The following is a 922746-nucleotide window of genomic DNA, read 5'->3' as shown; positions in this document are numbered from 1 at the left end:
ATCATACCGCTGTTTAGGGAGAATATAATTTCGGAGTCCGAGATCTGAAATATAGTATGATGTCAACAAAAATCCCGAAATCGGGATTTATTCATTTATTTTATGATTTATTCCCGATTTCGGGATTTTATACGCCTGCCGACATAATTTGGAATTACAATTTATCATTTATATAATATTTATCCATTCCGTGATACAGACTTCTGTCATCTAATCTACCACACAATATTGTCCGGATATTCAAGGCGCGGATCCTGCAGTTCATGTATGCTGCATCCATATTCTCTCGAGGCACTCTTCAAATTCCTTAATAATCTTATGTAGGCATCTGGTTTCTTAAGCAGTCTCTTTGCGATAATTCTGATCTTATCTTTTCTCTTCGCCGGAGCGGTCTTCAGGTATTCAATATTACACTTATCGACATACTGTGTGGCATAATACGCATACTCGTCTCCCCAGGATTTTTCTCTCAATCGCATTACCTTCTCAAAATCTTCGTCACCGATCACTTCTGCAAACGCAGACAAAATCACACTTGAAAGCATACCAAGCATCGCCTGATCTCTGATATAATCCGCATATTTATACACAAATCTTCTCGGATGTTCGGCTTTCTTCTGCAGCTTTCTCGCTCTTTCACCATAGTCTGCCGATGCCGGTAAATACAACTCCTGCACGGAGAATGCCACAAACAATGCCTCAGGGAAAAGCACTTCCACAGAATAATGCAGGTTCTGCTGCGGCATAGCCATGGAATGCCATTTCATCAACTCATCATTCGCGCCATTATCTACCAGTTTAACATTTCGATCGCCTTGAAAGGCATGCCTGATGTCATAGCAGATTCCCAGCAGACGATTCTTCACGCCCCAATAGCAGTCATCGTAATCCTCTTCAAGACCAGTCATCCGATATATGCTCTCAACCATCTCATAAAGATCTTCATATTCACCCTCTATAGTCACCCCGGTCAGGTGCTCTGTCGGCTTTGCTGAAATCATATCGCGTTCCTCCGTTTACTCTTTCCAACCATACATATCCTATTATATTTTTTTATATTTTTTCTTTTCCCAAAAAAAGGTCTATTGCGTTTATATGATGTACTCCTTCGTACTGATCTCTGTATTTATCAAGGGAAATTATGAATCGTGGGTAACCGTCTCTTATACTGCGGAATGGACGATATTCTCTTTCATGGATCTTTTGATCGGCTTCAGCACTCCCCCCATGCATCGAATATGTAACTTGAATATACGCATAGTTCTGCGTTTTATCACGGCAGATAAAATCACACTCCAGCTTTCCAATTCTGCCTACGCTTACCTGATATTCATTACTGATGAGATAAAGATATACCAGATTTTCCAAGGTTGGTCCGTAATTCAGCTGATTATCTGTATTCATTGAAAAGTATAAAGACATATCAGCGAGGTAATATTTCTGATCCCTGCGAACGGCCTTTTTACTCTTAAGATCGAAACGATTACATTCATATATGATCTTTGCTTTCTTCAGATCCTCTATATATCCCCGAACTGTAGCAGCTTTTGTACGAATTCCTTCTTTTCCGAGAACCTTCAGGAGATTCCCAAGAGAAAAAGGTGACGCATAATTGCCAATCAGAAAAGACTGCACTCTCTCATATGCTGCCAGATTAGATATTCTTCTCCTGGTTTTTACATCCTTTTCAAAAATCTCTGATACGATTCCCCGCGTGTATGTTTGTCTAGCCGTGACATCCGCGAATTCAAGAGATTTAGGAAATCCGCCATTCAAAACATACTCATTGAATTCCTGATCCATATCCGTATTTCTGTCAATATGGAAAAATTCTTTCATCTCCAGATACTCATGAAAATCCAAAGGGAAAGTTTCAAACGTCAGATATCTGCCAGTAAGTTTGGTGGTAATTTCATCACTTAACAGATATGAATTTGATCCAGTGAGAAATACAGAGAAACCATCTTCTTCATAAGCCTGAACCACACTTTCAAAGCCCTTGACATTCTGCACCTCATCGATAAAAAGGTAATAGAACCCATCATCAGAAAGCATAGATTCGATACGATCCTCTAACTGTTCGGGCGTCCTGATCTGCTTGTATCCACGCCGATCCAAAGGAAGATAAATGATGTGCGACTGATCAACGCCAGCAGATTGCAGTTCATTCATGACCGCCTTTAATATACAGGATTTTCCACATCGGCGAATTCCAGTAATCACTTTAATAATATCTGAGTTATAAAACGGACGAAGCCTTGACAGATATTTTTCTCTTGGGTATATGTTCTTATACAATTCTTCACCTCCCTTTTCCTGAGATAATCATACCATAAACCCCGGATTCACGGTACTCTTTTTTTAATATTTATATATTTAGTCCCCTAAATACGCAAATAACTCAAGGATTTTATTATAATAAGGTTCTCAACATTTCTGTAATCCCTTTCGGTTTCAGGCCGAATAATAATATTTTTCTTTGACATGATTTTTCTCCTCTTCACCGAATAATTCGTGCAAGCTCTACGACTACGATCTTCAGCACTACCCCGCCGGACATCATAAAGAAGCAGACCTCCCGCATCTGCTGCCTTCTGGCAATCAGGGCAGTGATGGCGGCAAGAATAATCACTGCCGCACCGATGCAGCCAATAATATTTGGTATGCTGACGAGCGGGAACAGTCCCGGCGCGCAGCTGCCGTCAATGGCATGCTGAATCGTCTTATCCAGACCGTCCCGTGCCGCCGCAAAGCAGCAGACGACCAGACCAGAACCCATCAGCAGAATGATTCTGCGTCCCCAATGCTGAATATCGGCATGGTGAAACGCAGACCATCCGACAAAGCTGAACGCCCCGTCTTTACTGCTGAACAGATAGCCCTTTCTCATTTCTCTTCCACATTCTGGACATCTCATACTTTCCCTCCTGAAAAAAAGACGCAGCACATGACCGCTTCTGCGATCAGCACTGCGTCTCAGCGTCTGGCTTCTTTCTTTTTAATAACAAAATTCTTTACATCGATAATGCTTTCCCTCTTGCATTTGGGACAGAACAAGGGAAAGTCTTTCAGTTCCGTCTCCCTGAGTATCTGCAATCGTGTTTTCGCTCCGCATCTGGGACATAAGACCCAGCGCTTCTCTTCCGCGTCTGTCATAAGCTCTGCCTGTCCTTCCTGTAAGTGGATTCCACCCTGGCGATAAACCGGTTGATATGCGCTTCCAGCACAGGAGCAACAGCATCCTTATCCTCTGCCTCATCATAAACACTGTACAGCAGATACATCGGTCCATAAAACTCCAGTGCCAGCTGCATGGCCGCTTCATCAGAATCCGTCAGTTTCCGGAAGATCGCCGCCATATAGGACAAAGGTCCCCCGGCAAGATAATCATGGTGAAGCTGTGCCATTTCCGGGCTGCGGTACTGTTCCAGGGTAAGCATCTTGCGGAAATTGGCGGAGAAGTTTTCCTTTGTCCAATGATCCTATTCACTATAAAGCCTGGCAGCATTCTCAATAAATTTTCTTACTGTTGACCTCTTATCGCGGTAAATCTCCGCATCTGCATATATTCCCAGCGGTGCGTGCGGGGACTCCTTCCACTCCAGAAATATAAGTTCCTTATCCGGAATCAGCATATATTCCGGCAGAAGGCAGTATCCGGCCCCGGCAAGGACGAGGGCACAGGCTTCGGAACTGTTCGCAGCCATGCTGTTGAGAAGCGTGTCGTTCACAGGGAGAAGTTTATGTCCCCTTGAAAAGGCGTTTTTTAATAGATATGGCGGGATGTTGATGACCTGACGGTAGGGAAAAAGATCCTCAGAGGATACGATTTTCCGGCGCTTCCTCTTGAATTTCTGAGCAAGAGGATGATCTTTTCTCAGGACGCAGAAAAAATGCTCGTCATGAACAGGAATAAAGGAGATCTTATCATTCTTGAATTTTGCGTCTTTTATGCCGAATACCAGGTCGAGATCGCCGGAAACGAGCCTCTGCAGACTGACATCTGTCTGATCGAGAGAAAGTTCCGGGGAGAGATTCTGCTTTTCAGCCAGAAGAGGTGCCAGTATTTTCCGGATGGGAACGAGAGCGTGCGGGTCGTTGTATCCGATTTTTAATGCATAATGCGCACCCTCGTGAAATGAGCTGATCCATTCCATTACGTGATAGTAGGTATTCAGCATCTGCCGGGCTTCTGGAAGAAATTCAGCACCAATCTGTGTAAGAGAAACGGAACGTGTTGTCCGGTGAAAGAGTCTGGTGCCGAGTTCCTGCTCCAGAGACTGAATCTGCCGGGAGACGCCAGGCTGAGTCATATTCAGTTCTTCCGCCGTGCGTAGATAGTTCAGCGTACCGGCCAGTGTGGTAAAGCATTCAAGCTGGGTCATATTCATAAGGAAATCCCCTTTCTTTATTCTCTTTCCTCTGGGTATAATCGGATTCTATTTATACGATTTACTCATTAATTATAACATATAATCATTTCACTTTCCGCATATCGGATGCTAATATGCACTTGTAAACAAAAGTAAGAGTGAGCAAGAGAAAAAGCTCAGCAGTTTACAGCAGGAATAATACCTGCAGAAAGGAAAATGAACCATGTTAGCAAACTTATTCGGATGGAACAAAAAAGCAGAAACCAAGCAGAATTCTTCAGCATGTGGTACAGCATGCGGAGCAGGAAAGAAGGAAGAACCGTCCAGTGCATGCGGTGCAGCCAAGCCGGAGGAGCCGTCCAGTGCATGCGGTGCAGCCAAGCCGGAGGAGCCGTCCAGTGCATGTGGTGCAGCCAAGCCGGAAGAGCCATCCAGTGCATGTGGTGCAGCCAAGCCGGAAGAGCCATCCAGTGCATGTGGTGCAGCCAAACCGGAAGAGCCATCCAGTGCATGTGGTGCAGCCAAACCGGAAGAGCCATCCAGTGCATGTGGTGCAGCCAAGTAATCCGTTATAACCCCTGAAATAACCATACAAACAGAAAGCCGGAAGTGGAGGAATAGGATTATGGCACAGTATTTTGCTTTCCAGTGGCACATCACAGAAGAATGCGACCAGAGATGCAAGCATTGCTACATTTTCGCAGAGAATGCCTGCAAAGATCTAAAAAGCATGAAATGGGAAGACATGCAGAAAGTGGTGGAAAATGCGGAGGATTTCTGCCGGACATTCGGCCGGCTTCCATATTTCTACATCACCGGTGGTGATCCGATCCTCCATCCGGATTTCTGGAAACTGATGGAACTCCTGAAGAGAAAACAGATTCCATTCACAATCCTTGGAAATCCCTTCCATTTGACAAAAGAAAATCTGGCAAGGCTGAAAGCGTGTGGTTGTGATAAGTACCAGCTGTCCATCGACGGAATGGAAAAGACACACGACTGGTTCAGGAAGCCTGGTTCCTTCCGGGAGACACTCGAGAAGATTCCAATGATCAATGAAGCAGGCATCACCTCTGTTGTGATGACAACCGTTTCTTCCGTCAACATAAAGGAAGTGCCGGACATTATCGACGAAGTCGTCAAATACAAGGCGGATGTATATGCATTTGCGAGATACGTTCCGACGGCTCCGGATCCTTCTTCAGTTCCTGCTCTCTATGCAGAAGCAGAGCGGGCGGAACACGGGAAGAAGATGACAGGAATCACGCCGGAAGAATATCGTGAATTCTTGAAAACAGTCGATCAGAAATACAAGCACTATGAGCATGATCCATCATGTGTAACGTATTTTAACCGTAAAGACCACCTCTGGACGCTTTACCAGTATGAAACAGGCGAATTCAAGATTCCGGACTGGGCAGAAAGCGGGATGATCTATGGCGGATGCAATTGTGGAAACTGCCATCTGACGATTCTTCCGACTGGCGAAGTATATGCCTGCCGCCGTGTGGCAGATAGTGGAATCGGAAATGCTCTCACAGACAGACTCGTAGATCTCTGGCTTAATCAGGCTGAGGACTATAGAGACTATCAGAAGTTCAGCAAATGCTCCAGCTGCAGACTCGCTGCATGGTGCCGCGGCTGCCCTGCAGTGGCGAAAGGAACCTACGGCAGCTTTTATGCAGAAGATCCACAGTGCTGGGCTTCGGAAGAAAATGGCCTGTTAGTTACGAATAAAACTGCATCAACGGAAAAGCTCCTGCATAATCATAAGGAGTCTGCAAAAGCGGCTGTGTCAGAAGTTTAAGAGGTGAGTGGTGAAAAAGAGTATTCTGAGAGACCTTGATATGAATGACGGAATGGCCGTCACACTGGCAATGCTGAAAGAACATCCTATGCAGTATATCGGTGTGATCGGACTAGACGGAAAACCTAAAGTCAAGGCATTTGAATTTAAATATGAGGAAAAAGGGAAACTCTGGTTTGATACGATCAGAGGAAAAGAGACCTGGAAAGAAATTTCTCGTCATCCTGACGTAGAAATTACCGTTGCGGATGATGAAACCATGGATTGGATCCGCATCAGCGGTAAGGTCCGGATGCAGGAGGATGAAGAGCATCGCAGAAAGGTGCTTGAGGCAAGTCCGATTCTACGTAAATATCATTCCGGACCAGAGGAAAAGGAAATTGTCCCTTTTACATTGGATGATGTCCATGTAGAGGTATCAAGCCTTGAACCGGAAATAGGAACACACAGATATAAGCTGTAGGTACAGCCGGCCTGGAATAACAGGAAGAGGATGATACAGACAGAACGATAATGACGGGAGGAAGCATCGATGGAACTTATGGAAGCAATGAAAGGCAGACGTTCAGTACGGAAATTTCAGGACAGACTTGTTCCGAAGGAGACGATTCAGAGCATTCTGGATGTGATGGAATACAGCCCGAATGCCGGAAACAGAAACTCCATCCGGACCGTTGTTCTGACAGATCGTGAAGAGATCGATTATATCGGAAAGGCACATACGACGGTGATCGAAAGTTTCAATAAAGGCGTGGTATCCCTGCCTTCAGAGGAGGAAATTGAAGCAGCACCAAGTGCTTTTCATAACGCACCGACTGTCCTTGCTCTGTTCGGGCCGAAGAACTTCTATTTCTCTCCTGCAGATGCCTATATTCTGGCGCAGAATATCGCACTTGCCGCATATGAAAAGGGCGTATCCACCTGCATTGTCGGCGAAGTCCTGAATTCCATGGGAACAGAAAAAGGTCAGGCACTGCAGAAAGCATTCGGTATTCCGGAAAATTTCGCCCCGCAGGTCTATATCACAATGGGGTATTGTGAAGGAGCCTACCCAAAGCGCCTGCCACGCCATTACGCAGAAGTGGTCTATCGTTAAGCATAAGCAAAGTGCATTGCAACGAAAAAATCGCTGAAAACACTGGATTTTCAATATTTGTTTCCAATCTAAATTGCGGAAAACACCCGCAATGGGAACGGTGGCGGCGATGATAACTACATAATCGAACAAGTGGCACAAATTGATTTCCTATTGGCACCTGGTGATGTTCCTTCACTGGGTGTTTTTTTGTATTCTATGCATGTCAGATGAAACAAGACAAAAACAAAACACGGATGATGATAGGAACCAGATCAGAAGGAGAAAAATCATGGCATACAGATCAACAAATCCCTATACTGGAGAAGTAGTCGCAGAATTCAATAACACGACCAATGAGGAGGTCGAGGCAAAGCTTCAGAAAGCACAGAAGGCATATGAGTCCTGGTCGAAGACGAGCTTTGAGGAGCGTGCCGCTGTTATGAAGAGGGCGGCCCAGCTGGCAAGAGAGAGAAGAGATGAGCTCGCAGCTATCAATACAATTGAGACAGGTAAGCTGGTCACGATTGCGGCCTGGGAGATGAACCTGTGCGCGGACATCATGGACTACTACGCAGACAATGCGAAGGAGCTGCTGAAGCCGCATTACATCAAGACCTCGGACCAGATGGCAGGCGATGCTGTCGGCATTTACCAGCCGCTTGGTATCATCTATATGGTAGAGCCCTGGAACGTACCTTTCTTCCAGATGACAAGACCGTCTGCGGCCCAGCTCATGGCAGGCAATGTGGTCGTCTTAAAGCATGCGTCCAACTGCCCGCAGTGTGCGCTGGCCATGGAGAAGCTCTACAAGGATGCCGGACTTCCGGATGGCTGCTTTACCAATCTCTTTATTGATTATGACCAGTCCAATGCCCTGATAGCCGACAAGCGCATCTGTGGCATCACACTGACCGGGTCCACACCGGTAGGCCGCAGCATTGCGGCAGAGTCCGGAAGAAACCTCAAGAAGTGCGTCATGGAGCTTGGCGGATCGGATGCCATGGTTGTCATGCCGGATGCTGATTTTCAGAAAGCCGTGCAGGGTGCTCTGATGGGAAGAATGACCATTTCCGGCCAGGTCTGCGCAGGCGATAAGAGAATGTTCATTCATGAGTCCATTTATGACCAGTTCAAGGCAGCTGTTGCGGGCGCCATCGATCAGCTGAAGATCGGAGATCCGCTGAACCCGGAGACAACGCTTGCTCCGGTCTGCTCGAAGAAAGCGGCGGACAAGATCAGAAGCCAGATCGCAAAGGCTGTGGAAAACGGTGCGACAGCTACGGAGATAGGCCCGAAGGTTCCTGCAGATTCCGCATGGGTACAGCCTACAATCCTGACAGGCGTTACACCGGAGAATCCGATCTTCAATGAAGAGATTTTCGGACCGGTTCTGATGCTCTTTTCCTGGAAGACAGAAGACGAAGTAATTGCCCTCGCCAACGGAACAGACTTCGGACTTGGAAGCTCCGTATATTCGGAGGATCCTGTAAATGCAGCCCGCATGGCGGCTGCGATGGAGTCCGGTGCTGTATCCATCAATCAGCCGACAATGGCGGCCGCAGCAATCCCGTTCGGCGGCGTCAAGACTTCAGGCTTTGGCAGAGAACTGGGTGCCGATGGAATCCGCGAATTTACCAACCAGAAGTATATCAACAGCGCCGGCATTGACATGAAAAAGGTATTTGAGCAGTATTAATCATACGGATGATAAAATACAGATAACTGGATTTTTGATGATTGGCACTCGTGAAGAACCGGGTGCCAACCATTAACATTAATTAGGAGGACACTATGAATACAGCGGTAAGATATTATTCACGGTCTGGCAACACAAAGCTGGTGGCGGAGGCGATTGCGGAGGCTCTGGGCGTTCCGGCGGTTTCTGTCGATATGCCGGAGGCGGCTCTGACGGAAAGAGCGGATGTTCTTTTTATCGGAGGAGCGCTCTACGCCTATGGAATTGATAAGAACCTGAAGAATTATCTGGGCTCACTTTCTGTCGGACAGGTCGGACGGGCTGTTGTTTTCTCCACATCCTGGGTCTCGAAACACAGCATTGATTTGATCCGTAACGCGCTTCAGGAAAAGGGAATTCCTGTGGAAGCCGAAACCTTCTATGTAAGAAACAAGGCAAGTCAGGCACAACTGGAAGAGGCGAAATCTTTTGCCAGAAGTATGGTTAAGAAATAGTTTCAAAGCGATCAAAGCATTTCGGCATACAGACAGGATTTGTTGAAAGAAAACTGAAGCCTGAATAATAACCATAGGTTGCTATTAGAGACGGAAGGAGAGAACCAGAGATGAAATCCCTTGTGGTTTACTATTCGTATAGTGGCAATACCCGTTTGATTGCGGAAGCAATAGCTAAGGCGGTACATGCCGATATAGAGGAATTAAAGCCGGAAAAACCGATACATGCAAGCGGTGCGAAATACGTTATGTGGGGAATCAGACAACTTGTGAGTCAGAGTAAGGTCAAATTACTGCCGTTGGACCATCGGGTTGAAGATTACGATTTAATCATTATCGGAACACCTGTGTGGTCATATACGCTGACTCCGCCAATCAGAACTTTTTTAGAAGAGCAGTGGATAAACAATAAGAAGATTGCCTTGTTCTGCTGTGCCGGCAGTGATCATGGAAAGACCATAGAAAACATGAAAAATGCATTGAACGGAAATGAAATTATTGGAACAACGGTTTTTTATGACCCATTAAAGAAAGATCCGGATGCCGATCGAAAAAAAGCTGTAGAATGGATAAGAAGTATAACAAGGTAAACAAGTAATACCACTTTTTTCTACACTCCCTTAGAATTTATCAGTACTGTTGTAATCTGGCTCATCCGAAATATATCATTGCCTGTCTGGGATATCCAGGCAGGTTTTTTCGGGTCTGTAACTTTCGTTGGGGTTGATCGTTTTGTTGGGGCGTAACTTTAACAGGGGTACCGACCAAATTACAGAACGGAATCCAGAATCAATTCTCTGTTTCTGGGATCCGTTTTCAAAAAGAAAAACTAAAAGGAGGACAAAATGAATAACAAATCCAGCATTACCGCCCTGATGAGCTCCTTTTCCCGGGTATTTCACACAGAAAACGAAGAGCGTCCAGTTTTTACGGATCATCTTGCCAGGGAACTGATGACAGCAGAAGAATATGCTGCCATTCAAGGCTATATTCTTGACGGAGCGCAGTTCTTTGAGCCAGAGAGCAATCCTGCAGAGCAGGACTCGAAAGAACTGCTGCGAAAGCTCATTACTACGCATATTGCGCCGTCGCCGCTCTGCCGTGCGGCCTACACCGAACAGGCATTAAAAACGGCAGCCCTGACCGGCACGAGGCAATACATTATCCTCGGCGCAGGACTGGACACCTTCGCTTTTCGGGAGACAGAGTTCTTATCAAAATACCAGGTATTCGAGGTCGATCATCCTCTGACCCAGGCGGATAAAAAGGAAAGAATTGCGCGCGCAGGCTGGACGATTCCTTGCAATCTCACCTTTGTCCCTGCAGATTTTACAAAAGACAATCTGCAGGAAAGCCTGACTGCAGGTGGTTTTGACAGGACAAGCAAATCATTTTTCTCCTGGCTCGGTGTAATCTACTACCTTTCAGCAGAAGCCATCGACTCAATGTTATCTGCACTTTCCAGTCTATGCGCAGACGGCAGCACACTTGTATTCGATTATCCGGATGAGAATTTCTTTCATGCTTCTGAAAAACGTGTGCAGAACACCCTTATGATGGCAAAAGCCGCCGGTGAACCGATGCAGTCAGCATTTTCCTATCGTGAGCTTGAAAAACTCCTGGAGAAACACGGTTTCCTGATCTACGAGCTTCTGACACCGAAAGATATTCAACAATCTGTGATCGATAAGGCCGGAGCAGATATGAAAGCCTTTGAGCATGTTAATTACTGCCTGGCGGTTAAGAAAGATTAATGTGAACCATTCCGCGCTCATAGAAAGCGAGGAGGAGTATAGATGAACCAACTGATTGGATGCTGCGGACCGGAGAGCATGATTCGAGATCTGCTGGCAAATGCCGCAGTTTATGGTGCGCGGATCAAGGGTGCTGCCCGCTTTTCGGCTCTGTAATCACGATTATATATCGGTTTTATTCTGCACGTTTTTTCGCAAGCATAATGCTCAATATTGCGGAATATGATTCACTTGCATGTCCAGGAACTGCCCGATACAATATCCATAGAATGCTGCTGAAGAGGGAATATTAAGAGGAGAAATGTCTATGAAATATGCATTCATAAATGGAATCATTTTAAATGGGACAAAGGACATGGCACCAGAAAATAACCTGACTATTTTTACAGATAACGGAAAAATCACTGACATTTTACCATCTGAAGAATCGACTGAAGGATATCAGGTGATCGACCTTAAAGGCAGCTATATAATGCCGGGCCTTATCAATATGCATGTCCACCTGGCTGGAAACGGGAAACCGCAGAAGAAACAGAGAGATAATACGAAGCTTGTAAACCAGATTTTCTCGAATCCAGTCTCGGCAAAAGCTGCTGAAAGTCTGGTGGGAAAATATGCTAAAATCGAGCTTCTTTCAGGAGTCACTACGGTAAGAACTGTCGGAGGTTTAAGAGACCTGGATACAAAAATCCGGGATGAAATAAACCGCGGAAAAAGGCGCGGGCCCAGAATCCTTGCTGCAAATGAAGGAATCTCAGTGCCTGGCGGACATATGGCAGGCTCTGTTGCAATAGCTGCGTCCACAATAAATGAGGCTCTTGCTCAGGTTCATCACTGCAAGGATGCAGGAACAGATCTGATCAAGCTTATGATCACAGGAGGCGTTCTCGATGCCAGGGAAAAGGGAGTGCCTGGTGAACTGAAAATGAAACCTGAAATGATAAAAGCCGTATGCGATGAAGCTCATAAACTCGGCTTTATCGTGGCAGCACATGTCGAATCCCCATCAGGATTAAAGGCAGCTCTTCAAAACGGAGTAGATTCCATCGAGCATGGGGCGAAAGCTGATGACGAGATTATCCAGCTCTTTAAAGAGACCGGAGCCTTTCTTACCACGACCTTGTCACCTGCACTTCCCTATGCTCTTTTTGACAGATCGGTCTCAAATGCTTCTGAAGTAAAACAGTATAATGGAAATATTGTATTCGAGGGAATAAGAGACTGCTCTGTTAAAGCGATTGAAAATGGCATTCCAGTAGCACTCGGAAATGATGTGGGATGCCCCTGGATCTCCCAATACGACTTCTGGAGAGAACTTTATTATTTCCATAAATATGTCGGCGTATCGAACGCTTTCGCCCTTCATACAGCTACTCTTAATAATGCAAGGCTTGCCGGAATCGGAGACATCACAGGTTCCATTGAAAAGGGAAAGTGTGCGGACATGATCGTCACCGAAGAAAATCCTCTTGCAGACCTCCATGCATTAAGGAACGTCAGCATGGTTGTCGCAAGGGGTGAGGTCATCACTCATCCGAAAACAAAGAGGAAAAAAATTTTGGATGAGAATCTTGATCCCTTCTGCTGATTTAGATTTTGGGTGAAAGTTCATGGTAACAAAACTCACGGTTATTAAGACAACAAATATATCGATCAATGCGATAATTTATAAGAAAGGTAGATTGTAAAATGAACTTGAACAGCTGAATAGAGTAAAATCCATAGTGGATTTCTGGTAGAATAAAGTCGCGAAACAAAAATTCACCGAAAGGAGTCCACTATGGATCAACTTAATTCTACCATGATTACACCCGATCGCGAAAGGGGTCAGCACCTGAGATTTGAAGAAAGATGCAGTATCAGGATCTTCAAAAAGCTTGGTTACTCTCTCCGCAAGATTGCTCAGCAGATCGACTGCTCTCCATCCACTGTGATGTACGAACTTCGGCGTGGTACAGGCGAACGCAGGGGCAGCAGAGGAAGATTTCCACAATACTCCGCCAGACGTGGCCAGCAGAACTATGAGATCAATCGATCCCGTTGTCACAAGGCACACAAGATTGCGGGTGCCCAGCCCTTCCTGGAATGGATGTATGGAAAGATCAAACATCACAAGTGGTCTCTTGATGCCTGTGTGGGTTATGCCAAACGGGAGCAGCTGTTTCCAGCAGAACAGATTCCATGCACAAAAACTTTGTACAATGAGCTCTGGGCAGGAAATCTCGAGATTCACCCTGCAGATGTTCCGGAAGCACTGTCCAGAAAGTCCCACAAAAATCACAGAGTCCGCCAGAACAAGCATATCCTGGGCAAAAGCATCGAAGAACGCCCTGAGGAAGTGATGGAACGGATTCACTGTGGTCACTGGGAGATTGATACGGTAGTAGGCCATAAAAGCGGCAAAGAATCGGTTGTCCTTACTCTGCTTGAGAAGAAGACTGATTACTATATGGCCATCAAAATCCCGGGAAAGGACGCTGACTCTGTCATGACGGCTCTGGAAGTGTTGCGTGAAGAATACCAGGAGCACTTCACGGAGATCTTCCAATCCATTACAGCCGACAATGGCAATGAGTTTGCCAGACTTTGTGAGATGGAAAAATATGGTATATATGTATATTTTGCCCATCCATATTCGTCCTGGGAAAGGCCACAGAATGAACGGCACAATCGCATTCTTCGCAGATTTATTCCCAAGGGTGCCTCGATAGAGCGATACAGTGCGGAACAAATCTGCAGCTTTGCAGATGAGATCAACGCATTGCCCCGAAAGGCGCTAGGCTACTGCACTCCAGAGGAGCTATTCGAGAAGTTTCTCGATCAGGTATATTCAGTTGACAAGGTTCAATCAGCTTCGTAACTGCTACTGTTCAATTTGAACTTGCAATTTACGAATTTATAAGAAAATATTTTTCTATCAAATATTCTTTCTGAAGAACAAAAGAATGAACTCAAACGCCTCCTGAATGCGCGTACGGTACTACCGAAGAGTATGAAAACGGATCCCGGAACTAAAGACCTAGTTCTGGAATCCGTTCTGTAATTTGGTCGGCATCCCCGTCAAAGTTACGCCCCAATGAAACGATCAATCCCGGGAATTCTTTCAAATCCGTCTCTCTGAAAACTATTTGACAACACAGATTACACTGCTTCTACATTGGAATACGGATAGCTTTCCTTGTAAACAGTCTCAGGCGCAATATCAATCTGACCATTATCCCAGGTAATCACACCATGGAAGATTACAGGATGGTTAAAGATATTGTCATCCTCTAAAGGCTTGAAAGCAGGTCCTCCGAGATTTGATGCATCAAAAAGCCTCTGCTCCCCTGTAGAAAAGGTAACCAGCATCATATGTCTCCGTAAAGGCTTCGCGTCTGTCACCTTGATATTATCCACCAGTTCTCCTGCATAGCAGATATCGTCCTTAATATACATATGTAACTCATACTTTACTCAGTTCATCCCAGAGAGCCCGTCTCCTGGGATATTCTTGTCTGTATTTCTCAGCCAGATTTTCCGCCGCTTCTGCTCCGTTTGGATACTTCTTGATTTTCTTCAGAATCCTGGCTACATGCCGGTAGCCCTTCCGTTCGGTCGCCCCATCCATTTCACTGTCGGCATTCTTAACGAGAATATTCATGCACCGATCCGGATACAATTTTTTCAGAGCTTTTTCATATGAAGACAGATCTTCCAGCTTTTCCGCCGTCTCCATCAGAAGATCATACCGCTTCTCTTTCTCAAAAAGCGACATGGCATTGTAAGTTCCTGCCACTACAGGGAATAGATGCTCGTCGATCTCCTGCTTCCATTCCTCGTCTGTGAAGAGCTTACGGTATTCGTCATAGAGCTCGTCGTTTCCCGGGTTCTCATAAAACATCTTCTTCAGCAGTTTCTTATATTCTTGCGTCTTTCCTGTGCGTTTATAAATATTCTTCAGGCGGTTTTCATACCTCGTAAACTCATATCCCCGGATCGGCCTTCTGCCATGCTTATCAATCAATTTGCGGAGCAGCGAAATCTCCCGATCATCTTCGCCCCTGAATTCATAAATATCCAGAAGCCGGTCATCTGTCTTGTAAGTATGATACTTCGCGGCATACTGCTCCACTTCATCGATTGGGACACCTTCATCGGCAAGAATCTGCAGAAGATAATCACGGTAGACGGAGGTATAGAAATCTTTCAGAGTATCGCTCTTGTCTCCGGACTCCACCTCCTGGATTTTTCCTTCCAGAAACTGCCGCTTGATCGCAAGAAGTTCAGGCGTCTTGAAATGAGAGTCCATAAAACCATAGAGGTAGTCCTCCATGTAGTCGATCACAGAGCCATCGCAGTATTTCATGAATGTCTCCAGAACTTTCTTCTGCTCCTTCTCATCTGCAATGCGGCTGACCACATCGTCCCAGGCTGCCGTCACATCGCCCATGATGTAGGCTGTGTCTCCGTCATCATCCATCTGTGTCTTGCCCCATTTGAGAAAGACAGCATTTGCCACGGCAAGAAGATCCCACCGGTCTTCCGGTGCGGCCAGCTCCTTCCTGGCATCATCCATCAGGCTTGCAATGCCATTTCCGAGATCACCCATGTGCCTCCAGTCTACAAAGCCGGAGCGGTCTTTCGCCCGGCGGAAGATGATTTGCATCTGAGATTTATATTCTTTTACCTTTGAACTTTCCAAGGATCGGTTTCTCCTAACTTTAATAGCGTTTATCATCCGTTAATTCAAGATATCGGATGCCCGGCGGCCTTACCTTAAGGCAAATAAACTGCTTTCTTCAAAATCACTGCCTGTCTTCTCGTCAAAAGCATTGACCACCTTCTGTATGGTTGCCAATGTTGTCCCGGTTCCGATTTAAAAATTCCAAATCGTTCTGAAAAGTCTTTCAGAGATAAGATCGAATCTGCAATTCTATTGTACTGCCTCATTGCATTTTCCGGAGCCTGAAGATCATAAGCTATGTAATTATATAGTTCTTCCATGTCCGCCAGAGCTGCATCAGTAATATTTACAGTATATTTATTCATTCTCTGTGATCCCTTGTGAACTCTGCAAAGGCAGATTCTGCATCATGCACTTTGCCTGCCTGATAATCACTGTAACCTTTGAAAATTTTAGAATGAATCTGTTCACTCGTCATTTTTGCCGTATCAATATTTTCAGGTACATCCGGCAGTGTTACCGCAAAAGGAAGTCCGCCTGTAAGAACAATCTGATTTAAAAATAAATCGACAGCAGTTGACATCGGAAGACCCAGTCTGCTGAGAATTGCTTCTGCATTCTGTTTTAATTCCGGATCTACTCTCAAATTAAGTGTCGCTGATTTTCCCATATAAAGCCACCTCATCCCACAATTGTAACGTATATTACGTTACAATTCAATAGTTCAAGGATAAAAGATAGTCTGCATCGTTTCGTTGTCACACAAAAACAGCGCAGCCCATGTAATTTATGAGTTGCGCTGCTGTACTTGTCTACTGACATTATCTCACATTTTTCATAACGCCGCAGCCTGCTGCGCTTCGTCCCATGCCTTCATAATGATAAGCATGGTCTCGGCGGCAGGTCTGGCGGAGGACCTTCCGCAGTTCAGTCTTCGCTCAATTCTTAGTGGCTATTCGCTCGACTTCACTGGGACAGGTCTCCCCGCGGGTTCCCGCATCGCCCGGCGCCTTCGGCTTGGGCTCTGCGACCGCTGTAGCAGAGAGCCTCACTAGCTGATCGAGCTTCGCCTGCGGCTCGCTCTCTCAGGTTCGGCTACTCAAACTCAATTGTCCCTGGCGGTTTGCTTGTGCAGTCGTAGAATACGCGGTTGACGTGTTCTACTTCGTTTACGATTCTGCTGGTGACTTTCTGCAGAACTTCCCATGGGATGTTGGTGGCTTCTGCGGTCATGAAGTCGGATGTTTCGACGGCACGCAGGGCAATGGCGTAGTCATAGGTTCTGAAGTCGCCCATGACGCCGACGGAACGCATGTTGGTCAGGGCCGCAAAGTACTGGTTGATCTTGCGGTCGAGGCCGGCTTTTGCGATCTCTTCTCTGTATATGGCGTCTGCTTCCTGAACGATTTTTACCTTTTCCGGTGTGACTTCGCCGATGATGCGGATGCCCAGTCCCGGTCCCGGGAACGGCTGGCGGTAAACCAGATTCTCCGGAATGCCGAGCTCCAGACCGGCGCGGCGGACTTCATCCTTGAAGAGCATTCTCAGCGGCTCGATGATTTCCTTGAAATCAACGTAATCCGGCAGTCCGCCGACATTGTGGTGGGACTTGATCGTTGCGGATTTTCCAAGGCCGCTCTCGATGACGTCCGGGTAAATCGTGCCCTGTACCAGGTAATCTACAGCGCCGATTTTCTTTGCTTCCTCTTCAAACACGCGGATGAATTCCTCGCCGATGATCTTGCGCTTCTTCTCCGGCTCGGTGACGCCCTTCAGCTTCTCATAGAATCTCTCGTGAGCATCTACGTGGACAAAGTTCAAATCGTAAGGTCCATCCGGTCCAAATACGCGGTCGACGCTCTCTGCCTCGTCCTTTCTCAGGAGACCGTGGTCAACAAACACGCAGGTCAGCTGCTTGCCGATTGCTTTTGACATCAGAACAGCTGCTACGGAAGAATCCACGCCGCCCGAGAGGGCACACAGCGCCTTTCCGGAACCCACTTTCTCCCTCAGCTCAAGGATCGTTTTGTCCACAAAATTGTCCATCTTCCAGCTTCCGCTGCAGCCGCAAGGGCCCAGAACAAACGCAGAGAGGATCTTCTGTCCCTCAACGGTATGGGTTACCTCAGGATGGAACTGCACAGCATACAGCTTCTTCTCATCGTTTTCCATGGCTGCAACCGGGCAGACCTCTGTGTGAGAGGTTACGCGGAAGCCTTCCGGCGGCTCTGCGATGTAGTCGGTGTGGCTCATCCATGTAACGGTCTTCTCGGAAACGTTGCCAAACAGGCGGCCGCTTCTGTCGATCATTGTCTCTGTCTTTCCGTACTCGCTGACCGGTGCAGTTTCAACCTTTCCGCCCAGGGACCATGCCATCAGCTGCGCACCGTAGCAGATGCCTAAGATAGGAATGCCGAGGCTGAAGAGTGCAGGATCATAGTGCGGCGATTTCTCATCGTAAACACTGTTCGGTCCACCGGTCAGAATGATTCCCTTTGGATTCATTTCCTTGATCTTCTCGATTGGCATCGTGTACGGATGAACCTCGCAGTAAACGTTGCATTCACGAACGCGCCGCGCGATCAGCTGATTGTACTGCCCGCCAAAATCGAGCACAATAACCAGTTCTTTTTCCATAATTTTCTCCAATATGTCTCTGTTTCATAAAAACGATAACGTCTGCCGGACCAGAAATCCAGCAGACGTATTTAACTATTGTGTTGTCTGACAATATTTGATTATCGAATTGTATTCTGACTGGAGTCACGCAGGATGACATCGTGCGCGCCGCCCTCGACGATGGATGTCGCGGATACCAGTGTCAGCTTGGCATCCTGCTGCAAGTCGTGGATGTTGGTAACTCCGCAGTTGCACATGGTTGCCTTAACCTTGTTCAGGGACAGGTTGACGTTCTCATGCAGTCCGCCGGCGTAAGGGACGTAGGAATCTACGCCTTCCTCGAACTTCATCTTTCCGCCGTCTCCGCCGAGGTCGTATCTCTGCCAGTTGCGGGCTCTGTTTGATCCCTCGCCCCAGTACTCTTTGACGTAATTTCCATTGATGTTCAGGCGGTTGGACGGGGACTCATCGAATCTCGCGAAGTATCTTCCGAGCATGATGAAGTCAGCTCCCATAGCCAGTGCCAGTGTCATGTGATAGTCGTATACGATTCCGCCATCGGAGCAGATTGGAACGTAAACGCCGGTCTCCTTGAAGTACTCGTCTCTGGCTCTTGCTACATCGATGACTGCTGTAGCCTGGCCTCTGCCCATGCCCTTCTGCTCACGGGTGATGCAGATGGAGCCTCCGCCGATTCCGATCTTTACGAAGTCTGCGCCGGCCTCTGCCAGGAAGCGGAATCCTTCAGCGTCAACGACGTTTCCAGCACCCAGCTTTACCTTATCGCCGTAGTGCTCTCTGGTCCACTTCAGCGCATCTGCCTGCCATACGGAGTATCCCTCGGAGGAGTCCAGACAAAGAACATCAGCTCCGGCTTCTACAAGGGCAGGAATGCGCTTCTCATAGTCTCTGGTGTTGACTGCAGCACCGACAATATATCTCTTATTCTCATCCAGAAGTTCGTTCGGATTGGATTTATGGCTGTCGTAGTCCTTACGGAAAACGAAGTATGCAAGTCTCTGCTGATCATCGATAACCGGCAGGGCGTTCAGCTTGTTATCCCAGAGGATGTCATTGGCTTCGCTCAGTGTGCATCCATCCTTTGCGGTGATCAGCTTTTCAAACGGCGTCATAAATTCGGAGATCTTCGTGTCCGGATCCATTCTGCTGACACGGTAGTCTCTGCTGGTAACCATTCCGACGATCTTTCCGTCCGGAGTTCCATCCTCTGTGATAGCGATTGTGGAATGACCGCTTCTCTTCTTCAGATCCAGAACATCTTTCAGAGTCTGGTCCGGACGCAGGTTGCTGTCGCTTCTTACGAATCCTGCCTTGTATTCCTTTGCACGCTTGACCATGGCAGCTTCGTTTTCGATCGACTGAGAGCAGTAAATAAACGAAATTCCGCCTTCCTTCGCAAGCGCAACAGCCATTTTATCATCAGAAACGGCCTGCATTGCTGCAGATACCAGCGGAATATTTGCGGACAGTTCCGGTTCCTCACCCTTCTTAAACTTTACAATCGGCGTCTTCAATGAGACATTAGCCGGAATGCACTCTCTGGATGTGTAACCCGGAATAAGCAGATACTCACTAAACGTTCTGCTTGGTTCATCAAAATACTGTGCCATATGCTCTCCTCCTGCCTTCCAATCAAAATGCAACACAATGTTCTCTCAATTCTGAAGCGCCCAATTCAGTCATCCGCAGTCTGATACTCATTAATACATCATGTCCGCGGGCCGCCCGTCTGCTCATACCTTATAGGGGCGGAATTGTACGCATAAACGCCGGAATGCGGTCTGCATCCGGGATTCAGATTAGAAGTATTTTATACCATTTCAACCGATAAAGCAAGAAAAACACACGCACGGAATAAAAGACGAAACGATGCATTTCTTTCCGGTATTAATAATGTTATCAAAGGCGGTGATTTCTGCATTACCTGGACCTCTGTATTTAATAAATGAAGCAAAGGAAAATTATTACCCTGTTCGATCCCGTGATTTTTCATGCTGCCTGATAATTTAAGGCGGAAATCCTTGAAATGTGATGGGATTGTGATGAAATCCCACTCGGTTCGTTTATTTTCAAATTTTGAGAGAAAGCGCAGAACTGAATATATATTAATACGCGGGAAAATCAGAATTGTTACGGACAAACTACGAAAAACGGGAAATTCTCAACTCGATAAAATCAGGGAATCGTCCCAGAGAGTGAAAAGCAGTGATTATTTGCCAGAAAGGAGTGAATGAAAGCGAAAGGCGGAGCCGTCACGCGCAAAAATCGTCAGCAGTTTTCAGAACATTTATCATTAATAAAACCCTGAGTCTGCACAATATATAATAATCACGATTTAAACGAACCAGAAAAATACAAACTTAAATGAACACAAAATACATACATATACATGAGTATATATGCACCTTCCGCTGCTCAGCGCGGGCACATAAAAAGAAGCAGGCACTTCTGTACCCGCTTCTTCAGTATTCGATATATACGACGTTCCGCTTGCTGATCGAGCGGCGTGCTTGCGCACTTGCGGACAGAAAAAAGAAGCGGGCACTCTTGTACTCGCTTCTTTGATATTCAGTATATACAACACGCGGCTGGCTGATCGATCTTCGTCTTCGACTCGATCTCTCAGGCCGCGTCAGCATAAGGCCTTCTCATCATTCGCGGTTCGCTTACGCTCCCGCTCATGAGAGCAAGCGCCATTACATCATCCCGTTCATTCCGCCCATTCCGCCGGCGCCGCCTGCTGGCATTGCTGGTGTGTCTTCTTTGATGTCGGTAATGCCTGCTTCTGTGGTCAGGAGCATTGCGGATGCAGATGCTGCGTTCTGCAGTGCGGATCTTGTAACCTTGGCTGGGTCTACGATTCCGTTTGCGATCATGTCGACGTATTCGTCTGTGGCTGCGTTGAAGCCGATGCCTTCGTCTGCGTCTTTAACTTTTGCGACGACTACGCTGCCTTCATAGCCTGCGTTCTCTGCGATCTGGCGAACCGGCTCTTCCAGTGCTCTGACGATGATCTGGGCACCTGTCTTCTCGTCGCCTTCCAGGCTGTCTGCGTATGCTTTAACTGCAGGGATTGTGGAGCACAGTGCTGTGCCGCCTCCTGCAACGATTCCTTCTTCTACTGCTGCCTTGGTTGCGTTCAGGGCATCTTCGATTCTGAGCTTTCTCTCTTTCAGCTCTGTCTCTGTAGCAGCTCCGACTCTGATAACGGCTACGCCGCCTGCCAGCTTGGCAAGTCTCTCCTGCAGCTTTTCCTTATCGTAATCGGAATCTGTCTCGGACTCCTGCTTCTTGATGGACTCAACTCTGGATGCGATGGCTGCCTTGTCGCCTTTTCCGTTGACGATTGTGGTGTCGTCCTTTGTAACCTTGACGCTGCCGGCTCTGCCGCACATGTCAATTGTAGCGTCCTTCAGCTCCATGCCGAGTTCGCTGCTGACAACCTGGCCGCCTGTCAGGATTGCGATATCTTCCATCATAGCCTTTCTTCTGTCGCCATATCCAGGTGCCTTTACAGCAACGACGTCCAGTGTTCCTCTCAGCTTGTTGACAACCAGTGTAGCCAGTGCTTCGCCCTCAACATCGTCTGCGATGATCAGCAGCTTGCTTCCGGACTTTGCGATCTGCTCCAGCAGCGGCAGGATCTCCTGAATGTTGGAGATCTTCTTATCTGTCATCAGGATGAACGGATCTTCCATGTTGGCTTCCATCTTGTCTGTGTCATTTGCCATGTATGGGGACAGATATCCTCTGTCGAACTGCATTCCTTCTACAACCTCGAGTGTTGTTCCCATTGTCTTGGAATCTTCTACAGTGATGACGCCGTCGTTTCCGACTTTCTCCATAGCGTCTGCGATCAGCTTTCCGATCTCCTCGTCAGCAGCGGAAATGGAAGCAACCTGTGCGATGTTTTCCTTTCCTTCTACCTTGTGGGAAATTCTCTTGATCTCGCTGACTGCTTTGTCTACAGCGCCCTGAATTCCCTTCTTGATGACCATCGGGTTAGCACCTGCTGCTACGTTCTTGAATCCCTCTCTGATGATGGACTGTGCCAGCAGTGTAGCGGTTGTTGTACCATCTCCGGCTACATCGTTGGTCTTGGTTGCGACTTCTTCAACCAGCTTTGCGCCCATGTTCTCAACGCCGTCTTCCAGCTCGATTTCCTTTGCGATTGTAACACCATCGTTGGTAATCAGCGGAGCACCGTAGCTCTTGTTAATCAGTACGTTTCTTCCCTTAGGTCCCAGTGTGATCTTTACTGTGTCTGCCAGCTTGTCAACACCAGCCTGCAGTTTTCTTCTTGCGTCTTCACCATATACTAAATCTTTAGCCATTGTTCTTACCTCCTCTGACCGGCCTCTGTATCGCCGGATCTATCGAAATTCCCTCCTGGGTGTATCTTATTTCTCAATTACTGCGAGGCAGTCAGACTGCTTCATAATGGAATACTCTTCTCCCTCGAACTTGATGTCTGTTCCTGCATACTTGGAGAATACTACTGTATCGCCTACTTTGACTTCCATCGGTTCATCCTTAGTTCCAGGACCTACCGCAACGACCTCAGCATACTGCGGCTTCTCCTGTGCGGAGCTTGTCAGGATGATTCCTCCCTCTGACTTTTCTTCTGCTTCAGCCTTCTTGATGACTACTCTGTTTCCCAATGGTTTGATGCCAAAACTCATCTTCCTTACCTCCTGATCTATATGATAATCTGCTTTCGCATTGATATCCGGATTCATTTACCGCTGTATTTCACGGTATTCCCTTTCCGGATTGTTAGCACTCATTTATCCGAGTGCTAATCACTGTCTCTATTGTAGAGCTCTGCCCTTTTTTTGTCAACCTTTATTTCATTTTCATCGACAAAAAATTACTGTCCAGGGCCGCTCCTCATATAGTAAAACAGATACTGCTGCGCCAGCCCGGCCAGGTCGTAAAAATGAGCGTCTGCGTAACTTGCCATTTCTTTTTTGTCCCTCGGATCAAGGCCGTAAAGCTCGTGCATGAGCCGCATCACCCAGACGTCGATCGGAAATGCGGACAGATCGTGCAGGCCGAACAGCTGAATGCAGCTCGCCACCTTGGGGCCGATGCCGCTGAATTTCAGGAGGTCGTCGTAAGTCTGCGGAAGGCCGTATTCCAGTGCCTGCACCGCCGACCGGACCAGGTATTTCGCGCGGTAGCCCAGGCGGACCGGTGCCAGGTCGTCTGCGGTCATTTCTGCCAGTGTCTCCGGGCCGGGAATCTGCTTTTCCAGCGCCCCGCCGGACAAAAAGTTATGCGCAAGAGGTTTCCCGCACAGCCTGCACAGCCGCTCGATGCAGCCCTGAATTCTGGGAATGTTGTTATTCTGTGAAATGATGAACATCACCATGGTTTCCCAGAGATCCTGCTGCAGAATCCGGATGCCTCCGCCAAAGCTGACTGCTTTCTGCATGACGGGGTCGCCGCTGGTCAGACGCTTCTGAAGGGAACGGTAATCCCTGCCCAGGTCAAAATATGGAGCCCAGAAATTCTGGAATTCCTGCAGGCTGCTGCCCTGAAAGGTGACGCTGCTGCCTTCCTGACGGGCACGGATCAGATGGGAAGAAGCCGCAATGTCCCAGCTTCCGTCCTCATTATGCATCCAGCGGAAGCACTGGCCGCAGGTCAGGATGTCTTCCAGCTGAAAACAGTCCGCCTGCTTCAGCTCGACGGACTGTTCTTTTTCATTCCATTTTATGATCATGCGGTTTTCTCCCTGATGGAAAGAATTTCAACATCGACTTTTTCAACAATGAAGGCGGTCATTTCTTCGACGGCTTCGGCGAGTTTACTCTGGAATTCTGCAACCTGACTCAGGATATTTCCGCCGGCCTGGTAATCTACGCTGACGGAGATGCAGAGCGCGTCTGTGGCTGCATTTTCATAGACCTTCCGGACTTTTGCGATGCATCCGCAGTCTTCTGCCACACAATGCGCAATATCTGTGATGACGTTATCGGAAATAAAGAATTCACCAAGATAGCTGAAGGTCGGCCGGACGACGGTTTTTTCCGATGTGTTCCCGCTGCCGGTGAAGAACCTGGATTCTCTCAGGATTTTCATCGGATTGAAAAAGTAGCCGGCAAAATCACGTTTCAGCTGCGGCGCCGCGGCCGGAATAACGTGTTTCCCCTGAATGTCTCTCTGTTTTCTCGCGGTTTCCCGTTCCGCTTCCGTTGTAATGTCCTCAATGTGTATTCTGCGGGAAACTTCAGGAAGTTCCAGCATTTCACAGATCTTGTCCGCCATTTCTTCCGATGTTCCAAGAACCAGAATGCTCTTCGGGTTGATCTCATGAATGCGGTCCCTGACTTCTTTCCTGTGTTCCGGGCGCACAAAAACAGCCGCCTTGATCGCGCCGACCTTGGTCTTTTCGCGTTTGGCAGAATGTCCTGCCTCCACTCTGTTTTTATAGATGAACAGTCCATCGTCTATGATGGCATCAATCCGCAAAGCCTTGCAAATACTGATTGCCTGGTAACTTTTTCCGGTACCGCTGCGGCCTGTTAAAGAATATACTTTCACTTTACTAATCCGGTCCTTTCTGTTATAATCCATAGTATACACAGATAACAGGTTTTTACAAGGAGGTAATACCAATGGCTTATAAGATTAATGACGGAGTTTGCATCAGCTGCGGAGCTTGTGAGGCTGAGTGCCCTGTAGAGGCTATTTCCCAGGGAGATGCTGCATACGTAATCGACGAGGATAAGTGCATCAGCTGCGGTTCCTGCGCTGGCGTATGTCCTGTAGGCGCTCCGGCTGAGGCTTAATTGACCCCGGTCATTTAAAAGGGACGATTGACAGCCTGCTGTTTCATTTCGGAACAGCAGGCTGTTTTTTTATGTCCGCATCCTGGCAGCCTCAGCCTCCGCGCCCTGCCGGAACGGCAAAGAAAAAGGACCGCATGCCGCGGTCCAGAATGCCTATGTTCGATTTTATTCAAGAGATATAATCCATTTCCGATGTCTGCCATCAGAAATAAAAGAGATGAGACTAATTTCCCCGAATTCTTCATAATCCAATCGTTTTCCGATCGTGCTCCCCATTTCATGTATCTGATTCTGTCTGCCAGTAAACTAATCCTCGTCCAGGCTGACACCCTTCACACCCGTCTGGCGGATATCATTCATATGATATGCCAGTGAATGCAGCGTATCCGAGAGATGCACGGATTCAAGCGCAACGGTATCCGGGACTTCCAGATCAACCAGAGCAAAATTCCAGATGCCCTTGGCGCCGGCAGCAGACAGACGGTCTGCAACTTCCTGCGCATTTCCCCTGTTTACACAGATGATACCGATATCGATGTGATTCTCCTCAACATACGTTTCGATATCTTTATAGTCGTAAATCGGAATACCTTCTACGGTTTTCCCGATCAGGTTCGGGTCGATTTCAAATGCAGCGCTCAGCTTAAAGCCTTCTTCAATCAGGCTGACTGCATATTTGGAAATGGCCTGGCCCAGATTTCCGGCACCGATCAGGACCATTGTGTAGTCTCTGTCCAGACCCAGGATCTTGCTGATTTCCTTATACAGTTCAGCAACACTGTATCCGTATCCCTGCTGACCGAAATCACCGAAATTATTCAGGTCCTGGCGGATCTGAGATGCGGTATAGCCGATCATAGCACTGAAGTCTTTGGAAGAAATTTTCTCTACTCCCTTTTTCTTCAGTTCAATCAGATAACGCCGATAGCGGGGAAGCCTTCTGATTACGGCGTTGGAGATTTTAGAATTCTTTCGTCTCACATTACCCTCCCTCTGGCAGCGGAGAATCCTGAACTCTTTTCCGGACCCAGTTATTCTTCAATCTGCCCGAATTATTATATTAGTTTGTTATTTCAATCATACGATAAAAAACAACAAAACTTTAACAAATTAACAGATAAAAAAGCCGCCTTCATGAGAGGCGGTCAATCGCTTATTCCGCAGTATGCGCTTCTACGTATTTAACTAAGTCGCCTACAACCTGGAATTTTTCAGCCTCTTCATCCGGGATCTCGATGTCAAATTCTTCCTCGATTGCCATGATGATTTCAACAGCGTCCAGGGAATCCGCCTCCAGATCCTTGGTCATATTGGTATCCATTGTTACCACAGACTTATCAACGCTGAGCTGATCCACGATTATGTCTCTGATCTTCTCAAAAACCATAGTCTCGCCCTCCTCTAGTATCTTCCAATACTTCAAACATTATACATTATCTTTATTTCAGAATCAACCATCGCGGTTAAAACATTCTGCTTAAAAGCCAGTTTTCAGACTATTCTTCCAGCTGTCCCCATTCTTCATATGCCTGATCCAGCTCCGTCTGCGCATCCTTCTGTTTATTGTCCAACTCCGTCAGTTTCTTAGAGTTCGACAGAATTTTCGGGTCACACATTTTCTGCTGAATTTCCTCGATTTCATCTTCGAGTTCAGCAATTCTGGATTCAAGCTGCTCGATTTTTCTCTGTTTTCTGCGTTCCTCAGCCTGGCGCTTTTTCTTCAGCGCGCGCTCCTCTTCCGAGGACAAAGGCTGATCTGGCAAGGAATCTTCCCCGCTCTGCCCATCCTTACCATTCTGCTCGCCGAAGGCCTGCCGCCGCTCAGACTCTGCCTCACCGACCAGGTCTCTCATCTGATTCAGATACTGTTTTCCAGAGGACGTCTCTTCCTTCTTTTCCTCATAATAGTCGTATCCGCCCTCATACTTGGTGATTCCGGAAGGACCCAGCTCGTAAATCTTGGTCGCGATCTGATTCAGGAAGTAACGGTCATGGGAAACCGCGACAATCGTTCCCGGGAATTCCCGCAGCGCTTCCTCAAAAATTTCCTTTGATTCAATGTCCAGATGGTTGGTCGGCTCATCCAGCATCAGCACATTGGAACCACTCATCATCAGTTTCAGAAGAGCAAGTCTCGCCTTTTCTCCTCCGGACAGCGATCCGACTTTGGTAAAGACCTGATCCCCTCTGAACAGAAAACGACCCAGGAAATTACGGATTTCGCTTTCCTTATACAGGCGGTAGGAATCATGAACCTCGTCCAGAACCGTCTTGTCTCCGTGGAGCTGTTCCTGCCGCTGATCGTAGTAGCCGAATTTCACGTTTCTTCCGATCCGGATTTTTCCTTCTGTCGGACGGATTTCTCCGATCATCAGGCGCAGCAGTGTCGTCTTTCCGATCCCATTTGGGCCTACAATGCAGATCCGTTCGCCCTTCTTGATGTCAAAATCCGCATGCTGAAACAGGCGTCTTACGCCCTCTTCCGTGCGGAATGCCTCACCGACATCTTCTCCCAGAAGTACATCGTTTCCGGTTTCATAATCCTGGCGGAAATGCACATTCAGCGAAGCGCCTTCCGACTCCGGACGTTCCAGCACTTCCATATGCGTCAGCTTCTTCTCTCTGGATGCCGCACGCTTGGCCAGATGCTCCGTTCCTCGCTCTTTGAACTTGCGGATGATATCCTCCTGGCGGCGGATCTCTTCCTGCTGCTTTTTATAGGCGCGCATGTCCGACTCTCTCTGCTGCTTCTTTTTCTGCGCGTACTCGGTGTAGTTTCCGTCGTAACAGGTCAGATGATGGTGCGCAACCTCAAAAATTCTGGTGCAGAGCTGATCCAGGAAGTAGCGGTCATGGGACACCATGATGACCGTTCCTTTATAGTTTCTCAGGAACTGCTCCAGCCAGTTCAGCATGCCGATATCCAGATGGTTGGTCGGCTCGTCCAGCATCAGCACATCCGGCTTTCTCATCAGAAGGCAGGCCAGAGCCAGACGGGTGCGCTCGCCTCCGGACAGCGATGAAATCGGCTTGTCATAGTATTCCTCTCCGAAAGCCATGCTGTTTAAAATGCCCCGCATCTCGCTTTTATAGCTGAAACCGCCGTCCCGTTCAAACTGGTCCTGCAGGTTTCCATAGCGCTGCATAATGCGCTTATATTCATCGGTATCCGTCTTCCCGTCTGCCGCCATCTGCGCGATGTCCTGCGTCAGCGTATTGATTTCCTTTTCTGCCCTTTCAAAGCGCTCGTAGATCTTATGCACTTCCTCGCGCAGGGTGCAGTCGTCTTCAAAGTCGTCGTTCTGATGCAGGTAGCCCACAGTAACATCTGAGGACAGGAAAAACTGACCCTCATCCGGCTCACTGACTCCTCCCAGAATGTCCAGCAGGGTGGACTTTCCGGCGCCGTTGGCGCCGACGATGCCGACACGGTCGCCCTCGTTGACATGAAAAGAGATGTGATCCAGGATCACATCTGTACCATATGCTCTTGTGATGTCTGTTGCAGACAAAACAATCATATTTGATCTCCTTTATTTCTCTACAGCGGCAGATTGGCGTAGGCATCCAGGTCCAGCCCGTCTGCGCCGTGCTTTTTATATTTATAATATGCGGCGGACGCGATCATGGCGCCGTTATCCGTGCAGAGCACCGGTTTCGGGCAGTACAGGCGGATTCCATGCGCATCGCATGCCTTCTGCATTTCACTTCTCAGACAGGAATTGGCCGCAACTCCACCGGCCATGACCAGTTTCTCTTCCTTCCGTTCTTCTGCAGCGGCTATAGCCTTGTCCACGATGACATCGACCACGGCCTGCTGGAAGCTTGCGGAAATATCCGGAACGGAAAGTTCGTGGCCGCGCATCTTTTCTGTATGAACGTAATTGATCACCTGGGTCTTCAGGCCGCTGAAACTGAAGTCATAGCTGCCTTTTTCCAGGTAGACGCGCTTGAACTCCACCGCGTGCGGATCTCCCTCTTTTGCGGCCCTGTCAACTTTCGGACCTCCCGGATAACCCAGTCCGATCACGCGCGCAACCTTGTCATAGGCCTCTCCGGCGGCGTCGTCTCTGGTGGAGCCCAGTACTCTGCATTCGTTGTAATCGGTTACATCAACGATATTGGTATGTCCTCCGGAAACGATCAGAGCCAGGAAAGGCGGCTTCAGATCTTCATACTGAAGGTAATTGGCACTGACGTGGCCGTGCATGTGATTGACACCAACCAGCGGAATTCCCGTGGCAAGGGACAGGGCCTTTGCCGTAGCGACACCGATAACGACGGCTCCGATCAGTCCCGGACCGTGTGTCACACCGATCAGGTCCACATCGGAAAGTGTAATGCCCGCCTCGTCCAGCGACTGCTGAAGAACAGCATTGATATTCTGCAGATGATGGCGGGAAGCAATTTCCGGCACCACGCCGCCGAATTTGGTATGAATCGCGATCTGTGAAGAAATGACATTGGACAGGATGTGACGCCCGTCTGCGACAACAGCGATGGATGTCTCATCGCAGCTTGATTCAATTCCCAATGTGATAAATTGCTGATTCCACATAATCTTTTGTCCTTCTTACTGTTCTTCCTGTATGATTCTGCTTTCCTGTCTGCTGATTATGCTCAGCACCGGCAGAAAAAAGCGGCATTCCACAGCATATGCCGGCCCGGCAGGCCTCTTGCTGTTTGTTTTTTGTCCCCTAAGAAACTTTCTCCGGGTCAAACTGCTCGGGATCGCCGATTCTGAGCATGAGAAGCGCATCGTCGTCGCCGTAATAATTCTTGCGGAGCCCGTTCTGCTTGAAACCGAAATGCTCATAAAGCCGGATGGCCGGTTTATTTCCTGCGCGGACCTCCAGTGTGTGGCTCTGAATTCCCAGTGAATCGGTCAGATGCAGCATGGAATTCATCATGATGGATGCTACGTAGCGGCGGCGGTACTCCGGGAGAACCGCGACACGCTGGATTTCACACTCGTCGAGGACGATCATGATCTCGATGTATCCGACGATTTCCTGATCGACAACAGCCGTCAGGATGGTCAGATTATCGCCGTACTGAATGTCATGCTCAAACATGGACGCGGAATAGGGCTGGCTGAAGCAGATCCGGTCGATCTCTGCCAAGCGCTTTACATCATGGCGTTCAGCGTTTCTGAGCAGTATCTCTGCCGTATCGATGTCGGGATCGTCTTTCAGTTCCCCGATCAGTTCTTTCAAATCTTCTATATTCATTCTGTCTCCTGAATTCTAACGGCTGCGAAACTTCGCCAGCTTGGCTGCACGCGCCTTCGCGAGCGTGCCGTCCTGCAGTTTCTGCTCCGCCTCCGTTTTTCTCATGTAATCTGGAAGAAGTTCGCTGACCTTGCATGTCTCTCCCGCCCGGTACTGTTTCAGCGCTTCCAGAGCGGTCATTTCCGCGGTCTGATAGCGTTCCTCCTCTGGCGAACACTCTGCGCCCTCCAGATATTTTCCATATTTCTCACTGCCCTGATAGGCATCGATGCCGTCACCATACCATACCGGATTCAGCTGATTCTCTTTCACGCAGTCGTATACGTCTTCCAGCATGCAGGGGCAGGGCCTCATGACGGTTTCCCCGCCTGCGCGGTATACAGCTCCGTAGACCTGACCTCTGCGGGCATTGAAAATTACCGCAGTGTCCCTTGAAACCGCTTTCTGAGCGAACATGTCCAGACTGCCAACGCGGATGCAGGGAATGTCCAGAGCCTGCGCAAAGGCGCGTGCTGAGGATACGCCGATGCGGATTCCGGTGTAAGATCCCGGTCCAACAGATGCCGCCACCGCAGCGATGTCCTTCGGCTGGATTCCTTCTTCCTTCAGAAGCCTGTCCACCAGAGGCATCAGATTTTTCAGATGTCCCTTCTCCTCGCGGCTGACCTCCATCAGGACCTTTTCATTATCTAAATTCAGCAGAGCCGCTGATCCCAGCGGTCCGGTCGTGTCGATCGCTAAAATGTACATTGATACAGCCGCTCTCCTTCCTTATTTCCATACTCAATAAAAATTACCTTCGTGTCATCCGGAAGAATTTCCGCCACCCGGTCCGCCCATTCAATAATGCAGACGCCGCCGGCATCAAAATACTCCTCCGCGCCGATATTGATCATATCCGCGCCGGAATCCAGCCTGTACACATCGAAATGATAGAGCGGCAGTCTCCCGGAATGATACTCATTCACTATATTAAAGGTCGGGCTCGTAATATCCTCTTTCACACCGAGACCCCTGGCGATGGACTTGGTCAGGGTCGTCTTCCCCGTCCCGAGATCTCCGATCAGCGCGAGAATATCCCCCGGCTGTGCCTCTTCTCCAAGTTTCCTGCCGAAGGCCTCCGTTTCCTTTATTCCATTGATTACGACTTCTCTCACCCGTATATACTCACTTTCTGACAAAAGCCACCGAACCCTGCCCGGCATACTTTACAGCTGAAACTCCGCATCCGCCATCGTCATAATGGCATGCGCGTAAATCTCAATACTCTGATGGAAGCGCGCCAGCGGAATCTTCTCATTGGCCTGGTGCATCAGATCCGGATCATTTAAGAACTGTGCGCCGAAGGCCAGCATATTCTTAAACGGCTTGGCGTAGGTGCCGCCGCCCAGAACGACGGCTTTTCCATCCTGATCGCCGGTGCACTGTCTGTAGGCATCCAGCATCGCCATGGCCAGCGGACTGTCCTCCGGCTCATACATCGGCTCTTCTCCGCCGCGGTTGACCAGTCCGACATGATAGGGATCCAGATGTTCCGCCGCTGCGGAAAGTACCTCTTCTGCAGTGCCGTCAACCGGATAGCGGACGTCTGCAAGCACGGAGACGGCTTCCCTGTCGAATTTTACCAAACCGATGTTAAAAGTCAAGTCATCGCCGTATTTCCCGGCTTTTGCGAAGCCCAGGCCTTTTCCTGTCGTGTCGAATCCGATGTGCTCGTTATAGAAGCGGATGAATTCATTGATGTCATCGCTGACAAAATCCAGCCGTCCAAGGAATTTCATCAGGATGGAAATGGCATTCAGGCCGTCCCCCGGAGAGGAGGCATGAGCGGCTTTTCCGTGAGCGCTGATTTCCAGCGATTTCCCGGTCTTCTTTGCCTGCAGCTGGAAGTGCGTTTCTTCCGAAAAAGCTTCCGCGTCGGCTTTAATCTTGTCCCAGTCTTCTTTTGTCAGGCCGGAAAGAAGCGCTCTCGCGTGGTCCGGCACAATGTTTCTGGCCGTGCCGCCCTCCAGTTTGGAAAGCTGCAGTCCGTCTGGAAGGGTCTTATGAATCTTATGCGCAAAATCGAAATTCAGGATGCCTTTCTCGCCGTTGACCAGCGGGAAGCAGCCGTCCGGCGAAAATCCGAAATCCGGGTCTTTAAATTTCTTTCTATAATAGGTCAGGCCGTCCCAGTCGGTTTCCTCATCCAGGCCTGCGATCAGGCGGATCTTTCTGTCCGGCTGGAATCCCGCGTCAAGCAGGGCCTTTACCGCATACAGTGCCGCCACCATCGGACCTTTGTCATCGGTAGTTCCTCTGCCCAGCATGTATCCGTCTTCGATTTCTGCGCAGAAAGGATCAAAATTCCACTTTCCGCTGGCCGGCACTACGTCCAGATGGCCAATCATGCCGAAGACCTCTCTTCCTTCTCCGATCTCTGCATGTCCGCCATAATGGTCCGCGTCTTCTGTGGTAAATCCCAGGCTGCGGGCTGTTTCCATGAACATCTGATAGGCGTCTTCCACGCTCTGTCCGAACGGATATACTGTACCGTCAGCTGCCGTGACCGGAGCCTGTTTCTCACTGTCAATCCGGACCAGTTTCTGCAATGTCTCTTCTGCCGCGGGAATAACCTGACGGACCGCCGCTTTCAGTTTTTCTTCTGATGGTTTATTCGCCATACGCTCCCTCCGTTTTCCTGTACTTGTTTTCCGGATTTCTGCGTTTCCTGTTTTCCGGCAGACGTCTGGTCTCTTGCGCATTGCGCTTTGTCTGGCGGTCGCAGAAATTTCCACTGATTTCCAGAAATACCGCTGACTTCCATTTTATCATATTCACGGCAGAAAAGGGAGCCGACATTCAGCTCCCTTAAAAATAACCGTTATTTATTTCGGTTTATGATTCGATTATTCCCGACGGACATCCCTTCCGTTTTTCCGGATGAATTAGTCAACTGCCTCAACGCCGGTAACTTCCGGAACAGCCTGCTGCAGAATCTGCTGAACAACCATTCTCAGGGTCATCTGAGCGCCCGGGCATCCGATGCAGTGTCCCTGCAGTCTTACCTTGACAACGTTTTCCGGTGTTACATCAACCAGCTCCAGGTTTCCGCCGTCTCTCTTCAGTACTTCTCTGACTTCATCCAGTGCTGCGTCTACACGATCTCTGAGTTCCATATTTTTATCCTCCATAAAAGCGTTTATTCTTTAATTTCTATATTTTACTCCATCCTTATACCCATCTGTCGATAAATAGAAACAAAAATCTTTATCGTAAATTCACAGAAAAACGGTAATGTATGATACAATATAGGAGCTGGCTGAGAAAATGCTAAAGGCTTTAAAGATATTATATTTTCTCGCGGCAAGACATACACTTGGCGGCGATCCTGCCGCTTCTCAGATTTCAGAAAGAGGTGTTTACTATGAAATGGGTATGTTCAATTTGCGGATACGTTTATGAGGGACCAGAAGCTCCGGAGAAATGTCCACAGTGCGGAGCTCCTGCTTCTAAGTTTAATAAGATGGATGAGGATGCCGGATTTGCAGATCAGCATGTTGTCGGCATCGCAAAGGGCGTAGATCCTGAGATCATCAAGGACCTGCAGGCTAACTTCACAGGTGAGTGCTCTGAGGTAGGTATGTACCTGGCTATGTCCAGAGTTGCTTTCCGTGAGGGTTATCCGGAAGTTGGTCTTTACTATGAGAAGGCTGCTCATGAAGAGGCAGAGCATGCTTCCAAGTTTGCTGAGCTCCTGGGCGAAGTCGTTACAGACTCCACAAAGAAGAACCTCGAGATGCGTGTTGAGGCTGAGAGAGGTGCATGCGCAGGCAAGAAGGATCTCGCTACACGTGCTAAGCAGCAGAATCTCGATGCTATTCATGACACTGTTCATGAGATGGCAAAGGATGAGGCTAGACACGGAGCTGCATTCCAGGGCCTGCTGAACAGATATTTTAAATAATCTGCAGCCCGAAAGGAAACTTACCGGAGACTGGTGCGTAGAGGCGCCGGTCTCCTTTTTTATTGTTCTATGGCCCCATCTGCTTATCCCTGCAGTCCTGCAATATTCAGTCTGCATGTTTCGGTCTTCTCTGCTTTTTGATCATACGGCCGCTTACATACAAAAAGATACCGGCAGGCGCATCATCTGCGAAGCTCTGCCGGCATCTTCCAACTATACCAATATTCTAATCCCAGTAATCCAGATCTTCAGACTTCATTCCGATAGCCGCTGCATGGAAAATCGGATTCTTCCCTTCTCTGCTCTGGCGGTCGAAGTCTTCTGCTGCACGGATGGCGCTTCCGCCCAGTTTAAAGCAGCACGGAATATTGATCAGCGCCATAAATCCCATGGTGATGTCCGCCAGGTCCCATGCCAGGTTCATCGGGATAATGGCTCCGACGAAGACGATCACGGCGCAGACCAGGTGGAAGAAAAACATAAACTTTCTACCAGGCTTCTTTTTGCCATTCAGATAAGCAACACCGTTATCGCAGTAATACAGGTTTCCGATCAGTGTAGTGAAGGCAAACATGATCATTGCTAAAGTGATGAAGGCCGGGCCGAAGTCTCCGAGAGCTGCGTGCAGACATTTTTGTACGTACGGCGCACCGGCATCTGCGGTATTTCTTCCGACGCCGGTAAACAGACACATCAGAGCCGTAGCTGTACAGATCAGCATGGTATCAATGAACACGGACAGGACCTGCACAAATCCCTGCTTGACCGGATGGGAAACTTCTGCGGAAGCTGCCGCATTCGGCGCAGAACCTACACCGGCTTCGTTAGAATACAGTCCCCGCTTGATGCCGTAAACCATGCAGGATCCGCCGATGCCGCCTGCGAAGGAACGCGGACTGAATGCGTCGGAGAAAATCAGCGCAAAAACCTTCGGAAACGCGGTGATATTCATGATGATCACGATGAGGGAGACGACGATGTACATCAGGCCCATGAAGGGAACCATGACTTCCGTAATATGCACGATGCGCTTTCCGCCGCCCATGATGCAGATGCCGACCAGAACCGCCAGAATCGCTCCGATAATAACCGGTGTCGTCTCTGCGTCATAGAAATGGTAGACCGCGAAGGTCGACTGCAGGTTGTAGGAACAGAGCAGATTGAATCCGAATCCGTAAGTCAGCAGCAGGAAAATCGTAAACAGCGCGGCGAGTTTCTTACTGTGCAGGGCGGATTCAATGTAATAGGCCGGACCTCCGTAACAGCCGCCCGTGTGCGGATCCCTTCTTTTATAGATCTGGGCGAGTGTACTTTCGATGAATGCTGTCGCAGAACCCAGAATGGCCAGAAGCCACATCCAGAACACTGCGCCCGGGCCGCCTAATACGATCGCTGTCGAAACGCCGATGATGTTTCCTGTGCCGACTCGCGATGCCGTGGAAACCATCAGCGCCTGGAAAGATGAAATACTTTTCTTGTCCTCCGGCTTTTCCATCACCGCGCGGCATGCCGCCGGGAATCTGCGGATCTGAATGCCCCTGGTACGGATCGTAAAATATACTCCCGCACAGGCCAGAACGATGACCAGGATCGGGAAGTACATGATGCTGTCAACCTGATCGAAAAACTTTAATACCATAATCCCTCTCATTCTCCCCGGACAAAAAGAAAACCCCATATCCCTTCTGCCGCAGGGAAATAAACTGTAATTTTTTACTACTTTAATGCAATAAAGTAACAAAGGCATAAATTCAGCGGGTGCCGGGCATGCTGAACATTTCCGGACTGACTCCCGCTTCCTCTTTATCTTGTATCATTTTACATGCTTTACTGTTCTATTTCCAGCCTTTTCCCAGTTATTTCTCACCAATCTGCTGAATTGCAGAAATAAGTTCCTGTGGATCGGTAATCTGATTGATTTTTCCGCGCAGGGCCGCGCTCCCCGGAACGCCCTTCAGATACCACCCGCTGATGCTGCGCATCTCCCGGACCGCGCGGTACTCGCCCTTCAGATCGTACAGATCTCTGAACTGCCGGAGCATCATATTCTTTTTCTCCTCCAGCTCCGGCTTCGGATCGGCCGGACGGCCTTCCCAGGCATTCAGAAGGTCTCTGAAAATCCAGGGATTTCCGCGGACGGCCCGCCCGACCATGACATAATCGCAGCCGGTTTCTTCCATCATGGCTTCTGCGCTCTCTGCATCGTGAACATCTCCGTTTGCAATGACCGGGATGGTCAGCGCCTCCCGGACCGCGGCGATCACCTTCCGGTCGGCGTTTCCTGTGTAATACTGCTCCCTGGTTCTGCCGTGCACGGCAACGGCGGCGGCACCGCCCTCTTGAGCGGCAAGCGCGCATTCCACTGCATTGATGTGCTCCTCATTGATTCCGATACGGATTTTCACCGTCACCGGTTTGCTGGTATGTGAGGACGCCGCGTGAACAACGGCTTCAATCTCTTCCGGCTTCTTCATCATGGCGCTTCCGTCGCCGTTTTTAAAGACTTTTGGCACCGGGCAGCCCATGTTGATGTCCAGAATCTTATTCGGCCGGGAATCCAGCTTTTCCGCCGCAAAGGCCATGATATCCGGCTCATGTCCGAAAATCTGAAGCGCGGCATTCTTTTCTTCCGGATAGCAGAACAGAAGTCCATCCGTCTTCTTGTCCTTATAATAGAGGCCCTTGGCGCTGACCATCTCGGAGTAGGTCATTCCTGCGCCCATCTCCGTGCAGATTCTGCGGAAAACCGCATCGGTAATCCCTGCCATCGGGGCGAGGAAGAAGGGGTTTTCCGGCTGTACATTTCCAATTGGCGGGAGCTTTTTATCTTTCCACATATCTTTCTTTCCTTGCTGATTGATTTTTGTCGTAAAGCGTTAAAAGAGAGGCTGAAAGCAGCCTCTCTCCTTCTGCGTGCATTGCTGCATGCCTAAATTCTCAGTTTCGCAATCCTTTGTTGGGACTAGAGTTTCTGTTGCGCCTCATCGTAGGATTTGCTGATATCCTTATGACGAATATGGTGGCGGTTCTTATGGTAGATCATCTGCAGACCTTCCAGGGTCAGGCGGCGGTCAATCGTGTCGATGCAGTCCACGCCGCTTGCAACCAGTGTTGAAAGGCCGCCGGTGGCGATGACCTTAACCGGCTTGCCCGGACAGACTTCTTCAAGCTCCTTCTTCATCTTCTTGACGATGAACTCGACACTGCCCATCTGGCCGTACACCAGTCCGGACTGCATGCCCTGAATGGTGTTGCGGCAGATTGTGTGGCCCGGATCTTCCAGCTCAACCTTCGGGAGCTGTGAAGTGCGCTCGAACAGTACCTCCGAAGAAATCTTCAGGCCCGGCGCGATGGTGCCGCCCAGATATTCGGCCTTGTCGGATACGGCGCAGAAGGTGGTGGCCGTTCCGAGGTCGATGATGATCAGCGGCCCACCGTATTTATTATAGGCAGCGACCGCATTGACAATACGGTCCGCACCGACCGACTTCGGATTATCGTACTTGATGAGAAGGCCCGTCTTGATTCCGGACTCTACGACAATCGCCTGTTTATGGAAATATTTCTCCGCCATGTGACGGATGGTAAACAGGACGGAAGGAACAACCGTGGCGATGATCACATCGTCCACCGCCTTCGGGTTCAGTCCTTCATGCCTGAACAGCTCCACGACCAGCATGCCGTATTCATCGGCACTCTTGTGTGAATCTGTCTCAATTCTCCAGTTTGTGATCAACTTACCGTCTTCATTGAAAACTCCGAGTACGGTATTTGTATTTCCGATATCGAATGCTAATAACATGATTTCTCTCACTTTCAGACGCTCGGCATCCGCGTTTTCCGGTTCACCTGCGCCATATCTCCATGTTCATTCCTGCAGACCCTTCTGCAGTCATCAGCTATTTTACTACTCGTTCCAGACGCTTCAGTGCCAGCGCGATCGTCAGGCCCGGAATGACACGGTTTCCTGTAATTTCTGCACCCAGGACTTCATTGATGCGCTTCAGTCTGTACTGAACGGTGTTGGTGTGAATGCCCATGAACACACTGGTCTTGCTGCTGTTCATGCCGGCGTCCAGGACAAAGGTTTCAAGCGTATCAAGGAGCTGACGGGCTTTGTTCTCACCGACTTCTCTCTTGAACGGCTCCAGCAGATCGGAATAGATCTTTCTGGCGTGGCCTCCCTGTACCTGCAGATGAATGCAGGTGGAAACGAGGGCCAGATCATACTTGGTGAAGACCCTCTTATACGGGAATACACTCTCTACGAATGTCCAGGTTTCGCTGATCAGGCGGAATGCGTCGCCCGCTCCCTCGATGCCGTTGATGCCGGTCGCGTGAAAGATACGGACGGATTTGCTTCCTTCTTTCAGCTTGTCAAACAGGGTCAGGCAGGCCATCTTGCGGGAAACCTTTTCCTTTTCATCGCTGTCGTCATTATTCAGAATGACGGCATAGGTCTCTTCCGTGTCTGCAATCTGCATGACTTCGACGTTTTCTTCCTTCTCGAAATCTGCGATAATGCCATTGCCCTGCGGATTTTCAATTCCCTTGGCATAGAATACGCAGAGAATGCGGTCCGGATCCAGTCCGATTTCATCCTTCAGAGAGTATGCCAGAGACTTATTATCACGGATCAGAGCCTTGATGAACTCTGCCTTGACATCGCGCTCCGGAGTGTACTTCCACATTCCCATGGCCAGCTCGATGATCTCTGCCAGCTTGGAAATCTCTGCAGCAGAGTAGTTATCATCATTATCGACGATGAACAGGAAATACTCCTCACCATTGACGGAAATCGGTCCCCAGTAAGTCAATACGCCGTTTACATCGATGAAGGTGTAAATTCCGGACTTCTCGACATCACGCTCTTTTCCGGTGCGGATGGCATCGGAAATAGCAACTTTCTGACGGGTCTCCACCGTCAGAATCGGGTTGAAGTCCTTGGAAAGAAGAACAACCTGGAAGTCATTGCTCAGCGCTGCTTCTTTCAGGGCTGAGTAGAAATTGGTGTGCTTTTCAAAGTTCAGCAGATGATAAACGGTGTTGTTGATCAGTCCGTTTCTGAAATTATCTCCGTAACGGATTTTATCCATGACCTGCTCGATGATGTCACTGTACTGGGACGGATTGTCCTCAGGAATGACAATCAGAGGAACTCCCGTGCTTTCTGCAGCCTGAATTACGGTATCGCCCACAGAAGTCAGTCCGTTCTTCTGATGGAAAACCACGATGCCCGCGACGCCGGCATCTCCCAGCGCCGTAACAATGTCGCATCGTGTGCTTTCCTTGTCTTTTCCCTCGACTCCGCTGAAGGAAGTCAGAACCAGCTGTTCCTTTACGCCGTTCTCCTTCAGTGCGGTATCCGCATCCTGTGCATCCATTACGGATACCGAGCGCACACGATTCTCCACATTACGTCTGCCGGCAGCCAGAATGCTCGGTGTCATGCATTCCAGACTGAGGCAGTCATTTACTGCTACTTTCATCTTACTCCTCGTCTATCCCGCCGTTATCGTCCTGGCTGTCAGTTTTCTCATCTTCTGACGCCGCGGCGTTCGATTCCTTAGAAATAGTATCCTGTTCTGAAACAGATTTCTCTTCTCCTGTCTCAGTATTGCTCTTGCTCTCCTGTGTTTTGTCCTGCGCATACGGATCGATGATGTGTCCGTTCTGATCTGCGACAAGGTGGCGGACCTGATCATCACTCAGCTTGTCTCCGTTCAGCACAGCCTCACGCATTTCTTCAGCGCGGGCATCCTCTGCCTTTCTGATGCGTCTGGACTCTTCCGCCTCCGCCTTGTTGACCCTGCGGATTTCTTCCTCATGCTCGCGGACTTTACGCTCGGTGCTCTCCGGATCTTCTTTTCCGGTATACAGATCTTCAAACTGCTCGGCATCGAGGGTCTCGACACGGATCAGCGCTTCTGCGACGCGTTCCATCTCTGCGGAGTGCTCCTTCAGAATTGCTTCTGTCTTCGCATAGCAGTCTCCTACCAGACGGCGGACTTCCTCGTCGATCTCGTTGGCAACCTCTTCCGAATAGGCCTTGGTCTTGCTGAAATCTCTTCCGAGGAACGGCTCATCCGAATCTGCATAATTGATCGGGCCGAGCCTGTCACTGAATCCGTACTTGGTGACCATAGAACGTGCAATCTGTGTCGCGCGCTCGATATCGTTGCTGGCACCGGTTGAGATGTCGTCCAGATAGATCGACTCTGCCACACGGCCGCCCAGCAGGTGCATGATCTCATGCATCATGTCATTCTTCGTCATGAAGTACTTATCTTCTGTCGGCAGAGACATGGTAAATCCGCCGGCCTGGCCTCTCGGAATGATGGTAATCTGGTGTACCGGATCCGATCCCGGAATGCTTCTCATGACAATCGCATGTCCGGCCTCATGATAAGCCGTCAGACGCTTTTCCTTCTCACTGATGACACGGCTCTTCTTTGCCGGTCCTGCCATAACCTTGGTGGTTGCCTCTTCGATTTCCGCCATGCGGATCCAACGTCCGTTTCTTCTTGCGGTGATCAGGGCTGCCTCGTTCAGCAGGTTCTCCAGATCTGCCGGAGTGAATCCCGGTGTTCTTCTGGCGATGATCTCCGGAGAAACTTCATCAGAAAGCGGCTTGTTCTTCGCATGGATGCGGATGATCTCCTCACGGCCCTTGACGTCAGGAACGCCGATGGTAATCTGGCGGTCAAAACGTCCCGGACGAAGCAGGGCAGGGTCCAAAATGTCCGGACGGTTGGTCGCTGCCAGGATGATGATTCCGGAGTTTCCAGAAAATCCGTCCATTTCAACAAGCAGCTGGTTCAGGGTCTGCTCACGCTCATCGTTGCCGCCGCCGAGGCCTGCGCCTCTCTTACGTCCTACCGCATCGATCTCATCGATGAAGATAATGCACGGTGCATTCTTCTTCGCCTGATCGAACAGGTCACGGACACGGGAAGCTCCGACTCCGACGAACATCTCTACAAAGTCAGAACCGGAAATGGTGAAGAACGGAACGCCCGCTTCTCCCGCAGTCGCTCTGGACACATAGGTTTTTCCTGTTCCCGGAGGGCCGACAAGCAGAATACCCTTCGGTATACGTGCGCCCACCTCATTGTATTTTCTCGGATCTTTCAGGAAATCCACGACCTCCTGCAGTTCTTCTTTTTCCTCTTTCAGTCCCGCAACATCGGCAAAGGTAATCTTCTTCCCTTCTCCTTTATACATATGCGCGCGGTTCTTTCCGAACTGGAACGCCTTTCCGTTTCCGCCCTGATTCATCATGATATAGAATAGGAATCCGAGGGCGACGACCATAATGATCGTCGGCAGCGCGTTCATCAGAGCGGACGCGTGGTCCGGTCCACTTGCCCGGAGAACGATGTCTCCGGAATCCACCTTATTATAGATGTATTTCTGTTCCAGCCAGTCCAGCTCCAGAGCGCTGTTCGCGTAAGCATAAACCTGCTTGTTCTTTCCGATCTGGGCGGTAACTTTGCTGTCCTTGATGGTGACCTCAGTAACCTTGCCGTTTTTCAGGTATTTTGCCATTGTCGAAAGTGCAACTTCCTGCTGGGAAGTGCCGCCATTGCGGACAAAATATGCCACACCCATGACAATACCAAAAATAACCAGGTAGATTACTAAATTTCTGGCGAATTTCTTCAACTCACTATCCTCCTGATTGTATGTATCCCTTCTTTTATAACGCTCTTAAGGCGTTTTTTCCGTTCATATGCTAAAAAACAACTTCTTCATTGTTCTATCAGCATAAAATTGCGTTGTCATTCTATCATATACGACAATTTTTTTCAACCAGAACAACTTTTTTTGTGTTTTCTTCCACAAGGTATGAATGGGAATATCTGGCCCTTCCAGAGCCTTTTTTCCATGCCGGCAGAAAGAGGACTTCACTCCCCAGCGCAGCAAAATACAGCTGGTCTCTTCTGTTTTTCGGCACCTTGTCATCAATCAGCACGTCATGCAGTTTCTTCCGACCTCCCGGTATCGCGATGAAGTCTCCCGGCTTTCTTCTTCTCCAGCAGATCTTTCCGGCTGCGTTTTCCCCATATTTACGGACCAGTTTTTCTTCATCGAAGCAGGCGTATGTACCCCGGACAAGTCCCTGCGGCAGGTCTTCCGCCGCAAAAACACAGACCCTTCCGGCTGGCCCGCTCTCTTTCCCATCGCCTTTTGCCGATGAACGATCTTCCTGAAAATTACCGATCTCCAGGCGGTCATAGACGCAGCGTCCGGTCAGGCCATGAGGCAGATCCGTCTCTGCGGAAGGATCCCCGCTGCACAGAATATGATCCAGCGCCTCCAGATGCTTCGCCGTAAAGTCTTCTGTCAGCCCCGCGTCCGCAAGCGCCAGTCTGAGCAGCCGGATCCGCATCGTATGAGGAAGTTCAGCGGCTTTTCCCCGATGAAGGGCTGTCCCGGGAGCATCGGTCTCAATCCGGCAGTTCCGGTACATTTCCTCTGCCTGTTTCTGAAGATAAGCCCGGTCTTCTCCGGCGCTCTTCCCGAGACGGATCAGCGCGTCTTCAATCTTCGGATTGTAGGACTTCAGATAGGGCAGAAGTTCCAGCCGGATGCGGTTCCGTCCGTAAGAAGGATCCTGATTGGTCTGATCTACCCTTGGCACAAGGCCCTGCACGCTGCAGTAATCCCGCAGCTCGCTCTTCCGGCAGTCCAGAAGCGGCCGGATCAGCATAAAGCCCGCCTCGTCCTTCCGCCTGTATTCCATGCCGGCCAGACCGTCCGCGCCGCTGCCCCTGAGCAGGTGCAGCAGGATCGTTTCCGCCTGGTCATCTGCGTGATGCGCCGTCGCGATCTTAATCTGCGTCCGGTCAATGCCCTGTCCAATCAGAGCTTCCGCACTTTCATCGAACATCTCATAGCGCTTCTTCCGTCCGGCCTCTTCCTCTGTCATATTTCCGCGCCGGGCCTCACCGATGCAGTCGAAACGGATGCTCCGGCATCTGAGCCCCCGGCTTCTGCAGAGTTCCTCCACCGCCTGCTGATCGCTGTCCGCCGCCTTTCCCCGGATCATGTGATTAACATGGACCGGATGCAGCGTCACCGGCAGAATCCCCGGACAAAAATCAGCCAGCAGGGAGAAAAGCGCTGTGGAATCGGCTCCGCCGGAAATCCCCAGAATCACATGGTCTCCGGGCTTCAGCAGATCGTGCTCTCTGACCGTCTTCAGGAATTTTTCTTCGGCAGGATGCTTCATGGCTGAATCTCCAGGTCGTGAATGTCATAAAAGCGGAGCGCGTTCCGGCAGGTGATTTCCGCGGCCTCTTCATAGGAAAGACCCTTCAGCTCTGCCACTTTCTGGCAGGTGTATTTCACGTACGGCGCCTTGTTTTTCCTTCCCCGCTTCGGTTCCGGCGCCATATACGGCGCGTCCGTCTCAACGGTGAGAAATTCAATCGGAATGGCTTTCACCACTTCTCTCGTTTTCCGGTTGTTCTTAAAGGTCACCGGACCGCAGATGGAAAGCGTTGCCCCGAGTTTGATGTACTGCTTTGCCATTTCCACACTCTGGGAGAAACAGTGCATCAGCACCCTGCTGTCCGGAAGCAGTTCTCCGTCCGGACCCGGACGCTTCGGGAAGCAGCTCTGCCTTTCTTTTGAGAAGGCGCCTTCTTCCTTCAGAATGTCCATAGTCTCCTGGTCGGCGTCTCTGGTGTGAATCATAATCGGCAGTTTCAGTTCGTTCGCAAGCTGAATCTGCTTTCTGAACCAGTATCGCATCGTATCGTGATCGACATCTTCATCGTAATGATAGTCCAGACCGATTTCTCCGATGCAGACCACCTTCCGGCTGTGTACAGCCAGCGCTCTGATCTTCTGAAAGTTTTCTTCATTCAGACCGTCCGTTTCACTGGGATGATAACCGACCGCAGCGTAGCACCACGGAAACCGTGCGGCGTCGCGGACTGCCTGCTCCGAACTGGCGAGATCACTTCCCGGATCCAGCAGCCCCAGAACATCGGACTCATTTTCGATCTCCTCCGCAAGTTTTCTCCTGCTCTCGTCGGTCATTCCTTCATCATTTAAATGTGTATGTGCATCAAATAATATTCTGCTCATCAATATTTGCCTTATCTATTTCTATTTACTGTCTGACAGAATGAAAAAAGGGGCTGCTCTCCGCAGCCCCCGCTCCCTATCTTACCTTGCTGCCGTCGTCCGCACTGCTGGTAACCAGCTCGAATTTCTTTCCGGTATCTGCAAAAATAAGCATTCCCTGTGATTCTTCGCCGCGGATTTTTCTCGGTTTTAAGTTGGCAACGACGATCACTTTCTTGCCAACCAGTTCTTCCGGCTTGAAGTATTCGGCAACTCCGGACAGGATCTGACGTTCTTCATTTCCGATACGTACACGGAATTTCAGAAGCTTGTCTGCTCCCTCAACCTTCTCGGCCTTCATGATTGTTCCGACTCTCAAGTCGATCTTATCGAAGTCTTCGAATTCAATTTCCGGTTTCAGTTTGACGTCGGCTGCTTCCTTGTCCGCCTTCTTCTTTGCCTCGGCCATCTGCTTCTTCTGAATCTCGTTCAGCTCTTTCAGTTCCTTATCGATGTCCAGACGCGGAAAGAGCGGATCGCCCTTGGTGACCTTCTCGCCGTCCATCTTCTCAAAGGAAAAAGCATCGTCCCATCTGATCTTCTCACCGGTCAGTCCCAGCTGCTCCTGCATGCGCTCGGATGTGGTGTGCATGAACGGAATCAGCAGGATAGAGATAATGCGCAGTGCCTCTGCCAGGTTGTGAAGACAGGTGTCCAGTTCTTCCTTCTTCTCCGGATCCTTGGCCATTGCCCACGGCATCTTCTCATCGATGTACTTATTCGCGCGGCGTACCAGAACCCAGATGTCTTCCAGCGCCAGATTGAACTGGAAATCATTCATGTGGTCTTCCAGTGCAGGCGCAACGCTAAGGGCCGTCTTCTTCAGATCCTCGTCGATGTCATCAAACGTTCCTGCAGGAGGAACGATTCCGCCGCAGTACTTTTCGATCATCGCAACGGTTCTGGACAGCAGGTTTCCAAGGTCATTCGCCAGATCGTAATTCATGCGCTTCAACATAACTTCATTGGTATATACGCCGTCCTGCCCGAAGGTATACTCTCTCAGCAGGAAGTATTTCAGCGCATCCACGCCGTAGCGGTGAATCAGGAATACCGGGTCGACGACATTTCCCTTGGACTTGCTCATTTTGCCGCCGTCGATCAGGAGCCAGCCGTGGCCCATGACATGCTTCGGCATCGGCAGATCCAGGGACATCAGCATTGCCGGCCAGATTACGGAGTGGAAACGGACGATTTCCTTTCCGACCAGATGTACGTCTGCAGGCCAGTACTTATTGAATTCTTCCGGATCATCCGGATAACCCAGTGTTGTGATATAGTTTGTCAGCGCGTCCAGCCATACGTAGATGACGCTGTTCGGATCGATCGGCACCTGAATACCCCAGTCAAAGGAGGAACGGGAAATGCACAGATCGTCCAGTCCCTGCTTGACGAACTCGATCATCTCATTGCGGCGCTCCTTCGGCTTCAGGAAATCCGGATCTTCCAGGAGCTTCAGCACGCGGTCCTGATACTTGGAAAGACGGAAGAAATACGCATCCTCAGATGCCCATTCAACCGGGCGTCCGCAGTCCGGGCAGCAGCCGTTGACCAGCTGACTCTCCGTCCAGTAGGACTCACAAGGTGTACAGTACCAGCCTTCATACTTGCCCTTGTAGATATCTCCCTTTTCATTCATCTTGTTGAAGATCGCCTGAACTCTCTTCACATGGCGCGGCTGCGTCGTGCGGACGAAGTCATCGTAGGAGATTTCCATTGTATTCCAGAGGTCCTTGATGCCGGCAACGACCTCATCAACATATTCCTGAGGTGTAACGCCCTTTTCTCTGGCTTTCTGCATGATTTTCAGGCCGTGCTCATCTGTTCCTGTCTGGAAACGGACGTCGTAGCCGCTCAGTCTCTTGAATCTCGCCATCGCGTCAGCCATGACCGTGCAGTACGTGTGTCCGATATGCAGCTTGGAACTCGGATAATAAATCGGAGTAGTAATGTAGTACGTTCCTTTAGATGCCTTCTGTTCTGTCATTATAACTGTTTCCTTTCTTCCTCTGATGAATGAGGGGTGATAACGTTTTCTACAGCCGGATGCGCAGCTCTGAAACTAGTCCAGATCTTCGCCTGCCCAGTCGTCGCTGGACCACTCTTCATCCGGCCAGTCGTCATTGACGAAAATCTCTTTCATGATTTTATTCATACCCATAACCAGGGTGAATCCGGCAACCAGGCCGATTCCGACGATGGCTCCTGCAGCTTTCAGCGCATCCTGCACAGTCGGCTGATTTTCTTCACTCTTGCAGCATTTCTTTTCTTCTTTTTCCTTGCTCATGATAATCCTCCTCTCTGGAAGACGCTGCCCGCCTCATTCTTTCCATCCTGCGGCGCAGATCTTCCCGAATCCTTCCCTCACAACAATATAAACAATTAATGCTTGTTATTGCGGTTCTGTACATAGTCCACGATCAGCTCTGCCGCTGTCTCATCGCTGACATGACTCGTATTGATGGACAGGTCATAGTTGACGTAATCTCCCCATTTCTGGGAAGTATGATAGTTATAGTAATTCTTTCTGGCCTTGTCATAGTTACGAATGATGTGCTTGACCTTCTCCGGATCGTCGCCGTACTGACTGACCGCGCGCTCAATCCGGTCTTCCAGTCTCGCGTGGACGAACACATTGGTCACGCCCGGAAGATCCCTGAGCACATAGTCTGCGCAGCGTCCGATGATCACGCCTTCCCCGGTCTGTCCGATCTGCGTGATGATATCAAACTGTGTCAGAAAGAGCTTCTCATTCACCGAGATCATCTCTCCCGTCACGCCCTCACTGAAATTCACCGCAGAAGCGAGCGAATAAGAAAAATTATTCTTTGCTCTGAGCTCCGCGCTCTCAATGATTTCCCTGGACAGGCCGCTTTTCTCGACGGCCATATCGATAATTTCGCGGTCGTAGAGCGGAACGCCTAATTTTTTCGCAGCCAGGCCTCCGATCACTCTGCCGCCGCTTCCATATTCACGGCTGATTGTAAGCAGTTTTTTCATATTCTTCCGGACCCGTGTTTCAGCTTTCCCTGAGGAAACAGTCTGAACACGACGCCCTCCCTCCTTTCCTATTTCCCCTTCCGTGCATATGTACACAGTGAAAATAAGACTTTATTGTTTATTATATACTATTTTTCCAATAATGAAAACGTAGCGCTTGTGCATTGGACAAGGCATTTTTATGTTCGCAGAGTGAAGGGCCGGAAATTGCCGGATTTTTCTCTGGACAAAAAACAAAAAGCAAGAGAAGGCCGGCTTTGTCTTTCCGGCATTCTCCTGCATATTCCCCGGCGGTTTCTCTCCGCCGGTTTTTATATATTTTCAGATTACTTGCGGATTCTACTCTTCTTCCTCTGCAAACTGAGAGTTGTACAGATCCGCGTAAGCGCCGTTCTTCGCCAGCAGCTCATCATGCGTGCCCTGTTCCACGATATCGCCGTGATCCATAACCAGAATCATGTCGGCATCTTTAATCGTAGATAAGCGATGGGCGATGACAAAGCTCGTGCGGCCCTGCATCAGGCGGTTCATCGCGCTCTGAATCTGTTTTTCTGTACGGGTGTCAACGGAAGAAGTCGCCTCATCCAGAATCAGAACCCTACGGTCTGCCAGCATGGCTCTCGCGATGGTCAGCAGCTGTTTCTGCCCCTGAGAAATATTGGATGCCTCTTCATTCAGCACCATATCGTAACCTCCCGGCAGGGTGCGGATGAAATGATCCGCATGCGCGGCCTTTGCCGCTGCCTCGACTTCTTCATCCGTGGCATCCAGGCGGCCGTAACGGATATTCTCCCGGATCGTTCCGGAAAACAGCCAGGTGTCCTGAAGGACCATGGAGAAATATTTTCTCAGATCCAGGCGGCTGAATGTACGGATATCCTGCCCGTCCAGAAGGATCTGCCCTTTATTTACGTCATAGAAACGCATCAGCAGCTTGACCATGGTGGTTTTCCCGGCACCCGTAGGGCCTACGATGGCTACCGTCTGGCCAGGTTCAACCTTTGCCGAGAAATCATGGATGATCACCTGCTCCGGATCATAGCCGAACTGTACGTGGTCGAACTCTACAGCGCCTTTTACATCCTCCAGCGGAAGCGGGGCGTCTTCCTGCAGATCGGTCTCTTCCTCATTCAGCAGCTGGAAAACACGCTCGGAAGCCGCCGTCATGGACTGCACCTGGTTCATGACCTGGGAGATCTGCGCCATCGGCTGGGTCAGATTGCGGACATACTGAATGAAGGCCTGAATGTCTCCGATTCCGATGATGCTGCGGATCGCCAGCATGCCTCCGGCAATGGCCACGCCTGCATAGGCGAGATAGCCGACGAAGTTCATCAGCGGCATCATGGCTCCGGAAAAGAACTGGGATTTCCAGGCAGAAACGTAGAGTTCATCGTTGATCCTGGAGAACTCGGCAATGGTCTGCTTCTCACGGTTAAAGGCCTTGATGACCTGCTGGCCGGAGAAGTCCTCCTCCACCTGACCGTTGATGACGCCCAGGGAAGCCTGCTGCTGCTTGAAGTATTTCTGCGACATCTTGATGACGGCTGCCATCAGGAGTGCGGATACCGGAATCATGACCAGGGCGATCAGGGTCATCAGCGGGGAAATCGTCAGCATCATGACGATAACACCGACAATGGTTGCCACCGCGGAAATGATCATGGTAATGCTCTGGTTGAGACCGGTACCCAGGGTGTCCACATCGTTGGTGATTCTGGACAGCACTTCTCCGATCGGACGGCTTTCAAAATATTTCATCGGCATGCGGTTGATCTTTTCAGAGATCTCTTTCCGCATGCGGTAAACGACCTTCTGGGTGATGCCGGTCATGATCCAGCCCTGAATGAAGTTCAGCGCGGAACTGATCAGGTACAGAGCCAGGGTGAACAGCAGAATCTGTCCGACCTTTCCAAAGTCGATTCCGCCGGTTCCCGCAACCTTTCTCATCAGGCCGTTCGCCAGTTCCGTAGTCGCGTGGCCCATGACTTTAGGGCCGACGACATTGAATACGGTGGATCCCGCCGCCAGAATCATGACGGCAATCACACCAAATTTATAGTGGCCGATGTAGGCCAGAAGTTCCTTAAAGGATTTCTTGAAATTCTTCGGTTTTTCAACCGCGCCCATGGCGCCCGGACCGTGCGGTCCCCGCATTCCTCCGGAGTTCTTACGCGGCATCTGATTCTTATTTTCTTCCATTATGCCATCTCCTCCAGTTCTTTCTCAGACAGCTGGGATTCCGCAATCTGTCTGTATACTTCACAGGACTTCATCAGCTCCTGATGGGTTCCCTTTCCGACGATTTTTCCTTCATCCATGACCAGAATCTGATCGGCATGCAGAATCGTGCTGATTCTCTGGGCAACGATGATTCTGGTGGTGTCGTGTTCTTCCTTCTCCAGGATTTCTCTGAGCTTGGCATCGGTCTTCATGTCCAGTGCGGAGAAACTGTCATCGAAGATCAGGATCTTCGGCTTCTTCGCAATGGCGCGGGCGATGGAAAGTCTCTGCTTCTGTCCTCCGGACACGTTGTTTCCACCCTGAGAAACGTAACTGTCGTACTTCTCATCCTTATCCATGATGAAGTCATCCGCCTGGGCGATCTCCGCCGCACGCTTTACCTCTTCATCGCTGGCATCTGCGTTTCCAAAGCGGATATTTCCGGCAATTGTTCCGGAGAAGAGGATGCCTTTCTGCTGGACGAATCCGATTTCATCGCGCAGGGACTTCATGGTGACGTCGCGGACGTCTTTTCCGTCTACCAGGATTTTTCCGCCTGTGACATCGTAGAATCTCGGGATCAGGTTGATCAGTGTACTCTTTCCGGATCCGGTTCCGCCGATAATTGCGGTGACCTTTCCCGGTTCTGCGGTAAAGTCGATGTCGGACAGAACGTTGGCTTCTGCGCCCGGATACTTAAAGTCCACGTGGGAGAAGGTCACTTCTCCCCTGCCGTTTTCCAGGACTTCCGGATCCTTTTTGTCCTGAATGGAAGAGACCGTAGTCGCAACTTCATCGATTCTCTGTGCGGCAACACCGGCTCTCGGCAGAATGATGGACATGGCGGTGATGATCATGAACGCAGAAACGATGATCATGGCATAGGTGATGAAGGCGGTCATCGCGCCCACCTGCAGGGTTCCGGAATCGACTCGGGAAGACGCAACCCATGTGATCAGAATGGACAGGGCGTTCATAATCAGCATCATGGACGGCATCATGAAGGTCATGACACGGTTCGTGAACAACTGTGTGCGCTTCAGGTCGACATTGGCCTGGTCGAACCGCTCCTCTTCTTTCTTCTGGCGTCCGAAGGCGCGGATGACCATGAGTCCGGTCAGAATCTCACGGGACACGCCGTTCAGCTTGTCCACCAGTTTCTGCATGATCTTGAACTTCGGCATCGCAATCGCCATCAGGGTCAGGACAAAGCCGATAATGACGGCAACTCCAAGGAGAATTACCCAGCTCATGTTTGCATGGGTCTGGTAAACCTTGACAATTCCCCAGATGCCCAGCACCGGAGCGTACAGCACCATACGCAGCATCATGGTGGTGACCTGCTGCACCTGCTGCACGTCATTGGTCGCGCGGGTGATCAGCGAGGAAGTCTGGAATTTATCCAGCTCCGCGTTGGAATATCCGATGACGTTCCGGAAGACCTTATCACGCAGGTCCCGTCCCACGCCTGCACCGATTCTGGATGCAATGTAGGAAACGGCTACCGCCGCGGCGAGCATGAGCAGCGCCATCAGGAACATCTTCTTTCCGGCGCTCCACAGATAGGAAATCTGAACCGCGTTGACGTGGACACCGGCATCCTTTTCTGCATCGTATGCGTAACGGTATCCCATGGACTTCAGTGTCTTCGGGCCGACGGTGTTGATGGTCTTTTTAATCTGCTTCTGCATCTGATGAATCTGCTTGCTGCTCATCTGGCCGCTGTCAATCATCTTCTGCATGGTTTTACGAATGTCAACGTAGGTTTTCTTGTTTCCGTTCTGGTCTTTTGCATGGAAGACACGGACTCTCATGCCGGCGGCATCCGCGATTTCCTGAACGGACATGGAATCCAGCTTCTTCAGAAGCGCAGACGGATCGGTCTGCTGGGAAGAAGTGCTCTGTGCCTGGGCTCCGGCCTGGGCGGATTTCTGCATTGCAGCAATCTGCGCGGCGCTCATGCCGGAAGATGCAGCCTTCTTCATGGCCTTTTTCTGCGCGGCCTGGGCTGCGGTAAGCTGCCGTCTGACCATCTTTTTAAACTGGGCCGGTGTAATATGACCAAGCTGATAAGTCAGGACGACCGGTTCCAGAAGCTGGTCGTCCAGCTTTTCCAGTCTGCTTTCCGAAGCGTGAAGGACATATTTGTTTCCGTCTTTCTGATAAGCGGATTTCCAGGCTTTTTTCTCGGCTGTGGTCATGAACATCTGCGCTTCATTGTACTCTTGCTGTTTTACCTTTGTCGGAAGGATGTGCTCCACACCCCGGTTCTGGATTCCTGTATCGATGATGTTCTGCGTGTACTGCGGCATGGACATCTCGCTGAATCCCTGCACGGCCAGAAGGATCACCAGAAGGATGACCACCGGCCAGTACGGTTTCAAATTCTTGATTAAATATCTCAACTCTGACTGCCTCCTGAATGTTTATCGCATTCAATACCTTTCTTTAACCCCAATTGCAGCTTTTCTATAAGGCCGGCTATTTCTGCTCTGCTCCGGCTTCTTGCTGTTTCCGCTTCATTTCTGCAAGCTGTTCATGATAAATTTCATCCGCCGTCTGGTATATTTCATCATTCAGGCGGATAATCTCGCGAATCTGGTCTTCTCCGATTCTTCGGATCAGCTCGGAACAGAAACGATGGAGAATTTCATGGTCACCATACCATTTATTTTTTCCTTTCTCTGTAAAGCTGACCAGCGTCACGCGGCGGTCATTCGGATCCTGCGTGCGCTCCATCAGGCCCTTCTTTTCCAGACCTCTGAGAACGCGTGAAAGGCCTGGAGCCGTCATGCGGGAACCCGCAAGCAGATCGGACATGCGAACTTTATGCTCCGGATTCCGGCACTGAAGACGGGCGGTACCTCCCATAACCATCAATTCTCCCCGGTTTAAGTCCGGAACCAGTTCATACATTCTCACTTTATGAAACTGCATGCAGGAACGGATAAATTCACGTTCCAGTTCTTCCATTCTTACTCCTTTCCCGCTGATCCTCCGCGTCCATCTCTGATTTACCGGACATGGCGGCATCGGCATTTGCGATACTGTATTTCATTGTCCGCCGGCTGACGGCAGCAGGGTTTCCAGAGGCCCGCCGGCTGCTTCAGCAGCGTGAACGATCCGGCTTCTTCTTTAACCCTGTTCAATGTTTACACACGTTAATATTTAACATAGTTAATTATTAGCATCGACAAGTATATCCTTGCTCGTGGATTTTGTCAAGTGAAGAAGAAAAAGAAATACAACAGGAAAACTGCCGGACATCCGGGCAGAAGAAAAGCCGGAAGCTCTCACAACAGGCGGTTTCAGCAGCCTGCCGTAAAACTTCCGGCAGAATAGATAATGGGTATGGTTCAAAATTAATGCAGTTTGGACATGGTGTCCTTCAGAACATCATCGCGGTCGGAGTTGAACGCATTGTAGATGGCGCGGATGGCCTTCTCGAAGTCCTCGTTCAGTACGCCGATGATGATATTGATCTCGGAAGATCCCTGATCGATCATGCGGACGTTGACGCCGGCCTCTGCAAGGGCGGTGAACAGTCTCGCGGATGTTCCCAGGCGGCGGCTCATGCCGATACCTACGGCAGCGATCAGCGCGATGTCATCGTGAACCGTGATGCTGTCCGGATTAATCTGATGCTGCAGCGCATCCAGAACGTCATCCAGCTTGCCCTCCGGCAGCTGATCATTGGAAATGACGACGGAAACGGTGTCGATTCCGGTCGGGATATGCTCAAAGCTGACATCCAGGTCTTCCAGAATGGTCAGGATGCGGCGGATGAAGCCGACTTCCTTATTCAGCATGTTTTTATAGATCGCGATAACGGTAAAGTCCTTATTTCCTGCTACACCGCTCAGAATACGTTCTGTGTTCTCCGGACGGCTGGTGGTGATCATCGTGCCCGGGTCCTCCGGCTTGTTGGTATTTCTGATGTTGATCGGAATGTTTGCGCCTCTTACCGGGAAGACGGCGTCCTCGTGCAGAACGCTGGCGCCCATGTAGGACAGCTCACGCAGCTCCACGTAAGTGATCTGGTCGATCGGCTTCGGATTTTCCACGATGCGCGGATCGGCCATCAGAAGGCCGGATACATCGGTCCAGTTCTCGTAAACATCTGCTTCTACAGCGCGGGCAACCAGAGATCCGGTTACGTCAGAACCGCCTCTGGAGAAGACGCGGACCTTGTCCGTGTCCTTCTGCGTGCCGTAGAATCCAGGCAGGACTGCGCGCTCATGTTTGGCAAGTTCAGCCTTCAGTGCCTCATTGGTCTCTTCCGGAAGAAGTCTTCCGCGGGAGTCAAACTGAATGAGTCCTGCTGTATCGACAAAGTCATAACCCAGATAGGCGGCAACCAGAACCGCTGACAGGAATTCACCGCGGCTTGCAAGATAGTCGACAGAGCATCCGGCCTCGATATTTCTGCGGATTTCCTCATACCTGCTCTTCAGGTCCACATCAATGCCGAGGTTCAGCTTTACTGCGCTGTAACGGTCGATAATAACCTGGAATACCTGGTCATATGGAATGTGGTTGTCAATTTCCGTTTTACACAGATATAAAAGGTCCGTGACCTTGTTATCGCCGCTAAATCGTTTACCCGGCGCAGAAACCACAACATATCTTCGATCCGGATCAGCTTCGACGATCTCCTTCAGCTTCTTTAGCTGGATTCCGTCAGCCACTGAAGAACCTCCAAACTTCAGTACTTTTACTCCCATCAGTTTTCCTCCCAAAACATAAGCATTCTCAATGCAAAAAGCGTCCGGCACTGCAGACGCTCTGCGCCTTTGTTATCAAGCTACAAATTGGCATCCAATTTATCATTAATAATAACAGAGTTGTGTTCAGGATACAAGTTTTTTATTTTTATTTCGTGAATTTTGCTTGACAAAAAGAAAACGGGCTGGTTTTATAACAGTTCGCCGCACGGACAACTTAACAGCGAAAACTGACTGGCGACGGAAACGCGCTTACACGTGTATACAATATACCCGTGTACCCGATTTGCCTCTGATCTGAGATCCATTCTCCCCTGGCCTGTCAATGATTTCCGTGCTGCTAAGGCTTCTGCATTCTGCGGCTGAAATATAGGAAATTTATTGCCGTTCTGAACGTCCTGGATTTTCAGGATGTATAACGGATAACAGCCGAAGGGGCAGATATGTGATGAAACGGTGATGGAATTTTTCGTGGTTCGTTTTTTTTCAAAATTTGAGAGAAAGCGCAGAACCGAATATTTATAAATGTGCAGACGAAACGGCTCATCCACTGAAAAATTATTATAAACGGGAGGCTTATGGAGGATTAAAGCAAAAGAACCTTTAATAATAGAAAAGATACGGATATTTTTCCGCAAAAGAACAGAAGAAATATAAAATCAGAGCAGCTGTACGGAAATATACGGCAAACGTTTTCAGAACATTTGCCTCGGGGAAAAAGCTGGTTCTGCAAAAAATATAATAACCATGATTTAAACGAACCAGAAAAATACAAGCTTAGACGAATACAAAGTACATGCATATACACGAATATCCATACACCAATTATGCTATTTCCGACTGTTTCCTAAATCCTGGCTCGTCAGCCAGACCCCCGCCAGGGTCAGCGCCAGCCCCGCGATCGTGTACAGGCCCCAGGAATCACCGGCCAGAACAATCCCCGCGCCGACGCCGACGATGGTGGTGGTGCTGCCGGACAGGTTGTTGACTGCGGAAGGTTCCAGATAAGCCAGCAGCCCGTTATAGGCAAGGTAGCAGACGGCGGAGCAGCAGATCCCGAGAAAGAGAACGGCAAGGGCGTTTTTCGGCGTGCTGAAGGCGATCGTCCAGGCCTGCAGGCCATCGCCTTTCAGAAAACCGATCAAATGAAACCAAACCATGCCTTCAAAGGCCATCATCGCTGTAATCGCCGCCGGTTCATAGTCCCGGCTTGCCGCGCTGCTGGCGTGGGAATAAAGTCCACCGGTAAACACTGCGCCGATCATGAGAAGATATCCGGAAATCCTTCCGCCGGCCTGAAAATCCGGCGCCAGAACCGTTGCCGCGGCAACGCCCAGGAAGGCCAGCGCAATGGCGATGATCTTTTTCAGCTCCGCTTTTCCATGGAAGAACAAAACACCCTGAATCAGTGACATACAGGGAATCGTGGCGATAAAAATCGAGCTGACAGACGGCGAAGTCAGTGAAAGGCCATACGTCTCAAAAATAGAATACAGACACGGCTCAAGAAAAGCAGCAAGCAGAAAATATTTTACGCTTTTCTTATGAAAGCTGATCCGCAGTTTTCCGGCGGCAATCATCCCGGCAAAAATAACAGACGCAATCGTCCAACGAACTTCCAGAATCATAATCGGATCCATTGTCTTCAGCAGCAGATTGGAGGCCGTAAACGACAGTCCCCAGAAGGCGGACGTCAGCGCGACCAGAAACATTGCGGTTTTTTTTGACATAGATAAACTCCTCTATTCCTTAATATTTGTGATATTCGCGGCCCATTTATCATCAGACTGCGCGGATGCTCAGCTGCAGATAAGAGACAATGCGATATTTTGTAAATGTACGACCATCTGAAATTGTACCATGTTTTTTCATAGATGCTGATCTCTTTGAGGGAAAAGCAGTCTCCGCTGAGTAAATCAACAATATTCCGCTCCGAGCACCATTTTCTTCAATTGTCTGCCCACCGTCCAGAGGAATGAACTTTAGTATACTGTATCCCAAAGTCCTTGTATTGTCTGCAAGTGTGCATTCATTTCACGTTATTCATCATTTATACAGACACTAGCAGCGGAATATCTTAGCAAAAAATATATTTTACCAGGAATTATTGGTACGCTTCCATTTAAATCGCAAATTTTACCAAGTACACTGTATACTTTGGTAAAATCTACCGAAAGTATACTTCTTTACATAATACCTATTATCACAGGCGTTATCTGGTCTGATATATCAGAGCAAATTCTGCCATTATTACCAGCGTATTTATCGATCTATTCCGACATAATAAACTCAGAGTTGCTTTTTTGCCTGATCGGCAGTAGCTTCCGTTATGCTCGTTCATTTTTACTTGATTGTTTATACATTGCTACGCATCATTATAACTAACAGGTAATTCGTCTCTTAATTTGTATTATTTAAGGTACAATTTTTGGTACACATCACGCTTACCATTCTATCTTACCAAAAAAATTTTGGTTTGGTATAAGAACCGTTTTTTCGTGACTTTTACCAAGGCTTTTATAATGAAATTCACCTTTCCAGGCTGAGCACCCCACTTTCAGGTATTCTGTACGATATTAATAGGAGAAAAATCGGTCATCTTCTGTCTCTGCTGAGATAATAGTCTACTCTCTGTCCGATCGGGTTGAACAAAGGATAAAACTGATGCGATAGTTTCTGCTGCAGCTGCGATGTGAATGAAAGCACTCGCGGTCTCCTGCAAAAAAGAAGCTGCACTACATAAAAATCTGATCGAAAAAGAGAACTGCTGCAGCTGGCAGGTATCCGCCCCCGTTAAACAGAAAAAAACGACATCCCGCAGAATGCCGTTTATTTTCGTATATGTCTTCAGCCCTGTTTATGCAGAATGCAGCAGTTTCAACTGCCTTTCCTCCGCTATGCGAAGCTCTGCCCCTGTTCGCACAGAACTCGGAGCACGGGCATGCCGAAGGCACTTTCTTACAGTTCTGCCTTGAGCTCGTCGACTTTGTCCAGGTGCTCCCATGGAACGTCGATGTCGGTTCTTCCGAAATGACCGTAAGCTGCTGTCTGACGGTAGATCGGTCTCTTCAGGTCCAGGTCTCTGATGATTGCGCCCGGTCTCAGATCGAAATGTCTCTTTACGATCTCAGCCAGCTCTTCGTCGTCTTTCTTTCCTGTTCCGAAGGAGTTTACGGAAATGGAAACCGGCTCAGCGACGCCGATTGCGTAGGCAACCTGCAGTTCACAGCGGTCAGCCAGTCCTGCGGCAACCAGGTTCTTGGCAACCCATCTTGCAGCATAGCATGCAGAACGGTCTACCTTTGTAGGATCCTTTCCGGAGAATGCGCCGCCGCCGTGGCGCGCGTATCCGCCGTAAGTATCAACGATGATCTTGCGGCCGGTCAGTCCGGAGTCGCCCTGCGGTCCGCCGATTACGAAACGGCCTGTCGGGTTGACGATGAAACGGGTCTTGTCATCCAGATACTCTGCCGGAATGATCGGCTTAATGACGTGCTCGATGATGTCCTTCTTAATCTGTGCCTGTGTGACGTCAGGGCTGTGCTGTGTGGAAACCAGAACAGTGTCTACGCGCTTAACCTTGTCGTCATCATATTCTACGGTAACCTGCGTCTTTCCGTCCGGTCTCAGATAGTCCAGAGTGCCGTTCTTTCTGACTTCGGTCAGGCGGCGTGCCAGCTTGTGCGCCATCTCGATCGGCATCGGCATGTACTCCGGTGTCTCGTTGCAGGCATAGCCGAACATCATTCCCTGGTCTCCTGCTCCGATCTTATCCAGATCATCCTTATCGGAAGACTCCTTGTATTCCTCAGCCTCATCAACGCCCATAGCGATATCGGAGGACTGCTCGTCGATAGCGGACAGTACTGCGCATGTCTCACAGTCGAATCCGTACTTTGCGCGGTCGTATCCGATGTCCTTCAGAACTCCTCTTACTGTGGATGGAATGTCTACATATCCCTTGGTGCTGATTTCTCCCATAACCATAACATAGCCTGTAGTTGTGGTTGTCTCGCATGCTACACGGCTGTCCGGATCCTGCGCAATCAGCGCGTCCAGAATCGCGTCAGAAACCTGATCGCAGATTTTATCAGGATGTCCTTCTGTTACAGACTCAGAGGTAAATAATCTCTTCATTTCTGCTAACTCCCTTCAGTTTGCATAAGTATCTTGTAAAAAAAAATCCTTTTCCATACGAGAAAAGGATTGATCTTCAAACCTTTCCTCATCTTTCAGGAGGGTCCTGCTCCTGTAGGATTTGGCACCTTGTACGATTCCCCGTAACAGGTTGCCGGGCTTCATCGGGCCTATTCCCTCAGCCGCTCTCGATAAGGATTTATTGCTTCTATTATATTAAATCTATAGTCCGGCGCAATATACAACCACAGCTATTTGTCTAACTCGGCGAATTCCGCCGCGCTCCTGAGGAATTTTTCCATCGTCTCACAGTTGTCGAAGCGGACTCTGGCGCTCTGCGGCTTTCCGCCGCCCTTTCCGCCAAGCGGCCGCGCGAGTTCGTTTACCATCGCCGCACAGTCATTTTTTGTCCCCTTTCCGTCGGACAAAAGGAAGACCGCCTGCTCCGCAGGCTTCACAAGGAAAATCACGCCGCTGACGGCTTTTCTCAGTTTCTTCTGGACCCTCAGGATTTCATCGTTCGACAGGTCGTTCAGCTCTTTCATGAGGCCCGGATGAAGATTCTGTCGGATCTCTTCCGCCGCCGCATTCACCCTGGCCTGGCGGAGCTGATAAACTTCATTATGCAGCTCATCCTCCTTCTGCATGAGGCGGTCCAGTTTTTCCAGAAGGTCCTGTTCGCCGGCGGAGAGCCGCTCGCCTGCCTGGGTCAGTACATCATACTGGCGCTGGTAATTTTCCAGCGCCCGCTTTCCGGCATCAAAGTAAATCCGGGTCCGGCCGCGGTTCTGCTCGACCTTGTAGACCTTGATCAGGCCCACCTGGCCGGAAGAGTCCGGGTGGGTTCCGCAGCAGGGGCAGCAGTCCAGCGGATGCGCAGGATCCCCTACGGTAACCACAGAAATGTCCTCGTCAAAATTCAGCATTTTCCGAAGCGGCATGGCTTCTGCCTCTTCACGGTTCTTGAAATAGCTGACCTGAATCGGTGCATCCAGCCAGACCACACGGTTGGCCTCGCGCTCCGCCTCCAGCGCCATCTCCCAGCTTACTTTAGAATAGTCCGGAAAAGAATCCAGTTCCGCCATCCGCGTCACTTCTCCCTCCGGGCGGAAGGCCGCGTCGATGGTCATGCAGTCCTCACCCATGTGAAATCCCTGATTGAAGGCTCCGAACAGGCGGTGCAGGGCTCCGGACAGAATGTGCTCGCCGGCGTGCCTCTGCATGTGATCAAAGCGCAGGTCCCAGTCCAGCTGAAGCGCAAGAGAATCTCCCTCCTTCAGTTCTGCGCCGCTTTCAGCTTTAAAATAGTGGAGCAGACGGCCGTCTTCCTCCTGCACATCGGTTATTTCCAGTGTTTTTCCATTCTTCGTTACGGCCCTTCCCCGGTCGCTTCCCTGGCCGCCTCCTTCCGGACAAAATACAGTCTGGTCAAGGATCAGGGCGCTGCCCTGCCTGCCTTCTGCGATTTCCAGCAGCTGCGCGGTACAGGTCTTCTGATATACATTTTTCTGATACAGACGTTCCGTCATCATGCACTCCTTGCTTATTCTTTTTGTTCTGAAACTGCCGCAGCTACTCTCTGATCAGGTCCAGAAAATCCTCAAAATCTGCCATTCCGCTCATCAGGAAGTTATTCATGACGGGCTCGCTGAACAGCAGGTTCTGTTTCATTTTCAGATATCTGGCGACCGGGGAGGTCAGGAGGTCAAATTCCAGTGTCTTCGCGTCCATCGGGGTGTTGCTGGAAATGACGAGCTGGCCGATGTTTCCCATATAGTAGATGCCGATCAGATCATCATAGAGATGGAAGTCGCTCTTCAGCGCATGGTCGTTGTTCGGACGGTAGAGCATATAGGTTGTGCCTTCGTCTTCCTGGACAATCATGGCGCGCTTTAAAAGCCGGCTGGACTGGCGTCCGAAGCTTTCCAGCGGTCCGGTGTAGTCGAATACCATGACGTACTCTTTATGGAGCAGATTCAGATATGCCTCCTGGTCGGTAATTTCCATCTTTTCCCGGACGATAAAATCCGTGATTTTCTTGCTTCTGCCCTTAAAGCTGAACCTGCTCATCAGCAGGTAGAATTCACTGGAGTCGTCAGATTCTGAGACAATGGTCCGGCAGTCCAGGCTGTTTTCATCTTCCGGATCATCTTCTGTATGGTTGCTGAAGACGCCCATGTGGCCGTATTCAGCGAGCAGATCATGGCTGATCTCTCCGTCGGTCAGGACGGACACGGCGTCCCAGTCCCGGTCGGTGTAACGCATGAGAAAGTAGTTGACCGCCTCCACGCGGCTTCTCGGCCGGATACAGGATTTTTCCAGGAGCAGGCGGCTTTCCATCCTTGTCAGATTATCTTTTGACAGAAGGAGGAACTGGTACATCGGCTGACCGTCCGGAAGATCGAGCTGCTTTCTGCGGTTAAATTCCGCGTACTGGTGGACCAGATGCACGGCCTCTCGTTCGGTGACGGCGAGCTTGGAACCGCCGAGGCCGCCGATATAGGATGCTTCCAGGTCTTCCTTCTCCTCATCGCCCGGGTCCATCAGATAATCGAAACGGTCAAACCCGTATTCCACGGCATCGAAGTAGAAATACTGCAGAAATTCATCATGCGTGCCGCCGATGATTCTCCAGCAGATTCCCAGGCAGACCACGCCCATCAGACGGGTGTCGGTAATCCAGGCATGCTGAAAGCTCAGTGCACTGCGGTCCATGTATAGGGTGCCGGACGGCCGGGAAGATTTCTCCGGCTTGTCTTCCGGATGGGAAAGTCCGCCTTCCAGAACGGTAAACTTCTTATTCTTCATGCCATCCTCCTTTCTGCGTTATTTCTGTGATTCAATGATGGTTCGTAAATACTGGTTCTGAAGGTTTTTACGCCTTCTGCATCAGATAGGCAACTTCTGACGGGCTGAGCCTGCGAAATCTGCCCGGTTTCAGGTGGCCCAGCACGATATTTCCGTAAGCGATGCGCTCCAGTTCCAGCACGTGGCTTCCGACGGCTTCCAGCATGCGGCGGATCTGGCGGTTCTTTCCTTCATGAATCGTCATTTCCAACACGGTGGAATGCTTATTGCACTTCAGAACACGGACATGGGCCGGGGAAGTCTTAAAGCCGCCGATGTTCACCCCGTTTCTCAGAAGCTGGAGCTGACGATGGCTCAGGCTGCCCTCTGCGCGGAGTACATAGGTCTTTCCGACCTCATGTTTCGGATGGGTCAGATGATAGGCAAAATCGCCGTCGTTGGTCAGGAAGAGCAGTCCGGAGGTCTGGAAATCCAGACGTCCCACCGGATAGATGCGCTCTTCCACTTCCTGCATGAGATCCATGACCGTCGGTCTTCCTTTATCGTCGTGCACGGATGTGATGCATCCTGCCGGCTTGTTCAGCATATAGTAGACCTTATTCTGCTCGGCGTGGCGGACCGGCTGTCCGCAGACGATGACTTCATCGCCGTCCTGCACGTCGTATCCCGGCTGTGTGAGGACAGCTCCGTTGATTTTTACCTTGCCCTGGCGGATCAGTTCATCCGCTTTTCTTCTGCTTGCGATTCCCGCTTCTGCGATGTATTTATTGATTCTCATGGAAATCTCTCCTTCGTGTAGAAGAGGCGGCGGCAAACGCCGCCGCCCTTTGCAGGATATATTCATCTGATTTATTCTGCGTCCGGCTCCAGATCACCAAGTGCTTTTGCCACCTGGATCATGACCGCGCATTCCATACGCTTTCTGAAGATCTTGCAGCTGTAATCGTAGACGCCCTTAATGCTTCCGGTTCCGTGGTAGGCGTTGGCCGCACATCCGCCGGAGCAGTACAGACGCGCCCAGCAGCTTCTGCACTCTTCTCTTGCGTAGACGTTGCACATCTTGAAGTCTTCCTTGATGTCCTCACGCGTGATGCCGTGCCAGATGTCTCCCATCTTGAACTGCTCGTCGCCGACGAACTGATGGCACGGGAACAGGTCTCCCCACGGGGTAACCGCGTAGTACTCTGTACCGGATCCGCATCCGGAAATCCTTTTATAGATGCATGGTCCGCCCTGAAGATCCAGCATGTAGTGATAGAAAACGACCGGCTTTCCGGCTTTTTCCCTCTCCATCAGCCATTTTGCGAGGATCTCGTACTGATGGAAAATCTCCGGGAGGTCTTCCTCGGTCAGCGCATACGGCTCATCCGGGGAACAGACGACCGGCTCGATGGACAGGCGGTCAAATCCCAAGTCTGCCATATGGAACAGGTCCTCGGTGAAGTCCACGTTGTTGTGCGTGAAGGTTCCGCGGATATAATACTCCTTGTCCCCTCTGGCTTTGACCAGTTTCTGGAATTTCGGAACGATGACGTCGTAGCTTCCGCGTCCGTCGATGAACTTTCTCAGGTGGTCATGCACTTCTTTTCTGCCGTCCAGACTCAGGACGACATTATTCATTTCTTTATTCGTAAAGTCGATGACATCATCGTTGATTCCGACACCGTTGGTGGTCAGTGTAAAGCGGAAATGCTTGTGGTTTTCTTTTTCCAGAGAACGCGCGTAAGCGACGGTCTGCTTGACCACATCCCAGTTCAGCAGCGGCTCGCCGCCGAAGAAGTCAACTTCCAGGTTGTAGTGGTCGCCGGAATTGGCTACCAGCCAGTCAATCGCCTGTTTTGCGGTATCCAGGCTCATGATCGCGCGTTCACCATGGAATCTTCCCTGACTGGCAAAGCAGTAGGAGCAGTTCAGATTGCAGGTATGCGCAACATGGAGGCACAGCGCCTTGACTTCTGTATGACGCTCTTTCAGAATGCCCGCGCTCGGCTCCCAGATATCCTTCGCAAACAGCTTCTTCTGCTGCTCCAGTTCGTCGATGTCCGACATCGTCTGATCAATGTCCTCAGGCGTAACATCGTCTCTGTCATTGTATTTTGCCAGAATCTTTTCCCTGACAGAGGCACGGTCCGGCTCTTTTCCCTGATCTTTTGCTTCACAAAAAAGCTGGATGATGTCGTAAGCGACATCATCCACGCAATGTACAGAACCGCTGTTTACGTCCAGAACAATGTTGTATCCGTTCAGCTTGTACTGATGAATCATTACAGGCTCTTCTCGCACTTCTGGTTCGCAACGCCGCAGGAAGTCTTGCATGCACTCTGGCATGAAGTCTGGCACTCTCCGCAGCCGCCGTCTGCAATGCTCTTGTTCAGATCTCTTGTCTGGATCGTTTTAATTCTCTTCATGATAATCACGCCTTTCTGTTGATAGGATATATTTATTCATATTTTACCGGTACTGTGCGCTGTTGTCAAATTTTACCGGCGTGTTGATGGTGTCAAGAGGTAGTGGGAGTTTTTGTTGACAGATCTCCAAGCTTTTTCTGCGAGCTGTACGCAGCCTATGCCTGGAACGCCTCCCGGCTCCCTTCGCGCATGCTCACGCTTCCGACTCCGCCGGCCCTCTCCGGGCCGTCGATCGTCTGGCAGCGAGGCGCTCAGAAGTCCATGCATAGGCTGCGTTACAGGCTCACGCTCAATCAGCTTAGCAGGTCTCTTGCCACTCCACAGCTCTTGATCAGCATCTGGGTTCCGGAAGCTCCATCCATGACAAAAGGCTCTCCTTCAAAAATACTCCAGTCATGCAATTCCTCTTTCGCCTGTTGAATGACATGATCCGCATATTCAGCGTATTTCTCCCGAAGAACGTTCTCAGCTTTCTCCTTATGCAAATCCTCTGCTTTCAGTTCGCCGCCATTGATCAGGTACACTCTGATATCGCTCAGCCTCCCAAGCCCTTCATCGCTCCATCCCTGCGGCTCACGGCTAAACCGTTTCGACAGAATATGACTGACCAGTCCTTCTGTGCAGCTTCCCGGCATATCTTTCTTGAACCGGTTCACGATTGGCTTCCAGTTTCCGTTCAGATAGACGCCGAATCGGTTGACTTTTTCTGTCAGCCTCTTGTCTTCCTTCGCGTCATCCAGCAGTTCCTGTATGCATCGATCGGCTCTGCTTCGATCATTTTTTTGCACGGCGTCCATGATCACCGTTTTCACTCTTCTCTTTGGAAAACTGCCTGCCAGTGACCGCAGGGCCTTCTGGAAATGAAACCCATCCATAACGTGAACAACATTGCCAAAATCGTCCAGTCCGTTCCTGATCCAGTTTCCGCCGTCTCCGTGAAGCACGATCTTCTCCAGCACATCCATGTCATATTTCTTTTCGATGAACCCTTCTACGGTCTTCCACAAACGTCTGGTATTGAAATTCTCATCGACAAAGCTCACAGGCTCTACAGTCGCATTCCGATGGGTACCGATCGGTCGTATTCCTTCTGTTACGGTCACCAGCGGAACAATCCTGCTCCGCTTTCCCGGCTTCTTGCCTGCTTTCTGCATATGCACGTGGTCCTCATCAGCAAAAACATGGAGCACACTGACCTTTCGTTTCGCCTTCGGCACTGCGGCCTCTGGAACATTCACTTTCATGATGCAGTTCCTCACTGTCTGTCTGCTCAGTTCGCCTCCCGTCACGATATCAGAACTCTTCGCATAGGATACGTAGGCTGCATGCTCGGCCAGCCACTTCCCTATAACCCGGTCGACGCGTTCATACTTTGGTAGGCCGAGGATCTCATCCAGAAGGAATCGATGCTTCCCGCTGTTCTTGTCATAGTAATAGCTCCGATCGATTCCGATCGCGCCGAATTCTGTGTAGATCGTCCGCTTCCTGTCTCTGGCTTTGATCGTGAATCCGAGCTGTTTTCTGCCGGCTTTGTCATTTCTCAGTTCCTGATCGAGCCCCTCCGCAGCTGCACGGATGAACCTGGCGGTCGTTTCCTTGCAGTATCTCATGAGCTTCGCGCTGGTCTCTTCCCATTTCATTCCTTCGTGAGGTTTTAATGTTTCCAGAATATTTTCCAGGAATTCCGTTGCGATTTCATGTATAATAGATGCCATAGGGATCTCCTTTCGAGTGCATAGATGTAATTGTTTCACTATTATCTTAGCACTTGGAGATCCCTTTTTCAGTTTCTAAAACCCCACTAATACTTTACACCCTCCGGCGTGTTAGATGGTGTCAAGAGCTAGTGGGAGTTTTTGTTGACAGATCTCCAAGTTGTTTTGTGAGCTGTACGCAGCCTGTGCCTGGAACGCCTCCCGGCTCCCTTCGCGCATGCTCACGCTTCCGACTCCGCCGGCCTTCTCCGGGCTGCGTACCTTCGGACCCGTCCTCGGTACGCCCTGTGTGTCCTGTCACCGTTTCCGTGCATTTCATGCCCGGAACGGTTCCATTCCACACAGCTGTTTCCTTCCCCGGATTCAGGCCGTCGATCGTCTGGCAGCGAGGCGCTCAGAAGTCCAGGCATCAGGCTGCATTACAGTCTCACGTTCAATCAGCTTAGCAGTTCTCTTACTGCTCCACAGCTCTTGATCAGCATCTGAGTTCCGGAAGCTCCGTCCATGACAATAGGCTCTCCGTCAAAAATACTCCAGTCATGCAGTTCTTTTTCCGCATGCTGGATGACACGGTCCGCATATTCAGCGTACTTCTCCCGGAGAATATTCTCAGGCTCTTTTTTCTGCAGATCACTCGCCTTCAGTTCACCGCCATTGATCAGATACACTCTGATGTCACTCAGTCTTCCGAGCCCTTCATCGCTCCATCCCTGCGGCTCACGACTGAACCGTTTCGACAGAATATGACTAACCAGTCCTTCTGTACAGCTTCCCGGCATATCCTTCTTGAAACGATTCACGATTGGCTTCCAGTTCCCATTCAGATAGACACCGAATCCGTTGACTTTTTCTGTCAGCTCCTTGTCTTCCTTCGCGTCATCCAGCAGTTCCTGTATGCACCGGTCAGCTCTGCTTTGATCATTTCCCTTCACAGCATCCATGATCACTTTCTTCACTCTTCTCTTTGGAAACCTGACTGCCAGTGACCGAAGGGCCTTCTGGAAATGAAAACCATCCATAACGTGAACTACATGACAAAAATCGTCCAGACCATTCCGGATCCAGTTCCCGCCGTCTCCATGCAGCACGATTTTCTCCAGCACATCCATGTCATATTTCTTCTCGATAAATCCCTCTACCGTCTTCCACAGACGTCTGGTATTGAACTCTTCATCGACGAAGCTTACCGGCTCTACCGTCGCATTCCGATGGGTGCCGATCATCCGGATTCCTTCTGTCACTGTCACCAGTGGCACGATTCTGCTCCGTTTTCCGGGCTTCTTTCCTGCTTTCTGCATGTGCACGTGATCCTCGTCAGCAAAAACATGGAGCACACTGACCTTTCGCTTCACCTCTGGTACTGCGGTCTCTGGAACATTCACCTTCATGATACAGTTCCTTACCGTTTGTCTGCTCAGTTCACCTCCCGTCACGATCTCAGAACTCTTCGCATAGGATACACAGGCTGCATTTTCAGCCAGCTTCTTTCCTACGACCCGGTCAACACGTTCATACTTTGGCAGTCCAAGAATCTCATCCAGAAGAAACCGGTGCTTCCCGCTGTTCTTGTCATAGTAATAGCTCCGTTCGATCCCGATCGTCCCAAATTCTGTATAAATTGTCCGTTTCCTGCCTCTGGCTTTGATCGTGAGTCCGAGTTGTTTCCGGCCAGCTTTGTCATTCCTCAATTCCTGATCAAATCCCTCTGCTGCCGCACGAATGAACCTGGCGGTTGTTTCCCTGCAGTACTTCATGAGTTTTGCGCTGGTTTCCTCCCAATTCATTCCTTCGTGAGGTTTTAGTGTTTCCAGAATATTTTCCAGGAATTCAGCTGCAATTTCATGTATAATAGATGGCATAGGGATCTCCTTTCGAGTGCATAGATGTAATTTCTTCACTTTTATCTTAGCACTTGGAGATCCCTTTTCCAGTTTCTAACCTCCCACTAATACTTTACACCCTCCGGCGTGTTATACTCTACAGCTTTTTACAGATTTCCGCAACTACATCCGCGATTTCTCTTCCGTCACCGTCAACGGTGATGTCTGCATGTTTCTCATAGTAGGGTGTCCGCAGATTGTACAGGTCCGCAAGGGTCTGCCCTTTTTCCATGGTCACGCCCCGGCTGTCCAGATTATCCAGACGCTTTTCTACGGTCGATTCCTGAATCCGGATATACACGACTTTTCCTGTCTTCCGCAGACGCTCAATGGCATCTTCAGCGAAAATTGCGCTTCCGCCCGTCGCGATGACGGTATTTCTCGCATCGATCGAAAGCAGCGCGCGTCGCTCCGCATCTGAAAAGTAGTCGTTTCCGTCCGCATCGATAATTTCCTGAAGGGTCCTGCCCTCCTGACTTTCGATGACATCATCGACGTCCAGGAACTTTTTCCCGGATGCTTCCGCCAGGGCGGCACCCACCGTACTTTTCCCGCATGATGGCATGCCGACCATGATTACATTCCCTTGCTCCTTCATTTTTGTCTCCAATTCCTCATTCTGAATACTTTCTTCTTCCCTCTCCTGTCTCAGAATGCCCTCTTCAGATATCTCCGGCAGATCGTCCAGGCTCTCCAGCCCCAGCTGCTCCAGAAACTTGTCTGTCGTACCGTACAGAATCGGCCGTCCCACCCCCGAGGAACGCCCGCGGCTCTCGACCAGTCCTTTATCGATCAGGCCCTCCACGACCCGGTCGCACTTGACGCCGCGGATCTGGTCGATCCGTCCGCGGGTCACCGGCTGCAGATAGGCGATCACGGCCAGTACCTCCAGGGAAGCCTGGGAAAGCCGCTTCTCCTTAACCGGTGTGCAGAGTCTGCGGACAAACTCCGCGTTCTCCGGCGCTGTGATGAACTGAAAGGAGTTCCGGATTCTGCGGATGCGGATGCCGCTGTCCCGGCCCTCATACTCTTTCTGAAGCTCCAGAAAGAGCTGAACCGCCTCATCCTCCGTCAGGCCGAAGACCTTTGCCGCATCCCTCGCCGGGAGCGGACGCCCCCAGACGTACAGCATCGATTCCAGCGCGGATTTTATTATTTCTCTGCTTCCGGTCATGAATCTCCCTTCTCTTCTGTATGCTCATCTTTTCCGGATGTATTCTCTCCTGCTCCATCCTCATCGGCTCTTTCTGCCTCTTCTTCAGGCGAGAACTGCTCCAGCGGCCGGCTTCCGGAAGAAAGCTCAATCTCGCCGTACAGCCCCCACTGGCGGATGTTCAGATAGTGTCCCCGCACCATCTGAAGCACAGCCAGGAAACTGACGATGGCGTCCATGCGTGTCCTGGACGGCACCAGCTGGCGGAAATCCAGCACATCCTTCCTGCCGGTTTTCAGAAAAACGTCCCGGATCATGGCCATGCGGTTTTCCATGGTCTCCTTTTCCCGGCGCATTGTGGTATATCGCTTTCTTGTGTCCTCCAGCCGCTTCTTTCTGTGAAGAAATGAAGAAAAGGCACGGATAAACTCTTCTGTTCCCAGACGCAGATACTCATCCGGATGTTCCGTGTAATCCGACAGATCCTCCTGCGGCTTGACATACACATCTTCCATCTCGCGGGCACGCTCCTGCAGGGCCTTCCCCGCCGCCTTGCACCGCTTATATTCCAGCAGCTGCTGAACCAGGTCTTCACGCGGGTCTTCACGCACTACGCCCTGATCCTTCTTTTCCTTTTCCGCCCCCGGAAGCAGCATCTTCGACTTGATTCTCAGAAGTTCCGATGCCAGCACCATAAACTCCGAGGAAAGCTCTATATTCCAATCCTGCATCTGATGCAGATAAGTCATGTACTGCTCCGTGATCTCCGAAATCCGGATGTCATAAATGCTCATCTCCGAACTCTCGATCAGATAAACCAGAAGATCAAACGGCCCTTCAAACTCCGGCAGAGTAACCTTATAGCTCATGAACCAGTCTCCGCAGGCTCTCCGTGTACGGCGGCCGCGCGATTCCCTTCTCCGTAATTACGGCGGTGATGTACTTATGGTCCGTGACATCAAAGGCAGGGTTGAAGGTCTTTACCCCTTCCGGCGCCATCGGCTTCTCGTACCACATCCGGTAAAGCTCTTCGTCGTCTCTCTCTTCGATGACGATATCGCCGCCGCTTTCAGTGTCGAGATCAATCGTCGAAGTCGGCACGAACATGTAGAATGGAATGCCGTACTCCTTAGCCATAATCGCGACCTGCGACGTTCCTATCTTATTGGCGCCGTCTCCGTTGGCCGCCATCCGGTCACATCCGACCACAACTGCCTGAATCCAGCCCTTTCTCATGGCAGAAGCCGCCATATTATCGCAGATCAGCGTAACATCCACACCGGCCTTTTTCAGTTCCCAGGAAGTCAGCCTGGCCCCCTGAAGCAGCGGCCGTGTCTCATCTGCGTAAACATGGAATCCATAGCCCTGCTCTTCCCCCAGATAAACCGGTGACAGACAGGTTCCGTAGCGGGCCGTGGCCAGCGCTCCCGCATTGCAGTGGGTCAGAATGCCCATGCCCGGCTTAAGCAGCGTCAGCCCGTACTCGCCCATCTTTCTGCAGGACTCCACGTCCTCCTTGAAAATCTCGTCCGCCTCATCCAGCAGCAGCTGTTTTGCGTCTTCCACACTTCCTGTAAAGGAATCCAGCCGCTTCAGCAGGCGGTTCAGCGCCCAGCTCAGATTGACCGCCGTCGGGCGGGAAGAATTCAGGTACTCCGCTGTTTCGCCGACCTCCTTCTTAAACGCCTCCAGGCTTTCCGCACGGCTGTCCCGGACACTGACATACAGCCCGTATCCCGCCGCATCTCCGATCGCCGGCGCCCCGCGCACCATCAGCTTCTTAATGGCGTCATAAACGTCTTCCTTCGTCTTCAGTTCAATATATTTTTCTTCATTCGGCAGACGGGTCTGGTCCAGAATAACCAGTTTTCCGTCCCTGAATGCGATCGTTTCAAACTTCACTTCTGTCACTTCCTCACTGTCTGTCGGACAAAATCCACCCGGCAAGAGAAAACCGCCTCTTCTGCCGCTCCCCGCCGTTCCGCTGTTTCAAACATACGTGGATATATTCTAACATCATCACACCCTGTTCGCAAACTCTTCATTCTGCTCGATGGTGTCAAGAGCCAGTGGGAGCAGATCTCCAGGCATTTTCATGATCTGTATGCAGCCTGATGTTCAATCAGCCTCGCAGATCTCTCCCTGCTCCACAGCCGCCGTCTGTACGCTGCCACTCACCCGATTTTCGGCATGAAAAAAGAGACTGCCATAAACAGCCTCTCTACCAGGACACCGCCGCATAAAATCATTTCACCGAAAGGAAGGGAAAAATCATACAAAAGGAAACGTTCTGCGGCATGTGCCAGAGTATTCAATTGAACATGAAGATCCGCTCTGCGGATTAATTATCGTATCCGTGGCTTTCCATGTAGTTGTCGATGTTGTTCTTTACAGCCAGACGAACCTTGGCCGGACGTGTGGATGCACCGCGTGCCGCAGCACCTGTTCCTGCGCAGTAGCCTGTGATCGCCTTGGTGTAGTTTCCGTTGAAGTAACGGAGATTGTAGGCCAGGTAAGCAGATCCTGTCTTGATGCTGTACTTTGCCTTAAACAGCTTGCTCGCAGATACTCCGCCGAAAGTTCTTCCGAGCTGCGCGGTGGTCTGCATGATTCCGTAGTAGCCTGCCGGATTATATGCACGCTCTGTAAATCTGCTCTCGCACTGGGACATCGCCATCAGCACTCTCGCGCTGACATTGTACTGCTGTGCGTAATTTACATATGTGTTAGCCAGCTGTCTGGACTTGGAAACACTCAGTGAAGAATTCTGGGTTCTCATGTAGGCAGCCAGTCCATTAATCGTAGTCGACGATGCGGCGTGTGCCTGCATACCAAATCCTGCTGCAAACACAATCGCGATTGCCATAAGCAAACCTGCGGTCATTTTTTTCATACAAAATGTCATTTGTGAAACACTCCTTATCGCTTCTAAAAATAGTTAACAGATCAGCCTGATTACTGATCCGGAATCCTGTACATTCTGTCCTTCTTGCTTTGGACTGCTCGGATTCCGTTTCGCTGTTCAACATGGTCCTATTATAACGGAATTTCTTAAGAACCCTTTAAGGATTATAGAGTCTTCACGGTTTCTTCACAAAATAATAGCGTAATTCAGTTGTGCACACAACGAATTACGCTATTTATATGTGTTCGTGACACAAATGTATTCGATTTTCCTTAACTTCTCTTAAGTTTCCTTTAAGAGTCTCTTTTGTTTTGATCTGCCTCTGATGAAAAACCTTCACTGTACTTCTGCTGCTCTTTCGAGTCCCATTTTTCCATTCTCTGCTGCTGCTTTTCCTCCCTGTTGGTATCAACCGCCTTGATATGCGGAAGCTTGTGGTTCGGGTCAGTCAGGAACACATACAGATATATACCTGCGATTGCCATCAGGACGATCGCATCTTTAATCAGTTCGCGGCTGACCAGAACTGCAGCCATTCCCATAATACCGCTGATTCCATACAGCATCAGCACAGCACGGCGCTGACCGAATCCGGAAGCCATCAGGTGATGATGCAGATGGCCTTTATCCGCCTCCATAATCGGTCTGTGATTGATCCAGCGGCGGAAAATCGCAAAGAAGGTATCAAAAATCGGAACGCCGAGAACGATGACCGGGATGACAACCGCAATCACCGTAGACCTCTTCAGCGGCCCGACAACCGACATCGACGCGATCATAAATCCCAGAAACAGCGAGCCGCTGTCTCCCATGAAAATGCTTGCCGGATAGAAGTTATAAGGGAGGAATCCCGCGCAGCTTCCCGCCAGCGAAATCATCGCGCAGCAGACCGGAATCATTCCATAGGTATCTCCGTGAATATAGGCAACATAGGCGATCGTCAGCGCCGCAATCATCGCCACACCGGCAGCCAGACCATCCAGTCCGTCCACCAGATTGATCGTGTTGGTAATTCCGACAATCCACAGCACGGTGACAATGAAGCATACAGCCGTTCCGAAGTGCAGATCACCGCTGCCGAAATAATTGGAGATCAGCTTGATCCGAAGTCCCATGGCGTACATCAGAGCGGCAATTAACAGCTCCACACCGAATTTCAGTTTCGCCGATAGATTCTTCAGATCATCCAGCACACCCAGGGCATAGACCATGCATCCGCCCACCGCTGCCGCCATCATGCCGGAGTGGTTGTGCAGAAAAAAAAGGATCGGTATAATCGTTCCCAGGAACATCGCCATTCCGCCGAAGCGCGGAATCGGATGAGTGTGCATTCTCCGTGAATCCTTAGGAATGTCCATGGCGCCGATTCTCGGCGCGATCCACCTGGCCACAGGAGTAACCGCCAGAGAAATGACAAAGGACAGGCCGAACAGGAGAAATACGGTAAATTTAGTGATCTGCATCCTGTTTCACCTCTTCTGTCTTTCCGGAATTTTCTTCCGGTCCGTCCGGATGCGGCAGGTATTCAATGTCCATTTCCGCCTCGTCCAGAATTTCCTTTGCCAGCTCATCCGGATACCCGTCCCGGACGACGATCCGCTTCAGTCCGGCATTGATAATCATCTTGGCGCAGATTCCGCATGGGCTGTTGGTAATGTAAATGGTTCCGCCTTCAATGCTCTGTCCCAGGGTCGCTGCCTGGATAATCGCGTTCTGCTCAGCATGAAGCGCGCGGCAGAGTTCATGACGCTGACCGGACGGAACATGCAGCTTTTCTCTCAGGCATCCGCCCATCTGCGCACAGTGTTTCAGTCCCTTCGGCGCGCCATTGTAGCCGGTGGCGATGACGTGCTTATCCTTCACGATTACCGCGCCCACATGCCGCCTGAGACAGGTCGACCGCTGCGAAGTCAGTTCCGCCATCTCCATAAAATATTCATCCCATGACATTCTGTTATCGATATATCCCCGATCTGCCATATTCTCCTCGTTTTCTGCCGAATTACATCAGGCTGCTTTCTCTTCACTATACAGCCAGCTCTTTTTCACGATCTGCAGGCTGATTACAGACATCCTGCACAGCGTTTCATGCGCTCTGCATCATAGTAGATTTCCTTCAGGTAGAGTCCCTGAGGAGGCGCCGTCGGTCCCGCCTTCTGCCGGTCTCCGGACGCGATGATTTCCGCCGCCGCTCCCGGCTCCATCCGGTGAAGTCCGATTTCAATCAGTGTTCCGGCGATAATCCTCACCATATTATACAGGAATCCGTCGCCGGTCACTTCAATTTCCACCGACGGCCCGTCAGAAGAGCCTGAGGCGCTTCCCGCGCCCTCTCCCCGCCTGACCTGAAGGCCGTAAATCGTCCTTACCGTTGTCAGCCGCGGATTGGATCCTGCTGCCTGAAAACACTGAAAATCATGCTTTCCGATAATCGATGCTGCCGCTTCATTCATGGCCTGAAGGTCCAGCGGCCGCTCCGTATGGCAGTAGTAATTCCTGCAGAACACCGGCATTTCCTCAAGATTCCAGATCTTGTAGACGTAAGTCTTTCCGACACACTGGTATCTGGCGTGAAACTCCGGCGGGACTTCTTCCGCCCGAAGAATCCTCAGGTCGCTGTTTTCTCCCGGTTCCGGCGTTCTGCCGTTCAGAATCCGGTTGACGACCAGCGGAATTTTTTCGACCGGCAGCCCGTATTCTCCCTGAAAGCTTGCCCTTTGTCCGAGGGCATGAACCCCGGCGTCCGTTCTGCTGGTTCCGTCCACAGAGACCGGAAATCCCAGCACCCGCGTCAGCGTCTCTTCCAGGAGCCCCTGCACCGTCCGCACATTCGGCTGGCGCTGCCATCCGCAGAAGCGCGTTCCATCATATTCAATTGTCAGAAGAACATTTCTGACCGTCATTTCCGACCCCGTTTCTCCTTACGCGCGCGGCAGAATAATTTTTCTTTTCTCTTTCTTCTCTGCACGGCGGTAAAGGACGAAGCGGCGTCCGATCGCCTGCACGAACTCCGCGTCCAGCTCTTTCGCCAGTTTCTGGCAGGTTTCCTTCGGGTTCAGCGTGCATCCCTCCTGAATCTTCACCTTCACCAGCTCCGACGCCTTCAGTTTATCATCGATCGATTTAACGACCATCTCGGAAAGTCCTGCTTTTCCGATATATACAGTCGGATCCAGCTTCTGCGCGAGACCCTTTAAATAACTTCTCTGTTTACCTGTAATCATTCTGATTTCCTTTTCATTCTCCGTCCTTCCCGTCATCTGGGAAGAGACACTTATCCGATTTATCTTACCATAATTCCGGCGCTCCCGCTATTCCTGCGCCATAATTCCACACAGACTACACTTTTCTGGACAAAATTTACCCTTTCTGACAGATTTCCGCAAGGAAAAACCGGGTAACCGCGCTCCGCGCATCCCGGTTCATCCAGAAAATTCCATTTTACACTTCCCCGGCCATCCATTCTGAAACCCGGCCCTCACATCTAAATCCAGGAACTGACCCAGATTCCGATATGATCATGCAGAAAGAGGAAATAGATGACCGCCGACAAAAATACATAGGGCGCCATCGGAACAGCATCTCCCTTCTTCACCGTCTTTCTGGCAATCCTTATTACCAGATGCCCCGCCGACAAAAGCGCCGTCAGGATGAAGATGGAAAGCATCCCGTACACCCCTCCGGCCAGTCCGACCGCCGCAAAAAGCTTGATGTCACCGCCTCCGACCGCCGGCTTTTTATATGCCATCCTTCCAATCAGGGCACCGGCTCCCATAATGAAAAATCCAGTGCAGGCACCCAGAAGCATATCCTTCCAGCCGTTTACGTAGGGAATCATGCCGATGCTGCTGACCGCCAGGAGAATTACCAGCTCGTCCGAAATGATCCGGTACTTCTTATCCCCGATGGCGATTTCCAGAAGAAGCCAGAAGATACAGAGCTCCGCAATCCCGTATCTCCAGTCCCTGCAGAATCCATACACAGCCGCCGCCGCAAAAAACATGGAAAACACGTACTTCCACGGGTAACTCTTCACCCTCTGCCCGTCCGTATTCAAAAGTTCCTCACAGGGCTTCTCCCCGTAGTCCGTGAACCACTTCGCCGGCATATGATTAAACAGATATACGGCGCCGTTTCCCATCAGAATGCCCGCCAGTACACCGGCGAGGGCTTTTATGATGATGGCGAGGGCTGTCATTCCAGTATCCATGGTGTTTCCTTTCTGTTTTCGCAGCTTCGCGGCTGCCGGTTGTCAATTTCATATCATCAATTCGCAGATCCGGTGATGTCGCCGCTTCCGATGCTGTCGCTGGCGGTATTCTGAATCCTGCTGAATAAATTCTGGACAAGACCCATGTTCTCCAGCATATCTCATCGCTTATAGACAAAAAACTCTGCAAAAAAATCACAGAGCTTGAAATATCATTAAATATCAGATTTACGTCTGACCGTTTTTGAAGCAGCCAGCGCAGCCCGGTCAGACTCCGGCAGCGCCTGCAGCAAATTTCCCTTTAACCCGATCGCAGATCCTGAAACAGACACTGGAATCCGATATAAAATCAGTCGTTTTCAGTATCTGAATAGCAGGATCAAGGCAGCATCCGGTGATGACGCTTTGCGAAGCATCGCTGACGAGACAGAAGACGTGCAGCTAAAATGACGAGCGGTCGGAGCACCGTTACCGTCACCCGTTTGCGACGACCGCCGACATTTCCTGCACGTCTTCCTTTACCTGTCTCCGTCTCGTCCGATGCGGAGCTCGCCGCCGGAAGCAGCTGATTCCCGCAGCTGCTGAAAAGCCACTGAAAAGACTACTTCTTATTCGGCTTCCAGGAGCTCTTCAGACTCGCGATCCGGTTAAAGACCTTTTCCGAATCCGTCGTCAGCTTACTGTCCGCAATGTAATAACCATGGCGGAAGAACTGGAAACGCTCTCCCGGCTGTGCATCTGCGATGGACGGCTCTGCGTAACCCCAGGTATCGCCCATGGAGGCTTCGTTGAAGATAAAGTCTCCGTTCTCGTCGACGTTCATCAGCTGCTCCAGGTTGCGGATGCGGATTTTTACGGCTGTGGATGCTTCCACGAAGTGGATAGTTCCTTTTACCTTGCGGCCGTCGCTGCTGTTTCCGCCCTTTGTCGCCGGATCATATGTGCAGTGCAGTTCCTTGATGGATCCGTCCTCGTTATGGATGACCTCATTACACTTGACGAAGTATGCGCCCTTGAAGCGGACTTCGTTGCCCGGGAAAAGGCGGAAGTATTTCTTTACCGGGACTTCCATGAAGTCGTCGCCGTCGATCCACAGTTCTCTGGAGAACGGGATCTCGCGCTGTCCCAGATCCGGGTTGTTTCTGTTATTTTCAACCGGCAGCATCTCCTTCTGTCCTTCCGGATAGTTGGTGATGATGACCTTGATCGGATTTTCTACGACATTTCTGCTGACGACCTGGTTCTGGAGATCGTTTCTGACGAAGTGCTCCAGCATGCCGACGTCAACGGTGCTGTTGGACTTGGATACGCCGATTTCCTCGCAGAAAGCGCGGATGGCTGCCGGTGTGAATCCTCTTCTTCTGATTCCGGCGATGGTCGGCATTCTCGGATCGTCCCATCCGTCGACCAGTCCCTCGTCCACCAGTTTTTTCAGCTTGCGCTTGCTGGTCATGGTATTGGTCAGATTCAGGCGGGCGAACTCGATCTGCTTCGGCGGATGAGGCCAGAAGCCGACTTTCTCCAGCACCCAGTTATAAAGAGGACGGTGGTCCTCAAACTCCAGTGTGCAGACGGAATGGGTGATTCCCTCAATCGCATCCTCGATCGGATGCGCAAAGTCATACATCGGATAGATGCACCACTTGTCTCCTGTGTTGTGATGGGTGACGTGAGAGATTCTGTAGATGATCGGATCTCTCATGTTCAGGTTCGGGGAACTCATATCGATCTTAGCGCGCAGAACCTTTTCTCCATCTCCGTAAGCGCCGTCTTTCATCTCGTGGAAGAGTTTCATGTTCTCGTCAACGCTGCGGTTTCTGTACGGGCTTTCTTTGCCCGGCTCGGTCAGGGTTCCGCGGTCTTCTTTAATCTGCTCTGGTGTGGAATCGTCCACATAGGCCAGGCCCTTCCTGATCAGCTCTTCTGCGGCTTCGTACATCTTATCGAAGTAGTCGGATGCCCAGCAGAGCTTGTTCCAGTCAAAGCCGAGCCACTTGACGTCTTCCTTGATCTGGCGGACATAGACTTCGTTTTCCTTTGTCGGATTGGTATCGTCAAAACGCAGGTTGCACTTTCCGCCGTATTCTTCTGCAAGACCGAAGTTCAGGCATACCGACTTCGCATGGCCGATATGCAGGAATCCGTTCGGCTCAGGCGGAAATCTCGTATAGACTTCCCCTCCGTAAGTTCCTTTCTCATTATCTTCATCAATAATATTTTCAATAAAATTCTTTGGTCTGGTTGTTTCCGCCATAATCCTTACCATCCTTTATGCAGTTTTTTATCGTATATAAAAGTTTTTGCGATCTTTATCCTTAGTCTTTAATTCTATCATAAATTCTCTCTGCAGAAAAGGACGTGCGCCTCATCCTTCAGTATATCCTTCTGATTTTCCAGTTTTCCTTCGATAACCATGACCAGAAGCTTCTGCAGAAGGGCGCCGATTTGTCTTCCCTGAGGAATCCCTGCATCGATGAAATCCCGGCCGGTGACCGCCAGTTGTTTCAGATTCCAGGCCTGCCCGGATTTCAGGATGTTCTGAAGTTCCTGTCCGGCTTCTTCCGCATCCTGCGCTGATTTTCCTTTTTCCGGATAAACTTTCCGGATATCCAGCATATCGGAAACAGCCTGTCTACCCCAGCGCATCATCTGAAGGCGAAGTTCTGTATTATCGCAGCTGACCGTCTCCCGAAGTGCTTCCTGGATCTGTTCGCAGCTTCCGATCGTCTGATGGTCCAGACGCAGGTCCCGCAGGGCTTTCCGCAGCTTTTCCGGAAACACCACGCTGAGTCTTTCCGTAAGTTTTTCCGGAAGTTCACGGATTCTCTGAAGAACCGGATCGTCTGCCATCGGAAAAATCCCGCATTTCTGAAGCTCTGTCCGATAGTCTGGAAGAACCTCGGAAACACCGGTACCCATAACAAGCTTCGTAAATTCAATGCCGACCCGCTCTCTCGCGACTTTCCGGACCATCTCCGCCATCTCGCGGACCGCTCCTGCTGTCTCCTCTTCAATTTCAAAGCCCAGTTTGGAAGAAAAACGGAGTGCCCGGAGAATTCTCAGCGCGTCTTCGGAAAACCTCTTTTCCGGCTCTCCGACGCAGCGGATCAGATGCTGTTTCAGGTCTTCTCTTCCTGAAAAAGGATCGATCAGCCCCTTCTCCGGATCATAGGCCATCGCATTGATAGTAAAATCTCTTCTGGCCAGGTCCTCTTTCAGACTGCGCGTAAAGGTCACGTCATCCGGATGTCTTCCGTCGCTGTAGGTCCCGTCAATCCGGTAGGTCGTAACCTCCACCGGCTTCCCCTGTGAAATCGCGGTTACTGTCCCGTGCTGAATTCCCGTATCAACAGAACGGAGCCCGATGAAACAATCCTTCATTTCATCCGGCTCCGCCTCTGTACAGACATCCCAGTCGTCCGGCGCAAGGCCGAGGATGCTGTCGCGGACACAGCCGCCGACTACATACGCCTCGAACCCTCCGTCATGAAGCCTCTTCAGCACTTCGGTGACATATTCTGGTATGTTGATATTCACGTGTATACTCCTGATGCGCTCTTGCGCGTTTATATTTTGTCTACGCAGTATGTACCAGACTGCAGGTCCATTCTGCCGCGCAATGGCTGCAGACTCCTGACGCGTCCGGAACGAGCTGGCCGCACTCATGGTCCTGGAACTGTTTCTCCTCGCGGTGCTCCTGGAATTCCGCGTCCTTACGGATCTTATCCTCTGCGGTGCGCAGCGGATCCTCGCTCATGGACGCTGAGGGATTCTCCTCTCCGGAAGCCTCCTTCTGCAGACGCTCCTCCAGCTGGTTTCCGATCAGTCCCATGTTCAGCAGTTCTTCCTTATCCTCCGGGAACCAGGCATTATACATCTCTGACATATGATGCGGCTTCAGCGCCTCCTTGGCGTGGCGCAGACCCGGAAGTCCCATGTCTTCCTCACGGTTGACAAAACGGATCTCTTCCGGCAGCTGCTTGCAGAACTCGCTGCAGACAACCTGATAGAGACCGCGGAACTGCAGATTGGCCTTCTCAAAATGCTCGGCCGCTGTGTCCTGGCTCATACGCTCTCCGATGGCGTATGCCTGCAGACGTCCGTCAATGAAAACGCCTACGGAATAAACATCGTCACGGTCGATGAAATTCATGATTTCATGGATCGCGTGACGCTCCTCGGACAGGCTGCGCATCTCATCATCCGAGCGCTCCTTTCCGTCGCGGATCATCTCCGTCAGGGCGATAATCTCCGACTTCATGTCCTTCGTCAGCGGTTTTGCCTCGTATTCAAAATTCTTCTTGAAATAGTTCATGTGATTCTTCTTTTTATGAAGGGCGCGGCCGCTCAGGGTAGTGAGCTTGCCGCGGTCGTAGACATACTCGTCATCGTCGCGGTCATGCTCGAACTCCAGCTCCGGCACAGCCTCCTGAAGAATTTCTTTCAGTCCGCCCGGAATCAGACGCACAGAGAACGGAATTCCCTTCTCCGTAAATCTCTTCCGGCCTTCCAGAATCGCCTTTCTCAGGCTTTCCTTCTCATAGCTTCCGGTTTTCGTCAGCGGCATGACGAAGACACCGGCATCTCTTCCGTCTTCCATCTGGAAGACATTCTCGAACATCAGGTAGGAATCCATTTCCTCCCAGTTCAGATCATAATCCTGCCGCCAGATATAGTTGGCAAGGAATGTAAACCCGGCCCCCTGATAGTCATATCCATTACAGTAACTTCTGAGCGTTTCCACATCCTGCTCCGTCATACGGCTCAGTGAATGTGTCCATTTCTCATTGCTCATAAATATACTAACCCCTTTTCTGCACGCTTTTCTGCGCGCCTCTGCCTCTTTCGGTTCTTATCGTGTACTCATCTGTTCGTTACCAACCCATTATACCCATGACCACAATAGAATTAAACAGGTCAAACAGATTTCACGATCTTTATTCTCTTTATCTATACAGGCTGATATAGGCTGAATTTAATATTGAAAACGGTCAGCATGCAGAGAAGCCAGCCATTTCATATTGGTCCGGTCGAACGACACCGGCGTGACAGACGCGTACCCCTGCGCGAACGCCGCCAGATCATAAGCCGTATCCGCCTGACTGAAGTCCTGTGGATTTCCCATGAGTCTGTAGCCGCCATCCTCCTGCAGCCGGAAGCCGTCCTTGAAATTCCGGTGTCCCAGCCGCGTGATCAGAACCCCCTTCAGCTCTTCCTTCGGAAGATCCGGGACATTAATATTGATCAGAGAATCTGCCGGGATCTCGTCTTTCATCGACAAAACGCACCGCGCAAGGGCTCTGGCGGCCTCGAAGTGTTCCGGCGTATGGCCGCCTACAGAAACAGCTGCCGCCGGATATCCGCTGACCGCAGCTTCCATGGCTGATCCGACCGTTCCGGAATACAGGGTGTCAACTCCGAGATTGCTTCCCAGATTGATTCCGGAGTAGACAATGTCCATGTTTACACCCTGGTCCTTAAAGAACTGCAGGCCGATCTTGGTGCAGTCTGCCGGTGTTCCCGTGGTCTGAAGCGCCTCACGGGCACCGGGGAAGGAAACATCCTGCACATATACATGCTCGCCGATTGTGATGGAATGGCTCTTTCCGCTGCGCTGCCGGTCAGGAGCACAGATGTAGATGTCACCGGCGGAAGAAAGCTCCTCTGCCAGTTCCCGGATTCCCCGTGCCTGAATGCCGTCGTCATTCACCAGTAGGATATTCATAAATTCAAGTTTCTCCTTGCTTCTTTCTGTTTTGTTAGTCCATCTTCATGACTTTGCCGATGGAATCGTGGATCACCAGATCTGCCCGATCATCATAGGAAGTCTCCGACTTGTTTATCAGGACCAGATGGCTGCCGCGGAAATAGTTGATGAAGCCTGCCGCCGGATAGACGACCAGGGATGTTCCGCCGATGATCAGGACATCTGCATTGCTGATGGCGTTCACTGCGCCGGTGATCTGTGCCTCATCCAGAGACTCTTCATAAAGAACGACATCCGGCTTGACTCTGCCGCCGCAGCTGCAGTAAGGAATGCCATCTCTGCAGTTGTTTTCATCCATAACGTAGTCCAGATCATAGAACTTATGGCATTTCTCGCAGTAATTCCGGTTGACGCTGCCGTGGACTTCATAAACAGTCTTGCTGCCGGCTTTCTGGTGGAGGCCGTCGATGTTCTGGGTGACGATGGCTTTCAGTTTTCCCATCTGCTCCAGTTTCGCCAGCGCCTTATGCGCGTCGTTCGGCTCTGCTTCCGGATGGATCAGATTTTCTTTATAGTATTTCCAGAATTCCTTCGTGTGCTGCATATAGAAGGTGTGTGACAGCATGACTTCTGGCGCATAGCCGTACTTCTGTTTTGCGTGGTAGAGACCGGATTCTGAACGGAAATCCGGTACTCCGCTTTCCGTGGAGACTCCTGCTCCTCCGAAAAATACGATATTATCTGACGCGTCTACGATTTTCTTTAATCTCGGATCCATAATATGCCTCCCGTTATCCGCATCGTTCTTTTTCCTTGCGCATTACTTTTTGTCCGTTACTATCTATATTTTATCACATTCCGGGAGTTTATACAGCCTGACTGACTTCCTCATCCGAAAGATGGAAGAGGATCAGCCCTCCTTTCTCCGCATAACCGGTGTTCCAGAGTGCCGGGAAATCCACCCATTCCGCCTCGCTGTAGGTGACGGTTTTCACCTGCCGGGTGTCTGCGTCGTAACCGGCCAGGATGAACCAGTGCCAGACGTAATCCTCAAAACGGCGGTCCTGATGTTTTAACATCAGCATCGGAACGGGAATTTCCGCGTCAATTTGCCCTGCAATTCGCTGAAAGGCGATTTCCTGTGGCATGTCTCCGGAGAACTCTTCCATCTGGATGCCGGTCTCTCCGTGCTGGCGCAGGTAGGCGCCGAATCCATCTGTATAAATGCTGAGGCGGTCGATGCCGCGGAATCTCGGTCTCAGGTAAGGTTTCATCTGGGCACCAAAGGCTTTATAGTCTTTCTTTCTGAGATTGTGGACATCGAACGGATAGAGCTGTCTGCCGAAATGCAGTGAAAACCAGATGGAACTGTCGCAGGCGGTTTCCGCGGCGCATCCGCCGAGACGCATCATCGGATCACAGAACCATTCCTGGTTTCCGCCGATGGATGAACCGATGGTAAAATAATTCAGTTCGTGTCTCCCCTGTGCTGTACTCATTCTCTTGTCCCCTATCCTGCCGCCATGGTGCTTTCCTTTCCGGCCCGTCTTCTTTTCCGGGCCGCGGCTCTCCTGCGGCACTTGTATCGTTGAAAAAAGGGCTCTGCAGCCGGCCCTCTGCGTATAAGAAAAGAGGCCTGATTAAACCGGCCTCTCTTCTTCTGCCTTATTTAATTTCTTATCCTTAAGGACATGGGTTTAAACACTAATTTGCGCTTTTTACACACATGCTTGTGCTGGTGAAATACTGGCGTAAAGGTGTGTGCTGCAGTGCTGTGGCAACGACGATGGAGATGACGATGCCGACACTGAACTGGCCGATATTTTCCGGTACGCTGGCGAGGGCAATGGCCCAAGTTCCGTACATTACCTTTGCAGCCAGAGCATATCCGGCAACCATGACGAATCCTCCGACGATCATGCCGAAGATCTCAAATGCGGACAGAATATGACGGTGCTTTTCTCTTCCGGCATATTTCTTTGCGGCGTGGTCCAGGAACAGACCTGCGACCAGGGCCATCAGGAACTTGGTTCCCAGGGTCCACGGTGCGTAGTAAGCGTATCCGCCGATCAGGTCAGACAGGCAGGAACCAATACCTGCCGCAATGGCGCCGTTTTTCTTTCCGAGCAGCATGACAGCGAGGAAAATTGCCGCATCGCCCAGATGTACATATCCCTTGGTTGCAATCGTCGGGATCTTAAAGAAATATGTGGAAACCAGAATCAGGCACATCATCATTGCGGTGAGTACCAGTGTGTTCAGTTTACTTTCTCTTCTTCCGTTCTGCATGATTAAAACTCCCTTCCCTTTATCTTGTTTGTGTAGACTATGATAGCACCGAAGTGTTATTATAGAAATAGGCAAATTTATTTATTTTTACACATACAGTTAAAGAGAGGAAGGAAAATGAACCTATTATCTTTGGTTCTTGACCACAATTCCAAGGACCCAATGTATACACAGTTGTTTCACTGGTTCCAGGCGGCGATTGAAGACGGGCGGATACAGCCGGGAGAAAAACTGCCTTCGCTGCGCGTTCTCTCCCTGCAGCTTTCCGTCAGCATCACCACGGTGCAGGCCGCCTATAACCAGCTGGTTGTAGAAGGATACGCGGCCAGCCGCCCCCAGTCCGGATACTACGCGGAAGATCTGCGCAGCGCGGCACCGCAGATCCGCCCGTCCGCAGAGGCTCACCGGGAATCCTTTCAGAAATCCATCACCCGGGAGCCGAAATACCGCTATGACTTATCCAGTTTCAATTATGCAAAGTGGAAAAAATGTATGTCAAAGGTTCTGAATGAATACCCGTCTCTGCTTCTCTCTGAAGCTGATCCCCAGGGAGAGCCGGCGCTCCGGGAAGAAATTTCCCGCTATGTCTACAATGCTCGCGGGGTAAACTGTACTCCTCAGCAGATTGTCATCAGCGCGGGCACACAGCAGCTGACCAGCCACCTGGTACGGATTCTGAATGAAATGAATGTCCATCTGATCGCCACGGAAGATCCGGGATATCAGCCGGTGCAGAAAATTTTCCGGGATAACGGATACTCCGTTATGCCAATTCCCGTCAGAAAGGATGGAATCATCATCGAGCAGCTGCCGGAGAACGTCTCTTCCGCCGTCTATGTCAATCCTTCCAATCAGTTTCCGACCGGAAGCGTCATGCCGGTCGGACGGCGCTATCAGCTTCTGGACTGGGCGGAGCGGAATCACAGCCTGATCATGGAAGACGACTACGACAGCGAACTGCGTTACTTCGGAAAACCGATTCCTTCCCTGCAGGGGCTGCGGACCGGCTCTCCCGTCGTCTACCTGGGCTCCTTCTCCTCCACCCTGTTTGCCGCAATCCGTATGAGCTACATGGTCCTGCCGGAGCCCCTTGCAGAAATTTTCCAGAGCATAAAATCCCAGTACGACCAGACCAGTTCCAAGACGGAACAGCTGACCCTGGCCCTCTACATGGAACGCGGCTACTACGGCATCCATCTGAAAAAGCTCCGCACCCTCTACGCGCAGAAACTGAAAACCGCTCTGCGCGCACTGGAGCACAGCGCTCCTGATTTCCTGACCACCCTGAACCGGAGTTCCGGCATCCACATTCCGCTGGTCGTCCGTCTTCCGGAAACCGTTCCAGACCAGGCAGCGCCGGAAATTTCCCGCTGGCTCTGCGGTGCTGCCGAAGCCCTCCGCCTGAAAATCCTGCCGCTTCCGTCAGAATCCGCTCCGGGAAAATGCGGCCTTCTCTTCTATTATAACCAGATTCCGCTGGAAGAGATTTCCGATGCAGTAAAGGATATGACAGGAAGCTGGCGGCAGATTCTAAAGGAATTTCCCGTCACAGAAAATAACTGAGGACAAGAAAAAACGCAGGGCCCGGTCAGAGGCTCTGCGTCCTGTATTCTGTTTCATGCATTTTCAGAAGGATACTGCCCGGCAGCTTAAGATTCCTTCTTAAACTTAAATCCGCTCGTCTTGTAAATTTTCCCGCTGCGGGTGATGATCAGGCATTCATAGCCTTTCTTCTTCTCGATAAAATTCAAAGCCTTCTTCCGGCCCATCAGCAGGCAGGTGGTTGCCATGGCATCGCAGTCGACGGAATGTCCGTCCTCGGCCATAATGGTCACGCCGCTGATGTCGGTATTCGCAGGGCGTCCCGTTGTCGGCTCCAGAATGTGATGATAGAGCTTTCCGTTCTTGCGGAAATAGCGTTCATAAATTCCTGACGTTACAATCGTCTTATTGCTTGCCGTCGTGCTTCCGACGATTTCACTCATCTCGGAAAACGGCTTTTCAATGCCGATCTGGAAAGGCTTTCCGGCCTTGTTTCCCACGCAGACGATATTTCCGCCCAGGCTGATAATCGCGCTCTTTACGCCCAGCTCCTGCAGATAATCACCGATATGGTCAGCAATCCAGCCCTTCGCGATTCCTCCCAGGTCAATTTCTCCCTCAGTCGTGCCCATGGTTACGGTGTTCCCGCTGACATGAATCTGCTTATATCCAACGTATTTTACCGCATGTTTCAGCTGCGCGTCCGTAGGAAGCTTATGCTTTTCCGCATGCCAGTTATAGAGATCCTCTGCCTTTCCGATGGTGATGTCGAACAGTCCGTTCGTCTCATCCCCGTACTTGATTCCTTCATTGATAATCTGCGCCGTGATTGGATGCACCTGAACCGGCTGCCCACCCGCGTGGTTGATCTTCCAGATATCCGAGCCTTTCTTGGTCTTGCTCAGGATATTCTCATACTGACTGCAGCGTTTGAAGGCCTTCGCGATAATGTCGTCTGCCTTGTTTTTTGACATGCTGTAGATGGTAATCTTGCAGATCGTATCAAAATAGTAGCTTTCCTTTGTGTGAGACGGGACAGAATCCGACTTTGATTTCTGCGGCGCACAGGCGGTTTGTGGTATAATGATGCATGCAGTCATGACAATCGTCAGAATGACTGTGATCAGTTTTTTCATAGAATATATCCCTTTCTGGAGTTTTGATATGTTCAAAGTCATAAAAAAAGCAGATATTCTGCTTCTGATTGCCCTTCTGGCGGTCGGATTTCTGTTCTCCTGGCTCTCCGTCCGGGGCAATGTCACCGGAAAATATGTCGAAGCCAAGGTGAACGGAAAACTGTACGGAAAATACAGTCTGACTGTAAACCGCACCGTTACCATACGTCAGAACGGACATACGAATAAGTTTATCATAAAGAATGGTACCGCGCAAATGCTGGAAGCCAGCTGCAAGAACCAGATCTGCGTACACCATAAGCCGATTTCCCGCGCCAACGAAAGCATCGTCTGCCTTCCGAACCGCGTGAGTCTGGAAATTGTCGGAAAAGGCAGCAGCAAGGAAGGAGGAGGATACGATGCCGTCGCGCACTAATCAGCACACAAGGCGCACCCAGCGGCTGACCGCATCCGCGATGTTCTCCGCCCTCGCACTCATTTTTTCCTACATCGAGGCGATCCTGCCGATCAATGTCGGCGTTCCGGGCGTAAAACTCGGCCTGGCCAATCTGATCATCATCATCGCCCTCTACGAGCTGGATGCCCGCTATGCCTTCTTCATCAACCTGATCCGCATCTTCCTGGCAGGCCTGCTCTTCACCGGCGTCATGGCCATGCTCTACTCGCTGGCCGGCGGAATGATCAGCCTCCTGATCATGGTTCTGCTGAAGAAAACCGGGAAATTTTCCATGATCGGCGTCAGCATGGCAGGCGGTGTGTCCCACAATTTTGGACAGCTGCTCGTCGCCAGTTTCGTGGTTTCGAACATCAAGATGTTCCTCTACTTCCCGATTCTGGTCTTCACCGGAATCGCCTCCGGAATCGGCATCGGCATCGTCGCATACATCATCGACCGCCGTATTCCGCGCAGCCTCCTGCACTGATTTTCAGCAGGACAAAGGCTGAAAAGGCAAGGAAATTCCCTGCCTGCGGCCGCATATAAAAACAAAAAACTATACATATATGGAGATCACAATAATGAAAGATGAAATTACTGCACTTCAACAAGAAATGAAGGAAAAGAACATTGATTTTTACTTTATTCCGCCGACGGATCCGCACAACTCGGAATTTCCCCATGCGCATTTCAAAGCCATTGAATTCCTCAGCGGATTCACCGGAGAATCTGCCTGGCTGCTTGTGTCCAGAGAAAATGCATGGCTCTGGACCGATGGACGATTCTTCCTGCAGGCTGAAAAACAGCTGGAGGGAAGCGGAATTACCCTGATGAAGATTGGCGTGAAAGGCGTCCCGACCGTGCTGGGTCTTCTGATGCAGCTGGTAAAGAAACGCCGCCGCATGGTCCTGGCCTTTGACGGACGCGTGGTCAGCGCCAAAATTGCCAATGTCTGGGAGCAGCAGCTCTCTCCGATGGGCGTCACCCTGAAAGAGCATGTCGACCTGATCAGCAGCATCTGGACGAACCGTCCGCCCCTTAACCCCTCTGCGCTTTATGTTTTGCCGCCTTCCTCCTCAGGAATTCCTGCATCCCGGAAAAAGAACCGGCTGATGCGTGAAATGGTTGAATCCGGTGCAGACTGGATGCTTCTGTCCGATCTGACGGAAACGGCCTGGACGACGAACCTGCGCGGAACGGACATCGCCTGCACGCCGGTTTTCTATTCCTATCTGCTCATCAGCTCCAATCCGGATCAGCTGGCGCAGCTTTTCCTTCTGCCGGGCGCAGAAATCAACGATGCAGCAGAGGACTCCGATGAGCCGCAGGAGAATCTGGGGTTTCTGACCATCCGTGACTACAACGAAATCGAGAATGTCCTCCGCACACTGCCGCCGGATCATACAATCTGGATGGATTCTGACACGGTCAGCGCGGCCGTTTACCAGGCTGCGGCGGAACGCCATGTCATTATCGATGAGCCGACGCCTGCACAGATGATGAAAGCGATAAAGAATGATGTGGAAATCGCATCCACCCGCGAAACCATGGTGTATGACGGCTGTGCTATGGTGGAGTTCATCCACTGGCTGAAAACCACCGTTTCAAAGCACACGATTACGGAGATGGATGCTGCAGAATATCTGAAACGCCGACGCCTGGAGCAGCCGGGGTGCTTTGATCTGAGCTTCCCGACGGTTTCCGCCTACGGCCCGGATGCCGCACTGATCCACTACTTCCCGACTGCAGAATCGGATGCTGAACTTAAGCCGGAAGGCTTCCTTCTGGTCGACAGCGGCGGCCAGTACACCACCGGTACGACGGACATCACCCGCACCATCGCGCTGGGTCCTCTGACGGATGAAATGAAGGAAGTGTACACCCGGGTTCTGAAATCCCATATCGCTCTGGCCACAGCACACCTGGGTCCGGATGCTTCCAGCTGCGCGCTGGACAAACTCGCGAGAAAGCCGCTGACTGACACCGGCCTGAATTTCAATCACGGCATCAGCCACGGAATCGGCCATGTCCTTTCCGTTCATGAAGGTCCGAACATCATCGACCCGAAAGTGGAATGCCCTCTGGTCAGCGGCATGATTCAGTCTGATGAACCGGGCGTCTATCTGGAAGGAAAGTTCGGCGTCCGCATTGAAAACGAACTGCTCTGCTGCGCAGAAAATGCGGGAGACCGGTACTTTGAGACGCTCACTCTCTGCCCGTACGAGCGCGATGCCATTGACAGCAGCCTTCTCACAGAAGATGAGATCAACTGGATCAACGCCTACCACCGGCGTGTAGAGGAGGCTCTGCTCCCGCACCTTCATAAAGAAGACCGGAAGTTCCTGCAGGTTATGACGACACCGCTGTAGGGAGCACCGCATGGGCATGCGGACAGATCCGCACGATGCCGGCCGGATGGATTCCTCTGACCGGCATCAGATTGGATTCTGCAGAATTTTGATCGCATAGAAAAACAGGACCGCTTCTCCGGATGATGTTTCATCGCGGACAGAAACGGTCCTGTTCTTTTTTTGACATTTATTTATGCATACGGACGCGGGATGACAGGATTTCCCTTGCGCGTCTCCTATTTATCCAGTACGCCCAGGATGTTCGGGATCAGCTGTTTCTTTCTGCTGACTACGCCCGGCAGAAGGATTCCCGGCTCGCTGTCGTCAGATGCCTTGGCATCGAATCCTGCTTCCAGGGTCTTCTCAGCATCAGCTCCGGCATAGAGCATACGGCTGCTCTGGTCCTTTACGCTGGTCAGCATGAAGAATACCATGGACGTGCCGTCCTTCTCCAGTGTCTTCGGGAGGTACTCCAGCAGCATGTCCTCTGCCTTCTTCATGTTTGCCTCGCTCATGAAGCTTGCCTGGCCGACGCCAAAACGCACGCTGCCGTGCTCGAACAGTTTGAAGTCCTGATAGCAGATGTCTTCTGCCGTCTTTCCTTCCAGATTCTCACCGGCCTCAAACATATGCTCAGCCAGTTCCTCAGGATCAACACCGGCGATCTCTGCCAGTTTCTTTCCGGTCTCTACATCGCGGTCTGTGCATGTCGGGGAACGGAAGAGCAGGGTATCGGACAGCAGTGCACTGAGCAGCAGTCCTGCTGTGGTCGGATCGATCTCGACGCCCTTCTCTTCATAGAGAGACGTTACGATTGTTGCCGAGCATCCGACTGGCTCGCAGCGGAAGTAAATCGGGTCATTCGTCTGGATGTCGCCGATCTTATGGTGGTCAACAACCTCCATGATCTTCGCATCCTCAATGCCGTCGACACACTGTGTCGTTTCCTGATGGTCAACCAGAATCAGCTTATCGCAGTTTTTGACCTCAAGATTTCTGCGGCTGATCAGGCCGATGTACTTTCCGTTCTCATCGAGAACCGGGAAGTGAATGTGGCGGGTCGCATCCATGGTCTCCTTTACTTCCGTTACCGGTGTGTCAGGAGTGAATGAGCGGACTTTATCAGCCGGTGTCATCAGATTCTTAACCGGTACAGCCTGGATGATCAGGCGTGCAGCAGCGTAAGTGTCGAACTTCGTCTTGATGATGACACAGTTCTTCGCCTCGCCCAGTTCAGCAACAGACTTGGAAACCTCTGCACCCAGGCAGACGATCAGAACCTTTACGCCCATATTCAGAGCCGCAACCTGCGCGTCAACGCGGTTTGCTACCATGACAATGTCGCCTTCAAGCAGGTTATTCTCAAACGCTTCCGGAGTGCCGGCGCCGACCAGGACCTTGCCCCTGGTCAGGATCTCGTCAGCGTTTCCTGTGACAATCTCACCTTCCAGAACAGCAGCGATATTCTTTACCGGAGTCTTTTCTCTGGACAAAACATACGCGTCAAGGGCATCCATGTTTCCCTTGGACAGGTCGTTCAGTGTGACGACTCCTACCAGTTTTCCCTCATCGTCTGTAACCGGCTGTGTACTGAGTCCGGAGTCACGCATTGCATTCCAGGCCTCACGCAGGCTTGCCATCGGCGGGATTCCAGGAGCCTCGGCAACATCCAGATCTTCCACCTTGCTGCTGACGTTATAGCATGGCGCAGGCGCCTCAACCTTGAAACGGTCCAGAACATACTGGGTCTCTGCGCTGACTTCTCCTGCCCTGCATGCTTCATACTCTCCGCCGCCAAGCTTGTTTTTCAGATTGGTGTACGCAAGTACGGAGCAGATGGAATCCGTATCCGGATTCTTGTGGCCGATTACTTTGATTTTGTTATCTACTTTGATATCCACTTTTTCCTCACCTGTATTCATCTAAAAGGCAGTAACGAAAAAAAGGAACAGAAGAAGCTGATGTTTCTCCTGTTCCCTGAATGAACTAAGCGTTTGGCTGTGTGCCTTCAGCTTCTGCTTTCTTTGGAACCGGCGCAGCCGCAGCAGCTTTCTTCTTTGCCGCGTTCTTGACCAGTCTCATATTAATGATGTTTCCGGTCGGGCATACCTTCTCACACATTCCGCAGTTCTTGCACTTGTCAGGATCAATGTAAGACAGGTTGTTGTTTACGTGAACCGCGTCAAATTTGCAGACGCTCTCGCACTTCTTGCAGCCAATGCAGGCGTTCTTGCATGCCTGCATCGCATCCTTTGCCTTCTGTGTGTTATGGCAGCGGACAAACACGACGTTCTTCTCCGGTGCAAGTCTGATCAGACCGTTCGGGCATGCCTTGACGCAGGCGCCGCAGCTCGTGCATGTGTCACGGTTAACCCATGCAACGCCGTCTCTTACATGGATGGAATCGAACTGACATGCGGACTCGCAGTCGCCGAATCCCAGGCATCCGAACGGGCACTGGTTAATGCCGCCGAAAATAGACTTTGCTGCCTTGCAGGTCTTGATGCCCTTATATTCCATAACTTTCTTAGATGCTTCTGATGTTCCGTTGCACATTACGACAGCAACCTGACGGTCACCCTCTCCTGCGCTGACGCCCAGAATCTGCGCCAGTTTGTCCGCTACTGCAGCTCCGCCGACTGCACACTTATTACAAGGGACGGAATGGTCAGCTGCCAGAGCGTTTGCATAGTCGTCGCATCCTGCGTATCCGCATCCGCCGCAGTTTGCGCCCGGAAGTTCTTCACGGATTTTTACCGCTGTCTCATCGACTTCGACTGCAAATACACGGGACGCATAGGTCAGGCAGATCGAAGCTACGAATCCGATTGCAACGACCAGAATAATAGGAATTGCTATACTCATCTAGTCTGCCTCCTTATGAGAACATGCCGCTGAAGCCCATGAAGGCCAGGGACATGATTGATGCTGTAACCAGTACGATTGGTACTCCGCGGAAGGATTCCGGGAAATTCTCCTCATCGACCAGCTTTGTTCTTACTCCTGCCATCAGTACCATTGCGAACAGATATCCAACGCCGCCGCCCAGTGCGTCAACGATGGACTCGATGAAGTTGTATCCATCTGTGATGTTGGAAATACAAACACCGAGTACCGCACAGTTTGTGGTGATCAGCGGCAGGTAAACACCCAGAGCCGTGTACAGTGCCGGCATGCTCTTCTTCATGAACATTTCGATCAGCTGTACCAGGAAGGCGATTACCAGGATGAATACGACGGTCTGCAGATAGCCGAGGCCGAAAGCGTTCAGCAGCTGCTGCAGAGGCCATGTAGCAAGTGTTGCTACAACCATGACGAAGATTACCGCGTAACCCATTCCCTTGGCGGAGTCCAGATCCTTGGATACTCCGAGGAAGGAACAGATTCCCAGGAACTGAGCCAGAGGGTAGTTGTTAATCAGTATCATACTGATAAAGATGACAATTAATGACTTTATCATGACACTATGCCTCCTTCTTCTTCAGATCCTGTGCTTCCTGGAACAGGTCAACATCGCCGACGTCCTTGCGGATCTTGCTCTTATCCTTTGAGAAATAGTTTACTGCTGCCATTACGATAGCATATACAAAGAATCCGCCGGATGCCAGTGTGAAAATGGACATTCCCGGGAGGCTCTTCGGCATTACACGGAATCCGAGCAGTGTGCCGGAACCAAAGAGTTCACGGATCGCACCCATGATGACCAGTGTAAATGTAAATCCGATACCCATTCCGATACCATCGAGCATGGAATCGAATACGTTATGCTTATTTGCGAACATTTCCGCACGTCCCAGGATGATGCAGTTTACTACGATCAGCGGGATGTACAGACCCAGTGATGAATACAGTGCCGGTGTATATGCCTGCATCAGCAGCTGTACTACAGTTACGAATCCGGAAATGACTACAATGTAGCACGGGATTCTTACTTTATCCGGTACGATGTTTCTGATCGCGGAAATTACCATGTTGGAAAGAATCAGTACGGCCGTTGTGGATACGCCCATTCCGATACCATTCATGACAGACGATGTTGTCGCCAGTGTCGGGCAGGTACCCAGAATCAGCACCAGTACCGGGTTCTCCTTAATGATTCCGTCGGTCAGATAATGTAATCTGCCTTTCTTTTCCATTACTTAGCACCTCCCATGCTCTTTGCCTGCTGGAGTGCACAGTAAACACCCTTATGCAGTGCTTCACCGGTTACAGATGCTCCGGAGATGTACTTGATCTGTCCGTCTTTTACGTTGGTGGAATTCAGCTTCTTGACACCCTTATACGGGTTTACAACCATATTGGTCTTAGAATTCCAGTTCTTGGTACCGACACCCGGTGTATCAGAATGATCGGTGACCTTGACGTTCGTAATTGCTCCGGTATTATCAATACCAACCATCATGGTCAGAGGACCGCCGAATGAGTTGGTTACAACGGTGATAACCTCACCGGAGTTGTTTGTAGCTGTATATGCTTCTGTAACGTATACCTTTTTCGCTTCCAGAGTTGTCAGCTTGCCGTTATACTTCTTGAATCCATTTGCCTTAGGAAGAAGCTCTTCTCTGGACTGGTTCGCAGATGCCGCAGCGTTCTTTACGATAACCGGATGTGCCTTTCCGTATGTTACAGCCAGGGCTGCAGATACGATCAGACAGATGACTACCAGTACCACGACAGGTGCGACGTTTTCTTTATAGAAATTACTCTTCATTACTTCTTCGCACCTCCATAAAGACTAGCATAGTATCTCTTCATCGTTGTTCTGTCGATCAGTGGAACGAACAGGTTCATGAACAGGATGGAGAAGGATACACCTTCCGGATAGTTGCAGAACAGACGAATCAGCATCGTGAACAGTCCGCATCCAATACCGAAGATCAGCTTTCCGTTATTCATGATCGGGGATGTTACATAGTCAGTTGCGCAGAAGATCGCACCGAGCATAACTCCGCCGGCCAGGATATTATAGAGTGCCATGTGCAGAGCACCGGCATCGCTTCCCTTGACTCCATAGTAGATCAGGGCAAATACAAATACTGTACCGATGAAGGAGCAAGGAATGATCGGATCGATAATCTTCTTTACGATCAGGAATACTCCTCCGATGATCAGTGCCAGGGCACTTACCTCACCGAGACATCCGCCGGTTGTTCCCAGGAACAGTGCCTTCAGACTTGCCAGCTGTCCGCCGTTTTCCATCAGGTTCAGCGGTGTAGCGCCTGTTGTTCCGTCGACTCCGCGCGGAACCGGCCATGTTGTCATCTGTGTTGTGAAGGAGAGCATCAGAACGATACGTCCGACGATTGCCGGGTTCGCAAAGTTCTTTCCGATTCCTCCAAACAGCTGCTTGACGATGACGATGGATACAAAGCAGCCGATAACAGCCATCCAGAACGGGAATCCGGAAGGCAGGTTGAATGCCAGGATGACACCTGTTACGCATGCAGAAAAGTCTGCGATGGTAACCGGTTTTTTCATGAGTTTTTCATACGCCCACTCAAAGAACACACTTGCAATGACGCAGACTGCTGTCAGAGCGATTACACGTGCTCCGAATACATAGATGCTGACGCAGAATGCCGGCAGCAGTGCCAGCAGGACGTATTTCATCGTTTTTGCCGTGTCCAGCTTCGTCACAATATGTGGAGAAGAGTTCATCGACAAAGTTCCGAGCTGTACTTTATTTTCCATTATTTCTTCCCTGCCTCCTTTACAAGACCCTTGGCCAGGTTATTCATGAAAGCGAGCGGACGATGTGCAGGACATACAAATGAGCAGCTGCCGCAGTTCATGCACTGCATAATCTGCAGCTCCTGCAGAGCTTCTACGTCCTTATGCTTGTATGCATCCGCAAACTTCATCGGGGCCAGGTTGAACGGGCATGCCGCGTGGCATCTTCCACAGTTGATACATGCTGTCTCTTCTGGAATATAAGCCTGCTCTGCGTCGAAGCAGAGAATTGCGTTGTTATTCTTAATGATGGAAACTTCATCGGAAATCGTGGAACGGCCCATCATCGGTCCGCCCATGATGATCTTCTTAGGCGGTTTCTTATATCCGCCGCAGAAATTCACCAGATCTCTGATGGATGTTCCAAACAGAGTCATGACATTCTTCGGCTGGGCAACCGCGTTTCCGTCAACCGTTACTCTTCTCTTGATCAGAGGCATTCCATCACGGAAATACTGTCCCAGGAACGCTACGGAAGAAACGTTGGATACGACTACGCCTGCGTCTGCAGGAAGCATGCCGGCATCCACTCTTCTGCCTGTAACTTCATAGATCAGTACTCGCTCAGCTCCCTTAGGGTACTTAGCCTGCAGCGGGAATGTCTTCAGGTTGGCAACATTCTGCTCGCTCAGCATCTTATTCAGCTTTGCGATGGCATCCTGCTTGTTATCCTCGATGCCGATGAAGCCCTGCTTCATTCCCATGTACTTCATGATGGTCAGTGCACCGTCGATAACATCCTGCGGTGCCTCCAGCATGGTTCTGTGGTCTGAAGTAATAAACGGCTCGCACTCTGCACCATTGACAATCAGCGTGTCAACCTCATCCAGGTTCTTAGGATTGAACTTGACATGTGCCGGGAAGGAAGCTCCTCCCATTCCGGCAAGGCCGCTGTCTCTGACTGCCTTGATAAAGCTCTTGAAGTCCGTAATTTCCGGCTTTTTGATACCTTCCCAAGGGGTCTGCTTTTTGTCTGTTTCAATAACGACACGTGTGTCGTAGCCTCCATTGGCCGAACGGTACTTATCGATTCCCGTTACGGTTCCGGAGACGCTGGAGTGAATTGGCGCACTTACAAATGCATCTGTATCACCGATCAGCTGTCCGACCTTGACTTCATCGCCCTTCTTTACCAGGGGATCGCAAGGTTTTCCGATGTGCTGGGACAGTGGGATCTTTACCACGTCCGGCACAGGCATGACTTCGGTTTCACATGCTGCCGTGTTCTTATAATGGCCAGCATTAATGCTATGCAAATGCTTTGCATATGAACTCATCTCTCTGAAACCTTCCTTTCTTGAATATATAGAATTATTCCTTTATAACCATACGCCTACAGTATACACCCGAAACTTTCAAATGTCATTCTAAAGAAATACAAAAACATGTGCTTCAGCATCCAGTCCCTGGATTTCTTCTCCGCGTTTTTTTATTTTTTCGATCGCATCTATGACACTTTCCGTATAGACTTCTCCCGTGCAGATCATTGGAATTCCAGGCGGATACGGGATCAGAGGCGCCGCACAGACTTTTCCTTCCGCTTCATGTATTGGCACTTTTATCCGCCGGCTTCCATGCTTCCGTTTAGATAAACGGAACAAATTGGCGTGTTGTTCTTTTTTGCATACATTATGTGTATTTACGTCTTTTTTATTCAATACACAGCTCTCTGTACCCTCGGCCGCTGTGATTTTCCGCTGGTCAGAGATATCTTCCAGTGCGTCCAGAAGCGCTGCCTCATCTTCCCATACAGATCCCAGGCCGGTCAGACACATGACAAGATCGCCGGAAGCAAGTTCCGGCCAGATCTTTCTTCTGATCAGCTCATCCTGCAGCTGCATCCCGTTCAGCCCCAGCTGCCGCATGCTGACGTTTAATTTTGTCTGATCCTGCATCGGCTCCTGCATGACTTCCAGACCTCTGATTCTGCCGGCTTCTTTATAGAATCTGCGGATCTGCTCATTCCAGTCACGAATGCATTCTGCTCCGTGTTTTTCCAGAATATCTGCATTGATATCCATGGAAGCCATCAGCAGATAAGACGGACTGCTGGTCTGTGTTTTCTGCAGCGCCTGCAGAAGATCATCCGGGCAGACCCGGTCACTGCACAGATTGAGAAGTGCAGTCTGACCGAATGACGCCATGGTCTTATGCAGACTGGAAATCACCAGATCGGCTCCCTGCTCTTCCGCGCTTTCACATCGGAAATCCACGTCCACTCCATCGTCTTTCAGTGCCTGAAAGAAGGGCAGATGCGCACCGTGTGCCTGGTCGACGATCAGGACCTTATCGTGTTCATGCACGATCTCTGCAATCTCGCGGATATTGCTCTGAATCCCGTAATAATTCGGGCTCGTAACGACGACAGCCGCCGCCTCCGGATGCTGCTTCAGTCCTTTCCTTACCTCGTCGGGGCTGACTTCTCCGGCTATACCGAAGCTTTCCTCAATTTCCGGATACAGGTATGCCGGCTCTGCTCCGGCCAGCTCTGCTCCGTTAAACACGGACTTATGGCAGTTCCGGGCGATCAGGATTCCTGCCCCCCGCGGCACAGCAGCCAGGATGGCCGCGATCAGCCCGCAGCTGCTGCCGTTGACCAGAGGATATGATTTTCTGCAGCCGTACAGCTTCTGATAACGCTCCGACAGATCCTTCAGCACACCAGTCTGCTGAAAGAGGTCATCTGCGCCTGGAATTTCTGTGATGTCCTCATCAATGAAATCCTGAAGAAAATCCCGGTATCCAAAGCGGTCGTACAGCCGCCTGCCTTTGTGGCCGGGCATATGAAAACGCACCGGCCGGCTCTCTGCATGCCGGCGCAGATAGTCCTGCAGATGTTCGTTTTTCGGAATATCCATTTCTTTCTCCTTGCGTTTCCGTTTCCCGGGTTGTTTTTGTCCCTGCTAGAACAGCGGGGTGAAAATGCGCATGAAGAAGCCGATCATGGCGCCGATGCGGTGTTTCTTCAGATCTTTCTCTGTAACCAGTGCACTTCTGCGGAAGGTGTCAATGCAGTCGCGGTAGAGGGTGTCGAGGGACTGGGTATGATACAGGACCGTGCTGTTCTCAAAATGAAGGAAAAAGCTGCGGTAATCCATGTTAATCGTGCCTACAGCACCCAGTTTACCATCACAGAGGAAGCTCTTTGCGTGGATGAATCCCGGCGTGTATTTATAGACTTTTACGCCGGCCTTGATCAGCGGCCCGACATAGGACAGTGACATGGCATAGACCAGCGGCTTGTCCGGGATTCCCGGGATGACCAGACGGACGTCGATACCGCGCTTGGCGGCGAGTTTCAGGGCGGTTTCCATCTCATTATCCAGAATCAGATAGGGTGTAAAGATGTAAACATATTCCTGCGCCTGATTCAGCATTTCAAAGTACACGTTCTCGCCGACGTTTTCATCGTCCAGCGGACTGTCGGAAAACGGCTGCACTTCACCATCGTTCGGGAATTCTCCCGGATGCCAGATGTGCGGGCCGTATGCGCGGTAGTCCTCGTCCGTTCCACGGAAAGCGTGCCACATGTTCAGGAACATGACGGTATAATTCCACACCGCCTCACCTTCAATCCTTGTGCCGGTGTCTTTCCAGTGTCCGAAACGCACGATGCGGTTGGCGTATTCATCGGAGATGTTGACGCCGCCGCTGTATCCGATATACCCGTCGATTACCATGATTTTCCGGTGGTCCCTGTTGTTGTATACCAGAGAAACGATTGGCTTCATGGTGTTAAAGTCCATGACCTGAATGCCTGCATCCTGAAGCTGACGGGAGAAGTGACGCGGGAGCTTGTGCATGGATCCGACGTCATCGTAAATGATGCGGATATCCACACCCTGCGATGCCTTTTCCTTCAGAATCTGAAATATCTCATCCCAGAGCGTTCCTTTGGAGATAATGAAATATTCGATGAAAATGAAGTGCTCTGCCTTCTTCAGATCTTCCACCATATCATCGAACAGCTTCTCCCCGACCGGATAATATTTACTCATCGTGTGGTCCCACAGCGGGTAAGCGCCGTGCTCCGCCACATAGCGGGCCGTACTGCGCTCCCGGTTTTCTCCGAGCATATCCAGCGGCTCGACCTGCAGGAAGTCATTCTTATGCAGGGCTTCCTGACGGGCCAGACGCCGCCTTATTCCCCGGCTCGGCATTCTTGCGCCAAAAACGATGAACAAGACCGCACCGACTTCCGGGAACAGCGCCATAAACACAATCCAGCCGATTTTATAGGCCGGATTTCTGTCCTGCCAGATGATATAGGCAATCATCAGGACGGTAAGTGTACGGAATGAGATGTTGACCCAGTGCGCATATGCAGAAAGCCGCAGGATAAGCATGATAAAGTAGGTAAGCTGAACGGCTATCGCCGCCAGTACGATGGTCAGCCGGTTAAAAATCAGACTGAATACTTTACTGAATATCCTGCGGAATGTCTTCAAAATATTACCTCTCTGTATCAATCAGAGACCTTTACTATTTCTTTGGAACGATTCTGTCCTTTCCTCCGAGGTAAGGTCTCAGAACATCCGGAATGACAACAGAGCCGTCAGCCTGCTGATAGTTCTCCAGAACTGCCGCTGTTGTTCTTCCTGCTGCGAGTCCGGATCCGTTCAGTGTATGAACGAACTCAGGCTTGCCGCCTTCTTCTCTTCTGAAACGCATGTTCATTCTTCTTGCCTGGAAATCCGTCATGTTGGAGCAGGAAGAAATCTCTACGTAACGGTTGTAGCTCGGCATCCATACTTCCAGGTCGTAGGTCATGGCAGAGCCGAATCCCAGGTCTCCAGAGCACAGTCTTACAACATGGTAAGGCAGCTTCAGAGCCTGCAGAATCTCTTCTGCGTTGGCGGTCAGCTTTTCCAGCTCGTCCCAGGATGTCTCAGGCTTTACTACCTTGACCATCTCGACTTTATTGAACTGATGCTGACGGATGATTCCGCGGGTGTCTCTGCCGGCAGAACCAGCCTCGGCACGGAAGCACGGTGTGTATGCTGTGTAGTAAAGCGGAAGCTCTGCCTCCGGAATGATCTCTCCGCTTCTCAGGTTGGTCAGAGGAACCTCTGCAGTCGGAATCAGGAAGGAATCTCTCTGCGGAACAGAGAACATATCATCCTCAAACTTCGGCAGCTGGCTGGTTCCGATCATTGCCTGACGTCCTACCAGGAAAGGCGGAATAATTTCACGGTAGCCCTGCTTTTCGTGTGTGTCAAGCATGAAGTTGATCAGCGCACGCTCCAGCTTGGCTCCCATATCCTTATATACCGTAAATCTGGCTCCGGAAAGTTTGGATCCGCGGTCAAAATCGAGGATATCCAGGTCTGTTCCCAGATCCCAGTGTGCCTTCGGCTCAAAGTCGAACTTGGTCGGCTCCATGAACTTGCGCATTTCTACGTTTTCTGTATCGTCAGCGCCTGCCGGAACACGCTCGTCCGGAAGGTTCGGAATGGACAGCAGTGCGTTTTTCAGTTCTTCTTCAACAGCAGAAACTTCCTTGTCCAGTTCCTTGATGTCTCCGGACAGCTTCTTCATCTCTGCCAGTACTTCTGTCGTGTCTTCACCCTTCTTCTTCATATCCGGAATCTGACGGGATACCGTGTTCTGGTGGTTCTTCATTGCTTCAACCTTTGCCAGGACTTCACGGCGCTTCTCATCCAGCTCACGGACATGATCCAGGCCGAAATCACCTTTTCCTCTGAACTCGACACGTTCTTTGACGCCGTCAAAGTTCTCTCTGATTTTCTTAATATCTAACATAGTTCTCTCCATTCCGCCGCTTTAACTGCAGCTTTATATAACAATCCGCACTCCGCGCGTGACGCAGACTACAGAAGGTTTTTCTTATAGTTCTCATACAGCTGGGTAAGTTTTTCCTTCTTTGCCTTGACCTCCAGCTGCAGGTCAGATGCGACATCATACAGACCGTCATCCAGTGCCTGCTTGGTTCTGGACAGCAGCGCCTTATCGGTGATCGTGTCCTTCGCCAGTTCATGACGGAGCGCATCAATCTCATTCCAGTTCTTCACGTCATAGTCCGTGAAATCGTCATAATTATGCAGACGCTTGCATCCGCGGACATATTCCATGACGGACGGAATCAGCCTGTCGTGAAGCTCGGTCTTCCACTGTGCCAGAATGGCTGCGCGGTAGGACTCGATGATCAGATCCGGGAAGATGTCATTATTCTTGTAAATCTTCATTTTGTCCGGGTACAGATCGAAGGCCTTCAGATTCTGCCATACCGTTGCCGGTGCCTTGCCGAACAGGCGGTTGCGTTCTTCCTCGGTGAAGTTCTCGAATACATCCTCTTCACTTCTGTATTCACGGTTCTTCTCCAGATAGAAGTCCTCTTCTCCGTAGGATTTCGACAAAGATTTCTCCAGTTCATCCGGTGTCTTTTCAAGATCGAGAGCCGCATGAATTCCGTCAATGCATGCCAGATAAGAGGCTGCCAGAACCAGGTAGGTATTACTCTTCGGGTTCGGTGCGCGGAGCTCAAAACGTGTAGCCAGCGGTTTCTTCGCATCGCGGATCAGTCCAACCAGAACAGTTCTGTTTCTGGACGGCTCTTCCACACTCTTTCCCAGGGATGTGACGATGCAGACCGGAGCCTCGTATCCAGGCTTCAGACGATTCAGTGCATCGTTGGAAGCACTGATGAACGGGTTGAGGACCTCGTAGTTCTTCAGGATTCCCATAAGCGCGCCGAATCCGATCGGGCTCATGAAGTCTTTCTTCATGTCCGCAGGAGCAAACAGGCTGACGGTCTTTCCGTTCTTCAGGGTGGCGGCAAGTCCGATATGGGTGTGCTCTCCGCTTCCGGCAACGCCTTCAAACGGTTTGGCCATAAAGGTTACATCCAGTCCGTGCTGGGTGAAAATGTCACGTACAACGTATTTAATCTGATTCTCATTGTCGGCTGCCTGAAGCGCATCGGTGAAGCGCCAGTCGATTTCCAGCTGCTCCATGACATGATCGTAATGTCCTGTATTTCCCATCTGCGCCTTAACACCGCCGACTTCCTTATGGCCCATCTCAATCTTGAATCCGTAATGATCCAGGATGCGGAGCGTTTCCTCCAGAGCGGTACGGACATCTCCGTAGGTTCTCTTCCAGTACTGTTCTTTCAGTACCTGAGCGGTAAACAGCTGCTCACGGTCACCCTTGTCGTCCGGGGTCTTTACCCAGAACTCCAGCTCGGTAGCGCTGGTAATGGTCAGGTGATCGATGTCATCCGGACTGTTTACCCCGTCAATATAGTTCAGCACATAAGGATGCGCCTTGATTTCCTCCATAACCTGCTGCTTGAAATAGCTGACTGCTTTCTTCAGGATGGAGCGGGATCCGCAGTAGAAATCATCATTGTGGATCAGGAAGCACGGAATCCGCAGCGTTCCCACCGGAAGATCTCCGACACTGTGGCAGATGTTACGGTAGTTGTAGTCAACATACCAATTTACGGATTTATCCGGAATGATGCAGACCTTCGCGTTGCCGAGGTTGGCAATCTTAGGCAGGACAACACTGGATCCGTCTGTCTGCACTCCGTTCTCCAGCATGTCATCCATATCCTTCAGGAACAGACTCACCGGGATTTTCTCATCGGTATCATGGCCGCCGATATCGATGCCGACCATGGACACGTATTCAACTTCCGGATGTGCCTGCAGAATTTCTGTGACCTTTTCTGTCGTATGCTGATCCGGGGTAATCGTGAACAGCATTTTTTCTGTATCAAACGCAAACATCTGTATTCCTCCAATGTTCTCAAAACAGCAGTATGTTACATTTTTTCCATGCTGATTTATATCATCCCGCGGGGGAATATCCCCGCGGGTGAACAGCCAAATTCATCGTTATGACTTTAAGTGATCCAATGCTTCTTTCAGCGCATCCATCTGCTTGCCGTATCCGGCCCAGTCGCCTTCCTTCAGAGCGCTCTGGCCAGCGTCATAGGCTTTTTGCGCCTCGCGGATGTAGTCCATCTGCGACTTGCTCTTCTTTCCTTTGCCGCTCTTCACGGTCTTGGATGTATCTGCGCCTCCGTTGTCGCCAAACAGTTCCTGAAGCGCATCGCCAAGGGTGCTCTCATAGGCGATCTTGTCGCCGTAAACGACGATGACCCGCTTGACTTCCGGGATGGCTGAATTCGATGCCTCCAGGTATACCGGCTCTACATAGAGCAGAGAATCCTTGATCGGAATGACGAAGAGATTTCCTCTGCTGTACTGCGACCCCGCCGAACTCCACAGGGAGAAGTCCTGAGAAATCTCGGTGTTCTGGTCTATCTGCGCTTCTACCTGCATCGGTCCGTAGACAGTCTTGCTCTTCGGGAACTCATAGAGAAGAATCTTTCCGTAATTCTTTCCATCGTTCCTGGCAATCATCAGCGCCGTCATGTTCTGCTTGGATTTCGGCGTAAACGGAATTGAATTTATAAATTCCGCATCCTTTTCTCCCGGCAGATTGACAATATAGTAATTCGGCGTCATCTGCTGCTGTTTGGTTCCGTAAATCTCATCTGCAACGGACCAGCGGTCCTCATCCTGGTAGAATACCCGGACATTGCTCATATGGTAGCGGCTGTAGATTTTCGCCTGAATCTCGAACAGGTCATTCGGGTAACGGATGTGCTGCTTCAGCTCTGCCGGCATCTCCGAATAGTTCCGGAAGAGTTTCGGATAAATCTTCTGGTAGGTTTTTGCAATCGGCTCGTTCTGATCCATGACGTAGAATCTGACCGTTCCATTGTAGGCATCCACAACGACCTTGACGGAGTTGCGGATGTAGTTGCTCGCTCCGGTTGTTCCGCTGTAAGGCTCAGAATACGGATAATTGGTGCTGGTCGTATAAGCATCGATAATCCAGTACAGACGTCCGTTTGCCGTTACCGCGTAAGGATCATTCTCATATTTCAGATACGGCATGATCTTCTTTACACGATTTTCTACGTTTCTGTAGATGATGATTCTGGACTTGCTGGTCAGATTGGTGGAAACCAGCAGCTTCAGACTCTTTTCTCTGATAGCGAACATCAGTCTGGCGAACGGATTCAGACGGATTCCCGCCGTCCCCTTATATTTCGTGTAGCGGTTCCGTGTTCCATCCGGATAATCGAACTCGTCTTCTTTGGTATTTACCAGAGAATAGTCATTCGTCATCTCGCCGAAGTATACTCGCGGCTGTTTGATTGAAATTCCGGAAACCTTGGATTCCGGCGGAATATTCTTTACGACCACGTCCGGCTGTCCGCTTGAAGTAACTGCATTGACCTGCGACATCGTGTAGCCGTATCCATGTGTGTATTTCAGATGACGGTTCAGCCAGGTGTCACTGATCTTGCTTTCATCAATCTCACGGACAGACAGATAAGTCTGCGTCAGTTTATTATTCAGTTTATACCGGTCAACATCCACATCATTGAAGGTGTAGTACTGCCGGATACTCTGTGTCTGGTTGTAGAAGGTCTTTACAGGATCATAGTCGTTGATTCTGATATTGGAGATGGTCTGACTGTTATTCTTGATATCATCGGAAGTCAGATTCTCATCCGCGGCAAACTTCTTCACCTGCACATTCTTTAAATCGTAAGCATTCTGTGTGTATTTGATATTTCTCTGCAGATATGGTGTCTCCTTATTCAGTTCATCCGGGGAAACCACCAGATTCTGCACGATTGCTGCGACTCCCGTTCCCGCAAGGGCGACAATCAGCATGATCACTGGAACCCGCAGGACTTTCCGCATCTGATGCCGGTGAATAAAATGCACGGCCGCAGCCGCTCCGATAAGCGACAGCACCATCAGAATCCGGAGCACCCAGAGACGGATGTGGATATCTGTAAATCCGGCTCCGTAGACGACTCCGGTATGGGAATGCAGCAGATCAAACTGACGCAGGAAAAAGGCAATTCCCAGCATCAGGAAAAAGATGACGCAGAGAACGGTGAGCTGCCCGGATGCAACGGAAACCAGGCCGGACAGGTTTTTCCGGTCCATTCTTTTCGGCTGCTGCCCGAGGCCTCCATTCATGAAGCCATTGGCAAATGTATAGAATACATTTCCACTGTTCTGCTGCTGTCCTGCCGTATAATCACGCTCAAAAACTTCCGGACTGTGGACGGAAAGCAGAATGACGTAATAGATGATGCTCATCAGGATAATCAGCAGAATCACCACAATCAGAATGTCATTCAGCTGTTTCAGAAAGTCCAGCTTGAACAGGTAAAAAGAAATATCCAGATGGAAAACCGGATCTTTCAGTTTGACCTTTGTCGCATAGGTATACTGCAGTGAGCCGAACCACAGATGCGTCGCCGTGTAGGCGGCGATGATGAGTGAGAAAATCGCCACGACGATTCTGGTATACACACTCAGCCGCTTCTCATCGGTCACTTCATTCGATACAATTTTATTAAAATAGTTCTTTTTCAGTCTGTGCAGATACAGATCGATCAGAATTACCAGCACAGCAAACAGCGGAACTCCGATGATCAATTCTGTTGTAATTTTTTTCAGGAATACACTGACATATCCCATTTCCGAGAACCACATCCAGTCTGTAATGAAGTTCACCAGAAGGGACAGTACCGCAATCACTGCGATCACGATCAGCAGGATAAGCGCAGTTTTGTTTCCCCCGCCGCTCGTTCTTTTTGCCTTCTCGACTTTCACAACTCTCTTCCTCTCAGTCATACACCGGCCTGTCCGGCCGCTTTATTTCAGTATTTATCCAAAGTGGTGGTAAACCATGTCTGCGATGTTCATAAAGATCTTCTCAAGCTGAACGCAGACTGCGCTGTCCGGCGCGGCTTTTCTCAGAATCAGGAATGCTGCTTCCACGATAATCAGCAGAATAACAATGGTAACGAAGATTTTCAAACCGATATGGCGTTTCTTCTTTTTCTGCTTTTTCTTTGCCGCTTCTTCTTCCGGATTAAATACGTAATTCATCGACGCTTCGGAAGAAGCCGGTTCTGCAGCGCCGCCGGCACGTTCCGGCTCGGAAGATGCCTCCTGCGCACGATTTTTCTCTTTCTTATCTGCGCCTTCCACAGCCTTCTGGTCTTTTGCGCCCGGCTGACCCTTCTGGTCATTCTCCTGACGGTCCAGGAGATCCTGGACTTTTGCCGCCTTCTGCCGGAGTTCTTCCTCCGGACACTGGCCTTCTCCGCTCTCTTTATTTTCTCCCTGTTCCGGTGAATCTTCACCGTACATCTCACTGGCCGCTTCTGCAGCACGTGAAGAAGCTTCGGTCACACTCTGCGCCTTCTTGGCCAGTTCCTCCAGTTTATGCAGGGTTTCCTCCGGAGATGCTTCCGGCTCTTCCTTCTCCCGCTTTTCTGCGGCACGGTCTTCCGGTGCTGCAGAAGCAGGAATGGAAGGAGACTCTTTTCTGATCCGGTCGTATTCCTTATTCAGCACCTGCTGGAACTCTTCATTCTTCTGGCTGTATGTGTAAAATGTATCGATTGCGTCAAGATCACGCTCCGCACGCTCAGATACAGCATCTTCTTCCCGGAAGGAAGGCATCTGTGTTTCCTCCGTTCCCACAGCCGCCGGATCCTGCACTTCGCTGGCATGGTCCGGATGATCAGGTTTTTCTGCCGGCACATTCCGGTCAGCTGCCACCGTCTTCTCTGCACGGCTGCCCGGAGCGGATGGAGACGTATGCCAGTTGAAATTGACTTCTTCTGTCTTGTGGGGATGTCCGGACGGATAATCACTATTGCCCCAGTCAAAATCGTCAATATGGAAGGCTTCTCTATTTTTGCGGATTTCTTCTTCTCCGAAAACTTCTCCTGCATTTCTGCGGCTGTCCGTTCCATGCGCACGGGTCTCTGGTGCAGTCTTCCCTGCAGCAGCCGCGGCTTCCTGTTCTCTCTGCTTCTCCTGTGGACGAAGTGCCGGTTTTTCTCCGGCTGCAGGAGCGGCCTCCTGCTTGTCTTCCCGCTCCACACGGGTTCCACACTTCGGACAGAAGTTATCCGTGTCACGAAGCGGCTGTCCACAATTTCTGCAATATAGTTCTGCCATACTATCCTCCGATTATCCTGACTTCTGATTTTCTTTTCTGTTCCCTGCATAGATTTCCCTGCGGAACAGATGATCGTAAATAGGCGATCTTCCTTGCAATTATCGTATCTGATCCCTGAGCTGGTCCACAGAGTAGGCCTTTCCATTCTTATCTACCCCGCAGTCCCGGCTCCGGTAGCGGATGTTTCTGGACGGATGTTCTTCAGAACCGGTATCCTCCGCCTGCCGGTTATCCGGGCTCGTATCCGGCGTTTCCGCCGCCCCGGTCTTTTTTGTCCCTGCCGGCTCTGCCGCAGCTGCATATTCCGGCTGCTGCGCGGATGTACTTTCCTTCTGCTCCGGCGCTTCGGAAATTTCCGGCTCACCTTCGCGGCCCGCTTCTGCCTCTACCCGTCCGTCAATCCGGACAACGGCAGGTTTTCTGACCGCAGGCCTCTCTGATGATGATCCGATACGATTATCAATACGAACCACGGTAAGCGTCCGTTTCTCTTCCTGTTTTTCCTCCGGATCAGGAGAAGTCTCCTGCTGTTTTTCCTGATTTCCCGCTACGACAGCATCCCTTATCTCTGTGATCGTTCCGTCAATATGCGACAGGATCAGCTTCTGCTGCTGCCGGCTCCCTGAAAAATGCGCAGCAATGAGCACTGCAAGCACAATGATCAGTACCAGCAGTCCAAACAGTATCAGCAGGTCAGCGAACTGCATGACCGTGATATTCCCAAAAACAGCTCCCATGCGGCATCTCCTTTCCACAAAAAACAATTCATTTTATTATACAATAAAAGGGGCGCAACGGCAAACGCTGCAGCCCCTTCGGCTTGTTCTTTCCCTGATGTAAACCGCCCCCTGCGGGCAGACTTCTCCCCGGGAAATTGCTAATTGTCTTTATGCGCCGGAATCAGCGGCTTTACCAGCTTATACAGCTGGGCCGCCAGCTTGTTCTCCGGGCTCGGGAATTCCTTCATCAGGGCATTGTTGACATCCTGCCTGCTTTCATTATCCCAGAGAATGTCTGCTACCCTTTTGGCATCATGATGATCTGGAACAACTTCCTTCACCAGTGAAAGAAGCGTATCCTTCTTCTTCTGTTTCTGTGACTTCGGAGAATGTTTCTTTGCCTTCTGTTTCTGCTTTGGCTTCTGTTTCTGCTTCTGCTTCGACTCATACTTTTCGCTTTCCTGCGGCTCGATGAATTCCTCTTCGAACGGCTCGGCGAATGGCTCAGAAAATGTTTCCTCTCCTGTATGCTGCTTCTTTCCCGGCTTTGCTGCAGCCTTCTTCTTCGGGCAGCCCTCGCCCAGACTTTCAATGCGCTTTACGCAGACCTTCTGCTCCTGCCAGTAGCGGCACACGCTCTGATATCCCTTATCATAGCTGACGATATAGTATTCATCTCCCATGCCGCTCCCGACCAGCGCGCCGAGTTCCGTCGCCAGCTGGAAGTCCAGGTCATTCTTATGTCCGACCTGCACTTCCTTGAAGACGAACTCCGCGCGGCTGTTGTTAATCTGCAGATGCATCGGAATCGTCATCGTCTGGGCATACTCGCTGTAGAAGACGATCACCTTGTCCTCTTCAGAAAGCCGCTCGATTCCCTTCAGCGCATCCTGCTTGATGTTCTCATAATCAATGAAAAAATATTTCATTCCTTCCACTCCTGTTCTTCTCTGCCAGGATCTTCCGGCTGAACGCGCGGGAGGAGGGTGTCCCGCCGTTTTATTTTTCTGTTACCGGTCCTGCCAGGTTCTGATGTATTTACACAGCTTCTTGACATCCTTGAAGCGGTTGCTGCTGTGCATAACGACGGTCACATACTTTACGCCCTTATACTCATAAATACCGGAATAGCACTGTCCGGCAAGGGTTGTCGTTCCGGTCTTTCCACCCAGGCATCCCGGGTAGTTTTCCAGCAGCAGGTCATTGGTTGTGGTCAATACGTTATAACGTTTCTTATGGTTCAGTGCACGGAATTTCACCGACTTTTCCATGGTGATCTTTCGGAACTCCTTGAGTTTGTACGCTCTTGCGTTGATGGTGGCAAGATCTCTTGCAGAAGAGTAATGGCCGGTCGTATCCATGCCGTGCGGATTTTCAAAGTGGGTGTTCTTCAGTCCCAGCTTCTTCACTTCCGCATTCATCATTGCGACGAACTTCTCCTCGCTTCCTGCAGTCGTCTCTGCAACGGCCTCTGCGCTGTCGTTGGAGGACGCAATCAGCATCGCGCGCCAGAGATCGTACAGACGGAACTGATCTCCGAGCTTCTTATACAGATTTCCATCCGGCGTGTTTTTTACCGATTTTGTTACCACTGCCGTGGCATTCGGATTCGCGTGGGTCATGGTGATGATTGCCGTCATCATCTTGGTGGTGCTGGCATTCGGCAGGCGCTTGTTCATGTTGTAACCATACAGTACAGCGCCAGTTTTAAGATTGACAATGACCGCAGATTTGCAGTGAATCCCGGCTGTTCCGCGGTTCATCTGGGTAACCGTAATATTCTTCATGTACTTCCGGCCGCCATGCCCTGCAGGAATATAGACTCTCCACCTGGTATATGTCTTTTCCTGCCAGGAAGACGGGAAGGTTACCGTCACTTTCCCGGAATCCCCGGAAGCCGTACGGTACTTCTCCGCAGTCACCCACTTTTTATCCGCTGAATCATACGTCTGCAGCAGAACCCTGCGGTTTTTTGCAGGAGAGACTCTGAATGTGGTCTGCAGTGTGGACCCGGCCGGCGGATTCAGCTGTCCTTTCAGGCCGCTGACCTGTGTCTTCACCGATCCGATCCCGTGCCCGGACTGCGCAAGCGCTATTCCCAGCACGACAGCCAGTACAACCAGCGCCGCGATACACAGCCCCATTCGTTTTCTGTTCACTACTCTGTATTTTCTGCTTCTCATAGTAAAAATCTTTCCTTACACCGCGCATCGGTATCCGCGGAGTTTCCCTTTCTAGCCAAATGCTGCAACCGTCTGTCAGATGCTGCTCCATCTGCCGGCAGACATGGTATGTTCTGCGGCAGAATCCACGCGCAGGCACAAAAAACAGATGTGTGCTCTGCATCTCGCGGGACACTCTGCTCCCCGCATACCGGCAGGCACTCCACATCTGTCTTGCCCACTTTTCTTTCATCCCGCGCTATTTAGACGGAATACTGAACGTTTTTCCAGTCGTCAGTTTCTGCACCTGATCCGGATCCATATACTTGGCCAGCAGACGGAAGCCGATTTCTCCCGTGCAGTGTCCGGTCCAGACCCTCTGGATTCCGTGATCTTTCAGGAAGAAGGCGAGTCTCTGGATCTTCTGCTCCGGAACCGTGCAGATCTCTGCGTCCCCGTGCATGCCCATCATATGCAGGCCGCCGATGAAAGCGCAGATCGGCGCGTGATGGAAATTCTCGTCCACCTCATTGATAATGTGATCCGCTCCGGCGTGAGAGCAGCTGCTGATAATGACCAGCCCCGGATCCGCGTCGAAAACGATGCTCATTTCATGCGAAAAATCATCCGGAACGTACTCTTCGCCCTGCTTCTTATACATATCCGCCTTCTCGCCGATCTTCTCCAGGCCCGGTGTTGTGTGCGGCACCAGATAAACGCCGTCCGCGATGCTGCAGACACGGTTGACCATGCGGATTCTGCGCGACTGCTCACTGGCCAGTCCCTCAGGAATGCCGATGTATTTCTGCGTTCCGTCCTTCTGCTGCAGATAATGTCCCTCCGGCGCGGTGTCCATCATATACACCGGAGCCGAATCATTCTTCTGCAGAAATGCCGGCAGTCCTCCTGCGTGATCGTAATGTCCGTGCGAAAGAATGCAGATATCCGTTTTCGCGATATCCACACCCAGAGCCTGCGCATTATTCAAGAATGCATCGCCGGACCCTGTGTCGATCAGATAATTCTTCTCTCCATATTCTATAAAGAGACTCAGTCCGAACTCATTGACGAGTTCCGAACCCTGAGGCCTGCTGTTTTCTGTCAGAACTGTAATTTTCATACTCAACCCCTCCTCGCAGTTGAAACGGAACAGCGCAAGGCCAAAAAAACATTCCCTGCACAAAACCACATTCTACTATACCACATTGTCATGAAGTTTTTGTGGTTTCTATTCCTTAAACTTGTTTAAATTTCCATTTTCATCGTTTTGACGTATACTATAGGCACATTACTGACCAGATAAAAAGCAGAAAAAGGGAGAAAATCATGTCCAGAACCGTAGAAGCCGAACTTACCACACTCTGTTACATCGAACAGGATGACCAGTACCTGATGATGCACCGCGTTAAGAAGGCCCATGACATCAATGAAGGAAAATGGATCGGCGTCGGCGGTCACTTCCTGCAGAACGAGAGCCCGGAAGACTGTCTTCTCCGCGAAACCCGCGAGGAAACCGGCCTGACTCTGACATCCTGGAAGCTCCGGGGAATCATTACCTTTCTTTATGCAGACGATGCCGCTGAGTACATGTTCCTCTATACCGCAGACGGCTTCACCGGAACCCTCACCGGCTGCAATGAAGGAATTCTGAAATGGATCCCGAAAGACCAGATCGGGAAGCTGGAGCTCTGGGACGGCGACCGCATTTTCCTGCGCCTTCTCATGGATGACGCGCCGGCCTTCTCCCTGAAACTGCAGTACGACGCAGACGACAATCTTCAGCAGGCCGCTTTAAACGGCTCCGCTCTTGCGCTTTAGTTTTTGTCGACAAAATCTTCCCGGCAAGGGGACTCTCTGTCTGTGCCGCGGCCCGCATGATTCCAGTCCAGATGGTTATAGCTGCGGCGGAAGACCGCCCAGGCGAAGAATGCCGTGACTACTTCCGCGGCCCAGAATGCGCTCCAGACACCGGCAGCGCCAAAAAAGCGGCACAGGACAGCCGCGCACGGCAGAATGACAGCAAAATAGCGCAGGAAGGAGACGGAGAAAGACTCTGCGCCTTTCCCCAGGGCCTCCAGGCAGCCCGATGCAACGACCGAAACCGACGACGGCAGAAATCCGATGCAGATAATCCGCAGGGCCTCTGTGCCGATCCTCTTCGCTTCTGTGCCCGCGGAGAACAGCCCCATCAGCCGGCCCGGGAACAGCAGACAGACCGCAGTTCCAAAGGCCATGATCAGAATGGTCAATTTCAGCGCGCAGCGGTAGATTTCCCAGACCCTTTTCTTCTCTCCGGCTCCGTAGTTATAGGCCATGACCGGGCGCATTCCCTGGATCAGTCCGCTGGATGCCATATACAGGAAATTCTGAAGCTTATAATAAATTCCAAGTACGAAAATATAGACGGATGCGAACGATGCCAGAATCGCATTCAGCCCGGTAAGCATGAAGGATGGAAGCAGCATATTCAGCGATGCCGCTGTACCGACGGAATACATGGACTTTGCCCTCTCCGAGGAAAAGCGGATCGGGAACATGTGCACGCGAACCGGGAATTTCTTTCTCTTATAGACCAGCAGATAGTAGATCATGGAAAAGGTCTGGCTGAGGCCGGTTGCCAGAGCTGCGCCGGAAATTCCCATTCTCGGGAAAGGTCCAATGCCGAAAATCATCAGCGGGTCCAGAATAATATTCAAAATCGCGCCGTAAAGCATCGCCGCCATGGAGGTCACCATCCAGCCCGCAGACTGAAAAATTTTCTGCCAGGCCACCTGCACGGTCTCGGCAGTGGAAAATAAAAAAACGATCCATGCATAGGTCATCCCATAACGGACGATCGCTTTTCCCGGGTGATACATCATCAGAAAGGGCCGGGACGCCAGAAGGCCGACAGCCGTAATCAGAATACCGTGCAGAATGCTGAACCACAGTCCTTCCGAGCAGGCACGGCCCGCCTGATCTCTTCTGCCCTCACCAAGAAGCCGGGCGCAGACCGCGTTGATGCCGACGCCGAATCCCACTGCAATGGAAAACATCACATTCTGCAGCGGAAAAATCAGAGACAGCGCCGTCATGGCATCCTGACTGATCATCGAAACGAACATACTGTCCACAATGTTGTAAAGAGAGTTCGCGATCATGGAAATCGTCATCGGAATGCCCATAGATATAAGCAGCCCCATGACCGGCCTTTTTCTCATTTCCTGCTGTTCCATGATCCTCACCTCCTGTCCCTCTATTATACCGAATATTTCGGATTATTACAGAAAAAAAAACGATGTTCTATCCGCCATCCGTGTATAAATATTCAAATACAAAAATAAACAATTCGAAAAGTTAAGATTGTATTTTTTTGGTTCGGCACAATCGCGATTATTTAAAGAAACGCCGAACCGCGAATTTCAAAACATCCGCAGAGAGCATGTTATTCTTATCGCTGCACGAAAAAAGGCCGCCGCCTCAAGTGAATTCACATCACTTGAAGGCAGCGGCCTCGAATATCCGAAATACCTGTGGGATTAAGAAAGTGCAGCTGTGATCAGTGCCATTCTGTAAACCTCATCTGCGTCGCATCCACGGCTCAGGTCATTGATCGGAGCATTCAGGCCCTGCAGAATCGGGCCGTATGCAGCGAATCCGCCGAGACGCTGTGCAATCTTGTAGCCGATGTTTCCAGCTTCGATGTTCGGGAAGATGAAGGTGTTTGCATGGCCTGCAACCTTGGATCCCTTAGCCTTTGTCTCAGCAACAACCGGGGAAACTGCAGCGTCGAACTGGAGCTCGCCGTCGATAGCCAGTTCCGGAGCCATCTTCTGTGCCTCGATTGTAGCGTCGTGGGACAGCTTTACTGTGCCGCCCTTGCCGGATCCCTTTGTGGAGAAGCTCAGTACGGCAACCTTAGGATCGATGCCGAATACCTTGGCTGTCTTTGCTGTTCCTACAGCAACCTCAGCCAGCTTCTGAGCAGCTGTTCTGGTTACATTGCCCTGCTTGTCAACGGAATCCTGGTAATCAATGTTGATTGCGCAGTCACCCATTGCCAGCTTCTCGCCTGTCTCTTCCTTGACAAGAATAAAGCAGGAGCTTACCAGATGTGCTTCCGGAGTTGTCTTAATCAGCTGCAGAGCCGGTCTTACTGTATCTGCTGTGGAGTATGTAGCGCCTCCGAGCAGGCAGTCAGCCTTGCCCATCTTAACGAGCATAGTTCCGAAGTAGTTGCCGTGGGACAGAGCCTCGCGAACCTGCTCTTCCGTCATCTTGCCCTTTCTGAGCTTAACCATCTCAGCAACCATCTCGTCCATGCCGTCATACTTTGCAGGATCGATGATCTGGCACTTGCTCAGGTCATAGCCGCCCTTCTTGGCGCCCTCATCAAACTCTTCCTGTGTTCCTACCAGGATAACCTTCAGTGTATCGTCAGCAGTCAGCTTCTGTGCTGCGTCCATGATACGCGGATCCGGTCCGTCCGGCAGCACGATTGTACGATTATCCTTCTGTAATTTTTCTTTCAGATCTGTAAAAATTGACACCTTTAATCCCTCCAGTTAGAATAGATACTAAATATCATACGTAGCTATATTACCATAATTTGTCTGTGTATTCAATTACAGCAGACTTGTTAAATAATAGATTAGTGCGTATCCGCCGGCAGCGGGATTTCCCGGAGGGACAGCCTCTTTCATGACAGGCAGACCCCTTGCCCGTTTGGGTTTTGTCCGCAGAGACCGGCCGGACGCTCCATCAGACAAAGGAAAACCGCCATGGGAGAAAACCGCCACAAGAGACCTGCCACAAAAAACTATCAGTATTTCTCGCACCGGGAATGTGAATTCTTTCCCTGCCACCCGGGCGCGGATCCGGAGAATTTCAACTGCCTCTTCTGCTGGTGTCCGCTCTACACGCTGGGGCCGCGCTGCGGCGGGAATTTCCGCTATAACGAGCGCGGCATCAAGGACTGCACGAACTGCCTCTTTCCGCATCTCCGCGAGAATTACGCCGAGATCACCTCACGCTGGCAGGACATCGCCGATTCCATGAAAAAACAGCGGTGAGATTAAAACACCGCTGTAAACAGAATTATGATCAATGGCAGCAGGATCAGCAGTCCCGCAAGATGGAAAAAGATCCTGGCCGCTGTTACGACGACGCATCCGATCAGCCAGATGATGCCGATCACGATCAGAATCGCCAGGAATCCGGTCAATAAGGTCATTCCTAAAATCATTATCTTCATCCTCTTTCTGTTTCCGGATCTGCCCGGGAAAAGTTTCTTCCCTGCCCGCGCCCGGAAACGTCTTTCGATTTTCTTTATCCCTATCTTACCACAATTCCCACCCGATAATCTTACACTGCTGTAAGCTTACGAAAAGCTTCACCTCCTCTTCACTCAGCGCAGACCCAGCTTTCCGCAGTACTCCCGGACGCTTCCGATATAGTAGAGGGAGCCGAAGGAACAGATCCGCTCATCCGGATAATCGGATACGCACAGGTCCACAGCCTCCTCCGGCGTTCCGCAGTCGATCGTCTCCACGCCGCTCTTTTTCAGGAACTCTGCCAGATCGGAGGAGGCCAGCGCCCGGTCACAGTCCGGCGTGACCGTCAGAAAACGCTTCGCAATCGGCGTGATGATTTCATACATCTGTGAATAATCCTTATCTGCCAGCACGCCGGTGATGAAGGTGAATTTCCTGCCCGGGAACAGATTTTCCAGGCTCTCTCTGAGGGACTGCACACCGTCCGGATTATGCGCGCCATCAATAATGATCGCAGGATGATGGCTGACCAGCTCGAACCGCCCTTTCCAGCGGGTTTTCCGGAAGCCTTCCTGCAGAGCCTCTTCAGAAATCTTCCAGCCCTGCTTCTGCAGCGCACGCACCGCCGCCAGCGCCGTCAGAGAATTGCTCATCTGATATACGCCCAGCAGGCCGATCGTCAGTTCCTCGCCGTCCGGCAGGACATAGGTCTGGCCATCCAGATCCGCATGCTTCATCACCGGGGACAAAGGCTGACCGAGCAAGGATTTTATCTCGTCGGTTTCTGCCTGAACTTCTGCCTGACCCTTTCTCTCTGCCTTCAGTGCGGCGGATGAACCTTCCCTCAGCAGACATTCCGGGTTCTGGTCGATAAACTGTATCTCCGTATGATGCTCTTCTGCGGCCTGCTCCAGGACTTTTCGGGCTTCTTCTGCCTGCGGCGCAGAAACTGCCGGCACCCCGTCCAGAATAATTCCGGCTTTTTCATGGGCAATCTCCGCCAGCGTGTTTCCCAGGAACTTCATATGATCGTAGCCGAGTTTGGTGATGACAGATACCGCCTTATCCTCCGGATGAATAATATTGGTGGCGTCCAGGCGGCCGCCCATGCCGACTTCCAGGACCACAGCCTCGCAGTTCTGCTCCCGGAAATACAGAAAGGCTGCTGCCGTGACCATCTCAAAAACGGTCGGCTCTGTCCATCCGTCTGCCGCCATTTCTTCTGACTTTTCTCTTACCTTTTCGGTCAGGCGGGCGACATCCTGTTCTGCGATCTCCTCGCCGCAGACACGGATTCTTTCCGTAAAATGTTCCAGATAGGGAGAGGTGTACAGACCGGTCCGGTAACCGGCGCTGCGCAGCACCTGCTCGATGAAGGCTGCCGTTGAGCCTTTTCCGTTGGTTCCTGCGATGTGGACGTATTTCAGGCCGTCCTGCGGGTTTCCCAGACGGCGCATCAGTTCCGTCACCGGCTTCAGGCCCGGACGGGTCTGCGAATACTTCGGCGCATTCAGCCAGGTCAGCGCCTCTTCATAGGTCATTGTTCTTTTCTGATTTTCGTCCTTCTTCTTTTCCTCAGACATTCCCTGTTGTTTCCTTCCTGTTCTCTGATTCTCCACGACACGGATTCTCAGTCTTTCTCTCTAAACACAGAAAATCCCGGCCGGTTTTTTCTGCCCCGACCGGAATTATTTCCGTTATTCACTTTACTGACTATCTTCCTGCGAACCGTCCTTCCAATCTGGTCAGGATTCCGACGCGGTCAACGACTTTCAGCAGCGCAAACAGCAACGCAGTCTGGATCGGCCACATAATCGCTTCTTTGACGATTCTGACCGGAAGCAGGACCTTGAATGCCTGTCCGTACAGAATCGCCAGCCAGAGCGTATTTAACAGTACATTGACCAAAACAGCATTAATCAGCAGGGTTATCGCCGTTCTCTTCACGGACAGCGGACGCTTGTAAAGTCCCAGTCCAACGATCAGGCCGGTTGCTGCGGCAGAAATCGTGAATCCCGGGAAGAATGGACCCGTCGGCTTGATCATGTAATTCAGAATATCCATGACCGCTCCCATGATCGGCGCCGCCACCGGTCCGAACAGGAATGCCGCCGCATCCTGCGGAACAAAGGCGAAAGTGACTTTCAGGAAATTCCCGATCTGGAAAGAGAAATAGCCGAGAATAACAGAGAGCGCGCCCAGCATGGCAATTGCGGTAAGCGCCTGGGTGTTTTTCAGCATTTTCGCTGATGATTTGAAACGTGTGCCTGTGTCTTTCATTTCTACCTCCGAAAAATTCTTTTAAAAGAACGCACATCCGGAAGCTGCGTCGCACGGACAGAAAAAGGGACCCTGTTTACGCAGGATCCCTGATCTTTCACAATGTTGCAGCGGGATGCGGCATGCATATCGCAAGCTCTGCTTTTCGCCCGGATGACAACTCCCCGTCCATCCGATACTTAACGCATACATGCCTACTCGTAAACGTATACGCACATGCTACTACGTTTCTTCTGTTTTGTATACCATGTATTGCAAATATTTTTGTTTATTTCGCCACACATACAAAACATTTATTGTAAATCTTCCACAATATTATTTCTCGTAATAGATGTATTTCTCAGCAGAACCACTTAGAACAGGCCGCTGATCTTTCCTGTGCTGTCCACATCGATCTTCTCGGCAGCCGGATGTTTCGGAAGTCCAGGCATGGTCATGATGTTTCCGGAAAGAGCTACCAGGAAGCCCGCACCTGCGCTGACCTTGATGTCGCGGATGGTGATGCGGAATCCTTCCGGGGCGCCCAGCAGCTTGGCATTATCCGAGAATGAGTACTGGGTCTTCGCCACACAGATCGGCAGCTTGTCAAATCCCAGTGCGGTCAGCCTCTTGATTTCTTTCTTTGCCTTCGGCGCAAAATCTACGCCGTCTGCATGATAAATTCTGCGGGCAATCTGCTCCATTTTCTCCTCAATCGTTCCGTCCAGAGAATAAGCGAAGTCAAAATCATTCGGCTGGTCACAGAGACGGACGACTTCTTTCGCGAGTTCTTCTCCGCCTTCTCCGCCCTTGGCCCAGACTTCAGACAGCGCAACGTTGACGCCCATTTCTTTACATTTATCCTCAACCAGTTTCAGCTCCGCCTCGGTATCAGTCGGGAAGGCATTGATGGCAACGACGGTCGGCAGTCCGTAAACATTCTTCATGTTATCCAGGTGACGCAAAAGGTTCGGCAGACCCTTTTCCAGAGCCTCCAGATTTTCCTCATTCAGCTGATCCTTCGGAACGCCGCCATGGAACTTCAGCGCACGGACAGTTGCAACCAGAACAACAGCACTCGGCTTCAGGCCGGCCATTCTGCACTTGATGTCAAAGAATTTCACTGCGCCCAGATCGGCAGCGAATCCTGCTTCTGTAATCGCGTAGTCGCCAAATTTCAGGGCCATTCTGGTAGCCATTACGGAATTGCATCCATGTGCGATGTTCGCGAACGGACCGCCGTGGATGAACACCGGATTATGCTCCAGCGTCTGGACCAGATTCGGTTTCAGCGCATCCTTCAGCAGAGCCGCCATGGCGCCCTGCGCCTTCAGATCCGCGGCCGTTACCGGCTTGTCGTCATAGGTATATCCGATGACGATGCGCGCCAGGCGGGCTTTCAGATCGTCCAGATCCGTCGCCAGGCAGAGGACAGCCATGATTTCACTGGCTACCGTAATGTCAAAACCGTCTTCACGCGGAACGCCCTGCATTCTGCCGCCGAGTCCGTCGACGATATTACGCAGCTGGCGATCGTTCATGTCCACGCAGCGCTTCCAGGTGATCTTCTTCACATCAATGCCAAGTTCATTTCCCTGCTGGATATGGTTGTCGATCATCGCCGCAAGCAGATTGTTTGCTGCACCGATGGCGTGCATATCTCCAGTGAAATGAAGGTTGATATCCTCCATAGGAACAACCTGTGCATATCCGCCGCCTGCAGCTCCGCCCTTGATTCCGAATACCGGTCCCATGGACGGCTCTCTCAGCGCGGCGACCGCTTTCTTTCCAATCCGGTTCATCGCGTCAGCGAGGCCGACCGACGTGGTCGTCTTTCCCTCTCCTGCCGGCGTCGGCGTAATCGCGGTAACCAGGACCAGCTTTCCGTCCGGGTCTCCTGCCCTCTTCTTCAGCAGATTGTAGTCAATCTTTGCTTTATACTTACCGTAATTTTCAATGTAGTCTTCCTCAATTCCAAGACGCTTTGCAACATCCTGAATCGGCTCCATCTCACACGCCTGCGCGATTTCGATATCTGATTTAACACTCATTCCTTAACTCCTGTTCTGACCACGGGATCTGTGCTCACCTCATTCCGGCATTTCACCGGACAAAAACAAATCAGCAAGGCCGTTCATTTTCTGCAGCTGACTGCCGGCAGTCCTTCTGGTCAATACATTTTCTTCAGTTCCAATAACCCCTGTCCGGCTAACGTTTCGAATCCATGAAGCCGATGATCTGATCTTCCACACCGCTGCGGATATCCTTGTAATTGTGGATTTCGTGACGGTATCCCTCATACAGCTTCATCTGCACGTCCTGATGTCCAGTCTCCTTCAGCGCGTCGTAAATCTGCTTTACGCCCTTTCCGTACAGGCCTACCGGATCCTGGTCTCCGCTGATAATGTTAATTGGAAGATCAGCCGGTACTTTTTCTGCCCAGGATCTGCCCTTCAGATTCTGAAGCATCTCAACAAAATCATACATGGCTCTGTTGTTTGTCGGACGGGTAAATGCGTCAAACGGGTCGTTTGCGTGATCGTACTGGACGTACGGATCGGCGCAGATCCACTCGTTTCCGATCTTCACTTCTCCGCAGCGCTCATTCATCCAGCCCATGAGATTTCCTGCAGCTTCCGGATCACTTTCTCCGCCCTTTCCACTGTCGATCAGCGCCTTCAGCGTTTTTTCAGCCTCATCCGCGCCCGGGAAATCGCCGGCCGTTCCGCAGAGCGTTACACCTTTCAACTCGTCTGCATACCTGGTAATGTAGTCTTTGACAATGAAAGATCCCATGCTGTGGCCGAACAGGAAATACGGGAGATCCGGGTATTTCTCTTTTACGATTCCGGTCAGCGTATGTTCATCTTCCATCATGGTGTGCCAGCCCTGATCGCCCCAGTCGCCCCAGCTGTTATTTTCCAGAGCCGTCTTTCCGTGACCGACATGATCATCGCAGGCAACGATATACCCGGCATCAACGAAGGCGGATATCATGTGAAGATATCTCCTCGCGTGCTCACCGAATCCGTGGATCAGCTGTACGACACCCTTATACTCTGCCGCCGGAACATAGATCCAGCCATAAACAGTATCTCTCTTGTTATAGGACTTAAAATTTACCTCATGCAGCATTGCTGTATTCCTCCTCTCCTAAACCATAAGCGAACTCATCTGAACATTCACAGTATATCATGAATATGTGTCGATACACTGGAATTCAGGAAGGTTTTCCATATCGTTTCCTGTCCTGGCGCCGGGATAACCCATTTCCGCGCCGGCACGTTCCCCATTTCTGTCTGCAGTAATAAATTCACAGTAACAAAATAGCGCAGCGGCGGGGAAAACCCACAGCTGCGCCAGCGCAGTATGAAAAGATTGTATCCTCAGATACTTTCCCTTCTGAATCTGCCTCTCTCACGGGAGGTAGTATCATGGCCTCATATCAGATCGTTACAGTGACTGAAGCTTTTCAGCCGCCTCAATCAGTGCTGCCGCTGCCTGCTTATCATCTCCGTCTCCGCATCCGATATGTCTGGACAGATCTGCCAGTTTCGCAAGTGCGTCACCGGTAAGATTTTTTTCACTTTCCGCAGGGAATAATCCTGCTTCAGGATCCAGTGTGTCAGCTGCGTTCGACAGAGCCATGCCGGCAAGTGTCGCTGCATTAGCCATATTTTCTCTAGCTTTCATACACGGCGGATCAGCAAGTGCAGCCGGAAGATTTTCAAATACATCCTTCACTGCATCTCTGGCAAACCCGACGATATAATCGGTCGCATGCGGATCGATGTGCGCACGCACTGCCTGTGCAAGCACAGTCAGACCAGCTTCCTTCACCAGTTCGCGAGGGGCATCCTGAGAGAAATCACTGTCGATGACAGCCATTTCAGGAAGCATATTAAAGCTTGCGATCACGCGTTTCTTTCCGCTGTTGTCATTGATCAGAGCAAACGGTGAACACTCTGCGCCTGTTCCGGCAGTTGTCGAAATCAGGAAGAGCTTTGCCTTTTCGCCCATTTCAGGGAAACCGGCATCCGTTGTCTTACTGAAACGGTCTGCAAGATCTGAAAGATCAGCATCCGGATGCTCATACAGCACCCACATTGCCTTCGCCAGATTCATGACAGAACCGCCGCCGATACCAAGAATGGCATCCGGTTCAAATTCCAGCATCTTCGGAAGTCCGCTGCCGGCTGTGGCCATGTCAGGCTCTCCATCGCCGTAGAAAAACTCGGCAATCTGAAGTCCGCCTTTCTTCAGCCATTCCTCAACAGGACGGATCATTCCGCTCTTAAACAGGTTTGCGTCCGTGATAATGAAAGCTCTCTTTAACCCATATACTTCACTGAGTTCACGCACAGCGACCGGCATGCATCCTCGTTTGAAATATACTTTCTTCGGTAATTTGAGCCAGTTCATAATCCATCTCCTTACAACGTGTCAGATTCAAGCAATCGATGAACCCGGGCGCCGCGCCCTGCGGCGCGGCATCCGCCCTGGTCCACCTTTCCGGATTCCATAGGACAGAACCTTCAGGTTTATTTGAATCCTCCAACCTTGTCCAGGCCGATTTCTGCAGCAAGTCCGTTCGGGTAAGCTGCGTGAGTATCTGCCGGGTTGTCGACTGGAACGGACAGAACGTCTCCGTAACGCTCAATGAATCCTTCATCGCCGTAGAATGCTCTCAGATAGCACTGCTTCAGTTCTTCGATGGTCGGATATACCGGGTTGCAGCCTGTGCATGCATCGTGGAATGCCCACTCGGACATGCTGTCAACTACATCCAGGAATTCCTGCTCGATCTGGTCAGCAGTCTTGTCCGGATGATTCTGAACGAGGTATTCCCAGATGGTCTCAGGAATATCGATCTCTTTCTTCAGATCTGCGCAAGCCTTGACCCAGTTGTTGAATGTCTCTTCGTCATCCTTGCCCTTAACGCCGATCAGTTCACCGAGTTCAACGTATCTCTCGAATGCATGAGGATACTTGTACTGGGAGAATGTACCCATGTGATATGGATGCTTCTGAGCGTTGAACTTGCAGACATATGGGAAGAGCAGTGCGTTTGCAGTTCCGTGTGGAATGTGGAACCATCCGCCGATCTTATGAGACAGGGAGTGGTTGATTCCCAGGAATGCGTTTGCAAATGCGATTCCTGCAAGTGCGGATGCATCGATCATCTTCTCGCGGGCTTCCGGATCCGGATCTGCGCCCTTGAAGGAGGATCTGTAGGATCTTCCCAGATACTTGAAGACGTTTTCTACTGCTGTCTTTGCGAATCCGTCTGTATAATCTGTTGCATAGATGGATACATAAGCCTCAACTGCATGAGTCAGTACATCGTATCCGGATGCCTGTGTAGCTCTCGGCGGCAGCTTCATTGTGTTGTCGCAGTCTACGATAGCCATCAGCGGCATCATTTCATAGCCGATCAGAGGCCACTTCATTCCGGTGTTCGCATCGGAAATGATCGTGAACGGTGTCATTTCGGATCCTGTTCCTGCTGTTGTCGGGATGCAGACTAACTGAGCCTTGGATCCCATCTGCGGGAAGAAACGAACTCTCTTACGGATATCGATGAAGTTCGTAGCCATCTTCAGGAATTCCTCATCTGGATGCTCGTACATGATCCACATGATCTTCGCTGTATCCAGAGCGGATCCTCCGCCGATAGCGATGATTACATCAGGCTCGAACTCGTGCATCTTCGGCAGACCCTTCATAGCGTCCTGAATCTGCGGGTCAACACGAATGTCGAAGAACTCGGCAACATCAAGGCCTTCCTCCTTCAGCTGATCGATGATGGCATCGCATGCGCCGATCTTGAACAGGTTCGCATCGGTTACGATGAATGCTCTCTTATAGTGGTAAACTTCACTCAGTTCTCTCAGAGCAACTGGTGTGCAGCCTCTCTTGAAGTAAACCTTCTTAGGCAGCTGCAGCCACAGCATGTTTTCTTTTCTTGTAGTAACGGTCTTGATATTCAGCAGCTGCTCGAACTGTGTATTTCCTGCATATGCGGAATTTCCCCATGATCCAGGTCCCAGTGTGAGTGATGGCGGAATATCGAAGTTGTACAGATCTCCGATGCCTCCGAAGGATGTCGGCTGGTTGATAATGATTCTTGCAGCCTTCATTCTCTCAGCAAACTTATCGATCTTATCCTGCTGCTCCTGATTTACATACATTGCAGCGGAATGTCCTGCTCCGCCTTCCAGAACCAGCTTATAGCAGATGTCAAATGCCTCATCAAGAGTGTCTGCCTTGAACATACCGAGCAGAGTTGTCAGTTTCTCGCATGCCCACGGGTTGTCATGAGATGTATCATCTGTCTCACGAACCAGAACCTTCGTGTCTGCAGGAACTTCGAATCCAGCCATCTCAGCCAGATGAACTGCGGTCTGTCCTACTGCCGGCGGATTAACCCCGTGTGTCTTGAAGTTGAAGAATACCTTTGCAACTGCGTCTGCTTCTTCATCATTCAGGAAATAGCAGCGAGCTCTCTTCAGCAGGTCCTTAACCTCATCATATACGCTGGACAGAACGGTGATGTGCTGCTCAGCCGCACAAATCATACCATTATCAAATGTCTTGGAATGGATGATGGACTCAACAGCCATTCTCAGATCAGCGGAATCATCGATAACTACGTTGCAGTTTCCAGGTCCTACACCAAGTGCTGGTGTTCCGGAGGAGTAAGCTGCATGAACCATTCCTGCACCGCCGGTAGCGATAACCAGGTCTGCTTCCTTCATCAGCATATCGGAGATATCCAGGGACGGTGTCTTAATCCAGCTGATTGCATTAGGCGGCATGCCGGCTTCGATCGCTGCGTCACGCATAATCTCTGCAGCACGGATTGTGCACTGCTTAGCCCTTGGATGCGGTGAGATGATGATCGCATTTCTTGTCTTCAGACACATCATGATCTTGTAGATACAAGTTGATGTCGGGTTGGTTGTCGGAACGATCGCTGCTACAATTCCCTTAGGAGATGCGATTCTCTTTGTTCCGAATGCCTTATTCTCTTCAATGATGTCGCAGGACTTCTTCAGTCTCATGTAGTTCCACATATGCTCAGATGCATACTGGTTCTTGATAACCTTATCAACTACAACACCATATCCGGTTTCCTCGTGAGCCATCTTGGCCAGAGGAATTGCCATGTTGCTTGCTGCCATAGCTGCAGCTTCGCAGATCTTGTCGACCTGCTCCTGTGTGAATGTAGCAAACTCATTCTCCGCCTCGCGGATCAATGGTAAGCTCTGCTCAAAGCTTTCAACAGAATCAATCAATAACGCTTTTGCCATAATTTTCCTCCTGTGCATGTCAATGCAGAAGATAACCAATATTCACTTAAAAGACGTTCCGCGCGGTCTAACGTCTTTTTAAAATCTATCTGCATTTTACCCCTTTTTTATAATTTTCGCAATATACTTTCATGTGTATACATCATAAACCAAACTGTTATTTTATAGTCAAAGTTAACAATCGATGTATAAATTCTTACACTTGACACGATACTTTTTTAACAAAAATCCAACATCCCTGTATACTCGTATATTGTTGTAAATATCACAACATCTCTATGCGCAGAGCATGTATATAAGCAGCATCCACCACCTTCCGCAGACGTTGAAATTAATGGAAATCCGCACGGCGCAGTCAATATTAATTAATGATCTATACATACTGTCAATAAATTATCAATCAGATCGTCAACTTCTTGCCAATCTCTTCCGCCACATCTGCGTACTGGTATACCGGCATAATTTTTACTCTTTGTTCATATTCTTTGCATTATGTATACAATATTCTTTATCAATATTTATATTCCAAAACTATAAATCAATCCCATAATCTTTTGGCCAAAACAATTGATGTGTACTTCTAACAAATACAATGTACATTTTTTGTTATGTCTTAACAAGTAAAAATCTTATCTTGTTCTAGTTTGTATACAACGCATTCTTTTGTTGATTTTTCTACAGATACGTATATTATAAAGGAAGAAATCGTGATACAGGATACTGCATGCAGGATTCAATATAATAAATCCAGAACTTTGGATCTGCAGACAGGCACGCATCACTGCCCTTCATTCTGCAGCATCAGCAGAATAGACAGAAAGACGGTGCAGCACGGGTGCGGGAATTCACTCACACATTCCACAGCCTTCTGCCGAAAGAGTCTGTATTTATGAATTCACATTCAATATCGTGCATGATCACATAATAAAAGTTCATATGTAATCTTACAGAAAGTACTGAATCAACCATCTAATTATCAGAGGAGGATTTAAGATGAAATCATTTAAGTACACTTGCAAAGCAACTCTGGGACTCCACGCACGTCCATCCGCAATTCTCGCTACAGAGTGCACAGGCCTGAAGAGCACAGTAACAATAGAAGCAAACGGCATGTCTGCTTCCGGTACAGATGTACTGGCAATCATCGCACTGCGTGCAAAGAAGGGCGACGTCCTGAACATCAAGGTTGAGGGCACACCTGAGGATGAGGAAAAGGATTACAACAGACTGCAGGAAGTCTTCGCTGACATCATTCCTACAGACAACAACCTGGACACACTGAAGGTTGCTTTCTACGGAACTAAGGACTACGACAGAACTTTCTTCGAAGAGCTGGGCAAAGATAAGGGCGAAGGCGCTTACAACTGCGACATCACATACTTCGACAGCCGTCTGACTGCAGAGACTGTTCACCTGTGCCAGGGATTCGATGCTGTCTGCATGTTCGTAAACGACGAGGCTCCGCGTGAGGTTGTAGAGCAGATGAAGAAGAATGGTATTCGTCTGATCCTTCTGCGCTGCGCTGGATTCAACAACGTTGATCTGGACGCTGCCAAGGAGTGCGGAATCACAGTTCTGCGTGTACCTGCTTATTCCCCATACGCTGTTGCAGAGCATGCTATGGCTATTCTGCAGGCTGCTAACCGCCGCATCGCAAAGGCTTACAACAAGGTTAAGGATAACAACTTCGCTCTGAACGGACTGCTGGGAACAGACCTCCACAACAAGGTCGCAGGAATCGTTACAACAGGACGTATCGGTCAGTGCATGGCAAGAATCTGCAAGGGCTACGGCATGACAGTAATCGCATGGGATGCTTATCCAAACAAGGCTCTGGAAGAGGAAGGTCTTCTGACATACGTATCCAAGGAAGAGCTGTTCCAGAAGTCTGACCTGATTTCTGTTCATGGTCCATTGATCATGGGAGAGGGCGGAACATACCACCTGATCAACGACAAGGCAATCTCCATGATGAAGGACGGCGTAATGCTGGTTAACACTGCTCGTGGCGGATTCATCGATACAAACGCTCTGCTGTCCGGACTGAGAGCTGGAAAGTTCCATGCAGTTGCACTGGACGTTTACGAAGGACAGGATGAGGTTGTTTACACAGACCACTCCGACGATATCCTGAGCAACGATGTTGTCGCTCGTCTGACTTCCTTCCCACAGGTTGTCGTTACATCCCACCAGGCATTCTTCACACGTGAGGCTCTGCAGGCAATCGCAGCAGATACTCTGGAGAACGCTCGTAACTTCCTGCAGGGACTGCCTTACGGAAAGGCCGAGGTTGTTCGCTAATTAACGGAAGCGATTATTCCTTTTAGACAAACTATATCCGGGCAAGAATCAAGCTTTGAAACCTTCCTGCCCGGAAGACGTGAAAACGCTGTATCTGGCAGATGCCGGACGCAGCGTTTTTCTGTTGTCCTGCAGGAGCCTTTTCCGAATTCACCCGGCGCTTCTGCGGCGTGAACGAACGGAACTGCTCCTGTCCAGGATAATTCAATTGTCTTCTTTATATATGATGTTTTCTGTTCTTACGTGTTTCTTTTTACTCGTATCTTTTTCCACTTATCCGGTTTTCTGTCTGCCGGAGGCAGCGCTGTTATTTTGAAGCGTACGCTTTTCTTCTCTTGCCGTTTGATTTTTGTCCGCGGAGCTTCTGCTTCTCCGGCTTCATATAGGAGATTGCTGCCGGTGCATCGACATTGCTGCCGCCCTGCTCCTGCTTCTCCATGCTCTTCAGATCTTCTTCTGCATATTCGATTTCCACATCGATATGACGGCCGAACTCTTCTCCGTATTTACGCTTGTTTCTGAAGTAGAAAACGACACCCAGAAGGGTCCATGCTCCTGCAATTGCCCACTCCTGCGGAGCCAGTGTGCTTCCGGAACCCGGGATCAGATACATGGCGACCATTGCACCGGACATGACAACCGCGCATGTACCGACCAGTTTATAGTGGCGGATCTTATACGGACGCGGCATATCCGGGCGTTTCTTTCTGAGGATCATGAAGGAAATCGATACCATGCAGTATGCCAGGCAGCAAGCCAGGTTTCCGGCATCACAGATCCATACCAGCATTCTTCTGCCGGCCAGTGGTGCAGCCATGGAAATGATTCCGATCAGAATCAGTGCGTTCACCGGCGTCTTATACTTCGGATGCAGTTTTCCGAAGAATTCCGGGATCATTTTAGAGTCTGCCATAGAATACATCGCGCGGCTTCCGCCCATCAGGAAGGAGTTCCAGCTGGTGACGATTCCGCAGAGTCCGCCGATAATGACGACGTTCGCCATTGCCTTGATGCCGAATCCCTTTACCATAGCATCTGCGGTGACGAGGCCGTTTCCGGTCATGGCGCGGGCGATTTCCGCGTGGTTCATCAGATAGCCGACCGCGATGATGATCAGGGAATAGAAAGCAACCGCCAGGACGATGGACAGAATCAGGATTCTGCCGATTTTCTTTAGTGATCCCTGAATTTCTTCTGCTGCCTGCGGGATGACGTCAAATCCGATGAAGAAGAACGGTGTCATGACCGCAACATGCATCATGTGGCTGAAGCTGCTGGATCCGCCTGTTCCTGCAAACATCTGCGGGAGCAGATTGGAGGTGTCTCCTCTTACTGCGGAAACAACGATCAGAATCATGCCGACGCTGAAAATAATCGCGGTCAGCAGGGTCTGGAGGTTGGCGGCTGTCTTGGCACCGTGGATGTTAACCAGTGTCATGAGCAGAGCAATGCCTGCCGCGAGCAGAAGCCAGCTTGCGTAGATCTTGAATCCGCCTACTGTGTAGAGATAGCCTTTCAGGAACGACGGAAAGATGTAGGCGACAATCGTCGGAAATGCACAAGCCTCATAACATACAACGGCGATATAGCCGAAGATGATTCCCCAGGTACAGACGAATGATCCTGTCGGGCCCATCGCTTTATAGCTGAAGACGTGCTCCCCTCCGCACTGCGGCATCGCAGAGGTCAGCTCTGCGTATGTCAGGCCGACGAAAAAGATCATGACTCCGCCGAGACAGAAGCCCAGCGCCGCGCCGATGACGCCGCCGCGGGTGATCCAGTCTCCGGTGGAAATGACCCAGCCCCATCCGATCATTGCGCCAAATGCAATGACGAGAATATCCCAGGAATTCAGAACTTTATCAAATTCCGATTGTTTCGTTTTTTTCTGTGACATGTGTATCAGCCCCTTCATTAATTGATATATATTGTCACTTTAGCGTTATCTGTTAATAAGACCTTTGTATATACCCACTTAAGCATATATTTCACCTTTATTGACAATACTATTCTAAATTAATATTGTCACTTGCGCAAGGGAATTTCTGGATTTTTCATCTTCACATCACAAATTCTTCACGAATCTTTTGTTTACTCGTCGACTGCTATGCAGACAAGTAATACACTTATACAATGTTTTAATACTGTATAAATATCATGCTTTCCAAAAAGTATACAAGTCAGCGGGACCGGTGTTTCCCGGAGGATACAGGGCATATTTACGATGTCGGCGCTCCAGAATTCATATTCCTCGCTCTATTTGTTGTTTATTTCACAAATTCACGCACTCAGGAGCTGTATTTTTCGATCTTTCTCACGCCGGTCTCCTGCACAATGCTTCAGAAAAATTATTATTATTTTTATATTTATCGTAATTAAATTCTGTTATTCGTGTCACTTTTATTCGATTGTACTCAACTTTTATTATACAATAGCAATATTTTTATATGAAATCACTTCAAAAAGATATTGCTATCACTTCCATCGGAATTTATAATAGAGGTAGTATTATTAGATACAGAACGTTTTCATTTCTGTATCTTCTTATATATTATTGTTTAAGGAGACTTCGCAATGAAACTAAAGAAATTAACGAACAAAGAACTAGATGTCCTGCGTGTGCTGTGGGACTCGGAGGATCCTCTTCTTGCATCTGAGATTTACAAAATCGATCCTTCCCTGAACAGCAACACTGTTCAGGCAGCGCTCCGCAACCTGACAAAAAAAGGTTATATCAAGGTCGCTGACATCGTTTACAGCGGAACCGTTCTTTCACGGCGCTACACACCGATCGTAACACAGCCGGAATACGTAAGAATGTTCTTCCCGGCAACAACAGAAGAAAAACTTATCTTCCTGGAAGGTTTTATTCAGGACATTGAAACGCAGGAAGAACTGGATCAGGTTCAGAAACTGCTTGATGATAAAAAAGCGGAGCTGAATAAATAAAGAACACAAATTACAGGACCTGACACGCAATTATTTACATCCTGTTATCGAACATAAAAAGAGCTGCTGCATCCGGGCTCAGGCAGGCACCGTGCAGCAGCTCTTTTTATTCCTTCGTTCTCTTCACAGACAATAAAAAATGCGCTATCAGGGGATCGAACCCTGGACACCCTGATTAAGAGTCAGGTGCTCTCCCAGCTGAGCTAATAGCGCATAAACATATTTCTTTCCTGCCGCCTTGTCTCACGCGACTCAATTATAATACTCCTTTATTCTCTATTTGTCAATCCGATTTATAAAATTTATTTAAAAATATCCCAGAGCACAAGCTCCCCCCAGTATAGGGAGCGAGCTTGTGTTCTGGACACATCCAGGCCGATCTGCAGAAAATTAAAACCGGACGTTTCGGAATCTGCAACTGTCACAGAAATGTTTCCGCACATTTACGCTTTTGGCATATGCACAGCTGCTGTAAATAAATCTCCATCGATTGAAATCTGAAAACTTCCATTCATGACACGGGAAAGATCCTGCGCGATCGCAAGGCCCAGTCCGCTGCCTTCCGTGCTTCTAGAATCATCTCCTCTGGTAAATCTCTGCATAAGCTCTTCCGCGCTGATATTCAGCTGATTCTCTGAGATGTTTTTCACTTTCAGGCAATAACTCTTCTGTTCTTCCTCAATATCTGCGTATACGCGTGTATGCGGCATCGCGTACTTTTTAATATTGGTCAGGATATTCTCAATCACACGCCACAGAAGCTGTCCGTCTGCAGTTATTCTGACTGACGCGCCGGCATGGTTCTGCAGAATAAACGTTAGATCCCTGGCGTCCAGTTCATCCTTCATTTCCCCATATGCCTGACTGACAAGCGAATAGAAATCCAGTTCCGCAAGATGTACCGGTATGTCTCCGGAAGATGCCTTTGCCGCATCGAACAGATTCAGCGTCAGCCGCTGCAGACGTCTGGTTTTCTGGTCCAGCACATCAAGGTATTCCTGTGCGTTCGGGCTGTCCAGTCCTTCCGTTTTCAGCAGGTCCACATAGGTCACGATTGACGTCAGCGGTGTTTTCAGGTCATGCGACACGTTACTGATCAGCGCTGTTTTCATCCGTTCATTCTTCATCAGATTCTGCACCGCCGCATCCTGCGCGTCTGCGATGGAATTAATGTCCTCAGCCATCTCCCCCCATGCGCCGCTTCCGAGATTCGGAATTTTGTACGCCATGTTTCCATTACGGACTTCATGCACGCCCTTTTTAAGCTCTTCCAGCCTCTTCAACTCCCGTGGAAGAAAGATACAAGTCAGCACACCGAAAATCATCATCCCCATCACCGACTGAGTCGCAACGTCTACCATTCCGATAAGGGCAATGACCAGAAGCACCGTCACCATTCCCGTCCGCGTTATTTTTTTCCGGCTGCTGAAAAACACTCCTGCACCATGATAAATTTCCCTGCAGACCGTGCCGATCAGAGTATATCTCCAGAAGCACCGGTTTTTCAGTTTCCGGGCGACAGAAAGTATAACCGCTTCTTCAAACAGAAACGCCCCTGCGGCGAGCATAATAACGAGCACCAGCGCAAACGGCCCGGAGAGAGTAAACCCAGACCCCAAGGTACTGTGATACTCGCTCTGCGACATCCATTTGTGAATCATCGCCATATCCTGACTGCTCAGATGCAGTTTGATTCTGTTCACATATGTAATGAACGTCCACAGCTCATCTCGCACTCCGGAATCAGAAAGGATTCCGGCAATCGGTATTATCACCAGCCCCGCCACAACCCCTCCCAGGATCTGCACATCTCCCCACACCCGGTCGAATGCGCGCAGATAGACACCCCCTCCCGGTTTGCGCTTTCCGCAGGTAATGATCCCGCTGATTGCACAGATCAGCGCACATACGAACAACACTACCATAAATGTGAACATCTTATTTTCCACATCCGTTACAGGGCTCTGCAGAATATGCTTTGCCGCCGAAATTTCTGCGGCAGTCGGCTTATTTCCGCTGTAATGATAGTTCATGCCCAGCTCCCCGACTTCGTCCAGAACCATCGTCAGCGTTGCCATGATGCCCCCTGCCATACACAGCAGGAACCCCAGAACGCAGCTGACCGTCAGCACGATACTCCGTGCGCGCGGACGCTTCTGTCCGTCATAGAACAGATCTTTATGAGGTTCCGGCTCCGTCTGTTCCGCGCGGTCTGCTTCCCCGCTTTTCCCTGCCTCTTCAGCATTTGTCCCCGGTTCCGGCAAATCTTTATTTTCTTCCAGAACATCTTCCGGCTCCGGAACCGTCTTCAAAATTTCCGTATCCCGCATCTTTCGCTTCCTGTCTATCCAGTCCTTTAATGCCATCATCAACACCTCTTTATTCTGATTCCTATCCATCTACTCAATTTTCTCTACTTTATAGCCCAGACCCCAGACCACCTTCAAGTAGCGCGGCGATCTCGGATTAATCTCGATCTTTTCCCGAATATGACGGATGTGCACGGCAACTGTATTCTCTACACTGCAGGCATGTTCCTTCCAGACCGCCTCATAGATCTGCTCCATCGAGAACACCTGTCCCGCGTGTGCCGTAAGCAGCCTCAGAATGCCGTATTCTTTCGGCGTGAGCTCCACTGCTTTCCCGTCCACAAAAACCTGCTTGGCTTGATCGTCGATGACCAGTCCTCCTGTACGCAGAAGCGACGCGGAGTTCTTTTTATTCATACTTCCCAGATCTCTGTACCGGCGGATCTGCGAATTCACACGCGCCACCAGTTCCATCGGATTGAACGGCTTGGTAATATAATCATCTGCGCCGATATTCAGTCCGTTAATCTTGTCGTAGTCCTCCGATTTGGCCGACAGCATGATAATCGGGATGTTTTTCCGCTCTCTGATCTTCATCGTCGCCTGAATGCCGTCCATTTTCGGCATCATGATGTCCATGATGATCAGATGAATATCGTGCTCTCTCACGGCTTCCAGCGCCTGAATTCCGTCATATGCCTTGTAAATCGTATAGCCTTCATGCGACAGATAGATTTCAATCGCTCTTGCGATCTCCTTATCATCGTCGCAGACCAGAATATTTCCTGTCATCTCTCTCCCTCCTGCATGATCAAGTATATCGCTCCTGTACGGAGATATTTTTGAATATATTCTTATCTTTTTCTTAAGTTTCCGGGTTTTATCATACCATATTCCCCTTGTGGCTGTCTTTTGCCGGCAAAAGGTCCACGCGCAAGGGGACATGGGCTGTCGGAAATGATATCGTTATATCAAAAATTTTACATAAGCTTGATAGATGAACGATAAAATCTTTACTAAAATGGACTAACGAAAAGGAGAATATTATCTATATGTACGGAATAATTGATATCGGATCCAACACCATTCGTCTGGTACTCTATCATGTGGAAAATACGGAGCATGGCTGCCAGATTTCCAGAATCATGAACAAGAAATACACGGCTTCTCTCGCTGGTTATGTGACAAAGAAAGGAAAGATGAGCGGCGAGGGTATTCAGTGTGCCTGCGACACGCTCTGTGAACTGCGGGAAATCATTGAAAGCATCCATCTGGAGAAGGTTTACGTATTTGCAACAGCATCCTTCCGAAACATCACCAACACAGAAGAAGTTCTGCGCAGAACAGAAACGGCATCTGGATTTAAGATCCGGGTGCTGAGCGGCGAGGAAGAAGCAAACTGCGGATTCTACGGACTGCTGAGCGAAATCGAACAGGCTCATAAAGGAAAAGAAGTCAGCAGCGGCATGCAGATCAACCTGGGCGGCGGCAGTACCGAGTTCGTATTCTTTAAGAATCATAAAATCAAAACATCCCTGTCCATTCCGATCGGTTCACTGAATCTGTATGAACGCTTTGTCGACAGCATCCTGCCGACGGCTGCGGAAATGAAGCAGATCCGCAAATACGTGAACAAGCAGCTGAAAAACACGAAGTTCCCAGAGAAATGGGACGCTGACCTGCTCTGCTGCGAAGGAGGCACCGCCAGAGCGCTGCAGAAACTGATCTGCGCCGCCTTCCCGGAGAACAGCGGCCACGATTTCTACAATACAAAATATCTTCAGGAATGGGAGCAGTATTATCTGCAGAATCCGGAAAAATGCCAGCACGACATTTTAAAGATCAATCCAGAGCGGATTCACACACTGATTCCGGGTGCCATCGCTATCCGCTGCATCAGTGATTATTTTGGCTGTCAGCGCGCGCTGACCGTCAGAAACGGTGTCCGCGAGGGCTACCTTCTTTCTCAGCTGTATGAAAGCGGGAAAGACTCAACATTTGCGGGATTTATGGATTAAGTCATCATATTACGGAGGGAGAACTTAAATATGAAAAAGAGTAAAAACGTGTATATGCAGAACCGTGAACTTTCCTGGCTGAAATTCGATGAGAGGGTCATGGATGAGGCTGTGGATCCAACTGTTCCTCTGCTGGAGCGGCTGCGTTTCCTGACCATTTTTACCACGAATCTGGATGAATTTTTCATGGTCAGGGTTGGAAGCCTGATCGATATGCTCCCTCTGGGCGCGGACGGCAGTGACAATAAGACGGGAATGACTCCGCAGGAACAGCTGGACGCCATCTACACGGAGGCGCGGCGCCTGTATAAGAAGCGGGACGAACTCTTCAACCGCCTGGTCGGCGAATTAAGGACGCAGGACATCTATTATCTGAAATATGATGAACTTACTCCTTCCGAACAGGAATATGCGGAGAACTATTTCAGCCATGAAATCATGCCGCTTCTGTCTCCTCAGATCATCGATAAACTTCATCCCTTCCCGCAGCTGCAGAATAAGACGATCGCTATCGGTGTTCTTCTGAAAAACGGCACCAAAAAGCCGATTCCGGCCATTCTCTCTCTGCCATCCGTTATTCCGGATGTTCTCTATCTTCCGGGAAACGGCATCCGCTTCATCTCCACCAGTGATATTCTGTTCGAATTTGCGGACGTCGCCTTCTCGACTTACGAAGTTCTGGAGAAGACAAAATTCTGCATTACCAGAAACGCGGACATTCACGCAGAGGATGAAGACCTGGAGCTGTCCAGCGACTTCCGTAATCTGATGAAGAAGATGCTGCGTGACCGCCGTCATCTGTCTCCTCTACGCATAGAACTGTCCAATGAGATTTCTCTGGATGCGAGAAAGTTCCTGATCGAAAAGATCGGGCTGAACGAAGACCAGGTCTTCTATTCCTCGGCCCCCTTGAAGCTTGATTTTGCCTACCCGCTCGGAGATAAGCTGAATGAGGAGCAGACCGCAAAACTGCTCTATCCGCCTTATCAGCAGCGCATTCCGAATATGATCCAGCCGGGTGTTTCCATGTTCCGCCAGATTCAGGAGCACGATCTGCTGCTCTCTTATCCATACGAAAGCATGGATCCTTTCCTGGACCTCCTCGACGAGGCGTCCATGGACGATGATGTCGTATCGATTTCCATCACCATCTACCGCCTCGCACGCAAGAGCCGTCTGGTTCACGCTCTCTGCCGCGCTGCAGAAAACGGAAAGAAAGTCACGGTCCTGATCGAACTCCGCGCCAGATTCGATGAGCAGAATAACATCGACTGGTCGGAAGAGTTTGAGAAGGCAGGATGCAACATCATCTACGGAACACCGAACTACAAAGTTCACTCCAAGCTGTGCCTGATCACCAGAAAAGAAGGAAAGAATATCCGGACCTACACACAGGTTGGAAGCGGAAACTATAACGAGAAAACATCAAAACTGTACACGGACCTCTGCCTGATGACCTGCAGCCAGTACATCGGTAAAGATGCCCTGCAGTTCTTCCAGAACATGGGAATCGGAAACCTGAAAGGAAACTACAGGTCCCTGATTGTCTCCCCGGTAAGTCTGAAGAGCACGGTGCTGTCCCTGATGGACCGTGAGATTGAAAAAGGAAAAGACGGATTCATGTTCTTCAAGATGAATTCGTTTACGGATAAAGACATCATCAAGAAACTCCGCGATGCCTCCCGGGCAGGCGTAACGGTAAAAATGGTCATCCGCGGAATCACCTGCCTCGTTCCGGGCCTGAAAGACGAAACAGAGAATGTGGAAATCCGCAGCATCGTCGGCCGCTATCTGGAGCATTCCAGAATCTATATCTTCGGCAGGGATGAAGATGAGAAGATGTACATCGCGTCCGCAGATTTCATGACCAGAAACACCGAACGCCGTGTCGAGGTCGGATGTCCGATCTATTCTGCAGAAGTACAGGCCAAGATCCATCATCTGACTGCTCTGATGTGGGCAGACAATATGAAAGCCCGCCGCCTGCAGACGAATGGCAGATACCAGTGGATCCGCAATACAGAAGCCTCAAACAGAAAAGAGGAGGCCGACTCTGTGGCAGCTGCCGACACAGCAGCAAAAGCGGAAGGACAGAATGTAGAAACTTCCGCAGAGACAGAAGCAGGCAGTGTTCCGGACTGGCTGACATCCATGATGAGCAGCCGCTCAGAAAACCGCGGCCTCAACGCGCAGGATGCGCAGATGGAGCTGGCCGTCAAGACCGGATATCTCCCTGGAGGAAAGCCAAAACAGCCTTCTGCGCCGCGCAAAGAGCATGTTTCGGATAATGCCGCCGCGAAAGCTGAACCGGCCTTAAAAGAGGAATCCGGCGCTTCTGAGAAGAAGCCACAGCCAGCCGCTCCGGAAAAGAAGAGTTTCCTGGAGAAGCTGATGTTCTGGAAGTAATAATATCGAAATCCTCCCTTCCCTTTACTCCCGCCGCGGGAAACGCCATGCTGCATCAGACAGCAGCCGGTTTCCGCGGCGGATTTTTATACGCCTTCCCGGACATCAGAGAACCTCGCAGCCCTTCAGCAGAAAGCGCTCCGGCGCCTTTACAAGCGGTCCTGCCGCAGCTGCGAGCCCTTCCCGGCTGCGCAGCATTCTTCACTTTTCATCTCCACATAAAAAAACATACACGAAAAAACCGCCCGATTAAATCGGACGGTTCTCAGGTCAGTGCGCTATCAGGGGATCGAACCCTGGACACCCTGATTAAGAGTCAGGTGCTCTCCCAGCTGAGCTAATAGCGCATAAACATATTTCTTTCCTGCCGCCTTGTCTCACGCGACTCAATTATAATACTCCTTTATTCTCTATTTGTCAATCCGATTTATAAAATTTATTTAAAAATATCCCAGAACACGGTAGTTTGACAGTTTCAAACTTCAAAAATCGCTATAAGCCTTGCAATGGCTTTCTTTTTTTGTCAAACTTTATTTAATTTTATGTAGTATTTTGTAGTATTTTATGGTATAATAAGGACAGGTATAACTTGATCAATCGTTGGAATTTAAATATCTGGAGGACTATCATGCGACTCAATATCGTGAAATCTAAAAATGCAGAGCAGCTGTATATTATCAAGTCTTTTCGCAAACCCGATGGAAAGTCTACAACCAGGATCGTTGTGAAACTTGGCACAATGCAGGAGCGTCTTCCGGAACACGATTATTCCAGGGACAAAGTTATTGCCTGGGCCAAGGAAGAAGCCAGAAAATACACGGAACAGGAAAAAGAGGGCACCCTTGAAGTTCCTATCCTCTTTTCAGAGAAAAAGCAGCTGCAGTCTGGCCAGAGAACTACGTTTGACGGTGGATATCTGTTCCTTCAGAAAGTGTTCTATGACCTTGGAATCGACAAGACCTGCCAGCGAATCCAAAAGAAATATCGTTTCCAGTCTGACCTTGGAGAGATCCTTCGCAACTTGGTCTATGCAAGGATCCTGGACCCCGGCTCCAAACGTTCCTCTCTGGAATATGCCCGAGGGCTTCTGGAAACCCCAACGTATGAACTTCATGATATCTATCGCGCGTTGGATATCCTTCAGAAAGAGTCGTCCTTCATCCAGGCATCCCTGTACAACGGTAATCAGAAGATGCATGACACGTCCGTTCTTTACTATGACTGCACGAACTTTTTCTTCGAAATGGAGGAAGCAAACGGAATCTGCCAATATGGTAAAAGTAAGGAAAACCGACCAAATCCAATCGTACAGATGGGACTGTTCATGGACGGAAACGGTCTGCCGTTAGCACTCAGTGTGTTCCCGGGAAATCATAACGAACAGCCTTCCCTGGTTCCTCTTGAAAAACAGATACTGACCGATTTCAACCTTTCCAAGTTCATCGTCTGTACGGATGCCGGACTTGCTTCTCAGGCAAACCGCCGTTTCAACAATCGCAACCAACGTTCCTATGTTGTGACACAGTCATTGAAGCGTATGAAGACTTACCTGAAGGAATGGGCATTGGATCCATCTGGCTGGAGAAAGCTGAACGACGATAAAGAATACTCTCTGGATACGTTGGATGAGGAAAAGCATCTCAATGACGTGTTCTTTAAAGAACGATGGATTAACGAGAATGAAATAGAGCAGAGACTGATCGTCTCCTATTCGCCGAAATACAAACAATATCAGCGCTCAATCCGTTCAAAACAGATTGACAGAGCGCTTAAGATTATTGATAAAGGTTCTAAGGGAGAAACCCGGAATCCGCATGACCCAAAGCGTTTCATAGAAGAACAGCAAATGACCATGGACGGAGTCCTGGCCGAAAAGAAGGTGAAAACACTAAACAGCGAAAAGATTGCAGAAGAAGAATGCTACGATGGATTCTATGCGGTCTGCACAACACTGGAAGATGATATTGAGACGATTCTCCGGATCAACAAGCGCCGCTGGGAAATTGAGGAATCCTTCCGCATCATGAAATCTGAATTCCATTCGCGTCCTGTTTATCTGAGACGGGAAGAACGCATCAAAGCACACTTTCTGACCTGCTTTATCGCACTGCTGGTATATCGAGTACTTGAGACAAAGCTGGGAGAAGATATCAGCGTCCGCAAGCTGATCAGCACGATGAAAGAGATGAAGTACCGCAGAGTTGAAGGACTGGGATATATTCCCCGCTACACCAGAAACCATGTAACCGATGCGCTCCATGCAGCATGCGGTTTTCGTACGGATGCCGAATTCATATCAAACAAAAGAATGAAAAATATTTTAAAAGCCACAAAAAGGTAGCTAAAATACTACAAATCAGCCAGAACAAAGAAGTGCCATAACCATTGAATTTTCAGTGGTTACGGCACTTTTTACATTTTTAAAACTGTCAAACTCAGGAGTTTACTACTTTCATACATAATTGTCAACAGAAATTTTCATTTTACTTAATGTCGACTTTTCCGGCCACAATCTTCAGGATCTCTGCCGCATCTCCCGCTTCCGGCTTCTTCAGCTTCTCGATGTCGCCGTTCCGGTAAGAATCCATAATGCCGCCGAAAATTTTCGCGCTTGACGGCGGTGTCCAGCTGATGCTGTTGGCGCCAGCCTCAATCGTCTCCCAGATCGATTCGTCCGTAGATCCGCCTGTTGCGATAATCGGTACTTTCGGGAATTTTTCCCTGATTTTACGAACGGTCGCAGCCGTATTCTTTCCCGCAGAAACATTGAGAATGCTGGCGCCGGCATCTAGACGCGCCTGGATGTCCGATTCTGCACTGATGACCGTTGCAATGATCGGGATATCGATGACCTTGGAAATCAGCGTCACGTTGGTGTTGCTCATCGGCACATTAACCACGACGCCATACGCGCCCTGCGCCTCCGCATCCATGGAAATCATCGCGGAGCGGTATCCGTTGGTCACACCGCCGCCGACGCCGCAGAACACCGGGATGGAAGCCGCATTGATAATGGCCTCGCTGATCACCTGCTGCGGGGTAAACGGATATACTGCCAGAACCGCATCTGCATTGCAGTTTCTGATGATCGCCACATCCGTCGTAAACACAACCGACTTGATTCTGCGTCCCAGAACAACCATTCCCGGAGCTTTATAAATCACTTCCGGGATCTTTAAAGACTTTGCCCTCAGCGTCCCCGTGATTCTGGGAATCTCCTTCTTCTCTGGAATTACTTTCTTGTCCATTCTCTTTTATCTCCTCTTGCTCCTCTTTTTCCTGCGCCTCCTGCACAGCCTCCACACGCTCTACAAGCTCTTTCTGCTCTGCTTCCTTGGCTGCGGCGGCCTGCTGCGACGGCGGAATAACCGGGAATAAGATTTCGGTGGTATAGATCTTCTCTTCTTCCATGACATGGAAGGAACCGTGCAGATCCTGCACCAGACGCTGACAGGTCTTGACACCGATCTTGGTGCTCTCCACCTTCTTCGCCTCTTCACGGATATGATTCTGGAACACCAGCTTGACCTTATGCTGGATCAGACTGCCCTTGACTTCAATCGGGAACTTCTCACTGGCGTACTTCATCATATTCGAGAACAGGTTATCAAAAATACGGTGAACACAGGACACATCCGTCTCCGTCATAACGTGTTCCGGAATATTGTACTGCAGGTTCACGTTATATCCGTAGCTCTGCAGTTCTGAGACATGCTCGCCCAGCATCTGCTGGAAGAGAATACCTGCATCCAGGACTTCCATTTCCAGATCGTCCTGATCATCACGGAAAACCAGGAAATACTGGAACAGCTTGTCCGACAGATCTTTCAGCTGGAAAGCCTTGTCCCTGCAGGAATCAATATACTGACGAACCTCCTCCAGAGAATTATACTTCTTTCCCTCAATAATATCCAGATAGCCGATCAGTGAGGTCAGCGGCGTCCGGATATCGTGCGACATGGACGTAATCAGTTCCATATTCGCCTTCTGCGCCGCCTGCTCATTCTCCATCTTTTCCAGAATGGACGCACGCATGCGGTCCACATTGACCGAAAGCATGCCCAGCTCATCGTTCTGTTCCATGCCGACCTTATGATGAAGATCACCCTCCGCAATCCGGCTGACATCATCCGACAGGTTGATCACCCTGCGCATCACATACTTATTATATTTCAGCACGACGACAAAAAATACCAGACCGGCGAGGATAATCTCCAGAATGCTCATGATCCTGTGCCACGCGCGTTCCGGGTACACATTGATATAAACATAATACGTGCCATCTTCAAAGCGCACTCTCCGGTTGTACAGATCCTCTTTAAAATCACTCGTGTTGATCTTCAGATTGTGATCTTTCACCTGCGGCTGATTGCTGCTTTCCTGCTGGCCGATCTGACCGGAAGAAGAATTTTTAGACCCCGACGCAGTACCGGCATCAAGGATCGTACCTTTAGAATCTACTGCCCATCCGCTGGAATACACATTTCCTTTGCTGTTATAGACCAGAATCGCGGTATTCCATTCATTTACCGCCCATTTTTTCAGCGAGCCGGCATCCTTTGCGCGGACATTATTGTTCTTTATATACCGGTGCAGATCCCGATAGCGGTCATTGACAAAATGCGTCTTGACCGTTTTACTGAGGAAGAACTGATCTCCTATCGTAGTCTCAAAAACATTAAGCAGCAGCAGGGTCCCCATGGTCAGCAGCGCCGCAATCAAAATCGTCGTCATCAGTTTGACATTCAGCGAAATAAACACCCGGTGCTCTGAGCAGCGCGCTCTTATCAGTGAACGAAGTGATTGTTTTTCCTTATTCAATGCGATAACCCTTCCCCCATACAGTCTTTATAATCTTCGGCTTGCGGACATCATCCTCCAGCTTCTTTCTGAGATTCAGAATATGCACCATAATGGTGTTTCCCGCCGAAGACATGTAGGGTTCACCCCACACATTCTCATACAAGTCCTTATTCTTGACGACCTCGCCCTTATGCTCCATGAAGTAGCGGAGAATATCGAACTCCTTATCCGTCAGATTGATCCGGCTGTCGTTCTTTCTTACCGAACGCGTCCTTACATCGACAAAAACATTCTCGGCAAGGGCTTCCTGGCCGTTGTTTTCCGCGGACTTCGGCTGATCATACTCGCTCCTGCGGCGGATCAGGGACTTTACTTTCATCAGAAGCTCCGTCTGTGAGAACGGCTTGACGAGGAAATCGTCTCCGCCCATCGTGTAAGCCTCTACCTTGTCTCTGTCTTGCGACTTGGCCGTCAGGAAAAGAACAGGGACATTGGATTTTTCTCGGATCCGGTGGCAGACTTCAATGCCGTCCATATCCGGCATCATGATGTCCAGAATGACGATATCGTAAGTTCCCTTGTGAAAGACGCAGTCCAGCGCCATTTCTCCATTCTCGGCTTCTGTAACCTCATAGCCTTCACTTCGCAGCAGAACGTGAAGGACCTCGCGGATGTTTGGATCGTCGTCAACGATCAGAATTTTATTATGCATGCTCATTACAGTTCCTTTCTTTTCCTGAAAATCACCTTAGCGGATCTTAAGATCACGGAGATCGCGGAGATAAAGATCCGCCTTCTCACGGATTTCTTTCTGATCCGCTTCACTGATTCGGTCATACAGTCCAGCCGTGCGGTAGCCCAGATTTCCGGCTGCTTCAATCGCATACAGCCCGTCTTCAAATACCCAGGTCTTTTCTGCAGGCGCCTGAAGAACATCAGATGCCATATCCCAGATCTGCCGCTCTTTCTTGGTGGTGTGAAGATCCTGCGCACTGAAGACACAGCGGAAATACTGGTGCAGATCCAGACGGTTAAAAGCCTCTTCAATGCAGCTGCCTTCCGTAGAAGTTACGACAACCGACGGAATACCAGCCTCTTTCAGTGTTTTCAAAAGAGAGACCGCCCCCGGCTTCTGCTGGACTTCATCACGGTAGAAGGCATCCATCTGCGCGATGATCCCCTCAGCCACTTCATCCTTTGTCATCTGAAGATGGTAACGCCGGATCATATAGTCCGCGCCGCTCGATGTGGTCTCGGCGAACAGAATATCACCAAGATTGGGTTCGGCCTCGATCCCCAGTGTCTTCAGGAAACGTGCGCCCGCATCATGCCAGGCAGGCATGGAATCCAGCAGGGTGCCGTCCACATCAAAAATCGCGCCCTGTATATCGGCAGTATGGATGGTTATTGTATCTCTCACTGCTTTCTCCTCTTCTAGTTGCTCTTAAATGCGTAGTACAGATGGAAACCCTTGCCGTCGCGCTGCCCGCTGTCTCTGAGCAGGTATCCGTTGTCATCGATGCCCATGGTGTAAGAGCCGACAACCAGTTTCTTATCGCTGTTGATGCTCCAGTTTCCGCTGGTCTCTGTCGTCTTTCCGTTGGAATCGGTCAGGGACATGGTGTAGGTTCCATCGCTCTTGACAGTCAGTGTGCCGGAGCTTCCGTCTGAATCGTCGATGCTTCCGTCGCTCATCAGAAGGCCTTTCTCCTCCCAGCTTCCGATATACTTCTGCTTCATCTGCTGAACGGTGTTATTCTGCGCGGTTTCTTTGGTCGGGTCATTGTTTCCCGCATCTCCCGGATCATTTTCTCCGCTCTGCTCAGAGCTGGACGCAGATGCGCTGTTGTCTGAACTGCTGCTTCCCGTTCCGTTCTTTGCAGAAGAAGACGAAGAATTATTATCTGACTTCTTCTGTGTCGATTCGGTCTGCTTGGAAGACCTTCCGCTCTTCGATGAACTCTTGCTGTTTCCGCCGGAGCTTCCGCATCCGTACATAAAAATAAGTCCTGCGATCAGTACAACCGCTAATATTTTCTTCTTCATCTCTATTCCTCCTTAATCGCTTCTGCTAATTTTCTATTTTATGCTCCTCTGCCCGCGCTTTTTCTTCTGCCGGAATCACCCGCTGATCAGGCTCTTACCGGCGGCAGCGGCGCCTCTCCTCTGCAGATCACTGCTCCCGCAGCCTCCATATCTTCCATATTTGCGCGCTGCACCGCTTCACTTCTTGACGAGCAGCTTTTCTCCAGAATTACTGTGCGGTAATTATAAGACATGGCATCGTAGCAGCTGCTGCGGATGCAGTTCGGCGTCGTCGTTCCGGCGAGCAGCACGGTATCGATCCCCGCTTTCTGCAGCTGTTCATGGAGCCCCGTCTGGAAAAAGGCGCTGTATCTCGGTTTGATCAGGACCTGCTCCTGCGGATCCCGCACCAGCCCTTCCGGCTCTTCGATGCTGTTCAGACCTGTTGAATCCGGTGCCAGAACATGGCGGAAGCCGGCCTTTTCCAGAACTTCTCTCCTCGGAGGCTCCATGTCGCTCCCGTCGGCTGCGTAAATGCGCTTGACCCAGATTACCGGGATGCCGCAGGCCCGCGCCCACTCCACTGAACGCATGCAGGAAGGCACAGAAGCCTTGGCACCCGCTATGCACAGCGCCGCGCCCGGTTCCACAAATGCCTTTTCCATATCGATCATCAGCAGAACACTGTGCGCAGAATCAAATCTGCATCCGTCCCAGATCGTTTCCATGTCCGCCTCCAGTTCATTGCATAATACAGCTACTCTACATATTTTACCCGATTCTGTCTATAAGTCAATTTTCAGCAGACCCGGGATGATGTCAGCAAACAAAAAAGCTCCCGGACATCGTGCCGGAAGCTTCTCTGGTTGTTGTCGAAAATTCTTTATACCATTGCTGTATATGCGTGCAATTAACGCTTGGAGAACTGGGAAGCCTTTCTCGCTTTCTTGAGTCCGTACTTCTTTCTCTCTTTCATTCTCGGATCTCTTGTCAGGAATCCTGCAGCCTTCAGCTGAGCCTTGTAAGCATCAGCGTCTGCCTGAACCAGTGCTCTGGAGATACCCAGTCTTACTGCTCCTGCCTGGCCTGTGAATCCGCCGCCGTTTACCAGCGCGATAACATCATACTTCCCCTCGCATCCTGCAACAGCAAACGGTCTTACCGCTTCCTGCTTCAGCAGCTCTGTCGGGAAGTAGTCGCCCAGATCCTTCTTATTTACGATTACTTTTCCAGTTCCAGGGAGCAGTCTGACTCTGGCAACTGAAGATTTTCTGCGGCCTGTGCCGTAATACTGAACGTTAGCCATTCTCTATGTCCTCCCTTTCCCTAAAACTTCAGCTCTTCCGGCTTCTGAGCCTCATGCTTGTGCTCAGCTCCGGCATATACGTGCAGCTTCTTGAACATCTGTCTTCCGAGGCGGCCGTTCGGGAGCATTCCCTTAACAGCGTGCTTGATAACCTCTTCCGGTTTCTTGTCCAGCATTTCCTGAAGAGTAGCCTCTTTCTTTCCGCCTGGGAATCCGGAATATGTGACATAGATCTTATCATGCAGCTTCTTACCTGTAACAGCGATCTTCTCCGCGTTGATCACGATTACATTGTCTCCGCAGTCAACGTGCGGTGTGTAAGTCGGCTTGTTCTTTCCTCTGAGAACAGCAGCAACCTGGGAAGCAAGTCTTCCGAGTGTCTGTCCCTCAGCATCGACAACGTACCACTTACGTTCAACCGTTTCCGGCTTCGCAATGAATGATTTCATTTGTCTGATCCTTTCTACCTACTGGATTGAGTGAATCTCAACGTTTTCGGTTCTGCCTACTGAGATGTCCTCCTGGATGGCTTTATGCGCACACGTCCATAAGACGATAAGGCATCCTGGTCGGCATCACTAATATGAATTAGCCCGCTAAGCTCCGGACGTTTTCCATCCTGCCCGCGGAATTGTGCTTGCGCACCGATACATTATACTTGATGACAAAAGAAAAAGCAATCCGTTTCCCCGGATTATCCGGAAATATTTTCCGCAGCCGCCCATCAGCAGGCCTGCGGAAAACGGATTGCTTTCTCCAAGAGGCCGACGCCCTGAAACGCGCATCTCCTTCAGGTCACGCACAGGGCCTCCGGCTTTTCTGTTTCTTATAAATGCATTTCAGATCGGCACAGATATGCGCAGAACGCCTAAACGAGCTTTCCCTCGTCTGCCAGTTTCTGTTCTTCCGGTGTCATCTTTGTTACCGCGATTCCCAGAGCCGCCAGCAGGATCGTCGTAAACGGCATGGTGAGATTGAAGATCGCATATTTAAAGTAGACGCCCGTCGTCACGCCCAGTGTCGTGGCGATAAACATTCCGCAGGTATTCCACGGAACCAGCGGGGAGCTTACTGTTCCCGCAGACTCCAGCGCATTGGACAGGCACTTCGGATGCAGACCCATTTTACGATATGCCGGCGCAAACATTCTTCCCGGAACCAGAATGGAAATATACTGTTCCGGCATGACGATATTGGAAATTACGCAGGTTACTTCTGTAGCCGCAATCAGGCCAACCGCACTCTTTACAAAACGGGTGATCTGATTGATGACAACCTCCAGCTGGCCGCTGCTCTCCATGATTCCTCCGAACATCATCGCAATGATCGTCATCAGAATCGAAGAGGACATATTCATCAGACCGCCGGTGGACAGCAGGTCGTTCAGCGCTGGCACTTTGGTCTTGCAGACGAATCCATCCTTTGCGGCGTTCATGATGTCGCCGAAAGTGACGCCCACATGCTGGAAGACCAGGTCGGAATTATAGATCGGCAGATGGCCCTGGAAGAACGGCGCCATGACTGCTGCGGTCAGCATGCCCAGAGTAATTCCCGGAAGCGCCGGAACATGCAGTGCAATAGACAGAATAACCACCAGCGGCGGAATCAGCAGGAGCGGCGATACATTGAAGGTTGCCGTGATGCCGTTCATCAGCTGGTCGACCTTGGACATATCCACAGAACCGCCCGTTGCATGCGTATATCCGTAAATTCCAAAGAATACAATCGATACCGCATAGGCGAGCACCGTCGACTTGATCATATATTTTACGTGGGTGAAGACATCGGTGCCCGCCATGGCCGGCGCCAGGTTGGTCGTATCCGAAAGCGGGGACATTTTATCGCCGAAATAGGCTCCGGAAATAATCGCGCCTGCTGTCGGTCCCACCGGCATGCCGAGGCCTTTTCCGATTCCGATCAGTGCCAGTCCCATGGTGCCCATGGTTCCCCATGAAGTTCCGGTGGCCAGCGATGTGATCGAGCAGACCAGCAGGGCGGCAACCAGGAAGATCTTCGGCGACAGCAGCTTCAGTCCGTAATAAATCATCGTAGGGATCGTTCCGGAAAGGAGCCAGACACCGATCATCATGCCGACAATGGCCAGAATCAGGATCGACTGCATGGCTTTATCGATTCCCGCAATCATCATCTGCTCGATGGCGGTCCAGCGATAGCCCAGACGCATGGTCATCAGCGCGGCGATAATCACACCCAGAAACATCGGAACGTGCGGATCGACGTGGAACTTCGCAATGCCGATGGACATCACGATAACCAGGCCGAGGAAAGACACTGCCGCTTCACGGAAACGCGGCTTGCGCGGTGCCTTCTTGGATGGCCGGGCGGCCGTCTTCTTCTGCTTGTTCTCTTCACTCATTCTCAAACTCTCCGTTCTTTTGTACAGAAAAAAATATATCCGCCGTCAGAGACAACGGATACTTCATTATAGAATCAGATGTTCGGTTTTGCAACCAAATATTCATAAGAAATATTGAATTTTTATTAATTCTTTTCTTCAGTCCGGATCTCCTGGCCCATTATTTAAAGAAATCCTTCCAGCTGCCGCCATTGGCTCTGTGCTGTTCTTTTAAGCGTTTGCAGCTGTCGACTTTCCGTGACAGATACTGTTTTGCTCTTGCGCGTCCCTTTTTTGTCAGAAGGAGCCCCAGAAGAGTGGTCAGCTTGTAGAAATAGCGGAACATGCACTCGGTCGCCAGCAGGAATACGACCATCAATGCCGCGCATTTCAGGTTCATCGGGCTGATGCCGAACAGTTCGTGATGCAGCAGAATCATGGAGAAAAATCCGATTACCATGATGCCGATCATTCCGGCGTGCAGGGTGTTCATCGGGCGCGCGACGCGGGCCAGAATCAGGAATTCTCCCAGGGCTACCAGTCCTGCCGAAGCGGTGGAAATGCTTGCCTGACTGATTTCCATAACCTGACCGAAAACCAGCAGCCCGCTGACACTGATGAATATGGTTATTCCGGCCGGGGTTGCCATCTTGAAGGTATTTCCCAGGAAACTGCCCCGTATTTCCTTATTATTCGGCTCCAGGGACAGAACGAATGACGGAATACCGATGGTGAACATGCTGATCAGGGTAATCTGCGACGGCTGAAGTGGATACTGAAATACACTGACCACAGAGAACATCGCCAGGAAAAACGAGAATATATTTTTGGTCAGGTACAGGCTCGCTGTCTTGATGATATTATTGACAACGCGACGCCCCTCTGCCACGACTTCCGGCATCCTCGAAAAATCGGAATCCATCAGAACAAGCTGCGCCGCATGGGAGGCCGCTTCGCTTCCGGATGCCATCGCAATCGATGTATCTGCGTCGCGGAGCGCAAGGATATCATTGACACCGTCTCCGGTCATTGCGACTTTATGCCCTTTTTTCTGAAGCTGCTGCACGATCTGGCGCTTCTGGTCCGGTGTCACACGGCCGAATACGACGGTATCCTCCACAATATCCGCAACGTCACGTTCGTCTCTCAGCTCCCGGGCATCGACATAATTCTCTGCACCGGCAATTTTCGCTTCCTTCGCGACCTCTGACACGGTCACCGGGTTATCACCGGAGATGACCTTCACCGATACACCGTGCTCTTCAAAGCAGCGGAAGGTTTCCGGCGCACCCTGGCGGATCGGATTCTGCAGCATGACGAGCGCGATCGGGTGAACATGGTGCAGCGTCTGTCCTTTTGGAGTTTCCGGAGTCACACCGAACACGAGCACACGGGCGCCCGTTTTTCCGCCCTCGTCCACACGGTTCTTCACCGGCGCGTACTGCTCTTCTGTCAGGACAAACTCCGGCGCGCCCAGAACCAGGCTTCCCTCTTTATAGGTCACTCCGCTGTACTTGTACTTTGAAGAAAAACCGCAAATATGATCCGGTTTTCTTCCGGAATTGATGGTGAATTTTTCCTTAATTGCAGACATCGTAATGTTGTCCGGATTCATTCCGACAGCAAGATCGCCCATCAGCGCCTCGGCTTCCTCCTCGGTCACATCGTCTCTGAGAAGCTGAAAATCACTGACTTTCATTTGATTTTCCGTGATCGTGCCGGTCTTATCCACGCAGAGAACGTCGACCCTTGCCAATGTCTCTATGCAGCGCATGTTCTGTACCAGAACGTCCTTCTGCGCCAACCTGAGAGCGCTGACAACCAGTGCCACGCTCGCCATCATATACAGCCCCTCCGGAACCATGCCCAGAACCGCTGCCACCATGGAAATCACACTGGCGCTGAATGCCTGATGCTGTACGATATACTGCTGATAGAAAAGAATACCCCCGACCGGGATGATCAGAATTCCGATGATCAGAACCAGCCGGTCCAGAGACTTCACCATGTCAGAACGGGAATCGTTCTTCTCCTGCCGTGTCGCTTCCATCGTCAGTTTTGACAGATAGGAGTCTTCCCCGACCGCAACCAGCTGCACCAGAGCTTCTCCGGAAACCACGAAACTTCCCGACATCAGGGAATCGCCGTGTTTCTTCTCGATCTCATCGGATTCTCCAGTGAGCAGGGATTCATTGACAGAAAGCGTGCCTTCCAGCACCCTGGCGTCCGCGGGAATCTGCATACCGGAACTCAGCATAATCACATCGTCCAGCACCAGTTCTTCCGCGCGCAGCTCTATATTTTTCCCGTCCCGGACTGCCGTCACCTTCGGCATCTTGTCAAAACGCAGATTGTCAAGGATATTCTTGGACCGGATCTCCTGCAGAATGCCGATCACCGTGTTTGCAATGACAATCAGCATAAAAGACAGGTCCTTAAATGACCCGACCATAATCAGCATGACCGCGAGGACCACAAAAATAAAATTGAAATACGTCAGCACGTTTTCTAGAACGATTTTCTTCACGGAATGTGTGGACGTTTCCACCGGTGTATTTACTTTTCCGTGTCTGATCCTTTCCCGGACCTGCTCAGACGTTAATCCCGGCATCGTTTTTGCATCTCCCTTTCCCTAACCTCGGTTACTCCTTCTCCGGGCGGCCGCAGAGCGGACGACCGGTAGATATTAAGTATACCACACTTCTGCGGTGCAGACGCACCGGACACGCACTGGTACGGCGGCTGCCGTTAACTGCTGTAAAGCAGATAAGCAGACCATAATAAGAACCCCACCCTTCCACGACGCTGAAGCGTCGGGTGGGTGCCCGGGAACCTTGTTGTCGTTTAACGGGCAGACAATAAATACAGCGCGCACCGCTCTGTATTCCAGAGTGCCGGCACACGCTGCACATGATAATTCCGGTTCTTTCAGTGAGCATCACTGTCCGTCCGAATTAAAACACCTTTGAGGCCAGAATTGCGAACCGGCGCTTCATGTGGTTTGCATCAAAATCGTAATCTCTGAGGAAATAGGACATCAGAAGGCCCAGGAAATCTCCGATCAGCATGGTGCAGAGATTGTGTTTCTCTTCAGTGCTGAGTTCCGGATCCATATTATCTTCCAGCATCTTCAGAAGGCCTTTATACATTTCCTTTTCATTTTCGGTTACCAGGATGGTGGTGATCAGTTTGGTGGTCAGAACCGGATATTTGCATGCATCATCAATCATCCGGTTCATCAGACTCATAATCAGCTCACGTCCTTCCAGTCTGGACGTTTCATAGTAGTCTTCCAGATTCTGATATTCTTCATCCGCCAGCGCCAGCAGCAGATCATTAATTGTCGGAAAATGATTGAAAATTGTCGTACGTGACATTCCGGCTTCTTCTGCAATATCATTGAACGTTGCTCTCTGCAGGCCTTCTTTCTCAAACAGCGACTTCGCCGCATCCATAATCGCCTGCCTGTTCCGTGCTTTTTTCCCCCATACTCTGCTGCTCATGCTTATTTTCCCTTTCCGGTCCCGCATTTCCAGACTGCAGATCCAGACCTACAGATATACTGTATCCGCACATACGGAAATACCATACCCTTATCTCCACAGTAATCTCGTCTGTGACAAACGTTTTCTTTTGATAGATAAATCATTTATTAAATTCTCTCACAATTGAACTCCATTTACAATACTGAGCCACGAAAATCATGTAAATTTCAAGAAAGCGACACATTTTTTCGTACTCATCCCACAACATTTCTGAGACTCCTGCAGCAGTGTAAATTTCGCACAAATTTCGCGGCATATATCTTCATTATTTTCTCATTTTCAGCATAAATATTTTCAGCGGACACAATATTCCTTAATACCTTCCCTATATTCTGTACTCTTGCTGTTATTGTTTCTGCTAAAAGCGCTTGAAAATCTTCTAAATTAACCGTAATTCTTTCCGAAATAAGAAATTATCTTCCCTTTTCAGCTCTGTAGCGGATTCAATGATAAGGACCTCGCCCTTCCGCGACGCTGAAAGAGCGTCGGATGTGTACCCGGAAACCTCGTTACCGTCTGATGAACAGGCAATGAAAAAGGGACTGTAAAATCACAGTCCCCTGACCTTAAATTGTCATACATTATATTATTCAAAGCTGCTATTTCAGCACAACCTTAACAACTTTCTTCTTTCCCTTGCGCAGGATCAGTGTGCCGTCTTCCTTGAAGCTGTCTTCTCTGATCATGGTCTTCGGGTCAGTAACCTTCTCTCCGTTTACAGAAACGCCGCCCTGCTCAACACTTCTTCTTGCCTCGCTGTTGCTCGGAGCCAGGCCGATCTCTTTCAGGAGGGTCAGAATTCCCTTTCCTTCGCCCTCAAACTCGGAGCGTTTCATCTCCGCCTTCGGAAGGTTGTCGGACATTGCGTCTCCGCCGAATGCGGAACGTGCTGCTTCCTGAGCTTCTTCAGCAGCCTGTTCACCGTGAACCATCTTGGTAACCTCATAAGCCAGGATTTCCTTGGCACGATTGATCTCGGAACCCTTCAGGGAAGAAAGTCTCTCGATTTCATCCATCGGCAGGAAGGTCAGCATGCGCAGGCACTTATTGACATCCAGATCGCCGACGTTTCTCCAGTACTGGTAGAACTCGTACGGGGATGTACGGTCCGGAGACAGCCAGAGCGCTCCTTTTCCGGTCTTGCCCATCTTCTTTCCCTCGCTGTTGGTCAGCAGAGCAAATGTCATTCCGTATACGTCCTTGTTGATTTCTTTCTTTGTCAGATTGATGCCCGCGATAATGTTGGACCACTGGTCGTTTCCGCCGAACTCCATCTTCAGGTCAAAGTCTCTGGCCATAACGAAGAAGTCATAGGCCTGCATCAGCATGTAGCCGAATTCGAAGAAAGACAGACCGTTTTCTCTTTCCATTCTCAGCTTGAATGCCTCAGAGCGGAGCATGGTATTGACGTTGAAGTCTTTTCCGATGGTACGCATGAACTCTACGAAATTCAGGTTGCGCAGCCACTTGGCGTTGTTCAGGCTGATTGCCTTGCCTTTCTCCGGCTCCTTGGTCAGATGTCCCGGAACGAAAACGCCTTCGTTTCCGACATACTGTACCTCGTCATCGAACGGGAGGAACTTATCGAACAGCTTCTTGAACTGCTCGCAGTTATGATCGATCGTGTCGGTGTCCATGAGCTTTCTCATGTCTGTTCTTCCGGACGGATCGCCGATCATTCCTGTGCCGCCGCCAAGAAGTGCAACTGGTGTATGGCCGTACTTCAGCATATAGGACAGGATGATGATCTGCATGAAGTGTCCGACATGCAGACAGTCCGCTGTCGGGTCAAATCCGATATAGAACTTGATCTTTTCTTTTCCCAGGAGGTCTCTTACTGCCTCTTCATTGGTGACCTGCTCGATAAAGCCACGCTCTTTCAGTACGTCAAAAACATTGTCGTACTGACTGATATTGTCAGGAATCTGAATCATTGGTAAATTTCCTTTCCACCGCCGCGTCCCCGTTTTTCTTTTTCTCCATTCTTCATGGGCGCGAGGTTGACATTTTGTTCTGTTTGCAGATATACGCCCTGCCCGGCGTCTGAACCGCGCCTCTGTTATACGCGCATTCAGATTATCAGGCCGCCCCGGCAGGAAGGCCGCGGCGGCATAATATACATTGTAACAGTTCCGGCCGTCTGCTGCTCTACTTGGTGCCGTACAGACGGTCTCCGGCATCGCCCAGTCCCGGAACGATGTAGGCATCCTCGTTCAGATGGTCGTCTTTGGCTGCGATGTAGATATCCACGTCCGGGTGAGCCTTCTGCAGAGCCTCGATTCCTTCCGGCGCTGCGATCAGGCACATGAAAGTGATATCCTTTCCGCCGCGCTTCTTGATGAAATCAATCGCCGCAGATGCGCTGCCGCCAGTTGCCAGCATCGGATCAACGACAAAAATCTTGCGGTGTTCGATGTCGGTCGGGAGTTTGCAGTAATACTCAACCGGCTGATGGGTTTCCGGATCGCGGTAAAGGCCGACATGGCCGACTTTCGCATTCGGAATCAGAGAAAGCATGCCGTCAACAAAGCCCAGTCCGGCGCGCAGGATCGGAACGATGGCTACATCCTCGCCCTTCAGCATCTTCGTCTTGGTTTTGCAGATCGGTGTTTCGATTTCCACTTCCTCCAGCGGAAGATCTCTGGTGGCCTCAAATCCCATCAGCATGGCAACTTCTGTCGCCAGCTCACGGAATTCCTTTACCGTTGTGGTCTTCATACGCATAAGAGAAACCTTGTGCTGAATCAGCGGATGATCAAATACATATACCTTGCCCATTGCTTTTTTCCTTTCTGTACTTCTGTTACATCTCGTTCAGCTCATTGACTCTTCTTGCGTGGCGCTCTCCGCCTTCGCTGTCGCCGGCGAATTTCGTGTCCAGCCACTCATCGGTCATCTTGATGGCCAGGTCAGGATCGGTGAGTCTTCCGCCCATTGCCAGGATGTTGGCGTTATTATGCTCCTTGGCCATGTGTGCCGTTTCTACGGAGTGTACCAGTGCGCAGCGTACGCCCTTTACCTTGTTTGCTGCCATGGAAATGCCGATTCCGCTGCCGCAGAATACCATGCCGAGATCTCCTTCTCCCGCCATCAGCGCTTCTCCGCATTTATGGCCGTAGACCGGATAGTCACAGGACTCCTCTGTATAAGTTCCAAGATCCTTTACTTCAATGCCTCTTTCTTTCAGATGTTCTGCTACTTTCTGCTTCAGTTCAAAGCCCGCATGGTCACTTGCGATAACAATCTTCATACTGCTTCCTCCTGCCTTTTTCATCAAAATGCAATTATACTTCTTTAATATTAAATCCCGCCGACTTCAGCATCCGGTTCATGACCGAAAAACCTTCTCCCTGCTCCGGCAGGGCTGTCGCCAGAATGATATCGACATCTTCTTTATCAGCCTCTCTGAGCCTTGCGTAAATCTCATGCGCGGCAAGCTCGGACTGATTTTCCGAGAAAGCGATGACACAGACTTTCTCACCTGCCTGCTCATGCTTCTTCTTTTCTTCTTCAATGGCGGCCATGACTTTTTCATGTTCGCCCTGGAACAGAATCATCGGCGCGTTCGGCGCGTAATGCTTGTATTTCTGTCCCGGCGCCTTCGGCTTGAAATCGCCCTGTGCCGGATCTGGTTTCACATTCAGGGTCTTATCCAGCAGAACACGCTTTCCGAGAACTTCCTCGAACTGGGCTCTGGTGATCATGCCCGGCCTTAAAATCATCGGTTCGTCACTGGACATGTCGATGATGGTCGACTCGATGCCGACTCTGCACGGGCCGCCGTCCAGAACGGCGTCGATTCTGCCGTCCATGTCGTCCATAACATGCTGCGCGGTTGTCGGGCTCGGTTTTCCGGAAAGGTTGGCGCTCGGTCCCGCCAGCGGCCTGGAGCGGCGGATCAGCTCTCTGGTCAGATCGCTGTCCGGCATGCGCATGCCTGCCGTCGGCAGATTGGCGGTCGTTACCGGCGGAATAATGTCCGCAGCCGGCACGATCATCGTCATCGGACCCGGCCAGAAGGCATCCATCAGCTTTTTCATGTCTTCTGTCACATGCGGGCAGAGTTCGTAAATGTCCTGCTGTTCCGCGATGGTGACGATGGTCGGATTGTCGTTCGGACGTCCCTTGGCGATGTAGATTTTTTCCACGGCTTCCGCGTTCAGCGCATCAGCGCCGAGGCCGTAAACGGTCTCCGTCGGGAAGGCCACAAGACCTCCCTCCTTGATAATCGAAGCTGCAATGTCAATGTCCCCGCTTGTTCCCTTGAGGAGTCTGGTTTTCATTTTCCTCTGCCTTCTTTCTCCGATTAAAACTCGTTCATCTTGCGTGCCTGGTAGTCCGCGTTCAGCGCGTCGATGATCTCATCCAGATCACCGTCCATGATCTGATCCAGCTTATAGAGGGTCAGGCCGATTCTGTGGTCGGACACACGGCCCTGCGGATAGTTATAGGTGCGGATACGCTCGCTGCGGTCTCCGGTTCCTACCTGGTCTCTTCTTTCTGATGCGATCTTGGCGTTCTGCTCCTGCTGCATCTTATCGTAGACTCTGGCCTTCAGGACTTTCATAGCCTTTTCACGGTTCTTGATCTGGGATTTCTCATCCTGGCAGGTAACAACGATTCCTGTCGGAAGATGCGTCATTCTGACTGCGGAGTCCGTTGTATTTACGCACTGGCCGCCGTTTCCGGATGCACGGTAGACATCGACCTTTACATCGTTTGGATCGATATGAACCTCAACGTCCTCAACTTCCGGAAGTACGGCAACCGTAGCCGTTGACGTATGGATTCTTCCGGATGTCTCTGTCTCCGGGACACGCTGAACTCTGTGCACACCGCTCTCGAACTTCAGGCGGGAATATGCGCCCTTGCCCTTGATCATCATATCGGCTTCCTTGACACCGCCGATTCCGATCTCGTTCATGCTCAGGATCTCTGTCTTGAATCCGTGACGCTCCGCGTAACGGGTGTACATTCTCAGAAGATCCGCAGCAAACAGCGCCGCCTCATCTCCGCCGGCACCGCCTCTGATCTCCATGATTACGTTCTTGTCATCATTAGGGTCCTTCGGGATCAGGAGGATCTTCAGTTCTTTCGTCAGCTCCTCCAGGTTATCTTCCTGCTCGCTGATCTCCTCCTTCGCCATTTCGCGCATTTCCTCGTCGGACTCTTCTTCCAGCATCTGCTTGGCGAAGTCGAGCTCATCCTTTGCCTTGGTATACTCCTTATACTTCTCGACAATCGGCTCCATCTCGCCCATTTCTTTCATATATTTCTGCCATACGCTCTGATTGGCAATAATATCCGGATCTGCAACCTTCTTGGTTAAATCATCGTACTTGTCTACGACTGAACCGAGTTTTTCAAACATGTTCTTCACTCCTGCCCGCCGCTTCAGCGGCATTCTCTAACTTCATATTTTATCATACTGATTTTCGATTGTCATCCTCATGCCAGTGCGGGGCTGCCGCAGCGCCCTTTCAGCCTGCCCGGGGGAGGCATCCGAAAAACTTCCCTGTTCCGCATAAATGAAAAGTGCGCTTCCGTCCCCGTCTCTGCGGAGAAAAAACGCACTTCAAAAAGCCATCATAAACCTTATTTTTTCAGGCAGGACAAAATCTCAGACCGCTGAAATTCTCTCCCGCCTGCGCGCAGACCTGTTCTCTGCACCGTGTTCATGATGGCATATTCAATTCGCTAGTACTGGAAGCTCGGAACAATCTTCTTCAGTGTAGGAATAATTCCGATTCCGTTCGGTGTCTGACCCGGCAGCTGCCAGAAGTCATGCGCACAGTAGTTGTTTCCCTCGATGATCGCCGGACCGGTCGGGGTGATCGCAACGTCCCAGCCGATATAACGCATCTGCGGAACAACCATAGCTGCCTCCAGAACCATCTGCTTGGCTTCCTTGAAATATGGAGTCTGGAAGCCGACCAGCTTATGTCCGGTGAACGGATGATATTCATACAGCTTGTCGGAAGTCGTCTCTCCCGGATGAGCCGGATACAGGAAGGTTCCGTCCTCCAGGTCAACAGGGCCGTGAACACCGTAGTTATCAACGACTCTCTTATTATTTCCGAACTTCTGAACCGCATAGATCAGATGCGGCTTTCCGTCATCGCCGATCAGTGTAATCATACGCATGCAGTTGACGGAATACGGATATACCTCCGCCAGCTTCGGATGGTTGACAATGCAGTCCTCCAGAGTACCGAAGCCCTTCGCCTTTACGTACTCATAGAAAGCCTCTTCATCGTCAAAATTATCCGGGTCAAGGAGTTCTGCTCCTCTTCCGCATGTCAGGTCACGCATTTTTGCGAAGATCTTCTGCTTCTGATCCTTCTTGCGTTTATAGAAATCGATAACCTCATCACGAGAAGCCTCAAGCATGTCGATAGACTCTCTTCCGATATAGTCCTTGAACACCTTGTTAAACTCATCTTTGTTATCGAAAATATGTGCGTAGCTCTCATCGTTATACTGAGAGATCAGCTTCTTGCTTCTGAAACGAGTCAGATAAGTATCTCTCTGCGCATCTGTCAGATTATAGAACTGGAAAATGATGTAATCATAATATCCAGCGTCAAACTTGCGCATGCAGTGAAGAATCTCTCTCACGCAGCGTGCTTTGCTGAAGCCGGAGCGCTCATGAGCGGTGTTCACTACATCATTGAATTTAGCGAAGCTCGCGTTCTTGAAAACTCTGAGCTTGTATCCCAACTTATTCTCTGCCATCTTTTCTCCTCTGCCTTTGCATTCCCGTTCTCCAGTGCCATTCCCGGCGCGGAGGGGATTTCCTGTTTATCTTTTCCAATGCCGCAATATTATACCATAAAACAGGCGGCGTCAACATATATTCGCAAGCAGATTTTCTGCCGCCGCGCAGCAGCGGATCCGCCTTATCTTCTTTTAAACTATGAAAAAAGCCGGAAGAAACTTCCGGCTGATCTTACGTTTGCAGGTCGATTACTTAAGGCCGTATTTCTGCTTAAACTTCTCGACACGTCCGCCACGGTTAGCGAACTTCTGCTGTCCTGTAAAGAACGGATGACACGCTGAGCACACATCAAGTCTCATTTCCGGTTTGGTCGACTTGGTCATAAATGTATTTCCGCATGCGCAAGTTACTTTACAGTCCACATACTTAGGATGGATTCCTTCCTTCATGCTTATTCCCCTCTTTCTCTGTGAGGCTGTGCCCCAGCAGTAATTTTGCTTTACTATAAACAGCTTATCAATGATATCACGATTTCTCCCTCTTCGTCAAGATGTATCTTTGACAAAAATTGACAGGCAAGAGAATTACCGGATATTCAGCAGCCGGCAGCGGTTCAGACAGGCGTAGATTTCCTGCATTCTCGGCATCGCCAGATCGCCCGGGACTTCCTGACAGAAGGCAGAAAACCCTTCCTTTTCCAGTCGTTTTCCAAAGGCATGCAGGACTTCCTGCAGCGTATGGCGCCCGTCAAAACCTTTTTCAAGCAGCTGCGCCGTCATGTGGCCGAGCGCGGTGACCTGCCCGGAATCCGCAAGCTGCTCCAGATAACGCAGATCCACCGTGTCATGGTTCAGACTGAATCCATCCAGTCCGTTTGTCCGGATCTTTATCCGTCCTCTGTGGCGGAGATCGTTTCTTCTTTCCGGAATCCGTGAAAAAGACGGCGGATCCAGCGGCTCCTCCGCGATGCGCGGCTTCTTCTCTTCCGCCGCTGCAGCTTTTGCCTTCTCTGTGATATCGTACGGCACATAACGGTCCATCTGAATAACCGTATCCGCTGCGTGGAAAAAGGCGCCGGAACTTCCGGCAACGATCACGGTAGAAATTTCCAGGCTGTCATAGAGCTGGCGGATCCGCTCGATATATGGCGTGATCGGTTCCTGGTCCCGGTGAATCACTCTCTGCATCAGTTCATCCCGGACCATGAAATTGGTGGCGCTGGTATCTTCATCAATCAGGAAAGTATGCGCGCCGGCTTCGATGGCCTCGGCTGCGGAAGCCGCCTGCGACGTGCTTCCGCTGGCGTCTGCCGTTGAAAAGCTTCTGGTGTCTCTTCCGTCCGGAAGACTGCCGATGAACATGGAAATATCCGTACAGCAGATGCTCCGTCCGTCTTCTGCCCGGAGCTTGACCGCCGTATCCTCCGTCACGACGAGTTCTCTTCCGTCGCCTTCAATATGCGGGTAGATCCCCTGTTCCAGAGCCTTCAGGAAGGTTGACTTTCCATGATATCCGCCTCCGCAGATCAGGGTGATGCCCCTGCGGATTCCCATGCCGCGGATTTTTCCGCGGTGCGGAAGTGTCAGCTCAACTGCAAGAGAATCCGGAGCCTGCATCGGAACCGCGCCTTTCATCGGTTTCTGAGAGATTCCGGAGGCTCTCGCCAGAATGCTGCCGTCTGCGATAAAGGCGGTCAGGCCCAGAGGCCCGAGCTGGTCGTGAATGTACTGCCGGTCATCAGCCAGGTCCATGACCCTTGTCATTTTCTTTTCGTCAAAGGATGCACAGCGCAGCGTCTGATCGACGGCGCCGGGCAGTTCCTGAAAGAGGAGGCGGATCAGCGGGCCGGACTGGATGGTCCTTCCTCTGGCCGGAAAGCCGGCCGTAAAACGGACGGTTACGCTGCCGTCATTTCCGACGGTGCAGGCGCTCCGCTCCAGAATTTCCTGTCCACAGCGCATACAGGACACCATGCCGCTCTTTCCGGATCCGGAATGGCCGGACATGGACCCTGCCGCGCGGGAGAAGCGCCTCAGCAGTGCGTCTTCCAGCGCGGTGCGGCGGTATTTCCGCTCGTATGTCTCACACGGAAAATCTGCAGTTTCCGGCTTTACCACGATTTCCAGATAGGACGGAGCGGCAAAAGGATCGCCCTGCACATGGACGATCCTCAGAATGTACGCGCCGAAGTCATATGCTCCCCGCGTCTCTTTATATGCCGGATAGCCGCGTCTGTCGATCCGGTGAAGAATCTCTTTCAGCTTATCCTGATTATTCATGAATTACCTATCTCCCTTCAAACTGGCAAATACGACACGATCTCTTCCTGCCAGGTCTTTCAGGCCGCGGATGTTTTCATAGCGCCCGGTCTCTTCCAGCAGGGATGTGACGTCATCCAGCTGGTCAAAGCCGATCTCCATCATCAGGATTCCCTGTTTTTTCAGATACTCCGGTGCTTCTGCGGCAATCCGCCGGTAGAAGGACATGCCGTCCTCGCCGCCGTCCAGGGCCAGCATCGGCTCGTGCTCTGTGATTTCTCTCTGGAGCGTGGGAATAATCGCGGAACGGATATAGGGCGGGTTGGAAAAGATCAGATCAAAGCGTCTGCGGTGGAAGCGTTTTCTGAAGGGCGCAAACAGATCGCCCTGCTGGAATTCCGCCTGCACGTGATTTCTGCGCGCGTTTTCTCTCGCGACAGCAAGTGCGTCCTCACTGATATCCGTGCAGACCAGCTTCAGATTCGCCTGACCGGCCAGTTTCGCAACAGAAATTCCGATCGCGCCGCTGCCCGTGCACAGATCCAGGATCTCCCAGCTGCGCTTTTTCTTCAGCGGAAGCTCCTCCCCGTTCAGTTTATTCTCTTTAATCACAGAAATCCCGTTTTCCGCCAGAATCTCGGTGTCCTGACGCGGGATCAGAACGCTCGGATTGACAGCAAACGGCAGCCCCATGAACTCCTGCATTCCGGTGATGTACTGCAGCGGCTCGCCCGCGCAGCGCCGGTCCAGCAGATGAAAATACGCATCGCACTGTTCATCATGCAGAATATGCTGATATTCCAGAATCAGCCGGGAAGTCGGCACATGCATTAAATAGCAGTAAAGCAATTTATTATCAATTGCCGCATCTTCTACTTCACATTCCCTCAGCTGCTTTTCTCCGATTTCCAGCAGTTCTTTTACTCTCATACTCATTAACAAAACCCTTCTTTACGATTCTATATGCTCTCCTGCCGGCGTTTCTCCCTCAATGCTGTCTTTCTCTGCATCCCGGTCGATATGCATGGCCTCCAGCAGTTCTGCGTCCGCATTGCAGATTCCCTCAATTTCCGGATCACTTTCCGGCTTCAGCACTGCCTTCATGACCGTCATGGCAATTTCCACCTGACTGTCGTCCGGTTCCCTGGTCGTCAGTTTCTGCAGCAGCAGACCCGGTATGCTGAGCGCCTCCACCAGCGGATTAGAAGATTTTCCCGCCCATTTCAGCAGCTCATAGGAAAACCCGGCCACCACCGGCATCAGCAGGATCCGGGACAAAATACGCCAGGCAAGGGAAGGCCAGCCGAGCAGGGAAAACAGCACCAGACTGACCACCATGACAAACATCAGAAAGCTTGTTCCGCAGCGCGGATGCAGGGTGTAAAACTGCCGTGCGTTTTCCGGCTTCAGCTCCAGATTATTTTCAAAGCAGTGAATCGTCTTATGCTCGGCGCCGTGATACTCAAACACGCGCCGGATATCCTTCATCCTGCTGATCACTGCGATATACAGGACAAACATGGCGATACGCAGAAGGCCTTCAATCAGATTCAGCCCGACTGCACTGTGCACAAAGGGTTTCAGCAGGCTGACCGCCGCAGTCGGAAGAACGGCAAACACCAGAAGTGCAAACGCAAATGCCAGAATCAGTGATACCGCCATCATCAGATTCCACACGCCCTGCTCTCCCAGATGTTCCAACAGCCAGGAATACACCGGCCCGCCTTCTTCTTCAGCGCCGGATTCCTGAGAACTCTCCGGCATTTCTTCATCCTCAGCAAAATATTCCGCGACATCTGCAGAAAAGGTCATGATTTTCATTCCGAAAACCAGCGAGCCGAAGAAACTGATGATTCCCCGGATAAAGGGAATCCTGCGCCAGGCTTTCTTCTGGTTCAGATTCCAGGTTTTCATGTAGATACGCTGATCCGGAAGGCGGACGGCCGCAGCCGTGCGGTAAGGCCCCTGCATCATCACGCCTTCCATAATGGCCTGGCCTCCGATGGAGGTCGGGCAGGCCTGCTTTAAAAATATCTTTTTCAGATTCATCTCTGCTCCTGATAAAATACCTTGCGGATAATTTCAATGAAGTCCTTATTATTTCTCGTATGCGCGAGATTATCGATGACTTCTTCTGTGACATCCTGTGTCGAACGGCTGGACATGGCTCTGCGCATCAGCCATACGGCTTCAAGCTCTTCCTGGCTCATGAGCAGTTCCTCACGCCGTGTTCCAGATTTATAGATATCAATAGCCGGGAAGATTCTCTTCTCTGACAGTTTCCGGTCGAGGTGAAGTTCCATGTTTCCTGTACCCTTGAATTCCTCATAGATGACATCATCCATGCGGCTTCCCGTGTCAACCAGCGCCGTTGCCAGGATTGTGATGCTTCCGCCGTTTTCAATATTTCTCGCGGCACCGAAGAAACGCTTCGGTCCGTAGAAAGCACCCGGATCAATACCTCCGGAAAGTGTTCTTCCGGAAGCCGGAACAACCAGGTTGTAGGCTCTGGTCAGGCGCGTCAGACTGTCCAGCAGGATCATGACGTCTTTTCCGTGCTCCGCCAGGCGCTTGGCTCTGGCCAGCATCATTTCCGCGGCTTTCACGTGATGCTGCGGCATCTCATCAAAGGTGGAATAAATGACCTGTCCATGTTTCAGTGTACGCTTCATGTCCGTGACTTCTTCCGGACGTTCGTCGACAAGCAGGACGAAGAGGTTGATATCCGGATAATTTTCCTCAATGCTCCGGGCAATGCTCTTCATCAGGGTCGTCTTTCCTGCCTTCGGCGGCGCGACGATCATGCCCCTCTGCCCTTTGCCGATCGGTGCAACCAGGTCGATCAGACGGACGGACAGATCGTTTGTCACGCCCTCCAGCCGGAGTCTTTCATCTGGGAAAATCGGCGTCAGAGACTCAAACTGCGGACGGTGAATCGCCGTTCCCGGGTCATCTCCGTTTACCGTCTTTACATACAGCAGCGCACCGAACTTTTCATTTTGTCCCGGTCTTCTGCTGATTCCGTAAATCTCGTCTCCGGTTTTCAGATTAAATCTTCTGATCTGTGTCGGTGAAACGTAAATATCCTGATCACTGGACATGAAATTGTCAAAACGCAGGAATCCAAATCCGCCGTCCACGATATCCAGGATTCCGGTTACTTCCGGACGTTCTTCCGGGGAATATTCGCGGTGTTCTCTCCGTCCGTGCTGGTGCTCGTGCTCTCCGGAATTTTCCTGCCCTCTGTGTTCGCGGTGCTCATGTTCATGGTTTTCTGATCCTTCTTCACGCGCAGCGTATCCATGATGTGAACCGGTATGTTCTGTCTCTGACGGTTCTGCATGCGGATCTTTCTCATTCAGCGGGAAGGAAGAATAGACCAGGCCCTCACCGCTGTTTTCCGCATGACTGCCTGTGTCCGAGGAATAACTCTCCTCTGCTTTCTGACCATCTCCAGCTCTGCGGACGTGGCGCGCGGCAGCGCGGACACTGCGTTTCCTGCGTTCTGCACGCCTGTCCATGCTGTTTTGTTCTTCTTTATCCGGATCAATGCTCATGGTATTGTCCGTTTTTTCCGGCCTTTCATCAGAAGCGGCCAGCGTGATTCCGGAAGCGACGACAGTATGGCTGCCGATCCTCATGCTTTCCTGCACGCTTTCATGACTGCTGTCTTCCGTCCCGGCTTCTGCATCTGCATCCTCTGCTGCTTTCTTTGTCGTGCGGCGCCGTGTCTTCGGCTTTTCTTCCGCTTCTGCCTCCGCGTCCTCTGCCGCTTTCTTCGTCGTGCGGCGCCGTGTCTTCGGCTTTTCTTCCGCTTCTGCCTCCGCGTCCTCTGCCGCTTTCTTCGTCGTGCGGCGCCGTGTCCTCGGCTTTTCTTCCGCTTCTGTCTCCGCGTCCTCTGCCGCTTTCTTCGTCGTGCGGCGCCGCGTCTTCGGCTTTTCTTCCGCTTCTGCCTCCGTGTCCTCTGCCGCTTTCTTCGTCGTGCGGCGCCGCGTCTTCGGCTTTTCTTCCGCTTCTGCCTCCGCGTCCTCTGATGCCTTCTTCGTCGTACGGCGCCGCGCCTTCGGTTTTTCTTCCGCTTCTGCCTCCGCGTCCTCTGACGCCTTCTTCGTCGTGCGGCGCCGTGTCCTCGGCTTTTCTTCCGCTTCTGTCTCCGCGTCCTCTGACGCCTTCTTCGTCGTGCGGCGCCGTGTCTTCGGTTTTTCTTCCGCTTCTGCCTCCGCGTCCTCGGCCGCCTTCTTCGTCGTGCGGCGCCGTGTCTTCGGTTTTTCTTCCGCTTCTGCCTCTGCGTCCTCTGCCGCCTTCTCCGTCGTGCGGCGCCGCGTCTTCGGCTTTTCTTCTGTTTCTGGCTCAGGAGTTTCTGCTGCTGCCGTTTCAGCGGCCTCCTGTACCATTTCTTCGTTTACACTCTCTTTTTTTACATTTTCTTCCATACTACCTGCGGCGCGGATGTCCCGCCTCCTCATATACCATACATACATCCTGAAAACATACATCATTCCGTGCATCTGCACACGGTTTTATACATTGCTCAATATCCTCTGATGTTTAAATCATCTTTTCTCTGAATCAAAGATAGAATCGGATCTGAAAACAACAGATGCAGACACTGCGGCCTGCACTTGAGATAAAAATTCGTGAATCTGACCGTTTCTGCGGTCTTTCATGTACAACTTCGCTTATCGATATTTTATATCAGCATTCTGGATTCTTCAATACCATTCACCAAAATTCAGTTCCACGGGGAATCTTCTGAAAATTGTATATTTCCCCTGTGCGATGATTTTCCCGCTGTTCGCCGCATAAAAAAACGCATCTCGTCAGTATGTACGAAATGCGTGATAAAAATCGTTTAAACCGGGGGGCAGAGCCCTGTTCACATCACTGTTCCGGATGTGCGGTGTCTTCATTCTGCCAGTCTCCCAGCGTGGTTCTGCACTGTTCTTCCAGCAGTTCATCCACCTGAATTGAACTTTTCGCGGAACACAAAACAGAAAGCTGGTCTCCCGCATGGAGGACAGTGCTTCCGCCCGGCACAATTTCATTTCCCTGATGAAGGATGGCTACCACCAGACTGCCCTTAGGCAGATGCATTCTGCTGATCGGCTGTCCGTCCATCAGACTTCCCATATGCACGTCACTGTCCAGGATGACTTTCGGCGCGCGGTGTCTGCTTCCGGAATCCAGGTTTTCATTTCTGGTGCGGAGCATCCGGTGCAGGAGCTGATCGTAGATCGGTTCTCCATGCATAGCCTGCGCGGCAATATACGCAGTCAGAGCCACGATGGTCAGGGACAGGAAATTCATAAAGTTTCCGGTCATCTCTGTAACCAGCAGAACTCCGGTAATCGGCGCACGGATCACCGCCGCGAAATATCCGACCATTCCGTACAAAACAAAATTCGTCAGGTAGACATCTTCTTCTCCGGTCAGGCCGCAGTACAGCCTCAGGAATAGTCCTCCCGTCAGTGCTCCGACAACCAGGAGTGGGAGGAAAATCCCTCCCGGCGTGCCGCATGTCGTGCAGCACATGGAATAGAAGAATTTCAGGAGGATCAGGACCGCCATTCCTGCAGCCATGTATTTCCCGGCCGCAGATGCCTCGATCAGATCATACCCGGTCCCCAGAGCATCCGGCCTGAGGAAGGCAATCGGAATAACCAGAAGAAACGGAACAACGATCCTTACTGTCTTATTAGAAATATGCTGATACACGTTCTGCATGACATCAGTAAATTTATTGAAGAACACACCGAATGCGCCCAGAATCACACCAAGAACCAGAAGCAGCCAGTAATACTTCAGCGGCAGCGCCCGTGAACCCGGAATGATCACCACCGGATGCAGGCCGAAAATCTGATAGGACACAAAATCCGATGTCACCACGGCGGCCATCGTGGTCAGGATAACCTCTTTATTCAGGTTGTTGTGAATATCCTCCAGGACGAACATCACCGCCGCGAGCGGAGCGTTAAACGCACAGGAAAGTCCCGCGCCGACACCGGCACTCATCAGGATCCACTCTTCCGTGACCGGACGTCCCAGCAGCCGCGCAGTGCCTTTTCCCGCCATCGCGCCGATCTGCACGCTCGGTCCTTCATTTCCCATGGACAGTCCGGCTCCGATTCCGGCGACCGTTCCCGCTAGCTTGCTGAAGATCACAGAAAGCCACGGCTCATCAATCTGCCCCTGCATCTCACCTTTTACCTGCGGAATTCCGGAGCCCGAAGCCAGCGGCACCAGTCTGACGGAAATACAGGCTGCGGCACAGCACAGGGCCAGGAGAACCAGTGCCAGGACAAGCTCTTGCGGGCTGGTTTTTGCCGCCTGAATCAACGTATCCCGGTAATGCTCCGCCTGATGCATCAGCAGACGGAGAACCGAAACCACCGCGCCTCCTGCAGCTCCTGCCACCGCACCTTCCGCAACGACCTGATACTGCCAGGAGAAAGCCCTCCGGATCTGTTCCGCAGATTCTGCCCCTCTTCCGGCCTTGTTTTCTCTTGTTTTCTTATCGCCTATACCCATGTCTGAATGGCCCAGATTACTGTAGTTCCAACCATGCTGAGGCAGATTGCGATCACGATGATCTTCGCTGCCAGTCTATGCTTCTCGTTCATTCTGCACCTCCTGAATATCAATATGAAGAGCGTTCTTTCCTTCCGCGATGCCTTCCAGGCTGACCAGGTAGATAACCTCAATACTGCCTGTTCCCTCATCGGTCAGGTCTGCGTCTACACGGTCCGTCAGAACCTCCAGCTTCATCGTGCCGTAAGGGGTCTCATACGGACTGTCCATGCGTTCGCCCTGCTTAAAGTGCATCTCGGTTTTTACTTTCCCCTCTTCATCTCTGCGCTGCATGTGAATGGAATCCTCCCGGATCTGCAGCGTCGTTATGCTTCCCGGGAAACCGGACAGCTCACTCTCCGGATACGTGAGGGTGACTCCCTCATCGTCCGCGCGGAGACTGCCTTCGGTCACAAACTCGACGACATCCTCTGCCTCGGTTCCGGCGAACTGCTTTCCCGTAATTTTCACTTCTACATTTCTGTCTTTCACGTTTACGCATCCTTTCTTCTCTGAATGCATCTTCAGCCCTTTCACGCACACCTCCTGCCGCGGCCAGTGTCCCCGCCGCTGTCCTGCATGCTGAAACGGCTGAAATTCAGCGGATAAACAACCTGCTAATGTAATATATTAACATAGCTCTTCCAATTTTTGAACACAGAAAAAACATATACATTGATTATACTGACTGTATGCAGAAAAATTCTCCTTCGGGATTCGGAATCGCCCAAGGCCATCCCGCCGCCGGCAGTTCAGCCTTCCGAACGCAAGAATAAATTCATCATAAAGGAGTTATTGAAACATGGATAATGATTTTAACGATTTCAGAAACCAGAATCCGGGCAGTTCATCCGACAATTCCGGCGGCCGCACGGCCTCGGGCGATATCAGCTGGCGTCACGTTGATCCCGCTTCAGAGGGACAAAATCCAACCGGCCAGGAGGCAGCCGCATGGCGCTCCTCCGGAGCATCTGGCAGTTCCGATTCCGGAAAACGGGAAAACAGCCGGCCGGACCCCTGGCAGGCATCGGGAAATGATGATGCTTACGGACAGTCTTACCGCAGCGGAAACGATTCCACAGAAAGCAGCGGCCTCGGAAATTCTTCCATGAACGCCGGAAGCTCCGGGAATAACGCCGCAAACACCGGCTATTCTTCCGATTACGGATATCGTTCTTCTTATACTGCAGGAGGATCTCAGGATTCCCCGCAGAACGAAAGCCGGGGCTATACCGGAATGCAGTTTGATGACGGATTCGGTCAGTATCAGCAGGATGACCGCCCCTCAGGCATGACCGGAAACGGAACAGGCTATACGGACTACAGCAGCAGTTATACCAGCGGGCAGGACTATTCCGGCGGATATTCTTCCGGAAATTACTACGGCGGCGGAAACGGCGGAAACGGATTCGGTCATGGCGGCGGAAAACGTTCCGCTGCAGCAGGCAGACCGCTTTACATCACCAGACGTACACTGATTCTGCTTCTGATCCTGTGCATGGTACTGACCTCCGCACTGACCTTCGGCGGCATCATGCTCTATAACAAGACCATTTACGGCGGCGATAACAGCGCCACCCACTATAAACTGGCAAAGTCCACGGAAACGCTTTCCTATAAGAGTATTATCGAGAAAACGCAGGACAGCGTGGTTTCCATTACGACTTCCTCCGTTTCCACAGACGGATGGGCGCAGAACTACGTTACTGAAGGTGCCGGAAGCGGAGTCATCATCCAGTCAAACGGATATATCATGACCTGCAACCACGTCATTGAAGGAGCAAGCAAGATCAAAGTCACGCTGCGGAATAAAAAATCCTATACGGCGAAGGTTGTCGGCGCAGATTCCGACAATGATATCGCTGTCCTGAAGATCAACGCAGTCGGCCTGACTCCTGCGACCTATGGAGACAGTTCCAAACTGTCCGTCGGCGACAGTGTCGTCGCCATCGGAAATCCGCTGGGAGAGCTGAGCAACACCGCAACAACAGGAATCATCAGCGCGCTGAACAGAAACCTGAACATCGACGGAAAGAAGATGAACCTGCTGCAGACCGATGCCTCCATCAACCCGGGCAACTCCGGCGGAGCACTGTTCAATTCTTCCGGCAACCTGATCGGCATTGTTGTCGCAAAATCCACCGGTTCTGATGTCGAAGGCCTCGGATTTGCCATTCCGATCAACCGCGCGGCAAAAGTCGCAAAAACTCTGATCAAGACCCACAAGGGCGCAAACGGAACAAGCACCAGCAGCACGCCGACCATCGGAATTTCCGTTGTCCAGCTAAGTGCGTCCGAAGCAAAACAGAACGGACTGGACGGCGCCGGCGTTTACGTCGCCTCCGTTACCAGCAGCAATGCGAAGAGAGCCGGATTCAAAGTCAGCGACCGCATCATCTCCGCAGACGGAACAGTCATCCGCAGCTACGACAAACTTAAGTCCGTACTGAAAAAAAATAAATCCGGCGACAAGATCAAGGTCATCGTCGCCAGAGACGGAAAATCCGTCACACTGACCACGACACTGGGGTAGACATGCTTGTAATAAACGGCCGGAACGAAGCAGTCGAAATCCGATGGCTGGTTCAGATCGTTGAAGCAGATGAAGGCCGAATTCGATATGCACGGAGGCCGGTGACTGAAGTTAAGCAGGGAACTTCAGTCACCGGCCTTTCCATTTCCGCGCAGCCGTCCCGGTATTCCATCTCGCATAACCCGCACAGATACTGGAGCGCATAAGAAAGCGGACCTCAGAAACGCCGCACGGCGCTCTGAAATCCGCTTTCTTCATTCTTCAGTTATAATCCGCTTCTGCGCGCTGCCTTCCCGCCGGCTCGTCCGGAATCCCGGTAATCCGCACAATGCTGCGTGTCTGACGGGCTGCGCGGCGGTTATCTCCCGCCTTCGTCCGCTAAACTGCCGGTCAGGAACCACATCTGATGAGATGAACAGCAAAAATTTACTTCAGCTGAGACTTGTGGCTCTTGAAGGCGGTCTTTCCTTCGCGGATGACGAATTCCTTCAGGTCGCTGGCATGTCTTCTTGCTGCCTGGCGTGCCTTTTCGGCATCTCCGCTCTCCAGTGCTTCTACGATATGGTAGTGTGCTCTCGGCATATCCTGATATCTGGAGAAATCATCATAATAGAAATAGCGGAATCTCAGCGCGAGCTTCTGAATGGAACCGTAGATCTGGATCAGAGACTTGTTATCGCTGTGCTCTGTGATCACTCTATGGAACTCCTCATCATGCTCGATGATGTTCTGAGTATCACCCATACGGACCGCCTTTTCATAGGCATCTGCAGTTCCGCGGAGCTGATCGGCGATTTCCTGTGTCATGTTCTGCGCAGTCAGCGCTGCTGCCAGTCCTTCCAGTTCTTCACGTACAACCAGTGTATCTACGATGTCTTTTACGGAAATCTCGGAAGCATATGCGCCTCTTCTCGGCTCGATTACGACCAGTCCGTCTTTCTCGAGCTTACGAATTGCCTCTCTTACCGGAGTACGGCTGACGCCCATCTCATCAGCAAGATTTACTTCCATCATTCTTGTTCCCGGTTCGATTTTGCCCTCAAGAATCTGCATTTTCAATTGTTCATAGACAATCTCACGAAGCGGCTTGTGGCTCTGTAAATCCAAATCTAACATATTAACCCCCATGTACTTAATGTTCTCCGTATATTGTATTATAAAAACTTGCGAAAGTATACCCCCAAACCGAGAGCATACGTGAAATATTCGCAAAAATCGCTTATGCGACTTGTGATCTGGTATTGAAAAACAAATGAACGGCCGCACGGCGCTTATGGCCTTTTCTCCGGCTCCGTCACCGTCTCTGTCCAGTACGCCTCAATCTTCTCTCCGCGCAGCCGGTCACAGACAGCTTTTGCCTGATCCAGCGTATCATACAGTCCGAACACAGTCGGACCGCTGCCGCTCATCAGAACGACTCTGGCGCCGGTTTCTGCCAGGCGTTCTTTCAGCCCGGCAACATCTGGATAGGCGTTCAGCGTGTAGCGTTCCAGGACATTGATGAATTCCGCAAACATTTCCGGATCTCCGCTCTGCATTCTTCTGATCAGGCGGTCATTATCCGGCCTTTCCGTAATGGTGCAGGAGTCAATCCCCCGGTACACTTCTGCAGTGGAAACTCCGTGGCGCGGCTTTACGATAACCGCCGGCATCCGGATTCCCTGAAGCGGCTGCAGCCTGGTTCCGGTTCCCCGGGCCCTCGCGCACGCTGCAGCGAACCGATCTTCCCGCACGATACGCGGAAGACAGCGGTTCAGACGGGCCTGCCCCATTGCGCAGAAAGGCACATCGGAACCCAGCTGCGCGCACAGTTCCATGATCTCCGGCAGCTTCATTCTCCGCCGCCACAGCACATTCAGCGCGTGAATGACCGCAGCCGCGTTCCCGCTCCCGCCGGCCAGCCCTGCCGCAATCGGAATCATCTTACGCAGCCGGATCTCGATTACTCCTCCGGGAACACTGCTGCCAGCCTCAGCGGACATCAGCTCCGCCGCCCGATAAGCAAGGTTCCGGCTGTCCACCGGAAGATAGGGACGGTTGCATGCGATATGGATTTCATGTTTCCCCCGCGGCTTTCTGTAATCCGGATGGAAACTTACCACGACGTTATCATGGAATCCAATCTGCTGCATCACCATGTCCACCGGATGAAATCCGGCATCCCCGGGTGCACCGACATCGATCGAAAAATTAATTTTGGCAAAAGAACGGAGAAGGATCCGACCTTCTCCGATTTCTCCGCTTTTCCCGCGGTTATCTGCCTTTCTTTTTGTTGTTTTTACTGTTTTTCCCATAGCCGTTGGCCTTCCGTGCAGCTTTTTCCTCCGCACGCTTTTTCTTCAGCGCCGCCGCACGTGCCGCTCTTCCGGTTCTGTACTTTGCACCGGCAGCACGGATCGGCATCGGTTTATTAACATGGAAGTAGTCGTCGCGAAGTTCCTTCTTGACTTTCTCTTCTTCCAGTCTGAACTTCTCGTCGTCCGTCAGCTTCTTCTTTTTATTCTTATGCTTGCGGGCTTCCTTCTTTTCTTCTTTTGCGTGCTCGGCGATGACTGTCTGTACATCCTTGCCCGTCTTCTTTGCCTCTTTATACGGATTAAACGGTGCCTCAGACTCGTCCTTCTTCTTTTCTGCGTCTGTTCCGTTGTTCTGATTGCGCATCTGTCTTACGCTGAAGAACATCATTCCGCCGAACATCAGGACCATCATCACCATATAACCTGCGGTATAACGTCTCTGGTTCAGTGTCTTGAAACGGATGGTTTTGTCAGCGCTCAGCGTAGAGCCGTCGTTTGCGCGGAATCCGCTGGAAATGGTGCAAGTGTAGTACTGGTTGTCCTGAATCGCCTTATCACCCTTCTGCGGAACCTTGGCGGTGTCCACCAGAATCAGCGCGTATTTGGTGTTGCTCTTACTGTAGTAGATCTTTACCGGCAGCTTGTGGCCGTTTTTATCGGCAATCTTGAATTTATTCGCATTTGCCTTCTTGGATGCGGCATTTCCGACCGGACGGTCAAAATACACTTTGACACACATGTTCTCCTTGGTCGTGCTCGTTGCATTATTTGCAGGGTAAGTCTTATTGATTTTCAGGGATGAGTCGGCAAAAGAAAACATTGCCATGAACATCGCAAGGATTACCGCCAGACTCAAAACCGCGCCTGCCCTTTTAAACGTATTTTTCATTCTTTAATTTCCTCCGATTCTGCCGCTGGATGGTTTCTGCCGCGCTTTCTGCGCAGCCTGAGCCCCTTGAAGAACTGCTTCAGCTGGTCCGCACATTCTTCCTGCATGATCCCGCGTTCCACATGAATGCAGTGGTTCAGACGCGGATTTTCCGCAACATTGAAAACAGACCCGCAGGCTCCTGCCTTGGGATCCATCGTTCCGATAAATAAATTCTCCATGCGGGACCAGACCAGCGCGCCCGCACACATCGCACAGGGTTCACAGGTCACATACATCGAACAGCCGGTCAGACGCCAGCCGCCCAGATATGCCGCAGCCTGCCGAATCGCGTTCATCTCCGCATGCACCGTCGGATCCTTCTGTGTCTCCGTCAGATTATGCCCGCGCGCGATGATTTCCCCGTCACGCACGATGACCGCGCCAATCGGGATTTCCCCGAGAGCAGCTGCTTTCTGTGCTTCCTTCAGCGCTTCTTCCATAAATATATTTCTGCTCATATACCTAGAAAGTATACATCACTTCTTTTCAGTATTCAAGATAATCGTACTGATATTTATGCAGAAGAATCCCGGCATTTCATTGAACATTCCCCTTTTTTCACGCTATACTGTTAGCAGGCGCCGCAGTCCCCGCCGCGGGCATTCTCCGGATGCTCTCCCGGGAAAGACTGCAGACGGCTGTTTCCGGCTTTTTTCAGGACAAAACACCACCGGGCAGGGAGGCTCCCGGATTTATGATACTCGACATCATCGCCATTATTATCATCGTCATCGCCGCCATCCGGCATGCATTTAAAGGATTCGTCGTCTCGGTCGTCCATCTGATCCAGTGGATTGCCCTTGCGATTTTTTCCCTTTTATATTCCGACAATCTGAAACAGTATCTGATTGATCATACATCTATAGACAGCGGTCTTGAGTCCTTTTTCAAGAACCTGCTGTTAAAGCGCTTTCAGGAATCAGGAGGGACACTGTCTCTTCCGGATTTTCTGCAGAACGCGGCGGACAACGCCGCCAATACCACAGCGGAATACGCCGCTTCTGTGATCACCGGCATCGTCATATCCATTCTGGCCCTGCTCCTGATTTATATCGGCGTAAAAATCATCGGGACGATCATCATCGCGCTCTTTTCCCGCAGCCATCACGGCGGCGTCATCGGAGCGCTGGACGGAGTCCTGGGCGGAGCCGCAGGGCTTCTCCTTGGGATTTTATATGTCTGTATCCTTTTGTCCCTGCTGAAGCTGACCCTGCCGCTTCTGGCCGCGGACACCCAGACCTGGCTGCAGACGCAGCTGAACAGCTCGTTTCTGGCCTCGGCGCTGTATCACCACAACCTCGTCGTCGCTTTCTTCCAGAGCATCGGGGCCGGGACGCAGCAGGCTTGACAACAACCGGCATCTGTGATACCTTATTGAAAGTTTAGGCAAAAATCGAGGAGCAAGGGTTTCGATCCCTCTGAATCAGGAAGGAGATAGAAATGAAAACACTGCTGAAGAATGGAACCGTTTATCTGGATCACGCATTTAAAAAGGCGGATCTGTTAGTCAGTGAAGACGGAATCAGCGTATATTCTTCCGACAACGCGGCAGCTTCTGAAAGTGCTGCGGATTGTTCCTTTGACGCTGATGATTACGCAATTGTACCCGGATTTGCAGATGTGCACGTTCACTTCCGCGAACCCGGGTTTTCTTATAAAGAGACGATCCGCACGGGAAGCCTGGCGGGCGCTTACGGCGGATATACTTGTGTCTGCCCGATGCCGAATCTGAAGCCGAAGCCTTCTACTATAGAAGGGCTGAAGGCGCAGACGGACATCATTAAGCGGGACAGTGTCATCCACGCCATTCCTTACGGCGCGATCACGATGAAGCAGGACGGAAGAAGCGCCCTCTCGGACATGGAGGCTCTGGCACCGCATGTCTGCGCATTTACCGACGACGGAAAAGGCGTACAGACAGAGGAGCGCATGCGTGAGGCCATGGAAAAGGCGCAGGCTCTGGGAAAGATAATCACGGCGCACTGTGAAGATGAGTCTCTTCTCGGTGGTTCTGCCATCCACGCCGGCCGCTACGCAGAGTCCATCGGCTGGAAGGGAATCAGCTCGGAAAGCGAATGGAAGCAGATCGAGCGGGACTGCCGGCTGGCGGAGGAAACCGGCTGCGCCTATCACGTCTGCCATGTTTCCACAAAAGAATCCATCCAGGTCATCCGCGACGCGAAGAAATCCGGCGTAAATGTGACCTGCGAAACCGGCCCGCATTACCTGGTCCTCTCTGAAGAAGACCTCTTCAAGATCAACCCGGACGACCCGTCCAGCGGCCGCTTCAAGATGAATCCGCCGCTCCGCTCCGAAGCGGACCGGAAAGCCATGCTGGACGCCGTTATCGACGGAACCGTCGACATGATCGCCACGGACCACGCTCCGCATTCCGCCGAAGAGAAAGCCAAAGGCCTTCTGAAGAGCGCCAACGGCATCGTGGGACTGGAGAGCGCCTTCCCGGTGCTTTACTCCCGCCTCGTCCTTCCGGGCATCCTCAGCATGGACCGTCTGCTGGAGCTGATGTGCTTCGCACCGAGACGCCGCTTCAGCCTTCCGGGAACAACTCTGGAAACCGCACAGGCAGAACAGAAAGCCGACGGCGGCCTGCTCCTGCCGGGATCCGCGGACATCACCGTCCTGGATCTGCACACGCCATACACCCTCCGCGCAGATGCCTTCAAGAGCATGGGCCATTCCTGCCCATTTGACGGATGGGACGTTCAGGGAAAGGCCGTCATGACCTTCTGCTGCGGACAGATTTCCGCAGACCGGGGCGGGCTGAAACGCCTGGATTAACCGCCTTTCCCCTTACCCATCATAAATCGCCGATAGACAATGCATCAGAAAGGACTGCTATGGACAGACAGATTCTGACAATTGAAGAAAACACACAGGTAACCCGCGACACCTGGTTCATGAAGCTTTCCGGAAACTGCAGCGGGATTTCCGCGCCGGGGCAGTTCATCAACATCCGTCTCGACGGATTTTTCCTGCGCCGGCCAATATCTATTTACGACCACGGAGAGACTTGGGTTTCCATTCTGTATAAGCTTCTGGGCCGCGGGACAAAATCGATGAGCCAGATGACTCCGGGCCAGACGCTTGACGTGCTCCTGCCGCTCGGCAACGGCTTTGACGTCAGCCTCTGCACAGAAAACACCCTGCTGGCTGCAGGCGGCATCGGCATGCCTCCGATGTACGGCATCGCGAAAGAACTGAAGGAAAAAGGCATCACCCCGCAGCTTGCTCTCGGATTCAATACAAAGGAAGACATTCTTCCTCTTCAGCCTTTTGAAGATCTCGGCATTCACCCAGTCATCGCGACCGCAGACGGGTCCTTCGGCATAAAAGGCTTTGTCACCGATGCCATGAAGACCATGAACTACGATTACGTCTGCACCTGCGGACCAGAGCCGATGCTGAAGGCCGTCTATGAACAGATGCCGGACGGACAGCTCAGTTTTGAAGAGCGCATGGGATGCGGATTCGGTGCCTGCATGGGATGCAGCTGCAAGACAAAATACGGAAGCAAGCGCATCTGCACCGACGGACCGATTCTCATGAAAGACGAAGTCATCTGGTAGGAAAATACAAGCAGCATTCTTCCGTCCCTTTTCTTAAGAAAAGGCGGGCGGTTCAGATACAGAGGAAAGGACAGATCGATTATGTCTCATGACTGTAAAACAGGCGGAAATCCGCTTTCTACAGAGCTCTGCGGCATCACGCTGGACAATCCGGTCATTCCGGCCAGCGGAACCTTCGGATACGGCCAGGAATTCGCAAAGCTCTATGATATCAATATTCTGGGCTCGATTTCGTTTAAGGGAACGACCCTCCACGAGCGTTACGGCAACCCGCTTCCGCGCATTGCGGAATGCAGCTCCGGCATGCTGAATTCAGTCGGCCTGCAGAATCCGGGTGTCGACCACGTCATCGCCCATGAACTCCCGGAATTCAGAAAGATCTACAGCAAGCCGCTCATCGCGAACATCAGCGGATTTTCCCTTGATGAGTATAAGGAAACCTCAGAAAAACTCGACGCGCAGGACCAGGTCGGCATCCTGGAAATCAACATCAGCTGCCCGAACGTTCACAATGGCGGCATGAGTTTCGGGACCAGCCCGAAGGCAGCTGCAGAAGTGACTGCTGCCGTAAAGAGTGTCACCCACAAGCCGGTATTCATGAAGCTGACGCCGAACGTCACCGACATCACGGAAATCGCAAAAGCCTGTGAGGGCGCCGGCGCAGACGGAATCAGCATGATCAACACCCTGATGGGAATGCGCATTGACCTGAAGAAGAAAAAACCGGTTCTGGCCAACCAGACCGGCGGTCTCAGCGGCCCGGCCGTTCTTCCGGTTGCCCTGCGCATGGTCTGGCAGACGGCTCATGCAGTGAATATTCCAATCATTGGAATGGGCGGAATCAGCACGGCGGAAGACGTCATTGAAATGATGATGGCCGGAGCCTCTGCCGTAGAAATCGGCGCTGCAAACCTGGTCAATCCTTATGCCTGCAAGGAAATCATCGAGGATCTTCCATCTGTCATGGAGGGGCTTCATATCGATTCCCTGACTGACATCATCGGCGCGGCGCTTTAACATAATAAAGCAAGTTTGCTCAAATACACGGTTTGAAAATTCCCTTTCAGGAATCCATCTTTCCGCCGGTTTGAGATATAATAAATAGCAGAAAACACCTGAAAATGAGATACGAAAGGAGACTGGTCATGAGTAAAGACGTTATTATCGCCTGCGACTTTCCGTCCGCAGAAGACACCTTCCATTTTCTGGATCAATTCACCGGACAGAAGCCGTTCGTAAAAATCGGCATGGAGCTCTTCTACGCTGAGGGCCCTTCGATTGTACGGGAAATCAAGAAGCGCGGGCATAAGATTTTCCTGGATCTGAAGCTGCACGACATCCCGAATACCGTAAAACGCGCCATGGCCTGTCTCGCGGACCTGCAGGTAGACATGACCAATGTCCACGCCGCGGGCGGAATCAAAATGATGGCAGCCGGAAAAGAAGGCCTGGAATCAAAAGGCGGATCCCCGCTTCTGATTGCGGTCACCCAGCTGACCTCCACCAGTCAGGAAACCATGGAAAAGGAACTTCTGATTGATCACCCTCTTCCGGAAGTGGTCACCCAGTACGCGAAGAACGCGAAAGCCGCAGGACTCGGCGGGGTCGTCTGTTCGCCTCTGGAAGCGGGAACGATTCACCGGGCCTGCGGAAGAGACTTTATGACCATCACCCCGGGAATCCGTTTTGAAAACTCCGCTGCTGACGACCAGACCAGGATCACCACACCGGCAAAAGCCCGGCTTCTCGGTTCGGACTACATCGTGGTGGGCCGTCCGATCACGCAGGCCGATAACCCGGTGGAGGCCTATCAGCGCTGCGTCAGAGACTTCCTGGGCACAGCGAGATAAACACGATCGCCACGGAAAACCACACTGCACGAAACATCGCAGACTTCCGGACAGCCCGGTGAGGAATCCCCTTGCCGGTCTGGATTTTGTCCGAAAACATATAAACATACACATACAAAAAGGAGAATCACTATGACTGCAGAAAAAGACATTGCACGCGGACTGCTCTCAATCGAGGCTGTATTCCTGCGTCCTAACGATCCGTTCACCTGGGCCAGCGGCATCAAGAGCCCGATCTACTGTGACAACCGCCTGACCCTGTCCACGCCCTATGTCCGCACGCTGATCGAGCAGGGCCTGAGGGATACGATTCAGACCTGGTATCCGGAGTGTGAACTGCTGATGGGCACCAGCACCGCCGGCATCCCGCACGCAGCGATCACCGCGCAGATGATGGGCCTTCCGATGGGCTATGTCAGAGGTTCTCATAAGAGCCACGGCAGAAACAACCAGATCGAGGGGCGCCTCATCCCGGGCCAGAAAACCGTTGTCATCGAGGATCTGATCTCTACAGGCGGATCTTCCTGTGAAACGGTGGATGTTCTGAGAGAAGCCGGAGCCGATGTCGTCGGTATCGCCAGCATCTTCACTTACGGTCTTTCCGCAAGCGAGGCCAAGCTGAAGGAGCACAATGTGGTCAACCACAGTCTCTGCACCCTGGACACTCTGGTGGACGCCGCTGTTGAGATGGGTCACATCACTCCGGAAGAGAAGGAAAAAATCCTGAAATTCCGCGCCAATCCGTCCGATGAAAGCTGGATGAAATAGAGCGTCCGGACAGCTGGCAGACAACGTAAAACATAGAATCAGAGGAGGAGAATAACAGAATGGATAAGCTTGAGGTAAAACACAATCCGAGAAGCATCATCAATATCACTGATTTAACCGTTGAGGAGATTGATCATCTGATCAAGACCGCCAATGACATCATCGAGAATCCGGAAAAGTATCAGGACATCTGCGCGCATAAGAAACTCGCGACCCTGTTCTTTGAGCCTTCCACCAGAACGCGCCTGAGCTTCACGGCCGCCATGATGGAACTGGGCGGAAACGTCATCGGATTCTCCGAAGCCTCCTCTTCCTCCGCAGCCAAGGGCGAAAGCGTAGCGGACACGATTCACATCGTCAGCCTTTACGCGGACATCATCGCCATGCGCCATCCTAAGGAAGGTGCGCCGCTGGTTGCCTCCGAGCACTCTGAAGTTCCGGTCATCAACGCGGGAGACGGCGGACATTTCCACCCGACCCAGACCCTGACCGACCTTCTGACCATCAGCCGCAAGAAGGGCGGCCTGAACAACTTCACCATCGGATTCTGCGGAGACCTGAAGTTCGGCCGCACCGTACACTCCCTGATCGAGGCCCTCATGCGCTATAAGGGAGTCAAGTTCATCCTGATCGCTCCGCCGGAACTGCGCCTGCCGAAGTACATGAAAGAAAAGATGAATGCCGCCGGCGCCGAGTGGAAAGAGTACGAGAAGCTGGAAGATGCAATGCCGGATCTCGACGTCCTGTACATGACCCGTGTCCAGAAAGAACGTTTCTTCAACGAGGAAGACTACGTCCGTCTGCGTGACAGCTACATCCTCACCCTGGATAAGCTGAAGCCGGCCAAGAAAGACATGATCATCATGCATCCGCTGCCGCGTGTCAACGAGATCTCCGTCGAGGTCGACAGCGATCCGAGAGCCTGCTACTTCTATCAGGCACACTGCGGAAAGTACATCCGCGAGGCACTGATTCTCTACCTGCTTGGACTGAAATAGCACGACACATCTACAGGACAAAAAGAAACTGCGCAAGGTAATAACGGGAGGCAAATCATGAACATTGACGGACTGACAAACGGAATCGTACTGGACCATATCACAGCCGGAAAAGGCATGCGCATCTATGAGATGCTGAAACTGGACAAGCTTGACTGCACAGTTGCTATCATTCAGAACGCAACAAGCAATAAAAAAGGACGCAAGGACATCATCAAGATTGATTCCCTGATCGACCTGAATTACGACATGATCGCCTACGTAGACAGTAACGTCACCGTTGACATCATCAAAAACGGAAAAGTCTGCGAGAAGCGTTCGGTCAATCTTCCGGAGACACTGACCAACATCATCTCCTGCCACAATCCGCGCTGCATCACTTCTACCGAGCAGGGCATCGATCAGATCTTCCATCTGGTCGATCCGGAGCGCCGCATTTACCGCTGCGCATACTGCGACACAGAGTACAGTGAAAAATAGTACGGGAGGAATATCATATGCTGTTATCTGAACTATTCTCCGGACAGCCGGACGTGGAAATTACAGGGCTGACCCTGGATTCCCGCACCGTAAAGCCGGGATATATGTTCTTCTGCATCAAAGGATACGAGCAGGACGGACATCGCTACGCCGGTTCCGCCGCTGAGAAGGGCGCCGCTGCCATCGTCATCACAGAAGACGTGGAGCAGAAGCCGGGCGTCGTATATATTAAGGCTGCTGACATGAACGCGGAACTGAACCGCGTCTGCGACCTCTTCTTCGGTCAGCCGAGCCGTCATATGACGGTATTCGGCGCCACCGGAACCAACGGAAAATCTACGCTGACCAGCGTGATTTCCGACATCTATTCCCATTACCGCCCCTGCGGCTATATGGGAACGATCGCCATTCGCTACGGAGACTATTCCCGCGTGGCAAATCTGACCACGCCGGATCAGGTGGAAACACACGCAAACCTGAAGGAAATGCTGGATCACGGCATGCAGGCCGCGGCCATGGAAGTCAGCTCCCAGGGGCTGGACAGAGGCCGGGTCGACAGTGTGGATTTTGACTGCGCGGTGTTCACCAACCTGACCCATGACCACCTGGACTACCATAAGACCATGGAAAACTATTTTGAGGCAAAGAAGCGGCTTTTCCGCAATCTGAAGCCTTCTGCCGTCGCTGTACTGAATGCCGACGATGAAATCTCCATCCAGGGGCTGAAAGACTGCTGCCCTTGCCGCTATGTCACATACGGAACGGACCAGGGCGAATCGGAAACAGATGAGAACGGCTACCCGATTGAAGGAAGCCACTCGGAGCCGGGCACACCGGAAACCGTCGACTATTTCGCAAAGGACATCGTCCAGCGTGCTGACGGCTGCAGTTTTACGCTCTGCTATGACGGAAAAGAATACCCGGTCAGCACCAATATGGCTGCGCTGTATAACGTCTACAATCTGCTGGGTGCCGTCGCCGCCATGCATGAATGCGGCATGCCGCTTGAGCAGATCATTCCTCTGCTGCGCGATATTCCGCAGGTGGACGGACGTATGGACAGAGTCGATGAAGGACAGCCGTTCACGGTTGTCGTCGATTACGCACACACACCGGACGGATACGAGAAGATTTTCAATTACGCGAAGGAAATCACGGATAAAACCGGCGGAAAGATTTACGCCGCCTTCGGATGCCCGGGAAAGCGTGATGTGGTCAAGCGCCCGGTCATGGGACGGATTGCCGGAGAATTCTGCACGGAAGTCGTTCTGACTTCACAGGATCCGCGGGATTCTGAGCCGGAAGACATCGCGAAACAGATCGCGGAAGGAGTAAAGAAAACCTCCTGCCGCTGGTCCTTTGTCCACGACAGAGATAAAGGCATCGCCAAGGCCATTTCCCTGGCTTCTGCAGGCGATGTGGTCCTCACACTGGGAAAAGGCGGAGAAACTTACATGTACTATGAAGAAGGCCGCCGCCCGTGGATGACCGACAAAGCAGCCGCCCGCAAGGCGCTGAATGAACTGGGATACAAAAAATAACCGACCATCATTTATGCCTGAATCTTAGACTTTTTAGGCGTAAATCTGATTATCGGGCGCAAAAAAGCTGCTGCACGATCTCATGTGAGCTTCGTGCGGCAGCTTTCTGTTCATGCTTAACGTTCTGAACCTGAATCAGCCCTGACATAACAGGTTCCCCTGTCAGAACCTTTACATACGATTATTCTTATTCTGGTCTCCAGATGTTCTTTTCTGCTTCGATCTGCAGGCCCTTTTTCATGGCTTCCATATAGACAGAGCCATATTGTTTCAGCCAGGCTCTGCGCCTGCGATAATCGGGAAGAACCTTCTCCACTTCTGCCCAGAAGGCCGGGGAGTGATTCATTTCTTTCAGGTGGCAGAGTTCATGCACCACCACATAGTCCTGGACTTCTTCCGGCATTTTCATTAACAGACAGTTGAAATTCAGATTTCTCTGAGAAGAACAGCTTCCCCATCGGGTTTTCTGATTCCGGATCGTAATGCGGCCGTACCATACGCCCATCTGACGGGCATAGGTCTCCGCTTTCTTTGGAAGCACTTCCAGTGCCTGATCTGCCAGTTCACGAAGCTCCTTCACGGATATCGGCTCGATTTCCGGCATCTGTGCGATTCTGTTCTGCACCTGCCGGACGTGCTTCTCGATCCATCCGCGGCTTTCCTCCACCACATGCAGGACTTTCCGATCTGAAGTATTCAGCGGCACCCGTACGATTACCTGCTGCTTTTCTCCATTGACCGAGACTGCGCAGGTTTTACGCTTGCTGTATACAGCAAGACAGGGGTAGCCGCTGAAGCTGTACGGCAGTTTCTTCATGAGCTTCTGCCGCATTAAAACATCTCCTCGTGATAGAAGCCCTGTACATCGGCTTCCTTCTCATCGATGGCATTTCTGATCGTGTCCTCCTGGTCGACAGGGACCATCCAGCAGAGTCCGCAGCTTGCGGAAATGCTGCGCGGAACCGGCACAAGCCGGCCCGGCAGACCCTTTTCCTTTGCCATGGATTCCATCGCCATAGCCGCCGTCGTAGAACGGAAGGTCACGATAAATTTCATTTCTTTTTTGCGCATCAGTTACGGCCTCACGACATGACCTGCATCGTTCATGGTAGAAACGATGTCGTACATGTTTCCGATAATGCCGACTTTGACCTTATCTTTGATTCCATAGAAATCAGCGCATGTTCCGCATGTGATGATCTGAACGCCTTCTGCCTCCATCTTCTGCAGGTCTTCCAGAACATCAGATCCCTCTGTTGTCAGGAATGCTCCTCCGTTATAGAACAGCATTGCCTTCGGCAGTTTATCCAGCTGTGTAATTGCGTAGATACAGCTCTTCATCAGCTTTTCGCCGAGCTTGTCATCTCCGGTTCCCATGTATTTAGATGTGAAGGCGTATACGACGTTTCTGCCCGCAACGACATCACATGCTTCTACAGCATCCTGGCCCTTGCCTGCGCCTGCAGCATCGATGGCATCCTGACCGACATGCAGAGTAATATGGAACTCGCTGTCGGAAATCTTTTCTGTCTCAACCTGTGCACCCAGTGTGTTTCCAAGACGGGTAACGTTCTGAACGGCTGTATCGTTATCTACATGAACCTCTACGTCTGCCGGTCCGTCCAGCTTCTCTACCTGTTTCTTGGTCATAACAACCGGAATCGGGCACTGCTTGCCCATTGCATCTACAATAATCTTTGCCATTGTGGCACCTCCTGTGTTTCAAAATAATATATATTCAGCCGGAAAATCCCGGCGAACAATCGCTTTTCTTTATTCTGCGTAGACCGAACGGATGGCATTAAGCGCGTAATCCACCTCTTCCTCCGTCGTCCAGTATCCGAACGCGAAACGGACGGTTCCCTCCGGGAAGGTTCCCAGTGTCTTGTGCGCCAGCGGTGCGCAGTGCAGTGCGCATCTCGTCATGATGCCGAACTCGCTGTCCAGAATTGAGGACATCTCTGCATTATCGATCTCATCGAAGTCCACAGAAACAACTGCTGTGCGCCCTTCTCTTCCCTGCGGTCCGATGACATGCGCCTGCGGAATCTCTTTCAGTCCATCGATAAAACGCATCGCCCGGTCGAGCTCCTGTGCGCCGATCTTCTCCGGCGTCTTCTCCAGGATGAACTCCAGCGCCTTATGCATGCCGACGATTCCCGGCAGATTCATGGTTCCTGCCTCGAACTTATCCGGCAGGAAATCCGGCATCGTCTGCAGGTGGGACACACTGCCTGTGCCGCCCAGAATCACCGGCTGAAGTTCCTGCGCGAACGCGTCCGTCATCATCAGTGCGCCGATTCCCTGCGGCCCCAGAAGGCCTTTATGTCCGGTCACGCACAGCGCGTCCAGATGCATTTTCTGAAAATCAATCGGAACCGTTCCCGCACTCTGCGCCGTATCCAGAGCAAAATATACACCGTGGTGCATGCAGATTCTGCCGATGGCCTCGGCATCCTGCAGCGTTCCCGCAACATTAGATGCGTGATTGATGACCGCAAGGCGTGTGTTCTTCTTAATCGCCTTCTCAAACGCGTCCAGATCCAGATATCCTTCCTTATCGCAGGGACACACGGTTACTTCCACACCGTGCTCCTTCAGCTTATATGCCGGACGGGAAACCGCATTATGCTCCATCGCGGAAATAATCAGATGATCTCCCGGCCGGAGCAGACCCTGAATGACATAATTCAGACTGTAAGTGATTCCCGGGGTAAATACCACCTTACCCGGCTGAGGAAAGTTGAACAATTTTGCAAACCGCTCCCGAGTCTCATAGACAACCTCACCCATGGCATACGCAGACTGATACCCGCCACGGCTGACATTGCAGCCCACATTGGTCATAAAATCACTCATCGCCTCACCCGTGCCCGGCGCCTTCGGAAATGATGTGCTTCCGTTATCCAAGTAAACCTTACGCATTGTATTCTCCGTTTCTTGTTTCTTCCTTCGGAAAAATCCTCTGCAGCAGGCCTTTTAAAGCTATTGATAAAAACAATACGCCAGCCGCATATCTGCAGGGAAATAAATCCTCTCAATAAAAATTATAAGATTCCGTCATACTTCTGTACAATTGATAATCTCTATTCACACATCCCAGTATAATACAGAATCCTGCAAATTACATCCGATCATAAAACATGTCCCGTTCGTATATACCACAAAAGGGAGCTGTTTATCACAGCTCCCTTCCGCCACTTATTTTCTATTTATCGAGATATTTGCAGTACTCATCTCTGATGTCTGTCATTTCCTCAATGATATCATCAACGTCGAGTACCATCTCCATCATGCTGATCTGCTCGTCATAAACGTCAGGATCGAACTCTTCTTTCACTTCAGGTTCAACAACATGGTATACTGTAAGTCCCAACTGGACATTCGTCAACGGACCTGCGAAAGTCGGATCTCCTGCTGTAACGGTTTCAGCAGCCAGGCCGGCAGCCTCTCCCTCAGCAGCACCAAGCAGTACAACTACGTTCTCCGGGCCGTACTTCTCAGCAAACTCCTTAACTCTTCTCTGGTTCTCCAGATCCATTGCGCCTGCGCTCGTTCAGACAAAGCACTCCGTGGACGAGAATACGACTTCGCCGCCGGCAGTTTTTACACATTCTGCGATGGCGTCGCCCGGAATTCCGTCACGGTCGCCGATAATCACTACTTTTTTGTCTTTTAAAATAGCCATTATCTCTCTCCTTTCTTTTTTATTCTGATTTAAATAATCATGTTTACTTAACTTTGTTACATTGATAATATCACTATTCGCTTCAAAAAGCTATAGGAAAAAGCAATATTTCACAAAATTTTTTAATCGCGTATGTTAAACTTTCATTCACTGGAATTTCAACATCCGCGGATTTCCATTAGTCCTCGAAAATTGTCTGCTCTGTTACCTCTGTAGACAGTGCCTTCAGAGCCTTCTCGACGATATGACGGCGGAGTGCCTTCTCTTCGTCATGATCCAGCTCCGGATTGCCCAGAGGATGAGGAATAGCAATAGCAGGAACGATTCTGTTCGCACCTACTGTCATAGAAATAGGAGTAACTGTGCAGATATGAACTACCGGCAGGCCAGCTCTCTCGATTTCCTTAACCATCGTTGCACCGCAACGCGTACAGGTTCCTCAGGTGGAAGTGAGGATAACTGCGTCTACACCGTCATTCTTCAGTTTCTTTCCGATTTCTGCAGCGAACTTCTTCGCGGATGCTACAGCAGTTCCGTTTCCTACAGTTGCATAGTACTTATTATGCAGCTTGCCGATAACGCCTTCCTTTTCCATGTCACGCAGTACATCGACCGGCAGAACACGGTCTGCGTCTTCGTTTGCGTAAACCGGGTCATATCCGCCATGAGCAGTCTCATAGGTATCTGCTGTCAGGTCTGTTACTCCGGTAATGTCATACTCACCATAGTGAGATGCGGAAGAGCTTTCGATGTGATCCGGATTTCCCTTCGGAACGATTCCTCCAGACGTAACCAGAGCGATTGTTGCCTTGGACATATCTTTAACAGCCGGATTCGGAGCAACACGATCGAAACTCGGCATCGGATACTCTGTTGTAAACGGCTTTCCGGCCAGTTTCTTCAGCAGCATCTCAACGGCACGCTCAGAACCTCTCTTCTTCTCGAAGAAGTTGACTCTGACACCGTTCGGCATATATCCCTCTTCACAGGAAGCGCCGATCTTCTCACCCTTTGCGAGCTTCAGAGTCAGCGGAGCCATCTTCTTCATAGCTGCTCTCATTCCTGCTGCACTGTTCTTGGTCGCAACGATCAGAACCTTGTTCTTATACATGTCTGCGCCCGGGTTCTCCTCAAACATTCCTGTCAGAGAAGGAACACCAAGTTTTTCCTGAACAGCAGCAGCCATAGTTCCGCAGGCAACTCCGTAACGGCCTGCGTTGAATGCAGGTCCTGCTACGAATACATCTGGCTTCAGTTCCTTAACCATTTCCAGAATATCTGCGGTAGCCTTGTCAATATTTTCGTTGAAGTAGGAATCTCCGCAGACAATCGTTCCGACGATTTCTGCTTCGTCCTTCAGTCCAGCCTGCAGGGCCAGTCCAGGTCCTACGACTTCACCCGGTCTGCATTCAGCCGGATAATCAGCCTTCTCCTCTCCGCCGATCTGAGCGAAGAACTGGTTGATGTAGTGAACGACTCTCAGTTTAGCCATTTCTCTTCCTCCCCTCTTATCTTGCGCTCAGTTTGTTGAAGCCTGTCTCATTGGTTGCGCCTGTGATAACCTGCAGCTCAACTTCCAGAGATCCGTCTTCACGCAGTGTTTCTTCACTGGCTCCGGCGATCTTATTGATGAATGCCAGAGTTCCGATTACCTTGTCCATCTTCGGCAGGATAATCACTTCATTGGCATTTCCGCCGGTAACGACTGCGTCTGCAGCTGCGTCAGCATCTGCCAGGGACTGGGATTTTCCGTCTCTTCCAGCATACTCATCCGTGATGATGACGGTCTTTACGCCTTCCGCCTCAATCTTCTTGCAGTTCATGATCAGGTCTGTATCCGGGTTTCCGAATCCTTCCTGAGATACGATTACGCCATCCAGATCCAGCATCTTGCAGAGCTTTGCTGTGAAATTGGAAGAACGCTCCTTGTCTGCGAGGTATACATTTTCGTTGGTGATAATCTGGCAGACGAAGTTGAGCTTCTTTCCATGCTGCTTGAACAGATCGTGGACAACCGGGTTGTTCTGATGAACGTAAGTAGGGTTCTTATCGCATGCGGATACGCAGTTTCCGGAGATGATCGCGCCGTCCATAACCTCTGTCGGGCTGAGCAGTGTCGGCAGGATCTTCTTTGCGTCTACGCCGTAAACGTATGTATCATGCAGAAGTCCCTGGCTCTGCAGCATCTGGACATAAGCAACTCTCGGCAGATCCGGGTACTTTTCCAGTCCTTCCTTGATGGTGCATGTCTCAAATACCTCTGTTTCATCCGGTGTGAGGTCTCTTGCGAGCTCGCCGACATAGGATGCAACGCGGAATCCGGCCATTCTTACAGCTCTCTCGTAGTCGTGCTGTTTGATTCCGTCAACCGGCTCCAGAACCATAACCAGGTTCAGTGTCTTGGAGAACGGTGTGTAGTCAGCTCCCGGGCCGGTCATGTCGATGACGCCTTCCTGGAATCCGACGATCGGGCCGGCGGTTACGACAGCCATACCCTTCAGTGCATAGGTCTTTCCGGATCCTACGGTATCAACTTTGGAAACTACTCCAGGAAATTCTCCGCCGTTTCCTTCAACCTTTACACGCGGCTCGATAACATCCTTAACCGGTGTAATGCGGACAGACTCTCCTGGTTTAGCGATATCGAACTCCGCAGTCTTGAGATGTTCATCTTCAAGTGCCAGCTTGGTCAGTTCCTCTTTGCTGACGTAGAGGATGCCGTCCTGCACCTTGGACTCATCTGCAAACTGGATATCCGTAATGTGGATATATCCCATTTCCAGCTTCATATCTGGTTCCCTCCTTTTCAGAAGAATTGTTAATGATTAAGTGTAGTGTTAGAATTAATGTCCTAGCGTTAATATATCTAATATTCAGCAGCTTCAGCCCACATGATTCTGCGGATTACAGCCACTCATCAGCAGATGACATGCCGCTTTCGATCAGTGTCATGTCTACCAGCTGGAAATCCTTATAAACCCCCGGTTTATACGTAAATGTGCGTTTTTCGAATTTATCGCAGGTCTCCACCGCGCGTTCGATCAGCTCTATGGAACGTGCATCCGGCTTGCCTGTCTGCTTCCTGACGAGCAGAGATTTATACGGGGTTTCGTTCGGTTTCACGCTGCCGGAAAGCGGATGCGTCAGAAGTTCATGGCCCTGCATGATCCAGTTCATCGCTTCCTCCAGAATTTCCCGATACGAAACCTCTTTATAGACAACGTCATGAGTATTGCTGAACTTCTCATCGACCATCGGATTGTTAGTAATGATGATATATCCGGTACCCATGACCTTCTCCTCTCCGCGTCATAAACAACGCATCTTTCTGACAGATCCCTCTGTCTCCCGCACATCCGATGAATAAAAAAGGGGGGCGTCCCTGCAGAATGCTCTGATTTCTGCGGTCGTCCCTTCTGTCTGCAATGTGAAAGAGGATGTGTCCTCCTGCATAGATCCAGAATCCAGTCCGTTTTCCAGTCCTTTTACCTGAAAGTTTCACAGCATGTGCTGCTTGCCCCTTCGGCTGCCGCCCGCAGCGGCGATCTCCCGGAAAACATCAGCCCGTATTGCATAGTTACAATCTATACCTCATCGGATTTCACATTCATATTATCAATTCGTTAATCTTTAGTCAATGGATTTTTCCCAGATTCATTTTTGCAATCGCGATTATTAAAAGGCAGGGTTTATTTTTGTTATGTCAGACATAAATCCTGCAAATAGTACATAATCGCCGCACAATACCTGCTTATTCTGTCAATTCATATTCCCACGGTAGGTTTCTGATTAGTCTTCATGCATCAGGCCGGCAGCACGGTGTTATGCAGCAAAGCAGGCGTTCCCTTGCCCGGTGAATTTTGTCAGATGAACATGCGGCCTGTCCGCCCTCTTAAATCAGGATCTGAGGATCTTCAGGGCGGAGAATCTGCTTCACCTGATTGTCCCGAATTTCCCAGATATTTCCGCAGACATGGAACGGCGACCAGTCGTCTATATCGAAGATGCGCTCCCAGCTCTCGCGGATTCTGCGTTCTTCCTCAGGAAACATGCCCGCGTACTTCCCCTGCATGATCTGAAAGCGGCTTTCGACGCCCAGATCCCGCAGATGCTGATGATAGGCCTGATCATCTGCCTCGTCTTTCGGCAGATAAATGCGGTTCAGAACATAATCCCACTTTCCGTCGTCGAACAGACAGATTTTCTCGCGCGGCACGTCGATCACATAGACGACCGTTCCCTCAATTGGTTTCAGACAGTTTTCCCGGCATACTGAGCACCAGATCGGCGCGTGCACGTCGTCCGGCTTCGGCACAATTTTTGCGACCCGCTCCGTCAGCCAGTCGTAGCTTTCCAGAAACAGCGGTGCGATGTCTCCGAGATGAAGCTGTACATATAATCTCTGATTGATGATCCTGCCGTCCCTTCTCAGCTGTTCCAGGGTTTTATCATTCTGCCTCGTATAGAGACGCACCACCGGACGGTCCACGAGCTGCTTCAGTCTTTCGCTTGTAATCATAATTTTCACACACCTTCCTTGTAAAAAAGAGCCTTCTGCACTCTGTGCTGGGGAGTGCGGAAGGCTCTGTTCCATTCTTCTCATTTCGCTGCGGAGTGCAGAAGTCCCGGAACCGGCCCGCAGAACCTTCTCTGCTTCGTTCCTGCGGCAAAAGTATCCTGTGCTGAGGGAATACCTGTAAATTCCTGAAATCCTGTTTCTCTGCAGCCTGGTCAGCTGAGACGCTGAAGATCCGGACTAGATGTATTTCTGAATCATTGCCTCAATGGACTCAGGTGTGCACTCATCCTTTACGAGCTCTTCAACCTTCTCGCCGTCCTTGTAGATTGCCATGACCGGCAGTCCCAGAACCTGCTGCTTGATGGCAGCGCGGCGTGCATGTGTAGTGTTCAGAGAAGCGAACTTAATCTTGTCGCCGTACTTATCAGCAAACTCGTGAACCTTTGGCATCAGAGCCATGCATGGCTGGCATCCGTCACCAAAGAAATCTACGAATACATATCCGTCTTTATAGTTCAGAACTTCTTCATCAAAATTTTTCTTATCGCACTCTACCATTGTAATGCCTCCTGTATTCATTTTCATCAGTTCCCGGTCTGTGGGCGGCCGGACCTGCCGATCATATTCTGATTTCTGATATCCGCCGGTCCTCCGCTCCCGCGGCGCCGGCAGTTCTGCATCAATCCCTGCGGTCAGTTTAATAGTTGGACATACTCTTTTCTACCTGAACAGCAGCGATCGCTCCGTCTGCGGCAGCGGTAACAACCTGACGCAGGCTCTTCACACGTACATCTCCGGCTGCATATACGCCCGGTAGATTGGTGTGCATATCCTGATCTGTAGGAATGTATCCGCGCTCGTCCATTTCCAGTCCGGTACCCTCGAAAATCTTGGTATTCGGAACCGTTCCGACGAATCCGAACAGACCGAACATACCGTCGTCCGGATCTGCTTCGATCGTTGTAATCTCGCCGGTCTTGACATTCTTTACATCCATGGAGGAAAGCAGTCCCTCTCCGTGGAGAGCAACAACTACTGTATCCCACATGAAGTGGAGCTTCGGGTTCTTGAATGCCTTTTCCTGAACATGCTTGTCTGCACGCAGTTCGTCTCTTCTGTGAATGACGGTTACCTTGCGGGCAAACTTGGTCAGGTACATGGCCTCTTCAACTGCGGAATTTCCGCCGCCTACTACATAAACTTCAAAATCTTCAAAGAAGTTCGCGTCACATGTTGCGCAGTAAGATACGCCCTTTCCTGTGAACACGCCCTCATTCTCGCATCCGATCGGGCGCGCATGCGCTCCGGAAGCGATGATTACGTTGTGCGTCTTATAATCCTGCTTTACACCATGCAGGACTTTGACATCACCCTTCAGTTCTACTGACTGAATGCTGTCAGACGCTCTTTTTGCGCCAAAGCCTTCTGCCTGTTTTGCCATACGGGCAACCAGCTCCGGTCCAGACTCACCCTGAACAGCCTGTCCCGGGTAATTCTCAATGCTGTCCGTGATCGCAATCTGTCCGCCGTCCTGGCCTCTCTCCAGAATCAGCGCGTTCATCTGGCTGCGTCCGGCATACAGACCTGCAGACAGGCCGGCCGGTCCGGCTCCGATGATGACCACATCATAGATTTCTTCCATATTGCACCTCCATAACATCGCATAACCGCGGTGTCATTCTTTTCCCGATGGTCGATATCTCGACATACCTCAGTGTCAGAGCAAACACCTTATTCAGCATCCCGGAAATATCTGTCTACCCCTATTATATCGATTTTTTCGATATTGACAACCATTTCTGAACACGATCCTGATATTTTTTAATCATGATTACATACTACAATTTCACGATTGTATTTTTGTTAACAATCAACAATTTCTATGCAAGCAGAATTTCATTTGTCACATGTATAACCTATTACCTTGCTATGTTTGTTTTGTCTCTATTCTAAAAATCTCCTGTATTGCTGTGAATAGGAAATATCAATTAGACATTTCTGAATTATTTGCTAGTCTTGAAATGGACATATACACAAACATACACATCAACCGACGTTACAGAGATACAAGGAGAAAGATAAATGGCTGACTACAGAGAAATGTGGAAAGAGCTCGGCATGGACGTCGAGAATCATGACAACCTGTGCGCGGTCCTGCCGCAGGCAATCGGAGACGTATTCCTGTCTCAGAAAAACAGGCCGGAGAAAATGGATTACTTCGATTTCGTCATTGCCGAGGTTCACGGCGTACGCCCGGCTGAGCTGAAAAAATTCAGAGAGGAAGGCGGAAAGGTCTTCGGCACATTCTGCACCTACGTACCAGATGAGGTAATCTTCGCTGCTGGCGGAATCGCAACCGGCCTGTGCGCAGGTTCTCAGTTCTGGGTACCGGGCGGCGAACAGGTTCTTCCTGCCAATGTCTGTCCTCTGATCAAGGCCAGCGTCGGCGCCCGCCTGACCAGAACCTGCCCGTTCTTCCGTCTGGCCGATATGTACATCGGCGAGACAACCTGCGACGGAAAGAAGAAAGCTTATGAAATTCTGTCTCAGGACGTTCCGATGCACATCATGGACCTTCCGCAGATGAAGCGCCCAGAAGACATCGAGAAATGGGCCGGCGAAATCAAGACGCTGATTGCCAGGGTTGAGGAAGTCACCGGAAACAAGATCACCGCCGCTGCACTGAAGAAGAACATCCACCTGATCAATGAAAAGAGAAAGGCCCTGATGCGCCTGTACAAGCTGCGCCAGAACCCGGTTGTTCCAATCAGCGGAACGGATGTCCTCCTGATTTCCCAGATCGCCTTCTACGACGACCCGGCACGGTTCACCCAGAAGGTCAACGAGCTCTGTGATGAGCTGGACGAGCGCGTAGCCAAGGGCATCTCCGCCGTTCCTGAGGGCAGCAAGAGAATCATGATTACCGGCACCCCGATGGCCGTTCCAAACTGGAAGATGCACAACATCATCGAGACTTCCGGCGCGGCAATCGTCTGTGAAGAGACCTGCACCGGCACCCGCTACTTCGAGAATCTTGTCGACGAGTCCGGCGAGACCCTGGACGACATGATCCACGCACTGGCTGAGCGCTACATGAAGATCAACTGCGCATGCTTCACACCGAACACCGGAAGAATCGACGACATCAAGCGCCTCGCCAGAGACTATCACGCAGACGGCGTCATCGATATCCACCTGAAGTTCTGCACAACTTACGATGTAGAAGACTACTTCGTCGAGAAAGAGATGAAGAAGGACGGAACCCCGTTCCTGGAGATCGAGACCGACTACACCGACAGCGATTCCCAGCAGCTGAAGACCAGAGTCGAGGCCTTCATCGAGATGCTGAGCTAGTGAATCAGACAAAAACAACAAGCAAGAAAAAACAGCCGGCGCTCAGTCCGGCTGTTTGCATCTGCCTGAAAAAGAAAGGAGCCGGATATGGATACAGAACAGCAGCTGCATTACTATATCCTGTTTAAAAATCACACAGACGGGACCGCCATGTATCACGCTCTGAAATCTTCCGGCCTGAAGGCGCAGATCGCCCCGACGCCGCGCCAGCTCAGCGTCTGCTGCGGCGTTTCTCTGATCATCCAGCCGGAAGAAATTCCGGAAATCCGGAAAATTGCAGAAGAACAGCAGCTGGATTATGTTAAAATAGAGAGCGTGAACAATCCATTTAAGAGGGGGTAAACATGTATTACATTGGCATAGATATCGGCTCTACCGCATCCAAAGTATGCGTACTTCCGCCGAAGGAAGGCGCAGCGGAAGACATCATGCGCTGTGAAGTTCTTCCGACCGGATGGAGCAGCAAAGTTACATCCGCATCCATCAAAAAGCAGCTGGAGCCTTACCTGAACAGCGAAGAGGGCTGCCGGACCGTCGCAACCGGATACGGCCGCATTTCCGTCGACTACGCGGATAAGGTCATCACAGAGATTTCCTGCCACGCAAGAGGCGGATTTGAGCTCGCCGGAAAAGACTGTTCCGTTATCGACATCGGCGGACAGGACACCAAGTTCATCAGCGTCCACAATGGAAAAGCCATTGATTTCCTGATGAACGACAAATGCGCTGCCGGAACGGGAAAATTCATTGAGGTCATGGCCAACCGCCTCGGCGTCACGATCGAGGACATGTTCGAGCTGGCCGAGGAAGGCCATGCGAACGGGCATCCGGTTTCCATCAGTTCCCTGTGTACCGTATTCGCTGAATCCGAAGTCATCAACTACATGGGAGAAGGCAAGGATAAGGAAGACCTTGCCGCCGGCATCATCCAGTCCGTCGCGCTGAAGGTCGCAACCCTGGTCCAGCGCCGCGAACTGCAGGACTACGTCATCCTGACCGGAGGCCTGAGCCAGAGCCATTTCCTTGCTTCCCTGCTCTCCAGTGAACTGCACACAGAAGTTCATCCGATGGAAAACGGCCGCTTTGCGGGAGCTCTGGGCGCTGCCCTTCTGGCAAAAGAAAAACTCCAGTAAGAACAGCAAGTGACAAAAGGTGCAAAGTTTACCACTGTTTTATCAGACGAAAAGGGGCGGGATTTTGCAGAATCCCGCCCCTTTTTCCTATTCATTTTATTTTTCAGGCCCGGAAACGAAAGACACCGGCCTATTTGAACTTGCTCATGACGAACTCACGGAAGCTGACAGCCGCCGGCGCCATGGCAATGGTCTTATTCCAGATCATGTAGAATTCACGTTTCAGGTTCAGTTCATCATCCGCGAAACGGAACATAATGAAATCATCGTTTTTCTGGTTTTCTGCAACGGAACGCGGGATAACCGATACACCCACGCCTGCCGTTACACAGTGGCAGACTGCATCCAGGCTGTTTACGGAAGCGGCAGAGTTCAGATGCAGACCGTGCTGTTCATACACCCGCTCTTCAAACGTGCTGCGTGTCGCAGATCCGCCTTCCCGCAGAACGAAAGGCTCGTGGATAAAATCTTTATAGGAGATGGACGCAGATTTTTCGCGGAGAGCCCGGTATTTCTCCTGATTCGGCGTGATGACCACAGATTCGTCTCTGCAGAGCAGCGCACGGCCGATATCTGCATTTCTGCGCTTGCTGCCGACGAATCCGATTTCTCCCCGGCCACCGGCGATGCTCCCCCAGACCTCTTCACTGTCCGACTCATTTAAGAAGAAACGGACATTCGGATGCTCAGAGCGGAATTCCGCCATCATGGACGGCGCAATGAATTCCGCCGGAACACTGGATGCTTCAATTGTCACGATTCCTGAAACGTCCTTGACGAAGGCATTCATTTCCTGCATCGCTTTTTCTCTGGTGTTCAGCATATCCGTCGCGTATTTATAGAAATCCGCGCCCTCTGTCGTCGGAACAGATTCTCTTCCGCGGCGCTCGATCAGTTTCACGCCCAGCTCTCTTTCCAGCGCCTGAATGTGCGTGCTGATGGTCGGCTGTGTCAGAAATGCAGCGTCTGCCGCCTTGGAAAAACTGCGATATTTAACGACATTTACAAATGCTTCGATCTGCTTAAAATCCATCTTTTACCCTCTTACTCTCGCATCGCCGATTTTTACGGTGATATGCTGACGATCCCAATACTCTAATATAATCATGGCATACTTTCTGGACGCATGAATCAGATCGCGGAATTCCGCCAGGGTGATCTGTCCCTGCCGGTCTACAGTCTCCGTCATGGCATCCAGCGCTTTCTGATAAAACTCCGGATCCATCAGGTTCTGGCCGTCCAGTCTGACCAGGTCTCCGGAGCCTGCCATGGCGTCCAGAACGTGACGGGCAAGCTTCGGGTCACGCTCCTCTTTCAGCACCTGATCCTGAGACGGCATTTCATAGCCGGCCTCTTTATAGACCTTCTTCATGCGCGTTCTGATCTTCTCCATCTCCGGAGTGAACTGCACCTTGAAGTCCGCCAGCGCCACTGCATTGGCCTCTTCTCTGATTTTTCCGGCATCCAGCATGCACTGGCCGATCCCCTGCCCGGCCTGCTTGTCCTGAATGCGCAGATCCTTCATCAGACGGGAATAGAATTCTTCTTTCAGCATTCCCGGCGTCAGCGGATTCTTCTCATGGAATGCGGAAAGGATCTTCTCCCCGGCTTCATAGGCACCATCCAGATAAACCACATGCATGAGATATTTCCCGACGATCTGAACCTTCTTTTCTTCGATCAGCTTTTCCACGATGTCATGACACTGATCTCTCCCGATTCTCAGCCGGGCCGCCAGTACCGGCTCTGTAAGCAGCTGGGCGCTGCCTTCCAGAATGTACTGCTCGGCGATGTCCTTCATCTCACCGTGATCCTTGATTTCCAGAGCATGAAGAACGCTGTCGCGGTTTCTCTTATGCTTGGCCGGATGTGCGTCCAGAATACGGCCTCCTCCGATGGTCACGACCGGAGAATAGAAACGGACGATAAAGCGGTCTTCTCTCTTGAACGCCACTTCCTTCTCAAAACGGATCTGCGCATAGCAGGTATCTCCCGGCTCCGCCGCGTCACGGTCCAGCAGGACGAGTTTTCCGATTACCTCTGTCGAGCCGCAGTAGAAGTGCACTCTGCTGTTGTTCAGAACCTCATACTCGATATCATCAAACAGTTCCAGATAAATATCCGCCATCATGGATGGTTCCAGAGAGTCCGGATAAGCCAGCACGTCTCCCCTGTTCAGCTCTTCTTTGCCGATTCCCGCCAGGTTAAGCGCCGTTCTCTGCCCCGCAAAAGCCGCATCCACGGATTCATTGTGCACCTGGACATTGCGGACCTTCACCTTGCGGTCTTCCGGAAAAATCTCGACTTCGTCGCCCTTGCGGATGGTTCCCTCGATCAGTGTTCCAGTGATAACGGTTCCGTAGCCCTGAATCGTAAATACACGGTCGATCGGCAGACGGAACAGCTCTTCTGCGTTGTTTTTCAGAAGCGCATCGTCAATCTGCGATACAATCAGCTGCTTCAGCTCTTCAATGTGATAGCCCTCAAAAGCAGCAACTTCAATGCTCGGCGCGTCTTCCAGGAAAGTCCCCTTAACCAGCTCCCGGGTATCGTCCTCCACCAGCTGAATCCAGTCCTCATCGTCCACCATGTCGCGCTTGGTAAACACGATGATTCCGCGGCGGATACCCAGCATGTCCAGGATGTGAAGATGCTCGACCGTCTGCGGCATGACGCCCTCATCCAGCGCCACGACCAGAAGAACCATGTCGATTCCGCCGATTCCCGCCAGCATGTTGCGGATGAACTTCTCATGTCCCGGCACGTCGATGATACTGATGTTATAGTCTCCGCAGATCATGTCCGCGAATCCGTTTTCAATTGTAATTCCGCGCTTCTGCTCTTCCTTCAGACGGTCCGTGTCCGTCCCGGTCAGCGCGCGGATCAGACACGTCTTTCCGTGATCGACATGCCCCGCTGTTCCGACAATAATATTTTTCATGTATGTCTGCCCCTTATTCCTGTTACGACTCTGTATTCTCTGTATTTTCCGGCCTCTTCATCTGCAGTATTAACGCCCTGCGATTCTGCCCAGCTTTTCGGCGGCCTCTTCCCGCTCTTTTCCGGTCATCGTGCGGACGTCGAACAGAATGTGGTCATGCACAGTCCGTGTTACGATCGGAAGAAGGCCCTCACGCAGTTTCTCATCCAGTTCCTTCTCACTGAAAGACGGATGCTTCAGCGCAACGCCGAATCCCGGAAGTTCGGTTCCCGGCGCGGATCCGCCCCCGACCAGTCCCGTGGACTCGACAACCTCAGCCTCATAGCCCGCGTCAAGCGCCTGAATTCTCTGCAGCAGGTCTCTCGCCTCCTGACGCAGAAGCTCCGGATCTCTCGTCAGCATGTTCAGAACCGGAATTTCTTCTTTTGCCTTTTCCTCATCGAAATACGTATTAAAGGTCGCTTCCATTGCGGAAAGGGTCATCTTGTCAACACGCAGAACTCTTGCCAGCGGATGTTTTTTCATCTTATCGATGATGCTCTTCTTTCCGACGATGATTCCGCCCTGCGGACCGCCCAGCAGCTTGTCTCCGCTGAACAGCACGATGTCCGCGCCATCCGCCAGTCCGGACTTGATCGTCGGCTCCATGATGCCGTACTCCTCCAGATTCACCATCAGACCGCTTCCCAGGTCATACAGCAGCGGAAGATCATACTTATCCGCCAGCCCGCGCAGTTCCTTCACGGACACATCATCGGTAAAGCCGACAACCTTGTAGTTGCTGGTGTGCACCTTCATCAGTGCACCGGTGTTTTCATTAATCGCCCGCTCATAATCATAAAGATGCGTCTTATTGGTGGTCCCGATCTCTTTCAGAAAGGCGCCGCTGGTCTCCATGATCTCCGGAACACGGAATGATCCGCCGATCTCGACCATTTCTCCTCTTGACAGGATGATCTCTTTGCCTTCTCCCAGCACGGCCAGCGCCAGCATCGTAGCCGCAGCATTGTTATTCACAACCATGGCCGCTTCCGCGCCGGTGATCCTCTGAATCAGCTTCTCGCAGTGCACGTGGCGGGAGCCTCTCTTTCCTGCAGCAGGATCATATTCCAGCGTCGAATAGCTGTCCGCCGTATCCATCACGGCTTCCTTCGCCTTCTCACTCAGACGCGCCCTTCCCAGATTGGTATGGAGCACCACGCCTGTCGCGTTAATGACACGCCGCAGGGACGGCATTCCCGCCCGCTCGATCCGCTTGAGAACCATTTCCACCGCCGCGTCATGCGAGACATCGCTTTCCTCAAGCTTGTCCCCCCGCAGAATCGACTGACGCATCGCATTGACTGATTCCCTCACCGCGTCCGCCGCCTGCTCATGCGCAAGTCCCGCAGCCGCCTGCTGCACTCTCTCATCGCTTAAGATCTCATCCACCTTAGGCAGTTTCCGAAGAAGTTCCTGATTCATGATTCCGTTCTCCCGTCATGTTTTTATGCGCGGAATTTCCTAGTAGATTTCTTTGTTAAAACTCTGCGCATCTATTTATTTCCAGTATACTATAGATGATCGTAAATAAAACTATTTCTCATCAATAGTACCACCATATATTCGATAATTCAATAACAATCTCCGCTTTAAATTTACTCTTTCAATTCTTTTTGACAAAACAAAAGCGCCAGAGTGTGCGCCGTTCTGGACATTCCGGAACTTTATGCCGGTTCTGACTCCGGTATTTCCCTGTATACAATTTTTCTATTCCATGTATTCCTCTATATGGGTATACCCCATTATTATTACCGTATTTATCCCGAAACAAAAATCCGTACTGCATTACAGAATCCATTCTATAACGCAGTACGGACACCCTTTCATCGGGCAGATTACCGATATAGTATAATCACGATTATTATATTTTATGCAATATCAAAACTGAAATTCCTGTATTTTTCTGCTTACGCCAGGGAAATTTCGCTGCATTCCCATCGGGATTTTCCTATTTCAGCGACTCTGCTTTCTTTACATAGCTTTCACGGACTTCATCCGGAACCAGGCTTCCGCCAGTTGCCCAGACCAGCTGAACCGCATTTTTCATTTTATCGGCAAGGCCGTTCTTCTGGATATACTCCGCCGTTTCTTCTGCCGCGAGCAGATTCCGCGGTCCGGTGAACATCGCGCAGGCCGACGGCTCCAGAAATACCCCTTCCGTATCCAGAAGGTCTTTCATATATCTGTACAGATCATCATCCTGCAGCGTAAATTCACCGCTGAGATGCGGCTCCATAACCGATCCTACGAATCCCGACGGACGTCCGACCGCGAGGCCGTCTGCCTCGGTCAGTCCGCTCAAGCCGATATCTGTAACCGCAATCTTATTCTGCAGTCCGGTCATCATGCCCAAAAGCATGGCCGGAGCCTGTACCGGCTCGACAAAGAAGCAGTGCACGTTATCTCCGTACTTCTGTTTCAGGCCAAAGGCGATTCCGCCCGGCGCACCGCCTACACCGCACGGAATATAGACAAACAGCGGATGTTCCCCATCCACCGTGATCTCCTGTTTCGCGAACTGCTTTTCCAGTCTCGATGCTGCGACTGCATATCCCAGGAACAGATTCTGGGAATTCTCATCGTCCACAAAATAACTCTTCGGATCCGCATCAGACAGGGCGCGGCCTTCTTTTACCGCTTCCCCGTAGTCCGCCTGATATTCCTTTACGGTTACACCGTGCTTCCGCAGAAGATCTTTCTTCCACTGCCGCGCATCCGCCGACATATGCACAATCGCCTTATATCCGATGGCTGCGCTCATGATGCCGATACTCATGCCTAGATTTCCCGTAGATCCGACCTGAACCGTGTAAGCCGAGAAAAACTCCCGGCACTCCGGTCTGGCCAGCTTGTCATAAGGATCTCCCTCTTTCAGGAGACCATGTTCCAGAGCCAGATCTTCCGTGTGCTTCAGAACCTCGTAAATTCCGCCCCTTGCCTTTACCGATCCGGCAATTGCCAGGGCATTGTCCTGCTTCAGGAACAGTCTTCCCGGAATCTGCACCTGATACTTTTCTTCCATGTGTTTCTGCATGTCCGGAATCGCCGTCAGCGGAGACTCGATGATTCCATTCGTCTTCTCCGTTTCCGGGAAGCATTTCATAATCAGAGGCGCAAACCTCTTCAGCCGCTCCTCTGCATCCCGAATGTCCTCCGAAGTCAGTTCCTGCTTTTTCACCGCTTCTGCAAAGGGCAGCTTATGCGGATTGACCCAGACCACATCCTTCGCGGCTTCCAGGTCCTTCAGTTTCGGGTTCTCCTCTTCCAGCTTCTTCAATTCCATGCTGTTCATCGTCATTCTTCTTCAGCTCCTTTCAGATGGAATTCTCTTACTATTTCTGCTGTTCTCATTCTACCACAAAGGGAATGCGCAAGTCTCTTCTTTCCCTTTCACGGGGCGGTCTGTCTGCGGAGGACTGCACGGGAAAACACCGCTGCGCGTTGTATCCAGAGCAGAGAAAAAGCCGCAGCCGGAAATTCTCCGGATACGGCTTCATCAGATCTGGCGGGAGTATGTGGGAATTGAACCCACCCGAGAGGCTCCTAACCCCTCACATTGGTTTTGAAGACCAAGAGGCACACCAGCACCTATCTACCCCCATGTATTTGTTTTTCGCACTCAATCATTATATTTTCTGCATTCCCGCTTGTCAATCTGAAATTTTGAAAAAAACCTGTTTCCTTGCAGATTTTCCTTTTGTCCTATAAGCAGAAATCTGCACTTTTAAGAATAGTAAATAATGGAATAAGCAAAAAAGAAACAATAAGAGAAAATCGCGGCTTTCAATTGACAAGACTGCGTTCTGTTAATACAATTGAACGACTGGATTGAGCAAAATCGTTTACCGCGCAAGCGGTCCGGGTATCTATTTTCAGTAAGCAGAAGCCCGCACGGGCACCGCGCGGATGCTTCTGATCGTATACGAAAATGCAACTGCAGGACAGATTCTGCAGCAGAAATAAGGAGGAACACATGTCAGAGACAAAATTAACCGAACTTACAACCCACCGCGGCTGAGCGGCTAAAGTGGCGCCTGACGCCCTGTCGCAGGTTCTGCGGCAATTACCAAAATTTAATGATCCTGATCTGCTGGTTGGATTTGATACTGCGGATGATGCTGCTGTATATAAAATCAATGATACGACGGCGCTGATCGAGACTGTGGATATCTTCCCGCCTGTTGTGGACGACCCGTTCGATTACGGAAGAATCGCCGCAGCCAACTCTCTGAGCGATGTCTACGCCATGGGCGGACAGCCGAAGCTCTGCATGAATGTGCTGGGCGTGCCGGAATCCATGCCGGTTGACGTCACCGGAGAAATCCTGAAGGGCGGATATGAGAAGGTCAAGGAAGCCGGCGCAATCATCTGCGGCGGACACACCGTCCACCTCTCTGAGCCGGTTTACGGACTCTGCGTCAGCGGATTCGTACACCCGGACCACATCCTGCCGAACAGTGAAGCCCAGAACGGCGACGTCCTGATCGTCACCAAGCCGATCGGCACCGGAATCCTGAACAACGCCATCAAGGCCGACCTCCTGACGGACAGCACGATCAAGGAACTGACCGAATCCATGGCCATGCTGAACAAGTACGCGGCAGAGCAGCTCGACGATTTCCACGTCCACGCCTGCACCGATATCACCGGATTCGGCATCCTCGGCCACGTCTACGAGATGGCGGCCGGCTGCCACAGACGCATCCGTCTGGACAGCACAAAAATCCCATACCTGCCGCAGACACTGGAAATGGCAGAGATGGGAGTCGTTCCTGCCGGCGCCTACAACAACCGCAAATGGATCGGCGGAGCTGTGCAGTTCTCCGAGAATGTTCCGCTCAGCGTCCAGGATGCCCTCTTCGACCCGCAGACCTCCGGCGGCCTGATCATCGCCGTTCCGGAAGACGAGGGCGAGAAGCTCCTCCGACGCATGAAGGATACCGTTCCATACGCCGAACTGATCGGAACCGTATTTGACGGCATCTGCCATCAGCCGGTCGAAGTTGTGTAAGAGCCTCCCGGCCTCCCTGCATGCTCCGGACAAAAACCAACGCGCAAGAGAACACGCTTTTGCCAGTTTTGCGGCCTTCCGCGCTTCTGACAAAATCCGCACGCGCAGGAAGACACGGATCATAAAATCTTAAAACGAGAAACAGGCTCCTTCTGCACATCGAGATGCAGGATGGAGCCTGAACCTTTATCCTGCAAATATAGTCAAACAATTTAACGTACAATCTTGTAATATACAGTTTATTATCTAACTAAAGCTGCCTATCTCAAACCCTCCTTTCAGTAATATTTTTCTCAGCCGCATTTTACAGTTTTTATGTATACAACAGCTTTTCCCCTTGAAAGTTTGTATTTTGTCCTGTAAAAATCCTGCTATATCAAGAAAATATGAAAGAACCCTCAGGGAAATGTATATCTGAATTGCGGTTATTAAAAAAGTGCGTTAAAATATAAGGTAGAGATTTTTCAGAATTTATAAATTCAGACGGACAGCCCCGTCCGCCCGGATCGATTATTCAAGGAGGATAATAAATGGAAAGCTACGGATTAGAAAAGCTGGGAATCACTACCCCAAATGTTTACAGAAACCTGAGCCCGGCTGTTCTCGTAGAAAAGGCACTGGAAAGAAAAGAAGGCGTGCTGACAGACACTGGTGCGCTGGCAGTTAACACCGGAAAGTACACCGGACGTTCCCCGCATGACAAGTTCATCGTTGATACGGAAGGTGTTCACGACCTCATCGACTGGGGAAAGGTCAACGTTCCGACAACGCGCGAGACATTCAACGCAATCAAGGAAGAACTGATTAAATACCTGTCTGCACAGGAAGAAGTCTTCATTTTCGATGGTTTTGCGGGAGCAGATCCAAAGTACACACGCAAGTTCCGCATTGTCAACGAGCAGGCATCACAGAACCTGTTCATTCACAACCTGCTGATCCGCCCGACGGAAGAGGAACTGAAGAACTTCGGCGACGCTGATTTCACCATGCTGGTTGCGCCGGGATATAAGTGCGATCCGGAGAAATTCGGCATCAACTCTGAGGCAGCGATCATGATCGACTATGAAGCGCACTTCATTATTATCGCAGGCTCCGCGTACTCCGGAGAGATCAAGAAGTCCGTATTCAGTACAATGAACTTTGTGCTGCCGGTCGAGGATAATGTCCTGCCGATGCACTGCTCTGCGAATATGGATCCTGAGACAGGTGACACGGCTGTATTCTTCGGTCTGTCCGGAACAGGAAAGACCACACTGTCTGCCGACCCTGCAAGGAAGCTCATCGGCGACGACGAGCACGGCTGGTCCGACAACGGCATTTTCAACTTTGAGGGCGGCTGCTACGCAAAGTGCATCGACCTGAAGGAAGAAAGCGAGCCGGAGATTTACCACGCCATCAAGTTCGGCGCGGTTACCGAAAACGTTATTCTGGATCCGGATACCAGAAAGCCGGATTACGCCGACCGCAGCCTGACAGAAAACACCCGTGTAGGATATCCGGTTGAGTTCATCTCCAACTCCCAGATTCCGGGATACGGCGGAATTCCAAAGGTTGTCATCTTCCTGACTGCAGATTCCTTCGGTGTTCTCCCGCCGATCTCCAGGCTGGACAGAAATGCGGCGATGTATCAGTTCGTAACCGGATTTACGGCAAAGGTTGCCGGAACAGAGCGCGGCATCACCGAGCCGGTTCCGACCTTCTCCACTCTGTTCGGACAGCCGTTCATGCCTCTTGGTGCTGAGAAATACGCACAGATGCTGGGCGAGCGCCTGGATAAGTACGGCACACAGGTTTACCTGGTCAACACCGGATGGTCCGGAGGCCCTTACGGAACAGGCAGCCGCATGAAGTTGAAGTACACCAGAGCAATGGTTACCGCCGCTCTGAACGGAACACTGAATGACGCCGAGTTCGTCCATGACGACCGCTTCAACGTCGATGTTCCGCAGTCCTGCCCGAACGTTCCTTCCGAGGTTCTGAACCCGAGAGACACATGGGCAGACAAAGATGCCTATGACAAGCAGGCAGACCGCCTTGCCGAGATGTTCGTCAAGAATTTCGCCGAAAAATATCCAAACATGCCAAAGGAAATCGCTGAGGCAGGCCCGAAGGCAAAATAAGTATCATTTTGAAATATTAAGCAGATTATTCTTTTAGAAGCTTACCGGAGTATGGGAATCCCGTGCCCCGGTTTTTCTTTCTGTTTTTCCGCACATCAATTGTTTATGAATCCTTGTATTTGCATACAGGAAAATGACTGTGTATAATTAGACTATATTCTATCATCAAAAATATTAATCGTTCACCGGAATAAATGTCATCGTATTCTATATCCGCCAAAGCGGGAGATTCACCCAGACGGAGACCGTAAAGGGAAAGGAGCCGCCAATGTTAGACCTGAAAAAACTGAAATACCTGACCGCAATTTATAAATACGGCAGTTTTACACAGGCCAGTAAGGAACTGTATGTTTCACAGCCGGCTATTTCCGCTGCGATAACGAGTCTGGAAAAGCAGCTCGGTGTGGAACTCCTGACCAGAAATTCCAAGAATGTGAATTTCACGGCAGCTGGTGAGAGGTTTATCATCTATGCCCAGCATATTCTGCAGGAGTGTGAAAAAGCCGAACAGGACATGAAATACATGTCACAGACCTATGCGCAGACACTGCGTCTGGGGCTCTCGCCATCCCTGTCGCACTATCTGCTGCCATACCTGTACGAGACATTCTTTTCAAGCCGGAAACAGGCGCAGATCCAGATTTTTGAAGGGACGATGAGCAACCACATCTCCATGATCAGAGACGGGAGCCTGGACCTGACCTATAATGCCCTGCCAAACAGTCCGATAAAGGACATCGAGACCATAAAAATAACCAGCGCCCAAGTTTACGCCATTCTTCCAAAAAAACACAAACTGGCCGCATACCCGAAAATCGATATCGAAATGCTAAATGGAGAGTCCGTCTCCCTTCCCGATAAAAACTCAAAAATCTATCCGCTGATGATGCTGGAATTTCAAAAAAAAGGCGTTGTACCCCGCACAATTTCCAATCACGAGCAGATTATCTGCATGTTCGACATGGTAAAATACGGAAACTATATCTGCTTTGCAAACCGGGACGCCTACCAGCCGCTGCTCGATGAAAATTCCGATATCGTGGCAAGACCGATGTCCGAGCCGATTCAGTTTGACATCGGATTTATCATGAACAAGTCCACACCGATGCCAAAAATCGGCCAGGAACTGATCGAATACACCAGAAATACCACCGATAAGTGGCTGAATCATGAGGATTAAAAAAGAGCTGTCAACAGACGAATCTGCTGACAGCTCTCTGCTTCATGAGAAATGATAAACATGAAACGAATAAATACTTTAGAACCGAACCGGCGGTGTCCTACTTTCCCAGGCGGTCTCCCACCAAGTATCCTCGGCGCTGGGGAGCTTAACTTCTGTGTTCAGGATGGGTACAGGTGTGTCCTCCCCGCCATCACGGCCGGATTTCTTCTTTGAAGACTTGCGTGCCTTCAAATCCAAACAAAATGCTCCTCTCACTCTGCTCTGCCTTTTCCTTTTCGCGGCCTTCCGGCCAAGCTTTCGGTTGATTAGTATCGGTCAGCTCAGGATGTCACCATCTTTACACCTCCGACCTATCGACGTGGTAGTCTCCCACGAACCTTACCTTACGGGGGAGATCTATTCTTGTGGCGGGCTTCGCACTTAGATGCTTTCAGCGCTTATCCCTTCCCCGCGTAGCTACCCGGCTATGCTCCTGGCGGAACAACCGGTACACCAGAGGCGAGTCCGTCCCGGTCCTCTCGTACTAAGGACAGCCCCACGCAGATCTCCAACGCCCACAGCGGATAGGGACCGAACTGTCTCACGACGTTCTGAACCCAGCTCGCGTACCTCTTTAATGGGCGAACAGCCCAACCCTTGGGACCTACTCCAGCCCCAGGATGAGACGAGCCGACATCGAGGTGCCAAACACCCCCGTCGATGTGAACTCTTGGGGGGTATCAGCCTGTTATCCCCAGGGTAGCTTTTATCCGTTGAGCGATGGCCCTTCCACTCGGTACCACCGGATCACTAAGCCCGACTTTCGTCCCTGCTCGACCTGTATGTCTTGCAGTCAAGCTCCCTTCTGCCTTTGCACTCTTCGCGCGATTTCCGTCCGCGCTGAGGGAACCTTTGGGCGCCTCCGTTACTCTTTTGGAGGCGACCGCCCCAGTCAAACTGCCCACCTGCCACTGTCCCGGTACCGGTTTACGATACGCGGTTAGAACCCCAACACTGCAGGGGTGGTATCCCAACGATGGCTCTGAGTATACTGGCGTACGCTCTTCTCAGCCTCCCACCTATCCTGTACATGCAGCGCCGAGGCTCAATATCAGGCTGCAGTGAAGCTCCATGGGGTCTTTCCGTCCTGCTGCGGGTAGCCGGCATCTTTACCGGCACTACAATTTCACCGAGTCCATTGTCGAGACAGTGCCCAGATCATTACGCCTTTCGTGCGGGTCGGAACTTACCCGACAAGGAATTTCGCTACCTTAGGACCGTTATAGTTACGGCCGCCGTTTACTGGGGCTTCAGTTCCGTGCTTCGATTGCTCTGACACTTCCCCTTAACCTTCCAGCACCGGGCAGGCGTCAGCCCCTATACTTCAGCTTTCGCTTTCGCAGAGACCTGTGTTTTTGGTAAACAGTTGCCTGGGCCTTTTCACTGCGGCTTGCTTTCGCAAGCACCCCTTCTCCCGAAGTTACGGGGTCATTTTGCCGAGTTCCTTGACAATGGTTCTCTCGCTCGCCTTAGGATTCTCTCCTCATCCACCTGTGTCGGTTTGCGGTACGGGCACCTCAGTCCTCGCTAGCGGCTTTTCTCGACGGCGTGAATGTCACTGCTTCCGGATCATTCTCCTCCCCATCACGACTTGGTTCCACACCTGCGGACTTCCCTGCAGCTGCTCCCTCATCGCTTGGACGTACTCAACCAACGGTACGCTCAGCTCATCCTTCCGTGTCCCCGCTTCACTCAAGCAGACCTCGGTGGTACAGGAATCTCTACCTGTTATCCATCGCCTACGACGCTCGTCCTCGGCTTAGGCCCCGACTTACCCTGAGTGGACGAACCTTCCTCAGGAAACCTTGGATTTTCGGCGGGCAGGATTCTCACCTGCCTCTCGCTACTCATGCCAACATTCTCTCTCCTGCACGGTCCACGATCGCTTCCGCTCTCGCTTCTGCCTGTGCACGATGCTCCCCTACCATAATTTCTTATCCGCAGCTTCGGTATCAGACTTTAGCCCCGTTTATCTTCGGCGCAGAGTCACTCGACTAGTGAGCTATTACGCACTCTTTGAATGAATGGCTGCTTCTGAGCCAACATCCTAGCTGTCTGTGCAACCCCACATCCTTTTCCACTTAGCCTGTATTTTGGGACCTTAGCTGACGGTCTGGGCTGTTTCCCTTTCGACCATGAAACTTATCTCACATAGTCTGACTCCTGCAGTTGATACTCCGGCATTCGGAGTTTGATAGTTTTTGGTAACCGGTGAAGGCCCCTCGAACATTCAGTGCTCTACCTCCGGGTATCATCGCTGCAAGGCTAGCCCTAAAGCTATTTCGGGGAGAACCAGCTATCTCCGGGTTCGATTGGAATTTCACCGCTATCCACACGTCATCCCAACCTTTTTCAACAGATATGAGTTCGGCCCTCCATGCCCCTTTACGGGCACTTCAGCCTGCACATGGATAGGTCACCCGGTTTCGGGTCTACAGCATACGACTTTCGCCCTGTTCAGACTCGGTTTCCCTTCGGCTCCGCTGCTCCAGCAGCTTAACCTCGCCGCACACCATAACTCGTTGGCCCGTTCTACAAAAAGTACGAGGTCACTTTCGCTCCCTCCGATTGTAGGCATAAGGTTTCAGGTTCTATTTCACTCCCCTCCCGGGGTCCTTTTCACCTTTCCCTCACGGTACTGTTCTCTATCGGTCACTGGGTAGTATTTAGGCTTGGAGGGTGGGCCCTCCTGCTTCAGACCGGGTTACACGTGTCCGGCCCTACTCTGGATCCTCATCTGTGAAGACTGCATTTCAAGTACGAGACTCTTACTCTCTCTGGTGAGCATTTCCATACTTCTTCCTCTATACATTCTCCATCCTTTATGAGTCCGCAACCCCAGAGACAAGTCTCTGGTTTGGCCTCTTTCCCGTTCGCTCGCCGCTACTTGGAAAATCGATGTTTCTTTCTCTTCCTCCGGGTACTTAGATGTTTCAGTTCCCCGGGTTCCCTCGTAATGAGCTGTCTTTCTCACTCATCCGTATCCTGTCATTACACAGGATGGGTTTCCCCATTCAGAAATCTGTGGATCAGCGGATATGTGCTCCTCCCCACAGCTTTTCGCAGCTTGTCACGTCTTTCTTCGGCTCCCAGTGCCAAGGCATCCACCTTATGCCCTTTTTCGCTTGGCCTCTTTGGCCCGCGTTTGGTTCGCTTTCGATCTTTGTCAATTTACTCTTGATCTTTTGCTTTCTGGCTCTCGGTTGAAATCGTAGATTACCCTTTTCACCATATCTCTATGCTGATATTGATATTCTCGATCTCTTTTCTATGATGCATTGTTTGATTCGCATTTTGTTCGGTTTTCAAGGTACATATCACATCCTTCGATGTGATGGTGGGCTTGGGTAGGCTCGAACTACCGACCTCACGCTTATCAGGCGTGCGCTCTAACCGGCTGAGCTACAAGCCCATAAAAACTCATAGACAGAAAATCAGTCTCCCTAGAAAGGAGGTGATCCAGCCGCACGTTCTCATACGGCTACCTTGTTACGACTTCACCCCAGTCACCGGTTTTGCCTTAGGCAGACATTGTCCGACTTCGGGCACCCCCGGCTTCCATGGTGTGACGGGCGGTGTGTACAAGACCCGGGAACGCATTCACCGCGGCATTCTGATCCGCGATTACTAGCAACTCCGACTTCGTGCAGGCGGGTTTCAGCCTGCAGTCCGAACTGGGACCGGCTTTAGGGGTTTGCTTGAGATCGCTCTTTCGCTTCCCTCTGTGCCGGCCATTGTAGCACGTGTGTCGCCCAGAACATAAGGGGCATGATGATTTGACGTCATCCCCGCCTTCCTCCGGGTTATCCCCGGCAGTCCCGTCAGAGTGCCCAACTTAATGATGGCAACTGACAGCAAGGGTTGCGCTCGTTGCGGGACTTGACCCAACATCTCACGACACGAGCTGACGACAACCATGCACCACCTGTCACTCCTGCTCCGAAGAGAAGGGGAACATTACTTCCCCGGTCAGGAGGATGTCAAGCTCTGGTAAGGTTCTTCGCGTTGCTTCGAATTAAACCACATGCTCCGCTGCTTGTGCGGGTCCCCGTCAATTCCTTTGAGTTTTACACTTGCGTGCGTACTCCCCAGGCGGAGCACTTAATGCGTTTGCTCCGGCACCGAACTCTCTCGAGCCCGACACCTAGTGCTCATCGTTTACGGCGTGGACTACCAGGGTATCTAATCCTGTTTGCTACCCACGCTTTCGTGCCTCAGTGTCAGTTTCAGTCCAGAAGGCCGCCTTCGCCACCGGTGTTCCTCCTAATATCTACGCATTTCACCGCTACACTAGGAATTCCGCCTTCCTCTCCTGTACTCAAGCTGAACAGTTCGCAGGGCGGTTCACGGTTGGGCCGTGAAATTAAACCCCGCGCTTGCTCAGCCACCTACGCACTCTTTACGCCCAGTAATTCCGGATAACGCTCGCCCCCTACGTGTTACCGCGGCTGCTGGCACGTAGTTAGCCGGGGCTTCCTCCTCAGGTACCGTCATTTTTTTCTTCCCTGAGGACAGAAGTTTACGACCCGAAGGCCTTCCTCCTTCACGCGGCGTTGCTGCATCAGAGTTTCCTCCATTGTGCAATATCCCCCACTGCTGCCTCCCGTAGGAGTCTGGACCGTGTCTCAGTTCCAATGTGGCCGTCCGCCCTCTCAGGCCGGCTACCGATCGTCGCTTTGGTAGGCCGCTACCCTGCCAACTGGCTAATCGGACGCGGGCCCATCCCTCACCGATAAATCTTTGGCCTTTCGATCATGTGATCAAAAGGCATCATGGGATATTACTCGAAGTTTCCCTCGGCTATCTCCCTGTGAGGGGCAGGTTGCCCACGCGTTACTCACCCGTCCGCCGCTCTCCATGACTCTCGTCAACCGAAGTTTCTGATTGCCATTTCCCGCTCGACTTGCATGTGTTAGGCACGCCGCCAGCGTTCATCCTGAGCCAGGATCAAACTCTTCGTTAATATTGTATGTTAAAGCATCTCTGCTTTATCATCCTTAGAATTCATCCTTTTCCTCAGAACGAAGCTTAGCTTTGTTCTGCTGAAATTACTGTTTTCTTTCGGAAATTGTCGTGAACCTCTTAAGGTTCTTCGCATTCGCTTTCGCGTTTGCATTCTTTGTCTTGACTTGCATTTCCTGTCTATGCAGTTTTCTATGTTCATGCCCGCTCTCTCGAGCGAACTTCTATATCTTACCGCCTGCAGTCAACTTTGTCAACACTATTTTTTACTTTTTTGATTTTATTTTTTATGCGTCCATTCTGCAGTCCCGGAAGGCCTCTTGCGGCTGTCCCTTTTGTCGACAGAGTCTTATACGATCAGGAACTTGCGGATGATCAGAATGCCGATTACGGCAACCGCCGACAACATAAGAATGATAACGGTACGCAGCACGCGCGCGCCTGTGGTCAGGTTTCCGTCCGGCCACGCGGTCTTAAACAGTTTCCAGAACAGCAGCGCCGGCAGTCCAACAGCCAGCAGGTAGAACAGTATGATTACGATGATTCTTGCTTTCACGATTTTCCTCCATTATACACGAAGGGCGGCGCGTGGTTTCCCGCCGTGCCGCCAAGGTCTGCATTCCTCTATCTCCTCTCCATCATACACCATTTCACGCGGAGGGGGTACAATTTTCTGATGGCGCTGCCGATTCACAGAACGTTTCCGGCATAAATCACCGGACCGGAGAGCGAACCTTCTCAGGGAGAGAACGTTCTGAAGCACTCGCAGATACAGATCGCCCCGGAGCATAGCTCCCTCCCCGATGCGGCAAAAGTTACCCTTGTCAAGGTGAATGCCGGGACCGATGCCCCAGTCTGATATGTACTCACATTTCAAAATACAATTGTACAATTTTCAAAAAAATATATACATTTATCCCCCCCAGTGCTAAAATTGAGTTGCGATATTTTTATGGTGTCTGTACATGAACTAACATCTTGACACCGCCGGCCATTATTTCTGAAAGGAACGGAAGCGGGGTCCCCCGCTGTTATGTATGATGAAGATGAGCGTTTTACATTTACAATCTAGTCATCCTGACATCTACACCGGCAGAAACGGGACGTGTAACCGTTTCATGTCGCTTCTTTATGATCTTTACGCGCGATTTCTGCGCGTTCATCAGGTTCTGCGTGATTATATCCGATATATAAGAAGAAAACGCCTGCTGGCGGAGCATGGGCCTCCCGCGCTTCTGGCCGGGCGTTCTGTTTGATGCTGTTCAGAATCCTCGGCGCAGGCAAAACAGCACCTCTATCACCTATATTATGATTTGATTTACATTATTAAGGAGAGAATTATGGTAAAGAAGAAACTCGCCGTCCTCGGACTGGCGGCCGTAATGACCGTTGCGTTCATGCCGGCCATGGCGTTTGCCGACGTAACTGCACCTGCTGCCTCAACTACGCCTAACACGAATCAATCTGAGAACAAGGTTGCCTCACTTACAGTTGATGGACAGACAACAACCTATTCGTCTCTTGTCAGTGCCTTCAATGCTGTTCAATCGGGATAAACTGCAACCATTACGCTGCTCTCAAACACGAATGGCTCTGGATTATTTTTGAAAGCTGATCAGAATAAAAACATTACTATTGATTTCAACAATCATACATATAACATGGACGGCACCGCAGTTGGTTCAACTGGAACAGAGTCACAGTGTTTCCATCTTGAAAAGGGAAACAGCGTCACACTCAAAAACGGAACCTTATTAGCTACTTCTCCAAACGCCGCAATGATAATTCAGAACTATTGTGATCTTACATTGGACAATTTTACAGTTGATGGCTCCAGCAGTTCGACAGTATCGTATGGACTTAGCAACAACAACGGTAAGGTCTCTATTACAAATTCCACAATCAAGGTTACTCCAGGTAAAATCGCTTTTGACGTTTGTGCAACTACTAATTATCCAGATGGAGCACAAGTAAGTGTTTCTAATTCAAATATCATCGGAAATATAGAATACGATATTTGGGGCGGAACACCGGAAACAAACAAGGTAAGCTTAACAATGACAGACGACACAGTGGACGGCAACTGGCAGATCCAGCAAGGATATGACCAAGTTGCAGCAGAAAAATTCACCGTTGTCAGCGGATCATACTCTGCAGATCCATCGCCATATGTTAAAAATACGTCAACAGCGCAGGCTACCGTCACCAACGGCAACTCCACCACTTACGCTGTCGGAGAGGAAGATATCCAGAAAGCTGCTGAGGATTCCAGCAACGCAGTAACCATCACAAAGGGCAGCGTTTCTCTGACCGGCGCCAACGCCAAGATCGTAAACGATGCCAGTAACAAAGGTACGGTTACCGTAGACGGAACAACCGTCAAGGCAGGTGACAGCGTTCAGCCGAATGCCGCGCAGACCATCGCAAACCTGAAGAGCGAGATTGCGTCTCTGAAATCTCAGCTCGCACAGGCGCAGGCATCTGCTTCAAGCGCACAGAGCACATCCAATGATTCTGCCCGCCAGATCACACAGCTGAAGAAAGACCTCGCTGACGCTCAGGCGCAGCTGAAAACTGCACAGGAACAGGCCGCTTCCCAGGGAAGCACGCTGACTGCTCCGGCAAAAATCACCAAACTCAAGGTAAAAGCCGGCAAGAGATCTGCCAAGCTGACTTGGACTGCGCTGAAGGACAACGCAACCGGTTACCGCATCTACCGCAAGACCAAGGGCGGAAAATATGCTAAGGTAAAGACGATCACAAAGGCCTCCACCGCTTCCTGGACCAACAAGGGCCTGAAGAAGGGCAAAACTTACTATTACAAGGTAAGAGCCTATAAGTCCATCACCAGCGGTGAACTCTGGGGTACATCCTCCAATACCGCAAAGGCAAAGGTAAAATAAGATATCTTCCACTATCTGTGGCAAGTAAGCATGAAATGGGGCGGCTGCCCTGGCTCAGATGAGCACGGGCAGCACCCCTTTTTCTGTGCCTGCTGATCGTTCCATTGCGGGGGCTTTGCGAATTGTATCGTATCATCACGCCCTGCGAATCATTGTGGAAGCTCAGATTCATCCGCCGCAGTTTTCATATTCCACACAGAGGAAAAATCCCCACTCAAGACGATCAATAAAACGATGAATAAAATTCGGCGTTGCCATTCGCGGATTTTGCTGTATTTCTGAAACGCCCGGGAGAAGTTCTGAAAATTTTATTCTGGAATTATAGAATAATCATGGTTGCTCAACGGATTGAAGCGCGCACATTTTAATTGCGTACATGCAGAGTGGCCCCTTGCATTACAGCCCCGCCCCGCGCTGCAGGGACATGCTCTGCTGCGCGGGGCGGCTTCTGTTCTTTATTCACTCTTCAGGGGAATGTCGTTTTGCTTGCAGATCCTAGGCGATTACCTTCCGGCGTCTCAGCACGATGTAGGCGGCCAGTACGATGACGGCGGTAACGGTCCAGCTTCCCGGATAGGTGGCCATCAGCATGCTGAAGGTGTGGGTGTGGGCGAAGAGGGTGTAAACCCACAAGATTCGGACACCGCAGATGCCGAACAGGGTCGACAGGGCCGGAACGAGGGAGTAGCCGTAGCCTCGCATGATGTCGGACAGGACTTCGATGAAGGCGTTGATGACTTCTCCGCCGAGGATAAATTTCAGGCGGATGATGCCGGTGGAAACTACTGCAGGATCTGTGTTAAACAGGGCCAGCAGCGGTCTGCCGAAGGTCAGCAGCAGGATGGATGTTGCGCCTGCGGCGATGAGATCCTGGAAAAGACAGATCCAGGATACTTTTTTACAGCGGTCCGGAAGGCCGGCGCCGTAGTTCTGGCTGATGAAGGTGGTGCCGGTCTGGCCGAAGGAGGTTACGATATAGTATTCGAAAATCTCAATGTTGAAGGCCGCCGCGGATGCTGCCATGACGGTGGAGCCCAGACTGTTGATCGCGGACTGGATGCAGATGTTGGACAGGGAGAAGACCATGCCCTGCATGCCGGCAGGAACACCGATGCGGAGAATTTCTTTCAGAATTTTTCCGTCGATGCATAGATCGCGGAAGCGGACATGCAGCGGACCTGTATGACGGCGCAGAATATGCAGCATCAGTCCGGAGCTGATGCAGTTGGAAACAACGGTTGCTGTCGCTGCGCCGTTAACATTCATATGAAGAACGATGACGAAAAACAGATTCAGGCCGAGGTTGATGCAGCCTGCCATAAGCAGACAGAACAGCGGAGTCCTGATATTTCCCTGGCTTCTGAAAATCGCGGATTCAAAGTTATAGAGCAGGATGACCGGCATGCCGATCAGATAAATCCTCAGATACAGGAGTGCCATGCCATAAATGTCATTCGGAACACCCAGGAGCCGTACAACGGGCCCGGCGAGAAGTTCTCCGATCAGAATCATGCCGAGGCCGCAGATGACGGACACCAGGATCGATGTATGCACCGCGCGGTGTACAGCATCTGGATCTTTCTGTCCGGTAAACCTGGCAATGACGACGTTTGCACCCATGGAGATTCCAATAAACAGATTCAGCAGCAGGCCGATCAATGCGCTGTTGCTGCCGACTGCAGCCATGGCGTTTTTCCCGACGAAGCGTCCGAGTACGGCGACGCTGGTAGCGTTAAACAGCTGCTGCAGGATTCCCGTCATGGCCAGAGGGATCGCAACCTTCAGCATCTTATTCCCCAGCGTGCCATGAATCATATCTACGGATTTCTTTTTGCTCTTTTCTTCCATAAAACTCCTTCTTACATCAGCTGCAGAATCGCTGTCGTCTCGGACATGACGTCTTCTGCGTTGATAGATTTATCATGGATGCTGTCTTTTTCAAACAGACCCTTCAGTGCTTCTGGAACTTCTGTTCCCATCATCTCTGCCAGTGCATCGACCGCCTGAGCCGGATCGGTCTCCGGTTTTCCCAGCGCGTTCAGCACAATCTCTGCGGATTTCAGCGGACTGACGGTTCCGAGGATCACTGCCGCGTGATCGTCGCTGCTGTCGTCCTGATAAACCCGAAGAGCGGCGGATGCTGCCGCGGCATGGGGATCGAGGATGACCTGCTCCTCTTCACAGGCACGTTTCATTTCCTCTTCCACCTCCTCGTCGCTGACGCAGCTGCAGAAGAATTTCGCATCCAGTTTTTCCTTCATCTCATCCGTGATGTCGTATCCGCCCATCCACTGAATGGAATTCATGTAATTGGCTGTGGCGGATGTGTCGCCTCCCGTCAGTTCATAGAGCAGGCGCTCCAGATTGGTCGGATCGGCGATGTTCATGGATGGAGTCTCCGTCTCTGTGAATTCAACATCTGCGTCGTAGCTTCCCTCTTCCATAAAAGTCGGGAGGATGCTGTTTTCATTGCAGGCGAGGACGATCTTTCCCAGCGGCAGTCCGAGTTTTTCCGCGTAAACGGCGGCGATGGCTTCTGCCAGGCTTCCCGTCGGGATGCTGAGCGTAACCGGCTCACCGGCCTGCACCCTTGCTCCGTGTACCATTTGTCCGTAAATATAGAACAGATTGGCGGTGTACGCGGCGATGACGCCGATGTTTCCTGTGCCTGCCGTGCTGAATCGGAAGCCGTTGTTGGTGAGTCTCTCCTGGTATTCGACATTGTTCAGCAGCTCACGGACGTTCAGCTGGGTGTCCGGCTCGCCGCTGCGCACACCTGCGCCGTGGAGGTTAAAGCCTTTCTGTACGGCGGTCAGTTTCTCCTGGACCGGGGTTACGCCCTCTTTCGGGGAATAGACGATGACTTCCATGCCCGGCATGCCGGAAAATGCGTGGAACACCGCCGCGCCCTGGTCGCCCTCTGACGCACTGAGGACCGCGAGCTTTTCTTTCAGGCCGTTTTTCCGTCCGCCGAGGATGATCAGCTTCGGAAGGAGCATCTCGCCGTAATCGCGCTGGGACAGCGTCGGTCCGTGATACAGTTCTGCCAGAGCGGCATTTCCCATACACTTCAGTTCTACAGGGTGCTCTGAATCGAACGCGTCGTCCGGGGTCTCTGCAATTACGCTCTGCAGCTCTTCTTCTGTATAATCATCCAGCATGGCGTGAAGCACACGCGCCTGCAGCTCTTCATAGCTCATCTCCGCAAGTCTGCTGAAATCGATGTCCAGCGGCGTCAGATCCGTCGGGACGTAAAGTCCTCCGTAGGTGCCGATTCCGTCAAGCACGGCCTTCGATGCCGGTACTTTCTCTCCGCCTCTGGTACTGATGTATTCTGCCATAATTCCTCTCCTTATCGTTTGTTATTTCTACAGCGAATCCATCTCTGTTCCCTTCCCCTGATTTAGCTGTTTTCTGCAGCTCTGTTGATGATTTACTTATTCTGCGTGCTTTCTGCCGCGGTCACGACATGATCCATCAGGACGGTGGACGTTACGGTTCCCACACCGCCCGGCACTGGTGTAACAGCGTCCGCGATCTCCAGCGCGGCATCGTAATCCGCGTCACCGCACATTTTTCCGTCAGCGCCGACATTTACGGCCACATCCACAAGCGTCTGGCCGCTGCGCAGGCAGTCTCTGGTCACGGTTCCCGGGTGACCCGCCGCTGCCACGATGATATCCGCATTCTGGCAGATTTCCGGCAGATTTCTGGTCCTGCTGTGACAAATCGTAACCGTCGCATTCTGCGACAGAAGCAAGAGGGAAACCGGTTTGCCGATCACCTGGCTTCTGCCGATCACTACCGCGCGTTTTCCTTCCATCGGAATTTCAAAATGCTTCAGCAGGCGGATGCAGGCTTCTGCCGTGCAGGGCGCGAATCCTTTTCCGGATCCGGTGTACACCCCTGCCTGGGATGCATCGGTGATGCCGTCTACGTCTTTATCCGGTGCGAGTGCCGCGCGTACCGCATTGTCGTCGATCGTTTTCGGAAGCGGACGGAAAATCAGAATCCCGTGAACAGAAGGGTCCTGATTCAGCGCATCAAGTTCCTTCAGAAGTTCTTCCTGGGTCAGATCCTCCGGATAGACGCAGGATTTCACCAGCACGCCGGTTTTGCCCGCCCGCTTGGTCAGTCCCCGTTCATAAGCGAGATCATCCGGACGCTCTCCCAGGCGGACAACGGCCAGTTCAGGCTGAATGCCCTGTGCCTGCAGTTTTTCCGAACGCTGTTTTACTTCATCGTTTAACTGCGCGATGACTTCCTTTCCCTTTAATACTTTTGCCATTGCTGTTCTCCTCATTTACCTCATATGCTTCTTTATGCTATAGTAAACCTCTTTCTGATCAGTGTTTCAGCGCCTCAATGACATCCTGCACGATGCTGTAGGCCTGTCCGCCGTAATCTCTTCTCATACGGTCACAGCGCCCTTCCAGTTCCTCCGCTTTCTCGCGGTTTTTCATGGATTTTGTATTGATGTAAACGTTCATGCTGGCAGCTTCCAGGGCGCCCCGGAGAATGGCTGCGGAAGCGCCGGCATCGCTGACGGCCATGCGAGAGCCGTTCTCCGCGAAGAACTGCGCCAGATTGATGGCCTGGCAGCAGCAGGACATGATCTCCAGCGGAACCATGCAGGCATCCAGCAGGCATTTTTCCATCACTTCATTCTTATGCGCAATCTCTTCCTCGCTTTCCTTCGGAAGCTTGTAGGCCGCCGCCAGCGGAGCAAATACTTCTGCATCCCGCTGAATCAGATCAAGCAGCTGATTCTGCAGATCTTCTGCTTCATCCATTGCGGTGCGGATTTCCGGCTCGACATCCTTGTACTTCTTTTTGCCCAGAGTCAGGGAACCGACCATGCGGGACAGGGCGGTCCCTACGGCAGCTGCCAGAGCAGATGCCCCGCCGCCGCCCGGCACCGGATCACTTCCGGAAAGAACATCGGTAAACTCACGGCAGCTCCTGTCCTTAAAGTTCTTTTCCATCTTACTGTTCACTCCTTTCATCCTCTTCTCTATTTTCATAAGGAATGGCTGCTTCGCCGCTGCGGGTTTCTGCAGTTTCTGCCTTATTTTCTTCTTTCTTCTCACGAATCATTCTGATGCCGCGCTCAAACCAGAGTTTCAGAAGCGCGGTAACCGGAACGGCCACCAGCATGCCAAGGAAGCCGCCCGCCTTGTTTCCGGCAATCACGCCGATCAGCACCAGCATCGGGTGAATCTGGACATTCTTACTGAGCAGGCGCGGATTGACGACGGCCCCGTCTATCCCCTGAATGATCAGCAAAATGATAAATCCGACGATGACGACTTTAATATTTCCAGAAGACAGTCCGGCAACCAGAGTCAGGCCGTAGCCGACGATCGGCCCCAGGTATGGCACCAGATTTCCGATACCGGTCAGCACGCCGATGACAATGCCGTACGGGATCCTTGCAATCGTGAAGGTTACACTGACGGCGATCATCATGAAGATCGCATCCGCCATCTGTCCGCGGATATAGCCGGAAAATACGGTGCTGATATCCTTCCAGACATAATGCAGACGCGGCGCCGTGCGTTCTCCGAACAGGGTCTCTGCCACGCGTTTCCAATATTTTCTCAGCCCTGGCCAGTCCAGCATAAAATAGACCGTAAACAGGATCGAAAACAGGACGGTCGTCCCGATGGATTTAATATTATTCAGTGTGCCTCCGAGATTTCCAACGGATGTGCCGAATTTTTTCGTCAGAGCGCCGCGGATCGCCTGCACGATCTGTTCCGCCTGCGCGGATTTTACGTTCATGTCTTTCAGCCAGTTCAGAACGCCCTGATACATCTGGTTCACTCCATTGGTAAATCCGCTGATAATCTGCGATATTCCGCCGTTGTGAATGGAACTGAACTGCTGGGTGATGGTAATGACCAGAAGACCGGCCAGAAGGATCAGGCCCAGAATAATTCCGCCCACGGTGAATGCGACACTGGCGTAATGCGCTCCCCTCGGCTTCTCCCTGAAGAATTCTCTCGTTTTCAGCCGCTTCTCGACACCCTCACAGAGTGGATACAGCAGATAGGCAAAAATGAATCCGATCACCACCGGCTTCAGGATGCTCCCGATCCATGTCAGCGAGTTCCCCACTGCCTCTATAAAGTTCCCGGCATGGGACAGCATGCCGTATAGGATGTAAAGAATTACGCAGGTGACGATGACATACAGGGAAATTTCTGCGTATTTCCTGTTCCATTTCAATCCGAATTTTGGTTTTTCTGGTTTTTTCATAAGTAATATCTGCGCCCTTTCTGGCGTAAAACAGTTTCTGCCGCCGGAGACATCCGCCTCCCGGCCTTCTTCCATATGTATGCTCTTTCAATCTTTAGATTTATCTCATATTTTACCATCTTGTCCGCCGTATTCCAATCGGCATTATCGAAACTGCCGTTTCTTCTCCGGATGCATGAGCTTTTACCGCGCCTGTCTGCCGCTTCTGCACAACAGATAAACAGGGCGTCCGCATTTATTTGATCATGTTATGAATTCCTTGTTAATAATGAGGGGATTGAATTGACATCTGTCAAAAACCGTTTAACATTAATAAGGATTGATTAAAAGACAAGAGAGGATATATATATGTTTAATTTCAACTGGATCAGCAGACACCGGGATGAGCTGTTCGGCATTGCAATGCTTTCCATTATGTTCTATCACTTTTGTGCAACCTACCAGCGGGCAGTCGCATCCGGCACAGTTGCCGCAGCAAAAATCGGTGCCAAAGGTGCTTTTTTCCTCGGCTATAACACCTATATCGGCAGTATCGGCGTAGAAATCTTCCTGTTTTTATCCGGAATGGGCCTGTACTATTCCTATCATAAAAATTCAGATCTGAAACGCTTCTATAAACGCAGAATGCACCGTATTCTGGTGCCATATTTTCTGATCGCCATTCCTTTCTGGTGTATCAAGGATCTGGCCCTGCAGTCTATGGGCGCATCAGACGTACTGAAAGATCTGTCTTTCTATACATTTTTCTCACAGGGCGTAATCTCCATCTGGTTTATCGGTCTTCTGATCGCACTCTACCTGACCTTCCCGATCATGTACGCGCTGGTTGGAAAAGACCGCCGCGCAAGCGGAATCAACCTGCTGATCATCATCGCTCTGGTCAACATTATCATGTTCGCGCTGGAGAAACATGCACCAGAATTCGCTTCGAATATTAACATTGCCATGACGCGTGTTTCCATCTTCGCACTCGGAACATTCATGGGAAAATACATTCAGCGCGGTCTGCGCGTAAAATGGCCGTCCATGGCCATTTTCACCGCCGCTGCGATCCTGTTCGGCATCTATTCCCACCGGCATATCAGCGATGCAGCGGCACTCCGCTTCTGCATGATGATTTATTCCCTGGGCCTGATGAACCTGCTCGTCTGGATTCTCCACGGAATTAAAAATCTGAAGAAACTGAACGCCTTTTTCCGTCTGGTCGGTTCCTATTCACTGGAGCTCTATCTGACCCATGTCACGCTGCGGAACCTCCTGCAGACTATGGACTTTCCGATGTACCGGATGTCCAGATACGCAGGAATGCTCCTTGGCGCGGTTGTTTTGTCCATCATTCTGAAGAAACTGACGGACCTCTTCACGAAAATCGGCGCAGTCCAGGCCGGGAAGGGATTTCTGAACCTGGTTTACTGCTTTCACAAGCTCGCGCCGGTGAAGAATCAGATCACACTGATCAGCCGCCAGTCGGACGAGCCGTCCCTGGACCTTCAGATGGTCACAGACGAACTGAAGAAAGAAAACCCAGATGTCACCGTCCGCGTCCTCTGCCGCAGAATTCCAGACGGCGCCGCGGGAAAAATCGGCTATATCTTCTATATTATGGGACCAATGATGCACGCAATTGCCCAGTCCCGCCTCATCGCCCTCGATGGCTACTGCATCCCGGCCAGCATCCTGCATCACAGGAAGAGCCTGACCATCGTCCAGATGTGGCACGCCATGGGCGCCTTCAAGAAGTTCGGTTACGCCGTTCTGGGCGAGAAAGAGGGCTACAGTCCGGAGCTCGCCAGGGTGATGAACATGCATAAGGGCTATGACTACATCTTTGTCAGCAGCGAGGCATGCAAGGAGCCGCTTCAGGAGGCTTACCGCTGCCGCACACGCCAGATGGTCGTCATGCCGCTCCCGCGTGTGGATTTCCTGCGCCAAGAGAAGTATGTAAAGGCAACGAGAGAGCGCATTCTCAAGCGCTATCCTTTCCTGGCTTCCAGAGACAAAAAGAACATCCTGTACGCCCCGACTTTCCGCAAGAACGCACCGGAGCGGAACACCGCCTATATCCAAAGACTCATTGAAAAAACAGACTTTACAAGCTATAATCTTATTATTAAACCGCATCCGCTGATGAAAGAGAGAATCCATTCGGAAGACGCACTGACCGACACGGAATTTACCAGTATGGAAATGCTGTCCGTTGCTGATTATGTGATCACGGATTATTCCGCATTTGTACTGGAAGCGGCTGTCGCTGACAAGCCTGTTTTCCGCTACGTTCCGGACCGGAAGTCTTACCAGAATCGACGCGGATTTTTTGTTGACCTCGATCAGGCCTCACCGGGATTTGCATCGGAAGATGCCGGAGAGGTTATGGAGGCCATCCGGGAGAACCGCTTCCACCTCTCAGAAGTGCGGAAGTTCGCGCAGAAGTTCGTTGAACCGAGAGAAAACTGCACTGAAGCCATCGCGCAGTTCCTGCTCTCCCACATGGACAAAACTTCCCGCGCAAGATAAGAGCGGACAGAACCCGGAAACACTGCAGACTGAAAGAAGAACCCAGCCCTTTCCCGATGCTGAAGCATGGGGACGGGTGCCCGGGAAAATTGAATTGATAATAGAAACGCGCTGCCGCGCAAAAGCATAAGGAGAACGATGTAAATGAAAATATTAAACTTACACAGCGTCGGAAAGCTGGTTTATGAAGACCGGGAAATTCCGGAGCCGGGACAGAATGAAGTCCTGCTGAAGGTCATGGCCTGCGGCATCTGCTCCAGTGATGAAGCCCGCGTTATGGAAACCGGAACCTACCACTTCCCGACGGTTCCGGGACATGAATTCGCAGGACAGGTCGTAAAGCTCGGAGAAGGCTGCGATCCTGCGCTGCTGAACCGGAAAGCAAGTGTTTTCCCTCTTCTTCCCTGCTTCCAGTGCGAAGCCTGCAGAAAGAAGAGTTACGCGACATGCGCCGATTATAAATACTTTGGTTCCAGAAATGACGGCGCCTTTGCGGAGTACCTGGTCGTTCCGGCATGGAATCTGAATCTGCTGGACGACTGTGTTCCCTATACCACAGGAGCGCTGTCTGAGCCTGCCGCCGTCGCCCACCACGCCGTAGAGATGGGAAAGGTAAAAAAGGGTGACCGTGCGCTGGTGATCGGCACCGGAACCATCGGCCTCTTGATTGCTGCTTTTTGTCAGCAGAAAGGCGCGGAAGCCTATGTGGCCGGCAGAAGAAAAGAAAGCCTGGAATTCGCGGAATCCTTCGGCTTCAAGACGATTAACACCGCGGACATCCGCGAAGAGGTGGACAGACTGACAGGCGGCAGCCGCATGGACGTTACCTTCGAAGCAGTTGGCTCCAACCAGTCTCTGGAAGATGCCATTATGAGCGCCAGATCCGGCGGTACCGTTGTCGCCATGGGAAACCCGAAAGGCGATGAGGCGCTTCCGAAGGATGTGTACTGGAAGATTCTGCGCTGGCAGCTGACGGTTCAGGGAACATGGAATTCCGCCTTCCGCGCGGAAGGCGACGACTGGAAGGCTGCAGCCGCATCGATGAAGGAAGGAAAATTCCCGTTCGAACGGCTGATCACAAAGAAATACCTGCTCAGCGAAGGCGACGAAGCCTTCCGCTTCCTGCAGGACAAGAGCCTTCATAAATCCCGCCTGATGTTCGTCATGCACGAGGAAGCCGACCGCCTGCTGAAAGAACGGGAAGAGAGCCGGAAATGAAGAGAAAAGGACAGATTGCCGCGTCCATGATGTGCGCCGGCATTGATAAAATCTTTTATTATTTAACGGAGTTCAAGGAAGCGAAGCTGGAATTTCTCCATGTCGACATCATGGACGGCCAGTTCGTCCCGAATTTTGCGCTGGGCACAGACTATGTGAAGAGTCTGCGCCGGGTGTCGGACATTCCTCTGGACTACCACTTCCTGGTGATGAACCCGCTGGAAAAAATGAGCTGGTTCGACATCCGTGAGGGCGACCACGTGGCCTTCCATTATGAGCACAATGAGAAAATTCCGGAATGCCTGCAGTTTCTGAAGCGCATCGGAGCGTCCTCATTCGTGGCCATCAACCCGGAAACAGACTATCACGTTCTGGATCCGTATCTGGACGATATGGACGGCGTTCTGGTCATGACCGTTCATCCGGGATTCGCCGGAAAAAAACTGGTGCGCTCCACCATCGAGAAGGTCAAGGAAATGAAGGACTACTTCGTTTCCACCGGAAGAGACGACCTTCTGATTGAAGTTGACGGAAATATTTCCATCAAGAACGCGGAAATCTTCTATAACTGCGGCGCGGATATTTTTGTGGCCGGTTCCTCCAGTCTCTTTAAGAAATGTGAACTGTCTACGGAAGAAATTATCCGCGAAGAGCGGAAAGTGATTGGCTGGGATATCGAATGAGCATACTGTCAAAAATTGCATATTACGGCGCATCGGCCGTGCTGAACCGGGTGTTTTCCCTCTTTCCGATGAAGAAAAACCGGATTCTGTTCATCTCCGACGTGCGCAGCGACATCAGCGGCAATTTTAAATGCGTCTATGATTCGCTGGATTCACACTGGGAGAAGGTCACATCCCTGAAGGGAGACCGCCGGCTGAAGCGCAGCTTCGGCCAGTGGCTGGCGCAGTGCTGGTACATCGCGACCAGTAAATACGTGCTGCTGGACGACTACACCACCAGCACCGCCTACATCCGCGTACGAAAAAACCAGGAGCTGGTGCAGCTCTGGCACAGTTCCGGCGCCTATAAGAAATTCGCCCACAGCAGAACCGGAGAAGGCGGAGACATCCGCCACATCCACCAGGGCTACAAGCGCTACACCAAGACCATCTGCAGCAGTGATTTCTGCAGACCCTGCTTCAGCGAAGCCTTTTCCATCCCGATGGACCGGGTTCTCGCCACAGGAATTCCCCGCACAGACATTTTCTTCGACAAAGATTACATTGCAGGGAAACAACAGGAATTCTACGAGAAATATCCGGAACTGAGAGATAAGAAAATCATCCTGTTTGCCCCGACCTACCGGGGAACAAAGGTGGAAGAAGCGACCTACGATTTTTCGCGTTTTGATCTGGACCGGGCTTATCAGACGCTCGGCGATGACTACGCGATCATTTTCAAATGGCATCCGGCCCTGTATAACAACATCCGCTTTGGCATTGAAAAGGCCTATGATCTTGAGAAATATCCGGGATTCGCATATGATTTGTCCCCGATGAGAGAAATCAACGATCTCCTGTTTATCACCGATATTCTGATTACGGACTACTCGTCCCTGATCTTCGACTACGCGCTGGTGAATAAACCAATTATCTTCTTCGCCTACGACCTGGAAGATTACGAGGACGGACGCGGGATGTACTTTCCATTCAGCGAGTACATCTACGGAAGAGTCTGCCGCGATACCGATCAGCTGCTTGACGCGATTCAGGCAGAAGATATGGGCAGTGACAGGCGCAGCGAATTTATACACAAGTTTATTGATAAGAATGACGGTCATGCCACACAGCGTGTGATGGAGGCCGTTTTTGGAGGAGCTAATGACAACTTACGCAGCAATACTGGCGGGGGGAGTCGGAAACCGGATGCAGTCCGCCACGATTCCTAAGCAGTTTCTGCAGCTCGGCGACCGTCCGATCATCATCTGGACGATTCAGAAACTGGTCCGGTCCCACGCATTCGACTACATCTACATAGCGATTCATCCGAACTGGAAAAACTATCTGCAGGAGCTAATAGAAAACTGGAAGGTGGACGCATCTTCACTGACCATTATCGACGGCGGAAAGGAACGTCTGGATTCCATCGAGAATGTCATTGACGCGATTTACGCAGAACATCCGGTTGAAACGGAAGATAAAATTCTGATTCACGATGCCGTCCGTCCCTTTATCACCCGCAGCATCATCAACGACAGCCTGGAAGCACTGAACCAGCATCCTGCCGTCGTTGCCGCCATTCCGGCGACCGATACCATGCTGTGGATTGAAAACGGGGACCAGGTTGATTCCATGCCGGACAGAAGCAAGCTGTACAACGGACAGGCCCCGGACAGCTTCCGCCTTCCTGTGCTGAAGAAATCGCTGAAAGAACTGACACCGGAGCAGCGGCGCGTGATCACCGGCACGGCGCAGATCTGCCTGCTGAACGGCATTCCAATTCACACCGTTCCCGGCGATCCGGTGAACATCAAACTGACCAGTGACAGCGACATGCTGATCGCAGAAGGCCTGATAAAAAGAGAAATGAGTGAAAGATAATGAGTACACAAGAACATAAGTTAATCAGTCACCCGGACATTAAGATGAACAACCGCGTTGACGAGCATCTGATCCATGTCACCATTCAGGACATCAGCTGGGAGCGGATCATCATGCATTTCACCTGCCATATTGATGGTCTGGAGAACATCGACGCATCGAAACACCTTCATTTTTATGCCATCACCAGCTTCTACATGGCAAATGCAAGATACAAGCTGAAGAAAATCGACGACAGCACCTACGATTTTTCTCTGAACGTCACCAATCCGGGCTACTGCAGATGTCTTCCGATTGAGATCTATCACTTTGCCGTCTGCCAGGGAAATGACATTCTGGCCATTCCGGAACTCGCGCCGGAACTCGCGCCGGAACTTGCAGACAAATCCAGAGAATTCCTGTACAGCGGCAAGAACCGTTCTTACGTTGTCGATTTCTCGGTTGCAGAAGATGATACTGCCCTCTTCCTGGAAATGCGCGTTCTGAACACGAAGAAGGCCGGCATCGCTGATTACAATCTTCCGGACGAAGAAGAAAACGAAATTTCCGGCAAGCCGAAGAAACAGCATCTTTTCCTGACAAAAGGAAAGATCCGAAACATGATCAAAAGCTACTACGCTTACGAATCAAAAAAATTCGATAAATCCTTTGACGGTACAATCCGCACCGTCATGTTCATGAGTGAACAGAGTGAAAGCCTCGGTTCCAACCTGACCAGCGTCTATCACCGCATGCAGGAGCGCGGCCTCGATAAAAACTATGAGATCCTGTTCTCTGCACGTTCTGCGGTAGAAAAACACTACAGTGAAAAGAGCTGGTACGAGCTGATCAAGAAGGTTGCGCGCGCCGACATGATTTTCATCGACGACCACTGCCCGTTCTTGGACTGGCTGACCTTAAGTCCGCGCACAAAGCTGATCCAGCTCTGGCACGCAGGCGCCGGATTCAAATCTTCCGGCTACAGCCGCTGGGGACATACCGGCTGCCCGGGACCGGTCAGCTGCCACCGTCAGTACGACTACGGCATTTCCAGCAGCGACCGGATCGCCCACTTCCATTCAGAAGTATTCGGCATCAATCCGGAGCAGCTCCTGCCGACCGGAATGCCGCGTATGGACGAGTACCTGGATCCGGAATACCGGAAGAAAGCAGAGGAAAAACTGCGTAAGAAATTCCCGCAGACCCTTGGAAAGAAAGTCATCCTGTTTGCCCCGACCTACCGTGGAAAAAACAGAAGCGACGCACACTATCCGTATGAGATGATCGATTTTGACAGATTTTATAAGTTCTGCGGAGATGAATACGTCGTTCTGTTTAAGATGCATCCGTGGGTATCACAGGCTGTTCCGATTCCGGAGACATATAAGGACAAGATGATCGATGTGAATAAATATCCGAACATTAATGATCTGTTCTATATCACCGACCTGATGATCACCGACTATTCTTCCGGAATTTTTGAGTATTCTCTGATGAGAAAACCGATGCTCTTCTTTGCTTTCGATGAGATTCAGTACGCATTTTCCAGAGGATTCCACCGTCCGTATGAAGAATCCGCTCCGGGAAAAGTCTGCCATACGTTCGATGAACTCATGGAAGCAATGGAAACCAAAAACTACGATTACAAGAAAGTGGAAGAATACGTGCAGCTTCACTTTGACAATATTGACTCCAAGGCTTCAGACCGTGTAATTGACTGGATCCTTCTCGGAAATGTTCCGGAAAAGAATCTGAAGCGTATTAATGCAATCAAACACAGCAACCATATGCTGCGGAGAATGGATTTCTCCAGCCTGAAGGAGCTTGAATCCGCAGAATAACAGAGTCGTGCAGATGGAGGTATGGTAAATGAATATAGCAATGATTTTTGCAGGCGGAAGCGGTGTCCGTATGGGCGCCGGAATTCCGAAACAGTTTCTGGAGATCAACGGCAAGCCGATTCTGGTGCATACCGTAGAACTCTTCCAGTGGCATGAACGGATCGACAAGATTTATATTTCCACACTGGAAGATTACATTCCTTATGTAGAAGAACTGGTTGACCAGTACCGCCTGACCAAGGTTGCAGCAGTTATTCCGGGCGGCGCCACCGCGCAGGATTCGATTTACAACTGCCTGCAGAAGGGAATCAGCGAAAATGATCCGGACAGTATCGTCCTGCTTCACGACGGCGTCCGCCCTTGCGTAGACCACGATGTCATCACGAAGAACATCGAAACAGCTGAAGAAAAAGGAAATGCGATTACGACAACCGCATGCTATGAAACCATTCTTCTCAGCAAGAACGGCGAACATGTCGATTCCGTGCCTTACCGCCGCGAAACATTCGCCGCACAGGCGCCGCAGACCTTCCACCTGAAGGACATCATCGAAGCGCATGACCTCATCCGCAAGAGACCGGAAGGCTATAAGGACATGGTCGATGCCTGCACAATCTGCACCACACTGGGCATTCCGGTTCATATGGTTGAAGGCAACCGCGGAAACATCAAGGTTACTACACCGGAAGATGTGTACATCTTCCGTGCCCTGCTGCAGTACAATGAAAACGAGCAGGCATTCGGACTGGGTCTCACCAAGCGCTCCAGTTCGATTCTCAGCCGTTTCAAGAAAAGACCGGAGGGAAAATAGCAATGACAGAAAAATGGAAAACAGAAGATCCTGTTCTTGCTGAAGATCTTGAGAATCTGGCTGCCTTCTGCCACGCGCAGAAGCTGAGCGGCAGAACATTCTTTATCACCGGAGCAACCGGACTGATCGGATCGCAGATCTGCAGAGGACTGCTGCTGAGCAATAAACTCTACGGCGACAGCATTAAGGTTGCTGCTTTCGTCCGCAATCAGAAGAAGGCCGAAGCGCTCTTTTCCGATTTCCAGGACGGACTGACCATTGTCACAGGAGACATCGCCGAGCATCCAGACTTTGACGGAGACGTCGACTATATTATCCACACGGCCAGCCCTACCGGATCTAAATACTTTGTCTCTCATCCTGTAGAGACCATCCACGCGGCCATCGACGGAACCGACAACATGCTCCGTTTTGCCCGCGAAAAAGAAGTTTCCGGCTTCATCTATCTGTCTTCGCTGGAAGTCTACGGTACGCCTGACCCGGGTCAGGAAAGCATGCCTGAAACTGGACACGGATATATCGATTCCACCAGCGTACGCAGCAGTTATTCCGAAGGAAAGCGCATCGTGGAGTGCCTCTGCGCCTCCTACGCTTCTGAATACGGTGTGCCGGCTAAAATCGTGCGCCTGGCCCAGACCTTCGGTCCGGGAGTCCGCTATGACGATGGCCGCGTCTTCGCCGAATTCGCCCGCTGCGTCATTGAAAAGAGAGACATTTCCCTTCATACGGAAGGAAGAACGGTACGCAACTACTGCTATACCAGAGATGCCGTAAAGGGCATCCTGACGGTTCTCCTGCATGGAAATACCGGAGAAGCCTACAACGTGGCCAATCCGGACACCGCCTGTTCCATCCGGGAAATGGCCGATCTCACGGCTTCCCTGAATCCTGACGGAAGCACCCATGTCTGCATCGACATTCCGGATGATATTTCCAAATTCGGCTATAACCCAGAGATGGTGATCCGACTGGATCCATCCAGACTGGAAGCCCTCGGCTGGACGGCAGAGGTCGATCTGAAAGAGATGTTCAAACGCCTGATCGCAAGCATGAAGACAGGCAGAAAATAAAAATTACTAACAACCACTGGAAGGAGAGTATTCCATGTTCGACAAGTTAATGAAAAAAAACAGCTACGGATGCCTTCGTTACTCATCTACCAATATCGGAGATGAAATTCAGTCCGTTGCTGCCATGCGCTTTCTTCCTCAGATCGACTACTATATCCCGAGAGAACGTGTCGATGAATTTCATTCCGATCACGGGGAGAAGGTAAAGTTGTTTATGAACGCCTGGTGGATGTGGGAAAAGAAACATTTCCCTCCATCAGAGGACATTGATCCGATCTTCTTATCCTTTCATCTCCGTGAAGCATTCAGAAATGACACCTTTATGCGGGATGAAGTCGTCGAATACCTGAAAAAGCACGGACCGATCGGATGCCGTGACACGGGCACTGCTGCATTCCTGCAGAAATACGGAATTGATGCGTATTTTACCGGCTGCCTGACCATGACCCTGCTTCCGAATCAGAAGATCAAAGAGAAAAAGGCCGGAGATTACATCGTCTGCGTAGATGTCCCGGAATACATGGAGCAGAAGATCCGCAAACGCGCAGACAAGCCGGTGTACAACATCAGCCGCATGATCTTCCCGATTTTCAAGAGTGTCGACCGCATGACCGTCGCAAAAATCCTGCTTTATGTTTATCATAATGCCGCATGCATCGTCACCCCGCGTCTTCATGTCGGACTTCCGGGAATCGCCTTCGGAACCCCGGTCTGCATGCTGACCACAGATAAACTGTCCGACGGTATTCTCAAGCGCCGCGGCCGTTTTGCCGGTTTGGAGGGTGTCTTCAACGAGATCAAGGTTGAGAATTACATGATCAATCCTTCTCTCTATGACATCAACAACCCGCCGGAAAACCCGAACACGCACTATGAGCTCCGCGACCAGCTCGTTGAAAAGGCTGCAGCAGCCACCGGATTTGATTCCAAAGCGCCGGTATTTGATGACGATTTCAACCCGTTCCTGGAACTGGTCGGCCTGCTTGCCTACGATAAGAAGAACTTTGAAAGACTTCTGCGCTTTGCAAAACCGGAGCAGCTGATCGATGCCCTGCATTACCGTGTTAATGAGAAGAAGTCCCGCCACGATTTAACCTATTAAACCCACAGCAGACTTCCGTCCGGCAGAGAAAGCAGAGGAACAGCGGAACAAAAAGCAAAAACTAAAAGAGACGACTGCACGGCCTCTTCTTATAGGGCCAGACAGTCGTCTCTTTTTTCATTTCTTTCATCTGCCGCTTCCGCGTTCTGCTCTGGTCAGCCTGCGGCCGCGTCCTTTCCGCTCTATCCCAGCGAAACGCCGGAAACTCCGGATTCTTCCAGTCTTCTGATAATCGTCCTCTTATAATTCAAAAACGCATCTGTCAGCGGGAAGTCGTTTCCGCGTGGTTTCTTCTCTTTCACGGTGATTTCATCGAGGATTTCTCCCGGTTTTCCGGTCAGAATATAGATCCGGTCAGAAAGCAGGATGGCCTCATCGATGTCATGCGTGATAAACAGCGTCGACAGATGAATTTTTTCCATGACCTGCAGGTACCAGTGGTGGATCTGTGTCTTGGTCAGAGTGTCCAGCGCGGAGAATGGCTCATCCAGGAGTGCGACGTCCTGAGAGAACATGTAGGTCCTGAGCAGTGCGGCACGCTGGCGCATGCCTCCGGACAGCTGGGACGGATATTTCCGCTCCGTTCCCGCGAGCCCGAATTCATCGAACATCGCGGCGGCCTTCCGGCGCGCCTCTTTCTTCCGCATGCCCTGCAGCAGCAGCGGAAGCGCGACATTATCCTGAATGGTCCGATACGGAAGCAGCAGGTCCTTCTGCAGCATATAACTGATCTGCCCCGGTTTCCCAGTGATATCTCCGCCATTCAGCAGAACTCTGCCCTGCTGCGGCTTCAGCAGACCGGAAATGACATTAAACAGCGTCGTTTTTCCGCTTCCGCTGACGCCCAGCAGACTGACCAGTTCTCCCTCTTCAAGATGAATCGAGATATCTTTCAGAATCTGGTTTCCGCTGAAGGACACATTGACATTTTCGACTTGTAATTTATTCATAATCCCCTTGCTCCGGTACTATTTTGCCGGCAGATAATCGTTGGTGAAGCCCTCGTTCGTGGTCAGCTTTTCTTTCACCAGGTTGTTCTGATCCAGCCAGCTGTAGAAACGGTTCCAGCGTGTCGGATCAACGCAGCCCCACTGTTTGGCATCTGCGATGTACTGTTTGGACAGGTACTTCTGGCTTGCGTAGATCAGCTTCTTATTGCTGCGCAGCTCCTTATTCTCCTTCATCAGGATGTCTGCGGACTCCTTCGGATGCTTTGCCGCGTAGTTATAGCCCTGAGACAGAGCCTTCATGAAGGCCTTTGCCTGCTTCGGGTTCTTCTTCAGATAATTGTTGTTGGCGATGTAAACCGGTGTGTAGTAATCGAAGGTCTTGTTCAGGTCCTTGAAATACCAGAAGTTGACCTTCAGGCCGGCCTGCTTGCAGGCGATGGTTGCCCAGCCGTTGAATACCCAGATGCAGTCTACGGACTTCTTCTTCAGGGCAGAAGCCTCATCGGTTACGGTGGAAGGAATCAGCTTGACCTTGGAGAAATCTCCACCATCGTTGTTGACAACTTCTTTCAGCATAGCCTTTTCAATCGGCTGATCCCAGGTTGCATACTTATGGTTCATCATGCCCTTCGGGCTGGTGATGCCGTCTGCTTTTCTGGAAATGATTCCGGATGTGTTATACTGCAGGATGGCGGCAACGCAGGTGATTGGCACTTTGCTCTTTCCGACCAGAGCGTTGGCCATGGTGTCCTGAGCGCTGACGCCGAACTGGGCCTTGCCGCTGCCGACGATCTGCTCTGCGCCGTCATCGGATGGCTGAACGACCTTGACCTTCAGGCCCTGTTTCTTGAAATATCCCTTTTCAATTGCTGTATATAATCCGGTGTGGTTGGTGTTCGGTGTCCAGTCCAGGCAGACCGTGATCTGCTTCAGATTGGAATCAGAAGAAGATGACTTCTTCTTCGAGGAACCGCTTCCGCAGGCCGCGAGGCTGAAAACCATGGCTCCCGCGAGGGCGCCCACCAGGATTTTCTTTATGATTGATTTCTTTTTCATGAATGATTACTCCCCTTGCTACAGTTAAATTTTGTCCTCTGCGCCGCTAAGACTGCTTCTCCGCATCGTCGAGATGACGGTAAGGCAGGCAGACACGCTCCAGAATGCTGACCACAGCCATCAGGAGCAGTGAAACCACAGAGATAATGATAATAACCGCAAACATTTTATCGAAGGCGTATGCCTTCTTTACGCGCGTCATGTACACGCCCAGGCCGCTGAATCCGCCGAGCCATTCACTGATGACCGCCGTAACGACAGAATATGCTGTTGCAATTCTCAGTCCTGAGAAAAAGCTCGGAAGCGCCGACGGTGCCTTCAGATAGCGGAAAATCTTCAGCTTGCCCGCGCCCATGGAGCGCAGCAGGTTGACGGAATCCGGGTCCGCGGACTTGAATCCGTCCAGCAGGCCGACTGCGATCGGGAAGAAGGACGCGATCACGACCAGGATGATCTTCGGCTTCATTTCATAGCCGAACCACAGCACCAGAAGCGGCGCAATGGCGACGGTCGGAATGGTCTGAGACAGCACCATGACCGGGTACAGTGCCCGGTACAACGTGTCGAACATGTCCATCAGAACCGCGAACACGAAGCCAATCCCAATGCCGATCAGAAGACCGTAAATCGCCTCCTGAAGGGTGACTTCCGCGTTCTCCCAGAGCAGACTCCAGTCACTGATCAGCGACATCAGCACATCTCCGGGCGTCGGCAGCATATAGCGCGGGACCCATCCGGTTACACAGATGAGCTCCCAGAGTCCGATAATTACGAGAATAGCGATAACCGCCGGGCCTTTATTCTTGATGATACTTGGAAACTTTCTTATCAATCGTCAATATCTCCCCTTCTGGCTTGTACTCAATCTTGACATAGGCGGAAACCTTTGGCGCGCCTGCCTTGATTGCCACATGCTGGCATTCCTTTACGATATCCATGAGCTGATCGTAGTCATCCCCCTCGATGACCGTCTCATACGGACCGACATAATAATGAAGTCCGGTACTCTTGATGTATGCAATAACTTCATCGACAATCCGTACAATTTCCTCGTCAGGATGAACATCCGGAAGTACCTGAATCGCTACACTTGCCTGCATTTTAACTCCTCCATTCACATTCAATGATCTGATTTAATTACTGAAAGCATAAGAAAACCCTGCGCGGACCAGGCCGGCAGGGCATTGCTTACGTGTAAAATTCAAGCATTTCGACAATGACTCACTACGCTGGCATGATCCAGATCAGTTCAAGGGTCGCGGCACGCCGCCTCTCAGCCTTTCGGCTCCCCTGGTCTTCACACACTTATGTATATTGTATTTTGACAAAAGGCAGATGTCAAGAGTTTGAAAATGGATTGATGGTGTCAAGAGGTAGTGGGAGTTTTTGTTGACAGATCTCCAAGCTTTTTCTGCGAGCTGTACGCAGCCTATGCCTGGAACGCCTCCCGGCTCCCTTCGCGCATGCTCACGCTTCCGACTCCGCCGGCCCTCTCCGGGCCGTCGATCGTCTGGCAGCGAGGCGCTCAGAAGTCCATGCATAGGCTGCGTTACAGGCTCACGCTCAATCAGCTTAGCAGGTCTCTTGCCACTCCACAGCTCTTGATCAGCATCTGGGTTCCGGAAGCTCCATCCATGACAAAAGGCTCTCCTTCAAAAATACTCCAGTCATGCAATTCCTCTTTCGCCTGTTGAATGACATGATCCGCATATTCAGCGTATTTCTCCCGAAGAACGTTCTCAGCTTTCTCCTTATGCAAATCCTCTGCTTTCAGTTCGCCGCCATTGATCAGGTACACTCTGATATCGCTCAGCCTCCCAAGCCCTTCATCGCTCCATCCCTGCGGCTCACGGCTAAACCGTTTCGACAGAATATGACTGACCAGTCCTTCTGTGCAGCTTCCCGGCATATCTTTCTTGAACCGGTTCACGATTGGCTTCCAGTTTCCGTTCAGATAGACGCCGAATCGGTTGACTTTTTCTGTCAGCCTCTTGTCTTCCTTCGCGTCATCCAGCAGTTCCTGTATGCATCGATCGGCTCTGCTTCGATCATTTTTTTGCACGGCGTCCATGATCACCGTTTTCACTCTTCTCTTTGGAAAACTGCCTGCCAGTGACCGCAGGGCCTTCTGGAAATGAAACCCATCCATAACGTGAACAACATTGCCAAAATCGTCCAGTCCGTTCCTGATCCAGTTTCCGCCGTCTCCGTGAAGCACGATCTTCTCCAGCACATCCATGTCATATTTCTTTTCGATGAACCCTTCTACGGTCTTCCACAAACGTCTGGTATTGAAATTCTCATCGACAAAGCTCACAGGCTCTACAGTCGCATTCCGATGGGTACCGATCGGTCGTATTCCTTCTGTTACGGTCACCAGCGGAACAATCCTGCTCCGCTTTCCCGGCTTCTTGCCTGCTTTCTGCATATGCACGTGGTCCTCATCAGCAAAAACATGGAGCACACTGACCTTTCGTTTCGCCTTCGGCACTGCGGCCTCTGGAACATTCACTTTCATGATGCAGTTCCTCACTGTCTGTCTGCTCAGTTCGCCTCCCGTCACGATATCAGAACTCTTCGCATAGGATACGTAGGCTGCATGCTCGGCCAGCCACTTCCCTATAACCCGGTCGACGCGTTCATACTTTGGTAGGCCGAGGATCTCATCCAGAAGGAATCGATGCTTCCCGCTGTTCTTGTCATAGTAATAGCTCCGATCGATTCCGATCGCGCCGAATTCTGTGTAGATCGTCCGCTTCCTGTCTCTGGCTTTGATCGTGAATCCGAGCTGTTTTCTGCCGGCTTTGTCATTTCTCAGTTCCTGATCGAGCCCCTCCGCAGCTGCACGGATGAACCTGGCGGTCGTTTCCTTGCAGTATCTCATGAGCTTCGCGCTGGTCTCTTCCCATTTCATTCCTTCGTGAGGTTTTAATGTTTCCAGAATATTTTCCAGGAATTCCGTTGCGATTTCATGTATAATAGATGCCATAGGGATCTCCTTTCGAGTGCATAGATGTAATTGTTTCACTATTATCTTAGCACTTGGAGATCCCTTTTTCAGTTTCTAAAACCCCACTAATACTTTACACCCTCAAAATGGATTGGATGCGGCCGGCATGCGGGCTGCAGCCCCCCATCTCCGTGCTTTTCCTTTTTTCAGGAATCGGAAATCCTGATTCTCCTGACTAATACTCCGCCTCGATCTCTTTTACTCTCCGGTTCAGATAGTCGTTCACCGGTGTGGCGACGCCCAGTTCTCTTCCGTAGCGCATAATCGTTCCGGAGAACATGTCTACCTCGGACTTTCTCTTCTGTCTGCGGTCCTGTCCCATGGACGGAACGGCGTTCGGATCCAGTCCGCGGAGAATGTCGGTATACTCGTGGAGCTCTTTCTCTCCGACCGGAATGCCCTTCTTCTGGGCGATCAGGCAGACTTCACGCATGGCGCTGATCATGATGGCATACTCCAGACTGCCGTCCTTCAGGCAGTCTCCATACGGCTTGTCAAAGACCATGGTGGTCTGGTTGCAGCCGGTGTTGACCATGTACTTGCACCACTGGCGGTAGAGGATATTCTCTTCCCTCTTGTAAGGGAATTTCACTTTGTCAAAGTAGGCGCAGACGCGGTCGAGTTTCTCCGTCAGGATCTTCTGCGTCTCCTCGTCAGCAGTGTGCGGAACGCCGATGAAGAGGCGGCCGGCCTGGGAATAGACCATCTTGCTGCCGTATCTCTGGGCATCCATTTCCTGTGATACGGAATAGAGGACCTTATCCTTTCCGAAGCGCTCTGCGATGATCTCCTCACTGTCTACGCCGTTCATCAGGGAAATAATGATAGTATCATCGTTTACGCATGGCGCCGCGGTCTCCAGTCCGGCTTTCAGGCCCGGATATTTCAGGCCCACCAGCAGAATATCTGCAGGCTGTGCTTCTTCCGGCGTAACCATATGCAGATGGACCTCCTCGCCATTGATCGTATATACTTCCTTCTCATGACGCGCCTTCCGCTCTGCGTCCATGATATACTGCGGCTGGCCTTCTCCTCCGTTTTCTCTGACCGGCGTGCCGAACAGCAGGCCCAGTGCGCCCATTCCGATGATGTCTACCCGTTTAATCTCTTTCATTCATTTTGTCCCTTCTGTACTGTTAGAATCTATAAAACATAAACGCGCTGCCCGGCTGAAGCCTGAGCAGACGCGAATCCATCACTGTTTCTGATTTTACACCATTTTTCCATGCGCTGCGCCCTGGATTGTTGATTTTGTTTCTTTCATCTACTCAAAATCCCAGGGATGGGTATGGAAATGGGCATCGACCAGGTTGACTCCGCGGAGCAGTTCCTTATCCTCCAGCATTTCCTTCACCGGCCGGTCTGCGCAGATCGTATGGGCCTCGTCAAAAAGCACGGCCCGGTCTGCGATATGCGGAACCAGATCCAGCGCGTGGGTCGCAAAAATCAGGGTCTTCCCTTCCCCCGAAAGGCGCCGCAGAACCTTCAGAAGCCAGGTCTGGGAGCGCGGATCCAGATTATTGGTCGGTTCATCCAGAATCAGGACTTCCGGCTGCAGAATCAGCGCGCTCGCAATCGCGACCTTCTTCTTCTCCCCGCCGCTTAAATGAAAGGGCGCCTTATCCAGCAGTTTCGCAATGCCGAGCTCCTCAGAAAGCTCCTGCACCTGCTCCATTACCTGTTTCGCCGGTTCCCCCTTCTGCAGCGGTCCGAAAGCCAGTTCTTCCCGGACACTTCCGCAGAAGAGCTGCACATCAGAATCCTGGAATACATACCCGACCTTCTGATGATACTCTTCCGCCTCTTTCCGCTTCATCCGGTCCAGATGCACCGGCTTTCCGAAGGCCTCCATCCTGCCCTGCCCCGGCGCAATCAGTCCGGCCAGCATCTTCAGCAGCGTCGACTTTCCACATCCGTTCACCCCGAGAACCGCGATCCGCTCTCCCGCAGAGACCGACAGACACAGATCCCGAAATACTGGCTCCGCCGCCGGATAGGCAAACGCCACATGTTTCAAATGAAAAATTTCACTCAAAAATATATCCTCCTGTAAACAGTATGCCAAGGATAACTGCATTCACGACCATAAACATCCAGTCCAGCATCCTCAACTTCCGCCGGGACAGCGACGGGAAGGACCCCTGATAGCCGCGCAGAACCATGGCCTGATAGACCTCTTCACTGATGCGCCGGACCTTCACGAAGAGCTGCCCGAAGGCTCCGCCCACGTAGCGGCGGTTCTCCCGAGCAGAGATTTTTCCGACTGTACGCAGATATCTGGCCTGCATCATCTCCGTTCCGGCCGATGCCATCAGAAAAATATAGCGGTAGGCCATGTTCAGAATCGCGATAAATCCGTCCGGAAGATGCATCCGCGACAGGCCGTCCATCAGATCCGTCCAGCGGGTCGCCGCCAGCAGCAGAAAGGCTAAGGACAGCGAATCCCCCGTCCTCAGCGCCGCCCTTGCGGCAGTTTCCAGGCCTTCCGCCGTGAAATACACCGGCCCGAACGCAACGACCGGCCTTCCCTTAATCATCCAGTTTGACACCCCCGGAAGCGTCAGCAGAAACACCAGAAGGGGCAGATAGAGCCACACCCGGCGCAGATAATCCCGCATATTCAGCCGGGAGGCCCCCGCATATACCGCCGCCGCAAGTCCTATGCCAATTAATACCACAAAATTCCTGCTTCCATTCGCGATGATAATAAACAGAAGCGACGCGAGAATTTTCATCCGCGCGTCGATCATCTGCCAGAGGCCGTCCATGGCGGCATAGCGGTTGTTATACAATTCATTTTCAAACAGCTCCGAGAACCTCATCAGCGTTCGCGCCAGAAATCCCCGTCCGACAATCCTGCTGTTTCCTTCCACTGTGTTACGCTTCATTCCTGTCCTTCTCATTCCTTCCGTGTTTTGCCGCCTGCGACAAAAGGAATACGAGCAAGAAAATCAGCCCGATTCCGACGACCGCCGCAGCAATATAGCCGCCCCGGCTTCCGAGAACCGGAATGGAGTAGTCCGGCATCAGGGATTTCCAGAACTCCGCCATTTTCTGCATTCCGGAAGGCACGTAGCCGACGGCCTTTTTAATTTCATCCGTTCCCCATTCTCCCCAGGCCGTTCCCCTGGTCAGGAGACCCAGCGGGGTCAGGGCGATCAGCACGATCAGCGGAATCAGAAGCGCCTTATACCTTGCCCAGAACTTTTTTGTCTGGCCTGACTGATCAGACTCACCGAAAGATGCTGCTTCCGCCTGCAGGCTCAGCTCAGCGGACATCGCCTTCTGATTCTGCAGGAACATGTCCGGCGCCGCCTTGGCGACATAGGCCGATGCCGCGCCGGTAATGACGGCTTCCAGCGGGCCTGCCGCCAGAAGGTGTGCCGCCATCATGGCCGGGACCGACACGGACAGTGGGTAAGGGCAGTAGAGCGCCGCCCCGGATGCCGTATGGAACAAGGCCGGCTGAATACCGAACTCCACTGCCGCCAGCAGCGCCGCGGCGTTGATCCCGATGTATCCCCCGGCTGCCGCGCTGAGAATGCTGCGCCGCGAACCCGGCCGGCTCCCTTTGGAAAAGGCCCGGTATACCGCGTAACCGATGAAAGGCATCACCACCGCCATATTCAGACAATTCAATCCGTAAGCAAGAATCCCGCCATCTCCAAAAAACAGTGCCTGGATCAGAAGCGCCGCCGACACGGCAGCCACCGCCGCCCAGGGGCCCAGCAGCACCGCGATCAGGACCGCGCCCACCGCATGGGCCGAACTTCCGCCCGCAACCGGGACGTTCATCATCATAATCGTAAAAGAAAACGCCGCACCCAGCGCCAGAGTCGGAAGATTTTTCTCCCCGACCTTTTTCTTCACTTTTGTCAGTGATGTCTTCCACACCGGAAGCATCGCTGCCAGCGCCGGAATCGTGACCTGCGGCGCAATATATCCATCTGGAATATGCATACCATTATCCTCCATGAACCTTCTGCATACATTATACGACATTATTCCTGTCCTGTGAGTATATCATAGCTGATTTCGCGCCGCAATTGTGTGTCCTCTGTGCATAAATACACACAGCAATGACCCTGTTCACCGGCCTTCTGATTAAAACAGAATCACAGAGACCCCTTCACCATAGCCTTCTTCTTATGGTAGAATTACTGTATACAAAAAAGGGATTAAGGAGAAGAGATATGAACTTAACTGAATTTTTCAAGCAGCATCCGAAGATTGCCCTGGGATTTTCCGGAGGCGTCGATTCGTCTTACCTGTTTTACGCGGCCGTAAAGGCAGGCGCAGACATCCGCGCCTACTACGTACACGGCCCCTTCCAGGCGGATTTTGAGTATGAAGACGCAAAACGCGTCGCAAGGGACATCGGCGCAGAGGACCGTCTGACCGTCATCGAGGCGGACGTCCTTTCCCATAAGGAAGTCACCGACAATCCGTGGAACCGCTGCTATTACTGCAAGAATCTGGTGTTCGGAACCATCACGCAGATGGCCGCGGACGATGGCTATACAACAATCATCGACGGAACCAACGCATCCGACGATCCATCCGACCGCCCGGGCGTAAAGGCCCTGCAGGAGATGCACGTCCTCTCCCCGCTCCAGCTCTGCGGCATGACAAAAGCAGACATCCGCAAGGCATCACGGGCTGCCGGCCTCTTTACCTGGAACAAGCCGTCCAACGCCTGCCTGGCCACCAGAATCCCGACAGGAGAAGAAATCACCCAGGAAAAACTGAGCGCCGTGGAACACGCAGAGGATGCGCTCCGCAAGCTGGGCTTTTCTGACCTCCGCGTCCGCAAAAGAGGAGAAACCGGCCTGATTCAGCTGCCGAAAGAACAGTTCGCGAAGGCCGTTGAGAAGAAAGCAGAAATCGAAACGGCCCTGCATCCGTATTTCCCGGAGCTGGCGCTGGATTTCCGGGGAAGAAAGAGTAAGTAATATGAACGAAAATGAAGTAAAAACACTGCTGCGCCAGGTTGCGGACGGCTCTGCGTCGGTGGATGACGCGCTGCTGAAGCTGAAACAAAAACCCTTCCACGACATCGGCATCGCCCGGCTGGACAGCCACAGAGGACTGCGGCAGGGCATCAGTGAAGTGGTCTACGGCGCGGGCAAAACGCCAGAGCAGATCGACATCATCGCCCACCAGCTCTGGGATGACGGGCAGAAAACCGTTCTCATCACGCGCATGAGCAGTGAGGCCGCGGAAAAATTCACCAAGGATATTCCGTTTAAATATTACGAGGACGCCCGCGCGGCAATCGTGGGAAGAATCCCGAAGCCGACAGGAAACGGAACCATCCTGATTGCAACGGGCGGAACGAGTGACATTCCGGTTGCGGAAGAAGCGGCGGTTACGGCTGAGGCTCTGGGGAATTCGGTCTGCCGGCTGTACGATGTCGGGGTTTCCGGAATCCACCGGCTGCTGAGCTGCACCGATGAAATCATGAGCGCCAGCGTCATCATCGCAATTGCGGGAATGGAAGGCGCCCTGGCCAGTGTAATCGGCGGACTGGCGGACTGCCCGGTCATCGCGGTTCCGACCAGTGTCGGCTACGGTACGGCATTCGGCGGCGTCACGGCGCTTCTGTCCATGCTGAATTCCTGCGCAAGCGGGGTCTCTGTCGTCAACATCGACAACGGATTCGGCGCGGCGTACACGGCCAGCATGATCAATCACGCCGGCCCGAAACATCATTCGGAAAACCGCTGAGTAACGCATGTCTGCTGCGTTAATGCAGGCTGTGTTCTGCCTTTCACCTGCACAGGACAAAGGAAATCCAAACGGAAATTTCTGTTGATCTATCCTGCCTGACGCGCCTTCTGGCTTCAGATCCGGGCGGCAGGCGGGTTCACCTTAAGGAGGCATCAAATCGATGAAAACCTTATATATTGAATGCGGCATGGGCGCTGCCGGCGACATGCTGATGGGCGCACTTTCAGAAATCGCGCCGGACCTCACACTGGATGCGCTGCAGAATCTGCAGATCCCGGGCGTTGAATTTCAGCCGGAAAAAGCGGAAAGCTGCGGCATCACCGGAACGCACATGCGTGTGCTGGTCCACGGGCATGAGGAAGACGCCGGCGGTTCTGCGGACGCCGTGCACACGCACTCTGCTGCGGAAAGCGCCGGCCTGCAGCATGATCACGAGCAAATGCACGACCACGGACACGAGCACCTGCACGACCATGACCAGCTGCATGGCCACGACCACGAACACGGCGGCCACACCCATGAGCACACGCACACACATGCACACAGCCATACCGGGCATGAATACGAACACGGCGGCCACGCCCATCATCACGCCCACCACAGTATGGCGGACATCGCCGCGATCATCAAGGGGCTGGATATTCCAGAAGCGGTAAAACAGGAGGCCCTTCAGGTTTATCAGCGCATCGCCGCCGCAGAGTCAAAAGTCCACGGAACGACAGTTACGGAAGTGCATTTCCACGAGGTCGGTGCACTGGACGCTGTGGCAGACGTAGTCGGAAACTGTCTGCTGATTTCCGCGATTCACCCGGACCGCATCGTGGTTTCTCCAATTAACACCGGATCTGGCCACGTGCACTGCGCACATGGTATTCTGCCGGTTCCGGCACCGGCCACGGCAGAGATCCTGAAGGCCGGCGTCAGCTACAGCGACGGTACCAACGGCGAGCTCTGCACCCCGACCGGCGCTGCCCTGCTGACGCAGTTCGCCGACGCCTTCGGGCCGCAGCCGCCGATGCAGGTCCGCCAGACCGGGATCGGCATCGGCAGCAAGGAATTCCCGGGAAAAGCCAATGGCATCCGGGTCTTCCTGGGCGACGAAATCGACCGCAGCCTGATCGGCCTGGCGCATTCCGCAGGCGGCAGCGGTGCGGAAACATCCGGCGAAGGCATCAGCAGCGGAAAATCTTCCGGCAGCCAGTCTGCGGGTCCTGCATCTTCAGACGCAGATTCCGCTTCTTCAAAAGCCGGCAATGATACCGGCCGCTCCATTGTCTGCCGTCACGCAGACCTTGCCCCTTACGGCATCATGACCGACCTTTCCGGTCAGATCACCGATCTCGCAGAGCTTGAAAACTACCAGCGGGATGTCGTCGCAGAACTGTCCGCAAATATCGACGACATGACCGGCGAAGAACTCGGTTTCGCAATGGACCGGCTGCTGGAAGAAGGCGCGCTGGACGTTTACCACACGCCGATCGTCATGAAAAAGAGCCGGCCGGCCGTGAAATTTTCCTGTATCTGCCGGCCGGAAGACGCAGGCAGAATGACGGATCTGATCCTGCGTCTTACGACCACCATCGGTGTGCGCATGCATTACTTCCAGCGCGCCGTCCTGAGCCGGACAGAAGAAACAAAAGAAAACGGCGTGACCGTGAAAACCAGCACGGACAGCCGCCGCGGTATCCGGCGCAGGAAAATCGGATATGATGACGCCGCAGCCTATGCAAGAGAACACGGAATTTCCCTGCGGGAAGCACGGCATAAGCTGGGAAAATAAGAACCCCACCCTTCCACGACGCTGAATGAACTGCTCCCCGTCAAGAGGACAGTGAAAAAACATAATATTTTTGACCAGTGGCCATCCGGTTACTGGTCATTCTTTCCATTTTTTGTAAAATTCCATTATGCGGCTCGCAGGTACGCCCGATGTTTTTCCATCGGAGTTACAACACCGAGCCGTCTCTGAAGTCTTCGGTTATTGTAGTAGCTGATGTAGTCTTCAATCATTGTCACCAGCTCTTCCCGGCTTTTGAACCGTCTGCCATAATATCGTTCGCGCTTGAGAATTCCCCAGAAGCCTTCCATCGGACCATTGTCGATACACCTTGCAACTCTGGACATACTCTGCGTCATGCCGGCATCTTCAAGTTTTTTATGGAATGCTCTGTTCGTGTACTGGAATCCACGGTCACTGTGGCATAATGGGTGTGCACCTGGATTCTCAGAAATGGCCTTATCAAAAGTGTCGAATACCAGCGAATTATTGTTGTTATCTCTGATTACATAGGACACAATCCGTCTGTCAAAAAGATCCAGAATGGCACTCAGATACACTTTGTGCACAACGATGCCTTCATACCATTTAAACTCCGTTACATCCGTCAGCCACTTCTGATTCGGAGCATCAGCAGTGAACATGCGGTTAAGGATATTATCTGCAATATACTGTGGGTGACTGGCTTGTCGTGTACACCCATGATTACAGTACTTGATCGTAGATTTAATGTCCTTTGCCCTGCAGATACGCAGTGCTCGCTTGTCATTAATGTGAATGCCATGATATCGGTCAAGATCATCGCTGATTCGGCGGTAGCCCTTGGACGGATCATCGTTATGGATATCTTCCATGATTCCTGCAATCCGTTCATTTTCTCTGATCCGTTTGCCCGTGTCACCTCTGAGCCATTTGTAGTAAGCAGATCTTGCTACATGAAGGATGGAGCAGCATGATTCAACCGGATATCCGTATTTTTTTGTGCAGTATTTTATGGAGCTGTAGAGATGGGACTGCCTTACTTGTGAAAGCGTTCTTTTCTCTCCAGCTCCCTTACTTTTTTTAACAGATCACGCTCCATCTTCGTCATGTACAGTTCCTGCTCCGTCTGCGCCAGCTTGATCTTCAACGTTTCAATCTCACTGCGCGGCTGCTGATCGGCTTTGCGTCTGCCGCGTCGATCCTCAAGACCTGCTTCTCCAAGTTCCGTATATCGTTTGACCCAGGCATACACCTGTTGGTAACTGACGCCATATTTCATGGCTGTTTCGCCATAATTCTTCCCATTTGCCAGACATTCTTTGGCAATATTAACGCGCTCATTTTTACTTGTCTTTCGTGATGTAGTCATACGGCTTCCTCCTGACATCTTTCGTGTGAAGTCTATGCCGTTATTATACATCTTTATCCATTTATGTAGTTGAGTGCGTGCTCTCAAACCGTATCGTGCCGAAATTTCCCGTTGTGAGCCTTCACCGTTCAGATAGCTGGTCACTGCTTTGAGTTTGAGTTCCGGCGGATAAACTCTGTTATGGCCGGTATCAAGGAAATCCATTTCTCCTTGTTCCTGATAGCGGAGAACCCATTCGCTGACAGAGCGACTATCAATACCAAGTTCTCTGGCTGCTCCTTTACGAGTCATTTTTCCTTCAGAAATTTGCCTGGCATATTTTAGTTTGATTTCCTCGGAAATTTTTTTACCTTTTCTACTCATAGAATACTCCCTTCATGAGTACAACCGTGTTTTGTTTTTTCACTGTCTCTCATAAGGGGAGCATATCACGACCCTAAAGCGTCGGGTGGGTGCCCGGGAACCTTGTTGTCGTCTAACGGGCAAACAACAGAAAAAGGGGCAGGATTCCGCAAAATCCTGCCCCTTTTCTGTTGATAGAACATTGAATATTATATAAATAACTGCATTATGGTCAATTCACCATCGCATTATATTTATATCGATACATTACTCCGCAATTTCCTTCACGAACTGCTTTCCGTACTCGCGGCACTCTTCAATCGCCTGCTGGTCCGGAACCCACAGCTTCTTCAGGCCGTCATCAACAACTTCGAATCCTGCGCCCTTCAGCGCTTCGCTGATCTGCTTTACCGCATCTCCGCTCCATCCGTAGCTTCCGAATGCCGCAGCCTTCTTATTCTTAAACTTGAGGCCCTTCATCATCTCCAGAATTCCGCCGATCGCGTAGGAAAAGGCGTAATTGATTGTCGGGGAGCCGACCAGAACAGCCTTGGACTGGAAGACCTCTGTCAGGATATCATTCTTATCGTCCTTTGCCGCGTTCATCAGCTTTACACGGACAGAAGGGTCCGCCTCGCGGATGCCGTCCGCAATCGCCTCAGCCATTGTTCTTGTGGAATTCCACATAGTATCGTAAACCAGCGTGATCTGGTTCTCCTGATATTTGTCTGCCCAGGCAAGGTACTGCTTGATAATGCCCTCTGGATCATTCTTCCAGATGACGCCGTGGCTCGGGCAGATCATGGAAAGCGGCAGATTCATCGCCAGAATCTCTTTAATCTTCTTTGTGACCATCGGGCTGTAGAGATTCAGGATGTTTGCGTAGTATTTCTCAGCCTGATACATGAGCGCAGAGCGGTCAACCGTGTCATCGTACAGAGATTCCGTCGCATAGTGCTGTCCGAATCCGTCATTGCTGAACAGAATATTGTCCCCGGACATATACGTAAACATGGTGTCCGGCCAGTGCAGCATCGGCGCCTCCACGAAGGTCAGCGTCGTTCCGCCCAGATCCAGTGAGTCTCTGGTCTTCACATTGACGAAGTTCCAGTCCGTATGATAGTGTCCGCGGATGATCGCCTCACCCTTCTTGGTGCAGTAAATCGGCGTCCCCTCCGGCATCTCGCGCATCAGTTCCGGCAGAGAACCGCTGTGGTCAATCTCATTATGGTTCATGACGATGTAATCGATGTCCTTCAGGTCGATCTCTTCCTTCAGGCGCGCAACGAACTCCGTGTCATACGGCTGCCAGACCGTATCGATCAGCGCCGTCTTCTCATCGCCTCTGACCAGATACGCATTATAGCTGGACCCCTTGTCCGTTGAAAACTCATCGCCGTGGAAGTGCTTCAGCTCCCAGTCAACCTTGCCGACCCATGTTACTCTCTCCGTAATTTTCTTTCCCATCGTTCTGCTCCCTTCAATATTCCTATCAATTCCTTGTTATTACCAATTCCTTAACTGTGTTTTTATTATAGGGTGAGGCGGGAGCAGTTTCCGTTGTCTGTACCACATTTTATAGCTTCTTGCGCATTTCTTTTTTGTCGACAAAACTCTCCCGGCCAGGGGCCGATGCCCTGAAACGCAGAAATCCCGCCGGGAAATGGCTGAATACCACTCCCGACGGGCATTGAAAACTACAGAATATACGCGTTGACGATCTCGCCGTAATACGCGATATGCGCATCCTTGTTGGCGCCGCAGGCCTCGCTGCCGACGTCCTGCGGGTAGAAATCCGCGAATTTCTTATCGATCAGCTCCAGCTCCTGCTTCTGGCGGAAGACGACGCGGCACTCCAGCGTCAGCGGACCTTCCTCCCCTTTCGGACAAAAGCCACCCCGCAAGAAAACAAATCGTACGCACAGGATGAAAATCTCACTCTTATGCGTACGTTAACTTTCATTGTTCAGTTATTTACTACCCGTCTGCAGGATCTTTAATCAAAAGCTTCCCGCAGAACGCGATTCCTTATGCCAGAGCCTTGAAGTAAATCAGGACGATCACTCCCAGGATGATTCTGTACCAGCCGAAAACCTTGAAATCGTGCTTTTTAATGTAGTTCATCAGGAAACGGATGATCAGCATGGACACAATGAATGCGACGACCATGCCCACGATCAGGACCGCCAGCTCATTGCCCTGGAAGGCAAATCCGTATTTTGCCAGCTTCAGCAGGCTGGCGCCGAACATGACCGGAACAGCCAGGTAGAAGGTGAATTCTGCCGCGGTTTTACGGTCGACACCGATAAGGAGTGCGCCGAGAATAGTGGCTCCGGAGCGGGAAGTTCCCGGGAATACCGCCGCAACCAGCTGGAACATGCCGATGACAAAAGCCGCGCGGTAGGTCAGGCGGTCAATGCTGCGGACGATCGGACGTGTGTGCGCATTGTGGTTCTCTGCGAGGATGAACATGACACCGATGATGATCAGCATGATGGCGACGCAGAGGTAATTATAGAAATGGGCCTCAATCGCATCGTCCCACTTCAGCCCGACAATAACGGCCGGAATGCAGGCCACGATGACCTTGAACCACATCGACCAGACATCTTTCCTCAGGTAATGCTCCTCTTTATTCGTCGAAAACGGCCAGATCTGATGCCAGAAGGTCACGACAACGGCGAGAATCGCGCCCAGCTGGATCACGACCAGGTACATATCGTAGAATGACGATCTGACCTGCATCGGCCAGATGGAATTCAGCAGAATCATATGTCCTGTGCTCGAAATCGGAAGCCACTCGGTGATTCCCTCAACGATGCCGAAGACAATGGACTGGATTATTGCAATCATATTTTTCTCCTTCCATTTATCAGGATTAAATGTCTATGATACTCGCTTCTGCACAGGAATTCATAAACAGAAGTTCAACAATCCGTAAATCTGCAGTTTATTCCGCGCCATCCAGAACATCTTTATCTCACTGAATGACATTTCCTGCGCCGGATCTGCCTCCGATTCTCTTCCTGCGTGACAATATCCGCTACATTATACCAAAGTCTGCGCAGCAGTTCACGTAAATACGCCCGAGTTAAGAAAAATTCACGCATTCAACATGAATGAAGTGTGTTAAACCCAGCGAAATGGGTTATAATATTAGTAATCGTTGTACAGAATGTTGTACAACACAGCGGATCATAGACACAGATGTCCTTTCTAAACCCTTATGGGCAGGATAAGAGACTGAAAGTTTAGAAAGAAGTATGCAAATTCGTTACAGAAAGTTCATTCTGGAGGTTTGATATGAAATTTTACGAGGCAAAAGTTAAAGAAATCAAGAAAGAAACGAGTGATACATACAGCTTCATCATGGACATTCCGGAGGGCTTCAGCTGGAAAGCCGGTCAGCATGTTCTCTGGAAGCTGAAAGACTATAAAGTTCCGGAAGGCGAAAAAGATTCCCGAGTATTCACCATCGCATCCGCTCCGGAAGACGGATTCCTGATGTTCACCACGAGAATCACGGAGCTCCATTCCGGATTCAAAGACATTCTTCTGAATAAAATCCAGCCGGGAGACATCATTATGGTTGCAACCCCGCTCGGAAACTTCACCCTGGATGCAGAAGACTACGCGAAAACGCTGATCATCGCCGGCGGCATCGGCATTACCCCGATCCGGTCGCTTCTCAGAAGCTATATGGAGCATCCGATCAAGGGTCATCAGATCACCCTTCTGTATTCCGATGACCGCGGAGAATACGCTTATGAAGACTTCTGGAAAGAACTGAAGGAAAAGCTTCCGGACATCGAGCTGAACTTCCTGACCACCCGTGAAGAATTCACCTGCATGACTGACGGCTTTGCCGGTGATGCAGGTGACGATGCCGAATACCTGGTTGCCGGTTCCCCGGGAATGAACACCGCATTTACAGAGAGACTGACTTCCCTCGGCATTGATTCCGGAAACGTAAAGACAGACATCTTTATGGGATACTGATTCTTCTTCCTTCTTAACCTTTTGAAAGGCACTGCCGCCCCAATCTCGGATGTACACCGGGCGGCAGTGCCTTTTTCTCTGCCGCAGATGAAAACGCTTCCCAGAATACGTCCAGAATTCGAGTATACAGTATACTTACATACTCATCCCCGCCCTCTTTCGATCAGCAGTTGTATAACACAATAACATAAAAACACAAAAAGACGCCTGATCGTATGAATCCATCAATATTCATACGGTCAGGCGTCTACCAATCAACTACCATAATCATCAATTACCGTGCGGGCAATTACATAGCTCCGAGGCGTACCCACTCTTCCGGCTCCTGATAATCATAACCTTCATACAAACTATCCATCTTCTTAGTCTCCATAATCAATCCATCCTTTCCTGCGGATTCTTAATTTCTCATCCGCAATTCATCAATCCATAAAACAATCTGTGCATTAATCCTTATGCACTTGTTTTCTATGCCAACAATATACCAAAAAGATTGTGTATAGTCAAGCTTTTTTATATTATAAAGTAAAATTATTTCGTTTTATTTTGTGTACATACACAAATACGCCTATATTGTATTCAAATATGTGTCTATAACACATATTTTGGGTTTTTCTTCCAGTTTCCGCCGGCAGGAAGCGGATGCAGAGATTACCGGACGGGCGGCCGCGGATGCCGGTGTCCCCTTGCGCGGCAGAATTTTGTCCTCTGGGAACAGAAAAAGAGCCCCGCCCAAAAGGACGAGGCTCTCAGATGTGCAATTTTCAAGCGGATCGATGAAGTTCACCGGTCCATACGGATTGTTTCCCCACTATTTGGAAGCGGTGTAGGCTGTGACTGTCTTGGTCGCGGAGTCGTAGTGAACGGTGTTTCCATTCTTGTCGATGTACGGCAGTCCTGCGTTACTCCAAACCTGCCATCCGTCGCTGTACAGGGAGGAGTTGGTGTAACCCATTAACAAATAAAATCCCATTAATGCAAATGAAAACGTCATTTTGTCTTCATCAGATCATCTTATCTATTATAGCCATTTTGGTATTTCCTATCCCATTGATTTTTTATATAGCGGCCGGGTGATCCGGAAGGCAGCGATTACAGCCTCATTCCCCCTGACATCACGGCCATGCCTGCCGCCCCGCATTCTGCAATTTCTCTCTTCTGCACCGGATCCGGACGGCACGCCGGGAACGCGCCTTCTATCCGCATTCCGCCGATTGCATACACCGGAATGGAAACGGATTCGCAGACATCCCGGAGAAATCCGAGGCCCCTTGGCGGGAGGCCTTTCTTGCAGTCGGTCGCATAAACATGGCCGGCAAAAAGATATGCTGCACCGAGCTGCTCTGCTTCGACGGCATCTTCCGGGGAATGCACGGAACAGCCGGTCAAAAAGTTATCCGGTATCTGCCGGCCCTTTTCCGCAAGTTCCCGCAGACGGAAAAGCGGCAGGTGGATGCCGGCCGGAGTTATTTGACTGCTGGATATATTCTGTATGCATCCATTCTCTTTATTGACGCTTTTGCTGCCGTCGTTTACTTTCCCGGCATCGATATTTCCAGTATCTGCGCCGGCGCCCAGGGCTTCCAGCGCCGGCAGAAAGCTGTGCAAAATGCAGGGCACCTGGCGCTGTGCGCATCTTGCCAGGACACTTTTTGCCAGATTAATGTATTCCTCTTCAGGAAGGTCCTTCTCCCGCAGGACGATGGCCCAGGGCTGAAGCTGGCAGATCCGGTCAATCTGTGAAAGAAAGGGACGAACCGGCAGATGCCGGTTCGTCACGAAAATGGTATGGTTGAAAGGTGTGTTTTGCGTATTCATAAAGGCCTCGGCTCTCTGCTTTTATACGTAGATGTAGTCGGCCATGACTGGCTGCAGGCCCTGATTTCCGATGGCGTCGTAGACTTCCTGGAAGCTGCGGCGGTCGTCGGTCTCGAACTGATCGTCGCCCTTCTCCTTGACCTTGTCGGAATGCTCGCCGACGCCGGTCTTGGTGCAGCAGATCTTGATCAGGTTGTCTCTGACTTCCGGGCGCTCTCTTGTGGAAATTGTGATGCTGGCAAACGGCATGAACAGGCGGTAAGCGCAGACGACCTGAAGCAGCTGTGCCTCGTGAACGTCCATCGGGTTGATCTTATCGTTGTTGATGATCGGGCGCAGGCGCGGACAGGAGAAGGAAATCTCGGCGCGCGGATACTTGCGCTGGATGTAGTAGGCGTGCATGGCGGTTGCATAGGCATCCTTGCGGAAGTCGTCCAGGCCCAGAAGTGCCGCGAATCCGACACCTCTCATGCCGCCCATCAGCGCTCTTTCCTGAGCACAGACGCGGTATGGGAAAATTCTCTTGTTGCCGGCCAGATGCAGCTGCTTGTACTTATCCGGGTTATAGGTTTCCTGGAACACGGTGACATAGTCCGCGCCGCACTGGTGCAGATAGGCGTACTCATCGGAATTCATCGGATAAACCTCCACGCCGACAACGCGGAAATACTCACGCGCAATCTCGCAGGCGCGGCCGATGTACTTCACATCCGACATTCTGCGGCTTTCGCCGGTCAGAATCAGAATTTCCTGAAGGCCGGACTTTGCGATGGCGGCCATTTCCTGATGGATGCCCTCATCATCCAGCTTGGCTCTCTTGATCTTATTATGACAGTTAAATCCGCAGTAGATGCAGAAGTTCTCGCAGTAATTGGCGATATAAATCGGCGTAAACATGCAGATGGAATTACCAAAATGCTTTCTCGTCTCTTTCTGGGCTTTTTCTGCCATTTCTTCCAGGAACGGCTGTGCTGCCGGTGAAAGCAGCGCTGCCAGATCTTCCGGCGAGCAGGAGTTATGGTCCAGCGCGCGGCGGACATCTCTTGCGGTGTATTTACTGTAATCATAGTTCTTCCGCGCTTCCAGCACATCGTCCAGAATCGTGGACTTGTCCAGGACTTCCATGCCCGGAAGGTATTTCATCGGGTCTACATTGTTATGCTTCTGCAGCCTGATGATCTCGTCATTTAATATACTTTCATTAACATGATCGGCTTCACTCATGATCTTTCCTCCAATCTCGTATTTCCCGTTACTCTGCTGCTTCCTGCGGCTTTACCTCATGCAGGAATCCCGTCAGCGGGTCAGATGCTGCGGCACCCTTGCTTCTGACTCTTCCGAGGCCGGCCAGGTATCCTTCGCGTCCTGCCTCAATGGCCTTCTTATAGGCGCCTGCCATCATTGCGACATCACCTGCCGTTGCCAGCCCGGTGTTAGCCATAATTGCGGCTGCTCCCATTTCCATAGCTTCGCATGCCTGGGACGGACGGCCGATTCCCGCATCTACGATGATCGGAAGGTCGATTTCATCAATCAGAATCTGGATGAACTCCTTAGAAGCAAGTCCCTTGTTGGAGCCGATCGGGGATCCCAGCGGCATAATGCAGGCTGCTCCCGCGTCTCTCATGTCTCTGGCCGCGTTCAGGTCCGGGAACATATACGGCATGACGACAAAACCTTCCTTAGCAAGGATTTCCGTTGCCCTGATGGTTTCCTCGTTATCCGGAAGCAGATACTTGGAGTCTCTCATGATCTCGATCTTTACAAAATCTGTCTTGCAGAGTTCTCTGGAAAGACGCGCGATGCGTACGGCCTCTTCAGCGGTTCTGGCTCCGGATGTGTTCGGGAGCAGGGTAACATTGTCCGGAATGTAGTCCAGAATGTTGGCCAGTCCGCCCTCGTTGGCTCTTCTCAGGGCCAGGGTGACAATCTGCGCGCCGGCATTTTCTACCGCTGCCTTGATTAAATCCAGGGAATACTTTCCAGATCCCAGAATAAAGCGGGATGTAAATTCATGTCCGTTCAGAGACCATGTATCTTTTTCCATTTCAATCCTCCTGTGCTTATCCGATGTTGATTAATTTTTGTTCTTCCTGAAGCGCGCCGGGCTGCCGGATTCTGCACCGGCGATGGATGAACGATTTCATCGCCGGCAGCCTTTCACCGTTTTTTACCGATTCATATTGTTCTCTTGTTCATAAATTTTTGTCCGGCGCTGTGCCGGGGTGAATCAGCCTCCTCCGACAAAGCTGACTACTTCAAGCACGTCGCCGTCGTGAAGCTCGGTCTTCCCGTATGTTTCCCGATCGACGATCTTCAGATTCAGTTCGCAGACGATAACTGCAGGATTGTACTTCTTCTGCTGAAGATACTCCTGCAGGGTCGTTCCGTCCGCAAGCTGAACCGAATCGCCATTCGCTGTGATCGTCATGTCTTCTCCTTTCTCCGTTTTCTGTATAGAAAAAAGGGCACACGAAAGAATGTACCCACGGTGGTGCACCCCTTCATGAACGCCCTGTTCACTCTCTATAGACGGAGGAATCCTCCGCCCGTTGAAACTATGAGATTGTCTCTTTTCCCTGCCCGTCTGTTTCCGGGCACGAAAAAACGGAAGCGATGTGGTCAATCACTTCCGTAAAATTCTTCATTCTCCTATTCCTACGTTGGCATTATCCACATCAGGTATTATGGGTCGAAGCACTTCTTCAGCTTCCTCTCAGCCGGTCTTTCCAGCTCCCCTGTTCAGTTTTTTACAGTATAACGCGGTTAATTGGGATTGTCAATGTCTTGACGAACGCAGATGGTGTCAGTAATTCTTCCTGGATGTAAGTTTTAATTTCAACGATAAATTTACAGCAGCCGGGTTCTTTTCCTCTGTAGTGATTCTGTGTGCCTTGTGATACAATCAAAGTCTTTGGAAATGACCCGTCTGTAAAAAAATTTTCCCATGCCGTAATGACATGGGAAAACTGTTAAAATTCAGATACTCCGGCTATTTCGCCTGCTCCTCAACAATATCCTTCACGATCTGCGGCACGCCCTCTTCCAGGATGCGGACAGCATAGCGCACGCAGTCATCGCAGGCGCACAGCATGCGGTGGGTCTTCACGCCTTTCAGATCCTCGCAGCTGACTGCGCCGGCCTCAGAACGGAACTGCTGCACCATTTCCTTTGCGATCTTTCTCATCGGAATTCCAGTGTCATTCTTCAGTCCGGCGATCATCATCGCGCCGCACAGGGCTCCGCAGGTCGCTTCCATGCCGCCCATGCCGAGTCCGAATCCAGAGCCGAGCTTTCTCAGCTCCTCTTCAGAAAGATTCAGCTCATCTTTATACGTCATCAGGACGGACTGTGCGCAGTTGCAGCCGTTATTTTTATAATATACTGCCTGTTCTTCTTTATTCATGGTTACTCTCCATTCCTCCAAACAAGATTTTCTGCTCCCATTATAGCCTATCCCGGGGAATCACGCCATACCGGGGCGGTCCCTCATATACAGATTTTCTCTTGCGGGAGTATGTTTTGTCCATGCCGCGGGAAGCGCTTATTTCCCCATCATCAGATGTTCCCGTCCCAGTGCATTCTGCAGGAATGGCACGGCGGTCTCACGGTCATTCTTCATAACGGTGATCGCAAACACCTGGTTCGACATATCCGGACGGTTCTTCGCGCGGTTATAATCTCGCACGTCTACGGAGCCTCCTCAGCCGCAGCCCGCCGGAACCTCAGAATCCAGCGTATAGGTCTTCACACGGTAGCCCTGATCTTCCAGCAGCTGCACCGCCTTTTCATATTCCTGCGGGTCATGCGTGCGGTAAATCGTTCTCCATTTCAGAAATCCGAACATCTCCGCCTCCTTTCTCTATCTCCGGTATTACCCCTCAATTCACTCTGTATTTCTCATACCCAGAGAAGCAGAAATCTATCGCGCGCAATCTATTTTCAGACAAAAAACACCCGGGCAAGGGGCTGCCCTTACCCGGTAATCGTCTCCACAAGCTGCTCTGGGGTAATTCCCATGATTCCGCCATCTGAAAGGCTTTCCCGTACAAGGGGAAGAAGTTTCTCCTTCCGGAGCTCCACGCCCTGAAGCCGCTTTTCCAATTCCTGGATATCCGACGCGCTGAAAAAATCGCCGGTAAAGCGGATCTGGTCGATCTTTCCTTTTTTTACGTTCAGGGCCGCCCGCAGCTGGCCGCCCGGGAAACGTTTTTGCCGGATCATCTGGAATTTCGGATCGTGCCCGTAGACGGCCTCCCAGCTTCTGAACTTTTCATCGCCAAGCTGGCGGATACGGGCGTCGTCTTCCGGCGTCACGCGGTAAACAGATCCGCGGTCTCCCAGAATCGCAGAGACCATCAGAGTCTTGAATTTCTGCGCACTCATGCCCTCCGGCAGAAACTCGGAGAGATTGCAGACCCTGCTTCTGATCGAGCGGATGCCTTTGGAAATCAGTTTATATTTATCGACCGTCGTTGCCCTGACCATAGCTTCAATGTTCGTATCAAATAAAAGCGATCCATGGTGAACGGTTGCATTCTGAAGCTTGTACTGGGCCGTTCCAGAAAATTTTCTGCCGTCCGCGGTCAGGTCATTTCTGCCGTTGAATTCTGCAGGAACACCCAGATCTCTCAAAGCCTTCAGGACAGGCGCCAGGTACTTCTGAAAATCAATTTCTCCGGCATCGCCCTGGGTGATGAAAGAATACTGCCAGCCGCCCTCATCGGTGTAAATCGTGCCGCCTCCGGACAGTCTCCGGACAATGTGAATGCCGTGAGCCTTCGCGTAATCAAGATCAATTTCTTCCCTTGTATTCTGGTATTTGCCGATCATCAGGGTCGGGGTAGTCTGCCAGAAAAGGAAGACCGGCTCCGGCATTCTACTCTCGACCGTGAAATAGTATTCCAGGCCGAAGTTATAGTATACATCTGTGCTTCCTGTCTCAATCCAGATCATGACTTCCTGCTTTCTGATACGGCTTCTACCGCCTCCGCGGCGCGGTAGGAGCTTCTGACCAGTGGGGTTGAAGTGACGAACTTGAACCCCTTGCTCAGGGCCAGTTCCCTATACTGATCGAATTCCTCTGGTGTGACGTAGCGCTGCAGCGGATAGTGCTGCGGGCTCGGCTGCAGGTACTGGCCGATGGTCAGGATATCGCAGCCCGTCTCCACCAGGTCATCCAGCAGGGCGTCGATCTGCTCGTCCGTCTCGCCCAGACCCAGCATAAAGCCGGTCTTGGTCAGGATGTCCGGATAATTTTCTTTTGCGTAGCGCAGGACATCCAGGGAGCGTTTATAACGCGCTTCCGGGCGGACTTTAGAATAAAGTTCCTTCGGCATCTCCACGTTATGGTTGAAGACGTTCGGGCCTGCCTGAAGCACGATGTCCAGGGCATCATGATCACCCTTCAGATCAGACGTCAGCACCTCAACGGTCGTTCCCGGGCACTGCTCATGGAGCTGCTGCAGACATTCTGCAAACTGCTGCGCGCCGCCGTCCGGCAGATCGTCTCTGGTGACCTGCGTGATGACGACGTGGTGAAGGCCGAGCTGTTTTGCGGCCTTTGCCAGATTTTCCGGCTCATGCGGGTCCACCTGGTCCGGTGCCGCGTGGGTGACATTGCAGAAGCGGCAGTTTCTGGTGCAGTGGCTGCCCAGAATCATGAAGGTTGCCGTGTGCTTCATGAAGCATTCGCCCAGATTCGGGCAGTTGGCTTCGTTACAGACCGTGTTCAGCTTCAGATCTTTCATCAGGGAAGCAACTTCCTTTACAGCCTTCGGATCGTACGGGACTTTCAGCCAGTCCGGCTTTCTCATCGGCTTAGTCATCGATGCTCACCTCAGCAATCTTGTCTCCGCAGGCAACCACATCGCCTTCTTCCGCGATCTGCTTCTGCATGATGCCGTCTTCTTCAGCCTCAACCTGATTAACGACTTTGTCTGTCTCGATTTCATAAAGCGGTTCGCCCTTCTTAAAGGATTCACCTTCTTCCTTCAGCCAGGCGCAGAGAACACCGTCCTTCATTTCCTCACGCAGCTTCGGCATTTTTATTTCTTTATTCATTGCTGTCTGTTTCCTTTCAAAAACTTTTACATACTTTCTTTTATAGGATCAGATCCGCCAGTTCTTCCGGCGCATCGGTTACTTCTTCCGCCAGTTTCAGGATTTCCTGAACGTCCAGCCGGCAGCCTTCAAAAACTTTTCCGGCATCTGTGGAAACGCCGTCTCCCTGAAGATCCATCTCCTGAATAATTCCCTTTTTTGCGCCATAGGAAACCCGGCACGGTTTTCCGTTTACGCAGGATTCCGCATCGCAGGTGAACTTCGGAGATTTCCCGAAATTCCATTTCCAGTCCCCGTATTTTTCCCTTTCCAGGCGGCGTGCCTCCGCAATCTGTTCATCCGTCATTTCTGTACGTTTCTCAAGATCCGGAAAATGCGCAAGCAGCGCCCCCTGAAAATTTTCTATACCGCCGCCATTCCAGAACTCCCTGATATTCCCGACCTCTGCCGGATTGGAAAGCGTCGCGCGGGAGACATAATGCCTTCCCTGCCTTCCGGACACACGGCGCAGGACGCTCAGGTCCGCATCATACAGCAGGGTGCCGTGCTGTAGAATCCGTCCGCGGGCAATTCTCTGCGCATTTCCCGACACCTTGACCCCGCCGACATTGATATCACATATTCTTCCTTTTTCTGCCGGAATCCCCGCGCTGTTCATCGCGGCCAGAATTCCACGCAGAAGATCATCGTAAGTCTTAAACTTCTCCTCATCCATAATGATTGAATAATTTAAATTTCCTTCATCGTGATAAACCGTTCCGCCGCCGCTGACCCTTCTCAAAATCTCAATACCGCGTTTGTGTGCGCGGTAAACACTCGTTTCCTGATAGATATTCTGATGCGCACCGCAGACGATCACCGGGCTGTTTTTCCAGAGAAGCAGAATATCTCCCTTCCGCTCCGTATCGAAAATCACTTCTTCACACGCCAGATGGAAGGCCGGACTGCCGTCCGGAATTTCGATATACCTCATTTCATTCCTTTCTTCCGCCCTGCAGCGGCATTTTTTACACATACAGGGCGATTATAGCACGATTCCGTGTACATACATATTCAGAATCTTTTTTATATCCCATCCCGTATTTATACCACGACAAAAAGCACGCGGCAAGGGTTTTCCTGTCTCTTTCCGCATGCTTTATTTTTTACTCTTATCCGATTATTTTCCCAAGGCTGGCTGATGATCCAAATGCACATCCGGCGCCTGCCTGAAGCAGCGCGGGCTTCTGCGGCTTCTCAGAGCGCAGGCCCGGGCTTCATCGCCTCTGGTCCGCAGCTCTTTACGCCCTGCAGGCAGCTTACCGTCCCAGCATCTTCAGCGTCTGGCGCTTCAGATCCTCTGTCCCCTTGAGAATTTCCTTTTGTCCGAAGATCGCGGAGATGACGGCGATTCCGCAGATGCCGCTTCCGGAAAGTTGGGTGACGTTGTCTCTGGTGATGCCGCCGATGGCGATGACCGGAATGTGCACGGCCTCGCAGATGGCCTTCAGGGTGTCATAGCTGACATCCTCTGCGTCGTCCTTCGATGAGGTCGGGAAAACTGCGCCGACGCCCAGATAATCCGCGCCGCGCTTCTCTGCCAGCACGGCCTCTTCAACGGTTTCCGCTGAAACGCCCAGGATCTTGTCCGGACCGATCAGTTTGCGGACATCGTCTGCCTCCATGTCAGACTGGCCTACGTGCACGCCGTCCGCGTCACAGTCGATGCCGACCTGGACATTGTCATTGACGACAAAAGGAACATGATACTGTGCGCAGAGTTTCTTGAAATCTTTCGCTTCTTCCAGAAATTCTGCATCGCCCATGTGCTTCTCACGGATCTGTACAAAGGTCGCGCCGCCCTTCAGTGCGTCTTCCAGCTGTTCATGCAGGGTCTGTTTCCCGGTCCAGTGCTGGTCGGTGACGGCATACAGCAGAAGATCGTCTTCCGTCAGATTGTGACGGTCAAAATGGTCACGCTTATCGGATTTCATACTTGGCACCTTCTTCCAGCTGGGCTCCAGTCATATTGTAAATGGCATCGATGATATGTCCGCGGAATGCGACATTTCCATCGCCCTCGCGCATGTAAGTCCAGCCGATTTCTCCGGCAAGGCCCATGGTGCAGACTGCGGCAGCAGCTGCTTCCAGCTCATCGTCCGGGTTAGCGACGAGGAAGGCGGTCATCATGCCGGAAAGCTGGCAGCCGGTTCCGGTGATCCTGCCCATCTCCTTGCGTCCGTTGCGGACGACATAGCACTTGTCTCCGTCGGAAACCAGGTCGATGGCACCGGTTACCGCAACGATGGATCCTGCTGCCTTCGCGAACTTCTTTACGAAGGCGATGGGGGCATCCAGATTCTCTTCTGTTACAGCGTCCGCAACATCCGCATCCACACCCTGTGTCGTTCCGCTTCCGTTGGCGAGGGTCTTGATCTCAGAAATGTTTCCGCGAATGACATTGAACTTCACTTCTTTCATCAGTTTCAGCGCGGTATCGGTACGCAGCTTACTGGCGCCCGCTCCCACAGGGTCCAGCAGGACCTTGTGACCGAGTTCGTTCGCTTTCTTTCCCGCGGCAAACATGGACGGGATGGTGCGGCTGTTCAGGGTTCCGATGTTAATGTTCAGTCCTCCGCAGATGCTCGTGATGTCCTCCACATCATCGATATCATCCGACATGATCGGGCTTGCGCCGCATGCCAGAATGACGTTTGCGACATCGTTTACCGTTACATAGTTGGTGATGTTGTGAACCAGCGCGCTGTTCTTTCTCAGCTTGTCCAGACAATCTTTCAGCATATTCTTATTCTTCCTTTCCTGCGCGCAGGAAACCGGGTTCTTCCACCGCGTTTTCTCCGGCATCAGAAAAACCGCATTATGCCAGCCGGCAGAACACGGTTATCATCCATTTTCTTTCCTACGTTGGCATTATCCAAATCAGGTTCCGGGTAAAGGTTTTCCACCTACTCTCAGCCTGCCGAGGCAAGCTCCCCCTTTTTGTTTCTGTATCTTTATTATATGAATCCTGACATGCAGAATCAAGTCTGTATACGCTTCCCGACCGTTCCACCGGGTTTCCCGTATTCTGCATTTATATCAACATTACATAAAAATATCCATTTCACACCTGTTTTCATCAATAAAACCAACGCATCATATTGGTATTATTAATCTGATGCTGATTTTACCCAAATCCAGTTCTTTATCCTCTATAATCATTACTGCAGGTCATCATTAGACCAAATCTACTGTATTTATCTACTATATCATTCACCGCAGAAATCAGCATTCCCAAAACACCTGAGAGAAGTTTTGAACAATCCGTTTTAAAATTATAGACTAATCGCGATTCCTCAACGGATTGGAATGCGTTCAGTTTAATTGCGTACAAATGTGCGGACAGAAAACATAAAAATAACGGGGATTGTCTGCATTCCCCGTTATTTTTGTTTGATACAAAGTGAACTATTTCAGATTTTCCGGATTCAGACCCTCAAGCTCCGGAACAACGAACCTTCCGTCCTTTCTGATCAGGCGGTCATCAAACCAGATTTCCCCACCGCCGTATTCCGGCCGCTGGATCAGAACCAGATCCCAGTGAACCGCCGATTTATTTCCATTCGGCGCGTCCTCATAGCACATACCCGGCGTCAGATGAATGCTTCCGCTGATCTTCTCATCGAACAGAATGTTCTTCATCGGCTTCAGCACGTATGGGTTCAGTCCCAGGGAGAATTCACCGAAGTATCTCGCGCCTTCATCCGTATCCAGGTACTTGTTGATTCTCTCGTCATCGTTGCATGTGGCCTTGACGATCTTTCCGTTTTCCACCTCAAAACGGACGTCTTCGTAGGTAAATCCGCCGATGGCAGACGGGGTATTGTACTGAATGACGCCATTCATGGAATCCTTCACCGGTGCCGTGTAAACCTCTCCGTCCGGAATGTTCATATCGCCGGCGCACTTCACGGCCGGAATTCCCTTGATGGAGAAGGTCAGATCCGTTCCCGGACCGACCAGGTGAACTTTGTCGGTGCGGTTCATGAGATCCTGCAAGGCATCCATTTCCTTATTCATCTTGGAATAATCCATCGTGCAGACCTGATAGAAGAAGTCCTCGAAGGCCTCCTGGCTCATGTTGGCGCTCTGTGCCATGGCCGGGGACGGGTGGCGCAGAATGACCCACTTGGTGTGATCGACGCGTTCATTCAGGGCCGGCAGCATCATCTTCTCATACAGATTCATCTTCTCCGCCGGAACGTCCGTGAATTCGCCGCTGTTTTCCGGCGCGCGCACCCCGATGTAGGCATCCATCTGCTTCATCAGGTACAGCTCCGCATCGTCCATCATCCTCAGCTGCTCCTCGTCGCAGCCCATAATGACCTCACGCTCAACCGTAGAATCGCTGGCGTGAACGAATGGACGGCCGCCCGCCTTGTAAATCTCCTTGATGACCTGGCGGATCAGCGGAACGCACTCCTGTCCCGTGTAGCTGACCCAGACCTTCTCACCCGGCTGGATTCTTGTGGAATAGCCGACCAGAATCTGCGCCAGTTTAATATCTCTGCTGTCTATCATGACTATATCTCCCTTCTGATGATCATATTATACATGTAATTCCTTGCCTGTTATTATTTTGTCCTGCGGAAACTGCCGAACCTGTCACAGACTATCTGTTATTATACCACCTGCCGCTCTGCTGATAACCTCTCCGCTGGGTCTACAGAACGCAAAAACTCTCGGCAGACACGTGTCTACGCATCATTTCCGAGAGTTCTGCTCTATCACTTTGGTTTATATTGAATATGAGTGTCCGGCTGACGGCGGTCACGAAAAATCATTCCGCAGTTTCCGGCTTTTTTCTGCAGATTCTCTGCGGCTCCCTTTCAATGACTTTCGGCTTGTAATAGACCTCTCCGACGTTATAAATCGTCACAAACGCGTCCGGATCGACCTTCATAACGTGGTTGATCAGCTGATTGTATTCTCCCCGCTCCACGATGACCTCAAGCTCCGGATGCACGCTGTTGCTGTACGCGCCGATCTGCTGATACATAGACGCGCCGCTGTGCATCTCATTCAGGACAAAGTCTTTGATTTCATCCACTTGTTCAGATACGATGCAGACTTTCTTACGGTTTTTCATGCCAAAAATAATATGGTCAAGGATGATGCCGTTTAAGTACGTTCCCAGGAGACTCAGCACTCCGGTCTTTGCGTCATAAACAAAGAAAGACGAAATCGACACACACGCTCCGGCCACGGCCATGCCTGTCCCGAGCGGAACCCGGAAATACTTATGCAGCATCATGGAGATGACGTCCAGACCGCCGGATGATGAATTTCTGACAAAAAGAATGGCAAGGCCGAAACTGACTACAAACAGATAACAGATCAGATCGAGAAAACTCTCGTGCATGATTCCGTTATAGTTCGGCAGCACCTTCTCATAGAACTCAATGACGAGCGAAAGAAGAATGGATGTGTACACGGTTTTGGCCGCAAATTCTTTACTGACAAAGAAATAAGCCAGCACCAGGCACAGCAGGTTCAGCACCAGCGTCCACGTTCCGACGGACAGACCGACCGGGATCAGTTTCACCAGGACGATCGCCAGACCGGAAACACTCGCAACTGCGAGATGACTCGGCATCATAAAGAAGAAAACGGCCGATGCTGCGATCCATGTACCCAGCGTCAGCATTAGAAAATTCACCAGTTTGTCTTTCATTGCGTACCCCCGTTTATTGTTGTTTCTGCATATTTACCAAAAATGTATTGTATGGAGACAAATGGAGATTTGCAAGTGAAAAGCCGGTATTTTGTATCCACGCACGGCAATTTCGCCTTTCTAAGCCTTATTATTGTCTCCGATCTACAAGTTTATCTTCATTTTCATATTTCTTCACCTTGCCCGCCAGGACGGTTCTCATGGCTGGAACGGCAGGCCGCTTATTGACGCCGTAATCCAGGTTTGGTAAAATTAATATTATTACTAGACATTTTATTTTGTAATTGCAACAGAAATACACTGAATAATATAACATTAGAATCATATCTTCAGCATATTTTAAAAGCGAGGACGCCGATGACGTACAATATTTCTTTTGATATCTGCGCGACCGCGGTCACTGCGATCGCACTCTATACGATCCTGTTCCGGCGAGATCTGCAGCGAGCCTCTAACCGCGTCCTGCTTGTCATGCTCATTATGCATTTTATTTCCGAAGTCCTTGATATCTGGAGTTCTTACGTAAATTCTTATCCTCAGACCTGCAGTCTTCTGCTTCGTGATTTTACCAATTACACATTCCTTGCGATCCATACGAGTGAAGCATGCGTCTTTCTCTGCTACCTGCTTACACAGCTCGGCATGTGGAAGAGTTTAAAAAAATGGCAGAAGGCACTTATGATTCTGCCGGAGATTCTGCTTATTCTGCTGCCTCTGGCACTGAATCCGTTCCTGCGCTGTACGTTTTACTACGATCAGCAGAACGTGTACCGTCATGGCCCGCTGATGCCTCCGCTGTATATCGGCGGCGTCTTATACATGTTCCTCTGCATCTTCCTGGTTGCCCGGAAGCGTGAACGCCTTACATTCAGGCAGAGAAGGGCCGCCCTTGCACTTCTCTTTCTGTCCGCCGTACCGATCCTGATCCAGAGTCTGTTCATGCAGCACCAGCTGATCGAACTGTTCTATCAGTCGCTTGGACTGTACGGATATATCCTTACAGTGGAGAACGTAGATGAATGCTATCACCCGGTGACACACACACGGAACCGCCATGCGCTGATCCGGGATCTGGCCCCGTATTTCATGAACCAGATTTCTGTATGCGCCGTCATCATCAAGCTCTCACAGATTGAATACCTGCGGATTTCTTCGATCGGAAGCGATGTATTTCATGGCCTCCGTCTGGCCGTCGCAGACTGGCTGCTTTCTATTTCCGGATACACCAATTTCTACGACTGCGAACGCGGGATATTTACGATTCTGGTTCCAGATCAGAGCAGCAGACAAAAAACACGCACACGGAAAATGATCCGTTCCGGAAAATATTCTGCAGAAAAACTGTGTGCCATGATCGAGGAACGTTTTACAAAAGAATGGAAATACCAGGATTATGACGCTCTCTTTCCCGTTCAGGTGTCGATGATCCGGATTCCGGAAGATATGCAGTCTATTGAACAGTTCCTGCAGCTGATCTCACTGCCCTATGTACACACAAAATCCGGCGTTGTTTACGCAGACGGCAGCGAACTTCTCCGGCAGTTCTGCCAGATGGAGGACGAAGGTACACAGGCTCTCCCGGCGGAACTCCAGGAATCGCTGGATAACTTCCTGTCCGGAATCGCAAAACTGACGCCTGCCGAGCGCAATATCGCCGACCTCTACATTAACGGTTACGAGATTGCAGATATTCCAGACAAGGCGTTTATCAGCATGAACACCGTCAAAAAACATAACAAGAATATTTACCGGAAACTCGGAATCGGGTCCCGCGATGAACTTATGCTTTACGTCGATCTCTTTGAACGCTGCGGAAAAATCGACGATCTTTACCGGTGAACACCTTCCGCAGCTCTCAGCACGCCTCTCTACACATTGAAATTTCAGCACTTTCACCCACTCCTCAAAAAAGTACCCCAAGTGTACTTTTCAGCATACACGCTGTCATGTTATAAATAAACTGCAAAAACTCACTGCCCGCCGGCAGGCAGTGGATCGGACAGCAGCATGAAAAAGGAGAAGAACTATGAACAGGGGTAAGAAAATACTGATCACCGCTCTCGCTGCAGCTTTGCTGCTGAGCATGAGCGGGTGCGGAGGAAAGACGTCTTCAGGCGATACCTCCAAAGACAAAAAACAGAAAACTTCATCCACACAGACAAAGAGTAAAAGCAGCAAGGAGACAAAAAGTAAATCCAAGGCGATTCTGACCGGCACACATACAAAAATGATCGGCTCGATTAAGCTGAAAGCTGTTCAGATTCCTGTCAAACCGGCCCTGACCACGTCATCGACCTTTAATACCCAGATCGCTGCACACGGAAACAAGGTTTATATTCTTTCCGACAGTAAATTGATGGAATATTCTTATCAAAGTGGACGGCTGAAACTGCAGAAGACACGCTCCTTTGGAGACCACAAATACACCCATATGGACGCATCCCGGGACGGCACCGTCCGGCTGAGTGATTTCATGGATCCGTATATCGGACTTCGCAAAGGGAAACAGATATTTGAATACGATGATCTCGACTATATGGTGATCAGTCCATCAGGAAAATGGGGAATATCTTACTTCAACGAAGCGCAGAAAGCCCAACGCGTCACCTTCCAGAAAGACCGCGTGGTCAAGCAGGACTTCCCGTTTAAGCAGGTGAAAACCATCCGATACATTGACATCACTGATTCCTCCATTCTGGTTTCCGGCAGTTCCGCAAAAGACTCTAATCAATATGTATTTGTCTACGACTATAACAGGAATCTGAAAACCGTATTGAAAGACAGTGATGGAAGCGGCCTCGGCAGTATAACCTTCAGCACATTTGCGAAGAGCCGGTACATCGGCCTGGACGGCAATCTGCGCAGCATCGATCTGTGGGACGCGTCCGGCAGGTGGATCGGAAACGCAAAAACCAGCGACCTGTTCGGCGTTTCGTACCCGTGGCTCTCAGACGGACAGCTGATGGACGACGGCAGCCTGCTCGTCACCATGACACAGAAACGAGACGACAATAAAACCATTGAAGTGCTGATCTACCGGGTATCCGGATTCTAATAGTTCCAAACACAGTGATCGTCCGACGCCTCATGCTCACAATATGGGAACGTTTCAGCAGCATGAAATAACATAAAAAGGAGAGGAACGATGAAGTACGAAATTAAGGAAGCTCCGTTTTCTATTCTGGAGTGCAGCCTGAGCGCAGGCGAAATGATGAAATGTCAGAAAGGCGCTATGGCCTGGATGAGCCGCGGAATAAAGATGCAGACACAGGGCGGCGGAATCGGAAAACTGTTTAAAAAAGCAATTTCCGGAGAAGCCATGTTCACCAATCTGTATCAGGCAGAAACAGACGGCGAGATTGCATTTTCCATACACTTCCCAGGAAAAATCGTCCCGATCGATGTAAGCACCATGCCGATTATTGCACAGAAAACTGCATTCCTCGCTTGTGAATCCGGCGTGTCCATGGACATCTATCTGCAGGAAAAGATCAGCGCAGGATTCTTTGGCGGAGAAGGATTCATCATGCAGAGATTCTCCGGCAACGGATACGCATTCCTGGAAATCGACGGCGGTTTTGTACAGAAGGAACTGCAGGCCAATGAAGAAATCGTCATAGACAGCGGGTATCTGGCTGCTATGGATATGAGCTGCACGATGCGCATCGAACGCATTAAGGGCATTGGAAATGTCATGCTCGGCGGGGAAGGCCTCTTCAACACAATCGTAACCGGGCCGGGAAAGGTCTGGCTGCAGACTATGCCGTTATCCACGTTCGTGGAAGGTATTGTCCCTCACCTGCCGTTCAAGCGGGAGTAACCCCTGTCTGCGCGGGCGCCGTTTCGCATCTGCGCACCTGTGTATCTACAGGAAAAGCCCCGGCTCAGGCTATCCTGAACACGGGGCTTTTCCCTGCAATGTTTCATGAAAAAGAGAGTTTATGATTTAATTCACTCGTCATCGGGATCGGCACTTCCCTTTGACGCGTATTAATATACCAAAGTGATGTGTAAAACATAAGAATAAGTATGAAAGCCATGTGAATGCTGTGGGAAGAAAAATCCCTCTTGATATTTACATCTAATTAGATATATTATCACCGTAAAGAAAATGAGTACAGAAAGGAAGATGCCTATGAAAGACAGTTCCATCATCGGCCTGCACCGCGTCGTCACCGACCTGGACCGGGAAACCGCCAGAATCAGCGGAAGATACGGTCTCACCCTGGGCCAGTTCGCCGTCCTGGAAGCGCTTTACCACAAGGGTGATCTGACCGTCGGCCAGGTAAAGGAAGCGATCCTGAGCAGCACCGGGACCATCCCTGTCATCATTAACAACCTTGAAAAGCAGAATTTTGTCCACCGCGCGCACGACCCCGCCGACAGGCGCCGCAGCATCGTGCAGCTGACCAGCTCCGGCCGCAGGCTGATCGAGAAGGTCTACCCGGAGAACGAGCAGATGTTCAGGGATAAATTCAGTGTCTGGAGTAAGGACGAGCAGCGCGAGCTCCTCCGCCTCCTCCTGAAATACCGCGATGCAGTGAACGACTGATTATTCCTTCGACAAAAGCCGACCGGCCAAGGGAAAAACGCACTCTCCGGCCGCCGCGAAAAACGCAGAATCCAAAATCCCAGGACGCGCATTTCAGCATCTGCCCCGGGCCAGGAATAAGAATCAAACCAATATCGAAAAAAGGAGAAATAACTATGAAATACAGACAGGTAACCAAACAGGTTCAGGGCAGCAGAACCCAGGACGGCGCAGGCGTCAGCCTGGTCCGCGTCCTCGGAAACAACACAACCTCAGACTATGATCCATTCCTCATGCTGGACGCCTTCGATTCCACCGATCCGTCCGACTACATCAAGGGATTCCCGATGCACCCGCACCGCGGCATCGAGACCGTCACCTTCCTCTCCAGAGGCACGATGGTACATGAAGACCATCTTGGCACAAAAGCCGCAATCCACGATGGTGAGGCCCAGTGGCTGACCGCCGGCTCCGGCGCTTATCACTCGGAAATGCCGCAGGCCTCCGAGCGCATGCTCGGCATCCAGCTCTGGCTGAACCTCCCGGCAGCAGACAAGATGAAAGCTGCCCCGTCCTACCACGGCATTGTGAACGATGAAATTGAAGAACTCCCGCTGGATGGCGGAAAACTGCGCCTGATCACCGGAAACTACACCGATGCAGACGGAAAGACCCACAGCGGAATCCAGGGAAAATACCTCCCGCTGGACTTCTACGACATCCATCTTGACGCCGGCGCATCCACGACCTTCCACGTTCCTGACGGCCGCTCCGCAATGGTCTTCACCCTGCTGGGCGACGCAGACATCTCCGGGACAAAAGTAAAAAGCAAGACAGCCGCCCGTCTCTCGGAAAACGGAGACCTGCAGATCACCGCCCTCGACCAGCCGATTGAAATCCTCTTCATGAGTTCCGTGAAGCTGAACGAACCGGTTGCCTGGTACGGCCCGGTCGTCATGAACACCACGGAAGAAATCTTCCAGGCCATGGACGACATGGACAGCGGGGATTTTGTAAAAGAAGCTGCAGAATACGAGAACGCGTGATATCGCCGGTCAACCGGGTTCACAAGAATCTACTGAAGATTTCTGTCTTTTGAGGCGTTAATCTTCAATAGCGTCACGGAAGGCTGTAACAAACCTTTTATCACATAAAGAGAAAACCCCGCTTCAGGTCTTTCCTGACTCGGGGTTTTCTCCTGCAATGTTTCATGAAAAAGAGAGTTTATGATTTATTTCACTCGTCATCGGGATCGGCACTTCCCTTTGACGAGTATTAATATAGCAGAGTGATGTGTAAATAATAAGTTATTTCTTGAAGGCTTGGTGAACAGTTGGTATCATTCTGGAAAACAAGCTGTTTCCTTGCGCGTGCAGCTTTTGTCCACGGTGAAATTATGCCTCGGCCAGTCCGACGAGACGGAGTTCGAGTTTCTGGAAAAGCCAGTTGTACAGGGCCATGGCGCGGCCGACGCCGATCATGGCAAAGACGGTGCCGATGCCCAGGCCGGTCAGATGACCGGTGAAGATCAGGCCCATGGATGCCGCCAGTGCGACACAGACGAAGTCCGTGCAGTTCTTGCAGAGGCCCATGCTCTTTCCGCTGCAGTCGGAGATGGCCTGCACAATGCCGTCGCCAGGGTTCGGGACGAGGCGGGCGTTCAGGTTCATCGCGGCGCCCATGCCGGTCAGGGTGATGCCCAGGGCCAGGCAGAATGCGCGCCCGGGGACGGACTGCACGTCCGGGAAAATCACGCCGAAGAGGTTGAACAGACGCGTCAGGATGATGGAGAGCGGGATCTGCAGCAGATCGTACGGCTTGAAGTTCCGATGCCATTCCAGCCGGTATTCAATTGCGGCGAGGATGATGTAGAGGACGAGCGACGCATTGCCGAAGTTGATGTTCCAGATCTGTGATGCCGTGAACGCCACAGAAATGATCGGCGATACGCCGTAACCCGATTTTGTGTTTAAAATGATGCCCGCGGACAGAATCGTCATTCCCGCGAAGTAGAAGACGGCGCGGCTGAGTTTCTGACTCTTGATGTTTTTTGATTCCATGAAAATCCCCCTTGATTGTATACACCGAATTATTGTACCACAATTGGAAGAAAATGTTTTGGAAATTGAGGCGCTGTCCGCCTGAGCATATAGATAAATTGCCTCCGATCTCATATTTTACATTGGTTTATGACAAACATGAAACATGATAGTATAATTGCAGTAGAAAGAATTATTTGCATATTATAAGAAAGGCACGATCATGAAAAAGAGATTATTATCGATGGCACTTGCGGCGGCCATGGCACTGGCGCTGCAGGTCCCTGCCGCGATGCCCGTGCACGCGAAGGCGCGGACACATGTAAAAACAATCTACTTCTCATCTCAGCACGACATCACGAACGACGGCAAAAAAGACCGGGTCAAGGTGCAGACGAAACGATCCGGCAACGGGGTCTATTCCTTCAAAGTCTACGTCAACGGAAAGAAAACAACGGGCGCCCTGAATTACAACGTCAACTACGGAAAATGCAAGGCGAAAATCATCAGCGTCGGAGGAAAATCCTTCCTTACCACACGTTTTGATGCCACGCTCTCCGGAGATTCCGGACGCATGTACCAGTATAAGAAGGGGAAGTTCGTCACGGTGATTGATCCATGGAATGTATTAAACGTGAGCGATGACGGATTTTTCCGGACCGACGGACATGTCGTTCAGGGCCCGGACGGGACAGCCGTATGCGTCTTAAGCATCCAAATGGGTGCTTTCTCCGATGCATTCACCTGCAAGGTCCCATACGCATTGAAAAACGGGAAAGTGAAACGGATGCCTGGTCCATACAAGGTCTATGGAAGTGCGACAGACAATTTCTACATGAATGAGATCGATAATTATTCCCCGGATGTCTATGCAGACACAAACTGGGACTCCGATCCGCTGTTTACGATTCCGGAAGGCGAAACGGTGACTTTCTCCGCACTGGACGATTCACTTGGCTCACTCTGGATGAAGGTCGAAACGCTGGACCATGAATTTGAAAACAACAACAAGGAGGGCGAGTACGTCGATTCCGGATGGCTGATCTGGCCTCTGGATTCTTCTAATGAACTCGTTACCGACATGGACGAAAGCGATTATAGCGAATATTATTAAGGAGAACGAAAATGAAACGCACACTACAAACTGTTCTGGTCATCATGCTGGCTGTAACCTGTACCATCTTTATGGGCTCTGCAAGGCCCGTGCACGCCGACACATCTGCTGCATCCAGTACTTCCAGCACGTCAGCCAGCTCATCCTATAAAATCCTGTTTCAGAACTTCGATTCCGATAATGGCGAAGCAGAAGAATCCATCGGCGGAAGGACTTTTGACGTCTTCAACAGCTGCCATGATGACGATTCTTATGATTATGAGGACGAGGATGAGGACGACTCCTATGACTATGAGGATGAATATGACGACGATTCCTATGATTACGATGACGAGAACGACGATGATTCCTATGACTACGATGACGAGTACGACGATGATTCCTATGACTACGATGATGAGGACGATGACGATTCCTATGATTACGACGATGAAGACGACGATTCAGAAGAAAGCTATGAACTGGACTGGTACGATGATACCAACACTGATGGCACAGTCATTTCAGAAGACTGCAGTTCTCCGGTGATCGTAACGGACGGCAATACCATATTCTTCACAGAAATCAGGGACGACCAGGAATGCCTGGTAAAATACAGCTGCAGCAGCAATAAGTCAGAAGTCATAAAAACATTTACTGATGAAGACTATGACGCTCCAGTTTCTTTCGATTCCATTCACGGAAATATTCTCTTCATCGACAGCATTTCCAAGCCGATGAGCGTGTACGGCCTCGATCTGCAGACCAGCGAATTCTTTAAAATTACCGGCGGTGTAATAGAAAGTTTCTCCGGACAGTATTTCCTCTGCGCAAAATGTAATGTTCCATGTGACGACTTTTTCGGAAGCTGGTACATCTACAAAATGGACGGCCATAAGTGCGTCCCGGTCAAAAAGCTCACTTCCTGCAGCAACATTGCCAGACTGCAGGGCGGACGCATTTACTACGTCTCCTACAGTACCCGGGGAAAAAATCAGGTCATGAAAATCTATTCCATCAAAACAGACGGCACTGGGAAAAAGAGAATCAAGACGCTCAAGGCAAAGAGCATCTACGCGATAGACATCAATAAGAAGCACTGCTGGTATGTTAACGGGAATAAAACGTACCGGTTTGATTTCAGTACGCGAAAAGTGCATAAGGTAAGCAATACGGTTATGCCATAATGATTTTCAAAAGCTGCCGTGCAGGACGATACGGGGCGCGCGGCAGCTTCTTTTTTATGAGTGATGTTCGGGAAATCCTCTGATATTAGTCATTTCCCGAGCCTTTTTCTCTGGCCTCGGGAAAATCAGTTTTTTGGAATAATTCCCGAAACCAGATGTGGTGATCATTGGATCATCAAAGCGCGGAACACATGAATATATCATATCACGCATATTTACTCACGCGTTCTGTATAATAATCGAGATTAATTTATCTGCAGATGTGAAAAAAGTCCTGCACGCAAATTTTTCGATCCCAAGGACTCGCTGGAATCGGAAGATTACTATTTGTGAATCCTTTTCCCGAAAAACCGGCCATCGAAAGTTCGGGAAAAGCCCTGATTAGTCGGGAATTCCGAGGTACGCAGAAGAGGTCTCGGAATTCCCGGATTTTATATGCAAATCCCGAACATTCACCAGCAAAATGTACATAAATATGCACAATTATCATGAATATCGAATGAATATGTATACAGTATACCCATGCCACTATCATCTCTGCCGCACCCTCTCCCGTTCCTTTTTCTCCCGTATCTCCAGCAACTGAATTTCCTGCCAGTCTCCATCTAAAAAAGCAGCAGCCCGCCTCTCCGGCAGTCTGCTGCTTTCATTCCTATCGTCCATCGCCAGGTCTTCTGACAGGCGGTGTATATTCCATTTCCCTTTAGTCCAGCGGCTTCATGGTAGGGAACAAGATGACGTCTCTGATGGACGGCTCGCCGGTGATCAGCATAATCAGACGGTCTACGCCGATTCCCAGTCCGCCTGTAGGCGGCATGCCGACTTCCAGAGCATTGACGAAATCCATATCCATCGGGTGTGCTTCGTCGTCGATACCCTCGTCACGCTCTCTCTGCTGTTCAGCAAAACGCTCGTACTGGTCGATCGGGTCATTCAGCTCGGAGAATGCGTTTCCGATTTCCCATCCATTGATGTAAGCCTCAAAACGGCGGGTGATTCTCGGATCCTCAGGATCTCTCTTTGCCAGCGGGGAAATCTCTACCGGATGTCCGGTCAGGAATACCGGTCCGTCCATGAGTCCCGGTGCGTCCTCGCAGTAGTCCTCGAACATCTCAGCGATGATCTTTCCGCGGGTCCACTCTTTTACTTCCTCCGGATCCATGCCGTAGTCGATGGCAGCCTTTCTGGCCTCTTCATCCTCTTCGATCTTGTGGAAGTTGATTCCTGTAACTTCCTTAACGGCATCGGTCATGTCCAGACGTCTCCACGGCGGAGTAACGTCGAATTCCTTGTCGCCGTACTTCAGGATCGGCGTTCCGTTGATGGCCATCTGGCACTTATAAACGATCTGCTCCGTCAGCTCCATCATATCGTCCAGGTTGCCGTAAGCCATGTAGCACTCCATGGAAGTGTACTCCGGATTATGTCTCTGGTCCATGCCCTCGTTTCTGAAGCACTCGCCCAGCTCATAAACACGGTCCAGGCCGCCGACGATGCATCTCTTCAGATACAGCTCTGTGGCAATACGCAGGTACATGTCGATGTCCAGTGTATTATGATGGGTGATGAACGGACGAGCGGCAGCACCTCCTGCGATGGTCTGCAGAATCGGTGTGCGGACGTCCAGGAAGCCGTAGTCCTCTTCCAGAACGCGCTTCAGCTCGTGCTCGATCTTGGAACGCTTGATGAATGTATCGCGGACATTCTCATTCATGATCAGGTCTACGTATCTCTGTCTGTAACGCAGATCCTTATCCTTCAGTCCGTCCCACTTATCCGGGAGAACCTGAAGGGATTTGCACAGCAGCACCAGTGACTCAGTGTGGACAGTAACCTCTCCGGTCTTGGTCTTGAAGACTTTGCCGGTCAGTCCTACGATGTCGCCGATATCATAGGTCTTGAACCACTTATACTCGTCAGTTCCGATATCATCGCGGCGGACGTAGCACTGAATTCTGCCCTGCTTGTCCTGAATATCGAAGAATGAAGCCTTTCCCATGACGCGCTTGCTCATGATTCTTCCGGCGATGGAAACTTCCTCATCCTCCATGGCGACGAAATTATCTTTGATGTCCTTGCTGTGCGCCGTGACATTCCAGGTCTCGTGGCGATACGGATCTCTTCCCGCATCTCTCAGATCCTGCAGCTTCTGGCGGCGGATCTGTCTCTGCTCAGTCAGATTCTCCGCGTACATTTCCTCTTCTGTCTCAGGGGTAACCCCTGTGTTGCTGTTCTGTTCCGTACTCATTCTGTTCTACTCCATCTCCCACTAAAATTATCGGACAATATCTTCTACAACGTAATGCAGCAGCCCGTCTGGAACGGAAACTTCTACCTTGTCTCCGACCTTCTTGCCGAGCAGGCTGCGTCCAACCTCGGAATCACTGGAAATTTTTGCAGGCTCCGCAAACGGGTCTGCCTCAGTGGATCCGACGATTGTGTACTCTTCTACATCGCCTGTATCCTGATCCTTTACCTTTACAGTCAGGCCGACATTGACAACATCTCCGCTGACTTCCTCATCGCTGATGACTCTGGCGTTGCGGATCATCTGCTCCAGCTTGGCGATGCGCTCTTCCAACTCAGCCTGTTCATTCTTTGCCGCATCATACTCCGCGTTCTCGGACAGGTCTCCGTAAGAGATCGCCTCTTTCAGACGCTCAGATACCTCTTTACGGCGAACCGAGACGAGCTGGTCTCTTTCTGCTTCCAGTTTATCGAAACCTTCTTGGGTTAAAATCACTTCATCCGCCATGTATATATACTCCTTTCAGATCTGCGACTGCGCGCACCCTCCCGTAAGGGTACACGTAAGCCATAGTATTATACTTTCATGCTGTATTTTTGTCAATCCGGACAAAACACAAACGCGCAAGGAAATACCCGGATTCTGCCTTCCGGCACACGGCCTCTGCTTCATCCGGCTCTGTATTTCCCTGGCGTACTGCATGTATTTATTCGTCGATAAATTCAATCTGCACATCTGTGCTGTGTGACAGGAACACGAGGCTCGCATAGTCCAGTTTGAAATCCAGGAGATCGCCCGGTTTCAGCGGCTCTGCGTCCTGAACATCCAGGATCGTATGGTCGCTGGATGCGCCGATTACCTCGATACCTTTCTGCATCGGGAAAATATCTTCCCAGCTGCCGTAATCCACGTTTCCGCAGGCAGCCAGTGCGCGTGTCCGGATTCCACGGTCCACATAGTGCTGAACCCGTCCGAACGCGTCCACACCCAGTTTTCCGACTGGATAGGACGGTTTGTCCTTGACTTCCAGAACTTCCAGACGCAGGGTGAAAGCATCGTCCTTCATCGGTCCGAAGTCCACGGCATCTCCGTCTTCGTGGCTTCTCGGAATCAGAAGGCCCTCTCCGATACGCAGATTGTTGATCCTCTCCGGAATCGTCCCGTCCTGAATGCGCGCAAAGCTTGATGTCGCGCCGCCGGACAGGATTTCCAGCTTTCTTCCGATAGCTGTCTCGATCTTTTCCGTCACATCGACAAACTCCTGCAGTTTCGGAACGGTGGCCATGACGGAACCGTAGCAGCCGATGTTGATGCCGGCGCCTGCCAGATGCAGGTTCGGCATGTCATTTTCTACACAGACTGCGGCCCTTGCCATTTCTTCTTTGTCCCACCAGCCCTCGCGGAGGTCTCCGACGTCTGCCATGAGGATGACCTTGTGAATCTTATTCTGGCGGCCGGCCTCTTCATTCAGTGCCTTCAGGACGTCGATGTCGCTGTTCAGCGAATAATCGCAGTATTTTACGACGTCTTCCAGATCGCTGATCATTGGAATCCGGATCAGGACAACCGGAAGGTCGATTCCTGCTTCTTTCACTGCAGCGGCCTGGTCCAGCCTGGACGTTGCCAGCGAGGAAACACCGGCCTCTGCCATGGTTTTCACGCATGGAATCAGGGCATTCATTCCCTTGATCACGCCGGTCACCTGCACGCCCTGCTTCTTACACTGGGAAACCGCGTACTCGACGTTTTCTTTCATCGTATGTAAATTGATCCGCAGCTGCGGGTATTTCTGCTTCAGCATATTTTCCCTGCCTTTCTCATCACAGGCGGCCGGGCGGCGGTCGTCGTCCTGCAGTCCGTCCGGATCATCTACGCAGACCTGACGAACGTCTTTACTGTGGGTCAGATACACCAGGCTCGCATAATCCAGACGGAAATCAATAAAATCTCCGGCGTGCAGGTCTCTTTTCAAGTCCTGCACATCCAGAATCGCGTGATCGCTGGACGCGCCGAGGACTTCGATGCCCTCTTCCAGCGGAATCAGGTCCTGGGGATCTCCGCCAAAATCGGCTTTTCCAACGGCCACAAGGGCGCGTTTCCGAATGCCCCGGTCTTCATAATGCTGCACACGTCCGAAGGCGTCTACGCCGAGTTCTCCGACCGGATAAGACGGCTTGTCCCGGACTTCCAGAACTTCGGTGCGCAGGATGAAGCAGTCTTTATGCATCGGTCCCACGTCCACATGGAAGAGTTCCGGAAGGTCTCTGGCGTTCAGAATGCCTTCTCCGATTCTCAGGTTGTTGATCCGGTCCGGAATCGTTCCTTCCAGAACGCGGATGAAGCTTGACGTTGCGCCGCCGGAGAGGATTTCCAGTTTTCTTCCCAGCTGCTTTTCCACCTTTTCTGTGATGTCGACGAACTCCTGCAGTTTCTGCGGGGTTGCGACAACAGAGCCGTAGCAGCCGACATTGATGCCGGTTCCGGCGAGATGCAGGTTAGAAAGCTCGTGTTCCACGTAAAGAGCGGTTCTTGCCAGTTCACTTTTGTCCCACCAGCCTTCGCGGAGGTCTCCGACGTCTGCCATGAGCAGGACCTTATGGATCTTATTCTGGCGGCCGGCTTCCTCATTCAGTGCTTCCAGAACGGACTTTTCGCTGTTCAGGGAATAGTCGCAGTATTTTACGACGTCCTCTGCATCGCTGATCATCGGGACGCGGATCAGCATGACCGGAAGATCGATTCCGGCCTTCTTTACGGCTGCGGCCTGATCCAGGCGTGATGTGGCCAGAGCGGAAACTCCGGCAGCCTGAAGCTGCCGGACTCCCGGAAGGAAGGCATGCATGCCCTTGATCACTCCGCTGACCTGAATTCCGCACTGCGCACACTTGTCAACGGCATAGGCGGCATTTTCTCTCAGTTTGCCCAGGTCGATCCTGAGCTGCGGATAATACTGACTGTGCATGAATCCTCCTATTTTTCCTCTTTAACGGTGCCGCGAGCGGCCTTGATGGCGTCTTCTGCGTTCTGGCGGGCCTTGCGGTCGATTTCCGCCTCACGCTCCAGCGTCTGTTTTCTTCCGACGATGTATACAAAGTTGTCGTCATCGACATATCCCATATCTCCGGTGTAGAACCAGCCGTCCTTGAAGGCGGCATCCGTTTCTTCCGGATCGTCCATGTATCCTCCCGCAACGGAAGCTCCCTTGACGGCCAGTTCGCCGATTCCGCGGCTTCCCTTGCCGGTGACTTTAATCCGTACGCCCGGAAGGATGTGGCCGACGGAATCAACCGGAACCGTGCGGGCGGCATCCGGTGTAGCTGCAACCGCGGAGCTGCATTCGGTCATGCCGTAAGCCTGCAGGACATTGATGCCCATCTCACGGAAGAATTCCTCTACCTCGATTCTCGGCTTGCTGCCGCCGGAAATCATCATGCGGAGTTTTCCGCCGAACTTCTCGCGTACATAGGATTCGTACGGACGAAGAACGTATTTCTGCGTGAACGGCAGAATCTTCCCGACCCTTCTGAGGGCTTCCAGACGGCGGTCTCCGCCGCCTCCTTCGATGTGATCCCAAATCTCGTCAAACAGCGCGTTCATCATAACCGGCTCCAGCAGCATGACCGTGGATGCGGAATCTTTCATATCCTGCTCCAGCGTGTCGGATCCTCCGCAGTTGACGACGGCGGCACCCCGGTAAAGCGGAAGCAGAACTCCTGCCGCAGCCTGATAGACGTTGTTCGGCGCAATCACAGAAATCACGCGGTCAGAAGGGCTGAAGCGGATCATGGAGGCCAGCGCGATTACATTGCGGACCAGATTCTGATGGGTCAGCTCTACGGCCTTGGCGTGGCCGGAAGCTCCGGACGTAAAGAAGACTGCTGCCGGATCGCTTCCCAGAACCGGCGCGTCCAGATACTGGCGGTCGCCCAGGGAAACCTGCTTCTTTCCTTCTTTGATCAGTGCTGCCCAGGAGAGGATCTTCTCCTCATGCTCCTGCTTTTCTTCGTCTTCTGCACCGAAATGGATCAGTGTCTTTATCTGTGTCTTTCCGCTCTCTGCGATTTCGGTAAAGAGCTCCGTATATTTTTCATCAAAAATCACGGTTTCCACGCCGGTCTTGTTCAACTGACGGATGATTTCTTCCGGATCCAGCTGCTTGTTGATCATCACGGCCTCTCCGCCTCCGCATGCCACGGTCAGAAGGCTGATCTGCAGCGGATAGGTGTTATTTCCGGAAACGGCGATCTTATCATCCTGCAGGTTGCGGTTGATCAGAGCCGTGCCCAGTCCTTCCATGTCGGAAACGGCGCGCTGGTAAGAGATTTCCTCATACGGTGTATCTGCATCCAGTCTCTGCAGGAATGCCGGCGCATTCGCGTTTTTCTCCAGTGTGTTCAGGAGCAGGCTCTTGATGTCCGTTACCGGATCCAGATCCTTATGCATAATGTGCTGATCGGTCATGCCCCGGATTTCCTTGATGAAGTCCTTCATCTCATGCTTCTCGATCAGTTTGATCTCGTGATCATCTGCTTTTCCTTCGGAAGCGGCCTTCAGGTCATCCTGACTCAGGGTATTTCCATAGCGCTTGATCTTTCCGGTCGTTGTCTTGACGAACTCGGTCTCGCGGATGTTAATGCGCTTTACCTGCTTGTACGGCGGCATGCTTTCATTGATCTGATCGACCAGGTCGCGGTAGAAATGATAGATTTCACTCTTGGTCATTTCGCCTTTTGTCTCTTTCAGAAGGTCATAGTTCGGGAAGATGTCCGCAGTAACCATGACGTTTCCGATGCGCTCATCCTTTACACCGTGTACCAGGACTTCCTTGATGAGTTCATTCTGCAGCAGGACATTCTCTACCTCTTCAGGGAAAATGTTCTTTCCGCCCTTGGTAACGATGACGGTCTTGCTGCGGCCGGTAAGGAAGAGATAGCCGTCCTCATCGAAGTAGCCCAGGTCGCCGGTGTGGAGCCAGCCGTTCTGAAGAGCTTCCTTGTTCGCCTCTTCATTCTGGTAATAGCCCATCATGACGCTCGGGCTCTTTACGATGACCTCGCCGATGCCGTCCTCATCCGGATTGATAATCCGCACCTGGGTGTCCGGAAGCGGCAGTCCGGCAGCGCCGTTCTTTCTTCTGTCTGTCGGGTTCAGGGCCAGAATCGGGGAACATTCACTCATGCCGTAGCCCTGAATCAGCGGCAGGCCCATGGCCTCGAATTCCTCCTGCACGAATGGGTCCGCAGCGGCGCCTCCTTCGATGAAATACTTCATGTCTCCGCCGAAGGACTGATGAATCGCCTTGAACATCCGCTTCATCAGCGGCTTGTTTCTGTACAGCTTCAGGCGCTTCGACAGGTCGATCGCCCGGCGGAGCTTCTCATCCTCTCCGCGTCTCTTCGCCTGCTTGAACATGCCTTTATACATCTTTTCGAAGACCAGCGGGACGCCCAGCATGACATTGGCGTGGACTTCCTGCATGTCCTTCTGGATGTAACGCAGTCCCTCGCAGATCGCGATGGTCTTTCCCTGATAGAAAGTCGTGCAGATGTCGCAGGTCATCTCATAAACGTGATGCACCGGCAGAATCGACAGGACGATGCCCGGTTCCGGAATACAGAAATATTTACTCATCGCGTAGACGTTGAAGGCAATGTTTCTGTGAGACAGCATAACGCCCTTCGCCAGTCCGGTCGTTCCGGAAGTGAACAGCAGCGTCGACATCTGGTCCGGATCGACGTCCGCGTCACGGTACTCGTGATTTCCCTCAGAAGCCAGCAGCTTTCCTTCATAAATCAGCTGCTTCATCGACAGGACATTTCCCTCGTGCTCCTCACTGTCCATGGAGATGAAATACTTCATCTGCGTCTTTTCCGCGGTTTCCGCACTGTTAATCAGCGGCTCGATCGTCTTTCTGCATTTTTCATCGTAGACGATGGCCGTTGCGCCGGAACGCTCCAGCAGACCCAGCAGCTCTCCCTGCGGAAGATTTTTATCCATAGGCACGATGACGCCGACTCCGGTTGCGACCGTAAAATAGGTCAGCAGCCAGTAATAACTCGTCGGCCCGATCACCGCGACTTTCTCGCCTTTCAGTCCAAGCTCCAGCATTCTGGTGCCCAGCGCGATCCTGTCCTCACCGACCTTTCCATACGTAATCGGCACGAACTTTCCCTGCTTCTTATCCTTTACCAGATAAGCCGCGTGATCATGAAACAGCTCCACACTGCTCGTAATCATGTCCTTCAGATCCGTAATCTGACGTCCGTCATACAATGGTTTCTCTATTTCTTGCTTTGCCATACTTTCACTCTTTCCCTAAAACAGAAATTATCCTGGTACTCTATTGTATACTATTATTCTCTATTTATGTGTTCGTCAGCTAAAAATAACGCTTTCTCAGATAAAATATTTTAACATATTCCGCATCTTGATCAAACCCCGCCGGCCTGCCCGGACCCTCCGCGGACAAAACCTGACGCGCAAGAGGTCTTCTCTTTTGAAATCTTCTTATCTCTACCCGGAAATCCGTAAAACTATGCTGAAATATGGCAGAAAATCAGCTATAATATTATTTTGGTGGGTTGTATCCCGCTTTAAAACAGTGTAATCTAGTCTATACAATAGGCTAATTTAACAAAATTAACGCAAAAAATATATTAAGGAGTACCAAAATCATGCTGAAACGTTTGGAAGAAATCCGCAATGCCGGACTGTCCAGAATTAAAGACGCTCCTGATTCCGATGCACTCCAGGAAGTCAGACAAGAACTCCTGGGAAAGAAGGGTCAGCTGACGCAGATACTGAAGTCCCTTGGATCTCTGGATCCTAAGGAACGCCCGGCTGTCGGAAAGACAGCGAATGAGATCAAGAACTTTTTCGCTGACAAGCTGAAGGAGAGAGAAGATCAGCTGCTCAGCTCAGAATCCGTTCTGGATGAGCCGATCGACCTGACTCTGCCTGGAATCATGCCGCAGCAGGGAGCCCTGCATCCGATCACACAGATGTGTTACGACCTGAACGACGCCTTTCTTTCCATGGGATTTGAGGTTTTCAGCGAAGATGATATCACCAGTGAAAAATACGCCTTCGATAACCTGAACTTTGCCGCTGACCATCCGGCAAGAGAGACAATGGACACCTACTGGCTTGAAGGAACAGAAAACAACTCCGGCGCTGACCGTCTCTGCATGCGTCCGCATCTGACTGGAGCTTCTGTCCGTTATCTGCTGAAGCACGGCGCACCGGCAAGATTCGTATATCCAGGCCGTGTTTACAGAAACGAGACAACCGATGCCCGTCACGAGAGAGCTTTCTTCCAGTACGAGGCTCTGGTTGTTGACCACGATCTGTCCTTCTCCTCCGGAAAGGTCATGATCGAAGCCATTCTGAGCAAGGTATTCGGCCGCAAGATCAATGTCCGCATGCGTGAGGGATTCTTCCCGTTCACCGAGCCGGGCTACGAGATCGACATGGAGTGCCTGGTCTGCGGCGGAAAAGGCTGCCGTGTCTGCCATAACACCGGATGGATCGAGGTTATGCCGGGCGGAGTCATCCACCCGAACGTCCTGCGTTCTGCCGGTCTGGATCCTGATGAGTGGTCCGGATTCTACACCAACATCGGACTGGACCGTCTGGTCATGATGCGCTACGGAGTCGACGATGTCCGTTATTTCCACAGCGCGGATCTCAGATTCTTAAAGCAGTTCAAGTAGGAGGTTGACATGTACGTTTCATTAAACTGGGTTAAAAAATACGTGGATCTGCCGAAGGATCTGTCCGTCGACCAGCTGATCTACGACTTGACGATGCGTACGGTAGAAGTCGAGGGATATGAAAATCCTGCCGATAAATACCACGACATCATCGTCGGAAAAATTCTGGAAGTAAAGCCGCATCCAAACGCGGACAAACTTCGCATCTGCATCACGGATATCGGTGAAGAGGAACCGGTGCAGATCGTCTGCGGAGGCTCTAACCTGTACGACGGCGAACACGTTGTCGTCTGCCGTCCGGGCGCAGAAGTCATCTGGCACGGCGAGGGCGAGCCGGTTGTCATTAAAGAGGGAAAACTCCGCGGAGAGTATTCCTACGGCATGATCTGCAACGCTTCTGAAGTTTATCTGGCAGACATCTTCCCGCCGGAAAGCGATGAGACCATCGTCGACCTGCAGGGCGAAGGAACTCCGGGACAGAACATCGCCGATCTGGTCGGCATGAATGATATCGTCATCGAGATCGATAACAAGTCACTGACCAACCGTCCTGACCTCTGGGGCCACTACGGAATCGCAAGAGAACTTGCGGCAATCTATAAGGTTGATCTGAAGCCGCTGCCGGACAACACAGATGCAATCAAGGGACTTCCTGAGTTCCCGATCGAGATTCAGGCTCCGGACAAGTGCCCGCGCTACTCCGCTCTGGAAATCAAGAACGTTGACGCGCAGAAGGAATCTCCGATCTGGATGAAGACCGCGCTGATGAAAGCCGGCCTGCGTTCCATCAACGCCATCGTTGACATTACAAACTACGTCATGCTCGATGTCGGCCAGCCGACACACGCCTTCGACCGCACACATGTTACGGAAAAGATCATCGTCAGAAACGCTGCGCCTGGTGAGAAGCTCGAACTTCTGGACCACAATCAGCTGGACCTGACCACTTATGATCTGGTCATCTGCGACGCTGAGGAGCCGATGGCCCTTGCAGGAATCCGCGGCGGCAGAAAAGACTCCATCCTCCCGGATACCACAAGCGTGCTCCTGGAAGTTGCCGACTTCACCGCACAGGCCATCAGAAAGACCGGAAAGCGTTTTGATGAGAAGACAGACGCCTCCATCCGCTATGAGAAGGGCCTGGACACACAGCGTGTTGATCAGGGCCTCGCAGAGGCAATGGCTCTGTTCAAGCAGCTCTTCCCGGATGCTGAATTCACCGCTTTCGGAGAGAATTATCCGGAAAAGACCGAACGTGCCGAGGTAAAGATTACCAAAGATTTCATGGACACCCGTCTCGGAAAAGAGTTCAGTGAAGAGGATGTCAAGGACACTCTTGGCCGTCTGGGCTTTGACGTTGACTTTGACGGAACAACTTATACCTGCCTGGCTCCGACATGGAGATCCACCGGCGACATCGCCATCAAGGACGATATCCTGGATGAAATGGCAAGACTCCACAGCTTTGAGAGCTTCTCCGCGAAGCCGCTGCCGGTCAACTTCGAACACGCTGTAAACCAGCCGAAGGAGAGTATTGACCGCCACGTCCGCGAGTATCTCGCGTTCCGCTGCGGATTCTATGAAGTATTCACCTATCCGTGGGTAGACGAGCATTACATGAAGGCTGCCGGCGTCAATCTGGACAGCACCATCCGCCTGGCTACACCGCCGTCACCGGATCAGGCCAACCTGCGTCCGTCTCTGGTTCCGGGTATGCTGCAGACCGCCGTATCCAACCTGCGCTACTTCGATTCTTTCCGCGTATTCGAATCTGCGGAAGTATTCCAGCAGGGTGTTTACCACGAGTCTTCAGAAGATGAGACTCTGCCGCTGCAGAAGCACTATGTCACCGGAATGATCGTCGGAAACGACCCGAAGACACAGTTCTTCCAGGCAAAGGGCGTCATCGAAAATCTGGCGCGCACTTGCCAGGTTGAGCCTTTGTCCTGGAAACAGGTTGAGCGTCCGGCATGGGCAGACGATAATGTCTGGCTGAACATTATGGCCGGAAAGGAAATGATCGGAACGCTGGCACTGGTCCGCGTATCCGCCCTGGCCGAAGCGGGCATCAAGCACGCGCAGATCGCGCTCTTCGAGTTCGATGAGGACATGCTGACCCCGTACAAGTCCAGAGACAACGAGTTCGAGCACCTGCCGGTATTCCCGCTGGTTGAGAAGGACCTGTCCATCATCGTGGACGAGGCCGTCACCTGGCAGGAAATAGAGAAGGCGATTGAAAAGCACACCAGAGAGGTGAAGTTCGTCGAGGAGTACCGCGGAAGCCAGATTCCGGAGGGAAAGAAGTCGATCATGCTGACCGTAAAAATCGGTTCCGACAAGGGCACAATGAAGGCAAAGCAGATCGACAAGCAGATGAACAAGATCGTAAAGACCCTGGAAAACAGAGTCGGCGCACAGCTGCGTGACGCATAGTCTGAAGCCGGACGATTCCGGGATACGATCGCATAACTGAATGAATCAGACAGGCTGCGGGGAAAACGAAAAATGTCATTTCCCTGCAGCTTTTTTACTGTCCTTTCGTCAGACGGCAGCCGGGTTTTCCGGGCAGCCGGCCGACGCTTCCGCGCAGGGGCGCAGCGATGTGGAAAACAGCGACCCTGAACCTTATCCCTTCTGCACATTTCCTATTAATACAGAAGGTATAGGCAATATACATTATTTTCATTATTGCCAATTTTTATTGTAAAAATTGTGCATACACACACATACACAGCTGTTTTCATAGTATACTGGAAATAAATAAGACGTGCACGATTGTTTTTTGTGTTTTTTGTGCATTTTACTGTCATAAAAATATACTATTAATGGAATAGAATAAATTTTCACTTAAATCATTGGAGGACTTCTAAATGCAAGAACCGTTATGGACCTGCATTCCTTTCGTTGGAATGCTGCTTTGCATTGCGCTCTTCCCGATACTCGCTCCATCAGTGTGGGAGAAGCGCATGCCTGTTATCACAGGATTCTGGGCAATCCTGGCCGTTGTTTTATTATCCGCAAAATACGGAATATTCGCTGGCATCCAGACTGCCGCAGATGGTATCGTAAATGATTATCTGACCTTTATCGTTCTTCTGTTCGGCCTGTTCTGCGTAGCCGGAAATATCCGCTTTGAAGGCGATCTCGCGGGCTCGCCGCGCGTTAACGTTCTTCTGCTTCTGATCGGAACGCTGCTGTCCAGTTTTATCGGCACAACCGGATCCAGCATGCTGATGATCCGTCCGGTCATCCAGATGAACTCCTGGCGCTCCCGCCGGCATCATATCATGATCTTCTTCATCTTCCTGATTTCCAACATCGGAGGATGTCTCACTCCGGTCGGCGACCCGCCGCTTCTGATGGGATTCATGCAGGGCGTTCCGTTCACGTGGAGTTTCCGCCTCTTCCCGATCATGATGACGAATACCATCATTCTTCTGTTCATTTTCTATCATATTGATAAAAGAGCGTACAGAAAGGACATCGAAGAGGGTTTCCGTCCGGACCTGAGCAAGCCGGACACAACCTTAGAGGTTGAGGGGGCACATAACGTTCTCTTCCTTGGTATGATTATTTTTGCCGTACTGCTCAGCGGAATCCTTTCCGGCACCCCTGCCTTCAAGGGAAAGGGCATTCCGATTGTGAAGGGCCTGATGTTCCCGTTCAGCAGCGTGATTGAAGTCCTGATTATCCTGCTGGCCGCCTGGCTCTCCTTCAAAACCACACCGGTCGGCGTCCGCAAGCGCAACCACTTCACCTGGGGCGCCATTCAGGAAGTCGCCATTATGTTCATCGGCATCTTCATCACCATGCAGCCGGCCCTGATCGTGCTGAAGCACCTGGGCCCGCAGATGGACATCGACAAGCCGTATCAGATGTTCCTGCTGACCGGACTTCTGTCCAGCTTCCTGGATAACACACCGACCTACATGGTCTTCCTGACCACTGCCGGCTCCCTGCAGTTCGTCCACGGCATCACCACCCTGCTCGGAACCGTGCCGGAAACCATGCTTGCAGCGATCTCCTGCGGAGCCGTATTCATGGGCGCCAACACCTACATCGGCAACGCCCCGAACTTCATGGTCAAGTCCATGTCCGATGAAAACGGTATCCGCATGCCGTCCTTCTTCGGCTACATGAAGTGGTCCTGCGGCATCCTGCTTCCGGTATTCCTGCTTGATATTCTGCTGTTTTTCCGTTAAGAGAGGAGGCTGTTCATGAGTGACGACAAAAAGAAAACCACGCAAGGAGCTGCCCCTGTGGATAAGCAGAAAACCGGCAGCACGGAAAATTCCAATCCGGAAAACAAGAAAACGGTTGATGCCAGAACCCTGGCGGAACACCTGTATGACCTCGACAAACTGGTCTACGAGCTGAGCGGATCCTCCCTGGGACGCGTATTCACCAACGACCGGGATCGTAATGTTACGATCATTGAAAAAGCAATGGTCAGAGGGCACGAGCACATCATCCGCAGCGAACTGGCGCTGATCGGAAACATGGCCCGGACCATCCAGGATAAAGACGACCATTTCAAGGCTCTCAGCGCCTATAACGAGGTGTTTAACGAGTTCAGCGCACTGGCTGCGGAGCCCGGATCCCTCATCGCATCCGACCGTGATGTCGATATGAACGAACTGAACCTGAACAACCGCTTCACCCGGGACAACCGGCTGATTATCTGCATCAACCACAGTTACGGCTGCGCCGCCAATAATATCGGACTGGGCATCGCCGATGCCCTGCACATCAACTACTACGATGCAGAAATCTTCATGCGCCTGATTCAGAGAACAACAGACGCCAAAGGAAAAGTTAAACTGACCAGAGCGGAAACGGACATCGTCAACGCGCAGATGGGCGCCGGAAATCCGGGACTTTCCTATCAGAAGCAGAAACTCACCCTGAAGGAACACTTCGCCCGCTTCAACCGCTACCATGGACTCTCCGCCCGCGACGCCTATTTCTTTACCGAGTCCGAGCTCCTGCTTCAGATGGCAAAAGAAAAGGACTTCGTCGTCATGGGCCGCTGCGCTGACTGCGTCATGCACAGCAACAACATCCCGCACGTCAGCATCTTCCTGACCGCGCCGGAAGAACGCCGCATCAGAAGAATCGTGGAAGTCAACGGCGTAAACGAGCGCACCGCCCGCCGCCAGATGCACCAGGTCGACAAACAGCGCGCCGACTACTATGAATTCTTCACCAACCACAGATGGGACGACGCCGCCAACTACGACATCACCCTGAACACCTCCATGTTCGGCGTCCGCGGCTCCATCGACTTCATCCTCCAGATCCTCAACGACGCAGGACTGGGCGGGAAGAGAGAATAGGGAGACCTAGTCTTGCGACTGACAAGCTGCAGACAGCAGCGCAGGCAGAGCAATGACAGGTCCCCCGTCAGGCCTGCCGCAGAGAGCAAGCCGAAAGCGCAGCTCGATGCGTTGCAGGCTACGGCGTTACAAACTAGTCTTGCGACTGACAAGCTGCAGGCAGCAGCGCAGGCAGAGCAATGACAGGTCCCCCGTCAGGCCTGCCTCAGAGAGCAAGCGAAAGCGCAGCTCGATGCGTTGCAGGCTACGGCGTTACAAACTATCCCTGCGACTGACAAGCTGCGACAGCAGCGCAGGCAGAGCAATGACAGGTCCCCCGTCAGGCCTGCCGCAGAGAGCAAGCCGAAAGCGCAGCTCGATGCGTTGCAGGCTGCGGCGTTACAAACTAGTCTTGCGACTGACAAGCTGCAGGCAGCAGCGCAGGCAGCAACGTAAAAAAGGAACACAGCGGGAGGAAAGACCGGCCTTTCTCCATCTGTGTTCCTTCTTTTTAATAAATCCGGACCGGTCCCGGTGTCCAGCGCACAATTTAAATGTGCGCATTCTAGTATTATGGTGACAAAGGGCAGTCTCCTTTAGATGGACAATTTTCCGCCCATCCGAAAACGGACTTCAATTCTAATTTTCTCTGCCCTGCCCGTTTTGTGATATCTGCGTGAAGATTTTCCGGCTGGTTCGTCGAAACGCTCTTTTTTTGTAAAAGCGCAGAACCGGATACATATGCAATGTAACATATATCACGAAAAACTCTAAGATTTTCATTAATGACTCCTCAATTGCAGCTGCTCCTATGTCGCAGAAATGCATTTCTATATACAAATCTTCAGCCTGATAAAATAATGCTGCAAATGCATCTGAGTCTCTCGCCGTTTCATCTGTTTCTCGGCCACTATTGTCTGACACCTTAAACAGAATAAAAGCACTGGTCTGCGCTTTTTTTATTAATCACGATTTAAACGACCCAAAAAATTACAATCACATATACAATGGAAATGCATGAGCTGCTTTGAATATATATGCAGCCAGTGTCACTTTACTCTGAAGACGTTTCGATCTCAATAAGGCACTCGCGGATTCTGAACTGCTCATCTGCATTTTTCCTATGAAAAACGCAATTATATCTGCAAAGTTCATATGAAAAAATGCAAATAAAACTGCAAAACTTATATGAACTTTGCAGACCAGCGCATTAAAGTGGTAAAGCCACCTGTCTTCTACACCTCATCGCCCCATTCTGAATGCCGGCCCGACTGCAGATTATGATTACGGGTATAGTATCAGAAGGATTTCCCTCCCGAATTCGTTCCGTCATGCTGCACTCCCCCCCACGCTGATCGTTAATCCGCCGCGTCATCGGTGCCCTGCACCTTCCATTCCATTTAATAGCTATGAAATTTATTTACCATCCATTGAATTTCTCTATACAAGCAGATGCGAAAGCAACAATTTTCCCTTTCCCTCTGCCTTCAGCACCCAAAAGAATTTTTTTCCTCTGTTTTCTGGCCTCCCGCTTTCCTGATTTTCCTTCGTTCATTTGACATAATTTTAACACATTTCTCTTTCCTATAATTTATCCTATTTCACAAATATTGAATTGAACCCTTGTGTCCGGCGTGCTATTATCTAATTATCATATGTAAAATATGAGTATGGAGGTGAACAAGAATGGAGAAAAAAACACCACTTTATGACACGCATGTGGAATGCGGCGGAAAGATGGTCCCATTCGGAGGCTATAGTCTTCCGGTTCAGTACGGAACAGGAATCAAAAAGGAGCATATGGCCGTCCGGACGAAGTGCGGTCTTTTTGACGTTTCTCACATGGGCGAGATTACGGTCAAGGGACCAGATTCACTGAAATTTCTGAATAATCTGCTGACCAATGATTATTCCGGCATGTCTGACGGGCAGGCCCGCTACAGCCCGATGTGCAACGAGCACGGCGGCACAGTCGACGACCTGATTGTATATAAACTCTCTGATGATGACTATCTGATGGTCGTCAACGCCGCGAACCGCGAAAAAGACTATCAGTGGGTCTGTGATCACAAGCAGGGAGATGTCCAGCTCGCCGATGTATCTGACGATTACGGCCAGCTCGCTCTGCAGGGCCCGCTCGCAGAAGCGATTCTGTCTAAAGTCACAGACCAGAAGTACATCCCGCAGGAATACTATACCGCCGTTCTCGACGGACAGATTCAGGGCATTCCCTGCATCATTTCCCGCACCGGATACACCGGAGAAGACGGTTTTGAAATCTACATGCCATCCGACAAGGCCGTGGAAATCTGGAAGATCCTTCTGGATGCCGGAAAGGATGACGGCCTGATTCCATGCGGTCTGGGCGCGCGCGATACCCTCAGAATGGAAGCCGCCATGCCGCTTTACGGCCACGAGATGAACGACGACATTTCCCCGAAAACGGCCGGCCTCGGTTTTGCCGTAAAGATGGATAAGGACGAATTCATCGGCAAGGACGCCATCGAAGCTTCTCTCCCGCTGAAGCAGAGGCGCGCAGGCATCAAGGTCACCGGCAGAGGCATTGTCCGCGAGGACTGCAGCATCTACCGCGACGGCGAGAAGATCGGCGTCACAACCTCCGGAACATTCCTGCCGTACCTGAATGGCTCTTATGCCCTGGCCATCGTCGAATCCGCGAAGCGCGAGATCGGCGCGCCGGTTGAAGTGGAAGTCCGCGGACGCCGTATTGCCGCAGAAATGGTCAAACTTCCATTCTATAAACGTTCTAAATAGACGACAAAACACACCCGGCAAGAGCTCATCTCTTCCGGGCCACAGGGGGCTGCTCCAAATCATTACTGACCAGCCGGGCATAAGTCCCTGCTGTGCCGGCAGTGACAAGGCAGATCCATGCAGCCGCGGATCAGACAGGCAGGCTGTCCCCTTGCCCGTGTAATTTTTGTCCCCTGCCAGGACAGTTGAAAGTAAATAAAAGGAGAAGAACAATGAACAATCCACAGGAACTGAAATATTCGAAATCCCACGAATGGGTACGCATCGACGGAGACGCCGCATACATCGGCATCACCGACCACGCGCAGGAAAGCCTGGGCGACCTGGTATTCGTCAATCTGCCGGAAGTTGACGATGAGATCACTGCCGGCGACCCATTCGGCGATGTTGAATCCGTAAAGGCCGTTTCCGACCTGCTCGCGCCGGTTGACGGTGTTGTTGCAGAGATCAATGAAGAGCTCCTGGATGCGCCGGAAAAGATCAATGAGGAGCCTTATGAGGCCTGGATGATCAAGATCACAGAGATCGGAGACACGGACGACCTTCTGGACGCGGATGAATACGAGCGTTTCGTAGAAGAAGAGGAAGATGAGTAAGAGGTGAACCATATATGGGCACATTTATTCCAAACACGAAAAAAGAGCAGCAGGACATGCTGCACGAAATCGGCTGTAAGGACTGGGACGACTTGTTTAAGGACATTCCGCCTGAAGCCAGGGTTAAGGGCGGCCTGAATCTTCCGCCTGGAAAATCGGAAGCGGAAGTTTCCCGGATCATGGAGAAAACGGCAGACAAAAATGTAGTCTTTCATTCCATTTTCCGCGGTGCCGGCGCCTATAACCACTACGTTCCTGCATCGGTAAACGCGATTGCCGGAAAGGAGGAATTCCTCACCGCTTACACGCCGTATCAGGCAGAAATCAGCCAGGGAATCCTGCAGTCCATTTTTGAGTACCAGACCATGATCTGCGAACTCACCGGCATGGACGTTTCCAACGCATCCCTCTACGATGGCGCTTCTGCAGCGGCGGAAGCCTGCGCCATGACCCGCGACCGGAAGCGTTCCGTAATCTATGTATCCGAAACCGTTGACCCGCGCATTCTGCAGGTCATCCGGACCTATTCCTTCGGACGTGATATGGAAGTGAAAACCGTCCCTGCGTCAGACGGCGCAACGGATACAGCCGCGCTGAAAGAAATGCTGGACGCAGATCCGGCCTCTGCATGCTTCCTGATGCAGTACCCGAACTACTATGGCATCATCGAGGACGCGGACGCAATTGCGGAAATCGTTCACGCTTCCAAGACACAGCTGATCATGAGCGTCAATCCGATTGCTCTGGGCATTTTGAAGACGCCGGGAGAAATCGGCGCGGATATCGTCTGCGGAGAAGGCCAGCCGCTGGGGCTGGGCCTGGCTTACGGCGGCCCGTACCTGGGAATTCTGGCTGCGACAAAGAAAAACATGCGCAAGATGGTTGGCCGGTATGTTGGTGAAACGACGGACTCTCAGGGAAAACGCGGCTATGTTCTGACCCTGCAGGCCAGAGAGCAGCACATCCGGAGAGAAAAAGCCAGCAGCAACGTCTGCTCCAACGAGGCGCTCTGCGCACTAAAGGCTTCCATCTACCTGGCAGCAGTCGGCCCTGCCGGACTGAAGAAAGCCGCAGAACTCTGCACGTCCAAGGCACATTACCTGGCAGCGGGGCTGTCTGCAGCAGGAATGCCTCTGGTCTATAAAAATCAGCCATACTTCCACGAATTTGTGACGGAATGCAGCGACCCATCCGCCCTGCTTTCTACTCTCCAGGATAAGGGAATCCTGGGAGGTCTTCAGCTTTCTGACCATGAAATTCTCTGGTGCACAACAGAGCTGAACAGCCGGGAAGACATGGACACGGTCATTGAAACCGCAAAGGAGGTGCTCGCATGAAACTGATTTTTGAACGAAGCGTTCCGGGCAGAGGTCAGGATATTTTTCCTGACTGCGATGTCGAGGTGAAGCTTCCGGACGTCCCGATGCGCGCATCTGCGCCGCGGCTTCCGGAAATCTCAGAAAACGAGATGGACCGCCACTACACCGCCCTCGCAAAAGAGGCGCGCGGCGTCAACGACGGCTTCTATCCGCTCGGTTCCTGCACGATGAAATACAATCCGTATATCAATGAAGTCGCCGCTGCGCAGAAGGGATTCACAGAGATCCATCCACTGCAGCCTGCAGACACCGTTGAAGGATGCACGGAAGTCATTGATACACTGGAGAAATACCTCTGCGAGATCACTGGCATGGACCACATCACCTTCCAGCCGGCTGCGGGCGCACAGGGTGAATTCACCGGACTCCTGACCATTAAGGCATATTTACAGGACAAAGGCGAAACAGCAAGAGATGAGATCATCATCCCGGATTCCGCACACGGAACCAACCCGGCAAGTGCTGCAATGGCCGGATTCAAGGTCGTGGAAATCAAATCCAATGATCAGGGCATGATCGACCTGGACGACCTGAAATCCAAGCTCAGCGATAAAACCGCCGGACTGATGCTGACCAACCCGAACACCGTCGGCATCTTCGATGACAATATTATGGAAATCACCCGCCTCGTCCATGAGACAGGCGGACTCTGCTACTACGACGGCGCCAACCTGAACGCCGTAATCGGTATCGTCCGTCCGGGAGATATCGGATTCGATATCATCCACCTGAACCTGCATAAAACCTTCTCCACCCCGCATGGCGGCGGCGGTCCGGGCAGCGGTCCGGTGGGATGCAAGGAATTCCTCGCCGACTTCCTTCCGGGAAGCCGCGTAAAGGGCAGCGGAAAAGACGCCCATTACAAACGCGCTTCCAAGAGCATCGGCAATCTAACCGGATTCCACGGAAACTTCCTGATTATGGTCAGAGCCCTCGCCTATCTGCTGGTCAACGGCGGAGACGGCATTCCAGAACTCGCACACAACGCCGTTCTGAATGCCAACTACATGAAGGAAAAACTGAAGGATATCTATCCGATGGCTTACGACCGCATCTGTATGCATGAGTTCGTTATGAGCCTGGAGAAATTCCAGAAAGAAGACAGCGTTTCCGCTCTGGATGTCGCCAAAGCACTCCTTGACTTCGGCATCCATCCGCCTACAATGTACTTCCCGCTAATCGTAGACGAAGCTCTTATGGTCGAGCCTACAGAGACCGAGACCAGAGAAACCCTGGATAACGCCATCGCCGCCTTCCGCACGATCTACGAAGAGATCATCAAAGCACCGAAGACCGTTACGGCATCGCCTCAGACCACGCCGATCAAGCGCCTAGACGAAGTCGGAGCCGCAAGACATCCGGTACTGCGGTATAATTTTGATCAGAAATAAATATTGAGATGAAAAGAACTGACGCAGCTGGCTTTCCGCCACGCGCCAGTTCTTTCTTTATTTTTATATACAAACCAGCAGACTCCGGTTAATGAAATATTTTGTAAATGAAGCAGAGTCCGGTTCTGCGTTTATATGTTTTTAGCGGATGAGATGCAGTGCCGGCAGATCAGGCAGAGTATCCCCTTGCACAGGTGGGTTTTGCCTAACTGAAGATTATAAATGGCTGCCGTGCAGGAGACTGCAACTGTGTCCGCCGACGTGGCTGCGCACAATACGGAGGAATTCGATCAAAAGGTAAATCGCAAGGAGTATTGCAAACACGAGAATTGCAAAACCGACCAGGTAGCCGGGATTTCCCATCTTGTCTGCGAGCCAGACCAGCGGACTGCCCTTAGACGGCCAATTCAGGAACATGTAATTGCAGTCGTATTTCTTATCGAACCACATGACCGGCGGAACGACGGCGCAGAGGAAAACCACGGCATACCAGATGTGTTTAATGGAAATTACCATGCGTCCGTCTTTCTGCATGACCGACATGGAAGTGTAAATCACTGGGAAAACTAGCAGCATGGTGTGCCAGGAATAGCTGTGAATGCTGAAAATGCTCCAGAGCATGTAGGAATGATTCCAGTTCGGGAAGAGCAGTGCCGCAATCGCGCCCGGCGCAATCAGTGTGCACGCGACTTCCCCGAAAAACCGCTGCACCGCCGGACGGTGCACATAGGCCGCAAAAATAAATACCAGGACACCCAGACTGCAGAGCTGAAGCGGAAGATAGCCGATCATGTCCGCGCCTTGAATATCCAGCAGATAATCCTTGAAAATTTCCATTCCGATCATTCCCAGCGGGATGATCTTCAGCACAATCCACCGGCTTCGTTCACTGACATGCCTGCTCCAGAAATAGGCCAGCAGCACCACCGCCGAAATAATCGAAAGCATAAACAGATGCGGCCGGCTGAAATACGCATATCCCGTGCCTGCAGGCAGATAATCCCTGTACTTCCAGAAATTGCTCATCCGATAGCTCCTTCACCGCCAAAAATTAATTCACATACCAAATATCATTATACCACTCAGAACCATTCTTCCATTGAAAACCCCATCAATCAATGATAGAATAGTCGTTGTTGATGCGCACCAGTAGCTCAGGGGATAGAGCGTCGGTTTCCTAAACCGTGCGTCGGAGGTTCGATTCCTCTCTGGTGCACCATAGAAATAAAGCCCGAAAACATTGGAAAATCAATGCTTTCAGGCTTTTTCTTTACCCTCTTAAGTTTGTAACATTCGTTACAAAATAGCGATTTTTAGTGAAAAAAATGGGTCTTAGGTGGGACACCCTGTGGGACACCCTGTGACACCCGGAACCAATTCTGTACAGATTCAGATACATGAAGAGGCGTTCCCTATGCTTCATGCTTCCGCCCTTTCCTATAGCCAATCATAAAACCGGCTCTGAGTGCATTAGATACAAGTTCAAAATTATTATTGCTCATACTCAGAATCTGTTGATAGTCGCTGAGATAGAACGCTCCTTCCGTGTTATTCGTCTTTCCGAATGTGTTCTTGTACTGGTCAATTGATCTTTTAATGTTACGCATGATAAAAGCTCCTTTCATTTCATCTTCAGGTTTATTCTTTCTCTGTCCCTGTGGCCTTCTCAGAAGTTTCCTCTGGTCCACAGCCCGGGATCTGTGCAGCAATTTTAGAGATATCATCGTTCTGTAAGTTCGTATAGATATTAGCAGTCAGCTTTATATCAGAGTGGCCCATAAGCCGCTGAGCAATCCTGATATCTACCCCATTACGTGCCAGCTCAGTACAGTATTCATGCCTGAGACAGTATGGGACAATATCCGCCGCGAGAGGATAAGGCGGGATCAGCTCATTTCTATACACTCTGCAGCCCATCGCAATATTGATCTGTCTGCAGTAAGAGTGCCAGATCCGCCGCCGCGCGCTCACGTCAATCTTATTTCCATCGCGGGTACATGCAATGTACTCAAAAGGTTTAGTATCAGAGATCAGCTCCCAGAGTTCCGCTGGAACAGGTACGGTTCTATCAGCATTGGCTGTTTTTGTTCCGCGTATATGCAGCAGATTCACGCCGTTATGCTGTAACAGGTCGCGGCCCTGACACTCTGCGGCCTCTGAAGGCCGGCAGCCGCACAAAAGCATGAGTAAATAGAGATAATAGCGCCTGTCAGTTTTCCCCACCTGAAGGAAGTATTTCCGCTCTGCAGCCGTTAACGCGCGCCTGTGCTCTCTCTTTTTAGCGGCTGGCTTAGCCAGATCCTGAGTAGGATCAGCAGAAATCAGATGATTAGAGTAAGCATGACTGAAGAGGAACTTCAGAGTGTTGTATACTTCATTGATCTGTGTTGGAGATTTGCCGGCCTGAAGGTTTAGCACTCTCTGACAATGCAGCGGCCTGATCTTTTTCAGCGATAAATCACCGATTTCATTCAGAATTGTGCTCTTCATCCTCTGAACGTATTTCTTCCGCGTAACAGGATTCTGGCGGGTTTTATAGGTATTCACGCATTCTTCCGCCCATACGTTCAGCCGCATATCACCGGAAACAACCTTCCGCCCATGCTTCAGCTCTTCAATCTTTTTCGCTTTCTTCTCTCCCAGCTCTAGCTTAGAATCCGCTCTGACTTTATAGCGCTTTCCTTCATAAGTGAAGGTGAGAGTGTACTTGTACTTTTTCGGCATTCTTTATTCTCCTTTCTGTGCCTTCCCTGAGAGATAAGCCCTGATAATATCATTAAACTTTTCAGTAATAGAAAAGCGTTCTGATGGTTCCAGTGCCTTCCGGATTGCGTGAAGATGAGAGCAAATACAGGTAGTGTTATAGATAAGAGTTATTTCATCTGCAACAGAATCTGATACAGATGGAAGCCGCAAGCGCGCAACAGCTTCAGCAATCCCATACGATTTAAGATAATCGATTACATCAGGAATGTTTTTCTTAAGTAAATCATATTCGCCTGATTTCCTAATGGTGTTGCACCTCTTCAATATCTGCTGGCGTAATGCTTCATCATTTCCAACAAGATCACAGAGCCGCTTAGCTATAGCTTCCCCTTCAAGATAAATTCTGTTCCCGGCTTCACGTTCAGGATCAAAAGGACGGATATTATCATTAACAATCGTTTTGATCTGTTCCGGAAGCATCCAGAAGAGTGTTTCATCATTTTTCTGACCGCGTTTACTTATGTTGTCTACGGATTTAGCAACATCAAACAGCCCATGAGATAAGGCATAATCAATGAAATTATGCGCCCCATGATATGGGCCGGCATTAACAGAGCCTTTAAGCCATTCAATAGAATCCTCTGATAAGCCAGTTTCTGCAGCTATATCTGTTATTTCTTTCGTTCTCTCCTTCAGTTTTCCCAGCAGATAATCAACATCTACATCAAGAGCATCACAGGCGGCTAGCAGAATGTTAGTATCACGCGGGAGCGCGTGCCCCTGTTCCCAATTCTTCACTGTTTTAGCTGTTACCTGTATTTCCGGGTGCTTATCCAGAAACTTTTCTACAGAAGAGTATTTCCGCCTTCTGCATTCCTGAAAGCGCTTTCCGAATTGTTTTGTGTCCAGATTTCCATATTTCATAGGATCATATACCATTTCAATTTCCATAACGCCTTTTATTTACTTCCTGATTTTACGTTTCTAATGGAATTTTATTTTCCCTTTCTAGAATCTATAATAGACCTGTAAAAAGACACGTGTCAAGACTAGTAATTCGAAAATAGAAGAAAGAGAGGCTTAAGAATGTACGATACTTTTAAGAACGTACTGAAAGAGAAAGGCATTTCAATGTACAGAGTAGCAAGGAACGCGGGAATTCAGCCGACAGATATTTATGCTGCAGTACATGGTAATAAAAAGTTTTTCGATGGATGGAAGCGCAGGATCAGCAAGGCCTTAGAGATGGATCCGGAAGATGTGTTCCCGGATGAAGAGGATAAGGAAGTGAAATAAATGAGCAGAAGAACTGATTTAGTTGCTGAGATGAAGAAAATCACAGGCGGAGCGGCCTTTATTAATCGTAAACAGGTAGCAGCTTTTCTGGGATATTCTGATCCACACAGTATAGATCAGTATTTGTACCAGCTCCCGCGCAATGGGAAGAAATACTTCTGTGCGGATGTAGCAGACCGGATTATTGAGCTGCAGCAGTAGGGGGTGAGATATGACAAAGATAACAGATGCTGTAAAAGAGTACATGCGTTATGGTGTTCCTCTTACACCTACATATCCTCTGGAAAAACGCCCCATGTATGGCCCGGAAAAAGAAAAAGCCGCACATGATTTCGATGAGTACAACAGAAGATGCAGAGGTGATATTGAGAAGCGCTGTATTTTCGCCTGTATGGGCTTCCCGCTGGAAGATGGAAGTATTGTTATAGAAATCGATCTGGACCGTCATAATGATGAAGAGAATGGGCCTGAATCGCTCAGAAAATTTGAAGAGGAACACGGCTTCAAGTTTCCGGACACTCTGACAATGCTAACAGGTGGCGGGGGTGAAGGCAGATTCTACAAGATCAGCCCGGACACAAAATACAAGAATGCTGTTAGCGTTCTTCCGGGGGTAGATGTCAGAGGAAAAGGCGCTGGCTGCATCGTTCCGCCCAGCATTCACCCACAGACCGGAAAAGAGTATCAATGGGAACTGGATCCAGACAGAGAAGGAGAAACAGAAATTGAAAGCGCGGCCCCAATAGCGGAAGCAAATGAGGCTGTATATGCTCTGCTGAAACTCACTCAGGGAAAAAATACAAACAGCAAGGCCGGGAGCACAGAGGCGGAAGGCTTCCCAGAAGAATACAAGGTCCCGGATAAATTTGAAAAAGGCAGCCGCGAATGGAAGTTCTTTCAACTGGCCTCTTCACTTCAGGCAAAAGGGCTGACAGATGAAGAGATCAGGGCTGTATGTGAGGAATTAAATGAGAGCCGCACAGAAGGCAATCCTCTTGATGATAATGAGCTGGATCATGCTATCTCATCAGCGCTCAAATATGAGAAAGGCGTTTCAATTATAGCAAATGCGGAAGCTCTGAAACTTGATATGAAGGAAACAAAACAAGGCCGCGCTATAAAGAAAACTGCAACGAATTACAGAAAAATTATGGAGCGGGATCCTGTGCTTGCTCAGAAAATTAAATATGATGAGCTGGCCTGTGCCCCTATTTACTATGGAGAGCTTCCGTGGAGAGATCCGGAAGATACTATGGGCCTCTGGAAAGATTCAGATGATGCATATGCAAGAGCGCACATAACAGATACCTACGGTTTAGACGTTCCGCGCCTGTATGATGATGCATTTTCTATGATTACTGGAAAGTATCACCTTAATCCAATCAGCGCGCGCTTAAATGCTCTCCCGGAGTGGGACCATGAGCCGCGTATTAAGTGGCTGCTTCCTAAATTCTTAGGAGCTGAGCCAACAGAATATCAGGCTAACGTGTTAACCCTCTTCATGTTTGGAGCGATAGCCAGAGCCTACTTCCCCGGCACAAAATTCGATTATTGCCCGATTCTAGCCGGCCCACAGGGAATAGGAAAATCCACCTTCTTTAGAAAGCTGGCACTGAATGATGAATGGTTTGGTGATTCTCTCCCAGCTCTGGATTCTCAGAAATTACCTGAGTATCTTCCCGGAAAATGGATCATGGAATTACCTGAGCTTAGTGCAATCAGAAAATCTTCAGATGTGGAAGCCGTTAAATCATTTCTTTCCAGACAGGAAGATGTATATCGTGTGCCCTATAAGAAATACCCGGAGCACAGGAAGCGCCGCTGTGTGTTTGGTGGCACTACGAATTCATTATCATTCCTGACTGACGTTTCCGGGAACCGCCGCTTTCTCCCCGTAAAGGTGGGAGAGGAAAAGCCTGAGCTGTCATTTTTTAAGGATCCAGAGAAAGTACAACAGATTCTTGAACAGGCATGGGCTGAGGCGTTATACAAATATAAGCACAACAAGCCCGCGCTGATCCTTCCGAAAGAGAGTGTACAGGAAGCTGCTAGGCTTCAGGAAGAGTACAGGGAAGTTGATCCATACAAGGAGTTAATCATTAACTTTCTCTCTCGGGATAAGCCTGAGCAAATAACAGTACAAGATCTGTGGGAGTGCGCTCTAGGAAAAGGAAACTATAGCGACTGCAAAAGATCAGATTCAAATAGAATCACGGCTATCATGGACAATCTTCCGGGCTGGAAAAGATGTAAATCACACAAAAAAGGAAAGAGCGGTAAGAGAGGGGTAGCATGGGAGCGTGAACCAGAATTCAATTTCAGCGACTTCTAAACTCTGAAGAGGTGCGCCCGGAGACATTAGCGGCTGTATGTTTTGTGCTAATGTCTGTGCTAATGTCCATGCTAATGTCTTTAAAAAACATTGAAATTTCAACGTTCAAAAGGCAAAAAGACAACAGAGGCAACAATATTTCTTATATCTTTATAAAAAATATATAAGAGTATAGCGGTATAGCCAGCATACAGAATATAAAAAAGGATAAGGGAAAATTGATGTCGCTGTTGTCTTTTAGAGCTGAAAGCATTGGAATTTCAACAATAGCATAAGACAACAGCAAATGACATTAGCGAATGAATGTTAATGTCATTCAATCCGGATCCGGGCCGCCGCCCGCCCCTATTGAGTAAAGAAGAGCGCCCAGCGGCCCAACCGTTATTAGATATATAACGCCGAATAATAACCAGATATAAACCGAATAGAAAGGAGAAACCTATTATGATGTGTCCAATTCGCTCAGGGCGTTCCAATTGCTCTTTTGCCGCTTGTACTGAGGTTTGTGCTCTGTATGATGCACACTCTAAAAAATGTGCGTTTCAGAGAATAGCAGAACAGCAAGAGATTATAGCAGAGAGACTGGAACAGCAAGCAAATATAGCTGAGAAACTGGAAGCCGTTACAGAGGATCTGGAAGCAATCCCGGATTCATTAGAGCTTATAGCAGAGCGTATCTGCTAGCAGAAAGGAGTAAAAGAAAATGACACAGGAAACAGAATTAATGAATTCCATTCTGGAAGAAACTCTGGTCAAGTTAAATCCAGAGGACCGCGCAAACGCGCGCGACATTTTCCAGAGGCTGATTCAGAGCTATGCTCTTAAGATCATGGAAGGAGAAGCGCACAGAAAGAAATACGCGCTTGAGGAAGATATTGAGAGCACAGCGCTTTCAGCATTAGCGGCCTTAGCCTTCCTCTCTTCCCTTCAGCGCGTTGAGTGGGATCAGGTCGGAGAGCTGCAGAACTTAGCCGCCCCGGGAGCTTTACAGTAAAGGAGATGCGATCATGAATGCAGAAACAAGATTAATAGCAGAATACTATACTGAACTTGAAGAGCCTGAGAAATCCAGATTCAGAATCGTATTCAACAGAAGCGCGCGCAATGCATGGCTTCTTTTATCAATGATGAGCGATAAGGATGAAGGATACACGGCTGAAGAGGCCGCGGACTGTGCTGTTGCTGTTCTCTTTAATCAGAGTGTGGACCGCATTAACTGGGATCAGGTCAGAGCCGCTGATCCTGATGAGCTGGATCAGCACATTGAGAAAGAACTGAGAGCACTTACAGAAGCACATGAAGAGGATGAGGCTTTTTAAAAAAAATAAATCTGAGCGACTGCAGCGCGTTTCTATTACAGGAATGTGCTGCAGAGCTGAAGCACATGAAGAGGATCCGCAACCATGCAGCCAGCCCGCCCCGCCGAAAAGGTACTGGGCCGGGCGTGCGTGGGCCGCGGGTCGAGGAAGGCCCGATTCTTCCGCCCAAAAAACCAAAATTTTTTTCGCTGTTTCGGTACGGATTCTCCTCTCTTCATGTATTAATAATACAAAACTCTACATTTTTATGCATTAAAAAGCGTGCATTTAACCGGATCAATTTCTGCGACACACACGCGACAGAAGGAGAAGAGAAAATGAACATAAATACACATGAGTATGCTCAGTTTTATGAGAGCGCGGATGAACTTAGAAGCGCAATATATACGATCAATAAGATTGCGGAAGATAAAATGCTGTGGAAGCATCCCAGCGTTTTCAGCGGAGTATTGCAAAACAAGTTTTTTCAGTACCAGCTAGAAAAAGCTGTTATGAATATAAGTAACATAGAAGAACGCCTGAACCTTATTAGAGAAAGATATGGGCTGGGAGAAGAGAAGTAATAAATTACACGTTTTCACAGCAGAAACAGAGGGATGATCTGGAAGCATTCAACATTTATTGAGTATGATTTACTGAAAAGTGTTCAAGAATAGAAATAAATTACTCATTTATAGCAGAATCGCTTGTAACGCTCATATTCACTCTCTTAGCTGTTTTATGGTTGTTGCGTATGATTTATCGATAAACTGATAAAAGCCGCTTACATCTCACTACAGAAGGCCAAATAGCTCAGAAAGCTGAGTTATTTCAGGGGTTTCCGCTGAAGCTCAGCCGCCCCTCTTCAGGATGAAAAGAGAAATAAGAGCGCCGCAAAAATACAAGTAAATTATTTCAGCATACGACACCCCCTACGACAACGTACCGCGGAAGCATTGGAAAATACACATTTATCGTAGGCTTCCTAAACCGTGCGTCGGGTGTTCGAATCGCCTCTGGTGCATACGCGAAAAGACAGGCCTTGTGCCTGTCTTTTTGCGTATAAGATCAAGCGATTCGAACACTTTTCAAACGATCGCCTGGGAGACCTGTCCCTGCGACTGACAAGCAGCGAAGCTGCGCAGACAGAGCAGCGGAAGGTCCCCTGTCAGGCCTGCCGCTGAGACCGTGCGTTGACATTTAATACGCACGGGACGAAGCGCTGCAGGCTACGGCCTGGTGCATGGGGCTGTTGCACTAAGTTAGGGAAACTGACTTGGGGCAATGGCCCCGCTTTCGCTATTCTAGCTCTTAACTGTTAAACTTTCATTTTGATATTTCGTTGGAATTTCAATGATTATGGTTATAAAATACTACAAAAAACATGTTGGGGCTGTTGCACTAAGCATATATTTATGCCTTAGTGCAGGGGCCCTTTTTTCTTGTTTGTAAAAGGCCCGACCGAGGAAATTGTTTTTTCCTTCCGGTCAGGCCTTTTAGGGTATACTTCTCCCTTCTTAAGGAAACGTTTCTTTTTTACTATGCTGTTTTTAACGGATAGAGATGTTCTCCTAACCTACCGCTTTGGATCCTGCGGTGGAAATGATCAATATTTTGGGAGATTACCATTAGAACACTCTCTGCATACACGTTTTCCTTTCCACGTGTCAGAAATTTTCGGAAGCCGCGATCTTCTTTCAGCGTTGCAAAAGCGCCCTCTGCCTGAATAGTCCGGTTCATCCGCAGCATTGTACCTTCCTCGCTTGTAATATTCCGCAGACTTTTCAGACGCTGTCTTTCAAATTTTCGGGATACATTCAGTTTTTTGAAGCGCTCTTCCTCTGGTGTTTTCCAGTTCCGCCCTTTGATACAATCGGCTTTCCACGGACATCCTTTACAGTTATGGCACTGATAGGTGGTGACCATTTGAACGTAGCCATCTTTTTTCTTTCGGCGGTACATACCAAACGGATAAAGCCTGTATCCGCCCCGGCATGTGTAGAAAGGGGGGCCATTGCCCCAAGTCAGTTTCCCTAACTTAGTGCAACAGCCCCGTTTGTATTCACTGTCACTAATCTCATTTGCCTGTTTCTATTACATCACAACGTAATGAAATGCAAACCACATCTTTTATTCGATGGCCTACTCCGTCTCCTCCCGCAGCCCTTCTATATCGATAACCCGGATGCTGCTCTGCCCGGTTTTTTCCACCAGCCCGCTCTTTTCCAGCTCCTTCAGTTTCCGGCTGACGGTTTCCGGACGGAGATTGATGCTGGAGGCGATGTCGTCCAGGCGGAGGGTAACGGTATCGCTGTCGATATACATGCAGCGGTGCATCAGAAATGCCGCCAGCCGTGCTTTTGGAGACCTTATGTTCAACAGTGAGATATTCTCGTTCGTTTCATGAAGTCTCTGGCTGAGAAATCCGATCACCCGGAGAGAGACAGCAGGATCCTGAATGACGGCCTCCAGGTCGGAGCGGTGTATCCGGCAGATATCTGCCGGCGTGATGCAAGTACCGGAGAAGGAATAATGACTGTCTTTCAGAAAAAATCCTTCCCAGATGGTATCCCCGCCGGTAAAAATGCCGACGATTTTCTCCCGCCCCTCTGCATCCCAGGAACTGAGTTTCACCTTCCCGCTGTGAATCACAAAAAGCGCGTCAACCGGATCACCTTCATGGAAAATGATCCGGTCTTTTTCGTATGTGCGGCGGACAGCGCCCTGCATGATGCGGAGTCTGTCCTGCGGATTAAGACCCATCAGAAACTCCACATCGTCCAGACAGTTCCCGTCGCAGCTTGAACACATCGCGGGAACCGCAGCTGCAGCTGCTTCCTTGCTGTAATCGTTATCCGTTCTTGTTTTGTCGTCCATATGCCATCCTCTTCACACCGGCGCTGACCGCAGAAATTCCTGCCGATCTATCTGACGCTGCACGCTCCTGCATTGGACGCTTTCTCATAGTACTCCGGGAAAGTGACGGAGTTTTCCTTGAAGATATGGATGAAAATGTCGTTAAACAGATCCTGCAGAACGGCATAGGTATGTGCGAAGGTCGGGCATGCGTCAGCCGGCAGGGTGAAGTTCTCCGTGAGCTCCTGAATCTCCTTGATCACATCGCCCGCTGCCGTGTGCTCGTCCTCGAGATCCTTTACCAGCTGTACCTGCTCCGCATCCGGCTCCGGATTGGCACGCATAATCGGGAAGGTGTAACGCTCCTCTTTCGCGAAATGCTCCTCCAGATCCGCCTTCAGCAGCGCAAACTTATGGTGCAGCTCGGTCAGCATCTCACCGTGATGCGGATAGTGCGCAATCAGAATCTTATTCAGGCTGTCCTCCGCGTCCTTCATCAGACGGCGGTCCGTGACATGGTGCGTCTCCTCCAGATCGTCCAGCATCTCATTAACACTGAGCTTCTCAAAGCGCTCGATATCCTCGGCGGAATTCTTGTTCTGCGGCGCCTTCTCTGCCAGCTCATTCAGCTTTCCCAGCAGCTCTGCCTCGTCCAGATTGTTCTCCCTTACCGTCGTGCTGATCGGGCTGTGACCGTCGCAGCAGTAATCGAGATGCAGCTCGTTCAGATACGGAATCGTCTGCGGATATTCCTTTACAACATCGGCCAGTGTCATTGTTCCATTGATTTTTACACTCATCTTTCTCTCCTCCAACATCTATATCTCTGTCGTTTCAGTTGTTTTCCTGATTTCTGAGATCATTATATGCCAGGTCAGGAAGAGAAAACTTGATTACAATCAATTTTCGCAGAAAAACTGTGGGATTTCAAGAATATTTCTCCCCCACTTTAACATTCCTGACATCCTGGCCAAATCATAACGGTTTTATTTATATCTTATTTCGGTTTTAACGGCTGCTTTTTGGATTTACATCGGTTACAATAGAGTTGACAAAAGCCACCTGTCCAAGAGCCCAACTATAACGGCGACAGAGGATGATCCGCAGCATAAACCAGTCCGCACAGAAAGGAGACCCGCTATGAATATCGAAGAGATCAGAAAACAGAAACAGCTTCTCGGATGGACGAATCAGGAGCTCGCTGACCGCGCAGATGTCCCGCTGGGTACCGTGCAGAAAGCCCTCGGAGGCGCCACAAAATATCCGAGACGCAGCACCCTGGATAAGCTGACCGCTGCCATTGAAAAGGGCCTGAAAACAGAAGACCGCCCAGCCAGCATCCCTTCCGCTGCAGACCGGCCTTACAGTATGTCTGGCGAAAAGGACCGTCCCGGTTCTTCTTCGGATGTATGTGAAAAATCCATCGCTTATGAAAGACAAGGAGCCAGTCCCCGCTGGCCCTGCCAGGGAAGTTACACGGTTTCCGACTATGAAGCTCTGCCTGACGATGTCCGGGTGGAACTGATCGACGGCGTATTTTATGATATGTCCGCGCCAACCTTCCTGCATCAGATTATTGCCGGCCGCGTATACGTTCAATTGATTAACTTTATGGACAGCCATGAACATAAAAACTGTACACCTGGAATTTCCCCACTGGACGTGCAGCTGGATCAGGATGACCGGACCATGGTGCAGCCGGATGTCATCATTCTCTGCGACCAGAAAAAGAATACGATCAAGAGAATTTACGGCGCTCCGGATTTTGTGCTGGAAGTACTTTCCCCTTCCACCCGCCGGAAAGACATGATCAAAAAACTGGATAAGTACATGAACGCCGGTGTCCGGGAATACTGGATGGCTGATCCAGAAAAAGAAATGGTAACCGTGTTTGATTTTTCCAGCGAAAATTTCCCGGATTACTATACTTTTGATGATCAGATTCCAGTTGCTATTTCCGGAGGAGACTGCATGATCGACTTCCGGCCGATTCATGAAGAGCTGAAGGAAATGAAAAAATACCAGACGGAAAACGAAGAATAGCTTTCATCGCTGAACGGATATCCTTATAAATCCGCCTGCAGAATCATCTCTGCAGGCAAAACCCGCCGCGCTCCAGACGCGGCGGGTTTTATAACAACGATAATAACGATAAACATACAGAAATCTGCCCGGGAGATGACCCCTTTACAAACAGGCCGTCCTGCAGTCGATCGGAGTTTACACCAGTTTCATCTCTTCCGCGTCCGGGAAACGGTACTCGGTTTCCTTCAGTCCGTCCAGATATCCGTTCAAGAAAATCTGCGCCAGACCGCCCTTCTTGATGTTCGCACGGGCCTCTTCAAGGCTGAACCACTGATAAGAATCCACCTCTTCATTCGGATGCAGATCCTCACTCTCCACCGTAACCGTAAAATTTACCATCAACGTATTTGACGGCGGAAAATAGTGCGTCCGATTGAATTTCATTTCCATCACCCGAACCCCGAGTTCTTCATACACTTCCCGCGCTGCCGTGTCTTCCGCATCTTCACCCTTGCGCACATATCCGGCAGCCAGAATATACTCCTCCCCGCCGTACTGCTTAATCAGCGCAATCCGGTCACGCTCCGGATTCATGACAATCATGCTGCAGTTAACATTAAAATTCGGAAAGCGGAAAGCTCTGCACATCGGGCAGTAAGGAACCGGCCCTTCATCCGGAATCGTCCGGAGTTCCAGCGGACTTCCGCATTCTATACAATATTTCATCACTCCACCTCAATTCTGCGTACTTCTTAATAAAACTATTGTATCATCTGCCACGGTTGTCTGCACCTAATCTCAACCGCACTTTCAACTTTTCTGTTTCCAAATTCCTGAAAACAGCTGATTTCAGAATAGAAAAAACCGAACTCCTTTTGTGTTCTCATTTCCGCGAATTCAACGATTTTGAGGACGGAAGACGGTTCATTATTGATACATCTCATGGACAATACGCTCACCTGGGATTCTTACTCCACCCGTTCACCGTTCTTCCTGACCTTCCTTTCCCTGATTGTGATTAATTTCAATTTCTTCTGCTCCTGCACGGCTTTTACGTATATCACATAGAACGCCAGCAGCATAACTGCGTCCGTTGCAGCATCTGGTAACAACATGTTCGGAAACGGCGAGTCGCAGTAGGCATGTTCTAGCAGTGCGAGAAGGATCAGTAAGATGCCATTTCGAACTGCATGCGCACTTTGCTCCTTTTTTCGCCCAAAGAAAATGTAATATACACCGACTGCCACCAGGGCGGTGTACATCCAGTGAGACGGAAGGCTCCATGAAATGCGGTCATCGATCGTATATCCAATTGCCGTAGAATACTGGAGAAAGCTTCCGGTGATCCGGTCCTCGATGTAGGAAAAGTCTTCACCGATCTGAAAGCCCATCCCCACGGCCATTCCAGCGACCAGGAAATCCTTTTTCAGATACCGCCCTAAGATATAGAGAAGCCAGACCACAACCAGGACCTTCAGCGTTTCCTCAACAATCGGCGCTTCTGCAGCATCACCCCAAACCTTATCGAAATGCGGCGAAATCATCAGCTTCAGCAATCGATCTGCACGATCATTAAGGCTGCCGGCAAGCCAGCCCGGAATAAACCATCCGGAGAAAAAGGCCAGCAGCGGCAGATGTCCGGAAATATCAAGCCTTCTGCAGGTATAACGTATGAACAGCACAAACGGTATGAAATATGTCAGCAGAAGAGCAAAACACACCAGCATCATATAATATCTGGCTGCCAGGTTACTCGTATGTTTCGGGAAAGTCAGAAACATGTCGTATAGTTCCTGAAACATCCCTATCAGGAACATCGTAAAAAAAAGAAACAAACTTACCCACCAGACGCGGCTCCGGTTATTCAGATCAACATCGATTAATGAATTCATTTTGGTTATTCATCTCCCCCCGATTAAACAGTTCTAACAAATTGCGTCCATGGTAACACTTCACGTGTAGAGATTCAAGTTTATTATTCTCTCCGATGGTGTCAAGAGGTAGTGGGAGTTTTTGTTGACAGATCTCCAAGCTTTTTCTGCGAGCTGTACGCAGCCTATGCCTGGAACGCCTCCCGGCTCCCTTCGCGCATGCTCACGCTTCCGACTCCGCCGGCCCTCTCCGGGCCGTCGATCGTCTGGCAGCGAGGCGCTCAGAAGTCCATGCATAGGCTGCGTTACAGGCTCACGCTCAATCAGCTTAGCAGGTCTCTTGCCACTCCACAGCTCTTGATCAGCATCTGGGTTCCGGAAGCTCCATCCATGACAAAAGGCTCTCCTTCAAAAATACTCCAGTCATGCAATTCCTCTTTCGCCTGTTGAATGACATGATCCGCATATTCAGCGTATTTCTCCCGAAGAACGTTCTCAGCTTTCTCCTTATGCAAATCCTCTGCTTTCAGTTCGCCGCCATTGATCAGGTACACTCTGATATCGCTCAGCCTCCCAAGCCCTTCATCGCTCCATCCCTGCGGCTCACGGCTAAACCGTTTCGACAGAATATGACTGACCAGTCCTTCTGTGCAGCTTCCCGGCATATCTTTCTTGAACCGGTTCACGATTGGCTTCCAGTTTCCGTTCAGATAGACGCCGAATCGGTTGACTTTTTCTGTCAGCCTCTTGTCTTCCTTCGCGTCATCCAGCAGTTCCTGTATGCATCGATCGGCTCTGCTTCGATCATTTTTTTGCACGGCGTCCATGATCACCGTTTTCACTCTTCTCTTTGGAAAACTGCCTGCCAGTGACCGCAGGGCCTTCTGGAAATGAAACCCATCCATAACGTGAACAACATTGCCAAAATCGTCCAGTCCGTTCCTGATCCAGTTTCCGCCGTCTCCGTGAAGCACGATCTTCTCCAGCACATCCATGTCATATTTCTTTTCGATGAACCCTTCTACGGTCTTCCACAAACGTCTGGTATTGAAATTCTCATCGACAAAGCTCACAGGCTCTACAGTCGCATTCCGATGGGTACCGATCGGTCGTATTCCTTCTGTTACGGTCACCAGCGGAACAATCCTGCTCCGCTTTCCCGGCTTCTTGCCTGCTTTCTGCATATGCACGTGGTCCTCATCAGCAAAAACATGGAGCACACTGACCTTTCGTTTCGCCTTCGGCACTGCGGCCTCTGGAACATTCACTTTCATGATGCAGTTCCTCACTGTCTGTCTGCTCAGTTCGCCTCCCGTCACGATATCAGAACTCTTCGCATAGGATACGTAGGCTGCATGCTCGGCCAGCCACTTCCCTATAACCCGGTCGACGCGTTCATACTTTGGTAGGCCGAGGATCTCATCCAGAAGGAATCGATGCTTCCCGCTGTTCTTGTCATAGTAATAGCTCCGATCGATTCCGATCGCGCCGAATTCTGTGTAGATCGTCCGCTTCCTGTCTCTGGCTTTGATCGTGAATCCGAGCTGTTTTCTGCCGGCTTTGTCATTTCTCAGTTCCTGATCGAGCCCCTCCGCAGCTGCACGGATGAACCTGGCGGTCGTTTCCTTGCAGTATCTCATGAGCTTCGCGCTGGTCTCTTCCCATTTCATTCCTTCGTGAGGTTTTAATGTTTCCAGAATATTTTCCAGGAATTCCGTTGCGATTTCATGTATAATAGATGCCATAGGGATCTCCTTTCGAGTGCATAGATGTAATTGTTTCACTATTATCTTAGCACTTGGAGATCCCTTTTTCAGTTTCTAAAACCCCACTAATACTTTACACCCTCATTCTCTCCTCATCACCGCTCCGACACATTCCACACGCAATCTTTACGCAGGTTTTAAGCCGATTTAATCCCTGTTTAAGGATATGTTAAGGTTTCTCCTCTATCATAGTTCCCTGGAGAAAGGGGAAACAGACATGAAAATTCTCATACTGACGGCTAAATTTGGAAACGGGCATATATCTGCGGCAAATGCTGTCCGGATGCAGATTCTGCAGCAGCATCCGCAGGCGGAAGTGGCTGTCGTGGACCTGATGCCGTATATATATCCGCATGCATATCCGTTGATTTACACGGGATTCAACTACCTGGTAAACTCCCGTCCGCAGATCTATAACACACTCGCGAAAGTTGATACATTAACCTGCAGGTTTCCATGGAGGACACAGGTCCGCCACGGTCTGCCGATTTATCAGCTGATCGCACAGTATAACCCGGACCTGATTATTTCTACCTGGCTGATGACGTCGAAGTATGTCAGCTCATATAAGAAGTATTTCCACAAGAGCATTCCCTTTATCACCTGCATTACGGACATCGGGGCATATCCGGAGTGGATCGCCGATTACACCGATGCTTATCTGGTGGGAAGTGAATATACTGCGAACACACTGAAAAAGGCAGGAGTCAGCCCGAGATCCATTTACGTCGGAGGAATTCCGGTGAATCCATGTTTTGAAAAGATTCATCATGAGGCCCCGGCTCCATGGAAGAAAAAAATTCTGGTCATGGGAGGCGGCCTGGGAATTCTCCCGGGAATTGACAGGCTTCTGCAGGAACTGGAAAGCCGTCCGGAATTTCAGGTTACAGTGATTACCGGACACAATCAGGAACTTTACCGGCATCTGAAACGGATGTACCCGCGTATTCAGACAGTCGGTTTTACAAGTAAAGTTGCTCAGTACATGCAGAACGCGGATCTGATTGTGACGAAGGCCGGCGGACTGACCCTGTCTGAAGCTATTCACTCCGAGACACCGATTTTTGTGCTGGATCCGTTTTTCCAGCATGAACGGGAAAACGCGGAATATATCGAGAAGGAGAACATCGGCGGAATTGTGAAAAGTGATGATACAAAAGGCATTCAGGATTTTGTAGAAGAAATCTCCTCCACTCCGTTTATTGAAAACGCAAGAAAAAACATGCACAAGATCCGCATGCAGTACCGCGGAAAAGAAATCGATTCTATTCTGGATGATTTAAGACTGGAGGCGTAGGAAGAATGACGGTAAAAATTCTATTCCACCTCCTTCCTGCGGTCGTCGTGCTGATCGTCATTTACCTGATTTACGCGGGGATTCCGGCGGCTGCCCTGCGCGCCGCAAACGCGCTGCGCTTCAAGTTTTCAAAGCATCCGGAGAAAATCCTGTATCTGACCTTTGACGACGGCCCGGACGCCAATTATACGGGGAAACTCCTGGATCTGCTGGCGGAAAACCAGATTCACGCGACATTTTTTACGGTTGCAGATTTTGCGCAGAATAACCCGGAGCTGATTCAGAGAATGAAAAACGAAGGACACAGCATTGCCTGCCACTCGCTCACGCATAAATGCGCCATGTTTCAGGGGCCGCGGGAAACAAGAAAGGATCTCGCCCGCTCGCTGAACATCATGAGGCGTCTGGGGGTGGATGTAAAGTATTACCGGGCGCCCTGGGGACTGTACAATCTGACCCTGATCCGGGAACTGAAAAAGCATCACATCCAGCGGATCATCTGGAATGTGATGATCGGAGACTGGAGCGGCCGCGTTACCGTGGATACCCTGGTGCATCGGCTTTTGTCGAGGGTCAGTAATGAAGCGGTGATCTGCCTGCATGACGGACGCGGCACGGATCACGCGCCGGCAAGGACCATAAAAACGCTGGAAAGGGTGCTCCCGGAGCTGAAAAAGCAGGGTTACGAGTTTAAAACATTTAAATAAATGAACTAAAAAGAACAGGGACAGCAGAATCTGCCATCCCTGTTTTTCTATGCAATTATCGCTTTGTTTCCGCCGGTTTATCCGACGTAACGCAGTACGCCGTCCCAGCTTACGCCGCCGACGTTGTTATAGTAACCGGCTACGCTGACCTCTGTTCCGGTCTGGTCTCCTGCCTGCGGATAACCGCGGTCGGAGTGCGCCGCTGCCGTCTTTCCGGAACCGATATACAGTTCCGTATGGGCACTGGCGTCCAGAAGTACATCGCCTGCCTTCAGATTGCTGACACCGCCGATCTTACTCCATGGGATCCATTCAAATCCATCCGCAGTAAAGATCGTTTTCATGATACCGCAGTACATGACGGAGGATAAGCCTCCGTAGGTCAGGCTGAGGCCCGCTGCACGATATGCGCTCGCAACAAATGTTGAACAGTCATAGTCCGGATTTCCCCAGCGTCTGGACGCCAAAAGACTGTATCCGTGGCTATTATCATTGGCCGTTGCGATGGCCCAGCTTACTGCCTTGCTGATTACTGTCGAGGCAGATGGCAGGGATGAGGATCGTTTAACCAGAGTAGAGGTCGATTTACTCCAGGAAATGTAGCTGGAGCTGACGTACCCTGTCTTGCCGTTGTAAACGACCTTATACCAGCTTCCACTGCTGCTCTTGACGGTAACCGCAGAACCGTTCGGAATAACGCAGATCACACCGTAAGATGTGCCCGCGCCCTTCCTCAGATTCAGGCCGCCGGACGCCCTGACATATCCTGTTTTGGATGTTGTCGATGATGTCGTGGCCGTGGCTGATGAACTGGACAGCTTTTTCACATAACTTGCAGAGACATAGCCGGCTTTACCCGAATATGAAGTTCTATACCAGTTTCCTGTCTTGCTTTTCAATGTAATTGTCGTGCCGTTCGGTATAACGGTCAGAATACGGTAACTCGTTCCTGCCCCGCTTCGTAAACGAAGCCCGCCGGACGCCCTGACATATCCTGTTTTGGATGTTGTCGATGATGTCGTGGCCGTGGCTGATGAACTGGACAGCTTTTTCACATAACTTGCAGAGACATAGCCGGCTTTACCCGAATATGAAGTTCTATACCAGTTTCCTGTCTTGCTTTTCAATGTAATTGTCGTGCCGTTCGGTATAACGGTCAGAATACGGTAACTCGTTCCTGCCCCGCTTCGTAAACGAAGCCCGCCGTAAGCACTGATTTTTCCCTTCGCTGCCGCATGTGCAGTTCCCGCACTGAATAAGATCATAATGACGATTACAGCCGTCATAAGGAGCAGAACGGGAATGCCGTCTTTCAACCTGTGTGTCAAATTTACACCTCCTTCTCTTAACTGCCCCCATTATACGGCTGGAAAAATCAGAATTCAACGGTTTTCTTTAGATTTCTTAAGATTTATTTTAGATTTCTTAAGAAATTCAAGCGAACTCCTTATTGCTATCATACAAACATCACAGTTCTGTCAGCAGCCGCCTGCGTCCAGTAACAAAAGACACATAGCAAGGGATACCCTCTATTTCGGAAAACGAAAACACATTTCTATAAAGTGGTATATGTATATGCCGATTGTTTTTAATAAAATAAGAACCCCACCCTTCCACGACGCTGAATGAACTGCTCCCCGTCAAGAGGACAGTGAAAAAACATAATATTTTTGACCAGTGGCCATCCGGTTACTGGTCATTCTTTCCATTTTTTGTAAAATTCCATTATGCGGCTCGCAGGTACGCCCGATGTTTTTCCATCGGAGTTACAACACCGAGCCGTCTCTGAAGTCTTCGGTTATTGTAGTAGCTGATGTAGTCTTCAATCATTGTCACCAGCTCTTCCCGGCTTTTGAACCGTCTGCCATAATATCGTTCGCGCTTGAGAATTCCCCAGAAGCCTTCCATCGGACCATTGTCGATACACCTTGCAACTCTGGACATACTCTGCGTCATGCCGGCATCTTCAAGTTTTTTATGGAATGCTCTGTTCGTGTACTGGAATCCACGGTCACTGTGGCATAATGGGTGTGCACCTGGATTCTCAGAAATGGCCTTATCAAAAGTGTCGAATACCAGCGAATTATTGTTGTTATCTCTGATTACATAGGACACAATCCGTCTGTCAAAAAGATCCAGAATGGCACTCAGATACACTTTGTGCACAACGATGCCTTCATACCATTTAAACTCCGTTACATCCGTCAGCCACTTCTGATTCGGAGCATCAGCAGTGAACATGCGGTTAAGGATATTATCTGCAATATACTGTGGGTGACTGGCTTGTCGTGTACACCCATGATTACAGTACTTGATCGTAGATTTAATGTCCTTTGCCCTGCAGATACGCAGTGCTCGCTTGTCATTAATGTGAATGCCATGATATCGGTCAAGATCATCGCTGATTCGGCGGTAGCCCTTGGACGGATCATCGTTATGGATATCTTCCATGATTCCTGCAATCCGTTCATTTTCTCTGATCCGTTTGCCCGTGTCACCTCTGAGCCATTTGTAGTAAGCAGATCTTGCTACATGAAGGATGGAGCAGCATGATTCAACCGGATATCCGTATTTTTTTGTGCAGTATTTTATGGAGCTGTAGAGATGGGACTGCCTTACTTGTGAAAGCGTTCTTTTCTCTCCAGCTCCCTTACTTTTTTTAACAGATCACGCTCCATCTTCGTCATGTACAGTTCCTGCTCCGTCTGCGCCAGCTTGATCTTCAACGTTTCAATCTCACTGCGCGGCTGCTGATCGGCTTTGCGTCTGCCGCGTCGATCCTCAAGACCTGCTTCTCCAAGTTCCGTATATCGTTTGACCCAGGCATACACCTGTTGGTAACTGACGCCATATTTCATGGCTGTTTCGCCATAATTCTTCCCATTTGCCAGACATTCTTTGGCAATATTAACGCGCTCATTTTTACTTGTCTTTCGTGATGTAGTCATACGGCTTCCTCCTGACATCTTTCGTGTGAAGTCTATGCCGTTATTATACATCTTTATCCATTTATGTAGTTGAGTGCGTGCTCTCAAACCGTATCGTGCCGAAATTTCCCGTTGTGAGCCTTCACCGTTCAGATAGCTGGTCACTGCTTTGAGTTTGAGTTCCGGCGGATAAACTCTGTTATGGCCGGTATCAAGGAAATCCATTTCTCCTTGTTCCTGATAGCGGAGAACCCATTCGCTGACAGAGCGACTATCAATACCAAGTTCTCTGGCTGCTCCTTTACGAGTCATTTTTCCTTCAGAAATTTGCCTGGCATATTTTAGTTTGATTTCCTCGGAAATTTTTTTACCTTTTCTACTCATAGAATACTCCCTTCATGAGTACAACCGTGTTTTGTTTTTTCACTGTCTCTCATAAGGGGAGCATATCAGAAGCATCGGGTGGGTGCCCGGGAACCTTGTTGTCGTCTAACGGGCAGACAATAAAAGGCCGGTGCAGGTAATCGTTTTCATCCTGCAGCGGCCTCCGTCATCATAAGAAATTATTTTGTTTTCTTGGTTACCGTTTTATTCCTCCGTCGTCGTTCCGCCGCAGCTGGATCCGGCGCCTGCCGTGCATGCGTAGCAGTGGTTGGCAAACACGATTTTTCTCTTCTGCAGCTTCGTATCGGTCAGATCTCTGATATTTCCCGGAACGTTTGCCGGAAGTCCAAGGGCCAGATTGAAGTCGCAGTCATAGACGGTGCCATCGTCATCAACAGAAATCTGATTGCGGCACATCATGTTTTCTGCTGCAGCAGGATTAAAGGCGTTGATCAGGCGTTTCATGTATCCCGGATAATTTCCGCTTCTCTTCAGGAAATCGCCGAAACGTCCGATCGGATTATTCGTGATGGCAAACAGGTCGTTGAATTTAATTCCAAACTCGCTTCCGAGCTTCTGCGCATACTCTGCTCCCAGCGCAGCCTGGTCCGGCGGAAGGAAAGCTCCGCCCGGGTTGTAAACCAGGTTCAGTGTAAGGCCATCTTCCACGCCGTAGCCTTCTGCGTTCAGCTTCTTAATCATATCAATGACGGCATCGAAGGTCCCCGCACCGCGCTGACGGTCTGCGTCTCTCTTCGCATAAGACGGAAGAGAAGCAAACAGCTCAACCCTGTACTTCTTATATATATCCAGATACTCCGCGTACTCCGGCTCCTCCAGAATAACCAGATTGGAGCGGACGATGACATGTGCACCTGCTTCTGTCGCCTTTTCAATCAGATACGGCGTATTCGGATTCATCTCCGGAGCGCCGCCCGTGATATCGATCGTTTTGAAGCCATTATTCTTGAAGACCGCAATGCAGGCGTCCATCGTTTCCTTATCCATCAGCTCCGTGCGGTCCGGTCCTGCCTGAACATGACAGTGTTTACAGTGCAGATTGCATTTCTTTCCTACATTGATCTGCATAATATCAAGGTGATCCAGAGTCTCGCAGTATTTCTGACAGGCTTCCTGCTCAGAAAACGCAGGAAAGTCCTTCATCTCATCTAAATACTCTTTTCCGTCTTTTTTCATGCCATTATTCTCCTGTTTACTTCATACGGGAAAGCCGCAGAACCGGAATCCGGCCCGCGGCATGTATTCATCAAAAACTTGTCCTGAATTCTTCGTTGTGACGCGGATTAAAACTCAAGCTTGTTTACAATATTCTTCATGATCAGGCTGTGCGCCAGCGTTGTGCCTGCACGCATTGCCGCAGTAACATGAGAAGCCTCGAAAATCGCGTCTCTGCTGACACCCATCTGCAGAAGAGCCTGTGTGTAAGAATCGATGCAGTACGGGCACTGCAGAGCCAGCGCAACACCATAGGCGATCAGCGCCTTCTCCTTGGCCGTCAGCGCACCGTCCGCCATGGACGCGCCATAATATTCCATAAATTTATTCCAGAGTTCCGGCGTATCCTCACCGAGATTTCCAAACTGCTCCAGGTCTTCCGGGTTGAAATATGTATCCATGTCTTCCTCCTTCTTTTCCGACAAAAAATAATCCGCAAGGAAACAGGACGGCATCTGCGGCCGCCCTGCGCCTCTGATAGACCAAGTCTAGTAACATTCCACTATCAATTATAGCAAGACGGAAGAGATAAATCCTATTCATAATCTCTATAAAGAGCAGGGATTTTAGAAGGCCCGCCTCTTCGAACTTCTGCCGCCGGTTCCCGGGGAGGGCTCCCCCCTTCAATCCCGGATTTTTTACACAATTCGTCAGCACGGAGAAAGCGCAGGAAGACATGACAGCCGGATTTACCGCTTTCAATTTGTACTGCTTAACATCATAAATTTACCCATGTTTGACAGATGTCCCAAAATACGTACGCATTTCAACAAACTCCTTGTATTCTTGCGCGTCTGGCCTTTTTCCCCGCAGAAAATATGATATGATGATGAGTGCTGAGCAATCAGCAGATGGAGTGTGAAATACATGAGAGGGACCAAAATGAAAAGAATTCTGATGATTGGAACGGGCGGCACGATTGCCTCGAAGAAAACGGAATACGGACTGACACCAGGGCTGACGGCGGAAGAGCTTCTGGACTATGTTCCGCAGATTGCAGATGTCTGTGACGTTGACTGCAAGCAGATCTGCTCGATCGACAGTACGGATGTCACGCCGGAATACTGGAAACTCATGGCCAGGACCGTAGAGGAAAATTATGATGATTACGACGGGTTTGTCATCGGCCACGGAACGGACACGATGGCGTATACGGCGGCGGCTCTCTCCTATCTGATTCAGAATTCCAGGAAGCCGATCGTCATTACCGGTGCGCAGAAACCGATCAGCAACGATATTACGGATGCGAAGACCAATTTACTGGACAGCTTCATCTATGCGGCGGACTACCGTTCTCACGGCGTCAGCATTGTTTTTGACGGAAAGGTCATTATCGGGACGAGGGCAAAGAAGGAACGGGCTAAGAGTTATAACGCCTTTACGAGCATCAATTTCCCCTGCCCGGCGATCATCCAGGACCGGCGCGTAATCCGATATATGCCGGAAGAGCTGTCGAGCAGACCGGTGAAATTTTATCATGAGCTTGGTGAAAGCATTTTCCTGCTGAAACTGATTCCGGGAATGAATCCGGATATTCTTCCATATCTGTTCGAGCATTACGACTGCATCGTGATCGAAAGCTTCGGAGTCGGCGGAATTCCGGCCTCTCTGCGGGATATGTTCTATAAAATCATGGATGAATACGTGCAGAATCAGGGAAAGATCGTCGTCATGGCAACGCAGGTTGTCAATGAGGGTTCCAATATGACCGTTTATAAGGTGGGGGCAAAGGTAAAGCATGATTTCAACCTGATCGAGGCTTACGACATGACTCTGGAAGCCGCGATTACCAAACTGATGTGGATCATGGGGCTCGGCGTGAAGAGCTATAAAGAAGTGAAGCAGCTGTTCTATACGACTGTCAATAAGGACATCATTTTCACGGAAGATCATATCGATGAACTGTAATAAAGTACGTTTTCTGACAATTAAAGTGAATTGAATTTCGCTTTATTGCATTCACAGTTTATCGCAGTAAACCAATAAATTACCATAAAGCAGCGGGCTTTTATTTCCCGCTGCTGTTTTTTATGTCATAAAAATAGATACGCTCCACGGCTGCACGAGAAGTTTATGCACTATTTCTGCATATTTTCGGAGGCACAGCAGCTGTCAGCGGTATTCTTCTACCATATCACGGCAGGACTCCCGCCGCTTCATTGCTTCATCTTACGAAAGTTATATTGTACTTATAATAATACAATGATTATTTTTGTTATTCAAAACAAATCTTTATTAAATATCATTAAATGATTTTGATTATGTAAAAAACTTTTGATTTTCATAGCAACAATGCTGCCAGATTTGGTATAATCACAGTCGACCGTCAGAAAAAAGATTATGCACATACTCGTGTATGGACTGTATAATCATTGAAGCATAGCACTTATGCTTCAATCTGTCTGAAAGTTCCCACTCAATTCAATCGCAATTTTCACAATAGTGAAGATGCATTTACGATCATGAAAATAGAGTGGAGTAAAAATACCCAACTCGGCCGGAACCAGATTCAGTCTGAATATATGAATTAATATGTCGGATAATCCGTATATTCACAACAGACAGCAATTACGTACTGACCGAACATATAGAAGTTTTCATGAAGGAAACTGAAAAAGGAGAGGTTTATATGGAAAAACAGGAAAAGAAACTGGGACTCGGAGCCTTGATTCTGATGATTTTTACATCAGTCTACGGCTTCAACAACATCCCGAGATCGTTTTATCTGATGGGATATGCCGCGATTCCGTGGTTCATCCTCGCGGGAATCACATTCTTCGTTCCTTATGCATTCATGGTTGCCGAATACGGTTCCGCATTTAAGAACGAAACCGGAGGAATTTACTCCTGGATGGAGAAATCCGTAGGTCCGAAGTACGCATTTGTTGCAACATTTATGTGGTACACCTCCTACGTACTCTGGATGGTAAACATCTGCTCCGGCATCTGGGTTCCGGTTTCCAACGCATTATTTGGAAAAGACACATCCGCTACATGGAAGCTATTCGGCATGAACTGGCTGTCTGGCCCGCGTCTTCTGGGAATTCTGGGAATTATCTTTATGATATTTATCACCGCTGTCGCCAGCAAGGGACTGAATAACATCCAGAAAGTTACCAATGTAGGCGGAATTGCCGTCATCGTCATCAATATCGTCGTTCTTGTCGGCGGATTCTTCATGATCATTGCCAACCACGGACATTTCGCACAGCCGTTTGAGGGCATGCATTCTCTGGGAACATCTCTGAACGCGGCCTACGCCGGCAATCCGATCATGATCCTGTCCTTCATCGTTTATGCCCTGTTCGCATACGGCGGACTGGAAGCCGTCGGAGGACTGGTTGACAAGACAGAAAACCCGAAGAAGACTTTCCCGAAGGGCGTTATGATCGCGGCAGTCGTCGTAGTCGTCGGCTACTCCGTTCTGATCCTGCTCGTCGGATCCTTCACCAACTATAAGGAAGTCATGGGTACTAACGGCGTTCATCTGGGCAACGTTTCCTATGTCATCATGGGCAACTTCGGAAAGATGTTCGGTGAGACCATCGGCGTCTCCGCATCAACCGCTGCCGCTATGGGCCACAACTTCGCGAGAATTTACGGACTGATCATGCTGCTTTCTCTGCTGGGCGCGTTCTTCACACTGAGCTACTCCCCGCTGAAGCAGATTATCGACGGAACACCGGCAGAGCTCTGGCCGGGCAAAATGGGAGTTACAAGAGACTATGACGGAATGCCGGTCAACGCGATGAAGATCCAGTGCATCGTCGTATGTATCATGATTTTCGGCGTATCTTTCGGCGGAAACGCCATGGCCAAGTTCTTCGTCATTCTGACGGACATGGTAAATGTAGGAATGACCGTTCCGTACATTTTCATCGCCGCTGCCTTCCCGGCATTCAAGAAACTGCAGAACCTGGACCGTCCATTTGTCATGTACAAGTCTCACGGATCCACCATGTTCTTCGCCTTCCTGGTATCCGCCATGCTGATTTTTGCCAATGTCTTCGCAATCATCCAGCCGGCCATTGAGGGCGACTTTATGACCACAGTCTGGACATTCGCAGGACCTCTGATCTTCTCCGCTGCAGCGCTGCTGATGTACGGCCGCTATGAGAAGAAGGTAAAGAATCACCAGATTCCGGCAAAAGATAACAGCGACAATGCCGCATAGCCTTGAAAACGGTACGCATGGAAACAGACATGCGCGCCTCACATAACACTGCCCCCCGTGCCTGCAAGGCATATGAAGCGGCGGAGCGGTCATCCATTCCGCCCGCCGCACAGATATTGTTTTCGGAAAGACGGAAAAGAAATACCACTGTCCCGAAAAGGCACACGGCACTGCAGTGCCGCGTGAAAACGAGGGCTGTTATACAGAAAATTCATTGCGTAATATAGAGTTTCATTCACACATACCAGACATATATTCGTTATAATAGACACATAAGTCAAAGATTAACCGCAGCGTCCGCTGGCCGACACAGCCGATACTGCAATTAATATGTTACAAAGAAGAAGTAAGGTAAGGAGGAAACACAGTCATGGAGCGTAAATATGCGTGGGAAAAATATGACGAAAATGATTTGAAGAAGATCAATGCATTCAGCGAAGAATACAAAACATTTCTGAGCTGCTGCAAAACTGAGCGCGAGTGCAACGACTACGCCATCGGGGAGATTAAAAAGGCCGGATACAAGGATCTGGAAGAGATCATTAGAAACGGCGGAAGCCTCAAGGCCGGAGACCGCGTTTACCGCAGCAACAGAGGAAAGAGCCTGGTGATGTTCCAGATCGGAACAGACCCTCTGGAGAACGGCGCCAACATCCTGGGCGCACACATTGACTCTCCGCGTCTGGACCTGAAGCAGAACCCGGTTTATGAGGAAGGCGGTTTCTGCCTCCTGAATACACATTACTACGGCGGAATCAAGAAATATCAGTGGGTCAACCGTCCGCTCGCCCTGCACGGCGTTGTCGCAAAGAAAGACGGAAGCGTTGTAAAGATCAGCATCGGCGAGAAGGACGACGAGCCTGTGTTCGGCGTTATGGACCTGCTGATCCACCTCGCTGCAAAGCAGATGGAAAAGAAAGCCGGAGAAGTCGTTGAAGGCGAAAAGCTGGACGTACTGGTTGGAAGCCAGCCGCTGAAGGGTGAAAAAGAAGACGACAAGCCATCTGTAAAGGACATGTTCCTGAAACTCCTGAAGGAGACTTACGGAATCGAAGAAGAGGATTTCCTCTCTGCAGAAATCGAAGTTGTACCGGCAGGAAAAGCAAGAGACATGGGACTGGACCGCAGCATGATCTTAAGCTACGGCCATGACGACCGCGTCTGCGGATTCCCGTCCTACCGCGCAATGCTGGAGCTGCCAGAGTCCATAGAGCGTACCTGCATCTGCCTGCTCGTCGATAAGGAAGAGATCGGAAGCATGGGCGCTACAGGAATGCAGTCCCGCTTCTTTGAGGAGACCGTCGGTGAAGTTCTGGAAGCCCTCGGCGTAAATCACATGACCGCAGTCGGCCGCACACTGAGAAACTCCACCATGCTGTCCTCCGATGTCAGCGCAGGATTCGATCCTCTCTTCCCGGACGTAATGGACACAGACAACTGCGCTTACCTGGGAAAGGGAATCGTATTGAATAAGTACACCGGTGTCAGAGGAAAGAACGGCTCCAACGATGCAAACGCAGAGTTCATCGAAAAAGTCCGCAAAGTATTTGATGACAACAACGTATACTTCCAGACCGCAGAGCTCGGCAAAGTCGATGCCGGCGGCGGCGGAACCATCGCTTACATCATGGCCAACTATGGCATGGATGTCATCGACAGCGGAGTTGCCGTTCTCGGCATGCACGCACCGAATGAAGTCGTCAGCAAGATCGATGTTTATGAAGCTCTGCTCGCATACGTCGCTTTCCTGAAAGACATGCGCTAACTGAATCCGCAATCGGACTAACATATTACCATACATAACCATTCAAGGCTGCAGACCGGATTTCATCACTTCTCCGGACTGCAGCCTTGTGGTTTTTCTGATTTAGCTTTATATTCTTCAGCATCTTTATCTTTGATACTCTGTGCATGTTCAACTTTCCCGCCTGCCCCGGCATATGGCCCGGGCACAGCCATTTCAGGGGACTTCCCTTGCCGTGTGAATTTTGTCTGCGCTAGAGATTAACGAACTTCACGGCATTATCAATGGAATCACTATCAACTCCTGCGACGCGGATACGAAGTTTACGTTGGTGTTTTATACAAAAAAGAAATTGACTTTGTCGCTATTAATCAAGGGAAAAAAATTTACATCCAAGCAGCCTATGATATATCTGAGGAAAAAACTTTCAAACGTGAAGTTGACCCATTACTGCAAATCAAGGACGCATATCCTCGTATGATCATAGCCAGAACACACCAGCCTTCGTATCAATACGAAGGAATCAACATCATCGATGCAGCAGACTGGCTTCTGCAAGAAAACGATTCAACCAGCGATATTACACGTCACACTCTCTAGTGCTGTTATCCGTTGTTCCTGTAAGGAACAACATTAAAGGAGGATTCTTTACTGGAAGTTCACAGTATACAGCACAGAAAACCTGTAGTCTGCTCTAATGACTGCGATTATGCTGTATAATAGTAATAATCATCAATCAATAATCAACAATCTAAATTCAATCAACTACATATATGAAGGAGTGTATATTTATGTATAAACTCGCAGACCTTCCATCAAAATATGAGGAAAAGAAGATGTCTCCGCAGCAGGCGGCGGAACTCGTGCATGACGGAGACCGCATAAGCTACGGCTTTGGCTACACGGCTCCCTACGCTGTGGACGAGGCTCTGGCAGAACGCCTGAAAAACGGAGACCTGAAGAATATCGAACTGGTAAATACGCTGTCTATGCATGAGCCGGCAGTTTATCAGGCAGCCGAAAATAATGACCAGATAAAATTTACCTGCGGCCACTTCAGCGGACTGGACAGGAAACACAGCAAGAACGGGCGCTGCTGGTTCACCCCGATTTTCTTCCGGGAAAGCCCGAAATACTGGGCAGAAGAAGCACCGGCAGATGTGCTGATCATCCAGACCACGCCGATGGATAAATGGGGAAATTTCAACATCGGCCCTGCCCTGACAGACATCCGCGGATACCTGAAAGGCGCGAAAAAAGTCATCGTAGAGACCAACAGTAAAATACCGTTCGTACACGGCATGCAGACGGAGCTGAATCTCTGTGATGTCGATGCGGTTGTAGAGGGAAATAACCCGGACATTCCGGAAATCACCTCCCGCCCTGCTGACGATAAGGACCGGAAAATCGCGGAAACGGTCGTGGATCTGATTGAAAGCGGCAGCACCCTGCAGCTGGGCATCGGCGCCCTGCCGAACATGATCGGCCAGATGCTCTGTGAATCCGACCGCACCGATCTGGGCGCCCACACAGAAATGCTCACCGACGCATATGTAGATCTGTACGAAGCCGGAAAACTGACCAGCAGCCACTCCTCCATCCCGGGAAAGATCGTCTACGCCTTTGCCGGTGGAACGAAGCGGCTGTATGATTTCCTGGACCACAACCAGAAGTGCTGCGCGGCGCCGGTCAGCTATGTCAACGATGTCCACGTCATCAGCAGCATCGATAAGATGATCTCCGTCAACGGTGCCATCGACCTGGACCTCTTCGGTCAGGTGAACGCAGAGTCTGCCGGATTCCAGCACATCAGCGGCACCGGCGGCCAGCTGGATTTTGTCCAGGGCGCCTACGGCTCCCGCGGCGGAAAGAGCTTCATCTGCCTGCATTCCACCAGACAAAAGAAAGACGGCAGTGTGGAAAGCCTGATCAAACCGGTGCTCCCGCTGGGTTCCATCGTCACCACACCGCGTGCCGCCGTCCATTACGTCGTTACCGAATACGGAGCTGCTGAACTGAAGGGAAAATCCACCTGGAAACGCGCGGAAGCACTGATTAACATTGCCCATCCGGACTTCCGGGATGAACTGATTAAAGACGCAGAAAAAATGGGCATCTGGATGAACACCAGCAGGCTGTCTCTGTAGTATGCGCTTGCATGAATGTTGTATTTTCAATGTTTATGCAGGACAGACACATATTATGTAATCGCACAATTTTACTGTAACCCTTTCGTGTCGGTGTTGAAGATTACACGTTCAGATGATATAATTCAGATTGTTCGAGAACGACAAGACGGCAGCGGCCTTGAACAGTTATTTTTTGCCGCCGCACCTGAAACGGAGGAATGGACATGGCAGACAGAACCAGCTACACCAGCCCTTTATCGACGAGATACGCAAGCAAAGAAATGAAGTATCTCTTCTCGCCGGAGATGAAATTCAAGACATGGAGACGTCTCTGGATCGCGCTTGCGGAATCGGAAAAGGAACTGGGTCTGGATATCACACAGGAACAGATCGATGAACTGAAAGCGCATAAGGACGATATCAATTATGAAGTGGCTGAGGCCAGAGAGAAAGAGGTCCTTCACGATGTAATGTCTCATGTATACGCTTACGGAAAGCAGTGCCCGCATGCCAAGCCAATCATTCACCTCGGTGCGACGTCCTGCTACGTCAGAGATAACACCGACATTATTATCATGTCGGAGGCGCTGAAACTGATCCGCATTCAGCTGCTGAACGCGATGGACCGCCTGGCTGTATTCGCAGACGAGTATAAGAATCAGCCGACGCTGGCATTCACGCATTATCAGCCAGCTCAGCCGACAACTGTCGGAAAGCGTGCCACCCTCTGGCTGCAGGATCTGGTTATGGACCTTGAGGATCTGAACTACGTTCTGGATTCTCTGAAGCTTCTGGGCTGCAAGGGAACGACCGGAACACAGGCTTCCTTCCTGGAACTGTTCAACGGAGATCATGAGAAATGCCGCCAGCTGGATATGAAGATCGCGGAGAAGATGGGATTCTCTCAGGTTTACCCGGTTTCCGGACAAACTTATTCCCGCAAGGTAGACAGCCGTGTACTGAATGTCCTGGCAGGAATCGCGCAGTCCGCGCATAAGTTCTCCAACGACATCCGTCTCCTTCAGCATATGAAGGAAGTTGAAGAACCGTTTGAAAAGCATCAGATCGGTTCTTCCGCAATGGCATATAAGCGCAATCCGATGCGTTCCGAGAGAATGGCATCGCTGGCCAACTATGTCATGAGTGACGCGATGAACCCGCAGATTACTGCTGCGACACAGTGGTTTGAGCGTACACTCGATGATTCTGCTAATAAGAGAATTAGTGTGTCCGAGGCCTTCCTCGCGACCAACGCGATTCTTGAGTTATACATCAATATTTCTGATGGCCTGGTGGTTTATCCGAAGGTCATCGAATCACACCTCATGGCAGAGCTTCCGTTCATGGCAACGGAGAATATCATGATGGATGCGGTAAAAGCCGGCGGAGACCGCCAGGAGCTTCATGAGCGCATCCGTGAACTGTCCATGCAGGCATCGAAAACCGTTAAAGTTGAGGGCAAACCGAACAATCTGCTCGATCTGATCGCTGCAGACCCTCTCTTTAATACAAACAAAGAGGCTTTACAGAAGGTTTTGAAGCCAGAAAACTATGTTGGACGCGCACCAGAGCAGACAACCGAGTTTCTTAACGGGGTCATAAAGCCTATTCTTTCAGCACACGAGTCCGTCCTCGGACGCAAGGCTGAAATCAACGTTTAATCGTAGGATAGGAGGAATATCAACTATGGTAAAAGCAATCGTAGGCGCAAACTGGGGAGACGAAGGAAAAGGCAAGATCACAGACATGCTGGCAGAAAATGCTGACGTCGTCGTCCGTTTCCAGGGAGGAGCTAACGCAGGACACACCATCAAGAATTCTTATGGTAAATTCTCTCTGCATATGATTCCATCCGGCGCATTCTATGATCACTGCACCTGTGTACTCGGAAACGGTGTTGCACTCGACATTCCGAGACTGATGAAGGAAATCGACGATCTGACTTCTCACGGAGTTCCGAAGCCGCATCTGATGGTTTCTGACCGTGCTCAGGTCGTTATGCCGTACCACATTCTGCTGGACGGATACGAGGAAGAGCGTCTTGCCGGAAAGGCATTCGGTTCCACCAAGTCTGGAATCGCTCCATGCTACTCCGATAAGTATGCCAAGATCGGTTTCCAGATCAACGAGCTGTTCATGCCGGACGACAAGCTGAAAGAGCGCATTAACAACGTCTGCACCATCAAGAACACACTGATTAAATATCTTTATCATAAGCCGGAGCTGGATCCGGATGAGCTGTATAAGACCATCTGCGAATACAGAGAGATGATCCGTCCTTACGTCGGACACACTTCCGCTTTCCTGCATAAGGCACTGAAAGAAGGAAAGACGATCCTGGTTGAGGGTCAGCTGGGAACAATGAAGGATATCGACCACGGAATTTATCCGATGACGACCTCCTCCAATACTATCGCCGGATATGCAGCCGCAGGTGCCGGAGTTCCGCCATATGAGATCAAGGATATCGTTGCGGTAACCAAGGCATACTCTTCTTCCGTAGGCGGCGGAGACTTTGTCACTGAGCTCCACGGAGATGAGGCGGAAGATCTGCGCAAGCGCGGCGGAGACGGCGGAGAGTACGGTGCTACAACCGGACGTCCGAGAAGAGTCGGCTGGTATGACTGTGTTGCTTCCCGCTACGGATGCACTCTGCAGGGCGCTACTGAGGTTGCCCTGACCGTTCTGGACCCACTGGGATATCTGGATGAAATTCCACTCTGTGTCGGATATGAGATGGACGGAAAGGAAATCCAGGACTTCCCTAATGTAACAGACCTCTCCAGATGCAAGGCTGTTTATAAGAAGATGCCGGGCTGGAAGTGCGACATCACAGGCATCCGCAAGTTTGAGGATCTGCCGCAGGAGGCACAGGATTACGTTAATGAGATCGAGCGTCAGATCGGATTCCCGATCACGATGGTTTCCAACGGACCGGCTCGTGAGGACATTATCCAGCGCAAACCTCTTATCTAATTGAATTTTGTCTGAAAAGAGCAGTGTGAATTCACGCTGAAACGGAGAAGAATCCCGCTGCTCTTCTCTTGTATACAAACATGACTGAATACTCAGCGTATTCCCAACATGTTTAATAATATGAAGAAGGTATTAAAGGAGGTAGAACCAATGTATAAGGAAGCATTACGTCCTGCATGGGTAGAAATTAACCTTTCTAACCTGGATTACAACATCAAGAGCATCCAGAAGAAGATCGGACCGAATGCAAAGATGGTCGGCGTCATCAAGGCGGACGCTTACGGTCACGGCAGCGTGGAAACCGCGCACGTCCTGATCGAAAACGGCGTCGACACCTTCGCTGTCGCTACGCTTGCAGAGGGCGCAACACTGAGAAATGCCGGAATCGAAGGCGAAATCATCTGCCTGGGACTGACTCCGGACATGTATGCAGACGCTCTGGTAAAATACGACATTACTCCGGTTTTCTGCTCTCTTGAGAACGCAAAGGCAATCGATGCGGCGGCAAAGGCTGCCGGCAAGACCGTAGAAGCCCTGATCGCCGTAGACACCGGAATGGGCAGAATCGGCTACCAGTGGAATGACACCGACCACGCTGCGGAAGAGCTGAAGGAAGTCGAAAAACTCTCCAACTTCAAGATTAAGGGAATGATTTCCCACTTCTCCACAGCAGACGCAAAGGATCTGGACTATGCACACGGCCAGGAAGCACATTACAATCACTTCTATGAGGAAGTCAGCAAGGCCGGCGTAAAGATCCCTAAGCGCACCCTCGCAAACAGCGCGGCAATCATGAGAATGCCGGAGGTTTACTTCGATAAGTGCAGGGCCGGCATCATTCTCTACGGACTGTATCCGTCCCACGATGTAGACCCGAAAGACCTGTCCATCAAGCCGGTTATGTCCGTCAAGGCCAACATCGTCCATCTGAAGGACGTTCCGGCAGACTTCTCCGTCGGCTACGGCAGAAAATACATCTCCAAGGCTCCTGCCAAGATCGCTACAGTCGGCATCGGATACGCAGACGGCTATCCGCGTCCGTACTCCCCGGTCGGCAAGGTCCTGATCGACGGCCACATCTGCCCGATCGCCGGAAATATATGCATGGACCAGTTCATGGTTGATGTCACCGACGTTCCGGATGTCAAGGTCGGCGATGAAGTCATCGTCATGGGAAGTGACGGAAAGAATGAGATCACTGCAGACGACATCGCAGACGCAACAGGCACGATCAACTACGAAATCACCTGCGCATTCGGCCAGAGACTGCCGAAAGTCTACGTAAAATAGGCACTGCACAGGAATTGACACACATTCAGGGGGGCCGCATTTCCGCGGCCTCTTTTTCTTAATTTTTATTCAGTAGTTATTCTGGCGTTCCGGGGCTATAATGAACTTGTGTTCCCCGCCGGTAAGGAAAATTTTGTCCACCCTGCCGCATCGGGCAGCAGAAGACCGGCGGATCTTGCGGAGCACGATAAAATTCAAATGTACAAGGAGCAGTTATCATGAAGAAAACATACAATCGTACCATTACGCTTGTACTGGCTCTCGCCATGATCATCACGCTGTTCGCAGCGTACCTGGAGCCGGCATCCGCCGCTTCCTCCGGAAAATACTGGCTGAAGGTCAATCAGAAGCGTAATGTCATCACCGCCTATAAGAGAACGGGCGGAAAATGGAAGCCTGTCCGCGCCATGCTGTGTTCAACCGGTGTAAATACAACTCCGGAAACCACAACCTATAACGGAACCTGGCGCACATCCTCCAAGAAACGCTGGCTGACCATGTCCCTGGACGGAAGTTTCTTTGACTATGGACAGTACACCGCCCATCTGTACGGCGGAATCTTCATTCACAGCGTCTGGTATTACGCGCCGAAGCATAATGCCCAGGCCCGCGCAGAGTTCAACAAGCTCGGAAAGAAGGCCTCTCACGGCTGCATCCGCGTTTCCACTGCGGACGCAAAGTGGATGTACAACAACTGTCCTGCAGGAACCAAGGTAACCATCTACTCCAGCAGCAAGGCCGGCCCGCTCGGAAAGCCGAAGGCGATCAAGGTCCCGGGAAATGCCACAAGAAGCTGGGATCCGACCGATCCGGCCAAGGGAAATCCGCTCCGCCATCTGATGCCGAAGCCGGTAATCAAGGTAAAGAAGGCCTCTGCTGTCGCACAGGGCGCTTCCTACAACCTGAAGAGCGGCGTTACAGCGAAAGACCCGAATTCCTTTATGGACCTGACCAAATATCTGAAGGTCGCAAAACTGCAGATGAAAGCAGCCGGATCTTCTGCATATAAGAAGATCAGCACCTCTTCCTTCTCCACAGATAACGCAGGAACATACGTCGTTACCTACTACGTTAAGGATCCATGGGGAAGATCCAAGACAGCCAGCTTCAAATTCGTTGTCAAGGCAGCACAGAGCAAACCGTCCATCAGCGGAGCAGCTGACCGCACTGTAGAAACAGGAAGCAGCAATGCCGTATCCGGAGTAACCGGAAAGCAGGGATCCACTGACCGCACATCCGCGATCCAGGTAACCATCAAGGATCCGAGCGGAAAGACCTCAACCATGTCCTACAGCAAGGCAGAGGCTTACGTCTTCTCCAAGGACGGAAACTACACGGTAAGCTATGCCCTGACCAGCACGGCAGATAAGAAAGTTGTCGCAAAGGCATCGGTAACCATTACTGCTGAGACGATGAACGAAGTTCCGGACGTCAAGGGAAAGACCGAAGCAGAAGCAAAGGAAACTCTGGAAAAGGCCGGATTCACCGTCCAGACCGAGTACACAACACTGACAGCCGATGAACTGAAGAAGAACGCCGATCGCTTCGGCGACGCCTCCTTCGGACAGGTTTATGAGCAGACTACTGCCGGAAGTAAATTAAAGGCAGGAAGCGCCGTCACCATCAAGGTGCTGAAGGAAGAGACAAGCGCTTCCAAGTAATACAACAGAACATCATTCCGATCGAGATAAAGTCCGGACGCCATAAACGATCGACGAGCCTGAAGAATTACAGAGAAAAATACCATCCGGCATACAGCATCCGCTTCTCAGAATTAAACTTCGGCTGGTCGGACAATCTGTACTCTGTTCCCCTCTACGCCGCCTTCTGCGTCTGTGATCCGCAATAAAGCGGTTCCCGGCGAATGGAATGCCCATCCTGACCCGCTCCGCACGATTAATTCCGCGCACGAAAAAACCGCACAGCCGGTGCATTGGAAATTCCTCTGCATCCCCCTGTGCGGTTATCCGTGTCACGTCTTGCGCGCAGCTGAACTGTGTCGCCAGCGTGGTCATATTCTTTTCTATAACGTCAGCTGCATGAAACACATGTCAGCTGCCTAATCATCCAGATTCGAGTAATTAGTCTGCAACGTATGGCAGAAGAGCAACGATTCTTGCTCTCTTGATCGCTGTAGTCAGCTCTCTCTGGTGCTTAGCACAAGTTCCTGTGATTCTCTTCGGAAGAATCTTACCTCTCTCAGTAACAAACTTCTTCAGCTTCTCAACGTCCTTGTAATCGATAACTTCTGATTTATCTGCGCAGAACTGGCATACTTTCTTTCTTCTCATGCCACCGCGGCGTCTGTTATCCATAGCCATGATATTCTATCCCCTTTCCATTAGAATGGAACGTCTTCATCGATCGCTTCAAAGGAATCTGGCATATCATCTGCCTGGTCATTCTGAGCCGGCTGATTCTGTGCCTGCGGTGCAGACTGACTCTGCTGCGGAGCAGAATATGAAGGAGCCTGCTGGCCCTGTCCGTATCCACCATTGCCGTAACCGCCCGCGTTCTGATTCTGATATCCGCCGTTGTTATAACCGCCGGAATATCCGTCATTTCCGCCCTGACGGTAATTCTGACCTGAGCCGCTTCCCTGGCGGTCGCCCCACTCAAGGAATTCTACACGGTTTGCCACAACATCTGTTGTATAGACGGTGTCGCCCTTCTGATTCTGATAGCTGCCCGTCTGAATGCGTCCGCTGACTGCTACGAGTCTGCCCTTGGCCAGATATTTCTCGCAGGTCTCTGCCTGTCTTCCAAATACAACGATCCTAGGAAAATCCGCCTGACGTTCTCCGCCGTTTCTCACCGGACGGTCAATCGCAAGCGTGAAGCTTGCAACTGCCATCTGACTTCCGGATGTGTAACGGACCTGCGGATCTTTCGTTAATCTCCCGATCAGTACAACACTATTCATGTTCGCACCCTTTCATCTGATCTTTAAAGACTATTTTGCGTCCTTATTTACGATCATATGTCTGATAATCTTGTCAGAGATCTTAATTCTTCTGTCGAGCTCCTTAGGAAATTCTGTATCTGCCTTGAACTCTGTGACTACATAGTATCCCTCATTCTTCTTCTGAATCGGGTATGCCAGCTTTCTGAGTCCCCAGACATCAGTGTCTCCCAGTTCACCGTGCTCAGAGATAACGCCCTGAACCTTCTCGATTGCAGCCTTCTTTTCCTCTTCACTGAGTGTCGGATCGAGGATGAACATTACTTCATAATTCGTCATAGCTTTCACCTCCCTATGGACTATATGGCACCGTTTCTCAACGGTGCAAGGATTTTACGTGTACTGGTCTATTATATCACCTGATTATTGAATAGCAAGCAGTTTTTCAGTATTTTGTACCGGATCTCCCGGCTTTTCTCTCCTGCCGGCCCCCTTTTATGACAAAACCCACACGCAAGGAGTCTCCTGCCTACTCGTCCTTCGGACGCAGTTCTTTCCAGACAACGTTTTCAGGTTCCTTCCGGAATAAAACTTCCGGATACTCTCCCTTGTCCTTCATGGACTGGATTGCCGCCGCAACGATGTCGTGGTCCTCATGATAGGTTACGCCATACCACTTATCCGGGGTCTTCAGAACATGGACCTGCGCCTTGCCTTCTTTAATTTGTCCCTCGACGATGGACGGAAGGAAATACTCGCCTTTCATCGGGTTGTCGCGCAGAATCTGATCCAGGAAAGCCGGGAAACGTTCCCAGGCCTCTTTCATGAATGCGCCGGTGAAGCCCCAGAAATTCATGGAAACGGTGCTGCCCTGCGGGATTTCTGTCCAGGTCTTCCCATCGTCTTCCGTATAACCTGTAAATTCCCCTCTGGACATGACCTTGGTGCGCTCCGTGACGTTCTTCAAGAGATTGTCATCCGTCAGCTCGCAGATTCCTCTGGCCACGGTGCCGCTCTCGCTCAGGGTCTTTTCCAGCTGGAAGCCGATCATCGCATACTGATACGGTTCGGTGTCTTTTACGTTTTCCAGATAGTCGTACAGGAGATGGAAGGCGGTCGGTCCGTAATAGTCGTCGGCATTGACAACCGCGAACGGCCCATCGATGACCTGGCGCGCCGCCAGGATCGCATGTCCGGTTCCCCATGGCTTTACACGGCCTTCCGGCACCTTATATCCTTCCGGAAGATCGTCCATTTCCTGGTAAACGATTTCTACATCCATGTATTTATCAATGCGTCCGTCGATCAGTTTTCTGAAGGCCTCTTCATTTTCCTTTTTGATGACGAATACTGCCCGCTCAAAACCTGCCATCATCGCGTCGTACAGGGAGAAGTCCATAATAACTTCGCCCTGATCGGTGATCGGGTCAATCTGCTTCAGTCCGCCGTAACGGCTGCCCATTCCGGCGGCCATAATCAACAGTGTTGGTTTATTCATTCCTGCCACTTCCATTTCTAACATGATTTACACCGCATCCATGCGGCCTTTTATTCTGCGTTTTCGCACTTCCACCATTTTAAACAGTGGCGCCTTTATCGTCAAGAATTGCTGCAGCGCAGCCTGTGCCTGGAAGACCTCCCGGTTCTCTTCGCGCATGCTCACGCGGACACTTTACACCTTCGGGATTCGGCGTTTCCATTTACAGACGAAAATGATTTTCTTGAATATAACGGAAATTGTGATAAAAATTTCAGCATTTCTTCCACCCATCCATGACCATTCCGCCCGGTCTGACCATGGATACACGGCGATATATTGTCAGAATGCTTTTTATTCTCTTGCAACTAGACCGCAGTTCAGGGATATATGTCCTGTACATCTGCCTCAGCTTCCAATTTATGAATCCGGACATTTGTACCATGGTGCAACTTTTTATATCCCATTATCCTACTTTATTGGTTGTAAATGCAAGACCACACAATTTAATCAGATTTTTTGTATTTATCGCACACAAAAATCAACAATGTCTATATTTTATTTTCTGTTTATTATTATATTCTATATTTAAACTTTTGTTTCTCTCCCACAAGCAACTCTTCCTGAATCTTGTATTTCATTTAACAAGCAGAACAATGTTTCCCCATTATGCCCTGATTATGATACAGTATATTTATACAAGTTTTATACTTCCCGATTCTATTGATAAAGCTTATTTATACCGACATCACGTTCTGACTGGTTTTGTGCTATTCTATCTGCACACGGTACACTCTGCTGAAACATAGTGTACCGGCGGAATATGTTGAATTTGTTTTATTGGTTTAATGCAATTATGTAAGAAGGAGTTATCTTATGAGTGACAATCATGACCTTCGAAAACAGAAAAGCAGCGGACTCGCTCTTCTGCCTTTCATCGTTTTCATTGCCATCTACCTGGGCGCAGGACTGTTTCTGCAGGCTAAGGGCGTATCGATGGCATTCTATCAGTTCCCGTCTGTATCCGCGATGTTCATCGCCGTACTGGTTACCTTCTTTATGACAAAGGGAAGCCTGGGAGAGCGTTTCTCCATCTTCGCAAGAGGTGTCGGTAAAGAAGATATCATTACGATGCTGATTATCTTCATCCTTGCCGGCGCATTCTCCACCGTCGCTGCTGCAATGGGAGGAAGAGATGCGACCGTTAATATGGGACTGACCTTCATTCCGGTTCGCTTCCTGGCTGCCGGCATCTTCATCATCGCCGCATTCATGAGTACCGCCACCGGAACCTCCATGGGAACCGTCGGCGCCATCATTCCGATCGTCATCGGAATCGCAGACAAGGGCCACTTGAGCATTCCTCTGGTTATCGGTGCCTGCATCGGAGGCGCCATGTTCGGAGACAACCTGTCCATGATTTCCGATACAACCATCGCTGCAACCCGTACACAGGGCGTAGGCATGAAGGATAAGTTCCACATGAACTTCCTGATTTCCCTCCCGTCCGCAATCATCACGATCGTCCTGCTGCTGATCTTTGGCCGTCCGGACACCATCGTCGCGATGAAGAGCCTGAGCTTCAGTTTCATTAAGGTTCTGCCGTACATCGTCGTCCTGGTTCTGGCCCTGGTCGGCATGAACGTATTCCTGGTTCTGACCATCGGAATCTTCCTTGCCGGCATCATCGGCATCGGCTGCGGCAAACTGACCGTCTTCACTTTCGCCCAGAATATCTGGACCGGATTCACCAGCATGAACGAAGTATTCTTTCTGACCCTGCTGGTTGCCGGAATGGCAGAAATGGTCATGCACAACGGAGGCATAAACTGGCTGCTGGATAAACTGGAGAAGGTCATGAAAGGAAAGAAATCCGCTCAGGTCGGTGTTTCTCTCCTGACTTCCCTGATCGACTGCGCAACCGCGAACAACACCGTTTCCATCGTTGTTGTAGGACCGCTGGCAAAGAAAGTATCCAGCAAGTACCACATCGACCCGAGACGTACCGCATCCCTCCTGGACATCTTCTCCTGCTGCCTGCAGGGATTCCTCCCTTACGGCGCACAGATCCTGCTCTGCATGTCTCTGGCCAACAACTACCTGAAGGGTTCCGCAACCATTAACCCGACGAACATCGTTCCATACGTCTGGTACTGCATGATCCTGTTCATCGTAGCAATGGTTTCCATCTTCGTACCGTTCGCAGACGGATTCACAAAGAAGAACCCGTGGAACTGGGAGTATGACTGCGCAGAGAGCGAGGTTGAAGAAGTTAAGAAGATCCGGAATGAGAATAGAGAAATTGAATCGGAAGACCCTGATCATCTCGACTAACTGCATGTTACAATACTATTAACAAACATAATACTCAGCGGAAGCAGTATGGTTTCAGCCGGCTGTTTCCTGATGATATTTACTTACCTTGCCCGGTATAGCCTTTGTCCCGGAATCAGACATAACAGGAGCGTGAAAATTATGGACAAAAAAGAACTTTTCAAGAAGATAAGCGACAATGTTGTTGACATGGATGATGAGGCCGTTGAAGAACTCTGCGAACAGTCTCTGGAGGACGGAATTGATCCGTCAGAAACCATCCGTGAAGGCCTGATTGACGGCATGAACCGCGTCAGTGAACTGTTTGAGACGGAAGAGTATTTCCTGCCGGAAGTAATGACCTCTTCCTTCGCGATGAACGCGGGCATCGATGTGCTGAAGCCGCATATCAAGCAGGAAAAGCTGGATACGCCGGTCAGCCTGGTCATCGGTGTTGTTGAGGGAGACACCCACGACATTGGAAAGAACCTGGTCAAGATTATGTGCGAGGCAGCGGGATTCAAGGTTTATGACCTGGGAAAGGATGTTCCGCTGGATAATTTCATTGATACAGCAGAAGAAAAGCACTGCGACCTGATCTGCATGTCCACGCTGATGACGACGACCATGGAAGGCATGCGTACAGTGGTCAACAAACTGAAAGAGCGCGGCATCCGCGATAAATATAAGGTTATGATCGGCGGCGGCCCGATTTCTCAGAAGTTTGCCGACCTGATCGGTGCAGACGCGTACACTCCAAACGCACATGCCGCTGTGCTGAAAATCAAAGATATGATGGGTGTAAACTAAGGAGGAAATAATGATCGTACAGATCAAACAATATCTTCATGGACTGGAAGTACCGAAAGACGAACTGACAGCACTGGAGAGAAGTGAATTATATTCACAGGGAAAGGAAGTCGACCGTATTCCCTGCTCCCTGGATACAGGAGAGACGATGGCCCCGATGATGGGCATGTCTATTGATAAATACTACCATTCCGCAGAAATGATGTGCGACCTGGAAGTCTGGCTGCAGGAGAATTTCCACTCCGACAGCGCGGGACTTTCCACCACGCTCCGCGGAATGGCGGAAGCCATGGGATCGGAAATTTCCTATTCTGACAACAATATTTCCCAGCTGAAGACACCGGCCATCAGGAGCCTGAAGGACATCGACAATGCGAAACTCGTTGACGTCGACAAGGACGGTCGTCTGCCAATCATCCTGAAGGGACTTCAGATGGTTAAGGACAAGCTCGGAAAAACTGTTCCGATCAGTGCCAGTGTCACCGGTCCGTTTACTATCGCTGCCATGGTTATGGGAACGGAACATCTGATGATCGGCATGATCAAGGCGCCGGAGAAAATCCATCAGCTGCTGGATGTCATCGTGGAGAACAACAACCGCTATATCAAGCGTGTCATCGACATGGGCATCGGCATCGGATTCTGCGATCCGGTCAGCTCCACTTCCCTGATCAATGAGAAACAGTACAGGACCTTCTCCCTGCCGTATCTGCAGAAGAACATTGATTTCATCAAGAGCCAGGGAGCCGGCTGCGGCCTTCACATCTGCGGAACAAGCCGCAAGATCTGGGAAGACCTGCGCGATACCGGAATTTCCGGATTCAGCCTGGACAACTGCGAGAGCCTTCTGGAAGCAAAGAAAGTCCTCGGCGACAAGATGGCGATCATGGGAAATGTACCTCCGGTTGATGTCATGCGCTACGGCACACCGCAGGATGTCCTGCGTGCCGCCAAAGCCTGCATCCGCGACGCCTGGGATTCCCCTTGCGGATTCACCCTGACTTCAGGATGCCAGATGCCGACCGGCACACCGGCAGAAAACATGACCGCCCTGATGGATGCGGCGAGAATTTTCGGCCGCTATCCGATCGACACAGATCTGCTGAACAGCGAAGATTAGCAGACCGGCATAACAGACAGGGTACTGAACAGGATTGATTAAAAACATATAAAGCATTAAAAAGGAGCCATGCGGCAGATCACTGCTGCAGAGGCTCCTTTATTTTTTATCTGTTATGAGTGAGTGGTTTCTCTGAACCCTTGAAAACTACTCCTTCGGGGAGAACTCGTCCTTGCCTACTCCGCATACCGGGCATGTCCAGTCATCCGGAAGATCCTCGAATTTTGTTCCCGGAGCTACTCCGTTATCCGGATCACCCTTTGCAGGATCGTACTCATATCCACATGTGTCACATACGTAAATCATAATTTCCTCCTTATTGAGACGTTTCAGTCAGGTTTATTCGTCTCCGGGACGGTTCCCGGACACGTTACTGTTATTATACCGTAACTTGCTTGGTTTTACCCATGTATTTTTCATGAAATCTGTTTTTTCTTCTTGCTGGTCATCTTTTGCCGGCAAAAGTCAATGAGACAGGAGACAAGCAGCACCCAGGCAAGTCCCAGGCTCCAGCCGCCCAGTACATCGCTGACGTAATGCACGCCGCAGAACAGGCGCGTCCAGCCGATCAGCGGGATCAGAAGGCCGAACACGACGGTCAGCACATTCTTCTTATACCGGGAAAGGCTGCTTCTTCTGATCAGGAAAATCAGCATGCCGTAGAAGATCAGGCCGTTCATGGAATGGCCGCTCGGAAAGCTGTATCCGTGCTCGATGACGAGCCATCTGGCCGGGTTCGGGCGCGGCCGGGCGATCGTGGTTTTCAGGATCTTGTATGGAATCAGCCCCAGGGATGATGAAAAGGCCAGCGGCAGGCCATACTCCGTCCGGGTGCGCGGTATTGCCAGCAGAACGGCGATCACAGCGATGATAAAGTACTTATGGGCCATATAGGTGATCGGTACCAGGACACGTTCGGAAAAGCCGTTTCTGGCGCTGTAGGCGAAGTACTGGACCTTGTGATCGATTCCGTGCGTATATCCGTGAATGACGAGCCACGCGATTACGCAGAACAGTGCGATGAAGCAGATGCCGCCGATGATCCGTCCCCGGTACCGGTATATCTTCTGCTCCGAATGATTATATGCAGTTGCATTCATGTCTATCCTCCCTTGTTTTCACATTCGTACTATCATACCACAAGTGCCTGGATTTGCATACGAAGAAAACCGTATGTTTTCGGCCCTCCACTGCCCTTTTCTTGATTCTGTACCGGTTTCTATTTATACTTAAAACAGATTCTAAGATAAGATTCAGAGAAATCCGGGCCGGCCATTTATTTTTGTCGGACTGGTGACAATGGGAGATATAATTATGAGCAAATTACGGAATATCCCTGCATTAATCAGGGTCGCCAATTCACTGCGTGCGTTTAATCATTATGAAAAGGACATTCTCGCGGCCAGGGAGACCGGAGATCCGGTAAAAGACCGGGAGGTCACGGGACACGCAGCCTATCTCTGGGCGCAGGACGTGTGCCGCAGACTGCATCTTACCGTCACTGTCACCGGGCAGGAAAATCTGCCGGAACAGGACGGCTTCCTGATCATCGCCAACCATCAGGGATATGGAGATATTCTTGCGCTTCTGGTGGCCATGAATGAAAGACAGATCGGATTTATCGCGAAGGATTCGCTGGAAAAGGTGCCGATGCTGGGACGCTGGATCAGCAATATCGGAAGTCTCTTCCTGAAGCGCGGAAATGCTCGTGAAGCGATGAAAAGCCTGCAGGAAGGCGCGAAAAGACTGAAAGACGGGTATAACCTGGTCATCTTCCCGGAAGGCACCAGAAGCCGCAAGACGCGGATGCGCCATTTCAAGCGCGGAAGCTTTAAAATGGCCTTTAAAGCGAAAGTTCCGATCGTACCGGTTACCCTGGAAGGCGCCTATCACATCTATGAGGAAACAGGCGTCTATCACCCGGCAGAACTGCACGTGCAGATCCACCCATATGTGGAAACTGCAGGTCTCGACCGCCATGCCCAGAATGAGGCGGAAAACCAGATTGAAGAGACCATCCGGCAGGCGCTGCCGAATCCGGAGGTACTGGAATAGGCTCCCATCGTTCTGATGTTGACGTGTACCTGCAATTGTATATATAAAGAATACAGGGGACATAGCACTTCTCGATACTAATAATCTCGATCACATAAAAAAGGTCATTCAAAGTCTGGTCTGATGTTCAAAATCCATAAACATACAGTACCATTGAATAAAAGGAATGACAAAGGGGCTGTTGCGCTTTGCAACAGCCCCTTTTATTTGCCCCGTCAAAGTTACGGACTCATCAAAATGTCCGTACTTCCTTGTCTGTTTGTTTTTTGTCCCTACTCTCCGTGGCTGCTGACGCCGCTTCCGGTGATCGGAATCTTGCTGCCGCCCACGGTTGGGCTGGCGTGTCTGGCGACATTGATCATGTCTTTCACCCGCGCCAGGACTTCGCGGAAATTGCGGTAGGTCTGCCCGCTGTATGAGCCCTGATCGGAGGCTGCCCCCTGAACCCTGATGCCGAGCTTGTCGGCGATGTAAAGGGAACGGTACAGATGATAGGACTGTGTCACGACAACTGCGCGCTTTACCTCGAAAATGGACTGTGCGCGGTACATGGAATCGTAGGTGCAGAATCCCGCGTGATCGCAGAAGATCTTGCTGTCCGGAATCCCCTCTCTGCGCATGTACATCAGCATGACGTGGATTTCATTATGCTGGACGGTCCCGTTGTCCCCCGTCAGAAGGATCTTCGGCGCGACGCCTGCCTTATACAGCATGACTGCAGTATCCAGACGGTCCTTCAGCATATCTGAGGGCTCGATACTGTTCTTGATGCCGGCCCCCAGCACGATGATACACTGGGGATTCAGCTTCTTGAACTTCGCTTTCTGTGCAGCGGTCAGTGTCTGGCTGTTACTCGTCACCGTCATGGTCTTGTTCGGGGATTCCTGGCTGCACATCCAGGCGTTTATCCCTGCAATGATGATGACGATCAGCATGAAGAGCAGGAAAATCCATTTGATGAATGTTTTAATGATTCTCCGCATGCTTTACTCCTACTCTGTCGTACTGATGATGGTGTTATCCGACTTGTCAACCTGGCTGACCTTCATGTACTTCGCCTCGCTCGGGTCGACTTTCTTCTTCAGAACCAGCAGCTGAGGCGTCAGGTACTTGGTGCTCAGAGTCTTTCCGTGCAGCGTGATCTTACTCTGCTCGGTGAAGTTCTCTCCCTGGATATAGTACTTGCCGGAAACTTCCACAACCTTATTGACCTTGATGGTCTTTACGCCCATCTTCATGCCGCCCTTCGGGAATTTCTTTCCGCCGTAGATATAGCGCTTTCCGTACAGCATATCATATCCGAGCAGTTTGAGGTTCTTCAGATAGTTCTTGCTGTGGTGGTTGACCTGCTGATGGTACTCGATGGTTGTTCCGTTGTGGATGCCGAGGCGGTTGAAGATATATGCCGCAAGCTGGTATGCATGCATGTTCTTATGGACTCTCTTCATCTTATAGTTGCTCCAGACGACGTACTGGGTCTGATACAGGCTCGGCAGTGCGTAATTGTCGGAAGTGACCTCCAGTGCCGGAATATGGTCTCCGTACATAACCAGGATGGTCGGCTCCTTATATTTGGAAAGCGTATTCGTCAGCTGTTTGACGAACTGATCCATTTCATAGACCTGGTTGACGTAGTACTCGTATTTATTTTTCAATTCCTCATTCGGTGCCTTCGTGACCTTGATCTTCGGATTTGTCAGCACCTTTTCGGACGGATATTTTCCATGTCCCTGAACAGAAATGGTGTAGATATAGTCTCTGTTCTTGGTGGATTTCAGCGCACCCATAATCTGGGAGGTCAGGATCTTATCCTTCTCCCAGCCCTTCGGTGTCTTCTCGACGTTCGGCATGTACTCCACCGAAGTGAATGTGTTATAGCCGATGTTGTTGAAGACGGTATTTCTGTTGTAGAACATCGCTCTGTGGTCGTGGATGGCGTGTGAGGAATATCCGATGTCACGCAGATCCCAGGCGATACTCTCTGCCGTCTCATCCTTCAGAACGGACTTGAACGGATATTCTCCAGGTCCGAAGAACTTGATGCTGAGTCCGGTCATGACTTCAAACTCGGTGTTTGCTGTACCTGCTCCGCAGGCTGGAACGGTCAGATTTCCGGATGAATAGTTCTTCATCAGACTGCGGTAGTATGGAATCGGATCCTGCGAATACTTGATGTTGGTAAACAGTGTCGGATCGACAAAGGACTCCAGCTGCAAGAAGAGGATGTTTGGCTTGTTTTTTGTATTTGCCGAATTATCCTTCTCGAATTTCACCGTGCCATTCTTATTCAGATCCTTTTTCGGGAGGACACTCTGCACCGCTTTCTTGCTGTAATTGGCCGGTCTGTGAATTCCTGTATTCATCCAGGTGTTGATGAAGCAGTATGGAACTCCGTAGTCTTCATAGGCATAGGCCAGATTTCCGAAGAATGTTGCCAGGTTTCCTGTCTTGATCAGTCCAGTAGTCGCTCCAAATGCGGCCAGGATAATCAGAACCACAGTGATCAGGCTCTTCTTAAAGTGTATATTTCCTGTTCGCTTCGGTCCCTTGATGAACAGCAGGATAAACACAACCAGCAGCAGCGCCACCGCACCGAACATCAGGAAGAGCTGGATCTTGGAAAAATAGTTGGTCATGATCGTCGCGCCGTCGGCCATGGAACTGAAATCCTTCACCGTAAACGGCGTCATACGCTGTGACAGAATGATTCCGTTCGTCACGCCGATGGCCATCCACACGGAAGAAATCAGCGTTAATACAAACGTACTCCTCCGGAACAGCGCTGACACAACAAGCGTTGCATAGATGATCAGAACATTGTCGAAAAAGGCAAGCGGTCTGGTCACCATAAAATAGAGTCCGCCATATCCCGGCATGGTATGTCTGGCCAGTGTTTCAATGATCAGATTAAATACAAAAGCCAGAATCAGATCCCATACGAATGGATTACGGACCTTTGGATTATGATAGAATTGCTTCAGTTTATTCATCAGCTTTCACTCCACTCTCTGGTTCCGGAAATAAGATCCGGTCCCTCTCCCATTTCCCTTTTATTATTCCACGAACATATCCGACAGGCGGCCGAATTCCTCCAGACTCAGAGTTTCTGCCCGTCTTCTCGGGTCGATCTCCGCAGCTTCCAGAGCGCTGCGGACACGGTCCTTACTCTCGCCCATCGTCATCAGGGAATTCAGCAGCGTTTTTCTCCTCTGGCTGAATCCCGCTTTGACGCAGCGGAAGAACACCGCCTCGTCCTTCACGTCAACGGCCGGTTTACTGCGGACATCCAGACGCAGAACCGCGGAATCCACCTTCGGCTGCGGCATAAAGCACTGGCGCGGCACTTCCATCACCTCAGACACTTCACAGTAGTACTGCACCGTGACCGACAATGCGCCGTAGGTGCGGCTTCCCGGGTTGGCCCGGATGCGGTCCGCGACCTCCTTCTGCATCATGATGACGATGCATTCCGCCGGGACATGTTCCGTCAGCAGCTTCATGATAATCGGTGTTGTAATGTAATACGGAAGATTGCCGAGCACCTTCACCCGGCTGCAGCTCCCGCGTTCCTCCGCGATGATCCGGCTCAGGTCCGCCTTCAGGACGTCCTGTTGAATCACATGGACATTGGAAAACTCCGCCAGCGTGTCATGCAGAACCTCAACCATGTGCGGATCAATCTCGATCGACGCGGCCTTTCCGGCGCGCCGGCAGATTTCCGACGTCAGCACGCCGATGCCCGGCCCGATTTCCAGGACAAAATCATCCTGGTCAAGGGCAGCGCCTTCAGCGATTCCGTCGATGACATCCGGATCAATCAGGAAATTCTGTCCAAAACTTTTCGCGAACTGAAATCCATATTTATTTTTTAACAGTTTGATCGTTAATGGATTGTAAAGCTCCATAAAACTCCTCTCTGCTGATATTAAATCCGTTCAGTTTATTCAGCATGGCACGCGCGTTGCCGTAGCCGATCCCGAGAAAATCGCCCAGCGCCTGTCTCCTGGCGCGGCTTCCTGCGCCTCCGCAGAGGCCGTTTTCCAGCATATCTTCCCAGCTGATGGACGGTGTGTTCTTCTCTTCCTGACCGCACACGGTACAGTGTGCCTTGGAAAGCGCTTCCCGGATATCCTCCGGCTTTGCGTTTTCCACACCGATATTATCCTTCTTCATGGCCTGTGATCTCGGAAGGAAAGCCTGCCCTGCGTCAGGGAACCGCTCCGTCACTTTCTTACGGATTCGTTCCCCTGCAGAGTCCGGATCAGTAAAAACGATGATTCCCTTCTTTTTATCTGCAGATTCGATACGTTTCCACATTTCCTCACTGAGTCCGAATCCGTGTGTCTCAATCGTTTCTGCATCCACTGCGCGGTGGACGGCTGCCGTATCATCGCGGCCTTCTACCACAATCACTTCATTTATCTTGATCTTATCCATACTGTATTCCTGTGTTCACTCACATTATCTCTGCTGTCCCCAGACTCATTCTGCCGCGTTCTGCACAGATATTCTCCTGGTCTGCAGCAGACGATATACTCTGTCTGTTCCCCAGAACAGGCCGGGTGGCTATTTCGAAGAGGAACTGTTTCCGGACTTGCTGCTTCCGGAAGAATTGTCCTTTAATACATAGACCACCTCTCCCGGCTTGATCATATGCAGCTGCGTTCTCGCCTGCTGCTCGATATAGCTGTCCTTGTTCACACTCTTTAACTCCTCCTGGAGCTCCGAACGCTTTGTCTTCAGCTGCGTATTCTTTGACTTCAGCCGGTTCTGCTCACTCTGCAGCTGCAGAACGGTGTGAACCGATACCCCGCTCGCGCCGAGCAGGAGCACCATGATCAGGGTCAGTACCATTCTGGACGGATTGATTCTGACCTTTTTCTTCTTTCTTCTGCTTCTCGTATTCTTTGCGCTCATTGTCTACCCTAACTGATGCTGCCAGACTTCTGCTTCTTTCATCCGTTCTTCCACACAGCTGCACTGCTCTCCCAGATCCGTAATTCCGGTATCGCCGCATTTCTCGCAGCGGTGATGGATATCCGTGTATCCCATATCGTAATTGTGATCCGTAAGAAGAACCGCACGTTCTTCCGCAAGACGGTCCATCTGTGCGCGTTTTCCAGCTTCTTCCGAATCCCGGCCCTGGAGCATCGCTTTGGTCAGATCCGAACTCAGCTGGCGTGTTTCCTCATCAATTTCTTTAATGCGCGGAATCTTTTCATAGACTTCCTGAAGACGCTCCTGCGCTTCTTTTTCTTCTGTACGTCTCAGGTATTCATAGTACTGATTCAATACAGCCTGTGTAACCGGCTTTCTGGCGTTGACATCGCGCTTCTGCTTGTCCGCCTCAGTCTTCCAGTTCTTCAGAACCTTATCGACATAATTGAAGTTCGGATTGGAAATACCGGCTGTCTTGCTGCAGGCCTCTAATATTTTATCAATATTATAGCCCATGTCATCGAACCAGCTGTCCATTAAATTTTTCTCTGCCTCGGTTGCATTTCTGGTAAACCCGAGAGCCTGAAGGATTCTGCGGTACTGATAATATCTCTGATCCACATCCTGCAGATAATCCTTAACGGCATCCACCGTGTTCAGACCCTTCGACGCCCATCCGTGAACGACAGCCGAAATATACTTCATTCCGGTCTTATTCTTCTGCAGACAATACTGTACGCAGAACAGCACAACTTCCGGAGTAATCTTATCCTCGGTGATCCATTCGAGAATCGTCTTGACCTCCGTTGAACTCAGACTCCTGCCGAAATCACTCTCAATCTGTGAAAACAGTCTCTGCAGGGAATCATTATCCAGCAGATTTTCCACACCGCTCTGTGAATCCTCATTCTGATCAGTTTCTGATGATCCCGTTCCGTACATCTCATCCTTCAGGTTGACAAATTCAATGCACAAGTTGACATCCTTGTCACCATTGACAAAGCTTTTCCGGATCAGGCCCAGATCTTCCCAGTAATTCCATGCCTGCGCAACCAGTTTCTCGCTGAGACCCAGCTGCTCGGCAATCATGTGTTCACTGATTTCCATTCCGTACTGCGCGTACATATATCCGTAAATGAACACCTTCACATAGTCCCCCGGTGCTGCCGGAAGATATTCATTGATAAAGATGTTTTCGATATTTGTATCCCGCAGAAAGAAATCGCTGATTTTTTGTCTGTAAAAATTCATCTCTGCCGTCCTCAGGGTTATCCAATCTATTTTATCCTATGTTACATCCCTATGTTTGCAAAGTATATGTTGATTTTGTGATTTCAGCATATTTTCCTGAAATACCGGATATCCGGGCTTCAGGAAGAAACAGAGACCCACATATATATGTGGTCTCTTCATCTGCGGATCATATTCTTTACGCCTTGTCTGCGAACTTGGTATATCTGGCTACCCAGGTAAGTTCGATCGTTCCCGTCGGTCCGCTTCTGTGTTTTGCAAGATTGACTTCACATACACCAGGCTTATCAGAATCTTCGTTATAATAGTCATCTCGGTATAAAAAGATGACGATATCGGCATCCTGCTCGATGGATCCTGACTCTCTCAAATCAGAAAGGATCGGCCGGTGATTCGGTCTCTGCTCCGGCGCACGGGAAAGCTGTGAAAGTACGATGACCGGACAGTCCATTTCTCTGGCCAGCAGTTTCAGATAACGGGACAGATTGCTGATTTCCTGCTGTCTGCTGTCCGCTTTCCCCTCTCCATGCATGAGCTGAAGATAATCGATGACGATCAGGTCCAGCCCTTTCTCGGCCTTCATTCTCCGGCATTTATTCTTAATCTCAAATACACCGACATCCGGCGTATCGTCAATAAAAATAGACGCCCCTGCCAGCACATCGGCAGCCTGCAGAATCCGATCCCAGTCCTCGCGGTTCAGATTCCCCTTCTTGATATTCTCCATATCGACCCGGGCTTCCATGGCGAGCAGTCTCTGTCCCAGCTGCTCCTTAGACATCTCCAGGCTGAAAATCATTACTTTGGCATTTCCTTTGACTGCCGCGTTCTGTGCGATATTCAGAGCAAATGCCGTCTTTCCCATTGCCGGTCTGGCGGCAACGATGACCAGGTCGGAAGGATGAAGTCCGGCAGTAATGGAATCCAGCTGCTGAAAACCGGTGGTGAGTCCGACAACCTGTCCCTGATTGCGGACGGCTTCATTGATCATATCGATGTTGCTGATCAGCACCTCACTCAGCGGCGAATAATCACTCCGCTGCCGGGACTGCGCGATGGAGAAAATACTCTTTTCCGCATAATCCAGAATATCTTCCGCATCATCCTGACTCTGGTAGCATTTTTCACGGATTTCCTCGGAACTCTTGATCAGCGCCCGCATGGATGCCATCTCTGCAACAATCTTCGCATACTCCGATGCGTTGCTGGTTGACGGGACTCCGCCGGAGAGTTCTGCCACATAGCTTCTTCCCCCGACGGCATCCAGTTCATTTCTTCTCTTCAGTTCTTCACAGACTGTGACGATATCAATCGGCTTGCCGGAGATATACATATCTTTCATGACATGAAAGACTGCAGCGTTAGCTTTATTATAGAAATCTTCTTCCTGAATCAGTTCCAGTGTATCCGCCAGGGCGTCCCTGCTGAGAAGACCTGCTCCCAGAACAGAACGCTCCGCGTCTTCATTATGTGGAGGAATTTTTCCATTCATACTGCTTAACTACGCCTCCGTTACGTTGACTGTCAGCTCTGCGTGAATCTCATAATACAGCTTGACTGTTACATGGAAGGTTCCCATGCTCTTGATCGGACTGTCAAGCTGGATTTTCTTCTTGTCTGTATCAATTCCCAGCTGGGATTTCACAGCTTCTGCGATATCCTTGGATGTAATGGATCCGAACAGTCTTCCGCCTTCTCCGGCCTTGGTCTTGATTTCAACAGACTTTCCGTTGATGACTTCCGCCTGCTTCTTTGCCTCTGCTCTCTTTTCCGCTTCTTCTTCAGCCTGCTGTGCCTTCTCTTTCTCAAGGCTGCGGATATTCGCTTTTGTTGCTTCTACAGCCATTCCCTTCGGGATCAGCATGTTGCGCGCATATCCGTCGCTTACCTTTACTACACTGCCTGCTTTACCTGTTCCTTTTACATCCTTCTTTAATATTACCTGCATGTCTACCTGCCCTTCTCTTCATTATCTTTATCACCGTCCAGAATATTTCTGACCATCGTCAGCACTTCTTCCGGACTCATCTCCACCTGTGCGCCGGCCGTAGTTAAATGTCCGCCGCCGCCCAGTTTTTCCATGATCAGCTGGACATTAATATCACCCAGCGATCTGGCACTGACCACCGTCTGTCCGGTTTCATCCCGGCCCGCAACAAAACTTGCTTTTACGCCTCTGACGTTCAGGAGCTCATCCGCAACCTGCGAGTTGATGATCTGTGCTTCCTGATTATAGCCCGGACATATGGATGTTGCAATGCCGTCCTCTCCGATATGCGCAGAGGAAAGACCTCGCGATCTTGTTTTAAAATCATCCAGATCTGTCTGGAACAGACGCTTGACTTCTGTCGTATCCGCGCCGGCTCTTCTGAGCCAGGCCGCCGCTTCAAAGGTTCTGACACCAGTCTTCACCGCAAAACGGTTGGTATCCACGGTCATTCCCGCCAGCAGTGCTTCCGCCTCCAGCTTATCCAGATCTCTCTTATTACCTGTATATTCCAGGATCTCCGTAACCAGCTCAGCTGTAGACGAAGCATAGGATTCAATATAGGACAAGACCGGATTCGCAATGGCATCAACCGCTCTTCTGTGGTGATCGATGACCACGATACGATCTGTACACTCCAGCAGATCCCTGCATTCGACAAAACTCGGCCGGTGTGTGTCCAGGACGATCAGAAGCGTATTCTCGTCAATCAGTTCTTTCGCCCGGTCGTGCGTCAGGAAGGTGTAGGTTCCCTTCTCCTTTGCCTGCTTGAAAATCGTCTGCAGGGAATCATTGACTTCTTCAATTACAATAGAAGAATTTTTTCCATTCAGCATGCAGACGCGGAACATTCCGAGCGCAGCTCCGAATGCATCCATATCCGGGTTCCGGTGTCCCATGATCATCACGCGGTCCGCCTGATCGATCAGACGGCTCAGCGCATGGGCAACCACTCTGGACTTTCCTTTATTTCCTTTCTCTACCGTCTGCAGTTTTCCGCCGTAGTACTCGATCTTGTTTACTCTGCGTACAACAGCCTGATCGCCGCCGCGGCCAAGCGCCAGATCCAGAGCCCCGTCCGCGTAATCTCTCGTATCGGTGATGCTCTCGCCTCCGATACCGACGCCGATGCTCAGGCTCATCGGAAAATCAGCCTGCGTCTCAATGTTTCTGACCTCATCCAGAATGGAAAATTTATTCCGGACCATTTCATCCACATGACGGTATTCAAAGTAAATGATATACTCGCTCCGGCTCATGTTCACAATTGAGCCGCCGATTTTTCCCGCCCATTTGCGGATGATCTTATCCGCTTCAGAGGAAATCGTCATCCGCATGTCTGGTGACGTGTTGGCTTTCATCTCATCGTAATTGTCGATATTGACCCTGGCCACACAGACGCGTTCATTACTATAATCTTTCTTCAGCATCTCATATGCTGTGATGTCATTGAAGAATACAACAATGGCTCCGGAACTTTCATCATCCTCGTCATCTTCAGACTCACTGTCTGCCCTGCTTGTCACCAGGCTGAAGATCTTATTGTTCCGTTCTATTTTTTTAAATACACGGCTTTCTGCAGACGCTTCCAGTTCCTCCATCTTGATTCCCGTGAGCGCAAAAAAATCATAATCCTTGATTTCATCATATACGAACACTTCATCCATATAGGAGTTGGAATCTATGATTTTTCCGTTCTCATTCACGATGCACATCGGCAGCGGAACCTTTTTCGTCAGTATTTCTTTGTAATTCAGTTCTGCCATCTTTTCCTCTAACTTCCAGCTTCAGTATATGACAAATGCCCCTGAAAATTTGGGGCATATACTCAGTGTTTCACATGAAACATTCTCTCTATCACTCTGAAAGCAGCATATCCAGCAGACGGTTCAGTTCATCGCTGCTGTAATATTCCAGTTTGATCACACCTTTTTTCCCTCTCTGGTCGATGGAAACCTTTGTGCCGAACTGATTCTTCAGTCTGTCTTCCATGGCGAGGGTGTCCGCGCTTTTTACGCGTTTTTTCGGATCCTTTTTCTTGTTTTTCTTTGCCGCAAGTTTTTCAATGTCCCGGACGGAAAGTCCTTCATCCAGAATTCTGCGGCACAGCTCCAGCTGAAGGGACTTGCTTTTAATATTGATCAGTGCTCTCGCATGTCCCATGGAAATCTTTCCCGAAGCCACAAGCTCCTGAATTTCTTCCGGCAGTTTCAGAAGGCGGAGCGCATTGCTGATGTAGGGCCGGCTCTTGCTGATGCTTTTAGAAACTTCTTCCTGGGTCATCCCGTAAGTTTCCATCATCTGCTGAAGGCCGTGCGCTTCTTCAATCGGATTCAGATCTTCACGCTGCAGATTTTCAATAATCGCCACCAGCATGTTTTCTTCATCTGTGAACTCTCTGATCAGGCAGGGAACCTTCTGCAGCCCTGCCCTTCTCGCAGCTCTCCATCTTCTCTCGCCGGCTACAATCTCATAGGTTCCTTCTTCAGCGGGTCTGACGACCAGCGGCTGAATGATTCCATGTTCCAGAATAGACTGCGCCAGCTCTTCAATCTTATCTTCATGAAAATACTTTCTCGGCTGATGGCGGTTCGGCTTGATGTTTCCGATTTCTATATAGATGACTGTATTCTCCGGATTCTTCTTATCCTTTTGAATATCTTCTACAGTATGCTCCGTCTCATCTACGATCGATGCCTGTTCCGCAAACAGTGCGCCGAGGCCTTTGCCGAGTCCTCTGTTCTTTGGCTTAGAGGCCATTATTTACCCTCCCGTTCCAGAAATTCTTCTGCAAATTCTCTGTATGCAATCGCGCCCTTTGACTTCGGATCATATTCCGTAATCGCCATGCCGAAGCCCGGTGCCTCCGCCAGACGGATATTTCTGGGAATAACCGTGGAATACACTTTGGCGCCGAAATACTTCTTTACTTCCTGTACGACCTGAATGGACAGGTTCGTCCTTCCGTCGAACATACTGAGAACTACACCTTCAATTTCCAGATTCGGATTCAGGTTGTTTTTTACCAGTTCAATTGTGCTCACCAGCTGGCTGACACCTTCCAGTGCATAGAATTCACACTGGATCGGAATAAGCACGCTCTGTACCGCACTCAGAGAATTGATCGTCAGCAGGCCGAGCGACGGCGGACAGTCTACAAAGATGTAATCATACTCATCGCTGATTTTTCCAATCGCGTTGCGCAGTCTCTTTTCCCGTCCGTCCATGGCAACCAGTTCTACTTCTGCGCCAGCCAGATCCACATTGGCCGGAATGAGGTCCAGTCCCTCTACTCCTGTGTGAAGAATCGCCCGATGGGGATCGTAGTCTTTATCAATCAGAAGATCATAGACCGTGTCGGTGAGATCTTTCTTTGACACGCCTACTCCGCTGGTTGTATTTCCCTGCGGATCGATATCCAGCATGAGAACTTTCTTTCCGAACTGTGCCAGACTGGCGCCGAGATTGATGTTTGTCGTTGTCTTTCCGACTCCGCCCTTCTGGTTAAAAATTGCTATCGCTTTACCCAAAATTTCTGCCTCCTGACACTTTTACTTTAGTCACCTAACATTATATATGATTCATGTATTGAATGCCAGTTTCTTTTCTGATATACCATAATTGTTTCACGTGAAACGGATCAGCGGATTGGCGTTTTTCCAGGGGTTCCAGCCTTTCTCGGATACTTTTTCGGTGTATGTTTCACCTTTTTCACAACAACGAACTGATGCTGCATTCCTTCAACTCCTGCAGGCTGCACATGGTCGATTTGTCCGCCCAGAACCTGAACTGCTTTTTTCCCATCGTGAAGTTCCCTTTCCAGGTCTGATCCCTTATAGGAAATAAAGTATCCGCCTTCCTTCACGAATGGCAGACAGTATTCGGCAAGCACGGACATTCTGGAAACCGCCCGCGAAATGCAGAGATCATACTGCTCTCTGTGCAGGGGATCTTTTCCCAGGTCCTCTGCCCTGGCATGTACAGCCTCGACATTCGTAATGCCCGCCCGGGATAATAGATCCTGAATAACCCGGATCCTTTTCTGCAGGGAATCTTCAACCGTGAATTTCTTTTCCGGGAACAGAACCGCCAGAGGAACACCCGGAAAGCCGCCTCCTGTTCCGACATCGATAATCGATCCGGCATTCTGAAATTCAGGAAGAGAAGAAATCGAAGCGGAGTCCAGATAATGCTTGGTGATGAATTCTTCCGGATCCGTAATGGAGGTCAGATTGACATGCTGGTTGTATTCCAGTATGCCGTCCATGTAAACAGAAAGCTTTTCTGCCACATCATCACTGACGGCATACCCTGCTTCCGTAAACATCTTCTGTATCAGTTCTTTCATTATTTCATTCTCCTTTTCTTTTCCAGCCAGATCAGCAGCACATTGATGTCCGCCGGCGACACACCGGAAATACGTGACGCCTGCCCTACCGATATCGGACGGAGCCGGCTGAGTTTCTGCCGGGCTTCGATTCTCAGATTGTCGATCTTTTCATAATCCAGATCCTCCGGAAGCTTTCTGGATTCCAGCTTCTTGAACTTCTGGATCTTCCGCTCCTGCATGCGGATGTATCCCTCATACTTAATGTTGACTTCAATCACATCGATGACGTGCTGCGTGAGCTTCGGACGCTCCGGATCGATGGCCGCCATTTCTTTATAATGCACTTCCGGCCTCTTCAGAAGATCATAGAGAGATACCCTGTTATTCAGCGGAGAACTTCCGATAGAAATCAGAAACTCGTCCGCGTCATGCGGTCCGACCGTGGTTTCTTTCAGCCGCTCCAATTCTTTCCTTGCCATTTCTTTTGACCGGAGGAACTTCTGATAACGCTCCTCGGACACCAGTCCGATGGCATATCCCTTCTCCGTCAGGCGCTCGTCTGCGTTGTCCTGCCTCAGAACCAGCCTATATTCCGCTCTGCTGGTCATAATTCTGTAAGGCTCATTAGTACCTTTGGTCACGAGATCGTCGATCAGAACGCCAATATAAGCCTCGCTTCTGTCTAAAACGAAGGGATCTTTTCCAGAAACTTCCAGCGCTGCGTTGATTCCGGCCATCAGACCCTGCGCAGCCGCCTCTTCATACCCGGAACTTCCATTGAACTGTCCGGCGCAGAACATACCCCGGATCTTCCGGTATTCCAGATTCAGCTTCAGTTCCAGCGGATCGATGCAGTCATATTCAATCGCGTAGGCCGGGCGGGTGATCGTAATGTCCTCCAGACCCTCAATCGTATGATAGAACTTCTCCTGCACATCCTCAGGAAGACTGGTGGACATTCCCTGAATGTACATCTCATGGGTCTGCCGCCCTTCTGGCTCAACGAAGAGCTGATGCCGCTTTCTGTCCGGGAAGCGGTTGATCTTATCCTCGATCGACGGGCAGTAGCGCGGCCCGACTCCTTCAATCTCCCCTCCGAACAGGGCTGACCGGCTGAAATTGTCGCGGATGATTTTATGGGTCCGCTCATTCGTGTAGGTCAGCCAGCAGGGAACCTGATCCACTTCCAGAGAATCATTCATAAAGGAAAACGGAACGATTTCCTCATCTCCGTCCTGCCTCTTCATCTCATCATAGCGGAAGGTTTCCGACAGTGCTCTTGCCGGAGTTCCCGTCTTAAACCGGCGCAGCGGCAGACCCAGGCGTTTCAGATTTTCGGACAAATCGCAGGAAGGCGCAAGGCCGTTAGGTCCGCTTGGAAAATTGCTGGAACCGATGAAAATTCTTCCTTTCAGGAAGGTTCCTGTCGCAATCACGACAGCCTTACATTTATAATAGGCATTGGTCCGGGTAACGATTCCCTGAACCTGCCCGTCTTTTACATCGATATCCACTGCCTCCTGCTGCTTCATATCGAGATTATCCTGTTCTTCCAGGGTCTTTTTCATCTCCATATGATACTGATGCTTGTCGGCCTGGGCGCGGAGTGAGTGCACGGCAGGTCCCTTGGATGTGTTCAGCATCCGGCTCTGCATACAGGTCTTGTCGATGTTAATGCCCATTTCGCCGCCCAGCGCATCGATTTCCCTGACCAGGTGGCCTTTGCCTGTGCCGCCGACCGAAGGGTTGCACGGCATCATGGCCACGGCCTCCAGATTCATCGATAAAATCAGGGTGCGGCAGCCCATTCTGGCGGATGCCAGCGCTGCCTCGCAGCCTGCGTGTCCGGCGCCGATGACGATCACATCGTATTCTCCCATATAATATGTGTCCATTTTCCTGCCTTTCTGTTCTATTTCCCCAGACAGAATCTGGAGAATACTTCGGAGATTACATCGTCACCGACGGCATCGCCGATGATTTCTCCGAGATTTTCATAGGCCGCTTCCAGATCGAGGTCGATGATTTCAAGCGGTTCTTTCCGGTCTGCCAAACGCAGCGCATCGTTCAGATGGCTGCCGGCTTCTTCCAGCAGCTGCTTATGCCGGGCGTTGGTAACGATGACATTCTGGTCTGCCGTCACAGTTCCCTGATAAACACGCTGTTCGATGGAATCTTCGATTGCATCGAGACCGTTTCCGTCTTTCATCGATGCGGAAATCAGCTGGACCCCCGGAAGAAGCCTGTTCACATCTTCTGCCGTGATCTGCTGCGGAAGGTCGGTCTTATTCAGTACAACGATGGTCTTTTCGGCTTCCGCCTGCCGGAGGATTTCCCTGTCTTCCCCAGAAAGCGGGCTTCCCGCATCCAGGACCAGAAGAACCAGATCAGCCTCCGACCAGGAATCTCTCGACTTTTCAATGCCGATGGCTTCAATCTGGTCATCCGTTTCACGGATTCCCGCTGTATCGATCAGGCTGATCGGAATACCGCGAAGTCTCATATCTTCCCGGATGGTATCTCTGGTCGTTCCCGGAATATCCGTGACGATTGCCCGGGATTCTCTCAGCATCTGATTCATCAGAGAAGATTTTCCGACATTCGGCTTGCCGACGATGGCGATTTTCAGTCCACTGCTGAGAATTCTTCCGGTTTCCGCTGTCTTCAGGAGTTCTGAAATTTTCCCGATTACAGGCTTCAGATCGTCTTTCATTTTCTGATAGGTCATGATCTCAATATCCTCATCCGGATACTCGATATTGACTGTGACCTGCACCCGGATGTCCATCAGCATAGAGCGGATTTCCTTTATCTTTCCGGAAAGTGAACCGGAGAGCTGGCCGACGGCGGAATCATAGGTCTTGTCCGCACGGGCGGAAATCATGTCCATCACGGCTTCTGCCTGGGAAAGGTCCAGACGCCCATTCAGAAAGGCGCGCTCGGTGAATTCTCCCCGCTCGGCCGGCCGCGCCCCGCAGCGGTATACCAGCTGAAGAATTTTCCTGAGCGGCACGATGCCGCCGTGGCAGTCAATTTCCACCACATCTTCTGCAGTATAGGTTCTCGGTGCTTTCATGTAAACGCTCAGAACCTCATCGATCACTTTCCCGTCTTCCGGATCGATGATATGACCGTAGACCAGAAGATGATCCTTCATATTCTGTTTTCCTGACGGCGTGCGGAAGATCTGTTTTAAGATAGAAAGCGAATCTTCCCCGCTGATTCTGATAATTCCAATGCCGCCCTCTCCCGGCGGAGTAGAAATTGCTGCGATCGTATCATCCATATCATTCTCCCCTTGCCTGTTCGTATTTTGTCCTCGAAAATATATACCACTAAATCATAGCATAAAAAAGGACTGCCTGCTGAGGCAGCCCCTGTTATTCACGATATTATTTCAATTCGATGACGACTCGTCTGAACGGATCCTGTCCTTCACTTCTGGTCGTGACTTTCGGATCGTGCTGCAGGGTCGCATGAATGACCTTGCGCTCGTACGGATTCATCGGCTCCAGGCGGATGCTCCGTCCGGTATGAACGGCCTTTCTTGCAAGGCGCTCTGCCAGCTGCTCCAGTGTCTTCTCACGTCTTGAGCGGTAATGCTCTGCGTCAATGACAACCTTCACGTAATCCTTATGTCCCTTATTCACAACGAGACTGGTCAGATACTGAATCGCATCCAGCGTCTGTCCGCGTTTTCCGATAATCGTCCGGGAATCATCTCCGGAAATATCGATATGGACATGCGTTTCATCTGCTCTGGCGGTCATCTTCAGGTCCAGTCCCATCTTGGATGTGACATCCTTCAGAAAATCGAGGGCAGGATGCTCTTCCACAATCGGAAGATCTTTCACATCATCCTGCAGATTCAGCTCTGGCAGCTCCCCATGTACGGGAGCGGCCGGCTTTCTGCGGTGGGCATCCGGTCTTCTCTTCTGAGAAGAATCACGATGCTCCTGATGATGCTCTTTCGCGTATCCGGATGCTTTCTGCTGATGAGGCTTACTGCTTCCGGCTTCTGTCTCCTCGCGTTTTTTCTCCGGCTCCGCAGAAGAAGGTTCTGCTTCTGCCTGCGGTTCCGCTTTCTGCGGCTGCTCACGGACGGCCTCGCTTTCAGCCGGAGCAGTTTCCGGCTTTTCCTCCTTCGCGGCTTCCTGCGCGGATTTCTTTGTCACTCTGACCAGAGCGAGCTTGGAACCCAGACCGAAGAAGCCTCTTGAAGGCTGTTCGAGGACCTCTACGTCGACCTGATCAATCGTGCATTTCAGATCAGCGAGAGCAAGAGCGACGGCGGAATCAACGTCATCTCCCCATTTTTCAGTTACGTCCATTATCTTCTTACTCCTTCACCAGCTCGTACAGGTTTCCGGTCAAGGTGCTTTTTCAGCTTAGCCTCCATCTTATCACGCTTCATCTTCTTTCTAATCTGATTGAAACGGATATTGTAGAAAATCTGTATGAACTGACTGATAAACCAGTATGTCGCCAAACCGGCAGCATATGTTTTCGCAAGCCAGACGATCATGATCGGGAATCCGTACTTCATGACCATCATCATGGCTCCGTTCTGCTGCTGACCCGGTACACCGCCGTTTTCCGATGACATATAGAATGCGACGAATGTCGCGATTCCGGATAAGATCGGAAGAATCCACGGATCCGGCTGTGATAAATCGTTAATCCAGAGGAACGATTCATGAATCGCGAAATACATCTGTTCGCTCTTCATGTAGTTCATCGGAAGACGAAGGAGGGTGAACAGTCCCATGATGATGACCATCTGAATGATCATCGGAAGACATCCTGCCATCGGGCTCGCGCCTTCCTCTTTATAGAGCTTGGACATCTCTTCGTTCATCTTCACCGTATCTCCGGCATAACGATTCTGGATTTCCTTCATTTTCGGCTGCAGATCCGCCATACCTGCGGTAGACAGAATCTGCTTCTTATACGCCGGATACAGACAAAGCTTTACGATCAAGGTGAGAACCACCAGCGTAATGCCGTAATTTCCGATCACACGGTATAAAGCCGTAAGGATCCAGCCGAGAGGAGTGGCAAACAATCCAAAAAAACTCATTGATTAACTTCCTCCACCCTATGGAACAGGGTCAAACCCACCGGGATGGCCCGGATGACATCTCAGGATTCTGCGAATCCCCAGATAACTTCCTTTAAAAGGGCCGTACTTCTCCACTGCCTGTATAAAATATGTTGAGCATGTAGGAATATATCTGCACGTCGGCGGAAAAAACGGCGAAATGCAGATTTGATAAAACCTGACCATCAGGATCAATATCCTGGCAAGCACCTTTTTAATGACGGCGGCTGCGCGTCTGATGCCTTTCATCATGATTCATTACCCCGGTTCTTCTAAGTGCGGAAACCATAGACGACCGCACTGCCTGACAGCTGGCTTCAGTGATCGATTTCCGGGCAACGAAAATCACATCGTACCCGTCCGGAATCTGCATGCCGGAAAGCCGGTATGCCTCACGCATGAGTCTGCGCGCGCGGTTCCGGTGAACACTGTTGCCAACTTTTTTGCTTGCTAAAAAAGCGATTTTGTTGTACGGGAGGCGATTCTTCCGGTACAGAACGACGATATGCCGTGACGGAACCGATTTACCCTTCCGATAAACAGAATCAAAATCCTTTTGACTGCGAAGCACATTTTTCTTTCGCATTGTTATGCGGACAGGCTCTTTCTGCCCTTTGCTCTTCTGCGCTTCAGAACGTTTCTGCCGTTCTTTGTAGCCATTCTCTTGCGGAATCCGTGCTCCTTCATTCTCTGCCTTTTCTTAGGCTGATAAGTCTGTTTCATAATTTTACCTCCTAAATGTAATCCATACGCATAATCTAAATTGCAATATATGCGCGCGTTTCTTTATTATACTTTTTTCGATAATGTGTGTCAAACAGAACCTTTCCGATTTCCGCCGTTTCCGCGTTTTTTTGCTTTCGTTTTTTATCCGGCTCAAAAATCTTTCCCACCTTGCGCATTGATTTTTGTCCCATATCTAGTTGTGGATTACTTATAGACAACTTATGCATAGTTTTATCCACAACATGTTGATAAACTTTTTGTGATGCCTGTTTTTGACGAAAATCAAAAATCCAAGTGTGGAAAACTTTTTGATAAGCGCTTGTAAGACGGCCCTCTATCCTTTAGAATGGAAGTGATTTCATAAGAGAGGTTTAGAAATGGATAATAAAGAAATCTGGCAGGAAGTTCTGGCCATCATAAAAGAAAATACGACGGCAGCGAGCTATAAAACGTGGTTTCTGCCGACCAAAATCCGCCAGCTCGATCAGCAGATGCACATCGCTTATCTGGAGTCGGACAACGATTTTTACGCGAATATACTGAAAAACCGCTATAAGCCTCTGCTGGAGGAATCGTTCCAGAAGGTGATGAATCAGCCCTACCGCATTGTCATCAAGAAAGCTTCCGAGTATGAGCAGATGGAGGAAGAGCAGAAGCACCGTCAGCAGGTGATCAGTCCGGTAAAGCCGGGATTTACGCAGCAGCGTATTTTCAACCCTCGCTACACCTTCGATAACTTCGTAGTCGGCGCCTGCAATAAGTACGCCCATGCTGCCTGCCTTGCCGTTGCGGAAGAGCCTTCAAAGGCCTATAACCCGCTGTTTATCTACGGAGGATCGGGTCTTGGTAAAACCCATCTGATGCACGCCATCGGTATTTATCTTCTGGAAAACAGCCCGGAACTGAATGTCCTGTACGTTTCCACGGAGATGTTCACCAACGAGCTGATCAAGGCAATCGGAGAGAACCGCACCCGGGAATTCAAGAATAAATACCGCCATATCGACGTTCTTCTGATCGATGATATTCAGTTCCTGGAGGGCAAGGAAACGACGCAGGAAGAATTTTTCTATACATTTAATACACTGATTGAAGATCAGAAGCAGATCGTCATCTCCAGCGACCGTCCGCCAAATGAGCTGACCCGTCTGGATGAGCGTCTGACCTCCCGCTTTTCCTGGAACATCATCGCTTCCCTGTCTCCTGCAGATTATGAGACGCGTGTCGCGATCCTGATGAAGAAGGCGGAAAACCAGAATCTGGAGGTCACAGACGACATCTACGACGTCATCTGCCTGATTGCAGAGAAGATTACGGATAACATCCGCGAACTTGAGGGAGCACTGAACCGAATCGTCAGCTTCTCCCTGATTACCCATGAGAAGATTGATCTGACCTTCGCCAAGCGCATCCTGAAGGATGTCATCCAGAATGGCAGCAACAGCGTGACGCCAGAGAAAATCAAAACCATCGTCAGCCGCTACTTCCATGTGGAACCGTCTGACCTGGAATCCAGCACGCGCGCAAAGGCCATCGCCTTCCCACGTCAGATCGCCATGTACCTCTGCCGTGATATGACCGACTACTCATTTAATAAAATTGGAAACCTTTTCGGAAACCGTCATTACTCCACCGTCATGCACGCCTGCGAGAAGATTCAGCAGGACATCCGGGATGACGATTTCGTCAAGACAACCATAGAGAAACTGAAGTCACAGATTCAGGAGTAAGGATAAGCACTGACTTCTGCACAAAAATATCATCATGGGATGTGCGCGCATTTTTGTGTGCGTTTCAAGGTGTTTCCGACTTATCCACAGTATCCGCACCCCCTACTACAAATACTACCTAAAATTATAAAACAAATGGCTTTTCGAAGGAGGCTAAACATATGAGAATCAGCTGTTTACGACAGGATCTGGCAGGAGCGCTGAACATTGTATCAAAAGCAGTTTCAACACGCTCAACCATACCGGCAATGAAAGGAATCCTGATGGAAGCTTCAAGTGACGGAAAAGTGCTTCTGGCCTCTTCAGATTCAGACATTTCCATTCAATACACTTTAGAAGCAGACGTAGAAGAAACAGGAATCATCGTTCTTCCAGCCAAACTCTTTTCCGACATTATAAGAAGCGTTCCGGAGTCGCAGATCACTATTACAACAAGAGATGAACTTCACGCTGTCATCAGGAGTGTAAACTCTGAATTTAACATTGTCGGACTGGATGCTGACGATTTTCCGCGTTTTGAAACTCCGGGAAACAACGCACAGCATATCCAGCTTCCTGCACTTCTGTTTAAAGATATGATCGCACAGACTTCCTTCGCAGCAAGTACAGACGATTCCAGAGGAATCATCACTGGCGTTCTGATTGACATTCACGACCAGGAAATGCATCTGGCTGCGCTTGACGGCTACCGCATGGCTATTGCCAACCACAGCGTACCGGAAATCAATCCCTATTCCATCGTCATTTCCGCAAAGCTGCTGAATGATCTCTCAAAAATTATTGCAGAGATCAAGGATATTAAAAATAACACAATGCTGAATATTGAACTGGAAAACAAGAAGGCTGTTTTCATGTTCCCGGGCCTCATGGTCGAGCTGAAACTCTTTAATGGTCAGTTCGTTGACTACCGTGCAATCATGCCGAAAGACAGCACGATTACACTCAAGGTCAGCCGCAGCGCACTGCTGCAGAGCATCTCCCGCGCTTCCCTTCTGGCCAGAGACGATAAGAACAACCTGATCCGCATGGACATCCAGGATCAGATCATGTCCATCTCCGCCCGCGGAGAAGAAGGAAACCTCCATGAAGAACTTGTTGTAGAGAAAAACGGAGAGGATCTGGAAATCGGTTTTAACGCGCAGTACCTCATGGATATGCTGAAGTCCATTAAGGATGACGATATTATCATGAAATTCAGAAGCGGAATTGACCCTTGTGTCGTTACCCCGGTTAAAGGAAATGCGTACGAATACCTGGTTCTTCCGGTTCGTCTGTAACCCTGTAAACAGAGGCGAAGCCGCATTATGTATGTCAAAGAACTGGAACTGAAAAATTTCCGGAATTACGAGAGTCTGGATCTGGAATTCGACCCGCGGATCAACCTGATCACCGGCAGGAACGCCCAGGGAAAGACGAATCTGATTGAGGCTGTCTATCTGATTTCCATGGGCCGGTCCTTCCGTGCCGGACGGGACAGCGAGATGATCCGTTTTGGACAAAATGAAGCCCTGGTCAGGGCGGAAGCCGTGAAAGCCGTGATGGACACCCGGATCGACATCAGTATCAGCCGGAAATCGAAAAAGTATATAAAAAAGGACGGAAAGCAGCTGCATAAAACTTCGGAACTGCTGAACAACATCTTTATCGTTGCCTTTACGCCGGAAGATCTGCGGATCGTAAAGGACGAACCGGAAAAACGGCGCAGATTTATCGATAAAGAACTTGCGCAGATCCAGCCTGCCTATTACCTTTGTCTGAGCCGGTATAAGAAGGTGCTGCAGCAGAGGAACAGCTGTCTGAAAGAGACACCGGTCCGCCCTTCCATGCTGTCGCTGTGGGACATGCAGCTGGTGCAGTACGGCGCGGATATGATGCGGATGAGAAAGGCTTTCATCGACCGTCTGAGTGTCTTCAGCGGAAAAATCCATGACAGCATCACCAATGGGCAGGAAAAGCTGGACATTCAGTATGAATCCAATGTTCCTTATGAGGAAGATGCTTCGCGACGGCAGGAACGCCTCATAGAGACGCTGGAAAAGTCGAGGGATACGGATATAAAGATGAAAACCACGACCAGAGGACCGCATAAGGATGATCTCAGATTCCTGGTAAACGGCGTAAACGCGAGAAAATACGGCTCTCAGGGGCAGCAGCGGACCTGCGCGCTGTCTCTTAAACTTGCAGAACTCGATTTTATCCGGCAGGAAACGGGAGAAACTGCGATCCTTCTGCTGGACGATGTTATGAGTGAACTGGACCAGAGCCGGAGATCCTATCTGATTGATTCGCTGGAAGAAAACCAGATTTTCATCACGATGACTGAGGCAGAAGAGGATCTGATTCAGGCCTATGGACATCCGACCGTATTTTCCGTTCAGGACGGTCATGTGACCCTCCTGTAGAATTGTACATGTATAAATATATTAATATTAAATATAATATAATCTCAGAAGGCGTAAAATCGCCGCGTAACGATTCAAAAGAAAGGTAAAGAATAAAAAAGCTTTAAAAACCGCCTAAACTTGTAAAAAAGGCCGTTTCGTTGTATAATATAGATCTGCGGAAATTGCTCCGCAGATCGTTTTTTTATAGGAAATATTGAGGTGGTAAAACTATGACCAATAAAGAAGAAGCGGCGGCTGCCAAGCAGTATGACGCGTCGCAGATCCAAGTGCTAGAGGGGTTGGAAGCTGTACGCAAGCGTCCTGGAATGTACATTGGTTCGACCAGTGCCAGAGGACTCCACCATCTTGTTTATGAGATTGTCGACAACTCGATTGATGAAGCGCTGGCAGGCTTCTGCAGGAATATTGAAGTCACGATCCGTCCGGATAATTCCATTATGGTAGAAGATGACGGACGTGGAATGCCGGTAGATGAGCATCCGAAACTGCATATTCCTGCGGTTGAGGTCATTCATACCGTTCTGCATGCCGGAGGAAAATTCGGCGGCGGAGGATATAAAGTGTCCGGAGGACTGCATGGCGTAGGTGCTTCTGTAGTAAACGCCCTGTCCACGAAAATGATCGTAGAAGTCGAGAGAAACGGAAAACTCTACCGCATTGAATTTGCGAAGGGAAAGACCGTAAAGAAGCTGGAAGTCATCGGAACGAGCGATCACACCGGTTCCCGCACAGAATTCTGGCCGGATCCGGAAATCTTCGACACGACAGAATATGATTTCGAAACCCTGGAGCATCATCTCAGAGAGACCGCCTTCCTGACCAAGGGAGTCAAGATCACTCTGGAAGACCAGCGCCCGGGAAAAGAAAAGAAGGAAGTCTATCATTATGAGGGCGGTCTGAAGGAATTCGTAAAATTCCTGAACCGGAACAAGGACGCCGTCCATGAAGACATTATCTATTTTGAAAACCGTGAAGAGGGTCACGAGGTAGAGGTCGCCATGCAGTACACAGACCGCTACACCGAGACGATCTTCTCTTATGCGAATAACATTAATACCACAGAAGGCGGAAGCCACATCGCCGGCTTCAAGTCCGCTCTGACCAGAGTCTTCAACGACTACGCAAAGAGAAACAAGTTCATCAAGGACAGCGAGTCTCTGTCCGGTGAAGACGTCCGTGAGGGAATCACGGCGGTTGTTTCTGTCAAGCTGGAAGAGCCGCAGTTCGAGGGCCAGACCAAAACTAAGCTCGGAAACAGCGAGATCAGAGGATTTGTTGACACGACGACCAGCGCCAACCTGTCGGCCTTCCTGGATGAGCATCCGCAGCAGGCCCGCAAGATTCTGGACAAATGCCTGCGCGCGTCCAGAGCCAGAGCCGCCGCGCGCAAAGCAAGAGAGCTGACCAGAAGAAAGAGCGTCCTGGATACGCTTTCCCTCCCGGGAAAACTCGCCGACTGCTCAGAAAAAGACCCTGCCCTCTCAGAAATCTTCCTGGTCGAGGGAGATTCCGCGGGCGGCAGCGCCAAGCAGGGACGTGACAGAAAGCGTCAGGCCGTACTTCCGCTGCGAGGCAAGATCCTGAACGTAGAAAAAGCGCGTCAGGACCGTATGCTGAACTCTGAGGAAATCAAGAACATGATTACCGCGTTCGGATGCGGAATCGGAAAAGAATTCGACATCACCAAGCTGAGATACCATAAGATCATCATCATGACCGATGCCGATGTCGACGGAGCACATATCAGAACCCTGCTCCTGACCTTCTTCTTCCGTTACATGACCCCGCTGCTCGAGCACGGATATGTCTATGCGGCCCAGCCGCCGCTGTTCCGCGTGCAGAAAGGTAAAGAAACCTACTACACCTATTCCGACAAGGAACAGAATGAACTCCTCGCTTCTCTGGAAGGAAAGCCGGGAAAGGTTGACATTCAGAGATACAAGGGACTGGGAGAAATGGACTTCAACCAGCTCTGGGAGACGACCATGGACTATAATCACCGTACACTCGTTCAGATTACGGTGGAGGATGCCACAGCCGCAGATGAAATCTTCACCACTCTAATGGGAGACAAGGTTCCGCCGCGCCGTGAATTCATCCGTCAGAACGCGAAACTCGCGACATTGGACGTATAAAAAGAGTGCAGAAGGAGTAACAGGTGGAAAATTTAGAAGACAGCAAATTAATCAGGCATGAGATCCACGATGAGATGAAAAACTCCTACATCGACTACGCCATGAGCGTTATCGTAGGACGTGCGCTTCCTGATGTGCGCGACGGCATGAAGCCGGTGCACAGAAGAATTCTGTACGGAATGTCTCAGCTGGGTGTCACGCCGGATAAACCATATAAGAAGTCGGCAAGAATTGTCGGAGAGGTTATGGGTAAATATCACCCGCACGGCGATTCTTCCATTTACGATGCCATGGTCCGTATGGCGCAGGATTTCTCCATGCGCTATCCGCTGGTCGACGGCCACGGAAACTTCGGATCCATCGACGGAGACAGCGCTGCGGCACAGCGTTATACCGAGGCCAGAATGAGCCATTTCTCCTTGCAGATGTTAAGAGACATTGACAAGGATACGGTTGATTTTGTCCCGAACTTCGACGGAGAAGAAAAAGAGCCGGTGGTTCTGCCGAGCCGCTACCCGAACCTGCTGGTCAACGGTTCCAACGGAATTGCCGTAGGAATGGCGACCAACATCCCGCCGCACAACCTGGGCGACACCATCGACGCAACCGTCTATCTGATCGATCATCCAGACGCGTCTGTCGATGACCTGATTCCGATCATCAAGGGACCGGACTTCCCTACCGGCGCCAGAATTCTGGGAAAATCCGGAATCCGCGAGGCATACAGAACCGGACAGGGAAAGATCAAGGTCAGAGCCTGCTGTGAAATTCAGGAGACCAGCAGAGGCCGCTCCCAGATCGTCGTTACGGAAATCCCGTACATGGTCAATAAGGCCCGCCTGATCGAGCGCATCGCTGAACTGGTAAAGGATAAGAGCATCGACGGAATCTCTGAAATCCGTGATGAGTCCAACCGTGAAGGAATGCGTATCGTCATCGAGCTGAAGAGGGATGCCAACCCGCAGATCACGCTGAACAAGCTGTATAAGCACACTGCCCTGCAGCAGAACTTCAGCGCCATCATGATCGCCCTGGTCGATGGACAGCCGCAGCTTCTCAACCTGAAAGAGATCCTGCATGAGTACCTGAAGTTCCAGAAAGAGGTTGTCACCAGAAGAACCCTCTTCGACCTGAAAAAGGCAGAAGCAAGGGCGCACATTCTGGAAGGACTGCGCATCGCGATCGACAACATCGATGAAATCATCCGCATCATCAGAAGCGCGTACAACGACGCAAAAGAACGTCTGATGGAGCGTTTCGGACTGGATGAGATCCAGGCCCAGGCAATTCTGGACATGCGTCTTGCCCGTCTGCAGGGACTGGAGCGCGAGAAGATCGAGAAAGAGTATCAGGAACTCCAGGAGAAGATCGCCTACTATAACTCCCTGCTGGCTGACGATGCCAAGCTGATGGGCGTCATCAAGGACGAGCTGCTTGAAATCAAGGAAAAATACGGTGACGAGCGCCGTACCAAGATCGAGCGCGATGTCGATGACCTGGATGAAGAAGATCTGATCGAGGATGAGACCGTTGCCGTCACCCTCACCCATCTGGGATACATCAAGCGCGTTCCGGCAGACACATACAAGCCGCAGAAGCGCGGAGGCAAGGGCATTACAGGCCTGACCACCAGAAAGAACGACTTCGTGAAAGATCTGATCATGACCTCCACCCACGACTGGCTGATGTTCTTCACCAACACCGGAAAGGCGTACAAGATGAAGGCTTACCAGGTTCCGGAAGCGTCCAGAACGGCCAGAGGAACCCCGGCGATCAATTTCCTGAACCTGATGCAGCGTGAGAGAATCACCGCGGTTATTCCGGTGAAGAACTTCGAGGCAGAAGACCGTTATCTGATTGCCGTGACAAAGAAAGGCGTGATCAAGAAGACAGCCCTGAATCTGTTCGACACACACCGTCAGAACGGAATCATTGCCATCAGTCTGAAGGACGGAGACCAGCTGATCGACATCAAGGTTTCCTCCGGAGATAACGATGTCATTCTGGTTACCCGTGAAGGAAAATCCATCCGCTTCAATGAAGAGGATGTCCGTCCGATGGGAAGAAATGCCAGAGGTGTACGCGGAATCAACCTGGAAGGCGATGATGAAGTCGTTTCCATGGATCTGGTCGGCAGAGGAAAGAAACTGCTGGTGGTTACCGAAAACGGCTACGGAAAGCGAACAGCCGTCAGTGACTACAAGCGCCAGACCAGGGGTGGAAAAGGCATGCTGACCTATGACAAGAGCCGCTTCGACAAGACTGGCTATCTGATCGGCGCACTCTGCGTCGATGACGAGGATGAGGTCATGCTGATCAATTCCGATGGTGTAGTCATCCGCATCAAGGCGACAGATGTCAGCATCCTGAGCCGCGCTACACAGGGCGTGAAGATTATGAAGGTTGACGACGACAGCAAGATTGTCGCTATGGCCAAGGTAATCGGAGAAAACGACATCGAAAAGGCAGAGGCAGATAATGCCGCTGCAGAAGATGCCGCAGAAGCAGAGAAACAGGAAACCATGAAGTTTTAACCTCGGGTTTTCATTCGGGAAATAAATGTCAGCAGCGGGGCCGTCCGTCTCTGACGCACAGCAGTGTGCCGCCAGAGACGGCAGTCCCCTTCTGATGTTTCCGGTTGTTTTTTTGAAAAACTGGGTATATACAATCATGCGGATAATCCGCATGAGAACGAATGGAAAGTATGAGGGGTAAATCAATGGATCATATTAAATTTATCATCCCGGGAAAACCAGAATACCTGACAATGGTACGGCTTGCCATCACATCTATTGCCACAACGGCAGGTTTTGATCTGGATGCTGCGGAAGATATAAAGACTGCAGTCTGCGAAGCGTGCAAGAATGTATCCTGCCACGGCTTCAGCGGATTTTCCGATCAATATGAAGTTGACTGCGACGTAGAAAAAGGTAAAATAGATATCATCGTAAAAGACGATTGCAGCAAGCATACGCTTGCGAAGCTGAATCCTCCTTGCCGTAAGTGTCCGCAGGAGGGAGACGTAGGTGTTTTTGTCATCAAGTCTCTGATGAATGATGTGACATTCGACAAAGATGAAGAGGGCAGAAAACGAATTACAATGACGAAAAGAGTGTAATATGTCCGATCTGCAAGAGCTTGTCAAATATAAAGAAAACCCGACAATTGAAAAACGGAATGAATTGGTGGAGAGTCATCTTTATATGGTCGACATTCTCATCCGCAAATACCTGAATAAAGGCGTGGATTACGACGATTTATATCAGGTAGGAGCGCTTGCTCTGGTTCAGGCAGTAGAACGTTTCGACCCTTCCAGAGGGTTTGAGTTCAGTTCCTTTGCGACGCCGACGATTCTGGGCGAGATCAAGAAGTATTTCCGCGATAAACAGTGGAGCCTCAAGGTTCCGCGCCGTCTGAAGGAAATCGCCTCAAAAGTCCAGAAGGCCAAGGAAGAGCTGTATAGTAAGAATCATAAACAGCCGACAATTCCGGAAATCGCGGAATACACAGGTTTTCCGGAAGAGCAGATTATTGAATCCATGGAAGGTTCCCAGGCATACGGAACCTATTCCCTGGACAAGACCTTTGAAGATGCCGGTGAAGATGGTGAAAGCGCATTTCTGGAAAAATACACCGGATTCGATGAAAAAGGATTCGACCGGGTGGAAATGGCAGATATTATCGATACTGTGCTGGAGAAGCTCAGTGACCAGAATAAGTACATCTTCCGTGAACGCTTTATTTTCAACCGTTCACAGTCTTCAATTGCAAAGACGCTCGGTGTGTCGCAGATGACCATTTCCAGAGCAGAAAGAAATATCATCAAACAGTTCCGTGAAGAACTGCACCGAAAATAGAGAGTAAAAACCGTATATACATAAAGAAAGCGCCGGCAAGTGGTTCATCCCTGCCGGCGCTTTCTTCGTTTCAGGAGCTGTTTTTTATCTTTATGCTTATGTGTCTGCGTGCAGCTATATGTCTGTGTGCTGCTATGCGCTCATTTCACTGCTCGTGCGGATCAGGTCTCTTAACGTCTGCATCGAAAGGTCAACGGACGTGATTTCATCCGCGCAGCTTTTCAGCTCGGCACGCAGAAGTTCCTGACTCGAGCTGTTGTCCTTCTTATAGCTGAGCTGGTGGTCCAGGCAGGCCCAGAAATCCATAGCGATGGTGCGGATCTGCACTTCCGCGAAAACGCCCTCTTCACCCTGGTATCTCCCGCCGCAGATCTGGCCGTCATGCCTCTTCGGGATGAAGAGGATCATGTGATAGCTCCGGTATCCGCTGGCCTTGGGATGTCTGACATAATCCTTCAACTGGACAGTCCGGATTCCCGGAATGCTTCTCAGCCACTCCGCGGCGGCGTAGATATCATCATTGAACGGACAGATGATGCGGACGCCGACGGCATCGTGAATTTCACTGAGCGCATTCTCCGCATCCGGCTTCAGTCCTCTTTTCTGCAGCTTTCCGATCATACTTCCCGCCGACTTGATTCTGCTGCTGCAGTACTGAATCTGCTGCATATCGTCCGCAGTCTGGGTTTCCTCTGCATGGCGGCGGATCGTGTCTACCAGCCATTCCTCCGTTTCTTTTAATGTGGAATAATATTTTCCGTAGAATATTTCAGTATCACTGACGATTCCTGTCGTCTTGTTTTCTTTTCCTGTATAAATCAGTGTCATTGCTTTCACAACCTCCTTTTTCGTCTTCAGAGGCTTCGGGAAGAATGCCGCATGCGCGCATACTCGCGTGTTTCGGATTTTCCCGCTGCACTCTTTTCTGAAGATGTTTTTATCATAGCGGATGAACTTTAAATCTACTTAAAGAAAGCCGTGAAGGATCTGTGGAATTCTGAAGGGGGATTGTGATGAAACCATGTTGCCGGCAGCCGGAAACGTCGGAAAATACCACGAAAAGGCAGATCCTCCGACAGGAACAATAAAACATCGGAGAATCGCCTGAAATGAAAGAAATTCCGATTCAGCCCGGATTCAGCTGATATCGGAATTTCTTTTGTTACTGATTCAGAATATGAATGTGGTCAATCAGTTCCTTTTCCATCTCCACGCGGTGATGCTTTGTGTAAATTCCCGGAATTCCGCCCGTGTGGATCATAATGACCGTTTCTCCCTTGAAGAGGCCCTTTTTTGCCATGGAGACCAGGCCGGAGAAGGTCTTTCCGGTGTAGCAGGGATCGGTGATGATGCCCTCTTTCCTTGCCAGGTAATACATCGCCTCGCGGACGCTTTTCAGCGGATTGTTGTAGGCGCCGCCGTCATATTCGGTAATCAGATCGAAGTCCTCTTCAGGAATATCCTCTGAAAGGCCGTAATATGCCTTCAGACGGTCGTAATACGCTTTTGCGTCCTTCTGTCCGTTTTTACGTTTTTCTTCGCTGTCAGCGCCTTTAAACGGCAGGACGGAAATTCCGGACAGCTTCATGGAGAGGTGCTCATTGGCGATGGCCGCGGCCAGGCCGGTGTAGGTTCCCAGACTTCCCGCAGTGACGATGAGGTGCGGATTTTTCAGCTGCTTTTCCTGAATCTGCTGGTCGAGCTCCAGGGCGCAGTCGTAATATCCCAGCGCGCCAAGTTCATTAGAACCGCCCATCGGAATGTAATAGACCTTCTCACCCTTTGCTTCCCATTCTGCCGTGACTTTCGCGACAGCCTCATCCAGAAGTTCGTCGGCATCCTCCCCTTCCTTCTGATGCACCAGATAGACGTGACAGTCCATAATGCCGTCCAGAAGCAGATTTGCGGACAGTTCGCCCGGATATTCATCCACCGTGACGATCGCCGATTTCAGGCCGAATTTCGCGGCTGCAGCGGCGGTCAGGCGTCCGTGGTTGGTCTGTGCGCCGCCTACCGTCAGAAGCATGGTTGCCTGTTGGTCCAGCGCGTCCTTCAGGAAATACTCCAGCTTGCGCAGCTTATTTCCGCCCGTGCCCAGATTGGTCAGATCGTCCCTCTTCATCCAGAATTCAATGCCGAGGTCCTCCGATACGCGGTCCATCCGTTCAAGAGGCGTCGGCGTGTTCAGAAAATGAATTTTTTCTCTGCCTAATGTCATCATGTCCTCCCTGTTTTCAATATATATAACGATTGTATTACAGTCGATTCACCAATTCCGCGGATCCGGCAAAAAACACCCGCCAGGGGGATTCCCTGCTGCGGCTGTCCTTCCGCTGTGCCCTGTCCGTCTGCTGCGGCCGGTCTTTCAGGTGTGCTCTGCCTTTCCAGTATTTTGTCCCTGGCCTTCTGCCCTGCCCCGTTCTTTCAGCGCAGGAGAACCGTCATTTTCAGCGAATGGCCGTCCTCAGAAGAAGCCGTGATCTTCCCGTGGTGCATCTCCGCGGCCGCTTTTGCGATGGAAAGTCCGATTCCGTATCCGCCGGTCTCCGCATTATGCGAAGCGTCATCCCGGTAGAAACGGTCGAACAAATGCTCTAAATCGCTGGTATTCAGCGGATTTGTCGTGTTCTCCACCGTCAGGAAAATGTCTTTCTTTTTCTTTTTCAGTGAAAGTGCGATTTTTCCGTCTTCCGGAGAATATTTTATCGCGTTGTCAAGAAGAATGGAAGTCAGTTCCTTCAGGACCTTCTCGTCGCCGAAGTAACGGATTCCCGGCTGGATGTCCAGGCTGAACTCCTTGCGTTCAACCTTTGTCCGGCTCTGAAAAGACTCCGCCATTTCCTGAATGCTGGAGGAAAGGTCCATCTCCGCCCAGTTCTGCAGGTCCTCCGGAGATGCCTCTTCCAGCTTGGACAGCTGAATCAGGTGGTTTGTCAGATCGGTCAGGCGCCCGACCTGCTTGTGGATGTCGCTGCACCACTCATTCTCCCCGTTTTCCATTTCCAGAACCGCAAGATCCGCATCGATGACCGTAAGCGGCGTCTTGATCTCATGTCCCGCGTCCGTGATGAAGCGCCTCTGCCGCTTGTAGCTCTCGTAGACCGGCTGCATTGCCATTTTCGACAAAAGGAGAATCAGAACGAAAACGGCTGCAAGACCCGCAAGGGAAACAAGAAAACTGTCGGTCAGAAAATCCTTCCGGACCCAGATCGTTTTCTTCTGCATGGAGTACAGAAATCTCGGCAGATGAGTACAAGGCTCCGGAAGCAGATTATTCCGCCATGTGTGACGACGCCTCTGCCCCTGCAGCACGTTTCGCGGCGGCTGCGCGGCGTCTTTCCTTCTGGTCGAATTCCTTTTTTTTCAGACGCTCTTTTCCTTCCAGCGCGCGCCCTTCCACTTCGCTGAGCGCATATTCTGCACGTACAGCCTCCTGATCCAGCCTGTCTGCGGATTTTCTTCCGGCAAGCATCGGAGGAAGGATATTCGACAGAGATCCGGCGAGAATGAAGCAGATTCCGATAATCTTGGTGGCCGGCATAGGGTCGCCAAGAATCAGGAAAGCCAGGATCGGTGCGAGGACCGGCTTAAAGAAGAATACCAGCGATACGGTATTGACGGAGACACTCTCCATGGCCAGGAAGTAGCAGGCATAGCCGATTCCGGTGACGCCGATGCAGACGAACAGGAATGCCGGAAGCGTATGCAGCGAATAACCCTGGAACATCGGGATTCTGCTGAACATGGTCAGTCCAAGTCCGTTAAACATATGCGCAACAGCCGGAATGTATGTCAGAAGAGACAGCGCAATCATTTCAATTCCGCCCGCCAGGAAAGACATGCAGGTATTGACCGTTCCGCCGAATTTCACCGTCGGCTTCTTTCCACCGACACCGTACAGCGCGAAGGTGACCGTTGCCAGCATCGTGAAGATAACCCCGGCGATACTGAGCTTCATGTGAAGAATGTTGATGACAAATAAAATTCCGACAAGATCGAGACCCAGTGACACGATATTGCGTCGGTAAATCGGCTCTCCCAGGAACATAAAGGCGAAAATCATAACGAAAATCGAGTTGCTGGAGAACAGAACTGCAACGACAGATGCCTGTGTATAGACGACAGACAGCTGATAAAGCGTCATGGAAATTGTGACACCGATCAGCCCAAGCATAGCAAACTGAACAAGGTCACTCTGTGTGATCTTAAGATGGTGCTTGTGCAGGTGGTGCAGAGCCATTGGCAGAAGAACGAGTCCTCCGATCAGGAATCTGGTGAAGGTCATCTGGACCGGATTGAACGCATTTCCCAGGCTCTTCAGCGCGATTTCCATGGAACTGAATAAGATGGTAGTAACGGCGATGTAGAAATAACCTTTTTTCAAGAAAAACACCCCTTAAAAAGTTTCCATGATTTAGTTGTCCGTGAGTTTGATGAGATTTTAACGATGTTTTCTTCACCAAACACACATATTTGCAACTATAACACTTTTTAAGAGGCTTGAAAAGAAGACTCCTGCGGTAATTGACGCTGAAAATTACTATTTTGGGGGCTTACCCGCGCAATTTCGCTTCATCTGTACCCATGTTCGCCAGCTCGTCAGCGCGGTTGTTCATTTTTGTCACATATTCAAAATCTTCAATCGTAAACCGCGCTCCATTCCAGCTCACGAATTTCTGGTACAGCTTATCTTTATTAATGGCCGGAGAGTCGATATTCACGTGTCCTTTTACGCGGAAAAACTGTACATTATGCTGGCGGACCAGCGAAAGCAGCTGCTTCCAGAGCTCCTGGTTCTCAACCGGTTTTTTCTGCGAAGTTTTCCAGCCGTTTTTCTCCCAGTTTTTATACCAGCCGTTCCGGAAGCAGTTCATCACATAAGAACTGTCAGAGAATACCTCGACATCAAGCCCTGTCCTCTTCAGTGCAGAAAAGGCCTGAATGACCGCCATCAGCTCCATGCGGTTGTTGGTCGTGTTTTTCTCCCCTCCATGCAGTTCCTTGCGGTGTTCCCCGAATTCCAGGATGGCGCCCCATCCCCCGAAATTCTTCTCGCTCTGGTTTCCTGAGCATGCTCCGTCTGTATACATTCTCAATGTGGTCATTGTTTCTGTCTCCTGTGTATGTTGAAGTTTGTATTTGTCAGTTTTGTTTCCGGTAATATGCTGCCGGACTCTATGTGCGCCGTGTTCTGCTTTCCGGGTAAAATTCGGCTGCAGTTTAATGCTTCTGTTCTGCAGGCTTTCTGTCTGCAGTTCTGCGTTTCGACTGCCGGTAACTGCTGCTGAACAGCCGTTTTTGTGCGTCGGCCTGTGTTCACTGTCGCGGGCATGAGCTGGCGGGCGGCGCGTTTCAGTGTCTCGGCCTCTTGCTGTCGCAGGCGGCAGGTGAATTTTGTCCATGGGCCCTATTATACCGTGTTTTCCGGAAGTTCGCAGGGGAATTTACGTGCATTGAGGGTGCGGCCGGGAAAATGTGGTATAATCCGAGTGTTGCTTAATATAAAAACGGAGAGAGGGGAATCGGAATTTTATGGGACTTGAGTTTTGCTCATTTGCAAGCGGCAGTTCGGGAAACTGCTATCTGGTGCGTTCGGACAGTACATCGCTGCTGGTGGATGTCGGGATTGCCGGGAAGCATATTCTGTCGGGGCTGAAAAAATGCGGTATGGAGGCGCCGGATGTGGATGGCATTCTGCTGACCCACGAGCACACGGATCACGTGAAAAGCATCCGTATGATGGGCCGCAAGGCGTCGAATGCGGAAATTTACTCTACGGCCGGGACTCTGGACTGTGTCCGGGATAAACTGCCGGAGGACCGCGCGACGGCCATTGACCGGAACCAGCATTTTACCGTTGGAAACATTGAAATTCAGGCATTCCCGATCTCACACGATGCGGCAGATCCGGTGGCCTACACCTTCCGCTGCGATGGCCGGATGCTGTCGATCATGACCGACACCGGAATCGTTACCGACGAGATGTTTCAGCACATCCAGCCGTCGGACACCGCTGTGCTGGAGGCCAATCATGAAGTGAACATCCTGCGTGTCGGGCCTTATCCCTACCCGCTGAAGCAGAGAATTCTGGGCGACCACGGCCATCTGTCGAACGAAACCGCCGGAAACACAGTCTGCAGGCTGCTGGAAGAGCATAAAAGCGATCACATGCCGAGAATCGTCCTTGCCCATCTCAGCCACCAGAACAACACTCCGGAGCAGGCCTTCCTGACCGTCCGGAACATCCTGTTCGAGGATGACTATTACGTCGGCAAGGATCTGAACCTTTCCGTGGCCAGACGGAGCGAGCCGACCCCGCTGCTGACCGTATAGCTCCGCGGACAAAAGCCAGCCGGCCAGAGGCCGACGCCCCTGAGAGCTGCAGAAGGCTGACGTCCTGAGAGTGGAGGGTGTTTACATGTGTATACTGAATACGTGCAAAAGAAAAAAGCTGACATTACAGCGTTACAGCAATTGAAACTGCCAATATGCGGGGCTGCGGTGCAGGTATATAAAATACAGGAAACTTTAACTTGAGTATATAAATATTTAATCATCAGCTATGAATATCACAGTAATCTGTATCGGAAAATTAAAAGAATCCTACTGGAGGGACGCGGTAAAGGAGTATTCCAAGCGGCTTGGAGGCTACTGCAGCCTGGATATTGTCGAACTGAAGGAGTCCAGGCTGGCGGCAAATCCCTCTCCCGCCGATGAACTCGCGGTAAAAGTAAAGGAAGGCGAAGAGATTCTCTCGCATATCCGTCCGTCGTCCTGGGTTGTGACGCTGGAAATCCAGGGAAAGAAGCTGTCTTCCGAGAAGCTGGCGGAAAAAATCGAGGACTGGAGTCTGGAAGGACGCAGCGATCTGGTGTTTGTGATTGGCGGAAGTCTGGGACTTTCACCGGATGTGAGCAAGAGAGCGGATTTCAAACTGTCATTTTCGGATATGACCTTCCCGCACCAGATGATGCGCGTAATTCTGCTGGAGCAGATCTACCGGAGCTTCAAGATTATCCGTCACGAACCCTATCACAAGTAGCTGGCCTAATGGTCACTGCGGTGAACAGCGCCCGGGGATGGAACAGCTGCCGGTTCTGGCGGGCTGACAGCAGGCGGCTGACAGATTTCTATTGCTATTCCGGGTGCTGCGATAGATAAAAGCTCGAAAAACTTCAGTAAAAGGGTATGAGAGTGTGAATTTCAGAGATACTCTGTTTCTTTGAGGCAAATAGTTTTCAGACCATTTAACATTATCGCAGCAGAAGGTCTGCAAAAAATAAAATAATCAAGATTTCGACGAACCCCAATAATACAATCTCAGATACAATGTAAAAACATAATTTTATTAGTATAAATATAGAAATACGCAGGGAGAAGAAGGAAATGAATCAGAAAATCTGCCCGGGAAGGCCGGAAATGGCTGAGGGTGAACAGAAAACTCGTGCTCTGGCAGCATCCGGGGCGGAAATAAGCAATGCCCTGACCGCCGCCGGGAAGCCGGTATTTTACGGGGTCAGCACGGGCCCAGGAGATCCGGAACTGATGACTCTGAAGGCTGTCTGCTGCATTGAGAAAGCAGAGGTGCTGGCCGTTCCGAGGACCATGAAAAAACATACCATGGCGCTGGACATTGCTGCACAGGCGGCGGATATTGAAGGAAAAGAGCTTCTGTATCTGGACTTTTCTATGAGCAGGGATCAGGAGCAGCGCGATCGCGAGCATCGTGAGAATGCGGAGAAAATCGTTTCCTGTCTGCAGAGCGGAAAAACCACGGCCATGCTTGCTATCGGCGATGTCAGTCTATACAGCACTTACGGCTATGTCCGCGGCGTGGTGCAGGAGGCCGGCTTTCCTGTGGAGACCGTGGCAGGAGTAAACAGTTTTTCCGCCGCGGCCGCCATTTCCGGCCGCATGCTGACGCAGCCTGACCAGCCGCTGATGATCATCCCAGAGCAGTACGATGACGTTGAAGAGGCCCTCCGCTTCCCGGGCACCAAAGTCGTGATGAAGCCAGGCCGCGACTCCGCGCTTTGGAAGGAGCAGCTGAAAAACACCGGGCTTCTGGACGACTCCGCAGTCGTGATCAACTGCGGCCTCCCCGATCAGGCCTGCTATGCGAAGGCCGCCGATGCGCCTGAGAAAACCGGCTACTTCACACTGGTGCTGGTCAACAGCGAAGAGAAAGCGAGATAGTTCCCATGAGCAGTCCATCACGGAATTAGCAGCCGCTCAGGGCCTGGCATAATGAATACGATATACTCATGTTTCGGGAATTTTGATCCGTCAGTTCCGGACAAAACACACCATCTTTCCACTGGGCAGCAGCAAGGAGACACCGCGTTGTGAATGATCTGACAGCGTGCTTATGCGCAGAGTAATTCCAAAGCGGTTTTTTATTGTCTTTCCGTCAGACGAAGAATATAAGCACCTGATGCGTCCGACATCATCAACCTGCTCCGATTTCCCATTTTTAAACCGGACTGATCTCAAAAAAATGCACTCCCGGACGACGTTTTTGCAGTTGAGAAATGATAAATTGCAGAATATTACGTCACAAATAATAATGGATGGATACTGCGGTACAATACGACTCCGGATAAAGACTGAATTAAGTGAAAACTATTGTGAAGATAAATCCTGCATCATCATTCACCGGCGTCGATCATCTGCTCGCTCAGCAGGATGAATGACAGGATGGAAAAAATAATGCAGGAATAATTCGTAAATACATACTTACTGTTTGACGATGGAAAATTTCTTGGATGCATCTAAGTAACGCATTAAAACGCCCATGTTCGCAAAGTAATAATTGAAGCGGTCGACCTTCTTTACTTCCACCAGGCCGGACTTCACAAGGCGTTTCATGTGCTGGGAAATGGTCGCCTGTGCGTAGTTAAATACACTGGTCAGGTCCTTGGTGCAGACGTTTTTCATTTTGCGGTTCTGCTGCATGATGTAGCGGAAGAGGAGCAGACGTACCGGATGCGCGAGTGCGTCCGAGACGCTGGTAATCAGTTCCAGGTCGATGCCGTCGAGCTGCAGATCATAGTCTTTGTTCTTGCGAATTCTCATAATATAGTTCTCCTGATTTACAAATACCGCATAATATGCGTGCGTATTAAAATTACATAATATGAATAAAAACAAAATAGCTGAACGTGGATCAACGCAACTGCAACGCAGAAGGTTCTGCTGCAGATGAAACCGGATAAGCGTATAGAACACTGGATGCCCGAATGCAGATCGGAAGCTTTTCATCTGCCATCTGTTTGCTGCTGAAGGATGTTCTGCTTCTTCCGATGTTTGCCCGGTGCTGTCTGTACAGGTTGAAAACGGGACGACTGTCCTGCCGGAATCTGACAGGTTCCGGCGAAGATCACCCGGAGAACAGTACAGCAGCTTCTATATATAGGGCCGGAATACAGATGCGGTTTCTATATCTGTATGATCGATGTATGCATTTGTATCCGTGCTTCATCGTACATTTACAATACACGTATCGCTTATTTACGTTCGCCGATATTTATCATACTACCGGGAAAAGAAATTTACAAGTAAAAAGCTTAATAGCGATATGCGATGCGGGTATGGGGGCGGTGGAAGATGCGCTCAGAACTTTGTCTGGGACTGCGCGAAAAGAATCAGGTTTTTGGTGCTGCATCGGGGGAATGATTCTCTTCATATATGCAGGGAATCATTCTGAAAGAAAAGCTGACGGCGCCAGAGCTTCGGATGGGAGGATATGAAAACACATATGCGAACCCTTATATCTTTTTGGCGGAAATGCGGATAAATATTCAGCATGGGAAAGTGATCTGGAAAAGTTTTTGGGGTGCCGGACAGAGAAAATTCGCCCACATTCAGCCTGAGGAAAACCGCTGCAAAGATTTTTGTTCTATTGAAATCGACTTGCTGCCGCGGCAAAAGTGAACCTGGCGATGCTGCTCCTGACTGCTGCGGAAGTTCCGGCCCGCTTCTGGAAAACGACTTTTCGGTCTTGAAATTTTGATGCCGATTCCGCCAGCCCGCAAGCCTCGCCAGGAAGAAATCCGGAGAAAAAATCGGGCATGCTGATCAGGCTGCCCTGCCCTTTTACTTGCGCAGTTCGGCGTTGTTTCCTGCTTTGTTTGTTCTTTGATAGAGATTAATTATGTAATATTCAGTGAATTGATATAGACTTTAAGTTTGTCCGGTGGGATTATATGTGATTTAAAATAGGAAAATAATTTCCATGTATTGTGCGCAGCAATGGCTGGATGGAGCGGATATGAATCGTGGTATGGGTTCTATATGCGTGCAGCGAAGCTGCATTAGTTGGTCATATGATAGGATAAAAAACATCCGGCTGAAATCTCGATTTGAGATATTCAGCCGGGTTGTTATACATAATCTCGGGTTAGGTCTGTGTGTCTGTGAAGTCCGAAATCCATGCCCATATGAAATTAAAAAGGAAAATAATTACCGTTAAAGCGGTTTCAATCTGCAGACGGTTTTCTCCACTTACTTCTCATTATGGATGAATGCGGTCAGCTTTCCTGTGTCCATTCCGGAGATATTCTCCAAGGCTTTGAAAAGTTCTGCGGCAATCTGTCTGCAGCCGCCCTTTTCCTCCGCTTCAATATTCAGCGGCATGATCGGATCGTGCAGAGACTTTCTCAGCAGGAACCAGCCCTGAACATTTCCGCTGAACTGGACGCGGACGCCTTCGTAATTCGGCTTGACCAGATGAATCTGAAGGCCGGAATTGCCGGCTGCGCCAGCGGCGGCGTCCTGCTCCTCTGCCCAGGCTTCTACGGCGCTCAGAATCGCACTGCCTGCGGCATTGTGATCTTCTTCTGTGATCGGCATGCGGATTTCCACAGCCTCTTCAGGCTCCTTCAGGTCGGCGATGACGGAAGAAATCTCTTTTCCTTCCCTCTTCAGCTGCGCCAGACGGATAATGATACGTGTCGCCAGATAAGCGCCATCATCCAGGAAATAATTCTCCTTATATGCTGCGTGGCCGGAAGTTTCGATGGCCAGCTGTGCATCAGTTCCTTCTGCATTCAGTTCCGCCGCCTTGTTAATAACGTTGCGGTATCCCCTCTTAAAACGGAGATGATGCAGTTTCAGGCGGTTTTCCAGATAATCGGTGAGTTCGTTGCTGGTGATGCTGTCCGTTACAACGGTTGTGCCCGGGTATTCGTCCGCGATCAGAGCCGCGGCCATGGCGACGATTCCATTGCGGTTGATCTCCCTTCCCTGCTCATCAACAGCGGAAGAGCGGTCTACGTCCGTGTCGAAAATGATGCCGAGATCGCAGTGATTCTTGTTTACGGCGTCCGTAATGGCTGCCATCGCTGCTTCATTTTCCGGGTTTGGAATATGGTTCGGAAATCTGCCGTCCGGTTCCAGGAACTGGCTGGCAGACGTATCCGCGCCCAGAGGCTGAAGAACTTTGCTGACATAGAATCCGCCCGCGCCGTTTCCGCAGTCAACGGCGATTTTCAGGCCGGAGAGAGGTTTTTCTCCCGGAACGGCCTTCTGGATCAGGCCGCGGAGATGCGCGGAATACAGGTCCATCAGGGCCGGCTGAGAGCCTTTTGAAGCAACAGCCTGATCTGCAGCGGATGGAGCGTCTGCAGCAGATGAGGCGGAGCCTGCATGTGGTCTGCCGGAAGATGCCCCTTCGCGGAGCGCTGCCGGTTTTTCGTTATTTTCGGCGGCAGTCAGGATCCTTGCAATGTCTTTTTTGTCGAGTCCTCCATCTTTACTGAAGAATTTCAGTCCGTTGCGGTTGAAGGGCAGGTGGCTTGCGGTGACCATGACCGCGCCGTCCGCGCTGATTTCCGGAAATACGGTGGACATGAACATGGCCGGTGTGGAAGCCAGGCCGCAGTCGATGGTGCGCGTGCCGAAAGCTTTCAGCCCGTCTGTGAAGGCCTGCAGCAGGGATTCGCCGGAGAGTCTCGGGTCGCGGCCGATGGTGATCATCAGGTCCTCCGGAGCCTTTCCCGTCTTCTGACAAAGCCAGACCAGGAAGCCCTGTGCGATCAAGGAGCAGGCCGCAGGGGTGAGGTTTACCGGTTCGCCTTCGACCCCGCCGATTGCCACGCCGCGGATGTCGCTTCCGTTCTGCAGTGCATGAAAGTTAATGTCTGACATATTGGATCTTCCTCCTAGTCAATCGGTGTACCGTCGGAATGGAAAAGCGGGAGTTTTTCCAGGAAGGTGATGTCTGTGCGGTCTGCAGAATCTCCCTCTGCGAGGACGGCCATTCTTCCGACGATGTTTCCGCCTGCCTGGTTGACCAATGCCTCCATGGAACGCAGGGATTCGCCGGTGCTGATGACGTCGTCTGCGATCAGGACGCGGCGGCCCCTGATCAGATTTACCTCGTGCTCGCCGATGCAGAGCGTCTGGATGTGGTCCGTGGTGATAGAGTTGACGTCTGTGGACATCACGTTGGTCATATAGAGCTTCGGCGCCTTGCGCATGACGACGTAGTCGGCAAAATTGCTCTGGCGTGACATTTCGTGTGCCAGCGGAATTCCCTTGGATTCTGCCGTGACGATGACGTCGAATTCCGGCGCCTTCTCCAGAAGAAGTCTGGCGGCGTCCACCGTGATCTCAGAGTCGCCGAACATAACGAATCCGGCGATGGACAGAGTGTCGCTGATCGGGCAGATCGGGAGCTGTCGTTTATGTCCTGCAATAGTCATTTCGTAATACATGTGAAAAATGCCTCCTTGTCAGTTTGAATTTTGTCCATAAAGACAGAAGCGGATTCCAGGGAAAATCCCTGAAATCCGGTAATTTCTGTATGCTATGAGTATGTGTGATTAAGCGGCCGGGGCCATAGCGAGCTTCACGGCGTACAGCGCGAAAAGCACGAATGAGATCCACATAACCGGCTTGACGTCCTTAGCCTTTCCTGTGATCACCTTCAGGATTACCCAGGAAATCATGCCCCACATAATTCCGCTCGCGATGGAAGAGGTGAACGGCATCATGATGATGGCGAGGAATGCGCCGACGGTGTCCGCGATGTCGTGGCTGAAGTCGACTTCTTTAATGTTCTGCAGCATCAGCAGGCCGACCCATACCAGTGCCGGTGTTGTGGCAAAGGATGGAATTGCAAGGAAAATCGGGCTGAAGAACAGCGAAATGAAGAAGAGAATCGCTGTGGTGACGGAAGTCAGTCCGGTACGTCCGCCGTTGGCTACACCTGCGGTAGACTCAACGAAAGAGGTTACTGTGGACGTTCCCATGATGGATCCGAATACAGTTCCGACTGCGTCAGCGAGCAGCGCTCCCTTGGCGTTCTGGAGGTTTCCGTTCTCGTCCAGAAGTCCCGCATTGTTTGCGACTCCGATCAGGGTTCCGACCGTGTCGAAGATGTCGACGAACAGGAAGGAGAAGGTGATGATCGCAAACTGGAGCAGGTTGTTTCCGGCCCAGGCAAAATCGAACTTCCAGATGTTGCCGTCCTTAGGAATCAGGCTGCTGAAGCTGAAGGACGGATACAGGGAATACATGTCCATCTTCGGGTTGACGACGTACCAGCCTGTGGCCTGCGCAATCATTCCCAGAACCCAGGTGATCAGGATGCCCAGGAGGATGTAGCCCTTGACGTTGAAATGGTAAAGAACAGCGACAATCAGAATTCCCAGAAGTGCAAGTGCAACCTGCGGAGTTCCCAGGGAGCCGAATTTGATCAGCGTGGACTTGTCTCCTGTGACGACACCGGCGTTCTTCAGACCGACGATGGCGATGAAGAGGCCGATTCCGGCAGTGATCGCGTGCTTCAGGTTGGACGGGATGTCATTAACCAGCTTCTCTCTGAAGTTCGTCAGAGACAGAAGGATGAAAATGATACCCTCAACAAATACTGCGGTCAGTGCGACCTGCCAGGCGTTGGTGACGCCGCTCTTGACGATTTCCGGGACAACCGTGTAGGCGAAGTAGGCGTTCAGTCCCATTCCGGAAGCCAGAGCAACCGGGTAATTGGCGAAGAAGGCCATGCAGAGTGTTGCGATTCCTGCAGATACGCAGGTCGCTGTAAAGATATACGTCGGGTTCATTCCGGCTGCAGACAGAATGCTCGGATTGACAGCGAGAATGTAGACCATTGCCAGGAATGTTGTCACTCCAGAGGCAATCTCCGTCTTCACATTCGTGCCGTGTTCCTGCAGCTTGAAAAGCTTTTCCATGAACATTGCTCCTTTTATTATCTCAAAGAATAGCGAATAAAGATGTAGGCCGCGTATGCCCTGCCGTATCGAATGTACATGGAGCAGTCCGTTCAGGGCCGCCATGTATGAACAGAAACACACGCGTGATAACGAATAAATCTATTATACACAATTCATCGGAAATATTGGGAAGAAAATAACGGAAAAGCGGAAAAGATGAATAATCAGGCTGCGCGGCGTTCGTTATCGTTCTCATTCTGTGAAGAGGCAGTTTCGTCTGCCTGACTGTATCCGCTGGAAACAGCAGTGTCGGCCGGTTTCTTTCCCGGAAGCTGTGATAAAACAACGGCTCCGAAGATCAGGGCGCATCCGGTAAATTCCAGCGGCGACAGCATTTCGTGAAGCAGCAGAATGCCAGTAACTGCAGAGAATACGGATTCCAGGCAGAGAATCAGAGAAGCTTCTGCTGCCGGGACATGTTTCTGTCCAAGGATTTCCAGTGTGTAGCCGACTCCGGTGGACATAATTCCGCCATAGGCGATCGCCTTCCAAGCGTGCAGAATGCTGGAAATCTGCGGATTTTCGAAGATGAACATGCAGATTATTCCCATCAGTCCGGAGATGATGAACTGAATGGAAGAAAGCTTGATTCCGTTACACTTTGGCGCATAGTGGCCGATCAGCATCAGCTGGAGGGCAAAGAACACGGCACAGAGGAGTGTCAGAATATCGCCTTTCTGGAAGGTCATCCGGCCGCCTTTCAGGGAAATCAGATACAGACCTGCAACGCTCAGCACGGCGCTGACCCAGATAACCGGGCGGATTTTCTTTCCGATCAGGACGGAGAAAATCGGAATGAGCACAGCATATAAAGAGGTGATGAAACCGGATTTAGAAGCCGAAGTATAGGCGACACCGAACTGCTGAAGGCTGGATGCAAGAAAATGTGTCAGTCCGCAGAGAAATCCGCCGATCAGCAGAACCTTCCATTCTGCGCGCCGGTCTTCCCTGCTCTTCTGTGCCTCGCCGATGTCCGCGCGGCTGGCAAGAATAATCAGCGGAATCAGGATCAGGCCTCCGAGCAGAGTACGAATTCCGTTATAGGTGAAGGCACCGATCGCGCCGCCCATCTTCTGCGCGACAAAGGCAGAACCCCAGATAAATGCCGTGATAAAGAGCAGAATCGTACTTTGTGTCCGTTTGGTCATTGCGTCCTCCTTCTACGTAACCCAGGCGTCCTAACTGAAGCAGCAGCTGTTCCCTGGTTCATACTGAAGTACACTATACACCATTTGCGGCAGTCATGGAAGAAAATTTACGGTTATTTTTTACATTTAATATAAATTTGATGTTCATAAATCATATGCCTTGTAATATCAACGAAAAACAGGCTGTATATTTAGGATTTAGTGCAATTTATCGCTTTAAAATGCTAAAATTTTAAAGCGGTAAATTGCATACAGATGGAACAAATTACCCAGCTGCTTTAACGTGATGAATCGAAAAAGTGATGAGGCAGTCGTGCGGAAGGTTCTGGCAGTGCTGGGGTTTTCCTGTCTGAATGCAGCAGGTATCCGTGCATCACGGCCCCTACCTCTTCCTCAGCAGCGCCGCCGGCTTTTTCACCATTCCCTCTGGCAGCTGGGACAGAATCACGGCGCCGAAAATCAGCGCGCATCCCAGGTATTCGCGCGGTGACAGCAGTTCGTGAAGCAGCAGTGTGCTGGTCAGGGCGCTGAAGACGGCTTCGAGGCAGAGAATCAGCGAAGCTTCGGTGGCCGGCGTGTGTTTCTGGCCGATGATCTGCAGGGTGTAGGCGATTCCCGTTGAAAATACACCGCCGTAGACGATCGGGAACCAGTAATGCAGAATGGCGGCGACATGCGGCGTTTCAAAGATAAACATGCTGATTATGCCAAGTGTGCCGGAGAGCAGGAATTGTACACATGACATCTTGACCCCATTGCATTTTGGCGAGAAGTGGTCAATCACCATAATCTGGAAGGCGAAGAAGAGCGCGCAGAGCAGCACCAGCAGATCGCCGAACTGGAGCGTGAAATGCCCGCCTTTCATGGAAATCAGGTACAGCCCCGTTACGCTGACCACGCAGCTGACCCAGACCAGTGGACGGATGCGCTTTCCGAGGAATACGGAAATCAGCGGCACCAGAATTGCGTAAAGAGAGGTAATAAATCCGGCTTTACTTGCGGTAGTATGTTCGATTCCCATCTGCTGAAGTGTAGATGCGATGAAATGCATCAGCCCGCAGAGAATTCCGCCGGTCAGCACTACCTTCCACTGCACTTTGCGTTCCTCTTTCGATGCGTTCTGCCAGCCGGAATCCGCGCGATCGGAGAGAATGACGGCCGGAATGAGCACCAGCCCGCCCAGCAGTGTGCGGACACCGTTGTAGGTAAACGGCCCCAGCGCCCCGCCGACCTTCTGCGCCACGAACGCCGAGCCCCAGATAAAGGCCGTCAGGAAGAGAATGAGATTGCTTTGTGTGCGTTTGCTGATTTTCATGAAACTTGCCACCTGTATTTTGTCAATTGAGAAAATATATTCTGTGATGCAGCTGCCATTGGAAATATAAATGCATAATTCTGTGATGCATTTTCACGCCCCTCGACAAAAGCCAATGCGCAAGGGGTTACCATTAATTCTTGCAGCGGCTGCATAAATCACAGTGAAAATAATTGTACCAGATAACAAAATACTCTGCAATCCCGCTGATTGGTATTCTTCTGAGATTCTGATAAAATGGATAGAACCTGAGTAATCATTAAAAACATCATACATAATCAACACAGGAGTAAAGGAAAATGAGTCAGGAATCAGAATTGGGAGAACTGCGGAACAAGGTGCTGGAAACGCTGCGGCGCATCCGGCCTCTGGATGAAGACGCCATGGAGGCTGCGCGGGAACGTGAGCAGTCGCTGGCCAAGGTTCCGGGAAGTCTCGGGCGGCTGGAAGATATTGCTGTTCAGGTTGCCGGAATTACTGGAAGACCACAGGGAAATCCTTTGAGAAAACAGGCGGTTCTGCTGATGTCGGCGGATCATGGGGTCACGGCGGAGGGCGTTGCGTCTGCGCCGCAGACGGTCACCACCTGCCAGACCGTCAATTTTACAAGGCGGATCACCGGAATCGGAGCGCTGGCCAGGTATTTTGATATTGATCTTCTGGTGACGGATCTGGGAATGCGCATCCCTGCCCCGCCGGAGTTTTACACGGATCGGATGCTGACGGAGGACGGTGAAATGACCAGAAAAATCGTCGACCGCAGACTCGCCGCGGGGACAAAAGATCTTCTGAAGGAGCCGGTCATGAATGAAAAGCAGGTATTGCAGGCGGTTCTTACGGGAATGGAAGCGGCGGACGCGGCAGCTTCCGCAGGAATCCAGCTCCTCGGCGTCGGTGAGATGGGAATTGGAAACACCACGCCGTCCTCTGCCCTGCTCTGCAGCCTGACGGGAATGCCGGCAGAAGAGCTGGTCGGCCGCGGCGGAGGCCTGAATGATGAAGGCCTGAAGCGTAAAATTCAGGTTGTCAGTGATGCGGTGAAGCGCTGCATGGCAGATGCCGGGCACGGACTGCAGGATTTCCTTTCGCAGGTGAAAGGAAAAGACGTGAATGTTCCGGTTTTGACCGTGCCGGCTGACCGGGAGCAGATCCTGGAATTCCGCGCCGATGCCGGTTTGGAGCTTCTCCGGCAGCTCGGAGGTTTTGAGATTGCCGCGATGGCGGGCGCTTATCTGTCTGCCGCCGCCCACCGGATTCCGACGGTTGTCGACGGTTTTATTTCGGCGGCGGCAGCGCTTGCGGCCTGTGAAATTGCGCCGGAAACGGCAAAATATCTGTTTGCGTCGCACTGCTCCACAGAGCCGGGATATCAGGCGGCGGTTTCGGCAATGGGTCTGTATCCTTCCCTGGACCTGCAGATGCGCCTGGGCGAAGGCAGCGGCTGTCCTTTGATGTTTAAGGTCATGGAAGCTGCCTGTGCGTCAATGGACCTGATGGGAACGCTGGCAGAAGGCCAGATTGACAGCGGATATCTGGATGAAATGACGAAGCACGATTATACAGGCGGAGCGGAAAGTCAGGCAGGCAGCGGGCGTGAGTAAATCTGCCGGAAAAACTGAAACTGGTGAGCGGGCAGATGGCGGGAGGATCCGGAACAGGACCGGACGAAATATCTGCTGCTGTACGGCCGCGTCAGCCCGGCGTGATCCCCTGAACGGGTAAATTTTGTCCCAAAAGAAAGAATATGGAGGCAGCATGCATTATTTCATCAGCGGTGGCGCAAAAAGCGGGAAATCGATGAGGGCGCAGCTCATTGCGCGGGAAATGGCGGAGAAAAAGCATGTTCCAATGTATTATCTGGCGGTGATGGACCCGCAGGATGAGGAGGATCTGGAACGGATCCGCGGTCACCGGAAGGCGCGTGAAGGCTGGGGATTTCAGACGCTGGAGGAGTCTTATCATGTGCCGGATGTGCTGGAAAATGCGGATGCGGACGGTGTGTTTCTGCTGGACAGTGTGACGGCGCTTCTGGCGAATGTGATGTTCCGGGGCGGAAGAATCAGCCGGAAGGCCGGGGATGAGGTGCTGGAGCAGCTTCTGGAGTTTGCGGACCGGACGGAGAATACGATTTTTGTGTCGGATAATGTGTTTTCCGATGCGGCGGTGTATGATCCGGTGACGGAGGACTACCGGCGGGCGCTTGGGAAGATTGGAATCGCTTTGGCAAAGCGGTGCGAGGTGGTTGAAGAGGTTTCGGCCGGGATCGTGAAGTGCTGGAAGGGCTGATTTTATAGGCGTCTGCGAGGCGCCGCATCCGGAAATAGAATGGGATCGCGCAATACTGCGGTACACCGGATAGTAATATTTCAGAGGTTAAAAATAAGCTTATTAAAGAAAGTAATAGAAATAGACAGGAATTTTCAATATGGATGAACAGAATAACGAGCAGAAGAATAAGAAGAACCTCACGGCGCTGTTTATGGCCTGGGGAAATTTTACGGTGATCCCCTGCCCTTACAAGCACTGGGACAGCCGGCTGAACCACAGGATGCTGATGTTTCTGCCGGTGATCGGCGCGGTGATCGGAATCGTATGGGCCGCCTGCCTGACCCTGCTCCGGTGGATCGGCCTGCCTTCCCTGCTTCTGGCGGCGGCGGCAGAATTTCTCCTTTTCCGCCTCTGCGGCTATATGCATCTGGACGGGTTTATGGACGTCAGCGATGCGGTGATGTCGCGCAGGCCGCTGGAAGAACGGCAGAAGATTCTGAAAGACTCACGAGTCGGTGCCTTTGCGGTGATCTGCCTGGTATTCCTGCTGCTGGTGTGGTTTGCGGCTTCGTTCAGCATCTTCTCTGCCCTGCAGCGGGCGGTGACAGACAGTCTGGATATTCAGAACGCGGCCTCCCTCCTTCCCTTTTTCCTGTTTTTGATTCCGGTGTTCAGCCGTGCCTGCGGCGGCCGGATGGTTCTGGCCTATCAGCCGATTAAAAGCAGCCAGTATGTCCAGGGAAACACGGATCCGGAAAAGAGAAAGTACAGAATCGGCATTTATTTTCTGGTCCTCGTGCTGATGATTGTATTCTGCATACTCCTGTGCGCGCTGGCCGTTCACAGACAGGCGCTGTTTGGTGCTTATCCGTATCTGCGGGCATCTGAGCTCCGCCGGGGCGTGCGCCCTTCCTATGCAAGTTACGCGGCCATGCATATTTCCGCATCAACGGCGGCCATGCTGCATGGATTCGGAAAGATCTGGGCCGGAACGAAGACTCTGTTTCCCCACTCTGCATCAATGATCTTGTCCGCAGGCGGGCTGAATATGGCGGATAAATTTTTGTATCAGGGAATCGCGGAAGCCTTCGGCAGTTTATCCATAAAAATCGGGCTTGTACCTTGCGGACTGATTTTTGCCGCCGTGATGCTCGCGGTCATGTGGACGGCCGGCTGGCTCGCCTGCCGCCACGCGCGCAGACAGCTGGGCGGAATGAACGGTGACATCGCGGGATACACCATCTGCATCAGTGAACTGGCGGGAATTCTCCTGCTAGCCTTCCTCTATATGTAGGGACAAAATTTAATGCGCAAGAGGCCGAGCTGGCGGCCCGGCTTCTGTGAATCCCTGTGGATCTGCCGCGTTCTGCTGAAACGACGTGTCAGACTGTGATGGTCTGCAGATATGTGTGCCATGAACGGCTGTGGATGGATGGCGGTCAATGCCCCGGTCTGTCGCAGATACCGCCGGACCGGTCACAGACAGTTCCCCGGCCGCAGACATGTCATAGATATAGAAATTTCATGAAACAATTTAACGCTGTAATGTGTTAAAGCAAACAAATAAATCCAGAATATTTCATGTAAAAACACTGGAAAAGCCTGTAAAAATAAGATTTTGGAGGAAAAATGATCCTAATTTTCGGCGGCACGTACCAAGGCAAAAAAGAATATGTTATAAGTAGATACAAGATAACGGATGCTCAGATCTATAACTGCGAAAACCCCGACAATTACAGGGATTCATGCATTGCCGGCGGCGCCGGAGAGCTGAGGGACGCGGCCGGATCGTTTCCTGCGGCTGATCACCTGGAAGCTTGGATTCTGCGGGAAATCCGGGAAAAACGGAATCCTGAGAAGGAGCTTCAGGCGGTGCTGGACAGCGGCTGCCTGGACGATCAGATCGTGATCTGCGCGGACATCACGCAGGGCGTTGTGCCGATTGACGCGGACATGCGGAAGTGGCGGGATCAGACAGGAAAATGCCTGCAGCTTCTGGCGTCCCGGGCGGATGAGGTGGTCCGGGTCTTCTGCGGCCTTGCGGAAACGGTGAAATCCTGCGGAAATCAGGGGCGCTGAGCATCAGAGAGATGAATGAAGTGTGTACGGGAGGGAGAATATGCAGTCGGAGATTGTATTGCTGAGGCATGGAATTACAGAAGGAAATCAGAAGCACTGGTTTTATGGCGGAATCGATATCCCGCTGACGGATGAAGGCGTGCAGCAGCTGAAAGCCCTGCGCGGACGCGGGGTGTATCCGGCTCTTCCGGTCTGCACACAGGTATTCACAACTGGACTTCAGCGCACGGATCAGACCCTGCAGGCAGTGTACGGCGATCTGCCGCACGGAACAATCCGCGAACTGCAGGAATACCGGTTTGGAAAATTTGAAGGACATTCCTTCCAGGAACTGCAGAATGATCCGGAGTTCATGGAATGGGTAAACGATACAACTTATGAAAAACATCTGGAAGGCGGCGATTCCAGAGGAAGTTTCACGCGGCGGGTCCTGACCGGAGGCGACATTCTTATGTCCAAGCATGAAGGATTCTGTGAGAAATTGGCCCGCGAAGCCAGCGCAAAGTCTGCCAGCGGCCCGAACGGCACAGCCGGAATCCGGAAAACGGAAACAAGGCTGCAGGATGGTCTGGAAGAAAGCGGGGAAGACGGCAGTCTTCCGCAGGTTCTGCTTCCGAAAGACATGCCGAAAAAGAAAGAACCGCCGGTGCTTCACGGCCCTGCAACCCTTGCCGTCTGTCACGGCGGCGTCATTTCCCAGCTGATGAGGAGCTGGTTTGAGCGCCCGGATGATGAAATCTGGGAGTGGGTTCCGGCGCCGGGACTCGGATACGTCGTCCGCCTGGAAGACGGGGAGCCGCTGAATTATGAGATGTTCGGCGCGGCGGAGACCCTGGACCAGGGAATCATGGAAGAAGATAAATAAGTAAGTATGCAGCGGCCGCTGCCTCAGGGATTAAGAATTCATCCGGGGCGGCGGTCGTTTTGGTTTTTGCTTGTACGGTCTGCACTCGTAATTGTATATCTGTAACGAAAACTTTGCTATATTTAAAGTTTAGGGTATTGATAACGAAAACTTTACGGAACCAGAAGTTTAGGGTATGAATAAACAACGATTGAAAATATCGTCTTTCTGGAACTGATGCGCCGGGGATACGATGTGGCTGTGGGAAAAATCGATAATATTGATGGAATTAACATTGTCAGGCTGATTGACTTCCTTACTGAGTAAAAAAGGCACGCCGCACAGCCTTGCTTCTTTATGATTACTGTGCAGCGCGCCTTTTCGCTGTCACGTTCTCGGCACGTTTTCCTGGTCATGCAGGCGGATGGAGATTTCCCCGGTACGCAGAACTTCGCGGTTTCCGGCGTTTTCACCATCCAGGTACTCCACCAGCAGTCCGCCGTCATCTTCGATGGCCAGCGCCCTTGCCGGGATTTCCTTATCGCTGCTCAGCGGGTGAACGTAAATCTGCTCGCCCAGGATGAAGCAGCGGCGGCGGTATTCCGTCAGGAAGGAGCGGTCTTCCACGTCGTTCATAATGCTGCAGACCTGATTGATGAGTTCCGCGGCCAGGGCGCTGCGGCTGAAAGCGCCGGCGTGATCGGCCAGTGAGCCGGCTTTATGTGCGATTTCCGGCGGAAAACTGCCCGGGAAGCAGTTGATCCCGATGCCGATGATCAGCCGGTCGATAACGCCGGTTTCCATGTTTGTCTGCGCTTCCGTGAGGATGCCGCAGACCTTTTTTCTGTTGTAATAGATGTCGTTAACCCATTTGATATTCGTTTCTATGCCGACGACCTTTTCCACCGCGCGGCAGACGGCTACGGCTGCAGCCATGGTGACAAAGGGTGAATGGGCAATAGAGAAAGACGGTTTCATGCCGAAGCTGATGTAAATGCCGACGCCTCCCGGAGATTCAAATTTTCTGCCCAGGCGTCCGCGTCCTCCGGTCTGGCGGTTGGCGATGATGACAACCGGGCGGTCTCCCCAGTCTCCGGCTTTCACCAGGTCGTTGGTGGAGCTGACAGTGTCTTTTACGATGACATCAATATCAGCGTGCACATCTTTTTCAACGGCTTCCTGGGTCAGCTGATCCGGAAGAGCCGTCAGGCAGTAGCCGGCCTTGGTACGGCTTTCAATCGGATAGCCCTCCTCTTTTAAATGGGAGACGGCTTTCCAGACGGCGTTTCGGGAAACGCCCAGAAGATCGGCGGCCTGCTGGCCGCTGACTGCTTTTCCTATATTTTTTTTCAATAAATCAAGTAAATCGCTTTTGGTCGACATAATTCTTCCTCTTTACATATTCTTGATCGGTAGTTTTCAGTTATCGGGTATAATGGACACACTGCGCGGCAGGCGGGTGTTTCCTTGCAATCGCGGATTTTCAAGGGCCCGCAGGGCCAAAAAGTAATCCGCGGTGGGTTTTGTCCGGATGAAGCCGGAACAAAAATGTATCCACGGCTGCTGCGGAGGCTGCCCGCACTGTTTTCAGTATACCACGATTGCGTGGGACACGGGCGGAAAAACCGCATGATCTCAAGCGGTAAGGAAGGTGTAGAGTTTTTGAAGAAGCGTATTTCTTCTTTCATTTCTATGCGGTGTATGATAGTATATCTGAATGATGGCCTTTTGTTGTCAGCATGTTATTCACAATGCTGAAGGGCTGTCGTCTGGGGAGGGATGGAGTTTATGGAATCCCATCAAATGGGAATATATATTGTAGTCATTATTCTGCTGGTACTGATATCGGCATGCTTCTCTGCGGCGGAGACGGCGTTTACGTCGGCGAATAAGATCAGGCTGAAGAATATGGCTTCGGACGGAAATAAACGGGCGGAACGCGCGCTGAAACTGATCAACCGCTATGATGATCTGCTGTCCACGATTCTGGTGGGCAATAATATCGCGAACATTACCAATACTGCGGTTGCGACGGTCTTCTTCGTGGGTGTGTTCGGTTCTTACGGCGCGACGATTTCCACGATTGTGATGACGGTCATCGTTCTGGTCTTCGGTGAAGTAACGCCGAAGACTCTGGCGAAGGAGTTTCCGGAATCGCTGTCGATGTTCTTCGCCTCGCTGTTTCATGCGCTGGTGCTGATTTTCACGCCGGTCAACTGGCTGTTCCGGGAATGGAAGAAGCTGCTGCTTCATCTTATTAAAGGTGAGACGGACCGCGGAATCACAGAGGATGAGCTGATTACCATCGTGGAAGAGGCGGAGACGGAAGGAAGTCTTGAATCCGACCAGAGCGAACTGATTCAGAATGCGATTGAATTTAATGAGCTGGAGGCCTGGGATGTGCTGACGCCGCGTGTGGACATCGAGGCGCTGGATGTGGAAATGACGGAGGAAGAGGTCAATGACGTTTTCCGGAAGACCGGATTTTCCAAGCTTCCTGTCTATGAGGACGATCTGGATAAGATTCTGGGCGTGCTCAGCCAGAAGGATTTTCACAATTACGTGTATCATAAACCGAAGACGATTTCCGACTATATCAAGCCGGTGGTTTTCGTGGCGGGCTCAATCAAGGCATTCGCGCTGCTTCAACGCATGCAGCACGATAAGAGCAAAATTGCGATTGTCGTGGACGAGTACGGTGGTACGACCGGACTGGTCACGATGGAAGATATAATAGAAGAGCTGGTCGGAGAAATCTACGATGAGCGCGAGGATGTCGGGGCCAGAGACATTACGCCGCTGCAGGACGGAAGTTACCGCGTCCTGGGACTGGCAAACGTCGAGAAGGTCTTCGACTATTTTGATGAAGATATTGACTTTGACGAGACAACGGTGAACGGATGGGTGGTCCGTCAGATTGACCGCCTGCCGAAAACCGGCGACACGTTCTCGTATGAAACAAATAAACAGATATTTACCGGACGGGTTACCAAGGCGGACAGCCGCAAGGCGATTGAAGTCAACCTGCGCGTGACCCCAAAGCCGGATGAAGAGGATTAGAAAAGGAGGACTCAGGCAGAATGAGTTTAATGGAGAAAATTTTCGGCGATCTGAATAAAAAAGAGATCAGAAAGATCGAAAAGATCGCAGCGAAAGTTGAAGCGTTTGATAACGAGATCTCAGCGCTTTCCGATGAGGAATTGAAGGCAAAAACACCGTATTTCAAGGAGCGCCTGAAGAATGGAGAGACGCTGGATGATATTCTGCCGGAGGCATTCGCCGTTGCCCGTGAGGGTGCGTACCGAAGTGTCGGCATGAAGCCGTTCCACGTACAGATCCTCGGAGGCATCGTCCTGCATCAGGGAAGAATCGCCGAGATGAAAACCGGTGAAGGAAAAACCCTGGTAGCGACACTGCCAGTTTACCTGAATGCACTGGAAGGAAAGGGTGTCCACGTCATCACCGTCAATGATTACCTGGCAAAGCGTGACTCCGAGTGGATGGGCAAGGTTTACACCTTCCTGGGACTGACCGTCGGCTGCGTCATTCACGGTATTTCCGAAGAGGAAAGAAAAGCAGCTTACCGCGCAGATGTCACATACGGAACCAACAACGAGTTCGGTTTTGACTATCTGAGAGACAACATGGTTACCTATAAGGAAGAGCTGACTCAGCGCGAGCTGCATTACGCCATCGTCGATGAGGTCGACTCCATCCTGATCGATGAGGCAAGAACCCCGCTGATTATTTCCGGTGAGGGAACCAAGTCTACAGATTTGTATCGCCGGGCGGATGATTTTGTCAGAACACTGACCGAGAAGGACGACTACGAGATCGAGGAGAAGGACGACCAGATCGCCCTGACCGATGCCGGAGTTGCCAAGGCTGAGGACTACTTCGACCTGGAGAATTTCGCAGACCCGGAGAACATGGAGATCAACCACAATGTACAGGAAGCCCTCCGTGCGGAATACATGATGAAGAGGGACAAAGACTACATTGTCAAGGATGGAGAAATCGTCATCGTCGACGAGTTCACCGGCCGTCTGATGTACGGACGCCGCTACAGCAATGGTCTGCACCAGGCTATCGAGGCCAAGGAGCACGTTCTGGTCCGTTCCGAGTCCAAGACGCTGGCAACCATCACCCTGCAGAACTACTTCAGAATGTATGACAAGCTCGCCGGAATGACGGGTACCGCGAAGACCGAGGAAGACGAGTTCCGTGATATTTACAACATGGACGTAGTTGTTGTTCCGACCAACAAGCCGGTCATCCGTAAGGACCTGCAGGATTCTGTATATCAGACAGAAAAGGGTAAGTTCAAGGCGATCGCAAAACGTGTAGAGGAAGTACATAAGACTGGTCAGCCGGTTCTGGTCGGTACGATTTCCATTGAGAAATCTGAGCTGATCAGCGACATGCTGGATAAGAAGGGCATTCCGCACAACGTATTGAACGCGAAACAGCATGAGCGCGAGGCAGAAATCGTTGCACAGGCCGGACGCAAGGGCGCGGTAACCATCGCGACCAACATGGCGGGCCGTGGTACCGATATCCTGTTGGGCGGAAATCCGGACTTCGATGCGCGTAAGGAAATGCGTAAGAACGGCTTCACGGACGAGCAGATCAATTTTGCAACAGGATTTACCAAGTCCGATGATCCGGAGATGGTCAAGGCCAGAGATACCTATAACGAATATAAGGCGAAGTTCAAGGAAGAACATGATAAAGAGCATGATGAAGTCGTCAAGCTCGGTGGACTCTGCATTATCGGTACAGAGCGTCACGAGTCCAGACGTATTGATAACCAGCTGCGTGGACGTGCCGGACGTCAGGGAGACCCGGGAACTACACAGTTCTTCATTTCTCTGGAAGATGATCTGATGCGTCTGTTCGGCGGCGAGCGTATGCAGAAGTTCGTCGACAGAATGGGACTGGAAGAGGATGAGCCGATTGAGGCCGGCATGCTGACCAAGTCCATTGAAAGTGCGCAGAAGAAGGTAGAGGGCAGAAACTTCGGTATCCGTAAGTACGTCCTCCAGTACGATAATGTCATGAACAAGCAGAGAGAGATCATCTACAGCGAGCGCAGAAGAGTGCTGTTCGGTGAGGATCTCCGCGAGTACATCATGGGCATGACGCACACACTGATCGACAATGCCGTAGAGCAGGCAGTCGTAGCCTCCAAGTATCCGGAGGAGTGGGATTTTGCCGCAATGAATAAGGCCCTGCGCCGCATCACACCGATGTATGTTCCGAAGGAAGAGTATTCCACAGATGAGCTCGTTCAGATGACGGAGGATTCACTGAAAGAAGACCTCTACGATGAGTTCGAGAAACTCTACGAGAAGAAGGAAGAGGAAATCGGAAAAGAGCAGATGCGTGAAGTTGAGCGCATGATCCTGCTCCGTGTCGTAGATAACCTCTGGATGGATCACATCGACGCCATGGATCAGCTGCGTGAAGGAATCGGCCTGCGTGCACTGGGCCAGCAGGACCCTGTTGCCGCATACGCAAAGGAAGGATTCGACATGTTCGATGCCATGATCGGCGAGATCACGGCAGAGACCGTTACATACTGCTACAGCGTTACCATCGAGACCCGCAGCGAGCGTCACGCGCTTGCGGAAATCAGCGGAGAGCGCAAGGACGAGTATGTCGATGACCGTTCCGATCTCCAGGGTGCTCCGAATGAGGAAAATCAGATCCCGGAGAGAGAGAATAAGCCGGTTACCTATAAGAGAAAGCGTCCGAAGGTCGGCAGAAACGATCCGTGCCCGTGCGGAAGCGGAAAGAAATATAAGAACTGCTGCATGAAGAAGGACCTCGAGGAAGAGAGGAGGAATGGTCATGCTTAAGCTGGAGCCTGTAAAGCAGGAGCTCCCGGATCTGAAGGCCGGACTTTTAGAGGTAGGTGAGTCCCTTTGACCTGGCGGGTCTGAAGAGGGAATCGGAAAAGCTTACAAAACAGACTCTGGAACCGGATTTCTGGGATGACACGGAATCCGCACAGAAAATCATTAAAGAAAAAACTGCAATCGACAAGAAAATCGAGCAGTACGAACAGCTTGAGCAGGAGCTGAGTGACATAGAAGAATACATTGAACTGGCAGAGGAGATGGAGGATGAAGAGGAAGCAAAAGAAATCCTCCGCTCCTTCAAGAAGATCAGGAAGGAATTCGCAGCATTCCGCCGCGAAACCCTTCTGACCGGGAAGTACGACCACAACAGCGCCATCGTCACGATTCACGCCGGTGCCGGCGGAGTCGATGCCCAGGATTGGGCAGAAATGCTGCTGAGAATGTACACCCGCTGGGCATCCGCCAAAGGATTCGAGATTGAAATCGTAGACCTTCAGGATGACACAGAAGCCGGAATCAAAGGCGCCACCTTCTTCGTCAACGGTGCGAACGCTTACGGTCTGCTGAAGTTCGAAAAAGGCGTACACCGCCTCGTCCGGATTTCCCCGTTCAACACCGCGGGAAAGCGACAGACTTCATTCGCTTCTCTGGAAGTCACGCCGCAGATCGACGACGATCTCTCCGTAGAGATCCGCCCGGAAGACCTGCGCATCGACACCTACCGGAGCAGCGGCGCGGGCGGACAGCACGTCAACAAGACCGACTCCGCCATCCGCATCACGCATCTGCCGACGCATATTGTCGTCACCTGCCAGAACGAGCGCAGCCAGCATCAGAATAAAGAAGTCGCCATGAAAATCCTGTACGCCAAGCTCATGGAGCTGAAAGAACAGGAGCATAAGGAGACGCTGAAGGAGCTGCAGGGAGACTTTTCCCAGATCGCCTGGGGCTCCCAGATCCGTTCTTACGTTTTCCAGCCGTATACTCTGGTGAAAGACCACCGGACCGGCGCGGAAACCGGCAACGTCAACGCTGTCATGGACGGAGACATCGACGATTTCATTAATGAAGAGCTGAAACAGCTGCAGGATTAATCAGATACCTCTCCGCATGGGACCATGTGCCGCCATGAGGAGAGGTTCTTTTATATCTGGGCAGGAACAGGGAAGGAGTTTCCAGCCCTGCATTCTCTGCGGATGATTTCTTGTGAATATGCGAATAGCAGAATATATGATAAGATACTACCATACGGAATTCGAAAATGTTTCAAACGGCAGGCGGCGCAGATGATAGCATTAAATGCGGGCGGAAGCGCATAATCATACAGTCTGTGGAAGCCGCCGCTGCCGTGAATCCAGACCGGTTGAACAGTTCAATGAATAACAGGAGCGGTTATGTTAAATATTTATTATGGAAGAGATAGCCTGGATAAAGAAAAGTTCATGTACCGCAGAATCGGGGAACAGGGATACGGGCCGGACCGGCGTGTCCTGGTCCTCGTTCCGGATCAGTATACGTTGGAAGCGGAGCGGCAGGCGGCGAAGTACCTGGAGACGGATGTGCTGCTGGGCGTTGATATTTACAGCGTTTCCCATCTCGGCCATACCATCTTGAAAGAGACGGGCGCAGCCCGGCTGCCTTTTGTCGATAAATACGGGCGGCAGATGCTCCTGACCCGGATCATGTCCGAAGAGGGAGAAAATCTGGAAGTCTTCCGCGCAAGCCGGGACCGCAGCTCCTTCATTGAGATGACGAACGACTTCATTTCTCAGATGAAGCAGTACGGGGTGACGCCGGAAACGCTGGAAACACTCATGAAGAAAGTGCCGGAAGGCAGTCTTCTGCAGCGGAAGATGGCAGACCTGCTGCTGGTCTACACGCGGTATCAGGAAGAGATTGCCGGGAAATATACGGATTCAGAAGATTATGTAGATCTCTATGCGCAGCAGATGCGCCGGTCAGAGCTGATTGCCGGAAGCCGCGTCTGGGTCTACGGATTCGACAGTTTTGCGCCGAAAACACTGGACGTCCTGCAGGGCATCATGCATGCCGCGGAGTCGGTGAATGTCGTTCTGACAAAAGATGAACGCTGCAAGGATGAAGACTTGTTTTCGCTGACCCAGACGGTGCAGGCCAATCTCTTGAAGCGTGCGGATGCAGAGGGATGCCCGATCGGGGAAATTGCCCGGATCCCGGCAGCGCTGCCGGACGGAATTTCCCTGATCCGGGAGAAGGCATCGCCGGCCCTTGCATATTTGGAAAAAGAGCTGTTCGCGCCGGTCATTGCGCCGTATCGGAAAAACACGGAGCACGTGCTGCTGACCGAGGCGGCCAACCCGCACAATGAGGCGGAATCCGCCGCCGCGTTCATTCTGCACCTGCTCAGGGACTGTGGATACCGGTACAGGGATATTTCGGTGGTCTGCAACGATGCCGCCCGGGCGGAGGCCGCAGGACGTGTATTCGAAGAATATGGACTGCCGCTGTTCCTGGACAGCAAGCGGAGTATTCTGGACGCTCCGGCCGCCGTCTGCATCCTTGCGATGCTCAACGCCGTGCAGAAGCGCTGGAACACCAGAGAGATCCTGCGGGCGCTGAAATCCGGGCTTTCAGACTTCTCCAATGATGAAATCGAGCGCCTTGAAAATTATGTCATGAAATACAGAATCCGCGGAAGCATGTGGAAGAAACCCTTCCAGAAGGGCGAGCTGGAGTACGGAAAAGAAGGCATGGAGAAGCTGGACGCGCTCAGAGACCGTGTGGCGCAGCTGTTCATGCCACTTGAAGAAATTCTGAAACGGAAACAGACAAACGAAGAGTTCATCCGCGCGTTTTACGGGTTCCTGACGGAAACCATGCATCTGGAAGACCGGATGGACCGGCTGATGCTGCTGCAGGAGGAAAACGGTCTGCAGACGGCAGCTGATGAGACGGCGCAGGTCTGGAGCATGATCGTGGGACTCCTGGACCAGATTGATGCGCTGGCGGGAGACGACGAATTCCAGCCGGATCTGTTCATTGAACTTCTTACTGCGGGTCTGCAGCAAGTGGAAATCGGCGTGCTGCCGTCTACGGCCGATGACCTGGTCATGGGAACTATGCAGAGAACGCGAACCGCTTCCGTGCGCGCTCTGATCGTGATGGGAGCCAATGAGGGCGTTCTTCCGGAGGGGCCGAAGGACGACGGCCTGTTCGGCATGGACGAGCTGGAAACGCTGGCGGATTTTGGACAGGAAATCTGCAAGGTGGACAGTGTCCGCGTGCAGGAGGAGAAACTGGCGATTTACCGGAATTTCAGCTCGCCGTCGGATGTGCTCTGGATCAGCTGGTCAAACGCAGATATGGAGGGAGCAAACACCCGCCCGTCGGAACTGATTGGAACGATGCAGGAACTTTTCCCGGAGATTCCGGTCAGAAGAGATATCCTGAATGAGGATTCCGATGAAGCCGAAGTGGGTGGAAAACTCAGCACCCTCAGACATCTGACGCAGAAACTGAACCAGGCATACCGGGAAGGCGTGAAAATCGATCCGATCTGGGGCGATGTGCAGCGCTGGTATCAGGAAAATATGCCGGAAGCGGCGGCGCGCATGGAAGAGGGACTTCGCTTTCAGAACAAGCCGCCGCGGCTGGATCCGAAACTTACGAATCTGCTCTTCCACAGAAAGGAAAATAAGGATTATCTGGCCCTCAGCGCGTCCCGCCTGGAGCGTTTTTCCCGCTGCCCGTTTTCCTATTACGTCCAGTTTGGTCTGGCGCCAGAAGAGCGCCGCGTGTTCGAGGCCGGCGGCCGTGAAATCGGAGACATGTACCATCGCTGCATCATGGACGTAACGGCAGAGCTCAGTCGCCGCGGCATCTGGGACAGCGTCAGTGAAGAAGACTGCCGCGAGCTCGTTCAGCAGTCCATCCGGCAGGAGTCAGAAATGTACCGCGAGGGCCTTTTCTTCTTTGGCGGGCGCGAGCGCTACCGCTCATCGCGCATGCAGGAAGCCTGTATCGATACCGTGAAAGCCCTGGTTGAGCACGTCCGTCAGGGCGCTGTGCAGGCCAGTCAGTTTGAAGTGCGCTTCGGACCGGGCGCAGAAATCCCGCCGATCCGCATCGAACTGAACGACGGCACCATCGTGCTGATCGAAGGCCAGATCGACCGCCTGGACATTCTCCAGAACGACCGAATCAAGATCATTGACTATAAATCAAGCGAACACAAGCTGGACGTCGAGGAAATCCGCGCCGGATACAGCCTCCAGCTCATGGTCTACATGCAGGCCGCAGAAGAGCAGGTGCGTCAGCCGGCAGGCGTGTTCTACTTCCACATTCAGGAACCGCGCATCGACGTTAAAAATAAACCGGCGGCGGGGACACCGTCGGATGCTTTAAAACTGCAGGTCCAGAAAGAAATCCAGAGCCATTTCAAACTGAACGGCCTGCTTCTGAACGACCCGGAGACCGTCCGCGAAGTTGCCGGCGAACTCGCGCCAAAAGAGTCCTCTTCCGTTGTTGCCGTAAAAATGCTGAAAAGCGGCGAACTGGGAAAGAGCGGAACCTTGATTTCCGAAGAAGACTTCCAGGAACTCCAGAACGATGTCGCCGATAAAGTCACCGAACTCATCACAGAGATGCACGAAGGAATCATCGACATCCATCCGATGAAAAACGGGGACGACACAGCCTGCAAGTACTGTGAATTCAAGAGTATCTGCAGATTTGATCCGGCCTTCCGGGGGAATCAGTATAATGTTATAAAATAGGGAAGACCGCATTTTCAGACTGATGACCGCATTCCAGAGCTGTTCTTCAGGCTGGCCGCAGATGCGGAGTCCATCCGGGAAACGGCGGAGTCTGTCGCAAACAGAAACGTTCACTGTGCAACAGTACTCTCGCCGTTTCTTCCATTTGACTCCGACTGCGCCATCAGCCTTTCGAAATGCTCTGTCAGTGGCCATTAGTGGAAATGCGGTCTTTCCCTGGTTTTGTAATGTATATGCGGCCGTCTGGCTGTGGCATCGTCCCTGCGAGATGCTCTCTCAACGGCCATCTGTAAAGATGCGGCCTGCCCTGATTTTGTAATGTATATGCGGCTGTCCGACTGTGCCAACGGCCTTCCAAAAGGATTCATCGGCGGGCATTATTGGGAATGCAGGTCTTCTCTGATTTTGTAGTGTGTGCGTGTCTGTGCGGCCGTCTGGCTGTGGCATCAGCCCTCCGAGATGCTCCGTAATCGGCCATCAATCAGAATGCAGTTTTCTCGTATTAAACGATTTATTCTGGTTCTTAAGTATTTAGGGTTTCTGACTGCGCCTGCGGTCTTTCGAGATGTTTCATCACCCGGCTGTTTGATCAGAGGCGATTATTGTTATGTCAGATGAAAAAATTAGAAAATAGAACCATCTGTAAAACATTGTCGGTGGCCATTGCTGGGAATGCAGTGTTTTTAGTTTCTGGCAGTTGAAGTTGTTCGGGAAAACCGCTATAATCTGCTGTTTCCCGATCTTTTTTTCAGGGCCTCGGAGAAATCAGGTTTTACAGGCTTTTTCCGAGGATGTTGCGGGTCGTATGTTGTTGCTGCAGGCAATAAATGTGTGTATATAATTATCCATGAATTATTATACGCGTATACTGTATAATAATCAGGATCAATTTACATGCGGATTCGGGAAAAGTCAGATGTTCAAGAATCTTCAGGGCCCCTGTGTCTCCAGGTTCGGGAGATCGCCATTTAAGAGCCATTTTCCGAAAGTGCCGGCCTGGAAAGTTCGGGAAATGGACCGATAAGAAGGGATTCCCGAATTGCGCGCAATCGATCTCGGGAATCCCGGATTTTGACGGTATTTTCCGACAGCTGAAGGGCGCTTTGTATGGAAATGCGCACATTGTGTGGTGAATATTTTATGAATGCCCTGCATTTCTGTATTCTGTATACTTTGCTTTATTCCACACCGCACTCAAACCTGTCTCACCATTCCCTTCGCCTTATTCATCATCTCCGCTTCACAGATCGCTTATCATCGTATCAACTCCATTTCAGCTGCGCCAGGCCTCACGAGCTTCAACATAAGGTAACAACCAACAAAATACTGTGAAATCGATGCGTGTTCCGGAAGCCAACATCCTGAATGTATGCGAAATTTAATTGTCTGACAAGAATAACTGGATACACATCTGCGCCTTGTCTGGAGAAGTGTTCAGGAATGCGGCCATCGATTTCAGGACTGGAGGCGGAAATCCATGACAATGAAGGCTTGGGCACCTTCGGCGAAGAACGAAACAGCCCTGGGTAAGCTATTGTAAAGTTACTGAAAATTCTTGACCCTGATTTTAAAAATGATATGATGTTTATATAAGAGTGCAATGGTTCTGCGACAATGGAATAGAAAGAATGTATGGATAAGTAAATAGCAAACCGGCAGTGATGCCGGGACGCAAAACTACAGGGTCTCACGAAAGGCCGTGAGACAGCCAGCTGCCGGGTATATCCTTGGCGGCTTTTTCTTTTGTCCGCAGGATTGTGCAATATGCAATGTTGAGGAAAGGAGAGTAAAATGAGAGGCAGGCATGAGAAGCGATCGGCATGGCGCACACTGATGGTTCTGACGCTGGCCGTTCTGATGGCCGTTACGTTTATGCCGGCAGGCACGCTGGCAGCCGTGGCGGAGAGCGGGACACAGCAGGAGGCGTCACAGTCCGTGGACAAAACTTCCCCGGCAAGTGGTGAATCTGGCAGCGCGGCCGCGGAGCAGAAGGCGGAAGAGAAGGCTGTAAATCAGGGCGCGCAGGAGGCCGTGAAGACGGCGGACAGCCAGCAGTCACAGCTGAATTCTGAAAATAGGGGGGGGTACGCAAAGTTCTGATGACAGCAAGGCCGCGGCTGAGGATGATAATCAGCCGGACCCTGCATATCAGGCTCCTGAGCTTAGGGAATACATTACGAAAGAGGGAACCAGTATTTCTGCTCTGGACAAGGAGAATAAAGAGGTAACGAATGATGCCGGTGTAGCATTGTTTAAGAAGAGTGAGGCTTCACAGACGACTCTTTCTGCTAAAGCCGTTGTGGCATTTAAAATCCCGACAAAGGATCTGATCGATGATCATGAAGTCTGGCACGGGACAGTATTTTATACAGGAAGTCCGCTTTGCAAGTATTTTAGCTTTCATAATTCCGATGATGGAATAATTTATAATGATGCGCATAAGAAAATCGGCACATATGACATCAGAGGTAATGGATATATCATAACGCTGCATTTTGATAAGGATGACTCTGCCTATGGAACGGAGATCGACGGTAATATCACGCTCTGGGGAAATCTGGAGACGGATAAATTCAAAGGGTCTCAGGAGAGATGGGTCAAGTTTAATGACAATGTGACCATTCCATTTGAATTTGAAGATACGCGGCCGCTGACGATTTCGAAAAAATGTACAAGTAAAAAGATGGAACCGGTAAACTCGGGAATCCCGGTTGCATACTGGTTCAAATGTCATTATGAGGTCAAAATTACTGTTCCGAATGGCATGGATCAAGATCAGACCATCGTACTGAATGATCGTGTCACGCACTGGCTGACCGAACAGGACCATGACAGCAATCACTATGAATCTCCAAGATTGGAGTTGTTTGATGCAGAGGGGCATTCAAAGGGAATGCAGTCATTTTCTACACCTGCCTTTGGTGGTGAGGGCGCCAGAGATGGGATAAAGATGATACCGGCCAAACCATCTGAGTCATTGGAGAAAGGCGCATATTATATCTTTTCTTATGACGCTGTTGAGTGGGTTCCCGCCAGTGACTATGACAAATTGACCTATAACCAGAGATATTATGAGGAAAATCAGGCGGAGGCATATCCTCAGGGCGAGGAAAATAAAAAAGTCACGACAACCTGTCAGGTAGATTACTCCCTGCCGAAGGATAATTCGATTGACCTGCAGAAGACTGGTTCAGGGACATATGACCCGGAAGAACATTCAATTACGTGGAATTTCACATTAACATTGACATTTAAAACCAGACCTCCAGCAGGTGAAGTTAAGCTGGATGATTATTTTGATCCGCAGGGCCATAATGTTAATGGTATGAGGACAAAGGTTAAATCGATTAAACTTGTCGATTCTGCCGGAAATACAAAATGGGAATGTCCAGCAAGTGAGATTGATGATGGATATATAAAAACAGGAATATACAGCGGGCCAGGGAGCGGTAATAATATCTCAATCTTTGGATCGCTTTCTAGTCTGCCATGTACAATCTTCCCGCCTGGAGGTCCGAGAACAGGCAGGATCATTTCCGCTTCGTCGGGTGACCGATATATTGTTACCTATGAGATTGTGGAAAGTTCTCATTATCTCAACAGTGATGAGACCCTGAAACTCCATAATTATGCAAAAGCAAATCTTAATGGAAATGATGTGAAGGCTGAATGTACGCCGGAAGCAAAAAACGAAACCACATTCCCGACTCCGCATAAATTTGGCGATTATACGGATAAGGACCGCACAGCGCTGCGCTGGACGGTCAGGTTTAATGATGATAAAACGGAACAGAAGAGCCTGGACCACTGCGTGATCAGCGACAGCATGACGAACAGTGCGCAGAAGAGTTCACCGACGGATAAATGTTCTGTTATAGCTTACCCGCAGGGTGTTCTTTCCGCATCGAAAGAGGATCAAATTAAACTTGGCGTGAAAACTTATGAGAATGTTGCCATGCCTCTAACCTTTGTCAGCAAGGGCGGGAAGAGCGGCTTTACCGATGCGTCTGGGAAATGGTATGAGATTCCGTCTTACCTGGGCATGTTTGTCCTTGCCTATGATCAGCCGATGAAGTACTCGGATACGAAGACGACATTTAAGAACACAATCAAGATTACAAGTCTTATTGATGGAAAATATAAGACGGCTACAGCAGAGAAAAAATATGTCCAGCCGGATAAAACAGCGCTCAGCAAGACAGTAGACAGGACACGTAGTACAAAGGCTGATGTAAATGATAAAGGGCAGCTTGTCAATCACTGGACAATTACACTGAATAACTTGAAAAAGTCACAGAGATACTATGATCTTGAGGATGATTTCAGCACATATAATTATGGGAAAGTGGAAATGAAGAATTCTACTTTTGATGATGATTACTGGATGACTCCGGAGCAGGTAAAAGGAATCAAGATTTCCGCATATGATACAGATGGAAAACTGGTAAACATTCCGATCGGATATGGTTCGGGCTCGGGCAGACAGGAATGTCTGATCTGGGGACATTATCGGTCAGGAATATGGACCGGAGATTATTCTGGATTTACTTCGACGTCAGCCGGGAGTTATTCTGGAAATGACAGCATCTTCCCGGCTGAAAATTACATCGCAAGTGGACTCTCATTCCATTTTAATAATCTGGATACAGATCTCAGTCGTGTAGTTATCACCTATGATACTACAACGTCAGTGAAATATATGAATCCGGACAGTAAACGTGTCATGTATAATACAGCACGGATTACAAGATCAGGGAGTGAATATAGTGGTCCACAGGCGACAGCTAAAACGACCTATTACGTCCCGCCGGAATCCGGTGATGTTCAGCTGAATAAATATAACATTACGGATGATGGAAGCAGAGAATCAGGACTGCTGAAGAAAAAGTTCAGTAAGGATGGCCTGCTGTATTACTGCGCAGTGCTGAATGCCAACAGAAATGCTCAGGGAGACTTACACTTTACGGATACACTGCCTGCCGGAACACAGCTGGTTACGGATCAGAAGTGGAGTGCCGGGGATGGTAAGATCACCTATAATCCGGCATCTGTAAATATCTGTAGGAATGGAATTGCCGCAAATTATTTAGGTATGGCCAGAGCGAACGGCTGGGGTTCTTCCGGAGAGTCTGCTCTCTATAATGGAAGGGGATTATTCTCCGATGATCAGACGAAGGTGAACTATGATCAGAGCAGTAATAAACTCACCGTGGATATTCCACAGTCCGCCTTCCATTTCGATGATGATCATGAGCAGGTCGGAGTTGTTCTGTATTATGCCGTGAAGATCACCGATCCGGATAGCTTCATGGATGGAAAGACGTCGAAAACGCTGAAAAATGACGCCGTGCTGAAGGATGATAAGAGTGAGGCGCACAGCAGTGCGGAGACAGAAATCGATACAGCGAAACTCGAAAAGTCCGACGGCGCATATAACGCAGATACCGGAATGCTGACCTATTCCCTGAAGATCAATCCGCAGGGCGTGAAGCTTTCCGATTCTGGAAAGACGATTACCGTGAATGACGTTCTGACCTGGCCGGCCTGGTCTTCCGGTCCGGTACCGGTGAAATCCATCGAGGCAGATGCGGATGCGATTCATCTGTATAAGCTGGTGGACGGAAAGAAAGTCGAAGTCGCAGCAAGTGACTATACACTGAATAAGACGACAGATCCAGATAAGCGCCAGACAAAAATTACCCTGCAAGTCCCGGACGGGCAGGCGTATATCCTGGACTATGGTTATAAAGTCAACATGACGAATCATGATCCGACGACATTCACAGTCACCAATAAGGCCGCCCTGGAAGGAATGGATGATGCGGCATCTTCCGATGAGAAGACGGCACAGGTTTACAGTACTGGCAGCAGTGCGAACGCATCAACAAAGTATACGGCACTGACATTAAACAAGACGGACGAGAGTACAGGGAAATCCCTTGCCGGTGCGGAATTTGTCCTGGAACAGTACACGGGAAGAGCCGGAAAGGAATGGAAGGTCATCCCGGGCAGCGGTGAAAACGGAAGATATGTCACGGACAGCAATGGATCTGTTCAGCTCGGAGACAAGCACAGTGTGGATGGAAAAGACATCACTTCCGTTCGATACAATTATCTGTACCGCTTGAAAGAGGTGAAGGCGCCGAGCGGATATCAGATCGGAAACAACGATTATCAGTACATTTACCTGCGCAATGATGCGATTACGAACACGTGTAAACCGGACAGCTTCAATCCGGAAAAGGCAGAGCAGATGGAGGTTATTAATGGTGTGGTTACGGTAAAAGATCCGCAGACCCCGCCAACCCCAACACCGGTTTACCACCATGTCACCGTCCAGAAGGTCTGGAAACTCGATGACGGCGGGACGCGCCCGGATTCCGTTCAGGTGCAGCTGATGAAAAACGGTACGGCCTATGGTCAGCCGGTTACGCTGAACGATGCCAATAACTGGACCTTTAGCTGGGACAAGCTGGAAGATGACAATAGTACCTGGACTGTGCAGGAAGTGATTGTGCCGAACGGGTTTACAATGACACAGCAGGTTACGGCGGAAACAGACGGCAGCAAGGTGACCATCACGAATGATGACAACCCGGTGAAGCCGAATACGCCGGATAATCCGAAACCGAATAAGCCAAACAAGCCGAATAAAACGGTGACTCCGAAGACTCCAAAAAAGACGGTTACACCGAAGAAGCCGTCTGTTCCGCGAACCACCGTACAGAACACACCATCGTCTGCACCGCAGACCTCCGACCAGACCAGGCTCGGAACAGAGATGATTCTCTTCGGCGGAGCAGCAGCACTTCTGGCGCTGGTACTGGCGGTGAAGAGGAGAAAAACGGAATAGCTGTCAGTAAATAAACTGCACTCTTAGTATTATGGCCGCATTCTAGAGCTTGCTCTCTAGGGCGGCCACAGATGCGGAGCGCATACGAAAACCCGTGGGAACTGCCGCAAACGAAACAATACGATGCGCGGCAGTCCTCTCACGGGTTTTGTCGTCTGGCTCCGACTGTGGCTGCGCCCCTTCGAGATGCTCTATCAGCGGCCATTATAGGAATGCAGTTATATTGTTTGGAATCTTTCAATACTGTCTGCGGATATGTTAGAATAAACGTATAAGGAGGGCTGAAAATGGACGGAAGCAGAAGGTGTCCTGCTATTCCCGGGCGTGCGCTCCGTGATGTTCTGCGGTTTGCCGGGGATGCGGATGTGAAGCGTCTGGTGCTGTTCGGTTCGCGGGCCAGAGGAACAAATACCCAATACAGCGATGTGGATCTGGCTGTTTACGGCGGTGATTTTGACCGGTTTTACTGGAATGTTCAGGAGAAAACATGGAGTCTGTTATCATTTGACCTGATTGATATGCAGGGGGAAATTTCTCCGGAGCTTCAGGAGGAAATCCTCAGGGACGGAGTGGTAATTTATGAAAAAGATTGATAACTTTAAGCGGTGTCTGGATGTGCTTTCAGGTGCAGATTTTAAGATGGCTGTCAATGATGAAATTTACCGCACAGGGGTTGTCGGGCAGTTTAATCTGACTTTTGAACTGGCTTGGAAAGCGCTTAAGGCCGTCCTTGAAGAAAATGGTGTAGTAGAAGCAGAAACTGGTTCAGCCCGCGATATTTTCAAGCTGGCAGCGAAAACGGGAATGATCGCAGACAGCAGTGTGTGGCTGCTGATGCTGAAAAAACGGAATTTATCTGTACATCTATATAATGAAGAGGAAGTTGATGAATTGCTGATTCTGATCCGCGACAGCTTCCTGCCGGCTCTCCATTCTCTTGAGCAGATACTGACGGATAAAGAGAAGGAAATCGAATCAGATTCGGAAAAACTGTAGCGAAAGTGCAGAAAAACCGCCGTTCAGTCCAGATTATCTTCTTTGCGGGCGTTGACGTTTTCCACGCGGTTATGATATAATCTATGTCAGCGCGTGAGATGCTTCCGTGGCTCAGTTGGTAGAGCAGCACATTCGTAACGTGCAGGTCGCCGGTTCGAGTCCGGCCGGGAGCTCCATAAGCAGACAGCATACCTGTGAATATTCATGGGTATGCTTTTTTATACCTTTCAGGCCCGTATCCAGGTTAGGGGAATGGATACAATATACATTGAGTGGGGTGTCAGGCAGTTAATTGCCTTATTTTTGCAAAAAAGCTGACGCAAACTGGCGGAATGAAGTCTATGAAAAGGACTTTTGAAAAATCTGTTGGGAAATCGAACGGTAATCACGATTCCTCAACGCGGAGGCGGATGGAGGCTGACGGAAGAATCGAGGAAGTGAATACGGGTAGTAAATAATCAGAATACCATGTCATCAACACGCAGGGATCTCCACTTGCGAGGGTGATTTTGTCCGATGGAGAAGAAAAAGACAGAGAAAATGATCCGGCTCTGTTCAGAATCTGGAAGAAGCTGGCATTTTCTCTGTCTTTTCATGTGATTGTATTCGGATAAGATCATTCCACGCGGGAATCCGTTGAAAAAAAGATGAAATCATCGAATTACGTAACACATTTCTATAAAGTGGTATAAGTCGATGTATCTGTGATGATCCTATGAGCTGATAGGGATGTGTTTTTCTTTCAGCAGACAGATAATAGCAGATAAAGGCTGGATTGTTGTGTAATTATATGCCAATCTGTCACCGTATGAGTGTATACAGTATACCTCAGCTCAAACCCGGCCAGTCACATAGCGCAGGCCCGGCCAGCCATGCAGCCCAAACCCGGCCATTCACATAGCGCAGGCCAAACCCAGCCACTCGGCCTAAGCCCGGCCAGCCATGCAGCCCAAACCCGGCCTGCTGTCACTACATGTGAGTATACAGTATACCGCAGCCAAAACCCAGCCTGTCATCAATCCTCAGTCGTCAGTATCGACCAGCTCACCGGCGCTCGTCAGTCTGCCAGCTGCCTATGCTGCCAGCTGCCCGTACTGCCAGCTTGTCAACGGCTGACAATCCGCCAGCATAGTCTGCCTGTTCGCAGATGTCAGTCCATCAGCTTTCTACCAGATTCCCATCACATGCTGCATCAGCAGGCTGACGGCGGTGATTCCCGCCCAGCAGCAGGCGCCGAGAAGGATCGGTTTTCCACCGCTTTTGATCAGTTTTACCATATTGCTGTTCAGACCAATGGCAGCCATGGCCATGACGATGAAGAACTTGGACAGCTGTTTCAGCGGTGTAAACACATCTGCATTGACGCCGGCATGCACGCAGATGGTGGTGAGCACGGCGGCGAGAATAAAGTACAAAATAAACATCGGGAATGCGCGGCGGAAGCTGAAATTTCCGGTACCGGACGCGGTTTCTTCTTTCTTTGCCGTGACGGAGGCCAGAACAAGTGTGATCGGAATGATGGCCAGTGTTCTGGTTAGTTTTACGGTGACGGCCTTATCCAGTGTCGCGCTGCCGAGCTTCCACATGCTGTCCCAGGTAGCGGCGGCTGCGGTTACTGATGAAGTGTCATTGATCGCTGTGCCGGCAAAGATTCCGAAGGCGTGACCGCTTGATGTGCTGAAGCCGATGGCGTGGCCAAACATCGGGAAGAAGATCGCGGCCAGCACGTTAAAGAAGAAAATAACGGAGATGGCCTGGGCGATTTCATCATCGTCCGCATTGATAACCGGTGCGGTTGCGGCGATTGCGGATCCGCCGCAGATGGACGAACCGACGCCGATAAGCGTGGAAATATTTCCCGGAATTTTCATGACGCGGTGCATGATCCAGGCGACGATGAGTGATGTGCTGATCGTGCAGATGATGATCGGCAGGGATTCTTTTCCCGTGGCGGCGATGACGCCCAGGTTCATGCCGAATCCCAGCAGCACGACTGCGGTCTGCAGAATGAATTTTGACGTCCACTTGATGCCGGCCTCTGCCCCGCCCTTATTTTCCCAGAACATGGCGATCACCATGCCTGCGAGAATCGCGATGACCGCTCCGCCGATGACGGGGAAACGCTGCCCCGCCAGCCATGACGGCACAGCGATGATAAAACAGACGGCAATCCCCTTCATATTCTTCTTGATCCAGTTCATTTTGTCCTATCCTCTCTTTCTAAAACCCTGTGAGATATAGTGATTATACCGCGGCCTGTTGATAAGTGAAAATTATATATTATAATTTTCATATAACAGATTATTATCGATGGAGGTGCGCGATGCTGGATTACAGGGTGGAGACTTTTCTGAAGGTCTGCGAGACGATGAATTATACGCGGGCGTCGAAGGCGCTGAATATCACGCAGCCGGCGGTTTCTCAGCATATTCATTACCTGGAGAACTATTATGGCGTGACGCTGTTTCGGTATGAGAATAAGACGCTGCGGCTGACGGCGGCGGGAGAGCTTCTGCGCGACCGTTTGCGAGTGATGCAGAATGATGAGCTGGCATTGACAAAAGAAATCCGCCAGGGGGATTCCGGGAATCTGCCGCTGTCCCTGGGCGTGACGATGACGGTCGGGGAGTATGCTGTGGTTAAGCCGCTTGCGGAGTATATCCGCCGCCATCCGGAAAGAAATGTCCGCTTAAGGTTCGGGAACACGGCGCAGCTTCTGCAATTGCTGCGGGCGGGAGAAATTCAGCTGGCGCTGGTGGAGGGCTATTATCCACAGGATGAATATGAACATTTTCCCTACAGTATGGAGAATTTCATTGCGGTCCGGGGTGTGCAGTATACTCTGGAAAGGCCGGAGATCCAGTCGTTTTCTGACCTTCTGAGAGAACGGCTTCTGGTCCGGGAGAGGGGCTCGGGAACGCGGAATATTCTGGAACGCTGTCTGGCCGTGCGGGGCCTTGAAATCGACGATTTTCCGCGGCAGATTCAGGTGGAGAACATGCACACGATCATCGGCCTTCTGACGGAAGGCTGCGGAATTTCCTTTCTTTACGAGATCGCCGTGCGGGAGGAGCTTGCATCCGGGCAGATTGAGGAAATCCAGATTCCCGGCGTCCATATGACCCATGCTTTTGACTTTATCTGGGAAAAGGGAAGTGCCTACGGCGCGCGCTGTCGGGCGTTCGGGGAAGAACTGAAGAGTCTGCGCTAGGAGAAGCGCAGCATGAAAACAGAAAACTGGTGCAGATTCTGTCTGCCGGGCACCCCGGCTCAGCAGAAAACTGCACCAGCTTGTTTTATTGCCTGTTCGTTAGACGGCACTCCACCCGACGCTTCAGCATCGTGGAAGGGTGGTGTTCTTATTTATATCCGTATAAATATGACCAGAGTTAACTGCAGTGGCGGAAATGCGGATCCGTCAGAAGCCGTGCGACAACCAGGCCGATCGGCAGCGCGATGACGATCAGCGCGGCTCTGGTCAGCCACAGGGCGCCGTCTGTAATGTTGGAAAGCGCGATGTAGTAAATGCCGCGGTACATGTAAAGTCCGGGAACCATGATGACGATGGATGGAACTGTGATGGAAATACGCGGCTTTCCGATCTTTTTGTTGATGACAGACGCGATCAGACCGGCGGTCAGTGCACCGAGAAATGCCGCGAGGCCGATCGGAAGGCCGGCCAGGTCGACCAGTTCCAGGCGCAGTGTGTTGGCGATCATGCCGACGCCGGCAGCCGTCATCGCGGTTTTATACGGACTGTTGAACATCAGTGAGAATCCGAACACACCAAAGAAACTGCAGATGAGCCGGAACAGGCACATGGACAGATTACCGAGCGGAAGCGGTTGGAAATCCGCCGGATGGAACTGCAGAACGTAGGCGGTTACCCAGCCGGCGCAGGTGGCGATCAGGATGATCAGGAGCGCGTAGGCCAGACGTTCCAGGCCGGAGCGCATATCCTGCTTGGCCAGGTCGATGCCGCCGGTGATCAGCGGGAATCCCGGAATGATGAACAGCATCGCGCAGATGTAGCCGGCCTGATGCGCCGCTGAAACGCCGAACAGGGCTTCCAGGGCCTTGATGGAGCAGACATAGGCCGCGCATGCCGCGGCGACACTGACCAGAATAGCCGCGAACAGTGCGATCTTGCGGTCGAGCATTTTCCGGCGGATGAAATTTCCAATTCCTGCTCCGATGAAGGCGCAGAGCATTTCAAACGGTCCGCCGCCAAGTAAAAATGTAAATGCGCAGCATGCGATTGCCGATGCCAGTCCAGCCTGGAGCGGAGAATAATTGCCTTTCAGATTTTTAATGTCATCGAGTTGCTGGTGAATTTCCTTGACCGAGCGGGTTTTGACCTCCTTATGGAATACTCTGCAGTAAGATTCCAGTTCCGCCAGCTTGTCGGTGTTCACCCCTGACGATTTCAGGGAAAGTGAAGTCGTGATGTGTTCGCCGCCTTCAAAACAGGTGCAGTTAATGGTCAGCAGACCGACATCTACAGAACATGTAATGCCCAGCGCCATCGCCGCTGTGTTCATGGAGTCGCGGACTCTCCACGCTCCGGTTCCGACCGACAGCATCATCAGTCCGATGCGGTTGACGATCGTTGCCTTATCGTGCAGAGAGGCCTCTACGGCCGGCCGGTTGTCCTTTTTTACCTGGTTCCAGGGAATGTCCATATGGATCTTTTTCAGCAGATGCGGATTCTCAGACATGAGGAAATGCCCCCTTTTCATTCATTGCCTTGCAGCGATATGTATACAATCGAGTTAAGTATATCACACTATGCCAGCAGGACAAAATCCACCGGGCCGGCGGCCGCCACGGATTGAGAACGCAAGTTCATGTATACACACGAAATCAAGAACAAATGTTTGACAAACCCGGAAAATCTGCTATGATTAGGGTAGTGGAAAGATGAGTGTGAAAGCTATTACTGATGTGGGATGATGTGTGAGGGTAAGGATATGAAAGTTATTGCGGAGCCTGTGGATATGATTGCGATGTTCAGAAAGCGGGAGGGATGCCGGCCGGTGCCCTGCCGGTTCCGGTATACGGACCGCAGAGGGGACCGGGTTGAGGTGCACGTGGATAAGGTATTGCGTATTGAGGATCTGAAAATCGGAGGAATTGACACGTATAACTACACCTGCCAGAGCCTGATCGGAGATATGCTCAGGATTTATGTACTGAAATATTTTCTGGCGCAGGCGAGGTGGGAACTCTATAAGATGTAGAGGAGCAGGAAAAGGTCTGGTCCGGGCCGGATATCTCTGTCTTAAGAAATTTCATTTCTGTTAAGAATTGTTCTTAGAAAATTGCATATTACTGTATAGAAAATAGCACGCTTTCACCGCTTATATGTTAAATATGTGATTAAAATGTGACAATTACGTGAATGAGCAGTGTCAGCATTAAGAAATCCAAAGTAATTCTTAATAAATCTTATGATTTCTCTTGAATCTTAAGGACAGGCCTCCTATAATGGAATCATCATTTACAAGGAGGAAGTCAATGGTACAGAGAGAAAAGAAACACAATGCATTCCTGATGTTCGTTATCACTGCGCTGATCTGCACAATGGTGATGGCATTCAGTGCCGTATCCGCACACGCGGCAACACAGAAGGGCACCGTAAATTCCAAGGGCGGCCTGAACATGAGAAGCGGCGCGGGAATGAAGTATAAGGTAATCTGCACCATTCCTAATAAAGCATCGGTAACCGTAAAGGGTGTGACAGGGATCTGGTATAAGGTTTCCTATAACGGAAAGACCGGATATGTTGGAAAGGCACTGGTCAAGACAACCTCTTCTGAAGAGGTCTCCAGAAGCAAGTCGATCAGCGATTCAGATTCAGATTCCAGTTCTGACAGCAGCTCCGATGATGTTTCTGCAGTAATCAACAAGGCTGTTTCCTGGGCAGTTAAGACTGCAAATGATGACAGCCACGGATACAGCCAGGTACTCTCCAGACGCTGGGGAAATACCGATTATGACTGCTCCACATTTGTTACTTCCGCATACAGAGCCGCAGGACTGACTCTGCAGTATGGTTCTTCCGCCACAACAATGAACTGTGGACTGATGAAGACCGTTTACACCGCAGAAGGATTTAAATGGATTCCGTGGAGTAAGATCGGAAGTGTCAGCAACTTGAAGAAGGGAGACGTTCTCCTGGATACAAGTGCACATACAGAGCTTTACATCGGATCAGGAATGAATGCAGCCGCACATTCCAACCGCGGCCATGCACAGGCCGGTGACCAGACGGGAACCGAAGTGAGCGTAGCCCGCTACTACAACAATGTCGGTGGTATTCATTGGGACGGTGTTCTGCGATACGTAGGATAACGACAAGCGTTGCAGCGTTTGAAAACAGGTGAAATGTACGGATGTGATACACATCCATGTGGGAAGTTTTCTGTGAAGCCGGATATGCAGATGCGGGGCTCGGGCCTTGCTGAGCGTGCGAAGTTGAGCATGAGGCGGATCATGTGGATGTGTATATGCGTCTTTACATGGATCTTGTTTGAAAATGAGGTAATGTATCCTGCGGGGTGAGAGCGGGGCACCGCTCTTTTTTGTTGCCTAAAAGTGCCGATAAAGCGCGCAGACAATGCACGCCGTAATAATGCCAATAATGATGCCGGCGATCAGTTCCGGAACGGTGTGGCCCATGTGTTCTTCCAGGTCGCTGTCCTGTACGGGGCCGCGGCCTTCTTTCTGGTCGCGGCGCCGCATGCGGTTTAAGACTTTGGACTGCTGGCCGGTGGTGTAGCGGACGCCCTGAGCGTCGTAGATGACGATGATGGCAAAGAACAGGGCGATGACGAACTGAAAGCTTCCCGTGCCGTAAACGAGCAGCGTGGAAACGGCCAGACCGGTGACGGTGGCGGAATGAGCGCTCGGCATGCCGCCGCTTGAAGTAAGGCGGTCTGCGGTAAATTCGCCTTTTACGGCGAGGCGGAGCATTTTTCCGCCCTGGGCGATAAACCATGAGATGACGGTCGCGATGAGGACCTGGTTGTGCAGTAATCCTGTCAGTGCCTGCATGTCAGACGACACTTCCTTTCTTTATCGGTTGTTGATTAAATTATGACTTTTTATTCCGAAACGTACAGATTTACGCGCGGAAAAACGTAAATCCATACGTATGCATCCCTATATTTTATCATTTTTTCTCCGTTTTTTCACCCTAAGTACTTCAGGTTTGAACTCTGATGCTATACAATGTATACTACTTGAGTTGGAGCCAGTCAGAGGGGCAGACCTGCGGCCTTTTCTGCATCCAGCCAGGATCACGGGCAGACCGCCGCGCATGGGTCCGCCGGGGTTCGACGCATGGATCTTCTGCAGGCATGAGCCGCGCATAAACAGAGAAGCGCACAGGCATACGTCACAGAGAGAAATGAGGAAGCCGCCGGGGATGCCGCATGCATATGCGGAAAGTGTCTGCAGGTATGCAGGGATTTACAGGAGGGAAACAATTTGATTGATACGATTAAGGAAATCGCGCATGATCATGTCGCGTTTCGAAAACAGCTGTTCAAGCTGGCAAAGACGGATATCATCAAAAAGTACCGCGGAGCGGCGTTCGGATGGGCCTGGGCCGTCATCCGTCCGGCAGTAACGATTTTTGTTTACTGGTTCGCTTTCTCAGTCGGTTTGCGTCACAACAAGAACATGTACGGATATACCTTCTTTCTATGGCTGCTTGCCGGAATGATTCCGTGGTTCTATATGCGTGACACACTGCAGGACGGCGCCAAGTCAATCCGGAGTTACAAGTATCTGGTTAAGAGAATCAAATATCCGGTTGATACGATTCCGACCTTTATGAGTATGGCAGATCTTCTGATTAATATGATTCTGCAGGCTGCTGTAATCGTCATTTACATGCTGGAGGGTCATATGCCGGATCTGTATTATCTGCAGATTCCGCTGTATCTTCTGATGATGTTTGCGTTTTTTACGGCGTGGTCGCTGTTTGCCGGCATGCTTTCTGCGATGAGCAAGGATTTCCTGAACCTGGTTCATTCCGTTGTCCCGGCACTCTTCTGGCTGTCCGGAATCATGTATGATGCCAACAGCATTACCCAGCCGGTGATCAGAAAGGTTCTGCTCTTCAATCCGGTTACCATTATCGCAAACGGATACAGAAATGCGTTTATCTATAAACAGTGGTTCTGGGAAAGCTCAGTGGAGCTCCGCAATTTCTGTATCGACCTTATCATCATGGTTCTTCTCGCAATCTGGGCTTATGACAAGCTGAAGAAGGATATTCCGGATGTACTGTAGAATGGGATGGTGATAATTGATGGATAAGGATATTGCGATTGAATTCAGACATGTAAATAAGGTATATACACTGTTCCGCGACGATAAGCAGCGTCTGCGCTCTGTGTTCTTCAAGAGCGTCAAAGAGCACGCGACCAAGATCAAGGCGCTGAATGATATCACTTTTCAGGTTCATAAGGGCGAGGCGGTTGCGCTGCTGGGACGCAACGGAGCCGGAAAATCCACGCTTCTGAAGATGATCACCGGAGTTGCATACCCGACAAGCGGTGAAATTGATGTCAACGGGCGTGTCAGTGCGCTGCTGGAGCTGACTGCAGGTTTTGACCCGGAGTTTACCGGAAGAGAAAACATTTACTTCCGCGGCCAGCTCATGGGCATGAAGGAAGAAGAAGTTGCGCGTCTGGAACCTGCAATTGTTGACTTTGCGGAAATCGGCGAGTACATGGACCAGCCGGTCAGAACGTATTCCAGTGGTATGAAGGCCCGTCTGGGCTTTGCGATCAACGTCAATGTTGAGCCGGAAATTCTGATCGTCGATGAGGCTCTGTCTGTAGGAGATGCCTCATTCCGTAAGAAGTGCACGGAGAAAATCAATGAGCTGATCATGGGCAGCAACATCACCTTTATGCTCGTCACCCATTCTGCCAAGACGGCGCAGCTGTTCTGTCAGCGCGGCATCGTCATGAAGAAGGGAACCATGATTTTCGATTCCGATATTGATTCTGCGGTAAATTACTATAACAATATGATCGCCAAAGAAGACGCGGCAAGAAAGGAACGCCGCCGTAAGAAGCGTGCGCAGAAGCTTGCGGATGCGCGTGCCGCGGCCGGAAAAGAACAGAATCTCTACATCAAAATCGGGAATAAAAAGCTGGAACTGCAGGCCGATGAATATAAAGGGAAAACCTATGACCTGATTAAGGCCATCGATGCGAAAGTCTGCTACGGCTACACGTTTGAAACTTCGCAGCCGGTTGACGGCGCAACGGTTGAAGTGGATGCCGATGGTCTGGACGGATTTGATCCGCGTCATGTCAGAGCCGGTGTGTATAAGCTCTGGTTTGTCGGAAAGAAGGACGACATGACCTCCGCTCCGCACTGTGTGGATATGACGGTATACGGCAAAGAGGAAGATCTGGATGAATAGGATTTCGGCTGGTCTTGCATGATTTGCAAAAATGGCCGGGGAATTCTGGGTATCCGGACGGATATACAGAATGTAAATGTAAAGGATTTCCTGCGGCAGAGCCTTCTGCCGCAGGGTGTTTTTCGTGTATCATTATCAGAAAAATATGAAGGAAGTGCGTATTTAGAGAGGTAAACAATGAAAAAGAAGAGTATGGCAAAAAGAATCATCAAGGGAACAGGCATTATCGTGCTGATCTGCGTGCTGCTTTTCCTCTTGCTTCTTGCATTTTTGACGATTACGGAATATAGACCGAAGCATAAAATTGCGCAGAAGGTGAACGGCACGGCGGCGCAGCAGACGGTAAAGCGCGGGGAAAATCTGAAGCTCGCTACCTGGAATGTCGGATACGGCGCGCTGGGCGACAATGCGGATTTCTTCATGGACGGCGGCTCGCATGTGAAGACGGCGTCGAAGTCCCGTGTCCTGCAGAACATTCAGGGACAGAAGACCGCCCTGACCAGGATGCATCCGGATTTTGTCTTCCTGCAGGAAGTGGATCGCAATTCTAGCCGTTCTTATCACATTAACGAAGTAACGAAGATTGCGTCGGCGTTTCCGAATGACCAGAATATCTTCGCGCAGAATTTCAAGGTGGCATTTATTCCGTATCCCCTGCCGCCGATCGGGAAGGTGGATGGCGGAATTGTGACTTTATCGGACACGAAGGTTCTTTCTTCCACCCGCATCCAGCTGCCCTGCCCCTTTAAGTGGCCGGTACGTCTGGGCAATCTGAAGCGCTGCCTGATGGTAAGCCGCGTTAAGGTGAAGGGGACAGACAAACAGCTCGTCCTGGTCAATCTGCATCTGGAGGCCTACGACAATGGCTCAGGAAAGGCCGCACAGACCCGCGCTCTGAAAAAGGTGCTGAACCAGGAATATAAGAAGGGGAATTACGTCGTTGCGGCAGGAGATTTCAACCAGACCTTCTCCAATATCGACAGCAGCGCATATCCGGAACTGAAAGGCACCTGGCACGCAGGCGCTCTGCCGGTCAAATCCTTTGGAAAGAACTGGCGCTTCCTGATGGACACCAATGTTCCGACCTGCAGATCCCTGGACAAACCGCTGAAGGGAAATCAGACGAAGAAATTCCAGTATTATATGATCGACGGCTTCATCGTTTCCCCAAACGTAAAAGTTATCGAGACGGAGACGCAGGATCTGGGATTCAGAAATTCAGATCACAATCCGGTACTGCTGCAGTTTGCGCTGAAATAGCAGCAGAAATCCGGGATATCGGAATTCTGACCGGTCGATATACACGAAAAACGAATTGCATCTGCACAAGTATCAGCCTGCCGCGGGAAAGAAAAATCCTTCGCAGGCTGATATTTTACTATGGTTTGGTATACAATAGTAGGCAGACAATGGGAAGGAAATGGCGCAGCCTGGAAAATCAGCCGGGCAGGAATGCCGTTCCGGACAGAAGGGAGAAATTATGGACGTAGGAACAATGTTAGCGGATCTCCGCGCGCAGGCGCTGAAAGATCCTGAAGTATATCAGAAACTGATGGAAAGCAGAAAGGACAAGGAACCGCTCAGCGCCTTCTGCGCATATGCAAGGAGTCTGGGCTATGAGCTTTATGAAATGGACGTTCTGACTGCCGGAGAGGCCATGTACGCGCAGATGAAGCGCTCGGTCAACGGCGGCGGTGAGAATTCCCCGATGCTCGACGGAGAAGACGACTATTACGAGCAGTTTTTTGCCGATCTGGAAAGAGAACACAAGAGATAAACAGGGGACGGAAGCTCATCCGGCAGTTCCCGGCTGACCGTTTCCGGCGGAAGCCAGGCCTGAATTTAACTGAAACTTAAGAGAAGCTTAAGCAGGAATTAATGATCCTGACTGCTGCGTGGAATTTCCGTGAAGGCTGCGTGGATATCCCCCGGCAGGTTTGAACGGCGGTTTTCAGAGTGGTAAAATTACTCTTATGAACAGAAAAAACAGAAGGAGCCGCCGTTATGACACGGCCGACTTACAAAACGAACGATACAGTCCGGAACTCATCCGCGAGTATGAGGATCCGGAATATGCAAAACAGGCGGAGAAGTACGAACGGAAGGCGCGCAGGCGGGATGCCCGCCGCCGCACCCCTTCGGGAGCACATCTGAACCGCAGCCAGAAACGAGGCTGGAAGGCGGAGCAGGAATATCTGCGTTCACAGAGCAGAAAGAGTCAGCCGAAATCAGGTTTTGAGAAATGGGAGGAAGATCTGTTTTCGGATGGTGCGCACGGACGCACCCGGTCTTCTGCCGCAGAAGAGCGGCGCAGGGGGTTTTCTGCGCGGTCAGAAGGAACTCCCGATGAATTCTGTTCCGGTCCGTCTGCATCTTTCGCAGAAGGTTCATATGGAGAAACTTACGGCGGATATGAGGATGATTTTTCCGCTCCGCGCAGCAGCCGTTATTCCGGGGACTCTTACGATCCCTATGATTCTTATGACTCCGGGGATTCTTTCAGAGCATATGATTCCTATGGCTCAGGCGGTTCTTATGGCTCATCCGGTTCAGACGGAGGCAGAAGAAAGAGGCCTCGCAGAAGAGTGCGCGCCGGCACTGTCATCAAAAGAATTTTCATCCTGCTGCTGATCTTTGCCGTCCTCATGACCGTGTTCATCTGGAGCATGACCGGAAACTTTGAGCGGCAGGACACCAGCAATGCCAGCTGGGGAATCAGCACAACCGCCGCAGAGAGCCTGAGTGGATACCGGAATATCGCGATTCTCGGTTCCGATGCCAGAAAGGGCGAGGGCTACGACGGAAGCCGCACCGACGCGATTATCGTGCTGAGCATCCATAAAATTGACGGCCGTATCCGTCTGATTTCCGTCATGCGTGACTCCTATCTGAAACTGGCTCTGCCGAACGGCAGCCTGACCCTGGATAAGATCACTCATGCGCATGCTTACGGCGGCGGCGTGGGCACCTGTGCGGCTCTGAACCGCAGTCTGGATCTGAATATCCAGGAATACGTCATCTTCGACTGGAAGGCCGTTGCCGATACGGTAAACGCCCTCGGAGGAGTGACCGTAAACGTCCGTCAGAACGAACTGCATGACCTCAATCATTACGGCAATGAAACGGCAGAAAATGTCGGCGGACATTATACCCGAATCACTCATGCCGGCCGGCAGCGTCTCGACGGCGTGCAGGCCGCAACCTACTGCAGAATCCGCAAGACCTCCGGCGGCGACACCGGACGCGCAAGACGCTATAAGACGATCGTCGCGGCCGTCATCAAGGAAGCCATGCTTTCCCCGATCGGTCTTCAGAAGATGTCGAAAAACGTTCTTCCGGAAATCCGCACCAACATGAGCCGCGCCGGCATGATGACCGCGATTCTCCGTGCGCCGGGCTATGACATGCAGAAGAGCGTTGCCTGGCCGAAGAGTTACTACGGCGGCATCCTCAGCGGCGTCTGGTACGCCGTTCCGACCACCCTCTACGCCAACGCTGCATGGCTCCACGCCAAGGCTTTCGGACAGAGCAATTACGTCCCGTCCGCAGAGTGTCAGGCCATCAGCTCAGAGATCATCGCCAGGACCGGCGTCTCAACCGGCAATAACTAGGGACAAAATCCGCCCGCCAAGAGGCCGATGAGTCAGAAAGCGCCCCTCCGGCATCCCCGCCGGCCGGGTGCCTTTTGTCCGCTGAATCGGAATCTGAAAGAAAAATTGTGTATTTTTTCACAGAAATGTGTATAAACAGACTGATGAGTATGTTTGTTGTTCAATAGTAACGATCGCCGTGCAGCGGCGCATCTACAGGAGAAAAAGTAATGGCAGATAAGGATAAGAGAGAAAACAGCGATATCAGGGAAAGGGCACGTAAGGCAATGGAAAAGTACGACCTCGGCGACCTCTGTAAATACTGTGAAGGAGAAATCGACGAGGCGGATCTGGACCAGGAAATGAATGATATCGTGAAGCTGGTCGTTCAGGACTATGAAAAAGGCCGCGACATCGACCATATGAACGTTTACGAGCAGCCGAACCAGGATGTGGTCATTGACATCTTCCAGAAGCTGATGGTCATCCTGTACCCGGCATACTATAACGACGGGACCTACAGAACCAGAAGCATGAGCAGCAAGGTTGAGGTGCTGATCGATGATGTCATGTATCATCTCCGCAAGCAGATTGAGGTTGCCCTTCTGTACGACGAGCATTTCAAGGATGCGTCCAAGGCTGTCCGCAAGAGAGCCGCACAGCAGATCTGTCTGGAATTCTTCCGCCAGATTCCGAAAATCAGGGAATACCTGGATACCGACCTGCAGGCAACCTACGACGGCGACCCGGCCGCAAACAATAAGGATGAGATCATTCTTGCTTATCCCGGACTCTTTGCGACTACGGCATACCGTATCGCTCATGAGCTCTTCCTGCTGAATGTGCCTCTGCTGCCACGCATGATCACCGAGTATGCGCACCGCGAGACCGGCGTAGACATTCACCCGGGCGCTACGATTGGAAAGTATTTCTTTATCGACCACGCAACGGGAATTGTTGTCGGTTCCACATCCATCATCGGAAATCACGTCAAGGTTTACCAGGGCGTAACCATCGGCGCACTGTCCACCCGTGCAGGCCACAAACTCCACGGAACCAAGCGCCATCCGACGATCGAGGACAACGTCACCCTGTACTCCGGCGCGTCCATTCTTGGCGGCGACACCGTAGTCGGCGAGGGCTCTATCATCGGCGGAAACTCTTTCGTCACCCAGTCCGTCGCACCGCACACCCGCGTTTACGTCAAAACCGAGGAGCTGGTCACCATCGACAGCGGCGACAAAGAAGAAAAGAAAACGGCACCGGACAAGGAAGACGCCAAAACGCTCTCTCCGAGTGATGCGTGGTTTTATGTAATTTAGTTTCGTATACAGAACAGATATGATTCAGCAGCAGAATGTGTTATGATTTCCATTGTGAAAGCAGGCATGTTCTGCTGTCTGCTTGTTTTGAAAGATGCAGGGAAAAGCTGCCCGCTGCTGAGGCAGTGACGAGTTTCTCTGCTGCAGGAAATCCTCTGATGTGCGTATCCGGGACACAGGGACGGTGCCCAATGTCAGGTTTTGTGTATTAATAATGTTTGGGTGTAAAAGAAAGGCGAACAATGAGCTGTCAGCTGGCAATTTTTGATTTAGATGGAACGATTTTAAATACGCTTGATGATTTAACGAATGCGGTGAATTACGCGATGCGGCAGTGCGGACTGCCAGAACTGGGAAGGATGGCGGTCCGCGAGTTCCTCGGGAACGGAATGAAGTATCTGATTCATCATTCGGTTCCCGATGGGACGGCCGCGGATGTTGAGGAGAAGGCTTTCAATCTGTTCTGCAGTTATTACGCGGATCACTGCTCCATCAACACGCGCCCGTACGACGGGATTTTTCAGCTGATGGATCATCTGCATGAGCATGGCTGCAAGACCGCCGTCGTCTCCAACAAAGGTGATTTTGCCGTGCAGACGCTGATTAAGCAGTATTTCCCGGACTGTTTCTCGATTGCTGTCGGGGAGCGTGAAAAGGAAGGAATCCGCAGGAAGCCGGCGCCGGACACGGTGAACGCGGTTCTGCGCGAGCTGGGCATTGACCGTGAAAATGCCGTGTACATCGGCGATTCGGAGGTCGACCTGGCAACGGCCAACAACGCGGATATGCGCCATATTCTGGTTACCTGGGGCTTCCGCGACAGCTCTTTTCTGATTGAAAAGGGAGGAAAGACGATCGTTGACACCATGCAGGAGCTTGAAGAGGAGATTCTGCGCGGATAAATGCTGTGCAGAAAGACCGGACATGTCTGAATGGGCAGGCCTTACTGAAGAAAAGGCGGGTCACGACAGATGGGCGGCTCGCAGCGGGGAAATTCCTCTGGCGTGTGGTTTTTGTCGATTCTGGGCTGTTCTGCCAGTAATAAATTAGTAAAGTTCTGGTAATGGTCTGACTTCTCGCGGACTAGGGAGGGTGTAAAGTATTAGTGGGGTTTTAGAAACTGAAAAAGGGATCTCCAAGTGCTAAGATAATAGTGAAACAATTACATCTATGCACTCGAAAGGAGATCCCTATGGCATCTATTATACATGAAATCGCAACGGAATTCCTGGAAAATATTCTGGAAACATTAAAACCTCACGAAGGAATGAAATGGGAAGAGACCAGCGCGAAGCTCATGAGATACTGCAAGGAAACGACCGCCAGGTTCATCCGTGCAGCTGCGGAGGGGCTCGATCAGGAACTGAGAAATGACAAAGCCGGCAGAAAACAGCTCGGATTCACGATCAAAGCCAGAGACAGGAAGCGGACGATCTACACAGAATTCGGCGCGATCGGAATCGATCGGAGCTATTACTATGACAAGAACAGCGGGAAGCATCGATTCCTTCTGGATGAGATCCTCGGCCTACCAAAGTATGAACGCGTCGACCGGGTTATAGGGAAGTGGCTGGCCGAGCATGCAGCCTACGTATCCTATGCGAAGAGTTCTGATATCGTGACGGGAGGCGAACTGAGCAGACAGACAGTGAGGAACTGCATCATGAAAGTGAATGTTCCAGAGGCCGCAGTGCCGAAGGCGAAACGAAAGGTCAGTGTGCTCCATGTTTTTGCTGATGAGGACCACGTGCATATGCAGAAAGCAGGCAAGAAGCCGGGAAAGCGGAGCAGGATTGTTCCGCTGGTGACCGTAACAGAAGGAATACGACCGATCGGTACCCATCGGAATGCGACTGTAGAGCCTGTGAGCTTTGTCGATGAGAATTTCAATACCAGACGTTTGTGGAAGACCGTAGAAGGGTTCATCGAAAAGAAATATGACATGGATGTGCTGGAGAAGATCGTGCTTCACGGAGACGGCGGAAACTGGATCAGGAACGGACTGGACGATTTTGGCAATGTTGTTCACGTTATGGATGGGTTTCATTTCCAGAAGGCCCTGCGGTCACTGGCAGGCAGTTTTCCAAAGAGAAGAGTGAAAACGGTGATCATGGACGCCGTGCAAAAAAATGATCGAAGCAGAGCCGATCGATGCATACAGGAACTGCTGGATGACGCGAAGGAAGACAAGAGGCTGACAGAAAAAGTCAACCGATTCGGCGTCTATCTGAACGGAAACTGGAAGCCAATCGTGAACCGGTTCAAGAAAGATATGCCGGGAAGCTGCACAGAAGGACTGGTCAGTCATATTCTGTCGAAACGGTTTAGCCGTGAGCCGCAGGGATGGAGCGATGAAGGGCTTGGGAGGCTGAGCGATATCAGAGTGTACCTGATCAATGGCGGCGAACTGAAAGCAGAGGATTTGCATAAGGAGAAAGCTGAGAACGTTCTTCGGGAGAAATACGCTGAATATGCGGATCATGTCATTCAACAGGCGAAAGAGGAATTGCATGACTGGAGTATTTTGAAGGAGAGCCTTTTGTCATGGATGGAGCTTCCGGAACCCAGATGCTGATCAAGAGCTGTGGAGTGGCAAGAGACCTGCTAAGCTGATTGAGCGTGAGCCTGTAACGCAGCCTATGCATGGACTTCTGAGCGCCTCGCTGCCAGACGATCGACGGCCCGGAGAGGGCCGGCGGAGTCGGAAGCGTGAGCATGCGCGAAGGGAGCCGGGAGGCGTTCCAGGCATAGGCTGCGTACAGCTCGCAGAAAAAGCTTGGAGATCTGTCAACAAAAACTCCCACTACCTCTTGACACCATCCGGACTAGGGGAGAATTTGACGGATCATCTGGAAATCTGTTAAGATGAAATAAAGGTGAATGTTCCTGCGATGGACGGCTTTCTGCCGTCTGTCACGGGATTTTCTGTTATTTACGGCCGCCGCTCCGCTGGTCTTCCGGGAGGCGCCGGCAGTGCGGGGAAGCGGAAGTGATGAGACTGGACGGCCGGTTTTGTTATGCAGCGGCCGCACTCTCACGAGGCAGTATTTCTATTACTAGGGTTTCTGGTTAGCGGTGAAAGAATGAATTATAGAAAGTATTTGAAATTTGTAATCCCGTCTGTGCTGTCGATGGCGCTGGCGGGGGTGTATTCCATTGTGGACGGTTTTTTTGTCGGCCACAGCGTCGGAGATCTCGGGCTTTCGACCATTAATATCGCCTATCCGGTGGAGGCATTCGTGCAGGCGCTGGGCACCGGCATCGGCATGGGCGGCGCCGTGCATTACATGATTTTTCATGCGTCAAAAAATGAAAAGCAGGCAAGGTCGCACGTGGAATGTATGTCCTGGATGCTTCTGCTGACGAGTGTGCTTTCCACGGTCCTGCTGATGATTTTCATGCGGCCCCTGCTTTCCCTTCTGGGTGCGCGGGGGGACATGATTCCGATGGGGGGATCATACCTCCGTGTAATTGTGTTCGGATCGGTTCTGCAGATTTTCGGAACCGGCCTCGTGCCGATGATCCGCAACTACGGCGGCGCCGGCTTTGCGATGGGCGCAATGCTCAGCGGATTCGGGACCAATATTTTTCTGGACTATCTGATGGTCTGGGTACTGGACTGGGGCGTGTTCGGCGCCGGTCTGGCAACAATCCTGGGCGAGGGGGTGACTGCCGCCGCCGGCTTCTATTATCTGATTAAACACCGGTCACCGCTGTTCGGAATCCCGGAGTGCCGGGTGCTTCCGGCGGTCGGAAGAATTCTTACTACTGGAATCGCGCCGTTCGGGCTGACCTTTTCGCCGATTTTGTCCCTGATTATTATGAACCGGATTTCCATGCTTTATGGGGGCGAATCTGCCGTCGCTGTCTATGCCTGTGTTGCCTACGCGACAGCCATCGTCTACCTCGTCCTGCAGGGCGTCGGCGATGGCAGTCAGCCGCTGATCAGTAAGGCCTTCGGTTCGGGTGACGGGAAGACGATGCGCCGGCTGAAGGAAAAAGCTTACACGACTGCAGGCATCCTCGCGGCTCTCTGCATTCTCGCGTTCCTGCTGATCCGCAATGACATCGGCTACATGTTCGGCTCCTCCGCGGCGGTCAACCGCATGGCCTCCGCCGTGACGCCGATCTTCTGTATCGGCTTTCTGTTTGTTGCCATTGTCCGCGTGACTTCCGCCGTGTTCTATGCGACCAGCGAAAACATCAAGTCCTATCTGCTCGTTTACGCGGAGCCGGTATTCCTGCTGATTCTCGCTTTGTTCCTGCCGAGACTCGCCGGTCTGAGCGGGGTCTGGTGGAGCTATTGCGGCGCGCAGGTCCTTTCTGGCGCTGTGTCAGTTCTGCTGGTGGTTTTGGACCGCAGCGGAAAAGCCGGTGACGCGAGATAAGGTGAAATCAGCAGAAACAAGACGAAAGAGGACAGCTGCAACCAACAGCCGCGGCGTAAATCCGCAGTAAATAATACACCTGCGCAGGTCTGCCGGCTGCCGCGGCATAATTGAGCGCGGAAGAAAAGCAAGGTGCGGAGAGCCGGCGGCGTAAGGCTGCTAATGCGTTAAGTTCGGGAAATCCGCTGTTATTTACTATTTCCCGAGTTCTTTTCACGGAGGCTCGGGAAAAATGGATTTCAGGTGGTTTTCCCGAGACGGATGCAGATCATATTGTGCTTGGAGAAATGCAGTACGCATATAAATCACTGTAAATGAATGCTTATGCGGGCATACAGTATAATAATTAAGGCCGTTTTATGCGGTATTCTGTAAAAATCCCCGTGTCTGACAATCTCCCGAACTTCTGACCGCAGAAGTTCGGGAGATTGTCATTATAAAGCCTTTTCCCGAAGGTTCTGGCTTTGAAAGTTCGGGAAAAGGTCTGTCAGGAAGAGATTCCCGAATAGCGCACAATTGATTTCGGGAATCCAGCATTTTATAAGCAAATTCCGACTGCTTACAGGATAAAAGTGTTTGAATTTATACAATACGTCATGAATAATATTTGAATATGTATACAGTATACCTGCGCGCACAGTTTCGCGGCTTCGCCCACATTGCCGGTTATGCCGCGGCATGTCTACGCCTGCGGCCTTTTCCGCTCTGTTTCTGTCGCTTTCTCGCGCTTCCCTGGTCCTTCCGGCCTCCTGCCGGTCTTCGCCCCCGTTCCGGCTTAAAAAATAATTTCATCGCCCTCTTGACATCACTGTATTAATGCATTAATATAATGACTGTACCAAGACAGTAGTACAGTGATACAGTGGTGAGGCTGAAAGAATTGAGGCTTTAATCTGTAAGGAAGCGGATTGCAATGCCAGCACATATGCGAGTAAGAAAACCGGGATTTTGAGGGGAATCCAGTGTCAGCACCGGAAATCAGAATCAGGAAACGGGAATCGAAATCAGCAGAAGAGAAGATGACAGAAATGGTTTCAGATTGAGCATTGTTTCAGCATTTGGCAGACAGCGTAACTACTGCAGCTTGAAAAACATTATCAGAAAGCAGCAGAATTACATTTTGCTGCAGCAGAAAGGGGGCGTGTGCATGGCATGGGAATTTAAAGACGGAATTCCGATGTACCGGCAGATTGTACAGGTATTTGAACGGAGGATCGCTTCCGGTGAATATAAATTGGAGGAGAAAATTCCGTCAGTGAGGGATCTTGCCGTGGAAGCGGGAGTCAACCCGAACACGATGCAGAGGGCACTGGCCGAGCTTGAGAATGAAGGCCTTGTGCATACGGAAAGGACGAATGGAAGGTTCGTGACGGGCGAACAGCAGGTTCTCGAGAATCTGCGTAAACGACTCAGCTCCGCGTGCATCGAACGTTTTTTCAGGGAGCTGACAGAAATCGGCCTGAGCCGCCGGGAAATTATCGAAGCGGTTCAGAACTGGAGAGGAAATGAGGAGGAGTAATCACTATGGCATCTGTAATTGAATGCAGAGGGCTGACAAAGTCCTATAAGGGAATAACGGCATTGGATCACATCGATCTGAAGCTGAATGCCGGGCAGATTGTCGGACTGCTCGGGCCGAACGGAAGCGGCAAAACAACACTGATCAAGCTGGCGACGGGCCTGCTGAAGCCGACGGATGGTGAAATCCTGGTCGGCGGGCTGAAGCCGGGAAAGGTAACGAAAGCGCATGTCGCCTACCTTCCGGACAAGGATTTTCTGCCGGCGTACATGTCGACGGACCAGCTGATTGATATGTACCAGGATTTCTATAAAGATTTCAATCGCAGCAAGGCGCTGGACATGGTGAACAGCCTGAATCTGAACCGTAAGCAGAAAATGAAGGAAATGTCCAAGGGCACCCGGGAGAAGCTGCAGCTGATCCTGACGATGAGCCGCGACGCAGCGGTGTATTTTCTGGATGAGCCGATTGCGGGCGTCGATCCGGCAGCGCGCGATTACATTTTGCGCACGATCATCAACAACTACAGCGAAAAAGCGCTGGTTGTCATTTCCACACATCTGATCGCAGACGTGGAACCCGTCCTGGACGACGTTGTCTTCCTGAAAAACGGTCAGATCGTCTTGCACCGGCAGGCGGATGATCTCAGGGAAGAAACCGGAAAGAGCGTGGATCATGTATTCAGGGAGGTATTTAGATGTTAGGCAAACTTTTAAAATATGATATCAAGTCAACAAGCCGTGTCCTGCTGCCGCTGTATGGCGCACTTCTCGGCGCGGCGGTTCTTCTGGGAGTTTCCCTCAGACCGATAATCAACAATCAGACCATGCCGAACAGCATGGGCGGCGGATCGATGATCATGACGAGCATCAGCTCCGTTTTATACGTTATCCTGGTCGCCGCCGTCTGCATCGTCACCCTGGTCATGATACTATATACGGGCTTTTATAAATCCCTGCTCGGCACGGAAGGCTACCTGCGTTTCAGCCTTCCGGTCAGCACGGGCCAGCAGCTTGCGTCCAAGACCATTAACGCGCTGATCTGGATGGTTCTGGCGGGCGTCCTTGCGATCCTGTCGATCATTTTCCTGACCGTACCGGCGGTCGGATACACGTCGATTCATCAGGGCATTGTCCAGATTTTCCAATCCCATCAGGATTTTTCCCCGGAGTTTAGCAAATTCGCATGGCAGGTTATCCTCCTTGCGATTGCCGGTGGGATTTCTTTTGTCCTGAAAGTCTTCATGTCCATCACGGTCGGCCATGAGTGGTCGGCGCATCCGGTGGTCGGTGCGCTGCTGATGTACATTGCGGTCAGCATTCTGGAGTCGATCATCGCGAATGTTCTCCCGTTCAGCAGCAGCCTGACCAATGCCATGAATGCAGATACAGTCAGTGCAGTACACGGCATTCTGTGGGGCACTCTCGCGGTAACGCTGGTGATGGCGGCGATTTTCTACGCCGTGACCTGGTACATGCTCGACCGCAGGCTGAATCTGCAGTAGATGCATATGTCGACTCAGGGTGCAGCAGGGCGGTTCATCGCTGCTGTGCTGTATGCTCACGATCATCGGCATATCCAGTAGTTCCAACAAAACCAATGAACCAGAAGAAACCGGATCTTGTGAGGCCTGAGGCCTTGCGGGGTCCGGTTTTTTATATGTGCTGGCGGATGTGAAAGGGTGGACGTGAAGGGGCAGATGTGAAGGAGCAGACGTGAAGGGAAACAAGTATACTGTATGCTGTGTGCCGGATTGCAGGACTGCAGGATCGCTGAGATACCGGATTGCCGGAAGGCTGGCGTCGTTGGAAGAGCGAGGCGTGGGTCACGAGCAGATAGGAGGACTTGGCAGGAATGGGGGTGGATTTAGGATGAATATGTGATGGGCGCGGCTTGATGTATACTGAATACGAAAGTTCGGATTCTCGGTCCCGGATCTCGGCCGGATACCGACAGTTGGGCAGTTTTTCGCCTGGCTCCCACGAATATATTCATATTAATACTGGAATCAAAATGTTTATTCATTGTATTTATGATTGTATTTTTTTGGTTCGTTGAAATCGCGATTATTTTAGTAAACGCAGAACCGTGCTTTCGCCTTTGCTGATTTGTCAGACAAAATCCACCCGGCAAGGGGCCTGATGTACTGAAAACTGACCATTACCGCCGCATTTATCGACGTTGCGGCATACTGTATACATAAACCGGCCTGCCAGCGGGCTCTTTTGCTTCTGAAAAGACCAGCCGGCTGTGAATTCTGCGAATTAACCGTCCAGCGAATATATATTCGGTTCTGCGCTTTCTTCAAAAAAGGCCATTTCGACGAACCGCCGCAAAAATCTTCACGCGATGATCACAAAACGGCCGATTCGGCTAGGGCGGTGGATGAAGCGGTGATTTTAACTGTGAATGGACGGGTAATAAATTGCCTTAATGGCAGCAGTCAGGCATTCGTTAAGCTTCTGCGGAAATATATCTGGTCGATCAGCACGGTGTTCCGCTACTTCGCTTCGGACTTCTCTTTTAAAAACCGCGAAGTCCGGATTTTACTTTATTCAGCTGTTCAAGTTCATTTTACAATCTACCAAAATTGGACTCTTTTATAGATTCCTTTAAAATAATGAAGGCCGCGGGGCGAAGCACAGATCTGCTTCGCCCCGCGGCCTTCCGATCCACATAAATAAGAACCCTTCTGGCCAAAGCTGGCACTGCCGCAGTGTCCTGGCTGATCGTATCTATGCGGTTGTGGACACGGTTCTGTCAGGAATCTGACATTCCGGTTACTCCGCTTACTCTGCCGGCTTTGTGTGCCAGATGTTGTCTGCGTATTCGCGGATGCTGCGGTCGGCGGCAAAGCGGGAGGCTTTTGCGGTGTTGATGATGGACATGTGGGCCCAGCGCTTGCGGTCTTCGTAGGCGTCCTGGATCTCTTTGTGGACGCGGCAGTAGTCGTTGAAGTCGGCGAGGCACATGTACGGGTCGGCGATGCTGTAGGTTTTCTGGATCAGGTACTGCTTCAGGTTGTTGAAGTCGGTGCCGGCGAATCCGGTGCCGAGGGCATCGACGGCGGCTTTGATGACCGGGTCGGTCTCGTACAGCCTGCGGGAGTCGTAGCTGCGCAGGTTGTCCTGGACTTCTTCTGCGTTCTGGCCGAAGATGAAGATATTGTCGCCGCCGACGGCTTCATGCATTTCGACGTTGGCGCCGTCCATGGTGCCGATGGTGACGGCGCCGTTGATCATCATTTTCATGTTTCCGGTGCCGCTGGCTTCTTTTCCGGCCAGGGAAATCTGCTCGGAGATGTCGGCTGCCGGCATCAGGTGCTCGGCCATGGTGACGGAGTAGTTCTCCAGGAACATGACGCGCATCTTGGAGCGGATCTTCGGGTCTTTTTCAATTTCCTCTCCGATCTTGCAGATCAGCTGAATGATGGATTTTGCCAGATAATAGTTCGGAGCGGTCTTGGCTGCGAACAGGTAGGTCTCTGGGCGCATATCGAGGTCCGGGTTTTCTTTCAGCTTCTGGTAGCGGGAGATGATGCGCAGTGCGTTCAGCAGCTGGCGCTTGTACTCGTGCAGTCGCTTGGCCTGAACGATGAAGATGGAATCCGGATCCGGGGCAATGCCGGTGGTCTTCTTGATCAGGTTGGACATCCGTACCTTATTCTCGCGCTTGATGGAGAGTACCTGTTCTCCGACGGATGGATCGTCGGCAAAGTCCGCAAATTTCTCAAGGAGATCCGCGTTCTTTCTGTAGTCTGGTCCGATGCAGGAATCAATCAGGCCTGCGAGCTTCGGATTGGACTGGCAGAGCCAGCGGCGGTATGCGATTCCGTTGGTGACGTTGGTGAACTTCTCTGGTGTGGCCAGGTAGAAGTCGTGGAAGAGGTCGTCTTTCAGAATCTCTGAATGCAGGGCGGATACGCCGTTGACGGACTGTGAACCCAGAACGCTGAGGTTGGCCATTCTGACCTGCCCCTGTGCGATCGGAGTCATCCAGTCGATTTTTCCTTCGTCGCCCGGGAAAACTTCTTCCATGTCTTCACGGAAGCGGCGGTCGATTTCTTTCAGGATGCTGTAGATTCTCGGCATCATGACGCGGACGATATCCTCGTTCCACTTTTCCAGCGCCTCAGCGAGGACGGTGTGGTTGGTGTAGGAAACGGTCTTGGAAACCTGCTCCCAGGCGTCGTCCCACTCGTAGCCGTATTCGTCCATGAAGATACGCATCAGTTCCGGAATGGTCAGTGCCGGGTGTGTATCGTTGATATGAATCGCAACTTTATCGGAGAAGTTGTCCAGTGTTCCGTAGTCCCTGAAGTGGTTGCGGACGATGTTCTGGCAGGAGGCGGAAACCATGAAGTACTGCTGCTTCAGGCGGAGTTCCTTTCCTTCTTCGACATTGTCTGCCGGGTAGAGAACCTTGGAAATCAGGTGTGCGCGGTTTTCTTTCTGTGCGGCCCTGCTGAAGTCCCCGTTGTTGAAGGAGGCCATATCGAAGTCGTTGTCGTTGGAGGATTCACTCTTCCACAGTCTCAGGGTATCTACAACACGGGAATTGGCGCCGGAAATCAGCATATCGTAAGGAACGGCGTCGACAACTTCGGCATTGTTCAGGTTGTATTTCAGGCCGTCATCGGTCCAGTACTCCTCGTAGTCGCCGTAGAAGCTGACTTTGAAGGTGTCTTCGTCGCGGCGGTTCAGCCAGACATAGCCGCCCGGCAGCCAGTTATCCGGGAGTTCTGCCTGCCAGCCGTCGACGATCTTCTGCTTGAAGAGGCCGTATTCGTAGCGGATGGAGAATCCGACAGCGTCGTAGCCCTGTGATGCGAGGGCATCCATGTAACATGCAGCCAGTCTTCCGAGACCGCCGTTTCCGAGGCCGGCATCCGGCTCACAGTCGTAGAGGTCCTGCGGGGTCAGCTTTCTGTCTTTCAGAACTTCTGCAACCAGATCGGTTTCGTCCAGGTTGTAAAGATTGTTTTTCAGGGACTGGCCCATCAGGAATTCCATGCTGATGTAGTAAATCTTTTTGGTATCCGGAACATTCTTTCCGGCTTTTCTGCGCGCCTTCTGGAATTCGAAGCGGCGGCGCTTCAGCTGCTTGTTGATAAGGGTCGCAATGGCCTTGTACAGGGTTTCGACCGGTGCACTTTCGAAGTCGGTGTGGAAGCCCAGTTCCAGAAGCTCGTCCAGTTCTGCGCGGAAGGTTTCCTTTGAGACCTTGTAAGCGGCCGCGTTTTCCCAGGTCTTTTCCGGTTCAGATTTTTCAGAAGAGACTGAAGCCGCAGGAGCGGAAGAAGTGCTGCCGGATGCTGCGGCTGATTTTACAGGAGCTGCGGCCTTTGCTGCCGGTGCAGCCGCCTTGTCTGCTGATTTCTCGGTGGTAAGTTTTCGGTTCGCCGGTTTAGTCGTTGTAAAGTTGTTTTTTCTCATGTCATCAATCCCTTTCTATATACTCCAATTGATGTGAATTGTGGGGGCTTGTTCGTCTGCCGTATGTGCTGCGGCGCGTGGCAGAGGACCACTTTTCAGGAAGGCTGCCGCTGAGACAGCAGGCCTGTCTGAATGCGTATTACGTATCTTGTATACACACATTTCTGTGCTTTGCCAGGCCGCATACTGGTGAAGACTTTTGCGTATCCTGTATACATGGGACCTCTTCTCAGACTGGGCAAAGCGCCGCCCGGCTGCCTTCTTGCAGGAGCCCGCGCCAGCGGGCGGGTGGGTTTTGTCCCCACCCGGATATTATACCCTACCAGTGTGCCACTTCTGTGTAAAGATCTCGATAAGCCTGTGCGGAGCGTCTCCAGCTGAAGTCCAGATCCAGGTCATGAGCGACGAGTTTCTGCCAGTTCTCGCGGTCGTACCAGCGGTCGATGGCGTTCTGGACGGCGCTGCGGAAGTGGTCGGCATTGAAGTCATCGAAGACGAAGCCGCTGCCGTCGCCGAGGGTGCAGTCCTTGATGGAATCGTTCAGTCCGCCGGTTCTTCTGACGACCGGGATGTCTCCGTAGAGGCAGCCGATCATCTGGGACAGGCCGCATGGTTCGCTTCTGGACGGCATCAGCAGGATGTCGCCGGCGGCGTAGAGCTTGTGGGACAGGTCGCGGTCGAACTGAATCAGCGTGCGCACCTGATCCGGATGGCGGTGCTGCAGTCCGCGGAACCACTCCTCGTAGCCGTGTTCGCCGGTGCCCAGGAGAACGAACTGTGCCTCGCTGTTCCAGAGAATGTCGTCCATCATGCGGGTGATCAGGTCGATGCCCTTGGCCGGAACCAGGCGGCTGATCAGGGTGATGAGCGGAACATCCTTAACCGGAAGGCTGAAGTCCTCCTGCAGCTGTTTTTTGCAGGCCCGCTTGCCGGAAAGGTTCTGGGCGTTGTATGCGGCCGGGATGATCGGGTCGATCGCCGGGTTGTATACCTGTGTGTCGATGCCGTTCAGGATGCCTCTCAGCTTGCCTTCATTGCGCCGGATGATCGGATCCAGACCGAAGGAGAAGAACGGGTCCTTCAGCTCCTGGGCATAGGTCGGGCTGACGGTGCTGACCAGGTTGGCGGTCTCGATGGCGCCCTTCATGAGGTTGGCGTCGCCCATGTACTCCACCAGATGCTCGGCGCCTTCCGGCAGTCCCAGCACGTCGCGGATGACGTCGGTGCCGTAGCGGCCCTGATATTCCACGTTGTGGATGGAGAAAATCGTCCGCAGATTTCTGTGGTAGATCGTGTCCTGATAGACCGGCACCAGGGCGCTCTGCCAGTCGTTGGCGTGGATGATCTGCGGGTCGAAGCCGATGATCGGCAGGGCCTCGAACACGGCGCGGGAGAAGAAGGTGTAGCGCTCGCAGTCGTCGAAGTAGCCGTACAGGCCGCCGCGCTTGAAGTATTCTTCATTGTCGATGAAGTAGTAGGTTACGCCGTCTTTTTCCAGGCTGAAGACGCCCATGTATTTGGAGCGCCATGCGACCGGGATGAACTTGTTCCCGAGGTATTTCATCTGGCTGCGCCACTGCCAGCCGATGCTGTCGTAGAGCGGCATGATGACGCGGCAGTCGATGTCGTCGCGGCCGGCGAGCTGTTTAGGCAGGGAGCCGGCAACTTCGCCCAGGCCGCCGCTGGATGCGAACGGAACACATTCTGGTGTGACAAAAAGCACACGGACCGCGTCTTCCCGTTTTGCTGCGCGGTCCGTACCGCAAGGAGACTCCTGGACAGCTGGTTTTCCCGCCTCTTCTTTCACTGCCGGCTTTCCCGGTTCTTCCCGGACTGCCGGTTTTCCCGCTTCCTCGCGGACAGCTGGTTTTGCAGGTTCTTCTCTGAGGGAAGGCTTTCCGGCTTCCTCTCTTACCGCTGGCTTTCCCGGAGCTTCGTGTACGGCTGGCTTTCCCGGAGCTTCGTGTACGGGTGGCTTTCCCGGAGCTTCGTGTACGGCTGGCTTTCCGGCTTCTTCGCGGACGCTGAGCCTGCCTTCCGCGTGGATGTGGGCCGGCTGCGGCGGCTGGGTGGTTTTTACGTATTCGAGCGGCTCTTTTTCAGCGGCAGCTTCCGCGTGGACGTGGATTGGCTGCGGGGCCGGGACCGTTTTTACGTATTCAGGAACTGCTTCTGTTTTTGCTGCAGAAGCGGACTTCTTCGCAGGCTGCTTTTTCGCGGAAGAGGCGGTTTTTGCCGCTGGTTTCCGGGATGTGGAAGCAGTCTTTGCTGTTGAAGTGGTTTTTGCGGTGGTCTTCTTAGCTGCAGAAGAAGCGGCTCTTGAAGTTGCTTTCTTTGCAGCTGCTTTTCTTGCCGCGGACTTCTTCTTTGCGGCTGAAGCTGCAGATTTGCGGCTTCTTGTTGTCTTTTTTGCTGCCGCTGTTGAAGCGGCGGATGTATGTGTAGTGTTTGTGCTGCTCGCTGCAGCGGATTTACGGGTTCTGGCCTGGGTTGTTTCTTTTGACATTGTTATCTCTCCCATGCAATTTTATTTTCTGCATAATTATGCAGAGTACAGATTTTCGTTCAGGCGGACAAAGGTCCGCGGGAATGAACTATAGAATTTTGTTATAATTATAGAAAAAACCTCTCATATAATTGTAGTAAGTATATCATATTCTTGAATGTCCGTCTATGTTAGGCTATAATCAGGAATAGGAGATAAATTCTGAAAATGTTTAAAAACACAGGGTTCTGCTGTGTTTAGGAGGAGAGGAATGGGAGTAAATCAAAGCGATGTTTCCTATCAGCGCTACCTGTATCATCAGGGCAGGAATTACCGCAGTTATGAGTTCCTGGGTGCACATCCGGCAGAAGATCCGGCTGATGGAGTCTGGTTCAGAGTCTGGGCGCCGCGGACAGAGAGAGTAGCGGTTGTCGGCGATTTCAATGACTGGGATCCGGAAGCCGATGTTCTGGAACAGATGGAAGACGACTCCAGTATGTGGGAACTTTTATGCAGAAAGGCAAAAATCGGCGATCTGTATAAATATGTCGTGACTTCTGATACGGGAAAAGAAGTGTATAAAGCGGATCCCTATGCATTTGAGAGCGAAAAAGGCACCGTCGATGAAGGACATCTGATGGCGTCCCGGATCAGCAGCTGCGCAGAAGATTTTTCCTGGGATGATCAGGAGTGGCTGAATCACAGAGACCATGAGAATCATTATGAATCCCCAATGAATATCTATGAGCTGCATCTGGGCTCCTGGAAGCATAATCCGGACGGCACGGTCATGAATTACCGGAAAATTGCACAGGAACTGATTCCTTATGTAGAGCGGATGGGCTATACCCATATCGAGCTTCTTCCGGTCATGGAATATCCGTATGAGGGTTCCTGGGGATATCAGATTACTGGCTACTACAGCGTAACCTCACGGTACGGCACACCGGAGGATTTTAAATATTTCATGAATTATGCACACCGGCATGGAATCGGCGTGATATTAGACTGGGTTCCGGCACATTTCCCAAAAGATGCGCATGGCCTGATAGAGTTTGACGGACATCCGCTTTATGAGGACAGCGATCCGCTGCGTATGGAGCATAAAGGCTGGGGCACAAGAGCCTTTGATTTCGGACGGCCTGAGGTTCTGAGTTTTCTGATTTCCAACGCGTTTTTCTACTGCGAGGAATATCATGCGGACGGTCTGCGGGTCGATGCAGTTGCGGCAATGCTGTATCTGGACTACGACCGTGAACCGGGCGAGTGGAGACCGAATAAGGACGGCGGGAATAAGAACTATGAGGCGATTCACTTCCTGCAGGAGATGAACCGCGACGTTCTGACCAATTACCCTGGTGTCATCACCATCGCGGAAGAATCCACGGCATGGCCGAACGTCACCAAACCACCGCGAGACGGCGGACTCGGATTCAATTTCAAGTGGAACATGGGCTGGATGAACGACACCCTGTCCTATTTTTCCACCGATCCGATCTACCGCGCGGGTATTCACAACAAGCTGACCTTCTCCATTACATATGCATACAGCGAGAATTATATCCTTCCGGTATCCCACGATGAGGTAGTGCATGGAAAATGTTCCCTGCTGAATAAAATGCCGGGAGAATACGATGAAAAATTTGACGGACTCCGTTCCTTCTACATCTACATGATGACGCATCCGGGAAAGAAGCTGATCTTCATGGGTCAGGAAATCGCCCAGTTCATCGAGTGGGATGAGAAGAAAGAGCTGGACTGGATGCTTCTGGATTATGAGAAACATCACAAGATGCAGATCTTTGTCCGCGAGCTGAACCATTACTATCTGGATTCTCCGGCCCTTTGGAAGAGAGACGATTCCTTTGAAGGCTTCATCTGGATCGACGCGGACAATGCGCCGGATAACGTGTTTACCTATATGAGAACCGACGGAAAGACGACTGCAGTGATTGCGCTGAACCTGTCCGGCCGCGACTTCCCGGTATACAATGTCGGCGTTCCGAAGGCAGCCTGCGCGCTCCCGAAGATCGATTCCGACATGGTCCGTTTTGGCGGAACAGGAAGCCGCAGGAAACGCAGCTATCCGGTAAAGAAGGGTGCCTGCAACGGATACGACCAGCATATTGAGCTGTCTCTTCCGGCGAGAAGCGGCATGATCCTGGAACTTTCCGATGAGAAGCCAGCCGTTCATCACAGATCGACAAAACGTACAGCTTCCAAGGCCGCAGCTGTTAAGAAAACGGCTTCCTCCGGGAAAGCTGCAGGCAGCACGGAAAAGAAGACCTCCGCGGTTAAGAAGGCTTCTGCGGAAAAGAAAGTTTCTGCGGAAAAGAAAGCTTCTGCAGGAAAGAAGGGGACGTCCAAAACGCGCAGGAAGAGCGCTTCCGCGAAAAAATCCGGATCCGGGGACGGAAAATAGCCGCCTTCCCGTGCAGGTTTCAGACTGCTGAAAACAAGGCCTGCCGCAGGCAGGTCAGGAAATAGATATTCATTATATTTTGGGTGAATGGAAAAAATGAAATGCACAGAACAAAGCAAAGAAAGAGGGTTTGGCTATGATTAAGAGGAAGAAATGCCTGGCGATGCTCCTCGCGGGAGGTCAGGGCAGCAGACTGATGCCGCTGACAGAAGATATCGCCAAGCCGGCCGTACCATTTGGCGCGCGTTACCGCATCATCGATTTCCCGCTGTCAAACTGCCTGAACTCAGGCATTGACACCGTCGGTGTCCTGACGCAGTACCGTCCGATGGAACTGAATGATTACTTAGGCATGGGAGAGCCGTGGGATCTGAACCGCCGCTTCGGAGGACTCCACACACTGCCGCCGTATCAGACCGGACAGCGTTCCGACTGGTTCAAGGGAACGGCAAATGCCATTTATCAGCATATCGCATTCATCAAGAGATATGATCCGGAATACGTACTGATCCTTTCCGGAGACCATATTTATAAGATGAATTACGACCTGATGCTGCAGGAGCACATCAAGAATCACGCAGACTGCACGATCGCCGTCATCGATGTCGATCCGAAGGAAGCGTCCCGCTTCGGCATCATGAACACCGACGACCGGGGCCGCATTCTTGAGTTTGAGGAAAAGCCGGCGCATCCGAAGAGCACGCAGGCTTCCATGGGTGTCTACATTTTCTCAACCGATATTCTGATTAAATATCTTCAGGAAGATGAGGCAGACCCGGATTCTTCCAACGATTTCGGAAAAGATATCATTCCGAAGATGCTGAATGAAAATCGGAGAATGTTTGCATACCTGTATAAGGGCTACTGGCGTGATGTTGGAACACTGGCTTCCTACTGGTCGGCAAATATGGACGCGATCGGCATGGATCCGTCTGTAGAGGAACGTCTGGTTCTGAACGATCCGGGATGGAGAATTTACTACCGCCATCTGCTGAATGAACCGCAGTTCCTCGGAAGTACTGCCAATGTGACCAGTTCCATTATGGGAAGCGGCTGCGAAATTGATGGAAAGGTAGAGCACAGCGTTCTGTTCGATAACGTCGACGTGGAAGAAGGCGCAGAGATTAAAGACAGCGTTATTCTCAGCGGCGCCAAAATTCATGCTGGTGCAAAGGTGGAATATTCCATTGTTGCGGAAGATGTGGAAATCAGTAATAACTGCCATGTCGGAGGATCGCAGGAGGATGGAAATCTCACCGTCGTCGCCAGAGATATTACTGTTCCGGAAGGCACAACCGTGCAGCCGGGAGAAATCGTTACTGCAGACAAGATGAAGACTAAATAGGGAGGCGCGATTATGGATGCAGCAGGAATTATTTTAGCTGATACCGGCGCTGTCGATGTGCCGGAACTCATCAGAAAGAGAACGCTGGCGGCTATTCCGTTCGGAGCGCGTTACCGCTTGATCGATTTCACTTTGTCGAATATGACGAACTCCGGAATCAGTTCAGTCGGAATGGTGGCAAGAGAAAAATATCAGAGCCTGATGGGGCACACCGGAGGCGGTGCGGTATGGGATCTGGAGCGCAAGAGAGGCGGCCTGACCTTCCTTCCGCCGTTTTCCACGGAGCAGAATGTAAACGGGCTCAAGCGGAGCCGTTACAATGCGCTGCTGGAGAATGAGTCTTATCTGCGCCGGGTGAAGGAAAAATACATTCTGATCACGAGCTGTACGCCGGTCATGAATGTGGACTATAACAAAATGCTTCAGTTCCATGAAGCACATAACGCGAGAATGACGATTATGTACACCACACGGCCGATGAATGCGCAGGACGGCATCGCGTGGACCTGGATGGATGTGGACCGTGACGGACGTGTGCTGGGAATTGATATTACCCGTCAGGGCAAGCTCGGCGGGCACTGCGCAGTCGGTGCGTTTATGATGGATCGTGAGGATCTCCTGGACATTATGGACAGCTATCATGGACAGAAAAATCTCAGCTTCAGAAAGGACGTTGCGCCGGCTCTGATCGAGGAGGGCGGCGTCTGGGCATACGGAGTTGATGAAATCGCCCTGTATCTGGATACGCTTCCGGGTTACCTGGCAAGCAGTCTGTCGCTGCTGCGGTCAGATGTCAGAAAGGCGCTCTTCCATTCGGAGAACGGCCCGGTCATCACCAAGGTCAGCGACAGTGCACCTACCCATTACGGACCGCATGCCAATGTCATCAATTCCCTGATTGCGGACGGCGCGGTCATTGAGGGAAATGTCAGCAATTCCATCATCTTCAGAGGTGTGCATATCGGAAAGGATGCCATCGTCAGCAACAGTGTCGTCATGCAGGATTCTACAGTTTCTGACGGCGCTCGTCTGAATTATGCCGTTCTGGATAAGGCGGTCTACATCAATTCTGACCGTATTCTGTCCGGATACATCACACATCCGTTCTTCTGTAAGAGGGATGACCGGATTTAAATTCGTTAATCGGGAAAAGGGGTATGCCTGTGTTGAACACAGAAGGAAAAGTCATATTCAATTCACGTGATCTGCAGTTCAAGAGTTCGGCCGGCGCTGTGCCGGCGGGCTCTCGCGTTCGTTTTCAGATTCTGGCGGCGGAGGATATTCATCCGCAGGATGCCAGACTGGTGATTGAGTTTGATAAGAATCACAGCACGGCGGAGTATCTGATGCATATGTCTGATACGCTGGCGGAAACGGACGCTTATAAAGTGTTTGAAACCTCGGTGAGAATCTATGATACAGGACTTTACTGGTACCATTTTAAAATCCTGACGGATGAGGGATGGATCTGCGCCGGGAAGAGTCCGCGGGGAAACCGCGCGATGATCACCGATGTTCCGGCTGCCTGGCAGCAGACGGTTTACCGGAGAAAATATCTGGCACCAGAGTGGCTGTATGGCGGCGTGTTTTATCATATTTTTGTCGACCGCTTCTGTCACAGCGGCGATTATGTGCCGATGGAAGGAAAAGTCATCCGCAGGGACTGGGGCGGAACTCCGGAATACCGGCCGAATGCGCAGGGAAAGATCCTGAACAATGATTTTTTCGGCGGGAATCTGAAGGGAATCATGGAGAAGCTGCCGTATCTGCAGCGCCTTGGCGTGACCTGTCTCTATCTGAGTCCGATTTTCAGTGCATACTCCAACCATAAATACGATACAACTGACTACATGAAGATCGATCCGATGTTCGGAACAGAAGAAGATTTCCGGGCATTGTGCAGGGAAGCACATAAGCGGGGAATGCATGTCATCCTGGACGGCGTATTCTCTCATACCGGGTCGGATTCCGTGTATTTTGACCGTTACGGGCAGTACGGAAACGGCGCCTGGAACCATCCGGATTCTCCCTACCGCAGCTGGTACTACTTCCACAGCGGCGAACGTTATGAAACCTGGTGGGGCATCGAAACCCTTCCGCGGATTAATAAGAATGATCCGGGCTGGATCCGCTTTATCTGCGGAGATAAGGGCGTTGCCCGACACTGGCTCAGAGAAGGCGCGGACGGCTGGCGTCTGGACGTGGCTGACGAACTGCCGAACCACTTCCTGAAAACCCTGGCAAGGGCGGTAAAGCGCGAGAAACCGGACTGCCTTCTACTGGGAGAGGTCTGGGAAGATGCCTCCAGTAAGATCTCTTACGACGAGCGCAAAAACTATTTTGAAGGCGATAAGCTGGATTCTGTAATGAATTATCCATTCCGGACCGCCATTATCGACTATATCATGGGCGGCGACGCATCTCTGATGCAGGACCGGATTGAAAACATTCTGGAAAACTATCCGCCTGAGGTCATCCACTGTCTGATGAACACCCTGGGCACCCACGACACCGTCCGGATTCTGACTGCACTCGGTGAGAATGACCTTCCGGAGCGTGCCGGACGCGAGCAGAAAGCCGCTTTCCATATGAATGAGCAGCAGCTGGAGCGGTCCATCCGCCGTCTGAAAATGGCTGTGGTAATTAATATGACCCTGCCGGGAGTTCCCTGTATTTTCTACGGCGATGAAGCCGGAATGGAGGGCTTTGAGGACCCATTCTGCCGCCGCTGTTTTCCATGGGGACATGAGAATAAGAATCTGCAGAACTGGTACCGGAAGCTGATCGCCATCCGCCGCACCCACAGGGTGTACGCCCGCGGTCATTACCGGAGCGTCGCGGCCTTCGGCGGCATGTACGCGTTCGAGCGTTACGGAGAACACGGTGAAACACGGATGGTTACCGCGGCGAACTGCGGAGGAAGGGACGAGGTCCTGATCCTGGCCGGCGTCTGGAGAGATCTTCTGACCGGGCAGCTGTTCCGCGACAACATAACCGTATTCCCGGGAGAGGTGCTGCTTCTGGAAAATGTAAAAGAAGAAGGAGAAGATAGAATGGGATATAACGAGAATTACGACCTCTGGCTCACATCCGATGCGGTCGATGAGGCGACAAAAAAAGAACTGCAAGGAATTTCCGGAAATGACGCGGAGATCCGGGAGCGCTTCACTTCCATGCTGAACTTCGGTACGGCCGGACTCCGCGGCATCATGCGTGCCGGACTGAACGGAATGAATGTCTACACTGTCCGCTACACGACCCAGGGCCTTGCCAACCTGATCAACACCTGCGGAGAAGAAATCGGAGGAGGCGTTTCGATCGCTTACGATTCCAGGAACAACAGCCCGGAATTCGCGAAAGAGGCGGCATCCGTTCTCGCGGCAAACGGCATCCCGGTGAATCTCTTTGATGAGCTCCGGCCGACGCCGGAGCTGTCCTTTGCCATAAGAGAGACAGAATCTATCGCAGGAATCAACATCACTGCCAGCCACAACACGAAGGAATACAACGGCTACAAGGTTTACTGGGCAGACGGTGCCCAGCTCCCGCCGGAGCACGCCGCAGAAATCTCTGCACAGCTGGAAAAAATCGACTTCTTCAAGGGCGTAAAGCGCATGGACTTCCAGGAAGCGAAGGACAAGGGCCTGATTCACATGCTCGGAAAGGAAATGGATGAGAAATATCTCAGCCGCGTGCTGGAGCAGTCGGTGGCAAAAGACTGGGTAAAGAAGGCCGCAGACACGTTTGCGGTTGTCTATACGCCTTTCCACGGCAGCGGCTGCAGACTGGTGCCGGAGGTGCTGAAGAGGGACGGCCTGAAGCACATCATTACTGTTCCGGAGCAGATGGTGATCGACGGAAACTTCCCGACGGTAAAATCCCCGAACCCGGAATTTACCGAAGGATTCGCCATGGCCATCGAGCTTGCGAAGAAGAATAATGTGGACCTGATCCTCGGAACCGACCCGGACGGCGACCGCTGCGGCGTCTGCGTAAAGACCGATGACGGCTATCAGGCGCTGACCGGAAACCAGATCGGTGTGCTGCTCCTCGACTTCCTGATCGAGGCCAGAAAAGAAACCGGTACGCTGGCAGAAAACAGCGCTGTGGTCAAGAGCATCGTCTCGACGTCCATGGCCAACCGCATCTGTGAAGTCAACCACATCAAGCTGTTTGAGACCCTGACCGGATTCAAGTATATCGGCGAGAAAATCAAGGAGTTTCAGGCTTCCGGAGACTGGACCTATCTGTTCGGATTCGAGGAAAGCAACGGCTATCTGGCCGGGACCTATGCCCGCGATAAAGATGCCGTCGTTGCCTCCATGCTGGTTGCCGAGATGGCCTGCCGTTATAAGGAGCAGCGCGGCATGAACCTGTATCAGGCACTCCAGGCACTCTATGAGAAGTACGGCTTCTATAAAGAAAAAGTTGCTTCTCATGTCATGGAAGGCCTTGATGGCCGCGAAAAGATGGATGCCCTGATGGCTGGCCTGCGCGAAAGTGCACCGGAATCCTTCGGAGGCCTGAAGGTTGTCCGCATCCGCGATTACGAAACTGGCGTAGTCACGGACCTGAAAAGCGGCCATAACACTGCCACCGGCCTGCCGGAGAGCAACGTCCTCTACTATGAGCTGGAAGACGGCAGCGCAGCCGTAATCCGCCCGTCCGGCACTGAGCCGAAGGTCAAACTCTATGTCATGGTGCACGATGACACGGATGCCGCCGCACAGAAGAAACTGGACGCCGTTGTCGATACCGGCCTGAAGATCCTGCAGGGTTAAAAGGCTGACCTTCGGTCGCTCAGGAGCTCTGGCCGTCAGCCAGTCTCCCGGCATCCCGGCCTTTCGGCAGTTTCTGCCGCGTAAGGAAATAAACAGTCAGATATCAGATAGAAATTGAAAACAGACCGCAGTCCTGATAATGGCGCTGATGCGCACGGGGCGGCGGCCTGTTTTTTGGGATGGATCCGATGTATTCTGTATGAATAATAAGCTGGCTTTGCCGAAGGATGGCACAGCCTATAAAGAAAATACAGAGAATAAGCAGTATCAGGAGCTTGCGCAGAATTCAGCTTTCCGCAGTGAGTTTGGATATGTAATCTATGCAGGATCTGCAAATGCGGACAGCACCGAGGAGGTGGTGAAAGGTACCAGGTTTGCCGTATGGGCATTGATGAATAAATACGGCATTGGAGATAATGATAATCTTAACGATGTTGCAGCAGGGTATCAATTGTTTTCAGATTTATATGATGTAGATGCCGGAACAACAACGCGTAAGATCAGTCCGGATGAAAACAGCATAGCTAAGCTTAAAATTGTCAGCACAGGTGACTCCTCCACACCGATATTTACATACAATGCTTCAGCAAAAGCTTGGACCAGCAGCGGCTCCGGACAGACATCCGCTTCCACAGCGGCATCCGGACTGTCCGCAGAAGAACCGAAGACCGGTGACACAACCGATCTGACATTCTGGACTGCCCTGGCACTGACCTCCGCGGCTCTGGTGCTGAAGAGAAAGCGCAGAGCAGAAAAATAAATTGATTGGCGGCTGCCGGGAATGAAATAAACTGTTTCCTGGGGAGCCAGAGAATAATTGGATATGCATCAGAGGGTCGTGGAATAATCTTCCGAGCCTTTGATTAAAAGGGGAGCCCCCGCACGCAGATGAAATGTGCCAAAGCGTGCGGGGGCTTTCTATATGTCTGGAAACCGGGAAAATTTCGCTGCCGGAGACGGTGTACGTGAAGAAATGAGACTGATGAGAAATGAGTGTGGTGAGAGATAAGTGTGGTGAAAGAAATAAAAGTGATGGGTATACTGCATACACAAAGACTGCGGAAGGATTTGTGATAATGATGTTTAGAGATGTATGAGCTGCCAGGTGGCTGAAAGCAGGGTGGAAAGAAGCTGCTTCTGCAAGATAGGAGAATAATTGCCCTGACATAGCGCATGAAATCATGTATATTTTTACGATTGTGGTGATGTGTCAGAATTATCCGCGTTATATTGTTGGTAAAACACCATGACTTTCATAATCTGTACCAATTATACTTTTTAGTTGGTAGAAGGTAATAGTAATCATGTTTTGTACCAAATCATTGCTTATGTTTTGCACATTGACGGGCGCAGGAATGGCACGTGGAAATAATTATACATAAACTTTAAATTATATTCATGCTTTGGCGATCCTTATTTATTACAGCTTTATGTGATTGCAAGTTTATATCGGATCAGGCCCCTGAAAGCAGTTGAATTAAAATATATGATAATTAAAGACAATATTCTGTGAAAAAGAGTTGGTACGATATCGAGGTTTTTATCTTCTTTACCAAATGGGTTACCTGGTTGAATGGTTGGTTTTGTGTACAGAGTTATGAAAACCTTTAGTTTTACCAAATTTGCTCTTCAGCTTTGGTAAAACTAAAGGCTTGTTACTGATTGTACCAAAATGTCACCTGTTTCATCCTGCTTTCAAGCAGAAATGCCTGAATAACAGATGTATATGTGATGTTCATCTTTTACCTGCCTTATGCCAGGTATTCGCCGGTTTATAGCACAATTCTAACGGGAAGCAGCCGGATTATGAATGGGAAAGCCGACAATACTTTGCCGACTATCGGTTCTCTCCTTTCTCCCCTATCTCCACATCATTTTCATTTCCCGTCCTCCCGTACTTCTCGCTCATCTCCCGGATTTCAGCGGCGAGGCCCTTATCCAGGGCCGCCTGGAAGTCTTCGCGGCTGAGCCGCCAGTTCCAGTTACCGCCTACGGTAGACGGAGTGTTGATGCGGGCGCTGGAATCCAGATTGAGCCAGTCCTGAAGAGGAATGATGCAGGTGTCAGCGCGGCTTGCCATGGCGGTCTGGGTCAGGTAGTGGGCGATGTTGTGGTTCATGATGGCGGCGTTGGAAGTTTCCGTGTTGATTTCACCCGGGAACTCTTTTCGGAACCAGTCGTTGATGTAGTTGGCGATGAAGCCGCGGTGCCAGACGTCCAGCTCTTCGAACCAGCCGCGGCTGGTGTCATTGTCGTGGGTGCCGGTGTAGACGACGCAGTTTTCCTCGTAGTGTTCCGGCAGATACTGGTTTTCGTAGTCGAAGTCAAAGGCGAACTGAAGAACTTTCATGCCCGGGAAGCCGGAGGCGTCGATCAGCTCCTGCACATCCTCGGTCAGGAAGCCGAGGTTTTCGGCAATGAAGTTCTGCGGGCAGTCGTGCTGACGCAGGAACTTGAAGAAAGCAAGGCCGGGACCTTTTTCCCAGCGGCCGTTCTTTGCAGAGTCCGACTCGGCCGGGATGGAGTAATAGGCCTGGAAGCCTCTGAAGTGGTCGAGGCGGACGATGTCATACAATTTAAACTGATGGCGGATGCGGTGAAGCCACCAGTCGTAGACCGCCTTGCGTCCGCTGTGCCAGCGGTAGAGCGGATTCCGCCAGAGCTGGCCGTCTTCCGCAAAGTCATCCGGCGGGCATCCGGATACGGACGCGGCGTTGAGTTCCTCATCATACTGGAAAATTTCTGGATAAGCCCAGCTGTCGGCACCATCCATAGAGGTGTAAATCGGCATGTCGCCAATGATCTGGATGCCGCGGCTGTGGGCGTACTCGCGAAGCGCACTCCACTGCCGGATAAATTCATACTGCGTCCACTTGAGAAACATCAGCTGCTCAAGATTGTTTTTTGTCTGCTCGGAAAGAGCCTCGGGATCGCGGTAACGCAGGGGATCCGGCCACTCGCGCCAGGATTTTCCCGGGAATTCATCGGAAATCACCATGAACAGCGCGAAATCATCGAGCCAGAAGGCATTCTCTTCACAGAACTTCTGAAAACCGGCCTGCTTCTCCTTAGGCTGGTTTTTAAAGCGGAAATAGGCCTTCTCCAGCAGCGGCAGAACGGCCGCGTGTCCTCCCGCATAGTCCACCGTCTCCGTCTGCACAGAGGATTTCTGGTACTGGAGAATCTCCTCATCCGTCAGCAGCCCCTCGTCCTGCAGCTGCACAGGGTCAATGTAGCAGATATTCCCCGAGAAACAGGACACCGGCTGGTAGGGAGAATCGCCCTTTCCCTCCGGCCCCAGCGGCAGAATCTGCCAATAGGTCTGCCCGGCATCCGCCAGAAAGTCAATAAATTTCCGCGCTTCCGAGGAGAAATTTCCAATTCCGCCCTCAGAAGGCAGTGAAAAGATAGGTAGTAATATGCCGCTCGCTCTCATGTGAAACCGCCTTTCCTGTCCGTACACCCTGCGCCCGCATGCACAGGAATCCCCTATATTTTACACCGTATGAGTGCTTTTTGACAAAAGAAACCCGCGCAAGAAGACAGCCTTCTTCCGGCTGTGCCGGCCGCGCACAATTTCTGACACAAGGGCGCCTCTCTGTGTTACGATGTAAAGACGGACAAGAAAAGCCGCAGGGCACGGAATAGTCTGTACAATTGTTGGAAAATACAGTATTGCGGCAGATAATTCATTATGATATAATGACAAATGCATTAATTTTAGATTCAGAATAGAGGTCATTCATGGAGATTAAAGATGTTCAGCTTCGTGACTTATATAAGGACACGAAAGCCTATGCAGATAAGGAAATTACCGTTCGCGGCTGGGTACGCCAGTGCCGCGGTTCCAATAAATTCGCCTTCATCGCGCTGAACGACGGAAGCTTTTTCAGGCCGGTTCAGATCGTTCTGGAAGCGGATAAACTCGACAATTTCAAGGAAGTATCCAACCTGTCCCTGTCCAGCGTCATCCGCGTAAAGGGAACTCTGGTGGTTACGCCGGACGCCAAGCAGCCGTTTGAGATCCACGCGTCTGAGGTCGTTGTGGAGGCAGAATCCGATCCGGACTATCCGCTGCAGAATAAGCGCCACACCATGGAATTCCTGAGAGAGATCGCGCATCTGCGTCCGAGAAGCAACACCTTCGCGGCCGTATTCCGCGTTCGTTCCATGCTGGCATACGCCATTCACCAGTTCTTCCAGGAGAGAGACTTTGTCTACGTTCACACCCCGATTATTACGGGAAGTGACGCAGAGGGAGCCGGCGAGATGTTCCAGATTACTACGCTGGACCTCGACAATCCGCCGCGCACAGAGGACGGAAAGGTCGACTATTCCCAGGATTTCTTCGGCAAGGAGACCAACCTGACCGTAAGCGGACAGCTTGAGGCAGAGATTTTCGCTATGGCCTTCCGCAACGTCTACACATTCGGACCGACTTTCCGCGCAGAGGATTCCAACACTACACGCCATGCGTCCGAGTTCTGGATGATTGAGCCGGAGATGGCCTTTGCGGACATCAACGACGCAATGGACACTGCAGAAGCAATGGTAAAATACATCCTCCAGTACGTGATCGATCACGCGCCGGAAGAGATGGAGTTCTTTAATAAATTCATCGACAAGGGCCTGCTGGACCGCCTGAACCACGTCATCAATTCGCCGTTCGAGCGTGTCACCTACACAGAGGCCGTCAAGCTTCTTCAGGAGTCCGGACAGAAGTTCGACTATCCGGTTGAGTGGGGCATCGACCTGCAGACCGAGCACGAGCGCTATCTGACCGAGCACATCTTCAAGAAGCCGGTTTTTGTCACGAACTATCCTAAGGATATTAAGGCCTTCTACATGCGCCAAAATGAAGACGGCAAGACAGTAGCCGCCTTTGATATGCTGGTACCTGGCATTGGTGAGATCATCGGCGGAAGCCAGAGAGAAGAGCGTTACGACATTCTCCAGAAGAGAATCGACGAGCTGGGCATGGATATGAGCAGCTACTGGTGGTACATGGAGCTGAGAAAATACGGCTCTGCCGTACATTCCGGATACGGCCTGGGATTTGAGCGTATGGTTATGTACGCGACAGGAATGGGCAATATCCGCGACGTGCTGCCATTCCCGAGAACACCGAAGCACGCAGAGTTCTAAGAGACTCTGGAGTTTAACCGGATTTTACAGAAAACCGGGATTTATTTTAAGAAAGAAAACAGAACACCCGTCATAACGGAGAGGAGCGGGCTTTATTCCGCGGACGTCAGTCCGCCGGGGTTTATATAAAGTCACGGATGGATTGATGTTTGGGACTGCGCAGAAGCGAGCGATCGCGGTGCGGTCCTTTTTTTCTTGCGGGTGTGTTTTGTCCTGTATGAGGAAAAATATTTATCGAAAATTTGAAAAAGGTAGATAAAATGTCCGCGGGCGTATATAATAGTGTTGTGACAGAAATTTGATTATTCATTATGCTATGGGGAAGACTGCGGCAAGAAAATTGACAGAATCATTTAAAAACACAGAAGACAGTGCCGAATCAGTATATCCCGTGGCAGATATATTAATAAAATAAATACTGCCGGACGGCGGAGCGGGCCGGAAGGCGGATAAGAGGAGGAAGCATATCATGATGAAAGGCTACACGAGTGAAAACATCCGTAATGTCGCTCTGCTTGGACATGGAGGGTGCGGAAAGACCACATTCCTGGAATCTGCACTCCATGCTTCAGGCGTTACAAAGAAACTGGGAAGCATCGAGGCCGGAAATACGGTTTCGGACTACGACAAGATGGAGATCGAGCGCGGCTATTCCATTAATACGACTGTTGTTCCAGTAGAATGGAAAGAAAATAAGATCAATTTTATCGATACTCCGGGATACCCGGATTTTGTCGGTGAAGTTAATGCGGCTCTGCGTGCAGCAGACGCGGCTCTGATTCTGGTCGATGCCGGCGCGGGCGTACAGGTCGGAACCCATCAGGCATGGGAAAACTGCGAGCGTTATCATACCCCGAGATTTATCGTTATCAATAAGCGTGATAAGGACGAGTTCGATTTCTATAAGACCTTTGATGAGCTGAAGGAAGCATTCGGCAGCAAGCTGATCCCGCTGAGCTGGCCGCTTTCCGCGGAAATCGACGATGATCTGAAAGAAGCCATCGCAAGCTCCGATGATGAGCTGATGGAAAAGTATTTTGAGGGAGAAGAGTTTACGGATGAGGAAATCCGCAGAGGTCTTCTGGAAGGAATTTCTGCCGGCGAGATCGTTCCGGTCTGCTCCTCCGCATTCAAGATCAGCGAGGGAATTGAAGGACTGCTGGATCTGATCGTCACCTACGTTCCGACGCCGCTGATGCACGGACCGTATCAGGCATTCAATAAGAAGAGCGAACTGGTTGAGCAGGAGCCGGTTACCGATGCCAAGATGTCGGCATTCGTCTTCAAGACCATCATCGACCCGTTCGTCGGAAAGATTTCTCTGATGAAAGTTATCACCGGAAAGATCAACAGCGGCGATGAAGTCTATATTCCGCGTCTTGAGAAGACGGAGAAGATCGGAAAACTGTTCTTCCTGCGCGGAAAATCCCAGACGGAGCTGAATTACGCGGAAGCCGGCGATCTCGTAGCCGTTGCCAAGCTGCCGAACGTAGAAAGCGGAGACACACTCTGCGCCAAGGGCGTGGATGTCGTCTACCAGCCGCTGGATTTCCCGGAGCCTTGCTACTACATCGCCATTGAGGCAAAAGATAAAAACGATGAGGAGAAAATGAGCACGAGCCTGAAGAGACTGATGCTCGAGGATCCTTCCTTTGTTGTTGAAAGAAATGTCGAGACCCATCAGACACTGCTCGGAGGACAGGGAGATATTCAGCTGAACGTCATCCTGGCCAAACTGAAAGACCGTTTTGGTGTTGAAGTCAACATTGTTCCGCAGAAGATCGCATACCGCGAGACCATCAAGGGAACATCCGATGTAGAAGGAAAGCATAAGAAGCAGTCCGGAGGAGCCGGACAGTACGGAGACGTTTATATCCGCTTCTCCCCGTCCAAGGAAGACTTCGAATTCTCCGAGGAAATCTTCGGCGGAGCCATTCCGAAGAACTTCATTCCGGCAGTTGAAAAAGGTCTCAGAGAGTGCCTGAATAAGGGACCTCTGGCCGGCTGCAAGGTCCAGGGCGTCAAGGCCGTTCTCTACGATGGATCTTACCACCCGGTAGATTCCAACGAAGTTTCCTTCAAGATCGCCGCATCACTTGCGTTCAAGAAGGGAATCAAGGAAGCCGATCCGGTTCTGCTGGAGCCGATCATGTCCCTGAACATCTATGTTCCGAATGAAGATACTGGAGCCGTCATGGGCGATATGACCAAGAGAAGAGGCAGAATCATGGGCATGGAGCCGCAGCCGGACGGAAGTCAGATGCTGGTAGCCGCAGCGCCGCAGGCCGAGCTGTTCGATTATGCCCTGGCCCTCCGCTCCATGACCAAGGGCAGAGGCCACTTCACCATGAAGTTCGATAAATACTTCGAAGTTCCGAAGTCCCTCGCCGAGAAGATCATCGCGGCACATGAAGAGGAAGAAAAGAAGGCGGCAAAATAAACCTGGGCAAGAGAACAGGAATTTTGCCAATCCAGGTTTGAGTGTGTGAAAGTGGCGCAATCCCGCGTCACGGTGGTGTTATAGAAAAATGGAAGACGCACGGCAGAAGCGAAAGCGGATGCCGCGCGTCTTCTGCTGTTCGGGAGAAGTAATGAGTATAAAACCCCCTGCGTTCGTGTATACAGGATACATATACAGTCGGAAATTCGGGGTAAGCGGACCAGTTCCCCGACCGTGGGAGAAGAGAGTCAGGAAAACGCGCGGATGGCATTCCGTTCCCGACCTGAAAAAACAGTCCGTGGCCGGGAACGGCTGCGCGTCGAAAAACGTCGAAAAAAGCCGAAAAAAGTCGAAGGGTCAGACGCGCAGGATTGTGTATAATAGAAACAGTAAACACGGAGAGGAGCAGAAATAATGTCAAAAAAGCCGCAAACGGTATGGGTATGTCAGGAATGTGGATATGAGAGTCCGAAATGGCTCGGGCGCTGTATCTGCGGTGCCTTCGGTTCGATGGTGGAAGAGACGGTCGTTCCGGACGATGCGCAGGATACGAGACGCCGGGTCTCCGCCGGATCCGGGGAAACGGCGGGCGGGGCGGCACGCCCGAAGAGACTGAAGAAAGTCGGGTCCGCCGAGTATGCGAGAATCAAGACCGGAATCCGTGAACTGGACAGGGTTCTGGGCGGCGGTCTGGTCCCGGGCTCCCTGACCCTGATCTCTGGCGAACCGGGAATCGGAAAGTCCACACTGATCATTCAGGCGGCGGCAAAAATCGCCGCGCAAGAAGGCACGGTGCTGTACGTGTCTGGCGAGGAGTCGGAAGAGCAGATCAAGATGCGCGCAGACCGTGTGTGCGGCAGTCTCCCGGATTCCCTTCTGGTCATGGCAGAGACCAATATGGAAAACATCATGGCAGTCAGTGAATCCTGCAAGCCGAAATTCCTGATCATCGACTCCATCCAGACCATCTATTCCGATACGCTGGATTCCGCGCCCGGCAGCGTCTCTCAGGTGAGAACCTGCGGAAACATGCTGATGAAGATCGGAAAGTCCTGGAATGTGCCGGTGTTCATCGTCGCCCATGTCACCAAGAGCGGCGAACTGGCAGGTCCGAAAACGGTCGAGCACCTGGTGGATACCGTGCTGCATTTTTCCGGCGAACGTGACCACGAAGTGCGCATTCTCCGCGCCTTCAAAAACCGCTTCGGGACGACCAGTGAAATCGGCGCTTTCCGGATGGAAGAGCACGGACTGATGGAAATTCAGGATATTTCCGCAACCTTCCTTGAAAACACAGATGTGAGTGAAGAGGGATCCGTCATTACCGCTGTCTATGAAGGAAGCCGTCCGGTATTCCTGGAAGTGCAGGCCCTGACCTCCCGCACGACGGCAGGCTTCCCGCGCCGGACGGCAGTCGGCGTTGACCAGAAGCGCCTGGCGATGATTCTGGCCGTCCTGGAGAAAAAACTGGGCCTGAATCTTTCCGATCAGGACGTTTACGTCAATATCGTCGGCGGTCTGCGGGCAGACAGAACCTCCGTCGACCTGGGCGTTGCTCTGGCAATCTATTCCACCATTCGCGGAGCAGCACCGTCCAGAAGAGTTGTGGCATTTGGAGAAGTCGGTCTGACCGGTGAGCTGCGTTCCGTGCAGAACGCAGATCGCATCGTCATGGAAGCCGCGCGCCTCGGCTATCAGCAGGTCATTCTGCCAGAACGGAGCGCGGAGCGCATTGACCGTTCAAAGATCCCGTCCTCGTGCCAGATAGCCGGTGTGAAAAACCTGTATGCGGCAGCGCATGTTTTCCTTGACTGATGCGGAATATGCGGATTGATTTTTGTCAAAAAATATCTGTGCAAGGGGAAATCTTACGGGAAAAGTGCGATGCTGCGTGAAGGGATTGCGGTTTTCAGTTGACCTGATGCCCGTTTCGCATTAGAATAATTAAGTTGTAAAAATAAATTTCGGAGAAATACTGCACAGGGGCGGATCAGGATGTAAAAGATTGTGTTCCTGTGCATGTTGAATTTATGGTATCATAAAAGTTAGTGAATGTTAGTGATGAACAGTGCTGTTTCAATGTCAAGTATGGGTAAACATCCGTGCAGAAAGGGGAAGTTATGGCTGTAAAGTATATTTTTGTCACAGGAGGCGTGGTTTCTGGATTAGGAAAGGGAATTACGGCAGCGTCCCTGGGCCGTCTGCTGAAAGCGCGCGGCTATAAGGTCACGATGCAGAAGTTTGATCCATACATTAATATCGATCCGGGCACAATGAATCCGGTTCAGCATGGAGAGGTATTTGTAACCGATGACGGCGCAGAGACAGACCTGGACCTGGGTCACTATGAGCGTTTCATCGACGAGTCTCTGACACAGAACTCCAACGTTACTACCGGAAAGGTATACTGGTCGGTTCTGAATAAGGAGCGCCGCGGAGACTACGGCGGAGGCACCGTTCAGGTTATTCCGCACATCACCAACGAAATCAAGTCCCGTTTCTATCGTCAGCCTGCAGCAGTTGAGGATTATGACGGACCGGGAATGGATACAGAAATCGCTATCATCGAAGTTGGCGGAACCGTTGGAGACATCGAGTCCCAGCCGTATCTGGAGGCCATCCGCCAGTTCAGAGCAGAGATCGGACCTGGAAATTCCATGCTGCTGCATGTTACCCTGGTTCCGTATCTGGCATGCTCCAGAGAACTGAAGACCAAGCCGACCCAGTCCTCTGTAAAAGATCTACAGGGAATGGGAATTCAGCCGGACGTTCTGGTTCTGCGCTGCGAGAAGCCGCTGACAGAAACAGTCCGCAATAAGATCGCCCTCTTCTGCAACGTCCCAAAGGAAAACGTCATCGAGAACATGGACCTGCCGATCCTGTACGAGGTTCCAATGGCTCTGGAAAAAGAGCACATCGCCCAGATTGCCTGCAAATGCCTGCAGCTGCCTTGCCCGCAGCCGGAGCTGGAAGACTGGAAAGAGATGCTGTATAACTGGCAGCATCCAAAGAAGACGGTCAATGTCGCACTGGTCGGCAAATATGTCGAGCTGCATGACGCATACCTGTCCGTCGTCGAAGCCCTTCACGCAGCCGGCGCCTACAACCACGCCGACGTAAAGATCGACTGGGTTGATTCCGAAGAGGTCAGCAGCTACAACGTCAACGACCGCCTGAAAGATGCAGACGGAATCCTGGTACCGGGAGGATTCGGCACCAGAGGACTTGCCGGAAAGATCGCCGCAATCCGCTATGCCAGAGAAAACAAAGTTCCGTTCCTCGGACTCTGCCTGGGCATGCAGATGGCCATCGTCGAGTTCGCAAGAGACGTCCTGGGCCTGACCGACGCCAATAGTGTTGAAGTAGACCCGGATACAAAGAACCCGGTCATCCACCTGATGCCAGACCAGGAAGGCGTAGTCGACATCGGCGGAACACTCCGCCTCGGCTCCTACCCGTGCGTTCTGACAAAAGGCACAAAGTCCTATGAGCTGTACGGAACAGACCATATCAAGGAAAGACACAGACACAGATACGAGGTGAACAACCAGTACCGCGAAGCCCTGCAGGAGCACGGCATGGTTCTGGCCGGAAAATCCCCGGACGGCAGAATCGTCGAGATGATCGAACTGGAAGACCATCCATTCTTCATCGCCACACAGGCACATCCGGAATTCAAGTCCAGACCGAACCGCCCGCATCCACTGTTCAGAGGCTTCATCGCCGCAGTCAGCGAATACGACGACAAGCAGAATAAGTAATGGGATGAAATCATAATATGATATTATGTAAGGGTCAAAAGCCATTTGCTCAAATCGCAGATATTAAATGCAGCCGCTCTTGTGCGGTGCACATTTATTTATAGTGATATTAGATTGAACAGTTACCTTTCGACCCCAACATCATGATATGAAGTGCATAAAATCCGCCGGGATCCAGATATAGTTTTGGCTCCCGGCGGATTTTACGTATTGGGAGAGGAGTGCGTGAGAGAGAAGTGTGTGTGGCAGAGAAATGAGAGAGAAGTACGTGTGAGGCGGGTATACTGTATACGAATCTGTCCGACAGAGACGAAACAGGTCAATAAATGCCTTTCTTTTTACGAGCTTTGTATATTTATGCAAATACAAAAATAAACAATTTGAAAAGTTGAGATCGTATTTTTCTGGTTCGTTTTAATCGTGATTATTTAAGGAAACTACGAACTGCGAATCTGCCAAATTTCGCAAGATAGTGCCTGATAATTGCAAAAATTGCGTTCTCAAAAGAAGCCGTAAATATATTAACAGCTTTTTTAATAATATAGAGATGTAATCAGTTATTATAACGATAATGGTCATGCGGGCTCTTGATTATAATTGAATAAAGTGTACGTAAAGACAGACAGCATAGTTGATCAGCAGCTTCAACGAGTACGAGACCGCAGCGTCGACCAGAATGCATAAATATCTGGTTCGGCGTTTTGTCAAAAAATCGAGAAAAGAACGAACCGCCTCAAAAAACTTCACGTGATCATCATAAAATCTGCGGTCAGCAGTGGCTGACTGAGTTTAATCAAATTTTACCTGAGTAAATAACTGCGTAACTGCACAGAAATGGACAGAGACGGTTGATATTTTGGATGCAGTATACACAACTATTCCTCATCCCAATTCCGTCACCCAATTCTCGTCCCGTTTCTCTGCTTTTCCGTTGTGGCAGCCCGGAATCAGGTCAGTCCGAAGTCGCTCAGTTCGGAATTGGAATAGAGCATCCCGGTGTCACAAAACTCACCGCCGACAGGGTTTGACTTGAGTTTACTGAATTTTACCTGAGTAAATATTTACCTGGATGTGTGATGCAGGGACTGATTGTTATCACCCGTTGTGCGGAGCACTGGCGCCCGCGCCGCCATGATGGCTGTCGTTGTTTTGATTACTGTTACTGCTGGCATTGCTGTTACTATTGTTGGCAGTGTTGTTGCGGCTGTGCGGCGCGGACGCTGAAGCGGTCGGTTCTAATTGGTACTGCTGCTGTCATTGCCGGTGTTGTGCGGCGTGGTACCGGAGTTTGTGGTGCTGAAGCCGCTGCTGTGTGTGCTTCGGCGGCTGTTGCGGCTGTGCAGGTTTCTGCTGTTGTGCATGAGCGGGAGCTCGAACCAGAAGGTGCTGCCTTTGCCGACGGTGCTGTCGACGTCAAAGGCGGCTTTGTGCAGGTTGAGGATTTCTTTGACGATGGACAGGCCGAGGCCGGTGCTCTTGGTGTCGCGGGCGTGGTTGGCGCTTGCTTTGTAGTATTTGTCCCAGACATACGGGAGTTCGTCGGCAGGGATGCCCGGGCCGTGGTCTTCTACGGAGAAGCGGACTTTTCTGCCGGAGCGTTTCAGGGTGACGCGGATGAATTTGTCGTCGCCGCAGTATTTTACGGCGTTGGACATGAGGTTGTTCATGACCTGTTTGATTTTGGCTTCGTCGGCATTGACGATGAGCGGCGTCTTCGGATGCTGGAAGATGATGTTGTAGCTCTCCTTATCATTCATGACTTCGTAGGTGGAGATGACGTCTGCGGCGGCCTGGTTCAGGTCGAACGGGGCGTTGATCAGGAGCATGCGCTTGGACTGCATGCGGGACATGGTCAGCATGTCGTTTACGAGGGCGTTCAGGCGCTCGGATTCGTCGATGATGACTTTCAGGTGCTTGTTGCGTTTTTCCGGATTGTCGCCGGAGAGGTCGCGGATCATCTCGGCGTAGGAGCGGATCATGGTCAGCGGTGTGCGCAGGTCATGCGACACGTTGGCGATCAGATCCTGCTGGTACTGGCCGGTACGCTCGATTTCCGATTCTGCCAGGTTCAGGGTTTCGGCGAGCTCTTCGATTTCGGAGTAGCGGCCGCCCTGGAATTTCACGTTCATGTCGCCCTTGCTCATTTTTGCGGCGGCGCCGGTGATCTGGCGGATCGGCTGGCTGATGTGGCGGGAAAGCAGGATAGACATCAGAAGGGCCAGAACGAGGGCGATGAGGATAATATAGAGCAGCTGGTGCTGCAGAATCTGCACGGTGGACTGCATCGGGTACAGCGGGGAGAAGATGAACATCACGTAGCTGTTTGTGGACATGGTTCGCCTGCTGCTGCCCTGGTCGAGGAATCCGGCGTATTCCAGGGTCCGGTTCTGCGGCTGGGCGTGGCTGGTCAGAATCTCGGAGATGCTGTCGAAGGTGCTGGTCTGCAGTTTGGTGTTCAGCCGGAACATCTCTGCCTCATAGCGGCTGTCGTAGTAGTACTGCTGGTCGACGGGCTGCCCCTGCTTGTTGGTGACGGCTCTTCCGGTGCGCGTCCGGATGAAAATCGTCAGATCGTCTTTCGACGATACGTCCTTGATTTTGGCCTTCAGTGCGGACAGATTGTGTCCTTTCTGATAGCTTTTCCGGATCTGGTCGGCGATGCGGGCGGTCTGTCTGGTCTTCATGTCTTCATAATAGTGATTGAGAAAGAAGATCTGCAGGAACCAGACAAGGATCATCATGATCACCGCGAAGATCAGGAAATATGCGAGCAGCTTGAATTTTATGCTGTGAAAGTCGATTTTCTTTCGTTCCATATTCAGAATTCCTTTCGCTGAATGCCCTCTTTTTCATTGCTGTCGGATTATGCCGATTGTACAGAAAACACCGGTGCTGACTGTCTGCCTGAAGGAGAAGCCCGCCACCGGTGTTCATGTTCCGTCATTCCCTTGCTCGTGCTTTTTTTGCCGGCAAAAAACACCTTGGCAAGGGGTTATTCTGGCTGTGTGGTTGTCAGACGATTACGAGATTCCCGGACGGAGTTCCTGTTACTCGTCGTCTTCTGGACACTCAAACTTATATCCGACGCCGCGCAAGGTTACGATAAAGCTGCGGTAAGGTCCGAGCGCGTTGCGCAGGTTCTTGATGTGGGTGTCGATGGTGCGGTCGTCGCCGAAGAAATCGTATCCCCAGATGTCGGAGAGCAGTTTGTCTCTGGACAGGGCGATGTCGCGGTTCTGAATCAGATAGAAGAGAAGTTCGTATTCCTTCGGAGTGAGGTCGACGCGCTTGCCGTCTACGGTGACGGTGCGGGCCGGGATGTTGATTTCCAGGCCTTTAAAGCGCATGACGTCAGCCTTGGAGCGGCTGCTTGCGTCGCGGCGCTTCAGGACGGCGTTGACTCTGGCCATGAGCTCTTTCGGGCTGAACGGCTTGACGATGTAGTCATCGATGCCCAGCTCGAAACCAAAGAGCTTGTCGTACTCTTCGCCTCTGGCGGAAAGCATGATGATCGGTGTGTCGCTGGTCTTGCGGATTTCCTTGCATGTGGAGAATCCGTCGAGCTTCGGCATCATAATATCCAGAATAATAAGATCATAGTTGTTCAGTTTGCAGAGGCCGATGGCGGACATGCCGTCTTCTGCTTCTGTAACGTCGTAACCGTTGAATTCAGCATATTCACGGATGACTTCCCGGATTTTTGGTTCGTCATCGACAACAAGTAATTTATACATAGAGATATTCCTCCTCTTTTTTCAAACATTCTTCCTTATATAATACCACAAAAAAATCATGAGAAAAAGCATATGTATGCACGGAATCCTTGAATGGTTCTGTTTTTTGAATTATACTGGTTGTACGGAAATGAGAAGATTGCAGAAATTTTTCTGAATTCCGCATAAGAGCGCAGATGCGCTCAGAATATCAAATTTCAGAAGAAAGGAGGGACCAGGATGATCAGAAAATTTATGCGTGTAATTTTTGCGCTGATCGGCGCGGGACTCGGATATGGGATTACCCGGCTGATTCAGGACGCAATCCGCACCTTCGGCGGAAACAGTTACATGCTTTCAACGGGAAAGCTCACGGCTATTGCAATTTCAGTCGCAATTATTTTAGGATTTATCTTTTTCATGATTGCACCGGCTGTGGGAAGAAAGGGTCTGAGACTCAGCAAGAATATCGGGGATGACCTGCAGGGGGTTTCCAGCAGTACAATTATTTCTGGCACGATTGGTCTGATCGCGGCACTTGTCATTGCGTTTTTCCTGTCTCAGCTTGTCAGTTTTGTGCTGAACCGGTATGTTCATGCGCTGATCGTCGTCGTGATTTACGGCGTGCTCTGCTATCTCGGCATCGTGGTCGGGACGACAAAGGGTACGGAAATCGTTTCCAACATGCATGCGGCAAGGAAACAGACGGAAGCTGCGATCGCAGGAACCGCGTCCCGCGGATGGGGATCCCGGAAAAAGGGTTCGATGGCCATGCCTAAGATTCTTGACACGAGTGTCATTATCGACGGCAGAATCGCGGACATTATGGGGACCGGATTCCTGGAAGGAACGATTGTCATTCCGGAGTTCGTTCTGATTGAGCTGCGTCATATCGCGGATTCGGCGGATTCGCTGAAGCGCGCGAGGGGGCGGCACGGACTGGATGTGCTGAATGAGATCCAGACCAAGTATGGCGTGGAAATCTACAACACGGAAAAGGACAAGGCGCTGACGGAGATTCCGGAAGTGGACGTGAAGCTTCTGAAACTGGCGCAGATGATGAACGGAGCTGTCGTGACCAATGACTACAATCTGAATAAAGTTGCCGGGATTAACAAGATCAAGGTTCTGAACATCAACGAACTGGCAAACACCCTGAAACCGGTTGTGCTTCCGGGTGAAGAGATGACGCTGAAGATCGTGAAACACGGAAAAGACGCTTCCCAGGGCATCGGCTATCTGAACGACGGCACGATGATCGTTGTGGAAGATGGTGTGTCCATGATCGGAAAGACGGCGAATATCCGTGTCACCAGTGTTCTGCAGACCTCTGCCGGAAAGATGATTTTCGGCCGCCTGTGCAGGTCATGATGAAAATCAGATAAAGAAAGGAAGAATGCGGCATGCGGGCAGCTATCCTGCATGCCGCATATTGGTATCACGATGTATAAAGGGAAGAAAACGGCTGTGGTCATCACTGCCGGAGGCAGGGGGACGCGCATGGGGGCGCCGGTCCCCAAACAGTTTCTGCGTATCGGCGGAAGGACGATTCTGGAGCGTACGGTGAACCGGTTCCTGGAGCAGGATTTTCCCGACCGGCTGGTGATTACACTGCCGCAGGCACAAATGCAGGAGGGAATAAACCTTCTGCGGAAGGCCGGAATTGACGCAGGAACAGAGGGACAGTCTGCGGAACATGAATCCCGCGTAAACGTCCCGGTGACCGTAGTCCCGGGCGGGAGCGCCAGACAGGATTCTGTCTGGAATGCGCTTCAGTATCTGCAGAAGCAGGGATTTAAAGAGGACGATCTGGTTCTGGTACAGGACGGCGTCCGTCCGTTTACAGAGGATCAAACCATTCAGGATGTTCTTCTCCGCGCGGAAAAGGCCGGGGCGGCCATCGCGGCGCTGCCGGCAGTCAGCACCATCCGCCATATTACAGAAGGGACCCTGGACCGCTCAAAGCTGTACAGCGTGCAGACCCCCCAGGGCTTTCAGTTCGGGCTTCTGATCCGGGCGTTTGAGGCGGCGGCAAAGGACCATTTCAGCGGGACGGATGAGGCAGGATTGGTGGAGCGCATCGGCGTCCTGCCGGAAATCGCGGAAGGAACCCCGTCTAATATCAAGATTACAACACCGGAGGATTTACAGAAAATGAGTGGAGAAATCAGAATCGGTACAGGATTTGATGTGCACCGCCTTGTGGAAGACAGAAAACTGATTCTCGGCGGTGTGGAAATTCCTTACGAGAAGGGCCTGCTCGGTCATTCAGATGCGGATGTCCTGGTGCACGCGCTGATGGACGCCATGCTGGGCGCCGCGGCATTGGGAGATATCGGGAAACTGTTCCCGGATAACGATCCCGCCTATGCAGGAGCAGACAGCATGAAGCTTCTGGCCCGGGTCTGCGAGGTTCTGAAAGAGCACGGCTGGGCGCTGGGAAATGCGGATATGACTGTGATCTGCCAGAGACCGAAACTGGCCGGATATATCCAGGAGATGCGGCAGCGGATTGCGGAGGTCTGCGGAGTTTCCGAAGGCCGGATCAGCGTCAAGGCTACAACGACGGAAAAGCTCGGCTTCACCGGACGCGGGGAAGGAATTGCCGCGGAGGCGGTCTGCACGATAACGGCGCAGGCGGCGGATTTTTAGCATTGGCCGGATGCCGGGGAAGAAGCTGTGCGGAAGGCAGAGAAAACCCCTTCCCGGCAGGCCGTGAATTGACTTGCCTGATAATATTTTGTCCCGGGATAGAGAATAATAATAAAAATAGAGTGAAATATATAGTGAAGTTTGATATAATAATAACTAACTATTGTGGGGCTTTCACAAATTGCTAAGCTTAAGGAGGATTAGACTTATGCGAATGTCTAAAATGTATTTTAAAACATACCATGATGATCCGGCAGATGCTGTGATCCCGAGTCATAAACTGATGCTCAGAGCCGGAATGATCCGTCAGCAGGCTTCCGGTGTTTACTCATTCATGCAGCCTGGATGGAGGGCTGTCCGCAAGGTTGAGCAGATTGTCCGTGAAGAGATGGACAGAACTGGCGCTCAGGAAATTCACATGTCTGCTGTAATCCCCGCAGAGCTTTGGCAGGAAACTGGAAGATGGAATGAATACGGCCCAGAACTGTGGCGTATCAAGGATAGACACGGAAGAGACTTCTGCCTCGGACCGACACATGAAGAGTGCTTTACGGATGTTGCCAGAAACGATCTGACCTCCTATAAGCAGCTGCCGGTCAATCTGTATCAGATTCAGACAAAGTACAGAGATGAGGATCGTCCGCGCTTCGGACTGCTCAGATCCAGAGAATTTATTATGAAGGATGCATATTCCTTCGATGTGGACCAGGAGGGTCTGGATAAGAGCTACATGGACATGTACCATGCGTATGAGAAGGTGTTTAAGCGCTGCGGACTGGACTGCCGTCCGGTGGAGGCGGATACGGGCGCGATCGGCGGAAGCAATTCTCATGAATTCAGTGCTCTGTCTGAGGTGGGAGAGAGTGATCTGTTCTACTGTGACAAGTGCGGCATGGCTGCAACGGACGAGCGCTGCGCGTGCGTGGATGCCAAGGCGCAGGACGACGTGGAGATGCTGCCGCTGGAGAAGAAGGAAACTCCGGGAACCAAGACGATTGAAGCGGTCTGCGACTACCTGCATCTGGATAAGAAGCAGACCATCAAGGCTCTGCTGTTCGTCACTTATGATGAGGCTACACTGAAGGAAAACGGATATGTAGCGGCATTCGTAAGAGGTGACCGCGACGTCAATATGATCAAGCTGGTCAATGCCCTGAACATTCCGGAATTCTGCATTGCTTTTGCGGATGAAGAGAAGATGGGACCGGCAACAGGATGTGTCGGCGGGTTCACAGGCCCGATGGGACTGCATGACTGCACCATCGTAGTCGACAGTGAACTGCCGGGACTGAAGAACCTGTGCGCAGGTGCCTGCGAGAAGGATCACCACTACATCAATGTCAACTATGGAAGAGACTATAAGGGCGACATCGTAACCGACATCAAGATGATGAAGGAAGGAGATCCGTGCCCGGTATGCGGCGCTCCGGTAAAGCACACCAAGGGTATCGAGGTCGGCCAGGTATTCAAGCTGGGAACCAAGTATTCCGAGTCCATGGGCGCATATTATCTGGACCAGAAACAGGAAAAGCATCCGATCGTTATGGGATGCTACGGAATCGGTGTAACCAGAACGGTTGCGGCAGTTGTCGAGCAGCACCATGATGAGAAGGGCATTGTATGGCCGGTATCGGTTGCTCCGTATCATGTCATGATTACGGTGATCAAGCCGAGTGATGAGAAGCAGATGGAAGTTGCGCTTCACATTCAGGATGAGCTGGAGAAGCAGGGTGTCGAAGTTCTGGTGGACGACCGTGATGAGCGTGCCGGCGTCAAGTTCAACGATGCGGATCTGCTCGGATATCCGGTTATGATTACTGTCGGCGGAAAGGCTTCTGACGGCATCGTGGAGTATAAGCTCCGCCGTGATGAAGACCATATGGAAGAAATTTCCGCGGATGAAGCGGTGAAACGTGCGGCTGACTTGGTTGCGGCTGAGCGCTTTGGCTGTTAGAATAGAACCTGATGGAAACGGGATCCGGCAGCAGGGAGGAATTTCCTGCTGCCGGTTTTTTCGTGACTGCGGACCTGCGTCATGCATGGATGGCGAGCCGTCATGCTGCAGGTTTGAGAATCAGAGGGGCCGCGGGCCCTGCAGAAAACAGCAGGAGAATGGATTATGGAAAAGAATGAGGAAAAGCCCTTTCAGGAAAGCCGCCAAGAACTGCAGGATGCCGGTTATCTGGTGCTGTTCTGGGAGTTTTTCAAGCTGGGCATTATGACTATCGGAGGCGGAATGGCGATGATTCCGCAGATGCAGGCGATCATGGTGGAAAAAAACCACTGGGTCAGCGAAGACGACATCATCGACTGTATCGCAGTCAGCCAGAGCCTTCCTGGAGTTATCGCCATCAACATGGCAACCTACATCGGTTTTGAGAAGAGAAAGCTGAAGGGCGCGATCGCCGCAACCATCGGCGTTCTGCTTCCGAGTCTGATCATCATTATCGCGGTGACGGAACTGCTTCATGGAATCGGCGGAAATCCGTATGTAAAAGGCGCACTGATCGGAATCAAGGCGGCGGCCACAGGACTGATCGGATGGTCGGCCTACACGATTGCCCGCCGCGTTGTAAAGAACTGGTTCGCGGCGGCACTGGCTGTTGCGGGTTTTGTGCTGATAACCTTCTTTAATGTCAATGCGGTTTGGGTTATTCTGGGAAGCATCGTGCTGGGTCTGCTTTATTCCCGCGTGACAGAGAAGAAGGCGCCGGCGGCTGACGCTGGCGGAAACAGTGCCGGTGCTGAGACAGAAACGGAGAAACCGGCCGCTGATGCGGCGCAGGAAACGGCATCTGCGGAAGAGGCCGGACCTGATACGGATGCAGAAAAGCACGCGGAAACTGCGGAAGATAACCCGGAGCAGACTGCGGCAGGAAGGGAGGAAAACTAAATGATATACCTGCTTCTTTACCTTCAGTTTGCCAAGGTCGGCCTTCTCGGATTCGGCGGCGGCCTTGCCATGCTTCCGATGATTTACCAGACGGCGCTGACCTTCGGCGCCATGTCCAAGGGCGAGTTCTCCAATCTGGTCGCGATTTCCCAGATGACTCCGGGTCCTCTGGCTGTCAACGCGGCGACCTACGTCGGCTATAACACGGCTGGCGTCATGGGTGCAGTGGTCGCGACCATCGGCGAGGCAACACCGTCCTTTATCCTGATTTCACTGGTGGTGAGCCTGCTGACGATGTTCAGAGAAAGCCCGCTGGTAGAAGGTGCCTTCAAGGGCATCCGCCCGGTGACCGCCGGCCTGATCGGTTCATCCTTTGTCTTGGTGGGCGAGAGCGTATTCACCAGCTGGAATCCGATTCCGATCATCCTCTGCGCAGCCACCGTGTTCATGATTGGAAAACTGAAGTGGAGTCCGATCACCATTATGATTATCTGCGGTATTGCCGGCGCCTTTCTGTGTCATTAGAGCTAATTTTATCAGATTCTTGAAGAATCCGCCGGTGACAGGGTATAATAATACGACGTGGGTTAACTGCGGCAAAAAATAAAAGCAAGAAAAGGAACAGAAATATACAGAAAAACATAACTTGGAGGAAATGAGATGAAGAAAGTAACGATTACGATGGAAAACGGCGGCGTCATGACCGGAGAGCTGTATGAAGACATCGCGCCGATCACCGTTGAGAATTTTGAGAAGCTGGCAAAGAGCGGCTTCTATGACGGCCTGACCTTCCACCGCGTCATCCCGGGATTTATGATTCAGGGCGGCGACCCGGACGGAACCGGAGCAGGCGGCCCGGGATATTCCATTAAAGGTGAGTTCTCTGCAAACGGCGTAAAGAACGACCTGAAGCACACCACCGGCGTTCTGTCCATGGCCAGAACCATGGATCCGAATTCCGCAGGCTCCCAGTTCTTCATTATGGTTGCCGATGCACCGCATCTGGACGGACAGTATGCCGCATTCGGAAAGATCACAGAGGGAATGGAAGTTGCCCAGGAGATCGCGAATGTTCCGAGAAGCATGTGGAACGACAAGCCAGAAGAGCCGGTCGTCATCAAGACGATTACAGTAGAGTAATTCAGCAGAAGAGACCGCAAGGAGTGAGATGTTAGAGATGAAAATATACAACACACTGACCAGAAAAAAAGAAGAATTCAAGCCGATTCACGAGGGTGAGGCACTGATCTATTCCTGCGGACCGACGGTGTATAACTACATTCATATCGGAAACGCACGTCCGATCGTCGTTTTCGATACCTTCCGCAAGTATCTGCAGTTCCGCGGCTATAAGGTAAAGTTTGTGCAGAACTTCACCGATGTCGATGACAAGATCATCCGCAAGGCCAAGGAAGAAGGGATCGGCGCCATGGACGTGGCAGAGAAGTACATTAAGGAGTACTTTGAGGACGTTCAGGCCATGAATGTGACGAAAGCAGACGTTCATCCGAGAGTTTCTGAGCACATTCCGGACATCATCGCATTCATCCAGACTCTGATTGACAAGGGATATGCCTATGAGGCCGACGGAGATGTCTACTTCAGCACCCGAAAGGCGAAGGATTACGGAAAACTTTCCGGACAGAACATTGACGACCTGGAAGCCGGAGCGCGTATCGCCATCGGCGAAGTCAAGAAAGATCCGCTTGATTTTGCTCTCTGGAAAGCCCGCAAGGAAGAGAGTGAAATCGCATGGGAATCCCCGTGGGGCATGGGCCGTCCGGGATGGCACATCGAGTGCTCCACCATGGCAAAGAAACATCTGGGCGATACCATCGACGTTCACTGCGGCGGACAGGATCTGATGTTCCCGCATCATGAAAACGAAATTGCCCAGTCCGAGTGCTGCAACGGCGTTCCGTTCGCGCATTACTGGATGCATAACGCATACATCACCATGAATAACGTGAAGATGTCCAAGTCCAAGGGCAACTTCATGACCGTCCGCGAGATCAGAAAGAAGTATGACGGAGAAGTCATCCGTTTCTTCCTGCTGTCCGGACAGTACAGAAACCCGATCGACTACAGCGATGAACTGATGGAGCAGTCGGAAGCAGGTCTGCAGCGTATGAGAAACTGCAAGGAAAACCTGGAATATCTGCAGAAAAAGGGTAAAGACGGTGAAATGAACGCGGACGAGCAGAAGGCCGCGGACGATTTCCCGAAATACAACGAGGAATTCTGCAGAGTCATGGATGATGACCTGAACACGGCAGACGGCATCAGTACCGTATTTGAACTGGTTTCCGCCATCAACTCCGTAAACAGCGCAGACAGCACTAAAGCCTTTGCAAAGGCCGCAGAAGAGCAGCTGATGAAATACTGCGATGTTCTGGGACTTCTGCAGCAGGACCAGAAAGAGAAGATCGATCCGGAAGTAAAGAAGCTCGTAGAAGAGCGTCAGGAAGCCCGCAAGGCGAAGAACTTTGCCCGCGCTGACGAAATCAGAGATCAGCTGAAGGAAATGGGAATCACCCTGAAGGATACTCCGCAGGGCGTACAGATTATCAAAGAGTAAAGAATAAAAGCAGACGAAAACAGTAAAGGAGAAACACAGCAGCATGACAGAAGAACAGAAACGCAGCATTCAGACGGAAACTGGCGCCGGAAATCCGGACAGCCCGGAAGACAGCAGCCGGAAAGCTTTAGAAACCTCGGAAGAAAGCGGAAAAACCGTTTCGATTCTGTCTGCCAACACGACAGCTCTCGCCTATCTGGGCGATGCCGTCTATGAAGTGTTTATCCGTGAATATGTGCTGAAGGATGGCGGTGTGCATGTCGACCGGCTGAATAAGAAGGCGATTCAGTTCGTCCGGGCTGACAGCCAGGCGGCCATCGTCCGCGAGATGATAGAAAATGGATTCCTGACGGATGAAGAGGAACATCTGGTCAAACGCGGGCGCAATCACACCAACACCTCCCGGCCGCGCGGCTCATCCCCGATGCAGTATAAGTGGGCGACCGGATTTGAAGCGCTGATCGGCTATTTGTACCAGGCCGGCCGCAGAGACCGTCTGGAAGAGGTCGTTTCCCGCGCGGTGGAAATCGGCGGACGCCAGCAGAAAGAACGAAGAGGAAGCGGAAAATAAAGCGCACGTCTGAAAGCAGAGCAGGTATGGGAGGCCGGCAGGCCCGGCAGCAATGCTGGTTCCTTGCCCGGTCTCCTTTTGTCTGCAGAAAGGATAGAGAATGAGTTATGCAGATAGATTGTTCGTAAACATGTGCCAGGACATCCTGGACCATGGATTCTCGACGGAAGGCCAGAAAGTCCGTCCGCACTGGGAAGATGGCAGCAAGGCCTACACGATCAAGCAGTTCGGCGTGGTAAACCGCTACGACCTGTCGAAGGAATTTCCGGCGCTGACCCTGCGCCGCACCGCCATCAAGTCCGCCGTCGAGGAAATGCTCTGGATCTGGCAGAAGAAGTCGAACAACGTGCACGACCTGAAGACCAGAATCTGGGACGCCTGGGCAGATGAAAGCGGATCCATCGGCAAGGCTTACGGCTACCAGCTTGGCGTGAAATATAAGTTCAAGCAGGGCGAGATGGATCAGGTGGACAACGTGATTTATCTCCTGAAAAACGAGCCCTATTCCCGCCGGATTATGACCAACATCTATAATTTCTCCGATCTGCAGGAGATGGGACTGGAGCCGTGTGCCTACAGCATGACCTTCAACGTAACGGGAAACCGCCTGAACGCGATTCTGAATCAGCGCTCCCAGGACATCCTGGCGGCGAACAACTGGAATGTCGTACAGTATGCGGTTCTGGTCATGATGCTGGCGCAGGTATGCGGATTTCAGCCGGGCGAGCTGGTGCACGTCATCGCCGACGCCCATATTTACGACCGGCATGTGGACATCATCCGGGAACTGATCCGGCGCCCGCAGTATCCGGCACCGACCGTTACGCTGAATCCGGACGTGCACGACTTCTACGACTTTACGCCGGACGACGTGATCGTGGAGAATTACCAGCATGGTCCGCAGGTGAAGAACATTCCTGTAGCGATTTAGTTTCTGCGGCAAAAAACACACGCGCAAGGAGAAGCCCGGCTGCGCCGCGGCGGAAAAGGAGAAGGATGCATGCAGATGATTGCAGCGGCAGATGCACAGTGGGGAATCGGATATAAAGGGGACCTGCTCTGCAGCCTGCACGAGGATATGAAATATTTTAAAGAAAAAACCAGCGGACACACCGTTGTCATGGGGCGTGCAACGCTGGAAAGCCTTCCGCATAAGCGCGGGCTGCCGAAGCGCAGAAACATCGTGCTGACTACGCGGGAAAATTATGAGCCGGAGCGCGCGGAAGTGGTGCATTCCATCCCGCAGCTGATGGATGCCCTGGGAGATGAGGCAGATGACGCCTTTGTGATCGGCGGAGCCAGAGTTTATGAAGAGCTTCTGCCTTACTGCGATGTCTGCTGGATCACCAGAATCGGAAAAGCCTTTACTGCAGACCGTCATCTTCCGGACCTGGATGAAGATGATGCGTTTCAGATTAGCTGGGAAAGTGAAGAAATGGAGGAAGACGGGATTCCATACCGTTTTGTGAAATATGAGCGGAAGAAATAATTACAGCGGCCGCGGAGAGCGCGGCGGAAGAAGAAACGAGAAAAGAAGCGGCGGATACGGAAGACAGGAAGCTTACGGAAAAGGCGGCCGTTCCGACAGAAGGGGCGGAAAGCGCTCCGGATCCAATGCTTATGACCGCAGAGGCCGTGACGGTGAGGAGCGGCGCGGATACAGAAGCGGCAGGGGAAAGAATGACCGCTATGAAAAGTCAGGCCGCGGGGCTTACGGCAAGCCGGCGCGCTCCGGAAACAGCCGGGGAAGAAGCGGAGAATACGCGGAGAGAAGAGAATCCAGGGGTTTCATGGAATTTAAACGTGAAGCGGATTTTCAGAGAGATCACGAGAGCGGCAGCGAGATGATTTTCGGAAGAAATCCGGTTACGGAAGCCTTGAAGAGTGGACGCAGCATTGAGAAAATCCTGGTGCAGGACAGCAGCGGCGGATCGGTCGGAAGAATTCTGTCTCTGGCAAATGAAAAGGGTGTCCTGGTGCAGAAAGTCAGCAAACAGATGCTGGACCATCTGGCAGAAGGCGCAGCCCATCAGGGTGTCGCGGCCCATGTTTCTGCCCATGAATATGCCAGTGTGGAGGATATTCTGGCCCGTGCGGAAGAACGCGGCGAAGACCCCTTCATCATCATTCTGGACGGCATTGAAGACCCGCATAATCTGGGCGCAATTATGAGAAGCGCGGAATGTGCAGGTGCCCACGGGGTGATCATCCAGAAGAGAAGGGCGGTCGGACTGACGCAGACTGTTGCCAAAGCATCAGCCGGTGCGATTGAATACATGCCGTGTGCGAGAGTCACCAATATTTCCCGCACCATTGAGGAACTGAAAGAGAAGAATATCTGGGTCTATGCCTGTGATATGGACGGACAGAATTACACCGGGCAGGACCTCACCGGACCGGTGGCCATCGTGATCGGCGCGGAAGGCGCGGGAATCGCCGAGAATGTCAGAAAGAAGTGCGATGGAATCGTTTCCCTTCCAATGCTGGGACACATTACATCTCTGAATGCGTCGAATGCGGCTGCCATTCTGATGTATGAGATAAGGAGACAGAGAGATGCGCAGAATACTGCCGGAGAAAATTAATCTGGAAGAATTGAGCGACGAACAGCTTGCGGCGGTTTCTCAGCTGAACATTGCCAGATCCCGTCAGGCGGAGGAGATTCTGCTGCGGCGCTATAAGGATATGGTGCGCCGCGTTTCGCAGAAATATTTTATCGAAGGCGGAGATAAAGAAGATGTCATTCAGGAAGGAATGATCGGCGCAATGAAGGCGGTGCGGGATTTTGACCCGGACGCCGGCGCCTCCTTCAGGAGTTTTGCGCAGCTCTGCATCAACCGGCAGATTGTAACAGCGATCCGCCGGGCCGCCCGGAAAAAGAACGCCATTCTGAGTGAGTCTCTTTCTCTCAGCCATTCAGCGGATCCGGAGCAGGAGCACGGGCCGACGCTGGAAGAGACGATTGCAGCGGCAGACAGCGACCCGGCGGTGCAGCTGTTTTTAAATGATCTGGAGCGTTTTCTCAAGAACGACGGAAACTCCTTATTCAGTCCGCTGGAAAAAGAAATCTGGGAAGAGATGAAAAGCGGCGGAACTTCGCGGGAGATCGCGGAGCGGGTCGGCCGTCCGGTGAAGGTTGTGGATAATACGGTTCAGAGAGTGCGCAAGAAGATTCACAAGTACCTGAAGGATGCAGAGTAAAAAGGGCCGGCTTCTGCAGGGCATTTCCAGAAGCGGAGATGGAAGTTCCGGGATCTGTGGCAGGGTCCCGGAATTTCAGAAGTGCATGAAAGGACTCCCTGATGGCGGGGAAACGGCTTTTAGCGGAAAATAAGCGGTATCGGGAAATCCGGGACATAGGGGCGGTGCAGACTGCCGCTGCCGTGTCCCCTTGCCCGGGCGGCTTTTGTCCGCGAAATATGCCGTCAAAAAAGATATTATCCGCAGAAAGTAGAAAAGAGTTTGACAAGTGCAGGGAAACATAGTAAGATAATCTGCGTAATAGGCTGTTGTAGCTCAGTTGGTAGAGCACTTCCTTGGTAAGGAAGAGGTTCGGCAGTTCGAGTCTGCTCAACAGCTCCAATTTTTTTGTAGTTATTGTAAAGGAGTATGAGAAATGGCAAAGCAGAAATATGAAAGAACCAAGCCGCATATCAACATCGGAACAATCGGACATGTTGACCACGGCAAAACAACACTGACAGCTGCGATCACAACAGTACTGCACCAGAGATACGGACTGGGCGAGGACGTTGCGTTCAACCAGATCGACAAGGCACCGGAAGAGAGAGAAAGAGGAATCACAATTTCTTCCGCGCACGTAGAGTATGAGACACCGAACAGACACTACGCACATGTAGACTGCCCGGGACATGCTGACTATGTAAAGAACATGATCACAGGAGCAGCTCAGATGGACGGAGCAATCCTGGTAGTAGCAGCAACAGACGGACCGATGCCGCAGACCAGAGAGCACATTCTGCTGGCAAGACAGGTAGGAGTACCGTACATCATCGTATTCCTGAACAAGTGCGACATGGTAGACGACGAGGAGCTGCTTGACCTGGTAGAGATGGAAGTAAGAGAGCTGCTGAGCGAGTATGACTTCCCAGGCGATGACACACCGATCATCAGAGGATCCGCACTGAAGGCACTGGAAGATCCAGCAGGCCCGTGGGGAGACAAGATCGTAGAGCTGATGGAAGCAGTAGATTCTTACATTCCGGAGCCAAAGAGAGATAACGACAAGCCGTTCCTGATGCCAATCGAGGACATCTTCTCCATCACAGGACGTGGAACAGTAGCCACAGGCCGAGTAGAGAGAGGAGAGGTCAAGGTCGGAGACGAAGTCGAGATCGTAGGACTGAAGGAAGAGAAGCAGAAGACGGTAGTAACCGGAGTAGAGATGTTCAGAAAGACACTGGACTACGCAGAGACCGGAGACAACATCGGAGCACTGCTGAGAGGAATTCAGAGAGACGAGATCGAAAGAGGACAGGTACTGGCAGCACCGGGAACTGTACATCCGCATACGAAGTTCAAGGGCCAGGTATACGTACTGAAGAAGGAAGAGGGCGGACGTCACACACCGTTCTTCAACGGATACAGACCGCAGTTCTATTTCAGAACAACAGACGTAACCGGAGACCTGCAGCTGCCGGAAGGCACAGAGATGTGCATGCCGGGAGACAACGTAACAATGGAGATCGACCTGATCACACCGGTTGCGATGGAAGAAGGACTGAGATTCGCTATTCGTGAAGGCGGAAGAACAGTAGGATCCGGAGTTGTAACAGAGATCATCGAGTAATTGAGGCTCTGAGACGACCATAGATTGAAAATCATGAGAGCTGTGCTTTCAGCAGAGATGCTGGGAGCGCGGCTCTTTTTTTCATTGTCCGGAGGGGCTGATGTCTGTCCGGGAGAAAAGCTTTCTGTCTGGCATGCCGTTAATATTTTTTAAGAATGTTGTTTCTGTGTCACTTATTGAAACTGTATCTTCATGTTGATATAATTCAGTAGTTAACTTTTCCAAGGAATGGTAATGTATACATGCCGGCACTGGCCGGCGCGGGGAACAGAAATGTATCGGATACGCGGATTTTCCGCAGTATCCGGAATTCAGATAGGAGATCATAATGTCGGATCAGCAGAAAAAGAATGCAGATCAGCTGAGAGAAGAAGCCATCCGGCGCAGGCAGGAAATCGACCGCAGAAGAAAAGCGGCCGAGGCGCATGCGCACGAGATGGACAGGCAGCGGCAGGAGCAGGAGAAGAAGAAATCGCGTTCTGCGTCAGGCCGCGGCCATGCCTCGGCGCGCCGGGCGCAGAAATACGCATCTCAGGACTCTGGAAATCCGAGAATTTCCCGTTCACCAGAAGCGGAACGGATGAAGTCTACCGGCAGCGCAGACGGCCGGCATTCTGACCGTGCGCAGAGAAGAGCGCATAAGAAGAGACAGGATCATTCTCCGATGTTCTGGATCATCCGGGTCTGGGCGGTTGTTTTTGCGGGCGTACTGGCCTGGACGGGAAAAACCGTGCTGGGATTCGGACTGCTTCCGGGGAAATGGCTTGCCGGAATCGTTACCGCTGTTGTGGTCGTCGGCCTCTTGCTGTTTATTCCGATGTTCTTCCGCGCGTTTAAAAAGTCGCGGAGAGTGATCAGTTTTATTTTGTCTGTCGTAATTGCAGCGAGCGGCGTGTATGCGGTCCGCAATATGGATAAAACCTCGCAGTTCCTGTCCTCAGTCACCACAACGTTAACGACGCAGACGCAGGAATACTATGTTGTTGTAAATAAAGACAGTGACTATGTGACGATCAGCGATCTGGACGGAAGCGATGTCATGCTGTATTCCAAGGCGGGCAGCGGCGACGCGGCGGCGAAAAAGAAGCTGCAGTCCTATGCGGATGCCAGTTACATTTACAAGTCAAGCCTGAAAAAGATCGGAAACAAGCTTGAAGATGACAATGACAGCGCGGCCCTGCTCAGTGCCGGCCATTATTCTGGCATTGCGGAGAAGGACAGCTCGTTCAAGAAAAAGACCAGGATCCTGAAAAAGATCAAGGTCAAGGCATCCACGGCGGATCTGTCTAAGAATGTATCCGTAACGACGACACCGTTCAATATCTATCTGAGCGGCCTGGATACGTCAGGAAATATCGATACGGTCTCGCGCTCCGACGTAAATATGATCGTCACCGTAAATCCGAGAACCCACACCATCCTGCTGACGTCCATTCCGCGCGATTACATCATCCGCCTGACGGAGAAGGACAATGTGGAAGACAAGCTGACCCATACGGGGATCTACGGTATTCAGCAGACGCTGGAATCCGTTGAAGACCTGACCGGACTGGATATGAACTATTATGTAAAGGTAAATTATTCGACCGTAAGACAGGTGATCAACGCGGTCGGCGGCGTAGACGTCTATTCCAAACAGGCATTTGTCACACACGGACAGCGCTACTTCGAGTTCAAGAAGGGAAAGAACCACCTGAACGGCGCGCAGGCACTGGCTTTCGCAAGAGAGCGCCACGCATTCGAGGACGGCGACCTGCAGCGGAACCGGGACCAGGCCAAGGTTATGGAAGCCATGATCAAGAAGGTAACCAGCAGCAAGACCCTGCTGACCCATTATTCAAGCATCCTGGATGCCAGCAGAAACTACATCCGGATTAACATGTCCCAGGGAGAGATCAGCAGCCTCATCCGCATGCAGCTGAAAGGCGGCTACCACTGGACCATCAAGAAACAGGGCATGGACGGAACAGGCGAGTTCACCCAGTGCTACTCCACCGGAAACTATCAGGTTTACGCGATGCGGCCGAGCAAGAAGAGCGTGAATAAGGCTGTGAAGAAGATCGAGAAGCTGGAAGAGGCGCGTTAGCGCCTCTGACAAAATCCCCCCGCAGCCTGCAGCGGTAAGGGAATACCGCCTCTGCTGCCCCAGGCTTTCTGACGCAGAAAACAGGTGAGGAAGAGGCGGATCGTGTAAAATCCGCTGGAAATAATTTACTTTTTGATGTAAAAAAATGGTTGACATTGACGAACTTGCATTGTATAGTTAATAAGTGACTTTATGAGAAATTATTGCAGAGCTGGAAACCCGGCTCTGAATTTTAGTTAAAAAACGGAGGCCGAGGTAATGAGAGTAAAGGTAACATTGGCATGCACAGAGTGCAAGCAGAGAAACTACAACACGATGAAGAATAAGAAGAACAATCCTGATCGTATGGAGCTGAAGAAGTACTGCCCGTTCTGCAAGAAAGAGACAGTTCATAAGGAGACCAAGTAATTAAGAGGCACAGAAATGTCGAATAAGAAAAAGAATCAGAAACCGAAAGAAGTCACGAAAGAGGAGATCAAGGAAGAGCGTCATAAGGCTGCTGCCCGCGCTAACCGCGAGCGTGCCGCACGCAAGAAGAATCCGCACTCCCGTCGTGATTACTGGAAGGGTGTAAAACGTGAGATGAGCAAGGTCGTATGGCCGACACGCAAGGAACTCGGCAGCTACACTGTAGTTGTAATCGCTACGTGTGCGCTTTTCGCGCTGGGATTCTGGCTGATCGACACCGGCTGGCTGACTGCTCTTAAGGCAGCGCTCGGTGTTACGCTCGGTTAATCAATCGCGTTTCTTGCACACCAGTAAAAGAGTAAAAAGAAGGTACATCAGATGTCAGACACAGAGATGAAAAATACAGGAAACATCGTCTCCCCGCTCGAGGGTGAGGGTGTCCGCGGCGATGGACAGGCAAAATGGTATGTCGTTCATGTTTATTCCGGACATGAGAATAAGGTGAAGGACAGCCTCCTGAAAATGGTCGAAAACAGAAACCTGCAGGACCTGATTATGGACGTTCGAGTACCGACAGAAAGCGTTGTTGAAGTAAAGGACGGCCAGAGAAAAGTCAAAACCAGAAAAATGTTTCCTGGATATGTGATCGTTAAGATGGTCGTTACCAATGAATCCTGGTATCTCGTGCGAAACACGCAGGGCGTTACCGGATTCGTAGGACATGGATCTGAACCGATTCCTCTGACGCCGGAAGAAGTGGCACGCATGGGAATCGAGAAGATAGATATCGATCTGGATGTTGAAGTCGGAGATCAGGTACGTGTAATCAACGGACCGTTCGAGAGTTTCATGGGTGAGATTCTCGACATCAGCCCGGAAAAGCAGGTCATGACCGTACGCATTTCAATGTTCGGTAGAGATACCCCTGTCGAGCTTGAGTTCGATCAGGTGGAAAAAATACAGTAGGGAAGGAGGACACGATTTATGGCAAAGAAAATCGAGGGTTATATTAAACTCCAGATTGAAGCCGGAAAGGCGAACCCAGCGCCTCCTGTAGGACCTGCATTAGGACAGCACGGAGTCAACATTATGGACTTCTGCAAGCAGTTCAATGCCAAGACTCAGGACCAGCCGGGAATGGTTATTCCTGTAGTAATCACCGTTTATGCGGACAGATCTTTCACATTCGTCACCAAGACTCCGCCGGCAGCAGTACTTCTGAAGAAGGCAGCTGGCATTGATACAGCTTCTGGTGAGCCGAATAAGAAGAAGGTTGCTACGGTTACTCTTGAGCAGGTTCAGGAGATCGCTAAGACCAAGATGCCGGATCTGAATGCAGCAAGCCTCGAAGCTGCTACATCTATGATCAAGGGTACTGCTCGCAGCATGGGCATCACAGTAGAAGAATAACACATTGTGGGAGAGTGGAGCTGAGCATCTGCTCGTCTGAACCACGAGGAGGAAAAAATGGCTAAACACGGAAAGAATTACAGAGACGCTGTCGAATCCTTCGACAAGTCCAAGCTTTACGATCCGGCTGAGGCAATGAAGGTTGTCACAGAAGTTGGTAAGGCAAAATTTGATGAGACCATCGAAGCTCACATCAAGCTGGGCGTTGATGGAAGACACGCTGACCAGCAGGTCAGAGGCGCAATCGTTCTTCCGAATGGAACCGGTAAGGAAGTAAAGGTTCTGGTATTTGCTAAAGGCCCTAAGGCTGAAGAAGCAGAAAAAGCCGGAGCTGACTATGTCGGTGCGGAAGAGCTTGCACAGAAAATCCAGCAGGAAAACTGGTTTGACTTCGATGTCGTAGTAGCAACACCTGATATGATGGGCGTTGTAGGACGTCTGGGACGTCTGCTCGGACCTAAGGGTCTGATGCCGAACCCGAAGTCTGGTACAGTTACGATGGATCTGGAGAAGGCACTGGCTGAGATTAAAGCCGGAAAAGTTGAGTACCGTCTGGATAAGCAGAACATTATCCACACAGTAATCGGAAAGAAGTCCTTCGGCCCGGAGAAGCTCCAGCAGAACTTTGACGCTCTGATGGCAGCAATCGTAAAGGCTAAACCATCATCTGCAAAGGGACAGTACCTCAGAAGTGTTACAGTAACACCGACGATGGGCCCTGGAGTAAAGGTTAATCCGGCAGTTCTCGGCTAACTGAGAAAGGCTGTTTTAACAGCGTGTGTCGTGAAACACGGAAATAACCGTGCGGAAGATGCATGCAGACATAAAATTGGAATTAATCACCTGAGACAGCGGGTGCCTGCGTAAAGGCTTAATTTCCCGCCGAGGTACGATATATAAACGTATTGGCCTCGCTCGCACAGCGGGGCTGTTTTATTGAGTACCACATTCGTGAATCGAACTCGTTTCGGTTACAGAAAGGAGAAGCGATGTCTGAAGAAGCAAAGAAGCAGAAACAGGCGGTCATCGATGAAATCAAGGAAAAACTTGATGGAGCTCAGTCTGCAGTAGTTATCGACTACATGGGCACGACTGTTGCTGAAGCTAACGAGATGAGAAAGAGTCTCCGTGAAGCTGACATCGATTACGGCGTATATAAGAATACGCTGATGAAGAGAGCTATTGAAGGAACAGAGTTTGCTCCTCTCGCTGACTCTCTGAAGGGACCGAGCGCTATTGCGATCAGTAAGACTGACGCTACTGCTCCGGCAAGAATTCTGAAGGCTTCCATCAAGAAGTTCAACAAGATGGAGTTCAAGTCCGGTGTTGTAGAGGGTCAGTTCTACGATAAGGAAGGTATCGAGCAGATTGCAAGCATTCCTTCCAGAGAAGAACTCCTGGCAAAATTCCTGGGAAGCATTCAGAGCCCGGTTGGAAAGTTTGTCAGAACACTGGCTGCAATTGCAGACGCAAAGCAGGAGGGCGGAGACGCTCCGGCTGCAGAGGCTGCACCGGCAGAGTAGTTCAACTGAATATCGGAATATCAGTAAGCATTATAGAAGCGGCAGCGTAAGCTGTGCCGCGTAATCATTCAGAAAGGAAACGAAAATGGATAAGGATCAGATCATTGAAGCCATCAAAGGAATGTCCGTACTCGAGCTGAACGAGCTCGTAAAAGCATGCGAAGAAGAGTTTGGTGTATCCGCAGCTGCTCCGGTTGCTGTTGCAGCAGCAGGTGCTGAGGGCGGTGCTGACGAGCAGACAGAATTCACAGTAGTTCTGAAGGAGATCGGTGACCAGAAGATTAAGGTCATCAAGGCTGTTCGTGAGATCACAGGACTTGGCCTGAAGGACGCTAAGGCTCTGGTAGACGGAGCTCCGTCCAACGTCAAGGAAGGCGTTGAGAAGGCTGAGGCTGACGACATCAAGGCTAAGCTCGAGGAAGTCGGCGCTACAGTAGAGTTCAAGTAATCGCGGCTCTTTGTAGAAATAGCGACGTCAGCAAAGCGATACGGAATACGTTAAATTCCCGTCCGGCTGGATTCTGCAGCTGCAGAGTATAGCTAACCGGAAATTGAATAGGTTCTGTATCGGTATCATGTCTGAAATAAGGAACTGTATCGGATCACAGATCGGGTGCAGTTCTTTTTTCTTGCGCGTCAGTTTTGTCCGCTCCCTCGCATGCAGTCTGTCTGCAGACAAAACACACCCGGCAAGGGATAAAAATGCCGGCAGGAGCCGGAAACCGTGAAAAAGCACGGCGTTTAACGTCTGCTTCCCCGCTGCATGCAAAAATCTGTCCACATAAATTTTACAATATGTGGAAGAAATTCGCGCCGGGCTATTGCAGTTTTGACGCTTCTATTGTATAATATTAGACTGCCATGCGAGTACTAAGAGATAGATTGTAAGGAGTGATAGTAATGCCAAAGCCAATTAAAGTTGGTAGAAAAACACGTATGTCATTCGGAAAAATCAAAGAAGTCTTGCCTATGCCAAACCTGGTGGACATTCAGACAAAGTCCTACGAATGGTTCCTCAAGGAAGGGCTTCAGGAGGTTTTTGAAGACATTTCGCCGATCAGCGACTATGCCGGCAAACTCAGCCTGGACTTCATTGATTACTCTCTGAACGATCCTCCGAAATATGACCAGGAGGAGTGTAAGGAGAGAGACGTGACATATGCAGCTCCGCTGAAAGTCAAGGTCCGCCTCGTAAACAGGGAGACGGGCGAAGTCAAGGAACAGGAAGTGTTCATGGGTGATTTCCCTCTGATGACAGAGCGCGGAACATTCATTTATAACGGTGCTGAACGTGTTATCGTTACACAGCTCGTACGTTCACCGGGACCATACTACAGTGTAGAGACAGATAAGTCCAACCAGAAGCTGTACGCTTCCCAGATCATCCCGAACAGAGGTGCCTGGATCGAGTATGACACAGACTCTAACGGAATTATCTACGTTCGTGTTGACCGTACCAGAAAGCAGCCGCTGACCATCCTGCTCCGTGCGCTTGGAATCGGCAGCAATGAGGAGATCCTCAGCATTTTCGGCGCGGATGAGCGTCTGATGAAGACCTTCGAGAAGGACACGACGACGGACACAGAGAGCGCTCTGAAGGAACTGTATAAAAAGCTCCGTCCGGGTGAGCCGCCGACAGTGGAGAGCGCAAGATCTCTTCTGAATTCACTCTTTTACGATTCGAAAAGATACGATCTTTCTCATGTAGGAAGATATAAATATAATAAGAAGCTTGGTATTCACGACAGACTGGAAAACGCGGTTGCCGCACAGGATGTAATTGACCCGAACACGGGAGAGATTCTGGTCTCCAGCGGAGACACCATCTCCAGAGAAATGGCGATGACCATTGAAGATGCCGGTGTCGACTTTGTTATGGTTGTCGGAAAGACCGATGATACCATCCGTACAAAGGTCATCGGAAACCGTTTCGTTGATATTAACAAGTATCTCGAGGGCAGAGACATTGATCTGACTGACCTGAAGATGCAGGATAAGGTTTACTATCCGGTCCTGAAGGAAATCCTGAAGGAGGATCTGGATGATCAGGAACTGAAGAACCGCATCCGTGAGAGAAAGGATGAGCTTTCTCCTAAGCACATCATCCTTGCCGATGTCATCGCTTCTGTCAGCTACATTCTGAACCTGAACTACGGAATCGGAAGCACAGACGACATCGACCATCTGGGAAACAGAAGACTGCGTACGGTCGGCGAACTGCTGCAGAACCAGTTCCGTATCGGACTGGCAAGAATGGAGCGTGTTGTCAGAGAGAGAATGTCCATTCAGGATATCGATGTAACGACACCGCAGGCCCTGATCAATATCCGTCCGGTAACGGCAGCAATCAAGGAGTTCTTCGGAAGTTCCCAGCTGTCTCAGTTCATGGCCCAGAACAACCCGCTGTCTGAGCTGACACACAGAAGAAGACTGTCAGCCCTGGGACCTGGCGGACTGTCCAGAGAGCGTGCAGGACTGGAAGTACGAGACATTCACCATTCTCATTATGGAAGAATGTGCCCGATTGAGACCCCAGAAGGCCCGAACATCGGTCTGATCGGATCTCTGACCATTTATGGAGTAGTCAATAAGTATGGATTCATCGAGACTCCGTACCGTATTGTAGATAAAGAGCACGGCAGAGTAACGGATGAAGTCCGCTATGTCACTGCCGATGAAGAAGAGCGGCTGATCATCGCCAACGCCAACGAGCCGCTGGACGATGACGGATATTTCATCAATGATGAAGTTGCCGGACGTGGTGTCGGCGGAGAAATTTCCCTGTTCAAGAAAACATCCGTGGATATGATGGATGTATCTCCGAAGCAGGTTGTATCCGTCGCTTCTGCGATGATTCCTTTCCTGGAAAACGACGACGCGAACCGTGCGCTGATGGGATCCAACATGCAGCGTCAGGCGGTTCCGCTGATGGTTACGGAAGCACCGTATATCGGAACAGGAATGGAGTACAAGGCAGCGAGAGATTCCGGAGCCGTCATTCTGGCAAAGCATTCCGGAACTGTTGAATTCGTTGATGCGGATAACATTGTTATCGCAAGAGATGATGCCAAGGGCCAGGATGAGTACACGATGCTGAAGTTCAAGCGTTCCAACCAGGGAGCCTGCATCAACCAGCGTCCGATCGTAAGCCACGGCGAGCATATTGAAGAAGGAGAAGTCATTGCAGACGGACCTTCCACCAATATGGGAGAAATTTCCCTCGGAAAGAATCTGCTGGTAGGATTCATGACCTGGGAAGGATACAACTACGAGGACGCGGTTATCCTGAACGAGAAACTGATCATGAATGATGTCCTGACATCTATTCATATCGTAGAATATGAGTCCGAAGCGAGAGATACCAAGCTCGGACCGGAAGAAATTACCAGAGATATTCCGAACGTCGGCGATGACGCTCTGAAGGATCTGGACGAGGAAGGAATTATCCGTGTCGGCGCAGAAGTCGATTCTACGGATATTCTGGTAGGAAAAGTCACACCGAAGGGTGAAAATGACCTGAGCGCAGAAGAGCGACTGCTCCGCGCCATCTTCGGTGAGAAGGCAAGAGAAGTCAGAGATACTTCCCTGCGTGTTCCTCATGGTGAACACGGAATCGTCGTACAGGTTCGTGTCTTCACAAGAGCGAACGGCGATGAACTGCCGCCTGGAGTAACCAAGCTTGTTCGTGTATATATCGCGTCCAAGAGAAAGATTCAGGTTGGAGACAAGATGTCCGGACGTCACGGAAACAAGGGTGTTGTTTCCAGAATTCTGCCGGAAGAGGATATGCCGTTCCTGGAAGACGGAACACCGCTGCAGATCATGCTGAATCCGCTGGGTGTACCGTCCCGAATGAATGTAGGACAGGTCCTGGAAGTTCATCTGGGTCTCGCTGCGAAGAAGCAGAACTGGTATGTTGCCACTCCGGTATTTGATGGTGCCAAGGAGAGCGACATCAGAGAGCTGCTCGTAAAGAGCGGATATCCGGAAAACGGAAAACTGCGTCTGCGTGACGGAAGAACTGGTGAGTACTTTGCAAATCCGGTAACGGTCGGATACATGTACATGCTGAAACTGCATCACATGGTTGATGATAAGATCCATGCGAGAAGTACGGGTCCGTACTCCCTGGTAACGCAGCAGCCGCTGGGCGGAAAAGCACAGTTCGGAGGCCAGCGTTTCGGAGAGATGGAGGTATGGGCACTGGAAGCATACGGTGCTGCATATACACTTCAGGAAATCCTGACCGTCAAGTCAGATGATATCGTTGGACGTGTCAAGACATACGAAGCAATCGTCAAAGGCCAGAATATCCCTGAACCGGGTATTCCGGAGTCTTTCAAGGTTCTGATCAAGGAACTGCAGAGTCTGGCTCTGGATGTCCGTGTACTGGACGATAATGGAGAGGAAATCGAACTGAAAGAACAGATCGATGACGATACTCCGAGCGGATATGAGAGTGTCATCCGCATGAACTCAAGAGAGAGCGAAAGCGGACTGATGCATCATGGATTCAGCGAGGAAAAAACGGACGCCGGGAATAATGCAGATACGGCGGACACAGAGGCTCATGCTGATGCAGAACCGTCAGATGACGAGCAGTAGGAAAGGAGAGTACATCTGTGGCTGAAAATAGCGGATACATTGAATCGAATAATTTTGACTCCCTTCAGATCAGACTGGCATCTACGGACAAGATCCTGGAGTGGTCTCACGGAGAAGTAACAAAGCCGGAAACAATCAATTACAGAACTCTCAAACCGGAAAAAGATGGCCTTTTCTGCGAAAGGATTTTCGGACCGATTAAGGACTGGGAGTGCCACTGCGGAAAGTACAAGCGCATCAGATACAAGGGAATTGTCTGCGACCGCTGCGGTGTAGAGGTCACAAAAGCGAAAGTAAGAAGAGAGAGAATGGGACATATCAAGCTGGCTGCGCCAGTGTCCCATATCTGGTACTTCAAGGGAATTCCATCCAGAATGGGTCTGATTCTGGACATCACCCCGAGAAACCTGGAACGTGTTCTGTACTTTGCGGCATACGTTGTCCTGGATCCGGGCGATGAGAGCCAGACCGGTCTGGTTGAAAAGCAGATCATCTCCGAGCAGCAGTACCGTGACCTGAAAGACGCGGGCATGAAGTTCCGCGCCGGCATGGGAGCGGAGGCCATCCGTGAGCTGCTGGAAAAAATCGATCTGGATGACCTGTCAAAGAAGCTGCGTGCTGAGCTGAGCACAGCATCCGGTCAGAAAAAGGTCAAGATCATCAGAAGACTGGAAGTCGTAGAGGCCCTGCGTCTTTCCGGAAACCGCCCAGAGTGGATGGTTCTGGAAGTCGTTCCGGTAATTCCGCCAGACCTGCGCCCGATGGTACAGCTCGACGGAGGACGTTTCGCAACGTCTGACCTGAATGATCTCTACAGAAGAGTCATCAACAGAAACAACCGTCTGAAGCGTCTGCTTGAACTCGGCGCTCCGGACATCATCGTCAGAAACGAGAAGAGAATGCTGCAGGAAGCAGTTGACTCTCTGATTGATAACGGCAGAAGAGGAAAGCCTGTAACAGGACCTGGCGGACGTGCGCTGAAGTCACTGTCCGACCTGCTGAAAGGAAAACAGGGACGTTTCAGACAGAACCTGCTCGGAAAGCGTGTCGACTATTCCGGACGTTCCGTAATCGTCGTAGGACCAGAGCTGAAATTCTACCAGTGCGGAGTTCCTAAGACAATGGCGCTGGAACTGTTCAAGCCTTTCATCATGAAAGAGCTGAATGAGAAGAACTACGCAACCAACATTAAGAATGCGAAAAAGATGGTCGAGAAGGGCGATCCGAAAGTCTGGGATGTCCTCGAAGACGTCATCAAGGAGCATCCGGTTATGCTGAACCGTGCCCCGACGCTGCACAGACTGGGAATTCAGGCGTTTGAGCCAGTTCTGGTTGAAGGAAAGGCCATCAAGCTCCATCCGCTGGTCTGCACACCATTCAACGCGGACTTCGACGGAGACCAGATGGCGATCCACGTACCGCTGACCGCTGAAGCACAGGCAGAGGCGAGATTCCTGATGTTGTCTGTCAACAACATTCTGGCACCGAAGGACGGATCTCCGATTACGACGCCGACCCAGGATATGATCCTTGGTGCGTACTATTTGACCTATCCTGGAGATGCGACAAAAACTGTCCGCGACGAGGACGGCAAGGAGCATATCGAGTACTCTCTCGACGAGTTCAACGATCCGGAAAAGGCAAAGTACAACCGTGACAACGGATTCAAGAGAGTACAGGAAAAGGGAGACGGAAAGGTCTTCACCGACCTGAACGAGATGATCATGGCCTTCCAGAACCACGTTGTGGACATTCACGCCAAGGTCAAGGTCAGAATGTATAAAGATGATAAGGATACCAGAGGCGCTCTGGTTGAATCCACCGTCGGAAGATTCCTGTACAACAGAGGAATTCCGCAGGATCTGGGATTCATCGACCGCTCCAAGGATCCATACTCCCTGGAAGTTGACTTCCTGTGCGGAAAGAAACAGCTGGGAGCAATCATCGACAAATGCTTCCGTGCACATGAGAATACCGGCACTGTCCTGATGCTTGACTACATCAAGGCAATGGGATATAAATATTCTACGCTGGCTGCGATTACCATCGGTATCGACGACATGAAGATTCCGGATAATAAGTGGGAAATCGTCAATGCTGCGCAGAAGGAAGTTGATAAATACGAGAAGGCTTACAGACGCGGACTTATGTCCAACTCTGAGCGCTGGGATAAGCAGGAAGCCATCTGGAACAAGGCGACAGACGATGTTGCTGACGCCCTGATGGATTCTCTGGCACCGAACAACAACCTGAATATCATGGCGACATCCGGTGCGCGAGGCAGTAAGAACCAGATTCGTCAGATCGGCGGAATGCGTGGACTGATGGGTACAGCTACCGGTAAAACCGTAGAAATTCCTATCAAGGCGAACTTCCGTGAAGGTCTGTCCATCCTGGAGTACTTCATTTCCTCCAACGGAGCGAGAAAGGGACTGGCCGACACCGCGCTGCGTACAGCCGACTCTGGTTATCTGACCAGACGTCTGGTTGATGTCTCCCATAATATGATCGTCCGCGAGATGGACTGCGGAACAACCGACGGCGTTGTCGTCCGCGCCTTCATTGACGGTAAGGAAGTTCTGGAGACCCTGTTCGACCGTATCGCCGGAAGAACAGCGGCAGAGGACGTCAAGCATCCGCAGACCGGAGAGATCATCGTTCACCGTAACGAAGAAATTTCCGATGAGCAGGCACACGAGATCGAGGATTCCGGAATCAAGGAAGTCAAGATCAGATCCGTCATGACCTGCAAGAGCAAGAGCGGAGTCTGCGCAAAATGCTATGGCAGAAACCTGGCGACCCGTCATGAGGTTAACATCGGAGAGGCTGTCGGAATCATCGCCGCACAGTCCATCGGAGAGCCTGGTACTCAGCTGACCATGAGAACCTTCCACTCCGGCGGAGTTGCCGGAAGCGACATCACTCAGGGTCTTCCGAGAGTAGAGGAGCTGTTCGAGGCACGTAAGCCTAAGGGACTTGCCGAGATCTGCGAGGCAGACGGAGTCGTTCGCGAGATCAACCCGAGAACGGACAATAAGTCTGAGATCATCGTTGACTGTGACGAGCCGGATGAGAAGGGCGAACTCGAGAAAAAATACATCGTTCCTTACGGCGCGAGAATCGTCGTCAAGGTTGGCGACCGTGTACAGGCCGGACACAACCTGACTGCAGGACCTCTGAATCCGCATGACATTTACAAATACTGCGGCGTCGAGGGCGTTTACGACTACCTGCTCCGTGAGTGCCAGCGCGTATACAGGAACCAGGGTGTAGATATCAACGATAAGCACATCGAGATCATCGTCAGCCAGATGCTTTCCAAGTACCGTGTAGAGGATCCGGGCGACACCGACCTCCTGCCGGGCAGCATGTACAGCATCAGCGAGATCGAAGAAGCGAACGCTAATACAGAACATCCTGCTGAATATAAGAGAATGCTTCTGGGAATCACCAAGGCATCCCTGGCAACCAACTCCTTCCTGTCTGCCGCATCCTTCCAGGAGACAACCCGTGTCCTGACCGATGCCGCAATCAAGGGAAAGACCGACCATCTGGAAGGCCTGAAGGAGAATGTAATCATCGGAAAACTCATCCCGGCCGGAACCGGAATGCGCAGATACCGCGACATTCAGGTCGACTACGGAGAGAACACCAATTACATGAATTCCTTCAATAAGAGCGGAGGCGCCTCCGAGAAGGCGGATCGTTCTTCTGAGAAGGGCGATAAGGTCCGTGAATTCCATGTCGATACAACCTTTGATTCCGTGGCAAGCGGAGAACCGGCAGAAGGTGCAGATGCTCCGGAAACAGCAGCCGCTTCGTCCGAGCCGGCCGCGGCAGAGACGCACGAGGAATCCGGAAGCGAGCAGGAGTAATTCGCCGCTGAAATAAGGAGAAACAGCCATCCGTTTTCCCTTCCATATGAATAAACAGACCGCGCAGCAGGCAGTTCGTGGATTTCCATGAGCTGCAGGCTGCGCGTTTTTTACTTTCAGAGGCGGATGCATCCCCATTCGACAAAAAACAGGCGCAAGGAGTGACTCTTAATTTTTGTTAATAATGGTTGAATTTATACTGACTTCGTAATACTATTGTATATAGAACGTACGGATTTCCGTACGTGAGCTAATTTTAATAAGATCATCATGAACTGGCCTTCCTCCAGAAACGGCTGAATTTCAGGCAAATTGGGGGGGGCCGTTTTATATCTTGAATCAGATTTCTTCAATCGGCAGAAATTATTACTGCGATGGAAGGCAGGACGTGACGCATCTGAATGTTTCAGAAAGGAGTATGTTATGTCTTCAGTAAGACGCAAGCCGGCAAGGGTGCTGCTGTGCCTGGTGCTGGCCCTGTCCGTTGCAGCGGTATTTCTGCTGTCTTCTTCCGCGGTGTTTGCGCAGACAAATTCAGATCCAGCGGAGAAAATCACAGGAACTTTTAAAACCTCGGGTATTTTAAATGAACGGAGGTTAACAGGAACTATCAAAGTTAACCCGAGCGCAATTACCTATAGCAAAGAAAATAATCAGATCAGCTTAAATGTAGACGCCACAGATTTATTTAATGAGGCAGATAAAGAATATCAGGATCATTATAAGCACGATCTTTTCTCCAGCTACTATACGCACATTGTCATGTATGGTGAGAACAGCGGCTTTCCGGTATTTACGTATACGGTTAAGTTCCCGGAGGGAGTAACTGTTGATGATAATAAGGTTACTTATTCAGTAAAAAGTACTTCAACAATTAGTAATATTACAGTTAAAAATGATAATAAGAATACCCTAACCTTCACTTTCTACTTAGGCAGCTGGTGGGATTACGCTGAGTTTTTCACACATGTTGAGAATGAACTGAAAGACGGTAGGCAAGCGCATCCGATCCAGGTTACGATTCCTGTTTCCGGCAGTTTAACAAGTGGAAGCGTTACGGGAAGCGGATCTTGCAAGTTATATAAGAATGGAAAACATCCGGTAGCGGATCCAATCGTTAATATTACTTCCCCAGATACCACTTGGACATTTTAATTAAAGGCAGGCGAAGAATTAAAATGAAGAATGTAATGAAGAAAATCGGAATTCTTGGTCTGTCTGCAGCAATGGCGGCGGCCATGATGCTTCCAGTATTTGCTGCTGATGATAGTAACAATACTGGGGATTCCGCCTCGTCTGTTGATGCAAAGGTTGCAGAGACCATACAGAATGATTACTGGGCAGACCTCACAGCGCGTACAATTGATGGTCAGAATGTTGCTGCTCCATCTGATCTTCCGACTACAATGGTTAACGAACCCTTTAATCAAGCTTTGGATCGCGTAAGTTATCAGTTGCATGCAAACGGAATCGATGAGAATCCGAACGCAATGGATACATGGCGTTCAGCCTGGTGGGATTCAGTGACAATTACTGACGATCAAGGAAACACGCACAATTTTGGATATGATGCTGGATATTCAAAAGAAAGGCAATATTTTCAGGCTGTTACGAAAGGTATAGCACCTCAGGGAGCAAATGACCAATTGAAACAAGCTGTTAATGATTTGAATAAGGCGTATTTAAATCTGGATCCAGAAGCTGGCAACTATTCCTCGCTGAATGAAAATGAAATGGATGACAAGACAAAGGCTCTTCAGGTAAATGGAGATCTTAGGCGTATCGATAAAAATGAAGATGCCTGTGCGCCGGGAGACACGAATATCGGGCTGAATTTCTCCGTCAATGCACCATGGTTTGCGCGGTATATGAATACGTGGATATTTGAAGGTATATCATACTCCATGTCTCCACAACCATTTTTTACGATAAATGCGAATACGTCCTCAGATGAAGAGATGGTATTCACCTTGGATATTCCTAAAGGAGTTGAAGCAAGTAAAATATCTGCTAATAATATCACACTTCATGACCCGTCCGGGATCCTTAAGGTTAAAGAGGTAAGGTACAATCCGCTTAGAGAAAGTGAGCAGACAGAAAATAAGACAGGTAAGTTAGTCATAAAGGTTGGCGTAGACAGTGCAAAGTCACAAAATTTGTCGGAATATCGTAAAGCTCTGAATGACGCGGTAAATAAAAATGACGGATCTGTCAGCATCGATATTATGGGATTAGATATTGCGAAAGATGCGGCAGAAGGTGTCAAACATATCCGTGGAACGGTTTCTGGTTTTAGTGATCTGGCTGTACAGATGAATCCAACCATGTTTCCAGAAGGGACGTATTTCCGTAATTTCTTCTATTTTGCGGGACAGCAGAGCAGTGCTGGCGCGGATAATCTTGCAGGAGACTTTGGAAAAGATAAACCAAAACAGATTTCCTACAGTTTCAAGGTCAGCAACCCGACCCCGTATGTCCCGTCCACGCCGACGGAGCCGCAGCAGCCGCAGAAGCATGAGGTCACGATCCATGAGGATAACCCGACCACGGATAAGCCGGAGACAACCACCAAGATCACTGTGGATGACCAGGGCAAGGTAGAGAAGCCGGCTCAGGATCCGGTTCGCCCGGGATATACGTTCGACGGGTGGTATTCCGATCCGGAATGCACGATTCCGTTCGACTTCAGCAAGCCGGTTACCGGAGACATCCACATCTACGCAAAGTGGAACAAGAATGTAAAGCCGCAGACGGCTAAGAAGGTAACAGGAATTCTGCTGCCGAAAGCCATTGCAAATGGAAGCAGCCGCCAGACGGTTACCTGGACGCCGCTGACCAATGTGGACGGATACTACGTCTATGAAGCAAACTGCAACACACCGAAGAAGACCTATCACTTCAAGAAGGTGGCAGATGTGAAGGCTTCCGCGCCGAGAGTGTATAAGCAGTCCGGACTGAAGAAGGGCGTGGCGTATAAGTATTATGTCGCGGCATACCAGATTAAGAATGGAAAGAAAAAGGTCGTAAAGAAGAGCCTGTCCGTTCATTCGATTGCCGGAAACCTCATGAGAAAACGCGTAAGCTACACCAACGTAAAGAAGGTCAGTGTAAATAAGAACGCTGTCACTCTGAAGGTTGGAAAGACTTACCGCATTCAGCCGTCGGTAAAGGGCGTTTACTCGAACTGCGCGATTCTGCAGAAGGGTCACGCGGCAATGTTCCGTTACGTTTACATCAAGGACGGAAAGAACATCAGCGTTTCCAGCACAGGAATCGTAAAGGCTAAGAGGGCCGGAAAGTGCAATGTTTATGTTCTGGGCACCAACGGCGTCAGAGCCAAGGTTGCCGTAACGGTAAAGTAAAGGCGTTTTTACGCCGCGGAACCGGAAACGGTTCTGCAAGAGATTGAGATAATCAAGAAGGAGATTTTCCACATTCAGCAGGAAGGCGAATGCGGAGAGTCTCCTTTTTTCGTAGTTTCCAAATTTTTCCTTGTGAATTGATTTTTGTCAGTTGCAAAAAGAAAATGCTTGTGATACACTTATGATTGGTTCAGTCTCGATGACTCTGAAGTACGCTTCAGAGTCGCTTTGACTGTCTGGACAGATCAGAGAAATGTAAATTCGCTGTGCGGAGGCGCATGAATCTGTATCCGGTCCCATATACCAAATTACTCAGGAAAGGAGAAAATAATGCCTACAATTAACCAGTTAGTACGTCAGGGCAGACACAGTTCCGTCAAGAAGTCTGGTGCACCGGCTCTCGGTAAGGGAATGAATTCCCTGAAGCGTGAGTTCACAGACAACAACTCACCACAGAAGAGAGGCGTCTGCACGTCAGTAAAGACGGTTACACCTAAGAAGCCGAATTCCGCTCTTAGAAAAGTTGCCAGAGTACGTCTTACGAACGGCATTGAGGTTTCAGCCTACATCCCTGGAATCGGCCACAACCTGCAGGAGCACAGCGTGGTACTGATCAGAGGCGGAAGAGTTAAGGACCTCCCTGGTGTAAGATACCACATCATCAGAGGAACTCTCGATACTGCCGGTGTAGCTGACAGAAACAAGGCTCGTTCTAAGTACGGCGTCAAGAGACCTAAGAAAAAGTAAGAAATCTATTTCGAGTAATCGGGATTGTTGTGCTCGGAATATATAGGCATTATTTGCAATATATTGAGCACCGCGGCACCGCGTCCGCTAACGCGGGAACCGGTGTCGAGTACCCCCGTCAGACTGGGCAGTCACATTTTATTTTATTGCCGGGCTGTTCAGAGTAATCCTCTATGCTGAGCGTAAGCTCTCCGATAAAGGGTGAAGAGAAGAAGTGCAATATGAAGCTGTAATTGTACAGCGGACCTCTTGGACAGTCGGATTTTGTCCGGGAGAAACGCAGATAAGGGAGGAAGAGAAGTGCCAAGGAAAGGTAAAACACCAAAGCGTGAAGTGCTTCCAGATCCAGTTTATGGCAATGTCGTAGTTTCCAAGCTGATCAACAGCATCATGCTCGACGGAAAGAAGAGCACCGCTCAGAAGATCGTTTACGGCGCATTTGATCAGATCAAGGAGCAGACAGGCGAGGAGCCGCTGGAAGTATTTGAGAAGGCTATGAACAACATCATGCCTGTACTTGAAGTTAAGGCTAGAAGAGTCGGTGGTGCGAACTATCAGGTTCCTGTAGAGGTAAGACCTGCAAGAAGACAGACACTGGCTCTGAGATGGCTCACGATGTTCACAAGAGCAAGAGGCGAGAGAACTATGGCAGAGAGACTGGCTAAGGAACTCATCGATGCTTCTAACAACACCGGAGCAACCGTAAAGAGAAAAGAAGATACTCATAAGATGGCAGAGGCAAACAAGGCGTTTGCTCACTTCAGATGGTAGTAGTTTCCTAGGGAAACGCAGAATGGAGGAAAAATGGCTGGTAGAGAATTTCCGTTAGAGAAAACCAGAAACATTGGAATCATGGCTCATATCGATGCCGGAAAGACTACTGTCACAGAGCGTATCCTCTTCTATACTGGTAAAACTCATAAGATCGGAGAAACTCACGATGGAGCTTCTCAGATGGACTGGATGGAAGAAGAGCGTGAGCGTGGAATCACAATCACTTCTGCGGCGACTACTGCTCATTGGAAGGGCAACCGTATCAACATCATCGATACGCCGGGACACGTAGACTTTACTGTAGAGGTTGAGCGTTCCCTGCGTGTACTGGATGGAGCTGTTACGGTTCTGGCTGCCAAGGGCGGAGTTGAGCCGCAGTCTGAGACTGTATGGAGACAGGCTGAGAAGTACAATGTACCGAGAATGGTCTTCGTTAATAAGATGGACGTTCTGGGTGCGGACTTCTACCGCGTCATCGATCAGATCAAGGAAAGACTTCAGGCTAACCCGGTAGCTGTACAGCTGCCGATCGGCGCTGAGGACAGCTTCCGTGGAATCATCGACCTGATTACCATGAAGGCTGAAATTTATGAGGATAAGCTTGGTACCAAGATCGACGAGGAGAAAATCCCGGACGATATGATGGACGAGGCTAAGGAATGGCACGACAAGATGCTCGAGCAGGTCGCTGAGTGTGACGAGGACCTCATGATGAAGTATCTGGAAGGCGAAGAGCTGACAGAGAAGGAGATCAAGGACACAATCAGAAAGCAGACTATTGCTAACGAGATGGTTCCTGTAATGTGCGGTTCCGCTTATAAGAATAAGGGTGTTCAGCCGCTGCTGGACGGCATCATTGATTACATGCCGTCTCCACTGGATGTACCGCCGATCAAGGGTGTAAACCCGGATACAGAGGAAGAGGAAGAGAGACCGTCTGATGACAAGGCTCCGTTCGCTGCTCTGGCATTCAAGATCATGACGGACCCATATGTTGGTAAGCTGGCATTCTTCAGAGTTTACTCCGGTACTCTGGAATCTGGTTCCTATGTTTACAACGCTAACAAGGGACAGAAGGAAAGAATCGGAAGAATCCTTCAGATGCATGCGAACAAGCGTAAGGAAATCGATAAAGTTTACGCCGGAGATATCGCTGCAGCTGTAGGTCTTAAGAATACAACAACAGGTGATACACTGTGTGACGAGGGTCATGAGATTCTGCTCGAGTCCATGGAATTCCCGGATCCGGTTATCGAGGTTGCGATCGAGCCGAGAACAAAGGCTGGTCAGGAAAAGATGGGTATCGCGCTGGCAAAGCTGGCAGAAGAGGACCCGACGTTCAGAACTTACACGAACGAGGACACTGGTCAGACCATCATCGCAGGAATGGGAGAACTCCATCTGGAGATCATCATCGACCGTCTGCTGCGTGAGTTCAAGGTTGAGGCGAATGTCGGAAAGCCGCAGGTTTCCTACAAGGAGACAATTACAAAGCCGGTCGACGTCGATCACAAGTATGCAAAGCAGTCCGGTGGTCATGGTCAGTATGGTCATGTAAAGATCAAGGTTTATCCGAGAGAGCCGGGTGAAGGATACGAATTTAAGAACTCCATCGTCGGAGGAGCTATTCCGAAGGAATACTTCAACGCGATTCAGGAAGGTATTCAGGAAGCTATGCAGAACGGACCGGTTGCCGGATATCCGGTTGTTGATGTCGGCGTAGATCTGTACGATGGATCTTATCACGAGGTCGACTCCTCTGAGATGGCATTTAAGGTTGCCGCTTCTATGGCATTCCGCGAGGCTGCACAGAAGGCAGATCCTGTTCTGCTCGAGCCTATCTTCAAGGTTGAGGTTACGGTTCCTGATGAATACATGGGAGACGTTATCGGAGACCTGTCCGGAAGAAGAGGCCGTATCGAGGGATCTGAGATGGATAAGGGCGCTGTTGAGATCAGAGCGATGGTACCGCTGTCTGAGATGTTCGGATATGCGACAGACCTGCGTTCCAGAACTCAGGGCCGTGGAACTTATGTAATGCAGTTCGACCACTTTGAGAAGCTGCCTGCATCACTGACAGAGAAAGTCATTAATAAATAGTTTAGCCTGATGTATTTTTGCCGCGGCATGCATGCGTGTGTGCTGCGGCCGTAAGGAGGATATAGAAATGGCAAAGCAGAAATATGAAAGAACCAAGCCGCATATCAACATCGGAACAATCGGACATGTTGACCACGGCAAAACAACACTGACAGCTGCGATCACAACAGTACTGCACCAGAGATACGGACTGGGCGAGGACGTTGCGTTCAACCAGATCGACAAGGCACCGGAAGAGAGAGAAAGAGGAATCACAATTTCTTCCGCGCACGTAGAGTATGAGACACCGAACAGACACTACGCACATGTAGACTGCCCGGGACATGCTGACTATGTAAAGAACATGATCACAGGAGCAGCTCAGATGGACGGAGCAATCCTGGTAGTAGCAGCAACAGACGGACCGATGCCGCAGACCAGAGAGCACATTCTGCTGGCAAGACAGGTAGGAGTACCGTACATCATCGTATTCCTGAACAAGTGCGACATGGTAGACGACGAGGAGCTGCTTGACCTGGTAGAGATGGAAGTAAGAGAGCTGCTGAGCGAGTATGACTTCCCAGGCGATGACACACCGATCATCAGAGGATCCGCACTGAAGGCACTGGAAGATCCAGCAGGCCCGTGGGGAGACAAGATCGTAGAGCTGATGGAAGCAGTAGATTCTTACATTCCGGAGCCAAAGAGAGATAACGACAAGCCGTTCCTGATGCCAATCGAGGACATCTTCTCCATCACAGGACGTGGAACAGTAGCCACAGGCCGAGTAGAGAGAGGAGAGGTCAAGGTCGGAGACGAAGTCGAGATCGTAGGACTGAAGGAAGAGAAGCAGAAGACGGTAGTAACCGGAGTAGAGATGTTCAGAAAGACACTGGACTACGCAGAGACCGGAGACAACATCGGAGCACTGCTGAGAGGAATTCAGAGAGACGAGATCGAAAGAGGACAGGTACTGGCAGCACCGGGAACTGTACATCCGCATACGAAGTTCAAGGGCCAGGTATACGTACTGAAGAAGGAAGAGGGCGGACGTCACACACCGTTCTTCAACGGATACAGACCGCAGTTCTATTTCAGAACAACAGACGTAACCGGAGACCTGCAGCTGCCGGAAGGCACAGAGATGTGCATGCCGGGAGACAACGTAACAATGGAGATCGACCTGATCACACCGGTTGCGATGGAAGAAGGACTGAGATTCGCTATTCGTGAAGGCGGAAGAACAGTAGGATCCGGAGTTGTAACAGAGATCATCGAGTAATTGAGGCTCTGAGACGACCATAGATTGAAAATCATGAGAGCTGTGCTTTCAGCAGAGATGCTGGGAGCGCGGCTCTTTTTCTATTGCCTCTGCGGAAGGCGCCAGCGACAGAGGATTTCCATATGTACGCCCGACGCTCACATCCGGCGTTCTGGTGCTGTGAATGGTGTATTCTGATATGTGCCGGCGAGGGAAAAGGCATCCAGAATATCTTCCTGACACATCTACGCAGAACTGACTCAAAAGCTTCACACAGTTTTCGGACACGGCCAGTTTTAGGATATGTTACAATGTGTAGAAATAAATTGCATGAACGTAAAAGGAGTAAGCATAATGTATTTATTTACTGCTGCTCTGTAACATTGCATACGTTATTGTGCAGAAAGAGGAAAAAAAGAGATGAAAGAGGTAAAAAATCCGAGACGGCCGATGATCTTATACTATCTGATCATCCTGGTCATCATCGTTCTGTTCAACTGGCTGCTGATGCCGTCGCTTCAGCAGAGTCAGGTGAAAAAGGTGAACTACAGCACCTTTATGAAGTATACAGAGCAGAAGAAGATCGCGACCGTCCAGGTCAGGGAAAATGATATTCTGTTTACGCTGAAAAGCAGCGCATCGGATGGAAGTGGAAATACGGTGACGTATAAAACGGGCCGCATGCCGGACGAGAATCTGACCGAACGTCTGTATAAGTCCGGAGCACAGTTTACATCCAATCTGCAGCAGAACAGCACCACATCATCGATATTGAGCGGTATTCTGGGCTTTGTTGTGCCGCTGATCCTGTTTATCTGGATCGGAAACTGGCTGTCGAAGAAGATGGTGGAAAAGGCCGGAGGTGCCAATTCCATGATGTTTGGCATGGGAAAGAGCAATGCCAAGCTATATGTTCAATCGACGGAGGGCATTCACTTCAGTGATGTCGCAGGTGAAGATGAGGCAAAGGAAAATCTGGAGGAAATCGTAGAGTACCTGCATGACCCAAAAAAATACACCGCAATCGGAGCGACAATGCCGAAAGGCGTTCTGCTGGTAGGCCCTCCGGGAACTGGTAAAACCATGCTTGCCAAGGCCGTAGCCGGTGAGGCGAATGTACCGTTCTTCTCCATTTCCGGTTCCGAGTTCGTAGAGATGTTTGTCGGCATGGGCGCGTCCAAGGTGCGTGATCTGTTCAAGCAGGCGAAAGAAAAGGCGCCGTGCATCGTATTCATCGACGAGATCGATGCCATCGGAAAGAAGCGTGACAATCAGCTGTCCACCAATGATGAGCGTGAGCAGACCCTGAACCAGCTGCTGACCGAGATGGACGGATTTGATAATAACAGTGGCGTCATGATTCTGGCGGCCACCAACCGTCCGGAAATTCTGGACCCGGCACTGCTGCGTCCGGGCCGTTTCGACCGCCGTGTACCGGTTGAACTGCCGGATCTGAAGGGCCGTGAGGAAATCCTGAAAGTCCATGCCCGCAAGGTGAACATGGGCAGGGATGTCAACTTCAACACGATTGCCAGAATGGCTTCCGGAGCATCCGGAGCAGAACTGGCGAACATCGTCAATGAGGCTGCGCTGAGAGCTGTCCGCATGGGCCGGAACATCGTCCATGAGGAAGATATGGAAGAGAGCATCGAGGTTGTCATCGCCGGCTACCAGAGAAAGAACGCGATCCTTTCTGCAGAAGAAAAGAAGATCGTCGCTTACCACGAGATCGGCCACGCCATGGTTGCTGCGCTGCAGAATCACTCTGAGCCGGTGCAGAAGATCACCATCGTTCCGAGAACATCCGGAGCTCTGGGATATACCATGCAGGTGGATGAGGGACAAAAAAATCTCCTGTCCAAGGAAGAACTCCTGAACCGCATTGCAACGCTGACTGGCGGCCGTGCGGCCGAGGAGACCGTATTCGGTTCGATTACAACCGGCGCATCCAATGATATCGAGCAGGCCACCAAACTCGCCCGGGCGATGATCACCCGTTACGGAATGAGCGACGAGTTCGACATGGTCGCTATGGAGCACCAGACTAACCAGTACCTGGGCGGCGATTCCGAGCTGACGTGCTCGCCGGAGACGCAGAAGGAAATCGACTCCAAGGTTGTAGAACTGGTCAGACAGCAGCATGAAAAGGCGATTAAGCTGCTGAAAGATAATCGTTCCAAACTGGATGAACTGGCTCAGTATCTGTATGAGAAGGAGACCATTACCGGCGAACAGTTCATGGAAATCCTTCACCAGCCTCCTAAATACCGTCTGGCAACAAACGGTGCGCAGCTGGACGAGTCTGAGACACCGAAAGAGCAGGAAACACAGGTACAGTCTGCTCCGCAGAATAATGGTGCGGAAGGTATTCAGAAGGAAGCGCCGCAGGATGCTGCGGACGGAACGCAGGACTCGAGCCTTTAGCAGCAGATTGTCCAGTGTTAAAGGTGGTATGCTGTAAGCTGCCGGAATGCTGACGGAACAGCATAGAACAGGATACAGTGACATAAAATGAACGGGACTGCGGCTGCAGTCCCGTTTTTCGCAGTTGTCCAGTATCTCTATTCGCAGTATAATATATGCAGTCTGTCTGTTCAAAGAAAACAGGCGGTGAACAGACATGCAGACAGAATAGAGAAAAAGGCTCCGGAGAGGTGGCAGAATGAAAGACATCATTCAGATTGAGCATCTGACTTTTGACTATGTCAGGGAAAATGAAGAAGGCAGGGAAATTGTCCATGCGATTAAGGATGTTTCGCTGAATATCGAAGAGGGTTCGTTTACTGCGATTATTGGCAGAAACGGTTCCGGAAAATCCACTCTGGCAAAAAACCTGAACGGTCTTCTGCTTCCGACCAGTGGAAAGATTCTGGTCAACGGATGGGATACGGCAGATGAATCTCACATCTGGGATATCCGTCAGACGGCCGGCATGGTTTTCCAGAATCCGGATAATCAGCTGGTTGCGTCGATTGTGGAAGACGATGTGGCCTTCGGTCCGGAAAACTTAGGTGTTCCGCCGGAGGAAATCAGAAGCCGTGTCGATCAGGTGCTGAAGTCGGTGGATATGTATTCCTTCAGAACCAAGGCGCCGCATCTTCTGTCCGGCGGGCAGAAACAGAGAGTGGCCATTGCCGGCGTTCTGGCTATGCAGCCGAGATGCATCATTTTCGATGAGCCGACGGCTATGCTTGATCCACAGGGCCGGGAGGAAGTCATGGCGATTATCCGCCGGCTGCATGAAGAGGGGAAAACCGTCATCCTCATCACACATTTCATGGATGAAGCCGCCCAGGCAGACCGGATCGTCATTATGGATGACGGGAAGATCCTGGCGGACGGAAGTCCGGGAGAAGTGTTTACGGATGAAAAGACGCTGCGCCGCATCCGTCTGGATGTGCCGCTGGCCGTTGATATGGCGCATAAACTCAGAGAGCGCGGAATTGACGTTCCGCATGACATCATTACCCAAGAGAAACTGGTAGAATTCATATGTCAATACAAGTAAGAAATCTTTCATATATTTACAACGCCGGAATGCCGGACGAGCAGAAAGCGCTGGATAATGTCAGTTTTGAAGTTTACGATGGGCAGATTGCCGCAGTGATCGGACATACCGGATCCGGAAAGTCCACACTGGTGCAGCATCTGAACGGACTGCTGAAACCGACAGAAGGCACGATTATTGTCGGGGATACGGATATTACAGAATCCGGCATAGCCATGCGTGAAATCCGTCAGAGAGTCGGCCTGGTTTTTCAGTATCCGGAGTACCAGCTGTTTGAAGAGACGGTATCTGCGGATGTCGCCTTTGGCCCGAAAAATCTGGGACTCAGCGAGTCGGAGATTAAGGAGCGGGTCAGAGAGGCACTGGATCTGGTAGGTCTGAATGTCGATGAAATCGGGGAACGCTCACCGTTTGAGCTTTCCGGAGGACAGAAAAGAAGAGTTGCGATTGCCGGAATTATCGCCATGCGGCCGCAGGTGCTCATTCTTGATGAGCCGACAGCAGGCCTGGACCCGGGTGCACACAGAGAGATCATCCGGATGATCCAGAAAATCCATCAGAGAGAAGAAAATATCGTTATTTTTGTCTCGCATAACATGGATGATGTAGCCGCGCTGAGTGACAAGGTTCTGGTCATGGACAGAGGTCAGCTGATGATGTCCGGAACACCGTCGGAAATTTTCCGGCAGAGAGACCGCCTTGCTGATGCCGGACTGGATCTTCCGTCTGCAGCCAGACTGATGCTGCAGCTGAGGACAGCGGGCTGCGAGGTGCCGGTGGATGCCCTGACCAGGGACGACGCGGCCGATGAACTCGCAGAGTATTTACAGGAAAAGAGTAGAAAATGCTGAGAGATATTACATTAGGACAGTATTATCCGGTCCAGTCGCCGATTCACCGCCTGGATCCGAGAGTAAAGATAACCGCGACGCTGCTCTTTATCGTCGAGCTGTTTATCGTCAACAATTTTATCGGATTTGCCATCTGTGCGGGAGTGCTGGCGGCCTGTGTCATCGTATCCAGAGTTCCGCTCGGCTTCATCATGCGCGGACTGAAGCCGATCATTCTGATTCTCCTGTTCACCTTCCTGCTGAACATCTTCATGGTAGACGGCCGGGTGATCTGGACGATCGGGCCGCTGAAAGTCACCATGGAAGGCGTGATCACCGCAGTATTCATGGCAATCCGCCTGATTCTGCTGATTATCGGCTCGTCTCTGCTGACGCTGACCACGACGCCGATCCGGCTGACCGACGGAATTGAACGGCTGCTGAGCCCGTTTGAACGCATCGGACTGCCGGCCCATGACATTGCGATGATGATGTCTATTGCGCTGAGATTTATCCCGACCCTGCTGGATGAGACCGATAAGATCATGAAGGCACAGCAGGCGAGGGGTGCTGACTTTGAGTCCGGAAACATTGTACGCAGAGCCAAGTCTCTGGTGCCGATCCTGATTCCGCTGTTCGTCAGCGCATTCCGCATCGCGCAGGATCTGGCCATGGCCATGGAGTCCCGCTGCTACAGAGGCGGCAAAGGAAGAACGCGCCTGCACGAGATGCGCTTTCACAAGGCGGATGTCATCAGCATGATTCTGCTGCTTGCATTTCTGGCCGTTGTTATCGTTGAGCGGATTCTGGTTCCGTCAGATATTTAAGAGGAAATATGAGACAGAGACATATCAAGAACTTGGATGAGAGACTGAAAGAATATGAACGCCAGCTGATTTCCAATCCGCTGGAACAGAAAGGCTGCTGGAGGGATGCATTCCGGGAGCCTCTCTTTCATAAGGAAAGAAAACCGCTGAGCGGAGAAGAGCTGAAGTCCCGCCCGCTCTACGCGGAAGTCGGCTGCGGGAAGGGTCAGTTCATTACCAGACTGTCTGCCCTGCATCCGGAGAATCTGTATCTGGCCATCGAGGGTCAGGGAAGTGTCGGTTTCTACGCACTGCGGAAAGCGAAAGCGGCAGAATGTGAAAATGTCCGCTTCATTCTGCAGTACGTTCACGATGCCAGGGATTTTTTCGAAAAAGGTGAGATCGACGGCCTGTATCTGAATTTCAGTGACCCGTGGCCGAAGCCGCGTCATGAAAAACGCCGCCTGACCAGCCCGCGGATGCTCGGGGAGTTTGCCAGTGTGGTAAAACCGGGCGGCTTTATAGAATTTAAAACCGATAATGATGATTTATTCGCATATTCGGAAGAACAATTCAAGGCTAATCCCTTGATGAGCGTGGACTTTTTGTCCCACGATCTTCATAAGGACCTGCCAGAAGACCAGATTGTGACGACAGAGTATGAAGATAAATTCAGCGCGCGGGGGAAAAACATACATTTCATTCGCGTAAGAATCCTGGACCCACTTGAAAGTGAAGGCGGCTCCGCGTTATAATCGGAACAAACAGGGCCTGTATGGCCCGGGACAATTACTACTGCAGACATCACAAAAGGAGGCATTTCATGTCAGAGTATATCTTGGCACAGGAGAATGGCAGAACCATTCCAACAGAGGATACGATTTTCGCAGTCAGCGGAAGAGCAAACGCAATGATTGCGGAAAAAGGAAAGGATAAGGTCTGCAACGCAACCGTCGGCATGCTGCTGGACGATCAGGGCGAGCTGCTCGTACTGTCTTCCGTAGACAAGGTATTCCATGAACTGACTCCTGAGGAATATGCACCGTACGCACCGATCGGCGGCACACCGGGATTCCGCAAGGCGGTTATCCAGGCTGCACTGAAGAACTACCAGCCGAAGGGTTACGTCAGAGCCGTTGCCAGCCCTGGAGGGACAGGCTCCATCCGTCTGGCAGTCGGAAACTACACACAGCGCGGAGACAAGATCCTGGTTGCAGACTGGCACTGGGGTCCTTACGGAAAGATCGCCGATGAGCTCGGAAGAGGAACCGCGACCTTCCGCCTCTTCGACAAGGCCGGAAAATTCAACACAGAAGACTTCAAGGCTGTCGTTGAAGAACTGCTGAAGAAGCAGGATTCCCTCCTGATGATCCTGAACACACCGGCGCAGAACCCGACCGGATACTGCATGACCGATGAAGAGTGGAAAGAGGTAATTGGTATTCTGTCCTCACAGCCGAAGGAGAAGAAGATTGCCCTGCTCGTCGACACCGCATACATTGATTTTGCCGGCGACGAGGACAAGGCGCGCTCCTTCCTGCCGTTCCTGGAAGAGCTGCCGGAGAACGTCAAGCCAATGCTGGCATTCAGCCTTTCCAAGACATTTACCCTTTACGGAATGCGCTGCGGAGCACTGATTGGATTCAGCAAGACAGAGGAAGAAGCAGAGGAGTTCGTACGCGTCTGCGAGTTCTCCGCAAGAGCAAGCTGGTCCAACAGCCCGAGAGTCGGCCAGAGCATCATCGAGAGAATTTTTGCGGACAAAAACCTCCTGGGCAAGGTAACTGCCGAGCGCGCGGAAATCCGCGACATGCTGCTGGCAAGAGGCCGCGCGTTTGAAGAAGCGGCAAAGGAAGCCGGTCTTCCGATCATGCCGTTCGACGGCGGATTCTTTGCCGTTATTCCTTGCGATGACCCGAAGTCCTTGGGAAGAGAAATGGAGAAGGAAGGCATCTTTATCATTCCGTTCGGAGACGGACTGCGTGTTTCCCTGGCTGCCATTCCAATCGATCAGTGCCGCATGATTCCGGCAAAGGTAAAGGCTGTCATGGATGCACAGCGTTAATTACGGCGTGCATATAATTTTCTTGATGCAGTCATGAATTGATAGTATAATGAATACTGTTGACGGGAGAGCGGGAGGCTCCTCCGTCAGCAGCTTCTGCGGGTGTAGTTTAATGGCAAAATACGAGCTTCCCAAGCTCGGGTCGGGAGTTCGATTCTCCTCACCCGCTCCATTATTCAGATGCCCCGGAAACAGGGCAGGACGGGACGGACAGCGTCTCATATTTGCATGGCTGAAAAATACTCCTCTTTAGATCAGGATGGTCTGAAGAGGAGTATTTTCGTTAGAAGGACTAGTCTCTTCACTGCATTCAAGGGTATAATGAATGATGCCTGTGAATTACGACATAAGGAGGAAACAGTAATATGCTGAAATTCATATCATGGAATATAGATTCGCTGAACGCTGCGCTGACATCGGACTCGGCGCGGGCCGTTCTGTCTCGGGATGTACTGCAGACGATCAGCAGTGAGAAGCCGGATGTCTTTGCGATTCAGGAGACCAAGCTCTCTGTGAAGGGACCGACAAAGAAGCACCTGGAAATCCTGGAAGAATATTTCCCGGCTTATCAGATTGAGTGGGTCAGTTCCCAGCCGCCTGCCCGGAAAGGATACGCCGGCACGATGATTCTCTATCGTGAGGGGCTCCATGCTGAGAGAACTGTGCCGGAAATCGGTGCGCCGGATACGATGGACCAGGAAGGACGTCTGCTGACACTGGACTTTGGCGGCTTCTGGTTCGTGAACGTCTATACCCCGAATGCGGGCGGCGAGCTTCAGCGGCTGCCGGACCGGCAGAAATGGGATGCCTGCTACGCAGATTATCTAAGCCGTCTGGATCAGGAGAAGCCGGTCATCGCCTGCGGCGATTTCAACGTCGCCCATGAGGAGATCGACCTTGCCCATCCAGAGAATAATCATATGTCCGCAGGCTTCACAGATGAAGAGCGGGCCGGTTTCACGAATCTGCTTGCGAAAGGCTTTACCGACAGCTTTCGTTTCCTGCATGGTCCGGTGAAGGGAGCTTATTCCTGGTGGGCGCAGCGCGTACGGACCAGTAAAATTAACAACTCCGGCTGGAGAATCGACTATTTCCTGGTCAGTGACCGTATCCGGGAGAAGCTGCTGAAGTCCGAAATGGTGGATTCTGGTGCGCGGCAGGACCATGCGCCGATTCTGCTCGAAGTGGACCTGTAGGAGAATAAACGATGAATCGAATCCTAAAAAAATGCAATAAGACGATTGTGACATCGAAACATACGTATTACACGAGCCGCGGAAAGTGCGGAGATATGTTTACCATTGTGCAGGTTTCTGACCTGCAGAGTGAGTATTTCGGCGAGAAACAGAAGGATCTTCTGGACGCGGTATCGGCATGCGGACCGGACATGATCGTGATCACGGGGGATCTGGTGGACCGGAGCCATACGGACTTTCTGGCGGCGGAGCGGGCTGTGAACGGCTTTTTGAAACTGGCGCCGGTGTATTACGTGAACGGAAACCATGAAGCAGATCTCGTGGGTGATGAGGCAGCAGATCTGTATAAATCGCTGGAGAAGCGCGGCGTGCATGTGCTGATGGACCGGAATGAGATCGCGGAATTCGGCGGAATCAGGGTGAATATCGCAGGACTTTCCGAGTACACGATGTTTCAGGCCAGAAGGCAGCGCGCAGGGAGCGGGCACCGCACCAGAAAACACGGCTTTGCCATTCCGAAGGTTGTGCGCCAGATCCGTGAGGCATTCGGCGACCGGAAAGCCTACCGCGGGGAAGAGGCCGGCGCCCTCAGAATTCTGCTGGCCCACGAACCGCAGTATCTCCGCTATTATTCAGCCGGACATCCAGAACTGATCTTCTCCGGGCACGCTCACGGCGGGCAGTTCTGCCTTCCGGGAGGACGCGGACTGTTCGCGCCGGACCAGGGAATCCTGCCGGCACTTACCAGCGGCTGCCACCGTTTTGGGACATCCACCATGTACATCAGCAGGGGGCTCGGCAACAGTTCCTTCCCCCTCCGGCTGAACAATCCGCCAGAGATTTTGTGCGTGCAGGTCGTTGGAACTGCTGACTGATCGCCGAATGACGATAGACGTTATGATGCGCAGTTTGGGAAAAGAGTGACTCCTTCCCGGCTGCGCTTTTTCATATAAATCCATTGACAGTATTTAACAGAATTGGTACGATATGGGCATATCATTTCGGCGTTAGTAAATTGCGACAAAATAAAATGAGAAAGGGGATAAACCGAGAACATGAGAAATTATAATGAAAAGACGGATTTTTCTTTCGACATCAGAGAGAGACTGGGCGTCATCACAGAAAAGAACAACGGATGGAAAAAGGAGCTGAACATTGTCTGCTGGAACGGACGGGAACCGGCAAAATTTGATATCCGAGACTGGTCGCAGGATCATTCTCATATGGGACGAGGGGCGACTCTGTATCAGGAAGAAATGCAGACACTGGTGGATCTGTATCAGCGCTATGAAGAAGCTATGCGTGAATCTGACGCTGCAGAGCGCTGCCGGAAGCAGGAGGAAATGCGTAATTCCCTGCCAGAGGAAGACCATTACAGACCTGAATCTGTGCAGAATGATGCAGCTTCTGCAGAAGTCCAGAGAGAAGAATACCAGAAACAGGCAGCTGCGCAGAATACTCCTGCCCAGGAAGAGCATTGCGGACCGGAAGAGAATCCGGATACCCTTCTGCCGGAAAATCCCGGGATGCTGCAGCAGACCAGCAGCCCGGAAGCTGCTGCTTTGCAGAGTCAGACGATCAGGTGATCATACGGAAATGGATACGTGATAAAAATATGAAATAATTATTTTATTGATCGATATTTTGCGGTCTGCGTTGTATTTCCCCTCTGATGTGGTATCATTGAATCGTAATGAGAGACATTTCCGACAATAGCCGGATTTCAAGAGGTGAGAATAGAATGAGAATCAGATTAAAAACAGAACCAAACGGGAAATATCAGAAAATTGATATTCAACGCGGAATGAGCATAGAAGAATTATATAAGCAGATGAAAGACCAGCTTCCGTATACGGTGCTGGGAGCGCGTGTGGACTGTAAATATGAGGGACTGCGCTTTCAGCTGGAGCATGAGTGCGATGTGGAACTGCTGGATATGCGGACCCAGGCTGCCTGTTATGTCTACCAGGACAGCCTGACCATGATTTTTATTACAGCTGCAAATGAAGTTCTGGACGGTGTTCAGGTGGAAGTCGCCAACTCACTGAATCAGGGCTTATATATTGAGCTGAAGGGAATCAGCCCGGTGCCGGAAGAAACGGTGGATAAGATCCGCAGCCGGATGCAGGAACTGATTGATCAGGATATTCCGTTTAAGAAGGAATTCAAGACAAGTGAAGAAATCAGCGAGATCATCGGCCGGCAGGGCTATATGAACAATACTGTCCGGCTGATGCATGAATTCAGCAGGGATTTCCGGCTGAAACTCTATACGCTGGATGGATATGCACAGTTTGCCTACGGCCTTATGGTTCCTTCCACCGGATATATTAAATGTTTTGAGCTGCGGGGATACCGGTACGGAGTTCTTCTCCGTTTTCCGAACAGCCATGAGCCTGACCGGATTCCGGAGTACCGCAACCAGCCGAAGCTGTATCAGGCCTTTGGCGAGCAGACGCGCTGGGATCGTCTGCTGGATGTTAATTACGTGGCTGATCTGAATGAACAGATCCGGGACGGGAAGGCCAATGACCTGATCCAGGTAGCAGAAGCGCTGCAGGAGAAGAAGATTGCGGAGATCGCCGACCAGATCCGGCAGCTGAGAAAGCGGATTATCCTGATCGCGGGTCCTTCTTCATCTGGAAAGACGACCTTTGCGAGACGGCTGAAGGTGCAGCTGAAGGTCAACGGCCTGGATGCGATCTGTCTGAGTACGGATGATTATTTCAAAGAGCGTGGCGAGACGCCGCTGGATGAGAACGGCGATCCGGATTATGAAGGATTCGGAGCGATCGACCGTGATCTGTTTACGCAGAATATGAATGATCTGCTGGAAGGAAAGGAAGTTGATCTTCCTGTATTTAACTTCCTGACGGGTCATAAGGAATACGGAAAACATATCACTTCTCTGCGCCCTGGTCAGCCGGTTGTCATTGAAGGCATTCACGGACTGAACGGAAAGCTGACAGAAGGCATTCCGGATGAAGAGAAATTCAAGATCTACATCAGCCCGCTGACGCAGCTGAATGTGGATGAGCACAACCGTGTGCCGACTACCGATGAGCGTCTGCTCAGAAGACTGGTGAGAGATTACCAGTTCCGCGGGCACAGTGCGTCGGAGACCATTCAGGAGTGGCCGAAAGTCCGTGCCGGTGAGGATGTGAATATCTTCCCGTACAGCAGTGAAGCGGATGTGCTGTTTAATTCCTATCTGGTTTATGAAATTGCCGTGCTGAAGAAGTACGCGGAACCGCTGCTGCGTTCTGTGCCGCTGGATGATCCGTCCTATGTGGAGGCGAGCAGGATGATGAAATTCCTGCATTTCTTTGAGACGATTCCGGATGATTCCGTGATTGTCAACAATTCTATTCTGCGTGAGTTTATCGGCGGCAGTATATTTGTCAGCTGATGAATAGAGAAAAAAGACCGTCTGCCGGGAAATCCCGGCGGGCGGTCTTTTTGACTGAGCAAGTATGATGATAAGATTTGTTAAAAACGTTTATATGCCGGAGTGAGCCGCCGGCTCTGCGTGGATTAAAGTTCTGTTTTCCAGAGTCCGTGCAGGGTGCAGTACTCGTAAACCGCTGCCGGCTTCTCTCCCGGAGCAGCGACGAACTCTGCTTCCGGCTTGTCGGACGGTGTCAGGTGTCTTACCTGCAGGCTTCCCTTGTCTGTCTCGAGCATGATCATCTGGATGTAATGTTCATCGGTCATCGGATGCTCTACGCTTCCGACCTTGACACATACGCGGTCTCCGTCAACGGTTACTGCCGGAACGTGCTTTTCCTGAGCGGCATCTACTGTATTTGGCTCGAGCAGTTCCATCGGCTTTCCGCAGCAGGACGGATTGCAGTGTCCCTTGTGTGCCATAAATACCATTGTTCCACAGCTGTTACATTTAAAAAGTTCCATGTTTGTTTTCCTCCTGTTGTATATTGGTTAAGTTTAAGTTAGTCGGATAGTTGTCTTTCCGGAACGGATGGTTTCTGGCTTTCCCCTGGGCGGGTGAGCTTTGTCCGTCCGGCATATATATTATATACCTGTATTTCTTGAAATTAAAAGTAAAAACAAAAATAAATATTTGCTGAAAACCGATTGACAAAACACCGGAGGAAGATTATTATAATGATAATCGTTATCAGAAAGGAGATAATAAGTGAGGTATTCAAAACAGCGGAGCCTGATTATGGATGTGCTGAGAAGTACCAAGACACATCCGACGGCCCAGTGGGTTTATGAACAGGCGAAACGAGAGATGCCTTCCATCGGTATTGCGACGGTGTACAGGAATCTGAATGCTCTTGCGGAGAACGGAGAGATACAGAAGATCATCTCGCCGGGAAATGTAGAGCATTATGACGCCGATACCAGTGATCACTGGCATATGGAGTGCATGGAATGCGGACGGATCATCGATCTGAAAGCGGAGCCGGAGCAGTTTGAAGAGCTTCATAAGATGATTGTGAAGACGTTCGGTATTCAGGACGAGAACGTGAGAATCGGAAAGACGCTTCTGCAGGGAACATGCAATGCCTGCCTGAGCAAGAAAGCCGGCGGTTCTGGTAATGAACAGATGCACTGATACGCGGTACAGCGGAAAACCGCCGGAAGGTCCGGCGGGAGCATCCTTGCAGAATTAATTTTGTCACATTTAAACTTTATAATCTAAAATAATGAACTGACGGAGGAAATGAAAATGAAGAAGGATCTTAAGGGAACAAAAACACTGGAAAATCTGTGGACAGCATTCGCAGGCGAGTCTCAGGCAACAAATAAGTATCGTTACTACTCTTCCAAGGCGAAGAAGGAAGGATACGAGCAGATCGCTGCAATCTTCCAGGAGACGTCCGACAATGAGAAGGAGCATGCAAAGCTCTGGTTCAAGCTTGCGCAGGGAATCGGCACAACAGAGGAGAATCTGCTGGACGCTGCTGCCGGTGAGAACTACGAGTGGACAGATATGTATAAGAAGATGGCTGAAGAGGCGAGAGCTGAGGGATTCGATGACATCGCTGCAGCATTCGACGGCGTTGCTTCTGTAGAGGCTGAGCATGAGAAGAGATATCGCAAGCTGGCTGAGAACGTGAAGAACGGCGAAGTATTCGAGAAGAAGGAAAAGGTTCTGTGGCAGTGCAGAAACTGCGGATATCAGGTTGTTGCTGAAGAGGCACCGAAGGTATGCCCTGTATGCAAGCACCCGCAGGCATTCTTCCAGGTAAAGCCGGAGAACTATTAAACCCATGCTGCCCGCCGTGGAAATGCAGAAATTGGGGAGATGTTCCGCCAGGCAGGCGGAGTTCCGTGGGTGTACCGGGTGGTTTATGAAAACGTTTCCACAGAATAAAGAAATAGAACCAGACAGAAGCGGAGCCCTGCGGGGCTCCGTTTTTACGTGCATTTAACCCGGATTTTATCTCTGAACGGTACAATGAGAAAGGAAATACAGGAGAAAAATCTGCGGGGGCAGGAAATTGTGTATACACAACAGAAAAATGACAGAAAATGCTCAATTTCCAATGAAAACAGCCGTAAAAAGAGAGTAAAATAGGTACGCGTGGATACGTGTCAAAGAGACGGCGGCTGAAATGGTTATGATTACTTGAATTGGCAAAGCGGCGATCGAAAAAAATCCCGAAAAAAGATCAAAAATCCCTTGCATTTATCATGTACATCGTTTATACTGGAAAAGCTTGTATAAGGCGAAGATGCGGGAAGTTGCTGAGCTATCAGGTAATTTCCGCGGAGAATTGTCCCTGCCGGACAGGGGCGAAGGAGCTCGCCGGCTTTTCTTTTGTGCGTTTTTTCATGGAAACGCACATGAGCGTGTGCAAGGGATACAAGCGGAACGCACGTTGAAATGCAGGCGTTGGAGCCCCTCGTACGAGAATAGCGAAAACAGTACCAAAAAAGAAACAGGAGGAACACATGAGCGAATTACAGAAAATCAGAATCAGGCTGAAGGCTTATGATCACGCACTGCTGGATCAGAGCGCAGCCAAGATCGTCGAGACAGCAAAGAAGACCGGAGCTGAGGTTTCCGGACCGATTCCGCTGCCGACAGAGAAAGAGGTCGTAACAATCCTTCGTGCGGTTCATAAGTATAAGGACAGCAGAGAGCAGTTCGAGCAGAGAACCCACAAGAGACTGATCGACATAACCAATGCCACACTGCAGACAACAGACGCGCTGACAAAGCTTGATCTGCCGGCTGGAGTTGACATTGAGATCAAGCTGTAAGGGACACTCCCTTAGTATGGAGGCGTTCATGACCCGGATGTCTCCCGCTGTAAGAAGGCTCAGAATGACCGGTGCAGCTTCGGTCCGCTATGAGCACTTAGTATGATGGATCCGCAAGGTTCCATCCGCTGTAAGAATTGGAGGAACATATATGAAAGCAATTCTTGGAAAGAAAGTCGGAATGACACAGATTTTCGCCGAGACCGGTGAAGTTATTCCGGTAACGGTCATCCAGGCTGGTCCTGAAGTCGTTACACAGATCAAGACTGTTGAAACTGACGGATACAATGCCGTTCAGGTCGGATATGAAGACCAGAAGGCACACCGTGTAAACAAGCCGATGGCTGGTCACTTTGCCAAGAGTGAGACAGCTCCTAAGAAGTATCTGGCAGAGTTCAGAAACGACGAGGGAGAGACTTACGAACTTGGACAGGAGATTACAGTTGCTGACTTCGAAGAAGGAAAGAAACTGGACATCACCGGCGTATCCAAGGGTAAGGGAACACAGGGCAACATCAAGAGACACGGTCACAGCAGAGGACCGATGAGCCACGGCTCCAAGCACAAGAGACTTGCCGGAGGCCTGGCAGCAGCGACATATCCTTCCAGAGTATTCCCTGGAAACGACGGTCCGGGAAGAATGGGCCGCGACACAGTCACTGTTCAGAATGTTAAACTGGTAAAAATTGATACTGACAGAAATCTTATGCTTGTCAAGGGCGCTGTTCCGGGCGGCAGAGGCGGTCTGCTGAAAATCAGATATGCCGTTAAAGGTCAGGATGACAAATAGGAATAGCTGAGAAAGGAGGACGCGCAATGGCAACAGTTAAGATGCTCAACATGGCCGGACAGGAAGCCGGAACAATTGAGTTGAATGATGAATTATTCGGCATCGAGCCAAACGAGAATGCCGTTCATGAAGTTGTAAAGAATTATCTTGCCAACCAGAGACAGGGCACACAGTCCGCAAAGACCAGAGCCGAAGTCAGAGGAGGCGGAAGAAAGCCGTTCAGACAGAAGGGAACAGGCCGTCACAGACAGGGAAGCACAACAGACCCGTCACAGATCGGTGGTGGTATCGTATTCGCTCCAAAGCCGAGAGACTACAGATATTCCGTTCCGAAGAAAGTCAAGAGACTGGCTCTCCGTTCCGCACTGTCCGCTAAGGTAGCAGACGGCGAGATCATCGTACTGGATGAGCTGAAGATGGACGCTCCTAAGACTAAGGAGATGGCAGCAACACTGAAGAACATCAACGCAGCAAACAAGGCGCTGATCGTTACTGCAGAGAAGGATGAGAACGTAGTTCGTTCTGCTGCCAACATCCCGGGAGTAAGAACTGTCCTGGCTTCCAACATGAACGTTTATGAGATTGTAAACTACACAAGCTTCATCGTTACACAGGAAGCTGTAAAGAAGATCGAGGAGGTGTACTTATAATGAGATCCGCTTACGACGTTATTCTGAAGCCGGTCATCACTGAAAAAAGCATGGACCTGACTGCAGACAAAAAGTACACGTTCAAGGTTGCTGTAGACGCTGACAAGACTGCTGTAAAGAACGCAGTTGAAGAGATCTTCGATGTCACTGTAGCAAGAGTCAACATCATGAACGTAAACGGAAAGTTAAAGAGAATGGGAAGAACCGTCGGAAGAACAGCTGCTTATAAAAAGGCAATTGTTACTCTTACGGAAGACAGTAAAGAGATCGAGTTCTTCTCGAGTCTGTAATATTTAGGAGGTTGTAATCAATGGGAATCAAGAAGTATAATCCAACAACCCCGGGTCTCAGAGGAATGACGGTCTCCACGTTTGAGGAAATCACTGCCAGCACTCCGGAGAAATCCCTTACGGTTACTCTGAAGAAGCACGCAGGCCGCAATACGCGTGGCAAGATCACCGTTCGTCACAGAGGCGGCGGAGTTAGACCGAAGTACAGAATCATCGACTTCAAGCGCAACAAGGACAACATTCCTGGAAAAGTTGCTACGATTGAGTATGATCCGAACAGATCCGCTAACATCGCTCTGATCAACTACGCAGACGGTGAAAAGAGATACATCCTCGCACCGGAAGGACTGAAAGTCGGTGCAACAGTAGTTTCCGGACCGGACTCCGATATTCAGGTTGGAAACTGCCTGCCGCTCGCAAACATCCCGGTTGGTACTCTGGTACACAACATCGAGATGAAGCCTGGAAAGGGCGGACAGCTGGTAAGATCCGCTGGTAACGGCGCACAGCTGATGGCTAAGGAAGGAAAGTACGCACTGCTGAGACTGCCTTCCGGAGAGCTGAGAAACGTTCTGGCTGTATGCAGAGCTACTGTCGGCGAAGTCGGCAATGGTGAGCATTCCAACATTCAGATTGGTAAAGCCGGAAGAAGAAGACACATGGGTTGGAGACCTACAGTAAGAGGTTCTGTCATGAACCCGAACGACCATCCGCATGGTGGTGGTGAAGGACGTGCTCCTATCGGCCGTAAGAGCCCGGTTACTCCTTGGGGTAAGCCTGCTCTTGGTTATAAGACCAGAAAGAAGAACAAGGACTCCAATAAATATATCGTAAAGAGAAGAAATGATAAATAGTAGGAAGGAGCACGAATAAATGAGCAGATCGATTAAGAAGGGCCCTTTCGTAGATCCTAAGCTGCTGAAGGCTGTAGAAGAGATGAATGCAGCGAACGAGAAGAAAGTCGTAAAGATCTGGTCCAGATCCTCCACGATTTTCCCGCAGTTCGTAGGACATACCATTGCTGTTCATGACGGCAGAAAGCATGTGCCTGTATATATTACTGAAGACATGGTTGGACATAAGCTCGGAGAGTTCGCTCCTACCAGAACATTCAGAGGTCACGCAGCAGATAAGGCGACAAAGGCTAAATAGAAAGGGAGATAGGAAATGGAAGCAAAAGCAACTGCAAAATATGTCAGAATGTCTCCTATTAAGCTGAAGCCTGTTACCGACCTGGTAAGAGGAAAAGACTTGAACGAGGCACTGAATATTCTCAGATTCACGCCAGGAAAAGGTTCTGAAATTGTAGAGAAAGTTGTTGAATCTGCAGCAGCTAACGCTGAAAACAATTTTGACATGAATCCGGATAATTTATATGTAGCAGAGATCAGTGCAAACCAGGGACCGACCATGAAGAGATGGAGAGCAGGTTCCCAAGGCAGAGCATCAGTAATCCTTAAGAGATCCAGCAATGTAACGGTTACTCTTAAGGAGAGAGATTAAGTCAGGAGGTTCATTGAATGGGTCAGAAGGTAAACCCGCATGGGTTAAGAGTAGGCGTTATCAAGGACTGGGATTCCAAGTGGTATGCTGGAAAGGATCAGTTCGCTGATTACCTCGCAGAGGATCACAACATCAGAACCTACATTAAGAAAAAGCTTTACAGTGCCGGTGTTTCTCACATCATTATCGAGAGATCCGGAGATAATAAAATGCGTATCGTCATCTCCACAGCTCGTCCGGGAATGGTCATCGGAAGATCCGGAGCTGGTATCGATCAGCTGAAGGCTGACCTCGAAAAGATGACAGATAAGAAGATCAGCATCTCCATCGAGGAAGTAAGAAGAAGCGAGATGGATGCTCAGCTGACAGCTGAGAGCGTTGCAGAAGCTCTGGAGCACAGAATCTCCTTCAGAAGAGCGATGAAGCAGGCGATCGGAAGAACAATGAAGTCCGGTGCCAAGGGAATCAAGATTCTCTGCTCCGGAAGACTTGGCGGAGCTGAAATTGCACGTAAGGAGCAGTACAGCGAAGGAAATGTTCCTCTGCATACACTGAGAGCGGACATCGACTATGGATTCGCAGAAGCTGATACTACTTACGGAAGAATCGGCGTTAAAGTTTGGATCAATCATGGTGAGATTCTCGACGGTGGTCTGCAGAGCACAATTCGCGAGGACAAGCGCGAAGGCGGCAGACGCGACAGAAGAGGCAGAAGAGATGACCGCCGCGGCAGAAGAAGATTCGACCGCAGAGACGATCACAGAGCTGCAAAGGCTGTCAACCCGAGAAAGAGAAAGACTCCTAAGGCAGCTCCTAAGGCAGAGCAGGCAGAAGCTGCTCCGGCAGAAACACAGGAGACAAACGAATAATATAAGTTGAAAGGAGGAACATCGCCATGTTGATGCCTAAGCGCGTTAAGCATAGAAGAGTTCAGAGAGGAAGAATGAAGGGTAAGGCCACCAAGGGCAATACCGTAACATATGGTGATTATGGTCTGATGGCAGATGAGTGCGGATGGATCACATCCAACCAGATCGAGGCTGCCAGAATCGCAATGACCAGATACACAAAACGTGGTGGTAAGGTATATATTAAGATCTTCCCACATAAGTCTGTAACAAAGAAGCCGGCTGAAGTACGTATGGGTTCCGGAAAAGGATCCCCGGAGTACTGGGTAGCAGTTGTTAAGCCGGGCAGAGTTATGTTCGAGATCGGCGGAGTTACTGAGGAACAGGCAAGAGAGGCTATGAGACTGGCTGGTCACAAGCTGCCGATCAAGTCCGAGTTCGTAAAGAAGGAGCCGGAAAAGGCAGAAGGCGGTGAAGCATAATGGATTTAAATAAGATTAGAGAGATGACAGATGCTGAGCTGAGTGCAGAACTCGAAAAAATGCAGAAAGAGCTGTTCAACCTCAGATTCCAGCATGTAACTGGTCAGCTTGACAATCCTGTTCAGATGAGAGAAGTCAAGAGAAACATCGCCAGAGTAAAGACAATTATCAGAGAGAAAGAGCTGGATCAGGTCCAGGCTTAACCGGAAGGAGGATGTAAAATGGCAGACGAAAGAAACAGCAGAAAAACAAAAGTCGGCGTCGTTGTCAGTGACAAGATGGACAAGACTGTTGTCGTTGCATTCGAAGACTTCGTTAGACATTCCCTTTACGGAAAGTCTGTAAAGAGGACGAAGAAGGTAAAGGCTCACGATGAGAATAACGAGTGCAGAGTAGGCGATCGTATTAGAATCATGGAGACCAGACCGCTGTCCAAGGACAAGAGATGGAGACTGGTCGAGATCGTTGAGAAGGCTAAATAAGGAGGCGCCAGAGCATGATTCAGACAGAAACAAGACTGAAAGTCGCGGACAACTCAGGTGCAAAAGAACTCCTCTGCATCCGCATTCTGGGCGGAACGAGCCGTCAGTATGCGAACATTGGAGACATCATTGTTTGCGCAGTTAAGGAAGCTACACCAGGCGGCGTTGTCAAGAAGGGCGACGTTGTAAGAGCCGTTGTCGTAAGATCCAAGAAGGGAACAAGAAGAGCTGACGGAAGCTACGTTCGTTTCGATCAGAACGCTGCGGTTATCATCAAGAGTAAAGAAGATAAGACTCCGGTAGGAACACGTATTTTCGGACCTGTTGCCAGAGAGCTGAGAGACGCTGGCTTCATGAAGATCGTGTCACTTGCTCCGGAAGTACTGTAGGAGGGAGTAACGAATGCGTATTAAAAAAGATGATATGGTAATCGTTATTACCGGAAAAGACAAGGGCAAGACCGGAAAAGTCCTGAAGGCTATGCCTAAGGAGCACAGAGTGGTCGTTAAGGGCGTTAACGTTCAGGCCAAGCATCAGAAGCAGACCAGAACAGAAGCTGCTCAGATCAAGCACGTCGAAGGTCCTATCGATGTTTCCGATGTAATGTATTATGACGAAAAGAGCAAGCAGGCTGTTAAGGTCGGCTATGCATTCAAGGACGGCGTAAAGGTCAGAGTTAATAAGAAGACCGGAGCCGTATTAGACTAAGAAAGGAGGGGGAACGTATGACAGCCAGATTAAAGGATACTTATAAGAATGAAGTATTTAAGCAGCTTCAGGAAAAGTACCATTATGCAAATGTAATGGAAGTTCCTAAGATTACCAAGGTAACGATCAATATGGGACTTGGAGAGGCCAAGGATAATTCCAAGGTTCTCGAGTCTGCAGTTAACGAGATCGCTGCAATCGCTGGACAGAAGCCGGTTGTAACAAAGGCAAGAAAGTCCATCGCGAACTTCAAGGTAAGACAGGGTCAGCCGGTAGGTGCCAAGGTTACACTCCGCGGCGACAATATGTATTACTTCATGGACAAGCTTTTCAATGTTTCTCTTCCGCGTGTAAGAGACTTCAGAGGCGTTAGCCGCAATTCCTTCGATGGAAGAGGCAACTACTCCATGGGCGTTAAGGAGCAGCTGATCTTCCCGGAGATCAACTACGATGAAGTAGATATGATCAAGGGAATGAACATTGTATTTACTACAACGGCCAAGACAGACGAAGAGGCAGCAACGCTTCTCGAGCTCCTGGGCATGCCGTTTGAGAAGTAGTTTACTAGGAGGGTGTAATGGCTAAAAAGTCTTTAAAGGTAAAGCAGCAGAGAAAGCCTAAGTATGCGACTCGCGCATATACCAGATGTAAGATTTGCGGACGTCCGCACTCCGTTCTCAAGAAGTACGGAATTTGCAGAGTCTGCTTCAGAGAGCTTGCGTATAAAGGAGAAATTCCGGGCGTAAAGAAAGCAAGTTGGTAAACATACCAGAAGGGAGAATAGCGTAATGACAATGACAGATCCAATCGCGGATATGCTCACGAGAATCAGAAATGCCAATTCTGTTGGTCATGAAACTGTCGATTTCCCTGCAACAAGAATGAAGAAGGCAATCGCCCAGATTCTCCTTGATGAGGGATATATCGCAGGATATGAAGTTGTTGACAGCGGAAACGTTCAGAAGAACATTCACGTAACACTGAAGTACGGTGCCAACAAAGAGAAAGTTATTACTGGAATTAAGAGGATTTCCAAGCCTGGTATGAGAGTTTACGCTCATGCAAACGAGGTTCCTAAGGTTCTCGGCGGACTCGGAATCGCTGTTATCTCCACATCCAACGGAGTAATGAGCGACAAGGACGCTAGAAAACAGGGAATCGGCGGCGAAGTCATTTGTTATGTTTGGTAGGAGGTAATCGAATATGTCAAGAATAGGTAATAAGCCTGTTGAGCTTCCTGCCGGTGTCGAGGTCAAGGTTGACGGCAATGTCGTAACCGTTAAGGGACCTAAGGGCGAGCTCAGCCAGGAAATCAGCGACAGAATCAGTGTATCCGTTGAAGAGAAGGAAGTCGTTCTGAAGAGAGCTTCTGACGACAGAACAGACAGATCCCAGCATGGTTTGGCAAGATCTCTGGTTTCTAACATGATCGACGGAGTAACCAAGGGTTTCGAGAAGAAGCTGATCGTTGAGGGCGTTGGTTACAGAGTAGAGAAAAAGGGCAATAAGCTTGTTATGAACCTCGGATATTCTCATCCGGTAGAGATGGAAGATCCGGAAGGCATTACAACTGAAGCTCCTGATGCAAATACCGTCGTCATCAAGGGTATTGACAAGGCACAGGTCGGAAATTATGCGGCTAAGATTCGTGAGTGGAGAAAGCCTGAACCTTACAAGGGCAAGGGAATCCGCTATGACGGCGAGCACATCCGCAGAAAAGAAGGAAAGACCGGAGCTAAGGCATAATAGAAAGGAGTGAATGTAATGGCAAAGATGAGTAAGAATGACAAGCGTCTGAAGAGACATCACAGACTGAGAAAAGACCTGAACGGAACTCCTGAAAAGCCGAGACTTTGCGTATTCAGATCAAATAAGAATATCGCATGCCAGATCGTAGACGACACAACTCGTAAGACTCTGGCTGCGGCATCCACTCTTGATAAGGATATCAAGGCTGAGATCAAGAACGGCGGAAATAAAGAAGCCGCAAGAAAAGTCGGCGAAGCAGTTGCAAAGAGAGCACTGGAAAAGGGCATCACAGAAGTTGCTTTTGACAGAGGCGGATTCCTGTATCACGGAAGAGTTAAGGAACTCGCAGATGGAGCTCGCGAAGCTGGACTGAAGTTCTAACAGGAGGAAATAGAATGCGTAATACAATTGATGCTTCCAAGCTTGATCTGACGGAAACCATCATCAACATCAGACGTGTTGCCAAGACTGTTAAGGGCGGCCGCAACATGAGATTCAGCGTTACCATCGTAGTCGGAGATCACAACGGCCACGTTGGCGTAGGTCTCGGAAAGTCTGCTGAGATTCCGGAAGCTGTCAGAAAGGCAACCGAAGCTGCAAAGAAGAATTTGATTTATGTTCCAATGGTTGGAACAACAATTCCACACAGAAACATCGGTGTACACGGTGCTGCAAAAGTTCTTCTGATGCCGGCTCCAGCCGGAACAGGAGTACTGGCAGGATCTTCTGCACGTACAGTTCTGGAGTCTGCAGGTATCCGCGACGTCAGAGCCAAGTCCGTTGGATCTGACAACTCCGGAAACATTGCCCTGGCTACACTGGAAGGTCTCAGAGAGCTGAAGACTGTTGAGAGTGTTGCAAAGCTGAGAGGCAAGACACCGGAAGAGATTATGAGATAACAGGAGGAAGACAATGGCTGGTAAAATTAAGATCACATTGACAAAAAGCCCGATTGGTGCTTCCCCTAAGCAGAAGAAAGTTGTTGAAGCACTGGGACTTAAGAAGATGCACCATTCTGTTGTATTAGATGACACACCGGCAGCACGCGGTGCTGTTGCCAAGGTTCCGCATCTTCTCACTGTAGAAGAAGTATAGAGTAGGAGGTGCGAACTAGAATGAAGCTGCATGATTATATTGCACCAGCAGGTGCTAAGAAATCCCGCAAGAGAAAGGGCCGCGGCAATGCAACTGGTCAGGGAAAGACCGGCGGCAGAGGAATGAACGGCCAGAAGCAGAGAAGCGGCGGCGGAGTAAGACTTGGTTTCGAGGGAGGCCAGATGCCGCTGTACAGACGTCTGCCGAAGAGAGGATTCACAAACATTTTCGCTACAGAGTATTCTGCGATCAATGTTGATGTCCTCAACAGATTTGAAGACGGAACAGTTGTTACGCCTGAGCTTTTGAAAGACGCTGGCGTCGTTAAGAAGCTCAATGACGGTGTTAAGATTCTCGGAGATGGTGAGCTCCAGAAGAAGCTGACTGTTCAGGCCAGCAAATTCACCAAGAGTGCAAAAGAGAAGATCGAGGCAGCCGGCGGAAAGGCCGAGGTGATTTAAATGGAAATGTTAAAGACCATTCGCCAGGCTTTCACTGTAAAGGAACTCAGGCGTAAAATGATCTTCACATTACTGATGCTCGTTGTATTCCGGATCGGGTCCAATATCCCGGTTCCGGGAATCAACCACGAGGTACTGGCTCAGATGTTTACAAACGGAAATATGGGCATCCTCGAGTTGTTCAACTTGTTCTCCGGTGGATCTTTTGCAAACTTTACTGTGTTTGCACTTAGTGTAACGCCGTACATTACGGCATCCATCATCGTCCAGCTGCTGACCGTAGCCTTCCCGTATTTTGAACGGCTGGCTAAGGAAGGTATGGAAGGACGTAAGAAGATGGCGCAGATCACGCGTTACATGTCAGTCGTTCTGGCTGTCATTCAGGCGCTTGGTCTGACATTCGGTCTGTTTAAAAAGGCGATTATCAATCAGTCGGTCTTTAACTTTATTGTAATCACATTAATCCTGACTGCAGGAACAACATTCCTGATGTGGCTGGGAGAGCAGATTAATGAATATGGAGTAGGAAACGGAATTTCACTGCTGATTTTCGGAGGCATCATTGCCAGAATCCCGAGCCAGATTTCCGAAATCGGAGGCAAGGTAAGCGGTGGTTCCATGTCCGTTATTTCTCTGATTCTCTTCATTATCTTTGCGATCGTCGTAGTAGTCGGCATTATCGCAATCCAGCAGGGAACCAGAAAGATTCCGGTTCAGTACGCAAAGCGCGTTGTCGGAAGAAAGATGTACGGCGGACAGTCCACACATATTCCACTGAAAGTCAATCAGGCCGGAGTAATTCCGATCATCTTTGCACTTTCACTGCTCCAGTTCCCGCTGACCATCATGTATTTCTTCCCGGATACTGCGTTCTACAGTTTCTGCGAGAAATACCTGTCACCGGCAGGAAGCCCTGGAGTCTGGGTTTATGCAGTATTGAATGTCGCGCTGATTATCTTCTTTAACTATTTCTACACAGCGATTACCTTTAATCCGGTAGAAATTTCTAAAGATATGAAAGCCAATGGCGGATTCATTCCTGGAATTCGTCCGGGAAAGCCGACCACAGAGTATCTGAGCAATGTAATGTCCAGAATCTCCATTGTCGGAGCTATTTTCCTGGCTGTTGTAGCAACGCTTCCTACACTGGTTTCCCAGTACACCGGACTGGATATCCGTTTCGGCGGAACATCCCTTCTGATTGCCGTAGGAGTTGCACTTGATACTGTACAGCAGCTGCAGAATCAGATGCTGATGAGAAATTACCGAGGCTTTCTTAATAAATAGTGCGGAAAAGAATGGGAGATGAAATTATGATCAGAACGATTCTTTTAGGCCCTCCGGGAGCAGGCAAGGGTACACAGGCAGCTAAGATTGTTGAGAAATATAACATTCCTCACATCTCCACCGGTGATATTTTCAGAGAGAATATCAGCAAGGGCACCGCGCTTGGCAAGAAGGCAAAAGAATACATGGACAAGGGAGAACTTGTTCCAGATGATCTCGTCATTGAGATTGCAACCGATCGTCTTCTGGCGGACGACTGCAAGAAGGGATTCATCCTGGACGGTTTCCCGAGAACTGTACATCAGGCAGAAAAGCTTGATGAATTCCTGAAGCAGCACGATATGCCGCTTACCGTGGTAATTAATCTTGAAGTTGAGGACAAGGTCCTCATGGAACGCATCACCGGCCGCCGCGTGTGCCCGAAGTGTGGCGCAAGCTATCACGTAACGGGCATGCCTCCTAAGAAGGAAGGCATCTGCGATGTCTGCGGATCGGAACTCGTTCAGAGAAAAGATGATAACGTTGAGACTGCCACAAACAGAATCAGCGTATATAACAAGCAGACAAAACCGCTGATCGACTATTACGAGAAGGCGGGAATCATCGCAAACATTGACGGCTCCACACCGCTGCCAGTGACGTTTAAAAACGTCTCCGCTGCGCTTGAAGCTTAATCAGCTTCAGAAGGCGGACGGGCCAGAACTTCACACATGAAGAAAGAGGTGTAGAATTTGGCAAAAAAAGACGTGATTGAGGCTATGGGAACTGTTGTCGACGCACAGCCGAATGCAATGTTCAAGGTGAAGCTCGAAAATGGTTTCGAGGTTGAGGCGCACATTTCAGGAAAAATCAGAATGAATTACATCAGGATCCTGCCTGGTGACAAGGTTAAGGTAGAGCTTTCTCCTTACGACCTGACCCGCGGCAGAATCGTCTGGAGAGACAGAGGCTAGACAATACGCCCTTGAAGGTGTATCCTTTGTCTGGTAACTGTTCGAACCGGAGCATTTGATAGGAGGTTGACGTGAAAGTAAGAGCTTCTGTAAAACCTATCTGCGAGAAGTGCAAAGTGATCAAGAGACATGGCAAGGTCATGGTTATCTGTGAGAATCCTAAGCATAAGCAGAGACAGGGTTAAGCGATCATACAAAATAATAGATCAGAATAGAAACGTCGGGATGTTTTTGAAAAAGAACAAAAAACATTCTGGCGTTTTTTGTTAATACATGGTAAACTATGGGAGTTACGCAAGTAACATTGTTTTTTGCTGTCTGCATACTGCAAGCCGATGGCTGGTTAAATTCCGCGGCTGGAGTTACAGTGTGAGACGGCGTGTAATGGGTGCGGTGCCGGGGCTGCATGCCAGTTATTATTACATTGAACACCTGTCTATATCGCTCCCGGAGTAGTGACGGAAGATAGGAAAGGAGGAAGCGTATGGCTCGTATAGCCGGCGTAGATTTGCCGAGAGATAAGAGAGTTGAAATCGGACTCACTTATATCTATGGAATTGGCAGAACATCAGCCAAGAAAATCCTCGAAGAGTGTGGAATTAATCCAGACACGAGAGTCAAGGATCTGACTGAGGATGAGGCTGGTAAGATCAGAAAGGTCATCGACAGCGAATACATGGTTGAAGGTGATCTCAGACGTGAAGTTTCCATGAACATCAAGCGTTTGATGGAGATCGGAAGCTACAGAGGAATCAGACATAGAAGAAGTCTTCCTGTTAGAGGTCAGAAGACCAAGACCAACGCTCGTACTCGCAAGGGTCCTAAGAGAACTGTTGGCAGAAAAAAGAAATAAGGAAGGAGGACGTAAGATATGCCTAAGAATCAGAAGAACAAAACGACTAGAAGAAAGAAGATCCAGCGTAAGAACATTACGAAGGGTCAGGCTCATATTCAGTCCACTTTTAACAATACACTCGTAACACTGACAGATATGGACGGAAACGCTCTGTCCTGGTCCAGTGCGGGTTCCCTCGGATTCAGAGGATCTAAGAAGTCCACTCCGTTCGCAGCACAGATGGCAGCAGAGACAGCTACTAAGGCTGCTATGGAGCATGGTCTGAAGACAGTTGAAGTTTATGTTAAGGGACCGGGTTCCGGAAGAGAGTCCGCAATCCGTGCTCTGCAGGCAGCAGGCCTGGAGATCACAATGATCAAGGATATCACACCGATTCCGCATAACGGATGCCGTCCGCCGAAGAGAAGAAGAGTCTGATGGAAGGGAGGAGTAAGTAAACTATGGCTAGATATACATGTGCTAACTGCAGACTGTGCAGAAGAGAAGGCCAGAAGATGTTCCTGAAGGGAGACAGATGCTACGGCCCTAAGTGCGCGCTGGATAAGAAAAGCTACGCTCCTGGACAGCATGGTCAGATGAGACATAAGATGTCTGAGTACGGAATGCAGCTCAGAGAAAAGCAGAAGGCTAAGAGATTCTACGGTGTTCAGGAAACACAGTTCAGAAACCTGTTCGATAGAGCAGACAGAGCGAACGGTGTTACCGGTGACAACCTGCTCGTACTGCTTGAGCGCAGACTGGACAATGTCGTATACAGACTGGGATTTGCATCTTCCAGAAAAGAAGCAAGACAGATGGTTGTACACGGTCATTTCAGACTGAATGGCAAGAAGGTTAACTCTCCTTCCCTGGAGATCAAGGCCGGAGATGTCATCAAGGTTAAGGAGAAGAGCCAGAACTCTCCTAAGTTTAAGGAAATCAGAGACATGCAGATTACTGTACCGTCCTGGCTGTCTGTAGACGTAGACAAGCTGGAAGGTAAGGTACTGGTGCTGCCGACCAGAGAGGATATTGATACACCGATCGCAGAGCATCTGATCGTCGAGTTGTACTCCAAATAATAGCCTGCTGGAGGTTATAGCGTTTGGATTAAAAGGAGGTTTTTTTAGTGTTAGAAATCGAAAAACCAACGATAAGCAAAGAAATCAGCGACGACGGCACATATGGAAAGTTTATCGTAGAACCTCTTGAAAGAGGATATGGTACGACTCTGGGCAACGCGATGAGAAGAATCCTGCTGAGTTCCCTGCCGGGAGCAGCAGTTACTTCTGTGAAAATTGACGGTATCCTTCATGAGTTCTCAACAATTCCTGGCGTTAAAGAAGACGTTACGGAAATTATTCTGAACCTGAAGAATCTTGCTGTCCGCCTGAACGGTGAGGACACCAAGCGTGTCATCATCAATGCGGTCGGACCGAAGGAAGTCACAGCGGCAGATATTGTCGGGGATGACAGTCTTGAGATTTTCAACCCGGATCTGCATATTGCGACTCTGGAGGAGAATGCCACACTGGTTATGGAAATCAACCTGGCCAGAGGCCGCGGATACGTTCCGGCAGAGCAGAATAAGACAGAGAGCACACCGATTTCTGTTATTCCGGTGGATTCTATTTACACACCGGTCAGAAAAGTCAATTTCACCGTTGAAAACACCCGAGTAGGTCAGGTGACTGACTATGACAGACTAGTCCTTGAAATCTGGACCGACGGCTCCGTTACACCTGAAGAGGGCGTATCCATCGGAGCAAAGATCATGCGGGAGCATTTAAACCTCTTTATTGAGCTGGATGACTCCACGGGCAGCATGGAAATCATGGTCGAAAAGGAAGAAGACCAGAAGGAAAAGGCACTGGAGATGACCATTGAGGAGCTGGAGCTTTCTGTAAGATCTTATAACTGTCTGAAGCGCGCCAACATCAACACGGTTGAAGAGCTGACGGAGAAGACAGAAGAAGATATGATGAAATTCCGCAACCTCGGTAAAAAGTCTCTGGAAGAAGTTAAGAATAAACTCGCCGAGCTCGGCCTCAGTCTGAAGCCGAGTGAGGAGTAAACGGAAGGAGAATTGACATGCCGGGATATAGAAAACTGGGCAGAAACACCGCTCACAGAAAAGCGATGCTTAGAAATCTTGTCACTGATCTCTTCAGAGAGGAGAGAATCTCCACTACAGATACACGCGCAAAGGAAGTAAGAAGAGAGGCTGAGAAGCTGATCACACTCGCGAAGCGCGGAGATCTGGCTGCAAGAAGACAGGTTATGGGTTATGTATATGATGAAGACGTTGCATCCAAGCTGTTCGACGACATTGCTCCGAGATATGCTGAGCGCAACGGCGGATACACCAGAATCCTCAAGCTGGGACCTCGCAGAGGCGACAACTCTGAGGTAGTTTTCCTGGAGCTCGTATAGTATAGCGGTTTCAAGAGATAATGAAGATTTACACCGGGGGATTTTTCTCCGGTGTTTTTTTATCTGCGCAGACCGAAGCGGGGGTTTCAGAAGGCTGTAACCATTCAGGCTCTGCGCCGGCCTGTGGATTCATTTTTGGCCGGATTCTCGGGATTCAGGTATCCCGCCTGCTCCGGATGTTCATTCCATGCTTAATTATTCCTGATTAATGTAGTAGAATAGAAATAGAATATGCTCATGACATCCCCCGGCGCCCAGGAGGTGCGCGGGCGGCCGTGGGCAGTCTGTTCAGAATGGATATCTGCATAAGAGATGCGAGGACACAGAGATGAATCATAATTTTAAGCTGAAAGGAAATACATTTACAAAGCTGTTCACCGTCATGCTGCTGATCGAGCTTTTCGTGACGAACGTGATTTCCACGGTCATTCTCGGCGTCATGCTGCTCTATGAGCTGCTGACCTTTCTGGCCGTAAAGTCGGCGGGAGACATGAAGTTCAGCTCCGTCTGCGGCAAAAAGAAGCGGCCAAGGGAGAACGGGTTCTGATCCGCCTGAAGGCTGAGGGTAAGGCCCAGGCGGTAATGTTCGCCTCCTGCCACGCCGAGATGAATGTGGAAAATATGCTGACGGGGGAAAACAGCGAGAATAAGGCCGATTTTGTTCTGACCAGAAGGGGCGGGACCGGATACAGGATCAATGTGACGGAAACCCGCTGCGGCGTCATCCATGTGACGCTGAACAACGCCAGAATTCAGGACGCCTTCGGTCGGAAAAAAGAATATGTGCTGTCCGGTTCGCAGGCAGAGATCCTCTACCGGCCGGAAATTCAGCCCGTAGAACTTCCGGAACGCTTCTTCGCCTCCGGATCTGCAGGTGTATATCTTTTTGCGCGGGGAGCAGAATTTCAGGGTGCACTCTTAGGAGCAGGAGGGTCCGGAAACGGGAAAACTCAGAATGCGGACGATGCGGCAGGCACTGGAAACGGAGCCGGACAGAACTCCGGATTTACCCTGGACCGTTCACGGAACTGGGTCGTCAAGGCCTTTGAACCGGTTGCATTTTCAGAGCTTGCCAATCAGCCGGTATCTGGAAAAATCGGTGTTTTGTTCCTGAACTATGTGCAGAAAGGGCATGTCATGACGCCGGAAAGAAAGTCCCGGCTGGCGGAATTTGCCCTGTCCGCGGCAGATACCCTGGCAAAAGCGGGTCTCCAGCATGAATTTTTCTGGCTTGGAAAAGGGGCGGACGGAACGGCAGTTTGCGCCCGCCGCAGCCATAAAACCACTGAAGATGTGCAGAAAACGGCAATGGAACTGATGCGCACCGGCTATACGGAAGAAAACGGTGCAGAAATTCTGAAACAGGCTATTCAGCCGGGAGAGATCCAGTCCTTCCTTCTGATTTCTGCCGGCGGCGACCAGGAAGGCGCCCTGTTCGGCGAGCTGGGCAGCGTGAGGATGCTGAAGGTTTAGAAATTCAGCAGGATTCTGTGCACAGCCGCGTGCGCGAAGTGTCTAAAAATTTTTGCTGAGAAAAGAAATGACGAGTCAGGTCAGTGGCAGACCCTGATCAGTAAATGTGATCAGTCACAGCTTTCCCGTTGTTTCCGCCGCCAAGGCTTCCCTTCAAAACTTGTGGAATGAAGGGAAGCCGATTCTTTTTTGTCCGAAAATTACGGGAATACCTCTATATAGAAATCTTAAATTGGAACTGTACCAGCCCACTGAATTATAGTAAATATGAATAAGTCTGAATAAAGAAGGGAGAGTTTTACTATGCCGACGATGCATATTCATATACCTTCCGCGGACCGGGAAATCGAGTGCGAAGCGGGAGAAAATCTGATGCAGGTACTGCTGGATAACCAGATCTATGTCGATAATGCGTGCAGCGGAAAGGGACTGTGCGGAAAGTGCAGGGTTCACGTGCTGCAGGATCCGGGAGACGAGCCCCTGGAGTATACCGATGAGGAGATCCGCCTTCTGCCGGAAAAGGAGCGTAAGGAGGGCGTGCATCTCTGCTGTATGATGGATGTGCAGAGGGATCTGACAATCGAACTGATGCAGAAGGAGAAGAAGACGGAAGTTCTGGCGGGCGGCTATATGCCGGAGTTTATGCATCAGCCGGACACGTCCAAGAAGGCGGTGCAGATCGATGCGCCGACCCTGGATAAGCAGACCCCTTTTGAGGAAATTCTGAAAGAGGCAGTGGCTGCGCAGTCTGTGGATCCGCTGGCCCTTCCATCCGGCGGGCGTCTGCCGGGCATGTACACGGCGGTGCTCCACAAGGGCAGAATTACCGCGGTTGAAGAGGGGGACACGGAAGATCAGCTCTACGGCGCGGCGATCGATATCGGAACGACGACGGTTGTATGCTCCCTGGTGGACCTGCACAGCGGAAAGATCCTTGCCGACGCATCGCAGGTGAACGCTCAGAAGCATTATGGTCAGGATGTGCTGAGCCGGATCACCTATGAGATGGAGAATCCGGATACGGGCGCGGAGGCCCTGCAGAGGGCCATCGCGGACTCGATCGACGGGATGCTCCAGGAGGCCTGCCGGAAAGCGGGTGTCCGGACGGACCAGATTTATGAGCTGTCAGTTGCGGCGAACTGCACGATGATGCATCTGCTGCTGGGAGTGGACGCGCGTCCTCTGGGACGGTCCCCGTACGCGCCGGTGTTCACGGCGGCAAAAGATATCCCGGCCGCGTCAATCGGCATTCACGCGGCGCGGGGAGCAAGGCTGTACGCGCTGCCGTCCGTCTCGGCCTATATCGGAGCGGACATCGTGGCCGGCGCCAGGGTCTGCGATCTCCTGCACAGAAAGGGAAATGTGCTCTTCATTGATATCGGAACGAATGGAGAAATTGTCCTGTCCCACCACGGAAAACTGCTCTGCTGCTCCTGCGCGGCGGGCCCGGCGCTTGAGGGAATGAACATCAGCTCCGGCATGCGTGCGGAAGAGGGCGCTGTGGAAGATGTAAAGATTCTGGACGATCACGTCGAGCTGAAGACCATCGGGGACACGGAGCCGGCGGGACTCTGCGGAAGCGGAATCCTGGCAGCTGTCCGTGAGCTTCTGAAGGCCGGCATTGTGAGAAAGACCGGCGCCTTCGTGAAGGACGGACATTTTGATGAGGACGATTTCCGGGCAGAGCGCCTGCATGTCGCGGAAGACGGGAAACGCTCATTTATCTTCTCTGAGGCCCCTCACGAGATCCGGGTGAACCAGAGTGACGTACGGCAGGTTCAGCTCGCAAAAGGGGCGATTTTGTCCGGATTTGAGGCCTTGCTGAATAAGGCCGGGATTGAGATGAGCGACCTGGATGAGGTTCTGATTGCCGGACAGTTCGGTGCGCATCTTCCGGCAGAGAGTCTGACCGGAACCGGAATCCTGCCGGAGGAGGTCAGCGACCGTCTGAAATACGTTGGAAACACTTCCCGGACCGGTGCCTACATGGCGCTGATGTCCGGTGAAGTCAAGCAGGAAGTAGAAGAACTGTCTCACGAAATGGATTATATGGAGCTGGGAGCAACAGAGAACTATGAGCAGCTCTTTACCAGATGCCTGATGTTCCCGTCAAAAAAACGCAATAAATAAACCGGATGGATCAGGAGGAAATACGCATGGAAAACAGTAGAGAGTTCACACCGAAAAGCCGTCTGCACGCAATTCTGGACGGGCGTCACGCCGACCGTCCGGCCTGCATCTGCCCGGGCGGTATGATGAACATGGTCACGGACGGACTGCAGAAGGAAGCCGGAGTCGGGCTTCCGGAAGCGCATACCGACCCGCGGAAAATGGCCGACCTGGCGGAAGCCGTGATCAAAGACGGGATTTTTGAGAACTGCGGCGTGCCGTTCTGCATGACGGTAGAGGCAGAGGCCATGGGCGCAGAAGTCACCCTTGGAAACAATCTCTTCGAGCCGCACGTCGTAGAATATGCCACATCAGATGTAGATGATTATGAAAAACTGAAGCCGATCGATCTGACCTCCGGCCGCCCGAAAGTCGTTCTGGACGCCATTAAGATCCTGAAAGACGAGGTGAAGGATGCTCCGATCATCGGAAATCTGACCGGCCCGGTCAGCACCGCAGCCTCTCTGGTTGATCCGGAGAAATTCTACATGCAGCTCCGCCGCAAGAATGAAAATGCCCACAAGGTCATGGATTTTGTGACGGAGCAGCTGATCCGCTTCGGCACCGCTCAGGTTGAGGCCGGCGCTGATGTCATCACCATCGCCGATCCGTCCGGCACGGGAGAGATCCTCGGCCCGAAGTACTTCAGCGAGTTCGCGGTCGACTATATTAACAAGCTGTCGGATGCACTTCATGAAGCCGGCGCACAGGTCATCGTCCACATCTGCGGACAGATGAAATACGTTTACGACCAGCTGAAAGACGTGCGGAGCGACGCCCTGAGTTTTGATGCTGTCGTCTCCCTCAGAGAAGCCAGGAAACACCTTCCGGGCCGCGTGCTGATGGGAAATGTCAGCACCTTCGCCGTCGAGCTGACCGACCCGGATAACGTCAACACCCTGACGAAAAACTGCATGGAAAACGGCGCGGACATCGTCTCCCCGGCCTGCGGCCTGGGCATGGGCTCACCGCTTCCGAACGTCAAGGCGATTCTGAAGGCCGTCAGGAACACGCCAGCCGCTGAAAAATAGAGCATTCGAAAAAACGGAGCCGACAAAAATCAATCCGCAGGAAGGAACGTTTATGCACAAAACACTGAATCCTGAAAACACAATACTGATTGCCTGCTCGATGATGGAAGATGAAATCGGCCGGGTACTGCAGGAGCAAAACCTGCAGTACCCGGTTGTCTGGATGGAGCGGGGATACCACAGCTATCCGGACAAGCTCCGCGCCGTCCTGCAGGAACAGATTGATCTGGCGGAAAAGCGGCTGCAGGCGGCAGCTGCTGTGCGCCCGGAAAATGCAGGAACCGATGAAGAGGCTGCAGCAGAAAGCGGCGGCAGAGATATAAGAAAGTCTGAAAAAAAGGACGACGGTGAAAGCGGCAGAAATGCAGAAGAAGCCGGGGGACCGGCTGCTGGAAATGCCGATAAACCGGTCATCCTGCTGGCTTACGGCCTCTGCGGAAACGGAGCCGAGCGGCTGAAAGCAGACTCTTCCATCCTTGCGATGCCGCGTTTTGACGACTGCATAAATACCCTGCTCTGCTGCGGCCCGCGCCGCTGCCGCGCTCTGGAAAAGGCCGGCGTCTACTACCTTACGCGCGGCTGGACCCAGGATACAGGTGCGCTCCTGCAGTCCCATCAGGAACTCCTGGACAAGTTCGGTGAAAAAAAGACCGCACGGATCATGAATATGATGTATGACGGTTACAAGGAAGTCGCCATCATCGATGACGGCTGCTACGACACGGCGCCGATAAAGCAGTACGCGCAGGAATGCGCCGATCTTCTGAAGGTGAAATCCGGCAGCGTGCCGGGAGGGACCTACATACTGGAAAAACTGCTGACCGGAAACTGGGATGATGACATTCTGGTGAAGCAGCCGGGCGAGGCCGTTGCTCAGGAAGATTTCTTCTGGGAGAAGTTCTGATATTGACGAGCCGGATGCTGCAGGCCCCGCCCGGCGAAATGTGGTTTGCAGGGAGAGACTATGATGCGAGTATACTGTATACCAACTGCTCAGACCCGCGGAAATGTAATCTTCGTGTGGATGGTTTACTGAAATTTGCATGTTATATGGAGGCTCTGCATAATTATACTGGTTAGCGAATTGTTTATTCTTGTATTTAAGATTGTAATTTTTGGGTTCGTTGAAATCGTGATTAATTAAAATTTTGCAGAATCGATTTGAAAAGCCCAATCTGAATTATTTGATTGCGAGTACATATAATCTGGTTTAACGTGGAAATGCGTTGTTAACTTGCACGTTACTAAATACAATGGACGCACATGCCGGCAGCCCTTCGGCTGTCGGCATGTGCGGTCTGATTTTTTGGGCGGATGCGGATGTATCTGGCACGTGTTTTTTGTCCTGAATAATTATCAGGTTCTGCGCTTTCCTGAAAAAACGGGATTTCGACGAACCGACTCCTGAAATATCACATGTTCATCACAAAACGTGGAATTACTCTCGTGTTAGTGAGAATGATTCTCAGATATAGAGCAGATGATGAATCATTACTCGGAAAGACCTCTGCGAACCATCCGTGATGCTGCCATAGAAAAAATGAATTAGAAGCGAATACAGAATCTTTATAAAATATAAGATAACGCATAAGAGAATACGCGATCAGGCAAAGGAGGCCGGAAAAATGGGAAGAAAGACAAAAGATGAAATGACGCCGAAGCAGCGTGCGGCGGCGATTGCAAATGGTGAAGAGGCTGACCGCATGCCGTGCAACCCGAATGTGGCGAACGGCGTGGCGAGGGTATACGGATGTAAGATTTCCGAGTTCAACACTTCTGCCAAGACGCTGGCGGAGGCGCAGATTGCGGGCTACCGCCGCTTTGGCTACGACAGTGTCCGTGTGTTTACCGACCTGTTCCCATGGGCCGAGGCGATGGGTGCTGAGGTGACCATGCCGGAAGATGACACGGTAGATCTGAAAACCCCGGCGATCAAGGACCCTGCGGACTATAAGAAGATTCATCCGCTGAATCCGTATAAGGACGGCCGTCTGCCGGTTCACCTGGACGCCATGAAGTACCTGATCGACGAGGTCGGCGGCGAGGTGGGAATTTCTGCAGCGATCGTCGGACCATTCACCAACGCCTGCTTCCTGCTGGGTGTCGAGAATGTCCTGCGCTTCTGCTATAAAAATCCGGACGCCGTTCACCATCTCTGCCAGGTTTCGCTGGAGTCGCTGATCGCCTATGCGGACGCGGCCATTGATATCGGGCTGGGACCGACGATTTCCGAGCCGATGTCCTCCTGCACAGTGATCAGCCCTAAGATTTTCCGCGAGTTCTCCGCGCCTTACCTGAAGCAGCTGGTGGATCATTTCAAGTCGAGAGGCCGTGGTGTGGTCATGCATATCTGCGGGCAGACCGCCGACATCTGGGAAGACATCGCCGACATGGGCGTTGCGGGCTTCAGCATCGACAACGTCGCCAGCATTGAAGAGTGTAAGAAAACGATCGGCAGCAGGACGAAGATTCTCGGAAATGTCAATCCGGGAACGACCATGTACATGGGCACGCCGGCAGAAGTCCGCATGGCGACCCTGAAGTGCATTAAGGAAGGCTATGATTCGCCGCAGGGCTTTATGCCGATGTCCGGCTGCTCCCTTCCGGTCGAGACACCGTTTGAAAACATCGACATGATGATGGACACTGTGCGCGAGCTCGGCTATCCGGTAAATCCAGAGAAACTGGACCGCATGATTGAAGAGACAAAAGCTGAACTGGCAAGGGAAAACGCATAAGGGGAACTGAAAAATGAGTAACGATAAGAAAGATAAGCTGATCAAAGCCATGGAAGAAGCCGTCCTGGAAATGGATGATGAAGAGGCCGTTTCCCTGGCAGAAGAATATGTAGAAGCCGGATTTGATGCGATGGAAGGCCTGACAGAAGGCCTTGCAAAAGGTATGAACCGGGCGGGTGAGCTGTACGAGCAGAAAGAATACTTTATTCCGGAACTGCTGCTCTGCTCCGATGCCTTTTACGGAGCCGTAGACGTCCTGCGCCCGCACATCCAGAAGAAAACCGACAGCAAGGAAAAGATGACTGCCGTTATCGGTGTTGTGGAAGGCGACACCCATGACATCGGAAAAAACATCCTGAAAATCATGCTGGAAACGGAAGGCTTTGATGTGTACGACCTCGGAAAAGACGTCCCGACGGAAAGCTTCATTTCCGCCGCGAAAGAGCACAAGGCAGATTTCATCGGCATGTCCACACTCATGACTACAACCATGATCAAGATGAGCGAGATCATCGAAGAACTGAAGGATAAGGGAATGCGCGACCAGCTGGTGGTCATGGTCGGCGGCGGCCCGATCTCCGCATCCTACGCAGAGAAAATCGGCGCCGACGGATATGAACCAGATGCCGCAAGCGCCGCCCGCCGCGCCCGCGAACTGGTGCTTGAGCGGAGAGGCGGGCACGCGGCTTAGCATCGAGAAGATTACAGTGCGGCGCAGCAGAGGCAGCGGAATACCATCATGATAGCGGAAAAAATCAGGCTGCAAGGGAAATTTCCCGCCAAAAAGGAAAAAAGCAGCCGCATTTTCCCGCGCACCGCATGGTCAAATCTGTCTGCTTTTCCGTATATGTCCATTTATATCCGAATTCCCGGATTCCGTCACCGGCACCCCCGAATTGCCGCTGGCTTCCTCTGTTCCTCCGGACTGCCAAAACAGTCTTTATTACAGTTCTTATTCTACAAAATCGCGTGTAAATCATCCAATTCATCTTTTCGATATGCTGGAAGCGTTGAAATTACAGAGATATAATTTTTTGTGCAATGAAAATCCGTGACTTGCACGGTGTTTTTTGTCTGAAATTATAGAGAATCTCTATTGCAGGGTGATTCCCTGCGCGGTGATTTTTGTCGAAAGGGAATATGTCGGGGCGGCCCCAATCGGGCGGGCTTTATGTTAGAATAGGGACAGGAATTTCTTATGGCGGTGAGGCTCAGGCCAAAGCCGCCTATTATGTATGCTTAAATTACGGCGGCATGGCCGCGGAGATGAGGGAATATATGGCGAAGTTAAATCCGAAACAGCAGGAAGCGGTAAATCAGATGGAGGGACCTCTGCTGATTCTGGCCGGAGCGGGATCGGGAAAGACGAGTACGATGACGCACAGAATTGCGCACATGGTGGACAGCGGGATTCCGCCCTATAACATTCTGGCGGTGACTTTTACGAACAAGGCGGCGAATGAGATGCGGGAGCGTGTGGAGCAGCTGATCGGGAATACCGGCGGCATGTGGATTATGACCTTCCACGCGATGTGCCTGCGGATTCTGCATAAGTACTGTGACCGGATCGGCTACGGATCGCAGTTTTCCATTTATGACACGACGGATCAGAAGACGGTGGTCAAGAACATCATGAAGGAGCGGGGAATCAGCGATAAGGAGTATAAGCCGCAGTATTTACTGTCTGCAATCAGCAATTGCAAGGAGAAGGCGCAGTCGCCGGAGGATTTCCAGCAGGCGTCGATCGAGAGCGTCAGAAACCGCGTGATTCACATCGTTTACGAGGAGTATGAGAAGCGCCTGAGAGAGAACAACGCGATGGATTTTGATGATCTTCTGCTGAACTGCTGGCGGCTCTTAAGCAGCGAACCGGACGTTCTGGAGGAGTACCAGGACCGCTTCCAGTACATTATGGTGGATGAGTATCAGGACACGAACCACATTCAGTATGAGCTGGTGACGATGCTGGCAAAGAAGAGCCGGAATATCTGCGTGGTCGGGGACGATGACCAGTGCATTTACCAGTGGAGAGGCGCGGATATCCGGAACATCCTGGATTTTGAGAAGGATTTCCCGGAGGCGAAGGTGATCAAACTGGAGCAGAATTACCGTTCGGTCGGAAATATTCTGGCGGCGGCGCATTCGGTGATTCAGAACAACACCGAGAGAAAGGCGAAGAAGCTGTGGACGGACCGGGAGCCGGGAGAGAAGATCCACTATTACCGCCTGGATAATGATAAGGAAGAGGCGTCTTATGTGGCGCGGCAGATCGCGGCCCTGCAGAGGAAAGGGCGGGACTGGAATGATTTTGCCATCCTGTACCGCACCAACGCCCAGTCGCGTCTGTTTGAAGAGGCCATGAGCCGGGAGGGGATCCCTTACCGGGTGCTTTCCGGAATGCGCTATTATGACCGCAAGGAAATCAAGGATGCCATGGCCTATATGCGTCTGGTGGTGAATCCTGAAGATGATCTGTCGCTGCAGCGCATCATCAATGAGCCGAAGCGCGGCGTGGGCGCAAAAACCTGGGAGAAAATCCGGACCTTTGCCGGGGTGCGCGGGCAGAGCGTGCTGGCAGCGCTGGCAGATGAGGACGGAGAGGTTCTCGGAACGCTGCCGGGACGCGCCTATGACAAGGTAAAAGCAATGGTAGAGTGCATCAGCCTCTGCAGACAGGAGAAGGAAAATCTGAACGTCACGGATATCTTCGATCAGCTCATGACCAAAACCGGCTATATGGCGGCTCTTGAGACGGAGCAGACCACAGAAGCAGAGAGCCGGCTGGATAACCTGATGGAATTCAAGTCGGTTATCGCCGATTATGAGGAAAGCGCGGAAGAACCGACGATCGATGAATTTATGGAACAGCTGGCACTGACGGCAGAAGTGGATAATTACCATGAAGAGGACGCGTCCGTGACCATGATGACCATGCACAGCGCCAAGGGCTTGGAGTTTCCGGTTGTATTCATGCCTGGCATGGAAGACGGCCTGTTTCCGGGAAGCCGCGCCTTTGACGATGAAGAGAAGATGGAAGAGGAGCGCAGGCTCTGCTACGTTGGCATGACCAGGGCCAAGGAACTCCTGTATCTGACGAGCGCGGAAGTCCGGACGCGTTACGGCCGCACCGATTACACCAGAGAGTCCCAGTTTATGAGGGAACTGGATCCGAAGCTGCTGGAAGGCGATGCCGTCTTCAAGAGAAGACATGGCGACTCCAGCCTCGGCGTTTCCACAGGAAGCCGGGACGGATATTCGAAGCAGCCGGCGGTCAAACCGTACGATGCACTGAAATATGCCCGCATGGAAACCAGGCAGCACGCGCAGACCGCGTCTTCTGTAGAACTTAAGGCAGGGGACAAAGTGAAACACAGCAAGTTCGGAGAGGGACTGGTGATCGACGCCAGCGATAAGATTGTCACCGTAGCGTTCGATTCGGCGGGCATCAAGAAATTGGCGAGAGGCATCGCGCCGCTGAAAAAACTGTAGCGGGAAAACTCTTGAACAGAAGCGGTTCCCGCAGCTGCGCGCGGGAACTCCGGAACTATTTTTGGAATGAATGGTGTAAAATAGAAGATACAGAAATCGTACAGAAGACTTGCTGAATACCAGAAAAGAGGAACGAGCATGGCAGAAAATAAGAAAGAAAGAATCAAGGAACTGGTGGACGCGCTGAACCGCGCCGCCCGTGCCTATTACATGGATGCGGAAGAGATCATGCCGAATATCGAGTACGACCGGATGTATGATGAGCTGCTGGAACTGGAGAAAGAGACGGGAATCGTCCTGTCCAACAGCCCGTCGCAGAATGTCGGCTATGAGATCGTCTCTGATCTGCCGAAGGAGCGCCATCCGAGCCGGATGCTCAGTCTGGACAAGACTAAGAGCAGAGAGGAGCTCCGGGACTGGCTGGGGGACCAGGAAGGTCTGCTTTCCTGGAAATTGGACGGCCTGACCATCGTGCTGACTTATGATGACGGAAAACTGGTCAAGGCCCTGACCAGAGGCAACGGAGATGTGGGTGAAGTGGTCACGAACAACGCGAAAGTCTTCGCGAATGTTCCGGTTTCGATTGCCTTTAAGGGACACCTGGTCCTGCGCGGCGAAGCCGTGATTAAATACAGCGATTTTGAGCGGATTAACGAGACCATCGGTGATGCTGACGCGAAGTATAAGAACCCGAGAAACCTGTGCAGCGGCTCCGTCCGTCAGCTTGATCCGCGGGTTACGAAGGCCAGAAACGTCAATTTCATTGCCTTCACGCTGGTAGAGGCGGAAGGCGTGGATTTCCATGATCTGCGGGAGAACCAGCTGAACTGGCTGTCTGAGCAGGGATTTGACGTGGTTCCTTTCAAGCACGTAAAGCGGGACAATATTATGGACACCATCGAGTGGTTCGCGCAGGAGATCGTGCATAACGATTTCCCGTCCGACGGACTGGTACTGACCTATAACGACATGGTTTACGGCCGGTCCCTGGGACAAACCGCAAAATTCCCAAGGGATTCCCTGGCCTTCAAGTGGGCGGACCAGAAGGAGGAGACAACCCTGAGAAAAATCGAGTGGAGTGCTTCCCGTACAGGTCTGATCAACCCGGTTGCCGTATTCGATCCGGTGCAGCTGGAAGGAACGACAGTGAAGAGGGCTTCTGTTCACAACATCAGCATTATGCGTGAGCTGAAGCTGGGAATCGGCGACACCATCACCGTCTATAAGGCGAATATGATCATTCCGCAGATTGCCGAGAATCTCACAGAAAGCAATAATATCGAGATTCCGGAAAGCTGCCCGGTCTGCGGCGGAAAGACAGAAATCCATGATGATAACGGTGTGCAGACACTATACTGCACCAACCCGGACTGTCTCGCCAAGCAGATCAAGAGTTTTTCCCTGTTTGTGTCCAGAGATGCGATGAACATCGACGGACTCAGCGATGCGACCATTGAAAAACTGATCGCAAAGGGCCTGATTAAGGAATTTGCGGACCTGTTCAAGTTCGATTCCTATAAAGATGCTGTCGTAGAGATGGAAGGTTTCGGGGAGAAATCCTATCAGAATCTGGCAGAATCGGTCGAGAAGGCGAGACATTCCAATCCGACCCGTCTGCTCTACGCGCTGGGAATCCCGGGCATCGGGCTGGCCAATGCCAAGCTGATTGCAAAGGCCTGCGGAAATCAGTGGGATAAGATGCAGAATCTCAGTGAAGATGAACTGACGGCGATTGACGGAATCGGCAGCGTGATGGCAGACTCCTATACGCAGTATTTCGCAGATCCGAAGCATCAGAAGATCGTTGCGGATATTCTGGACCAGGTGGAGCTGGATGAGAGCGTGGAAGACAATCCGTCCTTCCTTGACGGGATGACCTTTGTCATCACCGGTTCCCTGAATCATTACGCCAACCGGGAGGAGCTGAAGCAGGAAATCGAGCGCTTCGGCGGAAAGGCAGCGGGCTCCGTCAGCAAGAACACCACCGCGCTGATTAATAATAATGTTGAGTCCTCCAGCGCCAAAAATAAAAAGGCAAGGGAACTCAGTATCCCGATTATCAGCGAGGATACCATGCGGGAATGGCTGGAGACGGGAACGATGCCGGAACAGCTGAAATAGGGAATAAAAGTTAGTCAAAAAAGGACGATCGATCACGGACAAGAAGGCAGGGAACTGCCTGCTTGTCCGTTTTTTGCCTTGTCTTAAATTTTGTTCAAAAATATTTTATCGCTTGTTTTGCTGCAGGAGCTGCCGGCAGAGGAATCTGGTGTGGATATTGAAATTTCAGTCATTTATATATATTAAGCAGTGAAGATATTTATGCAGAATGCATTCTAGAATACGTTTCAGCCCGCGATGTGGCAACATAAGATTGACAATATGTTGTCTTGATTATGTTGACAATAACGTGGGCGCTATGTAATAATTAGTATATAAGTTTTATTGGCGGCGAGGCATTGATGAAAAAATATGTTTATGATTTTGAAACTGCCTGCGGAAATCGCCGCATCCATCTATGAAGGGTAAAATATTTTCGGTAATTGTCTAAAAGGGAGGAAAATGTAAGGCTTTATTTCTGCAGCCGTCATATATCTGTTATGAGTAGTCTGGCATTAGTTGTTGCTACGATTGTTGCCTATATGATCGTAATGATCGGAATAGGTGTACATGTATCCAAGAAAAACAAATCAACAGATGTTTACTATTTAGGAGGACGCCAGCTTGGACCGCTGGTTACAGCGATGAGTGCAGAGGCGTCGGACATGAGCAGCTGGCTTCTGATGGGTCTGCCTGGCGTTGCGCTGTTCGGACTGATCGGAGGACAGGGAACTTTCGCAGAGGCTTTCTGGACGGCAGCCGGACTGGCCGTAGGTACTTACCTGAACTGGCTGATCGTTGCAAAACCGCTCAGAATATACTCTGAGCATATCGATGCAAATACCCTTCCGGATTTCTTTTCCAACCGGTTTAAAGAGGAGAAAGGTGTTCTGCTGGCAATCAGTGCGGTCATCATCGTAATCTTCTTTATTCCGTATGTTGCATCCGGATTTGCATCTGTAGGAAAGCTGTTCAACACACTGTTTGGTGTAAATTATCATACCGTAATGATTATCGGTGCGCTGGTTATCGCAACCTATACTGTACTCGGAGGCTTCCTCGCTTCCTCATTTACAGACTTTGTACAGTCCATTATCATGACCATTGCGCTGATCGTTGTAGTCTGGTTCTGCATCAGCACAGCGAACGGCTGGGATAACGCAATCGGAGCGGCAACCGATGCAGTTCCGGGATACTTCAAGCTGAATGCTCCGGACGGATCCTATTCTCCGCTGACGATTGCTTCTAACTTCGCATGGGGCCTGGGCTATTGCGGAATGCCGCACATCCTGCTCCGTTTCATGGCGATCAAGGACGATAAGAAGATCAAGGTTTCCCGCCGCATCGCAAGTACATGGGTTGTCATCTCCATGGGATGCGCGGTTCTGATCGGTGTTCTGGGCTATTCCGTAGCAAAGCACTTCGACCTGCTGTCCAAGGCAAGCTTCGACGCAGAGAGAATCGTCATTTACATTGCGGATCAGATCAGCAAGATCAATCCGGTATTCGCAATCGTCGGAGGTCTGATTCTTTCCGGAATCCTGGCTGCGACAATGTCCACGGCAAGCGGACAGATGCTGGCGGCATCCTCCAGTGTATCGGAGAACCTGATTCACCATTTCTTTATTAAAGACATGCCGCATAAGAAGGGTATTGCAATTGCAAGACTTACCGTAATCTGCATTACCATTCTGGGCTGCCTCTTCGCATGGAACCCGAACAGTTCCGTATTCCGTATCGTATCCTTTGCATGGGGCGGATTCGGCGCATCCTTCGGACCACTGATGCTCTGCTGCCTGTTCTGGAGAAAGACGAACGTGAAGGGCGCAATCGCCGGTGTACTTTCCGGAGGAGCAATGATCTTCATCTGGAAGTTCGGTATTGCAAAGCTCGGCGGAATCTTCGCGATTTACGAGCTGCTGCCGGCATTCATTGTCAGCCTGATTGTCATCATCGTTGTCAGCCTTGCTACAGGCGGAGCTGATGAAGAGGTTGCCACAGTATTTGATGAAGTTCAGAAGATCAGAAAGAGCGGTGTTGATGTTTCTGAACTGGACTAGTCAGATACAGAAACCGGTAATTGAATGAATGAAGAAAGTGCTGTAAGGCAGCCTTTCATAGATGAAAAGAGGGCCATCCCGCCGGGGTGGTCCTTTTTTAGCTTGTTTTCTATCTGTCTGTGCGGTGTCTGCTTTTATCATTGGCAGAACGCAGCCGGGCAGATTCTTTCTGTTTTTATTATTCCTGCAGTGCTTCTGTCGGGATCAGCGGACGCATGCTGCGGATGACGATCAGCAGTGTGGATGTGTTATGCCTTCTTGGCATCCTCGCTGCTCAGAACTTTCAGTCCCGCTGTGCCGAAGAGCAGTCCGCCTGCGAACAGTCCGATTTTTCCCCAAACTTCTTTATGATTTCTTTCCTTGTCATACAAGTCACAGTTTACGTTTGTTAGATATATCTAACTTTATAATATGGTAAAGAGGAAGGAAATGTCAATGGAATTCCGTCTTTACCAGAGGAAAATATTGTGGTAGAGTAAGTGGCGATGGACGGTATTCAAGCTCGAAACTGTACCAGTTATGTTCACAACTGAATATACGGGCTTTTAACTTTTACGTTCATCCGCTGTTTATGCGGGATGCGTTCTGGATGCGGCAGGCTTTGCGCGGAATTCAATGCGGAGGCCGGGCGCGGCGGGCGTTTTCTTTCTGCAGGACAGGCGGATTTTTTCTGTGCGCGGACCGTGGCCCTGAAGAGGCAGGCCGTGAGCAGGCGCTTTGAACTGAAAGGAAGGTAACACGATGACAATTCCAATGTTATTAGGCAAGATTCACAGAGCAACCGTAACACAGGCTGACCTGAACTATGTGGGCAGCATTACGGTGGACAAAAATTTCCTGGACAAGGCCGGAATCAGAGAGTATCAGAAAGTGGAAATCGCAGATGTCGACAACGGCGAGCGTTTTTCTACCTATACAATCGCCGGCGAGCCGGGAAGCGGCATTATCTGCCTGAACGGTGCAGCGGCAAGATGCGCATCCACAGGCGATAAGGTCATCATTATGGCCTACTGTGAAATGACGCCGGAGGAAGCCGATCAGTACGCGCCGAAGGTTGTCTTCCTGGGAGAGGGAAACAAGATCGAACGCGTCACCGATTATGAACGCCACGGAAGACTGGAAGACATGAAATAATCTGTCTTGACAGCGCTGATATAAAATCATATAATTAAAAGGACAATTTGTCCTTTAACAGCTCCGTCTGTCTGGGTCTGGGTCCTGCGCAATAGGATGCCGTGAACCTTGTCAGGTCCGGAAGGAAGCAGCAATAAGCGGATTTTTCTATGTGCCGCAGATAAGCCTTTTCCTAATTTCATGCGGAGCTGTTAAAGGGCATTTGTTGTATTTGCAGAAAAAAATCAGCCCGCGGACGGCAAGGCCATGCAGCCCGGCGGGGAAGGGAGGCTGTGATGGCAGAATATCGCGCGCTTTACCGGGAGACAAGGCCGGAAGTGTTCTCGGAGATCCTGGGACAGGATCACATCGTAAAAATTCTTCAGCATCAGATTGCGACGGGAACGGTGAGCCACGCCTATCTATTCTGCGGGACCCGGGGAACCGGAAAGACGACAACCGCCAGAATCCTGGCCAAGGCCGTAAACTGCACGGCCCCGGAAGGCCAGCGTCCCTGCGGCGTCTGCGACACATGTAAGGCGATCGCGGCCGGGAAATTCCTGGATGTCATAGAAATCGACGCTGCTTCCAACAACGGAGTTGACAACATCAGAGAGCTCCGTGAGAGTGTAAAGTACCCGCCTTCCGTGGGCCGGCGCAAGGTCTACATCATCGACGAGGTGCACATGCTTTCCACCGGAGCCTTCAACGCGCTGCTGAAGACCCTGGAAGAACCGCCTGAACACGTCATGTTCATCCTGGCGACCACCAACCCGGAGAAGCTCCCGCAGACCATCCTGTCCCGCTGCATGCGGCTGGATTTCAAGCGGGTTTCCGCACCGGTCCTGGCCGCGCATATGGCAGATATCTGTAAGAGTAAAGGCGTTGAAATCACGGAAGATGCCCTGCGCCTTCTGGCCGGAAATGCCGACGGATCCGTGCGTGATTCCCTGAGCATTCTGGAGCAGTGCCTGTCATCCGGAGAAGCGAAACTGACCAGAGACATTGTGCTGGATTTTCTGGGCACCGCGCCGATTGACTTTTTCCTGGAACTGACGGAGAAAGTCATGACCAAAAACATATCCGAGGCATTTATGCTTCTGGACGACGCGCTGCGGGACGGCAAGGACGTCCGTCAGCTGATGAAGGACTGGATGGCCCATTTCCGCAATCTGATGATCGCGAAATATGTGCAGGATCCGGGCGATATGCTGAACCTCTCCGCGGAGAACATCGCGCTTCTCCGGCAGCAGAGTCTGAAAATCGGTATCCGTGAGCTGAATCACGCCATTGTGACCATCGCAAAGGCCATCAACGATGCGCGTTATTCCACCCAGGCCCGGATTCTCATGGAAGTCGCGATCGTTACAATCGCATCCGGTATGGATTACGGAAAGTCTGGCATTTCCGGCGGAAGCGTTCCGGAACCGGCGCCGGTGCGCCCTTCATCCCGGACAAAAAATACTCCGCAAGAGAATTTTCCGGCCGGTGCGGCCGCAGACAGAATGCATCATCCTTCAGCCGGCGGCCCTCAGCAGGCACCGGACTCCGGGATGCCGCAGAGAACACCGGTGTCCGGGCGGCAGAATGAGCCGGCCCAGGGAAATATGCAGAGCGCAGACCCTGTCCCGCAGCAGAATCCTGCCCCGGAAATGCGGCAGGAGACATCTTCGTTTACAGATACAGCGGCTCCACAGAACCAGCCGGCAGGACGTCCGGAAGGACGGCGTAATCAGCCGCAGGACAGAGAAAACTCTGGCACGGGAAATCCGATGGCAGGTCAGAATCCGCAGGCCGGGGCAGAGGCCCGGGAGCAGAATGCTTCACAGAATCCGCCTTCTGCAGCATCTGAATCACAGGCAGAAGAGCAGGAACTTTCTGCCCAGGAGCTGGAAGACATTTGGAGAATGACCTTTGAAGAACTGGAAAGGGAGAACCCGAAGCTGAACGTCATGCGCCACGCGGCCCTGGCTTCCGTCAGCGGAAACCAGTATAAGGTGCTGTGTGAGAATAAATTCCATGCATCCGTTCTGAAGTCGGAGAAAGAACTTCTGGACGAGCGGATGAGCAGAAGAATGGGCAGACCGATGAACATGGTCTGCCGTCTGATCAGTGAGGGGGGCAGCAGCGAGCGCGAGGAGAAGCTGGAAAAAGAAGCCGAGGAAGCATCGAAGCTTCTCGGGGTCGATGTGAAACTGGTCTAGCCGGTTTTTCTTGCGGATCAGCGTATTTACGATATAATAGATAGGCGAAGACAAACTGAAGAATGCGGCGGGCAGAGCTGCCGGCCGATAGAACGGAGGAAATAGAATGGGAAGAGGAATGAGAGCAGGACGCGCCAGAAAACCGGGCGGCGGAAAGAAGGCACAGCAGGCACAGCTCCAGCAGCTGCAGGAAATGCAGAAGCAGATGGAGTCCATGCAGGAAGAAATTGAAGAAAAAGAGATCAGCACCTCTGCAGGCGGCGGTGTGGTAAAGGCAACGGTTAACGGAAAGAAAGAAATCGTCAGCCTGACCATCGATCCGGACGTTGTAGACCCGGATGACGTGGAAACTCTGCAGGATCTGGTCATTGCCGCAGTAAATGAAGGAATGCGCCAGGTTGATGAGCTGAGCAATAATGCATATAACAGCCTGACCGGCGGACTGAACATTCCGGGACTGTAAAGAAGGCGGAGCCATGCAGTATCCGAAACCACTGGGAAGACTGATCGGAGAACTGTCCAAACTCCCGGGGATTGGAAATAAAAGCGCTCAGCGCCTTGCCTTTCATATTTTGTCCATCAGCGACAAGGAAGCGGAAGGACTGGCGGATGCCATCATCGAAGCCAAGAAAACGATGCATTACTGCTCGGAGTGCGGAAATCTGACGGACCGCGATCCCTGCGACATCTGCACGGACCCGAGCCGGAATCCGGACGTGCTCTGCGTGGTGGAGACGCCGCAGGATGTCCTGGCCATGGAGAGAATCAAGGAGTATCACGGACGCTATCATGTGCTGAACGGGGTTATTTCCCCGATGGACGGAATCGGACCGGAGGATATCAATCTGAAGTCTCTGATCGTCCGTCTGCAGAAACATCCGGAAATCAAGGAAGTCATTCTCGCAACCAACCCGAACATTGAGGGCGAGGCAACGGCGATGTACATTGCGCGCCTGCTGAAACCATCCGGGATCAAGGTGACCAGAATCGCGCACGGACTGCCGGTCGGCGGCGATCTGGAGTACGCAGATGAGGTGACCCTCCTGAAGGCCATGGAAGGGCGGACAACGATTTAAAGGAAAGAGATCAGGCGGCAGACCGCGGCTTATATCGAAGAGCTGGGTCTGCCGTTTTAATATCTGCGCAGAAGGGAATAAAAGAAGTTAGGTGTATTACAGGGGACTTCCTGTCTGTTAAATTGACAGAATCTACAGAAGTTCACCTGTCCCACTGGTCAAAAATAAATCATCAAGGAGATCACTATGTCTGTCGAGAAGGTTAAACAATATTTCAAGCAGTTTGGTATGGACGATAAGATTCTTGAGTTCGACGTGTCCAGCGCAACGGTTGATCTGGCTGCGGAGGCAGTGGGCGTGGAAGGCGCGCGGATCTGCAAGACGCTGACTTTCAAGGATCCGGAAAACGAGGACGGCTGCATTCTGGTGCAGATGGCCGGAGATGCCCGGGTAAATAATGGAAAGTTCAAGAGGACATTCGGATTCAAACCGTCCATGCTGGCGGCGGAGGATGCGCTGAGAATTACCGGACATGCCGTCGGAGGAGTCTGTGGTTTTGCCATTGATAATCCGCTGGTGAAAGTTTATGTGGATGACTCGGTAAAGCGTTTCCCGACGGTTTTCCCGGCAGCGGGAAGCGGGAACAGCGCCATTGAATTGACACCGGACGAGCTGTATCAGTATTCCAAGGCCCTGGACTGGGTGGAAGTCTGCAAGATTCCGGAAGCATAGAGCACAGGAAGAAGGGAACTGCATGCCAGAATTTAAACTGCATTCAAAATACAAGCCGACGGGAGACCAGCCGCAGGCCATTGAGAAGCTGGTAAAGGGCTTTAAGGAAGGGAAAAAGGCGCAGACCCTGCTGGGTGTCACCGGTTCCGGAAAAACCTTTACCATGGCGAATGTCATTGCCCAGCTGCAGAAACCGACGCTGATCATTTCGCATAATAAGACGCTGGCGGCCCAGCTGCAGGGAGAGATGAAGGAGTATTTTCCGGAAAACGCCGTAGAATACTTCATTTCTTTTTACGACTATTACCAGCCGGAAGCTTATGTGCCGTCGACCGATACCTATATTGAAAAAGATTCGGATATCAATGATGAAATCAACAAGCTGCGGCACAGTGCCACGGCGGCGCTGTTTGAACGCCGGGACGTCATCATCGTGGCCTCTGTATCCTGCATCTACGGATTAGGAAGCCCGATCGACTATTCCACCCAGGTGCTGTCTCTGCGTCCGGGCATGGAGAAGTCCAGAGAGGACATCCTGCGCCGGCTCGTGGACATCCAGTACACCAGAAACGACCTTGCCTTTGAACGCGGAACTTTCCGCGTGAGAGGCGATACCATCGATATCTACCCAAAGGGCTCGGATATCGCCTTCCGTGTGGAAATGTTCGGGGACGAAGTCGACACCATCAAGGAGATGAACCCGCTGACCGGAGAAATCCTGGGTCTGCGGAACCACATCGCCGTCTACCCGGCAACCCACTATATTACTTCGCCGGAGCACATGGAAAAAGCGCTGAAAGGGATTGAAGAGGAACTGGAAGATCAGGTGAAGTTTTTCAAGAGCCAGGGAAAACTGCTGGAAGCACAGCGCATCGAGCAGCGTACCCGCTACGACATGGAAATGATGCGGGAAATCGGCACCTGCAAAGGAATTGAGAATTATACCCGCCACCTGACCGGACTTCAGCCGGGTGAAAAACCTTATACCCTGCTGGACTACTTCCCGGATGACTATCTGATTATCACGGATGAGTCCCACGTCATGCTGCCGCAGCTTCATGCCATGTACAACGGAAACCTCTCCAGAAAAAAGTCTCTGGTAGATTACGGATTCCGCCTTCCTTCTGCGCTGGACAACCGTCCGCTGAAATTTGAGGAGTTTGAGAGCATGGTGAATCAGATTATGTTCGTCAGCGCAACTCCTGCACAGTATGAGCGTGAGAAATCCCACGGCATCAGCGCCGAGCAGATCATCCGTCCGACAGGACTTCTGGATCCGCCGATTGAAGTGCATAAGACGGAAGGGCAGATCGACGATCTGATCGGAGAAATCAATAAGACGATTCAAGCCGGAGAGCGCGCCTTCATCACGACCCTGACCAAAAAAATGGCGGAAGACCTTACCGATTACCTGAAAAACGCCGGGATTAAGGCCAAGTACCTGCATTCCGACATCGACGCGCTGGAGCGTATGCGGATCATCAGAGATCTGCGGCTCGGCGAATTCGATGTGCTGGTGGGCATCAACCTTCTGCGAGAGGGACTGGACGTACCGGAAGTATCCCTGGTGGCCATTCTGGACGCCGATAAAGAGGGCTTCCTGCGTACAGAAACTTCCCTGATCCAGACCATCGGACGCGCGGCCAGAAACGTGCACGGCCGCGTCATCATGTACGCCGACTCCATCAGCCCGGCCATGAAGACCGCCATCGACGAAACGAAGCGGCGCCGGGAAATCCAGAGCGCATATAACAAGGAACATCACATTACGCCGAAGAGCGTATCGAAGGGGATCCGTGATGTCATCGAGGCGACCAAGGCGCCGGATGAATCGGACCGCAAGAAGAAGCCGGAGGAAATGACGAAGAAGGAACTGAAAGACTACGTAAAGGACCTGCAGAAAGAGATGCAGCAGGCCGCCGCGGACCTTCAGTTCGAGCGGGCCGCAGAACTCAGAGACATCATGTTCGAGTACCGCTCCCATATGTAATGCAGTGCGGCAAAAGGAAAGGACAAGAGAGTGATGAAAATTGCACAGCTTCAGCTTCCGGTATTTGAAGAAAAAGAAAAGAATCTCGACCAGCTGGAAGCGGAAATTGAACGTGTCTGTGAAGACCATGAGGAAGGAAAACCGGACCTGATTGCGGCGGGAGAAATGTTCAACTGTCCGTATGAAACCGGGAATTTCCCGAAATACGCAGAGCCTGCCGGAGGCCCGGCGTGGAAGAGACTGTCCGGAATGGCAGAAAGATACGGGGTGTACTTGTCACCGGGTACGATTCCGGAAGTGGATGAAGAGGGAAAGGTCTACAACACGGCATTTGTTTTTGACCGCAAAGGCCGGCAGATCGCGCGGCACAGAAAGATGCATCTGTTTGACATTCAGGTTGAAGGCGGACAGACATTCCGGGAGTCGGACACCCTTTCGGCTGGAAACGAGGTCACCGTGTTCGATACGGAATTCGGAAGGGCGGGCATCTGCGTCTGCTTTGATTTTCGTTTTCCGGAGCTTGCCCGGCTGATGGTGCTGCAGGGGGCCAGATTGATTCTGGTGCCGGCGGCCTTTAATCAGACGACAGGGCCGGCTCACTGGGATGTGATGTTCAGAAGCCGCGCCATCGACAATCAGTGCTGGACCATCGGGACTTCTCCGTCTCTGAACCCGGACGCATCTTATCACGCCTGGGGACACAGTCTGGTGGTTTCTCCCTGGGGAGACATTATCAGCGAAATGGATGAAGTTCCGGAAAGCAGAGTGCTGGACATTGATATCACAGAAACAGAACGTGTGCGGGAGCAGCTGCCGCTCCTTTCTGCGCGGAGAGAAGACGTGTATGCCCTGAAACTGAGGGCGCAGGGAGAATAGCTGCCGGGATCCCCGGAAGGGGGCTGCCTGGTGTCTCCTTGCGATGGCCGGCTGCCGGGGTGATTTTTGTCTGCGAACAGAAAGAACGGGCTTGAAAACGTATGTTCGTGATGGTACAATGTCGGTAACGCTGAAGTTGGAAAAGAAGGGGTGCGGCACATGCCGAATGAAATCATCATAAAGAATGCAAATGTAAACAACCTGAAGCATCTGAGCGTGCGGATCCCAAGGGATAAGTTCGTGGTTCTGACGGGACTGTCGGGATCGGGAAAATCCTCGCTGGCCTTCGACACGATCTATGCGGAGGGGCAGAGAAGATATATTGAAAGTCTGTCGTCTTATGCGCGGCAGTTTCTGGGGCAGATGGACAAGCCGGATGTGGAGTCGATTGAGGGACTGTCTCCGGCGATTTCCATTGACCAGAAGACCACGAGCCGGAATCCGCGTTCCACGGTGGGAACGGTGACGGAAATCAATGATTATCTGCGTCTTCTGTACGCGAGAATCGGTGTTCCGCACTGTCCGGTCTGCGGAAGAGAGATCAGCAGCCAGAGTGTGGACCAGATCGTGGATATCATTATGGGATATCCGGAGAGGACGCGCCTGATGATCATGGCGCCGGTGGTCAGAGGCCGCAAGGGCGAGCATGTGAAGATTCTGGAACGGATCAGAAAAGAAGGATTCACCAGGGTCCGCGTGGACGGACAGATTCTGCTGCTGGACGAGGATGAAATTCATCTGGAGAAGCAGAAGCGCCACACGATTGAAATCGTGGTGGACAGAATTATTGTAAAGCCGGGTCAGGAAGGAAGAATTTCTGAGGCGGTGGAACTGGCCATGCACGAGGGTGAGGGCCTTGCCGTCGTCTATTTCGAGGACGGGGATTTTGAAAAGGAGCAGACCTTTTCCAGCAAACTGGCCTGCCCGGAACACGGTGCCAGCATTGAGGAACTGGAGCCGAGAATGTTCTCCTTCAACAGTCCCTTTGGTGCCTGCCCGACTTGTAACGGACTGGGTTTTACGGAAAAAGTCGATCCGGACAAGATGATTTACACGGAAAAGAGCATCGCGGACGGAGCGCTGAACCGGATCTATGCGTCGATGGAATTCTCGGGATTTTACCGGGAAGTTGTCGACATTCTGGCGCAGGAGCATCAGGTGGATCTGCATACGCCGTATAAGGATCTGCCGCAGAAGTTTAAAAAGGAACTGCTGTATGGAACGGGAAACCGGCATCTGAAATACACCCATGTGACCAGAAGAGGGAAGGAAGTTAACTTCGACCATCCGTTTGAGGGACTGCTGACCAATGTGGAGCGGCGGTACAGAGAATACGCGACGGATAACATGCGTGCGCGCATGGAGCCCTTTATGGTTGTAAAGGAGTGCCCGGACTGTAAGGGGAAGCGACTGAAACCGGAAGTGCTTGCTGTTACTGTTGGAGGAAAGAATATCGCGGAAGTATCGGATATGTCGGTCCGTGATTCCCTGAAATTCATGGAGAATCTTAAGCTGAGTGAGAAGGATCAGATGATCGGAAAGCAGATTCTGCATGAGATCCGGGCCCGCTTGAAATTTCTGGTGGATGTGGGGCTGGATTATCTGACTCTCTCCCGTGCGGCCGCGACGCTGTCCGGCGGAGAAGCGCAGCGTATCCGTCTGGCTACGCAGATCGGGTCCGGACTGCAGGGCGTGCTGTATATTCTGGATGAGCCGAGCATCGGTCTTCATCAGAGAGATAATGACAAGCTGCTGAAGACCCTGCGCCATCTGACGGATCTGGGAAATACCCTGATCGTTGTCGAGCATGATGAGGACACCATGTATGCGGCGGATCACATCGTGGATATCGGACCGGGAGCGGGAATCTACGGCGGAAAGCTCGTCGCCCAGGGAACGGTGGAGGATATCAAGGCCTGCCCGGAGTCCATTACCGGTCAGTACCTCAGCGGGAAGAGGAAGATTGCTGTTCCTTCCGTGCGCCGGGAAGGAAATGGAAAATCCATCATCGTAAAAGGCGCAGAAGAACACAATCTGAAGAATATCGATGTGGAGTTTCCGCTGGGTAAATTCATCGTGGTGACCGGTGTGTCCGGATCGGGGAAATCCAGTCTGGTGAACGAAGTCCTCTGCAAAGGAGCTTCCCATATCATCAACCGGAGTGAGGATGTTCCGGGAAAGCATAAGGAAATTCTCGGCCTGGAAAATATCGACAAGGTTATCAATATTGACCAGTCGCCGATCGGAAGGACGCCGCGTTCTAATCCGGCAACCTACACGGGCATGTTTACCAGCATCCGTGACCTGTTTGCGAGCCTGCCGGAAGCCAAGATGCGCGGTTTTGACAAGGGCCGTTTCAGCTTTAATGTAAAAGGCGGCCGCTGTGAGGCCTGCAAGGGCGATGGAATCATCAAGATTGAGATGCATTTTCTGTCTGATGTTTACGTACCTTGTGAGGTCTGCCATGGGAAGAGATATAACAGGGAAACTCTGGAAGTGAAATATAAAGGGAAGAGCATCTATGATGTGCTGAATATGAGTGTTGCGGAGGCTCTGGACTTCTTCCAGAACCTGCCGTCTATTCACCGCAAGCTGGAGACCCTGCATCAGGTCGGCCTGGACTATGTCAAACTGGGACAGCCTTCTACCGAGCTCTCCGGAGGAGAGGCCCAGAGAATCAAGCTGGCGACGGAGCTCTCAAAGAGAAGTACGGGAAGGACGCTGTACATTCTGGATGAGCCGACCACGGGTCTTCATTTTGCCGATGTCGACAAGCTGCTGCAGGTCCTGCAGAAACTGACGGACGGCGGAAATACAGTCGTTGTGATTGAGCATAATCTGGATGTCATCAAGCAGGCAGACTGGATCATTGACCTGGGACCAGAAGGCGGAGACCGGGGCGGGAACATCGTCGTAACCGGAACACCGGAAACCGTTGCGGAGTGTAAAGAATCCTATACGGGACAGTTCCTGAAGAAGATGCTGGCACAGAAATAGTGAACTTCAGGAAGAAATGGGAAATCCGGAAATCACCGTTTTATCGCTGAAGGCAGAATATCTGCGGCGCGCGGCACAGGAAGATGGATGACGGCTGTGTATGCATCTGTGCCGGCACACGGCAGTATCCTGTATACTTTGTGCCGCGAGAAAGACAGACGGAAAGAAAATGTTTCTTTTGGGGATGTTTTTATTATTCTGCTCGTCTATCCTTTCATTTTTGTTATAATATGAATGAGATATTAAATACTATATATTATAGGTTTGCTCAGCGGATATCTGCCTTAAAAGAGTGAGCATGCGTGTAGTAAAACGGAGAAGGAAAAACCGTCTGTCAGGCAGGACGATGACGGGATTTCCGCGCGTGCGGATGCAGACTTCTGCAGGCAGGTCGGGGCTTAATCATGTGCAGAAATGCCTGCCGGCGCGTAAACATACAGTGGAGGTATATAAAAATGGCACTGAACGATAATATGACCATGCTCACCGACTTTTACGAGCTGACGATGGGGAACGGATATTTTGAGGCGGGCCGTAAAGATGAAATTGCATGGTTTGACATGTTCTTTCGTCATATTCCGGACCGCGGCGGATACGCCATCATGGCCGGTGTAGAACAGATCGTGGATTACATGGAGAATCTGCATTTCTCCGATGAGGATATCGAATACCTGCGCAGCAAGCACATGTTCAGCGAAGGGTTCCTGGAGTATCTGAAAAACTTTAAATTTGAGTGTGACGTCTGGGCTGTTCCGGAAGGTGTTCCGATCTTCCCGCAGGAGCCGATCGTCACGGTAAGAGGACCGGTGATTCAGGCTCAGCTGATGGAGACGATGATTCTTCTGACGATCAATCACCAGAGTCTGATCGCCACCAAGGCCAGCAGAATTGTCCGCGCGGCTCAGGGCAGATCCGTCATGGAATTCGGATCCAGAAGAGCACATGGAACCGCGGCGGCCATCATGGGCGCCCGCGCTGCCTATATCGGCGGCTGCGCAGGAACGGCATGCACCATTACAGACCGTGAATTTGGCATCCCGGCACTGGGAACCATGGCGCACAGCTGGGTACAGCTTTTCCCGAGTGAATATGAAGCATTTACCGCATACGCAAAAATGTATCCGGATAACTGCATCCTTCTGATTGATACCTACGACGTCCTGAAATCCGGACTGCCAAACGCCATCCGTGTATTCAAGGAGCAGAAGCCGGAGAGCATGGGTGTCCGCATCGACAGCGGCGATATTGCATATCTGACCAAACAGGTGCGCAAGAGACTGGACGAGGCCGGCCTGCAGGACTGCAAGATCACCGTCAGCAACTCACTGGACGAGTATCTGATCCGCGACGTGATCATGGAAGGTGCCCAGATCGATTCCTTCGGCGTCGGCGAGCGCATGATCACGGCTAAATCCGAGCCGGTATTCGGCGGTGTATATAAACTGTCTGCCGTTGAAGAAAACGGAAAGATCATTCCTAAGATTAAGATCTCCGAGAATGTCGGAAAGATCAGCAATCCGGCTGCCAAGAAGCTGTATCGTATATACAGTAAGGAAACCGGAAAGGCGGAGGCCGACCTGATTATGCTGAAGGACGAGCCGGCACCGAAAGACGACGGATACGTGATTTTCGACCCATGCGTCAACTGGAAAAAGAAGACACTGAATGACTACGTGGCAAAAGACATCCGCGTGCAGCTGTTCGACCACGGCAGACGCGTATACGACTGCCCGCCGATTCAGGAAGTGCAGAAATTCTGCAAGGAGCAGATTGACACCCTGTGGGAAGAGACCCTGCGTTTCGAGAACCCGCAGCGCTACTTCGTAGACCTCTCTGAAGGACTGTATAACACCAAGCAGGAACTCATCCACAAAAACAGAGAGATGAAGCAGGAGCATAAATAGTCCGGGTCACCTGGTCTCATGCCAGTCTGCCGGCACGGCAGATGGTAGAAGAATGTGACGGGGACATGCCGGCAGACCGGACAGAAATCAGACATCTGCCGGCAGGCCAGTAACAAAATCAAAAGCATGAAATATGAAAAAGAGCTTCGCATCAGCATTGAAACTGCCGGTGCGAAGCTCTTTTTCATCGTCTTCAAACATTCAGGTGAAAAACTGATGTTTTCTTTTCCTTTCTGTCAGCAGAAAGGATTATTTTCCGGATGTGTGCAGGACGTCTCTGATCTTATGCTGTACCATGGCTGTGATGGCATCTCTGCCCGGTCCCATGTATTTACGAGGATCGAAGACATCCGGCTGCTCAACCATAACCTTGCGGATGGAAGCCGTCATTGCCAGACGCAGGTCTGTATCGACGTTAACCTTGCAGACACCGTGCTTGCATGCCTCTTCAATCATGTCCTCCGGAACACCCTGTGCGCCAGGAACCTGTCCGCCGTACTTATTGCACTCTTTTACGAATTCCTGTGGTACAGAAGATGCACCGTGCAGAACCAGCGGAGTATTCGGAATCAGCTCATGAATCTTCTGCAGACGCTCAAAGTCCAGATACGGAGTTCCCTTGAACTTGTATGCGCCGTGGCTTGTTCCGATGGCAACAGCCAGAGAGTCAACACCTGTGCGCTCTACGAATTCCTTTGCCTCTTCCGGATCAGTGAATGTTGCTTCTCTCTCTGCAACATGAACCGCATCCTCTACGCCGGCCAGCTTTCCGAGCTCAGCCTCTACGACAACACCGTGGTCATGCGCATACTCTACAACCTGTTTTGTGACCTTGATGTTCTCCTCGAACGGATGCTTGGAGCCGTCGTACATAACGGAAGTGAATCCGTCATCGACACAGTCCTTGCAGATCTCGAAATCTGCGCCGTGGTCCAGGTGAAGAACGGCGTCGATTCCCGTGTCTTCAATTGCGGCTTCAACGAGCTTCCGCAGGTATGCCGGCTTTGCGTATTTACGTGCGCCTGCAGAAACCTGAAGGATAACCGGAGCATTTTCAGCTTTTGCGGCATCCGCGATACCCTGAACAATCTCCATGTTGTTTACGTTGAATGCACCGATGGCGTAGTCGCTGTTCAGAGCTTTCTTAAACAGTTCTGTGCTGCTGATAAGAGCCATATCTATCTCCTCCTGTATTTTAAGATGTGATTATTGACCAAAAGTTCTAACGTTACTTCATTATTATATAATAGAAAAGCGGAAACGTTAACCAGTTTCCGCCAATTTGCCATTTTATTCTGCGCCCTAGTAGGTCAGCGCTCTTGCTATTTTCGCTTTTGTCCAGCCCTTCTTGAAGGTATGCGTACCAGCCTTGATATCTGCGGGTTTTCTGCCCTGCTGCCGGCAGCAGAGCCTGTATTCATGGGCGCTGTCGTAAAGCCCGTAGGATTTCAGCTGCCTCATGGCATAGGTGAGCGAACCGGTTTCAAGCTTGATGGTAATGGTCTTCACGAGCCGCCCATCCTTATATTCCGCCTTCACCGCGGAAGAGGAATCGCTGCTTTCTGTATCAGAAGATTTTGCTTCCGACGATTTGCTGTCCGGTACAGAAGACGCCGACTGCTTTTTCTGTGCGTCCTTCTTCACCTCTGCCGTGGTTTTCACATTGCCGGAAGTCATGTGTTTCGGGTAGGCCATAATCACATTGACGCGCCAGCCGATGATGATCAGCGCAGCAATCAGAATCACTGCGGTAACCCACACGTCGCTGGTGTTATACAGGAAATCCCTGAATTTTGAGTGAGAAGCGGACTGTTTCTGCTTCATGAATGAGCCTCCTTTCGCTGCTATCCCTGTATTTTAGCATATTCAGGGACAAAGGACAAACGAGCAAGAGTATACGATGGTGTCAAGAGGTAGTGGGAGTTTTTGTTGACAGATCTCCAAGCTTTTTCTGCGAGCTGTACGCAGCCTATGCCTGGAACGCCTCCCGGCTCCCTTCGCGCATGCTCACGCTTCCGACTCCGCCGGCCCTCTCCGGGCCGTCGATCGTCTGGCAGCGAGGCGCTCAGAAGTCCATGCATAGGCTGCGTTACAGGCTCACGCTCAATCAGCTTAGCAGGTCTCTTGCCACTCCACAGCTCTTGATCAGCATCTGGGTTCCGGAAGCTCCATCCATGACAAAAGGCTCTCCTTCAAAAATACTCCAGTCATGCAATTCCTCTTTCGCCTGTTGAATGACATGATCCGCATATTCAGCGTATTTCTCCCGAAGAACGTTCTCAGCTTTCTCCTTATGCAAATCCTCTGCTTTCAGTTCGCCGCCATTGATCAGGTACACTCTGATATCGCTCAGCCTCCCAAGCCCTTCATCGCTCCATCCCTGCGGCTCACGGCTAAACCGTTTCGACAGAATATGACTGACCAGTCCTTCTGTGCAGCTTCCCGGCATATCTTTCTTGAACCGGTTCACGATTGGCTTCCAGTTTCCGTTCAGATAGACGCCGAATCGGTTGACTTTTTCTGTCAGCCTCTTGTCTTCCTTCGCGTCATCCAGCAGTTCCTGTATGCATCGATCGGCTCTGCTTCGATCATTTTTTTGCACGGCGTCCATGATCACCGTTTTCACTCTTCTCTTTGGAAAACTGCCTGCCAGTGACCGCAGGGCCTTCTGGAAATGAAACCCATCCATAACGTGAACAACATTGCCAAAATCGTCCAGTCCGTTCCTGATCCAGTTTCCGCCGTCTCCGTGAAGCACGATCTTCTCCAGCACATCCATGTCATATTTCTTTTCGATGAACCCTTCTACGGTCTTCCACAAACGTCTGGTATTGAAATTCTCATCGACAAAGCTCACAGGCTCTACAGTCGCATTCCGATGGGTACCGATCGGTCGTATTCCTTCTGTTACGGTCACCAGCGGAACAATCCTGCTCCGCTTTCCCGGCTTCTTGCCTGCTTTCTGCATATGCACGTGGTCCTCATCAGCAAAAACATGGAGCACACTGACCTTTCGTTTCGCCTTCGGCACTGCGGCCTCTGGAACATTCACTTTCATGATGCAGTTCCTCACTGTCTGTCTGCTCAGTTCGCCTCCCGTCACGATATCAGAACTCTTCGCATAGGATACGTAGGCTGCATGCTCGGCCAGCCACTTCCCTATAACCCGGTCGACGCGTTCATACTTTGGTAGGCCGAGGATCTCATCCAGAAGGAATCGATGCTTCCCGCTGTTCTTGTCATAGTAATAGCTCCGATCGATTCCGATCGCGCCGAATTCTGTGTAGATCGTCCGCTTCCTGTCTCTGGCTTTGATCGTGAATCCGAGCTGTTTTCTGCCGGCTTTGTCATTTCTCAGTTCCTGATCGAGCCCCTCCGCAGCTGCACGGATGAACCTGGCGGTCGTTTCCTTGCAGTATCTCATGAGCTTCGCGCTGGTCTCTTCCCATTTCATTCCTTCGTGAGGTTTTAATGTTTCCAGAATATTTTCCAGGAATTCCGTTGCGATTTCATGTATAATAGATGCCATAGGGATCTCCTTTCGAGTGCATAGATGTAATTGTTTCACTATTATCTTAGCACTTGGAGATCCCTTTTTCAGTTTCTAAAACCCCACTAATACTTTACACCCTCAGAGTATACATTCTTTATTTCTCAGATGTGCTGATGTATAATACACTAAGTATGGTTACATTAGAAATAGGAAAAAATGAAAAACAGCAGCGCCTGGACAAGTTCCTTCGGAAATACTTGGACGCCGCACCGCTCAGCGCGGTCTATAAGATGATCAGAAAAGACGTGAAGGTCAATGGAAAGCGCCGGAAAGAGGACTATATCCTTCAGGAAGGCGATCAGCTGACCCTGTATCTTCACGAAGATGAACTGGCTCGGCTTCAGAAGCCGCGCAGGGTTCAGCATGCGAAAAAACAGTTTAAAGCCGCATATGAAGATGACGACCTTCTGATTGTCGTGAAGCCTGCCGGTCTGCTGACGCATGGAAATAAACAGGAGCACCGCAACCATCTTGCCAACCAGGTGCTGGATTATCTGATCCAGAACGGGCAGTATGACCCGAGGACGGAGAAAACTTTCTCCCCAGCTCCGGTGAACCGCCTGGACAGAAATACGTCCGGCCTGGTCATTTTCTGTAAGAATTACGAGGCTCTGCAGACTTTTAATGCGATCATCAAGGAGCGCGGCCGCGTGCATAAACGGTATCTGACGCTCGTTTCTGGCTTGCTCAGGAGGCCTTTGTCCCTGACTGACAGGATGGAAAAGGATGAAGAGAAGAACCGGGTGAGCATCGCGGATGAGGGAAAACTCATGCACACGGAAGTACGGCCGCTCTACTCGACGGACAAGTACGGCGGGTTTACGCTGGCGGAGGTGGAAATTGAGACCGGAAGGACGCATCAGATTCGTGTTCAGCTGGCTGCCGCGGGACATCCGCTGGCGGGAGATCCGAAATACGGCGATCCTGAGGTCAACCGGACGGTGAAAAAACGCTGGGGTCTGTGCTCGCAGTTCCTGCATGCATGGTGCCTGGAGTTCGAGAATATGCCGGAGAAATACGCCTATCTGAACGGAAAGCGTGTGACCGCGCCGCTGCCGAAAAAGCTGGACGCCGTCTGCAGGGATCTGTTCGGACGCGTTGAATTGTAAATGGGGGATATCATGAGAGCTGAAAATAATCAGAAACAGGGGAGATCTGTGGGAAAAGCAATATTATACTGGGTTATTGAAATCGCCGTTGCCGTGGGCATCGCGCTGCTGATCATTCAGGTCATCCGGCCGACCGTGGTCCGCGAGACATCCATGCTGCCGAATTTCCAGGATGGCAACTATCTGTTCGTTTACCGCCTGGCCTATAAGGGCGGTAAGACGCCGCAGAAGGGCGACGTCATCATCTTCAAGTCGAAGCTGACAACCGCGAACGGAAAGCCGAAAATGCTGATCAAGCGTGTGATCGGCATGCCGGGCGACAAGATCACGATTCAGGACGGCAAGGTCTGGATCAACGGAAAGGAAGACAAGCAGTCGTATACGCATGATAAGGAGACGAATTCCGTCAAGACCAATTACGTCGTGCCGAAAAACCACTATTTCTGCATGGGAGACAACCGTCTGGTCAGCATCGACAGCCGTTACGCCAGCGTCGGGTCTGTGGCGAAGAACAAGATCGTCGGCAAGGTCGTATTCCGGCTCTTCCCGTTCAGCGAGATCGGCACCATCAAGAACCCATATAAATCGAATTAACCGGGACAAAAAGAAACGGGCAAGGCCGCAGAGCATTGAAACGCCTGTGCCGGAAACCCGGAAAAAGAATGCGCTCTCCCGGACTGCCAGGAGGTTTAAACGTGAAAAAGAAAGATGACGGCTATAAACTGGCCGCAAATAATAAAAAAGCGCGCCATGACTATTTTATCGAGGAAACACTGGAAGCGGGAATCGTGCTGACCGGAACGGAGATCAAGTCCGTCCGCGAAGGAAAAGTCAGCATCAAAGAAAGCTATGCCCGCGTAGAAAACGGAGAAGTCTGGCTGTACGGGATGAACATCAGCCCGTATAAACAGGGAAACCGCTTTAATGTGGATCCCCTGAGACCGAGAAAGCTGCTGCTTCATAAAAGAGAAATCCGCAAGCTAATCGGAAAAGTCACTCTGCAGGGCCTGACCCTGGTTCCTTTGAAAATCTACATCAACCACAAAGGCCTCGCAAAAGTGGAAATCGCAGTTGCACGGGGAAAGAAAAACTACGATAAGCGAGACACCATGGCAAAGCGCGATGCAGAACGGAAAATGGACCGTGCTGTAAAGAATTGGAAATAAAGCCAGATTTGACAAACACACATATATAGAGTAGAATAATCGTAGTTAGAGATATCTAATATCGTGACTTTGATACAATAATAGTTATCTGTGTATGAAGTTGGATGAACTCTAACCCAGACTGCCGGCGGCTTAACGAGCGTGCTGACTGCCCCCAGACCGCCGCAGCCTGTTTCATCAATTGTACGGTTTACCTGCCTTGTTTTATGTGTATAATAGAGATAACAAACCAGACCGATCGATGCCGGCCAGGCATCGTATCATGGGGATGTAAAGGTTTCGACGGGGGTATAGAAACTTCATAAGCGGGCCGCAGTCGCCAAGTCTGCGTTAAAAATGGCAACTTTAAATTTAAACGCTAACAATAATAATAGCAATTTAGCACTGGCTGCCTAGTTCAGCCTGCTTGTCATCTCCGGCTCACCTGCAGACCGGAACCATGGCATCGACTCATGCAGGAAAACTTATCTGAACGTCCCTGATCAGATAAGGAACTAAGGGATAGCGAAATCGCCAGTCTGCTGATGGACGGACGATGGGGCGAATCATAAAACACCAGCTGCGCCCGGAGAAAATGAGGCGGAAATGTTTTCGGACAGGAGTTCGATTCTCCTCATCTCCATTACGTTAGAGACGGTTGCGTAAGCAGCCGTCTCTTTTTAGTTGAAATGAGGAGAATCGAATTATAAACTCCTCATCTCGGGAGACCTATCCCCGTGAATCCAAGCGTATTATGCATTATAATTACGCGCCGGATGAACGGCGGAAGGTCTCCTGTCAGGCCTGCCGCAGAGAGCAAGCCAAAGGCGTAGCTCGATGCGCTGCAGGCTGCGGCCTTGTAAATAACTACGATGTTCGACTGGCTGGCTGCACATTGTACATGACAAATAACAGAATGGAATTGACAAGCAGCGAGTGCGGCGAAGCGCCGGCAGAGCGCAAGCCGGGATAGCGACGTGTCGTACCAGCTGGACTCTCCTCATCTACGGCGCGGCAAGATGCCGGATTAAGCATGCATTAGTCCTTTTTCTGTTATTGATGAGGAGAATCGGACTCCATTGATAAAAATTGCAGTTAACGTTACAGAAAATGATAAAAGCAAAAATTATGCAACGTTAACTTGCTGCGTACATGAATAAAGCCTATAATATTTTTAGATGAATGTAGCGAAATAAAAGAGAGGTCAGCCATGGATTTATTTAAACGAGAAAAATATTTATGTAAGATTTGGGGCTTTTATGATAGTCCGGATATTATTAAAGTAATTACCGGTGTCCGGCGCTGCGGTAAATCCTGTCTTATGGAGGAAATTTCAGATGAACTTCGCCAAAAAGGTGTGGCTGAGGATCATATTATTTACTTGAATCTGGACAAGCGGTCCTACAGGAAGATTCGCTCGTCGGATCAGTTGGATCAGCTGATTGGCGGGTTGATTCGACCGGAAGGTCTGAATTATATATTTATTGATGAAATACAGAACGTTAAGGGATTCGAGGAGGCAGTGAATGGATTCAGAGAAGAAGGAAACTGCTCGATCTTTATTACAGGTTCGAATTCCTATTTGCTGAGTGGTGAACTCGCAACGAAATTGACTGGTCGTTACATTGAATTCGAAATGTATCCGCTGACATTTGATGAATATGAACAGATGAAAGAATTCTACCACATCGAAGTGGATACGAATCCGGTGATCGAACTTCAGCATTACATTCTGGAAGGAGGCTTCCCCAGAAGTCTTCAGATCGATTCTCTGGAGGATAAGCGAAATTATACGCGCAGCGTAGTAGAAGAAATCTTTGAGAAGGATGTGCGACAGCGAATCAAAATCCGGAACAAGGAGAGCTTTGAATCAATCCGGCAGTATCTGATCAATAACTTTGGTGCGACAACCAGCATTAAAAATCTGTACGATGATTTACATAAGAATGGTCATACGATAAGCCGTCAGACATTGACCAGATACATTCAGGCCCTTGTTGATGCCAAAGTTTTATACAGATGCGAACGATTTGATACGAAATCCAGAAGATCTTTATCCGGTGGAAAAAAATATTATATTTCAGACCTAAGCTTTTTCTTTGCCTTAAATACGGATAACAGGATCAATTACGGGCCAGTACTTGAGAATATTGTATATTTCTATGCGAAGAGCCTGGGGTATTCAGTAAGTGTCGGACGGATTGGAAAACTGGAGTGTGATTTTATTATACGTAACCATGCTATGAACTATGCCTATGTACAGGTCTCCTATACGATTGCGCTGAGTAAGGAAACAGAAGACCGGGAGTATAGACCTTTAGAGAAAATTATGGATAATTATCCGAAATATATTTTGACCACGGATTATCTCCTTCAGCAGAGAAATGGAATACATCACGAAAATCTAATGGAATTCATGAAAGATAGTAAGGACTTTTTTTAATTGCTGTTTCTGTGATGCTTATCTTTTCCCGAAATAGCTGTATGAGATATTTAACTCGATAGAAACCGAGTCAGAAAAGACCGAGTTGTTCTGGACAATAATAGATGTAACAATCTGGTTTTATGTATCTTCTGCCGACGGGGGAGACCACCGTTGGAATAATAGCAGATAAAACAGAAAGTCGAAAGGAGTTCAGAAGAAATCAATACAGCCACTGGCAGCCACCTGTCTTGACAGAATGGGTAAGAGATAATAGATTCCCGATGCCTAATATTCTGATGTTTTCGTCTTTAATTCAGTTGATCAAAAAATAAATTGCAATGCGCACAATAGATGCGATAGCATATATTATATCAGAAAGCAATGTGAGAAAAGGAGTGTGAATGATGAAAATGGATAAATTGCAAACCCGAATACGCAGAATCGCAGCAGTTGTAATAATTCTGGCTATGACGGTGATGCTGGCCGGCTGCGGCCTGACAGAGTCCCCAACACAGGTGACTGAGAAATTTCTGAAGGCGGTGCAGGAGAGCGACAGCGATACGATTAAAGATGTATATGCTGATGGCAGCTTTGATTTGTCCGATAATATCTATGACACAGAGAAAAAGTCGGAGAAGAATAATTCTGAATCAGCGCTGGATAAAGAGATGGAGAAGCAGCTTCAGAAGAAGCTTCTGGATTTCGATTATGAGGTCCTCAGTGAAAAGGTCAATGGTGATAAAGCGACCGTAAAGGTGAAAATCAAGACCTATGCATTTGGATCCGCTTTCTCAGACTTCGTCAGTGATTACATCGAACAAGCATTTGCGCTGGCCATGTCGGGCGCAAGCGATAAGAAGATCGATGAACTTGCCACGACACTTTTCAGCCAGAAGCTGGAGAAACTGAAGAAGAAAAATTACTCGAAAACAGTTTCCATCAAGCTGACAAAGGATGATGGCAAGTGGAAAATCAATAAACTGTCCGAAACCGGTGATTTCATGAACGCTATTTCCGGCGGCCTGATTTCTACGATTTCGAATTACGCGGATGCATTTTCTGACAGCGATGAATAATAATGGCGGGGATGCTGCATGATGCTCAGATGGGCGTTATGCAGCATCCCCCTTTTTATTTTCAATGAGGATTGTTATCTGTCAAGCAAATATGCTCATTTTCTCTGGAATAAAAATGTACAAATCATCCGGTCATCATGATGATTCAACCTCCTTATCTGTCAGATCTTTCAGACGATACGAATCTCCTGTTATGGGCACAACATGCGCATGATGCAGAATCCGGTTCAGGATTGCGTCCGCGACTACTGCATCATAAAACACACTGTCCCAGTCGCCGAAGTTGATGTTCGTGGTCAGAATCATACTCTTTTTCTCGTATCTCATGTCAACAAGCTGAAAAAACAGATTCGAGTCTTCCTTGTCGATTGGCAGATAGCCGATTTCATCAATAATCAGCAGTTTGTAACGATTGAAGTGCTTCAGTCTTGCCTCCAGACGGTTCTCCAGTTTTGCTTTTTTTAGTTGCTGAAGCAGGTTGCTGCATTTGATAAAGTAGGTGCTGTTATGATGCTGTGTGGCTGCAATTCCAATGGAAGTGGCCAGATGCGTTTTTCCGACACCGCTTGAACCAAGAAATACGATATTCTCGGCTCTCTCCAAAAATCCAAGTGTGCAGAATTCCTGCATCTGTGTTTCACTGACAGAAGGCTGAAAACTGAAATCGAAATCTTCCAGAGTCTTTACAAAAGGAAATGCGGCCGCATGGATTGTGTTCTGTGCGGCAGAGCGCTCCTTGAAGTCTACTTCGTAATTAGTCAGTCTCCACAGGCCTTCCGTAAAGGACAGATTGTCCGTCCCCACTCGGTCTGCCACTTCCTGCAGATGAAGTTCCATCTGGCGCATCCTGAGGGTTTCCAGGTTGTTTATGGTCTGCTGATAAATGCTGTTACTCATATACTGCTCCTAATTGTTTCAAATTTTCTTTGGCCCTCTGCCGGAGATTTGCTTCCGAAAAAGAGTGTGTTTTTCGGGCAAGCTCCTCGTAGTGTTCCCGCTGATAATTAATCTTCCCCTTTGACAGTGTATGCAGGGCAATGAGTTTCATGTTACAATACACATGAATGGTTTCATCATAGACCTGCAGGGTGACTGTCCTGCCAATGTATTCTGGTGGTACGGAGTACTGTCTTCCGCGGTATCGGAAGAGGCTGGCGTTATCTACGCAGACTTTATGATCAATCAATTGATAGGGACGTCTGATGCGATTTTTGGGTAACGGAGCAAGGGCGTCTCTTTCTTTTTTCATGTACATCAGAGGAACCCTTCCTGTACCCGGATGCACCCTGCTGTTTTCCCGGTCGTTAATCCTTGCCAGAAGCTGTGCAAAGCCGGTGTAGGTCAGCTTTCCGTTGTATGCTCTCAGCTCATCCAGAATTCTCATAGGGGCTTCCACCTTGCCTTTTGTTTTAGGTGTTGCAGCTATGCAGGGCTGTACCTGAAAACCATAGTCATCTGCAAACTGCTGAAAACGGATATTGACTTTTCCTTTTGATCCCTTTGTTCTTGGTTCATCCATTACCGTTTTTATGTTGTCTGTAACAATTTCCTGCGGCACACCGCCAAACGTTTGAAACGCATTATCCAGAAGAGCAAGCAGAACATCCTGCGTCTTTGACATGGACATCCGGTAAACCCGGTATCGGGAAAAAGAAAGAAGCAGAACAAAAATATTGATTTCCACCCATCCCCGGTCAGTGGTCAGGACTTGAAGGGATTCTTTCCAGTCCAGCTGTGCCTGTTTTCCGGCAGGAGTTTCATAGCGGACAAATGCCGGAGATGCCGGCCTTCGTTTATCAAAATATGCTTTGAATTCCGGGATCAGATTCAGATAGTAACAGAAATTGGAGTAGGAGCCACGGTAATCATGATTGTCTCGCAGATACTGCCACAGAACTCTCCGGTAGTAGAACAGCTGCTCATTTTCATCGGAGAGAAGCTCCCGGATAATCTCCGTGTATGGGGTCAGACAGTTTGTGGAAGAGCGGTGTTTGGACTTCCTGAATCCGTTGATATACTTTCCGACCGTTCTTCTGTCTACACCAAGCTCACGGGCAATCTGGCTCTTGTTGATTTTGAAATTTGTTGATTCCATAAGTGGTTTTAACTTGTGCAGATCCTCCAGTTTAGTGATTTTAAGATTTGTAACAATTGGCGAGTTGATGATCATTGACATGCCTCCTTTCAGACGATGTCAATGATACCAAATGTACATTTTTATTCCAGAGCTTTTGTACAAGAATGATTATGACATAACAACTATTCGATTCTGAATGGATCCAGCCAGAATGCGTATCTGATCGAAGAAGAGAAAACGGTACTCGTCGATACCGTATGGATTCCGCACAGAGTCGTAAAAAGCGGCATCCCCTGGAGAGATTTTGGGTCACCTCAATTCAGGGGGATGCCGCTTTTCACGATGCTTGTTTTATTGGTTCGTTATTCCAAAGTAATGATTGCCGTATGAAGACTGTGCTTTCTTCTGCAGGACGCATTCGCTTGATCTGATTATGGGACATGGTGTATCCGATCGTGTCAATCCTGTTCAGCAAATGTTCAGATGTTCGTATAAAAACAGATAGAGATGCACAGAAAAGCAGAGATGAATTAATTGAATATTAAGAATAAAACGATATCGTTTCATCGTAACGATCTGCTCTGATGAAAATATTTTGATTTACATTTCCTAGTTGTATGATATATAATTGTCGTAATTCAGAGGGATATATGTTATTTTTATCACATCAGAGAAAAGGAGATTAATGGATGAGAGGAAAACATTCACGAAATAGAAAGAACCGGCCGCTAGTCATCGTGCTGAGTTTAGCGATGATTTTCTCGGCTATGACGGCGTTCTGGTCGTTTGGGGAGGGAGGGGACAGCAGTGGCGGCAGTACGCTGACGGTGACATCTCCTTCCGGGACAGGAACGGAAACTCAGACCGGCAGTACAACTTCCAATGGAACAGAAGGCGATGGATCGCCTTCAACCGAGACGAATAAATCACCGGTATCTGGCAACAGTTTAGTTCCGGGTACAGACAGTGGTACGCAGGTGCAAAGTAGTACGGGGGCTGCAGATAATAAGGCGTCGGATACAGGAGAGGAATCAACCTCAAATGGAGGGGCATCTTCAAATGCTGAAGGAAATTATACCGTAATCTTCGATCCGAATACAGGCATGCATTCTATTCCAAAAGCGGGAATGATTTTGTATTGTATGAATAATAAGTTGGTGTGGCCACATGAAGAAATAGGCGTCAGTGGAAACGTGCCAACATATTATAAACGTAGCGATTTGGATTCCACCGATTTTAGTAATAATGATAATGCATATCGACATTATAAAGCCCATAGCGATGAATTTAAGCAGGAATTAGCTGCGATTCTTTATGCGGGATACCCAATTAATGGGTTGAACTTATATAACATCAGTAATGAATCGAACACTCAATTATTGACAGAAGAACAATGTAACAATATGCTAAATGCTCCTACAATTTTACGAGAAGCGTTTCCAGATAGCATTGGGGATCATATATTTACCTATGAGAATTTAAAGAAAGGTACAGATGAATTTACCCATATTCAACATTTTCTAACTGATGTTCAGCTAGGTGTGGAAAATAAAAAGGGTTTAACAACAGCTGAAATTACATCGATGCCATTTTATAAATTAGTATCCTTATTAACTCTTGGCGCAGATTTGAGGAGTTATCCACAAGCCTATCCATCTAGAGAGGTTTCTGTCAGTGACGCAGTTACGGCAACAAATTCTGCTGTTTGGAAATTGATGGCCGACTACAATGTAAATGATAACGATATAAGTACGCTTTCTTCACCTCTTGCTAATAATATCTATGAGGCATCAAAAAAATCTGAATCATTAGGCACTCAACAACCACTTTCGAATTCTATCAAGCTCGTGAGCGCTGATGGTTCGGATCCATCGTTTAAGTATAAAAATGGGAAATGGTATAGTGGAAAATTAAAGATTGATGAAAGTGGCCCGTATACAGGGTTGACATATACCATAAGTTGTTCTAATGATGACGTTAAACCATTAGGTAATATTAATCAGGTGACTTCGGATCAGGAGTTTATTCTTGAATCAGATACCAAACCGGAAAACGTTCAAGTGAAAGCTACATCTTCTGAAATACGATGGATTAAGTCTTTAGCTTTTTTTTCTCCGAGTGGTAATCCGGACATCATAAAGAATGGGACAACAACACATTATCAAAATATGATCGGTGTTGAGATTGGGAAAGATACAATTTCTACAGAGTTATCCATCGGTAGTAAGGCTGGCGGTTTAACCATTACAAAGAAAGTCGAGGGTGAATCGGATTCAAATAAAACCTTTAAGATCAACATTACACTTAAAAACGCAGACGTTGAAGGAAATTACGGAACTGAATTTACATACAATAAGGAAACAGGAAATTCTACTGCATCAATTGAATTGAACGCGGGTAACACAAAGACTATCGAGAATCTGCCTTCAGGGCTTGAATACACAGTATCAGAGGATGCGGATTCGCAAAAAGGGTACACAGTGATGTCCGCAAATGCAGATGGTACGGTAACAGACTATGCTCAAAATGACAACCAACCTGTGAATGTGGTTATACAAAATACGAAGACAAATACAGATAAACCAGCCTCTGATACGAGAACACTGACGTTAAATAAAATCTTCGATGGTGCAGGAGCTGCTTCGCTTACGGACAGCGAGAAAGAGAACCTGTCTTTTGACATTAAGGACGGCAGCGGAAAGACTTTTGTAACCGTTCCGTATAAAGATTTTACGGATGGATCCTGTAAGATTGAGGGCATTCCTGTCGGAACTTACACGGTTCAGGAAAAAGGAATTTCTGACAAAGTTACGACCAAGTATATTGTCGGAAGTAAAGAAACGCAGGAGATTACAATTTCAAAAGGTGGATCTTCAGCAATGACAATCACGAACACATATCCGGATAATCCACCGGTAGTTCCAGACGTCCCGTCAGTAACTGTCACCCCTGCTTCCGCCGACCTTCGCGTCCAGAAGCTCATCATCGGCAACGACGGAAACTGGCCGGAAGGCGCATCGTTTACGATGAACCTGCAGGCAAAGGATAATGCGCCGATGCCAGACGGCACGGTAAACGGGGTGAAGAGCATCACCGTCAGCAGTGAGAACCCGGCGTCCTTTGGAACGATCCAGTACGAGAAGGCTGGAACCTATCATTACATTGTCACGGAAAGCAAAGGCAGTGATAAGAATTTCACCTATGATGAAACCCAGCACCCGGTGACGGTGACAGTAACCGAAAGTGCCGATCACAAGCTGACAGCATCGATTTCCGGCGGAAACTCCTCCGGCATCGTGGAGATCAGCAACCATTACACCAAGCCGAAGGAAGAAAACGGCGGCAAAGAGGAAAACAGCGGCGGAAATAAGACGAACGGGAGCACGAACAACTCTTCCGGCAAGAATTCTTCCGGAGGAAGTAAGACCAACGGTTCCACGTCGAGCAAGACGAATAGTCAGGTTCAGCCGGCCAATACCAAGACGCTGAAAAACAGTCTGGCAAAGACCAATCCGTCAGGATCCGCGGACTCTTCCGGAAACGCTTCCGGTTCCCTCGTCCGCACCGGAGACCAGACTGACTTGGCTGTGATGATCGCGCTCCTGCTCACCTCGGCCTGCGGACTGGCTGGCGTTCTGGCACTGAAGAAAAAACGCCGTGATGACCGGACTTCCGAGGACCGTCAGTAAACGGTTTTTCCGGAGACAATCCGAACAAGTTAAGAGAATGGCTTTCCATTTCGTCTGCGTCTCTGCAGACTGATCCGGCGGCCGGACTGTGCTGAGCATGGTCCGGCCGTTTTTAGCGGGAAACTCTGTTGCTATGTATCCGTTATTGATGAAGAGCTCCAGCTGGGGGAAGATTCGCCCGACTGATTGCTCTTTAAAAAGGTATGCATAATGAATCAAGGGGCAGTACATTCCTGGTAAAAAGGAAATTAAGCTGACCTTGCTTATTGCATTTCTATCTTTGGAGTAAGATGATAAGATAAAGGTAAGAGGTATAAGAGCGGATGATCCATGAAGCGGAGGCAGAAAATCTGCAGACTGCGCAGAAGTAAGAAAATTTCCGGATCCTTTTACATCCTCTGAACATCACCGTAAAAATGCGTTACAATGGAGGGAGCATGAACATACAGGCAGTTTACGGCGTCCTGATACCGTTTATGGGAACGACTCTGGGAGCAGGATGCGTATTCTTTATGAGAAATCAGTTAAGTCAGAAAGTAGAGCGGATCCTGCAGGGATTCGCAGCCGGCGTCATGACGGCGGCTGCGATCTGGAGCCTTCTGGTTCCGTCCATGGAGCAGAGCCGTGCCATGGGAAAGCTGGCGTTTTTCCCTGCATTCGCCGGGTTCTGGATCGGCACACTGTTCCTGCTTCTGCTGGACCACGTGATTCCGCATCTCCATCTGAACAGCGAGGAGGCCGAGGGGCCGTCCGGGGCCAAAAGCCGCCTGACCAAGACGGCGATGATGGTTCTGGCCGTCACCCTGCATAATATTCCGGAGGGAATGGCCGTCGGCGTGGTCATCGCAGGATGGCTGGGCGGAAACGCCGGACTGACTGCCGGAGGCGCGCTGGCCCTGTCCCTGGGCATCGCGATCCAGAATTTTCCTGAAGGAGCCATCATTTCCATGCCGCTGCATTCTGAAGGCATGGGAAAGGGAAAATCGTTTCTCGGCGGCTTTCTGTCCGGAGTTGTGGAACCGGTCGGGGCGCTGATCACCATCGCGCTGTCCGAGCTGATGATCCCGGTTCTGCCGTATCTTCTGGGTTTTGCGGCCGGCGCGATGGTCTACGTCGTGGTGGAAGAGCTGGTGCCGGAGATGTCGCAGGGCGAGCACAGCAACGTAGGTGTCATTATGTTTGCCGTCGGGTTTACCATGATGATGGCCATGGACGTGGCGCTGGGCTGATCTTTCTGCAGACAAAAATCAATGCACAAGCTGAAAAGGTCCGGGTGGTGCTGCCCGGCAGTTTTTCACAGGACGGAGTTTCCTGATCAGAGAGATTACAAGCCGGAGACAGGCAGTGTGTTTCTGCGATCTGTGTAAACTGCAGCGAAAAACAGCAGATAAAGAAGATAGAAGATAATAAGAGGGTAAGCGATGAAAAAGAAAAGATACAGGATTCACAAGAGATTTTACGTATTCGTGGCGCTGCTGGTCATTCTGATTGCAGCACTGTGCGTCCACTTCCTTGGCGGGGGAAATTTGTCCGGAAAGAATAAGGCGGCGTCCACAGGGAAATCACAGAAGACGCAGTCGGAAACCGTGAAGAAAGGCGGCAGTAATGAGACTGCGGCAAAGACAGAATCTGCGGAGCCTCCGGCGGTGTCCGGCATCAAGACGATGCCTGCATCCTATGAAAACACTGCGCCGGCGAAGCAGCAGGGCAGTCTGCATGAGATTACCTACACGGTAAAAATCAACGGCGTGACCTATAAGCGTCCGGCGCTGGTTTACCTTCCGGCGGGCTACACGTCATCAAAGAAGTATAATGTTTTCTATTTGATGCACGGCTACGGCGGCACTTATCATACCTATCTCGGCTGGACCACAGGCCCGCGGCCGTTTAAGAACATTCTGGACCACATGATCGCGGACGGAAAGATCAAGCCGACCATCGTCGTTGGTGTGGAATATAACTCGGTCTACGGCAATTATTACTATGGACAGCTGGACACCGTGAGCAAGGAAATCGTGCAGAATCTGGCGCCGTACGTAGAGTCAAAGTATTCCACCTACGCGTCATCCACGAGTGAAGAGGGTCTGACAGCATCCAGAGCACACCGGGCAATCGGCGGATTCTCCATGGGCGGCTGCGCAACCTGGCGCGCGCTGAAAAATTATGCCGACGTCTTCCAGTATTATCTGCCGATGAGCATGCCGATGTACTACTATGGAAGTTCCGGCGGCTACGAGCAGGTGCAGAGCCAGAGCAGCGCAAAAGAAATCGCTTCCGGCGTGAAGAAGAAGGCGGCCGGAAAGAAGGTCTACGTGTTCGCGGCGACAGGAGGCGCGGACATGATGAACCAGGGCACCGAGATGCAGGCAAAAGATCTCAGCAAGCAGTCCGGCTTTACCTGGGTGGATCCGACATCTGATTTCAGCAAGGGAAACATCACCTTCTGCTCCTGGCAGGGACACACCCACAGCTACATGCAGACCTATCCGTATCTGTATAACGGCCTGATGCGTTTCTTCGGGTAAATATACAGATGATCGATTAATATATTCTCTGCAGACCCATGGTTTCACGGATGTCGAATTATCAGACAAAAATAACCCGCCCAAGGTGACAATGAAAGGCCGGTGCCGGAAGCTGCGTCTGCAGCTCCGGCACCGGCTTCATCTTTTCAATGCTTTAATTATGCGCAATCTGACAGCATGTGTGAACTGCCGGCTGCCACTTGCGGGGAGCTGACCCAGTGCGCTGTTTTTCGATTAATCATCGGCAAACGACCTGTACCTGCTGGCCGGTCTTCCCGCGAGAAGGCTGTTTCCTCAATGCCGTGCGTTCAGATTATTTTGCTGCGGTCAGCGCATTCAGTGCGATGTATCCGCCTGCCAGGTTGTAGATGTTGGATTCACTGACACCTGCTTCTTTGAGGAGTGCGTATCCCTTTCTTGCATATGCATTTCCGGAGTAGCAGAGAACGACGTATTTGGTTCCTGCCGGGTCGCCCTTGATGGCTGTCTGGATTGCAGCAAGTGCCTGATCGTGCGCGGAGTCGGATTTTACATAAGCGTCCATATCGGCGTTAACTGCGCCATCAGCATGACCTTTTGCATAATCTGCTGCTGCTCTGACGTCGATGAGTTTCCAGCCGGAAGTTTTATTGTCAGCAATGGACTTCACTTCTTCTGCACGGATTCCGTTCATGCCGGTTGTAACGGTGCAGGATGCGGTGAGACCAGTCTCATTGTTCTTGACGGTGATTGTGGTCTTTCCGTCTTTCACTGCAGTTATGACACCTTTGGCGTCGACCGTTGCGACTGTCGGGTCTGCAGATGTCCATGTCTCGCCCTTGTCATAAACGCCCTTGCCGATGGAGTATCCCAGCTTGGCTGTTCCCTTGAAGGAAAGGAACTGCTGGTCCAGTGTGATGGCTGTCGGCTTTACATCTTTAACCTTGATCTTGATGGAAGCTTTGACTTTCTTGTTTACTGCAGATGTTGCGGTGATCTTGACAGTACCGTTTTTCTTACCGGTTACAATGCCGCTCTTGGAAACGGCTGCAACCTTGGTGTTGCTGGACTTGTAAGTCAGCTTTTTGGAAGCTTTTGCCGGCTTGATGCTCTTGACGGACAGTTTTGCAGCGGCTTTTACGTCGATGGTGGTGTAGTTCGTCTTCAGAGTGATTTTTGTCGGCTTTACGGTTTTCGCCTTGCTTTTGGCTTTTGCCGCGTAAGAATTGCTGGTCATGCCTGCATAAGCCAGGATCATGCCTGCGGAGAGCGCGACGGTAAGCGCGCGCTTCGTGAATGTGGATGTGAGTTTCATCTTGTTCCTCCTTTAATTCATACTGGTTTTGTGTGAAATGTGTAATTTTTCACGCGTCTCATAGATTTATTATAGCGGTCTGACGGAAGAAAAATACAGATATCGGTAAATATAGAAAAATTAAATACAGAGTAGATGGGATGACGATGAATGTATATAATAGGGATACGTCTGATTGGGATTGAGGACAGGAGGATACTGTGATGAACAGGCGGGAAAAACTGAAGCAGGAAGTGATCGAAGCGGTGGAGAAGCTGGGCTGTCCCGGGGAATTCGGCGCGGTCATTGCGGACAGCCTTGGCACAGAGCTGACGATGAACCGGATGCTGGCCTATCTGCGGGCGGCCAGTCCGGGGAGTGAAGAGGAGATCGCGGATGAGATGCTGGCGATTTTAAGCGACCGGGACCGCTGGCAGGAGAAGATTATCAATGAGCACTACAACCGGAAATACAATGAGTATCTGTGGTTTTACAGAGATCAGGAGGAAGATCCGGATCTGGATGAATAGCAGAAGACCGCGATATCCGATTCGGTGTTGTGCAGAAAATGATGGATTCCCCGAATCGTGCTGCAATAGAATGCATGCGGATGCGCAGAGGCCGCATCGGGGCGAGAATGGAAGTTTTTTACCAGAAAGGGAATAAGAGGACTATGAAAGAGATTAACCAGCAGCGACTGGTGAAACGTTTTATCGAACTGACAGAAATCGATTCGCCGTCTTTTCAGGAGAGGGAGATGGCAGATTACCTGCAGCGGGAGCTGAAGAGGCTGGCTGTGGTGGTTCACGAGGATGACAGTGCAGAGAGAATCGGTGGAAATTCCGGGAATATCTACGGCTGTCTTCCGGCAAAAGGAACGCGCAAGGAGGAAGCCGCGCCGCTTCTCTTCCTGGCGCACATGGACACCGTGGAACCGGCACGTTCCCGCAAGGCCATCCTGCACGAGGACGGCAGAATCACCAGCGACGGCACAACTGTGCTGGGTGCAGATGATCAGGCGGCGCTGGCGGTCATGTTAGAAGTCATCCAGGAACTGCAGGAAGAAAACGCAGAGCATCCGGAACTGGAGTTTTTATTTGCGGCTGCGGAAGAAGCCTACACGGTCGGTACTTCCGCAATGGATCTTTCCGTGTTTAAGGCAAAAGAGGCCTTTGCGCTGGATCTGAGCGATGAAACCGGAGGATATTCCGTGCAGGAACCGACGCTGATTTCCTTTACCGTTCAAGTGCGAGGTAAAGCGTCACACGCCGGATTTGATCCGGAAGACGGCATCAGTGCCATCACAGCGGCATCTAGAGCGATTGCCAGGATTCCGCAGGGCAGGATCAATGATCACTCTACCTTTAATATCGGCATGATTCAGGGCGGAAAAGGTACGAACATTATTCCTGAACAGGTGGAAATCCGCGGGGAACTCCGCTGCACCGTGCATGAAGAGGCGCTGAAGATGTATGAGGACGCAGTACGGATTTTCCATGAAGAGGCAGAAGCCATGGGCGCGTCCGTATCGGCAGAAAAAACGGTTCATCTGAAAGCGTATCATGTGGAAGAGGATGATCCGGCATTGCGGCGTTATAAACGGGCAGCGGAAACGCTGGGGTATTCCGTATTCCCGGTAAAGACTTTTGGCGGCAGTGATGTGAACGTGCTGCGCAGAAATGGTATAGAGGGGCTGTGCATTTCCGGCGCGATGCATAATGTGCATACGACGTCTGAGTACACGACGGTTCAGGAACTGACGGAAGCGGCGGAAATTGTAAAACAGATCATGACTGAATAAGTAGAAAGCGAGCAGCTGCACGGAATCAGGAACCGGTACATCGGATACCGTGCAGCTGCCCGTGTTGTATAGATAGATTCTATTGGCGATACATCCGGTTTCGTTGGATAATGATAAATAGAAAGAAAAATACAATTTCAGTGTCTTAACACACTGGAGCGTCAAGAGGCTGCACGGCGAAGATGCGGAGAAACTTGCTGAGAATTGTGGAATGGGTTTTGGAATAATTTCACAACAATCCGGGCAGCAGGTATCGCGGGAGTTTCTTTGCAGCAATCGCACAGATGCAATGTTCATGGAGAGGAAAAATGAATATGAAAAAAAGGTGGAAATCCGTTTTGGCGATCTGCCTGATCGTGACCACGGCGCTTGTTTTTACGGGCTGCGGCGCGAAGGGAAAATCATCGGATCAGCTGAAATCGAAGAAGACCTTTACCGGTAAATATATCGTTTCCGCTAAATATGCGGTAAAACAGGTCGGAAAGAAGAATGTGCTTTTTGTCGACTGCCGCGGAGCGGATGAGGCGAAGAAGGGAACTGTAAAAGGAGCGATCGCCACAACCTGGCAGGAGCTCTGCACCTGTGGAAGCCAGTACGGAAAAGCCGGAGACAAGAACTGGGGAAAGATTCCGTCCGCTTCGGATCTGTCCGCAAGACTCAGCAAGCTCGGCATGACGAAGAATAAGAAGATCTACCTGGTCGGTCTGACTCTGGACGGCTGGGGCGATGACGGACGTGTTCTCTGGGAACTGAATGCGGCCGGATTTACCAATGCCAGAATCGTCAACGGCGGATTCCAGGGCCTGAAGGATGCCGGTGTCAAGACCCAGAAAGGCGCATCCACGCCGAAGCCGGGCAAAGTAAAGGTTACAAAAATCAATTACAACCATACCATTACAACCGAACAGCTGCAGAAGCACTATAAGGATTACAAGATCATCGATGTCCGCACCAAGGCGGAGTACAACGGCGCGACCAAATACAAGGAAGCAAAGGGCGGACACCTTCCGGGAGCAGTGTTTATGCCGTACACCGGCTTTTTCCGCGAAGACGGCACGCTGATCTCCAAGAAGGATATCAACGCTGTGATGAAGAAGGCCGGCATTTCCAAGAACGACAAGATCGTCACATACTGCACAGGCGGTATTCGTTCGGCCTACATTCAGCTGGTTCTGGAGATGAGTGGATATAAACATACCTATAATTATGACCAGTCCTACTGGAGATGGTGCAGAGTCGGCAAAGTGTCAACGACCAAGGTGAAATAAGCATCGAAACACGAATCATGCCGCATCGTATCAATCGGCATATCATGCGCGTGAAATACAGCATACTTCATATAACAGTATGGATATATAAAATGAATCACTTATTGCAATGTAATATAAGCATAAACAGGGAGGATTCCAATGGTTAAAACAACAAAACTTCGCAAGTTCGCGGTCGGTTTTCTGGTCGCGTCCATGACATTCTGCTTCACCGGCCTTGGCCAGTCAGCTTTTGCCGCATCCAAGACAAGCAGCAAGACCTTCACCGGAAAGTACGTCTACAGTGCCGCGCAGGCAAAGAAAGCGCTGAAGAGCAAGAACGTCAAGCTGGTTGACACACGCGGAGCAGACACAATTAAGAAGGCGGGCACAATCAAAGGTGCGTCCACTATGGTATGGCAGCAGATTTCGCATACCCCGATGACAGACGGCACCAAGCCTGGTGAAGCCAATTTTGCACGCTCGCTTTCCGCAAAGGGCATGAGCAAGGCGCTCGGAAAGCTGGGACTTGGTGTGAATGATAAGATTATCCTGATCAGCGACGGGTATGCAGCTGGCGGCTGGGGTGACGACGGCCGTGTCGCATGGCAGCTGATCCAGTGCGGATATAAGAATGTCCACATCGTCAGCGGCGGTGTTTCCGCGCTGAAGAAGGCCGGCATGAAGACTACCAAATCCGTCGTGACACGTAAGGCAAAGAAGGTCACCATCAAGAAGGTGGACACGACTTCTCATGACATTACCACGGCAAAATTGAAGAAGAATTACAGCAAGTACACCATCATCGATTCCCGTACCGCAAAGGAATACAACGGTGCGCAGGATTACGGCGAGACTAAGGGCGGCCATTTGCAGGGCGCTGTGAACATTCCGTTCGCAAGCATGTTTAATAAGGATGGCACACTGAAGAGCAATGCGGCGCTGACCAAGATGTTCGAGAAGAAGGGTATCAGCAAGAATAATTATGTCGTCACATACTGCACAGGCGGAATCCGTTCCGGCTACATGCAGCTGATTCTTCAGCAGCTGGGCTACAAGCATACATATAACTATGCAGAATCTGCATATCGCTGGTCCAACACGGATTCTGCAGGAACTGCCGCATACTGGGACAACCTCGGAAAATAGAAGCAAACCCTGCCTGTAAGAAGCTGAGCAGAGTGAATAAGAGCCGGATATCCGGGCATAAAAAGAGTATGCAGGAAACGGGAAATTCCGGCTCAGAGATAATTTTAATGGGGCCGCGCGCCTGGCCGTGATCCGGCCGGAAGAACGCAGGCCCCATTCTTGCTGTCTGGACGAAAAAGGGAGCAGTACATGGGATTGAGCAGATGGATAGAGCGGCTGAAAAAACTCAGTGAGCAGGCGGATGAAGCTGTCCGCCTGGAAAAGCATAATAAAAGAGTGATTCAGCGCGTCATAAAAAAGGAATTCCAGCGGCGGGATATCTGGGCGCTGCGGGACGCGGAAGTGCAGAGACTTGCGCACGGCCGGAAAATCTGGGTGATCAAATGTCCGGCGCCGGACACAAAGGAAAAATACCAGTGGGGTGACTATGCCTACTGCATGTCCCTGAAATCGGTGATTGAACGGATGGGTTATTATGTGGTGATGGAGTGCCATGAGGACTGGTATGAACCGGTGCAGGCCGATGTCGTCCTGGTCATGCGCGGCCGGCACGATTATCATCCGGACCGCAGAAACGAGAAGTGCCGCTATCTGATGTGGATGGTCTGTCATCCGAACATGGTGCCGGATGAGGAATATGAACTGTATGACCACATCTATGTGGATTCCCATCTGCTGGCAGAGAAACTGCAGAAAAAAGTTCATGTCCCGGTCAGCAGTCTGATCGTCGGGGCAGATGTGCGGAAGTTTCATCCGGCAGATGCCGCACAGGAATTCCCGGAGAATGAACTGGAAAATAAACAGGCGGCGGAAGCAGAGAACGCCAGAGTAGCGGAGGAAGCGCAGGCGCAGCATGATGAAAATCCGCAGAAATACGGATTAGTTTTTGTCGGGAATACCAGAGGAGAAAAGAGAAACAGCGCTGTCTGGTGTGAAAAATACCATATCCCGCTGGATATCTGGGGCGTCGGCTGGGAAAAATTCTATCCGTCAGATACGAAATACCTGCATTTCCATGGTCAGATGCCCTATGAAGAGCTTCCGGAACTTTACCGGAATTCGACGGTGATCCTGAACGATCACTATGAGGCGATGCGGGAGACCGGAATGGTGAATAACCGGATGATCGAGGCATCGGCCTGCGGCTGTCCGATCGTCAGCGACTACAGCCCGGAATATGAGAAAATTCCGGGGAAGATTGTGTTTTATCATGGTGAAGAGGATTTTGCCGCTGCTGTTCGGAATGCCCTGGATCACGCGGCAGACTGGCGCAGAGCGGCGGAAAAGAAATTCCCGGATCTCTGCGGAAGCTATTCCATGGATGCCTGCATCCGCCGCATGATTTCGGACATGAAATCTAGTGATGTTTAAATGCCTTTTTTAACGAATACGGAACAACCGCGTTGAAAACACGGTGCTTCAGAGAAGGCTTCTTCGGAGGCTTCGGCATCGGGCGCTGCTGCTCATGCAGGATGCGCGAGCATGGAGTCAGGATGTTCCTTGGCAGTCCTTTTTGTCCCTCGATCTGCAGGGCGCGGCGGATAAACGCATCCTCCTTCACGTCGACCGGAATGGTACGCTGGCGGAAACGGTGGCAGGTCAGCATGGAGTAAAGGAAGGCGCAGTCTTTCGCATTGCTGCCGGTGAAATGGAAGTGGATCTCCTGCAGGGCAATGGTGCGGAACATCTTATTGGAGAAGAAGGCATCGAGCGGGAAATATTCCTGGCGGTAGCCGACGCTGACCACATCGGACTCCACGGTCTTCCTCTTCCGCAGAAGCACCGGGCGCGCAGAAGCCATGTCGATGATGTCGCCGTTTTCCATCTGGTCCAGGCGCCGGTACAGCTGCCGGAGGATGCGCATGTCGTAGACAATCGGGAAGTCGAGAAAGGCAATGTAGGGAGATTCCGCTTCATCGAGGGCCTGCTGGAAAAATTCATGCTCGGAATCCTCGTCAATATATCGTATATTTGCGTTCTGCGATAGTCCCTGAAATTTAGAGGGCAAAATGATCCTGCAGCAAGGAAATACCTGGCCGGTGATGTTGCTCAACAGACGCTTTGCCTGACTTTTTGTATAGAATGGCGATACGGCAATCGTCAGAAGCGGAGACTGGACGAAATCGTCCGGGCTTCGGAGGACGCCGTCGATGAAGAGGTCGGAATTATCCAGGACAATTTCTTCCTGACGCTGCTCGTCCAGCTCTGGCATAGCCTTGAGAATGTACTGGTATGCGAGTTCTGCAGTCTCATGGTCCAGTTCCCAGAATCTGCGGTAGTAGTCGCCCATGAGAACGGCCGAGATCATGCGCTGCAGCAGGTCGGCCTGATAATCCTTTCCCCAGTCCTTCGTCAGTTCCGCGATCCGTTCATAGGCATGAACGGCGCTGTGCAGATTCTCTGTGCGATTCTGCTGGGAAGCTGTGCGGCCATCGAGCGGCAGAGGCTTGTAATAGTGGTAGACGACGTGCGGGCAGGTAACAATCTGGTCCACATACTGCAGGTATTCGTAGAGAAAGACGCTGTCCTCCATGTGAAGGAAAGGCTTGAAACGGAGATGCTGCTGTTCAATAATATCTGCGGAGAACCATTTATTCCAAAGGGTCTGACCGTGAAGAAAATTCCGGTCGCTGCGCGGGATGACCGGCTTCTGCGTCATGTTTACGCTCCGTTTGTTTTTATAGACGGTGAAGCCGTCTCTGCGGTCGTACTGGCCGGCGGTCATTTTACAGTCCGGGAAAAGAGACCAGTATCTCATCATCTGTTCATAAGCTTCCGCAGGAACGACATCGTCCGCATCGCAGAAGGCTATGATTTTACCCTGTGCCATGTCCAGACCTTTATTCCTTGAAGCGGAAATTCCTTCATTTGGATGGGAAAAAAGGCGGAAGACCGGACGCTTTTCTGTCTGCGCTTCGATGAATTCTTTGATTTTATCTACTGTATCATCCGTCGATTCCGAATCGACCAGAATGACTTCAAAGTCGCGGAAGGTCTGACGGGCAAGAGAACGCAGGGTTCTCAGAATGGTTCTCGTGTTGTTGTAAACGGGGACGATAACGGACAGCTGCATAAGAATGCATCTCCTTTCATTTCGGTATGGTTCTATTGTACCATCATTATTTTACACAGGAGAGAATTCAGGCTGTCTTTTTTTACCGTGCATTGATTTTATCTATTTTATAGCCGAATTTCTGCATGATAGAATACCTGTGAAGAGCTGGGATTTTATTATCCTCAGATCTGGAAAGACAGGCATGTGGATAAGACTCAGATATAGATGTAAGTTATACGCATTGAAAAGACAGGAGTGTATATGAAAAATAAGAAAATCTGGATATTCATCGGCATCATCGTGCTGGTTCTGGTATTGAACCATATATTCGGCTGGTCGCATTACCTGAGTGATCCGGATAATCTGAACTTTCTCAAGTCTATGGTAAAAGAAAATTTCCTCATGGCAGCGCTGATCTATTTCGGAATTACAATCGTGAGCTGCGTTGTGCTCGCACTTCCGGGAGTAACCTTTGCGATCCTTGCCGGGCTGATTTTTGGCCCCGTAATGGGAACCGTACTCTGTTGCGTGGCGACAACACTGGGAGCGATGATTTCCTTTCTTGTCGGTCGTTATTTTCTGCAGGATTCCATCCGCCCGAAGGCGTCGGAGAACAAGTTCCTGAAGAAATGGCTGTTTGATGAAACCGGACATAATCAGATATTTGTACTTATGATCACCCGGCTGGTACCGGTCTTCCCGTTCAATCTGCAGAATTTTGCCTACGGTATTACAGACATCGGCTTCATCGAGTATTCTGTGGGTTCATTTCTGTTCATGATTCCGGGCACCGCCATGTACACCATTGGAACGGCAGGCCTGGCAGATGCGCACAACCGCTGGCTGTACATCGGAATCGCGCTGGCCATTGCTGTCGTTGTTATTGCAGTTGGCATGATATTAAAGAAAAAATATGTACAGCCTGAAGAGAAAGAGAGAAAGCAGAAATGAAAGAAAAAGAAAGAACAACCGATGTTTCCGGCTGCATCCGCTGTGGAAAGTGCAGAAACGGCTGCAGTTTTCTGACAAAATATAACCTGATCATAGGCGATAAGGAGCAGCTGAAAGAGCTGGCCTATCACTGTTTTCTGTGCGGAAGATGCACCCGTGTCTGTCCGGTGAATATCGACGGCCGGCAGATCTTTATGGATTTCCGGAAGGAACTTGCAGAAGAGCAGGAAAAGAAAGTCCGGAAAGACTACCGGGGGATGCTCTGGGAAAAGAACCACTATAAATACAGGAACTATAAAAACGCTGCGCCAAAAGACAGCAGCGTGCATACCGTGTATTTCCCGGGCTGTAATTTCCCGTCCCTGTTTCCGAAGACCAATGCATACCTTTCGGACTTACTGAGGGAAAAAGCCGGAATCGGCACGGCCTATGACTGCTGCGGAAAGCCGGTTGCAGAACTGGGACTGGAAGCAGACGCGTGCAGAATCGCAAAAGAAATCACCGATCAGCTGCAGAGTGCAGGAATCGATGAGATCGTCACAGCTTGTCCGAACTGTTTCTATCACCTGACCCCGCTGATTCCGCTGAAGGTGACCAGCATCTACGATAAACTTCTGGAGCTCGGTATCGGGAAAGCGATAGAGCGGGATCTTCATTTCTTTGTGCCCTGCCCGGACCGGGAATTCCATGCCTGGGTGCAGTCGATTGAAAAGTTTGTGAAAGGCGAAATCCTGATTGAAGACGAACCGCAGTGCTGCGGCATGGGCGGGTCCGGCGGAAAGTGCGAACCGGAGCTTGCAAAGGAAATGGCCGGCTCATTTTCCGGGTATGAAGGCGGAATCGATACCTGCTGTGCTACTTGTACCGGAAGCTTTACAAGAGCGGGCGCGGAGATGCACCATGTCCTTTCGGAGATTCTGGGCACACACGAAATGCCAGATACAGGCCGTTCGTACCTGAATCGTGTGAAGACAAAATGGAAATAGCCAGGAAATACCGGGCCAAAAAGTTATGCACGAAAGAAGATGAGGGAATGGAAAACGAAAAGGATAATGACGTACTGGAATCTGTAAGCGGACTGACTTCCTATATACAGAGTGAGAAATACAGGAAAGCGCTGGGACTTCCGGAAAAACAGGAGGAAAGCTACCATATTCTGGCGCAGGGCGAATATAACCGGAATTTCTGGTTTATTCATCCGGAAACCGGCAGGAAGCTGGTACTGCGGGTGAATTTTGGGAGCCAGATGCATCTTACAGATCAGATCGGATATGAATGCCGGGCACTTGAAGATCTGTACGGATGTGGAAGAACACCGGAACCGCTGTATGCAGATGGCAGTCTCCGGGACCTGGATCATGGCGTGATGGTTATGGAATATCTGCCGGGTGAGGCGCTGCAGTACAGAAGAACAGGAGATCTCCGGAAAGCGGCATATATTCTTGCGGACATTCATGCAAAGCCGCTGGAGCATCCGGAAAAGCTCGTCCGTTCCGGGCAGCCGCTGAAAGAGATGCTGGAAGAATGTGAGCAGATGCAGCAAGTGTATCAGGATTCGGATCTGGGAAGCAGCGAAGTGAAAGCGCTGATCCGGGAATGTCTGGACCGGGGACACCGCGCTGCGGAAAAATATGAAGCAGATATCCCTTACCGCTGCTGTATTAATACGGAACTGAATAACACGAACTTCCTGATTCAGCCTGATTCAGAGGAAGTTCCGCCGTATGAGGGAAACTATCTGATTGACTGGGAAAAACCGCTGTATGGCGATCCGGCACAGGATCTGGGACATTTCCTCGCTCCGACGACGACCTTCTGGAAGACGGATGCAATTCTGACGGACGAGGAACAGAATGCCTTTATCGATGCCTATCTGAAAGCCGTGGGAGACCGCTTCTGTACAGACGGTCTGCGTGAGCGCACGGATGTATTCACCCGGATGACCTGCCTTCGCGGCATCAGCTGGTGCGCCATGGCCTGGGTGCAGTACAGACAGGTGGAGCATCAGGGACTGAAGAATGCTTCGACGGCGGCAAAACTGGATTCTTATGTCGATCCGGAGTTTATAAGAAAATACGGACTGCTGCCGCAGTCCGTATAGATGACAGATGCAGGAGACTTCAGCAGTCTCCTGTTTTTTTAATTATTAACTGAAGATATGGAGTCCAAAGAAGCCGTCGATCTGTCCGACCAGAACGAGAGCCATGATAATCGGAACGATCCATTTCATGCAGAAGTGCCAGTATTTCTTCATCTTGAAGGTCTGTCCGCCCTGCTCGATATCATCGTCGAGATAATCCGGATGAATCCATCCGAAGATTACGGCTGTGAGGAAGGCGCCAAGAGGCATCATCAGTCCCTCAGACAGAAGGTCGAATACATCCAGTGCTGTTCCCTGCCCGAAGATATGCAGGATTCCGTGTGTTCCGAGTCCGTCCAGAGAAATCAGGATGCCCTCAATGGTAATGATCAGAGCAACGATCATGGTGGACTTTACACGCTTTACTGGTCTGCCCTTTGCAATATCGTGGTCCATCAGGGATGCGCCGACTGCTTCAACCAGGGAGATGGAAGATGTAATCGCTGCGATGAAGACCAGGAAGTAGAAAATAAATCCGAAGACCGGACCGGCTTTTCCCATTTCTGCAAATACGTACTGCAGGGTAACGAACAGCATGCCAGGGCCCTGTCCCGGCTCCAGACCTTTTGCAAATACAGCAGGCATAGTCGCCATGGCAGCCATAACCGCGATAATCGTGTCTGCGATCGGGATGATTACGGCACTCTGCTGGACATCGTCCTCTTTACTCATATAGGAACCAAAGGTAATCATAATGCCCATGGCCAGTGAAAGTGAGAAGAAGAGCTGACTTCCCGCGCTTGCCAGAACGCTGATCCATCCGACACCTTCAAATACTTCAAACTTTGGCTTGAAGACGAAGGAAAGTCCTGCACCTGCTCCCGGCAGGGTGACGCTGCGGATGATCACGATTACCAGCATGAAGAAGAGTGCCGGCATGGCGATCGAAGAAAACTTCTCGATACCGGATGAAACTCCGCCGAGTACGATACCAACCGTCAGCGCGGTGAAGATAATGGTGAAAATCACACTCTGCGACTGGCTGGAATAGAAGGCGGCAAAGAATTTCCCGCTGTCTGCTCCGTGAACACCCCATCCGGCGCCGAAAATATCGCCTAAGTTCGCGATGGAGTATTTCAGGCAGTATCCCCCGAGCATACAGTAGAAGCCCAGGATCAGAAGCGGAGACAGCCAGCCGAGAAAACCGACAAACGTATACTTCTTACTCAGTGTACGCCAGGCATAGATGACACCTTTTCCCGTCTTGCGTCCAAATGACAGTTCGGTAAGCATCATGACGACACCGACTGTCGCAAACATAAGCAGATAAATCAGAAGGAATGCAAATCCTCCGTTCTTTCCCATTTTATATGGGAATGCCCACAGGTTTCCGAGTCCGACAGCGGAACCGATGGAAGCCATAAGAAATCCGAATCTTGATTTAAATTGGCCTTTTGAGTTGTCTAGTGTTTGTTCTGCCATATTTTCTCTCCTTTCTTTGAAATTGCGCAATAATTAACAATCTGAAAACACTGTCACTCAGTTTAGTTGTACATAATAGTGTACATATGAAATGTTTATCCGTCAATATTTTATTGTGCTTCAGTACAAAAATTAATGAACGGATTAAAACAGGCTGACAAATACTGCGGCCGGGAAAGGCGCGCTGGTGCCGTGTGTGCGTAAGAACATGTATTGCATTTCTATCGATTGGGTATGATAATAAAGAGTGTCTGTCCTGTTCCGGCTCCTGTGTATGGCAGAGCGGGCAGGAACGTAAAAACGCAGATGATTAATGAATTCATGAAGACAGTCCGGAGGCGGGGCCTCTTGCGCGGTGTATTTTGCTGCAGAGGAATCCGGGCAGGGAGGATGAGAGTATGTCGGTCCAGACGGAAAAAGCACTGGCAGCTTCACTGAAGAAGCTGCTTGAGAAAAAGACGCTGGAAAAAATCACCGTGAAGGATATCACGGATGACTGCGGAGTTAACCGCCAGACGTTCTATTATCATTTTCATGATGTGTACGATCTTGTGGAATGGATTCTGAAGAATGAGTTGGAGAATCTGACGGAGCACCTGAATGCGGACAACTGGCAGGAGAAGATGCACGGCATTATGGTGCGGATGATTGAAGATAAATCATTTGTTATGAATACCTACTATTCTCTGACGCGCCGGCAGCTGGATCAGTTTCTGCAGAGATTCATCCATCCGCTGATTGAGCAGCAAATCGAACAGACTCCGAATGGGGATGCGATTCTGCCGGAAGATAAGGAATTTCTCGCGGACATGGCGACCTATGCTCTGGTCGGAATTCTGACAGAATGGGTTGCGTCGGGCATGAAATCAAGCTATCAGGAACAGTTCGGAAAGCTGATGTTTCTGCTGGACGGCATTATGGAGTTTGTGGTGGATAAATTTGCGTCTCCTGCGGGCGCATATTAATGTCGAATTAGACATCTGCTATAAATTGTTTATTGTGCAGAACGAGGCGATCATCTAAGTTAGTATCTGTAGAATATCGTATTCAGAATCAGAATAAGTATAGAGTCGGAGTGTTTAAGATCGATGAGTATCGTTGGAAATGAAATTAAAAGGCTGGGCCTGATGTCCATGTATGAATTTCTGGATAAGAATCCGGAAGAAAATCTGCCTAAAATTGTAGACTGGCTGGATTCCTATATCAATCCGGATGTATTGAAGGTGCAGAGGAAACTGTTCAGAGAGATTATCGAAAAAAAGGACAGCAACTGGTATCAGCTTCTGGTCAGCCTGTGGACCGACATTGATGATGATATAAGAAAAACACTTTTTGAAAACCTGATTATCAACGCGAACGCCCTTGCGGCGGAAACTGCGGAAAAGAGCCGCCAAAAGTATCACTGCAATATTCCATGGGTGATTCTGATGACTCTGGATAAGGAGCATGGTCTGGATTTCGATGCCTGGGATGATGTGATCGAACAGGCGAAGAAGCTTGGAACCTTCGCCTTCATGTTCCAGGGGCATAATCTTCTGGGAAATAAGGAGGAAATGATCGCCCTCTGCAACAAGCATGAGGACTGTGAGTTCATGGTATGTACCAATGGACACAAGCTTGATGATGATTACGCGAAACAGATTCTGAGAGTGAAGAATCTGATCGTTGCCCTGACGGTGACAGGAACAGAGAAGGACAAGGCACTGGAAGATCCCGTGTCGATTCTGCGCAGATACCGGCTTCCGTACGCGGCAGTTGTCCGCTATGATCAGAAAAATCAGGACCGCTTCGCGAATGAACAGTTCTTTGATGAGCTGATCGGGCACGGGGTCAAGCTGGCATTCTTCCTGTCTTCCATGCCGGAAGAGGGCGATCAGGTCTGGGAAAAGATCAAAGAATTCCGGAAGACCAAGCCGATTATGTCCATCAACTTCTGCAAGGACCGTGAGCTGATCGGAGGATGCGTTGCGGGAGGGCGCTACTTCTGCGCGATTGATGAGAAGGGTAATATGCAGCCGTGCTTTTTTGTTCATGACTCAGATTCCAACGTCTGTGAGAAAACGCTGCTGCACGGTCTGCAGTCACCGGTGTTCATGCGTTACCATCAGGATGAGGTGCCGGAATGCAAAGCAATTAAGTAAGCGGTAACACAAGAGCTTTTTAACAAAATGTAAAATATCAATCCCGGATGCTGTTCTGCTGGAGAGACAATCTTCCGCACGACGGCATCCGGGATTGTTTTTCTTCTGCTGTGAATTCCATACTGAAACAGTGTGTATGCACTGAAAATCAGGGGATAGAGTCTGTCTGCAGGATAACAGGCACTTGTATTCGCCCTGCCCGAATTATAAAATTTTCTTTACAAGAATATTTTGGGTCTGTAAAATAGGATAGTCGGTGATTCTATGGAAATACATGGTATAATCAGTACTATCGGATATTGGGATGCCATTTTTATAGAATTGAATATAAATGCAGAATAATGCGAATGTGAGGGAGGAAGACGTATGAGTATCTTCTCGTTTATTACATTGTTTGGCGGACTCGCGCTGTTCCTGTTTGGAATGAACCAGATGTCCTCCAGCCTGGAAAAGCTGGCCGGAGGAAAGATGGAGGCAGTTCTGAACAAAATGACGGCCAACCGCTTTGCGGGACTTGCTCTGGGTGCTGCGATAACTGTTGCAATTCAGAGTTCTTCCGCTGTTACCGTTATGCTGGTCGGCCTGGTCAATTCCGGGATTATGGACATCGGAAATACCGTTGGTGTTATCATGGGTTCGAATATCGGAACAACGGTAACCGCCTGGATCATGAGTCTGATCGGCGTTTCCAGCAGCAACGTATTCGTACGCATGCTGAAACCGGAGTCTTTCTCCCCGATTCTGGCGCTGATTGGTGTCATTATGATGATGACCTGCAAGTCCAGCAAGAAGAAAGATATCGGATCCATCATGGTGGGATTCGCTATTCTGATGTATGGAATGACATTTATGAGTGATTCTGTTTCTCCGCTGGCAGATTCCCCGAAGTTTGAGAGCATCCTGACCGCTTTCAGGAACCCGTTCATCGGCATTCTGGTCGGACTGATGGTTACCGCCGTCATTCAGAGTTCTGCGGCTTCTGTCGGAATGCTGCAGGCGCTGGCGTTGACCGGCGGCATCACCTGGGATATGGCGATTCCGATCATCATGGGACAGAACATCGGAACCTGCGCGACGGCACTGATCTCCAGTATCGGCGTAAACAGAAATGCCAAGCGTGTAGCAGCCATCCATATTTCCTTCAATGTTATCGGAACAATCATCTTCATGGTGGTATATTTCATTGTCAATGCGACAGTGAACCTGCCATTCCTGGACCACGCCATCTCGCCGGTCGGCATTGCGATGTTCCACAGTATCTTCAATATCTGCACGACAGCAATGCTTCTGCCGTTTACGAATCAGCTGGTTAAGCTGGCAAAGAAAATCGTCAAGACAGAACCGGAAAAACAGGTTGCCTTCCTGGATGAGCGTCTCCTGAAGACTCCGTCCGTTGCCATTGCAGAGTGCTCCAAGCAGGAAAATGAAATGGCAGACCTGTCCAGAAATTCCCTGGTAGAAGCCATGAATCTTCTCCTTCAGTTTGATGAGAAGGGAGCTGAACACGTTCATGCTCTGGAATCCGAAGTGGATGTGTTCGAGGACCATATCGGTTCTTATCTGGTAAAAGTCTCCGGAAACGAACTTTCTGACCACGACGGAAAAGAAGTTTCGCTCATGCTGCACACCATCAGCAATTTTGAGCGGATCAGCGACCACGCACTGAACGTCATGCAGACCGCCCAGGAACTTCATGACAAGCGTCTGCGTTTTTCGGATATGGCCTATGAAGAGCTGGATATTTTGATTTCCGCCATGACGAAAATCCTTGACGTTACCTGCAAGGCGTTTACCGAGTCGGATTACGAACTGGCAAAGCAGATTGAGCCGCTGGAAGAAGTCATCGACGGCATGACCGAGCGCATAAAGAGCAACCACACCGAACGTCTGAAGAGCGGAATCTGCACCATCCAGAACGGATTCATCCTTAACGACCTTCTGAATGATCTGGAACGCGCTTCCGACCACTGCTCCAATATCGGTGTCGCTATGATCGAGCTGCATCAGTACTCCTTCGACACACATGAATACCTGGAAGAAACCAAGGACATGTCCAACCCGGAATTCCGCGGATTTTATGAAATGTTTAAAGATGAGTACTATATTAAAAAGTATATCCCTGAAAAGAGAGAACCGGGCGAAAAGGGAAAAACAGGGATTCACTCTGGCCAGTCCGATTTTGTCTCCTAAAAGGAAGCCATCCCGTCTGTCTTGAAATGGGAGAAAAAGTTGTATATAATTAATTGGATATATGGCATTAAACAATTCACAGGCGAAATGCCGAAGAAATAAAGAGTGAGCAGATAAGGAGATCATAATGGCTACAGAAGTTGGAATCGATCTGGGAACAGCCAATGTGCTTGTTTATATTAAGAATAAAGGCATCGTTCTCAATGAACCTTCCGTTGTTGCGGTAAACAGAGATACAGACGAGATCCTGGCAATCGGCGAGGAAGCCCGTCAGATGCTGGGAAGAACACCGGCGAATATCATTGCGGCAAAGCCGCTGAAGGACGGCGTTGTTTCCGATTACGACATTACGGAGAGAATGCTGCAGTATTTTATCCGCAAGACATGCGGAAGCTCCCGCTTCTTCAAGCCGATCATCATGGTCTGTGTACCGAGCGGCGTAACCGAAGTCGAGAAGCGTGCTGTCAAGGAAGCGGCGACAGAAGCCGGCGGAAAAGAAGTTTACCTCATGGAGGAGCCGCTTGCCGCTGCCATCGGAGCCGGTCTTGATGTTACCGAGCCGTCCGGAAAGATGGTCATCGACATCGGCGGAGGCACAACTGACATCGCAGTCATCGCCCTGGGCGGAATCGTAACCAGCGCATCCATCAAGGTTGCCGGCGATGAGTTCGATGACTCCATCATTAAATACATGCGCAAGGTGCATAAGCTCTACATCGGTGAGCGTACCGGCGAGGATATTAAGAAAGAAATCGGAACGGCTTATCCGAGAGACGAGGAAGTCACTATGGAGTGCCGCGGAAGAGACCTGGTTACCGGCCTTCCTAAGACTATCACCATCAGTTCCGACGAGATCATGGAAGCCATGGAAGAGCCTCTGAACACTATCTGCGAGGCAATCCACAGCGTTCTGGAGCGTACACCGCCGGAACTGGCAGCAGACATCAGTAACTCCGGAATCGTCATTACCGGAGGCGGTGCACTGATGTACGGCATCGATAAGAAGGTCGCAGAGCGCACAGGCATGGAAGTCCGCATTGCAGACGATCCGAAGTCCTGCGTAGCCATCGGAACCGGAAAGGCTCTGGATGAGCTGGATAAGCTGCAGGGCATGGATCAGAATCAGAAGAAGGGGACACGTTACTAATTCCAGCGTTTTGGCTTTTAATAAGACTGCATTCCCATCAACACGGGAATGCAGTTCTATTATTGTAGACCTATTATTGCTACTGATACTGATTGCGTTCGTCTGACTCCGATTGTGCCAACGGTCCATTCGATTTACAGCGCTGCAGCTTGTATTACTTTGGCTGCTGTAGTTCGAGGAAGATTTCAAGTAAACTATATAACAGCTGAGCTTTGTAATTGGAATTGTTCGGGAAAACTGCTATAATCTGCTATTTCCCGATCTTTTTTTTCAGGGGCTCGGAAAAATTGACTTTAATGTGCTTTTTCCGAAGTTGCTGCAGGTCGTAATTTGTTTCTATGAGCAGATAATGTATGTATATAACGACCAATGAGTTATCATGCGTGTATACTGTATAATAATCAAGATGGATTTACCTGCAGCCTGGGGAAAAGCCAGGTACACAGGGAACTGAAGTATTCCAGTGTCTCTGGAGTCGGGAGATTGCTGTTAAAAAGCATTTTCCCGAAAGTCCCTGCTTCGAAAGTTCGGAAAACAGTCCGAAAAGAAGGAATTCCCGAATTGTGCGCAATTTAATTCGGAAATCACTGGATTTACAAGCATTTTCCGACTGTTGAAGGGCATTTTGTATAGAAGGATGCACATTATCTGATGAATATTTTATGAATGCTGTTCGAAAGTGTATATAGTATACTTTGGCGTCCACCTTATGACCATCTTATTATAAAGTAACATCGCATTCAGACGGATGTTGGTTGACGGTGCTTATTGAAAGGGCGCTGTTGCAATTGGTCTTTTGACGAAGTGAGAAACATTTCCAGGAAACGGCCGATGAAGAAGCATCTCGTAAGACCGATGGCGCAGTCAGAGTCAGAGACCGCACTTCTTGCAGCCCAGTGTCCAGATAATAACAGCTTGTCAATTGATAATCGCAGTCTGAAGAGCCGCTCTGTCACCCTGTCACCAGCACGAATGCGATCATAAGTTATCGGATAGCAAAGAAGCCGCACCACCGAAAATCAGCGATGCGGCTTCCGTCCATTTATGTGTGTAAGTGAAATGGCTTGGTTATTACTCGATGAAGCTTCCGCCTTTCAGGATCTTCTTTCCGAGTGCCTGCTGGGACTCTGGAACGCCTTCCAGAGACTGTTTCTGTATTGCGCGGATCTTAAGCGGCAGGGCGAACAGGTTGATGAATCCCTGTGCGTCGGCCTGGTTGTAAACCTCGTCCTCGCTGAATGTAGCGAACTCCTCGTTGTACAGGGAGTATGGTGACTGGCTGGCAACAGGATAAGCTGTTCCCTTGTAAAGCTTCATTTTGACCTTTCCGGTCAGGTGCTCCTGGGTGACATCGACGAATGCGCTGATTGCCTCACGGAGTGGGGTGAACCAGAGTCCGTCGTAAACCAGCTCAGCGAACTTCTGGGATACGATCTTCTTGTATGCCAGTGTGTCGCGGTCGAGGATCAGTTTTTCCAGGTCGCGGTGTGCCTGATAGAGGATGGTTCCGCCAGGAGTCTCATAGACACCACGGGACTTCATGCCGACCAGACGGTTTTCAATAATATCGATGGTTCCGACGCCGTTCTCGCTTCCGAGCTTGTTCAGCTTGGTCAGCAGATCGATCGGAGAAAGTTTTTCATCGTCAATGGCAACCGGAATTCCTTTTTCGAAGGAAATGGTGATGGTTGTCGGCTCGTTCGGTGCGTCTTCCGGTGTCTTGGACAGGACGTGGATCGTCGGGAGATGCTCATTCCAAGGGTTCTCCAGCTCGCCGCCTTCGTGGCTGATGTGCCAGATGTTCTCGTCACGGGAGTAGATCTTCTTGGTGGTCTGGGAAATCGGAATGTTGTGCTGATGTGCATACTCGATCAGATCTTCACGAGACTTGAAATCCCAGACTCTCCATGGTGCGATTACCTTGATCGCAGGGTTCAGTGCCTGGATGGATGCCTCAAAACGAACCTGGTCGTTTCCTTTTCCTGTGCAGCCGTGGGCGATGGTGAATGCGCCTTCCTGCTCGGCGATTTCTACGAACTTCTTGGCCATCAGCGGACGAGCCATGGATGTGCCGAGAAGATAGTCATCTTCATAGATTGCTCCGGCCTTCAGTGTCGGATAGATATAATCAGTAATAAATTCTTCACGCAGGTCCAGGGTGATTGCCTTGGAAGCGCCGGTGGACAGTGCCTTCTTTTCTACTGCGTCGAAGTCCTCGTGCTGTCCCACATTACAGCATACGGCGATGACGTCATAGTCATAGGTCTCTTTCAGCCAGTTCAGAATTACAGATGTGTCCAGCCCGCCGGAATAGGCGAGGATTACTTTTTCTTTAGCCATTTCACTTACCCTCCAAAATTGATATTTATAAATAAAAAAGAATATTTATCGTGTTGAATGTATAGTAACACCCGTGTGAATAAAAATCAAGTATTATTTGTTAATATTCAAGAATTTTTTCTGATTCAGTATGTGAAAGAATCGTCAAAAGCCACAATATTAGCTGAATCAATGGGAATGACCGCGAAATAATTCTTTTGAAGCTTAAAAAAATATTGTTGAATATTTTTCCATGCTATAGTATACTTTTTGAAAGTGTGAGGAAAGGAGAATTACGTTATGAAGGGAGTTATTTACCTGGAAGACGGAACGGTTTATAAAGGACGCGGATTCGGCTGGACCGGAACCAAAGTCGGAGAGCTCGTGTTCAATACAGCGATGACAGGATATCAGAAAACGCTGACTGACCCGTCTTATAGTGAACAGATCATTACCATGACCTATCCGCTGATCGGAAATTACGGCATTAATGATACGGATTATGAATCGGATCATATTTATGCATTTGGTCTGGTTGTTAAGGATGTCTGCTTCCATCCGTCAAATTGGAAATGCAAGATGACCATTGATGAATGGCTGAAGCAGCAGAAGGTACCGGGCGTGTATGAAGTGGATACACGTGAGATTACCATGAAGATTCGTGAGCATGGAAGCATGAAGTGCGTAATCAGCACAGAGGGGCTTCCGCTTTCGCAGTTGAAAAAATTATGTGATGAGACAGAGCTCAGAACAGATCAGATGAAGGACGCGGGTACAGACCACGTTATCGAATGGGAGGCAGAAAACCCTCAGTTCCATGTTGCAGTCATGGATCTCGGCTGCAAGCGCAGCATTTTAAAAGAACTTCATAACAGAAATTGCAGTTTGACTATCTTTCCTTACGGAACAAAGGCGAAGACCATTCTGGCCGCTCATCCGGACGGCGTGTTTATCACAAACGGCCCAGGAGACCCGGAATCAGCAACAGAAGATATTATCGTGACAGAAAAACTGATCACGAACAGCAATTACGGTGAAAATCAGATGCCGATTATGGGTATCTGCATGGGTCATCAGCTGATTGCGCTCGCATCTGGCGGTAAGACATACAAACTGAAGTATGGACACCGCGGCGTAAACCACGGTGTTTTTGATAAGAAGACAGGAAGAAGCTACATTACTTCTCAGAACCACGGTTATGCAGTAGATTCAAACAGTGTTGTCCTGAAAGGTCTGGACATCACGCATTTGAATCTGAACGACGGCACCGTTGAGGGCATGCAGCACATCCGCAAACCGGTATTCTCCGTACAGTTCCATCCGGAATCCAATCCGGGACCGAACGACACGGGATATCTGTTTGACCAGTTCATTGATTTGATGAAGGGAGGAAAGCTGTAATGCCAAAGGATTTCACATTGAATAAAGTTATGATCATCGGTTCCGGCCCGATTGTCATCGGCCAGGCAGCCGAATTTGACTACGCCGGAACACAGGCCTGCAAGGCGATTGCAGAAGAAGGAATTGAAACCGTACTGGTTAACTCCAACCCGGCCACGATCATGACCGACCATGGAATCGCAGATAAGGTGTACCTGGAGCCGATTACGGAAGAGGCGGTCGAACAGATCATCTCCAAGGAGCATCCGGACGGCATTCTGGCCGGATTCGGCGGACAGACCGGACTGAATATCGGCATGTCGCTTTACGAGAAAGGCGTTCTGGATAAATATCACGTCAAGCTCCTTGGTGTAAACCGTGAAAGTATTTATAAAGCTGAGGACCGCGAGGCTTTTAAGAAGCTGATGCAGGACATCGATGAGCCGATTCCGCCGAGCACCATCGCCACCAATGTGGACGAGTGTCTGGACTTTGTAAAGAAGATCGGCTACCCGGTAATCATCCGTCCGGCATACACCCTCGGAGGAACAGGCGGTGGAATCGCCAATAATAAAGAAGAACTGATCGAACACTGCAAGATGGGAATTGAGAAGAGTGCCATCGGACAGGTTCTGGTCGAGAAGTCCATCGCTGGATGGAAGGAAATCGAGCTGGAGGTTATCCGCGATGCAAAGGATAACTGCATCATCATCTGCTCGATGGAAAACCTGGACCCGGTCGGCATTCACACCGGAGACAGTATCGTTGTCGCCCCTGTACAGACGCTGGACGATCATCAGTACCAGATGCTTCGTGACGCATCCCTGAAGATCATCCGCGCCCTGCATATCGAAGGCGGATGCAACGTTCAGCTGGCTCTGAATCCGGATAAGGATGAATATGCAGTCATCGAAGTAAACCCTCGTGTAAGCCGTTCTTCCGCGCTGGCATCCAAGGCTGCCGGCTACCCGATCGCCAAGATCGCGGCGAAGATCGCCATCGGCTATACCCTGGACGAACTGCAGAATTACGTCACCAAGGAATCCAGTGCATGTTTCGAGCCGACACTGGACTACTGCGTCGTAAAGTTCCCGAAGTGGCCGTTTAATAAATTCAGGACAGCATCCAGAAAACTGGGAACACAGATGAAGGCAACCGGAGAGATCATGGCGATTGACCGGAACTTTGAGTCTGCGCTGATGAAGGGCATCGCATCCCTGGAAATCGAAGGAAACGGACTGCGTGTTCCATATGTCACCAATCTGGATAATGACCGCCTGATGGCAAAGATGAGAGTTGGCGATGATGAGCGTATTTTCTGCATCGCAGAAGCTTTCAGAAGAGGAATCGCTGACGTTGAGAGCATTCACGCAGAGACGAAGATCGACCGCTGGTTCCTGTATAAGATTTACGGAATCATCGAGATGGAACGTCGTCTGCAGAGTGAAGAAATTACACCGGAAATCATCTACGAGGCAGAGAGCCACGGCTTCACCGATGACGACATTCTGGATCTGACCAAAATGCCGAGAGAAGTCCTGCAGGACATCCGTCTCTACCATGATATGTATCCGGTTTACAAGATCGTAGATACCTGCGCCGGCGAGTTCGAGGCAGCAACACCGTATTACTACCAGAGCTACGGCGGGGAAAACGAGAGCAAGCGCTCCGATAACGAGAAGATCCTGGTTGTCGGTTCCGGCCCGATCAGAATCGGACAGGGAATCGAATTCGACTACTGCTGCGTTCAGGGCGTCTGGGCGCTGAAAGACCTGGGTTATGAGTCAATTATCATCAACAACAACCCAGAGACCGTCAGCACAGACTTTGATACCTCTGACAAGCTGTATTTTGACCCTCTGCACACGGACGACGTCATGAACGTCATCAAGCAGGAGCGTCCGGAAGGCGTCATCCTGCAGTTCGGAGGACAGACCTCCCTGAACCTGGCATCCAGACTGTCCGCCCGCGGAATCAACATTCTGGGAACCAAGAATAAGTATATCGACCTGGCCGAGGACCGTGAGAAATTCCACGAACTGATGGACGAGCTGCACATCGTAACCCCGAAGGGCTGCGCAGTCCGCACCCATGAAGAGGCTGAGGCCGCAGTAAAAGAACTCGGATATCCTCTGGTTGTCCGCCCGTCCTTCGTTATCGGCGGACGCGCCATGCAGGTTGTCTACAACGATGATGAGCTGAATACCTACCTGAAAGAAGCTGTCCGCATGTCCCACGAGCATCCTGTCCTGATCGACCAGTACATCGAGGGTAAGGAAATGGATGTAGACTGCATCGCAGACGGAGAAGACGTTCTGATTCCGGGAATCATGGAGCACTTTGAGCGCACAGGCGTTCATTCCGGAGACAGCTGCACATCCTATCCGCCGTACGATTTCCCGCAGGAAGTCATCGATTCCCTGGTGGACCACACCAAGAGAATCGCAAAAGCCCTGCATGTCGTCGGTCTGATGAATGTCCAGTACGCATGGGATGGAAAGACGATCTACGTCATCGAGGTAAATCCGCGTGCATCCCGTACCGTTCCGATCCTGAGCAAGGTCACCAAGGTTCCGATGGTCCGCATCGCTGTAGCCGTTATGACCGGTCAGAAGCTGAAGGATATGGAATACGGAACAGGACTGTATCCGGATAAGGACTACTATGCCGTCAAGGTTCCGGTATTCTCCGATTCCAAGCTGACTGATGTCGATGTTGCAGTCGGGCCGGAGATGAAATCCACAGGAGAAGTTCTGGGCATCGATCCGGATCTCGACAAGGCGATTTACAAGGGCTTCATCGCTGCCGGCGGAAAGATCCCGACAGAAGGCGGCGTATTCGTTTCCCTGCGCGATCATGATAAGAATGATGAGAGTGCGGAAATCGTCAGGAAGTATCAGGAGCTGGGCTTCAAGATCTATGCCTCTGAGGGAACCGGAAAGTTCCTGACTGAGCACGGCGTGGAGAATACCTTCCTGCCGTTTGAGGAAGTCCTTCCGATGATCGAGAACGGCATTGAAGTGCTGATCAATACGCCAAAGGCGATGAACAAGCTGAATACGGACACCTTCCCGCTGCGCCGCAAGGCCATCGAGCACAACCTTCCGGTACTGACCTGCATGGACACCGCGCAGATTTTCAGCAAGGCCATCGAACTGAAGCAGAAACACACACATCTGGAGTACAACCCACTGTAATCCGGGAATGTAAACAAGAAACTATTTCACAGGCAGGCGCGTCATCTGCGCCTGTCTGTTTTTTGACAAAAAGAAACAGGAAAGGAAGAAGCTGAACATGGCAGTAAAACAGAGCAGACAATGCGAACTTCTGGTTCCGGCAGGGGGAGAGCAGGCCTTTCTTGCCGCGGTGGAAAACGGCGCTGACGCCGTCTATGTCGGCGGAAGTTCGTTCAATGCCAGGGCAGGGGCGCAGAATTTCAACAGGGAGCAGCTGAAAGAAGCTGTTGCAAACGCCCATCAGAGAGGGGTCCGGGTCCACGTCACCATGAATATTCTTCTGCGGGATGATGAACTTCAGGAGGCGCTGAAAGAAGCGGAATACGATTATAAAATCGGCGTCGATGCGCTGATTGTGCAGGACCTGGGCCTGGCAGACCTGATTCACAGGGAAATGCCTGATTTCCCTCTGCATCTGTCCACGCAGGCGACAGCTTATGACCTCCGCTGCGTGCAGGCTGCGGAGAAGCTCGGCTTCCGCCGCGCCGTCCTGTCCCGTGAGCTGACCTTTGAGGAAATCCGGAAAATCCGGGAACAGACCGATCTGGAGCTGGAGATGTTTATTCACGGCGCTCTGTGCATCTGCTATTCCGGCCAGTGTCAGATGAGCCGGTATTTCGGAGGCCGGAGCGGGAACCGCGGAGCCTGTGCACAGCCCTGCCGGCTCCCCTATACCGTACTGGACAGAGACGGACGCCGGGTCCGCGCAGGCCGTCATTCTCTCAGCCCGAGAGACCTTTGTCTGCTGGATGATCTGGGAGAGTTGATCCATGCCGGCGTGGACTCCTTCAAAATCGAAGGCCGGATGAAATCACCGGAATACGTCGCGGTCGTGACCTCGATTTACCGGAAATATATCGACCAGTACCTGAAGACCGGAAGCAGCAGGATTGACCCTGCGGACCGCATGGCCCTGCGCCAGATTTTCAACCGGGGCGATTTTACGGAAGCTTACCTGCACGGTTATCCGGGAAAGAAACTGATGTGTTCCGGCCTTCCGAAGCACCAGGGTGTGCCGGTCGGGAAGGTGAACAGCCGCGTCAATCCGATCTTGCTGGATGTCCGGCTTGATCGTGAATTGCAGTTAGGCGATGGGATTGAAATTCACAACTCTGCGCTCACCGGGGGCATCCTGACTTATAAGAAGCAGATGAAGGGCGGGCTGACCAGAATCGGCGATTTCAAAGGGGATGTGCATAAGGGCGACGCGATTTTCCGGACATCATCGAAGGCCCAGCTGGACGCCGCCAGAAAGACCTTTCAGGAGCTGTCCTTCACTGAGGGAAAGTTCCGAAGAAAGCGCGGGATTTCCATGCGGCTGAAAGAAGAAGGGCAGATGCTGGTCCTGAGCGCCTCGACGATTGCAGGCCGGACCTTTGGCGATTATGACCAGATGATTTCTGCCCATGCCCAGTCACAGGCCGGCCCGTTTTCCTATGCAGAGAATCACGCCGCGAGCCCGGAACGCTTGAAAACAGCCCTGCGGAAGACTGGCGGCACGCCTTTTGAGGTAGAAGAACTGGAACTTCCAGGCAGCATGCTCCTCCATGTGAGGATGGCAGAACTGAACGCGCTGCGCCGGGAAGTCCTGAATAAACTTTCAGACCAGCTTGCGTCCGGTCGGACAAAAACCACACCGCAAGAGCATAATGAGCATCTGCTTCTGCAGAATCCGCGCAGTGAAAAAATCCAGCGTCCGCAGGCCCCGGCATTCATGATGCAGGATCATGACGAAGTGTATTTTTATACTTGGGAATCATTACGTCATTATTCATCTGCGGAAGAGGGAGAAATTGCCCTGCTTCCGCTGCTGGAAGCCGAAGTGCATTATAAAGAACTTCCGGAAATGCTGAAAAATACCGGGTTTGCACACATTGTGCCGTGGATTTCCAATGTGGCTAAGGGAAAGGAAGCGGCCTGGATTGAAGGTCACATTGCAGAAATCACAGAACACTGGAAAGAAAGCGGAATCTACGTCGGCAGTCTGAGCTGGATTGCATATCTGACGGAGCGCGGAATTCCAGTATACGCGGATTTCGGCCTGAACCGGTATAACTGCAGAACGGCGGACGTTCTGGAACATCTGGGCGCTGCTTATGCGATGCCGTCACTGGAGGAGGCGGTGCATGAACAGGGTGCCTTCCCGCTGATGACGACCCAGTACCGGCCAGACGGAGATGTGATGATCTCCCGGAAGAAGGACCGGCTGGGCCTGTGGAAGCCGGACTACAGCGAGCAGACCTGGATTCTGCCGGACCGGCAGCCAGAGAACTGCCGGGAAATCCGGCCGGCAGAGACCGGGCACGGCAGAGTGCGCCGCATTTACGTCAGTCCGGAGTGCTGAGTTTCTGGCAGATTTGGGGAAAGTCAGCGTTTTCGGCACTGGTGCGGATCTTCTGGCCGGTAAAAACGGATACATAAGAGCCGGGGAAATCATTGAGCCGGGGATGATTCCTGGCTGAGGGACCGGAAATTCCTGTGGCGCGGCAGGCTGCGGGTGAAGCTGTGCTCTTGGCCGGGTGGATTTTGTCCAGAATAATTGGTGCCAATCGTTGCATAAAGTTAAATTTATGTGAATAAAGTTTAAAAAACCTATTGACAATGTACCTGCGAGATGGTAAATTTATGCATGTAATTTAATATATTTACATTCAGCAAGGCAATGAAAACTTCACTGTGTAAGTGGAAAGGAAGTATTCACATGAAAAAGAATCTGGCAATGAAACTGGCAGTTCTGGGCCTCTGCGTGGTTACAGCAATTGCGTTCACCGCGTGCGGAAGCTCCTCCTCCAGCAGCAAATCCAAGTCAACATCATCATCAAAGAAAACCTATACGGTTGTAACAGAGCCGACATTCCCGCCGTATGATACGACGGATAAGAAAGGCAACCTGACTGGATTCGATATGGATATGGTCAAAGCAATCGCTAAGGACCAGGGATTCAAGGTTAAGTTCAAGAACATGGAATTCCAGTCTCTGATCCCGGCTATTCAGTCCGGAAATGCAGACATCATCGCAGCCGGAATGAACGTCGACAAGGAGCGTTCCAAGAAAGTTGACTTCACGAATACATATTCTGATGCCGGACTGGTTGTCATGGTTAAGAAGGACAACACAACGATCAAGGGTATAGACAGCCTGACCAGCGACATGAAGGTTGCCAGCCAGACCGGAACATCCGGAGCAACAGAGACAAAAAAACTGCAGAAGAAAGGCAAGATCAAGCAGGCCGTTATCCTGGACGGATTCGACACCTGCATCATGCAGCTGCAGAACGGAGATGTCAACGCCGTCATCATCGACAAGCCGGTTGCGCAGAACTACATGCAGAAGCACAGCGGAAAGTTCAAGACTGTCGGAAAGACACTGGACGCCGAGAGCTACGCAATGGCTGTCAAGAAGGGCAACACAGAGCTTAAGAATAAGCTGAACAAGGGCCTGAAGGATATCATCAAGGACGGCACATTCCAGAAACTCTGCGACAAGTGGGGCATCGGAAACAAGTTCGCTTCCACGAAATAACAGATTGTGAAAGAGAGATTATGATGAGCGTCGAAGCGGGGGAGGTTCTCTTCTCTGCTTCGATTTTCTGCGTGCAAGCAGAACTGCCGCGGATGCATGCGCAGTGCGGCACCGGCATATCAATTGGGGACGGATGCAGTAAACAGCCGTTCTGTGTGTGTAATTTGAAATGGTAAGGAGAATACTATGTTTTTCAGTAAACTGTGGGAAGGATTTGCGACAGCATTTCGCGGAGTCCCGACAACCATGGGTGTCAGTGCGGTCGCAGTTCTGATCGGATTGGTGCTCGGCCTGCTTCTGGCGCTGATGCGTCTGTCCAGGTTCAGGGTTCTGCGCGGACTGGCCACGCTGTATATTGATATCGTAAGAGGTACACCGCTGATGGTACAGGCGCTGATCGCCGCCTACGGAATTCCGGTGCTCGTCCAGAGCATGGGTGTGCAGTGGAAATGGCCCCACCTGGTCATTCCGGCGCTCCTCTGCTGCGGACTGAACAGTGCCGCATACATGGCAGAAATCGTCCGCGGAGGACTGACCGCCGTCGACAAGGGCCAGATGGAAGCCGCCCAGTGCCTGGGCATGACGCACCATCAGGCTATGCGCCTCGTCATCATTCCGCAGGCTCTGCGTCTGATCCTCCCACCGCTGGGAAATGAGTTCGTCACCATGATCAAGGAGACCGCGGTTCTGTCCGTTGCGGGCGTAACCGAAATCACCCGTGAAGGTACACTCCTGTCTGCGAGAACCTTCGACTTCTTCACCGCATACGTCGGCGTAGCACTGGTTTATCTGGTGTTCACCATTACCATTTCCAAGCTCGTGCTCTATATGGAGCGCCGTCTGAAGATGGAGTAATCCACGTCATCGGGACAAAAAGTATACGAGCAAGAGAGGAGTCTGTGTATCATGCTGGAAATCAAAAACTTAAAGAAATTATACGGCGATCTGGAAGTCCTGAAGGGGATTAACCAGGTGATCAATGATAAAGAAGTACTGTGTATTATCGGGCCTTCAGGAGGTGGAAAATCCACCCTTCTGCGCTGCCTGAATCACCTGGAAGAGCCGACAGAGGGTGAAATCTATATTGACGGAGAACTGATTACCGAGGATAATCTGACCAATGTCAGAGAACGCATGGGAATGGTGTTCCAGAGCTTCAACCTGTTCCCGCACATGACCGTACTGGAGAACGTCACCGTCGGTCCGATCCATGTAAAAGGAAAGTCACAGGAAGAAGCAGAAAAACATGCAAAAGAGCTTCTGGAAATGGTAGGCCTTTCCGATAAAATCAACGCCAAGCCGCGCGCTCTTTCCGGAGGACAGCAGCAGCGAGTCGCCATTGCCCGCGCACTGGCCATGGACCCGGAAATCATGCTGTTCGACGAGCCTACATCCGCACTGGACCCGGAGATGGTCGGAGAAGTACTCGACGTAATGAAAAAACTGGCCTCAGAAGGCATGACCATGGTCGTCGTGACCCATGAGATGGGATTCGCAAAAGAAGTCGCTGATAAGGTCATTTTCATCGATCAGGGCGTCATCGCAGAAGAGGGTACCCCGGAGCAGATCTTCGAGCATCCGCAGAACGAGCGTACCCGCAGTTTCGTCCACGCGATCTAAGCATCCCGTAAAATAAAAATCAAAAAAAGTTAAAAATAGTGTTGACAAAGTCCGCATCAGGCGGTAAGATATAGAAGTTCGCTCGAGAGAGCGGGCGCGAACATAGAAAACTGCATAGACAGGAAATGCAAGTCAAGACAAAAGCTGCGCAGATGAAAGTCTGACGCAGAGAACCATTAAAAGGTTCACGACAATTTCCAAAAGAAAACAGTAATTTCAGCAGAACAAAGCTAAGCTTCGTTCTGAGGAAAAGGATGAATTCTTAAGGATGATAAAGCCGGAAGGCTTTAACATACAATATTAACGAAGAGTTTGATCCTGGCTCAGGATGAACGCTGGCGGCGTGCCTAACACATGCAAGTCGAGCGGGAAATGGAATTCAGATGCTTCGGTTGACGAATGCCATGGAGAGCGGCGGACGGGTGAGTAACGCGTGGGCAACCTGCCCCTCACAGGGAGATAGCCGAGGGAAACTTCGAGTAATATCCCATGATGCCTTTTGATCACATGATCGAAAGGCCAAAGATTTATCGGTGAGGGATGGGCCCGCGTCCGATTAGCCAGTTGGCAGGGTAGCGGCCTACCAAAGCGACGATCGGTAGCCGGCCTGAGAGGGCGGACGGCCACATTGGAACTGAGACACGGTCCAGACTCCTACGGGAGGCAGCAGTGGGGGATATTGCACAATGGAGGAAACTCTGATGCAGCAACGCCGCGTGAAGGAGGAAGGCCTTCGGGTCGTAAACTTCTGTCCTCAGGGAAGAAAAAAATGACGGTACCTGAGGAGGAAGCCCCGGCTAACTACGTGCCAGCAGCCGCGGTAACACGTAGGGGGCGAGCGTTATCCGGAATTACTGGGCGTAAAGAGTGCGTAGGTGGCTGAGCAAGCGCGGGGTTTAATTTCACGGCCCAACCGTGAACCGCCCTGCGAACTGTTCAGCTTGAGTACAGGAGAGGAAGGCGGAATTCCTAGTGTAGCGGTGAAATGCGTAGATATTAGGAGGAACACCGGTGGCGAAGGCGGCCTTCTGGACTGAAACTGACACTGAGGCACGAAAGCGTGGGTAGCAAACAGGATTAGATACCCTGGTAGTCCACGCCGTAAACGATGAGCACTAGGTGTCGGGCTCGAGAGAGTTCGGTGCCGGAGCAAACGCATTAAGTGCTCCGCCTGGGGAGTACGCACGCAAGTGTAAAACTCAAAGGAATTGACGGGGACCCGCACAAGCAGCGGAGCATGTGGTTTAATTCGAAGCAACGCGAAGAACCTTACCAGAGCTTGACATCCTCCTGACCGGGGAAGTAATGTTCCCCTTCTCTTCGGAGCAGGAGTGACAGGTGGTGCATGGTTGTCGTCAGCTCGTGTCGTGAGATGTTGGGTCAAGTCCCGCAACGAGCGCAACCCTTGCTGTCAGTTGCCATCATTAAGTTGGGCACTCTGACGGGACTGCCGGGGATAACCCGGAGGAAGGCGGGGATGACGTCAAATCATCATGCCCCTTATGTTCTGGGCGACACACGTGCTACAATGGCCGGCACAGAGGGAAGCGAAAGAGCGATCTCAAGCAAACCCCTAAAGCCGGTCCCAGTTCGGACTGCAGGCTGAAACCCGCCTGCACGAAGTCGGAGTTGCTAGTAATCGCGGATCAGAATGCCGCGGTGAATGCGTTCCCGGGTCTTGTACACACCGCCCGTCACACCATGGAAGCCGGGGGTGCCCGAAGTCGGACAATGTCTGCCTAAGGCAAAACCGGTGACTGGGGTGAAGTCGTAACAAGGTAGCCGTATGAGAACGTGCGGCTGGATCACCTCCTTTCTAGGGAGACTGGTTTTCTGTCTATGAGTTTTATGGGGAATTAGCTCAGTTGGGAGAGCACCTGCTTTGCACGCAGGGGGTCAAGGGTTCGAATCCCTTATTCTCCACCACGGATCTTCATCGAAAGAGAAAGATCCGCATGTACCTTGAAAACCGAACAAAATGCGAATCAAACAATGCATCATAGAAAAGAGATCGAGAATATCAATATCAGCATAGAAATATGGTGAAAAGGGTAATCTACGATTTCAACCGAGAGCCAGAAAGCAAAAGATCAAGAGTAAATTGACAAAGATCGAAAGCGAACCAAACGCGGGCCAAAGAGGCCAAGCGAAAAAGGGCATAAGGTGGATGCCTTGGCACTGGGAGCCGAAGAAAGACGTGACAAGCTGCGAAAAGCTGTGGGGAGGAGCACATATCCGCTGATCCACAGATTTCTGAATGGGGAAACCCATCCTGTGTAATGACAGGATACGGATGAGTGAGAAAGACAGCTCATTACGAGGGAACCCGGGGAACTGAAACATCTAAGTACCCGGAGGAAGAGAAAGAAACATCGATTTTCCAAGTAGCGGCGAGCGAACGGGAAAGAGGCCAAACCAGAGACTTGTCTCTGGGGTTGCGGACTCATAAAGGATGAAGAATGTATAGAGGAAGAAGTATGGAAATGCTCACCAGAGAGAGTAAGAGTCTCGTACTTGAAATGCAGTCTTCACAGATGAGGATCCAGAGTAGGGCCGGACACGTGTAACCCGGTCTGAAGCAGGAGGGCCCACCCTCCAAGCCTAAATACTACCCAGTGACCGATAGAGAACAGTACCGTGAGGGAAAGGTGAAAAGGACCCCGGGAGGGGAGTGAAATAGAACCTGAAACCTTATGCCTACAATCGGAGGGAGCGAAAGTGACCTCGTACTTTTTGTAGAACGGGCCAACGAGTTATGGTGTGCGGCGAGGTTAAGCTGCTGGAGCAGCGGAGCCGAAGGGAAACCGAGTCTGAACAGGGCGAAAGTCGTATGCTGTAGACCCGAAACCGGGTGACCTATCCATGTGCAGGCTGAAGTGCCCGTAAAGGGGCATGGAGGGCCGAACTCATATCTGTTGAAAAAGGTTGGGATGACGTGTGGATAGCGGTGAAATTCCAATCGAACCCGGAGATAGCTGGTTCTCCCCGAAATAGCTTTAGGGCTAGCCTTGCAGCGATGATACCCGGAGGTAGAGCACTGAATGTTCGAGGGGCCTTCACCGGTTACCAAAAACTATCAAACTCCGAATGCCGGAGTATCAACTGCAGGAGTCAGACTATGTGAGATAAGTTTCATGGTCGAAAGGGAAACAGCCCAGACCGTCAGCTAAGGTCCCAAAATACAGGCTAAGTGGAAAAGGATGTGGGGTTGCACAGACAGCTAGGATGTTGGCTCAGAAGCAGCCATTCATTCAAAGAGTGCGTAATAGCTCACTAGTCGAGTGACTCTGCGCCGAAGATAAACGGGGCTAAAGTCTGATACCGAAGCTGCGGATAAGAAATTATGGTAGGGGAGCATCGTGCACAGGCAGAAGCGAGAGCGGAAGCGATCGTGGACCGTGCAGGAGAGAGAATGTTGGCATGAGTAGCGAGAGGCAGGTGAGAATCCTGCCCGCCGAAAATCCAAGGTTTCCTGAGGAAGGTTCGTCCACTCAGGGTAAGTCGGGGCCTAAGCCGAGGACGAGCGTCGTAGGCGATGGATAACAGGTAGAGATTCCTGTACCACCGAGGTCTGCTTGAGTGAAGCGGGGACACGGAAGGATGAGCTGAGCGTACCGTTGGTTGAGTACGTCCAAGCGATGAGGGAGCAGCTGCAGGGAAGTCCGCAGGTGTGGAACCAAGTCGTGATGGGGAGGAGAATGATCCGGAAGCAGTGACATTCACGCCGTCGAGAAAAGCCGCTAGCGAGGACTGAGGTGCCCGTACCGCAAACCGACACAGGTGGATGAGGAGAGAATCCTAAGGCGAGCGAGAGAACCATTGTCAAGGAACTCGGCAAAATGACCCCGTAACTTCGGGAGAAGGGGTGCTTGCGAAAGCAAGCCGCAGTGAAAAGGCCCAGGCAACTGTTTACCAAAAACACAGGTCTCTGCGAAAGCGAAAGCTGAAGTATAGGGGCTGACGCCTGCCCGGTGCTGGAAGGTTAAGGGGAAGTGTCAGAGCAATCGAAGCACGGAACTGAAGCCCCAGTAAACGGCGGCCGTAACTATAACGGTCCTAAGGTAGCGAAATTCCTTGTCGGGTAAGTTCCGACCCGCACGAAAGGCGTAATGATCTGGGCACTGTCTCGACAATGGACTCGGTGAAATTGTAGTGCCGGTAAAGATGCCGGCTACCCGCAGCAGGACGGAAAGACCCCATGGAGCTTCACTGCAGCCTGATATTGAGCCTCGGCGCTGCATGTACAGGATAGGTGGGAGGCTGAGAAGAGCGTACGCCAGTATACTCAGAGCCATCGTTGGGATACCACCCCTGCAGTGTTGGGGTTCTAACCGCGTATCGTAAACCGGTACCGGGACAGTGGCAGGTGGGCAGTTTGACTGGGGCGGTCGCCTCCAAAAGAGTAACGGAGGCGCCCAAAGGTTCCCTCAGCGCGGACGGAAATCGCGCGAAGAGTGCAAAGGCAGAAGGGAGCTTGACTGCAAGACATACAGGTCGAGCAGGGACGAAAGTCGGGCTTAGTGATCCGGTGGTACCGAGTGGAAGGGCCATCGCTCAACGGATAAAAGCTACCCTGGGGATAACAGGCTGATACCCCCCAAGAGTTCACATCGACGGGGGTGTTTGGCACCTCGATGTCGGCTCGTCTCATCCTGGGGCTGGAGTAGGTCCCAAGGGTTGGGCTGTTCGCCCATTAAAGAGGTACGCGAGCTGGGTTCAGAACGTCGTGAGACAGTTCGGTCCCTATCCGCTGTGGGCGTTGGAGATCTGCGTGGGGCTGTCCTTAGTACGAGAGGACCGGGACGGACTCGCCTCTGGTGTACCGGTTGTTCCGCCAGGAGCATAGCCGGGTAGCTACGCGGGGAAGGGATAAGCGCTGAAAGCATCTAAGTGCGAAGCCCGCCACAAGAATAGATCTCCCCCGTAAGGTAAGGTTCGTGGGAGACTACCACGTCGATAGGTCGGAGGTGTAAAGATGGTGACATCCTGAGCTGACCGATACTAATCAACCGAAAGCTTGGCCGGAAGGCCGCGAAAAGGAAAAGGCAGAGCAGAGTGAGAGGAGCATTTTGTTTGGATTTGAAGGCACGCAAGTCTTCAAAGAAGAAATCCGGCCGTGATGGCGGGGAGGACACACCTGTACCCATCCCGAACACAGAAGTTAAGCTCCCCAGCGCCGAGGATACTTGGTGGGAGACCGCCTGGGAAAGTAGGACGCCGCCGGTTTCAGAAAGCCGCTGACCAGAAAGGTCGGCGGCTTTTGTGTTGCCTGACTTGTGTCTGTCTTTCTGAACACGGATATGTATTCGTAGAAAAACACATAAAAATGATAAAAAGTGTTTGACAGATAAGGGAATCAGGTGATATGCTAGACAAGTTGTCGCAAGAGAGCGGGCCTGAATGGCCGGCAGGAAAGGCAGCGGGCTGCAGATCAGCCGGCATCAGAAAGCCGATGATTTCAAGAGATCGAAAAGATCTTCAAAAAGTTGTTGACAAGATGCGGACATCTGTGGTATTATGAACAAGCTGTCGCGAGAGAGTGATTGTTCAAGATTAAATGCTTGATTCAAGAGCCTGAACGTGATATGCTTAAGTCCCTGCTCTTAGAGAGCGGGCGCGAACATAGAAAACTGCATAGACAGGAAATGCAAGTCAAGACAAAAGCTGCGCAGATGAAAGTCTGACGCAGAGAACCATTAAAAAGGTTCACGACAATTTCCAAAAGAAAACAGTAATTTCAGCAGAACAAAGCTAAGCTTCGTTCTGAGGAAAAGGATGAATTCTTAAGGATGATAAAGCCGGAAGGCTTTAACATACAATATTAACGAAGAGTTTGATCCTGGCTCAGGATGAACGCTGGCGGCGTGCCTAACACATGCAAGTCGAGCGGGAAATGGAATTCAGATGCTTCGGTTGACGAATGCCATGGAGAGCGGCGGACGGGTGAGTAACGCGTGGGCAACCTGCCCCTCACAGGGAGATAGCCGAGGGAAACTTCGAGTAATATCCCATGATGCCTTTTGATCACATGATCGAAAGGCCAAAGATTTATCGGTGAGGGATGGGCCCGCGTCCGATTAGCCAGTTGGCAGGGTAGCGGCCTACCAAAGCGACGATCGGTAGCCGGCCTGAGAGGGCGGACGGCCACATTGGAACTGAGACACGGTCCAGACTCCTACGGGAGGCAGCAGTGGGGGATATTGCACAATGGAGGAAACTCTGATGCAGCAACGCCGCGTGAAGGAGGAAGGCCTTCGGGTCGTAAACTTCTGTCCTCAGGGAAGAAAAAAATGACGGTACCTGAGGAGGAAGCCCCGGCTAACTACGTGCCAGCAGCCGCGGTAACACGTAGGGGGCGAGCGTTATCCGGAATTACTGGGCGTAAAGAGTGCGTAGGTGGCTGAGCAAGCGCGGGGTTTAATTTCACGGCCCAACCGTGAACCGCCCTGCGAACTGTTCAGCTTGAGTACAGGAGAGGAAGGCGGAATTCCTAGTGTAGCGGTGAAATGCGTAGATATTAGGAGGAACACCGGTGGCGAAGGCGGCCTTCTGGACTGAAACTGACACTGAGGCACGAAAGCGTGGGTAGCAAACAGGATTAGATACCCTGGTAGTCCACGCCGTAAACGATGAGCACTAGGTGTCGGGCTCGAGAGAGTTCGGTGCCGGAGCAAACGCATTAAGTGCTCCGCCTGGGGAGTACGCACGCAAGTGTAAAACTCAAAGGAATTGACGGGGACCCGCACAAGCAGCGGAGCATGTGGTTTAATTCGAAGCAACGCGAAGAACCTTACCAGAGCTTGACATCCTCCTGACCGGGGAAGTAATGTTCCCCTTCTCTTCGGAGCAGGAGTGACAGGTGGTGCATGGTTGTCGTCAGCTCGTGTCGTGAGATGTTGGGTCAAGTCCCGCAACGAGCGCAACCCTTGCTGTCAGTTGCCATCATTAAGTTGGGCACTCTGACGGGACTGCCGGGGATAACCCGGAGGAAGGCGGGGATGACGTCAAATCATCATGCCCCTTATGTTCTGGGCGACACACGTGCTACAATGGCCGGCACAGAGGGAAGCGAAAGAGCGATCTCAAGCAAACCCCTAAAGCCGGTCCCAGTTCGGACTGCAGGCTGAAACCCGCCTGCACGAAGTCGGAGTTGCTAGTAATCGCGGATCAGAATGCCGCGGTGAATGCGTTCCCGGGTCTTGTACACACCGCCCGTCACACCATGGAAGCCGGGGGTGCCCGAAGTCGGACAATGTCTGCCTAAGGCAAAACCGGTGACTGGGGTGAAGTCGTAACAAGGTAGCCGTATGAGAACGTGCGGCTGGATCACCTCCTTTCTAGGGAGACTGGTTTTCTGTCTATGAGTTTTATGGGGAATTAGCTCAGTTGGGAGAGCACCTGCTTTGCACGCAGGGGGTCAAGGGTTCGAATCCCTTATTCTCCACCACGGATCTTCATCGAAAGAGAAAGATCCGCATGTACCTTGAAAACCGAACAAAATGCGAATCAAACAATGCATCATAGAAAAGAGATCGAGAATATCAATATCAGCATAGAAATATGGTGAAAAGGGTAATCTACGATTTCAACCGAGAGCCAGAAAGCAAAAGATCAAGAGTAAATTGACAAAGATCGAAAGCGAACCAAACGCGGGCCAAAGAGGCCAAGCGAAAAAGGGCATAAGGTGGATGCCTTGGCACTGGGAGCCGAAGAAAGACGTGACAAGCTGCGAAAAGCTGTGGGGAGGAGCACATATCCGCTGATCCACAGATTTCTGAATGGGGAAACCCATCCTGTGTAATGACAGGATACGGATGAGTGAGAAAGACAGCTCATTACGAGGGAACCCGGGGAACTGAAACATCTAAGTACCCGGAGGAAGAGAAAGAAACATCGATTTTCCAAGTAGCGGCGAGCGAACGGGAAAGAGGCCAAACCAGAGACTTGTCTCTGGGGTTGCGGACTCATAAAGGATGAAGAATGTATAGAGGAAGAAGTATGGAAATGCTCACCAGAGAGAGTAAGAGTCTCGTACTTGAAATGCAGTCTTCACAGATGAGGATCCAGAGTAGGGCCGGACACGTGTAACCCGGTCTGAAGCAGGAGGGCCCACCCTCCAAGCCTAAATACTACCCAGTGACCGATAGAGAACAGTACCGTGAGGGAAAGGTGAAAAGGACCCCGGGAGGGGAGTGAAATAGAACCTGAAACCTTATGCCTACAATCGGAGGGAGCGAAAGTGACCTCGTACTTTTTGTAGAACGGGCCAACGAGTTATGGTGTGCGGCGAGGTTAAGCTGCTGGAGCAGCGGAGCCGAAGGGAAACCGAGTCTGAACAGGGCGAAAGTCGTATGCTGTAGACCCGAAACCGGGTGACCTATCCATGTGCAGGCTGAAGTGCCCGTAAAGGGGCATGGAGGGCCGAACTCATATCTGTTGAAAAAGGTTGGGATGACGTGTGGATAGCGGTGAAATTCCAATCGAACCCGGAGATAGCTGGTTCTCCCCGAAATAGCTTTAGGGCTAGCCTTGCAGCGATGATACCCGGAGGTAGAGCACTGAATGTTCGAGGGGCCTTCACCGGTTACCAAAAACTATCAAACTCCGAATGCCGGAGTATCAACTGCAGGAGTCAGACTATGTGAGATAAGTTTCATGGTCGAAAGGGAAACAGCCCAGACCGTCAGCTAAGGTCCCAAAATACAGGCTAAGTGGAAAAGGATGTGGGGTTGCACAGACAGCTAGGATGTTGGCTCAGAAGCAGCCATTCATTCAAAGAGTGCGTAATAGCTCACTAGTCGAGTGACTCTGCGCCGAAGATAAACGGGGCTAAAGTCTGATACCGAAGCTGCGGATAAGAAATTATGGTAGGGGAGCATCGTGCACAGGCAGAAGCGAGAGCGGAAGCGATCGTGGACCGTGCAGGAGAGAGAATGTTGGCATGAGTAGCGAGAGGCAGGTGAGAATCCTGCCCGCCGAAAATCCAAGGTTTCCTGAGGAAGGTTCGTCCACTCAGGGTAAGTCGGGGCCTAAGCCGAGGACGAGCGTCGTAGGCGATGGATAACAGGTAGAGATTCCTGTACCACCGAGGTCTGCTTGAGTGAAGCGGGGACACGGAAGGATGAGCTGAGCGTACCGTTGGTTGAGTACGTCCAAGCGATGAGGGAGCAGCTGCAGGGAAGTCCGCAGGTGTGGAACCAAGTCGTGATGGGGAGGAGAATGATCCGGAAGCAGTGACATTCACGCCGTCGAGAAAAGCCGCTAGCGAGGACTGAGGTGCCCGTACCGCAAACCGACACAGGTGGATGAGGAGAGAATCCTAAGGCGAGCGAGAGAACCATTGTCAAGGAACTCGGCAAAATGACCCCGTAACTTCGGGAGAAGGGGTGCTTGCGAAAGCAAGCCGCAGTGAAAAGGCCCAGGCAACTGTTTACCAAAAACACAGGTCTCTGCGAAAGCGAAAGCTGAAGTATAGGGGCTGACGCCTGCCCGGTGCTGGAAGGTTAAGGGGAAGTGTCAGAGCAATCGAAGCACGGAACTGAAGCCCCAGTAAACGGCGGCCGTAACTATAACGGTCCTAAGGTAGCGAAATTCCTTGTCGGGTAAGTTCCGACCCGCACGAAAGGCGTAATGATCTGGGCACTGTCTCGACAATGGACTCGGTGAAATTGTAGTGCCGGTAAAGATGCCGGCTACCCGCAGCAGGACGGAAAGACCCCATGGAGCTTCACTGCAGCCTGATATTGAGCCTCGGCGCTGCATGTACAGGATAGGTGGGAGGCTGAGAAGAGCGTACGCCAGTATACTCAGAGCCATCGTTGGGATACCACCCCTGCAGTGTTGGGGTTCTAACCGCGTATCGTAAACCGGTACCGGGACAGTGGCAGGTGGGCAGTTTGACTGGGGCGGTCGCCTCCAAAAGAGTAACGGAGGCGCCCAAAGGTTCCCTCAGCGCGGACGGAAATCGCGCGAAGAGTGCAAAGGCAGAAGGGAGCTTGACTGCAAGACATACAGGTCGAGCAGGGACGAAAGTCGGGCTTAGTGATCCGGTGGTACCGAGTGGAAGGGCCATCGCTCAACGGATAAAAGCTACCCTGGGGATAACAGGCTGATACCCCCCAAGAGTTCACATCGACGGGGGTGTTTGGCACCTCGATGTCGGCTCGTCTCATCCTGGGGCTGGAGTAGGTCCCAAGGGTTGGGCTGTTCGCCCATTAAAGAGGTACGCGAGCTGGGTTCAGAACGTCGTGAGACAGTTCGGTCCCTATCCGCTGTGGGCGTTGGAGATCTGCGTGGGGCTGTCCTTAGTACGAGAGGACCGGGACGGACTCGCCTCTGGTGTACCGGTTGTTCCGCCAGGAGCATAGCCGGGTAGCTACGCGGGGAAGGGATAAGCGCTGAAAGCATCTAAGTGCGAAGCCCGCCACAAGAATAGATCTCCCCCGTAAGGTAAGGTTCGTGGGAGACTACCACGTCGATAGGTCGGAGGTGTAAAGATGGTGACATCCTGAGCTGACCGATACTAATCAACCGAAAGCTTGGCCGGAAGGCCGCGAAAAGGAAAAGGCAGAGCAGAGTGAGAGGAGCATTTTGTTTGGATTTGAAGGCACGCAAGTCTTCAAAGAAGAAATCCGGCCGTGATGGCGGGGAGGACACACCTGTACCCATCCCGAACACAGAAGTTAAGCTCCCCAGCGCCGAGGATACTTGGTGGGAGACCGCCTGGGAAAGTAGGACGCCGCCGGTTTCAGAAAGCCGCTGACCAGAAAGGTCGGCGGCTTTTGTGTTGCCTGACTTGTGTCTGTCTTTCTGAACACGGATATGTATTCGTAGAAAAACACATAAAAATGATAAAAAGTGTTTGACAGATAAGGGAATCAGGTGATATGCTAGACAAGTTGTCGCAAGAGAGCGGGCCTGAATGGCCGGCAGGAAAGGCAGCGGGCTGCAGATCAGCCGGCATCAGAAAGCCGATGATTTCAAGAGATCGAAAAGATCTTCAAAAAGTTGTTGACAAGATGCGGACATCTGTGGTATTATGAACAAGCTGTCGCGAGAGAGTGATTGTTCAAGATTAAATGCTTGATTCAAGAGCCTGAACGTGATATGCTTAAGTCCCTGCTCTTAGAGAGCGGGCGCGAACATAGAAAACTGCATAGACAGGAAATGCAAGTCAAGACAAAAGCTGCGCAGATGAAAGTCTGACGCAGAGAACCATTAAAAAGGTTCACGACAATTTCCAAAAGAAAACAGTAATTTCAGCAGAACAAAGCTAAGCTTCGTTCTGAGGAAAAGGATGAATTCTTAAGGATGATAAAGCCGGAAGGCTTTAACATACAATATTAACGAAGAGTTTGATCCTGGCTCAGGATGAACGCTGGCGGCGTGCCTAACACATGCAAGTCGAGCGGGAAATGGAATTCAGATGCTTCGGTTGACGAATGCCATGGAGAGCGGCGGACGGGTGAGTAACGCGTGGGCAACCTGCCCCTCACAGGGAGATAGCCGAGGGAAACTTCGAGTAATATCCCATGATGCCTTTTGATCACATGATCGAAAGGCCAAAGATTTATCGGTGAGGGATGGGCCCGCGTCCGATTAGCCAGTTGGCAGGGTAGCGGCCTACCAAAGCGACGATCGGTAGCCGGCCTGAGAGGGCGGACGGCCACATTGGAACTGAGACACGGTCCAGACTCCTACGGGAGGCAGCAGTGGGGGATATTGCACAATGGAGGAAACTCTGATGCAGCAACGCCGCGTGAAGGAGGAAGGCCTTCGGGTCGTAAACTTCTGTCCTCAGGGAAGAAAAAAATGACGGTACCTGAGGAGGAAGCCCCGGCTAACTACGTGCCAGCAGCCGCGGTAACACGTAGGGGGCGAGCGTTATCCGGAATTACTGGGCGTAAAGAGTGCGTAGGTGGCTGAGCAAGCGCGGGGTTTAATTTCACGGCCCAACCGTGAACCGCCCTGCGAACTGTTCAGCTTGAGTACAGGAGAGGAAGGCGGAATTCCTAGTGTAGCGGTGAAATGCGTAGATATTAGGAGGAACACCGGTGGCGAAGGCGGCCTTCTGGACTGAAACTGACACTGAGGCACGAAAGCGTGGGTAGCAAACAGGATTAGATACCCTGGTAGTCCACGCCGTAAACGATGAGCACTAGGTGTCGGGCTCGAGAGAGTTCGGTGCCGGAGCAAACGCATTAAGTGCTCCGCCTGGGGAGTACGCACGCAAGTGTAAAACTCAAAGGAATTGACGGGGACCCGCACAAGCAGCGGAGCATGTGGTTTAATTCGAAGCAACGCGAAGAACCTTACCAGAGCTTGACATCCTCCTGACCGGGGAAGTAATGTTCCCCTTCTCTTCGGAGCAGGAGTGACAGGTGGTGCATGGTTGTCGTCAGCTCGTGTCGTGAGATGTTGGGTCAAGTCCCGCAACGAGCGCAACCCTTGCTGTCAGTTGCCATCATTAAGTTGGGCACTCTGACGGGACTGCCGGGGATAACCCGGAGGAAGGCGGGGATGACGTCAAATCATCATGCCCCTTATGTTCTGGGCGACACACGTGCTACAATGGCCGGCACAGAGGGAAGCGAAAGAGCGATCTCAAGCAAACCCCTAAAGCCGGTCCCAGTTCGGACTGCAGGCTGAAACCCGCCTGCACGAAGTCGGAGTTGCTAGTAATCGCGGATCAGAATGCCGCGGTGAATGCGTTCCCGGGTCTTGTACACACCGCCCGTCACACCATGGAAGCCGGGGGTGCCCGAAGTCGGACAATGTCTGCCTAAGGCAAAACCGGTGACTGGGGTGAAGTCGTAACAAGGTAGCCGTATGAGAACGTGCGGCTGGATCACCTCCTTTCTAGGGAGACTGGTTTTCTGTCTATGAGTTTTATGGGGAATTAGCTCAGTTGGGAGAGCACCTGCTTTGCACGCAGGGGGTCAAGGGTTCGAATCCCTTATTCTCCACCACGGATCTTCATCGAAAGAGAAAGATCCGCATGTACCTTGAAAACCGAACAAAATGCGAATCAAACAATGCATCATAGAAAAGAGATCGAGAATATCAATATCAGCATAGAAATATGGTGAAAAGGGTAATCTACGATTTCAACCGAGAGCCAGAAAGCAAAAGATCAAGAGTAAATTGACAAAGATCGAAAGCGAACCAAACGCGGGCCAAAGAGGCCAAGCGAAAAAGGGCATAAGGTGGATGCCTTGGCACTGGGAGCCGAAGAAAGACGTGACAAGCTGCGAAAAGCTGTGGGGAGGAGCACATATCCGCTGATCCACAGATTTCTGAATGGGGAAACCCATCCTGTGTAATGACAGGATACGGATGAGTGAGAAAGACAGCTCATTACGAGGGAACCCGGGGAACTGAAACATCTAAGTACCCGGAGGAAGAGAAAGAAACATCGATTTTCCAAGTAGCGGCGAGCGAACGGGAAAGAGGCCAAACCAGAGACTTGTCTCTGGGGTTGCGGACTCATAAAGGATGAAGAATGTATAGAGGAAGAAGTATGGAAATGCTCACCAGAGAGAGTAAGAGTCTCGTACTTGAAATGCAGTCTTCACAGATGAGGATCCAGAGTAGGGCCGGACACGTGTAACCCGGTCTGAAGCAGGAGGGCCCACCCTCCAAGCCTAAATACTACCCAGTGACCGATAGAGAACAGTACCGTGAGGGAAAGGTGAAAAGGACCCCGGGAGGGGAGTGAAATAGAACCTGAAACCTTATGCCTACAATCGGAGGGAGCGAAAGTGACCTCGTACTTTTTGTAGAACGGGCCAACGAGTTATGGTGTGCGGCGAGGTTAAGCTGCTGGAGCAGCGGAGCCGAAGGGAAACCGAGTCTGAACAGGGCGAAAGTCGTATGCTGTAGACCCGAAACCGGGTGACCTATCCATGTGCAGGCTGAAGTGCCCGTAAAGGGGCATGGAGGGCCGAACTCATATCTGTTGAAAAAGGTTGGGATGACGTGTGGATAGCGGTGAAATTCCAATCGAACCCGGAGATAGCTGGTTCTCCCCGAAATAGCTTTAGGGCTAGCCTTGCAGCGATGATACCCGGAGGTAGAGCACTGAATGTTCGAGGGGCCTTCACCGGTTACCAAAAACTATCAAACTCCGAATGCCGGAGTATCAACTGCAGGAGTCAGACTATGTGAGATAAGTTTCATGGTCGAAAGGGAAACAGCCCAGACCGTCAGCTAAGGTCCCAAAATACAGGCTAAGTGGAAAAGGATGTGGGGTTGCACAGACAGCTAGGATGTTGGCTCAGAAGCAGCCATTCATTCAAAGAGTGCGTAATAGCTCACTAGTCGAGTGACTCTGCGCCGAAGATAAACGGGGCTAAAGTCTGATACCGAAGCTGCGGATAAGAAATTATGGTAGGGGAGCATCGTGCACAGGCAGAAGCGAGAGCGGAAGCGATCGTGGACCGTGCAGGAGAGAGAATGTTGGCATGAGTAGCGAGAGGCAGGTGAGAATCCTGCCCGCCGAAAATCCAAGGTTTCCTGAGGAAGGTTCGTCCACTCAGGGTAAGTCGGGGCCTAAGCCGAGGACGAGCGTCGTAGGCGATGGATAACAGGTAGAGATTCCTGTACCACCGAGGTCTGCTTGAGTGAAGCGGGGACACGGAAGGATGAGCTGAGCGTACCGTTGGTTGAGTACGTCCAAGCGATGAGGGAGCAGCTGCAGGGAAGTCCGCAGGTGTGGAACCAAGTCGTGATGGGGAGGAGAATGATCCGGAAGCAGTGACATTCACGCCGTCGAGAAAAGCCGCTAGCGAGGACTGAGGTGCCCGTACCGCAAACCGACACAGGTGGATGAGGAGAGAATCCTAAGGCGAGCGAGAGAACCATTGTCAAGGAACTCGGCAAAATGACCCCGTAACTTCGGGAGAAGGGGTGCTTGCGAAAGCAAGCCGCAGTGAAAAGGCCCAGGCAACTGTTTACCAAAAACACAGGTCTCTGCGAAAGCGAAAGCTGAAGTATAGGGGCTGACGCCTGCCCGGTGCTGGAAGGTTAAGGGGAAGTGTCAGAGCAATCGAAGCACGGAACTGAAGCCCCAGTAAACGGCGGCCGTAACTATAACGGTCCTAAGGTAGCGAAATTCCTTGTCGGGTAAGTTCCGACCCGCACGAAAGGCGTAATGATCTGGGCACTGTCTCGACAATGGACTCGGTGAAATTGTAGTGCCGGTAAAGATGCCGGCTACCCGCAGCAGGACGGAAAGACCCCATGGAGCTTCACTGCAGCCTGATATTGAGCCTCGGCGCTGCATGTACAGGATAGGTGGGAGGCTGAGAAGAGCGTACGCCAGTATACTCAGAGCCATCGTTGGGATACCACCCCTGCAGTGTTGGGGTTCTAACCGCGTATCGTAAACCGGTACCGGGACAGTGGCAGGTGGGCAGTTTGACTGGGGCGGTCGCCTCCAAAAGAGTAACGGAGGCGCCCAAAGGTTCCCTCAGCGCGGACGGAAATCGCGCGAAGAGTGCAAAGGCAGAAGGGAGCTTGACTGCAAGACATACAGGTCGAGCAGGGACGAAAGTCGGGCTTAGTGATCCGGTGGTACCGAGTGGAAGGGCCATCGCTCAACGGATAAAAGCTACCCTGGGGATAACAGGCTGATACCCCCCAAGAGTTCACATCGACGGGGGTGTTTGGCACCTCGATGTCGGCTCGTCTCATCCTGGGGCTGGAGTAGGTCCCAAGGGTTGGGCTGTTCGCCCATTAAAGAGGTACGCGAGCTGGGTTCAGAACGTCGTGAGACAGTTCGGTCCCTATCCGCTGTGGGCGTTGGAGATCTGCGTGGGGCTGTCCTTAGTACGAGAGGACCGGGACGGACTCGCCTCTGGTGTACCGGTTGTTCCGCCAGGAGCATAGCCGGGTAGCTACGCGGGGAAGGGATAAGCGCTGAAAGCATCTAAGTGCGAAGCCCGCCACAAGAATAGATCTCCCCCGTAAGGTAAGGTTCGTGGGAGACTACCACGTCGATAGGTCGGAGGTGTAAAGATGGTGACATCCTGAGCTGACCGATACTAATCAACCGAAAGCTTGGCCGGAAGGCCGCGAAAAGGAAAAGGCAGAGCAGAGTGAGAGGAGCATTTTGTTTGGATTTGAAGGCACGCAAGTCTTCAAAGAAGAAATCCGGCCGTGATGGCGGGGAGGACACACCTGTACCCATCCCGAACACAGAAGTTAAGCTCCCCAGCGCCGAGGATACTTGGTGGGAGACCGCCTGGGAAAGTAGGACGCCGCCGGTTTCAGAAAGCCGCTGACCAGAAAGGTCGGCGGCTTTTGTGTTATTGTCTATCCGTCAAACGATAAGTCAGACGACAACAAGGTTTCTGGCTGCCTGACCGACACTTCAGCGTCTTGGAAAGGTTGGGCTCTTATTTGTATCTTTGTCAGGTCTGCCAGGATATGATATAATATCACAGCGGTATTTATCTGGAAAGATATGTAAAACATTTTATGCTGTCGTCAGGCAGCTGCGTATTTTATTGGTAGATATATTGGCAGTATATGAAACGTGTTTCTATGCGTTTTATTCTGGAAAGGCAGGTGTGCAGGATGACTTTTTTTAAGGTGATATTGTGTTTTGTAGTCTGCTTTCCGTTCGCTGTGCTGATTCGATATCTTGTCGGGCTGATTTCCCGATACACGAAATAGAGGATAAATTTTTGACTGGCATGTTTATTACTTTTGAAGGAATTGACGGGTCTGGAAAGTCAACGCAGATCTCGCTTTTGAAGGACTATCTTGAGGAAAATGGTCATCATGTGCTGCTGACGCGCGAGCCGGGTGGTACTTCTGCAGGAGAAAAAATTCGAAACATTCTGCTCGACAGGGCCAATGTGATCTCTGACCGGGCGGAAATGTTCCTTTATGCGGCTTCCCGCGCCCAGCTGGTTCAGGAGGTGATCCGCCCGTCGCTGGATTGTGGTGTTACGGTGATTTGCGACCGTTTTCTGGATTCCAGCATTGCCTATCAGGCTTTTGGAAGGCAGCTGGGAAGTATGGTTGAGGAGATTAACAGACCTGCGGTGAATGGATGCTTTCCGGATCTGACTTTTCTGCTGGATGTGCCGGTCGGCACGGGCAGAAAACGTGTGACGGATCAGGCTGAGCCGGACCGGCTGGAAGCGGAGAAAGATGTCTTTTTTCAGCGTGTACGGGATGGATATCTGAAGATTGCTGAACGGGAACCGGAAAGGATGTGTGTTCTTGACGGGTCTGGTGATGTTCAGGATATTCAGGCGGAAATACAGAGATTAACAATGGAAAGATGGAAATAACCGGGTATGGGTTTATCGGAATACAGAAAATACGGAAACGCGGCAGCGCATCTTCAGAGTGCGATTGTACACCAGATGCTTTCTCATGCATATCTGATCGAGGGAGATCATACGATGGACAAGATGGGATTTGCTCTTGCTCTTGCGCAGGCTGCTCTTTGTCCTGAAAAGAGGGGTGAAGGATGCGGGGAGTGTCTGACCTGCAGACGCATCGAACACGGTTCGTATGAGGATCTGTATGTCGTCGAACCGACATCGGCGTCCGGGAATAAGAGTAAGGTGCTTTCTGTGCGTGACGCCCAGATTGAGGAACTCCAGAATCATCTGAAGACCAGGCCGTCGGAGGGGGAGCGGAATATTGCCGTGATTTCCGGCGCGGACAGCATGACCATGCGCGCGCAGACGCGTCTTCTGAAAACGCTGGAGGAGCCGTATCCGGGGACAATCATTATGCTCTTGTCGGAAAATACGGAGTTTCTGCTGCCGACGATTCAGTCCAGGTGCGTAAAGGTCCGTCTGATTGCAGATCCGGACCTGCAGGAAGAGAATATGACTGCAGCATCGGAACTGGTTGAGATGATCAGAGAAGAAAAGTATTTTTTCGATATTAAGGAGCGGCTGGATCAGGCGGTGCATTCCAGAACGGATGCATATACACTGCTGGATGGAATGGAGCGTGTGATGGAACAGTTTATCCGGCACGGCTGTGATTTCATGTCGGTCCGGCAGCTGGCAGAGGCTGTTTCCGCGATTGAGAAAACACGGCGGGCGGTTCAGAGGAACGCTTCCTATAAATACGCGGTCCGCCATCTGGTGATTCAGATGGAGCGGATCATCAGGCCATCAGGAAGAATGGGAGATTAACATATATATGGATGAAACAATGGTAAAAGTTACCGGGGTCAAGTTCAAGAAAAATGGAAAGATGTACTATTTCGATCCCGGCGAGCTGCAGCTGCAGCAGGGGGACGGTGTAATCGTCGAGACGGCGCGCGGAATGGAGTTTGCACGGGTTACGATGGGTTCGGCAGAGATTCAGGAATCGGATATCACACATCCGCTGAAGAAGGTCGTGCGCATCGCCGATGAGGCGGATATTCAGCGCCACGAGGAAAATGAAGGAAAGAAGGGGCATGCCATGGAGGTATGCCGCGAGAAAATCAAGAAGCATCATCTGGATATGAAGCTGATTGATGTGGAATTTACTTTTGATAATAACAAGATTATCTTTTACTTTACGGCGGACGGAAGAGTGGATTTCCGTGATCTGGTCAAGGATCTCGCCAGTGTGTTCAAGATGCGCATTGAGCTGCGTCAGGTCGGTGTCCGTGATGAGGCGAAGATGCTGGGAGGAATTGGCTGCTGCGGACGTGAGCTCTGCTGTGCGTCCTGGCTGTCGGATTTTCAGCCGGTTTCCATCAAGATGACGAAGACGCAGAATCTGTCTCTGAATCCGACCAAGATCAGCGGCGTCTGCGGACGCCTGATGTGCTGCCTGAAGTATGAGAACAGCACCTATCAGGAACTTCGGAAGGGCATGCCGGAGGTGAATGAGCGCGTCCGTGTCGGCGATGAAGTCGGAAAGGTCATCGAAACCAACATTCTGCGCGGAACCGTGAAAGTCCGCATGTTTACCGGTGAGAAAGATGACAATGGCCGCGAGAAACTGAACTCCGAGATCCTGACTTTTGAGAAGGACGAACTGGAGCGCCTTGGAAAGAAAGGAAATGGCGGAAAGCCGGGAAATCAGGAACAGAATCCGGCGATGAAGTGCCCTTGCCAGGGAAAGTGCCACCATATGCAGACAGATGAGGAGAAGGCGGAGGAAGCTTCCGGTGAGGCCGCTTCGCAGGAGGGGACAAAAGCTGACGTGCAAGAGGCCCAGAGCCCTGAAGCCGCGCCGGAAAAAGCTGCAAAAGAAGAACACGAACACCGCAGAAAGCATGGATCTTCACCGGAAAAGAACCGTGAAAACCGCGATGCTCACAGAAAACGGGATACGAACAGAGACCGGGACGGAGAATCCGCTTCAGGAAAAGGAAACGGGAGAAATAAATCCCGCCAGAATTCCGGAAGAAGAAGGAATTCACAGAACGGCGGAAACAAAAAGAAAGAACATAAAAAGACCGAAGTCGTCTTCCAGAGTTTTTCCTTTGATGAGAAGGACGAAAACAGGAAGCCGGAAAACGGCGCAAAGCATGGTGAACACAGCCGCAGAGAACATCGGAACGGAAGAGCCGGAAAGCCGGAAAACGGCGGCCAGAAAAACGGAAGAACGGAAAACGCCGGATCGTCTTCTGAAAAGAACAGTTCCGCTGATTCCGGTGAGCAGTCATGACGCGGAGAGTGGACGAGACAGGTTTTGGTGATCTGAAGATCATTCAGGATCCGGAAGCCTTCTGCTACGGTGTGGATGCAGTGCTTTTGGCCGGATTTACTGCGGATATCCTGAAAAGGAACAGGAGAAAACCGGAAAAGCTGATGGATCTGGGAACCGGAAATGGAATCGTTCCGCTGATTCTTTCTCATAAGACAGAGATTCCGGACCTGCACGGCATAGAATTTCAGGAAAATAACGTACGGCTTGCAAAAGAAACCGCTGTGCTCAACGGAATGCCTGAAAGAATACAGATCTGGCATGCCGATGTGTCTGATGTTCTCACGGAGATGAAAGCACCGGAGGAAGAGGGCGGAAAAGCAGTATGGAAGAAATTCAGAGGAAGCTTTGATGCGGTCACGTCCAATCCGCCCTACACCCGCAGAATGAGCGGTGCAGTCAGCAGGGCGTCGGCAAAGGCACTGGCAAGACACGAAACGACAGCCGATCTTGCCATGTTCCTGGAACTTGCCGCCCGGCTTTTGAAGGAAAAGGGCGATCTGTTCATGGTTCACCGGCCTCAGCGGCTCGTAGACATCCTGGCAGAGGGACGAAACTTCCGCCTGGAAGCGAAAGATCTGCAGATGGTAAGCGGCCACGAAGGAGAGAAGCCGAACATTATTCTGGTTCATATGGTAAAGGGCGGAGGCGTCGAACTGAATGTTTTTCCGCAGCTTGCCGTTCGGGATAAGGCAGGAAACTATACAAGACAGATGAGAAAAATTTACGAGCGGGAATTTCCGGAATCGGATGAAGGCGGAAATTCCAATGCTTGAGAGAAATTCGATATACAATTGAATGCAATTGAATTTCTAATTGAAACGACAGATAAAAATTGGTATAATATCCCATGCGTGTTTTGAGGGAGGACTCTTATGATTACGATTAATGTTAAAAGTGCGTTGGTTTATCTGGTGCTTATCGCACTGTTTGTGCTGCTTATTTACCTGATCGTTCTTGTAAAAAATATGCTTAAGACGGTTCGTAACGTAAATGACATCACAGAGGATGCTTCCAAAATCACCGGGGTCGCAGCCGACCGCGCGACGGATCTGAATGACATCATTACCGATGTTCAGAAGGCCGCTTCAGATATTTCCAAGGCCGTTAAGGGCCATCAGGGACTTCTGGCTGCTGTAACCAATTTTGCAAAAGCGGCGGCGAATGCTGCGCAGTATGTAAAAGATCGTAAAGAAGAGCATAAGGATAAGTAAAGCGAACGGAGAGGTTCGTAACAGTTGAGGAGTAGAGTAGAATGAAAGCAACAGGAATCGTCAGGCCGGTAGATGCATTGGGCAGAGTGGTCATCCCAGTAGAACTCAGAAGGAATCTCGGAATTCAGACCAATGATTCGCTGGAAATATTCGTGGATGGGCAGTACATCATGCTCAAGAAATATGAGCCGACCTGCATTTTCTGCGGTGAAGTGAATAATATCCGCACAGTGCATGGAAAATGTGTATGCGAAAAATGTATTGAAGAACTGAAGCAGCTGTAGCGGATAATAAAGGTGGAGACGTAAATTGGCTAAATTCTTGGTACAGAAAAGTGACCCGCTGCATGGAGAAGTGAATATCAGCGGTGCAAAAAACGCAGTTCTGCCGTTAATGGCGGCTGCAATTCTTCCGGAGGATGTCTGCACGATTTCAGACGTTCCGGAACTCAGAGATGTCCGGGTTATGAAAGAAATCCTGTCATCTCTCGGACTCCGGTTATCTGAGATCGATAAAAATGTGCTGGAAATTGACGCGTCCGGACTGAATAACTATATCGCAAACTATGAACTGGTCCGCAAAATGAGAGCATCTTTCCTGGTTATGGGGCCGCTTCTGGCCAGAACCGGAAAAGCAAGAGTTCATCTTCCGGGCGGATGTACGATCGGGGCACGTCCGATTGACCTGCATCTGAAGGGATTCAAGGCTCTGGGCGCGGAAGTTGTTCTGAAGGATAATTACGTAGAGACAACGGCACCTGCCGGCGGCCTGATCGGAAACAGCATTTATCTGGATTTCCCGAGCGTCGGAGCAACGGAAAACATCATGATGGCAGCTGTTCTGGCAAAAGGCAGCACGTATATTATCAATGCTGCAGAAGAGCCGGAGATCGTCGACCTTGCCAACTTCCTGAATAAGATGGGCGCAAGGGTCAAGGGCGCTGGAACGGATCAGATCAAGATCGAGGGTGTGGAGAAGCTTCACGGAGCATCACATACCGTTATTCCGGACCGTATTGAGGCAGGTACATATATGCTTGCCGCTGCAATTACCAGAGGAGAAGTTCTGGTTCACAACGTGGTACCGGATCATATCCGACCGATTACCGCAAAGCTGAGAGAATGCGGTGTCGATGTGGAAATCGGTGATGACGGCATGTTCGTTGCCGGAGACCGCAGGGAACTGACTTCTACGGATATCAAGACACTGCCTTACCCTGGATTCCCGACGGACATTCAGTCCCCGTTCATGGCTTTCCTGACTACGGTAAAGGGATCCAGCACGGTCATAGAAACGGTTTTTGAGAACCGCTTCATGCATGTTGCAGAGCTGAACCGTATGGGCGCGAATATCAAGATCGACGGAAACCGTGCAAAAATCCAGGGAGCCAAAAAGCTGGAAGGAGCACAGGTCATTGCTACCGACCTTCGTGCCGGAGCTGCGCTCGCCATCGCGGGCCTTGTCGCGGAAGGCACAACAGAGATTTCCGAGATTTATCATATTGAAAGAGGATACGCGCATTTCATCGAGAAGTTCAGAGGACTGGGTGCAAATATCCTGAAAATTGACGACTGATAAAGAAAAGTAAATCAGGCTTCAGCGTAATGCTGAAGCCTGATTCTGTGTCAAATGGATGTAAATTTAATCAGATTGATGTAAGATATATCTGGCAATACCCTGCGGAATCCGCAGCGGGAATGAGTCTGCTTTCTGGTTTTCAGACTGCAGATCCTGACCGCGGAAACAGGGTGCAGCAGCGTCTGGGAAATATACAGTCCTGCGGGCGCTGTGAAGAGAACAGTGGATGCTGAAGAAAGGATGGAGGGTGTTATGGCGGATATTAAATTTTTGGAGCTTCTTTCCAAGGATTATCCGAATATTCAGGCCGCATCGGCTGAAATTATCAACTTGAGAGCGATTCTTGCGCTTCCGAAAGGAACGGAATACTGCCTCAGCGATCTGCACGGTGAACATGAGGCATTTATTCATATGCTGAAGAGCGCATCCGGAACAATCAAGGCGAAGATTGATGAGCATTATTCCGGAATTCTGAGTGAGAAAGACCGTGATGATCTTGCTTCTCTGATTTACAATGCTGAAGCAGAAATCAAAAGAAGAAAAAAATCACCGGAGGACTTTGATGACTGGTGCAAGGTCGTCATTTACCGTCTGATCACGATCTGCCGCTCCGTTTCGACAAAGTATACACGTTCCAAGGTGCGTCACAGACTGCCGAAGTACCTGGACTACGCGATGGACGAGCTGCTCCACGCAGATGATGAGGAGAACAAGGCCCATTATTATAACGAGATTATCAGTTCCGTCATCGAGTGCGGACTGGCAGAGACCTTCATTATCGAACTGGCCGATGCCATCAGCAGCCTGGCCGTTGACCAGCTCCATATCATCGGTGATATTTTTGACCGTGGTGCGCACCCGGACTATATTCTCGATTTCCTGATGAATTATCACGATGTTGATTTCCAGTGGGGAAACCACGACATCGTATGGATCGGCGCGGCAACCGGAAACTGGGCCTGCATCGCGAACATTCTCAGAATGAACATCAGCTACAACAACTTTGATATGCTGGAAATCGGATACGGAATCAACCTGCGTCCGCTGGCGACCTTTGCCGAGAAAGTCTATGGAGACGACCCGTGCACGGCCTTCAAGCCGCATCTGCTTGACAGAAATAAATATGACCCGGTTGATGAAAAACTTGCAGCCAAGATGCACAAGGCCATCTCCATCATCCAGTTCAAGGCAGAGGGCCAGCTGATCAAGCGCCACCCGGAATACGAGATGGATAAACGTCTTCTTCTTGACAAAATAGATTTTGACAAGGGAACAGTCAAGGTAGAAGGAAAAGCCTGGCCGATGCGCGACACAAACCTGCCGACGGTCGACCCGAAAAACCCGTACGAGCTGACGGATGACGAACGGTTCGTCATGAACTCGCTGGAGGCATCCATTCTGAACTCCACCAAACTGCAGCGTCACATCCGCTATCTGTTCAGCCACGGCGCGCTGTACACCAAGTGCAACGGAAATCTGCTGTATCATGGCTGCGTTCCTATGGACGAGAAGGGAAACTTCATCGCGCTCACCTTTAACGGAAAATCTTACAGCGGCAAGGCATTATTCGACCATCTTGACAAGCAGGTCCGTCTGGAGTTCTTCAGCCCTGATGAATCCGAGGAAAGCGGACGGCCTGGAGACCTGATGCTGTATCTGTGGGAAGGAAAGGATTCTCCGTTGTTCGGCAAAGAAAAGATGACCACCTTCGAGCGTCTGTTTATCGCGGACAAGACATCTCATAAGGAGCCGACGCGTCCGTATTACCACCTCCGCGAGCAGAAAGCGCCGTGCGAGAGAATCTTGCGTGAGTTCGGCCTGGACCCGAAGACTTCTAAGATCCTGAACGGACATGTTCCTGTTAAAATCAAGGATGGAGAAAGCCCGGTCAAGGGCGGCGGACTGCTGTATGTCATCGACGGCGGAATTTCCAAGGCCTATCAGAAACAGACGGGAATTGCCGGATATACATTCATTTTCAATTCCCGATTCATGGCGCTGGCGCAGCATAAGCCGTACAGCCCGCTGCAGCCGGATGGAACTCAGGTGTTCCATTCACCGGTTATGCAGACTGTAGAGACGCTGCCGTCCAGAATGATGGTGCTGGACACGGACCAGGGCGCTGATCTGGTACAGAACATTGAAGATCTGAAGCAGCTGGTTGACGCCTACCGCAGAGGAAATCTGAAAGAGCATTACGATTACACGATGAAATAATCGGCAGACTGCCGGAAGCCGGATGGATTTCTGCTCGTGACAGCAGGATTCGTCCGGCTCTTTCTATGGTCAGAAAAGAAAACTTTACGAGAAGGGAAAAAATATTTGACAATCCGGGTGTTATCCCTTATACTAAGGAAGTGCGATAAAGAAATCGCTTGCGCCACTAGCTCAATTGGATAGAGTGTTTGACTACGAATCAAAAGGTTGGGAGTTCGAGTCTCCCGTGACGCACCAACGTAGACGGAACTGTTCGCTTCGTGCAGCAGCTCCGTTTATTTTTTTATTCCATCCAAGATTGGACCAGCGCAATCTCTTCTTTATACCCTGCATCTTCATTCGGGGTCTCCAGAATAAATGGCTTATCCTGAAAAACCGGATGCTGAACGATGCGTTTCATGGCATCCAGGCCGATATGGCCTTCTTTCAGCCGCGCATGGCGGTCTTTATGGGAGCCGCGGTCGTTCATGCTTTCATTAAAATGGACGGCTTTCAAACGGCTGAGGCCGAGAATCCGGTCGAATTCATCCAGCACGCCGTCCAGATCTCCGGCAATGTCGTAGCCGGCATTCCATACGTGGCAGGTATCGAAGCAAACGCCCAGTTTATCTCCATAGCGGCTTGCATCGATAATTGCTTTCAGTTCTTCAAATGTACGTCCGACTTCACTGCCTTTTCCGGCCATGGTTTCCAGAAGAATGGCAGTATGGAGACCTTCTTCTGCTTTCATTATAAATCATGCGGACCTCCCGTCCGATATACTGAATCTATAAATCGCCATATAGTTTTATTGTTTTTGTCAATTTTATTATTGCTGTGTCTGAATGCTTTTATGAACTATGCTATTTTCATACCCAATTAAAGGGTTATTACACATGCCAGTTTTCTTTTGTCAAAAGGGACAGGCAAGAGGCCCGATGAAGCTGAAAATATGTGGGCACCCGGCAAAATGTGCATAGAAATGATACAGGACGAATAAAAATAGATGTAAAGAAAAGAAGCGGAATAAAGTAAAGGTAGAAAGGCTTGTCGGCTGAATGTATTCAAAAATGAACAGAATTGGGTATACAAAATCCAGAAAACGCCTGTCAAATTGTTGACTTTAAGAATGGTTAAGAGTAGAATCAAGTTATGGGTATACAAAATCCTATCGGGGTGAATCATGGCGGTCAGAGAGACCTCCTCACAGGAGGAATCTTTGGTTATTGCTGTGTCTTGCCATGCATTCGCGTCTCGGTGGATTTGTGATAATTTGAAAGGAGTGCTTTTATGGACAACAAGCATGTATCAGCTGATAACAGACAGCTGAAGACAATGGATGGTAACGCTGCTGCCGCTCATGTAGCATTTGCGTTCTCAGAAGTCGCTGCCATCTACCCAATCACACCGTCCTCACCAATGGCTGAGAACATGGATAACTGGGGAGCTCAGGGAAGAAAGAACATTTTCGGTGAGCCGGTAAACATCGTAGAGATGGAATCCGAGGCCGGAGCTGCAGGTGCTGTACACGGTGCTATGTCTGCTGGTGCTTACACCACAACATTCACTGCATCTCAGGGACTGCTGCTGATGGTTCCGAACATGTTCAAGATCGCTGCTGAGCAGGTTCCTGCAGTATTCCACGTAGCTGCAAGAGCCGTATCTACTCACGCGCTTTCTATTTTCGGAGATCATTCCGACGTTATGGCAACACGTCAGACAGGATTCGCTATGCTGGCATCCAACAGTGTTCAGCAGGTAATGGACCTGGCTGCAGTTGCTCATCTGGCAACAATTGACGGACATCTGCCAACCCTGCATTTCTTCGATGGATTCAGAACATCTCATGAGTATCAGAAGATTCATGTTTGGGACTATGACACTCTGAAAGACATGGTTAACTGGGATGCAGTTAAGGCATTCAAGGATCACGCTTTGAATCCTAACCATCCGCACACAATCGGATCTGCTGAGCAGCCGGAAGCATTCTTCCAGCACAGTGAGGCAGCTAACACAAGCTACAACGAGACACCGGACATCTTCAACAAGTACATGGAGATGATCAATGAGAAGATCGGCACAGACTACAAGCCGTTCAACTACTATGGTGCTCCGGATGCTGACCGCGTTATCGTAGCTATGGGTTCCGTATGTGAAGCTGCTGAAGAGCTGATCGACCATATGACGGCTAAGGGCGAGAAGGTTGGTATCGTTGAGGTTCATCTGTACAGACCGTTCTCCGCTAAGTATCTGACAGCAGTTATGCCGAAGAGCGTTAAGAAGATCGCTGTTCTCGACAGAACAAAAGAGCCTGGAACAGTCGGCGAGCCGCTGTACCTGGATGTCGTAGCTGCTCTGAACGGAACAGAGTTTGCAAACTGCGAGATCACAAGAGGCCGTTACGGACTTGGTTCCAAGGACGTTCAGCCGGGAGACATCCTTGCTGTTTACGAGAACATGGCAGCTGCTGAGCCGAAGAAAGAGTTCACACTGTCCATCAACGATGATGTTACACATCTGTCCCTCACACCGAGCCACTATCCAAACACAGCTCCGGAAGGAACAGTTGCATGTAAGTTCTGGGGACTTGGTTCTGATGGTACTGTAGGAGCTAACAAGAACTCCGTAAAGATCATCGGAGACCACACAGATAAGAAGGTACAGGCTTACTTCCAGTATGACTCCAAGAAGTCCGGTGGTGTTACAATTTCCCACCTGCGTTTCGGAGACAAGCCGATCAAGTCCACATACTATGTAAAGCAGGCTGACTTCGTAGCATGTCATAACAGTGCATACCTCACAAAGTACAACATGGTTGAGGATGTCGTTGACGGTGGTTCCTTCCTGCTGAACTGCGTATGGAATGATCAGGAGCTGGAAGAGCACCTGCCAGGAAAGGTTAAGAGATATCTGGCTCAGCACAACATCAACTTCTACACATGCGACGCTGTAGACATCGCTAAGAAGGTTGGTCTGGGCGCAAGAAGAACAAACTCTGTACTGCAGGCTGCATTCTTCAAGATCGCTAACATTATTCCGATCGACGATGCAGAGAAGTTCATGAAGGACGCGATCAAGAAGACTTACGGACGTAAGGGTGAGAAGATCGTTAACATGAACTGCGCAGCAGTTGAAGAAGGAATCAAGAACGTTCATAAGGTTGAGGTTCCGGCTTCCTGGGCTGACGCTAAGGATGATCCGGCTCCGGCTAAGCTTGTTGGACGTGATGATAAGATGACAGCATTCCTGAACGACATCGTCGCTCCGATGGGTGCTATGGACGGAGACAGCATTCCGGTATCCGCATTCATGGATACTCAGGACGGATCTGAGCCGGCTGGTACAGCTGCTTATGAGAAGCGTGGAATCGCTGCTGATGTTCCGGTTTGGGATGTTGCTAAATGTATCGAGTGCAACCAGTGCTCCTTCGTCTGCCCGCACGGTGTAATCAGACCGTTCGCACTGACAGCTAAGGAAGCTGAGCCTCTGAACGGAGATGCCAAGAAGCTGAACGGCAAGGGCGTTGACGACCTGCAGTTCACAATCGCAATTTCCGCTCTGGACTGCACAGGATGCGGATCCTGCGCTCAGGTTTGCCCGGCTAAGGCTCTGACAATGACCCAGGCTGACGATGAAGTCGTTGCAAACAACCAGAAGAAGTTCGACTATGCATTCAAGAACGTATCCAAGAAGGATCTGCCGTTCAACAAGTACTCTGTAAAGGGTTCCCAGTTCGAGCAGCCGCTCCTCGAGTTCTCCGGAGCTTGCCCGGGATGCGGAGAGTCTCCATATGCTAAGCTGATCACACAGCTGTTCGGAGACAGAATGTACATTGCAAACGCTACAGGATGCTCCTCCATTTGGGGTAACTCTGCACCGTCCACACCGTACACAGTAAATGAAGAGGGTCACGGTCCTGCATGGGGCAACTCCCTGTTCGAGGATAACGCTGAGTTCGGATTTGGTATGGAAGTAGCTGTTGAGGCTAGAAGAACAGAGTGCAAGCACGCTGCTGAGAGACTGGCTGACAAGGTTCCTTCTGCTAAGGCTTGGCTCGACACATTCAACGACGGAGATGCTTCCAAGGCAACTGGCGAGGCATTTGCTGCTGACTGCGCTAAGCTCGACGATCCGGATGCCAAGTTCATCGTTGACAATGCAGACATGCTGAGAAAGCCGTCCATGTGGATCTTCGGCGGAGACGGCTGGTCCTATGATATCGGTTACGGCGGAGTTGACCACGTCCTCGCTTCCGGCAAGAACGTAAACATCTTCGTATTCGATACTGAGGTTTACTCCAACACAGGCGGACAGTCCTCCAAGTCCACACCAATGGGAGCTGTTGCACAGTTCGCTGCTGCTGGTAAGGCAGTTAAGAAGAAGGACATGGCTCAGATCATGATGCAGTATGGCTACGTTTATGTAGCACAGATTGCTATGGGTGCTGACATGAATCAGACAGTAAAGGCTATCAAGGAAGCTGAAGCTTACGATGGTCCTTCCCTGATCATTGCTTACTCCCCATGCATCAACCATGGTATCAAGAGAGGAATGGCTAAGGCTCAGGAAGAGGCTAAGGCAGCTGTTAAGTCCGGTTACTGGGATCTGCTCAGATTCAACCCTGAACTGGTTGCAGAAGGAAAGAACGGCCTGACAGTTGATTCCAAGGCTCCGACAGAGAGCTACAGAGACTTCATCATGGGAGAGGTTCGTTACAACTCCCTGACTCTGAAGTTCCCGGAGAGAGCAGAGAAGCTGTTTGACAAGGCTGAGGCTGACGCAAAGGCTCGTTATGAAGAGCTGACTGCAAAGGCTTCCAAGTAGTCTTGATAGATATGAAAAGCAGCAGATAAGCAGTTAATTGCTTACCTGTAAAAATGAAAAAAGGAGTCAAAGTAAATTTGGCTCCTTTTTTTTACAAATATAATTGACATAAAATTATCAATTAGCGTATAATATAGGATAGGTTGGATAACTATGAAGGGAGTCTCTGCGCGGGAGTATGGAAATGTGGGCTTTTCGTATTCCGGTGCTTATCAAATTCAATCTATTAGGCTATAATTATATGAATAAGGGACTTCACTCAACGTAAAATACACATAGGAGGATTTGCGGTGAAAAGGTTTGAAATTATTAAAAAAAGGCAGCTGAACGATACCATCAACTGGTATACGATTTATGCGCCGCTGATCGCCAGACACGCGAAACCAGGACAGTTCATCATTCTTCGTGTAGATGAGCACGGAGAGAGAATTCCACTGACCATGGCGGGACATGATGAGAAGGAAGGCACAATTGATATCATCGTTCAGACAGTTGGAAGAACGACTATGCTGCTGGAGCAGCTCCAGGTCGGTGACTGTCTGGCAGATGTTGTAGGACCTCTTGGTCAGCCTTCTAAGATGGACGGCCTGAAGAGAGTCTGCATTGTCGGCGGAGGAGTAGGAAACGCTCTGGCTTATCCGCTTGCAATCGGAATGCATAAGCATGGCATTCATGTTACGATGATCTGCGGATTCAAGACAAAGGATATCGTTATCCTTGAGGATGAGTTCCGTGCAGGTGTCGATGAAGTACATATGGTTACGGATGATGGAACCTATGGTGAAAAGGGCTTCACAACAGATAAGCTGAAGGCTCTTCTGGACGCCGGTGAGAAATACGATGAGATCGTTGCAGTCGGTCCGGCTGTTATGATGAAGTTCGTATGCGGAATTGCAAAAGACTACGGAATTCCTTCTGTTGCATCTCTGGCAACCTACATGGTCGATGGAACTGGTATGTGCGGCGGCTGCCGCTGCATCGTTGACGGCGAGAGCAGATTCGTCTGCGTAGACGGACCGGACTTCGACGGTGCCAAGATTGACTGGGATCTGCTGATCAAGAGAGGTAAAACATTCGCAGAAGAGGAAGCACATGACAGACAGCATGTCTGCAAGCTGATTGGAGGTGTACGTCAGAATGCCTAATATGAGAGCTGATAAGAATCCGATGCCGGAACAGGAGGCAAACGTCCGGAATAAGAATTTCGAAGAGGTTGCTCTTGGATATACAGAAGAAATGGCACTGGATGAAGCGCAGAGATGCCTGAACTGTAAGAACCATCCTTGCGTGGACGGATGTCCGGTAAACGTTCATATTCCTAATTTCATCGCGAAGATTGTAAACAAGGATTATGAAGGTGCATATGAAGAAATCACACTGACAAACTCTCTGCCTGCAGTCTGCGGCCGTGTATGCCCGCAGGAGAACCAGTGCGAGAGCAAGTGCGTAAGAGGAATCAAGGGCGAGCCTGTTGGAATCGGACGTCTGGAGAGATTCACAGCAGACTGGCATGAAGCTCATCACGGCGATGAGAAAATCGATAAAGTTCCTTCCAACGGCCATAAGGTTGCCGTTGTCGGAGGCGGCCCGGCAGGACTGACGGCTGCAGGAGACCTGGTAAATAAGGGATATGAAGTTACCGTTTTCGAGTCTCTGCATAAGATCGGCGGAGTTCTGGTTTACGGAATCCCTCAGTTCCGTCTGCCGAAGGAAATCGTACAGACAGAAGTTGACAAGCTTGCTGCCAAGGGCGTTAACTTTGTTACCGACGCGATTGTCGGAAAGGCAATCACCGTTGAAGAGCTGATGGATGAGGAAGGCTTTGAGGCTGTATTCGTAGGTACAGGAGCAGGTCTGCCGATGTTCATGAATATTCCGGGTGAGTCCCTTGTCGGTGTTGTATCCGCGAATGAGTATCTGACCAGAATCAACCTGATGAAGGCTTACCGCGATGATTATGACACACCGATCGCACGTCCGAAGCACGTTGTTATCGTCGGAGCAGGAAACGTTGCTATGGATGCTTCCCGCTGCGCAAAGAGAATGGGCGCAGAGGTCAAGCTGGTATACCGTCGTTCCGAGAAGGAAGTTCCGGCAAGAGCAGAAGAGTTCGAGCACGCAAAGGCAGAAGGAATTGATTTCCACTTCCTGACCAACCCGATTGAGATCCTGGGCGATGAGAACGGAAACGTATGCGGAATCAAGTGCATCAAGATGGAGCTCGGTGAGCCGGATGCATCCGGAAGAAGAAGACCAGTTCCTATTGAAGGATCTGAGTTTGTCATCGACTGCGACTACGTCATCATGTCTCTGGGAACCAGAGTAAACTCTCTGATCCGCGACACGACAAGCAACATCACACCGACCAAGAAGGGCGGAATTGATGTCGACGAGAACGGAATGACTTCCCATCCGGGAATCTTCGCCGGCGGAGATGCAGTAACCGGAGCAGCTACAGTAATCAAGGCCATGGGAGCCGGAAAAGTTGCTGCTGCAGGAATCGACAAATACATCCAGAGCAAGTAAGACAGCGGAATATCTGACTACGTCAGAGCCGGCTGCCGGATAAATGACAATTCATCAGCTGAAGGCATCATGGGCTGAGAAGAATATACAGAAAAGGGGCACGCGGATAAAGCGGCCCCTTTTTTGTGTCTTGTCAAGCGCATCAGTTCAGAGTAATCTAAGAAGAGGGGAATAAAAGGGGACAACTGTGTATACACACAGTCAGAATATACGGCATTTAATTCACTGCAGAAGAAGTTAGAAAGAGGTAGAAAATGTCATTAATCAGTGTGTTTGACGTGCTGGGACCGAATATGATCGGACCGTCCAGCTCACATACGGCGGGTGCGGATTCGATTGCGTTTCTGGCTCAGAAAATGATGGGTGAGCCGCTGAAGGAAGTGGAATTTACCCTGTACGGGTCGTTTGCAAAAACCTATCGCTGTCACGGTACGGACCGCGCGCTTCTGGGAGGCGTCATGGGCTTTAATACTGATGACGAGAGAATCCGGGATTCCTTTAAAATCGCTGATGAGCGCGGTCTGAAGTACAGCTTTATTCCGAATGACAAGCTTGAAGATATCTATCCGAACACGGCGGATATCAAGATGACCGGAGTATCCGGACGCGTCATGACGATCCGGGGGGAATCCATCGGAGGCGGAAAGGTGCGCATCGTAAAGATCAACGGCGTGGACGTTGATTTTACCGGAGAGTACAGTACGGTGATCGTAATCCAGAAAGATTATCCGGGGGTTGTGGCGCATATTACCAAATGCCTCAGTGATCTGGGCGTAAACATCGCATTCATGAGACTGTTCAGAGAATCCAAGCATGAGACGGCCTATACAATCGTAGAATCGGATGAACACGTTCCAATGAGTGTCCGGGATGAAATTCTGAAAAATGAGAATGTAAAAGACGTCATGATTGTCGAACCATAGGAGGTAAAGAATGGACTTTAAGAATGCGAAAGAACTGCTTCAGGTCTGTGAAGAGAACAATCTGACGATTTCTGAGGCAATGAAGAGAAGAGAACACGACCTTACCGGTGCGGACGATGCGGAAATCACGCAGAGAATGACGGAGGTCTATCAGATTATGAAAGATTCAGCCCGGCGTGCGATCGAAAAACCAGTGAAAACCATGGGCGGAATCATTGGGGGAGAGAGCAGCAGACTCCATAAACTGGCGGAAAACGGAAAAAGCATTTTTCCCGGGATCATGAACCGCGCAGCAGCTTATTCCATGGGCGTACTGGAAGTCAACGCTTCGATGGGACTGATCGTTGCCGCTCCGACGGCCGGATCTTCCGGCGTAGTGCCGGGAGTTTTCCTGGCTTATCAGGAAGAGAAAAAGGTCTCTGATGAGAAAATGGTACAGGCACTGTTTAATGCGGGAGCCATCGGCTATCTGGCCATGAGAAATGCAACCGTTGCAGGAGCCGTGGGCGGATGTCAGGCGGAGATCGGAATTGCTGCCGCGATGGCGGCTTCGGCTGTAACAGAGCTTGAAGGCGGATCACCGGAGCAGTGTGAAGACGCGGCGTCTACCGTGCTGATGAATATGCTGGGCCTTGTCTGCGATCCGGTCGCCGGACTGGTGGAATATCCCTGCCAGAACCGCAATGCTTCCGGAGCCGCGAATGCTCTGGTGGCAGCGGAGATCGCGCTTGCGGGAAATAAGCAGCTGATTCCGCTGGATCAGATGATTGACACAATGTACGACGTGGGAAGAAGACTGCCGGCGGCGCTGAGAGAGACCGCGCTCGGCGGATGCGCGGTAACGGAAGCCGGACTGGAATGTTCACAGTGTATTTTTAAATCCTAAAACAGTCAGGAGTGCAGAATGAAGTGGAATGGATATACATCGATTGAGATGGAACAGACGATACAGAGCAATATGGAGCTTGCGCACATCAGTATTCTGGATATACCGATGCGCAATCTGGCGTCCCGTCTGGCGTCATCCGCAGATTCTCACGGCAGATTTTCCTGCCTTCGGACGATGCGGCATATTGCAGCGTGCGGAATCAGCTGCATGCAGGGATATTCAGAGAAACAGTGGCTGGAAGATGCGGTGCAGTACGTGCTGTCCGGTATCTTTCCGGGTGAGCCGGAACCGGAAAATCTGGAAGAAAAGAAAACCGGCATCCTCTTTCTGCTGAATGTTCTGCGCAGCCAGTTCCACATGGAAAGAAAATATCTGCGGTTCGATCCGCATTTTGACTTTCACGTTCTTTCGCTGAAAAACGTAAAGAAAAACGGCTATACGCAGGACTATGTCAAGATGCTGCAGGTCGCAAAAGAATACTACATTTATGAAATGATGCGTATCCATTCCGAGATCACACCGTTTGATGCCCTGGCACACATCGGCGGCGTTCACTGGGTTGCCATGTACATGGCCTATCAGCTTGCCGCTGTCGGCGAACCGGTGGATCTGGGCCTGATTTCCGGAGCCGCAGCGGGCCACGATATCGGAAAATACGGCTGCCGGGGCGATGATGAAAAGCGTGTCCCATATCTGCACTACTATTATACGGACATCTGCTACAGGAAATTCGGTCTGGAATCCATCGGACATATCGCAGCGAATCATTCCGTCTGGGATCTTGAACTTGAAAATTTGTCGATCGAATCCCTGCTTCTGATCTATTCGGACTTCCGCGTAAAGAGCACGCGGGGCGATGATGGAAAGGAAGTGGTTCACTTCTACAGCCTGAAGGAATCCTTCGATGTTATTCTGAATAAACTGGATAATGTGGACGCTGCGAAGGAACAGAGATACCGCAAGGTTTACGCGAAACTGGCGGATTTTGAGGACTATATGCATGCGCTGGGCGTCAGAACTGTGCTGGATCCGATGTACGCCTATCAGCCGGAGGGAAAACCGGTTCCGATGCACAGAGAGGCCGCCATGCTGGAGGGACGGGAGGTTATCCGTCAGTTCAAATTCAGCGCATTCAGTCACAATATCCGGATGATGAGCATTTTCTATGATGATGCGAAGTTCACCAGCCTGATCGAGGCGGCCAGAAGTGAGCAGAACTGGGAAAATGTCAGGACCTACATTAATATCATGGAGGAGTACTCCACTTACATGTCGGAGCACCAGGAGCTGCTGACCCTGAACTTCCTCTATGAGCTTCTCTTCCACCGAGAAGAGGATATCCGCACCCAGTCCGCGAGACTGATGGGCAGAATCGTTGCCAATTATAATGAACTGTACACGAAGGAGCTCCCGAAGGGCGTTGTCCTCCCGGGCAAGGAAATTACCAACCTCACCCTCCTCAATCAGTATCTGGAAATGATAATCCGTCCGGACCTGCGTTTCACCGATCAGCACAAGCTGTGGGTAGGCAGCAGCCTCCGGGCTTTTATCGAGGGCCTGATGAGCGGCTGCACAGAGAAACAGAAGGGCGATTTTCTGGAGGAGATCCTTCCTTACTATGCCAGTGAGGATTACAGTGATGAAGTCCGGGTCAACCTGCTCCAGGCCCTGCTGGTTCTGGACAAAAGAGACTGCAGCAGGGAATTTCTTGCGCAGGCAGGCGCCTTCATTCGCGAGGCATCCCGTTCCGAGAACCGCCAGCTGAGAGTTTTTGCCCTGGAAGCCCAGCAGCATCTGTTTAAAGATATGGACAATGCATCTTACTGGAAGAAGCTTCTGAAAATTATGGAGCTTCCGGAATCAGATGAAGAATTTGCGGAAGCGGAGAGCCGGCTCTTCCTGGATGACCTGAAAATGGGCGTCCACTGGGGCGTAAAAGTAGCAAACATTGAACTGATGCGGGAGTTTGCCCTCAGAAATAACGACCGGAACGGAGCCTTTCTGCATATCGGAACCCATCTGGTCAACCTGCTGAAGGTCAGCGAACGGGCGGCGGTGCGTCAGGCGGCAGGAAATGCGCTGCTGTCGGTTATCCGGAAGATGCCGTCTTCGCAGGTGAACGAACTTGCGATTGAGCTGTACAACGGTCTGGATATCGGAGACCGCCAGTTTGCGACCTATGTTCCGGAATATCTCGGACGGACGGCGATCCTGCTTCCGGAAAAGGAATTCGATGAGATGATCGAAATGCTGGAGCAGAGTGCCGTTGAGGAAAGCACGGCGGTCGCAAAGTCGATTATGGATACCGTCGGTGTCGTTCTGGATCATTATGAAGAGTTCGTTGCACACGCGGGCGGAACAGAAAAGGAACATGACGCGCGCAGACGCCGGCTTCTGGGAATCCTGCTCAGAGGATATGCGCACTATGACAGAGGACTGAGCCGCGAGGCCTTCCGCTGCATCGGAAAATATATTTTTGCCGGACCGAACATGGGAGAAAAGGAACGGGATCAGCTCTTTACCCACGGAGCGAGAAAACTCCTCTGCCTGCTGATGGAGGACGAGGGCGAGCTTCTGGACTTCTACAGTGATTCTGCGGTACTGAACCATATCTACCGCTATCTGTCCTATAAGGAGCTGGGAAAGACCCCGTTTAAATTTAAGAAGCATAAGAAAGTCGCTTTCTATCCGGGAACCTTTGACCCGTTCAGCCTCGGGCACAAGGCGGTTGCCTGCCAGATCCGTGATATGGGATTCGATGTCTACCTGGCCATCGATGAATTCTCCTGGTCCAAGCACACCCAGCCGCGCCTTCTGCGCCGCAGGATCATGAACATGTCCGTCGCCGATGAAGAGGGAATTTATCCCTTCCCGGACGATATTTCCGTCAACATCGCCAATCCGGACGATCTGTACGTCCTGAAGAAGCTCTTCAGAGACAAGGAACTGTACATTGCCGTCGGAACCGATGTCATCCGCAACGCGTCTGCCTACAGAAAAGATCCGGAGCCGGACAGCATTCACACCATCAATCACATTGCCTTCGAGCGTGAAACCGATGAGAATCCGCAGAGTGAAGAGATGGAGAACGAGAACGAAAAGAAAATCCAGGGAGAGGTCATTCACCTGAAGCTGGATAAGTTCTATGAAGATATCAGTTCCAGCAGGATCCGCGAGAATGTCGACATGCACAGAGACATCTCCAACCTGATCGACCCGGTTGCGCAGAACTTCATCTACGACAAGGGCCTCTACCTGAGAGAGCCGGCTTATAAACATGTGCTGGAAGCCAGAGAAATCGGCATGGGATCCTTCAAGTCCAGAGGCGTGGAGAGCATCTGGCCGATTATGGACGAGCTTCAGCAGATGGGCTATGATGAGCAGAAGCTGGAAAAATATCTGGAAGATGACCGGGTCCGCTCCCTGTACATTGAGGCCGCCGGAGGCGAACAGCGGGAAATGGCCGCCTACGCCGCCGCGCACCGCATCGGCACCAGAGAACTTCTGGATGAATTCAAGGATTCGCAGATTTCCGCCCATATCCGTAAAGAAGCAGGCGGAAACATCGCTGTCATCGGTTTTCTGTTCGCAAAAGACCAAGGGGAGATTTCCAACGTGGGACAGATGGTGCTGACAGAAATTCTGTCCGCGCTGATTGAGCGCGACTTCACCTACGCGGTTTACGATCCTGTGGATCCTGCGGGCCTGACCAAGGAAATCAAGGCACTGCTGATCCAGCAGGGCTTTGTTAATATCGCGCCGCCGAACCACTCGCCGATCTACGCCGTCGACATGCATGAACCAAAGGTGATTTTCCGTGACGTGGAAACCGTCATCAAGGACCCGTTCAACCGGAATCCGCGTGTGCTGGAAGCCATCGACACGGCTCACCGGAACCTGCTCGGCGTCCTTACCAAGGTTTACCCTGGCGAGTTGATTTTGTCCTATAACACGAGTGCCGTGCATTATAAGATCATCCGGAAGGTGGCGGACATCAACGGTGTATCGGTGATCCAGGGCAGAAGTCCGAAGGGTCCTTACATGCTGGTGCCGTTCGGGAAGACGCTGGGCGACGTGGTTGTGCCGAACACGGTCACCAAGTCACTGAATCTGGATAAGTATTTCAACCGTACGGTCAAGGGCTTCAAGATCCGCGAGGCCAGAAATTACTCTTCGATGGAGAATCAGGCGAAGATGATCAAGTCCTTCAATCAACCGGTGATTCTGGTGGACGACCTGCTGCATAAGGGCCACCGCATGCGCAATCTGCTGCCGATCCTGCGGAAGGTCGGTGTGGATATCCACGAGGTGCTGGTTGCGGTCATGACCGGAAATGCCATGGATATGATGGCGCAGAGCAATGTAAAGGCCGAGAGCGCCTACTTCGTGCCGAATCTGAGTCTGTGGCTGAATGAGCGGGACTGCTACCCGTTTATCGGCGGCGACAGCATCGAGGTGACGGAGGAATATCTGGGCCTGGGCAGAAACCCATCGGTCAATCTGATCCTGCCTTACATCAAGCCGCAGTTCATCGGAAACGGCGATTTTGAGACGGGCTATGAGTATTCCAGAGTCTGCCTGGAGAATGCGCTGAACATCTGGACAGTGCTGGAAGAGGAATATCAGAAGACATACGAGCGTAAGATGACCCTGAGCCGTATCGGTGAAGTTCTGACCTATCCGCGTGTGCCGGACATAGACCTGGGCGTCAAGTTCGATCAGAATCTCGGACCGACCAGCTTCATTACGAACGACATCGAGCGCGTCATCAGACTGAAGTGGGGAGAGTAAGGATGACAAAAATTAATGAGCAAGAGCATAGATCTGCCGGCGGCCGCGGAGGGGAGCTGCCTCTCTGCGTGCGCCGTCTGGCGGAGGAAATCGGCGTTCGGGCGGAAGGCTCTGCGGGACCTTCCTGGGCGGAGAAAGGTCTGTACCCGCCGGAAAGACGGAAGGCACGCATATTGGCGTTAGGCGATGTGGGAACGAATCTTCTCCTCGGTCTGCGCCTTCTGGGGGGAGATGTTTTCTCAGAGATCGGCATCTGCGACCTGAATGAGAAACAGACCGAAAGACTTGAAATCGAGGTCAATCAGATCCGCTGGCCTTTCTCTGAAGATGAAGGGGATCCGGAAGCCGGGCTTCCGGCCTGGACCGCCCCGGAGATGCCGGAGATCCGCGTGGTCTCTGAAGAGGAGCTGTTTAACGGCGATGTGTTCATTTTCTGTGCAAGCAGGGGCGTTCCGGACATATCGCAGAAAGGCGATGTACGGATGGCGCAGATGGAGGCGAACCGGGGACTGATCCGGCATTTTGCCGGCCTGGCGGATCAGGCGGATTATCAGGGCCTGGTCTGTGTCGTTTCGGATCCGGTGGATCCGCTCTGCGGGGCCTTTCTGGAGGCGTCGCATCTGCGGCCGGGGCAGATTCAAGGATACGGCCTGGGCGTCATGAATGCCAGAGGCATGTATTTTGCGGAGAGAAATCCGGCCTGGGCGCGCTATCTGACAGAGGGGCGTGCTTACGGACCCCATGGAGAGGATCTGGTGCTGGCGGACAGTCTGGAAGATTACGACGATGAGGTGTCCCGGGCGCTGACGGAAAAGGCGGCTCACGCCAATCTGGAAGTCAGAGACCTGGGCTTCAAGCCCTTTCTGGCGCCGGCCTTTTCTTCTGCGGCTCTGTCGATCCTGCTGACGGTGCGGGGCCGCTGGCATTACGGTTCTGTGTATATCGGAAACCGGGAAAAGGGCGCCTACTTCGGGGTGAAAAACCGTCTCCGGAAGGGCGCAGAATGGCAGATCGATGATCCGGAAGTTCCGGAGGCACTGTACAGCAGGCTGAAGAACGCGTATATGGGGCTTGCGCTGCTGCGGGAAAATCAGCAGAGATAGAAAGAATCAGGAAAGAACGGAGCTGCTTTTATCGGCAGACAGACCGCAGAGCTTTGGGAAAGACGCCCGGGCATCCTCCGGTCTGTGCGGCAGAGAAAAGTGGCAGAAAGGAGAGGGAAAGAATGCTGGCGGTTATTCGTCTGGAAAGTCTGGACGGGTCCAGAGCACTGCGGAAACGGTATCAGGAGACGCTGGATTATGCGCTTCAGGAGGAAGAATACCGGGAATTCAGAAATGGGAGATCGTTTATGGATTTTCTGATGAAGAGGGAGGGAACCTCCCTGGCGAAAGAGCAGGAAGCGGATGCGGAGAAAAATGAGGAGCAGGCGGAAGGCTGCAGGGGAGAGCTGAAGGTTCTGTTTGCCGCGGAACTTCCTATGTCTGGGTGGAATATGCAGGTGCTGGAATTAAATGGATTTCTGCATGCCCATCCGCATCTGATGGACGGATGGAGCGGTGCGGTACTCATCTGCGGAGAAAGCGAACTGTTTACCAAAAGGACCGGACGGGACATTATTTTTGCCGCCAATGACGCGGGATGTGCCTTTCCGGGAAAACCACTCTGCGAGGGAACCGGTTCCCTGTATAACTGGAGGACGATGGCGCACCGGATGGAGGTGGATATCCCGGAGGCCTTCCGGAGGGGCGCCAGATTTCTTGTGCAGAAGCTGAAGGATTTCCGGCTGCCTGAAGTGGAGGCGCCGGATGTGCTGATGATTCACGCCAGCAGCAGAAAGACCTCGAACACCCTGCTCCTTTGGGAAATGATTAAAGAGGAGATGACGCGGAAGAATCCTGCTGTCACGACCCATGATATTTCTCTGCGGAATGGCGCCGTTGTCGACTGCAGAGGCTGCAGTTATGAAGCCTGCCGCCATTTCGGTGAAAAGGCGGACTGTTTTTACGGCGGTGTCATGGTGGAGCAGGTTTATCCGGCTCTTCTGAAATGTAACAGCATCATGCTGGTCTGCCCGAACTATAACGACTCTGTAAGTGCGAACATTGCCGCCTTCTTCAACCGGCTGACAGCGCTTTACAGCGCATATGACTTTTCGGAGAAAAAGGTCTACGCCCTGGTGGTTTCCGGATACAGCGGCGGCGACATCGTCGCTGAACAGGTTATGGGAGCCATGAACTGCAATAAGAATTTTATTCTTCCGCCGCATTTCTGCATGCTGGAAACGGCCAACGACCCGAAGAGCATCCTGGAATGTCCGGGCATCCGGGAGAGGGCCGCGCAGATGGCGGAAAATATCGCCTGTGCGCCGGAAAACTAACAGAAACACAAGAAAAACCGCTGCCTGCCTGAGCCTGCAGCGGTCTTTTTGTCTGCATCCGGATCGTGTGAATCAATCCTCTGGCGGCCGTTACTGGCCGTCGCTGTAATTCATGATTTTTTTCAGGAATCCCCCGCGGCGTTTTCCATGCTTTCCGGAGCCGGATGCGGACGGATCGTGCGCTTTTCCGGTCAGGTCGTCATAATAGAGAATTTCTGCGTCGAAATTTCCCGGCTCCGAGGTCAGGAGGGCGCAGGAGCGGCGGCTTCCGCCTCTCGGGTTGGTCAGGCTTCCCGGGTTGACCAGATAAACCCGGCCAGTGTCATCATTGACCGGAATGTGGGTGTGGCCGAAGCAGACGGCATTGCAGCCGTGTTCTTCTGCCAGGAGGCTGATGCGCCCGTAGTCCCAGTCCACGCCTTCTGTGTGGCCGTGGATGATCATGACCTTCCCGGAGGGAAGGGTCGCGATCTGGAAGTCACGCCTGATGCTGCCGTCGCAGTTGCCCGGGACGCTGATGACCGGGACTTTCAGGTCCTGGGCCAGGGAATCGGCGTCCCTCTGGTAGTCGCCGCAGTGGAAGATCATGGTGACGGCTTCCTCTGCGGATACAATGTTAAAAATTTCTTCTGCACGGTTGATTCTGCCGTGTGTATCACTGAATACTAATATTCTCATCGCTGAATCTGCTGCCTTTCTGTAAAATATTCTTTTCAAAATCAATGCTGCTGCATATTTATCGTTTGTTTATCGTTTGTATTAGATTTTTTCTGCTTTTACTGTTATCATTGTATCACATTTGGATGCTTCTTTTGGGATGTCTTCCGCTGCGGCTGATTGTATGCTCCGGTCGGATTGTGGTATCATAAAGGGAAGTATGTGTTTCATGGAGGAAAGAAAGGTGAAAGATAAATTACAGGATAAAACATTTCGGCTGGGACTGAACCTGTTCCTTGGCGGAAGCGGAGTTCTGCTTTTTTATTTCTTTATCAAGGATTTCAGTAAGGTGATGGCCGGGCTGAAGGCATTGAACGGAATTCTGTTCCCGTTTATACTCGGAGCGGTTCTTGCGTATCTTCTTTGTCCGATCTATAACGTGACCGTCCGCTTCTTCTACCGGCACGCGCAGAACTGGAAGATGCTGGGGTTCTCACGCATCAAGAGAAGGGCGCTGACATTCTCCCGCTTCATCGGAAGTGTGGTGGCGCTGATCGTGCTGTTTGCGGTGATGGCGGCGGCGATTGCTCTGATCGTTCCGCAGCTGATCAAGAGTGTGGTCGCGATCGTGAAGATCCTGCCGGGGCGTATGGACGATCTCACCAGAGGAATTGCCTGCCTGGCCAGAAAGGCCGGGCATCCGGAGATCATCGGGTTGATTGACGGGTTTATCCGCAAGGCGTTCGACAGTCTGATGGCGTTTGCGATGAAGAAGCTGATCCCGGGAAGCGGGAGTATCGCGGTCCGGCTTACGGAGGGCATTGTGGCGACGGCAAAGCTGTTCCTGAACATTCTGGTGGCGGTCATCGTCAGCGTCTATCTGCTGAACGGAAAAGAGAAGCTGAAGGCCAATATGAAGCGCTTCATTCTTTCTCATTTCAGCCGCGCACATTCTGAGGAAATCATGAATTTCGGGAGTTTCTGCAACCGGACATTCGGCGGATTTATCAATGGTAAAATCATTGATTCCATCATTATCGGCATCCTCTGCTACATTCTGATGGTGATTCTGCATCTGCCGTACACGGCGCTGATCAGCACGATTGTCGGCGTGACGAATATTATTCCGTTCTTCGGGCCGTTTATCGGCGCGATTCCTTCAGCTATTCTGATCTGTGTGATCAGTCCGCTGAAGGCGCTGTACTTCCTGATCATGATTCTCTGCCTGCAGCAGTTCGACGGAAACATTCTGGGACCGAAGATCCTGGGTGATTCTACTGGACTGGCAAGTTTCTGGGTCATGTTCGCGATCATTGTCGGCGGCGGGCTGTTCGGCGTTGCGGGCATGGTGCTCGGTGTTCCGACATTTGCCATCATCACCTACTATTTTGACCGGAATACAGGGAAACGCCTGCGTTTCAGGGGATATAAGGAGAAAACTGACGAGTATATCGATTTCAACGTATACGATGCAGACAGAAAGGATATATTGAAATGAAGATCATGCACGATGTGGACATGAGAGAATATACATCTTTCCGTGCGGGAGGCTGTGCGGATACAATGGCTGTGCCAGAATCCACGGAGGAGCTGCAGGAGATTCTGCAGAAGCTGCAGCGCAGCGGAGAGGAATATCTGCTTCTGGGAAATGGAAGCAACACGATTTTCAGAGATGAAGGCTATCACGGAACGGTGATTCATCTGGGCGATGCTTTCTCTTCCATAAAAGTAGACGGCGAGCGGCTGATCTGCGGGAGCGCGGCGCTGATTTCCGCTGCTGCTCATGAGGCCATGGAGCACGGACTTTCCGGGATGGAGCCGATTTCCGGTATTCCGGGAAGTATCGGCGGAGCGGTCTTCATGAATGCCGGCGCTTATGGCGGTGAGATGAAGCAGCTGATCGAATCGGTGCAGGTCGTCAGTGCCGACGGACAGGAAATCTGCACACTGAGCAATGAGGACCTTCAGCTGGGCTACCGGATGAGCCGCATTCAGAAGACCGGGGAAGTGGTCGTATCCGTCACGCTGAAGCTGACCACGGCTGACCGCGCAGACATTCTGAGCGCCATGCAGGAGTTCATGCAGAAGAGAAACAGCAAACAGCCGCTGCAGTATCCGAGTGCAGGAAGCTTTTTCAAGCGTCCGGAGGGATATTTCGCGGGCAAGCTGATTCAGGACGCGGGTCTGAAAGGGGCATCGGTCGGCGGTGCGCAGATCAGCGCCAAGCACAGCGGTTTCATGATCAACCGCGGCGGAGCGACGGCCGATGACATTCTGAAACTGATGCATCTGGTGCAGAATACGGTAAAAGACCGTTTCGGCGTGGAGATGGAGCCGGAAGTCCGGATTGTCGGCGGCCCGGCTGAAAAGAATGAGAAAGAAGGCAGATAAGGTGAGTATCGATATCGCAGAGTACCGGATGACCTATGATCTGCACACACACACCCGCTATTCCCACGGCTGGATTATGCCGCACGGAAAGGGAACAATCGACCAGAACATCGTCGCGGCGCGTCAGCAGGGACTGCAGGGCATCGCTATTTCCGACCACGGTCCGGGACACTACATGTACGGACTGAAGAGGAGTAAAATCCCGGAGATGCGCGCGGAAATCGAGCGGGAGAAGAAGTTGTACCCAGACATGGATATCTACCTCAGCGTAGAAGCCAACATCATGGAATCCGACAACGGTCTGGATCTTCAGAAAGACGAGCAGGGACAGTTTGATTTTCTGCTGGCGGGATATCACTATGGTGTGATGCACTGCCACAGCACGGCGAACCATCTGGGAGGACAAAGTTCGACCGGCGCAAGGAGAAGCCGGCTTGTGGCTGCCAACACAGATATGTACATCCGCGCACTGTATGAGAACGACATCAAGGTTCTGACCCATCCGGGAGACAAGGGTCCGGTGGACATGACCGAAGTCGCGAAGGCCTGTGCGGAAACCAAAACCTTAATGGAGATCAATTCCCGTCATCAGCACCTGACCGTGGAGGAAATCCGTGAAGCGATGAAAGAGGACGTCCTGTTCATTATTGACAGTGATGCCCATACACCGGCGGCTGTCGGATCCTATGAAAACGGACTGCAGAGAGCGGCAGATGCCGGGCTGGAGTTCGAACGGATCGTGAACATCGAACGGGTATCTGAAGAATAGGAACAGAGATCATATATGCGATATACGCGGCGCGGCACCGCGCACATGAAGAAAAAGGGGTGAACGTCATGACTGCGGATAAACCGATGGAAGTTGTCCTGATTACAGGCCTGTCCGGCGCCGGAAAGACACAGGCGGCGGACTGGTTCGAGGATCAGGGCTGGTACTGTATTGATAATATGCCGCCGCTTCTGATCCGGAATTTCCTGGATCTGGCGCAGATGAGCGGAAAACAGAAAATCCGGAAGGCTGCTTTTGTTGTGGATATCAGGAGTGAGCAGTTTTTCCAGGATCTGAACGGAGCGGTTCATCATCTCACCGAGCGTCAGGATGTTAACCTCAGGCTTTTATTCCTGGAAGCGTCCGATGACACACTGATCCGCCGTTTCAGCGAGACCCGAAGAACGCATCCGCTGGCCCAGGGAATGACCACTGCCCAGGCAATTGCGAAGGAACGCGCAATGCTGGAACCCTTCCGCGGCCATGCCGATGTCATCATCGATACCAGCAGTCTGAAAGTTTCCCAGTTTCAGCATCTTATGCAGAGAAGCTTTGGCTCCGGAGAAGAAGTGCAGAGTCAGTTCGCGCTTTCGATTGCTTCATTCGGATTTAAATACGGACTTCCGCCGGATGCCGATCTTATTTTTGATGTGCGGTTTATCCCCAACCCATATTATGTAAAGTCGCTGAGGAAACTTACCGGAAACAACCGGAAGGTCCGAGACTATGTTATGCGGCAGGAGATAACGGGTAAATTCCTTGATTCCGTGGAAGAAATGCTGACCATGCTGATTCCCTGCTACATTAAAGAGGGAAAGTATCATCTGAATATATACTTCGGCTGCACGGGAGGACAGCACCGTTCTGTCGTTGTCGCCAATGCAGCAGCGAACTTCTTCCATAAGCAGGGATACCATGTGTTTGTCCATCATCGTGAGATGCAGAAATAAGCAGTAGAGATACAGGAGGATGAGAGCGGATTGTCATTTTCATCAGAGACAAAAAATGAACTCGCAAGAGTAGAACCGGAGAAGAAATGCGACCAGCTGGCGGAAATCGCCGGCTTTCTTCGTGTGTCCGGAAGTCTGAGGCTGACCGGCGGCGGAAACTTCACCATCGTGATCGCCACAGATAATCCGGCCATCGCAAGACACTATAAACGGCTGATCCGGGAGTATTTCCAGATCGATGCGAAACTGGAAGTAGGCGGCGCAGAGGCCCTGAAAAAAGGCCATACCTATATGCTGACCATCAGCCCAGAAAACCACAGCGAGTCCATTCTGAGAGAGACAGGAATCCTTCTGGTGCGGGAAGGAAATAACTACATCAGTGATGGAATCTATGAGGAGCTGATCCGTAAAAAGTGCTGCAAGCGTGCCTATATGCGGGGGATGTTCATGGGAACCGGGAGCATCAGCGATCCGGAAAAAAGCTACCATCTGGAATTTGCCTGTGAAAGCAGGACGCTGGCGAACGATCTGAAGAAAATGATCAATTCCTTTGAGGATCTGTCGGTCAAGGTGGTGCAGCGCAGAAACCGCTGGGTCGTCTATATGAAAAACTCACAGTACATCAGTGATGTGCTGGCGCTGATGGGAGCGCACGCCCAGATGCTGGCCTTTGAAAATGTCCGCGTGCAGAAATCCGTCTTCAATCAGACAACGAGAATATTAAACTGTGACAATGCCAATACAGACCGGACCCTGGATGCCTCGGAAAAACAGCTCCGTGCCATCCGCAGCCTGAAGCAGTCGGGGCAGTATGACCGGATGTCGGAGAAATTGAAAGAACTTGCCGATCTGAGGATAAGCAATCCAGAAGCCAGCCTGACACAGCTGGGTGAGATGACCGATCCGCCTCTGGGGAAGTCCGGAGTCAATAATCGCATGAAAAGAATCCTCAGTTTGGCAGAAAAAGTCATGTCTGAAAAATAAACATAAAAATACATGAAAAAAGGGTGCAGTGGAAAAACGGAAATTTTTCGCCGCGCCCTTTTTTTGAACCGTTGGAATATGAATGATTTTTGTATATTATGAAGAAGGTTCCCTAGTAAGACACTAGGGAAAAATTGGTGATATTGATATCAACACAAAAAATAATCATGATTATTTTGTTTGCCTATGGTAAAATAGGGGTAAAAGATAGAAGTATCTATTTCTGTACATGAATAATATGCAAGAAGATGGAGGTCTGGAACATTTTCTTCCCGAACATTCTGATATTTTTTTAACGAATTGTATGTGAGCAGGTACATAAAGGGATGGATTTTATTTTTGATTTGCTATATTATAAGTAATATAAGGCAAGTGAGAATAGATGATATTTTCTCATTTTATTGTTCTGCATCAAGACGGCAGCAGAACTGCCGGCCCCCATCAGCGCATCAGCATGTGGAAAGGGGGAGAAAGACTGTCGTTTATCATACGGACACTATATTGTCCGTAAAAATATTCATGTACGGCATCAGTCTCGCATGAGACAGGAAGGAGGCGCAGTATGTTCGATAAGGAGCTCGATGATGTCCGGGCTGCAGAAAGCAGAGCGGAAGAAATCGTGCAGCAGGCGGCCGCGGATGGAAAAGAGCGGCTTGCCGAGAGCCGCAGAAAAGCGGACGCATTGATTTCAGACGCGGACGCGAGAGCCGGAACGATTTATGACGCACTGATCCGGGAAGGAACGGAGGAAGCGGAAAAGAATTATGAAGCTTCCATGCGTAAGGCAGAAGCAGAGTGCGCGGCAGTCGCAGAATCTGCAGACCGGAATTCAGAGGAAGCCGTCCGGCTGATTAAAGAAAGGATCGTGAATCGAAAGTGTCAATCGTAAAGATGAAAAGACTGTCTGTAATCGGCCTTGACACTGAGAAAGAGCAATTCGTTTCGAAACTGATGAATCTCGGAGCACTGGAAGTTACGGATGAGGATCCACAGGGCGGCGCAGAACAGCAGGAGATGCAGGCGCTGGGAGAAAATCCGGCAGCGGCAGAACTGGAACAGAAAATTTCTGATACAGAGACTGCGATCGAAGCCCTGAAGGAGCACAGTCCGGTAAAATCACCGCTCTTCTTTACGAGAAGGGAGATGAAGAAAGCCGACTTTCAGACTGTTCTGCAGCATAAGGCTGAGTTTACAGAGGAAACAAACGGAATCCTGGAATTGAAAGAACAGATCCGCAGGCTGAATGAACAGCGCAACAGAAAAGAATCGGAACTGAGTTCAGTCATTCCATGGAAGCCATATTCCATTCCGCTGAACTTCACCGGAACACGGTGTACCGATTTCACACTGGGCGTCGTTCCTGTAAACATCGCACTGGAAGATCTTCAGAGCGCCGCAGCAGAAGTCAGTGAAACGGCCGTTCTGGAAAAAGTCAACGAAGATAAGGAATACCGCTATCTGCTGCTGATTACATGGAAGCCGGATACGGCAGACACGGAAGATGCGCTGAAGCAGCGCGGATTCACAGCAGCGGCCTTCCCGGATTTCCCGGATACGGCGGCAGAAGCCGAGGTACGTCTGCATAATGAAATTGCAGAACTTTCCGGCGAGATTGAAAAAATCGGCGGGCAGATTGCAGACCGCTACGGACAGAAAAACGATATTGAATGTCTGCATGATCAGCTGATCATGGAACGTGACCAGGAGATTCTGAAAGGAAAGCTTCTGCAGACGAAGAGGACCTTCCGTCTGACCGGATGGATCCCGGAAGGATGCATGACAGCCGCGAAAAAAATGCTTGATTCCTGTGACTGTTATTATCTTTTTGAAGATCCGCAGGAAGGCGAGACCGTTCCGGTTCTCCTGAAGAACAATGCCTTCGTGGCTCCGTTCGAGTCAGTAACCGAGATGTATTCCCTTCCGGATTATCACGGAATTGACCCGACCAGATGGTTCTCCATTTTCTACGCATGCTTCTTCGGCATGATGCTGAGTGATGCGGGTTACGGAATTCTGCTGACCATTGCAACGGCAGTGATACTCCATAAGTTTAAAAGTGAGGGAAATCTGTATCATATGGTGAAAATGTTCATGTACTGCGGAATTTCCACAATTTTCTGGGGAGCGATGTTCGGCGGATGGTTTGGAAACAGTGTCAATGCAATAGCGACTACCTTCTTCCATTCCAATGCCGCGATTAAGCCGATCTGGTTCGATCCGATCTCCAATCCGACCAAACTCCTGATTTTCTCCCTGGGACTTGGCATTGTCCATATCTTCCTGGGAATGGGACTGGATGCCGGAATGAAGATCAGAAGAGGCCACTTCTGGGATGCGGTATTCGATGATTTCTCCTGGTACATGGTAATCGGAGGAATTATTCTGATGATCGTGCTGAATGGAAAGAGCACAAGCGGATTCAAGGCCGGAGAGTACATCATGATTGCCGGCTTCATCATTCTGCTTCTCACCGGAGGCAGAGATAAGAAGGGATTCGGAAAGGTAATCGGCGGCATCACCGCGATTTACAACATCACAGGATTCCTGTCCGATATTCTTTCCTATGCGAGACTGCTTGCACTGGGACTTGCAACAGGAGTAATCGCCCAGGTTGTCAACACCATCGGAACACTGTCCGGCGGCGGAATCAAGGGTGCAATCATCCTGCTCATCGTGTTTGTTATCGGCCATATCTTTAACCTGGCCATCAACGCACTGGGCTCGTTTGTACATACAAGCAGACTGCAGTATATCGAATTCTTCGGAAAGTTCTATGAGGACGGCGGCGAACCGTTCAACCCGTTCCGGAGAAACACTAAATATGTAAGATTAACAGACTAGTTTTCATGGAGGTATTTATCATGAGTGGAAATGTATGGGCTCTGATCGGCGCGGCAGTAGCCGCTCTCGCAGGCGTAGGAAGCGCAATGGGCGTTGGTATCGCCGGACAGGCCGCAGCCGGAGTTGTTGCGGAAGATCCTAAGAAATTCGGCCGTACATTGATTTTACAGGCTCTGCCTGGTACACAGGGAATTTACGGACTGATCGTTACATTCCTTATTTTCATTAAAATCGGACTGCTCGGAGGCGGCGGAATGAAAGACCTCTCCATGGCGCAGGGATTATACATCTTCGTATGCTCGCTTCCGATCTGTATCGTAGGTATCTGGTCCGGTATTGCACAGGGCAAGGCTGCAGCATCCGGAATCATGCTTCTCGGCAAGAGAGAGGATCAGATGGGTAAAGGAATTATCTACGCGGCAATGGTAGAGACTTATGCAATTTTCGCACTGCTCGTTTCCCTGCTGATGCTGTTCAACCTTGGTTTTTAACTTTTGTCAAAAAGCAGTGAGCAAGAGATAGGACGTGGACAAATGAGTATTGAAAAGATTACATCGAAAATTATAGAAGATGCAGAAATGCAGGCCAGGTCCATCGCGGAAGACGCACAGAAGCAGGCAGACGAAATCGTAAGCCGGGCGCAGCAGGAGGCAGATCAGAAGGTAAAAGACGCGGAGCAGCGCGGAAAGGAAGATAAGCTGAAAGTCATCAGCCGCAGACAGTCGGTCGCGGATATCGACAGCCGCAAGCTGCTCCTGCAGACGAAGCAGGAAAAACTGAACGCGTGCTTTTCTAAGGCTGCGGAAGAGGCGGCGGATCTTGAGCCGGGAGAATATGTTGAGTTTCTTACCGGAATCGCTGCGGAAACGGGCCTGAAGAAAGCTGAAGTCATCCTGAACGCGCGGGACCGCGAAAAGGTCGGTGAGGCGCTGATGAAGGCGCTGAAGAAGGAAATCCCGGGAAGTGCGTTCACACTTTCTGAGGAGACAAGACCGTTTTCCGGCGGACTGATGCTGCGCGATGGAAAGGTATACATCAACGGAACGATCGAAAGTTTCGCCAAGGAGGCCAGGGAGGAACTGGCGGAAAAGGCGGCGGAGATTCTGTTCCGCGTGCAATAGGGAGAAATTGGTATGGCAAAGAGAAAAGAGACAGATTACATCTTTGCAGACTCATACATTGGAAATTTCACCAGGCATCTGATGACGCGCAAGGACCTGATGCGCATTGCGGGAAGCCGCGATCTGGAGGCCGCGGAGGCCATGCTGAGAGAGTTCGGCTATGAGGAGTCCAAGGAGCTGAAGGCGGGCGGAATCGACCCGTTTCTGCACCGGGAAGAGGAAAAGCTGCATGAAATCGTATTCAGCACGGTTCCAGATCCTTCGGAACTGGCATTCAATCTTTATCCGTCGGATTTTCACAACGCCAAGGTCTGCCTGAAGGCAGAGGCGCTGGGGAAAACGCCGGATCCGGCCATGATGTCGGATGCGGGAAGTATCCCGGCCGAGAAGATGGAACTGCTGATCAGAGAGCGCAGCGGATCGGGAATGCCGGAAGGGCTGAAAAAGGCCATTGCGGATGCCGCGGACACCTTCGGAAGAGGGCATGATCCGCAGGCCATCGACCTGATCCTGGATAAGGCTTGCTATAAGCAGATGCTGGATGATGTGACCGCGATGGAGGAACCGTTCATGGAGGAACTGGTGCGCCGGCAGATCGACGCGGTGAATCTGGGCGTGTTCGTCCGCTTCCGCAGCATGGGGAAACCGTGGTCTGCGTTTAAGGACCTGTTCATCAGCGGTGGAAACATCCCGCTTCAGCTTCTGATTTCCTGTTATGAAGAGGCGTACTCCCGTGTCGGAGAAAGGCTGGCGCCGTACGGATTCCAGCAGGCATTCACCGAAGGCGGTAAGGCGCTGAAGGAAACGGGAAGTTTCGGGCTGTTTGAGCGGCTCCGGGATGATGCGGTCATGGACCATGTGAGAAAAGCAAAGTATGAGCCGTTCGGAATCGTTCCGATTGAAGGATTCTGGTTCGCCAAGCACCAGGAACTTTCGAATCTTCGGATTGCGCTGATGGGCAGCCAGTTCGGGTTCGATCCGGATGAAATAGAAGAAAGGATAAGGGAACCATATGTATAAGGTCGGTGTTATCGGGGACAGAGCGTCTGTCCTGGGATTTCAGTCGGTAGGCCTGTCTGTGTTCCCTGTCAGTTCAGGGGATGAGGCCCGGAAGCTGGTGCATAAGCTGGCAGAAGAGGACTACGCGATTCTGTATATTACGGAGAAAATCGCGGCGGAGATCCCGAATGAAGTTGATAAATATAAAGATATGATGCTTCCGGCGATCATTACGATCCCGGACAGAAACGGAGCCACCGGCGAGGGACTGAGAAATGTCAGCAAAGCCGTGGAAAGAGCTGTCGGAGCAGATATATTATTTGGAGGTGAGAAATAGATGGCGCAGGGAACAATTACGAAGGTTTCTGGACCTCTGGTCGTTGCATCCGGCATGGAAGATGCGGATATGTTCGACGTAGTCCGCGTTGGTGATCTGGGACTGATCGGTGAGATCATCGAGATGCGCGGAGGCGATGCATCTATTCAGGTTTACGAGGAAACAGCAGGAATCGGACCGGGAGCGCCGGTGGTCAGCACAGGCGCACAGCTTTCTGTAGAGCTGGGGCCGGGACTGATTGAAAATATTTACGATGGAATTCAGCGTCCGCTGGAAACAATGTATGAGAAGGTTGGCCCGAATATCACTAGAGGTATCCAGGTGCCGGCTCTCGACCGTGAAAAGAAATGGGAATTCACACCGTGCGTCAAGGCCGGTGATGAGGTTGAGTCCGGAGATGTAATCGGAACGGTAGATGAAACCGCCGTTGTAAAGCATAAGATCATGGTTCCGTATCCGCTCCGCGGTCAGATCGTGTCCATTGAGGCAGGATCCTACACCGTCGACCAGAAGGTCGCTGTACTGAAACTGGACAGCGGTGAAGAGAAGGAACTGACCCTGATGCAGAAATGGCCGGTCCGTGTCGGCAGACCATATAAAGAAAAGCTCGTTCCGGACATGCCGCTGATCACCGGACAGCGTGTCATTGATACGATGTTCCCGATCGCAAAGGGCGGAGTTGCCGCGGTTCCGGGACCGTTCGGATCCGGAAAGACCGTTGTACAGCATCAGCTGGCAAAATGGGCGGACGCGGACATCGTTGTTTACATCGGCTGCGGCGAGCGTGGAAATGAGATGACCGATGTACTGAACGAGTTCCCTGCACTGAAGGACCCGCGCACAGGCGAGTCTCTGATGAAGAGAACCGTTCTGATCGCGAATACATCTGATATGCCGGTAGCAGCCCGAGAAGCATCCATTTACACCGGAATTACCATTGCAGAGTACTTCCGTGACATGGGATATTCTGTAGCGCTGATGGCGGATTCCACCTCCCGCTGGGCAGAGGCGCTGCGTGAGATGTCCGGACGTCTGGAAGAGATGCCTGGTGAAGAAGGATACCCGGCCTACCTGGGTTCCCGTCTGGCGCAGTTTTACGAGCGTGCCGGAAGAGTCCGCACACTGGGATCCGATGACCGTATCGGCGCACTGAGCGCAATCGGAGCCGTATCCCCGCCGGGCGGAGATATTTCCGAGCCGGTATCACAGGCGACCCTGAGAATTGTAAAGGTATTCTGGTGTCTGTCCGCGACCCTGGCGCATGAGCGTCACTTCCCGGCGATCGACTGGCTGCAGAGTTACTCCCTGTATGTTGACCGTCTGACCCCGTGGTTTGAGAAGAACGTGAATAAGGAGTTCCCGAAACTCCGTGCCCAGGCACTGAGGCTGCTGCAGGAAGAGGCCAACCTGAACGAAATCGTACAGCTGGTCGGTGTAGATGCCCTGTCACTGGAAGACCGTGTAAAACTGGATGCCTGCAAGTCCATCCGTGAGGACTACCTGCACCAGAACGCTTTCCACGACATCGATACCTATTCTTCCATGAATAAGCAGTATAAGATGCTGAAGCTGATCCTGAGCTACTTTGATCTGGCCGTTGACGGCGTCGGCAAAGGAGCCCCGTTCAATAAACTGGAAACACTCCCGGTCAAGGAGAAAATCGGACGTTTTAAATATCTGGAAGAAGACAAGGTTGACGGCGCCTATGACAGCCTGATGCAGGAGCTGAAAGACAGCATTCAGGCGCTGATCGCAGAGGAGGCGGAGAACGATGATTAAGGAATATAAAACAATATCAGAAGTTGCCGGCCCTCTGATGCTGGTAAAAGATGTAGAAGGCGCTACCTATGATGAGCTGGGAGAAATCCTCCTGCAGAACGGCGAGAAGCGTCTGTGCAAGGTTCTGGAAATTAACGGCGGAGACGTTCTGGTCCAGCTTTTTGAGAGTGCGGCGGGAATCAACCTGAAGGAAAGTTCCGTCCGTTTCCTTGGAAAAGGAACCGAGCTGAAGGTTTCCCCGGAAATCCTCGGACGTGTGTTCGATGGTATGGGACGCCCGGCAGACGGCGGTCCGGACATCATTCCGGAAAAATCCCTGGACATCAACGGACTGGCGATGAACCCGGCGGCCAGAGACTACCCGGCAGAGTTCATTCAGACCGGAGTATCCGCAATTGACGGACTGAACACTCTGGTAAGAGGACAGAAGCTGCCGATCTTCTCCGAATCCGGACTGCCGCACGCACAGCTGGCGGCACAGATTGCCCGTCAGGCAAAGGTACTGGACGGTGGAGAATCCAAATTCGCGGTTGTCTTCGCGGCGATTGGAATTACCTATGAGGAAGCCGATTACTTCGCATCCGACTTCAGAAGAACTGGAGCCATCGACCGTACCGTCATGTTCATGAACCTGGCGAACGACCCGGCCGTAGAACGTATCGCAACCCCGAGAATGGCCCTGACCGCTGCAGAGTACCTGGCCTTTGACCTGGGCATGCACGTGCTGGTCATCCTGACCGATATCACCAACTACGCCGAGGCGCTGCGTGAAGTATCCGCTGCACGTAAGGAAGTACCGGGACGCCGCGGCTACCCGGGCTACCTCTATACCGACCTGGCAACCATGTACGAGCGTGCCGGCAGAAAGAAGGGCTATGACGGATCCATCACCCTGATCCCGATCCTGACCATGCCGGAAGGCGACATCACGCACCCGATCCCGGACCTGACCGGATACATCACCGAGGGACAGATCATTCTGTCCAAGGAGCTTTACCGTAAGGGAATCGAGCCGCCGATCGATGTACTTCCGTCCCTGTCCCGTCTGAAGGATAAAGGTATCGGAAAGGGAAAGACCAGAGAAGACCACGCGGACACCATGAACCAGCTGTTCGCCGCCTATGCGAAAGGTAAAGAAAGTCTGGAGCTGGCCACCATCCTCGGTGAAGCCGCACTGACAGAGACCGACCTGAAGTACGCGAAGTTCAGTGATGAATTCGAGAAACGCTACGTCTCTCAGGGAAATGACACGGACAGAAGCATTGAAGAGACGCTTGATCTGGGCTGGGATCTGCTGAAGATCCTGCCGAAGAGCGAGCTGAAGAGAATTGATGACAAGCTGATTGAGAAGTATTACGACAGGTAGGTGATCCTATGGACAGATTAAATGTCAATCCTACCAGAATGATGCTCTCCACGCTGAAAAAACGTCTGGCAACCGCAGAACGCGGACACAAGCTGATGAAGGACAAGCGCGATGAGCTGATGAAGAACTTTCTGGAGCTGGCCCGGGAAAACGGGCGGCTCCGCCAGGAAGTCGAGAAGGAGCTCGCGGCAATGTATAAGGACTTTGAGAAGGCCAATGCCGTCATGAGCAATGAGGCGATGGAAGAGGCTCTGATGTATCCGAAGCAGGGCGTAGAGCTTTCTGTGCAGAAGAAGAATATCATGAGCGTCAACGTTCCGGAATTCTCCTTCCAGACAACCGCCAAGGATCCGACAGATGTTTATGCCTACGGATATGCGGACACGTCCGGTGATCTGGACGGCGCCATCAGCGCAGCCGCGGATGTGTTCCCGAAACTTCTGGATCTGGCTGCCCATGAGAAGGAAGTACAGCTCATGGCTGCAGAGCTGGAGAAAACCAGACGCCGGGTCAACGCCTTGGAATATGTTATGATTCCGCGTCTTGAGACCACCATCCGCTATATCCAGATGAAGCTGGATGAGGGTGAGAGATCCAATCAGACCAGACTGATGAAGGTAAAAGACATGGTTCTGGAGGATGCGCACGACTACCAGCAGTAGTGGATAAAATAAGCTGGAACATGTTTCATGAAAAGAAAAAGGCGTCCGCGCCGGCCTGGGATCAGGCCGCGCGGGCGCGCTGTTTTTTGAGGGACGCTGCACGAAGCTGCGATAATAAAGCCGGGCGGCGGCCTTTTTTATCGTCTTATCGTCTCTTCTATTAAGTAAGCCAGGAAAGCCGGAAAAGCTGAATCTTGCAGTAAAAGACAGGAGACAGCACCATGATCTGGCGCTGCCTCCTGCTCGTAAGTGATTAGAGCTTGTAAATCCGGATGTGGAGTTCCGGCATTTTCTTTTGCAGTATATGTTACTGACTACGCGTCTGCTTTTGCAGCTTCTTTTCCGCGGCGGTAAGCCTGGATATTCATCTCAGCGAACTTAGGAGGTACGGTCTCCCTGATAACCTCTTCCCAGTCCACATCACCGAGATCCAGGGCTTCGGTCATTGCGCCGAACAGAACGATATTGGTGCACTTTACGCTGCCGATCTCTTTTGCAATCTCTTCTGCTTTCAGGGTGAAGCATTTAAAGTGTTTCTGCATAGCCTCTATGCAGCCTTCCGGATATTCCGCAAGACCTGCTGCAGTCAGGGAAGAATCCTGATGGTAGTTGTTGATGACGGCGATGGCGCCCGGCTTCAGATAATCTGCGTAGCGGACGGCTTCCATCTCTTCAAAGGCAACGAGCAGATCGGCTTCTCCTTTTCCGATCAGCGGGGAGTAGACTTTTTCTCCCCAGCGGACCTGTGTGGATACGCTTCCGCCGCGCTGACTCATGCCGTGGACTTCAGACATCTTTACGTCGTAGCCCTGCTTCATCAGGCCGTTTACCAGTACACGGGCAGTAAGAATCGCGCCCTGTCCGCCGACGCCGACTAAAATTGCACTCTTGGTTTTCATCTTACTGATCCTCCCTTCTGATTGCCTTTACCGGACATACCTGTGCGCAGACGGTGCAGCCGACACAGAGGGAAGTATCGATCATGGACTTTCCGTCTCTGATCATGACGGCCGGGCAGCCGACGCTCAGGCACTTCTTGCAGCCGATGCAGACGTCGCGGTCAACCACGCACTTTCCGAAGTGGTGGTCGATGCGTTTCAGCATTGCGCATGGACGGCGTGTGATGATGGCCGTCTTCTCAGTGCTGTTCATTGCATCTTCAGCAGCTTTCTTCATGGCATCCAGATCCTGCGGATCAACGATGATGACGTTCTTGAATCCGATGGCTTTCAGGACATCTTCAATCTTGATCTTGGAGGCGATGTCTCCTTCCAGGTTGAATCCGGTTCCCGGGTTATCCTGCTGGCCGGTCATCGCGGTGATGGAGTTATCCAGAACGACTGGAATTACATCTGCGTCATTATAGATGATCTCTGCCGCGCCGGTCATGCCGCTGTGGAAGAAGGTGGAGTCGCCGAGTACGCCGAAGACATGCTTCTTCTGGCCGGTTTCTTCGAAGGCCTTTGCCATTCCGGCTGCTGCTGAGAATCCGGCTCCCATACATACGCAGGAGTCCATGGCGTTCAGCGGTGCGGCGCATCCCAGTGTGTAGCATCCGATATCTCCGCAGATTACAGCATCCTTGATCTTGCTCATGGTGTAGAAGAATCCTCTGTGCGGACATCCCGGGCACAGTGCAGGCGGTCTGCCGACAGCTTCTACTCCAGGATCTACGGTCTCCGGCTTCTCACCGAAGATTTCCTCGCGCAGACGCTCCGGATTCAGCTCGAACATGTTGCTGACCAGATCTTTTCCTGTGCACGCAATTCCTGCAGCCTTGATCTGCTCTTCCATGATGCCGTCCAGCTCTTCGACAACGTACAGCTTGTCAACTTTGGACGCGAACTCTCTGATCAGTTCGATCGGAAGCGGATTGGTCAGGCCCAGTTTCAGGAAGGAAGTATCCTCTGGGAAGATTTCCTTTGCATACTGATAAGAAATAGAAGCGGTAACGACACCGACTTTGGAACCCTTGATTTCCATACGGTTCAGCGGACAGTCGCAGGCATACTTTTCCAGCGCTTTCAGGTTGGCCTCAACCTGAGGATGATGTTTGCAGGCATGAGCCGGTGTGCTGACAAAACGGTCTGCATCACGTTTATACGGCTTTACTTCGGCTTCTGTCCGTTCTCCCAGCTCCACAATACTCTTGGAGTGGGAAACACGGGTTGTTGTGCGGAGCATAACCGGCATATCGAATTTCTCGGAAATTTCGAATGCGTATTTCATGAAGTCCTTGCATTCCTGTGAATCGGAAGGTTCCAGACATGCGATCTTGGCAGCGATTGCATAGTGGCGGTTATCCTGCTCATTCTGTGAGGAGTGCATGCTCGGGTCGTCTGCGCTGACGAGGACCATGCCTCCGTTCAGTCCGTCATAGGATGCGGTGAACAGCGGATCGGCCGCGACATTCAGGCCGACATGCTTCATTGCGCACAGGCTGCGGACACCGGCCATTGCGGCTCCGTATGCTGCCTCTGTCGCAACCTTCTCATTCGGCGCCCACTCGCAGTGGAGGACATCCTTATACTGCGGCAGGTTCTCGAAAATTTCTGTACTTGGGGTGCCCGGATACGCAGAGCAGAACTTTACGCCTGCTTCATATGCGCCGCGGGCAATGGCTTCGTTTCCCGACATCAAACGCTTTTCCATTCCCTCTCGTCTCCTTTCCGTTCCGGCTTCCGCCTGTACCATTATTGCGGAAGCGCAATTTCAACTTTCTGTAATTTTCTGTTTTCAGCGGCGGTAAATCAAGGGCTGTGGATGCTGCCGGCAGATACCCGGCACAGGCTTGCAGAAATTTATCTGCACACACAGCGGATCAGCCGCGGAATTATTGTATTGATTTCTATACTCTTATCTTATCTGAATTCTTGAAAAAATAGAAATACTGTTATAATATATGGGTATAAGAGACGCTTATACCTTGCAGAAGCGTATAGAATGGAGAGTAATATGACGATACTACAGGTAATGTATTTTCTCGCGGCGGCGGAATATGGGAGCATGTCGAAGGCGGCGGAAGAGCTGCATGTTTCCCAGCCTGCGCTTTCCCTGCAGATCAAGAATCTGGAAGCGGAAACCGGCTGCCAGCTGCTCAGAAGAGAACCGCAGGGCGTCGTGCTGACGGCTTCCGGGCGGCTGTTTCAGGCCGATGCGATTGCCGTTAAAGAAGCCTGGACCCGGCTGGAAGAAGACCGGAAAAAACTGAGCGACGCAGTATGTTCAGAGATTTCCATCGGCCTGGATCCGCGTGTCTATTCCCAGGAGCTTTTTGATCCGCTGGTGAAATTTTTCAACCGCCATCCGGACACATCGGTGACTTTCCTGACGGATGTGGGCGTATCCATGATGGATATGCTGGAGGAGAAGAAGATTGAAATTGCCATCTGCAGAATTCCGCCAGAGGGGCACGTCCCGCATCCGGAACGCTTCTATATCCATCCGCTTCTTACAGAGCCGCAGTGTGTCCTGGTATCCGATGATGACCCGAAGAGTCTGCTGAGAAGTATCCGGATCGAAGATCTGGACGGCTGCTCCTTTATTTCCGGGCCGGAAGGCTGTCTGGACGATTCCGTTCTCCAGGAGCTGCGCTATACCTGGGGCATTCATGTAAAGAAGGTTTACCGCGCGCAGGATATCGAGACCATCATGGCCCTGGTCAGAAGCGGAGCCGGGATTGCCCTTGGCCCGGAATCTTTTGTCCGGAGATATGGTGGAAAGGCCGTTCCGCTGGATCCGGAAATCGACATTGCGCTTAATCTGATCACTCTGAAGCAGAATGCGGGAAATTCCTTTACCCGGGCCCTGCGGAAGTTCCTCGATGGCTACATTCAGGAGCGGGAGGGGAGAAAAGAAAAAGACAAGGGTAAATCCGGAAATAATGATTGTATACACGGTCCGGACAGAGTATAATAGAATGATTGACGCTGTTTTTCAGCGCAGGCGCGGAATACTTGGAATCCGCGTACAGGAAGAAGTCTGCACAGGATGGGCGTGACTGGAGAAAGAGGTTTCCGGCGGTGCCCGAAGCAGAAGAAAGAGAAGAGACATATATAATGAAGTATCAAGACACAAATTTAAAAGCAGAAATCCTTCAGGGCATCGCAGAGATGGGATTTGAGGAGATGACACCGATTCAGGAGCAGGCGATTCCTGCAATTCTGGACGGAAAGGACATCGTCGGCCTGGCGCAGACGGGAACAGGAAAGACCGCGGCATTCGGAATTCCGCTTCTCTCCCTTGTGGAGCCTGCAGAGCGCAGCGTGCAGGCGGTTGTTCTTTGTCCGACGAGAGAGCTGGCCATGCAGGACGCGGAGGAAATCGCGACAATGGGAAAGTATGTGGACGGTCTGAAGATCCTGTCGGTTTACGGAGGCTCTGACATCGTCCGCCAGCTGAAGGCGCTCAGAAAGGGCGTTACGGCAGTGATCGGAACGCCGGGACGTGTGATGGACCACATGCGCAGAGGCACGCTGAAGCTGGAAAACGTGAAATACCTCGTTCTGGATGAGGCGGATGAAATGCTGGACATGGGCTTCCGCGACGACATTGAGACGATCTGCCAGGCCATGCCGGAGGAGCGTCAGACGGCGCTGTTCTCCGCGACCATGCCGGACGAGATTCTGGAGCTGACCCGCGCCTATCAGAAGGACCCGGAGATTATCGAGGTTTCTCACGACGAGCTGACGGTTCCGAAGATCAAGCAGAGCTATTATATGGTAAAAGGCAGACAGAAGGATGAGGCGCTCTGCCGTCTGATCGACTACATGTGCCCGAAGCGCGCTCTGGTTTTCTGCAACACTAAGCGCAAGGTCGACCAGCTGACACTGCTGCTGAAGAGGCGCGGTTATTCCGCAGAGGGCCTGCACGGAGATCTGTCTCAGCAGCAGAGAGACCGTGTGATGGACCTGTTCAGAAGCGGAAATCTGGATCTTCTGCTGGCTACGGACGTTGCAGCCCGCGGAATCGACGTGGATGACGTGGACATCGTATTCAACTACGACCTTCCGCAGGAGATGGAATACTACGTGCACAGAATCGGACGTACAGGCCGTGCCGGAAAGAAGGGTAAGGCCGTTTCCCTGATCAACACCAGAGAACGCCGCAAGATCAATGCTCTGCAGGAATTCACCGGCGCATCCATCAGGGAAAAGGTAATGCCGAGCTACCGCGACGTTATGCCGATCAAGGCGAACAGCAACATTGAGCGCGCGCTGAAGTTCTGTGAGGGCATGGATCTGACAGAATACGCGGATATGATCAGAAGCTACGCCATGGAGAACCATACCGACCAGCTGCTGATCGCGGCGGCTTTCCTGAGAGAGAGCCTGGGCGAGGCGCGTGAAGACATCGAGATTGTTTCCGGAAAGCGCGGAGGCGGAAAGAAGGGTTCCCGCAGAAATTCCGGCCGCAATGGAAATTCCGGACATTCCGGAAGATCCGGGAAATCCGGCCAGTACGGAAAGAGCCGCCGCAGATCCGGCCGCTCCGATTCTGACTTCAGCAGGGACAAAAATAAACATTCAAGAAAGCGCCGTGATGCAGAATCCCGTGACTTCGGCAGAGACCGGAGATCCTCATCCCGGGACTTCGGAAAAGATTCCGGAAGACGGGAGGGCGGCAGATATGAAAAGTCCGGCAGCCGCGGCTATTCCGGACGTGACTTTTCTGGCAGAAAGCGCTCCGGGAAGTTTGTAAAGCCGGGCAGCCACTCCGGAAAGGGCGCAAGACGCGGAAAATCCGGCGAAGGATTCCGTGCCTTCCGTGGAAAGAGAAAATAAAAAAATAGCAAAAAAATAGCATGTAAATTTCTGGAAATAGTGTATAAATGATATAGGAGGGGAAAGGATGAGGCCCGGCAGTACTGCTGATACGCAGGATGCGTGACGGCGCGTCAGCCAGATGACCGGATGCAGAGGTTCATCCCGCGCATCCCGGCATCACCGGGCCTTGTTCCCACTGAATCCGCGAATGACAGGAGAATACAATGGAAAAAGGAGATATCCTGCAGATCAGAATTGAAGATGTCACGGAAGACGGACAGGGGCTCGGCCGGGCAGAAGACGGGCGCATGGTCTTCATCCGCAGATCTGATGCCGGTGCCGTGCCGCTTCCGGGAGACCTGGTGCGCTGTGAAGTGAAGAAAATGAAAAAGCGTTACGCCCAGGCGGAGCTGATGTTCCTGGATACGGCCTCTTCTCTGCGCACAGAGGAGAAATACTGCCCGCATCAGAAATCCTGCGGCGGCTGCGCCCTCGGAGGCCTGCAGTATGAAGAACAGCTGAAGCTGAAGCAGCGCCATCTTCAGGATGCGGTGCAGCGGATCGGCGGCCTGAAGGATGTCGCTGTCCGCCCGGCTGTCGGAATGGGAGACGATGCCGCAGACGGCGCCCTGCATTACCGCAGCAAGGCTGTTTTTACTGTGTCCGAGGAGAATGGAAAGCCGGTGGTCGGATTCTACCAGAACCGGACCCATCGTGCCGCGGACTGCCCGGAATGTCAGATCCAGTCACCTGCGGCCCTGGCCTGTGCAGAGGCCCTGAGAGCGTTTATGGAGTCGGATCACGTGCAGGCCTTCAATCCGAGGACCGGAAAAGGGCTGCTGAAAAACATGATCGTCCGCACGGCCTTTGGAAGCGGCGAGGTTATGGTGATTCTGGTGATCAACGGAAAGGGCATTCCGAACGGTGAAAAGCTGGTCGGCATGCTGGATGATGCCGTTTACAATCTCGGGGAGGATCCGGGATACGCGCTGACCAGCGTCTGGATCAACCAGAACCGCGGGAAAAATCACGAGCTTTATGGAAAAAATTCTGTCTGTCTTGCGGGAGACCGTGTGATTCATGAAGAAATTGGCGAGATGAAGTTTGAGATCAGCCCGGAGGCCTTCTATCAGGTGAATCCGTATATGATGGAAAAGCTCTACGATCAGGTCAGTGACTATGCAGACCTGAAACCGGGAGACCATGTGCTGGATCTGTACTGCGGCGCCGGCACGATCGGGCTGTGGCTTTCCGGACGCATGCAGGATCAGATCGAACTGGTGGGCATCGAGTCCAGTCATGAAGCCGTGGTCGCGGCGAACCGGAATGCGGTTATCAACGGAATCGTCCGTGCGCGTTACGTGATCGGAAAAGCGGAAGATGAGATCGGAAAGGTTCTCGGAACAGAGGAAGCGGCAGAGGTGAAATCCGATGCGCCTCATCTTCCGGGAACAAAAAGTAATGCGCAAGAGAAAGACCCGTCGCCGGAAGACTTGCTGAAGGTTCGGCTGGACGGTGTGGACTGCATCATCCTGGATCCGCCGCGCGCAGGATGTGACCAGTCCCTTCTTCAGGTCTGTGCAGATGCCGCTCCGGGAAAAATCGTCTATGTCTCCTGTGAGCCGCCGACTCTGGCCAGAGATCTGAGCTTCCTGTCCGGATGCGGATACAGAGCGGCAGAGATGACGCCCTTTGACATGTTCCCGCAGACCGGGAGACTGGAAGCTGCTGTGCTGCTGACCCGGGAGTAAGGCTGCCGCCCTGCGCACTGGATTTTTCCGGTGGTTAATGAGGGTGGATAAATCTGCGATTAGTTGAGGATAGAAAGGAGGGCTGCTATGGATGTAATGGAAAGACATATTACCAGTGAGTTCATGAAGTTGCTGAAACAGCATGCCTTTAATAAAATCACGGTGAAAATGCTTACGGAGAAATGTGAAATCAGCAGGCATGCTTTTTATTACCATTTTTCCTGTCTTGCGGATGTGCCGGAACAGTATTTCATTGAGCAGGCAGAAAAGATTGTCGAACAAAATTACCGGACGTCTAATTTTGTCGGCTGTCTGATTAAGGAGGAAGAGTTCACCTTAAAAAAGAAGGCAGAAATCATTCATATTCTCCACAGCGATGATCACCGCCGCTTCCAGCAGGCCTTCAAACGGGTGTGCGACTGCGGAGTAAGGCGTTATATTCAGCTGATTATGAGGGAGCAGAGTCTGTCTGACGAGGATATGGATCTCCTGATCCACTTTTATTCCAGCGCGATCGAGGGCCTGCTTCTGGACTGGTTTGACGCAGATATGATGTATGACATTGTGTCGATGACCAGAAGACTGGGAGATCTTCTGGCCGGATCGATCGATATGGCTTTCCGCATCACGCCGCAGAAGGATGATCCGGAGCCGGACAGACTATAACTTAAGAATAATAAAGAAAAATTCAGAATTATTTTGGGCCAATTATGCCGGTTTGTACCATTTGGGTACAGACCGGCATTCTTGTTCATTGAGAGATATTTTTCCGGCGTTAAAATAGAGACAACAGGAATTGTATACACTGAATATCGGCCGGTTTTTTCCCCGGCCGGTCTGTGAGATGGATCACACAGGGAGGGAACAGTGAAGATTGTATTTATTACGCCGACTGCAAGGATCAGAAGAATTCCGGCATACCGGTTCGGCGGCAAAATTTACGGACACCCGAATTCAATCACCGGTCCGCTGATCCTTGGACATATATTAAAGGAAGCCGGTCACGAAGTTGAGGTATATGAAGAACTGAACGGACCTGTTCATATTGAAGAGATGCTGGATGACACAGATGTGTTCTGCTTCTGCCTGATGACATCGACGGCGCCGCGTGGATACGAACTGGCGGATATCGTTCACCGGGAAAGTGACGCAAGAGTTCTGATGGGCGGATTTCACGTATCTGCGCTGCCGGAGGAGGCTCTGCAGCATGCTGATCAGATAATCGTCGGAGAGGGAGAATCGGTCATTCTGGATGTCGTAGAAGGCAGAATCAAGGATCCGATTGTAAGGCCGGATCCGATCTGTGATCTGGACAGCGTCCCCTTTCCGGATTATTCTATTCTCAGGACGCCGACGGAATGCGCGAACGTGATTACCACCAGAGGCTGTCCCTTCTGCTGTACGTTCTGCACGACATCGAGAATGTTTGCGCCCTACCGTCAGCGAAGTGTAGATAACGTTATCGAGGAAATCCGCATGTATAAGGACATGGGATTTCAATATATGAATTTTGAAGATGACAATTTTACGGCAGATAAGGAAAGAGCCAAGGAGATCTGCCGGAGAATGATTGCAGAGGGATTAACGTTTAAAGAAACATTTTTCTTCGGGCGTACCGATCTCGCAAAGGATGAGGAGCTGCTTCAGCTCCTGCACGATGCTCATCTGACCCGGGTTCTGATCGGAATCGAGTCGCTGAATCAGAAGGCGCTCGACCGTGTGAACAAGAGGCAGAGCATCCAGGATATCCGCGACGCTGCAAAGGCGTGCGCGGACCATGGAATCCGTCTGATTGCGAGTCTGGTTCTGGGGATTGATGATGATTCAATTGAAGACATACACCGGAGCGTCGCCTTTGCGAAATCGGTGAACGCCTATCAGCTGCAGTGTGCGATTCTGACTCCCTACCCGGGAACACCGGTATACGAGCAGTTCGTGAAGGAAGGCCGGATGCTGACCCATGACTGGGAGCAGTTCGACATGATGAATGTCACCTTCAAGCCTGCTAAAATGACGCCATGGCAGCTGCAGGAAGAGTTTTATAAGGCGGTGGAGTATTTTTACGACATACCGTCTTCCAGAACAATGGATAAATTATTCGGACCGGAATACGGAATGCGCAGATTCGGACTGTCGGTGATGACCAGGCTGGGAGTTGCGGGCGCCCATCTCTGTGCGGATCACGTTCCGGGAAGTCCGTATTACCGGCTGAAACATCTAGGAGAGAGAAAGGAGGAACGCGCGCAGAGACTGAGACTGCGGACGCATGAACAGGGATGAAGAGAGTATTTCGGATTCTGGGTGCCTGCGTGAAGGTCATCGTAGAAATTGTCGGCATATGCACCTGCCTGATCGGTGTGATGAATATGCTGGAACACCATCAGGAGAAAAAATCCTATTACCCGGATGCAGATGCATAGCGGAGCCAGGCCGTAAAGTGAAATCAGGCTTTACGGCCTTTTCCTTTCTGAAAACAGCGCGTGGAAAAGAGGCAGATTCAGGAATCCGGCGTGGTCAGGCGTACGGAATATGTAAATCAGGTGAAAGAAATAATTTTATGATAAATAACTAAAAGTGTTTGGAATTAATACAAAAACGCGGTTTTGTAGGTTTTACTGACTAAGTAACAGAGAGTATAATATCAATAAGGGGAAGCCTCTTGAAAGGCTGTTTTTTGTCGAGAGAAAGGGGAAGATCATATGAGTTCGATTGCACATGCTGCAGAAAGAAAAGCGTTTGAAATAGCATTAAACAGTGTTCTGAAGAAATCAAAGAATGCTCGTGAAGAGGGATTTGTCAGTGTTGTTAATATGTTTCAGAAAATCCTGGGAAATACCTGGCCGCCGGAGGCGTTCGACAAGCTGCGTGAGACTTTCGGAAAGGATGGGAAATGGACACAGTTCTTCTGTAATCTGCTTGACAGCAGAGATACGGAATTTCTGAAGGGAATTTTTATGTCCTTCGGATATGAAGGTGCACTGTCTGGATACCGGCAGACAAAGAAAATGAGCGAGAAGTTAGGCACACATCTTCCGTGGGTGATTCTGTTCGACCCGACCAGTGCCTGCAACCTGCACTGTACGGGCTGCTGGGCTGCGGAATATAAACACACGCTGAACCTGAGCTATGAGGATATGGACAGCATCGTCACACAGGGAACGGAGCTGGGCATCCATGAATACGTTATGACCGGCGGAGAGCCGATGGTCAGAAAAGATGACATCATCCGTCTTGCCGGGAAACATTCCGACTGCGGATTCATGATTTTCACCAATGGAACGCTGGTCGACCAGAAATTCTGTGATGATGTCAGAAGATGCAAGAACATCGTTCTGGTCATGAGTATTGAAGGATTCGAGGAAACAACGGATGCACGCCGCGGAAAGGGCACATTCCAGAAAGTTATGGACGCCATGGATCTGATGAATAAGAATGGCCTGGTTTACGGCACTTCCATCTGCTACACCAGTAAGAACATTCAATCCGTAACGAGCGATGAATTCTTCGATTTCCTGATCAGCAAGGGTGTACAGTTCTCCTGGTACTTCCATTATATGCCGGTAGGCAATGATGCGGATGTAGATCTGATGCCGACGCCGGAGCAGAGAGAATATATGTACCACCGTATCCGCGAGGTCAGAGGGTTTGAGGGCGGAAAGCCGATCTGGCTGATGGACTTCCAGAACGACGGCGACAAGGTCGGCGGATGCATCGCAGGCGGACGTGAGTACTGCCACATCAACCCGAACGGCGATGTAGAACCTTGCGTATTCATCCATTATTCCAGCGCCAACATTCACGATAAGTCCTTGCTGGAATGTCTGCAGCAGCCGCTGTTCAAGGCTTACCAGGATGACCAGCCATTTAACGGCAATCTCCTGCGTCCGTGCCCGATGCTGGAAAATCCGGAATATCTGCGCGAGCTGGTGAAGAAGACCGGCGCGAAGAGCACGGATATGCTGAGCCCGGAGAGCGCAGAGCATCTGTGCGGAAAGTGCGATGCCTACGCAAAAGCATGGCAGCCGACTGCGGACAGGCTCTGGAATGAGGAACACCCGCAGCAGAATGCTTAGAACGGAGAAATCTGCAGTTTCTCTTGTGGATGACCCTGGATTCAGCTTTTTCGATGCTGGGAAATCAGTTTATAAAAAACCGCTGCCACCTTGATGGTGGCAGCGGTTTTATCATTCTTTCAATTCGGTGCTGCTGGGGTTTATGCGGTTTGCGTGACCGGCAGCTGCAGAAGGGAGGCGGATGAAAATATGCCCGCCCGCATCAACCAGTGAACTTCCCCGAGGGAGTATATACTTCTGAAGCGGTTAAAGATCCGAACGTGAACTTATGTACGCATCGATAAAGGTCTGTTTGACATTGTCATCCAGTTCGGCGCCGTCATAGCCGTGGCGAAACCGGTCCAGAATGGATTTCAGCAGATAGGTCGATATCGTTGTCAGGCTGTACTTTCCCTTACACAGGGCCCAGTCATACAGCATGGAACGTTCAAACATGGCGTAGATCTTTACCAGCTGGTTCAGCGTGAAGCGCTGGTCAAATTCTCCGGAATCCAGTCCTTCTTTTATAATTTCCGTAATATACTTGAAATAGAAACGGCTGCTGTTAAGCAGGTGGCGTTCGCCGTCAGTGGTCAGCTGCGTGCCGTACATGTAAGCCAGCAGGTGAATATCAACGTTATCTGCGATCATCTGAAACAGTTCATGATTCAGATAAAGCAGTTTGTCTGAGGCGGACATTTCCGGCTTGTGTTCATCCAGTTCTTCTGACAGCTCGATATATTTCTGATCGAACAGATCGGACAGTGTGCCGAGAAGAGCGTCTTTTCCCTTGAAATAGTGGTAGAAAGAGCCTTTGGACGTCTTGGACTCTTTAATAATGTCTTCGATTGTGGTTTCATCGTAGCCTTTCGTATAGAAGAGCTTCCATGCCGCGTCCACAATCTTCTGCTTTGTTGTTCTCTTTTTACGTCCCATGTTTTTACTTACCTCTTTCTTTTATTTTTCATGATCGTTATGCAGATGAATACATAAGGATGGACCTCTCCGGAATCACCCGGGTATTCTGCTGTCTTTATGTGTTTTGTAATTATGGAGTATCCCGTGAAAAAATCAGGATGCTGTCCGATCCCGGATCCGGGACCTCAATACCTTGGAATTGTATACGTAAATCAAGATGTATTAGATAATATTATATCGTAAAATGTAAAAGATTAGAACTATAATCCAAAAGAAAATCGATAGAAATGAGTAAAATTATATTGATTAGATATATCTATCTGATTTTATTTGCAACAATTGATTGAAAGACAGACGAGTCAAAAAATAAGAGGGAGTATCGTGTATACAGTGTACCGATTGTCCGGAGCTTTGAAATTCTGGTACTGTGATCGGGATTTAAGGAGAAGAAAAGCAGAAAAATGGGATAAAAATTACTTTTCTTTCGATGAGGGGTGCGGGAAACGATTGAGCTGGGGAAAACGTTGTGTTCGATCGATAAAAAAATCACAGGAAAAACGGACAAATCATGTGGCGGTTTCCAATTATTTTTGACAGCAGAATGGGAAGAGATCCGATTTAAATAAATTATAGATCGATAGAAGTTTTAAAATGTCATCAATCGTCCATAGTGGGGAAAAAACAATAAACCGCTGAATAGAACGCGGTTCAGTCGTATTATTGATGAAAATCGGAAAAGCATTGAAATGCCAATGATAAAAGGACTGATAAAACTCTGTTATTTTTTTAATAATTTCATTGCAATCCTGTTGAAGATGTGATATTGTAAATGTACATGAGGTTGCGATGAGGTATTCGTAAGCGACATAGTTAATCGAATCACAATTATGTATTCTTATACATCCAGACTTCCGGAGGAAAATCCGGCAGGAAGGATGGACAGAAACCAGTGATCGGACTGTGTTTTTCCGGGCATTCTGTTACCGGCGCTAATATTTAGAAAATTATCACGTTAACCTGTCGAGTAATTAACAATAACTTAGTGAAAATCCAGATACCTGGTATTGAATTAAATAGAAGTGTTAGGCTAAGAGGAGTGTAACAGTATGGACAATTTACAGATTTTGCTCCGGCAGCATGTCGGCAAACCGTGTGCACCGATCGTCAAGAAGGGCGACAGGGTTAAGAAAGGTACGCTGATTGCAGAGCCGACAGGACTGGGAGCTAACATTTTCTCCAGTGTTTACGGAACAGTTGAGGATGTTCTGGACGACCGCATCATTATTAAAGCTGACGATGAGCAGCCGGATGAGTATGAGAAGATCAAGGAAGGCAGCAAGCTGGATATGGTCAAGGAAGCTGGAGTCGTCGGACAGGGCGGTGCAGGATTCCCGACAGGCGTTAAGCTGGACTGCGATCTGAAGGATGGATATATCCTCGTAAACGCATCCGAGTGTGAGCCGGGACTGGCACACAACATCGCACGTCTGGAACAGGATCCGGAGAAGGTTATCCGCGGAGCAGAATATGCAAAGGAAATCTCCAATGCTTCCAAGGTAATCATCGCAATCAAGAGAAAACATCATAAAGCAATCAAGACAATCGATGCAGCAATCAAGGACAGACCGGACGTATCCATGCATCTTCTGGCAGACATTTATCCGGAAGGAGAGGAGCGTGCAGTCGTAAGAGAGTGCCTGGGCATCGAGCTCGAGCCTTCACAGCTGCCATCCGCTGCCAACGCAATTGTCATCAACTGCGAGACATGCGCAAGAGTATGTGAAGCCATTGAAGAAAGAAAGCCATCCTATTCCAAGGACATGACCGTCCGCGGAAAGCTGAACGGCGGAAGCGAGCCGCACGTCTTCTTCGACGTACCGGTTGGAACTTCTGTTAATGATATGATTGAGAAAGCCGGCGGAATTGACGGCGAGTACGGTGAAATCCTTCTCGGAGGACCGTTCACAGGAAGACCGACAACACTGGATTCCCCAGTTACCAAGTCCTCCGGAGCGATTCTGGTCAGCATTCCGTTCCCGGATCTTCACGGCGCCAAGTGTGGTATTCTGGTCTGCGCATGCAGCGGAACAGAGGACAGACTCAGAGACGTTGTAAAGAAGATGAACGGCGAAGTAATCTCTGTATGCAAGTGCAAGCAGGCTCAGGAACAGAAGAACGGATCTCTGAAGTGTGAGCGTCCGGGAATCTGTCCTGGACAGGTTAAGAACAACATGCAGTTTAAGAAGGATAAATGCGAATATATCCTGATCGGAAACTGCTCTGACTGTTCCAACACTGTAATGGCATCCGCTCCTAAGATGGGGCTGAAGGTATTCCACCTGACCGACCATATGATGAGAACGATTGGCCATCCGCTGTACAGACACATGACTGTATCCAGAGAAGTCAGCCAGGATATTGATTTTTAGGAGAATTTCAGCTAGAAATTTCGAATAGAAAAAACCGATTTGCCAATTTAATTAAGGGCAATTAATATTTGATAGAAAACGGAAGATCGTGGGAGCGCGGGGGAAGCTTTCTGCCGCCCCGGCGCTCAGGTTAATCGACAAAAGATAACTTTTCAAGAGGGAAGCGGAACCCCCGAATCCGTCGAGCTTTTGAGGCATATCGACCGTTTGCCTATATATCTGTAACTTGCAGACACAATGATTGCAAAAAGAGGAGGAGAAACCAATGTCTATTTCAGAAGAATACGCGAAAGAACATTCCGGCGATCCTGCAGTACTGTGCTGCAGGGCAGAAGAGGGAACCGTCATTACATCACATAATCTGGAAGACCCTACGATCTTCCCAGATCTGGTTGATTCCGGACTGCTGAATATTGACGGAGCACTGACAATCGGACAGGTTCTCGGTGCAACCCTGACAAAAACAGAGGATTCACTGACTGCTCTGACACCAGACAACCTGAAGGATTATTCCGAAGCAGGAGCTGATGAAGAAGCAGCAGAGGATGAAACAAGCGAAACCACAGAGACGCCGGCTCCGGCAGCTCTGTCTGGTGCAACGGTATCTGCTGCCGTAACAGGCGGCATGATGAAGATCCATATCGGCGAAGGAAAGGACATTGACCTGGAAGTCCCGACATGGGTATTCGGCGGAGAAGCACCTGCTGACCGTTAAATAGTGCTGAAAAGTTAAAGGAGGAAACGTATATGTCCATTTCAGCTGAAACAGCTAAAGAACATGCTAAGGATCCAGCAGTACTGTGCTGCAGAGCAGAGGAAGGCACAGTAATTCAGGCATCCAACCTGGAAGATCCGGCTATCTTCGACGACCTCGTTGAGTCCGGACTTCTGAATCTCGACGGCGCACTGACAATCGGACAGGTTATCGGCGCAACAATGACTAAGACCTGCGATTCTCTGACCGCTCTGACGGCAGACAATCTGAAGGGTTACACTGAGGCTCCGGCTGAGGAAGCAGCTCCTGCAGAAGAAGAGGCTCCGGCTGAGGAAGCAGCACCGGCTGCAGTAGCAGGCGGCATGATGAAGATCCACATCGGTGAAGGAAAAGACATCGATCTGGAGATTCCTACAGGAGTATTCGGCGGAAGCGCTGCAGCACCGGCAGCACCGGCTGCAGTAGCAGCTCAGGTTGCAGGCGCAGCAGCACCGGCAGAAGAAGAGGCTGAGGGCAAGGTTGTAAGAGACCTGACAAGAAAGCACTATAAGATCACAGAGGTTAAGAGAGGACCGGAGACAAAGATCGAAGGAACAACTCTTTACATCCGTGAAGGTATTGAGAAGGATGTAATCGCTGACCAGGAGCTGGTTCACGACTTCAAGCTCGAGATCATCACACCGGATAAGTATCATACATATTCCGAGACAATCATGGACGTTCAGCCGATCGCTACAAAGGAAGGCGACGACCTGCTCGGAACAGGCACAACCAGAGTTCTGGACGGTGCAGTAATGATGCTGACAGGAACAGATGACAATGGCGTTCAGATCGGTGAGTTCGGTTCTTCCGAGGGATACCTCGACGAGAACATTCAGTGGGGACGTCCGGGCTGCCCGGAGAAGGGTGAAATCTTCATCAAGGGTCAGGTTACTATCCAGGCTAAGACCAACATGGAGAGACGTGGACCGATCGCAGCTCATACAGCATTCGACGTTGTTACACAGGAAATCCGTGAGGCAATGAAGGATCTGGATGATTCCCTGGTTGTTGACACAGAGAAGTTCGAGCAGTTCCGTCATCCTGGAAAGAAGAAGGTTGTCATCGTTAAGGAAATCATGGGACAGGGTGCTATGCATGATAACTTCATCCTGCCGGTAGAGCCAGTCGGAGTTCTGGGAGCTAGACCGAACGTAGAACTCGGAAACGTTCCTGTAATGTGCTCACCTCTGGAAGTACTGGACGGCTGCATTCATGCTCTGACATGCATCGGACCTGCATCCAAGGAAATGTCCAGACATTACTGGAGAGAGCCGGTTGTCCTGGAAGCTCTGAGCGATCCTGAAATCGACCTTTGCGGAGTTATCTTTGTCGGATCCCCGCAGATCAATGCTGAGAAATATTATGTATCCCGTCGTCTGGGAATGATGGTTGAGGCTCTGGACGTTGACGGTGCAATCGTAACAACAGAGGGATTCGGAAACAACCACATCGACTTCTCCAGCCACATCGAGCAGATCGGCATGAGAGGAATTCCGGTAGTAGGAATGAGCTTCTGCGCTAACCAGGGTGCTCTGGTAGTTGGAAACAAGTACATGAACGCTATGGTTGACAACAACAAGTCCAAGTCCGGTATTGAGAACGAGGTACTGGGATGCAACACTCTGGCACCAGAGGATGCAACACGTGCTATGTACATGCTGAAGGCTGAGATGGCCGGCGAGTCTGTAAAGGCACCTGAGAGAAAGTGGAATCCGGCAGTTAAGCAGAACAATGTTGAACTGATCGAGGAAGCATCCGGCGAGAAGATTGAACTCGAAGAGAACGAGCAGTCCCTGCCGATGTCCCAGAAGAGAAAAGAGAAGTATGACTAATAAGATTGAGACGAAAGAACTGAAGTATGGCGATAAAATTATCCGGATGGAAGGTGTCATCGTAGAGGTGCACGAAGAGGGTATTGCAGTCGATCTTAAGGGACGCCTGGGATATCTGAGAGTACCGAACCGCATGGTCATTTCGGACTATCCGTTTAAAGTCGGACAGGAAGTCGCCTGGAACATGAGTTTCATCGAGCAGCTCGGTCCGGACGTCAATACCAAGTACGTCAGCAATCATGATATGTACCTCAGACGTCAGAAAGAGATGGCTGAGAAAAACTCGAAAGATAAAGAGTAGGAGGATTCAATATGAGCTTAACTGTAGTTAAAGGATTACAGTCTGAAATCTTTGTACCTATTACTCCTAAGTCAATTTTCACACCATGCACAAAGAAGCTGAAGGACATGCGTATCGCATTCGCAACAGCTGCTGGTGTTCATCTGAAGACTCAGGAGAGATTCAACCTCGCTGGAGATACAACTTACAGAGAGATTCCGGACACAGTAACAGATGATGAACTGATGGTATCCCATGGTGGATACGATAACTCCGACGTTAATAAGGACATCAACTGCATGTTCCCTATTGACAGACTGCATGAACTCGTAAAAGAGGGATTCATCAAGGAAACAGCACCGTACCATTACGGATTCATGGGCGGCGGCGGAGACATCCAGGTCTTCACAGAGAAGACAGGTCCTGCAATTGCACAGAGACTGAAAGAAGAAGATGTTGACGGCGTTCTCATGACCGCTGGCTGAGGAACCTGCCACCGCTCTGCAGTTATTGTGCAGAGAGCGATTGAAGCTGCTGGAATTCCGACGGTAATCATTGCCGCACTTCCGCCAGTTGTACGTCAGCAGGGAACTCCGCGTGCCGTAGCTCCGCTGGTACCGATGGGTGCTAACTGTGGTGAGCCGCACAACGTTGAGATGCAGACGAACATTGTTAAGGGTGCTCTGCAGGCACTCGAAGACATCGAGACACCGGGAAAGATTGTTCCGCTGCCATACGAGTACACAGCTAAGCTGTAAGTCTTCGGGGATTCTGAGAATCCTGAACATGGACATTTCAGGGGGCAGATTAAAATCTGCCCCTTTTTTACTAGTGAAGTGTGGTAAAATATTAACAGAATTGAGAATAAGGAGGTTGGAAAGATATGCCGGATAAGACAATTGACCATGGAAGGCTGGAAATTAAATGCTTCCATATCAACGATGTTGACTTTGGCGAAAAGAATGAAGTCGACTCGAAGGGGAAGATGAGGGTCTGCAAGGATATGCTCGACAAGCTGGCGGAGGAAAAGTCAGAATTTATCGATCATATCGATTTGCAAGTAATTCAGCCTGATGACCATGACCGCTACACCAACACGATTATGGACTTTATTCCGATTTCCACCAAGGTCCTGGGCGCTATCGGAACGGGAGTTACCTACACCCTCACCGGTGTGTACTTTATGCTGACCGGTGTAGACACAGAAGGAATCCAGGCCCATGAGTTCGGATCTTCAGAAGGCAATCTGAAGGACCAGGTTATCCTTGACCGTCCGAGCACCCCAAAAACTGGAGACATCATCATTTCCTTTGATGTTACCATGAAGGCGGGCATGTCGGAAGAGCGTAAGGGCTGCTATGCGGCTCATGAGGTCTGCGACATGTTCATACAGGAATTCCGCAACCAGATGAAGCATTTCAATGCCAATGACTGCACAGAAAAGCACGTTTATCATGATGTAGAGCGTCCGGGACGCAAGAAGATCGTGATCATCCGTCAGGTTGCCGGACAGGGCGCGATGTACGATATGTACCTCTTCCCGGATGAGCCGAGCGGCGCCATAGGAGGCCGGTCCATCATCGATATGGGCAATATGCCGGTTATCGTCACACCGAATGAGTACAGAGACGGAATTCTGCGTTCCATGCAGTAGTGGAGAAAGGAGAAAACTATGGGAATTGGTCCATCAACCAAGGAAACTTCACTTCATCATTTCCAGGATCCGCTTCTGGAAGTGGTATCAGAAGATACAGACGTCGATCTGATGGGAATCATCATCGTCGGTACGCCGGATGATAATGTCGATAAGATCAGAGTCGGCACCAGAGCCGCGATTATGGCAGACTGCATGCGTGCTGACGGAGCTCTGATCTCCGCAGACGGATGGGGAAACAGTGACGTTGACTTCACCAACACCTGCGAACAGCTGGGCAGAAGAGGGATCTGCGTAGCCGGACTGCACTTCTCCGGACGCACGGCCCAGTTCGTTGTTACGAACGACTACCTCGGAAATATTATCGACACCAATAAAAGCAAGGAAGGAACCGAGACAACCGTACTCGGAGAAAATAACATGAATAAGCTGGACTGCCGGAAAGCGCTGGTCCGCCTGAAGATGGATATGCGCAAGCACGACAGAGGCCGCGGCACCACAGAATAGCCGTATTGCTGAGGATTGAGATGCAGCATCGACACACCGCCAGAGGGATTTCCCCTGGCGGTTTTCTTTTGCCCTGAGGACAAAGGCTGAAGAGCCAGGGGATGGTCTGGATGTGACAATACACCGCTGCGAGGGCTGTCCGCAGAGGGCTGCCGGCTGTGGAATATGTTCTGTGACAGGTGATATTAACGGCATGAAAAAAGAGAGCCTGCTTGAGGCTCTCTAATATAGCATTTATGGACTTCAATGCGGTGATGCTGTTTAAACTTATGCAGCTGTTCCTGCTTTCTTCGCCTTGGTGTCCTTGATTCCGTCTCTGAGGAAGAGGATTGCGGTGAAGAATACAACGAATACAACCAGGATCGTCAGAATCTTGATCGGCAGAGACTTTACGAATGTGTAAGCGATGAATACGCCGATGCATCCGAAGATTCCCTGTGTGATAACACCGATCATGTCGTAACGGGACTGCTTAACGAATACCGGAGTATTTCCGAATGCCATCAGGTATGCACAGCTTCCCATCATGATCGGGAATGCAGCCTGTACGTTCATGCCCAGCAGTGCAACCAGAGCCATGCACGGTGCGTAGAGGCCAACGCCGACGTTCATCAGAGCGCCCAGGACGAAGTTGCATACGATTCCGATGATGAGCTTGGAACCGTGAAGTGCAGTAGCTGTTCCTGTCGTACCAAACGGGCCGACATTAGTGACTTTGCAGGCCATGATAATGCCCAGGACAGTAAGTCCGACACCCATGGCGTAACGTACAGTTGTACGATTCCATTTGGTAACGATGTTTGCTCCGAGAGCGGATCCCAGGGTTGCTGCGACCAGCATGGAAACCAGTGTCAGCGGGTCCAAGTCAACGAGACTGAAGAAGAGGAAGGCCTCCATCAGGACCGGGAATGTATCTCCTACGTTCAGTGTTCCCGGTACGTTGATGTCATCAATGGAACCTCTGATCTTGAACAGAGCAGAGGATGTAGCGAAGGATCCGACACCCAGGGTATCGAAGAAGTTTGCTACTACGCCGACCATGGCATTCCACAGAAAGAATTTTTTCTGTTGTGCAAACAATTTTCTTCCTTCCTCTGTGCTGCGCTTTTTATGAACGCTTGCAGCAACGAGGATAAAGTCAAAGATAAATCCGATGATGCAGATGATTTTCAAGATCGTACTTACTTTCATAATATCTCTCCTACATTCTAAATGTCGAAATAAGTGCCGTTCGCTGCCTGTCTCATACATTCAGAATATTCAAGCCGGAATACGAGCGGGCTGAATAGAATTGTATATGCATAAATATACGAAAACTAAATACTTGTATCAGGCAGCGGGTTCTAACAAATCTCCCCCGATGACTTGTTAATTAATGTACTATCATTCTACCGAAGGGTATCAATTATGTCAATAAAAACCTGTGAAAAATTTGACCATGTATAATGTATGTTTATGCATTATAGGGTGAATAATAGTGATTCCAACGGGAATAGAATATGCGGAATATTATGACAATAGTGCAATGTAAAATTCGTAGAATGCATTCTATAATGTATTCTAGAACAAATGCACACCCTCAGGTGAATGTGAATTCTGTGTGATGGCAACAAAATTATTGAAAAAGATAATGTATACGCTCTGTAGTATCCAAAATATCCATTATTTTATTGATAAAACAGATAGGTAAAAAATATCCAGTGTAAAATATTCTGGTGATGTCGATGGAATTATAAATATTTATTTATGTACGGAAAGAAATACTAGAACGTCTTACAGAATGGTTTCTGCGTGAGAGAAATATAGTTTTGCCTAAAGCGTTATATAGCGGAATAAATTTTCTGATTCGGAGTTTGGAATGGATGGAATGGCCGCGAGGGCTGGAAAGCAGGGAAAACGGGAATAAGAGTTCCGGCCTGCTGTCGTCTGATGGACAGGCAGTAAAATGTCTGTCATGCATGGACCGGGACAGCAGAAAGCAGCCGGGATTTTCAGCTGCCGGCTGCTAGCGGCTGCTAGCGGCTTTTTTTCAGTGCGTCATTGGCAATCAGCCGGATGCAGTTATAGAGGTAAGGTTTATATTCGCTGAAGGTTACCGGTTCTCCGTGCAGGATAATGTTGTAGCAGGTGGAGTTGGTCAGTTCGATGATCGTATAGATCAGCAGAAGCGGTTCCTGCAGATGAATTCCCTCTTCTTCCATGGCACCCAGAATAAACTTCTGGAAGTCGATGACATCTTCATTTTTCTTAACAAATTCCGCAGAGTTTTTAAACAGCCCCCAGCTGAGAGATTTAGAAATAAATTTCAGCATAGCGATATCTTTAGAAAGAACAGTAATAATGTAGTCAGTAATAAAGACAAGCTTATCCGCAAAACTGCCGATGTCCTTTCTGTGCTGAAGGGCTTTTACGGCGCGGGCAAGAAGCTGACTGGATTTTACTCCGATCAGTTCATCCCGGATATCCGTTTTATCGTTAAAATAGAGATAAAAGGTGCCTTTTCCGACACCAGCCCGGCGGGCAATCTGAAGGACTGTTGTTTTTGTATATCCGACAGTGGTGAACAGTTCATAAGCACTGTCCAGCAGCGCATTTCTTTTCTTGCGCTTCTTGATTTCGTTTTTTGTCAGTTCATGTTCTGCCATGATATACCTCTCTGTTTGATAAAAGACATAATTGCTACTTAAATCCTAGCATCGAAATGACTTTTGGTCAACTTTATTGTTGGGCAGAATATGGTAATGTTCTGAATATAGAATGTTGAAATTTCAATATGTCTGGAATATATACATAATGGCGGATTTGTATAGAGATGAAAAGATTGACGGGCGGTCAGTTTCGTGCTAGGATATTTTTTGTAATAAAAGTGACTCTGCTGTTTTGGGTGCATGTGTATTAAATGAAATATTTAAGAAGTTAATTTGCCTGTATGCATGGCAATGGACTGGTTAAACCTATATAATAGACATGATAAACAAAAAATACAGAGTAAGTAGAATCTATGTAAACGAGACAGAATCAAGGTTTTGAAAAGAGGAGGAATACATGGGAGGATTCGGAGAGAAAATCGTTAAATCCCGATATGTAATCCTCGTGGTTGCTGTATTACTGCTGATCCCTTCAGTTCTCGGCATCAAGGCCACGCGTATCAATTACGATATGCTGACCTACCTGCCGAAAAATCTGGAGACCATGAAAGGACAGGATCTGCTGCTGCACGATTTCGGCAAAGGCGGATTTTCCATGGTTGTTACCGAGAACATGAAATCCAAGCAGGTCGCGGATCTGAAAAATAAGATCAGCAAGGTCAACCACGTGGATAGCGTTGTCAATCTTGACGAAGTGATCAATCCGAACGTTCCGCTGGCGATGTATCCGGAAAGTGTTCGAAAGAACATCCAGAATCCGGATGCGTCCATGCTGGTCGTTTTCTATGACACATCGACATCGGCGGAACCGACACTGAAAGCCGTGACACAGATCCGGCATCTGTGTACGAAGGATGCGTATGTGTCCGGTATGAGTGCGCTGGTACAGGATCTGAAGAATCTGTGCGAACAGGAAGAAGCGAAGTACGTGCTGATCGCCGTGCTGCTTTCCCTTGCCGCAATGATGCTCCTGCTGGATTCCTTCGCCGCGCCGTTCCTGTTCATTCTCAGTATCGGAATGGCAATCATATATAACCTCGGGTCCAACGTCATGTTCGGAGAAATCTCCTATATCACCAAGGCGATTGCCGCTGTCCTGCAGCTGGGCACCACCATGGACTATTCGATTTTCCTCTGGCACAGCTATATGGAGAATCTGGACAAAGGGCACGAGCGCAAGGAGGCAATGGCTTCCGCGGTAAATGAGACACTGATTTCCGTAACCGGAAGTTCCGTCACGACCATCGCCGGATTCCTGGCCCTCTGTTTCATGACGTATACAATGGGACGAGATCTGGGACTGGTTATGGCCAAGGGAGTACTGCTGGGAGTAATCACTTCCGTTACGATCCTGCCGTCGCTGCTGCTGCTGTTCAGCAGGCTGCTTGAACGCACCAGACATAAGTCACTGATTCCGGACGCCGGCAAACTGGCACATGGGCTGACCAGTCGTTACGGTATTTACATCGCGATTTTTGCGATTGCCCTGGCACCTGCAATTTACGGATATACACAGGACAATGTCATCTACGACTTCAGCAAGATGTTCACCGGAAGCGGCGGAAAGAGCCTGTCAGAATCGCAGGCGCCGGTAATTAAGGCAAATCAGAAACTGCAGGAAGACTTCAATATCGGAACTACACATATGATCATCGCTAAGTCCAGTCTGCCGTCTAAAGATGGTAAAGGAATGACGGAGGCGATTGAAAAAGTTGACGGTGTCAACAACGTTATCGGATACGATGCTTTCCTCGGAGAGGCCGTTCCAAGACAGATCCTTCCGGACGGCCTGGAAACGGCACTGTCAGCCAAGAGACATCAGCTGATTCTGGTCAATTCGGCGTATAAGGTTTCGACGACTAAGTGTAATAACCAGATTGACCGGATAAATACGATTATAAGGAAGTACGATCCGACCGCAAAGCTGATCGGAGAGGGACCGGCGACCAAGGATCTGATTCAGATTACCAACAGGGATTTCAAGATAGTAAATATCATTTCCATCCTTGCGGTATTCTTCATCATATTCTTTGTCCTGAGGAGTGTATCGCTTCCATTCATCCTGGTTGCGGTCATCGAGTTCGCCATATACATGAATCTGGGAATATCCGGATTCACGCATCTGGAACTCCCGTTCATCGTTCCGGTCTGCATCAGTACCATTCAGCTGGGATCTACGGTAGACTACGCGATCCTGCTGTCAACGAGGTATAAGACGGAGCGGATGGCCGGAAACAGCAAGCGCCAGGCGATTGAAACCGCGACAACTTTCGCTATTCCGTCCATCATCACCAGTGCGCTTGGATTCTTTACGGCCACATTCGGTGTAGGCGTGTATTCCAACATTGGAATCATCAGTACGCTCTGCGATCTGATGGCCAGAGGTGCGATCATCAGTATGATCAGTGTAATTCTGGTACTGCCGTCACTCCTGATGGCGCTGGATAAAGTTGTCTGCGCGACGACCATAGGACTTCGGAAGAAAGATTTCCTGAAGAGACAAAATGCAGATACGAATATAGAAGCATAGTTCGGAGGGGTTAGAATTGAAGAGAGTGTTGAATAGCAAGGCAAAGAAGATTGCTGTACTGTGCCTCGCCGGTGCGCTGGTAACAACTACCTGCGTCGGAGTGGAGTGGTATAAGCAGAAAAACAGCAATGGTGTCTATGCGGCTGCGAAGACGCAGAAGGCCATTGAGAAGAATTATCCGTCCATCACACCGTCTGTATCCGGTGACGGAAAGCAGCAGAAGGATGAGACGGTATATGTCATTAAAGATGCAAATGGCGTGCAGAAGAACGTCTATGTGGAGGAATGGCTCCGCAACGGAACCAAATCCGATAAAATCGACGACGTATCCAATCTGAAAAAGATCAAGAATACAGCCGGCGATGAAACCTATAAGAAGAATGGGGACAAGCTGACCTGGAATGCCAAGGGAGATGACATCCGTTATGAAGGAACGACGGATAAGGATCTTCCGGTCAGCGTAAACGTCTCTTACTTCCTGAACGGAAAGAGAATGACAGCGGATCAGATCGCCGGAAAATCCGGAAATGTAAAGATCCAGTTTAAGTATGACGTTCACAAGGTTGACGTGGTGAACGAAGGCGGAGAACAGTATTCCCTGAACCATCCATACACCATGGCCAGCGGTGTCATGCTGGATAATTCCCATTTCACGGATGTGAAAGTCAGCAGTGGAAAGAGCCTGAACGACGGAAACAATACCGTCTGCCTCGGCATTGCCTTCCCGGGAATGAAACAGAACCTGAATCTGAAGAACAATAAACTGGACATTCCGGAAAGCGTAACGATCACCGCCAAGACCGATGATTTTGAGATTGACGGAACATACACAGCAGCTCTGGATGGTGTCCTCAGCGACCTGAACCTCAGCAGCATCACCGGCGGCAGCATGGGCAAGCTGGATGAGCTCACATCAGGACTCACACAGCTGAGCAATGCTTCAAACCAGCTGGTCAATGGTGCGGACAAGCTCAGAGGCGGCGCGAATAAACTGCTGGCTGGATCACAGTCTCTGCAGAGCGGAGCAGCTTCCCTGGCATCCGGAGCCAATTCCCTGGCGGCAGGAACCGGAAGAGTTGCCAGCGGCAGCAGCCAGCTGAGCAGCGGCATCGTTTCTCTGTATCAGGGACTCGGACAGCTCAGCGCCAACAGCCAGGCCCTGCGCCAGGCAACCTACACACTGGAAAATCAGGTCTTCAAGACAGCGGGATCGCAGATCAACAAAGCCCTGAAAGAGCAGAACATCACGATGACGGTAAGCCTGACTCCATCCAACTATGTTCAGCAGCTGTCCGGAATTACCGGAAAGGCATCCGGAGCGGCAGAAACACAGCTTCGTCAGGCACTTGTAAAGGCCGGTGTTTCCGATAAAACAACGCAGAACAACATTCTGTCCCTTGCCTATAACCAGATGATGACGGCGAAGAATGCGGGAACATCGATGAGTGTAACTTCTGCAGTCACCAAGGCCGGCACACTGGCAAAGGAAGCACAGGCTGTTCAGGCAGCGACATCCAACAGCGAGATCCAGAAACAGGCTGTTTCCCAGGTTGGAATTACGGCATCTACCGAACAGATTGCAGCTGCGGCAACGTCCATCTACCTGCAGAATCAGGGCATGTCCGCTGCAGAAGCAGCCACAAAGGCAAAAGAATATGTCCAGGCAGCGGCACTGTATCAGGATGCGGCAAAGAGTGCTTCTTCCAACACAACGGCGCTGATCAACTATGCGGCGGCATCCAGTGATGCAGTAAAGAACGCTTCTTCTCAGCTGAATTCTGTGAAGACTTCTCTGGATTCACTGGTTGCCTATGTAAAGGCGGTTGAGACTTATACAGCAGGCGTTGACAGTGCATATGCGGGAAGCAAGAAGCTGGTATCCGGAGCAGCTTCCCTGGCATCCGGCGCACAGCAGCTGAACAGCGGAGCAGCTTCCCTGGCATCCGGTGCACAGAAACTGAGCAAGGGAGCGCAGTCTCTGACGAACGGAATCGGTTCTCTGGCCAGCGGAGCCAATTCTCTGAGCAGCGGAATGAATAAGTTCAACGCTCAGGGTATCCAGAAGCTGACCGGTTCTCTGAACGGAGAAGAGCTGAAAGATATGACCAACCGTCTGGAAGCAATCGTACAGGCTTCTAAGAGAAGCAGCATGATCGGCGGAATTGCAGACAATATGTCCGGCGAGAGCCGCATGATCTTCAAGACCATGGAAGTGAAGAAATAACAGAAGGATTTCTGAATGAGCATGAGCATCTGCATATTATGTGCAGATAGAAATATGCAGCAGGCATCCGGCAGAAGGCCGGGTGCCTGTTTTTTATGTGTAATTGACCGGAAAGAAGTGTATAATAAGGCATGTATAAAAATTGTATCTGCAGAAGAGAGGAATCAGAGTTTATGAATCAGGAACAGACCAATACAACCCGGAAAACGCGCAACGCCGTTCTGATCGCTATGTTCGGCGCAGTCAGCATGGTGCTGATGCTCCTGGAATTTCCAATTCCGATTGCCCCTCCGTTTATGAAAATCGATCTGTCGGACCTTCCGGCGATCCTGGGAACCTTTATGATCGGCCCGGGAGCCGGTGCAGGGATTGCCGCGCTGAAGATTGTCCTGAAACTGGTGTTTAAGGGAACGGATACGGCTTTCGTCGGAGAACTTTCTAATTTCGTCTGCGCGCTGATGTATATTCTTCCGTCGTACTTCTTCTATCACCGGAAGAAAACAAAGAAGAGAGCGGCCATTTCGCTGATGCTGGGCACACTTTCCGTCAGCATCCTGGCTGTATTTGTCAACTACTTCATTATGTTCCCGCTGTATTCCAAGCTCTATGGAATGCCGCTGAAGGCGATCATCGCCATGGGAACGGCAGTCAACAGTCACATTAACGGTCTGTTTTCGATGATGCTGATCATTGTGTTCCCGTTTAACATTCTTAAATATGGAATTGTATCGGTCATCACCTTCATCGCCTATAAGCGGCTGAAACGGGCGCTGATCCACTAAAGATAAGCAGGGAATAAGGGGATAAGCAGGGAACGATCGGTCTGTGCAGGTGGAGCAAACACGGCTGCCGGACGGAAATTCCCGGACAGGACCGGACTGGAGATGGAGTACAGAAGACCGGTCATAGTAGAAATAAAAGAAAACAAAACAAAAAATCCCGGGACAAGAGTGCGGATGAAGGACAGCTTCACCGGCACTTCCGCCCGGGATTTTTATTATTCTATTTTTTTCGTTCCGGCCGTTTTCCGTGGAACTGGTAGTAACAGACTTTCAGATGTCCGTTGTACAGCTTCCTGCGGCGGTCGGCAGGACGTTTAAACCATTTTTTCTCAATCGTTTCATCGGAGGTGATCATGAACACGGACCAGTCCGGACGTGCCTGATAGAAGTCGGAGACAGTCCGGTAGATTTTCTCCTGGATTTTCCGGTCTCCGATACGTTCCCCGTAAGGAGGATTCATGATGATGATGCCGGACGGAGGAAGGGCAGAAACATCCGCGCTTTCCGGGTCCAGAAGATCGGCCATGTTGTTGTTCAGGAAGCGGATGTCCTCATCGACACCGGCGTTTTCTGCATTAATTTTCGCGGCATGGTAAGCGTGGGCGCTGATGTCGCAGGCCGTAATATGAAGCTCCCTGCTGTAGTCGATCGCCTGGTAGGCGGCCGTCCGTTCTTCTTTCCAGAGATTTTTCGGGATAAAGTCCCATTCTTCTGATGCAAAGTGCCGGCTGAGTCCCGGCGCGATGTTTCTTCCGATCATGGCAGCTTCAATCGGAATTGTTCCGGATCCGGTGCAGGGGTCCAGCAGGTAACGGTCAGGATGCCAGAAGGTCAGCTGAATCATCGCAGCGGCCAGTGTTTCCTTGATCGGCGCAGGAACAGCTTCTGTACGGTATCCGCGCTTATGGAGCGCCTCGCCGCTGGTATCGACTGCAACAACAGCAGTATCCTTCAGCAGGGTCAGACGGACTGTATATTCCGCTCCGGTCTCCGGGAAATGGTCCATGCCGTATGCCTCTGAAAGCCGGCAGACGATGGCCTTCTTCACGGTTTTCTGGTTTACCGGCTCGCTTCGGAGTTTTGATTTTACCGTGGAAACCAGTACCGTGAATTTTCCGTCGGGCGGAATCAGTTCCTCCCAGGCCATTCCCTTTACCGTCTGAAAGAGGTCTTCCGATTCTTCGGCCCGGAATTCCCCCATTTTCAGCATAACGCGGTCTGCCGTGCGCAGCCAGAGGTTGGAGCGCACGATGGCACGCTCATCTCCGGTATAGGTCACTTTTCCGTTTTCTGTCTTTTCAATTTTATATCCAAGCGCTTCGACTTCCCGCTTTACAACGGCTTCCAGTCCAAAGGCAGTGATGGCGATTAAATCCAGTTTCATCCTTGCTCGTTCCTTTTTTGTCCTGAGAGAAAAATCCTGCAGGCAGGGGCCTACAGGGAAATAAGAATATTATTCAGCACCATCATGTCGACGGCCATAATCAGCTGCGGGATCATCAGAAGCCAGTAAGCGAGGTGAACGTTGGCCATCGGATAGGAAATCGAGCAGAAGATGCCGATGATGACCGTTCCGATGATCAGGTTCGTGGTCTTGGATGTCTGGCGGGTCGCGAAGGCGTCAATCTCGTAGAATTTCTGTGTAACGGACGCTTCTATGCAGCCCCAGACGACGCAGACCGGCAGAAGAATCGTCGCTGCGGTCAGTCCCTGTTTCAGAACAACCAGGGAAATAAATTCCATGACTGCGATGGCGGCGATGCCGAAGATCGTGATTTTCCGGTAGCTCAGCGAAATCTCGTTCTTCACCTCGAACTGTGTGCGGATGCCGTCGATGGACATGTAGATGCACCAGACCGCGAGGATGATGCCGATTACCAGCGCGATGTCTGCGAGTTTCGGCCAGATACCGTGCATTACCGGCCGGCGGTAGGTAATCAGATTGTAGATCACATAACCCATAACGGCGAAGGTCATCCATGCCGTGCCGTTAATCAGATGCTTCAGGCCGTTTTCCTGTTTTGCTGTCATTGTGAATAATCAACTCCATTCTTGTTGTTTCATACATAGTAAATGAACCTGACAAAAGAAACTCTGCCAGGCCGCAGTTATTGCACCGGGAAGGTTCATGATCCTCCGGATGCACGTACTTTGCATGCATTATACCATAAATCGGAGGCAGATGAAATGCAGAAATCCCTGCATAACGGTTGCGTTTTTGGGCCATTGAGATAAAATAATACAGTATATATTTTTGAAAATATGAGTGGATTAGAAATTTGGAGGGATAATTAGTATGGATTATGCAAAGGAATCTCTGCGTCTGCACGGTGAATGGGGCGGTAAGATCGAGGTTGTTTCCCGTGTTCCGGTAAAGGATAAGGATGATCTTTCACTGGCATACACACCGGGCGTTGCGCAGCCTTGTCTGGAGATCCAGAAGGATGAAAACCGCGCCTATGATCTGACAAGAAAGTGGAATATGTGTGCGGTCATTACAGATGGTTCTGCAGTTCTGGGACTGGGAGACATCGGTCCGCAGGCGGCAATGCCGGTTATGGAGGGAAAGTGCGTCCTTTTCAAGTCTTTTGCGGACGTTGACGCATTCCCGCTCTGCGTGGATTCCAAGGATGTAGATACCTTTGTCAACACGGCAGCGCTGATTTCCAAGTCTTTCGGCGGAATCAACCTGGAGGACATTTCTGCACCGCGCTGCTTTGAGATTGAGCGCAAGCTGAAAGAACGCTGCGACATTCCGATTTTCCACGACGACCAGCACGGAACAGCCGTCATCACCCTTGCGGGACTGACCAATGCTCTGAGAGTTGTCGGAAAGAAGAAAGAGGATGTCAAGGTCGTCACTTCAGGAGCAGGTGCTGCCGCAATTTCCATCACAAAGCTGCTGCTTTCCGCAGGATTTAAGGATATCGTCATGACCGACCGCCACGGCGCAATTTACAAGGGCCGCGAGGATGGAATGAATTGGATTAAGAAGGAAATGGCAGAGGTTACCAATCAGGAAATGCAGAAGGGAAGCCTTGCTGACGTTCTGAAGGGCGCAGACGTATTTATCGGCGTTTCCGCTCCTGGACTGGTGACAAAAGAAATGGTCAAGAGCATGAACAAGGATGCGATCATCTTCGCTTGTGCCAATCCGACACCGGAAATCTTCCCGGATGAGGCTGCTGAAGGTGGTGCTGCAGTAATTTCCACCGGACGTTCCGATTTCCCGAACCAGATTAATAACGTTCTGGCATTCCCGGGAATCTTCAGAGGTGCATTCGATGTCCGTGCATCTGAGATCAATGAAGAAATGAAGATGGCCGCAGCGCAGGCACTGGCTGACCTGATCAAGCCGGAAGAACTTTCTGCAGAGTACATTATCCCGAAGGCATTCGATCCGGCAGTAGGACCGGCCGTCGCAAAGGCTGTCGCAGAGGCCGCACGCAAGAGCGGTGTCGCGCGCATCTAAGGCAGAGGATGGAAAAGTCAAAGAGCTTTTCTATGATTTTACACAGTTTATAGAACTGTGGCAGACTACGCTGTACAAGGGCTGAACATCAAATCAGGACGTTTTTTGTGTAAAAAGTGAAGATTTATAAAGAAAACGCTTGATATCATCTCCGCCATTTGCTACAGTACTAATCGAAAGGGTTGAAAATTAAAAGGCACCCATACCGAAAGGTATGTTCGCAAAACTAGAGGGCCTTTCTCCGGAAGGAGAGTGGCAGCCAGCTGCATTAGTTCGACGTAAACGACGAATGTAAAGCGATTACGGGTGTTTTAGAGTACCTGTAATCGCTGTTTTAGTTTTCAGATCCGGTCAATTAAAGTCTTCAAGGGCAAAACAGCCGAAAGGCTGTGACGCAAAGCTAAAGGGTCTTCCTCTGTATGAAGATACGGAGATGACAGCCAGTTGCATTCTTGAGTCGTCTGGGTCTTTTTCGTGCCCGAATTTCTGCCACGATTATCGTATGGTGGAGAATTCGGAAAGCTCGAAATGTTAACACTCGCGGCAACAGGCACTGATCTGGGCTTTGCTTCCTTGCATCATGGAAGGGAGTATGCGGTATGAAAAGCGAAAGGAAAGAAAGGAACGTATTCGCGAAAACAATCATTCTCGTATTAACCGTTATTGTATTCATGGCAATGGGAACCGCTGCATCGTATGCGGATGATAACACATTCACCAGCTACAGCGATGCACAGAAGTACATTTACCAGAATGTCATGGAAATGAATCCGGAAATCAACTACACGCTGAAAGTAGACAGCATGGGTTCCGCATTTGATACATTTTCTTCTACCAGCATTTCCGGCCTGACCAGTCTGGATGACGGACTGAATACGGCAGGAGATTATGCGGCATGGAATCTGTATAACGGCGATGAATTCTCCTACAGCTGTGAAAAAGTTGATGGACAGTATGTCATTCACGTACAGGACAAGGTCAGCTACAGACTGAGCAAGAGTCAGGAGCGGACCTATAAAGAGAAGTTGAACAGCGTAATGGCATCCATCGGAACAAGCGGCAGCGACAAGCAGAAAGTAAAAAGAATTTATAAGTACGTCACGAAAAATGTGAAATACGATTACAGCTCAAATCTGAAGGATACAGCGTATACAGCCTATGCAGCACTGGTAAATAAAAAAGCCGTCTGCAACGGATATGCGGCTCTGGTTTACGACATGTGCCGTAAAGCAGGTGTTCCCTGCAGAGTAATCGTAGGACAGGCAAACGGCGGACTTCACGCATGGAACCTGATCAAGATCGGAAACAAGTGGTATAACGCTGATGCAACCTGGGATGCAGGAGAAAGCAGCTACCGCTATTTCCTGAAGTCTGATAAGCAGTTCAGAGGACATAAGCGTGCAGCAGCATACCGTTCCAAGAGATTCAAGGCGCTCTGCCCGACCTCCGCTTCAAGCATGAAAATCAAGTAGATCTTCATCCGGAAGAATGACGGAGTTCAGAAATCATCAATCTGCGATGTTAAAACTAGAATTGCGATATAAAATATAGATTTTGCGATATAAAGATAAATTTGCGATATTGAAAATACATTTTGCGATATAGAAGATAGAGATTCCGCGAGCCGGGAGACGATCACCCGGCCCGCAGTGAAAACCAGGGCCTGAGGGCCAGATTAATTTATGCGATATAAAATATAGATAGAGAATCAGACGGCTCAGCGAAAGCAGAAACTTTCGTGGAGCCGTTTTCCTGTGTGAAACAGCATGTCCTGCAGCAAAGTGTGGGGCAGACACAGGAACTTGACATGAAACGGCATGAGAAAGACTGCGGAAAAGACGTCGGAGACGTGTAGAAATCATGCTTTTCAGAGTTTGTGGACAGTTGAAAATACATACCGCTATTCGAATTGTATGCTATAATATTGTAAAATTTTACTGGAAGTTCTGCCAATGGTGCAGGCAAATGCAGCGGAGAGGAAATTGCATGAAGGTACTTCTGATTGAATTTTTAATGGCAATGGTGCCGGTGGTGGAACTCCGCGGTGCTCTTCCGTTTGCCATTGCGAAGGGCGCAGCGCCACTGGCCGCGTATGTTATCGCGGCGGCGGGGAATCTGCTGCCGGTTCCATTTATTATTCTGTTTCTGCGAAAGCTGATTTTGTTCTTACGGGGAAGAAGCACATGGCTTGACCATATTCTGGACCGGCTGGAACAGAAAGCGGAGAAAAACAGGAAGAAGGCAGAGCGTTATGAATGGCTGGGCCTGTGTATTCTGGTTGCGGTACCGCTTCCCGGAACTGGAGCCTGGACCGGCGCGCTGGTCGCATCGCTGGCAGAAATGAGGATGAAACGGGCGCTTCCGAGCATTACTCTCGGGGTGCTGATTGCGGATGCAGTCGTCCTGGCGGTCAGCATGGGAATTAAGATTTTGTAGGGAAAGCGACACTGTTAATTTATGGAAAATATGTAATGTTTTCCATATGGACGCATATTCATCCGTACGATATAATGTCAGTATTGAGGAATTTTATAATGCCAGTTCATAAAACGGAAGAACTTTACGTTTATGAACATACTGTACTTCTGATGAACGGAGCGGCGGAACAGAGACTTACAGATGCTTCTGCCGTAAGACGTCAGATGCTGCAGAGAATGGGAGAGGTGAACAAGAATGGATCAGAAACAGCTGATTACGGAATACGCGGATAAAATTGCAGCGCTTCCGTACTCTGCGGGGCCTGCGCCAAGAATCATTCTTAAAAAAGACGGAAGAATTTTTGCCACAAAAAGAGGAACGGATTTCCGCTATATTTCCGATGAGGATATTATAGAAGTGTCCAGAATGCTGGATCAGCTGGATACCGTGGAGGCAGCTGCGCTCATGAAGCTGAAAAAGCAGAAAGCGATGATCCTTGCCCGTACACCTTTTGTCGGAAAATATATCGATGCCGGGAAGCCGATCGGAGCCTGCCTGGATGATATGGCACAGATTATCGGAAGAAGGGTTCCGATTGTTCACCGGAGTGTCCGTGAAATTACCGCTGCGCTGAATGATACGAGCGCGGTTCTGCTGAAGGGACGCTATGCGGTGACCTGCGGGCGGACGCTGTATGAGGCGTATACGGCGCTTCTGGTGCTGGAGAAGTCGGCAAAGGTAAATATCAAGGCATCTGTCATCGGCGGTGCCAGACATATCGGGAAGCTGGACTGCAGGATGATGCGGAATTTCTATTTATACCGGTATTCAAAGTCAGAAAGGGAGCAGGATGATGATATTGAGGGCTGAAGAAGAGTGCAGAGAGATGCTGGTCGTATACGGACAGAGGCTTCTGGCATCCGGACTGGTGCAGGGCACCTGGGGCAATCTTTCCGTACGCCTGAACGATGAGAAAATGCTGGTCACGCCTTCCGGACTGGATTATGAACGCCTTCAGCCGGAAGACATGGTGGTCGTTTCCATCAAAAACCTGAAATATGACCGTTTTGGAAACAAACCGACATCGGAAAGGGGCCTGCATGCGGGAATTTACCGTCGTCGTCCTGATGCCGGCGCGGTTATTCACACTCATTCGACATACTGCAGTGTGTTTGCGGCAGCAAAGATGCCTCTGGAGGTGGAAAATCCGGTTCTGGCTGAGGAAGTCGGAAGCATTATCCGGGTTGCGGATTATGCCCGCCCGGGGACGAATGCACTGTCCAGAAACACGATCCGTGCGCTCGGCAGCGGAAAGGGATGCATCATGGCGCATCACGGCATGATTTGCTGCGGAGTGGATCTGAAACAGGCCTTTCATACCTGCAGTGCGATTGAAGAGGCAGCGAGACAGTATATCGAAAGTCGCATAAACGACTGATTGTTTGAGCATTATCAAATAATTTAACCGGATGTAAAGAGTATTGAAAATATATTGTACACATGGCGCAGAAGTATTGACACCGCGGAGTGAAATCGATTAAGATAAAGTTGAAGATAACGGAAACGGAATGGATTCTAGAATACGTTCTCGTAAAAAAGTGAATATCCAGATGAAGCGATGTGGAGACTTTCTGTCAGCCGGCATGTGAACAGCCGGGGCAGGAAACCGATGGAGAAAACACCGGCTGCGCCACAGACGGTGTGAAGCTTTCAGGTACAAGGGACACATTGCGGATGGAGCTCTGGAAAGGCCGCGGGCAGATCAGTGAATTGTATGGTTTTGAATTGAAACTGTCCAAAGGCCGCCGAAGAAGTGATGCTTTCAGGCAAAAGTACTGAGATTTTGAGGCACGTTGAAGTTTACGTGCGGTCAAAGTCTCTTTTTTAATGCTTAAACGCTTTAACGCGTTAATGTGACTGAAGGCCAGAGTTGTTTGGAGAAGGGAGAAAATTATGAAGGACGAAAAGAAAGCTGTAAGCAGCGCTCCTGAAAGTTCGTCTGACGGATTGAAGAAGAACCTTGGTGTCGGTACTGCGCTGGCAACGGTAATCGGCTGTGTAATCGGATCCGGTGTGTTCTTTAAACCACAGGCAATTTTTACAACTACCGGAGGCGCTCCGGGAATGGGCATCCTCGCCTGGCTCGTCGTAGGCATCATCAGCATCTGCGCGGCACTGACCTTTGCAGAAGTTGCGGTGCTGATCCCGAAAACAGGCGGAATTGTCACCTATATCAGAGATATCTACAGCCCGAGACTGGGATTTGTCTGCGGCTGGGTGCAGGTTCTCCTGTTCTACCCGGCAATGATTTCCGCGCTGGCTGTAGCATTCGGCAATCAGGCAGCCATGTTTGTCGGCCAGAAATTCGCTGTCCCGATGGCACTGGTCTGCATTCTGATTCTGGTTATCGTGAACTGCATCAGCGCCAAGGCTGCCGGAAACCTGCAGATCGTATTCACCATATGCAAACTGGCACCGATCATTCTGCTGATCATCTTCGGATTCCTGAAGGGCGGAAGCTCCCAGCCTCTGATGAGCCCGATGATCGGAAAAGGCGTCAATCCGGTTTCCGCAATGGGCATGCTGCTCGTATCCGTTCTGTTTGCTTTTGAAGGATGGACCGGTGTAGGAGCCATCGCCGGAGAGCTGAAGAACCCTGGAAAAGACCTGCCGCGCGCGATTGTCGGAGGAGTTTCCGTAATCACCGCGATTTACCTGATCGTAAACCTGGCCTACCTGAAGGTCATCCCGGCATCCCAGCTGGCAGCCATGGATGCGCCAGCAGCCGCAGTAGCCATCAAGCTTTTCGGAAATGTCGGAGGAAAGATCATCGCTGTCGGCATCATGATTTCCGTATTCGGTGCCTGCAACGGATTCGTACTTTCCGGATCCAGAGTCATGTACTCCTTGGCTGTGGAGGGACTGTTCCCGAAGCATAAAATGTTCGCAAAGCTGAATAAATCCCAGGTTCCGGTAAACTCTATCTACCTGATTTCCATCATCGGAGCGATTTATTCCCTGAGCGGCCAGTTCAATACACTGACCAACCTCGCCGTATTCGCATGCTGGACCTTCTACACACTGAGCTTTGTCGGATGCATCAAGCTCCGCAAGGATCATCCGGAATGGAAGAGAACCTATAAAGTTCCTCTGTATCCGATTGTTCCAGCTATTGCAATCGCCAGCGGACTCTTCGTCGTCGTCGATCAGCTCTTCCTGGCAGGCCTTCAGACCACAATCCTGTCGGCATGCAGTATCGTTGTCATGCTCATCGGTGTTCCAGTCTACAAGGCACTGGAAAACAAGCTGGAGAAGGAAGAAGCCAGCGTAGAGAGCAAGTGTGCGTAATTGAAGAAGGCGTGCAGATGAGGATTGCTCGTTGAAGAAGTGTAAATGAGAACTTGACAACTTTCTGTATTAACCATACAATTAACCCATACGATTTTTGTGAAATAACATAATTTATGGGGCGTGGACAGAGAAATCTGTTCAGGAAAAGGCCATTTCGCGATGGTCTTTTTCTTTTCTCTGAATGCAGACGGCCCCATATTTTGGGGACAAAAAGAAAAGAGGCAAGGATGAAATTCGGACTGATTGGCAGAACACTCGGACACAGCTGTTCGCCGGAGATTCACCAGAAACTGTTCCAGGCGCTGTACCAGGAGGGAAACAGCTATGAACTGCTGGAAATGGAGCCGGAAGAACTGGAAAGCCGCCTGAAGCAGCTGGCGGCAGAAGGGTATACGGGCGTTAACGTCACGATCCCGTATAAACGAGCAGTTATGCCCTTCCTGAAGGGGGTCTCTGCAGAGGCAGAGGCTATCGGCGCGGTGAACACCATCAAATTTACGGAAGATGGCATGTTCGGTTTTAATACCGATTATACGGGCTTTGGAAGGTCGCTTCTGGGAATGGGGGCAGATCCTCATGGAAAGGTCTGTGTAGTTCTGGGCACCGGCGGTGCCGCAAGGGCCGTCGTGCAGTTCCTGGCTGACCATGCCCCGAAAGAGCTTCTGGCTGTATCCCGTCATAAAAATGAGCAGGACGAATTCCGGGAATTTTTGGAAAAGAACGGCGGCAGTCTGATTTCTTATGAGGAACTCGACGGCAGAAGCGGAGATATCCTGGTGAACTGCACGCCGGTAGGAATGTTCCCGAAAACCGGAAAGGCCGCGGTTTCTGAAGAAGTGGTGAAGAATTTCCACGCAGCCATGGATCTGATTTACAACCCGAAGGAAACGGAGTTCCTCAGAATGGGAAGAGTCAATGGCCTGAAAACCAGAAACGGCATGTACATGCTGACGGCACAGGCTGTAGCTGCGGAGGAAATCTGGCAGAATCTGCAGGTCCCTGAAGAAATCCTGCAGAAGATTGCGGAGGACATGGAAGCATGACGGAAGAGAAAAAGAAATCGAACATTATTCTGATCGGAATGCCGGGATGCGGAAAAAGCAGTTTCGGACGCCGGCTTGCAGAAGCTCTGGGCCGTCCTTTCCGGGATGCAGATGACGTCCTGGTGGAGCGGGAGCATAGAACGATTAAAGATTTATTCGATGAAGGAGAAGACGCCTTCCGGGATGCGGAAATCCGGACAAGCCACTATTTATCTGGGGGAAACGGCCTGGTCATCGCATGCGGAGGCGGAGTTGTGGAGAGAGAAGAAAATATCCGCCTGTACAGGGAAACGGGTACAATCATCTTTCTGGACCGTTCCCCGGAGGCCATCATGGGAGATGTGGAAACCGGAGGACGCCCGCTTCTGAAAGAGGGAAAGCAGAGAGTTCTGGATCTATACAGCAGACGGATCGGAAAGTATCGGGCGGCTGCCGATTACACGGTGAAAAATGACGGAACGGAGGAGCAGGTCCAGGAAAAACTGCTTCGGCTGGTAAAGGAGGAAAAGCTGTGAAGAAAATCGGATCCGTGAAACTCGGAGATGGCATGCCAGCAGTCTGCGTTCCGGTTATGGGGAAAGACTTCAGCGAGTTAAAGCACAGTCTGGAAGCTGCAGGGCAGGTTCCCCATGATGTCGTCGAGCTGAGAATGGACAGTCTGGAACAGGCACAGAGTAAGGGAATGGTCAGAAAAGCCTTATCCCTTGCTAGGGAAGTTTTGCCGCAGATGAATCTGCTGTATACCTTCCGGACGGCGGAAGAGGGCGGGGAACAGGAAATTTCCGAAGATCGTTATTTTACGATGCTTGGTGAAGCTGTGGAATCCGGTCTTGCGGACGCTGTTGACATAGAGTTTTACAAGGACTGTGACAAGATCAGCGGGATGATAGAAAAGGCGAAGAAGCAGAAGGTATTCGTGATTCTGAGCTCCCATGATTTTCAGAAGACGCCGCCGCGTGAAGAGCTGATTAATCGCCTTATTACGATGCGGGATCTCGGCGCGGATGCGGCCAAGATCGCCTGCATGCCGGAAAATGATGAGGATGTGTTTACCCTGATGGGCGCGACTGCAGAGGTAAAACGCAGATTTCCGGATCAGCTGCTGATCACCATGGCCATGGGCGGAAGAGGAACACTGAGCCGGATCGGCGGAGAAACAGACGGCTCCTGCCTGACCTTCGGATGCGCGGAAAAGGCCTCTGCACCAGGCCAGATGAATGCCGGGGATCTCCGGAAAATCCTGGAAAGCATCCATTCGGCCGTGCAAAAAGTATAATGTATACATAACTATACAAAAAAGTTTTTAATGGCAATAAAAATATTTTATAAAACGACTGTATTGATATCGGAAACGCACACATGCATAAAAATGTGATTTTATGCAGATGCAGTCGTTTCAAGGCATTTAGAGAAAAGTGAGAATAAGGAGCGGGGGATAAAATCCCCCTGCTTTTTATGTGTTGATCATGTGACAGGAAAATGTCAGGAACTTGACCTTTTAGGATTTATGGTTTATATTTGATATAGCTGAGGAGATATTGGGGACAAAATTTGTTTACTAAGCATGAATGTGTTCTGAATACGGAACATTGTATGCAAGCAGTTCTGCCGCCGTTTCTCCGGGCATGGTTCATTTATTATTTTCTTTTTATTACAATTTAATTACAGTTAGGAGTTGAGTTTTTTGGCTACATTCTTACTTGGAATTGTCATCCTGATTGTAGGCGGAGCTCTCTATGGTACATTATGTGAGCGCGTCTTCCAGCCTGACGACCGCGAAACTCCTGCTTATGCGAAACAGGACGGAGTTGACTTCGTACCGATGGCAACTTGGCGTAACTGCCTGATCAACCTGTTGAACATTGCGGGAACAGGCCCGATCCTCGGACCTATTCAGGGTATCCTGTTTGGACCTATCGCACTTATCACTATTCCTATCGGAAACGTAATCGGCGGTTCTTTCCACGATTATTTCTGCGGCATGATCTGCACACGTGAAGGCGGACTGCAGATGCCTGAGATGATCAGAAAGTTCACCAACAAGGGCGTATACATGGTATACAACATCTTCGTTTCCGTACTGCTGCTCCTCGTTGGTGCTGTATTCGTATACACACCTGGAGACATTGCGGCAACGCAGGTATTCCATTTCTCCGGACTCGCAACAGATCCTAAGACATGGGTTATCTACGGAGTTATCTTTGTTTACTACCTGATCGCTACAGTATTCCCGATCGATAAGATCATCGGAAGAGTTTACCCGATCTTCGGAATCATTCTGGTATTCTCCGCAGTCGGAATCTTCTTCGCTCTGATCTTTGAGAAGATGCCTCTGGTCAACATCTGGGATTCCTGGAACACATCCAGCTTCAACTATGCTGCTTACTTCAAGGCAGGACACTTCGTTCCTATCTTCTTCGTAACAGTAGCCTGCGGAATTCTGTCCGGATTCCATTCCACACAGACCGCGCTGATTTCCAGAACAATCAAGACTGAGCATGAAGGCCACTGGACATTCTACAACATGATGATGTGCGAAGGTTTCATCGCTATGTGCTGGGCTGCCGGCACAATGGCTATGATTCAGCTGACAGCTGCTCACGGCGGCATCAACTTCCAGCTGGATCCTTCCACAGGAGTTATGAGCTACTTCCAGAACGTTAATGGCACAATGACAGCCATCTCCGCTACATCTGTAGTAGGTGTTGTCTGCAAGTACTGCCTGGGTTCTGTCGGTGGTACAATCGCTCTGGTCGGTGTTATCATTCTGCCGATCACATCCGGAGACACAGCACTGCGTGCTCTGCGTCTGATGGTTGCAGATACATTCCATATCAAGCAGGATAACAACGCTAAGCGTTTCGCACTGGCTGTTCCTATTTACGCACTGACACTGATCATCCTGATCTGGGCTAAGTTCGATCCAAACGGATTCACAACACTGTGGAGATACTTCGCTTGGTCCAACCAGACCATGGCACTGTTCGCACTGTGCGCAATCATGATCTGGATGATTGTCAACAACAAGAAGAAGTTCATCTGGATGCCGATGATTCCGCTGGCATTCTACTCTGTAGTATGTGTATCCTACATCTGCAACGCGCAGATCGGATTCCACCTGCCATGGAAGGCATCCTACATCATCTCCTTCGTTGTTGCGATCGTACTGATTGCTATTTCCATCCACACAGGAAACAAGCGTGTTGCAGCAGATCATTCTCTGAATTAAGAGTGACGATGCAGACGTGCTGATGAGGCATGGAAAATAAATACGAATTGCTTATGAGGCCGCTGCATTTTGCAGCGGCCTCATTTTTATCGCGGACAAAATATACACGCGCAAGAGGAATACTGTTCTGGCTGTGCTTGAACATTGCATAGAAAGGGAATAGGTAATTGGACAGAAAAGGTGTTTCCTTGCCTGTTCAGCCTTTGTCCGGAAGACGGACGCATATTGGAAGCGGAGTGTCTTCCGTAAATCCGAAAACAGAAGCAGAAGGGGGAGCCTGACATGGAAAATAATGAAATGCTGGATTTTCTGAAGGAAGAGGGGATCAGCGACCGCATCATCGATGAGATCAAGTACTTCAGAACTTACTATAAACTGGATGGAGATCTGGAGGATCGTGTCCCGGTGCCGCAGTATAAGTATTATGGAAAGGAAGTCTGGGAAGAGGCGATCACCGCGATTCTGGCGGGTGAGAACATTCTGCTGGACGGACCTAAGGCCACCGGAAAGAACGTCCTGGCGCAGGGCCTGTCCAATGTCTTTCACCGTCCGGAATGGGATATTTCTTTCTACATCAATACGGACTCCGCGTCCCTGATCGGAACCGATACATTCGAGAATGGAAAAGTCGTTCTCCGCAAGGGACCGATCTATCAGGTAGCGGAAAACGGCGGATTCGGTGTGCTGGATGAGATTAATATGGCGAAGAATGAGTCGCTGGCCGTTCTGCACGCAACGCTGGACTTCCGCCGCTTCATCGATGTTCCGGGCTATGATAAGATCAAGCTGCAGGAATCCACGAGATTTATCGGAACCATGAACTATGGTTATGCGGGAACCCGTGAGGTCAATGAAGCGCTGGCATCCCGATTCGTGGTGATCCATATGCCGGTCATCACCAAGGAGGGCCTGAAGAAGCTGATCACGGACAAGTTCCCGAATCTGAAAGATGAATATAACGAGCAGTTTGCGGATCTCTTCATGGAGATCAGAAAGAAGTGCGAGAGTGGAGAAATTTCCACCAAGGCCCTGGACCTGCGTGGACTGCTGGCGTCCATTCATATGATGGACAGAGGCCTGGATCCGGTACGCGCTCTGGAACTGGGCATGGTCAACAAGTGCTTCGACGATTACGAGCGTCAGCTGGTGGATGATATGGTATCCGTCCGCCTGCCGGGAGACCTCACAAGAGATAAGATTTTTACGGATTAGGGATAAGAGGCAGATATGCAAGTCACAGATTTTGAGAAAAAGCGCGCACTGAACCTGATCTGGAATGCCGCGCAGGACTATGACGCGGACCCGGGATTCAGAGTCTATGACGATGAAGGACGCGCAGATCTGTATTGGAACTGCATCATCGGCGCGATCTGGAAACATTATGACTGGAGCAAGCTCTACGATTTCTATAAAACCTTCAACGGGCTTGTGGATCAGGGCATGTACGAGAATTTGTTCTGGATTATGTTCGAGAACGGCGCGTATGAAAAAGAAAAGAATGAGCGTCCGGTTTTCCCGTATCTGCGGAAGGAATACGCGAAGAAGACCATTCCGCATATTTACGCGTCCATTAACGCCAGCCGTGCGGACTGGCTGCTGGAGGGTCATCTGAAGCGTTCTCTGGGAGAGGACTGCGGTCTGCCGGATCTGGTCGACCGTAAACTTCTGGACGCGCTGGAAATCAGCGGAGACCTGGACACGGATCAGGCCCTGGACCATCTGTCGGAGACTCTTTCGCAGTTCTTCACCTATCATCGTCCGGCGCCGGGAGAGAAGAAAAAGAAGTTTGAAATCAATCCGGTCATGCATCCCTTCCTCTTCGTAAAGGCGAGGAAGGCGCATGAAGCCATGGGGCCGATGCGGAAGATGGCCTTCGGATTCGGTGAGCATCAGTCGGAATACGGCGGTTCGCTGGTGGACCAGAGTCATATCAAGGTTTCCTTCTCCAAGTATTCTGCGCAGACGGATGAAGGCCTGAAGGAATATATCAAGAACTACTTTGGCAAGCCTGTGATGAAAGAACAGGATATGAAGCAGATGGAAAAGGACTACTGCACGGGAAACCACAGGGACGTCCATCTCTACTTCACCAGCGGTGACTATGATCAGGATATGCTGAATCAGGGATTTGCCGGAAAACAGCTGCAGCTCGCGGTAGAGCAGCGTAAGGTGAACATGGATAAATTCCATGAGCAGGAGCAGAAGCACCGCGTGACCATCGACCGGCTCACCAGCCGCATCCGGAACTCGGTTCTGATGCATATGGAGACGCAGCAGGTAAACGCTCCGACCGGTATTCTGCAGGCCAATCGTATATGGCGAGGACTGTATCTGGATGATGATACAGTATTTAAGAAAGAGATCAAAGGCGATACCGGCGATATCAGTGTGGATATTCTGATCGATTCCTCGACTTCACAGGTACACAGAACGGAAATGGTTTCTGCCCAGGCCTATATTATTGCAGAGAGCCTGACGCGCTGCGGAATTCCTGTGCGTGTGCTGGGATTCTGCGCCATGAACGGCTACACGATCATGAACGTCTACCGGCGTTATAACGACCCGCGAGAAGCCAACCGGAATATCTTCCGTTTCTATACCACCGGAGCCAACCGTGACGGACTGGCCGTCCGGATTACCACGGGACTGATTAAGAAAAATCATGCCGATCACCGGATTCTGATCATCCTTTCCGATGCCAAACCGAATGACATGATCAAGATGCAGTCGGATGCCGGTGTGCTCCGGGATTATGCTGGAGACAACGGAATCGAAGATACTGCGGCAGAGGTGCACGCGGCCAGAATGGCCGGCATCAACGTGCTGGGAATTTTCTACGGCGCAGATGACGATCTGCCGGGCGTACGGAGAATGTACAACCGCGATTTCGTCCGGATCCGTTCCTACGACCGCTTTGCGGATACCGTGGGAAGCCTGCTGCAGACGCAGATTACGAGTATTTAACGAGGAGCTGTTATAAGAACTTAGCAGAGAAGAGACAGCTGCTGTATATGAAGTGGAAAACAGATTGCATGGCTGCTGGACTGAAATTTCAGGATAACAGGCCGCTGCACCGTGCGCAAAACAGCATGGTCGGCGGCCTCATTAACAATTAACACGATTTGGATCCCGGATCTGCCAGCATCTTAAAGTTCGCTGAGCAGTTTCCCATATTTGCCATGGAGTCTGCATTGTAGATTATTGATATTCCCAAATTCTGGGAAAAGAATATCCGGTTTCTTATCCTGTACCGTATTCAGACTGGCCGCGGAAAGCACAGCCTCAGATCAGCGTATGAATGGCGCCGTCCAGGACCTGAAGCGGGCTGAAGATGACCGGGTCGTTATTTCTCAGGCGCATCTGCTGTGCGCCGAGGATTCCGCCCGGCTGATCCGGAAATATCGCTGTATCATACATATTTCCGAGACCGGATGAAATTTTCACCAGAATCAGGCGCATCTTGCCGGGATGTGCAGTAAAGTTGAACGTTTCTGACTGGCAAGAATTCAGAAAATCCTGGTTTTCGGCTGTCTTCAGCATTGCTCTGCGGATTTCCTGAAGAATTCTGTCCGCGGTCCGGTGTGCAGCTTCGATTCCTTCTGCTGTTCGGCCTTCTCCTTCCTGAAACAGGAAATCAATATGCAGGATCAGATCGTTCCACGCAGGGGTTCCGGCACGGTCAAAACAGACATGTTCGGAAAGAATTCCTTCTGACGAACCAATATTGGCCGGCTGGTATCCGGTTTTATCTTCCACGCCGTTGAGCATTGCCCGGATGCCGGAAAGTTCAAGGGTGATCCCTGTTCCTATATTGAAATCGATGATCGTGTTGACATAAGGATTGCGGCAGACGAGTCTCCCCTGAAGTCCGATATAGCTCAGGCCGACAGAGGGAATGCCGTGTTCACCGAGCGCGCGGATGACTTCTGTAAAATCAATGTGGTCATTTTAATGCTCGGTCCAAGTCCCATAAGTATGCTCCTCTCTTTCTGAATCAGAAGAGATTATTTCCCGGTTGGAAATGGATCCGGATAATCGGAATGAAAATGATTCAGAATGTAACGGATGAAAAGTTTGGTGAGGGGAGCAGCATTTTTTGTGTCTTTGATACCGATTCCCAGAGTGCGGGAATACGGGGGATCCAGCGGAAGGTTGAGTACATCCGCCGGCGCGTTGTTTGTGGAGAGCTTCGGAAGCATGGCTGCGCCGAGGCCATGTTCCACCATGGCAATAATGGTCTTATCATCTTTAGAAGAATACCGGACATTGGGAGTGATGCCGGCTTCATTTAAAGCGCGGTGAATATCGTATTCAATTCCCGCCTGAGAAATGATGAATGGACGTTTGTCAAACATCTGAATCGGGACAGATGTCTGTCCCTTCAGCAGAGGAAAGTCCGGCGGCAGAACTGCTACGATCGGATCTTTTGTAAGCGGGAAAAACTGAAGCGGACTGTTCTGGTTCTGGCTGTAGAGGCAGAAGTCCACCTCATTGTCCACCGTCCAGCGTTCCAGGTCGTCACTGCCGCCTTCCTTGATATTAAAGGAAATATTCGGATGAGAAGTCGAAAAATCTCGAAAAATATCCGGAAGGAGATGCAAAGCAATACTGGAAAATGTGCCGATCGTCAGCGTGCCGACTTCCAATCCGTGAAGATCATAGATGAACTGCTCCACTTTCTCATTCTCGTTTAAAAGTGCGTTGATATGAGGAAGGAGCTCTCTGGCAACTGGTGTCGGGTGGACTCCGTACCGGTCACGCACAAAAAGCTGGATTCCTGTTTCCTTTTCCATGGATTTCAGCATATGGCTGATGGCCGACTGGGTGTAGCCCGTCAGGTCAGCGGTCTTGGAAATGTTCTCTGTTTCCGTCGTCAATACAAAGATTTTGCATTTTTTTATGTCCATATATTCTCTTGCTCCGTTTGAACTTTGTCTGTATTCTAACGATCTAAGCTATATTATAGATAGATATGAATTAAATTCAATTCTATCAATACTATTTGTCGCTATACAAATACCTTCAATTTCATTATAGTAAAGTCAGAGGGATAAAGCAACACAGAGTAGTAATAAAAATAAGATTATGAATCGCGTGTATATTGATCGAAACGGCCTGTCGATCGCATGGGAGCAGCAACTCCGAGCGTCATCAGTACACAAACACAATCAAGGATGTTGATATACTTAATTACTGCTTGAGAAATCAGAACAGAATTCTCTGTTTTTTGTGCTGATTTCCGTGAAATACAGATATATACAGATTTTCAATATTGCCCGCTGCCTTTATTCTTCCTCATAAATGGCAGCAGGCATATTATCTTTCCATTGAAAATACTATCTCCGCAGTCATAGAATAAGAGGCGGATTTCTTCATCTATTCTGTATTCCGTGTGAAATCTGGAAATCTTAACATGCAATTGCGGAAAAATATGGTAATATAATAGAAAGGAATGTGCGAAGAATTTTTGGAATGGGAGATTTATCATGCAGAAGAACATAGCTTTTTTTACCTCAGACTGGAATTATCAACTGGTCAACCGGTTTCTGGAAGGAATGGAGCAGTTTCTGGAACTGAATCCGGATGTCGATATTTCTGTCTTTGATGAGTTCGGCGTTTATGGAAGTGAAGACCCGCAGGATGTGGCAGACGATTTCTTCTATCTGCCGGATTTGACCCGCTACGATGGAGTGATTCTGGAAGGAAATCAGTCCTGGCCGGGAGAAATGCGGCAGAAATTTGCCGATTACGCGATGGGGATGGGACTTCCTGTCGTTTCAATTAATTACCAGCTTCAGGGCGTAACCTTCGTCGGTACGGATAATTTTGAGGCTGAGAAAGAAATTACCGAACATGTAATCCGTGCGCATGGAGCCAGAAAGCTGCTTTTTGTAAGGGGACTGAGACGCAGTGAAGAGGCGCAGTCCAGAGAACAGGGATTCCTGGCGGCCTGCCGGGAAAACGGCGTCGGATCGGCCAACTACCAGATCGTCGACGGATCCTGGTCCAAGGAGAGCGGCTATGATGCTGCAGAGAAACTTCTTCAGGATCACGGCTACGATGCGCAGGCTCTTCCGGATGCAGCCGTATTAAGCAATGATGATATGGCAGTCGGTTTCTGCGACTGCATGAAGAAATACGGAGTCAGAGTCCCTGAGGATATTCTGGTTACCGGTTTTGATAATCTGACAATCGGCGCCTTCCATGAGCCGCGTCTCTGCACCATTGAACGTGATTACCCGGGAATTACCTACACCGCCCTGACGGTTCTGAAGGAACGTATTGAAGGAAATGCGGGCGGCGGAAGCGATTGTATCTACAGCCCGCACCGGCTGGTAAACAGCGCGTCCTGCGGATGCCCGAATGATCCGGACGACATCGAGCGCCTGAAGAGAAATTATCATGAGCAGGAACTCTACATGCAGACTTACTACCGCAGACAGTCTGCCATGGACAGAGCGATGCTGGATGCTGAGGATCTGAATGACTTCATGGATACATTCGAGAAGTTCGCCCCGGTACTGGGTGCCCGCAATGTATATCTGATGATCAATGCCGGCTATCTCCGCCAGTATGAACGTGAACGCATCGACGGAGCATATTCCGGACAGGCCGAACTGATGGCTGTATCCGGAGAAATGGCCGGATCCATGAAACTGAACGAAGGAACCCATGTCTACAGTGAGTTTTCGGCAAAAAATATGCTGCCAGAGGGAATCCCGTCCAGGAACCGCCTGCTGATCTTCTGCCCGCTGCACTATAACAAGGTGCACCTCGGATATGTCGCCATGGATGGAAGATCTCCTTCCATCGAGTTCAATTTTCTCCAGACGACACTGATGCTGATGGAAAACGCGATGGAGAATATCCGGAGAACCCATCTGCTGAAACAGCTGAACCACCGTCTGCATACTCTGTATGTAAAGGACCCGCTGACCGGATTATACAACCGGATCGGACTGGAACGCTTCGGCGCGCCGATGTTCGACCGTCTGCGGAAAGAGGAAAAGAATGTCCGCTTCTGCTTTATGGATGTTGATAATATGAAGGAAATCAACGCGATCTACGGATATGAGATGGGCGATACGGCGCTCCGCATGCTGGCGGACAGCGTCAGCGCGATCTGCAGCGAAGAAGGATGCTTCGGCATGCGTTACGGAAGCGATGAATTCCTGCTGCTGGGAGAAACTGACGGAGACCATATCGGTGAACGCCTGGAAGATGCAGCCAACAAGGCGGCAAAGGACAGCGGATACCCGTTCCGTCTGCGGATCAGCCTTGGCCAGTTTGTTTTGAAAGCTGATGAAAAACTGTCCCTGGAAGCCTGCATCAACAAGGCCGGACAGAAAATGATCGAAGACAAGAAACACCACAGCGCGTAAGCGCATGAACGAGCCGGTCTGGCGGAAACATCAGGCTGGGGATAATGAGACAGAAAGGGGGAATGATTCATGCGCAGAAATCCAGGACGTCCGCTCAGAAAACGGAAAGCAAGAAAGGGACGTTACGTAAAGAACTGGAAGACATTGAATTATTTCTGCCCTTCTGAAGACGGAAAATCCGTTCAGGTTTACGGAGTCAAGAAAAAGACCACGGATCTCTGGGTCGGCGGGAAGATGAAGGTTGTTTCCCTGGGGTCTGAACCGCTTCCTTATCAGGCCGGACAAAAATCCTACTGGAACAAGGCCGGAGTGTCGAAAACAGGGAAAACGATCTGGTGGAAACACTCCAATGACCCTGCGGCGCTGAAACGTTTTAAGAGAAACGCCCTCGCCGTAGCAGCGTTTTCACGGACACACAAAAACGGCCAGACTCTCCGGCAGTATGAGCAGGAGAAAGCTGCAAAATTCCAGAGAATCCGCATGTTCCTGTTCATGGTTATCGCCTGCATCGGCATGCTGTTCGGCGCGGCCTTCTTCAATCAGAGCCAGAGCTCTCAGGAACCTGGCGCTGCCATGCGCAGCAGCGGAATAATCGCCGTCCAGAACGCCGGAAACACCGTGGACGGCGGAATGCAGACCGAGTAGAGGCGCCGGCCCGCGAGATCGGAAAATAGAAATTCAGAATGATGAGCCCCCTTCATGAGCGGGCAGTGGAAAATTCCCTGAAAATCAGGGCGTTCACACTGTCCGCTTATGGAGGGGGTTCTGTATGCGTGGGATGTATAGGAGATGGGTTTCTTTTGAGGTTGAAGTCTGTGACGGTGAAGGTGAAGGCAGAAGGAGGTTAATAGGTGAGACTGCGGTGCTGCCGCTGCGTGTATACTGTATGCCGGCTTCGTCAGGGCGTGTGGAGTTCCTGATTTTATATTGTTTCCGATAACGGATAATTTCTACATGGGAATTTGAATGTGGATAATTTATTACCTGACTTGAGGGCATGTTTTTTTGGGATCCCCAGCAGTTCTGGAAGATGAGCCTGGAAATGTGATGAAAGCGTGATGAAATTTATTACGGTTCGTTTTTTTTCGATTTTTGACAGAAAGCGCAGAACCGAATAATTATAAATCCGTGGATAAACCGGGAATATCATAAGGAAAGTAGTATCGACTGGAATTTTGTGGATGATGAGGGGATAATAGCCTTTTGGGAAGGGCAAATGCGGGGAATTCATTCCTCAGAGGGCTGACGAAAACATGGAATTGAAGTAAATATGTTACAAAAGCGGGCTGTAGTTTTCGGAATATTTAACTTGAGAGAAAGCCTGGTTCTGCGGAAAATATAATAATCATGATTTAAACGAACCAGAAAAATACGAAGTTAAATGAATGCAAAATACATACATATACATGCATATATATGCGTTTTTTATATTTTCTGTTGCTGCGTATACAAACAGACAAAGGAGAACAGGCGCAGAATGCTGCATGAGAATCACAGCAGCAATGTGAAAACAATCTCATTCAGAAAGAGCAGCCGGTGGTCAGAGACTTGTATCGATCGGACAGCCTCCCCGACCACCGTAGAAAATATGCAAAGGTCTTATTATGTATATAGAAAAACAGAACTTTACATGCTAAAATAAAAGTTGTTTGACCCGAAGAATGGAGAGAAAGAAGGCTCATAGAATATGGAATACACCAATCCGAAAATGGGAAGAAACGAACTCTGCTGGTGCGGCAGCGGGAAAAAGTACAAGAAATGCCACATGCCTCTGGATCTGAAGATTGATGAATATGAGGAACAGGGCTATGAGGTTCCGGAGCGTGCGATCATCAAGACGCCGGAGGAAATCGCCGGAATTAAAGAAAGCGCGAAGATCAACATCGCTGCGCTGGATGCGGTTGCGGAGAAGATTCATCCGGGCATGGCGACGATCGAGATTGATGACCTGGTTTATGACGTGGTCACCAAGGCCGGCGCAATCCCTGCAGACCTGAATTATGAAGGCTATCCGAAGAGCGTGTGCACATCCGTCAATAACGAAGTCTGCCACGGTATTCCTTCCGAGGATGTCATTCTGAAAGATGGAGACATCGTAAACGTTGATATGTCAACGATTTATAAAGGGTATTATTCAGACTCTTCCCGTATGTTCATGATCGGAGATGTTTCTGAAGAGAATCAGAAGCTTGTCCGCGTAGCAAAAGAATGTGTAGATCTCGGCGTAAAGGCCGTAAAGCCTTGGAAGACGCTGGGAGACATGGGTGATGTGGTTCACCGCCATGCCGTAGAGAACGGATGCAGCGTTGTCTGGGAATTCGGCGGACACGGCTGCGGATGCGAGTTCCATGAAGATCCTTTTGTCAGCTATGTCAGCAAGCCGGGTGAGGAAATGCTGATGGTTCCGGGAATGTGCTTCACCATCGAGCCGATGATCAATCTGGGCCGCCCGGAAATCAAGGTCGATGAAAAGAACGGCTGGACCGTTTACACCAGAGACGGCAGCATGTCTGCGCAGTGGGAAGTTCAGGCTCTGGTAACCGAAGACGGCTGTGAGGTACTGGCATATTAATTAGAGTGAGGAACTGCTTTCTTCTGCAGCAGGGTGCTGAAGAAACGCAGAAACAGGCTGTATAACAGTGATGAAAAGCGATGGGGCTGCTGCACTAAGCTAGAATAAGCATAGTACAACAGCCCCCGTTCTTTTCACCGCTTTATTTTACTTTCTCGATTTCCCGAAGAATCAGCTGAATGTGCTGATTATAGTTTTCCAGGGTCCGCTCCCAGGCGAGTAGGGTCCGGCGCCCGAAATCCGTGATGGAGAACACGCGTCTCGGCTTTCCGGAGCTGCGGTCTATGACAGAAGTCAGGCAGTTGTCCTGCTCCAGTTTTTTCAGCCGGCGGTAGAAACCAGCCGGGTCAAGGCTGCTGTCGATCAGGCCGTCATTTTTCATCTTCTGCATCAGCAGAAAGCCGTGGGCAGGCGACTTGCTCAGTTCGATCAGAATCGACGGCTGCAGAAGCCGGTCCAGGTAGACTCCGTTGCAGGAAAAATTTTTATCCGGGGTATTGATGTTCAGATTCAGCCATCCTTCATAGAATGTATTCTGGAAAGTCCGGCGGTTTTTTGCCTGCGGCAGGTTCAGAACACAGTTGGCCTGATCTTCATCAGTCGGATGCAGAAATCCGGATTCCATGTCTTCCGGGTTGATCCGGCACGGCGTCGGATGATCGGTGAACATGTCCGGATACAGCAGATAGGCGGCGGCAACTCCGTCCCAGAAATACGAACTGTCCGCGCCGTAAATCACTTCCTTGTCATGGAAGCGGTAGCCGCATTTCTGTGCAATGTACATGCCGCTCGGATTGTCATTCAGGCACATCTTGTCCATAAACTCGTCCTTCGGCAGTTCAGAGACCGGAAGACAGTTATTCCCCGTAATAATACTGATATTTTTTCCATGGGTCAGGACATAGCAGGATGCTTCACTATTGATCGAGAAATTCAGTTCATGAAGAGGAGTCGATCCGTGAATATACAGCGGTTCTGTGATGCCGCCCATCAGAACAATCCGGTCGATCTTACTGAAAATATCCGGGTCGATCAGATAGGCGCCGTAAAGATTTCCGAGCGAGCCGATGCCCAGATACTGCAGTTTACCCTTGTGCTGATCCGCCGCCTTGACGATCAGTTCCGCCGCTTCGCTCCTCGGGTCTTCTCCCTTTTCACTTCCTTTATATAGAGGAATATAATTGAGGCCGGCTTCCTGCAGCAGTTCTCTGGTGCAGGAATACGTTTCCGCAGCTGTGCCATTTCCGAAATTACAGGCAATCCCGGCGATTTCCGCTTCATCCCGACACCCTGCCAGATACAAGAGCGCCAGTCCGTCATCCATCGGACGGCCTTCCATTCCCATGGTATTATCGCAGTCGAATAAGATATGTTTCATATTGGTTTTCTCTCCATTATTCAGAAATATGTCCATTACAATCAGTATAATATGTTTTTATGACAAAAAGAAACTGGACGGCGAAAGAAATGTGCTGACGCACAGTGAATAACGTATAGAAATTATCAATGAATAAAAACCTTATATCCGATTGACTAACAGGTTATGTTTGGGTATTCTTAGATATATAGTAGACCTGGTCAAATGAAAGGCGTAATAGAATGGAAAATATTCCAGTTATTCTAGATTGTGACAACACCATGGGCGTGCCCGGCTGCGATGTGGATGACGGCATGGCGCTGCTCTATCTGTTGGGCTGTCCAGAAGTCCGGCTTCTCGGCGTGACCTGCGCCTATGGAAACAGTACGCAGGATACCGTATATGAAAATACGGTCCGTCTGCTGAAACTCTGGGGGAGAAGCGATATTCCGGTCTGGAAGGGCGCGGAATCTGCAGAGGACAGGGAAAGCAATGATGCATCTGTGTTTTTGAGAACACAGGCAGAGAAACATGCCGGAAAACTGATCGTCATCGCTACCGGATCCATGAGTAATCTGAAGGGGGCGGAAAGCCTGAAGAAAGGCTTTTATCAGGAGGTAAACTGTTTTTCTCTGATGGGAGGAATTACGGAGCCGCTTCTGGTCGGTGGAGAGCCGATGGCAGAACTGAATCTTTCCTGCGATCCGCAGGCATCGCTTCAGATTGTCAGAAACGGCAGAGATGTCCGCATTGCGACGGAACAGAATTCCTTTCATTCTTTTATCGCGGAAGAAGAGTTCCGGAAGACGCTGGCTGAACACCCGGGGCAGCTGGCGGATTTTCTCTCTCATGAACTGGATTACTGGTTCCAGTTTTATCATGAAAACTACGGACTCGGCGGATTCGTCTGCTGGGATGTGATGGCGGCGGCGCAGGCCCTGCATCCGGAATATTTTCTGATGAAGAGGGAGAAGCTTCATCCGACAGAAGAATCGCTTCGGAGCGGAATGCTGAAGGGAGACGGACCGGAAAGGGCCCTTACACTCCCGGAAATCCGGGACCGTTCTGCGTACACACGGCACGTGTACGATACGATTTTCCGGGCGGATGTCTGTATTCCGGCGGAATCGTAACTTCTGCGGCAGGCAGAAACATCACAAGGACTGCATTCAGGAGGAGCAGAGACGGAGGCCGAGAGCAATGCGGCCGCCGGCAGGGAAATCCTCTTGCGGAGACGCTGCGGAAGCAGCGCGGAAATATTTTGTCCGATAATGGAAAAGGAGTAGTTTATGAAGAAGAAAATCGCACTGCTGCTGGCGGTCATGCTGGCGCTGACGACTGTGGCGTTCGGGCTGACCGGATGCGGAAGCAGTAAGTCTGACAGTTCCAAAAGCAAAGACTCTCTGGCGGGCATGAGCTGGAGCCAGGTGGAGAAGAAGGCGAAGGGAACGACGGTTACATTCTACGGATGGGCCGGAGACAAGGACAGAAACGCCTGGCTGAATAACACAGTCAAGCCTTACGTCAAGGAAAAGTACGACATCAATCTGAAGGTTGTCGGCATGGATATCGATGATATTCTGGCCAAGCTGTCCAGCGACAAAGAAGGCGGCACCAAGAAGGGAAGCATCGATGTCATCTGGATCAACGGCGAGAATTTCTATTCCGCTAAGGGCAACGGCCTCCTGTACGGACCGTTCACCAGCAGACTGCCGAACATGAAGAAATACATCGACCTGAACGATCAGGAGACCAAGTACGACTTCTGCAAGCCGATCAAGGGCTATGAGGCTCCGTACGCAAAGGCGCAGTTCGTATTCTACAACGACAGCAAGGTTACTCCGGACACGCCGAAGAGCGCGCAGGAACTGCTGGAGTTCTGCAAGAAGAATAAGGGCAAGGTTACTTATCCTGCACCGCCGGACTTTACCGGAAGTGCCTTCGTCCGCAATATTATTTACGAGACATGCGGCGGATATAAGAAGTTCCAGAACATGAAGGCGGATAAGGCCACCGTAAAGAAGGCCATTCAGCCGGCTATCAAGTATCTGCGTCAGCTGAACCCGTATCTGTGGAAGCAGGGAAAGACTTTCCCGAGCACATCCACCAAGCTGGATACCATGTATCAGGACGGCGAAGTTGTTATGGATATGAGCTACAGCCCGTATTCCGTCACAAAGGGAATTGCCGACGGACTGATCAGCAAGACCAATCAGACCTTTGTATTTGATAAAGGAACAATCGGTAACACCAGCTACATGGCGATCGCTTTCGATTCTCCGAACAAGGCTGGTGCGGAAGTGCTGATCAATGCCATCCTGTCGCCGAAGATGCAGCTGACCCAGTATAAGGAAGTAAAGAATCTGCCGGTTACGGACATGGACAAGCTGAGTTCTTCTCAGAAGAAGCAGTTTGAAAGTGTTGATATGGGAAGCGGTACACTGAGCCAGGATACACTGCTGAAGCACCGTGTTCCGGAAATGCCGGCTGACCTGGTTCCGGTAATCGAGAAGATCTGGAGCGAGGAAGTTGTCGGAAAATAGTTGTCTGCCTGCCGGCGCAGAGAAAGGCGCGGAGGGGCAGCATCTGACAGACAGGACAGGTGTTTAAATTATGAAAAACAGACGGGTTGTCCCGTTTCTGCTTTTAATCCCATTTATGCTTGTGACCGCGGCGATTATCGCCGCGGTCATTAACGTAATTGTGCAGGGACTGGGCTATATCAGAGCGTTTGGGCTTACGACCTTTACGCTGGATTATTATAAAGAAGTGCTGAAGGAGCCGGGGCTGATGAAGTCGCTTCTGGCCAGCCTGAGGATCGCGTTTTTCTCGGCGGTAATCGCATCCATTCTGGGAACGCTGATCTGTGCGGCGCTGATCCGCTGCCGGAAGGCAGAGGGCGGGATGCTGACGGTGGTGCGGCTGCCGATTCTGGTTCCGCACGCGGTTGTCGCGGTGTTTACGGTGGCGCTTCTTTCACAGACAGGAATTATTCCGCGTATTTTCTACGCGCTTGGACTTTTACATAACTACAATCATTTCCCGGATTTTCTGTACGGGCAGAGTTACAGCGGAGCGATTATCGCCTATATCTGGAAAGAATCGCCGTTTGTGGCCTATTTCACCCTGGCACTGATGAAGAGCGTCGGGGAAACCCTGGGCGAAGCGGCAGAGAACTTGGGCGCAAGTCCGGTGAGAAGCTTTTTCGATATCACGCTGCCGATGAGTATGCCGGCAATCGCCCAGGCATTTCTGATCATCTTTATCTTTGCCTTCGGCGGATATGAAGTTCCGCTTCTGCTGGGCGCAACGGAGCCAAAGGCCTTTCCGGTGCAGACCTACATCCAGTTCCAGACGCCGGATCTGAAAGACCGGCCTTACGCCATGGCCATGAACGGAATCACATTGATCTTATCCGCGCTGATGGCGATGCTCTATGCACTCCTGATGCACCGGCTTATGAAAAAGAGAGGAGGCCGCGCATGAGAACGAACAAAAAAGGCGTCATGCATGCCGTACTGATTCTCACGACGGTGATTATCCTGATTCCGGCTCTGGTGATCGTCCTCTGGTCCTTTACCGGAAAATGGCCCTGGCCGCATATCGCCCCGCAGACCTGGACCGGAAGAACCTGGCATGAACTGCTTTTCGGATCTTCTCCGCTTCCGGGTCTGCTCGGAAGCAGTGTTCTCCTGGCCTCGATTGTAGCCTTCTTATCTACCGTAATTGCAGTGATGACGGCGAGGGCGACAGAAATCTACCGGGTTCCGGGAAGAACAGCTATCCGTTATCTGGAATTCCTTCCGATGGTCGTTCCGGGAACCGTGTTCGCCATGGGCTTTCAGGTCACCCTGATCCGGATTGGGCTGAACGACACGATGACCGGCGTCGTGCTGGTGCATCTGGTCTGCGGCCTGCCTTACGCCTACGCGATCATGAGCGATATGATCGCAGCGGCCGGAAACGCACTGGAAGAACAGGCACAGGTGCTGGGCGCGCCGGCGGGAAGAGCCTTTCTGGATGTCACCCTGCCGCAGCTGCTGCCGGGAATCCTGTCCTCCTTCTGCATGTCATTCATCATTTCCTACAGCCAGTACTTCACGACCCTCCTTGCCGGAGGCGGAAAGATCAAGACCATCGCGCTGGTTCTGGTGCCTTATATTCAGAGCGGCGACCGTGCACTTTCTTCCGTCTACTCCGTCGTATTCGTCGGGTCTGCGCTGCTCGTCTTCGCGGTTTTCGAGAGCATTCTGAAGAAAATGAACCGGAATCTGCAGGCATAAGCGGCAAAAACCAATCCGCAAGGAGATCCCTTGCTGAGTCTGCTCCACAGAAGGGAGCAGCTCGTGAAATCAAGAAAAGGAACAAGCATGATTAAATTAAGTATAGAAAATCTGCGGGTGCAGTTCGGAAAGCATGTTATCCTCCCGGACATCTCCCTTCAGGTTGAAGAAGGCCAGTTTATTTCCCTTCTGGGCCCGTCCGGATGCGGCAAAAGTACTCTGCTCAAGGCGATTGCCGGGATTTATCCTGCTTCGCAGGGCATTGTCCGTCTGAACGGGAATGATATCACCACCCTTCCGCCTCATAAAAGAAACACCGTCATCGTCTTTCAGGACATGCGCCTGTTTCCGAACATGTCCGTAGAAGAAAATGTGGCCTATCCCTTGAAAATCCGCGGTGTCAGCGCGGCACGGCGCCATGAAGAGGCAGAAAAACTTCTGGAAGACGTGCAGCTGAAAGGATACGGAGAACGCCGCATCCATCAGCTGTCCGGCGGCCAGCAGCAGAGAATCGCCCTGGCCCGCGCACTGGCGGCCCGCCCGGACGTCCTGCTCCTGGACGAACCCTTTTCCGCACTGGACGAAAACCTCCGCGAGGGCATGCGGAGCCTGGTAAAAGAACTGCACCGGAAATTTCACATGACCACAATTCTGGTTACCCACGACCGTCAGGAAGCCGTGTCCATGGCCGACAAAGCCGCGGTCATGATGGACGGACAGATTCTGCAGTACGCAGAGCCAGCAGAAATCTATCATCACCCTGCAAACCAGAAAGTTTCCGCGTTCTTCCGCGACTGTGTCTACCTGTCCGGAAGTGTGGAAAACGGCATCTTCCGCGCAGACAGCCGCGTAGAGCTTCCGATTGACATTGCGGACGGAAACTACGACGTTATGCTGAAAGCCGGAGCCGTGCCGGAGAAGAAGGAGAACGAGCAGCGGCTGACCGCAGAATGAATGTCAGGCGGGATAAAACAGACAATAAGAATCTGCATTTCAAACAAATGCTGGATGACGGAGCTTCTCGCAGGGATGATGCCGCAGCCGGAGCCAGACGATAAAACCTGCGAGCGGACTGCCGCACCGTATGCATTAACGTTTGCGGCAGTTCCCGCGGGTTTTCGGATGGGCTCCGACTCTGCGGCCATCCCGGAGAGCGCTCCGGAATCCGGCATTCTGTTTGAATGCGTCCCTTATATATCTGACGACAGAAATCAGCAAAAAATTTCATGCCTGTCTCATGAGAAAGACAGAGACTCCGGTTATTTTTCACTGAATCAGCTGGATTTTTCTTCCAATCTGTGTTTTCCTTTGATATAATCTATTCTTACGCAAAAGCATGTGTGCTCTTATGCGGGGCGGACGCGCGCATCGGGAATTTCTGCGCGCGGAAGCGGACCGACCGGAGCGAAGGGGCGGAGGGCGTATGCCGGAAAGGATGCTGCCGGATGCGCTTTTCGGACGGAGAAGCTGCATGGTAATGCGGATAAAATAATGAGTTTTTAGAAGAATAAGACAGGAGGCACAGATGAAGAAGAATCGCAAGTTTGTTCTTGATACGATCCAGCTGCTGCTGGGAAACGCGATGAGCGCATTCGCCATGGCGTGTTTTGCCCTCCCGTATCATATGACGGTTGCAGGGGTTACCGGAATCGGCAGAATGCTTCATTACTATTTCGGTGTAGGTGTCACGGTTTCTGTAGCTGTAATTAACGTTTCGCTGTTCGTTGTCGGCTTTCTGATGCTGGGAAAGAAGTTTGCGGCAACCATTGCCGTTGGTACCTTTCTCTTTCCTTTTTGTCTGGGGGTATTCCAGAAGATGACCATGCTGCACCACCTGGTGAATGACCCGCTGCTGGCGGCGATCTGCGCCGGCGTTCTGGACGGTGTCGGACTGGGTCTGGTGCTCCGGATGGGCGGCTCTACAGGCGGCATGGATGTTCCGCCGATCATTCTGAACCGGAAACTGGGCTGGAAGGTTGCGCCGATCTTGTACGCCTGTGACGTCACGATTTTCCTGATTCAGATCCCGGTTACCAGCACCAATGGCATCATTCTGGGAATCCTCTACGCGCTGATTTACAGCGTGGTAATGAATAAAATCATCGTCATGGATCAGGGCGGTGTGCAGATCATGATTTTCTCGCGGAAACCGGCGGAGGTGAACGAACGGCTGCTGAAGCTGGGCTATGGCACGACGCTGATTCACACCACCAGCGGATACATGCAGAATGACCAGCGGGTTGTTTACTGCGTCGTTTCCAGCCGCAATCTGAATGCCATCAAGCGTGCCGCGCTGGCCATCGATGACAAGGCCTTCATCACCATCAGCAATGTCAGTGAGGTCAACGGAAACGGCTTCACCACAACCTTCCTGGATCAGGATTACGAGCCGGATGTAGAGGACCGTAAGGGCGGTCTGGAAATTATGCGCCAGAAGCAGAGACAGAAACAGAAAAAGCACTAGCCGGAGCTGGTGCTTTTTTATGTTGGATGAATATTTCTGAAGTACTTAGTGCTTCTGATGTTTTTCCTGATGAATCTGCGGTTTCTGCGGCAGCTGCGCGCTGCCCTTGATCGTGAAGGACCAGAAGAAGAGCAGGGCCGCAGTGATCATGGCCGCCTGGAAGGAATGGAATCCCGGAATGAATGTGCCCATCAGCTTTTCCAGGCCGGACAAAATAAACGGCGCAAGGAACTGAGACAGGTACATGGAAATGGATAAAAGCGGCATAACCGTTGAAGCCGCGTTTTTTCCTGCTTTGATCGACGCGGAGGAAATAATAAACGGGATGCCGACGCCGTTGGCAAAACCGATGAACCAGGAACCGGCAATGGCTCCGCCGAAGTTGGTCACGGTGGTCAGAATCAGGTAGCCGGCGAAGAAGAGCAGCGGCGCCGCGAAACGGGTCGCGCCTTTCAGATGCTTTCGCATACCCGCGTAGGCGAGGCCGCCGAAGAATCCGAAAATGTCTCCGGATGCCATGACAGCGGCGACGAATTTTTCTGGGACCAGGTGCATTCTTGCGGACTCCATCGCAAAGTCAGCCGGGTAAATAAAGAAGGTCAGCATGACCAGGAAAATCGCGATAATGTAGGCATAGTACTTTTTGAAACTGCTCTCCTGGGCAGTTTCTTTTTGTCTGCCGGAAGAATCGGAATCGCCAGGAGCGATAGACTCGTTCGGCATCCACATGGCGCAGAGGATGATGCTGATCAGACCCATCAGGTAGACCAGAAAGGCATGCTGCCAGCTGATCTGGGCCAGAAGTCCGGCAATTAATGTGGCAACTACGCCGCCCATCATGTTCATGGCGGAGGACATGCCCATCAGATGGTCCTGCTTGTCCTTGGTGTAATAGAAGGAAATCAGGCCAGTGGACAGCGGCATGATGATGCCGACGCCGACGCCGACCAGGGCGCGGCAGATCAGAATCAGGATGATGTTGGTGAACAGACCCGCGCCGCAGCCGAAGATGACGTAGAGGAGAAGGCCCATGATGACCAGGGCCCTGGCCTTAAAGCGGGCCGCCAGTTTCGGGAAGAAGGCGTTGGTGATGGCGATGAACAGTGCCGGCATGCTGATGATCAGCTGCACGAACATGGAATCGACATTCTTAAAGTAGTCCTGAATCAGACTGAGGGCCGGAGCGACTGCGGCGCCGGCCATGACGGTCAGCAGAGACAGCGACAGAATCGCCGTGGTCAGTTTCCACCTGCGTGGAGCATTTTCTTTTGACATGTAAATAATCACCTTTCTTTTCAGTTTAAAATGTGTGTCCGGCGGCCTGAAGCGGGTGGAGTACGGTTCAGGTCGTGAAGCTCAGGAAGATACAGAGACCGGGCACGGTCAATTGCGGCAAAAGAAAAAGCGCAAGCCCGTTTGGACTTACGCTTCAATTCTGTCAGCAACTCAACTACCTATTAGTTTATCACTATAAGAAGAAAAAATGCAAGATGGAAAAACCTGTTAATCATCAAAATCTGCCGGGGGAATATCGACAAAGGGATCATCATCAAAAGGGTCATCCTCCTGTGAATATTTACCCTTATGCCGGCCGGGCGTGTCATCGTTCTGCTCCATTACCTTTCGACCGGTGCGCCGGATGGCAGTCTCGAAGCCGTTCAGCGCGGCAAAGGGCGCAAACTGCGCCGCCCGGGCTTCCGCGGACATGTGGGGATGCCGGTTAGAGCGGGGATGCGGGAGATTGATGATGTCTCCGTATTTCCGGAGGGTTTCTGCTTCTTCCGGTGTTAAGCTGTCGTTTGTGTTCTTATCCATTGTTTTCCTGCCTCGTTTTCGGATGAAGAGGGATACTCTTCTCTGATCCGGCTTTGTGGCCTCCGATCTGCCCGTTCCGCTCCCGCTGGGTTGCGCCGTCCTGGTAGCTGATTCCCTTCAGAACGGCGTTTTTCCCGTATTTTTTCTGGATGTTCAAGACGGCATTCTGGAGCTGTTTTTCCTGCTGGGGCGTGTGGGAGATCGTTTTCTCCTTGCGCGTGGTTTTTGTCCCGGAAGGAGAAAGCAGAGAGGACCCGCCGATGCCGCCGGCCAGGTCGAACATGCTGAGCTGCTTCGGCTGGCTTTCCTGCTGTTTCCGCTCTTCTTCAGTGAGGGACTCCGGCTGGGTGTGGCCGGCGGTGATGGTCAGCCGGCGGATGGTCAGGTCCGGGTCCACGATCCGGTCGAACAGGGCCAGGGTCTCTGGGATAATTCGGCTTCCGGATGAAGTCTGCTCGTGGAAGGAGGCGGTTCCATGGGCGTGGCGGGGCACCCGGCGGCCGTAGCCGTCAACGACCACAGGACCGCGGTAGTCCTTCCCTTTTATGCTGTGCTGCAGGTTTTCAATGTCGTAGCCGACGGTCAGCACGACCTGATCGGCGGTCAGGTGTGAGTCAACCAGGTCCAGAACCAGACTTTCCGTCATCTCCTGCAGGACAATCCGGGCTTCATCGTATTTATAAGGTCGGGTCAGCACCTGCCCGGAACCCAGACTGCTGGATTTCGGCCGGTAAGAGTGAATCTGGTCAATCGTGCAGGGCTCCCAGCCCCAGGCATGGTCGATCAGAAGCTCGGCATTTACCCCGAACATGCGGTAGAGAAGGTCCTCGTTATAGAAATCGGAAGGGTTTCCCAGGGAGCAGCGGGCGATGTCTCCCATGGTGTAAATTCCCCGGGACGCAAGCTTCTTTTCCGTCCGTCGGCCGATCCGCCAGAAATCCCGCAGGGGCCGGTGATTCCAGAGCTCCCGGCGGAAGGAATATTCATCCAGTTCCGCAATCCGCACCCCATCCGCGTCCGCCTCCTTATGTTTGGCGACGATGTCCATGGCGATCTTGCAGAGGTAGAGATTGCTGCCGATGCCGGCTGTCGCGGTGATGCCGGTCTCATGCAGGACTTCGCGGATCAGCTGCATGGCCAGTTCATGCGCCGTCATCTTATAGGTCTTCAGATATCCCGTCGCGTCGATGAAGACCTCGTCGATGGAGTAGACGTGGATATCCTCCGGCGCGATGTGACGCAGGTAAATCTGGTAAATGTCTGTGCTTACCTTAATATATGCGGCCATGCGCGGGGGAGCCGTAATATAGGTAAGTTTCCAGTCCGGATGTGCCGCGAGTTCGTCTGCATCAGAGGATTCTCCGGTGAAGCGGCCACCGGGTATGCGGGAAGCGCGCATGGCGTTAATCTCCCTGACCCTGGCGACGACCTCGAACAGGCGTGCGCGTCCGGAAATTCCAAGGGCCTTCAGGGACGGCGACACAGCCAGGCAGATGGTCTTATCCGTCCTGGAAGAATCCGCCACGACTAGATTGGTGCGCAGGGGGTCCAGACGCCGCGCCGCGCATTCCACCGAGGCGTAAAACGACTTTAAATCGATCGCAATGTAAGCGCGTTCCTTGGACATCTTCCCCTCCTCTCTTGACACGAACATGTGTTTGATGTTATTATAGCAGAAACAGCGCAGCGTGTACAGAAGATTTTTCTTTCTCCGGAGGGAAACGATGAAGCAGGTGAATATGTTTGAAAACAGAAGGACAGAGGAACCGCTGGCGGCCAGACTCCGCCCGCAGACCCTGGATGAATACGCCGGGCAGAAGCATCTGGTCGGAAAGGGGAAGATTCTCCGCCGCATGATTGAGCACGACCAGATCAGTTCCATGATCTTCTGGGGCCCGCCGGGAGTGGGCAAAACAACCCTGGCAAGGATCATCGCCCGCCAGACCCGCGCGGAGTTTCTGAACTTTTCCGCGGTAACGAGCGGGATCCGGGAGATCCGCCAGGTTATGAAGGAAGCCGAGCAGAATCAGGCCTTCGGCGGCCGGACCATCGTCTTCGTCGATGAGATTCATCGCTTTAATAAGGCCCAGCAGGACGCCTTTCTGCCTTTTGTGGAGCGGGGAACTATTACCCTGATCGGCGCGACGACGGAGAATCCTTCCTTTGAAGTGAACGGCGCGCTTCTCTCCCGCTGCCGGGTCTTCATGCTGAAAGCCCTGACAAAAGCTGATGTGAAAGAGGTTCTCCGCCGCGCTCTCTACGATCCGCGCGGCTTCGGGACGGATGCATCCGGCCGTAATTCCCGCGTGCGGATAGACGATTCCCTGCTGGATCAGATTGCCGTTTTCTCCAACGGAGATGCCAGAAGTGCGCTTTCTACATTAGAAATGGCGGTGCTGAACGGACAGGAAAACGAAGATCAGACGGTTACCGTAAGCAGAGAAACGGTGGAGCAGTGTACCGGAAAGAAAATGCTGCTCTATGACCGGGACGGGGAAGAGCACTATAACCTGATTTCTGCCCTTCATAAATCCATGCGGAATTCCGATCCGGATGCGGCGGTTTACTGGCTGGCCAGGATGCTGGAGGCCGGGGAAGACCCCTTGTATGTAGCAAGGAGAGTTGTGCGTTTTGCCAGCGAAGACGTGGGAATGGCCGATCCGAGAGCCCTGCAGACGGCAGTTGCCGCCTATCAGGCCTGCCATTACATCGGCATGCCGGAATGCAGCGTGCATCTGACGCAGGCTGTGGTGTACATGTCGCTTGCCCCGAAGTCCAACGCCCTCTACCGCGCCTATGAACACGCGAAGACAGACGCGCTGAACAGTCTGGCAGAGCCGGTGCCGATGAATATCCGAAATGGCGTCACCGGCCTGATGAGAGAAGAAGGCTACGGAAAGGGCTATCAGTATGCCCACGATACAAAGGAAAAGCTGACCGATATGCAGTGTCTGCCGGATGATCTAGAGGGGACTGTGTATTATGACCCGACGGAACAGGGCCTGGAGAAAAAATATAAGGAGCGGCTTCAGGCGATAAAGAAATGGAAAGAACGGAAACGGAAGGAGCAGAAATAAAGTTAAGTATTAAGAATAGAAATGTGAAAGCTATGTGATGGGAAGATAATTCTTTAGATTTATAAAATAGCGGAGAATGTGTGGGGACAAAAAGTGCTATACGGCTATAACGTTGGAATTTCAAGTGTCATGCGGTATGCTTGGCGGAGACAGAGGAAAGTGAAAATGCCGAAATTCCAAAGAGAAAATATGAAGTTCTAAAGAAAACCTAAGAATTCCATTGACTTCTTAACAGAAATTAAGTAATATAAGGACAGTTGATCACGGGAGAGCGGAAAGAACTTCCCGTGAATTGTTTTTAAAGCTTAAAAAATTTATTGAGAAGAATAGAAGGAGTTCACGAATGTATAACAAGGTAAAGTCCAATCGCAGAAAAACCGCAGCCGTATGCCTCGGCATGGCAGCTCTTTTGTCCGCAGGCACGGCTTTCCTCGGTGTATCATCCGGACACTCTGCAGTTTATGCAGATACAGCAAGAAGTACCACAGTCTCCAAGGTTGTAGCCAGCAACGGAGAGAAGTCTACAACCTACTATGTAGCTACCAATAAGTCTTCCAGCGAACTCGAGCAGGAAGTCAAGGATCAGATCAAGGAGGATAACTCCAATGTCAAGTCTGTAACCTTCAGCGATGACAGCTCCCTGACGGTAAGAAGCTCCGGCCTGGACAAGACCAGCGTGGAGAACAGCGGAAACGATGTCGATTCCGAGTCTGAGTTCTGCGACAGCGTTGTAGAAGACAAGGCGCTGGACACAACCATCGTATCCACAGAGAAGACAACAACGACCATCCCGTATAAAACAGTAAATAAGACAAGCTCCGCCCTGAGAAAAACAACTAAGAAGGTTACCGGCGGAGTCAAGGGAAAGACCGTCAAGACCTATGAAGTAACAACGACGAACGGAGAAACGACAGATAAAGATCTTGTTTCCACCAAGACAACACAGCCGAAAACAAAGGTCGTTACCAAGGGAACCGGTTCTGTAACGGTCGGAACGGGAAAAACCTACAGCGGAACCAGCGGCCAGGAAATCGCCAACTATGCGAAGAAATTCGTCGGAAATCCTTATCGCTGGGGCGGCACGAGCCTGACCAACGGAGCGGACTGTTCCGGATTCATTTATTCCGTTTACCGCCACTTCGGCCTGAACGTAGCCAGAATCCCGTCCACAGCCGGAAAGAGAGTTTCCCTGAGCAATCTGAAGCCGGGAGACATCATTCTTTACAGCGGACACTTCTCCATGTACATCGGAAACGGAAAAGTTGTCCACGCCATCAACTACCAGTACGGAATCGGAATCACATCCCTGAACTGGGGAAAGACAGCACGTTCTGCAAGACGAGTAGTGAAGTAAAATCAGAATATCTGAAACATAAATATATAGAACGGCCCGTCCGGAGAATGCGCAGCAGAAATTCCGCTGTGCATTCTCCGGATTTTCTATGTAGTGAATGCTGCTTTACGGATGCAATTTTTTATCACGGATAGCAAAAATTGTTCGTTTTTTTATACAGTTGTGATATACTTCAGATAGAGAAACAGGTGTATCTGATCATGCAGGTATTAGGGCACGCTGGCTCGTAGAAATCTTAAACGAATATCTCTATTTAAACACATATGTATATTCGAGAAGGCGAGGAGGTGAAATGCAATGGAAGGCACCAATAATCGCAGAAACAGACGGATCTGCATCGCAGTGCAGCTTACAGGGCTGATAATCTTCGGTGTTTCACTGGGTTATATCCTTACGAGCTGGATTATGTATTCGCTGTCGCTGTTCGAGGATGCAACTGCATTCTTTACTCTGCCTTTGGTAAATACGCTGTTTGCAGCTGTATTTGCTGTTGCGGGCCTGGTCATTGCATGGGCCGCATCCAGGCAGTCAAAAGGCAGCTGCCGCACTAACGGCTGAAAAGCAGTGAGTGTCCTGCATGCAGAGAGGGCCGGTTCGGAAGAACCGGCCCTTTTATATGGAATTGTAAGTATCACATCGTGTTTGCATCAAAGTACCGCAGACAAGCCATCTATGGAAAAATTCGTGCAGACATTGGCAAAATGTTAAGGATGCTGTGCCAGAGAAAAGGAATTGAAATCATTGAGCCGGGAGGCGTTCCAGGCACAGGCCGCGTACAGCTCACAGAAAAAGCCTGGAGATCTGTCAACAAGAACTCCCACTTAGCCCTTGACACCATCATACTGAAATACTTGGTTGAAATCCAATACAAAATCGGTTACTATGTGCCTGCAAGCAGGGCGTAAGATCCTGTTATTCTGTGGAAACGAACATATGTTTGGTTTAAGAATTTGTCTGCAATCGACAAAAACCGGGCCGGCCAAGGCGAAAACTTCCTTGCCGGGAACATTTTGTCGAAAAAACATAAAAAATACAATAGTGCATAGAGTAGAAAACGGATGGGAAAAACGATGGATCAGAACATGTATCAGCAGTATGTTAATATTCTGAAGGAAGAATTAGTTCCGGCGATGGGCTGCACGGAGCCGATTGCGGTGGCTTATGCGGCGGCGCTGGCCAGAAAGACGCTGGGGGAGCTTCCGGAGATAGCGGATGTGATCGTCAGCGGAAATATTATTAAGAACGTGAAGAGTGTCATCGTGCCGAATACGGGCGGCATGCACGGTCTGGAGGCGGCGGCTTCTGCGGGAATCGCAGCTGGAGACGCGGACCGGGAGCTTGAGGTTCTGGCGGGTGTGACGGAAGAGGAGATTCCGGCGATCCGTGACTATCTGGAATCCCATGAGATCAACGTGCAGAGGGCGGACACGGACCGTGTGTTTGAAATTGACCTGCGCGTATATAAAGGGGAGAACTCGGCAAGAGTGCTGATCTGCGACCGTCATACCAATGTGGTGAAGATTGAAAAGAATGGAAAACCGGTGTTTGAGAAGGACTGCAGTGGAGACGCGGAAACGCAGAAGAAGACCGACCGCAGCGTGCTGAATATCGAAGATATTGTTGAATTTGCAGAGAAGGCAGATCTGAACGATGTGGAGGAGACCCTGCAGCGGCAGATCGACTATAACACGGCGATTGCAAGAGAAGGACTTGGAAAGCCCTACGGCGCGAGAATCGGTCAGGTCCTGCTGGCATCTTACGGAGATTCTGTGCAGAATCAGGCAAAGGCCTGGGCTGCGGCGGGCTCGGACGCGCGCATGGGCGGATGCGATCTTCCGGTGGTCATCAATTCCGGCAGCGGAAATCAGGGAATTACGATTTCTCTTCCGATAATAAAATATGCAGAGTATCTGAAGGCAGACCATGAACATCTGCTCCGGGCGCTGATTATCGGCAATCTGACGGCGATTCATCTGAAGACGGGAATCGGCTGTCTGTCGGCCTACTGCGGCGCAACCAGTGCGGGTGCAGGTGCGGCCGCTGGAATTACCTATCTGTACGGCGGCGGAATGAAGGAAATTTCCCATACGATCGTAAATACCCTGGCGATCAATTCCGGCGTCGTCTGCGACGGAGCCAAGGCGAGCTGCGCGGCCAAGATTGCGTCCGCGATTGAGGCGGGACTTCTCGGCATGAATATGTATAAGCAGGGAAGCGAATTTTACAGCGGCGATGGCATCGTAACGAAGGGCGTAGAGAACACCATCGATAACATCGGTGAGCTGGCCCGGGACGGCATGGCGGATACCGATAAGGAAATCATCCACATCATGCTGAAGAAGAGAGCGTAGCGGATAAATATGAGAATTCCGCGCCGCTGCAGGCGGCGCGGAAGATGATGGATTAGTCAAAGGCAAAACCGAGCCAGGCGGGAAGCGGCTGACGGGAAGAGGGTTTCTGAATGATCTGCAGGGCTTCCGTCAGTTTCTGTGCGGCGGCATGTTCCTGCTGGTGTTCCGATTCTGCTTCTGCACCGGCCTCCGGAGTATCTGGAATGTGCACCATGCCGTGCACCAGGGCAGTGTCAGACCCTTTTCCGGCAGGAGTCATGCAGAAGGCGTGGGATTTATGGAAGAAGGCAGAAAAAAGAGAAAGAACACTTGTAAGTCTTTCCTTATTCTGTTCACGTTCTGCCAGAAGCTCTGGAATGTACAGAAGATCGCTGTCTTCTGCAGGCTCGACCGTAAATATGCAGGACAGCGGCGCTGTGCAGTGGAAAAATCCGGATGACGGAAAGCTGTCTGCAGCGTTTTCTGTTGGTTTTCCCGCGGACAGTCCGGTCAGCAATTCTGAGGATCCTTCCGGCATTTCTGCGCCGGCACAGAGGGATTCGTAGGCAAGTGCCTGATCGGACAGAAAGATATGCGGACGGTTGGAAAGGAAATTTTCGCGAAGATCATTGTATTCTGCTGCGGAAAGCGGACGGATATCCAGATTCCGGACAGTCCCTTCATCTGCAGCGGCGGCCTCTGCGGTCAGTTCTTCTTTATAGAAGAAGGGAAGGTAGTTCAGCGGGCGGTAGAAGTTTACCAGGCCCTGGTCAGCCGGGGAAAGAACGGAGAGATCTCCGTCTTTTTCTGCCTGCTCTGCGGCGTACTGGGTGATGGCAGAGCCGTATCCATGGCCGCGCTGAAGAGGATCGGTGCCGATGGCGTAGCTGATCTGTACCGGAACAGCGGAAATATCAGCTGCATGGGAAGCTGTGCTGAGTTCTGACAGAGTCCCCATGTGAAACTGGGTCAGTGCGGCGCAGACCTGATTTCCTTGGCCGGTCAGTGTGAATTTCCGGATGTTTCCCCGGAAGGCGTTCAAAAATTCGTCGATGATTCCCTGAGAATCACCGAAGCAGGCATTCCAGATGTGATAAAAATCATCGGATTCGCTGGAAGTATATGGATGTATATTCATGAATAAAACTCCTTTAATGCGTTAAAGCGATGCCGTGTCATGATGAATTTCTGAACGGCAGTCTCATATTATAGAGTAGTATACGCAGAAGGATGACAGCATGCAAGGCGAAAAAACCTGGTCACAAACAGTAAAAAAGTACCTGTTTTGCACGGAAACTTTAGTCTGATAAAGCAAACGGCGAAACATGCCATAGAAATGAAAATAATGTACATAGAGATGTAAATTTTTGGTGAACTTTGGTATATAACGTGGTATAAAAGCATGAAATATTGACGCAGGTTTTGGGCTGAAAAACAAATTACCGGGTATGGAAAAATGACTGGAATGCGGTATAGAATCCGGGGTGCTATAGATTTTCTGAATGTGGAGAAAGTATTGAAAAATAAATGAACGGGAATAAATCGGGCATGGAAATAAACAACATGAAAATTAATGTATAGAGTTGTATATTATTGAGATCATGTATACTTTTATTTTTCAGTATTTTCGCTTTCGAGGGTGTAAAGTATTAGTGGGAGTTTAGAAACTGGAAAAGGGATCTCCAAGTGCTAAGATAAAAGTGAAGAAATTACATCTATGCACTCGAAAGGAGATCCCTATGCCATCTATTATACATGAAATTGCAGCTGAATTCCTGGAAAATATTCTGGAAACACTAAAACCTCACGAAGGAATGAATTGGGAGGAAACCAGCGCAAAACTCATGAAGTACTGCAGGGAAACAACCGCCAGGTTCATTCGTGCGGCAGCAGAGGGATTTGATCAGGAATTGAGGAATGACAAAGCTGGCCGGAAACAACTCGGACTCACGATCAAAGCCAGAGGCAGGAAACGGACAATTTATACAGAATTTGGGACGATCGGGATCGAACGGAGCTATTACTATGACAAGAACAGCGGGAAGCACCGGTTTCTTCTGGATGAGATTCTTGGACTGCCAAAGTATGAACGTGTTGACCGGGTCGTAGGAAAGAAGCTGGCTGAAAATGCAGCCTGTGTATCCTATGCGAAGAGTTCTGAGATCGTGACGGGAGGTGAACTGAGCAGACAAACGGTAAGGAACTGTATCATGAAGGTGAATGTTCCAGAGACCGCAGTACCAGAGGTGAAGCGAAAGGTCAGTGTGCTCCATGTTTTTGCTGACGAGGATCACGTGCACATGCAGAAAGCAGGAAAGAAGCCCGGAAAACGGAGCAGAATCGTGCCACTGGTGACAGTGACAGAAGGAATCCGGATGATCGGCACCCATCGGAATGCGACGGTAGAGCCGGTAAGCTTCGTCGATGAAGAGTTCAATACCAGACGTCTGTGGAAGACGGTAGAGGGATTTATCGAGAAGAAATATGACATGGATGTGCTGGAGAAAATCGTGCTGCATGGAGACGGCGGGAACTGGATCCGGAATGGTCTGGACGATTTTTGTCATGTAGTTCACGTTATGGATGGTTTTCATTTCCAGAAGGCCCTTCGGTCACTGGCAGTCAGGTTTCCAAAGAGAAGAGTGAAGAAAGTGATCATGGATGCTGTGAAGGGAAATGATCAAAGCAGAGCTGACCGGTGCATACAGGAACTGCTGGATGACGCGAAGGAAGACAAGGAGCTGACAGAAAAAGTCAACGGATTCGGTGTCTATCTGAATGGGAACTGGAAGCCAATCGTGAATCGTTTCAAGAAGGATATGCCGGGAAGCTGTACAGAAGGACTGGTTAGTCATATTCTGTCGAAACGGTTCAGTCGTGAGCCGCAGGGATGGAGCGATGAAGGGCTCGGAAGACTGAGTGACATCAGAGTGTATCTGATCAATGGCGGTGAACTGAAGGCGAGTGATCTGCAGAAAAAAGAGCCTGAGAATATTCTCCGGGAGAAGTACGCTGAATATGCGGACCGTGTCATCCAGCATGCGGAAAAAGAACTGCATGACTGGAGTATTTTTGACGGAGAGCCTATTGTCATGGACGGAGCTTCCGGAACTCAGATGCTGATCAAGAGCTGTGGAGCAGTAAGAGAACTGCTAAGCTGATTGAACGTGAGACTGTAATGCAGCCTGATGCCTGGACTTCTGAGCGCCTCGCTGCCAGACGATCGACGGCCTGAATCCGGGGAAGGAAACAGCTGTGTGGAATGGAACCGTTCCGGGCATGAAATGCACGGAAACGGTGACAGGACACACAGGGCGTACCGAGGACGGGTCCGAAGGTACGCAGCCCGGAGAAGGCCGGCGGAGTCGGAAGCGTGAGCATGCGCGAAGGGAGCCGGGAGGCGTTCCAGGCACAGGCTGCGTACAGCTCACAAAACAACTTGGAGATCTGTCAACAAAAACTCCCACTAGCTCTTGACACCATCTTCGCTTTCATAATGTTTGACAATTATTTGACTTAAATGTATCATTGATATTGTTAATGAGCACTGTAATAAATATTCAGGAGGCGAACAAAATGTTAGATTCTAAGAAACTGGGCAGAATCGTTGAGAAGATGAAGGAACAGAATCTTCCGCAGATGATTATCTCTGATCCGGTATCCATTTTCTACCTGACAGGTAAGTGGATCATTCCGGGCGAGAGAATGCTGGCTCTGTACATCAATGTAAACGGCGACAATCATCTGGTACTGAACAAGCTGTTCCCGCAGACAGAAGATCTGGGAGTTCCTCTGACATACTATGACGATGTAGAGGACGGCGTCGAAATTCTGAGCCAGTTTGTAGACAAGGACGCTCCGATGGGCGTTGATAAGAACTGGCCGGCAAGATTCCTGCTGAGACTGATGGAGCTCAAGGGCGGCAGCAAGTTCGTCAACGGTTCCGTAATTGTCGACAAAGTAAGACAGATCAAGGATGAAGGCGAAAAGCAGGCAATGAGAGAGTCCGCAGCCAAGATCGATGAGGTTATGGACAAGCTGATTCCGTGGTGCGCTAAGGGACTGACAGAGCGCGAGCTGAACGACAAGTGCAGAGAGCTCTGCAAGGAAGTCGGATTCACAGATGTATCCTTCGACCCGATTACAGCTTATGCAAAGGGTGCTGCTGACCCGCATCATGTCACAGATGATTCCAAGGGCAAGCACGGTGACTGCGTAATCTTTGATATCGGCGGAATGTGGAAGAACTATGCTTCTGATATTACAAGAACTGTATTCATCGGCGAGCACAGTGAGAGACAGAAAGAAATCTACGATATCGTTCTGGAAGCAAACAAGCGCGGTATCGCAGCAGCTAAGCCGGGCGTAAAGATGAGCGACATCGATGCAGCTGCAAGAGATTACATCGCATCTAAAGGCTATGGCGAGTATTTCACACACAGACTGGGCCACTCCATCGGACTTGAGGACCATGAGGTCGGCGACGTTTCTTCTGCAAATGATGAGATCGTTCAGGTTGGTCAGGCATTCTCCATCGAGCCGGGAATTTACCTCTATGATGAGGGAATCGGCGTAAGAATCGAGGATATCGTCATCGTAACAGAGGACGGATGCGAGGTTCTGAACCATTATCCGAAGGAAGAAATGATCGACGTTCCAGACGGAAAATAGTCGGAAACAGAGGATATGATCCGCTGACTTTCAGGTTAAGTTTTGATTGCAATTCTCCTGATGCGCGGCAGCCGTCAGGAGAATTTTTTTCATAATCCACTGGTTTATGAATTTTGATTCTATCTTCATCTTATATTTAGGAGGAAAAACAATGGCAAAGGTTACAGAAGGTTATATGCCATTTCTCGGTCACCAGACGTATTACAGAATTGTAGGCGAGCGCAAGGACAACGGAAAGGCTCCGCTGGTCTTCCTGCATGGCGGCCCGGGATCCACACACAACTATTTTGAGGTTCTGGACTGTGTAGCAGATATGGACGACCGTCAGCTGGTTATGTACGACCAGATCGGCTGCGGAAAGTCTTATCTGGACGGACATCCTGAGCTCTGGAATCAGGACACATGGATGGACGAGCTGGATGCACTGCGCAAGCATCTGGATCTGGATGAGTGCCATATGCTCGGACAGTCCTGGGGCGGAATGCTGCAGATCTGCTATGCCATCGAGCGTCAGCCGAAGGGTGTAAAATCTTATGTTATTTCCAGCGGTCATCCGAGCAGCAGTCTCTGGGCACAGGAAGGTCTCAGAAGAATCAAGATGATGCCGGAGGACATGCAGAAGGCCATTCATCATGCTATGGAGACACAGGACTTCACAGGAGAAGCCTATGATGCTGCCGTAGCTGAATATATGAGAAGATATTGTGATTATCCGGTTACAGAAGATTCCCCGGAGTGCTTGAGCAGAGAGAAGAAGCACGGCGACGAGGCTTATCTCTATGGATGGGGACCGAACGAGTTCGTACCATCCGGCACACTGGGAGACTTTGAGTACGTTGACCGTCTGAACGAGATTAAGATTCCGTCTTTCATCTGCAGCGGAATTCAGGATCTCTGCTCACCGCTCGTTGCAAAGACCATGTATGACGGAATTCCGGATTCCAAGTGGGAGCTCTTCACACATTCCCATCATATGTGCTTCGTCGAAGAAACAGAGAAGTACATTGATCTCCTGATCAAGTGGCTGAACCAGCACGACTAATCAGGAAACTGAAGTTGTTTATAATCGGATGAACGTGAAGATTTGTTCGTTTTATTGATTTATATACTGAAAGATTATGCAGTAATTTTTGAACCCCCCTTCACGTTCACCGTTATTTATCGGAGCTTGTCACAAATGCATCTAAATTTCTTTATTCGCTGTGCATAAATTCTATTTACAATGTGATAAGTATATGATAAACTAATAGTCTACTTGTGATTATGCGCAAACCATCCGGAAGGCCGGACAGGTGAGCTGAAAGCAAGAGTATGGAAACATCCAGATTATTCATTTTCAATCATTCATTTCAATTTAGGAGGTGTTATTCAATGGAACAGACGAAAAAGCACTCGTTCCCTATGGGGTTTTACGTCTGCAGTTTGTCCTTCACATTTGAGCGTCTTGCGTATTACGCTGCAAAGTGGGGCATCGCAATTTTCATGGTAGTAAGTGCTGCAAAGGGCGGACTTGGTTTAAGCCAGTCTCAGGGAGCTCTGTTCTCCTCATTCCTGGTAGCGTTTACTTACATCACACCGGTTATCGGTGGTTTCATCGCTGACCACTGGCTGAGCCCGAGAAAGCTCGTTCCGCTGGGCGAAATCCTGATGGCAATCGGTTACTTCTGTGCATGGAAAGCAACCGGCAAGGGCATGCTGATCATCATGATCATCGTAATCGCTGTCGGAACCGGATTCTTCAAAGGAAATGTTTCCGGTATCCAGGGCCGTCAGTTCCCGGCAGCAGATGCTGAATTCCTCGACACTGTATTCAGCTGGCAGTATTCTTTCGTAAACATCGGTTCCTTCTGCGGAACAACATTCCTGACTCTGATTGCAACACAGACCAAGATGGGTTACAGAGGAATGTTCTTCGTATGCGGAATCTTCCTGCTGATCGACTGTGCTTGGTGGCTCATTGGACAGAAGTCCCTGGGCGATGCCGGCCTGAAGCCATTCCTGGTTGATAACCGTACAGAGGACGCTGAGAAGGCTGAAGTTGAAGAAGAAAAGGCTCCGCTCACATCTGTTGAGAAGAACCGTGTTGCCGCAATCATTCTGGTAACCATTCTGTCCGGCATTTTCTGGCTGATCTGGTACATGGTATACATGCCTGTATACTACAAGTTCGGACCTGCTTCCATGGGAGGTCTCGGATGGGCAAACTGGAACATCGGAAACTTCACAATGCCGACATCCTGGTTCGATTCAGAGAACGGACTGCTCTGCATCATCCTCTGCCCGATCTTTGCGAAGATCTGGTCTACGTTGGATAAGAAGGGCAAGGACTGGTCCTTCCTCACAAAGACTGGTTTCGGAATCTTCGTCCTGGGTGTCTGCGTAGCAGTACTGACACTTGCCGGAGCTATGGCTCATGGTGGAAAGACCCCAGTTGGTGTTTGGATCGTTGCACTCTCTGCATTCTTTATGACACTCGGAGAAGTTGTGTTCTCCCCTCTGGGCAATTCCTTCATCAGTAAGTACGCACCGAAGTCCCTGCTGGGAACTCTGCTCGGTGTATGGCCGCTGATCATCTTCTTCTCCGGCCTGATCTATGGACCGCTGTACAACTTCATGGACAAGTTCGACTTCATCAAAGCTTACGGACTGCTTGCAATTATCATTCTGGTAATCGGAGTTCTCCTGATGCCGTTTGGTAAGAAGTTCAATAAGTGGATCCACGCTGACGAGATTTAAGGAAGCGCTCATTCATAACAGCGAATAATAAGTTCTGATGACGGATTGAAGGGTGTATACATGAGAATAAATATGCGTTTTATGTTACACTTGAATGGGTGTCAGCAGAGCAACTGAAAGGACCGGGCAGATGCCCGGTCCTTTTTAAGCTTTTTTGCTGACTGATCTGACGACTGGGGCAGAATACTGATTCCGGGCTGAAGTGGCAGGATTGCTTCCTGTATGTTCGGAAAAATAAAGGATCATTATCTTCCGGTATGGTAAACGACCGGGGAACAACGCAGGGAAACTGCTTCCTTGAATATTGATTTTTGTCCCGAAAAAATATATCGCAGTTAAACGATTGGTGGTGTGATATGGAAAGAAAATATACGAAAGAAGACCCGAACATGAAACTGGGATTCGGCTTCATGCGTCTTCCGCAGACGGATGAAAATGATGAAGCGTCGATTGACCTTCCGCAGGTTGAGAAGATGGTGGACCGCTTTTTCCAACAGGGATTCACTTATTGCGATACGGCCTATATGTATCACGATTTCAAGAGTGAGGATGCTGTGGGAAAGGCGGTTGTGGACCGTTACCCGAGAGATTCCTTTACGATTGCCAGCAAGATGCCGCTGGGCATGCTGAAAAAGGAAGAGGATGTCGGGAGAATCTTTAAAGAGCAGATGGAGAAGCTGCATGTCAGGTATTTTGACTATTACCTGATGCATGATATGAACAAGACGAATTACGAGACGGCGCAGAAGTTCCATGTGATTGATTTTGCCAGAAAGATGAAGCAGGAAGGAAAGATTCATCATCTGGGATTCAGCTGCCATGACACGCCGGAGCATCTCGACCGTGTGCTGACGGAGAATCCGGACCTGGAGTTCGTCCAGCTGCAGATTAACTATCTGGACTGGGACAGCGACGCGATTCAGTCCGGAGCCTGCTACAGGGTCTGTGAGAAGCATCAGAAGCCGGTGATTGTCATGGAACCGGTGAAGGGCGGAACGCTGGCAAAAGTCCCGGCAGAGGTTGAGAAGATGCTGAAGGACTGCCATCCGGACTGGAGCCCGGCTTCCTGGGCCATTCGTTTTGCCGCGAGCCTGCCGATGGTGAAGGTGGTGCTTTCCGGCATGTCGGACATGGAGCAGCTGGAGGACAATACCTCATATATGCAGAACTTCCGTCCGCTGAATCAGGAAGAGAAGGATCTGCTGAAGAAAGCCGCAGATATTATCCATAATACGATTGCGATCCCATGCACCGGATGCCGCTACTGCATTGAAGAGAACCACTGCCCGCAGAACATTCCGATCCCGCGATATTTCAATCTGTATAACACAGAAAGCCTCTGCCCGGGAAGGGACTGGTCGCCGGAGCAGGAATACTATGCCAACCTCGTGACAGACGGTTTCGGCCGCGCGTCTGCCTGCATCGAGTGTCACGGATGTGAGCGGGTATGTCCGCAGCATCTGCCGATTACCGATCTGCTGAAGAAGGTAAACGGCATGCTGGAGGAGAATAACTTTATGCTGAAGTAGCAGGAAAGCAGGTTTCGCTTATATCCGGCCGGATCCGGGTATAATAAAAGGCAGACATCGTGCCGGGCCAGGGGCCTGTATCGGCATCAGCGGGTGAGGTGAAACAGCCGTTTCGGCCTCTTGCTTGTCTTTTTTGTCAAAAGGGAACGGAAGCGGCATATTAATTTAAAGGAGAAATTGAATGAAGTACGATTTTACAAGTTATCTGGAGCGCAGGGGCAAGGATGCCGCGGCTTATGACAGTGTCGGCAGTAAAAAGGGCTTCGGCTTCGCGCCGGATGCACCGAAGGAGGGGTTCGACATCATTCCGATGTGGGTTGCCGATATGAACTTCCCGACTGTGCCGACGATTCCGCAGGCGATGATTGAGCGCGCGAAACACCCGGCTTACGGTTATTATATGACGCCGGATGAGTATTATGACGCGATCATTTCATGGCAAAAGGACAGGAACAAGGTGGAAAACCTGTCGGCGGACCATATCGACTATCTGAACGGTGTGCTCGGCGGAGTTGCGGCGGCGCTGAAGGTGCTGTGCGGCCCTGGAGACGCGGTTCTGGTTCATCGTCCGACCTACATCGGATTCACCAATACGCTGAAGCCGAACGGCTATAAGATTGTGCATTCTGATCTGAAGAAGGATGAAAATGGCGTCTGGCGCATGGATTATGAGGATATGGAGAAGAAGATCCAGGAGAATAATATTCATGCGGCGATTTTCTGCTCTCCGCACAATCCGACGGGCCGTGTCTGGGAAAGAGAAGAAATCGAGAAGGCGATGGATGTTTACCGCAGAAATCAGGTTTATGTCATCGCGGATGAAATCTGGTCAGATCTGATTCTGGACGGAAATCATCATATTCCGACCCAGAGCGTGAACGAGGACGCCCGCCGGAGAACCATCGCCCTGTACGCGCCTTCCAAGACCTTCAATCTGGCCGGACTGGTCGGCAGCTACAGCATTATTTACAATAAGCTGCTGAGAGACCGCTATCTGGCTGAACTGAAAAGAACGCATCTGAATGACATGAATGTCATGTCCATGCATGCACTTCTGGGCGCCTATTCTGAGGAAGGCCGCGAGTGGGTCGATGAGCTTCGCGAGGTGCTGACAGAAAATGTAAAATATGCCGTCTCCTATATTAAGGAGAATATTCCGGGAGCAGATGTCTCCATGCCGCAGGGCACATACATGCTGTACATTGATTTCAGCGGCTGGTGCAAAGAGCATGGCAAGACGATCTACGAACTGAAAAAAGCTGGCTGGGACGTCGGCGTTGCCTGGCAGGACGGCGAGATTTTCGGAAAGAAGAACTGCATCCGCATGAATCTCGCGCTGCCGCTGTCCAGGATTAAAGAGGCATTTGACCGGCTGGAGAAGTACGTATTATAAAAGAAAATTGCAGTGGGCGGCATGTTGAGAGGCCGCTGAAAGAGCATGAAGGCAGAAAAAGAGGCAGGTGCGGAGTGCATCTGCCTTTTTGCTATCGAATTTGACATTGGAAATTGGATACATACGACGTGCGGCTAGCCAGTCGAACGTCATATTTGTTAATGTACAAGGCCGTAGCTTGCAGCGCATCGACCTTCGCGGCCGCTCGGTCTCCCGGCCGCACCAGCATAAGGAATCCTCATCACTCTCACTGCGCCATTGGCTTGTGTTCATGAGGGAACTTGGATGCGCCGTAGGAATCAGCCAATCGCGCGGCGCCTGACGGCTTGCGCTCTTGGGATTCCCTGACGGGGGACCTGCCATTGCTCTGTCTGCGCTGCTTACGCAGCTTGCCAGTCGCAAGGCTAGGTCTCCCTAAAACTCCGCATAGGTAAATCCCGGCGAGGTGAGCATGCTCCCGAACATGGAGAAGAGGTAGAGGAGGATCATGGCGGAGAGGAAGAGCAGGGTGTAGCGGAAGGTCGGGCTTTTGAAGAGGGCTTTCAGTCTGCTGCTGAAGGTCTTCTTTTTATTGTGACCGCTGCTGTGTTCTGCTCTTGCTGCTGTGATTTTGCCGGCTGACGCGCTGGTCTCTGTTTGCCTGCGCGCTGCTTTCGCCGGTTCCGGCGACGTTTGCTTTATATTGTTTTTCGTTGTAGAAATTGTAGAGTCCTTCATTGATTTTCACCCATCCTTCTCCCCATGGATGTACGGAATCGCGGTCGATTCCCGGGGTATAATCGTATTTTGTCAGGTCGTAGACTTCGGCGCCGCAGCTGCCGGCGATTTTCGTGATTTTCTTTGCAAAGGCGGCACGTTCGTGGGCGTTGATGCCGGTGTAGTCGTACCAGTAGCCGTTCATCGGCTGGATGATCAGCAGCGGCCGGATATGCTCTGCCTTGCAGAGTGCCAGAAATGCGTACAGGTCATCGTATTCCTTTGACTTTAAGAGGGAATCTTTCTTGTGCACTCCCTTTGCTCTCGGATAAATAAAGCGGAATTTCAGCTTCCAGCTGTGGTCATCCATATAAAACTGGTTGTGGGATTTTCTGTCTGCAATTCTTCTGGCCTTGTCGACCCAGCGGCCCCAGTCAAAGCTGCCATTTCCGATCGGTTTTTTGTGATAAATATAGGCAGGATCCCGGCCGCGCAGGAATTTCATTGCTGCGCTGGTGGTAATCATATCCTTGTCGTTCTGGTACATGGTAACCGCTTTATAGGCCAGGGCATCGGCCGGACGCGGCTTTCCCATATGCAGCAGGACACGGTTGTACAGTTTGACATGGTTCAGGAGCTCCGGGGAATTCTTCAGCAGTTTCACAGAACGTCTTGCAGCGTATTTTTTCAAATCGGTGGGAATGTCCTTATTCTTCAGGAAGGCGACATACTCCGTTTCAGAGAAACGCAGGGCGTATCCCTTGCTGCTGACACCCTTTGCCGTGCGGAACCAGGACGGGGAAATCATCAGGACGACGCGGCGGTTTTTCATCTGCGGTTCCAGCGCGCCCAGGGCGATGGTATGGAAGAGGGTCTGATTGAACGGACCTCCCACCGTGACCAGATGGACACCGGTGCCGCGGAAAAAATTGGCCGGATGGAAGGGTGTGTTCCTTCCATGCGCAAATTCTGACGAACCAAAGACGAACATATCTTTTTTCGTGATGTTCTGATCAAGCGCATTGTAGGAAATATCTTTATACTGGCTGTACCAGCTTCCAAAATCCGGGTCGCTGCTCTTCAGGCCCTGCGAAAGGCAGTATGCGTGAAGACCGATGGCAAAGGCCAGAAACAGTACGAACGCGATCAGAAACGCTTTTAACTTCTTCATAATACGTGACTTCTCTCCTTGAATGGACGAATGATTACGCAGAATGCAGAGAATGTCCCTGTTTTCTGCGCAGTCAGCGGCAGACTACATTCTGGACTGTACGACGCTGATAATCTTATTCGGGGTGTCCATTTCCTCTCTCTTCAGCTCAGACGGCGCCAGAACAACGCCGATCTGATCTTCTACGTCCATCAGCAGTGTGACATAATCCAGGGAATCGATCAGATCCTCTTCCAGCAGGTTGATGTCCAGATTTTCTCTTACGATGTCGTCACCGCAGATGTCCTCCAGCATGTCGAGAATTAATTCCTTTGCTTTTTCTTTGCTTACCTTAGCCATTGTATTGAACCTCCATAATGTTTGTGATTGTTTTCTGCCGGACAAAAATCAACTGACCGGCGGTGTTTCCTTGCTGAAGCCGCGCGGAGCGCGGCGTGTTCTTTTTGTCCCTGGGATCAGCGAAGCAGCAGCTGGGTGAATCGTCCGGAAAACAGGAAGAATCCGAACATGACCAGGTGGAAGGTGATCAGCCACTCCAGGAAGCAGAACCAGCGGTCTTTCTTATGCTTCTTATAGAACTTCGACTTCTTCTGGTAAATCTCCGTCAGGGACAGGAGAATGCCGTGATAGAGGCCGTAGAGTATGTAGTAAATCGTCAGGCCGTGCCAGCATCCCATGATGCCCATGTTGATGATGAAGGCGATCGTCGCGATGACCAGCTTGTTTCTGGTGAAGCGTTTTCTGATCAGGCCCATTGTCACGCGGGAGAAGATGAAGTCGCGGAACCAGTGGGACAGGGTGATGTGCCAGCGGTCCCAGAACTCCTTGATGTCCTTGCTGATGAAAGGCTTGTTGAAGTTCTCCGGGGTGTTGATGCCGAAGATCTTAGACAGGCCGATGGCCATGCTGCTGTAGCCCGCGAAGTCGAAGAAGAGGTAGAAGCCGTAGCAGTACATGTAGATCAGCGCGTGGCTGAAGCCGGCTTTCAGGCCGAACCACTGCATCAACTGGTAAAAGCCGGTGCCGATGACCTTCTTATACACCAGGCCCTGCAGGATGCGGGACAGGCCGCTTCCAAGCATCTCGATGTACTCGCTTCTGGCCGGGACCTTTTCCAGATCCGCGTTGAAACGGCGGCTTCTGTCGATCGGGCCGGACATGACGGTCGGGAAGAACCAGAGCAGGTAAAAGTAGTCGAAGGGGCGTACTTCATGGATGACGTCGTCGTAAATCTCAATGACGATCTGAATCACCTTGAAGGACATGTAGGAAATGCCCAGGAAGGCGAACATATGGTAAGGATTTCCGACGGCAGTCAGCACTTTATTTGCGGCAACCGGCAAAATACTCAGCGCAAGGAATATATGGTAAATGTGCTTATTCCGGCCGTATTTCTCCCGGAGCGGCAGGTAGATGCGGATCACGGCGTATTCGCCAAAGGTAAATCCGGCAAGCCAGATCAGCGCTCTGAGGTTATGTCCCATGGCCAGCCAGAGGAAAATCAGCGTGACGCCGAATCCGTAAAAGCGTATGCTGACCTCTTTCAGGCCCATAATAATGGCCGGGATCGAGAGGATCCCCGCCAGGATGAAAAAACTTGTATCACTGAATAACTGCATAATCTATAACTCACTCTCCAGCTTCTTCCGGTCGGCCTTTCCGTTTGCGGTCAGAGGCATGCGGCTGAGCATGCGGATCTGGCGCGGAATCATGTAGGACGGCAGGAGCTGTTTCACAGCCATGCGGATTTTTTTGCGGTTTTCAAAAGTAACGTCCAGATGGCTGTCTTTCTCCGGAACGATGAAGGCGGTCAGGAAGCGGATTCTCCCGTCTTTCTTATTCGGAATGACGGCGGCCTGCTTGATGCTGTCGAGGCGGAGAAGCGCGTTTTCAATGTCTCCGAGCTCGATGCGGTAGCCGTGGAATTTAATCTGCTTGTCGATGCGGCCTTCATAATAGAGCAGGCCGTCCGCGTCTTTATGGCCGGCGTCGCCGGTGCGGTAGGCGGCGCGGTATCCGGATTTCAGAAGTTTTATGCGCTCTTCTGCTGCATCCGGATATGGGATATAGCTGCCGTCCTTTTCCATGAAAAAGCTGGCGGCTGTCTTATCTGCTTCCTTGTAGTATCCGGCGCCGACGGTGTTTCCGAGGATGACCATCTCACCGGATTCTCCTGCCGATGCAGGCTTTCCCGTTTCTGTCTCGATGCGGATTTCCGTGCCCGGCTTTGCGTGTCCGATCGGAAGGGCGTCATCGCTTTTCGCCATTTCTTTCGTGATGCGGACGGAAGTGACACAGACCGTGCTCTCCGTCGGACCATAGGTATTGATCACTTCTGCATCCGGAAAACGCCTGATCAGCTGGCGGGCAGTGGTGTTTCTCAGGGTCTCTCCGCAGAAGAGGAATCTCTTCAGCTGCGGCATGTTTTCCTGATTAAAGCCCGGGTCACTCAGACACAGGTCGGCAAAAGACGGGGTGGATACCCAGCAGCTGATGCCGGAATTCATCAGGTAGTTCAGCAGTGCAGGCATGTCCTGCTCCATGGCCTTGTCCACGGAGACGATGCCGGAAGCCGTTGCCAGTGCGCAGTAGAGATCCATGACGGAAAGGTCAAAAGAATAGGGCGCCTGGTTGAGAAATACGCCATTGTCCATGCCGGACAGCTTACTGCACCAGTCCAGATAGTTGGAAAGTGCGCCGGCGCTGATCTGCACGCCCTTCGGCTTTCCCGTGCTGCCGGAAGTGAAAATGATGTACTGGACATCTTCCGGGCGGTCCTGGTATTTCTCGTCGATTTCACCGATGGATTCACCGTGGAAGCTGCCAGAGCTGATCGCTTCAAGGTCTGAGGATGTGATCACCTTCGCATGCAGCGTGCGGGCAGCCGGTGTTTCTGCTGCTCCAGGCTTATTGGCTGCAGAGCCGTTCTTTCCTTTATTTTCAGGACTTCCGGCAGCATCGGCGTTTTCTGCGGCTTCCATAGTACTGGAATCTGCGGCATGTCTGCTTTCGGTATGATCAGATGTTTCCGGAAGATCCCGGCAGGCCAGTAGAAGCTGACTCTCCGTGACATTGGCAATGTCGTAAATCCGGCTTGCCGGCATGTTCATGTCCAGCGGGCAGTATGGCCTGCCGCAGCGCGCCGCGGCGAGAAAGCAGACCAGCATCATCGGCTCCTTATGCCCAAAAACCGGAATTGGTGAATGGTCTTCTTTCAGCTGATCCTGCAGCCACTGGGCAAGTATTCCGGATTTTTCCCAGAGCTCGCCGTAGGTCAGCGTCCCGAAACGGGAACGGAATACCTGGCGTTCAGGGTGCTTTTCCGCCGTGCTGCGGATTGTATCTAAAACGTTCATTCTGCACCTCCTTAAAAGGAAATGATGTATAATCTGACATCGTGAATCGATTGATGTTCTCGTTAATTCGTAATTTAATATATCAGAGAAAGATTAAATGTTTCTTAAATATATATTATTTAAACCTGAAAAATTGAGCGGGAAGAGTAGGAGTGTGAAGAAAAGTTATAGCAAAGAAAAACAGGATAATGAATTTATACTTCATACTGTTATCGGAAATTGCAGTGGGCGACTGGCTGAGGGCCGCTGGAAAGAGCGCAAAAGCAGAAAAAAAGGCAGGTGCTGAGTGCATCTGTCTTTTTGCTATCGAATTTGGCATTGGAAATTGGATACATACGACGTTCCGCTAGCTAGTCGAACGTCATATTTGTTAATGTACAAGGCCGTAGCTTGCAGCGCATCGACCTTCGCGACCGCTCGGTCTCTGCGGCAAGCCTGACAGGGGACCTGCCATTGCTCTGTCTGCGTGCGATATTTAATGAGAACGCACTTGCCAGTCGCAAGGCTAGGTCTCCCGGCCGCACCAGCATAAGGTCTTCTCATCATTCGCGGTTCGCTTGCGCTCCCGCTCATGAGAGCAAGCGCCATTATGGCAGCACAGTTCCCGCCAGCGGGAAGTTCAGGGCGATGGTGTAGATGTTATGTTCTGTTTTCACGGCGCTGGATCCGTTCATCTGCTGCATCATGCTTTCGATGTTGCGCAGGCCGATGCCGCTGCTTTCTGTTGGTGCGGCTGTCCGGGAAGCGCTGATGGTGTTCTGGAACAGGACGACAACCTGGCTTCCAGATGTTTTCACGATGATCCGGACGGCTTTTCCCGGGTCTGCGTATTTACAGATGTTGGAGACGATGTTGTCCATGATTCTTCCCAGGTAGTCCTCATTGATGCAGATTTCGGAGTCATCCCAGTGGAAGTCTGGTTCGCAGCTGAATCCGTGCTGCATGAGGGTGGCGCCGGCTTCGGACAGGAGATCATAAAGCAGAAGCTTTGCGTTTTCCGGATCAGAGAGTTTTGCGCCTTTTTCTTCACGGGAAACGAGGGAGTATTCAAACAGGTGGTCCGTCAGGCTTTTCAGCCGGTGGGTTTTCTGATCGATCTTGTCGATGTAGTCGTAAAGCTGCTCTTCTGTTTTCCAGCGGTGGGATTTCAGGATTTCTGTGTAAAGCAGGATGGAGGTCAGCGGCGTGCGGATGTCGTGGGACATGCTGGTGACCATATCTTTATTTGCTTTCAGCAGGTCCTGCTCCAGTTTGAACTGCTCGCGCAGGGATGCGCGCATTCCGTTCAGGCCTTCTGCGAGTTCAGAGAGTTCATCCTGCCCCTTTACCGTCACTTCATAATCCAGATTTCCGGTTTCCAGAATGCCGATTTCATCCCGGAGCAGCCGGATGTATTTGATCTCTTTATTGATTGCAATGAAGACAAACACAAGAAACAGGAGAAAACCGATGGAAAGTACAATGAATCCGAGAACGTTTGAGGCGTGGTAGTCATCCGTACCATACAGCACTGCAATGGCCTTCGCATCTTTGAATTTCAGTTTGTAGGTTTTACTGATGGACTGATTCAGCGTGTCATCAAAGCTGGTCGGATGTTCCGGAACGAATGAATCGTAGATTGTCGAGTTGCTCCGGTAAATGGAAACCGAGATGCTTGGGTGCTTTCTGGTAAATGCCGCGATCTCTTTTGTATCTGATGTTTTCAGATCATGGGCATCGATATAGTCCTGAAGCGCATTGACATATTTCGTGTTCCGGTTCTTCAGGTGTGCAGAAAAGTGGTCGTAATAGTCAGCCAGTACATAATCCGCTGCCTGCAGCATGGCAAAGGTCACCGCGACAGAGACAAGCGCGGCAATGGCGATGATCACCAGCAGGCGGGTGCGGATGGATTTAATCTTCCGGAATCGGATTTTCAAAGCGGTACCCCTTTCCCCAGATGGTCTTGATATACTGCGGTTTTTCAGGCGTCGGCTCAACCGCTACACGCAGCTTCCGGATATGAACCATGACTGTGTTGCTGTTGGTGTAGTAATACGGCTCATTCCATACGCTTTCATAGATATTCTGCGCAGAGAAGATTTTTCCGCGGTGCTGCATCAGCAGCAGGAGAATGCGGTATTCAATATCCGAAAGAGAAATTTCCTGACCGCCGCGGTACACTTCGTTGTAACGCGTGCTGATTTTCAGGTCGCCGCATTCAATGTACTCATCCTTTTTAATATCCAGGCTCTGTTTTCCCTGATAAGTCTGGTAGCGGCGGATCAGCGCCTTCACGCGTCCCAGCAGTTCCGTATAGGAAAACGGCTTCGGCAGATAGTCGTCTCCTCCGGCCATCAGTCCGATCAGTTTGTCCGATTCCTGCGACTTTGCCGTCAGGAAGAGAACCGGCACATTCGAAGTCTTTCGCAGTTCCTCACAGGTTTTGATTCCAGAGATTCCCGGCATCATAATGTCCAGAATCACCAGGTCGGTGGCGGTATTCACCTTTTCCAGGCCTTCTCTTCCATTTTCCGCCTCATCAACCTGATAGCCTTCACTTTCCAGAAGAATGCGGACACCTTCGCGGATATCCCGGTCATCTTCTACAATTAATATATTTCCCTGACTCATGTTTAAGTCCTCCTGTAACTCATTCGTCTTTTTTACTTTATATACTATATGGTCCGTTTCTTAACAGAACCTTAAGCGGGCTCTTAAAAGACATGAAAAGATGAAAAAACGCGTGCCCCGGTCCTGGAGCACGCGTCCTGTTAATTCTGCGCTTCATCCACGTTTTTCTTAATGTCCATATCCTTTGGCAGGACCAGATTCAGGAAAATCGCGATCAGGAAGACTACAGCTACGACATTGTTGGCAAAAACCGACTGTGCAAGATGAGGAAATGCTTTCCAGATATCCGTCTCGCTGGTTGACGTGAATCCGATTCCAATGGCCAGAGACAGCGAAGCAATCGTGATGTTTCTCTGGCTGAATCCGCATTTTGCGATCATCTGGATTCCAGAGGTCAGAATCGTTCCGAACATCATGATCGTGCATCCTCCGAGTACGGAAGACGGAAGGGAGGCAAAAAAGTTACCGACCGGCGGAAGCAGTCCGGCCAGCAGCATGACGCAGGCTCCCGTCATCAGGGTGAAGCGGTTGACCACTCCGGTCATATTGATCAGGCCGACGTTCTGAGAAAATGAAGTAACCGGCGGGGTTCCGAAGAGGGAGGAAATGGCGGAAGCATAACCGTCGCAGGCAATGGAACCGGAAATTTCCTTTGTTTTGATGTCTCTTTTCAGGCCGGCAGAAACGAGGGCGGTCGTGTCTCCGATGGTTTCTGCCGCAGAAACCAGGAAGATGATGCAGGTGGAGAAAACTGCTCCTGCGTGGAATTCCGGCTTGAAAGGAAAGAGATGCGGAACGGCGATGATGCCGCCGGACATGATGGAAGACAGGTTCACCTTTCCCATAATCAAAGAAACGATGTAGCCGACGATCAGTCCCACCAGAATGGACAGCTGCTTTTTATAGCCCTTTGCCAGGCAGGTCCAGAGCAGGCAGGTGACCAGGGTGATGGTGGCGATGATCAGGTTTTCTGCGGAACCGAAGTCTTTTCCGTAGCCGCCGCCGAAGGATCTGGCGCCGACGCTGAAGAGGGAATAGCCGATGGATGTAACAACGGTTGCTGCGACGATCGGAGAAATCAGGCGGCGCCAGTATTTCGCGAACAGGCCCAGCGTACCTTCAAAAATTCCTCCGATGAGAACGGACCCGACCACGGCGCCGTATCCGTAAGCCGCGCCGATGGAACTTAAAACCGCGACAAAGGTAAAACTGATGCCCATGACGATCGGAAGTCCGGAACCGATACGGAAATGCGGGTAAAGCTGAATCAGGGTCGCAATTCCCGCAACGAACATGGCGTTCTGCAGGAGCATGGCGATCTGCGCCTGCGTAAGCGCTGGATGCGCGGCTGCGGCAATCATGGTGATCGGAGTCAGGTTGGCAACGAACATAGCCAGAACGTGCTGCAGACCGAACGGGATCGCCTTTCCTACCGGAACGCGGCCGTCCAGCCTGTAGATATTGGCCATACTGGAAGTTGATTTCTGATGCATGGAAACTCTCTTTCTGAATGAACAGGATAATAACGATAATGTATCGATTTTATCATGTTTTAGTGTTTCATTCCAGGGTTTTACAGGCGGTATCCCTGTATTTCCAGTAGACGAAGGCGGCCGGGCGGTGTAAGATGAAAAAATGTGTTTAAGGCTGCGTCCGGCAGGTCCGAAGAAGCGCACGGCCGCAGAAAACAGGGTGTTTCCTTGCGCGGGTGGGTTTTGTCCGGGGAGGCAGGCACTAGGTATGATTAAAAGACTACATTAATATAAGGAGTAAATATGGATATACAGAAACTGATTACACAGGAACTGCAGATCCGGCCGGAGCAGACGCAGGCGGTCATCGATCTGATTGACGGCGGGAATACGATTCCTTTCATCGCGCGTTACCGGAAAGAGGTGACCGGCGGGCTGAATGATGAAGTACTGAGAAAGTTCGACCAGCGCCTGCAGTACCTGAGAAATCTGGAGGAGCGCAAGGAGGTTGTCCGGGCGTCCATCGAGGAGCAGGGAAAGCTGACAAAGGAGCTGGCGGAAAAGCTGGACCAGGCGGAGACGGCGGTTCAGGTGGAGGATCTCTACCGTCCTTACAAGCCGAAGCGCAGGACTCGCGCCATGATCGCCAGAGAAAAAGGACTTCAGCCCCTTGCGGAGTACTTTTTGTCGAAGGAAGAGACGGGCGAGAAGGATCCGCTGAAGGAGGCGGAGAAGTTTGTCAATCCGGAGAAGGAAGTTGCGGACGCGCAGACGGCGGTTCAGCTGGCAGAGGACATTCTCGCGGGGGATTTCTCGGACGACCCGGATGTCAGAAAATGGATGCGTGACAATGCGGAGCAGCACGGCGTGATGGAGTCTGAGGCGAAGGATAAGGACGCCAAGTCGCCGTATGAGAATTATTACGAATATCAGGAGCCGGTGAAGAAGATTCCGTCTCACCGGGTGCTGGCAATCAACCGCGGCGAGAAGGAGAAGTTCCTGAAGGTGAAGGTGGATGTGCCGGAGGACGGCGTTGAGCAGTATGCCGAGAAGAAAATTGCTCAGATGGGCCGGGAATCCACTCGTCCCTACATCCGCGAGGCCGCGCAGGATGCCTATAAGCGCCTGATCGAGCCGTCCGTAGAGACAGAAATCCGCGGGGAACTGACGGAAAAGGCTGAGGACGGTGCGATTGAGGTGTTCGGTCAGAATCTCCGTCAGCTTCTGATGCAGCCGCCGATCGCGGGAAAGACAGTGCTGGGCTGGGATCCGGCCTACCGTACGGGCTGCAAGCTTGCTGTGGTGGATCCGACGGGGAAGGTGCTGGCAACCAAGGTCATCTACCCGACTCCGCCGAATAATAAGGTGGAGGAGGCAAAAAGTGAACTTCTCAAGATGATAAAACGCTGCCATGTCGACGTGATTTCCCTTGGAAACGGGACGGCTTCCAGAGAGTCAGAGCAGATTATCGCTGATTTTATCAAGGAAAGCGGGCTGCCGCTGGAATACGCGATCGTCAACGAGGCGGGCGCCAGCGTGTATTCTGCCAGTGAACTTGCCGCGGAAGAATTTCCGAATTTCGATGTGGGACAGAGAAGTGCCACATCCATGGCAAGACGACTGCAGGATCCGCTGGCAGAACTGGTGAAGATCGATCCGCGGTCGATTGGTGTCGGACAGTATCAGCACGACATGAATCAGAAAAAGCTTGGGAATGCGCTCTCAACGGTTGTAGAGGACTGTGTAAACCAGGTCGGCGTAGACGTGAATACGGCATCTGCGGCGCTTCTGGAGTACGTGTCCGGAATCAGTAAGACAGTTGCGAAAAACATTGTTGCCTACCGTGAGGAGAATGGCAGATTTACAACGCGCAGGGAACTTCTGAACGTCCCGAAGCTGGGACCGAAAGCTTTCCAGCAGAGTGCGGGATTCCTCAGAATCCGCGGAGGCAGTGAGGTTCTGGACATGACTGCCGTGCATCCGGAGAGTTACAAGCCGGCAAAAGAGCTGCTGAAGCTGCTGGGATTCACGGAAGATGACGTGCGCCAGGGAAAGACCAGAAGCATCCGGGAAAGCGGCCTGAAGGCGTCCGGCCTCACGGAAGCGCAGCTGGCGGAGAAACTGGGAATCGGTGCCTATACCCTGCGGGACATCCTGTCCGAGCTGGAAAAACCGGGCCGCGATCCGCGAGATGAAGTGCAGAAGCCGATTTTGAGAAGTGATGTGCTGACCATGGAAGATCTGGCGCCGGGAATGAAGCTGAAGGGAACCGTCAGGAATATCGTGGATTTCGGTGCCTTTGTGGACATCGGTGTGCATGAGGACGGTCTCGTCCATATTTCCGAGATCTGCGATCATTTCATCAAACATCCGCTGGAAGTAGTAAAAGTCGGCGATATCGTGACGGTCTGGGTAAAGGACGTGGATCTGGAAAAGCAGAGAATCGCCCTGACCATGATCAGTCCGGAGCAGAAAAAGAAGCGGGAGCAGCAGAAGGCGGAGGCCGCCTCCAGAAGGGAGTCCGGCGGAAATTCCGGCCGCGGCCGCGGTAATGGAAACAAGCGTGGAAAATCTCGCAGCGGCAGAGGCAGAGGAAGCCGGGGAAACAGTCAGAATGGCGGCGGGCAGGAAAAACTCGCCGGCCTCGATGAGCTGCTGAAGAAATATGGAAAGCATCATCATTAAGAGATTGCTTCTGCCTTCGGATATTGACCGCACAGATGCATATCGGATTGAAATTTTCTATACTCTGCGGCTGATACTGCAAAAATAATCGCGTCTGCGTTAAACTGAGTAATAGAGAATAAAATCGTGCGTGAAGGGCAGTGCTGCATCGCTTCTGCCTCTGACTCTGTCTGTGCTTATATCTGCGCACAGATCTGCCTTTGTGCAGCACAGGCGGAGGCGGGCCTGCACATGTGGAGAATGAGAAGAATCTGTAAAACTTCCATTCTCCGCCTCGTCTTCACAGATATATTGGAGGTAAAACAATGGAATTAGTAAGAGATTTGCCTGAAATTTTTGATGAATTCGGTGAAGCCAGAAGAAAGAACTTTCTCACAGTAAAGGAATACAAGGATAAGGGAATTCCGGTTGTCGGATCTTACTGCACCTATTTCCCGCAGGAAATCGCAATGGCTGCAGGTGCAGCGCCGATCTCCCTCTGCTCCATGTCCGATGAGCCGGTATCTGCGGCAGAAAAAGACCTGCCGTCCAATCTCTGCCCGCTGATCAAGTCCAGCTACGGATTTGCGAAGGAAGATAAATGTCCGTACTTCCACTTTTCCGATGTCGTTGTCGGCGAGACAACCTGCGACGGAAAGAAGAAAATGTACGAGCTGATGGGTAAATTTAAGAACATGTACCTGATGCAGCTCCCACAGGCCCAGGACGCCGATTCCTTCGAGCTCTGGAAGAAGGAAGTCCAGAAGATCAGAGATTATCTGGCAGACTTCCTCGGCGCAGACATCAGCGACGAGAAGCTGGAAGAAGCCATTCATCTGAAGAATGAAGAGCGTGAAGCCATGAGAAAATTCTCCGAGCTGATGATGTACGACCCGGCTCCGATGACCGGACTCGAGCTCTTCCAGGCTGTTTACGGAAGCACCTTCAAGTTCGACAAAAATCAGCTGATCAAGGATCTTGACGACCTGAGAGCCAAAGTTGAAGAGGAGTACAAGAACGGCCGCAATGTCGGAAAACGTCCGCGTATCGTCATCACCGGATGTCCAATGGGCGGCGACACACTGAAGGTTGTCCGCGCCGTAGAAGACAACGGCGGAGTCGTCGCAGCCTATGAGAACTGCTCAGGCTATAAGAATTTCGACCGCCTGGTTAAGGAAAACACCGGCGATCCGATCGGCGCCATCGCAGACCGCTATCTGCAGATCGGCTGCTCCGTCATGACTCCGAATGACAACCGCCTGGAACTGCTCGGGCGCCTGATCGACCAGTACCACGCAGACGGCGTCATCGACATGGAACTGTCCGCATGCCACACCTACGCCATCGAAACCGCAGCCATCCGCGACTTCTGCAATAACGAGAAAAACATTCCGTACCTCGCCGTCGAGACCGACTACTCCAAAGCCGACATCGGCCAGCTGAACACGAGAATTACAGCGTTCATTGAAATGCTGGACTAACCTTCACATGTCCGATTGGCGTGCGGAACGTCATATCTATCAATAAGACGAATGGTTCACAAGCCTGCAAGGCGAAGTTCGACCGGTAAGCGATGAGTCGTATATTCAGGTATTGATATCTAAAAATGCTGCTGCTTTAAGCGCATATGCGCTCAGGGCAGCAGTTTTTTTTTCTGTGCTCTGTTGCTGCCTCCTTTATTACGGAATCTCTGAAAAAACCGCGAAAGTGCTTCTATCAGCAGCTGACTGACGGAAACGGGGCAGCATAAAAAATAAGCTGCCGCACAAGTTCATCGTTTCATCATCTCATGCAGCAGCTTCTTATGTTACGTTTTTTTGATGCCAATGTCTCCTTCTACTCATCCAGGAAAGCCAGAATATCCGACACGACGTGGTCGTTTCCGGCTTCATGAAGAATTTCGTGGCGCATATCCGGGTAAATTTTTACACGCACGTCGCGGACACCGAGCCGGCGGTACATTTTCCCAAGTTCAATCGGTCCCTTGCCGTAATTTCCGACCGGGTCGTCGATGCCGGAGACGATCAGGATGGATTCGCGTTCCGAGATGCGGGACAGGTAAGGGCGGCGGTAGAGGTCATTGAGTCCCCGCATGAATTCACGGTACATGCCGCAGGTGTTGTGCGCACCGCAGTAAGGATCGGCAATATAGGCCTTTACATTATCCTCGTTATAAGAAAGCCAGTCGAGAGGAGTCTTCGGGCTGACGATTTTCTTCAGGTATCCGCCGACAGCCATTTTATTGATGAACTTGGATGGCTTGTCCCAGTTGTGGCCGTTTGTGGTCAGCGCAGACAGCATGTTTGCGACTGCGTAGGTTCCCCTTGCCGGACCGTTGGAGCCCATAATGACGGCCTTGTCCGCAGTTTCCGGGAAGTGCTCCAGATAAGCCTGAATGACGAAGGAACCCATAGAATGTCCGAACAGATAAACCGGAATTCCGCCGACACTGCATTCTGTAACCTTGCGGTGCATGGCCTTCAGCGTCATGTTCCACGCATCCTTCGGCCAGATTTCCTGCTTTTCCGCAGATTCGGCATTCACACCCTGACCGAAATGGTCAAAGAAATACACGGAATATCCATTCTCATTCAGAATCCGGCAGAAATCATCATATCTTTCTGCATATTCGTCCATGCCCGTGATTGCAACAATGAACGCCTTTGGAGATTCGACAGTCCAGCTGCAACCTTTCAGAGCATACTTTTTCGTAATCGGCACCTCAAAAATAGCCACGGCAACTCCTCCTATCAGTTTATTTCACAGTACTATTCTAGCACTGCAGATAAAGCATTGGCAATAGGATAGAAGTGTAAATTTCAGAATATTACTATCTTCTGCTTCTTTCAGAAGCGGTGCTGTCATTGGGGTTGTCGAAACTGATGTTGAGCGCGTCTGCCACGGCTTCAAGTATTCCGTTGCTGGAATATGCTGCACCACTGACCGTATCCACGTTTACGGACTGATTGGAAAGAATTTCATCGATGACCGTTGACTGCGCCTGATTGAAGAACTGATCGTCATCTTCATAAGATTCCACTGTGATGTCTGTAATTTTACCTTTTTTCACCGTGACTTTTACCCTGCTTGTTCCGCGGTAGCCGGTCTCGCTGCCTTCATAAGTTCCATCCTTGAACGTTCCCTTTATCGAACTGCCGGAAGATCCAGAGGACGAATCTGAAGAGGAACTGGAGGAGTCGGATGAATTTTCGGAGGAATCAGGTGACCCGGAGGAGTCGGAAGAAGGCGTCGGAAAAGGAAGTGAAATGGCGGTGATTGCGGAAGCCATCGACTCCGGCGAAATCAGTCTGCTGGAAGCAGAAACAGACGGGAGTATCCTTGACCAGTCGGGTTTTGCCGCAAAAATGAAATCCACTGCTAGAAAGAATCTGCTGAAAGATATTTTGAAAGAAGGTTCCGAAAGTGGTTCTGCCGGGGGTGTACTTTACGTCATGCAGAAATATAAGGGAACATACTATATCGCCTGCATGAAAAATGATGAGCTCAGGGGAAACTCAGACGATAACAAAAACGTGGAAGCGGACCTGATTCCGGACGTTGTAACGGATGCAATGAAGAGGTCTGTAACCGACCCAATACCAGACTCCGTAACAGACCGGAGTACGTACCGGACGACGTTCACTGTTACACTGCCTGTCGACAAATCAAACACGAGAAAAAACGTAGCCGAATCCCATAACCTATGATAAAATCAACATTAGAATAAAAAGTTGACAGGAGGGAAATTTATGGCATACCAATTTGATGAAAATGGTGTAATTGACAATGAAAGCCGCCCATGGGTTCCTTGGGACATGGTAAATGACTTTATGATCGATACCTTCCAGAAGGTTGGAGTTCCAAAGGAAGATGCAGAAATCTGCACGGATGTCCTTATGGAGAGCGACCGCCGCGGAATCGAGAGCCACGGCTGCAACCGTTTCAAGCCGATTTACATCGACAGAATTGATGCCGGAATTCTGAATCCGGTAACCGATCTGGAAATCGTAAAGGACACCCCGACAACCGTTGTCGCTGATGCGCATGACGGCATGGGTATGGTAGCGTCCTACCATGTTATGGAAATGCTGCTGGATAAAGCATCCAAGTACGGCCTGGCAATGGGTGCCATCCGCAATTCTTCCCACTACGGAATTGCAGGATACTGGACGACTATGGCAACGGATCAGGGCATGATCGGAATTACCGGCACCAACGCCCGTCCATCCATCGCGCCGACATTCGGAATCGATAACATGATGGGTACCAATCCGCTGACCTTCTCACTTCCGACCGATGAAGGCTTCCCGTTCATCCTGGACTGCGCAACCTCCATCACACAGCGCGGAAAGATTGAGTTCTTCGCAAGAAACGGCATGGATACACCGGCAGGCATGGTAATCGGAAGAGACGGAAAGGCCATGACCAACAGTGAAGAAATCCTGAAGGCCCTGACCGAGGGCAAGGCCGCTCTGGCTCCACTCGGCGGAATCGGAGAAGAACTTGCCGGCTACAAGGGATACGGATACGCTGCCGTCGTTGAAATCCTCAGCGCCGCACTGGCCAACGGCCTGTTCATGAAAGACCTGACCAACAAGAATCCGGACGGATCCAAGAGACCTTACCATCTGGGACACTTCTTCCTGGTCATCAATCCGGAGTTCTTCAGCGGCGAAGACGTCTTCAGAAAGAAGACTGGAGACATCCTCCGTGCACTGCGTAACTCCGCCAAGGCACCGGGCGAAACCCGCATCTTCACACCGGGTGAAAAAGCCCACCTCATCTGGGAGTACAGAAAGAACAGAGGCGTTCCGGTCGGCGAATCCGTTCAGAAAGAGTTCGTTGAACTGAGAGACCGCTTCGATCTGCCGTATAAATTCCCGTTTGAGAAATAAAATCGCGGTGTATATCAGGATGAGAAAACCAGCAGCTTGTATTTTGCAGGCTGCTGGTTTTATATCTTGAGTTATTCTGACCACGTCATAAAAAGAGGCCGGACAGCAGGTATTTCCTATCATGGACTTGAAATGACGACTGCTCTCAATATCTTGTGTCGCTCTCAGCCCTTTCTTGTGCTATTATTTTCCCATGCTGCAATTAAGAAATTCACTTTGAAAGACGTTTGTTTCAAACAGGCTGAGATTCCACAGAAAGCCCTTGGTAAAAATCGTGAAAACAGCTGCGTCGTACCAACGCAAAAATATTTTTGGTAAAATAGAATAATAATCATGATTGCTACCTAAATGTTGTTCGTAAATGAATACATGGCATGTTGTCTGACTGCAGCGATCTATAATTATACTTAAAAATGCATAGACTTTCTGCTGTGCATAAGGATTGCAGAGGAAAAATTGAGGTATGTGTTAAGATAGCAGAATATTCTTTTGCATGGCTAAGAAAAATGCTGGAAATCCTTCATTTTTTCCAACGAGATTACCCGGCGTGACAATAGGTAGTTGGTAAAAACTTGTGATTTCCATGAATCTTACTCAAAGCATACTGCATACTTGGTAATATGCGTAGCTTTAGCCGTTTCTTACCAAAATAATGGCCGGACAGCAGGTATTTTTGCTGCATAAAGAATGAATATAAAAAAAGCGTGGGTGAGCATTGTAAATGAGGGAGGCTTCGCATATAGTATACACAACACCTCGTGCCTCAGCTTTTATCGCAGCCTTCAACGTTGCCCTGATCACCGCTGCATGTTAGAATGAATTGGGTATATTGTATACATAAATGTCTGCTTATCTGCATTACTATAAAATAGTTTTTATGCCTATGTATAAAACATTCTATATATAATAAAAGCGGAAGCCGGTGTGCTGCTGCCTGCAGCACACCGGCTTCCTATCTCATCGATAACCAGCCTCACCGGCCAAGTTAGTTCTTCAGATCGTTCTCAATATCCCCGTAATATCTGTACACGGCTGTGTAACCATGGGAGAATTTGCTGGTCGGACGGATGTTGATCTCTTCGCCGCTGGAATCACCGGTTTTGCCGTCCCAGTCCCAGTGCGCGCCGACATCCATCTTGTTTCCGTCATAGATTTCAATGTGGTAGGACGGGTTGACCAGAATGTCTCCGCGCTTCAGCTGGCTGATGGAAGGCTTTTTTCCGTTGACTTTGACTTGTTTCCAGCCGTTCTGCTTCAGCAGTGTGACGACACCGCCGACGATTGGCGGTTTTTTGCAGGCTCTGACAAAATCATCACCCATGCCGCTGTGCGCCAGCGCTGCGGTTACAAATGACGCGCAGTCATAATCGAGACTTGCGCCGGAAACGGTGAAGGGGTCGAAGCGGTCGCTCTTCAGGGATGTGTAAACCCCCAGGCTGTAGCCGAAACGATTGTCGTTCGCAATGTCCTCTGCCCAGCGGACCATTGCCTCAACGCCGGTTCCCTCATCCGGAATCTCATCCAGAATGGAAACACTGACTGTGCTGTTTTCCGCAACCTTGCTGCCCGCCTTTGCGCTCTGGCGGACAACGTCCTTAAAATCATAAGAAGGATATTTGGACTTCAGTGTAGAAGCCGTTACAAAAGACGTGTTTCCGACGGAACTCTTCAGTCCTGCCTTTTTTAGTGCCTTTGCCGCGGAAGTCTTGGATTTTCCGACAACATTCGGAACCGTTACCTTCTTATATCCCGGAACCGTAACCTTTGCAGAACTGCTGACGCCATTGTGCGCGATTGCGTAAATCTGCGCCGTTCCTTTTTTCTTTGCGGTGACTTTTCCGGAGGAACTTACAGAAGCGACGCTGCTGTTGGAAGAGTACCAGCGGATTGGTGTCGTTTCAGACAGTTTTCCGTCAGCCGATGCCTTCAGCGTGGAAGAGTGGCGGATGTAAATCGTCGCTTTCTCCCTGCTCAGGGTGACCTTTGTCGCGTTATCAGAGTCTGAAGTCGTAGAAACGCTGACCGGAAGGGAATATGTGGAATAACTGCCGCCCTTAAATGCGCGGACTTTCAGGTACACGACCTTACCGGCATCCGCCGCGACTTCAGCACTCGTATCCTTGAAATTGCCGCCGGAACGCTTGTAACCGCTGTTCTTCTGATCGGAAACATAAACGCGGTAGTAAGACGCGCCGGAAGACGCATTCCAAGTCAGTTTAATCGTGCGCTGTGCCTGAGAGGACGTATCGTCACTGCTCTGGGCCTCCAGCTGGGCCTGCACCATTTGCACCTGCGCAGGCTTAGACGCCGCGTGCGCCTCCGGAGCCAGCGCCGCCATTCCCGACAGCGCCGTCAGACCACTCAGAGTGATCACCGCAGCCCTGCGGAACATTTTATGGTTAGAATCGCTTGTATTCATAAACATCATGAGTCTCCTGTATTCATTCGATTTATTCGACAAAATGAAAACAGCAAGGCAAAAAATGCTCTGCTGTGTCCTGGAAAATTATGTCCCTATTGTAGCACAGAAAAAGGAAAATGTGAAGGATTACTAAGATTTAGTTAAGATTTACTAAAGAAATTGTGCGTACAGACTGACAATTCCCATAGCACGACAAGCTGGCTGTCTTCTTGAACGTGAAATTTTGTCCGAAAACAATTAAAAGCACGGATAAGATATGTTATCATAATATAATCAATGAGCAGAAGGAGACTGAAATGAAGAAAAAGCCATTCATTACATTAGAAAAAGCGAAGGAAATCGCGGAGCAGTATCCGACTCCGTATTACGTCTATGACGAGGCAGGAATTCGCAGGAATGCGGAAAACGTCTATAAAGCATTCGCTTGGAATAAAGGCTTTCGGGAATATTTTGCCGTCAAAGCCACACCAAACCCGTTTATTCTGCAGATTCTGAGCGAGTACGGCTGTGGATGCGACTGCTCGTCCATGGCAGAGCTGATGCTGTCCGATGCCTGCGGAATCAAGGGGCATAAGATTATGTTCAGTTCCAACGACACGCCGGTGGAAGAGTATAGGTACGCCGACCAGCTCGGCGCCATTATCAACCTGGACGACCTGTCCGACGTGAAAATCCTGAAAGCCACGCTGGGCCACGTTCCGGAGACGATCTGCTGCCGCTACAATCCGGGCGGTGTCTTCAAGATGAGCAACGGCATCATGGATAATCCGGGAGACGCGAAATACGGCATGAGCGAGGAGCAGATGACCGAGGCCTTCCGCGAGCTGAAAGCCGGCGGGGCGAAGCATTTCGGCATCCACGCCTTCCTGGCCAGCAACACGGTGACGAACGACTACTACCCGCAGCTTGCCGAAGAGCTGTTTTCCCTGGCCGTCCGCCTGAAAAAGAAGCTGGACATCGACATCCGCTTCATCAACCTGTCCGGCGGCGTCGGCGTGGCCTACAAGCCAGACCAGACCCCGAACGACATCTTCAAGATCGGCGAGGGCGTGCACCAGGTTTACGACCGCATCTTCAAGCCGGAAGGCATGGACGACATCGCCATCTACACAGAAATGGGCCGCTTCATGCTGGGACCATACGGCGCACTGGTCACCAGAGCCGTCCATGAGAAGAAGACCTATAAGGACTACATCGGCTGCGATGCCTGCGCTTCCAACCTCATGCGTCCGATGATGTACGGCGCCTACCACCACATCACCGTCCTCGGCAAAGAAGATCTGCCAGATGACCACGTCTACGATGTGACCGGCGCACTCTGTGAAAACAGCGATAAATTCGCCATCGACCGGAAACTCCCGAAAATCGACCTCGGCGACTACCTCTACATCCACGACACCGGCGCCCACGGCCACTCCATGGGCTATCAGTACAACGGACGCCTCCGCTCCGCGGAAATCCTGCTTCACGAAGACGGGACATTCAGCATGATCCGCCGCGCAGAAACCACCAATGACTACTTCGCAACCCTTGATTTCTGCGACGTCGGGAAAAAGCTGCTGAGAAAGTAGCTGCGGAAGTAGCTGCGGAAAAAACGCAGTACACGATGCCGGGCAGGCTGAGAATTGCAGAATACCAGCTTTTATCAGGGGAAAAAGGTGAGAGCAGACAGGCGGCAGATTGGCCGAGAACTGCGGAATGCCGGTTTCAATGAGGCCGATGATGGTCAGAACTGCCGTGATTATACTGACGGCAGCTTGAAACTGAGAAGATGGAGAAATCAGAAGACCTCTGTAATGGTGCCTGAGCAGCGATCGACATGGAAATCCACAGGATTCCATGCCTGCTGGTGTATATAATTGTGGAATTGCAGGGACTGCCGCGCGATGAAATGGAATCGGCGCGGCAGTCCAGATTTCCGCCGGCCTGGCAGACCAGCTCGCCGCCGCAGAAAAGGCAGATCGATTTTTCCAAAAAGATGGCGGTGTGTGAGGAATTATTCTGGCTGCGGCGGAGCCGATAGTTTGATACCATAATCATGGTTTGAGGAGGTCTCAGAGAGAAACGATGGGTTTAGAATGTTACTCTCTGGGGTCTTTTCTTTTTGGAAAATGAAGTTCAGGTTTCTATGGACATTGTATCGGGCAGTTTCTGGACATGCAGGCGAATCAGATTATGGGCGTTTTATAGAGGTGAAACAACGAATAAACGGAAAAGGAAAAAGAGGAAAGAGCATGAATGTGTGTATACTGCATACGTAGGCGAGCTGGTCAATCGCCTGGTAAAGCACAGCAGCCAGCGATTATGGTGTATATGCTGCCTTGAATCGGTTGGCGATGACCCGCCGGCTAGTGACAAAAGGAACTTTCGTGATTTTTGTTTTCAAAAAGGCAAAAATAATAAATTATTCAACGGGGGGAAGGAGTTTTCACCGGCTGCGAGAAGTTTTTCTCTGCCCCGGCCAAATAAATGACTGCTGTTTGTTCGCCGAAATTATATGTAGTGTATATATTATTACAATTGTGCTAATTATGGTTGAAAGATACTGAATATTTTGTTTTATGTCGGACGAAAAGGATGGGGAATATCGATGATTTCCAATATTATTTCGTCATTTGTCCGCTCGGAGGCGCACAATTAAAATGCGCACATCATAAAACGTTGAGGAATCAAGATTACTTTATGATTCCAGAACAAATTTTCCCAAACTCCTCTCGGGCGTTTCGGAAATGCAGTAAAATCTGCAAATGGCAACGCCAAGCCTTCAGCTTAAAAATATAAAATGGTCTGTGCGGGGCTCGAACCCACGACATCCTGGTTGTGACCCAGGTGCTCTCCCAGCTGAGCTAACAGACCATACTGTATACACAGAAAACAGTATTTTACAAGCTGTACGGAAATTTTTCGTATTCCTTACCAGACCATTATAACACAGTATCCATAAAATAACAGGGTTTAATGGGAAATGCAGGCAGAGCGCCATAACCAGATACGGCCAGAGAAAGCCGCCGGAGCGGAAGTTATACGGCAGACTATCACCACTTTAAATCAGCAGCACTTTAATCTGCGAAAGCCGCAGAATCATCTCTATATCAGTAAAACAGCAATAACACCTCCATATCAGCTGTCACAATGATTTCCACGCAGCATCATCAGGAGGCCTCTGCCCGGACAAAAGAAAAACAGCCTTCAAACCGCGAAGCGGTTCAAAAGCTGCTAATAATTGGTGACCCGTATTGGACTTGAACCAATGACCTCCTGGTTGTCACCCAGACGCTCTCCCAGCTGAGCTAACGGATCAGAAATTATGAATGGTCTGCGCACAGAAGTGCGTCGTTATTAGATGAGTATAGCATAGGAAAATTGAAATTGCACGATGTATTTTAATTAGGACAATACAGATTACAATATCTGCTTCCCATGGGATTTGATTTCCATTTTGTATTTTCAGGTGTCCTGGATTTCACCGACTTGAACGTTCTGTCCGGGAGCCGCCTGCTTCAGCGTTCTATGGATCATCCCGGGATACTTTGTTCCTGATCACAAGGTTTATTGATCGAATCTTTCGCTGTCGTGAAAATTATATGAAAATATGCATATATTATTGTACTTCGATCAGTTGTGACTATAATATCACTTGAGAGAGACTTTCATACGCACAGGAGGTGTTCAACGATGTGCACAGCAGCAACATACACAGGAAAAGATCACTATTTTGGAAGAAATCTGGATCTGGAATATTCCTATAATGAGCAGGTCACCGTTATGCCACGGAGTTTTCCGCTGAAATTCCGCCACGCAGATACTCTGACCGAGCACTTTGCTATGATCGGCATGGCCTATGTGGTAGGCGGTTATCCGCTGTATTACGATGCAACCAATGAGTGCGGCCTTTCCATGGCCGGTCTGAACTTCCCGGGGAATGCAGATTACAAGCCCCTGGACGAGGACGCCGATGACGGCGTTGTAAATATTACATCCTTTGAATTCATTCCGTGGATCCTCAGCCAGTGCAGCGACGTGTTCGACGCAAGAGCCTATCTGGACCGCATCAACCTGATCGATGAGAATTTCAGCGATCAGCTGCCAAATTCACCGCTTCACTGGATCATTGCCGACCAGAAATGTTCGATTGTGGTTGAGTGTGTCAAGGATGGCCTGAAAGTGTACGACAACCCGGTCGGCGTCATGACCAATAACCCGACGTTCGATTACCAGCTGTTCAATCTGAATAACTACATGCAGGTATCAAAAGAACCGTCCCAGAATACCTTTGCGGATGGCCTGGAACTTGACCAGTACAGCCGCGGCATGGGCGGAATCGGCATCCCGGGTGACCTCTCATCCGCGTCGCGTTTTGTCAAAGTGGCATTTACCAAGATGAACTCCCTGCCGACAGACACAGAGTCCGCCAGCATCAGTCAGTTTTTCCATATTCTGGGCTCCGTCGACCAGCAGAAAGGCTGCGTCCACCTCGGCGGCGACAAGTACGAGTACACCATTTACTCCTCCTGCTGCAACATGGACCGCGGCATTTACTACTACACGACCTACGAGAATTCCCAGATTTCCGCTGTTGATATGAATAAGGAAGACCTCGATTCCGAACAGCTGATTACCTATCCGCTCATCGAGGGCCAGCAGATCCACTTCCAGAACTAGAAGGGACAAAAATCAAACGATGCAAGGAGCAAGCCGGAACAGCAGCACTGCTGTTCAAACGCAGAAACCGCAAAGAAGAGGAATAAAGACCATTAATGTTGAAAGATATTTCTTCTGGAAAATAGTGGGAAAATATGTCTATAAATTCCCGGATTCTGTGGTATAATATTTCACAGAGCAATTCGTCTCTTGATGGGGGAGCACGACTCAGCGCGTAAAGCGCTGAGTCGTGCTCCGTTGTTTTTGTCGAATAACACTAAAACGGATTAGGAAAATTGTGTGTGATGTGGTATATTAAAATTATTAGACAATGTTAAAACTGGAACAGGAAGGAAAAAATATGTTTATTACTTGCTTGGATTTAGAGGGTGTACTGGTGCCGGAAATCTGGATCGCGTTTGCGGAGGAGACGGGAATTCCGGAGTTTAAAAAGACGACTCGTGATGAGCCGGATTATGACGTACTGATGAAATACCGCCTGGACCTGCTGAAACAGCATCATCTGGGTCTGCCGCAGATTCAGGAGACAATTGCGAAAATTGATCCGATGGACGGCGCAAAGGAATTTCTGGACGAACTCCGTTCATTCTCGCAGGTGATCATTATCAGTGACACCTTCAAGGAGTTTGCGGCGCCGCTGATGAAGAAACTCGGCTATCCGACCCTCTTCTGCAACGAACTCGAGGTGGCGGACGACGGCGCGATCACCGGCTACAAGATGCGCATTGAGAACTCCAAACTCAGCACCGTCAAAGGTCTGCAGTCCATCGGCTTCGACACCATCGCCAGCGGCGACAGCTTCAACGACCTCGGCATGATCCGCGCAAGTAAGGCCGGCTTCCTGTTCCGGACAACCGACGAGATCAAGGCCGCAAATCCAGACGTGCAGGCAGTTGAAAGCTATGATGAGCTGATGGCCGGCATCAGAAAAGCGATGGCGGAGTAGACGGCAGCTGTTTTCTCTGTCGGGGGACAGCTGAAATTGCCTTAAAGCCTGATCAGGTCCAATAGGAATATCAGATATTCGGACATTTTGCGTTACGGGAAAATGAGACATGAAAGAGCCGGCCTCTTCAGAGTGATGCTGAAGAAGCCGGCTCTGCTTGTGATGGCGAGGATGAACAGAGAATGGCGCGCTCCGCCACGCGTTTCCAGACATCCGTATCCCTTCAACAATTTTTAGTCCTGCTGGCCCACGAAGGATTCCCGTTACAAAATCCTCTTTTTAAAGGCCTGAAAGGCCGATGGGATCGAGTAATGGTCCCGTACTTCTTCGGCGTCGGCAAGGATGATGCCGGAGGCGTCAGCAGGAGACTGGAATGCGTTATTGTTGTATACAGTATACTCGCACCTATCATTTTCTGATTTCTTTACAGACGAACCATTTCCTGAAGTGTCACTAGTCAGCTCATTACCAGTTCTTCCATCGACAGACTCGTTTTTTAAATCATTTTCTGATCTTTCATCGGCCAGGCCGTTTTCCGTTGTCTTTGGAAAATCTTCTCCTGATTTAGAATTTATGACATTGTATGGTTCGTTTTCTGGTGCACCCTCCATTATTTGGTCTTTGCCGCTTCTGTTCTCGTTTCCCGCCAGCGGCTTCCACTCGTCGGCAAGAATCTGCCAGCCGGTCATGCGCCACTCGACATGTGAAAAAACGTGTTTTGCTGCGGGCAGCTTTTTGATTTTCAGGGGTGAGAAGCCAAGGGACTCAGCGTACTGGAGGGCCTGGCTGCGGTTCAGCTTCCCGAGAGTGTTTGGAAATTCCCAGAGGCCGGCGAGAAGACCGGCAGGCGGCCTCTTGCGCAGTGCGATTTGTTCGCCGTGCTGAATCAGAAAAACTGTGCGGTCCTCGATGCGTCGGGATTTCTTTGGGGCGGTCTTGGGGAAATCCTGCGGGTCAGCGTTCTGGCAGGACAGACAGCAACGGCTCCAGGGGCAGGCGGCGGGGTCGCTGAGGCAGGCGGGATCGCCCTTGGGGATGCAGATGCCGGCACCCAGATCCATCAGCGCCTGGTTGAAGCTGCCGGGATCGCGGCCGGTCATGACCGTCAGATACCAGTTTTCTGCGGCTTTGCGGGCAGCCGGCTTCTTGATGTCTTCCTTATAATGGGTCATGCGGGAAAAGACGCGGAGGAGGTTTCCGTCGATGGCCGGGCTGCGCTCGCTGAAGGCGATGGACGCGATGGCGGATGCGGTGTAGGCGCCGATTCCCGGCAGCTTCAGAAGCTCTGCCCGGGTCCGTGGCATGGCGCCGCCGTAGTCCCGGACGATGACGCCCGCGGCCTTGTGCATGTTGCGGATGCGGCTGTAATAGCCGAGTCCTTCCCAGAGCTTCATATAAGTGTCTTCGTCGGCGTCCGCCAGATCGGCGATGGTCGGAAGCGCGTCCATAAAGCGGCGGTAATAGTCTTTCACCGCCTCCACCCGGGTCTGCTGCAGCATAATTTCAGAGACCCAGACGTGGTAGGGGTTCTTGTCTCTGCGCCAGGGCAGATCGCGCCTGTTCTCCCGGTACCAGTGTAGCAGCGTTTCCTCTGACGGCAGGGAATTGTAATTTTCTTCCATTATCTTTTCGCTCATGATGCATATCCTTTATATCTTTCCGCATTTTCCGCGGCAAAAATTACTCGTTCAAGAAACCACGTTCCTGACCGGTCCAGGTATTCGTTTGGCCGGGAACGAACCTATCTTAGTGTATCACAGCCCGTGCCTTCCTGCGAGTGGCCTGCACAGGGCATTTTGTGGTACAATAGCTTGACTGCAGGAAGTAAGCCTGTGAATTTGAAAAGAGATAGAGCATTTTCCTGAAGCGGAGATCTGCGGGAAATGCGGCAGAGATAGAAAAATCAGTAAGATCGTAGAATTACGATGGGAAGGAAGCGGACAGATATGGCAGAAAATAAAGCTGCAGAGAAATTAAAAGCAATAGAGGAAATTGATGCAGAAGATCAGAAAAAACTGGCTGAAGCTGCGCGCCGCCTGAGCGATGGTGATGAATCGGCATTTAACGATATTTACGGACTGACGGTTGAGAAGTTTACTCAGTCAGCAGAGGCGGAATTCCCAGATGATAGTGTATATCAGGATGTGCTGCAGATGACCTATGTGAAGATTGCGGACAGTCTGCAGGGGCGGAAATCGGATGTTTCAGAGAATCCAGAGGATGAAGATGAGCTGCAGCCGGACGGACCGGAGAAAGAAGCTGCGGATAAGCTTGTGGAACTGACTCAGGATGTTTCTCTGGATTATTCTGATCCGGACGCTGTCCTGAATTGGATGGATGCGGTATTTTCCGGGGTCATTGATCTGGTTCATGCCCAGAAAAACCGCGAGGTTCCGGAAGATCTGAATGAGTTCCTGAAGATCGGAAAGAGCATTATTTCTACTAAAGATATCAAGGATTTTGAGAAGAAAAAGAAAGAAGAGGAAGAGAAGAAGGAGGAAGAGGAAATCATGAACCTGCATTAATGCTGGCTGTTGGTAGCAGCATGCTGTGTGTATTGTATACATGTATAGCCCGGTTGTTGTTTGCCCGGGTGGGCGGCTGTGATTTTTATTACTTTTTCTGATTCAGAAAGGACATCCGGATGTTTCTGAAGAATTATCCCTTATCGGATTTGAAAAAAGATATCCCGGCGGGAATTATCGTGGCGCTGGTGTCGATCCCGATTTCTATGGGATACGCGCAGGTTGCGGGGATGCCGGCGGTATATGGCTTATACGGGTCGGTACTGCCGATTCTGCTCTACGGACTGTTTACCTCGTCGCCGCGTTTTGTTTTTGGTGTGGATGCGGCGCCGGCGGCTCTTTGCGGCGGAATGCTGTATGATCTGGGAATTGCCTACGGGTCGCAGGCGGCGGTCCGGATGGTGCCGGTGATCACGCTTTTGACGGCGGGATGGCTGATCGTCTTCCGGCTCTTTCATGCGGGAAAGCTGGTAAAGTTTATTTCGTCGCCGGTGATGGGCGGTTTTATCAGCGGAATCTGTGCAGAAATTATTCTGATGCAGGTCCCGAAGCTCTTTGGCGGTGATCCGGGAAGAGGGGAGCTTCCGGAGCTGATCTCTCACATTGCGGAGGAGGCGCATTCCTTCAATGCTCTTGCTTTTGGGCTGGGAGTCGGAACGATTGTGATTATCATGGCCTGCAGGAAGCTGATTCCTAAGGTCCCGATGTCGGTGGTCATGATGGCTGTGGGCGCGCTGATGACGATCTGTTTCCATGTGGATCAGCACGGGGTGAAGATGCTTCCGGCCGTTTCCGCGGGGCTTCCGCCGCTTGGATTCCCGGATGTCCGGCTGATGAGCGGCCATGTGATGAGTATGCTGGTGTCCACGCTTTCCATTGCTCTGGTCATCGTAGCGGAAACGCTTCTGGCGACCAGTAATTACGCCATGCGTTATGATGATCCGGTGGATAATGACCGGGAAATTCTGGCCTACGCGATTGCGACGCTGGGCGCCGCGGCTTCCGGCTGCTGCCCGGTGAACGGCAGTGTTTCCAGAACGGGAATTGCGGATCAGTTCGGTGTGAAGAGCCAGATGATGTCCATTGCGGCTTCTCTGACCATGGTGCTGGTGCTGCTTTTTGCAACGGGATTCATCGCATATCTTCCGGTTCCGGTACTGACGGGAATCGTCATTTCCGCCCTGCTCAGCTCCATGGAGTTTGATCTCGCGGCCAAGCTGAGAAAAGTCGATAAGATCGAGGCGGCAATTTTCTGGGCGTCTTTCTTTGCTGTACTCCTGTTTGGTACCGTGGATGGCGTTCTTGCCGGGGTTCTTTTGTCCTTCCTGAATGTAATCATCCGGGAGTCGGCTCCGCCGAGGGAGTTCCTGGGCTGTATTCCGGGGCAGAAGGGATTCTATCCGGTGGGCAGAATGCGCGGAGCGCGTCCGATTCAGGGCGTGATCATCTATCATTTCCGTGCGCCGCTGTTTTTCGCCAATGCGGAGAGAATGCAGCTGGACATTGAGGACGCGCTGCAGGAAGACACAAAGGTGGTCATCCTGGATGCGGATGGCATCGGTTCGATTGATGTGACGGCGGCGGAGCGTCTTCTGAATATGTACAGAAAGCTGAAACGCCGCGGCATTCATTTCTATATGACCGAGCACGCGGGAAGTGTGAATGATCAGCTGCGGGCCTTCGGCGCGGAAGAGATGTTTAAGGAAGGAGCAATCCGGCCTTTTGTGCAGACTGCGCTGCGGGCGGAGGGCATGTTCCCGCCTTATCCGCTGCTGCAGGCAGAGAACGGGGAAGATCAGCATGCCGTTCATGCTCCGGGTCGTGTCATTGCAGAATACGAGTGGGCATACGGCGAGGATGCGGATGAGGAAATGACCCAGTTCGCCGAGAAGCTGGCATCTTCCTTTGCCAGCGGCCAGGAAGTCGACACCCAGTGGATCCGCCAGCAGGAACAGAAGTATTTCGGCATCAATTTCAGTCAGATGGATGAGGAGAAACTGCTGGATCTTCTGGAAATGCAGCTGGCACTGCTGGCGAAGAAGGGCGCGATTTCACAGGAGCGCATGAAGATGATGGAAGAAGTGATTTCCCAGCACCATGCAGCTGTCGATGAGCGTTTCGCGGACATGAATCCGGAGGCCTTCCGCCAGATGGCGCGGCTCCGTGTCCAAAGGGAGCGCTGGTTTAAGAAGCACTATCCACAGGCCTGGCAGACCTTTATGGAAGAACGCCGCTATCACCGTGAAGTGCTGAAGACCCTGCATCCGGAGATGGCCGACCAGATTCAGGCCATGCGGGAGAAGTTCCAGAATCAGGGAGCAGCCTCCGATGCCGGTCATGGAAACAGCTGGGAGGACTGGATCCGGCCGGTTTCCCACTTGCTGAAAATCCGGGAACACGGAAAATTTTTTGCCGGCAAAGACGACCCGGCAAGGGACAAGCCGGATGCGCAGAACCCTGCCTCTGCCGGGACGGAAACACAAAAAACAGAAGAAAACAGTAAAAATCAGGAGAAATAAGAGGAAAATCCGCGTATCTGCGCGTAAAACGGGGTAAAGATACGAAAAAACGTGAGATAAGTTACTTTTGGGGACAAGATAAGGGGAATATGATGAAGATGGACCGACTATTTGGGAGTACGGGAAACTCCATGAGGCAGATCTGGAAAAGGAAGGTGCAGCAGAGAAACATCCGCTTCAGGGCGAAGATTCAGCTGATGGGAAAGGGCGGCCACAGTTCTGTGCCTTTCCGGACGCACAACCCGATTATCGCGGGAAACGAGCTGATGCAGATCCTGATGGACAAGCTCTGGTTCGAGTTCGACAGTTTTGACGACGTCGTGCTGCTGCCGGTGGAAATGGACAGCGGTTCCCGCCATAACGTCATTCCGGACGAGGCCCTGCTGGTCTATTACGGAGAGTGCCGCGGCGAGGAGGCCTACCGCCATCTGCAGGCGATCATGAAAGAATCTCTGCAGGCCGCAGAGCTGGCCTATAAGGTAAAATACAGAATTACCTTCCACCGGATCGATCTGGAAGGGGTAACCCAGCGTGCGGCAAAAAAGAGAGAAGCAAGAATAGAAGAGCACCGCGCGGCCGTCCGCGGCAGGCTCGGAATCGAAGAGACTGCGCCGGAGATGCCGGAAGAAGGCGCCGACCTGGCAGCCGATGAAGAGAAGGAAGGAGGCAGGAAATAATGGACCGGAAAAAGCTGAACCCAGCCGGAATTGATTTCCACAAGATTACGGAAGATAATTACCCGTTTATGCTTGAGACCCGGCGTCACCTGCACCGCCATCCGGAGCTCAGCGGACAGGAATACGAGACGGCCGCATACATCAGAGGATTCCTGGACCTCTGGGAAATTCCCTATGAGGTGATTGCGGAAACCAGCACCGTCGCAACGATTGAAGGCGCCTTTCCGGGCCCTGTCGTGGCGCTGCGGGGAGACATCGACGCCCTTCCGATTGAAGAGAAAACCGGCGTGTTGTATGCCTCTCAGAATCCAGGTGTCATGCATGCCTGCGGCCACGACTGCCACACGACCTATGTTCTGACCGCGGCCAAGATCCTGCATGAAATGAAGCCGAAAATTCACGGCACTGTGAAGATCATTTTCCAGAAGGCTGAGGAAAATGCCACCGGTGCCAAGGAAATCATGGACAGCGGCGTTCTGAGCGACGTGCAGTGCATTGCGGGCCTTCACGTCATCCAGACGGCAGACCTGGGAACTTTCAACATGAACTACGGAATCATGAGCACCATCGGCGCCGGCGCCGTCATGACCGTGAAAACCCAGGGCGGCAGCGTCAGAAAGCCGGAAGAGGCAAAAAACGCCCTGGTTGCGGCGAGCCGGATTCTGTCTTCGGTGACGGAAGAAATTGCCCTCCGGATTCCGGAAAGTCAACCGGTTGTCATGGTTCCGACGCAGGTGCACACAAAAGCCAGAGACGGAGAGGTTCCTTATGAAGCATCTATGATGTTCAATTTCCGGACCCTCGATATCCGTGACTTCGATGTCATGAAAGAGGTCGTAAATACCCTGCCGGAGCGTATGTCGGAAGCCTACGGCGCATCCCTGGACGTCGATACCTGGGGTCCGGGCGTAGCCGTCGATAACGACAAGAAAGCGACCGACCTGGCCATCGATGTCATTAGCGATGCCTTCGGTGCCGACAAGGTGAAAATGATCCGTCCTTACATGAGCGGTGAGGATTTTTCCTTCTATCAGAGGGACATCCCGGGCGTCTTCATCCGAATCGGCGGCGCCGTCAACGGAGACTACCATCCGCTTCATACTGAGAAAATGCTGGTGGACGACCGGACCCTGCTCTACGGCGAAGAATTCATGCTGCGCTATGTGTTCGCCGCGCTGGAAGCATATAAATAGGCACACGGGAAGTGGCGCAGAGCCGCGCGGACGCAGGCCCTTTCCGCCTTGCCGGGCTTTGTTTTGTCCATGACCTGCCAGCGATTGAGAAAATAAATTGTGTAAAATTAATTTATATGGTTAGAGCCGGGAATGGCGGGTATAAGAATTTCAGAATCAATGATGATCAAACACTTGATGTTGAATATATGCGCTTTTGAAGAAGTGCAGGAGGTAAAAATATGGCAGCAGTTAATGTAACATGGGAAAACTTTGAAGATGAAGTACTGAAGAGCGACAAGCCGGTAGTTGTTGACTTCTGGGCATCCTGGTGCGGACCGTGCAAGATGCTTTCACCGGTCGTTGACCAGGTCGCAGACGAAGTTCCGGATGTCAAGGTCGTAAAGGTGAATGTCGATGAGAGTGAGCCGGTTGCCATCAAGTACAACGTCGCTTCCATTCCTTGCCTGGTACGTTTTGTCGACGGACAGGAAACAGGCCGTTCTGTCGGCGTCATTCCTAAGCCGCAGGTTGAAAAGTTCGTAAAGGGCGAGTAATCACAGAAATATACAGACCGCCGCTCCGGTAAGGGCGGCGGCATTTTTATATCGGACAAAAGATAAAATGGCAAGAAGCCACTGGGAGGTTGTTATGGCAGAAGTTTGGGATATTATCATCATCGGTGCCGGTCCTGCGGGAATGACGGCTGCGATTTACGGACAGCGCGCGGGAAGAAAGACGCTGATGCTGGAAGCGAATATGTACGGCGGACAGATCATCAATACCCCGGAAATTGAAAACTATCCGGGCATCAAGAAAACGTCGGGAGCCGAGTTCGCGCAGGGGCTGTACGAGCAGGCGGCTGATCTCGGCGCGCAGATGATCATGGAGAAAGCAGTTTCCGTTGAAGAGGACGGAGACATCAAGCACGTCCACACGGAGGCGGGAAACATCTATGACGGAAAAACGGTCATTATCGCAACGGGCGCAAAGAACCGTCCGCTGGGCCTGGACCGCGAAAAAGAGCTGACGGGTGCCGGCGTATCTTACTGCGCAACCTGCGACGGCATGTTCTTCAGAGGGAAGGACGTAGCTGTCAACGGCGGCGGAAACACCGCCCTGGGTGACGCCATGTTCCTGGCGCAGATCTGCAGCAAGGTCTATATCATCCATAGAAGAGACCAGTTCAGAGGCGACAAAGCCGATGTCGAAAAACTGGCAGCACTGGACAATGTTGAGTTCGTTCTGAATTCCAATGTCACAAAGCTGATCGGCGATCCGAAGCTGGAAGCCGTTGAAGTCACCGACACAAAAACCGGAGAAAAGCGTGAGATTCCAGTCAGCGCCCTCTTCGTCGCCATCGGCCAGATGCCGGAAAATGAGGAGTTCTCCAATGTTGTCAAGCTCGACCAGAAGGGCTACGTACAGGCCGGTGAAGACTGCCTGACCGGACATTCCGGCATTTTCACTGCCGGCGACTGCCGGACCAAGAATGTGCGCCAGCTGACCACCGCCGCCGCAGACGGCGCTGTCGCAGCACTTGCGGCAAGCGGAGAGATTGATTAGCGGAAGGGACTGGTGAGAAGCCCGTCTGGCAGGGTACCTGGCGAAGGCCGCCTGATCAGTCACACCGGCATCTTCACGATTGAAGACTGCTGGACCAGGAACGCCCGCTGATTCGCTGTTGAAGGCGCCGAAGCTGCTGCGGCACTTGCGGCTGGCAGATGGACCGACCGGAGTGAAAAAATGATATAAGGAGTATCGGTGCAGATTTTCTGTAAATGCAGGATTTCTGGCGGGAAAGGGCCGCTGCGTCAGGTCATAAATATTGATCTGGGGCAGCGGGCTTGTTTCTGTGCGGTCAGCAGTCTGACATGTGCATATAAAAGCTGAACGGACGAGATATGGCAGGCCGGACGAGATACGGAAGACGGACGAGATATGGCAGGCCGGATGAGATGTGGCAGGCCGGGTGAGATGTGGCAGGCCGGGTGAGATGTGGCAGGTCAAATGTGAGGGCAGGTAGTGGAAGAGCCGGCGCCGCAGGCAGATGACGGAGATCTGGGTATACTGTGTACAAAAACTGCTGTGATTTCCACATCATCGACTTCATTCGCTTATATTCATCGTTTATGCAGCAGTAAAAAGTAAATATTTCCGTGAACTGGAATTTATTTCCAGATAGTTTTGTATAAGTTAAGTGGAAAATCAAATTCTACCAAGTATGCAGTATATATTTTGTAAGATCAGGTGAAATTGTATGTTTTTACCAAATCCCTATTGCATATATAGGTTGCTCAGATGGTTTGAATGAGCAGTTTCAGCAATATATTCTCGATTAAGTAAAAAATATTCTGAAATATAAGAAGGTAACCAGTATTATTCTAAATTTTTAACGGCTGCATGCTGGAAGCTTATACGTATTCTCTTGTAATTATAAAATTTGTCGAATGGACAGCAGAAGTGTATTTAATACTGTACATAATTTAGGTAAGAAATGCAATTATCAGTCCATATTACCAAAATAATTTTTGCCTTGGTAAAAAGATTCTATTATCGCAATGTTTACCAATGATATTTAGGGAATTTCAGGTTATCTGAGATGGAATCATGATCGTGTCCAATTCATGAGAGAAAACATGGGAAAAAATTATGACATGTGCCGGGGTCTTGCGGGAAACAGCTGCATTGTTTAAAATAATACTGACAGAATTACCGGGATGATCCGGCTGCAGCGCGGATGCTGCAGATATAGAAGAGTTTTCGGAGTACAGGGAAGGAGAACGGGTGATGAAAGAACTGAAAGTAGGAATTAAAGGAGAACAGAAGGGTGTAGTAACAGCAGACAAGACGGCAAAGGCAATGGGAAGCGGAGAACTGAACGTTTTCGCAACACCGGCCATGATCGCGCTGATGGAAAAAACCGCATACCGTTCTGTTGCGGACTGTCTTGAAGAGGGACAGGGAACCGTCGGAACCATGATGAACATCAAACACGTGGCATCCACCCCAGTCGGTCTCCGCGTTCACTGCACTTCCGAGCTGATCGCCATAGACCGTAGAAAACTGACCTTTCACGTTGAAGCCTACGATGAGGCCGGCCTGATCGGTGAAGGCGAGCACGAGCGCTTCATCATCGATGACGCCCGTTTCCAGGAAAAGGCCGATGCCAAGCTGCTGACAAGATAACTGACTGCGCCAGGCAGCTGACCGCGCCTGGCCCGGATGGCGGAACCGCTGATGCAGAAATGACGATGCGCCAGTTACATTCCAGGCTTAACCCAGTTGTGAAAAAAATCGGACGGATTTCCGACAGTACCCCGTTGAAAAGTTCGGAAATCCGGTCGTTTCAGCCGTTCATCCGAAATACAGGAATTGATTTCGGATCACTGTTGAAATGAGGCGGCTATCCGAAGAAAAGAAGGCAGCAGAGTATATCGTATACAGTATACACGCACTCTGTCCTGTTTTCTGGAATCAATTATTGTATCACGGCAACAATAGATCATCTGACCATCAAAAAACCGGGGTACACAGTATACCCCAGCCTCATTCTGCTTTATCTGCTGCTTTGTCTGCATTGCTTTTTATCTGCTTGTTTCCCTTATTTATCAACTTCTTCCCGGAAGCTGTTCAGCACTTCGTAAAGCAGGGAGTACAGCCGTCTCGCGTCTTCTTCCGGCAGATCGACGCATTCCAGGATGTGGCCCGGAACGCTCAGGGCATCGTCTTGCAGTTTCCGCCCTTTGTCGGTGATGGTGACGATCAGACTGCGTTCGTCTTCCTTGCTGCGGTGGCGGGTCAGGCAGCCCTTAGATTCCAGTTTCTTGAGGACCGGAGTCAGGGTGCCGGAGTCCAGGTACAGGTATTCGCCAAGCTCTTTTACGGTCATGGACTCGTGCTCCCAGAGAACCATCATGGTGATGTACTGGGTATAAGTGAGGTCCAGTTTATCCAGAAGCGGCTTATAGCGGCGGATGATCTCCTTGGAGCATGCGTAGAGCGGAAAGCAGAGCTGGTTGCCCAGACGCAGGCAGTCGTATTTGGAGCCGGTGTGGACCGGTTTGGCCAGTGGTGCGTGTGTATGTTTATCAGCCATAATGGTAACCTCCGTTGGTATTCTGTCCGGGAATGGAATCAGGCATTTGCCTTCTTTTGTTCCTGTTCGTAAGCCTGACGTACGGCGATGGCAAGTTGGTCTCCGCAGGATGTCTGCTTGAATCCGCAGTGGATTCCTTTCAGTTTGTCTTCAATCTGGTCCACGGTCATTCCGTCAACCAGACGGCCGACAGCCTGAAGATTTCCGTTGCATCCGCCTGTGTACTGCACGTTATATACGCGGTCGCCTTCCAGATCGAAATCAATCTGTGTGGAACATGTTCCCATGGTTCTGTATGTATGTGTCATTTTTTCCCTCTCCTTAATAATTCTGTGCGGCCGGTATCCGGCCCTTCATGCGGTCCTGTCTGCCGAAGCTGCTGATGTTCTGAAAGGCGCCGGTGCAGGACTGAGCAATTACTATGTTTACTGATTCCCGTAATTGGGACCGTTAATCAGTTGTGTAAAATTTATTTGCATTACATATTGTATAGAAGGCTGTGTGCAGTGTCAATGAAATTTTCTTCACATTTGCGAATTACACGGTAAAATCCAGTATAATGGATATAAATAATGTAATCGCAGGCAGTCAGGGGGAATGCAGGCTGCATCCGTGACGGCGCGGGTGGGCCTGTGATATGAGATATTTGGAGAGGAAGGAACAGAATGAGAGAAGTCTGGGCTTCATATTTTGAGAATCATGACAGCCGCATCGGGGCATTGGTCAGGGTATTCGCATGCCTGATTTCACTTCTTGCGCTTCTGCTTTTCTGTACGGGATGCGGGACGCAGAGTTCCGCGGAGAAATCGTCATCTTCCGTGAATAAATCCGCGGCGAAGGGCTTTGTCTCTTCGCACTGTCACGAGCAGAGGCTGAAGAAAGGCGGCGCTGAACAGTATGCGCAGATATATATTATGGCAGAAGGACTGCGGAGGCATGGAATGACGCCGCGTCAGGCATTTATGCAGGCATCGGAATCATACATGGTCTCAATGGCTCTTTCTGAAGAAGCACGGAAGCGGGGCATTCGTGTGACAAAAAGTGAACTGAACAGCTACATCAGCAAGATGGAAAGCGATATGAAAACCAACGGAATTTATAAGGACGTCCAGAAAGAAGCAGCCCGGCACGGAACAACGGTAAAAGGAATTCTCAGAGGCAATCAGGACGTGTACAGGAAGCAGATCGCCGTTTCCAAGCTCTACCAGAAGGAGAGAAAAGAGTATCTGCAGGCCGTGGATCAGACAACGGCGGCGGAGCAGAAAACCTGGGAACAGCGATGGAACCGTATGCAGAGATCGGCGGTGGAAACTTACCGTAAAACGCCGGCAGGCAGCAGAATCCGGAAACAGCTTCCGAAGATGCGCAGTGTTTACTGCAGCAAGTACCGTTGCCATGCAGGAAAAGCAAGCCAGTCGGAAAATAGTGCAGCATAGCCGCTGTACAGCTTTTGGCAGGGAAGAGATGCCCGGGAAGTCCGGAAGCCCCGGAAAACGCAGGCGTCGTTCTTCCTTGCTTTTTTGTTTTTTGTCCCTGTGGAATAAAATATTCATGATAGAGGAAATAAAAACTGGATGAGAGTTGACATAACCCCGTGGGCGTGGTAATATTTCAACATAACATCGGTTTAACGCGTTAAAGCGTTAAAATCAATGCATGCTTCATGAATGGGGGTTATGACAAAATGAAAAAATCAAGAAAGATCCTGGCCGTCCTGCTGACGGTTGTTCTGGGCGCGACGATGGCGCTGGCAACGGGCTGCGGCAGCTCTTCAGGCAGTAAGGACAACAGCTGGAACTACATCAAGAAGCGCGGCAAGCTGATCATCGGCCTGGACGATACATTCGCACCGATGGGATTCCGCGATAAGAATAATAAGATCGTAGGATTCGACATCGACCTCGCAAAACAGGTTGGAAAGGAACTGGGCATCAAGGTTGAGTTCAAGCCGATCGACTGGGACGCTAAGGAAGCCGAGCTGAAGAGTAAGAAGATCGACTGCATCTGGAACGGTCTTTCTGCTACACCGGGCCGCCAGAAGAGCATGTCCCTGTCTCATAAATATATGAAGAACCGCATTCTGATCATGTCCAGCGACAAGAGCCTGAAGATCAAGAACGCCAGCCAGCTGAAGAAGATCAAGCTGGGAACACAGGCCGGATCCTCTGCTCTTGAGGCGATCCAGAAGGATAAGCACTACGATGAGTTCAAGGATAATGTCAAGACCTACGACGACTACAACGCAGCCCTGCTGGATATGAAGGCCGGCAGAATCGACGCCGTTGCCATCGACGAGGTTTACGCAATCTACAACAACAAGAGCAAGACCAAGCTGTATGAATCCCCTTACAACTTCGGCGCAGACTACTACGCAGTCGGATTCCGCAAGGGCGACAAGGCTCTGACAAAGAAGGTCAACACCGCAATCGGCAAGGCCGTAAAGAACGGCAGCGCGGCAAAGATCAGTAAAAAGTGGTTTGGAAAGAACATGACAATTGATGAGGGATATTCCAAATAGGATCGATCCTTCTCTGTAATCTGCAGCGGCCATCCGGATATTTCCGCGGATGGCCGTTCGTCATGAATGGCATGATGCAGCAACAAGATCGGAAATAATAAGGAGCTGAATTTTTACATGAGTTACATATCAGAAATTTTACCGCCTCTTCTGCAGGGCGCCGTTGTTTCGGTAGAACTGTTCGTGATTACGCTGGTGCTTTCCCTTCCGCTGGGACTGCCGTTCGCGTTCGGCGAGATGAGCCGGTTCCGTCCGATCCGCTGGATCTGCAAAGTTTTTGTTTTTGTCTTCCGCGGAACGCCGCTCATGCTGCAGCTCTTTTTCTTCTATTTCTTCTTCCCGCTGGTCCTGAACATCGACATACCGGCATTCCCGGCAGCGGTGCTGACCTTCGTGCTGAACTACGCCGCTTACTTCGCAGAGATTTACAGAGGCGGCATCTTAAGCATCGACCGCGGGCAGTATGAAGCCGCGCATTCTCTGGGCCTGAGCAAGGCGCAGACGACCTTCGGCATCATCATTCCGCAGGCCATGCGCGTGGTTCTGCCGCCGGTATCCAACGAGGCCATCACCCTGGTCAAGGATACCGCCCTGGCCTCCGTCATCTCCATGTCCGAGATGATGCGTGTGTCCGAAGGCATCGTAAACAGAGACTACAACCTGACCGCTTACGTCGTCGCAGCGGCGATTTACCTGTTCTTCACGTTTATTCTGACCCTGGTGCTGAACCACGTGGAAGCGCACTTCTCCACCTACACAAGAAAGGAGAATTAGAATGTCTGCAATTCTGGAAATGAAAAACATCAATAAATATTTCGGTGATTTTCACGCGCTGAAGGATGTCAATTTCACCGTGGAAGATGGAGAGACCGCGGCCATCATCGGCCCGTCCGGCTCCGGAAAGAGCACCCTGCTGCGCTGCATCAACTGCCTGACCAAGATCACAACAGGGACCATCTCCCTGAACGGGACGACCTTTGTCAACACTCCGGAAGGCGGCGAGGCAAAATATATCCCGGACAAGGAGTTAAAGTCGGTGATCAGTCAGACGGGCATGGTATTCCAGCATTTCAACCTCTTCCCGCACATGACCTGCCTGGAAAACGTGACCTACGCCCCGATCAAGGTAAAGAAAATCCCGAAGGACAAAGCCGTAAAGCGCGCAGAAGAACTTCTGGACATGGTCGGTATGCTGGAACATAAAGACCAGTACCCGGAAATGATCTCCGGCGGCCAGAAACAGCGTGTTGCCATCGCAAGAGGCCTGGCCATGGATCCGGAAATCATGCTCTTCGACGAGCCGACCTCCGCCCTTGACCCGGAAATCACCGGCGAAGTCCTCAGCGTCATGAAATCCCTGTCTGAGCAGCACGTCACCATGATCGTTGTCACCCACGAAATGGGATTTGCCCGCGAAGTCGCCGACAAAGTCGCCTTCATGAACCAGGGCGAGCTGCTGGAAACCGGCACTTCCGAAGAAATTTTCACCCACCCGAAGAGTCAGAGGCTGCAGGATTTCCTGAGTTCGATGATACGGTAGAGGGATCACTTTTCAGATTATTAACTGGTATGAACAAAGACTGCACTCTATTGTTATGGCCGCATTCTGGAGCGGTTCTCAAGGTCGGACGCAGTTATGGAGTGCTGTTTTTAAGATCTAAATATTAATATCGCATCTGATGTGGTGACCGAATTTCGGAGCGCTCTCCGGGCTGGCCGCAGGTGCGGAGCACATACGAAAACCCGTGGCAACTGCCGCAAACGGCGATAATACGACGCGCGGCTATCCAGGAGAACGAGCCAAAAGCGATGTTCGACTGGCCAGCCGCACGTCGTATCTGTTGAATTGCTCTAACACGCAGCTTGCCAATCGCAAGGCTAGATTGGAAACGCCGTAGCTTGCATCGCATCGCCCGGCGCTGTCGCATGGGCTCTGCGGCAAGCCTGACGGGGGACCTGCCATTGCTCTGTCTGCGCTGCATACGCAGCTTGCCAATCGCAAGGCTAGATTGGAAACGCCGTAGCTTGCATCGCATCGCCCGGCGCTGTTGCTTGGGCTCTGCGGCAAGCCTGACGGGGGACCTGCCATTGCTCTAATGGTGTCGCCCCTGCGATTCGCGAGCTAAAAGCGAAGCGAGAGCAGCGGGGACTCCTTATGCTGGTGCGGCCCAGGAGAACGAGCCAAAAGCGATGTTCGACTGGCCAGCCGCACGTCGTATCTGTTGAATTGCTCTAATACGCAGCTTGCCAATCGCAAGGCTAGATTGGAAACGCCGTAGCTTGCATCGCATCGCCCGGCGCTGTCGCTTGGGCTCCGCGGCAAGCCTGACGGGGGACCTGCCATTGCTCTAATGGTGTCGCCCCTGCGATTCGCGAGCTAAAAGCGAAGCGAGAGCAGCGGGGACTCCTTATGCTGGTGCGGCCCAGGAGAACGAGCCAAAAGCGATGTTCGACTGGCCAGCCGCACGTCGTATCTGTTGAATTGCACTAACACGCAGCTTGCCAATCGCAAGGCTAGATTGGAAACGCCGTAGCTTGCATCGCATCGCCCGGCGCTGTTGCTTGGGCTCTGCGGCAAGCCTGACGGGGGACCTGCCATTGCTCTGTCTGCGCTGCATACGCAGCTTGCCAATCGCAAGGCTAGGTCTCCCTGGCCGTTTTTTTTGACGCAAAATCTAATTAAGTGTTGACTTAAATAAAGCTGTGTGGTACATTTTAATTAATCAATGACTTAATTAAATGATTCTCGCGGGCAGTCTGTGTGATCTGGTGTATGTCTGGGGGAAGTCGTGATACAATATGCGGGATGAGGAGGGAAACATATGGCAGAAACAGCTATCTGGAAGGCACTGTCTGATGAAAAGCGAAGAATGATTATCCGCCTTCTGCTGAAGCGCGATTTCTGTGTGCGTGCGCTTTCCCGGCGTCTCGGCATATCGGAAGCGGCGGTCTCTCAGCATATGAAGGTGCTGAAGCAGGCGGGGCTGATTGACGGAGTGAAACGCGGGTATTTTGTGCATTACACGGTCAACCGCAGTCTTCTGAAGGATCTGGGTGCTGAACTGATTCAGCTGTCTGAGATGCAGCAGGAAACGGTCTGCCCGAAGAACTGCGGAAACATGCCCTGTCACGCGGGCTGCGGACATGGGCGCCATGAGGGCGGCTGCGCGCGCAGAGGGCGGAGCGCCGATCGGGAATCGAAATGAATTTTACAGGAGGCAGACAGATGAAAATCGCAGCGGCATACGATGTAAATAACGGCAGTATTTTTCAGCATTTTGGCAGAACAGAGGCATTTAAGGTCTACGATGTTCAGGAGGGCAAAATTATCAGCAGCAAGGTGGAAAGCACCAATGGCAGGGGCCACGGGGAACTGGCCGGGGTGCTGACTGACCTCGGTGTGAGCACATTGATCTGTGGAGGCCTTGGCGCAGGGGCGCAGGAGCACCTGAAGAATAGTAATATCTACTTCTTCGGCGGCGTATCAGGAAGTGCGGATCAGGCCGTGCAGGACTATCTGGATGGGAAGCTTCAGTACAATCCTGATGTAAAGTGCAGCGGCCATCATGACCACGGTGAAGGAGAGCACCACTGCGGAGGTCATCATGATCACGGAGAACACCACTGTGGCGGTCATGGACATGGCGGATGCCACGGTAAGGGAATGGACCATAACTGCTAAACGTGCAGAAATGGCTGGAAAAGAAGGCATATTAACTGCATAAAAACTTTATTACCTGAATCTGCGCAAACATACGACAGCACAGGTCTATGCGAGTAATCTGCGTCTGCACCGTCAGTGACGGCGGTTCGGCTGGACAAAATCATAGTATATATCCAAATCGCTATTTACCACAAAGCAGGAAGGCCATAGTTATCCCGATTATCGGGAAAACCGGGCATTCCTGCTTTATGTTTTCTTTCTGAAATCCGCCTTCATATGATAAAATAATGGGAACACATTGTAAGGAAAGCTGGAGGAATACGACATGGGATTTGCATTTAACCATTTTAATTTCAATGTTCTCGATCTCGAGAGGAGCAAAAAGTTCTATCATGACGCGCTTGGACTGGATCCGGTCAGCGTCAACGATCAGCCGGAGTTTACAATCTGCTATCTGGGTGACGGCGGAAGAACCGGCTTCCGTCTGGAACTGACCTGGATGAAAGATAGGAAAGAGCCGTACGATCTGGGAGAAATTGAATACCACCTGGCTCTGACGGCAGATGATTTCGAGGCGGCGCATAAGAAACATCAGGAGATGGGCTGCATCTGCTTCGAGAACCCGGCTATGGGAATCTACTTCATCGAAGATCCGGACGGATACTGGATTGAGATTCTGCCGCCGGAGAAATAAAGGCTGCCTGGTAATGGCAGGAATATGATAAATTAAACAGAAACGCCGCCGCAGAATCAGGCACGTTTCTGTTTATAGGAAGGCCGGTGCCCGGCGCAGATTTCAGCGTCGGACACCGGCCTTCAATTGTCTGCCCGTTAGACGACAACAAGGTTCCCGGGCACCCACCCGACGCTTCAGCGTCGTGGAAGGGTGGGGTTCTTATTTTACAGCAGCTCGCTGTCTGCTTCAAACGGGTGTTTTGCGTAGCTGTATCTGCCCACCAGGAAGTACACGATACCGCCGGCCAGAAGGCCCAGGACGATTTCGTGAATGTGGAAAGGCGCGATCTTCACGCGGTTAAAGAAGATGAACACGGACAGGCTTGCGATCATGGAAGCGATGCAGGCTGTGGCGTTCCCCTTCTTCCAGTAGAGTCCGCCGATCATCGGCCAGAAGAAGGCGGCTTCCAGTCCGCCGAAGGCGAACAGGTTGATCCAGACGATGATGTCTGGCGGGTTCATGGCGATGATGCAGGTGATGATACCCAGAAGCAGAGTGATGCCGAAGCTGTATTTCTGGACGCGGGATTCTGCTTTTTCTTCGCGCTCCGGATTGTTTCCGACGATGTAGTGCAGGTAGAGGTCCTTGATGATGGTCGCGGAGGCGAGGATCAGCAGGGAATCAACCGTGGACATGACGGCGGCAAGCGGAGCCGCCAGGAAGAGTCCGGCTGCCCAGGTCGGCATATAATGAAGAACGACATACGGAATGACGGAGTCGGTCGTCTTGATGGCGCCCTTTGGAATCAGCGGCGCCGCGATTGTTCCGGCGAAGTGCATGCCGATCATCAGAATGCCGACGACAACGGTTCCATAAACCATGGCACGGTGCATGGAACGCGTGTCTTTGAAGCCCATGCAGCGTACGGCTGTCTGCGGAAGTCCCAGCGTCGCGATGCCGACCAGTACCCAGAAGGAGATCAGGTAGCCAGGCTGCAGGGCGAGAATTCCCTTGCCATAGTGGCCTTTGCCCATGAGATTCCAGCCCGGGTTGATCTGGTTGAGCTGAGTAGTCAGATGGTGCATGCCGCCGCCTGTTTTCAAAATGAAGAACAGCAGCAGGAAGGTGCCGCAGGTCATGATGATGCCCTGGATCATGTCGGTGACGACAACGGCGCGGAATCCGCCGACGGAGGTGTAGATGATGACGACCGCGGCGAACAGCAGCAGGGACCACATGTACGGAAGGCCCGTGACGGTCTGCATCAGGGTGGCGCCGCCGATGAACTGGGCGACCATCTGGGTGGTGAAGAACACAATCAGGGCGATACCGCTGATGATGACGACCGGCGCCGATTTATAGCGGGCGCGAAGGTAGTCCGTGACGGTGACTGCGTCGATTCTGCGGGAAATCAGTGCGAATTTCTTTCCGAGAACGCCCAGGGTCAGGAAGGTCGTTGCGATCTGAATGCCCGCCTCCCAGGACTGGGTGAGACCGAAACTTGCGGCCAGTCCCGGTCCGCCGAGGAAGGAGCTGGCGCTTGTATAGGTTGCTACCAGCGTCATGGCGAGGATGAATCCGCCCATCCCGCGGCCGCCGGCGAAGTAGTTGTCCAGGAATCCCTGTGAAGAATGCTGTCTGGCGGAGACGCGGCTCTGCCAGATGCCGATGACCATGGTGAAGACCATGTACACAGCGAGAATTCCCAGGATTACAGTCTGTTTACCGGTCATGGCGTCCTCCTTCCTCAGAAGAAGCAGTGTCCGGATTTCCATCTTCATCCTCAAGACTGAAGTTGATGAACACTTTCTTCAGCAGAATGGCCAGCCCGACCAGGGCCACCACAAAAACGCCCGGCGTGCTGAGCAGCCACCACAGAGGCAGTCCTCCGATCTGCATCCCGCTTCCGGACAGTCCGTACGCAAACCCGACATGCCAGATGAAACATACGACGAACAGCACGAGCGTCGCCCTGGCTTCCTTCCGGATCTGCCTTTCTTTCTCTTTTCTTGTCATAATCAATTCCTTTCTGTGGTGCCGCATCCCCGCGGCTCCCATGAAACGCATTCTCCCCGCACACAGACGGGTACCTGTATATTATATACGTATTTCCAAGAGATTCCAGTACTTCCGATAAAACCTGCCCGGCAAGGAGCCAAAGGCATTGAGAGATAATATTCGTGGACAAGTATAAATCTTTCGGAAATTTAAGAATTGTTTTTGAAGAAAGGTGGTAAAATATAATAAGTGAGCAGGGAAATAAAAGATGAGGCTATCATCTTAATAAAAGAAAGGAGTAAAATCAAAATGAATAAGAAAACATTATCAAAGCTGACCAGTGTCCTGCTGGCAGCGGCTATGGTCCTTGCCTTCATGCCGGCACTGACCTTCAGTTCACACGCAGCCACGAAGAAGGCAAAAACTTCTATTACACGTGTTGCTCCTAAGGCAGCCAAGACTTCCGTACAGCTTGGAAAGAGCCTGACTTTCAAGGTTAAGGTTGTTCCGTCCAAGCTCGCAAATAAGACGACCTTCACATCCAGCAACACCAAGGTTCTGACCGTTAACAAGAAGACCGGAAAGGCTTCCGCAAAGAAAGCCGGGACATCAAAGGTAACGGCCAAGGCCGGCAAGCTGTCCGCATCCTGGACGGTAAAGGTTACCAAGGCTGCAAAGACAGAAAGATCCACAGGAGCTGCAGCAACACTGCAGAAGGAAATGGATCAGTTCAAGGGTAAGACAGCAGCAGACATCGCAGGCATGACCGAAGAGCAGCAGGCAGAACTGCTGAAGCAGTATTCCGCAATTATCCCGGCCAATGTCACGATTGACGCTTCTGTAGTCAAGTCCATGACGGCTGAGCAGAAGACCATGCTGGCGAAGGATCTGGAAGTTCTGTCCAACTATGACGCAACGGTCACAGCAGGAACAAAGAGCGGAAAGAACGCAACAGTAAAGGTAAAGGTGACTACATATCAGTACAGCACAGTCAACAAGACACTGGTTAATAATGTAGCAAATGATTTCGGCCTCGACAACCTGAAGGCTCTGTATAAGGATCCAACAAACAAAGAACTCGGTGCAAAACTCGTTGCTGTCGTCATCAAGGATCTCAACGACCAGATTCCGGCAATCAAGGCTGCAGGAAAGACAACAACTACCGTTACTGTACCGATGACACTGGAGCACGGTGTATGGCAGACAACCAAGACCACAGATCTGACTAAGGCTTCCAAGACCGGCGCATTCAAGCTGGCTGACGCCATGACAGACGGTCTCTGCACAGTAGTTGCAGATGTAGCGGCCAAGGCAGCGGCTTTGATCAAGTAAACGCCTAACTGCGGCGCTTTACGTCAGACAGCCATATAATATGGAACGATCAACCCCGTGCGGACAAAATATCCGTGCGGGGTTTTCTTGCGCTTTGAATTTTGTCCTGTGAAGAGGAAGATTCTGGAAAAAACAGCGCGACTTTCCCTGTAAACCCCCGGTTTAGAAGATTTATTTGTATACATACAAAAAAGAGGGGAAAAGTTGTTGACAGGGATGAAGAAAAAGGGTATAGTAAGTGCATAAGTTAAATCACATTAAATCAGTATGTTAATAGAGTTAATAGGAACCACGGAACAGCAGAAGCATGGTGCCGGGTGAAAGGAGAAAAACTTGGGTATCATATTTGAAGAGCTGGTTCGCAGGAACTACAGATTCGGGCGAATGTTATAACATCGGAAACAGATTGTTTTCCGGCCCCGGAGAAGCAGCCGCGGACAGCAGCCGGAAACATCGATATAAATAAGTATAAAGCATTCGAACAGAAATTATCAAACCCATAAATATAAATCAGATAGAATAATAAAGAGGTTGGCAGTGCCCGAAACTGCAGAAAGAGGAAATAAAATGGCAGAGCATAAATTTGGATTCAATACACTTCAGCTTCACGTAGGACAGGAAGAGGCCGATCCGGTTACGGATTCCCGCGCGGTTCCAATTTATCAGACGACATCATATGTATTCCATAACTGCGAGCATGCAGCTGACCGTTTTGGACTGAGAGACGCCGGAAACATTTACGGAAGACTGACCAACTCCACACAGGATGTTCTGGAGAAGAGAGTTGCCGCACTGGAAGGCGGAGTTGCCGGACTGGCGCTGGCTTCTGGAGCTGCAGCTGTAACATATGCAATCCTGGCGCTTGCAGCAGGCGGCGATCATGTTGTCGCACAGAAGACCATCTACGGCGGAAGTTCCAACCTGCTGGAGCACACACTCCGTCCATACGGAATCGATACAACATTCGTAAATGCGCATGACCTGAAGGAAGTTGAAGGAGCAATCAAGGAGAACACAAAGGTTGTTTACCTGGAGACTCTGGGCAACCCGAACTCTGATATTCCGGACATCGACGCAATTGCTGAAATCGCTCACAAGCACGGCATTCCGGTTGTCGTAGATAACACATTCGGAACACCGTACCTCTTCCGTCCGCTGGAGCACGGCGCAGACGTAGTCGTACATTCTGCAACCAAGTTCATCGGCGGCCACGGAACAACACTGGGCGGCATCATTGTAGACGGAGACACATTCGACTGGAATAAGTCCGATAAGTATCCGCAGTTCACAGAGCCGAACGCAAGCTACCATGGTGTCAAGTTCGCAGACGTTCCGGGAACTGTTGCGACATATGTAAGAGCAATCCTGCTCAGAGATACAGGTGCTACACTTTCTCCGTTCAATGCCTTCCTCCTGCTGCAGGGCCTGGAGACACTGTCCCTGAGACTGGATCGTCACATTGAGAATACAAAGAAGGTTATCGAATACCTGAAGACACAGCCGCTGGTTGAGTCCATCAACCATCCGTCCCTGCCGGATCATCCGGATCACGCCCTGTATGAGAAGTACTTCCCGAACGGCGGAGCTTCCATCTTCACATTTAACATCAAGGGCGGACAGAAGGAAGCCTTCGAGTTCATCGACCACTTGAAGATCTTCTCCCTGCTGGCTAACGTTGCAGACGTGAAGTCCCTCGTCATTCACCCGGCTACAACAACACATGCCGAGCTGAATGAGCAGGAACTTGAAGCAGCAGGAATTCACCAGAATACAATCCGTCTGTCCATCGGAACAGAAGACGCTGAGGACATCATCTGGGATCTGGATCAGGCATTCCAGGCAGTCGGAAAGTAATTTTACGACAAAAAATACCCGCGCTGCGGCAGCCCATTTCCGCAGCGCTTCAGCAAGAAAACTCCTTTATCTCTGCAAAATGTGCAGAATAAGAAAACCTGTAACTGGTATCTGCAGATGTGCAGAAAAGCAAGCCAGTAAAACCGTAAATCTGTAAAAAGCCGGCAGCAGAAACTGCCGCCGGGAAAATGTGTATGTGTATAACAGAGACAGCCCCACAAAGTTATGAAAATGACTTGTGCCGGCTGTCTTTTGTTTTCGGCGCATGTTCTGGATGGAAACGGAAACAGGCCGTTGAGAGGGGCGGGCACAGCATTGAAATATAAGTATACTGTATACTTTCTTGGGCGTAGAAGCGAATCGGGCCTGGTCCTTCGGAATTTCGGCTGACCCGGAAACAGCAAAAAGAAATGATAATATTTGTTTAAATATCACAAAAACTGCAAGGATACATGTGAAATAATTGTGGTGATAATGAATAAAGATTTGCGAAACTTGAAATTGTCTGACCACAATGGTAAACTATATCATAGATTATGTTCTTTTTGAAGAACTCATACCCGTTAACTTGATAATTTTTTGGATGTGGTGTATAACTATTGTTGCAGAAATTTATCTGTTTGCACAAAACGGGTATGGATTGGTATTTGTCGAAAGGAGAAAAACCATGGAGAAGAAAAATCTTGACTGGGGAAAACTTACATTTTCCTATCAGCCGACTGATTATCGTTATGTAGCTAACTGGGAAAACGGAAGCTGGGATGACGGAGAGCTGTCCACAGAGCCGACCGTAACAATGAGCGAGTGCGCAGGCGTCCTGCAGTATGCACAGGCTGTATTCGAAGGCCTGAAGGCATATACAACAAAAGACGGCAGAATCGTTACTTTCCGTCCTGACTTGAACGGCGAGCGTATCGAGAGATCCGCAAAGCGCCTGGTTATGCCGGTATTCCCGAAGGAAAGATTTGTAGACGCAGTAAAGAAGGTTGTTAAGGCCAACGAAGCATGGGTTCCGCCATTTGGCTCCGGAGCAACACTTTATCTGAGACCGTTCCTGTTCGGAATCGGACCGGTCATCGGCGTAGCACCGGCACCGTCCTATCAGTTCCGTATGTTTGCTACTCCGGTAGGACCATACTTCCCGGGCGGAGCTGTTAAGCCGATCAGAGTTAAGGTTTCTGACTACGACAGAGCAGCGCCGGTAGGAACAGGAGACATCAAGGCAGGTCTGAACTATGCAATGTCCCTGCGCGCAATTGATGAGGCACACAGACAGGGATTCAACGAGAACTTCTACCTGGATTCCAAGACCAGAACAAACCTCGAGGAGACAGGCGGAGCCAACATCATCTGCATCAAGGGCAACAAGTTCATCACACCGAAGTCAAATACAATTCTGCCATCCGTTACACGTCGTTCCCTGGAAGTCGTTGCAAAGGACTACCTGGGCATGGAAGTTGAAGAAAGAGTCATTCCGTTCACAGAACTGAAGGAAATGGACGAGATCGGTGTCTGCGGAACAGCTGCAGTAATCGCTCCGGTTGGAGAGATCAACGATCACGGAGATGTCATCAAGGTTCCGACAGGCATGGAGAAGTGCGGACCAGTTCTGAAGAAGCTGAGAGATACACTGACAGGAATTCAGATGTGCGAGATCGAGGCACCGGAAGGCTGGATCGTCGAGATCAAGTAATCTTCTTCTCTCGTTTTGGCAAACGTTTGAACAGAACATATACGCGGCACGGCCATTCAGCTGTGCCGTTTTCTTTTGCCGGACTTCCGCTAATGGGAGGCTGACTGCTTCTGATTTACCAGGGTGGTGGGGTCTGTTATATCTGATGCAGCTGCTCCTTTCGCTGTGATACAGTTCTGACAGGACATCAGGCAGATTACAGAATGGAGTCCGGGATGCATATTTCCGATACAGTGGAAAACAGATCGTGCTACATTATATTGGTATCTATGAATGATTGAAAACAGGGAGGAATTATGGATTGGGAAAGCGCAGACCATGGATTTGGTCCTGAATACGATGAGCATTCAAAAATACTGATTTTAGGAAGTTTTCCTTCTGTAAAATCCAGAGAGCAGGCCTTCTATTACGGCCACCCGCAGAACCGCTTCTGGAAAGTGCTGGCGGCGCTGGCAGGGGCAGAAGTGCCGGCTGGTGTAGAGGAAAAGAAGGCCTTTCTTCACGCTCATCACATTGCCGTTTACGATGCGATCGAATCCTGCACGATAAAAGGTTCCTCAGACAGTTCCATCCGGGATGTGATTCCTGCAGACATCCGGCCAATCCTGAACGGTTCGGAAATCGGCAGCAGAATTTTCACCAATGGCCGGAAGGCCGGTCAGATGTATAAGAAGTACATCCTGCCGGAAACCGGGATCCCGTCTCATGACCTTCCGTCCACGAGCCCGGCCAACGCAGCCTGGACACTGGACAAGCTGATCGCTGAGTGGGGAAAGTGGATTAAGCCCGAGTGGGTTTCAATTTAAGAAAATGAAATATGAAAATCAACTTGAGCAGGCGAAAAGAAAATGACGGTCAAATCCTTTCCTTTTCCCGACTGCTGTTATTTCTTTTTGCGAGAAGAATGTTCCCTGTGTTTTCTGCTGCTCTGAATGGAATGAGCTTCTTCGCGCTTCTGGTCCTGCGCATGCTTTCTGATGTGTGATTTCGCAGCTGATGTCTTATGTTTTGTCTTCATCGCAGACTTTGTGTGGTTTATCTTCGCGGCTTTTTCCCTGCGCTTTTTCTTTTTTGTCCGGTCTTTCATGACGGAAAAACCGAATTGACCGAGCGGGCGGCCTAACGTGTAGTAGGTACCGTGGGAATAGGCGATCGGGCGGGAATACTCGAGGTGGAAGGTATTGTTTTCATCCATATATGCTTCATCGGCCTGAACGCAGACGACTTCGGCAAGGAACATGACGTGGCTGCCCAGGTCGATGGACTGGGTAACGCGGCATTCGATGCTGACCGGAGACTCGTCAACGGTCGGGGCCTTGATCTTGCAGCTCTTTCCCGGGGTGAGTCCGAGGGCCTCGAATTTATCGATGTCGCGGCCGGAACGGACGCCGCAGAAATCTGCCGCGGAGGCAAGGGCTTCTGTGGTCAGATTGATGACGAACTCGCCGGTTTTCTCGATAATGCCGAAGGAATAGCGTTCGCGGCGGACGGAAATAGAGACCATCGGCGGATCGGAGCAGATGGTGCCGGTCCATGCGACGGTGAAGATGTTCGGCTTTCCGGTGTCCGGATTCAAAGTGCTGACCATGACGGCCGGAATCGGATAAAGCTGGTTGCCCGGTTTGGCAAACGGGACCTTGTTGTGCGGCCGGTGCTGATGCTTATGATTGTGATTCTGATTCTGTCTGCTGACTTCTGCTTTATTCATGTTTTTCTCTTTCTGTGTCGGTATTTGTACCGCTGCAGCTGGAAGGTCCGTGTAAATCTACGCAGCACCCTGTTGCAGCTGGGTTATTTAATTCTGATTAAAATAATATTGGAGAAGACGCTTTGTTTGTTAATTGACAATCATTGTTGTAAATTCTTCTTTTATTAATGGATAATATTTTATCATAAATCTTCAATATCGGACATTCAAATATGAAATTACCTATCAATATGCTGTAAAAATGCATGCGATTACGGCGAAAAGACAGATTGTATGCAGTATTTTTGTTGAAAAGATACAAGAAGGGTTGAAAAATGTATTGTCGATGATACAATGATAGATATAGTAAATGAAACAGTATCTCCGATATAGATTAAAATACGATGTCGGAATTGTTTACCGATTGTTTTTTCACGGCGGCTCAGGCAGGAAGGCCTCTTGCCGGGAAGATTTTGTCTGAACGGACTGTAGAAAGATGAATCGGGACTTCTGTTGATGAAGAAACTGAGTAAAAGAAGGGTTTGAAGTATGAGCAGATTAACAATGGTGACTGAGAGCACCGCCCAGAAAACGGTAGAGGGCTTGTACAAGGATATCGAGCGCAGAATCACCGCCAGCCAGCCGGGAATCTGTCCGGTCAATCTGTCGGTGGCCTTCCTGCACATCTGCCGGTCGCAGTCATGCGGAAAGTGCGTGCCTTGCCGTGTCGGGCTGATGCGTCTGGAAGAGCTGATTCAGAAGGTGCTGAACGGATGCGGAGAACTCTCCGATCTGGATACAATTGAAACCACAGCACAGGGAATTTTTGACTCTGCTGACTGCGCGATCGGAGTGGAAGCGGCGAGGATGGTTCTCAAGGGATTGAAGGGATTCCGCGATGATTATGAGGAGCACATCAAGCACGGCAGATGTTCGCTGACCCAGGTGAAGTCGGTTCCGTGCGTGGAACTGTGTCCTGCGCATGTCGACATCCCGGGCTATATCGGCCTGATCAGAGAGGGAAGATACACAGACGCGGTCGAGCTGATCCGCAAGGACAATCCGCTTCCTGCAGTCTGCGGCATGATCTGCGAGCATCCGTGTGAGGCGCGCTGCAGAAGGACGCTGGTGGATGACGCAATTAATATCAGAGGCCTGAAGCTCTACGCGGTCGAGCATGAGGGAGAGATTCCTGCACCGAAGTGTGCGCCGCCGACCGGAAAGAAAGTTGCCATTATCGGAGGAGGTCCGGGAGGTCTGTCCGCCGCATATTATCTGGCAAGAATGGGTCATGATGTGACCGTTTACGAGCAGAGAAAGCATCTCGGCGGCATGCTCCGCTATGGTATTCCGAGCTATCGTCTGCCAAAGGATATTCTGGATCATGAGATTGACGGCATTCTGAAAGCCGGCATTCATGTAAAGAAAAATGTCAGAATCGGCAAGGATATCGATGTCAATACTCTGAGAAAGAGCTGTGACGCCATGTACATCTGCATCGGCGCTCATGTCGGAAGAACCATCGGAATCGAAGGCGAGGATGCGAAAGGTGTTGTTCTGGCGGTTGACATGCTCCGCGGAATCGGCGACGGCAAGATGCCGGATTACACCGGAAAGAACGTCGTGGTCGTCGGCGGAGGAAACGTTGCGATGGACGCAGCACGCTCGGCAATCCGTCTCCACGCGAAGTCCGTCAAGATCGTATACCGCAGAAGACAGGCGGATATGACCGCACTGAAAGAGGAAGTTGAGGGCGCAATCGGCGACGGCTGTGAGATTATGGAGCTGAATTCGCCAAAAAGAATCGAGAAAGATGAAAACGGAAATCTGGCTGCACTGATCGTTCAGCCGCAGATCGTCGGCGAAGTGAAGGGCGGACGCCCGAGCCCGAGAAATGCGGAAGCTGGAGAAGAGAAAATTCCGTGCGACATCCTGATTGAAGCCATCGGACAGGGAATTGACTACACAGTATTCGCAGAAGAAGCCGGTGTGCACGTTCACCGCGGAACCATTGATGCCTTCGACTGGGGCGGTGTAAAGGATCAGGACGGTATTTTTGCCGGCGGCGACTGCGTAACCGGACCGGCTACAGTAATCCGCGCAATTGCGGCAGGAAAAGTTGCCGCGGCCAACATCGACGATTATCTCGGTTTTGATCACCAGATCACATCGGATGTGGAAATTCCGCCGGTCCGCCTGGACGATACAGAAGCCTGCGGAAGAGTAAACATGAAGATGAGAGATCCACGTGAGAGAATTAAGGATTTCGATATCATGGAAATCTGTATGAGTGATGAAGAGGCGAAGCAGGAGGCATCCCGATGCCTGAGATGTGACCACTTCGGCTATGGAATATTCAAGGGAGGCAGAGAAGAAAAATGGTAAAGGTTATGATCGATGAGCGTCCGGTAACTGTACCGAACGGCACGACAATCCTGGAAGCGGCAACAAAGGCCGGCATCCATATCCCGACGCTCTGTTTCTTAAAGGATATCAATGAAATCGGCGCCTGCCGCGTCTGCGTGGTTGAAGTAGAGGGGCACAGAAGACTGTTCACCGCCTGCAACAATGTCGTAGAAGACGGTATGGTCATCTGGACACACAGCAAGAGAGCCCGGGAAGCCCGCAAAAAGAACGTGGAGCTGATCATCAGCGAGCATCACATGAACTGCGCGATCTGCGCCAGAAACAACAACTGCAAACTGCAGGACGTTGCTTCAGATCTGAATATCAGCGAGCTCCCGTTCAAGAAGAAGATCGACTACCGTTTCCGCAACAGAAAGTCCGACTTCCCGCTGATCCATGACTTCAGCAAGTGCATCAAGTGCATGCGCTGCGTGCAGATCTGCGACAAGGTGCAGAATTCACACATCTGGGACGTTGTCAGCCTGGGCTACGACATCACGGTAGATACACTGGACACACTGGATCTGGAACATTCTGACTGTGCGCTCTGCGGCCAGTGCATCACCCACTGTCCGGTCAATGCTCTTCATGAAAGAGACGATACACAGAAAATGCTGGATGCCCTCGATGATCCGGAGAAGGTTACCGTCGTTCAGATTGCGCCGTCCGTCCGCGCGGCGTGGGGCGAGGAATTCGGACTGGATCCGGAATTTGCAAGCGTGAAGAGGCTGGTGCAGGCCCTGCATCAGGTTGGATTCGACTATATCTACGATACCGACTTTTCCGCAGACCTGACCATTATGGAAGAGGCAAGCGAATTCCTTGAGAAGGTCAAGAACCCGAAGAAAGCCAAATTCCCGATGTTCACCAGCTGCTGTCCGGGATGGGTACGTTTCTGTAAGGCGCACTACCCGCAGTTCGTGGATCAGGTATCCACATCCAAGTCCCCGCAGCAGATGTTCGGCGCCATCGCAAAAACTTATCTGGCGGAGCAGATCGGTGTAGATCCGGATAAGATCTTCTCCGTTTCCATCATGCCTTGCATCGCAAAGAAGCACGAGTGTGCGCTTCCGAACATGAACGATGCGGGACACGGACAGGATGTCGACCTGGCACTGACCACCAGAGAAGTCGTCCGCCTGATCAGAGGAACCCACATCGACCCGAGAACTCTGGAAGAGCGTGAACTTGACCAGCCGCTCGGCATCGGAAGCGGCGCCGGCGTCATCTTCGGCGCGACCGGAGGCGTTATGGAAGCCGCTCTCAGAAGTGCGTACTACATGGTTTACGGAAAGAACCCGAAGCCGGATGCCTTCCGCGATGTCCGCGGCATGAAAGGCTGGAAGGAAGCCCGGTTCAATCTCGGCGGAAATGAACTGAGCGTGGCTGTAGTCAGCGGACTCGGCAACGCATCACGCCTGCTGGATGCGCTGGACAATGGTTCCGTTCATTATGATTTCGTTGAAGTCATGGCCTGTCCGGGCGGATGTTCCGGCGGCGGCGGACAGCCGATTCACGACGGCGTGGAGAAGGCCGAAGACCGTGCAGACGTCCTCTACAGACTGGACCGTCACGATCAGCTCCGCTTCTCCCACGAGAACCCGGCAATCATCCACTGCTACGAGAACTTCTTGAAGACGCCGCTTTCTCCGAAGGCAGAGAAACTGCTTCATACCGATCAGCATGCATGGCAGATGCCAAACGAGTAGCAGCTGCGGCGCAGGAATCTGCTCCGGTCAGCGTGAAAATTTATGAATATCGAGTAGAATAAGCCAGCGAGGTGTATACTAGATGTATACACGTTAAAGACTGACAGCTTAGTAATCCGGGCCGGCGTCACCTTTTGCGCCGGCCCTTGCTGTAGACAGAATCAGAAAAGAAGGAGCATACGTTTGATCGGACAAAAATTAACTGCGCAAGAGGCCAGTGAGAAGCTTCAGAAAACGGACCGCCGCATTCTGGAGCTTATCGGAAAACTGGAAAACGAACACGCGCTTCAGAAAAATGAATATATCTATATGCTCGATCACATGAGCGATGCGGCAGAGACCCTGCTTGCAGAAAAAGCCCGCCGCGTCCGGGAAGAAATTTACGGAAAAGACGTCTTCGTCCGCGGCATCATTGAGTTCAGCAACGTCTGTAAAAATGACTGTTACTACTGTGGAATCAGAAAAGATAATGAGAAAGTAAAGCGTTACCGCCTCAGCGACGAGCAGATCATGGAATGCTGTAAAATCGGCTACGAATCCGGTTACCGGACCTATGTCCTGCAAAGCGGAGAAGACGGCCGCTACACCGACGAAGTCCTGGGAAATCTGGTCTCGAAAATCCATAACAGCTATCCAGACTGCGCCATCACCCTGTCCGTCGGAGAAAGAAGCAGAGAAAGCTATCAGTATCTGTTTGACGCAGGCGCTGACCGTTATCTTCTTCGTCATGAGACCGCAGATGAAGCGCATTACAGAAAACTTCATCCTGCGGAAATGAGCTGGAAGCACAGGATGAACTGCCTGCAGGAACTCCGGGACATCGGATACGACGTGGGCGCCGGCATGATGGTGGGATCACCCTATCAGACCAGTGAAGACCTTGCCGAGGACCTTTTGTTCATCGGAGACTTTAAACCGGAAATGTGCGGAATCGGACCATTCATCCCGCACCGTGACACACCGTTCAGAGAGCAGAAGGCAGGGACGCTGGAACAGACATTATATCTGCTTTCCATCATCCGCCTGATTCACCCGCATGTGCTGCTTCCGTCCACAACAGCGCTGGGGACCATCGACCCGCTGGGGCGTGAGAAGGGCGTGCTGGCGGGGGCCAATGTCGTCATGCCGAACCTGTCGCCGGGAAAAACGCGCCGGCAGTACGAGCTCTACAACGATAAAATCTGTATGGACGACGATGCGGTGCAGTGCAGGAGCTGTATGGATCTGCGGATGCGCTCCATCGGCTACCAGATGGTCGTTGACCGCGGGGATTACCGGAAATAGACGGATCCGCCGGCCCTGCGGGGCCTTCTGGCATACTTCCCATGAGACCCGGCAGCAGGGCTGGAGTCGAAAACGTCTGGTCCATATCGGGCATAGACGTGCAGAAGCAGTGCCAGATTAGCATCCGCAGCGCCCGGCGCAGAATAAACAAAATATTTGAAAAGGGGATTAGAAAATGGGATTAAATGAAACGCAGTCCGCAGAACGCGTGCATATCGGCTTCTTCGGACGAAGAAATGTTGGAAAATCAAGTGTAGTAAACGCCGTAACCAATCAGGAACTGGCCGTCGTGTCCGATGTAAAAGGCACAACGACCGACCCGGTCAGAAAATCCATGGAGCTTCTTCCTCTCGGACCAGTGCTGATCATCGACACCCCGGGATTCGACGACGAAGGCATGCTCGGCCAGAAGCGCGTGCAGAAAACCCGCCAGGTCATCCGCGAAACCGACATCGCCGTCCTGGTCGCCGACAGCACAGAAGGCCTGCAGGACGCCGACTATCAGCTGCTCGCCGAATTCCGCGAGAACAAAGTCCCTTGTCTTCTGGTCCTGAATAAGGCCGACCTCCTTCCAGACGGCAAAGAAAAACTGGCAAGGGGAGCCTTTGACTGGCCTCCGGCAGCAGGGCAGTCGCCTTCGGCAGCAGGAAGTGCATCCGCGTATACAGAATACAAGAATAAACAGGATATTCCTCCAGTCCGCGCGATCTATGTCAGCGCGCAGGAAAAAGCAAATATTACCCAGCTGAAGGAAGCCATGGGGCATATGAAAAAAGGTTCTGCGGAAATCGCAGGCCTGCTGGACGGCCTGGTTACACGCGGCGACACAATCATCCTGGTCATCCCGATCGACAAAGCCGCCCCAAAGGGGCGTCTGATCCTGCCGGAGCAGCAGATGGTGCGCGCCGGCCTGGATCTGGGCGCTTCCGTTATGGTAACCGGAAACGACCGGCTGAAAGAAACACTGGATTCCCTGAGACAGCCGCCGCGCCTTGTAATCACAGACTCGCAGGCCTTCAAACAGGTTGACGCCATCGTTCCGGACGACATTCCGATGACTTCATTTTCCATCCTGTTCGCCCGCTATAAAGGGACGCTGAAGAGGCAGCTCGCCGGAATTCAGCGCCTGAAAGAGCTGCCGGCCAACGCAAAAGTCCTGATTTCCGAAGGCTGCACTCACCACCGCCAGTGCGGAGATATCGGTACAGAAAAAATTCCGGCCCTCTTAAAACAGTACGTCAAAAAGCCATTTACCTTCGAAACCAGTTCCGGCAAGGGCTATCCAGAAGACCTGACCCAGTACGATCTCATTATCCACTGCGGCGGCTGCATGCTCAACGACAAAGAAATGCAGTACCGCGTCCGTCATGCCGACGAACAGGGCGTTCCGATCACCAACTACGGCGTCGCCCTCGCAGAAATGAACGGGATACTCGACCGCGCACTTAGGCCGGTAATGGCGCTGCCCTCATCCGCGCGAGTTTAAAATGAAGCGCGGATGACTCCCGTTACAAGGGGAACTTGCCCCTGCGATTCACGAACATAAGTGAGTGAGAGCAGCGGGAAATCCTGATGCTGACGTGGCCCGGGTGAATGAGCCGCAGGCAGCGTTCGACCGGTAAGCCACGTGTCGTATATATAGGTGCCGTTGAAAGCCGAACGCGTATTCATAATAAACTGCGTGAAGGCTGAACAGCGGAAGGTTAGTTGCGGTATGCTGTATGCACATTTTCGCTTTGCTGCAGAGATGTGGGTAAAAAATTGCACGGATTTCCGACATTAAACGCTTAAAAAGTCGGAAATCCGGCCGTCATATGTAAATTTTTACCGTTCGATTTACAGTTCGATCAGGTCGCGGGTGAAATCGTCGGTCATGTTTTCGAAGCCGTCTTCGGTGATCAGGATCTGATCTTCGATGCGGACGCCGCCCCAGCCTGGAATGTAGAGACCCGGCTCAATTGTACGGACATTGCCGACAGGGAAAGGAGTCTTGTCGGTAATGGAGTTGAACGGTCCTTCGTGTACGAAAAGTCCGATTCCGTGGCCGATGTTGTTATACTCGTAGCCCTTGTATTTTGTGCCTTCCAGGACCTTCATCTGTGCATTATAGATGTCGCAGCCCATGGTACCGGCTTTGGTGATCTTATTGCACTCGTCGAACATTTTCTGAACCGTATTATAGACTTCTTTCTGCTCGGCCGTTGCTTTTCCAACGACTACGGTACGAGTCATGTCGGACATGTAGCCATGAACCTGGCAGCCAAAATCCATCAGGACGAAGTCACCGTAGGCAACGGCTTTCTCGGACGGAACACCGTGAAGCAGGGAAGTGCGTGCTCCGGAAATCAGGATGTTTCCGTAAGGCATGGTGTCTGCGCCATTCATAACCATGTACAGGGAAAGCTTTGCGGCAAGCTCTTTTTCCGTAACACCAGGCTGGATTTCCGGGAGGAGATCTTCCAGCGCACGGCAGGAGATTTCACAGGCCTGACGCTGGTATGCAATTTCTTCTTCATTTTTGATCATTCTCAGGTCGGAAATCACGTTGAAGGTCGGGATTTTATCTGCTTCGACGATTTTATTGAAGTCCATGAAGAAATCGTAGGAGAAATCATCACCTTCAAAGGCTACGTTCTTGCAGTCTGTTTTTGTCAGAAGTTCCTGAACGGAGTCTGCAACAGTCTTTCCCGGGAGGCGCCAGATCACGACTTCATAGTCCGGGCATTCCAGAGCGGCATCTTCCGTGTAACGCAGGTCTGTGATGAAGAACTGCTTTCCGCCCTTGGTGAACAGGAGCCACTGTGCGCCGTCACTTGCTGTAAAACCGCTGATGTAGCGGATGTTTGTCGGGCTGGAGATAAAGAAGGCGTCGAGGTTGTTCTCCTTCATATAATCGAAGACTTTGGTTTCATTCGTCTGCATGGTAATTTCCTCCTTTGCAGTAAAAGACTGGCAGCGGAGCGGCTCCCGGTTCTTAATTTCCGGGGAGTGGCGTTCTGCCGCCTTGCATGAATTCAGATGCAATACTTCTTCAGACCAGAGAAGCGCAGAACTGCAGGTTTCGGATGATTCAGTCCGCGAACACTGCAGTCTTGGTACTGCCGCCCGGTGATCCGCTGGTATGCAGTCTGCCGCGCATGTACAGGTCCGCAGTATCAGATGCTGCAGTTGCTGAACTCTGGTTTATACCTTATTCTATTAGAAAATTATATCGATTTAAGTATTTTCTGTCAATAATTTATCGATGCTATCCGTTGGCTCTGCGCAAGCATACTGTACGCAGTATACTTGGACTTCACGCCCCGGCAGACCCGGCAGAATTATCACTGGCAGCCAGCAACTGTTCTATGAGATGTCCCCCCGGCAGTATTACGGCTGTCGTACACCTTCCACGTTGTGAAATATCCGTATTCCGCCAGTTTTACATGGCATTCATCCGGAACCCCGTTATCTGCTGCCTTTAGAGCCTGCCTTCCTGCCGCGCCCGCTGGAATTTCTCCTTGTTCTCGTCGACGATCGTGAAACCTCTGCCATTGACCTCCTGCACCATGCTGATGGTAACGAAGGCCGTCGGGTCGATGTCCAGAATCATCTTCTTCACCCGGTTCATGTTCTGCAGGGTGGTGACACTGCTGATCATCTCCATGTCATGCTTCAGCATGCCGGACCGGCCGTGCAGCAGAGTTGCGCCGACGCCGAGATTGAGCAGTTCGTCCAGAACCTCTTCCGTTTTCGAGGAATAGATCTGAAACTGGACGAGTCCGCTGCCCATGAGAATGATTTTCTGGGAAACCATTGAATAGATGAAGACCATGAGAATCGCCAGAATCAGGTCTGTTACACTGGCGTTGAAGAACTGCAGCAGCAGAATGATTGAGTCCTGAATATACATAACCGGACCGATTTTGGTTCCGATTTTTTTATGCAGAATCAGCGGCAGAACGTCGCTTCCGCCCATGCTCCGGCCCGCGCGCAGAATGATGCCCAGACCGATGCCCATCAGCGCTCCGCTTGCGATCGCCGCAATCAGGGGATCCTGCACCAGATGGGCATTTTTAAAGCCCATGCGCGTGAACAGCGCCAGGAACATAGGATAACTCAGACTTCCCAGCACGATCGAGGCGGCATACCTTCTCCCCAGACAAAAACGAGCTGCAAGAAGAAGCACGACATTAAAAAACAAAACCAGGGCGGAAAGTGGAATCTGTGGAAGAAAGTGATTGGTAATCACTCCGAGTCCCGTCGATCCGCCGATGAGAATATGATAGGGGAGCGCAAAAGCGATCGTCGCAAAGGTTGTAACCGCAACTCCTGCGAGGATAACGGCGATCGTCCCGATCTCTTTTAGAATTCTGCCCTTTTTTGCTAACTGTGTAGTCTGGATTTTATTCCCCATTGTCTGCCCCTTATTGTCTGTTGTCTGTAATCTGATTCTCTCAGCATTTTCAGAAGGATGCTGCCTGCCTGTTTCCCGGATTTTGTTTCTGGTCGTGTCCAAAGACGGCGGGCTGGAAGTATGCTTCTGCACATACATCACGTGTATATATAATCAAGCGAGAATATTCAGCCTTTTAACCGGGGCATAGGGGTCTGGAAAAGACACCTATACCACTGATCAGCATTATAAAATCTCGTCTGTTAATAATTATACAACAATGCAGAGGGCGGGAAAAGAGAAAGCCGGGGTATAAAATTAATATTTTTAATATCCGTGATCAGTTATTATGCGATTTTATATATCTTCAGCTTTTACTTGATAAACAGGCTGATGACGGATTTTACTCTGCTGGAGCTGTCGTATTTCAGGATAATATTGACGAAATCCTGCGTTGTGGCCTGCTTCAGGCAGTAAGTGCTGTAGTACTCCTGCATTGCGCTGTAGAACTTCTGCGAACCCATGGTCACATAGAGATAACGGAGGAAATTGTCGCCGTAATCGTAGGGAACCATGGAAGAAGGCTCGTCTTTCGGGAACTTATTTACCGGAATATTGATGCAGGTCTTCTTTTTCTTCTTCAGCTGGGCATTCATTTCCTTAATCGTGTCTTTCTTAAAGGACTTGCGGAGTTTCGCGGTCTGGCCCGGGCTCTGCTCGAGTTTATCCACGTAAGTTGTGCTCGGGGCGCCGCTCATGTCGTAGGTAACGTTCTGCAGGAAGCTTGCAAAACCCTCATCCAGCCAGGCTTCATTGTATTCATCGTTTCCGACAGCTGCGTAAAACCACTGATGGCCGATTTCGTGGGAAACGTCATCCTGAATCGCGTAGAAGTCGCACATATTCTGCTTCTTTGCCTGATATTCCGAAGAGCCGTTGATCATGATCAGGCCCGGATACTCCATGCCGCCGAAGCCGACGCCGAACAGGCATTCCACCATATCCAGCTCATCGTAGGGATAAGCGCCGATGTTTTTCGTGTACTGGGCGATGCTGTCCTGCGCCACCATCTTGCAGACTTTGTTGTACAGAGCCATAAACTTCGTTTTCTTGTACTTATTCGGGAAGTAGTAATTATTTACTGTAATTCCCTTGATATTATAACTCTGTTTTTTATATGCATTGCTGGCACAGATGGCCATGTCGCGGACGTTTTCCGCATGAATCGTGGTGGTGCCATTCTCAGTGCTGCTTTTTCCAGTGGAAGCGACAACGTAATCCGCCGGCGCGTGGAAAGTGACATCGTAATTCGCAACGGCGCTGTTGCGGTTTTCCCCATCGTCGTAGTATGGGTGAACAATCCATTTTCCATTGCGATAATCGCTCAGGCAGGGAAAGCAGAAGGACAGGTTATACAGGGTTTTGCCGCCGGTCAGATTCGTATAGCCGAAGCGGTCCTCACGCTTCGGAACAGAGGTCTTCACCCGGATCGTCACATCCGTGGAATCTCCTTGTGATAACTTTTTGTCCCCAAGGTCGACGTAGAGGTCGCTGGCATCGCTCCCTTTCTTATACGACAAAGCCTGCCCGCCAAGGGAAATACTCTGGACGGTGGTCTGCGCACTCTTCTTCACGTCCGCGGAATAATTCTTCCGGTCGAACTTCAGATAGCCGTTCGCGATGTTGACGATGCAGAGCTGGGAAATCGTCCCGCTGCTGTTATTGACCACGTGCATGGTGACGGTTTCTGTGAGAGTCTTCGCCTTCGTGTTCAGGGATGCATCGATGGTGTAATGCGTGGCTTTCACCTGTGGATCTGTGTTCGCAGAAGCGGCGGAATCTCCGGTATTTCCCGGGTTAGCCGTGTTTACTGTAAGTCCTGCGGAAGAGCCGTTCTTCTCTGCAGCCGCGACATTCAGCGTCTGCGTGGCCTGCGCGGGGGCAGAGCCTGCAGAGTTTTCAGATGCAGCAAAAGCCGGAAGCGGCGCCGCCATCAGCCCTGCCGACAGCGTAAGGGCAAGCAGCGCCGGGATCAGGCGGTGAATGTGATGTTTATTTATCGTTTTCATTCCTCTATTCCTTTCATGAAAGCTGCAGAGAAGCACGCTGCAGACAGTACGAGTATTCTGATGAACTAAGTATAGCGGATTTTCATGACAAAGGGAGACTGTTTAAGGAGATATAAGGAGAAATAAGAAATGTTAAGAAACGGGGAGTTAAGGAGAGTTGCGAAGTGATTGAAGTATACAGTATACCTGAAGTCATACACCAAGTGTACTAGAGCATGTACAATAAGTCCTGCCAACGGTCGGGATTTCCTGCAGCCTCCTGACACCATCCGGGAATGGGAATTCCCTGTGTCAGGCCGGGAATACGTGGTATAATAGAAGCACATGAATGAAAGGCCTGACTGTAAAGCAGCATTTCTGAGCGGAAAGGTGTGCAGCGCAGATCGCGCATGCAGGAATAATAATGTGAAGCAGCTCTTTCGGCAGACCGCAGGGACAGAAAACCCGCGAAGTTCATGCAGAAAGAGCTTTTGTTTTCCGGCGGGGCCGGGTAACGGCCTGATGCCGGCTGAAGAACGCGCAGGACTGCGCAGAAAGGCAGGAAAAGAAATGGAAGACACGAAGAGACTGGGAATCGTAGGAATCGTTGTATCGGATCTGGCAAGTGCGGATCAGGTGAATGAGGTTATTCACGATCATAATGATATCGTGGTTGCCAGAATGGGAATTCCGTATAAAGAGAGAAATGTTTCCGTCATTTCCCTTCTGATTGACGGTGAGCAGGACGCTATCAACGCGCTGACCGGCGAACTGGGAAAGATTAAGGATGTCAGTGCCAAGGCGATGCTGAATAAGATGAAATAGGCGGAAAGCAGGTCAGAAGAAACGGATGGCGCGCAGAAATACAGCAGAGAGGAACGGCTGACAGATGGCGGATGGCTGCATGGGAAGCCGGTCTTCTGCGCTGCCATCCGTATAAAATGAAAACGGGGAGGATCAGAATATGTTGAAAATTGCAGTGTATGGAAAGGGCGGAATCGGTAAGTCGACGATGACGAGCAACTTGTCGGCGGCTTTTTCTGTGCTGGGAAAGCGGGTGATTCAGATCGGCTGCGACCCGAAGGCGGATTCCACAATCGACCTGCTCGGGGGAAAGCCTCTGGAGCCGGTCATGAATTTCATGCGCGCCTACGATCAGGATCCTTCCCTGGATCAGATCATGAAAATCGGCTTTGGCGGGGTGCGCTGCCTGGAAACGGGCGGACCGACGCCGGGTCTTGGATGCGCGGGCCGTGGAATTATCTCCACCTTCAAGCTTCTGGAAGATCTGGAGCTTTTTGAGAAGGAAAAGCCGGATATAGTCATGTTCGATGTTCTGGGCGACGTGGTCTGCGGAGGTTTTGCGGCGCCGATCCGTGAGGGCTATGCGGATGAGATTCTGATCGTGACCTCCGGCGAGAAAATGGCCCTTTACGCCGCCAACAACATCAACCAGGCCGTGAAGAATTTTGAGGACAGGAGCTACGCCAAGGTCCGCGGCATCATTTTAAACCGCAGAAATGTCCCGGATGAGGAAGCAAAAGTCAGGAAATTCGCTGATGAGAACCAGCTTCCGATCGTTGCGGACATTCCGAGAAGCGACGAGATCAATACCTTTGAAGAGGAAGGAAAGACTGTGATCGAGGGTGACCGCACCCTCCCGATTTCTAAGAAGTTCCTGGATCTGGCCCGGCTTCTTCTTAAGGATGAAGCGGCAAAAACCGACGTGCAAGAGGGAGGACTGTTTTAATGATGAATCTGACGGACAGCGCAGCGCGGACATCTGGCTGCTGCCATGCAAAAGAGCAGAAACCCTTCTCCATCACCGCAAGGGAACTGGCTGAACGGGGAAAAGACAATATTCCGGACGCCTTTATCCCGAACTGTCATCTGATTTACAGCAGTCCGGAGACACTGGCATACAACTCGCCGGGCGCGATCGGATTCGGAACCAAGCGTGCGGGCCTGGTCATCCCGGAATCTGTCATGCTTCTGGTATCCCCGTCCTGCTGCGGCAGAAATTCAACGATCCTGAGCCAGACAGAGGGTTACGCGGAGCGGATGTTCTATCTTCTTCAGAATGAAACGGATCTGGTCACGGGACGCCATCTGAAGAAAATTCCGGAGGCTATCCGTGAAATCCTGAAGGTCTGTGATCCAAAGCCGAAAGTCGTCCTGATCTGCATCACCTGCACGGACGCACTTCTGGGTACGGATCTTGAACGGATCTGCCGGCAGGCACAGGAAGAAACCGGCGTTCTGGTTGTTCCGAGCTACATGTATGCTCTGGAACGTGAAGGAGTCCGGCCGCCGATGGTGGCGATCCGCAAGACGATTTACTCGCTCCTTGAGAGGAAAAAAGTACAGCCGGATATGGTCAATCTGATGGGATTTTTCTCTCCGCTTGATCCGGAATCCGAGATTTTCCCGCTTTTAGAGAAGGCGGGAATTCACAAAATCAACCAGGTCAGCGCCATGAAGACGCTGGAAGAATACGGGAAGATGGGCGCGGCCAATTTCAACCTTGTTCTTGATCCTTTGTCCAGATATGCGGCGGAGGACCTGAGAAAACGGCTGAACATGCCGTATGTAGAGCTGGCAAGGCTCTATGACCCGGACCGGATTCACCACCAGTATCAGCTCTTTGCCGGTGCGCTGGGCATTAAAATGGATGACCAGGCCTGGTATGAAAAGGCGGCGGAGCGCAGAGATGCGTTTGCAAAAAAATACAGGGGAAAACGCTTTGTGGTTGGTGAAATGGCCAACGCCAATCCTTTTGAGCTGGCCGCTGCCCTGGTCCGCATGGGTATGGAAGTGCCGATGATTGTCTCCAATCTGACGGAAGCGGAATTTCCCTACATCCGTCAGCTGGCGGAAGAATCTCCGGACACGGAGATTTACACGGGTATTTCCCCGAGCATGGTGCATTTCCAGGCACCGGATAATATCGATGCGGCCATCGGTAAAGACGCGGCGGCCTACTGCCCGGACGCGGCAGGTGTGGAGTGGAACGGTGAGAAACAGCCTTACGGCCACAAGGGCGTGATTGACCTTCTGGACGCGCTGGATCAGGCCCTCCAGGAGGGCGGACATGATGCTCAGGAAAGAAACGAAAAGACCTTTTACGGAAGCGCCCTGCGCGGCGAGGGCGCAGATAAGAGAGCTGCATCCGCGGAAGATCAGCAGGCATAGGAACAGAAAGGAGAGCGGATATGAAAGGTTTATTCCGGTATTTATCACCGTTTTCGCCAGATCAGTCCGGCGCGGTTTCTGTGCTGTTTGAACTGGGCGGAATCATCGTCATTCTGGACGCGGGCGGCTGCACAGGAAATATCTGCGGCTTTGACGAGCCCCGGTGGTTTTCGAAGAAGAGCGCGGTCTATTCCGCGGGTCTGCGTGATATCGACGCGATTCTGGGAAGAGACGACAAGCTGCTGGGCAAGCTGAAGGATGCGGCGGACACGGTCGATGCGGACTTTATCGCCCTGGTGGGAACGCCGGTTCCGTCAGTCATTGCCACGGATTACGGCGCCGTCTGCCGTCTCGCGGAGAAGCAGTACGGAATTCCTGCCGTGTATATTGAAACCACTGGCATGGACGATTACGACAAGGGGCAGAAGCTCGCTTATGAGCAGATCCTGAAGCTCCTGAAGCGCTGCCGGGACGACCGGAGAAAGGGCCGGGATACACCGGCCGCTGCTCTTGCGGCAAAACTCGAGGCGCAGGGAGGAAAATCGGCTGACGGAAAGCCGGCGGCCGAAAAGGAAAAACTGGCATCTGATCAGAGATTCATCGGCATCTGGGGCGCGACCCCGCTGGATCTTCCGGCAGAGGACAGTGCGCAGGCACTGAGAGAGCGCGTCGCAGACCGGTATCCGGGAACCCTTCCCGTCACTTACGGTATGGACAGCGGCCTTGCAGAATTGTATTCTGCCCAGAAGGCCGTCCGGAATGTGGTCTGCTCGGTGTCCGGCCTGGAAGCGGCCAGGGCGTTGGAGAAGATGGGCGTTCCGATGGACGCCGGTTTTTTCCTGGATGATGAAGAGGAAAAAGCTGGAAAAAAGGTCAGCGGGAAACGCGTCCTCCTGGTGCATCAGCAGATTATGGCCTGCAGCATCCGGGAATGGATGAGGAAAAAATGGCCAGATCTTCAGATCGACTGCGCGTTGTTTTTCCAGATGGATAAGGCCTTCATGGAAGAAAATGACGTGAAGATGGATTCGGAAAATGACTGGATCGATCTGATTAAGAAAAGAAATTACGATGTGATTGCCGGAGACCCGATCTTCAAAAGGGCGATTTCCTTCTGGAATGGAGATTATGTGCCGGCGCCGCAGTACGCGGTTTCCGGAGGTATGTACGCGCCAGATTCGGATGAGGCATACTGGGAAAATCTGAAGAAGGGCCTTGCAGAGGCTGTGGAAAAGTAGATTGTCAGACTTTGGAACAGGATCGAGAGGAAAACGGAGAAAGGACAGGTCCATGCAGCAGAATGCGGAAAAACTGAATAAGGAGCGGCGCTGTGTTCTGGTGTACGGCATCGTGCAGGGCGTCGGATTCCGGCCTTTTGTGGATCGGATCGCGGATAAAAGCGGGGTCTGCGGGGATGTCTGTAATAAAGGGTCTTTTGTGGAAATTCACATTGAAGGGGAACATGAAAAACTGGAAGAATTCATGCGCCTTCTGAGAGAAACCGCGCCGGAGCGGTCGCAGATCCTGAAAATCTCGCAGAAACAGGAACCCTGCAGGGGAGATGAGAAATTCCTTATCCTTCCGAGCAAGAAAGTAGAAGGAAATGTTTTTGTCTCTCCGGACATCGCGATCTGCGAAAAATGTAAAAAAGAAATGTATGATCCCAATGACCGCCGTTATCTGCATCCTTTCATCAACTGCACGGCCTGCGGGCCGCGGCTGACGATTCTGGATTCTATGCCTTATGACCGGGTGAGGACCAGTATGGGAGAATTTCCCATGTGCGAAGCCTGTGAAAAGGAGTATACGCACCCTCAGACCCGCCGCTACCACGCTCAGCCGGTCTGCTGCAATGACTGCGGGCCGCGGCTTTATCTTCTGAAATCGCCGGGAGAAGAGGGAAAAACGGTTTACCGGAGTGAAGAGGAAGCCCTTTCCGATCCCCGCCCGAAACCGGAAACGGACCGTCTGGCCTTAAGAAGAGCAAGAGATGTACTCCGGGCCGGGGGGATCCTTGCTGTCAAAGGCATCGGAGGCTTTCACCTCTGCTGCGATGCGAAAAAAGAAGAGACGGTCAGACGTCTCAGGAAGCTGAAACAGAGGCCCTTCAAGCCTTTTGCACTGATGATGAAGGACATGGACGCGGTGAAGAGGGAATGCGGTCTTCTGGATGGTCAGCAGCAGATGATGGAAGGACCGCAGAAGCCGATTCTCCTTCTCAGAAAGAAATCCAGAGAAGAAGGCGCGGAAGTCTCCGCTCTGGCGGCTCCGGAAAATCCTTATATCGGAGTCATGCTGCCCTATGCGCCGGTTCAGCTTCTTTTATTTGACGATCCGGATGATCCGGTGCAGAATATGACAGACTGCCTGATTATGACCAGTGCCAACCCGAAGGGAGCGCCGATCTGCAGGACCGATGAAGACATCCTGAACAGTGTCGGAAAATGGTGCGATGCCATTCTTTCCAATAACAGAATCATCAGGACCAGGGCGGACGACAGCGTCATGAACTGGCTGGACGGAAAACCGGCCATGATCCGCAGGTCCAGAGGCTTTGCCCCGCTTCCCCTGATGCTGGATGAGGAGGATGAATCCGTTACTGCCTCTTCAGAAGGCGGACCGGAGCAGTCCGGCGGCGCCCGGGTTCTTGGAATCGGCGGCGAACTGAAAAACACCTTCTGCCTGGCAAAAGGCAGTCTGTATTACCCGTCCGCCTATGTCGGAGATCTTACCGACATCCGCACGGTGGACGCGTTGAAAGAGACGGAAGAGCGGATGGAGCGGCTGCTTCAGATTCAGCCTGATCGGATCGTCTGCGACCTGCATCCCGCCTACCGGTCTTCCATGACCGCGGAGGAACTTGCAGAGAAAAAGCAGATTCCGGTGGTGAAAATCCAGCATCACTATGCGCACGTCCTTTCCTGCATGGCTGAGAACCAGTATCTGGACCCGGTCATCGGCGTGTCCTTTGACGGAACGGGATACGGCACCGATAAAAGCGTCTGGGGCGGCGAGTTCCTGCTTTCTGACCGGACCGGCTTTACCCGGCTGGGAAGCATCGGGAGTTTTCCGCAGGCCGGCGGCGACCTGGCCAGCCGGCAGGGCTGGAGAATTGCGGCGGCACTTCTGAAACAGGCAGACGAAGGAAACTTTATGGAGCGTTCCATGGCCCTGGGTCTTGGAGAAAAGACCGAACTTTCCATTCTTTCCCAGATGATCGATAAGGGAATCAATACTGCCCGGTCGACCAGTATGGGAAGGCTCTTTGATGCCGCCAGTGCAGTTCTGGGTTTCCGGAGAGAAGCGAGCTGTGAGGGCGAAGCCTCCATGGTTCTGCAGTTTGCGGCAGAACGGGCGGCGCAGAGAATGCTGGAGGAGCAGAAGCCTGCTTTCTCTGATTCTGACAGGGATGCCGGCGGGGATATGGAAAGCATTACAGCAGGCAGTATAGAACCGCTTCTGGACTGGCGTCCGGAAATTCGGATGGAAGCGTCTGAAGATGAGGCGGCCGGAGGAGAGCGCCCGGCGGAAAGGCTCTTCCGGATTCAGGCTGAAGAATTGATCCAGGAGCTTGCGGAGAGGAAACTTTCCGGGGAGGATCCGGATGATCTTGCGCTGGGATTTCACCAGAGTATCGCGGAGCTGATTCTCGCAGGGTGCATGAAGAGCCGTGAAATAAGCGGTATCGGGACTGCTGCTCTCACCGGCGGCGTCTTGCAGAACCTGCTTTTGTCCCGCCTGACAAAAGAAAAACTCAGGGAAAATCACTTTCAAGTGCTGACGCACAGCATGATTCCGGCCAATGACGGTGGGATCGCGCTGGGGCAGGCACTGTACGGCATGCAGATGCTGAAAGAGAAGAAATAGAGAAAAGGTTACAGTAAAAATGGAAGGAGTATGGAAATGTGTGTTGGACTGCCAGCTAAGGTAACAGAAATGAAGGATGGAATGGCTGTTGTGGATGCAACGGGAGCAAAGCGTACGGTTACGGCGGAGCTTCTGGATGATCTTCAGCCGGGAGATTATGTGATGATTCACGCGGGCGCGGCGATCGCGAAGATAAGTGGCGATGACCAGAATGAGACGGATGAGATCATGGAGGCATTGCAGTAATGAAGGCAGCAGAACAGGCAGCGGAAATTATCCGCAGTTATGACGGGAGGAAACTCCGCATTATGGAAGTCTGCGGCACGCATACCCATGAGATTTTCCGTCAGGGAATCAGGAAGATGCTTCCGGAGAATATCCAGCTGATTTCCGGACCGGGATGTCCGGTTTGTGTGACGCCGGTGGGCTATATCGACGAGGCAGTGTATCTGGCGCTGGAAAAGGGCTGCACGATCACGACATTCGGCGATCTGGTCCGTGTGCCGGGTTCAGAGAAAAGTCTGGCATCGGCCCGCGCGGAGGGAGCGAAGATAAAACCGGTCTATTCCCCGCTGGATGCACTGGAATACGCGAAGAAACACCCGGAGGAGCAGGTGGTCTTCCTGTCCGTGGGTTTTGAAACAACGACTCCGCCGAGTCTGATGGCGGTGCGGCAGGCGAAAGAAGAAGGGCTTCAGAATTTCTCGCTCCTGACGGCCAACAAGACGATGGATAACGCTTATCTTGCGCTGAAGAATTCCGCGGATGCCTTCCTGTATCCGGGCCATGTCAGCACGATTACGGGAACGAAAATCTATTACGATCTGATGAAAGAGGGAATTTCCGGCGTCGTGACGGGATTTACCGGACCGGAGCTTCTGGCGGCGCTGGCGGTTATCGTAAAGAAATCGCAGGAAGGAAAGCCTTTCTTTATGAACTGCTATCCGAGAGTCGTCACCGATGAGGGAAGTCCGTCGGCCAGAAAACTCGCGGCGGAAATGACGGATCCGATCGATTCTGAGTGGCGCGGCATCGGAATTATTCCGAAATCCGGAATTCAGCTGAAAGAGGAGTTTGCGGATTATGACGCGCGGAAGAAGTATGATGTACCGGAAATGCAGGGACATGCCAATCCGGCCTGCCGCTGCGGATCGGTGCTGAAGGGCGAGATCACGCCGCAGGAGTGCAAGGTGTTCGGCAGGGGCTGCACGCCGGAGCATCCAATCGGTGCCTGCATGGTGTTCGGCGAGGGCGCCTGCGCGGCATTCTATAAATACGGAAGAGATTTTTAAATTTTATCTGTCCTGCCGGGCTGCAGGGCTCTGGAAAAAACTTCCAGAGGCGGCCGGGCGGGCAATATAACAAAAAATAATCAACAAGAACGGGAGAGGAAGATGGAAAAAACAGTAACTCTGGCCCAGGGGGCCGGCGGAAAGCAGACCTCTGAGCTGATTGAACAGATTTTTGCTAAGTATTTTAATAATCCCTATCTGACAGCGGACGACGCGGCGGTACTGCCGGTTCCGCAGGGAAAGATGGCGATGACAACGGACGGATTTATCGTTTCCCCGTCCGAATTTCCGGGAGGAAACATCGGAAAGCTGTCCGTCTGCGGCACAGTCAATGACCTGTCCTGCATGGGCGCGCGTCCTCTGTACCTCACCTGTTCTTTTGTTCTGGAAGAGGGATTCCCTCTGGACAAAGTCGACCGGGCGGCGGAAGCAATGGCGAAGACGGCGGAAGAAGCCGGCGTTCACATCGTTGCCGGAGATACCAAGGTAGCCGGAAAAGGCCAGGTTGACGGGATGTTCATCACGACTACAGGAGTCGGTGAAATCACGGAAGGCGTAAAGACCGGAGGCGCCCTGGCCCGTCCGGGAGACGCTGTCATCGTAACTGGAGACATCGGACGCCACGGCTGCGCGATTCTTCTGTCCAGAAATGAATTTGAGATTGAGGCGGACGTGAAGAGCGACTGCGCTCCGCTCTGGGGAACGGTAAAGGCCGTTCTGGATACGGTAAAAGAAAAGACTGGAAGCTATGAAGATCTTCACGTTGTCCGCGATGCGACAAGAGGCGGCGTCGGCACCGTTCTCTATGAGATCGCAGGCCAGAGCAGCGTTGGCATCCATCTGCAGCAGGACAGTGTTCCGGTGGATCCGGCGGTTTCCGGCGTCTGCGGAATGCTGGGCCTGGAGCCTCTCTATCTGGCCAACGAGGGACGTCTCGTGATCTTCACCCCGAAGGAAAACGCCGATGCTGTACTGGAAACCCTGCACGGCCTCCCGTATTCTGGAAATGCAGCAGTCATCGGTGAAGTTACAGAGGAAAATCCGGGCAAGGTCGTCATGCACACGGCGATCGGCGGAGAGACCCTGCTTCCTCAGCCGGGCGGAGAGCTGCTGCCGAGAATCTGCTAAACTTTATGCCGCGGCGGAGATTAGCCGGGAAGATTCTTGAAGGGTTATTTTTTGTCCGGACGGAGGACTGCGCACAGTAATTTCAGGAAATCAGGAGTAATTTATGTATAAATTAGCATTTTATGGCAAAGGCGGAATCGGCAAGTCGACGACGGTTTCCAATATCGCGGCCGCGCTGGCACAGAAGGGAATGACAGTGCTGCAGATCGGCTGTGACCCGAAGGCGGACTCGACCATGCTGCTTCTGCACGGACAGGAGAAGAAACCGGTCATCGATCTGCTCCGGGAGAAAAACCAGCAGACGACGCTGGAGGATATGGTCACAGAAGGCTACGCAGGTGTGCTCTGCGTGGAAGCCGGAGGCCCGAGGCCGGGTCTTGGCTGCGCGGGAAGAGGCATCATCGCGGCCCTGGAATATCTGAAGAGGAGAAAGGCCTATGAGACCTATAAACCGGACGTGGTTCTGTTTGATGTTCTGGGTGATGTGGTCTGCGGCGGATTTTCTATGCCGATCCGTGAAGGATATGCGGATCAGGTCTTTATTCTGACTTCCGGAGAGGCCATGTCCATTCATGCGGCAAAAAACATCGCGCTGGCAGTGGATACCTTCCAGGAGCGCGGCTATGCGACGCTTGGCGGCGTGATTGTGAATAAAAGAGATGTCCGCCATGAAGAGGAAAATATCCGTCAGCTCTGTGAGGACATCAACTCTGAAGTAGTTGGCACGCTGGAGCGGTCTGAACGGGTGCAGGATGCGGATGAACTCAGGAAGACGGTCATCGAGGCCTTCCCGGACAGTCCTGAGGCAGAGAGCTACCGGAAGCTGGCAGACGCAGTGCTGAAGGCCGCAGACAGAGAAAATGCGCGGAGAGGTGAGTGATCATGCTGAAGAATCTGCACGAAAACAAGATCATGCGCGAAGCTCCGGAACATTACCGCATGGAAGGCGGCGGAGAGCAGATGTTTGACACGGAAAGCGCGCAGATTGCGAAAAGCTACGCAGAGCGCTGGAAAAATACGGATGCCGGCCGCGCCTGGGAAAAGCAGCAGGCGGCCTGTGCGTCCCGTCTGAAGAAGGAAAAAGAAGAGAGCTGCACTTCTTCCGGAGCTTCCGGAAAATCCGCGGACGATCTCGAGGACAAAGCCGAGCGGCGTATTTCTGACCTCGATCCGGAGCATCTTTTTCCGGTGGGAATTGAATACACCCCGCCGGCAAGGGGAACCTGGACGATCGCCCATACGCCGATGCTGGTTCCGGGACTTCATGAAGTATACGTCTGTCCGGACGGCTGCCTGCGCGGCGTCGTGATGTCTGCAGAGGAATTCAGAGGTCTGGACCGTTTCCACGTCATTGAAGTCCGCGAGCCGGATTTATATAACGGAACTCTGGAAACAAAAATCATCGACGGTGTGACATCGGTCATTCAGCAGATCAGGCGGGAAAAGGGAAAATTTCCGTCTGCTGTCATGGTGACTACAAGCTGCATTCACGACCTGATGGGACTGGACCGGAACATGGTCTACAGAGAGCTTGCGGAACGCTTCCCGACGATTGACATCGTTCAGGGCTGGATGAACTGCACCATGAGGATGTCAACCCTGCATTACGAGCAGGTACAGTGGCGGCAGAATTACGCGGCCCTTCATCCGCGCGAAAAAGATCCGAAGTCGGTAAACATCATCGGCAGCAGTTTCCCGCTGGACAGGGATTCAGAAATCGTGCAGATGCTTGAAAAATCAGGCTTTACCGTCCGGGATCTGACCCTCTGCCGCAGCTATGAGGAATATCAGAAAATGGCCTCCAGCTCCTTAAACATCTGGAACTGGGTCATGGGCATGGAAGCCTGCCGCGACCTTCAGGAGCGCCTCGGGCAGAAGCAGCTGCACATGCCTTATCCCTGGACATATAGCGAAATCCGGCGTCAGCTGACAGAGCTTCATGAAGTGACCGGCGCAGAACTCCCGGATTTCCATGCTTTTGAGAAGAAGGCGGAAGAAAAACTTCAGGCAGCGCATGAGCTGATCGGGAATACGGAAATTCAGCTCGACGGCGTCGCAGTCATGCTGCCCTTCCAGCTTGCGGAGCTTCTGCTCCAGCACGGCTTCAATGTCGGAAAGGTTTATGCCGATGCTGTCATGCCGGAGGATCAGGACGCCTTCCGCCGTCTGGCGGAGTCCCATCCGGATCTTCCCGTCAGCGCCATGGTCAATTTCCGTCTGCGGACGAGAAAGCGTGATGGCGAGGCGGATGCAGAAGCCGGAGGCCGCCGTATTCTGGCGATCGGGCAGAGAAGCGCGTATTTCTCTGGCACATCGTATTTTGTCGATCTCATTCAGAACAACGGCTGGTACGGCTGGACCGGAATCTGCCGCCTGGCGGACGCCATGACTGACGCCTTCCAGAAGGCGAAGGACGCTCCGGAAATGATTCAGATTAAGGCAAGGGGGTGCACCGCATAATGGCAGGACAAAAAACAACCGTGCAAGGGGAATTCTCAACTCCGGACGCCCGCGATATCCGTGTGCATACGGTCAATTACGCGGCCGATGTGTCCGGTGTCTGCTCGGCGCTGTATGAACTCGGCGGGCTGATCGTCATGCACGATGCATCCGGCTGCAATTCTACCTTTGCGACCCATGATGAGCCGCGCTGGTACGACATCGACAGCATGATCTACATTTCCGGACTGACGGAATACGACGCGGTGCTCGGCGGCGACGAAAAATACATCGATGATGTTCTGGAAATCGCAGAGGAACGCCATCCGAAGTTTATCTGTGTGTTCGGCTCACCGGTGGCGCTGGTCATGGGAACGGACTTCCGCGGCATCGCTCATATCATCGAAAAGCGGACCGGAATTCCGACCTTTTCCTTTGAAACCAGCGGAATGTATACTTATCTGCAGGGGGAGCGGCAGGCCTTTGCTGCGATTGCTGACCGTTTCTGCACAAAGGAGAAGGCGGAGGAGTATGCTTCGCCGGAGTCTGCGGAGACGGGTGCAGCGGATGGACAGCCGGGCCGCCGCCTGAAAATCAACATTCTCGGCGTTACGCCGCTTGACTTTTCTGTTACAGGAAATGATGAAGCGCTCCGCGCCTTTGCAGACCGTCACGATATGGAGCTGGTATCTTTCTGGGCAATGGGAGACAGTCTGGAACGGCTTTCCAGAGCCGGCGCTGCGGACGTCAATCTGGTAGTTTCTTCTGTCGGCATTGATGCTGCCGAAGTGCTGAAAGAAAAATTCGATCAGCCTTATGTCATTGGTCTACCGATAAGCGCTGAAGAAGATGAGACTCTGGCAAAACAGCTTTATGCAGCAGCGGAAGACGGGAAAAACCGTGTTCTCTGGGAAGACGACGGCGCAGCTGCGGAGATTTTCCGCGCCGATCTGCCGGATGAGCAGGAAATTTCTGATGCCGAAAAGAGCCTTGCTTCTGAAGAGGACAGCATCGTGATTCTTGGTGAAACCGTGCAGGCGGCGTCGATTCGCAGGCTGCTGGAGCATGCAGCTGCCGGCGGACGGGAAAGAGAGAATCAGGGGAAGGCTGCGCAGAGCCAGGTTCATGTCATCTGTCCGCTGGAAGACAGCTTCGGACTGCTCAGAAATACCGACATCATGACCGATGACGAAGCCGCCGTGACCCGCCTGGCCAATGCGGCGCGCTGGTTTATTGCGGACCCGGTCTGGGGAAACATCCTGAAAAAAGACTCCCGCACAGAGTTTATTCCGCTCCCGTCGGAAGCTTGTTCCGGAAGAATCTTCCGCGCCGACATTCCTGTGTTCGCAGACCCTGCATGGGGAGACAGTCTGAAAAAGAGCCTGAACCCGCAGAATGACTGCTAAGAAGTATACAGGGATGTGCTGGCGGATTCCGGAATACCGGTAAACGAGATGCCCGGCCGGACAGGTAATGAAGAAACTCCTCTTTTGTGTTCCGCAATTGCCGAAAATTCGTTTTTAGATAACAGAAATCACGAAAGTGCGATTGTATACAAAAAGTAATATGTCCTAAGTACCTGTAAGAAGAGGCCGCGTGGTTCCGCGGCCTCTTCCAATATTATCGTATTATGGAGTATTGATTTTTAATCTGCTGCCTGCAGCATCTATTTTACTGTAACTTTTGTCTTATCGCGGTATCCGTTGACTCCCAGTACGTAGACTGTTGTGGTGCCGGCTTTCTTTCCAGTAATCTTGCCGGTATTGTAATTCACGGAGGCGATGGAGCTGTTTGCAGAGAGGTAGCGGAGTTTCGCGCAGTGCGTGCTGTCAAGCAGGCTCTTTCTGCTGTTGTATTTTGTAACCGCCGCTCTCAATACGGTGCTCTTGCCTTTCTTCAGGGTGATGCTGTGTTTTGCTGCTTTGACGGATTTTACGTTGGTGGAGCGGTAACTCGTGTTTCCAGCTACGGAGTGAACGGTTACGCTGTTTCTCACGATGACTTTCTTTCCGTTCTTGATCTTGTATGCGGCAACGTAGTATTTGTAGTTGTGGCCGCGCTTCAGGTTCTTTCTGACATAGACGCGTGCGCGCGACGCCTTGTAATTGGCGACTTTCTTGAACGGATGAAGTTTCTTTCCTTCATCGCAGTGGTTGCGGTAGATGAAGTATCCGTCAACGTTGGTCAGTTTGGTCCAGGTCAGGGTCTGCGTCGTGCCGGATGCCTTGACTTTAGGAAGAAGGATTCCGGTGACTTTCCTGGACGGCTTTGGCTTGTTCGGTTTATCCGGCTCATTTACCTTTTCCCATTTTGCGTAGAGTGTGAAGCTCTTCGTAACTGGTGTGTTGAAATCATATGTGTTTGCAGTTTCCGCTTCCGTGTACCAGCCCTGGAACGTATAGCCGTCTTTGATCGGATCGTCCGGTTTTACAGCCTTTCCGCCGGATGGAACGGTCTGGGACGGAACTTCCGATCCGCCGCCGGTGCTGAAGCTGACTGTGTGTTCTTCTATCGGAGTAGGTGTCGGTGTAATGATTACCGGCGGATCGACCGCCTTCCTGTTAATGAGGAAACTGCCGTTATAGATCTGGAATTGAAGGAATCCCTGGGTGTTTTCACCGACTACGCGGTAAACATAGAGTCCGCTTTCCGGTATATCCTGATCAATGATCATCGTCAGTTGCTCAGATGGCTCTGTAAACGTCATTCTTCCAGTGACTTTGTAGGTTCCCGGCTCTTCGCCCTTTTCTCTGCTGAATTTGATGTTGTAGGCGCTGAAATCGACCGGAGCGTCATTCACAACCATCATTTTATACGTGAGCTGCGGATCAGTTTCCCCTTCATCTTTTCCAAGGCTGTCCGGGGCGATTTTAATGCAGGCCATAATGTTGTGACGGACATCTTTTACACTTATATATTTTCCGCGGCCTTCAATCCTCTCCCAGATAAATCCCGGCTGATTCATTCCTCTGGCTGAATCTTTCCATTCCAGCGAAGGATCGTCTGGATTAACTGCGCGCTTGTCTGTGAACGCATACGTTCTGACGTAGTCTTCGCCTTCTTTCAGGCTCTCATCTACCTGAGTCTTCGGACTTTCTTCATTGTCCGACCAGGTTTCTGATCCGTCGTACCACTTCGACTGCGGACCTCCAGTAGTGTAATTCCAGATAGGAACTGACTCTTCTTTATCTGCTTTATCCTGGCTTTCTGTTGTTTCTGCCGGCGGTTCTGTGGATCCGGCATCAACGGCAAAGACAGTGCTCTGGAAGCCGAAGGCAAGGATCAATGCTGCCGTGAGCAGGATGATCAGGGCCTTTCTTGTGGCATTTAAATGCCGATGTTCTCTTTTTCTCATGATGTTCACGTCCTTTCAATTTTCTTGTGATCGTGGCTGGAAATTTTGCAGCTGCAGGATTATGAGTTGTTATTTCTACAAGTCATTCTCTATATTTAAAATAACATTCTAACTATTTTGAGATCAAGCGGCTGGGACGAATGTGCATGGAATGGGGATGAATGTTGAGAAAAATGAGACCAATGCGATAATATGGGTCAAGCGCGAAACCTCACGGGACATCGGCCGGTAAATCGGGTATAATAATGGAGACGCGGTGAAATATAACACGGTCAGAAGGGGACAGGAGGTGAATGCAGTGAGAATTGCGGTTGTAGATGATGATCAGAACGAACGTCATCGTATTTCAACAGAAGTAAAAGATTACCTGAGCCGGCATCATCTCAAGATCGAGTGTAAGGCGTATTCCAGCGGGACGGAGTTTCTGGAATCTTCTGAACTACATGATTTGTTTCTTGTCTTTATGGATATTTTCATGGATGATATGGACGGAATAGAAACTGTACGCAGGCTCCGGAAATCCTCCGGAGATACGCTTGTAGTATTTTTGACAAATAGTACGGAGCATTGGAAAGACGCGTTTTCTTTCCATGCATTTGATTACTTGCTGAAACCCGTAGACCCGGAGGCGATGGCGCGGACACTGGATGATGCCTTCGGCGCGCTGAAAGCGGATGAACGGAGTATTGTGTTTTACGCATCGGATAAACGTCATGTATCAGTTCCGTGCCGGGAGATTCTCTGGGTCACTTCAGATTCGAACTATCTGAATCTGAAGACAGATAAAGAGCAGTTCCGGCTGAGAATGACGTTCTCACATATCTGTGATGAGCTGACGGGAGATGCTGCATTTGCAGTCATTAACCGCGGCATACTGGTTAATCTGAGTCATGTGATGCGGATAGAAAACGCAGAATGTGTTATGGATGACGGAACGATCCTGCCGATAGCGCAGCGAAAGCAGACCGCTGTCCGTCAGCGTTTTGTAGACTGGAAATTTGATCAGAAGCTGAAAAGGATGAGGAGGTCGCGATGGTGATCCGCTGGATGATTCTGTTTACGTTCTATTCCGTAATGATTCCGTGTGCCTGGGTGATGCTGATTCCTTTTCGGGATGTGACGCGATTGTCTTATGAAAAAACGCGGACAATTATGCTTACTGCCCTTGCAGGCATATCGGTCCTTTTTACATATATCGAATATACAAGGTCGTTTAATACCCTTGTTACAATAGGAATATTTTTGCTGGTGATTCCTTCTTTTCTTCTTTTGCGCGCAGATTTTCGAAAAATCCTGTATCAGTATCTCGTGATTGCGGCCGTGGTTACGCTGAGCGGAATGATGTACCGGCAGATCGGAATGTATTTTCAGACTGTTGAAAGCCTGGCTGCGGCGGCTGTTGTCCGATGGCTGTTTATCCTCTTGCTTTTGTTTTTTGTCGTACGGATGAAAGAACAGCTGGTCTGGCTGTTTCATGATTTCAATGAAGGCAAGTTCTGGAACACAGCATGGGCTGCGCCGGTCACAATCACTGTTCTCGGGTACCTGATTTTCTATTTCGACCGCACCAGGATACAGGGGAAGGCAGGCATATTTCTGATGAGCGTGCTGACCATCGGCATCTTATGCATCAGTTTTTGTCTGAATGAGATCGCGCTGCTGCAGGTGGCGAAGCTGATGAATGAGAATCGGGAGATGGAAAAGGTGAAGTGGATGCAGGATGTGCAGGTAAAGGATTATGTGCAGCTGCGCGCCTATATGGATCAGACGTCCAAGGAGCGGCATGATTTCAGGCATATTGTCGGGACGCTCCAGGTCATGCTGGAGGAAGGGCGCTTTCAGGAGGCGGAGGAATTCTGCAGTGCGTATTTCAGAAAGGATCGCGTGAGAAGTTCGCGTGTGAATTTTTGCGAGAACTCTGCCGTGAATGCCCTGCTAAGGTACTATTCAACGGTCGCAGAGAGCGCGGGTGTAAACTTGAAGGTTTCTTCTGTGGTGCCAAAGGATCTGGGAATCGCCGCCGAGGATCTGTGTGTGCTGATCGGAAATCTGCTGGATAATGCCGTGCAGGCGGCGGCAGCGGTTCCGGAGGATCTGCGGGTGGTTGACCTCGATCTGGAGAAAGAGGAAAGAGGCGCGTTTTACCTTTCCATGGTCAATCCGTATGCCGGAGAGCGGACGAAAATCAACGGACAGTACCGGTCACAGAAAAAGAATGGCGGAATCGGCCTGAAATCGGTGATGCAGATTACGGAGAAGTATCACGGACAGACGCGGTTCCGGGACGCAGACGGCGTGTTTTACACGAGTGTGATGCTGGAAGAGGTGGAGTAGAAGGAAGCGGCAAAACGTACCATGTCAAGGAAAAAGACTGCCGTGTGGTGGGACCTGCCATACGGCAGTCTTTTGTGTTTGGAAGGACAAGCCGGTTCCCCAGTAAAAGATAAGGGGACGAGATCCTTGATAAACATAGTAAAACGGTAAGCATATAGATGCGGAAAACAGGAAGTCTGTCCAGCCGATCTCAAAAAACAGGCAGCTGTGCGTGGATATCCATGAGATATTTGGTATTCACGGCGGCAGCTGCCTGTTTTTTCTTTTTTCATCAATCAACCATTAATAATAATCAACCGAATAACCAACCGCTGATTAACAATGGTCTGTTCAATGGCTATTTATTCATCGCCTCTTCAACCGCAACGGCGCATGCAACAGTGCATCCAACCATCGGGTTGTTTCCCATTCCGATGTAGCCCATCATTTCTACATGGGCAGGAACGGAGGAGGATCCGGCGAACTGTGCGTCGGAGTGCATTCTTCCCATGGTATCCGTCATGCCGTAGGATGCCGGACCTGCAGCCATATTGTCCGGGTGCAGGGTGCGGCCTGTGCCGCCGCCGGATGCAACGGAGAAGTATTTCTTTCCCTGTTCGATGCATTCCTTCTTATAAGTTCCGGCAACCGGGTGCTGGAATCTGGTCGGGTTGGTGGAGTTTCCGGTGATGGAAACGTCGACGTGCTCGTGGTGCATGATGGCTACGCCTTCACGGACGTCGTCAGCTCCGTAGCAGCGTACCTGTGCGCGCTCACCCTTGGAATACGGGATTTCCTGAACGATGTTCAGTTCTCCTGTCTTGTAGTTGAATTTTGTCTGGACGTAGGTGAAGCCGTTGATTCTGGAAATGATCTGTGCGGCGTCTTTTCCGAGTCCGTTCAGGATAACGCGGAGCGGCTCCTTACGTGCCTTGTTGGCATTGTTGACGATGCCGATGGCGCCTTCTGCTGCCGCGAAACTCTCATGGCCGGCCAGGAAGGCGAAACATTTGGTCTCGTCTCTTAAGAGCATAGCACCCAGGTTTCCGTGGCCGAGGCCGACCTTTCTGTCGTCTGCAACACTTCCCGGGATGCAGAAACTCTGCAGGCCGATGCCGATGGCTTCGGCCGCGTCAGCAGCGGTCTTTACGTTCTTTTTGATTGCGATTGCGCATCCTGCAACGTATGCCCATCCTGCATCCTCGAAACAGATCGGCTGTACGTTCTTGGCAATCTGGTATGGATCGACACCCGCGTCCTTACAGACCTTTTCTGCCTCTTCCAGTGACGCGATGCCGTATTCCTTCAATACGCCGTTGATTTTATCGATGCGGCGCTCATAGCTTTCAAATAATGCCATGTGTTACTCCTTTCTCGGGTCGATGTACTTCGCCGCTTCGTCAAATCTTCCGTATGTGCCTTTGGCCTTTTCTACGGCTTCGTTGGCGTCCATTCCGTCCTTGATGTAGTCCATCATTTTTCCGAGGTTGATGAACTCATAGCCGATGATCAGGTCGTTCTCATCGACAGCAAGGCGGTTGACATATCCTTCTGTCATTTCCAGATAGCGGGATCCCTTGGCCTTGGTGCCGTACATAGTTCCCACCTGGCTGCGTAAATTTTTGCCGAGGTCCTCAAGACCTGCGCCGACAGGAAGTCCGCCCTCTGAGAATGCGGTCTGGGATCTTCCGTAGACGATCTGCAGGAAGAGCTGACGCATGGCTACGTTGATGGCATCGCATACGAGATCGGTGTTCAGCGCCTCCAGGAGCGTCTTTCCCGGGAGAATTTCCGATGCCATGGCTGCGGAGTGAGTCATGCCGCTGCAGCCGATGGTTTCCACCAGAGCCTCTTCAATAATGCCGTTCTTCACATTCAGAGTGAGCTTGCATCCGCCCTGCTGAGGCGCGCACCAGCCGACACCGTGAGTCAGTCCGCTGATGTCTTTGATTTCCTTAGCCTGCACCCATTCTCCCTCTTCCGGGATCGGAGCAGGACCGTGATATGCGCCCTTCGCGATCGGACACATATTTTCTACTTCCGTTGAGTAAATCATGTATTCACATCCTTTGCTGATTGGTGATAACATACCTGAAACTATTCTACCGCGGCCTGCGCACTACTGCAAGGCATCCGGGCATTCATCTTTTCTTGAAATTCATGAGAATTGCGTATGGATGGAGTATAATATCTGCGGGACAAAAAACAAACGCGCAAGGAGGAAAATGTTTTATGGATAAATATACAGGTAAAATTGCAGATTCTGTGTTCATTGCAGAAGGCGCTCAGCTTTCCGGAACAGACATCAATATCGGAAAAAACTCTAATATCTGGTACAATGCGGTTCTGCGCTCCAGTCATTCTTCCATTGATATCGGAGAAAATACGAACATCCAGGACAACTGTGTGCTTCATGCAGAAGAGGGAAAACCGATTCATATTGGAAAAGGCGTAACCGTCGGCCACAGCGCCATTGTCCACGCCTGCACGGTGGGAGACAATACCTTGATTGGCATGGGCGCTGTCGTGATGACAGGCTGCAGGGTCGGAAACAACTGCCTGATCGGCGCCGGCGCTCTGGTGACGCAGGGCACTGTCATTCCGGACGGCATGATGGCCTTCGGAAGCCCGGCCAAAGTCCGCCGTCCTCTGACGGAAGAAGAAATTCAGGGAAACCGCGAAAGTGCGGAAGAGTACGTGCAGGAAGCTGCAAAGCATCTGAAATAGAAAAGCGGAAAGGCCGCAGATTCATTGAAAATCAGGGGCTAGAGAAGGATTAAAGCATGAGCCGGAAGCAGCATAGCGAAAGCTGCAGCGGGAGAGCCGGACTCTGCAGAGGCAGGATTTTTCCTTGCCGGGTGAATTTTGTCCGGGGAGGGAAAATTGTTGTGATCCCACAGATAAAGGTGACAAATCACTGGGTTTGCGGTAAAATATCAAAGATAATGTATAACTTGAAACAAGGAGCATGTGTCAATGGGAGAGAAAATCATTCTGACGGGCGACCGTCCGACCGGTAAGCTGCACATCGGTCATTATGTCGGATCGCTCCGCAATCGTGTCGAACTTCAGAATTCTGGAGAGTACGATAAAATCTATATCATGATCGCGGATTCACAGGCACTGACGGATAACTTCGACAATCCGGCCAAAATCCACGATAATCTGCTTCAGGTCGCGCTGGATGACCTGGCTGCGGGACTGGATCCGAAGAAAATGACGCTGTTCATTCAGTCTGAAGTTCCGGAACTGACGGAGATGACCTTCTACTTCATGAACCTCGTTACACTTTCCCGTCTGGAGAGAAACCCGACGGTAAAGAATGAGATTCAGCTGAGGGGATTCAACAACAGCATTCCGGTCGGATTCCTGAACTATCCGGTCAGCCAGACCTCTGATATCGTTGCCTTCAAGGCGACCACGGTACCGGTCGGCGAGGACCAGGAGCCGATGCTGGAGCAGGCCAGAGAAATCGTCCGCCGCTTCAACATGATTTACGGAGAGACGCTGGTGGAGCCGGAAATTCTTCTTTCCAAGAATAAGGCAAGCATGCGCCTTCCGGGAACTGACGGAAAGAATAAGATGAGCAAGTCCATCGGAAACTGCATCTATCTGGCTGACGATCCGGACACCATCAGAGAAAAGGTTATGTCCATGTATACAGACCCGGATCATCTTCGCGTCGAGGACCCGGGAAAGATCGAAGGAAACACGGTATTTACTTATCTTGACGCATTCTGCAAGCCGGAGTATTTCCAGGAGTTCCTTCCGGACTACCAGAACCTGGATGAGCTGAAGGCGCACTATCAGCGCGGCGGTCTGGGCGATGTTAAGGTAAAGCGCTTCCTGAACGATGTCATGCAGGAGACCCTGCGTCCGATCAGAGAGAGAAGAGAAGACCTCGCGAAGAATCTGGACTACGTCTTCCAGGTCCTGAAGGAAGGCACGGAAACTGCCCGTCAGGTCGCAGCACAGACTATGGACGAGATGAAGACCGCAATGAAGATCAACTATTTCAAGGACGCGGATTTCCTGGACGACTTCAGAGAAAAGAACCATCTGAAGTAATGACGGTTCAGAGGCATATCGTATATTAGAAAGCAGGAGGCAGAGAATAATGAAGGAATTTAAGCCGGTAAAAGCAGGAAAAGTCAGAGAGATCTACGATAACGGAGACAGCCTGATCATGGTTGCAACAGACCGTATTTCCGCATTCGACCACATCTTAAAGAACAAGATCGTTGGAAAGGGAAAGATTCTGACCCAGATGTCCAAGTTCTGGTTCGATTTCACCAAGGATATCGTACCGAATGATTTGATTTCCATTGACGTAAAGGATATGCCGGAATTCTTCCAGACAGAGGAATTCGAGGGACGCAGCACCATGTGCAAAAAGCTGGAAATGCTGCCGATCGAGTGCATCGTAAGAGGATACATCACAGGTTCCGGATGGGCAAGCTACCAGAAGACCGGAAAAGTCTGCGGAATCGAGCTTCCAGAGGGTCTGCAGGAGTCCCAGCAGCTGCCTGAGCCGCTGTTCACCCCGAGCACCAAGGCTGAGCTCGGCGACCACGATGAGAACATCTCCTACGAGCAGTGCGTAGAAGTCCTGGAAAAACAGTATCCGGGCAAGGGCCAGCAGTACGCTGAGGCCATCCGCGACAACACCATCGCCCTGTATAAGAAGTGCGCAGAGTACGCAAGAGAGCACGGCATCATCATCGCTGACACCAAGTTCGAGTTCGGACTGGATGAGAACGGACAAGTTGTCATCGGCGATGAAATGCTGACACCGGACAGCTCCCGCTTCTGGCCGCTGGAGGGCTACGAGGCAGGAAAGTCCCAGCCGTCCTACGACAAGCAGTTCGTAAGAGACTGGCTGAAGGCGAACCCGGACAGTGACTACAACCTTCCGCAGGATGTCATCGACAAGACCATCGCCAAGTATGAAGAGGCATTTGAGAAGCTGACCGGACACAAGGTTCAGTAGTTTTCCGGCAAAAGCTGACCTGGCAAGAGAGACATGGATCTGCAGCCAGCATCCGGCCAGAACGACGGGGCAGGAACATAAGGCCTGGCAGTCGTCGTCCGGCCAGAATCGGCCCGGCAGTCATCATCCGGTTCAGAATCCGGCCTGTAAAATGCCTGACATTCAGCGCCGGTCGGGTTGGAATCCAAATCAATACGAACATGAACAGAACAGCCGTACAAAGCTCAGACGGGCAGCGTGCGGCTGTTTTACTGTCTATTCGTCAGACGACAACAAGCTTCCCGGGCTCCCGCCCGACGCTTCAGCAGGGTGCAGAACAAAATGTATTTTTCTGATTGCAGTCGGGAAAATCGCTTCAAAGAGCTTTTCCTGACCAATTTCGGTTGTTTTACACGAAAATGCAGGGAATATTGGATGAATAAGTATACTGTATGCATAAATCAGCTTGTATCCTGGATCGTTTCCTATTACATGCTTTTCAATTTAAACCACTACAAGGACTTGACCAGCAATGCGCGTGATAAAATCTTTGTAAAATACGAATTACTCCTATAACCTACCGAAAAACTTGCTTTAAATCCCAGAGTATGATATATTAATCAATATATATACAGGAATCAATCCGTAAAACGGATGAAATAACAGAAAGAATCAGATGTAAGCAGAATTATCGACAGGAAGGCGGTAAATGATATGGCAATGAAGATTTCAACCAAAGGGCGCTATGCGCTGCGAGTTCTGATCGATCTGGCTGAGCATGATTCTGGAGAATACACTCCGCTCAGAGAAATTGCATCACGCCAGGGAATCAGTGAAAAATATCTGGAAAGCATCATTGTGGTGTTTTCTAAGGCGGGCATCGTATCCGGACATCGCGGGAAAGGCGGCGGTTACAAGCTGGCAAAGGATCCGGACAGCATTACGGTAGGCGATGTTCTCCGTGAAGTAGAAGGTGACCTCGCTCCGGTGGCCTGTCTGGAAGCAGGCGGACAGCCGTGTGAACGTGCGGCCGAATGCAAGACCTTGCCGATGTGGGAGAAGTTTTTCAACATGACCAATGAGTATTTTGACGGCATCACCGTCGGCGATCTGGCAAACCGGGGCGATGAGGGTGATTTCTATATGATCTGATGAAATAGAGTGAAGATCACGAGGCACTGTGCGGAGAGGCGTTTCCGTGCAGTGTTTTTTGTCTGTCAGAAATTAAAAGTCATAAGAAATGTATAAAAAATGTTTTTTTGCTGTATTGATGTATTTTATTTTGTGCGGTGGTATAATATGGATATTAAAAGAATAGCCTTAAGACTCGCAGAATAAAATCTCGAGTTGACGGATCACAGCATCGATGGAATGCGGATCGGGGATATCTGAAAGAAAGGGTGAGAATAATGCGTAACCATGATCAGAGAAATTACCGGATCAGTATTGCTTTGCAGATTATCGGGATCGTTGTTCTAGTTGTCTGCTGCGCGTATCTGGTTGCAGGACTGATAATGTATAACAGTTCACTGTTCAGCGCACCGATGTGGACGGCAAGAATTACAGGCGGACAAGCAGGAATCGCTATTGGTATTGCTGCTGCCGCAGTAATCTTGGTGATAGCCGCTCACCGTAACGCGAAACAGCTTTCAGAAGACAGAGATGCAGACGGAGACCGGAGTCAGGCTGCCGGCTAAAGGCAGACTGGCCGCAGGACCGGCTGCAGAGGATGAGTTTTAAGGGAAATAAGAGGCTGCTGCACGAACGATCATAATCGTCCGAGGCAACAGCCTCTTTTTGTGATGGTGCAGACAAAGGGTAACTGAGACACTGCTCAGCGAAAAAAACTCCAGAAAAAGATATAAACCCTATTGACATACTGGTTTTATGGGGATATAATGCAATCAACATACAGGAAAGATGTGTTTTAGATCGATTCTGGTGTGTATCAATATTTCAGATAACTAATTAAGAGATTAATTTTTAGGGTTTAAACAACAAATTTTTATGGAGGACAATTAAATGGCTAAGATTTACACATCTGCGGATCAGCTTATCGGACATACACCATTGCTCGAGCTCAGCCACCTGGAAAAGAAGTACGGACTGAAGGCAAAGGTCGTTGCAAAGCTTGAGTACTTCAATCCTGCTGGATCTGTAAAGGACAGAATTGCAAAGTCAATGCTGGACGATGCAGAGGCTAAGGGTGAACTGAAGCCAGATACAGAGATCATTGAGCCGACATCCGGAAACACAGGAATCGGACTCGCAGCAGTTGCAGCAGCAAGAGGATACAGCATCACCATCGTAATGCCTGAGACCATGAGTGTTGAGAGAAGAAAGCTCATGAAGGCATATGGCGCAAAGCTGGTTCTGACAGATGGTGCTCAGGGAATGAAGGGCGCAATCGCTAAGGCAGACGAGCTGCATAAGGAGAACCCGAACAGCTTCATCCCGGGACAGTTCGTTAACCCAGCAAACCCGAAGGCACACAAGGAAACAACAGGTCCGGAGATCTGGGAAGACACAGACGGAAAAGTTGATTACTTTGTAGCTGGTGTCGGCACAGGCGGAACTCTGACTGGTGTCGGCGAGTATCTGAAGTCCCAGAACCCGGACGTAAAGATTATTGCTGTTGAGCCAGCTTCTTCCCCGGTACTTTCCGAGGGACACGGCGGACCGCATAAGATTCAGGGAATCGGAGCTGGATTTGTTCCAGAAGTTCTGGATACCAAGGTTTACGATGAGGTCATTCCGGTAGAGAATGATGACGCATTTAAGGTTGGCCAGGAAATCGGTCACAACGATGGCGTTCTGGTTGGAATTTCCTCCGGAGCTGCAGTCTGGGCAGCAATCGAGCTGGCAAAGAGACCGGAGAACGAGGGCAAGACAATCGTAGCACTTCTGCCGGATACAGGAGACAGATATCTGTCCACACCGCTGTTCGCTGAGTAATCCTGCAAACATGGATTTAAAAATGTCCGCAGACATATACATATAATGAAGATGATGTTCTGCAGCATCTGCGCCTGAGCCACTTTCCATTCCTCTGCGCAGACTGCGGCAGAATTACAGACATCTGCCATTTCCGCCTCTGGAAAATCGTTATGATTTTCCGGGGCGGTTTTTTACTGCTCACGGGAAATAGAAAAACGGGATAAGTATACTGTATGCACAAAACAGCTTATATCCGGCTCGTGTTCGATTACATGCTTTTCAATTCACACTACTACAGGGACTTGACCCTGATGGACGCTGCAACGGTGTTTTCGGCAGAGCAATGGATTTATCGTCGGGACCGTGGATTTGCCGCCGGAGCAGATCCGGCCCCTTGCCAGCTGACTTTTGTCTGAGACACACAGAAGGAATAAGAATTTTATGTTGTTCACATTTCAGGACAAAAGAAAAACGGCAAGGAGGAAAGAAAATGTGGCTGTATGGATTGACGAAAATTTCAGAAGAATTTACAATAAAAGAGTTAGAGCAAAAGAAAATAGAGCACTCTGCGAATTAGGTATAGTGTATACACGCACAAATATAGTGTATAATATGCTGTGAAAAGTAATAAATTCTGTCCGTCTGAGGGGACGGATTACAGAATATTTACAAGACCGCATCGTTTCCGCGATGTCGGCACGGAGAGGATGCGCAGGAGCAGAGAGGCCGTTCTTTTGCGGAAACGGAAAATAGATGAAGAAGTAATTCTAAAAATGAGGAGGGCAAATCAATGCTGGAAAATCTTGAGCCAAAATCGGTATTTCATTTCTTCGAGGAAATTACGAAGATTCCGAGACCGTCGAACCATGAAAAGGCAATCAGTGATTATCTGATCAAGTTCGCTGAGGACCGTGGTCTGGAGCATTACCAGGATAAGTCAAACAATGTCATTATCATCAAGGAGGCGACTCCGGGATATGAGAATGCGGCACCGGTTATTCTGCAGGGCCACATGGACATGGTCTGCGAGAAGGTCCAGGGCTCAACGAAAGATATGGAAAAAGAAGGAATCGATCTTGTGGTCGACGGCGACTGGATCAGCGGCGACGGCACAACACTCGGCGGAGATGACGGAGCAGCAGTTGCCATGGCGCTGGCTATTCTCGATTCTAAAGAACTGAAGCACCCGAGAGTTGAGTTCCTCTGCACAACCGGCGAGGAAATCGGCATGGTCGGCGCTAACGCCTTGAAAGATGAAGATTTGTCCATGCTGAAGGGACGTCTGATGATCAACCTCGACTCTGAGGATGAGGGCGTATGCACGGCAGGATGCGCCGGTGCGGGAAGTCTGCTTGCGGATCTGCCGCTGGAAAGAGGCGGCTGCACCATGGAGCGGCGCCTCATCCACGTTCACGGACTGGAGGGCGGACATTCCGGACAGGAAATCAATAAGGGCAGAGCCAACGGAAATCTGCTGGTTGTCAGAACGCTGATCGCACTGGCTAATGCAGGATGCACCCGTCTGATTGCCATGAACGGCGGAAAGATGGACAATACCATCAATAAGGAATCCTGCGCAGCCGTTGCTCTGGGTGATGTTGATCAGGCAAAAGAAATCATTGCAAGGGTAGAAAAAGAAGCGAGAAACGAGTTCGTTCTGGCTGATCCGGACATTCACATTGACCTGGAGGAGATTCCGGCAGACGCAGAATATGCAGACTGGGATCCAGTTACAAAAGAGTGCACCCAGCAGGCGATCACACTGATGGCGAGCCTGCCGAACGGTGTTCTGCGCATGAGCGATGCAATTCCGGGACTGGTTGAAACTTCCCTGAATCTTGGAATCGTTTCCACGACAAAGGATAATCTCCACCTGGATACATTCGTAAGAAGCAATGTCGACAGCCAGCTGCACGACGTGCTGAACCGTCTGATCTGGGTCTGCGAGCACATCGGCGCCAAGGCAAGAGTTGAAGGTGAGTATCCTGCATGGGAGCTGGTTCTCCATTCCGCATTCAGAGACAAGATGCAGGAAATCTGGAAGGACATGTTCGGTAAAGAAATGGAAGTTGTTTCCATCCACGCTGGTGTAGAGTGCGGACTTCTCGCAACCCTGCTGCCGGGACTGGATGCTGTATCCATCGGACCGGACCTGCCGGGCGTTCACTCCACAAAGGAGAAGCTGTCTATCAAGTCGACACAGCACATTTACGAGTTCGTCTGCAGAGTGCTGGAAGAGGCGAAATAGGCTGGATGATCTGGACGGGTGACTGACTGTCCTGAGCAGCTCAGCTGCTTTCCGTGGTTAAAGTGGAAGAGTGAAGGAAGACTGGACAAGGAAAAAGCAGCTTTCTTTTAACCAAAAAATACAGAAAATATGAGGCCTCCGGCCTGGGCAGGCAATTCAACCCAGGCCGGAGGCTGCTTTTATCAGGTGATAGAAGGATATTCGTTTCTGCGGCAGTCCGGCTCTTTGCTTTTATTTCAGCAGCGGAATGCAGGGACAGGCAGGAGGGTGTGTTGGTCAAAAAATGAGGGAGTGTGTATACTGCATACTAAAAAACGCTGCGAAATGCTGATGATTCTGTGCAGACGGTAAGATGTGAAATTAATTCCCTGACTGTTGGCGGTGATTTTTTGCTTATTCTGGGATGGCCGGGCAGATTACGGAATTTTGTGATGAACGTGTGATGGAATTTCGTCTGGTTCGTCGAATTTCGTTTTTTTTGAGAAAGCGCAGAACCGAATATCTATGCAGCAAGTGCTGTTCTGCCGGTTCTTGGCAGAATGTAAGATGAAATGTTTAAATTATGAGTCACTTTATCTATGTAGAAAAGTAATCGTGTATTCTGCGTACAATAATCCCTTTGACCGGCTGCGAATTATTATGAATTGAGATCGGATGCCTTTGAATATCCACGTATTGCATCCTTGGGCGTCTGACTTTGTCAGACAACTTGATGTAAATAAAAGCATGGTTCTGCACAAAGTTAAATAATCGTGATTTAAACGACCTAAAAAAATATGATCTCAAATACAAAGAATAAACATAATAAAAACCGAGTAATCACGCATGATTGTATAGAATATAATACTATTCCGGGCGGCGAAAGGGAGCGGTTTACATTATTTCATGCTAAAATTGGAATATTGGCATGAATATACAGTATACAAAAGCTGTGGAGCGTCATTAAGCCTGTGATTGCTGTATATTACATACACGCGTGCCTGCTATGACCGCTTTTATCCTGTCCATCGATCTCTTCTCCGCATCCCTTCTTTAGAATCATATAAATGTGGTATACTTTTACTATTGAGTTTACATGCTGAAGCTGAATCCGGGCTGAGAGGTCTGAAACTGGAAAGGCTGCGGGGGAAATTCCGCAGAGAAAAATACAGAAGCGGGGAGTGGGAATGATTTATCTGGATAATGGAGCGACGACGAGAATGCGGGACGGGGTCCTGGAGGAGATGCTCCCGTATCTGAAAGACGAATATGAGAATCCGTTTGGCATGAGTGCGCTGAACCGGAGCTGCGGCGCAGCAGTGGAGAAGGCGCGGCGGCGGATTGCGGCGCTGATTCACGCGGATTATAAAGAAATCTTTTTTACCTCAGGCGGAACGGAATCGGATAACTGGGTGATCAAGCAGTTTCTGGATCCGGAGCAGGTTCAGGCACAGAGCGAGACAGAAGGGCAGTTTTCCGGGCATCTCATTGTGTCGGCGGTTGAACATCATGCGGTGCTGAAACCGGCTGAATTCCTTGCAAAACTGGGTTTTGACGTGACGGTAGTTCCGGTGGATAAGAATGGAAGGGTGGATCCTGAAGAAATCCGGAAATCCATCAGGAAAGACACGCGCCTGGTGTCAGTGATGCTTGCGAACAATGAAATCGGAACGATTGAGCCGGTGCGGGAAATCGCAGACATCGCTCACGAGGCCGGTGCGCTGATGCATACAGACGCGGTGCAGGCGGTGGGTCACATTCCGGTCGACGTGAAAGAACTGCACATTGATTTCTTGTCGGCCAGCGGCCATAAGTTCGGCGGGCCTAAGGGAACGGGATTTCTCTTTATTCGGAAGGGGCTGCTGCCGGAGCCTCTGATGCACGGCGGCGCACAGGAGCGGGGACTCCGGGCAGGCACGCATAATGTTCCGGCTGTTTCCGGCATGGGAAAGGCGGCGGAGCTGGCCGCACAGAATATGGCTGATGAACGGCGTTATGAGCAGGAGCTGCGGGATTATATGACAAAAAGAATCCTCCAGGAAATTCCCGGCTCGACCTTAAACGGGGATCCGGTAAACCGGCTGCCGGGAAACTGCAACGTCACCCTTCCGGGTGTGAACAATGAGATGGCCCTGGTCCGCCTGGATCAGGAAGGCATCTGCGCAGCGGCGGGTTCGGCCTGCTCCGCAGGTGCCTCGGAACCGTCCCATGTGCTGAAAGCCATTGGAAGAACAGATGAAGAAGCAGGATGCAGCTTCCGCTTTACACTGAATTACAGAAATACGAAAGACGAAATCGATAAGACCTGCGATGTGTTGAAAAAGATCGCAGAGGAATGCAGAAAGGAACAGAGATAATGAGCAAGGCACTTGTGGCGATGAGCGGCGGAGTGGACAGCAGTGTAGCGGCATATCTGACAAAAAAGGCAGGATACGAGACGATTGGTGTGACCATGAAACTGTATGAAAATGAGACAGCGGGAATCTGCAGCGACAAGACTTGCTGCAGTCTGTCGGATATTGAAGATGCCAGAAATGTCGCTTATGATCTGGGAATCCCGTATTACGTATTTAACTTTACCGGGAATTTTGAGGAGAATGTCATCGATCGCTTTATCCGCGCCTATGAAGAGGGGAAGACGCCGAATCCCTGCATCGACTGCAACCGCTATCTGAAGTTTGAGAAACTGATGGAGCGGGGAAGGGAACTCGGGCAGGATTACGTCGTCACCGGACATTACGCGATCGTGGAGAAGGATCCGGCAAGCGGCAGATATCTTCTGAAGAAGTCGGTGGACCGGCATAAGGACCAGAGTTACGTTCTTTATTCCCTGACCCAGGAGCAGCTGGCTCATGTGATGTTCCCTTTAGGCGGAATGTGCAAAGAGCAGACGCGCAAGATCGCAGAAGAGCAGGGCTTCGTCAACGCCAGAAAGCATGAGAGCCAGGACATCTGTTTTGTGCCGGACGGAGACTACGCGGCGTTTATCCGCAGATTTACCGGGAAAGACTACCCAGATGGGGATTTTGTGGATCAGGAAGGAAACGTCCTCGGGACACACAAGGGAATCATCAAGTATACCATCGGACAGAGAAAGGGCCTGGGTCTGGCGCTTCCGCACCCGATGTACGTCTGCCGCAAGGATATGGAGAAAAATCAGGTGATTCTGGGAGAAAACCGGGATCTGTTCCACTCGTCTTTTGAGATTGAAAATATCAACTGGATTTCCACAGAGCCGCCGAAGGGAGAAATTCAGGTGGAGGCAAAGGTGCGCTACTCCCAGAAGGCGTCTCCGGCGGTCGTTCACCCTTTGTCGGAAAACCGGGCGAGAGTGGAGTTCCGGGAGCCGCAGCGCGCCATTACGCCGGGCCAGGCCTGTGTTATGTATGATGGCGAGTACGTGGTCGGCGGCGGCACAATTGTAAATGTTTTCAATACGGAGAACGATACATTATAGGAATGATATATTTCTGCAAATTCTTGCCATTTTAGCGTTTTTGATGTCGAATTATGATATAATATCTGCAATTGGAATATCTATGCCTCTGGCATCGTTGATAGAAATGGGGGCAGGGGACGCGGAAACCGCGGGAAAGGAGCATTAATATTATGATGAAGGTTGCGATTAACGGCTTTGGACGCATTGGACGTCTGTCTTTCAGACAGTTGTATGACAGAGATGATGTGGAAGTCGTAGCCATCAATGATTTAACGAGCACCAAGATGCTGGCATATCTGCTGAAGCATGACAGCGTACAGGGACAGTTCCCGGCAGACGTAACATTTGATGATGAATATATTTATGTCGGACATCATAAATACCGCGTACTGGCTGAGCCGGATCCGCACAATCTTCCTTGGGGTGATCTGGGTGTAGATGTTGTTCTGGAATGCACAGGTTTTTTCACAAGCAAGGAAAAATCACAGGCACATCTGGATGCAGGCGCAAAGAAGGTCCTGATTTCTGCTCCTGCCGGAAATGATATTCCGACGATTGTTTATAACGTAAACCATAAAGTCCTGACTCCAGAAGACCGCATCGTTTCCGGTGCAAGCTGCACGACGAACTGCCTGGCTCCGATGGCAAAGGTTCTGAATGAGTACCGTGAAGTCCGTACAGGATTCATGACAACAATTCACGCTTACACCGGCGACCAGATGATCCTCGACGGATCGCAGAAGAAGGGCAACTTCAGAAGATCCAGAGCCGGCGCGATCAATATCGTTCCGACAAGTTCCGGAGCTGCAAAGGCAATCGGCGCAGTTATTCCTGAGCTGGACGGAAAGCTGATCGGATCTGCACAGAGAGTTCCTGTTCCAAGCGGCTCCCTGACAATTCTGGACGCAACACTGAAGGATCCTACAGAGAGTGTTACTGTAGAGGGACTGAATGCCGCAATGAAGGCTGCAGCGAATGAATCCTTTGGATATTCTGAGGAAGAGCTGGTATCCAGCGACATCATCGGCATGCACTATGGTTCCCTGTTCGACGCAACACAGACTCTGGCTCAGCGCTGCGGAACCAAGATCTATGAGGTCAGAATCGTAGCATGGTATGATAATGAGATGAGCTACGTCAGCCAGCTTGTCCGCACCCTGCTGTACATGGCAACACTGCAGTAGCAGCAGCCTGAAACTGCCTGGTGTTCAGATGTCTTGAGCCGGCGGCAGTTCCGCAGGGAAATTCTGCAGCCGGAAATGGACTGATAAGATAAAAAATCTCATAAGAGATGTTTTGAAAGAGCCTCTGCACTGATGATGTGCGAAGGCTCTTTTTCCGTTTATTTTATAAATATCAGAGGGTGTAAAGGATTAAGAAATATCCTGAGCCGATTGAATGTGAGACTGTAACGCAGCCCGGAAAAGGCCGGCAGAGCCGGAAGCGTGAGCATGCGCGAAGGGAGCCGGGAGGTGTTCAAGGCACAGGCTGCGTACAGCTCACAGAAAAAGCTTAGAGATCTGTCAACAAAACTTCCACTAACTCTTGACACCATCCGAGAGTATGGGGAATTTGGCATGGACTGCAGATTCGTGATATAATAATCAGGCAAATACATTTTCACTGCAGTGTAGGGCGGGGAACTGAGTTGTCCGTGAATATGACTGGATTGAAATTCCAATCATATCGCAATTTGGCGATGCGCCTTGGGGAGCAGAGGATAGAGAATATGATGTCAAATTTTGTGAGTGGAATCCAGGACTGGTTCCAGATGATGTACAATGCGGCTGTGGCAACGATCAAATCGGGGCATGCAGCAAGCCTGATGTACACCGCGGCGGCCAGGTGGATTTTTATTTTACTTGCGGCATTCATTCTGATCAGAGCGATTATTGCCCTGCTCAGAAGCAAGAGTCCGTCTGAAGTATGGGCGTATCTGCATATTGAAGGCAGCAGAAACATTCCGATCACACATTGGGAAAATGCGATCGGAAGAGCGCCGAGCTGTGATATTCAGCTGGAAGATATGAGCGTTTCCAGAAATCAGGGGACCCTGGTGCGCGACAACAACGGATACTGGACCTACATGGATCTGGGATCCCGGAACGGTGCGTATGTGAACGGAGAAAAGGCGGTGCCGTATAAGCCGGTCATCGTCGGAGCAGGAGACAAGCTGGTGCTGGGAAGCACAGCCTGTGAGCTCTTTCCGGTCAGTGTGCAGGAGCATATGAATAACATCAGAAGACGTGCGGAATATACACATATTCTGCCGCCGTGGATGTCCTTTCTGGCGCTGACCCTCTTTCAGTTCCTTACTGTCGTACAGCTGAAACTGGCGCTGGGAACGCGCTATGTGCCGGGTGTAACCGTTGCCTTTACGGGACTTGCCGTTGTTATGTGGGTGTATGTCATCGCGATGAAAGTGATGCACCGGCGGGGGTTTGAGATAGAAACCATAGCCTTTTTCCTGTCGACGCTGAGTCTGTCGGTTGTCGCCACGCGCTTCCCGACGCAGGTATTCAAGCAGTTCCTGACCATAGTCATCGGTGTACTGCTCTTTCTGTTTATGTGTACCTGGCTTCGGGATCTGAAGAGGACGCTGAAAGTAAAGAAATTAATGTATATCGCCGCGATGGCGCTGTTCGCCTTCAACCTGGTTTTTGCGACAACCAAAAACGGGCAGTCGAACTGGGTGCAGCTTGGCGGATTCTCCATGCAGCCGTCTGAGATTGTCAAGCTGGCCTTTATCTGGGTCGGTGCCGCAACGATGAATGAGCTGTTTGAGCGGAAGAATTCCATGATTTTTACGGCTTTTGCCTTTTTCTGCTTCCTCTGTCTGGCCAAGATGGGAGACTTCGGTACGGCGGTCATTTTCTTTGTGACCTACCTGGTGATCTCCTTCCTGCGAAGCGGAGATTTTACGCGTTTGATTATGATTGTCGGTGTAGCCTTTGCCGGCGGCATGGTCGTCCTGCGCTTTAAGAGCTATATCGCCGCCCGTCTGGCTGTCTGGGGCCATGTATGGGAAAGCAGCAATGCCAACGCGATGGGCTATCAGCAGACCAGAACCATGTCTGCGTCCGCCAGCGGCGGTCTGATCGGTGTCGGAGCCGGAAAAGGATGGTTCCATACCATTTTTGCGTCGGAGACGGACCTGGTATTCGGAACCGTTTCGGAAGAATGGGGGCTGATTATCGCCATCCTGATGATTATCGCCATCGTCACACTTGCTGTTTTTGCCTACCGGTCAATCTGGGCAGGCCGTTCAACCTATTACACGATTGCAGCCTGTGCGGCAACCACGATCTTCTTGTTCCAGGCAATCCTGAACTTCTTCGGTTCTGTGGACCTGCTTCCGCTGACTGGAGTTACCTTCCCGTTTGTATCCGGAGGAGGAACATCGATGATTGCGTCCTGGGGGCTTCTGGCATTTGTAAAGGCCGCAGATACGCGGCAGAACGCCAGCATTGCCGTCAGTCTGAACGATCAGGGATTAACGAGTGAGGGGGCAGATCATTATGAAGAAGCTTGAGAAACGCGCGATTCTCTGCCTTCTGCTGGCAGCCGTTCTGCTCATCGGTCTGGGAATATACACCTACCGCTACGTACATTACGGTCATAAGTGGGCAACGTTTTACGGAAATTCACACCTCTATCATAACGGTGTGCTTGCGATCGGAAAGATCTACGACAGGAACGGTGTCCTGCTTGCGGCAAATGGAAAAGGCAGGGATGGAAAAGTTAAATACAGCAGCAGCGAAAACGTCAGAAAGGCTACGGCGCATGCTGTCGGAGATATGAATGGAAATGTCTCCACGTCGGCAGAAAGCGCATTTAAGGATAAAATGGTCGGCTATAACCTGCTGACCGGAACATACAGCGTGAGCGGAAAAGGAAGTCAGGTCCATCTGTCGATTTCCGCCAGAGCCTGCAAAGTGGCTTATGAGGCGCTGGGCAGCCACAACGGAGTCGTCGGCGTGTATAACTATAAGACGGGAGAAATCCTCTGTATGGTCAGCAAGCCGACCTTTGACCCGGCCAATCCGTCTTCTTCTGTGGAAAACGGAACGTATATGAACAAGTTCCTCTCAGGAAGACTGACTCCGGGATCAACTTTCAAGCTGGTTACCAGTGCGGCGGCGATCGAAAATCTGAAGAACCTGGATTCTTTCAGCTATTACTGCAGCGGTGTCAGAAATATGGGCGGCTGGAAAATCCGCTGTGATGAGCCGCATGGCCGTGTAGACTTTGAGTCTGCGCTTGCAAAATCCTGCAACTGCGCATTCTCTGTACTTTTTGATGAACTTGGTAACAAGACGCTTGCTGAGTATACAAAGAAGGCCGGCCTGGAGACTTCTTATAACATTGACGGTATCCATAATGCCAAGGGAAGTTTTGATTTCCCGAGCAATTCCTTCAACCTGGCATGGGCAGGAATCGGACAGTGGAAGGATCAGGTCAATCCGTGTTCCATGATGGTTTACATGGGCGCAATCGCAAGGGACGGTGTTTCCGTTGTTCCGAGAGTTCTGAAGCCGACCGTCGCGACAGGACAGAAGACAAGCCGCATGATTCAGGCGTCGACAGCGGCAGAACTGAAAACAATGATGAGAAATAACGTTGAAAAGACATACGGCGCGAAAAACTTCCCGGGGCTGAATATCTGTGCAAAAACAGGAACCGCAGAAGTCAACGGAGCAAAGCCGAACGCATGGTTTGACGGATTCCTGAATGATGATGAGCATCCATATGCATTCGTTGTCTGTGTAGAAGACGGCGGATTCGGACAGACCGTTGCCGCGCCGGTTGCTAATAAAGTGCTGCAGGAGCTGGTAAAAGAAAACAGCTGATGCGGCAGAGTGCAAGAGCATTGATGAATCATACAGGAGAGTGTTTTGAAACAGTATTACGCAGCAGAACTGAAGAAGGACATGGAATTTATCGATTTCTTCATGGTGAAGAGAAGCGGTATCCGTGTCGGCGCAAATCATAAACAGTATTTTGATATTATGCTCGGTGATAAAACCGGTGAAATTTCCGGAAAGAAATGGGACGTCCAGCCACAGGACGTCCCGAAACTGGAAGCGATGAGCGAGGGAAAGCTGGTCAAGGTCAAGGCGCAGGTTACCGAGTGGCAGGGCGCGCTGCAGCTGAGGCTGCAGAGAATCCGCCTTGCTTCCGATCAGGATGGCCTGGATATTTCCGACTACATTAAAGCAGCTCCGGAAGATTCAGAATCCATGTATGACTATATCTATCATGTCGCGGACCAGATGATGGATGTGGATCTGCGTTCCCTCTGCCTGAGTGTTCTTCAGGAGAATAAGGACCGGCTGATGTACTATCCGGCCGCATCCAGAAATCACCATGCAGAATACGGTGGGCTGCTCTTCCACGTCAAGCGCATGCTGATGAATGCCATCGGCATCTGCAGTGTCTATACCGATCTGAAAAAAGACCTGCTCTGTGCCGGTGTCATCCTGCATGACATCGAGAAGCTGGATGAAATTCTGTCTGATCAGAACGGGGTTTCCCCGGGATATTCCCGTGAAGGACAGTTCCTGGGCCATCTGGTCATGGGGGTGAAATATATCGATGAACGTGCCAGAAAGCTGGATTTCCCGGAGGAAAAACGTCTGATGCTTGAACAGATGATTTTGTCCCACCACTATGAGCCGGAATTCGGAAGCCCGATCCGTCCGCTGTTCCCGGAAGGTGAGGTCCTCCACTATCTGGATATTCTGGATGCGCGTCTGTTCGACATGTACGACGCACTGGCAACGACGGAACCGGGACATTTCTCCGAACGAATCTGGACACTGGACAACCGCCGCATCTATAAACCGGAACACGATGATTAGTCATGGAAGAAAAACAGGGGATTATTACAGACATCATATATCATAATGAGGAGAACGGCTACACCATTGCCGTCATGGAAACAAGCGACGAACAGTTCACGGCTGTCGGCATGCTTCCGGAAAACGCGCTGGGAAATACCTTTCTCCTCCGGGGAGCCTTCAAGAATCACCCGAAGTACGGGGAGCAGTTTTCGTTTACAGAAGCGGAAGCGGTTCTCCCGTCCAGTGCGGATGAGATTGAAGGTTTTCTTGCGTCCGGGGCTGTAAAGGGAATCGGTAAGAAAATGGCTCATGCCATCGTGCAGACCTTCGGAGACGATACGCTGAACGTCATGAAGGCGCACCCTTCCAGACTTCTTCGGATCAGCGGAATCGGCAAAAAAAGCCTGGCCAAAATTACAGAGTCTTTTCATGAGCAGTGGAGCTTTGCTGAAGTTTCCATGTTTTTTCAGAAGTACGGGATTCCCCAGGCCAGCGCATTTCGGCTGTTTAAAGCTTACGGGGCAGATACGATTGCGAGAATCACGGAAAATCCTTACCGCCTGGCGGATGAGGTCCGCGGCATCGGCTTCAGAAAGGCCGATCAGATCGCGTTGAAGCTGAATCTGCCGCCGGACTCCGACATGCGCATGGAGAGCGGTGTAAAATACACACTCGGTTATTACGCCGGTGATGGAAGCACATACCTGCCGAAGGAAAAACTGTGCGAGGAAACGGCGCAGCTGCTGGATCTGAGCAGATCGCAGATAGACGATGTATTGGTGCAGATGTCGGTTGACGGCACGGTTATGCAGGATCACATAAACGGGCAGGATGTGGTCTATCTGTATGCCTATTATGAAGCAGAAAAAAAGACGGCGGGAAATATCGCCCGCCTGGTCAGTGCGGATCTCAAGGACCTGCAGACGGATATCCGCAGCAGCATCGACATGACCGAGGCGCATACCGGAATTCATCTTTCCGAAGAACAGAAGAAGGCAGTGGAAGCATCCCTGACAAGCGGGGTATCGGTGATTACCGGAGGACCGGGAACAGGAAAAACCACCATCATTCACGCGCTGCTGGATATTTTTGACGGAAGCGGATTCAAGACCCTTCTGGCCGCGCCGACCGGAAGAGCCGCAAAAAGAATCACGGAGACCAGCGGACGCCAGGCCTCTACGATCCACCGCATGCTGGAGTACGCGCGCGGAGAAGAAGAATCCATGGCCTTCGGAAAAAATGAAGACGAGCCCCTGCAGTGCGATGCGGTCATTGTCGATGAGGCTTCAATGATCGATCTGATGCTGATGCGGGCACTGACAGACGCGATTCTGCCGGGAACCCGGTTGATTCTGGTGGGAGATTCCGACCAGCTGCCGTCTGTAGGGGCAGGCGACGTTCTGCGGGACGTGATGGACAGCGGAATTGCCGGCGTTTCCCGCCTGACTGCGATTTTCCGTCAGGCGGAAGAAAGCCAGATCGTCGTCAATGCCCACCGCATCAATCAGGGAGAATATCCGGATGTGAACGGAAAGGGAAGCGACTTCTTCTTTATGCGGAGAAACAATGAAATGCAGATGCAGGATCTGATCGTCCAGCTCGCTTCCAGACGCCTGATCACTTATTATAAAGATCTGGACCCGCTGAAAGATATCCAGGTCATGACGCCGGTACATAAGGGAAATGTCGGAACACAGGCGCTGAACCAGGTCCTTCAGCAGACCTTCAATCCGCCGTCCCCCAAGAAACAGGAGCACAGAAACCGGGGAAGAATCTTCCGCACCGGCGACAAGGTCATGCAGATCAAGAACGACTACCAGCTCCCCTGGAAGAGGATTGGCGACGCAGAGAGCAGCGCCGGCGTGTTCAACGGCGATGTCGGCTACATCACTGCGATTCACCCGGAAGAAGAGCGCATGACCGTCCTGTACGATGAGGAGAAATACGCAGAGTACGATTTCTCCCAGCTCGATGAACTGGAACTGGCTTATGCCATCACCGTGCATAAGAGCCAGGGTTCCGAATTCCCGGTGATCATCATGCCGCTGTCCTGGTTTCCGCCGATGCTGGCCACAAGGAATCTGCTCTACACCGCAGTCACTAGAGGAAAGCGCGGCGTCGTCCTGGTCGGAAGCGGAAAGGCACTGAAAGCCATGGTCGATAATGACCGCAATAAGCTCCGCTATTCCGGCCTGAAATGGAGACTTTCACAGCTCGCGCCATTGCTTGAGCAGGACAGAAATGAGCAGAAGTAATCCCTTTTTTCTCATAGACAAGAATCTGGGGATGTGCAACCCTTATGGAAGAACATCAGATTCTGACCATAAGGAGGACAAAAAACAATGCGCAAGGAAGAATCCTGCATCCAGACCCTGAAAACCGTAAAGGATAAATTCCTGGACCTGCTTTACCCGCCGTCACTGTACTGCTGCATCTGCGGAAACATCATCGATGAAAGCCGTCCATACAGTCTCTGCGATCACTGCAGAGAACATCTGATGTGGGACGGAGACGGCATCCGCATGCATAACGGCCTGAAACTCCTGCGCTGCACCCAGTACGGGATTTACGAGCGGACACTGATCTTTTCTCTGAAATACAACCGCAGAAAATACACGGCCCGTGTCATCGGAGAAATCATGAAAGACAAGCTGGAGCTGGAAGAGCAGGAATGCGACATCATCGTACCCGTTCCGATTCATGAGAGCCGGCGCAGAAAACGCGGTTTCAACCAGACAGAAGAAATCGGGAAAGATCTGGGAAAAAGAACCGGAATGCGCATGATTCCGGACGCCGTGCTCAGAAGCAGAAAGACGCAGGCCATGCGCGGCCTCTCCCCGACCGAGCGGGAAGCGAATGTAAGAGGAGCTTTTTCCCTGAATGAAGATGTGAAAGAACAGCTTGCCGGGAAGAGGCTTCTGATTCTGGATGACTTTTTTACAACCGGCGCGACGGCGCGGGCGATGGCTGCAGAACTTCAGAAGGCAGAGCCGGAGGATATTCTCTTTCTGGCTTTTGCAGCACGTTATGACGATTCATTTTCGGCAGGAACACTGGATCGGACGGAAAATGACAGGAAGCCGGAGATCTCAGGGTAAGAGAGACGGCAGGCGCGGAACGCGCGATACCGGTGTTTCCTTGTGGGTAAATTTTTGTCGGCGTAAATGTTAACAGGAAAAGAGAGGAAATGCAGGATGGATCATTTATTTCTGGTGAATCCGGCGGCCGGCAGGGGCAGTCAGAAGGGAAAGAGCAGGGCGCGCAGACACGAGGCTGAAGTGGAGCGGTTTATTGAGCAGATTCAGCGTGCTTCTGACAGGACCGGCTGCCATGCGGAGATCGTGCGGACTGAGGGCCCCGGGGATGCGGAACGGAAGGCTGCGGCGTTTGCACAGGCGGCAAAAGGCAGCCCGGCAAGGATCTATGCCTGCGGCGGCGACGGCACACTGAATGAAGTGATCAACGGGATCAATGGCTGTCCAAATGTGGAGGTGGGCGTATTTCCGATTGGAACGGGAAATGACACCATCCGCAATTTCATGGATGCACAGGGTAGTAAGCCGCTTCCGAAGAAGGCGTTTCTGGATCCGGAGCGTCAGATTCTGGGAAAGGCGCTTCCGGTGGACCTGCTGCGCTATGAAGGGGTGCTGGATGGAAAATTCCGCTCGAGACTCTGCATCAATATGCTGAATAACGGCTTTGACTGTAACGTGGTGGCCCGGGCTGGAGAACTGAAGCAGAAACGCTTTATTTCCGGGTCCTTTGCCTATCTGCTGGCTGTATTTTCTGTGTTCATTAAAAAACAGGGAATTTCCCTGAAGATTACCGCTGACGGTGAAGTCATAAGCCGCGGAGAGGTGCTCCTCTGTGCGGCGGCGAACGGCTGTTACTGCGGCGGAGGAATCAAGGGCCTGCCAATGGCCAGAATGGACGATGGCAAAATCGAGCTCAGTATTCTGAAAGATGTCAGGCGCAGAACCTTTCTTCATCTTCTGCCGAAATATGCAGACGGGACCTATCTGGAGACCCCGCAGGCGGAATCCATTGTGCTCCGGGGAAAGTATGACCAGGTCGTTCTGGAGCCGGACATGGGAAAAAGTTTTCTGACCTGTGCGGACGGAGAGATCGCAGAGACGACGGGAATAACCATCACGGCCCTGCCTCAGGCCCTGCACTTTATCGTTCCTGCTTGAATTGGAGGCGCTCAGCTGATACAATGAAACAAGCAGTTTTTCGGGTCTGTGGTTGAAAGTCCATGGCAGATACGGTCAAAAGGATCCACGTAAACCGTACGCAAGGCGGCGGCGAGCATGGCGTATCCTAGATGTAAGTCCTCGGAAAAATTCCGGTAAAGGCAAGTGTGGGGGCAAAGACCAGGTCAGCCGGAAAGCTGCTTTTTTCTGCAATTTCAGCGGATTCAGGGATCACAGCTGCCGGAACTGTCATGTTCATGTAAAGGAAATCAAGGGCCGAATCTGAAAAAACAGAAATTTTTTGTGAGCTGAAACCAATGAACTTTCAACGTTTTTTCGTAATATCGTCCTGAAAACCAAGATTTAAAAAAGTCTGAACCTTGTAATAATTGCGAAGTGGTGCTATAATGTCCATAGACACAGAGGAAAGGGATTTCCAAAACACGGTAAAGTGTGAGAATAATCGAGAAATCCTTTTTTCCGCGGCATAACCTCGCCGTTTGTGTCAATACGTAAAGGAGGCCAATATGAAATACAACATTACTGGTAAGAACTTTAAAACGTATCGCCGTCTGGAAGAGCAGATCGAGAAGAAATTCGACCGTCTCGATAAGTATTTCAGCGAGGACATCACTGCGAACATCGTTCTTTCGCATGAAAGAGGAAAGGATAAGATTGAGGTAACGATTAACGCGCAGGGCGCACTGTTCCGTGCAGAGGAAGTTACTGATGATGTATATGAAGGCATCGATCTGGCCGTTGATAAACTGACCAGTCAGATCAAACGCTTCAAGGGAAAGCTCCAGAAGAGATATCAGAATAACAAGGCACTGAAGTTCGAATTCCTGGAAGAGGAGCCGGAGGATATCGAGGAAGAGGACGAACAGATGAAGGTCGTCAGAGAGAAGAAATTCGAACTTCGTCCGATGGATGTGGAAGAGGCAATTCTGGAAATGGAAATGCTGGAACATGACTTCTTCGTATTCATGAACAGTGATACAGAGACTGTAAATGTCGTTTACCGCAGAAAGGGCGGAAAATACGGACTGCTGGAGCCTCAGTATTAAACCTGAAACATTCTATAAAAGCACTATATACTCTATAAGAGGGGCAGCGTGCCGGAGCAGCTTCAAGGCACGCTGCCCCTCTTTTCTGCTGTCTGGCTGCAGCTGCGGCTGCAGAATTTCCAGTGTCCGTCCGGCGCCTGTCCGGGGGAATGAGATTACCCGGTATTTGTTGTTTTGATATGACAGAAAATTCACTTATAATCACAAAAACTACAAGTGGACTTATTGTCGCTTTTCTCGATTTGTGGTAAATTATAAGAAGAAATTTTGTGTGTAGTAATAGAAAGGAGCTTGTACGCAGGGCGTGCAGATGCGGATATGGGAAAATATTTTGGAACAGACGGCTTCCGCGGTGAAGCAAATGTTGATTTGACCTCTGACCATGCATATAAAGTCGGACGTTTTCTGGGATGGTATTTCGGAGAGCTGAGAAGAAGAGAAGGATATAAGGACGACGGTGTTTTTGAGTACAGCTGGAGAGGAGCGGATGAGAAAAAGCCGAGAATCGTCATCGGCAAGGATACCCGCCGCTCAAGCTATATGATTGAGTACGCGCTGATTGCCGGCATGGTTGCATCCGGAGCGGATGCCTATACCATGCATGTCACCACCACGCCTTCTGTTGCGTACATCACCAGAACAGAGGAGTTTGACTGTGGTGTCATGATCACGGCTTCGCATAATCCGTTCTACGACAACGGCATCAAGGTCCTGAACCGAAACGGACAGAAAATGGACGAGGAGACGATCGGTCTTATTGAGGATTATCTGGACGGACATCTTCATGTTTTCGGAAAGGACTATAAGGAGCTTCCTTTTGCTGAGAAGGAAGGCATCGGCAGAGCTGTCGACTATATCGCAGGCAGAAACCGCTACATCGGCTATCTGATTTCCCTGGGCATGTATTCTCTGCGCGGAAAGAAGATCGGTCTCGACTGTGCCAACGGTTCCTCCTGGAGCATTGCCCAGTCTGTCTTTGAGGCACTGGGTGCGAGAACCTATGTGATCAATAACGAACCGGACGGAACCAACATCAACCGCAATGCAGGATCCACGCATATCGAAGGTCTGCAGAAATTCGTCTGTGACAATCATCTGGACTGCGGCTTTGCCTATGACGGAGATGCGGACAGATGTCTCGCGGTGGATGAAAACGGCGATGTCGTAGACGGAGACAAGATCATGTACATCTACGGACGCTATATGAAGGAAAGAGGAAAGCTCCTGACCAATACCGTGGTTACGACTGTCATGTCCAACTATGGACTGTATAAGGCCTTTGACGAGATTGATGTCGATTACGTCAAGACTCCGGTCGGAGACAAGAATGTATATAAGTACATGTCCGAGCACGGATGCCGCATCGGAGGCGAACAGTCCGGACATATTATTTTTTCCAAGTACGCAACCACAGGAGATGGAATCCTGACCAGCCTGAAGCTCATGCAGGTGGTCATGGACCGCAAGAAACCGCTGAGTGAACTTGCGGCTCCGGTAAAGATTTATCCGCAGAAGCTGATTAATGTCCGTGTCAAGGATAAGGAAGCCGCGCAGAATGATGAAAAGCTGACGCAGCGCGCTGCAGAAATCAACGAGCAGCTGGAAAAGGACGGACAGGGACGGGTTCTCGTCCGTGCTTCCGGCACTGAGCCGCTGATCCGTGTCATGGTTGAGGCAGAATCCATGGAGATGGCTTCTTCTTATGCTGAGGAACTGGCGGGTATTCTGAAGGAACGCGGTCTGACACAGGATGCCTAGAAATCTGTTCTGCTGAAAATGAAACAGTGAAAATGGAAGGGGCTGCTGCCACAAAGCTCAGAGGAGCACAGGGCGGCGCTCCTTCTTTCGCGTTCTGCCGATGTTTCTTATCGTCATTTCTTTCGGACATTTCTCATCATCGCGGAAGCCTGCACTCATCTTCCGGCATGGTAAAAAAGCCCGGACCAGTCAGAGAAAAGAATATTTTCTTGGTGTTTTATTTTTGTTTAAGGAAAAATAATATGTGAAAGCCGCCGGGGGTCTCTGCATGCCTTGAATTAATAATCCTTATCCTGTAAAATAGGGTAGATATAAGGGAACGAAAGGAGCAGTGATGAAGGACTATATTTTGACGCTTATCTCGAGTATCCGGATCAATGATGTCCTGGATATCCTGATCACCGCTTTTGTCATATATAAGATACTTGGATTTATTAAACAGACCAGAGCGCAGCAGCTGGTAAAGGGGCTTCTGATTATTATTGCTGCCTATTTTGCGTCGGCGCTTCTGGATCTGAATACAATAAACTGGCTGCTGAAGGGTCTGTTTACCTTCGGACTGTTTGCAGTTGTCATTATCTTCCAGCCTGAGCTCCGGCGCGGTCTGGAATTTATGGGACGGAGCAAGTTTTCTGTCGGATCGATTTCGCAGCTGGATTCTGAAAAGGCAAAGCATATTGTGGATGAAATTTCCAGCGCGGCGGGAGAGTTTTCTCAGAGCAGAACCGGTGCGCTGATTGTATTTGAGCGGGAAATCGCGCTTGATGACGTGACGGAATCGGGAACGCAGCTGAATGCAGAGATCAGTGCGCAGCTGCTTGGAAATATCTTTTATGAGGGAGCACCGCTTCACGATGGAGCGGTAATTATCCGCGGCGACCGGATTTACGCGGCGGGCTGTGTTCTTCCTCTTACAGAAAATAAAAATCTGAATAAAAGCCTGGGAACAAGACACCGTGCGGGAATCGGCATCAGTGAGCGGTCAGACGCTCTGGTGCTGATCGTCAGTGAGGAAACCGGAATCATTTCTGTCGCTGAGGACGGCCGTCTGCGCCGCTTCCTGGATGAAAAAGACGTAGAAAAGATTCTGCTGGGAATGTATCTGACTGGAAAAGATGAAGACCATTCCTTTAAATTCAGCAGATTTTTAGAGCGCCTGAAGAAAGGGAGTGACCATAAACATGCTGAATAACAGGAAGAGCAAGATCATCATCTCCCTGATTGTGGCCATTGTTCTCTGGGCATATGTTGTAGGAGAGGTCGACCCGACCATAAAGAAAACCTACCATTCGGTACCGATTAAGTACACAAACGAGCAGGCACTGACGGAAAAAGGCATGGCAGTAGCATCTTTAGACAGAAAACAGATGTCCGTGACCCTTTCCGGAAAACGCAGTTTGTTTACCCGCATGGATGCAGACGATCTGTACGCACAGGTTGATCTTTCCAATGCCGCGATCGGCACGAATGAACTTTCGGTAGAACTGAACGTTCCGGGCACTCTTGAGGCTACGCATCAGAGCCTGACCAAGGTTGTGGTGAAGGTTGAGCGCCGGGTAAGTCATAAGAAGGAAGTACGCGTCAGCTATATGGGCGATTATTCCAGTGACGAGGATCCGACAACGCTGTCGGTCGATCCTTCTTCCGTCACGGTCAGCGGAGCAGAATCTCTGGTAAAGAAGGTTTCCTATATCCGTGCGACGGTGCAGAAGAAGCAGCTTTCCGGAAAAGAAAAGACGGTGACTGCTTCACTGACCCCGGTGGACAGCCAGGGCTATGTGGTAAAGAATGTCAGTCTGTCCCAGAAAACGGCGCAGATTTCCTCTGCCCTGTATAAGACGAAGAGCGTGAAGCTGAAAGTTCCGGTGGAGAATACATCGGAGGACAGTGTCAGCAGGACCTATGACGCGCCTGACAGCATCACGATCAAGGGACCTGCTTCTAAACTGAAAAAGATTACGGAAATTAAAGCGAAGACCATTGACATCTCTGATGTCGATAAGGATAAATCCATAAAGATCGAACCGATTCTGCCGGACGGCATCCGGCTGGCCTCCGATTCATCCGGACTGATGCTGGATGTACATGTTAAGAACGGCCGGTATGAGAAGACATTCACCTTTAAGGGCTCAGAAGTCAGCCTGAACGATCTGGGAGACGATTATAGCGCTCAGGTCACGACGGACAGCATCAAAGTCACGGCTTCTGGTTCATTGAAGAAAATCGAGGAGATGAAGAAGGGCGATATCACTCTGTCGGCAGGTGCGGGAGATCTGAAAGAAGGAACGCACGATGTGCAGATTGAGGCATCCAGTGCATTAAAAGATGCAGATCTGACACTGTCGCCGCAGACCGTAAGCGTGCGGATTGTGAAGAAATCCGATGAATAAAAGCGGATAAAAAGAAACGCGGGAGACGGCAGCGGCTGCGGAAGAAGCACGGCTGCCGGACAGAAAAATAAGTGTATTCCCTTGCGCGGTGGTTTTTGCCGCCGGAGGAGGGGAAACGACCATAGATTGAGAAGCAGAAACTATTGCATACCAGAATCCCCGGTGCCTGAGCGGGCATCGGGAGTTCTTGAGTTTAAATGGGATTTAGAAAGGAACCGAATATGTGTGGAATTGTAGGATATACGGGTCATCAGCCGGCCAAGGACATTATCATCGACGGCCTGAAGAAGCTGGAATACAGGGGCTATGATTCAGCGGGAATCGCCCTGCTGGAGGAAGATAAAATCGTCGTCCGCAAGAAGAAGGGAAAAATTGCCAACCTGGAGAAATCCATCGCCGGGGAGAAGTTCTATGCGACGACGGGAATCGGACACACCCGTTGGGCAACACACGGTGCACCGACAGATGCCAATGCGCATCCGCATATCAATGAGGATGGCAGTATCGCCGTTGTTCATAACGGAATTATCGAGAATTACATGGAGCTGAAGGAAAAGCTCGAGAACGAGTACAATATCCATTTCCGCTCCGAGACAGACACAGAAGTCATCGCTCAGCTGCTGGGCGTTCTGTATAAAGAAAAACACAATCTCCAGGACAGCGTCTATGCGGCATCCAAGATGATGAAGGGTGCCTATACGTTTGCGGCAGTCTGCGATCAGGAGCAGGACCGCATCGTGGCTTTCCGCAAGGACACTCCGCTGATTGCAGGTCTGGGCGACGGATGCAATTTCCTGGCTTCTGACGTCACCCCGCTGCTGAAGTATCTGGACCAGATTTATCTGATCGACAATGGCGAGATGGTCGTCTGCACACCGAATCAGATCGAGATTTTCGACGAGGATTACAAGCCGGTTCAGAGAGAGCCGCTGCACGTCAACTGGAGCGTTGAGGACGCACAGAAAGGCGGATACCAGCACTTCATGCTGAAGGAAATCAATGAGCAGCCGAAGGCCGTTTCCGAGACACTGGGAAGACGCCTGGATGAAGAGGGCCATGTTCACCTTGACGGGATTTCTTTGACAAAAGAAGACCTAGCAAGGATCCACAAGATCGACATCGTCGCCTGCGGAACGGCCTATCATGCCGGATTGATCGGAAAATACCTGATCGAGAAGTTCACGGGAATTCCGGTGGAGGTCGACATTGCGTCCGAGTACCGCTACCGCGACCCGCTGGTGGACGAGCACACCCTGTTCATCGCCGTCAGCCAGTCCGGAGAGACGCTGGATACGCTGATGTCCCTGCGTGAGGCAAAGGCCAAGGGCGCAAGAGTGCTGTCCATCGTCAATGTCGTCGGGAGTTCTGTGGCAAGAGAGTCGGATGACGTGTTCTACACCTGGGCCGGCCCGGAAATTGCGGTTGCGTCTACAAAGGCATACACAACCCAGCTGATCTGCCTGTATCTGCTGGCGCTCTATATCGGACGTCTGAACGAGCATATCACAGAGGAATACGCCCAGAACATTCTCGGCGAGCTGAAGCTGCTCCCGAAGAAAATCCAGAAGATCCTGGATCATTCTTCCAAGATCGAGAATATGGCAAAACTGCTGTACAACCGTCCTCAGGTCTTCTATATCGGAAGAGGAATGGATTCTGCGGTCGCCTATGAGGGTTCTCTGAAGCTGAAAGAAATCAGCTATATCAATTCCTTCGCAATTGCAGCAGGCGAGCTGAAGCACGGAACCATCGCGCTGATCGAGCCGGAGACAACGGTCATTGCCATTGCCACACAGGATTTCCTCTATCCGAAGATGTATTCGAATATCGAGGAGATCAAGGCACGTCATGCGCATATCATTTCTCTGGTGAAAGAGGGACATGAGGAGATCAGCCAGATCAGCACGGATGTCATTGAAATTCCGGACTGCAGAGATGAGGTATCTCCGGTTCTGGCCATCGTGCCGCTCCAGCTGTTCGCTTACTACATGGCAAGAGAGCGCGGAGAGAATATCGACAAACCGAGAAATCTGGCAAAGTCTGTAACGGTTGAGTAAATCGCAGAAAAAAAGATAGAAGGAGGCTGCTTCATGGCAGAATATGAAATTCGGGATGTCAGTCTGGCCCCGTCCGGACATGAGAAAATAGAATGGGTTCGTTCCCACATGCCGCTTCTTTACGGCCTGGAAGAAGAATTCAGGAAGACGAAGCCTTTTAAAGGGGTGAAAATTTCCCTTTCTGTGCATCTGGAGGCAAAAACGGCCTATCTCTGCCTGGTGCTGGCCGCCGGCGGCGCGCAGATGTATGTGACGGGAAGCAATGTGCTTTCCACGCAGGATGATGTGGCTGCGGCGCTGGTGGACGACGGCCTCTCTGTGTTCGCTTATCACGGCGCGACACAGGAAGAGTACAATCATCACATCGAGCGGACGCTTTCCCAGAAGCCGAATATCATCATCGATGACGGAGGCGATCTGGTGGGCATGCTGCACACAGCCAGACCGGATCTTGCGGAAGAGGTCTGGGGCGGCTGTGAAGAGACCACAACCGGAGTGATCCGCCTGAAGGCGATGGATGATGAGGGTGTGCTGAAATTCCCGATGGTTGCCGTAAATGATGCCAGGTGCAAGCATCTGTTTGACAATCGCTATGGAACCGGCCAGTCCGTCTGGGACAGCATCATGAGAAACACCAACCTGATTATTGCTGGAAAGACGGTTGTGGTTGTCGGCTACGGCTGGTGCGGACGCGGCATTGCAATGCGCGCGGATGCTCTGGGTGCTCAGGTTATCGTGACGGAAGTTGATCCGGTAAAGGCGATTGAGGCGCGCATGGACGGTTACAGCGTTATGCCGATGAAGCAGGCAGCGCCGAAGGGAGACATTTTTGTTTCCGCAACGGGCTGCTGCAAGACGATTACCGTCGACGACATGCTGCTGATGAAGGATCAGGCAATCCTGACCAACGCCGGACATTTCAACTGTGAAGTCGACATGGATGATCTGGAGAAGAAAGCCGTCTCCAAGAAAGAGGTCCGTCATAATATTATGGGGTATACATTAAGTAATGGACGCCGTGTGGATGTCATCGGTGAAGGCAGACTGGTAAATATCGCCACTGCCGACGGCCATCCAGCAGAAATCATGGACATGAGTTTTGCGGTTCAGGCCCTGTCTGCTCTGTATATTAAGGAGCATCACAATGAACTTAAGCCGCACGTTATTCACGTTACCGACCAGATCGACGATGCGGTAGCCAGAAGAAAACTGGCGGCATGGGGCACAGAGATCGACGAACTCACCGACGAACAGAAAAAATACCTGCACAGCTGGAATCTGTAACAGGGACGGCTGCCGGTCCACCCGTCGGCGGCGCTGCGGTGCCGGACGGGCAGCATGCGGTTTTGCTGCCGCATGCTGAAGAGGCAGAGGCAGTCCCGGACAGCTGCGCACGGAAAACATAGAGAAAAAGGGAGGTTCTGGAAATGGAAGTAGAAGAAATCAGACAGGCGGCTCACGATGCCGCAGATCAGCTCCTTCAGGTCGCAAAGGTTCCGGAAGGCGGAATCCTGGTTGTAGGATGTTCGACCAGTGAGGTCGGCGGCGTGCATATCGGCAAAGGGTCCAATATCCACGTTGCAGAGGCAATTTATGAAGGCATTCAGGAAGTCCTGCAGCCGAAGGGCATTTTCCTTGCCGCTCAGTGCTGCGAGCATCTGAACCGTTCCATCATTATCGAACGCGCGGCGCTCAAGCCGTGGCAGGAGATCGTCAACGTTGTCCCGCAGCCGCATGCAGGCGGATCCTTTGCGACGACCATGTACAAGAGGGCCAAGGATCCGGTTGCCGTTGAGGAAATCAAGGCAGATGCCGGCATCGACATTGGAGACACGCTGATCGGCATGCACCTCAGAAAAGTTGCCGTACCAGTGCGCATCGATGTAAAATACATCGGAAAGGCACACGTGGTCTGCGCCAGAACCAGACCGAAGTTCGTCGGCGGAGAACGCGCGGTTTACGACAAAGCGCTTTCCGGCGGTGAAGTCAGAGATGACGTAAAATAGCTGCAGGAATGCAGCAGATGCGGCTGCCCGAACAAGCGGCCGCTTTTTTCGCTTTATAGCATCTGAAGAGGAGCGGGACCGGCATATGCTGCCGCATTGCAGATTCCGCCGGCTTCAGGCATGAACGCGGGAACGCTCCCGCAGCAGAATGATTCGATTGATATTGCGGAGAACCCGCAGAAACAGGAAGGAATTACAGAAATGGATTATCAGAAACTGGCAGACATGCTGTTCCCTCAGATTACCAAGACTCCGGAGGATTACGAAAAGATGTATCCGCCGAGAAATCTCCCGGAAGGAGCCAAAGTAACGAGACTGGGACCAAGTCCTACAGGATTCATGCATCTGGGCAACCTGTACGGCGCTTTTGCGGATGAACGTCTGGCGCATCAGAGCGGCGGCGTATTCTATCTCCGCATCGAAGATACGGACGACAAGCGTTACGTAGAAGGCGCAGTAGAGACCATTATCAACTCCCTCGACTTCTTTGGCATTCACTTTGACGAGGGCGCTTCCATGGACGGAGATAAAGGCGCTTACGGCGACTACACACAGAGCCACAGAGGTCCGATCTACCAGTGCTTCGTCAAGAAGCTGGTTTCCGAGGGAAAGGCCTATCCCTGCTTCCTGACCGAGGAAGAAATCGGAAAAATCCGCGAAAAGCAGGAAGCAGAGAAGAAAACTCCGGGAATCTACGGTGAGTATGCGGTTTGCAGAAACTGGACCATGGAGCAGATTCAGGAAGCCATCGATGCCGGAAAGCCGTACGTTATCCGCCTGAAGTCCGACGGACATCCGGCCGAAGAAGGAGAAGACGGAAAGATGCATGGCCGCAGAGTCCAGGTTAAAGATGCCATCAGAGGCACACTGGACATGCCGGAGAACTTCATGGACACCGTTATCCTGAAGCAGACCGGAATTCCGACCTATCACTTCGCACACGTTGTAGACGACCATCTGATGCGCACCACTCACGTCGTCAGAGGCGCAGAATGGCTGCCGTCCCTGCCGATCCACGTCGAGCTGTTCGAGAAAATGGGCTGGGATCTGCCGATTTACTGCCACACCGCTCAGCTGATGAAGATTGATGAAGAGACCGGAAAGAAGAGGAAACTTTCCAAGCGCAAGGATCCAGAGCTTTCCCTGACCTACTACCGCGACCAGGGCTACCATCCACAGGCCGTCAGAGAATACCTGCTGACCATCCTGAACTCCAACTACGAAGAGTGGAGAATGGCCAACCCGGACGCCCCGGCAGACGATTTCGAGTTCACCACCGACAAGATGAGCAACTCCGGTGCCCTCTTCGACCTGAACAAGCTGAACGACATCAGCAAGGATGTCCTGCTGAAGATCCCGGCAGAAGAGCTTTACGACTTCCTGAAAGACTGGTCCGAGAACTTTGCTCCAGAGTATAAGCATCTCTTCGACGACAAAAACTACATGGTCAAGATCCTGGACCTGGGAAGAAACGACCGCAAGCCGCGTAAAGACCTGGTCTACGCACGCCAGATCATTTCCTTCATCAGTTACTTCTTCGACGACCTCTTCCAGATCGAAGACGAGCTTCCAAAAGAAGTGCCTGCAGAAGACGTGCCGAAAATCCTGGACATGTATCTGGAGACCTATGACCACAGCGACGACAACGGCGAGTGGTTCAACAAGATCCGCGCCATCGCCGACCAGCTCGGCTACGCCGTCAAACCGAAAGACTATAAGAAACACCCGGACGAGTACAAAGGCCACGTCGGACACGTCAGCACCGTCATCCGCATCGCACTGATGGGACGCAGCGTTTCCCCGGATGTCTGGGCGATCCAGCAGATCATGGGTGAAGAGAAGACGAGAAGCCGCATTCAGAAGTTCGCGGACGAGCATAGATAGAAGAATTTTCACCATGCAGCGGGGCCGCCAGGTTCCCCAGCGCATTTCAATTCGGCCGGCAGTGGAAAGTGTCCGGAGAATGCCGGGGTCTGTCGCAAACAGAGAGTTAGTACAGTGCGACAGACCCTCGGCATCCTTACCGTTCACTTTCTGTGCCGGCAGCGAATTTTCATGAGGCTGGGTCACTGACGGCCCTGCTTTAATGGGTGAGATTTCTCTACATATGCTGTTTCGGTGCGGCATTCTTGGTGTCTGGTTTCTGTGCCGGCAGAGCCGGGCGGTAGAATTAGGGTATACTGTATACCTTGGCGCACCTCTATCTTTGCGGTTTCAGTTGTCAGTTGGTGGAATAATTGGATAGTTTCTTGTGGATGAAGTCGGGAAAAGCGGCATAATGAGCGATTCTCCGACTTCATATTTTTGGGAGTCGGGAAAGACGGCGAGTAAAGGCTTTTCCCGACTTTGCAGCAGCAGGATTGTATACGATTTATGTGAAAATGAATGTATATAAGGTGATAGGAATAAGAATGCGTTAATAGTGTATGCAGATCGTGATTAATATATGCACCCGCCTGAAAGCAGAGTATGTGAAAATAAAATTCCACTATCCGCTAACCGATATCCGTAAAATATTCATCTCAGGGCAATTTTCCGGGACATTCAGGCCCTGAAAAAGTCGGGAATTTGGCAGTTATGAGAGATTTCCCGACCCTCAATTATGACCAGTCGGGAAATTCAGCATTCAGGCGGCTTTCCCGACTCATTTCAAGGATTTTGTACGTAAATCAGTGTAATATCGGATGCATTAATATACTGCATACACAAAGCCGCCGTATTCTCATTTTAGAAACGCATTTACACAGCGGACATGATTCTGCAGCTCCGAACCGTTTTCTGCAGTTCTTTTGTCATGGGGTAAGCAGTTCGACGATCCTTATTAATCCCATCTTTATATCATTAATTCCTTGTATTCTTGTATTCTTGTATTACAACTAAGAAGCAGTTCTATTTACGGATATACGGTTACGAAGAATGGATAAGAACGTGAACTGCGGCGGCTTCCCGTGTTCACGTCTATAAATTTTTGAAGAAAACTGCTCCCTGCCATGTGATATAATAAATGTTACGATTATTTACTGCCTGCCCGCAGCAGACCTGTACGGCAGCACGTACAGCCTGGCACCTGCTGAGGAGACGGATTGTCCAGTGCAGCTGCAGATATTTTATATTATAATAGATTACAAAAACTACCAGCATCAGAAAGAGAGGTGCCGCACTTGGCATTTGTACATTTACACGTCCACTCTGAATACAGTCTTCTCGACGGAATGGCGAGGATTTCGCAGGCGCCGGCGAAGGCGAAGGAAATGGGCATGAATGCGCTGGCGATCACGGATCATGGGGCTATGTTCGGTGTCATTGATTTCTATAAAGAATGCAGGAAGCAGGGAATCAAGCCGATCATCGGATGTGAAGTGTATACCGCGATGCGGCGCATGGAGGATAAGGATCCGGTGAAGGACCGGGCCAGGGGTCATCTGATTCTTCTGGCAGAAAACAATGAGGGATACCACAATCTGATTAAGATTGTTTCCGATGCATATAAAAGGGGATTTTATTTCAAGCCGAGGGTTGATAAAGAGGAACTCCGGGCGCACAGTAAGGGCATCATCGCCTTGTCGGCCTGTCTCGCCGGCCGGGTTCAGTTTTGTCTGCTGAACAGGGATTATGACGGGGCCAGACGGGAAGCGCTGGAGCTTCAGGATATTTTCGGGGTGAATAATTTCTTCCTGGAGATTCAGGATCACGGGCTGCCGGAGGATGAAGTGGTGAATCCGCAGCTGAAAAAGCTGTCGAAGGAGCTTGGCATTCCGCTGCTGGCGACGAATGACGTGCATTATGTCCGTCAGGGGGACGCGGAGGCGCATGATGTCCTGCTGGCGATTCAGACGGCGACCAGCATTCATGATCCGAAGCGGATGCGCTTTAAGAGTGATCAGTTTTATCTGAAGAGTGAGAAGGAAATGCGGGCTTTGTTTCCGGATATTCCGGAGGCGGTTGAGAATACGCAGAAGATCGCGGACCGCTGCAATGTGACTTTTACTTTCGGGGAGTACCATTTGCCGGAATTTCAGCCGCCTGCGGGCATGACGAATGATGAGTACCTGAGAAAGCTCTGTTGGGACGGGCTTCAGCAGAGGTATGAGCAGCTGACGGATAAGCTGAAGAAAAGGCTGGAGTACGAACTTTCCACCATCGAGCAGATGGGATATGTGGAATACTTTTTGATTGTGTGGGACTTTATCAATTATGCGAAGAGCCATGGAATCGCGGTGGGACCGGGACGAGGGTCTGCCGCCGGAAGTCTTGTGGCCTACTGCCTGCGTATCACCGATATCGATCCGATTAAATACGATCTGATTTTTGAGCGTTTCCTGAATCCGGAACGTGTCAGCATGCCGGATATCGATGTGGATTTTGATATCGAGAGGCGTTCTGAAGTCATCGATTATGTCCGCAGAAAGTACGGAAAAGACAATGTTTCGCAGATCATCACCTTCGGAACGCTGAAGCCGAAGGCCGCGGTCCGGGATGTGGGACGCGCCATGGATGTCAGTTATTCTGACACAGACCGGATCGCGAAGGCAATTCCCTTCGATCTGAACATGACTCTGGACAAGGCATTAGAGGTCAGTCCGGAGCTAAAGAAAATGTATGAAGAGAATGGGCAGGTTCGGAAGGTCATCGACATGTCCAGGGCGCTTGAGGGAATGCCGCGGCACGCGTCCACACACGCAGCCGGTGTGGTTATTTCCAAGAAGCCGCTGGATGAGTACGTCCCGCTGTACATGTCCGACCACGGCATTGCGACCCAGTTCAACATGACGACGATCGAGGAGCTGGGCCTTCTGAAGATGGACTTCCTGGGCCTGCGCAACCTGACCGTTATCCGGGACGCGCTTCAGATGATCCGGGATGATCACGGCGTGGAACTGGATTTTGCGAAGATGGGTTATGACGATCCTAAAGTTTACCAGATGATCGCCAGCGGTGATACGGAGGGCGTATTCCAGCTGGAGAGCGAGGGCATGACCTCCTTCATGAAGGCTCTGAAACCGACCTGTTTTGAAGATATCGTCGCGGGAATTTCCCTTTACCGTCCGGGTCCGATGGATTCCATTCCGACCTATATTGAGAACAAAAAGCACCCGGACAAGATAAAATACGTGACTCCTGAGCTCGCGCCCATCCTGGATGTCACCTACGGCTGCCTGGTCTATCAGGAACAGGTCATGCGAATCGTCCGCGACCTCGCGGGATACAGCTACGGTCGTTCCGACATCGTCCGCCGCGCCATGTCAAAGAAAAAGAAGCAGGTCATGATGGAGGAAAAAGAGTACTTCATTCACGGAAAGCTTGGGGAAGACGGGAATGTAGAAATTCCGGGATGTGTCAGAAACGGGATTTCGGAAGAAGCCGCAGAGCAGATCTTCTCCGACATGGAGACTTTTGCCCAGTATGCGTTTAATAAGAGTCATGCGGCGGCCTATGCGGTTCTGGCCTTTGAGACGGCCTATCTGAAATGCTATTACCCGGTTGAGTTTATGGCTGCCCTGATGAGCAGCATGGCCGGAGACGCTAAGCAGACGGCAAAATACATCCGAAACTGCCGGGAGCACGGAATTGAAGTGCTCGGCCCGAGTGTCAACGAGAGCGGAGTGAAGTTCACCGTGCAGGACGGAAAAATCCGTTTTGGCCTTCTGGGTGTAAAGAATGTCGGTGAGAGTGCAATCGAGGAGATTATCCGTGCCCGTGAAACGATGGGAAAGCCGGAAGATATTTTCCAGTTCATCGATAACATCGACGTCAGCATTGTAAACAAGAAGGCAGTGGAAAGTCTGATCAAGGCCGGCGCGCTGGATTGTCTGAATCCGAACCGGGCCGCTCATCTTGCGGTTTATGAAACCCTGATGGAGTCAGCCCAGGCGAACGCGAAGAAGAATATCGCCGGGCAGATCAGTCTTTTCCAGACGGCGGAAGCCGCCATGGACCAGGGCGATGTGCGGGTCAGCCTGCCGAAGGTGGAAAATTTTGACCGCAGGATTCTGCTGGCCATGGAGAAAGAGATGCTGGGCGTCTATATAAGCGGCCACCCGCTGGACGACTATGCGGATGAGATCCGGCGTGTGGCGACGGTCAACAGCCAGCAGCTGGACGAGGCCGGAAAGCAGTCTGCGGAAGACGATGGGTCGGATCCGGGCTATTTTCCGGGCGATGCGAGAGCGCAGATGGCGCAGACCGCAGGCACTGGAGGTATCCGGGACAAGATGCATGTTGTCATGGCCGGCATGATCATCGGAAAGAAAACCCTGATCACCAAAAAAAACCAGATCATGGCCTTTGTCGATCTGGAGGACCTTTACGGACAGACGGAAGTCGTTGTATTTCCAAGGGTTCTGGAGCAGTACCAGACAGAGATTTATGAGGACAATGTCGTTGTCATTAAGGGAAGGCTGGATTTCCGCGAAGGGGAAACTCCGAAGCTGCTTGCAGAATCAGTAGAGGCGCTGAATGCCGGCGCTTCCGCAGAAAACAGAGAATTTCTGAAAGTGCGGATTCCGGAGAATCAGGATGAAAGACTGATTATGAAGGAACTTGCAGATATCTTTAAGGACCACAGGGGACCGCAGGCAGCGCTGATTTACAGGAAAAACCGGAAAGCTGTGCGGACCGGGAGAAATGCCGGAATTACGATTTCCGAGAATCTGCTGGAGAAAATCGGCGCGCTGGTAGGTGAAGAAAATGTAAAAATCTCTTCACGTTAACCAGTCAGAGGGTTCTTGTGGTATCATAGTTTTAATATCGCCGCGGGAGTGCAGGAAGAATTATGCATGCAGGCCAGAAGACTGGTCAGACAGAGCCGGTATTCCGGGAGTTTCTGGATAGTCAGGGACGGGCAGAAAACAGGCTTCAGGGACTGAGGCCTCTTGCGCGGTGGTTTTTGTCAATGTAATTCAGGAGGGATGAGTATGAAAAGAATTGGTGTTCTGACGAGTGGAGGAGATTCTCCGGGCATGAATGCGGCTGTTCGCTCTGTCGTACGGTGCGGACTTGACCGGGGTCTGGAAGTATATGGAATTTACAGAGGATATGAGGGTCTGCTGGACGCGGAACTGAAACAGATGGACAGGGGCGACGTCGGCGACATTCTGCAGCGCGGCGGCACAATTCTGAAGACGGCCAGAAGCAAGCGTTTCCGGACGGAAGAGGGAATTAAGCGTGCCATGAACGTGCTGAATACATTCGATATTGACGGTCTGGTTGTTATCGGAGGAGACGGAAGCATGCGCGGCGGTCTGGAACTGTCCAAGCGTGGAATTCCGGTCATGGGTATTCCGGGAACCATTGATAATGACCTGGCGTACACTGATTACACGATCGGATTCGACACGGCGGTAACGACGGTGCTGGATGCCATTTCCAAGCTGCGTGACACGTCCTCGGCTCACGAGAGAGTCGTTATCGTGGAGGTTATGGGACGCCGCTGCGGAGACATCGCGCTGTACGCGGGTCTGACCGGTGGTGCAGAAGAAGTTCTGGTTCCGGAGCTGCCGTATGACATCAAGGCCCTGTCGAGAAGAATCATCGAGAGCGCAAACAGAGGAAAGCAGCATCACATCATCATCAAGGCTGAGGGTGTGGACATTTCCACGGCGGAACTGGCTCATGACATTCAGGAGAATACAGGAAGAGAAACGAAAGAGGTTGTTCTGAGCTATCTGCAGAGAGGTGGATCACCGACCATGCGCGACCGTCTGCTGGCAACACTCTGCGGCTCCAAGGCAGTGGAGCTTCTGGCGCAGGAGTCTGCCAGCAAGGCAATCGGAACCGTAGACGGACGGATTTTTGCGGAAGACCTCGGCGATGCCCTGAAGGAGACGAGAGAGTTGAATGAGGATCTGTACAGCCTGATCGGAGTGTTAAGCAAGTAATGAAGATTGTTGTTGTATACAATACAAAATATGGTTCGACGAAGCAGTACGCGGAGTGGATCGCGGAGGCGCTTCAGGCGGATCTGCTGGATGGAAAGCATCTGAAAGCCGGCCAGCTCATGCCCTACGACATGATTATTTACGGCGGGGGAATTTTCTCCGGCGGCATCTACCGGCTGGATTTCCTGAAAAAGCACATTCACAAGGAACTGCGCGGCAAGGTGGTCGTCTGTTTCGGCGTCGGAATTACGGTCGGCCATGACGAGAACCAGATTCAGGCCGATGAAATTAATTTTTCCGAGGAACTGAAGGGAATGCCGTGTTTCTATCTGACTGGTCGCTACGACCCGTCAGAAATTCACGGACTGGATAAGGGCATCATCAAGCTGACCAGGAGACTTCTTGACGGGGGAACCGGGAAGTATGCGGACGAGCTCCGCGACACATTTGCGAACGGCCGGAATCTGATGGACCGCGACCAGATTATTCCGCTGGTGCAGTACATCCGCGAACTGGAAGACAGGATGCAGGCATGAGAAAGACGGAAATCTGTATAATCGGAGGCGGCGCGTCCGGAATGGCCGCGGCAGTTACAGCGGCGCGGATTATCGGCGGTGAACACGTCATTGTTCTGGAGAAGCTGGACGAGCCGGGGCATAAGATCCTGGCTACGGGAAACGGGCGCTGTAATCTGACCAATACTTCCTGCAGCCACGCAGAGGAGACGAGGCAGTTTTTCCGTGAGCTCGGGGTGTTTACCCGGGAAGAGGAGGACGGCCGCGTTTATCCCTGGTGCGGAGACGCGAGGGCCGTGCAGCAGGCGCTGCTTCAGGAACTGAAGAGGCTTCATGTACAGCTGATCTGCGGCGCGGAGGTGACAAAAGCCGAAGCGCAAGGGGACAGCTTTATTGTCTCTTTCCGGGGCGGAAGGATTTCTGCCCGGCAGCTTCTTCTTTCCTGCGGCGGAAAAGCAGGCCCAAAAATGGGAACGACGGGAGACGGCGCCAGGCTTGCGCGCCGCCTTTCTCTTGACGTGACTCCGCTGGCGCCGGCACTGACCGCAATGGAAGTCTATGAAGATGTGCGGAAACTGAAAGGCGTCCGCGCAAAGGCCGTGGTGACCCTTCAGTATCAGGGTGAAAAAATCGCAAAAGAAAATGGAGAAGTGCAGTTTACCGCCTATGGAATCTCCGGAATCTGCGTGTTTAATCTCTCCAGAAAGATGCTGCTTCCTCCGGGGAAAAAACTTCAGGGCGGTTTCGATGACTACACCGTAGAAATCGATTTCGCGGGGGATCTGCTGATCGGTAACGGTGATTTTCAGCAGATGAAAAAAGACAGTCTGCTCCCTCTGGCATCGATTGTCCGTCAGCCTCTGGCGGAAGAAATTTACCGTCAGGCAGAAGGTAATCCGGAAAGGTGCGCGCATCTTCTCCGGCATTTTACGCTCCATCCGAAGGGGCTGAAAGGCTGGGACATGGCGCAGGTGACCCGCGGCGGAATCTGGCTTTCCGAGCTGGATCCTCATACGATGGAAGCTGTTTCTGTGACGGGACTCTACGCGGCAGGCGAAATTCAGGATTGGGACGGACCATGCGGCGGGTTCAATCTGCAGCATGCCTGGGAAACCGGTATTCTGGCCGGCCGCGCGATGGCAGAAAAAGCCCTTCAGAAATCCGGAAAGAAGACCATTTCGCAGACAAAGAATAAATAGAAAGGCAGAACGCGTGAACTATCAGTATCGCATCCATGAAATAAGGCTGGACCTGGGTGAATCAAAGGACCGGATCCCGAAAAAGATCCTCCGGAAACTCGGAAAAGCCGGAAAGAAAGTAACAATTTCCGACTGGATCATCCGGAGAGAATCCATCGACGCCCGGCACAAGGACCGGATAAAATTAGTCTATACCGTGGATTTCACAGCGGACCGGGAACTGAATCTGGCAAAGGCGCCGGATCTTAAGTATCATCGTGCCGTTTCCGGAACGCAGCCGTTAAAGCACCGGCCTGTTGTGGTCGGAATGGGCCCCTGTGGGATGTTTGCGGCGCTGATTCTGGCGCAGCAGGGTTACTGTCCGCTGGTCATCGAGCGGGGAGCTCCAGTGGAAGAGCGTGTCCGGGATGTTCAGAAATTCTGGGATCAGGGAGTACTGGACCCGGAGTCCAATGTGCAGTTTGGAGAAGGCGGAGCAGGAACCTTTTCCGATGGAAAACTGACGACAGGGATCAAAGATCCGCGTATTCACTTTATGCTGGAAGAATTTGTAAAAGCCGGAGCTGATCCGGAGATTCTCTACGCCCATATGCCTCATATCGGAACCGATGTCCTGCGTATCTGCGTGAAAAATATCCGCGAGCAGATTCTGTCCCTTGGCGGAGAAATTCACTTCCACTCCAGGATGGACCAGCTGATAATGGAGCAGGAAGAGGACGGATTCCGGGTAAGCGGCATTCAAGTGACGGAAAACGGCGTGCAGAAAACGATAGAAGCAGACCAGGTCATCCTGGCCCTTGGGCACAGCGCAAGAGACACTTTCCGCATGCTCAGGGATCACAGGGTTCCGATGGAGCAGAAGGGATTTTCTATCGGTGTCAGAATCGAGCATCCGCAGGAGGTCATCGACCGTGCACAGTACGGAGATACCGGGAAAAATCTGGGGCTCCCGCCTGCCGTGTATAAGCTGAACTGGCACTGCAGGAAAAGCGGACGCGGCGTCTATACCTTCTGCATGTGCCCGGGCGGAGAAGTTATTACGGCGTCTTCACAGAAAGGCGGCGTAGTGACCAACGGCATGAGCCGGCACGGACGGGACAGCGGAACGGCCAACAGTGCGCTGCTCGTCGATGTACGGCCGTTGGACTTCCCGGATCCGGATGATCCGCTTTCCGGAATTGATTTCCAGGAGAAATACGAGCGCCTGGCGTTTAAGAATGGCGGATCTGATTATTCCGCGCCAAAAACAAGCTGGAAAAATTTCCGTGACAAGACGGAAGACGCGCAGCCGGTGCTCCAGTCTCTGCCGGATTTTGCGGTGGACAGTATCAATGAGGCCATGCCGCATCTCGGGAAAAAGCTGCAGGGCTTTGACAGCGATGACGCCGTAATGACCGCGGTAGAATCCAGAAGTTCCTCTCCGGTGAGAATTCTCAGAGATGAGAATCAGCAGAGCCTGTCCGTCCGCGGACTGTATCCGGGCGGCGAAGGCGCAGGATATGCCGGAGGAATCACGAGTTCCGCCTGTGATGGAATGAAAATTGCAGAACAGATTATTTCGTCTTTTACCCCGTGGAAGAAATTTCCTGAAAAAGGATGAAATAGATCCTGAAATCAGATAAGATAGAGAGACAGCGTTCTGCGGGAGCAGAATTCCGGCAGAAGCTGTTTACATAAGTAAGAACGTTACACTGCAGGAAAGAGAGGGATGGAATGCAGAAGAAAGAAGACCAGATGGAATTCACTCCGAATACCCGGATTGAAAACGCAGTGAAAAATTTTCAGGTCGGTCAGGATGAAGCAAGCAATATGGAACTGACCGAGGCGATTTTAACGAGCGCGGTGAACAGTGAGGAGCTTCTGGCTCCTGCCGTACCAGCCGGCGCAGACGGAAAGCCGCTGGACCTTGAATATATGACCGATGACCAAATCCAGGAATTTTTAGAGAATGAGGAAATCAGTTTTGCCATTCATGCCGTTACAGACGAAGATGGAAATGACTGGCTTCCGGTATTTACCAGCCCGGATCAGGTGATGAAGGGTGATGTCGTTGATGTTATGGCACATCAGATCGAGACGCTGATGGCCATGGCTATGGACACGGATATGGCGGGAATCGTCATCAATCCGTGGGAAGCGGCGCTGAATATCCCGACAGAGACCCTGCATGTACTGATGGAAAGCATTCAGTCCATTAATGAAAATGCAGATGAAGAGCTGCAGGGCGATATCAACCTGGTAGAGGGTGATATTGTTAATATGGACTGTGATGCGATCGTCAATGCAGCAAATAATACGCTGATGGGCGGAGGCGGCGTAGACGGCGCCATTCATCAGGCAGCAGGTCCGGAGCTGGATGAAGCATGCCGTGAACTTCACGGATGCAGAACCGGAGAAGCGAAGATCACAGAAGGTTTCCGTCTTCCTGCCAGTTACATCATCCACACGGTCGGCCCGATTTACGACGGATCGGACCAGTGTGCAGATGATCTGGCAGACTGCTACTGGAACTGTCTGAATCTGGCGATCGACTACGATATTCATACAATTGCTTTCCCGGCAATTTCAACCGGAGTATTTGGCTATCCGATGAAAGACGCGGCGGAGATCGCTGTCGACACGGTGCTGACCTGGCTGGATTCCTACGCGGGAGACTATGACATGCAGGTTACATTCTGTGTTCATGATGACACCGCATACCAGATTTATACAGAAATTCTGGACCGCGAGCTGGCTGACGAGCCGGAAGATCCGCAGAACTAAGCAGAAAACAGAGAAGAAATGGAAGGAGACTGTGCAGAGTCGGAAGCCTGCAGAGTCTCCTTTTTCAACAAAGAAGGGAGTTTTCCATGGGAGCCCGGAAAGCGGGATTTGTCCCGGCTTACTGGAATTCCGGACGGATTATTGTTTCGGATTGGACAAATTCAGCCTACTGTTTATGTTCATGGTACGGGAATATTGATAAAATATCGATATACTGAGGTGAAAATTATGGATTTGATCAGAATGCCGAAGGCAGAAAATAAAAAAGCTATTACAGTCGGAATTCCGCGCTCACTGCTTTACTTCAGATATGGAGTATTGTGGGAGCGCTTTTTTCAGGAACTTGAAATCAGGACCATTGTCAGTCCGCCGACCAATCTGGAAGTGATGAATACGGGGGCACGCCGCGCGGCATCCGAGATGTGTCTCGCCATGAAAATTTTCATGGGTCATGTCGATGCACTGATTGGAAAATGTGACTACATTCTGGTTCCGAGAATCAGAGATTTCGGCATTCGCAGGGTTATGTGCGCCAATTTTGAAGCGCTTCCGGATGTCGTTTCCAATATATTCTATGAGGCGCCCTTCCGCGTGCTGTCCTATGATATTGATTCATCCAAGAAGAAAGATGAATGCCATGCCATGGTGGAAATGGCTGTGTCCATCGGATTTTCTCACGGACGCGCAAATAAGGCCTATAAAGCGGCCAGAAAGGCGCAGAATGAGGCCGATATCAGGAAGGCAAAAGATACGGAAGCCCTTTACCGCAAGAAGGATCTGAAGCTGGCCATCGCCGCGCACAGCTATGTGCTGGATGATGAATATATCGGAAAGCCGATTATCAAATATCTGGAAGAAAACGGCGTCACCGTCATCCGCGCAGACCAGGTGGACCGGAAACAGGCGATGAAGGAATCCGAAAAAGTTTCTCCGACGCTGAAGTGGGAGCTGTCCAGAGAGATGGTTGGTTCCCTTGCGATGCACCACCAGGATATCGATGGTGCGATTCTTTTGTCCGTCTATCCCTGTGCGCTTGATTCCATGGTGAACGACATGCTGATGCGGAAGAATAAGATGGCGCATATTCCGATTCTCCAGATGACCCTGGATGCGCAGACCGGTACGGCCGGCGTGGAGACCAGGCTGGAGAGTTTTATTGATATTCTGAAGATGAGAAGAGAAGTGGAGGCAGGAAATGGCAGAGAAAACGAAGCGTAAAATCGCATTTCCAATGGTCGCCCGCTATAACGAGGTGGTGCGGTATTTCGTTGAAGAGGGACTGCATCAGACCTATATCATGCAGCCGAAAATGACTAGAAGAACGCTGAAGCTGGGCGTGAAATATGCGCCGGACATGGTCTGTACACCATTTAAGACGATCCTGGGGAGCATGATCGAGGCCCTGGAGGCCGGTGCGGACACCCTGATCATGGTGTTCGGCTACTGCCGCCTGGGGTATTACGGAGAGCTCGCGGAGTCTATTCTGCGCGACCTCGGCTATGAGTTCGATTATCTTAATCTGGCGGAATATACAACCGGAAAGAAAAAAGATTACCTCAAGGCCGTCAAGAAGCTGAATCCAAAGGCCGGTGCGGTCGCCATGGGAAAGGCCGGGCTGGACGGTCTGAAAATGATGGAAGACATCGATTCCGTCGAGGATTACTATTACCAGAACTGTGGGTTTGAGACGACAAAGGGTGAATACCGCAGGGCGCTGAACCAGTTTATGAGCGACATGGGAAAAGCGAAAAACAGAAATGATATCGACAGCGGCTATGACCGCTGCATGGAGAAATTCAGGAGCATCCCGATTGATAAGGGAGAATTCCCGCTTCGTGTCGGGGTTCTGGGTGAATATTTCACGGTCATGGACGAGTTTTCCAACATCGACTTGGAGCAGTCCCTTGCCGACCTTGGCGTGGAAGTTCACCGCTGGATGAATGTCAGCCACAGAAATCTGCATTATCCGGGAGAAAAGAATCTGCACCCGCGGATCAATGAGTACTGCAATTATGAGATGGGTCCGACCTCTACCGCCAACATCTGGTATGCAAAGGAATGCGCAGAAAACGGATTTGACGGACTGGTGCATGTCAAGAGCGCGGGCTGTACACCGGAAATCGACATCATGCCGGTTCTGCAGAGAATCGGAGCCGATTTCAAGATCCCGATTCTGTATCTGACCTACGATTCACAGGATGGAGATGCGGGTCTGCAGACCAGAATTGAAGCGTTCTACGACATGATTGAAATGAGAAAGAAGGTAATCCACTAATGGAAGATGTATATATGGGAATCGATGTGGGATCCATTTCCACAAAGGGTGTAATTCTGACGAAGGAAAACAAGATTCTGTCCAGTGAATACATCTGGACGGAAGGAAATCCGATCGGTGCGGTAAAAAAACTGGTCCGCCTGCTGGAAAAGCAGTTTGATAAGGAAAACTACCGCATCGTGGCAACTGGTACAACCGGAAGCGCCAGAAAACTGGTGGGAACGGTTCTGGGAGCTACCGTTGTAAAGAATGAAATCACTGCTCACGCGGTAGGAACGACTACCTTTCATCCGGATGTCCGCACCATTCTGGAAATCGGCGGACAGGACTCGAAAATCATTCTGGTGGAAAACGGTGTCGCGATCGACTATGCGATGAACACCCTCTGCGCGGCAGGAACGGGAGCCTTCCTTTCCAGCCAGTCCGCACGTCTTGGCATTCCGGTTGAAGATATGGGAGAAATCGCCTTGAAGTCCGAGCACCCGACACAGATCGCCGCCCGCTGCACCGTATTTGCAGAGTCTGACCTGGTTCATAAAATTCAGGTCGGCCATACGAAGGAAGATATCGTTGCCGGCCTCTGTCAGGCAGTCGTCGGAAACTATCTGAACAATGTCGGAAAAGGAAAGAAAATCCAGTCCCCGGTCGTCTTCCAGGGCGGAGTTTCAAAGAATATCGGCGTAGTAAAAGCTTTCGAAAAGCAGCTGGGCTGCCCGGTTATCGTCGATAAAGACGGCCATCTGATGGGAGCCATCGGCGCCGCCATCCTGGCGAGAAGAAACAAAAAGCGTTCCGTATTCGATTTCAATATGGAAGATATGGAGTTCATCACCAGAGAAATCAATTGCGGAGGATGCCCGAACAACTGCGAAATTATCTGCGTCTACAGGGACGGTGAGATGATCGACAGCTGGGGCAACCGCTGCGAGAGAGGCGACGTGGCCGCCAGGAAAGCTGCTAAACTGGCAGAAGTGAAATAGAGATCTATTTCCGGATTCATCAATCAAGAAAAGAGCCACTGCCCTTTGGTAAATCCAGGGATGGTGGCTCTCTTATCGGTTACGGCAGCTATTTCTTCAACTTACTCCTCAGCCAGCACATTTCCCGTCATCTCTTCCGGAATCGGCAGGCCCATGAGTTTCAGCAGGGTCGGCGCGATATCGGCCAGTTTTCCACCGTCTTTCAGGCGCTTCGGGTGGTTGGCAATGTGGACCAGCGGAACCGGGTTCAGGGAATGGGAGGTGACGGTGTAACCGTTCTCGTCCTGCATGACGTCAGCGTTTCCGTGGTCAGCGGTCAGGAGGATCTGGCCGTCTTTTGCCAGGACGGCTTTCTCGATCTGCGGAACGCACTTATCCAGGGTTTCGATGGCTTTTACAGCAGCGCCCATGTCGCCGGTGTGGCCGACCATGTCGGCATTGGCGAAGTTCAGGATGATGACATCGTAAAGATCGCGGTCGATTTCTCTTAATACGCGTTCGGTGATCTCCGGAGCGCTCATTTCCGGCTGCAGGTCGTAGGTTGCGACTTTTGGGGACGGGATCAGAATACGGTCTTCTCCCTGATTCGGCTCTTCCACGCCGCCGTTGAAGAAGAAGGTGACGTGGGCATACTTCTCGGTTTCTGCGATGCGAAGCTGCTTGAGGCCGAGGGAAGAAATATATTCTCCCAGCGTGTTTTTATAGTGCTCCGGCGGGAAGGCCAGTTCAACGTTCGGCATGCTGGCATCATACTGGGTCATGCAGACGTAGCAGAGATCAGAGACGGTCTTTTCTCTCTTGAATCCGTCAAAATCAGGGTCGACGAAGCAGCGGGTAATCTGGCGGGCTCTGTCCGGGCGGAAGTTATACATGATCATGCTGTCGCCGTCAGAAACGACAGAAGTTTTTCCATCAGCATCCGGAATGACTGTCGGAACGACGAACTCATCATTTTCTTCATTATCATAAGCCTTCTGGATGGCCTCTTCATAAGAGGATGCCGTGCGGCCCTTTCCGAGGGTCATGGCATCATAGGCCAGCTGCTCTCTTTCCCAGCGGGTATCTCTGTCCATTGCGTAGTAGCGTCCGGAAATCGTTGCAATTCTGCCGATTTTAAGGTCGTCCAGCTTGTCAGAGAGTTGCTTCAGATAGGTCAGCGCGCAGCGCGGCGGAACGTCGCGGCCATCCAGATAGCAGTGTACGGCGATTTTCTGAACACCTTCTTTTTTTGCCATATCGAGAAGCGCGAAGAGGTGGTCGATGTGGCTGTGCACGCCGCCGTCCGACAGAAGTCCGGAAATGTGCAGCGTAGAATTGTTTTTCTTCACGTGTTCCATTGCATCGAGAAGAGCAGGATTCTTAAAAAAAGAACCGTCCTTTACCGCTTTTGTGATCAGGCTCAGATCCTGATAGACGATGCGGCCGCCGCCGATGTTCAGGTGGCCGACTTCAGAATTTCCCATCTGCCCATCCGGAAGTCCGACCGGCTCACCGGATGCGGCGAGCTGGGTGTGCGGGTAGACAGACATGATCCGGTCCAGACTCGGTTTATATGCCTGTGCGATGGCGTTTCCAAGGGTGCGGGGATTCAGTCCGTATCCATCCATAATGAGGATCATATTCGGTTTTGTCATATCTTAGTTCTCCTTATTCACTTGATGAGGGTCTTTTCTGCGGCTGTTCAGGCAGATTTCAGGAAGCAGGAGGCTCCTTGCCCGTTCAGCCTTTGTCCTGTAATCATGATACCACAATTCAGGCAGAATCCATAAAAGTTTGGTATACTATCAGCATGAGACAAAGTCAGAAACAGGAAAAGAGGATGGATATGGCTTGGACTGAGCAGCAGCAAAAGGCAATTGATACGGACGGCAGGAGTCTGCTGGTTTCTGCGGCGGCGGGATCGGGAAAGACGGCGGTCATGGTGGAGCGTGTCTGCAGGCTGGTTACGGAGGAAGGGCTGGATGTGCGGCAGCTTCTGGTGGTGACCTTTACCAATGCGGCGGCGTCGGAGATGCGGGAGAAAATCCGCACGGCGCTGAGGAAGAAGGCAAAGGAGAACCCGGCGATGAGACAGCAGCTGGAGCTCCTCCCGCAGGCGGAAATCAGCACATTCCACTCGTTTGCGCTGGATGTGATCCACCGCTTTTTCTATCTGACGGATCTGGAGGCATCGTTTTCCATTGCGGATGAGGCCAGAAGCACGGTGCTCTGCGAGGAGGCGATGGATGAGCTGCTGGACGACCGCTATGAGGCAGAGGACCCGGATTTTCAGACCTTTATGGACTGGTACAGCGGCGAGAAGAACGACGACCGGGTCCGCACGCTTCTGATGAAACTTTACCATACCCTTCAGGCGCTGCCGGAGCCGGAGAAGACGCTGCAGGCGCAGATCGACGCCATGGACCCGCAGGGGGATCCGGAGGACTGCCATCTGGCGCATGTCCTGAGAGAGGCAGCCGGCGGGGAGCTTCAGCAGGCCAGAGAAGAACTTCAGAAAGCGGTTTCTATCCTGAATGATGCAGGCTGTGCGGGCGTTTCGGACAAGCTCCGTACAGTCGTCATGGAGATCCAGGAGGCGGAGAAGCATCTCCAGAGCGGCAGTATCGACCAGGCGGGTTCCTACGTGCAGGCTGTGAACTGGCCGCGTCTTGCTGCATCGAAGGACGAAAAGGAAGCCTATGCAGAGGTTAAGGACGTCGTGACCTCACTTCGGGATGAAGCGAAGAAGAGGATAGAGAAGCTGCAGACAGAGTATTTCAGCGAACCGCTTCAGGATACTCTGGAAGAGATCCGCATGACTCGCGGCGCTGCGCAGACGCTGATGGACCTGCTGAAAGATTTTCATGCCCGCTATCATGAGAAGAAGCAGCAGAACCGCCTCATCGATTTCAACGATATCGAGCATTACTGCCTGCAGATTCTTCAGGACGAGAAGGCGGCCGGCTATTACCGAGAGAAGTTCCAGTCGATATTCATCGATGAATATCAGGACACGAGCCTGGTGCAGGAGGCCATCATTTCCCGCATTGCCCGCCCGGACAACCTGTTCATGGTGGGCGACCAGAAGCAGTGCATTTACCAGTTCCGCCTTGCGGAGCCGCGGATTTTCAGGGACAAATACCAAACGTTCAAGGAGGAAATGGAAAAGCCTGACGGGAAAGCCATGAAAATCGACCTGAACCGCAACTTCCGCAGCAAACCGGTGATATTAAGCACGATAAACAGCGTATTTCAGCCGATCATGGAAGGCTACGACGATGACGCGAAGCTCTACCCGGGAATTCCCTATGATGGAGCATATTCCTTTCCTCCGGAAACGAGGATCATCGACCAGGGGGAGAAGGAAGATGCAGATCCGGAGATCACTTCTCTGAAAAAAGCTGATCTGGAAGCCATGGAAGCCGCGCGTCTGATCAAGGAAAATGTTGGAAGCAGGTATTTTGATTCCAAGTCCGGGCAGGTAAAAACGCTGCAGTATAAGGATATTGTGATTCTGCAGCGGTCGGTGCTGAGCAGCAGCAGAGCCTATACGGAGGTCATGCAGAAAGAACATATTCCGTTATATATGGACAGCAACGACGGCTTTTTTGATCGGACGGAGATTCACGTGTTCATGAACCTGCTGGCGGTGATCGATAATACTTATCAGGATGTGCCGATGATCAGTGTTCTGCGGTCGGAAATTTTCCGCTTCTCAACGGATGAGCTGGCGGAAGTCCGGAGCCTGTCTTCCGACGGAAGTTTCACGGAAGTGATGATGGCAGCGGCAGAGGGTTCGCTTCCGGTCAGAGTGCCGGAGCAGCTGCAGAAAAAATGCCGGAATGTCCTTGCGAAAATCCGTTCCTGGAAACTTTTGTCCCTGGCGATGCCGCTGTCTGACTTCCTATGGAAACTCATGCTGGACAGCGGATATTACATGATGGCGGGTGCGATGCCGGACGGGGAGATGCGGCAGGCCAATCTGCGGATTCTGCTGGCCCGGGCGCAGCAGTACAGTGAGGATGCACAGAGTTCTCTGTATTCCTTCATGCGCTATATCGATGCCGTGCGCCAGCACACTGTAAAGACCAGCCAGGCAAAGCTCTTGTCGGAAAATGACGATGTGGTGCGGATGATGACGATTCACAAGTCGAAAGGCCTGGAATTTCCGATGGTGATCATCGCCGGCATGGGGAATGCGCTGACCTATACCAGCGGAAAGGATCCGATTCTCTTCCATAAAGATGTGGGCCTGGGCATGAGTCTGGAGGATCCGGAGAACCGCATCAGGAAGACGACGCTGACAAGAACGCTGATCGTGCGCCAGTTCCGGAAGGAGGAGTATGAGGAGAACATCCGCATTCTCTACGTTGCCATGACGCGGGCTCGCGAGAAACTGTTCCTGCTGGGAACGGTCAAGGATGCGGAGAAATTTCTGGAGAAGAAGGAAGCGGGGATCCGGTCTGAGCGGTCCTTTTTCGATATGATGGAGGAACTTCCGCGGCCGGAGCTGGTTACGATGGAGGAGCTTCAGGGCACAGATTCTGATGAGGACGAGGAATCTGCTGAATTTCCGGAGTTTGCGTCTTCTTCGGCAAAAGCGGACCGGGCTGAGATCGTAAGCCGGCTGGACTATGCCTACCCGTATCCGGAAGCGCAGAGTGTGCGGTCTAAGTACACGGCGACTTCGCTGAATGAGCAGAATGAACAGGAGCAGGGAAGGAGAAATGATGGCAGGCGCCGGGATCCGGGAAGTTTTCTGCCGCCGGATGAAGAGGAGCTTCCGGTGTTCGGGCAGGAAGAGCCCCTGGCAGAAAAGCAGGCGGGTTTCGCCGGTGCACTGGGTATTAAGAATGCCGGAGCCGGGATACCGGATGCCGGGGCCGGTACTGCTGCTGTTTCCGGCGGCCTGGAGACCGAGACAGATTCCGGCTTGGAAAAAGCGCAGAAAGCGGTACATGTTACCCGGAGAGTCCCGCTGTTTATGCAGGAAAAGAAGCAGCTGACTTTTGCAGAACGCGGTACGGTCTATCACAGCATCATGGAACATCTGGATTTCTCAAAAGCAGAGGAGAATGGTCCGGGCTATATTCAGGATGCTGTCGCGGAAATGGTGAAGGAGGGGATTTTCCTTCCTGAAGAGGCGGAAGCTGTGGATCTTAGGAAGATTTCCGCATTCTTCCGGACGGACATCGGAAAGCGCTGCGCTGCGGCGTCCGCTGACCACCGCCTCTGGAAGGAGCAGACCTTCAATCTGGCCGTTCCGATGCACGGTGAAAGCACTATGGTTCAGGGAATCATCGACTGTTTCTTTGAAGAAAAGGGAAAGATTATTCTTCTGGATTATAAAAGCAACTGGGTGGATTTCCGGAAGCCGTTTGAAGAGGAGCGCAGGAGGCTGCTGGAAAAATACCGGATGCAGTTGCAGCTATACCGGGAAGCACTGCGGAAGGGCATGAAAAAGCCGGTCTCTGAAGCCTATCTGTATCTGTTCTCTGCAGAACGCTGCATCGCGCTGGACGAATCGCAGTCGCGAGAGAATAGCTGCGCGTCGGATGGTGTATAATAAAGAGTATATAGTATTGAAGAAGGGCAGGGGATTAGAAACATGAATTTAGAACATACAGGGGTAGTTTTTGAAGGCGGCGGCATGCGCGGCATCTTTTGTACGGGGGTCATCGACTATTTTATCGAGCATGAAATTTACTTTCCGCACGTTTTTGGTACTTCCGCCGGCGCCTGCAACGCCTGCAGCTACGTCAGCCGTCAGGCGGGAAGAGCCTACGGCACGTCCACTGAATATCTGAAAAATCCGGAATTCGGGGGCTGGAGAAGTCTTAGAAAAACAGGAGATTTTTTCAATGTCAATTTCATATACCACGAAATTCCGGATGAGCTGTATCCGATCGATAATGAGACCTTTAAAAAGAGCGGCGTTGATTTTAAAGTGACCATCACGAACTGCATCACCGGAGAAGCGGAGTATCCGCAGATTCACGACCTGCACGATGACATAAAATACGTTCAGGCCTCTGCCAGCCTTCCGCTGCTTTCCCGAATGGTACCGATCGACGGCTACGTCTACCTGGACGGCGGCATCTGTGATTCCATCCCGGTCATGGAATCCGTCAGAGAGGGAAATAAAAAGAACGTCGTCGTTCTCACGCGGCCTCTCGGCTACCGCAAAAAACCGAATTACACGATCATGCCGATGATCCGCGCAAAATACATCCGTTATCCGAACCTGGTCAAGGCCATCGAAAACCGTTTCACCTTCTACAACCGGACCCTTGAATATATCGAGCAGGGCGTGAAAGACGGGACCATCTTCGCCATTGCTCCGATGGGCAATCTCGACATCGGACGCACGGAGATGAATAAAGACAAGCTGAAAAAAGGCTATGAGGAAGGGTATTTCGTAGCGGAAGGGCTGAAGGACAGGATGTTTGAATTTCTCGAAAGAGAATAAAGGTGTTCGGTGTCATCCGCCATTGCAGCTTGCTCCGGCCTGGATGGAATAGACGACAGTTAAAAGTAAGCAGGCAGCCGCTTCCGGAACCCACTCTGATTCGGCTGTGAGTGGAAAGTGCTCAGAGAATGCCGGCATCTGTCGCAAACGTGGAGTTAGAACGGTGCGACAGACGCTCGGCATTCTTGCTGTTCACTTTCTGTCACAGCATCGAATCGCCGTGAGGTTTCGTTCAGCGGCTGCCTTGCTTTTCTTTTCTGTCTTCTATCCAGACCGGAGCGGGCTTAATTGGCGGATGGCTTGTTTTGCTTTATTCAATTTCAGGCGGGATTCTGTCTTTCGGGATGAATAACCGATTTCGCTCGCGAATCGCAAGGGCGACTACATTAAGAGAGAGTCTGATCCGCGGATACGGTTCAGACTCTCTCTATATAAAGGTTACAGGCTAAATCATTTTAGCTTCACCTCGGGGCCGATTTTATGAATTAGCAGACACCCTGCATCATCATAGCTTCAGCAACTCTCTCGAATCCGGCGATGTTAGCACCAGCTACGAGGTTGTCGCCGAGGTTGTACTTCCTGCAGGCTTCCTCTGTGATCTCGAAGATGTGGTCCATGATGTGCTCCAGCTCTTCGTAAACGCGCTCTTTGCTCCAGATCAGGTGCTCTGCGTTCTGTGCCATCTCCAGGCAGGAGCAGGCTACGCCGCCAGCGTTGCATGCCTTGGACGGTGCAACGATAACGTTGTTCTCCTGCAGGTATTTAACAGCCTCATTTGTGGTCGGCATGTTAGCTCCCTCGATGAGGTATCTTGCATTGTTCTTAACCATTTCCTTAGCCCAGTCAATGGTGATGTCGTTCTGCATTGCGCATGGCATGTACAGATCAGCCTTAACTTCCCAAGGTCTCTTTCCGGCGATGAACTTTGCGTTCGGGAACTTCTCTGCATAAGGAGCGCAGATGTTCTTTCCGGAAGATCTCAGCTCGAGCAGATAGGAGATCTTCTCCGGTGTTGTGATTCCTTCCTCATCGAGGATGTATCCGTCTGGTCCGGAAATTGTGATCGGCTTAGCTCCGAGTTCTGTCAGCTTTGTGATTGTTCCCCAGGATACGTTTCCGAATCCGGATACAACTGCTGTCTTTCCTTCCAGGGACTCGCCGTAGTGCTTCAGGACGTCTCTTGCGAAGAATACGATTCCGAATCCTGTAGCTTCTGTTCTTCCGTTCAGTCCGCCGTTTGTGGTTCCTTTTCCTGTCCATGTTCCGTCGTACTGACCGGTCAGTCTCTTATACTGACCCATCATGTAGCCGATTTCTCTTCCGCCTACACCCATGTCTCCTGCAGGCACATCGACGTTCGGTCCGATATGTCTGTAGAGCTCATTGATGAAGGACTGGCAGAATCTCATTACTTCTCCATCAGACTTTCCAGCCGGATCGAAGTCGGAACCGCCCTTGCCGCCGCCGATCGGCAGTCCTGTCAGGGAGTTCTTGAAGATCTGCTCGAATGCGAGGAACTTCAGGATTCCTGGATATACGTTAGCCTGGAATCTCAGTCCGCCCTTGTAAGGTCCGAGTGCGCTGTTGAACTGAATTCTGTATCCTCTGTTTACCTGAACCTTGCCGTTGTCGTCAACCCAAGGAACACGGAACTGAATCATTCTTTCAGGCTCAATCAGTCTGTCCATCAGTCCGGACTCAACATACTCTGGATGAGCTTCCAGAACCGGCTCGATAGAAGTCAGAACCTCTTCTACAGTCTGCAGAAACTCTGGCTCATGCGCATTCTTCTGTTTAGCGATCTCAATGTACTTGTCAGCAATCTTACCCATAACCATTCTCCTTTTATTAATATAACAGTTTCGGTTCTGTGTTGTTTGTTTCTCAGAACCTCTCTCTGTCATGGAATATAACACTAGCTGAAGTTTCAGTCAACTGTTTTGGCAGATTTTTTTTGGAAACATGGAAATTATCTGAATACGTTGTCTGAATCATGAACTCATTCGTGTATACATTGTTGAACATCACAAAAAAGAGCATCTGAAGTACAAAATCCGATTTGAACTCTAGTCTAATAAATGTTGAAAATCAGCGCTATACAGCGGATATTTGATAAAAAATAGACAACCCTTATCTGATGATAATACATTGGCTGTCTCCGCTCGTCAATGCCCCATGAGCACAAATCTTTCAGTGCTGAAACACAGTATTGAAAAAATAATCGGCCCAATAATTCGGAAAGATGGTATAAAAATTACCCTGGTATACCGGTAGACAGCCGGAAAACGCCTAAAGTCGTGGGTGTGGCACTTATAACAAAAAGTACTCAAATTGTATTTTGTATAAAATATATCATGTACAAAAGAAAAACAGTAAAGAAAAATTTCAAGATAGTGAAAAATATTTTTATATATAAAATCATATCACGGATTTGCAGCCGCCTTTTCGTAAATCTCCATCTTCCGGTCAGCGTGGCAGAAAAGATTTTATTCATATGGAACCGGCGGCATGTGGGAAATGTAAAATCGATGTGAATATCTGCGTTTAGATTTAAGTACAATTTTACAAGGCTTTTCGAATCGGCTGAACATCTTGAAAGATGAACGCGCAGGCACTATAATATTAATGTTATAAAGGAATAGAATACATGCCTGTTCAGAGGGCTGAAACGTGTATTCTGGCTGCTCTGCCGGCAATTGTCCGGCAAGGCAGTCTGAAGCACGGAGGCCGATGCGCAGACATGAAGCACACAAGAAAGGAGTGGATGTTATGGACAGCGTTCCCGTGGGACATTTGTCTGAGAAAATTCGAATATACCGATTAAAGAATAGTCCGCTCCTGTATAAGTGCGCCCTCTAGTTTCCGGAAAAAGACTCCGCGTGTTTTCGCGCCCTGCCTGTTTCCGCACTTCCGGCTGTATTTTGCAGCGAGTGGGGAAAGGATGCGTGGATACCAATGGATAGTACACTGGACAGAGACCAGCTGTATGATGAAACCTTGGGTGATCTCCTGGAACTGCTGGAAGACAAGCAGTATTTCCGGGCACGGGATCTTCTGCTGAAATTCAATCCGGCAGATATCGCGGATCTTCTGGAAGATATCTCCGATGACGCAGGCTTGAGAATGACGGTTGTGCTTTTCCGTCTTCTGCCGAAAGACGTTTCGGTCGATGTTTTTGCAGAACTTTCACCTGAGGACCAGATGGACATCGTCAGCGAGGTCACAGAGAAGGAAACATCATTTATCGTTAATGAGCTGGATTTTGATGATAAGATCGACATTCTGGAAGAAATGCCGCCGAATCTTGTTACCAGAATCCTGGAAAAGACACCTGCTTCCGAAAGAAAGCAGATCAATACATTTTTAAATTATCCGGATAATACGGCAGGAAGCCTGATGACTCCGGAGTACGTCAGTGTAAAGAAAGACTGGACCGTCAAGGAATCGCTGGCCCATATCCGTCACTACGGAACCGATGCAGAAACCATCTACACCTGTTACGTAAGAGACGGTTCCTGGAGACTGCTGGGAGTAGTTTCCCTGAGCACCATCGTGCTTTCTGATGAGGATACAAAAATCATGGACATCATGCATACGGATGTCGTGAGTGAAAACGTCGATGCGGACCAGGAAGAGGTTTCGGACGACTTCAAGAAATACGGATACATTGCCATGCCGGTTGTCGATAAGGATGACCGTCTGGTTGGAATCATCACTGTCGATGATATTCTCGACGTCATGGAAGATGAAGCAACAGAGGATATCGAAAGAATGAACGGTGTCATCGATTTTCAGGACGCGAAGAAGGGATACCTGGATCTGTCTGTCTGGCAGCACACGAAAAACCGTCTGCCATGGCTTCTGATCCTGTCCGTTATCTACATTTTCACCAGTCTGATCATCAATCACAGTGAACACATGCTTTCTTCTGTGATACAGCTTGTGACCTACATTCCGCTTCTAATGGGAATGGGCGGAAATGGCGGTTCGCAGGCGGCTTCTCTGATTATCCGGGGACTTGCCACGGATGAGGTTGAGACAGAAGACTGGAACAGGGTTCTCTGGAAAGAGATCCGGGTTGGAATCCTGCTTGGAATAATCCTGAGTGCCGTGAATTTTGCGCGAGTGTATTTCCTTGACCGGCAGAGCATCATGATGGCCGCTGCCGTCTGTGCGGCAATGTTTTTCATTACGATCATCGCCAAGGTTATCGGCAGCATGGTGCCTCTGCTTGTAAAGAAGCTGAAGCTGGACCCGGCGCTGATTGCGAACCCGGCGATCACGTCCGCTTCCGACATTGCGGCCCTGCTGGTATATTTTGCCATGGCGGGCGCGGTCCTGAAGCTGTAAATCTGTGAAAACAGGAGTATTGTTGAGCTATGCAGAATAAGGAAAATGACAGTAAGAATCCTGCAGAATCCCTCAGAGAGGAGCGTAAGGAAGAGATGCTCCGGGAATATAAGCAGGAGGTCAGTAATATACAGACAAAAATAGAAGAGCAAGAGGCCGATGTAAAACGGCCCCTGCCGAAGGCATCGGATTATGTCCTGCCTGGAAGTGAGGAAGATCCGTGGGACTCACTGACCGATGAAGAGAAAAAGAAGGAAGTACAAGGCGATCTCCGGTCAGGCTGGTCCAAGTGGGGAAACCTGCTGATTGCAGTCGTTGTGGTCGGTGTGATCATCTTATTTAAAGTACTGATGTAGGCATTTCAGGCTGCAGGACGCGGGAACACGCTTCTGCAGCCTGAAATGCATCAGAACAATAATGATTATGAATAACATAGTAAGGGAGGAGGATGAAGAATGTTTGTACAGATGAATGAGCCCGATATGATTACTGAAGAAGATGTGCAGCGCGTGATTCACCGCCGCCCGGATACGATGCATAAGGGCCAGTGCGGCCGTGTGCTGATTATTGCCGGCGGTAACGGAATGCCGGGTGCGGCGGTTCTGGCTGCGAAGGCGGCGCTTCGCGCGGGATCAGGCCTGGTCTATGTCTGCGCGCCGAAGCCGAGTTTCCCGGTCATCCAGACCCTCGTTCCGGAGGCCATTACGGTAGAGTGGGATGAGGCCTGCTCGGTTATGGATGGCGGTATGGGAAGAGGCGTGTCAGAAATTTCCTATGATGCAATCGCGTTTGGCCCTGGCATGGGGACGTCCGCGGCTTCAAGGCGGCGCCTGAAGACGGTGCTGCTGTCGGCACAGGCGCCGCTGCTGCTGGATGCGGACGGCCTGAACCTTTTGTCCGCTGACGAAGATCTCCGAAATATGGCAGCATCCTATACCGGGGATATCGTCATGACTCCGCATCCGGGAGAAGCAAAGCGCATGCTGGAGACGCGAGAGGGCGCCACGGCTCCGTCTGACCGGAATGAAATGGCCTTCGATCTGGTCAGGGATTACGGCAGAATTATTGTGCTGAAAGGGTCGGGAACGCTTGTGGCCAGATATGCGCCGGGTCCTGAAGGGGAAGGCGTGGAGCTGCGCAGAAATCCGACGGGAAATCCGGGAATGGCAACGGCTGGCGCGGGTGATGTGCTGACGGGCGTGATCACATCCTTCCTCGGACAGGGTATGGAAGCCTGGGAGGCGGCATGCTCGGGCGTGTTTATTCACGGCCTTGCAGGAGACATCATGCGCACGGAAAAGGGGGAGCGCGGCCTGATTGCCAGTGATCTGGTGCAGGCTCTTCCATATGCGCTGAGACGGTTCGAGAATCTCGACGAGATGCGGTAAAAGATTGCAATGCCTGTGAAATCGGGTATAATAGATGCGTTGAGTTTTTCAATTGTACATTACAGATCAGGAGAGAACCATCATGAAAAGAAAAGACAATGAGTATTATGAGGGAATTGCCTCTAAGATCAGAGTCGATGCGATAAAGGCAATTTATCACGCAGGCTCCGGTCATCCGGGCGGGTCCCTTTCTGCGGCGGATATCATTACGGCGCTGTATTTCGGTGAGATGAACATTGATCCGGAGAATCCAAAGATGGAAGGAAGAGACAAGTTCGTTCTGTCTAAGGGACATGCAGTTCCTGCACAGTATGCCGCACTTGGCGAGAGAGGCTATTATCCGGTTGAGGATATGATGTCTCTGCGTCAGCTGGGAAGCCCTTTCCAGGGACATGCGAACATGCATAAGGTTCCGGGAATCGAGATGTCAACCGGATCGCTGGGCCAGGGATTTTCCGCAAGCGTCGGCATGGCGATGGCAGGAAAACTGGATAAGAGCAGCGCGAGAGTTTTTGTACTGCTCGGAGACGGCGAGCTGCAGGAAGGCATTGTCTGGGAAGCGGCAATGGCGGCAGGCCATTATAAGCTGAACAACCTGACGGCGTTCGTAGACTGGAACAATCTGCAGATTGACGGACGCAATGATGATGTCATGACGGTTGCTCCGATTACAGACAAGTTTGCAGCTTTCGGCTGGAACACACTGGAAATCAACGGTCACGATTTCACAGAGATTTTCGATGCGATCGATCAGGCAAAGGCATGCACAGACAAGCCGACGGTCATTGTCGCGCATACCATCAAGGGCAAGGGCGTTGACTTCATGGAAGATCAGGCCGGATGGCACGGCAAGGCGCCGAGCGAGGAAGAAGCAAAGAGTGCAGTAGAACAGCTGGGAGGTACATGGTAATGGCAGATAAAATTGCAACAAGAGCCGCTTACGGTGAGTTCCTGGTTGAAGAGGGAAAGGTAAATCCGGATCTGGTTGTACTGGATGCCGATCTTTCCGCTTCTACGAAGACCAACGGATTTGCCAAGGCATATCCGGAGCGTTTCTTTGATATGGGAATCGCTGAGCAGAATATGATGGGCGCTGCGGCAGGACTCGCACTGTCCGGAAAGACCGTCTGCGCATCCAGTTTCGCGATGTTCGCGTCTGGAAGAGCATTCGAGATCATCCGCAATTCCATCGGATATACACACGCAAACGTAAAGGTCTGCGCAACACACGCAGGAATTACAGTTGGACCGGACGGCGCCAGCCATCAGACTTTTGAGGATCTGGCCCTGATGAGAACGATTCCGGGCATGACCGTTGTCTGCCCGTGCGACGCAGTCAGCGCCAAGAAGCTCCTGAAGCAGGCTGTAGAAATGGACGGACCGGCTTACATCCGTCTGGGACGCGCAGCAGTTCCTGTATTCTATGAAGAGAAGGATGAACTGACTCTTGGTAAGGGCAATCAGCTCAGACCAGGACGCGACGTTACCGTCATCGCAACGGGAATCATGGTTGCCTCCGCTATGGAAGCAGCTTCCCAGATGGCAGAAGAAGGAATCGACGTCCGCGTTATCGATATTCACACCCTGAAGCCGCTGGATGAGGACATCATCGTCAAGGCAGCACAGGAGACCGGAAAGATCGTCACGGCGGAAGAGCATTCCGTAATCGGTGGTCTCGGCGGAGCAGTCGCAGAAGTCACCGCCAGAAAGTGCCCGTGCAGAATCGCAATGGTCGGACAGCACGACACCTTCGGCGAGTCCGGAAATCCGGATGAGCTGCGCGAGAAGTACGGAATGACTGCAGCAGATATCGTAAACGCAATTCGTGAGATTTACTAATTCCGCGCCGATATCAGAATAAGTTTGTAACGATGCCGCATCGGGTTTTATGCCCGGTGCGGTTTTTGCATGGACAAAATCTGGCCGCGCAAGGAGAAAGCCGCTCTGCCGCTGTCCGTAAAGTCCGGAAACGGGTAATGTCCGTCGGCAGCAGGTCTGAAGCAGAGCAGAAGGCGTTGAAAAGCATGGAAAAACGTCGAAAAACAGCGAAAAAGATCGAAATTCATCGAAAAAAGCCGAAATTCCTTGATTGTTTCGACACCGCTGGCTGTGATAGCCTGTTCTTGAGGAGGTGCAGGGAGTGGAGAGATTGTTCATCAGGGAAAAACGGGAAGAGACGGCGCCGGGGCATCTTTTGGGGGTAACCGGATTATGCAGAGGAAGCGGGGTGACAGCAGCGGCTTCTTCTGCAGCTATGTTTCTGGCGGAACAGGGGCTGGAAGTCAGATATACGGAATGTGCGGCTCCAGAGCCGGGGAGACCGCTTCTTTATGAGGCGGCGGCCTTTTCTGAGCGCTTCCGGGGAAGAAGCTTTCAGGATGTATATTCTCTTCTTGCAGACGACAAGGCGATTTCCGGGAATCCGAATCTGGAGATGGGGGTCAGCTGGATTCTGGCGCCGCCGGAAAGCAGGGATCATTGTGCAGCGTTTACGGAAACTATGCGGGGAAGACTGATCCGTCATGGAATGCGGGCAGAATATGCGGTTTTTGACTGTCTCAGCGGCGATGAAAGCTGGTTCCCATATTTACGGGATTTTGATGCGGTGCTGGTTCTGGTGGACCCGCTCCCTTCGAGGCTTGAAGCAGGTATGCCCGTGTTCAGAAAGATGAAAGCACTGGAAAATGAAGGAAAAGTGCAGGTCTTCTGGCTGGTGAACCGGATGTGCAGTTCAGTGAGCCGCCGGCAGATGCGCAGGTTTCTCATGAGCCGGAGGATTTTCTGGGTGGACGATCTTGGCCGGGACTGCTTTTGTCAGAATGAATACTGCTGCAGACTTCACTGGGAAAATCAGAAAATAAGAGAGGCATTTCAGCCGGTATTTCAGGATATGTTCAGCGAATTGGAATGGATTGCGGCCGCGAAGTGAAGATTCAGCCAGACTTCACAGAATACACACAAGAAAAACGGTTCTTAAGATGTCTTAAGGGTTTAAAATAAAAATGCGGTATGTTAGAATTAAATTTAGTAATTTTTAAGGAGAACAGCCATTTATGATTACATTTAAGCATGTAACCAAAACATATGACGGAAATATCGGCCTTAAAGACGTCAGTCTGAATATTGATGACGGAGAGTTTGTTTTTCTTGTGGGCCCGAGCGGTGCCGGAAAATCAACATTTATCAAACTGATTGTCAAGGAACTCGATGCAGACGAAGGTGAGATTCAGGTCGGAGATTACCGGGTGGATCAGCTGAGCAGCCGGGAAGTGCCGCAGTTAAGGCGGAAGGTCGGAATGGTATTTCAGGATTTCCGTCTCCTGCCAAAAAAGACAGTTTTTGAAAATGTCGCATTTGCGATGGAAATTTTACATAAAAGTCCGAAGACGATAAAGCGCAGGGTCCCGGAAGTGCTGAAAATGGTCGGCATTGAGGATAAACGTGACCGGTATCCACAGGAACTTTCTGCAGGAGAACAGCAGAGAGTCGCGATTGCCAGAGCGATTGTAAACAGCCCGCGGGTGGTTATCGCTGATGAGCCGACCGGAAATCTGGACCCGAAGACGGCAGATGATATTATGCATCTTCTGGACACGATCAATATGAGCGGAACGACGGTGGTCATGGTCACCCATGCGAAGGACATCGTCAACCGCTGGAATAAGCGCGTCGTTGCCATCGACCACGGCAGTATCGTCAGAGACGGTTTCGGTTCGTACGGCTTCCGTGAAAAAGCAGATAGGAAGGGAGGCCGCAGTCATGCGTAGAGTGCTTTACAACCTGAAACAGGCGCTGCAGCAGATCGGAAGAAATAAGGGAATGAGTGCAGCTTCCGTCTTTGCGATTACGGCGATGATGCTGATTCTGGGTTTGTTTTTCATTCTTTCGGTCAATGTGAACGTGTTTACCGAAGTAGTGAAATCCGATTATGATACGGTGGAAGTTTACCTCAAAGACAGCACGACCGAGGCGCAGGCGGCACAGATCATGGAGGAGCTGAAAAACCTGAAGGGCGTGTCTAAAGTGACCTACAGGACCAAGGATCAGGCGATGAAGATCATGAAAAAACGCTGGGGAGACAGCGGATATCTTCTGAACTCGCTGGGAAGCAATCCTCTGCCGAATTCAGTGCTGGTAAAGGTCAGCAATCTGAGCGCGGCAAACACAGTAAACAAGACGGCAGTTAAGAATAAGGGCGTTGAGAACACAACTTACTATAAACAAACGATAGATAAAGTCACGAAAATTACCAATACGATACAGATCGGCGCGCTGGTGATCATGCTTTTCCTGGTGGTGGTTTCCATTGTTGTTGTTTCAAACACGATCAAACTGACGGTGTTTGCAAGGGCGCGGGAAATTGAAATTATGAAGGTGGTCGGCGCGACGAACTGGTTTATCCGGGGACCATTCCTGGTGGAGGGAATCGTGATCGGCATTATATCCGCTCTGATATCGTCCGGAATCACCTATCTCTTCTACGGGAAACTGGTCGCAAAAGCAGGAGTGAAGCTGATGACGATGCTGGGATCACCTCTGGTTCCGGCTGGTTATCTCTGCGGTAATCTTGTCGTGATATTCCTTGCCCTGGGAATCGGAATCGGTGCCTGCGGAAGTATTATTTCCATGCGGCGTTTCCTGGAAGTGTGATGAGGAGGATTTATGAAAGCGGATATTCATGGAGTACTGAAAAAGGCTGCTGCAGCGGCTGTTGCGGCGGCACTTGTACTGACTTTTATTCCGGCGCAGACATCGTCCTATGCGTCATCGCTGAGTTCGGTGCGTTCAAAGAAGGCGGATGTCTACAGCCAGATGAATAAGACTGCGGCAAAAATAGAAAAGCAGGAAAAGTCCATTAAAAAACTCCAGAAACAGATAGATCAGAAAGAAGCAGCATACCAGAAGTCTCAGAAAGAAATGGAAGCCACAAAGAAAAAGATGGCAGACCGCAAGGAGAAGCTGGGACTTCGTGTACGCGCAATGTATAAAACCGGAGCAGTCGGTTACATGGATATTATTCTGAATTCGAAGAGTTTCAGTGAAGTGGTTTCCAATGCCGAGCTGGTCAAGAAAATTTATACCAGTGATCAGAAGGCGCTGGACGAGATCAAGTCGCAGAAGAAAGATCTGTCAGACCGTCAGGAATCTCTGAAGCAGCAGAAGAGCGATCTGGAAGATAAACAGGCAGAGCTGCAGAAAGAGCAAAAAGAGATGAAGAGCGAGCAGTCTCAGCTCAAGGCACAGTATTCTAAGCTGAAATCAAAAGAAAGCAGGATGGAGAAGAAGCTGGAGGCGAAGCTCGCCGAAGCCGGCAGTTCGTCATCGAATTCTTCTTATGTGTCCGGAGACGGTTCACTCGCATGGCCGTGCACGGGAACGATTACTACAGAATTCGGAACCAAACGTTCCTGGGATCCGTATTCCACCGCTCATACGGGCATGGATATCGGCGTCAGCTACGGAACGGCGATTCATGCTGCGGCATCCGGGACAGTCATTATCGCCGGGACCTACGGCGGATATGGAAATTGTGTTGCCATCAGTCACGGAAACGGCCTGGTGACCCTGTACGGACATAACAGCAGCCTGTGCGTCAGTGTCGGGGACAAAGTGAGGAAGGGTGACGTTATCGCCAAGGCGGGATCGACAGGATTCAGCACGGGCGTTCACTGCCACTTTGAGGTGCAGAAAAACGGTACCCCGGTCAACCCGAGAAAATACTTATCGTAACAGAAAAAAGGAGTTCTATGCAATTACATCCGAAACTGATAGAACTGCTGCATAAACGCGGAATTGAGACCGAAGAAGACATTCAGGAATTTCTCTCGGACAGTCCGCAGAAAAGCTATGATCCATTCCTTCTCCTGAATATGAGAGAGGGAGTGGATTTAATATTGTCAGCAGTCAATGAGAATAAAAAGATCTGCATCTACGGAGATTATGATGCAGACGGCGTAACATCAACGGTAATTCTGACAGAAGTTCTTTCCCATCTGACAGATAATCTGATGCACTATATTCCTTCACGGTTCGGAGAGGGTTACGGTCTGAATAAACCGGCCCTGAAAAAGATCCGGGAAGAAGGGGCGGAACTGCTGATTACCGTCGATACAGGAACAGCTGCGCCTGAAGAGGTGCTCTATGCCAGGGAACTTGGCATGGATGTTGTTATTACCGACCACCATACTGTACCGGAAAATCCGGCGCCCGGAATTCTGATCAATCCGCATCAGAAAACCTGTCCGTATCCCTTCTCTGATCTTGCCGGATGCGGAGTGGCGTTCAAACTGGCGCAGGCTCTGATCAGCGCTGCCGGGCTGCCAAAGCGTATTCTTACCAGGACGCTGGATCTGGTGGCGATCGGCACCGTTGCGGATATTGTGCCCCTGAAAGATGAAAACCGCACCCTGGTAAAATACGGCCTGCGCGTGATCAATACAGGAAGCCGGCGCAGTCTGCAGGCTCTGATGGATGCTGCGCATCTGCATGGCAGAACGGTCACCGCAGAACAGATTGCCTACATCATCGGGCCTCATATCAATGCGGCAGGAAGAGTAAAGCATGCGGAAATTGCGGCATCCCTGTTTCTGACAGAGGACGAAGACCTGATGCGGCAGAGAGCATCTGAACTTGCGGAGTGCAACGCACTGAGAAAAGAACAGCAGCAGGAAGTGTTTGAACAGGCTATGCAGATTGTTTCCGAGCGTCTCTCCGGAGATGATTTTCTGGTTATCGATGTCCAGGGAAACTGGGAGGGGGTTGCCGGAATTGCCGCGGGAAAAATCAAGGAGCTTCTGTATAAACCGACGGTGATTGTCACAAAAGAAGCAAACGGTATGCTGAAAGGAACCGGCAGGTGCATTGACGGTCTGAATCTTTTTGATCTGCTGAATGAACAGAAAGAGATGTTTACGACTTTTGGTGGACATGCGGCGGCATGCGGGTTTACACTTAAACCAGAGTATCTGGATGAATTCCGGAGAAATCTGAATCAGAGAACCCGGGCGATCCGGGCGGAACATCCGGAAATTTTTGTTAAGAGAATCATGCCGGATCTGCGTCTCAGCGCGCAGGACGCATCGCTGGATCTGGTTCATCAGATGGAACTTCTGGAGCCTTGCGGCTGTGAAAATGAGCAGCCGATGACTGCTGTAGAAGGCAGAATTGAACATGTCTCTCATATGGGAGACCGCGGACAGTATCTCCGTTTTCAGGCTGCCATGCCGGAGTTTCACAAGCTCTCCTGCATCGCTTTTCATGATGTGAGGAGACTGGAAAAAGAAATCCAGAGCACAGCCGGGCAGCCGGCGGAAATTGTCGGAAGGCTTCAGGATGATGAATGGCAGGGAAATCATCAGCTGAAGATGGTGGTGGAGGATATCCATCCGCCGTTTTAGCAGAAGCGGCGGCGGAAACCGCAGCTTCCGGAAACAGAAAAGACGGCACGAAAGAGTGGCGATTTCAGAAATCGTGCAGAAAGTCAACGATGAAAACAACAAGAATAAAACTAATTGCGGCAGTGGCAGCCGGCGTTCTTGTCGGAGTGATACTGACGACCGCGGTATATTTTACTTTCCTCAGTTCTTCAGGCATGAGGCTGATCCCCGCGAAAGAATACAAGCGGCTGGAGGCCATAGACAAGCGTTACAGCAAACTCTGGAAAATGCAGAATCTGCTGCAGAAACATTCGCTGAACTATGTCAGTGCGAACAAGCAGATGAATGCGCTGTACACGGCGCTTCTGAAGAGCTGCGGGGATCCGTACTCGGTTTACATGACACCAGAAGAGACCAAAATATTTGACGGACGTCTGAGCGGTTCCTACAGCGGAATCGGTGCTGTTCTGGAAGAATCCGGCGGGCGTGTGAGGATTTCCAGGATCATGGATAAAAGTCCCGCGCGGTCAGCCGGACTGAAGCAGGGAGATGTCATTCTCCAGGTGAATGGAAAAGCCAGCCGGACGATCAGCGGAACGGCAAAACTTCTGCGCGGAAAGACGGGTTCTTCTCTGAAACTTCTGATTCAGAGAGGAACAGAGAAGAAATCCGTTACCGTTATCCGCGGTGATGTATCCGGGGATTCTGTAACGAGTGCTGTGCTGCGTCATCATATCGGATATATCTGGATCTCCGCCTTTCAGAAAGATACGGCATCAGAGTTTCAGACAGAACTCTCTTCGATGGAAGACCGGGGCGTGAAAGGACTGATCATTGATCTCCGGGGAAATGGTGGAGGCTATACCAGTCAGAGCATAAAAACCGCTGACCAGCTGCTTCCCGCCTGCACGATTACGAGCATGAAGAAAGGCAGCGGCTCCAGAAAATACTATAATTCCGATGAGACATGCACCAAGCTGAAGTACGTCGTTCTGGTCAACGGACAGACAGCAAGTTCCGCTGAAATTGCGGCGGCTGCGATTCAGGACAACCACGGAGGAAAACTGATCGGGACCAGAACCTACGGAAAGGGTGTCGTGCAGAGTGAATATCATTTAAAGGACGGCTCGGCTATCCGTTTGACGGTGATGCAGTATTACACGCCGAATGGAAAAAAGATCAACGAAAAAGGCATTACGCCGGACATTACCGTCCGTCAGGGATCCGGAAGCAGTGACCGGCAGCTGGAACGGGCCATTTCCGAACTGGAAAAATAAACGGGAGTTGCGTGAATGCAGCGCTATTCATGTGCCGGCGCACAAAACTTCCATCCGGAAAATATCGGTCGTCTATTGAAAATGTGACAGAGGGGAAAGGAAAGCTTCTTTATCGGAGAAAACTTGTATTCGCTGTTTGACTTTAAAGTGTAAAAGTAATATAATGTGCTGAGATTAGACGGAAAGTACGACAGTGGCCGCATCCTGCAATTTTTCAGGAGATGCGGATAAAATGGAAAGGAAAATGTGTTATGGCATTCGAGACAAAGCTGAAAAGCCAGGAGAATGATGCGTTGTTCGATGCAATTCTTTCCTTAGAGACGAGGGAGGAATGCTACCGCTTCTTTACAGACATTTGCACAATCAATGAGCTGCACGCAATTTCACAGCGTTTTCAGGTTGCAAAGCTGCTTTCACAGGACCATACCTATAATGAAATTGAAAAGCAGACCAATGCATCAACGGCAACGATCAGCAGAATTAATAAATGTCTGGTCTATGGCGCAGACGGTTATAAAATCGCTCTGGACCGTATGAAGAAAAAAGAAGAGGAAGAAAAACAGAAAGAGGCTGAATAGCAGCCCCATTAAACTGTTTGTCATGATATCTGCTGCTGAAGAGAAGAAATTCCTGAGGCAGCTTTTTTCATGCATCCGGCAGAAAGGAACAGGTATGCATACACTGTATATTTTTCAGGCAGAAAGTAAACATCATATTCCGCATGGAAAGAACAGCGATCCGCTGGTTCAGAGCTGTGCGCAGGATTTCAGCAGAAGTCCGGGAAAGCATAGTGAGGAAATGGATTTTTCTATCCGCAGAACTCCGGAGGGAAAGCCGGAATTTGTGTCCGCTCCTCTGTATTTTTCCATTTCACACAGCGGAAGTTTCTGGTACTGCCTGATCAGCGATTCGCCCTGCGGACTGGATGTACAGCAGAATGAAGAGCGGGATTTTCAGCGGATCGCCAGAAGATTTTTCCGCCCGGAAGAACGGGACAGGGTCATGGAAGGCGGCAGAAGGGAGTTTTTCCGGATCTGGACCAGAAAAGAGTCCCTGGGAAAACTTCTGGGACGCGGCATGTTTCAGGCATTTCCGCTTCCGGTGCTGTCTGATTCAGAGGAATACGGATTTCAGAATGTCACAATTCCGGAATTTGACGGAGCCTGTGCATTCTGCTTCCGCAGCAGAGAAGAGGCAGACGCGCCTGTGAACATAAAGACCGTTGATCAGACCGGCCGCTGCATGCAGGCCGTAAAAACAGAGGAATAACGATGATTAATCTTGATGAATTATATAAAAAAGGAAAATTAAATCCAGAGACGATCAAAGAAGTACAGCAGGGTGAAGCGGCCGATCTGGACGAGAATTCTTCCGCTTTCGGGACAAATACCACCTGGCCGACGGGCAGCCGCAAGGAAAGGCCGCGCTGCCGGAAAACCGGTTTTTCCAGAGAACCCCATGAAAATCAGAACAGAACAAAATCCGAAAACCCATATACTGGAAAAAGGAAACACGGAGAAAAATCCGGAAAAAAACCGAAAGAAAAGAAAAAGCCTTCCGTCGACGAAGCCGCCGTCAGAAAACTGGCAAGAAAAAGTATGAGCACGGAAGAACTCCGGCAGTTCCTCAGACAAAAAGAATACAGCGATGAGGAAATCAGCGCTGAACTGAAGGAATTGAAAGCACATCATTATCTGGACGACCGGAAATTCGCCTGGGAATACCTGCAGTATGCCTTTTCCCAGAACAGAAGCCGCAGACGAGCCTTCTCAGAACTGAGAAAGAAAGGCGTATCCGAAGAAGACATGCAGAAAGCATTTATGGATTATGAAGATCTTGAGGGAAATCTCAATGAACGTGCGATGGCAGAAAAAGAAATGGAAAAAGTCCTCAGAATGGCAGATCTCACTATGGATGATCCGGTTCCGGAAAAAATACGCGGGCGGATTGCCAGAAGGCTCTCCGCCCGCGGTTTTTCCAGCAGTCTGATCTGGGATCTGCTGGATGAACTAAGACGCGGATGATGATGCTGCGGCGGGCACAGCAATCCTGCATCTACGCCGCAGTTATCTCTTCTTCAGACGGAAGGCAGAGCCCCTGAAAAAAATCAGAGGAGGTCTCTGCAATCAGGTCCTGGCCCTTCTGGTTCGGATGCATACCGTCGATACTGATATAGTCTTTATAATCATCCTGCTTCAGGAAGGCTTTCCGGATGTCGATCAGCGGAAGATGGAACTTTTCCGCAAGATGGAGGACAATGGCGTTATACTTCTGCTGCCAGAGGTAGATGGTATCGGTCGTTCCATCCAGGTACTTCAGAATATTATCCTTTGCATCCGGGCAGTTCTTCTCAGCCAGGGAAGAAACCCAGCTGTAGAAGCGGTCCTGGTCCAGAGGAGGAAGACTCATCAGCACCGGTGAGCTTCCGAGATTCTGTGTTTCTATGATCAGTTTTTCATAATTCTTTTCGAACTGATCTTCAGGAACATTGGCTTCATAAAGCTGATCCGGGTTTTCAGCGATCTTGTCCCATGGCATATCGCAGTCGTTTCCGCCGTATTCCAGGATGGTGAAATCGGACTCTGCGACATGCGCTTCGCTGCGCTGCAGAATATTCTGCCCCTTTTCTGTCGTGCAGCCGAACTTGGATACATTTTTTATGACAGCGCCGAGCATGCTCTGCAGGGTATGCATGGCGCTTTTTTTCATAAAGGTGTAACGGCCTTTTGCTTCATCAAAGATGACGCCCTTGGTAATGGAATCTCCGCAAACTGTGATTTTCATATGTCATACCCCCTGATATAGGAACTAATATTTTACTATCTAGTATTGAATACTATATCATATAATATAAAAAAGTCAATATGGAGTGATAAGTATTTATATAGTGTTTAAGAATACTGGAATATAGAAGGAGAATGTGTAATAATAAAGGGGTAAGCGGCATAACAGAGAGCCGGAGAAATCTTCTGTTCAGGAAACGGGATAAGAGGATCCGGCCGCAGGGCTGCAGATAAACAATGAAGCAGGAGAAAACAACATGGTAGAAGATATCAGAGAGAAAATACAGTGCATGCAGGCAGCGGATAAAGGCGGATCCGGTGATGAAGCTTCTGCAGAAGACGCCGCCGCAGAATTAAAGGAGAAGATGGAGCACAGCCGCCCGGAGCAGTGGGACAGAATTCCGGACATTGATCTTTATATGGATCAGCTGAAATCCTATATGGAGCGCCAGCATATCGGTTTTGAACTAACGGATACAGATGAAACGCTGACTTCTTCGATGGTAAATAACTACATTAAGAGCGGAATCATGCCAAGAGCAAAAGGAAAGCGCTACAACCGGACCCATATTGGCATCCTGACCGCAATCTGCCTGTTAAAACAGGTACTGAAAGTCGACGAGGTCGGAAAACTCCTCGGGGGATGCCTGAAAGGAAGAGATGTTCAGTCCTTCTACAATGATTTTACCGGCATGCTGGATCAGGAATACAGCAGGACGGCGGAAATGATCGATCCGGAAGCCGGCGCGGAAAAAACAGTAAAACAGGCCCTGCAGATGGCCGTCAGCGGCTACGCCCAGATTCTCGCCTGCAAAACCCTTCTGAAAACCCTGCCGGATGAAGAAGCAAAGAAATGATCTGCTTATAATAGTAAGCTTTGTGGTATAATGTCATGCGTGACAGAGGGCTGAACCCTTGCTGTTTTCCCCTTTGTCCGCGATGAGAGAATAAATGAAACGGCGGATGCATCCGGCCATGAGGCGGAGGCAGACGTATTAATGAGCGGAATGCTCCGTGAAAACAGATGAAGGTGGTAGAGAATATGACAAAAGTAGATATTTTCAGTGGATTCCTGGGCGCAGGAAAGACGACGCTGATTAAAAAACTGGTTAAGGAAGCTTATCAGGGTGAACAGGTCGTTCTGATCGAGAATGAGTTTGGTGAGATCGGCGTGGACAAGGGATTCCTGAACAGCACGGGAATTCAGATCGACCAGATGAATGCGGGATGCATCTGCTGCACACTGGTCGGTGATTTTGCGAGAGCTCTGAATGAAATCATGGAAAAGTACACACCGGACAGAATTCTGATCGAGCCGTCCGGAGTCGGCAAGCTGTCTGATGTCATCATTGCGGTGCAGGATCTGCATAATGACCAGCTTCAGCTGAACGGCTTCACCACTGTCATCGACGCGAAGAAGTGTAAGATGTACCTGGACAACTTTGGTGAGTTCTATAAGAATCAGGTGGAAAATGCAAGCTCCATCATCCTCAGCCATGTGGACGGACTGAGCCAGGATCAGCTGGATGAGTGTGTTTCCCTGCTGAGAGAGCTGAATCAGGATGCATCCATCGTAACGACTCCGTGGGACGAGATTGACGGAAGCAAGATTCTGGAGATCATGGAGAAGAAGAAGACCCTGTCTGCAGAACTGGACAGACTGAGAGAAGAAGCTCACAGGGAGCTTGCTGAGCACGAGGCTGAAGAAGCGGAAGAGCATGAGCATCATCACCATGACCACGAGGATCATGACCACGACGAGCATGAGCATCATCATGACCATGATGATCACGATCATGACGAACATGAGCATCATCACCATCACCACCATCATCATCACCATGGCCACGATGCCGATGAGGTGTTCGATGAGTTCGGCGTGGAGACATCCCATAAATTCACGAAGGAGAAGCTGCAGAAGGCTCTGGAGAGCCTGCAGGACGATCAGGCCTGCGGACAGGTGCTCCGTTCCAAGGGCATCGTCGAAGGAGAAGACGGCCAGTGGCTGGAGTTTGACTACGTTCCGGGCGAGCCGGAAGTCAGAGAGGGCGATCCGGAGACAACCGGCATGGTCTGCGTAATCGGCGTCGGACTGAAGCAGGATCACATCAAGGAACTGTTCGGCCTGTAAACGGCCGGAAGAAGAGGCAGGCTGCAGAACCCGGATGAAGGGGAGGAACCGTGCTTTCCAGCGCGGTATCCGGCAGCCTGCTGCTTTATTCACAGGGACAGGCACGCAGATGGCATTTGCAGAAATAGATTGGAGGAAAGCATGCCGCAGGAAATGAAAGAAGTACCGGTATATCTGTTTACCGGATTTTTAGGATCCGGCAAGACGACATTTATTCAGGACGCGATGGAAGGCGAGGATTTCAACAGCAATGAGGACCGCACGCTGCTGCTTCTCTGTGAAGAGGGAGAAGTTGAGCTGCATCCGGCTAAATTCTACGGCCCGAACGTCTACATCGAGAAGGTTGAGCAGGAATCAGATCTGACTCCTGAGCATCTGGACGAGCTTCTGAAGAAACACAGGGCCGAGCGCGTAGTGGTGGAATACAATGGCATGTGGGGACTGGATTCCTTCTATCAGAATATGCCAGAAGCCTGGATTGCCTACCAGGAAATGACCTTCTGCGATGCGCGGACCTTCCTGATGTTCAATCAGAACATGCGCCAGCAGACATTCGATAAGCTGAAGAGCGCAGAACTCGTCGTGTTCAACCGCTGCGTCAGAGATGACAATTTTGTGGATTTCCAGAAGCAGGCCCACAAGATCGTGCGCGTGGCCAACAGAAAATCCCAGATCCTTTATGAGTTCGGACCGGATGATGTCATCATGGATAATCTGGAGGATCCTCTGCCTTATGATCTTTCTCAGGACCGCATCAACATCGAGGACGACTGGTTCGCTGAGTGGTACCGCGATGTGAACGATCATCCGGAGAAGTACGAGGGCAAAGAATTCCGTGTCAAAGGAAGAGCTGCCGTCGGTGAAGGCCTGGCGAAAAACCAGTTTGTCTTCGGCCGCCACGTCATGACCTGCTGCGTGCAGGATATCCAGTTTGCCGGCCTGCTCTGCCAGTGGACCGACGAGGCGCAGAATCTGAAAAACGGCGAGTGGGTCAAGGTCCGTTTCACGGTAAAGAACGAGTACACACCGATTTATCAGGAAGAAGGACCAGTGCTCTACGTGCACACTCTGGCGCCGTGCGAGCCGACCGATCCGGAAGTTGCCACATTCTAGGGGCCCGGAAAATGAAGAATTATACCTACATGCTGCGCTGCGGCGACGGGTCCTATTATACAGGCTGGACCAACAATCTGGTCCGCCGGATTCATATGCACCAGAAGGGAAAGGGCGGGAAATACACCCGCTCCCATCTTCCGGTGCAGCTTGTTTATGCGGAAGTTTTTGATGATCCCCATGAGGCTAGGATCCGTGAGCCGGAGATCAAGAAGCTTTCCCGCGAAGAAAAGGATGAACTCGTGCATTCCATCACCGCTGAGGATCTGGAAAAAATCCTTGAGGAAGCCGGAACAGACGCTTCCCGGTCCGGCGCGGACACAGTCATCAGAAAGAAACGGAGAAGAGTATGAAACTGGCACATCTGGCTGATCTTCATCTGGGAAAACAGGTCAACGGATTTTCCATGATGGAAGACCAGCGCTATATTTTGGATGAAATCATCGGAATAATCAGGCAGGAAGAGGCCGATGCCGTCCTGATTTCAGGAGATGTTTACGATAAACCCGTTCCGCCTGCAGAAGCGGTGACGATTTTTGACGACTTTCTGGACCGTCTTTCAGAGATGGGAAAGGAAGTGCTGATCATCAGCGGAAACCACGACTCTGCGGAGCGTCTGGCCTTCGCTTCGCGTCTTCTGGACAGAAGCGGCGTACACATTTCTCCCGTCTATAACGGCCATATTTCCCCAGTGACCCTGAAGGATGACTATGGGGAAGTGGATTTCTGGCTGCTGCCCTTTCTGAAGCCGGTGCATGTACGCCGTTTCATCGAAGATGAGGAGGAGCGAGAACAGGTAAAGAGCTATGACCAGGCACTTGCTTACGTGATCGGCCGCCTTCCTGTGGATCCGGGAAAAAGAAACGTTCTGCTCACCCACCAGTTCATCACCGGTGCGAAAACTTCGGATTCGGAAGACCTTTCTGTCGGCGGAATCGATCATGTGGAGGCGGACCATTTCGGGAGTTTTGATTACACGGCGCTGGGGCATATTCACCGTCCCCAGAAGGCCAGAGGCGAATACATACGTTACAGCGGGTCGCCTCTGAAATACTCCTTTTCCGAGGCCGATAAAGAGAAGTCGGTCCCGATCGTGGAGCTGAAAGAAAAGGGAAATATCTCCTTGCAGCTTCATCCTTTGTCTCCGCTGCATGATCTGAAGGAGATCCGGGGAACTTATGAAGAAGTGACGGAGAAGTCATTCTACGAGCGGGAGAATCTGCAGTCCTGCTATGTCCGGGTCACGCTGACGGACGAAGACGACATTCCGGATGCGCTGGGAAAGCTGCGGCTGATCTATCCGCTTCTGATGCGGCTGGACTATGATAACGCCAGGACACGCAGCCAGCAGGAGATTTCCGGAGAGAAAACTTCGGAGAAGAAGCCGCCGGAGGAGCTGCTGGAGGATTTCTACAAGCTGCAGAATAATCAGGACATGAACGAACGGCAGAAGAAAATTGCTGAGCAGTGCATGGAAAAAGTTTTGGAGGTGAAGAGGCATGAGACCGCTGAAATTGACGATGTCCGCATTCGGACCATATGCGGGAAAAACAGAGTTGGACATGGAATCTCTGGGAAAGGGCGGTCTCTACCTGATCTCCGGAGACACCGGTGCCGGCAAGACGACGATTTTCGATGCCATCACCTATGCGCTTTACGGAGAAGCCAGCGGGGACAGCAGAAAAACCGATGAATTCCGCTCCAAGTACGCCGATGCTGACACTCCGACTTATGTAGAGCTGGAATTTTCCTATGGCGGCAAAAAATACCTGGTCAAGAGGAATCCGCAGTATGTCCGTGCGGCAAAACGCGGAGGCGGAACCACGATCCAGAAGCCGGAAGCGGAGCTGCATTACCCGAACGGCCGCGTAACCGCAAAATTGAAGGACGTGGACCGTGAACTTCAGGAAATCATGGGAATCGACCGGAATCAGTTCACCCAGATTGCCATGATCGCCCAGGGAGATTTCCAAAAACTTCTCCTTGCGCCGACCCCGGAGAGAATCAGCATTTTCAGAAGGGTATTCGGCACCCGTCCCTATGAGCAGTTTCAGCAGATGGTAAAGAGTGCCGCTTCCAAGCAGAACGTCATCTGCCGTCAGCTGAGGGAGAGAATCAGTTTCTCCAGCAATATGCTGCAGGGTCCCGCGGAATATCAGGACAAGATTGCACAGATTCACGAGGGAAACTGCATGACAGAAGAAGTGATTCATTTTGCAGAGCTTCTGATTCAGGAGGATGAAGCCAGAATCGCGAAAAACCAGAAGGAGCAGGAACAGACGGAATCCGCGCTTCAGAAAATCCGTCAGAAGCTCACAGCAGCCCGGGATGCTGCCGGAAAACAGCGGGAACTGGAAGAGTCCCGCCGCGCATCACAGCAGGCGGAAAAAGAAGTGGAAAGGCTGGAAGATAACTTCCGGAAGCAGAAGGAAGCCGCGGGAAAAGGTGCGGGTCTTCTTCAGCAGGCCGGCAGTATCGAAGCGCGTCTTTCCGACTATCCGCAGCTGGAAGAAAAAAAGTTGAAGTGCGATGACCTCCGTGAGCAGTATAAAAAGGAGCGGAAATCCCTTCAGAAAATCAGGGCGGACCAGAAGGGGAGCCGGGAGCTCATCCAGAAAAAGAAAGAGCGCCTGATGACCGTGTCCAATGCGGCGGAAAAACTGGAACAGAGCAGGTCCCGGACAGAAAGCATGAGCCAGCAGAGCGGCAGAATCATAGAAATCCTGAAGGGCTTGGATCAGCTTCAGGATGTAAAGAAAAGATCTGATGCTGCAAAAGAGCAGTTTCTCACTGCCGACAAAAAGGCGGAAGAGGCCAGGCAGAAATCTGTCCGCGCAGACCGTGCCTACCTCATGGAGCAGGCGGGAATTCTGGCTTCATCCCTTAAGGAGAACGAGCCCTGCCCGGTCTGCGGATCCCTGGACCATCCGCATCCTGCTGTGCTGAGCGAACACGCCGTGGACCAGGCCGAAGTCGAGCGCCTGAAAAAGGCCGCTGACCAGGAAGAGAAAATCCGATATGATGCAGCGATGAAGTCAAAACAGGAATCTTCCACATTGAAACAGATCTGCAGGGATCTTTCCGGCAGAATTTCCGCAGAATGCGGGAAGGGAATGCTTCTTTCATTAGACAAAATGCAGTTGGCCAAGGATCCGGACGCCCTGTGCGGAGCACTGGAAAACGGGGACGCCGGAGGCTGGAAACAGGCATTTACCTTGCAGAATCAGCTTTTGTCCTCGCAGCAGGAGACGCGGAAAAAGGAAAGGGAAGAACTTCAGGCCCAGCTGAAGGAAAAGCAGCAGCTGGAAAAGGAAATCCCGGAACTGGAACAGAAAGAGCGTCAGGACGGGGATGCACAGACCGTACTGGAGAGAAAGCTTGCTGCGCTGGCCTCGGATGGAAAGAATCTGCGGGCGCAGATTGACCAGATGCAGGCCAGTCTTCCCTATAAATCCGGTGATGAGGCGAAGGCGGCTGCGGAGAAGCTCAGAAAGCAGAAGCAGGAGCTGGACCTTGCGATGGAAAGTGCGCAGAAGGCGCTGCAGGAGAAGAAGGATGCTCTTCTGAAGATAAAAAGCCGGATGCAGCAGCTGGAAAAGGAGCTTCAGGAGAGTCCGCTTCTGGATCTGAAGCAGCTGAAGATGCAGGAGCAGGAGGCGGCAGGGCAGCAGAAGAAGCTCAGAGATGTCTACGGAAATCTCTTCCACCGTCTGGAGGATAACCGGAAGGCCTGCGCGGAGATTCAGTCCCGCAGGGGAAAGCTGGAAGAGGAGGAGCAGAAGCTGTCGGATCTGCAGAATCTTTCGGATACGGTGAATGGAAATCTGAACGGGAAGGAAAAAGTCCAGCTGGAAACCTATGTGCAGATGCACTATTTTGACCGGATTCTGCAGAAAGCCAACCGGCGTCTTCTGATCATGACGGAAAATCAGTATGAACTGAAACGGAGAAAGCACGCGGATAATGCCAGGTCGCAGAGCGGGCTGGATCTGGATGTGCTGGATCATTTCAACGGAAGCATCCGCAGTGTAAATACCCTGTCGGGAGGAGAAAAGTTTATGGCGTCTCTGTCGCTGGCGCTCGGGCTCAGTGATGAGATTCAGTCGGCGTCTGGCGGAATCCGTCTGGAATCGATGTTCGTCGATGAGGGATTCGGGTCTCTGGATGACGAAAGTCTGCAGCAGGCGCTGAAAGCTCTGCAGTCACTGGCAGAGAACGACCGGATCGTCGGGATCATTTCCCACGTGCAGCAGCTGGCGGATCAGATTGACAAGCAGATTGTCGTGACGAAGACCAGGACGGGAAGTCAGGCGGAGATTGTGCTGGGATAGGCTGCGGAGCTTTCCCTTCCGGCGCAGGCAGGCGGAGAAAGACGGATTTGTCCGCCAATCTTGTTTCATAGTTGAAAAAATTGGTGTATAATTAGTTCATGTACATTAAATACGCGGAAGCGGCAGATGGGAAAGAATATTCTCAGCTGCTGCGCCGCATCGGGACAGTAACGCGGGCCATGGACGCAGTCCGGTCCGTGCAGGTTATTGTCCGCTGAAATTACAGGAGTAGAAAATTTCTGCCGGAAAAGGCAGGATGCAGGAGGAAGACAATGCCGATTAAAGTACCGAATAATTTACCAGCTGTAGAAGCGCTGACGCGGGAAAACGTGTTCGTCATGACGGATTCCCGTGCGATGACGCAGGACATCCGTCCGCTGCATATCATCCTTCTGAATCTGATGCCGAAGAAAATAGAAACGGAGACGCAGCTTACCAGGCTTCTGGGAAATACGCCCCTGCAGATTGAGCTGGATCTTCTGCAGACGACGACCCATCATACCCATGTGACGAGCCAGGAGCACATGCTCGCCTTTTATAAGACATTTAATGAAGTAAAAGACCAGTATTACGATGGAATGATCATTACGGGCGCTCCGATTGAATTGATGCCGTTTGAAGAGGTGGATTACTGGGATGAGCTCTGTGAAATCATGGAGTGGACCAAGACGCACGTTCACTGCACCTTCCATATCTGCTGGGGCGCGCAGGCCGGTCTGTATTACCACTACGGCATTCAGAAACACGTTCTGGATGAAAAGCTGTCCGGCGTTTATCTTCACCATCTGGACTATAAAAAGGGAATGCTGTTCAGAGGATTTGACGATGAATTTTATGTACCGCACTCCAGAAACACGACGGTGTACAGAGAAGACATCGAAAAGGTTCCGGAGCTGAAAATCATTGCAAGTTCTGATGAGGCCGGGGTCTTCTGTGTAAAGTCAGAGAACGACCGCCAGATTTTTGTGATGGGACATTCTGAATATGACGCAGATACATTGAAAAAAGAATATGAAAGAGACAAGGCCGCAGGTCTGAATCCGAATGTTCCGGAACACTATTTCCCGGATGACGATGATACGAAAGAACCGATTGTCCGCTGGAGGTCCTGCGCCAATCTGCTCTATTCCAACTGGCTGAACTACTTTGTTTACCAGAGCACGCCGTTTGATATTCATCAGATTCATGAAGAGGATCTGGAGAAGGTCATGCCGCAGAAGGCAGAGCTTTCCGTCTGCAAGTTCGGCGGTTCATCCGTTGCGGACGCAGGCCAGTTTAAGAAGGTCAAGGCAATCGTGGATGCGGATCCGGCGCGCCGTTACGTGATCGTATCCGCGCCGGGCAGAAGATTCAGCGGCGATACCAAGGTTACCGATCTTCTGATCCAGAGTTCCGATGCACCGCATCTTCTGGTGAATAACATGGCAGAGGTGGAAAAGCGTTTCCGGAAAATCGCCGATGACCTGGGTGTGGAATTTGACGCAGAAGGCCAGGTGGAGCAGATTCGGAAAAACTTCAAGGCCGGAGCCGGAATCCAGTATCTGAAGAGCAGAGGCGAATACCTGTGCGCCCAATTGATGGCTGCCTATCTGGGATATGACTTCGTCGATTCCGCGCAGATGATCGTATTCAATTATGATGGAAAACTGAATGTCGAAGAGACGGAAAAGAATCTCCGGGAAGAACTGTCAAAACATGAGCATGCTGTCATTCCGGGCTTCTACGGAGCCTACGCAAACGGCGTCACACACACCTTCTCCCGAGGAGGTTCCGACATCACCGGATCCCTTGTCGCGGCAGCAGTCGGCGCAGACCTCTATGAAAACTGGACCGATGTTCCGGGACTTCTGATGGCCGATCCGCGCATTGTTGACAAGCCGCTTGCCGTTCCGGTAATCACCTATAAGGAGCTCAGATCCCTGTCTCTGATGGGCGCAGAAGTTCTTCATGAAGATGCTGTCTATCCAGTCAGAAAGAAGGGCATTCCAATCAATATCAAGAGCACCAACGAGCCGGAAGAGCCGGGCACACTGATCGTCAGCAAGGCCAGCTACTATAAGCAGGTGCTGGACGTTTCCGGGATTTCCGGAAAGAAGGGCTATGCAGTCATTTCCATCGTGAAAGAGAAACTGAATGAAGATCCGCAGTTCCAGATCAGGCTCGCTAACGTTCTAAGCGAGCAGAAGATCAAGGTGGAAAAACGCAGCACCGGCGTTGATTCCGTCGAACTGGTCGTTGAGGAAAAAACCCTCCGCGGCAAGGAAGATGCCCTGAAAGCTGCGCTCTGCGAAGGAACCGGCGCATCCTCCGTTGAAATAAAGGGCAGTCTGGCCCTGCTCGCGGTAGTCGGAAGAAAAATCGCTTCCGCGCCGGGAGTCAGCGTAAAGATGTTCGACGCGCTGTCCCGGGAGAAGATCAACATCCGCTTCATTGATTACGGCAGCGACAGCATCAGCATCACCGTCGGCATCGATGAAGAAGAGTATAAACACGCCATCCGCGCCGTCTATCAGGAGTTCATCACCTGCGTTTCAAAGCCGGTGGAATAATAGCAGAATAATAATAACAGAAAAAACCGGGACGCAGGCGTTGATCAGTCTGTGTCCCGGTTTTACTGTCTATTCGTCAGACGGCAACAAGGTTCCCGGGTACCCGCCCGACGCTTCAGCGTCGTGGAAGGGTGGGGTTCTTATTGTCTGGCCGTTAGACGACAACAAGGTTCCCGGGCACCCGCCCGACGCTTCAGCGTCGTGGATGGGTGGGGTTCTTATTGCTAGTTTGAAATCCCTTTTGAACTGCCTGGTATACTTTACTGTATATTTGGTTGTTCTCATGCTTTCAGGTCTGCAATAAGTTCGTCCAGATCATTGTACCCCTTTACGGACGGATCTTTTGTTAGAGACTACTCGGCCTCATTTCCCGGGAAGTCCGGAATGTAGTCGAATCCCTTCTGCAGATCTGCGTCTGTCGGGATGGTGTCGGTCATGGTTCCGTCATTGTACTGCTGGTATGCAGTCATGTCGAAGTATCCGGTTCCGGTCAGGCCGAAGAGGATGACCTTCTTCTCGCCGGTCTCTTTGCACTTCAGTGCCTGATCGATGGCGCCCTTGATGGCGTGGCTGGATTCCGGAGCAGGGAGCAGTCCCTCTGTTCTGGCAAAGAATTCTGCGGCCTTGAAGACTTCTGTCTGCTCGTAGGCAACGGCGTCGAACATGCCCTCATGGTAGAGTTCAGACAGAATGCTGCTGTCGCCGTGATAGCGGAGTCCGCCGGCGTGGTTTGCGGACGGGATGAATCCGTTTCCTAATGTATACATCTTTGCGAGCGGGGTAACGCGTCCGGTGTCGCAGAAGTCGTAGCGGTATTCGCCTCTGGTGAAGCTTGGGCAGGACTTCGGCTCAACACCGATGAACTGGTAATCTGCCTTTCCGGTCAGTTTCTCGCCCATGAACGGCGCAATCAGTCCGCCGAAGTTGGATCCGCCTCCGCAGCAGCCGATGATGATGTCCGGCTTGATGTCGTATTTATCCATGGCGGTCTTGCATTCCAGGCCGATAATGCTCTGGTGCAGGAGAACCTGGTTCAGCACGCTTCCCAGAACGTAGCGGTATCCAGGATTGTGGGTAGCAACCTCAACGGCTTCGGAAATTGCGCATCCCAGGGATCCGCCTGTTCCCGGATGCTCCTTCAGAATCTGTCTGCCGACTTCTGTCGTGTCGGACGGGGAAGGCGTTACATTTGCTCCGTACGTGCGCATAACCTCTCTTCTGTAGGCTTTCTGTTCGTAAGAAACCTTAACCATATAAACGCGGCAGTCCAGACCAAAATGTGCGCATGCCATGGACAGCGCTGTACCCCACTGGCCGGCACCAGTCTCTGTAGTGACGCCCTTCAGGCCCTGCTGTTTTGCGTAGTAGGCCTGCGCAATGGCGGAATTCAGCTTGTGGCTTCCGCTCGTGTTGTTTCCTTCGAACTTGTAATAAATCTCAGCCGGCGTGTCAAGTGCTTTCTCGAGCGCATAGGCTCTCATCAGCGGTGCCGGACGGTAAGTCTTGTAATATTCTCTGACTTCATCAGGAATCTCGATCAGACGTGTGTCATTGTCCAGTTCCTGTTTTGCCAGCTCGGTGCAGAAAATCGGTTCCAGATCTTCCACCTTGAGCGGTTCGTGTGTTCCCGGGTTCAGGAGAGGCGCCGGCTTGGTCGGCATATCTGCGCGCAGGTTGTAATAATACTTTGGCACTTCGTCTTCAGTCAGGTAAATTCTGTATGGGATGTTCTTGCTCATTGTTTTTTGTCCTCCATTTACAATCTGTAGAATCGTTTACATATCGATGGTGTTCGCACGACAAAGGGCATTCTTCCCAAGAAAAAACTCCTGTCCCCAACATGCGAACTGCTGGGACAGGAGAATAATGATCTCTTGCGGTGCCACCCGGCTTGACGCTTGCGCGTCCTCTCAAAGCATACCATCATATGCTGCATTTGGTTACGGAGTTTATTCTCCGTCTCGCCTACATAACAGACTGAAGTCTGCCGTTCAGCTCGCCCTCCGAAGCCCATTCCGCACAGTCTGTGTCTGCTGCCATTCCACCATCGGCAGCTCTCTGAAAGATCAGCATCCATGCGTACTTGCTCTTCATCAACGGTTTGTTTTCAACTGTTGGTCACATCATAGCATCGGATTTTCTGTTTGTCAACACAAAAAATGAGAAAAAGTTTGTTCAGAATGACTATGGCGGCCCAGTGGAAGTTGTCGGAATAGAATGGTATAATAAAACGTATTGAGGCAGGAGTGAGCCTGCGGTGAGAAAGGAATGGCATTATGACAGAGTATTACGATAAAAATTTCAACCCGGAAAAGGTAAAGAATGAGCTGGTCGCGTGGATCCGCGATTTCTTTGAGAAAAACGGCAGTGACTGCAAGGCCGTTGTTGCAATCAGCGGCGGCAAGGACAGTTCGGTAACGGCGGCGCTGTGCTGTGAAGCGCTTGGCAAAGACCGCGTTTACGGTGTTCTGCTTCCGAACGGCGTGCAGAAGGACATCGACGCTGCGCAGCTTCTGGTCAGCCATCTGGGCATCGACCACAGCACGGTAAATATTCACGCAGCATATCAGGGAATCGTCGACGAAATGAAGAAGGCCGGCCTGAATGTCACCGATCAGATGACGACCAACCTGCCTGCACGTCTGAGAATGGCCACGGTTTACGCGGTTTCCCAGACCATGAACGGCCGCGTTGCCAATACCTGCAATCTGTCTGAAGACTGGGTCGGCTACGCAACCAGATACGGCGACGGTGCCGGCGACTTCTCCCCGCTGTCCCGCCTGACCGTTCAGGAAGTCCGTGCCATCGGCGACGTTCTCGGCCTTCCGAAGCAGCTGGTTTATAAAGTTCCGATTGACGGCCTGACACCACTGACCGATGAAGAAAAACTCGGCTTCACCTACGACGTTCTCGACCGCTACATCAGAACCGGCGAGTGCGACGACCCGGAAACAAAGAATAGCATCGATCAGAAGCACCGTGCAAATGTGTTCAAACTGCAGCTGATGCCGGCATTCCCGTATGACGGACCGACAAGAGCAGAGCATTAATGCGCCAGAGCAGCAGGGAGCATGGATAGAAGAGCTTCAAGAGCTGGAATCGCCGGAGACAGAAATCCTGTGCTGTAGTATATCGTGGTGACGTCTCACTGGATTGCCGCAGCTGCAGTAAGAGTGACGTTGGAAGGACAGGGCGGACGATCGGCTGGCCTCTGTCTGTATGATATGATGAATTGACAGGAAGCAGAAGGGCGAAGCCGGTCGGCTTCGCCCTTCTGCTGGTTTTTGGATTGAGAGGAAACAGAATGATTCAGGCATACTGTATACTTGTCTGAGTGTTTTGAGTTTCCGATTCTGTACTTTAATGTATTAAGTTTGAAATGATGGAGATTGATAAGCTGAGTAATTTATTGCCTGGTAAATTTTCGCTTATATTGAGAATCAGCAGGAGAGAATTCCGTCAGGCCGTGAATTGTGATGGGTGTGTGAAAAATTTTAGGGCGGTTCTGCGGAAGTTCGTTATTTTGGAAAAGCGCAGAACCTGATAATTATACATGGAGATAAGTATACACTGATTTCGATCTTTGATTGGCCAGGGGGGAATTTACATCAGGGAAATCTGATAATTATCAGCTGTCACTGTCCGTTATCCGAATATAATAAGAACCCCACCCTTCCACGACGCTGAAGCGTCGGGTGGGTGCCCGGGAACCTTGTTGTCGTCTAACGGGCAGACAATCAGGACAGACTCGGGAATGCTGCCGCCGGCATTCCCGAGTCTGGACCTTTCAGTATTAATTCTGCATGTCCTCTGAATAAATTCGCGAATCGTTTTCAGATTATTTAAAGTAACGGAAACTCGGGGTCTGCGCTTTTTTAAATAATCACGATTTAAACGAATTAAAAAAATGCAATCGAATATACAATGATAAAACATAAGAAGATGCGCATAAAAATAGAATAATTCCCGCAAGATGGGGAATTTAATGACAATGTGTATTTTACTGAGCATACGATCACATTAATAAATCCGGTAAGTCTCGCTGTCACCGCGGAAGGCTTTTTGGAAACAGTCTACTGGCCCGGGGCCGGCAGAAAGCGGAGACTTACTGATGCGCGGGAAAAAATACATACTGGCTTTCACAGACTCGGAATTTTGTGTAAGAACAGAAAAAAATTAATAAATATGTGTTATGGGACGAGTTATAACGGAAGTATGCGGTTCGGAGAAGTTACATAATCTGAAAATTCAATTTTGTATTCTGAATACGCCCAGAATGGTGGATTTACAATAGTTGACAAGCTTTTTACATGTGGATATGATAGCAGGTAGATAGTCATATGCCCATATTGTGTATACAGAATTATGCACACAATGGACAATGAAATACAATTTAGATATGGATAATCATTCAAAATAAGAATAATTTGTATATATTGGAGGGTTATGGATGAAAACGAGAAAAATTGGAATTATCGGAGTAGGTCATGTTGGTGCGCATGTTCTGAGCGCACTGGTCACTCAGGGGATCGCAGATGAAATCGTGCTGATTGACAGCAATCCGGCAAAGTCTGCCTGTGAATGCCAGGATATTAAAGATTCTATTCCGTATATGCCGCACCGTGTCCGCGTATCAGTCGGTGACTACCCGGATCTGAAGGACTGCGATGTTGTCGTTAATGCCAGCGGAAAGATTTCCATTCTGGCAGAAACACATGACCGTGTTGAAGAAATGAAGTTCACCGTTCCGGCTGCAAAGGGCTTTATTCCTAAGGTAAAGGCCTCCGGCTTCAACGGAATTTTCCTGAACATCAGCAACCCTTGCGACATTATTACTGCAGAAATTGCCAAGGGACTGGACCTGCCGAAGGGCCATGTATTCGGAACAGGTACAGGACTGGATTCCGCACGTCTGATCTCCCATCTGGCAGAGACAACAGGAATCGACCATAAGTCCATTACAGCATATATGATCGGTGAGCATGGAAATTCCCAGTTTGCCCCTTGGTCCCAGGTGGCTTTTGGCTCCCATAAACTGGAAGAGCTGGTGGCAGAGGATGAGCGCTTCCGCTTCGACCGTGATGCCATGATTCAGGAGACGGTTGACGGAGCTTGGACAGTTTTCGCAGGAAAGGGCTGCACAGAGTATGCAATTGCGGCAACTGCAGCACGCATCATCCGCGCAATCTTCCACGATGAGAAAGCCATCATCCCGGTAAGCGCGCCGCTCGACGGAGACTTTGACGAACACGATGTATTCGCCGGTGTTCCTGCAATTATCGGCAAGGATGGCTGCGAGGAGGTCGTTGAACTGCACCTGACGGACGAGGAACTGGAGCACTTCCACAAGTGCTGCGCAGGAATCCGCGAGAACATCAAGGTCGCCGACGAGATGTAGTCAGCTGAATGATCTGTTCAGACAAAGAATACAAGCTGCAAGGATGCAATGAGCTGTGCCAGAATGCAGTGAGCTGGGCCGGGCTGCAACGAGTTGAGAGGTGTTGCAATGGGCTGGGCCGGGATAAACGGCAGACATGGATAGTGGATGTATGCTGTATACATATAAGCCGGCCTGTGTTTGTTAACTTGTGCCCTTTCGCTTGTGTGTCAGCTTATTCGGATTCAGGCGGCAGTGTTTGATATAGTAGTAAATATCTGGGCCGTGCCCTTTCGCAGAATGAAGCGAAGCAGGGTGCGGCCTTTTTTGATTGTCTTTCCGTCAGACGACAACAAGGTTCCAGGGAACTCACCTGATGCATCAACATCGCGGATGGCCGCAGAGTGTGGAGTTCTTTTTTACGTCATTTGGAGTCTGAAACTTTCGCTTTGGCAGAATATTCATTATATGTGTAAATTTTCCACGGCGGTACCGGAGAAGGCGATTGCTGAGATGTATGGTGAAACGATATATTTTCATACCAGAGAATCTGCACATTATCGTATGACGGATAGCATATAGCAGGTTGACCTGACCAATACCTGGAAATTGACTGCTGGAAAGCTGCCTGCTGTCAGTTGTGATATTATTTGCCTAAAATAAAAGAGAAAAATATGCATGCCTTATAAAACCCCGGCCATACTGTCATATTGATAGAAAATGCGTTGGGAACAATAGCGGAAAAAAGGCAGATGTACCAAAGTGAAAAACAATTAGGTAAGGCGCGATTATAATCATGATTATTACCAAAATGATGTATGCATGTCGGTACAATCACTAAGAATAATTGCGGTGTCTAGTAATATTACATGAACATGAATAAATACTCGATAAATAATATCCGGATTCCTGAATAATATTGAAAGAGACAATGATAATTGACGTATTTGCAATGTAATCAAAATAATGTGTAAAAATGCTGGGTAAAACAGGGAGTTAAATGGCCTTTTTACCAACCTATATTCCGCTCATGATAATAGGTATTTGGTATAAAGTGACGCATTCTGCATCTTTTACCAAAATTCATTTTGTTTTGGTAAAGTTAATGATTTGGACGCGATTGTACCAACAAAATTCTGGAAAAATTATCCAGATGTTATTCGGTTTTGCTTTTATCTCATGTATAAACGATGTATAAGACAAAACGAAGATGAATAAGATGATTAAAGAGAGAATTTGGTATACAGTATACATACACAAGGTTCCGGTCCGGGAAAAGGCGTCAATTAACCTCGCCGCATTGCCTTGCCGGCTGACCGGCAGTGTCTGACCGGCTGACCGGCAGTGTCTGACCGGCTGACCGGTGTTGTCATGCCGGCTGACCGGCAGTGTCTGAGTATCTGTGCATCATTGTCTCATCACAACGGACTATTGGATCGCGGCAACTCGCCGCATATCGGATTTTTAGCGGGCATTCTGTGGTATGATAATAGTCAGTATAAGAATATAATGTTTTTGTAAGGCGCGGAGCTGCAGAAAACGGGAAAATGGCGGCAGCTTTGACAGTGAGTAGAAATAAATGTTTCAGAGGGGCCGCTGTCCAGGAACCGACAGGAGGTTAACAGGATCAGCAGGTCAGCGGACTTGCAGAATAATTTTTTGTCGGGAAGCAGGGATGGGATTGGATTGGGCGTGATCCTCCGGACAGAGAATGTGGATGCCGCCAGTCTTTTTCTGTCTGCGGCCGGGTGTGCGCCTGCAAAATCAGCAAATCACAAACAAAGAAGGAGAAAAATTATGTCATTACATATCGCAGTTTCAGATAAGGCAAAGGTCGCGGAAACGGTTCTGATGCCGGGCGACCCGCTCCGCGCACAGTTCATCGCGGAGAATTTCCTGGACAATCCGGTCCGCTATTCGGAAATCAGGAACATGTACGGGTATTCGGGAAGCTATAAGGGCGTTCCGGTTTCTGTGCAGGGAAGCGGCATGGGCATGCCGTCTATGGGAATTTATTCCTGGGAACTGTATGACCAGCACCATGTAGAGAATATTATCCGCATCGGCACAATGGGAAGTTTCAACCCGAACGTGCATGTGGGAGACACGGTTCTGGCTCTGGCAGCCTCCACGGACTCCAGCTATATGGACACCTTCCACGTGGAGGGGCAGTATTCCCCATGCTGCAGCTATAATCTGCTGACGGCGGCGCAGGAGGCTTCTAAGGATACGGGAATTCAGATTTATGCCGGAAATGTTTTGTCCAGCGATCATTTTTATGAAGCGGACGAAGACTGGTGGAAGTGCTGGCAGAGAATGGGCGTGATCGGCGTGGAAATGGAGACGGCGGCGCTTTACTCCAACGCAGCTTTCCTGAAAAAGAATGCCCTTGCGATTTTCACCGTCAGTGATCATTTTGTCCTGGATGAAGTGGCCACGGTCGAGCAGCGCCAGACGCAGTTCACAGATATGATGAAGCTCGCGCTGGAAACGGCGGTCAGACTGTAATGCCGGGCAGAAATCAGGAATCCATGGAAAGAAAAGTGGATAAAAAGGGCAGAGAGGGTCAGGCGGGCGCAGCGCAGAAGAAAGTCAAATTCTGGACAGCGCTTCCGGTCGTGCTGGCCGGGACCTTCACCAGCTGTTTCCTCTGGGGCAGCGCTTTTCCCTGCGTCAAGATCGGCTACCGGCTGTTTTCCATCGCCGCGGGAGATACCGCTTCACAGATGCTCTTTGCCGGAATCCGCTTCACGCTTGCCGGTGTTCTGGTGATTTTATTCGGGAGTCTGATGAAAGGAAGATTTCTGCATCCGCGGAAAGGTTCTGGCGGAACTGTCTTGATTCTCTCGCTTTTTCAAACGACAGGGCAGTATTTCTTCTTCTACATCGGCCTGGCTCACGCGAGCGGCGTGAATTCCTCGATTATTATCGGCTCGGGAACATTTATTGCGATTCTGATCGCGGCATTTCTCTTCCGGACAGAAAAAATGACCTGGCGCAAGACCCTGGGCAGCCTGCTCGGATTTGCTGGGGTCATGATGGTCGAACTGCGCGGCAGCGGATCCATCCATTTTCATTTTGCGCTGCTGGGTGAAGGCTGCGTCCTGCTTTCAACGGTCATGGCAGGGATGTCCACATCGTACATGAAACAGGCAGGGCAGAAGGAAGATCCGGCGGTACTGTCGGGTTACCAGTTCATTCTGGGAGGTCTGACGCTGACAGCCTATGGTTTCCTGCGGGGCGGCCATCTGCAGAGCAGTTCCGCAGCCTGGAGCGGCGTGCTTCTGCTCCTTTACATGGCCTTTATTTCCGCGGCAGCCTACACGATCTGGAGCATTCTTCTGAAATTCAACCCAGTCAGCCGGATTACCGTGTTCGGCTTCATGAATCCGGTGATCGGCGTCCTGCTTTCCGCAGTTTTACTGGGGGAGACCGGGCAGGCCTTCCGCCTTTCCGCACTCGGTGCACTGGCGCTGATTTCCGCGGGCATCATCATCGTCAACCATAGTCCGTCGGGACAAAAACCACACGCAAGGAAAAAATCGCCTGCCGCATAAAAACATAAAAAAGAACCGATGGGAGACACAACCATCGGTTCTCTGCTTAAAAGCATGTGCACCCCAGCAGATGCACGTGTGGGGACGGGTGAGATTTTACTTTCCTGCTTTTGCTGCGTTCAGCTTCTTTGTAACCTGGGAAATATGTCTGCTTGCAGCCTGCTTGGAGATGATGTGCTTTGTAGCAGCCTTCTTCAGCTGTTTCTCGGCAGCAGTTCTCTTCTCAGCAGCTGTGTCGAAATCCTTTGCAGCGATTGCAGCGTCGAATTCCTTCATAACAGCCTTCAGATCGTCCTTGATTACTCTGTTCTGAGCAGTCTTCTTAGCAGTAACTTTTACTCTCTTCTTTGCGGATTTGATGTTAGCCATGTTTACCCCCACTACTAAAATATAGCATTAAAAAATTAAATACGCAGAAAGTAATATAACATGTTTTTCCAGATTTTACAAGTAGATTTTGACATGCTTTTCCAGTGTTTTCGGGATGTTTTCCGGATTTTTCAGAGCTGCCCGGGAGGGCGGGTGGATTTAATCCCTTGCCGGCTGGTTTTTGTCGGAAGAATGGGTGCCCGGATGCGCCAGATATGGTAGAATAAAACAGATATTCTCAGTAAAGTAAGGAGACTTATGCATGAAAGATAATGATTATCAGAAATATATCCGGAATTTCAGCATCATCGCGCATATTGACCACGGTAAGTCAACGCTTGCGGACCGTATGATTGAGATGACGGGACTGGTGGCGGAGCGTGATATGAAGGAGCAGCTCCTGGATAATATGGATCTGGAGCGTGAGCGCGGAATCACGATCAAGCTGCAGACGACGCGTCTGGTGTACAAGGCGAAGGACGGGAAAGAGTACATTTTCAACCTGATCGACACGCCGGGACACGTGGACTTCAATTACGAGGTCAGCCGCAGTCTGGCGGCCTGCGAGGGCGCGGTTCTGGTCGTGGACGCGACACAGGGCGTGGAGGCGCAGACTATGGGAAATGTCTATCTTGCGCTGAATGAGGATCTGGAGATTCTGCCCTGCCTGAATAAGATGGACCTGGCCAGTGCCCGGCCGGAGGAATCGAAGGAAGAGATTGAAGAGATGATTGGCATCGACGCGGAGGACGCGCCGGAAGTCTCGGCCAAGACCGGCATGGGCGTGGAGAATCTGCTGGAGAAGATCGTCACGGATATTCCGGCGCCGCAGGGTGATGTGGACGCACCGCTGAAAGCACTGATTTTCGACTCCGTATATGATAACTACAAGGGCGTTGTGATCTTCGTAAGACTGTTCGACGGAATGGTGAAGGTCGGCGATACGATCCGTCTGATGGCGGCCAAGGCAAATTATGAAGTCACGGAGGTCGGCGTCATGGCGCCGAGCCATGTTCCGGCCAAGTTCCTGCGCGCCGGCGACGTAGGCTACATCTGCGCGGCCATCAAGCAGGTCAGAGATGCCAGAGTCGGTGATACCGTCACGCTTGCGGATAATCCGGCAAAAGAAAGTCTGCCAGGATATAAAAAGGTTCAGCCGATGGTCTACTCCGGAATTTATCCGGCGGAAGGCGAGAAATACGAATCTGTCAAAGAAGCCCTGGAGCGCCTGCAGGTCAACGACGCATCGCTTCTCTTTGAGCCGGAGACATCTGCCGCGCTGGGATTCGGTTTCCGCTGCGGATTCCTGGGCCTTCTCCACATGGAAGTCATTGTGGAGCGTCTGGAAAGAGAGTTCAACCTGGACATCATCACGACCTCCCCAAGCGTAGTTTATAAAGTCATTCTGACGGACGGTTCCGTGAAGATGATCCAGAACCCGACCAATCTGCCGGATCCTTCGGAAATCGACCACATCGAGGAGCCGATTGTCAACGCCGACATCATGCTGCCGAAGACCTACGTCGGATCCATCATGGAACTCTGCCAGAAGCGCCGCGGCACCATGCTGGGCATGGACTACATCACCACCGACCGCGTGGAGCTGCACTATGAACTCCCGCTGAATGAAGTTATTTACGACTTCTTCGACGCCCTGAAATCCATGACCAAGGGTTACGGCTCCCTGGATTATGAATTTGTCCGCTACCAGAAATCTGATCTGGTGAAACTGGACATCCTGCTGAATAAGAACATCGTGGACGCCTTCTCCATGATCGTGCACCGTTCCGAGGCCTACAGCCGCGCCCGTTTTGTCTGCAAAAAGCTGAAGGAAGTCATTCCGATGCATCAGTTCGAGGTTCCGATTCAGGCCGCTGTAGGACAAAAAGTAATCGCCCGTGAAACGGTCAGGGCTTACCGCAAGGATGTAATCGCCAAGTGCTACGGCGGAGACATTTCCAGAAAGAAGAAACTTCTGGAGAAGCAGAAAGAAGGAAAGAAGCGGATGCAGCAGTTCGGAAAGGTTGAGGTTCCGCAGGAAGCTTTCACTGCTGTACTGAAGTATGATGATGATAAATAAAATGAATCCTGATGATAACAATGAGCAGATGCGGCCCGTGCAGAATACGCGCAGGCCGCTCGGCATTTATATTCACATTCCCTTCTGCATTTCAAGATGCCGCTACTGCGGCTTTTATTCGCAGGCTGTGGGAAAGGACCCAGATGCCGCGCAGAAGGAAGCGGCTTATGTGGACAGACTGATTACGGAAATTCTGGGGCGGGGACGTGAACTTGCCGGCCGTTATACGGTGGACACGATGTTTATCGGCGGCGGGACGCCGAGCATTCTTCCGGCGGAATATATTTCCAGGCTGATCTCCTCTGTACAGGAAGCTTTTTGTCTGGAAAAGGGCGCGGAAATCACGATGGAATCAAACCCGGGCACGCTCTCGGAGGAAAAGCTGAAATGCCTGAGAGAGGCGGGGGTGAACCGGCTGTCCATCGGGCTGCAGTCGTTCGACAATCGAATCCTGAAAGCGATGGGGAGAATCCATACGGCGGAGGAATTTCTGAAGAGTTATGACATGGCGAGAAAGGCCGGATTCAGGAATGTGAACATCGATCTGATGTTTGATTTCCCGGGGCAGACGACGGCGCAGTGGGAAGATACAATGAAAAAGGCCCTTGCGCTGAGGCCGGAACATCTGTCGTTCTATGGGCTTCAGATTGAAGAGGGCACGCCTCTGTATGAGGATTATAAGATGGAACGGATTCCGGAGCTGGATGAACAGAAGGATGCAGAGATGTATTTCCGGGCCCTGGACCTGCTGGGAGACGCGGGATACCATCATTATGAGATCTCGAATGCCGCCCTGCCGGGTTACGAGTGCCGCCACAACCTGAAATACTGGAGATTTCAGGATTATCTGGGTGTGGGCGCGTCGGCGAGTTCCTTTCTGGACGGGGTGAGAATTACCGAATATCCGGGAAGCGAGCGGCATGTGAATACATTTTTGGAAAACTGCGGAGAGTATGTGTTTACGGCGCTCCGGACGGACGAGGGAGTCAGCCTGGAAAAGTTCAGGGAGCAGTTCGGAAAACCGCTCTGGGATGTGTTCTCTGACCGCAGAGAGGAGTTCGAGGAATATCAGTCGAGGGGGCTGGTCAGAGAAGAGAAAGGACGAATCCTTCTGACCCGGGAAGGGATTCCCGTCTCGAATGAAATCATGGCCCTGTTTGTTTAGGGGATGATTCTGCGAAATAAGCGCAGAAATCCCCCCTTCTTTTTATAGAAATTAGTGTTGACATTCTTTCTTTAGTGGGGTACATTATATATAGCAGTTAGCACTCTAAGAGTTGAGTGCTAACAAGCAAAAAAGGGGGAGATGAGATATGGAGCTGACAGAAAGAAAACTTAAGATCCTGCAGCAGATTATCGGCGATTATGTCAGGACTGCAGAGCCTGTCGGTTCGCGAACCCTTTCTAAGGAGTTCAATAATGCTTTCAGTCCGGCAACCATCAGAAATGAGATGAGTGACCTGGAAGAGATGGGTTACCTGACTCACCCGCACACATCTGCGGGCCGTGTGCCGTCGGACAAGGCATATCGCTGGTATGTGAACAACTCGATGGGAAAGGTCGAGATACCGCAGGAATCACAGAAAATGATCAAGGATACCCTGCACAGTGATATCGATGAACTTGATAAGACGATTCAGAGAGCAGCAGACCTGCTGTCAGAGATCACCAATCTGGCGGCATTTGCACTGAGTCCGGTGCAGGATGAAGACAGACTGAAGTTTGTAGATTTTCTGCCGGTTGATGAGCATACAGTCATTCTGATGACGGTTGCCGAGAGCGGAAAATCATCCAACGATCTGATCCATCTGGAGCAGCCGGTTTCGGATGAGGTGCTGAGGGTTCTGAGCAAGACACTGACCTATACTTACCGCGGGCGGCAGCTTACAGATTTCCTGAAGGATAATATCATTTCGGAATTCCAGGATGATATCGCCGCGATGAGTCCGCTGGCCAGAGATGTCATGCCGAACTTCATGCACACGCTTGAGAATCTGCTGAATGTAAGATTTTACATGGATGGTCTGAGTAATATCTTCGATCAGCCTGAATATACAGATCTGAAACGTGCAAAAAATTTCATTTCGCTGTTTGATAACCGGGATGAGCTGGTAAAAACATTGATGGACAGAGACAACGGCATGGTTGTCACCATTGGAGATGAGAACACGGATGAGGAACTGAAGGACTGCTCGCTGATTACAGCGACCTACCATGTGAACGGCCGTTTCGCCGGAAAGATCGGTGTCATCGGTCCGACAAGAATGAAATACGATGAAATCACTTCGATTGTCCAGTATCTTACGGATAACCTGAATGATGCATTTAAAATAGACGGAGGCGGTGAGGACGATAACAATGGATGAGGAGAAAATGAAAGAAGCAGAAGAAAAAGATCCGAAGCAGAATCAGAACGCCGAAGAGCAGGGCCCGGACACATCTGAGGAAAAGGCCGCTGAGACTTCTTCTGATGACGCGAAGAACGACGCTGATCAGAAAGAAGCGGAAAAAGAATCCGGAAAGTCTGATGAGCAGAAGGACGCGGATAAGAAAGATTCGGATGATGCAGATGATCAGAATGACAAGTATATCCGTCTGATGGCGGATTTCCAGAACTACAAGCGCAGAGTCGAAAAGGAGAAATCTGAGATTTATGATTACGCAAATCAGAAGATCCTGGCAGAACTGCTGACCGTCCTGGATAACTTCGAGCGTGCGCTTGCTCAGGAATGCGCCGATGAAGCGTATGAAAAGGGCATGAGCATGATCTTCAAGCAGTTCCGTGAAGTCCTGGAGAAATCCGGACTGGAAGAAATCGAAGCCCTGGGTAAGGATTTCGATCCGAACTTCCATCACGCAGTGATGACGGATAACAACGAGGACTATGAGTCCGGTCAGGTAACCGGCGTCCTGCAGAAAGGATACAAACTGCACGGAAAAGTCGTCCGTCCGGCAATGGTCAAGGTCAACCAGTAATGGCCCCTGCCGGAAAGAGAGTTCCGGCAGATAAACAAGCAAGCCCGGCCGAAAGGCCTGACTATATATGGATGTTCTCACCGGAAGATGAGACCCCGTCTTTTTAAGGGTTTTGGGAGAGAATTAATCAACAAGGAGGAATTTCGTTATGTCGAAAGTAATCGGAATAGATTTAGGAACAACGAACAGCTGTGTAGCAGTTCTGGAAGGTGGAGAGCCTACAGTAATTACTAACGCAGAAGGAAACAGAACAACACCGTCTGTAGTCGGATTCACCAAGAGCGGTGAGAGACTGGTCGGAGAAACAGCAAAGCGCCAGGCCGTTACCAACCCGGACAGAACTGTTTCTTCCATCAAGAGACATATGGGCGAGGATTATAAAGTAACGATTGACGGTAAGGATTACACACCGCAGGACATTTCCGCGATGATCCTGACCAAGCTGAAGAACGATGCAGAAGCTTATCTGGGCGAGAAGGTTACGGAAGCCGTTATCACTGTACCGGCTTACTTCTCTGATGCACAGAAGCAGGCAACCAAGGATGCCGGAAGAATCGCAGGACTTGATGTAAAGAGAATCATCAACGAGCCGACAGCAGCTTCCCTGGCATATGGACTTGATAAAGAGACCGGATCCCAGAAGATCCTGGTTTACGACCTGGGCGGCGGCACATTCGATGTCTCCGTACTGGAACTGGGTGACGGCGTATTCGAAGTACTGGCTACCAACGGTGATACACACCTGGGCGGCGATGACTTCGATAACGCAATCATGAACTACATGGCAGATACATTCGCTCAGGAGCACGGCGTTGACCTGCGTAAGGACAACATGGCTATGCAGAGACTGAAGGAGGCTGCCGAGAAGGCAAAGAAGGAACTGTCTTCTGCACAGACCACCAACATCAACCTGCCGTTCATTACGGTAACTGCTGAGGGTCCGCTGCATCTGGATATGGAGCTCACAAGAGCTAAGTTCAACCAGCTGACTTCTGACCTGGTTCAGAGAACCATTCCGCCTACACGCAAGGCACTGCAGGATGCAGGAATTACCGCTTCCGAACTGTCTAAGATCGTTCTGGTCGGTGGTTCTTCCAGAATCCCGGCTGTTCAGGAAGCCGTTAAGAATGAAACCGGCAAGGAGCCTTTCAAGGGCATCAATCCGGATGAGTGCGTAGCAATCGGAGCTGCTATTCAGGCCGGAGTTCTGACTGGTGAAGTTAACGACGTCCTGCTGCTGGATGTCACTCCGCTGTCTCTGTCCATCGAGACACTGGGTGGTGTGGCAACCAAGCTGATTGAAAGAAATACAACCATTCCTACAAAGAAGAGCCAGATCTTCTCCACCGCTGCGGATAACCAGACTGCCGTAGACATTCACGTCATGCAGGGTGAGCGTGAGATGGCTGCCGATAACATCACACTGGGCAGATTCCAGCTGACAGGCATTGCACCGGCTCCGCGTGGGGTACCGCAGATCGAGGTTACTTTCGACATCGATGCCAACGGTATCGTACATGTAAGCGCTAAGGATCTGGGAACAGGAAAAGAGCAGGCAATCACCATTACCTCCTCCACAAACCTGTCCGAGGATGAGATCAATAAGAAGGTCAAGGAAGCACAGCAGTACGAGGCTGAGGATAAGAAGAAGAAGGCCGCTGTTGAAGAGCAGAACAAAGCTGAGAATATGATTTATCAGTGCGACAACGTCATCAAGGAAGCAGGAGACAAGATCTCTGATGCTGACAAGAGCGCTCTGGAAGCTGCAAAGAATGACCTGCAGTCTGCACTGAATGCCAATAACCCGGACGATGTCAAGGCAAAGGAAGACGCCCTGATGTCCAAGCTGAATGAAGTTTCCACAAAGCTGTATCAGCAGGCAGGTCCGCAGCAGGGTCAGCCGGGAGCTGGTGCTGGCGCAGGTGCAGCAGGTGCAGGCCCGAACATGGGTGCTAACCCTGGCGCAGGCGCAGCAGGCGGAAACGCAGGCAGTGCCGGAAACAGCGGAAATTCCGGAAATGACGACAACGTAGTTGATGCAGACTACACAGTCGTTGACGACGATAAATAATGTCTGATTAACAAGTCCCTGTCGGACGAGCAGACACGCAAAAATATAGCGGCGAATGCAAGATCAGTCCGGCCGGGAATTTCCCGGTCGGATTGATGTGTAATCAGCTGCGAGAAGGTGAGAAGAGGTATGGCAGAAAAGAAAAGGGATTATTATGAGGTTCTGGGCCTGAAAAAAGGCGCCAGCGAGGAAGAAATCAAAAAGGCCTTCCGAAAAATGGCGCTGAAGTATCATCCTGACCGCAACCCGGGTGACAAGTCTGCGGAAGAGAAATTCAAAGAGGTCAATGAAGCATATACCGTTCTGTCAGACCCGGATAAGAAGAGAAAGTACGATCAGTTCGGTTTTGCCGGAGTTGATCCGAATGCCGGATTTGGCGGCGCCGGCGGCGGTGCAGGCGGATTCGGTGGATTCAACGCCAGTGACTTCGGTGGATTTGGAGATATTTTTAACGATTTCTTCGGCGGCGGATTCGGTGGTTTCGGCGGCAGCGGAAGCCGTTCTCAGGCCAATGCGCCGAGAAAGGGTGCGGATCTTCAGGAGCGCCTGACCATTACCTTTGAAGAGGCGGCCTTCGGCGTCAAGAAGACCATCCAGCTGAATAAAAACGTATCCTGCAAGAAGTGCGGAGGAACCGGAGCTGCGCCTGGCACGAGCAAGCACAAGTGTACGCGCTGCAATGGAACCGGTATGTACACCCGCGTACAGAGAACCCCTCTCGGACAGTTCCAGAGCAGTTCTCCGTGCCCGGACTGCGGAGGAACCGGAGAAATTATCGATACGCCGTGCCCGGACTGTCACGGCACCGGAAAAGTCAGAAAGAAGATCAAGATCGATGTCAACATTCCGGCCGGTGTGGATACGGACTCGGTTATCCCGATCAGAGGACAGGGCGAGCCTGGTGAAAACGGCGGCCCGGCAGGTGATCTGTACATCGTTCTCCGGGTACAGAGCCATCCGCTGTTCAGAAGAACCGGAAACGACCTCCGGATTGAGGTTCCGATTACCTTTGAAGAGGCCGCACTCGGAAGCGACATCACCGTTCCGACTCTGGACGGAAAAGTCAGCTACCACGTTCCTGCAGGAACGCAGCCGGGAACGATTTTCCGCCTGAAGGGCAAGGGAATCCGGAGTCTGCGTACAGGACGCAATGGAGACCTGATGGTCACCGTCAACCTGGAGGTTCCGACCAAGCTCAGCGGAGCGCAGAAGAAGGCCATCAAAGAGATGGGCAAGAAGCTGAACGAAAACTGCTACAAGAAGAAGGGCAGTTTCAAAGAGAAGGTCAAGGAATTTTTCAGTTAATGAGAAACATGGACATTGATTCCGGGTGCTCTGGCATCCGGATGAGAGATAGAGATATTGTGCTTTATAGTAACCTGAAAGAAAGCGCTGACTCGCGGAACTGTTTGATGTTCCGCGGGGCAGCGCTTTTCTTCTGCCGGCAGGAAATGGGGAGTATCTCGCTTCGATCTATTCTTCTGTGTCGAATCCGTATTACAGCCGCTATTTCCACAGCCAGTGCGGAAATAACGTGCGCTGCCGGAATTCGGCCCTGAACACGCGGACTTCCCCGAACGCCATTTATGACAACTGGAAAGAGAAACGGGGAGGAAATTTCCTTGCTTGGGATTATTTTGACGGCGGGGATGGCATTTCTGCGGCGAAAAATACATGAAAATAGCCAATATGGCCTACAATCGAATTAGAAAAAGTGTATAATAGTTGTGCGAAACATTTTGATCCGCTTGAACTTAAGGCATGAAAGCAAGTGAATAGGAGTACAATCATGGCAAATGATAAATTATTGCTGAACAGCAGACCGGTAGCACCTCTGGGCGTAGTTCCGCTGAAGAGCTGCGAAAGCATTGGCAAACGTGTTGACAACTGGCTGATTTCCTGGCGTACAGAGAGAGACCAGGAGCGCACAACCAATGAAGAGGAGCCGGTTTACGACAACGGTTCCTATCTCGTAGAGATTGACAACCCGCGTTTCGGTTCTGGAGAGGCAAAGGGAGAGATCAAGCGGACAGTTCGCGGACTCGACCTCTACCTGATGGTAGATATTACTAACCACAGCCTGTTCTACGATATTTACGGAGAGCCGAACCACATGTCTCCGGACGATCACTTCTCTGACTTGAAGAGAATCATCGCCGCAGTAGAAGGAAAAGCACACCGCATCACCGTTATTATGCCGTTCCTGTATGAGGGCAGACAGCACAGAAGAAGTGCCAGAGAATCCCTGGACTGCGCGATCGCGCTGCAGGAGCTGGTCAACATGGGCGTAGATAACATCATCACTTTCGACGCTCATGACCCGAGAGTTCAGAACGCTATTCCGCTGAACGGGTTCGAGACTGTAAAATGCACGTATCAGTTCATTAAAGGAATCTGCAAAGAGTGCGACGACATCCAGTTCGATAACGACCATCTGATGGTTATCAGCCCGGATGAGGGCGGCACACAGAGAGCCGTATACATGGCATCCGTACTGGGCGTAGACATGGGAATGTTCTACAAGCGCCGCGATTACAGTAAAGTCGTAGACGGCCGCAACCCGATCGTTGCCCATGAGTTCATCGGCGCATCCGTAGAAGGAAAAGACATGTTCATCGTCGACGACATGATCGCATCCGGCGAAAGCATGATCGACGTTGCCACCGAGCTGAAAAAGCGCGGCGCACGCAGGATCTTCGTCATTGCCACCTTCGGCCTCTTCACAAAGGGCATGAAAGTCTTCGACGAAGCCGTTGAAAAAGGAATCATTTACAAGGTTGTCACCACCAATCTGGTTTACCAGTCCGAAGAGCTCCTTTCCCGCGACTACTACATCAGCTGCGGCATGAGCAAGTACATCGCCTACATCATCGACACCCTGAACCACGATTCCTCCATCGGAAAACTGCTCGATCCATACGACCGCATCAACAAGCTCGTCACAAAGTACAAGGCAGAGCACGATCAGTAAGAGTTTCAGGCAGATCAGGCCGGGCAGAATAAATGAAATTAAGAAGGGCCGTTGCCCTAAGCCCAAATGAGCTTAGGGCAGCGGCCCTGTTTTTTAACTGTACAATCTGGATCGTCGGCAGTGTGGCAGTCATTTTCGCAGCCGATTAAATCCAAATGTTCATCTTCTCTACTTATACTTCTTCAGTGTCTTCACCATCTTGCTGTACAGGCTCATGGCCTCCGGACGGTTGATTGCGGCGCTGATATTTGTCTGGGCGGTCTGGCACTTTTCCCAGAGGGATTTGCGCTTTGACAGGCTCAGTTTTTTCAGCGGAAGGGACTGGTACTGAGTGCTGATATTCCTGCAGAGACGGCTTTTCGCATTGCTGCTGATGTAGTATTTGCTGGACGGGTCGGTGACCGTCAGCAGGGCTTTCGTCCGGGCGGTGAAGAGGGAATTCATGGTGCGGATTTCTTCCACATCGATGGCTTTTTTCACCTCACTGACGTCCTGTTTATAGAGCTTTGCCATGGCGGCCTTGTCAGAGGCAGAGACAGCCGGTGATTTCTGCAGCCGGTCATTATTCTTTTTCAATGCCTTCAGAACAGAGGTTCGCTTCTGTCCAGCCGCTTTTATGCTGTACCATGGTTTTGCGGGAGCGGATGAAGCATCGAGGCTGCCCAATCCGGAAATCAGCTGGGAAATCAGATCGATGAGATTGATATCATCATCATCGCCGGTCAGACTGATGGAAATATCGTATTTATTGGAGATCTCATTGCAGGTCTGGAGGAGTTCGGAGTAGCTTGAAGCCTGCTTCAGTTTCCGGATCTCAGAAGACCGGACGTTCTGGATGATGCCCCAGTAATAGGCACTGTATTTCTTCTTGTTTTTCGGCATTTCAGCCTGGAATTTCCGGACGGCTCTGGCCTTCAGATCCTTCAGGCTGCTGCTTTCCGGTGCGATGCTCGTATTGAAATTCAGAAGCTGCTGATAAAGTGCGAGATCGCTGGTATAGTAATTCGACGCATCTGCAGCCTGGTATGGAGTCTGGAGCATCTGAAGACGCAGCATGACTGCAGAACGTGCCTGTTCGATTTCCTTCTTTACCTCGGGATTGTACATATTTTTGTTCTGTTCGTACTGGCTGTCCAGTTCGCTAAGTGCGAGAATATATTTCTGGCGCAGGTCTTCGACAGAACTGCCGGTGCTTTTTATGTGTGCGGCAGCCGCTTTATTTGAGAATACAGTATACCCGGATCCGCTATTTTCCGAGTCAGTGTCAATATTCTCAGATTTCCCGGCAGCTGCTGAATTTGAGCTGCCTGCAGATCCATTTCCGGCAAAAGCAGACGCGCCAGAGGACGCCGCAGCGGTCTGGCCGGCTTTCTGACTGGTCCGGGCGGAATTTCCAAGCCCTGCATGTCTCTTCGTTTTAGAAGATGCACCGGCTTTTGTGATTTTCACCTTCTTTACTGCGCGCAGTTTTACGTGGGATCCGGAATTTCCCAGCGTTGTGACAGAAGCGCTGACGTACACGGTGCCGGCTTTTTTCGCGGTCAGGAGTCCGCTGCCTGTGATGCTGGCGGCGGATCCGCTGATGCTCCAGTGAATCTGCTGAGAAACGTCTTTTGCGCGGCCGTTTTCTGTGGCCAAGGCCTTAAACTGGCTGGAAGAACCAGCTTTCAGTGATTTTACGCCCTTGCTGATTCGGATTTTGTCCGGGGCTTTCTTTACTGTAAGGGTGACCTGGTCGGAGACGCTGCCGTCGTAATTACGGACGCTGATGACGGCCTTTCCGACATGGCGGGCGGTCAGGACCGGGTCGGTGTTTCCGTCGCAGTAGAGGACGTCCGGATTGTCGGAGGTCCAGTAACGCTCCATATTAGAGGCGTCAAGCGGCGCAATGGTGGCAGTCAGGGACTGGGAATCGCCCAGGAGAATTTCATGGCCTGACGGGATGCCGGCGATTGTGATGGACGACGCTTTCGTCTCTGGTTTTACCGTGACGGAGACGGAGGCTGTCTTTCCTCCGCAGGATGCGGTGATCGTTGTGTTTCCGGATTTCTTCGCGGTGACGATGCCGGAGGAAGAAACGGTGGCAACGGAAGGGTCGGCGCTGCTCCAGCTGATGTCCTGTGTGCAGGATGCCGGGCGGACCAGGCTGTCGATTCCGCAGTCATCGCCTTCGGTCAGATCCAGGCTGGACGGCTTGACTTCAAGAGAAGAAACGGCGGAATTCCCTGCGGCTGCCGCGCTCTGCACAGCTTTCAGGCAGTCAATGTTTCCGTAGGCGCTGTACTGGCTGAAATGATCGGAATCGGTCGTTCCGCAGATGATATTGCTGACCTGCTGCGGGCTGAGGTCCGGGTTCGCATCGAGGACCAGAGCGGCTTCCGCGGCGACACAAGGAGATGCCATGGAGGTTCCGTCCATTTTTTCATAGCGGTCTCCCGGGATGCTGCTGAGCACGTGGAATCCCGGTGCGGAAACGTCTGTGTTGCTTCCGAAATCGGAGAAGAATGCCGGTTTCTTCTTCTCATTTGCCGCGTTGACGGAAATGACTTCATTTTCCTCTTCCGGCGTGTCGTTATAGTCGTTGGAATCGTTGCCGGAGGCGGCGACCAGCGTCATGCCGTGTTCGTCGGCGCTGCGCAGACTCTGTTCCAGAATCCGGTCCTTAACGCCGAAACCGAAGCTCATATTTACAACTTTTGCGCCCTCTTTCTGCGCGAGATTCAGAGCGTTGATAACGTCGTAAGTACTGAGAGACTCGCCGTCGCTGCTGGCGCCGATCATCAGCACGCGCACCAGGTCGTTGTGATGGCCCGCCGCAATGCCGGCAGCCCCTTTTCCATTGCCGTAAGTCATGCCGATAATTCCGGACACATGAGTGCCGTGATCGCCGGAATCGTCTGTCGTCTGGCTTTCCGTGCCATCTGCAACGCGGGTGTAGCAGCCGTTTTTTGTGATGAGGTTTTTCTGAAGGTCCTCATGCTCCGTGTCGACACCGGTGTCAATGACGGCAACGGTGGTCGTCGCGTGTTTCCGGCTTTCCAGAAAACTCCAGGCCTGCTCTGCATTGGTGGTCTTCAGCTGATAAGCCTGTCCGTTCGCAAGATATGGATCGGATGTGGATTTCTCCGAAGAGGAAGAGGATGTATTTTTGCCTGCGGAAGTCTTTTTCGCAGCGCCCTTGCTCTTCGCGCCCGCAATCTTGTAAATATAGTTCGGCTGGGCGGAGGCGACCTCTTTCTTCTGATTCATCGCAGAAACCGCTTCGCTGACCTTTGTGCCGCGGTCAAGCTTTGCTTTGACGACGGCATGGCCGGAGGATTTCAGGGAGTCCTGGGCGTCCAGTCCGTTTTTTTCTGTCTGCTTCTCCGCTTCAGCGGCAGAAACGCCCTTTTTATAGGTGATCAGAATAGAATGCGGATCCTTTTTCGCATTTACGCTGCCGGAAGGGACCGAAGACGCGGTTTTCCGCTGCGGGGAGCTGCCTTGCGCATTGCTTTTTGCCAGAGATGGAACCGTTGAGAATGTGGCGGTTACCGTCAGACAAAGAGCAAAGGCAAGGAATTTAACTTGTTTATTCATAGATGCCTCTTTTCATGATTTATCCAGTAACATTGGAACGTATTTCATGATAAACGATGAGCGGAAGGGCGCAAGAGCATTTCAGAACATTTAAGAAACAATTAAGAAAGCATCTGGTCTTTCTGACGGAAACGGAGAGGCAGAAATGGTTTCCCAAACCCTGTGAATCAGGGAAAAGAGCGATTTGTAAAACTTTCGTAAATGGGAAGATGGGGGCGCTGATTCTGTAGCAGGGATGGATTTTCTGTGGTAGAATATTGTTATTTATGAGGAAAGGCAGAAGAACCGTACGCAGCCGGGTGCGGTTCTTTCTGCGTAATCAGGCGGAGCAGGCCTCAGAATCTTCTGAGGATGTGCGTCTGCCGGCATTTACGTTTTAGGATGGGGAACGGGCATTTTCTGTCTGCTGCAGGCGCCGGAAGGGCGGATGGCAGGCGGAAAGCGGCGGAAAATCCTCAGGAAAGGATGCAGATGGCGAAAACTCTGATCGAACTTAGGGATATATGTAAAAAGTACGATGATAATGTCGTGCTGGATCACTTCAATCTGACGGTTGAAGAAAATGAATTTATTACCCTGCTTGGACCGTCGGGCTGCGGAAAAACGACGCTGCTGAGGATCGTCGGCGGATTTGAGAAACCGGACAGCGGGCAGGTGTTTTTTGAAGGAAAGGATATTACCGCGCTTCCGCCGAATAAAAGGCAGATTAACACGGTTTTTCAGAAGTACGCGCTGTTTCCGCATATGAATGTGGGGCAGAATATCGCCTTCGGCCTGAAAATCAGCGGAAAAAGCGATTCCTATATCCGCGAAAAGGTAAAATACGGTCTGAAACTAGTCAATCTGGAAGGCTTTGAAAACCGCAAGATCGACCAGATGTCCGGAGGCCAGCAGCAGCGTGTCGCCATTGCGAGAGCAGTCGTCAATGAGCCGAAGCTTCTCCTCCTGGATGAGCCCCTGGGCGCGCTGGACCTGAAACTCAGAGAGGACATGCAGTACGAGCTGATTCGTCTGAAGGAAGAGCTGGGAATTACCTTCCTCTATGTCACCCACGACCAGGAGGAGGCGCTGACCATGAGCAACCGCATCATCGTTCTGAATAACGGTGATATCCAGCAGATCGGAACGCCGGAAGAAATCTACAACGAGCCGCAGAACGCCTTTGTTGCGGACTTCATCGGCGACAGCAACATCATCGATGCCTGCATGGTCAGAGACAAGCTGGTCAGAATCTGCGGCACGGAGTTCCCTTGCGTGGATACGGGTTTTGGCGAAAACCAGCCGGTCGACGTGGTCATCCGTCCGGAGGATATTCTGATCGGAGAGCCGGGAAAGGGAAAACTGGACGGCGTGGTTACGCATAATGTCTTCATCGGCGTTCACTATGAGATGGAAATTGAGGCCGGCGGCTTTACCTGGCTGGCACAGAATACAACGAGCTATGAAGTGGGAACGCATGTCAGCATTGACGTCATCCCGTTTAATATTCAGATCATGCACAAGCCGGTGAAGCCGGAACAGGAAGCACTGGATCTGGAAGCCGAGTAGTCCGGAATTCCGGAGAAAGGAGTATTTTATCGATGAAAAAACTGCCTGCAGTTCCGTATATCGTCTGGATGATTGCGGGAACGCTGATTCCGCTTCTGATGATCGTCTACTACGGATTTACGGACCGGACGGGAGCCTTTACGACCGCGAACATCCTGGCGGTCTTTCAGCCGGTGCACCTGAAGGCCCTGGGCCTTTCCCTGAGCCTTTCCGTCATCAGCACGGTGATCTGTCTTGCGCTTTCCATTCCGCTGGCGCTGGTTCTGAAAAAGAGCACCTTCGGAAGAAAAGGCCTGATCGTCTTTATTTTTCTGCTTCCGATGTGGATGAATTTCCTTCTGCGAACGATGGCCTGGCAGGTCATCCTGGAGAAGGGCGGAATCATGTACCACGCGGCAAAAATGCTGCATCTGCCTTTCCCGCACATCATCAACACGACGGGAGCGATTATCCTGGGCATGGTCTACGATTTCCTGCCCTTCATGGTCCTTCCGATTTATAACGCGCTGGAAAAGATCGATCCGAACATCATCGAGGCGGCCTATGATCTGGGCGCTTCAGAATCCATCGTGCTGAAGAAGGTTGTCCTTCCGATGTGCGTGCCGGGAATCGTCAGCGGAATTACCATGGTCTTCGTTCCGAGCCTGACCACCTTCGTCATTTCCAATATCCTGGGCGGCGGAAAGATCTACCTGATCGGAAACATCATCGAGCAGGAGTTCACCACCAGCGCCAACTGGAACCTGGGATCCGGAATTTCCCTGGTCATGATGGTATTCATCATCCTGAGCATGGCGGCACTGATGAAGCTGGATAAAAACGGAGAAGGGAGCATGCTGTAATGAGAAAAGCAATTCGAGGCATTTATCTGATCATTATCCTGCTCTTCCTCTACCTGCCGATCGTCGCCCTGATGGTGCTGTCGTTCAACAAGAGCAAGTCCATGTTCGCCTGGACGGGATTTTCCCTGCGCTGGTATAAGGAAATGTTC

The 922746-nt window shown here is 50.9% G+C and carries 736 protein-coding genes, 14 tRNA genes, 12 rRNA genes, 2 other RNA genes, 7 pseudogenes, 8 riboswitches and 1 other annotated feature (1 of these 780 only partly in view); of the genes and pseudogenes, 468 read left to right on the top strand and 303 right to left on the bottom strand.

Going from position 1 to position 922746, the window contains the following annotated elements:
* Positions 1-215: 215 nt before the first annotated feature.
* The 6 genes from ACI77B_RS04545 to ACI77B_RS04520 all read right to left on the bottom strand — a co-directional run bounded on the left by ACI77B_RS04545 (position 216) and on the right by ACI77B_RS04520 (position 4391).
* The gene (locus ACI77B_RS04545) at positions 216-1001 is read right to left on the bottom strand and encodes a DUF6904 family protein (protein ID WP_409337579.1); all 786 of its coding nucleotides are present in this window, start codon (positions 999-1001) and stop codon (positions 216-218) included.
* Between the two features lie 52 nt (positions 1002-1053).
* Positions 1054-2298, bottom strand: a complete 1245-nt coding sequence (locus ACI77B_RS04540; RefSeq protein WP_409337578.1) for an ATP-binding protein — start codon at positions 2296-2298, stop codon at positions 1054-1056.
* Positions 2299-2500: 202 nt separating this feature from the next.
* Entirely contained in the window at positions 2501-2917 is a 417-nt protein-coding gene (locus tag ACI77B_RS04535) for a hypothetical protein (protein WP_409337577.1), read from the bottom strand.
* Between the two features lie 59 nt (positions 2918-2976).
* Complete coding sequence (locus ACI77B_RS04530) at positions 2977-3156, bottom strand: cysteine-rich KTR domain-containing protein (RefSeq protein WP_409337576.1); 180 nt, start codon at positions 3154-3156, stop codon at positions 2977-2979.
* The gene (locus ACI77B_RS04525) at positions 3153-3407 is read right to left on the bottom strand and encodes a hypothetical protein (protein WP_409337575.1); all 255 of its coding nucleotides are present in this window, start codon (positions 3405-3407) and stop codon (positions 3153-3155) included. Before ACI77B_RS04525 ends, ACI77B_RS04530 begins: the two co-directional genes overlap by 4 nt.
* A 75-nt stretch (positions 3408-3482) precedes the next feature.
* Positions 3483-4391, bottom strand: a complete 909-nt coding sequence (locus ACI77B_RS04520) for a LysR family transcriptional regulator (protein WP_409337574.1) — start codon at positions 4389-4391, stop codon at positions 3483-3485.
* 205 nt (positions 4392-4596) lie between these two features.
* On the opposite strand from ACI77B_RS04520, the gene acgA reads away from it, so the two are divergent.
* The 10 genes from acgA to ACI77B_RS04470 all read left to right on the top strand — a co-directional run bounded on the left by acgA (position 4597) and on the right by ACI77B_RS04470 (position 14062).
* Positions 4597-4938, top strand: a complete 342-nt coding sequence (acgA, locus tag ACI77B_RS04515; protein ID WP_409337573.1) for an ACGX-repeat peptide — start codon at positions 4597-4599, stop codon at positions 4936-4938.
* Positions 4939-4998: 60 nt separating this feature from the next.
* Positions 4999-6180: a radical SAM/SPASM domain protein, ACGX system gene (gene acgM, locus ACI77B_RS04510; RefSeq protein WP_409337572.1), complete on the top strand. Its 1182-nt coding sequence runs from the start codon at positions 4999-5001 to the stop codon at positions 6178-6180.
* 10 nt (positions 6181-6190) lie between these two features.
* Positions 6191-6643: a pyridoxamine 5'-phosphate oxidase family protein gene (locus ACI77B_RS04505; RefSeq protein ID WP_409337571.1), complete on the top strand. Its 453-nt coding sequence runs from the start codon at positions 6191-6193 to the stop codon at positions 6641-6643.
* A gap of 69 nt (positions 6644-6712) precedes the next feature.
* Positions 6713-7276 (top strand): nitroreductase family protein, encoded by a 564-nt coding sequence (locus ACI77B_RS04500; protein ID WP_409337570.1) that lies wholly within the window; start codon positions 6713-6715, stop codon positions 7274-7276.
* A gap of 271 nt (positions 7277-7547) precedes the next feature.
* On the top strand, positions 7548-8954 hold the full coding sequence (locus ACI77B_RS04495) for an NAD-dependent succinate-semialdehyde dehydrogenase (RefSeq protein ID WP_409337569.1): 1407 nt from the start codon (positions 7548-7550) through the stop codon (positions 8952-8954).
* Positions 8955-9049: 95 nt separating this feature from the next.
* Entirely contained in the window at positions 9050-9448 is a 399-nt protein-coding gene (locus tag ACI77B_RS04490) for a flavodoxin family protein (RefSeq protein ID WP_409337567.1), read from the top strand.
* 110 nt (positions 9449-9558) lie between these two features.
* Positions 9559-10038, top strand: coding sequence for a flavodoxin family protein (locus ACI77B_RS04485; protein ID WP_409337566.1), 480 nt, complete (start codon positions 9559-9561; stop codon positions 10036-10038).
* Positions 10039-10293: 255 nt separating this feature from the next.
* Positions 10294-11202: a class I SAM-dependent methyltransferase gene (locus tag ACI77B_RS04480; protein WP_409337565.1), complete on the top strand. Its 909-nt coding sequence runs from the start codon at positions 10294-10296 to the stop codon at positions 11200-11202.
* Positions 11203-11509: 307 nt separating this feature from the next.
* Positions 11510-12790, top strand: a complete 1281-nt coding sequence (locus ACI77B_RS04475; RefSeq protein WP_409337564.1) for an amidohydrolase family protein — start codon at positions 11510-11512, stop codon at positions 12788-12790.
* Between the two features lie 192 nt (positions 12791-12982).
* Positions 12983-14062 (top strand): IS30 family transposase, encoded by a 1080-nt coding sequence (locus ACI77B_RS04470; RefSeq protein WP_409337563.1) that lies wholly within the window; start codon positions 12983-12985, stop codon positions 14060-14062.
* Positions 14063-14343: 281 nt separating this feature from the next.
* Here the strand turns inward: ACI77B_RS04470 and ACI77B_RS04465 are convergent, their stop codons facing one another.
* The 10 genes from ACI77B_RS04465 to ACI77B_RS04420 form a co-directional block, all read right to left on the bottom strand.
* Positions 14344-14640 (bottom strand): DUF2442 domain-containing protein, encoded by a 297-nt coding sequence (locus ACI77B_RS04465; protein ID WP_409337562.1) that lies wholly within the window; start codon positions 14638-14640, stop codon positions 14344-14346.
* Between the two features lie 7 nt (positions 14641-14647).
* The gene (locus ACI77B_RS04460) at positions 14648-15886 is read right to left on the bottom strand and encodes a hypothetical protein (RefSeq protein WP_409337561.1); all 1239 of its coding nucleotides are present in this window, start codon (positions 15884-15886) and stop codon (positions 14648-14650) included.
* A gap of 74 nt (positions 15887-15960) precedes the next feature.
* Positions 15961-16233, bottom strand: coding sequence for a type II toxin-antitoxin system RelE/ParE family toxin (locus ACI77B_RS04455; RefSeq protein WP_409337560.1), 273 nt, complete (start codon positions 16231-16233; stop codon positions 15961-15963).
* Positions 16230-16538, bottom strand: coding sequence for a type II toxin-antitoxin system RelB/DinJ family antitoxin (locus ACI77B_RS04450; protein WP_409337559.1), 309 nt, complete (start codon positions 16536-16538; stop codon positions 16230-16232). Before ACI77B_RS04450 ends, ACI77B_RS04455 begins: the two co-directional genes overlap by 4 nt.
* Positions 16539-16963: 425 nt before the next feature.
* On the bottom strand, positions 16964-18505 hold the full coding sequence (guaA, locus tag ACI77B_RS04445; protein ID WP_409337558.1) for a glutamine-hydrolyzing GMP synthase: 1542 nt from the start codon (positions 18503-18505) through the stop codon (positions 16964-16966).
* 101 nt (positions 18506-18606) lie between these two features.
* Positions 18607-20118: an IMP dehydrogenase gene (locus ACI77B_RS04440; RefSeq protein WP_409337557.1), complete on the bottom strand. Its 1512-nt coding sequence runs from the start codon at positions 20116-20118 to the stop codon at positions 18607-18609.
* A gap of 1086 nt (positions 20119-21204) precedes the next feature.
* Complete coding sequence (gene groL, locus ACI77B_RS04435; protein ID WP_409337556.1) at positions 21205-22842, bottom strand: chaperonin GroEL; 1638 nt, start codon at positions 22840-22842, stop codon at positions 21205-21207.
* Positions 22843-22908: 66 nt separating this feature from the next.
* On the bottom strand, positions 22909-23190 hold the full coding sequence (locus ACI77B_RS04430; RefSeq protein WP_178264514.1) for a co-chaperone GroES: 282 nt from the start codon (positions 23188-23190) through the stop codon (positions 22909-22911).
* A 188-nt stretch (positions 23191-23378) separates the two neighbouring features.
* Positions 23379-24236, bottom strand: coding sequence for a DNA-3-methyladenine glycosylase family protein (locus ACI77B_RS04425; protein ID WP_409337555.1), 858 nt, complete (start codon positions 24234-24236; stop codon positions 23379-23381).
* A complete protein-coding gene (locus ACI77B_RS04420) occupies positions 24233-25090 on the bottom strand; it encodes a hypothetical protein (protein WP_409337554.1) in 858 nt (285 codons plus the stop codon). The genes ACI77B_RS04425 and ACI77B_RS04420 overlap by 4 nt, the downstream gene beginning before the upstream one ends.
* A 41-nt stretch (positions 25091-25131) precedes the next feature.
* Here ACI77B_RS04420 and ACI77B_RS04415 point away from each other — a divergent pair, with 41 nt between their 5' ends.
* Positions 25132-25305 (top strand): indolepyruvate ferredoxin oxidoreductase subunit alpha, encoded by a 174-nt coding sequence (locus ACI77B_RS04415; protein WP_178264511.1) that lies wholly within the window; start codon positions 25132-25134, stop codon positions 25303-25305.
* Between the two features lie 306 nt (positions 25306-25611).
* Here the strand turns inward: ACI77B_RS04415 and ACI77B_RS04410 are convergent, their stop codons facing one another.
* The 9 genes from ACI77B_RS04410 to ACI77B_RS04370 all read right to left on the bottom strand — a co-directional run bounded on the left by ACI77B_RS04410 (position 25612) and on the right by ACI77B_RS04370 (position 33694).
* Positions 25612-26286 carry a redox-sensing transcriptional repressor Rex gene (locus ACI77B_RS04410; protein WP_409337553.1) on the bottom strand — a complete coding sequence of 225 codons (675 nt, stop codon included), beginning with the start codon at positions 26284-26286 and terminating at the stop codon, positions 25612-25614.
* 172 nt (positions 26287-26458) lie between these two features.
* Complete coding sequence (acpP, locus tag ACI77B_RS04405; protein ID WP_178264509.1) at positions 26459-26692, bottom strand: acyl carrier protein; 234 nt, start codon at positions 26690-26692, stop codon at positions 26459-26461.
* Between the two features lie 109 nt (positions 26693-26801).
* Complete coding sequence (locus ACI77B_RS04400; protein WP_409337552.1) at positions 26802-28826, bottom strand: ABC-F family ATP-binding cassette domain-containing protein; 2025 nt, start codon at positions 28824-28826, stop codon at positions 26802-26804.
* Positions 28827-28846: 20 nt separating this feature from the next.
* Positions 28847-29863 carry a tRNA (adenosine(37)-N6)-threonylcarbamoyltransferase complex transferase subunit TsaD gene (gene tsaD / locus ACI77B_RS04395; RefSeq protein ID WP_409337551.1) on the bottom strand — a complete coding sequence of 339 codons (1017 nt, stop codon included), beginning with the start codon at positions 29861-29863 and terminating at the stop codon, positions 28847-28849.
* A 139-nt stretch (positions 29864-30002) separates the two neighbouring features.
* Positions 30003-30536: a ribosomal protein S18-alanine N-acetyltransferase gene (gene rimI, locus ACI77B_RS04390; RefSeq protein WP_409337550.1), complete on the bottom strand. Its 534-nt coding sequence runs from the start codon at positions 30534-30536 to the stop codon at positions 30003-30005.
* Positions 30537-30551: 15 nt separating this feature from the next.
* On the bottom strand, positions 30552-31286 hold the full coding sequence (tsaB, locus tag ACI77B_RS04385) for a tRNA (adenosine(37)-N6)-threonylcarbamoyltransferase complex dimerization subunit type 1 TsaB (protein WP_409337549.1): 735 nt from the start codon (positions 31284-31286) through the stop codon (positions 30552-30554).
* A complete protein-coding gene (tsaE, locus tag ACI77B_RS04380) occupies positions 31274-31693 on the bottom strand; it encodes a tRNA (adenosine(37)-N6)-threonylcarbamoyltransferase complex ATPase subunit type 1 TsaE (protein ID WP_409337548.1) in 420 nt (139 codons plus the stop codon). Before tsaE ends, tsaB begins: the two co-directional genes overlap by 13 nt.
* A 51-nt stretch (positions 31694-31744) precedes the next feature.
* Positions 31745-33199 (bottom strand): dipeptidase PepV, encoded by a 1455-nt coding sequence (pepV, locus tag ACI77B_RS04375; protein WP_409337547.1) that lies wholly within the window; start codon positions 33197-33199, stop codon positions 31745-31747.
* 264 nt (positions 33200-33463) lie between these two features.
* The gene (locus ACI77B_RS04370) at positions 33464-33694 is read right to left on the bottom strand and encodes a NifU family protein (protein ID WP_178264501.1); all 231 of its coding nucleotides are present in this window, start codon (positions 33692-33694) and stop codon (positions 33464-33466) included.
* 248 nt (positions 33695-33942) lie between these two features.
* On the opposite strand from ACI77B_RS04370, the gene ACI77B_RS04365 reads away from it, so the two are divergent.
* Positions 33943-34482, top strand: coding sequence for an NADH peroxidase (locus ACI77B_RS04365; protein WP_178264500.1), 540 nt, complete (start codon positions 33943-33945; stop codon positions 34480-34482).
* Positions 34483-34708: 226 nt separating this feature from the next.
* Here the strand turns inward: ACI77B_RS04365 and ACI77B_RS04360 are convergent, their stop codons facing one another.
* The 39 genes from ACI77B_RS04360 to ACI77B_RS04170 form a co-directional block, all read right to left on the bottom strand.
* Positions 34709-36121 carry an alanine/glycine:cation symporter family protein gene (locus tag ACI77B_RS04360; protein ID WP_409337546.1) on the bottom strand — a complete coding sequence of 471 codons (1413 nt, stop codon included), beginning with the start codon at positions 36119-36121 and terminating at the stop codon, positions 34709-34711.
* Between the two features lie 217 nt (positions 36122-36338).
* A complete protein-coding gene (dusB, locus tag ACI77B_RS04355) occupies positions 36339-37319 on the bottom strand; it encodes a tRNA dihydrouridine synthase DusB (RefSeq protein WP_409337545.1) in 981 nt (326 codons plus the stop codon).
* 125 nt (positions 37320-37444) lie between these two features.
* Positions 37445-38284 (bottom strand): type III pantothenate kinase, encoded by an 840-nt coding sequence (locus ACI77B_RS04350; protein ID WP_409337544.1) that lies wholly within the window; start codon positions 38282-38284, stop codon positions 37445-37447.
* 97 nt (positions 38285-38381) lie between these two features.
* Positions 38382-39971 carry a PucR family transcriptional regulator gene (locus tag ACI77B_RS04345; RefSeq protein WP_409337543.1) on the bottom strand — a complete coding sequence of 530 codons (1590 nt, stop codon included), beginning with the start codon at positions 39969-39971 and terminating at the stop codon, positions 38382-38384.
* A gap of 1 nt (position 39972) precedes the next feature.
* A complete protein-coding gene (ftsH, locus tag ACI77B_RS04340; protein WP_409337542.1) occupies positions 39973-42147 on the bottom strand; it encodes an ATP-dependent zinc metalloprotease FtsH in 2175 nt (724 codons plus the stop codon).
* Between the two features lie 124 nt (positions 42148-42271).
* Positions 42272-43717, bottom strand: coding sequence for a tRNA lysidine(34) synthetase TilS (gene tilS / locus ACI77B_RS04335; RefSeq protein ID WP_409337541.1), 1446 nt, complete (start codon positions 43715-43717; stop codon positions 42272-42274).
* The gene (locus ACI77B_RS04330) at positions 43714-44580 is read right to left on the bottom strand and encodes a TatD family hydrolase (protein ID WP_409337540.1); all 867 of its coding nucleotides are present in this window, start codon (positions 44578-44580) and stop codon (positions 43714-43716) included. Before ACI77B_RS04330 ends, tilS begins: the two co-directional genes overlap by 4 nt.
* A 76-nt stretch (positions 44581-44656) precedes the next feature.
* On the bottom strand, positions 44657-46606 hold the full coding sequence (gene metG, locus ACI77B_RS04325; protein WP_409337539.1) for a methionine--tRNA ligase: 1950 nt from the start codon (positions 46604-46606) through the stop codon (positions 44657-44659).
* Between the two features lie 75 nt (positions 46607-46681).
* Positions 46682-46906 carry a hypothetical protein gene (locus ACI77B_RS04320; RefSeq protein WP_178264493.1) on the bottom strand — a complete coding sequence of 75 codons (225 nt, stop codon included), beginning with the start codon at positions 46904-46906 and terminating at the stop codon, positions 46682-46684.
* 95 nt (positions 46907-47001) lie between these two features.
* The gene (locus ACI77B_RS04315; RefSeq protein ID WP_409337538.1) at positions 47002-47619 is read right to left on the bottom strand and encodes an AAA family ATPase; all 618 of its coding nucleotides are present in this window, start codon (positions 47617-47619) and stop codon (positions 47002-47004) included.
* Positions 47620-47958: 339 nt separating this feature from the next.
* Positions 47959-49821: an ABC transporter ATP-binding protein gene (locus ACI77B_RS04310; RefSeq protein WP_409337537.1), complete on the bottom strand. Its 1863-nt coding sequence runs from the start codon at positions 49819-49821 to the stop codon at positions 47959-47961.
* Positions 49821-52247, bottom strand: a complete 2427-nt coding sequence (locus tag ACI77B_RS04305; protein ID WP_409337536.1) for an ABC transporter ATP-binding protein — start codon at positions 52245-52247, stop codon at positions 49821-49823. Before ACI77B_RS04305 ends, ACI77B_RS04310 begins: the two co-directional genes overlap by 1 nt.
* A gap of 76 nt (positions 52248-52323) precedes the next feature.
* Positions 52324-52815: a MarR family winged helix-turn-helix transcriptional regulator gene (locus tag ACI77B_RS04300; protein WP_409337535.1), complete on the bottom strand. Its 492-nt coding sequence runs from the start codon at positions 52813-52815 to the stop codon at positions 52324-52326.
* A gap of 389 nt (positions 52816-53204) precedes the next feature.
* Positions 53205-54566, bottom strand: a complete 1362-nt coding sequence (locus ACI77B_RS04295) for an aspartate kinase (protein ID WP_409337534.1) — start codon at positions 54564-54566, stop codon at positions 53205-53207.
* Positions 54567-55396: 830 nt separating this feature from the next.
* Positions 55397-56296 carry a DMT family transporter gene (locus tag ACI77B_RS04290; RefSeq protein ID WP_409337533.1) on the bottom strand — a complete coding sequence of 300 codons (900 nt, stop codon included), beginning with the start codon at positions 56294-56296 and terminating at the stop codon, positions 55397-55399.
* 1228 nt (positions 56297-57524) lie between these two features.
* On the bottom strand, positions 57525-58703 hold the full coding sequence (gene metK, locus ACI77B_RS04285; protein WP_409337532.1) for a methionine adenosyltransferase: 1179 nt from the start codon (positions 58701-58703) through the stop codon (positions 57525-57527).
* Positions 58704-58788: 85 nt separating this feature from the next.
* A riboswitch (SAM riboswitch) is annotated at positions 58789-58901 on the bottom strand.
* Between the two features lie 53 nt (positions 58902-58954).
* Positions 58955-60235, bottom strand: coding sequence for an alanyl-tRNA editing protein (locus ACI77B_RS04280; protein WP_409337531.1), 1281 nt, complete (start codon positions 60233-60235; stop codon positions 58955-58957).
* Between the two features lie 40 nt (positions 60236-60275).
* On the bottom strand, positions 60276-61511 hold the full coding sequence (locus ACI77B_RS04275) for a hypothetical protein (RefSeq protein ID WP_409337530.1): 1236 nt from the start codon (positions 61509-61511) through the stop codon (positions 60276-60278).
* Positions 61512-61578: 67 nt separating this feature from the next.
* Entirely contained in the window at positions 61579-62289 is a 711-nt protein-coding gene (locus ACI77B_RS04270) for a pseudouridine synthase (protein WP_409337529.1), read from the bottom strand.
* Positions 62290-62360: 71 nt separating this feature from the next.
* A complete protein-coding gene (gene scfB, locus ACI77B_RS04265) occupies positions 62361-63776 on the bottom strand; it encodes a thioether cross-link-forming SCIFF peptide maturase (protein ID WP_409337528.1) in 1416 nt (471 codons plus the stop codon).
* A complete protein-coding gene (gene scfA, locus ACI77B_RS04260; protein WP_178263096.1) occupies positions 63776-63919 on the bottom strand; it encodes a six-cysteine ranthipeptide SCIFF in 144 nt (47 codons plus the stop codon). The genes scfB and scfA overlap by 1 nt, the downstream gene beginning before the upstream one ends.
* A 293-nt stretch (positions 63920-64212) precedes the next feature.
* The gene (locus ACI77B_RS04255; RefSeq protein ID WP_409336044.1) at positions 64213-65634 is read right to left on the bottom strand and encodes an ISLre2 family transposase; all 1422 of its coding nucleotides are present in this window, start codon (positions 65632-65634) and stop codon (positions 64213-64215) included.
* A 437-nt stretch (positions 65635-66071) separates the two neighbouring features.
* Positions 66072-67493, bottom strand: coding sequence for an ISLre2 family transposase (locus tag ACI77B_RS04250; RefSeq protein ID WP_409335832.1), 1422 nt, complete (start codon positions 67491-67493; stop codon positions 66072-66074).
* A gap of 118 nt (positions 67494-67611) precedes the next feature.
* Positions 67612-68688: an SMC-Scp complex subunit ScpB gene (scpB, locus tag ACI77B_RS04245; protein WP_409337527.1), complete on the bottom strand. Its 1077-nt coding sequence runs from the start codon at positions 68686-68688 to the stop codon at positions 67612-67614.
* Positions 68685-69536: a segregation and condensation protein A gene (locus ACI77B_RS04240; protein WP_409337526.1), complete on the bottom strand. Its 852-nt coding sequence runs from the start codon at positions 69534-69536 to the stop codon at positions 68685-68687. The genes scpB and ACI77B_RS04240 overlap by 4 nt, the downstream gene beginning before the upstream one ends.
* Positions 69526-70578: an S-methyl-5-thioribose-1-phosphate isomerase gene (mtnA, locus tag ACI77B_RS04235; RefSeq protein ID WP_409337693.1), complete on the bottom strand. Its 1053-nt coding sequence runs from the start codon at positions 70576-70578 to the stop codon at positions 69526-69528. Before mtnA ends, ACI77B_RS04240 begins: the two co-directional genes overlap by 11 nt.
* Positions 70579-71008: 430 nt before the next feature.
* Positions 71009-71533: a transglycosylase SLT domain-containing protein gene (locus ACI77B_RS04230; RefSeq protein WP_409337525.1), complete on the bottom strand. Its 525-nt coding sequence runs from the start codon at positions 71531-71533 to the stop codon at positions 71009-71011.
* 332 nt (positions 71534-71865) lie between these two features.
* Entirely contained in the window at positions 71866-73035 is a 1170-nt protein-coding gene (locus ACI77B_RS04225) for a glycosyltransferase family 4 protein (RefSeq protein ID WP_409337524.1), read from the bottom strand.
* On the bottom strand, positions 73022-73552 hold the full coding sequence (locus ACI77B_RS04220) for a deoxycytidylate deaminase (RefSeq protein ID WP_409337523.1): 531 nt from the start codon (positions 73550-73552) through the stop codon (positions 73022-73024). Before ACI77B_RS04220 ends, ACI77B_RS04225 begins: the two co-directional genes overlap by 14 nt.
* Positions 73553-73635: 83 nt before the next feature.
* Positions 73636-74475, bottom strand: coding sequence for a tRNA pseudouridine(38-40) synthase TruA (gene truA, locus ACI77B_RS04215; RefSeq protein ID WP_409337522.1), 840 nt, complete (start codon positions 74473-74475; stop codon positions 73636-73638).
* A gap of 18 nt (positions 74476-74493) precedes the next feature.
* Complete coding sequence (yhbY, locus tag ACI77B_RS04210; protein ID WP_409337521.1) at positions 74494-74796, bottom strand: ribosome assembly RNA-binding protein YhbY; 303 nt, start codon at positions 74794-74796, stop codon at positions 74494-74496.
* 260 nt (positions 74797-75056) lie between these two features.
* Positions 75057-75782 (bottom strand): prepilin peptidase, encoded by a 726-nt coding sequence (locus ACI77B_RS04205; RefSeq protein ID WP_409337520.1) that lies wholly within the window; start codon positions 75780-75782, stop codon positions 75057-75059.
* A gap of 601 nt (positions 75783-76383) precedes the next feature.
* A complete protein-coding gene (locus ACI77B_RS04200; RefSeq protein ID WP_409337519.1) occupies positions 76384-78036 on the bottom strand; it encodes a glutamine--tRNA ligase/YqeY domain fusion protein in 1653 nt (550 codons plus the stop codon).
* 77 nt (positions 78037-78113) lie between these two features.
* Positions 78114-79319 carry a CCA tRNA nucleotidyltransferase gene (locus ACI77B_RS04195; RefSeq protein WP_409337518.1) on the bottom strand — a complete coding sequence of 402 codons (1206 nt, stop codon included), beginning with the start codon at positions 79317-79319 and terminating at the stop codon, positions 78114-78116.
* 40 nt (positions 79320-79359) lie between these two features.
* The gene (locus ACI77B_RS04190) at positions 79360-80577 is read right to left on the bottom strand and encodes a DUF2156 domain-containing protein (protein WP_409337517.1); all 1218 of its coding nucleotides are present in this window, start codon (positions 80575-80577) and stop codon (positions 79360-79362) included.
* A 180-nt stretch (positions 80578-80757) separates the two neighbouring features.
* A complete protein-coding gene (gene surE / locus ACI77B_RS04185) occupies positions 80758-81507 on the bottom strand; it encodes a 5'/3'-nucleotidase SurE (RefSeq protein ID WP_409337516.1) in 750 nt (249 codons plus the stop codon).
* 34 nt (positions 81508-81541) lie between these two features.
* Positions 81542-82267: an NAD-dependent protein deacylase gene (locus ACI77B_RS04180; protein WP_409337515.1), complete on the bottom strand. Its 726-nt coding sequence runs from the start codon at positions 82265-82267 to the stop codon at positions 81542-81544.
* Positions 82268-82355: 88 nt separating this feature from the next.
* Complete coding sequence (locus tag ACI77B_RS04175) at positions 82356-82988, bottom strand: hypothetical protein (RefSeq protein ID WP_409337514.1); 633 nt, start codon at positions 82986-82988, stop codon at positions 82356-82358.
* Positions 82989-83193: 205 nt separating this feature from the next.
* Positions 83194-83778, bottom strand: coding sequence for an ECF transporter S component (locus tag ACI77B_RS04170; RefSeq protein WP_409337513.1), 585 nt, complete (start codon positions 83776-83778; stop codon positions 83194-83196).
* 117 nt (positions 83779-83895) lie between these two features.
* Between ACI77B_RS04170 and ACI77B_RS04165 the strand changes: the two genes are divergently transcribed.
* Positions 83896-85341, top strand: a complete 1446-nt coding sequence (locus ACI77B_RS04165; protein WP_409337512.1) for a PLP-dependent aminotransferase family protein — start codon at positions 83896-83898, stop codon at positions 85339-85341.
* A gap of 86 nt (positions 85342-85427) precedes the next feature.
* On the opposite strand, the gene ACI77B_RS04160 is transcribed toward ACI77B_RS04165, so the two are convergent.
* Positions 85428-86456: an FAD:protein FMN transferase gene (locus ACI77B_RS04160; RefSeq protein ID WP_409337511.1), complete on the bottom strand. Its 1029-nt coding sequence runs from the start codon at positions 86454-86456 to the stop codon at positions 85428-85430.
* 28 nt (positions 86457-86484) lie between these two features.
* On the opposite strand from ACI77B_RS04160, the gene ACI77B_RS04155 reads away from it, so the two are divergent.
* The 3 genes from ACI77B_RS04155 to ACI77B_RS04145 all read left to right on the top strand — a co-directional run bounded on the left by ACI77B_RS04155 (position 86485) and on the right by ACI77B_RS04145 (position 89261).
* Positions 86485-86871 carry a NusG domain II-containing protein gene (locus ACI77B_RS04155; RefSeq protein ID WP_409337510.1) on the top strand — a complete coding sequence of 129 codons (387 nt, stop codon included), beginning with the start codon at positions 86485-86487 and terminating at the stop codon, positions 86869-86871.
* A complete protein-coding gene (locus ACI77B_RS04150; RefSeq protein ID WP_409337509.1) occupies positions 86855-87379 on the top strand; it encodes a Gx transporter family protein in 525 nt (174 codons plus the stop codon). Before ACI77B_RS04155 ends, ACI77B_RS04150 begins: the two co-directional genes overlap by 17 nt.
* Before the next feature lie 94 nt (positions 87380-87473).
* Positions 87474-89261 (top strand): M24 family metallopeptidase, encoded by a 1788-nt coding sequence (locus ACI77B_RS04145; RefSeq protein ID WP_409337508.1) that lies wholly within the window; start codon positions 87474-87476, stop codon positions 89259-89261.
* Between the two features lie 218 nt (positions 89262-89479).
* Here ACI77B_RS04145 and ACI77B_RS04140 read toward each other — a convergent pair whose 3' ends face one another.
* The 17 genes from ACI77B_RS04140 to ACI77B_RS04060 form a co-directional block, all read right to left on the bottom strand.
* Complete coding sequence (locus ACI77B_RS04140) at positions 89480-91144, bottom strand: putative manganese-dependent inorganic diphosphatase (protein WP_409337507.1); 1665 nt, start codon at positions 91142-91144, stop codon at positions 89480-89482.
* An 85-nt stretch (positions 91145-91229) separates the two neighbouring features.
* A complete protein-coding gene (locus tag ACI77B_RS04135; RefSeq protein WP_409337506.1) occupies positions 91230-92108 on the bottom strand; it encodes an RnfABCDGE type electron transport complex subunit B in 879 nt (292 codons plus the stop codon).
* Between the two features lie 13 nt (positions 92109-92121).
* Positions 92122-92703 (bottom strand): electron transport complex protein RnfA, encoded by a 582-nt coding sequence (locus ACI77B_RS04130; protein WP_409337505.1) that lies wholly within the window; start codon positions 92701-92703, stop codon positions 92122-92124.
* Positions 92704-92707: 4 nt separating this feature from the next.
* Positions 92708-93379, bottom strand: a complete 672-nt coding sequence (rsxE, locus tag ACI77B_RS04125; RefSeq protein WP_178263045.1) for an electron transport complex subunit RsxE — start codon at positions 93377-93379, stop codon at positions 92708-92710.
* Positions 93379-93954, bottom strand: coding sequence for an FMN-binding protein (locus ACI77B_RS04120; RefSeq protein ID WP_409337504.1), 576 nt, complete (start codon positions 93952-93954; stop codon positions 93379-93381). Before ACI77B_RS04120 ends, rsxE begins: the two co-directional genes overlap by 1 nt.
* On the bottom strand, positions 93954-94934 hold the full coding sequence (locus tag ACI77B_RS04115) for an RnfABCDGE type electron transport complex subunit D (protein WP_409337503.1): 981 nt from the start codon (positions 94932-94934) through the stop codon (positions 93954-93956). Before ACI77B_RS04115 ends, ACI77B_RS04120 begins: the two co-directional genes overlap by 1 nt.
* Positions 94934-96250: an electron transport complex subunit RsxC gene (rsxC, locus tag ACI77B_RS04110; RefSeq protein WP_409337502.1), complete on the bottom strand. Its 1317-nt coding sequence runs from the start codon at positions 96248-96250 to the stop codon at positions 94934-94936. The genes ACI77B_RS04115 and rsxC overlap by 1 nt, the downstream gene beginning before the upstream one ends.
* 90 nt (positions 96251-96340) lie before the next feature.
* Positions 96341-97831, bottom strand: a complete 1491-nt coding sequence (locus ACI77B_RS04105; RefSeq protein ID WP_409337501.1) for an aminotransferase class I/II-fold pyridoxal phosphate-dependent enzyme — start codon at positions 97829-97831, stop codon at positions 96341-96343.
* 45 nt (positions 97832-97876) lie between these two features.
* On the bottom strand, positions 97877-99421 hold the full coding sequence (cls, locus tag ACI77B_RS04100; protein ID WP_409337500.1) for a cardiolipin synthase: 1545 nt from the start codon (positions 99419-99421) through the stop codon (positions 97877-97879).
* A gap of 34 nt (positions 99422-99455) precedes the next feature.
* Positions 99456-100736 (bottom strand): serine--tRNA ligase, encoded by a 1281-nt coding sequence (gene serS / locus ACI77B_RS04095; RefSeq protein ID WP_409337499.1) that lies wholly within the window; start codon positions 100734-100736, stop codon positions 99456-99458.
* Between the two features lie 68 nt (positions 100737-100804).
* A complete protein-coding gene (locus ACI77B_RS04090) occupies positions 100805-102727 on the bottom strand; it encodes a glutamine synthetase (RefSeq protein ID WP_409337498.1) in 1923 nt (640 codons plus the stop codon).
* Positions 102728-102835: 108 nt separating this feature from the next.
* Entirely contained in the window at positions 102836-105652 is a 2817-nt protein-coding gene (locus ACI77B_RS04085; RefSeq protein WP_409337497.1) for a UPF0182 family protein, read from the bottom strand.
* A 54-nt stretch (positions 105653-105706) separates the two neighbouring features.
* Positions 105707-107014, bottom strand: a complete 1308-nt coding sequence (locus ACI77B_RS04080) for a zinc ribbon domain-containing protein (protein ID WP_409337496.1) — start codon at positions 107012-107014, stop codon at positions 105707-105709.
* 99 nt (positions 107015-107113) lie between these two features.
* Positions 107114-107752, bottom strand: a complete 639-nt coding sequence (locus tag ACI77B_RS04075) for a hypothetical protein (RefSeq protein ID WP_409337495.1) — start codon at positions 107750-107752, stop codon at positions 107114-107116.
* Between the two features lie 140 nt (positions 107753-107892).
* Entirely contained in the window at positions 107893-108663 is a 771-nt protein-coding gene (locus ACI77B_RS04070) for a PIN domain-containing protein (protein WP_409337494.1), read from the bottom strand.
* Positions 108664-108744: 81 nt separating this feature from the next.
* On the bottom strand, positions 108745-109917 hold the full coding sequence (locus ACI77B_RS04065) for a D-alanyl-D-alanine carboxypeptidase family protein (protein WP_409337493.1): 1173 nt from the start codon (positions 109915-109917) through the stop codon (positions 108745-108747).
* Positions 109918-110155: 238 nt separating this feature from the next.
* A complete protein-coding gene (locus ACI77B_RS04060) occupies positions 110156-111016 on the bottom strand; it encodes an MBL fold metallo-hydrolase (protein WP_409337492.1) in 861 nt (286 codons plus the stop codon).
* A 206-nt stretch (positions 111017-111222) separates the two neighbouring features.
* Between ACI77B_RS04060 and ACI77B_RS04055 the strand changes: the two genes are divergently transcribed.
* Positions 111223-111714 (top strand): NUDIX hydrolase, encoded by a 492-nt coding sequence (locus tag ACI77B_RS04055; RefSeq protein ID WP_409337491.1) that lies wholly within the window; start codon positions 111223-111225, stop codon positions 111712-111714.
* On the opposite strand, the gene ACI77B_RS04050 is transcribed toward ACI77B_RS04055, so the two are convergent.
* Entirely contained in the window at positions 111711-113111 is a 1401-nt protein-coding gene (locus ACI77B_RS04050; protein WP_409337490.1) for an MATE family efflux transporter, read from the bottom strand. The two genes, ACI77B_RS04055 and ACI77B_RS04050, sit on opposite strands and share 4 nt — an antisense overlap.
* Positions 113112-113414: 303 nt before the next feature.
* Positions 113415-114425 carry a phosphate acetyltransferase gene (pta, locus tag ACI77B_RS04045; RefSeq protein WP_409337489.1) on the bottom strand — a complete coding sequence of 337 codons (1011 nt, stop codon included), beginning with the start codon at positions 114423-114425 and terminating at the stop codon, positions 113415-113417.
* A gap of 231 nt (positions 114426-114656) precedes the next feature.
* Here pta and ACI77B_RS04040 point away from each other — a divergent pair, with 231 nt between their 5' ends.
* Positions 114657-114947, top strand: coding sequence for a cysteine-rich small domain-containing protein (locus ACI77B_RS04040; protein WP_409337488.1), 291 nt, complete (start codon positions 114657-114659; stop codon positions 114945-114947).
* Positions 114948-114949: 2 nt separating this feature from the next.
* Here ACI77B_RS04040 and ACI77B_RS04035 read toward each other — a convergent pair whose 3' ends face one another.
* From ACI77B_RS04035 to adhE, 7 genes are all read right to left on the bottom strand, one after another.
* Complete coding sequence (locus ACI77B_RS04035; protein ID WP_409337487.1) at positions 114950-115120, bottom strand: hypothetical protein; 171 nt, start codon at positions 115118-115120, stop codon at positions 114950-114952.
* Positions 115121-115282: 162 nt separating this feature from the next.
* A complete protein-coding gene (locus ACI77B_RS04030) occupies positions 115283-116731 on the bottom strand; it encodes a bifunctional folylpolyglutamate synthase/dihydrofolate synthase (RefSeq protein ID WP_409337486.1) in 1449 nt (482 codons plus the stop codon).
* A 130-nt stretch (positions 116732-116861) separates the two neighbouring features.
* Complete coding sequence (locus tag ACI77B_RS04025; RefSeq protein WP_409337485.1) at positions 116862-117428, bottom strand: folate family ECF transporter S component; 567 nt, start codon at positions 117426-117428, stop codon at positions 116862-116864.
* A 106-nt stretch (positions 117429-117534) separates the two neighbouring features.
* Positions 117535-117631, bottom strand: a riboswitch (THF riboswitch).
* Between the two features lie 150 nt (positions 117632-117781).
* Complete coding sequence (locus tag ACI77B_RS04020) at positions 117782-119458, bottom strand: formate--tetrahydrofolate ligase (RefSeq protein ID WP_409337484.1); 1677 nt, start codon at positions 119456-119458, stop codon at positions 117782-117784.
* Between the two features lie 157 nt (positions 119459-119615).
* Entirely contained in the window at positions 119616-120542 is a 927-nt protein-coding gene (locus ACI77B_RS04015) for an alpha/beta fold hydrolase (RefSeq protein ID WP_409337483.1), read from the bottom strand.
* Positions 120543-120860: 318 nt separating this feature from the next.
* Positions 120861-121829 (bottom strand): iron-containing alcohol dehydrogenase, encoded by a 969-nt coding sequence (locus ACI77B_RS04010; RefSeq protein ID WP_409337482.1) that lies wholly within the window; start codon positions 121827-121829, stop codon positions 120861-120863.
* A gap of 119 nt (positions 121830-121948) precedes the next feature.
* The gene (gene adhE / locus ACI77B_RS04005; RefSeq protein WP_409337481.1) at positions 121949-124720 is read right to left on the bottom strand and encodes a bifunctional acetaldehyde-CoA/alcohol dehydrogenase; all 2772 of its coding nucleotides are present in this window, start codon (positions 124718-124720) and stop codon (positions 121949-121951) included.
* A gap of 993 nt (positions 124721-125713) precedes the next feature.
* Here adhE and ACI77B_RS04000 point away from each other — a divergent pair.
* On the top strand, positions 125714-127021 hold the full coding sequence (locus ACI77B_RS04000) for a fused HPr family phosphocarrier protein/2-hydroxyacid dehydrogenase (protein WP_178263020.1): 1308 nt from the start codon (positions 125714-125716) through the stop codon (positions 127019-127021).
* Between the two features lie 307 nt (positions 127022-127328).
* Here ACI77B_RS04000 and ACI77B_RS03995 read toward each other — a convergent pair whose 3' ends face one another.
* A complete protein-coding gene (locus ACI77B_RS03995) occupies positions 127329-128918 on the bottom strand; it encodes an APC family permease (protein ID WP_409337480.1) in 1590 nt (529 codons plus the stop codon).
* Positions 128919-129595: 677 nt separating this feature from the next.
* Here ACI77B_RS03995 and ACI77B_RS03990 point away from each other — a divergent pair.
* Complete coding sequence (locus ACI77B_RS03990) at positions 129596-129970, top strand: BlaI/MecI/CopY family transcriptional regulator (RefSeq protein ID WP_409337479.1); 375 nt, start codon at positions 129596-129598, stop codon at positions 129968-129970.
* Between the two features lie 140 nt (positions 129971-130110).
* On the opposite strand, the gene ACI77B_RS03985 is transcribed toward ACI77B_RS03990, so the two are convergent.
* The 3 genes from ACI77B_RS03985 to ACI77B_RS03975 form a co-directional block, all read right to left on the bottom strand.
* A tRNA-Lys gene (locus tag ACI77B_RS03985) sits at positions 130111-130183 on the bottom strand.
* 230 nt (positions 130184-130413) lie between these two features.
* The gene (locus ACI77B_RS03980; protein ID WP_409337478.1) at positions 130414-132339 is read right to left on the bottom strand and encodes a sensor histidine kinase; all 1926 of its coding nucleotides are present in this window, start codon (positions 132337-132339) and stop codon (positions 130414-130416) included.
* A gap of 30 nt (positions 132340-132369) precedes the next feature.
* The gene (locus ACI77B_RS03975) at positions 132370-133071 is read right to left on the bottom strand and encodes a response regulator transcription factor (RefSeq protein WP_409337477.1); all 702 of its coding nucleotides are present in this window, start codon (positions 133069-133071) and stop codon (positions 132370-132372) included.
* Positions 133072-133331: 260 nt separating this feature from the next.
* Here ACI77B_RS03975 and ACI77B_RS03970 point away from each other — a divergent pair, with 260 nt between their 5' ends.
* On the top strand, positions 133332-134297 hold the full coding sequence (locus tag ACI77B_RS03970; RefSeq protein ID WP_409337476.1) for a hypothetical protein: 966 nt from the start codon (positions 133332-133334) through the stop codon (positions 134295-134297).
* Positions 134298-134327: 30 nt separating this feature from the next.
* Positions 134328-136703 (top strand): polyphosphate kinase 1, encoded by a 2376-nt coding sequence (gene ppk1, locus ACI77B_RS03965; RefSeq protein WP_409337475.1) that lies wholly within the window; start codon positions 134328-134330, stop codon positions 136701-136703.
* Positions 136704-136977: 274 nt separating this feature from the next.
* Here the strand turns inward: ppk1 and ACI77B_RS03960 are convergent.
* Positions 136978-137050: transfer RNA gene (locus ACI77B_RS03960), tRNA-Lys, on the bottom strand.
* 281 nt (positions 137051-137331) lie between these two features.
* Here ACI77B_RS03960 and ACI77B_RS03955 point away from each other — a divergent pair.
* Complete coding sequence (locus ACI77B_RS03955; protein WP_409337474.1) at positions 137332-139044, top strand: IS1634 family transposase; 1713 nt, start codon at positions 137332-137334, stop codon at positions 139042-139044.
* Positions 139045-139186: 142 nt separating this feature from the next.
* Here the strand turns inward: ACI77B_RS03955 and ACI77B_RS03950 are convergent, their stop codons facing one another.
* The 24 genes from ACI77B_RS03950 to ACI77B_RS03835 all read right to left on the bottom strand — a co-directional run bounded on the left by ACI77B_RS03950 (position 139187) and on the right by ACI77B_RS03835 (position 166818).
* Positions 139187-139951 carry a hydrolase gene (locus ACI77B_RS03950; protein ID WP_409337473.1) on the bottom strand — a complete coding sequence of 255 codons (765 nt, stop codon included), beginning with the start codon at positions 139949-139951 and terminating at the stop codon, positions 139187-139189.
* Positions 139857-141524, bottom strand: coding sequence for a histidine kinase dimerization/phospho-acceptor domain-containing protein (locus ACI77B_RS03945; RefSeq protein WP_409337472.1), 1668 nt, complete (start codon positions 141522-141524; stop codon positions 139857-139859). The genes ACI77B_RS03950 and ACI77B_RS03945 overlap by 95 nt, the downstream gene beginning before the upstream one ends.
* Entirely contained in the window at positions 141517-142218 is a 702-nt protein-coding gene (locus ACI77B_RS03940; protein WP_409337471.1) for a response regulator transcription factor, read from the bottom strand. Before ACI77B_RS03940 ends, ACI77B_RS03945 begins: the two co-directional genes overlap by 8 nt.
* 36 nt (positions 142219-142254) lie before the next feature.
* On the bottom strand, positions 142255-142926 hold the full coding sequence (locus ACI77B_RS03935) for an HAD family hydrolase (protein WP_409337470.1): 672 nt from the start codon (positions 142924-142926) through the stop codon (positions 142255-142257).
* A gap of 14 nt (positions 142927-142940) precedes the next feature.
* Positions 142941-143552, bottom strand: coding sequence for a hypothetical protein (locus tag ACI77B_RS03930; RefSeq protein ID WP_409337469.1), 612 nt, complete (start codon positions 143550-143552; stop codon positions 142941-142943).
* A gap of 86 nt (positions 143553-143638) precedes the next feature.
* Positions 143639-144259 (bottom strand): cysteine hydrolase family protein, encoded by a 621-nt coding sequence (locus ACI77B_RS03925; RefSeq protein WP_409337468.1) that lies wholly within the window; start codon positions 144257-144259, stop codon positions 143639-143641.
* 182 nt (positions 144260-144441) lie between these two features.
* A complete protein-coding gene (gene rpsI, locus ACI77B_RS03920; protein WP_409337467.1) occupies positions 144442-144837 on the bottom strand; it encodes a 30S ribosomal protein S9 in 396 nt (131 codons plus the stop codon).
* Positions 144838-144857: 20 nt separating this feature from the next.
* On the bottom strand, positions 144858-145286 hold the full coding sequence (gene rplM, locus ACI77B_RS03915) for a 50S ribosomal protein L13 (protein ID WP_409337466.1): 429 nt from the start codon (positions 145284-145286) through the stop codon (positions 144858-144860).
* A gap of 419 nt (positions 145287-145705) precedes the next feature.
* A complete protein-coding gene (nhaC, locus tag ACI77B_RS03910; RefSeq protein ID WP_409337465.1) occupies positions 145706-147214 on the bottom strand; it encodes a Na+/H+ antiporter NhaC in 1509 nt (502 codons plus the stop codon).
* A 160-nt stretch (positions 147215-147374) separates the two neighbouring features.
* The gene (locus ACI77B_RS03905; RefSeq protein ID WP_409337464.1) at positions 147375-149804 is read right to left on the bottom strand and encodes an HAD-IC family P-type ATPase; all 2430 of its coding nucleotides are present in this window, start codon (positions 149802-149804) and stop codon (positions 147375-147377) included.
* Positions 149805-150147: 343 nt separating this feature from the next.
* The gene (locus tag ACI77B_RS03900) at positions 150148-150696 is read right to left on the bottom strand and encodes a TetR/AcrR family transcriptional regulator (RefSeq protein ID WP_409337463.1); all 549 of its coding nucleotides are present in this window, start codon (positions 150694-150696) and stop codon (positions 150148-150150) included.
* Between the two features lie 641 nt (positions 150697-151337).
* On the bottom strand, positions 151338-152672 hold the full coding sequence (tyrS, locus tag ACI77B_RS03895) for a tyrosine--tRNA ligase (RefSeq protein WP_409337462.1): 1335 nt from the start codon (positions 152670-152672) through the stop codon (positions 151338-151340).
* Positions 152673-152886: 214 nt separating this feature from the next.
* Complete coding sequence (upp, locus tag ACI77B_RS03890; RefSeq protein ID WP_178263003.1) at positions 152887-153516, bottom strand: uracil phosphoribosyltransferase; 630 nt, start codon at positions 153514-153516, stop codon at positions 152887-152889.
* Between the two features lie 25 nt (positions 153517-153541).
* A complete protein-coding gene (gene rpiB / locus ACI77B_RS03885) occupies positions 153542-153988 on the bottom strand; it encodes a ribose 5-phosphate isomerase B (protein ID WP_409337461.1) in 447 nt (148 codons plus the stop codon).
* A gap of 34 nt (positions 153989-154022) precedes the next feature.
* Entirely contained in the window at positions 154023-155021 is a 999-nt protein-coding gene (locus ACI77B_RS03880) for an L-threonylcarbamoyladenylate synthase (RefSeq protein ID WP_409337460.1), read from the bottom strand.
* A gap of 23 nt (positions 155022-155044) precedes the next feature.
* Positions 155045-156109 carry a peptide chain release factor 1 gene (gene prfA / locus ACI77B_RS03875; protein WP_409337459.1) on the bottom strand — a complete coding sequence of 355 codons (1065 nt, stop codon included), beginning with the start codon at positions 156107-156109 and terminating at the stop codon, positions 155045-155047.
* Between the two features lie 326 nt (positions 156110-156435).
* The gene (locus tag ACI77B_RS03870; protein WP_409337458.1) at positions 156436-157473 is read right to left on the bottom strand and encodes a sugar-transfer associated ATP-grasp domain-containing protein; all 1038 of its coding nucleotides are present in this window, start codon (positions 157471-157473) and stop codon (positions 156436-156438) included.
* 231 nt (positions 157474-157704) lie between these two features.
* A complete protein-coding gene (gene rpmE, locus ACI77B_RS03865) occupies positions 157705-157905 on the bottom strand; it encodes a 50S ribosomal protein L31 (protein WP_178262998.1) in 201 nt (66 codons plus the stop codon).
* Between the two features lie 135 nt (positions 157906-158040).
* A complete protein-coding gene (locus ACI77B_RS03860) occupies positions 158041-159735 on the bottom strand; it encodes a P-loop domain-containing protein (RefSeq protein ID WP_409337457.1) in 1695 nt (564 codons plus the stop codon).
* Between the two features lie 3 nt (positions 159736-159738).
* Positions 159739-160650, bottom strand: a complete 912-nt coding sequence (prmC, locus tag ACI77B_RS03855; RefSeq protein ID WP_409337456.1) for a peptide chain release factor N(5)-glutamine methyltransferase — start codon at positions 160648-160650, stop codon at positions 159739-159741.
* Positions 160651-160665: 15 nt separating this feature from the next.
* Positions 160666-161763: a DUF1385 domain-containing protein gene (locus ACI77B_RS03850; RefSeq protein ID WP_409337455.1), complete on the bottom strand. Its 1098-nt coding sequence runs from the start codon at positions 161761-161763 to the stop codon at positions 160666-160668.
* Positions 161760-164147, bottom strand: a complete 2388-nt coding sequence (gene rho, locus ACI77B_RS03845) for a transcription termination factor Rho (RefSeq protein WP_409337454.1) — start codon at positions 164145-164147, stop codon at positions 161760-161762. The genes ACI77B_RS03850 and rho overlap by 4 nt, the downstream gene beginning before the upstream one ends.
* A gap of 448 nt (positions 164148-164595) precedes the next feature.
* Positions 164596-166242, bottom strand: coding sequence for a ClC family H(+)/Cl(-) exchange transporter (locus ACI77B_RS03840; RefSeq protein ID WP_409337453.1), 1647 nt, complete (start codon positions 166240-166242; stop codon positions 164596-164598).
* Between the two features lie 75 nt (positions 166243-166317).
* A complete protein-coding gene (locus tag ACI77B_RS03835; protein ID WP_409337452.1) occupies positions 166318-166818 on the bottom strand; it encodes a DUF1934 domain-containing protein in 501 nt (166 codons plus the stop codon).
* A 265-nt stretch (positions 166819-167083) separates the two neighbouring features.
* On the opposite strand from ACI77B_RS03835, the gene ACI77B_RS03830 reads away from it, so the two are divergent.
* Positions 167084-168814, top strand: a complete 1731-nt coding sequence (locus ACI77B_RS03830; protein ID WP_409337451.1) for a S1C family serine protease — start codon at positions 167084-167086, stop codon at positions 168812-168814.
* Positions 168815-169240: 426 nt separating this feature from the next.
* Here the strand turns inward: ACI77B_RS03830 and ACI77B_RS03825 are convergent, their stop codons facing one another.
* The 4 genes from ACI77B_RS03825 to tadA all read right to left on the bottom strand — a co-directional run bounded on the left by ACI77B_RS03825 (position 169241) and on the right by tadA (position 172500).
* A complete protein-coding gene (locus ACI77B_RS03825; RefSeq protein WP_409337450.1) occupies positions 169241-169930 on the bottom strand; it encodes a GntR family transcriptional regulator in 690 nt (229 codons plus the stop codon).
* 155 nt (positions 169931-170085) lie between these two features.
* On the bottom strand, positions 170086-171108 hold the full coding sequence (locus ACI77B_RS03820; protein WP_409337449.1) for a 4-(cytidine 5'-diphospho)-2-C-methyl-D-erythritol kinase: 1023 nt from the start codon (positions 171106-171108) through the stop codon (positions 170086-170088).
* Positions 171068-172000, bottom strand: coding sequence for an Ig-like domain-containing protein (locus tag ACI77B_RS03815; protein ID WP_409337448.1), 933 nt, complete (start codon positions 171998-172000; stop codon positions 171068-171070). The genes ACI77B_RS03820 and ACI77B_RS03815 overlap by 41 nt, the downstream gene beginning before the upstream one ends.
* Entirely contained in the window at positions 171997-172500 is a 504-nt protein-coding gene (gene tadA, locus ACI77B_RS03810; protein ID WP_409337447.1) for a tRNA adenosine(34) deaminase TadA, read from the bottom strand. Before tadA ends, ACI77B_RS03815 begins: the two co-directional genes overlap by 4 nt.
* Positions 172501-172736: 236 nt before the next feature.
* On the opposite strand from tadA, the gene ACI77B_RS03805 reads away from it, so the two are divergent.
* From ACI77B_RS03805 to ACI77B_RS03765, 9 genes are all read left to right on the top strand, one after another.
* Positions 172737-173390 (top strand): CvpA family protein, encoded by a 654-nt coding sequence (locus ACI77B_RS03805; protein ID WP_409337446.1) that lies wholly within the window; start codon positions 172737-172739, stop codon positions 173388-173390.
* A gap of 92 nt (positions 173391-173482) precedes the next feature.
* Positions 173483-174841, top strand: coding sequence for a dihydroorotase (locus ACI77B_RS03800; RefSeq protein ID WP_409337445.1), 1359 nt, complete (start codon positions 173483-173485; stop codon positions 174839-174841).
* 59 nt (positions 174842-174900) lie between these two features.
* The gene (locus ACI77B_RS03795; RefSeq protein WP_409337444.1) at positions 174901-175629 is read left to right on the top strand and encodes a dihydroorotate dehydrogenase electron transfer subunit; all 729 of its coding nucleotides are present in this window, start codon (positions 174901-174903) and stop codon (positions 175627-175629) included.
* Between the two features lie 81 nt (positions 175630-175710).
* Positions 175711-176646, top strand: coding sequence for a dihydroorotate dehydrogenase (locus tag ACI77B_RS03790; protein WP_409337443.1), 936 nt, complete (start codon positions 175711-175713; stop codon positions 176644-176646).
* Positions 176647-176774: 128 nt separating this feature from the next.
* A complete protein-coding gene (gene pyrF / locus ACI77B_RS03785; RefSeq protein WP_409337442.1) occupies positions 176775-177479 on the top strand; it encodes an orotidine-5'-phosphate decarboxylase in 705 nt (234 codons plus the stop codon).
* Between the two features lie 132 nt (positions 177480-177611).
* Positions 177612-178247 (top strand): orotate phosphoribosyltransferase, encoded by a 636-nt coding sequence (gene pyrE, locus ACI77B_RS03780; protein WP_409337441.1) that lies wholly within the window; start codon positions 177612-177614, stop codon positions 178245-178247.
* Between the two features lie 59 nt (positions 178248-178306).
* The gene (gene pyrB / locus ACI77B_RS03775) at positions 178307-179245 is read left to right on the top strand and encodes an aspartate carbamoyltransferase (RefSeq protein ID WP_409337440.1); all 939 of its coding nucleotides are present in this window, start codon (positions 178307-178309) and stop codon (positions 179243-179245) included.
* 54 nt (positions 179246-179299) lie between these two features.
* Positions 179300-179725, top strand: coding sequence for an aspartate carbamoyltransferase regulatory subunit (locus ACI77B_RS03770; protein WP_409337692.1), 426 nt, complete (start codon positions 179300-179302; stop codon positions 179723-179725).
* Between the two features lie 17 nt (positions 179726-179742).
* Positions 179743-181266, top strand: a complete 1524-nt coding sequence (locus ACI77B_RS03765; protein ID WP_409337439.1) for a UDP-N-acetylmuramoyl-L-alanyl-D-glutamate--2,6-diaminopimelate ligase — start codon at positions 179743-179745, stop codon at positions 181264-181266.
* A 187-nt stretch (positions 181267-181453) separates the two neighbouring features.
* Here ACI77B_RS03765 and ACI77B_RS03760 read toward each other — a convergent pair whose 3' ends face one another.
* The 11 genes from ACI77B_RS03760 to trxB all read right to left on the bottom strand — a co-directional run bounded on the left by ACI77B_RS03760 (position 181454) and on the right by trxB (position 191115).
* The gene (locus tag ACI77B_RS03760) at positions 181454-182098 is read right to left on the bottom strand and encodes a M48 family metallopeptidase (protein WP_409337438.1); all 645 of its coding nucleotides are present in this window, start codon (positions 182096-182098) and stop codon (positions 181454-181456) included.
* Positions 182098-182337 (bottom strand): DUF3343 domain-containing protein, encoded by a 240-nt coding sequence (locus ACI77B_RS03755; protein WP_409337437.1) that lies wholly within the window; start codon positions 182335-182337, stop codon positions 182098-182100. The genes ACI77B_RS03760 and ACI77B_RS03755 overlap by 1 nt, the downstream gene beginning before the upstream one ends.
* A 3-nt stretch (positions 182338-182340) precedes the next feature.
* Positions 182341-182970, bottom strand: a complete 630-nt coding sequence (yedF, locus tag ACI77B_RS03750) for a sulfurtransferase-like selenium metabolism protein YedF (RefSeq protein ID WP_409337436.1) — start codon at positions 182968-182970, stop codon at positions 182341-182343.
* Positions 182971-183039: 69 nt separating this feature from the next.
* Entirely contained in the window at positions 183040-184191 is a 1152-nt protein-coding gene (locus tag ACI77B_RS03745) for an aminotransferase class V-fold PLP-dependent enzyme (protein ID WP_409337435.1), read from the bottom strand.
* Between the two features lie 283 nt (positions 184192-184474).
* A complete protein-coding gene (gene grdA / locus ACI77B_RS03740; RefSeq protein WP_409337434.1) occupies positions 184475-184954 on the bottom strand; it encodes a glycine/sarcosine/betaine reductase complex selenoprotein A in 480 nt (159 codons plus the stop codon).
* A 178-nt stretch (positions 184955-185132) separates the two neighbouring features.
* Positions 185133-186446 carry a glycine reductase complex selenoprotein B gene (gene grdB, locus ACI77B_RS03735; RefSeq protein WP_409337433.1) on the bottom strand — a complete coding sequence of 438 codons (1314 nt, stop codon included), beginning with the start codon at positions 186444-186446 and terminating at the stop codon, positions 185133-185135.
* 16 nt (positions 186447-186462) lie between these two features.
* Complete coding sequence (locus ACI77B_RS03730; RefSeq protein WP_409337432.1) at positions 186463-187743, bottom strand: glycine/sarcosine/betaine reductase component B subunit; 1281 nt, start codon at positions 187741-187743, stop codon at positions 186463-186465.
* 115 nt (positions 187744-187858) lie between these two features.
* A complete protein-coding gene (locus tag ACI77B_RS03725) occupies positions 187859-188245 on the bottom strand; it encodes a GrdX family protein (RefSeq protein ID WP_409337431.1) in 387 nt (128 codons plus the stop codon).
* 176 nt (positions 188246-188421) lie between these two features.
* Positions 188422-188516: riboswitch (glycine riboswitch) on the bottom strand.
* A gap of 330 nt (positions 188517-188846) precedes the next feature.
* Positions 188847-189473, bottom strand: coding sequence for a DUF3841 domain-containing protein (locus ACI77B_RS03720; RefSeq protein ID WP_409337430.1), 627 nt, complete (start codon positions 189471-189473; stop codon positions 188847-188849).
* 237 nt (positions 189474-189710) lie between these two features.
* Entirely contained in the window at positions 189711-190031 is a 321-nt protein-coding gene (gene trxA, locus ACI77B_RS03715) for a thioredoxin TrxA (protein ID WP_178263476.1), read from the bottom strand.
* Between the two features lie 139 nt (positions 190032-190170).
* The gene (trxB, locus tag ACI77B_RS03710; RefSeq protein ID WP_409337429.1) at positions 190171-191115 is read right to left on the bottom strand and encodes a thioredoxin-disulfide reductase; all 945 of its coding nucleotides are present in this window, start codon (positions 191113-191115) and stop codon (positions 190171-190173) included.
* 440 nt (positions 191116-191555) lie between these two features.
* Between trxB and ACI77B_RS03705 the strand changes: the two genes are divergently transcribed.
* From ACI77B_RS03705 to ACI77B_RS03695, 3 genes are all read left to right on the top strand, one after another.
* A complete protein-coding gene (locus ACI77B_RS03705) occupies positions 191556-192827 on the top strand; it encodes a double-cubane-cluster-containing anaerobic reductase (RefSeq protein WP_409337428.1) in 1272 nt (423 codons plus the stop codon).
* Positions 192828-192914: 87 nt separating this feature from the next.
* A complete protein-coding gene (locus ACI77B_RS03700) occupies positions 192915-193169 on the top strand; it encodes a DUF3343 domain-containing protein (RefSeq protein WP_409337427.1) in 255 nt (84 codons plus the stop codon).
* Positions 193170-193171: 2 nt separating this feature from the next.
* Positions 193172-193960, top strand: a complete 789-nt coding sequence (locus ACI77B_RS03695; protein ID WP_409337426.1) for an acyl-CoA dehydratase activase — start codon at positions 193172-193174, stop codon at positions 193958-193960.
* Positions 193961-194090: 130 nt separating this feature from the next.
* Here ACI77B_RS03695 and ACI77B_RS03690 read toward each other — a convergent pair whose 3' ends face one another.
* From ACI77B_RS03690 to ACI77B_RS03670, 5 genes are all read right to left on the bottom strand, one after another.
* Complete coding sequence (locus ACI77B_RS03690; RefSeq protein WP_409337425.1) at positions 194091-194993, bottom strand: selenium metabolism-associated LysR family transcriptional regulator; 903 nt, start codon at positions 194991-194993, stop codon at positions 194091-194093.
* A 3-nt stretch (positions 194994-194996) separates the two neighbouring features.
* The gene (selB, locus tag ACI77B_RS03685) at positions 194997-196901 is read right to left on the bottom strand and encodes a selenocysteine-specific translation elongation factor (RefSeq protein ID WP_409337424.1); all 1905 of its coding nucleotides are present in this window, start codon (positions 196899-196901) and stop codon (positions 194997-194999) included.
* A 69-nt stretch (positions 196902-196970) separates the two neighbouring features.
* Positions 196971-198365, bottom strand: a complete 1395-nt coding sequence (gene selA, locus ACI77B_RS03680) for an L-seryl-tRNA(Sec) selenium transferase (RefSeq protein WP_409337423.1) — start codon at positions 198363-198365, stop codon at positions 196971-196973.
* A gap of 526 nt (positions 198366-198891) precedes the next feature.
* Positions 198892-200241 (bottom strand): D-serine ammonia-lyase, encoded by a 1350-nt coding sequence (locus ACI77B_RS03675; protein WP_409337422.1) that lies wholly within the window; start codon positions 200239-200241, stop codon positions 198892-198894.
* Positions 200242-200446: 205 nt separating this feature from the next.
* Positions 200447-200543 (bottom strand) — tRNA-Sec (locus ACI77B_RS03670).
* A 373-nt stretch (positions 200544-200916) separates the two neighbouring features.
* On the opposite strand from ACI77B_RS03670, the gene selD reads away from it, so the two are divergent.
* The 3 genes from selD (at position 200917) to ACI77B_RS03655 (ending at position 205254) form a co-directional block, all read left to right on the top strand.
* The gene (selD, locus tag ACI77B_RS03665; protein WP_409337421.1) at positions 200917-201954 is read left to right on the top strand and encodes a selenide, water dikinase SelD; all 1038 of its coding nucleotides are present in this window, start codon (positions 200917-200919) and stop codon (positions 201952-201954) included.
* Positions 201955-202484: 530 nt separating this feature from the next.
* Positions 202485-204074: a phosphoenolpyruvate carboxykinase (ATP) gene (pckA, locus tag ACI77B_RS03660; RefSeq protein ID WP_409337420.1), complete on the top strand. Its 1590-nt coding sequence runs from the start codon at positions 202485-202487 to the stop codon at positions 204072-204074.
* A gap of 268 nt (positions 204075-204342) precedes the next feature.
* The gene (locus ACI77B_RS03655) at positions 204343-205254 is read left to right on the top strand and encodes a LysR family transcriptional regulator (protein WP_409337419.1); all 912 of its coding nucleotides are present in this window, start codon (positions 204343-204345) and stop codon (positions 205252-205254) included.
* Between the two features lie 87 nt (positions 205255-205341).
* Here the strand turns inward: ACI77B_RS03655 and rrf (ACI77B_RS03650) are convergent.
* The 5 genes from rrf (ACI77B_RS03650) to ACI77B_RS03630 all read right to left on the bottom strand — a co-directional run bounded on the left by rrf (ACI77B_RS03650) (position 205342) and on the right by ACI77B_RS03630 (position 210814).
* Positions 205342-205458: ribosomal RNA gene (gene rrf, locus ACI77B_RS03650) — 5S ribosomal RNA — on the bottom strand.
* 84 nt (positions 205459-205542) lie between these two features.
* Positions 205543-208427 (bottom strand): 23S ribosomal RNA (locus tag ACI77B_RS03645).
* A gap of 204 nt (positions 208428-208631) precedes the next feature.
* A tRNA-Ile gene (locus ACI77B_RS03640) sits at positions 208632-208708 on the bottom strand.
* 35 nt (positions 208709-208743) lie between these two features.
* A 16S ribosomal RNA gene (locus tag ACI77B_RS03635) occupies positions 208744-210259 on the bottom strand.
* A 348-nt stretch (positions 210260-210607) separates the two neighbouring features.
* Complete coding sequence (locus tag ACI77B_RS03630) at positions 210608-210814, bottom strand: hypothetical protein (RefSeq protein WP_409337418.1); 207 nt, start codon at positions 210812-210814, stop codon at positions 210608-210610.
* A 784-nt stretch (positions 210815-211598) separates the two neighbouring features.
* Between ACI77B_RS03630 and ACI77B_RS03625 the strand changes: the two genes are divergently transcribed.
* Both ACI77B_RS03625 and ACI77B_RS03620 read left to right on the top strand, forming a co-directional pair.
* The gene (locus ACI77B_RS03625; RefSeq protein ID WP_409337417.1) at positions 211599-211814 is read left to right on the top strand and encodes a hypothetical protein; all 216 of its coding nucleotides are present in this window, start codon (positions 211599-211601) and stop codon (positions 211812-211814) included.
* A gap of 501 nt (positions 211815-212315) precedes the next feature.
* Positions 212316-213161, top strand: a complete 846-nt coding sequence (locus ACI77B_RS03620; protein ID WP_409337416.1) for a fibronectin type III domain-containing protein — start codon at positions 212316-212318, stop codon at positions 213159-213161.
* A 495-nt stretch (positions 213162-213656) separates the two neighbouring features.
* On the opposite strand, the gene ACI77B_RS03615 is transcribed toward ACI77B_RS03620, so the two are convergent.
* From ACI77B_RS03615 to ACI77B_RS03595, 5 genes are all read right to left on the bottom strand, one after another.
* Positions 213657-215009, bottom strand: coding sequence for an MATE family efflux transporter (locus tag ACI77B_RS03615; RefSeq protein WP_409337415.1), 1353 nt, complete (start codon positions 215007-215009; stop codon positions 213657-213659).
* An 11-nt stretch (positions 215010-215020) separates the two neighbouring features.
* Complete coding sequence (locus ACI77B_RS03610; RefSeq protein WP_409337414.1) at positions 215021-216502, bottom strand: hypothetical protein; 1482 nt, start codon at positions 216500-216502, stop codon at positions 215021-215023.
* A gap of 92 nt (positions 216503-216594) precedes the next feature.
* Entirely contained in the window at positions 216595-217449 is an 855-nt protein-coding gene (locus ACI77B_RS03605; RefSeq protein WP_409337413.1) for a bifunctional 5,10-methylenetetrahydrofolate dehydrogenase/5,10-methenyltetrahydrofolate cyclohydrolase, read from the bottom strand.
* A 58-nt stretch (positions 217450-217507) separates the two neighbouring features.
* Positions 217508-218158: a cyclodeaminase/cyclohydrolase family protein gene (locus ACI77B_RS03600; protein ID WP_409337412.1), complete on the bottom strand. Its 651-nt coding sequence runs from the start codon at positions 218156-218158 to the stop codon at positions 217508-217510.
* Positions 218148-219422, bottom strand: a complete 1275-nt coding sequence (locus tag ACI77B_RS03595) for an AI-2E family transporter (RefSeq protein ID WP_409337411.1) — start codon at positions 219420-219422, stop codon at positions 218148-218150. Before ACI77B_RS03595 ends, ACI77B_RS03600 begins: the two co-directional genes overlap by 11 nt.
* Positions 219423-219770: 348 nt before the next feature.
* On the opposite strand from ACI77B_RS03595, the gene ACI77B_RS03590 reads away from it, so the two are divergent.
* The 9 genes from ACI77B_RS03590 to ACI77B_RS03550 all read left to right on the top strand — a co-directional run bounded on the left by ACI77B_RS03590 (position 219771) and on the right by ACI77B_RS03550 (position 230500).
* Positions 219771-221936, top strand: a complete 2166-nt coding sequence (locus ACI77B_RS03590) for a CDP-glycerol glycerophosphotransferase family protein (protein ID WP_409337410.1) — start codon at positions 219771-219773, stop codon at positions 221934-221936.
* Between the two features lie 144 nt (positions 221937-222080).
* Positions 222081-223154 carry a galactitol-1-phosphate 5-dehydrogenase gene (locus ACI77B_RS03585; protein WP_409337409.1) on the top strand — a complete coding sequence of 358 codons (1074 nt, stop codon included), beginning with the start codon at positions 222081-222083 and terminating at the stop codon, positions 223152-223154.
* The gene (locus ACI77B_RS03580) at positions 223151-223837 is read left to right on the top strand and encodes a ribulose-phosphate 3-epimerase (RefSeq protein WP_409337408.1); all 687 of its coding nucleotides are present in this window, start codon (positions 223151-223153) and stop codon (positions 223835-223837) included. The genes ACI77B_RS03585 and ACI77B_RS03580 overlap by 4 nt, the downstream gene beginning before the upstream one ends.
* Entirely contained in the window at positions 223834-225045 is a 1212-nt protein-coding gene (locus tag ACI77B_RS03575) for a CDP-glycerol glycerophosphotransferase family protein (RefSeq protein ID WP_409337407.1), read from the top strand. Before ACI77B_RS03580 ends, ACI77B_RS03575 begins: the two co-directional genes overlap by 4 nt.
* Positions 224978-225697, top strand: a complete 720-nt coding sequence (locus tag ACI77B_RS03570) for an IspD/TarI family cytidylyltransferase (RefSeq protein ID WP_409337406.1) — start codon at positions 224978-224980, stop codon at positions 225695-225697. The genes ACI77B_RS03575 and ACI77B_RS03570 overlap by 68 nt, the downstream gene beginning before the upstream one ends.
* Complete coding sequence (locus tag ACI77B_RS03565; protein WP_409337405.1) at positions 225697-227517, top strand: CDP-glycerol glycerophosphotransferase family protein; 1821 nt, start codon at positions 225697-225699, stop codon at positions 227515-227517. Before ACI77B_RS03570 ends, ACI77B_RS03565 begins: the two co-directional genes overlap by 1 nt.
* Before the next feature lie 28 nt (positions 227518-227545).
* Positions 227546-228328, top strand: coding sequence for an IspD/TarI family cytidylyltransferase (locus ACI77B_RS03560; RefSeq protein WP_409337404.1), 783 nt, complete (start codon positions 227546-227548; stop codon positions 228326-228328).
* A gap of 2 nt (positions 228329-228330) precedes the next feature.
* On the top strand, positions 228331-229398 hold the full coding sequence (locus ACI77B_RS03555) for an NAD-dependent epimerase/dehydratase family protein (RefSeq protein ID WP_409337403.1): 1068 nt from the start codon (positions 228331-228333) through the stop codon (positions 229396-229398).
* Between the two features lie 34 nt (positions 229399-229432).
* Positions 229433-230500, top strand: coding sequence for a polysaccharide pyruvyl transferase family protein (locus tag ACI77B_RS03550; protein ID WP_409337402.1), 1068 nt, complete (start codon positions 229433-229435; stop codon positions 230498-230500).
* A 182-nt stretch (positions 230501-230682) separates the two neighbouring features.
* Here ACI77B_RS03550 and ACI77B_RS03545 read toward each other — a convergent pair whose 3' ends face one another.
* The 9 genes from ACI77B_RS03545 to cbiM all read right to left on the bottom strand — a co-directional run bounded on the left by ACI77B_RS03545 (position 230683) and on the right by cbiM (position 239476).
* Complete coding sequence (locus ACI77B_RS03545; RefSeq protein WP_409337401.1) at positions 230683-231450, bottom strand: ABC transporter ATP-binding protein; 768 nt, start codon at positions 231448-231450, stop codon at positions 230683-230685.
* A gap of 18 nt (positions 231451-231468) precedes the next feature.
* Entirely contained in the window at positions 231469-232506 is a 1038-nt protein-coding gene (locus ACI77B_RS03540; protein ID WP_409337400.1) for an ABC transporter substrate-binding protein, read from the bottom strand.
* Positions 232507-232552: 46 nt separating this feature from the next.
* Positions 232553-233338, bottom strand: coding sequence for an ABC transporter permease (locus tag ACI77B_RS03535; protein WP_409337399.1), 786 nt, complete (start codon positions 233336-233338; stop codon positions 232553-232555).
* On the bottom strand, positions 233304-233606 hold the full coding sequence (locus tag ACI77B_RS03530; RefSeq protein WP_277660474.1) for a thiamine-binding protein: 303 nt from the start codon (positions 233604-233606) through the stop codon (positions 233304-233306). The genes ACI77B_RS03535 and ACI77B_RS03530 overlap by 35 nt, the downstream gene beginning before the upstream one ends.
* 467 nt (positions 233607-234073) lie before the next feature.
* Positions 234074-235495 (bottom strand): ISLre2 family transposase, encoded by a 1422-nt coding sequence (locus tag ACI77B_RS03525; RefSeq protein WP_409336044.1) that lies wholly within the window; start codon positions 235493-235495, stop codon positions 234074-234076.
* 196 nt (positions 235496-235691) lie between these two features.
* The gene (locus tag ACI77B_RS03520) at positions 235692-236630 is read right to left on the bottom strand and encodes a ketopantoate reductase family protein (protein WP_409337398.1); all 939 of its coding nucleotides are present in this window, start codon (positions 236628-236630) and stop codon (positions 235692-235694) included.
* Between the two features lie 150 nt (positions 236631-236780).
* The gene (locus tag ACI77B_RS03515; RefSeq protein ID WP_409337397.1) at positions 236781-237551 is read right to left on the bottom strand and encodes an energy-coupling factor ABC transporter ATP-binding protein; all 771 of its coding nucleotides are present in this window, start codon (positions 237549-237551) and stop codon (positions 236781-236783) included.
* Complete coding sequence (cbiQ, locus tag ACI77B_RS03510) at positions 237544-238404, bottom strand: cobalt ECF transporter T component CbiQ (protein ID WP_409337396.1); 861 nt, start codon at positions 238402-238404, stop codon at positions 237544-237546. Before cbiQ ends, ACI77B_RS03515 begins: the two co-directional genes overlap by 8 nt.
* Positions 238394-239476: a cobalt transporter CbiM gene (gene cbiM / locus ACI77B_RS03505; protein WP_409337395.1), complete on the bottom strand. Its 1083-nt coding sequence runs from the start codon at positions 239474-239476 to the stop codon at positions 238394-238396. The genes cbiQ and cbiM overlap by 11 nt, the downstream gene beginning before the upstream one ends.
* 233 nt (positions 239477-239709) lie before the next feature.
* On the opposite strand from cbiM, the gene larE reads away from it, so the two are divergent.
* The 3 genes from larE to ACI77B_RS03490 all read left to right on the top strand — a co-directional run bounded on the left by larE (position 239710) and on the right by ACI77B_RS03490 (position 243026).
* Positions 239710-240468, top strand: a complete 759-nt coding sequence (gene larE / locus ACI77B_RS03500) for an ATP-dependent sacrificial sulfur transferase LarE (protein WP_409337394.1) — start codon at positions 239710-239712, stop codon at positions 240466-240468.
* A gap of 1 nt (position 240469) precedes the next feature.
* Positions 240470-241243 (top strand): nickel pincer cofactor biosynthesis protein LarB, encoded by a 774-nt coding sequence (gene larB / locus ACI77B_RS03495; protein WP_409337393.1) that lies wholly within the window; start codon positions 240470-240472, stop codon positions 241241-241243.
* A gap of 163 nt (positions 241244-241406) precedes the next feature.
* Positions 241407-243026, top strand: coding sequence for a LarC family nickel insertion protein (locus ACI77B_RS03490; RefSeq protein WP_409337392.1), 1620 nt, complete (start codon positions 241407-241409; stop codon positions 243024-243026).
* 125 nt (positions 243027-243151) lie between these two features.
* On the opposite strand, the pseudogene ACI77B_RS03485 reads toward ACI77B_RS03490, so the two are convergent.
* The 5 genes and pseudogenes from ACI77B_RS03485 to ACI77B_RS03465 all read right to left on the bottom strand — a co-directional run.
* A pseudogene (locus ACI77B_RS03485) lies at positions 243152-244024 on the bottom strand (IS3 family transposase); the annotation flags it as partial.
* Between the two features lie 17 nt (positions 244025-244041).
* Positions 244042-244737: a helix-turn-helix domain-containing protein gene (locus ACI77B_RS03480; protein WP_409337335.1), complete on the bottom strand. Its 696-nt coding sequence runs from the start codon at positions 244735-244737 to the stop codon at positions 244042-244044.
* A gap of 246 nt (positions 244738-244983) precedes the next feature.
* On the bottom strand, positions 244984-246183 hold the full coding sequence (locus ACI77B_RS03475) for an anaerobic nitric oxide reductase flavorubredoxin (RefSeq protein ID WP_409337391.1): 1200 nt from the start codon (positions 246181-246183) through the stop codon (positions 244984-244986).
* 230 nt (positions 246184-246413) lie between these two features.
* Positions 246414-246620 (bottom strand): hypothetical protein, encoded by a 207-nt coding sequence (locus tag ACI77B_RS03470; protein WP_409337390.1) that lies wholly within the window; start codon positions 246618-246620, stop codon positions 246414-246416.
* 124 nt (positions 246621-246744) lie between these two features.
* Entirely contained in the window at positions 246745-247569 is an 825-nt protein-coding gene (locus tag ACI77B_RS03465; protein WP_409337389.1) for an undecaprenyl-diphosphate phosphatase, read from the bottom strand.
* 450 nt (positions 247570-248019) lie between these two features.
* Between ACI77B_RS03465 and ACI77B_RS03460 the strand changes: the two genes are divergently transcribed.
* Positions 248020-248715 (top strand): ferredoxin--NADP reductase, encoded by a 696-nt coding sequence (locus tag ACI77B_RS03460; RefSeq protein ID WP_409337388.1) that lies wholly within the window; start codon positions 248020-248022, stop codon positions 248713-248715.
* 811 nt (positions 248716-249526) lie between these two features.
* Here the strand turns inward: ACI77B_RS03460 and ACI77B_RS03455 are convergent.
* From ACI77B_RS03455 to ACI77B_RS03380, 16 genes are all read right to left on the bottom strand, one after another.
* Entirely contained in the window at positions 249527-249670 is a 144-nt protein-coding gene (locus tag ACI77B_RS03455; RefSeq protein WP_409337387.1) for a hypothetical protein, read from the bottom strand.
* A 137-nt stretch (positions 249671-249807) separates the two neighbouring features.
* On the bottom strand, positions 249808-250533 hold the full coding sequence (locus ACI77B_RS03450; RefSeq protein WP_409337386.1) for a thiamine phosphate synthase: 726 nt from the start codon (positions 250531-250533) through the stop codon (positions 249808-249810).
* Between the two features lie 21 nt (positions 250534-250554).
* The gene (thiH, locus tag ACI77B_RS03445) at positions 250555-251676 is read right to left on the bottom strand and encodes a 2-iminoacetate synthase ThiH (RefSeq protein ID WP_409337691.1); all 1122 of its coding nucleotides are present in this window, start codon (positions 251674-251676) and stop codon (positions 250555-250557) included.
* A 109-nt stretch (positions 251677-251785) separates the two neighbouring features.
* Entirely contained in the window at positions 251786-252580 is a 795-nt protein-coding gene (locus ACI77B_RS03440; RefSeq protein ID WP_409337385.1) for a thiazole synthase, read from the bottom strand.
* A gap of 183 nt (positions 252581-252763) precedes the next feature.
* Positions 252764-252964: a sulfur carrier protein ThiS gene (gene thiS, locus ACI77B_RS03435; protein WP_409337384.1), complete on the bottom strand. Its 201-nt coding sequence runs from the start codon at positions 252962-252964 to the stop codon at positions 252764-252766.
* Between the two features lie 207 nt (positions 252965-253171).
* A riboswitch (TPP riboswitch) is annotated at positions 253172-253283 on the bottom strand.
* Between the two features lie 242 nt (positions 253284-253525).
* Positions 253526-253939, bottom strand: coding sequence for a C-GCAxxG-C-C family protein (locus ACI77B_RS03430; RefSeq protein WP_409337383.1), 414 nt, complete (start codon positions 253937-253939; stop codon positions 253526-253528).
* 138 nt (positions 253940-254077) lie between these two features.
* Positions 254078-254221, bottom strand: a complete 144-nt coding sequence (locus ACI77B_RS03425; RefSeq protein ID WP_409337382.1) for a hypothetical protein — start codon at positions 254219-254221, stop codon at positions 254078-254080.
* Between the two features lie 15 nt (positions 254222-254236).
* Positions 254237-254380, bottom strand: a complete 144-nt coding sequence (locus ACI77B_RS03420; protein WP_409337381.1) for a hypothetical protein — start codon at positions 254378-254380, stop codon at positions 254237-254239.
* Positions 254381-254508: 128 nt separating this feature from the next.
* A complete protein-coding gene (locus ACI77B_RS03415) occupies positions 254509-255489 on the bottom strand; it encodes a lipoate--protein ligase (RefSeq protein WP_409337380.1) in 981 nt (326 codons plus the stop codon).
* Complete coding sequence (lipA, locus tag ACI77B_RS03410) at positions 255486-256361, bottom strand: lipoyl synthase (RefSeq protein WP_409337379.1); 876 nt, start codon at positions 256359-256361, stop codon at positions 255486-255488. The genes ACI77B_RS03415 and lipA overlap by 4 nt, the downstream gene beginning before the upstream one ends.
* Positions 256354-256596: a biotin/lipoyl-containing protein gene (locus ACI77B_RS03405; protein ID WP_409337378.1), complete on the bottom strand. Its 243-nt coding sequence runs from the start codon at positions 256594-256596 to the stop codon at positions 256354-256356. Before ACI77B_RS03405 ends, lipA begins: the two co-directional genes overlap by 8 nt.
* 40 nt (positions 256597-256636) lie before the next feature.
* Positions 256637-257569 (bottom strand): lipoate--protein ligase family protein, encoded by a 933-nt coding sequence (locus ACI77B_RS03400; RefSeq protein ID WP_409337377.1) that lies wholly within the window; start codon positions 257567-257569, stop codon positions 256637-256639.
* 325 nt (positions 257570-257894) lie between these two features.
* Positions 257895-258569 carry a thiamine phosphate synthase gene (thiE, locus tag ACI77B_RS03395; RefSeq protein ID WP_409337376.1) on the bottom strand — a complete coding sequence of 225 codons (675 nt, stop codon included), beginning with the start codon at positions 258567-258569 and terminating at the stop codon, positions 257895-257897.
* A complete protein-coding gene (gene thiM / locus ACI77B_RS03390) occupies positions 258556-259377 on the bottom strand; it encodes a hydroxyethylthiazole kinase (protein WP_409337375.1) in 822 nt (273 codons plus the stop codon). Before thiM ends, thiE begins: the two co-directional genes overlap by 14 nt.
* A gap of 666 nt (positions 259378-260043) precedes the next feature.
* Positions 260044-261156, bottom strand: coding sequence for an aminopeptidase (locus ACI77B_RS03385; protein ID WP_409337374.1), 1113 nt, complete (start codon positions 261154-261156; stop codon positions 260044-260046).
* Positions 261157-261415: 259 nt separating this feature from the next.
* Positions 261416-262309 carry a YitT family protein gene (locus ACI77B_RS03380; protein ID WP_409337373.1) on the bottom strand — a complete coding sequence of 298 codons (894 nt, stop codon included), beginning with the start codon at positions 262307-262309 and terminating at the stop codon, positions 261416-261418.
* Between the two features lie 357 nt (positions 262310-262666).
* Here ACI77B_RS03380 and ACI77B_RS03375 point away from each other — a divergent pair, with 357 nt between their 5' ends.
* The 5 genes from ACI77B_RS03375 (at position 262667) to ACI77B_RS03355 (ending at position 267886) form a co-directional block, all read left to right on the top strand.
* Positions 262667-264148 carry a helix-turn-helix transcriptional regulator gene (locus ACI77B_RS03375; RefSeq protein WP_409337372.1) on the top strand — a complete coding sequence of 494 codons (1482 nt, stop codon included), beginning with the start codon at positions 262667-262669 and terminating at the stop codon, positions 264146-264148.
* 187 nt (positions 264149-264335) lie between these two features.
* Positions 264336-265364: a hypothetical protein gene (locus ACI77B_RS03370; protein WP_409337371.1), complete on the top strand. Its 1029-nt coding sequence runs from the start codon at positions 264336-264338 to the stop codon at positions 265362-265364.
* Positions 265365-265454: 90 nt separating this feature from the next.
* Positions 265455-266129 carry a TIGR00266 family protein gene (locus ACI77B_RS03365; protein ID WP_409337370.1) on the top strand — a complete coding sequence of 225 codons (675 nt, stop codon included), beginning with the start codon at positions 265455-265457 and terminating at the stop codon, positions 266127-266129.
* Between the two features lie 315 nt (positions 266130-266444).
* Complete coding sequence (locus tag ACI77B_RS03360; RefSeq protein ID WP_409337369.1) at positions 266445-266861, top strand: MarR family winged helix-turn-helix transcriptional regulator; 417 nt, start codon at positions 266445-266447, stop codon at positions 266859-266861.
* 155 nt (positions 266862-267016) lie between these two features.
* Positions 267017-267886: a pirin family protein gene (locus ACI77B_RS03355; RefSeq protein ID WP_409337368.1), complete on the top strand. Its 870-nt coding sequence runs from the start codon at positions 267017-267019 to the stop codon at positions 267884-267886.
* 348 nt (positions 267887-268234) lie between these two features.
* Here the strand turns inward: ACI77B_RS03355 and ACI77B_RS03350 are convergent, their stop codons facing one another.
* Positions 268235-268900, bottom strand: coding sequence for a YczE/YyaS/YitT family protein (locus ACI77B_RS03350; RefSeq protein ID WP_409337367.1), 666 nt, complete (start codon positions 268898-268900; stop codon positions 268235-268237).
* A gap of 202 nt (positions 268901-269102) precedes the next feature.
* Between ACI77B_RS03350 and ACI77B_RS03345 the strand changes: the two genes are divergently transcribed.
* Both ACI77B_RS03345 and ACI77B_RS03340 read left to right on the top strand, forming a co-directional pair.
* On the top strand, positions 269103-269993 hold the full coding sequence (locus ACI77B_RS03345; RefSeq protein WP_409337366.1) for a hypothetical protein: 891 nt from the start codon (positions 269103-269105) through the stop codon (positions 269991-269993).
* Between the two features lie 11 nt (positions 269994-270004).
* On the top strand, positions 270005-271159 hold the full coding sequence (locus tag ACI77B_RS03340) for a hypothetical protein (RefSeq protein ID WP_409337365.1): 1155 nt from the start codon (positions 270005-270007) through the stop codon (positions 271157-271159).
* A gap of 703 nt (positions 271160-271862) precedes the next feature.
* Here the strand turns inward: ACI77B_RS03340 and lysS are convergent.
* The 4 genes from lysS to ACI77B_RS03320 all read right to left on the bottom strand — a co-directional run bounded on the left by lysS (position 271863) and on the right by ACI77B_RS03320 (position 279707).
* Positions 271863-273407: a lysine--tRNA ligase gene (gene lysS / locus ACI77B_RS03335; RefSeq protein WP_409337364.1), complete on the bottom strand. Its 1545-nt coding sequence runs from the start codon at positions 273405-273407 to the stop codon at positions 271863-271865.
* 27 nt (positions 273408-273434) lie between these two features.
* The gene (gene greA, locus ACI77B_RS03330; protein ID WP_178264116.1) at positions 273435-273914 is read right to left on the bottom strand and encodes a transcription elongation factor GreA; all 480 of its coding nucleotides are present in this window, start codon (positions 273912-273914) and stop codon (positions 273435-273437) included.
* A gap of 199 nt (positions 273915-274113) precedes the next feature.
* Positions 274114-276369 carry an alanine racemase gene (locus tag ACI77B_RS03325; RefSeq protein ID WP_409337363.1) on the bottom strand — a complete coding sequence of 752 codons (2256 nt, stop codon included), beginning with the start codon at positions 276367-276369 and terminating at the stop codon, positions 274114-274116.
* Positions 276370-276377: 8 nt separating this feature from the next.
* Positions 276378-279707, bottom strand: a complete 3330-nt coding sequence (locus ACI77B_RS03320) for an AMP-binding protein (RefSeq protein WP_409337362.1) — start codon at positions 279705-279707, stop codon at positions 276378-276380.
* A gap of 374 nt (positions 279708-280081) precedes the next feature.
* On the opposite strand from ACI77B_RS03320, the gene ACI77B_RS03315 reads away from it, so the two are divergent.
* The 8 genes from ACI77B_RS03315 (at position 280082) to gcvPB (ending at position 292575) form a co-directional block, all read left to right on the top strand.
* On the top strand, positions 280082-281119 hold the full coding sequence (locus tag ACI77B_RS03315) for a phenylalanine--tRNA ligase subunit alpha (RefSeq protein ID WP_409337361.1): 1038 nt from the start codon (positions 280082-280084) through the stop codon (positions 281117-281119).
* Positions 281120-281128: 9 nt separating this feature from the next.
* Positions 281129-283552: a phenylalanine--tRNA ligase subunit beta gene (gene pheT / locus ACI77B_RS03310; RefSeq protein WP_409337360.1), complete on the top strand. Its 2424-nt coding sequence runs from the start codon at positions 281129-281131 to the stop codon at positions 283550-283552.
* A 437-nt stretch (positions 283553-283989) separates the two neighbouring features.
* Positions 283990-285321, top strand: coding sequence for a sodium:proton antiporter (locus ACI77B_RS03305; protein ID WP_409337359.1), 1332 nt, complete (start codon positions 283990-283992; stop codon positions 285319-285321).
* Between the two features lie 15 nt (positions 285322-285336).
* A complete protein-coding gene (locus ACI77B_RS03300) occupies positions 285337-286455 on the top strand; it encodes an AAA family ATPase (RefSeq protein ID WP_409337358.1) in 1119 nt (372 codons plus the stop codon).
* A gap of 1665 nt (positions 286456-288120) precedes the next feature.
* Positions 288121-289209 (top strand): glycine cleavage system aminomethyltransferase GcvT, encoded by a 1089-nt coding sequence (gcvT, locus tag ACI77B_RS03295; protein ID WP_409337357.1) that lies wholly within the window; start codon positions 288121-288123, stop codon positions 289207-289209.
* Positions 289210-289421: 212 nt separating this feature from the next.
* The gene (gcvH, locus tag ACI77B_RS03290; RefSeq protein ID WP_409337356.1) at positions 289422-289805 is read left to right on the top strand and encodes a glycine cleavage system protein GcvH; all 384 of its coding nucleotides are present in this window, start codon (positions 289422-289424) and stop codon (positions 289803-289805) included.
* 14 nt (positions 289806-289819) lie between these two features.
* Positions 289820-291142: an aminomethyl-transferring glycine dehydrogenase subunit GcvPA gene (gene gcvPA, locus ACI77B_RS03285; protein WP_409337355.1), complete on the top strand. Its 1323-nt coding sequence runs from the start codon at positions 289820-289822 to the stop codon at positions 291140-291142.
* Positions 291139-292575 (top strand): aminomethyl-transferring glycine dehydrogenase subunit GcvPB, encoded by a 1437-nt coding sequence (gene gcvPB / locus ACI77B_RS03280; protein WP_409337354.1) that lies wholly within the window; start codon positions 291139-291141, stop codon positions 292573-292575. Before gcvPA ends, gcvPB begins: the two co-directional genes overlap by 4 nt.
* A gap of 216 nt (positions 292576-292791) precedes the next feature.
* Here gcvPB and ACI77B_RS03275 read toward each other — a convergent pair whose 3' ends face one another.
* A complete protein-coding gene (locus tag ACI77B_RS03275) occupies positions 292792-293601 on the bottom strand; it encodes a YwaF family protein (RefSeq protein WP_409337353.1) in 810 nt (269 codons plus the stop codon).
* A gap of 117 nt (positions 293602-293718) precedes the next feature.
* On the opposite strand from ACI77B_RS03275, the gene ACI77B_RS03270 reads away from it, so the two are divergent.
* Positions 293719-293794, top strand: a tRNA-Arg gene (locus tag ACI77B_RS03270).
* Between the two features lie 193 nt (positions 293795-293987).
* Here ACI77B_RS03270 and ACI77B_RS03265 read toward each other — a convergent pair.
* Genes ACI77B_RS03265 through ACI77B_RS03255 form a run of 3 tightly spaced genes read right to left on the bottom strand, consistent with a single transcriptional unit; the run spans position 293988 to position 296232 of the window.
* A complete protein-coding gene (locus ACI77B_RS03265) occupies positions 293988-294182 on the bottom strand; it encodes a hypothetical protein (protein ID WP_409337352.1) in 195 nt (64 codons plus the stop codon).
* A gap of 31 nt (positions 294183-294213) precedes the next feature.
* Positions 294214-295299 carry a tyrosine-type recombinase/integrase gene (locus tag ACI77B_RS03260; RefSeq protein ID WP_409337351.1) on the bottom strand — a complete coding sequence of 362 codons (1086 nt, stop codon included), beginning with the start codon at positions 295297-295299 and terminating at the stop codon, positions 294214-294216.
* 3 nt (positions 295300-295302) lie between these two features.
* On the bottom strand, positions 295303-296232 hold the full coding sequence (locus tag ACI77B_RS03255) for a helix-turn-helix domain-containing protein (RefSeq protein WP_409337350.1): 930 nt from the start codon (positions 296230-296232) through the stop codon (positions 295303-295305).
* 135 nt (positions 296233-296367) lie between these two features.
* Here ACI77B_RS03255 and ACI77B_RS03250 point away from each other — a divergent pair, with 135 nt between their 5' ends.
* The 7 genes from ACI77B_RS03250 (at position 296368) to ACI77B_RS03220 (ending at position 300791) form a co-directional block, all read left to right on the top strand.
* Positions 296368-296577, top strand: a complete 210-nt coding sequence (locus ACI77B_RS03250; protein ID WP_409337349.1) for a hypothetical protein — start codon at positions 296368-296370, stop codon at positions 296575-296577.
* Positions 296578-296778, top strand: a complete 201-nt coding sequence (locus tag ACI77B_RS03245) for a hypothetical protein (protein WP_090164556.1) — start codon at positions 296578-296580, stop codon at positions 296776-296778.
* 10 nt (positions 296779-296788) lie between these two features.
* Positions 296789-298909: a VapE domain-containing protein gene (locus ACI77B_RS03240; protein ID WP_409337348.1), complete on the top strand. Its 2121-nt coding sequence runs from the start codon at positions 296789-296791 to the stop codon at positions 298907-298909.
* A 444-nt stretch (positions 298910-299353) separates the two neighbouring features.
* Positions 299354-299593 (top strand): hypothetical protein, encoded by a 240-nt coding sequence (locus ACI77B_RS03235; RefSeq protein ID WP_409337347.1) that lies wholly within the window; start codon positions 299354-299356, stop codon positions 299591-299593.
* 19 nt (positions 299594-299612) lie between these two features.
* Positions 299613-299903: a hypothetical protein gene (locus ACI77B_RS03230; RefSeq protein ID WP_409337346.1), complete on the top strand. Its 291-nt coding sequence runs from the start codon at positions 299613-299615 to the stop codon at positions 299901-299903.
* Between the two features lie 13 nt (positions 299904-299916).
* Entirely contained in the window at positions 299917-300228 is a 312-nt protein-coding gene (locus ACI77B_RS03225) for a hypothetical protein (protein WP_409337345.1), read from the top strand.
* Between the two features lie 65 nt (positions 300229-300293).
* Positions 300294-300791, top strand: a complete 498-nt coding sequence (locus ACI77B_RS03220; RefSeq protein WP_409337344.1) for a hypothetical protein — start codon at positions 300294-300296, stop codon at positions 300789-300791.
* Positions 300792-301746: 955 nt separating this feature from the next.
* On the opposite strand, the gene ACI77B_RS03215 is transcribed toward ACI77B_RS03220, so the two are convergent.
* The 3 genes from ACI77B_RS03215 to ACI77B_RS03205 form a co-directional block, all read right to left on the bottom strand.
* Positions 301747-302235 carry a transposase gene (locus ACI77B_RS03215; RefSeq protein ID WP_409337690.1) on the bottom strand — a complete coding sequence of 163 codons (489 nt, stop codon included), beginning with the start codon at positions 302233-302235 and terminating at the stop codon, positions 301747-301749.
* Positions 302236-302349: 114 nt separating this feature from the next.
* Positions 302350-303084 carry a Crp/Fnr family transcriptional regulator gene (locus ACI77B_RS03210; RefSeq protein WP_409337343.1) on the bottom strand — a complete coding sequence of 245 codons (735 nt, stop codon included), beginning with the start codon at positions 303082-303084 and terminating at the stop codon, positions 302350-302352.
* A 47-nt stretch (positions 303085-303131) separates the two neighbouring features.
* Positions 303132-303863 (bottom strand): DUF542 domain-containing protein, encoded by a 732-nt coding sequence (locus tag ACI77B_RS03205; protein WP_409337342.1) that lies wholly within the window; start codon positions 303861-303863, stop codon positions 303132-303134.
* 340 nt (positions 303864-304203) lie between these two features.
* Here ACI77B_RS03205 and ACI77B_RS03200 point away from each other — a divergent pair, with 340 nt between their 5' ends.
* Complete coding sequence (locus ACI77B_RS03200) at positions 304204-305106, top strand: Uma2 family endonuclease (protein ID WP_409337341.1); 903 nt, start codon at positions 304204-304206, stop codon at positions 305104-305106.
* A gap of 177 nt (positions 305107-305283) precedes the next feature.
* On the opposite strand, the gene ACI77B_RS03195 is transcribed toward ACI77B_RS03200, so the two are convergent.
* The 3 genes from ACI77B_RS03195 to ACI77B_RS03185 form a co-directional block, all read right to left on the bottom strand.
* Entirely contained in the window at positions 305284-305814 is a 531-nt protein-coding gene (locus ACI77B_RS03195) for an NUDIX domain-containing protein (RefSeq protein ID WP_409337340.1), read from the bottom strand.
* A gap of 242 nt (positions 305815-306056) precedes the next feature.
* The gene (locus ACI77B_RS03190; RefSeq protein WP_409337339.1) at positions 306057-306869 is read right to left on the bottom strand and encodes a PrsW family glutamic-type intramembrane protease; all 813 of its coding nucleotides are present in this window, start codon (positions 306867-306869) and stop codon (positions 306057-306059) included.
* A 413-nt stretch (positions 306870-307282) separates the two neighbouring features.
* The gene (locus ACI77B_RS03185; protein ID WP_409336044.1) at positions 307283-308704 is read right to left on the bottom strand and encodes an ISLre2 family transposase; all 1422 of its coding nucleotides are present in this window, start codon (positions 308702-308704) and stop codon (positions 307283-307285) included.
* Between the two features lie 238 nt (positions 308705-308942).
* On the opposite strand from ACI77B_RS03185, the gene ACI77B_RS03180 reads away from it, so the two are divergent.
* Both ACI77B_RS03180 and ACI77B_RS03175 read left to right on the top strand, forming a co-directional pair.
* Positions 308943-310022: an MGDG synthase family glycosyltransferase gene (locus tag ACI77B_RS03180; RefSeq protein ID WP_409337338.1), complete on the top strand. Its 1080-nt coding sequence runs from the start codon at positions 308943-308945 to the stop codon at positions 310020-310022.
* A 5-nt stretch (positions 310023-310027) separates the two neighbouring features.
* Positions 310028-310729 (top strand): polysaccharide deacetylase family protein, encoded by a 702-nt coding sequence (locus ACI77B_RS03175; RefSeq protein ID WP_409337337.1) that lies wholly within the window; start codon positions 310028-310030, stop codon positions 310727-310729.
* Between the two features lie 77 nt (positions 310730-310806).
* Here the strand turns inward: ACI77B_RS03175 and ACI77B_RS03170 are convergent, their stop codons facing one another.
* From ACI77B_RS03170 to ACI77B_RS03150, 5 genes and pseudogenes are all read right to left on the bottom strand, one after another.
* Complete coding sequence (locus tag ACI77B_RS03170) at positions 310807-312057, bottom strand: SH3 domain-containing protein (RefSeq protein ID WP_409337336.1); 1251 nt, start codon at positions 312055-312057, stop codon at positions 310807-310809.
* Between the two features lie 397 nt (positions 312058-312454).
* Positions 312455-313327, bottom strand: a pseudogene (locus ACI77B_RS03165) (IS3 family transposase); the annotation flags it as partial.
* A 17-nt stretch (positions 313328-313344) separates the two neighbouring features.
* Positions 313345-314040 (bottom strand): helix-turn-helix domain-containing protein, encoded by a 696-nt coding sequence (locus ACI77B_RS03160; protein WP_409337335.1) that lies wholly within the window; start codon positions 314038-314040, stop codon positions 313345-313347.
* A 204-nt stretch (positions 314041-314244) separates the two neighbouring features.
* Positions 314245-315237 carry an arsenosugar biosynthesis radical SAM (seleno)protein ArsS gene (arsS, locus tag ACI77B_RS03155; RefSeq protein ID WP_409337334.1) on the bottom strand — a complete coding sequence of 331 codons (993 nt, stop codon included), beginning with the start codon at positions 315235-315237 and terminating at the stop codon, positions 314245-314247.
* A gap of 107 nt (positions 315238-315344) precedes the next feature.
* Positions 315345-315677 (bottom strand): arsenosugar biosynthesis-associated peroxidase-like protein, encoded by a 333-nt coding sequence (locus tag ACI77B_RS03150; protein ID WP_409337333.1) that lies wholly within the window; start codon positions 315675-315677, stop codon positions 315345-315347.
* 481 nt (positions 315678-316158) lie between these two features.
* Between ACI77B_RS03150 and ACI77B_RS03145 the strand changes: the two genes are divergently transcribed.
* From ACI77B_RS03145 to ACI77B_RS03110, 8 genes are all read left to right on the top strand, one after another.
* The gene (locus ACI77B_RS03145; protein ID WP_409337332.1) at positions 316159-317184 is read left to right on the top strand and encodes an asparaginase; all 1026 of its coding nucleotides are present in this window, start codon (positions 316159-316161) and stop codon (positions 317182-317184) included.
* Between the two features lie 721 nt (positions 317185-317905).
* Positions 317906-319450 carry a glutamate/gamma-aminobutyrate family transporter YjeM gene (yjeM, locus tag ACI77B_RS03140; RefSeq protein WP_409337331.1) on the top strand — a complete coding sequence of 515 codons (1545 nt, stop codon included), beginning with the start codon at positions 317906-317908 and terminating at the stop codon, positions 319448-319450.
* Positions 319451-319820: 370 nt separating this feature from the next.
* Positions 319821-321215, top strand: coding sequence for an aminopeptidase (locus ACI77B_RS03135; protein WP_409337330.1), 1395 nt, complete (start codon positions 319821-319823; stop codon positions 321213-321215).
* 770 nt (positions 321216-321985) lie between these two features.
* Entirely contained in the window at positions 321986-323341 is a 1356-nt protein-coding gene (locus ACI77B_RS03130) for an acetyl-CoA hydrolase/transferase family protein (RefSeq protein ID WP_409337329.1), read from the top strand.
* Positions 323342-323547: 206 nt separating this feature from the next.
* The gene (gene purB, locus ACI77B_RS03125; RefSeq protein ID WP_409337328.1) at positions 323548-324984 is read left to right on the top strand and encodes an adenylosuccinate lyase; all 1437 of its coding nucleotides are present in this window, start codon (positions 323548-323550) and stop codon (positions 324982-324984) included.
* A 25-nt stretch (positions 324985-325009) separates the two neighbouring features.
* Positions 325010-326299 carry an adenylosuccinate synthase gene (locus ACI77B_RS03120; RefSeq protein ID WP_409337327.1) on the top strand — a complete coding sequence of 430 codons (1290 nt, stop codon included), beginning with the start codon at positions 325010-325012 and terminating at the stop codon, positions 326297-326299.
* 150 nt (positions 326300-326449) lie between these two features.
* Complete coding sequence (gene alr, locus ACI77B_RS03115) at positions 326450-327589, top strand: alanine racemase (protein ID WP_409337326.1); 1140 nt, start codon at positions 326450-326452, stop codon at positions 327587-327589.
* 218 nt (positions 327590-327807) lie between these two features.
* Entirely contained in the window at positions 327808-329250 is a 1443-nt protein-coding gene (locus tag ACI77B_RS03110) for a L,D-transpeptidase (protein ID WP_409337325.1), read from the top strand.
* 420 nt (positions 329251-329670) lie between these two features.
* Here ACI77B_RS03110 and rpsR read toward each other — a convergent pair whose 3' ends face one another.
* The 4 genes from rpsR to ACI77B_RS03090 form a co-directional block, all read right to left on the bottom strand.
* On the bottom strand, positions 329671-329910 hold the full coding sequence (gene rpsR / locus ACI77B_RS03105; RefSeq protein ID WP_178264077.1) for a 30S ribosomal protein S18: 240 nt from the start codon (positions 329908-329910) through the stop codon (positions 329671-329673).
* Between the two features lie 20 nt (positions 329911-329930).
* A complete protein-coding gene (locus tag ACI77B_RS03100; protein WP_409337324.1) occupies positions 329931-330512 on the bottom strand; it encodes a single-stranded DNA-binding protein in 582 nt (193 codons plus the stop codon).
* Between the two features lie 30 nt (positions 330513-330542).
* Positions 330543-330830, bottom strand: a complete 288-nt coding sequence (gene rpsF / locus ACI77B_RS03095; protein WP_178264075.1) for a 30S ribosomal protein S6 — start codon at positions 330828-330830, stop codon at positions 330543-330545.
* 190 nt (positions 330831-331020) lie between these two features.
* The gene (locus tag ACI77B_RS03090) at positions 331021-331989 is read right to left on the bottom strand and encodes a sugar phosphate nucleotidyltransferase (protein ID WP_409337323.1); all 969 of its coding nucleotides are present in this window, start codon (positions 331987-331989) and stop codon (positions 331021-331023) included.
* A gap of 855 nt (positions 331990-332844) precedes the next feature.
* Between ACI77B_RS03090 and ACI77B_RS03085 the strand changes: the two genes are divergently transcribed.
* The 3 genes from ACI77B_RS03085 (at position 332845) to ACI77B_RS03075 (ending at position 336211) form a co-directional block, all read left to right on the top strand.
* Positions 332845-334302 (top strand): Na+/H+ antiporter NhaC family protein, encoded by a 1458-nt coding sequence (locus tag ACI77B_RS03085; RefSeq protein WP_409337322.1) that lies wholly within the window; start codon positions 332845-332847, stop codon positions 334300-334302.
* 141 nt (positions 334303-334443) lie between these two features.
* Complete coding sequence (locus ACI77B_RS03080; RefSeq protein ID WP_409337321.1) at positions 334444-335091, top strand: corrinoid protein; 648 nt, start codon at positions 334444-334446, stop codon at positions 335089-335091.
* 10 nt (positions 335092-335101) lie between these two features.
* Complete coding sequence (locus ACI77B_RS03075; RefSeq protein WP_409337320.1) at positions 335102-336211, top strand: uroporphyrinogen decarboxylase family protein; 1110 nt, start codon at positions 335102-335104, stop codon at positions 336209-336211.
* 147 nt (positions 336212-336358) lie between these two features.
* Here ACI77B_RS03075 and rd read toward each other — a convergent pair whose 3' ends face one another.
* Complete coding sequence (gene rd, locus ACI77B_RS03070; RefSeq protein ID WP_409337319.1) at positions 336359-336517, bottom strand: rubredoxin; 159 nt, start codon at positions 336515-336517, stop codon at positions 336359-336361.
* A 110-nt stretch (positions 336518-336627) separates the two neighbouring features.
* The gene (locus tag ACI77B_RS03065; protein ID WP_409337318.1) at positions 336628-337311 is read right to left on the bottom strand and encodes a phosphatase PAP2 family protein; all 684 of its coding nucleotides are present in this window, start codon (positions 337309-337311) and stop codon (positions 336628-336630) included.
* A gap of 214 nt (positions 337312-337525) precedes the next feature.
* Here ACI77B_RS03065 and ACI77B_RS03060 point away from each other — a divergent pair, with 214 nt between their 5' ends.
* Positions 337526-338266, top strand: coding sequence for a lysophospholipid acyltransferase family protein (locus ACI77B_RS03060; RefSeq protein WP_409337317.1), 741 nt, complete (start codon positions 337526-337528; stop codon positions 338264-338266).
* 272 nt (positions 338267-338538) lie between these two features.
* Here ACI77B_RS03060 and ACI77B_RS03055 read toward each other — a convergent pair whose 3' ends face one another.
* From ACI77B_RS03055 to rpmH, 19 genes are all read right to left on the bottom strand, one after another.
* Positions 338539-339249 (bottom strand): SanA/YdcF family protein, encoded by a 711-nt coding sequence (locus tag ACI77B_RS03055; protein ID WP_409337316.1) that lies wholly within the window; start codon positions 339247-339249, stop codon positions 338539-338541.
* 9 nt (positions 339250-339258) lie between these two features.
* Positions 339259-341256 carry an LTA synthase family protein gene (locus tag ACI77B_RS03050; RefSeq protein WP_409337315.1) on the bottom strand — a complete coding sequence of 666 codons (1998 nt, stop codon included), beginning with the start codon at positions 341254-341256 and terminating at the stop codon, positions 339259-339261.
* A 63-nt stretch (positions 341257-341319) separates the two neighbouring features.
* Positions 341320-342171, bottom strand: coding sequence for a 16S rRNA (adenine(1518)-N(6)/adenine(1519)-N(6))-dimethyltransferase RsmA (gene rsmA / locus ACI77B_RS03045; RefSeq protein ID WP_409337314.1), 852 nt, complete (start codon positions 342169-342171; stop codon positions 341320-341322).
* Positions 342128-342703 carry a ribonuclease M5 gene (rnmV, locus tag ACI77B_RS03040; RefSeq protein WP_409337313.1) on the bottom strand — a complete coding sequence of 192 codons (576 nt, stop codon included), beginning with the start codon at positions 342701-342703 and terminating at the stop codon, positions 342128-342130. The genes rsmA and rnmV overlap by 44 nt, the downstream gene beginning before the upstream one ends.
* A 129-nt stretch (positions 342704-342832) precedes the next feature.
* On the bottom strand, positions 342833-343183 hold the full coding sequence (locus ACI77B_RS03035; protein ID WP_409337312.1) for an FtsB family cell division protein: 351 nt from the start codon (positions 343181-343183) through the stop codon (positions 342833-342835).
* 3 nt (positions 343184-343186) lie between these two features.
* On the bottom strand, positions 343187-344455 hold the full coding sequence (locus ACI77B_RS03030) for a DnaD domain protein (RefSeq protein ID WP_409337311.1): 1269 nt from the start codon (positions 344453-344455) through the stop codon (positions 343187-343189).
* Positions 344456-344633: 178 nt separating this feature from the next.
* The gene (gene dnaB, locus ACI77B_RS03025) at positions 344634-345947 is read right to left on the bottom strand and encodes a replicative DNA helicase (RefSeq protein ID WP_409337310.1); all 1314 of its coding nucleotides are present in this window, start codon (positions 345945-345947) and stop codon (positions 344634-344636) included.
* Positions 345948-345956: 9 nt separating this feature from the next.
* A complete protein-coding gene (gene rplI / locus ACI77B_RS03020; RefSeq protein WP_409337309.1) occupies positions 345957-346403 on the bottom strand; it encodes a 50S ribosomal protein L9 in 447 nt (148 codons plus the stop codon).
* Positions 346404-346405: 2 nt separating this feature from the next.
* On the bottom strand, positions 346406-348208 hold the full coding sequence (locus ACI77B_RS03015; protein ID WP_409337308.1) for a DHH family phosphoesterase: 1803 nt from the start codon (positions 348206-348208) through the stop codon (positions 346406-346408).
* A 91-nt stretch (positions 348209-348299) separates the two neighbouring features.
* A complete protein-coding gene (locus ACI77B_RS03010; protein ID WP_409337307.1) occupies positions 348300-349202 on the bottom strand; it encodes a ParB/RepB/Spo0J family partition protein in 903 nt (300 codons plus the stop codon).
* Positions 349202-349972, bottom strand: coding sequence for a ParA family protein (locus ACI77B_RS03005; protein ID WP_178264058.1), 771 nt, complete (start codon positions 349970-349972; stop codon positions 349202-349204). The genes ACI77B_RS03010 and ACI77B_RS03005 overlap by 1 nt, the downstream gene beginning before the upstream one ends.
* A gap of 110 nt (positions 349973-350082) precedes the next feature.
* Complete coding sequence (gene rsmG / locus ACI77B_RS03000; RefSeq protein ID WP_409337306.1) at positions 350083-350790, bottom strand: 16S rRNA (guanine(527)-N(7))-methyltransferase RsmG; 708 nt, start codon at positions 350788-350790, stop codon at positions 350083-350085.
* On the bottom strand, positions 350790-352667 hold the full coding sequence (gene mnmG / locus ACI77B_RS02995) for a tRNA uridine-5-carboxymethylaminomethyl(34) synthesis enzyme MnmG (protein WP_409337305.1): 1878 nt from the start codon (positions 352665-352667) through the stop codon (positions 350790-350792). Before mnmG ends, rsmG begins: the two co-directional genes overlap by 1 nt.
* 17 nt (positions 352668-352684) lie before the next feature.
* Positions 352685-354058, bottom strand: a complete 1374-nt coding sequence (mnmE, locus tag ACI77B_RS02990) for a tRNA uridine-5-carboxymethylaminomethyl(34) synthesis GTPase MnmE (protein ID WP_409337304.1) — start codon at positions 354056-354058, stop codon at positions 352685-352687.
* A gap of 106 nt (positions 354059-354164) precedes the next feature.
* The gene (gene jag / locus ACI77B_RS02985) at positions 354165-355103 is read right to left on the bottom strand and encodes an RNA-binding cell elongation regulator Jag/EloR (RefSeq protein ID WP_409337303.1); all 939 of its coding nucleotides are present in this window, start codon (positions 355101-355103) and stop codon (positions 354165-354167) included.
* Entirely contained in the window at positions 355103-355852 is a 750-nt protein-coding gene (locus ACI77B_RS02980; RefSeq protein ID WP_409337302.1) for a YidC/Oxa1 family membrane protein insertase, read from the bottom strand. Before ACI77B_RS02980 ends, jag begins: the two co-directional genes overlap by 1 nt.
* A gap of 18 nt (positions 355853-355870) precedes the next feature.
* Positions 355871-356122, bottom strand: coding sequence for a membrane protein insertion efficiency factor YidD (gene yidD / locus ACI77B_RS02975; protein ID WP_409337689.1), 252 nt, complete (start codon positions 356120-356122; stop codon positions 355871-355873).
* Positions 356088-356459 (bottom strand): ribonuclease P protein component, encoded by a 372-nt coding sequence (gene rnpA / locus ACI77B_RS02970; protein ID WP_409337301.1) that lies wholly within the window; start codon positions 356457-356459, stop codon positions 356088-356090. Before rnpA ends, yidD begins: the two co-directional genes overlap by 35 nt.
* Positions 356460-356461: 2 nt before the next feature.
* Entirely contained in the window at positions 356462-356596 is a 135-nt protein-coding gene (rpmH, locus tag ACI77B_RS02965; RefSeq protein WP_178264051.1) for a 50S ribosomal protein L34, read from the bottom strand.
* Between the two features lie 380 nt (positions 356597-356976).
* Here rpmH and dnaA point away from each other — a divergent pair, with 380 nt between their 5' ends.
* The 7 genes from dnaA (at position 356977) to ACI77B_RS02930 (ending at position 366726) form a co-directional block, all read left to right on the top strand.
* On the top strand, positions 356977-358329 hold the full coding sequence (gene dnaA / locus ACI77B_RS02960) for a chromosomal replication initiator protein DnaA (protein WP_409337300.1): 1353 nt from the start codon (positions 356977-356979) through the stop codon (positions 358327-358329).
* 161 nt (positions 358330-358490) lie between these two features.
* Positions 358491-359606, top strand: a complete 1116-nt coding sequence (dnaN, locus tag ACI77B_RS02955) for a DNA polymerase III subunit beta (protein ID WP_409337299.1) — start codon at positions 358491-358493, stop codon at positions 359604-359606.
* 27 nt (positions 359607-359633) lie between these two features.
* The gene (recF, locus tag ACI77B_RS02950; RefSeq protein ID WP_409337298.1) at positions 359634-360731 is read left to right on the top strand and encodes a DNA replication/repair protein RecF; all 1098 of its coding nucleotides are present in this window, start codon (positions 359634-359636) and stop codon (positions 360729-360731) included.
* A gap of 212 nt (positions 360732-360943) precedes the next feature.
* A complete protein-coding gene (gyrB, locus tag ACI77B_RS02945; protein WP_409337297.1) occupies positions 360944-362869 on the top strand; it encodes a DNA topoisomerase (ATP-hydrolyzing) subunit B in 1926 nt (641 codons plus the stop codon).
* A 23-nt stretch (positions 362870-362892) separates the two neighbouring features.
* Complete coding sequence (gene gyrA / locus ACI77B_RS02940) at positions 362893-365403, top strand: DNA gyrase subunit A (protein ID WP_409337296.1); 2511 nt, start codon at positions 362893-362895, stop codon at positions 365401-365403.
* Between the two features lie 185 nt (positions 365404-365588).
* Complete coding sequence (locus ACI77B_RS02935; protein WP_409337295.1) at positions 365589-365987, top strand: ATP-binding protein; 399 nt, start codon at positions 365589-365591, stop codon at positions 365985-365987.
* 1 nt (position 365988) lies between these two features.
* Positions 365989-366726 (top strand): SigB/SigF/SigG family RNA polymerase sigma factor, encoded by a 738-nt coding sequence (locus tag ACI77B_RS02930; protein ID WP_409337294.1) that lies wholly within the window; start codon positions 365989-365991, stop codon positions 366724-366726.
* A 132-nt stretch (positions 366727-366858) separates the two neighbouring features.
* On the opposite strand, the gene ACI77B_RS02925 is transcribed toward ACI77B_RS02930, so the two are convergent.
* The 5 genes from ACI77B_RS02925 to rnhA form a co-directional block, all read right to left on the bottom strand.
* Positions 366859-367554 (bottom strand): GTP pyrophosphokinase, encoded by a 696-nt coding sequence (locus ACI77B_RS02925; protein WP_409337293.1) that lies wholly within the window; start codon positions 367552-367554, stop codon positions 366859-366861.
* Between the two features lie 334 nt (positions 367555-367888).
* Positions 367889-368947 carry a 1-aminocyclopropane-1-carboxylate deaminase/D-cysteine desulfhydrase gene (locus ACI77B_RS02920; RefSeq protein ID WP_409337292.1) on the bottom strand — a complete coding sequence of 353 codons (1059 nt, stop codon included), beginning with the start codon at positions 368945-368947 and terminating at the stop codon, positions 367889-367891.
* Positions 368948-369150: 203 nt separating this feature from the next.
* A complete protein-coding gene (locus ACI77B_RS02915; RefSeq protein WP_409337291.1) occupies positions 369151-369951 on the bottom strand; it encodes a sensor histidine kinase in 801 nt (266 codons plus the stop codon).
* A gap of 46 nt (positions 369952-369997) precedes the next feature.
* Positions 369998-371110, bottom strand: a complete 1113-nt coding sequence (locus tag ACI77B_RS02910) for a DMT family transporter (RefSeq protein ID WP_409337290.1) — start codon at positions 371108-371110, stop codon at positions 369998-370000.
* A gap of 169 nt (positions 371111-371279) precedes the next feature.
* A complete protein-coding gene (gene rnhA / locus ACI77B_RS02905; RefSeq protein ID WP_409337289.1) occupies positions 371280-371831 on the bottom strand; it encodes a ribonuclease HI in 552 nt (183 codons plus the stop codon).
* 427 nt (positions 371832-372258) lie between these two features.
* Between rnhA and ACI77B_RS02900 the strand changes: the two genes are divergently transcribed.
* The 3 genes from ACI77B_RS02900 (at position 372259) to cobI (ending at position 374922) form a co-directional block, all read left to right on the top strand.
* Positions 372259-373059 carry an MBL fold metallo-hydrolase gene (locus ACI77B_RS02900; protein WP_409337288.1) on the top strand — a complete coding sequence of 267 codons (801 nt, stop codon included), beginning with the start codon at positions 372259-372261 and terminating at the stop codon, positions 373057-373059.
* 229 nt (positions 373060-373288) lie between these two features.
* Positions 373289-373768 (top strand): 23S rRNA (pseudouridine(1915)-N(3))-methyltransferase RlmH, encoded by a 480-nt coding sequence (rlmH, locus tag ACI77B_RS02895; RefSeq protein WP_178264037.1) that lies wholly within the window; start codon positions 373289-373291, stop codon positions 373766-373768.
* 344 nt (positions 373769-374112) lie between these two features.
* Positions 374113-374922: a precorrin-2 C(20)-methyltransferase gene (cobI, locus tag ACI77B_RS02890; protein WP_409337287.1), complete on the top strand. Its 810-nt coding sequence runs from the start codon at positions 374113-374115 to the stop codon at positions 374920-374922.
* 540 nt (positions 374923-375462) lie between these two features.
* Here cobI and ACI77B_RS02885 read toward each other — a convergent pair.
* Entirely contained in the window at positions 375463-375801 is a 339-nt protein-coding gene (locus tag ACI77B_RS02885; protein ID WP_409337286.1) for an ArsR/SmtB family transcription factor, read from the bottom strand.
* Positions 375802-376413: 612 nt separating this feature from the next.
* Between ACI77B_RS02885 and ACI77B_RS02880 the strand changes: the two genes are divergently transcribed.
* Positions 376414-376659 (top strand): hypothetical protein, encoded by a 246-nt coding sequence (locus tag ACI77B_RS02880; RefSeq protein ID WP_409337285.1) that lies wholly within the window; start codon positions 376414-376416, stop codon positions 376657-376659.
* Positions 376660-377229: 570 nt separating this feature from the next.
* Here the strand turns inward: ACI77B_RS02880 and ACI77B_RS02875 are convergent.
* The 5 genes from ACI77B_RS02875 to ACI77B_RS02855 all read right to left on the bottom strand — a co-directional run bounded on the left by ACI77B_RS02875 (position 377230) and on the right by ACI77B_RS02855 (position 383426).
* Positions 377230-378873, bottom strand: a complete 1644-nt coding sequence (locus tag ACI77B_RS02875; protein ID WP_409337284.1) for a phosphomannomutase/phosphoglucomutase — start codon at positions 378871-378873, stop codon at positions 377230-377232.
* Positions 378874-378887: 14 nt separating this feature from the next.
* On the bottom strand, positions 378888-379442 hold the full coding sequence (locus tag ACI77B_RS02870) for a phosphoribosyltransferase family protein (protein WP_409337283.1): 555 nt from the start codon (positions 379440-379442) through the stop codon (positions 378888-378890).
* A gap of 108 nt (positions 379443-379550) precedes the next feature.
* The gene (locus ACI77B_RS02865) at positions 379551-380927 is read right to left on the bottom strand and encodes an NCS2 family permease (protein WP_409337282.1); all 1377 of its coding nucleotides are present in this window, start codon (positions 380925-380927) and stop codon (positions 379551-379553) included.
* A gap of 200 nt (positions 380928-381127) precedes the next feature.
* On the bottom strand, positions 381128-382111 hold the full coding sequence (locus ACI77B_RS02860; RefSeq protein WP_409337281.1) for a DMT family transporter: 984 nt from the start codon (positions 382109-382111) through the stop codon (positions 381128-381130).
* Between the two features lie 382 nt (positions 382112-382493).
* The gene (locus ACI77B_RS02855) at positions 382494-383426 is read right to left on the bottom strand and encodes a DMT family transporter (protein WP_409337280.1); all 933 of its coding nucleotides are present in this window, start codon (positions 383424-383426) and stop codon (positions 382494-382496) included.
* A gap of 299 nt (positions 383427-383725) precedes the next feature.
* Here ACI77B_RS02855 and ACI77B_RS02850 point away from each other — a divergent pair, with 299 nt between their 5' ends.
* The 5 genes from ACI77B_RS02850 (at position 383726) to ACI77B_RS02830 (ending at position 388638) form a co-directional block, all read left to right on the top strand.
* Positions 383726-385027, top strand: a complete 1302-nt coding sequence (locus tag ACI77B_RS02850) for a nicotinate-nucleotide--dimethylbenzimidazole phosphoribosyltransferase (protein WP_409337279.1) — start codon at positions 383726-383728, stop codon at positions 385025-385027.
* Between the two features lie 154 nt (positions 385028-385181).
* The gene (locus ACI77B_RS02845; protein ID WP_409337278.1) at positions 385182-385712 is read left to right on the top strand and encodes a bifunctional adenosylcobinamide kinase/adenosylcobinamide-phosphate guanylyltransferase; all 531 of its coding nucleotides are present in this window, start codon (positions 385182-385184) and stop codon (positions 385710-385712) included.
* Positions 385713-385851: 139 nt separating this feature from the next.
* Positions 385852-386988: an adenosylcobinamide-GDP ribazoletransferase gene (locus ACI77B_RS02840; protein WP_409337277.1), complete on the top strand. Its 1137-nt coding sequence runs from the start codon at positions 385852-385854 to the stop codon at positions 386986-386988.
* A gap of 335 nt (positions 386989-387323) precedes the next feature.
* A complete protein-coding gene (locus ACI77B_RS02835; RefSeq protein ID WP_409337276.1) occupies positions 387324-387773 on the top strand; it encodes a bifunctional adenosylcobinamide kinase/adenosylcobinamide-phosphate guanylyltransferase in 450 nt (149 codons plus the stop codon).
* A gap of 40 nt (positions 387774-387813) precedes the next feature.
* Positions 387814-388638, top strand: a complete 825-nt coding sequence (locus tag ACI77B_RS02830) for a histidine phosphatase family protein (RefSeq protein ID WP_409337275.1) — start codon at positions 387814-387816, stop codon at positions 388636-388638.
* Positions 388639-389004: 366 nt separating this feature from the next.
* Here the strand turns inward: ACI77B_RS02830 and ACI77B_RS02825 are convergent, their stop codons facing one another.
* Positions 389005-390000, bottom strand: coding sequence for a biotin--[acetyl-CoA-carboxylase] ligase (locus ACI77B_RS02825; RefSeq protein ID WP_409337274.1), 996 nt, complete (start codon positions 389998-390000; stop codon positions 389005-389007).
* Between the two features lie 405 nt (positions 390001-390405).
* Here ACI77B_RS02825 and ACI77B_RS02820 point away from each other — a divergent pair, with 405 nt between their 5' ends.
* The 9 genes from ACI77B_RS02820 (at position 390406) to ACI77B_RS02780 (ending at position 407260) form a co-directional block, all read left to right on the top strand.
* The gene (locus tag ACI77B_RS02820; protein WP_409337273.1) at positions 390406-391677 is read left to right on the top strand and encodes an HlyC/CorC family transporter; all 1272 of its coding nucleotides are present in this window, start codon (positions 390406-390408) and stop codon (positions 391675-391677) included.
* Between the two features lie 20 nt (positions 391678-391697).
* Entirely contained in the window at positions 391698-394478 is a 2781-nt protein-coding gene (gene secA, locus ACI77B_RS02815; protein ID WP_409337272.1) for a preprotein translocase subunit SecA, read from the top strand.
* Positions 394471-395575, top strand: a protein-coding gene (gene prfB, locus ACI77B_RS02810) for a peptide chain release factor 2 (RefSeq protein WP_409337271.1) whose coding sequence is annotated in 2 segments (ribosomal slippage) — positions 394471-394545 and positions 394547-395575 — 1104 coding nt in all. Because the reading frame shifts where the segments join, the coding sequence is not laid out codon by codon here. The genes secA and prfB overlap by 8 nt, the downstream gene beginning before the upstream one ends.
* A 300-nt stretch (positions 395576-395875) precedes the next feature.
* On the top strand, positions 395876-399235 hold the full coding sequence (locus ACI77B_RS02805; RefSeq protein WP_409337270.1) for a PD-(D/E)XK nuclease family protein: 3360 nt from the start codon (positions 395876-395878) through the stop codon (positions 399233-399235).
* Between the two features lie 1636 nt (positions 399236-400871).
* Positions 400872-400955, top strand: a riboswitch (cyclic di-GMP riboswitch).
* Between the two features lie 71 nt (positions 400956-401026).
* On the top strand, positions 401027-401335 hold the full coding sequence (locus ACI77B_RS02800) for a hypothetical protein (protein WP_409337269.1): 309 nt from the start codon (positions 401027-401029) through the stop codon (positions 401333-401335).
* Between the two features lie 148 nt (positions 401336-401483).
* The gene (locus tag ACI77B_RS02795) at positions 401484-406088 is read left to right on the top strand and encodes a Cna B-type domain-containing protein (protein ID WP_409337268.1); all 4605 of its coding nucleotides are present in this window, start codon (positions 401484-401486) and stop codon (positions 406086-406088) included.
* Positions 406089-406375: 287 nt separating this feature from the next.
* On the top strand, positions 406376-406681 hold the full coding sequence (locus tag ACI77B_RS02790) for a nucleotidyltransferase domain-containing protein (protein WP_409337267.1): 306 nt from the start codon (positions 406376-406378) through the stop codon (positions 406679-406681).
* Positions 406668-407084: an HI0074 family nucleotidyltransferase substrate-binding subunit gene (locus tag ACI77B_RS02785; protein ID WP_409337266.1), complete on the top strand. Its 417-nt coding sequence runs from the start codon at positions 406668-406670 to the stop codon at positions 407082-407084. Before ACI77B_RS02790 ends, ACI77B_RS02785 begins: the two co-directional genes overlap by 14 nt.
* Positions 407085-407184: 100 nt before the next feature.
* Positions 407185-407260, top strand: a tRNA-Thr gene (locus tag ACI77B_RS02780).
* Positions 407261-408250: 990 nt separating this feature from the next.
* Here the strand turns inward: ACI77B_RS02780 and ACI77B_RS02775 are convergent.
* Positions 408251-409285 (bottom strand): YeiH family protein, encoded by a 1035-nt coding sequence (locus ACI77B_RS02775; RefSeq protein WP_409337265.1) that lies wholly within the window; start codon positions 409283-409285, stop codon positions 408251-408253.
* Between the two features lie 122 nt (positions 409286-409407).
* Between ACI77B_RS02775 and ACI77B_RS02770 the strand changes: the two genes are divergently transcribed.
* Positions 409408-410295 (top strand): LysR family transcriptional regulator, encoded by an 888-nt coding sequence (locus ACI77B_RS02770; RefSeq protein WP_409337264.1) that lies wholly within the window; start codon positions 409408-409410, stop codon positions 410293-410295.
* 178 nt (positions 410296-410473) lie between these two features.
* Here ACI77B_RS02770 and ACI77B_RS02765 read toward each other — a convergent pair whose 3' ends face one another.
* The gene (locus ACI77B_RS02765) at positions 410474-411802 is read right to left on the bottom strand and encodes a threonine/serine ThrE exporter family protein (RefSeq protein ID WP_409337263.1); all 1329 of its coding nucleotides are present in this window, start codon (positions 411800-411802) and stop codon (positions 410474-410476) included.
* A 252-nt stretch (positions 411803-412054) separates the two neighbouring features.
* On the opposite strand from ACI77B_RS02765, the gene ACI77B_RS02760 reads away from it, so the two are divergent.
* Both ACI77B_RS02760 and ACI77B_RS02755 read left to right on the top strand, forming a co-directional pair.
* Positions 412055-412324, top strand: coding sequence for a hypothetical protein (locus tag ACI77B_RS02760; RefSeq protein ID WP_409337262.1), 270 nt, complete (start codon positions 412055-412057; stop codon positions 412322-412324).
* A 277-nt stretch (positions 412325-412601) separates the two neighbouring features.
* Positions 412602-413438: an SH3 domain-containing protein gene (locus ACI77B_RS02755; RefSeq protein ID WP_409337261.1), complete on the top strand. Its 837-nt coding sequence runs from the start codon at positions 412602-412604 to the stop codon at positions 413436-413438.
* 237 nt (positions 413439-413675) lie between these two features.
* On the opposite strand, the gene ACI77B_RS02750 is transcribed toward ACI77B_RS02755, so the two are convergent.
* Positions 413676-414152 (bottom strand): divergent PAP2 family protein, encoded by a 477-nt coding sequence (locus tag ACI77B_RS02750; protein ID WP_409337260.1) that lies wholly within the window; start codon positions 414150-414152, stop codon positions 413676-413678.
* A gap of 423 nt (positions 414153-414575) precedes the next feature.
* On the opposite strand from ACI77B_RS02750, the gene ACI77B_RS02745 reads away from it, so the two are divergent.
* The 12 genes from ACI77B_RS02745 (at position 414576) to ACI77B_RS02690 (ending at position 428855) form a co-directional block, all read left to right on the top strand.
* Entirely contained in the window at positions 414576-415385 is an 810-nt protein-coding gene (locus tag ACI77B_RS02745; RefSeq protein ID WP_409337259.1) for an ABC transporter permease, read from the top strand.
* Positions 415386-415404: 19 nt separating this feature from the next.
* A complete protein-coding gene (locus ACI77B_RS02740; protein WP_409337258.1) occupies positions 415405-416532 on the top strand; it encodes an ABC transporter ATP-binding protein in 1128 nt (375 codons plus the stop codon).
* 177 nt (positions 416533-416709) lie between these two features.
* Positions 416710-417792, top strand: a complete 1083-nt coding sequence (locus ACI77B_RS02735) for an endonuclease/exonuclease/phosphatase family protein (RefSeq protein WP_409337257.1) — start codon at positions 416710-416712, stop codon at positions 417790-417792.
* A 220-nt stretch (positions 417793-418012) separates the two neighbouring features.
* Entirely contained in the window at positions 418013-418309 is a 297-nt protein-coding gene (locus ACI77B_RS02730) for a hypothetical protein (RefSeq protein ID WP_409337256.1), read from the top strand.
* 196 nt (positions 418310-418505) lie between these two features.
* Complete coding sequence (locus ACI77B_RS02725; protein WP_409337255.1) at positions 418506-420143, top strand: LCP family protein; 1638 nt, start codon at positions 418506-418508, stop codon at positions 420141-420143.
* A 209-nt stretch (positions 420144-420352) separates the two neighbouring features.
* Positions 420353-421444 (top strand): serine O-acetyltransferase, encoded by a 1092-nt coding sequence (locus ACI77B_RS02720; RefSeq protein WP_409337254.1) that lies wholly within the window; start codon positions 420353-420355, stop codon positions 421442-421444.
* Positions 421445-421686: 242 nt separating this feature from the next.
* Positions 421687-422346 carry an HAD family hydrolase gene (locus ACI77B_RS02715; RefSeq protein ID WP_409337253.1) on the top strand — a complete coding sequence of 220 codons (660 nt, stop codon included), beginning with the start codon at positions 421687-421689 and terminating at the stop codon, positions 422344-422346.
* A gap of 290 nt (positions 422347-422636) precedes the next feature.
* The gene (locus tag ACI77B_RS02710; RefSeq protein ID WP_409337252.1) at positions 422637-424019 is read left to right on the top strand and encodes an ISLre2 family transposase; all 1383 of its coding nucleotides are present in this window, start codon (positions 422637-422639) and stop codon (positions 424017-424019) included.
* 526 nt (positions 424020-424545) lie between these two features.
* The gene (locus ACI77B_RS02705; RefSeq protein WP_409337251.1) at positions 424546-425832 is read left to right on the top strand and encodes an MATE family efflux transporter; all 1287 of its coding nucleotides are present in this window, start codon (positions 424546-424548) and stop codon (positions 425830-425832) included.
* Positions 425833-426979: 1147 nt separating this feature from the next.
* Positions 426980-427351 (top strand): GntR family transcriptional regulator, encoded by a 372-nt coding sequence (locus tag ACI77B_RS02700; protein ID WP_409337250.1) that lies wholly within the window; start codon positions 426980-426982, stop codon positions 427349-427351.
* A gap of 5 nt (positions 427352-427356) precedes the next feature.
* Positions 427357-428055 carry an ABC transporter ATP-binding protein gene (locus tag ACI77B_RS02695; RefSeq protein WP_409337249.1) on the top strand — a complete coding sequence of 233 codons (699 nt, stop codon included), beginning with the start codon at positions 427357-427359 and terminating at the stop codon, positions 428053-428055.
* Positions 428049-428855, top strand: coding sequence for a hypothetical protein (locus ACI77B_RS02690; protein ID WP_409337248.1), 807 nt, complete (start codon positions 428049-428051; stop codon positions 428853-428855). The genes ACI77B_RS02695 and ACI77B_RS02690 overlap by 7 nt, the downstream gene beginning before the upstream one ends.
* Positions 428856-430140: 1285 nt before the next feature.
* On the opposite strand, the gene ACI77B_RS02685 is transcribed toward ACI77B_RS02690, so the two are convergent.
* Both ACI77B_RS02685 and ACI77B_RS02680 read right to left on the bottom strand, forming a co-directional pair.
* Positions 430141-432786, bottom strand: coding sequence for a glycogen/starch/alpha-glucan phosphorylase (locus tag ACI77B_RS02685; protein WP_409337247.1), 2646 nt, complete (start codon positions 432784-432786; stop codon positions 430141-430143).
* A gap of 319 nt (positions 432787-433105) precedes the next feature.
* On the bottom strand, positions 433106-435292 hold the full coding sequence (locus tag ACI77B_RS02680; RefSeq protein WP_409337246.1) for a glycogen/starch synthase: 2187 nt from the start codon (positions 435290-435292) through the stop codon (positions 433106-433108).
* Positions 435293-435542: 250 nt separating this feature from the next.
* Here ACI77B_RS02680 and glgB point away from each other — a divergent pair, with 250 nt between their 5' ends.
* The 5 genes from glgB to ACI77B_RS02655 all read left to right on the top strand — a co-directional run bounded on the left by glgB (position 435543) and on the right by ACI77B_RS02655 (position 444579).
* Positions 435543-437693: a 1,4-alpha-glucan branching protein GlgB gene (gene glgB, locus ACI77B_RS02675; RefSeq protein ID WP_409337245.1), complete on the top strand. Its 2151-nt coding sequence runs from the start codon at positions 435543-435545 to the stop codon at positions 437691-437693.
* A 139-nt stretch (positions 437694-437832) separates the two neighbouring features.
* Positions 437833-439038: a glucose-1-phosphate adenylyltransferase gene (locus ACI77B_RS02670; protein ID WP_409337688.1), complete on the top strand. Its 1206-nt coding sequence runs from the start codon at positions 437833-437835 to the stop codon at positions 439036-439038.
* Between the two features lie 12 nt (positions 439039-439050).
* The gene (gene glgD, locus ACI77B_RS02665; protein WP_409337244.1) at positions 439051-440172 is read left to right on the top strand and encodes a glucose-1-phosphate adenylyltransferase subunit GlgD; all 1122 of its coding nucleotides are present in this window, start codon (positions 439051-439053) and stop codon (positions 440170-440172) included.
* Between the two features lie 29 nt (positions 440173-440201).
* Positions 440202-443819 carry an alpha-amylase family glycosyl hydrolase gene (locus ACI77B_RS02660; protein ID WP_409337243.1) on the top strand — a complete coding sequence of 1206 codons (3618 nt, stop codon included), beginning with the start codon at positions 440202-440204 and terminating at the stop codon, positions 443817-443819.
* Positions 443820-444018: 199 nt separating this feature from the next.
* Entirely contained in the window at positions 444019-444579 is a 561-nt protein-coding gene (locus tag ACI77B_RS02655) for an LPXTG cell wall anchor domain-containing protein (protein WP_409337242.1), read from the top strand.
* A 1077-nt stretch (positions 444580-445656) separates the two neighbouring features.
* Here the strand turns inward: ACI77B_RS02655 and malQ are convergent.
* On the bottom strand, positions 445657-447255 hold the full coding sequence (gene malQ / locus ACI77B_RS02650; RefSeq protein WP_409337241.1) for a 4-alpha-glucanotransferase: 1599 nt from the start codon (positions 447253-447255) through the stop codon (positions 445657-445659).
* A 308-nt stretch (positions 447256-447563) separates the two neighbouring features.
* Here malQ and asnS point away from each other — a divergent pair, with 308 nt between their 5' ends.
* From asnS to ACI77B_RS02630, 4 genes are all read left to right on the top strand, one after another.
* Entirely contained in the window at positions 447564-448964 is a 1401-nt protein-coding gene (gene asnS, locus ACI77B_RS02645) for an asparagine--tRNA ligase (RefSeq protein WP_409337240.1), read from the top strand.
* Between the two features lie 469 nt (positions 448965-449433).
* Complete coding sequence (locus ACI77B_RS02640) at positions 449434-451404, top strand: elongation factor G (RefSeq protein ID WP_409337239.1); 1971 nt, start codon at positions 449434-449436, stop codon at positions 451402-451404.
* A 414-nt stretch (positions 451405-451818) separates the two neighbouring features.
* The gene (gene radA, locus ACI77B_RS02635; protein WP_409337238.1) at positions 451819-453219 is read left to right on the top strand and encodes a DNA repair protein RadA; all 1401 of its coding nucleotides are present in this window, start codon (positions 451819-451821) and stop codon (positions 453217-453219) included.
* A 305-nt stretch (positions 453220-453524) separates the two neighbouring features.
* Entirely contained in the window at positions 453525-455165 is a 1641-nt protein-coding gene (locus ACI77B_RS02630) for a CTP synthase (protein WP_409337237.1), read from the top strand.
* Positions 455166-456400: 1235 nt separating this feature from the next.
* Here the strand turns inward: ACI77B_RS02630 and ACI77B_RS02625 are convergent.
* Together ACI77B_RS02625 and ACI77B_RS02620 are read right to left on the bottom strand one after the other, a co-directional pair.
* Complete coding sequence (locus ACI77B_RS02625) at positions 456401-457981, bottom strand: sensor histidine kinase (protein WP_409337236.1); 1581 nt, start codon at positions 457979-457981, stop codon at positions 456401-456403.
* A 231-nt stretch (positions 457982-458212) separates the two neighbouring features.
* The gene (locus ACI77B_RS02620; RefSeq protein ID WP_178263853.1) at positions 458213-458899 is read right to left on the bottom strand and encodes a response regulator transcription factor; all 687 of its coding nucleotides are present in this window, start codon (positions 458897-458899) and stop codon (positions 458213-458215) included.
* Positions 458900-459118: 219 nt separating this feature from the next.
* Between ACI77B_RS02620 and ACI77B_RS02615 the strand changes: the two genes are divergently transcribed.
* The 41 genes from ACI77B_RS02615 to ACI77B_RS02415 all read left to right on the top strand — a co-directional run bounded on the left by ACI77B_RS02615 (position 459119) and on the right by ACI77B_RS02415 (position 506326).
* Positions 459119-460249 (top strand): PIN/TRAM domain-containing protein, encoded by a 1131-nt coding sequence (locus ACI77B_RS02615; protein WP_409337235.1) that lies wholly within the window; start codon positions 459119-459121, stop codon positions 460247-460249.
* 51 nt (positions 460250-460300) lie between these two features.
* Entirely contained in the window at positions 460301-461530 is a 1230-nt protein-coding gene (gene ispF, locus ACI77B_RS02610) for a 2-C-methyl-D-erythritol 2,4-cyclodiphosphate synthase (RefSeq protein ID WP_409337234.1), read from the top strand.
* Between the two features lie 208 nt (positions 461531-461738).
* The gene (locus ACI77B_RS02605; RefSeq protein WP_409337233.1) at positions 461739-463484 is read left to right on the top strand and encodes a proline--tRNA ligase; all 1746 of its coding nucleotides are present in this window, start codon (positions 461739-461741) and stop codon (positions 463482-463484) included.
* A 165-nt stretch (positions 463485-463649) separates the two neighbouring features.
* A complete protein-coding gene (locus ACI77B_RS02600) occupies positions 463650-464423 on the top strand; it encodes a chromate transporter (RefSeq protein WP_409337232.1) in 774 nt (257 codons plus the stop codon).
* A complete protein-coding gene (locus tag ACI77B_RS02595) occupies positions 464424-464948 on the top strand; it encodes a chromate transporter (protein ID WP_409337231.1) in 525 nt (174 codons plus the stop codon). It abuts the gene before it with no gap.
* Positions 464949-465083: 135 nt separating this feature from the next.
* Positions 465084-465563, top strand: coding sequence for a peptidylprolyl isomerase (locus tag ACI77B_RS02590; protein WP_409337230.1), 480 nt, complete (start codon positions 465084-465086; stop codon positions 465561-465563).
* A 37-nt stretch (positions 465564-465600) separates the two neighbouring features.
* On the top strand, positions 465601-467001 hold the full coding sequence (gene cysS, locus ACI77B_RS02585; RefSeq protein WP_409337229.1) for a cysteine--tRNA ligase: 1401 nt from the start codon (positions 465601-465603) through the stop codon (positions 466999-467001).
* 43 nt (positions 467002-467044) lie between these two features.
* The gene (locus ACI77B_RS02580) at positions 467045-467572 is read left to right on the top strand and encodes a Mini-ribonuclease 3 (protein ID WP_409337228.1); all 528 of its coding nucleotides are present in this window, start codon (positions 467045-467047) and stop codon (positions 467570-467572) included.
* Between the two features lie 100 nt (positions 467573-467672).
* Positions 467673-468503, top strand: a complete 831-nt coding sequence (gene thyA / locus ACI77B_RS02575) for a thymidylate synthase (protein ID WP_409337227.1) — start codon at positions 467673-467675, stop codon at positions 468501-468503.
* Between the two features lie 69 nt (positions 468504-468572).
* Entirely contained in the window at positions 468573-469061 is a 489-nt protein-coding gene (locus ACI77B_RS02570; protein ID WP_409337226.1) for a dihydrofolate reductase, read from the top strand.
* Entirely contained in the window at positions 469045-470157 is a 1113-nt protein-coding gene (gene rlmB, locus ACI77B_RS02565) for a 23S rRNA (guanosine(2251)-2'-O)-methyltransferase RlmB (protein ID WP_409337225.1), read from the top strand. The genes ACI77B_RS02570 and rlmB overlap by 17 nt, the downstream gene beginning before the upstream one ends.
* Positions 470129-470773 (top strand): sigma-70 family RNA polymerase sigma factor, encoded by a 645-nt coding sequence (locus ACI77B_RS02560; RefSeq protein WP_409337224.1) that lies wholly within the window; start codon positions 470129-470131, stop codon positions 470771-470773. The genes rlmB and ACI77B_RS02560 overlap by 29 nt, the downstream gene beginning before the upstream one ends.
* Before the next feature lie 304 nt (positions 470774-471077).
* Positions 471078-471154, top strand: a tRNA-Thr gene (locus ACI77B_RS02555).
* Between the two features lie 34 nt (positions 471155-471188).
* On the top strand, positions 471189-472382 hold the full coding sequence (tuf, locus tag ACI77B_RS02550) for an elongation factor Tu (protein ID WP_409337215.1): 1194 nt from the start codon (positions 471189-471191) through the stop codon (positions 472380-472382).
* 328 nt (positions 472383-472710) lie between these two features.
* Positions 472711-474468, top strand: a complete 1758-nt coding sequence (locus ACI77B_RS02545; protein ID WP_409337223.1) for an LCP family protein — start codon at positions 472711-472713, stop codon at positions 474466-474468.
* Between the two features lie 258 nt (positions 474469-474726).
* The gene (rpmG, locus tag ACI77B_RS02540; protein ID WP_178263677.1) at positions 474727-474876 is read left to right on the top strand and encodes a 50S ribosomal protein L33; all 150 of its coding nucleotides are present in this window, start codon (positions 474727-474729) and stop codon (positions 474874-474876) included.
* 15 nt (positions 474877-474891) lie between these two features.
* Positions 474892-475203 carry a preprotein translocase subunit SecE gene (gene secE / locus ACI77B_RS02535; protein WP_409337222.1) on the top strand — a complete coding sequence of 104 codons (312 nt, stop codon included), beginning with the start codon at positions 474892-474894 and terminating at the stop codon, positions 475201-475203.
* Positions 475204-475269: 66 nt separating this feature from the next.
* Positions 475270-475842: a transcription termination/antitermination protein NusG gene (gene nusG, locus ACI77B_RS02530; RefSeq protein ID WP_409337687.1), complete on the top strand. Its 573-nt coding sequence runs from the start codon at positions 475270-475272 to the stop codon at positions 475840-475842.
* Positions 475843-475860: 18 nt separating this feature from the next.
* A complete protein-coding gene (gene rplK / locus ACI77B_RS02525) occupies positions 475861-476286 on the top strand; it encodes a 50S ribosomal protein L11 (protein ID WP_409337221.1) in 426 nt (141 codons plus the stop codon).
* Between the two features lie 57 nt (positions 476287-476343).
* Entirely contained in the window at positions 476344-477039 is a 696-nt protein-coding gene (gene rplA / locus ACI77B_RS02520; protein ID WP_178263673.1) for a 50S ribosomal protein L1, read from the top strand.
* A gap of 71 nt (positions 477040-477110) precedes the next feature.
* Positions 477111-477230: a sequence feature (ribosomal protein L10 leader region), on the top strand.
* A gap of 45 nt (positions 477231-477275) precedes the next feature.
* A complete protein-coding gene (gene rplJ / locus ACI77B_RS02515) occupies positions 477276-477809 on the top strand; it encodes a 50S ribosomal protein L10 (protein WP_409337220.1) in 534 nt (177 codons plus the stop codon).
* Positions 477810-477894: 85 nt separating this feature from the next.
* A complete protein-coding gene (gene rplL, locus ACI77B_RS02510) occupies positions 477895-478257 on the top strand; it encodes a 50S ribosomal protein L7/L12 (RefSeq protein WP_178263671.1) in 363 nt (120 codons plus the stop codon).
* A 452-nt stretch (positions 478258-478709) separates the two neighbouring features.
* Positions 478710-482414: a DNA-directed RNA polymerase subunit beta gene (locus ACI77B_RS02505; protein ID WP_409337219.1), complete on the top strand. Its 3705-nt coding sequence runs from the start codon at positions 478710-478712 to the stop codon at positions 482412-482414.
* A 38-nt stretch (positions 482415-482452) separates the two neighbouring features.
* A complete protein-coding gene (gene rpoC, locus ACI77B_RS02500; RefSeq protein WP_409337686.1) occupies positions 482453-486289 on the top strand; it encodes a DNA-directed RNA polymerase subunit beta' in 3837 nt (1278 codons plus the stop codon).
* Positions 486290-486712: 423 nt separating this feature from the next.
* Positions 486713-487444: a hypothetical protein gene (locus ACI77B_RS02495; RefSeq protein ID WP_409337218.1), complete on the top strand. Its 732-nt coding sequence runs from the start codon at positions 486713-486715 to the stop codon at positions 487442-487444.
* A 23-nt stretch (positions 487445-487467) separates the two neighbouring features.
* Complete coding sequence (locus ACI77B_RS02490; RefSeq protein WP_409337217.1) at positions 487468-489651, top strand: InlB B-repeat-containing protein; 2184 nt, start codon at positions 487468-487470, stop codon at positions 489649-489651.
* A gap of 330 nt (positions 489652-489981) precedes the next feature.
* Positions 489982-490398: a 30S ribosomal protein S12 gene (gene rpsL, locus ACI77B_RS02485; protein ID WP_178264305.1), complete on the top strand. Its 417-nt coding sequence runs from the start codon at positions 489982-489984 to the stop codon at positions 490396-490398.
* A gap of 300 nt (positions 490399-490698) precedes the next feature.
* Complete coding sequence (rpsG, locus tag ACI77B_RS02480) at positions 490699-491169, top strand: 30S ribosomal protein S7 (RefSeq protein ID WP_178264306.1); 471 nt, start codon at positions 490699-490701, stop codon at positions 491167-491169.
* Between the two features lie 33 nt (positions 491170-491202).
* Positions 491203-493272, top strand: coding sequence for an elongation factor G (gene fusA / locus ACI77B_RS02475; protein WP_409337216.1), 2070 nt, complete (start codon positions 491203-491205; stop codon positions 493270-493272).
* Between the two features lie 67 nt (positions 493273-493339).
* Positions 493340-494533 carry an elongation factor Tu gene (gene tuf, locus ACI77B_RS02470; protein ID WP_409337215.1) on the top strand — a complete coding sequence of 398 codons (1194 nt, stop codon included), beginning with the start codon at positions 493340-493342 and terminating at the stop codon, positions 494531-494533.
* Between the two features lie 399 nt (positions 494534-494932).
* Entirely contained in the window at positions 494933-496936 is a 2004-nt protein-coding gene (gene ftsH, locus ACI77B_RS02465) for an ATP-dependent zinc metalloprotease FtsH (RefSeq protein ID WP_409337214.1), read from the top strand.
* A 238-nt stretch (positions 496937-497174) separates the two neighbouring features.
* Positions 497175-498020 carry an energy-coupling factor transporter ATPase gene (locus ACI77B_RS02460; RefSeq protein WP_409337213.1) on the top strand — a complete coding sequence of 282 codons (846 nt, stop codon included), beginning with the start codon at positions 497175-497177 and terminating at the stop codon, positions 498018-498020.
* Positions 498005-498871: an energy-coupling factor transporter ATPase gene (locus ACI77B_RS02455; RefSeq protein WP_409337212.1), complete on the top strand. Its 867-nt coding sequence runs from the start codon at positions 498005-498007 to the stop codon at positions 498869-498871. The genes ACI77B_RS02460 and ACI77B_RS02455 overlap by 16 nt, the downstream gene beginning before the upstream one ends.
* Positions 498865-499677 carry an energy-coupling factor transporter transmembrane component T family protein gene (locus ACI77B_RS02450; RefSeq protein WP_409337211.1) on the top strand — a complete coding sequence of 271 codons (813 nt, stop codon included), beginning with the start codon at positions 498865-498867 and terminating at the stop codon, positions 499675-499677. Before ACI77B_RS02455 ends, ACI77B_RS02450 begins: the two co-directional genes overlap by 7 nt.
* Positions 499678-499685: 8 nt before the next feature.
* A complete protein-coding gene (gene trmB / locus ACI77B_RS02445) occupies positions 499686-500411 on the top strand; it encodes a tRNA (guanosine(46)-N7)-methyltransferase TrmB (RefSeq protein WP_409337210.1) in 726 nt (241 codons plus the stop codon).
* 68 nt (positions 500412-500479) lie between these two features.
* Entirely contained in the window at positions 500480-501721 is a 1242-nt protein-coding gene (locus ACI77B_RS02440) for a pyridoxal phosphate-dependent aminotransferase (protein WP_409337209.1), read from the top strand.
* A 98-nt stretch (positions 501722-501819) separates the two neighbouring features.
* Positions 501820-501893, top strand: a tRNA-Gly gene (locus ACI77B_RS02435).
* Positions 501894-502086: 193 nt separating this feature from the next.
* Positions 502087-502917 carry an exodeoxyribonuclease III gene (locus tag ACI77B_RS02430; RefSeq protein ID WP_409337208.1) on the top strand — a complete coding sequence of 277 codons (831 nt, stop codon included), beginning with the start codon at positions 502087-502089 and terminating at the stop codon, positions 502915-502917.
* 11 nt (positions 502918-502928) lie between these two features.
* Positions 502929-503792, top strand: coding sequence for a metallophosphoesterase (locus tag ACI77B_RS02425; protein WP_409337207.1), 864 nt, complete (start codon positions 502929-502931; stop codon positions 503790-503792).
* A 180-nt stretch (positions 503793-503972) separates the two neighbouring features.
* The gene (locus ACI77B_RS02420; protein WP_409337206.1) at positions 503973-504503 is read left to right on the top strand and encodes a YdbC family protein; all 531 of its coding nucleotides are present in this window, start codon (positions 503973-503975) and stop codon (positions 504501-504503) included.
* A gap of 155 nt (positions 504504-504658) precedes the next feature.
* Positions 504659-506326: a nucleoside kinase gene (locus tag ACI77B_RS02415; protein WP_409337205.1), complete on the top strand. Its 1668-nt coding sequence runs from the start codon at positions 504659-504661 to the stop codon at positions 506324-506326.
* A gap of 125 nt (positions 506327-506451) precedes the next feature.
* Here ACI77B_RS02415 and ACI77B_RS02410 read toward each other — a convergent pair whose 3' ends face one another.
* Positions 506452-506829: a desulfoferrodoxin family protein gene (locus ACI77B_RS02410; RefSeq protein ID WP_409337204.1), complete on the bottom strand. Its 378-nt coding sequence runs from the start codon at positions 506827-506829 to the stop codon at positions 506452-506454.
* A 244-nt stretch (positions 506830-507073) separates the two neighbouring features.
* On the opposite strand from ACI77B_RS02410, the gene ACI77B_RS02405 reads away from it, so the two are divergent.
* From ACI77B_RS02405 to ACI77B_RS02200, 42 genes are all read left to right on the top strand, one after another.
* Positions 507074-507499, top strand: a complete 426-nt coding sequence (locus ACI77B_RS02405) for a Fur family transcriptional regulator (RefSeq protein WP_409337203.1) — start codon at positions 507074-507076, stop codon at positions 507497-507499.
* Positions 507500-507613: 114 nt separating this feature from the next.
* On the top strand, positions 507614-508153 hold the full coding sequence (gene rbr, locus ACI77B_RS02400) for a rubrerythrin (RefSeq protein ID WP_409337202.1): 540 nt from the start codon (positions 507614-507616) through the stop codon (positions 508151-508153).
* A 689-nt stretch (positions 508154-508842) separates the two neighbouring features.
* Positions 508843-509154: a 30S ribosomal protein S10 gene (gene rpsJ / locus ACI77B_RS02395; protein WP_409337201.1), complete on the top strand. Its 312-nt coding sequence runs from the start codon at positions 508843-508845 to the stop codon at positions 509152-509154.
* A 151-nt stretch (positions 509155-509305) separates the two neighbouring features.
* Entirely contained in the window at positions 509306-509944 is a 639-nt protein-coding gene (rplC, locus tag ACI77B_RS02390) for a 50S ribosomal protein L3 (RefSeq protein ID WP_409337200.1), read from the top strand.
* Positions 509945-509970: 26 nt separating this feature from the next.
* On the top strand, positions 509971-510594 hold the full coding sequence (gene rplD, locus ACI77B_RS02385) for a 50S ribosomal protein L4 (RefSeq protein ID WP_409337199.1): 624 nt from the start codon (positions 509971-509973) through the stop codon (positions 510592-510594).
* Positions 510594-510884 carry a 50S ribosomal protein L23 gene (gene rplW, locus ACI77B_RS02380; RefSeq protein WP_178263636.1) on the top strand — a complete coding sequence of 97 codons (291 nt, stop codon included), beginning with the start codon at positions 510594-510596 and terminating at the stop codon, positions 510882-510884. Before rplD ends, rplW begins: the two co-directional genes overlap by 1 nt.
* 20 nt (positions 510885-510904) lie before the next feature.
* On the top strand, positions 510905-511738 hold the full coding sequence (rplB, locus tag ACI77B_RS02375) for a 50S ribosomal protein L2 (protein WP_409337198.1): 834 nt from the start codon (positions 510905-510907) through the stop codon (positions 511736-511738).
* Positions 511739-511757: 19 nt separating this feature from the next.
* Complete coding sequence (rpsS, locus tag ACI77B_RS02370; protein ID WP_409337197.1) at positions 511758-512036, top strand: 30S ribosomal protein S19; 279 nt, start codon at positions 511758-511760, stop codon at positions 512034-512036.
* Between the two features lie 15 nt (positions 512037-512051).
* On the top strand, positions 512052-512387 hold the full coding sequence (rplV, locus tag ACI77B_RS02365; RefSeq protein ID WP_409337196.1) for a 50S ribosomal protein L22: 336 nt from the start codon (positions 512052-512054) through the stop codon (positions 512385-512387).
* Between the two features lie 17 nt (positions 512388-512404).
* Positions 512405-513256, top strand: coding sequence for a 30S ribosomal protein S3 (gene rpsC / locus ACI77B_RS02360; protein WP_409337195.1), 852 nt, complete (start codon positions 512405-512407; stop codon positions 513254-513256).
* 26 nt (positions 513257-513282) lie between these two features.
* Positions 513283-513717: a 50S ribosomal protein L16 gene (rplP, locus tag ACI77B_RS02355; protein WP_409337194.1), complete on the top strand. Its 435-nt coding sequence runs from the start codon at positions 513283-513285 to the stop codon at positions 513715-513717.
* Entirely contained in the window at positions 513717-513920 is a 204-nt protein-coding gene (rpmC, locus tag ACI77B_RS02350) for a 50S ribosomal protein L29 (protein WP_178263642.1), read from the top strand. The genes rplP and rpmC overlap by 1 nt, the downstream gene beginning before the upstream one ends.
* Positions 513921-513938: 18 nt before the next feature.
* A complete protein-coding gene (gene rpsQ / locus ACI77B_RS02345; protein WP_178263643.1) occupies positions 513939-514199 on the top strand; it encodes a 30S ribosomal protein S17 in 261 nt (86 codons plus the stop codon).
* Between the two features lie 14 nt (positions 514200-514213).
* The gene (gene rplN, locus ACI77B_RS02340; RefSeq protein ID WP_178263644.1) at positions 514214-514588 is read left to right on the top strand and encodes a 50S ribosomal protein L14; all 375 of its coding nucleotides are present in this window, start codon (positions 514214-514216) and stop codon (positions 514586-514588) included.
* 13 nt (positions 514589-514601) lie between these two features.
* A complete protein-coding gene (gene rplX / locus ACI77B_RS02335) occupies positions 514602-514907 on the top strand; it encodes a 50S ribosomal protein L24 (protein ID WP_409337193.1) in 306 nt (101 codons plus the stop codon).
* Positions 514908-514924: 17 nt separating this feature from the next.
* Positions 514925-515467 carry a 50S ribosomal protein L5 gene (rplE, locus tag ACI77B_RS02330; RefSeq protein WP_409337192.1) on the top strand — a complete coding sequence of 181 codons (543 nt, stop codon included), beginning with the start codon at positions 514925-514927 and terminating at the stop codon, positions 515465-515467.
* A gap of 17 nt (positions 515468-515484) precedes the next feature.
* The gene (locus ACI77B_RS02325; RefSeq protein WP_178263647.1) at positions 515485-515670 is read left to right on the top strand and encodes a type Z 30S ribosomal protein S14; all 186 of its coding nucleotides are present in this window, start codon (positions 515485-515487) and stop codon (positions 515668-515670) included.
* Positions 515671-515695: 25 nt separating this feature from the next.
* Positions 515696-516097 (top strand): 30S ribosomal protein S8, encoded by a 402-nt coding sequence (gene rpsH, locus ACI77B_RS02320; RefSeq protein ID WP_409337191.1) that lies wholly within the window; start codon positions 515696-515698, stop codon positions 516095-516097.
* A 13-nt stretch (positions 516098-516110) separates the two neighbouring features.
* A complete protein-coding gene (gene rplF, locus ACI77B_RS02315; protein ID WP_409337190.1) occupies positions 516111-516653 on the top strand; it encodes a 50S ribosomal protein L6 in 543 nt (180 codons plus the stop codon).
* An 18-nt stretch (positions 516654-516671) separates the two neighbouring features.
* Positions 516672-517037 carry a 50S ribosomal protein L18 gene (rplR, locus tag ACI77B_RS02310; RefSeq protein ID WP_409337189.1) on the top strand — a complete coding sequence of 122 codons (366 nt, stop codon included), beginning with the start codon at positions 516672-516674 and terminating at the stop codon, positions 517035-517037.
* Positions 517038-517051: 14 nt separating this feature from the next.
* Entirely contained in the window at positions 517052-517555 is a 504-nt protein-coding gene (gene rpsE / locus ACI77B_RS02305; RefSeq protein ID WP_409337188.1) for a 30S ribosomal protein S5, read from the top strand.
* 13 nt (positions 517556-517568) lie between these two features.
* A complete protein-coding gene (rpmD, locus tag ACI77B_RS02300; protein WP_409337187.1) occupies positions 517569-517751 on the top strand; it encodes a 50S ribosomal protein L30 in 183 nt (60 codons plus the stop codon).
* 20 nt (positions 517752-517771) lie between these two features.
* Positions 517772-518212, top strand: a complete 441-nt coding sequence (gene rplO / locus ACI77B_RS02295; RefSeq protein ID WP_409337186.1) for a 50S ribosomal protein L15 — start codon at positions 517772-517774, stop codon at positions 518210-518212.
* The gene (gene secY, locus ACI77B_RS02290) at positions 518213-519499 is read left to right on the top strand and encodes a preprotein translocase subunit SecY (RefSeq protein ID WP_423245293.1); all 1287 of its coding nucleotides are present in this window, start codon (positions 518213-518215) and stop codon (positions 519497-519499) included.
* Positions 519500-519528: 29 nt separating this feature from the next.
* Positions 519529-520173 carry an adenylate kinase gene (locus tag ACI77B_RS02285; RefSeq protein WP_409337684.1) on the top strand — a complete coding sequence of 215 codons (645 nt, stop codon included), beginning with the start codon at positions 519529-519531 and terminating at the stop codon, positions 520171-520173.
* Between the two features lie 57 nt (positions 520174-520230).
* Positions 520231-520452, top strand: a complete 222-nt coding sequence (gene infA / locus ACI77B_RS02280; protein WP_178263654.1) for a translation initiation factor IF-1 — start codon at positions 520231-520233, stop codon at positions 520450-520452.
* Positions 520453-520523: 71 nt separating this feature from the next.
* Entirely contained in the window at positions 520524-520637 is a 114-nt protein-coding gene (gene rpmJ / locus ACI77B_RS02275) for a 50S ribosomal protein L36 (RefSeq protein WP_009644389.1), read from the top strand.
* A 299-nt stretch (positions 520638-520936) separates the two neighbouring features.
* On the top strand, positions 520937-521305 hold the full coding sequence (gene rpsM, locus ACI77B_RS02270) for a 30S ribosomal protein S13 (RefSeq protein ID WP_178263655.1): 369 nt from the start codon (positions 520937-520939) through the stop codon (positions 521303-521305).
* Between the two features lie 18 nt (positions 521306-521323).
* Complete coding sequence (gene rpsK / locus ACI77B_RS02265) at positions 521324-521725, top strand: 30S ribosomal protein S11 (RefSeq protein WP_178263656.1); 402 nt, start codon at positions 521324-521326, stop codon at positions 521723-521725.
* Positions 521726-521748: 23 nt separating this feature from the next.
* The gene (gene rpsD / locus ACI77B_RS02260) at positions 521749-522369 is read left to right on the top strand and encodes a 30S ribosomal protein S4 (protein WP_409337185.1); all 621 of its coding nucleotides are present in this window, start codon (positions 521749-521751) and stop codon (positions 522367-522369) included.
* 47 nt (positions 522370-522416) lie between these two features.
* Positions 522417-523361 (top strand): DNA-directed RNA polymerase subunit alpha, encoded by a 945-nt coding sequence (locus tag ACI77B_RS02255; protein ID WP_409337184.1) that lies wholly within the window; start codon positions 522417-522419, stop codon positions 523359-523361.
* Positions 523362-523378: 17 nt separating this feature from the next.
* Positions 523379-523720, top strand: coding sequence for a 50S ribosomal protein L17 (gene rplQ / locus ACI77B_RS02250; protein WP_409337183.1), 342 nt, complete (start codon positions 523379-523381; stop codon positions 523718-523720).
* A gap of 328 nt (positions 523721-524048) precedes the next feature.
* Positions 524049-524267, top strand: coding sequence for a hypothetical protein (locus tag ACI77B_RS02245; RefSeq protein WP_409337182.1), 219 nt, complete (start codon positions 524049-524051; stop codon positions 524265-524267).
* A gap of 74 nt (positions 524268-524341) precedes the next feature.
* Complete coding sequence (locus tag ACI77B_RS02240) at positions 524342-525193, top strand: hypothetical protein (RefSeq protein ID WP_409337181.1); 852 nt, start codon at positions 524342-524344, stop codon at positions 525191-525193.
* Positions 525194-525496: 303 nt separating this feature from the next.
* Positions 525497-527323 carry an ASKHA domain-containing protein gene (locus ACI77B_RS02235; RefSeq protein ID WP_409337180.1) on the top strand — a complete coding sequence of 609 codons (1827 nt, stop codon included), beginning with the start codon at positions 525497-525499 and terminating at the stop codon, positions 527321-527323.
* A 26-nt stretch (positions 527324-527349) separates the two neighbouring features.
* Positions 527350-528393, top strand: a complete 1044-nt coding sequence (locus tag ACI77B_RS02230) for an MtaA/CmuA family methyltransferase (protein WP_409337179.1) — start codon at positions 527350-527352, stop codon at positions 528391-528393.
* 52 nt (positions 528394-528445) lie between these two features.
* Complete coding sequence (locus tag ACI77B_RS02225; RefSeq protein ID WP_409337178.1) at positions 528446-529297, top strand: DUF1638 domain-containing protein; 852 nt, start codon at positions 528446-528448, stop codon at positions 529295-529297.
* Positions 529298-530018: 721 nt separating this feature from the next.
* Entirely contained in the window at positions 530019-531131 is a 1113-nt protein-coding gene (locus ACI77B_RS02220; RefSeq protein ID WP_409337177.1) for a uroporphyrinogen decarboxylase family protein, read from the top strand.
* A gap of 13 nt (positions 531132-531144) precedes the next feature.
* Positions 531145-531822, top strand: coding sequence for a corrinoid protein (locus ACI77B_RS02215; protein WP_409337176.1), 678 nt, complete (start codon positions 531145-531147; stop codon positions 531820-531822).
* Between the two features lie 587 nt (positions 531823-532409).
* Positions 532410-534620 carry a DNA helicase PcrA gene (gene pcrA, locus ACI77B_RS02210; RefSeq protein ID WP_409337175.1) on the top strand — a complete coding sequence of 737 codons (2211 nt, stop codon included), beginning with the start codon at positions 532410-532412 and terminating at the stop codon, positions 534618-534620.
* Between the two features lie 138 nt (positions 534621-534758).
* Positions 534759-536741, top strand: a complete 1983-nt coding sequence (gene ligA / locus ACI77B_RS02205) for an NAD-dependent DNA ligase LigA (protein WP_409337174.1) — start codon at positions 534759-534761, stop codon at positions 536739-536741.
* Between the two features lie 479 nt (positions 536742-537220).
* Positions 537221-538780, top strand: a complete 1560-nt coding sequence (locus tag ACI77B_RS02200; protein ID WP_409337173.1) for a sodium/proline symporter — start codon at positions 537221-537223, stop codon at positions 538778-538780.
* Positions 538781-539028: 248 nt separating this feature from the next.
* Here the strand turns inward: ACI77B_RS02200 and ACI77B_RS02195 are convergent, their stop codons facing one another.
* The gene (locus tag ACI77B_RS02195) at positions 539029-539151 is read right to left on the bottom strand and encodes a DUF6110 family protein (RefSeq protein ID WP_409337172.1); all 123 of its coding nucleotides are present in this window, start codon (positions 539149-539151) and stop codon (positions 539029-539031) included.
* 370 nt (positions 539152-539521) lie between these two features.
* Between ACI77B_RS02195 and panD the strand changes: the two genes are divergently transcribed.
* The 10 genes from panD (at position 539522) to ACI77B_RS02145 (ending at position 551612) form a co-directional block, all read left to right on the top strand.
* Positions 539522-539914: an aspartate 1-decarboxylase gene (panD, locus tag ACI77B_RS02190; RefSeq protein WP_409337171.1), complete on the top strand. Its 393-nt coding sequence runs from the start codon at positions 539522-539524 to the stop codon at positions 539912-539914.
* Between the two features lie 75 nt (positions 539915-539989).
* Positions 539990-540089, top strand: an RNA gene (gene ffs / locus ACI77B_RS02185) — signal recognition particle sRNA small type.
* Between the two features lie 100 nt (positions 540090-540189).
* Complete coding sequence (gene dnaX / locus ACI77B_RS02180; protein ID WP_409337170.1) at positions 540190-542097, top strand: DNA polymerase III subunit gamma/tau; 1908 nt, start codon at positions 540190-540192, stop codon at positions 542095-542097.
* 106 nt (positions 542098-542203) lie between these two features.
* Complete coding sequence (locus ACI77B_RS02175) at positions 542204-542560, top strand: YbaB/EbfC family nucleoid-associated protein (RefSeq protein ID WP_409337169.1); 357 nt, start codon at positions 542204-542206, stop codon at positions 542558-542560.
* A 13-nt stretch (positions 542561-542573) separates the two neighbouring features.
* Positions 542574-543173: a recombination mediator RecR gene (recR, locus tag ACI77B_RS02170; protein ID WP_409337168.1), complete on the top strand. Its 600-nt coding sequence runs from the start codon at positions 542574-542576 to the stop codon at positions 543171-543173.
* Between the two features lie 186 nt (positions 543174-543359).
* On the top strand, positions 543360-543845 hold the full coding sequence (locus ACI77B_RS02165; protein ID WP_409337167.1) for a YbaK/EbsC family protein: 486 nt from the start codon (positions 543360-543362) through the stop codon (positions 543843-543845).
* A gap of 22 nt (positions 543846-543867) precedes the next feature.
* Positions 543868-545835, top strand: coding sequence for an excinuclease ABC subunit UvrB (gene uvrB, locus ACI77B_RS02160; protein WP_409337166.1), 1968 nt, complete (start codon positions 543868-543870; stop codon positions 545833-545835).
* A gap of 33 nt (positions 545836-545868) precedes the next feature.
* Positions 545869-546711: a carbon-nitrogen hydrolase family protein gene (locus tag ACI77B_RS02155; protein WP_409337165.1), complete on the top strand. Its 843-nt coding sequence runs from the start codon at positions 545869-545871 to the stop codon at positions 546709-546711.
* A gap of 159 nt (positions 546712-546870) precedes the next feature.
* Positions 546871-549708 carry an excinuclease ABC subunit UvrA gene (uvrA, locus tag ACI77B_RS02150; RefSeq protein WP_409337164.1) on the top strand — a complete coding sequence of 946 codons (2838 nt, stop codon included), beginning with the start codon at positions 546871-546873 and terminating at the stop codon, positions 549706-549708.
* Positions 549709-550163: 455 nt separating this feature from the next.
* Complete coding sequence (locus ACI77B_RS02145; RefSeq protein ID WP_409337163.1) at positions 550164-551612, top strand: nicotinate phosphoribosyltransferase; 1449 nt, start codon at positions 550164-550166, stop codon at positions 551610-551612.
* A gap of 249 nt (positions 551613-551861) precedes the next feature.
* On the opposite strand, the gene fba is transcribed toward ACI77B_RS02145, so the two are convergent.
* From fba to ACI77B_RS02130, 3 genes are all read right to left on the bottom strand, one after another.
* Complete coding sequence (gene fba, locus ACI77B_RS02140; RefSeq protein ID WP_409337162.1) at positions 551862-552788, bottom strand: class II fructose-1,6-bisphosphate aldolase; 927 nt, start codon at positions 552786-552788, stop codon at positions 551862-551864.
* 126 nt (positions 552789-552914) lie between these two features.
* Positions 552915-553436, bottom strand: coding sequence for a hypothetical protein (locus ACI77B_RS02135; RefSeq protein ID WP_409337161.1), 522 nt, complete (start codon positions 553434-553436; stop codon positions 552915-552917).
* A gap of 283 nt (positions 553437-553719) precedes the next feature.
* Positions 553720-555141 carry an ISLre2 family transposase gene (locus ACI77B_RS02130; protein ID WP_409336044.1) on the bottom strand — a complete coding sequence of 474 codons (1422 nt, stop codon included), beginning with the start codon at positions 555139-555141 and terminating at the stop codon, positions 553720-553722.
* Positions 555142-555296: 155 nt separating this feature from the next.
* On the opposite strand from ACI77B_RS02130, the gene ACI77B_RS02125 reads away from it, so the two are divergent.
* The 6 genes from ACI77B_RS02125 to ACI77B_RS02100 all read left to right on the top strand — a co-directional run bounded on the left by ACI77B_RS02125 (position 555297) and on the right by ACI77B_RS02100 (position 560920).
* Complete coding sequence (locus ACI77B_RS02125) at positions 555297-556274, top strand: RluA family pseudouridine synthase (RefSeq protein WP_409337160.1); 978 nt, start codon at positions 555297-555299, stop codon at positions 556272-556274.
* A gap of 48 nt (positions 556275-556322) precedes the next feature.
* The gene (lepB, locus tag ACI77B_RS02120) at positions 556323-556868 is read left to right on the top strand and encodes a signal peptidase I (RefSeq protein WP_409337159.1); all 546 of its coding nucleotides are present in this window, start codon (positions 556323-556325) and stop codon (positions 556866-556868) included.
* Positions 556869-556969: 101 nt separating this feature from the next.
* Positions 556970-557440 carry an SsrA-binding protein SmpB gene (gene smpB / locus ACI77B_RS02115; protein WP_409337158.1) on the top strand — a complete coding sequence of 157 codons (471 nt, stop codon included), beginning with the start codon at positions 556970-556972 and terminating at the stop codon, positions 557438-557440.
* A gap of 264 nt (positions 557441-557704) precedes the next feature.
* Positions 557705-558065, top strand: a transfer-messenger RNA (tmRNA) gene (ssrA, locus tag ACI77B_RS02110).
* Between the two features lie 564 nt (positions 558066-558629).
* Positions 558630-559862, top strand: coding sequence for an ATP-binding protein (locus ACI77B_RS02105; protein ID WP_409337157.1), 1233 nt, complete (start codon positions 558630-558632; stop codon positions 559860-559862).
* Positions 559863-560254: 392 nt separating this feature from the next.
* Complete coding sequence (locus tag ACI77B_RS02100) at positions 560255-560920, top strand: hypothetical protein (RefSeq protein WP_409337156.1); 666 nt, start codon at positions 560255-560257, stop codon at positions 560918-560920.
* Between the two features lie 135 nt (positions 560921-561055).
* On the opposite strand, the gene istB is transcribed toward ACI77B_RS02100, so the two are convergent.
* Complete coding sequence (gene istB, locus ACI77B_RS02095) at positions 561056-561817, bottom strand: IS21-like element helper ATPase IstB (protein ID WP_409337155.1); 762 nt, start codon at positions 561815-561817, stop codon at positions 561056-561058.
* Complete coding sequence (gene istA, locus ACI77B_RS02090; protein ID WP_409337154.1) at positions 561810-563090, bottom strand: IS21 family transposase; 1281 nt, start codon at positions 563088-563090, stop codon at positions 561810-561812. Before istA ends, istB begins: the two co-directional genes overlap by 8 nt.
* A gap of 596 nt (positions 563091-563686) precedes the next feature.
* On the opposite strand from istA, the gene ACI77B_RS02085 reads away from it, so the two are divergent.
* The 3 genes from ACI77B_RS02085 (at position 563687) to ACI77B_RS02075 (ending at position 569211) form a co-directional block, all read left to right on the top strand.
* Positions 563687-566686, top strand: a complete 3000-nt coding sequence (locus ACI77B_RS02085; RefSeq protein ID WP_409337153.1) for a Spy0128 family protein — start codon at positions 563687-563689, stop codon at positions 566684-566686.
* Positions 566687-567123: 437 nt separating this feature from the next.
* Positions 567124-567915, top strand: coding sequence for a ZIP family metal transporter (locus ACI77B_RS02080; RefSeq protein ID WP_409337152.1), 792 nt, complete (start codon positions 567124-567126; stop codon positions 567913-567915).
* 192 nt (positions 567916-568107) lie between these two features.
* On the top strand, positions 568108-569211 hold the full coding sequence (locus ACI77B_RS02075) for an alpha/beta hydrolase (RefSeq protein ID WP_409337151.1): 1104 nt from the start codon (positions 568108-568110) through the stop codon (positions 569209-569211).
* Between the two features lie 313 nt (positions 569212-569524).
* Here the strand turns inward: ACI77B_RS02075 and ACI77B_RS02070 are convergent, their stop codons facing one another.
* A complete protein-coding gene (locus tag ACI77B_RS02070) occupies positions 569525-570505 on the bottom strand; it encodes an Ig-like domain-containing protein (RefSeq protein ID WP_409337150.1) in 981 nt (326 codons plus the stop codon).
* A 203-nt stretch (positions 570506-570708) separates the two neighbouring features.
* Here ACI77B_RS02070 and ACI77B_RS02065 point away from each other — a divergent pair, with 203 nt between their 5' ends.
* From ACI77B_RS02065 to ACI77B_RS02045, 5 genes are all read left to right on the top strand, one after another.
* Complete coding sequence (locus ACI77B_RS02065) at positions 570709-571014, top strand: hypothetical protein (RefSeq protein WP_409337149.1); 306 nt, start codon at positions 570709-570711, stop codon at positions 571012-571014.
* Positions 571015-571157: 143 nt separating this feature from the next.
* Positions 571158-572285: a M20/M25/M40 family metallo-hydrolase gene (locus ACI77B_RS02060; protein WP_409337148.1), complete on the top strand. Its 1128-nt coding sequence runs from the start codon at positions 571158-571160 to the stop codon at positions 572283-572285.
* A gap of 308 nt (positions 572286-572593) precedes the next feature.
* Positions 572594-573553 (top strand): sulfurtransferase, encoded by a 960-nt coding sequence (locus tag ACI77B_RS02055; protein ID WP_409337147.1) that lies wholly within the window; start codon positions 572594-572596, stop codon positions 573551-573553.
* A gap of 141 nt (positions 573554-573694) precedes the next feature.
* Complete coding sequence (locus tag ACI77B_RS02050; RefSeq protein ID WP_409337146.1) at positions 573695-574681, top strand: sulfurtransferase; 987 nt, start codon at positions 573695-573697, stop codon at positions 574679-574681.
* Between the two features lie 189 nt (positions 574682-574870).
* Positions 574871-576052 (top strand): glycosyltransferase family protein, encoded by a 1182-nt coding sequence (locus ACI77B_RS02045; RefSeq protein WP_409337145.1) that lies wholly within the window; start codon positions 574871-574873, stop codon positions 576050-576052.
* Here ACI77B_RS02045 and ACI77B_RS02040 read toward each other — a convergent pair.
* Positions 576039-577754, bottom strand: a complete 1716-nt coding sequence (locus ACI77B_RS02040; protein WP_409337144.1) for a glycosyltransferase family 2 protein — start codon at positions 577752-577754, stop codon at positions 576039-576041. The two genes, ACI77B_RS02045 and ACI77B_RS02040, sit on opposite strands and share 14 nt — an antisense overlap.
* A gap of 243 nt (positions 577755-577997) precedes the next feature.
* On the opposite strand from ACI77B_RS02040, the gene ACI77B_RS02035 reads away from it, so the two are divergent.
* The 3 genes from ACI77B_RS02035 to ACI77B_RS02025 are packed head-to-tail and all read left to right on the top strand — an operon-like array spanning position 577998 to position 580788.
* Entirely contained in the window at positions 577998-578687 is a 690-nt protein-coding gene (locus ACI77B_RS02035) for a TVP38/TMEM64 family protein (RefSeq protein ID WP_409337143.1), read from the top strand.
* Complete coding sequence (locus ACI77B_RS02030) at positions 578684-579673, top strand: (Fe-S)-binding protein (RefSeq protein WP_409337142.1); 990 nt, start codon at positions 578684-578686, stop codon at positions 579671-579673. Before ACI77B_RS02035 ends, ACI77B_RS02030 begins: the two co-directional genes overlap by 4 nt.
* 47 nt (positions 579674-579720) lie before the next feature.
* The gene (locus ACI77B_RS02025; protein ID WP_409337141.1) at positions 579721-580788 is read left to right on the top strand and encodes a phosphotransferase family protein; all 1068 of its coding nucleotides are present in this window, start codon (positions 579721-579723) and stop codon (positions 580786-580788) included.
* Between the two features lie 45 nt (positions 580789-580833).
* Here the strand turns inward: ACI77B_RS02025 and ACI77B_RS02020 are convergent, their stop codons facing one another.
* Positions 580834-582249: a sodium-dependent transporter gene (locus tag ACI77B_RS02020; RefSeq protein ID WP_409337140.1), complete on the bottom strand. Its 1416-nt coding sequence runs from the start codon at positions 582247-582249 to the stop codon at positions 580834-580836.
* A gap of 398 nt (positions 582250-582647) precedes the next feature.
* Here ACI77B_RS02020 and ACI77B_RS02015 point away from each other — a divergent pair, with 398 nt between their 5' ends.
* From ACI77B_RS02015 to ACI77B_RS02000, 4 genes are all read left to right on the top strand, one after another.
* Positions 582648-583214: a TetR-like C-terminal domain-containing protein gene (locus ACI77B_RS02015; protein ID WP_409337139.1), complete on the top strand. Its 567-nt coding sequence runs from the start codon at positions 582648-582650 to the stop codon at positions 583212-583214.
* 123 nt (positions 583215-583337) lie between these two features.
* Complete coding sequence (locus ACI77B_RS02010; RefSeq protein ID WP_409337138.1) at positions 583338-584390, top strand: hypothetical protein; 1053 nt, start codon at positions 583338-583340, stop codon at positions 584388-584390.
* 366 nt (positions 584391-584756) lie between these two features.
* Complete coding sequence (locus ACI77B_RS02005) at positions 584757-586580, top strand: Na/Pi cotransporter family protein (protein ID WP_409337137.1); 1824 nt, start codon at positions 584757-584759, stop codon at positions 586578-586580.
* Between the two features lie 127 nt (positions 586581-586707).
* Positions 586708-587727: a rod shape-determining protein gene (locus tag ACI77B_RS02000; RefSeq protein ID WP_178264235.1), complete on the top strand. Its 1020-nt coding sequence runs from the start codon at positions 586708-586710 to the stop codon at positions 587725-587727.
* Positions 587728-588798: 1071 nt separating this feature from the next.
* Here the strand turns inward: ACI77B_RS02000 and ACI77B_RS01995 are convergent.
* The gene (locus tag ACI77B_RS01995; RefSeq protein WP_409337136.1) at positions 588799-590067 is read right to left on the bottom strand and encodes an argininosuccinate synthase; all 1269 of its coding nucleotides are present in this window, start codon (positions 590065-590067) and stop codon (positions 588799-588801) included.
* Positions 590068-590346: 279 nt separating this feature from the next.
* Between ACI77B_RS01995 and carA the strand changes: the two genes are divergently transcribed.
* From carA to ACI77B_RS01860, 27 genes and pseudogenes are all read left to right on the top strand, one after another.
* On the top strand, positions 590347-591447 hold the full coding sequence (gene carA, locus ACI77B_RS01990) for a glutamine-hydrolyzing carbamoyl-phosphate synthase small subunit (protein ID WP_409337135.1): 1101 nt from the start codon (positions 590347-590349) through the stop codon (positions 591445-591447).
* Entirely contained in the window at positions 591447-594623 is a 3177-nt protein-coding gene (gene carB / locus ACI77B_RS01985) for a carbamoyl-phosphate synthase (glutamine-hydrolyzing) large subunit (RefSeq protein ID WP_409337134.1), read from the top strand. The genes carA and carB overlap by 1 nt, the downstream gene beginning before the upstream one ends.
* Before the next feature lie 97 nt (positions 594624-594720).
* A complete protein-coding gene (locus tag ACI77B_RS01980) occupies positions 594721-597006 on the top strand; it encodes a peptidase U32 family protein (protein ID WP_409337133.1) in 2286 nt (761 codons plus the stop codon).
* A 357-nt stretch (positions 597007-597363) separates the two neighbouring features.
* Entirely contained in the window at positions 597364-598185 is an 822-nt protein-coding gene (locus ACI77B_RS01975; protein WP_409337132.1) for a basic amino acid ABC transporter substrate-binding protein, read from the top strand.
* Positions 598186-598371: 186 nt separating this feature from the next.
* Positions 598372-599040 carry an amino acid ABC transporter permease gene (locus ACI77B_RS01970; protein ID WP_409337131.1) on the top strand — a complete coding sequence of 223 codons (669 nt, stop codon included), beginning with the start codon at positions 598372-598374 and terminating at the stop codon, positions 599038-599040.
* A gap of 51 nt (positions 599041-599091) precedes the next feature.
* Complete coding sequence (locus tag ACI77B_RS01965; protein ID WP_409337130.1) at positions 599092-599805, top strand: amino acid ABC transporter ATP-binding protein; 714 nt, start codon at positions 599092-599094, stop codon at positions 599803-599805.
* Between the two features lie 300 nt (positions 599806-600105).
* Positions 600106-601621: ribosomal RNA gene (locus ACI77B_RS01960) — 16S ribosomal RNA — on the top strand.
* Positions 601622-601655: 34 nt separating this feature from the next.
* Positions 601656-601731 (top strand) — tRNA-Ala (locus tag ACI77B_RS01955).
* A gap of 214 nt (positions 601732-601945) precedes the next feature.
* Positions 601946-604830 (top strand): 23S ribosomal RNA (locus tag ACI77B_RS01950).
* 84 nt (positions 604831-604914) lie between these two features.
* Positions 604915-605031, top strand: a 5S ribosomal RNA gene (gene rrf, locus ACI77B_RS01945).
* 595 nt (positions 605032-605626) lie between these two features.
* Positions 605627-607142, top strand: a 16S ribosomal RNA gene (locus ACI77B_RS01940).
* Positions 607143-607176: 34 nt separating this feature from the next.
* Positions 607177-607252, top strand: a tRNA-Ala gene (locus tag ACI77B_RS01935).
* 214 nt (positions 607253-607466) lie between these two features.
* Positions 607467-610351, top strand: a 23S ribosomal RNA gene (locus ACI77B_RS01930).
* 84 nt (positions 610352-610435) lie between these two features.
* A 5S ribosomal RNA gene (rrf, locus tag ACI77B_RS01925) occupies positions 610436-610552 on the top strand.
* A 595-nt stretch (positions 610553-611147) separates the two neighbouring features.
* Positions 611148-612663 (top strand): 16S ribosomal RNA (locus ACI77B_RS01920).
* Positions 612664-612697: 34 nt separating this feature from the next.
* Positions 612698-612773 (top strand) — tRNA-Ala (locus ACI77B_RS01915).
* A gap of 214 nt (positions 612774-612987) precedes the next feature.
* Positions 612988-615872: ribosomal RNA gene (locus ACI77B_RS01910) — 23S ribosomal RNA — on the top strand.
* 84 nt (positions 615873-615956) lie between these two features.
* Positions 615957-616073 (top strand): 5S ribosomal RNA (rrf, locus tag ACI77B_RS01905).
* 429 nt (positions 616074-616502) lie between these two features.
* Positions 616503-617108 carry a dTMP kinase gene (tmk, locus tag ACI77B_RS01900; RefSeq protein ID WP_409337683.1) on the top strand — a complete coding sequence of 202 codons (606 nt, stop codon included), beginning with the start codon at positions 616503-616505 and terminating at the stop codon, positions 617106-617108.
* Positions 617109-617114: 6 nt separating this feature from the next.
* Positions 617115-617972 carry a hypothetical protein gene (locus ACI77B_RS01895; protein ID WP_409337129.1) on the top strand — a complete coding sequence of 286 codons (858 nt, stop codon included), beginning with the start codon at positions 617115-617117 and terminating at the stop codon, positions 617970-617972.
* A 19-nt stretch (positions 617973-617991) separates the two neighbouring features.
* Positions 617992-618756, top strand: a pseudogene (locus ACI77B_RS01890) (PSP1 domain-containing protein); the annotation flags it as partial.
* A 686-nt stretch (positions 618757-619442) separates the two neighbouring features.
* Positions 619443-620261, top strand: a complete 819-nt coding sequence (locus ACI77B_RS01885; protein WP_409337128.1) for a tRNA1(Val) (adenine(37)-N6)-methyltransferase — start codon at positions 619443-619445, stop codon at positions 620259-620261.
* A gap of 99 nt (positions 620262-620360) precedes the next feature.
* Positions 620361-620699: a hypothetical protein gene (locus tag ACI77B_RS01880; protein WP_409337127.1), complete on the top strand. Its 339-nt coding sequence runs from the start codon at positions 620361-620363 to the stop codon at positions 620697-620699.
* Between the two features lie 41 nt (positions 620700-620740).
* A complete protein-coding gene (locus ACI77B_RS01875; RefSeq protein ID WP_409337126.1) occupies positions 620741-620983 on the top strand; it encodes an AbrB/MazE/SpoVT family DNA-binding domain-containing protein in 243 nt (80 codons plus the stop codon).
* Between the two features lie 25 nt (positions 620984-621008).
* On the top strand, positions 621009-622274 hold the full coding sequence (murA, locus tag ACI77B_RS01870) for a UDP-N-acetylglucosamine 1-carboxyvinyltransferase (RefSeq protein ID WP_409337125.1): 1266 nt from the start codon (positions 621009-621011) through the stop codon (positions 622272-622274).
* A 255-nt stretch (positions 622275-622529) separates the two neighbouring features.
* Entirely contained in the window at positions 622530-624494 is a 1965-nt protein-coding gene (locus tag ACI77B_RS01865) for a fructose-1,6-bisphosphatase (RefSeq protein ID WP_409337124.1), read from the top strand.
* 160 nt (positions 624495-624654) lie between these two features.
* A tRNA-Arg gene (locus tag ACI77B_RS01860) sits at positions 624655-624731 on the top strand.
* Positions 624732-624777: 46 nt separating this feature from the next.
* Here the strand turns inward: ACI77B_RS01860 and ACI77B_RS01855 are convergent.
* Complete coding sequence (locus ACI77B_RS01855) at positions 624778-625224, bottom strand: deoxyribonuclease IV (RefSeq protein WP_409337123.1); 447 nt, start codon at positions 625222-625224, stop codon at positions 624778-624780.
* Between the two features lie 539 nt (positions 625225-625763).
* Here ACI77B_RS01855 and nifJ point away from each other — a divergent pair.
* The 8 genes from nifJ to ACI77B_RS01815 all read left to right on the top strand — a co-directional run bounded on the left by nifJ (position 625764) and on the right by ACI77B_RS01815 (position 640806).
* A complete protein-coding gene (gene nifJ, locus ACI77B_RS01850) occupies positions 625764-629297 on the top strand; it encodes a pyruvate:ferredoxin (flavodoxin) oxidoreductase (RefSeq protein WP_409337122.1) in 3534 nt (1177 codons plus the stop codon).
* Between the two features lie 290 nt (positions 629298-629587).
* Positions 629588-630442: a sulfide/dihydroorotate dehydrogenase-like FAD/NAD-binding protein gene (locus ACI77B_RS01845; RefSeq protein ID WP_409337121.1), complete on the top strand. Its 855-nt coding sequence runs from the start codon at positions 629588-629590 to the stop codon at positions 630440-630442.
* Complete coding sequence (gltA, locus tag ACI77B_RS01840) at positions 630435-631823, top strand: NADPH-dependent glutamate synthase (protein WP_409337120.1); 1389 nt, start codon at positions 630435-630437, stop codon at positions 631821-631823. The genes ACI77B_RS01845 and gltA overlap by 8 nt, the downstream gene beginning before the upstream one ends.
* A gap of 254 nt (positions 631824-632077) precedes the next feature.
* The gene (gene sdaAB, locus ACI77B_RS01835; protein WP_409337119.1) at positions 632078-632746 is read left to right on the top strand and encodes an L-serine ammonia-lyase, iron-sulfur-dependent subunit beta; all 669 of its coding nucleotides are present in this window, start codon (positions 632078-632080) and stop codon (positions 632744-632746) included.
* 10 nt (positions 632747-632756) lie between these two features.
* Positions 632757-633632, top strand: a complete 876-nt coding sequence (gene sdaAA, locus ACI77B_RS01830) for an L-serine ammonia-lyase, iron-sulfur-dependent, subunit alpha (protein ID WP_409337118.1) — start codon at positions 632757-632759, stop codon at positions 633630-633632.
* 18 nt (positions 633633-633650) lie between these two features.
* Positions 633651-638426, top strand: a complete 4776-nt coding sequence (locus ACI77B_RS01825) for a hypothetical protein (protein WP_409337117.1) — start codon at positions 633651-633653, stop codon at positions 638424-638426.
* A 2-nt stretch (positions 638427-638428) separates the two neighbouring features.
* Complete coding sequence (locus tag ACI77B_RS01820; RefSeq protein ID WP_409337116.1) at positions 638429-639529, top strand: lactate dehydrogenase; 1101 nt, start codon at positions 638429-638431, stop codon at positions 639527-639529.
* A 122-nt stretch (positions 639530-639651) separates the two neighbouring features.
* Positions 639652-640806, top strand: coding sequence for a flavodoxin family protein (locus ACI77B_RS01815; protein WP_409337115.1), 1155 nt, complete (start codon positions 639652-639654; stop codon positions 640804-640806).
* A 90-nt stretch (positions 640807-640896) separates the two neighbouring features.
* Here the strand turns inward: ACI77B_RS01815 and ACI77B_RS01810 are convergent, their stop codons facing one another.
* On the bottom strand, positions 640897-641484 hold the full coding sequence (locus ACI77B_RS01810; RefSeq protein ID WP_409337114.1) for a metallophosphoesterase family protein: 588 nt from the start codon (positions 641482-641484) through the stop codon (positions 640897-640899).
* 223 nt (positions 641485-641707) lie between these two features.
* Here ACI77B_RS01810 and ACI77B_RS01805 point away from each other — a divergent pair, with 223 nt between their 5' ends.
* From ACI77B_RS01805 to ACI77B_RS01740, 14 genes are all read left to right on the top strand, one after another.
* A complete protein-coding gene (locus tag ACI77B_RS01805) occupies positions 641708-642961 on the top strand; it encodes an AI-2E family transporter (protein ID WP_409337113.1) in 1254 nt (417 codons plus the stop codon).
* The gene (gene murB, locus ACI77B_RS01800) at positions 642958-643854 is read left to right on the top strand and encodes a UDP-N-acetylmuramate dehydrogenase (RefSeq protein WP_409337112.1); all 897 of its coding nucleotides are present in this window, start codon (positions 642958-642960) and stop codon (positions 643852-643854) included. The genes ACI77B_RS01805 and murB overlap by 4 nt, the downstream gene beginning before the upstream one ends.
* 1 nt (position 643855) lies before the next feature.
* Positions 643856-644623, top strand: coding sequence for a PHP domain-containing protein (locus ACI77B_RS01795; RefSeq protein WP_409337111.1), 768 nt, complete (start codon positions 643856-643858; stop codon positions 644621-644623).
* Positions 644624-644691: 68 nt separating this feature from the next.
* Positions 644692-645573: an RNase adapter RapZ gene (rapZ, locus tag ACI77B_RS01790; protein ID WP_409337110.1), complete on the top strand. Its 882-nt coding sequence runs from the start codon at positions 644692-644694 to the stop codon at positions 645571-645573.
* Between the two features lie 30 nt (positions 645574-645603).
* On the top strand, positions 645604-646557 hold the full coding sequence (gene whiA, locus ACI77B_RS01785) for a DNA-binding protein WhiA (protein ID WP_409337109.1): 954 nt from the start codon (positions 645604-645606) through the stop codon (positions 646555-646557).
* A gap of 562 nt (positions 646558-647119) precedes the next feature.
* A complete protein-coding gene (locus ACI77B_RS01780; RefSeq protein WP_409337108.1) occupies positions 647120-647446 on the top strand; it encodes a hypothetical protein in 327 nt (108 codons plus the stop codon).
* Positions 647434-649398, top strand: a complete 1965-nt coding sequence (locus ACI77B_RS01775) for a V-type ATP synthase subunit I (protein ID WP_409337107.1) — start codon at positions 647434-647436, stop codon at positions 649396-649398. The genes ACI77B_RS01780 and ACI77B_RS01775 overlap by 13 nt, the downstream gene beginning before the upstream one ends.
* 20 nt (positions 649399-649418) lie before the next feature.
* The gene (locus tag ACI77B_RS01770) at positions 649419-649889 is read left to right on the top strand and encodes a V-type ATP synthase subunit K (protein ID WP_409337106.1); all 471 of its coding nucleotides are present in this window, start codon (positions 649419-649421) and stop codon (positions 649887-649889) included.
* 42 nt (positions 649890-649931) lie between these two features.
* Positions 649932-650519, top strand: a complete 588-nt coding sequence (locus ACI77B_RS01765) for a V-type ATP synthase subunit E (protein ID WP_409337105.1) — start codon at positions 649932-649934, stop codon at positions 650517-650519.
* A gap of 12 nt (positions 650520-650531) precedes the next feature.
* Positions 650532-651539, top strand: a complete 1008-nt coding sequence (locus ACI77B_RS01760; RefSeq protein ID WP_409337104.1) for a V-type ATPase subunit — start codon at positions 650532-650534, stop codon at positions 651537-651539.
* A complete protein-coding gene (locus tag ACI77B_RS01755; protein WP_178262768.1) occupies positions 651532-651855 on the top strand; it encodes a V-type ATP synthase subunit F in 324 nt (107 codons plus the stop codon). The genes ACI77B_RS01760 and ACI77B_RS01755 overlap by 8 nt, the downstream gene beginning before the upstream one ends.
* Entirely contained in the window at positions 651856-653634 is a 1779-nt protein-coding gene (locus ACI77B_RS01750; RefSeq protein WP_409337103.1) for a V-type ATP synthase subunit A, read from the top strand. It abuts the gene before it with no gap.
* Entirely contained in the window at positions 653627-655000 is a 1374-nt protein-coding gene (locus tag ACI77B_RS01745; protein ID WP_178262766.1) for a V-type ATP synthase subunit B, read from the top strand. Before ACI77B_RS01750 ends, ACI77B_RS01745 begins: the two co-directional genes overlap by 8 nt.
* Before the next feature lie 8 nt (positions 655001-655008).
* Positions 655009-655662: a V-type ATP synthase subunit D gene (locus ACI77B_RS01740; protein WP_409337102.1), complete on the top strand. Its 654-nt coding sequence runs from the start codon at positions 655009-655011 to the stop codon at positions 655660-655662.
* A gap of 314 nt (positions 655663-655976) precedes the next feature.
* Here the strand turns inward: ACI77B_RS01740 and ACI77B_RS01735 are convergent, their stop codons facing one another.
* Together ACI77B_RS01735 and iorA are read right to left on the bottom strand one after the other, a co-directional pair.
* Entirely contained in the window at positions 655977-656561 is a 585-nt protein-coding gene (locus ACI77B_RS01735) for an indolepyruvate oxidoreductase subunit beta (protein ID WP_409337101.1), read from the bottom strand.
* Position 656562: 1 nt separating this feature from the next.
* Entirely contained in the window at positions 656563-658314 is a 1752-nt protein-coding gene (iorA, locus tag ACI77B_RS01730) for an indolepyruvate ferredoxin oxidoreductase subunit alpha (RefSeq protein WP_409337100.1), read from the bottom strand.
* Between the two features lie 303 nt (positions 658315-658617).
* Between iorA and ACI77B_RS01725 the strand changes: the two genes are divergently transcribed.
* The 7 genes from ACI77B_RS01725 (at position 658618) to ACI77B_RS01695 (ending at position 667251) form a co-directional block, all read left to right on the top strand.
* Positions 658618-659577, top strand: coding sequence for a LysR family transcriptional regulator (locus ACI77B_RS01725; protein WP_409337099.1), 960 nt, complete (start codon positions 658618-658620; stop codon positions 659575-659577).
* Between the two features lie 143 nt (positions 659578-659720).
* Complete coding sequence (locus tag ACI77B_RS01720) at positions 659721-661445, top strand: DEAD/DEAH box helicase (protein WP_409337098.1); 1725 nt, start codon at positions 659721-659723, stop codon at positions 661443-661445.
* A gap of 206 nt (positions 661446-661651) precedes the next feature.
* The gene (gene rlmD, locus ACI77B_RS01715; protein WP_409337097.1) at positions 661652-663178 is read left to right on the top strand and encodes a 23S rRNA (uracil(1939)-C(5))-methyltransferase RlmD; all 1527 of its coding nucleotides are present in this window, start codon (positions 661652-661654) and stop codon (positions 663176-663178) included.
* Positions 663179-663265: 87 nt separating this feature from the next.
* Positions 663266-663844: a TetR-like C-terminal domain-containing protein gene (locus ACI77B_RS01710; protein ID WP_409337096.1), complete on the top strand. Its 579-nt coding sequence runs from the start codon at positions 663266-663268 to the stop codon at positions 663842-663844.
* Positions 663845-664045: 201 nt separating this feature from the next.
* Positions 664046-665458, top strand: coding sequence for a B12-binding domain-containing radical SAM protein (locus ACI77B_RS01705; RefSeq protein WP_409337095.1), 1413 nt, complete (start codon positions 664046-664048; stop codon positions 665456-665458).
* A complete protein-coding gene (locus tag ACI77B_RS01700; RefSeq protein WP_409337094.1) occupies positions 665455-665598 on the top strand; it encodes a hypothetical protein in 144 nt (47 codons plus the stop codon). The genes ACI77B_RS01705 and ACI77B_RS01700 overlap by 4 nt, the downstream gene beginning before the upstream one ends.
* Before the next feature lie 279 nt (positions 665599-665877).
* Entirely contained in the window at positions 665878-667251 is a 1374-nt protein-coding gene (locus tag ACI77B_RS01695; protein ID WP_409337093.1) for a radical SAM protein, read from the top strand.
* Between the two features lie 246 nt (positions 667252-667497).
* On the opposite strand, the gene ACI77B_RS01690 is transcribed toward ACI77B_RS01695, so the two are convergent.
* Complete coding sequence (locus tag ACI77B_RS01690) at positions 667498-668166, bottom strand: TetR/AcrR family transcriptional regulator (RefSeq protein ID WP_409337092.1); 669 nt, start codon at positions 668164-668166, stop codon at positions 667498-667500.
* Between the two features lie 1088 nt (positions 668167-669254).
* Here ACI77B_RS01690 and prdC point away from each other — a divergent pair.
* The 7 genes from prdC (at position 669255) to ACI77B_RS01655 (ending at position 675607) form a co-directional block, all read left to right on the top strand.
* A complete protein-coding gene (prdC, locus tag ACI77B_RS01685; RefSeq protein WP_409337091.1) occupies positions 669255-670577 on the top strand; it encodes a proline reductase-associated electron transfer protein PrdC in 1323 nt (440 codons plus the stop codon).
* Positions 670578-670842: 265 nt separating this feature from the next.
* Entirely contained in the window at positions 670843-671292 is a 450-nt protein-coding gene (locus tag ACI77B_RS01680) for a sugar transporter (RefSeq protein ID WP_409337090.1), read from the top strand.
* A gap of 32 nt (positions 671293-671324) precedes the next feature.
* A complete protein-coding gene (gene prdA / locus ACI77B_RS01675) occupies positions 671325-673166 on the top strand; it encodes a D-proline reductase (dithiol) proprotein PrdA (protein ID WP_409337089.1) in 1842 nt (613 codons plus the stop codon).
* Positions 673159-673467 carry a CBO2463/CBO2479 domain-containing protein gene (locus ACI77B_RS01670; RefSeq protein ID WP_409337088.1) on the top strand — a complete coding sequence of 103 codons (309 nt, stop codon included), beginning with the start codon at positions 673159-673161 and terminating at the stop codon, positions 673465-673467. The genes prdA and ACI77B_RS01670 overlap by 8 nt, the downstream gene beginning before the upstream one ends.
* Before the next feature lie 11 nt (positions 673468-673478).
* A complete protein-coding gene (gene prdB, locus ACI77B_RS01665; RefSeq protein WP_409337087.1) occupies positions 673479-674204 on the top strand; it encodes a D-proline reductase (dithiol) protein PrdB in 726 nt (241 codons plus the stop codon).
* A gap of 125 nt (positions 674205-674329) precedes the next feature.
* On the top strand, positions 674330-675100 hold the full coding sequence (prdD, locus tag ACI77B_RS01660; protein WP_409337086.1) for a proline reductase cluster protein PrdD: 771 nt from the start codon (positions 674330-674332) through the stop codon (positions 675098-675100).
* Positions 675101-675118: 18 nt separating this feature from the next.
* Positions 675119-675607 (top strand): glycine/sarcosine/betaine reductase component B subunit, encoded by a 489-nt coding sequence (locus ACI77B_RS01655; protein ID WP_178263332.1) that lies wholly within the window; start codon positions 675119-675121, stop codon positions 675605-675607.
* Between the two features lie 267 nt (positions 675608-675874).
* On the opposite strand, the gene ACI77B_RS01650 is transcribed toward ACI77B_RS01655, so the two are convergent.
* Positions 675875-676798, bottom strand: coding sequence for a permease (locus ACI77B_RS01650; RefSeq protein WP_409337085.1), 924 nt, complete (start codon positions 676796-676798; stop codon positions 675875-675877).
* An 824-nt stretch (positions 676799-677622) separates the two neighbouring features.
* Positions 677623-678252 (bottom strand): TetR/AcrR family transcriptional regulator, encoded by a 630-nt coding sequence (locus ACI77B_RS01645; RefSeq protein WP_409337084.1) that lies wholly within the window; start codon positions 678250-678252, stop codon positions 677623-677625.
* A 400-nt stretch (positions 678253-678652) separates the two neighbouring features.
* Here ACI77B_RS01645 and ACI77B_RS01640 point away from each other — a divergent pair, with 400 nt between their 5' ends.
* The 3 genes from ACI77B_RS01640 to ACI77B_RS01630 all read left to right on the top strand — a co-directional run bounded on the left by ACI77B_RS01640 (position 678653) and on the right by ACI77B_RS01630 (position 683791).
* Complete coding sequence (locus tag ACI77B_RS01640; protein WP_409337083.1) at positions 678653-680785, top strand: efflux RND transporter permease subunit; 2133 nt, start codon at positions 678653-678655, stop codon at positions 680783-680785.
* A gap of 25 nt (positions 680786-680810) precedes the next feature.
* Entirely contained in the window at positions 680811-683009 is a 2199-nt protein-coding gene (locus ACI77B_RS01635) for a hypothetical protein (protein WP_409337682.1), read from the top strand.
* 173 nt (positions 683010-683182) lie between these two features.
* Complete coding sequence (locus ACI77B_RS01630; protein WP_409337082.1) at positions 683183-683791, top strand: ECF transporter S component; 609 nt, start codon at positions 683183-683185, stop codon at positions 683789-683791.
* A 220-nt stretch (positions 683792-684011) separates the two neighbouring features.
* Here the strand turns inward: ACI77B_RS01630 and ACI77B_RS01625 are convergent, their stop codons facing one another.
* Both ACI77B_RS01625 and ACI77B_RS01620 read right to left on the bottom strand, forming a co-directional pair.
* Positions 684012-685175, bottom strand: a complete 1164-nt coding sequence (locus tag ACI77B_RS01625) for a THUMP domain-containing class I SAM-dependent RNA methyltransferase (RefSeq protein WP_409337081.1) — start codon at positions 685173-685175, stop codon at positions 684012-684014.
* A 50-nt stretch (positions 685176-685225) separates the two neighbouring features.
* A complete protein-coding gene (locus tag ACI77B_RS01620; protein WP_409337080.1) occupies positions 685226-685822 on the bottom strand; it encodes a hypothetical protein in 597 nt (198 codons plus the stop codon).
* A gap of 265 nt (positions 685823-686087) precedes the next feature.
* On the opposite strand from ACI77B_RS01620, the gene ACI77B_RS01615 reads away from it, so the two are divergent.
* The 13 genes from ACI77B_RS01615 to ACI77B_RS01555 all read left to right on the top strand — a co-directional run bounded on the left by ACI77B_RS01615 (position 686088) and on the right by ACI77B_RS01555 (position 700268).
* Positions 686088-687263 (top strand): NAD(P)-dependent malic enzyme, encoded by a 1176-nt coding sequence (locus tag ACI77B_RS01615; protein WP_409337079.1) that lies wholly within the window; start codon positions 686088-686090, stop codon positions 687261-687263.
* A 185-nt stretch (positions 687264-687448) separates the two neighbouring features.
* Positions 687449-687534: riboswitch (cyclic di-GMP riboswitch) on the top strand.
* Between the two features lie 88 nt (positions 687535-687622).
* Positions 687623-687715, top strand: a riboswitch (cyclic di-GMP riboswitch).
* Positions 687716-687862: 147 nt separating this feature from the next.
* A complete protein-coding gene (locus tag ACI77B_RS01610) occupies positions 687863-688735 on the top strand; it encodes a transglutaminase domain-containing protein (protein WP_409337078.1) in 873 nt (290 codons plus the stop codon).
* Positions 688736-689249: 514 nt separating this feature from the next.
* Positions 689250-689699: a COG2426 family protein gene (locus tag ACI77B_RS01605; protein ID WP_409337077.1), complete on the top strand. Its 450-nt coding sequence runs from the start codon at positions 689250-689252 to the stop codon at positions 689697-689699.
* A gap of 98 nt (positions 689700-689797) precedes the next feature.
* Positions 689798-689974, top strand: coding sequence for a hypothetical protein (locus ACI77B_RS01600; protein WP_409337076.1), 177 nt, complete (start codon positions 689798-689800; stop codon positions 689972-689974).
* Positions 689937-690551, top strand: a complete 615-nt coding sequence (locus ACI77B_RS01595; RefSeq protein WP_409337075.1) for a class II aldolase/adducin family protein — start codon at positions 689937-689939, stop codon at positions 690549-690551. The genes ACI77B_RS01600 and ACI77B_RS01595 overlap by 38 nt, the downstream gene beginning before the upstream one ends.
* Positions 690532-691119 carry a class II aldolase/adducin family protein gene (locus ACI77B_RS01590; protein WP_409337074.1) on the top strand — a complete coding sequence of 196 codons (588 nt, stop codon included), beginning with the start codon at positions 690532-690534 and terminating at the stop codon, positions 691117-691119. Before ACI77B_RS01595 ends, ACI77B_RS01590 begins: the two co-directional genes overlap by 20 nt.
* A 172-nt stretch (positions 691120-691291) precedes the next feature.
* Positions 691292-691418, top strand: a riboswitch (glycine riboswitch).
* Positions 691419-691634: 216 nt separating this feature from the next.
* Positions 691635-693029, top strand: a complete 1395-nt coding sequence (locus ACI77B_RS01585; protein ID WP_409337073.1) for an APC family permease — start codon at positions 691635-691637, stop codon at positions 693027-693029.
* A 230-nt stretch (positions 693030-693259) separates the two neighbouring features.
* A complete protein-coding gene (gene aroE / locus ACI77B_RS01580) occupies positions 693260-694075 on the top strand; it encodes a shikimate dehydrogenase (protein ID WP_409337072.1) in 816 nt (271 codons plus the stop codon).
* The gene (locus tag ACI77B_RS01575) at positions 694072-694590 is read left to right on the top strand and encodes a shikimate kinase (protein WP_409337071.1); all 519 of its coding nucleotides are present in this window, start codon (positions 694072-694074) and stop codon (positions 694588-694590) included. Before aroE ends, ACI77B_RS01575 begins: the two co-directional genes overlap by 4 nt.
* Complete coding sequence (gene aroD, locus ACI77B_RS01570; RefSeq protein WP_409337070.1) at positions 694587-695351, top strand: type I 3-dehydroquinate dehydratase; 765 nt, start codon at positions 694587-694589, stop codon at positions 695349-695351. Before ACI77B_RS01575 ends, aroD begins: the two co-directional genes overlap by 4 nt.
* A gap of 408 nt (positions 695352-695759) precedes the next feature.
* Positions 695760-697304, top strand: coding sequence for a carbon starvation CstA family protein (locus ACI77B_RS01565; RefSeq protein ID WP_409337069.1), 1545 nt, complete (start codon positions 695760-695762; stop codon positions 697302-697304).
* A gap of 282 nt (positions 697305-697586) precedes the next feature.
* Positions 697587-698516: an AAA family ATPase gene (locus ACI77B_RS01560; protein ID WP_409337068.1), complete on the top strand. Its 930-nt coding sequence runs from the start codon at positions 697587-697589 to the stop codon at positions 698514-698516.
* 15 nt (positions 698517-698531) lie between these two features.
* Positions 698532-700268: a cobaltochelatase CobT-related protein gene (locus tag ACI77B_RS01555; RefSeq protein WP_409337067.1), complete on the top strand. Its 1737-nt coding sequence runs from the start codon at positions 698532-698534 to the stop codon at positions 700266-700268.
* A gap of 318 nt (positions 700269-700586) precedes the next feature.
* Here the strand turns inward: ACI77B_RS01555 and ACI77B_RS01550 are convergent, their stop codons facing one another.
* Positions 700587-701060 (bottom strand): hypothetical protein, encoded by a 474-nt coding sequence (locus ACI77B_RS01550; RefSeq protein ID WP_409337066.1) that lies wholly within the window; start codon positions 701058-701060, stop codon positions 700587-700589.
* Between the two features lie 248 nt (positions 701061-701308).
* Positions 701309-702211 (bottom strand): LysR family transcriptional regulator, encoded by a 903-nt coding sequence (locus ACI77B_RS01545; RefSeq protein ID WP_409337065.1) that lies wholly within the window; start codon positions 702209-702211, stop codon positions 701309-701311.
* Positions 702212-702790: 579 nt separating this feature from the next.
* Here ACI77B_RS01545 and ACI77B_RS01540 point away from each other — a divergent pair.
* The 3 genes from ACI77B_RS01540 (at position 702791) to ACI77B_RS01530 (ending at position 707258) form a co-directional block, all read left to right on the top strand.
* The gene (locus tag ACI77B_RS01540) at positions 702791-704686 is read left to right on the top strand and encodes a substrate-binding domain-containing protein (protein WP_409337064.1); all 1896 of its coding nucleotides are present in this window, start codon (positions 702791-702793) and stop codon (positions 704684-704686) included.
* A gap of 69 nt (positions 704687-704755) precedes the next feature.
* A complete protein-coding gene (locus ACI77B_RS01535; RefSeq protein WP_409337063.1) occupies positions 704756-705331 on the top strand; it encodes a hypothetical protein in 576 nt (191 codons plus the stop codon).
* Between the two features lie 1042 nt (positions 705332-706373).
* Entirely contained in the window at positions 706374-707258 is an 885-nt protein-coding gene (locus ACI77B_RS01530) for a methionyl aminopeptidase (protein ID WP_409337062.1), read from the top strand.
* 142 nt (positions 707259-707400) lie between these two features.
* Here ACI77B_RS01530 and ACI77B_RS01525 read toward each other — a convergent pair whose 3' ends face one another.
* Positions 707401-708636, bottom strand: coding sequence for a nucleoside hydrolase (locus ACI77B_RS01525; RefSeq protein ID WP_409337061.1), 1236 nt, complete (start codon positions 708634-708636; stop codon positions 707401-707403).
* Between the two features lie 221 nt (positions 708637-708857).
* Between ACI77B_RS01525 and ACI77B_RS01520 the strand changes: the two genes are divergently transcribed.
* From ACI77B_RS01520 to ACI77B_RS01495, 6 genes are all read left to right on the top strand, one after another.
* Entirely contained in the window at positions 708858-709748 is an 891-nt protein-coding gene (locus ACI77B_RS01520) for a nucleoside hydrolase (protein WP_409337060.1), read from the top strand.
* A gap of 156 nt (positions 709749-709904) precedes the next feature.
* Positions 709905-711158, top strand: coding sequence for an ABC transporter substrate-binding protein (locus ACI77B_RS01515; RefSeq protein WP_409337059.1), 1254 nt, complete (start codon positions 709905-709907; stop codon positions 711156-711158).
* A 70-nt stretch (positions 711159-711228) separates the two neighbouring features.
* The gene (locus ACI77B_RS01510) at positions 711229-712101 is read left to right on the top strand and encodes an ABC transporter permease (protein WP_409337058.1); all 873 of its coding nucleotides are present in this window, start codon (positions 711229-711231) and stop codon (positions 712099-712101) included.
* On the top strand, positions 712098-712898 hold the full coding sequence (locus ACI77B_RS01505; protein WP_409337057.1) for an ABC transporter permease: 801 nt from the start codon (positions 712098-712100) through the stop codon (positions 712896-712898). The genes ACI77B_RS01510 and ACI77B_RS01505 overlap by 4 nt, the downstream gene beginning before the upstream one ends.
* 87 nt (positions 712899-712985) lie before the next feature.
* Positions 712986-713852 carry an ABC transporter ATP-binding protein gene (locus ACI77B_RS01500; RefSeq protein ID WP_409337056.1) on the top strand — a complete coding sequence of 289 codons (867 nt, stop codon included), beginning with the start codon at positions 712986-712988 and terminating at the stop codon, positions 713850-713852.
* 571 nt (positions 713853-714423) lie between these two features.
* Complete coding sequence (locus ACI77B_RS01495; RefSeq protein WP_409337055.1) at positions 714424-715362, top strand: YitT family protein; 939 nt, start codon at positions 714424-714426, stop codon at positions 715360-715362.
* A gap of 45 nt (positions 715363-715407) precedes the next feature.
* Here ACI77B_RS01495 and ACI77B_RS01490 read toward each other — a convergent pair whose 3' ends face one another.
* From ACI77B_RS01490 to ACI77B_RS01480, 3 genes are all read right to left on the bottom strand, one after another.
* Positions 715408-716637 (bottom strand): MFS transporter, encoded by a 1230-nt coding sequence (locus ACI77B_RS01490; RefSeq protein WP_409337054.1) that lies wholly within the window; start codon positions 716635-716637, stop codon positions 715408-715410.
* 228 nt (positions 716638-716865) lie between these two features.
* Entirely contained in the window at positions 716866-717177 is a 312-nt protein-coding gene (locus ACI77B_RS01485) for a hypothetical protein (protein WP_409337053.1), read from the bottom strand.
* Positions 717170-718804 (bottom strand): DNA methylase, encoded by a 1635-nt coding sequence (locus ACI77B_RS01480; RefSeq protein ID WP_409337052.1) that lies wholly within the window; start codon positions 718802-718804, stop codon positions 717170-717172. Before ACI77B_RS01480 ends, ACI77B_RS01485 begins: the two co-directional genes overlap by 8 nt.
* A 97-nt stretch (positions 718805-718901) precedes the next feature.
* On the opposite strand from ACI77B_RS01480, the gene ACI77B_RS01475 reads away from it, so the two are divergent.
* The 5 genes and pseudogenes from ACI77B_RS01475 (at position 718902) to ACI77B_RS01455 (ending at position 723959) form a co-directional block, all read left to right on the top strand.
* Positions 718902-720254, top strand: a complete 1353-nt coding sequence (locus ACI77B_RS01475; RefSeq protein ID WP_409337051.1) for a replication-associated recombination protein A — start codon at positions 718902-718904, stop codon at positions 720252-720254.
* A 343-nt stretch (positions 720255-720597) separates the two neighbouring features.
* The gene (locus ACI77B_RS01470) at positions 720598-721608 is read left to right on the top strand and encodes a C40 family peptidase (protein WP_409337050.1); all 1011 of its coding nucleotides are present in this window, start codon (positions 720598-720600) and stop codon (positions 721606-721608) included.
* A 297-nt stretch (positions 721609-721905) separates the two neighbouring features.
* The gene (locus ACI77B_RS01465; protein WP_409337049.1) at positions 721906-722166 is read left to right on the top strand and encodes a hypothetical protein; all 261 of its coding nucleotides are present in this window, start codon (positions 721906-721908) and stop codon (positions 722164-722166) included.
* Positions 722167-722222: 56 nt separating this feature from the next.
* Positions 722223-722354 (top strand): annotated as a pseudogene (locus tag ACI77B_RS01460) (transposase); the annotation flags it as partial.
* 324 nt (positions 722355-722678) lie between these two features.
* Positions 722679-723959, top strand: coding sequence for a serine dehydratase subunit alpha family protein (locus ACI77B_RS01455; protein WP_409337048.1), 1281 nt, complete (start codon positions 722679-722681; stop codon positions 723957-723959).
* A gap of 52 nt (positions 723960-724011) precedes the next feature.
* Here the strand turns inward: ACI77B_RS01455 and ACI77B_RS01450 are convergent, their stop codons facing one another.
* A complete protein-coding gene (locus tag ACI77B_RS01450; protein WP_409337047.1) occupies positions 724012-725076 on the bottom strand; it encodes a GNAT family N-acetyltransferase in 1065 nt (354 codons plus the stop codon).
* A gap of 601 nt (positions 725077-725677) precedes the next feature.
* Here ACI77B_RS01450 and ACI77B_RS01445 point away from each other — a divergent pair.
* The 6 genes from ACI77B_RS01445 (at position 725678) to ACI77B_RS01420 (ending at position 734267) form a co-directional block, all read left to right on the top strand.
* On the top strand, positions 725678-727099 hold the full coding sequence (locus ACI77B_RS01445) for an ISLre2 family transposase (protein ID WP_409335832.1): 1422 nt from the start codon (positions 725678-725680) through the stop codon (positions 727097-727099).
* A 415-nt stretch (positions 727100-727514) separates the two neighbouring features.
* Entirely contained in the window at positions 727515-728609 is a 1095-nt protein-coding gene (locus ACI77B_RS01440; protein WP_409337046.1) for a M24 family metallopeptidase, read from the top strand.
* A 151-nt stretch (positions 728610-728760) separates the two neighbouring features.
* Complete coding sequence (gene pepI / locus ACI77B_RS01435) at positions 728761-729651, top strand: proline iminopeptidase (RefSeq protein WP_409337045.1); 891 nt, start codon at positions 728761-728763, stop codon at positions 729649-729651.
* 329 nt (positions 729652-729980) lie between these two features.
* Positions 729981-731345, top strand: a complete 1365-nt coding sequence (locus tag ACI77B_RS01430) for a peptide MFS transporter (protein WP_409337044.1) — start codon at positions 729981-729983, stop codon at positions 731343-731345.
* Positions 731346-731701: 356 nt separating this feature from the next.
* Positions 731702-732874 carry an aldo/keto reductase gene (locus ACI77B_RS01425; RefSeq protein ID WP_409337043.1) on the top strand — a complete coding sequence of 391 codons (1173 nt, stop codon included), beginning with the start codon at positions 731702-731704 and terminating at the stop codon, positions 732872-732874.
* Between the two features lie 181 nt (positions 732875-733055).
* On the top strand, positions 733056-734267 hold the full coding sequence (locus ACI77B_RS01420) for a MalY/PatB family protein (protein ID WP_409337042.1): 1212 nt from the start codon (positions 733056-733058) through the stop codon (positions 734265-734267).
* 568 nt (positions 734268-734835) lie between these two features.
* Here the strand turns inward: ACI77B_RS01420 and dltD are convergent.
* The 7 genes from dltD to ACI77B_RS01385 form a co-directional block, all read right to left on the bottom strand.
* The gene (gene dltD, locus ACI77B_RS01415; RefSeq protein WP_409337041.1) at positions 734836-736134 is read right to left on the bottom strand and encodes a D-alanyl-lipoteichoic acid biosynthesis protein DltD; all 1299 of its coding nucleotides are present in this window, start codon (positions 736132-736134) and stop codon (positions 734836-734838) included.
* Between the two features lie 84 nt (positions 736135-736218).
* Positions 736219-736473: a D-alanine--poly(phosphoribitol) ligase subunit 2 gene (gene dltC / locus ACI77B_RS01410; RefSeq protein WP_409337040.1), complete on the bottom strand. Its 255-nt coding sequence runs from the start codon at positions 736471-736473 to the stop codon at positions 736219-736221.
* 116 nt (positions 736474-736589) lie between these two features.
* A complete protein-coding gene (dltB, locus tag ACI77B_RS01405) occupies positions 736590-737753 on the bottom strand; it encodes a D-alanyl-lipoteichoic acid biosynthesis protein DltB (RefSeq protein ID WP_409337039.1) in 1164 nt (387 codons plus the stop codon).
* Positions 737754-737756: 3 nt separating this feature from the next.
* Positions 737757-739490 carry a D-alanine--poly(phosphoribitol) ligase subunit DltA gene (dltA, locus tag ACI77B_RS01400; protein WP_409337038.1) on the bottom strand — a complete coding sequence of 578 codons (1734 nt, stop codon included), beginning with the start codon at positions 739488-739490 and terminating at the stop codon, positions 737757-737759.
* A gap of 587 nt (positions 739491-740077) precedes the next feature.
* The gene (locus ACI77B_RS01395; protein ID WP_409337037.1) at positions 740078-741409 is read right to left on the bottom strand and encodes a sensor histidine kinase; all 1332 of its coding nucleotides are present in this window, start codon (positions 741407-741409) and stop codon (positions 740078-740080) included.
* A complete protein-coding gene (locus tag ACI77B_RS01390) occupies positions 741384-742103 on the bottom strand; it encodes a response regulator transcription factor (RefSeq protein ID WP_409337036.1) in 720 nt (239 codons plus the stop codon). Before ACI77B_RS01390 ends, ACI77B_RS01395 begins: the two co-directional genes overlap by 26 nt.
* A 140-nt stretch (positions 742104-742243) precedes the next feature.
* Positions 742244-743596 (bottom strand): uracil-xanthine permease family protein, encoded by a 1353-nt coding sequence (locus ACI77B_RS01385; RefSeq protein WP_409337035.1) that lies wholly within the window; start codon positions 743594-743596, stop codon positions 742244-742246.
* A 282-nt stretch (positions 743597-743878) separates the two neighbouring features.
* On the opposite strand from ACI77B_RS01385, the gene ACI77B_RS01380 reads away from it, so the two are divergent.
* Together ACI77B_RS01380 and ACI77B_RS01375 are read left to right on the top strand one after the other, a co-directional pair.
* A complete protein-coding gene (locus ACI77B_RS01380; RefSeq protein WP_409337034.1) occupies positions 743879-746260 on the top strand; it encodes a Tex family protein in 2382 nt (793 codons plus the stop codon).
* A 305-nt stretch (positions 746261-746565) separates the two neighbouring features.
* Complete coding sequence (locus tag ACI77B_RS01375; RefSeq protein ID WP_409337033.1) at positions 746566-747720, top strand: double-cubane-cluster-containing anaerobic reductase; 1155 nt, start codon at positions 746566-746568, stop codon at positions 747718-747720.
* 355 nt (positions 747721-748075) lie between these two features.
* Here the strand turns inward: ACI77B_RS01375 and ACI77B_RS01370 are convergent, their stop codons facing one another.
* Positions 748076-748975: an alpha/beta fold hydrolase gene (locus tag ACI77B_RS01370; RefSeq protein ID WP_409337032.1), complete on the bottom strand. Its 900-nt coding sequence runs from the start codon at positions 748973-748975 to the stop codon at positions 748076-748078.
* Between the two features lie 94 nt (positions 748976-749069).
* Positions 749070-749387: an FMN-binding protein gene (locus tag ACI77B_RS01365; protein ID WP_409337681.1), complete on the bottom strand. Its 318-nt coding sequence runs from the start codon at positions 749385-749387 to the stop codon at positions 749070-749072.
* On the opposite strand from ACI77B_RS01365, the gene ACI77B_RS01360 reads away from it, so the two are divergent.
* Complete coding sequence (locus ACI77B_RS01360; RefSeq protein ID WP_409337737.1) at positions 749371-749946, top strand: hypothetical protein; 576 nt, start codon at positions 749371-749373, stop codon at positions 749944-749946. The genes ACI77B_RS01365 and ACI77B_RS01360 overlap by 17 nt on opposite strands.
* 42 nt (positions 749947-749988) lie before the next feature.
* Positions 749989-751134, top strand: coding sequence for an Ldh family oxidoreductase (locus ACI77B_RS01355; protein WP_409337031.1), 1146 nt, complete (start codon positions 749989-749991; stop codon positions 751132-751134).
* Between the two features lie 985 nt (positions 751135-752119).
* On the opposite strand, the gene ACI77B_RS01350 is transcribed toward ACI77B_RS01355, so the two are convergent.
* A complete protein-coding gene (locus ACI77B_RS01350; protein WP_409337030.1) occupies positions 752120-753553 on the bottom strand; it encodes a PASTA domain-containing protein in 1434 nt (477 codons plus the stop codon).
* Between the two features lie 299 nt (positions 753554-753852).
* Here ACI77B_RS01350 and ACI77B_RS01345 point away from each other — a divergent pair, with 299 nt between their 5' ends.
* On the top strand, positions 753853-755127 hold the full coding sequence (locus ACI77B_RS01345; protein ID WP_409337029.1) for a diaminopimelate decarboxylase: 1275 nt from the start codon (positions 753853-753855) through the stop codon (positions 755125-755127).
* 1212 nt (positions 755128-756339) lie between these two features.
* Here ACI77B_RS01345 and ACI77B_RS01340 read toward each other — a convergent pair.
* A tRNA-Val gene (locus ACI77B_RS01340) sits at positions 756340-756412 on the bottom strand.
* Between the two features lie 368 nt (positions 756413-756780).
* Positions 756781-756856 (bottom strand) — tRNA-Val (locus ACI77B_RS01335).
* A gap of 375 nt (positions 756857-757231) precedes the next feature.
* Here ACI77B_RS01335 and bsh point away from each other — a divergent pair.
* Positions 757232-758218: a choloylglycine hydrolase gene (bsh, locus tag ACI77B_RS01330; RefSeq protein ID WP_409337028.1), complete on the top strand. Its 987-nt coding sequence runs from the start codon at positions 757232-757234 to the stop codon at positions 758216-758218.
* Between the two features lie 340 nt (positions 758219-758558).
* A complete protein-coding gene (thrH, locus tag ACI77B_RS01325) occupies positions 758559-759164 on the top strand; it encodes a bifunctional phosphoserine phosphatase/homoserine phosphotransferase ThrH (protein WP_409337027.1) in 606 nt (201 codons plus the stop codon).
* Between the two features lie 263 nt (positions 759165-759427).
* Here thrH and mutY read toward each other — a convergent pair whose 3' ends face one another.
* Positions 759428-760801 carry an A/G-specific adenine glycosylase gene (mutY, locus tag ACI77B_RS01320; protein ID WP_409337026.1) on the bottom strand — a complete coding sequence of 458 codons (1374 nt, stop codon included), beginning with the start codon at positions 760799-760801 and terminating at the stop codon, positions 759428-759430.
* A 309-nt stretch (positions 760802-761110) separates the two neighbouring features.
* Between mutY and ACI77B_RS01315 the strand changes: the two genes are divergently transcribed.
* The 7 genes from ACI77B_RS01315 to ACI77B_RS01285 all read left to right on the top strand — a co-directional run bounded on the left by ACI77B_RS01315 (position 761111) and on the right by ACI77B_RS01285 (position 769246).
* Positions 761111-761689 (top strand): hypothetical protein, encoded by a 579-nt coding sequence (locus ACI77B_RS01315; protein WP_409337025.1) that lies wholly within the window; start codon positions 761111-761113, stop codon positions 761687-761689.
* A gap of 119 nt (positions 761690-761808) precedes the next feature.
* Positions 761809-764208, top strand: coding sequence for a SulP family inorganic anion transporter (locus ACI77B_RS01310; protein ID WP_409337024.1), 2400 nt, complete (start codon positions 761809-761811; stop codon positions 764206-764208).
* A 98-nt stretch (positions 764209-764306) separates the two neighbouring features.
* Positions 764307-764885, top strand: a complete 579-nt coding sequence (locus tag ACI77B_RS01305) for a peptidase dimerization domain-containing protein (protein ID WP_409337023.1) — start codon at positions 764307-764309, stop codon at positions 764883-764885.
* A complete protein-coding gene (locus ACI77B_RS01300) occupies positions 764885-766078 on the top strand; it encodes a M20 metallopeptidase family protein (protein ID WP_409337022.1) in 1194 nt (397 codons plus the stop codon). The genes ACI77B_RS01305 and ACI77B_RS01300 overlap by 1 nt, the downstream gene beginning before the upstream one ends.
* A gap of 221 nt (positions 766079-766299) precedes the next feature.
* On the top strand, positions 766300-766614 hold the full coding sequence (trxA, locus tag ACI77B_RS01295; RefSeq protein ID WP_409337021.1) for a thioredoxin: 315 nt from the start codon (positions 766300-766302) through the stop codon (positions 766612-766614).
* A 94-nt stretch (positions 766615-766708) separates the two neighbouring features.
* Positions 766709-767623 carry an NAD(P)/FAD-dependent oxidoreductase gene (locus ACI77B_RS01290; RefSeq protein ID WP_409337020.1) on the top strand — a complete coding sequence of 305 codons (915 nt, stop codon included), beginning with the start codon at positions 766709-766711 and terminating at the stop codon, positions 767621-767623.
* 1224 nt (positions 767624-768847) lie between these two features.
* Positions 768848-769246 carry a thioesterase family protein gene (locus ACI77B_RS01285; protein ID WP_409337019.1) on the top strand — a complete coding sequence of 133 codons (399 nt, stop codon included), beginning with the start codon at positions 768848-768850 and terminating at the stop codon, positions 769244-769246.
* 415 nt (positions 769247-769661) lie between these two features.
* Here the strand turns inward: ACI77B_RS01285 and ACI77B_RS01280 are convergent, their stop codons facing one another.
* Positions 769662-770156: a MarR family winged helix-turn-helix transcriptional regulator gene (locus ACI77B_RS01280; protein WP_409337018.1), complete on the bottom strand. Its 495-nt coding sequence runs from the start codon at positions 770154-770156 to the stop codon at positions 769662-769664.
* A 38-nt stretch (positions 770157-770194) separates the two neighbouring features.
* The gene (locus tag ACI77B_RS01275) at positions 770195-770464 is read right to left on the bottom strand and encodes a TIGR03905 family TSCPD domain-containing protein (protein ID WP_409337017.1); all 270 of its coding nucleotides are present in this window, start codon (positions 770462-770464) and stop codon (positions 770195-770197) included.
* A gap of 357 nt (positions 770465-770821) precedes the next feature.
* Here ACI77B_RS01275 and ACI77B_RS01270 point away from each other — a divergent pair, with 357 nt between their 5' ends.
* From ACI77B_RS01270 to ACI77B_RS01240, 7 genes are all read left to right on the top strand, one after another.
* On the top strand, positions 770822-771592 hold the full coding sequence (locus ACI77B_RS01270; protein WP_409337016.1) for a hypothetical protein: 771 nt from the start codon (positions 770822-770824) through the stop codon (positions 771590-771592).
* Positions 771593-771840: 248 nt separating this feature from the next.
* Positions 771841-772674, top strand: coding sequence for an amino acid ABC transporter substrate-binding protein (locus ACI77B_RS01265; RefSeq protein WP_409337015.1), 834 nt, complete (start codon positions 771841-771843; stop codon positions 772672-772674).
* A gap of 117 nt (positions 772675-772791) precedes the next feature.
* Positions 772792-773448: an amino acid ABC transporter permease gene (locus ACI77B_RS01260; RefSeq protein WP_409337014.1), complete on the top strand. Its 657-nt coding sequence runs from the start codon at positions 772792-772794 to the stop codon at positions 773446-773448.
* Between the two features lies 1 nt (position 773449).
* A complete protein-coding gene (locus tag ACI77B_RS01255) occupies positions 773450-774214 on the top strand; it encodes an amino acid ABC transporter ATP-binding protein (protein ID WP_409337013.1) in 765 nt (254 codons plus the stop codon).
* A gap of 1282 nt (positions 774215-775496) precedes the next feature.
* Entirely contained in the window at positions 775497-775880 is a 384-nt protein-coding gene (locus ACI77B_RS01250) for an ArsR/SmtB family transcription factor (RefSeq protein WP_409337012.1), read from the top strand.
* 20 nt (positions 775881-775900) lie between these two features.
* A complete protein-coding gene (locus ACI77B_RS01245) occupies positions 775901-776356 on the top strand; it encodes a NifB/NifX family molybdenum-iron cluster-binding protein (protein ID WP_409337011.1) in 456 nt (151 codons plus the stop codon).
* 307 nt (positions 776357-776663) lie between these two features.
* Positions 776664-777032 (top strand): VOC family protein, encoded by a 369-nt coding sequence (locus ACI77B_RS01240; protein ID WP_178263290.1) that lies wholly within the window; start codon positions 776664-776666, stop codon positions 777030-777032.
* Between the two features lie 206 nt (positions 777033-777238).
* Here the strand turns inward: ACI77B_RS01240 and panF are convergent, their stop codons facing one another.
* Positions 777239-778747: a sodium/pantothenate symporter gene (gene panF, locus ACI77B_RS01235; protein WP_409337010.1), complete on the bottom strand. Its 1509-nt coding sequence runs from the start codon at positions 778745-778747 to the stop codon at positions 777239-777241.
* Complete coding sequence (locus tag ACI77B_RS01230; RefSeq protein WP_409337009.1) at positions 778737-779030, bottom strand: YhdT family protein; 294 nt, start codon at positions 779028-779030, stop codon at positions 778737-778739. The genes panF and ACI77B_RS01230 overlap by 11 nt, the downstream gene beginning before the upstream one ends.
* 291 nt (positions 779031-779321) lie before the next feature.
* On the opposite strand from ACI77B_RS01230, the gene ACI77B_RS01225 reads away from it, so the two are divergent.
* From ACI77B_RS01225 to ACI77B_RS01210, 4 genes are all read left to right on the top strand, one after another.
* Positions 779322-780344 (top strand): Ig-like domain-containing protein, encoded by a 1023-nt coding sequence (locus ACI77B_RS01225; RefSeq protein WP_409337008.1) that lies wholly within the window; start codon positions 779322-779324, stop codon positions 780342-780344.
* A gap of 567 nt (positions 780345-780911) precedes the next feature.
* Positions 780912-782198: an O-acetylhomoserine aminocarboxypropyltransferase/cysteine synthase family protein gene (locus ACI77B_RS01220; protein WP_409337007.1), complete on the top strand. Its 1287-nt coding sequence runs from the start codon at positions 780912-780914 to the stop codon at positions 782196-782198.
* Positions 782199-782865: 667 nt separating this feature from the next.
* Positions 782866-783891, top strand: a complete 1026-nt coding sequence (locus ACI77B_RS01215) for a branched-chain amino acid aminotransferase (protein ID WP_409337006.1) — start codon at positions 782866-782868, stop codon at positions 783889-783891.
* 296 nt (positions 783892-784187) lie between these two features.
* Complete coding sequence (locus ACI77B_RS01210) at positions 784188-784697, top strand: DNA-deoxyinosine glycosylase (protein WP_409337005.1); 510 nt, start codon at positions 784188-784190, stop codon at positions 784695-784697.
* Between the two features lie 77 nt (positions 784698-784774).
* Here ACI77B_RS01210 and ACI77B_RS01205 read toward each other — a convergent pair whose 3' ends face one another.
* Complete coding sequence (locus tag ACI77B_RS01205) at positions 784775-785599, bottom strand: flavin reductase family protein (RefSeq protein WP_409337004.1); 825 nt, start codon at positions 785597-785599, stop codon at positions 784775-784777.
* Positions 785600-786127: 528 nt separating this feature from the next.
* On the opposite strand from ACI77B_RS01205, the gene ACI77B_RS01200 reads away from it, so the two are divergent.
* The 4 genes from ACI77B_RS01200 (at position 786128) to hydF (ending at position 792463) form a co-directional block, all read left to right on the top strand.
* Positions 786128-787963 carry an NAD(P)-binding protein gene (locus tag ACI77B_RS01200; RefSeq protein WP_409337003.1) on the top strand — a complete coding sequence of 612 codons (1836 nt, stop codon included), beginning with the start codon at positions 786128-786130 and terminating at the stop codon, positions 787961-787963.
* A complete protein-coding gene (locus tag ACI77B_RS01195; protein WP_409337002.1) occupies positions 787957-789693 on the top strand; it encodes a [FeFe] hydrogenase, group A in 1737 nt (578 codons plus the stop codon). Before ACI77B_RS01200 ends, ACI77B_RS01195 begins: the two co-directional genes overlap by 7 nt.
* A gap of 246 nt (positions 789694-789939) precedes the next feature.
* On the top strand, positions 789940-790977 hold the full coding sequence (gene hydE / locus ACI77B_RS01190) for a [FeFe] hydrogenase H-cluster radical SAM maturase HydE (RefSeq protein WP_409337680.1): 1038 nt from the start codon (positions 789940-789942) through the stop codon (positions 790975-790977).
* Between the two features lie 175 nt (positions 790978-791152).
* Positions 791153-792463, top strand: a complete 1311-nt coding sequence (hydF, locus tag ACI77B_RS01185) for a [FeFe] hydrogenase H-cluster maturation GTPase HydF (protein ID WP_409337001.1) — start codon at positions 791153-791155, stop codon at positions 792461-792463.
* Positions 792464-792813: 350 nt separating this feature from the next.
* Here hydF and ACI77B_RS01180 read toward each other — a convergent pair whose 3' ends face one another.
* The 3 genes from ACI77B_RS01180 to ACI77B_RS01170 form a co-directional block, all read right to left on the bottom strand.
* Positions 792814-793899 carry a M24 family metallopeptidase gene (locus tag ACI77B_RS01180; protein ID WP_409337000.1) on the bottom strand — a complete coding sequence of 362 codons (1086 nt, stop codon included), beginning with the start codon at positions 793897-793899 and terminating at the stop codon, positions 792814-792816.
* A 538-nt stretch (positions 793900-794437) separates the two neighbouring features.
* The gene (locus tag ACI77B_RS01175) at positions 794438-795373 is read right to left on the bottom strand and encodes a YitT family protein (protein WP_409336999.1); all 936 of its coding nucleotides are present in this window, start codon (positions 795371-795373) and stop codon (positions 794438-794440) included.
* Positions 795374-795726: 353 nt separating this feature from the next.
* A complete protein-coding gene (locus ACI77B_RS01170) occupies positions 795727-797421 on the bottom strand; it encodes a M1 family metallopeptidase (RefSeq protein ID WP_409336998.1) in 1695 nt (564 codons plus the stop codon).
* 549 nt (positions 797422-797970) lie between these two features.
* On the opposite strand from ACI77B_RS01170, the gene ACI77B_RS01165 reads away from it, so the two are divergent.
* The 11 genes from ACI77B_RS01165 to ACI77B_RS01115 all read left to right on the top strand — a co-directional run bounded on the left by ACI77B_RS01165 (position 797971) and on the right by ACI77B_RS01115 (position 810724).
* Positions 797971-798225: a TM1266 family iron-only hydrogenase system putative regulator gene (locus tag ACI77B_RS01165; RefSeq protein ID WP_409336997.1), complete on the top strand. Its 255-nt coding sequence runs from the start codon at positions 797971-797973 to the stop codon at positions 798223-798225.
* Between the two features lie 139 nt (positions 798226-798364).
* Positions 798365-799150 (top strand): AAA family ATPase, encoded by a 786-nt coding sequence (locus ACI77B_RS01160; protein WP_409336996.1) that lies wholly within the window; start codon positions 798365-798367, stop codon positions 799148-799150.
* Positions 799150-800592 (top strand): nitrogenase component 1, encoded by a 1443-nt coding sequence (locus ACI77B_RS01155; RefSeq protein WP_409336995.1) that lies wholly within the window; start codon positions 799150-799152, stop codon positions 800590-800592. Before ACI77B_RS01160 ends, ACI77B_RS01155 begins: the two co-directional genes overlap by 1 nt.
* 20 nt (positions 800593-800612) lie before the next feature.
* Positions 800613-801830 (top strand): nitrogenase component 1, encoded by a 1218-nt coding sequence (locus ACI77B_RS01150; protein ID WP_409336994.1) that lies wholly within the window; start codon positions 800613-800615, stop codon positions 801828-801830.
* Between the two features lies 1 nt (position 801831).
* Complete coding sequence (gene hypF / locus ACI77B_RS01145) at positions 801832-804459, top strand: carbamoyltransferase HypF (RefSeq protein ID WP_409336993.1); 2628 nt, start codon at positions 801832-801834, stop codon at positions 804457-804459.
* Between the two features lie 30 nt (positions 804460-804489).
* A complete protein-coding gene (locus ACI77B_RS01140) occupies positions 804490-804705 on the top strand; it encodes a HypC/HybG/HupF family hydrogenase formation chaperone (protein WP_423245292.1) in 216 nt (71 codons plus the stop codon).
* The gene (hypD, locus tag ACI77B_RS01135; protein WP_409336992.1) at positions 804705-805751 is read left to right on the top strand and encodes a hydrogenase formation protein HypD; all 1047 of its coding nucleotides are present in this window, start codon (positions 804705-804707) and stop codon (positions 805749-805751) included. The genes ACI77B_RS01140 and hypD overlap by 1 nt, the downstream gene beginning before the upstream one ends.
* A gap of 102 nt (positions 805752-805853) precedes the next feature.
* The gene (gene hypE, locus ACI77B_RS01130; protein WP_409336991.1) at positions 805854-806879 is read left to right on the top strand and encodes a hydrogenase expression/formation protein HypE; all 1026 of its coding nucleotides are present in this window, start codon (positions 805854-805856) and stop codon (positions 806877-806879) included.
* Positions 806880-806982: 103 nt separating this feature from the next.
* The gene (locus ACI77B_RS01125) at positions 806983-807759 is read left to right on the top strand and encodes a nitrogenase iron protein NifH (RefSeq protein WP_409336990.1); all 777 of its coding nucleotides are present in this window, start codon (positions 806983-806985) and stop codon (positions 807757-807759) included.
* A 2-nt stretch (positions 807760-807761) separates the two neighbouring features.
* The gene (locus ACI77B_RS01120) at positions 807762-809339 is read left to right on the top strand and encodes a nitrogenase component 1 (RefSeq protein ID WP_409336989.1); all 1578 of its coding nucleotides are present in this window, start codon (positions 807762-807764) and stop codon (positions 809337-809339) included.
* Positions 809339-810724: a nitrogenase component 1 gene (locus tag ACI77B_RS01115; protein ID WP_409336988.1), complete on the top strand. Its 1386-nt coding sequence runs from the start codon at positions 809339-809341 to the stop codon at positions 810722-810724. Before ACI77B_RS01120 ends, ACI77B_RS01115 begins: the two co-directional genes overlap by 1 nt.
* Positions 810725-810984: 260 nt before the next feature.
* Here ACI77B_RS01115 and ACI77B_RS01110 read toward each other — a convergent pair whose 3' ends face one another.
* Positions 810985-812673 (bottom strand): InlB B-repeat-containing protein, encoded by a 1689-nt coding sequence (locus ACI77B_RS01110; RefSeq protein ID WP_409336987.1) that lies wholly within the window; start codon positions 812671-812673, stop codon positions 810985-810987.
* A gap of 298 nt (positions 812674-812971) precedes the next feature.
* On the opposite strand from ACI77B_RS01110, the gene ACI77B_RS01105 reads away from it, so the two are divergent.
* Together ACI77B_RS01105 and ACI77B_RS01100 are read left to right on the top strand one after the other, a co-directional pair.
* Positions 812972-813712: a LytR/AlgR family response regulator transcription factor gene (locus ACI77B_RS01105; protein ID WP_409336986.1), complete on the top strand. Its 741-nt coding sequence runs from the start codon at positions 812972-812974 to the stop codon at positions 813710-813712.
* Between the two features lie 320 nt (positions 813713-814032).
* Complete coding sequence (locus tag ACI77B_RS01100) at positions 814033-815007, top strand: sensor histidine kinase (RefSeq protein ID WP_409336985.1); 975 nt, start codon at positions 814033-814035, stop codon at positions 815005-815007.
* Between the two features lie 337 nt (positions 815008-815344).
* On the opposite strand, the gene ACI77B_RS01095 is transcribed toward ACI77B_RS01100, so the two are convergent.
* Together ACI77B_RS01095 and ACI77B_RS01090 are read right to left on the bottom strand one after the other, a co-directional pair.
* Entirely contained in the window at positions 815345-816346 is a 1002-nt protein-coding gene (locus tag ACI77B_RS01095; protein WP_409336984.1) for a GGGtGRT protein, read from the bottom strand.
* 3 nt (positions 816347-816349) lie between these two features.
* A complete protein-coding gene (locus ACI77B_RS01090) occupies positions 816350-817042 on the bottom strand; it encodes an iron-sulfur cluster assembly scaffold protein (RefSeq protein ID WP_409336983.1) in 693 nt (230 codons plus the stop codon).
* A 176-nt stretch (positions 817043-817218) separates the two neighbouring features.
* On the opposite strand from ACI77B_RS01090, the gene ACI77B_RS01085 reads away from it, so the two are divergent.
* From ACI77B_RS01085 to ACI77B_RS00920, 34 genes and pseudogenes are all read left to right on the top strand, one after another.
* The gene (locus ACI77B_RS01085; RefSeq protein WP_409336982.1) at positions 817219-817713 is read left to right on the top strand and encodes a gamma carbonic anhydrase family protein; all 495 of its coding nucleotides are present in this window, start codon (positions 817219-817221) and stop codon (positions 817711-817713) included.
* Positions 817714-817962: 249 nt separating this feature from the next.
* Positions 817963-819054 (top strand): tryptophan--tRNA ligase, encoded by a 1092-nt coding sequence (gene trpS, locus ACI77B_RS01080; RefSeq protein ID WP_409336981.1) that lies wholly within the window; start codon positions 817963-817965, stop codon positions 819052-819054.
* A gap of 49 nt (positions 819055-819103) precedes the next feature.
* A complete protein-coding gene (locus tag ACI77B_RS01075) occupies positions 819104-819976 on the top strand; it encodes a phosphoribosylaminoimidazolesuccinocarboxamide synthase (protein ID WP_409336980.1) in 873 nt (290 codons plus the stop codon).
* A gap of 699 nt (positions 819977-820675) precedes the next feature.
* The gene (locus tag ACI77B_RS01070) at positions 820676-821107 is read left to right on the top strand and encodes an RrF2 family transcriptional regulator (protein ID WP_409337678.1); all 432 of its coding nucleotides are present in this window, start codon (positions 820676-820678) and stop codon (positions 821105-821107) included.
* A gap of 257 nt (positions 821108-821364) precedes the next feature.
* Positions 821365-821652, top strand: coding sequence for a hypothetical protein (locus ACI77B_RS01065; RefSeq protein WP_409336979.1), 288 nt, complete (start codon positions 821365-821367; stop codon positions 821650-821652).
* 325 nt (positions 821653-821977) lie between these two features.
* The gene (cysK, locus tag ACI77B_RS01060; protein WP_409336978.1) at positions 821978-822910 is read left to right on the top strand and encodes a cysteine synthase A; all 933 of its coding nucleotides are present in this window, start codon (positions 821978-821980) and stop codon (positions 822908-822910) included.
* A 772-nt stretch (positions 822911-823682) separates the two neighbouring features.
* Positions 823683-825140: an aminoacyl-histidine dipeptidase gene (locus tag ACI77B_RS01055; RefSeq protein WP_409336977.1), complete on the top strand. Its 1458-nt coding sequence runs from the start codon at positions 823683-823685 to the stop codon at positions 825138-825140.
* A gap of 1166 nt (positions 825141-826306) precedes the next feature.
* Positions 826307-827476, top strand: coding sequence for a cysteine desulfurase family protein (locus tag ACI77B_RS01050; protein ID WP_409336976.1), 1170 nt, complete (start codon positions 826307-826309; stop codon positions 827474-827476).
* Positions 827476-828576, top strand: coding sequence for a tRNA 2-thiouridine(34) synthase MnmA (gene mnmA, locus ACI77B_RS01045; RefSeq protein ID WP_409336975.1), 1101 nt, complete (start codon positions 827476-827478; stop codon positions 828574-828576). Before ACI77B_RS01050 ends, mnmA begins: the two co-directional genes overlap by 1 nt.
* 149 nt (positions 828577-828725) lie before the next feature.
* Complete coding sequence (gap, locus tag ACI77B_RS01040; protein WP_409337677.1) at positions 828726-829742, top strand: type I glyceraldehyde-3-phosphate dehydrogenase; 1017 nt, start codon at positions 828726-828728, stop codon at positions 829740-829742.
* Positions 829743-830287: 545 nt separating this feature from the next.
* The gene (locus ACI77B_RS01035; protein WP_409336974.1) at positions 830288-832090 is read left to right on the top strand and encodes an FtsW/RodA/SpoVE family cell cycle protein; all 1803 of its coding nucleotides are present in this window, start codon (positions 830288-830290) and stop codon (positions 832088-832090) included.
* On the top strand, positions 832077-833408 hold the full coding sequence (locus tag ACI77B_RS01030) for a penicillin-binding transpeptidase domain-containing protein (protein ID WP_409336973.1): 1332 nt from the start codon (positions 832077-832079) through the stop codon (positions 833406-833408). The genes ACI77B_RS01035 and ACI77B_RS01030 overlap by 14 nt, the downstream gene beginning before the upstream one ends.
* A 45-nt stretch (positions 833409-833453) precedes the next feature.
* Positions 833454-834419, top strand: coding sequence for a 3'-5' exoribonuclease YhaM family protein (locus ACI77B_RS01025; RefSeq protein ID WP_409336972.1), 966 nt, complete (start codon positions 833454-833456; stop codon positions 834417-834419).
* Positions 834420-834421: 2 nt separating this feature from the next.
* Positions 834422-836656 carry an ATP-dependent RecD-like DNA helicase gene (locus tag ACI77B_RS01020; RefSeq protein ID WP_409336971.1) on the top strand — a complete coding sequence of 745 codons (2235 nt, stop codon included), beginning with the start codon at positions 834422-834424 and terminating at the stop codon, positions 836654-836656.
* 87 nt (positions 836657-836743) lie between these two features.
* Positions 836744-837499 (top strand): ComF family protein, encoded by a 756-nt coding sequence (locus tag ACI77B_RS01015; RefSeq protein WP_409336970.1) that lies wholly within the window; start codon positions 836744-836746, stop codon positions 837497-837499.
* Positions 837500-837595: 96 nt separating this feature from the next.
* Positions 837596-838594 (top strand): diacylglycerol/lipid kinase family protein, encoded by a 999-nt coding sequence (locus ACI77B_RS01010; protein WP_409336969.1) that lies wholly within the window; start codon positions 837596-837598, stop codon positions 838592-838594.
* 527 nt (positions 838595-839121) lie between these two features.
* The gene (gene hpf, locus ACI77B_RS01005) at positions 839122-839661 is read left to right on the top strand and encodes a ribosome hibernation-promoting factor, HPF/YfiA family (RefSeq protein ID WP_409336968.1); all 540 of its coding nucleotides are present in this window, start codon (positions 839122-839124) and stop codon (positions 839659-839661) included.
* Positions 839662-839979: 318 nt separating this feature from the next.
* Entirely contained in the window at positions 839980-841419 is a 1440-nt protein-coding gene (gene glmM, locus ACI77B_RS01000) for a phosphoglucosamine mutase (protein ID WP_409336967.1), read from the top strand.
* A 334-nt stretch (positions 841420-841753) separates the two neighbouring features.
* Positions 841754-842611 carry a diadenylate cyclase CdaA gene (cdaA, locus tag ACI77B_RS00995; RefSeq protein ID WP_409336966.1) on the top strand — a complete coding sequence of 286 codons (858 nt, stop codon included), beginning with the start codon at positions 841754-841756 and terminating at the stop codon, positions 842609-842611.
* A complete protein-coding gene (locus ACI77B_RS00990; RefSeq protein WP_409336965.1) occupies positions 842601-843809 on the top strand; it encodes a CdaR family protein in 1209 nt (402 codons plus the stop codon). The genes cdaA and ACI77B_RS00990 overlap by 11 nt, the downstream gene beginning before the upstream one ends.
* 221 nt (positions 843810-844030) lie before the next feature.
* On the top strand, positions 844031-845866 hold the full coding sequence (gene glmS, locus ACI77B_RS00985) for a glutamine--fructose-6-phosphate transaminase (isomerizing) (protein WP_409336964.1): 1836 nt from the start codon (positions 844031-844033) through the stop codon (positions 845864-845866).
* Positions 845867-845899: 33 nt separating this feature from the next.
* A complete protein-coding gene (locus ACI77B_RS00980) occupies positions 845900-847150 on the top strand; it encodes an adenosylhomocysteinase (RefSeq protein WP_409336963.1) in 1251 nt (416 codons plus the stop codon).
* Between the two features lie 143 nt (positions 847151-847293).
* A complete protein-coding gene (locus ACI77B_RS00975) occupies positions 847294-847872 on the top strand; it encodes a TIGR01440 family protein (RefSeq protein WP_409336962.1) in 579 nt (192 codons plus the stop codon).
* Positions 847873-848073: 201 nt separating this feature from the next.
* The gene (locus ACI77B_RS00970; RefSeq protein WP_409337676.1) at positions 848074-849756 is read left to right on the top strand and encodes a glutamate--tRNA ligase; all 1683 of its coding nucleotides are present in this window, start codon (positions 848074-848076) and stop codon (positions 849754-849756) included.
* Between the two features lie 1277 nt (positions 849757-851033).
* A complete protein-coding gene (locus ACI77B_RS00965; protein ID WP_409336961.1) occupies positions 851034-854582 on the top strand; it encodes a DNA polymerase III subunit alpha in 3549 nt (1182 codons plus the stop codon).
* Between the two features lie 204 nt (positions 854583-854786).
* A complete protein-coding gene (locus tag ACI77B_RS00960) occupies positions 854787-855749 on the top strand; it encodes an ATP-dependent 6-phosphofructokinase (protein WP_409336960.1) in 963 nt (320 codons plus the stop codon).
* A complete protein-coding gene (locus ACI77B_RS00955; RefSeq protein ID WP_409336959.1) occupies positions 855749-856285 on the top strand; it encodes a flavodoxin domain-containing protein in 537 nt (178 codons plus the stop codon). The genes ACI77B_RS00960 and ACI77B_RS00955 overlap by 1 nt, the downstream gene beginning before the upstream one ends.
* Complete coding sequence (locus ACI77B_RS00950; protein ID WP_409336958.1) at positions 856282-857463, top strand: aminoacetone oxidase family FAD-binding enzyme; 1182 nt, start codon at positions 856282-856284, stop codon at positions 857461-857463. Before ACI77B_RS00955 ends, ACI77B_RS00950 begins: the two co-directional genes overlap by 4 nt.
* 13 nt (positions 857464-857476) lie before the next feature.
* Positions 857477-859063 carry an NAD(P)/FAD-dependent oxidoreductase gene (locus tag ACI77B_RS00945; RefSeq protein WP_409336957.1) on the top strand — a complete coding sequence of 529 codons (1587 nt, stop codon included), beginning with the start codon at positions 857477-857479 and terminating at the stop codon, positions 859061-859063.
* Positions 859064-859176: 113 nt separating this feature from the next.
* Positions 859177-859617, top strand: a pseudogene (locus tag ACI77B_RS00940) (SseB family protein); the annotation flags it as partial.
* A gap of 21 nt (positions 859618-859638) precedes the next feature.
* Positions 859639-860226, top strand: coding sequence for an O-acetyl-ADP-ribose deacetylase (locus tag ACI77B_RS00935; protein WP_409337675.1), 588 nt, complete (start codon positions 859639-859641; stop codon positions 860224-860226).
* A 228-nt stretch (positions 860227-860454) separates the two neighbouring features.
* Positions 860455-861444 (top strand): acyl-CoA dehydratase activase-related protein, encoded by a 990-nt coding sequence (locus ACI77B_RS00930; protein ID WP_409336956.1) that lies wholly within the window; start codon positions 860455-860457, stop codon positions 861442-861444.
* Positions 861422-862501 (top strand): 2-hydroxyacyl-CoA dehydratase, encoded by a 1080-nt coding sequence (locus tag ACI77B_RS00925; protein WP_409336955.1) that lies wholly within the window; start codon positions 861422-861424, stop codon positions 862499-862501. Before ACI77B_RS00930 ends, ACI77B_RS00925 begins: the two co-directional genes overlap by 23 nt.
* The gene (locus tag ACI77B_RS00920) at positions 862501-863481 is read left to right on the top strand and encodes an acyl-CoA dehydratase activase (protein ID WP_409336954.1); all 981 of its coding nucleotides are present in this window, start codon (positions 862501-862503) and stop codon (positions 863479-863481) included. The genes ACI77B_RS00925 and ACI77B_RS00920 overlap by 1 nt, the downstream gene beginning before the upstream one ends.
* 101 nt (positions 863482-863582) lie before the next feature.
* Here the strand turns inward: ACI77B_RS00920 and gpmI are convergent, their stop codons facing one another.
* Positions 863583-865115, bottom strand: coding sequence for a 2,3-bisphosphoglycerate-independent phosphoglycerate mutase (gene gpmI, locus ACI77B_RS00915; RefSeq protein WP_409336953.1), 1533 nt, complete (start codon positions 865113-865115; stop codon positions 863583-863585).
* 191 nt (positions 865116-865306) lie between these two features.
* Here gpmI and addA point away from each other — a divergent pair, with 191 nt between their 5' ends.
* Positions 865307-869026, top strand: a complete 3720-nt coding sequence (addA, locus tag ACI77B_RS00910) for a helicase-exonuclease AddAB subunit AddA (protein ID WP_409336952.1) — start codon at positions 865307-865309, stop codon at positions 869024-869026.
* Positions 869027-869068: 42 nt separating this feature from the next.
* On the top strand, positions 869069-869929 hold the full coding sequence (locus ACI77B_RS00905; protein ID WP_409336951.1) for a patatin-like phospholipase family protein: 861 nt from the start codon (positions 869069-869071) through the stop codon (positions 869927-869929).
* A gap of 485 nt (positions 869930-870414) precedes the next feature.
* Here the strand turns inward: ACI77B_RS00905 and gdhA are convergent, their stop codons facing one another.
* On the bottom strand, positions 870415-871761 hold the full coding sequence (gene gdhA / locus ACI77B_RS00900; RefSeq protein ID WP_409336950.1) for an NADP-specific glutamate dehydrogenase: 1347 nt from the start codon (positions 871759-871761) through the stop codon (positions 870415-870417).
* A gap of 1123 nt (positions 871762-872884) precedes the next feature.
* Here gdhA and mgtE point away from each other — a divergent pair.
* The 14 genes from mgtE to ACI77B_RS00830 all read left to right on the top strand — a co-directional run bounded on the left by mgtE (position 872885) and on the right by ACI77B_RS00830 (position 886344).
* Positions 872885-874279: a magnesium transporter gene (mgtE, locus tag ACI77B_RS00895; protein ID WP_409336949.1), complete on the top strand. Its 1395-nt coding sequence runs from the start codon at positions 872885-872887 to the stop codon at positions 874277-874279.
* Between the two features lie 29 nt (positions 874280-874308).
* Positions 874309-874635: a hypothetical protein gene (locus ACI77B_RS00890; RefSeq protein WP_409336948.1), complete on the top strand. Its 327-nt coding sequence runs from the start codon at positions 874309-874311 to the stop codon at positions 874633-874635.
* 99 nt (positions 874636-874734) lie between these two features.
* Positions 874735-875667, top strand: a complete 933-nt coding sequence (locus ACI77B_RS00885; protein WP_409336947.1) for an NAD(P)H-hydrate dehydratase — start codon at positions 874735-874737, stop codon at positions 875665-875667.
* 82 nt (positions 875668-875749) lie between these two features.
* Complete coding sequence (locus tag ACI77B_RS00880) at positions 875750-876577, top strand: transketolase (protein ID WP_409336946.1); 828 nt, start codon at positions 875750-875752, stop codon at positions 876575-876577.
* Entirely contained in the window at positions 876577-877506 is a 930-nt protein-coding gene (locus ACI77B_RS00875) for a transketolase family protein (RefSeq protein WP_409336945.1), read from the top strand. Before ACI77B_RS00880 ends, ACI77B_RS00875 begins: the two co-directional genes overlap by 1 nt.
* Before the next feature lie 301 nt (positions 877507-877807).
* On the top strand, positions 877808-878596 hold the full coding sequence (locus ACI77B_RS00870) for a hypothetical protein (RefSeq protein WP_409336944.1): 789 nt from the start codon (positions 877808-877810) through the stop codon (positions 878594-878596).
* 124 nt (positions 878597-878720) lie between these two features.
* Complete coding sequence (gene ftsE, locus ACI77B_RS00865; RefSeq protein WP_409336943.1) at positions 878721-879434, top strand: cell division ATP-binding protein FtsE; 714 nt, start codon at positions 878721-878723, stop codon at positions 879432-879434.
* Positions 879427-880317, top strand: a complete 891-nt coding sequence (gene ftsX / locus ACI77B_RS00860; protein WP_409336942.1) for a permease-like cell division protein FtsX — start codon at positions 879427-879429, stop codon at positions 880315-880317. The genes ftsE and ftsX overlap by 8 nt, the downstream gene beginning before the upstream one ends.
* A 12-nt stretch (positions 880318-880329) precedes the next feature.
* Complete coding sequence (locus ACI77B_RS00855; protein WP_409336941.1) at positions 880330-881397, top strand: murein hydrolase activator EnvC family protein; 1068 nt, start codon at positions 880330-880332, stop codon at positions 881395-881397.
* Between the two features lie 17 nt (positions 881398-881414).
* On the top strand, positions 881415-883064 hold the full coding sequence (gene recJ, locus ACI77B_RS00850; protein WP_409336940.1) for a single-stranded-DNA-specific exonuclease RecJ: 1650 nt from the start codon (positions 881415-881417) through the stop codon (positions 883062-883064).
* 89 nt (positions 883065-883153) lie between these two features.
* Positions 883154-884320, top strand: coding sequence for a S41 family peptidase (locus ACI77B_RS00845; protein WP_409336939.1), 1167 nt, complete (start codon positions 883154-883156; stop codon positions 884318-884320).
* 251 nt (positions 884321-884571) lie between these two features.
* Entirely contained in the window at positions 884572-884898 is a 327-nt protein-coding gene (locus ACI77B_RS00840) for a YerC/YecD family TrpR-related protein (protein WP_409336938.1), read from the top strand.
* 94 nt (positions 884899-884992) lie between these two features.
* The gene (locus ACI77B_RS00835) at positions 884993-885589 is read left to right on the top strand and encodes a 4'-phosphopantetheinyl transferase family protein (protein ID WP_409336937.1); all 597 of its coding nucleotides are present in this window, start codon (positions 884993-884995) and stop codon (positions 885587-885589) included.
* A 2-nt stretch (positions 885590-885591) separates the two neighbouring features.
* On the top strand, positions 885592-886344 hold the full coding sequence (locus ACI77B_RS00830; RefSeq protein ID WP_409336936.1) for a regulatory protein RecX: 753 nt from the start codon (positions 885592-885594) through the stop codon (positions 886342-886344).
* A gap of 31 nt (positions 886345-886375) precedes the next feature.
* On the opposite strand, the gene ACI77B_RS00825 is transcribed toward ACI77B_RS00830, so the two are convergent.
* Positions 886376-887104 carry an SGNH/GDSL hydrolase family protein gene (locus ACI77B_RS00825; RefSeq protein WP_409336935.1) on the bottom strand — a complete coding sequence of 243 codons (729 nt, stop codon included), beginning with the start codon at positions 887102-887104 and terminating at the stop codon, positions 886376-886378.
* Between the two features lie 256 nt (positions 887105-887360).
* Between ACI77B_RS00825 and ACI77B_RS00820 the strand changes: the two genes are divergently transcribed.
* The 8 genes and pseudogenes from ACI77B_RS00820 to ACI77B_RS00785 all read left to right on the top strand — a co-directional run bounded on the left by ACI77B_RS00820 (position 887361) and on the right by ACI77B_RS00785 (position 897227).
* On the top strand, positions 887361-887960 hold the full coding sequence (locus tag ACI77B_RS00820) for a DUF1836 domain-containing protein (RefSeq protein ID WP_409336934.1): 600 nt from the start codon (positions 887361-887363) through the stop codon (positions 887958-887960).
* Between the two features lie 185 nt (positions 887961-888145).
* The gene (locus tag ACI77B_RS00815; RefSeq protein WP_409336933.1) at positions 888146-889234 is read left to right on the top strand and encodes a GTP-binding protein; all 1089 of its coding nucleotides are present in this window, start codon (positions 888146-888148) and stop codon (positions 889232-889234) included.
* A gap of 141 nt (positions 889235-889375) precedes the next feature.
* Complete coding sequence (locus ACI77B_RS00810) at positions 889376-890347, top strand: GTP-binding protein (RefSeq protein ID WP_409336932.1); 972 nt, start codon at positions 889376-889378, stop codon at positions 890345-890347.
* Between the two features lie 11 nt (positions 890348-890358).
* A complete protein-coding gene (locus tag ACI77B_RS00805) occupies positions 890359-890700 on the top strand; it encodes a GIY-YIG nuclease family protein (protein WP_409336931.1) in 342 nt (113 codons plus the stop codon).
* Positions 890697-891761, top strand: a pseudogene (locus ACI77B_RS00800) (exonuclease SbcCD subunit D); the annotation flags it as partial. The gene ACI77B_RS00805 and the pseudogene ACI77B_RS00800, both read left to right, overlap by 4 nt.
* A 148-nt stretch (positions 891762-891909) precedes the next feature.
* Positions 891910-894678, top strand: coding sequence for an SbcC/MukB-like Walker B domain-containing protein (locus ACI77B_RS00795; RefSeq protein WP_409337674.1), 2769 nt, complete (start codon positions 891910-891912; stop codon positions 894676-894678).
* A gap of 272 nt (positions 894679-894950) precedes the next feature.
* Positions 894951-895862, top strand: a pseudogene (metA, locus tag ACI77B_RS00790) (homoserine O-acetyltransferase MetA); the annotation flags it as partial.
* Between the two features lie 24 nt (positions 895863-895886).
* Positions 895887-897227, top strand: coding sequence for an aspartate kinase (locus tag ACI77B_RS00785; protein WP_409337673.1), 1341 nt, complete (start codon positions 895887-895889; stop codon positions 897225-897227).
* A 353-nt stretch (positions 897228-897580) separates the two neighbouring features.
* Here the strand turns inward: ACI77B_RS00785 and ACI77B_RS00780 are convergent, their stop codons facing one another.
* Both ACI77B_RS00780 and ACI77B_RS00775 read right to left on the bottom strand, forming a co-directional pair.
* Positions 897581-898966: a TrpB-like pyridoxal phosphate-dependent enzyme gene (locus ACI77B_RS00780; RefSeq protein ID WP_409336930.1), complete on the bottom strand. Its 1386-nt coding sequence runs from the start codon at positions 898964-898966 to the stop codon at positions 897581-897583.
* A gap of 226 nt (positions 898967-899192) precedes the next feature.
* The gene (locus ACI77B_RS00775; RefSeq protein ID WP_409336929.1) at positions 899193-899321 is read right to left on the bottom strand and encodes a hypothetical protein; all 129 of its coding nucleotides are present in this window, start codon (positions 899319-899321) and stop codon (positions 899193-899195) included.
* Positions 899322-899503: 182 nt separating this feature from the next.
* On the opposite strand from ACI77B_RS00775, the gene nadE reads away from it, so the two are divergent.
* The 4 genes from nadE (at position 899504) to ACI77B_RS00755 (ending at position 906161) form a co-directional block, all read left to right on the top strand.
* Positions 899504-900277: an NAD(+) synthase gene (gene nadE / locus ACI77B_RS00770; RefSeq protein ID WP_409336928.1), complete on the top strand. Its 774-nt coding sequence runs from the start codon at positions 899504-899506 to the stop codon at positions 900275-900277.
* Between the two features lie 1400 nt (positions 900278-901677).
* A complete protein-coding gene (locus ACI77B_RS00765) occupies positions 901678-902625 on the top strand; it encodes a lactate/malate family dehydrogenase (RefSeq protein ID WP_409336927.1) in 948 nt (315 codons plus the stop codon).
* A gap of 1776 nt (positions 902626-904401) precedes the next feature.
* Positions 904402-905112 (top strand): purine-nucleoside phosphorylase, encoded by a 711-nt coding sequence (gene deoD, locus ACI77B_RS00760; RefSeq protein ID WP_409336926.1) that lies wholly within the window; start codon positions 904402-904404, stop codon positions 905110-905112.
* Between the two features lie 23 nt (positions 905113-905135).
* A complete protein-coding gene (locus ACI77B_RS00755) occupies positions 905136-906161 on the top strand; it encodes a DMT family transporter (RefSeq protein ID WP_409336925.1) in 1026 nt (341 codons plus the stop codon).
* A 96-nt stretch (positions 906162-906257) separates the two neighbouring features.
* On the opposite strand, the gene rpsT is transcribed toward ACI77B_RS00755, so the two are convergent.
* Complete coding sequence (gene rpsT, locus ACI77B_RS00750; RefSeq protein WP_409336924.1) at positions 906258-906530, bottom strand: 30S ribosomal protein S20; 273 nt, start codon at positions 906528-906530, stop codon at positions 906258-906260.
* Positions 906531-906792: 262 nt separating this feature from the next.
* Here rpsT and lepA point away from each other — a divergent pair, with 262 nt between their 5' ends.
* The 7 genes from lepA (at position 906793) to ACI77B_RS00715 (ending at position 916628) form a co-directional block, all read left to right on the top strand.
* Positions 906793-908610 (top strand): translation elongation factor 4, encoded by a 1818-nt coding sequence (gene lepA / locus ACI77B_RS00745; protein ID WP_409336923.1) that lies wholly within the window; start codon positions 906793-906795, stop codon positions 908608-908610.
* Complete coding sequence (gene hemW / locus ACI77B_RS00740) at positions 908594-909775, top strand: radical SAM family heme chaperone HemW (protein WP_409336922.1); 1182 nt, start codon at positions 908594-908596, stop codon at positions 909773-909775. The genes lepA and hemW overlap by 17 nt, the downstream gene beginning before the upstream one ends.
* Positions 909776-909923: 148 nt before the next feature.
* Positions 909924-910976: a heat-inducible transcriptional repressor HrcA gene (hrcA, locus tag ACI77B_RS00735; protein ID WP_409336921.1), complete on the top strand. Its 1053-nt coding sequence runs from the start codon at positions 909924-909926 to the stop codon at positions 910974-910976.
* 7 nt (positions 910977-910983) lie between these two features.
* Positions 910984-911586, top strand: coding sequence for a nucleotide exchange factor GrpE (gene grpE, locus ACI77B_RS00730; protein ID WP_409336920.1), 603 nt, complete (start codon positions 910984-910986; stop codon positions 911584-911586).
* Positions 911587-911734: 148 nt separating this feature from the next.
* Positions 911735-913657: a molecular chaperone DnaK gene (dnaK, locus tag ACI77B_RS00725; RefSeq protein ID WP_409336919.1), complete on the top strand. Its 1923-nt coding sequence runs from the start codon at positions 911735-911737 to the stop codon at positions 913655-913657.
* A 129-nt stretch (positions 913658-913786) separates the two neighbouring features.
* Complete coding sequence (gene dnaJ, locus ACI77B_RS00720; RefSeq protein ID WP_409336918.1) at positions 913787-914962, top strand: molecular chaperone DnaJ; 1176 nt, start codon at positions 913787-913789, stop codon at positions 914960-914962.
* A 484-nt stretch (positions 914963-915446) separates the two neighbouring features.
* Positions 915447-916628: a ribose-phosphate pyrophosphokinase gene (locus ACI77B_RS00715; RefSeq protein ID WP_409336917.1), complete on the top strand. Its 1182-nt coding sequence runs from the start codon at positions 915447-915449 to the stop codon at positions 916626-916628.
* Positions 916629-916796: 168 nt separating this feature from the next.
* Here ACI77B_RS00715 and ACI77B_RS00710 read toward each other — a convergent pair whose 3' ends face one another.
* On the bottom strand, positions 916797-920207 hold the full coding sequence (locus ACI77B_RS00710) for a S8 family serine peptidase (protein WP_409336916.1): 3411 nt from the start codon (positions 920205-920207) through the stop codon (positions 916797-916799).
* A gap of 471 nt (positions 920208-920678) precedes the next feature.
* On the opposite strand from ACI77B_RS00710, the gene ACI77B_RS00705 reads away from it, so the two are divergent.
* The 3 genes in view from ACI77B_RS00705 to ACI77B_RS00695 are tightly spaced (at most 32 nt apart) and all read left to right on the top strand, a layout consistent with a single transcriptional unit that may run on beyond the window.
* Entirely contained in the window at positions 920679-921755 is a 1077-nt protein-coding gene (locus tag ACI77B_RS00705) for an ABC transporter ATP-binding protein (RefSeq protein WP_409336915.1), read from the top strand.
* A 32-nt stretch (positions 921756-921787) separates the two neighbouring features.
* Complete coding sequence (locus ACI77B_RS00700) at positions 921788-922597, top strand: ABC transporter permease (protein WP_409336914.1); 810 nt, start codon at positions 921788-921790, stop codon at positions 922595-922597.
* Positions 922597-922746: the 5' portion of an ABC transporter permease gene (locus ACI77B_RS00695; RefSeq protein ID WP_409336913.1), read on the top strand. It continues 651 nt past the right edge of the window; the window shows 150 of its 801 coding nt (coding positions 1-150); its start codon is at positions 922597-922599; its stop codon lies off the right edge, out of view. The genes ACI77B_RS00700 and ACI77B_RS00695 overlap by 1 nt, the downstream gene beginning before the upstream one ends.

This window comes from Eubacterium sp. F2 (assembly GCF_046244355.1).
In the GTDB taxonomy this organism is placed as follows: Bacteria; Bacillota; Clostridia; order Peptostreptococcales; family Anaerovoracaceae; genus Aminicella.
This window is presented reverse-complemented; position numbering and strand designations above follow the sequence as displayed.

Bases quoted from the DNA above. Each gene is read 5' to 3' on its own strand.
- ACI77B_RS03345 (WP_409337366.1), top strand. From the start codon at position 269,103: ATGAAAAAGAGATTATTATCGATGGCACTTGCGGCGGCCATGGCACTG.
- ACI77B_RS02455 (WP_409337212.1), top strand. From the start codon at position 498,005: ATGTCAATACAAGTAAGAAATCTTTCATATATTTACAACGCCGGAATG.
- dnaX (WP_409337170.1), top strand. From the start codon at position 540,190: ATGGCAGAATATCGCGCGCTTTACCGGGAGACAAGGCCGGAAGTGTTC.
- ACI77B_RS02855 (WP_409337280.1), bottom strand. From the start codon at position 383,426: ATGAAAATCAGCAAACGCACACAAAGCAATCTCATTCTCTTCCTGACG.
- ACI77B_RS01695 (WP_409337093.1), top strand. From the start codon at position 665,878: ATGAGTTCGATTGCACATGCTGCAGAAAGAAAAGCGTTTGAAATAGCA.
- ACI77B_RS02735 (WP_409337257.1), top strand. From the start codon at position 416,710: ATGAAAAAGAAGAGTATGGCAAAAAGAATCATCAAGGGAACAGGCATT.
- ACI77B_RS02620 (WP_178263853.1), bottom strand. From the start codon at position 458,899: ATGTATAAATTACTTGTTGTCGATGACGAACCAAAAATCCGGGAAGTC.
- serS (WP_409337499.1), bottom strand. From the start codon at position 100,736: ATGTTAGATATTAAGAAAATCAGAGAGAACTTTGACGGCGTCAAAGAA.
- acgA (WP_409337573.1), top strand. From the start codon at position 4,597: ATGTTAGCAAACTTATTCGGATGGAACAAAAAAGCAGAAACCAAGCAG.
- ACI77B_RS00830 (WP_409336936.1), top strand. From the start codon at position 885,592: ATGATTAATCTTGATGAATTATATAAAAAAGGAAAATTAAATCCAGAG.
- ACI77B_RS03015 (WP_409337308.1), bottom strand. From the start codon at position 348,208: ATGGCAGAACTGAATTACAAAGAAATACTGACGAAAAAGGTTCCGCTG.
- ACI77B_RS03870 (WP_409337458.1), bottom strand. From the start codon at position 157,473: ATGGCAGAGAATAAGTTGGGATACAAGCTCAGAGTTTTCAAGAACGCG.
- ACI77B_RS03545 (WP_409337401.1), bottom strand. From the start codon at position 231,450: ATGAATAAATTACAAGTCGAAAATGTCAATGTGTCCTTCAGCGGAAAC.
- alr (WP_409337326.1), top strand. From the start codon at position 326,450: ATGTATAAGGAAGCATTACGTCCTGCATGGGTAGAAATTAACCTTTCT.
- rplA (WP_178263673.1), top strand. From the start codon at position 476,344: ATGGCTAAACACGGAAAGAATTACAGAGACGCTGTCGAATCCTTCGAC.
- cbiM (WP_409337395.1), bottom strand. From the start codon at position 239,476: ATGCATATTCCAGATGGATATATTGCGCCGCAGGTCACGATTCCGGCG.
- rpsS (WP_409337197.1), top strand. From the start codon at position 511,758: ATGAGCAGATCGATTAAGAAGGGCCCTTTCGTAGATCCTAAGCTGCTG.
- ACI77B_RS01455 (WP_409337048.1), top strand. From the start codon at position 722,679: ATGGATCAGAACATGTATCAGCAGTATGTTAATATTCTGAAGGAAGAA.
- ACI77B_RS01600 (WP_409337076.1), top strand. From the start codon at position 689,798: ATGCCAGTTCATAAAACGGAAGAACTTTACGTTTATGAACATACTGTA.
- ACI77B_RS03905 (WP_409337464.1), bottom strand. From the start codon at position 149,804: ATGCCGGGATTAACGTCTGAGCAGGTCCGGGAAAGGATCAGACACGGA.
- ACI77B_RS02545 (WP_409337223.1), top strand. From the start codon at position 472,711: ATGTCGGATCAGCAGAAAAAGAATGCAGATCAGCTGAGAGAAGAAGCC.
- ACI77B_RS01810 (WP_409337114.1), bottom strand. From the start codon at position 641,484: ATGAGAATATTAGTATTCAGTGATACACACGGCAGAATCAACCGTGCA.
- fba (WP_409337162.1), bottom strand. From the start codon at position 552,788: ATGGCTCTTATCAGCAGCACAGAACTGTTTAAGAAAGCTCTGAACAGC.
- ACI77B_RS00905 (WP_409336951.1), top strand. From the start codon at position 869,069: ATGAATTTAGAACATACAGGGGTAGTTTTTGAAGGCGGCGGCATGCGC.
- rpsT (WP_409336924.1), bottom strand. From the start codon at position 906,530: ATGGCTAACATCAAATCCGCAAAGAAGAGAGTAAAAGTTACTGCTAAG.
- ACI77B_RS02175 (WP_409337169.1), top strand. From the start codon at position 542,204: ATGGGAAGAGGAATGAGAGCAGGACGCGCCAGAAAACCGGGCGGCGGA.
- ACI77B_RS04130 (WP_409337505.1), bottom strand. From the start codon at position 92,703: ATGATAAAGTCATTAATTGTCATCTTTATCAGTATGATACTGATTAAC.
- ACI77B_RS04270 (WP_409337529.1), bottom strand. From the start codon at position 62,289: ATGAGAATCAATAAATACATCGCAGAAGCGGGAATCGCAAGCAGAAGA.
- iorA (WP_409337100.1), bottom strand. From the start codon at position 658,314: ATGGAAAAGCGTTTGATGTCGGGAAACGAAGCCATTGCCCGCGGCGCA.
- ACI77B_RS02615 (WP_409337235.1), top strand. From the start codon at position 459,119: ATGATCAGAAAATTTATGCGTGTAATTTTTGCGCTGATCGGCGCGGGA.
- ACI77B_RS01465 (WP_409337049.1), top strand. From the start codon at position 721,906: ATGGAAGGCACCAATAATCGCAGAAACAGACGGATCTGCATCGCAGTG.
- ACI77B_RS04000 (WP_178263020.1), top strand. From the start codon at position 125,714: ATGAAATCATTTAAGTACACTTGCAAAGCAACTCTGGGACTCCACGCA.
- ACI77B_RS01090 (WP_409336983.1), bottom strand. From the start codon at position 817,042: ATGATTTACTCAACGGAAGTAGAAAATATGTGTCCGATCGCGAAGGGC.
- selA (WP_409337423.1), bottom strand. From the start codon at position 198,365: ATGAATCAGGAACTTCTTCGGAAACTGCCTAAGGTGGATGAGATCTTA.
- ACI77B_RS01075 (WP_409336980.1), top strand. From the start codon at position 819,104: ATGAAGGAATTTAAGCCGGTAAAAGCAGGAAAAGTCAGAGAGATCTAC.
- rpsM (WP_178263655.1), top strand. From the start codon at position 520,937: ATGGCTCGTATAGCCGGCGTAGATTTGCCGAGAGATAAGAGAGTTGAA.
- ACI77B_RS00975 (WP_409336962.1), top strand. From the start codon at position 847,294: ATGGAAGTAGAAGAAATCAGACAGGCGGCTCACGATGCCGCAGATCAG.
- pyrB (WP_409337440.1), top strand. From the start codon at position 178,307: ATGGATAAGCTTGAGGTAAAACACAATCCGAGAAGCATCATCAATATC.
- rplC (WP_409337200.1), top strand. From the start codon at position 509,306: ATGAAAGCAATTCTTGGAAAGAAAGTCGGAATGACACAGATTTTCGCC.
- ACI77B_RS02980 (WP_409337302.1), bottom strand. From the start codon at position 355,852: ATGAGTTTTTTTGGATTGTTTGCCACTCCTCTCGGCTGGATCCTTACG.
- bsh (WP_409337028.1), top strand. From the start codon at position 757,232: ATGTGCACAGCAGCAACATACACAGGAAAAGATCACTATTTTGGAAGA.
- ACI77B_RS02595 (WP_409337231.1), top strand. From the start codon at position 464,424: ATGATATACCTGCTTCTTTACCTTCAGTTTGCCAAGGTCGGCCTTCTC.
- ACI77B_RS03690 (WP_409337425.1), bottom strand. From the start codon at position 194,993: ATGGATTTTAAGCAGATCGAAGCATTTGTAAATGTCGTTAAATATCGC.
- ACI77B_RS01700 (WP_409337094.1), top strand. From the start codon at position 665,455: ATGAAGAGAGTATTTCGGATTCTGGGTGCCTGCGTGAAGGTCATCGTA.
- purB (WP_409337328.1), top strand. From the start codon at position 323,548: ATGGCAGACAGAACCAGCTACACCAGCCCTTTATCGACGAGATACGCA.
- ACI77B_RS02590 (WP_409337230.1), top strand. From the start codon at position 465,084: ATGAAGAAAGTAACGATTACGATGGAAAACGGCGGCGTCATGACCGGA.
- thiS (WP_409337384.1), bottom strand. From the start codon at position 252,964: ATGACGATCACAGCGAATGGCGATTCGGTTCAGCTTGCGGACGGAACG.
- ACI77B_RS04240 (WP_409337526.1), bottom strand. From the start codon at position 69,536: ATGAGCTATAAGGTTACTCTGCCGGAGTTTGAAGGGCCGTTTGATCTT.
- ACI77B_RS01585 (WP_409337073.1), top strand. From the start codon at position 691,635: ATGAAGGACGAAAAGAAAGCTGTAAGCAGCGCTCCTGAAAGTTCGTCT.
- ACI77B_RS04070 (WP_409337494.1), bottom strand. From the start codon at position 108,663: ATGAAATATTTTTTCATTGATTATGAGAACATCAAGCAGGATGCGCTG.
- ACI77B_RS02850 (WP_409337279.1), top strand. From the start codon at position 383,726: ATGAGTCAGGAATCAGAATTGGGAGAACTGCGGAACAAGGTGCTGGAA.
- rpsF (WP_178264075.1), bottom strand. From the start codon at position 330,830: ATGACGAATTATGAAGTAATGTTCATCCTCGATCCGACACTCAGTGAA.
- ACI77B_RS01640 (WP_409337083.1), top strand. From the start codon at position 678,653: ATGGGAGGATTCGGAGAGAAAATCGTTAAATCCCGATATGTAATCCTC.
- ACI77B_RS02760 (WP_409337262.1), top strand. From the start codon at position 412,055: ATGAAAGTTATTGCGGAGCCTGTGGATATGATTGCGATGTTCAGAAAG.
- ACI77B_RS03475 (WP_409337391.1), bottom strand. From the start codon at position 246,183: ATGGGAAAGAAAATTACGGAGAGAGTAACATGGGTCGGCAAGGTTGAC.
- ACI77B_RS01495 (WP_409337055.1), top strand. From the start codon at position 714,424: ATGAAGAAGAATCGCAAGTTTGTTCTTGATACGATCCAGCTGCTGCTG.
- ACI77B_RS01230 (WP_409337009.1), bottom strand. From the start codon at position 779,030: ATGACAAGAAAAGAGAAAGAAAGGCAGATCCGGAAGGAAGCCAGGGCG.
- ACI77B_RS02805 (WP_409337270.1), top strand. From the start codon at position 395,876: ATGTTAAATATTTATTATGGAAGAGATAGCCTGGATAAAGAAAAGTTC.
- ACI77B_RS04160 (WP_409337511.1), bottom strand. From the start codon at position 86,456: ATGAAAAAACTGATCACAGTCATTCTGACGATTGTCATGACTGCATGC.
- rnpA (WP_409337301.1), bottom strand. From the start codon at position 356,459: ATGCGAAAGAAAAATGTGCTTCGCAGTCAAAAGGATTTTGATTCTGTT.
- glgB (WP_409337245.1), top strand. From the start codon at position 435,543: ATGGGAGTAAATCAAAGCGATGTTTCCTATCAGCGCTACCTGTATCAT.
- rd (WP_409337319.1), bottom strand. From the start codon at position 336,517: ATGATTTACGTATGTGACACATGTGGATATGAGTACGATCCTGCAAAG.
- ACI77B_RS01880 (WP_409337127.1), top strand. From the start codon at position 620,361: ATGATTACGATTAATGTTAAAAGTGCGTTGGTTTATCTGGTGCTTATC.
- carA (WP_409337135.1), top strand. From the start codon at position 590,347: ATGAAGGGAGTTATTTACCTGGAAGACGGAACGGTTTATAAAGGACGC.
- ACI77B_RS03820 (WP_409337449.1), bottom strand. From the start codon at position 171,108: ATGGGAAAAACAGTAAAAACAACAAAAAGAAAGGCAGATAACCGCGGG.
- ACI77B_RS01255 (WP_409337013.1), top strand. From the start codon at position 773,450: ATGTCTGCAATTCTGGAAATGAAAAACATCAATAAATATTTCGGTGAT.
- ACI77B_RS02165 (WP_409337167.1), top strand. From the start codon at position 543,360: ATGTCTGTCGAGAAGGTTAAACAATATTTCAAGCAGTTTGGTATGGAC.
- acgM (WP_409337572.1), top strand. From the start codon at position 4,999: ATGGCACAGTATTTTGCTTTCCAGTGGCACATCACAGAAGAATGCGAC.
- ACI77B_RS04295 (WP_409337534.1), bottom strand. From the start codon at position 54,566: ATGGGAGTAAAAGTACTGAAGTTTGGAGGTTCTTCAGTGGCTGACGGA.
- ACI77B_RS02700 (WP_409337250.1), top strand. From the start codon at position 426,980: ATGGCATGGGAATTTAAAGACGGAATTCCGATGTACCGGCAGATTGTA.
- rpsL (WP_178264305.1), top strand. From the start codon at position 489,982: ATGCCTACAATTAACCAGTTAGTACGTCAGGGCAGACACAGTTCCGTC.
- ACI77B_RS02490 (WP_409337217.1), top strand. From the start codon at position 487,468: ATGAAGAATGTAATGAAGAAAATCGGAATTCTTGGTCTGTCTGCAGCA.
- hypD (WP_409336992.1), top strand. From the start codon at position 804,705: ATGAAGGCAGCAGAACAGGCAGCGGAAATTATCCGCAGTTATGACGGG.
- cobI (WP_409337287.1), top strand. From the start codon at position 374,113: ATGAATCAGAAAATCTGCCCGGGAAGGCCGGAAATGGCTGAGGGTGAA.
- ACI77B_RS03250 (WP_409337349.1), top strand. From the start codon at position 296,368: ATGTACGATACTTTTAAGAACGTACTGAAAGAGAAAGGCATTTCAATG.
- ACI77B_RS02125 (WP_409337160.1), top strand. From the start codon at position 555,297: ATGGTTACATTAGAAATAGGAAAAAATGAAAAACAGCAGCGCCTGGAC.
- prdC (WP_409337091.1), top strand. From the start codon at position 669,255: ATGGACAATTTACAGATTTTGCTCCGGCAGCATGTCGGCAAACCGTGT.
- murB (WP_409337112.1), top strand. From the start codon at position 642,958: ATGAAGATCATGCACGATGTGGACATGAGAGAATATACATCTTTCCGT.
- ACI77B_RS04180 (WP_409337515.1), bottom strand. From the start codon at position 82,267: ATGGATCCGAGATTAAAGAAAATCGTAGACGCGTCAGATAATATCGTA.
- rplX (WP_409337193.1), top strand. From the start codon at position 514,602: ATGCGTATTAAAAAAGATGATATGGTAATCGTTATTACCGGAAAAGAC.
- ACI77B_RS01750 (WP_409337103.1), top strand. From the start codon at position 651,856: ATGGCGCAGGGAACAATTACGAAGGTTTCTGGACCTCTGGTCGTTGCA.
- rnhA (WP_409337289.1), bottom strand. From the start codon at position 371,831: ATGACCACATTGAGAATGTATACAGACGGAGCATGCTCAGGAAACCAG.
- prdA (WP_409337089.1), top strand. From the start codon at position 671,325: ATGTCCATTTCAGCTGAAACAGCTAAAGAACATGCTAAGGATCCAGCA.
- ACI77B_RS03460 (WP_409337388.1), top strand. From the start codon at position 248,020: ATGAAATTTTACGAGGCAAAAGTTAAAGAAATCAAGAAAGAAACGAGT.
- sdaAA (WP_409337118.1), top strand. From the start codon at position 632,757: ATGGACTTTAAGAATGCGAAAGAACTGCTTCAGGTCTGTGAAGAGAAC.
- rpmH (WP_178264051.1), bottom strand. From the start codon at position 356,596: ATGAAACAGACTTATCAGCCTAAGAAAAGGCAGAGAATGAAGGAGCAC.
- ACI77B_RS02325 (WP_178263647.1), top strand. From the start codon at position 515,485: ATGGCTAAAAAGTCTTTAAAGGTAAAGCAGCAGAGAAAGCCTAAGTAT.
- ACI77B_RS00875 (WP_409336945.1), top strand. From the start codon at position 876,577: ATGGCAGATAAAATTGCAACAAGAGCCGCTTACGGTGAGTTCCTGGTT.
- ACI77B_RS02010 (WP_409337138.1), top strand. From the start codon at position 583,338: ATGAGTATCGTTGGAAATGAAATTAAAAGGCTGGGCCTGATGTCCATG.
- ACI77B_RS03235 (WP_409337347.1), top strand. From the start codon at position 299,354: ATGATGTGTCCAATTCGCTCAGGGCGTTCCAATTGCTCTTTTGCCGCT.
- ACI77B_RS03575 (WP_409337407.1), top strand. From the start codon at position 223,834: ATGAGCATACTGTCAAAAATTGCATATTACGGCGCATCGGCCGTGCTG.
- ACI77B_RS02230 (WP_409337179.1), top strand. From the start codon at position 527,350: ATGGAAAACAGTAGAGAGTTCACACCGAAAAGCCGTCTGCACGCAATT.
- ACI77B_RS02245 (WP_409337182.1), top strand. From the start codon at position 524,049: ATGAATCATAATTTTAAGCTGAAAGGAAATACATTTACAAAGCTGTTC.
- ftsX (WP_409336942.1), top strand. From the start codon at position 879,427: ATGCGTAGAGTGCTTTACAACCTGAAACAGGCGCTGCAGCAGATCGGA.
- asnS (WP_409337240.1), top strand. From the start codon at position 447,564: ATGGAGATTAAAGATGTTCAGCTTCGTGACTTATATAAGGACACGAAA.
- hpf (WP_409336968.1), top strand. From the start codon at position 839,122: ATGAAATACAACATTACTGGTAAGAACTTTAAAACGTATCGCCGTCTG.
- ACI77B_RS00840 (WP_409336938.1), top strand. From the start codon at position 884,572: ATGGCATTCGAGACAAAGCTGAAAAGCCAGGAGAATGATGCGTTGTTC.
- ACI77B_RS01670 (WP_409337088.1), top strand. From the start codon at position 673,159: ATGACTAATAAGATTGAGACGAAAGAACTGAAGTATGGCGATAAAATT.
- ACI77B_RS01445 (WP_409335832.1), top strand. From the start codon at position 725,678: ATGCCATCTATTATACATGAAATTGCAGCTGAATTCCTGGAAAATATT.
- mutY (WP_409337026.1), bottom strand. From the start codon at position 760,801: ATGAGCGAAAAGATAATGGAAGAAAATTACAATTCCCTGCCGTCAGAG.
- ACI77B_RS01815 (WP_409337115.1), top strand. From the start codon at position 639,652: ATGCTGGCGGTTATTCGTCTGGAAAGTCTGGACGGGTCCAGAGCACTG.
- ACI77B_RS03240 (WP_409337348.1), top strand. From the start codon at position 296,789: ATGACAAAGATAACAGATGCTGTAAAAGAGTACATGCGTTATGGTGTT.
- ACI77B_RS01485 (WP_409337053.1), bottom strand. From the start codon at position 717,177: ATGGATAAGAACACAAACGACAGCTTAACACCGGAAGAAGCAGAAACC.
- carB (WP_409337134.1), top strand. From the start codon at position 591,447: ATGCCAAAGGATTTCACATTGAATAAAGTTATGATCATCGGTTCCGGC.
- ACI77B_RS04250 (WP_409335832.1), bottom strand. From the start codon at position 67,493: ATGCCATCTATTATACATGAAATTGCAGCTGAATTCCTGGAAAATATT.
- metG (WP_409337539.1), bottom strand. From the start codon at position 46,606: ATGACAGAACAGAAGGCATCTAAAGGAACGTACTACATTACTACTCCG.
- ACI77B_RS03480 (WP_409337335.1), bottom strand. From the start codon at position 244,737: ATGAGTAGAAAAGGTAAAAAAATTTCCGAGGAAATCAAACTAAAATAT.
- ACI77B_RS02600 (WP_409337232.1), top strand. From the start codon at position 463,650: ATGGAAAAGAATGAGGAAAAGCCCTTTCAGGAAAGCCGCCAAGAACTG.
- ACI77B_RS00705 (WP_409336915.1), top strand. From the start codon at position 920,679: ATGGCGAAAACTCTGATCGAACTTAGGGATATATGTAAAAAGTACGAT.
- ACI77B_RS02765 (WP_409337263.1), bottom strand. From the start codon at position 411,802: ATGTCTGAGAATCCGCATCTGCTGAAAAAGATCCATATGGACATTCCC.
- pepV (WP_409337547.1), bottom strand. From the start codon at position 33,199: ATGGCGAATAAACCATCAGAAGAAAAACTGAAAGCGGCGGTCCGTCAG.
- ACI77B_RS04490 (WP_409337567.1), top strand. From the start codon at position 9,050: ATGAATACAGCGGTAAGATATTATTCACGGTCTGGCAACACAAAGCTG.
- rplK (WP_409337221.1), top strand. From the start codon at position 475,861: ATGGCAAAGAAAATCGAGGGTTATATTAAACTCCAGATTGAAGCCGGA.
- dltC (WP_409337040.1), bottom strand. From the start codon at position 736,473: ATGGCTAAGGTAAGCAAAGAAAAAGCAAAGGAATTAATTCTCGACATG.
- ACI77B_RS03380 (WP_409337373.1), bottom strand. From the start codon at position 262,309: ATGAAAGACAAACTGGTGAATTTTCTAATGCTGACGCTGGGTACATGG.
- ACI77B_RS01380 (WP_409337034.1), top strand. From the start codon at position 743,879: ATGGATATACAGAAACTGATTACACAGGAACTGCAGATCCGGCCGGAG.
- ACI77B_RS01110 (WP_409336987.1), bottom strand. From the start codon at position 812,673: ATGAGAAAAAGAGAACATCGGCATTTAAATGCCACAAGAAAGGCCCTG.
- rbr (WP_409337202.1), top strand. From the start codon at position 507,614: ATGAAGAAGGATCTTAAGGGAACAAAAACACTGGAAAATCTGTGGACA.
- ACI77B_RS02440 (WP_409337209.1), top strand. From the start codon at position 500,480: ATGTCAGAGTATATCTTGGCACAGGAGAATGGCAGAACCATTCCAACA.
- ACI77B_RS02420 (WP_409337206.1), top strand. From the start codon at position 503,973: ATGAGAAATTATAATGAAAAGACGGATTTTTCTTTCGACATCAGAGAG.
- ACI77B_RS03175 (WP_409337337.1), top strand. From the start codon at position 310,028: ATGACGGTAAAAATTCTATTCCACCTCCTTCCTGCGGTCGTCGTGCTG.
- ACI77B_RS03655 (WP_409337419.1), top strand. From the start codon at position 204,343: ATGTTAGACCTGAAAAAACTGAAATACCTGACCGCAATTTATAAATAC.
- ACI77B_RS02625 (WP_409337236.1), bottom strand. From the start codon at position 457,981: ATGGAACGAAAGAAAATCGACTTTCACAGCATAAAATTCAAGCTGCTC.
- rpsH (WP_409337191.1), top strand. From the start codon at position 515,696: ATGACAATGACAGATCCAATCGCGGATATGCTCACGAGAATCAGAAAT.
- ACI77B_RS03225 (WP_409337345.1), top strand. From the start codon at position 299,917: ATGAATGCAGAAACAAGATTAATAGCAGAATACTATACTGAACTTGAA.
- ACI77B_RS01740 (WP_409337102.1), top strand. From the start codon at position 655,009: ATGGACAGATTAAATGTCAATCCTACCAGAATGATGCTCTCCACGCTG.
- ACI77B_RS02710 (WP_409337252.1), top strand. From the start codon at position 422,637: ATGGCATCTATTATACATGAAATCGCAACGGAATTCCTGGAAAATATT.
- thrH (WP_409337027.1), top strand. From the start codon at position 758,559: ATGTTTATTACTTGCTTGGATTTAGAGGGTGTACTGGTGCCGGAAATC.
- gyrB (WP_409337297.1), top strand. From the start codon at position 360,944: ATGACCAATAAAGAAGAAGCGGCGGCTGCCAAGCAGTATGACGCGTCG.
- ACI77B_RS04190 (WP_409337517.1), bottom strand. From the start codon at position 80,577: ATGAGCAATGAGAAATGGACACATTCACTGAGCCGTATGACGGAGCAG.
- rplF (WP_409337190.1), top strand. From the start codon at position 516,111: ATGTCAAGAATAGGTAATAAGCCTGTTGAGCTTCCTGCCGGTGTCGAG.
- ACI77B_RS03450 (WP_409337386.1), bottom strand. From the start codon at position 250,533: ATGAATACGCAAAACACACCTTTCAACCATACCATTTTCGTGACGAAC.
- tadA (WP_409337447.1), bottom strand. From the start codon at position 172,500: ATGAGCAGAAATATATTTATGGAAGAAGCGCTGAAGGAAGCACAGAAA.
- secA (WP_409337272.1), top strand. From the start codon at position 391,698: ATGAGTTTAATGGAGAAAATTTTCGGCGATCTGAATAAAAAAGAGATC.
- ACI77B_RS04120 (WP_409337504.1), bottom strand. From the start codon at position 93,954: ATGAAGAGTAATTTCTATAAAGAAAACGTCGCACCTGTCGTGGTACTG.
- gdhA (WP_409336950.1), bottom strand. From the start codon at position 871,761: ATGGGTAAGATTGCTGACAAGTACATTGAGATCGCTAAACAGAAGAAT.
- ACI77B_RS01875 (WP_409337126.1), top strand. From the start codon at position 620,741: ATGAAAGCAACAGGAATCGTCAGGCCGGTAGATGCATTGGGCAGAGTG.
- larE (WP_409337394.1), top strand. From the start codon at position 239,710: ATGAACTTAACTGAATTTTTCAAGCAGCATCCGAAGATTGCCCTGGGA.
- rpmD (WP_409337187.1), top strand. From the start codon at position 517,569: ATGGCTGGTAAAATTAAGATCACATTGACAAAAAGCCCGATTGGTGCT.
- rsmG (WP_409337306.1), bottom strand. From the start codon at position 350,790: ATGAAAGAACTGATACAGAAGATGTTTACGGAAGCAGGGTATGCCGTC.
- ACI77B_RS01525 (WP_409337061.1), bottom strand. From the start codon at position 708,636: ATGAAACATATCTTATTCGACTGCGATAATACCATGGGAATGGAAGGC.
- ACI77B_RS01280 (WP_409337018.1), bottom strand. From the start codon at position 770,156: ATGGCTGATAAACATACACACGCACCACTGGCCAAACCGGTCCACACC.
- radA (WP_409337238.1), top strand. From the start codon at position 451,819: ATGTCAAAAAAGCCGCAAACGGTATGGGTATGTCAGGAATGTGGATAT.
- ACI77B_RS03970 (WP_409337476.1), top strand. From the start codon at position 133,332: ATGTACGGAATAATTGATATCGGATCCAACACCATTCGTCTGGTACTC.
- ACI77B_RS03930 (WP_409337469.1), bottom strand. From the start codon at position 143,552: ATGAAGAAGAAAATATTAGCGGTTGTACTGATCGCAGGACTTATTTTT.
- ACI77B_RS03825 (WP_409337450.1), bottom strand. From the start codon at position 169,930: ATGTTAGATTTGGATTTACAGAGCCACAAGCCGCTTCGTGAGATTGTC.
- ACI77B_RS03725 (WP_409337431.1), bottom strand. From the start codon at position 188,245: ATGGGTACCGGATATATCATCATTACTAACAATCCGATGGTCGATGAG.
- ACI77B_RS02930 (WP_409337294.1), top strand. From the start codon at position 365,989: ATGTCCGATCTGCAAGAGCTTGTCAAATATAAAGAAAACCCGACAATT.
- ftsE (WP_409336943.1), top strand. From the start codon at position 878,721: ATGATTACATTTAAGCATGTAACCAAAACATATGACGGAAATATCGGC.
- rsxC (WP_409337502.1), bottom strand. From the start codon at position 96,250: ATGAGTTCATATGCAAAGCATTTGCATAGCATTAATGCTGGCCATTAT.
- ACI77B_RS01205 (WP_409337004.1), bottom strand. From the start codon at position 785,599: ATGAATAAAGCAGAAGTCAGCAGACAGAATCAGAATCACAATCATAAG.
- ACI77B_RS03145 (WP_409337332.1), top strand. From the start codon at position 316,159: ATGAAAAGAATTCTGATGATTGGAACGGGCGGCACGATTGCCTCGAAG.
- ACI77B_RS03765 (WP_409337439.1), top strand. From the start codon at position 179,743: ATGCTGTTATCTGAACTATTCTCCGGACAGCCGGACGTGGAAATTACA.
- ACI77B_RS03365 (WP_409337370.1), top strand. From the start codon at position 265,455: ATGAAGTACGAAATTAAGGAAGCTCCGTTTTCTATTCTGGAGTGCAGC.
- guaA (WP_409337558.1), bottom strand. From the start codon at position 18,505: ATGGAAAAAGAACTGGTTATTGTGCTCGATTTTGGCGGGCAGTACAAT.
- ACI77B_RS02105 (WP_409337157.1), top strand. From the start codon at position 558,630: ATGGATTTATTTAAACGAGAAAAATATTTATGTAAGATTTGGGGCTTT.
- ACI77B_RS02135 (WP_409337161.1), bottom strand. From the start codon at position 553,436: ATGAAGCAGAAACAGTCCGCTTCTCACTCAAAATTCAGGGATTTCCTG.
- ACI77B_RS04545 (WP_409337579.1), bottom strand. From the start codon at position 1,001: ATGATTTCAGCAAAGCCGACAGAGCACCTGACCGGGGTGACTATAGAG.
- ACI77B_RS00835 (WP_409336937.1), top strand. From the start codon at position 884,993: ATGCATACACTGTATATTTTTCAGGCAGAAAGTAAACATCATATTCCG.
- ACI77B_RS04015 (WP_409337483.1), bottom strand. From the start codon at position 120,542: ATGCTGCATGAGGTAAATTTTAAGTCCTATAACAAGAGAGATACTGTT.
- ACI77B_RS01440 (WP_409337046.1), top strand. From the start codon at position 727,515: ATGTTAGATTCTAAGAAACTGGGCAGAATCGTTGAGAAGATGAAGGAA.
- ACI77B_RS01450 (WP_409337047.1), bottom strand. From the start codon at position 725,076: ATGAATATACATCCATATACTTCCAGCGAATCCGATGATTTTTATCAC.
- ACI77B_RS03230 (WP_409337346.1), top strand. From the start codon at position 299,613: ATGACACAGGAAACAGAATTAATGAATTCCATTCTGGAAGAAACTCTG.
- ACI77B_RS04030 (WP_409337486.1), bottom strand. From the start codon at position 116,731: ATGTCTGAGGAAAAGAAGAAGGACGAAAATCAGAAAAGAACAATGACC.
- ACI77B_RS03730 (WP_409337432.1), bottom strand. From the start codon at position 187,743: ATGAAGCTGGAAATGGGATATATCCACATTACGGATATCCAGTTTGCA.
- ACI77B_RS03440 (WP_409337385.1), bottom strand. From the start codon at position 252,580: ATGGAAAAAGATACATGGTCTCTGAACGGACATGAATTTACATCCCGC.
- ACI77B_RS01560 (WP_409337068.1), top strand. From the start codon at position 697,587: ATGGAAAATAATGAAATGCTGGATTTTCTGAAGGAAGAGGGGATCAGC.
- glmM (WP_409336967.1), top strand. From the start codon at position 839,980: ATGGGAAAATATTTTGGAACAGACGGCTTCCGCGGTGAAGCAAATGTT.
- ACI77B_RS01535 (WP_409337063.1), top strand. From the start codon at position 704,756: ATGCGCAGAAATCCAGGACGTCCGCTCAGAAAACGGAAAGCAAGAAAG.
- ACI77B_RS00920 (WP_409336954.1), top strand. From the start codon at position 862,501: ATGGAAGATGTATATATGGGAATCGATGTGGGATCCATTTCCACAAAG.
- ACI77B_RS02740 (WP_409337258.1), top strand. From the start codon at position 415,405: ATGGATAAGGATATTGCGATTGAATTCAGACATGTAAATAAGGTATAT.
- ACI77B_RS02900 (WP_409337288.1), top strand. From the start codon at position 372,259: ATGGGACTTGAGTTTTGCTCATTTGCAAGCGGCAGTTCGGGAAACTGC.
- nadE (WP_409336928.1), top strand. From the start codon at position 899,504: ATGACAGAGTATTACGATAAAAATTTCAACCCGGAAAAGGTAAAGAAT.
- rplW (WP_178263636.1), top strand. From the start codon at position 510,594: ATGAGATCCGCTTACGACGTTATTCTGAAGCCGGTCATCACTGAAAAA.
- ACI77B_RS03080 (WP_409337321.1), top strand. From the start codon at position 334,444: ATGGACAAAAAAGAACTTTTCAAGAAGATAAGCGACAATGTTGTTGAC.
- rpsQ (WP_178263643.1), top strand. From the start codon at position 513,939: ATGGCAGACGAAAGAAACAGCAGAAAAACAAAAGTCGGCGTCGTTGTC.
- ACI77B_RS02035 (WP_409337143.1), top strand. From the start codon at position 577,998: ATGAAAAATAAGAAAATCTGGATATTCATCGGCATCATCGTGCTGGTT.
- ACI77B_RS00855 (WP_409336941.1), top strand. From the start codon at position 880,330: ATGAAAGCGGATATTCATGGAGTACTGAAAAAGGCTGCTGCAGCGGCT.
- ligA (WP_409337174.1), top strand. From the start codon at position 534,759: ATGGCAGAAAATAAGAAAGAAAGAATCAAGGAACTGGTGGACGCGCTG.
- ACI77B_RS00980 (WP_409336963.1), top strand. From the start codon at position 845,900: ATGGCAGAATATGAAATTCGGGATGTCAGTCTGGCCCCGTCCGGACAT.
- ftsH (WP_409337214.1), top strand. From the start codon at position 494,933: ATGAAAGAGGTAAAAAATCCGAGACGGCCGATGATCTTATACTATCTG.
- ACI77B_RS01615 (WP_409337079.1), top strand. From the start codon at position 686,088: ATGGATTATGCAAAGGAATCTCTGCGTCTGCACGGTGAATGGGGCGGT.
- thiM (WP_409337375.1), bottom strand. From the start codon at position 259,377: ATGCTGAAAGATTGTCTGGACAAGCTGAGAAAGAACAGCGCGCTGGTT.
- ACI77B_RS02655 (WP_409337242.1), top strand. From the start codon at position 444,019: ATGAATAATAAGCTGGCTTTGCCGAAGGATGGCACAGCCTATAAAGAA.
- rplI (WP_409337309.1), bottom strand. From the start codon at position 346,403: ATGCAGGTAATATTAAAGAAGGATGTAAAAGGAACAGGTAAAGCAGGC.
- ACI77B_RS02695 (WP_409337249.1), top strand. From the start codon at position 427,357: ATGGCATCTGTAATTGAATGCAGAGGGCTGACAAAGTCCTATAAGGGA.
- ACI77B_RS03745 (WP_409337435.1), bottom strand. From the start codon at position 184,191: ATGCGTAAGGTTTACTTGGATAACGGAAGCACATCATTTCCGAAGGCG.
- yhbY (WP_409337521.1), bottom strand. From the start codon at position 74,796: ATGATTACAGGTAAACAGAGAAGTTATTTAAAGGGTCTCGCGCAGAAG.
- ACI77B_RS03620 (WP_409337416.1), top strand. From the start codon at position 212,316: ATGACAGACGACACAGTGGACGGCAACTGGCAGATCCAGCAAGGATAT.
- ACI77B_RS01265 (WP_409337015.1), top strand. From the start codon at position 771,841: ATGAAAAAATCAAGAAAGATCCTGGCCGTCCTGCTGACGGTTGTTCTG.
- ACI77B_RS01595 (WP_409337075.1), top strand. From the start codon at position 689,937: ATGGATCAGAAACAGCTGATTACGGAATACGCGGATAAAATTGCAGCG.
- groL (WP_409337556.1), bottom strand. From the start codon at position 22,842: ATGGCTAAAGATTTAGTATATGGTGAAGACGCAAGAAGAAAACTGCAG.
- mnmE (WP_409337304.1), bottom strand. From the start codon at position 354,058: ATGGATGATACGATCGCAGCAATTTCTACTCCGCCGGGAGAGGGCGGC.
- ACI77B_RS00880 (WP_409336946.1), top strand. From the start codon at position 875,750: ATGAAAAGAAAAGACAATGAGTATTATGAGGGAATTGCCTCTAAGATC.
- ACI77B_RS01520 (WP_409337060.1), top strand. From the start codon at position 708,858: ATGGAAAATATTCCAGTTATTCTAGATTGTGACAACACCATGGGCGTG.
- rlmH (WP_178264037.1), top strand. From the start codon at position 373,289: ATGAATATCACAGTAATCTGTATCGGAAAATTAAAAGAATCCTACTGG.
- addA (WP_409336952.1), top strand. From the start codon at position 865,307: ATGGCTTGGACTGAGCAGCAGCAAAAGGCAATTGATACGGACGGCAGG.
- ispF (WP_409337234.1), top strand. From the start codon at position 460,301: ATGCCGCATATTGGTATCACGATGTATAAAGGGAAGAAAACGGCTGTG.
- rsxE (WP_178263045.1), bottom strand. From the start codon at position 93,379: ATGGAAAAGAAAGGCAGATTACATTATCTGACCGACGGAATCATTAAG.
- pyrF (WP_409337442.1), top strand. From the start codon at position 176,775: ATGAGTAAAGACGTTATTATCGCCTGCGACTTTCCGTCCGCAGAAGAC.
- tsaD (WP_409337551.1), bottom strand. From the start codon at position 29,863: ATGTGGAATCAGCAATTTATCACATTGGGAATTGAATCAAGCTGCGAT.
- ACI77B_RS04500 (WP_409337570.1), top strand. From the start codon at position 6,713: ATGGAACTTATGGAAGCAATGAAAGGCAGACGTTCAGTACGGAAATTT.
- ACI77B_RS00710 (WP_409336916.1), bottom strand. From the start codon at position 920,207: ATGAATAAACAAGTTAAATTCCTTGCCTTTGCTCTTTGTCTGACGGTA.
- ACI77B_RS01480 (WP_409337052.1), bottom strand. From the start codon at position 718,804: ATGTCCAAGGAACGCGCTTACATTGCGATCGATTTAAAGTCGTTTTAC.
- ACI77B_RS03675 (WP_409337422.1), bottom strand. From the start codon at position 200,241: ATGACGATGAACAGCATGGAATTGAAGAAGCTGGAAGAGGAGAACCCG.
- ACI77B_RS02020 (WP_409337140.1), bottom strand. From the start codon at position 582,249: ATGGCAGAACAAACACTAGACAACTCAAAAGGCCAATTTAAATCAAGA.
- ACI77B_RS01290 (WP_409337020.1), top strand. From the start codon at position 766,709: ATGGCAGAAGTTTGGGATATTATCATCATCGGTGCCGGTCCTGCGGGA.
- ACI77B_RS03305 (WP_409337359.1), top strand. From the start codon at position 283,990: ATGCAAGAACCGTTATGGACCTGCATTCCTTTCGTTGGAATGCTGCTT.
- ACI77B_RS00700 (WP_409336914.1), top strand. From the start codon at position 921,788: ATGAAAAAACTGCCTGCAGTTCCGTATATCGTCTGGATGATTGCGGGA.
- ACI77B_RS03110 (WP_409337325.1), top strand. From the start codon at position 327,808: ATGAAGAAAACATACAATCGTACCATTACGCTTGTACTGGCTCTCGCC.
- rpsJ (WP_409337201.1), top strand. From the start codon at position 508,843: ATGAGCGAATTACAGAAAATCAGAATCAGGCTGAAGGCTTATGATCAC.
- ACI77B_RS02840 (WP_409337277.1), top strand. From the start codon at position 385,852: ATGGATGAACAGAATAACGAGCAGAAGAATAAGAAGAACCTCACGGCG.
- rplJ (WP_409337220.1), top strand. From the start codon at position 477,276: ATGTCTGAAGAAGCAAAGAAGCAGAAACAGGCGGTCATCGATGAAATC.
- ACI77B_RS04025 (WP_409337485.1), bottom strand. From the start codon at position 117,428: ATGAAAGACACAGGCACACGTTTCAAATCATCAGCGAAAATGCTGAAA.
- ACI77B_RS03980 (WP_409337478.1), bottom strand. From the start codon at position 132,339: ATGATGGCATTAAAGGACTGGATAGACAGGAAGCGAAAGATGCGGGAT.
- ACI77B_RS01720 (WP_409337098.1), top strand. From the start codon at position 659,721: ATGAAGTATCAAGACACAAATTTAAAAGCAGAAATCCTTCAGGGCATC.
- uvrA (WP_409337164.1), top strand. From the start codon at position 546,871: ATGCCGAATGAAATCATCATAAAGAATGCAAATGTAAACAACCTGAAG.
- prmC (WP_409337456.1), bottom strand. From the start codon at position 160,650: ATGAGTATGAGAGTAAAAGAACTGCTGGAAATCGGAGAAAAGCAGCTG.
- rpmG (WP_178263677.1), top strand. From the start codon at position 474,727: ATGAGAGTAAAGGTAACATTGGCATGCACAGAGTGCAAGCAGAGAAAC.
- ACI77B_RS00970 (WP_409337676.1), top strand. From the start codon at position 848,074: ATGGATTATCAGAAACTGGCAGACATGCTGTTCCCTCAGATTACCAAG.
- ACI77B_RS03585 (WP_409337409.1), top strand. From the start codon at position 222,081: ATGAAAATATTAAACTTACACAGCGTCGGAAAGCTGGTTTATGAAGAC.
- scpB (WP_409337527.1), bottom strand. From the start codon at position 68,688: ATGACCGGAAGCAGAGAAATAATAAAATCCGCGCTGGAATCGATGCTG.
- ACI77B_RS03465 (WP_409337389.1), bottom strand. From the start codon at position 247,569: ATGATTGCAATAATCCAGTCCATTGTCTTCGGCATCGTTGAGGGAATC.
- ACI77B_RS01540 (WP_409337064.1), top strand. From the start codon at position 702,791: ATGCAGAAGAACATAGCTTTTTTTACCTCAGACTGGAATTATCAACTG.
- ACI77B_RS02860 (WP_409337281.1), bottom strand. From the start codon at position 382,111: ATGACCAAACGGACACAAAGTACGATTCTGCTCTTTATCACGGCATTT.
- dnaA (WP_409337300.1), top strand. From the start codon at position 356,977: ATGGATAATAAAGAAATCTGGCAGGAAGTTCTGGCCATCATAAAAGAA.
- ACI77B_RS02415 (WP_409337205.1), top strand. From the start codon at position 504,659: ATGAGAATCAGATTAAAAACAGAACCAAACGGGAAATATCAGAAAATT.
- ACI77B_RS01885 (WP_409337128.1), top strand. From the start codon at position 619,443: ATGACGCGGAGAGTGGACGAGACAGGTTTTGGTGATCTGAAGATCATT.
- ACI77B_RS01780 (WP_409337108.1), top strand. From the start codon at position 647,120: ATGTTCGATAAGGAGCTCGATGATGTCCGGGCTGCAGAAAGCAGAGCG.
- ACI77B_RS03320 (WP_409337362.1), bottom strand. From the start codon at position 279,707: ATGGCAAAGCAAGAAATAGAGAAACCATTGTATGACGGACGTCAGATT.
- ACI77B_RS02685 (WP_409337247.1), bottom strand. From the start codon at position 432,786: ATGAGAAAAAACAACTTTACAACGACTAAACCGGCGAACCGAAAACTT.
- nhaC (WP_409337465.1), bottom strand. From the start codon at position 147,214: ATGAGTGAAGAGAACAAGCAGAAGAAGACGGCCGCCCGGCCATCCAAG.
- ACI77B_RS01605 (WP_409337077.1), top strand. From the start codon at position 689,250: ATGAAGGTACTTCTGATTGAATTTTTAATGGCAATGGTGCCGGTGGTG.
- ACI77B_RS02770 (WP_409337264.1), top strand. From the start codon at position 409,408: ATGCTGGATTACAGGGTGGAGACTTTTCTGAAGGTCTGCGAGACGATG.
- ACI77B_RS03940 (WP_409337471.1), bottom strand. From the start codon at position 142,218: ATGCATAATAAAATTCTGATCGTTGACGACGATCCAAACATCCGCGAG.
- ACI77B_RS03325 (WP_409337363.1), bottom strand. From the start codon at position 276,369: ATGCACAGTCAGTATTATCCGCAGCTCAGGATCGACCTGGGCAAACTG.
- ACI77B_RS02060 (WP_409337148.1), top strand. From the start codon at position 571,158: ATGAAAGAGATTAACCAGCAGCGACTGGTGAAACGTTTTATCGAACTG.
- nifJ (WP_409337122.1), top strand. From the start codon at position 625,764: ATGGACAACAAGCATGTATCAGCTGATAACAGACAGCTGAAGACAATG.
- rapZ (WP_409337110.1), top strand. From the start codon at position 644,692: ATGACTGCGGATAAACCGATGGAAGTTGTCCTGATTACAGGCCTGTCC.
- ACI77B_RS00960 (WP_409336960.1), top strand. From the start codon at position 854,787: ATGAAAAGAATTGGTGTTCTGACGAGTGGAGGAGATTCTCCGGGCATG.
- scfA (WP_178263096.1), bottom strand. From the start codon at position 63,919: ATGAAGAGAATTAAAACGATCCAGACAAGAGATCTGAACAAGAGCATT.
- ACI77B_RS01010 (WP_409336969.1), top strand. From the start codon at position 837,596: ATGGATCATTTATTTCTGGTGAATCCGGCGGCCGGCAGGGGCAGTCAG.
- ACI77B_RS02800 (WP_409337269.1), top strand. From the start codon at position 401,027: ATGAGAGGCAGGCATGAGAAGCGATCGGCATGGCGCACACTGATGGTT.
- arsS (WP_409337334.1), bottom strand. From the start codon at position 315,237: ATGAAAAAAGACGGAAAAGAGTATTTAGATGAGATGAAGGACTTTCCT.
- ACI77B_RS01030 (WP_409336973.1), top strand. From the start codon at position 832,077: ATGAAGAAGCTTGAGAAACGCGCGATTCTCTGCCTTCTGCTGGCAGCC.
- ACI77B_RS00775 (WP_409336929.1), bottom strand. From the start codon at position 899,321: ATGAAGAGCAAGTACGCATGGATGCTGATCTTTCAGAGAGCTGCCGAT.
- rpsD (WP_409337185.1), top strand. From the start codon at position 521,749: ATGGCTAGATATACATGTGCTAACTGCAGACTGTGCAGAAGAGAAGGC.
- ACI77B_RS03210 (WP_409337343.1), bottom strand. From the start codon at position 303,084: ATGGACGACAAAACAAGAACGGATAACGATTACAGCAAGGAAGCAGCT.
- ACI77B_RS01220 (WP_409337007.1), top strand. From the start codon at position 780,912: ATGGCAGAGCATAAATTTGGATTCAATACACTTCAGCTTCACGTAGGA.
- dnaB (WP_409337310.1), bottom strand. From the start codon at position 345,947: ATGAATGGAAAAATTCCTCCACATAATGAAGACGCGGAGCGTTCTGTT.
- larB (WP_409337393.1), top strand. From the start codon at position 240,470: ATGAACGAAAATGAAGTAAAAACACTGCTGCGCCAGGTTGCGGACGGC.
- ACI77B_RS03350 (WP_409337367.1), bottom strand. From the start codon at position 268,900: ATGGAATCAAAAAACATCAAGAGTCAGAAACTCAGCCGCGCCGTCTTC.
- mgtE (WP_409336949.1), top strand. From the start codon at position 872,885: ATGGATAGTACACTGGACAGAGACCAGCTGTATGATGAAACCTTGGGT.
- lepA (WP_409336923.1), top strand. From the start codon at position 906,793: ATGAAAGATAATGATTATCAGAAATATATCCGGAATTTCAGCATCATC.
- gcvPB (WP_409337354.1), top strand. From the start codon at position 291,139: ATGAAACTGATTTTTGAACGAAGCGTTCCGGGCAGAGGTCAGGATATT.
- fusA (WP_409337216.1), top strand. From the start codon at position 491,203: ATGGCTGGTAGAGAATTTCCGTTAGAGAAAACCAGAAACATTGGAATC.
- ACI77B_RS04230 (WP_409337525.1), bottom strand. From the start codon at position 71,533: ATGGCAATCGCGATTGTGTTTGCAGCAGGATTTGGTATGCAGGCACAC.
- pckA (WP_409337420.1), top strand. From the start codon at position 202,485: ATGGAAAGCTACGGATTAGAAAAGCTGGGAATCACTACCCCAAATGTT.
- upp (WP_178263003.1), bottom strand. From the start codon at position 153,516: ATGGGCAAGGTATATGTATTTGATCATCCGCTGATTCAGCACAAGGTT.
- ACI77B_RS02235 (WP_409337180.1), top strand. From the start codon at position 525,497: ATGCCGACGATGCATATTCATATACCTTCCGCGGACCGGGAAATCGAG.
- ACI77B_RS02730 (WP_409337256.1), top strand. From the start codon at position 418,013: ATGGACGTAGGAACAATGTTAGCGGATCTCCGCGCGCAGGCGCTGAAA.
- ACI77B_RS03850 (WP_409337455.1), bottom strand. From the start codon at position 161,763: ATGAATCTGAAAAAGATATTTTTAAAGCAGGCCTGCCCGACCTCCATC.
- ACI77B_RS02450 (WP_409337211.1), top strand. From the start codon at position 498,865: ATGCTGAGAGATATTACATTAGGACAGTATTATCCGGTCCAGTCGCCG.
- secY (WP_423245293.1), top strand. From the start codon at position 518,213: ATGGAAATGTTAAAGACCATTCGCCAGGCTTTCACTGTAAAGGAACTC.
- hrcA (WP_409336921.1), top strand. From the start codon at position 909,924: ATGGAGCTGACAGAAAGAAAACTTAAGATCCTGCAGCAGATTATCGGC.
- ACI77B_RS03700 (WP_409337427.1), top strand. From the start codon at position 192,915: ATGGATACAGAACAGCAGCTGCATTACTATATCCTGTTTAAAAATCAC.
- ACI77B_RS04145 (WP_409337508.1), top strand. From the start codon at position 87,474: ATGAAAGATGAAATTACTGCACTTCAACAAGAAATGAAGGAAAAGAAC.
- ACI77B_RS01200 (WP_409337003.1), top strand. From the start codon at position 786,128: ATGAGCAGATTAACAATGGTGACTGAGAGCACCGCCCAGAAAACGGTA.
- ACI77B_RS01215 (WP_409337006.1), top strand. From the start codon at position 782,866: ATGGAGAAGAAAAATCTTGACTGGGGAAAACTTACATTTTCCTATCAG.
- ACI77B_RS01305 (WP_409337023.1), top strand. From the start codon at position 764,307: ATGGACCGACTATTTGGGAGTACGGGAAACTCCATGAGGCAGATCTGG.
- ACI77B_RS01725 (WP_409337099.1), top strand. From the start codon at position 658,618: ATGACGATACTACAGGTAATGTATTTTCTCGCGGCGGCGGAATATGGG.
- rplD (WP_409337199.1), top strand. From the start codon at position 509,971: ATGGCAACAGTTAAGATGCTCAACATGGCCGGACAGGAAGCCGGAACA.
- ACI77B_RS03420 (WP_409337381.1), bottom strand. From the start codon at position 254,380: ATGTTCGGATTTCTGAAATGGAGAACGATTTACCGCACGCATGACCCG.
- rpsE (WP_409337188.1), top strand. From the start codon at position 517,052: ATGCGTAATACAATTGATGCTTCCAAGCTTGATCTGACGGAAACCATC.
- ACI77B_RS02690 (WP_409337248.1), top strand. From the start codon at position 428,049: ATGTTAGGCAAACTTTTAAAATATGATATCAAGTCAACAAGCCGTGTC.
- ACI77B_RS01210 (WP_409337005.1), top strand. From the start codon at position 784,188: ATGGATTGGGAAAGCGCAGACCATGGATTTGGTCCTGAATACGATGAG.
- ACI77B_RS03090 (WP_409337323.1), bottom strand. From the start codon at position 331,989: ATGAATAAACCAACACTGTTGATTATGGCCGCCGGAATGGGCAGCCGT.
- ACI77B_RS03055 (WP_409337316.1), bottom strand. From the start codon at position 339,249: ATGCGGAGAATCATTAAAACATTCATCAAATGGATTTTCCTGCTCTTC.
- ACI77B_RS04485 (WP_409337566.1), top strand. From the start codon at position 9,559: ATGAAATCCCTTGTGGTTTACTATTCGTATAGTGGCAATACCCGTTTG.
- thiE (WP_409337376.1), bottom strand. From the start codon at position 258,569: ATGAAATCCGATAAGCGTGACCATTTTGACCGTCACAATCTGACGGAA.
- ACI77B_RS03530 (WP_277660474.1), bottom strand. From the start codon at position 233,606: ATGCAGGCAAGTGTAGCGATTCAGGTACTTCCGGATGTTCATCCTGAC.
- ACI77B_RS02935 (WP_409337295.1), top strand. From the start codon at position 365,589: ATGGATCATATTAAATTTATCATCCCGGGAAAACCAGAATACCTGACA.
- istA (WP_409337154.1), bottom strand. From the start codon at position 563,090: ATGATCATCAACTCGCCAATTGTTACAAATCTTAAAATCACTAAACTG.
- ACI77B_RS03840 (WP_409337453.1), bottom strand. From the start codon at position 166,242: ATGGGTATAGGCGATAAGAAAACAAGAGAAAACAAGGCCGGAAGAGGG.
- ACI77B_RS01650 (WP_409337085.1), bottom strand. From the start codon at position 676,798: ATGAAAGTAAGTACGATCTTGAAAATCATCTGCATCATCGGATTTATC.
- ACI77B_RS02065 (WP_409337149.1), top strand. From the start codon at position 570,709: ATGAACAGGCGGGAAAAACTGAAGCAGGAAGTGATCGAAGCGGTGGAG.
- ACI77B_RS00795 (WP_409337674.1), top strand. From the start codon at position 891,910: ATGGAATCTCTGGGAAAGGGCGGTCTCTACCTGATCTCCGGAGACACC.
- dltB (WP_409337039.1), bottom strand. From the start codon at position 737,753: ATGCAGTTATTCAGTGATACAAGTTTTTTCATCCTGGCGGGGATCCTC.
- truA (WP_409337522.1), bottom strand. From the start codon at position 74,475: ATGACGGTCAGAAATGTTCTTCTGACAATTGAATATGATGGAACGCGC.
- ACI77B_RS03300 (WP_409337358.1), top strand. From the start codon at position 285,337: ATGAGTGACGACAAAAAGAAAACCACGCAAGGAGCTGCCCCTGTGGAT.
- ACI77B_RS03405 (WP_409337378.1), bottom strand. From the start codon at position 256,596: ATGAATAAAGAAATAAAAATGCCGAAGCTGCGTGAGGAAATGAAGGAC.
- ACI77B_RS02085 (WP_409337153.1), top strand. From the start codon at position 563,687: ATGAGAGGAAAACATTCACGAAATAGAAAGAACCGGCCGCTAGTCATC.
- pheT (WP_409337360.1), top strand. From the start codon at position 281,129: ATGTACGTTTCATTAAACTGGGTTAAAAAATACGTGGATCTGCCGAAG.
- rpsC (WP_409337195.1), top strand. From the start codon at position 512,405: ATGGGTCAGAAGGTAAACCCGCATGGGTTAAGAGTAGGCGTTATCAAG.
- ACI77B_RS03555 (WP_409337403.1), top strand. From the start codon at position 228,331: ATGACAGAAAAATGGAAAACAGAAGATCCTGTTCTTGCTGAAGATCTT.
- ACI77B_RS04470 (WP_409337563.1), top strand. From the start codon at position 12,983: ATGGATCAACTTAATTCTACCATGATTACACCCGATCGCGAAAGGGGT.
- ACI77B_RS01225 (WP_409337008.1), top strand. From the start codon at position 779,322: ATGAATAAGAAAACATTATCAAAGCTGACCAGTGTCCTGCTGGCAGCG.
- ACI77B_RS02880 (WP_409337285.1), top strand. From the start codon at position 376,414: ATGCAGGGAATCATTCTGAAAGAAAAGCTGACGGCGCCAGAGCTTCGG.
- ACI77B_RS04530 (WP_409337576.1), bottom strand. From the start codon at position 3,156: ATGACAGACGCGGAAGAGAAGCGCTGGGTCTTATGTCCCAGATGCGGA.
- ACI77B_RS01260 (WP_409337014.1), top strand. From the start codon at position 772,792: ATGAGTTACATATCAGAAATTTTACCGCCTCTTCTGCAGGGCGCCGTT.
- pyrE (WP_409337441.1), top strand. From the start codon at position 177,612: ATGACTGCAGAAAAAGACATTGCACGCGGACTGCTCTCAATCGAGGCT.
- jag (WP_409337303.1), bottom strand. From the start codon at position 355,103: ATGGACGTAACTGAAAAATGGGGAGATGACGTTGATTCCGCCGTCGCT.
- gcvPA (WP_409337355.1), top strand. From the start codon at position 289,820: ATGGGCACATTTATTCCAAACACGAAAAAAGAGCAGCAGGACATGCTG.
- ACI77B_RS03205 (WP_409337342.1), bottom strand. From the start codon at position 303,863: ATGAGTGTAAAAATCAATGGAACAATGACACTGGCCGATGTTGTAAAG.
- ACI77B_RS01475 (WP_409337051.1), top strand. From the start codon at position 718,902: ATGAAGCAGGTGAATATGTTTGAAAACAGAAGGACAGAGGAACCGCTG.
- greA (WP_178264116.1), bottom strand. From the start codon at position 273,914: ATGGCGGATGAAGTGATTTTAACCCAAGAAGGTTTCGATAAACTGGAA.
- ACI77B_RS00715 (WP_409336917.1), top strand. From the start codon at position 915,447: ATGGCAAATGATAAATTATTGCTGAACAGCAGACCGGTAGCACCTCTG.
- ACI77B_RS03220 (WP_409337344.1), top strand. From the start codon at position 300,294: ATGAAGAGGATCCGCAACCATGCAGCCAGCCCGCCCCGCCGAAAAGGT.
- ACI77B_RS03200 (WP_409337341.1), top strand. From the start codon at position 304,204: ATGAATATCGAAGAGATCAGAAAACAGAAACAGCTTCTCGGATGGACG.
- ACI77B_RS01680 (WP_409337090.1), top strand. From the start codon at position 670,843: ATGTCTATTTCAGAAGAATACGCGAAAGAACATTCCGGCGATCCTGCA.
- ACI77B_RS03695 (WP_409337426.1), top strand. From the start codon at position 193,172: ATGTATTACATTGGCATAGATATCGGCTCTACCGCATCCAAAGTATGC.
- rpsR (WP_178264077.1), bottom strand. From the start codon at position 329,910: ATGGCTATGGATAACAGACGCCGCGGTGGCATGAGAAGAAAGAAAGTA.
- pepI (WP_409337045.1), top strand. From the start codon at position 728,761: ATGGCAAAGGTTACAGAAGGTTATATGCCATTTCTCGGTCACCAGACG.
- ACI77B_RS02155 (WP_409337165.1), top strand. From the start codon at position 545,869: ATGAAAATTGCACAGCTTCAGCTTCCGGTATTTGAAGAAAAAGAAAAG.
- ACI77B_RS03190 (WP_409337339.1), bottom strand. From the start codon at position 306,869: ATGTTTCTGACTTTCCCGAAACATACGAGTAACCTGGCAGCCAGATAT.
- ACI77B_RS03705 (WP_409337428.1), top strand. From the start codon at position 191,556: ATGGCTGACTACAGAGAAATGTGGAAAGAGCTCGGCATGGACGTCGAG.
- ACI77B_RS00955 (WP_409336959.1), top strand. From the start codon at position 855,749: ATGAAGATTGTTGTTGTATACAATACAAAATATGGTTCGACGAAGCAG.
- ACI77B_RS04225 (WP_409337524.1), bottom strand. From the start codon at position 73,035: ATGCAGATCACTAAATTTACCGTATTTCTCCTGTTCGGCCTGTCCTTT.
- ACI77B_RS03075 (WP_409337320.1), top strand. From the start codon at position 335,102: ATGATCGTACAGATCAAACAATATCTTCATGGACTGGAAGTACCGAAA.
- ACI77B_RS01165 (WP_409336997.1), top strand. From the start codon at position 797,971: ATGGAAGACACGAAGAGACTGGGAATCGTAGGAATCGTTGTATCGGAT.
- ACI77B_RS01655 (WP_178263332.1), top strand. From the start codon at position 675,119: ATGGGAATTGGTCCATCAACCAAGGAAACTTCACTTCATCATTTCCAG.
- ACI77B_RS02075 (WP_409337151.1), top strand. From the start codon at position 568,108: ATGAAAAAGAAAAGATACAGGATTCACAAGAGATTTTACGTATTCGTG.
- tmk (WP_409337683.1), top strand. From the start codon at position 616,503: ATGTTTATTACTTTTGAAGGAATTGACGGGTCTGGAAAGTCAACGCAG.
- ACI77B_RS02145 (WP_409337163.1), top strand. From the start codon at position 550,164: ATGGCACTGAACGATAATATGACCATGCTCACCGACTTTTACGAGCTG.
- ACI77B_RS01625 (WP_409337081.1), bottom strand. From the start codon at position 685,175: ATGAAACTGGATTTAATCGCCATCACTGCCTTTGGACTGGAAGCCGTT.
- glgD (WP_409337244.1), top strand. From the start codon at position 439,051: ATGGATGCAGCAGGAATTATTTTAGCTGATACCGGCGCTGTCGATGTG.
- rplN (WP_178263644.1), top strand. From the start codon at position 514,214: ATGATTCAGACAGAAACAAGACTGAAAGTCGCGGACAACTCAGGTGCA.
- ACI77B_RS03260 (WP_409337351.1), bottom strand. From the start codon at position 295,299: ATGCCGAAAAAGTACAAGTACACTCTCACCTTCACTTATGAAGGAAAG.
- ACI77B_RS04105 (WP_409337501.1), bottom strand. From the start codon at position 97,831: ATGGATATTCCGAAAAACGAACATCTGCAGGACTATCTGCGCCGGCAT.
- ACI77B_RS02050 (WP_409337146.1), top strand. From the start codon at position 573,695: ATGGTTAAAACAACAAAACTTCGCAAGTTCGCGGTCGGTTTTCTGGTC.
- ACI77B_RS03570 (WP_409337406.1), top strand. From the start codon at position 224,978: ATGACAACTTACGCAGCAATACTGGCGGGGGGAGTCGGAAACCGGATG.
- ACI77B_RS01095 (WP_409336984.1), bottom strand. From the start codon at position 816,346: ATGGCATTATTTGAAAGCTATGAGCGCCGCATCGATAAAATCAACGGC.
- ACI77B_RS01995 (WP_409337136.1), bottom strand. From the start codon at position 590,067: ATGGCTAAAGAAAAAGTAATCCTCGCCTATTCCGGCGGGCTGGACACA.
- ACI77B_RS01430 (WP_409337044.1), top strand. From the start codon at position 729,981: ATGGAACAGACGAAAAAGCACTCGTTCCCTATGGGGTTTTACGTCTGC.
- ACI77B_RS02715 (WP_409337253.1), top strand. From the start codon at position 421,687: ATGAGCTGTCAGCTGGCAATTTTTGATTTAGATGGAACGATTTTAAAT.
- ACI77B_RS04370 (WP_178264501.1), bottom strand. From the start codon at position 33,694: ATGGAACTCAGAGATCGTGTAGACGCAGCACTGGATGAAGTCAGAGAA.
- rsmA (WP_409337314.1), bottom strand. From the start codon at position 342,171: ATGGAGCTTTACAATCCATTAACGATCAAACTGTTAAAAAATAAATAT.
- rplE (WP_409337192.1), top strand. From the start codon at position 514,925: ATGACAGCCAGATTAAAGGATACTTATAAGAATGAAGTATTTAAGCAG.
- ACI77B_RS03925 (WP_409337468.1), bottom strand. From the start codon at position 144,259: ATGGAAACGATCTGGGACGGATGCAGATTTGATTCTGCGCACAGTGTT.
- ACI77B_RS04050 (WP_409337490.1), bottom strand. From the start codon at position 113,111: ATGGAACAGCAGGAAATGAGAAAAAGGCCGGTCATGGGGCTGCTTATA.
- ACI77B_RS03795 (WP_409337444.1), top strand. From the start codon at position 174,901: ATGGACAGACAGATTCTGACAATTGAAGAAAACACACAGGTAACCCGC.
- ACI77B_RS00890 (WP_409336948.1), top strand. From the start codon at position 874,309: ATGCAGAATAAGGAAAATGACAGTAAGAATCCTGCAGAATCCCTCAGA.
- ACI77B_RS02785 (WP_409337266.1), top strand. From the start codon at position 406,668: ATGAAAAAGATTGATAACTTTAAGCGGTGTCTGGATGTGCTTTCAGGT.
- scfB (WP_409337528.1), bottom strand. From the start codon at position 63,776: ATGATTCATCAGTACAAGCTGAACGGATACAACATTGTTCTGGACGTA.
- sdaAB (WP_409337119.1), top strand. From the start codon at position 632,078: ATGTCATTAATCAGTGTGTTTGACGTGCTGGGACCGAATATGATCGGA.
- ACI77B_RS04430 (WP_178264514.1), bottom strand. From the start codon at position 23,190: ATGAGTTTTGGCATCAAACCATTGGGAAACAGAGTAGTCATCAAGAAG.
- ACI77B_RS03375 (WP_409337372.1), top strand. From the start codon at position 262,667: ATGACGTACAATATTTCTTTTGATATCTGCGCGACCGCGGTCACTGCG.
- ACI77B_RS04400 (WP_409337552.1), bottom strand. From the start codon at position 28,826: ATGATTGTTTTGTCTGCAACAGACATCACAAGAGCATATGGTACAGAT.
- rnmV (WP_409337313.1), bottom strand. From the start codon at position 342,703: ATGGATAAGATCAAGATAAATGAAGTGATTGTGGTAGAAGGCCGCGAT.
- ACI77B_RS01085 (WP_409336982.1), top strand. From the start codon at position 817,219: ATGGATAAATATACAGGTAAAATTGCAGATTCTGTGTTCATTGCAGAA.
- ACI77B_RS02875 (WP_409337284.1), bottom strand. From the start codon at position 378,873: ATGTCAGACATTAACTTTCATGCACTGCAGAACGGAAGCGACATCCGC.
- ACI77B_RS01355 (WP_409337031.1), top strand. From the start codon at position 749,989: ATGGCATACCAATTTGATGAAAATGGTGTAATTGACAATGAAAGCCGC.
- ACI77B_RS01300 (WP_409337022.1), top strand. From the start codon at position 764,885: ATGGACCGGAAAAAGCTGAACCCAGCCGGAATTGATTTCCACAAGATT.
- ACI77B_RS02005 (WP_409337137.1), top strand. From the start codon at position 584,757: ATGAGTATCTTCTCGTTTATTACATTGTTTGGCGGACTCGCGCTGTTC.
- secE (WP_409337222.1), top strand. From the start codon at position 474,892: ATGTCGAATAAGAAAAAGAATCAGAAACCGAAAGAAGTCACGAAAGAG.
- ACI77B_RS01425 (WP_409337043.1), top strand. From the start codon at position 731,702: ATGGAAAGAAAATATACGAAAGAAGACCCGAACATGAAACTGGGATTC.
- ACI77B_RS02870 (WP_409337283.1), bottom strand. From the start codon at position 379,442: ATGTATTACGAAATGACTATTGCAGGACATAAACGACAGCTCCCGATC.
- ACI77B_RS01140 (WP_423245292.1), top strand. From the start codon at position 804,490: ATGGAAATGTGTGTTGGACTGCCAGCTAAGGTAACAGAAATGAAGGAT.
- ACI77B_RS00815 (WP_409336933.1), top strand. From the start codon at position 888,146: ATGACAAAAGTAGATATTTTCAGTGGATTCCTGGGCGCAGGAAAGACG.
- tsaB (WP_409337549.1), bottom strand. From the start codon at position 31,286: ATGTACATTTTAGCGATCGACACGACCGGACCGCTGGGATCAGCGGCT.
- ACI77B_RS01515 (WP_409337059.1), top strand. From the start codon at position 709,905: ATGAAGAAGAAAATCGCACTGCTGCTGGCGGTCATGCTGGCGCTGACG.
- ACI77B_RS03100 (WP_409337324.1), bottom strand. From the start codon at position 330,512: ATGAATAGTGTTGTACTGATCGGGAGATTAACGAAAGATCCGCAGGTC.
- mnmA (WP_409336975.1), top strand. From the start codon at position 827,476: ATGAGCAAGGCACTTGTGGCGATGAGCGGCGGAGTGGACAGCAGTGTA.
- thiH (WP_409337691.1), bottom strand. From the start codon at position 251,676: ATGAAATACCTTCCGGGCATGGAAGTCCTGGACAAGTCCACGATTCTG.
- ACI77B_RS01745 (WP_178262766.1), top strand. From the start codon at position 653,627: ATGATTAAGGAATATAAAACAATATCAGAAGTTGCCGGCCCTCTGATG.
- ACI77B_RS03050 (WP_409337315.1), bottom strand. From the start codon at position 341,256: ATGAATAAACTGAAGCAATTCTATCATAATCCAAAGGTCCGTAATCCA.
- ACI77B_RS03610 (WP_409337414.1), bottom strand. From the start codon at position 216,502: ATGGCAGAATACATCAGTACCAGAGGCGGAGAGAAAGTACCGGCATCG.
- ACI77B_RS04075 (WP_409337495.1), bottom strand. From the start codon at position 107,752: ATGGGAGCTGTTTTTGGGAATATCACGGTCATGCAGTTCGCTGACCTG.
- ACI77B_RS02580 (WP_409337228.1), top strand. From the start codon at position 467,045: ATGACAGAAGAACAGAAACGCAGCATTCAGACGGAAACTGGCGCCGGA.
- ACI77B_RS01610 (WP_409337078.1), top strand. From the start codon at position 687,863: ATGAAAAGCGAAAGGAAAGAAAGGAACGTATTCGCGAAAACAATCATT.
- ACI77B_RS01070 (WP_409337678.1), top strand. From the start codon at position 820,676: ATGAAGATTTCAACCAAAGGGCGCTATGCGCTGCGAGTTCTGATCGAT.
- ACI77B_RS03590 (WP_409337410.1), top strand. From the start codon at position 219,771: ATGTTTAATTTCAACTGGATCAGCAGACACCGGGATGAGCTGTTCGGC.
- gcvH (WP_409337356.1), top strand. From the start codon at position 289,422: ATGAACAATCCACAGGAACTGAAATATTCGAAATCCCACGAATGGGTA.
- ACI77B_RS03130 (WP_409337329.1), top strand. From the start codon at position 321,986: ATGTATAAACTCGCAGACCTTCCATCAAAATATGAGGAAAAGAAGATG.
- ACI77B_RS01160 (WP_409336996.1), top strand. From the start codon at position 798,365: ATGTTGAAAATTGCAGTGTATGGAAAGGGCGGAATCGGTAAGTCGACG.
- ACI77B_RS02200 (WP_409337173.1), top strand. From the start codon at position 537,221: ATGAGTAGTCTGGCATTAGTTGTTGCTACGATTGTTGCCTATATGATC.
- ACI77B_RS01470 (WP_409337050.1), top strand. From the start codon at position 720,598: ATGTATAACAAGGTAAAGTCCAATCGCAGAAAAACCGCAGCCGTATGC.
- ACI77B_RS01510 (WP_409337058.1), top strand. From the start codon at position 711,229: ATGAAAAACAGACGGGTTGTCCCGTTTCTGCTTTTAATCCCATTTATG.
- ACI77B_RS02100 (WP_409337156.1), top strand. From the start codon at position 560,255: ATGGATAAATTGCAAACCCGAATACGCAGAATCGCAGCAGTTGTAATA.
- pcrA (WP_409337175.1), top strand. From the start codon at position 532,410: ATGGCGAAGTTAAATCCGAAACAGCAGGAAGCGGTAAATCAGATGGAG.
- ACI77B_RS03580 (WP_409337408.1), top strand. From the start codon at position 223,151: ATGAAGAGAAAAGGACAGATTGCCGCGTCCATGATGTGCGCCGGCATT.
- ACI77B_RS03385 (WP_409337374.1), bottom strand. From the start codon at position 261,156: ATGATAGACAGCAGAGATATTAAACTGGCGCAGATTCTGGTCGGCTAT.
- cysS (WP_409337229.1), top strand. From the start codon at position 465,601: ATGAAAATATACAACACACTGACCAGAAAAAAAGAAGAATTCAAGCCG.
- ACI77B_RS01490 (WP_409337054.1), bottom strand. From the start codon at position 716,637: ATGTCAAAAGAAAATGCTCCACGCAGGTGGAAACTGACCACGGCGATT.
- ACI77B_RS03185 (WP_409336044.1), bottom strand. From the start codon at position 308,704: ATGGCATCTATTATACATGAAATCGCAACGGAATTCCTGGAAAATATT.
- tilS (WP_409337541.1), bottom strand. From the start codon at position 43,717: ATGAAGCATCCTGCCGAAGAAAAATTCCTGAAGACGGTCAGAGAGCAC.
- ACI77B_RS03245 (WP_090164556.1), top strand. From the start codon at position 296,578: ATGAGCAGAAGAACTGATTTAGTTGCTGAGATGAAGAAAATCACAGGC.
- ACI77B_RS03540 (WP_409337400.1), bottom strand. From the start codon at position 232,506: ATGAAAAAGAAATCAATCATAAAGAAAATCCTGGTGGGCGCCCTCGCG.
- ACI77B_RS03720 (WP_409337430.1), bottom strand. From the start codon at position 189,473: ATGATTACAAGCGAAAGACTGAAGCAGCTCGTGGACCGTCCGGTGGTG.
- ACI77B_RS03060 (WP_409337317.1), top strand. From the start codon at position 337,526: ATGAGCAAATTACGGAATATCCCTGCATTAATCAGGGTCGCCAATTCA.
- recF (WP_409337298.1), top strand. From the start codon at position 359,634: ATGTATGTCAAAGAACTGGAACTGAAAAATTTCCGGAATTACGAGAGT.
- ACI77B_RS00765 (WP_409336927.1), top strand. From the start codon at position 901,678: ATGAAAACGAGAAAAATTGGAATTATCGGAGTAGGTCATGTTGGTGCG.
- ACI77B_RS02885 (WP_409337286.1), bottom strand. From the start codon at position 375,801: ATGAGAATTCGCAAGAACAAAGACTATGATCTGCAGCTCGACGGCATC.
- ACI77B_RS01690 (WP_409337092.1), bottom strand. From the start codon at position 668,166: ATGGGACGTAAAAAGAGAACAACAAAGCAGAAGATTGTGGACGCGGCA.
- dnaN (WP_409337299.1), top strand. From the start codon at position 358,491: ATGAGAATCAGCTGTTTACGACAGGATCTGGCAGGAGCGCTGAACATT.
- glmS (WP_409336964.1), top strand. From the start codon at position 844,031: ATGTGTGGAATTGTAGGATATACGGGTCATCAGCCGGCCAAGGACATT.
- ACI77B_RS02080 (WP_409337152.1), top strand. From the start codon at position 567,124: ATGAACATACAGGCAGTTTACGGCGTCCTGATACCGTTTATGGGAACG.
- nusG (WP_409337687.1), top strand. From the start codon at position 475,270: ATGAAAAATACAGGAAACATCGTCTCCCCGCTCGAGGGTGAGGGTGTC.
- ACI77B_RS01385 (WP_409337035.1), bottom strand. From the start codon at position 743,596: ATGCATCAGAAATCAACTTCCAGTATGGCCAATATCTACAGGCTGGAC.
- ACI77B_RS03035 (WP_409337312.1), bottom strand. From the start codon at position 343,183: ATGAGCGCAAAGAATACGAGAAGCAGAAGAAAGAAGAAAAAGGTCAGA.
- trmB (WP_409337210.1), top strand. From the start codon at position 499,686: ATGAGACAGAGACATATCAAGAACTTGGATGAGAGACTGAAAGAATAT.
- ACI77B_RS02790 (WP_409337267.1), top strand. From the start codon at position 406,376: ATGGACGGAAGCAGAAGGTGTCCTGCTATTCCCGGGCGTGCGCTCCGT.
- ACI77B_RS01150 (WP_409336994.1), top strand. From the start codon at position 800,613: ATGAAAGGTTTATTCCGGTATTTATCACCGTTTTCGCCAGATCAGTCC.
- ACI77B_RS02915 (WP_409337291.1), bottom strand. From the start codon at position 369,951: ATGCAGAAGAAAACGATCTGGGTCCGGAAGGATTTTCTGACCGACAGT.
- ACI77B_RS02015 (WP_409337139.1), top strand. From the start codon at position 582,648: ATGTCGGTCCAGACGGAAAAAGCACTGGCAGCTTCACTGAAGAAGCTG.
- ACI77B_RS04535 (WP_409337577.1), bottom strand. From the start codon at position 2,917: ATGAGATGTCCAGAATGTGGAAGAGAAATGAGAAAGGGCTATCTGTTC.
- ACI77B_RS04320 (WP_178264493.1), bottom strand. From the start codon at position 46,906: ATGAGCAAGGAAAAAGAAGAAAAGAAATGCTGCAAGAGTGAAGAAAAT.
- ACI77B_RS01755 (WP_178262768.1), top strand. From the start codon at position 651,532: ATGTATAAGGTCGGTGTTATCGGGGACAGAGCGTCTGTCCTGGGATTT.
- ACI77B_RS04455 (WP_409337560.1), bottom strand. From the start codon at position 16,233: ATGAATAAATATACTGTAAATATTACTGATGCAGCTCTGGCGGACATG.
- ACI77B_RS02045 (WP_409337145.1), top strand. From the start codon at position 574,871: ATGGGATTGAGCAGATGGATAGAGCGGCTGAAAAAACTCAGTGAGCAG.
- ACI77B_RS01820 (WP_409337116.1), top strand. From the start codon at position 638,429: ATGACAAAAATTAATGAGCAAGAGCATAGATCTGCCGGCGGCCGCGGA.
- ACI77B_RS03030 (WP_409337311.1), bottom strand. From the start codon at position 344,455: ATGAATTTTTACAGACAAAAAATCAGCGATTTCTTTCTGCGGGATACA.
- ACI77B_RS02130 (WP_409336044.1), bottom strand. From the start codon at position 555,141: ATGGCATCTATTATACATGAAATCGCAACGGAATTCCTGGAAAATATT.
- ACI77B_RS01050 (WP_409336976.1), top strand. From the start codon at position 826,307: ATGATTTATCTGGATAATGGAGCGACGACGAGAATGCGGGACGGGGTC.
- ACI77B_RS01505 (WP_409337057.1), top strand. From the start codon at position 712,098: ATGAGAACGAACAAAAAAGGCGTCATGCATGCCGTACTGATTCTCACG.
- ACI77B_RS04150 (WP_409337509.1), top strand. From the start codon at position 86,855: ATGCCGTCGCGCACTAATCAGCACACAAGGCGCACCCAGCGGCTGACC.
- ACI77B_RS04010 (WP_409337482.1), bottom strand. From the start codon at position 121,829: ATGAACTGGCTCAAATTACCGAAGAAAGTATATTTCAAACGAGGATGC.
- ACI77B_RS01895 (WP_409337129.1), top strand. From the start codon at position 617,115: ATGGGTTTATCGGAATACAGAAAATACGGAAACGCGGCAGCGCATCTT.
- ACI77B_RS01180 (WP_409337000.1), bottom strand. From the start codon at position 793,899: ATGCAGACGAATGAAACCAAAGTCTTCGATTATATGAAGGAGAACAAC.
- ACI77B_RS04170 (WP_409337513.1), bottom strand. From the start codon at position 83,778: ATGCAGAACGGAAGAAGAGAAAGTAAACTGAACACACTGGTACTCACC.
- ACI77B_RS02925 (WP_409337293.1), bottom strand. From the start codon at position 367,554: ATGACACTGATTTATACAGGAAAAGAAAACAAGACGACAGGAATCGTC.
- ACI77B_RS03830 (WP_409337451.1), top strand. From the start codon at position 167,084: ATGGATAATGATTTTAACGATTTCAGAAACCAGAATCCGGGCAGTTCA.
- ACI77B_RS01375 (WP_409337033.1), top strand. From the start codon at position 746,566: ATGGAATTAGTAAGAGATTTGCCTGAAATTTTTGATGAATTCGGTGAA.
- ACI77B_RS03755 (WP_409337437.1), bottom strand. From the start codon at position 182,337: ATGCGCAAAAAAGAAATGAAATTTATCGTGACCTTCCGTTCTACGACG.
- ACI77B_RS01240 (WP_178263290.1), top strand. From the start codon at position 776,664: ATGGGATTTGCATTTAACCATTTTAATTTCAATGTTCTCGATCTCGAG.
- ACI77B_RS00785 (WP_409337673.1), top strand. From the start codon at position 895,887: ATGCCGCAGAAGGCAGAGCTTTCCGTCTGCAAGTTCGGCGGTTCATCC.
- trxA (WP_178263476.1), bottom strand. From the start codon at position 190,031: ATGGTAGAGTGCGATAAGAAAAATTTTGATGAAGAAGTTCTGAACTAT.
- ACI77B_RS00845 (WP_409336939.1), top strand. From the start codon at position 883,154: ATGAAAACAACAAGAATAAAACTAATTGCGGCAGTGGCAGCCGGCGTT.
- ACI77B_RS04345 (WP_409337543.1), bottom strand. From the start codon at position 39,971: ATGAAAGTAGCAGTAAATGACTGCCTCAGTCTGGAATGCATGACACCG.
- ACI77B_RS03195 (WP_409337340.1), bottom strand. From the start codon at position 305,814: ATGAAATATTGTATAGAATGCGGAAGTCCGCTGGAACTCCGGACGATT.
- ACI77B_RS04040 (WP_409337488.1), top strand. From the start codon at position 114,657: ATGGGAGAAAACCGCCACAAGAGACCTGCCACAAAAAACTATCAGTAT.
- ACI77B_RS01855 (WP_409337123.1), bottom strand. From the start codon at position 625,224: ATGAAAGCAGAAGAAGGTCTCCATACTGCCATTCTTCTGGAAACCATG.
- ACI77B_RS01825 (WP_409337117.1), top strand. From the start codon at position 633,651: ATGAAGTGGAATGGATATACATCGATTGAGATGGAACAGACGATACAG.
- ACI77B_RS01975 (WP_409337132.1), top strand. From the start codon at position 597,364: ATGAAAAAGAATCTGGCAATGAAACTGGCAGTTCTGGGCCTCTGCGTG.
- ACI77B_RS03990 (WP_409337479.1), top strand. From the start codon at position 129,596: ATGAAACTAAAGAAATTAACGAACAAAGAACTAGATGTCCTGCGTGTG.
- ACI77B_RS01390 (WP_409337036.1), bottom strand. From the start codon at position 742,103: ATGAGTCAGGGAAATATATTAATTGTAGAAGATGACCGGGATATCCGC.
- ACI77B_RS04035 (WP_409337487.1), bottom strand. From the start codon at position 115,120: ATGATTTTAGGAATGACCTTATTGACCGGATTCCTGGCGATTCTGATC.
- rplP (WP_409337194.1), top strand. From the start codon at position 513,283: ATGTTGATGCCTAAGCGCGTTAAGCATAGAAGAGTTCAGAGAGGAAGA.
- ACI77B_RS04080 (WP_409337496.1), bottom strand. From the start codon at position 107,014: ATGGCAGAACTATATTGCAGAAATTGTGGACAGCCGCTTCGTGACACG.
- ACI77B_RS00825 (WP_409336935.1), bottom strand. From the start codon at position 887,104: ATGAAAATCACAGTTTGCGGAGATTCCATTACCAAGGGCGTCATCTTT.
- gpmI (WP_409336953.1), bottom strand. From the start codon at position 865,115: ATGACAAAACCGAATATGATCCTCATTATGGATGGATACGGACTGAAT.
- ACI77B_RS04495 (WP_409337569.1), top strand. From the start codon at position 7,548: ATGGCATACAGATCAACAAATCCCTATACTGGAGAAGTAGTCGCAGAA.
- ACI77B_RS02000 (WP_178264235.1), top strand. From the start codon at position 586,708: ATGGCTACAGAAGTTGGAATCGATCTGGGAACAGCCAATGTGCTTGTT.
- ACI77B_RS04525 (WP_409337575.1), bottom strand. From the start codon at position 3,407: ATGGCACAGCTTCACCATGATTATCTTGCCGGGGGACCTTTGTCCTAT.
- ACI77B_RS04475 (WP_409337564.1), top strand. From the start codon at position 11,510: ATGAAATATGCATTCATAAATGGAATCATTTTAAATGGGACAAAGGAC.
- ACI77B_RS04255 (WP_409336044.1), bottom strand. From the start codon at position 65,634: ATGGCATCTATTATACATGAAATCGCAACGGAATTCCTGGAAAATATT.
- tuf (WP_409337215.1), top strand. From the start codon at position 471,189: ATGGCAAAGCAGAAATATGAAAGAACCAAGCCGCATATCAACATCGGA.
- ACI77B_RS04165 (WP_409337512.1), top strand. From the start codon at position 83,896: ATGAACCTATTATCTTTGGTTCTTGACCACAATTCCAAGGACCCAATG.
- yedF (WP_409337436.1), bottom strand. From the start codon at position 182,970: ATGGCAAAGATTATTGTAGATGCAATGGGCAAGCAGTGCCCGATTCCG.
- ACI77B_RS01710 (WP_409337096.1), top strand. From the start codon at position 663,266: ATGGATGTAATGGAAAGACATATTACCAGTGAGTTCATGAAGTTGCTG.
- ACI77B_RS04420 (WP_409337554.1), bottom strand. From the start codon at position 25,090: ATGGATTATAACAGAAAGGACCGGATTAGTAAAGTGAAAGTATATTCT.
- ACI77B_RS02225 (WP_409337178.1), top strand. From the start codon at position 528,446: ATGCACAAAACACTGAATCCTGAAAACACAATACTGATTGCCTGCTCG.
- ACI77B_RS01630 (WP_409337082.1), top strand. From the start codon at position 683,183: ATGAATCAGGAACAGACCAATACAACCCGGAAAACGCGCAACGCCGTT.
- ACI77B_RS04365 (WP_178264500.1), top strand. From the start codon at position 33,943: ATGAAATGGGTATGTTCAATTTGCGGATACGTTTATGAGGGACCAGAA.
- aroE (WP_409337072.1), top strand. From the start codon at position 693,260: ATGAAATTCGGACTGATTGGCAGAACACTCGGACACAGCTGTTCGCCG.
- ACI77B_RS03805 (WP_409337446.1), top strand. From the start codon at position 172,737: ATGATACTCGACATCATCGCCATTATTATCATCGTCATCGCCGCCATC.
- rplL (WP_178263671.1), top strand. From the start codon at position 477,895: ATGGATAAGGATCAGATCATTGAAGCCATCAAAGGAATGTCCGTACTC.
- rplB (WP_409337198.1), top strand. From the start codon at position 510,905: ATGGGAATCAAGAAGTATAATCCAACAACCCCGGGTCTCAGAGGAATG.
- ACI77B_RS04425 (WP_409337555.1), bottom strand. From the start codon at position 24,236: ATGATCATAAAATGGAATGAAAAAGAACAGTCCGTCGAGCTGAAGCAG.
- rlmD (WP_409337097.1), top strand. From the start codon at position 661,652: ATGGAAAAAGGAGATATCCTGCAGATCAGAATTGAAGATGTCACGGAA.
- ACI77B_RS03900 (WP_409337463.1), bottom strand. From the start codon at position 150,696: ATGAGCAGCAGAGTATGGGGGAAAAAAGCACGGAACAGGCAGGCGATT.
- ACI77B_RS02495 (WP_409337218.1), top strand. From the start codon at position 486,713: ATGTCTTCAGTAAGACGCAAGCCGGCAAGGGTGCTGCTGTGCCTGGTG.
- rpiB (WP_409337461.1), bottom strand. From the start codon at position 153,988: ATGAAGATTGTTATCGCAAGTGACCATGCGGGCTTTGAACTGAAGCAG.
- hydF (WP_409337001.1), top strand. From the start codon at position 791,153: ATGGGATTAAATGAAACGCAGTCCGCAGAACGCGTGCATATCGGCTTC.
- yidD (WP_409337689.1), bottom strand. From the start codon at position 356,122: ATGAAAGGCATCAGACGCGCAGCCGCCGTCATTAAAAAGGTGCTTGCC.
- grpE (WP_409336920.1), top strand. From the start codon at position 910,984: ATGAAAGAAGCAGAAGAAAAAGATCCGAAGCAGAATCAGAACGCCGAA.
- ACI77B_RS03955 (WP_409337474.1), top strand. From the start codon at position 137,332: ATGCGACTCAATATCGTGAAATCTAAAAATGCAGAGCAGCTGTATATT.
- prdD (WP_409337086.1), top strand. From the start codon at position 674,330: ATGCCGGATAAGACAATTGACCATGGAAGGCTGGAAATTAAATGCTTC.
- panD (WP_409337171.1), top strand. From the start codon at position 539,522: ATGACAATTCCAATGTTATTAGGCAAGATTCACAGAGCAACCGTAACA.
- ACI77B_RS01735 (WP_409337101.1), bottom strand. From the start codon at position 656,561: ATGAAAACCAAGAGTGCAATTTTAGTCGGCGTCGGCGGACAGGGCGCG.
- ACI77B_RS02570 (WP_409337226.1), top strand. From the start codon at position 468,573: ATGCAGATGATTGCAGCGGCAGATGCACAGTGGGGAATCGGATATAAA.
- lysS (WP_409337364.1), bottom strand. From the start codon at position 273,407: ATGAGTACGGAACAGAACAGCAACACAGGGGTTACCCCTGAGACAGAA.
- acpP (WP_178264509.1), bottom strand. From the start codon at position 26,692: ATGGTTTTTGAGAAGATCAGAGACATAATCGTGGATCAGCTCAGCGTT.
- ACI77B_RS02055 (WP_409337147.1), top strand. From the start codon at position 572,594: ATGAATATGAAAAAAAGGTGGAAATCCGTTTTGGCGATCTGCCTGATC.
- tyrS (WP_409337462.1), bottom strand. From the start codon at position 152,672: ATGATTCAGATTCCTGACAATATCAGTCAGTACGACAATGTTTTTGAC.
- trxA (WP_409337021.1), top strand. From the start codon at position 766,300: ATGGCAGCAGTTAATGTAACATGGGAAAACTTTGAAGATGAAGTACTG.
- metK (WP_409337532.1), bottom strand. From the start codon at position 58,703: ATGAAGAGATTATTTACCTCTGAGTCTGTAACAGAAGGACATCCTGAT.
- ACI77B_RS01590 (WP_409337074.1), top strand. From the start codon at position 690,532: ATGATGATATTGAGGGCTGAAGAAGAGTGCAGAGAGATGCTGGTCGTA.
- ACI77B_RS03010 (WP_409337307.1), bottom strand. From the start codon at position 349,202: ATGGCCTCTAAGCCAAAGAACAGAGGACTCGGCAAAGGCCTCGGCGCA.
- ACI77B_RS02430 (WP_409337208.1), top strand. From the start codon at position 502,087: ATGCTGAAATTCATATCATGGAATATAGATTCGCTGAACGCTGCGCTG.
- mnmG (WP_409337305.1), bottom strand. From the start codon at position 352,667: ATGGACACATATTATATGGGAGAATACGATGTGATCGTCATCGGCGCC.
- ACI77B_RS01970 (WP_409337131.1), top strand. From the start codon at position 598,372: ATGTTTTTCAGTAAACTGTGGGAAGGATTTGCGACAGCATTTCGCGGA.
- rlmB (WP_409337225.1), top strand. From the start codon at position 469,045: ATGAGCGGAAGAAATAATTACAGCGGCCGCGGAGAGCGCGGCGGAAGA.
- ACI77B_RS00755 (WP_409336925.1), top strand. From the start codon at position 905,136: ATGGAAAGAAAAGTGGATAAAAAGGGCAGAGAGGGTCAGGCGGGCGCA.
- ACI77B_RS01115 (WP_409336988.1), top strand. From the start codon at position 809,339: ATGGCAGGACAAAAAACAACCGTGCAAGGGGAATTCTCAACTCCGGAC.
- uvrB (WP_409337166.1), top strand. From the start codon at position 543,868: ATGCCAGAATTTAAACTGCATTCAAAATACAAGCCGACGGGAGACCAG.
- ACI77B_RS04020 (WP_409337484.1), bottom strand. From the start codon at position 119,458: ATGAGTGTTAAATCAGATATCGAAATCGCGCAGGCGTGTGAGATGGAG.
- ACI77B_RS01760 (WP_409337104.1), top strand. From the start codon at position 650,532: ATGGCAAAGAGAAAAGAGACAGATTACATCTTTGCAGACTCATACATT.
- ACI77B_RS02030 (WP_409337142.1), top strand. From the start codon at position 578,684: ATGAAAGAAAAAGAAAGAACAACCGATGTTTCCGGCTGCATCCGCTGT.
- recR (WP_409337168.1), top strand. From the start codon at position 542,574: ATGCAGTATCCGAAACCACTGGGAAGACTGATCGGAGAACTGTCCAAA.
- ACI77B_RS02425 (WP_409337207.1), top strand. From the start codon at position 502,929: ATGAATCGAATCCTAAAAAAATGCAATAAGACGATTGTGACATCGAAA.
- ACI77B_RS02505 (WP_409337219.1), top strand. From the start codon at position 478,710: ATGCCAAAGCCAATTAAAGTTGGTAGAAAAACACGTATGTCATTCGGA.
- ACI77B_RS04220 (WP_409337523.1), bottom strand. From the start codon at position 73,552: ATGGCAGATCGGGGATATATCGATAACAGAATGTCATGGGATGAATAT.
- ACI77B_RS04520 (WP_409337574.1), bottom strand. From the start codon at position 4,391: ATGAATATGACCCAGCTTGAATGCTTTACCACACTGGCCGGTACGCTG.
- ACI77B_RS04480 (WP_409337565.1), top strand. From the start codon at position 10,294: ATGAATAACAAATCCAGCATTACCGCCCTGATGAGCTCCTTTTCCCGG.
- ACI77B_RS02215 (WP_409337176.1), top strand. From the start codon at position 531,145: ATGAGTAACGATAAGAAAGATAAGCTGATCAAAGCCATGGAAGAAGCC.
- ACI77B_RS04175 (WP_409337514.1), bottom strand. From the start codon at position 82,988: ATGAGTACAGCACAGGGGAGACACGAACTGAATTATTTTACCATCGGT.
- ACI77B_RS04330 (WP_409337540.1), bottom strand. From the start codon at position 44,580: ATGAGCAGAATATTATTTGATGCACATACACATTTAAATGATGAAGGA.
- ACI77B_RS03400 (WP_409337377.1), bottom strand. From the start codon at position 257,569: ATGAGGTATATCGAAATTCCGGACGGCAGTCCGGCCTTCCATCTGGCG.
- ACI77B_RS01865 (WP_409337124.1), top strand. From the start codon at position 622,530: ATGGCGGATATTAAATTTTTGGAGCTTCTTTCCAAGGATTATCCGAAT.
- ACI77B_RS04440 (WP_409337557.1), bottom strand. From the start codon at position 20,118: ATGGCACAGTATTTTGATGAACCAAGCAGAACGTTTAGTGAGTATCTG.
- selB (WP_409337424.1), bottom strand. From the start codon at position 196,901: ATGAAAAATATTATTGTCGGAACAGCGGGGCATGTCGATCACGGAAAG.
- ACI77B_RS02640 (WP_409337239.1), top strand. From the start codon at position 449,434: ATGATGAAAGGCTACACGAGTGAAAACATCCGTAATGTCGCTCTGCTT.
- ACI77B_RS02040 (WP_409337144.1), bottom strand. From the start codon at position 577,754: ATGCAGCTGTCCGTTATCGTCCCCGTTTACAACAACACGAGAACCATT.
- malQ (WP_409337241.1), bottom strand. From the start codon at position 447,255: ATGAGAGCGAGCGGCATATTACTACCTATCTTTTCACTGCCTTCTGAG.
- ACI77B_RS04310 (WP_409337537.1), bottom strand. From the start codon at position 49,821: ATGGAAGAAAATAAGAATCAGATGCCGCGTAAGAACTCCGGAGGAATG.
- ACI77B_RS03800 (WP_409337445.1), top strand. From the start codon at position 173,483: ATGAAAACACTGCTGAAGAATGGAACCGTTTATCTGGATCACGCATTT.
- ACI77B_RS03490 (WP_409337392.1), top strand. From the start codon at position 241,407: ATGAAAACCTTATATATTGAATGCGGCATGGGCGCTGCCGGCGACATG.
- ACI77B_RS02630 (WP_409337237.1), top strand. From the start codon at position 453,525: ATGGCTGTAAAGTATATTTTTGTCACAGGAGGCGTGGTTTCTGGATTA.
- ACI77B_RS03370 (WP_409337371.1), top strand. From the start codon at position 264,336: ATGAACAGGGGTAAGAAAATACTGATCACCGCTCTCGCTGCAGCTTTG.
- ACI77B_RS02920 (WP_409337292.1), bottom strand. From the start codon at position 368,947: ATGATGACATTAGGCAGAGAAAAAATTCATTTTCTGAACACGCCGACG.
- ACI77B_RS04315 (WP_409337538.1), bottom strand. From the start codon at position 47,619: ATGAAAAAACTGCTTACAATCAGCCGTGAATATGGAAGCGGCGGCAGA.
- cdaA (WP_409336966.1), top strand. From the start codon at position 841,754: ATGAAGGACTATATTTTGACGCTTATCTCGAGTATCCGGATCAATGAT.
- ACI77B_RS03415 (WP_409337380.1), bottom strand. From the start codon at position 255,489: ATGATCTGGATTGAGACAGGAAGCACAGATGTATACTATAACTTCGGC.
- ACI77B_RS00925 (WP_409336955.1), top strand. From the start codon at position 861,422: ATGGCAGAGAAAACGAAGCGTAAAATCGCATTTCCAATGGTCGCCCGC.
- ACI77B_RS04055 (WP_409337491.1), top strand. From the start codon at position 111,223: ATGTCCAGAACCGTAGAAGCCGAACTTACCACACTCTGTTACATCGAA.
- ACI77B_RS02820 (WP_409337273.1), top strand. From the start codon at position 390,406: ATGGAATCCCATCAAATGGGAATATATATTGTAGTCATTATTCTGCTG.
- ACI77B_RS03605 (WP_409337413.1), bottom strand. From the start codon at position 217,449: ATGGCAAAAGTATTAAAGGGAAAGGAAGTCATCGCGCAGTTAAACGAT.
- ACI77B_RS03085 (WP_409337322.1), top strand. From the start codon at position 332,845: ATGAGTGACAATCATGACCTTCGAAAACAGAAAAGCAGCGGACTCGCT.
- ACI77B_RS01315 (WP_409337025.1), top strand. From the start codon at position 761,111: ATGGCAGAAAATAAAGCTGCAGAGAAATTAAAAGCAATAGAGGAAATT.
- rplR (WP_409337189.1), top strand. From the start codon at position 516,672: ATGGCAAAGATGAGTAAGAATGACAAGCGTCTGAAGAGACATCACAGA.
- ACI77B_RS03550 (WP_409337402.1), top strand. From the start codon at position 229,433: ATGTTCGACAAGTTAATGAAAAAAAACAGCTACGGATGCCTTCGTTAC.
- ACI77B_RS03265 (WP_409337352.1), bottom strand. From the start codon at position 294,182: ATGCGTAACATTAAAAGATCAATTGACCAGTACAAGAACACATTCGGA.
- ACI77B_RS01065 (WP_409336979.1), top strand. From the start codon at position 821,365: ATGCGTAACCATGATCAGAGAAATTACCGGATCAGTATTGCTTTGCAG.
- rpmC (WP_178263642.1), top strand. From the start codon at position 513,717: ATGGATTTAAATAAGATTAGAGAGATGACAGATGCTGAGCTGAGTGCA.
- ACI77B_RS03520 (WP_409337398.1), bottom strand. From the start codon at position 236,630: ATGAAAGAGATTAAACGGGTAGACATCATCGGAATGGGCGCACTGGGC.
- lipA (WP_409337379.1), bottom strand. From the start codon at position 256,361: ATGACTAAGCCGATGAGAAAGCCGGACTGGCTGAAAGTCCCGTACGAT.
- ACI77B_RS03455 (WP_409337387.1), bottom strand. From the start codon at position 249,670: ATGGGTTACACCAACTCCTCCCTGTACAGCGACGGATGGCAGGTTTGG.
- ACI77B_RS03950 (WP_409337473.1), bottom strand. From the start codon at position 139,951: ATGGACAAGAAAGTAATTCCAGAGAAGAAGGAGATTCCCAGAATCACG.
- ACI77B_RS03615 (WP_409337415.1), bottom strand. From the start codon at position 215,009: ATGGAAGAAAAGAGCAAAAAGAAATCCGTAGATATGATTCATGGCACG.
- ACI77B_RS03565 (WP_409337405.1), top strand. From the start codon at position 225,697: ATGAGTACACAAGAACATAAGTTAATCAGTCACCCGGACATTAAGATG.
- ACI77B_RS02410 (WP_409337204.1), bottom strand. From the start codon at position 506,829: ATGGAACTTTTTAAATGTAACAGCTGTGGAACAATGGTATTTATGGCA.
- ACI77B_RS01170 (WP_409336998.1), bottom strand. From the start codon at position 797,421: ATGAAAACGATAAATAAACATCACATTCACCGCCTGATCCCGGCGCTG.
- ACI77B_RS03975 (WP_409337477.1), bottom strand. From the start codon at position 133,071: ATGACAGGAAATATTCTGGTCTGCGACGATGATAAGGAGATCGCAAGA.
- ACI77B_RS03625 (WP_409337417.1), top strand. From the start codon at position 211,599: ATGGTAAAGAAGAAACTCGCCGTCCTCGGACTGGCGGCCGTAATGACC.
- ACI77B_RS01575 (WP_409337071.1), top strand. From the start codon at position 694,072: ATGACGGAAGAGAAAAAGAAATCGAACATTATTCTGATCGGAATGCCG.
- cysK (WP_409336978.1), top strand. From the start codon at position 821,978: ATGGCTAAGATTTACACATCTGCGGATCAGCTTATCGGACATACACCA.
- ACI77B_RS02070 (WP_409337150.1), bottom strand. From the start codon at position 570,505: ATGAAACTCACATCCACATTCACGAAGCGCGCGCTTACCGTCGCGCTC.
- ACI77B_RS01765 (WP_409337105.1), top strand. From the start codon at position 649,932: ATGAGTATTGAAAAGATTACATCGAAAATTATAGAAGATGCAGAAATG.
- ACI77B_RS02025 (WP_409337141.1), top strand. From the start codon at position 579,721: ATGGAAAACGAAAAGGATAATGACGTACTGGAATCTGTAAGCGGACTG.
- ACI77B_RS04205 (WP_409337520.1), bottom strand. From the start codon at position 75,782: ATGGATACTGGAATGACAGCCCTCGCCATCATCATAAAAGCCCTCGCC.
- ACI77B_RS00930 (WP_409336956.1), top strand. From the start codon at position 860,455: ATGGATTTGATCAGAATGCCGAAGGCAGAAAATAAAAAAGCTATTACA.
- rimI (WP_409337550.1), bottom strand. From the start codon at position 30,536: ATGAATATAGAAGATTTGAAAGAACTGATCGGGGAACTGAAAGACGAT.
- ACI77B_RS02605 (WP_409337233.1), top strand. From the start codon at position 461,739: ATGCGAATGTCTAAAATGTATTTTAAAACATACCATGATGATCCGGCA.
- hypE (WP_409336991.1), top strand. From the start codon at position 805,854: ATGGAAAAAACAGTAACTCTGGCCCAGGGGGCCGGCGGAAAGCAGACC.
- ACI77B_RS03995 (WP_409337480.1), bottom strand. From the start codon at position 128,918: ATGTCACAGAAAAAAACGAAACAATCGGAATTTGATAAAGTTCTGAAT.
- ACI77B_RS01350 (WP_409337030.1), bottom strand. From the start codon at position 753,553: ATGAATACAAGCGATTCTAACCATAAAATGTTCCGCAGGGCTGCGGTG.
- ACI77B_RS04415 (WP_178264511.1), top strand. From the start codon at position 25,132: ATGGCTTATAAGATTAATGACGGAGTTTGCATCAGCTGCGGAGCTTGT.
- ACI77B_RS01555 (WP_409337067.1), top strand. From the start codon at position 698,532: ATGCAAGTCACAGATTTTGAGAAAAAGCGCGCACTGAACCTGATCTGG.
- ACI77B_RS00810 (WP_409336932.1), top strand. From the start codon at position 889,376: ATGCCGCAGGAAATGAAAGAAGTACCGGTATATCTGTTTACCGGATTT.
- trxB (WP_409337429.1), bottom strand. From the start codon at position 191,115: ATGGAAGAAATCTATGATGTGGTCATCATCGGAGCCGGACCGGCCGGC.
- ACI77B_RS04280 (WP_409337531.1), bottom strand. From the start codon at position 60,235: ATGATGACGGAACGTCTGTATCAGAAAAATGTATATCAGAAGACCTGT.
- dusB (WP_409337545.1), bottom strand. From the start codon at position 37,319: ATGTGGAAAGATAAAAAGCTCCCGCCAATTGGAAATGTACAGCCGGAA.
- ACI77B_RS03315 (WP_409337361.1), top strand. From the start codon at position 280,082: ATGCTGAAACGTTTGGAAGAAATCCGCAATGCCGGACTGTCCAGAATT.
- ACI77B_RS02725 (WP_409337255.1), top strand. From the start codon at position 418,506: ATGAACAGAAAAAACAGAAGGAGCCGCCGTTATGACACGGCCGACTTA.
- ACI77B_RS02845 (WP_409337278.1), top strand. From the start codon at position 385,182: ATGCATTATTTCATCAGCGGTGGCGCAAAAAGCGGGAAATCGATGAGG.
- ACI77B_RS01195 (WP_409337002.1), top strand. From the start codon at position 787,957: ATGGTAAAGGTTATGATCGATGAGCGTCCGGTAACTGTACCGAACGGC.
- ACI77B_RS00950 (WP_409336958.1), top strand. From the start codon at position 856,282: ATGAGAAAGACGGAAATCTGTATAATCGGAGGCGGCGCGTCCGGAATG.
- ACI77B_RS02830 (WP_409337275.1), top strand. From the start codon at position 387,814: ATGCAGTCGGAGATTGTATTGCTGAGGCATGGAATTACAGAAGGAAAT.
- rplV (WP_409337196.1), top strand. From the start codon at position 512,052: ATGGAAGCAAAAGCAACTGCAAAATATGTCAGAATGTCTCCTATTAAG.
- dnaK (WP_409336919.1), top strand. From the start codon at position 911,735: ATGTCGAAAGTAATCGGAATAGATTTAGGAACAACGAACAGCTGTGTA.
- ACI77B_RS00780 (WP_409336930.1), bottom strand. From the start codon at position 898,966: ATGAGCAAGAACATCCCATACAGAATTTACCTGACTGAAGACGAAGTG.
- ACI77B_RS01035 (WP_409336974.1), top strand. From the start codon at position 830,288: ATGATGTCAAATTTTGTGAGTGGAATCCAGGACTGGTTCCAGATGATG.
- ACI77B_RS00805 (WP_409336931.1), top strand. From the start codon at position 890,359: ATGAAGAATTATACCTACATGCTGCGCTGCGGCGACGGGTCCTATTAT.
- ACI77B_RS04290 (WP_409337533.1), bottom strand. From the start codon at position 56,296: ATGTCAAAAAAAACCGCAATGTTTCTGGTCGCGCTGACGTCCGCCTTC.
- rplO (WP_409337186.1), top strand. From the start codon at position 517,772: ATGAAGCTGCATGATTATATTGCACCAGCAGGTGCTAAGAAATCCCGC.
- ACI77B_RS01530 (WP_409337062.1), top strand. From the start codon at position 706,374: ATGGAATACACCAATCCGAAAATGGGAAGAAACGAACTCTGCTGGTGC.
- istB (WP_409337155.1), bottom strand. From the start codon at position 561,817: ATGAGTAACAGCATTTATCAGCAGACCATAAACAACCTGGAAACCCTC.
- ACI77B_RS02865 (WP_409337282.1), bottom strand. From the start codon at position 380,927: ATGTTCATGGAAAAGCTTTTCAAGCTGCAGGAACACGGCACGAATGTG.
- ACI77B_RS01620 (WP_409337080.1), bottom strand. From the start codon at position 685,822: ATGACAGCAAAACAGGAAAACGGCCTGAAGCATCTGATTAACGGCACG.
- ACI77B_RS03180 (WP_409337338.1), top strand. From the start codon at position 308,943: ATGAAAATTCTCATACTGACGGCTAAATTTGGAAACGGGCATATATCT.
- rho (WP_409337454.1), bottom strand. From the start codon at position 164,147: ATGGAAGAAAATGTAAAAAAAGAGAGTGTAAACGAAGAAATGGTACAG.
- hemW (WP_409336922.1), top strand. From the start codon at position 908,594: ATGATGATGATAAATAAAATGAATCCTGATGATAACAATGAGCAGATG.
- ACI77B_RS04065 (WP_409337493.1), bottom strand. From the start codon at position 109,917: ATGAGAAGCAGAAAATACAGAGTAGTGAACAGAAAACGAATGGGGCTG.
- ACI77B_RS03150 (WP_409337333.1), bottom strand. From the start codon at position 315,677: ATGGATACATATTTCAACCCGGAAGACCTGGAGCAGTTTGGAAATCTC.
- dltA (WP_409337038.1), bottom strand. From the start codon at position 739,490: ATGAACGTTTTAGATACAATCCGCAGCACGGCGGAAAAGCACCCTGAA.
- ACI77B_RS00885 (WP_409336947.1), top strand. From the start codon at position 874,735: ATGTTTGTACAGATGAATGAGCCCGATATGATTACTGAAGAAGATGTG.
- ACI77B_RS04200 (WP_409337519.1), bottom strand. From the start codon at position 78,036: ATGGCGGAAACAACCAGACCAAAGAATTTTATTGAAAATATTATTGAT.
- ACI77B_RS01120 (WP_409336989.1), top strand. From the start codon at position 807,762: ATGCTGAAGAATCTGCACGAAAACAAGATCATGCGCGAAGCTCCGGAA.
- ACI77B_RS03135 (WP_409337330.1), top strand. From the start codon at position 319,821: ATGGAGCGTAAATATGCGTGGGAAAAATATGACGAAAATGATTTGAAG.
- ACI77B_RS03360 (WP_409337369.1), top strand. From the start codon at position 266,445: ATGAAAGACAGTTCCATCATCGGCCTGCACCGCGTCGTCACCGACCTG.
- ACI77B_RS00990 (WP_409336965.1), top strand. From the start codon at position 842,601: ATGCTGAATAACAGGAAGAGCAAGATCATCATCTCCCTGATTGTGGCC.
- tuf (WP_409337215.1), top strand. From the start codon at position 493,340: ATGGCAAAGCAGAAATATGAAAGAACCAAGCCGCATATCAACATCGGA.
- ACI77B_RS03275 (WP_409337353.1), bottom strand. From the start codon at position 293,601: ATGAGCAATTTCTGGAAGTACAGGGATTATCTGCCTGCAGGCACGGGA.
- ACI77B_RS01250 (WP_409337012.1), top strand. From the start codon at position 775,497: ATGGCAGAAACAGCTATCTGGAAGGCACTGTCTGATGAAAAGCGAAGA.
- yjeM (WP_409337331.1), top strand. From the start codon at position 317,906: ATGGAAAAACAGGAAAAGAAACTGGGACTCGGAGCCTTGATTCTGATG.
- ACI77B_RS02220 (WP_409337177.1), top strand. From the start codon at position 530,019: ATGGGAAGAAAGACAAAAGATGAAATGACGCCGAAGCAGCGTGCGGCG.
- ACI77B_RS01275 (WP_409337017.1), bottom strand. From the start codon at position 770,464: ATGACACATACATACAGAACCATGGGAACATGTTCCACACAGATTGAT.
- dnaJ (WP_409336918.1), top strand. From the start codon at position 913,787: ATGGCAGAAAAGAAAAGGGATTATTATGAGGTTCTGGGCCTGAAAAAA.
- adhE (WP_409337481.1), bottom strand. From the start codon at position 124,720: ATGGCAAAAGCGTTATTGATTGATTCTGTTGAAAGCTTTGAGCAGAGC.
- ACI77B_RS04090 (WP_409337498.1), bottom strand. From the start codon at position 102,727: ATGTTTGCGTTTGATACAGAAAAAATGCTGTTCACGATTACCCCGGAT.
- ACI77B_RS03760 (WP_409337438.1), bottom strand. From the start codon at position 182,098: ATGCGGCAGAAGCTCATGAAGAAACTGCCGTACAGCTTCAGCGGCTAC.
- ACI77B_RS03120 (WP_409337327.1), top strand. From the start codon at position 325,010: ATGGTAAAAGCAATCGTAGGCGCAAACTGGGGAGACGAAGGAAAAGGC.
- ACI77B_RS01310 (WP_409337024.1), top strand. From the start codon at position 761,809: ATGTTTCTGAAGAATTATCCCTTATCGGATTTGAAAAAAGATATCCCG.
- ACI77B_RS04155 (WP_409337510.1), top strand. From the start codon at position 86,485: ATGTTCAAAGTCATAAAAAAAGCAGATATTCTGCTTCTGATTGCCCTT.
- ACI77B_RS01500 (WP_409337056.1), top strand. From the start codon at position 712,986: ATGATTAAATTAAGTATAGAAAATCTGCGGGTGCAGTTCGGAAAGCAT.
- ACI77B_RS04275 (WP_409337530.1), bottom strand. From the start codon at position 61,511: ATGAAGAATAAGAAGTTTACCGTTCTGGAAGGCGGACTTTCCCATCCG.
- ACI77B_RS04300 (WP_409337535.1), bottom strand. From the start codon at position 52,815: ATGGAAGAACTGGAACGTGAATTTATCCGTTCCTGCATGCAGTTTCAT.
- ACI77B_RS01645 (WP_409337084.1), bottom strand. From the start codon at position 678,252: ATGGCAGAACATGAACTGACAAAAAACGAAATCAAGAAGCGCAAGAAA.
- ACI77B_RS01020 (WP_409336971.1), top strand. From the start codon at position 834,422: ATGGAAGAAAAACAGGGGATTATTACAGACATCATATATCATAATGAG.
- ACI77B_RS02825 (WP_409337274.1), bottom strand. From the start codon at position 390,000: ATGTCGACCAAAAGCGATTTACTTGATTTATTGAAAAAAAATATAGGA.
- ACI77B_RS03860 (WP_409337457.1), bottom strand. From the start codon at position 159,735: ATGAATAATCAGGATAAGCTGAAAGAGATTCTTCACCGGATCGACAGA.
- ACI77B_RS03560 (WP_409337404.1), top strand. From the start codon at position 227,546: ATGAATATAGCAATGATTTTTGCAGGCGGAAGCGGTGTCCGTATGGGC.
- ACI77B_RS02835 (WP_409337276.1), top strand. From the start codon at position 387,324: ATGATCCTAATTTTCGGCGGCACGTACCAAGGCAAAAAAGAATATGTT.
- ACI77B_RS02775 (WP_409337265.1), bottom strand. From the start codon at position 409,285: ATGAACTGGATCAAGAAGAATATGAAGGGGATTGCCGTCTGTTTTATC.
- ACI77B_RS01545 (WP_409337065.1), bottom strand. From the start codon at position 702,211: ATGGACATAAAAAAATGCAAAATCTTTGTATTGACGACGGAAACAGAG.
- ppk1 (WP_409337475.1), top strand. From the start codon at position 134,328: ATGAAAAAGAGTAAAAACGTGTATATGCAGAACCGTGAACTTTCCTGG.
- ACI77B_RS04360 (WP_409337546.1), bottom strand. From the start codon at position 36,121: ATGGTATTAAAGTTTTTCGATCAGGTTGACAGCATCATGTACTTCCCG.
- ACI77B_RS04060 (WP_409337492.1), bottom strand. From the start codon at position 111,016: ATGAAAATTACAGTTCTGACAGAAAACAGCAGGCCTCAGGGTTCGGAA.
- rpmE (WP_178262998.1), bottom strand. From the start codon at position 157,905: ATGAAGGAAGGAATCCATCCTAAGTATGTGGACTGTAAAGTAACTTGC.
- deoD (WP_409336926.1), top strand. From the start codon at position 904,402: ATGTCATTACATATCGCAGTTTCAGATAAGGCAAAGGTCGCGGAAACG.
- ACI77B_RS03595 (WP_409337411.1), bottom strand. From the start codon at position 219,422: ATGAAAAAACCAGAAAAACCAAAATTCGGATTGAAATGGAACAGGAAA.
- ACI77B_RS03355 (WP_409337368.1), top strand. From the start codon at position 267,017: ATGAAATACAGACAGGTAACCAAACAGGTTCAGGGCAGCAGAACCCAG.
- ACI77B_RS03815 (WP_409337448.1), bottom strand. From the start codon at position 172,000: ATGAAAAATACGTTTAAAAGGGCAGGCGCGGTTTTGAGTCTGGCGGTA.
- ACI77B_RS01345 (WP_409337029.1), top strand. From the start codon at position 753,853: ATGAAGAAAAAGCCATTCATTACATTAGAAAAAGCGAAGGAAATCGCG.
- ACI77B_RS02720 (WP_409337254.1), top strand. From the start codon at position 420,353: ATGGCAGATAAGGATAAGAGAGAAAACAGCGATATCAGGGAAAGGGCA.
- ACI77B_RS01420 (WP_409337042.1), top strand. From the start codon at position 733,056: ATGAAGTACGATTTTACAAGTTATCTGGAGCGCAGGGGCAAGGATGCC.
- ACI77B_RS01980 (WP_409337133.1), top strand. From the start codon at position 594,721: ATGGCAGTAAAACAGAGCAGACAATGCGAACTTCTGGTTCCGGCAGGG.
- ACI77B_RS01155 (WP_409336995.1), top strand. From the start codon at position 799,150: ATGATGAATCTGACGGACAGCGCAGCGCGGACATCTGGCTGCTGCCAT.
- prfA (WP_409337459.1), bottom strand. From the start codon at position 156,109: ATGTTTGAAAAACTCGGTTCAGTCGTAGACAAGTACGATGATTTAACC.
- ACI77B_RS02560 (WP_409337224.1), top strand. From the start codon at position 470,129: ATGCGCAGAATACTGCCGGAGAAAATTAATCTGGAAGAATTGAGCGAC.
- rpsK (WP_178263656.1), top strand. From the start codon at position 521,324: ATGCCTAAGAATCAGAAGAACAAAACGACTAGAAGAAAGAAGATCCAG.
- cbiQ (WP_409337396.1), bottom strand. From the start codon at position 238,404: ATGAAGCGTAACACAGTGGAAGGAAACAGCAGGATTGTCGGACGGGGA.
- ACI77B_RS03790 (WP_409337443.1), top strand. From the start codon at position 175,711: ATGTCTCATGACTGTAAAACAGGCGGAAATCCGCTTTCTACAGAGCTC.
- gltA (WP_409337120.1), top strand. From the start codon at position 630,435: ATGCCTAATATGAGAGCTGATAAGAATCCGATGCCGGAACAGGAGGCA.
- rpsI (WP_409337467.1), bottom strand. From the start codon at position 144,837: ATGGCTAACGTTCAGTATTACGGCACAGGCCGCAGAAAATCTTCAGTT.
- ACI77B_RS01285 (WP_409337019.1), top strand. From the start codon at position 768,848: ATGAAAGAACTGAAAGTAGGAATTAAAGGAGAACAGAAGGGTGTAGTA.
- ACI77B_RS01100 (WP_409336985.1), top strand. From the start codon at position 814,033: ATGTATTTTCAGACTGTTGAAAGCCTGGCTGCGGCGGCTGTTGTCCGA.
- ACI77B_RS04135 (WP_409337506.1), bottom strand. From the start codon at position 92,108: ATGAGTATAGCAATTCCTATTATTCTGGTCGTTGCAATCGGATTCGTA.
- rplM (WP_409337466.1), bottom strand. From the start codon at position 145,286: ATGAAATCATTCATTGCGAAGCCGGAAACGGTTGAACGTAAGTGGTAC.
- ACI77B_RS01055 (WP_409336977.1), top strand. From the start codon at position 823,683: ATGCTGGAAAATCTTGAGCCAAAATCGGTATTTCATTTCTTCGAGGAA.
- dltD (WP_409337041.1), bottom strand. From the start codon at position 736,134: ATGAAGAAGTTAAAAGCGTTTCTGATCGCGTTCGTACTGTTTCTGGCC.
- ACI77B_RS00935 (WP_409337675.1), top strand. From the start codon at position 859,639: ATGGAAAGCATTCAGTCCATTAATGAAAATGCAGATGAAGAGCTGCAG.
- surE (WP_409337516.1), bottom strand. From the start codon at position 81,507: ATGAATATCCTACTGGTGAATGACGACGGCATTCAGGCACGGGGAATC.
- ACI77B_RS03065 (WP_409337318.1), bottom strand. From the start codon at position 337,311: ATGAATGCAACTGCATATAATCATTCGGAGCAGAAGATATACCGGTAC.
- ACI77B_RS02460 (WP_409337213.1), top strand. From the start codon at position 497,175: ATGAAAGACATCATTCAGATTGAGCATCTGACTTTTGACTATGTCAGG.
- ACI77B_RS00820 (WP_409336934.1), top strand. From the start codon at position 887,361: ATGGTAGAAGATATCAGAGAGAAAATACAGTGCATGCAGGCAGCGGAT.
- ACI77B_RS02680 (WP_409337246.1), bottom strand. From the start codon at position 435,292: ATGTCAAAAGAAACAACCCAGGCCAGAACCCGTAAATCCGCTGCAGCG.
- ACI77B_RS03160 (WP_409337335.1), bottom strand. From the start codon at position 314,040: ATGAGTAGAAAAGGTAAAAAAATTTCCGAGGAAATCAAACTAAAATAT.
- ACI77B_RS04115 (WP_409337503.1), bottom strand. From the start codon at position 94,934: ATGGAAAATAAAGTACAGCTCGGAACTTTGTCGATGAACTCTTCTCCA.
- ACI77B_RS03430 (WP_409337383.1), bottom strand. From the start codon at position 253,939: ATGAATAAAGAAGAACAGGCAGTATATTATAAAAATAACGGCTGCAAC.
- thyA (WP_409337227.1), top strand. From the start codon at position 467,673: ATGAGTTATGCAGATAGATTGTTCGTAAACATGTGCCAGGACATCCTG.
- ACI77B_RS02755 (WP_409337261.1), top strand. From the start codon at position 412,602: ATGGTACAGAGAGAAAAGAAACACAATGCATTCCTGATGTTCGTTATC.
- ACI77B_RS01015 (WP_409336970.1), top strand. From the start codon at position 836,744: ATGCGCAAGGAAGAATCCTGCATCCAGACCCTGAAAACCGTAAAGGAT.
- panF (WP_409337010.1), bottom strand. From the start codon at position 778,747: ATGACCGGTAAACAGACTGTAATCCTGGGAATTCTCGCTGTGTACATG.
- rplQ (WP_409337183.1), top strand. From the start codon at position 523,379: ATGCCGGGATATAGAAAACTGGGCAGAAACACCGCTCACAGAAAAGCG.
- ACI77B_RS03340 (WP_409337365.1), top strand. From the start codon at position 270,005: ATGAAACGCACACTACAAACTGTTCTGGTCATCATGCTGGCTGTAACC.
- ACI77B_RS03880 (WP_409337460.1), bottom strand. From the start codon at position 155,021: ATGAAAACCAGACTCCTCAAGGGAACAAGCGGGGACATTGACATTGCA.
- ACI77B_RS04450 (WP_409337559.1), bottom strand. From the start codon at position 16,538: ATGGGAAAATCAGCGACACTTAATTTGAGAGTAGATCCGGAATTAAAA.
- ACI77B_RS01125 (WP_409336990.1), top strand. From the start codon at position 806,983: ATGTATAAATTAGCATTTTATGGCAAAGGCGGAATCGGCAAGTCGACG.
- gcvT (WP_409337357.1), top strand. From the start codon at position 288,121: ATGGAGAAAAAAACACCACTTTATGACACGCATGTGGAATGCGGCGGA.
- ACI77B_RS04465 (WP_409337562.1), bottom strand. From the start codon at position 14,640: ATGTATATTAAGGACGATATCTGCTATGCAGGAGAACTGGTGGATAAT.
- ACI77B_RS03525 (WP_409336044.1), bottom strand. From the start codon at position 235,495: ATGGCATCTATTATACATGAAATCGCAACGGAATTCCTGGAAAATATT.
- ACI77B_RS01175 (WP_409336999.1), bottom strand. From the start codon at position 795,373: ATGGGGAATAAAATCCAGACTACACAGTTAGCAAAAAAGGGCAGAATT.
- ACI77B_RS04350 (WP_409337544.1), bottom strand. From the start codon at position 38,284: ATGTTATTAGCATTCGATATCGGAAATACAAATACCGTACTCGGAGTT.
- trpS (WP_409336981.1), top strand. From the start codon at position 817,963: ATGGGAGAGAAAATCATTCTGACGGGCGACCGTCCGACCGGTAAGCTG.
- ACI77B_RS03255 (WP_409337350.1), bottom strand. From the start codon at position 296,232: ATGGAAATTGAAATGGTATATGATCCTATGAAATATGGAAATCTGGAC.
- ACI77B_RS02240 (WP_409337181.1), top strand. From the start codon at position 524,342: ATGCTGACGGGGGAAAACAGCGAGAATAAGGCCGATTTTGTTCTGACC.
- ACI77B_RS01270 (WP_409337016.1), top strand. From the start codon at position 770,822: ATGAGAGAAGTCTGGGCTTCATATTTTGAGAATCATGACAGCCGCATC.
- recJ (WP_409336940.1), top strand. From the start codon at position 881,415: ATGCAATTACATCCGAAACTGATAGAACTGCTGCATAAACGCGGAATT.
- ACI77B_RS01965 (WP_409337130.1), top strand. From the start codon at position 599,092: ATGCTGGAAATCAAAAACTTAAAGAAATTATACGGCGATCTGGAAGTC.
- ACI77B_RS01770 (WP_409337106.1), top strand. From the start codon at position 649,419: ATGAGTGGAAATGTATGGGCTCTGATCGGCGCGGCAGTAGCCGCTCTC.
- ACI77B_RS01245 (WP_409337011.1), top strand. From the start codon at position 775,901: ATGAAAATCGCAGCGGCATACGATGTAAATAACGGCAGTATTTTTCAG.